Genomic DNA, 922,746 nt, shown 5'->3' on the forward strand with positions numbered 1-922,746 from the left:
CAGCTGACGATAGTGAACCAAGTGTAACCCCTGTGCCATGTGTGCCAGTTGACACTGCCCCTGCAATGGTTTGCTCCTGGATATCGCCCATATTGATTAACGCAAAACCGTGTTTCGCTAGCATTGGTCCAATTTCATATAGGTAGGTCCCCGCCCATAATGTTGCCTCCTGCCTTTCCTCATTCACAGCGATTAATCCACGCAGATTATGTAAGGAAATTGCTATATGCTCAGGCATAGCCACAGCACTAAAAGAATGAGCAGCACCTGTGACACGGATTGTCTTTCCTGATTGACACGCATGCTTCACAATTGCTGAAACTTCATCAATAGAGTGTGGTAAATACATTTCACTCGGATAGGAAATAACATTCCCAGCCCAGTTTGTCCACTTTTCACCATTTCGCCATTTTTCTATAGAAAACATTGTCCATCCCCCCTATATGTTGTGTAATGTCCTGCATACTTGTCCCCGCGAATAGCATGCAGGACCTGAAAACGCTCACAAAGCTCTCCAGCCTTCGCATGTCGAAAATAAATGGTATCGCCAATATGGATACTCTTCCCTTTGACCTTAATAGGGGTTTGCACTTCCCCTGCGCCTTCTAGGCTAAGATATGCAAAAGTGGTAGGGTCATAGAATACAGGCAAACGATCCATCCCAATGGCTCCAGAAGCCGTATAGCCTCCCCCATGACAAACAACGATATTTTTTTCAGGCATTCTTGTTACACGTAAGGCAAATCCAGCAGCCTTTTCTAGCTGTAAATGTGTAAATTGATCGAACAATGCTGGTGCATAAAAAGCCGAGCCAACTGTAATTTCCGTTACTTCCTTCTGTTGATTGGTGTACGTCATACTTCCTGATCCTCCACCATTAACAAAGCGTAGATTTGGAAAATAAGCCTTGATATGGGCGATCGCTAATCGACGAAACTGCGTTACTTGCTTTTTGGCTTGTACTTGCATGGCTTCTATGACTCTACCTTTTAAAGCATTTGCAGGACGATTGCCAACCCCTGCTATTTGAGCCTCATAGCCCATCGCTCCTACCACTTCAATTACAGGGGTGTTTTGAATGGTTTGTAAAAAAGGTGTCAACGTTTCAAGAGAAGACAATGACGAACGTTTTGTTCCAAAATACAATACTTTAAAATCATTAGAAACATTAAGATCAATACAAACCTGTACACGTACGCCAATCTCTTGTCCTAATTTCGCCAATAGTTGGATATGTTCTTGTCTGTCTACCATAAAGGTGACGATTTTTCCTTCCTTTACAAAATGCAACAATCGACGAATCGTTGCTTCCTCCATTACTGGATAGCCAAGCAATAAGTCATCAAACTGCTGCTCTAATAAAAAAAGGGTCTCTGCTGCAGTAAATGTCATAAACCCCACAACATTCACAAGTTTTTTCTGTATATAACGAAGGACCTCAATAGAACGAATCGATTTTGTTGCAATACGAATTTGTTTTCCCCCACAAGCATCTTGAACCATTTGTATATTTTTATCTAGTGCATCTAAATCTAACCATGCAAATGGTCTTTCCAAATCACAAAATGCTTGATCCAATCTTGACGTCATTTCATCACTCCCTTGTATAAACTATGTATTTGACATTTAACAGAATAATTCCTTTTTTCAGTTAATTAAGCAAAATAAAACAACCGTGAGCCTGTTTTACAATAAGACTACACGGTTGTTTTAATATGAGATAAACATTTCATTCACCTTTCTATTAAATTGGTTACGATGCGTATAAGAAATCAGCTGCAAGATTTAGCATTACTAATAAATGCAAACCAGCAATTAAAAAGCCTTGACGATTTAAACGTTTCATAACAGCCATATTCATATGACCACACTCCTTTTCTACATTATAATCCCTTTATACAGAATTTTCAAACTATTAAAAAGTGGAAATTTACCCATTTTTCTTTTTCTACACAAAAAATTCTCCCAAAGAAATAAGGAATTGCACATAGAATTGACATTCTGTTTCAATAAAAAATAATGTATTTTTTCACGAATGAAAAGGTTATTGTAGTAAATAATTTAGTTAAATGGCTGTTTTTTATTGTTACTGGCGATTGGGCGTTGCATGCATTTCTGGTACGAATTGAATACATGAACATACTATAGAAGGAAGCGATAATCGGTGTATGTACAATATAGAAGTAATTGTAGTTAATGTGGACATTTTCACGGTAGTTTATGCAGGTGGATTAGCTATAAAGTGAGCACAGCAAAGGAGCTGCATTCACTTGTCTACAGCCTTATTTACAACATGTAATAATTACTAAACAAAATCACAGTGTTTAATCTACTCCATTCAGGGTATAACTAAGTAATCGCCATTATATCTTAAATTTAAGGAGATGAAAGTAATGATTAGTTTCATTTGGTATTTAATTATTGGAGGAATTCTTGGATGGCTAGCTGGCGTCATTTTAGGTAAAGATGTACCAGGCGGCATCATCGGGAATATTATTGCAGGGATTGTCGGTTCTTGGATTGGTAGTATGGTTTTAGGGAACTGGGGCTGGAGAGTAAGTGATTTCTACGTGTTCCCAGCACTAATCGGTGCCATCGTGTTGATCTTTATCGTCAGCCTTATTTTAAAAGGTATGCGTAAAGCAACTTAAATATGTAATGAAGAGCCATCACATTGGATGGCTCTTTATTTTTTTTCATGTAAGAGAACAGCTGCTTGGAGTTCATCGTGAAAATCATCATACAACTGGTAGTAATATAACACATCCTCAACATATTTCTCGCTATGGTTGTATTGGTAAACAGCTTTCTTAATATTCCCTGTCGCAGCACCGTATTTGGATAAGTAATTCGCAGCACTAAATACTGCATCCTCAATATCATAGGGATCAGCTATTCCATCCCCATTTGCGTCAACGCCATATCCTCCATATTTAGCAATCGTCTCAGGACTCATCAATTCAGTTTTTGTGATGCTTCCTTTTCCCAAACCTGAGCATGTGGGATGCTGCCAGCCAACGAATGTACAGGGCATGAATTGCATATGCCCCTCTGCCCCAGCAGATGATACCATTGATTTTACCGTAGAAAACCGTGTTTCAATACGATGATGCGCAGCAAGTAATGTCCAGGGTACACCATATTTTTCTTCTGCAGCTACATAAACGGGAATGTATTGCTCAGGAATTTTCATATCGAAATGCTGTTGAATCTCCTCAATTGCCTTTTGCTGGACAAGCTTTTCGAATATCGGTAATGTTTGAAGCTCCTTCCAAGCAAAAAAAGTGAGAACATACACGGTAATTGCAATTGGAATCAATAATGCTATCATACCCAATTTTGTCGCGGGTGATAACAGAGGTTTGTTATTCTTTTTCTTTGCCATACGTCACACCTAATCTAGTATTCTTTTTCTATATTACCAAATTTTTCGTAATGTGCAGTATATCTTTTCATTTTGAAAGAATGAAGTCTTCCACATCTATGAAAGTACATCATTTCCACCATGAAAGCAGTTGAAAGGTTTGCTAAAAATATAGTAAAATACAGATTGATTCGTTTATTGGATAATAATAGGGAGGAATTTATTTTGTGGAAAGACTTTAAAGAATTTGCGATGAAAGGCAATATTGTCGATCTAGCAGTAGCAGTAGTCATTGGTGGTGCTTTCGGTAAAATTGTTACCTCCTTAGTTGAAAATATCATCATGCCATTAGTCGGTGTTTTAACAGGTGGTATTGATTTAACAAAGAGTTTTGTTTTTGGCTCAGGTGAAGCCCAAATCAATTTTGGTGTATTTCTACAATCCATCATTGATTTTTTAATCATAGCATTTGCCATTTTTATGGCCTTACGAATTATGACAAAGCTCACACGTAAAAAAGAAGAAGCAGTCGTGGAAGAACCAGCACCTGAACTCGATGCCAAAGAAGAGCTTCTCAAAGAAATTCGCGACTTGCTAAAAAAAGAACAAGCCTAACATGTTGTTAAAGCATCTGTCTCTCAAAGGAGGCAGATGTTTTTATTTTGTCTCCTTTACTTGTATTCTAACCGCTACTTCAAACCTATCCCCCACTTTGTCTGCTCTATCCACCATTTTTCACGTTGTATCCGCTACTTTTTACGTTCTATCCGCTACTTTTTACGTTCTATCCGCTACTTTTTACGTTCTATCCGCTACTTCAGAACCTATCCCCCACTTTGTCCGCTCTATCCCTCATTTTTTACGTTGTATCCGCTACTTTTTACGTTCTATCCGCTACTTCAAAACCTATCCCTCACTTTGTCCACTCTATCCCTCATTTTTTACGTTTTATCCGCTACTTTTCACGTTCTAACCGCTACTTCAGAACCTATCCCCCACTTTGTCTGCTCTATTCGCCACTTTTCACGTTCTATCCGCTACTTTCTATCTTGTATCCGCTAACTTGAAACTATCCTCTCTTTAGCTCTATCTTTATTCTGGAATCTCCTACTATTCCTAGGTGATTAACTATAAATAATCTAGCTAATTTTCAGAAATCACCTTGTTCTTCTTTAGTATCCATGTTAAATTGGTAACAATTATTGAGAATACTATTAAATTGAAAGCAAAAGTTGTTGCTTTTAATAATATTGAAGAAAAGAGTGACGTCATGACATTAAACAGAAGTATTGAAACAAAGCTTGTACAACTTGGTAATTTAAGTGACCCAGCAACAGGAGCTGTAAGCCCACCCATTCATTTATCGACTGCTTATAAACATACTGGGATTGGTGAATCTACTGGTTTTGACTATACACGTACAAAAAATCCAACACGTGCTCTTTTAGAAGCAGGAATTGCTGATTTAGAGGGTGGCGATATGGGCTTTGCCTGTAGCTCCGGGATGGCTGCCATACAATTGGTGTTATCCCTATTTAAACCAGGCGATGAATTAGTCGTGCCAGATGATTTATATGGTGGTACATATAGACTTTTTAATTTCTTCCAAGATACTTATAATATTAAGCCTGTTTATTCAAAATTTGAATCGGTTGAACAGGTGGAAGCATTAATGAATGAAAATACACGTGCAATATTTATTGAAACACCAACAAATCCACTTATGCAGGAGTTTGATTTACAAGTGTATGCGGAGTTAGCACATAAGCATGGGGCATGGCTAATTGTGGATAATACATTTTATACGCCATACTTCCAACGCCCTATTGAATTAGGCGCAGATATTGTGCTTCATTCTGCAACGAAGTATATTGGTGGTCATAATGATGTTTTAGCTGGGCTAGTGGTTGCTAAAGGCACTGAATTAGCCGAACGCATTGGCTTTATTCATAATGGTAGTGGCATGGTGCTAGGAGCTATGGATTCATGGTTACTTATTCGTGGTCTAAAAACAATGCATCTACGCTTAAAGCAACATGATGCCAATGCGAAGGCGATTGCTGCTTACTTAGAGGAAGAAGAGTTAGTGACCGATGTCCTTTACACTGGAAAAGGTGGCATGCTGTCATTCCGCTTGCAAAAGCCTGAGTGGATTGACCCATTCCTTCGTAACTTAAAGTTAATTACTTTTGCTGAAAGTCTTGGCGGTGTCGAAAGCTTTATCACGTATCCTGCTACACAAACACATGCAGATATGCCTTATGAAGAGCGTGTGGAGCGTGGCGTTTGTGATCGTTTATTACGCTTCTCTGTTGGCATTGAGGAAGCAGAAGATTTAATTGCAGACTTACGACAAGTGTTTGATATCCTTAGAAAAGAGGCGTAATTGATGAAGCAACGTATTGAAACAAGCCTCATTCACGCAGGTGTTCGTGATGGCTATAGTAATAAAAAAGGGGCTGTTAACGTCCCGATGTATCTGTCGTCTACTTTCCATCAAGAAAGTATAGATGAATTTGGAGAATATGATTATGCTCGTTCAGGCAACCCTACAAGAGATGCGTTAGAAAAAGCTGTAGCAGAGCTTGAGGGTGGCGTTCGTGCCCATGCATTTTCATCTGGTATCGCTGCCGTGTCAGCAGCGTTAATGCTGTTATCGCAGGGAGATCATATCGTCATGACTGAGGATGTTTATGGTGGAACCTATCGTTTTGTCACAAAGGTGTTGCCGCGCTTTGGGATTTCCCATACATTTGTAGATTTTACGGATCTACAAGCTGTAGAAGCGGCAATTACGCCTGCTACAAAACTACTTTATATGGAAACACCATCAAATCCAACGTTAGGTATTACAGATATTCGTGGTGTAGTGGCGCTTGCCAAGCAACACCACTGCCTTACATTCTTGGATAATACCTTTATGACACCGTTACATCAACGCCCACTAGAACTTGGTGTGGATGTCGTTATTCATAGTGCAACGAAATTTTTATCTGGACATTCTGATATTATTGCTGGCTTAACGGTTACTGCAGATGAGAAGCTTGGACAGGATCTCTACTTTATCCAAAATTCATTCGGTAATATTTTAGGTGTGCAGGATTCATTTACACTTCTACAAAACATTAAAACAACAGATGTACGTTTTAGTCGTTCTGCTGAATCTGCACAAAAAATTGCTGCCTATTTGGCTAGTAATCCACTAGTTGAGCAGGTCTACTATCCAGGACTTGCTTCACACCCTGGCTACGCTATTCATCAGCGTCAAAGCACGAGTCCTGGGGCTGTTTTATCCTTCCGACTACCAAGCTATGCTGCTGCAAAAGCATTGGTTGAGGCGATGACAATCCCAGTATTTGCGGTCTCTCTTGGAGGAGTAGAATCTATTCTGTCTTACCCTGCAAAAATGAGTCACGCTGCTATGGAGCCTGAGGAGCGTGCTAAACGTGGCATCACTGATGGCCTTCTACGTTTTTCTGTAGGACTTGAACATGTGGATGATTTAATTGCTGATTTTGCACAAGCCCTAGAGATTGCTGCCAAGGCTTAGTTGAATCAACATAAAAACCGCGTCAACTAGACGCGGTTTAATTAGATAGGTTCAATTTTTCACCTTTGCTAACAATCGGTATAAATAATCCCCATGCCCCTTTGCTAGCAAGGCATCTTGCTCAGCTGAAATCCAATAGAACGAAAAGAGTAAATCCCCTTCGTTTAAGCCAGTTGGATGATGCTGCCATGTATTTCGTGTTTCATCGGATGTTAAATGATAAAAATACCGTTTCTGTAAAACACCTGATGGATGATTAAAATAGTCCTGTGCTATTAACGCTTGAACGACAAGTGTGGTTAGACCTGTTTCTTCTAGCATTTCACGTTTCACAGCATCTAAAGGTGTTTCCCCTTCCTCTACCGTACCTTTGGGCACCTGGATACCTGCCCCAACTGAATTCTGTTCAAATACGAGTACCTGTAATTGATCCTCATGCGTTCTCGTGATATAGCCAAATGCTTTTTCAACTACTTGCATGAAAGTGACCCCCTTTGAATGATTAAATGTTACAATAAAGAAAAAAATTGGAATAGCAGGTGAAAAGTGTTGACACTTATTATACGACAGATGCAAGAAAATGACATTACTTTTGTACAAGAAATTACTAGAATAAGCTGGCACTATACATATGAGGGAATCATTCCTCATGACATTCAAGATCGTTTTATACAACAAGCCTATAGTCGAGAACGTTTAATCGAACGTCTTATCAATAGTCCGTTTCTTGTTGCAATTTTTGATGAAAGGCTAGTAGGCTTTGCTAATTTTTCAAATGTAACACAAGGTGAGGCGGAGCTATATGCGATTTATTTACATCCTGATATGCATGGTAAGGGCATTGGCACTGCACTCTTACAGGAAGGCTTACGTATGCTCCCAAATCTATCGTCTTTATTTGTTTGTGTAGAGAAAGAAAATAAACTTGGTATGCATTTTTATCAAGCAAAGGGATTTGTATCGATAGAAGAATTTGATGAACAATTTGATGGTCATCTACTTAAAACTGTTAAATTGGTGAAACAATACGAAAAAGTGTAACGGTTCTTGCAACTACCGTTACACTTTTATTTATGTAAGATTTATCTGCTCCGCTTGGATAACAAGTGCTGTTAAGCCAGTTATACTACCAGATTCATGTGCCTGTCCTTGTTGCCATAGCACGCCTTGCCCTGTTTTTAGCGTGATTTTTTCAGCATCTACACCACTAATCCATCCTTCTCCATTAATAACGATAAAGAGCTGTGGAACGGGTGCTTCATGCATACCAACCACTCCACCTGGCTCAATATAGATGAAACCGATCGTCGTAGGCATTTCCGTTTTCGTGATTTTTCTATAAAATGTATCGACGGATTTGTATTGATGTATTGGATTTGCTAAATCTTGTGTAAATTGTATGATTTGCATTTCGCGAAAATCCTTTCCTATTAGGCTAGCTCTTCTTCAGCAAATGCTAAAAGTGTTCCATCTTCTTTTTTGAAATAAAAAGCAAATGCATCATAGCCATTTCTTTTAATCGTTTCCCAGTTAGCGGTTTCTCCATTTATGAGCCGTACATTTTCTTGTTCATCTACCTCATAGTGGTCTATTTCTTCGTCATAGTCGATGTTATAGAAAAATGATAATACGACTTCTGTTTCGGGTAAATTATATTTTTCTAGAGGACGGTTGTCACGGTGATTCTCTGTATACGCCTCACAAAATAGCGCATTATAACCATGTAGAGTCGCATCAAAGAGCAAAATTTCCTCGGCGGATAAAGGATCTTTAGCAACGATTCTAGCGGTTGAGCCTGTAATATAAGGCATTTCCTCCCCTTCAATCATTAGCAAATCACCGTAATACCAAATTTCAAATTGTTCATTGCCTGCACTAGAATGAAGCTGAAACTGGGATTCAACGTCATCTATAATTTGGACGTTTCCTGCAAATTGCTGTAGATAAATGGGAATAGGATTAATCATAGCTTTCCTCTCCTTTTCTGTTAGAAATTACTTCCTTACAATATAATACATCTTTCTTAGTCATAAAGAAAAACCCAGAATTTTTTCTGGGCTTGATGACACTTACTTTTCTAGCATGATTAAAACTGACGGGCCTTTGCTTCACTTCGCAAGAGACGGTTATGGAGAGTAATCTCCGTTTCACCATTTACTTGCGATTTTGATCGCTTAATCCTTGACCAGTTGCGGTGGATTTTTTGAGATTTGGGGTCTAGTTGTTCGAACCTACTCATTTTTCATCCTCCTCATCATTATAGATTTCATAAGTGAAATCTTCTTTATTATGACCCGCTAAGGTGAATTTATACTAATTTCATAAGAAGCTTAGTTACTTCACTTTATTAGTTTTCGCTTAACCAAGTTAATGCATATTGTACATATAATTCGGCTCCAACGCGCAAACCATCTTCATCGATATTAAAATGACCGTTATGATGTGCCCAGCGTGTATCCTTTTCTGTATTGCCTGAGCCTACTAGAGCAAAACAGCCAGGCACTTCATCTAAGTAAAAGCTAAAGTCTTCTCCACCCATTGTCGGATCATCAATATGATAAGCATCCGCGCCAAAATGTTCAGCTGCAAGGCGCTCGACTAAGCTGGCACTCGCCACATCATTGTTGACGGCTTGTGTACCATATTCATAAACGACCTCTGCTGTGCCACCATAAAGTGAGGCAATCTGGTCAGCATAATGACGAATTTGCGTTTCGATATGTGAACGAACCTCTTTATCAAAACAACGCACAGTCCCTTCTAAAATGGCATCTTCTGCAATTACATTAAAGCGTGTGCCAACCTCCATTTTTCCAATTGTAAGAACGGCAGGTTGAAGTGGATTGACTGTACGTGCCACAACTGTTTGGACATTCAAAGCAAACGTTGAAGCAATCATCACGGCATCAATGGCATCATGTGGGACTGCGGCATGACCGCCCTGCCCTTTAAAGCGCACTTTGAAAATATCAGCAGAGGCAAAGGCAGGACCTTTATTACACTGAATTTTCCCTGTGTCAATTTGTGACCAAATATGAATACCAAAGACGTTATCTACACCTTTCATTGCTCCTTGCTCTACCATCGCTTTTGCGCCTGTAGCTACTTCTTCCGCTGGCTGGAAAATAAAACGAACTGTTCCCTCAATTTCTTCTTGTACCGTATGTAATGTCTTAGCTGCAATCAGCAACATGGCTGTATGCGCATCATGACCACAGGCATGCATCTTACCATCCGTTTTAGAGCGACACGGAATATCTTCACGTATTTCATAAACTGACAATGCATCCATATCTGCACGTAAGGCAACGGTTTTTCCTTCCTTGCCCCCTTTTAACTCCGCAATAATGCCTGTTGGCTCTGTTCGTCTATACGGAATACCAAGGTTCTCTAAATATGCTGCTACATAATTCGTTGTTTCATATTCTTCCCAAGAAAGCTCTGGCTCACTGTGCAATTTTTGACGAATTGCCACAAGCTCACTATTTAATTCCGCAATAATTTCTTTCATTTTATTCATGCTGACTCTCTCCTTCTTTATAGCCAATTGACAAAAATACCCGCTAAAATCACAGATGTTATCGTTACACTAATGAAACCTCCCACAAGCATCGGTGGTAACATATGACTTAACAGCATTTCTCGTTCTTTTTGATCGGCTGTGGACGATTTCACTACTTCATTCGTTAAAATATAATCTGCGGGGAACCCATAGAGCGCTGTTAAGGATACAGCAAACGCTAAATTCGGGCTGACCTTTAAAACTTTCCCTGCGATGAAAGAGAAAATATACATACCAATAACTGCTAAGACAATAGACACTACTAATGGCACAATAATACGCATCAGCATTTCAGGGGAAGCCTGTTTTAAGCCATCAAATATAAAGAGCATTAACCCCATAATGGCAAAACCGAAGCCATTTGCTTTTTGCAATGGTTGTCTTTCTAAAAAACCAAATGTCGATGCAAGGACACCAAACACTAGGCATAGCACTAATGCATTGACTGTCACAACAGGTGCTAATGCTGTAGATGTACCATACGCTAATAATCCAACAAGCGCTAAACGGAAAAATTTAAAGTATTCTGTATTGTACTTGGTAGGAATTTTCCTAAATAATTTTGGTTGCTCAGATGACTGTTCAACATCTTCCTCTACCTGTGTTACCGATTGTATATTCCCTTGCTGGTGTTCTTTTAATAAACGTTTTGCTTCACGCTTCAATACAATGGACGTGATGGGATATCCTGCAAAACCTTGAATAACATAAATTACAATGGCAAAGACGGCTAAATCCTCTAAGCCAGCTGCAGAAGCGCCTTCTGACATCACTAGCGCTGCCACAACACCACCGACTAATGGTGGAACTGCAACAATCATCGTTTTTAAATCAAATAGCAAGGCACCAATTGTAAATAATATGGCGATGATGCCTACAATACCAGCTAAAGAAATAACGATGGCTTTCCACTGGTTTTTCAATTCCTTAAGGGACAGAAGTGTACCCATATTCGTAATTAATAAATACATTAACATCGTGGCAACGACTGGACCAATCCCGGCAATACTAACAATATCTTTCGGGAAGAATGTCCAATAGCCAATTAAAAATAATACCGCACAGACGAACACAGATGGAATCCACGCCTTCGTTCTTGTTGCTACGATATCTCCGATGTAAAGAATAGCAAGTACTATCGTCAGTGCTAACATTTGCGACATATCAAAGAATTCTCCTAACTTAGTAATTTTTTAATGTCATCTATAATAATACTAATTATTCTTAAAATTCTATTTTTACAGAAAAGAAGAAAAACAGCGCATGAACGAGCATATTCGTGACACTAAAATTACGGTTTTCCAAATATTTAGATTTTAAAGAATTTTCATAAAGCGCTTACAAAAAAATAGAACCATTATAAAATGGTTCTACTTTGTCTTACATGCTATTTTTTGAAACGATTACCTGTGTTCGCATAGATCAATAAAAATATCGTAAGGGCGACAAAAAGTACAAGACCTACATGAAATAACCATTGTGTATGGAAAAATTCGTTTAGTATCCATAAAAGGACACAAAAACAGTAGCCATACATCATTTTTCCCATAAATCTTGCCAGTGCCTTTTCATCATATTGTTCTTTATCTTCCTGTGCCATCGTATGAAAGCCTTCAAGTAGAAAAGCTCCTTTACCTTGCGATAGAACAATGGCGAAGATGAGAAACGGCAGCATGATTATTAAATAGACAAGTACTCCCAAGGTTAATCATCCTACTTTTCATTTTTAATAAATTGCTCAATTGCTGGTAGTAATTCTTCATGCAGTGGCAGCGAAGGGTCTGCATAGGTTGCTAAGTTTTTGGCGCGATCTGCCGGTGCCTTTTTCAATACGTGATTCATACCCGCTAGATAAAGTAATTTTGAGTCTTGTTTGCCTTTCTTCAATGCCTCAGCATCGGCTTCCTTCACTTGTAAATCCGTTGTTCCTTGTACTAGCAATACACGGCTTTTTACTTTTGCAAGCTCATTAGCAGGTTGATATTTTAGCAAGGAAATCAGGAAAGGCTGTACAGATGGACGGAAAAGGGCCTGTAGCTCTGGCGAAATATTTTTCACTTGCTCCCCTTGCTTTAAAGCTGTCAAAATATTCGTGGATTCATTAAAAAGCTTTGGTGCTAATTGACCTTTTAATTGCTCTAAAAGCACTTCATCTAACGATCTACCTGCACCGGCAATGGAGACAAAGGATGCTACGCCTGTCTTTTGAGCCGCGAGCAAACCAATGAGTGAGCCTTCGCTATGACCAATCACATGGACACTTGTGTAGGCTTTATCAGCCATCAATGTTTGGATAATTTGTACAGCATCATCAACGTATTGGTCAAACGTTCCATCCTCTTCCTTTGTTAAGAGCGCTTGATTGTCACCAAGTCCTCGCTTATCATAACGCACCGTCGCAATGCCCTGTTGTGCTAAACCTTCGGCCAACATTTTCAAGCTATTATTTTTTCCAGCCAAAGCGGAATTACCATCTTTATCAGTTGGCCCCGATCCTGCTATTATCAGTGCCACTGGTGATGGAGATGGAGAAGCCTTTTGTACAGCTACCGTTAAGTTACCGTTTTGAACGGGAATTTTTAATGTGTCATAGGTAACAGGTTGCTCTTTATAAGCCTTTAGTATTAAAGGAAATTTCCCACCATTTTGTTGAAATGTAGCCTCTATTTGTTCATTTTTGATTGTGCCATTAATGGCAATAGCAGAGCCGTTTAAATTTATGGACACTTTTACTTTATCACCTGTATACGTCACACTTTGAAATGGAAAATTAGATAAGCCCTGTGCTGGCACGGATAATGTACCACTTTCCTTCTTTAAATCGATAATAATCGGTAATGGTCCATTTGGCGTTTCAATAGTTCCTTCCCATTTTCCAATAAACTGTTCATTCATTGCATTTGTCCCCTTTGATCCTTGATGTTGTGCAGTGACCTCTTTTTGCCCACAGGCAGCTAAAAGTAAAATTGTACAGCAAATCAATAACCATTTTTTCATCTAATCTTCCTTTCTATATGAAAATCACCAATAAAATTGGCAGTAACGTAATCGCTATTAAGATGTAACACCATTTGTTCGCGAAATTTACAGTCCAACCAATCCCGAACTTTTTAGGCACTAATAAGGATGGATCATTTTTATTGCAATAAAAAATACCCCATTTCCAGTATTGATCATCTGTGGCAGCTGTTTCATTTGTATGTACCACATCAAAACGTTCATTACTTTTACTGAGCTTCCAAATGAACACTAGTAAACCACCCAACGTAACGACATTAAAGACAAGAAAAAGTGGGAAGAAGTAGGGAGCCGTTTGGTCTTGTAAAATAACAGTTGTATAGTGTAAAACAACAAATAGAATTGTCATACTAAAATTAATGGCTGCCAGGTACCAGCTTCCGTATTTACGCTGAGTTAACTCCCGATGAATGGATGCTTCTTTGGCCTGTGCACTTAATTGAATTTTGGCACTTTTCATGCCTTGACTCATCATGAAAAAACTAATTTGTATTGCCAATAATATAAGTGGCATACTGTTGACTGAGAGCCGCGATTTTTGAGTCCAACCATCGACCTCTCCTGCCCCATTCCAATGTGTTGCGAAAACCTCAGGGATTGACTCATAGTTCATGTACGTAAAAGCGATTAATGCAAGTGTGATGATAATGGGTACACTAAAAAATATAGGTGATAATGTTTCCTCTTTCTGACGGATAGACAAATCTGTCACATATACTGTTTTTATTTGTGCCTCCCACTGCTCCTGCACCTTTAATTTTTTCGTTTTAGCATAATATCTCATGTAAAGACCTGATGATAAAAGTAGCATGACATACAAAAGGATAAAGGAAATTAAAGATACCTTCTCCTCTTGTATAGGTGAAAGATAGAGAGCGATTTGACCTACTAAGAATAAGCCAGCAATCCCTGCGATGATTTGGCTATAATGCTTCTTCCACAGCTTTAATTGTGGATGTTTGACATAAGGTTCGGGTATGGAAACACCAAAAACAAGTGTTTTTCTTGTTAAATGTGGTGTCATCATTTCCATAATTCCGACAATGATAAAGATGCCTACAATTATAAGCATACTACCCCTACTTCCATTGTTTTAAAATTCGCTGGAACAAACTTGTCATTTGCTCTTTCTCGAGGCCACGCGCAAAAGCCTCCGCCATGATAGGCTTCAAGGCATTTTCGACTTTTTCAACCTCCGTTTCTTCCAGCTCTCTCTTTTGACCACCAATAATGACCGCTTTTGCTTTCGGCTTCAATTCAATTAAGCCCTTCTCTTCAAGCTCATGATAACTTTTACTGACCGTGCTAACATTGATGCCTAGATCTGTAGCCATCGAACGTACAGACGGTAAAGTATCACCATTTTTCAGCTCACCTTGCGCAATGCATTCTATTATTTGATTGGCCAATTGTTTATATAGCTGCAATTCACTGTTTGGATCTAATTGTATTTGCATAATAACCCTCCAATCTGTATTGCTTGTAACCAAACAGAAATCTGTTATGTATAGAGTAATACAGATTTTCTTTAATGTCAAATGAAGGAATTTTTTATGGTGTTGAGTAGAGGTTTTTTCACAATAAGAGCGGGAGCCTTCCCTTAGTAGTGCTTTGAACTTCATTTAGAGCGGGTTCTCCTTCCTTAGGAGCGCTTTAAATTTCATTTAGAGCGGATCTTGAGTACTTTAGACCCCAAATAAGAAACAAAAAGGACCCAGAATAATTCTGGATCCATGGACACTTATTGCTTCTATTTGATTTTTAACTGATATGGTTTACACTTCTTCTTAATCTATAGCAAAACAGAATGTTCTGTTTCACCTTTAGGCTTAAGATTTATGAAGCTTCAACCTTCAACAGTTGTGGCGGACTTTCCTGAGATTCTTGGTCTTTGGGTGTTTGACTATTACTACTCATTCTGCATCCTCCCCATCAGATTAGATTAATAAGTGGTTCCTCTCTTATTATGAGCCTTCTTCTATTTTTTATACATGCTTTAGCTTTTCTCTGCAAAGACTTGTTGGGCTATCGTTAAAGCATTTTGCACTCTTGGAAAACCGATGTAGGGTGCTAATTGTAAAAGTGCCTCGACCACTTCTGTCTGTGTCAAGCCTGCATGTAATCCACGCTGAATATGCGTTTTGGTTTGTGGTGCAGCACCTTGTGTAACTACCGCTGTTATCACGACGAGTGCTCGACTCTTTGCATCCAGCCCAGGCCGTGCATAGACATCACCGTAAGCAAATTCAATAATCATTTTGCGTAAATCGGGTGCTATATCGGCTAATGCATCGGATTCAATCATCCGTGCTGCTTCTTCTTCTGTCACATATTGTTTAATTGTTTCGAGCCCCTTTGTAAAACGTTCATTCATTTCTTCATCCCTCCTACATTTACTTATACAAAAACCCCAATTCCGCGTCTCCAGAATTGGGGATTGTCCTTCACATATGTAAGGTTCTCTTCTTCACGTCACCCTCTGGCTCAGTTGAAAAAGGATAAAGGTTTTCATAGTGCCTCACAGGACAGCTTTAATGAATATCTATGCAAAAAGTCACAAGGACATGCACGCAAAAATTAAATGGCTACAAGACAGGCTTTCGCTTTTTCAATTTGGATTTTTACTTGTTCAAAGCCAGTACCACCTAAGGAATGGCGGCGGCGAACAGCAGCTTCTGGCGCTAGTACATCATAAATATCCGCTTCAATTAACGTACTTTCTTGCTTCATTTCTTCCAATGGCAAGTCTAATAAATAAATGCCCTTTTGAATACATGTAAAGACAAGCTTACCAGTCACCTCATGTGCCTCACGGAATGGCATCCCCTTTGTAGCAAGGTAATCTGCTAGCTCCGTTGCATTTGAAAAATCAGCGTGAACAGCCTGATGTAAGCGTTCCGTGTTGACAGTCATTGTACGAACCATACCTTCAAAGATTTTAAGTGAACCAAGAATCGTATGAACAGTGTCAAACATCCCCTCTTTGTCCTCCTGCATATCTTTGTTATATGTTAATGGTGTGCCTTTTAACACCGTTAATAAGCCCATTAGATTCCCATAAACACGCCCTGTTTTACCACGAATAAGCTCTGCCATATCTGGGTTTTTCTTTTGTGGCATAATCGAAGAACCTGTTGAGAAGGCATCATCCAGTTCGATAAATTTAAATTCATCTGTAGACCAGATAATAATTTCCTCAGCAAAGCGTGATAAATGCGCCATAAGTAAGGAGGAATGACTTAAAAATTCCACGATAAAATCACGATCACTTACAGCATCCATGGAGTTTGCGTAAACCTCGCTAAACCCTAATAGCTCTGCTGATTTTAAACGGTCAATCGGGAAAGTTGTCCCTGCCATTGCCCCAGCACCTAAAGGTAAAATATCAATACGTTTTATGGATTCTGTAAAACGTTGTTTATCACGCTCTAGCATCCAAAAATAAGCCATTAAATGGTGTGCAAAGGAGATTGGCTGTGCACGTTGTAGATGCGTATAACCTGGTGCAATCGTTTCAATATGCTCTTGTGCTTTGTCTAATAGTGTTTGTTGGAACGTCACAATTAAATCAATTGCTTCCTGCACACGCTTTTTCAAGAAAAGATGCATATCCGTTGCTACTTGGTCATTTCGGCTACGTCCTGTATGTAGTTTGCCACCGACAGGACCTATTAAATCAATTAACATTTTTTCTAAATTTAAGTGTATATCTTCATTGGCAACGCTAAATTCAAGCTCACCTGCGATTGCCTTATCTTTTAATTGGGCAAGACCACCTAGTATGGCCTCTACATCAGCTGCTGGTAAAATTCCTGTGGCACCAAGCATTGTGACATGTGCAACACTACCTTCAAGGTCCTCTAGCACAAGTTGCTGGTCAAAGCCAATGGATGCACCAAATTCGTCTACCCATGCTTCTGCTGATTTTTGGAAACGTCCACCCCAAAGTTTTGTCATGTCAGCTCACCTTTTCCTCGATTACTTATCAAAAGGTGTAGTATAAGCACAAATGCCTCACCACACCTTGCTTGTTCAACATTACTTTTTATTCACAGATGAGTTCACTACAGTTGGTAGACCCCATAACTCGATAAAGCCTACAGCGGAAGCATGATTGAATTGATCTTCCTTCGAGTATGTTGCTAGCTTTTCACTGTATAATGAATTTGGTGATTTACGTCCTTCTACAATCGCATGTCCTTTAAATAGTTTCACACGTACTGTACCATTCACATATTGTTGTGTTTGCGCAAGGAATGCTTCAAGAGCATCACGTAATGGTGAGAACCATAGACCGTCGTAAATTAATTCGGATAGTTTTTTCTCGATTACTGGCTTGAAGTGTGCTAATTCTTTTACAAGCGTTAAGTCCTCAAGCTCTTTATGCGCTGTTAACAGCACTTTTGCACCTGGAATTTCATAAACCTCACGAGATTTAATACCAACTAAACGATTTTCAACGTGATCGATACGTCCTACACCATGAGCACCTGCTACTGCATTTAATTCTTGAATTAAATCAGCAAGCTTCATTTCTTTTCCGTTTAATGCTACTGGTTTACCAGCTACAAACTCGATTTCCACATACTCTGCTTCATTCGGTGCATTTTCAACAGAAACAGTTAAGCCATAAGCTTCTTCTGGTGGCGACACCCATGGGTCTTCCATAATGCCAGCTTCATTCGCACGGCCCCATAGGTTTTGGTCGATTGAGAATGGTGAATCCAATGTTGCAGGAATCGGTACATTATGCTTCATTGCATATTCGATTTCCTCATCACGGCTCCAGCCCCACTCACGTACTGGTGCTAATACCTCTAAATCTGGATTTAATGCTTTAATCGATACTTCAAAACGAACTTGGTCATTCCCTTTACCTGTGCAACCATGCGCAACAGCATCTGCGCCTACTTGATTAGCAATCTCTACTAGTTTTTTCGAGATAAGTGGACGGGAAAGTGCTGATACTAATGGATACTTTTGCTCATACCAAGTATGTGCTTGTAAAGAAATTAATGCATACCCTTCAGCAAATTCGTCTTTCGCATCTACCATATAAGATTCAATCGCTCCTACTTGAAGAGCTTTATTTTTTACGAATTCAAGATCTTTCCCTTCGCCAACGTCAAGACATACTGCAATTACGTCCCAACCTTGTTCTTTTAACCATGGAATTGCTACCGAAGTATCAAGTCCACCTGAATAAGCTAATACCACTTTTTTATTTGCCATTAAAAATGCGCCTCCATTGCTCTATCGATATGTATGTTTATACATTCATTTAAAAGTTTATACACGAATAGTATCATGTTATAAAAATAAATACAAGTGTATTTTTATAAATTCATAGACTTTTATTTTTATTGTCAAAAGTAAGTCGTTCCTTGTATAAGGTTGACAAGAAATCCATGGCAATTCACTCGAAAAAACGTTTTTTTACTATATATATAAATGTATACTATATAAATTTAGCAACGGACGAAAAAAAAGAATCCATGATACAAACTGGATTCTTTCTAGTTACTTAGCTGATTGTATCTTATACAATACTTTTTTAGGATTAATCAAAATAAGTAGAACGGCCACCGCCGAATATAAAATGGCATTATACATAATTAAATCAATTAGGTTTCCATTAATGGAGCCGATAAAAAAATTAAAGAGCTGATGAATAATAATAGGAATGATTAAATTCTGATTGATCGTATAAAATACTGTCATGATGATGGTCGTAGCTATAATCGTTAACATAAAGAAGAAGCTATATTTGATCAAATCCATTCCCATAAACCCTGTTGTAAGCCATATCGGTAAATGCCACATTCCCCACCAAAAGCCTATGATAATTGAAGCTATTAATGGCGAATACTTCTTTTGCAGCTCCAGCAGTGCAAAGCCCCTCCATCCTAACTCCTCACCCAGTGGTCCTGACAAAAGCGTTTTAACAAAATAAAAACTGAGCATGCCCCATGAAGACAGCGTAAAAATAGAGGTTTCTTCATAATTATTCATGATATGAAACAAAATCATGATAAAGATAGCTGTTTGTATCATCACGATTAAAACAATTACTGAAAGTGACAATTTGTTTTTGAATTTTTGTTTGACAAAGTGTATAAAACGTTGCCCAGGATAGATTCTTGGAAATAGTATCGCAAAGGCAAAGGTGGATGACCAAGCCGATAGACAGCGTACGGTATCAAATAGCCAAGTAGGATAGCCTAATAGCTTGACGGCTCCTACAACACAGAAAAGTGGCCAAAAAATAATATTGGTTAAAATAATAAAGCTTGCTACTGGTTTTTTTAATTTCTTTTTTCTACGCAAGTAGATCCCCCATTTCATCTGAATATCTTCAGCATAAACCTAGGGGTTGCTCACAGGTCAAATCCATTTTGCCATTATTTTATCGGTACATACATTTCTAAAAAAATACGTTCAAGCCCTTCTTCATAAGTGGTAAGCAATAAGTTGATATAAACAAGCCCTAAAAGCTCATAGCCATTTTCCTTAGCTACTTTTCTTATACTAGCCTCTACTTTATTGTCTGTATTTTTGCCACCTGTTGACCAGCGCCCATCTTCAATAACTGTATAAAGACATTTGGGATGCGCTAAAACTTCACCTTTAATTGGAGGATCGCTATTTTCTACTTTCCTGACAACCATAAATTTATTTTCGAGCATTCCGCTATCATCGAATCTAATAACTCTTCTTAAAGAAGTAAGAATTACCGCTTTCTTTATACTGTCTGCATTTTCTTTTAACGAATCATATTCATCATAGGCTGTATAATGATCTATTACGCCCATTATTTCTAATGGTTTCATTTCCTTTATAGTATACGTGCCTAGATATTGGCTAATTTTTTGACAATCCTCTTTTACAAGCTGGAGCTTTTTTAATTGTAGCTTTTTATAAGCTATTTCCTCTAACATTACTTGTTCTTTTTCTACTAACAATGATTGGATGCCCTCTATACTCTTGCCTTTTCTCAATTCCTGAATCTTTTTGATTTCAAAATCAATTTCTCTATAAAAATTGATTGTTGTGATATCGTATATATCAAAATGATTGTATGTTCTATACCCATTTTCACTATTTTGCTGGGGCTTTACTAATCCCTTTTCTTCATAAAATTTTAAGGTATCTCTAGAAACTCCTAAAAATTTTGCAACTTGACCAATTGTATACATCTATGTCTCCTTTTCAACTCTTCCTTTTTACTACTATAGCTATAATTATATGTAAATATGAAAAAACCGTAGACATGCACGTGAAGCATGTTTACAGTTTCAAATGTTGTTATTTCTTATGGAAAAATGATTTGCCTAGCCATTCAATGGTTGCAGGGGCTAATGCATACAATTTACTCGACAATCCCATAATTCTAGGTAGATTAATCTCACGAACAGGACGATCAATCGTTTTCACTGTCTCTTGAGCTACTTCCTCCGCTGACAATAAAAAGCGCCCTAAGGATTCTCGGTAGCCACTTGTATCATTGGCTTTATCTAAAAATGGTGTATCAATGGGACCAGGATGGATGGCTGTCACTTTTACATTGTACGGAGCTAATTCCATACGCAATCCATTGGTAAAACCGACAATAGCATGTTTCGTCGCAGCATAGACACTCGCTTTTGGTGTGGCCACCTTCCCAGCCTGAGAACCAATGAATATTAAATGGCCCTGTTTGCGCTCTATCATCTTAGAGGCTAATCGTTTGGCAAGATAAATGGGTACGCTAACATTTAATTCGATCATTTGCGCAATATCCTCATCCTGTAAAGCAGGGGCTACAGCAAACTTCCCTACACCTGCTGAAAGAATCGCTACATCAATCGGTGGTAGCTGCGCACAAACATCATCAAGTGTATGTAGATTGGTTAAATCCGCTTGGATCACTTGAGCACCTAAACGCTCTAGCACCTTTAGTGCAACGGCATTGCGACCTGTGGCATAAACAATATGCCCTTGAGCTACTAGTAATTCAGTGATTTTTAAGCCAACCCCACTTGTAGCTCCTGTCACAAAGATTGTTTTGTTAGGATGTTTCATGTATAAACCTACTTCCTTTGAAATAAATAGATACCTGCTTCTGTCTTTGTTGACGTAATATACTCATTGGCCTCTAGGTAATCTAAATGACCAAGTGTTTTAGATAAAGTTAAACCAAGCTGATGCTGGAAGATAGCCGGATACAAGCGTTTTGTTACTTGGACAACTGTTAATTGATCATCGCCTAATAATTCAAAAACTTTCATTGATTGTTGGTGCTGTCGCTCTAATCGTTTATCAATTAACAACGAAATATCCTCTAGCTCTGCTCCATGCCCAGTATGCATCATTTTGACAGGTAATTGACGTAGAATTTCAAGGGATGCATTATATTGTAGTAAAGATTTTGTACGTCCTACAGTACGATCCAATGGTGGCTCTATTAATGGATTGGGCGTTATTTTTTCAAGCAATAAATCTCCACCAATCACATGATGAGTTTTTTCATCCCAAAAAATGAAGTGACTTTGTGCGTGACCTAATGTTTCGATTGCCTTTAATCCTGGATGCCCAGGAACTTCATCTCCATCTTCCAAAATTTGCGTTAATGGTCGTTCCCCTACAAGCTCCAATTCACGACGAACATGGACACTTTTTGCAATATATTCTTGTGGTACCCCATGCTCCAATAAACGTTCACTGTAAAATTGTTCATGATAGCGTAAAAAGTCTTCATCATGACGAAGCCATTTGTCATTATAGGCATGCCCTAAAATTTCTGCATATGGAAAAGCATCGACCCATCCCGCATGATCTGGATGATGATGGGTTAACACAACCTGTTCAATATCTTGCATGTCAAAGCCTGCTGCTCGAATCCCCCATTTTAAAGCATCATAGGCTTCCATTGTTTTTGGGCCAACATCAAAAATGCTAAGTGCATCGCCTTTTACAATAAATGCATTGACATCTCCTACTGCATAGGGTGTTGGTATTTCTATTTTGTATATAGACAAAGTTGTCTCCCCCTTTTCACGCACTTGTGAATACTGATTCATTCTATTTTACAAGTTTTTTCTGTTTTCGTCATCCTCCTGTTGACAGGTTGCCTATTCCTCACTATAATTTTGAATAATCTAATTATTTATGTGCGTTGAAGAAGACGAGTACGTATCTGGTGAAGGTGTTAGAGAGTGTTACATTTGCTGAGAGTAACATCACCCGCTCCCATTACCGAACCTACTTCTGAGCAGTTATGCAAACATAACCGTTTCCCTTGCGATAAGAGGGCTAAGAGTTGTGCCAACAATTGGCAAACAAAGGTGGTACCGCGGAAACGAGAGCGTTTTCGTCCTTCTAGATAAGGACGAGAGCGCTTTTTTATTTTGAACTGGAGGTTTTGTTCATGAAAAAAATTTTATTTATCGGTGCAGGCTCAATGGCGGAAGCATTGATGCAAGGCTGGATTAAACAAAAGGTGTTCACACCACAGGAAATTTACGTCACCAATCGCTCAGACAAGGAACGCTTACATTTCCTACATGAAACATATGGTGTCCATTGTGTGTTTGATCCTACGATTTTTCAACAGGCAGATCTGATTATCTTAGCGATGAAACCGAAAGATGCTATTGCTGCTATGTGTGATTTAAAGCCTAAACTTACGGCACACACTGCTGTACTATCTATTTTAGCAGGCATTGCGATTGATACAATTACAGAATTTTTAGGGAGTCGCCCAGTAGCAAGGGTGATGCCGAATACTTCCGCTACAATCGGCATGTCAGCAAGTGGCATTGCATTCAATAACGAGGTATCTGCAGACCAGCGTATCCTATTCCTCCAGTTATTAGAGGCTGTTGGCTCCGTTATTGAAGTCGATGAAGATCAGTTACATGCAGTCACAGCCCTTTCAGGTAGCGGCCCTGCCTATATCTATTATTTAATGGAAGCTTTTGAACGAGTAGGGACGAAGGTAGGCTTATCGAAAGATACGGTGCGCTTGCTAATGACTCAAACACTTGCGGGGACAGCTGAGATGCTCAAGCAGTCATTAGATGAACCAGATGTCTTACGCAAAAAGGTGACGAGTCCTGGTGGCACGACGGAGGCAGGGATACAGGCATTAGAACAATATCAATTTAATGAAGCCATCGAAGCTTGCATTAAAGAAGCGGAGGCACGATCTCGTTCACTTGCAAATGGGTAGCATTATGTGCAAAATAGAGTGTATCACTAGGAATTAGGAGGCTTTATTTTGAGTAAATTATTCGAACCCTATACATTGCAATCTATCACCTTAAAAAACCGTGTTGTGATGGCACCTATGTGCATGTACTCAGCACAAGACGATGGCATGGTAACGCCCTTTCATTTCGTCCATTATGCAACACGTGCAGCTGGTCAAGTAGGCTTAATCATTTTAGAAGCTACTGGTGTTGTGCCAGAAGGTCGTATCTCAAATAAGGATTTAGGGATTTGGGATGATGCACATATTGAAGGATTAAGTCAATTAGTTGAGGAGATGAAAGCGTACGGCGCTAAAACAGGCATCCAGCTTGCACATGCTGGTCGCAAAGCAACAGTAGATGGCGAAATTTTTGCTCCATCAGCTATTGCCTTTAGTTCAGACTATAAAACACCAACAGAAATGACAGAAGAGGACATTCACTATGTCATCGAGGCATTTAAACAAGCAGCTATTCGTGCCGCAAAGGCTGGCTTTGATGTACTAGAAATTCATGGCGCACATGGCTATTTAATTAGCGAGTTTTTATCACCTGCTACGAATAAACGTCAAGATCAATATGGGGGCTCACAGGAAAATCGATATCGCATTCTACGTCAAGTCATCGATGCTGTTCGCAGTGTATGGGATGGTCCTTTATTGGTACGTGTCTCTGCGGAAGATTATGCGGAAGATGGTACAACAATGGATGACTTTATTGTTTTTAGCCGCTGGATGAAATCTCAAGGTGTTGATTTAGTTGATGTGTCAACAGGGGGCGTTGTACCAGCAGCCATCAATGTCTTTCCAGGCTATCAGGTACCACATGCAGAAGCGATTAAGCATGGGGCTGATATTCCTACTGGTGCAGTTGGTCTTATTACCACAGCCATTCAAGCCGAAGAGATACTCCAAAATAATCGTGCAGATTTAATATTCTTAGCGCGTGTTTTATTACGAGACCCTTACTGGGCACTACATGCAGCTAAAGAGCTAGGAGAAGACGTGCAGCCTCCCGTACAATACGTCCGTGGTTGGTAATTACATTTCCATCAAAAAACAGCTTGTGCTCCAGCAAGCTGTTTTTTCATTAGAAAAGTGGATTTTGTTTTAATTCTTCATCAATAGCCTGTACCAATGTCTCCGCGTCATCTGCTGTCACAACTTCCCCATTTACTATCGCAAAAATACCTTGCTCACAGATTTCACAATGGGATGTACAACCAGATTCCTCTATCTCAATATCTTCTCGTTCTACTAATACATCATACGCATCTGCCGCACCAAGTGCTAAATTAGTGATACAAAACTCCACTCTATTTTTTAGCTGCTGTGGTTCCTTCTTTTTTTTAAAAAGAGAAAATACCATGTTTATTGACCCCCTACTCTCTAAAAATAATCATACCACAATTCCATAAACTTCATGCAAACTGTAGCGTTAAGCAAAATGATTATCATAAAATACTATTAATCTTTCAGCTCAATCAACATAAGTTTTTCTTATGAAATTAATGTACAACCATTAAACGAAGATGACTGCCTTGAAAAAAGGTAGTTACAAACTTATCATGCAAAACCTTCAAGTACAATTTTGCAGTCAACTAAAATAGCTATTTATGTTGTTCAATCAAATCATCAGTCTACTCCATACATCGTGTAAACAAAACTCCCACACAAATGTAGTGCTTTTATTAAGTAAATATTAAAAACAACCAAGTCTCTTATGTATGACCTGGTTGTTTTATCTATTATTTAACGTATTGTGTCTTTTTAATAACCGATTTTAACGCCACCCCTACTACACATATAAATCCAATAACTAACAATAAAAATCCTATTGGAATAAGAAAGAATGGTTCTTCTAATGTACCATCAGGTGCTACATTACTCCCTTTCACCATAAAGATTAAAAAACTAAGTACGCCTAATATGATTGGCATTAATGCAAAAATATATTTTTTCATAACTTTTTCTTCTCTCCTAAATATTTTTATGTTTAATTCCTACACTGCAGCTTTCTACAACTCGCTGTAACAATCATAAATCCAAAATATATTCTAAGTCAATTATTTTTTATTGATAAACAATAAATTTTTATTCTAATTCAACCAATCTCAAAATTGACATTTTGAAATTCTAACTATAAAATGACCATAATCTCAAGTGATAATATGGAAGGGTGATTTGTATGAACTATGAAGATTTAATGCAATGGAAAGGTTATTTGTTTTTAGATAATATAGTAGAGCCAGGGACAAACTCTTTGAGAGTCTCTATTTCTAGAGCTTCCGTCAGCGCCGAAAGCGAGGATATAAGTTTTGAGGAATATACTATAAATGATGTCTATCCTATTGAAATTGATAAGACATTACCGGTCATACATATAGAATTCGATTCATATGTAGCCTATACTGTTTTTGACGAATCATTTCATTTTGTCAATCAAGAAGATGATTTCTTGGGTAACTCAGTACGTCTTTTTACAAAATCAACTTATTTAGATTTTATAAGTAAAGGAACTATAGCTCTCGATATCTATTCCTACAAGGAGCTATTCCATTATCAGATTGTTTGTTTAGACCATATTATTGATATTGTCTCATTCGATAAACCCACTATTATAAGCGAATAAGTAGTTTTTAAAACAGTCAATGAAATTTTGTTGTCTGTTTTCTTTATTTCTATTAAAGCATCTCGTAAAAGGTAGCTCCCGTAAGTTCAATTATTTTTTAATAGAAACTTTAAAATATTTTTTGTAAACTCTTCGTATGAAGTATTCTTTCCACGTTGGTTATACCACTTTCGTATTGTTTCTACTAACCAAAACGGCACAGAATTTCCATCAATTAAATGATAGTATTGCTCATATCCTTTTTTTAAATGCTCCCATCGATGATCATTACCCTGTAGTGTGTACTCAGAGACATCAATTATTTTTGCCCTTCCATTCTGTAGCAAAATATTTTTCAAATGAATATCACGAGGGTTAAGGCCCTTCTTCCGAACATATTCTCTTGCATCCTCTACTTCATTTATAACCTGTTTTGGAATGTGAATACCTTGTAGAATGCAATCAAAAAGCGTTTTTCCTTCTTCGTAACTTAAAACAAGGTATTCGTCATGTGAAGCAAAGCATGTTGAAAAGAAAGGTGAATCTCCAAGTATTTGATACACATTTGCTTCAACTTTTACTTTGTGCACTTTGTCTTTGGCATATAGTTTAAATGCATACGCTGGGGCGGAAAGAGCTTGAAAAACAGCCGCATCTGTCCCAACACCTATACATTTCAAATCATCAGCTTCACCACTTATGGTAACAGGCTCGTTATTTGGATTTGAAAAAACGTTTATTTTAGAAAGAGAACCTATAGCTTTATCCCAATCGTTTTCCATTTCCATCTCTCCCATCATTTGCATTGAAGTATACTACACTATCTAATTACTTTAGTAGGGATTCTATATCGCCCCTAACAATATTCAAATCTCAAGTTTCCTACACACACTCTTTAATTTTAAAACGTTGGGAACTACTAGAAGTTTCTATATCCATTTCTCCATATGGAAAGTATACGGCTTTGTTAGCTACAGAAGAACCAGTTCTATCCTCTATTTACCCTTAACCACCTTTATTAAAAACTCAAAGTGATTTGGGTTTTATTTTTATCATGATTGTCACGAACTTATAGCTAGCCTTGACACAAAAAGAAACGCTGTGTCAGACTACTTCACAGCGTTTCTTCTATTAATCTTTAAAAATCATATTCAGCATCTTTTTTGGCTCGAATTTCTGCAAAAGCCTCTGTAACCATCACGGTATCCTCTGCTAACCGTTCTAAACGAAAAAGGACATCATCATTGACAATTTCTTTACGTAAAAAATCCTTTTCTTCTATAAATACATAGGTCGGTACGATGTGCGCTTTCATATAAGCAAGGATCGGCTTTAGTTGCTGTTCCACCATTAAATAATGCTTGGATGTACCCGCTGTAACAATAACACTGACGACTTTATCGCGGAAGGCATTGACAGGTAAAAGGTCAAAGATGTTTTTTAATGTAGCTGGTATAGATGCTTGGAATGTTGGCGTCCCAATAACGATCGCATCTGCAGCCATCATGGTTTCCGTCACATATTTTGTATCGCCTTCATATTCAAAGTAATTACGTCCATCACTAAAAACTAGCTGATAGTCAGCAAGATCTAGTAATGTTACTTCATGCTGTGGGTATTTTTCTTGTAACATCTCGACTAACTTTTGTGTAGCTGTTCTTGTCTTTGAGCCGACAATAGAACCCGCAAGTGCGACAATTTTCATAATGAGCCACTCCTTATTTTGCTGTGTGTTTTTTTATCGCTGGAATTATATCATTACCAATGATTTCAATATTTTTCATCAATTTTTCGAAGGGTACGCCACCAAAATCGATTTGTGCCATAAAGCGTTGCATGCCATATAGTTCGTATTGATAAAGTAGTTTTTCAATAATTTGCTCTTTACTGCCCACCATTAAAGCATCACGTGTATCAGGCGCTTGTGCAAATTGTTGCTTTGGATAGCCCCCACCACGAATAGCTTGGAAACCACCGTTTAAATGTGGATACATGCCCTGCAATGCCTCTTTTGTTGTGTCTGCTACATAAAACAAGCTTGTTGTGGCAATAGGTAATTCATTTGGGTCAAAGCCTTTGCGCTCTGCCGCTTCGCGATAGGCATCCACTGATGGTTTAAAGTTGATAGCAGGTCCACCTAATGTTGTAAGCATCATCGGAATGCCCATATAACCTGCTTTAATGGCACTGGCAGGTGGTCCACCCACCGCACGCCATATTGGCAACGAGCCGTTTTTTGGCTGCGGTAAAATTTGTGCATGGTGGAGAGGTGCTCTAAATTGCCCTTCCCAAGTCACAAGCTCCTCGTCATTGATTTTCATAAGAAGCTCTAATTTTTCCTCAAAGATTTCTTCATAATCTTGTAAATCAACACCTAATAAGTGATAGGCACCTACACGTGAACCACGTCCCGCTACAATTTCTGCACGACCATCTGATAATAAATCAATTGTGGCAAAATCCTCATATACTCGTACAGGGTCTGAAACACTTAATACGGTTGCGGAGCTAGTCAATTTAATGGTCGAAGTTGCTTGTGCGATAGCACCTAACACGACCGTATGTGCCTGTGTTGTAAAATAAGACTGATGACTTTCACCTATGCCAAATACATCAATTCCAGCTTGCTCTGCTAATTGACTTGCCTCGACTAGCTCTTTTAGTCGTTGTTGAGCAGAAATACGCTCGCCCGTTAGTGGATTAGGGATATGATCACCTAAAGAGTACAGTCCGAATTCGAGTCCTTGTGCTTGATCAATACGATATTTTTCCATCATGTGTTATCTCTCCTTATTCTAGCGGTTCTAAAATAGCTTCAATTTCTGAACGTCTCTCTTCTAAAAATGGCGGGAGGTCTAACTCTTTGCCAAGTTCTTCGACTGCTGAATCTACCGTAAACCCTGGCCCATCTGTCGCCATTTCAAATAAAATACCGTTACGATCTCTAAAATATAGACTTTGGAAATAATAACGATCAACCACACCAGTACTATCCAATCCAAGCTCCTTAATTTTGGTATCCCATTGCTGTAATTCTTCAACGGTTGCAACACGTAACGCAAGATGGTGAATACTGCCTTTACCAGGTTTCTCGCTTGGTCCTTCTAATTCTTTGACAACAATCTCGCCAAGCACTTCCCCTTCTATCGATTGTAGGACCGTTTCTTTGTCCTTTTCTGCAATAACTGTATAGTGAAATAAATCTTGTAATAAATTGACCGTTCTTGATAAATATCGCACAGTGATTTCAATAGTCCCCATGCCTAAAATACGATGTTCCTGCGGTATATCATTTCCATCCCATGGTTGCCATTGAGCAGGCGTTTCTTGTCCTTGGTGGTTTAACAATACCATCCGTAAACCTTCATGATCTTCAAAAAATAAAGCCTCTTTGCCTGCATAAGTAGTGATTTCGCTATGTTCTACCTCTAGCTGCTGAAAGCGTTCTTTCCAATATAGTAGGCTTTCGAAGCTAGGTACAAGTAAGCCAATACGTGTAATAGCATTCGTCCCTCGCACTGTACGTCCTGCAACAGGCATTTCAAAAAATGTTAATTCTGTACCTGCTGCGCCTGTTAAGTCTCCATAAAATAAGTGATACATGGAAGGTGAGTCTTGATTCACCGTTTTTTTCACACGTCGTAACCCTAAAATAGTTGTGTAGAAATGATTATTCTGTTTACCATTTTTCGTTAGCATTGATATATGATGGTGTCCGCTTAATTTGTTCATCATAATTGTTCCTCCTCATTATTTTCACTTGACTAAGCAAGTGATTTCACAAAAAAAATTACACGGGCGGCAATTTTTTTTCTCGGCTATGTTTTTCAAGCTTTGTCATCGCAATATATAAAGATTTAATTTCTTCAGCTGATAATACTTCTTCAAAAAACGAAGACTGGAAGTGAAGTTGACTAGGTGTTGCTGCGTCAATCATTTGCTCCCCTTTTGATGTCAATGAGATGGTTTTCGTCTTCCAATTTTGTTTACGCTCGATTAGTCCCTCTTTTTCTAGTCGGGCAAGCATGCGAGACATGCCACCTTGTGTTACAGTTACTTTTTCTGCTAATTGAGACTGTGTAATAGGGGCATATGTTTTAATCTGGATTAACACATCAAATTGTGCTGTCGTTAAGTCGAAACGTTTTAAAAATTCATTCGATAACTGATTACTTTGCGTTGTAAAGCGCATCATCCGAATCCACGTTAAGGTGCCTAGTGTATGATTTCTCATGACTTCACCCTCCCTTCAGTTATCACTTTACCACGCAAGTGATACTTCCGCAAGAAAAATATCTCGAATTCAAGATATTTTTTTAACATAGGGAGACCCCCTATATGATGCCAGGTGTTGTAACAGGATATAAATTGCCCTTAAGAGCAAAAGAAATTCTACCCGTTTCTTCTGATACAACCATTACAAGTGCATCACTTTGCTCACTCAATCCCAGCGCTGCACGATGCCTTGTTCCTAATTTCTTTTCCCCTGTATACCGCTCTGACAATGGCAGTACATTGGCAGCTGACTCAATTTGATTTTGATGGACAAGTACCGCTCCATCGTGAAGTGGATTACCAGGGAAGAAAATAGATTCTAATAAAGAATGGGTTAAATCTGCACCAATATGAATACCAGGCTGAATTAAATTCTCTAAAGCATCCTGTCTTTGAATAACAATTAAACCACCATGCCTTCTCAAAGACATATTTTGCACACTGTGTGATAGCTCTGGATACTTTTCAGTAAACGGGGAAAGATAACAATTTAAATAGAACGTTGCAGCTTTCATTTCAATTGTCATAAACTTCTCTTTAATTTTCTCAAAATTACCAAGGAGACAATTTGCATCTGTATCCATTTCCTGCACACTCTGCTGTAAGGACATGATCACTTCGAGAAGCTCATCTTTTAAAGTTTCTTTCATTGGTGAAAAATCACAATTTGTTGGATCCACAAAAAGCACCTCTTTTCTAAAATCGTGAAGCCTCTTCTCCCCTTAGTTTCTCTATTTAGGCTATTTTTATGCGTATTAGAAATTGAGGTTAATGAGTACTTGGCCCTTTCCTTACATATAGAGACAATAGTAGTCCAATGCTACTTAAAATCGTTGTGGCAATAAAAGCAGTTCGAATACCATTTAGCATCGCATCAGCTTCTCCCAACTCATGTTGTAAAGTAGTCACAGTACTCATGATGGTTACAAGTAATGCCGTCACTAATGCACCCCCAACCATACGCAATGTGCTAGTCATTGCTGTTGCATGGGCCATTAAATGTGTAGGTAACGCATTCATGCCAGCCGTTGTTAGGGGCATCATAATCATTGAAATCCCAAAGGAAATCATCGTAAACACCCCTGCCAGTAGCAAAAGGTTCGTATTCATTGATATCATTATAAGCAGACTTGTTCCAATAAAAATACATGTGAATCCTACTAGTGCTAAGCCCTTTCCTCCAACTTTATCGAAAATCTTCCCTGTCACTGGAGACATAAAGCCCATCACTAGAGCACCAATTAATAAAACTAATCCTGTTTCAAGTGCAGAAAGTTGACGCACGTTTTGAATATAAAAGGTTAATAGTATTTGTGTACCAATCATAATGGCATAGACCAAACTTGATAAGAAGGTTGTGATAGAGAACATAGTAGATTGAAAGACACGAAATTCTAGCATGGGTTTGGGTAATCGTAGCTGTCGCCTAATAAATAAAGCCAACATCGTCCCACCCATCCCTAATGTGACAACAACCTGCATTGACTGGAAGCCTGCTGTCCCTGCAATACTAAAACCATATAACAAACCTCCCCACCCTAATGAAGAGAACACGATTGAAAGAGTATCTAGCTTTCCCTCTTTTGTAGTCGTTACATTTTTCATAAAAATCGTCGCTACTGTTAACACAATGACCGAAACAGGTAGGACAGTAAAAAATAAATGTCGCCATGTAAGGTGTTCTAAAATCCAGCCAGATAAAGTTGGGCCAACTGCTGGCGCAAAGCCTGTTACAAGACCCGCTAGCCCCATAATCGAACCCCGTTTTTCTTTTGGATACATCGTTAATAAAATCGTTTGCATTAACGGCATAATCACCCCTGCTCCAGCTGCTTGAATAATTCTTGCGAGAAGCAAAATTGTAAAAGTTGGTGCAAAGGCACCTAAAAATGTACCGATACTAAATAACGTGAGTGCAACGATTAGCAGCAATCGATTTGAAAAACGACCGATTAGAAATGCTGTAATGGGGATGAGAATTCCATTCGTCAATAAATAAACCGTCGTGAGCCATTGTGCTAAGTTAGCATGAATCTTAAAATCTTCCATAATGGGCGGCATAGCTATGAGTAATAAAGTCTGGTTGAGAATAGACACAAATGCTGCAGATAGTAAAATTGCTACTATAACATTTCTTTTTTCCTTCATGTTTGAATCCCCTTTAATTTGTTAGTTAGTTATAACTAACATTTTATTTAAAAAATATATGAAAGCTTTGTGGGTAGAGCATTAAATACAGACTCCACCCACAAACGTAGCTACTAAATGATCAACAAAACTTTCCTTTTGGTTTTTTAAAAAATGATCATCCCAAAATGCATTGGATACAAAGAAACCAAAAAGGCTCGTTAAAAAAACAGTGGCCTGCCCATTTGTATCAATATCCTTCATCTTTCCCTGTTCGATTTGTACTTGAAAGTAACCTTCCAATAATTTTAGTAATTGTTTGGTTTGGCTATCCGAAATAAGCTCCATTACTCCTGGTAGTATACTTCTATCTTGTATAGTAATGAGAAATATCGCTTTATTTTTTTCCATAAAAGCTAAATAAGCGTTAGCAATTTGCTGTAAGTCATTCACTAGATTTCCTGATAAATCTCGAGCAAATAACTGTTCAAAGTATGGAATATAAGAATGTCTATCTAGCACAGCTTGTAGAATCCCCATTTTTGTTTCAAAATGACGGAAAACAGTCATTTCACTCACTCCAGCAGTTAAAGCAATGTCTTTCACAGAGACATTGGAGTAGCCCCTTTCAGTCATTAAGCTTGTTGCAGCGGCAAGAATTTTATCCTTTGTATCTTTTTTCATTTTACACGCCCTCTAAATGTTAGTTATGACTAACAAAAATATAGAGGATTGAACCCAATTTGTCAAAAAAAATGTGTTGTTATTAGAACATGCTCTAATAACAACACTTGTGAGTTACATATGCCCTGCTCGGATTTTCTTTACGATGCTGAAAGTCGTGTAGGCAGCAGCGGGTGCTAATACGACAATAAAAATAATCCACACAGTTAAATTATTTGTTACTTTTAATGTTTCATAATTTGTCATGACAAAAATAATTAGACCGAATAATAGTAAATAGCTCAGCACATTGGGAAAAATGACGATTAATCGTAATAATGCTGGCGGCATCTTTTGTTGATTCATTTAAACCACACCCCTTTTTTCAATTATACGGGAATCTAGTGATTTATCGTACTATATTTTTCCTTTTATACTTTATATTTGCCTGCTGATAGTTGGAGGTTTTCCGCTGTTGTATTTAATTGGTCGATAAATGCGGTCATGCTCTCCATATTTTCCGCTTGATGTTTAGCCTTTTGAGCAACGGCATCAACACTTTGCGATGTCTGCTTAGCCAAGAGCGAAACATCTTCCATGGTAGCTGTTACTTCCTCTGTACTAGCAGCAATTTCCTCAGTGGAGCTTGATACTAAATCCACTTGTGTTGCTAAGACCTGTACATCATTATGAATTCCTTCAAACGATTGCTGTGCTTCTTGTACGATAGCACGTCCTGTATGTAAGACATCTGCTGTTGCTTGGATGGTTGCCACAATATTGGCTGTTTCCTTTTGGACATTCATCACCACCTGAGTGATTCTATCCGCCGCACTCTTAGAATCTTCAGCTAATTTACGAACTTCTTCAGCTACAACGGCAAAGCCTTTCCCCGCTTCACCAGCACGAGCCGCTTCAATAGATGCATTTAATGCCAGTAAATTCGTTTGATCAGAAATTCCCGTAATCACATTGGTAAATTCCCCGATCATTGTAGATAGTTTTTCAAGCTCCTGTGTTCCAATCACCGCAAAATTCGTTTTCTCATGAACAGTCACTAATTGCTTTTGTAAGGACTGCATAATTTGTAATCCATTATCTGCGTTTTCCTCGGTATTACGTGAAATACTAGAAATTTCTGCTATGGATTCCGAAATATATTGAATGCTGCGCGCCAATTCCTCCATTGAATGCGCACTGTCTGCCGTATTATTCTGTTGTGCAAAGGAGGCCTGAGCTACCTGACTAGATTCTCCTTGGATAATTGCGGCTGATTCAAGTGTTTCATGAGCATTTTCTTGAATTGTATAGGTAGCTTTTTTTATTTGATTGGCCCCTTGCTTTATCTCACACATAATTTGTTGGAAATTATCCATCATCCCATTAAATGAAGTCACTAATTGGCCAATCTCATCCTTTGCATGGATTGGAATACGCTTGGTTAAATCTGCTTCTCCTTTACTAATTTCCTCTAAGGAGTTGCGCACGTTTAAAATACGCGATACTTGTTTCGAAATAGACAGGCCCGTAGTGAAGAAAATCACACAGACAACGATCAATGAAGCTACAATTGTGCCTACCAAAATTTGTGAGAGGATAGCATTGGATACAATAATAGCTAAGTATGTACCGTTTGATAATGGCTTTACATATTGCGTGACACGTGTGCCATCGTAGCGCCCTGAAAATTCAGTCGACTTTTGTGCTGAAAATTGGGCTGGCTCAAAACCAATATTCGCTAAATTTTGTTTTGCTGTAGCGGCAATGGCTTGGCCTTTTTCATCTACAATAGCGGCGAATAATACGGTTGAGGATAAATAGTTGTTCAGTTGATCGATATAAGATTCACTGCCGATACTTGCTTCTAAATCTAGTAGCTGCTGTCCATGGCGAGCCACCTGTACAATTTGTGGAGTTGCTGGATTCCAGCTACCTACCCCGACAAATTTGAAAAATTGATCATCGACATCGCGAATTTGTGCTTTTTGGACAATTTCTTTCGCTCTTCCATCTAAAAGTTGCATATATTCGGCAGCTTGTCCGTTTGGATCAGCGCCAAAGTTAAAATCAACAGTTGGAGCTACTGATGTCACCGTTGTATTCCCTTTATCATCTGTACTCCAAATCTCATCGATGCCACCACGCTCAGCAATGGCCTTTAAATCCTCATATGTAGCACCTTTGTCAATGATGTAAGAAGCCATTACAGATTCGGCAATCATTTCTTTTTCCATAATTTCTTCTGCTTTTTCTCTAGATTGAATCGCTCCTTCCAACCCCATGACAATGGAGTTGGCGATTGCTTCTCCATTGCTTTTTTCACTTTTATATGTAGCTTGATAAACATAAATAGAAAATGCCGCTATAATGAACACCACAATGCCCATAATCTCCAGAAGCATTTTCCATTTCATTGACTTTCTCATGATGAGATCCCCCTAAAAATTACGATTATTTCCACTTCATCATACAATATTACTTCCATATATTTCATTAACAATTTATTAAATATAAAATAATAATTTTTGAAGAAGTTTAAATTGTCATTAATTTGTAAAAATTTCGAAATATAGAATCAAGGAGGATAAATCTAACTATTTTGTACTAGTAGAGGCATGCAAAAAAGGATCATTCTCATGATTAAACAGTAATATTTAAACAAAATTATCTACATACCTTTAGGACTATAAACTAAAAACATCTATTAGAAGAATCTTCTCTAATAGATGTTTCTTACTTAATAACTATATCAAAATAATTTATTCTGTTGCCATGTATATACGGCTTGATCAGCTGTTAGGAATGTATTCGGAAAAATCCCCTGTGCTTCAGCTAAAAATTGAGGTAAGTCATATGGAAGAAAACGTGCGCTTAAATGATTTAATAATAAATAGTGTGCTCCAGCTTGCTGTGCGACTTTTGCTGCCTCCACATTTGTTGCATGACCGTAGCTTGCTGCTAAATCTGTTGTTGTACCATCAAAAGTTGCTTCATGGACAATGATATCAGCACCCATTGATAATTGGATTGCTTCTTCACAATATTTCGTGTCGCCTAAGACTGACAATGTAAAGCCCTTTTTGGCTGGTGCCACCACGTCTTTCGCAAGTACCACATCACCATTTTCAAGTACAATATCGTGGCCATTTTTTAATTGACCTAGTAAAGGTCCCTTTGGAACACCAAGTGCCTGTGCTTTGTCGATTAATAATTCGCCTGGTAAATCCTTTTGTTCGATACGATACCCATAGCAAGGTACAACATGGCGTAATTCCTTAGCATGAATTGTAAAATGAGCATCCTCAAAAATAATGCCTTCTTGTACTTCTACAAAGCGTAAAGGATATGTTAAATGGGTTTTTGATAGGGCCAATGTTTGTTCAATCCACTGTTGTAAGCCAGGTGGTCCGAAGATCGTTAGCGGCTCATCCCCACCTTGAAAGGAACGCGAGCTTAAAAAGCCTGGAAGTCCAAAAATATGATCCCCATGTAAATGTGTAATAAATATTTTCGTCACTTTCCGTGGCTTTAACGACGTATGAAGGATTTGATGCTGTGTCGCCTCCCCACAGTCAAATAGCCACATTTCACTCACTTCGTCTAATAGCTTTACCATCAGAGCACTTGTATTTCGTTCTTTTGAAGGCATGCCTGCGCCTGTCCCTAGAAAATGTAGCTGCAACATAAGCCACCTCACTTCTTATTTATATCATTTTATTGTACCTTATCCATTCCCATAAGAAAAACCTTTGGTGTACAGTTTCTCCAAAGGTTTCTTAATTATTTTGGTTGCCATGAAACAAGCGCCGCATGGAAATCATGACGATAATAATAACGTCCATCCTTTTCTTCGATAAAAGGTAGCAGTGATTCTTCTACATGGGCTCGCTGAAAATTCGTCGTTAATATTTTTTTACTCTGCGTTGTCACAAGCTGCTCATAGCTTTCATATTCATAGACACGTTCTAGAGGGATAATCTGACAATCCGCGTAAATATCCATTTCATAGAGTAGATTCAAAAACTCGATATAATCTCTGCGCGGAAATTTAATGTCATAACCATACTTTTCATATAACTTTTCATAGTGTGGCTGAATGGGGCCTGTCGTCATCCCAATGATAGCACGCTTTCTCGCCAGCCGATTCATGTGATATAAAGCTGCTTTTATTTCATACATTCGGTAAAAACAATTCACGCCCAAGACGATATCATGTGGTTCAATCTCATCATGCTCTAAACTTTCCCACTTTGCATGAATATAGGAAACGTGCTCCTCCTGCGGCATACACTGCTGTAAGTAATGCAAAATGCTTTCAGAGCTATCCACACATGTGAGCTTCCTTACTTTATCAGCTAATGGAAATGTATAATTGCCCCACCCAGGACCAATTTCTAATACAGAATGCTGAGGTTCAATCTTTTTTTGAAGCTCCTGAAAAATCAATGCAGCATAAGGATCTGTTTGTCCCACTTTTTTACGTGCCACTGATTGGGCCCAAAATTGCTCCTCTAGCTGATCATTCACCATTCGTTCAGGCATATTGCCATGCCAGTCCTTCATGCCTTCCTGCCATAATGCCTCATAGTTAATGGCTAACGGTCCTTTTCTCGTCATATAGATACCTCTAACGATAATATTTCATATATTTTTTTCATATCAAGATTTGCACGAACGTGGTCGGCTAACATATTATAGGCATCTTCTCTTCGTTCTGCGTCACTTTTCACATCACTTGGTAAAGCTGCTAGCCCTTTTTTCACTCGTATTTCATTGACGAGTTGGCGGGTAAAGGGACGATTATGGAACAAGCCGTGGAAATATGTGCCAATCACTTGCTCATCTTGACTAACCGCACCATCTTCTCTTCCATCCTCTAATAGTAAAAACGGTGATACCGCACCACGTAAAATTTTTGTACGCCCTAGATGGATTTCATAGCCTGTCAATATGTCCTGCCCTCTTACGCCTGTCATTTGCACCGTTTTTTTATTGCCTACAAAAATGGTTTCCATCGGTAATAGCCCAAGACCATCTGCAGATTCACCATTTCCCTCCACCGCTTCTGGATCAAGTAATGTTTCACCAAGCATTTGGAAACCGCCACAAATGCCAATAATTTTAGTACCGTACTCACGTAAATGTGTGATGGCTTGATCGAAGCCCTGTGCTTTTAGCCAAGCTAAATCATCCATTGTACTTTTCGTTCCTGGCAGAATGAGTAAATCTGGTGTACCTAATTCATTGACATGACCAATTAAACGTACACCCACCTCAGGCTCATCGAAAAATGGATCAATATCGGTGAAGTTTGAAATACGAGGTAAACGAATCATGGCTACATCTACAGCAAATTCGCCTGGCTTTGGTTTTTTAAAACGTAGTGACGATAATGCAAGAGAATCCTCTGCTTCAATATTGACATCGACATAAGGAATCACACCAAGTACCGGAATACCAGTTTCGCGCTCCACCCATGCCAAACCATCATCCAGTAATTCACGCATGCCTCTAAACTTATTGATAATTAATCCCTTAACACGTGCTCGTTCTTCCTCATCTAACAATGCCAGTGTACCAACAATCGAGGCAAAGACACCGCCACGATCAATATCAGCAACGAGGACTACCGCTGCATCTGCTAAATGAGCCATTCGCATATTCGCAATATCGCGATCCTTTAAGTTAATTTCTGCTGGGCTACCAGCGCCCTCTAGGACAATAACATCATATGTATGTTGAAGCGTGCGAACTGATTTTTCTACGATTGGCATCGCTTCTTGCACAAAATTATTGCGGTAGCTTTTGGCATCCATATTTAAAAAATGCTTACCATGAACGATAACCTCTGACATCATATCTTGCTTCGGTTTCAGCAAGATAGGGTTCATATCTGTCGTTGCAACAACACGAGCCGCCTCTGCCTGTACCCCTTGTGCGCGGCCGATTTCACCGCCATCCTTTGTAACAAATGAATTAAGAGCCATATTTTGTGATTTAAATGGGACTACCTTCAGTCCATCATCTGAAAATATACGACATAGTGCAGTACAAATCATACTTTTTCCAACATCGGAAGCTGTTCCTTGAATCATGATTGATTTTGCTGGCATAGTCACTCTCCTCCGTAATTATTCTATGGCAGAACGCATGTATTCGTTTTCGCTTCGTGTGTATTTCCTCCAGCAATTGTAAAGGGCTTTAAAATTCGAGCCCTTTCACCGCTGGAATCCCTTCATCATAGTAATGCTTTGTCGCCTCAATGGTTGACACTAAATCAGCCATTGCTAGTAATGCTGGATTCGCACTTCGTCCTGTGACAACCAAATGCATTGTAGAAGGGCGGTGTTGGATTGCCTCGATGACTTCTGCTAGGGGAAGGACATCATCGATTGGAAACTTGGTGATCGCTAGGGCATTGTTGAGTTCATCTAGGACCAATAAATCAATGCTGTCATCCTGTAGAGCTGCCTTCGTTTTTTTCCAAGCCTTGGCTAATGCAGCTCGATGCTCCTCAGGTGTTTTTGTCCATGTAAAACCTATGCCCATTTGTTCCATTTCTACGCCTAGCTTACGAAGGGCAATTTGCTCTCCATAAGTACGTTCTGGGGATTTGATAAACTGCAGATAACGCACATTTAAGCCTCGACCAACTGCACGCAATGTAACGCCAAGAGATGCTGTCGTTTTGCCCTTACCCTCACCTGTATATACTAAAAACAAGCCTTTTCTTGCCATGCTGATAGCCTCCTTACAGCCATGTTGTCTTTTCTGCAAACGGTGTTCGTTTCTTGTCGGTTTGTTCTTGCTCCTGTGGGTAGCCAATAAATATTGTACCAACTACTTTTTGAGCGTCGCTTGCACCAATAAACGTATGCATACGAGGATCATGTACAAGGCCAACACCACGTGTACGCCAAACAAAGCCAAGACCTAGCTCCTCTGCTGTCAACCACATAGACATAATGGCACTACATACAGCAAAGACATTATCTTCTGTCGCATCTGTGTCCCCTTCTACTATGTCAGCTGTCACCACAATGGCTACAGGGGTTGTTTGTACAACCTTTAATGAACTTTCCACTAAATTTGGCTTCGTGGGAAAGCGTTCTTGTAAATAAGCACTTGCCATTTCTTCATAACGCTTCATGGCTTCATCTTGAATGACATAAAAATGCCAGGGCTCACGCATCCGGTCATTTGGTGCATAGGTTGCTGCCTGTAAAATTTGCTCAATTTTTTCTTTCTCTACTGGTTGTGTCGTGTAATTACGAATTGCTCGACGTTTTTTTAATGCTTCAATGACAGTCATAGTGCTTCCTCCTTGTGCGCTTATAAGAAATGATTATGAAAAGGTAAGACCTTGCTCTTCAAACCATTGAATTTTTTCCCGTACATTGACAACCTCGCCAACAACAATCATAGAAGGGTTATGGTACCCTTCACGCTCAATGATGCTGGCTATCTCATCTAGCGGCCCTGTAATCGTGCGTTGCTGAGCAGTTGTTCCCCACTCAATGACCGCTACTGGCGTTGTTGCCTTCCGTCCATTTTCGATTAATTTGCGAGCAATGTAGGCAATATTACCAACGCTCATATAAAAGGCAACGGTATCTATACCCGTAGCTAAAGCGGGCCAATTCAAAAAATCTTGTCCTTTTTCTTCACGACCATGTCCAGTTACAAGGGCAAAGCTTGTCGCGAAGTCTCTATGTGTAACTGGAATTCCTGCGTATGCAGGAGCTGCAATTCCTGCTGTAATCCCCGGAACGATTTCATAGGCAATGCCATGATTTTTTAATATTTCAGCTTCCTCCGCGCCACGTCCAAAAACAAAGGGATCGCCACCTTTTAGGCGTGTAACAATTTTACCTTCTTGTGCTTTTTCAACGAGTAATGCATTTATTTCCTCTTGAATAAGATGATGCTTCCCAGGTAATTTGCCACAATAAACTAGCTCCGCATCCTTTTTTGCAAAATCAAGCAATTTAGGATTTACAAGACGGTCATAAGCAATTACATCAGACTTTTGAATACATTCCAGTCCATACACAGTAATGAGCTTCGGATCGCCAGGACCTGCTCCCACGATATATACGATTCCATCCTTCATTGCGTTGCTCCCATCAATAGTTGTTGTAAATATGCTTCTCGTCGATCGATCTCACCATGACGTGTCCATTCAAGGATGTTTGGCTCTAGCAATGCTTGTAATGCCGCACGTCTTTGTGGACCTTTATCATACTTAGCAGCAATCATTAATCGAGCTTGCTGTAAAAAGCATACATAGTCATCATAAGCATCATCGAATTGCTCTTCTAAATCTGCTTTAATCTTGCGGGCTAGACTTGGGCTTGCTCCCGATGTCGAAACAGTTACCACCAACGGACCACGGCGAACAGTAGCAGGCGTAATAAAATCACTTTCACTTTGTTTATCTGTTCGGTTGATTAATTGCCAATGCTGTGCTGCTTCTTGAACGGCTTCGTTAACTGCTGTCACATTCGTTGCAGCGATAATGAGAATGGCGTCATCTAAATCACGAGGTTCAAATTCCTTTTGCTTCCAAGTAATTTGCCCTGACTCTGCAAGTGACTGTAATGTGTTATGTAAGGTTGGACTGACAATCACGATGTTTGCCTTTGCTGGTAACAGGGATGCTACCTTCTGCGTTGCCACGTGACCCCCGCCTACAATCACAACTGTTTTATATTCTAGATTGATATGAATAGGAAAATAATTAGTCATTACTTTTCACCTTCTTACAAGCTGTTAACCAATTGTCAACTAGCTTTGGGTTTGATACAAAATGGAAATGAGTATAGCCAGCCACTAAATTTCCTTCTTGATAGCCTTCTTTCTTTTTGCCAAAACGACCAATCGTTTCATAGGCTGCTGTATTGTGAGAACCACTATATTTGGAATAATGGAACTCATGGCCCTTCGCTTGTTCCTCAGCACCAATTAAGAAATTATCGGCTGTGCCAAAAATTTCACGATAACCAAGTGCTGCTAGTTTTGTTTGCATCGCCACTTCTCCAGGAATTACCCCTACCATGTCATAGCGGTCGCCATGGCTATTTGTAATGGCCTCTGTTAAATACATAAAGCCCCCACACTCAGCTAATGTTGGAAGACCTTTAGCAATGACTTGACGAATAGAGTCTTTAACGACTGTATTGGTAGCAAGTGACTCTGCAAATTCCTCAGGAAAGCCACCACCAATATACAAGCCATCTGCTTCAGCTGGTACAGGCTCATTCGCAAGCGGTGAGAAAAACTGTAGTGTCGCACCTTTCGCACGTAACAAAGCCAAGTTTTCTTCATAATAAAAATTAAAAGCTGCATCTCTTGCAACTGCTATACAAATATTTCGTGAAGGCTCCTCCCTAAATAAATGGCCTGATTCTTGCAAGATAGGAGCCTTTGTTAAATGTATTAATTGATCCAAATCAATCGTTTCCGCCATCAGGTTCCCTAGTTTATCAAAAAATGAATCTAGCTCTCCTCTTTCAATAGCAGGTACTAACCCTAAATGACGACTCGGGATATCGATCCCTTCCTCACGCTTTAGGTAGCCAATAACAGGTATGCCGCATTCTTGTTCAATAGCTGCCTTCGCAATTTCGTAATGACCGACACTACCAACCTGGTTCGCAATAACACCAACGATATTCGGCTTATCTGATAGTAATTGGAAGCCTTTCACAACTGCTGCTACGCTACGTGCCATGCTAGCACAATTGACAATTAAAATAACAGGACTCTCTGTCACTACGCTAATATCAGCAGCAGACCCAGCGTCAGATAAAGGGCTTTTACCGTCATAAAAACCCATCACACCTTCAATAATAGATACATCTGCATCTATACTTGCACGTGCCACAATATCACGGACTGCTTCGTGTGAAAACATCCAGCTATCAATATTACGTGATACTCTGCCCGTTACAGCTGTATGATAGGTTGGGTCGATATAATCAGGACCGCATTTAAAGCCCTGCACCACGTTCCCTTTGTTTTGAAGTGCCTTCATCAGTCCAATGGTAAAAGTAGTTTTGCCTACACCACTACCCGTACCAGCTAGTACAAAGCGATTTGTTTGCATGGACTTCCTCCTTAAAATAGGTATCTAGCAACTGAAATCGTAGCATTACCCGATTTTTTCTTCTCTAATAGAAGTGATGGAACCTGTGCATAGCGCATAGCTGCTGGTTCACTCACTCCGTATGCACCTGTATATTTAAAGACTGTTTCAGAGGGTGATGGAAATTCGATTTCATTTAATTCATCCGGTGTATACGTAACGAACTCCCAATCATATTTCTTCGTAATCTCTAAGAAACATTGCTCATCTTTCTTCAAATCAATCGTGCATAAGGCTTTCACACTTTTTTTCGAAAGCTTTAGCTCTGCCAAGGTTTCATCGATTACTTGTTCAATTTCCTCTAAAGATGTACCACGGTTACAGCCCATTCCTAGCACAATGGATTTTGGGCGATAAATAACACCGTTTTCTAGAAGAACCTCTTCTTCAGGTTCAATGATTCGATCTGTTATTAATAATGTGGCATGGGGAGTAGCTTGGATGGCTGCCTGTGTTGATGGATAGATTTTAATTTGCTCTGGCATCGGTGTATCACGCATCCACCAATCACGTTCGCCTGTTTCCTGTACAATGGCTACATGTTCCTCATTTACAACAGATGCACTAACTGGTGTCAATTTATCCGCACTATCCCATACCCAGCCAAAGCGGGCTCCAAATAAATCAACTGGAATCGTCTTTTGTACATCAGAAGCCGTTGTAATAATCGGATTTGCACCAAGTGCAGCTGCCACCTCGTGTGTTAGCTCATTGGCACCACCTAAATGCCCTGATAATACGCTAATAACATTTTCCCCTCGATCATCAATCACCACAACACCTGGGTCTGTCTTTTTATCCTTTAAAATCGGCGCAATCATTCGTACAACTGCCCCTAGTGAAATAATTAAAATCAACCCTTTATATTGCTTAAATAGTGTTGGCAATAGCAGGCGCACTGTTCCTGTAAATAGTTGAATATGCTTTTCTTCTTCATCGCCTTGTTCAAATTTACTCATATAATATAAATCACTTGCTGCAAAGGTTTGCTGCAGACGACGTCCTATTTGGACACCATGCTTCGTAATGGCTACAACGGCATAAGGATTACGTTGATCAACCTCTGGTAACACACCCTCTTGTAACTCAATCACTTGTCTTCACACCTTTTCTAAAGCCGTGTGTAAAGCTTGCATCATATAACTTCGAACGATATTGATCTTTATCATGAATGTTCGGGTCTAATGCCCAGCCCGCTAAAATCATCGCATGCTTACGAATACCATTCACACGCATCGCTTCATCTAATTCGATTAAAGTTGTTCGTACGATTTTTTGATCGGGCCATGAAGCTCGTTGAATAACTGCTACAGGCGTGTTATCAGCCCAACCAGCACTTTGTAGCTCTTTGACAATTTTTTTCGTCAGCGTTGCACTAAGGAATAAGGCAATTGTACAATGATGGCTCGCTAAATCACGCAGCTTTTCAAATTCTGGTACGGGTGTGCGCCCCTCTGCACGTGTTAGAATAAGGGTTTGTGTTAGATCAGGAATTGTTAGCTCAGCTCCGATTGCAGCGGCCGATGCAAATACAGAGCTAACTCCTGGAATGACTTCATACCCAATGCCTTCCTTTTTTAATAGCGCAACTTGCTCCATAATGGCACCATACATCGCTGGGTCACCTGTATGCATACGTGCCACTGTTTTACCAGCATTGACTCGGTCCACCATCACAGCAACCATTTCCTCCAAATGCATACCAGCTGTACGAATGACCTCCGCATCTGGTCTAGCTTTCGCAATAAGGTCCTCACTCACTAAAGAATCTGTATACATGACAACGTCCGCTGTTTGTAACATATGTAAACCTTTGACTGTAATTAAATCTGGATCACCAGGACCAGCGCCGACAATATAGATTTTTTTCATTATTTACGCACCACCATTAATGTTAAATATTCTAAATCGACACCATCCAACTCACGCACATCCCAAATGATTTCTTCATCAGATGTTACCTTTGTCACCACGGATGCTTTATCTAATAAATCTAAATCGCGTAGCACTTCAAGCATTAAATCAATCACTTTCGCCACTTTAATAAAAACAACAGCATCATGTGTTTCAATCGCTTCACGCATTGCTTCGTAATTGTCATACGCAGGAATAATCGCAACACGATCATCACCATCCGCTAACGCAATGCCTAAGCGTGATGCAGAGCCATTAAACGAAGAAATACCTGGTACCGTTCGAATTTCGACATCTGGATGCTTGTCCTGCATTAGCTTCATCATATGAATAAACGTACTATACAATAATGGATCGCCCTCTGTAACAAAGGCTACATCTTTGCCTGCTTGTAATTTTTCGTAGACAAGTTCTACTGACTTTGTCCATTCACGTTCTAGAATAGCCTCATCTTTCGTCATTGGGAATACAAGACCAAGCATATCTTTTTCTTCTGGATTAATATACACATCTACAATACGATGGGCATAGCTTTTACTGCCTTTTAGCTTTTTTGGGTAAGCAATAACAGGTGATTCCTGAATCACTCGAAATGCCTTTACTGTAATTAATTCTGGATCGCCAGGACCAACGCCCAAGCCATATAAAATTCCTAGATTACTCATGATTTTCTTCCTTTCGATAAGCGGAAATAATGTATATTGGATTTAATGGAACAAAGCGTGTCATATCTAAAATTGGTTTACTGCGTGCCAGCTGAGCCTGTAAAATGTCAACAGCAAAACCACAAGCTTTAAATGCCTCAACAGCTTTATATAAATTTTCAATAGTCGCCGCATTTAAGACAATGCGCCCATTTTGCTTTAAACGCTGACAGCATAATTGCAGTAACTCAACCATTTCACCACCAGTGCCCCCGATGAAAATGGCATCAGGGTCTGGAAAGTTGTCTAAACCCTCTGGTGCTTTACTATGGATAGCAGTTATATCGACTCGAAATTTTTGTTGATTTTGAAGACAGTTTTCTAAATCAGGGGCATTTTTTTCTACAGCAAAAACTTGTCCCTCAGGAGCAAGCTTACCTGCCTCAATAGCCATGGATCCCGTACATGTGCCAATATCCCAAATAATGCTATCCCGTTGAAGCTGCATGGCTTGCAAACTTAAAACTCGAATTTCTTTCTTCGTAATAAGTCCTTTATCTGGCTTTCGTTGTGAAAATTCCTCATCATCAATCCCAAGTGTGTAGCGTTTCGGTGCTATTGTTTGTTTTAAAACCACGACATTTAAAGGAGAAAAATGAGTAACTTCCATTTCATCGAGCGAGTACCAGCCACTTTTTTCGTTGTCGCCCTGTAAATTTTCGGCTACAAACGCACAATATTCCGTCATACCAAAATACTTTAAATATCGAGCAAGAGCATTCGGACTATTCTCTACATCTGTTAAAAGTGCTACTTTCTTTTTGCCATCAATTCGCTGTGCCAAGCCCTTCATTGGTCGTCCATGAATACTCGTTACGTAAGCATCCTGCCAGCTCTCTCCCATTTTCGCAAAGGCCAGCTGGACAGAGCTCATATATGGATAAACCTCTATTTGTAGCTTTTTGGCTAAATAGCCTCCGATGCCATAAAATAATGGATCTCCAGATGCAAGAATCACAGTATTTCTTGTTTCTTCAGACAATCTTTCAACAAGTGTTGAAAGACCTCCTTTTATCAAGATTTTTTCACCCATAAAGTCTGGGAAAAAATCAAGTACTCGCTCACCACCAACAAGTACCTCACAGTCTTCAATCCACTGAAGGTATTGGGGTAATAAGCTTGCTAATCCGTTATCCCCGATCCCAATCAACTTCATCGATCGATGCAATGTCATCAGCCCTTCCTAATAATTGTCCCTGCATCGAATAGATCGATGTGGAAAGCGTTAAACCGCCCTTAATATGATGGATAGAGGAGTAGCAGCAGGCCTCACATAAACGATGGAAGAACGCATCATAGCCCTTCTCCATCATCATCTCACCCACTTGTGAAGCTGTATTTGCCTCCAGAACTTGTGCTATCGTTTCTCTATCTGCCCCTATATCCTCTGCCAGTTGTGCTAAAAAATTAAAATCGATTGGTGCACTTTTGGAATGCACCATCATGACTCCTTGTGCGACTTTAGAAAATTTCCCCATCATCCCAACGAGTGAAACTTGTTTGATGCCTAGACGCTTACAATGCTTTAATGTAAAACCTACAAAGTCACCCATTTCAATAAACGCTTCTTCTGCTAGATGTGGGTATTGTTTCATTGCAAACTTCTCACTTCGTCCACCTGTTGTCACCACTAAATGCTCACAGCCAGCCTCTTTCGCTACACTGATGGCTTGGACAATACTGGCCATATAAGCAGAACTCGAAAAAGGCACGACGGTTCCCCTTGTGCCTAAGATTGAGATGCCCCCAAGTATACCGAGTCGTCCATTTAACGTTTTTTTAGCAATCTCCTCACCCTTAGGTACAGAAATCACCACATTCACGCCTCGAGTAATGTGAAATTCGTCCAACACACCTTGGACCGTGCTATAAATCATTTTACGGGGTACAGGATTAATGGCTGCCTCTCCGACAGGCACTGGCAGGCCAGGCTTTGTGACACGCCCGACGCCAATACCTCCATCTAAATGAATCCCAGGTGTATCTGCCCAGCTCACTGTGCCAACGATGAGTGCCTGATGGGTCGCATCAGGATCATCACCAGCATCTTTAATCGTTTCACAGCTGACAGCATTTTCTTCAAATATGCATTTTTCAATTGTAAAGGTTGCATCTCGACCAATAGGTAAATGAATCGTACTTGTCTCTTGCTCCTCCTTAGTAATAAGGGCAAGCAGTGCAGCCTTTGATACAGCAGTTGCACAGGCTCCCGTCGTATAACCGTGACGCATGTCCTTGGGGTCCTTTTTTGGCTTCCGCTCCATTATTTTTTCGCCTGTTCGTCCGCTAAAAGTGAGATGGCATTTAAAGCAGCAACCGTCACTGTACTACCGCCTTTACGACCAACATTTGTAATGTACGGAATCCCTTCTAGTTTAAGCAGCTCTTCTTTTGACTCAGCTGCTGACACAAAACCAACAGGCATACCGATAATTAAATCTGGTTTTGCTAGCCCTTCTTTAATTAATCGAATCAATTCCAGCAATGCAGTTGGTGCATTACCAATGGCATAAATACCACCTTCATGTAATTTTGATGCCTTTTGCATCGAAATAATGGCACGTGTTGTATTTTGTTTTTTCGCTTCTATTGATACATCTTCATCCGCAATATAGCAATGCAAATCACCACCATGTTTTTGGAAACGCTTTTTACCAGAGCCACTTTCAATCATTTGCACATCTGCAATGACATGACGTCCTGCAAGAATAGACTTGATACCCGCTTCAATAGCACCTGGTGTAATGATGACACTACGACCTAGCTCGAAATCAGCTGATGCATGGATAATGCGACGTACAACTTTCCATTCATCTTCTGAGAAGTCATGCTCGCCCATTTCCTCTGCAATAATAGAGAAACTGTAATCGTAAATTTTATCTGGGTCTACCGTTAATGGTTTAAAATCTGTTTTAAAATCCATGGAAAATGCCTCCTAAATTGTATGTTCAACAGCCTGTAATACTTCTTCAAATGTTGAATATTGTTGGCCGTACTGTATATTTGGTCGTGCAATAAGAATCGTTTCAATCTGGCATGCGAGAGCTGCCTCTAGCTTCTCATCAACTGAGCCCACTTTACCGCTTTCCTTGGTAATCATCAATGTCACTCCGTATTGACGAAATAGAGCTTCATTTAATTCCTTTGAAAACGGACCTTGAATAGCCACAATATCTCGCTGCGCCACGCCAAGTGCCTCACATTTTTCCATATTATCCAGTCGTGGAAGCATACGAGCGATTACTCTTGTGTTTTCTAAGCCCTGTAAAACCCTTGTAAATGTAGCGAGTGTTTTACTACCTGTCGTTAGCATAATGACACCGCGTTTTTCTGCAGCTAGCTGAGCTGCCTCCTCATAATCCTTTACAACAGTAATCAAAGGATGGGCATAATGTTCATGAGCTCTTTCATAGCGAATATAAGGAATCTTTGCCTGCTTTGCCGCTGCCATCGCATTTTTAGAGGCTTCCTCCGCAAATGGATGAGAAGCATCTACCACCAATTGATAGCCCTGCTCTGTCATGATGGTCGCCATTTCCTCAGCTGTCAGTCTACCGATTAAATGTGGCAGGCCAACGTCAGCAAGACTAGAGGCTGCCGACTCAGTGACGACCGTAGCGGTTACCGCATAACCTGCACGTTGTAATGCTAGGGCTAGATCCCTTGCATCACTTGTCCCTGCTAACATGAAAATCATTTTACCGGCTCCTCTTCATGATGATGGTGATGGTCATGGTCATGATGGTCATGCCCATGATCGTGATGGTCGTGATGATGATGCGCATGTCCATGATCGTGATCGTGATCATGATGGTGATGATGATGTGCATGTCCATGTACTGCCGCATAGGCGCGATAATCTTCTAGATCTTGCATACCTGTTGATGTACCGTTGATTGCCTGTTCAATACGCTCTAATAAAACATTTTGTAACCGTTCATGGTAGCCAAAATAGTTAGCAATTTGAATATCACAATCTGGATAAAGTTCATTAAACTTCTCACACATGCCATGCATGCGTTCCATCAAAATGCCTGTGAATAAAAAGTATGGTAACATGATGATTTTTTTTGCACCTAGTTTGACACAACGTTCAATTCCTTCTTCAACTCGTGGATCTGTGACACCCATAAAAGCACTTTCTACGTATTTTACAGGTAGTTTTTCCCATAAGAGTCGCGTGATTTTATAAAAATCACCATTAGCAGATGGATCACTGCCACCTCGTGCAATCAATAAAATCGCTGTGTCTTCCTGCTCTTGTTCTGAATTAAAGCCAATTTCAGCTAGGCGATCTTGTAAAATGGCAAAGATTTCATCATGGATACCAATTGTTTGACCATATGTGAAGGTAATCGTTGGATAATGCTCACGCGCATGCTCGATTTCCGCTGGAATATGCAGTTTTGAATGGCCTGCATGCAGTAAAATGATTGGAATTACATGTACCTCTGTAGCTCCCTTTTTCACACAGTTTGTAATACCTTCTTCGATGTTAGGTGAAGCAAATTCAAGGAAACAAGTTTCCACTAAAAATTGTTCATCAATACGAGGTGTCATTTGTTCGATAAATGTACGAACCTCATCATTTCCTGCTGCTAAACGGCTCCCATGGCCGACAAATAAAATAGCTTTCATCTCTCTACTCCTTACTAGTCGCCGCACGGAGCTGGCTCTACTTTTATTTTGGAAGACATATCTTGATACGTAAAATGCAGTATCTTTTTCACACGTTTAAAATATTTAAACAAGCGTTCATTTGGATGAGCATTTGCTTTATATTCTTCAATAATATCTGTAATGAGTGGAATCAGCTGCTCAGGCTCCAGCCCTTCTACAACAGGCTGTGCTGCGTGTGCTGTACGACCGACTGGTTTTGCTCCAATAAAGACATCAAATTTACTTTTGCGGTAGACGATGCCAATATCATCAAATACAGCCCGATAACAGGCCATCCCACAGCCATTAAAGCCAATATTTAATGTCTTCGGTAAGGACATACCGCCTAGTTTTTCTTGTATTTCCTCTGCATATGGTATTGAATCAGCCTTTTCACCGTAGCAAAAATCACAAGCCTTCAGTGATAACACATCACCAATCGGGGCTAATAAAAACCCTACTTCCTGTAATTTCTCTGTGATCTGTTCAGGGGCAGTCGTTGGTATTTTCAAATGAATTTGATGATCTGGTGTGTATTCCATCGTCCCCTCATCCCCAACGACCTCCGCTAACGTCATCATTTGCTGGGGAGTAAAAAACTTATTGGCTACACCAGGACTTACTGCTAATTCAAAAATAGATTCTATTTTTTGCTGTACAAGCTTCGGTGTTACTTTGACTGCGCTTGTCCCTTTTACCATTGCAAGTGCCGCTGTAGCCATTTCAAGAGCTGTTTTTTTCGGCTTTGGCGTAGCGGCTATACTGGGTTTATTAAAGCGCCCTGCATTAGGGTCAGCAGTAAAGTCATTTCGCGCTGTTCCTGTCTCTTGGTTCATTGCCCAAGGTTCATTTTCTTCGCGTAAACGTTGATGTGGACGTAATGGCTGTTTCTCTTCACCCAGGGTATATTTACGTTGGTAACCGCGGGGCGTAATCATCTTATTGTCATAGAAAAATGTTGACGAATTCCCGATAATGACAGTTGTCAACATACCAATATCATGTTCTAGCATTTCTGCTAGTGTTGTCATGGTCACTTCTTGACGTTCTCGATAGGCACTTTTCACAAGCCCAACTGGTGTGTCTGGCGAACGATATTCTAAGAGTATTCGTTGAGCCTCGACAATTTGTCTTGTTCGACGTCCACTTTTAGGATTGTATAAAGCAATGACAAAGTCCGCCATTGCAGCTGCCTCGACACGCTTTGCAATTAAATTCCAAGGTGTTAGATGGTCACTCAAACTGATTGTACAAGCATCATGCATAATAGGTGCACCAAGTATGCTAGCGCATGAATTAATCGCAGAAATCCCAGGAACAATTTCTACTTCAATTCCTGTTGCTTCTGTCCAGCCTAGCTCAATTAACACCTCATAGACTAAACCCGCCATGCCATAGACGCCTGCATCACCACTCGAAATTACTGAGACGATGCTCCCTGCTTCGGCTTGACGAACGGCTTCCTGTGCACGCGACACTTCTTCTGTCATGCCTGTACTAACAATCGATTTTGCACTTACTAAATCTTGAATCAGCTCTACATAGGTTTTATAGCCTATAATCATATCACTTTGTTGTAAAGCCTCTACTGCACGTGTCGTAATATGCTTAAAATCTCCAGGTCCAAAGCCTACTACGAAAATTTTTCCTTTTTGCGCCATGTTGTTACCCCTCTTTCACCTTTTCGATCCCTTTAATGGCAGTTGTTTGAGCAGTACGCTGTAATGTACCTTCACGAAGTGTAAAGACATGTTCGTTGTATAAGGATTCATGATGTAAATCTTGTACTAGTGTTCTAGCATGCTCTGTTGATGGCACACGATACCAGTTTCCTTGAGGATAAGCGATTACCACACAAGCATCCTTGCAGCGTCCATTACAGCGCGTTCTTGTCGTATGTATTTCCTGATCGAGTGCTTGCCGCTGTATCTCATCTCGAATGGCTAAGGTAATTTCCTCCCCATCCTTTTTCATGCAGCTACTGCCATTGCAAATAAAGAGATGTGTTTTCATCCCCTCTAAATTCCAAGTTGTCATCTTCTGTCTCCCCTCATTTGCTTTTTGGAAAAAGAAAAACCTTTACTCTATAACGAAGAGTAAAGGTTTTGTAGAAGCCAAATAAAAACGAATAGAATGAAATACAGGTACCCGCTTTCGCTTCAACTTCTCCCTCCGAAAAGTTTGCATGCACAATCAAATAAGCAGGTTTCCTGACTTAAGCTTCATTTTACTGTCGCACCTTCCCAAGTTTGTACCAGTGGCTTTGCGATTTCATCAGCTATTACAGTAGCGGGGGCTGTATTGGATTTTCACCAATTTCCCTATTATCTCGAACTATTCGAGCACTTATTGACGTTTTATATGAAATTTTTATTAGAATTTTAAATAGAAAACTGTCTTTATCATATCTTATTATTTTAAAATTTCAATATTTCTTTAAAAATTTATGACAAATTTATCAATTTTGAATGGAACTAGGTATGAATTTTATACAATCTATATAATTTGCGCACAAAATTTTATCAGAATATTCACCGTTGACCTTTAATTTAAAAAATTTCATAAAAGGTATAGCATATTTATGGAAATTCATGTTACACTTTGTCGTGAAATCTCACAATTTGAATGTTTTTCGGTGCAAAGTGCTTGTCATTTTGCTTAAAAGGGAAGCCGGTTTGAGTCCGGCGCGGTCCCGCCACTGTAATAGGGAGCTTTATAGAATATGTCACTGTCCAACGGATGGGAAGACCTATAAAGCATTGAACTAGAGCCAGGAGACCTGCCGAAAAATAAGTGATCGTTTCAACCTACGAGGATAGGTGTGCGGCTTAGCAGATGAGACTGTTATTTGCTTTTTTAGCTATGCACTTTTCCACCTAAGGAGAAGTGCTTTTTTTAATTACGCACGCAATATTCTAAAAATCTATTAATTAGTTAGGAGGAAAGCTTTTTGACATTATCATGGTGGAAACTTAGTTATTTTTTACTGGCCTTTTTAATCGTGCCAAAACGTGCCTTTGCCATGCATATCATGGAAGGTTTTTTACCAATCGAATGGGCTATTTTTTGGTGGGTGATCTCTATCCCATTTATCATTCTAGGATTGCGTTCTATTCGAAAAACCATTGATGAAAATCCTGAAACAAAAATGCTTTTGGGGCTTTCAGGAGCCTTTGCCTTTGTGCTATCCGCCCTAAAAATCCCTTCAGTTACAGGTAGTTGTTCTCACCCAACTGGTGTAGGACTTGGGACAGTACTCTTTGGCCCTCTAGCAATGAGTGTAATTGGAACAATCGTTTTATTATTTCAATCTTTATTATTAGCTCATGGAGGAATTACAACTTTAGGGGCTAATGCCTTTTCTATGGCTATTGTTGGTCCTTTTATTGCTTACTTTGTCTTTAAAGGGGCTCAAAAAGTAGGGTTGTCATTTTCACTAGCCATATTCTTTGCAGCTATGCTTGGTGATTTAGGTACATACATTGTGACTTCTGTACAACTAGCACTAGCCTTTCCTTCAGAGGTTGGAGGCTTTATGGCATCCTTTACAAAGTTTGCAGGTATTTTTGCCTTAACTCAAATTCCTTTAGCAGTGAGTGAAGGAATTTTAACGGTCATTGTGATGAATTTCTTGAAAAAATACAATGTTAGCGAATTAAAAACGTTACGTGTTTTCTCAACAAAGGAGGCACATTAACAAATGAAAAAAAATTTATTGTTATTAGCAATTGTTGTGTTGTTAGCCATCATTCCCTTATTCATACAAAAAGGTGCTGAATTTGGTGGTGCTGATGGAGAAGCAGAAGCAGCTATTGGTGAAATTAATGCGGAATATGAACCATGGTTTGAAAGTCTATGGGAGCCACCAAGTGGTGAAATCGAAAGCTTATTATTCGTGCTACAGGCAGCTATAGGAGCTGGCTTTATTGGCTACTTCATCGGCTATATGCGTGGCAAACACAAAGAAGGTTAACCATTATGTTACTCATTGATAAGTATGCCTATCTGAATAAGCTAGCGTCCGTTCATCCGCTAGAAAAAATGATATTTTCACTTGGACTACTTCTCATAACGCTCATCATGAGAGATGAACGACTTTCACTCATTACATTTTTTGTAATGAGTGCTTTTATCATTTTAGGTGCAAAAATTCCGCTTGCATACTACGGCAAATTATTATTGCTACCTAGCTTTTTCTTATTAACAAGTCTCGTATCTATTTTACTTTCCTTTACATCATCAACGAATACACTCCCTGCCCATATTTGGTCGTTTACATTTAGGAATTGGACTGTCTTTATTGGGAATGCAAGTGTGTTAGCAGCGCAACAGCTGTTCTTTATTGTCCTTGGTAGCATTAGTTGTTTATACTTTTTAATTCTAACCACTTCCGTACAAGGAATATGTTATGTGCTACGACAATGGCGACTCCCCTCTTTATTAGTGGAGCTCGTCGAACTAATCTATCGTTTTATTTTTATGTTTTTAGAAAGCATGCAAAATATACATCTCGCCCAGCAAGCACGTCTTGGCTATCATTCACCGATGCAATGGCTACGCTCTGTCTCCATGCTTATTGTGGCATTATTTGTGGAAATGTTTCAGCGTAGCCGAGAGCTCAACAATGCCATGCAATCACGTGGAGGCGAGGCCGTCTACTGGCAAGAGATGGGCTCTTATAGCAAGAAAAATTGGCTAGGCATGGCAGCTATTTTACTAGTCCTCATCGTATATGGAGGGTATTTTACATGACAGCATTTTATTTTGAACTCAACCAATTATCTTATGCCTATGCGGATGGTACGAAGGCGTTGTCAGATATTACATTAGACATTCCAAAAGGTAAAAAAATCGCCATACTTGGACATAATGGCGCAGGAAAATCGACTTTATTTCAGCATCTTAACGGTATTTTAAAACCTACAGCTGGAACGATTGTATTCGAAGGCAACGATCTGGAATATAGTCGAAAAGCTTTAAAGGCCCTACGCCAAAAAGTCGGCATTGTTTTTCAGAATGCAGATCATCAGCTTTTTTCAGGGACCGTCAAGCAAGATATAGCATTTGGCCCATTGAATCTCGGCTGGTCTACTGAAAAAACGGAAGAAAAAATAGCATGGGCCGTTGCGCAAACCGAAGTGGAAGATTTGCTTGATAAACCCATTCATTTTTTAAGCGTAGGTCAGAAAAAACGTGTAGCAATGGCAGGTGTTTTAGCGATGGAGCCCTCTGTCCTTTTGTTAGATGAACCAACAGCAGGTCTTGATAATTATTATGCTACACAAGTATTACAATACTTAGCCAATTTAGATGATGGTGAGAGAACCATTTTACTAGCAACCCATGACATACCTCTCGCCTATGAATGGGCCGATCTAATCATTGTTATGGAGGCTGGAAAAATTATTTATAACGGTGATCCAATCACCTTGTTTTATGAAGACGAATTGTTACATCGCGCGCATCTTGAACGTCCATGGATTTTTGAAATGGTCATAGCTTTGCAAAAAAAGAAGCTATTGCAGGAAAATATCAACATCCCTCGTTCCAAGCAGGAGCTACAACAATTAATAGAACAGATCTAAAGCTTTTAACAAGGCTAGGTTTTTTCGTTATACCTACCAAAAATTAAAATAGCAAAGAAAAATTTTCCTCCATTACGAAACTTTTCTAATCTTTGTCCGTATTAATATAGTCGAGATTTAATTTATAACACCAAGGAGAGATAACAATTGAAAAGTTGGTATAAAAAATCAGTCGCTGTTGTAGCATCTGCTGCACTCATGGTTCCTGCTGCCTCTGCCTTTGCTGAGGCACCTCAGCATAAAGCGAAAAACATGCTGGCAAACAGTGCGAAACAAACAGAGAAGAATGAAGAAAAATGGATGAGTAAGGATACAATTGTTATCAAGCATTCAGGTCTTGATAAAAACGTACATAAAAAAATTGGCTCCAAGGTCATCCGCTCCATTCCTTCATTAGGGTATGATGTTGTACAACTAAATAAAGGCGTATCGATCGAAAAAGCCGTCTCTTACTATTTAAAGCAAAACGGAATATCAAGTGTATCTCCTAGTTACATCTATCATTCTTTTAATAAAGAAGCTGATCCTAAAAAACAAGAGATGTATCATTTAAACTTACTGCAAATGGATAAGGCACTAGAATTAGCAGGCAACCATGATGTCACAGTTGCTGTCATTGATTCTGGTGTAGATTTTAAACACCCCGATCTAAAGTCACAAGTACTTCCACCCTATAATGCAGCAGCACCTGCTAATACTACTTATTCAGGCGATCACGGAACACATGTGGCAGGTATTATCGCCGCAGCAAAAGATAATGGCGTAGGTGGGCATGGGATTAATCCGAATGCAAAGTTACTGCCAATTGATGTATTTAACGGCAAAGAAGGTGCTAATGATTTCATTATTGCACAGGGTATTCTTTATGCAATTGAGCAGGGCGTTGACGTCATTAATATGAGTCTAGGAGGCTATGGTGAATCTCCCCTGATGAAGGAAGCCGTTCAGAAAGCGATTGATAGTGGGATTACAATTGTGGCGGCCGCAGGAAATGAATCGACAGATGAATATTCCTTCCCCGCTTCTTTCGAAGGTGTCATTAGTGTTGGTTCAACAAACGAACGTAACAAACTATCAAGCTACTCCAATTACGGACCATCTGTGGATATTGTTGCACCAGGTGAAGACATTTATAGTACCGTTCATGATGCGAAGAAAGGATCATCTTTTGTCAAGTTTAGTGGAACATCCATGGCTTCTCCTGTCGTGGCAGGTATCGCCTCTCTTCTTAAATCCAAAGACCCATCTTTAAAACCGCATCAAATAGAAGCGATTTTAGAAATGACCGCACAAGATTTGGGCGAGAAAGGCTATGATCTTACTTATGGTCACGGATTAGTTGATCCTGTAAAAGCATTACAATTTGATTTAAATAAATTGCCTAAGCATTATTCAGAGACAAAGGAAGATCGTATTAAGAACGCCAAGATCCTTGCTAAAAATAAGCTAAATACAGAACAGGGTGCTTTTGAACAGCAAGACGAAAAGAAATGGTATAAAGTCGATTTAGAAGAAAATGAATATGCTCAATTAACATTAAAAGGCGCTGACAAATACGACTATGCCTTTGATTTATATTTCTACCCAAATAGCGGGATTGGAGATGTAGAGCCTATCCATGTCAATGATGTTCGCGTAGGAAAAAAAGAAGGTTATCTATTTAAAGCAGATCAAAAGGGAACGCTTGTCATTGGTGTCAAAGATCATAATGGAAGCTATAGTTTAAAAGGCAAATCTACTTACATTTTTACAGCACAAACGACGAAGGACTTGCCAATTGATACAATAGACAAGTCTACGATGGAGCCTATTAAAAAGTTCCCATATAGTACAGCAGGTAAAAACTATACATTACTGTCAAAAGATCAACAACAAGATCAAGATTACTTCACGTTCTCTGTCAAAAAACCGACGACGTTACAATTTGATCTATCGGGAATTCCTGGTGTCACTGCCTCTATGGAGCTTTATCTAAAAGATGACTTTAATCCTGTGCCACCAGAAGAAATCGATCAAGCTGAAAATGATGAAGGTGAAGAAGAAGCCTATCCAATGCAGACCGCTTATGGTACAGCAAAAGGTGAACCGGTTCGTATGATTATCGACGCTGTTCCAGATCAAGAGTACGTTTTAAGTGTATCTAATGAAAGTAATAGCGAGTTTTCTATGGAGATGTTCTTTAGTGGCGGCATCGAAAAAGAAGAAACGATCAGTGAATCGATGATCCCTTACACATTAAAAGGTGAAGTAGTTTCCCTCCCACCTGATGAGGATGGTCTACCTGTAGATGAAGCCATGATCGAAGAAAATGTTCCAGAGAGCCAATTACCGCTTATAGAAAACAACATAAAAAAACGTAATGAAATTGACAGCCTGATGAGTATGTTATTGAATCCTACGGCTTCAGGCAATCTAGAAAATGTTGACCCTATCATTAAGCAAGCAATCCGCTTTGAAATAGGTGACGATCAAAAAGCTTATTTCCAAACAGATTATGATGAGGATTATTTCTTATTTAAAGCGAAGGAAGACGCCCTTTATAGCTTCAGCTTTTTGAAAGGCATGAACCAAATGCCGACAGGTACAGTGTTTGAATATGATGAAGAAACAAAAGAATTAATTCCCGTTTCTTCCTTAACTAATGACCTTGGTATACTGGCACTACTACTTGGTTCAGCTGGTAACGAAGACGATGCAAAGGTCATACCATTGAAAAAGGACAAAACATACGTGGTAGCCGTTGTCAATGCTGGAGAACGATCTGCTGAGCCTTATACATTGAAAACAAAGAAAATAGGCGATATTCCAGCAGAGTACAATCCAAACAATCATGAGGAAGCAAAAGCGCTAAAAATTCAACCAGGTACTACTTATAGAGACCACCTGATTTATCAAGATGATGTAGATTATTACTACTATAAGCAACAAGGCAATGATGAGGTCATGAGTCTGCTTCTTTCTTCAGTTCCTTTTCCTAATGAACAATTGGCTCAGCTACCTAAAGAACTGCAAAAAGACTTGAAATTTGCAGGAGCTATTATCGAAGATACGAACGGCAATATGAAGATTGATGCCAAAGAAATGGAGACAGAAATTCCATTTGGCTTAGGTGATAATATTCTTGAAATGTTACTTGGAATGATGGGTACAAACGATGTAAATACATCGTTTAAGGCGAAGAAGGATCGAGGCTATTTTATTCTAGTCAACAGCATGGGGCTTGGCCAAGTATCGATTCAGCCTTATACATTAACATTGTTTGATCATAAGCATGTGGATGAAGATGCGGATTCAAAATTAGTAAATGGAGTACCTAGCAAGCCATCTGTTCTTGTGAAAAAGGATGAGAAATGGGTTGCAACGCAATATTTAAATGCAGGTATACCATTTGGTGATAAAGACTATTTTGAATGGAATAACGATCAGAAACGCGAAGTCTTCTTCTCACTCCAAACAGAAAAAGCGTTGGATGGTGTTATTCGAGTGTTAGATGCAAACGGAAAAACCGTCAAAACATTCGATCTTTACGGTGTTGGTGATGCCGAGGTTGGTACGGTGGAGCTTGATGCAGGCAAATACTATATTGAAGTAAGTGAGTTTGATGGCAAAGCTAGCACACAACCCTATACGCTTGAAATAAAATAGTTAGAATTAAAAATATCCCCTAGATCAAAACGATCTAGGGGATATTTATGATCTGAAAGAAGCATTTTCATCCAACGATGAGATTCACCACTTCGGCTTACATAAAATATTTAACATAATTACAATATTCATCTTGCTTCATTTGTAGCTTTTCATAAAGCTTACGTGCATTTACATTATCAGCCGCCGTTTGTAACGTGACATAGCGAGCATACTGTTGCTCACAATAATGAAATACCTTTTCCATCAATGCCTTGCCCACCCCTAGGCCTCTAGCATCTTCTGTTACATAAATATCATTTAAAATATAGGCTCGCTGTAAAGCAATGGACGAAAATGTTGGATATAATTGTGTAAATCCAATTATCTTGTCATCCATCAGCGCGATAAAAATGACGGATTCTTTCAAGGCCAATCGTAATTGTAAAAATGCCTTGGCACTGCTTATATCTGACTCAATTCCATAAAATTGACGATATTCATCAAACAGTTTTGCTAAGTCCTCTAGTTCATCCATTGTTGCTTGTAGTATTTCCATTCTAGTCTCCCCTTGTGTCTACCCATGATTGTCTAGCTTTATAAAACTAGTTTTTATTATATAGGAAATACTGGTATAAAGAAAAGAATACTCCTCTCAATCCAGAAAAGATTCACTTTTATTCACCTAAATAATTGGCAACCTTCTTGACGATCTGCCTCCAATTTAATTCCTTGCGGGCAAATGCTTGAAGCTGGACACAAGTATCTGCCAATAATGATTCCTGTGCTGCAACTTGTTGCAATGTCTGACCTATCGCCTCCCAATCATGTGTAGGATGGATTGTACCAAAACGCTGTTGTTGTGTAATATCAGCAGCACCATCCACATCTGTTGTCACGATATAGCAACCATTTTTAGCTGCCTCCGCAAAGACATGGGCATAGCATTCGACTAAAGACGTTAAGCAAAAAATTTTAGCCTTACGATACTCCTCTTCTAGCTGAACCTTATCAAAAATAGGTCCTACCATGGTTACTTGAGCGGCAAGCGGATGACTATCTAGTAATAGTCTCAGCTCTTCTTGAAATGAGACTGACATCGGCCCTACTAAACGAAGCTCCCAATCTGGCAGTTGTGCTGCTAAAAATGCCTTGACTGTCAAAATTGTTTGCTTCTCTGGTGCATCCAATCGCCCAACTGTTAGAATTCTATTTTCTTTCTCGTGAAACGGCACTGGCTCTGTGGGGAAATGTTCATAAAAACCATTGGGTATATGTTTCACATCCAATTGTGAAAAGTCTTTGATTGCTGTTTGAATAGATATGCATTCAGAGGTAAGGAGATCACAAAGCTGCAACAACTCTAAAAAATAGGGATAGGTTTTTAATCGATTTAGCCAAAATCGATTAACATCTAATTTCATATAAATTTTGCCATTTGGATTAAAATGCTTATAGGTTTTCAAAATAGCTAAATAGGATGGATAGGGTCCAATAGCAAAGGCAATGTCGATGTCCCTTGCATGCTGGGCTAAATAGGCATTCATATTCACCACATAATCATCTTCAAATGGTACAGACTCAAATTTTACAGTGGGAAAGACTTGTTGAAGTAGAGCTTCATTCATTTCTGTCGTGACAATAGTGACCTCATAGCCTAAATGTTCCCCCAATAAAATAGGCACTAGACACAAATCTTTGAAAATATGGGCATCCGAAAGTTTGTAAGATTCTACGCTACAAATAAATGCTATTCTTTTTGTCATCGTATCCCTCTTTCTAAAAAAAGCGCTCTCGCTAGTTTATGACCTCTCTTGCTAAATGTGCTTATGTTAGTAAATTTTCGTCTTTCTTATGCCATATCTCTAGTAAACATAAAAATTCTATCTAAAAACACTCTCTTAAAAACATCCTAAAATAAGCAATTGCCTACAGTAGCACTACGTCTACGCATATTGTATTAAAGGATCTACTCAGTCACATGGAACAACTCTACTAATGAACATAGAATGGAGGGATCAGATGAAGATTAGTTTTTTATCACCTGCATTTAATAGCGAAGAATGGATCGTAACGATGCTTGATAGTATTCCTAAAGAATATGCCTATGAAATTATTGTGGTAGATGATGGCTCTACAGACAATACGCTAGCCATTTTACAGGATTATCAGAAAAACTGTGCAGCTTTAAAAATCATCGTTCACCCAACGAATTTAGGTGCGAGTGTTGCCTACAATCGCTGCATTGCAGAAGCAACAGGAGATTATATAGCCATCATCGATAGTGATGACCACTATTTACCTGCTATTCGCAATGTACTAGCACAAGTGGATGGCACATTTGATATTTACTATTACAACATGATTATTAAAAATGGCTTTGCTTTTATTAAAGATGAATCCAACCGCTATTCCTTACCTGGGCAATTTAAGATTATCAGGAGAAGTTTAATTGGAGATGCGAAATTTACGATACGCAAAGATATTGCAGGAGATTGGGATTTTAATTGTGCCCTGATGGATAAAAATCCGACAAGTAAATATACTAACGAATTTGCTTATTGGTACAACTACCCTAGGGAGAACTCAGAATGTGACCTACATCAAAGAGGATTGAAATAATAGCATGCAGGAGGTGTAACGAACTATACAATGTTTACAGATAAAATATTATTGATTACTGGAGGCACGGGCTCTTTCGGGAACGCCGTATTAAAGCGATTCTTAAATACGGATATCAAGGAAATTCGGATTTTTTCAAGGGATGAAAAAAAGCAAGATGATATGCGAAAACACTATCAGCATACAAAAATTAAATTTTATATCGGGGATGTCCGCGATATTCAAAGCATTCACAATGCGATGTATAATGTTGACTATGTATTTCATGCCGCCGCTCTCAAGCAAGTTCCCTCCTGCGAATTTTTTCCCTTAGAAGCTGTGAAAACCAATATTTTAGGAACAGATCACGTACTAACAGCCGCCATTCAAGCTGGCGTCAAGAAAATCATTTGCCTGTCGACAGATAAGGCCGCGTACCCTGTCAATGCGATGGGTATATCCAAGGCAATGATGGAAAAAACGTTTATTGCAAAGTCACGAATGGTTGACCCTCACCATACCCTAATTTGTGGCACTCGATACGGTAATGTCATGGCTTCACGAGGCTCGGTTATCCCATTATTCATTGAACAAATAAAGGCTGGGAAACCTTTAACGATTACGGACCCTCATATGACACGTTTTATGATGAGCCTTGAGGAAGCGGTAGAATTGGTATTGTACGCATTCTCACATGCTCAAAACGGGGATATTATGGTGCAAAAATCACCTGCTGCCACAATAGCAAATTTAGCACAGGCTTTACTTGAGATCTTTCAAGCAAACAACGCCATGCAAATTATCGGAACACGGCACGGAGAAAAAATGTATGAAGTATTATGTACGAAGGAGGAAGCAGCAAAAGCTATTGATATGGGCCATTTCTATCGAATCCCCGCGGATAATCGGGATTTAAATTATGGAAAATACCTCGATGAGGGCTCTCCAAAAATTACATTAACGGATGAATATAACTCGAACAATACCCAACAATTAAGTGTGGCTGACATTAAAGTAAAGCTATTAACATTGCCTCTTATACAAGAAGAGCTCCTTCATTGGACAGGAGGAAAACCATGAAATTTTTAGTGCTCGGTGCTACAGGCATGGCTGGTCATACCATTGCCATCTATTTATGTGAACAAGGGCATGATGTAACAACATACTCTCGAACCCCTTTTCCCTATGGCAATAATAGAACAGGTGATGTGACAGACTCCCATTTTTTAAGGTCGCTACTACTAGACAATGAGGTAGATGTCGTCATTAATTGTATTGGTGTTTTAAACAATGCTTGTGAGGCTCATCCTGCCCAAAGTGTTTTACTGAATAGCTATTTACCGCATGCCATTGTATCTCTCCTTGAAAATCGTCACACAAAGCTTATTCATCTAAGTACCGACTGCGTATTTTCAGGCAAAAGTGCTCCCTACTATGAAAATAGTGTACTAGACGGGGAAACCTTTTATGACCGCACAAAAGGTATAGGGGAAGTGAATAACGACAAGCACATAACATTTCGTAATTCCATAATTGGTCCTGATTTGAAAAAGGATGGCATCGGACTCTTCAATTGGTTTATGCAACAAAAAAGTCCCGTCTATGGCTATTCGGGTGCTATTTGGACGGGAGTGACAACACTTACTTTGGCTAAAGCCATTGAACGCGCTGCACAACAAGATTTAACAGGACTCTATCATCTCGTCAATACGACAAATATTTCTAAACACGATCTACTGCATCTATTTAATAAGCACTTCTTGAACAACAGTATAAAAATTCTTCCTCATCACGTTGTTCAAATCAATAAAACATTAATAAATACAAGAAATGACTTTTCATTTATTGTCCCTAGCTACGAAGAAATGATGATAGAGATGAAGGAATGGATATTGCAGCATAAACACTTATATCCTCACTATTTTCAATGATCCATACATCAACTCCATTATGGATGACGATTCGTAATGGGGTTCCCCTACCGAATAACTGTCCCTTCAGGTAATTGACCATCCTTAATCCAATTCTCTACAAAGCGATTAAAAAATGCAGGCTGGGCTAATGAGACGCCGTGACCGATGTTCTTCAATAACACACCCTTGCTATTTGGATGACTTCGCACAAGTGCTTTAGCAGATTTTCTCATGTTGCTTTTCTCTTTTTCTCCCACAGTTATTAGAATCTTTCCTTGAGCTTTGTTAAAGTCAGCTGGGATGGAAAACGACATATTTTCTCGCAAAATTTGAATCAATGTATCTACTTTCATCGTGGCACTCTCTTGATAGTAACGCTCAAAATAATCTTCTTGAATGTACAGGGCTTTTGCTTGAAGTTTCGCAAATGTTTTATTTTTTATAAGCGGAAATGACAGTCGAATAAACGGTTGAAGCATCCTTTCTACAGTAGGAGAGGGTATCACGAGCGCACTATTGATGATCGTAAAATCGATTAAACTAGGCTGTAGACTTAGCATTTGAATAGCGATTTGCGCTCCTAAAGAGAAACCAATTACTATAACAGGCTTCCCTTTGGCTTTTTTCTCAATAAGCAGAAGAAGCTCTTTCGCACTTTGTTCAATGGAAAATGGATTGTGTGTCATTAGCTCAGGTATAACACAGTGATAATGGGAAAAATGGTGAACTTGCTGATCCCACATCCACCCTCCAACGCCCCCTCCATGAATAAACATCATGAAAGGATTGTTAGCATCCCCATACTCCTTGTATTGCATAGATACACCTACTTTCATTCTTTCTCATTCATGGTCATCTAAAAAATCTTTACTAAAGCTTGTTTGGGATTGATAGGAGGAACGTTTCCCTAAATCTACACCACGTTTTATAATCCCCTTGCCAAACCGTCCCTCAATTTCATCGACAAGCTTGAGAATCGGTTCATCTTTCGCATGCTCCTGAAAATCAAATATCGATAATTGCTGTGAATAATCTTTACGATCCACCACATTGGAAACCGTTACACCAAGTAATCTTACAGGAGATTCATCCCAATGCTTATCAAATAAAGTACAAGCAATGTCGTAAATTTCATCATAACGATACAGGACATTGGACATTGTTTTCGAACGTGTATGATTATGCCAATCAGCATCCCGAATTTGAATGCTCACAGTTGAACCTGCTAAGCGCTTCGCATCAAGACGCTCCACCACTTTTTTACATAGACCTTCGATTGTTTTATGAAGTGTACGAACATCTGTTACATCTTCTGGTAATGTTGTTGAATTCCCAACGCTTTTCGTATCAAAGATTGCCTCAGGATCGACCATGCGCTGATCCACCCCATTGGCCCTTGCTCGAAGCCGTACCCCATTCTTCCCTAAAATTTGCTTCATTTTAAATTCTTCTGTCTTAGCTAAATCACCTATTGTAAAGATGCCTTGTGCATTTAATTTTTTAGCAGTACTTGCTCCAATCCCATGCATGTTGACAACCTCACGATGCCATAATTGCTGTGCAATATCCCGTATTCGTAGTACGGTAATCCCCATTGGTTTCTTCATATCAGAGGCTGTTTTCGCTAAAAATTTATTCGGTGCAATACCGATGGAACAAGGTAAATCCAGCTCAGCTAAAATGCGCGCTTGTATTTCCTGGGCAATACTTAAGGCATGCCGTTCCTTGCTTAGCTCAGTCACATCCAAGTAGCCCTCATCAATCGAAACAGGCTCTACTAATGGTGTATAGCTTCGAAGAATGGTGAACATTTCTTTAGATGCATGACGATACTTTTGAAAATCTGGAGGTAATAACAATAGCTCAGGACATTTACGCTTCGCTTCATGAACAGTCATAGTTGTATAAATGCCTAGCGCTCTTGCTTCATATGAACAAGTTACTAAAATGCCACGCCGTTCCTTTGGGTTCCCTGCAATTGCGATAGGCTTCCCCTTTAAACTTGGGTCATATGCTTGCTCCACAGAAGCATAGAAACTGTTCATATCCACATGCAAAATAACACGCCCTTTATGTGCCATGCTCATCACCTCGTTTCTTTCTTAGCCTTATTATACGCCCCATAACCTCTAATCAACAAATGCATAATCACCATTACTTTCAAGGAGGTCCTTTAAAATAATTAACGCTTGCTCAAGTTGAGATTCTGGTGCTGCAATGGCTAAACGAACGGCATTGACAGGCTTTGTATTCCCTACGGCAAAGCGTTCCGCTGCATAGACTTGTACACCAGCTTTCGAAGCTAACAATTCAAATTGAACACCCGTAAATTTGTCAGGCAATTGGAGCCACCTAAAAATACATTCCTCATCCCCTAATATGTGATAATCCCCTAAATACTGATCGACAAGCGCATTTTGCTGCTTGGCATATGCTCGGTGTTTTTCTAATATCGTTTGGGCAACACCTTCATGGATTAATCGTGCTGCAAGCTCCAGCATGATAGGAGAAACAGAAATGTTGATATTATAGAGCGTTTCCATTATTTTTTTACGTAGCGCAGGCGGTGTCACAAGGAAGGATAATCGTAAACCAGGTGATAGTGTTTTAGATAGGCTAGCAATGTAAATAACCTTATCGGGTGCATAAGAAGCAATCGGAGCAAGCGGTTGCTCCTTGAGAAAGCTATAGATAGCATCCTCGATTACAAGCAAATCCTTCTGTCTTGCCACGTCTGCAATCATTTTTCTTGTTTCTACTGACATCGTATGAGTCGTTGGGTTATGAAAATCAGGGATCACATAGATTCCTTTGATATGTTCATTTTTACAAGCATATAGTAATCCTTCTTTTGTCATTTCACCCTGACATTGTTGGATAGCCACAAGCTGGATACCAAGCATATTTGCAGCTGTTTTAATGCCTGCATAGGTAATTGGATCTGTACCAATGCGGTCGCCTGGCTGAAATAAAGCTGCAAGGGTTCCCACAATGGCATTTTGTCCGCCTGCTCCTAGAAGAATAGGCTGGTCTGTTTGAAAATTTACTAGTTCGAGTAGCTTCATCACGGCTTCGTTTTGCCATGCATTGCCCTCAGGTCGTCCATATTGAAATAGCATGCTAAAACTAGGTTCGTTTATCATTTTCTTCATAAAGCGTGTAATATCATCATTAACAAAATTATCTGGTAAAACAGAGCCCATTTCAATGATAGGTGTGGCATGGTTGGTTGGCAGTAGCATTTTATTGCTAGCCGCATCTGTTGAAACGAATGTACCGCTGCCAATTGAGGCATAAATTAATCCTTTTTGGCCACAAAGCTTAAAGGCTCTTGTAATCGTACTCAAATTCACATCTAAAAAATCAGCTAATTCACGCTGGGGTGGCAATTTTGTTCCTGGTACTAGCTTTCCATCCTTAATATCTTGTTCTAGCTGATGTGCGATGGCTATATATAACGGAGCAGAAATATTGCTAATATCCGGCTTCCAACTCATTGGATACTCGTCAAATGAATTAATAGGCATTCACTAGGCCCTTCTTTCTCTTAATTTGCATACAATAGTTTAATTGTCTTGCATACAATGATAATATTGTATGCACACGATGACAATGATATAATTTTTAAAAAATCAGAAAAAAAGGACCGATAATTATGCAATATTCTGAAAGAATCTTAAAAACACCATCCTCATTTATTCGAAATATTTTAAAAGTGACAGATGCCGAGGACGTTATTTCCTTTGCAGGCGGGCTTCCAAACCCGATTTCTTTCCCGATAGATGCATTGAGAGCATCCGTAGACCATGCTATTACAGTAAATGGCAGCCGATTATTCCAATATTCATCCACACAGGGTTATGCACCATTGCGTGAATATATTGCCGCGAAATATCAACGTGTCCATGGACTTGATGTACATGCTGACGATGTCTTTATTACTACAGGTTCACAGCAAGCGCTTGAACTAATTGGTAAAGTACTTATCAATAAAGGCGATGGCATTATCATCGAAGAGCCAGGTTACCTAGGGGCTATTCAAGCCTTTACTTTAACAGAGCCAACTTTCCATGGTGTTACGCTAGAAAATGATGGTCTTAACTTAGAAGAGTTAGAGCGTGCTCTACAACAACCAAATGTAAAATTCATTTATACGGTGCCGAACTTCCAAAACCCAACAGGACTCACATATTCGAAAGAAAAGCGTGAGCAAATTTGCGAAATAGTGGCAAAATATGATGTTGCTTTAATTGAGGATGATCCATACGGGGAGCTACGTTTCCAAGGGGAGCCACTTCCATATATCGGTGCTGGAAAATTAGAAAATAGTATTTTACTAGGTTCTTTCTCTAAAACGGTCACACCAGGCATGCGTCTTGGCTTTATTATCACAAAAAACAAAGAGCTATTGCAGCATATTGAAACAGCGAAGCAAGCGTCTGATCTTCATACTAATATTTTTTCACAATATGTTATCTACGATTACTTAGCAAGTAATGATTATACCGAACATGTAAAGAAAATTATTGCTTTATATAAAAATCAGTCGGATGCGATGCTTGATGCTATGCAGGAGTTTTTCCCTGCCCATGTTGAATATACTCGACCTGAGGGTGGCATGTTCATTTGGGCAACAATGAAGGACGGTACACCGGCCCTTGATGTATTCAATAAAGCGATGGAACAAAAGGTAGCCTTCGTGCCTGGCGATCCATTCTACACATCAAAAACGAATGTGAATACAATGCGTCTTAACTATACAAATGCAACACCTGAAGTCATCCGTGAGGGAATTAAACGTTTAGCTAGTATTTTATAAAACGAAAACGTATAAACGCTGTGAAAAGCGTTTATACGTTTTTTAATGTGGATAGTAAATAGTCATACTAAGTCGTGTTACTGTACTACCTGGATTGCTGTATGTGTGTGGACGGTCAGCCTTAAATCGTATGGCATCACCACTTGTTAATCGATAATCCTGCCCCTGTATATGGATGATTAATTCCCCATCAAAAACGGTTATATATTCCTCCGTTCCTTCTCGATGAGCCTCAGCATCTAACGTTCCATTTTCTTTGATTTCAATTGTATATATTTCAAAACGACTATCCTTTTGATAGGGGAAATGAGGATAAACCATATATCGGCCATGATCTTCCTTCAATACTTGAATTTCTTTACCGCGAATAACCTCCGTCTCAGGTTGGGGAGGATGAATAAGCTCTGTAAACGAAACCTTTAATCCATTTGCAATTTTCCAAATTGTTGTCAAAGTTGGACTGGATTCTCCCCTCTCAATTTGACCAATCATCGTTTTACTCACGCCACTAAGCTGAGAAACTTTCTCTAAGCTTAATTTCTCCCTTTCTCGAATTGCCTTTAAATTTCTCGCAAAGACGAGATGAATTTCTTCCATCCAAAAGCCCTCCTTGCATGTACAATATAACGCACGTTTTGTATAATAAAAAGACCGACGTTATACAGTCTATTTCGTGCATTATATCATACAACTTGAAAGAAGGGATTGTTTTGCCTGTATTTTCCTTTTTATTATTTATCATCATTACAAGCTTTACACCTGGCCCTAATAATTTTATGGCGATGGTTTTTGCTAAACAATATGGCTTAGCGAAAACGATTCCATTCTGTTTAGGTGTAGGGATTGGTTTTTTCATCATTATTGGTCTTAGTAGCTTTTTTAACACGATCATGTTAAACATTTTACCTGCCATTGAATTACCCCTAACCATATTTGGTGTAGGCTATATGTTGTACCTGGCTTATAAAATTTTAACAAGCAAAGAAATAGAGGATCACGACAACGAAGAAAAAAAACGAAACCTATTTTTTTTAGGAGCGTTCGTTCAATTTATTAACCCAAAAGGTATTTTATTTGGTCTTACTGTTGTCGCAACTTACATCCTACCCTACTACTCATCCTACATAAGCTATCTACTCTTCTCGTTCTTTTTAGCGCTAATAGGGGTAATCAGTACATTTAGTTGGGCATTATGTGGCTCCGTTTTTCAAAAAGCACTACAGCAATACCGAAAACCATTTAACATGATTATGGCACTATTATTAATGTACAGTGCTGTTTCCATTGTTGTACATTAAAAAACAGCCCTCTGTCGGTAGAGGGCTGCTTTATCAGCAACTCATTTTGTATACGTTAAAACGGCATTTTTCTTGAATTTTGCTAAAGCTTCTGTTGCCTCATTTTTGCTCGCGTACTCAAAAATTCGAACGTCCTTTTTATCAAAAACTGTAATAACCCACATGTGAAAAGCTCCCTTCACTCATTATTTTTGTAATATAACAACCACCAAAATTTGTGATATGACTTATCAACTGTTTTATAACAATTCCTTACTTGATTCTTATTTTACGCTGATTTTTTTAAAAAGAAAGCTTTATGTGAAGGTCTTCACAAACTGTTCAATTTCAAAACGCTTTCATTGAACAATTTGTGAAAACCTTGATTTTATAGGTATATCCACTGCCAGTGATGTCAGGTCTATCCGTCTCTTTTCACTACAACCAAAAAACCGTACAATAGTACGGTTTTTGCTGTAGTAGTAGATTTACATGTCATAAGTTTAACAAAATACTTCTTCTTGTTTATGTGTTAATTCTATTTCGAAGCCCAAATCCTCCAGCATGCGATAATCGCTATTCGCTTCCTGTCCTGCTGTTGTTAAATAATCCCCAACAAAAATACTATTAGCTGCATAGAGACCAAGTGGCTGAAGTGAGCCCAAATTGATTTCACGACCACCCGAAATACGGATTTCCTTTGTCGGATTGATGTAGCGGAATAAAGCTAAAACCTTTAAACAATAACGGGGATTTAAATCCTTAGTCCCTTCTAGCTTTGTGCCATCAATTGCATTTAAAAAGTTTACAGGAATAGAATCAGCGTCCAATTGATGGAGGGCGCGTGCAATATTGACGACATCCTCTTTTGTTTCCTTCATCCCAATAATGGCACCCGAGCAAGGTGAAATTCCATGCTTTTTCACAATCTCTACCGTATTGACACGATCCTCATATGTATGTGAGGTCGTGATGAAGGAATGATGACGTTCCGATGTATTTAAATTATGATTGTAGCGATCCACCCCCGCTTCCTTTAGTTGCTGTGCCTGTTCTTCTTTTAGTAAGCCAAGACAGGCACAAACCTTCAAGCCATACTTTTCTTTTATTTCAGCAACCGCCTCACTCACGACATTGACATCCTTACGTGTTGGCCCACGACCACTGGCTACAATACAATACGTCCCAATCTTATTGTCAAACGCTCGTTTTGCACCTGCTAAAATTTCCTCTTTTGTAATAAATGGATATTTCTCAATAGGAGCCGTTGATTTAGAGGACTGGGAGCAATAGCCACAATCCTCGGGGCAATATCCGCTTTTGGCGTTCATAATCATATTCAATTTAACTTTTTTACCATAATAATGACGACGAATCGTAAAAGCACCATCCATAAGCTGTAATAGCGCATCATCCTCACTATTTAATATGGCAAGTGCCTCTTCATTGCTAATGATCTTTCCAGCAATAACTTCTTGTGCTAATTGGTAATAATTCATATTACATTCTCCCCCTCTACGTGTGAAAATTTCACATTTCTTGCTGACTGAAATACTTTATACAAGCGCTCAGCTAATAGCGCTGATGTAATAGCTAAGCAAAAATCAGCGACAATACTACTTAAAAAGCCGACAACAAACACATGTGACCAGCTTGACTTCATGTCTAACCAGAAATTCAATGCTACATACAAATAAGGAACAGCCACAGCATAAATAATAACCAGCCCAATAATGGTTGCTGCAATAAAATGCTTTTTCGTCGGCGTCTCAATCCTTTCAATAATGAACCCAATCACATAGGCGGCTAGGGCAAAGCCAATCAGATAACCAAAAGTTGGCTGTAAGACATATGTGATACCACCACCCTGTGTAAAAACAGGTAAGCCTACTAAGCCCACGCTGACATAGACAAGTTGACTATAAAAACCATTCCGACTACCCAATAAACAGCCTGCTAAAAATACAAAAACAATCTGTAATGTAAACGGTACGACAGGCAATGGAATTTTAACAAAAGCTCCGATTGCTGTTAGAGCAGCAAACATGGCAATCATGACTAGCGCTAATGTTTGTTGTCGCTTACCCACCCTTAGCCCTCCTGTCCTGGAAAAATTGTTCGATTGTCTCTTTCGTTGTATGAATCATAAATGACATTTCCTCTTCAGAAATAATATAAGGTGGCATAAAATACAGAACATTGCCGAGCGGTCTGATGAGTAAGCCTTTCGTTAAAGCCCGTTGATAAATTTGATAGCCGATACGCTCCTCACTGGCGAACGCTTCCTTTGTCCGCCGGTCCTTTACTAGTTCAATTGCTCCCACTAAACCAACTTGTCGGTATTCACCCACATAAGGCATATCACAAAAAGCTTCCATGGCTAACGCTCGCATGTATTGTCCCTTGTGCTGAATCATCTCCATCACTTGTTCCTCTTGAAACATCGTTAATACTTCCAGTGCCACACGACAGGCCAATGTATTGCCTGAATAGCTATGCGAATGTAAAAAAGCCTTCATTGTTCCGTAATCATCATAAAAAGCGTCATAGATTTGCTCCGTCGTTAAGACAACTGATAAAGGTAAATAACCACCTGTTAGCCCCTTTGATAAACACATAAAATCTGGCATGATGTCCGCTTGTTGACAGGCAAATAATGTACCGGTCCGACCAAAACCTACAGCAATTTCATCTGCAATGAAATGCACATCATAATGTGAGCACAACGCCCGTAAGCGCTGTAAATAGACAGGTGGGTACATTTTCATACCTGCTGCAGCCTGAATTAATGGTTCAATAATAACTGCCGTGATTTCCTCATGATGCGCTTGAAGTTGTTCCTCAACAAATTGACTACATGGTGCATTACAGCTTGCTGGATCTTCCTGAAATGGACAGCGGAAGCAATCTGGCCCTTTAGCACGAACAGTATCTAATAACAGTGGCTGGTAAACTTCATTGTAAAGCCCTACCCCTCCTATGGATAAAGCACCAATAGTTTCTCCATGATAGGCATCCGTCAAGGCGAGAAAGCGCTTTTTTGCTGGTTTCCCCGTCTGCATATGGTATTGAAAGCTCATTTTCAGTGCAACTTCAATAGCAGATGAGCCATTATCGGCAAAAAAGACTTTATGTAATCCCTGTGGTGCTAATGCGGTTAATTTTTCAGCCAATTGTATGGCTGGTTCATGTGTAAAATTAGCAAAAATCGTATGCTCTAATGTAAATGCTTGCTCACTTAAAGCTTTGCTAATACGCGGATTGGCATGTCCAAATAAATTAACCCACCAAGAAGATACAGCATCCAAATAACGCTGATCATGTTCGTCATAAAGCCACACACCTTGCCCCTTTTTTATGACGATGGGTGGAAATGCCTCATAGTCCTTCATTTGTGAGCATGGATGCCAAACATGACGTAAATCTCTTAGCTGTAAATCAGTTAATGCTTGTTTCATAGTTAAAAAGCCTTTCAAACAGTGTTGTGTGCGTCATGGCATAATCCATTAGCTGTGACAAATTTTGTAGCTTTGGAATAATCGCATAGGGCAAGGGATGGTACTGTAAAATCGTTTGTATATTATCTTGCTCCATACTGCTACCTGTGTTCCCATTAAACACTATGCCAAGAACGTCAACTTCACGAGAGCGCAATGCCTCTATTGTTAATAATGTGTGATTGATCGTCCCTAGGGATGTCCTTGTAACAAGCACTACTGGCAGCTTGCTACTGACGATGACATCAAGCAGCGTCATCCCATGGGGAGCAGTAAAAGGAACAAAAAGCCCACCCGCTCCTTCACATATCACAACATCATAGGACGCTTGTAATAATTGAATCCGCAATAATAGCTCATTGACATCAATTTGCTGCCCCTCCAGTTGCGCAGCAAAATGTGGCGATGCAGCTTCTCTAAATGAATAGCTATTGAGATGCTCTTGTTGAAGCTTTTGTAAGGAATACTTTTCATACATGGCTGTATCATGATAATAGCCACGACCGTTTTCGTATACCTCTCCTGTTTGCACAGGCTTGTATGGTGAAACTTTCAAGCCTTGTTTTTGTAAATGACACATCAACATGGTGGTGACAATTGTTTTCCCAACATCCGTATCTGTACCGACAACCCAAAAATGTTGCATTGTTAACCTCCCTCTTTTAAGTTAACCATTAACAATATTTAAGTTAACACATATATTTTTGTTTTGTAAATGCTATTTCTATATTTTTCTGAATACACTATTTTTGTTAATAAAAACAGCAAATTTTGTATTAAAATAAGAAAACGCTAAACTCCCACCATTTATGGCAAGAATCTAGCGTTCATTGATAGTCATGATAATAATCTCTCAAAAATGATTTCATAGTCTGTTGGTTTCCCATGACCATTATAAGCAATCGGCAATACTTGCACTAAACGCCAACCTTGCTTCGCGTATTCTTCGATTGTTTTCCGATAGGTAGATTCCTGAAAAAAGCTACCTAAATGTGTTTGTACAAATTTATACTCATACATTGACTCACCCCCTGTAAATCTTTACGTAACTACGGAGTCAGGGTTTCAATAATTAGCAGGTTCTCGCTTTTGAATATTATGATTATTTTAAAGGATTTTAATCTTCACTCGTAGTATTAAACTACATGGGGGTGGTAGTATGTTTGGCATTTTTAAAGAACCAGCGAAGATCATCGATACATATGAACAAGTGCATTCAATTTTAAAATCATTACTTACCTATGAACTAAAAGAATTACCTAATCGTTATGAATTTTGGTATCGTGTGGCCATCCGTCAAGAGGAGTATCGGACATTACAAGCAGAGCATCGGGCAAAAATCTCAATGACTTCTGCCGTAGGACGTTTTCATCAAACACAATATGAAGTGATGACACAGAAATTAGCAAAGTTTGAACGCTTATCCGATATTTATAAACTATTTTGTATTGAAGAAGAACGAGAGCTATTAAACCATCGTCTCTCTTTTCATCAAGAAACGATTGCTGCCATCTATGACCATGTTCAACATAAAGAGCTTTATACGTACAGTGATAGTGTTCAACAGCAATTTTGGGAGGCCATCCGTGATGATCTACTCCGAGCTATCGCACACTTAGATTAATTTTTTAGAGACTTCATTTCTAATGGGAAATAGAAGTCTTTATTTATTTTTAGTAAACTCGCATGATTATTTTGACTAAGGTTATGAGGGATTCTAAAATCATTCGAGTCCTAAGTCTTCTAATTCCCAACCTAGACAAAAGTTGGTATATTTGAAATAGGAAGGTGATTAATAGATATGTCGAACGAGAAAATTTTAATAGTGGAAGATGATATAGATATTATGGAGGTTTTATCGCTCACGCTAGCTAATGCTAACTATAATGTATTAAAGGCATCATCTCTATCCAGTGGCTGGCATCTCGCTGTCACGCAACAACCAGATTTAATCTTGTTAGATGTTAATTTACCAGATGGTACAGGCTTCGAGTTAGCCAAAAGAATCCGTGATGTATCGGATGTCATTATCATTTTTGTGACCGTCAATCATCTAATTGAACAGAAACTTGAGGGCTTTGAGGTGGGGGCAGATGATTATATGACAAAGCCATTTATTCCAAAAGAATTATTGGCCCGTATCCAAGCAAATTTAAAAAGAAGAAACCCAACAAAGAAAAGTAATATTGTACATATAGATAATTTGTCCATACATTTAGATGAGAAAAATGTTTATAAGGATGGACAGCTTTTAAATTTATTTACGAAGGAGAAGCTACTCCTCTTTTTTCTAATTGAGCATGCGAATCAAGTGATTAGTGTCGATCAACTCATTGATCATGTGTGGGGCTATGACGGTGTCACTGATTTGAAAACCGTATCTGTCCATATTAGTACGCTTCGTCGTAAAATTGAAGATATCCCCTCAAAGCCGAAATGGATTCAAACAGTGAGAGGTTTTGGCTACCAATTCGTTTATAAAAAAGAGAGTGGTGAGAAGTAAGAAAACACTCACCACCCCTTTTTAATTTTTTGCCAATACCTTAACTAGTGGTAATGTAAAGCTAAATATGCTTCCTTCATTTTCAAGACTTTCAACAAAAATCTCACCATTATGCTGGCGAACAATTTGTTTACAGATAGCTAAGCCAATGCCATGCGAATGTGCTTCATGAGTGTTAGTTGCTCGATAATAGCTATCAAAAATAAAGGGAAGATCACTCTCAGCAATACCAATGCCACTATCTGCAATCGAACAAAACAAGTGCTTGTCCTCTACATGGAAAGACAATTGAATACCACCATTTGATGTATATTTCATTGCATTGGTCATGATATTTTCAATCACTTGATTGATTCGCGTTTTATCAATCAGTAGCTGAGCTTCTTCATGACCGTAAAAGTGAGCACTGAATGTTAATCCTGATTGTTTTACTTCATCCTCATAACGGGTTGCCATTTGTAAAAATAATTCCTTTGCCTTTACCTCTGTAAAAGAAAATTCTGCTCTACCAGCTTCTAGATTTGCTAAATCAAACAAATCTTGAATTAAGTTATTTAATGATAATAGCCTTTCTTTACTTCGTATTAAATATTTCTTTCTGGCTACTGCGTCATCAATCACGCCCTCTAGCATAAGTTCTATATACCCTAATGTAGAGGTTAACGGGGAGCGTAATTCATGGGAAATACTATGCAAGAGTTTTTTACGTTCCAGTTCATTTTTTTCTAAACGTTCATTCATTTTTATCAAATGCCGATTCGTCTCATCTAGCTCCCTAGTACGCAACTGAACACGTTTTTCTAAATCTCCATATATTTTCGCATTTTCAAAAGAAACGGCAATTTGAGCCGCAATTACTTTCAATAGCTGAACATGAGATGGATGGAAGGCATTCGTCATTAAAGTATTCTCAAAATACAATATCGAAATAATTTCATTTTGATGGATAATCGGTAGGCAAAGAATAGATTTAGCCGTCGAATAGGAGAAAAGAGGATGCTGTGTTATTTGTGTATTGTCGATAATCACATGCTCTTTACTATTAAGAACATAGCGTATTATCGATTGCATATTCGCATTAAAATTCTCCATACTTTGTTGATCATACATCGTAAATGTTTTTTCCGCAGCTTCCGCCTTTGCTAACACCAATAATTCCTGCTGCTGTTTATGAATGAAATAGCCACTATCTGCCCCCACATGCTTTAACAGTGAAAACAATATTTTATGCAGTAAATCTTCCATACGAATAGCTGTTGCAAATGATTGAGTCGTCTCAAAAACCGTCATCATATCAAACGTGAGTGATTCTCTACTGTGATTCTCCAGTTTGCGATGCACTTGATATTCTCTTGCCCATCTTCTAGCAACTGTTTCTGCTCCCCACGTTTCAATACTTTGAATACCATTCAATATATAATGCCTTGCCGTTTTCTTTTGCTGTTTTGCGAGATAATAGTTTGCAGCTCGTTCATATGCTAATGCTGTATCCTGGACAAAACCATTCATACTTGCTAATCGTATTGCTCGGTCATAATAGAGTTCTGCCTCACTGTCGTTATTGTGTAAACGGTAATTCTCTGCCATTAATAAAGCATAGAGATGCTCATAATTTTCTGAAGAATAAACAGCCCATTTCTTAAATTTCTTGAGGCTTTGACGTATATCCGTTAAAAATAACCTCTTCTCCTGTACCTGACAATTTTGACTATGCAGAAAGTGAAATTGCCACATGGCCCGATAAAAATAATAGACCGTGGTGATTGGTAATGTATAAGTGTCCTTACTTAGCTTCTTTAATTCCACCAGAATCGCTTTCCCTTGTATTTCATCCGCTAATAAAAAGGACATTTGTAAACGCACAGTATAATGCATGATTTTAATAGCAGGCTGATCCTGTATTGTGATGGGACAAGCCCAATATACAGGATGATGTGGAGACCGGAGGATATTCATCCATCTCCCCATTTCTGCTAAAAAGTCAATCGAAAGGGTACTTGCATGAATAGAAAATTCCTCTTGTTGTCGTTTAATTTCTTGTTGCAAATCCTCTAGGGTAACAACACCCTGAATAAGTCGTATGGTGACAATAAAACATGATGCTGAGGATACTAAATGATATAAGCCAAGCTCTTGGCTTTTTGCTTGAGCCTCATTAATATATTGAATACTGGTTTCATAGGGCTCTGTCCAATGACTGATAAACACGCCATACACATAATAAGTATGGCCCTTGATATATATGCTTTCTTGGTTATCCGCAACGATGATGGCAAGTTTGCCAAAGCGAGTGGCTTCTTTTATATTGGCAAAACCTGCATTTAAAAGCATAGCATAGTTAATCAATACCATGCCGCTTTTCGATGTAGCGCCATACTTCAACTGTAAACGCAGCCCTTTCATTAAAAGAATGCCTGTTAAGTTAGGATTTAATAGGAAAGCACTTGCCGTCATGTTAATAATTAAATGAATCAAAATATCAATTTCTTTACTATTCGTTGGCGGATGCTGCAACAAGTCTTGGTCAGACATATGTCGCAATGCCCATTTCAACAATAGATACTCTTTTAGAAGCTGTGACTTTTTAGGATATGCTGAAATTTTAAGATTCGCAACTTGAAAACCTGCCAAGCCTGCTTCTAGACCAATAGTAGGGTTATCGGACTCAATGTATAATACCGTTTTCAAATTGTTAATCATCAGTTTTTCTAATTTTGTCTCTGCATGTTGCAAAGCTTCTGTTAAATGCATTTCCGATTGTTCGTAGTGGCCTGTTAAATATTCACATTCACCTAAATTCGCATATAATTTAACCGACTGTTCTCTCCTAGTCTCCCAATGATCAGGCGCCAATAGTTCTTTACTAGTTGTAAAAAATTTTAGTGCATTATCAAAGAGCCCTATTCTTTTAGCCTCAATACCGAGTTGATAATTCCAGATAGCCAGCTTTTGCTTTTCTTTCCCAGTCAATAAGTGGCGACTGTAATTGAAATGCATGACGATTTCGCTTAATCGATCATGATCTGCAGCCATTTGAGAGTCATCTGTTAAAAGCTGACCAATTTGATAATGGTATTTAGCACGCAATTGCCCTGATAAGTCTTGGTAAGCTACTTGTTGAATACGATCGTGAACAAATTGGAATTTGGTAGAAAATGTATGTAAAATCCCTTCATGCTCTAACGTACTTGCCCATTTATAATGGGCATCTAACGGAATAATAAAGCCATTCTCAACAAGTGTTTCCAGGCGTTTTAATAACGCTTGAGCTGATAAGGACACGAGCTTTAAGACATCTGTAAATTCAAAGCGCTGACCAAAACATGCAACTATGCGTAAAATCTCATGGGCTTCTGTTGTTAAATTAGCCATTCTAGTTTCAATAAAGACAAGTAGCTCGTTGTTCAATCGGGATAAATTAAATTTCTTACGATTAAACTCCCATTCTTTTGTTGTTGCATTAAAATAAATTGTGTTATCTTGCTGAAGTGATCGAAACGCCTCTTTCACAAATAACGGATTCCCTTTGGTCAAATTAAATAATTGCTTGGCAATTATCTGTATGGTATGAGGCTTTGCCTGGAAAGATGCCTCCAACCATTGTTGAACATGTTGTTCCTGAAGCAAGGGTAAATGGATATGATGACCGCTCGAAAAACTAGAAGTTCTTTGCTGATTTTCCTCCTCTGCGCTGTCCTTATTCACTCGGAATGTACCAATCATCATAAAGTATCCTGCTCGGTGTTGCTCAAAAATTTGGGTCATAATTTCAACTGTACTTTGATTGGCCCAATGCAAATCATCTACAAACCATATAACTGGTTTCTTCTGCATAGCAAATGTTAATAAAATTTTTTGAATCGATATAAACGTATAGGAATGGAGCTGTTTTGTATTTTGGCTAACTTCTTTTTGGAAATGTACTTCCTCCTTCACAAACCATTTAAGTTCAGGTAATAGATGGATAAGTTCATCTGTCACAACTAATTTAATCTCTTGAAATAATTTTTTCCATAAATGGACAGACCTTTCACCTTCCATATAAATAAATTTCAATAAACTCCTTAAAGGATGGATAACAATGGAATAGTCATTTTCTAATTGCAATTGCTCATACTTAGTTGTAATAAAATAGCCTTTTGCGGCCGCTATTTCACCCTTTAATTCTTGAACTAACTTGGACTTTCCATACCCTGCTTGTCCTGATATCGTAACCATCTTTTTGTCACCTTTTGCAACCTGACGAAAAACAGAGGAAAGCTCTGCGAATTGCGATTCTCTCCCATAAAGCTTAGTAGACAGTCCCGTATTCAGATGCAAATCCTGTTCACCAAGCAGGAAATTTTCAAGCGGTTCGTTTACTAAAAGTTTCTGTTGGATTTGTAGCAAATCCTCTCTCAAACCAATGGCACTTTGATAACGATCAGCTGGGTTTTTAGCTAATAGCTTTTCAATCATTTCCCAAAGCAATGAATGATAACGACTGTCTAAACTTACCAATGGTTCTGGTTTTTTTGTGATGATTTCATAAATCAAATCGACGGCATCCTTTGCTTGAAAAGGCAATTGACCGCCCAGTATTTCGTAAAAAATGGTCCCCAGTGCATATAGATCTGTCCGATAGTCTACCTCTAAATGAAGTCTGCCAGTTTGCTCAGGTGCATAATAGGGTAGCTGTTCTAGTCGTTCATAGGGATTTTCAATCACAACTGGAGATTCTACATCATATTTTGTACTAAATTCAGAGCTTAATAGTTTTATTTTTAAAGAATTAGGATTGATTAAGATTTGATTAGGATGTAGGTGTAGATAAAGTAAACCACTTTGTTGCATTTTCATACAAATATTGACAAGGTCAATGGCAATCTGTAGAAATTGATGCAAAGAAATCAAGTTATTACTGAATTGCTTTAAGGGGACTCCATTAAAATTTTCATAGATGATCGCATATTGATCATCTATATAATCAATAGCTATTGGCTTTAATAACCAAGGATTTTGCTCATTCGAAAACAAGGAAAATTCATATTGTAGTTTGGCTCTTGTCTCTGCTGAATTATGATGAACACTTTTTACCAGTACCAGTTTGTTGAACTTCTTCATATACATTCTCTGTAGATGCCAATCTTGACTAGACTGTAAAAGAATGCAATCGTTCATACACAATCCCTCCTCTTCTATGCTAGTTATATATCATCTTTGTAACCGCTTATATTTTTGCCATGCTACCTTTAGATTTATTTGTTTAACTGATTGTCCAGCAAAGCTAAAAACGAGGCCCTCTAACTTCTTTGGTATAATATGATAGACTCTTCGAATGAACAGATAGTGTCTCTATCATAATAGGACAGATATCCTTTACATAAAAAACACCAGTAAAGGAATACTTGCTCGTAGATTTTGATCGACTAGAAAGATGCCGAGGTTTTTGTTTTCGTATCTTTTGTTACTCTTACATTTTCTAACATTACTTGTTCTTTAAGAACACGATTGGATGTACGGGAATAAAAATTTTTGTAATGCTGTCAGAAATGGTATGTTGCTCAATAAGCTTATTATAATATTTCTCCAATAAATGCGCTTCGCCTTTTATTAAAGAAAATTTTGGAACAAGTGATCTGGTGTTTCTACATAATATGTAATCTGCTCATATCGTCTTTCTGTGCTTAATTCTGCTAGTGCAGGCTGGAATTTCCTCATTTCAATCCGTTCACTACATACCAAAGGATGGCTGTTGCTCTGTCATAGACTGTATTTGATTGATCTCTTCGTTATTGGTACTTCCATATAGCCATGTTGAACATTGCGGTTTTGTAATCATGTACTAATTCGTGCTGTTATTACACTTCCCCTTTTATCTCAGGCATACAATTTTCAACCTATCAATCTTTCGCTAAAACAAAGCCCTCCTGTAAATCAATCATTCTCAGTACATTAAAACTATAAAATCCGAAGGTTAAAATTAGTTTAAATAGTATTAAAATCAATCAATAAAAAAATAGTCAATGTTTTGATCACAAAACATTGACTACTACTTTATAAGTAATTTTAATGATGTTGGCTCATTGCCATTCCTTCTACAAGCATTTGTCTAAATTCTTGAACCTGGTCTGCTTTAATGGCTATGTGACTATAGTGCTTCTTGATCCCTAGCATAAACGTTACTTCCACAGGCTGCTTCATTTTCAAAATAAAATGCGGATAGGCCTCACCAAAATCACGTGCTATAAAGTCTATCGTATCTTTTGATAATTTTCCCTCTAACCGCTCCTTGTCTTCGATGATTTCAGCAATATGATCAAAACGAATTTCAGTACGTTTCATTAATCCCAGAGATAAGTACAATGTATCATTTGTGACATAAACAGGGTTTAGGCGAATAGCCTGCATATCCGCAAGAAAGAAGATTACTGAATAAATATTAAAAACAAGCAACACAATGGAAAGTATCATTGACTTTTCATGTAGCCACCAGTGAATACCAATCGTTTCAATAGCAATCCCATGAATAATCATGAGCTGAAAAGCGATATAGCTAGAATTTTTATGCAAAGATAAACCTTGTCGTTCTTGTCTTTTCCAACTCGCGAAACCATAATAAAGCACTAATAAATCAGCACAGATCATCTGAATAACTGGATGCTTGGGTGCATGTTTTTCTACAGCTTTTGAAAATGAAAAGAGATCTGGTAAAGAGCTTCTCCGCACTTCCCCTAGGATTTTTGGCAGGTATCGTACAAGTGTTGCCACTAGGATAATTTCTAATAGAATAATAGACCCTTCAATCGCAAAGCCAGCCCATGTCACTGCCACATAAGGCTGAAGGTGTTCCATAGGAATGATAAAACGTGCAGCAATACAGCCAGCTGCAGCTAATAGGATGGCTTGCTTTAATGAAAATTTACCTTTATAAAGCATAAATAGCACAGGCACCACCACAATACAGTCAATTAATGAGCCCATGACAACACCATTTGTTTCGATAGGTAAAAGGGATGTGCCAAATCCTGTATTATAGAGTGTATAGTTACTCGCTAATACCACTAATAATAAGGCTAGCCAAATATTTTGCTTACTTTTTAAGACCATCATTCACAATGCCCCCTCTCTACTAATAATTTTACTTTATGCCAAATGGTTCATCTTGTATAGAATTTGAGAATAAAAGATGGTCCTATTTCCATTCACGTTCAATTATTTTTCACACTTAAAAACTTCTTACGATAAACATGTGGCGGATAGCCAGTGTATTCTTTAAACTTTTCAATATAATAACTGACGGTACTAAAGCCTGTATTAATAGCTATTTCTGTTATCGATAGCTCATTACCCTTCAATAATTCTATGCTTTTGCGCAGTCGATATTGGCATAAATAGGTAAACGGTGTCATGCCCACTATTTTCTTAAAAAAACGACTACATTCAGCGCGACTTATATACACATGGCTAGCTAAATCTTCTAATGCTATTTTCTGCTGATAATGTGCATGTAAAAAATCTAGCATAGCTTTTGCTCGTTCATGCTGCACAATAGTGGCAGAATCCATTATTTGTTCTGTCAATAAAGATTGGGTTAGCATGGATTCCCAAATAAATAGAAGCTCTCTCCGTACCTTTAACTCAAAAAAAGCGGTTTGCTCTCGCATTAATTCCGCAATCGTTGCTACTTTCTGTGCCAACTCTCCTGTTAGTTTGACATAAGGTATTCGATTTCTTGTAATATACGGTTCTACATATTTTGAGAAAAAGATACTGCCCTCATGCCCCCCCATTAACTTTGGATCTACATTTACACAATAAACGATCGCTTGCTCAATTTGATAAGGCTTTGCTTCATGTAATCCAGAGGCATTAATAAAGAGCCCCTCGCCTTGGTTCAAAACAAAAACGTCGGTCCCCACTCGATACTGAGCACATCCCTTTTTTATAAAAACAAATTGTATTTCTTTATGCCAATGGAGAGGTAGAAAATCCATGCTTTCTAATCGCATAATCGTTTCATACAAGGCAACTGGAAATTCTTTTGTTCCATGCAAGGTTAATTCTTGTAAATCCTTGGCAATTTTAATATGTGTTAACGGCATCTCTAACACCTCAATATATTGATATTTTATTGGATTAAATCGATATTTATTTCCACTTAATCACTTTATAATCATCTTATATTGATAGTTTAGGAGATGTAAACAGATGAATCAAATTATCCAAAATAAACGTACACTGGGCTTTCTACTAGTTATTCTTGGAGCAAGTTTCTGGGGAATCGGAGGGACCGTTGCCCAACGACTATTTCAGCAGGACAATTTAGAGGTCGGCTGGCTTGTTTCTAGTCGTTTACTTTTAGCAGGTCTGTTACTAATAGCTATATATAAAATGACCCATCGGCATGAATCGATTTTCGTCATATGGCGCACAAAGCAAAATGCTTTTAGACAAATTTTATTTAGCCTACTCGGCATGCTTGCTGTCCAATACACCTATATGATGTCAATCGCTATTGGTAATTCAGCTGTAGCCACATTATTGCAATATTTAGCACCACTGTTTATCATGGCTTATTACTTTCTAACGAGGCAAAGTCCATTGACAAAGCAGGATGGTATAGCTGTGTCACTTACACTTGTGGGGACCTTTTTATTATTAACAAACGGTTCTTTTTCAACATTGTCCGTTCCTTTAATGGCTGTGTTATGGGGTATCTTATCTGGTATTTCTGTTGCATTTTATACCATTTATGCCATCCCACTTTTACAGCAATTCCATTCATTACTAGTTGTCGGCTGGTCGATGATCATCGGTGGTATAGTAATGAGTATAGCTCACCCACCATGGGCTATCGATCTATCTGATTGGACGTTTTCAACCATTGCCTATTTTCTCTTTATTGTTATTTTTGGGACAATGCTCGCTTTTTGGTTTTATATTGCTAGCTTGCACTATCTTTCACCAAAGGAGTCAAGCCTACTAGGTAGTCTTGAACCATTAATGGCTGTCATCACAAGTGTTTGGTGGTTAAAGATTGCTTTTGGTGGCTATCAGTTTATTGGTACATTGCTAATTCTTCTTATGATTTTATACCTTACAGTATTTCAGAAAAAGCAAGCTTGAAAACAGAAAATTAAGAGAGTTATGAATTTTAATAGTCAATACCTCCTATTACCGAGATAATAATATATGAATTTATACATAAAATTTACATATTTTATCTATCTTTTCTCCTTATTTGTCTACTATACTGAACATAACAACAGATATAAGGAGGTATTTTATGGATAAAAAAGTTATTTTTTTCGAGGTGGAAGGCGGCACAGATAAAGGACCAGATGGCTATCGCCCAGATACAATGCCAATGGTGGAAGCGCTACAGCAACGTGGACAGGATGCAGAGGTACTCTTCTTTGATATCACAAAAAAGCAGGAAATCTTTCACTATGTTAAGGAACATGGTATTGCCTATGTATCTCGCATTAACCCAGGCAACTTACAGCATGAGGATGAGTACTTTGCTATGCTACGAGAGCTATGCCAAGCTGGCGTTATAGGGATGCCACATCCAGACGCCATGATTAGCTATGGTTCAAAAGACGTATTATCAAAACTGACGACAACAAATTTAGTACCTGATGATACATTTGCCTACTACACAATCGAAGCATTCAAAAAACAATTCCCTACTTCCTTAGCTTTAACAGAGCGTGTTTTGAAGCAAAATCGTGGTTCAACTGGAGAAGGTATTTGGCGTGTAAAATTGGTGGAACCGCTAGCAGAGGGTATCACTGAAGTGCCACTTGATGCACAAATCAAATGTACTGAAGCAAAAGATAATCATGTAGAATATTGGCAGCTTGGCGACTTTATGACATTTTGTGAGCAGTATATTACAGGGACGAATGGTATGTTAATCGATATGCGCTTTCTTCCAAGGATTACAGAAGGAGAAATCCGCTTATTCATGTTGCGCGATCATCCTGTACACGTCGTACATAAAAAACCAGCTGCTACCGAGGATGCCTTTAGTGCAACTCTATTCTCTGGCGCTCAATATCGCTATGACAAACCTGAAGACTGGCAAGAGCTGGTACAAAACTTTTTAAAGCAGCTCCCTCAAGTAACAAACCTACTAGGCAATTATGATTTACCGCTAATCTGGACAGCCGACTTTATGCTAGATACCAATGAAGTCGGAGAAGATTGCTATATTTTAGGTGAGATGAATTGTTCTTGTGTTGGCTTTACTTCAGAACTAGCATTAGCGCATGAAGTAGCAGAAGAAATTTTAGCTTGTTTAAAAGAGCATACTGAGGCTATTGCGCAATAAAAAAAGTGCGATCTTTAGGGATCGCACTTTTCATATATAAATCTTAATTCCTTGTATAAATTCATAGATAAAATAACAAGCAAAACCAATCAATAAGAATCCTGCGACAATTGTAAATGTCCTAATCATCTTCCGATTCATAGCTTTACGAGTAACCGAGACAATGGTCAGCAAACCGATATCGTGGAGTAAAATTCCACTTAAAACACCAGCAGCAATAATTAAAAAGCTCGTTGACTCCCCTTGTCCATAAGATTTTGCTAGCACCACACCAAATACGTTGACCCAAAAAACAAGATTACCAGGCGAAATGGCCACTAGTAAGCCGTTAAAATAAGAGGCAAAAAACGATTTGGTTACTTTTTCTCCTGCCAATGTAATATCATGGTCAGCGTTCTTGATAGAATCATAGCCTAACAAGAATAAAAAGCCCGCTCCAATAATCCACATAGGTAGTTGAATTAAAGGCATAGCCAAGATGGAAGCTAGTCCCATATACAAAGCAAAAACCAATACAATATCAATGGTCATACCACCAAGCCCAACTGCCCAGCCGTGCATGAAACCATTTTTGAGTCCTTGCTTTGTCATTTCTACTGTAATAGCTCCTACAGGCATGGCAATGGCAAATCCTACCAATACATACGCTACATATAAACTCAAAAAAACACTTCTTTCATGTCATCGATAAGCTTCATACGTCCGTTTATGGTTTCACTATAGCATAATTATACTTGAAAGGAAATAATTATTAATAGATACCTGTTAGAGCATTTGCTTTTTCCATTGCGCTAACAAATCTTTTGACTTCTCCAAATCCAATTTCAATGTGACCTGCTTAGCTGTACAACGTTTTTTAGCTTTCTCCCATGCTTCTTCCAAGGCAGGTAAATAGCTTAAATTTTTTGTCGCTGCTACTAGCTGGAAAAATATATTACCTTGAATATAGTGCCAACGAGGATTCATTCCATCTAGGAGTATTGCTTCTTCAATCAGTCTTAATGCCAAATAAGGGCTACCTTCGTGACGATTTAAAAACTGTGCAAATGCTCCCCAATACAATGCCTTATTAGGCTGCAATTTGATTGCCTCCGCATACTGTACTGATGCCTTATCCTGTTCTTTTGCAAGGACATAATATTCTGCCATTGTATAATAGGCGTTCGCCTGCGCTTCTATAGGTCCTGCTAATAATTCATCGACCACTTTACCAAATTGCTCATCATCCTGACTACCTATATAAGCTGCGAGAACATCTCGTTCTGGATACGAACCATCTGTACGTTCCTTACTTTGCTTTGCTTTGTCATCAGTAGGCTGAGGCATATTTGCATACCTATTTGCCTCTAGCATTGCCACATGCTGCTGAATGACTTGATAGGCCTCTTCTGCGATCGCTGTATCATTGCCCAATATTTCTTTAGCTAGTTGATAACTTTCCTTTACTTGACCACTCAAAAATAAGTCATTGACTTGTTGAACTTGCTCGTTCATTTGTTTTACCACCATTAAAATCCTCACCTTCGCAAAAGAAAAATCTTATTGCTAGTTTACCATTTAAGTAGTATTAGCAAAAGCCAACATGTCCTAATTTTTCTATTATTCTTTTAATTTAAACGCCTTTACATGCTGTTCGAGTGTGTGTGCCATGTGATTTGTTTCATTAGAGCCATGTGCCACCTCATCAATGCTTGCAGTTGTTTGCTGTGCTGCGACAGTAATCATATTCATCGTTTCTTCTATATCACGAATAGATTCTGTTAATTGTTGAATCATCTGCACAATACGTGTAGATTTTTCGTTTTCAGCGGTCATAGCATTAGAAATGGCAATCATTTCTTCTACTGTTGCAGCCACTGCTGTAGAAATATTTCCTAAAGATTGTGCGGTTAGACGTACTGTCTCTGTTCCTTTTTCAATATATTGCGTATTATCATTCGTAGATGACATGACCTGCTGCACATGCTTCATTATATCCTGAATAAGCTGTTCAACTTGCAATACCTCTTGATTAGATTGCTCAGCAAGCTTCCGTACCTCCTCAGCAACAATAGCAAAGCCTTTGCCATGCTCCCCTGCTCTAGCCGCTTCAATGGAAGCATTCAGTGCTAGCAAATTTGTTTGTGATGCGATGTTTGCAATAGACGTTGTAATCGTTTGAATTTTGGTTGCAGATGTAACTAAGTTTTCTACTGATTGTTGTACCTCACCTGATCCGCTATGAATTAATGCCATATCATTGCTTATATCTTTTGCTAGTCGCTCACCCTCTGTTGCTAATTCCATCGTTTGTCTAGCATTATCAGCACTGTTATTGGTATTGCTTTGAATCATTTGAAGGTCCTGCGCTAGAGAAGTAAGAACATCTGTCGCATTTTCAGCATGGTGCATCCCTGCCGTCACGGCACTTGTTACCTCTTCGATATTATTGGCGACACCTTGAATGGTATTGCTCATATCGTTCAGGGTGGAAGCGGTTTCATCTGCGTTATTCGTTAAAGTGTTAGAAGTGGAACGCATCGTCATAATCATATTTTGTAAATTAGCTGTCATTCGATTTAATGTATTCGCTAAATCCGCTACTTCATCTTTACTGTTAATTTTTGTTTCAGGTACAGCTAAATTACCATTGGCAATTTCTTTCGCCTGCTGAATCAGCACACTAATCGGTCTTACTTTACGACGAATTAAAAAGCCTGTAATGATGGAAGCAATTAGCATAGGGAAAATACTAATTAAAATCCCATTTCGTACAACATCCCATGTTCGCTCCTTCACGATATTGGCATCAAAGTCGATGACACTAATGGCAATAATTTCTTTACTGGAATCATGGTCTTTAAAAATAGGGGCATAGCCAGATAAACGGTCCATCCCTGCATAAGTATAAGGCTGTGAATATGTTGGATGCTTATGTGTAAGCAACATATCAATAGCTTCTTTATCTAAATAAAATTGATCACCAGGGGCATAACCTTTTTCAGCCAAATGATCATCAAGCGCTAATAATGTGCCATCCAACGATAAAATATATTGTGTTTGGAAAATATCTTTATGACCTGTTGTCCAGTTCAAATCGTTCCCAATGCTTTCCTGTACAGCCTTGTCGCCTTGAATGGCCTTGTCCAATTGTTGCGGATTGATCAAACCTGTCGTAATATTGGCACAGCCATAGGCCTCAACACCAGCAGCATCATAAAGTTTATTGTAAGCAGTTATGTATGTAGCGAACGAAGTAATCCCTAGCATCACCACTAAAATACCAGCGATAATCGTCCCAAGTTGAAAAGTTAATGAATTGCGTAATTTCACGATCCATCCTCTCCCCTTTCTTGTAATAATCTATGAATATTCCTTTTGTGTTTCATCATACTACAAAAAGATGTATTAAAAAAGCATCTTTAATTATTCTAGTAAGATAAAAACATTGGAAAAAGTTCTGAATTGTGCGATAATTGAAGTTAATTATCTTATATCCTGAGCACTACCAATTCATCTAATAGGAGGGCTTGCTATGAATAAACGCTTTCATCTAGTATCGATTGTTACAGGCAACTTGTTAACAATAGGGGCCATTTTTATTTATGCCATGCAAAGTCAAGTGGGAGTAGCCCTCAGTACGTATGCTCTTGTGATGGGTTTTTTTAGTACTTTGCTTGTGGTTTTCTTCTATATATGGGGGGAAGAAAAACAACAAGTATCCAATCGTTTTCTGAAATAATATGCATCATTTTCCAGTACACAGATTTAATGTGGTTCCTTCCCTTTCTATATGTAGAGGGATTTTTTTATGTAAAGTTAGTAGAAATGATTTAGTAGTTGGTATCAAATCGTCAATCGGAAGAGATACTATGTCAAAACATTCATTTAGAAAAATATTTACTTGATGTCGTAGTATCTTGGATGAATTGTGATGAAACTTCACCAATTAATTAAGTCTATACAACAGCTATTTTTACTAAAATGGCGTTGTAGATTTATTCATGATTCCCTTCTTTTCCGAGGCATTCCCCTCCGTATACGTCTAATTGTTGTAGAAAAATAAAATTTTTTGTAGAAAATTTTAAAACAATGATTGAGTAGTATATCAATTTTCTGTATAATCAGCTTGTTTGACAATACTTTATATGAACTTGGGGGTAGACAATTGGGTAAAGCATTGATTATCGGAGCTGGCGGAGTTGCCAGTGTTGTGGTACACAAGTGTGTTCAAAATTCGGACGTATTTGAGGAAATTTGTATCGCAAGTAGAACTGTTTCAAAATGTGACGCTCTAAAAGAAAAACTAGACGGCGGAAAAACAAAAATTCATACTGCACAGGTAGACGCAGACAATACAGAAGAGGTTATTGAGCTTATTAAAGCTTTCGGACCAGATGTAGTGATTAACGTGGCTCTACCTTATCAGGACTTAACGATTATGGATGCTTGCTTAGCGACAGGTGTGCACTATGTGGATACTGCAAACTACGAGCCACCTGAAACGGCAAAATTTGAATATAAATGGCAATGGGCTTATAAAGAGAAGTTTGAAAAAGCTGGCTTAACTGCATTACTTGGAAGCGGTTTTGACCCAGGTGTAACAGGCGTTTTCACAGCTCATGCACAAAAACATGAATTTGATGAAATCCACTATATCGATATCGTGGATGCCAATGCGGGAGATCATGGATATCATTTCGCAACAAACTTCAACCCAGAAATTAACATTCGTGAAATTACAGCGAATGGTCGTTACTGGAAAGAAGGCGAGTGGATTGAAACTGCACCACTTGAGAAAAAAGAAGTGTATAACCTACCTGAAATTGGACCAAAAGATATTTACCTTCTATACCATGAAGAGCTTGAATCCCTTGCAAAAAATATCAAAGGTTTAAAACAAATCCGCTTCTGGATGACGTTCTCTGAAAAATACTTAACACACTTAAAAGTGTTAGAAAACGTAGGTATGACATCAATTGAGCCAATCGAATTCGAAGGGCAAATGATTCAACCAATCCACTTCCTTAAAGCGGTATTACCAGATCCAGCTTCACTTGGACCACGTACAAAAGGTAAAACAAACATCGGTTGTATCATTCGCGGTCTAAAAGATGGCAAAGAAAAAACGTACTATGTGTACAACGTATGTGACCACGAAGAGTGCTACAACGAGGTTGGTTCACAAGCGATTTCTTACACAACTGGCGTACCAGCTATGATCGGTGCAATGCTTGTGATGAACGGTGAATGGCGTAAACCAGGTGTATGGAATGTGGAAGATTTCAATCCAGATCCATTCATGGATGCACTAAATAAATGGGGTCTACCATGGCAAGAAAGCCATAACCCAGAATTATTAGACCTTGATTTAGATGCAAAGGAATTAAGCCGATGAAACCAATTGATTTTTCAAAAGTTCCATCCCCTTCTTATGTAGTGGATGAGCGATTATTAACAAAGAATCTTGAGCTTTTAAAATCAATTCAAGATCGAACAGGCTGCCGCATTTTATTAGCCCTTAAAGGCTTCTCTATGCATTCAACATTCCCACTAGTAGGGGAATATTTAGCGGGCATTACATCTAGCTCACTGCATGAGGCACGTCTTGGCTATGAGAAAATGGGCAAAGAAGTTCATGTTTATGCACCTGCTTATATTGAGCATGAAATGGACGAGCTTCTAGGCTATGTGGATCACATCGTATTTAACTCATTTAACCAATGGGCTCAGTTCAAGGATAAAGTTAAATCTGCTGGTAAAACAATTGAATGTGGTATTCGTGTGAATCCTGAATACTCTGAAATTGAAACAGCTCTTTATGATCCTTGTTACACAAACTCTCGCCTTGGTACAACATTGGCTAACTTTGATAAATCACAGCTTGATGGTATCGATGGCTTACACTTCCATGCGATGTGTGAACAAAATTCTGATACATTAGAGCGTATTATTGAAGTAGTTGAGGAAAAATTTGGTGATGTTTTACACCAAATGAAATGGTTAAACTTCGGTGGCGGTCACCATATTACACGTGATGATTATGATGTAGAAAAACTTGTGAACATCATTAATTATATTCAAGAAAAGTATAACCTGCTTGTTTATCTTGAGCCAGGTGAAGCAGTAGCCCTTAATACAGGTTATTTAGTAGCAACGGTGCTAGATATTCAAGAAAATGGAATGGATCTTGCTATTTTAGATACATCAGCAACATGTCACATGCCTGATGTACTTGAAATGCCTTACCGTCCAATGATTATTGGTTCTGGACAAGCAAATGAATTAGCACACACATATCGCTTAGGCGGACTAACATGTCTAGCTGGTGATGTGATTGGCGATTATTCGTTTGAACAGCCATTAAAACCAGGTGATCGTCTTGTATTCACAGATATGGCTCATTATTCAATGGTGAAAAACCATATGTTTAACGGTGTCAACTTACCATCTATCGTTTCTTATAATGATGAAGAAGGTATTAAAGTCATTCGTGAATTTAAATTCGAGGACTACAGTGGTCGACTGTCCTAATACCAATAGAAAAGCCCTTCCAGTTTAACACTGGAAGGACTTTTTTTATGGACGCATGGTCATCCAATTCTCCACATAATGAATGGCTACTCCATGAAAAGCATCGTTATTTGAAAAATGTTGCTGAACAAGTATAAGCTGTTCATTCATAAAGGCTTCTCCATTATCATAAAAAGTAATATTTTCCCCTTCCTCTGAAGCGCCTGTTTCTACACCAATTACAATTGATTTATTCACAGTGGAAGCATAAGCGATTTCATGTTCTACAATAGAGATAATATCTTTTGCAGCATCACGATAGGCCATGATCGTCACACTATCCGTATGGTCAATGACCCAATCAGCTAATAACCCTTTTCCAAATTGGTTATTATACTGAACTTCATCAAACCAAAATGGCATATCTACTTCTAAAGTAAGTTGTAACTGACTTGCTTTCATTATTAGTGTTTGATAGGATTCTATCGTTTGTGCTTGATGTAAGCTCCATCCACTATTTAAATAAGGTTCTACATCAAGATGAACCCCAGAAAATTGCTCAGATTCAGTTGAATTCTCATTATATGTATGTAACCAATTAAACAATTCGTCTTGGCTTCGACTACCCTCAGCTGAAACCCAGCTTGCAGCACCATCCAATGCATAAATGCGAATACCTCTGTGAGAAGCGTTACTAATAAAATGCTTATAGTCATTGCTCGCTATGCCTTGATCGATTTGCAGATAAACTTTATTGACATCGTTATGTTCTAAAAATAATAATATTTTTTCTTGGTCATCAATGATGAGGGATGTATCCCACAGCCATGTAGCCTTTTCCTGTATAGACATTGCATCAACCTTTCCACTTGATAAAGCTAATGAACTAATCATGATGACGATTAGTGCGGTCCATACTTTTAATTGTCTCTTCATACGAACTAACTCCATTCTACTCGCCACGGCTCCTAGAACAGAACCTGGCAACCTGACAATCTTGCACTGAAATTATAGTGTTTAGACTCATGGCTTTGCGTCCCTCCCTTTCGGTGAAGTTTGCCTTTTTCAGTTTTTTCTTAATCATTATCATACGCGGTTAGTAATTGTTTGTCTGTAGGTATAATGCATAATTGTCACATGTATGATCAGGTAAAAACGACAAAATACAGGTTAAATTTACTATTCAAACATAAAAAAACGTAGAGTACTTAAGCCTCTACGTTTTCCTTTTCATTTTCAAGCATTTTGTGTAAATAATCGATAATTTCTCGAATGCCCTCTAATGAATTAACCAGTATTTTTGGATCAACATATGTTATCATTCGATTTTCAAGATTAGCTACCGCAGTAAAATAGCGTGTTTTACTATAATTGACTAGACCCAATTGCTGAAGTACTGATTCATCGAAATCAAGAATTTCACGTGCTTCTGTAACAAGTAATCCATAATTAACAACATCTGTATTCAACACAATGATACGAGCAGTTGCTGTATTCGATGAACGATTGTACAGTATGCGTTCAAAATCAAGAACAGGTACAAGCTCACCGCGAATTCTTGTAAAGCCTAGAAGATAGTTAGGTAAATGAGGAATAGGTGTTACTTGCTCTAATTTTTCAATTGAAATCGCTTGCTCCACAGGTACAGCATACTCCTCTGTCCCACAAGCAAAAACGACTGCTTTGACACTTTCCATAGGGTCACATCCTTATTCGACTGTTAGTTTTTCGCCGATTCTTTGACGATTTCTACTAGTAAATCTGCTAATTTTTCAAGTTCTTCTACTGGTATTTTTTCATTTGTTGTATGGATATCCTCGTATCCAACAGATAAATTAACTGTAGGAATACCAAAGCCTGCGATGACGTTTGCATCTGAGCCTCCACCAGAAATGCCTAGTGTCGGTGTACGATCAATATTGCGTGCAGCAGCCATAGCTACCTGAACTACTTTATCCGATTCCGTTACACGGAAGCCTGGATACATTAGCTTCACTTCTACCTCTGCACGTGCGCCTAAAGAAGCAGCTACTTGTTCAAACGTATCTTGCATATGCTTTGTTTGCGCATCCAATTTAGCTTTGTCTATAGAGCGTGCTTCTGCAAGGATTGTCACTTCGTCACAAACAATATTCGTCGCTTGTCCACCTTCAAAACGCCCAATATTCGCTGTTGTTTCTTCATCTAAACGACCTAGTTTCATTTGAGCAATGCATTTTGATGCGACTGTTATGGCAGAAATGCCCTTTTCAGGAGCAACCCCTGCATGTGCCGTTTTTCCAATAATCTTTGTGAAAATTTTCGCTTGGAATGGTGCTGCTGTCACGATACCACCAACTTTGCCATCGCTATCAACCGCAAATCCATATTTTGCTTTAATGTTAGCTGGATCTAACTCTTTAGCGCCAACAAGGCCACTTTCTTCACCAGCCGTAATAATAAATTCAATATCGCCATGTGCAATATTTTGCTCTTTCAAACGTTTGACCATCTCAAATAGAGCAGCTAGTCCTGCTTTATCATCGGCACCTAAAATCGTTGTACCATCTGATACGATATAGCCATCTTCACGTAAAGACGGTTTGATGCCTTTTCCTGGAACGACAGTATCCATATGAGAAGTGAAATAGATTGACTCTACATCCAATGTGCCTTTTAATGTGGCAATAATATTACCTGCCCCATGTCCATTACGCGTATGTGCATCGTCTTGAATCACTGAAAATCCAAGTGCAGTTAACTTATCTACAAGAATTGGTGCTATTAGTTGTTCATGTTTTGTTTCGGAATCAATTTGTACGAGCTCAAAAAACTCTTCTACTAAACGACTTGTCATGTTGTAAAACTCCCTTAGTTTACGTGTATTTCCACGTTATAGTATATGTATCATTTTAGCACAACGTCAGAAGAGTTGAAATCATTGAACAATACTACCAAAATAAAAAGTCTGAGAAAAATCTCAGACTTTCCCATAGTGTTAAAGAACAAAACCATCAATAGAATTTTTTGAAAGGTGAAAATGGTTTCCGTTGCAGGCTACTTGCTTTCCTGTGGGCGAGCGCCGAGCCGCTTCCTCCGCTACCGCTCCGTGCAGGGGCTCGCCTGTCTCGCTATCCCACGGGAGTCAAGTAGCCTTCCACTCCAACCTACAAAATGTTAACTTTTTAGCAAAGGTTTTCAAATAAAGTGAAGATCTTCACTACCCATTTTTTGAAGGGGGGTTGTAACTAATCACTTCTTCGCAATGAAATTAAGAGTCTATTCTTTCTCTAATTATACAAATAATGGGTTAATTTGATTGCTACGGCTAGCTAGTATGAAAGATAATGAAAAGACACTTTGCCACATCGTTGATTTCCGTTCCGCCAGTGTCACTCCTAGGGGATTTAATGATCTGACCCCAAAAATATAAACTTTTTTACGAAGCTTTTCGATACTCAACGGGACTTTTTCCGTTGAGTTTTCTTTTAATCCGCTCATGATTGTAATAGTAAATATAATCTGCTAATGCTTTTGTAAATTCTACATAGTTTTTAAACGTAGTTGTGTACAGAAATTCTGATTTCAGAATACCAAAAAAGCTTTCTATTACGGCATTATCTAAACAATTTCCTTTCCGTGACATACTTTGCTTGATTTCATGCGTTGTCAATAACGCTTTAAAACGGGGTATTTGATATAACCATCCTTGATCAGAATGAATGATTAAGCCACTCTTTTTCGATAACTTTGTATACGTAAACGCCTTTTTAAAAGACTGTTGAACTAACTCAAAATTAGGTGATTTTGATACCTCATATCCAACGATTTCTCGATTGAATAAATCTAATACAGCCGATACATAGATTTTTTGACCGTTTATTTTAAACTCTGTGACATCGGTTACCCATTTCTGATTGGATGCAGTGGCTTCAAAATCACGTTGGATGACATTCTCTGCGACATAGCCGACTGTCCCTTTATACGAACGGTATTTTTTAGGGCGTACCGTCCCTTTTAAGCCCAATTCTTGCATCAATCGTTGTACCGTTTTATGGTTGATGAAAAAACCTTCATTTCGGAGGGCAAGACAAATACGACGATAGCCATAACGCCCCTTATGGTGATGAAAAAGTGTCTGGATTCGTTCTTTGATCGCCTGATATTTATCTGGTTTTACCCATTTTTGAAGATGATAATAATACGTACTTTTCTTGATTTTTGCCACTTTTAATAGAGCTTGAAGTGGAAATTCCAGCCTTAGCTCATACACAGCTCTCATTTTTTCTTCGGTTTGAATGCTTCCTTTTCTTGAACTAAGGCTTTCAACTTTTTTAAATAGGCATTTTCCATCCGTAAATACTCAATTTCCGCTTTTAACTCTTCCGTTGTTTTTTCATTTAAATCAGACGAAGGTGGTTGTTTTTTTGGCATTGATTGGTGCTCCTTTTCTATTTGATAGAGCACCTTTCCAGCCTTGGACATCCACTGTTTTTTCCATCTCCGAATGGTTTCACGAGAAGGAATATTAAACTTCGCAGCAGTCTGAAGGAGCGAATCGCCCGTCTCTATCAGGTGTTGAATTACTTTTATTTTAAAAGAATCTTCGTAATTCGTGAACCCTTGAGGACGAATAATTCCTTCAATGCCATGGTATCGATATAATTCAATCCATAATCGAACGTACTGTCGATCCCTCTGTAATCTATTGGCAATCTGATACGTACTTTCCTTTTCTTCAATGTAAGCTAGAACTGCGGCTAACTTTTGTTCATCAGAAATCACTAACTGCACCCCCTATATTAGATTTTTTAAGTCCAATATTTTGGGTGCAGTTCATAACGTCACAGATGAGACCCTGGAGCGAACTCAGTGAGTGAAGCGGCTCATCGGACGCCCCCTGAAAAAGACACTGGCGGAACGGAAATCACACCCTCACCTTGCCAAAAGGTCTTTTTCTGCTAGTGACACGATCTTTTTTCAACAACATGAAAAGTCTGAGAAAAATCTCAGACTTTCCCTAGTCATTGAAAATAAGCTCTTTTTCTTTTTCTAATGATTGTAAGTAGTTGACAGCTTTATTATGTTTATCCTGTAAGCGCCAAATCGTATTATGTACATCATCTTGAACACGCGAGACCTGTTCCCTTGCTGTCGAGATTTTAGAATGAACAGACCATGCTGAAAAAATATCATCAAAAAAGTAATCAGCAAACTTAACAAACCCATCTGTTTCAATATGCAGCGATTTCGTAGACATTTCATGAACATCTAATAATTCATTATGAAACCGTTGTAACGCAATTTGAGCACTATGTAAATAGTTTTCAGACTGATCGAGTGCATCATGCTTTAAGTGCGTAGCAATCAGCCCACCGCCAAAAAATGTATCCCATGTGGAATATCCATTGGCCGAATGTAATGAAGCTGCTGCTTGCCCTAGCCTTGTAAGAGCTACTTCTCCCGCTTCCTCCGCCTCTTTAATTTCTCTAATGAGCTGCTTTGTTAGCATTTCCTCATGTGCTAAATGCTCTAGCCTTTCTGCTTGGGCAGCATCATGAATCTGTAAATACTTCTTCTTTTTAAGGTAGACCTGTTGAAGTGATTGCTGTAGCGCATTTTCATCAATCTGGGCAAGCTGATTCATCACTTGCACGTTGTCCTCTGCTAAATCATTTTGCATTTTCTTTGCTTCATTCAGCTTTAATTCAAGTACTGCCGCCTTATCAATTTTTTCTGCCCTCAGTTCATCTTGTTGCCCTGTCCATGTACGAATCATATTCATAAACGAGAAACTATCCAATTTATCAAGTTTGGATCGAATTTGGTGGAGTGCTGCTGTATGAGTGTCTATTTCCTGTTGTGTATGTTTAATTTGCCCATCAATTAACTGATTTTGTTCGTTTAATCTAGATGCTTTTCTAAGTTGTGCATGAATCTTTTCTTGCTCTGTTTGTAATTGCTGCCATTCCATTCATCTCAACTCCTCATATCTATCAGTACGGATGACAAACAAAAATGTTTCACTTTTTGGCAATGAAAAACCTAGCAACTTTTGAGCTGCTAGGCTTGTATGACTATTATAGAGGAATATTACCGTGCTTTTTCTCTGGACGTGTTTCATGTTTGTTTGACAGCATATCAAGTCCTTGAATCAGCTTGATACGTGTATCTCGTGGATCGATTACGTCGTCTACCATACCGCGAGATGCTGCAACATATGGGTTAGCAAATTTCTCTTTATATTCTTCGATTTTTGCTGCACGAGTTGCTTCTGGGTCATCTGATTTTGCAATTTCACGGGCAAAAATGATGTTAGCTGCGCCAGCAGCACCCATAACAGCAATTTCAGCATTTGGCCATGCAAATACAAGGTCAGCACCAATTGATTTAGAGTTTAAGGCAACGTAAGCGCCTCCATAAGCTTTACGTAAAATCACTGTAATTTTTGGAACAGTCGCTTCTGAATAAGCATAAAGAATTTTCGCACCATGACGAATAATACCACCATGTTCTTGTTTAACACCTGGGAAGAAGCCAGAAACGTCTTCAAATGTGATGATTGGGATATTGTATGCATCACAAGTACGAATGAAACGAGCAGCTTTATCAGAAGAATCGATATCTAAGCCACCAGCAAGAACTTTTGGTTGGTTACAAACAAGTCCAACTGATTCGCCAGCAATACGTGCAAAACCGACTACTACGTTTTTAGCAAACTCTGCATGTACTTCCATGAACGAACCTTCATCCACTACTTGCTCAACAACTTTACGTACATCATATGGACGTGTTGTTTCGATTGGTACTGTATCTACGATTTCTGGACGGTAGTCATCCCCTTCAGGTCTAGCTTGACGAGGTGCCTTTTCTTTATTGTTTTGTGGTAAGTAGCTTAGTAGTTTTTTAATTTCATCAATCGCTGCCTCTTCAGAAGGAGCACGGAAATGAGCATTCCCACTGACCGCATTATTTACTTTCGAACCACCTAAATCTTCAGCAGAAATTTTCTCTCCTGTTACCGTTTCGATTACTTTAGGTCCTGTAATGAACATTTGAGATGTCTTATCCACCATTAGAATAAAGTCAGTAATAGCTGGAGAATAAACAGCTCCACCAGCACAAGGTCCCATAATCACAGAGATTTGTGGAATCACACCAGAATAAATGGCATTTCGGTAGAAGATATGACCATAGCCATCTAATGAAAGAACACCCTCTTGAATACGTGCACCGCCTGAGTCATTGATGCCGATAAATGGTGTACCATTTTTAGCAGCTAGATCCATCACTGTTGCCATTTTTTTCGCATGCATTTCACCAAGCGCCCCACCAAACACTGTGAAATCTTGAGAGAATAAGTATACTGGACGTCCGTTAATTTTACCGAATCCAGTTACGACACCATCACCAGGTCCCTCCATTTTTTCCATGCCGAAGTCTACTGTACGATGTGTAATAAATGGGTTGATTTCGAAAAATGTACCTTCGTCTAGCAACAAGTCTATACGCTCACGAGCAGTAAGTTTCCCCTTCTCATGCTGCTTATCGATGCGATCATAGCCACCACCAAGTTCAATTACCGTTTTACGGTCATACAAGTCATTGATTTTGTCGAACATATCCATACTAATCACTTATCCCCTTTTCCACTTTTATCACATAATTCATATAACACCCCAAATGAGGATTTAGGATGCATAAACGCAACCTCTGCCCCTCCAGCACCTGGCCCTGGCTCTTCGGATAAGAGACGTACACCTTTTTCACGAAGCTCTGCCATTCGTTCACGAATTCCCGTCACACCAAACGCAACATGATGAATTCCTTCTCCACGTTTTTCAATAAAACCATGGATGGCACTTTTATCACTCATTGGTTCTAATAGCTCGATTTTCACGTTCCCTGCATCGATAAATGCCACACGAACCTGTTGAGATTCTACTTCTTCCACTTTCATCAACTTTAAGCCCAAAGTTTCTGTATAATATGTAATGCGTTCATCAAGATCGCGCACTGCAATCCCAATATGGTCTACTTTCTCCATGGTGACATCTCCTTCTGTTATGGTACATACTCTATTTTACAGACTTTTTTGTCAAAACTCTACTACTTGAGAAATTTTTCAGATTTGCTAAACTATTTATAAGAAAAGAAGGAGCGAACGAGCATATGAGTAATAAAAAATTTCAAAAAGTCGTTATTTATAGTATGATCGCAATTATGCTAATCTCATCTCTAGCATTCGGATTATCTATGATAATTTAAGGCAAAGCACGAGGCGTCCACACTACTGTGGGCGCTCTTTTTTAGCCTTTAACCCTTTAAATGACTGCTTTATTTCTAAATACCTGTCCATTTCCTCTATAAACTGATAGAGGGCTGCCTGAGCGATAAATTGCTCGTGGCTTTGTGGTAAAGGAAGCTGAGAAAAATCGCGCTTAACATGTTCGAGTTTTTCGCGATACTGACTAGCCGTATTCCCCGAATGAACATGCTCACCTAGGTCTTGTAAAAAATCTGCCACAATTTCAGCCTCTTGTACTATAACAGGTAATGTCGTCACTTTGGGTAGCACTCTTTCGATAATTTCTAGCTGCTGCTCTCGCATATCGAAATATACATAGTAATCATTTTTACGTCTTGTAAAATGGTTTTGAACATCTTTAAACGCTAATGATTTTGCCTCTTCTAGTGCTTTGATTGCATCGATAATTTCTTGGCCGTTCCACAACGTATCTCCTTGCCGTAAATAGCTGGCAATTTCTAAAAAAATCTTACTATATAGCTCCTCTATTTTGACTCTGTAGTAATTTAATTCCTTTTGAATGTCTGGCATATACATATTAATGGCAATCCCTGTTCCATAACCGATAGCCATCAACGCTAATTCATTATAAACAAGTGTTAATGAATAACCTTCAGCAGCGTAAATATGCATAATAATCACGACACTGGAGATAAATCCATCCGCAACCTTTAAAGATACAATAGTAGGAATAAAGAGTATAAGCATGCCTGCTAGTGTAAGTGGATGATAAGCAAATAACTCAAAGCTTACAAAGGCAAAAAGCATTGCTACAATACTTGCAACCAATCGTGTATAGGCTGCATAAATGGATTTCTTTTTTGTTGGTTGCACACATAATATCGTTAGAATACCAGCAGATGCATATGAGGCTAAATCAAAATACTGTGCAATGGCAATAGCGATGGCCGCACCAATTGCTGTTTTTAAAGTTCGATAGCCGATTGAAAACTTCTTCAGGCCGACTGCCTCCCATCCTTTAGTACTCTTCACTCATTCAGCTAATTATTTAGCCAATATTACAAAAATTTTAACAATAATGAAACTACCTATACATGAGGATCAGTAGGAAGCCTACATAGATAGCATAATCTATGAGGCTTTTCTACTTGATTGAAAATGATTTTTCTTATGCAAGAATAGACTTAAAGTTCGTCACAATATTCTTCAAAGTTTGCTTGTAAATTTGTCACAACTGACATTGGGTCATGCCCTTCAATTTCATAGCGTCCCACTTCTGCGACAACTTGTCCGTCTTTTAATAAAACGAATGATGGTGATGAAGGTAGATGATCTTCTCCAAAATGGTAACGCGCTGCTGCAGTTGCTTCTTTATCTTGCCCTGCAAACACTGTTACTAAATGGTCTGGACGTTTATCATAATGAACGCATTGTGCTGCTGCTGGACGAGCGATACCACCCGCACAACCACACACTGAGTTCACCATTACTAATGTTGTACCTGGACGAGCAAACGCCTCTTCTACAGCTTCTGGTGTTGTTAATTGTTCATAACCAGCTGCCTCAATTTCAGCACGTGCTGTTTTTAAAATTTCCTGCATAAATAAATCGTAATCCATATTCATATAGCGATAGCTCCTTTCAAGTTCGCGCCAATTTAGTTATATTTCAGATAGTAGATTTTTGACGCTTATCCATCTCTTATCATAGCAGTTTGCAAGCAATTTGTGCACCTACTTGCTCAACACATTTCAGTTGAAATTACTACGATTTCAATAAGACTCGTTTACTTGTCTTCCTGCTCCTCGCTAAATAAACGATCCACACCTTGTGTAACTGTCAACTGTCCACTTAAAATTTGACGTTCAAGCTGTTGTACTTGTGCTTTACGTTGCGGGTTTCCATAAAAGAGATCTATTAAATGATCGGTAATCATCGATTGGAACCACTCTTTTGTTTGTTGCTGGCGTCGGGTAGCCCAATAGTGATTTGCTTCTACGATTTGCTTGAATTCCCCAATTGTTTCCCAAACCTTATCAAGTCCTCGATTTTCTAGTGAACTAACAGGCATGGCAGTTGACATCCAACCAGGTGTAGCAGGCTGTAAAAAGTGCAAAATTTGTTTGTACTCTGCAACCGTTTTTTTAGCTAGACGTACATTATCACCATCCGCCTTATGCACGACAATTGCATCTGCTAATTCCATAATGCCTTTTTTCATGCCCTGCAATTCATCCCCCGCTCCTGTTAAAACTAGAAGCAGGAAGAAGTCAACCATGCCACGGACATAGGTTTCACTTTGTCCAACACCAACTGTTTCAATTAAAATCACATCATAGCCTGCTGCCTCACAAACTAACATGGTTTCTCGTGTCTTTTTGTGAACACCCCCTAGGGTACCTGCCGATGGCGATGGACGCACAAATGCACTAGGCTTCTTAACGAGCTCTTCCATACGCGTTTTATCGCCAAGTATACTTCCTCCCGATAGAGAAGAACTTGGATCAATGGCAAGAACAGCAACTCGTTTCCCCATATCACAAAGCATAGTACCGAAAGCCTCTATGAATGAGCTTTTTCCTGCCCCAGGCACACCTGTTATGCCAATTCGGATACTATTGCCTGTATGTGGAAGAAGCTCCTGCAATAGTTCTTGTGCCTGTACTTTATGGGTAGCGTTTGAACTTTCAATGAGGGTAATGGCTTTTGATAAATGTGTGCGAGAGCCCGCACGTACTTGTTGTGCAAGCTCTCCTACATTTAGAGTGTCTGCCTTTTTCTTTCGGAACTTTTTGGGTGTACCATATTGCATCCCGTCGTGAGTCGCCTCTACTCCGTCCATGACAAATAGCGCACTTTCTTCCATTCCTTTATTTTTGTCCATTATTCAGACACTTCCTCATAGCCTAAACGTTTGTAGATTTCTTCAATAATTTTTTGTGCGGATACAGGAATCACTGTACCTGGTCCGAAAATGGCTACTGCACCAGCATTATAAAGGAAATCATAATCTTGTGCTGGTATAACACCACCCACAATAATGATAATATCTTCACGACCTAGTTTTTCAAGCTCAGCTATCAATTCAGGCACTAACGTTTTATGTCCTGCTGCTAGTGAAGACACACCAATAACATGAACATCATTTTCAACAGCCATTTGAGCAGCCTCAGCAGGCGTCATAAATAATGGAGAAATATCTACGTCAAAGCCTAAATCTGCATAACCAGTTGCGACAACCTTTGCACCACGGTCATGTCCATCTTGTCCCATTTTAGCAACTAAAATACGCGGACGACGACCTTCATTTTCAAGGAATTCTTCTGTCATTTGTTTCACTTCCGCAATTTGCTCCTCATCAGAGAAGTTTGCAGAGTAAACACCAGAGATCGAACGAATGACCGCTTTATGACGACCAGAAACTGCTTCAATCGCATCAGATATTTCACCTAAAGAAGCACGAGCGCGCGCTGCATCCACTGCTACCGCTAGCAGGTTTTCTTCTCCATCTTGAGCCGCCTTCGTTAAGCGAGCTAAATGTTTTTGAACTTCCGCTTCATCACGAGCTGCCTTCATCGCTTCTAAACGTTCAATTTGTTTTTGACGAACAATGGTATTATCGATATCTAAAATATCGATTGGCTCTTCTTTTGCTAAGCGATACTTATTCACGCCAACAATCGTTTCTGTTTTAGAATCAATTTTCGCTTGACGTTTTGCTGCAGCTTCCTCAACCTTCATTTTTGGAAGTCCCGTTTCAATCGCTTTAGCCATACCACCAAGCGCTTCAATTTCTTCGATTAACGCCCAAGCAGATTTCGTAATTTCTTCTGTTAATTTCTCTACGTAGTACGAACCACCCCAAGGATCAATGACTTTTGTCATCGCTGTTTCCTCTTGTAAAAATAACTGTGTATTACGCGCGATACGTGCTGAGAAATCTGTTGGAAGTGCAATCGCTTCATCTAATGCATTTGTATGAAGGGATTGCGTATGTCCCATCGAAGAGGCATTTGCTTCGATTAAAGTACGTGCAACATTGTTAAATGGATCTTGCTCAGTTAATGACCAGCCAGATGTTTGGGAGTGCGTACGTAATGCTAATGTCTTTGGATTTTTCGGGTTAAACGTAGACATCATTTGTGCCCAAATACGACGTGCTGCACGCATTTTAGCAACTTCCATGTAATAGTTCATACCAATTGCCCAGAAGAACGATAAGCGAGGTGCAAATGCATCAATATCAATGCCTGCTTTTAATCCTGTTCGTACATACTCCAAGCCATCTGCTAATGTATAGGCAAGCTCAATGTCATTTGTTGCGCCTGCTTCTTGAATATGGTAACCAGAAATTGAAATAGAGTTAAATTTTGGCATATACTTCGCTGTATATTCAAAAATATCTGCAATGATTTTCATTGACATAGCTGGTGGGTAAATATATGTATTACGCACCATGTATTCTTTTAAAATATCATTTTGAATAGTACCTGCTAATTGATCTGGCGTTACCCCTTGTTCTTCTGCTGCTACAATATAGAATGCAAGGACGGGTAATACGGCACCATTCATTGTCATTGAAACTGACATTTGGTCTAACGGGATTTGATCGAAAAGGATTTTCATATCCTCAACTGAGTCAATCGCAACCCCAGCTTTTCCTACGTCCCCTGTTACACGTGGATGATCAGAGTCATAGCCTCGGTGTGTTGCTAAATCAAACGCGACAGAAAGACCTTTTTGTCCCATGGCCAAATTTCGTTTGTAAAAGGCATTGGATTCTTCAGCAGTTGAGAAACCAGCGTATTGCCGAACCGTCCATGGACGTGCTACATACATAGTAGGGTATGGTCCACGTGTGTTGGGTGCAATCCCTGCCACATCATTTAGATGTTTAGCCTCTTTAATATCTTCTTTTGTGTAAATATCTTTAATTTCAATCCCCTCATTTGTCATGAACTTGTCTTCAGACGCTTGAGGTGCTTCAGCTGTCAAAACCTTTTCTATTTCTACTGCATTAAAATTTGGCTTGCTCATCGTTGGACCTCCTTCATGCTCGCAAACACGGACTGTAATTTTTCAATGATGTTTTGTCCTGCGAAAATAAAGCCGTTTAAGCCATTTGCTAACCATGCTTCTTCTTCGTCTTTAAATTTGCCCGCTACATCTACAAGCACATTTGCTGGTTTTTCAGCTAAAATGGCCGATACAAATGCTTTTGTATCATCATCATTGCCTGCAATCACTACATACTTAGCCTCTGTCGCCTTCAGCCAAGCTACTGCCTCTTCTACAGTTGTCACTGGCTCACTTTTTTCTGGTACAAGACCCACTGTGTTTAAGAAGCCCGCTACAAAATCTGCGCGTGGTTTAGAGCTTTTTAATGATCCTAATGCTAAAATACCTGTTTTTACATCTGCTGCTGTCATGTCTGCACGTAAGTCCTCAAATGGAGCAGCGATACGCTTAATATCAGCAAATAATGGATTTGTATCCTGTTCAAGAATATCAGCTGGATTAGCATAAATATTCGTTCCAATTAATGATTGCTTACGTGTTTGGGCAGCTTTGATGCGTTTTTGATAGGATGCTTCCACTTCTTCTGCAAGCTTGCCAGAGGCTGTATATTCATCGATACCGCCAGCTGCCTGGATGTCTAAAAATAGTGCCCATGCTTCTTTCACAAAATCTGCTGTTAACGACTCGATAAAGTAAGAGCCCCCTGCTGGATCTTTTACTTTTAAGACATTTGTTTCTTCTCTTAAAATTAATGATACATTACGAGCGATACGAATGGATTGATCCGTAGGTTTTGTTAACACGTCATGTGGATGAACCGTAAAGAGATCAGCACCACCGATTAAACCAGAAAGCGCTTCATTTGAAGAGCGTAGTAAATTTACATACACATCTAATTTAGAAAAGCTTCTTAATGATGTTTCAGCAACAGTAGGGATTTTGATATGATCTGTTACGCCATAAGCGGATGAGAACGCTTTCCAAAGTACTTTAAAAGCACGTAGCTTTGCAATCTCCGTAAAGAATTGTGTATCAATGGCAAATGATACAAAGAATTTCTTCGAGAACGCTTCAAAGCTTTCTTCTTGTTCTGCAAATTTGGCTGCTAATGCAAGTGCATAGGCTAATTCTTGTACAGCGTTAGCACCTTCATTATGATAAACCGTTGTGTCTGCACTGACTGAGCGCACGTTCGGAAATGCAGTCAAAGTGATAGGGTCTTTTGAAATAATGTAACCTTTAATGGCTTCTTGTTGATCTACTGGAATGTTGTCGAATACTGCTAATAATGGGTCTTTTGAATTTTCAATAGTAATTTTAAACGAATATTCTGAGAAATATGATGCTAATTTGACCAATACTTCTTCTGTCCAAGCAAAGCTCACTCGGCTATCAATCGTAATAACTTCATTGCCTCGAGCTAGACTATCCTCAAGCTGTGCAAAAAAAGCTTCGCTTGAATCAGCGTGAATTTGTTGTGCCACCTGAAATACTTGATCATTTTGTAGGGAACGGATTGTGGCAACTTGTAAATCAAGCTCTTCTCCAAGCTTAGCTACTAAACTTTCTTGCGTGTAAAGCGGCTGTAGTGTAACACCTTCATTTGTTTTTGTGAATAGTGACTCAAATGGTTTCCCTTTTAAAGCTTTGATTGCTGCATCTTGCCAGTCTGAATAGGCTGGTATTTCAAATTCAATATTTTTCATGTTGTTTGACATGCGGACGCTTAATCAGCTTCCCCCCTTAGTAGTTTCTATTTGTTATTCTACATGACAAATTGCGACTCGAAAAGCATAAAAAAAATCGGAAACCCTTATACAGCAGGTTTCCGACAAGTCATCAGTAGACTGACGTTGAAGATTTATTTGTATTTTCGAGTATTTCTTTTACTCTATTTAGGAATTTACCACAGACAAGTCCATCAAGCACACGATGATCTAATGATAAACATAAATTCACAATATCACGTGCAGCAAACATTCCACCTGGTAAAACAACAGGTTTTTTTACAATACTTTCCACTTGCAGGATCGCTGCTTGTGGGTAATTGATGATGCCCATTGATTGAACAGAGCCAAATGCACCTGTATTATTCACTGTAAATGTACCACCAGTAATGTCATCCATTGCTAATTTTCCTGTACGAACTTTGATAGCCAGTTCATTGATTTCTTTCGCAATTCCTTTAATGGATTTTTCATCTGCGTGTTTTATAACAGGTACAAATAAGGCATCATCCGTTGCTACTGCAATCGAAATATTGATGTCATGTTTTTGAATGATTTTATCTTCCGCCCACATCGAATTCAGCATTGGGAATTCCTTTAAAGCTTGAGCAACCGCTTTTACAAAGAAGGCGAAATATGTAAGATTAAAGCCTTCTTTTTGCTTAAATTCATTCTTTAAGCTATCACGATAAGTCACTAAATCTGTTACATCCACTTCCATCATCATCCAAGCATGCGGCGCTTCATGTACACTTTTCACCATATTATTCGCAATGGCACGACGGATCTTCGTCACTGGAATTTCGATATCTCCTGGATGAATAGGTTGTACAGGTGCAGCTGCTTTTTCCACTTGTTGCTGTGGTGCAGAAGCTGCTGTAGGTGCTGATGTCGTTTGAACGGTTGGAGCTGCTTGTGCTACATCATTTGCCGTTGGGATATTACCTGTTTCAATGAGCTTTAACAGGTCTTTTCGTGTAATACGACCACCCTCGCCAGTACCTGTTACAAGGTCTAAAGCTATATCATGCTCCTGTGCAAGTCGAAGAACAGCTGGTGAATAACGTACTTTACCCGTACGTGCCTCTTTTGGTGCAGATACTGGAGCTGCTACCTGCTGTGGTGCCTCCTGTTTCTTTTGAACACCTGCATTTAAAATAGCCGTACTTACCGCTGATTTTTTTTCAGGTGGTGGTGCTGGTAATTCACCTTCTCCCGCTATTTCAATCGAGCAAACGACTGCTCCAACTGGTAATGTCTGACCTTCTTGCGCAAGTAGCTCCGTGATAACCCCTTCAAATGATGACGGGATTTCAGCATTTACTTTATCAGTAACAACCTCTGCTAATGGATCATACTTTTTAACTGTATCTCCAGGCTTTACAAGCCATTTTTCAATTGTACCTTCTGTTACACTTTCGCCGAGCTGTGGCATTGTAATATTTTGAACCGACATCTTTTATTCCTCCCATCAATTAAGCCTAGGCGTCATTGTACCTGATGCAGCGCTAAAAACATTAAACGTAGATAGGCATTTAGACAGATTTTGACTTTCATATGTGCAAAGTCAAAATCTGTTGTTCCGTCTGAGGCTTTTATTTTTTCGTTCAGCCTTGTTGTAATCTATTAGAACGCAGCAAGTTCTCGCATAGCACGTTCCACTTTATCAGGATTAATCATAAAATATTTCTCCATCGTTGGTGCATATGGCATGGCTGGCACATCAGGTCCCGCTAGACGTTGAATTGGTGCATCAAGCTCAAATAAACAATGTTCTGCAATAATTGCAGCAACCTCACTCATGATACTACCTTCTTTATTATCCTCTGTGACAAGCAATACTTTACCTGTCTTACTTGCAGCCTCAATAATCGCTTCTTTATCCAGAGGGTAAACTGTACGCAAGTCAAGGATATGAGCGGAAATACCATCCGCAGCTAGGCGTTCTGCCGCTTGTAAAGCAAAGTGGACTGCTAAACCATAGGTAATGACTGTCACGTCATCTCCTTCACGTTTTACATCTGCTTTACCAATTGGCAATGTGTAATCATCTAGTGGTACTTCCCCTTTAATTAAACGATAGGCACGTTTATGTTCGAAAAATAATACTGGATCTTCATCACGAATAGCAGCTTTCAATAAGCCTTTTGCATCATACGGTGTTGATGGAATGACAATTTTCAAACCAGGTGTACCAGCAAAAAGTGCTTCAACGGATTGTGAATGATAAAGTGCCCCGTGAATACCTCCGCCAAAAGGTGCGCGGATGACCATTGGACAAGTCCAGTCATTATTAGAACGGTAACGAATTTTGGCTGCCTCTGAGACGATTTGATTGACAGCTGGCATAATAAAATCAGCAAATTGCATTTCAGCAATCGGACGCATACCGTACATCGCAGCACCAATACCCACACCAGCTATTGCACTTTCTGCAAGCGGTGTATCAAGCACGCGGTATTCACCAAATTGATCGTATAGCCCAGTAGTGGCTTTGAATACACCACCTTTACGACCAACGTCCTCTCCTAAAATGAAAACTCGTTCGTCACGTTCCATCTCTTCTTTCATTGCTAATGTAATCGCATCAATATAAGACATTACTGCCATTACATGTCACCTCCGTCCACTGGTGCATAAACATATTTAAGTGCATGCTCTGGTTGTGCATATGGAGCCGCTTCAGCATAATCAGTTGCTTCATTTACTTCTGCCATAACACGCTCTTCGATTTCAGTACGTATCGCGTCCGTCATCACGCCACTATCCATTAAATACTTTTCAAATAATACAATTGGATCCTTTGCTTTGCCTTCTGCAATATCTTCAGCCGTACGGTATTGACGGTCATCATCATCTGAAGAATGGGCTGTTAAACGATAAGTGACTGTTTCGATTAAGCTTGGACCTTCCCCATTACGTGCACGATCTGCAGCCTCTTTCACCACTTTATACACTTGTAACGGATTTTTCCCATCCACGGTCACTCCTGGCATTCCATAGCCAATCCCACGATCAGATACTTTTGCACAGCCTAGTTGACGCTCTACTGGCACAGAAATCGCATATTGATTGTTTTCTACCATAATAATGACTGGTAGCTTATGCACACCTGCAAAGTTCGCTCCTTCATGGAAGTCTCCTTGGTTGGATGAACCTTCACCAAGCGTAACGAAAGAAACAAAATCTTCATTTTGTAGACGTCCTGCAAGTGCAACGCCCACTGCGTGTGGAACTTGAGTCGTAACAGGAGATGAACCTGTTAAAATACGATTTTTCTTTTGACCAAAGTGGCCTGGCATTTGACGGCCACCAGAGTTTGGATCTTCTGCTTTAGCAAACGCAGATAGCATCAGTTCTCTTGGTGTCATACCAAAATGTAAAACAACACCCATATCACGATAATAAGGTGCAATATAATCCTTACTTTTATCCAGTGCAAAGGCTGCTCCAACCTGTGCCGCCTCTTGACCTTGACAGGAAATTACAAACGGAATTTTACCAGAACGGTTTAACAACCACATACGCTCATCCAGTCTTCTGGCCATTAACATTGTTTCGAACATAGCAAGTACATCTTCATTTGACAAACCTAAATCTTCATGTTTGATTTGAACATCTTGCATACGAACACCCCTTTCGTATTATAGAGAAATAACTATCTTATCCTATATCCCCACATTTGGATATGTTAGTTATGAAATTCAGAAAATTAAAAATGGATAGCGCGATCATCCACTGCTAGAGCAGATTCCACTAACACCTCATTTAAGGATGGATGTGGATGAATTGCCTGACTAATTTCCCATGGTGTTGCATCTAACACTTTTGCTAAGGATGCTTCACCAATTAAATCTGTTACATGAGGCCCTACCATATGAATACCCAAAATATCATCTGTTTCTTCATCAGCAATAATTTTGACAAAGCCTTCTGTCTCTCCATTTACTAATGCTTTACCAATGGCCTTAAACGGGAATTTACCAATCTTTAATGAAAATCCTTGTTCTTTAGCAGCACTTTCTGTTAATCCAATGCTAGCAACTTCTGGATAGGAATAAACACATTTCGGTACTTTTAGTGCATCCAATGTCTCGGTTTTCCCTGTTGCTATATGCTCAATAGCTGAAAGCCCTTCATGAGAAGCAACATGCGCTAATTGTAAGCCACCAATCACATCTCCTATGGCATACATATGAGACTCTTTCGTTTGATAGGAACCATTCACTTTAATAAAGCCATTTTCCACTTCAATCTCTGTATTTTCTAGACCAATACCTTGCGTATTCGCCTCACGTCCTACACAAAGTAATAGTTTATCAGCCTCAAAAACTTCTTCTTTTTCATTCACTTGCGCAGAAATGAAAACGTTATCATTTTCAATTTTGAATGTATTTGTATCTAAGCGAGCATTCGTAACAATACGAACGCCTCGTTTCTCAAGTTGTTTCGTCACTTCTTTAACGATGTCCGCATCTTCAGCTGGTAAAATGGATGGACCATATTCTACTACTGTTACATATACACCAAAATCGCATAGCATAGATGCCCACTCAATTCCAATAACACCACCACCAACGATTAGGAGTGACTTTGGTAAACTTTCTAACTGTAATGCGTGGTCTGAATTCAGCACATATTGCCCATCTATCGTTAACCCTGCCATACCACGAGGCTTTGAGCCCGTTGCAATGACAACATTCGTAGGCACAAGCATTTCATTTTCATCGCCATTGGACATTTCTACAGATATTGTACCAGGCATAGGTGAGAAAATAGATGGACCCAAAATTCGCCCTGTACCATGATAAACATCTATTTTGCCTTTTTTCATCAGTGTATTCACACCTTGGCTTAATTGCTCAACGATTGCTTGTTTCCTAGCTTGAACTTTGTCAAATTGTAATGTTACACCTTCAATATCGACACCATATTCGCTAGCTGTTTTATTAGCCATACGATATACTTCGGCACTTCGGAGTAACGCTTTACTTGGAATACAGCCTTTATGCAAGCATGTACCTCCTAAACGCTCACGCTCTACAATGGCTGTTTTTAAGCCTAGCTGAGCAGCTCGGATGGCTGCAACATATCCACCTGTACCTCCACCTAAAATGACAACATCATAATTTTGAGCCATGTTTATTCCCCCTATTGAGAAAAGTGCTAAAGGATTCTATTAAACAATAACCAAGTGATTTTTTTAACAGTCAGTGCTTTAGAAAAACTTTAGCTTTACTTCATTAAAGCCCTAATTTCTTGTTGAAAATAGAAGAAGTCGACAATGCGACTTCTCTTCATGTATCAACTGTCTAAATTAGCGACCGTGTAAAATATTTTTTTCATTTTTTAAAAATTGGCTGCGCGATTTTGCTACGCGAGCGATACGTTCCTCAGCTAAGCGGTTCGCTGCCACATATGTTGGAATGCCATCTCGTTTTGAAATAGCAAAGATTTTTTCAATACTATCATAAATGCCATCAACGCGTTTCATTGCACGTTCACGATTATAGCCATATAATTCATCCGCAACGTTAATAACGCCACCAGCATTGATTACATAATCTGGTGCATAGACGATACCTAATTCATGTAGGTAGTCACCATGACGTGAATCTTTTAATTGGTTATTTGCAGAACCAGCAATCACTTTCGCTTTTAATTGCGGAATTGTTTCATCATTTAAAATTGCCCCTAATGCACAAGGTGAGAAGATATCTACTTCTTGCGCATAGATTTCATCTGGTGCCACTGCAATCGCGTCGAAGTCATTAACAACTCGATCAATAGCTGCCTGATTGATATCTGTTACAACAAGTTTTGCCCCTTCATTATGTAAATACTCGCAAAGCTTGTAGGCTACATTTCCTAGACCCTGTACAGAAACTTTTAATCCTTCTAGTGAGTCTGAACCGAATGCTTCTTTTGCAGCTGCCTTCATACCACGGTAAACACCATAAGCTGTTACTGGAGATGGGTTACCTGAAGAACCGAATGCAGGAGAAATTCCTGTTACATAATTTGTTTCTTCATGGATTAAATCCATATCTGATACCGTTGTACCTACATCTTCAGCTGTAATATAGCGGCCATTTAATCCTTGAATGAAACGACCTAACGCACGGAACATCTCTTCGTTTTTATCTTTAAATGGGTCACCAATAATGACCGTTTTTCCACCGCCAAGGTTTAAACCAGCTGCAGCATTTTTGTAAGTCATTCCTCGTGCTAAACGTAATGCATCTTCAATTGCATTTTCTTCCGACGCATACGTCCACATACGTGCTCCACCTAGTGCTGGTCCAAGTGTTGTATCATGGATAGCGATAACCGCTTTTAACCCTGATGCTTCATCTTGGCAAAATACCAATTGTTCGTAATCATACTTTTCCATATACTTGAAGATTTCCATGAAACTCGCCCCTTTGCTTTGGAAAGTGCATCCCCAAATGCCCATCCAATCAAGTTTTATCTAACAATCTAATCTTCATAGCGTCCTCACTCAGCAAATTCTGAGCTCCTATTCGGTAGTAGGTGTTTAGACCCTAATACTTAAAGAAGAAATTGTTTAGTAATGGATAATATTGCTCCACTTATTTTTACAATACTGACAAATTCACAATTTCGCAACTATTATTACATATTCTTATTTAAGTAAGAATTTTCTAAACATTCAGTTACAATTGCTACTTTCTGTCCTGTCACGTTTTTAGCTAAAAATATTATATTGGTTTATACCCTTCCTTGACATTCCCCCATCCACAGGTAAAATTAATCATAGGAATAAGGAGGGGTATACATGGCCCGTTTAGCTGCATTTATTGTAATGCTTATTCCAGGTCTTATGGCTGCAGGTGGCATTAAATTTATGCGTGATACATTATTTGGTAAGCTTATTTCACCATTCCCATTTTTATGGCTGCAATTTGTAGTTGGTGTCATTTTCTTCGTCATAGGCTTTGGTTTTTTCGCTGGATTTTTACTGCATCGCGATCGAAAAAACGGAAAAGTAGCACCACGCTTCCAAAAAAAATAAAAAAAGCTATCCAAATAAGTCATGCAAGACTTACTGGATAGCTCTTTTTATATCCGCTGCTGAGATGTGATAACTTTATCAGGATAATCCGTAATCCAACCAATAACAGAAGGGTGCGGATTAGTTAAAAATGGTTCCGTGCCATCAATAGCATAAAAACGACATGCTTTTTCACTTGTAACACAGGCCTCCAAATATCTTGGTTTGTAGTACCTTTTATGCATATGCACACTATCAGCCGCTTTATAATCAGCTAGAAGATCCCATTTTATTTTTTTCGTAGCAATAAGGGCCGTTTCAAATTCAGGTCTATGCTTTTTTACGATCTCTAAAAGCTCATAGTGAAAGGATGAAAAATGACTACCTTTTGGCAGAGCCAAGCCTCCAAGAAAATGAATTAGCCCACTCTTATTGTCCAATATCGTTGATTTTAATTCAATATTCAACGGCATCTGCTGTATATTTGCCCATGCTAAAACTGCCTCAAACGCTGGCATTTTATAGGACGAAAATAGACGTCTCCAAGGCTTGCCAAGTTTAAAGCGCAGAAGCTCCTCCATCGTACAATCGCTCACCAATTTATTGGTGCCTACTAACCTCGATAATTGTGGATCATGATACACTACAGGTAATCCATCTTTTGAGAATTGAATATCTAGTTCAATCCCATCAGCACCTAGCTCTAATGCCTTTTCAAAAGCTTGAAAGGTATTCTCTAATGCATAAGCAGAAGCACCTCGATGTGCAAAAACAGGGATAAAAGCTGCCTTAGACATTTAACTCACCAAATTCTAGTAGGAATTTACCATTCGTCATTTTGCTTAATAAAGATGATTTTCTACCAATTTGAATATAAGTTCCAGGGTGCGCCTCTTTTGTCACAATAATCTCTTCTTTCCCTACATGACGCATTTCATCCATTAATAGTTTTATTTCACGATCTAATGTAATCGCTTCAGCCTTTAATTTAGTTAAGGCTTGTTTTGTTACCTCAAATGACGCTGATTGTTCTTTGGACATTTGATTGAGAAAAGGTAATAAATTTTTCATGCTATTCTCGTTTGCTGAAATCTCTGTTTGCAATTGTTTTAGCTGTGCTGCTTTTTCCTGCATCACGGTGTTATTTTCCTGCTTATTAATACTTTCTATTATTAAATCTGTTCGACGCTCTAATCGGTTTCCTGAAATGGCCGTAACAATCGTATTTTTAGCTACTGCACGTCCCCCAATAATTTTACCTTTTCGTTCATCCACATATATTGAATGAGCAGAAAGTTGTGAACCTAGTGCGTAAAAACCAATATGAATACTATTAGCTGCAAATAAATTTGCTTCATTTACATGTTTAACAAATATATTGCCACCTGCTTCTACCACTGTTGAACCAAGACCAAAGATGCCCCCACGAATATATACATCACCCTCAATGGATTTAATAAGCTTGGCACCGCTTACACCCTCAGCCCCTTCAATGGAAATATCGCCAGTCGCAATAACTGTATAGCCATTTGTTACTGTACCTTTAATACTAAGTGAACCATTAAATTCAAGGTTACCTGTTTCTACTCCTACATCACCATTTATAGGAAGGTGCCTGTTTACACCAATCATGCCTTTGACATCATCTAAAACGCCAGCAATTTTCGAGCGAATGACGATTTTTCCGTCTTCTTCCACTTCATAGGCAGATTTTGTATCATATTTAATAGGATAATCTCGTCCAGGTACAGCAGCAACTTCTTGACCTAGCACATTTTTCCCTGGTTTACCTAATGTAGCAGGAATTTTTTCACCTAGCCAAGAGCCTTCTGAAATTTCCGAAATAAAATTCATATCATAGTAATCCGCTTTACCGTCTTCACGAATGACTGGCTTTCTCTCGGGTTTAGGTAAGTATGTAATTTGTGCATCTATTCCTGCTATTGGTTGCTCACCTTGAGCAATTAAGAATGCTTTTCCTGGTTCAGCCTTCAATATATCAAAATCTAATATGCCATGTATAATTCCATTTTCATTGAGTGTTTCTCGGATTTGTTGTGTTAATTTTTCTTTATTATTTTGAATATAATCATGCGTTTCATATATAAAAACAGAGGCTGACATCTTATCACGTGCCACTTCTGCTTCAATGTTCGGAAGCCAGCGTCCAATTTCAACAGGATTGGTATTCTGGGTTGATAACACATTTTTTAAAATTGAAAAATTAGATAATTTCAGTCGTGGATGACTACGTAGGATACTATCAAATTCTTTTAATGGGAAACCTGCGCTAAAAGTAAGCATAAATACCTTGCCATTTTCCTCAGAAATTTCGAAGTTTTCATTTCGAACTAGAATCAAGCTACCTCCTCCTTCCCTCTATATGTAAGTATATACAATCCACTTACATTTGTTTAGAGACCATTGTCACTACCGAGAAAGAAAATAGTACCACTTAATCATTAAAATATAAGACAATATTTTATTTACCCTAAAAGATTATAGATATTTAGTACTAATAAATTGTTTGTTTTTGAGTTTTTTTATTAAAATTACCGATAAATTCAAAGTAATTCCATCAGGCTATTTTGAATATATCATCTTCCAAGTACAGGTATCCACGGGTGCTTCCCACTAAACTATAGGTCTGAATAGGTCTTTTTAACTAACAGCGTATTGATATTCCTTTCAATTCGGAAAGTAGAACCTAGTTGTATCAATTGCTGTCGATTCATATATTGCATACTTATTTTACCATCGAATGCTAAACGCACCTCAAATAGCTCTTCTGTTATCTGTGTGATTTCGAGTGAATTCATTCCCTCTAATTGAAAATTTATACTTTTTATTGTAATCACCTACTATAAGTTTGTAGAAAGGTCTCAAATGATTTTACTCTTCATCTTTAGAATATGACGTTAAATCCACTATACATGTATATATCGTGTATTTTTAGCTGATTTAGACGTTCTTTTAACGATTTCAATGTTAAAGGTCAGCCACAGAAATTTCCACATTATTTGTTCAAGTAACAAAAAAAGCGCCCCCTTAAACTATAGATTTAAAAAGGCGCTGTACTATGCGAAGTATAATTGCTGTATATGTTAATGATTTATATCGGTACTAGCTAGCCATCATATCAATACGAATTTTGTCAGCGATCATGGCGATGAATTCGCTATTTGTTGGTTTGGATTTCAAGTGATGGACTGTATAGCCAAACATTGACGAAATGGATTCATAATTGCCACGATTCCAGGCTACCTCTATGGCGTGACGAATCGCACGTTCCACGCGGGATGGTGTCGTATTAAATTTTTTAGCGATTTCTGGATATAAAATTTTTGTCACAGATCCTAATAATTCAATATCCTCAAAGACCATTTGAATGGCTTCACGCAAATAGGAGTAGCCCTTAATATGTGCAGGGACACCGATTTCTTTGATGATGGCTGTAATCGTACTGTCTAATTGATGCTGATTTAATTTTTGAGGTACTGTCGGTTGTAATACGCTTGTCTTTTTCGGAAGTGTCGCCTTCTGTCCAGCACAATGTAAAATCTTTTGTACCAATTGGTCGAATTCAAAGGGCTTTAGCATGAAATAAGAAGCTCCTAAATCCACCGCCTGTTTCATGACATCCTCTTGGCCAAAAGCCGTTAGCATAATGACTTGAATTGATGACATTTTCTCATTTTGATACATGGACTCTAATACAGCTAAACCGTCAAGATGAGGCATTATTATATCTAGAAGTAAAATATCTGGTGTAAATTCCTCAAGCATTTGTAGACATACTTTTCCATTTGAAGCAGTTGCAATAATTTCTATTTCGGCATGTCCTTGAAAATACTGCTCCATTGTTTTTAATAACTCACGATTATCATCTGCAATCGCTACTTTTACCTTTGTCATTTCAATTCCTCCTTCTGGACTTGCTTTGAACACCTCAAAGCGATAACCTAAACCCCTAAATGCCGTTTTTGGCACACTGTGGAATTTTCGACATTTTTGTTTTAAAAACCTTTTCTATTTCCAAAAATGAGTATGTAGTCCGATACTTTCTTTTAATATCGACAAGTTACGCTAAATGACGCGACTTGTCGAATGCTCTTATAACTTATTTTAGATAAATTTAGTAGATAAAACTACAGTTTTTTTAAATATCATGCCTTCTTCAGGAAATTATCGGAAATACATGTTGGATTCGATGAAATAAGGGTAAAAAATCCGTGTAGTTTCCCGCGGCTTTTGTCCTGCCTGGGGAAAATTAAACGGATTTTTACCTTTCATACCTTTTTATGAAGACCTTCTTAACATTTCCGCTACTGTTAGCGCTGCACCTTTTTTCGGCTCCTCCACAAACATATGTGTCACAGCACCGACAAAACGACCGTCTTGGATAATAGGACTGCCACTCATTCCCTGCAAAATGCCACCTGTTTTTTCAATGAGCTTCTCGTCAGATACTATAAATTCAAGGCGTTCATTTTCCACTTTGGTAATTTCTATTGAAAAGGTTTCCACCTTACTGCCTTCAATGGCTGTATAGATTTCAGCTTTCCCCGTTTTTATATCTTTTTCATGCATAATTTCTATCGCTTTGGGTAATCTTTGTTGATAACCGTCTTCCCAGCGGCCAAAAATACCATAAATAGTATTTTTATCTATACTACCTAGACGTTCTTGATGCTTTTCAATGGAGGAAATTTTATAGCCAGGTTGGCCTGGTGTGCTTTTTCGGATTTGCTGAATAGAAGCTAAAAAAATGGAGCCAGCTCTAAAAACAGGGGCTTCTTGTAGGGTTGAATCGACAATTTGATGACCTAGTGCACCGTAATTTTTTGTCTCTGGATCAATATAAGTCAGTGTTCCTACTCCATCTGTTTCATCTTTTAAAAAGGAAATGACATGCTCTGCTTCTTGGTTTTGTAATTCCAATGTAATTTGTTGGCCTTCACTATTGATCGTCCATGTCTGTTGGCCATCTTTTGCCACAGCCTGCTTGGCATCAGCAAGAGATTTTACTGGTATATCGTTTATTTTTTCAATAACAGCGCCTCCTTTCATCCACTGATTGGAAGCTAACAGTACATCGTGTGCGACAAATACATGGGACAATTGAAGTTGAATTCCAATTGCTTCGCCCATTGGTATAAGCTTTTTGGCGGCTAAAGCTTGTATAGGCAACACTAATAAAAAGATGAGCATAGGCAAAATGACTAATTGACGCCAATGACGATTCATACGACACCTCCTTTTCATTTTTGTCTTTTTACTATGTGTTGTTGTGACGTTCTTATAAGCGGTAAATATTTGCGCAAAATGAAAAAAGCCAGAAACAGCTGAAACTGTTTCTGGAATAATGGTTAACGCATTTGTTTTTTTCGTTCATCTGCCATTTTTAAAAGCTCCGTGGCATGCTGTAGTGTCAACGCTGTAATTTCCGTTCCAGACATCATACGGCTAACTTCCTCTATACGAGCATCTTGATCAATCTCTGATAAGGAAGTAAACGTTCGATCATGCTCGACTTCTTTTTTAATGAAGTAATGATGATCAGCCATCGCTGCAACTTGAGGTAAATGTGAAATACATAAAACTTGAGAATTAACAGAAATCGCGGCAATTTTCTCTGCAATCGCCTGCGCAACCCGACCACTGACACCTGTATCCACCTCATCAAAGATAATGGAAGTAATTCCATTGGAAGAAGAGAAAATGGTTTTCAACGCTAGCATCATTCGTGATAATTCTCCACCTGATGCAATTTTCGGTAAAGACTTTGGTGGTTCCCCAACGTTTGTGGAAATGTAGAAGATAATTTGATCTTTCCCATTGGCATCAAAATAGGGTAATTCATCGAAATTGACAATAAATTTTGCTTTTTCCATATGTAATTCACGTAACTCTGCCATAATTGCTTCACTCAATTGTTGTGCTGCAGCTTTACGTACAGTTGAAAGTTCACTAGCCAGCTCATTGAGTACAGCTTCCATCTCTATCACACGTCGTTCTTTCACCTGCAAAATCTCATCACGATTCAACAGCTCATTTAACTCGTTTTTAATTTTTTCATAATAAGCCAAGATCTCTTCCACTGTCGTACCATATTTGCGTTTTAAAGTTTGCAACAACGCTAAACGCTGCTCAACCTCGTTTAAACGTGCAGGGTCAAATTCCAATTCATCTAACACATTTTTGACCTGATAGGCTGCATCCTGTAATGCATAAAACGCAGTTGTCACTGCCTCAGATGATTCTTTGAATTGCTCATCAACCGTTGCAGCATCTTCTAAAGCACCCATTGCTGTTCCGATCCAATCAAGCCCTTTCGTTTCGCCCTGAATGGCTTCATAGGCTGCACTAGAACGTTCAAAAATTTTATTAAAATTCATCAAACGACGGCGTTCGTCTAGAAGCTCGTCTTCCTCACCTAACTTTAAATTAGCTTCGTCCAACTCTTTAATTTGAAATTGATACAAATCGATACGTTGTGCCATCAACTGCTCATCAATGGATATAGAAGCTAAGTCTTTTTTGAGCAAACGGTATTCATCATATTGGGCGCGATAGTTTTTTTGAATCGGCGACAGCTCTTCTTCTGCAAACTGATCAAGCAAATTGATGTGCTGCTTTTCATCCATTAGCTCTTGATTTTCATGTTGGCCATGAATATCTATGAGACTTGCCCCAATGTCTCTTAGTACCGACAAAGGCACGAGCTTACCATTCACTCGGCAAATACTTTTACCGGTATCATTCAAATCACGACGTAAAATAATTGTATCTTCTTCTATTTCAATGCCTGCTTCTTCTAACTTTTTCAGAACAGGATGAACTGAACTCGAAATTTGAAATAAGCCACCCAATTCTGCTTTTCTTGCGCCATGACGAATAAATTCAGTGTTGCCTCGTCCTCCTGCAAGTAAATGCACCGCATCAATGATAATAGATTTTCCGGCACCTGTTTCCCCAGTGAGAACTGTTAAGCCTTCTAAAAAGCTGACAGTCAAATCCTCAATGATGGCAAAGTTTCGAATACTAAGCTCTCTTAACACAAATTGTCACCTCTAAATCAAATTAACCATTTTTTATAGCATGTCTAATAAACGATTTTTTGTATTTTCACGCTCATTTTCATTTCGACAAATAATTAAAATGGTATCATCTCCAGAAATTGTACCTAAAATTTCCGGCCAATCTAAATGGTCAAGTAGGGAAGCAATGGCATTCGCATTCCCAGGAAGAGCTTTCATGACTAAAAAATGTGATGCCCCATCAATACTTACAAAAGCATCCGCTAATGCACGATGTAATTTTTGGACTGGATTGAAACGTTGATCTGCGGGTAGGCTATATTTATAACGCCCATCCTGTAATGGTACTTTTACTAAATGAAGCTCTTTAATATCTCGTGATACTGTAGCTTGTGTCACATTATAGCCTGCTTCTTTTAAAAAATCGACTAAATCATCTTGTGTTTCAATTTCATGATTGGCGATAATATCCCGAATCCGTATATGTCGTTGTCCCTTATTCAACGAAATCACCTCTTATAAATAATTGTATATGTGTATAATCACACTACCATTTTCAACAAAAAAGCACAAGAAAAAACACGGCTCTATAAGCGAGCACGTGTTATTTTAATGAATTATGCGCTTCTTCAACGAGTGCATTAAAAGCTGTATATGCAGGTAGCACTTCTTGTCCAATAGGATTCACTAAATGGAATAAAAATTCAATATTTCCTTCTCCACCTGTGATTGGAGAGAATGAAGCATCTTTTACTACAAAACCAACCTCAGTTGCCATTGCAGCCGTTTTTTCCAAAACTTCTAAATGTACTTTTTTATCACGAACAATTCCTTTTTTACCTACTTTATCTTTCCCAGCTTCAAACTGAGGTTTCACCAATGCCATAACATCCCCACCTGGCAGCAATAATGTTTTTAATACTGGTAAAATCAGTGATAACGAAATAAAGCTAACATCGATTGTTGCAAAATCAGGTAAACCTTCTGATAAATCAGCTGCCGTTGTGTAGCGAAAATTCGTTTTCTCCATTACTGTCACTCGTTCATCAGAGCGAATTTTCCATGCTAATTGGTTCGAACCAACATCTAGTGCATAGCAATGTCTTGCACCATGTTGTAAGGCACAATCTGTAAAGCCACCTGTAGAGGAGCCAATGTCAAGCATTAGCTTCCCTTCTACAGACATATCAAAAATTTGTAGCGCCTTTTCTAATTTAAGGCCTCCACGACTCACATATTTTAAATCTGAGCCCTTTACTTGTAGCGGTGCATCCACGGCAATTTTCTCGCCTGCCTTATCAATTCGTATTTCATTTGAAAAGACAAGGCCTGCCATAATGGACCGTTTTGCTTTTTCTCTTGTTTCACATAGTCCACGCTCTACAAGTAAAATATCTACACGTTCTTTTGGTTGTTTTGTCATTATTTATTCAAACCCACTTGCTGTTTTTGTTGAAGTAATACATGCATACGTGCAACCGTATCTTCTGCTGTCATATGAATTTCTGCGAGTAGCTGATCTACGTTGCCATGCTCAATATATTGATCTGGGATGCCCATTCGATCAACTAGCGCATTTAAATAGCCGTGGTCATGAGCAAACTCTAATACACCACTACCAAATCCACCTTGTAGAACAGCTTCTTCAATTGTTAAAATCGGTTTTTGACTAGATAATATACGGTGTAGCACATCCTCATCCATCGGTTTGATAAAGCGTGCATTGACCACTTCAATATCGATTCCTTGTTGCGCAAGCATTTCAGCAGCAGCCATTGCCATTGGAATCGTTGTTCCAAATGTCAAAATAGATGCATCTTTCCCCTCACGTAAAACTTCCCAGCTACCAATTGGTAAAGCTATAAGCTCATCATCTAATGGCACACCAATTCCATTACCACGTGGATAACGAAGTGCAATAGGACCACCATCATAATCAATTGCTGTTTTTACCATATGTTGCCCTTCATTCTCATCCTTTGGCATCATGATTGTCATGTTTGGAATATGACGAAGGAAAGCAATATCAAATACACCTTGATGTGTTTCCCCATCTGCTCCCACTAAACCAGCCCGATCAATACCAATAAAGACATTTAAATTCGGGCGAGCAATATCATGCAATACTTGGTCATATGCACGTTGCAGGAAGGTAGAATAAATCGCTAAAAATGGCTTCATCTTTTGCGTAGCTAATCCTGCAGCCATCGTTGCCGCATGCTGCTCCGCAATCCCTACATCAAAGAAACGATTTGGGAAGTCCTTTTGAATACCTTGTAGCTTTGAACCTACAGGCATGGCAGGTGTAATCGTTACCACACGCTCATTTTCATGAGCAATTTTACGAACCGTCTCAGCAATTAAACTACTCCAAGCTGGTCCAGTAGTCTCAGACTTCACAAAGGCACCATTTTCAATTTTATAAGGACCTGTTCCATGCCAATTCCCGATTGTATCATCTTCGGCTGGTTTATAGCCCTTTCCTTTTTTCGTAATAACATGAACAAGGACTGGCCCTTTTACTTTTTTCGCATGTGATAATGTCATTTCAAGCGCTTCAAAATCATGTCCATCAATTGGACCAAGATATTTAAAACCTAGCTCCTCAAAAAACACTCCAGATACTACTAAATATTTTAAGCTATCTTTTACGCGTTCAACAGTAGAGGCAAGCTTTCCACCTAATACAGGAATCTTATTAATAAGTGATTCCAGCTCTTCCTTGGCTTTTGAGTACTCCTTGGCTGTACGTAAACGACCTAAAACATTGTGTAATGCGCCAACATTTGGTGCAATCGACATTTCATTATCGTTGAGGATGACAATCATATTTGTTTTTGCATGGCCAATATGATTTAATGCCTCAAGTGCCATACCACCTGTTAAAGCCCCATCACCAATAATAGGGATAACAAAGTTGTTTTCTTTTTTTATATCACGTGCTGCTGCCATACCCATGGCTGCTGATAAAGATGTCGAGCTATGACCTGTTTCCCACTCATCATGTTCACTCTCCACGCGCTTTGGAAATCCACAAAGCCCTTTGAACTGACGTAGTGTGTCAAATTGACTCGCACGACCTGTTAAAATTTTATGCACGTAAGCTTGGTGGCCAACATCCCACAAAAACTTATCTTTAGGACTGTCAAACATTTTATGCAGCATCATCGTTAACTCAACTACGCCTAAATTCGGCCCGATATGCCCACCTGTGACAGAACATTTTTCGATTAAGAAGGTACGAATTTCTTGGGCAAGCTGCTCAAGCTCCTTCTTATTTAAGTTTTTTAAAAAGGATGGACTAGTTATTTTATTTAAATCCACCTTTCTCACACACCTTTTCAATAAAATATTCACCGCAATTGTGTTTCCACCATTATAGCAGTGTTATCAATATGCTAAAAGTACGAGCACTTCATTGTTTACATATTGCAAACGTTCCCACCTATTCTAGCATATTCTTTTCCTTCAACGCCTTGATTTTCTCTTAGTTTTTACGATGAACTATATAAGCAGCAAAGTCACGTAATAGGCTGACATCTATTGGTAATTGATCGAGTGCGTTAATGGCATGTTGATAATGCTCAGCAAGCTTTTCTTTTGCTCCCTCTAGGGTTAAGAGTGCTGGATAAGTGCTTTTATCACTAGCGACATCTTTTCCAGCTGTTTTTCCTAGTTCTTCAGTCGTTCCCTCAATATCTAAAATATCGTCTTGAATTTGGAAAGCTAAACCAATATGATGCGCATATTCTTTCAATGTAGCACGGTCTTGTGCTGATACATCTGCAAGTACGGCTCCCGCTTCAATACTAAAACGCAATAAAGCACCTGTTTTATTGACATGGACTTGTTCCAATTCAGCTAAATTAAGCTGACGTTGCTCCCCTTCCATATCTAGTACTTGACCACCAACCATGCCTTCTGCACCTGCTGCAACGCTTAGCAACTGGACAAGCTCAATACGCTTTTCAGCAGAGATATCCATGCGTGCTAAAATGCCAAATGCCAGTGTGTTTAATGCATCACCAGCAAGCGTAGCCAGCGCTTCTCCATAAACTTTATGATTTGTTGGCTTGCCTCTTCTAAAATCATCATTATCCATGCTTGGTAGATCATCATGGATTAAAGAATATGTGTGAATGATTTCAATAACCGAACCGACAATCAAACCGTCCTGAAGATTTTCACGGTAAAGTTCTAGTACTGCTAACACAAAAAGCGGACGAATTCGTTTACCCCCTGCCTTTAATGAATAAAGCATGGATTCCTTTAAATCTGCTGGTGCATCAATTTGTTCAACAAGTGCAAACATCGTCTCTTCAATTTGTGGTGTATTGCTTTCAATAAAGTACTTTAATGGCTCATTCATTTCCTAATTCTCTCCCTTTAGTGGATCAAATGCTGTTGTTTCACCATTCTCTTGGACAATTGATACAAGCTGCTCCTCAGCATGTTGCAGCTTACTATGGCAAAACTTTGATAGCTCCATTCCTTGCTTGTATAAATCAATCGCATTTTCCAATGGCACATCACCCTGTTCTAACTGGCGAACGATTTCTTCTAGTGCCGTCATGGCTTCTGCAAATGTTTGTTGTTTTTCAATCACAACAATTCCCCCTCATTCTTTGGCAAGATATTCGTCACGTTAGCCACAACCTTTCCATCATGGAAAGTCAGTGTCAGTTGATCTTGCTTTTGCACCTCAGTGGATGATTTGATCATTTGCTGATCTTTAAATGCTACTGTAAATCCTCTTGTTAGAATGGACAGTGGATTTAAAGCTTCTAATGTTCTAACGGTTGACTCAAATTGTTGTTGCTTTTTTGCCACATAATACGTTGTAGCACGTGATAATTGTTGAACGCGCGCTTCAAGCTCTCTCTGATGAAAAGCAAGTGCCTTTTTGGGTGAATGTTGCTCCACCGTACTATGTAATTGTTGAAGTTGTGCAGCTTTTTTCATCAAGCTCACTTGCATTGCTGCTTGTAATCCTGACTCAAGCTGTGCCAATCTTTCTGTAAAAGGTCGATAAAGTCTTTCCGGCATTGACAATGGATAAGACTGCTGGAGCTTATTTAGACGTTGTCGCTCTGCCATAAGTTGCGACCTAACCATTTGATGTAGCTGTGATTTCTGCGTAAGCACGCGTTGGTAGAGATCCGCTTGATCGGGCACAGCCAACTCAGCAGCAGCTGTTGGAGTAGGTGCACGTAAATCGGCTACATAATCGGCGATCGTTGTATCTGTTTCATGGCCAACCGCACTAATAATAGGAATTCGGCTTTCAAAAATAGCTCTTGCCACAATTTCTTCATTAAAAGCCCATAAATCCTCGATGGAGCCTCCTCCTCGCCCGACAATCAACACATCACAGCTTGCCTCTTGATTAGCACGTTGAATATTTTGCACAATATTCGGTGCAGCCTGAGCTCCTTGTACAAGGGTTGGATAAATCAAAATTTCAGCAAGTGGGTAACGCCTCTTTAAGGTTGAACAAATATCCCGTATAGCTGCACCAGTTGTTGACGTGAGCACACCAATTTTTTCAGGAAATTTTGGTATCGGTTGCTTCCACTCAGGTTTAAAAAGACCTTCTTTTTGTAATTGCTCTTTTAATTGATTGAAGGCAACAAATAGGCTACCAATGCCATCCGGTTGCATTTCCTGTACATATAGCTGATAGGTTCCATAGCCTTCGTAAACGTTTACATCCCCTCGGATAAATACTTGCATACCTTCCTTTGGTTCAAACGCTAATTTGGTAGCCGCTGCTTTAAACATCGTCGCAGCTATTCGGGCACCATCATCCTTTAATGTAAAGTAAATATGGCCGGATTGATGAATTTTCACATTTGATAATTCACCTTTTACATACACTTCACGCAAATGTGGATCTGCATCGAATTTTCGTTTAATATATTTTGTTAACGCTTTTACTGTTAAATAAGAAGCAGAGGACATGTTTTCGGCTCCTTTACTAAAATCAAGTTTTTCACAAAACTACACCTATCATAACATTTTTTGCAGTCGTTGACGTGCCAAAATGCAGTTTCGATAGAAAAAATGACTGTCTTTCTTCTATCGAAAAACAACTATAACACATTCCTACACGTTCTCACTATTAGAAATCGTATATTATGAAAAATAACAAACAAAGCCCCATAACTTCATACGTTATGAGACTTTATATTTTAATAAAATAGTAATAAAAGAGTTCCTACAATAAAACAATAATACGTAAAGTAGCTAAGTTTGCCACTTTTCATAATGCCCATAAACCAACGCATCGCAAAATAAGTCATAATGAGTGTTGCCAAGAAAGTGGCGGCATATGGAAGAGCTAAGGCACCTTTATTCGGCTCGTCTAAAAAATCTGTAATGCCAAGGACTACCCCACCCAAACTTACAGGAATATAAAGCATAAAGGAAAAACGTAAGGCTGTATCCTGCTTCATCCCTACTGCTATGGCGGAAATAATCGTAGCTCCTGAACGGCTAATGCCTGGCGTTAAAGCAACTGCTTGCCCCAGCCCTACAATGATGGCATCTTTAGCACGTAAATCTGCATCTTTCTTCTTGCCACGCATATTACGAATTAACCATAATGCAGTCCCTGTCACAAATAGCATGAGCGCAATCGTTGTCATACTTATGTTATCTGCAATAACATCACTTAATAACACCCCTAAAACGCCAGCAGGAATTGAACCGATGACAATATAGAGAGCAAAGCGAAAATCTGCGTTATACCGCTTTTCTCTAGTTTTCAAGTAAAGAAAAAAATGACTGATCAGACGAACAATATCCTCACGATAAATATACATAATAGCAAGTAACGAAGCTGTATTGGTTAAGATGGCAAAAGTAAAACCTTGTTCACCTAGTCCCAGCATTTCGCTAGCAATCATTACATGTCCACTCGACGATACAGGAATTGGCTCTGTAAAGCCTTGGACAAGTCCAATAATGATATGCTTGACAATTAACATAATATCGATATTTTCCATAAAAACCTCCTCCTCAGTATGTATGTCCCAAACGTTACATTAGACGACATAATCGAAGAAAAGTTCTGAATTTACACAACAAAAAAGTCACCTCACACAATGTTGAGATGACTTTCTTCAAAAGGTTTTTTATTTTGCAAGCGTATTTTCAGCTGCTTGCACTGTGTTGAATAGTAACATTGTGATGGTCATTGGTCCTACACCACCTGGTACAGGCGTAATATGAGACGCAATTCCATCTACTTCTGCAAAGTTTACGTCACCGCATAATTTATTGTTGTCATCGCGATTAATGCCTACATCAATAACAACAGCCCCTTCTTTCACGTGCTCTTTCGTAATAAAGTTTGCACGTCCGACTGCGGCAATTAAAATATCTGCTTGTTTTGTAAATGAAGGTAAATCTGGCGTTTTAGAGTGTGTATAGGTTACCGTTGCATCCTTTTGTAAAAGTAGTTGTCCCATTGGTTTACCAACGATATGACTACGACCTACGATTACAGCATGCTTTCCTGCGATTTCAATTCCTGAATACTCAAGAAGCTTCATCACGCCAAACGGTGTACAAGGTAAAAATGTTTCTTGGCCAAGCATCATTTTCCCAACGCTTACAGGTGAGAATCCATCCACATCCTTCTCGACAGCAATCGTTGCAATGACTGTATCCTCATCAATATGTTTTGGGAGTGGTAATTGAACTAAAATACCATGAATATCCTCACGTTGATTTAAAAGCTCAATTTGTGCTAGTAATTCCTCTTGCGTTGTCTCTTCGGGTAATTTAATGAGTTCTGAAAACATACCAATCGCTTCACAAGATTTTTGTTTATTTCTCACATATGTAGCTGATGCCTGGTTGTCTCCAACTAACACAACCGCTAAACCAGGTGTCAATCCTCGCTCTTTTAAACGAATGACACGCTCTGCTACAGCATTACGAATTTCTTGACCAATCTCTTTACCATTAATAATTGCACTTGACATAAACCTTCGTTACTCCTTCCAATTCAACACATTATTCTTGTTCTGTAAATTTAGAAAGTACACCATTGACGAATTTAGATGAACTATCATCGCCAAATGTTTTACATAACTCGATTGCTTCGTTTAGTACTACTCTTTTTGGTGTTTCTGGCATGTATAACAATTCATATACAGCTAAACGTAAAACCGTTCTTTCAATTTTGGGTAGACGGGCAAGTGACCACTTTTCAAGATGCTGTTCTAATGTAGCATCGATTTCCTCCAAATGTTCAGCTGTTCCATTTACGATCTTTTCGTAGAAGGCATTGGTAGGTTGACCTTTAATATGGCCCATTGCTTCTTCAACTGTTAGATCCGTATTGTCTAGCTGAAACAAAACTTGCAACGCTTTTTCGCGTGCTTCATGTCGTTTCATGTAAAGCTCTCCTTCTTAAGTGGCATTAAGGTTTATAATAGCATAAAATCACATGAGAAACACGATTTCAAGCAAGTTTTCAATAATCTGAACCTTTTTCAAGGAACTTTTTGTTTAAGCCCACTTCTCATCGAATAGTGGTATTCCAAAAATGAATGTTTCCTGTTCGTAATGGTATAATAAAGAAAAAACGTTAGAGGTGTCACAATGCAAACTGAAGCTATATGTCTTAGCTGCAAAAAACATTTAAAATGGTTGACGGTGAAGAACAATATCAACAAATGAAGGAACGTACATCTCACCTATTTTACTGGGTGGATGCAAGCATAAAATTCGTTTTGATGCCATTCGAAACTTTTTTAGCTTTTATTAGTGGAGGCCATTTATGAAGGAACATTATTATACGATAGGTGAGGTTGCCAAACTTTCAAACTTATCGGTTCAGACATTACGTTATTATGATCAAATTGATTTATTTAAGCCTGCTTATATCGATACCTTCACCAATTATCGGTATTATAAAGGCAATCAGCTATTCTATTTAGACATTATAAAGTCCCTTAAATATATCGGCGTGACGCTCGATGATATAAAAAAAGCACTTAGATTAACCTCTGAGGAATTGCTTGATTTTTTAGCTCAGCAGGAGCTACGCATCAATGAAAAAATTTCACGTTTAAACGAAGCAAAAAATACCTTACTGAAAACAAAAAAGCAATTACAAGAGCAAATTGATATCCCAGTCTTCGGTGAGATTTATGTGCAAATAGAGGAAGCAATGCCCGTTCTTCAAGTAACCACTACTGAATTAACACCGACATCGAGCACCAGTACATACTATGCCACTTTAATTAAAATCATCGAAAAGGAAGGCAGTGTCTTAAACAGTCGTTATGGCTGTATTTTTCCACTAGAGCCTTATAAAGATGTCAATGACATCATTTATGATGCTATTTTCACTCCCCTATTAACGGAGCGCACATTTTCGCAGCTTTCACCAAACATACAACAAACCATTATTCCTGGCGGTAAATATGTATGCATTGCCTTTATTTACGATCCTGATACTTATTTTTCATTCTATGAAAAGTTGAGAAATCATGTATTAGCTCAGCAGGAACTATTTGAGTCGCAAGTGTATGAGCTATACATGCCAGCAACGCTCACTATGGAACAAGAAAAGAAATTTATAGTAGAATTAAAGATTAGGCAAAAACAAGAGACACAAAATTCCTCCGAAAAAGTAGTGGCGCATTCGTATAACTCTCAGCCAGAACTCCCAAACTGATAAAAATTTTTTAAAAAATAAAAACAAATCTTTTGACCCTATAGTTACTATAGGGTTTATCGTATTACATGGAAATATTCTAGTAGATTGAAAACATGTATCGCGAACAATTAGAAGGAGAAGTTTATGAGCAAGAAACAAAATATAACCTTAGCTATTTTATTATCTAATCTTTTCATTGCCTTTTTAGGGATTGGTTTAGTCATCCCTGTTTTACCAACCATCATGAATGAGCTACATATTTCTGGCTCTGTTGTTGGTTATATGGTGGCAGCCTTTGCCATTACACAATTAATTGCATCACCAATTGCAGGTAAGCTTGTTGATAATATTGGCCGCAAAGTTATGATTGTTGCAGGTCTTTTTATTTTTGGACTTTCTGAGTTTTTATTTGGGTTTGGTCGTTCTGTTGAAATTCTTTTTGTCTCTCGTATGTTAGGTGGCGTGAGTGCCGCTTTCATTATGCCAGCTGTAACCGCCTATATAGCTGATATTACGACATTGGCACAGCGCCCTAAGGCACTTGGCTATATGAGTGCAGCCATTAGCACAGGTTTTATTATCGGCCCTGGGATCGGTGGTTTTTTAGCTGAAATTGGTACACGTGTCCCATTTTATGCAGCTGGGGTACTTGGTCTGTTCGCAGCTATCCTGTCATTGCTGTTTTTAAAAGAGCCAACACGTGCTACAGACAATGAAGAAGTAGCACAATCCATGTTAGGTAGTGTCAAGCGTGTGTTTAGTCCACTCTACTTCATACCATTCATTCTTATTTTCGTGTTATCATTTGGCCTTGCTGCATTCGAATCATTGTTTAGCTTATTCGTCGATCACAAATTTGCGTTTACACCATCGGATATTGCCATAATTATTACAGGAAGTGGTATTGTTGGGGCACTAGCTCAATTAATACTATTTGATTGGCTGACAAAGAAAATGGGTGAGATTAATGTTATTCGTTACTCTCTAATCCTTTCAGCAGTATTAACATTTGCCATGACGATCGTGAGTCATTATTTTGCCATCCTATTCGTGACATTCTTTATTTTCGTAGGCTTCGATTTAATTCGACCTGCTGTTACTTCGTATTTATCGAAAATTGCCGGAAATGAACAAGGATTTGTTGGTGGCATGAACTCTATGTTTACAAGTCTTGGTAATATTTTTGGCCCAATTCTAGGTGGGGTATTGTTCGATATCAATCTGAACTATCCATACTACTTTGCTACAATCGTATTGGTGCTAGGCGTCATACTTGCTTTATTCTGGAGAAAGCCAAAGCATATAGAATTATAAAATAGCGATACATCCACATGAACATCCTAGAGAAATCCATATAAAAAGGACTGCCCTTTGATGAACGAATCATCATTGGGCAATCCTTTTCTTTTTTATTCATGCACTACTGTTTCTTCTTTTTCAAAGTGAATACCTGTAATATGCACATTTACTTCTGCTGTTTCTAGTGCCGTCATATTAAAAATAGCCTGACGGATTTGCGTTTGAACTTCTTTTGCTACTTTAGGAATGGCATATCCATATTTCACAGAGCAAAATACATCAATCGCAATTTCACCAGTTTCCGTTACACCTGATTTAATGCCTTTATTGTGTACTTTTTTACCGAAACGTTCCACGACACCCGTCGCAATATTTCCACGAGTTGCAGCAATGCCTTCTACTTCATTGACAGCAATCCCAGCCACAACCTCGATCACCTCTGCCGCTACCTCAATTTTTCCAAGCTCTTCTTTCCCAGAAGGTGTTGGTTGTACGAAAGATTGTCCTACTTTCTCTGCCATACAAATATCATCCTTTCCCTTACACATCACAAACAAGTGCTGTACTTACATTTATTATACTATAAAAAGGAAGGTTTGGCTGTCGAAAGCCGTTTTAATTTAAAACCGACTTTACTGATCCACTACATCGATTAAATAAATTCCCTTTTCAAATCCCCCACGAGCATTTCTCTTGTGTTCACGCGTCGCTTCTAGCTCCTCAAAGCTTACACCTAGCACACCGATAGCCATATGAATGAGCTCCAGTATGTCTGCGAGCTCTTCAACACTATCTTCTTTATGCTGGGCTTCGTAAAATTCTGTAGCTTCTTCTATCATTTTAGCCTTTATTGCCTTTACCAGCTCACTAGGTTCTAAAATGCGTGCATGATAGGATAAACCCTTCGCTTCAATTACTTCTAAAATTTTATCCCTCACTAGCTTATTGTATATTGGCATCCATTGTTTCACTCCTTTTCAGGGGGATGACTATTTCTTTCTTCTATTATATAGTATTCTTTCTATAATATAGAATTGATTTGAGATAAAGTAGAGGTAGAGTATGTTACAAAAATGGTTGTTTGGCATCGGTGGGGTTGTCCTCATGTTTACAATGTTTTTTTTATTTTTTGGGAATAGTGCTAGTGAAGATACATTGCTTGCGAAAAATATAATGGAAAAAGCAAATAATGGTACAACTATAGTTTCACTAAATAAATTAACGGATTTTGATTGGGAAAAAGCGCAAATTTTTGGACCTTATACAACGAAAGATGCGATTGAAGAAACAATGAACATACAGTTTAAAGGTAGTATTAGTGGATTAGATGTACGGGAAGATATTTTCCTTCTTGTATTTGCGAAAGAAGGCCATGCGATAAAGACAGCTGTGCTTTACAGAAACATAGGAGATTATTCAACAAAGAATGGTATGTTAACACCAGATAACGATCTTCTATCTATAAAATAGAACTTTTATAATCTTTTTCACACTTCAACTAGTACGGTTTAAGCTTCTATAACGGTCAATCTTACTTCTATGATTGATCTTCCTACCTGCAAGTAAGTCTTCTATCTAGTTATGCTTAGACATAAAAAACCTCCTAACTAATAATAGCTAGGAGGTTTAAACTTGCGAACGCTTACTTCACTTTTTCTGCTACACCCAATACATCGTTCTCTTCTAGGAACTTCGTATTGAATTGCGCTGATTTGAAGACATCATTGTTCATTAGTGCTTGGTGGAATGGAATGGTTGTATTAATTCCAGGACCAGATACTTCGAATTCACTTAAGGCGCGGTTCATTTTTGCAATCGCTTCTTCACGTGTATCCGCGTGAACAATTAGTTTTGCTACCATTGAATCGTAATATGGTGGGATTGTATAGCCTGCATAGACAGCAGAATCAATACGTACACCATAGCCACCTGGTGTTATATACGTATCAACAGTTCCTGCTGAAGGCATGAAGTTTTTATAGGCATTTTCTGCGTTAATACGGCATTCAATCGCCCAACCATTTAATTTTATATCATCTTGTGTGAATGGAAGCTTCTCACCAGATGCAATTTTTAATTGTTGTTGTACAAGATCTACACCAGAAATCATTTCTGTTACTGGGTGCTCAACCTGAATACGAGTGTTCATTTCCATGAAGTAGAACTTGTCCTCTTGATAGTCATAGATAAACTCGATTGTGCCAGCACCTTCATAGTTACATGCTTGTGCCGCTTTTACTGCAGCTGCACCCATTTCAGCACGACGCTCAGAGGATAGGGCTGGAGATGGAGCTTCCTCTACTAACTTCTGCATACGACGTTGAACCGTACAGTCACGTTCGCCTAAATGCACCACGTTACCGTAGCCATCTGCTAAAACTTGGATTTCACAGTGACGGAAGTACTCGATAAATTTCTCTAAATATACGCCAGGGTTACCGAATGCTGCAGCAGCCTCTTTTTGCGTAATTTCAATACCTTTTACAAGATCTTCTTCTGTACGTGCTACACGGATTCCTTTACCGCCACCACCAGCAGTTGCTTTGATGATGACAGGGTAACCAATTTTAGCAGCCCATTCTTTACCAGTTTCGATATCTGGTACAATACCAGTACCTGGAACAAGTGGAACGCCTGCTGCTTCCATTGTTGTACGTGCAACGTCCTTGATGCCCATAATTTTAATAGAATCAGATGATGGACCGATAAATTTAATGCCAGCGTTTTCACAAGCTTCAGCAAAATCAGCGTTTTCTGATACGAAGCCATATCCTGGGTGGATGCCATCAGCACCTGTCTTTTCAGCTACGCTAAGTAGCGCTGGGAAGCTAAGATAAGAATCTTTTGATAGCTTCGGTCCGATGCAATAAGCTTCGTCTGCTAACTTCACATGTAATGCGTCAGCATCTGCTTCAGAGTACACAGCAACCGATTGAATGCCTAACTCTTTACAAGCACGAATGATACGCACAGCGATTTCGCCGCGGTTTGCAATTAAAACTTTTTTCATTTGTTTTGCACTCCTTACTTAGCTTTTACAAGGAATAATGGTTGGCCGTACTCTACTAAGTCGCCATCTTTAACTAGAATTTCAACGATTTCCCCTTGCACTTCTGCTTCGATTTCGTTGAATAATTTCATTGCTTCTACGATACATACGATTGTTTCGTCCCCTACTTTGTCACCCACTTTTACGTAAGCAGGAGAATCTGGGTTTGGTGCTTGATAGAAAGTACCGACCATTGGAGATACAATTTTATGTAACGATGGGTCGTTAACTGATGGTGCCGCTGCAGCTGGTGCTGGCGCTTCTTCTTTCGCTGGTGCAGATGTTACTGCTGGAGCTTCTGCTGGTGCAGATTGTTGTACAACAGGGGCTACTACTTCTTTTTTAGGTGCTACAGTTTCTGTAACAACAACATTATTCTTTTTAAGTTTTACTTTTGCGCCATCTACTTCATACACAAACTCGTCAATAGAAGAAGAATCCACTAATTTGATAATTTCACGAATTTCTTGAATTTTGAACATTTCTAACTCTCCTTATGAATTAAAATCTACTACAATAACTATTCTATATTTTTTCGTATCAATTTGAAATAGTTAAATGAAAATTAAGTAAATATGAACAAAATAAAAGGCTTTCCTTTACTAAGCGAAAGCCTTTTCATGAAGCTGATATATAACAACCTTTTAATAATTAACTAAAAATTTATTTTTTTCTTTATTTTTTAATAATTATTTGCACTGAACTTAACTTGCACATCATTTGCGCCTTCCATCTCTGTTTTTACCAAATAAATAATTTCGTTTGCTTGGGCTTTTGACAATTCCTCTGCCATCACTGTCACCGACACTTTTTCTCCCTCAGCACGAACAAACGCATCAGAGTAGCCTAATGATTTTACGAGCATCTCAAGCATAGCTTCAGCTGATTCACGTTTAATAAGGCCATCCATTTCATTATATGCCTCATTTTTTTCTTCGGCAGAATATTCTTCTGAGGCAATCTTTTGTGTTAACTGTTCACGAAGCTGGCTTCTCTCATCACTAACCTGCATACGCATTTCTTCAAATAAGTGACTTGGTGAAGATACTTCTTGTGTTATATCATTTGTTGCCTCCTGATCTGTAACACCTGTGACAGCTGTTTGTTGCAGTGTATCATCTGTAAAAATAGTAAGACCATTGAATTGCTTTGCTGGATCTACCAAATAATACACTGAAATGACTGCTACTAAACTTAATAATGTCATAAACCAAACTGTTCTTCTACGTACGCGCATTTACTTTTCCTCCTTATTTTCCATTGGAACGATAATAATTCGATGAATCGGTAATTGCATCACTTGACTGACGACAGCACGAATTTCATTTTTCACAAAGATATCGGAAGCACCCTCTGAAACAACGAGCATTCCTGTCACGTTTTTCGTGCCTTGTTCAGTCCCTCGAAAATATTGGCTGAATAGTTTATTGGCATTCTGATCATCTGTCATCTCTCCATAATAAAAGTAGACTTTAACCTTCCCAACACCTTCCATTGCCTTCAGGGTTTGCTCAAGTTTTTCTTCATTCGTGAGCGGTGAACCATTGTCGCTTGTTGAATTCGTTTGATACATAGGTAAAATGATGAAAATTCCCACGGAGGCAGCTATCAAAATTAAAACCATCAATGACGTTGTTTTTTTTCGTGTCTTTTCCACATCACTTGTACATTGCCTCCTTTCATCTTCTCTTTTTCAAGTGTATGTACGCTTGTTTCTTCCTATGAATTGATAAATGGAATCTTTAATAGCAATTGCAAAAATACTAACGTGATGACCAACTTTGTCAGTGAAATTATTTCCTTATCATCCGTTAGAAACACAAAAATCTGACAGACAAACAGCAATGCCAATAAAAGAATCAATCTATCTCCCCCCTGCCATGACTTGTACGAACACAATGAGGAAAAAACAAGAAAACATAAATGAAAAAGCAATTAAAAATGATACAGCACATAAAGTAAATAGTGATTTGCTAACTTGATCTAGTAGTCTACAAATATCATCAAAGGCAATCGGTTCTAAAATAGCAGCGAGCATTTTCAAAGAATAGGCACTAACTACAAGCTGCACGGTTGGGATAAAAGACACCGTAATGACGGCGATAAAGGCGCTAATACTTGTAAGAGAAGATGTAAATTGAGTCATATGCTGAAACATCGAAAAACTATCCACAATAAAAGAACCAACAACTGGAATATTTTCTTCAATTAATTTTTTGACGGGCTCTGCTACAGCCGCATTGACACTAAATGCTGCTACACCACTTGCGGTCATCAGTAAGACATAGCAAATAACTGAGGCCGACACGATGCTCATAATTGTAAAGCGAATCAATTCAGCTATTCGAGTAAAGGATATTTCCTTTACGATCACACTGCATACATCAAAGACAATGGCCAAAAGCACGCCAGGAATAAGCCACTTACTACTGATAATGGTGAGGACTTGTACAAAAAACAGTAAAAAAGGCTGCCAGGAAGCAATCGCTGTAATACTACTGGATAATAAAAAGCTTGATGTAAGAATCGGATAAAATGCCGTAAATAGATGGGCTAGTCCTTGTGCAATTTCATCAATTAATGTAAAGGAGTTGACAACAACAGGACCGATTGTTGCTAAAACGATAAGAAAAAAAAGTATCCTTGTCCCTTTTTCAAACTCTGGTAATAGCATGTTCACAATCAAAATGATGATGACGTAGCTGCAAAGCATGAGCGTCATCTTGAGCAAGAGAAAGAATGGGTCGATTAAAAACGATAATATTTGCTCCTGCAATGGCTTCGCTCCTTAGTTTAGCCTTTTTAAAATGGCCGACACCTCCTGTAGAACAGCCAGAAATTCTTTAAACCAATACAGCAAAATCACAATTTTCACCGCAGCAAAAACGATGTTCCCGAGCACTTTATAATTATGTTCTGCCAAAAGCAATGCCACCCACTGCCCGACATAGAACATACTTGCACTGATTAAAATAGCCTTCGCATAAGGTAAAAACGCAAGTGTTTCTAACAATTGTTTGGCGAAAGGCAATAAAAGCGTCGAGAACAACATGCCAAAAAGCAAAAAAGAAAACATCACACTGATTAGCGCATGGAGTGGCTGTATAACTTCTTTTATCAGCAATAATAAAAGCAGCATGACAACAGCGACGATGACAATTTCCATTCACATTACCCGGATGAGGTAAGCCATTGGAAGAAGGTTAAAATCTCATTAAAGAATAGACGTAAAAATCGAAGTAATTCTGCTGTCATATATAAGTAAGCAATGAAAAAGAGGAAAAATGAAAACTCCTTCTTCCCTGTTTGATCAAAGAAAACATGAAGAAGCGCAACGACTAGTCCCACTCCAGCAACTCTTAATACGTCTTGTAATTCCATTCCTACGCCCCCTCGTGTACAGCAATATATGTCGCTCTTCAAAAAAAAAGACCTCTATACAGATGTATAGAGATCTTCTACGATAAAAAATTATAATAGTTTGCTCACAATGTTTTTCACCGTATCCGTTTGCTGTATGAGGTGACTATTTTCACCCATCCACATGGATAAATATTCTGCATTACCTTGCTCAGCACTTTCCTTACGAATGGTAGTCGTTAGATAATTTTGTAGTGGATAGGGTGCTACTGTCGCATCCTCCATACGTTTCGTGAAATCATTTGCTAAACCTCTTGCTGGTTTACCAGTAAATGCAAGCGTAATCGTCGTTTGTTGTTCTTTTGATGCCAATACAGCATTTTTATAGAGTGGCGAAATTTCGCATTCATCTGCCACTAGTAAAGCCGTCCCAATTTGAACTGCCTGTGCCCCACTTTCAAGTGCCTTTTGAATATCCTCTTTGGTTACAAGGCCTCCCGCAGCTATAATTGGAATCGCAACTTTTCCCACTACTTGTTGTAGTAAGTCATGCAATGGAATTAATTGCAGAGGGTCAGTAAAAGAGCCTCGATGACCGCCAGCCTCTCCCCCTTGTAATACAACCGCATCCATTCCTGCTTGCTCCACCAGTATGGCTTCCTCTAATGTGGTAGCAGTACCAATCGTATAGACGCCATGATCTTTTAATTGTTTAAGAACAGCTGGAGATGGCAGCCCAAATGTAAATGAACAAACTGCTACCTTTTCTTCAATCACAGCTTGAACCTGTCCTGCAAAAACTTCCTTTGATGTTACGCTCTGTACAGGGGATAATCCTAATTCATCGTAAAAAGGTTGCAGTGCCATTCTGGCTTGTTGTAAAACCTCGACATCAATTTTGGGTTCTTCTTGCACAAATAAATTGACCGCAAAGGGCTTTGTCGTTAATTTCTTCACTTCTTGAATAAACTGCTTTGTTTGTTCACCATCTAAGTAACCTGCACCAATTGAACCTAATAGGCCTGCCTCAGCACAAGCCGCCACAAATTTAGGTGATGTCACGCCTGCCATTGGTGCTTGTATAATTGGATATCGCATATCAAATGTTGTTTGTAGCATACCTTTCACTCCTTACTCTGATTGTAAACAATTCTACCAGTAATGACCATCTATCTGATGATAGAAACTTGATAGTACCTCAATAAAAATTAAATAGTGCTTCTATCTATTATCACATTAAATGAACGATTTGACAGTATATGTATAAGAAAAAAATAAAAACCTACTCTTTAATGAAAAGAGTAGGCTGATCATTATGCACGTGAAACGTAAGAACCTTCATCCGTGTTAATGATTAAAACGTCACCTTGGTTAACGAAGAATGGTACTTGTACGATTAGACCTGTTTCAAGAGTAGCAGGTTTTGTACCGCCAGAAGCTGTATCACCTTTGATTCCTGGTTCTGTTTCTGTTACTTCTAATTGAACAGTGTTTGGTAATTCAACACCTAACATTTCACCTTGGTAAGATTGAATATGCACTTCCATGTTTTCTTTAAGGAATTTTAATTCATACTCAATAGCAGATGAAGCTAGTTCAGTTTGCTCATATGATTCCAAGTCCATAAATACATGTTCGTCACCTTGTGCATATAAATATTGCATTTTACGATTATCGATTTGTGCCTTTTCAACTTTTTCACCAGCGCGGAATGTTTTTTCATTCACTGAGCCGTTACGTAGGTTACGTAATTTAGAACGTACGAACGCAGCACCTTTACCTGGTTTTACGTGTTGGAAATCTAACACGCGGTATAATTGGCCATCAACAATAATTGTTAGACCTGTACGGAAATCGTTTACTGAGATCATTTGTGTTCCTCCAAAGTTTATAAAATAATGAGTTCTTTTGACGAATGTGTTAGTAGTTCATTACCCGTTTCTGTGATTAAAATATCATCCTCGATACGGACACCACCGATTCCAGGTAAGTAAACACCTGGTTCAATCGTCACGGCCATACCTGGCTCTAGCACTGTATCAGAACGCATCGATAAGCCAGGGCCTTCATGTACTTCAAGACCAATACCGTGTCCTAAAGAATGACCAAATGCTTCGCCATATCCTTTTTCTTTTAAGTAGTCACGTGCAATCGCGTCCGCTTGAATACCTGTTAATCCAGGACCCACTTTTTCAAGTGCTAACAGTTGAGAAGCAAGGACTGTATTGTACATATCTACCAATTTTTCAGATGGTTCTCCCACAGCCACAGTACGTGTAATATCCGAAATATAGCCATTATAAAGCGCACCAAAGTCTAATGTAACAAAGTCGCCTTTTTCAATCACTTTATTCGTTGCAACGCCGTGTGGTAATGCTGAACGAAGACCAGACGCAACAATCGTGTCAAACGAAGACTGAGTTGCTCCTTGTTTACGCATGAAAAATTCTAATTCATTCGAAACTTCAAGCTCGGTTTTACCAGGCTTGATGAAGCCTAAAATATGTGTAAATGCGTGATCTGCAATTTCACACGCAGCCTTAATAATATTAATCTCTTGTTCCGTCTTAATCAAGCGAATTTTTTCAATTAGCCCAGAAATCGGCACTAAATCTGCTTGAATCTTCGATTTATACAGTTCATAAGTGCCATAGCTTACAGTATCTTTCTCAAAGCCCAATAATTTGATACCCATATTATTTACTTGAGTAGCAATTTCTTCAATAATTGTGGCTTCATGCTTGACAATACGGAAGTCCTGAATTTGTGCAGCAGCCTGCTCTGTATAACGGAAATCTGTAATAAATACAGCATCATTTTGAGACACAATTGCTACGCCTGCTGTCCCTGTAAAACCTGTCATATAGCGACGGTTGTACCCATTCGTAATTAAAATACCATCGATGCTTTGTTCTTGAAGTGCTTTACGTAGCTTTTGTAATTTCAACATAATCAATTCTCCCTCTCGATAAATGTACGTAGTGCCAGTTCATAGCCTTTCGTACCTAGTCCACAAATTTGACCAAGGCAGGCCGGAGCAAGATAGGAATGATGTCGGAAAGCCTCACGTTTGTGGATATTGGAAATATGTACTTCGATAACTGGCACAGAAATACCTGCTATCGCATCATGCAATGCGATGCTTGTATGGGTATATGCACCAGGATTAAAGATAATACCATCATATTTTTCGTCCTCTGCTTCATGCACCCAATCTACTAGTACCCCTTCATGATTGGATTGACGAAATTCAACTGTAGCACCTAAAGAAGCCGCAAGATTTTGAACATTTTCTCGAACATCATCCAATGTTTCATGTCCATAAATATGTGGCTCTCGTTTACCAAGTCGATTTAAGTTCGGTCCATTCAAACATAATAACTTCACGCTTCTATTCGCCTCTTTCTATGTACTTGCCATTTATTTTATCATACACCGTGCATTCAGCAACTAATTTCAACTAGTGGTGCCATAAATATCCCCTTAAACGAAGGGGATATTTTGTACCTTCAACTTTGTTTTTGTGCTGTATGTTCCTTCTGATGGAAATTGGCGGTTTCAAGCAAGAAACGTAATAAACAAATAACGGTCACCATAAAGGGAATCGACAGTTTTTTAAAAGACGTAAGCTGTAATGGTAAATCTAAAGCAATCCATTCCAATGAGATGGTCACCAAAAGACCTAATAAAAGGGAAGAAAAAACAGCTGGGATGATATATACATAGCGCATAGTCATGTATAAAAATAAGCCGATAATAAATAGTAGAAAAATAAAAAAGGTCCATTGAAATAATTTGGAGCTTTCTTCAAACCAATTCCATTTTTTATAAAACCCTATCGGATGCCATTTAATGAGATGGAAATAATGTAAACCTTTTAAGCACAGCGCTAAAACAAGCGCATTGACAAGTGCTGTAATTGTCGCTACTTTCACCCTATACCTCTCCTTTATGCACACTAATTATTTCCTAAAATGTACGATTAGTGTAGCCATATAGAAAATTTACTATGCGTAACGGTAGAGGTTTTTCACTAAATTTAGTACAATGGTACAGTTGAAATATATAAAGAGAGTGGTGTTAGCCTTGAGCAATTCACCTGTATACGGGGGACAAGCACAATTAGAGGGTGTGATGTTCGGAGGAAAGGAACATACTGTTACAGCCATTCGTCGTAACGATGATTCCATTGATTATTATCATTTCAAAAAAGTACAAAAACCTTTGTTACAAAAGCTTAAAAAAATCCCATTTGTACGAGGCGTTGTCGCGCTAATTGAATCCGCTGGCTTAGGTTCTCGTCACATGCAATTTGCTGGGGATCGCTATGATGTGACACCTGGTGAAGAGGAAGATCATAAAGAAGAAGGCTCTAAACTTCAAATGATACTGGGCGTTGCTGTAGTAGGTATTCTTTCCTTTCTATTTGGAAAATTTGCCTTTACATTAATTCCTGTTTTTATAGCTGATTTTTTCTCAAAATGGATTGAAGGAAAAACGGGACAAATTTTACTGGAAAGCGGTATTAAATTATTGTTACTGCTAGCCTATTTATATTTTATCTCGTTAACACCCCTCATTAAACGAGTATTTCAGTACCATGGTGCAGAGCACAAGGTGATAAATTGCTATGAAGCTGGATTAGACATTACCGTAAAAAATGTTCAAGCTCAATCACGCCTACACTATCGTTGCGGCAGTAGCTTCATATTATTCACAGTGTTCGTTGGGATGTTTTTATATTTCTTTGTGCCTACAGATCCACTGTGGCTTCGTATTTTAGATCGTATTCTATTAATTCCTGTTGTTCTGGGGATCTCATTTGAAGTCTTACAAGCGACAAATGCCTGCCGTAATATTCCAGTGTTACGCTTCCTTGGCTACCCTGGCTTATGGCTCCAATTACTAACAACTCGTGAACCGAAGGACGATCAAGTAGAAGTAGCGATTGCTTCCTTTAATATGCTACGCCAAGTAGAGCAGCAACCTGAAATCGCTGCGACATTAAATCATGATTAATAAAAAAGGCAGCCCAACGTCGGAGCTGCCTTTTTTTCATTTTGTACTGCCTTGCATTTTCTGCTTAAACATAAAGATAGCGAGAATTGTCATAATTATTGTATAACCAATGACAACAATAAGTGAATAAAACACATTCGCATACTCTGCATGTAAGATAGCCCTAGCTGCATTGACTGCGTGCATGAAAGGTAAAAGCTGCGCAATCTTTTGGAATGGTCCACCAATCATATCTAATTCGAACCATGTTCCACTTAACCAAGTTGTCACATTAACAAAGATGGCAAATATCCCTCCTACCTGCTTATCTGTAAATAATGTCCCAAATAATAATCCACAACTAATATAGAGTGGTGAAATTATTAGAAGTGCAAGAATCATAAAGAGGATACACTTATTAAATGGCAACCCTAAAAACATGGCGGTAGCTAAACAAACAAAAATTTGTAGCAGAGCTATTGGTAGTAAAGATATCATATACCCTAAAATGTAATCAGCGGCAGACAAAGGAGAAACAAAAATCCTCATTAAAAAGGATGAACTTTTATCTTTTCCTAGTAACATTCCTGAAAACAGTGTGAGAAAAGAAAAACTAAATACAATGACGCCCGGTGTTAGGTTATTCATTTCATATAAAGCAAATGGCATATTTTTTTGCATAACAGAAAATAAGCCCAATAAAAGAATTGGTAAGCCTATACCAAATAATAAAGTGATTGGATCACGGACAATCTCTTTATGATTCCTTGTTGCAAACGCAGCTACCCTCACAATAACGCCTCCTCTGTTTTTTCCAAGAATACCTCTTCTAAAGAATGCTTGCCTGTTTCACTGATCAATTGTTGGATCGTGCCTAGTGCACATATTTGCCCATGATGCATAATTCCTACACGATCAGCTAAAGCCTCTATCTCCTCCAAATAATGGGAGGTCAAAATAATCGTGACATGTCCTTTTAAGTGCTTCAATATGTTCCATACATCATTCCTTGCCCGTATGTCCATCCCTAAAGTCGGTTCATCGAGGAACAATACCTTTGGGTTTGACATTAAAGCCATTGCTACACTTAAACGACGCTGGTAGCCGCCAGATAGTGTCTTAGCCTTGTCATGCTGATGTGGAGTCAGTCCGAATAAGGCCATTTTGTCATATACTTGTTGTTGTGCTTTTTCTTTTTCGTAGCCATAAATCTGACTGAATAATAATAGATTTTCATATACCGTTAAATTAGGCGCAATGGCCGTTTCTTGAGGAGAAATATTAATAACTTGTTTTACAGCCTGTGTATTTTGCACAATGCTTTTTCCATCTATTGTGGCATCCCCCTCTGTAGGTGAAAGGAGCCCACACAACATTTTGATTGTGGTTGTTTTGCCAGCACCATTTTGTCCTAAAAGAGCGAAAAGTTCACCTTGATGGATTTGTAAATTTAATTGATTAACGACTACACGCTCTTTATAAAGCTTTGTTAAATCTCTTATGTTAATCATCCTGCTCTTCACCTCGATTGGTAAGAATCGCATTAATTTTTTCTATGTCACGTTGTGAAAATCTATATTGTAAAACCCATGTCACAATATAAGTTCCAAGAAAGCTGGCTACGAGAGAAAAAATATTAGCCATCGTTTTTGGCATCCATAGTAGCGTTACAATCGGTATCCAAATCATTGCCGTTATGAAAAAGTGGACGAAATATTGCTTCAACATTCCCCAGCTAGCCATTTCAAAAATAAGTGCAGCAAGAGCAAAGGTAATGCCAATAACACCCGTTAATAGAATTTGAGTAATTATTGCACTTATTTCATCTGTAAAGTAAGCACGAAATTCTGGTACCACCCAAACATATTTTCCTTGCCCTATGCCCATTGATACAAAGAATTGCACAATTTGTCCCATCACTATACCGATCAAAAATCCACCAATAATACGTGTTAAAATGTCTTTTCGCATATTTATCACCTCAGATTCCTAATTGCTTCTTAATTTTGCTTACATAACGCCTAGAAGCGTATGTTTTCGTGCCATTCTTCAATTCAACTCCGATTGTACCTGTTCTACTAATGTCCATATGCTTGATCATGTAGCGATTGACTATTTCAGCATTTGAAATACGGAGAAACATTTGAGGATTGAGCTTTTCCTCCAGCTCATAAAGACGCAAACGTACCGTATAAACACCGTGAATGCTCTGGACACAAACCTTTTTTTGCTCTGTATAAATACGCACGATCTCCTTACTATCGATCAATTCAACGCCTTTATGGGAGAAAGCTAATAAAGTGCTTTCTGCTGTCGTAGTAATAATTTGCATAAGATGCTCAATGTCATCAGTCATTTTATCTGTGAGAATGATTACTTTGGGTTCTTTATATGTAGGGTCAATCGATATTTCCACCTTCATATGATCACTGTCCTTTCTACGCCTCACTATAAATTTTTCCATACATGTTGTAAATGGATTATCGACAACTGGTCGTTATCAAGGAATAAGTGGTAATCTCAAAGATTCTGGCGAACAATAAAAACACCCTTTAAATAGGCCTATCCAAAGGGGTTAAACGTACAATTTAGCTTACTTAGAATCTTTTTTTACTTACTAGTAGGGCTGTAAAAACACCCATCATATTCAGGAGCTTTTAAAATATTGGAGGTAAGCTCTAATGATTGATTAAATTTTCCCAAATCAATTGCAATGATTGAGTGTTTTGAGACACTTTTATTTTTCAAACATCTACAGATAAATAAACCTTGCTAAAAATGTACATAGAAAAAAACGTATTTTGAATGGCTCAAAACACGTTTTTCTGTGAATTATTTACTTAGGATATTGATAATCTTCTGTTGCGCATCCACTGCCTCAGGGATTGGCATCACAACAAACACATGATTCATCTTAGGATAAACAAAGGTATTGATTGCAACGCCTTGTTCTGTTAACTTCTCATCAAACTGTATTGCATCTGGATATAAGCTTTCGTGGGACCCAATAAAATGAGTTATCTTGCCAACTCCTTGAAAATCGCCGTAAATTGGACTAATTATTGGATCCTTTAGAGCTTTATCAGCTGCCCATATTTTTGTTATGACTTCCATTCCTTCACTAGCTAACATGGGATCGTTTTCTTCATATTCCTGAATAAGTGGATTTTCTAAACTCATATCAACACATGCCGACAATAACATAATATCTTGTGGTTGAGGCAGACCGTCTCGCTTCAACAGTTGAATTAGACCAAGTGCTATATTTCCACCTGCTGAATCTCCTATAATGGTTAATTGATTGGAGCTTTCAATAGATACTAGAATCTCTTTATATAAGCTGAGCATCTTTGGGTAAGTATCTTGATAGCTAAAATGAGGGACTTTTGGATAGATAGGCGCAATAACTTTTGCATTTAAGGCTTGTGCCATTTTATCCATGAACAACCAGTGTAAATTTAAAGGTTGATTCGTCCAAGCTCCACCATGAATATAAAGAATCACCATTTGTGATGAAGACTTTTGGTCATTTAAAATAAAAACCTGCATATCCTCGAATGTTTGCTCCTTCAAAGCGCTTAAAAGATTGACATCCTCCCCAATCACATAGGGGTGAATATTTTCTGTTCCTCTTTGCTTAATAAATTGTTGAGCATTTTCAATACTAGAAAAGCTCTTTTTATTACTTTGTGAAAACAACAATTTTTCAAATTGCACACTCTCTACAGATCGTTCTCCATTAAAAATTTCTATACTCATGTTTTTCTCTCCTTTTATTGTTCATTCTGTTTCCAAACATGTAATGATTAATAAAGTGATGTGCCAAACCACTAAAACTGAGTCTCGACGATGGTAAAATGCATCTTTTTAGCGAACTTTATTTTAATTCCATATTTTGAAGAATACTCCTTCTAAAATCTATCATCAAATAAAAAGACCTTCCTGATGTAATCCCTAAATGTAAAGAGCATTGATTGTGCTGTATATAAAAAGCTGCCATTTTGAAACAAAATGACAGCTTTGTTGTTGAAAAAAGATGATGTCAACAGCAGAAAAAGTAACTTTGCAAGGTGAGAGGTTGATTTCCGTTCCGCCAGCGTCCTTTCCAGGGGGCGTCCGATGAGCCGCTTCACTCACTTCCGTTCGCTGCAGGGTCTCATCTGTGACGCTAAATCCCCTAGGAGTGACGCTGGCTCCACTCCAATCAACTATTCTGCAAAATGTCTTTACTTTTTTCATAGTAGTGGAGCGATCAAATCGCCCATTATCTATATTCTTAGAGGGTTATTTTCAATGTGGAGATGTGATGCTTGACAACACCACTTCATAAAGAGTAGTGAACACCTTCAATTTACTAAAAAACTTTCGCTAAAAAGGTAACACTTTGGTGGGTTGGAGTGGAAGGCTACTTGACTCCCGTGGGATAGAGAGACAGGCGAGCCACTAAACAGAGCGGTAGCGGAGGAAGCGGCTTGGCGGTCGCCCACAGGAAAGCAAGTAGCTTGCAACGGAAATCCATTTCTACCTTTCAATTGACTGTTTTATTTTTCAACACTTAGAAAGCTGCCGTTTTGAAACAAAATGACAGCTTTCGATTAGGTATCTGTTCCCTCCAACCTACCGCTATATTATTCGAGGTGGATTTGATAATGGCGAGTAACTATACCTATCCCATTTTCTAACCTCTTCCACTCTATGAATGGGGCTAATCAATTTTGTCTTGCTAAATGTAGATAGTTAAGATTAATTATCCTGAAATAATTCATCTACTTCTTTTGATAAAATTTCTACCTCATCTTCTGAATTTGGAAATAGGGCTTGATTTGCCTTTTCATCTATTGCTTTATGTTTTTGCTTGTCTATTATGTGGAGTTCCATCATTCAGAGGTAGCTATACAAAAGCGACACGTATGTATTCCTCGTTCTTTAAGCTTTCAAGGTGATGCAATTCAAGGTCATCCATCGTAATACGACGGATTTTTAGTTTTTTATCATAATCCCCTGCCCAGAACCTAATTAATTCAGCACCTTGCTCTGGTTGTATATGTTCCTTTAAATAACTTAAAAAATCTTCTAAAAATTGAGGACCCCAATTTCCCTCGATGCCGTATACAAAGGATTTTTCATTATAAAGCCCTAAGTCATAAGGTGGATTATTCCATTCAAATATATTCAAATTTTCAAAAGCTGATTCATCTGCTGCATGTAAAACTCGTGCATCATCATCCATCAAATGCAACGACTGTGTTGGTGTACTCTCTGTAATTGGATATAATTTTTTTAATTCTCTTACTGTTATTTCAGCAATTCCTGTACAATCAACTGTTTGTAAAGCACTGTTCGCCACTAGGACAGAATATAACGTCATATGCTTGTCTCCTTAAGCTTTAATAAATGAAACTCAAAATATTCTAAGCAAATCAATAAACTAACCTGCTCCACATACATTATAGTGGATTTAACATAAATATCCAAAAAATCATCTCGTTCTACAAACTAGCTAGATGATAGGCTCTCTCTATTCCCTCAAAAAAAAACAAGGAGTAGTCATGATTTTTTTAATAATTGTAAAACTGCTCATTTAAAAACAAAGGGCAAAATTTAGGAGCATGTTTAAAATAACTGATAAAAATCTGATAAATTATTGAATAACACGAAAAGATTACATATTCAAATATAAGTATGGATTAAATGTATTTATTAAAGACTTGTAAAACTCTTCTATCTAAATAGGAAAATTCATTATTTTTTTGAGAGTTATTTGAGAGTTTGTTTATTTATAATAACTTTGTTAATGAATCCTCATTATAAAAAAATATAAAACGAGGCATTATCCTATTCGGAAAGGAGAAAAAGTTATGAAAAAAAGCAAAGAATTATTGATAATGACAATTTGTATGTTATTACTTAGCTTGTTTCCTATAAGTTCTGTAGGAGCAGAAGAATCACAAATTGAAGAGCCGATAGCGCCGGAAGAATCTCAACCTGAAGAGTTGATAGTTCCGGAAAATGTTTCCTATGCGAGACATGAAAAAGTTGGTGATGATATCTTCCTTGGAGGAAAATACATTGAGATGGGGATTTCAAAAGGTGGTTCGTTTGGAACGGAAAGTGCAGCCCCAATAGATTTCCATCCTACTGGACGTCAAAATTTAGGATTTACAGTGGATTCTGATGGGTTTGATAGTGGGGAAGCAATGAACAGTGGCGATTATTTCTTACCAGGAAGCCCATACGAAGGATTTTATGTTGGTTATAAAGAAAGTGATGATAGCACAAAAGTATTTTTAAATGCAAATGCTTTAGGATCTATGGAGATTCTAATGAGCACTAATGAAGATTTATCGACAGAAGATAATTTAGTAGCAAAAACGAGTGGGGTAACGTCTGATGGTGCATTAAAAATAGAACAAACTGTTTCATTTAAAGCAAATGATAAATTCTTTAAAGCTACAGTTAAAATGACGAATATGACAGATAGAGAACTTTTAGATGTACGTTATATGCGTTCTGTAGATCCTGATATTGATGCGGATAAGAATCTTATATTTGATACTATCAATTCGGTTCCATTTAACTATCCGAATGATGCTAAATCTGTTGTATTATCGAAGGGTCCTATTACTGGAAATGCATTGATTTTGATGTCTACAGATTCAAAATCACGCGCATCCATTAATAGTTCCAATCCATTTGATCCAACTGCATTTAATGATGACGGTAAAGTAGCTGAAACAACTTATGATTCATGGATTGGTTTAACTTTTGCTGTTGGTAACATGAAACCTGGTGAAGCTAAAACAGTTGAGTATTTTTATAGTTTAGATAGCAATATTGAACAGACTTTAGAGGATGTTGAAAATAATTCAACACCAACTGTAAGCAATAATGCAACATTAAGAGACTTAACAGTTAATGCTTCAACTGTAGCAGAGTTTGAATCTGAAAGGGAAATATACAACGTAGAATTACCAGCAGGTACTACTACGGTTCCAGGTGTAATGGCGACTGTTGCAGATAAGGATAAAGCGAATGCTGTTGTGACAAATGCAACAAGTTTACCAGGCACAACAACAATTGTTGTCACAGCAGAAGATGGGTTTACAACAAAAACATATAGAATTAATTTTACGGTTAAAAATTTAACACCAACTTTAAGCAATAATGCAACATTAAGTAATCTAACTGTTAACGCCTCAACTGTAGCAGAGTTCGAATCTCAAAAAGAAATATACAATGTCGAATTACCGTCATACACTACTATGGTTCCTAAGGTAATTCCGACTGTCGCAGATAAGGATAAAGCGAGTGCAGTCGTGACGAATGCAACAAGTTTACCAGGTACAACAACAATTGTTGTCACAGCAGAAGATGGATTTACAACAAAAACATATAAAATTAATTTTACGGTTCAAAAATCAAGTAGCAATGGTGATACATGGACATCAAATTCTATCCCTGCAACAACTAATCCAAGCTCGACAACAACGAAAATCCAAGTAGCATTAGAAATTGATGGTAACCATCCACTTGAAAAAACAACAGTGGAAATTGAACGCACTAAACATGCCAATGGTGAAATGATAGACTTTGTCAACTTCACACCAACGCAAGCATTAGAAACTGTAGAAAAAGCAAAACAAATTGGCAATAACATTGCACGTATCGTCATTCCTGATGTGAATGATGAAGTGGATAAAGTAACAGTAGAAATACCAAAGCAATCTCTACAAACATTACGTGACAATGGTTTATCACTAGAAATTTCAACAGTAAATGGTCATATTGCAATTCCACAAAGCTCAATGGAAGGCCTTGACGATAACTTCTACTTCCGTTTAGTACCAGTAAAGAAAGAAAGCGAGCGTCAAGCGATTGAAGAACGCGCTAAAGTAGAAAAAGTTGTCCGAGAGACACTACAAAGTAACGATTGGGGTGTGGTAGCTCGTCCAATGACAATAGAAACGAATATGCCAAGTCGTCCAGTACAAGTAACACTACCACTAAGAGATGTAAAGGTACCAACAGAAGCAGTAGCACGTCAAAGATTCTTAGAGCAACTAGCCGTCTTTATTGAACACTCAGATGGTGAGAAAAAAGTGGTCTTTCCTGAAGTCGTCACAATGGCAAAGGGTGAGCTTGGTCTACGCTTCACTGTAGATAAGTTCAGTACGTTTACCATTATTCAATTTGAAAAGCCAGAGGTAAGCGAGCATGAAGCTTATATTAAAGGATTCCCAAACGGCGCATTTGGTCCTGATAAGAATGTTACACGTGCACAAGTAGCGATCATGATGGCTCGTATTTTAGGCTATACAGAAGGACAAGCATTAAAGAAAGCACCGTTTAAAGATGTAGCCAAAAACCATAGTGCTGCAGGAGCAATTGCCTTTGTAAAAGAACAGGGCATTATGAATGGTGATAACAATGGTAACTTCCATACAAATGCCAACATCACACGTGCTGAAATGGCGGCAGTCGTAGCCAACTATAAACAGCTTTATGTTGAAGAAGGTGTGGCAATTACGTTCAAGGATACTGAAGGCCATTGGGCACAGTGGATTATTGAAGCAAACCGTACTGCAGGCCTCATCAATGGCCTTGAGAATGGAAGCTTTGCACCAAATGTTGCTTTAACACGTGCACAAGTAGTCGTAATGATGAACCGCATGTTTGAACGTGGTCCATTAAACGGTGTGACAAAACCAAGCTTCCCAGATGTCAAAGCAACACATTGGGCATTCAAGGAAATTGAAGAAGCCGCAAACTCTCACTCTTATATAAAAGATACAGTTGGAAAAGAACAGCTTTCAGAATAGAAAAAGCCAAATACAAGAGGCTGAGACAAAAAAGAAAAATGTTAGATCGCTTGTATTGGTAGTGACCCCTTAAAGTTAGAGTTTTATTTATGCAGCTAATTGGCTGGCATAAGTTCGGTATTTTACTGAACTCATGCCGGCCAATTTTTGTTTAATTCGATCATTATTATAGTAATCGATATACTTTTCTATTTTCTTCTTAAACGCTTCGTAGGAGATCAATTCTTCTCTGTAATACATTTAGCCAAAGAAGTTCTCCATGGCCGCATTGTCTGCACACGTTGCTTTACAGACATGCTTAGGAAAATCTTATTTTGCTTGAATGTTATCACCAATGATGTTGATAGTGCCACCCCTGGCTTGAATGAATTGCTGCACAAAATCATTTCATTTAGTTTATTTAATGTATCTAACAACACTTCTTTTTATTGTACTAACATTCCCCTACAACTCAACAAGAGTCGCCTAATTGAAGTAATTTGCACCTCAAAAAATTCTTCTTGTTATACAGCCAATTATAATTTTAGATGTTCTGTTTGTGTTAGACATGAAAAATACCCCTTTAGATAAAATATCTAAAGGGGTATTTCATTGCCATTATGATTGCAACTTTATTTCAAAGCCACAACAAATTAATTTAAAATATTAATTACAGGCCGCATTTCAACTGTGCGCCACAGTTTGTACATGTATTACAGCCGCCCATTTCTTCGACTGTGCCTTTACGGCATACTGGGCATGTATTCCCAACGTCTGAGCCAATAACAGTTGTTGACTCTAACGCTTGAATCGTATCTACTAATACGACTGGACGTTTTGTATGTTCTTCAACCAATTCCTCTTCAAATGAAAGTTGATCCATATCATTTTCTTCTGCTTTTAGTGTAAGTACTTGTGAATCACGGCTACCGTCAACATAGACCGTACCACCCTTAGCGCCACCTTTATATAGTCGCTCGTACACTTTTTCAACTTGCTGTACTGTATAGCCTTTTGGTGCGTTTACAGTTTTAGAAATAGATGAATCGATCCATTTTTGAATAATACATTGCACATCCGCATGCGCTTCTGGTTTTAGCTCCATTGCTGTAACGAACCATTCTGGAAGCTCTTGCTCATTTACTTCTGGATGATGGTTCAGATATTCTTGGACAATTTCAGCTTTTACTTCAATGAATTTACCTAGACGACCAGAACGATAGTACGTGAAGGAGAAGTATGGCTCAAGACCTGTTGCTACCCCTACCATTGTTCCTGTTGACCCTGTTGGTGCAACCGTTAATAAATGTGAGTTACGGATACCAGTCGCTAAAATTTGCTCTTTGATATGAGCAGGCATTTTTTGCATAAAGCCTGTCTCTGTAAAGGCTTTACGTAAACGAGCTGTTTCTTCGTCTGTAGCACCTACTAAGAATGGGAAGCTACCACGCTCCTTCGCAAGCTCTGTAGACGCCTCATACGCAGTTTCAGCGATTGTTTTAAAGATTTCATCGACTAACGCATTACCTGCTTCTGAACCGTATTCTTTTTCACAGTAAATCAGCAAATCGGCTAAGCCCATAACACCTAATCCGACACGACGTTCACCAAGAGCTTGTACACGGTTTTCTTCTAAGAAGTAAGGTGTCGCATCAATCACATTATCCTGCATACGAACACCAACACGAACTGTTTCACGTAGTGCTTCGTAATCAACTGATTGATTTTCTTTATTCGCAAACTGTGCTAAATTCACAGCAGCTAAGTTACACACAGAATATGGTGCAAGTGGTTGCTCACCACATGGGTTCGTCGCTACAACACTTTGACCGTATGCCTTTGCATTTGTCATGTCATTGGCGTTGTCAATGAAGAAAATACCTGGCTCTGCCGAGTATGTTGCACATACATTAATTAAATTCCATAACTCTTTCGCTTTAATTGTACGGTATGTGCGGACTTTATAGCCCATTTTCTCCCATTCACGAACATCACCAACTTCATGCCATTTCGTGTTGTAAACGCTCATTTCTTCCTTTGTATATTCTTCAACAGCTGGGAAACGAAGCTCGAAGTCAGCATCTTTTTCAACTGCTTCCATAAATTCTTTTGTTAATGTCACAGAAATGTTGGCACCTGTTAAAAACTCTGGGTTATGAACAGTGTACGTGCCACCATCACGTAATTTATTTTCAGCCTCACGAATGATAGCTGTATCAAATCCACCTAAGCCTTCAATGTTTTTATAATTCACGATGCCTTGATACATCGCTTCTTCTTGCATAGAAAGTGGCTTGAAGTTTAATTTTTCTTTGGCTAGACGGATGATTGTTTCATCCGTTGTATTTTCGATCAGGTAACGCAGAATACGTGGATTTTGCATTTTGGAAATAATAAACTCCACAATATCTGGATGCCAATCTGCTAGCATAATCATTTGTGCGCCACGACGTGATCCACCTTGCTCCACAAGATGTGTCAATTTAGCAATATCATCTAACCAGGAAACAGAACCAGATGATTTACCGTTTACACCACGAGCTAATGTGTTGCGTGGACGTAATGTTGAACCATTTGTTCCTACACCGCCACCACGGCTCATAATCTCCATTACTTGCTTACGGTGATCACTGATACCTTCACGAGAGTCAGCGACAAATGGCATCACGTAACAGTTAAAGAAAGTTACATCTGTTTCAGAACCAGCTCCATAAATCACTCGTCCAGCTGGAATGAATTTCAAGGATACTAATTGCTCATAAAATTTTTCAAACCATTCTTGACGTTTTTCTGGTGTTTTTTCAACAGCGGCAAGGCCCGTTGCATTTCGTTTTGCAATTTGTTCATAAAATATCTCAAGAGGCTTTTCTAACACGTCAATTGAACGCGTAATCACACCCGTTTCTTGCTCTTGCGGATCGTCTAATGCGCTACGATAATCCTCTTCAATCAAAATCTCTGCTGTTTTTGTAGACATATCCAATTTTTGAATTGTCCCTAAACCACGTGCAGGAAATTTCGGATCAGCTTTTACCGTTAATACAACAAAGTCGCCGGCTTTCAATGTTTTCTTTTCTGTGTCTTTAAACGAATAGCGATCGATCATGACAAGTCTTGATACACCTTTGTGTGTAATATGCATATCAGATGTTACGGGGTGTACCTGCGGGAATTGTTCAATATCTTTGTTTAACTGTTCAAATTGATTGTTTACTTCGGGTTGATGATTTGTGAGTACCATCGTTTAGCCTCCCTTGTTTTCTTCATTACAAAATAAATACACAATATCTTGTGTCGTTAAACACTACATATTGTGTATATGTCTTTAAAAAAGATACTATATATAGTTTTTTAATTCAACTCTTGCTTTTTTTAATAGATTCAGAACTACTTGTTATGACTAGGATTGAACGTTAAAAAATATTTTTTTCATACCATTTTTTACTTTTTAAAGTTCCACTCATCTGAAGCATATTTTTTTTCTTCTAAAGCTTGCACATATTCTAATTGCTCCTCAGAAAGTGTAAATGGTTTTAATTCAATTTGCAACGATTTTGCAAAGCCATCTCTAAAAGCTGTCACACATTGTTCAACTGTCACTGGCTCTTTTACAAGACTGTTGATGGCAACAGCCTTTTCTGGTAGCTTTCTACGCATACGATTCTTCGCTTCTTCACTGGAGAAATTAAATACGGATAATAATTTCTCTTGATCCAAATCTAATAAAATGGCGCCATGCTGTAAAATGACACCCTTTTGACGTGTTTGAGCACTTCCAGCTATTTTTTTCCCTTCTACGACAAGTTCATACCAACTTGGTGCATCAAAGCAAACAGCACTTTTTGGACTCTTCAGGTCCGCTCTTTTCTCCTCTGTATCAGGTACACTAAAATAGGCATCCATACCTAGGTTATGGAAACCTTGCAAAATTCCCTCACTTAACACACGATATGCCTCTGTCACAGATTCTGGCATATTCGGATAGCTTTCCGTCACAATGACACTATAAGTTAGCTCATGTTCATGTAGGACAGCTCGTCCACCAGTTGGTCGACGTACAAAACCTAAGCCTTGTTCACGCACAGCATCTAAATTAATATCTCTCTTAGCTTGTTGAAAATAACCAATGGATAATGTCGCAGGCTCCCACTCGTAGAAACGAATTACTGGTGGAATTAACCCCTCACTATGCCAATCAAGTAAGGCTTCATCTAGTGCCATATTAAAAGAAGGACTACATTTCCCTGAATTTAAAAAATACCAAGTTGTCATATGCTCATCTCCTACAAATATAAAATGATCCATCAGGCCCCACCTGTGGGTCAACTTTAACGAATATTATACTACAGTTCAAATTGCGAACGATTGCTTGTGTAACGAAAAAAGCGAATTCGCTACAACCTAGTTAATTTTATCAAACTCATTGGACTATCGCTAGCGCATCTTTTATAATAATAGAGAAGATAGAAAGGGGTAAGAAAATCTTGGACATACTTATCACAATCGGTGTCGTTTTAGTAGTCACAATTGCATATATCGGAATTAATGCACTACGACTCAAAAAAGCCGTAACCAACCTAACACAAGAGCAATTCATAGAAGGCTATCGTAAAGCCCAGCTGATCGATGTTCGTGAGCAAAAAGAATTTGATGCTGGTCACATTCTTGGTGCACGAAATGTGCCTTCGACAACACTACGTCAACGTTATAAAGAAATCCGCCCAGATTTACCAGTATATCTATACTGTCAAAATACAGGCCGTAGCTCACGTGCTGCACTATTTCTTAAAAAACGTGGGTACAACCAAATTTACCAACTTCAAGGTGGTTTCAAAACTTGGACAGGTAAAATAAAAGCAAAAAAATATTAATGCTCTCATCAAAAAAAGTCGTCTCAAAGTACTATGAGACGGCTTCTTTTTTAAAAAATTCAGAGTTTCTACTATATTATATCTATTTCAAATGATGCTGTACGAGCTTCATGTCATTAAAATAAAAAAGTAAAGCAACAAAACGCATTATAGTCCCCTTATTTGATACAAAATCTACTTTGAACGAGTTCGCTACTTGAGTCGGATCCTCATAAAAATGAGCGCTTTGATGTCTTTTTGGAGCGGTTTTCACTTATGTTTGAGCACTTCGAAAGCTACGTTGAGCAATCTTCCAATAAACCACCTCATATTTAAAAACTCCTTCACGAAACACTTTGTATGACCAAAAATACTATTTTTCGTTAGAGATATGCCAGTTACGAACCCTATTCTTCTATTTTTCTGAAAATAGTTAAAATTTATTGTTGAATAATTTTAGAAGCACTGTTAGGATGTATAATATCTTACAATAATAATTGATTATCAAGTTAATAAGCTATGAATGCTATGGATCAAACTATAGCAGGAGCAGTTCTGGAGAGAGCGCACATTGCGTCGCCGAAGGGTTCACTATCTCAGGCAAAAGGACAGAGGAGTAATACAGCTTTTATAAGCGATGCTACACTATTTCATGTAGACATCTGCGAATAAATGGTATTTGTTATTCTGACGTTTTTCCGAGACTAGTGTCACAACTAGTCTCTTTTTATTTTTCCAGTCATAGTTTTTTATGCATCTTTGAGGGGGATTAACGTGGAACAGCAACAATTAAAACGAGATTTAAAAAATCGCCATGTACAGCTTATTGCCATTGGTGGAACAATTGGGACTGGTTTATTTTTAGGCTCTGGAAAAGCTATTGCCTTAGCAGGGCCTTCGATCATCCTAGCCTACTTAATTGTAGGGACAGCGCTATTTTTTGTGATGCGTGCCTTAGGCGAATTGTTACTATCCAATGCAGGCTACACTTCATTTACGGATTTTGCATCCGAATACATAGGGCCTTGGGCAGGTTATATCACAGGTTGGACATACTGGTTCTGTTGGATTATGACGGCGATGGCAGACATTATTGCGGTGGGGGTATATACACAATATTGGTTTGATATCCCACAATGGGTGCCAGCCATTGGTTGCCTTGTATTGTTATTACTACTAAATCTATTAACTGTTAAGCTTTTTGGTGAGCTAGAATTTTGGTTCGCTATTATTAAAGTTATTACAATTGTAGCACTTATTATTATTGGTCTTATTATGCTAGTAACTGGCTTCCAAACTAGCTCAGGAGCAGTATCAGTTGAAAATCTATGGGCACATGGAGGCATGTTCCCAAATGGTATATACGGCTTTTTAATGGCCTTCCAAATGGTTGTCTTTGCATTTGTTGGTGTGGAATTAGTGGGGGTTTCAGCAGCTGAAACAGCAGATCCTCAAAAAAATATTCCTTCTGCCATTAATAAAATTCCATTTCGCATTTTACTTTTCTATGTAGGGGCATTATTTGTCATTTTATGTATTAACCCATGGTATGAGATGTCTGCTTCAAGCAGCCCCTTTGTCCAAGTGTTTACATTAGCAGGTATCCCGATTGCTGCTGGTATTATAAATTTTGTTGTGCTTACTTCAGCGGCTTCAGCAGGTAACAGTGGGTTATTCTCCACAAGTCGGATGCTCTATAATCTTGGTAACAATAAACAGGCATCTCCAGCATTCGCCAAACTCAACAAAAACAGTGTACCAAGTAATGCACTCGTTATTTCTACTATTGTTGTATCAGCTGGTGCTCTGTTAAGTAAGTTGATGCCAGAGAACGCCTTTAGTGTTGTGACGACGATTAGTGCAATTTGTTTTATCTGGGTGTGGAGCATTATTATCATTTCGCACATTATCTACAAACGAAAAAAACGTGCTTTACATGAAGCTTCAATCTTCAAAGCACCACTGACACCTTTTATCAACTACGTCGTGCTTGCGTTTTTCGCCTTTTTATTAATGGTGATGTTTATTTCTGAGGCTACGCGTACGGCACTGCTGTTAACACCAATTTGGTTTATCGTTTTATTTATTATTTATAAAATGAAAAAAAGATGACTTCAGACTAAGCGCTGAAATCATCTTCCACTTATTAAAAAATAGTCATATCCCATTCTGTTGCTAGCTGTTTCAGCAACTGTACACCTGCCACACTGTTTCCTATTGGATCAATCGCTGGTCCGTAAATTCCGATACCACAGCCAGTAGGAAACGGCGAGTGTAGGCCTGCATGTCCTGGAACAGCCGCAAGAATCGCACCTGATACACCACTTTTGGCAGGGAGACCAATAAATGCCGCAAACTTCCCTGAGGCATTGTACATACCACACGTTACCATCAAAGCCTTCGCTAATTTTGCCACTTGTTTTGGGAATAGCTGTTTCTTTAACAGTGGGTGATAGCCATCATTCGCAATAACTAGGCCAATCATGGCTAAATCTGATACATTGACTTCAATTGCACATTGCTTCAAATAAACCTCAAGCGCCGCCTCTACTGGACAATCTAAAAACCCTGAATCCATTAAGTAATAGGCCAATGCTCGATTACGATTAGCCGTTTGCCACTCTGACTGGAATACTTCTTCATTGATACTCAATTGCTTGCCTATAATTTGTTCTAAAAATTGTAGAATCTTTGTGACCTTCTCTTGTGGAGAATGACCAGCCAACATGGAGGATACCGTAATAGCCCCAGCATTAATCATCGGGTTAAAGGGTTTACCTGGCTGATGACTTTCTAAGCGAATAATTGAGTTAAAGGTATCTCCTGTTGGTTCAACATCTACTCTTTCTAAAACATATGGTAAGCCTCGATCCATACAGGCTAAAATAAAGGTAATAACCTTGGAAACGCTTTGAAGGGTAAATAGTTCTTCGGTATCTCCCGCTTTGATTTCGTGGCCTTCAGTCCCAACAATCGCCACAGCTAATTGATTAGGATCTTTTTTGGCTAAAGCAGGGATATAATTAGCACATTGCCCTTCTTTGGTAGCTGCACGATACTGTGATACCCACTGTGCTAGAAGATGATGCTGATGATTGGGTTGTGTTGACATGTCGCGTTCTCCTTTCAAAATGAGGCAAAAACAGAGCCTTCATAGTTCTCCTATGAAGACTCTATCCTGTTAGCGCTTAGGTGGCTGTGTTCCCTCTGGAATTAAAGATTGATATGTTTCACCATCTAGACGTTCTTGCCATTCCTTTTTCGCTTTTTCAATGTATAGAGGATTATCCAGCAACGCTAAGGCTGTACAAGCCATAATTTTTGCAGCCTGTAGCATCCCTTTATGCGCTATTGGGGTCACTCCCTGAGACACTACCTGCCATGTATGTAATGGTGTCCCTAATGCCATGCATACAGTTGTACACTGTACGGTTGGTACGTTCCAGCTAACATCTCCAACATCTGTAGAGCCACCCATAATAAATTCAGGTAGCATGCCTGGAACATGATCAGCAATCACTTTTCCTTGTAATAGCTTGGCATCTTCTTTACGCAAGCCCACTAATGAAGCTGCTTGTACTTCTGGTGTAAACGTATTGAAAATAGCCTGCGCATACTGTTCATCCTCTATTGTATAGTCTGGCATTCCAATTTCAAGTATTTGTTGATACATCACATCATAAAGTGTTTTATTTGTTATAAGATTCGAAGCAGCACCTTCAAACTCGATGTCCACTGACGTCCCTGTCATCATTGTGGCACCCTTTGCAATGTTCTCAACGCGTTGATAAATTTCCTGTACTTGCTGCTTTTTAGGTGCCCTAACTAGATACGTTACCTCTGCATATGGTTGAACTACATTTGGCGAAGTTCCGCCAGAATTAGTAATGGCATAATGCACACGTGCTTCTGGAATGATGTGTTCTCGTAAGTAGTTTACCCCAACATTCATAAGCTCAACAGCATCTAAAGCACTTCGTCCAAGATGTGGTGCAGCTGCGGCATGAGCACTTTTGCCCGTAAACTTAAACGTTGCGGCATAGTTTGCTAGAGAACTACACGTCATCACAGTCGAAAACGTACCTGGATGCCAAGAGATCGCGATATCAACATCATCAAAAAGGCCAGCCTTTGCCATATAAGCTTTACCAGATCCATTCTCCTCTGCAGGGCAACCGTAAAAACGGATTGTTGCTGACTGATGATTTTGCTCTAAATAATCCTTTACAGCAACAGCAGCTGCGAATGCGCCAGTACCTAATAAGTTATGACCACAGCCATGTCCGCTTCCACCATCCACAAGAGGCTCATGTTGTGTCGCCCCACCTTTTTGACTCAAGCCTGGAAGCGCATCATATTCACCTAAAAAGGCAATTACAGGCTTGCCAGAACCATAAGTTCCAACAAGCGCTGTTTCAAGACCCGCAACACCGACTTGTGTTTGAAAACCCTCTTTTTCTAGTGCCTGTTTCATATATTCCATCGATTTCTTTTCTTGAAAATGAAGCTCGGGTACAGCCCAAATTGCATCGCTTAATGCTACTGTAGCTTGCTGTTTTGCTTCAATTAACATTGAAATTTTCTCATGATAACTCATATTTGTCCCTCCAATTTCATTATGCTTTTAACAATGTTCCTTTTTGGTCGTTTAGTGTGACAAGCGACACAATACAGATAAGCGCAAAGCCAATTAACATCCAAAAGGCTGCATCAAAGGAGCCATTAAAGGCATCCACCATAAATCCAATTGCCATCGGTGTAACAAACCCTGCTAATTGTCCCCCTGTATTGGCAATTCCCATTGCAGAACCTGTAATAGAAGAAGGTAATTTCTTGAGTACAATAACAGGTAGTAATGTAATGACAAACGCAATAAATATCGAAACGACTGTTTGGTAACCAATAAATAACGTCACTGTTTTGGCAGTAAACATTAAATACAATAAAAGACCAATGACTGCGCAGGAGATGGAGCCTAACACTTTCTCCATACCTTTTGGTAGCTTATCAATGATATAGCCACTACCATATACACCAATTATCGTTGTAATGGCAGGTATTGTTTGCGCCCAACCAATGGACATTAAATCCAAGCCTCGATTTTTTTGAAGATATGTTGGAATCCAAGAAACTAATCCCCAGTTAACTGCATAAATACAAAAATAAGCAATGATTAAATTCCACATTAGGGGTGTTTTCAGTAACTCTTTAAAATTCACTTTGTTCGTAGTATTTTCTGTTCCAGCTGTTGCTGCCTCATCTTTCGGGAGTTGAATGTATTTCCAATATATAAAGGCAATTATTGCCCCAATTGCCCCAATGATAATAAACATCATGCGCCAGCCAATCGTTCCTAATAAATAAGCAGCTAGCAAAGGGACGATGAGTGAAACAATGCCACCAGAAGTAAGCATGATGGACATCGCTCTACCTCTTTCCTCTTTTGGGAAAATCGTAGCAATAATTTTAGAGCTTGATGGCTGAAAACCACCCTCACCAATGCCAAATAAAAAACGAATCACAATCATCGCTGTTAAAGACCAAGCAATGGCTGTTAGACCAGTAAAAATAGACCACATGATAACAGCCATCAATAAAACTCGTTTTGCGCCAAACTTATCGGCAAGCCAGCCACCCGGTATTTGCATAATGGCATAGCCTAAAAAGAAAGCGCTTAAAATAATACCCGTTGAAGATGCATCCAGTTGCAAATCCCCTGTAATCGAAACTACTGCGTAGTTCATAATATAGCGATCTAAATTCCCTAAAGACCAGCCTAAAAATAAAAGTGCAAGGATGACATTTCTAGATTTCTTCGTTATTTCATTTGTTGTCATTCATATCCCTCCCATATATAGAAATCCTCTCTTTATTGCCACGACTATTCTTGAATATGCTTGCCCCCTTGTCCGTAAATCCCCTTTTATATACCGACATTTTCGTTATATATTCGTATAATAATCAAAGTTCAATAAAAAGACAATATTTTTTTGAAAATTTCTAATAGATAATCGTCTTCGTAAATCCATATTATTTACCTAAATAACCGCTAAATTCATTAATTTATCAGTATTTAAGGCTTCAAAAAGCATAAAAAAATGTCCCACACCATTTATTGGTTTGGGACATTTTTTTATTTAGACAAGTTGATACATTTTAATAGGTCTGCCTCGAGTATGCTGCAATTCTTCCCCACAAATTCTCGCTAAATCTACATTACATAAATCTGCTACGATTCGTTGGGCATTTCTCTCGCTCATTTGCAGTTGTGTCGCTAAATCCTTTGTCGTAAAATGCTTCCAATGCATTTTTTGTACAAGTGCATGGATTTTCATATAGGTTTTAATACTAATATTCCCTTTTTTTAGTTTTTCTAAAATATAAGGGTCTTCTGCTCGGTAGGAATAGGATAGCTCTTCTACATTCCCTACCGATTCAATAATGGTGCCATCATCCTGTATCATCACGATGTCAATAGCCTCGTTTTCCTTCGTCTGTCTTAGTCCTCGGTGAGCATGTAACTCAGCATTGAACACTGTTTGAGCAAAGCCAATGCCTGCTGTCACCTTCGTCTCCATTTCAATCGACAACTGATACATTTTTTCCTGTAAAAATCGTATTTGCCCTTCAATCGCACCTCTTGTACTAAAGATCGTATATTTACCATTCCCCTCTTCAATAAGAGAGCCATCAATCTGTTCACAGAGCTGTAGTAGATTTTCCTTCGTACGCAATTCTAAATATTGAATACGATAGCCTTGCTTCATGCGCTCTTTTAATGAATCGAAGTCCTTAATTTCAAGCATGACTGCACCAATTTGTGTCTCTTTATAGTAGGACGTTTTGATCTTCTCTGTAAAAAGCTGAACTGTATGATAAATTTCTGTTTTTGTCGGGGAAACCCAATAAGATGGAACGCCTCGTTTCTTCAGCTCTTCATCAACAGAGGGATAACAAGTAATCGCAAAATCAATTTTGCCCGCCTGCCAAAGACTATAGTGGAAATCAAATAGCTCTTGTGGATCAATAGCGACATCAAATTCCTTTAAATACATATGATGGACATTATGCTGAATCTCTGCAAGACTTTCTGAAGCCATTTGAGAAGGCGAAGGAATAATATCGATACTAACATTTTCTATAAACTTTTTTTGCTGATAGGATTGCTCTAAAAAACCCCGATAAATAGCCGCTTCGGAAAAAATAATATGGGTCAATTTATCTTTGGATACATTCGTTTGACTGGCAAGCTTATAAGGGATGTAACCAGAAAACAACCAGAAATCGACAGCCTGATTATGTGTCTCCACAAGATGTTTTGTTTCCGTCGCCATTTCATATATATACGGAATAAATTCCATATCCTGTTCGATTTCTCGTGCTAAGGCAATAATTCTTTCAACGGATTGAATGGGACCAACAACACCTATTTTATACATCTTTTGTTCCTACCTTCTTTGTGAAACTACAATCTTTTATGTAAAAAATTTATTCCTTTGTTGTACATAGTATAGCGGACAATCAAATTACTAGACAAATCTTATGTATAAAGAAAAGCCTCGAAAACTATTCGAGGCCATCTGGAAGTAACAATTATTGCTCGGTTGGATACATGTTTGTATAGAGTAACTCTAATCTTTTAGAGAGCTTTCCATAGGCTGTTTGCCATGCTTTACGTGCAGCATCATTACTGCTCCCTGCTGGTTCGTATATAGCATGCACCTCTTCAACCTTCTTCAAATCACCCTCTGCTTGCGTGAGCTTCGAATAATTTTTAACAACCTTCTTATCAGCATCACTCAGAGCATCATAGGCTTTACGGATTTCACTTACTTTCTCCTGTAAACCATTGATATATTCACCTTTTACAAGAAGTGAATTGATGGATTCAATTAATGACAATGCATTTTCATTCGTTTGCTGTTGTCCTTTTTGCTTATCAATGATCAATTGTCTAGTTCCTGCATCAATCAGGCTCACTTGTTTAGATGTAAGCTTTTCATATGCCTTGATCACAGTGATTGGATTTGAAGCAAAGGATTTCTCATAGGTCTTCATAAAGCTTTCCACTTTTTTCACGTCTGCAAGCGCAGTTTTTAAAATATCATAGTTTGTAATCAGTTTTTTCTCACTTGAACTAAGGCTACTATATTGTGTAGAAAGATTTTTAATACGTTCAATCGTTACGACATAGAGATTATTGGAAACAATTGTGGCAATATCATTATTTAGCTGTGTAATTTTCGATGCATTTTCATCTATATTTTGATTTTTTAATAAAGCTTCATATTGTTCTTTTGCTAAATGCTGCTGATTCGCAGGTAATTTCGCATAAGCTTTTTGCACTGTTTCAACTTTTTTAGCCTTTTTCGCAGCATCTGTTTCTTCTCTAGCAGTCTGTATTTTTTTATAGAATGATTTTACTCCTGTAATATCCTTATTTGCTGCTGTTAATAAATAATAATTTGTCACGTATTTTCTTGCAGCTGAAGACAATTTTTTATAGGATTCAGAAGCTGTATTAACAGCGGTTTCTAATTGATTGAATGAATATTTCGTAACATCCGCAAATTTGGCTATATCCGCCTTTAACGCCTCTGCTGCTGCTTTATCAGTAGGCACTTTACCATTGCCATCAACTGAAATCTTTGGCGTGTTTAGTAAAAATTCTTCAGCATTATATACAAGTGATTGCTGTAAATTTGTAAGATTATTATAAGCTTTTAAAGTACCTGTATAGCTTGAATTAAGTTTACTTTCCGTTACACCAGTTGTTGCAGATAATTTTTGATAGGCATCCATATCTTTAATTACTTTTTCAGCTGCTTTTAAATCTTTCTGTAAGGTAACAAGACTATCGTAGCCATTAATTTGTGCTGCTGAGGCTTTTGTTAAGCTCTTATATTCCTTGATCATTTGATTAACATTATTGACATGACTTTGCCATGAACCAGCAGACGGATTGAACGGATAAACATCATCGCTAATATAGCTATCTATAACATTATTTAAATTTATAATTTGGCTTTCTTCTGCACGTTCTGCTGTAGTCAAACGCTGCACATACACATCTGGCACTAATTTTAATTGTTTATACGTTAATTTTTCATAGGCTGTACGGATTGATTTAGCAGTCGTCACTTGTTTATTAGGCGTACTATTTGTAGCTAATTTATCAAATGATTTAATGAATTGCTCCACCTTTTTAATATCCGATTTAGCCTCAGACAAGATTGCTTGGTTTTGAACAGCGGCTCGGTAGCTTTGTGATAATTTCTCAATATCCGCTTCGATTGTCTTCACGCTCGCTTGCAAGGAATCAACATCCGAAGCTACATATTTCACAAGTGAATTCTCATAAGATAATAAATTAATAATAGCTTGATTGAGTTTTCTGACTTCTTTTATCTCTTCAAGATCATTTGGCTCGTTTAATAGTTTTTTAATGCTCGTATATAGGGTCTCATCTACATCTAAGCTACGCTGTAACAGATCTAGCTTATTATAAGCCTCTTCTAGTTCCTTTATTTCTTTTTCATTACTAGTCTCTATTTTGCTCCATTTTTCATTTAACTTAGTTATTAATTCAACATCAGCAAGTGCTCGCTTTAAGACATCATAATTAGACACATTACCTTTAGCTGCCGCTGATAAGGATTGATAGTTTTTTTCTAGTTCCGCAACTTTAGCACTAAATTCTGCTAAGCTTGATACATTGTATTTATTATCATTGACCAGTAAAGCTTTAATCTCTTTCGTTAAAGTATCAGTGGGTTGTTTAGAGACTGTGATGGTATCAGATAGTTTAGATTCCGCAAAAGAAAGACCCACTTTTGCTTTGACAGTGACAGCAATATTTTTAATATCCTTTTCAATGGCATCCTTCGGAATCGTATATGTACTACCTGCAGCTCCCTCTATGATAGTAAAGGAGTTATCACCTAATTTATAAAACCATTGATAACTATATGTAATTTGATCACTTTGCAATTTTGCACCATTCTTATCAGTTACAGTAATACCAGCTACTTTCACTGTTTCTCCAGGTGCTACAAAACCAGCGGATTGACCTTCTAACGTTGGAATGGTGATATCGAGCTCTAATGGCTGAATAGTGCGCGGTGCACTTTTAAATTTTTTACCGTCTGTCGTAGTTGCTTCCACAAAAATACTTTTTCCAGCTGCTTCAACAGGCACTTTTAAGGAAATAGATGTTGCTCCCGAGATGGGCTTATTTGTTGAACCCTCTTCACCAGTAATTTCCTCTAGATAATACCATTGATAGGCATTGACGATTGAATCATTTGGTAATTTTTCTACTTTTAATGTTGCATTGACAATATTTTCTCCAGTGACTGAAACTGTTTCGGCCGCACCTGCTACAGTGGGAACGATAAGTGCAACAGGAATAGCTGCTGCTGTTAAAAATAATTTTTTATTCAAATCTATTGACCTCCTCAATCCTTCTCCTGAATTATATCGGTCATATGGCCATAATTTCCTTGAATATTAGGTAAATACTCTAAAAAGTGTATTTTTTCCTGATTTACTATTTAACAAATAATATTTTTTTGATAACGTTTTATCATTTTTGATTATAAATAAATACTTTTCAAACAAAAGCCTTCTAACCCACATTCGTAGCCTCTACGAAGAGATTAAAAGGTGTTAAAAAAATATTTGCACTTATGCTTCCGCTTCATCTGGTTATCCTCGTATCATATAAGTTGGTCGGGTCAGGGTCTTATAGGTATAGGGATTCGTATGTTGGGTTTCACTTACTTGGATACGAATCGTCATCCCTTCTCCTACTTTGCTATCTAATGCGAATTTCCCATTAAAAGCTTGAACGCGCTCCTGCATGCCTTGTATGCCCATAGAATCGGCAAGTAGAATATCATCTATATTACAACCAACACCATCATCGCTATACAAAATTTGGAATCCCTCTTCGGTGCCCAATAAATGTATTTCAACTGTATTAGCATAGGAATGTTTTAACGCATTGTTTAATAATTCTTGAAACAGTCGATAAATCATTAAATTTAAACGCTCATCCTCTAAATAAAGGCGGTCAATCGTATATATCAAAACAAAATTAGCCCGTTTATGGATTTTCTGTATTAATTTTTCAAGGGCTGCATTTAAGCCCAATGTATCTAATAGAGGTGGCTTTAAGTTTTCGCAGTAGCCCCTCAAATCATTCAGAGAGATAATCATATGTTCATGAAGCTTTATAAGTTTAGATGGGATCTCCTCTTTTTCTTTGGTATGCATGAGGACATCCATTTCCCTTGCAATGTGCAGTTGTTCTTGCAAAATCGTATCATGAAGTTCCTGTGCTAACTGATATTTTTCTTCCTCGAACCTTAGCCAGAGTAATTTATTGAGCCATGGTAGCTGTCGATTATCAGCTTCTTTCATATGCTTTAACTGATTTAAAAGCTCCTCAACCATTTTTGTGTTTTCGATAAAATTATTTAAATAGAGCAGCAATAATTCTAGCCATAGCAGTTCCTCGTCCTTGAGATAAATCGTTTTATTATGATCCACAACAAGGATTCGTTTATAGTTCACATCCTGATGAATAAAGGCGATATAGAAATGATCTGTCTTTTTTATATCTCCCAAGCCTAATCGTTCGACTAGTACCTCATCTATTTGATGCTGCGTGTATTCTTTAGATTTATTTGTTAAGGTAACTTGATGTGTTTGAAAATCATAAGTGAGCACATACACACTTTCCATTTCAAGCTGAACCACAACCTCCTGTACAAATTTCTCCAATAAGTCCTCAATCTTCACCACTCTACCAATACTCTCAACGGTCGTATACAAGCGGTGGATGTAGTCGCCTTTTGTAGAAAATAAAATTTTCCGCTTACGATAATCAATCCGCTCTTTAATGTAGAACAACGCCATTAACGATAGAAAGGCAAAAAAGAAAATCTCCGTCATGCGCGAAACTGATAAATCTGCAAATAAATATAAACCGATTAACAGCCATATCGTAAAGCCAAATGAGAAATTAAAATAATAACGCAATCGAGAAATGAAATACTCCATATCAAAAATACGTTCAGTGAGTTGTGTGAAAATGAAGCTGAATGGAATTAGTAAAAGAAATATGGAACTTATATCTGCCGAAAGAATTTGCCTATGAAAAAAAGTCTCAGGTAACGCATATAGAAATAAGAAAGGTATAAATGGAATAATAATACTACTAATAAGTATTTTAAGTTTTGGCACTCTATATATAATATAACTAATAATCATAATGCTAAGAATGGCTACTAGTAATAAGAAAAATATGCCCAAAATAATACTTGAAACTAGAGAATGAATGTCGTCAAAGACTATACCGAAGATACTTAGAATTACTACAGTTAGAGGAAGTATATATAATACCTTAATATTTTTTAACAACGGCCATTTTATATTCAGAAAGCTAAAATACTCTTTTAAAAAATGTAATAAAAGAACTAGGCAGAGTAGCATACTACCGCGATTAACAATAATTCCAAAATTATTTAAGATACCAGAGGCACCTAAGCTTACATATGCTAATGATACAGTTAATATAAACAATATCAATAAATCCAATAATGGCGTATTTCTTTGTTTAAAATATAAATATAATGAAATCATTAAAGTTAAGAAAAAGTAACACGTTGGTACTATAAAAACAAAATAAAAATACTCAGGAATAGCTAATGGTTTTATTTGGATGTGAACCAAATTCCCATTAGGTTGCATTATGGTTAAACTCTTTGCTTCCCTGATAATATATTCACTTTTTATAAATGGAATGTCGTTTATTTTATTTCCATCGATTTTTACTACATTATCTCCAGGAGTTATTTGTCGTTCTGCTGCCCAGTCTTTATAATAAAAATCTGTTACAAGCCATTGTTCATTCTCTTTTTTTATTTTTATACCTAAAAATGAAGTGCTATAAGTAATAAATAATAAATAAACACCCAACATTAAATAGATACTTATAGCACTCAAAAACCATTTTTCTTTTATTTTTAATTTTAGTTCCACAGTCCCCACTCAGGACCTAACTTTTCTTCAAAAGAATCTAATATTGCTTTTTGTTCAAGTTCTGTTACACCAATGAGAGAAGCTTTTTTTTCTTTTAACAATGTCACTAACGTCGGATTTTGCTCTAAATACTGAATCATGTTAATCATTAAAATCGCCTCATTTCTTCATTTTTTTAGTTTATAGTCACTATTTTTTGCCAATAATTCCTCTTAATAAGGAATTATTAACCATTTATGTAACTATATTTTCATTATACTACCTCTCTCCAATAATTCAACATAATTTTCTAAAAAATTCAAAAAATAATAGATTACGTAATAATTTTGCTTTATTTTCAATTATTTTTCTCCAATAATAGACATAAAAACAAATGAAAAGCTCCTTCCTTCTAGTAGGAAGAAGCTTTTCATTTTTCTCTTTTGCTAATACTGACACCCTTCTTGTAGCCACTTGTAGAAATCACATGTAATCAATGTTGCATGCTTTGGGTTCATATCACCACTATCTACTGCTAAAACACGATAATCCTCTGCCTTTATGTCCATTAAAAAGACCATTCCTCCACTATCATCACCAATTGCAATATAGCCTTTTGCATATTCCTCCACTTCCCAAGTCTGGTTTCTTTCTATTACTTCCTCTGTACCATAAATGAACACGCCATTCGTAAACGATAAACCGTTACTTTCCTTTAATACAAGTGTATACGCACTCGGAAGTTGACAATTCAGCCTATGTTCTATGTGTACAATTTGGTGATCTGTTGCTGGTGGATTAGCTGTATAGCTATTATGTATAGGTAACATGTCGTCACCGTCCTTTCCAATAAACTTTTTTACGTCTGCGCTGCACAAAATTCATAAAACGCCAGGATTAAGGCATCAACCTTTTGTTTACTGACAATTTTACCTAACCATTCTTCTGGAATATTGTCCAACTGTTTATACATTCCCGCGATCGATCCTGTAATTGCTGCAACGGTGTCCGTATCTTCTCCTAAATTAACTGCCATCAGAATCGCTTCTTTAAATGTTGTAGAATTACCTACACACCAAATAGCCGCTTCTAACGAATGAACAATATAGCCACTCGATTGAATCTCGTCTTCAGGCGTATTTAAAAAGTTTTCATGAAAAATCCTTGCATAAGCATTTAACTCTGCTTTCATTTCATTTTGTAAATTATTTTGAAGTAGTTCAAAGACCTCTTTTAAGGCCACTTCTAGTGAATTATTTCGGTATAAGCTTAATAATAGTTCAATGTAAATGATGGACCCTACTATGGAACGTGGATGACCATGAGTAATCTCTGTATACTGATGAACTAATTCTTTTCTTTTAGTAAAATCTACCTCATGCATGACAACGAATACTAAAGGAGCAATTCTCATTAACGTACCATTGCCATTATCAAACTCGGCCGTTTTACCACATTTTGCTGGCGGAACACCTTTTTTATAGTTCGAAACGGCTTCAGCTGTAGTAATTCCAATATCAAACATTTCGCCAAATGGTGTGAGATAGCCCTGCTCCATGTATTGTACAAATTTATTCATTAATGTTTTGGTATCCCCATTTTCAATAATGTTTTCGACCAGGCAGAGTGTTAAAGAAGTATCATCAGACCAAGTACCAGGTGGCTGATTGTAAGTACCGTACCCCATCACATCTTGCACATGGAAAGTCCCTCTTTGTTTAAACTCAACAGGTACGCCCATTAGATCACCGATAATCCCACCGTATAAAGTGTCAAACACCCGCTCCCTCAATTTTGTATCTACCATAGATGCCACCCCTAACTTTAATTTAATTTATCACAATTCAAAAACAGTACATTTAATTTTATAATAAATCAATTCCTCATTTATTATTTTTTCGATCTCTCTCCAATCTCCTCCAGCTAAACCTGAACCAATTTTAGGCATCTGTATCGATAATCTATTTTTTAATACAAACCTCGCAACTTTTCTTAAACATAAACGAAGCACATCATAATCAATATAGGTTGTACGATCTTTATCATTTTTCCTCACACCATGCTGTGCAAGCATATTGGCAACAAAAGTAGCTTTCTGCTGGTCTACACATACAAACTGAACCTCTCCTAACCCAAAAGTTTCTTTATCCTTAGACCATTTTACATAATCATTTTTAGCAATAGGGAATTGCTTTGATAAAGATAAAACAAAGCCTTTACCCCATTTTCCTAAAATATTGACTACATGAATAATGAGTGTATGTTCTTCTAAAGGAAGAGATGCATCGCCCTTTAAGTAGTTTATTGGAGATTTGTTAGCTACAATTCCCTCCTGCCATTTGTTCTCAAAATCTAATCTTGTAATAGGTACACTATCGCTTACATCTAAACTATCGATATGTCCGTCATACAATAAAAATCCAATATCTTCGTTCCAATCGTGCAATGATGAAGAACAGTACATATCATTTTTTATTATATTGATCTGCCTAGTTGCAACGCCATCATCAAATTCTGTATACAATTGTCCATAACCTTTTAAAAATTCAATATTATCACATTTATAGTATAATAGACTATTACCAAACTTGATATCTTCTTCCACCACTTTCCCCCCTTAATAGAACCAACCTAACCCTATCATATTTTTGTGCTTAATAAGGTGCAAAGATTTTATTAATTATACTTTCGATTGTAGATAGTTAGGCACTAACTCTAAGTCCTTAAATTGAATCCCTTTAAGATGGAATTTTTCACAGATTTAAATTTTTCTGAACAAAACAGGTATCTTCCAAGTTTAAATCGTTTAATGGAAATAAATCAAGATCAGAGTCTTTTAACACCAATCTTATATACTTATCAACGAAACTTCCATCAACTTTTAATTTTGCATTACTTAGCACTTCTCTTGTAAGATACTCAGATTTTTCATAACTAACTCATGCATGTCTTTTTGACAAAAAAACCGCTCACATGAACGTGAACGGTTTTGGAGACTATGCTTTTTGATAACGAAGCACTGGTGTACGAGCAGCGCGTGTTTCGTCTAGACGAGATACGACTGTTGTATGAGGTGCTTCTTGAACGATTGATGGATTTTCTTCTGCTTCTTTCGCAATTTGAATCATTACATCACAGAATGCATCTAATGTTTCTTTAGATTCTGTTTCAGTTGGCTCGATCATCAACGCCTCTTCCACATTTAATGGGAAGTATGTTGTTGGTGGATGGTAGCCAAAGTCTAACAGACGTTTTGCGATGTCTAATGTACGAACGCCTAGTTTCTTCTGACGACGACCCGATAAGACAAATTCATGTTTACAGTGACGGTTATATGGTAGATCATAGAATGGCTCTAAGCGACGCATCATGTAGTTGGCGTTTAATACAGCATATTCTGTAACAGCTTTTAAGCCATCAGGACCCATTGTACGAATGTACGTATAAGCACGAACATTGATACCAAAGTTACCATAGTAAGGTTTTACGCGTCCGATTGATTGTGGACGATCGTAGTCAAAGTGGTATGTGCCTTCTTCAGTTCTTACTAATACTGGTTTTGGTAGGAATGGAATTAAATCTGCTTTTACACCTACTGGACCAGAACCTGGACCACCGCCACCATGTGGGCCTGTAAATGTTTTGTGTAGATTTAAATGCACACAGTCAAAGCCCATATCGCCAGGACGTGCTTTACTCATTACAGCATTGAGGTTCGCACCATCATAGTACACTTTACCGCCTACAGAGTGAATTAGCTCTGCCATTTCGATAATGTTTTCTTCAAATAACCCTAGTGTATTCGGGTTCGTTAACATTAGTGCTGCTGTATCAGAACCTACTACTTTGCGAAGGTCTTCGATATCAACTAAGCCATTTTCATCTGATTTAACAGTGATTGTTTCAAAGCCTGCTACTGTCGCAGATGCTGGGTTTGTACCGTGAGCTGAATCAGGAACGATTACCTTGTTACGGTGACCTTCACCATTTGCTTCATGGAAGGCACGAATCATCATTAACGCTGTCCATTCTCCATGAGCACCTGCTGCTGGTTGTAATGTAACTTCATCCATCCCAGTAATTTCCACTAAAGAAGTTTGAAGATCATAAAGAAGCTCCATTGCCCCTTGTGCTGTTGATTCATCCTGTAATGGGTGAACATTTGCAAAGCCAGAAAGACGTGCAACTGTTTCGTTAATTTTCGGATTATATTTCATCGTACAAGAGCCAAGCGGATAGAAGCCAGAGTCTACTCCATGGTTTCTACGAGAAAGTGCTGTATAATGACGCATAATATCAAGCTCAGACACTTCAGGTAGTTCTGCTGCCTCTGAACGTACTAAGTTTGCAGGTAATAAATCTGCTAGGTCTACCTCAGGCACATCTAGTGCTTCTAAACTATAGCCAACGCGACCTTCTTTTGAAATTTCAAAAATGAGTGATTGATTTTCGTTATGCATTAAGAGCCCCCATTTCTGCAACAAGTGCATCAATTTCTTCTTTCGTGCGTAATTCAGTTACTGCGATTAGCACATGATTTTTAAGAGAGTCATAATTTTGACCTAAAGGATAGCCACCGATAATACCCTTTTCGATTAAGCCTTTATTGATTTCCTTCACACATTTATTCGTTTTCACAACGATTTCATTGAAGTGTGCGCCTTGGAATGCTACTGTAAAGCCTGCTGCTTCAAAGGCATTTTTTGCATAACGTGTTTTCGCGATATTTTGAGTAGCCATTTCACGAATTCCTTGTTTCCCAAGAGCTGTCATCGCTACAGAAGCTGCAAGTGCAAGTAGTGCTTGGTTCGAGCAAATATTGGAAGTTGCTTTATCACGACGGATATGTTGTTCACGTGCTTGTAGTGTTAATACGTATCCACGACGACCTTCACCATCCACTGTTTCACCAACAAGACGTCCTGGTACCTTACGCATCAATTTTGTTGTCACTGCAAAGAAACCACAGTGTGGGCCGCCGAAAGCTTCAGAAATACCAAATACTTGCGCATCACCTACACAAATATCAGCACCAAGCTTGCCAGGAGGCGTTAAAATTCCTAATGCCAATGGGTTAGAAGATACAACGAGTAAGCTTTTTGCAGCATGTGCAATATCCCCGATCACTTGGATATCTTCCACTTGGCCAAAGAAGTTTGGATATTGTGCAATAACAGCTGCTGTGTTGTCATCGATTAACTCTTTTAATGCATCCACATCTGTCACACCATCTTTTTGCGGGATAGTCACGATATCAATGGATTGACCATATGCATATGTAGCAACAACATCGCGATATTCTGGGTGCACTGTTTCTGACACTAAAATTTTCTTGCGACGCGTATGACCAGCTGCCAACATACCCGCTTCTGCCAATGCTGTACCACCGTCATACATAGAAGAGTTAGCAAGATCCATTCCCGTTAGCTCAGCAATCATCGTTTGGAATTCAAAGATGGCTTGTAGCTCACCTTGTGAAATCTCTGGCTGATATGGTGTATAAGCTGTATAGAATTCTGAACGAGAAATAACATGGTCTACGATCACTGGTTTATAGTGGTTATAAACACCTGCACCTAAAAATGATACGTTGGCATTTGTGTCCTTATTTTTAGCAGCAAGTGCCGTTAACTCTTTTAATAACGCAGATTCTGATTTTGCTTCTTTAATATCATAAAGGCCTTTAAAACGGACTTTCTCAGGAATATCCTCAAATAACTCATCGACTGAGGATACACCGATTACGTCTAACATTTCTTTTTGATCTTGTTCCGTCATAGGTAAATAACGATGTTTCATAAATGTAGGTCCCTCTTTTCAACTATTATTTTGAACGCTTGTAAAACGGTGTTTCTACTGTTATTACCTTTAAGTGTTTACCGCGAATTTCAATTTCTAGCTCAGTTCCGATTGTTGCGAATTGACTGTCAATTAATGCGTGACCAACATTACGTTTTGATGAAGGAAGCTGTGTACCAGTTGTCACTTCACCGATTTCTTGACCATCCTTAAACACTTTGTAGCCATGGCGTGGAATGCCTTTATCAATCATTTCAATGCCTACAAGTTTGCGTGGTAGACCATTTTCCTTTTGAGCCACTAATGCTTCATGACCAATGAAGCCTTCTTTATTTAATTTCACAGCGAAACCAATACCAGCCTCTAGAGGAGAAATTGTTGCTGATAGCTCTTGACCATATAGTGGTAGCCCCGCTTCAAAACGAAGTGTATCACGACATCCTAGTCCAGCTGGAACCACACCTTTTTCTTGACCTGCCTCTAAAATTTTACCCCAAAGCGCTTTGATGTCTTCTGGAGCTCCATATAATTCAAAGCCATCTTCACCTGTGTAGCCACTGCGAGAAACTAATACTTTATGTCCTGCAACCTCCACATTCTCTTGGAAGCGGAAAAATTTAATGGCACTTACATCAGTCGAAGTAAGTGATTGAAGAACTTCTTCTGCTAGTGGTCCTTGAAGAGCAATTTGTGCGTAGGCATCCGATTGGTTATCAATCGTCACATCATATTGATGTTGATTTTCCATCATCCAATCATAGTCTTTTTCAATGTTAGCTGCATTGACACATAATAAATAGTGATTGTCAGCTAATTTATATGTTAATAAATCATCAACAACGCCACCATCTTCATAGCACATTGCCGTGTACTGCGCTTGACCGTCAACAATTTTTGATACATCATTTGATAAAAGATTTTGTAAAAAACCTAATGCATCGGGACCTGTTACTAAAATCTCTCCCATATGTGATACATCAAATAAGCCTGCACGATTACGCACTGCATCATGTTCTTCTTTAATAGAAGAGAATTGAACAGGTAATTCCCATCCACCGAAGTCAACTGTTTTTGCACCATATTTCGCGTATTCTTCAAATAGAGGTGTACGTTTTAATTCATTCGACATTCTTTTTTGCCCCCTTATTGTTAGTTACATTTTTACTGGTAGTAGTTCGTCTGCTTTTTGTATTCCTACAGTCAATTGAGTAAAACGGGCTATAGACATAAAAAAAGACAGACGAACCCCTTTTCGGGATTCTCTGTCCTTGCACCTGAAAGTTACACCAGACTGGCTCGCAAGCTTTACCGTTGCCAATCAGTCGGCTTTCCCCTTTGGTGGCTGTTATTGTTATACTACAGCTCTCTCCAGAGTTGCGTCTTGTACGAGTCCTTTTACCTGAGAGATTCATAGCCCATTGCTACTTGCTCCTTCGGTGACGTCTACACGCTCTCTCCCCGCACAATCATCCGCCCAAGATAAATCTTGGTACTATTTAGTATTCAATGAACATTTAGTTACTTATTTGTCTATATCCTAACATTAAATGCATTGGAAAGGCAATCATTTTTTAAAAGATAATAAAACACGAACATTAAATAAAAATAAGCTATTTATCGTTCGTTTTTCAATCTTTTCACTTGAAATACTAAATACTCTAGAATTTGGCGAATCGTCCTACCTTCTGTCAGTACCTGAATATGACCTGCATCACGGTAAAACTTCCTTCTGTAGTGATACAGACTTTCTAGCTCCTCCTTTGTAGAGCTCTGTACAATGGGTCTATTTGGATCATGCTGAACTCGTTTATAAATATCCTCAAACGACGCATCTAAAAAAAACACCAGTCCACTGCGTCTCATAATTTTTCGATTTTCAGCATTGATGGCAACGCCACCACCAGTCGAAATAATACAGGCCTCGTCCCTAAAATTTTTCAAAAATTCTGTTTCTATTTCTCGAAAGTGGGCCTCACCGTATTTTTCAAAAATCTGTGGAATTGTCATCCCCTGCTGACGCACAATCTCATGATCCATATCATAATATGGCATCTTCAATAAATAGCTTAAACGTCTTCCTAATGCACTTTTTCCACTACCCATAAAACCAACTAAATATATTTTTCGCAATTCGATTCACCTTCTTATAACTACGATTCTACACTGTCTGACAAAATTTGTCCCAATAAATTTATCGTAGCTCGAACATTCAATTTTTCTAGCCCATCATATGTTCGATACTGCATTTCATAAGACATATAATACGCAAGAACAAAAGTAGTTACAAAAAATAATAATGCAATTGCGATCAAAAAAATAGCCCCTCTGTCATTTTTCAATAATTGGCACATAAAAGGTTCGCTCCTTTTGAATACCACTAGCCATTTCAACAGCTACCGTCAGCTTATTTTCGGAATAGCTAAATTGACATTTATTGATTCCTATTAGCATAGGAACATGTCCACCCTTTACCTGCTCACGAATAATATTCGAGTAGCAATCAATATGATGGAGCGTATTAGCTGTTTGGAAAGTTATTCTTTTTTGATCTTCACGAATGGAAAAGGTGGAAAGTTCTTTTAGAGAGAGGTTCAAGTCAGAAACAAATAGTTCCCACTTCGTTTGTTCATCTATTAGCATAGTTGATTTCATTTCAGCAAACCAAAGTATTATAAGGACAAAAAAATGAGAAATAAGCACAAAAACGACTAATTGAAACATAGCTTCTATTAATGTATAGCCTTTTTCATTCATGCACTTCACCTGTCACTTGGATACATTTTTGGCGTGACTCTTGTAAATTTTGAAATTGGACACAGACTTGTTGTTCGTCAACTATCCAATGATAAGCAACCTGTTCAATGGTCCGAGAGCCCTCTGTTACTTGAATCGCATGGTACTGTTTTAAACCTTCGTATGCTGTTTCAGCTGCAATTAGCTCCATTTTTTTATTAGCAAGATTTGTTTTCATCGTATAGGTAATGGGGATTAACGAGGTACAAAGCAGCATCAAAATACCCACACCTAAAATAGTTTCTACAAAAGAATAGCCTGACTCATTCAATCCTAGCTCTCCCTCGCCCTAATGTTATGATTACTTTTTTCTTGCCCTGTGGTGTTTTAAATGCGATGGTGCCTGCTGTCATCACATTGCCGCTATAGTTATATACAAGTGTTTGAATTGAACTCTCAGCTGGCAAAAATTCAACCCCCTTTGGAAAAGAGCGTTCATATAAATGAGTATAAATATCTTTTTGAATAGTATAACGATTTGTTGAACCATCCATTTTCAGGGCTATATATTGTCGTTGGCTCATACTATAGGTTTGAATATATTGAATATCCAGTTGTAATTGCGTAAAAAATCGTTCTAATTCCTTGGTTTCTGCTATTTTCAATGAGAATTTACTAACAATCGCTGTTAAACTCATAACAAGAAATAAGACAACCAGCATTTCAAAAATTGTAAAACCACCGTTTTTATGAACATTCATTAGCTATCCGTACCTGTTTCCAAGTTGACATTGGCTGGACGTACCTCTCCCTCATTAGTAATCACTATTTCTTCTTTATTTGGGCAGGTTGTTTCATTTTCCTTTAAATAGCCCTTTGCCACTAAATCCTCTAAGGTAGGATAAGCCATATAATCTACACGATACGCCTCTACTTGACCTTGTACCATGCTTATATAAGCCGTACAGCCTTTCTTATCTATTGTGGCGAAATGCTTTGTAACATTTGGAATTGTAATTAAAATAAGAATAGATATAATTAACAAAACTATAAGCATCTCAATTAAAGTAAAACCAGCTTGTTGGTTAAGACGTTTCATCATCTTCCTCCTAAACTAATTCAATCATGTGATAGATGGGTAATAATAAACTGATATAAGCCGCTATTATACAAGCAGCTATAAGGATAAAGAAACTTGGCTGCACAAAAGCTAATATTTTTTGCAAAAGCTGTTCCTGCTTTTCCATTAATAAATCGCTATACAATACTAACTCTTTTCCTAAATATCCGCTGTGCTCGCCATGCTCAACGAACATCGGAAAATCCTTTTGAAAAACGGCCATGATCGTTACCGCGTGTGTGAGTGATTCCCCAAAGATGACTCTATCTTTTATACGCTGTGAAAGAACTTGAAGAAATGGTTGTAGTTGCTGTTCCTCTAATAGCTGTAGGCTTGCTTGTAATGAAAATCCACTTTGTAGTAAGCTTCCTAAATAAGCAGCAAATTGCCTTGTCAAAGTCAACCTAAAATAGCGTTGTATAAAGGGGATTTTTAATAAGACTGTAAGTTGATGAGCAACAGCTTGTCGTTTAAGATAGAATCGAAAAAGGAATACGCTACCTATTACTATGAACATGGTCGAGATAACTACATCTGGAACATGCAATAACAGATTGGACAATGCAATGCTTGTCTCTTCTGTTTCAGAGGTACGACTGCCGACCATTCTTTCAATGTTCGGCAAAAAAAATGTACGAAACACAAAAAATAATAACAATAAAAAGATAATCAGTGTGACAGGATAGATCAGCAGCTTGATTAACTTTTTTTTAGTCTTTTCACTTACTGTTATCTGTTTAGCTACACCTTTAAATGCTTCTATCATGTGGCCATTGTTTTCCGCCACCTTAATTGCCATTAAATAATGATTCCCTAGCTGTAATGTTTCAAATATCCCTGCAACGCCTACTCCTTGTCTGAGCTTTTCATCAATTTGCTGCTGTATGTCCTCATGTGCTTCAATATGATGAGGTAGTAGCATGGAAATAGCTTGGGGAAATAAATATCCTTCCTGCATTAATACACATAAACGATTGAAAAGCTGAGCTTGCTCCTTTACCCGCCATTTCGTAGCCCGATTATAAAAAAGAACAATTTTATCGATGTATGTTTGTAACTGCATATAGGCTCTCCACTAATTCTTTTTGTCCCATTAATGTTACATCATAAGGAAGTTTGTAATTGCCCTTATTTTTGATGGCGGTGATGGCTCTTGATAGATGGTCATCATGTAATATCTCAAAGATAGCTCGACGTTCTTCATGTATAGCTGAGGTTTGAACAAGCATTTGGGCAACTATACCGATAACCGTTTGACGAAGCTCCTCTATCGACACACCTAAATCCATTAAACGATAGAGACAATTAATGGAGTCTTTTGCATGAATAGTGGAGACAACTAAATGCCCTGTTAGAGAGGCTTGGATGGCAATATTTGCTGTTTCTCTATCGCGAATTTCACCAATCATAATGACATCAGGTGAATGGCGCAAAATGGCTTTTAATCCTGCAGCATATGTAACGCCTGCTCGCTCGTTGACTTGAATTTGAAGTAAATTGGCTTGGCTGTTTTCTACAGGATCTTCTAAAGAAATCACATGTCGATTCAATTCTGTGGAACAGTAGTGGATGAGGGAATAAAGTGAAGTAGACTTGCCAGAGCCGGTTGCTCCCGTAAAAAACAGAAGACCTTGTCGGTTTTGTACCAGCTCCATGAGTTGGTAAGCTGCGCTTTTGGAAAAGCTTAGGGAAGTTAGTGGAAATGCATGATTTTGGAGAAGTAAACGAATAATTAAGCTTTCTTTTAAAAATACAGAAGGCAGTGTGGATACACGAAACGAATAAGAATTTTGCTCCATTGCCTTTTGAAAGGCACCGCTTTGAGGTTTACGACGCTCACTAATATCTAATTCTGCAAGAAATTTATAGTAAGAGATCATTCTTTCTGCAAGTTCATGAGGTAGCTCACCAGCGTGGAGAAGTTTATCATATTTTCGAAAATAGATCCGATATTTTATGTTTCCTGGAACTAGCAATAAATCGGATGCTCCAAAATGATAGGCCTTTAGTAAAAGTTGCTCACATTTTTGTTCAACAACTGTTTCAAAATTCTGCATATATGCACCTCTCTTTTAGTTCATTCGAATATGACCGCTCTATTCGTTATTTCCTAGTATAAGGAGGAACTCGCCACGAGAAAAGCCCTTTTCAGAAAATAAAAATTTATAAGTTAATTTTCTGCCAATAATGTTTTTTGCTATAAAAATGTGGATAAAGTGCAATTTTCCACTAAAAAAGAATATAAATACATGAAAAAATTAATATTTATGCCGAAATGAACTGTATCTTTTTCAATAATACAATATAATAGTATCAACATGATTATTTTCCTAACACTTGGTAGACGAACATAATTTTTATAATTAATTAAAGAGGTGAAGCTCATGATCCATCCATTAAAAATTACTAGTACACTAGCGGATGAAACAAGATACTCTATTTATGAGTACATATTGCAAGAGAAAAAAACAGTTACTGTACAACATATTGCTGATAAATTTGGTATCCATCCAAACGTTGCTCGACTTCATTTAACGAAGCTTTCAGAAATAAATATTATTACAGCTGACTATGTAAAAACAGGTAAAGGTGGCAGACCTGGACGTGTTTATAAAGCTTCAGAAAAAGGCGTATCTCTTACTTTTCCAAGACGTGATGAAGATCGTTTATTAAAATGGACGATACAATTAATTGAAGACTTTGGTCCATCTGCATTAACAAAGTGCCAGGAAATTAGCTACCAAGACGGCTACCAGCAAATGAAAAATTATATGAGTGCTGAATTGACATTAAGTAATTCTCTTTCCTTCGATGAAAAACTTCAGCTATTAACGGACAATGCCGCTTTAATTGGCTATATCCCACAGATTCAACAAACTGAGCAAGGAAAAAAAGTTATCTTCTCCATCTTCAATTGTCCATTCCAGGAGCAACTGACAGCCTATTCTGAAATTGTTTGTTCATTACATGAATCCTATTTAAAAGGGCAATTAGATGCATTGTTTACGAACAATGAATTTGTGCAAATGGAAAGTATGATACATAATTGCGATTTATGTAAATATGAAATAAACGTGACAGAAATCGATAGCTAGATTAAAAATCCATTTGTTTGTCACAAACATGGAGAAGTTCCAGTTTACAGACACCTTTCATATCATTTATAATGAGTAAGAGATTATTGTGTCGTGGGCAAAAGGAGGGGAAATTTCATGGATAATATGTATAAAGTTATGGCATTCTGGACAGGTATTTTTGCCGTTATGTTCTACCTTGGAGGTATGAACGAGGTATCGCTATTATTCTTAGGTAATACAGGTTTATTCTTATTATTAGGCTTCTTAAACCTTTCAGAACGTATGTACATGTACATTTTCGGAGCATATTTAACTGTATTCTTCGCTGGCTTCACGTACTATACAACATTCATTCACGTACCTGGTGGCGGTCATTAATACAAACAAAATCGCGTATCTCACTTTCGGTGAGATACGCTTTTTTATGTGCTAAAACAGTTTATTATCCATGTTTTAAAATCCATTTAAAAAAGGATTTGTCTCCATTTCTGCGCCTACCGTTGTATAATTACCGTGTCCAGGATAGATAATAGTATCCTCAGGTAATGTCAACAGTTTATTATGGATAGATTCCAATAAAATTTTGGTTGATCCACCTAATAGATCTGTACGTCCTACACCTTGTTCAAATAACGTATCTCCCACGATGGCAAAACCGTCATTTTCAAAGATATAAGAAATACTCCCCGGTGAATGCCCAGGTGTAAAAACAGCTTGAAACACAAAATTACTCATTTCAATTTGCTGTTCTTTTTTGATAATTGTATCTTGCGCTGGTGCAGCTACCCTATAATCTGGTAATGCAGGATATTTACTAGAGCCATTCTTCGTTGGATCTGCTAGCCAACTAACTTCCTTTTCATGAATCCATACAGGAACGTCAAATACCTCACGCACTGCATCTACTGCCCCTATATGATCAAAATGGGCATGTGTTAAAAAGATAGCAAGAGGTTTTAAGCCGTTGCTACGGATTGTTTTAATTAGACGCTCCGCCTCTTCACCTGGATCAAATACGATACATTCTTTTTCTTTATTCGATACGATATAGCAATTCGTTTGGACGGGACCAAGAGAATAACTTCGTACGTTCATCATAGTTATCACCTCAACTTCTTATTATACAGGCTTTGCCACAATTTGACGATAAATGTTCATAGTTTACAGTATTTTAGTCCTCGACAAAAACAAGTAGAACGTTTACAATTAAGGAGGAATATTGTTTGCGACATTCATTTTCTGATGTCGAAAGGAGTGTCTATTTTTAATGAACTTATTAATGGTTATTTTTGGTCTAGTAGCGATTTTAGCTGTATTTGGTACATTCCAAGCAATTAAAGAAAAGAACCTATTAAGCGTTGTTTTCAACTTATTAAGTGCTGCTGTATTCGGATGGTTCGTCATCATGACGATTGTTCACAGCGGTTACCCACCAAAATTACACTAAAATTCAGACAGAAAAAGAGCAGTCTCTTCGGAGATTGCTCTTTTTTGTCTATTATTACTTATTGAATTGAAGAAACCGCTTCTTGCCGATTTGTAGAACATCATTATTCATTAATACTTGTGATATGTCATCCATCGCCATTTTTTCTCCATTCAAGGATACTCCTTTTTGCTTGATTACCCTCAAAAACTCACTCTTACTTTGAATAAAACCCATTGCCACTAGTTGTGGAATGATATCCACGATTCTTTCCTTATCAATTTCTAAGAGCAGTATAGGAATGTTTTTCGGTATTTCCTTTTTTTGAAATGCTGCTTCAAAATAAGCTTTTGCTTCCTCCACTGCTGTAGATCCATGGTATAAAGCCGTTATAATTTCTGCTAATAGGAATTTCAAATCGCGGGGATTCTCTCCCTTTTGTAGTCTATCTTGAATAGCCTGCACTTGTAGTGGATGCTCATCTGTTGCTAATTCGAAATATTTGATAATTAAAGTATCTGGTACTTCCATCACCTTTTTAAACATAATCTCAGGTGCTTCATTGATGCCAATATAATTACCTAAACTCTTACTCATTTTTTCAATACCATCTAACCCCTCTAGTAAGGGCATAAAAATAGCAATTTGTTTTTCTAATCCTCGATGCTTTTGTAAGGTGCGTCCCATTAAAATATTGAACGTCTGATCCGTTCCACCTAACTCTATATCTGCCTCAAGTTCTACTGAATCATATGCTTGCATAAGTGGGTAGAAAAACTCATGTATACCAATTGGGATGTGCTGCTGGTAACGTTTCTGAAAATCCTCGCGCTCTAGAAGTCGAGCAACAGATGTTGTGGCTGCTAGCTTGATGACTTCTTCAAAGGACAGCTTCGCTAACCATTCACTATTAAAACGAACAGTTGTCTTGTTCGGATCTATTACTTTAAAAATTTGCTCACAATAAGTTTGGGCGTTTTTCTTCACTATATCGTCATTTAAGGCTGTTCGCCCCTTAGCTTTACCTGTAGGATCGCCAATTCGTCCTGTAAAATCACCGATAACAATAACTGCATGATGGCCTAAATCTTGCATTTGCTTGATTTTCCGTAGAACAACCGCATGACCTAAATGAATATCTGGTGCGGACGGATCGAGCCCTAGCTTAATCGTTAAAGGTCGCTGTTCTTTATACGATCGCTCTAATTTTTCAAATAAATCCTGTTCATCAACGATCTTGTTAGCACCCTTCTTGATAATCGCTATTTGCTCCTTTGGTGTTAAAAACATACGAAACATCTCCTTGTAATATTAAATATTAATATTGCAAGTTCTATAAGAGTAAATGGGGTACCGATTTTGTTTACAAGGCTTTAATAGCTTTACACGTTTTTGCTTAGAAGGCATAAAAAAAACGCCTTTAGGAAATTCCTAAAGGACGTAGATAAACGTGTTACCACCTTTTTTCGAGAGCTATTCACATAGCTCTCCTCAACAAGTACAGCCATAGCGATACTTTTGCAATGATTACGGATGCAACCCCGTCGTAGCCTACTATAGTTTCGGTACGCAGCTCCAAGATGTATTCACTTTAATATCCCCTTGCGCCTCTCAACAACCGGCTACTCTCTGTCAGTTCCATTAAAGTTACTCGTTCTTTTCGATGCCTTTCACTCTTATACTCCGAAATGCGAAAAACAAATCTTCGTTATGCAGATATTTACACTTATTATAATCGTATCTTGCTATTTGTCAATAAAAAGAAATGTTCAATAAAGTGTATTCACGTTGCATAGTGTTGTAAAACATTGCGAAAAGTGTTTTCTTTAGCATAGGATTCACAAAAAAATTTTATGAATAGTGCTTGAGACTAATTCTTTTTTATCAGCAATAAAAAAGAGAGATCCCTATACGAGATCTCTCTTTGATTATTTAACTGAATCCTGCTTTAAATTACCTGTTTTTTCGTCATAGAAGCGAAGTAAGTCTCCATTAATGATGGCATCAGAATTTTCTAGTTCCATTGTAGCACGATCAGCATAAGACTGACATGGCTCACCATCTATTTCTTCGCCAGTTGCTTTGTCATAGCAAGCTTCACCAGCATAGACGTATTTATCTGTAATAAAACGTCCATCACGGAAGACTACAAAGTCCTCATGCTCTGGAGAAAATAAATCTGCACCCATTTGCATATCTTTTGACGTTTCAACGCCAAGAAGGTGTAAGATCGTTGGACGTAAATCCATTTGTCCTGAAATCTCAGTCATTTCTTTTCCATCGCCCGCTCCTGGGATATGGATGAATAAAGGTACTTCTTGAAGCATTGCATTATCCATTGGTGTAATTTGATCTTTTCCTAAATATTGTGCCATTGCTTTATTATGGTTCTCAGAAATACCATAGTGATCCCCATACATCACAATAATAGAATTATCATAGACACCTTGATCTTTTAACTGTTGGAAGAAGTCTTTTAAAGCCTCATCCATGTAACGTACTGTTTGGAAGTAACGATTTAATGTACCTGAATTTGAATCATATTCAGGAATCATAATATCTTCTGGATCCAATGTAAATGGATAATGGTTCGTTAAAGTAATAAGTCTAGAGTAGAATGGCTGAGGCATATCTTTCATTAAAGCAGCTGATTGCTCTAAGAATGGAACATCTTTCATTCCCCAGTTTACAGCTTGCCCCTCTTCCACAGTATATGAATCTATATCGTAGAATTTATTAATTTTTAACGATTGATACATCATGTCACGATTCCAGAATGATTTATTATTAGGGTGCATGACATTTGTAAAGTATCCATTTTCTCCAAGGCGTTCAGCCATTGAATTATACGTATTTCCACCATGCGTGAAGAATACAGCACCTCGACCTAAACCAAACAGTGAGTTTTCAACAATAAACTCCGAGTCAGAAGTTTTTCCTAACCCTGTTTGGTGATAGAAGTTACTGAAATAATACGTATCTTTATCTTTTGTTAAAGAGTTTAAGAATGGCGTAATTTCATGACCATTCATGTCATTATTAATGACAAAGTTTTGTAATGACTCCATCGATACCACAATCAGGTTACGACCTTTATATTTCCCAAACATCTCTGGATTTACAGCAGCCTGATTAGAACGTATATAGTTGTTCACTTCTACTAGTTCACTACCATCGGCTAACGCACGTTGTGCAGATGATTTAGATTGAATATAAATGTCATACAAGTGGTAATTGTACGTACCAATGTTTTTTACTAATAATTCGCGGTCAAAACTACGTGTTAGTAATTGTGGGCGCTCAGTTTCTGCTAATCCTAAATTTAAGAATGTCATTGCTATTGCAAGCACAAAGAATGCACGACGGAATTCAATATTCACTTTAAATGCATCTTTCATTTTTGGTAAAAATTTATTCGCTAAGATTAAGATAACGACATCAACGAAATATAATACATCCCAAGGCTCAACAATGGCTGCTACTGATGTTCCTAAGTCACTAAAGTTACTTGTTTGGAATAATACTGGTAGCGTAATAAAATCATTGTAGAATCGATAGAACGCTACATTTCCGTATAAAACAATGGACAAAATAACGCTGACCGTAATCAAATAACGATTTCTAGCTTTTGCTGATTTAAAGAATAGTGATAAACCATACGTAAATAGCAAGAAGCTTAATGGATTAATAAATAAAATAAACTGTTGCATTGCATTTTCAATTTTCATTTCAAAGCTTGTGTGGTAAACAATGACCGTTTTGATCCAAGTTGCTATAATTGCTAGTATCATAAATGAATGTTTAGGCCACTTTATTGATTTCATTCCTAACATCCTCCCTACTTCCTTACAAAAAAATAATAATTTTTTACATTTTGTTACGGAAACAAAATATATCTTAATCCTTTTTTAACAGATAATCAACACATATCTTAGGGAAAATTTTTTCTCCCTGCTCTTTCTATGCACCAGATATCTATATATACGTTTTGCATTGTAAAAAGTTTCGTAAAAACATAAAAACAGCGGAAACCCACTGTTTTTAAGAATATTACATACATGTTACATTAATTTTACAATACCCAATTACATTATATTTCAAACATTACTTTTTATGCTCTTCCATACGAAGTCTTGTTGTTTCTTGTCGAATAAGCAGTAGAGCCATTTGATAATCTTTTATATCTAGTACATTCGCTTTATAGAGCTCACGTATTTCATCCTCCATCAACATCAAATCGCCAATAGGATCACGTGTATAAATATAGGTACCATATGTTTTCAAGAGTTCATAAATATCTAGCATTTTATCCATTTTCATTCGCTCCTCGTTGTGCAACACAGTCAATACGTTTTGTGGGCGTCACAATGATATCTACTGGGCAATCATGTGCTTCAGTAGGAACACAATCAATGATTTGCTCATCAAAGAGCAGCGACATCAGCTTACCCTTATTATAGTTTAATACATAGCGGTCATAATAACCACCGCCATAGCCGATTCGATAACCGTATGGATCAAAAACAACGCCTGGTACAACAATGATATCCATCTCATTTGCGTCAACAAACTCACTTTTTGCTGGAATGGGCTCACGCAAATGCATATATACAGTTTCAAGCTGTGCAAATGATTCAATGGCATAAAATGACATTTCTCTTGTTTTTGGGTGACATTTAGGAACTGCGACCTTTTTACCTAGTTTCCATAATTCCTCAATTATAAGAATTGTGTCGACTTCTGGCTTATTTGAAATGGTAATGCCAATTGTATTTGCTTCTATTATATATGGTTCCTGTAGCACCTTGTTTAACACAGCTAATGATTGACGATGATAGTCTTCATCCGTCATAGTTGCAAGGGCTTGGCGTACCGTGTTTCGTAAAGTTGTTTTATCCATCTAGGCTACCTCCTATATCGTAAAACTTCATATCCTCCTGGAATTGTTACATTGAATGATGTGATAAAATGTAGAAAGCCAAAACCACTTGTGGTTTTGGCTTAATGAGCGATTACTTAGTTTCACGGTGAAGAGTGTATTTCTTCTCGCGAGAGCAATATTTTTTAAGTTCAAGACGCTCTGGATTGTTACGCTTGTTCTTTTTAGAAATGTAGTTACGTTCGCCGCAATCTGTGCAAGCTAAAGTAATATTTACGCGCATCATTAACCCTCCCACTCTATATCAAGAATTTAAATTTGAGCATGATTTATACGACTAACCTATTATAACATAATCTGAAAAAAAATCTACCTTCATTTCATATTAAGTTTGCATATGGTAAAATATCTTATAATTACATACTACATTGAGGTGAAACTATTGGATTTATCCATCGTATTAATGAGTATTGGCATTTTTCTGATCATCGTTTCGTTCTTTTTCAAAAATAGCTCGAAAAAAATCGAACAAGATGTCGAAGAATTATCTATCTCCATCTTCCAAGAAACGAATAATTTAAAACGTCGCCTTAAGATTGTGGAGGAAGAACTTTTACTAGAGCCTGAGTTCCAAGTGAAATCAAAATCAAGTATCCCTCCAAAAGGTCAAGATCCTAAAGTGCACCAAGTCATGCAGGCCGTTCAACAGGCTGCACAGAGTTCAAAAGTTGGACAAACAACAGCACCAGCAAAACCGATTCATCAAATTATTATTAGTCAGGTACTTGAATTAAATAAACAGGGTCTTTCTGTAGCAGATATTAGTATTCGCTCAAATTTAACAGAAGAGCAAGTTCGGCAAGTGATTGCAAACGGGGGGCGTTGATTGATGAATAAGTCTGCCATTCGTGCATTTGGTATAGCCATTTTTCTTGTTGGGGCATTGCTTGCACTCGCAAACCGCTTCGATGTAAATATTGGTCTTCCTACTAAGGAATTTTCCAATCAACAACAGGTAAAAGAACTACAAAACAAATTAAGTAAGGCCAATCAGGAAATTGCCTCGTTAAAGGATCAATTAAAGCAAGTACATACGACTGAAAAAACTTCTACAACAGATGCATCTGAACAAGCTGATGAAGAAGCAGATACAGATGTAACAACGATGTCTCTGCAAATCTATAGTGGTATCACACCCTATAGTGTGGCCCAAAAACTTGAAGACGGTGGCATTATTACCAATAGTGTTGAAATGGAGTTACTACTCGCTAACCCTAAATATGCTAGAAGCTTACAAATCGGCTCCTATGAAGTCAATTCTGCCATGACTTTAGAAGAAATAGCTAATTTAATTACAGGTAAGAAACAATAACATAAAAAGCTGTCGCCCATTCATATATGAGGCGACAGCTTTTTTATTACGCTATACTTTCTAGAAAGGCTTGCATCATCATACTACCTTCTTTTGTGCCGATTGATTCAGGATGAAACTGCAGCCCATAAAGTGGATATTCTTTATGTTGAATGGCCATGATTTCTCCGTCATCACCCGCTGTGGCGAGTATTTTAAAATCCTTGTGTAAAGTTTGTTCTTCAATAATAAGTGAATGATATCGCATAACCTCGATATCCCCATCTAATTGGGCAAATAAACCTGTTTGCTCGTATTGTAATGGGGACAGCTTTCCATGCATAATATTTTTTGCCTGTACTATATTTGCGCCAAAAGCCTGACCTATCGATTGGTGCCCAAGACATATACCTAAAATAGGGAATTTTTGATAGAGTTCCTTGATGACCTCTATCGTTATCCCTGCTTCATTTGGCGTTCCTGGCCCTGGTGATAAAATGATGGCTTCTGGCGATAGTTTTTGAATTTCTTCTATAGTAATGACATCATTCCGTACGACCTTGACGCTTTTTCCAAGCATACTGATTTGCTGAAATAAATTATAGGTAAAAGAATCGTAGTTATCTATGATTAGAATCATTTTTTTACCTCCAATAGGGCACGTGCCTTATTCAGTGTTTCTTCATATTCTGACAATGGAATCGAATCATAAACAATACCTGCTCCTGCCTGTACATGTGCCTTTTGATCCTTAATGAGCATCGTGCGAATCGCGAGGGCCAAGTCCATATCACCAGTTGTCGAAATATAGCCCACTGCTCCCGCATACACCCCACGCTTTACTGGTTCTAATTCATTAATCAATTGCATGGCCCGAATTTTTGGTGCCCCTGACACTGTACCAGCAGGTAAACAAGCACGAAGTACATCCAGTACATGGAGGTCATCTCGCAATTCGGCAATAACCTCAGATACCATATGCATCACATATTTATAGCGCTCAATTTTCATGTATTTGGTTAGCTTGACAGAACCCACTTTTGCAATACGTCCAAGATCATTGCGACCTAAATCCACTAACATACGGTGTTCAGCTATTTCCTTGCTATCCACTAATAGCGCATTTGCGATGGCCTCATCCTGTTCTATTGTCGTGCCACGCGGCTTTGTACCTGCTATTGGGTTGGTTGTCACTTTTCGATTTTTTACTTTCACAAGACTTTCAGGAGATGTTCCTAAAATAATATAGTCACCATAATCCATATAAAACATATAGGGTGATGGGTTAGACGTGCGCAATTGACGATAGAGCGAGAACGGCGAACCTGTAAACGGCGCAGAAAAACGTTGCGATAACACAATTTGGAAAATATCACCTCTCAAAATATGCTGCTTAGCACGTTCCACCAAAGCAACAAATCGTTCCTTTGAAATCATAGGCTTAAACTGTAGCTCATCCACCTTTAATACCTCAAAGGTCGTTCCTGCACAAAGCTGTTGCTCCATCCTTGTAATAGCAGCTTCCATCTCCTCTAATGAACGCCCATCCTGAAATAAATCAATCGAAGCTAGTGTAATTTCCTGTGTTAGATGATCAAAAACAATAAATGTATCATAGAAAAAAACATGAACATCAGGCATAGCTAAATCATCCTGTAAATAGTCACCTATTTTTTCTGTGTAAAATGCTGTTTCATAGCCAAAGAAACCTATAGCTCCTCCAAAGAAAGCAAAAGGATAGCTTTCTTTATGAAAGGGGATTAGTTCTTTTAATCGATCAAGCACATTGCCCCTAGCCTTGTCATTTTCTGCTCCTTTTGAAAACACGAATTCTTCATTGTTTCCTTTTAGTTCAGCCACTGGATTGATGGCGATAAAGGAATATCGCCCACTTTCCTCATGTTTCGCTGAGGATTCGAACAACATTTTATGCTGCCCTTTCAGTGATTGATACACAGAGATCGGGGTCATCATATCCCCATGTAATACTTTCATAGCATACTTTCTAAGCTCAACTGTCATACTCTTCTCTCCTTCTCTAAGCTCTGCTCATCTACACCTCATCTATCTTTAGCAGCAGAAATCTGCTAAAGGCTCTCTCTTCATTCAGCTAAAACATTTGCCGTCTAAAGAAAAAAATATAAAAAGGCCTTTCCATCACAAAAGGACGGAAAAGCCGTGGTGCCACCTTCATTGGTCTCCTGATAGGAAAACCCTCTCTAAGCCTTGTAACGTAGGCATCCGCTAATCCGTACTTTTTTCAGGATTAGAGCTCCGAAGTCCATTCACTAAACATTTGTACTAGTTTTCACCAACCACTAGCTCTCTATAACAAATTGTACTAGCTACTACTCTTCATCAAAGCTGATTTCTTGGTAATATTGTAAAGCAAACTATCTTACAATTCAATTTATTTTTTATTTCGCAGACTTTCTTCTTCAGGATGGCTAGCTAATGTAATCGATAGCTCCTCCATTATTTGACGAATGGCAAATAAAATATCCTGCCGCACTTCCAGCATAACAGCGGTATCATTTGTGGCAACAAAGAATCGAACAAGCACGCGATACGAATCATGATGAAATTCATCTATAAATACATGAATCATGTCTTTCTCTGTTTTAGCATGTAAATAAATTTCCTTATGAATGGCCGTTAAAGCGCTACGTATGTCTTCCTCATTATTAGCAGCAGCGATATATAAAAATTGCTCACATTTCCGTTTTTCTCGTTTAGATAAATTATAAAGTGGGCGATTCACTAAATAGGAGTTCGGCACATACACAAGTCCTTTGTCTCCTGTTTGAATTAACGTACTTCTTAAATTGATATCCTCAATCGTTCCTTCAATTTTTTGATCCTCTGTCGCAATCCAATCTCCTATTTGGAATGGATTATCTAAAGCTACGGACATGCCACCAAATACATGCGCTAGTGTATCGCGAATCCCAAAGGCAATCGCCACACCCGTTAAGCCGATTCCAGTTAAAAAGCCATTCAGATTAAAATCCCAAAAGGAAGCAATCGTAAACATAGCAAAAATCATGATAAGTACTTTACCGATTCGTAGAAAAAACGGTAGTAAAACATTCTGATCCTCTTCGCTTGTTAATTCAAATGGTTGTTTCGTATAAAAATTCAAAACATCGTAAATCCCTTTAAAAGCAAAAAACACCATAATAGACAATACAAAATTCTTTGTTGATGGATGTGTAAATAAAGGGACTTTTATTAAATAAGATAAGCTTAGCACAATGACAGTCGTCATAAAGGCATAGCCAATTGCTTTACTAAATTGAGCCAGTACATTTGCTTGGAAATTGCGCTGACGATCTTTTAAAAATAGCACAACACGATGAATAATTTTTTTGATGATGAATCGTTGAATAAGCCACCCGACTAAACAAATAATGACAGCAATTAAGCCATCTAGCCAGGTTGGGACTGTAAATTTAGGTAATAACCAATGTAATGAATCCATGTATTTCTCCTTTATAACTACCTATGTATCGCCAGCAAAAAGGAGCCGACCTTCAGTAATGGTTAGCCCCGTTCTTGTTATTGTATGGCATCATCTGCAAAAAAAGCCTTACTAGCAAACCAAAATTGCTGTTTATTAAAGTTATGTTCATGCATGGCAATTACCGAAAATTCAGCATGATATTTTTGCTTCATTTCCTTTAGCATCATTTTTGCTTGCTTGCCAACGAGATGCTGCCCATCAATAGGTGCTCCTTCTGTAAAAATAATGACATCTGCTTCTGTACCTAATTGATTTTCCTGTAGCAATGCTTTCACAAATTGTAAAACAGGTAAAATGGCTGCCTCTCCCTTTGCCTTATATTCGATAAAACTTTTAAAATCAGCTAAATTTAAATGACCATTTTCAAAGCGGTAGTGGACATGAATTTGCCGATCATACGGTACAATGTATAAATCACGGCCTTCTCGATGTGCACTCATAAATAACGCTAAAATCATACTTTTACAAATCTCAGAATAAGCGGCCATTCCTGTCGTTTGTTCTAAACAAATAATCATCGGGCCAGGGTCTTGTTGATAATCATGAAAGGGTACATAGTAAATATTGCCGCTTTTCGTTGTCTGTTGCTTAAGCTTTTGACGTCTAAGCTCTGACCATTTTCGTTCATAATACTGGCGTTGCTCTTTGCCATTTGCTAAGCGTTCTGCCTTCTCAATAGCAGGAATATTCTCTTGGATTTCATGCATGATATCCGTCAATTCCAGAGCAAATGCTGCCATATTTCGTAATGGCTCACTCTTGAAAAAATAATCGATAAAATAATGTTGTTCCCCTTCACTTAACTCCTCTATATGTAGGTTTTCATAGAGAAAACGTAAATAGTCAAGTTGTTCTATTGTCAACTGCTTGTCAAATTGCTTGATGAGGGATTCAATTGCATCTTTCATGTAGCAGCACCTCCTAAGCACCACATTTTTTGGATAATGTCTATAGTATAACCAAAAAAAAAATTTGACAATACAAAAACGCTTGCTATAAAGACGTTACAGCCAAAGACAATGTTGCTGCCACAGGAGATTTTTTTCTACAAATGAAAAAAAGAGCTAAAACGCAGCTCTTCTTTCTTAATTATTTAATTCATAATGTTTGCCTTTTACTAAGTAAAATAGATGTTCAGCAATATTTGTAGCATGGTCAGCAGAACGCTCTAAATAGCGGCAAATAAATGTTAGGTGCGTAATCTGTGAAATATGGGAGGGATTTTCTACCCCAGCACGGAGTAAAAGGGTGATCGTTGCCCCGTATAAATCGTCCACGTAATCATCTAACTCTGCAATCTCTTTAGCGCGTACCGTATCTTCCTCAGTAAAGGCCTTCATGATGCTCTCTAGCATTTCTACTGTTTTATTGCACATGGTTTGGAGATTTGTTATTGGGAATATCATCGGCTCCTTACCAATTCGAATTGCTTCTTTAGCTATATTAACCGCATAGTCCCCTACTCTTTCCATATCTGAAGCTGCCTTTACGAGAACCATGAGACGGCGTAAATCTGTTGCTACTGGTTGTTGCTTGGCAATCATTAGGATCACATGGTCATTAATTTCTTCTTCAAGGCGATTAATGATTAAATCGTCCTCCAAAATTTTCAAAGACTTTTCTAAATCCTGCTCTACCAATGCTTCAAAAGCTGTTTTTAATGCAAGGATACTGCTATTAGCAATTGCAAGAAATTGCCCCTGTACCTCTTTTAACTCTTGTTCAAAACGTTCACGTACGATCATTCATTGCTCCTCCTTAGCCGAAACGTCCCGAAATATAGTCTTCTGTACGTTGATCTGCTGGTGTTTGGAAAATAACATCCGTTTTATCGTATTCGACAACCTCTCCACTTAGGAAGAATGCTGTACGATCAGAAATACGTGCCGCTTGCTGCATATTATGTGTCACGATGACAATGGAATAATCCTTTTTCAGTTCTTGAACCAGCTCTTCCACTTTCAACGTAGAAATCGGATCTAAGGCAGATGTTGGCTCATCCATTAAGATGACATCAGGCTCAATCGCTAAGCAACGTGCAATACAAATACGTTGTTGCTGACCACCTGATAATCCGTAAGCATTTTGATTCAAACGGTCTTTTACCTCGTCCCAAATGGCTGCCCCTCTTAATGATTTCTCCACAATTTCATCGAGAATTTTTTTATTTTTAATGCCATGAATTCTTGGTCCATAGGCAATGTTATCATAAATGGATTTTGGAAACGGGTTTGGCTTTTGGAATACCATACCTACACGTGTTCTTAATTCCTCTACCGTATAGTTTTTATCTAAAATATTTCGCTCACGATATAAAATTTCTCCTGATGTACGTACGATTGGTACAAGTTCAACCATGCGGTTTAATGTTTTTAGATACGTAGATTTCCCACAGCCAGATGGTCCAATAATAGCCGTTACTTCATTTTCATAGATGCTTAAATTAACATCTTTTAAACCATGATGATCACCATACCATAAGTTTAAATTGCGTGTATCATAGACAATATTTTTCGCCACATCTGCTATAGGCTTAGTCGTTGCCTGGTTCCGTTTGACAATTGTTTTTTCCTCTTTAAAATCTAATACCATAAGGTCACCTCATTAATAACGTTTTTGGAATTTATTTCGGATATAGATGGCAATCGAATTCATTAATAGCAGCACTGTCATAAGCACTAAAATACCTGCGGCTGCTACGTATTGAAAGGCTTCTTGTGGTCGTTTTGCCCAATCATAGATTTGCATTGGTAATGCTGTAAATTGACTCAGTAAACCATTCGGTAAAAACTGGAGGATAACTGGAATTCCAATTACAACTAGTGGAGCTGTTTCTCCAATGGCACGAGACAAGGCTAAAATACTTCCTGTTAAAATACCTGGAATGGCAGCTGGCAATACAACACGCAAAATCGTTTGCCATTTCGTTGCACCCATGCCATATGAAGCTTCACGTTGTTCGTTTGGCACTGCACGAATAGCCTCTTGAGCCGCTACAATGATAACAGGTAAAATTAACAAACTCATTGTAAAGCCAGCAGCTAAAATGCTTTTTCCTAGACCCATCATACGTACAAAAATAGTTAATCCAAGTAATCCAAAAACAATGGAAGGAACACCTGCTAGATTCGATATATTCATGCGAATAAAGTCATTGATTTTATTTTTCTTGGCATACTCCTCTAAATAAATCGCAGTACCAACTCCTAAAATAATCGATACTGGTGCTACAACTGCCATTAACCAAAGCGAACCGATTAAAGCAGCTTTGATACCTGCCTTATCCGCAAATCGTGATGCAAAATTCGTCAAGAAATCGATATTTAAGTAATCAATTCCCTGTGTCACAATGCGGTACAGTAAAATAGCTAAAGCAACAAGTGCAAACGTAGTAGCTAAGAAAAAGAGAGTTTTCCAAACTTTATTTGCTGTAATACGCTTTGTCATTCGTTTCATGACGACTGTGTCATCCATATAGCGCATGCTAGTAAACCTCCCTGAAGCGTTTCGAAATATAGTGAGCAAGTAAATTCATTACTAGAGTAAAGATAAATAGTGTAAATCCTACTGAATAAATTGAGTAATAAATGGTTGTACCATAACCCGCATCACCAGTTGAAACCTGTACAATGTATGCAGTCATTGTTTGAATAGAGTCTGTCACATTGAGGTCAAATTTCGGTGTTGAACCACCTGCAAGCGATACAATCATTGTTTCTCCAATTGCCCGGGAAATAGCTAACACAACAGAAGCGACAATCCCTGAAAGCGCAGCTGGTAATACTACTTTGATTGCTACTTCAAATTTCGTCGCACCTAGAGCTAAGGCTCCTTCACGCATACTATTTGGTACAGATGACATGGCATCTTCTGAAAGAGATGTAATCATTGGTAAAATCATAATCCCTACAACAATACCAGGACTTAATGCATTAAATAGTTTGAGTCCAGGTACAATTTCTTGTAAAACTGGTGTGACAAATGTTAAAGCGAAGAAGCCATAAACAATTGTTGGCACACCTGCTAATACCTCTAAAATAGGTTTCACTGTACGTCGTGTTTTCTCACTTGCATATTCACTTAAATAGATAGCTGAAGCAATTCCAAATGGTACAGCTACTACAACTGCAATAAGTGTCACTTTTAATGTACCAGCGATTAATGGCAGTATCCCAAATAACGGTTCGTTACCTGAAAACGGTAACCATTTAGTACCGAAAAGGAAATCCGTAATCGACACACGTTTAAAGAATTCAAACGTTTCAAAAATAAGGGTGAAAACAATGCCAAATGTTGTTAATATCGAAATAATAGCTGCAGAAAATAATAGAGCTGGCATGGCTTTTTCCACTATTTTCTTTGTTTTTTGGTTGCGCGAATTTACAATTAATTGCTGCACAGATGATGTCTTATCTTCCTTTTGAGAAACCATTGGGAGCTCCTTTCAAATAAGTGAGGGAAAGAGCATACATCTCTTCCCCTCTATGCATGTCTTCTTATTTTAAGCCTTCTAAAGTTTTTAAGCCTTCAGTATATTTTTCTTCAGGTAAACGAACATAGCCCACTGCTTCAGCCATATCGCCTGCGTTTTCAAGTGTAAATTTAATGAAGTCGTATGCTGCTTCATTGTCCTTCATTGCACTATTTTTTACGTATGTGAATAATGGACGTGAAAGTGGTGTATATTCGCCACCTTCAATTGTTTCATTTGTTGGCTCTACGCCATTTACTTTGACAATGTTTAATTTATCTTTATTTTCAAGGTAGTAAGCATAACCGAAGAAGCCAATCGCATTTTTATCACCAGCTACACCTTGCACTAGCATATTATCATCCTCTGATAATGTTGCTGAGCTTACTAGATCTGCTCCATCTAAAATCACTTCATCAAAGTAATCGTATGTGCCTGAATCAGTACCTGGTGAATAGTAAACGATTTTTTCATCTGGCCATGATGGATCAATATCAGACCATTTTTTCTCTGTCCCATCTTCAATCCAAATTTTTTGTAGTTGTTCTACCGTTAAGTCCTTCGCCCAATCATTTTCTGGGTTCACGACTACTGATAAACCGTCATATGCTAAAGCTAGCTCTGTAAAATCAATGCCCGCTTCTTCTAATTTCGCTTTCTCTTCATCTTTTATATTACGAGATGCATTTGAAAAGTCTGTTTCACCTGCGATGAATTTTTCAAAACCACCACCAGTACCAGAAACCCCCACTGATACTTTGACATCTGGTTGTGTACCTGCATACTCTTCAACAACTGCCTCAATGATTGGTGCTACTGTTGATGAGCCATCTCCAGCTACAGACCCTTGTAGCTTTTCATCAGCAGCTTCTTGTCCTGAGCTTGCTGGTGCGTTCGTTTCTGTATTGTTTCCGTTTTGTGCAGAATCGCTACCACATGCACCTAGCATTAATGCAGAACCCATTACCGCTGTCATCGTTAAGTACTTCCACTTTTTCATCTCATTTGCCTCCGTCATGAACTGTTTTATAGTTATTTGTCTTACAATCTTTACTATAATGACTGATTGTTGAAGTCGTATAAACGGTTCGTAAAAGAGATGTAAAGGAATGTAATGCTTTGTAAACGTTTGTAAAGATGAATTTACAATAGGGGAAACTTGCTTCCTATAGGAAAGGTGTTATAATAAGCAATTGTGTCAGGAAATATTTATTTTAATGATAAGGAGAGTTTGACCTTTGTCATGAAACATGCAAAAGTACAAAATGTCGATTATTTTAAAACATATTTATCATTAGTAATGGAACATCGGGACTACACACTTCAAGAGGCGATTGATTTTATGCTTGCTTCTTATTTCTATAACAATATAGAACTTTATGGGGTAAAACCAAGAGAGCAATTTGAATTAGCCATTCAGCAATTATCCGCATAAAGGCACTAAATATCTGAAAGGGGCGTTTTGCTATGCAAACGCCCCTTTCACTACTTAGTTAAGTTTAAATTTCACAACTGATTCAGTTCATCAGCAATTTTGACAAGTACCTCTGAATTGCGCATTTCGTATACATTCCATATTTACTTAAGAAGTAGCTTAACATCATTCAAAATTCATAAAAAAGTAAAAATAAAACGGATTTGGAAAATAATTTTTCCAAATCCGTTTTGTATTAGCGCATATCCAATACCCTTTATTCCTGCTCATTCTCTCCAATTTTTTCTTCCGTAATCGCTGGTAAAATTGGCTGTTTTACATTGCTATCAGTTACTTTTTCAGCTTGATATTTTGCTTTTAATTCAAAATACTTATCTAAAGAACGTCTAGCAATGACATTATTTTGATAGTAGTGTGGCGCTAAATTTGTATTAACCCATGGGATCACAACTGCATAGGCAATTTCAGGATTTTCATATGGGGCAAAGCCAACATGCGTTAAATTAATCGTATTTGTGCCGTAGTGCTCACGTAACGGACCATAATACACTACCTCTGCTGTCCCTGTTTTCCCTGCAGCTGTATATGGAGTATCGGCAAATTGTGCTCGTGCTGTACCATGTGAACCAGTATATACACGACGTAGCCCTTGCTTTACATAATCGATCTCTTCTTTAGGATTATCTATTTGATTCAAAATAGTTGGACCTACTTCTGTTACTAACTGCCCTAATTGCTTCCCATCCTGTGATGGGTCTCGAACCTCTTTCACAACATGTGGCTGAATACGATAGCCACCATTGGCAACTGTTGAAATATATTGTGCAAGTTGAAGTGGTGTATACGTATCATACTGACCAATCGCCAAGTCAAGTGTTTTACCACCCATTGTTGGACCTGATGGACCACGCACTCCGCTAAATTCATTTGGTAAATCAATGCCTGTTTTCACACCTAAACCAAATTGCGCATAATTATTACGCATTTTTGAGAACGTATCGTCCTTTAAGCGTAATGGCATACCATAACTATAAGGGGTTCCATTAAGCAGCATCGCAATTTTAAACATATAGGAGTTGGAAGAACGTTCTAATGCTAACAAGTCATTCATCGGGATATATCCAGCCCTGTTAAAAATAGATGTTTTCGGGTCCGTGCCAGCTAATATAATCGGCTCGTCTCCCATTGAAGTACCCATCGAAATAACATCCTGATTGTAGCCAGTGAGGACTGTTGCTGCTTTAACAGATGAACCTGCCTCATAGGCTGTTGTAAACGATCCATATGCATAGTCAATGACTTCATTTTGCCCTGTCTCGGGATTTTTTTCTATTTTCTTACCTACCATCGATAAAATGTCGCCTGTATTTGGATCCATCATAATAAGGAAGGCACGGTCTAATAAATAGGAGCCTGGAAGTGCCTTTAAGTTAAGCAGTTCTTCTTCTACAATCTTATCCGTTTCAGCCTGCAGCTCACTATCCAATGAAAGGATTAAGTCTTTACCTGGCTCCCCTTCATAGGTTGTGACTGTATCGACTACTTGACCTTTTTTATTGGTAATATTTTTGACGACTGTTTTTTGACCTTGTAATAATTCTTCATATTGTGCTTCAATGTAACTTTCTCCCACACGGTCATTACGTGAGTAGTCACGTGCTAAATAGTAGTTGAGCTTCTCTTTAGGTATCCCTTTTGTTGGGACCGTTGTACGTCCAAGAATAGATAAAGATGATAATTTGACACGTTTCCAGTCTGTTGTTGTATTAACACCTGGTAGTTCAGTTAAACGCTCAGATACACGAGCAAATTCATCAGCTGATACATTTTCACTTTTAATAATTTGAGGAGATAGATTATAGCCAGATACCATTTCACGATAAATCGCTAATACCTCTAAATCTGCCTCTGTTAATTGTAAAAGTTCTTCGTTTGTGATACGTTCCCGTACCAGTTTATCAATCTCTGCATTAATTTGACTTGTTGTAATATTTTCTTGTGCATTAATTTTTGTTTTTTCTGCCTCTGTGACTTTTTCATAGGCAGCATCGTGATTTTGTAATATCCAAAAATCCTGTTTATCACGCAATGTGACACGCTTTGTTGGCTGTTCAATTAACTGTGCCAGCTTTTTCGCGATATCAAGCATCTCCTCTGTTGTGGTCGTTTGCATTTTCGTATACGTAATGGCATTTTCCGGGTGATTATCCACTAAAATACGACCGTAACGATCATACATGCGTCCCCTTGGTACACTTGTGTTGACAGGAACTTCTTCTGTACGCTCTAAAATACGTACATAATCTTCCCCTTTGACGATTTGCATATAGCCAAGTCTAAAAATTAACATTGAAAATACGATAAATATTGCAAAGAAAAGGATATTCATACGAAATGTTAAGTTAGAATGATGTTTTGCTTTAACACTCGCCGCGCGATTTTTTCCAGGTGCTTTGCGCATATGTATTCCCCTCCTCATCTTCTGATCATTTCAATACACGATACCTAGTATACCATTCGAAGGTATGACAGAAAAGCACGCACTTTCGATTTCTTATGTAAAACATCATTTATTTGACGGTACTTTATGGAGAAAGGTTGCCCTATTTCACGCTCTCCTTATATTTCGTCTTCATTATCCTGATATTTTCAGATTCTATCCCTTAATTTGCTGTTTTATCCAACAAAAAAAGGCTATGCCTCCGTGATTGCTCACTTTAGGCACAGCCATTTATCCGTTATTATTTTGCAGCTTGGAATTTAGCTTCTACTACATCCCAGTTTACTACGTTCCAGAAAGCACCGATGTAATCTGGACGACGGTTTTGATAGTTTAGGTAGTATGCATGTTCCCATACATCTAAGCCTAAAACTGGTGTTTTCCCTTCCATTACTGGAGAGTCTTGGTTTGGAGTAGACGTAACAGCAACTGAGTCACCATCAACGATTAACCAAGCCCAACCTGAACCAAAGCGAGTTGTAGCAGCTTTAGCAAATTCTTCTTTGAAAGCGTCGAAAGAACCGAATTTAGCATCGATTGCTTTTGCTACTTCACCAACTGGTGTATTTGAACCGCCTGGAGCGATTACTTCCCAGAATAATGTATGGTTAGCATGTCCGCCACCGTTGTTGCGTACAGCAGTTTGTTTGTCAGCTGGAAGAGCATCTAGGTTTGCGATTAAGTCGTTAATGTCTTTTTCTGCAAATTCAGTACCTTCTACTGCTGCGTTTAAGTTTGTTACATAAGTATTGTGGTGTTTAGAATGGTGAATTTCCATTGTTTTTGCATCGATATGTGGTTCTAATGCGTCATAAGCGTAAGTTAATTGTGGTAATTCGTAAGCCATTGTTAAGTTCCTCCCTAAAATAAGAAATAATTAGTACATCCTTAGATTATCAAAATTGGTCAAACCATTCAACGAAAAATACTTCAATTTGAAGATTTCAGCCTTTTGACCGAAATACCGATATGTTTACTATCTTACCCTTTTCTCTCACACACTAAACCTTAAAAGAAAGGCATTAAATGGCGATAAAAAATACAATAATCATAACAATTTGAATAACAGCCTTGACAACAGTAGATGTCAAAAAGCCAATTAAAGAACCTACACCACTTTTCACTGCCTCACTAAATGTACGTTTCTCAACGATTAGTTCCGCAATCACAGCCCCTAAAAATGGTCCAATTAAAATCCCTGCCACAGGGATCACAAATGGACCAATTAATAACCCAATGGTGCTCCCCCACATGCCAGCATTGGAACCACCAAACTTTTTGATACCAAACGCATTTGCCACAGTATCTGCCCCAAATAACAACACGACAAATAGTATTTCAATGACCCAAAACCACCAGCTTAGCTCTGCGAATGAGAAAAATAAGCCATAGAGCAAAAACCCACCGACTAAAAACAGTACTCCGGGAATAATTGGATATACTAAACCAATAAATGAAATAATAAAGCAGGCAATCACTAAGATCCAGCCAACAACTTCCATAAAGATTCTCTCCTTTTAACGTGCATTGCCTTTCATACGAAATAACAAAGTGAAAAGTTTCATTAATGACGAATGCCTAAAATAGAATCTGCAATATTTACTGCATGGTCTCCTATACGCTCTAGGTTGCTAACGATATCCATATAAACAATTCCTGCAGCCCCACTACACTCATTTGTGTTTAATCGGGCAATATGCTTTTGACGTAGTTTATCTTCCATATCATCAATCAGGCTTTCTAGCTCTGTTACTTCTTGAGCTAAACTTAAGCTAGCGGTATCTAATGCTTCTATACTTTTGCGCACTGCCTCTATGGCTAAACTAAACATACCTATTAAGTCCTGTCGCGCTGATTTACTTAAGCTTACCTCGTGGTGATCCTTGTACTGTAAAAGCTCTAATATATTTTCAAAATGATCCCCAATTCGTTCAAAATCCCTTACATTTGTCAATAAAGTATGATGTCTTACAGAGTCTGCACGGGAAAGAGGCTGCTTAGACACCATTACTAAATAATCAGTAATTTCATTGTCTAGATGATTAAGCCCGACTTCTAGCTGTAGCACCGTTGGAATATGCTCTGTCTCTCCAGATTTCATATATAAAAACGTTTCTTCTAACCCACGCAATGCATGTTCACCCATGCGTAATACCTCTTCTTTAGCTTGACCTAGCGCAATAGCAGGAGAGGAATCAATGAATGAAGGATCTAAATGCTTAGTTGTTACATTGATATGGCCATCATGTCCCGGCAATAGCTTTGTAACTAAGGCTGCGAGTCCAGCAATAAATGGTAGTTGGATCATCATATTAAAGACATTGAATGAGCCATGAGCAATGGCAATCTGCATGCGAGGCTCTAAATGAAATACGCCACTGATCCACTGTACATATTGCATAAACGGTGTGAACAATAACATGAAAATAATCGTCCCAATCACATTAAATAATACATGAGCCGCTGCTGCACGCTTAGCGTAAATAGAAGCACCAAGAGAAGCTAAAACAGCTGTAATGGTCGTGCCAATATTTTCCCCAAACAATATCGGTAAGGCACTATTTAAACCAATTAATTGTTCTGCATATAAACCTTGCAATACCCCCACCGTTGCGGTAGAGCTTTGCACAAGTAATGTGAAAATGGTTCCTAAAAATATGCCTAATATCGGTTGATTGCTTAAATGAAGCGTTAACGATGCAAAATCTGCAAGCTGGTGTAACGCCTGCATACTAGCACTCATCAACTCTAGCCCTAAAAATAAACCGCCAAAGCCAAATAGAATCTGACCAATATGTTGATACGTTGCTTTCTTTAAGAAAAATAAACAGGCTGCCCCAATTGCCAATAAAGGGTAAAAATAGAGTCCAATATTAATACCAATAATAAATGCTGTAATAGTTGTACCAATATTTGCCCCCATAATGACGCCGATTGCTTGACGCAGTGTTAAAAAACCAGCACTCACTAACCCTACAGTGATGACTGTTGTGGCAGAACTTGATTGTATGCAAATTGTTACAAATATACCTACCAGGACACCCATAACAGGGTTTGTGGTAAAGCGATTTAACCATTCACGTAACCGATCATCCGCTGATTTTTGAAGCCCATCCCCCATGAATTTAATGGAAAATAAAAAGACCCCTAGTCCGCCTAAAAACTGAAAGAGAATGCTTTGCCAATCTATTGTCAATTGTTTTCGCTCCAATTCCTACATCTCTACTACCCTCGTTCTAATCATTAAATGATTCCAAACAAAAAGTAAAGAAATCCTTTAACTTCTTTACATAATGTTAACATTTTAACATCAAGACCCTCCTCATTTATACTTCTTTCATATCTTGTCCTCATTGAACATGTTAAAATATCGATTGGAGGAGATATAGCATGAAACACTCACAGCTTTTTATTGATAGTCTTATACATCCTAAAAAACTAGCAGCCTATCGTTTATTACCTATTGGAAAGGTTATTCAATATACTTTTCTACTAATTACCATTGTGTCCGTATTCTCTTTAGGTCGTTTTGCAGCAGGTATGTCCGTTGATACATTCGATATGGATAGTTTAACTGGTTTAACAGATTACATAGAGGGCATTAAATGGCTCTTATATCCATTCACCTTCCTAATGCTTTTCGTCGTGACAACAATGCTTATTTTTGCACAAATTGCCCTTTATGCTTTAGCAGGTTTATTTATCTTGAAGGCGATGAAGCGTCGGGGTGAGTATCGCCATATCTGGAGAACAACTACCTTTGCGATCACTTGGGCTACGTTACTTTCGATGTTAGCAGACTATCTGCCCGTTAGCAGTACTGTTATCACTGTACTATCTTTATTTTTAACCATTTCTCTATTAATTGTGGCCTTTACAAAATATCCAAAACAACCAAATATAAAATAATGTGCATGAATCCCCTCTCTTCTCAATATAGTGTAGAAAAGGAGGGGATTTTTTGCGAGCATTCATCTTAACAACTATCATCATCGTAATTGCCTTTGTCGTCAAAGTAGATTTAACAGAAGGGTCCATCCCACTTGCGGCTTTATCCACAAAGAGCTCAGAAAACGGACTTTGTGAACAACAGCGTGAGCCAAATTATATTACTGTGCAAACGATTGAAGGAGATACCATTCATAGTTTATTTGCTCTACACCCTGCTAAAGTTCCCATGACCTTTCCAGAACGCTTACAACTTTTTTACAACTTAAACCCACACTTACAATTACAAGCACTAGTTCCAGGTGAAAATATCAAGCTTCCTCTCTCATTTGAGCTTGAAAACAAATGCGGAAAATGAAAAGTTAGCGTTTCTTCCTTGTCCTTATTTTCTTACACTGCTAAAATAAATGACAGTGACGGCTGAAAATAGTGGCCCGAAAAGGAGAGAAAGTTAATGAGTGAAATTTGTCACCGTTCAAATACACGTCCTGTGCGTGTCGGTAACTTAACAATTGGTGGTAGTAATGAATTATTCATTCAAAGTATGTGTACAACCAAAACACATGATGTAGAAGCAACAGTTGCAGAAATTCTTCGTCTTGAGGAAGCAGGCTGTCAAGTTGTTCGTGTTGCTGTACCAGATGAACGTGCAGCGGACGCGATTGCCGAAATCAAAAAACGTATTCATATTCCATTAGTAGCTGATATTCATTTTGATTATAGATTAGCATTAAAAGCCATTGAAAATGGTATTGATAAAGTACGTATTAATCCAGGTAATATTGGTCGTAAAGAAAAAGTGGAAGCTGTTGTTAATGCAGCCAAAGCAAAAGGTATACCAATTCGTATTGGTGTAAATGCCGGTTCATTAGAGCGTCATATTTTAGAAAAATACGGTTATCCTACGGCTGATGGTATGGTAGAATCTGCTCTACACCATATTAAAATTTTGGAAGACTTGGACTTCCACGATATTATCGTATCGATGAAGGCATCTGACGTTAACCTTGCCATTGAAGCCTATGAAAAGGCGTCTAAAGCCTTTAATTATCCGCTACATTTAGGGATTACAGAATCAGGAACATTATTTGCTGGTACTGTAAAATCAGCAGCAGGTCTTGGAGCCATCCTATCAAAAGGTATAGGAAACACATTACGTATCTCCCTTTCCGCTGACCCTGTAGAAGAGGTTAAAGTAGCACGGGAACTATTAAAATCCTTTGGCCTCGCTTCTAATATGGCAACTTTGATTTCTTGCCCAACATGTGGACGCATTGAAATTGATTTAATTTCTATTGCAAATGAAGTAGAAGAATATATTTCAAAATTAAATGTACCGTTAAAAGTAGCTGTTCTAGGCTGTGCGGTAAACGGTCCTGGAGAAGCGCGTGAGGCAGATATCGGTATTGCTGGTGCCCGTGGTGAAGGCTTGTTATTCATGAAGGGGAAAACAGTCCGTAAAGTGCCAGAAGAAACAATGGTGGAAGAACTGAAGAAAGAAATTGATAAATTAGCAGCAGAAATGGAAGAAAAACGTGCAGCGGAAGAAGCTCAAAAAGCGAATGCCTAAGGAGGTGCTAGCATGAAAAAGCCCCGCTTTGGTATTGATATTGATGGGACTGTGACATGTCCAAGTACACTCATTCCACATATTAATAAACAGTACAATGTAAATATTACGCTAGATGATGTTTGTGAATATGATTTTTTATCTGCCTTCCCACACCCTATTGACCGAAGTGCCTTTAATACTTGGTTTAAGGAAAATGAACCTTATATGTACGAAGTCTCTGAGGTGGCAAAAGATGCAAAAAATATTCTAAGCGCTTGGAAAAATAATTTTGAGCTGTATTATATTTCTGCACGAGGTGAAAATGTAGCAGACATCACTGTCAATTGGTTTAAATCGCAAGCTATACCTTACGACCATATTGAGCTTCTCGGCAGCCATGATAAACTAGCCGCTGCAAAAAAACATCGTGTAGAAGCTTTCTTTGAGGATAAGCATGATAATGCGGTGATGCTGGCAGAGGAATTAAAAATACCTGTTGTGTTATTTGATACACCTTATAATCGTCTTGCCGTTCCTAATAATGTTGTAAGGGTTTATAACTGGCAGGAAGCGAATCAATTTATTACACAATTTTTCAAATAAGTATTAAGAGCTGTAGGCAAGGTTGGATGAAAATTTCACCTTGCCTACAGCTCTTTTAATTTAATATTGAAATTTAGCTAGTGCTGCCTGTAAAGAGTCCGTCATAGCTGTTAATTGTTTGGCTTTGCTATTGATGTCATGAACCGCTAAATTCTGCTGTTCCATCGTTGCCAATAACTCCTCTGTTCCTGCTGAGGATTGCTGGCTAACAGCTGTCATATTTTCCACTGCACGTACAACCTCCTGCGTCTCCCTTTGAATGACACTGGAGGCAACTGTCACATTATCGATTTGCGCTACTGTATCGACAATATGGCGTAAAATCGCATCAAGTGCCTGCTTATTGGCATCAATATATTGCGTATTGTTTTCCACAGCTAAGACAACACTTTGCATAGCATCACTAGCCTTTGCTGCTTCCCTAACAACCATATCAATAATGGAGGCGATTTGGCTTGTTGATTTGGCTGATTCTTCTGCAAGCTTTCGTACTTCCTCTGCCACAATCGAAAAGCCCTTGCCATGCTCACCTGCACGAGCAGCTTCTATCGCCGCATTTAATGCTAATAAATTTGTTTGACCTGCAATAGCATTAATGACTTGTAAAATACGATTAATTTCTGTTGATTGGTCGCTGAGCTGTTGGACGACCATAGCTGTCAGTGACACTTTTTCAGACATCACTTCCATCCCTTGAATAGACTGCTCTGCATGAATTAATCCTTGTTTAGAAGACGCTGTTGTAAGCTGAGAATCCTGAAGCATTTCTTCAATTGCCATTTGAATTGCTTGCAATTTCTGCTCAACCTCTTGTGTAACGCCTAAAGTAGTAGAGGCCTGTTCGGCTTGTACGGTAGCACCTGTCGCCAACTCACTTGTTGTTGTTAGCACCTGTTCGATACTGATGCTCATATCATTGGTAGAAGCACGTAATTCTCCGCTGTATACATTCACCTGATTGGAAATATGTGTAGCCGCTTGTAACAGCTCACGCATATTGTCTGTCATATGATTCATTGCATGTGCAAGCTCGCCAATTTCATCCTTCGAACGAACCTGTAACGGCTCCACTGCTAAATTTCCACCAGCAATGGTTTTGACCTGTTCCACTGTCTGAACTACTGGTTTGACGATCCGTTGAGCTATCCAAGTAATGGCACCAACTAATACAATAATACCAATAATAGCTAGTAGTATTGATAACCACATTGCCTCACTTGCGGCTGCCATTACCTCATCAGATGGAATAATTACCTGCAATGCCCACGGTGTCGACGTTTGACCAATTTGGATAGGTGAGACAGCAATAAAGGAAGCTTCCTGTAAATAGGATGAATAATCCTCTACTAGATAGGGTTTGCCCTGTTCAACAGCAGACAGAATTTTATCCGTATTTTTATATTTTTCCATTTCAGTCACTGGTCTATTGACATAATCAGGAGATGGGTGGGAAACAAATGTCCCCTTATGAGACACAATGGCACTATACCCTGTATCATAGAGTACAATTTCATTATTAATGGCAACCAATGTCTCTAAGCTTATATCAATTCCAACAAGACCAACGACTTTTCCATCTATTTGAATAGGTATAGCTGTGGAAGTCATCAATACATCCTGACCGTCAACTGGGTAAGTTAACGGCTCTAAAATAACCTCTTGTTTCAACGTTTTAGGTAATACATAATAATCACTAGTTTCATAGTCTTCTAGAGGAGCAAGCGTCACACCATTGTTGCTGCGTGCCCAATATGGAAGGAAACGACCTGATGCATCATGCCCTTTCAAATTGGCAAAATGAGCATCTTGTCCATCAAAGGCATTTGGCTCCCAAATCGTCCAAACCCCTAGAAAGGTGTCATTGTGTTCGAGTAATTGTTTGAGCATCTCGTTTGCTAAATCACGATCTCCCTTATGATTGGCTACCATTGCTTGGAGATTAGAGGCTACTGTCCTTGCTGTATCCATCGCATAATCAAGTTCCATTTGCATTTTATATGCACTTTCGGACGCCCGCGATTGAGCAAGCTGTCGTGCATCCTCCACTGCTAATGAATTAGTTTTTACAATATTGACACTTAAAATAATGATGAACACAATCATCATTGTAGATAACGTTGTCAGTAATATTTTATGTAGTAATTTCATATGTACCAGCTCCTGCCTATAGCAACTAAATAAATAATAGCATTTATGCGTCAATAAATAACTAAATATTCAGAAAAATATTTTTGGTGGTAATTAACTTACAATTTAGCCGTATGTCATCCCGTTGTACAGAAGATGACATGCAGTCTTAGTTCTCTACTAAAAATGGAATTTTGCTAGTGTTTGTTGTAAGGAGTTCGTCATACCTGATAAGCTTTCTGCCATATTTTTTGAACCGCGGGATTTTGCTGCTCCATCGTTGCTAATAGCTCCCTTGTTTCTGCTGAGGATTGCTGGCTGACAGCCGTCATATTTTTCCACTGCCCGCACTACCTCTACCATTTCCTTTTAAATTAAAAGAGAGGCAGTTGTCACTTCCTCAATTTGCGCCACAGTAATAACGATATGTTGTAAGAAGACATCAAGTGCTTGTTTATTAAATTTTGAATCTGGTACGCGATATTAGATGTTTCTGCTTGTGCCATTTTTTGAGCTGTTTCTATCGTTAAATTTTTTGTTTGATAAATATTCACAGCTGTTAGAATTACGAATACCTACTGTTCAAATGACAGTTGTGAGAATTTTCCCCAATAAATTCATATGCATCATCCCCTTTAGATAGAAAGTAATAGATACGTAACCAATTAAGCTAATTATAGCATCATTAGACATGAGTAAAGTATCTCATTTAAGAGTAAATATGTATTTTTTATAGATAAAAACTCCTGTTTCCAGGAGTTTTTTAAAGTACAGCTCATTATATGTCAAGTATGCCTCGTAGCCAACGCTCCACAAAGTTTTCAAACGTAATTCCATAAGTATCATAAACAGCATGATAAACAAAATATGTTCCTAATCGATCAAGCATTTCATCATTAATTTTCATCACAAACCGCTCCCATTCTTTTGTTTTTTTACTAAATATTCAGACTTATATAATTCTCAAATGCCGAACAATCAAGTGGAGGTCGCATCGTTGCAAAACCGTCACAAACTACCGCCTTCATGCCCTTTCTTCATATTTTTCTTTTCGTTAAGATAGTTATAACAACTTACTAGACTGGAGGGACTACTTGTGAAATGGATGACAAAAGTTGCTTGTATCACATGCATCTGCGCACTACTTTCTGGATGTGGTGGTCGATTTTCAGAAATTAAAGATGCTGCCTCAGGCATCAATTCAGCTGCTAATTCCGCAGCTAGTGCAGTTAGCCGAGATGTCCATGCAATACGTGCTCTAGACATTAACTATAAAGATACATCGTTTACGGTTAATGACCTATTTAAAACTATTTTACGTGACATACGCTGGGATTATGACCTTGAAAAAAATGAGCTACATGTGAGAGGTACTTGGCAGCCTCCACTATTTTCTGATCAGGCGTGGAGTGACGATATGAAAGAAAAGCTTACTGAATCAGGCTTTGTGACTGTTACCTGTCAAATAATTGACGACAAAATTGATAGCCAACAAACGAGCATAACACTTACATATAATGATGAAATTCTCTTACAAAAAAATGGTGAGGAAGCACTCCATCACCTATACGATATTTATTTACTTCCTTAAACCTAGGAACGTCTCTACCATTTAATCATGGTAGAAACGTTCTTTTTTTGTAAAAAATCTTATAATTTCGAAATATCAAAGGCTATCATTTGAATAAACTAAAACCATCACGTTATAATCAAAGTATCACGTGATGGTTTGGAGGTGTTTGCATTGGGACAGAAAAATTAAAGATTGGCGAGCTTGCAGAAAAAACAGGCATTACTAAACGAACAATTGATTACTATACAAATATTGGTTTGCTAGATGCAGAACGTTCTGCAGCAAATTATCGCTACTATGACCAAGCCATGATTAAACGGCTTCAATTTATTGAACAGCGCAAACAACAGGGGCTTTCACTTGTACAAATCCAACATGAGTTAAACATCACACCCTATGAAGAAATCGATGTACAGGTGCTTCGTTTAAAAATGCAAGATTTAGAGCATGATGTTACATCTCTGCTCGCACAAATGAACAAGCAAGATGATAAAAAAATTGAAACGATTAAGAAAAATGTTTCACCCGAAAGTATTGCATTAATGCAATCTTTATTATTACTCATTCATAATTAGGAGGTGACGTTCTGTTTTTACAGAACGACTATTTGGAGACCATAATAAACCTATCGATTTTTACCATTCTATTAGCTTTAACAGGCTTTTTCGTGGCAACAGAATTTGCCATTGTAAAAGTACGTTCCTCAAGACTCGATCAGCTGGTTGCAGAAGGCAATAAAAAAGCAGTTGCTGCTAAACATGTTGTTCAACATTTAGATGAATACTTATCAGCGTGTCAATTAGGGATTACTGTAACCGCTCTTGGTATCGGGATGGTTGGTGAAAAAACTTTTGAATTTATGCTTCACCCGCTATTCGAAATAATCGGCATTTCTGATAAATATATGACGATCTTTACAATTGGAACAGCCTTTGCCATTGCTACGTTTTTACATGTAGTGGTCGGCGAATTAGCCCCAAAAACAGCTGCCATTCAAAAAGCTGAATCCATTACACTTCTTTTCGCAAAACCCATTATGTTTTTCTATAAGATCATGTATCCATTTATTTGGTTCTTGAACGGTTCTGCACGCGTGTTAGTTGGCTTATTCGGTATGAAACCTGCTAGCGAACATGAGCTATCTCATACAGAGGAAGAATTGCGATTATTACTGTCTGAAAGCTTTAAGAGTGGTGAAATCAATAAATCTGAACTCAAATATGTCAATAACGTCTTTGAATTTGATGAACGTATTGCTCGTGAAATCATGGTTCCCCGAACAGAAATTATTGGAATTGAACAAAATGAATCTTTTACAAACATTATTCATTACATCGCTTCTGAAAAATATACGCGTTACCCGATCTATGATGGGGACCGAGATAATATATTAGGTTTCATCAATGCGAAAGAACTACTAACGCAGGGTCTACTTGAACAACTTACAGACGACTCCTTAGTTCTAGAAGATTTCATAAATCCAGTCATTCGCGTAATTGAAACAATGCCCATTCAAGAATTACTTGTACGTATGCAAAAGGAACGAATCCATATGGCTATCCTAATGGATGAATATGGTGGTACATCTGGTCTTGTAACGGTTGAAGATATTTTAGAAGAAATTGTTGGTGAAATTCGAGATGAGTTTGATGATGATGAAATTGCGGATATTCGAAAAATTACAGATCATCACTATTTATTAAATGCAAAAATGCTTGTGGAAGATGTAGAAAATCTATTAAACATTACCCTGGATGCTGAAGAAGTGGAAACATTAGGTGGTTGGTTCTTAACTGTGAATAACGGCATTAAAGCATCAAAAAATATTGAGCTAGGCTCCTATATTTTTAGCATCTATGAGCAACAAGGTCATCAAATTCATTATATCGAGGTTCGTCCTCTTCGAAAAAGTCTACCTCTTAAAACAGAGGTTCAATCGTAACAGTAGGAAACAGTATTCCTTATTCCATTATTAGCCATTTCACTATATAATGAATAGAGAAAATGATTTTAGTTGCAGGGGGCCATACACATGACATTATTTAAGCTATATCATTCAGATGGTATTCACATTATTACTGATGTAAAAAAACACAAAACAAATATTGAGTTAAAAACAATCACGGGAGAAGTTCTATTTATTATCGTGGTAACAGATGAAAATTACACAGTCTACGATGATCGGTTTGCAGGAGCTTCCAAGCAATTAAATTCAGTTGAAGCTTTCGATATTGATGGGAGTTTTCGTAGTTTAGATTTCGATAATATGCGCTCTCTATTTAAAGAATCTTTTACAAAGCTTTTACAAGAGATTGCTGTGTGTGTCAAAAATAAAGAGGAGCTTGTGGATATCGATACACTCCGCCATAAAGTCAGCGCACAGATTAAAGGCATCCACTTCAGGGTGATCTCGGATACAAAAAAATATGAAATCTAACATCCAACAGACTGTCCATTAGGGGCAGTCTGTTTTAATTTTACGCGACCTTTGCCACTTCCCAAGGTGAAAGAAAAACACGCTTCTTTACTTTCATGTATAATGGAACTTAACAATCTGAAAATAAGGGGTGTTAGGATGAATCGTGAACAATTAATCACACTCGTTTCAGAAAAACTGAAATTAATCCGTACAGAAAAAGCTTTCACACAGGATCAAATGAGTGATTTACTAGGATTATCAAAAAAAACACTTGTCCAAATTGAAAAGGGCCGTATACTAGCTGGCTGGACAACCACTGTTACAGTTTGCACATTGTGTAGAGACAGTACGATTTTACAGCATGAGCTTGGTGGTGATCCATTAGAGGTTGTAGATTTAATCGCAAATAATGGAACATTGCAGCCAAAAGAGAAAACAATGGGTGGATACATATGGTGGAAAAACATTCAGGAGTATGGTGGTTTTCGACTACAGCAAAACGTCATCAGTCAGCATTATCGCATTTTAGACAGCAATAATTTTCGCCTCATTTCAACATTTGATGAACAAATAGCTAAGCAAGCATGGGAAAAACTACAGATATAATTTTTAAGTCAAACAGTAGGAGCATTGCAATTTGCTTCTGCTGTTACGTTTCAAGCATTTCCCTCCTCTCATCACCCATCTTCTCTAGACAAATGAATAAAGCCATAAAAACATCCTTCATATGATAAACATAGTAGTAAGAGAATTGTTTCTTTAAAAATTCTATGAAAAAAGCTAGGAGAAGCTAGAAAAGTCGAAACTTGTAGAATAATTCTCTATACTTAAGGGTAAAGCTGTACTATTAGAAAGGATGCTCGTAAATGAACCGTATACTAGCAATTAGTGACATACATGGAGAATTAGGGCTACTGGAAGAATTATTATTAAAAGCTAACTATGACCCAATGAACGACCAGCTTTTTCTTCTTGGTGATTATATTGATAGAGGGCCCTCTTCTAGTGGTGTGTTAAATTTAGTGAGTGAATTACAGACAAAAGGTGCGCGAGTTTTACTAGGCAATCATGAGGCGATCATGCTCAATGCATGCCGTTCAGGTCTTGCTAAGCCATGGAACCATTGGGTAGGGCTTTGTGGTGGTGAGGCAACATTAGCAAGCTATGGCTATCAGTTGGCAGACTTTGAGGAAGCCATCCAAAGTAATACTCTGCCTAGCTTTATTAAAACGCTCCCTAAGCTTGAAGAACATTTACAGTTAATCGAGACATTTGAAATATATATTGAGTTAGAGGATGCTATTTTCGTCCACGGTGGCGTTGTGCCAGGTGCTGCAATAGCCGAAACTGACCCCATGCGCTTACTTTGGATTCGTGAGGAATTCCACGCAGGCTATCAAGGGGAAAAAACAGTAATCTTTGGCCATACCCCTACGTATAACCTGCATCATGATCCAACTGATTATCGTGTTTATTTCGGAGAAAATAATATTATTGGCATTGATGGTGGAGCTGTGTTTGGCGGACAGTTACATGCATTCGAGTGGCCTAGCCGCCAAATCATTTCTGTCGACAATAAAAAACCAACAAGTAACGAGTAAACTTGTTGGTTTTTATTTTCGTAATTGTTTTCGCACAACTTTATTTTTTTCAGGGCAATTTTTGAAAAATTAATATAACTTAAAAATAACTCCTACTAGCGAGTACACAATAACTGTTGAGAATAGTATAGTCATGTGAAATAGGGAAAAAACAAACATTTTGGTAGCCCATTTCACTTGATCTGTATTACTATGATAACCGTAAATACTCATCACTAGCCAAGCAACACTTAAGATCAATGCCACAAGCATGATGCCTACACTTAGTGAGCCAAATAAAAAGCTTGATAGAATCAATAGTATTAAATAGAAATTGGTTTGATAATATGTTCGACGCATCCCTTTGATAACTGGTAGCATGGGTACACTGGCTGCTTCATAGTCTATACGTTTGCGAATGGCAATAGCATAAAAGTGGGGCATTTGCCAAATGACCATAACAAAAAATAAACCAAGTATCGCTGGGTGTGTAATATCTGTAGATACAGCAGACCAACCTATTAATGGTGGCACCGCACCACTAATACTACCGATTTCTGTATTATATATCGTACGACGCTTTGTCCACATTGTATAAGGGACTACATATAGGAATACACCTAATAATCCAAATGCCGCTGCTAAAGGTGAAGCAAGTGCCAGCACAGCTACGCCAATAATTAACATTACAACAGCTAATGATAAAGTAGATTTTGCTGACATTTCGCCTGTTACAGTTGGTCTGCTTTGTGTACGAGGCATAATTGCATCAATATCACGATCATAGACATTATTAAAGGCCCCCGCAGCTCCAATGACAAGGGCGGAACCGATTGTTGAAAAAATGATTTCTGGTATATTGTCTACAAATGTCATTTTATTTTTGTACATGCCTAGCGTTAAACCAGCCCACATAGGTATTAAATTGGATTTGATAATCCCTGTCTTGACGGTTTGCGCTAAAATAGAAGAACGTGATGACTTCCCTCTTGTTTTTTCGGAGGATAGTGGTTTATGCTCCGTTTTCAGATTTTGTTCCATTCAGCTTAATTCCTTTTCTCCATAATTTCTACACGCTTTCATCGATAGAAAGCGACAAAATTTGCATCTAGCACATCAAATTATTATTTTACCCCTTTTAGTTCTGTTCTGTCTCTCTTTTCACATAAAGTACATGTTTTTCATCTAACAAAGCACGTTCATTCACAACATCTACTATGATACCACCGACTGACGTGAATTTGAACCTTCTTGCCTCGATTCTTCCAAACACTATTGGAGAAAAATAATTTGAGAATAGGTCATATTACGATAGCCAAAAAAACCGAGACAAATTTTTGCCTCGGTTTTCCTTTTATTGAATTTCTTCCTGAAGTTGCTGCGCTAAAAATGCCACTAGATCACGTAGATTATCAGGTGTTACACCATGTCCATCTGGGTATTGTTTAAATGTCACTTTGGCACCAAATTGTTCAAAGATCTCCTTGCTTTCCATTCCCCATTGAGAAGGTATTACATAATCATAATCACCGTGCGAAATAAAAGCATGTAAATGTTCTACAGAACGAATAGCATACTCCTCCGTCACAAACTTTGGCGTATAGCCACTTAATGCAACAATACCCGTCACTAAATTCCCCATCACAAAGGCAAGTGATTGTGCTAAAACCGCACCTTGGCTAAAGCCTAAAACAAATACTTTATGAGGATCGATTTGATATTCTTCGATAGCCTCTAATATAAATCGTTGCAATGCAATCAACACTTTATCGAAGATTGCACGATCTGGTTGCCCCACCTCTTGAATGGTAAAAAAAGCATAGCCGGGATGTTGCGTAATTGGCCCTCGTAAGCTAAATATATGACATTGCTCTTGAAAATCCTGCACTAATTGTGGTAAATCATCTTCATGGCTGCCCATGCCATGAAGCAAAAAAATAGCAGGGTACTTCTTCGTAGGGTCCATATTTGTTGGTTGTGTATGGTTAAAAGTAAATGGTGTATTCATTTAATCAAATTCCTTTCGCGTGAAGCTTTGTAACAAATTAGTGTAATTTTGTTTTATTAATTAATCCATCTGTATGGTAGGCAATATAGCCATTGACAATTCGTATCGTTTCTTGTGGATCTGCATCAAAGAGTATTTTTGATTGCTCTGGCGTGGATACAAGCACGGTTAATAAATCCATACGCATGGAATGCCCAGCAGAGCTATAGGCATAGTCATAAATAATCGCTTCCTCTGTCATGCCTTCTGTCTCATATTGCTTATGGAATAAATTCTTTGCAGCATCCAATTGCTCCGCCACTTGTTGACGAATTCGCATCTGATGCATTAATAATTCCTCTTCAAGAGCTGATGGCTTTAGCCACTCCTTAGCTTGAAGCATATTTAGAAATTCCTGCTCCCAAGCCTGTTCATTCTCAGTAAAATAAAGCATATTAATCATCAACATGTCCCAAAAGTCCATAGATGTTGCGGCTGATTGTCGCTGCATAGTAATTGTTTCTTTAAAATGCTCTTCCACTTTTGTAATATTCATATTGCGAACTAAATGATTACATACGTTTTCTATAAACTTATTTGCCGCTTCTTGTGCCATAAAAAATCCGTCCTTTATATCTACAAATCATTTTCTTTCTTATCATACCATGATTGTGAAATATGGCAACGAACCCCGCTCACTTGATTTTTAAGTAAAAAGGATGACTCCATATACTTTGGAGACATCCTCACTGTGTTGGAAATCCTCTGCTACCGAACCATGCAGTGGCTCGCCTGACTCTCTATCCCACGGGAGTCAATTAGGCTCCCACTCCTCTCTATAAAAATGAATCATCTTAGCAAAGGCTTTCAATAAAGCGAACGTGTTCACTACTCTTTATGGAGAGGTGTTGTGACACATCACTTCTCCAGAGCTTATTCCCTATAAGAATACAAATAATGGGCGATTTATCGTCACAAGTGAACCACTTAAGCGAACGCAAGTGAGTGAAGCGGCTCATCGGACGCCCCCTGGAAAGGACGCTGGCGGAACGGAAATCAACCCACGCCTTGCCAAAAGGTCTTTTTTCGCTGTTGACATAATCTTATTTCAACAAAATAAGGATGTCTCCATATACATTGGGGACATCCTCATAGTGTTGTAAAGTAATGATCATTTGTGAAAGATGAAAATAGGAATCTCTAGATATCAGGAGAAAACATAGCTATCCATATTATCTACTGTATTTTGAATGGCCTCTTTCAATGACCGCTGCTGCTCGCCACAAGAAGCTAGTGCATCCTCTAAAGTGATTGCTGCATTCGCCATAAATGGAGCCATTTGCAAATCCTTAGCTAATTGAATTAGTACGAGCGCTTTATTCCATTTCCAACGAGGATTTGTTGGATCTAGCTGAATCGCTTGCTCCAAATAACCGAGGGCATCAAATGGCATCCAGCCAAAGCGGTGCATCGTCTGCCCTGTGATCCCCCAGTAGACAGCCTTATTTGGGTTTTCCTTTACTGCTTGCTGAAAACAGTGAACACTTTCATTGTAATGATGTGCGAATAAGAACAGCTCCCCCTGTGTAAAAAAAGATTGCGCCTTGTCTGCGGGTGTTCCAGTTTTTGCGACTTCCTCCAATTGCTGAATACGCTTGGCAAATGACTCTTCATCTTTTATTGCCCGTATATCTGCAACTAGATCTGATTCTGGATAGCTTTCATCAGCGCGTTCCACATGCTGTACTTCGAGATGACCAGTTGGCATTGGATAACAATCAAATTCATATTCTTCTAATAATCGAATATATTTTTGTGCCAATACTTTGTCCTCTTCGTTTGTCACCTGCTTCGCTAATTCATAGCATTTCATCAGTTCACCATTATAAAAATAATCATCCATTGACATTCAGAATTCCTCCAGTGTACAACTATTCAGTATTTTTAGTATACACTACAAAAACAAAAGAGACCGTATCTAAATAATTATGATACAGTCTCTTCCTTTTCTATTTATTTAACACAACCGTATTTAAGAACGTTCGTAAATCTTCTTCTTTAAGAGCTCCTACAAAGCGATTTACTTCTTTACCATCTTCGAAACGAATGAATGTTGGTGTAGCTTCAATATTATATTTTTCCCATAAATCATCGTATTCATAGACATTCAATTGAGCAATATCAACACCAAGCTCATCGGCAATTGGCATTAATACTGGTGTAAATGCTTGACAGTGTACACAGATTGGACTGAAGAAGTAAGCATTAACCGGTTCACCCGCTTTAATTTTAGCTTCTAGTTCGTCTGGTAACATAATGTTTTGATAGTTTTCATCATCCAATTGATCAATTGTTTCTTGTTTTAGCTTTTTATCGCCATAAGGGTTATTTGCACTTTCTAATTTACTTTTGTTTGAGACGTTGGTAAGCACAATAATTGCTGCAAATAAAACAACAATCACTGAACCAATAATTAATAATTTTTTCACTAAAGTAGTGACCTCCTTTTTTACACTAAAAGCCCTAGTTTTAGTGCATTCGCGATTGATTATAAATTGTTTTGAAAACCTAGTAAACTAATTCGCCTTTAAATGAAGATATTTCACATTTATAACATAATTTCAAGTATATTTGGGAACATACATAGTGAGAGTTCATGCAAATTTGAATGTGGGGTGATTATGATGAAAAACTCGTTCCAGCATGTTTTTCAAATTTATACAAAAGATATCCGTAATATTGTCACAAACTGGGTCGTAGCTGTCATTATAGGTGGACTAATTTTTCTTCCATCTCTTTATGCCTGGCTAAATATTTATGCCTCCATGGACCCTTACGCTCACACCTCTAATATGAAAATCGCGATTGTCAATGAAGATACGGGAACCACGGTAAGAGATGAAGCAATTAATGTCGGGAATGAAGTAATTGAGACTTTACGTACGAATAAAAGCTTTACTTGGAAGCTCGAAACAGAGAAAAAAGCTAAGGAACAATTAAAAAATGGTGATTACTTTGCAGTCATAATCATTCCAAATGATTTTTCGCAAAAACTAACATCTATTTTAACCGACCAACCAACGAAGGCCCATATTGATTATTATGTAAATGAAAAAAAGAATCCTATTGCCCCTAAAATTACAAGTAAAGGAGCGAGTGTACTTACACAGCAGGTTTCGAATGAATTTGTATCCACCGTCAATGGGACACTTTTTTCAATTTTTAATACAATTGGAATTGAAATGGAACGTGACATTCCTGATTTCCGCAAATTCGAAAATTATGTTTTTACCATCGAACAGCATTTACCTGATATTAATTCATTTTTAACGCAAGCCTCTACTCAAGGAAAGGAGGCAAATCAATTACTTAATCAGGCACTGACACAAGTTCCACAGGTGGAACAACTAACAACAGATGGTTTAACTACCATTCAAAAGGGTTTACATTTAGTGAATGAAGCAGATGCTTTATTTAATGAACTATCCCCTATCATCAAAAAGGATGTCACAACTGTTCAAAATATTGCCCAACATTTTACAGAGATCATCAATAAGCTCAATCGTATAAATTTTGACCCTGCCTCCATTACGCAAACGAAAGAGGCACTTAAAAATCAATTGTCAACTTCTAAAGACAACATAAACAAGAGTATTCAAACGCTTGAGGCACTGCAAAAATTAATTCAGGCAGATGCTTCGACTCGTAAGCAATTAGAAGACTCTTTAACAACCATTATTGGTTCTTTACAGGAAAGTAATGCAGAAGCGAATCAACCCATCATCGAACAGCTTACAGCCATTCGCGAAGCTTTGGAAAATCCTCCAAACTTCATTGATTCTACGTCAAATGCGCTTAACTCATTACAACAATTACAGACTCTACATGACGATTTACTAAATAAAGTGGATCAATTAAAGCCAATTAATAAAGATGTTATCAAGCAAGACATTACAGCTATTCAGCAAATCGCACAAAATGCTACAGCTAATTTACAAAAATTCTTATCTTATTATAACGAAAGTCTAGAGCCACAAATTCGATCCACCCTTACCAGTGCGAAGCAAACTTTAACTAACGCTTCTACCATGCTGACAAATGTAAAACAATTCATACCTCAGGCAACAGATAAATTGACACAGGCCAAAAACACGCTAGGAACAGCAAATCAAGCTATTCAAAAAATACAAACTGAATTTCCAACTTTAAGTGCTAAAATCAAAGAATTAGCGAATAAGCTACGAACTTTAGAAGAAGAAGCGGATCTAGCAGAGATTGTGCAATTACTAAAAAATGATGTCAACGCCGAACGTGATTTCTTTGAGGAGCCTATTAAATTAAAGGAACATCGCGTATTCCCTATTGCGAACTATGGAACAGCCATGACACCGTTTTACACAGTACTATCTATTTGGGTAGGCTGTTTACTGTTAATTTCATTATTGTCTGTGAATCTCCATGGAGATACATCTTATAGTATTCGAGAAATTTACTTTGGTCGACTCTTAACATTTGCAACTTTCTCGTTTATTCAAACTCTCATTATTACCATTGGAGATATTTTCTTAGTAGACGGCTCCATTCAAGCACCTGCCTACTTTATCTTATTTGGACTTTTTATTAGTCTCGTATTTGTAACGGTTGTCTATACACTCGTATCCGTCTTCGGTAATGTAGGAAAAGCACTAGCAATTGTGATGCTTGTGTTACAAATTGCAGGCTCTGGCGGAACCTATCCTGTCGAGTTATTGCCGAGGTTCTTCCAAATAATCAACCCTTTTTTACCATTTACGTATGCGATTGAAATGATGCGTGAAGCTGTCGGTGGAATTATTTGGTCAACAGTCTGGATGGACCTCATCTTCCTATTTGGTTTCTGGTTCATTTTTATCCTGTTCGGATTCTTCTTAAAAAAATTATTGAGCGAGAAAATGGAACATTTCATGAACAAAACACGTGGATTAGATATATTTCACTGATTTTCAACGAGGCGTCTGTAAATGTTTATGAAAACGATGTTATAATGGAAGTATTGTAAACATGTAGGAGGCGCTATTTTTGAAGAAATCGATTACTATTTTTGTTGTATTGGCGTTACTGTTATTAAGTGCTTGTGGAGATAAAAACAATGCTGAAACCTCTCCTAAAGCAAATGACGCTTCACATGAAGGTCATGACCATGCAGAGGCATCTGGTGATATCCAAGAAGAAACAGCTTCTGCTGACGTCCTACCAACCTTTTTAGAGGGCAAACAAGAAAATATACGCTTAGTCTATCAAATCGCTGGACAATCAACAGAGATTCTCGAATGGATGCCATGCTATTGCGGCTGTGGGGAATCTGCTGGCCATAAAAGTAATTTAAATTGCTTTATTCAGGAAAAACGTGAGGATGGTTCGATTGTTTGGGATGATCATGGGACGCGTTGTTTAGTGTGCTTAGAGATTGCTGTCCAATCAGCACAACTGCACAAGGAAGGCAAGAGCTTAAAAGAAATTCGTCAGTTCATTGATGACACGTATAAAGAGGGCTATGCAAAACCAACACCAACGGAAATGCCTGCATAAAAAAGCAAAGTCGCACATTCGCGACTTTGCTTTTATTGTTTCAGTTGATTTTTCTTTCGTTTACGAAGGATGATATACAGGATAACTGCAATGACAAGGATGAGCCCAACAAATTCTGCAATTAAAACATAGGATATTTCACCTTTTTTAGCTACTTTACCGTCTTCCTTATCAGCATTTTGATTTATGGCTACAACAAATTGCCCTTCTTTTGTTTCAATCGCAGCGTCTGTCTGTGAATTCGTCTCTTTCAAGTGAGCATAAAAGTTACCTTTTACAGAGGCATTTTCTAATGAATGAATCCATAATAAGGCTCTTTAAGCTGCCAGAAATTTTTCGTTATGAACACATATTGGCCAATTGCCTCAGGTAAAAACCCTTGTGAGATAAGCTGCTCAGATGTGTGAGGGATTTTTGAGGATTGCTTGGCAAGCCATGTTAGCTGTTCCATTTCTCCCATAAAAATGACTGTTTTTTCATAGTCATCATCCTAATTAAAAGTTATTTACCCATAACGAATTCCCGATTTTTAATTATAGTATACAACAAATGGAATGGCTAAGTTTTTATATGAGTAATGTCACACATAATATAGCCCTAAAATAAAAAAGATGCCCAATAAAGGCCTATAGAACCATTAGACATCTACATTTATTCAATCTAACCCAATTTCTTTGTATATATTTCTCTTGAAAGCAAAATTGTTATTACAATGAATGGAATAAACATACCAATTGTTTCAATTTTAATTTGCGTTATTTAACAAGCTTCAAAATGGTTTTAAAATGTTCATGATCTGCACGTTGTAGTAGCTCATACAAGATCATTTCGGTGCTAGTTGGGTAAATACCCAGCGCATGCATCTTTGTAAGCCCAATTTCTTTATTTGCCTTTGTTCGAGAAGATACTGCATCTACAACAACCTCTACTTCAAATCCTTGTTCTTTCAGGTGTCTCGCCGATTGGTACACACAAATATGTGTTTCAATACCTGTCACAATGAATTGAGTACGTCCATTTTCCTTCATAGCCTCTACAAATGCCTCTTCTTGGCACGCACTAAAGGCCATTTTAGGAATCGGTTGCCCTTCTAAATGCTGAGCAATCTCAAGAGCCGTTCCGCCTAAACGACTTGGATTTTGTTCTAGCCATAAAATAGGTACTTCCAGTGCCTGCATTGCTTGTACGAGCTTTGCCACATTTTCAATTACCATTTCACTGTCATCAACAATTGTTGCTAACTTTCCTTGCACATCTACAACTACTAAACAAGCTTTCTCTACTGTAAACATCCTGAACACCTCTTTTTCTTTTCTTTATAATACTATACAAAAACCTGCTTATCTCTCGTAAAGTAATAAGGAGTTTTCTCTAACAATCGATTTTAATGGTTTTGCTTTAGCCTGTAGGTTTCACACTCCCAAGAAGGAAATACTTGTAAATGAAAACACGAACATTATCGTTTTTATGGTAATAAAAAATATTTAATATACGGAAAATATCACTTAATTTCAAAAATAACTTTCTATTTGTTCGTTTTTAATGAAAAATACCTGCTTAAATGTGTACATTTTGTTGCGAGTCTGTCTCCATTCTGCTCAAATATTAAGAATTTTATTTTTTCTCTTGAAAATTAGGTTATAATCCAGTAAAGTTCTGTTATTAACCAAACAAGGAGTGTACCACTTTGACACAACGTGCATACAATTTCAACGCAGGTCCATCTGCTCTACCACAAGAAGTATTAGAAAATGCTCAACAGCAATTAGTAAACTTCCGTGATTCAGGTATGTCCATTATGGAAATGAGTCACCGTAGTGCCATTTTTGATGAAGTACATAACGAAGCCATTACTTTATTAAAAAAACTTTATGCTATTCCTGAAAACTATGAGGTACTATTCTTACAGGGTGGAGCAAGCCTTCAGTTTACAATGGTGCCTATGAACTTCTTAACAACTGAGCAAAAAGCTAGCTATGTATTATCAGGTTCATGGTCTGAGAAAGCTTTTAAGGAAGCTAAATTATTTGGGACACCTGTTGAAGCTGCAAGCACAAAAGAAAACCAATACCGCAATATTCCTGCTTTCGAAGATATTCAATTCAATGAAGATGATGCATATGTTCACATCACATCCAATAATACGATATATGGTACGCAATGGAAAAACTACCCTGATACAGGAAATGTTCCATTAGTGGCAGATATGTCAAGTGACATCCTATCAAAACCAGTTGATATTGAAAAGTTCGGAATCATCTATGCTGGTGCTCAAAAAAACCTTGGTCCTTCAGGTGTAACGGTCGTAATTATTCGCAAAGATTTACTTGAAAAAGCCAATAAAAATATTCCGACGATGCTAAAGTATACAACACATGCTGATAGTAATTCACTTTATAATACACCTCCAACATTTGGGATCTATATGCTAGGCGAGGTGTTAAAATGGGTTGAAGCTAAAGGCGGCGTAGCAGAAATTGAGAAACATAATGAATTAAAGGCTAAAGTCATTTATGATGCCATTGACAATAGTAATGGTTTCTACAAAGGCCATGCCACACCAGAAAGCCGTTCTTTAATGAACATTACATTCCGTGTTGCAGATGAGGAGCTGGAAAAATTATTCCTTGTAGAGGCAAAGGCAGCAGGTTTTGTTGGGCTAAATGGACATCGTTCTGTAGGTGGTTGTCGTGCTTCCACTTATAATGCAGTGCCCCTTGAGGCATGTGAAGCTTTAAGAGATTTCATGGTAGATTTCCAACAAAAACATCAATAAACTTCTATTTAAAAGATGAATCTTTACAGCAATGTAAAGATTCATCTTTTTTTCGCGCTTGTAGAAGGAAATAAGAAATCTATCCCCATACCATTAGCTTTATTAGATGTTTATAGCAATATCTCAGCTTAGGGCTTTACACATTGCAAAAGTTTTTGAGAAAAATATAGATTTTTAAGCAGCCTATCGGACATATCGCCAGCCTCTAGCTATGCACCAAACATAGATTATTACTGTAAGGGTTACCCTTATGAAACTAGAGGAAGGGAGGTCTAGACAATGGAAGATAAAAGATATATGTCACATATGAACTGGCAAGGCTGTAAATGTCCTAAAAAAGAGGAAAAATGCTGTCAACGTAAAGTTGAAAAATGTCATTGCCAAAAAGAGGAAAAATGTCATTGTAAAAAAGAAGAAAAATGTACACCAAGAATGAGCAGCAACTGTAGAGGGTGTATTTGTCACCAATTAAGAAAATTAGAGCTAGCTACTACACTAGATATCTTCTTATCTGGAGGTATTAGCTTCTTAGGTGTGACTTTCATTTCCTTCGATCCAAGAAATTGCTGTGCATACTTCCTTGAGCCAGGTGCAGCAGCTGCTTCTCCTTTAATCGTAGATTGCAATAAAATTGTTGCGATTCGTCGAGTGGCAGTAGCTTAATCCTTTTAGAGGGTAGCCTTCTATAGGCACCCTCTTCTTACATAGAAAAAACTCTGTCAACATTTAATGTGACAGAGTGTCATGCTTACAATCAGGACATTTACCATATATTTCAAACTTATGATTTTCAATTTCATAATCAGGCAATTTTTCACCTAACATTTCCATTGGACAAAGATTAAGCTCTTTGACATTGCCACAGTCCATACAGATAAAATGATGGTGATGATGCGCAGATTCACAGTGCATACGGAAATTACGTTCCCCGGATAGCTCTGTTTCTTCTAATATCCCAAGTTTCACAAAAGTAGCAAGGTTACGATAAATAGTATCAAAACTCATTCCCGGAAAATCTTTTTTTAAAACATCCAATAAATCACGGGCTGTTAGATATTTATCTGTTGCTGCAAACATATCTAATATTAACTCCCGTTTATCTGTTTTTTTATAGCCATTTTCCTTTAATATTTCCCACGCTCTTGAAATATTCATTGCGCTACCTCCCCCTGCTTTGCAGCCATTTTAAGTGCTACTTTCTTCCCTAGGATTACAAGTAACAAAATCAGAATAGAAGTGACAACAATCGTGCCTCCTGGCGCTAAATCCATATAAAATGCGCTAATTAGACCAATTAGTACAGCTGTTTCTCCAAAAACAATGGCAAAAATGATGGTTTGTTTAAAGCCCTTTGCCAAGCGCATTGCTGCTGCAACAGGCAATGTCATCAGAGATGATACAAGTAAAATACCAACTATGCGCATACTTGCCGCAATGACAAGTGCTGTCACAATCATAAATAAAAGATGAACCCAACGAGCCGGAAGTCCACTAGCTTTTGCATATTCCTCATCAAAAGACAAAACAAATAATTCTTTAAAAAATAAAAACAAAAAGATAATCACAATGGCAGCAATGCCAATCACTACCCATAAGTCTTGACGAGATACAGCAGAAACCGAGCCGAATAAATAACTCATTAAATCTGTGCTAAAACCACTGGCAAGTGAAATAAAGATGGCGCTAATCCCAATACCACCTGACATGATAATTGGAATGGCAAGCTCCTCATAGTGCTTATACAAACGCCTTAAACGCTCAATCAAGACAGAGCCACTCACAGAGGCTAGTATTCCTAGATAAATAGGATTGAGCATTGCTAAGGCTGTCACTGATTGACTAATGTATAAGCTCCCAGCAATTCCTGCAAGTGTTACATGTGACAAAGCATCCGCAATCAAGGATAGCCTACGTACAACAATAAACACACCCAGCAGGGGCGCAAGTATGCCAATTAATAATCCAGAGAAAAAGGCATTTTGTAAAAATTCATAATGTAAAATTGCTTCAATCATATGCCTGCTCCTTCTAATGAATCTTTCTCACGGAATGGCCATACCAAGCGTCTAGCGCATCCTGAGAAATATTATCAAATTCATTTTTATAGCCGTGGAAGTGAATAGTTTGATTCAAACATGCCACATGGCTGATACGATTCGATACCGTATCGACATCGTGTGTGACAAGAATCATCGTAATTCCTTGTTCCCGATTTAATTTCGCCAGCATATCATAAAATGACTGCACATTCTCGTGATCAATGCCGACAGTTGGCTCATCTAAAATGAGCAATTTGGGATTACTGACTAAAGCTCTTGCAATAAAAACACGTTGTTGTTGTCCACCAGATAGTTCTCCAATGTTGCGATTCATATAAGCATCCATGCCAACTGCCTTTAAAGCTTCTTGAACTTTGTCTTTGGCATCTCGGCCAGGTCTTTTAAAAAGCCCTAATTTTTTCGTTAATCCACTTTTCACGACCTCTTGCACGGTTGCCGGGAAGCCAGAATTAAAGGCATTGGATTTTTGCGAGACATAGCCAATCCATTCACGGTGCTTAAAATTTGCACTTGGTTCACCAAATAATTTTATTTCTCCGGATAAAGGTTTCAGCAAACCTAAAATAATTTTTAATAATGTTGATTTTCCCGAACCATTTGGGCCGAGAAGTGCTAAAAAATCTCCCTCTTCTACACGAAAAGAAATGTTTTTTAAAACTTGCGTATAGTCATATTGAAATGACACATTTTCAATGTCAATAAGTGTTGTTTTCATGCATGATCGCTTCTTTCTAATTCAAAATCATTACGATTTACAAATTGTAAGTATAAAGGAAAGTGCAGTTTTTGTAAAGAAAAGAAGATGGATGCTTTTTCGAATAGCTGATTGCAAGTGTATAAATGATTTCGTGAAAATTAATGAGATAAAGGAGGATTGACTTTGAGTATTCAATTTTTACAGCAATTAGCACAAAGCACGGATAAGGAAATTGTCGCGATTGCTCGTGAAGAAGGCTTTAGCATTACGACTTCTGAAGTAAAAAAACTTCGACCTTATTTGGAGCAATTCTCATTTTCTTGGCTATTTTTAGGGATTCCTAAAGATATTCTTGTTGAAGTGGAGGCCGTTTTAGGAAGAAAGCGCTCTCGTCAACTTATCGCCTTGTTTACAAAATAAAAAAAGCCCGAAATCAGAACTAGCCTGATTTCGGGTTATTTCTGTTAGCCTTTTAAAGCTTCAATATGCTCAGGTTTAAAAGTACCACTTCGTAACATATCGATTTCCACTTTATACGGAGCTACCTTAGATTTAGCGTCACTCTTGAGAGGGACAAAGGGTGTTTCTAAAATTTTAGGAACATCCATTAATTGTGGATGGTGTACTACATAGTTAAGGGCATCAAAGCCAATATGACCAAAGCCAATATTTTCGTGACGATCCTTACCTGCACCGCGCACATTTTTGGAGTCATTGATATGCAATACTTTAATGCGTTCCACGCCTATAATTTTATCAAATTCGTTTAATACACCATCAAAATCTTCCACGATATTATAGCCAGCATCATGTGTATGACAGGTATCAAAGCATATAGAAAGTCGCTCGTTATTCGTTACACCATCAATAATTTTAGCAAGTTCTTCAAAGGAACGTCCACATTCCGTCCCCTTCCCTGCCATGGTTTCTAATGCAATTTGAACGGGATAGTCCTGAGATAATACCTCATTTAAACCTTCAATAATTTTAGCAATACCAGCATCAGCACCAGCTCCTACATGGGCACCAGGGTGTAAAACAATTTGCGTTGCCTCCAGTGCAGCAGTACGTTCAATTTCCGATTGTAGAAAATCTACACCGAGACGGAATGTTTCTGGTTTTTCCGTATTGCCAATATTAATAATGTAAGGTGCATGTACAACAATATTGGTCATCCCATGCTCTTTCATATGCAGGAGTCCATTCATAATGTTTAAGTCAGCAATGGCTTTGCGACGTGTATTTTGCGGTGCTCCAGTATAAATCATAAATGTATTGGCTCCGTATGACAGTGCCTCTTTACTAGAGCCAAGTAGCATTTCTTTCCCGCTCATCGAAACATGTGAGCCAAGTAACATGTAAAAGCCCCCTTATTTTTTACCGCGTGCCTTTAAGCGACGTTCACGTTTTTTAATTTTTTCCATTTCCCACTTCATATTACGTTTATAGCCAGGTTTTACCTTTTTAGGCTTACGTACCAACGCTTTTGCTTTCACATCAATTTCATTCTCTTGCTTCACACGATTTTTACGGGCATGACGCTCTTTTAACTCTGACCATTCGCCATCTTTTACATCTTTTTGTACAAAAGGAATGCCCATTTTTTCTACGCGAACTACTGCATCCTCATCTGATGGCTCAAATAAAGTAATGGCTGTCCCTTTATTGCCTGCACGCGCTGTTCGACCAACGCGGTGAATAAAGAATTCTAAGTCTTCTGGAATCTCGTAGTTAATAACATGAGAAATGCCTTGGATATCAATACCACGAGCAGCTAAGTCAGTTGCTACAATGTATTGGTAGTCAAGATCACGGATTTGCTTCATCATTTTTTTACGATCACGTGGACTTAAATCACCGTGAATTTGGCCACAACGGATACCATGCTCATTTAAATAGCCAGCAACGTGTTCTGCTGTCTTACGTGTGTTGGTAAAGATAACAGCTAAAAAGGGATTAATGCCCTCAATGACTTCTAATAAACGTTTATTACGCGATTTTGAGCGCACTGGTACAAGTACAAAATCGATACCTTCTGCCACTGGTCGTTTATCATTCATATGGACATGCACTGGTGCTTCCATGTATTTCTTTAAAAACGGCTGAAGTTTTTCTGGTATTGTTGCAGAGAAAACATACATTTCAAGCTTTTCGGGCATCTGTGAAGCAAATCCATCAATCTCTTCAATGAAGCCCATATCAAAAGCTAGATCCGCTTCATCGACAACTAAAATTGGTGCTGTATGCACAAATAACGCTTGTGCTGAAACAAGGTCACGAATACGTCCTGGTGTTCCAACAACAATTTGTGGCTGTGTTTTTAATTTATCAATGGAGCGTTGTTTGTCCGTACCCCCAATAAATAGTTTTGCTTGAATAGCTGTTCCTTCTATTAATTGATTTAATGCATCAAAAATTTGCTGTGCTAACTCTCGTGTAGGAGAAGTAATAACGGCCTGTACTTCCTGTTTTTCTACATCAATACGTTGAACAATTGGAATTAAAAAACTATGTGTTTTCCCTGTTCCTGTATGTGCCTGTCCAATAGCACTTTTCCCTTTTAATAAAAGCGGAATAATTTCTTTTTGAATTGGTGTCGGTTCTGTAAAGCCAAGATTTGCAATGGCGTCCTGCAAAAATGGCTGAAAATTATAATCAGTATATTTTGACATCATTCGTTCCTCCTAACATCTTTTTCATTGTACCATGATTCGAACTTTAAGGTATATTTACGTCCTATTTCTTACTAGCATAAACATATTTTTAATGTTTTATTATCACCGTAACAAAGCCCTTATCAAAGGTACTTGAAATACGCAGAATATGCAATCATAAAAGCGCTGTAACAATGTTCGAAAACGCTTGTAATATGTAATTTTTATGTCAATTTATAGGGAACTAATGATTAGCAGATTCCCCACATGTTATGATAGAGCTGTAAGATATTATGGGAGGTTGGTAGATTATGAAAGCAGCAAGATGGTATAAAGCAAAAGACATCCGTGTAGAAAACATTGAAGAACCAGTCATCGCACCTGGAAAAGTAAAAATCAAAGTACATTGGACAGGGATTTGTGGCAGTGATTTACATGAATACGCAGCTGGGCCAATCTTTATTCCAGTGGAGCAACCTCACTATGTAAGTAAAGACATAGCACCTATTGTAATGGGACATGAATTTTCAGGTGAAGTAGTTGAAATTGGCGATGGTGTTACATCTGTTAAAATCGGTGATCCTGTAGTAGTAGAACCAATCCTTGCATGTGGCGAATGTGCTGCCTGTAAAAAAGGTAAATATAATATTTGTAAACATTTAGGTTTTCATGGTCTTTCAGGCGGTGGCGGTGGATTCTCCGAATATACAATGGTAGATGAAAAAATGGTTCACAAAATGCCAGAAGGGCTTTCTTATGAGCAAGGAGCACTTGTTGAACCAGCAGCAGTCGCTTTACATGCTGTGCGTCAAAGTAAATTAAAAGCCGGTGACAAAGCTGCCGTCTTTGGAACAGGACCAATCGGGCTACTTGTCATTGAAGCATTACGTGCAGCGGGCGCATCAGAAATCTATGCTGTAGAGCTTTCAGCAGAGCGTGCCGCAAAAGCTTTAGAACTTGGTGCAACAGCCGTCATTAATCCTAAAGAGGAAGATGCCGTTGCGCGTCTACATGAATTAACAAATGGTGGTGTAGATGTTGCCTTTGAAGTAACGGGCGTTCCTGTGGTATTACAACAAGCTATTGACTCAACAACTTTTGAAGGTGAAACAATCATCGTGTCGATTTGGGAGTCTACAGCTGCTATCCAACCGAACAATATCGTTCTATCAGAGCGAACAGTCAAAGGAATTATTGCCTACCGCGATATTTTCCCAGCCGTAATGGAGCTGATGACCCAAGGTTACTTCCCTGCAGACAAGCTTGTTACGAAACGAATTGCTCTTGATGAAGTGGTAACAGAAGGCTTTGAGGCATTAATGAAGGAACGTAATCATATTAAAATTCTTGTAAATTCTCAAGCATAAAATACGATCAGGTAGAGAATAAAGCATTTCTCTACCTGATTTTATAGTTATTATTCTTGTCTATTATCCATTTTTTTCATGATAGTTAAATTCGCCATTAGAACGTTCACTTTATTTTCTCCAAAGATTCCTAGTGTTCGTTTCTCCGTATTTTCTTCAATGACTTTTTCAATCTCTTCTTCTGAAAGACCGCTTGCTAGGGCAATGCGCTTCACTTGAATGTTTGCAGCCTTCACACTAATATGTGGATCCAGCCCTGAGCCAGAAGCTGTCATTAAATCTGCAGGTATATCTTGGCGTTTTACTGTTGGGTTTGCAAGTAGAAACTTCTTGATATCTGCTTCAATTCGCTTCTTCAATTCTGGATTAGATGGTGCATAGTTAAAAGTTCCAGAAGTCACACCACTATAATTTAACTGACCATTTTTGTCTGGTACCGTATCATCCTCAGTATAAACATTGTAATGAATGGCTGAAACACGTCCCCAGAAATATGATGGTGCTGAAAAGGATTGACCGATCAGTTCTGAACCAACAGCTTTACCATTGATTTCTAGTAAACTACCATTTGCTTGATGATGGAGTAATCCTTGAGCTAAAGCAGTCACCGCAAAAGGATAGATTAGCCCACACAGTATAAACATTGTTATTGTAATCAGAATTGCTTGCTTTAAGTTCATAAATAGTTTTCGCATGTACCTTCCTCCTATAGCCCAAAACTACGGCATAGTGGACCAACTAGTATGTCAATTAACTTAATCCCAATAAAAGGAGCTATAATACCACCTATACCATAGACTAATAAATTTTTATTCAAAAGTTTTGTAGCACTCATTGGTTTATACGTTACTCCCTTTATTGCAATTGGAATTAACAAGGGAATAATGACTGCATTAAAAATTAAGGCAGAAATAATCGCACTTGTTGAAGAATTAAGTTTCATTATGTTTAATGCGCTCATCTCAGGTACAGCCACCATCAACATAGCAGGTATGATGGCAAAATATTTTGCTATATCGTTAGCGATACTAAATGTTGTTAAACCGCCACGTGTCATCAGAAGCTGCTTCCCTATCTCTACAATTTCAATAATTTTAGTTGGATTTGAATCTAAATCAACCATATTAGCTGCTTCTTTTGCTGCATTTGTACCTGAATTCATTGCAAGACCAACATTGGCCTGCGCTAACGCTGGTGCATCATTTGTACCATCACCAGTCATTGCTACTACCTTCCCTTGTGCCTGTTCATCCTTAATGACTTGAATCTTATCCTCAGGTTTGCTTTCTGCGATAAAGCTATCTACTCCAGCTTCCTTTGCAATGGCTGCTGCTGTAAGTGGATTATCTCCTGTACACATAATGGTTTTAATCCCCATTTCACGAAGCTGTTCAAAACGTTCCTTTAGTCCAGCCTTGACAATATCCTTTAGATAAATAACGCCTAAAATTTTATCATTCAGTGCTACGACCAGAGGCGTCCCCCCTACTGTAGATACTTGTTGAACCAGCAACTCTAGATTTGAAGGAATACTGTACCCTGCCTTCAAACTCTCTCTTTTTATCGTATCATAGGCACCTTTTCGAATTTTTGTGCCATCCACCCTATCCAAGCCACTCATTCGTGTTTGTGCAGTGAAGGGAATATGTTTACTTGTCTGGATAATGCTTTTTTCACCGTCCGTATTCACCCCTAATTCGCAAGCAAGCGATAAGATAGATTTTCCCTCAGGTGTATCATCTGTTAGAGAACTAAGCCATGCAGCTTGCATTAACTCTTCCCTGGCAATTCCTTTTACTGGTAGAAACTCAGCTGCCATTCGATTGCCATATGTTATCGTGCCAGTCTTATCTAAGATTAATGTATCCACATCTCCACAGGCTTCCACCGCTCTCCCAGACATTGCGATGACGTTAAATTGTGTTACCCTATCCATACCTGCAATACCAATTGCGGATAATAATCCACCAATCGTTGTAGGAATTAAACAAACTGTAAGTGCTATTAATGTTGCGATAGAAATTGGCACATTCAAATACATAGTCATTGGATAGAGGGACACTACCACTAACAGAAAGATAATTGTTAAACTTACTAGAAGTGTATTAAGGGCTATTTCATTTGGTGTTTTCTTACGGCTAGCCCCTTCAATAAGCGTAATCATTTTATCCAGAAATGATTCGCCAGGCAATGAAGTAATTTCAATCATTAACCAATCACTCGTAACCGTCGTACCACCCGTAACGGATGAAAAATCGCCACCTCGTTCTTTTACAACAGGGGCAGATTCACCTGTTATTGCCGATTCATCCACAGTAGCAATACCCTCAATGACTTCTCCATCATTTGGAATTACCTCTCCAGCTTGAACTAATACAATATCTCCTTTTTTTAGGTCATGGGCCTGTTTAAGGATTTCCGTACCATCATGAAGCAACACACGAGCCTTTGTCACTGTCTTTGTTTTTTTTAAAGTTTGAACTTGTGCTTTACCTCTTCCTTCTGCAATTGACTCTGCAAAATTAGCAAATAGAATTGTAACAAAAAGTAGGATAGCAACTATTCCATTGTATAATCGAGCATGTTCTTCTACTAAACTCCCAAACATATTTGGAAAAAGAACTAATAGCAGTACAAACAAAAATCCTACTTCTACAACAAACATAACAGGATTTTTTAGCATATAAGTGGGACTAAACTTTTTTAAAGCGTCTATCATTGCATTTTTCAGCATCTTACTTGTCAAAAAACTCTTTCTTACTGTTTCCATATGCTCTCTCCTCCATTAAGAATAAAGTTGTAAATGCTCTGTAATTGGACCAAGTGCTAAAGCTGGTAAAAATGTTAATGCACCAATCATTAAAACGATAGCCACTAGTAAAAAAGTAAAAGTAGTATTATCCGTTTTTAATGTTCCTATTGAATCACTGTGCCAAAATTTTTTGGCAAGTAGTGACGCAATCGCAAGTTGAATGATAATGGTTAAATATCGTCCAAAGAACATTGCAAGTCCTGTTGTTACGTTCCAAAATGTGGAATTATCTGCTAACCCTTCGAACCCTGAGCCGTTGTTGGCAGAGGCTGAAGCAAATTCATATAAAACCTGTGATAATCCGTGAGCACCTGGATTCGTTATGCCTGCTATTCCTGTTGGTGTTACAACTGCTAGTGCTGAAAATAGCAAAATAATAGCCGGATGAATCAAAATGCATAGAGCAATTAATTTCATTTCTTTCTCTTCAATCTTTTTACCTAAAAACTGAGGAGATCGCCCAATCATTAAACAGGCAATAAAAATTGTTAGTAGAACATACATCATCATGTTCATCAGGCCGACCCCTTTACCACCAAACACAACATTTAGCATCATATTAAACATCGGTACTAGACCCCCAAGAGGCGTCAATGTATCGTGCATATTGTTAACAGATCCTGTTGTAAACGCAGTAGTGACAGTGGTAAATAATGCTGATTGTACTACTCCAAAACGCATTTCTTTTCCTTCCATGCTCCCTAGCTCCTGTGTTATACCGAGTTCACTTATAATTGGATTACCAGCCTTCTCTGCTATGTACACAGTCACTAATCCGAGTAGAAACAATATACTCATTGCTGCAAAAATAGCTAAACCTTGTTTTCCAAAAATAGTTTTCTTTTTTCTATAAGCAATCATCAAACTAAAGGCAACTACACAAGCGCCCGGCAATAGCATCATCGATAACATCTCCACTATATTTGAGAGAACGGTTGGATTTTCAAAAGGTGTTGTTGAATTGGCTCCGTTAAAGCCCCCACCATTCGTACCTATATGCTTAATCGATTCTAGAGAAGCAACAGGTCCAAGTGCAATATCTTGTAATTTTCCTTCGATCGTTTGTACTGTTTTATTTGCACTTAAGGTTTGTGGTGTCCCTTGAGATACTAAAATAATGGCAACAACGATGGAGATAGGCATTAAAATACGCGTAATAACACGAACAAAATCAATAAAGAAATTCCCAATAGTATCTGTTTTCGCAACAAGGCGACGACAGAACGCCATACAAGCTGCATAACCAGTAGCTGCAGATGTAAACATCATGAAGATAATAACTAGCATCTGTGATAAATAACTGAGTCCAGATTCACCGCTATAATGTTGAAGATTTGTGTTGGTTATAAAAGAAATGATTGTGTTAAATGAAAGTGTAGCTTCCATATTGCTAATATTATTTGGATTTAAAAACAGGAATGATTGAATGCGCAACAAAAAATATCCAATAAAAACCATAATTGCATTTGAAAGTATTAATGAAAGTACATATTCTTTACCATTCATATCTACTTGTTTAATGCCACACAATTTATAAATTACTGCATCAACTTTGTCTAAAATAGGATCAAGCCATGTTTTTTGATGTAATGTTACCCGATATAGATAATGCCCAGTTAAGATAACGAGCGGTAAATAAATAATTAATACTATGGCTATTTGCCACATAGTGCATTACCTCCTAACAGCCTTTAATAATTTTCAGGACAAAGTAATGCATGCCCTAGATAACCAAACAAGAATACAAGTACAATCCCGATAAAAATCCACATTCCTATCTCCTCCTTATTGCTCGTCCACTAGTTTGAAGCACCATGTAGTTAATGACAAAAGACTTCCGAAGCTTATCAGTAACAATACAACCATATAAAAGTCCATCAATAAAATACCCCTCCTTCATTTAGGTTGTTCTCATCATACTGACTTTCAAATTAATGTAGTGTTAGGAAATCTACTTTTCTATTAAGAAAGCATAAAGAGGCAAAATCTTTATACTTTCTTAATGGGAGTTAACGCTATAATACAAATGAGGTGAACGAGGATGGAAAATACACGTCCAACTCCTGAGATGTTTTTAGCAAGACTTCAACAGGAGCAACAAATTTTAGGGAATTTAAAAATCTTTCTCGGTTATGCTGCTGGAGTAGGTAAAACTTACGCAATGTTAGATGCAGCACATCAAGCTCAAAAATTAGGTAAAGATGTGGTGGTTGGCTATGTAGAACCACATCCTCGTCCAGATACGTTAGCTTTACTAGAAGGGCTTGAGCAAATTCCGACGAAAAAAATAACCTATAGAGGAAAAGCTTTTTATGAATTAGATATTGATGCCGTATTGCAGCGCAAGCCAGAAATTGTTCTTATCGATGAATTGGCACATTCCAATGTTCCAACAATGCGGCACAAGAAGCGTTTTGGAGATGTTGAAGAACTACTGTCAAAGGGAATTCATGTTTATACAACTGTAAATATTCAACATATTGAAAGCCTTCATGACTTAGTAGAAGAAATTACTGACATTAAAGTACGAGAGCGTATCCCTGATTACTTAATTGATCAAGCATCTCAAATAAAAGTTGTAGACATTGAACCAGATGAACTAATACAACGCCTACAAGAAGGTAAAGTTTATGCAAAACAACAAGCGGAAAAAGCACTGCATTCTTTTTTCCGCAAACAAAATTTAGTATCATTACGAGAAATTGCATTACGTAGAGCAGCGGATACAATCAACTATAAACAAATAAACAACCATGAATCTGTCAAACACCCTGTACAAATTGAAGAACACCTACTAGTTGGTATCAGTAGTTCTCCTACAAATGCAAAAGTTATTAGAACCACTGCAAGACTTGCACAAGCATTACACGGTAAATTTACTGCTCTTTATGTACAAAACCTGCAGGAGCAAGAAGGAAGTAGTGCAAATTCAGAACGATTACAACAACACATTAAACTTGTGGAACAGCTTGGCGGCCATGTCGTCATCGTTCAAGAAGACGACGTAGCAGCAGCCCTTGCTAATTATGCTCAAATTAGTGGGGTCACGAAACTTGTTATCGGACGAACAAGTATGAGGAAAAAATGGTGGCGACCAAGCACAAAAATAAGTGACCGCCTGAATGAATTTGTTCCGAACTTAGCCCTACACATAGTACCAGATCAAGAAAATGAACCATTTTATTTTCCTATTATAAGTAATAAATTATCATTTGAATGGCTTGATTTGTTCAAAATGTTTATCGTATTTTGCTTCATATCAATTGTCGGCTTGTATCTATATTCAATAGGTATAAGCGAGTCAAACATCATTACAATTTACATTTTAGGGGTCCTCATCCTTGCTATTTGGTCAACTGGATCGATGATGAGTATTATTAACTCCATTATTGCTGTCTTACTTTTTAATTACTTTTTTACAGAGCCTCGATTTTCATTTGATGCTTATCATCGTGACTATCCAATGACATTTTTTATCATGTTTATCTCTGGCGTAATTACGAGTAGCTTAACAAAAAAGATAAAGGAGCAAACCATTATAGCCATTCGTAAATCTTATCGAATGGAGGTGCTCCTTGAAACAAATCGTAGGCTTCAACATGCTAAGTCTATTGAAGAAATAATAGTTGAAGGCATGTCTCAAATTGTTAAATTAGTAGAAAAGCCTGTACAATTTTTCGAAATAAATAACCAGGTAATTGAGAAATCATCTTTCTTTCGTACTGAAACAATGTCTAGTAGTGAAAATCAAAAAATAGCTGTACTTTTCGATAATCCAAATGAATGTGGTGTTGTTAGTTGGGTTACAAATAATAGGCATGTAGCAGGTGTATCTACAGACATCTTTCCTGAAGTGAACGCTTATTATATACCTGTTATTTCTAATGGAGATGTGAAGGGTGTTATAGGTATTGCCCTATCTAAAGTCTCCCCATTGCCTGCATTTGAGCGCAATATTTTGCACGCCATTATTAATGATTTTTCATTCGCTTTGGATAAATGGTATTTACAGAAACTTAATGAGGAAGTAGCGCGAGAAGCTGAAATGGAACAGATGCGAGCTAACCTTTTACGTGCAATCTCTCATGACCTTAGGACACCACTCACTGCTATCTCTGGAAATGCAGATATCTTACTCAACAATGCACCACTAATACCAGAGATTGAAAAAAATAAATTGTATGAAGATATTTATAAAAATTCAAAATGGCTTGTACAAATGGTTGAAAATTTACTAGCTGTATCTAAGTTAGAGGATGGGCAATTTGCGTTAGAAATGCAAATTGAACTAGTAGAAGATATTATTCAAGAGGCACTTTCCCATGTTATTCGTCAAAACAATACACATAAAATATCTTATGAAATTAAACCTGAGTTTTTATTTGCTTTAATGGATGCTCGACTCATCATACAAGTTTTCATTAATATTATCGATAATGCATTGACTTACACCCCACCAGGTAGTGCCATTACGATCATAGTGAAAGAATCAGATGGATTCGTAAGTTTTAGTATTTCTGATAATGGGCCTGGAATCGATGACGCTTTAAAAAGTAGCTTGTTTGAACCATTTACAACTGGAAAAGTACAACGCAGTGATAGTAGACGTGGTCTTGGTTTAGGCTTAGCACTCTGTCAAACAATTTTAAAATTACATGGTAGTAGCATAAACGTTTCAGATAATAAACCACAAGGAACGATTTTTAACTTTTCGCTGAAAAAAGGAGTAATGAAATTTGATGAGTAAAAGAATTCTAGTAGTTGAGGACGATGTAGCAATTGCCAATTTAATTAAAATGACATTAGCGACAAACCATTATGAATTCGACATTGCACGTGATGGTAATAGTGCCCTTCAAAAGGCTCTTACCATAAAACCTGACGTTTTTATTTTAGATTTAGGTCTACCAGACATAGATGGCGTAGAACTAATCACAAAAATTAGAAGTTGGAATCAAACACCAATTATTGTCGTAAGTGCTCGTGGAGAAGAACATGATAAAATTAATGCTTTGGATGCAGGTGCAGATGATTATGTAACAAAGCCATTTAGTGTGGAAGAATTATTAGCAAGAATTCGGGTTGCCTTAAGAAGAATGGCCTATGAACAACCACTTGAAAAAGAGAATCCCATTTTCACAAATGGTTATCTTCAAATTAATTATGTTGATCATACAGTATTTGTAAATGGAAAAGAAATACATGTGACGCCGATTGAATATAAACTTTTAATTGTTTTATCCAAAAATGTTGGGAAAGTTCTAACACATAATTATATTTTAAAGGAAATCTGGCAAAACGCTCTTCAATCAGATGTTCCAAGTTTACGAGTTTTTATGGCTACACTTCGAAAAAAAATAGAAGTTAATCCAGCACAGCCCAAACTTATTCAGACACATGTACGGGTAGGCTACCGAATGCTTCGCTATCATGAAGAGGATGAATGAATATGGAGCCTAAGGTCTAGCTGTATTTGGACTTCTACTTTACAAATTCCATATTACATTTTGCTTTTATGTAGCTTTATTGAACCCTCCTATTAGCCTTTGCATATCATAGCTATAGTCAGGTATGTCATCAATGAAAAACAAGTAGAAAGGAGATCATTATGGTATTTCGACCACCTTATCCATACCCAATGTATCCGGGTGGCATGAGAATGCCCATGCCCATGCAAACACCTCCACAGATGTCGCCACAGTCCTTTTTCCCGCCTGGAGGCTTCCCTGTTCAACCACGAATTCCAGGCGGCTTTCCAATGGCTAATGGAATAGGTTCATTTGGAGGGCAAATGCCGATGCCACCTGTGCAAGAAGCTTCGAAAGTCGGTTCATTTTTACAGCAAGCCAACAGTTTATTTAATACAGCCAAAACCTATACCCCTTATATCCAACAAGCTATGCCGATGGTGAAAAATATTCCATCACTTTTAAAATTGTATAAAGGATTCCAAGGACTTCCTTCCGCTGGCGGTGGAGCAACAGAAGCAGCAGGAAGCGATAGTAAGGCTGCTGGAAGTAGACGGTCATCTAGGCAAAGTGCATCATTTACGCCTCCCGAGCCACTTCCATCTAAACCACGTATTTTCCAACCACCAATGTAAATGAACGTTTCTTTGTATTCACTGTCACTGTCCGTTATAATGTAGATAGGTAAGCTTGAAAGGAGTCACAACCACCATGCAAGTATTAAAAATTAATCCACGTGGCTATTGCTACGGTGTTGTGGATGCGATGGTGATCGCTCGTAACGCCGCACTTGATAAAACATTACCAAGACCTATCTACATCTTAGGGATGATTGTGCATAATAAACACGTCACAGATGCGTTTGAAGAGGATGGGATCATCACGTTAGATGGTGATAACCGCCTAGAAATTATTGAACAAGTTGAAACAGGTACTGTCATTTTTACAGCACATGGTGTTTCACCGGAAATTCGTGAGATTGCGAAGCGAAAAGGCTTAGTGTCCATTGATGCTACATGTCCTGATGTAACAGTTACCCACGATTTAATTCGTGAAAAATCAGCAGAAGGCTATGACATTATTTATATTGGTAAAAAAGGACATCCCGAACCAGAGGGTGCTATTGGCGTTGCCCCAGATCATGTCCACTTAGTACAGTCTTCTAACGATATTGATGCTTTACAATTAACGAATGATAAATTACTTGTCACAAATCAAACGACAATGAGCCAATGGGATGTCGCCCATTTAATGGATAGTTTAAAAGAAAAATTCCCACATATTGAGGTACACAAAGAGATCTGTTTAGCTACACAAGTACGTCAAGAGGCTGTTGCACAGCAAGCAGGTGAAGCGGATTTACTTATTGTTGTAGGTGATCCTAAATCCAATAACTCGAACCGCTTAACACAAGTTTCTGTAGAAATTGCAGGAACACCTTCCTATCGAATTGCAGATGTTTCAGAGCTAAAAGTAGAATGGTTAAAAGGTATCAACATCGTTGCTGTAACAGCAGGTGCTTCTACGCCAACACCAATTGTAAAAGAGGTTATTAACTTCCTTGATCAATTTGATGAAAATGATCCATCTACACACGAGATTAAGCGTACAGTAACACTAGATAAAATTCTGCCAAAGATTAAGACACCAACACCTGTTGATAAAATCATGCCCTATTAGTTAATCACAAAAAATCCTGATTGTTATTATGACAATCAGGATTTTCTTTATTTACTAAAGTAATAGTTTATAGGACGACCAATGCCACCATAATGGACATCCATTGTGATTTCCTCTTGTTTTTCAAGGTAATCTAAATATCTTCTAGCTGTTACGCGGGCAATGCCAATTCCACTGGCTACTTCTTCCGCTGAGGCACCATCCACCGATTGTAAAAAGTGCACAACTTTTTCAAGTGTTGTACGATTAAAACCTTTTGGGAGATTTTTTTCGGATTTCAATGTAACAGATTGATCCAACATGGTTTGTCCATCACGATAATGAAATAACTGATCTAATTCTCCCTGTGTGAGCTCTCGTTCTGTTTGAGTTTGCTTGTTAAAGCGTAAATAATTGTCAAGTGTCCCTTTAACACGTTCAAAAGAAAAAGGCTTCATAATATAATCAAAAACACCTAGATGCAGTATCTGTTTCACTGTCTCCATATCATTTGCGGCCGTCACGGTAATAACATCTACTGGTAAATCGAGCTCACGTATTTTGCGTAAGCTTGTAATACCATCTTGCTCTGGCATAAAAATATCCATAAAAACTAAATCAGGCTTCAGTTGACAAATTTGCGTAATGCCTTCTAACCCATTAGGTGCCTGTCCAACCACTTGAAAATGCTCTACCTTTTCAATAAATTGACGATTTACCTCTCGTACCATTGGATCATCCTCAATTAATAATACTCTAATCTGTGCCACTGCTAGCCCTCCATCCATTATGAATAATAAAAGGTGATTAAAAAACTTGTTCCTTTGTTAGGCTCACTGATGACTTCGATGTCACCCTGCCCTTTTTCGACAATTTCCTTTATTAAAAATAACCCTATTCCACGGTAGTTTTTCTCTTTTGTAGAATAACCATTATCAAAAATGTGCTGCTTGACCTCTTCCGTCATGCCAACACCATTATCGGTTACTAATATGGCTAATACGTCATCATCTTCATCCACAGAAACATGAATCACCTTCTCCTCGACCTGTACATCCTTTAATGCATCAAACGCATTTTCTATCAAATTACCAAAGAGAATGACGAAATCATGATGATCCAAATTAGCTGGAAATGATGTAAATCGGCTTTCACGGTCAATTTCCAATCGAATTCCTTGTTCCTTCGCATAGGAAATTTTACTGAGCAATAGCCCAGAAATATTTTCATTTTTTATTCGTTCGTTTAAAAAGTTAGTGATTTCATCATGCTCTTCCTTCACTTGTGTTAAGTAAGAAAGTGCCTGTTCATGATGACCTAGCTGTAAAAGACCCGCTATCGTATGCAGTTTATTTTTATGTTCATGTGTTTGTACACGAAGGGCTTGGACAAATGCTCTAACGCCTGTTAATTCTTCGGCAAGCTTTTTCACTTCCGTACGGTCTTTAAACATGGCCACTGCCCCAACAGTTTCGCCATTAACCTGTATCGGAATTCGATTACTCATAATACTATGATTATTAATATACAGCTCACGATTAAATAACGGCTGATCCAGCTCTAAAATTTCAGGAAGTCGTGTATCTGGCAAGACATGAAAGATTTTCTGTCCAATCAATGTAGAGGGTTTTTCATAAACGCCTAAGATATCACAGGCTTTTTCATTAAAAATCGTAATGGTCAAATCATTATCGATAGCAATGATGCCTTCGTGCATGGCATTAAACGTTTCTGTACGTTCTACATACATTTTGGCAATTTCATGCGGCTCTAACCCAAACATTTGCTTTTTCATATGAAGCCCCAATGTTCGTGCTCCCCATACACTAAATAGTAACGATAATAGTACAGTAACCATTAGTTCGGTTTGCATTGTTTGCAGTAACTCCACTACCGTAAGAACACTGTACCCTACTACTGTAACACCTATTTGTTGTCCTTCATGGTTCATAATCGGGACAAACGCACGAACCATATTACCGTGTTCTCCACGTGCAATCGACGTATAGTAATGCTCTGAAAAAGCGGCGTTTAAATCTCCAGATTGAGATATTCGACCAAGTTCCTGGCTATTTGGATGGGAATATTTTCGTCGTTGCATATCAAGAACAACAATATATTTTGCCCCATTGATATCACGGATTTCCTCTACAACAGGATTAATATGCTGTACGGCATCATAGTAATTTTCACTAGCAATATATGTTTTTATTTCAGGAAGCTGAGAGACGGTTTTTGCTACAAGGAGTGCCTGATCACTTAGTTTGGTCTTTTGCTCATTCATGACAAAACCTAACAAAAAAGTACCGCCAATGCTAAAGGAAAGCATGAGAATAAAAAAAGTCAGAGACATAATTTTTCTCTGCATGGATAACTTCTGAAATTTCAACTGACCGCCTCCCTCCTACTATATTTTAGCTTACTCCATATGTTAGAATAACAAAAACATCAGAAAATACGAATTAATTGGGTGTATACAATGAAAAAATTTATTATTGGTACGATTATAACTGTGCTTGTGTTAATCCTCACTATCAGTGTTCAACAAGGATTACTATTCGCCAAGCCACTTCCCTATGATGATGAGCAAAAGGGTTTAGACACACAGATAACAATTCATTTAAGTCATGTCGTCGCTGAAAATACCCCTAAAGGCCAAGCTGCCAACAAATTTGCTGAGCTAGTAGAAGAAAAAACAAACGGGAAGGTCAAAGTACATGTTTACTCCAACTCCTCTTTATTTAATGATGAAAATGAATTTCAGGCATTGCAAAAGGGAGAAGTGGAAATGATCATCCCTACTTTTTCTAAAATGACGGCTTATGTTCCTAATTGGCAGGTGCTTGATTTACCCTTTCTATTTAATACAAATGAGGAAGTAAAGGAAGTCCTAACGGGTTCTATTGGTGAACAATTGGTTAATGAGCTAGAGCCGTTCCATATTAAAGGGCTTGGCTTTTGGTACAATGGGTTTAAGCATCTAACCTCTGTTGAGCAGCCTATTCATACTTTTGAAGATTTACAGGGCTTACGAGTGCGTACGATGCCAAGTAAAACATTAGAAAAGCAATTTGAAGTGGTCAAAGCAACACCTATACCTATTTCTTTTAGTGAGGTCTTTTCGGATTTAGAGAAGCATGCAATAGACGCACAAGAAAATACCGCTTCTAATATCTATTCAAAGGGTTTTTACAAAGTACAAAAGCATATGACTATCACTCAGCATGGGATTTTAGGCTATGCTGTGTTAATGAATGAAACCTTTTGGAATTCTCTACCTATCAAAATTCAGCATCAGTTGTTGGATGCTATGAAAGAAACAACCGATTGGCAATTTGAGCAGGCTGAACTTATGAATGAACAAGATATGGACAAGTTGAAACAGCTAGATGATTTTGATGTGTATACAATGAGTCCCCAAGAAAGACAGCGCTTTAAGGAACAACTTGCACCTGTTTATGATTTTTATAGAGCCCATATTCAAAACGATCAAATCTTAGCAGAGATTGAAAAAATCGTTGATCCCTAATACTTTTGTTCATTAATGAAAAATCCTTACAAAACGTAAGGATTTTTTCTATTGTATTATAATAGATTCGCGAATCTCATAACTACTATAAAACAGCTTAAAACCCTTGATATTACTAGCCTTAATACCCCTTTCTCTCAGAATGAACAAAATGAACAATACAACCATTACGGTCATAAACACTATTGTCGGAAAATTTCAGCTATGATAACCACATGAAAGCGTTCACACAATATTCATAGATGTTGTAGGGGGAGAACTATATGCGGATAAATTTTAAAAACTTAACAGTACAAGTATTGATTGCCATTGTACTAGGGATTATCGTCGGAGCAACATTCCCAGAATTCGGGGCAAAGCTCAAAATCTTGGCGGATATATTTATTAAACTTATTAAAATGTTAATAGCACCAATTATCTTCTTAACAGTCGTAATCGGCATTGGTAGCATGGGGGATGTCAAAAAGGTTGGTAAAATTGGTGGAAAAGCTTTAATTTATTTTGAAATTGTTTCAACTTTTGCCCTTGCAATTGGCTTAATCGTTGTCAATATTGTTCAACCAGGTAAAGGTTTTAATACAGATGCAGCAAGCGGTGCTGATGTTTCACAATATACAGACGCGGCGGCTGCAGAGCATGGTTTAGGTGCATTTATTATGCAAATTATTCCTGAAAATGTAGTTGGTGCTTTAGCAAATGGTGAATTATTACCAGTCTTGTTCTCAGCTGTTTTATTTGGACTAGCTGCGGCGGCGATTGGAGAACCAGCTAAACCTGTTATTAAATTTTTCGAGCAAGTTGCAGATATTTTCTTTAAAATCGTTAACATGGTGATGAAAATTTCTCCTATTGGTGCGTTTGGTGCCATGAGTTATACAATCGGAAATTTTGGACTTAAATCATTAGGAAACTTAGGATTTTTAATGCTATCTGTTTACATTACAATGTTCATTTTTATTGTTGTGATCATTGGATTGATTACCCATTACTTTGGCTTTAGTATTTTTAAATTTATCAAGTACATTAAAGATGAAATCTTTATCGTTATCGGAACATCTTCATCTGAATCTGCATTACCTTCCATGATGCGTAAGCTTGAAAACTATGGTTGTTCAAAGCAAGTGGTTGGGCTGGTGATTCCTACAGGCTATTCATTTAACTTAGATGGAACATCCATTTACTTATCAATGGCTGCTATCTTTATTGCGCAAGCCTATGGTGTGGATTTAGATGTTTGGCATCAAATTACGCTATTAGCCATCTTAATGCTTACTTCTAAAGGGGCAGCTGGTGTAACAGGCTCTGGCTTTATTACACTTGCAGCAACATTAGCAGCCTTCCCGATGATCCCAGTAGAGGGGATTGCCCTTTTAATCGGCGTAGATCGTTTCATGTCAGAAGCACGTGCAGTTACAAATCTAATTGGTAATGGTGTAGCAACAGTGGTCGTGTCAAAAATGGAAAAAGAATTTGATACAGAGCAGGAAAAGCGTGCTCTATCCGGTCATACCCAAATGTCATAAAATGAACAGGCTGCTGAAAGCGAAAATAATTTGCTACTTCAGCAGCCTGTTCTTTTATTTATAAAGAGGCAAGTAGATAAAAAACACCGTAGAGCTAGTTTCTTGAAACCTCATCGACTACCTACTCGTATAAATAATGACTGGAGGTTTCTTTATGACAACTTTTACGCTTACCTATCCGAAGGGCTTTAAAAGCTTCACTGATATTCCAATCGTGAATGAACAGAACGAAACAGTATGTGTACTTCAAAAAATGGAGCGTACCTCTGCTGGTAAAGTACTGAATGCTGTCTTGCTGGTAGCTGCACAGCAAACATTACCGTACCGTTATGAGACACGAACTACTTTAGGTGCACCCCTTTTTCAAGTACAATCTACCCTGTTAACAAAAGGAGTCAGCCATCAAATTGTTATGCCTGATGGCAGCTTGATACCCATTCAACGGAAAACAGTGCAATTATTAGAATCCTCTTATTCATTTACAATGGACGATTTAGAATTTCGTTTTGAAAAGGATTTTACCTCTACTGCTTATTTATATTGCAATGATGAAAAGATTGCGAGTGCAAGCTCTATTGAGACTGAGCTAGTACAGATAGGTATACAGTTTAAGCTTTTCCAAGCGGATGATATGCGCTTTGTTGCACTCCTAGCAACTCTTTATCAAGCTCTCTTTGCAACAACTACATAGCTGCTTTAAACATGTCAAAGGCATCGAGCATTAAAATCTCGATGCCTTAATCCTATGTTATTTTTCTACACAGCTAATTTATTTTTTCTCGTTGGGCATTTAATATGTTAATAACATAGGAAGCATTTTGTGATGCTTTTGCTTGTACAATCTTCTTGATGGCTTCTTCCATCCTTAAAGCTAACTCAAGTGCCTCATGCGTAGCGCCCTTTATCGTTGTTTGTATGGTAATGGTTGTTCGATTTTCAATAACTAAATATTCATATACGTCAAAAGCTTCTAAGCCCGCAATTAAATCTTCCATCAAAAGGTTCATATCATCCCCCATTATCTTGTTGTTATCAAGCAAGGAGGTAAACTCCCATCTTTCAAAAACTATGGGATAGTCCTTTAAGGGAGACGTTTTTAAAGCATTTTTTGCTATGGATTCCATATCTTTTTTAATTGACTGGAAATAGTCTTCTCCGCCTACAACTTGGATTACTAATTCCTTTTCTTCCGTCGTTTTAACGTCAATGCCGACATACTTTTCAAGTAGCTTATCCTTCAATCGAGCCAGACTCAACTCTTCATTTGTTATAAGCGATTGAGCCTCTTTATTTGCTTCTGACCTTTTCTCTCCTGCAAATCTATCAAATAGGACCAACATAGATATAATGACTACCAACAGTCCGATGACAAGCCCAAACCGTTTACCCATTGAATCCCTCCTGATAGGAAGGTATGTCCCCTTTTACTACAATATTCGCTTTTCTAGCTTGAAACAGCACATACTTTTCATACTAAAATGCAGTTTCCATACAGTATCTCCACTCTTCATAAGGGAAATTGTATCGCTTATTTTTCCCTATATATTCCGGGACGCGAAATAAATTTGCTTTGTTTTGTCCTTTCTGTGTCATGCTTCTCAAAAAGGAGTACACTTAAGAAGTAGTAATTCTATCATTATGGAGGGTTTTATATGGCATCAAAAGCAGCGGATATTAAAAATATACTAACATTAAATCTGCTTGTACAAATCTTAGAGGAACGTGGCATTATGACAGATAAAGAACTAAAAGAGCGTCTCACCAATACAGTAAAACTATCTTCGATGGAGAATGATTTAAAGGAAAAAGTCCTTGAAGAAATCAAACATTAATGGATTTTACCTCATCAAAAAACGACCGCTTTCTGAAAGCGGCCGTCTGAATCAAAACTTTAAGTTTAGGATCGAATTGTTTTCAAAGCAGTTGACCATGGCACAAGCTGATCTAACATTTGATGAACTGAATCTGCTTGCACCTCTTTTGGTTTAAAGACAGAGCCGTTTTCAAAATCAGTAAATAATGATAATGCTGGATGTACTCGAACATCTGCAACTAGCAATTCTCCGAGAATTCCTCGTAGATGCTCTGCTGCACGCGCACCTCCAACAGAACCATAAGAGACGATACCAGCAGCTTTATTGTTCCATTCAACTCGTAAATAATCTAATGCATTTTTTAATGCACCTGTAATGGAGTGATTGTACTCAGCAACAATAAAGACAAAGCCGTCACAAGCTGCTACTTTTTCTGACCATGCAGCTACCCCAGAAGTATCTCCACCTGGCTCCCCTAAAAATGGTAATTTAAATTCAGCGATATCAATTATTTCATATTCCGCATCACGACGTTTTTCCGCAACTTCCTTTACCCAAGCTCCAACTTGTGGGCTTACACGACCTTCTCGCGTACTTCCTAAAATAATACCGATTTTTAACATATGACGCCTCCTCTTATCATCCATTCTTGTGACTCCATCACGATTTATCGTACGTGTTCGCCACTCGTAACCATTTTGGTCAGAAAAATATCCCTTTATTCATCACCTGTTAATTAGCTCTGAATAGTTAGAATTGAATTATCTCTAATTCAAGATTAAGGTATCATCAACCATTCTTTCCTGTCAAATATTTAATCTAGAGGGATAAAGAGGATTATTTTGTTTTAATGGGCTGCTCCAATGCCTCTAATTCCTCTTCAATAGAGGCGTATTGTCTTTCCACAACATACTTGGCATCTGACAAGGCAGCATTATAAATATAGGGGGCAATATGCTCCTTGATAAAATCTAACATACGTTCAGCTTCAAATTCACTAATGTCTTCATCACGCTGATTATAAAAAAAACGTTGAATATCAGCAAGAATCATTTCCTGCTGATCTTTAGATAAACGAATAAACAAGACAACTCTCTCCACTTCTGTTAATCAATTTTATCTACATCTTATCACTGTTCATAGATTCCTTGCATTCAAAAAGGCTGAAACACTAGTACTGCTAGCGTTCAGCCCCATCTCATTGTTTACATTCAAATGAGTAGCTAGTGGATAAAAAGTTTTTCTCCTTTGCTACAATTGCTTGTCCACCACCATCTTCACATTGCTGTGTCATTGCATCGATTTTCTTATCATTGACCATATTGGTCATCACCGTCATACCAATACCAAAAACAACGATGAATAAACCAATCATGATCCATAGCTTGCCTGCTTTATTACCAGCTGGTCTTTCATTAGCCATATTAGTTCCCTCACTTATACAAATAAAAATGGTTCTGTATGGATCGTTGATTGGATGAATTCAACCAAATATTTTTTATCCTCACATAGTTCAGCCATTTTTTTTGCTACTCCTGCAATCATTACCTTTTCTACATGATGACCAGGATCTACTATTTGCAGATCAATGGCTTGTGCGTCCTGAGCTGTATGGAAGTACATATCGCCTGTTAAGAAAACATCAGCTCCTGCACGTTTTGCCGCATAGATATATTTATTACCATCTCCACCAACAAGCGCAACCTTGCTGACCTTCGATTGTAAATCACCCACTACACGCACAGCTGGCACATCTAGTTGCTGTTTAACGAATTCAGCAAATTGTTGTAACGTCATGTCCTTTGTTAAGTAACCTACACGCCCTAATCCCATCACATTTGTTTGCTGCTCAAGACGTATCACATCATAGGCAGGCTCCTCATAAGGATGACTAGTAAGCATGGCCTTTAACACGCGGCCTTTAATGGATTCAGGAAAAACAACTTCTACCTTTACTTCTTCCTCCACATGTAATTCACCAACAGAGCCAACGAACGGATTAGCTCCTGCTAATGCACGGAACCGACCTTCTCCAGTCGTTGTATAACTACATGCATCATAGTCGCCAATACGACCCGCCCCAGCTTTTGCAAGCGCCTCACGTAATGCTTGTGCATTAGCAGTTGGTATAAAGACTGCCAGCTTCAACAAATTCTCAGCATACGTTTCTTCTAATATTGAACGGTTTTTTAGCTGTAGGGCATCTGCTAATAAATCATTTACCCCACCTTCGGCTACATCTAAATTTGTATGAGCGGCATATACAGCAATATCGTGTTTAATGAGCTTTTCATATAAGCGCCCTGCTGGATGATCTGTGCGGATATTCGCTAGGCGTCTAAAGATTGGTGGATGATGTGCGATAATCAGCTCACAGCCTTTTTCTATTGCCTCATTTGCCACGGCTTCATTGACATCTAACGTCACCAAAACTTTACTTACAGGTTTGTTGAGGGTCCCTATCGCTAGTCCAATTGGATCATTGTCCATACAAGCTAGTTTTTTGGGCGACCATGCTTCGAACACTTGAATAACTTCTTGGCCATTTACCGTTTTCATCTTACAAAACTCCTTCTACTAAATGTATCAGAGCCGTTAACTCTGCACGCTTTTCTTCAATTTCAGGTGTTTGTTCTGCTCCTTCAATGGATTGTAGTACACGTTGCCAATTGTCTTTTTCACGCAACCATTTTTTCGTAAATGCTGGTGATTTACGCAGGCTTAGCTTAGGTCCAAACAAAATCTCTGCTGTAGAGAGCTCCATTTGCCCTCTTTGTAACACAAGGATTTCATAGATTTTATCATCTTCCTCTAAAATCTCTTCGTCAAGAATCGCCCATTGATGTGCTAAAGCCCACTCACGGATAACCTTGGCGTGAATATTTGGTTGTAGGATTAGACGTGTGACACCTTGAAGCTTTTCTGGATGCTTCTCTAGAATGGAAACAATTAATGGTCCACCCATGCCAGCTATTGTCACCGTATCCACATGGTCAGCTTCTTCTATCGCTGCTAAACCGTCTGCAAGGCGTACTGTAATTTTTTCAGTTAAGTTTTCCTTCTGTACTTGTCCTACCGCCGATTCATAGGGTCCTTTTACAACTTCCCCTGCTATGGCATATGAGGCAGTCCCTTTGTTAATTAAATAGCATGGTAGATAGGCATGGTCACTACCAATATCCGCCATGACTGCTCCTGTAGGAACAAATTTCGCTACTGCTTCTAATCGCTTTGAAAGTTTTTGTGCGTTCATTTTTATACCGCCTATCTTCAATAGAGTCCATTAATAGTATGGATGATGTCGTGAAAAAAAACAAATGGAGTTGTCTCACATTTCTATGTGGACAACCCCATCTTCATGATGCTTAAATCTAAAAAGTAGCTGTACTATTTCAGTACAGCTACTTGTCAGTTTTACTATTCTAAAGTAGAAATGTATTCAGCGATTGCTTTTGCTTCCTCTTCAGTTTTCATGTTTGGTTGCATTGGAGTACCTTCGATACCCTTTGTTAAAACTTCTACGATATGTGCTTCATCTAAGCCATGTAGATTTGGACCCATACTACCAGTTAAGTCACCACCATGACAACCGATACAAGATTGTACTAGTGCTGAACCATCAGCTTCTGCATCTGTTGTTTCTGTAGTAGTTTCGCCACCACCCTCATGTTCAGCAGCAATTTCTTTCTTGTTATCTGCACCTTGTAAAGACATGAAGAAAATAAGACCAATACCAAATGCCAGAATTAAGATGTAAGGAACGACTGGATTGTTTTTCATAAGTTTCCCCTCCTCATTTTAAGTCTACTTCTATTATAATATAGAATCAGTCAACATCTAATATTGTACTTCATTAACAAAGAAACGAAAAGCCCTATTCGCTAAGTTTTCCTTTGTTTGTAACAAATTCGACATTTCTGTATCTATTGGATAAAATATGTCTTGCCAACATCCAAAATTGGTCAAATTTATCCTTTTATACAATTTCTTTTTCATTATATTTATGCTGTTATCATACCCTTTTCACTCATTGATATACCCAAAATTAAAAAATCTGTACGTTTTTAATTAGCGTACAGATTTTGAATCTTCTGAGGTAAAAACTTTAACATGATACTGACCCTATTATAGATAAATTGTCACAAATTATGGTTTTATATAAACACTAAAGTTCAATTAAGTTTCTAACCTGATCTAGTAGATGGAGTTCCTTATACATCGATAGAAATACCATTTGCTAAATCAGGATAAATTTATGATATAGTACCCAACTAGTGCTATTAATCCTAAAGCACCTGAGACTGTGAAATATAGAAGTTTCATTTTAATACCTGACAACAGCCAAATGACACAATTTGCTGCAATCAAGCAAAATAAAACCGTATTATTTCCACTAAAATATGTAGTACAAATTCGGATCGACATACTAAATAACAGGATGGCCGCTAGTACATGAAAAATGGGAGCTAGTAGATGTTTTTTTCGAGCCATTTGCCACGCAGCAATAAATAAGATGCATGCACCTACTCCCACGATTACTGTAAAAATCAATGTTAAAGATTGCATTGTAAAATAGAGTGCCAAAACAGCCATTATGGCGATACATAGACCCACTACCAATAGGATCATTTTTCTTTTTTCTGATGGCAAGACCGCTTGTTTAGGATGTTGCACTGGTTCTAACTCCTCTATGTCAGCCCCCTCCGTATAAAGAGCTGCTAAAAAGTCACAATAGTGCTCAGGTAAAAGTTTATTTTGCTTCCAAAACAAAATTTCATTAAGGATTATTTTTTTGCGAGGATTTGTCATAGTGTTAGCTCCAAACATTGCTTAATAATGGTTGTATTACAATTTTATCTCACACTATTTGAAAACACATCTGTATAAAGTCGCAAATCTAGCATTTCCCTCATTCTAATTATCTATGATTGCCTAACATCGATAGGTGAATAGCAGGGCTAATTTCTTTTTGTTGACTTTTCAATTCTATAAAAAAGGAGCTATACCAATTAGTCATTTTCTCACTACTTGGATAGCTCCAGCTATTTTAAATTTTATTCTAAGAAGTCTTTTAAACGTTTACTACGAGAAGGATGGCGTAATTTTCTTAGTGCTTTCGCCTCGATTTGACGAATACGTTCACGCGTTACGCCAAAGACTTTCCCAACCTCTTCTAATGTACGTGTGCGACCATCGTCTAACCCAAAACGTAAACGAAGTACGTTTTCCTCACGGTCTGTTAACGTATCTAGTACATCTTCTAATTGTTCTTTTAACAGTTCATAGGCTGCATGGTCGGAAGGAGATTGTGCTTCTGAATCCTCGATAAAGTCTCCTAAATGGGAATCATCTTCTTCTCCAATTGGTGTTTCAAGAGATACTGGTTCTTGTGCAATTTTTAAAATTTCACGTACTTTTTCAGGTGTTAAATCCATTTCTTCTCCAATTTCCTCTGGAGAAGGCTCACGACCTAAATCTTGTAAAAGTTGACGTTGTACACGTATTAATTTATTAATGGTTTCGACCATATGAACAGGAATACGAATCGTACGCGCTTGGTCAGCGATTGCGCGTGTAATCGCCTGACGAATCCACCATGTAGCGTAAGTCGAGAACTTAAATCCTTTACGATAATCGAATTTTTCAACAGCCTTAATAAGACCCATATTTCCTTCTTGAATTAAATCAAGGAATAGCATTCCACGACCAACATAGCGTTTTGCAATCGATACAACTAGACGTAAGTTCGCTTCCGCAAGGCGTTTACGCGCTTCCTCGTCCCCTTGCTCAATACGTTCAGCAAGTGCAATTTCTTGCTCAGCAGATAATAAATCTACTCGGCCGATTTCTTTTAAATACATACGTACAGGGTCATTGATTTTAACACCTGGTGGCACACTCAAATCATTTAAGTCGAAAGTTTCTTCGTTCGCTTCTTCTTTCATTAGACTTTCTTCTTCAAATTCTTCTTTTCCAATGATTTGAATATCTTTATGCTTTTCAAGATCCTCAGCAAAATGGAAAATTTCTTCGTTTTCCAATTCATAAGGTGTTAGTTTCTCTGAAATTTCTTTCATTGAAATTTCACCCTCTGTTTTTGCTTTTTCTTGTAGGAATTTTTTTGCATCATCTAATGTAATTTCTACTTCTATCTCTTTTGAACGTTCTGACTTGTCCGCCATAAACCTTCCTCCTTCTAAACAACCGAATCGGGTTAAATCGCCGATAACGATTTTCTTAAATGAATAATCTGTTGGGCGATTTCAAGTGCACGTGCATACTCATGCATCTTCTCCGCTTCCTTTGACTCATGCATCTTTTGATAAATTTCTTGCTCAATTCTATATTTTTGAAGCTGACGGATAGAGTCCATAACCTCTGCCTCTGCTTGATCTGGATCTCGCTCAACTAAAGCCGCTTCCATGACAATTTTTCGTAATTCAGCGTCATCCAAAATTTCCACAAAACGTTGATAATCAGGATGACCATACTCCTCATAAAATCCAACTAAGCGAACAAAAACTGCCATATAGGCATCTCGTACAAATGGCTCTTTTTGCTCACTACGTAATACCCTGTCCACTACATCTATATTATGAAGCATATGAGCCAGTAATAAACGTTCGGCACGTTCGGCTGCGTCCATAGGCTTTTGTTGTTGCGTGACTGGCATTGAAGGTATCTGTGTAGGCATTTCCACTTTAGCAGAACGTACCTGATTAGCCTCCAGTTTTCGGAATTGGGCATAAATGGCTTCTTCCGAGATGTTTGTTTCATTTGATAGCTGTCGTATATACAAATCTCGTTCAACTGGTGAAGATCTTCCCACTAGCTGCTCAAGAACTTCTTGAATATATTGAAGCGTATCATTTTCAAATTGAAAGTTCTTATTGCGTCTAGCATGCATCATCATAAAAGCAATATACGCATGAGGTTTTTCCAAAATTTGTTCCTTAAATGCTTGTCCACCTAAAGTGTGAATGTATTCATCAGGATCTAATTTTTCTGGCAACACGGCAATATCAACTTTCATTCGCTCTGTATGCAGTAGCTGCGCCGCTCGTTTCGCTGCATCAAATCCAGCATTATCACCATCATAGCAAATCGTAATTTGCTCTACTAAGCGCTTTAGCTTTGTGATATGCTGATTTGTTAACGAAGTACCCATTGTCGCAACAACATTCATGACACCTACAGAGTTGGCTGCTAAAACGTCCATAAATCCTTCCATCAATACTACTTGACGATTTTTTCTGATAGAAGTTCGTGCTTTATCTAGGTTATACAGCACTTCACTTTTTTGGAAAATTGGTGATTCTGGACTATTTAAATATTTTGCTTCCTCACCATTGGATGAAAGGATACGTCCTGAGAAGGCAATAATTTTACCATTCTCATCTCGAATAGGAAACATGATACGTCCTCTAAAACGATCAAAATAACGCTCTTCTCCCTCTCTTTTGATGATTAAGCCACTTTCGGCAATTTCTTGTAAGTTATAACCTTTTCTTTCAAGCAATATTGTTAATGCATCAAAGCTTGGGAGAGACCAACCAATGTTATTAGATTCGATAAGTTCCCTTGTAAATCCTCTTTCTAGCAAATAATTTAAAGGTTCTTCACCATCTTCTGTATTCAACAGTAAATGATGAAAAAAATCTGCTGCAAAAGCGTGTGCTTCTTTCATCCTTTCTTCCGCTTTAGATATCTTTTTCGTTCCTCCAGGGAAACTTGGCTCAACATCTAAGTGTATGCCAACACGTTCCCCAAGTTTCACAACTGCATCAGGAAAAGAAATGCCTTCAATATCCATTACAAAAGTAATGGCATTGCCCCCTGCACCACAACCAAAGCAATGAAAAATTTGCTTGTCTGTAGATACAGAAAAAGACGGTGTTTGCTCTCCATGAAATGGACAGAGACCAAACCAATTTCGCCCACGCTTAGTAAGCTGCATGTATTCACTAATAACATCAACGATATCTGATTGTGTGCGAATCTGCTCAATTACTTCTTCTGGAATCTTCCCTGCCAAATCCATCACCATCTTTAATATTTGCGTTCTAGAAACACAATTCGCTATTCGTTTTAAAATTCCTTTATTTCTCGACAAAAAATTAGGATTTTTCTCTTATAAATATTTTTACCACAATTTTATTATTATAAAACAAAAATTAGTTTTTATCTATACCATTTTCAAAATCCACTCAAAAAAACCGCCTCTGCTAACCGAGGTGGTTTAAAATTCTATCCTTATTTACAGGTCAAAATATGTTCGATAATCGTATTTGCTGTCTCTTCAACAGCTTTATTTGTCACATCGATAACTTTACAACCTATTCTACCGACAATTTTTTCAAAATGCTGAATCTCATCAAGAATTCTTTCATGCTGTGCATAGATAGCATCATCATTCAAGCCGAGAGACATTAATCTTTCTTTCCGAATTGAGTTTAACTTCTCAGGGGAAATAATCAATCCAAAGCATTTTTTAGGGTCTATCTGTAATAGCTCTTCTGGTGGTTCTACCTCTGGCACTAAAGGTACATTCGCCACTTTATATTTTTTATGGGCTAAATATTGTGATAGTGGTGTTTTAGAAGTTCGTGATACACCAACTAGTACAATATCAGCCTGTAATAATCCTCTTGGATCTCTACCATCATCATATTTTACCGCAAATTCAATCGCTTCAATTTTTTTGAAATAATCATCATCCAGCAGATGAACAATACCAGGCGTTTCTAATGGATTTTCTTCCATAAAAGCTGCCATTGATTGTAAGGCTGGCCCTAAAATATCAACAGCCTGAATTTTTTCTTGTTCACATAAATCATGTAATAATTTACGCATTTCTTGGCGAACAAGTGTATAAACAATAAACGCTCGCTGTTGCGAAGCAAGAAAAACAATTTTACGGATAAGCTCCTCTGATTGAATATGTGGAAATCGACGAATCACAGTATTTTCAAGACCCGGTCGGAACTGGCTAATAACCGCTTTTGCAACTTGATCACCAGTTTCACCGACAGAATCAGATACAACAAATACGCGTAGTCTTTTCATGCAGCTCTCCTTCATTTAGACATTTTGTGCAAGAGATAAGAAAGCCCGTGTAATCGTTGTTTTTGTAAGACGACCAACAATCGTTAAACCACCCTCTTGCGGTTCAACTACTGGTAGTGAATCAACCTCACGTTCAATAAGTTTGTTCGCTGCAACAATTAAAGAATCTGATCTTTCACAGTACGAAATATTTGGCATACGCGTCATAATAATATGTACTGGAATTTTATTTAAATCCTGCGTGCCAATACTTGTACGCAGTAAATCTTTGCGAGATAGTACGCCTGTCAAAAACTCATTCTTATCTACGACAAAGAGTGTACCAACATCTTCTGAAAACATAAAGCAAATTGCATCATAAACCGTCATTGTTTCAGGGACAACTACTGGCCCTGAATGAAAATCCTTCACTTTTAAATTGTGAATACTATCTATTAATGTAACAGATGCCTTCTTACCTGAATAAAAATAACCAACCCTTGGTCTTGCATCCAGAAATCCTGCCATTGTTAGGATTGCTAAATCCGGTCTTAGAGTTGCTCTTGTCAGATTGAGACGTTCGGCAATATGTTCCCCCGTAATAGGGCCATTTTCTTTCACAATTTGTAATATGTCTTCCTGACGTTTATTGAGTTCGATTGGACTCACCGCCTCAAATCTAATAGTGTTATACTTATGCTCAATTATTATATACTATTTTAATAATTATTGCGAATTAAAGAACTACATGCTACAATATTGACACATACGCTTGCTCTATCTGTATTTTCGAGCAAATTGCGTTATACAGGCGATGATGGGAAAAAAGTATCTGTTCCATTCTATAGCGAGTAGAAGATGGTGAAAGTCTACACAGCAACAGAGAAAAGGCACTCCCTGAGCTAACTTTTTGAAAAGAGGTTTTAAACTACTCGTTTAAAACAATCAGGGTGGAACCGCGGGTATTAGCACTCGTCCCTGGGCATACAATGTGCCCGGAGACGGGTGCTATTTTCATTTAGTTGCAACTGAATGAAAAAACTACGGCGTTTTTACCGCTAAAACAACGTATTAAAAATTTAAAGGAGGCTATTTTATGGCTAACAAATCAATGGAAACCATCGTATCTTTAGCGAAGCATCGAGGCTTTGTCTTCCCTGGTTCTGAAATCTACGGAGGTTTAGCAAACACGTGGGATTATGGTCCACTAGGTGTCGAATTAAAAAATAATATTAAAAAAGCATGGTGGCAAAAGTTTGTTCAGGAATCTGAATACAATGTAGGTATTGATGCTGCTATTTTGATGAATCCAAAAGCTTGGGTTGCTTCTGGTCACGTAGGAAACTTCAATGACCCAATGATCGACTGTAAATCATGTAAGGCCCGCCACCGTGCAGATAAAATTATCGAAGACGCTGCATTAGCGAAAGGCGATGAAATCATTGTTGATGGTATGACATTCGACCAAATGAAAGAAACAATGATTAAATATGACGTAGTATGCCCTGATTGCGGAAAGGCTGATTTCACAGATATTCGCCAATTCAACCTCATGTTTAAAACATTCCAAGGTGTAACGGAATCCTCTACAAATGAAATTTATTTACGCCCAGAAACGGCACAAGGTATTTTCGTGAACTTTAAAAACGTTCAACGTTCTATGCGTAAACGTACACCATTTGGTATCGCACAAATCGGTAAATCTTTCCGTAACGAAATTACACCGGGTAACTTCACATTCCGTACACGTGAATTCGAACAAATGGAGCTTGAATTCTTCTGTAAACCTGGTGAAGACCTTGAATGGCATGCATATTGGAAAGAATTCTGTAAAAATTGGTTACTAAACCTAGGCATGAAAGAAGATTCGATGCGCCTTCGTGACCATGAGGATGATGAGCTATCTCACTACTCTAACGCTACAACAGATATCGAATTCAAATTCCCATTTGGCTGGGGAGAGCTTTGGGGTGTAGCAGATCGTACAGATTACGACTTAAAACAACATATGGAGCACTCTGGTGAAGATTTCACTTACATTGATCCTGTATCAAATGAACGTTATGTTCCTTATTGTATTGAACCATCATTAGGCGCTGATCGTGTAACATTAGCTTTCCTGTGTGATGCCTATGATGAAGAGGAACTAGAAGGTGATGATAAACGTACGGTTTTACGTTTCCACCCTGCTCTGGCTCCATTTAAAGCTGCTGTGCTACCACTTTCTAAAAAATTATCTGATGAAGCTACAGATGTTTGGGCTGAACTGCGTAAAGCCTTCCCTGTTGATTTTGATGAATCACAATCAATTGGTAAACGTTACCGTCGTCAAGATGAAATTGGTACACCATTCTGTATCACATATGATTTTGATTCAAAAGAGGATGGCCAAGTAACAGTACGTCATCGTGACTCTATGACACAAGTTCGTATGCCTATTGCTGAAGTAAAAGCATATATTGAAAAACACCTACAATTCTAATCACTTAAAAAAGAGGGGGTAGCCAGCAGGCAACTCCCTCTTTCTTATGCTTTAAATGTTGAAAATAAGCGCTCTTGCATTTTTTCCTCGAATGAAAACTTTTTCATGCTCAAACCTATTAAGCTTACTAATAGCTCCTCAATATCCGCTAGTGAGTAATAAAGGAATGTACCTTCTCGCATTGGACGAACCCGTTTGTCAAAAGTTAGTTCATCTTCAATAAAGTAAGCGACATTAACGTCACAATGTTCCATCAATTGTGTAATACGTTGATCATCACCTGGGTTTATAAAGAATGGCACAATTTTATCAATATACAAAATACTTTGAACAAGCTTAATGAAGAAATTTTCACGCAACGATGTCTCCACAACTAATATGGTCGTTTGCTCATGTTGATAATCCATATATAAAACGTTTAATTGCTCCTCTAGGAGCGTTTTTAAAATACCAATAGAATTGCGATACTTTGTCATATCCGTTTGGATTTCCCTTGTTAGTAAACGTAAAATACGAAAGGCTGGCAGAAAAATTTTTAAGACAATTTCTTTAGGATGTAAATGGTCAATTAATTTATTAAAATGAATTCTCAGATTATTTTCGTCACAGCGGATTAATTGCTCTACAAATAAGTTGAAAATCTCTTCAAAGCTATTAGCTCGATAGTCGATCATTTTCGTAATTCTCACACTATAGTTCAAAGGAAGATTCATTGATTTTTGCTCATCTAACAATCTTACTTTTGGTAATGTTGGAAATAAATCATAAACAAGTTCTACTTGTGCACTGCGATTATCGGATAACATAACAACAGAGTTTACTGGGTAAATCCCTAAACATTCAACAAATTTATGCATAAAGCTCTCATTATATAAATGTCGATCTCTGTATAAGACAGCTAAAGCATCTGTAGCACCATAGCCAACATGATAGACTCTCTTGGATGTCATCGCTGAATATACATCAACAATTTGTAATAATTGTACACCCTCACTCATATCATCCGCACAAAGTTGATTTGGATAGCCCTTTCCCGCAAAGCGTTCATGATGATCTCTTGCCAAATAGGCAATGTCTTCCTCGTTATGTTCCATGAGTAGCTCGTAGCCTTTTGTTGTGTGCGTCTTTACAATATCGAACTCATCTTCAGAGAGTTTACGTTTCAGATTTAATATTTCTTGGGGTATAAAAACCTTCCCGATATCATGGAACAGGTAGCCCCTAGCTAATGTTTCAATATCTGTTAAACCTAGGTATCTAGCAAAAATTGTACCTAATACAAACACATCAAATGAATGGACAAATGAATACTCGTCCCATTCCTTTAAACGCATAAGTAGCTCATAGCGATGTTTTTTTTCCAAAATCTTTTCAAAAACACCTCTTACATAAGCCGTATCCTGTATGCTTTTAAGAATTTGTCCATAGCGTAATTCGTGCACGACATTCTCCAACGTTGTCATAAAAAGCTGACTAACTGTCTCTTTATAATCATCCACAGGATCTCTTTTTTCAATTAATGGGGCAAATAGATCTTCATATTCTCTTGTTCGTTGAGCACTTAAATCATGGACAACTCGAACTGAATCAGATGGCAAATAGACAGATAATTCATCTACTTTACGAAGTTTAAGTAAGGCAATAATTCGCTCCGTTAAAACTAAATCCTTTTTAGCCAATAAACGATACTCTGAAAAAATATCTTCTGCTAATATATCATTTGCTTCAACTTCATGAATACTTAAGGTTACTTTTCGTAGCATATATTTTGCCACATACGCAATGTACTAAGCACTATGTGACTCCCTCCTTCTTCCATAGGACTGCGCTATTCTGATAAACGTATAACAATACGTTTTGCTGATAGAGGCTTTTATATTTCATAGGCATGTCTAAAGTGATCTAGCGTACATCAGTTTCGATGGAGATTAAACGACTTAATTATATTTAAAAAATATAATTACCATTATCTATACCATTTACAATATCATAGGTTAAAATGCCTTTTCAACTAGTATATGGGTCTCGAATGAACAGTTTCTACCACTTATATAATGAAAACTAAACAAAAATACAAATCTTTTTACCTATTAAAATACTTATAAATATATAGATAAATAAAAATATAGATAAATAAGACTTCATATTATTCATTTAAAGACGGAAAAATAACAAATAAAATTAAATTTACGCAATAATTTTATTTTGTAAAAATTGAAATTTATTCATTAAAAAGAAAGGTAATCTAGTTGCATCCTCCTATAAAATCAAAGGTATTTCTTTTTATTTAAAAGATAAAATGAAGCGAGTTCTGTGCTATGCAAGTTAATTAGTTTTAGCTCCCCCTTTTTAGGCATCACCGATTACCAAACACGTCATGATATGGATGAAATTCCCTCTATTCGCTGTTCCATCTTTTTGGTATAAATAAGTTATTATAGTTAGTATTAGCTGTTAAATAATGATTATTTAATAAGCTATAGACTCATCACCTTTTAACATTCATTCGTCCGGAAGTTTGAACTGATACATAGGAAGGTCTGACCAGAAACATATATACTATAAAATTTTCTATTGTACTTTTTGGAGGAATTTAATTGCAGTCTCAACGTTTATTTCAACTAGCTATGGCTTCTGCTTTAGCAACAAGTGCGATTATTATCGCACCACCCGCACATGCAGCATCATTTTTTCCTGATATCAACCCAACCAATGAGGAAGGTAAGGCTATTATTCAATTAGCAGAGCGTGGCATCATTTCAGGCTATACGGATGGGACATTTAAACCTGCCAACCCTATTACACGTACACAGGCTGCGAAGATTTTAGCAGGTATTTTAAAGTTAGATACAGTTCACGTAAAAAATCCACAATTCAAAGACATCAAACCTAGTGATGAAAACTACGGAGCCATTGCAGCATTAGCAAATGCTGGTATTATTAATGGCGCAAATGGTTATTTCTACCCTACTCAAAATATAACGCGCGAGCAAATGTCTAAAATGATTGCAAAAGGCTTTGGCTTAACAAGTCCGAGTAATACCCAATTACCGTTTACAGATGTTAAAAAGGGGAACGAATTTGAGCCTCATATTAAAGCATTGTTTGAAAATGGGATTACCAAAGGAACATCTGCAACGACTTTCGGCCCAAAAAGCAATGTAAAGCGCTCTCAGCTGGCTGCTTTTGTTGTACGAGCTGAAAAGTTGCTAGGTAATGCAACCGTCTATGCAAGTCAATTTAAACAGGACTATATTTTTGCTTCTTATGGTGGTCTTGAGCCAGCAGAGGATATTTTCACATGGAATGAAGAGGAAGATATGACAGAGTCTATCACGATTACCCCTATAAAAGAAGGTACGGGTAAATTAGTGATTACTGGATTGACTGATGATTCAGAGGACTTTATTGACATTTTTTATTTAGTACATGTCAAAAATGTAAATGGTAAGCTGAAGGTAACACTTGAAGAAGTAAAAGAAGATGATTATATCGAAAATTTACCACTCGATTTGTCTGAGAGCAAATTACCATTCATACCAACAGAGGTGACGGTTCAAAACGCGAATGGACAGCCACTCGCTTCAAATTTCTATAACTTTAATCAACAAGATCAAACACTGTCCATCTCGCAAAATGGACAATACATTGTTACATTTTCAGATGGGACGCAACAACAAAAGATGGCCGCAGATGTGTATTCCTATGATTTTGTTCGCAGCATTGATTTATATCATTTGACAGATGAATTAATACTGACAGCGCAAGAATTACCTTTCGAACCAACACATGTAGCACTCGAAAGCTTTGGTTTTGAGCCAGTGCCTGTAAAAGCGACGATTCTTAACGGACAACTACATCTTACGCCAAAAGCTGAAGGTCTAGCGATTCTCCATTTAACAGGTAAAAACAATGAAACAGCATACCTTTATATTGAAAGTAAAAAAATTGCTGGACAGTGGGCCTTTTTAGTGACAGAGGATGAGGATGAATTTTAAATAACGTGAAATGCCAGATGAATATTAAGATTCATCTGGCATTTTGTCTTTCGAGCGTATTTGCAGTTCAGGGGTACGTTCTAGTTGCTCTATAAATTTTCTCGTCTTAAACCGAATACCGGTTTGTTCTTCATAGATGGTTGTTATAATTTTTTTAATGAAATATTTTGTTTCTTTTTTTAGTTCTATTTTTCCAATTTGGTCGATAGGAACAGTGTAGAACATCCTGATAAGTTTCAGCTGTGTTGGCGTTAAGCGAATGATATAGGGGTCATGCTGATAACAGCGATGGCATAAGAATCCTCCTTGAGCAAAGGAAAAAGCGAATTCCCCATCTACTGCGCCACACGCAGCACAGGCATGTAAAATAGGTTGTACACCTGTATAGGGCAACATTTTCCATTCAACAAATAACGTAATAGCTTCAGGATCATAGCCATCCTCAATTGCTTGTAGTGCATGTAGTAAAACATCGAACGCAAATGGCTCTGGCTTTCCTTCTTCCACAACTCGCTCCACTAATTCCATAATATAGCTAGCATAAGCAGTAGCCATAATATCCTCACGAATATGGCGCATTGAATTTAAATGTTCTCCCTGTTGCAAAGTTCCCATGCCTGTATGATGTTGTACCATAAACATCCCATAGGTAAAGGGTTGCGTGATGGAAGCCAATCTACTAGAAGGTTTTTTTGCCCCTCTAGCCATCGTAGCCACTTTACCAGCTTCCCGGGTTAGCAAAATAACAATCTTATTAGATTCCCCATAAGCGCGAACCTTTAATACAATCCCCTCCCATTTATGAAGCATAATCCCCCTCCTTTCTTAAAAGAACTATCCATGCAAAGAGAGCTGCCCAAAATAATTTTGGACAGCTCAAAAATAAAAATGATCAAATACTTCTAGATCCTTTTGTGCCTACAAGAAGAAGTTAACCTAAAACCGTCACGTCAAAATTTGGCGTCTATTCCTGATTCAACGGGCAATGTTCGCCAACGTTACAATTCATTGGCTAAGCCAGTAAAAACTTAATATTCATCGTCACGGAATCCAAAATCACGTAAATGTGTAGCTTTATTACGCCAATCTTTTTGCACCTTTACCCATAGCTCTAAATAAACTTTAGACCCTAGAAGCATTTCGATATCCTTTCGCGCACGTGTCCCTACTTCTTTTAGCAAGGCTCCACGTTTTCCAATAACTATCCCTTTTTGAGAATCACGCTCCACAATAATTGTAGCCGCTACATGAATTTTATCCTCATTTTCTTCATCACGACGAATTTTATCAATTACCACCGCGATAGAATGGGGAATTTCTTCACGCGTTAAATGTAGGACTTTTTCACGAATAAGTTCAGATATAATAAATCGTTCAGGATGATCTGTCACTTGATCGGCTGGGTAATACTGAGGTCCTTCTGGTAAATACTTCGCCAATGTCACTAATAAATTTTCAACATTATTGCCTTGTAGCGCAGAAATCGGTACAATCTCCGCAAAGTCATAGCGCTCTTTATAGCTCTCAATAATTCCCATTAGTTCATCTGGATGAATGGCATCAATTTTATTGATGACCAAAAAGACAGGTGTTGGGTTTCCTGCTAGCATTTCTAGAATAAATTCATCACCTTTACCGAGTTTTTGCTCAGCATTAACCATAAACATAATAACGTCTACTTCACGCAATGTGTTTTTAGAAACCTTCAGCATGAAATCGCCTAGTTTATGTTTTGGCTTGTGAATACCTGGTGTATCAATAAAAATCATTTGGCTATCATCTGTTGTTAGTACGCCTTGTACTTTATTTCGTGTTGTTTGTGGCTTATCACTCATGATCGCAATTTTTTGGCCAATGACACGATTTAAAAATGTCGATTTGCCAACGTTTGGACGACCAATGATGGAGATAAAGCCTGATTTATAGCCATTTTTAGTTTCCTGCATTCTCTAAATCCTCCGTCGTAAATGCAAACGGTAGTAATTCGCCCACTGACGTTACCGTCACATCACCTTTTAAGTTCGTTAAATAAACAGGCATAGTTGGAGCACAAAACTCCATCATGACCTGGCGACATGCTCCACATGGGGCGCATGGTCCGTCCGTATCAGCTACAATGGCAATGGCCTCGAATTCGTAAATCCCCTCCGATACTGCCTTAAAAAACGCTGTACGTTCAGCACAATTTGTCATACTATAGCCTGCATTTTCAATATTACAACCGTGAATAACCTCTCCATCTTTTGTTAGTAGAGCTGCCCCTACTTTAAATTTTGAATAAGGAACATAGGCTTTTTCACGTGCCTTTTTTGATTCTTCTAATAATGCATGCATATCCATTGTCATCTATACTAATTCTCCCTCACATTTATGGTTTATTTTCAATTAGAAGACACTCATTTCCATTAAAACCATTTTGGCAGAAAGATGAGTAATCCGATTATAGCACTGAATAGCGCAAATACAAGCACTGCACCTGCTGCAATATCTTTTGCTTGCTTAGCAAGCGGATGTATCTCTGGGGAAGCTAAATCGACTACCCGTTCGATAGCTGTATTCATCATTTCCAGCGCAAACATTAGTGCTATTAATAGTAGCACAATATACCACTCCATACGAGATAAACCTGTCAAATAACTAGCCAGTATAACAATGATTGCACTTACTATATGTGATTTGAAATTTTGTTCTTTACTTGCAGTTATGATGCCTTCAAAAGCATAGCCAAAAGATCGCAAGTATTTTCGCAAATTCATCTAATCTCTACCTAAGCCATAAGTTTGGAGAATCTCATCTTGCTTTGCAAACATCACTTTCTCTTCTTCTGGCTCCATATGGTCATAACCAAGTAAATGTAAAAAACCATGTACAGCTAAAAAGCCTAATTCTCGCTCAAAGGAATGATTATATTCCTCTGCCTGCTCTTTTGCACGATCAGTCGAAATAATGATATCACCTAATACACGTGGCATACCTTCAAAAGTAACTTCCATTTCCCCTTCCCCTAGCTCCTCTAGTGCAAAGGAAATAACATCTGTGGGCTGATCTTTGCCACGATATTCACGATTAATATCTTGAATTGCCTTGTTCGTAACAAACGTCACCGAAACCTCTGTTTCTGGCTCAATATTTTCTACACTTGCAGCATGCTGTAATAGCTTTTCAACAAGTTCGATATGCTGTGCTCCCACTTCATTTGTTTCATCCGTAAAATCAATTGTTAAAATCATAGATCCTCCTACTTATCTGCCTTTGGATATTCAATACGTGAATGGAATATCCCATTCAACGTTTCACAAAGTACTCTCTCTATACATTTTAACTCTTTTATTGAAATATCGCATTCATCAAACTGATTATCTTGGACGCGATCATCGATAATCGCTCGTACTAGCTTCTGAATTTTCTCTGCATTTGGCTCTTTCATAGAACGTACTGCTGCCTCGACACTATCCGCAACACTTATAACAGCTGCTTCTTTTGTTTGTGGTTTGGGCCCTGGGTATCGGAACTTTGCCTCATCAATATTTTTTCCTTCTTCCTTTGCTTTAAACAAGAAGAATTTTAACAAACTTGTGCCATGATGCTGTAAAGCGATATCAATAATCTCTTGAGGCATTTTATAACGTTTTAACATATTGGCACCATCTGTCGTATGGGCGATAATAATCTCTGCACTTGTTTCAGGTGGTAACGAATCATGCGGATTGATGCCCGACATCTGATTTTCGATGAAAAAGGAAGGTCGTTTGGTTTTACCAATATCATGATAATAACAACCTACACGTGCTAATAAACCGTCGGCACCAATCTCTTCACACGCAGCTTCCGCTAAGTTCGCTACCATCACACTATGATGATATGTCCCTGGAGTTTCCATTAATAATTTTTTTAATAATGGATGGTTGGGATTGGATAGCTCAATTAAGCGTAAAGACGAAAGCAAACTAAACGCCGATTCAAAGAATGGTAAAAGTCCCATCGTTAATGCCCCTGAAAGCAAGGCTGATAACATCGCTGCTATTAAGTAAAATGCTAATTCTGGTAAGCCATAGGATGATTGTGTCATTAACAAATAAAATGCGATAAATGCCATGTTTACAAGGGAAATCACACCAACCGCATGTAAAATATGTGAGCGTTTTTCCACACTACGCAAAAAGAATAGGCTTGCAAACCCTCCGAATATGATATACAGCGTAATTTCCATTTGCATAACTGAGGAATAGCCTTCTTGAAAAATTACCCCTGCTGAAGCAGCCGTCATAACTGTAATTAATACGGCTGCTCGCTCATCTGCTAGCAATCGTACAAGCATCGTCGCTAGTGCTGTCGGGAATAAAAAGGCAATCGTCACATCAAAGCCACTAGAAACTAAGCTAATAAATTTCATTAGCAAAATAGACAAGCTATAAACAATCACTGTGACTAACAGTGCATTACGTTTTTTTCGTTCGTTCGTCTCCCAACGCTCAAATAAAATATACATAAACATCATTTGTAGTAGCGTTAAAATAATAAGCCCTGCTATCGGCTTAAAGGAGGCTTTATTACTAACCATCCCTAATAGCTCTAATTGTCTAAAAGCCTCATTGTCAATAATTTGGCCTTCTTGAACAATAATCTGACCTTGTAAAATTCGTGTCGGCTCTACACTTTCTTTGGCCTGCTGTTTTCGAATCTTTGTTTGTTCTTCGTTAATTGTTTCATTTTCAATAATGCTTGTACGTCCTATTAACACGACTGTATTGAATATTTTATCAGGATATCCTCGTTGTCCACGAATCTTTGTTTCAAAATCATTTTGTGCAACAAAGACGTTCTCTGGTCGGATGGATTTTTGTAAATATTCCTCTACAAATTTAGATAATTGCGTACTTGTTCTAGTTAAATCATCTTCACTTTGTACTAATAGACCTTCCAGCTGAGAATCTGTAAAAATTAACGGCATCTGGTCTTCGTCAATGGATTCAAATTTTTTTCGAAGCTGTGTAACCTGGTCTGCAATAGGAATAGGTTCCTTACTATTTGCAACATCTTTTTTCACTTCCAAAACATAATCAAATAATGATGTTACAATCGCTGCTCTTTGCTTGGCGACATCCTCCGAAAATTGATAGACTGAATCCACTGCATTGGCAGCTTTTTCTCGCTCTAGCTGTGTTTTATAAGTGTCTTCAATCGTTTTAGTAGATCGTACGGTTTCAGGCGCAAGCTGTAATGGTTTGAAATCATATGTAACTCCTTTAACATTGCCATACATGAACCCAAATTGTAGGCCACCTGTTAAAATGAGAATGATGATAAGAAAGTAGCGAAAACCGATAAGCTCTGTAAATTTTCGAAGTTGTTTCTCCATCTGGCACCTCCTCTATCTACCTACTATCATACCAATTCAACATACATTTTTCTCGAAAAATGTATAAGAAAGCAAAAAACAGCTATGCATCTTCGCATAGCTGTCACATTTTTTTCCATATTTTGATTAAATTCGTGGTTTAGGTTTTAACTATATGGATGTTTTAAACCTCGTTCCCCCTGTCGCTTCGCTTTCGGGGCAGACTTTAGAACCTGTTGCCCCTGTCGCTTCGCTTTCGGGGCAGACTTTAAACCTCGTTACCCCTGTCGCTTCGCTTTCGGGGCAGACTTTAAACCTCGTTGCCCCTGTCGCTTCGCTTTCGGGGCAGACTTTAAACCTCGTTGCCCCTGTCGCTTCGCTTTCGGGGCAGACTTTAAACCTCGTTGCCCCTGTCGCTTCGCTTTCGGGGCAGACTTTAAACCTCGTTGCCCCTGTCGCTTCGCTTTCGGGGCAGACTTTAAACCTCGTTGCCCCTGTCGCTTCGCTTTCGGGGCAGACTTTAAACCTCGTTGCCCCTGTCGCTTCGCTTTCGGGGCAGACTTTAGAATTGCTACGCAATTCTAAAGTTGCTGTTCTTCGTAGGCTTGAATGATTTTGGCTACGATTGGGTGACGTACGACATCGCCTTGTTCTAGTACTTGGAAATGAATAGATTTAACATATTTTAATGTACGTTCTGCTACAATCAAGCCAGATTCTGTATTTTTGGGTAAGTCGATTTGCGTTTTATCACCTGTGATGACCATTTTAGAGCCGAAGCCTAGACGAGTTAGGAACATTTTCATTTGTTGATGTGTTGTATTTTGTGCTTCATCTAAAATAACAAAGGCATCATCTAATGTACGGCCACGCATATAGGCTAAAGGGGCGATTTCAATCGTTCCTCGTTCAATTAGCCGCTGTGTTTGTTCTGAGCCGTAGATGTCGTTTAAAGCGTCATAGAGAGGTCGAAGATATGGATCAACCTTTTCCTTTAAATCTCCTGGAAGAAAGCCTAGAGACTCTCCAGCTTCAACAGCAGGGCGAGTTAAAATAATTCTCTTAACATGACCGTTCTTAAGTGCCTGTGTTGCCATGACTACCGCTAAATACGTTTTCCCAGTACCGGCTGGACCAATACCGAAAACAACGTCTTTATGACGGATTGCTTGTATGTATTCTCGTTGACCAATTGTTTTTGCACGAATTGACTTACCTTTCGTCGTGCGTGCTATTTCTTCATCATATAGTTCTGCAAAATACTCGATTGTTCCTTTTTGTGTCATTTCAATAGCTGTTGTGACATCACGTTGATCAATATTAATTCCTTTGCGAATGACCTTCAATAAAGCATGCAGAAGAAATGTTGCCTGTTCCTTAGCATTTTCTTCACCCGCAAGTTGAATTTGTTCACCACGCGTAATGATATGAACATTAAGTGCTTCTTCAACTAATTTCATATTTGCATCGGAAATACCTAGTAGCATAACCGCTTCATTTGGATTATCCACCTGTAATACAGTTAACTGTTCTGACATAATCATTCTCCTTGTAGGCCTTGTATTGGACTTGCAATGTTTTCATTGACTAAAAATAGAACTTTCCCTTCAACTGTACCATTCCCCCACTTTGCCTGTAAAAGGTTTTCTTTCTTGATGATTGTTTTTGCAGGTAACGAGCGTAATACTTTTTCATGCAATAAAGGAATCAGCAATGACTCAATTTTCGATTCATCCAACTCTACTTGCATCGTTTTCGTCTGTTGCTCCTCTACAATTGAAACATAGGGGGATAGCCAATTCGGTAAATCCTTTCTTTGTACATAATCCACCTTTTCCTGATGTATACCCTTTATCAACACTCGCCATTGCTTTTGCTGCAAGGTTTCCACGGTAATTTTTGTTGGAATTTTAAATGAACATTCAAGCCAATAGTCTGCATAAACCTCTCCCTTCGCCCCTACAAAAACTTGATCTGTGCCACTTTCTAATACACCACTTACGAGGACGTCACCCTCGTAGGCTGTATCATTTACTGAAATTTTTCGCTCGCCATGCTGTATATTAAAGTGTGTAATGACACCACTTTTCGTTGCTACTATATGGGAGGCTAATTTATCAGTTGTTTGCTCTGTTTGTTTAGGTGATTCCTGTGGTCTCAAAATTACTCGTCCGCCATGTTTATCAATATGAACCCATGATAGCTCTCGGTGTTGCTCTAACAGCTTTTGTCGTATAACCGTATTGGAAGGTAACTTTTTTTGAGATAAAGGGGTTTCTAATTGAAAGGTTTCATGAAAGGTCTTACCTAAACGCTGCTCCAGTTCTGGTGTTGCGGCTTCTATGTCCACTCGCCATATGACTTGTGCACAAAGAATTGGAATAGCAATCATAAAGGCTAAGCCCAATAAAGTCCAAATTTGCGCTCGAAAAACTTGAAGCTCATCTGCATAAAATACAGCCATTTTTAAGCGAAAACGTCTTCGTACACGGCGAATTTTTGGTAGATAATGCATCGTCGTTTCAAAGGAAACTTCCTGCTCACGAAAGACAACACGCTTTATTGGGACATGTTGAGCGTGCAATGCTTGAATAAAAGGATGAACATTTTCATGGCGCTTTATACGTATAATAATTGGCCGATTATTCCACATTTTTGCTCACACCCATATTCTTTGTCATTTTCATATGAAGCTCCTGTAGATTGTCAACAGTGAGATGTAGCATTTCTTCTTTGAGCGCATTGATTGTCACTGAATCCGCATTGACAGTAATATGATAATCTGCATAGACAAACGAACAGGTCGTCGCATCTGCATGAATAAAACGGTAGGGTCCAATAATTTTTAATGATTCGTATTCTAACAACTCAAGTAGTGGCGTTAATTGAAATAATTTTTTCATAAAAAATGCCTCCTTCTTCGGCAATATATGCATCGAAAAAGGAGGACATGCTAGTTATTTTCTTTTTGATTTCGGTGGCCCTAATATTTCAGCCATCACGATTGCTTGCATAAGATCATTTTTAGATTGAGGTAGTTGTAAAGTCGAATTTGTGCCAACTGATTGCACTTCTTTTTTTCCAGCAGCTAATCGTCCTCGACCTTCTCGATTAGAAGAACGGCTAGGGATATCTGCTGGAATGACAGCTGGAGCAACATAGCTTGGTATTTCCCTTTTCACTTGTTCTTCAACAAATTTTTTAGGCTCCTCGACTTTCTCATTTTCTGGAATCCAATCTCCTATAAATTCTCGTGCAAAATCTTCAAAACTCTGTGCTTTCCCAGTACGATGTGGTGCTTTCTCCGTAACTGGAGGCTCCACCACGGTGTCTTTATTAAAAGGAGGCATCTGCTTCTGAGGCTTTTTATTTTTTGATTTTCCGAAAATAGAGCTGACTATGGCTATTATGGCGAAGATTATTAACTGTTCCATATGTTAGTTTCGCTCCTTTCCGTTATTAAGCATTGGGTTCATTTTTTTCAGGTTTATCTGTGCTTACTTTTGAGATAGAGTCGCGCATCGCTGTATCTGCTTGGATATTGCGATAGTTCATATAATCCATAATGCCAAGATTACCAGAACGTAAGGCTTCAGCCATCGCTTGTGGTACTTCCGCTTCTGCTTCTACTACTTTTGCCTTCATCTCTTGAACACGTGCAATCATTTCTTGCTCGTTTGCTACAGCCATTGCACGACGTTCCTCAGCTTTTGCTTGCGCAATGTTTTTATCAGCTTGTGCTTGTTCAATTTGTAATTCAGCCCCGATGTTTTTACCGATATCTACATCCGCAATATCAATGGATAAGATTTCAAAGGCTGTTCCTGAATCCAAACCTTTAGATAAAACCGTTTGTGAAATCATATCTGGATTTTCTAATACTTCTGTATGACTAGTAGCCGAACCAATTGTAGAAACGATCCCTTCCCCTACACGGGCAATAACTGTTTCTTCACCAGCACCACCGACTAAACGCTCGATGTTGGCACGCACGGTAATACGAGCCTTTGCTTTTACTTCAATCCCGTTCATTGCTACACCTGAAATGAAAGGTGTTTCAATAACTTTTGGATTAACAGACATTTGAACAGCTTCTAATACATCACGCCCAGCTAAATCGATTGCTGCACAACGTTCAAATGACAGCTCAATATTGGCACGGTGAGCCGCAATTAAGGCATTCACTACACGGTCAACATTACCACCTGCTAAATAGTGACTCTCTAACTGATTAATCGTTACAGGTAAACCTGCTTTATGTGCTTTAATCAACGGATTAACAATTCGAGAAGGGATTACACGACGCAATCGCATCCCAATTAATGTAAAAATGCTCACACGTACACCTGCTGCTAATGCAGAAATCCACAATGCAACGGGTACAAAGGTAAAGAATACCGCAAGCACAATGAATAAAATAACTAGTCCAGCAATAGGACCAATCAAAGCTAAATCAAAACCCATTTTCTATTCCTCCATCTCTTTATCTGTTTGTCTCACAACAATGCGTGAGCCTTCAACTTTAATAATTTCTACATGTTGATTGGCATCGATATAGCCACCTTCTGATACAATATCAATGCGTTCACTACCAAGTACCATTGTTCCAGATGGACGAAGTGGTGTAAGCGTTTTCCCAATTTTTCCTAACAGTTCTGTGCGATTCACATTGGATACATACCCTTCTTCTGTCGTAGTTGCATCCATTAACACAAGCCTGTTTAAAACATGCAGTTTTTTTCCGAAAAATTTCATCAGAATCACCATTCCTATCATCGCTATCACAAGCGCAATGAGAATTGCTACTATCATTTGCATCATATTTGCACCTGCCAGTATCAGACTTAGTACTATTAAGACACCGCCTAAAATACCAACAATTCCACCGGGGACAAAAAACTCTGCAATTAAAAGGGCTAAGCCAACAATAAATAACAATAATGTTTCATATCCCGCAAAGCCGGCCACCATATGTCCAAAGAAAAATAAACCAAGTGCTGATAAGCCCATTATACCTGGAACACCAAATCCTGGCGAATAAAGCTCCATCACAAGTCCTAAGCTAGCGATAGACAATAGAATAGGTACAATGATGGGATTTGTAATAAAACGAGCTAACTTTTCAGAAAAGGTTGGTTCAATGGGAACAACATCACTACCATTCAAGTTGGTTACTTCTAAAAGCTCCTGAAAATCGTTAACCGTCCCTTCAGAATATTTAACCTTTGCTGCCTCTGAGGCTGATAGGGTTAACAAATTCTTTCCGCCAGCACGGTATTCTGGTAGTTCATAGTTGGTATCTGCCATTGCTAATGCATACTTAGGGTCGCGCCCTGACGTTTCTGCTGCTGCTTTCATTTGAGCAAGCCAAGCGCTATTGGCCTTTAGGTCGGCTGCATTACCTGCTGAATCGATAACTGCCGCTGCACCGATTGTTCCATTTGGAACCATGTAGATCTCATCCGCATGTAAGGCTAAAAACGCTCCTGCTGAGTGCGCATCCTTATTAATATAAGCAATCGTTTTTATTTGCGTTGCATCCATAAGCATGGCGATATCGCTTGCTGCATTCACAAAACCGCCAGGCGTATGTATTTCTAAGATAATCGCCTCTGCATTGTTTTCTTCAGCCTCTTTAAAAGCTCGTTCTAAAAATGCATGAAGTCCTCGCTCTACTTCATTATGAATCGGAACATGATAAACCTTATTACTGGCAAAAGCCGAAGTTAATGGAAACGCTAACAAAAAAGTCATCCATATCACTAGTAAATAGCTGAGGATTCTCCGTTTTCGCATCTTTTTCCCTCCCTTCTAACATGCCTCTCCTCTGTATATACGGTCAATCATGCGAAAAGTTTCACAAATCTTAAAAAATTTATTAATTATTTATTATTCGATCTAATGCCAATTACTAACACTTAGTATGTGCAAAAAAGCCGAATGAATCAAAGTGATTTCATTCGGCTTTTTCATATGTACGTAAAGTTGAGCAATGTAAAATACCTGAAATTAATCAAAAATGTGATTAATTTCAGGTATAACTTTGTCTGCTCAGTGAATCATACAATTGCGTGTTATGAACGTAGGGATTTTTAATGGGAAATTAAATTACCACTTACGTTTACGTGCAGCTTCTGATTTCTTTTTACGTTTTACGCTAGGTTTTTCGTAGAACTCGCGCTTTCTAACTTCTTGAATTGTACCACTTTTTGATACAGTACGTTTGAAGCGGCGAAGAGCATCTTCAAGCGATTCGTTTTTGCGAACGACAGTTTTTGACATCTCTCTTTCCCTCCCTCCGAACACACGTCAATACACAATTAGGCAAATCACCTTCTGTTGTGTACTAAAAAATTATATCGTATTGTCTAATAATGGTCAATAGAAAGTATGCGAAATTATCAAGTGAATTTTTGGTTTTATTTTTGCTCGAATTATTCATACACAATTCGCCCACAATAAAAATAATTACATTTTCTTAACAATTAAGGGGTTTACAAAAAATAGAATAAGGGCGTAGAATAATCACATTCAATTTCATATCGGCCAAATCTCAACTATTTGAGAACGGAGGAACCAATCTTTTGGGGTTAATTCTGCTTTAGCAGAAGGGATGAGAAAGCTCTTTCGCCATCCTACCCGTCAGCTAACTTCGTCGGCTAAAGCGAAGGAGGTCGTTATTGACCACCATTATTAGCATGCTTTCTACCCTTTTCATGCTCTAATCGTAGGTCTTTTTATTATGCCATCTAACAAACAGTTGTTTACTATTCAGAATTGAGGAAAAATTAAATGAACAATTTTAAAAGAGCATTAAATCCTCCCAAAGTTCTTGTATTGGGCTTTGCCCTCATCATTGCCATAGGTACGTTTCTTTTAACAATGCCATTTTCTACTGAGGATGGGAAGGGTTTGCCCTTTTTAGATGCTTTATTCACTGCTACATCAGCTACTTGTGTCACAGGTTTAATTGTAGTTGATACAGGTGATACCTTCTCTATTTTTGGCGAAGTGGTCCTTTTATTCTTAATCCAAATTGGCGGTTTAGGATTTATGACATTTGCCACATTATTATTTTTACTGCTTGGAAAGAAAATTTCATTAAAAGAAAGACTGCTGCTTAAAGAAGCATTTAATAATATCTCCATTGCTGGTCTTGTTCGATTAGTGAAAAGAATATTGCTCTTTACAGCATGTATTGAAATAATCGGTGGTCTAATTCTATCGATTCGTTTTTCTTTTGATATGCCTATTGGAAAGGCCCTTTATTTTGGATTTTTTCATGCCATATCCAACTTCAACAACGCGGGCTTCGATTTAATGGGTGGCTTTAACGGAATGACTGCCTATGTTGATGACCCCTTTGTTGTTTTCACCATCTGTGCTCTTATTACAATCGGTGGATTAGGCTTTATTGTGATGAATGAATTGTATGAATATCGTGTAACTAAAAGGCTTTCTGTCCATTCAAAAATAGTCTTAGTAACGACACTTTTGCTCACTGTTAGCGGAACCATTTTGATATTTTTGTTTGAGTATGGCAACCAAAAAACTCTTGGACCATTATCCGAATGGGGTAAAGTATTAGGTTCCCTTTACCAAGCGGTTACACCACGAACTGCTGGCTCCAATACACTGGCTATTGGGGACTTAACGCATTCTACATTATTTTTAATGATTCTTTTCATGTTTATTGGGGCAGGCTCTGGGTCGACTGCTGGAGGTATTAAAATCACAACCTTTGCTGTTTTAGTAGCTACTATGTGGTCACAAATTCGAGGAAAAGAAGATGTCGTTCTCTTTAAACGTAGAATTGTTACTGAAACTATCTTAAAGGCTTTGACGGTTACAATGTGTGGAGGATTAATTGTTGTAGTCGTGACGATTATTCTCAGTATCACGGAACAGCATCATAGCTTTATGATGTACTTATTTGAGGCTACCTCTGCGTTTGGTACTGTTGGTCTTTCGATGGGCCTAACTCCAGAGCTAACACCTGCTGGTCGTCTTCTTCTGATTATTACAATGTTCGCAGGAAGAGTAGGACCATTAACCATTGCTTTTGCCATTGCAAAACGAAGAAAAAAAGAGAGTTTCCGCCACCCAAAAGGAAATATTATGATTGGATAACCAAATGAGAGGAAGACAGAACGCTATGACCATTAAACAATACGCTGTGATTGGCTTAGGTAGATTCGGAACAAGCGTCGCTCGCAGATTGCATGAAGCTGGACAGGAAATATTAGGAATTGACATAAATGAAGAAAGAGTAGAGGATGCCGAACCCTATGTGACTCACGCTGTGGTTGCAGATACAACAGAAGAAAAAGCCTTAAAATCGATTGGTATTGGTAACTTCGATTGTGTTATCGTAGCGATCGGTAATGATATGCAATCTAGTATTTTAACCGTCTCTTTATTAAAAGAGCTAGGGATCAAAAAAGTGATCGCAAAGGCACTTGGTAAAAGACATGGGCAAGTGTTAGATAAAGTAGGAGCTGATTGGATTATTTACCCAGAAAGAGATATGGGTGAACGTGTAGCTAATCAACTCCTATCCCCAAATATGTTGAATTATATCGAATTATCAAAGGAATACAGCATTGAAGAAATTATGATTCCTTCCAAAATGGCTGGACAAAACCTTCGTGATTTAGACTTGCGCGCAAAATATAACGTCAGTGTAATTGCGATTGTGCGCGAAGGTGAAATTATTATCTCCCCTTCTCCTGAGCAAATTATTGAAAAGGAAGATTTATTAGTAATGATTGGTCATCGAAAAGATCTTAGCTTATTCTCAAATATTCAGTAACCGCAAAAAAGGCTGTGTCAAGTTCACCTTGATACAGCCTGCCATTTTTGTCTTAGAAAACTTTCTTTTGATCTCTATCATCTTTTAAAATTTCAACAGCCTCTCTAAAGCGCTGGGAATGAACAATTTCCCGTTCACGTAAAAACTTCAAGCTATCATTTAAATCCGTATCATCTGATAAGTCAATAATCCATTGGTATGTGGCACGTGCCTTTTCTTCGGCTGCTATATCCTCATACAAATCCGCGATAGGGTCACCCTTTGCTTGAATATAGGTTGCTGTGAATGGTACCCCCGAGGCGTTTTGATAAAATAGAGCCCGATCGTGATTTACATAATGATCACCCAATCCAGCTTCTTTCAGCATTTCTGGTGTTGCATCTTTTGTTAGCTTATAAATCATCGTGGCAATCATTTCTAAATGTGAAAATTCCTCTGTTGCTATATCGGTCAATAACCCTACTACTTTGTCAGGAATCGTATAGCGCTGATTCATGTAGCGTAGAGCTGCTGCCAGTTCCCCATCCGCTCCTCCATATTGTTCAATTAAAAACTTTGCAAGCATTGGGTTACATGTACTAACTTTTACCGGATACTGGAGTTTCTTTTCATAATACCACAAAGATTTTTCCTCCTAGTCTTTTGTTTAGACTTGCCATGGCCATGGTGTATCAATCCAGTTAAAAGGATAATTCGAATAGCTTCTCCCAAAATTCATGAGTGGTCCATATTTTTGCTCAAAATCAATTTTAAGTTTCATACTTTTCTCTGTATTTTCATTAAATTGCTGAATGGCGTCATAATCGTGTGGATGAGTGTCTAAATAGAGGTTTAATTCAACAATGACGAAATCAATTGCTTGTATTTCTTCTAATTGTTTATAAAATTCGGGCGGCATCTTTTTAGTCATGCTTCCTCCCTCCTTTTAGGGGAAATGGGTATGGGCTAAACAACTGTGGCCATAGTGTCCCTGCCATTAGTGCTTCTCTTGCGGTTGGAAATTGTGGAAGTCCAGGTGGTTGAAAACCCATATATAGTTGTGGGGGTGTTGCATAATACTTAACTTCTATAGGCTTACAAGGATCAAAGGGGCTAATATAGGGCCTCCAAGACTTATACTGTGTAAACATGACATCCTCCTTTCTGTATTTACATTCATCAGTGGAGTATATGTGCATAGAAAATTATTATGCTGATTAAACACAAAGAAGCCATAAGCTCATGTCAATGTACACATGAGCTTATGGCTCTATAAAAAGATAATATTAATAGTTGGAGTCGGCAATTAAACCATTCATAATAGCTACACCAGAGCTAGCCCCAATACGAGTCGCACCTGCTTCTACCATTTTTTTCATGTCCTCTAAGCTACGAACACCACCTGATGCTTTTACACCAAGTTCTGGACCTACAGTTTTACGCATAAGCGCGATATCCTCTGCTGTTGCTCCACCAGTAGAAAAACCTGTAGATGTTTTCACATAGTCAGCACCTGCTGCTACAGCTAACTCACATGCCTTCACTTTTTCTTCGTCTGTTAGTAAGCATGATTCAATAATGACTTTTACAAGTGCGCTATCTTTAGCTGCTTCTACCACTGCTGCGATATCTGCTTGTACAAGGTCATAGTTTTTATCTTTTAACGCACCGATATTAATAACCATATCTACTTCTTTTGCACCGTTAGCAATGGCGTCTTTTGCTTCAAATGCTTTGACTGCTGGTGTATTGGCACCAAGTGGGAAGCCGATAACCGTACAAACTAACACGTCTGTACCCTGTAATAATTCACTGCTTCGCTTTACCCAAGTTGGATTTACACAAACAGAAGCAAAGTTAAATTGTTTAGCTTCAGCACATAATTTTTCAATTTGTTCTTTTGTTGCCTCAGCCTTTAATAATGTATGATCAATCATACGTGCAAAATTTTTTTCCATTGTTGAACGCTCCTTCATTAAACAAGATGTACGTACCTCTTCGAATCATATCATTTTTTCGCGATGGCGTCTAATTTCTTTCTATATAATGAACACCCAAATATAAACATTACAGAACGAGTCATGTTTATCTGAAGTCCTCAAAAGATTATATAGAAATTGATAACTTAATTATTTCACAAAAAAATCTTATATGTACTGATTTTATAAGGATTATGTTATCATAAATCACGTATCTAAAATATGTACAACGAAAAACTTATTAAATGTTTGGAAACACAAGGTAATGTGAATTGAAAGGATGATATATATCATGAGTAACGAGCGATCAAAAATCGTGAGTTTTCATACTCTAGGTTGTAAAGTAAATCATTACGAAACAGAAGCAATTTGGCAGCTGTTTAAAGAAGAAGGCTATGATCGAACAGAATTTGATCAACAAGCAGACGTTTACGTCATTAATACATGCACAGTTACGAATACTGGAGATAAAAAATCACGTCAGGTTATTCGTCGAGCAATTCGCCAAAATCCGGATGCAGTTATTTGTGTAACAGGATGCTATGCACAAACATCCCCTGCAGAAATTATGGCAATCCCTGGTGTTGATATTGTTGTTGGAACACAAGATCGTACGAAATTACTTGGTTATATTGAACAATATCGTGCGGAACGACAACCGATTAATGCTGTACGTAATATTATGAAAAACCGAGTATACGAAGAATTAGATGTACCAGCATTTACAGACCGTACACGTGCTTCGTTAAAAATCCAAGAAGGCTGTAACAATTTCTGTACATTTTGTATTATTCCATGGGCACGTGGTTTAATGCGTTCTCGTGACCCACAAGAAGTATTACATCAAGCACAGCAATTAGTAGATGCTGGTTATCTTGAAATTGTCTTAACTGGTATTCATACAGGTGGCTATGGTCAGGATTTAAAAGATTATAATCTTGCTCAATTACTACGTGATTTAGAGGCCAATGTAACAGGCTTAAAGCGTCTTCGTATTTCATCTATTGAGGCTAGTCAATTAACAGATGAAGTAATTGAAGTACTACGTGGATCAAAGATTGTCGTGAATCATTTACACATCCCTATTCAATCTGGTTCTGATACGGTATTAAAACGTATGCGTCGTAAATATACAATGGAGTTCTTCGGTGAACGTTTAACAAAATTACATGAGGCTTTACCTGATTTAGCTGTTACTTCTGATGTAATCGTTGGTTTTCCAGGTGAGACAGAGGAAGAGTTTATGGACACATATAACTTTATTCGCGATCATAAATTTTCTGAGCTACACGTTTTCCCATTCTCTCCTCGTACAGGAACCCCTGCTGCACGTATGGAAGATCAAATTGATGAAGACATTAAAAATGAGCGTGTGCATCGACTCATCTCTTTAAACGATCAGCTAGCAAAAGAGTATGCTTCTCGTTTTGAAGATCAAGTGCTAGAAGTTATCCCTGAAGAATTTGTGCATGATGACAGTGAAGAAGAAGGCCTTCTAACAGGCTATACAGACAATTACTTAAAAGTAGTTTTTGAGGGTCCAGAAAGTCTAATCGGACAACTTGTAAAAGTAAAAATTACACAAGCAGGCTACCCTCACTCAAAAGGACAATTTGTACGCGTTTTAGAAACAGTGAAATAAATAGTGAAAAAAGGGTTGCCCATTTTATATGGCAACCCTTTTTCCTTTTAATGAAGCTAATCATTCACTTGTATTTGATTTTTCATAATATTGATAAATGCTTTTAAAGATTGACAGCTCCTATAAGAAAATTAGTAGTACAAACAAAATATCCATCTGTACTACCAGCTTTGTTAATATATTATAATATTCTACTGTCCTCTAAACTAGCATTTATCAAGGACTAGGAGGAGGTGTAAGTCCTAAAAGAACAGGCGTTATTACGCTACTGCCAGCACCAAGGCGGATTTGTTGAACTTGCAATACTTTTACAGTAAGTTCTAAGACAATTTTTTCACGTAATGTGCTGAATGTCCCTTCAGGAGCTGCCATAATCGGTGAAAAATCAAGTTCAAAGAAGTTGGCAGCTACTAATTCACCAAATGGTTGTTCATTGTATTTAACAAGATTTTGGAAGAAAGCCTTATCTAATCGAGCATCCATTTGTGTTCTTTCGTTAAGGAAGTTCGCTTCAGCAAACTCGGAAATGCCTAAGATTGGTGTTGCGCCTCCAGGTGTTTGTGGGAAAATAAGATCTGTAAAACCAGAAAACGGAACGTCAGCAATTCTATCTCGAAGTGCCCCATTACATGCTGATGAAGCATATTCGATATTTTTCCGAATATGTCCTGCTACAAATAATTTAGCTCGTGTTACTCTAAAGAAATCAGTGCCACCAATACGTGCAAAGCTGACTGGTACAAGTTTCACTTGATTTAGGAAGACATTCTTTTTCACTCGTTTGATTTCTGTAGCAGCAGGGCTAAGTGTAATATCCGACTCAACAACGATTTGCAGTGTTGGTTCTGCCAATACAACTGGAACTTTGATAGTTGGCGTTGTAACTGGTGTAGTGACTACTGGTGTAATCTCATTCGTTAATGGAATTTGTTCAGTTGATGTTACAGGACAAGGTTGAAATTGGCTTTCTAATTGATCGCTCAAAAAATTCCCTCATTTCATTTTTTTAGTATTAGAGAGCTCTCCTATCGCTAGAATATGTAGCATTTAAATCTATACATGGACGTATATATTAGTTTTATTTTTTATTTGAATTAAGGGATAAATTTCTATAACCCTCCATTACCTTGCCAGTCAAACAGTACTTTAATTTTTTGTACTTGTAACATTTGGATAATTAATTCTAATACTATATTTTGACACAATCGATTGGGATGAATGGCTGACTTATTTTGCGTATTAGATACCCTATACTCAATATTATGCTGTATGTAGCCTTCTATAAATAAATTCCCCTTTAATACAGTTCTTGTTCTATTTCCCAATGACTGGGATCTATGAATAGGTACAAATCTACAATCGGATAGTACTACCTCATTTGTGATCTCTTTAACCTCTTCAATTCCTTTATCAAAAGCAATTTTTTCCTCCATACATATTTCTATTTTGTATTCCCCTAGCACAACAGGAACTCGTATATGTATAAAAGGCTCAGAGGAGTTAATTTCTCCTTTTTTAATTGCTTGTGAGTTATGTAAGGGAACTACTACTGATTTAAACGGATGCTGCTCACTACCATTTTTTTTATTAGTATCAGTTCTCATTAAAGAAATCATTTGATTAATGTTGGAGCTAACCAAACGACAATCTGGTTGTTCAGGGTAAATCGAAATCGTTTGGAGTAGCTTCGTCTGAAGTTGAGGAGATAGGTTATCATTTAAATCAAGAAAATCAAATATTGTATTTTGAACATTTTCACCATAAATAGGAGCATGAAGAAAATCGTTAATTTCTACATAAGTAGAAAAGGGACTTTTTTGGATAATGGTGCATACTTCTCCTTGTAAAGACTTTGCAATCTCTTTATTACGATTTGGAGGATTGTTTTTCTCCTTTTCTGCTATATCATCCAAATGCATATTATTTTCAGCCTCTGACAGAGCTCTATTGAAAGATTTTGGATTATTGTCTGATTGGGCTGTTAAATTTTGTTCTTCAAGGGAGTTCTCATCACTATCTAGTAGATGGTCAATTTCTACCTTTGTTGGACTGGGTACAATTTGATTGCATGCTATCTGGTCTAAAGTTAATTCCTCTACATGGTTCTCATCCATATATCGGAAATTTTCTTCGTTCTCCTTAACATTCGCTTCTATAGGTATGGGTATGGAAGCTAATTGCTCTATTAAGGTCACTTTTGTGTGACTATCATCGATATCTAGAGGATGTTCGTTTTCTTGCTCAACATTTGTTTCTTTAGATATAGGTAGATCTTCATTAGATGCTAATAGCTCTGCTAAGCTAGCATCCTCCCTGAAGTTCTCAAAATTTGGGTGATGTTCGTTTTCTTCCTCAATAATCGGCTCCATAGGTTCGGGGAGCTCTTCATTAGAGATTATATGGTCTGTTAAAGTTGATTCCTCTGTAATTGGTTTATCTTCTATTTCATCAAGCAGATTATTATTTCCATTAAAAGTCTGTTCTAATGGAGATTCGTCATCTATTTTAGTTTGATACCTCCACTCAGTGTATTTATTTTGTTTAGAGGATATTTTTTTCATCTCTCTAAAATTAATCCATGGAGTTGCCATTCATTCACTCCCAAATAATGATTTGACAAAAAAAGCATAACAATCAATTTTTATTTAAGTTTTAATCCATTAGCTAATTCTTCTGATGCGATTATGTTAGGACAATTGAAAATCTACAATACTAATTACAATCCATATTATGCAATATTTTTACTTTTGTCACAGTCCCCACCATGAGATACAATTGGAAAGCTCATGTCCTTATCTTGCCAAAAAAAAGCAGTTAAAAGTTCGAGTAAAAGTGAACTTTCAACTGCCCAACAACATATTTGATTTTATATCAGTATTATTGTTACCATTTTTGCTCCACTACATAAAAAAATTAACAAGGCTCAGTAGGCGGAATCATATCAGGAACAATTGGTGTTGCTGGTGGAGTAAGCCCTGGTAGAACAGGTGTTACTACACTACTTCCAGCGCCCAAACGGATTTGTTGTACTTGCAATACTTTTACAGTAAGTTCTAATACAATTTTTTCACGTAATGTGCTGAATGCTTCTTCAGGAGCCGCCATAATCGGTGAAAAATCAAGTTCAAAGAAATTGGCTGCTACTAATTCACCAAATGGTTGTTCATTGTATTTAACGAGATTTTGGAAGAAAGCCTTATCTAATCGAGCATCCATTTGTGTTCTTTCGTTAAGGAAGTTCGCTTCGGCAAACTCAGAAATGCCTAAAATTGGTGTAGCGCCTCCTGCTGTTTGCGGAAATATAAGATCTGTAAAACCTGAAAACGGAACATCAGCAATTCTATCCTGAAGGGCCCCATTACATGCTGATGAAGCATATTCGATATTTTTCCGAATATGTCCTGCTACAAATAATTTAGCTCGTGTTACTCTAAAGAAATCAGTGTTAGCAATACGTGCAAAGCTAACTGGTACCAATTTCACTTGATTTAGAAAGACATTCTTTTTCACTCGTTTAATCTCTGTCGCTGCAGGACTAAGTGTAATATCGGACTCGACAACGATTTGCAGTGTTGGTTCTGCCAGTACAACTGGAATCTTAATAGTTGGCGTCGTAAGTGGTGTAGTAACTAGTGGTGTAATCTCATTCGTTAAGGGTATTTGTTCAGTTGATGTTACTGGACAAGGTTGAATCTGATTAAATTGTTCACTCAAAAAATTCCCTCATTTCAATATAGTATTAGTGAGCTCTCCTATCGCTAGAGTATGTCGCAATTAAATCTATGTATGGACATTGAACTTGTTCTTTTACATATTTTATTTGGAATGTTTGAGGTTGTGATTTTCCCGGTTGATCTTACACAATGGGCTAAAACTCCATTTAAGCAGGGATTTAACGCAGACCCCCTTCAAATATGATTTACGTAAAAAACCACTTAATAATATTAAGTGGCTTTCTCTAAGTTATGTTGATAATAAATTATACATAGCTGTTATTCAAATTCATAGGATATGGCAGACAGTGCGTATAATGGCGCTGTTTCTGCTCGTAAAATTCTCGGTCCTAATGACATCGTTTGAGCGCCTGCTTGTAATAGCGCTTCTGATTCTTGACGAGAAATGCCCCCCTCAGGACCAAAGATAATAAGCATTGATTTCGATTTTTTATCATACACGTTTTTTAGCTTCTCCGCAAACCTTGTGCGCTTTTCAGCCTTTGCATCCTCTTCATCAGCAATAAAAACGGCATCGAAATGATCTATTTGTTGTACTAGCTGTTTAAATGATATAGGTTCAAAAACTGTTGGAATATGCGTACGGTGAGCTTGTTCCGCAGCTTCCTTAGCAATTTTCTGTAATCTTTCTTGCTTTTTTGCTCCTTTTTTCTTGTCCCATTTCACAATGGAGCGCTCAGCTTCAAAGGGTAATAAAGCAAACATTCCTAGCTCTGTGGCTTTTTGGGTAATAAGCTCCAGCTTATCACCCTTCGGTAAACCACATGCTACTGTTACTTGAATGGGTAACTCTGGGGAAGGGATTGTTTGTCCAGTCGCTTCAATGACAACCTCATCCCCTTCAAATCCTTCAATTGTGCATATATACGCAGTGTTTTGTGCAACAACTACAATGTTGTCGCCTTGCTTCATACGCATCACTCGTTCAATATGCCGTGCATCTTCTCCACTAATACGTGCATTTTCGATAGCTGTCTCAATAAAATAACGTTGCATGCCACACAGTCCTTTCTAGCAAGAAAGGAAAACGCCAAATCACAAGCACACGGCTCACGATTTGGCGCTTCCTCAGTCATGTTATAGTGGACGACGGGCAATAATGGCTACCCAATCTTCCATTAATAATACTTCTTCAATCACAAAGCCTGAAGCTTCTAGTGCTACTTTCACATCATCTCGTTTTGCACCGATGATGCCCGAAGTGACATATAATCCACCTGGTTTTACAATTGTATACGCGTCATCTGTGAAGGACATGATGATTTCAGCCAAAATATTAGCGACTACTACATCTGCTGGTTCTTTTACAGTATCCAATAAGTTACCATGGAACACTGCCACCTTATCTTCCACTTTATTTAATGCTACATTTTCTCGCGCTGAACGTACAGCTACCTCATCTAAATCAAGCGCATGCACACTTTTGGCACCAAGTAATGCTGCACCAATAGACAATACACCCGATCCTGTACCGATATCAACAACTGTATCCCCTTCTTTAATGACCTTTTCAAGTCCTTGTAAACACATTACCGTTGTTGGGTGGGTACCTGTACCAAATGCCATACCAGGGTCTAATTCAATAATTAGTTCATCTGTTGAAACAGGTGTGTATTCCTCCCATGTCGGTACGATAGTAAAGCGTTCAGAAATCTTAACAGGATGGTAGTATTGCTTCCAGGCCGTTGCCCAATCTTCTTCATTGACTTCCACAATGGATACCACATTTTCACCGATATCAATGTTAAAGTTCGTTAAATTTGTGATAGCTGCTTTTATTTCTTCGACTGTTTCATTTAAAAAACTAGACTCTGATAAATAAGCTTTAACAATCACGCCATCTTTCGGAAAATCATCTTCATTTAGCGCATAAATTTCACCATATTGATCTTCACGTGGCTTCGCAAACTCTGCAGAATCTTCGATGACAACACCACTTGCACCTGCTTCATGCAAAATATTCGAAATTGCTTCTACCGCATCATTTTTTGTATGAATGGATAATTCTGACCACTTCACGTAGCTCTTCAGCTCCTCTAATTATTCACCTTGGAATTTTTTCTTAATTTTATCGAATAGTGAACTACCTTGTTCTTCAGGGATATCGCCACTAATTTCTGCAAATTCTCGTAGTAATTGTTTTTGTCTTTCCGTTAATTTTTCTGGTGTCATCACTTTTACTGTCACATATTGATTACCCATACCATAACCATGAACATTTTTAACACCTTTATCTTTTAGACGGAATTGAGCACCTGACTGTGTTCCAGCTGGAATACGTAATTTTACTTTCCCATGGACTGTTGGTACTTCAATTTCATCCCCAAGTGCTGCTTGAGGGAATGTTAATTTCAACTCGAAGTAAATATCGTCTCCATCTCGTTCAAAATCCTTGTGACCTTGAACGCGGAACATAATATATAAATCCCCTGCAGGTCCACCGTTTATACCTGGTTCACCTTGACCAGATACACGAATTTGTTGTCCATCATCCACACCTGCTGGAATCGTCACTTTAATTTTCTTACGTTTTTGGACTTTTCCTTCTCCACGACAAGTCGTACATTTTTCTTTAATAATTTTACCTGTTCCATGACATGTTGAGCATGTACGACGATTCATCATACGACCAAATGGTGTATCCACTGCTTGATTGATTTGACCTGCACCTTTACATGTCGAACATGTTTCTGGTTGCGTGCCTGGTTTTGCTCCTGAACCGTGACATGTTTCACACGTTTCATCTTTCGGGATTTCTATTTCTGTTTCTTTTCCAAAAATTGCTTCCTCAAATTGGATGTTCATACGATATTGCAGATCATCCCCTTTACGTGGAGCATTTGGATCTTGACGGCGACCACCTCCGCCAAAGAATGAACTGAAAATATCCTCGAAGCCGCCAAAGCCGCCCCCTCCAAAGCCACCACCAAAACCAGCATTCGGATCCTCATGACCAAATTGGTCGTAGCGTGCTTTTTTCTGGTCGTCACTTAATACTTCATATGCTTCAGCGATTTCTTTGAATTTTTCATCTGCACCTGGCTCTTTATTAAGGTCAGGGTGATATTGTTTTGATAATTTACGGTATGCTTTTTTAATCTCATCTTTTGTAGCCGATTTTGTTAAACCAAGCACCTCGTAATAATCGCGTTTCTCCATGATTCACACTCCGCTCTGTTTGCATAAAATCTATTGTAACATGCAGTTGAAAAAACTGCCTCATTTTTTCGATTAAAGGTTCTATAAGTTCCAAAAATGAAGATACTCACTTCCTAGCAGCTAACGTATGCAACTATCCCATAAATGGTGCATTTACGTGAAGTGACCTCACATCATGACAAAAGCCAAAGCCGCAAGCGGTCTTTGGCTTTTTCACTTTACTGTGTTACTTCTTATTTATCATCTTTTACTTCTTCGAATTCAGCGTCTACAACACCGTCATCTTTTTTACCAGCGCCAGTGTCTGCACCTGCATCGCCGCCTTGAGCTGCTTGAGCAGCTGCTGCCGCTTGTTCGTAAACTTTCATCACTAGTGGCTGTAATACGCCTTCTAGTTTTTCTTTAGCTGCTTTAATACCTTCTAATTCACCAGCTTCAAGCGCTTTTTTCAATTCGTCACGAGCATCTTCCACAGATTTTTTCTCGTCTTCTGTAATTTGCTCACCAAGGTCAGCAATTGTTTTATCCACTTGGAATACTAATTGGTCTGCTTCGTTACGAAGATCTGCTTCTTCTTTACGTTTAGCATCTGCTTCAGCATTAGCTTCAGCGTCTTTTACCATGCGTTCAATTTCTTCCTCTGATAAACCAGAATCAGATTGAATCACAATTGTTTGCTCTTTGTTCGTACCAAGATCTTTTGCTTTTACAGATACGATACCGTTTTTATCAATATCGAATGTTACTTCGATTTGAGGTACACCACGAGGTGCTGGTGGAATATCTGCTAATTGGAAGCGACCTAATGTTTTATTGTCAGCTGCCATTGAACGCTCACCTTGTAGAACATGAATATCTACTGCTGGTTGGTTATCAGCTGCTGTAGAGAAAACTTGAGATTTTGAAGTAGGAATAGTTGTGTTACGGTCGATTAATTTTGTGAACACGCCACCCATTGTTTCAATACCAAGTGAAAGAGGTGTTACGTCAAGTAATACAACGTCTTTCACATCACCTGTTAATACGCCACCTTGTACTGCAGCACCCATTGCAACAACTTCGTCAGGGTTAACACCACGGTGAGGCTCTTTCCCTGTTTCTTTACGTACCGCTTCTTGTACTGCTGGAATACGTGTAGAACCACCCACTAAAATAACTTGGTCAATTTCAGAAGTTGACAAACCTGCATCAGATAATGCTTGACGCACTGGTCCTACTGTACGGTTTACTAATGGTAAAGTAATTTCGTCAAATTTCGCACGCGTTAAAGAAATTTCTAAGTGTAATGGACCTGCTTCTCCAGCTGTAATGAATGGTAGAGAGATTTGAGTTGATGTTACACCAGATAAATCTTTTTTCGCTTTTTCAGCAGCATCTTTTAATCGTTGCATCGCCATTTTATCTTTTGATAAGTCAATGCCATTTTCTTTTTTGAATTCAGCTACTAGATATTCGATAATTGCGTCATCGAAATCATCTCCACCTAGTTTGTTATCACCAGCTGTAGCTAGTACTTCAAAGACACCGTCACCTAACTCAAGGATAGACACGTCAAACGTACCGCCTCCAAGGTCAAATACTAATACTTTTTGATCTTGATCTTGTTTATCTAATCCATAAGCAAGAGCTGCAGCAGTTGGTTCGTTGATGATACGCTCTACTTCTAGACCTGCGATTTTACCAGCATCTTTAGTTGCTTGACGCTGTGCATCGTTAAAGTAAGCAGGAACTGTAATAACTGCTTTTGTCACTTTTTCCCCTAAGTAGTCTTCAGCATAGCCTTTTAAATATTGAAGAATCATTGCAGATACTTCTTGTGGCGTGTAGTCTTTATCTTCTACTGTTACTTTTTCAGCCGTACCCATTTTTGATTTAATAGAAATGATTGTGTTAGGATTTGTTACTGATTGACGTTTCGCCACTTCACCAACTTGACGTTCACCATTTTTAAAGGCAACAACAGATGGCGTTGTACGGTTTCCTTCTGGGTTTGGAATTACTTTTGGTTCTCCACCTTCAAGTACAGAAACGCAAGAGTTTGTTGTTCCTAAGTCAATACCAATAATTTTGCTCATTAAAATTTCCTCCTATTATGTCAACGCAAGGGATGCGTTTTCTAACTAATTTTAATTGACTAAATAGTGCAAAGACTATTCGTTCACAGATACCATTGTTGGGCGTAATACACGATCCTTTAAGATATACCCTTTTTGTAGTTCGCGTAAGACGATACCCGTTTCTTTTTCACTATCTTGTTCTTGCATAACAGCTTGGTGAATCGTTGGATCAAATTGCTCACCTTCAGCTTTAATCACTTGCAGACCTTCTTTTTCTGTTGCTTCAATTAAAGAGCGATACACCATTTCAATTCCTTTAATGATCGATGCAGTCTCTTCAGAAGTTGTCTCTACTTGTAAAGCACGTTCAAAATTATCAAGGACTGGTAATAGATCAGATAGTAAGCTTTGGGCGCGATACTTTTCAGCTGCCTCACGGTCTAACTGATTACGACGACGCATATTATCGAAGTCAGCACGTAAACGTAGGTGACGATTTTCTTCGTCAGCCAGCTTTGCTTGTAGTTCAGCCAGCTTAGCCTCATACTGTTCTTCAATTGATAACTCTACTTCTTCCTGAACTTCTGTTTGCTCTACTTCCTCAGTTGTCGTTTCAGCTTGTACATCTTCTTGTACTAAATCTTTGTTTTCCGTTGTTTCCGTCACTTGAATCCTCCTCATTATCATTCACTACGATTCTTCATAAAGGCTTGTGTTAAATCCAAGCGCATTACGTCTAATAAAGCCACAACACGCTTATAATCCATACGTGTAGGGCCAATAATAGCAATGGCTCCCTGTTGATCATCACCAATAGAATAGGTAGTGGTAATGACACTGCAATTTTCCATTTCTAGTTGTTTATTTTCTGAGCCTATCCGAATATGAATACCTGATTCATTCGGATGGAAAAGTGACTGCACTTGGCTAGTCGTCTCCATTAAGTCCAAAATCATTCGGACTTTATTTAAGTCATGGAATTCTGGTTGGTTGAACATATTCGTTTTCCCACCATAGAAAATTTTACTTTCTGAATTATGCATTGTTGCTGTGATAAGTGCGCGAATAAAATCATCCGCTGATCGAACATGTTGCTGTAACACTGCTAGCACTTCAGCCTCAAGGCTTTTATGGAGATCTTCTAATGAAACTCCAATAAGGCGATCATTTAAGATATTTACCATTTTCTCTAAATCAGAAGCGGTAAAGTCAGGTGGTAGATTGAACATGCGGTTTTCTACATGCCCATTATTCGTCACGATAATCGCTACTGCTGTGTCGCTAGAAAGAGGGACAATTGAAAATCGTTTAACACGATGCCTTTGGACATCAGGTCCTAAAAGTATGGAAGTATACGATGTCAGCTCTGATAAAATGTTGGCTGACTTTCGGATAATATGCTCTACTTCTACTAGTCGATCATTAAAAATTGATTGAATTTGTTGAATGTCCTTGGAATTGATACCTTGAGGACTCAACAAATGATCTACATAAAATCTGTAACCCTTTTCCGAAGGCACTCGACCAGAGGAGGTATGCGTTTTTTCTAAAAAGCCTAATTCCTCTAAATCCGCCATTTCGTTTCGAATAGTGGCTGGACTAAATGTAATCCCTTGTTTTTTGGAGATTTGGCGAGAACCTACCGGCTGCGCAGACACAATAAAGTCGTCTACAATGACTTGCAATATCTGTAACTGCCGATTTGTTAGCATGATTATCACCTCTGTTAGCACTCAACTAAGAGGAGTGCTAATACTATTATTAAGTTATCAAATCCCACATTTTATGTCAACGATATCGCTCAATCTTCTAGCAAAAATTGTTGAAATACTTCATTGCCCACAAAACGCCCTTTTCTTGTCAGGCGAACACCAAGCTCATCCTGTTCTAAAAGCCCCTTTGACACTAGATCTTTTATTACCACATCATAATGCGCAGTCATAGGTGTTTTAAATTTCTCTTCATATATAGAGTGCATAACACCCTCTGTTTTTCTTAGCCCTAAAAACATTTGTTCTTCTCTTTTTTCCACTTGTGATACTTCATGTGCGTGGACAATTGGTAGCTCATTTGCCTCAACAGCTTCCATATACTTTTTTAATGGACCGTGATTAGAATAGCGTATACCTGCTAAATACCCATGAGCTCCTGCGCCAAACCCTGCATATTCATCATTATCCCAATAAATCTTGTTATGCTCTGAATGATATCCTGGTTTTGCAAAATTACTGATTTCGTATTGTTGAAGCCCATGTAAGGCCATTTGTTGCATCAGCACATCATACATATCCGCTTCTAAATCTTCTGTCGGTAAATACAGTTTCCTTTTAGCGTACTGATTATAAAAAATCGTTTTGGGTTCCACAATAAGAGAATAGGCAGAGAAATGTGGCAAATCAAGAGTAAAAGCTTTGGCTAATGAATCCTTCCATTGCGCCATCGTTTGCCCAGGTAAACCATACATTAAATCAATGCTGATATTACGGAAGCCAATTTTTCTAGCCAGGGCAATTGTTTCATAGACATGATCATTACTATGAGTGCGTCCAATCTTCTGTAGCAATCCCTGGTCAAAAGATTGTACACCCATGCTTAAACGATTAACACCACCGTCGAACAACACCTGCAATTTGGCTGCAGACAATTCATCTGGATTTGCCTCTGATGTAAATTCTGTCACACTATTCATTGGAATATACGTATGAATAGACGTTAGTAGTTTGTCCAATTGCTCAGGAGATAAAGCTGTCGGTGTTCCGCCACCAAGAAAAATCGTCTCGATGTTACGGAATGTTTCAGGATGTTTTTCGGTTGTCAGGGCCATTTCTTTTCCAAGTGCTTCGATATATTCATCCACTGGTTGATTTTTAAAATAAAATTTATTGAAATCACAATAATTACAGATTTGATGACAGAAAGGAATATGAATGTAAACACCTCGTGCCATAGCAATCCCTTCTTTCGCGTTAAGTCTTTTCCATTTCTACATTATAACGAATCGATAGAAGGAACGCTATGAAACCTCACAGGTACTTTTAATGAATATTGATTCTGTAATGACAAAACAAACTGCACCTCCGATTATTAGTTAGAATCTAACAATCGAAAGTGCAGATTTTTCATGTATAAAAAATGACGCCCACAACAATTCCTAACAGCACCAATAAATAAGGCTGTATTTTCCATCGAATTAAACACCATAAAAAGACAGCTACTATGAAAATATCTAACGTGCTGATGATGGTTTGTGTCACAATGGGATGTACAAAAGCAGCAGCTAGAATGCCAACGACTGCCGCATTTGCGCCTGCCATCGCACCTCTAAGTCGTGCAATTCGACTTAGGCTAATCCAAAATGGTAGCGCTCCAACCACTAGCAAAAACGCCGGTAAAAATATTGCGAAAGTAGCAATAATAGCTCCCGGAACGCCAGCAATAACCATACCGATATATGCAGCAAATGTAAATAAAGGTCCTGGAACTGCCTGTGTCATACCATAGCCAGCTAAAAAATCTGAGGTACTTATTTGACCACTTTGAACAAATTGTGTTTCCAGTAAAGGTAAAACAACGTGTCCGCCACCAAATACTAAGGCACCTGCAAGATAAAACTTCTCTATCATAGAAATCCACTCAAGATGCCATAAAGCGGCTAATATAGGTAAACCTAGGAGTAGCACGAAAAAAAGTACTAGTAAAACAATGCCCGTGGTTTTTGAGATGGGTATATGAACTAATTTTGAGGTATTACCCTCATCACTTTTTTTCAGTAGTTGAAAGCCTAAACAAGCAGCGATCAATATTGCTACGATTTGTGCCAATGGATTTAGCCATGTCAATACTGTTATCAATGTCAATAAAGCAATCAACCAATGCCATTTTGTCGAGAGTAGTTTTTTACCCATATCAAAAATAGCATGAGCGACAATCGCCACTGCTACTAACTTCAAACCATGAATCCAATCCATCTTAAACTCTGTATACTTGGAGAAATAGGCAAAAAGTATAAGTATCAGAACTGATGGTAAGGTAAAACCAAGAAATGATAGAAAGCTTCCTAGTACTCCTCCTCTAAGTAAACCAACCCCCATCCCCACCTGACTAGATGCAGGACCAGGCAAAAATTGACTTAACATAACGAGTTGACCATAATCATGTGCAGAAAGCCATTTACGTTTCTGTACATATTCCTGTTGAAAATAACCTAGATGAGCTGTTGGGCCTCCGAATGAGGTACAGCCCAATTTTAAAGCAACAAAAAAAATCTCCCAAAGCCTTCGCAAACTCTCAACTACTTTCCATATCTTTTATTTCATCTTACACGGAAAGCAGTTTTTTTTAGATTAAGAGTTTGTAAAATTTACTTCATTATTCATCTCTCTTTATTTTAATTGCAGAACCTACTTTACTACCCTCTTTATTGATTGGAATTAAAGTGTATTTTTTTTCTGTTAGATAGAGTGCATCTACACGACTTCCCCACCTTGTACCTTCTTTATTTAATGGATAGGGTGCTGCAAAATCCCATGATTGTCCAGATTTTGATTGGATTTTAAAGTGTAACGCATCATTGACAACACTTTCCTCAGCATGAAAATAAATCGTTGTGGAAATAGGTGTGGAGACAACTTTGTCGATGGTTATTTCCTGCTGATCAACATGCTTCACTTTTTTATCAATGGAAAAGATTTCACGATCTTGTTGTAATTGCTCTTGTGAAGCATCTACCTGAAATTCCCAAGGCTTCTCAATTGGTGTTTCAACATTCCAATCTTTATAACGAATAACTAATTCTAATTGTTCATCAGCCGGAAAATCATCCATTTTAATACTATTGTATATCGTATAGACGTTGGCAGACTTTGCTATGGACTGTCCTCCATTACGAACCATATAATCTTGCCCATTGACAAGAATTTGCGGAAAGAAAAATACTTGATGGTCTGGCTTAAACTCTTTTCCAGGTTCGAAAGTTGCATTCAGTAAAATTTGATTGTCATCTATAATCACTTCATTTAATGTTAACCGTCCTAAGCTATTGCTAGCTGTTTTCCCTACATCCGTTTTATAGGCTTCAAAATTCACATCCTGATCCCACCACAAATACAGCGTCGATCCACTAGCAATCATTAATAAAAGGATCACAACAATAAGCCACTTCTTACTTCTCCGATTTTCCTTATCCAAATCCACAACTCGAATCATATCATTGGACAACCGTACACCTCATTTTTATAAAAATCATTATGATTCATTGTAGTGCTCAATCATGCATTATATAACCTTCTATGTTGAAGATTCATTTATGTATAAAAGGATATTACATCCCTTTATGTAGATGACGACCTTTATTGACTTCACGCATTAAATAGTCCACAAAGAGATCATCTCTTACTAGCCATGCTTGTTTATTTCGCTTTAAAAACCACTCCGCTTCATTAAAGCTCGCAAAGGATTGTGTCAGTAGCATGTTATTTTTTTCAATTATCCAATCAACCTCATCGTTTGAATAGAGCATAAACATTTCATCTTGCTGATTTTTATAGAAAGTTCCAAACGTAGACCCTTTTACATTATAACGATTTCTTCTTGCATCCTCTGGAATAGGCTCTATATGGAATGTTGCCACTACATACTGCTTGTAAGCTTCCTCTGTTAATGAGCAGCCAGCAGCCTTTTGATGTCCACCTCCACCATATTTGGCAGCAATAGCTGACACATCAATATGATCATGGATTGTTCGAAAGGATATCTTCTTACTGCCCATATTAATCATCGCAATATAATCAAGATGCGGATTTTCCTTTCCCAATTCATTACCAAGTTCAGAAAGATAGGATTCTGCATAGACAACCCCAGCATAGTATTCTCCCAAAGTAGTTTGAATAAGCTCCCGTTTCTTACGCCGAATGTAACGCTCTGTTTTTTCTTCTTCCATACTTAAAATTTTCTTTTCAAAATCATCGAAGTCAAAGTGATCACTTGTTTTTAAACGCTCAAGCATTTTCTCTTCAAATTCTTCAATAGACACTAGAAAAAAGAGTGCATTTAATCTTTGCGCTTGTAAATTGCCGTTCTTTTCCCATTCCCATGTATCGTATTGTCTTACTAACTCTACAAATTCAGAAACGGCTTCTGTTTTTTCTAATAGTCCATGGATAACCAGGTATTGATAATATAAAGATGTAGCTGACGTTAAAAAGCCTTGCTCATCCTCAATTAATACCTTTCCCCATTCATATTGATTGAAATGGAGTGCTGTCTTATGATGGTCCAACAATTGCACATTACCAGTCGCCTGATAATAATCATGAATCCTTTTTTCATTCTCTTCATTTGGAGAAAGATCTGTAATAAACAAAAATGTTTTCTGTTGATCATTCTCCAAAAAGAATTCGATTTCGCGATCAAGTGCTGTAATGGAATTGTAGCGTATCTTCACCTTATCGTTAAAAGCAAGCTTGGCTAAAATCCCACACCCTACTCCGTCTAAATCGTTATGTGATAATAATTTATACATGTTCTCACCTCGATTGTAGTATGGGTATTTTTTTGGTATTCAAACAGCTAATGACGTTCAATACGTAACAACATTGATATTGTTTTTCAGATAACATACATTAAAACCATACATCTTTAGGGTGAAAGGGAGGACACAGTGAATGAAAAGGAAACTAGCTTATAGTGGAATCGGATTTATTTTGTCTTTGTTTTAAACCTTTGTAATTGTAATTAAATTCTTTTATTCTTGCGAAATTTTCTCCAATTGGGCGATCACTTTATCGTATGTTGCCAATTTAATTTGTTCTAGCACTTTAATCTGAGCCTGTTATCTTTCAGCTTCCATCATTATCAAAGTTGTTTCTACATTCATTTCCCTCTGCTCCTTCTACATTAAAATAGGTTATTTAGAATCTCTATTCAAAATCTCCTTGATTAACCCAAAATATTTCATCCAATGTCGCATTCACTATATAGCAAATCAGTAAACAAAGCTTCAAGGATGGATTAAAACTCCCCTTCTCTATCCGTAGTACAGTCTGTCTTGATATTCCTACTGCATCGGCTAATTGTTGTTGTGTCAAATCTGCTTTGACACGTGCAATTTTTACATGATTTTTCATATATTAACCTCCATATATATGGAGTAAAATATAGTTTACTTTATGTAAATTATATATCACATATATTTTAAAAATAATATCTAATGTTACACCTATTTAGTAGAACAGAATATACTTCGTAGTATAAAAGAAAATAAAATAATTGGTATATTTATGGTAATTAAATATTTTTTATGTTAGAATTTTCCATGAATGGTTTTTGTATATCAACCGTTCCCGAAATATCAGAAAAGAATGGGGGTCTTAAATGAAAAAATCAGTCCTACTTAGAGTATTGGCATTTATAGCCGTATTGCTTATCCTTTTTTCAGATGGGATACAAACCTATGATTTTCTTATCCTATTGTTTGCTGTTTTCTTTATAGGTACCCCGTGGTACAAATTTTTCAAAAAAAAGTAAATTTAAATTTAGGAGGAATAGTAAATGAAGAAAAAATTGATCTTTTTTGTAATGGTTATGTTTTTAGCATTTCAACCCCTATCTGTAAATTTAGGTGCTTTAGCTAAAGAAAAAAATGAAACTACTGACACTACTGATTGTAATAGTTGCTCACAACAAGCACCTTTGCAAATTGAAAAGAATGGTTTCCTTAATGACTCAGTAGTTGTAAATGAAGTGAAACAGGATTTAGATATTGCAGAGAATTTCACACATAGTGAATACAGTAGAGAAGACTTTGATTGGCAAAATACTGAGTATATGGATTACGGTAAGAATAAAGATGGTTTGATGATTCCTTATAAAAAGAACAATGAAAGTTTTGATATTCGATTATTGACTACTTATGATAAAACCACTGGTGAAGTTGGCGAATTTATCATTATGAAATCAACTTTAGATATAGAGAATAATGAAATCAATGTTACTTATGCAACATTAAACAATGAAGACATGCTTGGTATGACTCTTGAAGTAGGTACAAATAAAGTAATTGATAAACAAGTTTATTTCGATGAAAATTCAGAAGTTTCCCTTTTATCAACTAATAGTGCTAAAGCAGGTTATTGGAGTGATTCATGGGAATGCTTAAAAAACTATTGGTATGATGCCCCTGAACTAACAAAACAAATTTGTAGTGCCGCATGTGCGTCAGTAATATTTGGTGGCAATGTTGTAGGTGCTGTTGCGTGTGCTAGTTGTTTAGGTTCTCATGTTATGGTATGTCTAATCCATTAATAGTTAATTAAAAATCCCCTTCTATGGACGTTTAAAAGGTAAACCGATAATAAAATTGTTTAATATTATTATAAAAATATAAGAGCCTTGCTACACTCTAGCGTGTAGTAAGGCTCTTTAAAGTTGTTTAATTCTTATTGAACTAAAGCACCCTGTTAGTTGAAGAACTAATTTTACGAAATAATTCCTTTATAATTGTTGTATAGTACTATATTATTCCGCATGTTCTTTCATTATTTTATCAAGTGCTTTAAGATAAGCATCTTTATTTTCCTTACTTAACTCATAAAGTGCATTATCCCAATTTTCCCCATCTACACCCGATAAATGTGGAGTACTTTTTAGTACAGCTTCTTGCATATTCGGTTTATCCTCTTTACTAGCGTCTTTAATAAGCTTTGTTGCTTTTCTTGCATCTGTAACCCCTACTTGTATGTCTTTGTGAATGTCTTTGTATTTAACAGGAACATTTATATATTCCATATTGTCTAAAATCTTATCCATCTTGATTGCTGTTTTTAAAATATCTTTTTCTTTTTCTTTGTCTTCCATAGCTTTCATCGAGTTTACTATGAATATCTTAAAAATATCACTCAAGCATTTGCCAACTACTCTAAGCAATCATGGAATATTGGCAAAATGGCTCAGATGAATAATCGTTTTTTAATTAGCCTGAGAAATAAGTTATTAAAATTAACACCCCAAGTAATGATTCAAAAACAAGCACAGCATGTCTATAATTTTGAAACCACAAAATAAACAAACTATAACGAAATTCTTAAAATCTGCACTTTCTTTGTGCAGATTTTTTCTTTTAACTAGTCAAATAGATAAAAAGTAATAGCTCTTAAAGTTTTTCTTATAATAATATCATCATTCTTTTTCATTTTAAGATATTTCTTTAAAAATCAAGCTACAGTAACATAGTTAGAATTTGTCAATAAAACTTAGATTTTTCAGAAATGTCTATAAATATTTTTTCAGTAAAATATAATCACCATCTCTGCTAAAATATGCTATTATACCTTTAGTATAATGTCCTATTTTTATTAAAGTAAAAATAGAGGAAATATGAACTACAAAAGGATGATGAATATGCAAAATATCCAACAATTATTCCAGAGCGAAGATGGAAATATCCAACAAAGAGGGAATTTTTTGTCCCTATTAGAGAAAATTGTTTCCTCATTAGATGAATTAAAGAACCCAAATAAGACAACTCTTGGTCCAATGAAAGAACGATCTGCTAATTTTTATCAAGAGCTTATGCAAGAGCATCAAGTGCCAACAACTGGGATTGGACTAGATCAAGTTGTAAAAGAATTGACACATTTAATGCAAGGACACCCTTATCATACACGTAACTTTGTAACAAATGTTTTACCGATGGCAAGTATTCCTGGAGTGTTAGGACAGTTTACAAATGCGCTATTGAATGGCAATAATTTATGGGATGTTTATGGTCCTGCTGCTGCTGAGTGTGAGGTTAAAGTAGTAGCAATGATGTCTAAATTAGTAGGCTATGATTATACGAAAAGTTTTGGCTATACTACATGGGGTGGACAAGGTGCTGTTTTTAGTGGACTTCGTCTTGCCATTGCAAAACAATTCCCTCAAGCAAAAGAAGATGGTGTTCCTACTAATTTATATTGCTTTGCTTCAGAGAATGCCCATTACAGTCTTTTAAAATCAGTAGAAGCCGTGGGTATCGGCAGTAAACATTTAGTGCGTGTAAAAGCAGGTAAAGATCATTCGATGGATGTAGAAGACTTACGTGCACGTATGACAGACGTCATCGAAAATGGCGGTATTCCTGTCTATGTAGTAGCGACTACAGGTGCTACTGATCAATTTGGTATTGATGATGTCCAAGCTATCAAAGAAGTCACAACAACCCTTGAGAAGAAATACAACTTACAACCAGTACATATTCATGCTGATTCGGCTTTAGGTGGTTTTTATGCCTTCTTCAATGATTATGATTTTGATAAAAACCCACTCCAATTCGAGTCAGAGGTTTTACAAGGATTAGCACAAATCCATGAACGTATGCAACATCTAGCCATTGCGGATAGCCTATGCTTTGATTTCCAAAAGCTTGGCCAAACACCTTATTTAACTAGTCTATTTTTAATTAAGGAAGGTAAAAGTTTACAGCTACTAGATATTGAGGACTTTGATACGCCATATGTAGGCAATCGTGGTTATGGCTCTTATCATACTGGCTATACATTAGAATGCTCTCGTATGGGTAGCTCCATTGCAATTTTTGCTGCATTGCAGGCATTCGGCAAAGAGGGCTATCAACAACTATTAGCTAATTATGTACGAGTGAATTTAGCGTTCCGAGCTCAATTAGCTGATAAAACACCAATGTTACAAGTGGTGAATGAAATGAATATCGGTCCTGTAACAGCTTTCCGTTTGTATCCAGACGGGCTGAATTGGCAAGCTGAACAAGCTGGTCATTATACACAAGATCAAATTGAACATATTAATGGCATCAACGCTTCATTCTTTGAAATTATTGGAGAAGGTCGAGACGAAGTATTCTTTGGTGACACAACACGAGTTTGCACCGTTCATACAAGTGATACAACACAACATGTTCCAGTTGCAGCGGCAAAATTCTTCTCAATTTCACCTTATACTGAGACAGCGCATATTCCTGATATGATTCAATTCTTACAGCAAAAGCTTAAAGTACTGGAGGCGTCTCACATTGCGTATCGTCACTAAATTTAAGAGCTCTTTACTCTATAAATATATAGCCAGTTTCACTATTCCAATAGCGATTATTTCCTTGCTCTTTAGTATTGTGTTATTTGCCGTTTCTTACCGCATTATTGACAACTTTGTTATTAAACAATTTGAATCTACTTTAGAGATTACATCGACAACAATTTTTGAAGATATTGAGAAAAATGATGTAAAGGCAGCGGATAATGGTAGCCCTGACAAATACAAAAAGCTTTTAGATCAATTGAATGCAACGGTTAAAAAATATGATGTTGAAAACGCCTATATCCTTTCTAAAGCAAATGGTAAGGAACATATCGTCGCACTAAGTAATACCGACAATCATCAGCAAGATTATGTATTTAGTGAAGAAATGCATGAAGCCGTAGCTAGTGGTAACACACAAACAAGTGATATTTATAAGGATGAATATGGTATCCATAAATCCATTTTTATCCCATTTAAAGATACAGATATTATTTTCGGTTTAGATATGGATGCTTCCTTCATTTCTAAGCTTCAAACGGAAACACTTTGGATTTGTATTATTTTAACGATAGTATTTGTAATTTTTGGTATAATCGTTGCTTACTTTATTAGTGTAGGCATTACAAAGCCAATAAAAAAAATGACACGTTATGTTGGTCAAGTTGCACGGGGAGATTTGGCTGTTGAACCTCTTCACATAAAAGGTTCCAATGAAATTGCCCAGCTTTCATCAGGCATTGAAAACATGACGGAAGATTTGCGTTCGTTAATTAAACAAATCGCTCAAAATGCTGAACAAGTGGCCGCAATGTCGGAGGAATTAACAGCAAGCTCTGAACAGACAAGTGCATCCATTCAGCAAATAACCTCTTCTATGCAAGAGGTTGCAGCGGGTTCAGAAAAGCAAACTTCTTCGATTGAAGAAGTGGATAGTCATATTACAACCATCTCTAACAAAATGTCAGAGGTAGTGACAAGTGTAACCGATGTAACAGATAAGGCATTCCAAGCATCTGCTATATCAGAAAAAGGCAACACCACAATCCAAGATGCTACTGAAAAAATGGCCGTAACATCTCAGGCTATTCAAGAGTCAGCAGCTGTAGTAGAACGTTTAAGCACATACACAAATGAAATTGGAGATATTGTGACATTGATTACCCAAATTACAGATCAAACGAATTTACTTGCATTAAATGCTTCGATTGAGGCAGCGCGTGCAGGCGAACACGGTAAAGGCTTTGCAGTTGTAGCGGAGGAAGTCCGTAAATTAGCCGATCAATCTTTAGAGGCAACTAACAGTATTCGTACACGCATTGAAACGATTAAAGAAGAATCTGCACAAGCCGTCAAATCAATGGCTATCAGTAGCAGTAATCTTGCCGAAAGCTCAACAACATTCAATGCATCCGGAGAGGCATTTGCTGAAATTTATACCCAAGTCACTGCACTGACGAGAGAAATGGACCATGTCAATAACGTGATGTCCAATATCAATGAAGGTGTTAGCAGTATTGCTAGTTCTGTTGAACAAGTGGGGGTCGTAGCTGTTCAAGCTTCAGGCAATATTCAAAACGTAGCTGCTGCCTCTGAGGAGCAATCTGCAAGTATCGAAGAAATAACAGCTTCCTCTAATAACTTAGCTGAAATGGCTCAACAGCTTCGCAATATCATTCAAAAATTCCAGTTATAAAAATAACAAATCCGCTATGCACATTTTCGGCATAGCGGATTCTTCTTTCCATAAAAACTCTCCTACCAAAATGGTAAAAGTTTAGGCAATAATATTTTTCACAACTTTTGAAATAACGGCACCTTCAGCCTGACCTGTCAGCAATGGTTTTGCAATTTTCATGGCTTCTCCCATGTTCATTCCTTTTCCAACACCCGCTGCCACTAATTTCTCTGCAATTTCTTCTTCTGATAATTGCTTTGGTAAAAAGGATCTCAAAAGTGTCAATTTGGCTTCCTCTTTTTCAATCAGGTCTGCTCGCCCAGCCGTTTGTGCACCTTCTAAAGCCTGATTTGTTTGTTTGACCTCTCGATTAATAATAGCTATTTCTTCGTCAGCTGTTAAAGCCTCTCCCTTTTCTTTTTCAGCTGAATCTAATGCTGACTTTAAAAGAGATAATACACCCTTCGCTAACGTATCTTTTTCTCTCATTGCCGTTTTTAATTGTTCAAATACTTCTGTTTTTAACAATGATCTCACTCCTTCTAACCGTCTATATCAAAAAAATTATATCATAAAAATCATGAAGGATTATAGTTCGTTGCATCTGCTAACTTTACTTTATAGTGTAATATTCCCTTTAACTCACCTTCATAAGAAAAAATGCCTTGCTGAATTAATTGACGCAGACGATAGTCGATCCATTCAGCCTCTCTCAATTCTTCCATATGCCCCAGTACCTCTCCAATTAACCTAGCTGCAACTTCGTAATGAATTTCCTCTTGTTCTTCCTGTAAACGTTTAGCACAGGTAATGATCAAGTCATCCTCTCTATCCTCATTATTATTTCCCCAAAGTTCATGATATTTCCATGTATGTATGCAATCGTAATCATCCATTAACAGATTTAGCCCTTCTTTGCATAGGGAGTGCCTCAATGCTTCTTTTAATGGCCATCTTTGGAAATGTTCATAAAAGTAAAGTAAATCCTCTGTGCTGACCTCTCCAGTCGATCTTGGATAATGATCCTCTGCTAACTGTGGTAAAGTATATAACTCATGAAATAACTGAAAAGTATCTAATACATAGATATCATTTGTTTTCTGTTCGAGCATCGCCAAAACGAGTCGAAGCCCTATTTGCTCATGAGCATTTTGACAAGTCCAAATCAGTATATCCTGATGAGGGGGGATATTTTTAATTTTCTCTATTGCTTCCTTCATCTCCCGCTCACATATGATCAATCCATCATCTTCTATTAGATAGCGCTGTTCCAACCATTGAAAACGAGCTTCAATTCCGTCCCTTGTATGTACATCTTTTAAAGGACCAACAGAAAAATTACCTGGCACAACAATAATCTCCTCGGACTTAGCATAGTCAGGATTACGAAAGGCTGCTTTCAAGCTCCCCCCAGGTGAATGACCGAATACAATATGCACTGTTTGTACCGTTGAAGCATCCCGCTCCTCAGCTTGCTGTAATAAAAACTGTAACATGCTATCTCTTGACTGTTCATTTATTAAAGTTAAAAGAAGCATCGACTTCGCATCAGCTTCACTCAATCGTTGTATTGACTGTTTTAGTTGGTTGATCTTCTCCATCATCTGTACTCCTTTATTTAAAAACACCTAACCTTATCATACCTCTTTATTACCTCAAATTACTAATTTAGTTAGTTTTAAAGATATGTTACTACTATTGCTAGTGAATTCTTTAATCTGGGCGGAGGCTCACTTCTTTTGAGCGACTTGCTCACTTTTTGGAGCAGGACAATGTATGAACTATATTCTCCAGAGCTAAAAACACTCATGTCCCTATAAAAAAACATACTACACGTAGTAGCTCAACTACGACGGTAGTATGTTATTTAATCAACATTCGTTAAAAATACTTTTCCTTTTTTAGTTCCCTCAACAGCATCGATTGCCTTATGGATATCCAATAATGGAAAACGAGCATGTACATTCATCATTTTTAAGGAGCCATCCTGTACAAGGTGTATAAGTTGTTGCATCGTTTGTTGCCATTTTTCAATTGACGTCTGACGTTGCCAATGGCGTAAATGAAACATCCTCGCTTGTACCTTTGCTTCCTTCACAATGTTTGTCCAATTTACCTGAATACCCGATAAAAGACCAATAGCTAAAAAAATACCCTCGGGCTTTACGCAGAAGGCAAGCTGATTGCCAGCCTCTCCACCAATCGAATCAATTGCTGCATCTGCTCCCCTACCATTTGTTAATGCCATAACGGTTTCGTAAAGTGGCATATTAGAGGTATCAATGACAAAAGCTGCACCAAGTTGCAGTAATTCTTCAGTATGCTGATTACTTCGTGTCACAGCAATAAGTTGATAGCCTAGCAATTTCGCAAGTTGAGCATAGAGATGTCCAATGGCAGAGCCACAAGCATTTACTAATAAGACATCGTTTGATTGTAAATTAAGTACCTCTGAGCATGTTACGAAGGCTGTAATTGGATTAATATACATTTGTGCTGCTGTAAAATCATTCATCGTGTCAGGAATAGTCACTGCAAAATCTGCTTGCGTTTTCACTACTTCCTGCCAAGTTCCCTCTCCCCGTAACGGTAATACGCGCTGACCAATAATCTTTGGTGAAACAAGCGGTCCAACAGCTTCTATTATTCCTACTCCCTCATAGCCAGGGATAGTTGGTAAAGTGATTCTATGAGCATATTTCCCCCATATTGGTATTAAATCTGAGGGATTAATCGGTCTGGCTAGCATGCGAACAAGAATTTCTTGACCTTGAGGAGGCTCGATTGTTTTATTCTCTAGCCTTACAACCTCTTGCGGATTTCCAAATTCATAAATTTTTAGGCATTTTGCTTTCAACGATTCTAGCTCCTTTATTCATTCTGTATAGAACAACATCATACGTTCCTTAAATCCAAGCTTCTGATAGAAAGGTTGTTTACCTTTGGCACAAAATAATTGAACCCATTTTATATTTTCTTTCTGACATTGCTCTAAAAGAGCATCCATCACCATTGTGCCAACTCCTTTTCGTTGATAATCAGGATGCACCATCACATCACAGATAAATGTTTGATAGATACCATCAGAGATAATACGTCCATAGCCAATTAGATTGCCTTCATCATATATAGATGTACTGAACCAGCTATTACAAATAGCCTTGTATAATTGTTCATACGTATACTGCCCTTTTGCATTCCAGCCAGTTGTTTGGTGCAATGCTTTATACGAGTCTATCGTCGGATTTGTTTCTTTGATTATATACATATAACACCCTCCTTATTTTGAATAAATATACAAAATAACATATATTTAATCAACAATAAGTTTATGATGTTAGAGTTGCAGAAGCTTTAATTGCCCTTCTTCATCCATATTTAATTGTAAAGCTTCGTCTATTTCAATACTAATCGGGCTGATAACTGCTTTCTTATCAGAAAAATACCACAGACGTCCACTCGGTCCTAATAGGATATTGGCTCCGTCTTCATAGTTTCCTAGAAAATTAAGGCCATCCAGTTGAATTTCCTTGTTTGCTATAGGGTTTATAGCATACTTCTTTAATTTTTCAGCAATTGTTTGAATGTCATCTGACGTTAAATTGATTTCTCCAATATGTAACACTTGCTCTACAGAAAAATTAACTTCAGCATGTTTCGGATTTATTTCCTGTCTTGCAATAAGCTCTACTATATTGCCTTCTGGATCGTAGAAATAGCATGCATATGCTTTTAAAAACTCAAAATAGACTTCATCCTGCCCCTCTGAATCCAGCAAGCCTACATGCTCTTCTGCCCAAATCTTTGCCTGTTGAAATAAGTTACTAGGAATATTTAATGCAAAATGATACTGCTTTGGCATTTTAGAAGGCATCTTTTCAAATGTCATCCTGCTTTCTCCCACGGCTATTGTAAAATAGTCAGCTGTTCTTTCTAACAAAGTAAAACCTAACAAATCAACATAAAATTGCTCCATTTTTTGCATATCATGAACATATAATTTTACCTTCGTAATCTTCATCTTTAAGCACCCCTTTACACTCCCTACTATACAAGTAGCTGATTAGAATGGCTTCATGCAAAAGAATGAAGTTTACTTTCGTATAGTTAGAGAAGCTCTCGATCTCCCCTGCTATTTGGCTGCGATATTACGAGGAATTCTACATCTTCTTGTGAATCGTTTCGCATTTGATGTGGTAAATTTGGAGGTACTTCAATTCCCTCATGTTGCTTTAACTCAATTCTTTGGTCATTCAGTTCTATTGTAGCTGTGCCTGAAAGAACAAAGAAAAACTGCTGTGCATGATGGTGATAATGATTTACCTCAGCTGTTTGAGCAGGCATCCGCTCATGTATCACACTAAGCTCCCTATTTTGTACAAGATGCCAGCCATCACACTGTGCTCCCCATTGATAATGTTGTGCTAATGCTTTGTTAATTTTCATCCTTACACTTCCTTCCCTGCTTTAGAGGAGGGATATCCATCATTCTTGTTAACTTCCCTCATCCAATAAATTCAGCTAAGCTAATTTTCCTTTTTTGAAAATCTGCACGGATAGCCTGTAACTCAGCTTCTAACTTTAAGGCACCTGCTTCAACTCCCCTATAAATTACTAGCGGGGGCTGTTCTAAAGCCTTTCTCGCTTGTGAATAATCATAAGATAATAATTTTTTTAGCAACAATAATGTCTTTAGTTTATATTTTCCTTCCCCAGTAATAGTTAGTTCATAGTACGCTACAGAACTTTCTTCAGGCAACATTTCTTCTAAACTAGGTGGAATCAGTACACTTTCAAGGAACAAAATTAAATTGTCATAAGCCATTGAAAAATGCCAATTGCCTGTCCCATGGGGAGCGGTAAAAACAGCCGTATCACCTCTTGATAGATCCAGACAATAGGGATCGCCTTCATCTGTGGCAATGACTAAATAATCATGTGGCCAATCCTCAATCATCTCATCTGTCACTGGATTATAATTATAGCCCTCCTGCCCACGTATTAAATCTCTTGCGCCATAGATATTTAGATTAATATAATCACCTGTAGCCCATGTAACCCTTTCAACAACATAATGTCTCAAAAAATAAACATACTCTGCTGGCAATGACCACCCACCATCCACAAATTGGCTAATATCCTCTTCTGATTGATGATAAAAAACCATGGGATAGGCTGACTCCCGCTCCTGAAGCTCATCAATAAAATCACGCATTTGCTGTAATACTGCATCGAGTTTCTTTTCTAAATCTTTCAATGGAATTCTCTCCTTTTGATGACCAAGTGTCTTTCTTGCATTTTAACATACCCCATCATTAACCAAATAAGGGGAACATGTTATAATCATTAAAATAGACTGGTAGTATGCATAACGTGAACAAAAATAACGGATGGGAGCGATCTGTCATGCAACATACGAATGAACAGATAATACAGCAAGCCAACACGGAATTTTTGAAAGCACTTCGCTATTTAGATTATGGCAAGGTAAAACAAGGGGAAGCATGTCTCAAACAAGCCACCCATTTGGCAAATCTGCTGAATGACCATATCACATTTATTCGTGCTGCCATTTGTTATGGAGAGTTGCTATGGCACGCTGAAAAATATGATGCCTCCGATCATTGGTTACAGCTGGCACTTGATCGATTGACCGCAGGACAGCAAGATATAAATGACTTACTAGATGTGGATGTGCAACGAGCTCGATCCTTACTAAATCACCAACGACATCCATTATAAGGAGCAAGCAATCATGAAATTACTTATTAGACGTCCAGAACAGTCGGACATCCAGGCGTTACACGAATTCTTTGATCTTGTCATTCGGGATACTTATAAAAAAGAAGGAATTGCCGAGCTAGTGGACGATCAACAGGATGAATGGGAAACGAAAAAACAGTATGTAGCAATGGACTTAGAAAGCCAGGGCAAAAAAAGATTTTTCTGGTTAGCTTTAAATGATGAAACCAATGACATAATAGGCACTATCGAATGCGGTGCAGCCAACGAAATCATTCAACAAACGATCAAAGAGGAACTATTCAATTGTCTAGAAATCGGTACCGTTTTTGTTCATCCTAACTATCAAAATCGTGGGATCGGCACCATGCTACTACAGAAAATGCTCCTAACGTTAGAAAATCGAAGGGTTCCTAGTTTTTGTTTAGATAGTGGATATAAACAAGCGCAAATGATCTGGCAGAAGAAATTTGGACAGCCTGATTTTGTCCTTGAAAACTATTGGGGAGCAAATAGTCACCATATGATATGGAAACGAACACTACCATTTCGAATATAGAAGTAAAAAATGCTCTATCAGATTACACAAGAACCTCAATGTAAAAAACAAATCTTTAGTCAATAACATGCTTTATGCATACAATATAAAACACTTTCCCAAATGATTTACAGGGTGTTAATAGGAATTACACATAAGGTTCGTGGTTTAGGGTATGACAAATTACAATGAATACTCAGTATGATTTCCACTTAGCTTTCAAGTGTTACCATCTGGTGAAAATATCCTAATAACAATTTACGGGACTCTCGATATGTGGGATAAGACTCTAAAAAAGACTTTAGATCAGTATGATGATTGGTAAGCAATAAAGAGATTATAAATGCTAATACTTATTATGTTTGGAGGGGAATGAAATGTTAAAATTCATTGATGATTTAGCTGGTGCGGTTTTCGATGTTTTTATGTTGTTTTGTTATTTCTTTGCAGGCGTAATAATTGTAGGAGTCCCCATTTTTTTATTAGCCAAGTTTTTCCTATTGTTTCACTAAACTTCAAACAGGTTGGTCGCACTATAAAAGGAATCACTATAAATAGTGATTCCTTTTATGACGAATACACTCAATATTAGGCTAAATATTTTGCTGCTAGTTCTCAGGTACTTATGGGCGAGACAATGCTATTATTTAATAAATTTATCATAGAACCGTTTGAGCATCGTTGCCATTTGTTGTCTTGTGAGTGTATCTGTAGGATTCATACACTTGCCATCGCCTCGTATAACTCCCTCTTCGATGGCCCACTCCCAATCTTCTTTATGTGCTGGTGATACCATAACATTTGATTTTATCCCAACTAATAACTCTTTCATTTCAGTAAGTTCCTGTTTTAGTTGTTTATTTTCTTTCTTTAATTCTTCATACTGAGACAATGATATTTCCTTCTTCTTATCAGTATCTGTGAACCAGGATAAAGACTTAGATCCATTTAATTGGTTTAAATCTACAGTTCCTTTAATACCTGCTACAATCCCTTTGTCTGTGTACTGCCATAAGTCACAGGCAAAGTTTGGCTTTAGTCCAGGTGAGCTAGAGCCACTATAGCGAGGAATCCATAGGAAATCATAATTTTTAACGGTATCCATCAGATAAGGTTTGTAAAAATGATGGCCTGTATATAGCCCGACTTTTACAGCCTTACTTTTTAAATAATCAATAAACACCTGTGTGCCTTGTACGATATTTTGGACACTAGCACCAAAGCTTTCTTCGATATCTACAACATAAAATAGCGGATTATAGTTTTTTGCTCTGTTATAGAAGTCTTTTGCTTGTTCCAATGCCTCAGTACCATTTTTAAAGGTAACATAAATATAAACACCAAAAGGTACCTTGTACTTAATACATGCTTCTATATTTTGAACGTATTTACGGTCAATTGTGCTTGTACCATATTGTGTGCGGATGATAGCCAAATCAACATCTTTAACCGCTTCAGACCAATCAATATCTCCTTGATGATGTGAAATGTCTATGATATAACTCATACAATTTTCTCCTCCCTAAAAATAGCAAATAAATTATGAATAGCGACAAACCCATTGCTTCACGCATTATTTAGAATCATTCATTAAATAAAGTTATGTAGATTATTTTAGTCCTTATAGGTTCTTCATTTACCGATTTTTAGTGGTCAGATAATTAATAAGACAGAGCACATTTCACATAGTCGAATTCACTCTAAAAAAATAGCGGCTTTATATCAAATATTTACTTTGTAATTAAGTGCTAATTCATCCCCAGGTAACCCTCTTATTCCCCAATTATGTTTAGGCGTTTCAAAAATTGTAATTTCAACATCTTGAGGTGAAATATTTAATTTGTTATTTATGCGTTCAAATAGTAGCTTTACTAATTGTTTTTTAGCTTGAATCGTTCTACCTTCAAACATACTAATTTCTATTATTGTATATGATTCAGTTCTTTCACTTGCAAAATAAAAATCCTCTTTGTCCATAGGAAAAAAGCGCTGAAATTTCTTATCTAATGGATATTCAAGTGCGTCCACCATACAAGAATGGATAATATTCGATAATGTTTCCTTAATGGGATTTAACCTTCCCTTAACACCATAAATTTTAATTTGTCCCAACGACCTCTCACCTTTCTTGACTTACTAATCTAAACTCAACTACCAAATACTGTTCTATAACGATATTATAAAATTCTTCAACATGACCATCAAGCTAATTCTATGCTTGGTTTCATTTAAACAATCACCCAATTTATTCATGAAACAAATGTGAACTATTTAAACCAACAATTCCAAAATAATAACTCTACTTAACTGTGACCATAATTAACTGCAATACGTTGCAAGCTCAGGTAGAAACAGTTATCCAAATAGTACACATTCTGTTGTTCCAATCTGATAAAGAAATAGATATAAAATATATTATTGTTGATGACAAACTAACGTTTGAAGTTGTGGGTACCTATATACCTTAAAGCTCCAGGAAATGAAAGAGAGAGTGAGAGAAGCTCAGGACATACTGTTGCTTCGTTAGTTTCTACACCACTACATTTAAATAAATGAAAAGGAAGAACCTTAAATTACTAAAAATTAACTACTCAATTTTAAATGAGCACCTCATCTTTACTATTCAATTTCAAAAATGACCCAAACTTTATATCTACCTTCAATACTATTTTCTGTATAAACTCTACACTCTTTTATAGAAGCTAATCTAAAAGCGCGAATAGGCTATTTTGTAATCTGGTGTATCATATCCGTTATAAATTCTTCCATATATTTCATTTGCAATTGAATCTGCCCAGGTGTCAGCTTCATATAGAGTATCGAAAAGTATTTCTTCTCTGTTCCATTTAATAGTCATGTCATAAACTCCTACATAATAGAAATAATCTAGATGAATGTATTGTTAGGGATTTTGAATTCCATATTTCAAAGCAAGTAGCTACGGAGCGTTTCGTAAAATCTTTAAATTGCACTTTGCAAACAATTTTATTTTTCTGAAAATTTAAGGGATTGCAATTACTAAGGGATATTAATATAAAATTATATGAAAGTACTATAAAATTATTTCTAATATTGAGAAAAGGTGGAAGTAATATGATTTCAATATACAAATCATTCATATTAGCGGTGGTAATAGGGTTATACGTATATATAGCCAGTAAAAGTGAAAATAGCGTACTTCTAAATTTTGTCATACTTTATATGATAATTTCAATAGTTTATTTATTATTTAGAAAAATTGAAAAAGAAAAAAGTAAGGAAAAATAACTTAATTAAAAGTAGGAGATTCGAGACCTTTGAAAAGATTCACTGTAAACTATCTGAAAAAAAAGCAGAGGATAGTAGCCAAAACAAAAAATGCCCAAGTACTCAATTAAAAACAAGTAACTGGGCATTATTATGACTAATTACTATGTTGTGTATGTATTATACCATTTTGAAGAGTTAAATAATGGTTTTTTTGGAATCAAAGGAAGCACCAAATTTTATTCCGAAGTTCCTCATTCTTTAAATGCATTTATCATATTACCGATTACCATTTTCATAAGCTCGCAGAAATGCTCATTATATTTTTCTTTATCTCTTAGTAGGCTCTGAACACTGTGACATGAAGGTGGAAGAAAACATCGAAGCCCCCCAACAGAGTGGTCTTAATTGGCAGGTTTCTAAACATCATTTCCATGAATAATTCAAGATTTTTATCAAATTCTTTTATTAATTTATGACCTCTTTAAAGCCTATTCGATGTATGATAAGACGATAGCCAGAGTATCCTTCTTCGTCTAGAAACTCCTCAAATTCTCCATAGACAATTATAGGTGTATTGTTTTTATAAGCGTTCTGCATGTTTCTGATAATTTTTTCTTTCACGTCAGGGTTAGCGCTCTGAAAGTGACAATTTATAAGCTCAGAGTATTTACTTAGATAAAAAGATAGAGTGCCATCACTATGTTTTTCGAGTCCATCTGGAGGATTACCGGCTGTCCACAATAAAGTTTTACGCATTGCATAATAAGCTTTCTCCATTCCTAGTTCTGTAAGCATGACATTTATATATGTATCTTGCTCCTCAAAAGTAGAGTCCAGCTCTAACGTATCAAGACGTATTTCTCCTACGTTGTCATAATTTTCAAAACTAGAATCTTCTCCGTCTAAAATGTCCGACTCTTTAAGTTCTACTACAGTTGATTGATTTTCTCCGATAGCAGTATGCTCAGGTGGTGGAATCATATAAACTGAGCCGCCCCGTTCCTCTATTCTTTCTTTCGCTGCCTCCAGGCTGTCCTCACTGAACATAGACTCTACTAGTTCTTGCGTATGAATTTCCTTTTCAACTTCGCCCATAGACTCTTCTTCTGTCTCTGAACTACACCCTGCAATAATTACAAATAAAAGTGCGACAATTGTTATAATAACGCTTTGTATTTTCATATTACATACTCCTCCCTCTAGTTCAATTTTGTTCGAACTCTTTTAATAATACCTCAAATAAAGTTTATTTGGATAACTATTTCCATTTATTATAAAAGCCAATTCTCCAAATTAGGTCTATTTATATTTTTTGGAAGACTATCACTTATATTTAATCAATTATTAAAAGTTACTGAACGTTTTTTATATGAGGTTTCTTTTATATGAAATGCATGATTAGTCTTCATATTAGACCGCTCCCCAGCCTTGCTTTAGGTTTGATGGGGGAAAATTTAAGACCACCCATTTTGGAGTGGTCTTTTATGGTGTATTTAATTAAAGCATTCCGTTAGTTGAATAAGTAAATCTGTCTTGCGTAGGAATCCCAATCTTTATTATCAGTATTTATTTCAATTGTAGGTATGATTGAATTTTCAGCTTGACTCCTATACTCTTGTTGTTGGTCTAATAATAATTCACACGCTAATTTCTTTTCTTGCATGGTTTTCCCTTCCCATTCATTGGGATTTCTACTACTTATTCTTTCCTCTAAATTCTCTGGTGATACAGTTAACAAAGTACATCTTGCTCCCATTCCAAGTAACTGGGCTTCTAATTCCTTAATTTCATCTGATATTGAATGAGAAAATGCTACTCGATGATTTAAATGAAACCTTTCCAAAATAAAGAATAAGCCTTTTGAACGTTGAGTTTGTCCAATTTCTCTTGACCAATTATTTAACATTTTCAACATCGTGACTCTTTCTCTTAAGACTTGTAAGTGTTCCTCTCGACTTAACGACTTTAATTCACCATTTACTTTGTGTAATACTTGCGAATAATGCTCACTGAGAACTATGACACTACGTTCGGCATCATCACTTGCGTGAAGTTGTTTCAACGCTTTTAAGACTGATGTTTTTCCAGCATTCGAATAGCCTTCTAAGATTATCCCTCTAAAATCACTCATTTTCTCCCCCTAATTAATGTAATCTCTATCTAAATAAGGACTGTAGAATTATTTACGGTTGTTAAACTAACCTGCTCCGTTTGCCATCCATGTAACACAAAATCAATACAACGCCATAGAAAATGTAAGATTTTCACGTTCTTTCATTGGAGTTTAACAACACTTCTTTCTTTATGTATGACTCTCTGAAAAACAAAAATAACGGTAATGCCAGCGATAAACCAACTGTAAACAAAGTTAATAGACATATCCACTTTTCTTTAACGTTATACTTTCTTGACTCATTAAACATAAAGATTATAAAAACAAAGCATGAAATAAAAAAGTCAACAGCGAAGAAGGTCGATATCGAGTTTGCAAATAATAAATCTACTAATAACCCTAAATCAAATCCGTTTTTGTTCAAGAATTGCACCAAAAAATAATACGGGAATACTGTGCCGATAATCGCAAATAACAAGTACACTTTTCTCATTTAAATTAAACTTCCCCTCTTTATATGATTTTCACAAATAATATACTTCTTAATTAAACTCTTTCAGTTTAATCATACCTCATAAAAAATAATTTAAATATAAATATAAATATTTCCATTTACCATTCCAACCAATTGTCTTTTAACTATTCCTAAATGGTTAAATGATGCTGCTGAAAATGAAAATATAAATTTCTCTCAATTACTTCAGTTCGTCATAAAAGAACGCTTAGGAATCATTAGAAAAGAACAATAAACAAAAAAAGACCAGGTACTCACTTTCAAATGAGCGCCTGGTCTTTATTTTGGTAACTGATTAAAAATTATTCAACTTTTATATTAAAGGCTTTATTATGTTCTATTTGTTAAATATCCTACTACATTGATTTTTATTATAAACTCAAAAGCTATTTGCCTCTGATATTAGGGTCTCTACAAATTCGTTAATTTGCTCCATTTTCACTTTTAAACATAGTGCAGGCCCAGTTTCTGATGCACTATGATTATTTCTCTCCCCAGCATCTAACACAAAAATTAGTCTATAATAAGGTTCCCATTCGTCTCTTTCATGTTCAGGTACTTGAAGAAAACCATGTCCAGGGTAATAATAAGAACCAAATAGTGGGATATGATAAATACATAAACCAGGATCATGGGCCTCTAACATACTTAGATGTTTAGTATCAATTTGTCTTAGATCTTCTAATAATTTAAAAAAGTCTCTTCTCATACAAACTATTTCAGAACTTATTTCAGGAAAACTATGACCTGATCGAAATAGAATATTAAATTTCACACTAGATTCATTAACTAAAACTAAATTTATTTCAACTTCACAATTAGGTTGATCACTATAATCTTTTAATAAAGCCATAATTTAAACCCCTTTACACTATTAGCAATAGTTATATTAACTAAATTACAACAATCCACAGTGACTATACCATGGATTGTTGTAATGTTATATATGAATTACCTTTATACTGGATCTCCCGTAGTGCTTTTTTTACTTTATATCTCCTTTGTACTGCCAATTGCTTTTTAACCATTTCAATTTCTTTTCTTTTTGATTATATACTGTATCGATAACATCAGTATTTTTATTAAGTAGGACTGTCGTTTAAAATATAGTAAGTTTTATCAAAAGGATTCTGAACATGATTATGTATGTAAAAAAAAATGGCGAACATTGTACGCCAAGTGTAATTAAATATAATACTAGAAAAATAAGCGAAAAGTTAAATATTAGTTTTAACTATCATTCCTTACGCCACACACATGCTACAACTTTAATCGAAAATGGTACATCTGTTAAAACAGTACAAAAAAGATTAGGACATAGTCGAGCTACTGTAACAGAAGATCGCTATGTCCACCTCACTGAGAAAATGGCTAGAGATGTTGCGAACATCTTTGACTCATTTGCTCAAGATATATAAGAAAAGAATTTCTAACTTATTTTTTTATGGTGGGGAATTGGTGGGGAACCCCACCAAATTGATATAAAATCAATTATTAAAAACCCCTATAAACCCTGTTATATCAATATTACTTCGAATCATCCATCTTCAGCACAGCCATGAATGCCTCTTGAGGGACTTCGACTGAGCCTACTTGTTTCATACGTTTTTTACCTTCTTTTTGTTTATCAAGAAGTTTTCGTTTACGGGAAATATCTCCACCATAACATTTCGCTAATACGTTTTTACGGATGGCTTTAATTGTTGAACGCGCCACGATTTTTTGTCCAACTGCTGCTTGAATTGGTACTTCAAATTGTTGGCGTGGGATTAATTCTTTTAATTTTTCTACGATGATTTTACCTCGATCGTAGGCAAAGTCACGGTGTACGATAAAGCTTAGGGCATCGACTTGCTCACCATTTAATAAAATATCCATTTTCACTAATTTCGATGGCTGGTAACCAATAAGTTCATAGTCAAATGATGCATAGCCCTTTGTATTTGATTTTAAATAGTCAAAGAAATCATAGACAATTTCTGATAATGGCATTTCATAAATAATACTTACACGCGATGTATCAATATAATCCATCGTCATGAAATTACCACGCTTCATTTGACAAAGTTCCATAACCGCTCCCACATAATCATTTGGTACCATGATTGTTGCTTTCACATATGGTTCCTCGACACGATCGATTTTTTGCGGGTCTGGCATAAAGGAAGGGTTATCGACTTTCAGCTCAGTACCATCTGTCATATGAACATTGTAAATTACGGAAGGTGCTGTTGTAATTAAGTCGATATTAAATTCACGCTCAATACGCTCCTGAATAATTTCCATATGTAGTAATCCTAAGAATCCACAGCGGAAACCAAAACCAAGTGCTTGCGATGTCTCTGGCTCATATTGTAGAGCAGAATCATTTAACTCTAGCTTTTCTAACGCTTCACGTAAATCGTTGTATTTGGCTGTATCAATTGGATACAAACCACAGTAGACCATTGGGTTCAAACGGCGATAACCAGCTAATGGCTCAGCTGCAGGACGATTTGCATAGGTTACAGTATCCCCTACACGTGTGTCCCCTACATTTTTGATAGATGCGGTTAAATAACCTACATCACCCACTGTTAACTCAGCCTGTGGCACAACTTTTGGTGTATGTACCCCAACTTCAATAACTTCGAATTCCGCACCTGTTGCCATCATACGAATTTTATCGCCAGGCTTGACAGTACCATTGATGACACGAATCGAAATGATAACACCTTTATAAGCATCATAAACAGAGTCAAAAATTAAAGCTTGTAGTGGTGCATCTGGATCACCAGTTGGCGCTGGTACCTTCTCTACGATTTGCTCTAAAATATCCTCGATACCAATACCTGCTTTCGCAGACGCTAATACTGCTTCAGATGCATCTAATCCAATAACGTCTTCTACTTCTTGACGTACACGTTCAGGGTCAGCTGCAGGTAAATCAATTTTATTGATTACAGGTAAAATTTCTAAATCATTGTCAAGTGCTAAGTAAACATTTGCTAGTGTTTGTGCTTCAATACCTTGTGCTGCGTCCACAACTAATATGGCACCCTCACAAGCAGCTAAACTACGTGATACTTCATATGTGAAATCGACGTGTCCTGGTGTGTCGATTAAATGAAATGTATACACTTCGCCGTCTTTTGCTTCGTACTTTAATTGAACTGCATTTAACTTAATTGTAATGCCTCGCTCACGCTCTAAATCCATTGAGTCGAGGAGCTGTGCCTTCATCTCACGGGAAGTTAAAGATTTTGTTTGCTCTAAAATACGGTCAGCAAGCGTTGATTTCCCATGGTCAATATGTGCAATAATAGAGAAATTTCGTATATTCTCTTGTCGTTTTAAACGTGCTTCTCGGTTCATCTTTTCCACTCCTAATTAAACTATAATGAATTATACTATGAACATAACGCAAAGTACAACAGCAACTAGACTTGAAAGCCTATAATATCAATACTTTCAGTGTTTCATGTCGTTTTTAAATTTTACAGTATTAAGTATATAAATGCAGACAAATCAGCTATAGTAGTACTCGATGTGTAGCAGTTGAAATGAAAATGCGTCTACTCGACATGAGGAGAGATTCTCGCCTGATCAACCAAGAAAAGCACGCTATCTCCAAAAGATATCATCATCCATATTGCTAAAAAGCGTGAACACAATCCCATTTTTATAAACCTAAACTATGATTAGTAAAAGAAAGAATGGACATCGCACCATCTTCCACATAATGGAACAGATCAAATATCAAGCTTACCATACAGGAACAACTAATAGAGGTAGAGCAAATGCTCCCTTTCTAAGATATAGAAAAAGTCAGCTACGCAGATAAAACTGTGTATACTGACCTTTTTTATTTTATTTGTTTAAGGATTGTTGAATGAGCTTTGTTAAAACTTCTATCCCTTTTTTCTCTAAATGTACACCGTCAGGGGCAAAGTATTCAGGGTGATTGATTGCTGCTGCATGCCAGTCAATTAGTGTTATTCGCTCATGTTCCTGTGCTTTTTGCAGTAAAGCTTCATTCACCTTTGCTTCCCAAGATCGCGGCACACGTGTATTCACTAAATAAATATCGGCATTTGAAAAAGCTTCAAGGAGTGCATCCATTTGGTCAGTCGTAAAATAACCATTTGTCCCCAATTGTAGAATGACTGCATGATTAGGTTGATTAAAACTTGCATAATTTGGTGCAAGTTTTACAGCTTGCGAAACTTGACGGCCTATTTTTCCATCGATTGTAATAGTCGGATACATATTATGTAAGCTCGGTGCAATATCAATCATTAGGGAGTCACCAATGGCTAGTATGCCACGATAAAACTCATCCTTTTCAGGCTCTATAATGGTGTTATTTTCTTCTTGCTTAGGTGTTTCTATCTTCTGAACATCCTCTACTCCCTCATCCTTACTTTGAGAAGGCTTGTCGGTAGAGGCTTCAGCTTGTTTGTCCTGCTTGTTCAGATTGGCTGTAGGATCTTCGCCATTAATTTTTATCGTTGTTGGCAGCGTTTTAGATGGGTTTTGCTGACTTTCACCCACTACACCTGTCATGCCTGTGAAAAATACAAGCAGAAAAAGAGGAACCATAACCGTTGATATTTTTCGTGGAAAAGTAAGGCTTCCCCACTTGTTTTTATTACAAATCAGATATTTTTGACAATAGACTCGGAACCCTTCTTTCCGGATGGGCATCTCAAAGAAGCGATAGGATAGCTCTGCAATCATCAGGATTAGTAAAAGCTGCAGGAATATTCGCCAATAGGAAGGATTACCAATTTCATGAATGGGTGTCCCTAAAACCATGACAGGATAATGCCATAGATAAATGCCGTAGGAACGAGAGCCTATCCAACTTAATGGCTTCCATGCTAATATTTTTCCTAGTATGCTGACTGGATGAGAAATACATGCAATCAAAACAGCAGCATTCAAGCAAAATAAAAACATGCCTCCTCTATAAAGAAAGGATTGATATTCATCCACATACACTATGCTTACTAAAAAAATAGTAAGTGCAATGAAACTCATCGTATTTAGTTTCTTCACATGGTTCGCTGATAATTTTTGAGAAGATAATCTTTTCATTGGCCAAACGAGTGCTAGCCAACAGCCTATTAATAATTCAAAACAACGTGTGTCCGTTCCATAATAAACACGACTAGGATCAGCGCCTGGCTGATAGAGTAACGCCATTACGAATGCTGAACAAAGGGCACCACAAAAGATGATATTTGCTAGTTTATTTTGTTTTTTAACAACAAAAAGTCCAATCATTAAGAGCAATGGCCAAATCAAGTAAAATTGTTCTTCAATAGCTAATGACCATAGGTTTTTTAAAGGTGATGGAGAACCGAAACTATCAAAATAAGAGAGTTTATGAAAAATGAACCACCAATTACTTGAATAAAAAATGGAGGACAATGCATCCCCGCGCAAAGTATGGAGAAGCTCTTTATGAAAGAGCATTGCCCAAACAAATGATGTAACAATCATAACGTAGGCAGCTGGTAGTAGCCTTCTAAATCGTCCCACCCAAAATTTCTTTAGGCTGACTGTTAATTGATTGCCCTTTAAAGGTAAGATGGTAGAGGTGATTAAATAGCCCGATAATACAAAGAAGATATCTACTCCTAAAAAGCCACCTCTAGCCCAACTGAAGTTAAAATGATAAGCAATAACTGCTAATACAGCCAATGCTCGAATCCCGTCTAGTCCAGGAATATAACGATGATTTAATGACTTGCCTGACATACTATTCCTTCCTTCAATAATCTCTCAATTTCGTTTCGGTATAATGTGTTGGTTTTTTCTAGCTGTACAAAGTAGAAGTCAATCTAAAAGCGCTGTCACAATCTGTAATAACCGCACACGGCTTTGGTTAAATGATGTTAGTTACATCCAAATGCTACAAGGAGTATCGCTTTTTGAAGGTATTCCCTTCTGCATCAAGATAAAACCTGTTGTCACGTAATAAACCTTTTGGATTGATAACCATCCCCTCTCTATTATTTTTGCTTATTCACTTATATGTTTGACGATTGAAATACGATAAAAGTTTGAGAGAAAAATGAAACGTTATCATTTTTAGTCTTCTAAAAATTCATATGTATATTTGCTATAGAGGCATTCCCAAAAATGGTATATACTCCAAAAGTAAGTTTGCTTTATTTGCATATGCCTTCATTTAACGTTTTATCATGAAATTCGCGAGCCAACTTGAAAATTATAAGACAAGAATGAAGCAATGGAAAGACAATTAATGAGAATTATTTCTGGAAATTTTATTATCATACAATATTAAAAAAGTGAGCCCACAAGAGTCCCACTTTTTAATATGATTGGTCTATTTTGTTGAATCATTGACAAACGCTTTTGATATTGCCTTACCAATTACAGCAATTGTACGATTAACCTCTTCCTCAGTATTACCAATTCCACCAATCTCAATAATCATCATTTGCTTTGCTAAATCCTGATTGTATCGCCCATCAACCCCATCACCACTTTTAGAAATAACCCCTTTGGAAATTTTTGGAACGATGGCATTTAGTGTGGATGATAAACTTTCAGCATAGGCTGTATTCCAGCGGTAATTAGCATGTTCTGCCCCAACAACAATAGCGATTTTCGCATAATTTTCCCCATTATATGAGATCGTTGTAAGATCATGTTTTAATGAGTCACGATGTAAATCAACTATTAAATCATAATTATTTGTTTCTAAATGCTTACTTAAATATGGCCTCATCACATTATAAGATTCATGATAGCCTTTACCTTCTTCTTGTAATTTCTTCATAATATCTACATCAAGAACATCCGTCTTTAAACCATTTACATTAAAATGATTCACAATCTTATCCTTCAGGCTCATAATATTGACCGTTTCATGAGAAGTCGCTACCTTACCACTCACTGCTTTCACCATAGGTTCATATGCTTCATGCGTATGGGTAAATAACACTAACACTTTAAATGGGTCCGGGTCTAGGGCTTGATCTGGTTCAGGTTCTTTCGTTTGTTCCAGTACACTTTGTTCAGCTAAATTGGTAGCAGCAAACACGACTTGCTTATCTTCTGATTGTTTGATCGGAGTCGATGCTTGCTTGTTGAACGGAAGTTGCCCAGCAATGACAGGTAATACGAAAAAGAACAATAATATACCAAATGACCATTGTAGTTTTTTTAGCAAAGTCACACCCTCCTCCCCATATCGTATGGAGGGGGGATGTTAATTAGAACGAAAATAAATTTCTTGTTTTACGCATAAATAAGCGTGTTTTAGAAGGACTACTCTAAGCGTTGTTTCTTCATTATTTTATAAATCACTTGCCCAATTCATTAGCATAGAAGCCACTAATTTTGCATAGCGATCAATCCAATAGTCTGCTTCTTTTGGTGTAACCATCAGTTGTGTGTGGGAGCCAGCGAAGGTTTCCTCAAACAGCTGCTGCCGCTCCTCTTTCGTCCATGTCGCCCATTCTCCAAATATAGGTTGTACTAATGTCATATCCAGTTCCTTGTTGATATCTGGTTGCCATGAGGATAATGAAAGCTTCGATGACGGTTTACTGCGTTCAGCCACACGAGCAGCTATCGAACGGAGCATAGTTTCTACCGCATCCGCAATTAATACAGGTGCATCTACTACAGTAGGGATCCCTATTGCTGTTACGGGAATGCCAAGCATCTCATAGGAAATCTCTTGCCGTTGATTGCCTACTCCTGAACCTGGATGTATGCCTGTATCTGTTAATTGAATTGTTTTACAGAGTCGATTACTCGCTCTTGTAGCAAGTGCATCTACTACAATGATTAATTTCGGTTGCAGACGTTCAGCAATAGCAGCCACAAACTCACCTGTTTCGTAGCCTGTTTGTCCTGTTACACCAGGAGCATACATGACAAATTTTTCATCAATGACATCTAAACTATGCAAATGGTCAATTAAATAGGGACCTATTGCATCGGGTGTAATAGTGCGATTTCCTAAACCGACTATTAAAATTTTATCGTCTTCTTGCCAAGAAAGTGCGTCATGCATTTTTTTGAAATTTACAAGCAATTCTTGTTCAAGTTGTGCAAAGCCTTCTTGATCTTCTAATGTTAGTGTCGGGACAGAAAGGGTAATATATTGCCCTTCTTTTTTACCAATTTGCTTTTCCCCTTCAGCATCTACAAGAACATCTGTAATTTTTACTCTACCAGCATTCCGATCTTCAATTTGAATGCCACTTGATTGTTCAAGCTTTTCTTTTTGCTCTTTGGTCTGATGGACAACTACCTCTTCTGATTCATCGATTAAATCTGTTCGTTGCCAATTAAAATTTTGCATACAGTTCACCTCAAGCTGTAGTTTGTTCAAACTGTCAAGTAAATATTCTTTGCATTTATCTATTGCAATTTGGCCAAGCGTTTGTTAAAATGATTTTTGTTGTATTGACACAAGAAATCAATGAGAAGATATCATCTCGTACCTAATTTAGGAGGTGAAATATATGCCAAACATTAAATCTGCGATTAAACGCGTAAAAGTTAACGAAAAAGCTAACATTGCTAATTCTCAAGCTAAATCTGCAATGCGTACTACAGTGAAAAAAGCTGAAAACGCTGTTGCTGCTAACGCTGAAAACAAACAAGAACTTTTACAAGCAGCTTTCAAATCTTTAGATAAAGCAGCTTCAAAAGGACTTATCCACAAAAACGCGGCGGCTCGTAAAAAGTCTCGCCTTGCTAAAAAAGCGTAATTGTTTAAAGGATCAGATACTCTATTAGGAGTAGCTGATCTTTTTAATTTTATAGAGAACATAAAAAGCTGCCCTTATTGGACAGCTTTCTTTGCCTATAGTTGGCGCAATAAAAATAGCTCTAGATAGCGCTCTCGATTTCCACCAGACGATTTTAGCTGTAAATCAACCTCTGCTAATTGATATAATGCCCGTAGCAAATTTTCTTCTGAAGGCCGATGCCGTTGCTCAATCATAAGTTTGACGCGATACGGATGAATTTTTAAATTTTTAGCGATTTGTTGAGGGTGATAACCTTTTTTCAATAAATAAAAAACATTTGACATGGTACGAACATTGGATGCTAGCAAGCCCACTAACATAATAGGTTCTTGTTTTTGTCGCAATAAATCATGATAGATAGACAAGGCTCCGACAGAGTCATTTGCCAAATATGCGTTAAGCATTTTAAAGGCATCTTGCTCTAATGTTTTTGCCACCAAATCCTCCACTAAAGAAGTTGTAATTTCGCCACCTTCACCTAAATAAAGGGTTAGCTTGTCAATTTCCATCTGTAATTGTAGCATGTTGGCTCCGACCATCGTAACAAGCAATTCAATAGCATCTTGTGTAATGCTATTACCTTGTGTTTTGACAATGCCTTGAATCCATACGGCTAAATCCTGCTCTTTTGGTGTTTCTGCTTGTACAAATAATGCATGCTCTTTCATCATTTTAGTCACTTTTTTGCGCTCATCCAATTTTTCATAAGGAGCAATAAAAACCGTTACGGAAAAATCAGAAGGATTCGACAACCATGTTTCCAATCGTTTCACATCATGATCGATTTTTTCCTTCCCTTTCTCGGTTGCCTTTAAAAACGAAGCATTTTTAGCAATAATAAGCTTACGTTCTGAGAAAAAAGGAATGGTATCTGCTTCATCCATGACTGCATCTACTGGTACTTCTTCTAAATCAAATGTGGACATCTCCAGATCTTCTTCTGGACCCATTGCCTCTTTTAAACGTTTAATAGTTTCATCTATAAAATAGCTTTCTTCACCAACAAGCAAATATACTGGTGCAAGCTCACCTTTTTTTATTGTATTCCAAACCGTTGAAATCATAATTTCCCCTCCATCTAGCAATACTATTAGTATACATGATTTCATAGTCCTTTGTGTCTTTGACCGAATTGTGTCGATTCCTTGCCAGACGGGGAAATCACCTTTTCGATATAGCTTTTATGACCATGTTGTCTTATAATAAATAACAGAATTGGAGGGATAACAATGAATCCATTTGAAGGAAAAAACATACAATGTCGACGTAACGATGCCATCGATTCTGGTGTTGGCTTCGGTGTATCATTTGGCGTTTTCACGCTTATGTTTATTATTGCAACTATAGTAGAATTTGTATCACAGTAATTGGACTTATGCAGGAGAAGGGCCTTGGTCATTGGACAAGGCCCTTTTCATTTACGCTAACGGACCAGCGATTATCACGAATACATATTTCGATTGATCCATTCACCCCTGTTGTCCATGTCACTAAATCTCTACTGACAAAACGTTGTACTACTTCTTCATGTGGATGACCATAACGATTATGGAGACCTGCACTAAAAACGGTTAATTGGGGCTGTAGCAGCTCGACAAATTCTTCTGTGCTTGATGTCTTACTCCCATGATGCCCTGCCTTCAGCAATGTGAGATTGGCCAATAAAGGTCCATAACGCTTGATCAGCTGTTGTTCGCCATATTGCTCCAAATCCCCTGTAAATAACGCTGTAAACGCCTTTTGCTGCATGTACAGGACAAGAGAATCATCATTTCCCTCATACAAGGCGTCATCAGGCCATAAGTAATAAAAATCTGTATCCCCTACATGCCACGAAGTCCCCTTCATTTTTTCTTTAATAGGAATATGTCGCTTATTTGCTTCTCGCAATAAATCATCCATTAAAGGCTCATTCAATGAACCACCAGGTGTAACGTGTATTTCCTTCATGTTAATCTCTTGTAAGACTTCCTCTGCTCCTTCAATATGATCTGCGTCTGCATGCGAAGCAATAAAAATATCGATAGTTCGTATACCCTTGCCTTTTAAAAATGGGACCACGACTTGCTTCCCTACCTCATATGGACTATCTGCTTTCTTCCACGATGCCTGCTCAAAGCGCAATACTCCACCTGTATCTATAACATAGACAGCTCGTCTAAAAGGCAATTCAATGACAATACTATCTCCTTGCCCTACATTTAAGAAGGTAATCTTTGTTTCGTTATACAACATGGGTGCCAAATGAATCCAAATAACAGGGATGACAAGGATCAAAATAGCTTTCCTGAATCTTTTTATTTCCAAATAATAGAAGCTCGCTAAAACACTTAACATCGCCACGCAGCTCAGCCAAATAGATGGTTTGCCTGGTGACCATAATTGCCAAGGAAGCTCTTGCATATAAAAGATTACTTCGGTAAACCAATTACGCAGCGGTTCATAGCCAGCAAATAGGACATTAGCAAGTGGTAAAGAAAGATAAGATAGCACAAAGGCAATCATGTTAAAGGGTAATATAATAAAGGAAAACAGTGGAACAAAAACAATATTGACAAAAAACGAGGATAAAGATAATTCATAAAAATGATGGAGTAATAGTGGGTAAACGAGCAGTTGGCACACGAATGTGATAAAAAAAGAACGACCTAGCCAAGTTCTTGTCTGCTTAAAAATAATACCAGAATAAAGAAGACTAGCGGTTGCTAAATAGGATAGCTGGAAACCAATTTGGAAAATAACACCTGGCTCAAGCAAAACAAAGCCTATAAAGCTAATAGCTAATGCATCATCCATCGAAAGAACCCACTTAAAAAAGCGCAGTAACATCATCAATTCTACTACAGAAACAGCACGCCATACGGAAGGTGCTCCCCCTGCAATGACTCCATAAACCGGTAAGAGGATCAATAGCACGACAGTAGCCATTTCCTTGCGAACTCTTATTCTAAGCAATCCTTCAAAAAAGAGCCAAGACATCAGCGCGACATGTAGCCCAGAAATCGCAAATAAATGGGTAATACCAAGCTTTTGATAGGCACGCTGCAGTTCATCCTCCATCTGATCTTGCACCCCTATTAAAAGTGCTTGAGCCTCTGCTACAAGTGATTTTGGAAAAGTCCTCTCTATATGCTTTTTCATTTTGTGTCTTACTTCGGCAAGAATAGTGAAGATGGAGGTTCGTTTTCCTACATAATGCCAATTCGTGATTTCAACAACGCCTGTTGCTCCTTTGCTCGTTAAATAGTTTGACATGGAAAAGGCATAAGCATGTGCAGATGGAGAGGGAGTCACGAGTTCACCTTTTGCAGAATACGTCATTCCAGTTAATGTGGTATTTTCATAAAAATTTTTCTCTTGTTCCGAGGAAAAGGTATAAACTACGTAAAGTTTTTGGCCATTTGTTGTTGTAGCAAACCCACGGAGTTTTTGCCCGTTTATTTTATAGTCACTTGACCAAGTTATAGGGAAGGTTGACGGTAAAGGGGAAGGTTCCGTCAGATGTTTGATAGAAAGGAAAAAATAAGTTAGTAGACCACTAGTTAGCACAAAAATTGCAAGAAAACGTGACTCACCTTTTATGGTGAGCCACAGGACTAGTAGCAGTAAAAAAATGAGTAGCCATGCTGATTTGTATACTGCAATAGCAGCTATCAATACAGCAAGAGCTACCATAATCCATCTATGCTTTAAAGCTTGATGCCAAATAATGCACTCACCTTCTGTTCATATGGGAGCAATTTTTCAGCAGATACCCCACTCTCGCGAAGCTCGTGCAGCATTTCTGTATACAAAGCTAGTTTGTCATCTCGTAAAAAATCAATTTTACGTTCATCAAAGGGTACATGAACTACTTCCACTCCAGCTTTTGCAAATAACTCCTGTGCATATGGATTATTTTTATAATCTGTTGCGTAATACACACGTTCTATGCCAGCTTGAATGATAGATTTTGTACATGGTAAACATGGAAAATGTGTTACATACAAATCAGCACCTTTTGTCGGTGTTCCATATTTAGCACATTGCAGTAAGGCATTCATTTCAGCATGCACGGTACGGACGCAATGATTATCAACCACATAGCACCCTTTTTCGATACAATGCTCGTCCCCTGTAATGGAACCGTTATAACCACCTGCAATGATGCGTTTGTCCCGTACAACAGTTGCTCCTACAGCTAGTCTTGTACATGTACTACGTAATGCGAGTAAATGGCTTTGTGCCATAAAAAATTGATCCCAAGTAATTCGCTCCATATGACTACCTCCAAAAATTGTCTAACTAATTAACTTTCTCTTGCTTTTCTACTATAGTGTAGCCCTTTTAGAAAAGGGGCGTCAATATACCATCCTGTAAAAGCATTACTTTACAGTAATCGCATCCTTTAGCTTTTCAAATGTTTTATCACCAATACCACTAACATTTTTTAAGTCATCTATGGTTTGAAACTGCCCATTTTCCTCTCGATACGTAAGGATACTTTGTGCTTTAGAAGGACCGATTCCTGGCAATGTTGCTAACGTTGCTACATCAGCTTTATTGATATTAATCTTTTGCTCCTTATTAGTCTCAGTAGGTAACGTTAACAAAGAAGAGGCTCCTTCCTCTAGCTGTTCGCCCATGATAGGAATATAGATTACCATTTCATCCTGTACCTTTTGGGCATGATTGATAAATTGTGTGTCAGCATTCTCTGTATAGCCACCAGCAAGCTGTACAACATCTTTTATACGTTGGTCTTGCTCAAGTTCATAAACGCCTGGATACATTACAGCACCCTTTATTTCCACAAATACCTGCTGCATAACCGCTTCCTCAGCAGATTCACTCAAATTTTTTTCTTCAATAGGTTGGATTGTTTCGATGAGCTCTTCTTGGGGAGGTGAAGAGTCAGAACTCGAAAAATAGAAGTAACAAAGTCCACTGACGACTAGTATGCTGGGGAATAACATACTTTTTTTGTACTTTTGCCATAAAGATTGTAGCACAGTACCATCCTTTCCTTGCGAAAGGTCATCATATGGAGTTATATATATCTTACACTATGGATGGGTGGTTGAAAATGATAAAAAAACGTCAGAAGTTTCAATTTACCTGTTGAAGAGAGCTATCTTCTTAGTTATATCCAGTTTTATCCGACAATTTAGCCTCTTTATCCGCCTGTTTAAGTGTTCTATCCGCTACTTTAATCTTTCTATCCACTACTTTAGCTTTTCTATCCATCAAAAAAGCCACACTGCGTATTACACAGTGTAGCTCCCTTTTCTTTATTTCAGCGCACGAATAAAAATGCGTTCACTTTCCTCGTCAGGTGCCTCATCTGTAAAGTCTGCTGTAATTTCCACATGACTAAAACCGATGGCATGCAACCAAGCCATATACTGCTCGATAGTGTAAGTACGTTGCACGTGCTCCTCATCAAAGCGTTCATATAATTCACTTGCGTCATCTCGTACATAAAAGGTCATTTGATGAATAACCGAATGTTCAAAGTCGGCAGGCTCCGTATGCCATATATAACTAATGTCACCATCATCATACGTGAACGGACCATCTAAAAAAATCTCATTCATTTTAAATAACGAGTGAACATCAAAAAACAGCTGACCTCCATCACGCAACGACGTATAGATACGTTCTAATGTCGTATAAACAGAGTGCTCCTCTACCACATAATTCAAGGAATCAATTGTGATTGTGACAACATCGATTTCCTCAAAGCCATCTAGTTCGACCATAGACATACAGTATAATGGTGCATGGTAGCCTGCACCAGCAAAGCGTTCTGCGGCAATGGACAGCATCTCTTCTGATAAATCGATTCCACTGACTTGATAACCAGACTTTGCAAATAACAAGCTAAGTACACCAGTGCCACAACCAATATCCAACAGTTTTGGGTACTGGCTGCTTGGTGCATGCTGTACAACCCAATCTACATAAAGATTGTAAGGAATATCCGTTTGCAGCTCATCATAGACATGAGCAAAGCGTTCGTAACTCACTTAGGCCTCTGGCATGTCTAGTTGCGGTGCATCGCCCCAAAGACGCTCTAAATTATAATAAGCACGCTCATCCTTATGGAATACATGTGCCACAACATCGCCTAGGTCAACTAGTACCCAACGAGCTCCATCAAATCCTTCGACACGGCGAATTTCATAGCCTTGTTGTTCAGCTACATCCTGTAATTCGCGTGCAATGGCTTGCACTTGGCGATCTGAGTTACCATGAGCAATGATAAAATAATCTGCTAAAAGGGAAATTCCTTGCATATTTAAAACGACAATATCCTCACCATGTTTGTCGTCAATTGCTTTGTACGCTGCTTGTAATAAAGTTGAAGTCATCCTTCACTATCCTCTCTGTTCATCATATCGTTATAACATTCTATAGATAAAGGATAAATCGGCTGCTTTGTGTCAATTAAAAATGCCAAAGTATGGCGTACACATGCACTCATCGCCTTATCCAAATTTTTTTGTGCTTTTTTGCGCAGACGATCAACTCCATCAAATCGACGGTTCGGTTCAATCATATCTGCGACAAAAATAATTTTTTCTAAACGGCTCATATTAGCCCGCCCAGTTGTATGGAAACGAATAGCATTCAACAGCTCTTCGTCTGTGATACCAAACTCACTTTGTGCTATATATGCACCTACTGGACCATGTAGTAATTCACTACCCCATCCAATTAGTCTTTCATCTAATTTTTCATCACGAACGATATTCTCCATCCACTCAATATCAGCATATTTAGCAATATCATGGAGGATAGCTGCTGTTTCAGCTTTTTTTACGTCCTCGCCATATTTATGAGCTAGGTTGATGGCCGTTTCCATCACTCCGACTGTATGAATATAACGTTTTTCAGGCATTCTTGGCTTAATCGCCGCTAAATACTGTTCGCGTTCCATAAAGACCTTCCTCTCGTATGAACGTCTCTACAGCTTCTGGTAGTAGAAATGTCACCGTTCCTCCTGTAGCCAGGCGTTCACGAATCAATGTGGACGATAAATCGATTTGAGGTATTTCCACCATACGTATAGGGTACTCTGTTGCCGCGGCTGTCCCTGGACGCTTTACTCCGACAAACTGAACAAGTTTCACTAAATCATCTATACAATGCCATGTATGTAGCGAATCAATCATATCGCCACCGATGATAAAGTAAAATTTCACATTCGGCTCTCTTCTACACAATGCAGAAAGTGTCTCATAGGAATAGGATACGCCACCCTTCTCAAGCTCATACGACTCTACTGAAAAATAAGGAAATGGACGAATCGCACGTTTTACCATTTCAAGTCGTTCAACATTACTAGCATCAAAACGTGCATTCTTATGTGGTGGGATGGCATTAGGCATAAAGCGGATTTCATCAAGTTCTAGCGCATGAAATACTTCATTTGCCATTAAAAGATGACCCATATGTGGTGGGTTAAATGTACCTCCAAGTAAACCGACCCTTTTCATCGTCTCACCTTATTTCGTTACTTTTGGTAATACAATCTTTTTATGATTGCGTGACTCTTTATATAAAACAACTGTCAGACCGATTAATTGGACAAGCTCCGCATGAGCGCCTGTGGCTAATGCTTCTGCGACTTCATGTTTATCCTCTTCACAGTTATCTAAAATACGTACTTTAATCAATTCACGTACTTCTAATGCCTCGCGAATTTGCTTTGTCATTTCATCATTAACGCCACCTTTTCCCACTTGGAAAATAGGTGTTAAATGGTGTGCTTCTGCACGTAAAAAACGTTTCTGTTTACCTGTTAACATAAAAATTAGTTTCCTCCTAATTGCGCCTTCAGTTGCGCAATCATTGAATTTGTATTTGGATAGTTTCCTAACCAGTTTTCAAAAGCGATGGCTCCTTGATGGACAAACATTCCTAAGCCAGTGACAATCGTTGCTCCTTTTTCTTCAGCCGCTTGTAAAAAAGGCGTCATTAATGGATTATACACAATATCCGCAACAATTGCTTCTTTCATCAGCCGATCTAATGAAAATGGCATTGAAAAATTGCCCGTGGAAAGGCCAGCTGATGTCATTTGCACAATAATGCTGAAATCAGCTAGCGTTTCTTCCGCTTGTTGTAATGAAATGGCACGTCCCATACCCATTTCATCAATAATCATTTGAGCATTCGTCACCGTACGATTGGCGATGGTTACATGACGATAGCCTTGTTGCTGCATAGCAAAGGCAATGCCTCGAGCAGCACCTCCAGCACCAACAAGTAATACAGGCTTGTCTTTATGAAAAACCCCAACGGCTTCTTCCAGTGATCGAACAAATCCAATACCATCTGTATTATAGCCTTTCAGCTTTCCTTCTGTTGTTCGTACGACTGTATTCACTGCGCCCATTTTTTGTGCCAGCTCATCTAGCTCGTCTAGATACGGAATGATTGCTGTTTTATGAGGAATGGTCACGTTCCAGCCACTTGCCCCTAATGTCTTCAAACCAGCAACAGCAGATTCTAATTGATCAGGCGTTACATGTAAAGGAATATATGTCGCATCAATTGACATGTCCTCAAACCAAGCATTGTGCATGGCAGGTGATTTTGAATGTTCAATTGGATCACCCATAACTGCAAACCATTTCTTCATTTCCTAGTCCCTCTCTCTACTATGTCCTCCATTTAGATCAGCGAAGGACGAATTGAAACTTGTACACCTTTTGGTGCGTAAGCTGCTACTACTACATTCGCATGTTGAACGGTAATCCAGCCAAGTCCAGAAAATACTACATCTGTTTTCGCTTCTTTGATGGAAAATTCGTGACGAACCAATGGCGGTAACTGGTCGATAAAGTCCGCAGTTGGGGGTGCCAATAATTCTCCTTTATGCTCTTCATATAACGCATCTGCCTTCTCAAGCTTTGTACGATGAATTGGTAAATCATTTGCCACATGGATGGTAAAGGCAGAACGATCACCCTGAATAAAATCAAATCTTGCTAATGCACCAATAAATAGAGTTTGCCCAGCATTTTGTTGATAGACTTTCGGCTTAATTTCTTTTTTCGGCATAATATATTTTAATTCACTGGCATCAATATGATGAGCCATTTGATGATGATTAATAATACCTGGCGTATCATATAATGCACTACCATCATCCAATGGAATATCAATCATGTCTAAAGTAGTACCTGGGAAATGTGAGGTTGTAATCACTTCACCCTCACCTGTTGCCTGCTTAATAATTCGGTTAATGAACGTAGATTTTCCAACATTTGTACAGCCAACAACATATACATTTTGTCCTTTACGATATTCATCGATGGCTTCCATTGCTTCTGCCATCCCTTTGCCTTTATGGGCACTGACTAATAGGACATCGATAGGCTGTAGTCCAAGAGCCTTTGCTTCACGTTTCAGCCAGTTGATAACTTTTTTTGGCTTCACAGACTTTGGTAATAAATCAGCTTTGTTGGCAATCAATAGGACAGGATTCTTCCCTACAAAACGATGAAGCCCTGGTAGCCAGCTTCCATTAAAATCAAATATATCAACAATTTTTACGATTAAGCCTTGCTGTGTGCCAAGACCATTTAAAATACGTAAAAAATCGTCATCTGTTAACGATACTGGTTGAATTTCATTGTAATTTTTCAAACGGAAGCAACGCTGGCAAATGACCACATCCTTTTCTAATGATGATGGGGGTGCATACCCAACTGCTGTTTTATCTTCTGTTTGAATTGTTGTACCACAGCCAATACAATTTGGCATTTCAATCATTCTTGTTCCTCCCAAGTTATAATTCCTTTTCGTTTCAAATCATTAAATACGCGACGTTCAATGAAACGATTCAATTTTGTTACAAGCCCATCTGATTGTGCAACAGGCTTCACGAGCACTGTGTGTAAGCCTAAGCGATTTGCGCCCATTACATCCGTAAGGAGTTGATCTCCTACCATTACTACTTCATTTGGACGTAAGCCTAGTTGAATCAGTGCATTATAAAAAGCATTACGAAGCGGCTTTTTCGCCTTGTGAATATAAGGGATACCTAACGGCTCAGCAAAATGCTTTACACGAGCTTCCTTGTTATTTGACGCAATAATAACACGAATACCTGATTCTTTCATAATGCGTAACCAAATGATTAGCTCTTCTGTTGCATCTGGACGATCCCATTCAACAAGCGTATTATCTAAATCCGTAATGATTCCTCTAATCCCTAATTCTTGTAACTTTTCCGGCGTAATTTCAAAAATATTCGTCACAAATTCGTTCGGTAATAAAAAATTATACAAAATAGCGACCCCTAATCTTAACGTATTATTCGACCATTATAGCATATTTGCAAAGGCTTCACCCATTCGAATTGGGCTTCCTTTTACAACATTATCCGTAAATTTAATTGTATCCTTTTCAAACAGCATCACAACAGTGGAACCAAATGAGAAATAACCAACTTCCTGCCCTTTCTGCCATTTCGTTGTTGTATTGGTAAGTACAATGGAATTCACAAAGGTTGCACCTACTTTGATAAATGCAACATGCTGATTATTTGCTGCTTTCAGCTCAGTCACTAAACGATAATTATGAGAAATTGGTTTTTTACCGTATGTAAGACCTAACTGATTCACAGGATAAGATTTCTGACCAAGTGTATATTGTCGTAAGACTTCTCCATCTATCGGGCTATGGATACGATGGTAATCAGCAGGACTTAAATAAAAAACAATAAAATGTCCGTCTGCATATTGTGCAGCTCGTTCTGTATTGCCGAGTAAATCTTGTAATGCATAAGGCTTACCCTTCACAAGAAATGTCATATCCCATTCAATACGTCCAAAGGATTCCACTTTTGCGTCCACTGGGCTGGCATAGACAGTTGGATTTTTTTCAATAGGTCGAGCTTCTTCAATAAGTTCTCTTGTAAAAAAATCATGTAAACATGAAAATTGTTGTTGTTTTTTTGAAACTTCTTCAAGGTTAATATCGTATAACTTCATGTAGCTTGGTATTATACGTTTACTCCACTTCGCTTTTGCTATTGTCTGCAAAAGATGGGAAGATTGCTTACCATTCGTTAGTTCTATCAAGCGTTGATATAGTTTTTCTTTCATACAGTAAAACCCCTATCCATTAATTTAGACTGTCAATTTTTTCGCATTCGAAGTATAATGGTACAATATCTTAAGTGCAAAGGAGTGATCCCCCTTGTTTTTTTATCACAAGTTGGTGGATACCACGGTTAAGAAAATGAAATCGCACGCAGCTAACTTCATAACAATTAGTAATATGTCCTTTGGAGGCGCGGCTATTATGGCCACTCTACATGAATACTATAGCTATAGTGTCTTGTTTATCTTTATAGCAGCTCTTCTTGATCGCTACGATGGTAAGGTAGCGAGAGCGCTCGGACAAGTGTCAGAATTAGGTAAACAATTAGATTCTATGAGTGATATTATATCATTTGGTGTGGCGCCTGCATTATTAATGTATGAAGTTGTTCTAGTTGATTTTGGTTTTGTCGGCATGATGATGGCCGTATTATTTATCGTCTGTGGCGCGATGCGTTTAGCTCGCTTCAATATTAGCGAAGCGAACGGTTATTTCACAGGTTTACCAATTACAGCCGCAGGTACGTTCTTAACTTTAACGTATTTCGCAGCTTATACGTTCCATCCGGCATTTTATCTTTTCCTTTTCCCCATTTTAGCTTTACTCATGATTAGTACATTTACGTTAAAAAAAGTGTAACAGCACATTTGCTGTTGCACTTTTTTCATTTCCCACGGCTTTTAAACATATACTGTCGAAAAATGGGGAAAGGATGAAATCATTCAATGAGCGGAATTTTTACATCGATGTTGCAGTTATGGCTTGAAATCCCTGCGTTGCTTGGCTATTTAAAGGGGCAAACATTCCATAAACCCTTTTCAAAAGAAGAGGAAGCTGCTTGTATTGAACGATTTTTAGGTGGCGATGAGCAGGCGCGTCTTGATCTAATAGAACGTAATATGAGGCTTGTCGCACATGTCGTTAAAAAATTCCATCCAAAACATGAGCAACTCGATGATTATATTTCTATTGGAACAATTGGACTAATGAAAGCCGTTGAGAGCTATACCCCTGATAAAAAAACTAGACTTGCCACATATGCAGCTCGTTGCATTGAAAATGAGATTTTAATGCATCTACGCACCCAAAAGAAAGTGCAAAAAGACGTTTCGCTATTTGAGCCGATTGGAACTGATAAAGATGGGAACGCACTGCAAATTCGCGATTTACTTCAGTGTGATGAAGAAAGTGCCACAGAGAAGCTAGAGCATAAAGAGCATGTAGCACAACTATACCACTATTTGCATATGCTCGATGAACGTGAGCTCGAAATTGTGACACTCCGTTATGGCTTAAATCAACAGGATGCACTTACGCAAAAGGAAATTGCAGCACGCTTAAATATTTCACGTAGCTATGTATCTCGCATTGAAAAACGGGCACTTATTAAACTCTATCAACTATATAAACGAGACCAAAAAACTATTGAATAATATATTGTAAAATGGTTATGAAAAAAATTCAATCCTTCAATGACGGAAGAATATGCCTATTTCATGGCATATAAAAAGCTCCCCTGCGACATGACTATGTCGCAAAGGAGCTTTCCCGTCATACTAGTGTGCTGATTCAGAGAGTTCTGCTGAAATCAACGTACCTATTAAAGTTGTAATAATCACTACACCTGCTGTTAAAAATAACATCATGAATGCCTCCCATTCTATTATGAAGAGATTTATTAATGTCAGTGTAGCATTTGTTTTTTGTATCAACTGTGATTTTTCTCACAGAATAAACCACACATTTTGACCATTCTGTGTAGTTTATAGTGAGGAAATTGCTTTTAATACGACTTGTGTCGAATGTTTTGCAGCAACTGGTAAAAATTCATCAAAGCTAATATTCGATTCTTTACCTGCAATATCTGATAATGCACGAATGACTACAAAAGGTGTAGCAAATTGATAACAAACTTGTGCAACTGCAGCCGCTTCCATCTCTACAGCTTTCATTTGAGGGAAATGGCGACGAACAGCCTCTACACGTTCAGGATCATTCATAAAAGCATCCCCAGAGCAAATTAAACCAACGCCATACTGGTGCTCTCCAACTGCCTTTACAGCCTCCTCAGCTACCTTCATCAATTTCTCATCTGATTTATATGCTGCTGGCATACCAGCCATTTGTCCAATTTCATAGCCAAAGATTGTGACATCCACATCGTGGTGACGAACTTCATCAGAAATAACGACAGCGCCTACCTCAAGAGTTTCATCATATCCACCTGCAGAGCCTGTATTAATGACAACATCTGGTTTAAACTCATGTAAAAGAATTGTCGTAGACATAGCAGCATTTACTTTACCAATACCGCTTTTTAATAATACGACTTCCTTGCCTTCAAAAGTTCCTGTTGTATACTCACTACCTGCAATCGTTGTGCTGTGTGCATCGTCTAATGCTGCTCTTAGAAGCTCCACTTCCTCTTCCATTGCGCCAATTACTGCAATTTTCATGTACTGTTACTTCCCTTCTTTTATCAACTCTATTAAAAATAATCAAAAGAGTGATTTTCGTCAATAGGCGCCTTCTAATGTATTTAGTTGCTCTAGCTTCACAGGCTTCCACCCTTCATTATCAACCCATTCCATGCTTACACGATACATTTGAGATTTATCATTGGTCGAAACAGTTGCAATGGATGAATTAGGACCACCATTATTTTGCATACGCCAGATGATCATATTGCTTTGGTCAATACCTGTCACAGTAGATACTGTTGCTACTTTCTCAGCCCAGTCTACAGACGTGTCGTCATATGAAGACACATGCTGACCTGTTTGAGTTGTAGGTGTTGGTTGCCAATTTTTATTCGTGATGACCTTCTCAACAATAGGATTATCTGATGCTGATTCTTCTGCTGTGCCTTGTTCTTCCTGGGATGTCTCAGGTTCTGATTCTTCTTCTGAAGGTTTATCTTCTTCTACAGCAAGATCTTCTTTTTCTTCATCCGTCGGTTCTTTTTCTACTTCTTTTTCATCATCACCGCTCTGTTCTTCTTGAACGGGTTCTTCTTTCACTGCTTGATCTGCATCATCTTGCCATTTAAACACATAGGTTGCTGTGATAATAATGAGTACAACCACAACACCAATTAGAACATTCAATAGTTTATCTAGCTTTTTATTACGAGATGGCTGCAAATGACGACCACTTCGAGTTTGTCGTTCACTCATAATGTCTCCCCCTCTCTAGGCAATATTCTATCAAGTTCGACAGCACTTGCAAAATAATTCTACTCACTATTTTACTACAGAGTTATCACGCTAAAAATGGTACAAGCAGTCAGCCAAAGGCTAACTGCTTGTACATATACATATTATTTAATTGAGACAATTTTCACTTTCATTTCGCCGCCAGGTGTTTGAACGACAACCTCTTCACCTTCAGCACGACCAAGTAGACCTTTAGCAATCGGTGATTCATTCGAAATACGGAATTCCATAGGATCTGCCTCAGCAGAACCAACAATTGTATAAGATTCTTCATCTGTTGATGGCTTACCATTGATGATTTCTACGAATGTAACCGTTTTCCCTAGTGATACTACACTGTTATCTGTCTCGTCTTCAGAAATAATCACTGCATTGCGAATCATTGATTTTAATGTTGAAATACGACCTTCTAAAAAGGCTTGTTCTTCTTTAGCAGAATCGTACTCAGCGTTTTCAGAAAGATCTCCAAAATCACGTGCTATTTTAATGCGTTCAACGATTTCTTTTCGTGTTTCAGTTTCTAATTTTACTAATTCTTCTTCTAATTTACGTTTTCCCTCAGCTGTCATAGGGTACTGTTTTTCATTTGCCAAAGTCCTTCACTCCTTGTTTCTTCAATATAAAAACATAAAACTCGACTAAATGCACGGAAGATGCATTTAATCGAATTTTATTATTTTTAAACGTTTTCAAATTACGCTTTGACCTAATAGTATGCATGCTTTTTCAAAATATGCATGTAAATATTGTCAATACCACTCTATCTTATTACAATACGTTGTCGGTTTCAAGAATAGTTTTAATTTTCGTTACCATTAAATCAATCGCCACCTCATTATCCCCACCTTCAGGAATAATGATATCAGCATAACGTTTTGTTGGTTCAATAAATAAATTATGCATCGGTCGAACCGCTGATAAATACTGCTCAATCACCGAATCCGTTGTACGTCCACGCTCTTTAATATCACGCATAATACGGCGAATAATACGTAAATCTGAATCTGTATCCACAAATAATTTAATATCCATTAAATCACGTAAATCAGCATCCTCAAGGACTAGAATACCTTCTAGTATAATAACATCTACTGGTTCAACATGTATAACTTCTTCTGCCCTTGTATGCTGGACGTAATCATACACAGGTTTTTCAATTGGTTGACGCACTAGCAACTTTTTTATGTGCTCAATTAATAAATCATTATCGAAAGCTAACGGATGATCATAGTTAGTTCCTAAACGTTCTTCAAATGTTAAATGACTTTGATCCTTATAATAAAAATCTTGTTCAATTACCACAACAGAATGCTCACGGAAAACATCATAAATGGCGCGCGTCACACTCGTTTTTCCCGAGCATGAGCCACCTGCGATTCCGATGACAACAGGGCGCTTCACTGCCATTAGTTATTCTCCTTTCGCATCATGTTATGCGGCTTCAATGGTGTATCACATTTAAATTTTACAATTTGTAATGGATGACGAGCTGCATCTAGGCTATTGCCATCCTCGTCCCAAATTTCACCCATTGTTAAACGGAAATTCTCAATTTCAGGACCAAAGAATTCTACTTCGTCACCAGGTTTAAAATAATTACGCTGTTGCATTGTCACTATTTTTGTCTCTGGATCATGCTCTAAAATAAGTCCAGCAAATTCATAGGTTGTTTTACGACCATGCACACCAAACATCTGCTCCTCAAAGCCAGGCGCATCATGGAAGAATGCTTCAGCCGTATCACGGTTAGCACATTTGTCTAATTCCTCTAGCCATTCACGTTTAATATTAAAGTTATCAGGATCTGCACAATAAGCATCAATCACTTTACGGTACACAGAAACAACTGTCGCTACATAGTGAATGGATTTCATACGACCTTCAACTTTTAATGAGTCGATACCTAGCTCAATCATATGAGGGATCGCTTCAATTAATTTTAAATCTTTTGGACTCATCGCAAATGGTGCATGGCTCTCATCGAAAAGTGCTTTTTCTTCCCCATCTTCTAATTGATATAGATCATAGTCCCAACGGCATGATTGGCAGCATCCCCCTCGGTTTGAGTCACGAGCCGTCATATGATTAGAAAGAACGCAACGACCAGAGTAGGCTATACACATTGCTCCATGAACAAAGGCCTCAATTTCAATGTCGACCTTTTCCTTCATCAGCTTCATTTCTTCTCCGCCCACTTCACGTGCTAATACAACACGATGTAAACCTTCTTCTTTCCAGTACTGCACGGCCTTCCAGTTGGACAATGATTGCTGAGTAGAAAGGTGAATTTCAAGCTTAGGTGCTGCTGTACGACATGTTTCAATAATGAGCGGGTCTGCTACAATAATACCAGTTACGCCCACTGATTCAATATCCTTTAAATAACGCTCTAAGCCATCCATATTTTCATTGTGGGCAAAAATATTTGTTGTTACATATATTTTCGCACCATATTGATTGGCAAATTCTACACCTTCACGCATCTCTTCAATTGAAAAGTTATCCGCATTCGATCGTAGACCAAACTCTCGCCCACCGATAAATACAGCATCTGCTCCGTAATGGACAGCTATTTTTAATTTCTCTAAGCTACCAGCTGGTGCAAGTAGCTCTGGTTTTTTAGTAATGACACGTTTACCGTTGACAATCTCACGGATTTTGTCATTTTGCTCTAACGCTAATGCCATGTTATTGTCCCCTCCTAGTAAACTGTTTCCTTGAAGATAAAGCCCGTATCTAATGGTCTAATAGCTGGTTGAATATCTTCAATTTTTGCTAATAAATCGTCTTTTATTTCTTCATATGCCTCTTCTGATTCGTCAAAATACGTATCGATCGCTTTTCGATAAGCTTCTGTTACCGCGACTACATAGTCTGGCGTTTGAAGTACACCTTCAATTTTCAGAGCATCGATGCCACCTTCAAATAATTCGCCTAGTTCATCAATAATACACATATCATTTGGACTGAAAATATGTGTACCATTTACATCTTCATATATTGGATATTTATTATTTCGTTCATCATCATGTAGGAACATATTACGATTTTCCTGGCGATTTTCAATAGCCATTACTTTATCTTGATATAAGAAATAATGGCCAAGTAATGGACGTTTTGATTGGAACATACATGTCATGCCATGTACTTGTACTTCAATTTCCATTTCGGTATTTTCTTTAATTTCTAATACTTCATCAAGAGAAAGCTCACGCGCTAACACGGCACGCGTTGCACCACGTTTCCCCCAGTAATTAGCCGTAAACCAGTTTGTAGCTGTCGTTTCTGGATTCCAATGTAACGGAATCGTAACACCTTGCTCTCTACGAATAATGAGAACCGCTGGATCACCGTAGATTAAACGGTCCACACCGATACGTTGCATTTCATTTAAATAATCAGCAAGTGCCTCTAGCTTCTCATTATGGAAAAGTGCATTGACTGCAACATATACCTTTTTACCCGCTTCATGAATAAGCTTTGTCGCTTCTTCTACTTCTTCAACGGAGAACTCTCCTGCTAGACGTAGACCAAATTGTTGTTCACCAATAACAAAAGCATCTGCTCCAGCGACTAAAAGTGCTTTTATATGTTCTAATGATTGTGGTGTCACAAGCAATTCTGGTTTTTTCATAGTAGTCACCTCTTCAAACATAGTAATAAACCATCACCGACTGGTAAAAAAGCACTTGTATAATCTGGGTGCTGCATAATCCAATCCGTGAAGTTTTTTAAATTGCGAATCATTGTTCGCTTACGACGTGGAACATCCTTCAACTCTAAATCAGACAAACCATGCATGTACATATTATCGATATACAATACCCCACCTGATTTTACTAAAGGTGCATATTTTTCAAAAAAGCGTTGGTATTGTCCCTTCGCAGCATCAATAAAGACCGCATCGAATGTTGTGTTAATGGCCTCGTCATCCACTTCTAAAGCGTCACCCTCAATGACCGTAATTCGATCGGATACAGTCGACCGTTTAATATAGGCTTTTGCCCTTGCTACACGATCTTGATCACGTTCAATTGTAACAATTTGGACATAAGGCAATGCCTCTGCCATACGAATAGCAGAGTAACCAATTGCTGTACCTATCTCTAAAATTTTTGACGGATTTTGAATACGCAACAGTTGATTTAATGCATCAATACCTGCCAGCTGCATGATCGGTACGTGATGCTCCTCCGCAAATGCTTCCATTTCTAAAAGCAATTCATTACGTGGCTGTATAAATGATTGTATATATGCATCTGATAATTCCATTGTTTCCACCCTCATTTAAAAGGCAACGAGCGTTTGCCGTTGTCTGTACTTCATCATTTATCAACAAAAAGAAAAAGACCAAACGTGATGTCTTGGTACTTTGCCATACAAAAATGAGCAATTGCTTCGATATGCTCAAACAATTGCCACCACGCATATTTGTCCCGCATAAATGAACGGATTGATCAAAAATCACACTTTATAATAGCATGAAAATAGAAGGAAAGCTATTTTTCTTTCCTTCTATCCATCTGTTTGCTATACGATTTTTGTTCTTCCTATATGTTTACTCTTCTTTTCGTAAATATTTTTCTACCTTCTGCAAATGCTCATCATAGGTTTTTGAGAAGTGGTTGACACCCTCTTTATCTGCTAGGAAGTAGAAATAATCTGTTTGACTTGGATTTAATGATGCCTCAATCGAAGTTTTACCTGCACCTGCTATTGGACCAGGTGGTAGACCTTTATTTTTGTAAGTGTTATAGGCATTATCCACTTCTAAATCTTCATATAGAACACGATCCTTGTGATCACCCAGTGCATAGAGCACGGTTGGGTCTGTTTGGAGTGGCATCCCTTCATTGATTCGATTATAGAAGACACTTGCAATAGTCTCTCGATCCGTTTGAGCAGTCGCTTCTTCTTCCAATAATGACGCAAATGTTAACAGCTGATGTACGGACATTTGTTTTTCAGCTAATACATCACTATAGTTCTTCACTACATTGTTCATGGCTGCTATCATCTCTTCTACAATCGCTTGTAAAGATGGTTTTTCTTCATAATAAGAATACGTAGCTGGATATAAATAGCCCTCTAAGTCATAGCGAATATTGTCAGCTAAAACAGCCTCTGTAACTAGCTCAGGATAATTAGCCATCATTTGCTGAACAAATGTGTCACTCGTCACAAGATCCATAAATTCTTTTTGTGTGTACGGTGTTTTCTTTTCAATCACTTTCCCAATTTGTTCAAGTGTTAAGCCTTCTGGGACTGTCATCGTAAAGACAGGCTTACGATATACCTTCCCTGTTTTCAAGCTTTCAATGAGTTCATCAAATGTCATTGCCTGTGTTAAATCATAATTTCCCGCTTGAAATTGTGATTCATTTTTAAATTTTGCATAGTATTTAAAAACACGTGCATCTTTTATGACACCTTTTTTCTCTAGTAGTGTTGAAATGGAGGACAAACTAGAGCCAATTGGTACTTCTACTGCAATTGTTTTCGTTGCATTAGGGTCTAATGGTTTTAAAGCACCTTTTACATAATTGTACCCAAATAAACCAACAACTCCAATTATTAGTACGAAAACAATGGCAATAATTGCGACGATTTTTCTCACCATTTTTACCTCAGATTTTCTTTCTTGCATTTTTGAAAACATTTCTTGTTTTTTTGAACCGTTATCCACGGGTTTCCCCCCTATCACTATTCAATATCATACTAGAAATCAACTTTCACGACAAACAGAAATCGACAATTCAGTAGAAATTACATATGTAAAAAATCTGCCAACAACTTTCGTTAGCAGATTTTTGAGGATTCTAGAAATAGTTTATCCTATAAAGTGTTTAATACTTCTTCTACAAATTCCCATTCTTCATCTGACTCAATCGGGTATAACTCTTCAATCTGGCCTTCATTTCCAGCTATATATTGGGCTGCAAAAATATCACGCTCATCAATCGGTTCATCTGTTGCTGGCACATATAATACATACGATTTACCGAATTGCTCAGATGAAAATGTATGAATGACTTCGCACACTTGATCTTTTCCTTCTTCGTCTGTCACAGTAATTAGCTGTGGTTCTTCTTCAAATTCATCAAGTAATGTTAACACCACTTCATTAATCATTTCCCATTCGGCATCTGTTTCAACAGGCTGTAAATTTGTCATCTCACCTGTATTGTCATCATAATCAAAAGTCATCGCAGAAAGGTCTCCTGGAATTTCTTGACCGGTTTCATCTAGAAGGGAAAATAACACATAGGACTTGTCCTCCGCATCAAAGGTAAAGACCACACGACACTGCTGTTCCTTACCATCTTTCCCAATGATCATAAATTCTTGCGTTTCTTCATTCATTCTGTTTCCTCCTTTATGACAATTTGATGTCATTTATTAAATCGTTTTTTTGAGGTTAGACACTTTAGAATAGCTTCTCCTATTTTGAGCAAGTTTTCCCTGCATTTCTTCTCTACCTTTGAGCAGGTTCTCGATGTTTGGAGTGGGGCTTGGAGGTTACACTCTATTTCTAAGCGAATCCACAAACTTTATGAACGTTTCCCAACAATTGTGGATCAAATTCACACATCTACAATGCATTCATTCTTCAATTTAACAATCCTTCTACATTAGAAAAGCTTCAATAAAAAAGGAACAAGGACTGCAAGCTGCGATCCTTGTTCCAAGCTTTGAGTTAGAAGATTAGTCTTCGTTTTCATCCTCTAAAGCGTTTAAAACGTCCTCTACCATATCCCACTCTGCTTCAGTTTCGATTGGTGTTAATTCACCATCTTCACCATTTTCAGATGGTACAAATGAAGATACAAAGATTTCAACTGAGCCATCTTCATCTTCCTCTGCGCCTACCATTGAGTAAAACACATATGATTTGCCAAACTCTGGAGATTCATGAACGTGAATCACTTCACAAAGCTGCTCGTTTCCGTTTTCGTCAATCACTGTAATGTGTTGAACATGTAATTCTTCTTCATGGTTATGCTCGTGTGCCATGCATAGTCACCTCATCAATTAATTTTTGCTATCTAAGTAGCCTTGTAAAATCATCACAGCTGCCATTTTATCAATGACCTGCTTGCGCTTTTTGCGACTCACGTCCGCTTCGATCAGCATACGTTCAGCAGCCATCGTCGTTAAACGTTCATCCCATAATTTGACCGGTAGTGAGAAATGCTCTTCTAATAGCTTTTTATAGTTCTCAGAAGCCTCTCCACGCGGTCCAACCGTATTATTCATGTTTTTTGGAAAACCTACAACAAATTCTGTTATAGTATATTCCTTTACTAGCTCAGCGATACGGTCAATACCGAACTCACCATTAGCTTCATCAATTTTTACGGTTTCAATACCTTGGGCGGTCCAACCAAGGGCATCACTTACAGCAACACCCACAGTTTTTGACCCAACGTCTAATCCCATAATTCTCATTTCTAGTCCTCGTTATTCTTTTTGATATAAAATTTAACAAGCTCCTCTAGAATTTCGTCACGCTCAAGCTTGCGAATTAAATTACGAGCATCCTGATGGCGAGGAATATACGCCGGATCACCAGAAAGTAAGTAACCAACAATCTGATTGATAGGGTTATATCCCTTTTCCTCTAATGAAGAATGAACTTTCAACATTACCTGCTTGACTTCCTGTTCCATTGATTCTTCTGGAAAATTAAATTTCATCGTTTGATCAAATGAACTCATGACCAGCACCTCGCTTTCAGAAATAAGGAGATGTGCAAACAAGCTCATCTCCAATTTCTCTTTATTATAACATGTTTTGGTGAATTAATTAAATGGATTTAACATAATCATACACAGAAAGTAGTGCTTCATCAAGTTTTGATGCATCTTTTGCACCTGCCATCGCCATATCTGGACGACCGCCACCTTTACCACCACATGCTTCCGCAACCATTTTCACAATATTCCCTGCATGGTAATTGCCACCAACTAATTCTTTTGAAACACCAGCACATAACATAATTTTTTCACCATCAACTGCTCCAAGAACAATGACTGCTTTTGGCATTTTTGCTTTCAGGTCATCCATCATTTGACGGAGTTGATTGTTATCCTTCGCTTCCACTTTTGTAGATAGCACTGTCACATCTCCAATTGTTTGAGCGGCATCAACAACTGCCCCTGCCTGTGCATTGGCGATTTTTTGAGATAATGCTTCGTTTTCACGTTGTAATTCTTTGTAGTCTGCTTGTAATGCCTGTACTTTTGTGACAATATCTTTAGCATTTGCTTTTAATAATGTCGCTGCATCATTTAATAATGCTTCTTCTTCTTTTACTGCTTCATAAGCAACTTTTCCTGTAACAGCTTCAATACGACGAGTACCTGCACCGATACCACCTTCTGAAACAATTTTAAAGAAGCCAATTTCAGAAGAGCGTTTAACATGGATACCACCACATAGCTCAATCGAATAATCTCCGATGGATACTACACGTACAACATCTCCATATTTTTCACCGAATAATGCCATAGCACCCATTGCTTTTGCTTCATCAATACCTTTTTCTTCAATAACGACCTCTATATCATCCCACACTTTTTCATTTACAATACGTTCAATTTGCTGTAGTTCTTCTTTTGTAACTTGACCAAAGTGAGAGAAATCAAAACGTAAACGATCAGGTCCTACATATGATCCAGCTTGGTTCACATGATCACCGAGCACATCTTTTAATGCACGTTGCATAATATGTGTTGCCGTATGGTTTTTAATGATTAAATTACGGTCATCACGATTGACCACTGCTTGCACTGCATCTTCCACATGCATTTCCCCAGATTCAACTACTACTGTATGAAGCGGTTGACCATTCGGTGCTTTTTGAACATCTTTTACAACAGCTGTAAAGCTATCATTTGAAATAGTACCACTATCAGCAATTTGACCACCCATTTCAGCGTAGAATGGTGTCTTCGCTAAAATAACCAATGCTTCCTGACCTTCCGAAGCGACTTTCGCAACTTGACCATTGACGATCATTGCAGCGATTTCAGTATTAACACTTAACGTATCATAGCCAACAAATTCACTTGCAACCGTTAAGTTTGCTAATACTTCATTCTGTACTTGCATCGAATCAACATCTTGTCGTGCAGCACGCGCGCGTTCACGTTGCTCTTCCATCGCTGCCTCAAAACCTTCATGATCTACTTTCATGCCTACTTCCTCTGCATATTCTTCCGTTAGCTCGATTGGGAAACCATAAGTATCATATAAACGGAAAGCATCTGCTCCTGGGATGTAATCATGACCAGCTGCTTTTTGAGATTCCACTACTTCATTAAAGATAGCTAAACCACCATCTAATGTTTCATGGAAACGAATTTCTTCATTTTTAATGACACGTTGAATAAATTCGCATTTCTCTGTAACTTCTGGATAGAAGTCTTCCATAATTTTACCCACAGTTGGTACAAGTTCAAACATAAATGGTTTTTCAATACCAATTTGTTTAGCATAGCGAACGGCACGACGTAGTAAGCGACGTAATACATAGCCACGGCCTTCATTTGAAGGCAGGGCACCATCGCCTATAGCAAATGCTACTGTACGGATATGGTCTGCAATCACTTTAAATGGTGTATTAATATCTTCATCTGAGCCAAAGATTTCATTTAAGTCTACTTCGCCAGGTCGTTTATATTTACGATTGGCAAACTCCTCGATTTTTTCAATAATTGGCATAAATAAATCAGTATCAAAGTTTGTTGGTACATTTTGCACGACGGACACAATACGCTCTAAGCCCATACCTGTATCAATATTTTGCTTTGGTAGTGGCGTGTAAGTGCCATCAGGATTATGGTTAAATTGAGAGAACACAAGGTTCCAAATTTCTAGGTAACGCTCATTTTCTCCTCCTGGATACATTTCAGGGTCATTTTCATCTGAGCCGTATTCTACGCCGCGATCATAAAAAATCTCTGAGTTCGGACCAGATGGGCCTTCTCCTATATCCCAGAAGTTCCCTTCTAAACGGATTAAACGTTCTTCTGGAATACCGATTTCCTGATGCCAAACATCATATGCTTCCTGGTCTTCTGGGTGAATCGTGATGGATAATAACGCTGGATCAAAGCCCATCCATTTTTTATCTGTTAAAAACTCCCAAGCATAATGAATTGCTTCTTTTTTAAAGTAGTCACCAATAGAGAAGTTTCCTAACATTTCAAAGAATGTATGGTGTCGAGCTGTTTTCCCAACGTTTTCAATATCGTTGGTACGAATCGATTTTTGTGCATTTGTAATACGTGGATTATCAGGGATAATACGGCCATCAAAATATGGTTTCAAAGTTGCAACACCTGAGTTGATCCAAAGAAGTGATGGATCATTTATTGGCACAAGTGGAGCTGATGGCTCATGATGATGCCCCTTTTCTTTAAAAAATTCCAAATACATACGGCGAATCTCTACTGCTTTCATTGGATAAATTCCTCCTATTTTATATTGTAAAATCACGATACGAATCCTGCGATTTACCGAAGAAAATAAAAAAAGCCCTCATCCCCAAAAAGGGACGAGGACTTGTCATTAGTCTCGCGGTACCACCCTAGTTGTAAGTAAAAACCTTACTTACCTCTTTAGCACTTGTAACGTCAGTGAACGGCAGGGATTAGCTGCACTCTGGAGTAGCTTTCGGCATTTGCTGTTGTGAGGATTTTTTCAGCCTAGAAATCCCTTTCTTGTGCACACACAAATACGTACTTTTTCCATCATCGTTTTTACTTTTTCTATCGAAAATTATAAAAAAAATCTATTGCGCTGTCAATTAGTACTAGTATGACTAACACTAACTAAGCAATCATTTTTTTGAAATATATCCACATACCCCATGTAAAAATAACTAAGAAGGCGCTAATTGCAATAGTTGTATAAGGGGTATCTTGATAAGGTAAAGGTACATTCATTCCAAAAAAACTAGTAATTACTGATAGTGGTAACATAATTGTCGAAATGACCGTTAATAAATTCAGCTTTTCAATGGATTTCCCACTGATAATTGAAAAATACGTATCAAGCGTGCTGTTCACTAAATCGCGATATGTCTCTGTGGAGTCGACAATACGCTCTAGATGGTCATTCAAATCTTTATAGAATGGAATATTTTCTTCTTGAATATCAAATTTCCACTGGCCATTGATTGTAGAAAAAATTCTTCTTTGTGGCATAATGGCCTGACGAATTAAAATAATTGTCCGCTTCAATGCAAGAAATTCCTCTGTCACCACTTTTGGTTGATAATCATAAATTTCTTCTTCTAGTTCATCTATACGTGCGCGAATTCGTTCTAATACTGGGAAGTATTCGTCTGTAATACCGTCAATAATTGTATGCAATAAAAAATCAGTACCCTTTTCCAAATATCTTGGGCTATTGACACAAACATTTTCCATTTTTCCTAGCCATTGCAACTTTTGCTTATGCACTGTCACAATATAGTTTGGTCCCATAAAAATATTTAACTCAACGGTTGTAATTTCATTGTTACTTTTCTCATTATAAATTGGTGCATGGAGCACAAAAAATTTATAATCACCATAACTATCCATTTTTGGACGTGAGCCTTCATGTAAGCAATCTTCAACTGCTAGTGGATGAAAGCCAAATACATCAGCTATATTATTCAATTCATTATAACTATAGTCATATAAATCTACCCATAATAAATCTTCGTTATGAATAGGGAGTTGTAAATCAATCATATTGAAATCATGTTGGACTGTCTTACTGCTGCTATTATAATAGTGGATTTTAATCATTGCATTTCACCTCGTGTTTGTTATTGAGGGAAACAAAAGGTCATCCTTAATCACCCTTTGTCTGCATCGGTGATCAGAAATCGATGACTTTTTATGTGTTTCCCTTTGCCTAAATGATACTTATTCGGTTCAGGACTACTATCCATTTCTCATCACCTTCCTTCCATAACAAAAACACGCCTTCTACGAATGAAGGCGTGTTGAATTCACATATCAAAAAATAGCAATAAAATACATTGCATGCTTGTTACCTTCAAACGTTGAGTTTTAGCACTATGCGGCATAGGAATATGTCCAGCTACGTTAAAAAACACCTTATTTCGATGATTTCTGTTGACCCATTGGCGTCTCTCGACATTTTTGGGTAGTAGCGTATCTCCAGCATAGGAGCCTCACCTAACGAAGGGAGTCTTATTTTTTTATTCCTGTAAATGATAACGGATAGTTTCACAACTGTCAAACTTTCTATCAATCATTTTTCAAAAAGTCTTCCACTCTTTGCACTAAATGCTCTCGTTGATAAGATTGATAGAGCAGGCTAGATAAACGTACAGGATCACCAAAGAAAAAGCGTTCATACAATGTCTGTCTTGTGCCAAAACTACTCATCGTTAAATCCCAAGCTAAACGGAATTTCTTTACTCGCTCTTCCCCTTTGTCTTGAAATGATTGCAGATAATGATCAAGATCCCCATCATCCGTTGCAAAAGCTTTTGCACTCGGTATGGACATTAATCCACTTGCTCCCAGTTGCTGGATGATATCTGTAAAGGTAGGATATACTTTCGGGAAGATATGAATAGCGACCTGTAATGTGGATTGGTCTGGTCTGATAAAGCCAAAGGAATCCCTTTGTGCCTCAATTTCTGATTTTAATTGCAATGCTTTCATCGTTTCTAATGCTACGATGACATCTACCACTTTTTGATGGACATGTTGGTAATCCCCAATATTTATGGAATCCACAATCATTTGTACAACCCCTAGGATGAATTCCGTCTTAGCAATTTGACGTGACAGCACATGATGCAAAGTATACGCTTGGAAGCCACTAACATTCATAAATTGATTGGCCACTTCAACATTTTCGTAATAAAATACTCGTTCCCACGGGACAACTACATCCTCAAACACAACGATTGCATCCATTTCTTCAAAACGTGCACTTAACGGATAATCAAAGGTAGAATCTCCCCCTACAAATGATTGCCGACATAAAAACTTTAAGCCTTTCGTGTTACTTGGAATAGAAAACCCGAAACCTTTTCCTTCATCATAGCCATTTGTTGATAAAACAAGAAGCTCATCTGTTATGCCACCCTGTGTCGCTAGTAATCTTGCCCCTTTAATGACTAAGCCCTCACTTGTTTTCCCAATGATTTTAGCTGCAATGGTTACTTCTTCATCCTCATAGTAAAAGCGCTTGCGATTTACCTGTGGTTCGATAAAGGTATGTGTCATCGTAATATCATTCTCGCGAGCATACTCATAGAACTTCAGCAAATGCTCTGGGAAACAATTTGGCTTCTCTTTTAAAAAATCTGACGCTGATGCAAGGGCCATTAATGTTGTATTCATATAATCAGGGCTTCTCCCCATAAAGCCTTGAGAAGATAATGCCCATTCCCTTGCCGCTTGGCGCCTCTTCACAAGATCTTCTGGCGTCAATACTTGAAGAAATGACATGCCAACTTTCTGTTTACTAGTTGGCGATTCATAGGTCATTTTTTCAAGAAGTGCCTCTTGATGTTGTAAATCAAAAAGTTTCGCTTGACTCTGGATAATTCCTTTAAAGGCAGGATGTTCTGACACCTTTCCTGTCACGACTTTCCCATCTATCGAAATATACGTTTTTAAAGCATCAATTCGTTCAATATACTGTTGCCCTGTCATTATTGGCATGCTGTCACCCCTATACATTCCCTATGTTTTTGTACTCATCTAGTATATGAAATGTCCAAATATTAGGTGACGATACATCAATTAGAAAAACCCGATTAGACAGTCTAATCGGGAATATATATTTTATTCATCCAAAAAATCATATGGAGAGACATCATTCATACCAATCATTGGATGAATATAAGGGGCTGTTTCTACTGTTAGCTTTGGTTCAACGGAAACCGGCTCCTGCATCCCTTCATTTTCTACTGGCACTGCCTCGACTTCCACAAGTTCTTCCTCAATTTCCATTGGGTTAAGTCTTGCACGTAAAGAGGTGAAACGCTGAAGGTCATCTGTACGTTGTAAACCATCCGCAAGCACATCTGGTTCACCACATAAAATCAAAAAGTTTTTAGCTCGTGTAATACCTGTGTATAAAAGATTACGCCGTAACATTTTGGAATACCCTCTAACCACTGGCATAATGACCGTTTGAAACTCAGAGCCCTGTGATTTATGGATGGAGCAACAATAAGCTAGTGTCAATTGATTGAGGTCGCTTCGTTGATAGGTCACTTCAATGCCATCAAAGGATACGATCAGTAAATCTTGTTTTTCGATCGTCTCTTTCGCCTTAATAATACTAATGACCTCACCCATATCTCCATTAAAGACATTGCTTTCAGGTTGATTGACAAGCTGAAGAACTTTATCCTTTATTCGATAGGTGACATCCCCAAAGACTAGCTCTTTTCGTGTGCCAGTATCATTTGGGTTAATAAGCTCTTGAATCATTTTATTTAAATTATCTATACCAGCTGGTCCTTTATACATGGGCGCCAACACTTGAATATTACGGATTTCCTGGCCCTTTGCAACAGCACTTTTGACAACTTGAGTTACAACGTTGGCAACTTGGTCTGCTGAAGCCTTAATAAACGAACGATCAGAGGTTTTAGCTGTTAACTCTTGTGGAATCGTTCCTTTTTTTATTTGATGCGCAAGTTCAATAATCGTTGAGCCTTCTGCTTGTCGGTAAACATCTGTTAGCTCGACAGTTGGTAGCTGCTTGGATGCTAATAAATCCTTTAACACCTGTCCTGGACCTACTGGTGGAAGCTGATCCTGATCTCCAACAAAGACAACTTGAACATCTTCATGTAAAGCTTTTAATAATTGATGGGCAAGCCATGTATCAACCATTGACATTTCATCCACGATAATCAGCTTACCTGTTACTTCCCGCTCTGTTTCTTCCTCTTTTTCTTGCCCTGTAAAACCGAGCAGTCGATGGATGGTCATCGCAGGAAGCTCTGTTGATTCGGCTAATCGTTTAGCAGCACGTCCAGTCGGCGCACAAAGAATAATCGGAAAAGGCTCCTCTTTTTGAGCATACTCTTTTGGATTTAAGGATAGCCCATGAAGCTTTGCATAAACTTCTACGACCCCACGTACAACAGTGGTTTTCCCCGTACCAGGACCACCCGTTAAAATCATAACAGCTGAATTTAAAGCCTGTTCGATGGCATTCGCTTGTGTTTCTGCATAGGTAACATTGAGTAGCTCCTCTGTTTCTCCAATGGCTTTTCGAATTTCATCTTTACTAAAATGTTCAGCCTTATTATTCCGCTCGATAAGCGATAAGATTTTCGATGCAATCCCTACCTCTGAAAAATAGAGTGATGGCAAATATAACCTTGTCTCTTCACCACAAATTTTGCCTTCTTCACGGAGTCTGATACAGGCTTGAGAAATATCCTCGAATGGTATCTCCTGTCGTTGGCTTTGTTCAAGCATTTCCTTAACGAGCGGTAAAACCTGTTCTGCATCTAGATAAACATGTCCATCCGATAAAGCTGCTGTATTTAAAATATGTAAAATCGCTGCTTTGACACGATCAGGATGTTTACCAGTTATACCTAATTTCGCACCTAGCTCGTCGGCTCGAAAGAAACCCACCCCTTCCACATCTTCAATCAAGCGGTATGGATTTTCTGTCAGTAATTCAATGGCTTCTGTTCGATAGGTTTGATAAATCTTCATCCCAAGCTGTGGACCAAATCCCCACTCATTCAATTGAATCATGACCCGCTCTAAGCCTAAGTTTTGCTCAATAGTGCGGTGAATGACTTCTTTTTTTTCAGCGGATAGACGCGGAACAGCATCGAGGGCACTAGGATCTTCTAAAATAACACGGAGTGCATTAGCACCTAGTTTTTCAACAATCGTTTCAGCTGTTTTTTTCCCGATCCCTACGAAGAGGTCACTAGATAAATAATGAATAATTCCTTGCTCAGTTGCAGGTACCTCTTTTGTAAATGTCTCAATTTGAAATTGAGCACCGTATTTAGGATGCTGTTTTAAAATACCAGTAAATCGATATTGTTCATCCATTTGTAGTGGGGGAAAATAACCAACAACAATAATCTCTTTATCTTCATATTGCAAATTCGTCTCTTGAATTTTCACACGTACAATCGAATACATATTTTGCGCATTATGAAAGATAGAGACGATCGGACGTCCGAGTATAAAAAATTTATTGAGTTCAAATAAATCTAAATGATCTGTCATGTTCGGTCCGTCCTTTCTTATAGTTTTCAATCTTTTTATTTTACCATAGCCACATGAAAATATCGCAGACAAAAATATATTCACTTCGTTATTTTTACATTATTTTGACAAATGACAATTCTCTGCCTTTATCCTCCGTTCCATGCTATGATTAGTATGAATTAGTTGCACGGAAGGATTGTGAAATTATTGGAATTTAGACCTTGCATCGATTTACACGATGGCAAAGTAAAGCAAATTGTAGGTAGCACTTTGGGATATACAAATCAAGCAGTTGTAGAAAACTTTATTTCTCAACATGACGCTAGCCACTATGCACAAATGTTTGCCCAAGATCGTTTAACAGGTGGACACGTTATTATGCTAGGCTCTGGTAATGAAGAAGCTGCCCTATCCGCTTTAACAGCCTATCCTCAAGGCTTGCAAATAGGTGGTGGCATTACGGCTGACAATGCTCAAAAGTATATAGACGCAGGTGCTTCGCATGTCATTGTCACATCCTATATTTTTCATGATGGTCAGCTCGATTTAGCGCGTTTAAAGCGCTTAAATCAATTAATTGGTAAAGAACACCTTGTCATTGATCTCAGTTGTAAGATGCGTGACGGAAAGTGGTTTGTCATGACAGATAAATGGACTACATTTAGTCATTTCGAAGTCAATGCTGCGTCGATTGCCTATATTGAAGACTTTTGTGATGAGCTGTTAATACATGCTGTCGATGTTGAAGGAAAAAAGGGTGGTATGCAGGAAAGCTTGGTACAGGATTTAGCTGCATGGACATCTATTCCAACTACCTATGCAGGTGGCGTTCGTTCAATCGAAGACTTAGAAAAATTTAATGAATTAGCCCACGGAAAACTTCATGTAACCATTGGAAGTGCGCTCTCAATTTTTGGTGGCGATTTACCTTATACAGATGTAGTCGAATATTGTAAAAAAGGCGGGATCTTGTGAAGCTCATTTATAAAGATTATGTTTTTCCATTTCAAGAAACTAATTTAGAGAGAATCATAGATGGTAAGTATTTTAAAGTGAATAAAAAAGATCATTCTCTTGCGATTCATGTACAACTTGACAACGAACAAATGTTATTGGAATTTTCAAAATCACTAAAGGCAACATGTGGGTTCTTACGCGATCAAGAAACAGAGCCTTATATTGGAACCTATATTGATTTACAAATTTTCGTTGATGAGTTTAATAAGCGCTATAACTTAAATGCTGAAATTATTAGTTAAAACAAGGGGACAAATGGTTCCCTTTGTTTAACCTCAAACCCTCTTCTGCATTTCTTCCTTGCCCCTATTTCTGAAACCTTTTCATTGTCATGTGAGTTATATATTGTATAGCATAAACCACAGGGGGCTTCCATGACTAAACTACATATTTTTTCCTACCTTATTTTTATGCTTTCCGCTCTTCTTATAGAGATAATCACCGTGATCTCCTATGGTGTAGGCTTTCATAGTGGATAGAGAACATGGTGGATAACTTTTGGTCCGTTTAATTTTTATATAGCTCGTATTAGTTTGCCTATATTAATTGTTTATTTATGGAAGCTTTCAATCAATAAAAATTTATCATTGACGATAGGATTGAAGTTCATCATAGAAGGTATATTATTAATGAATCAGATGCAGGGCAAATCATTACGTTTGCTTGTGCATCAAACATTCTTTTATGGAGAGCTATAGAAAATTCCATTTGGAAGTACATTTCACTACTCTTATTCGCTTTTTTTGTCATCGCATCATGGATTTTTCTTGATCATTTAGCCTCAGTTCCATATGTGGAGCAAATTATTTTTTAATGACTGATATGGGCAGTATTTTGCTTTTTTTAGGTGTTGTAGCAGCTTTAGGTCTATATTTTCTAATGACAATCCTTGTCACGTTCGTTGATCATTTTCCTATGCCTAGGGCTATGAATTTCACCAATGATCGGCTATCTCGTTGCCATCACAGCTATACGAAAAATAAAAATCGAACAAACCGTAAAAGAAAGGATTTACAAACGATGAAAACTGAACTAGAAGTAAACACTTTAAAATCTTTTCAAACTGAATTAACACGCTTCTTTTTAGCTTACAAATTTGCTCTACAGGAAGTGGAAACGAAAATTAATATATTACAAGAAGAATTTAAGTTAATTCATGAATATAATCCAATTGAGCATGTATCTACACGTGTAAAATCACCTAAAAGTATTTTAACGAAGATGATGAAAAAAGAGCTTCCGCCATCAATAGAGGCTGTGCGTGAAAATATCCGCGATATAGCTGGTGCTCGCATCACCTGTTCCTTTGTGGAGGATATTTACAAGGTAAGTGCCATGTTACAAGCACAGCATGACATGGAAGTTGTTGAGGTGAAGGATTATATAGCCAATCCAAAAGAAAATGGCTACCAAAGCTTACATCTTATTATTAAAATTCCTATCTTTATGTCAGACCATATGGAAAAGGTCTATACAGAGATCCAAATTCGTACAATTGCAATGGATTTCTGGGCAAGCTTAGAACACAAAATTTATTATAAGTATAACAAAGAAGTACCTGAGCATATTCGACATGAATTAAAGGAAGCCGCACTACAAGCAGCTGAATTAGATCGAAAAATGGAGCGACTGAATAAGGAAATCAATATTTTAAAAGAAAATGAAGCCGAACCTTCATTGCTAGACAGTACCCCCATCGCACATTTAGCGAAATACTTAACGGAACTACCTGGCAATCAAATAATTGATGACACTCTATTCAAAAAGTAAATTTATTCTATGGTTTAGTCGTCAAATGAAAAACCCACCTCACACGCTGCTTGATCACAGAATGTGAGGTGGATTTTACTTTTTATTCACTATTGCGCTTTCCTTGTAGATTTCGTTGCTACAAAAAAGGAGAAAATAAGAGCACCAATAGCAAAAATAAAGGTAGCTATATATATATAACTGACGCCATTCGCAATAGTGTCCTTTAAAAAGTTTACTTCTTCTAAATTAAACCCACCTTTTGCAAATTCACCATTTAATTGAATTTCACCTTTTCCTAATGAAGCCATTTTTTCACTCGTTGCCAGGTTGAAAATCATACCAAATAGCGCTGCACCAATCGCTTGGCTAAATGTATTTGTAAAAGAGTTCAAACCAATTGAAATACCAAGTTGCTTTGGATCTGCCACCTTTTGTATGGAAATCATCAACATCGGCATAATAAAGCCCATCCCTAGCCCTATTAACGATGATGCGAAATAAACGCTGAAATCACTAGAACCTGAAGATAGTCTTGCCAACAATAGTGTACCCGTAACAAGTAAAATCGTACCCATTTGGATAATGCGTTTATTTGTTAAACGACCGATTAAATAACCTGCCATAATCGAGTTCACCGTCCAAAAAATAGACATTGGCGTCAATAATAAACCAGCCTGCGTTGCATTTTTGCCTAAAACACTTTGAGCAAATATAGGAATATAAACCGTTACACCAATGACAATAGACATACCGCTTAAAGTTAATGCATTAATGACCATTAGTCGTCCATTTTTAAATAGTGTTAACGGAATAATTGGCTCCTCTGCTCGTAACTCCACCCAGATAAAAATACTTAAGAATACAAGAGCAACACCATACATTAGCAGCGATTGACCTGATAACCAGGTTTGTGTTTTACTGTTTTCGATAATAACAAACAGTAACGCAACCATGCCAATTGTAAAAAACACTGCACCTAGGTAGTCAATTTTACGCTTCACTGCCTCTAGTTGTTCTTTATAATGTTTAGCAATTAAATAAATAGAGGCTAAACCAAACGGTACATTAATGAAGAAAATAAAATGCCAAGATACTTGGTCAACTATAAAGCCTCCAAATAACGGACCTACTACACCAGAAACGCCCCATACCATACTTAAATAGCTTTGTCCTTTGGCACGCTCTTTTTCAGTCTTAAACAATTCACCAACCATTGTTAATGTAATCGGTAAAATTGAACCTGCGCCAATACCTTGAATTGCTCGAAAAACAATTAATTGCTCCATGGATTGAGCTAAACCACATAACATAGAACCTACTAAAAAAATAATGATACCAGTAATAATCATCCGTTTACGACCAAATAAATCGGCTAATTTACCAAAAATAATTGCCGCTATGGCTGAAGCTAGTAAATAAGCAGAATAAATCCAGCTTATTAAGTCTACACCTAATAAATCAGCCGTAATACTCGGAATAGCAGTACTAACAATAGTTCCCTCAATTGCAGCAAGTGCTGTTACAAGTAATAGTGCAATAAAAACTTTATTCATTCTGTCACCTTTTCCTTTCCTGCATGACATACATTACCAAGTTTGAACTAGAATTAAAAGAGAAAGAGAATCAATTTATGAAAAAATAAACAATTTTTTCTGTTTTACTAGATAAAATCAATAAAAAAGCAGCAAGAATGTTAATCAACATTCACTCGCTGCTTATTATCTATCAGTTAAATCGTTGAGCAATCATATCGTAAATATAACGTGCTTGGTCATATTCAGGTTGTAAGGTAAAGGCTTGTTTCAAATGATACATTGCATCCTCTGTTTGTTCGGTAGACACGGCATATAGTACGCCTAAATTATAATGTGCATCTGCATTATTCCAATCCTGTTCAATTAAGAGATCTAGTTCCTTCTTCCCTTCCTCAAACATTTCTAATGCACATAACACTATCGCATAGGCTAAACGAATCTGTGTATCCTCTGGAGCAATTTCTACCGCACGTTGTAAATATGGTAATGCCAATTTTGGGTTATCCAACCGTTCAAAGCATTTCCCCATCATATAATAGACATCGGCACCTTCAATATGATGTTTTAGCGCTTGCTCATATAGCTTCACGGCCTCGGCATAGCGTTCAGCATTGTAATATAAATTCGCTAGACCGTAATAGGCTGTAGCTGCTGATTCATCTACAGTGATTGCCTTTTGGAAGAAACGCTCTGCACGTTCAGTATCCTCTAATACGGCTAATAAATTGCCGAAATTTACATACCCAATAGCATTTTCAGGCTCTGCCTCTATTGCTTTTGTAAATAGTTGAGCAGCATCCTCATAACGTTTTTCTTGAAATGCTTGGATGCCCTGTTCATTATAATTCATTTGTTCTTCACCTCTATGTAGCGAAAGACTGCTTTTAGGAAGCCAAGAGGCCATAAAAGCAGTCTTAACGCAATTTATCCAACATATGTTAGTTTTTCATTACTTTTAAAGACTTCATCAATCGTTCCGCCACCCATACATTCTTCTCCGTTGTATAGCACTACAGCTTGGCCAGGTGTAATTGCACGCACAGGTTCTGCAAATGTAATGTGTGCACGCCCATCTGGTAAAATTTCAACTTCTACTGGTGTATCGGTTTGACGATAACGGAATTTTGCTGTGCAAGAAAATTTCCCAGGCAATTTTTTTGTCGAAGTATAGTTCATTTTCACAGCTGTTAATGATGTTGAATACGAATATTCATTGTCAAAGCCTTGTCCGACAAGTAGAACATTACGCGCTAAATCTTTTCCTAGCACAAACCAAGGCTCGCCGTCCCCACCAATACCAAGCCCGTGTCGTTGACCAAGTGTATAGTACATTAAACCATCGTGTTGGCCCATTACAACGCCATCCATTGTTTCCATTTTCCCAGGTTGTGCTGGTAAATATTGACTTAAGAACTCTTTGAAATTACGTTCACCGATAAAGCAAATGCCTGTTGAATCTTTTTTCTTTGCCGTAGCAAGGCCAGCTTCTTCTGCAATTTTTCGTACTTCTTTTTTCTCTATATCACCAATTGGGAACATTACATGCGCCAATTGCTCTTGCGATAATTGATTTAAAAAGTATGTTTGATCTTTATTATCATCAACGCCACGTAACATTCTAACTTCACCATCACCACTACGATCAATTCGTGCATAGTGACCTGTCGCTAAATAATCAGCACCAAGGTTCATGGCATGCTCTAAAAATGCTTTAAATTTAATTTCTTTATTGCACATAACATCAGGATTTGGTGTACGCCCTGCTTTATATTCTTCTAAAAAGTATGTGAAAACCTTATCCCAATATTGTTTCTCGAAATTGACAGCATAGTATGGGATACCAATTTGATTACATACTTTTATTACATCGTCATAATCTTCCGTTGCTGTACAAACACCGTTTTCGTCTGTATCATCCCAGTTTTTCATAAAGATCCCGATTACTTCATACCCTTGTTGTTTTAACAAGTATGCCGCCACCGATGAATCTACCCCACCTGACATGCCGACAACAACTCGAATTTGAGAGGGGTCACGTGTTTCTTTCATTGTGGTCACCTTTTCTTTTATCTAATTACAGTTTATGTTTCAATATTTTAACGAAACATAACATAAGTATTTTGCAAATTATTTTTTAGCTAGTTTTTTCACAATTTGAGCCGTTTTTTCTGCTGCATCTTGTATATCCTTTTCCGTTAAACCCTGCCCAAAGCTGAATCGGATTGAATTTCGTAGCTCCTCTGCACTTTGTCCAAACATTGCTACTAACACATGAGAAGGATCAATCGATCCTGCAGTACATGCCGAACCACTCGAAACATAGATACCTGCCATATCAAGGTTCACTAAAAATGATTCTACCTCCATGCCTGCAAAGCTAATATTTAAGACATGAGGCAACGAATCCACCTCATCACCATTTACATGGAATGCTAGCTTTTCCTGTGAAAAAACAGCAAGCATAATTTGCTTAAAGTGATTGTATAGTGAACGCTTTTCTTCACGCAACTCATTTGCAACTTGCACTGCAGTCGCAAAAGCAATAATGGCAGGTATATTTTCAGTACCTGCACGACGTTTTTTCTCTTGTGCGCCCCCAAGAGCATAACTTGCTAACGGTGTTCCTGCTTTTTGATAAAGGAATCCAACACCTTTTGGACCGTTGATTTTATGAGCAGATACACTCAATAAATCCACCTGTAATTCATTTACATCAATGGACTCTAAGCCATAAGCCTGAACCGCATCTGTATGGAATATGGCACTATGCTCACGCAATAGCGCGCCAATCTCAGCAATTGGCTGTATCGTTCCAACTTCATTATTTCCATACATAATTGTCACTAAAATGGTATCATCACGAAGGGCTTTTTGGACATCCTCAATCGCGACACGCCCTTTTTGATCAACAGGTAAATAGGTCACCTCAAAGCCATCACGTTCAAGTTTTTCACACGTATGTAATACTGCATGATGCTCTACTTGCGTTGTTATGATGTGTTTTCCTTCATTTGCACGGGCATAGACAGTCCCTAAAATTGCCATATTGTCAGCTTCTGTGCCACCACTTGTGAAAATAATTTCCCCTGCTTGCGCACCAATTGATTTCGCCAATAGCTCACGTGCATCATCTAGATATTTCCTTGCTTCTCGACCTGCTTTATGAATACTCGATGCATTGCCAAATACCTCTTGCATAGCAGTCGTCATCGCTTCTATTACTTGGCCATTCATTGGAGATGTGGCCGCATGATCGAGATAGATATATGAATTCATGTTGAAAACTCCTTTTTAAACTCTGTGACATCCGCCAGAGGCTTTCGCTTGATTCAGTTAATGCTTGCAAAAAAATACAAGTGTTCTTCGCTCCTCTATAAGTGGGGAGTCTTCCGTACTTAGTGGTTCATTTTAGTACAAAACATTTGCTGAATCGAGATAAAAGCACAAAACCCACATCACTCATCGTAAAAATAGCCATTGAGATGTGAATAGTTCACAATCTCCCAAAAAGATGAAGTGAATGCAGGAGTAGCGCTTTAGCTTAAACTATTTTAAATATAGAACATGTAGCCTTCCACTACATTTTCTTCTGTATATTGTGCTAAATCTTCAATTGTCGTTGTATCTAACACGTTTTTTACTGCATCACGAATACGTAGCCATAACTCACGTTGCGGGGCTTCTTCATTTTCAATACCCTCTACTGGTTGAATCGGCCCTTCTAGCACACTAATAACATGGGCTGCTGAAATTTCGCTAGGTGGATTTGCTAGCATATAACCACCATAAGCACCACGTACACTTTTTACTAAGCCTGAATTACGAAGCGGAGATACTAATTGCTCTAAATATGCCTCTGAAAGTTCCTTTTCCGCCGCAATTTTACGCAAGGGAATTGGCCCTTCCCCATAATGCTTTGCTAATTCAATCATAATTGTAAGCCCATAACGGCCCTTTGTTGAAATTTTCATTTTATCACCCTCAATTAGTCTAGTCAAAATACTACCAACAGTATATCATAATCTCCTCTTGATGAACTCGGAAATACACCTAGAAGGATATGATATACTAATTAAAGCGATTCATAATCGTTCAAAATCCATATGAGTGCTTTATTTTAGCGTAAAAAAATGTATGAAGCAAAAAATGACAACGACAGAAAGGGGAAGTTATTTTGCACAATGAACCACTCGCTTTTCGAATGCGACCTTTAACCCTTGATGAGATTGTTGGTCATCAGGATTTCATTGGTCCCAACACAGCCCTTTATAAAATGATTCAAAATGAACATGTCCCTTCCATGTTGCTATATGGAGAACCTGGTATCGGTAAAACATCCATTGCCAATGCCATTGCAGGAAGTTCCAAACTCCCTTTCTTCGCACTTAATGCCACACGAGCTGGCAAAAAAGATGTGGAAGATATTGTACAAGAAGCAAGAATTTCAGGGAAAGTAATACTTTTCCTAGATGAAATTCACCGTTTCAATAAATTACAGCAAGATACACTGTTACCACATGTAGAAAATGGATCAATTGTATTAATTGGTGCCACGACAGAAAATCCCTATCATGATGTTAATCCAGCGATTCGTTCACGCTGTGGCGAAATTTACCAGCTAAAACGCTTAACGAAGGAAAATTTAATCGAACTAGTTGAAAAAGCACTTGCTGATGAAAGACGCGGACTAGGTAAATATCATTTTGCCTTAACACCATCACAAATTGAACAAATTGCAGCCGCAGCAAACGGAGATGCACGAAAGGCGTTAACTTTGCTAGAATCCATTTACTATGCCAGTGATGAGGTGGATGGACAAACGGTTGCTGCCGACCATGTCATTGAACATCTCATTAGTCGAATTGGTGTGTATGGCGATAAAAAAGGATCACATTTTTATAATTTACTATCAGCCCTGCAAAAGTCTGTGCGTGGCAGTGATACCAATGCTGCTCTGTATTATCTAGCGCATTTATTGGAAACAGGCGATTTAGTGGCTGTCAGCAGACGCCTACTTGTTATGGCCTATGAGGATATTGGTCTAGCTAATCCCGAAGTCGGACCTCATATATTAGCTGCTATTCAAGCAGCTGAACGACTAGGATTACCAGAGGCACGTATCCCACTTGCCAGTGCTGTCATTGAAATGTGCCTTGCCTCAAAATCCAACTCAGCCATTACGGCTATTGATGCTGCCATTAAGGCTATTCATGAAGGCAAAACAGGTGATATACCTCATCATTTGCGAGATGCTCATTACGAGGGTGCAAAAGATTTAGGACACGTTGGCTATCAATATCCTCATAACACACCGATCGGTACTTTTGGTGGTTGGGTAGACCAGCAATATTTGCCAGACGAACTTGTAGGAACTGAATTCTACAAACCTGTTATTGCTGGTGAGGAAAAGCGCATGGCTGGCATCTACGACAAACTAAAATCATTTCAAGATAAGAAATAATAAAACAAAGCAAAGTCACTATCTTAAGTAATTGAAATGACTTTGCTTTTTATATAACAACAGGATAGGCTACTCTAGCAATCATCCTGTAAAGCTCGGGTTATTTGTTGTATATCGTTCTTGGTAAAACAAATTTAATGGTTCTGCCAAATGTCGAAGTGATGGCAAAATGGACTCTTCCACATCTCCTTCTTTTTCCTTACTATGCAAAAAAACAATCAAATTATACGACTGATACAGCAAGCTGGCGAACTCTTGATTGTTTTCTCTCACCTCAAAGCGAATTGCTTTTACAGCAATTGCTTGTGCAATTTTTTGTTCTCTTGTTTCACAGGAGGGCTCATTACTTAATTCATCATCCGACACTCTGTATAACCGTTTTAATGCACCATATACCTCTTTATTTCCACTAAATCGATCTTTTAACCATTGCAAGACAAATTGCAAAAGAATAACTGCATAGATAAGGGAAAGACATTCATCGCCACGTGATTTTTTTGCTAAGCGTTGGAAATATTCTGCTTGTGTGACTAGTTCAAAAAGAATTAAACGTATTGGATAAAGCATGGCATGACCGCTATTGATGTACAGCTTTTCTCGATCTCTATACATAGCCAACCAAATATCTTTGACCAATGAAATAGATTTCCTTGTTGAGAGCGCTAATTGACATTGAATAAGCTCCTGTTCAATTGTCGGTTGGATAAGCTGTAGAAATAAAAGTTCATCTTCCTCACTAACTAATAAAAGCGGCTTTTCCAAATTCGCCAAATCTATTTCTATTCCATTTACAATCATTGCTTAGCCCCCTTCCAATAAGTTCTTTCAGCTAAGTTCTTACAGCGTGAGCACATATATTACCAATTTTCTAACTATAATTCGACAAAAAAACATAAATACCTTTCAAGAAAATATGCCTTTTTACTTTCGTCATAATAAAAAAGAACCCACGCTACTAAAAGAGGCAAGTAAATCACTCTCTTTCCACATCGAACATTGTAGAAAAAACTGATTTAAATCCCAATAAGTTACGTAGATTCTTGACGTATAGGCTATTTTCAGAAAATAGATAGTCTATTATTGTCTAAGGTTTATGCAGGAAGTTCTTGTTCCACAAATAATTTAAATTGTTGAAGACATTGCTTCACTTCACCTTTTTGTGACAGTACTTCGTTGCGTATGTTTGTTGCTTTTTCTTCATCCTCTAGCACTTCAGTTAAAAGAGCCATGATATCTTCTAATAATTGCTCATTCTCTTCCTGCTCAATACTCGGTAAGGAATAGGCTGCTATCTTTAATAAATGCTCTACTTTTTCAGGCGTTTTTTGCAAAGCATTCGAAGAATAATAAGTCGATGCTGCTAAAAAGTAGCATAATTTTGCACAACAATCGATAAATAAATGCCAATACGTATTTGCTTTCGGTAATTCCCCTGCCCGCTGATTAACATATTCCTTATAATAGGTAGTGACTTGTATATATAAAGGATTCAATTCTCTCATGGCTTTCGGATAGTTGTTGGATGTATCCAAATAGTCAAATACAATGGCATTCATTTTCTCTTGAAGTTTAACAATATCTAAATGATCACGAATTACTTGAATTTCCATTTTCCCACTCTCCCATATGTCATTTGCTGTTTAGCTTTCTGGCTATTCACTGAGTAGCACCAAGCATCCCAAACAAACTGATCGATTATCTAATGGATGATTCAAATTATAGCAATAAACCATATGAAGTAGTGTGGACATGAAAAAAATAAGACAATTTCGTGAATTAATAGCATTTTATGTACATAAGAGGAACTATTTTGGTAAAATTATACCCTTTGTACATAATCATCAAATAAGCATGGTTCGTTTGCTCGATCGATAATTTCAATAATACTTCCATGCACATATTTTTTAATGCGCTTTTGAGGTATATAAAAATAAGCATTGTTCATAATTAACCATTCACTTAATGTTAAATCACTACCTGATTGTTGATTCGTTAAGATTTTTTTGTGTCGCAGAACATCAGCCATTTTATAAAAACCATCTGACAATTCGTAGGCTGATACATCAAAATTAAAAATGGGGCTGACAACCTGTCCAACATCAAAAATATGTATAGTTTGGTTTTCTTCATCTATAGCTAACTCTACTGTGCTAATCTCGTCGAAAAGATTTAAACCTCTATACTCCATTTGATAAATTTTTTCCATTTGTATAGGCCTCCTTTTTTACAACGGTCTAATTGTAACATAGAAAAAGTAGCTACCTCTAAATACAATTAAGGCAGCTACTTCTACGAAAATGAACATTTATGCTATTTTTTGACTATTACCAAAGCAACGTATTTGGTATTAACCTTGTACGCGCGTAATTTTCACATCTTTTAGGATGGTATTGACTACCCAGCTTGCTGCAATTAAACCTGCTACTGACGGTACAAAAGCGTTAGATGAAGGTGGCATCTTTGCTTTTCGAATTGCTGCATCAGGCTTACCTACATGTTCGACAACATCTGGACGTACGACAATTGGACTTTCATCTGAAAATACAACCGTAACACCCTTATGAATACCTTCTTTACGTAGCTTAGTACGAATGATTTTAGCCAATGGGTCTGTATGTGTTTTTGAAATATCTGCAATTTGGAAGCGAGTAGGGTCCATCTTATTTGCTGCACCCATGCTTGAAATAATAGGAATATTACGCTTTAAACATTCCTTCATTATATGAATTTTATACATCACTGTATCACTTGCATCGATTACATAATCAATGCCTTGTGCAAAAAATTCTTCATAGGTTTCTTCCGTATAAAACATGTGCATGTCAATCACTTCACATGCTGGGTTAATATCTGCAATACGCTCTTTCATGACAGCTGATTTTGATTGACCAACTGTTGATAAGTATGCAACAAGTTGTCTGTTGACATTTGTGATATCTACATTGTCCTTATCGACTAGAATAATACGGCCGATTCCGCTTCGTGCACATGCCTCAGCCGCGAATGAACCGACACCACCCACACCAAGAATGGCAACCGTTGTATTTTTTAATTTCTCGAGACCCTCTGTTCCTATTGCGAGCTCGTTACGTGAAAATTGATGTAACATCCTGACACTCTCCATCTATGAAATTTTATTAGTAAACCTAGTTATATACTAAGATAAAATCAAAACCTATCTTACATTTTATCATGTTATTGTTCAAGATAAAAATATAAAGAAAAAGTCAAAATTATCTACTTAAATCCTTTGAAATAATAATCCATAAAAACATTTCATCCAATTCTGCTATATATGGTAAAATAGTACATTAAAATTAGTTGATTAATCAGGTAAATCTTATATAACATTATGCTCAACCACATAAAGAAAAAGAGATTGATGACTCAATCTCTTTCTCACTCTTCTTTACTTTGTAAACCCAAATGATGCCCATGGTTGAATGTATGTTAATAAAAATAGTTCTTCCTCTACAATGCTAGCTACGACATTACTCGATCCTGTATTCGGAATGTCCTTTAGCACAATCTGTAGCTCTCCCTTATAACGAACATCTAAATTATTATCAATCGTGACATCTCCTCTTTTTAATGGCCGTATATCATGCACAGGAAAATCTCCATTTTTATATTTCACACGGGATTGGGTGCTCCGAATCACGTATTCAGACACATCACCCCGATTAAAATGAGGCCCTTTATAAAGAATCGTCTCCTCTAAAATGCTTGTGTCTTCAGACTGGACAACCCTTAACTCAAGCTTATTACGATTTAATTGTCCTAATGCACGTAGTTCTTCCTCAGAAGCAAACATATTGCCAATAATACAATCGTCAATTAACCCTGTATGCCATAAATCTTTCGCCTGTACAGTGATTGGGAGATAACGGTGTTCCTCTAATGTAGGTAACCCGTGCTCTGTTTGCTCCCAAGGTCCATATTGACCATGTTGTGAGGAGATCATTGCTGCTGTTCTCACATTGTGCGCTTTAAAGTGTTGTGACGTTTGTAAAAAATGCTGACGAGATAGCCCCGAAAATCGTTTTGGATAAAAATTATGACAGCCGATAATGTTCTCTTTATTGGGCTGATAAGAGATAATATTATCTACATACTTCGTACCATTACTAATGTTTAATTCTATTTTTAGATGACTTCCATCAAGTGACATCAACGCTTCTTCTTGACCTGAAAATCCCATATCTAAACGTAAGGCTGCCAAATAATAATGTTCTTTTAAATAGCCAATATCCCTATAAGTTAAGCCTAAATCATCAAAAACACCTGGTGCAATATCAGCGGATATGTCAAAGCCGAGGCGTTGCGCAAATTCGTTGATTTGTTGTAATTTTTGACGCTCCTCATCCTGTTTTAAGGACATTAGGCATGTGAATATACGATCAAAGCCATTATCATGAGCCAGCTGAACATAGCGCTTCATCTCCTCTAGCGTACTATGCTGCGGATATAGCGAGATTCCTAATCTTTTCACTTCAAACCCTCCGTTAATTGATGCTTATACTTCCACTTTTTGTCCTCTGGATTCCACTACAGATTCCTCACTCTGTGCCGCTAAAGCAGCTTTTTGCTCATTCTGCCTTGCCATACGGTTCGCCATCGAGATAAATGGCAGATAAATACAAACAGCGATGATAATTAAGACCATACTCAAAACAGCACCACGCCAAGATTGAGTTGCTAAAAAACCATTAATAATCGGCGGTGTTGTCCAAGGCGGTGAAACGGTAGCGGCTGGCACCCAGCCCCATTTCGTTGCAAAGAATGCAATTGTTACGTTTATCATTGGTGTCAAAATGAACGGAACAAATAAAACCGGATTTAATACAATTGGTAACCCAAAAAGTAATGGCTCATTGATATTGAAAATCCCAGGTGCTGCGGATAATTTCCCAACTGTATTATATTGCTTATTCTTTCTCGCAAATATGAAAATCGCAATAATAAGTGCTATTGTTGTACCAGAGCCTCCCATATTAATAAAAGCATCAAAGAATGGTTTATTGACAATGTAAGGCGCAACTTTACCAGCAGAGATTGCTGCAACATTTTCATTAATAGCTGGTAAATTAATCGTTTGCATGAATGGTTCGATGATATTTGCTCCATGTACGCCAAGTGTCCATAAAAATGTAGGTATAAATGCCAAAATTAAAGCAGCAAGCCATGTATTTGTTAGACCCATAAATGGCTCTTGAATCGCAGAGTAGAAGGACCCGACAATATCTGGTATATCAAAACCTGCTGAAATAATTGTACGTACTAAAGCAAATATTCCAATCGTAATAATGGCAGGAAGTAACGCAGCAAATGATTTGGAAACAGCTGGTGGTACACCAGTTGGCATTTTAATTAGTAGTTTAGGATTGCCAGACAATCTACAAAACAATTCTGTAGAAAGTAGTGCCACAATCAGAGCAATAAATATACCACCCGTGCCTGTTGTTAAGCCGGTTAATCCGCCTTCCCCGAAAGTCCCAAACGTCATGTAGCTTGATAGACTAATTACTCCAGCAGACAGACCATCTTTTTGATAACTTTTAGCAAGATGATAAGCAACAGTAAAGGCAAGTAGCAGTGAAATGATATTAAATGTAGCACTCCAAATATTACCGCCAAATTGAGTCCATGTCTCGTGTTTCCAAATGGCATCGAGTGTATTTTGATAAAATTTAATAGGCAAATTGTTAATAAGTACAGCCAAAGATCCCACAATCGTTAAAGGCATAATCGTAATAAATCCGTCACGAATGGCAACTAAATGACGCTGATTCCCAACCCTAGCAGCAACCGGTACAAACTTTTCTTCTAAAAAACGGAACACTCACATACACTCCCTTTGCTTTTTATTGATAACATCAAAATTTGATGTTACTCCCCTTGAATTCGTTCATATAGCTCAATCATTTCCTGTGCTAAATCTCGAAAAGTAATAGCATTCATTAAATGATCCTGGGCATGAATTAATAACATCGAAACCTCTACCTTTTCTCCCCTTGCTTCTTGAGACAGTAACCCCGTTTGAGCATGATGCGCTTCAATTAATGACTCATTCGCTAATTTGATTTTTTCTTTTGCTGCCTCAATTTGCCCCTTTTTTGCTAGCTGAATAGCTTCCATACACTCACTTTTCGTATTTCCACTATGCACAATCAGTCCCATAATGGATGCCATTAATGCTGTATCTTCCATTCCCCATTGCCCCTTCTTTTATCCAATTAGTTGTAGAGCCTGTTTCAGGACATTTTCACCGTTCATCATGCCGTAATCCGCCATATTGATCACATCGATTGGAAAGCCTTTATCCTTATATTTTGTTTCAAATGAACCTTTCAAATAACGAACCTGTGGGCCTAATAAAAGAACATCAGCCTTCTTTGTCGCTAAGATCTTTTCCACCTCTCCTTCAGCAATGGCGTAAATATCGGCTTCAATATTTTGCTCTTGCGCCGCTTTTTGCATCTTCGACACTAATAAACTAGTACTCATACCTGCTACACACACTAACATGATGTTTTTCATTCGATACACTCCTTTTATTTTCTTCGATTGTGTAATCGCTTACTTATTTTGAGAATAGCACCTATTGGTATATACCACAATATAAATTTTACATTAAATTTATTTATATCAAGTTATTTACAAAATTGGGCTATATCAATTTTGTCGTGAAATTAATGATTATAATCAACTGGTATAGTCCAGAAAAAAAGCCAAAAATTTTTAAATTTTCTTATTATTCAATACCTAGAAATACTCATAAAATGCTGGCTTTTCAGTAGGGATTGCCCATTCCCACTGTTCGATCACCTTCTCTACCGTAGGTTGATTAGCATAGACAACTGTTTCTTTGACAGAAAGATAACCTGCCATCATCGCAGAAAAAAGATTAATTGGTAGTGTTAACATATGCTTATCAGAAACTGAACTTGTCTCAATTATTGCGACCTGACCATTTTTATTTATTTGATAAATATGCTCATTCCAGAGACAAAATGGATCTTCAATACGAATCGTTAATGTTTCTTGAATATCCTTCCACGGATACTGCTGCATAAATGCATAAACATCTACTACTCTAATCATCACATCCTGTATGACTTCCCTTTTGAATTGTGGCTCCTTGAAATAAAAGCCAAAAGGATAATGATTACTAGTAACTCCCGTTATGCTACTGACACTTGCTGCATGAGATGTCATATAACGCCACATAGCTTGTTCAGCTAAGAGATTTGCTACAACAAAGTCTTGGATAGTAAATGCCCCATCTCGAATCGTATAACGAATATAGCCTTCTATGTTACTGCCTTGAAAATAGGCAGCAAAGTGACTATCTGGACTCCTTCTTTCAAGTCTTTTCCACCATCCTTCATCCCTTACCATGCCACCATTTCGAATGATTGCCTGTGCATTATGAAAATCCTTAATCATCTGAAAGAGCGCAGGATCTAACCACTCAAAGCTCATCCTTTTCATGACGTCTACTTGTTTCCCTAAAGAGGGAAACATAGTTTGAGGGATTGTATAATGGAGCTTCTCAAAAAATAATTCCCAACCAAAATAACGATAGAAGGACACAGAAAATGGCGCTAATACTGAAATCGTTTGTCCATTGTCTCTCATTTTTTGCAGCGCTTCTGTCATAAGCCTTTTGATAATACCCTGTTGTCGATACTCAGGATACGTTGCAACAAAGCCGATGCCTCCCATTTTAAATGAAACTCCATGCACTGTAATATTTAGCGGTAATATTAATAGCTGCCCAACAATTTTTTTGTCATCATAAGCACCTAAGGTCGTGCTTTGCTCAATCCAATAATGAAAATCCTCTCGACGAGCCCCTGAGTACTTATTTGGAAAGCAATAGTCTCTCAATCGATGAATCTGCCCATAATCATTAGGCGAGATGATGTGAATGTCCATTTAACCACCCCTAAAATTCCTAATATTCAGATAATTAGTCATAAGATTCTTTTACAGTGGCATAATCATAACCACTGCAAGAATCTTTTATCCCTCTTGCCATTCTTCTCCTATTGCTTTAGACGACATGACTTCAGTAATAGTTTGAAATAATGTTGCTACATCTGGTCCATCCGCTGAAATTTCCACTACACTTCCTGGTTTAACACCTAATGACATCACGCCCATAATAGACTTTAAATTAACGGATTTTTCTTCGTATGTTAATTTAATATCACTTTGAAATGGTGTCACTGCAGTTACGAGTAATGCAGCCGGTCTGGCATGGATACCTTCAGTAGATGTAATTTTATACATTTTCTTCATTTACATACCTCCACTCTTTCACGTGAAATTAATCCGATGTTGATATTTGGCAATCATTTTCTCATTATGTGACCAATCCGAATCAACATTATTGCTGACAAAAATCGGTAACTCTATTGAGGACTTTGCTAGTGTTTCTATGATTTCACTGAACAAAGCATTTAATAGTAATGAACCAATAACAGTAGATGCTGGCGCATACTGTATGTCATGTATAGTTAGTACACCATCACCAATCGGTATATGGGTATTAATTACAAAATCTACCACATCTTCTAGCCGCAGCCCACTGTGATGACGTGTAGTCTGTTCCTTATAGTGGAGCGATTGGAGGGATAGCACAAATATCCCTGAATCCTTTGCTAATAAAGCGGCGTCAATAGGTGCTGCATTTCTCCCTGAGGTTGAAATGACGATGCAAACATCATTTTCACGAAAGTCAAACTGTTCCTTATGCTGTTCAATAATAGTTGAATCTTTCTCATTGATTGAAGAAGCTAATGCTCCAGCATGTAAAGCTAATGGTTCAATAAATATAGGACGGACGGGTACTAAACCACCTGCTCGATAAAATGCCTCCTGTGCCAATAGCTGTGAATGACCACAACCAAATAATTGAATTATCCCACCTTTTTGGAGACGTTGGACAATGATTTGAGCCACATCACTTATATGTGATGCCTCCTTTTCCTTCACAACCTGGATAAGCTTTTCGATTTCAGAAAAATATGCATGCATAAAATCACCTTTTAATTTCACTTATGAATTTATAACGATCAGCTCGATACGTACTGCGCACAAGCTCAAAGGGCTTACCATCTGATAAATAACTTGTACGTTTGATAATTAAAACTGGTGCTGTTTGATTAATTTGTAGAAACTTACTATCCTCTTTCGATACGATGGCTGCCTCCATCTGTTGTACCGCATTCCCAATTTTTTGATGGAACTTTGCTTCGATTAAGGCATAAAGCGAGCCCATTATTTGCTTCTCATCCAACTCCGGATAAATTTTAACTGGGATATATGTTCTTTCGATTGCCATTGGTTGCGCATCTGCATTTCTTATGCGCACTACAAAAAATACTTCTTCGCCAGACTCTATCATCAAATCTCTTGCAATATCCACTGGTGGTATGATTTTCTCAAATCGTAATACCTTACTGCTTGGTTCCATTCCTCTTGCCCGCATATCTTCCGTGAAACTCGTTAAGCCTTTTAACGGTTGCTCTAATTTTGGATTTGCAACATACGTTCCTCTCCCTTTTTCTCGATATAATAGACCACTATTTACTAGATTGGTAATGGATTGACGAACAGTCATTCTACTTACATCAAATTGTGCAGAAAGCTCTCGTTCTGATGGGATAGTCTCACCAATTCTGTATTCTTCTAAATAAATTCGTTGTTTAATAATCTCTTCTATTTGTATATAAATAGGTATATGAGAATTTTTCTCTAACAATTCTTGCACCTTCCTTATCGCCTTTATGATTTCTCCATACAACTTTACCTCGTTAGATCGGTTTTTGTATTTCGCATGATTAAACAAAGCTAAATGATATCCACGATAACAGTGTGAAAAGGACATATTTACTCGTCGCTTGATGTGGTAACTTTCTCACTATCATTGTAGCATCTGAGCTCAATCATTGTACCATTATATTCTCAACTGACTAATCATCGTCTCGTAATTTTGATCCAATTTGCCTTCTTTCAATAGGCTTTTCCCTCATGTGTTTTGTATCAATCACAATTAAAACGCTTTCAAAATCATTTAAATAAAGTGTTTTTCCTCGTAATATCTGCCTAAAGATATAATGTATCTTTTCCTTTAGCGGATATAGCTTCTCAAAAGGTATAGTTGTCTATACCAATTATATGCTGCTTCATCAGAAATAAAAAGTAATTTTTCATATTTTCTAAACATTCACTTAAAACACTCTACTAGTTCTTGTTTAATTTTATGTAAAAAAAGGAGCTATTAATAAGCTCCTCTCAATCCTATGTATAGGACGAATCCCAATTGTGCCGTAATGCCAAGAAACATTCGTTTTGAACCCGCAATTTGCAGGTGGGTGCCCGCTTTGCAACTTTAAACGTCCCGCTTTGTTAGGGGCATGTTTGCGACTACAAAATGAAGGCTCCCGATTCTATAATGTTCGGTCAAAACTGTGAAGTAGAGTTAGCAGTTAGACAAACACATCAGGATTCGTATTACAGTTATCATAACACCACTTTTCTGATAATTCAAACGATTTTCTCTAAAAATCTATAATTTCTTACGAAAACGCAAAAAATACCTAGATTCCCAACAGTATTTGCTAGGTAATCCAGGTATTTTGAATTATACATTATTTTCTAAATGGTTTGATAGCCAGGCTTAGTTCACTTAGTTGCTCAGGAGATACTTCGCTTGGTGCTTCTGTCATCAAGCAGCTTGCACTAGCTGTTTTAGGGAATGCGATTGTATCGCGTAAATTAGTACGACCTGCTAATAGCATAACGAAGCGATCAAGACCAAAGGCAAGACCTGCATGTGGTGGTACGCCGTATTCAAACGCTTCTAATAGGAAGCCAAATTGTGCTTGTGCTTCTTCTTCTGAGAAGCCAAGTAATTCAAACATTTTCTCTTGTAGGTCACGTTCGTAAATACGTAATGAACCACCACCAAGTTCATAGCCGTTTAAAACGATATCATATGCTTGTGCACGTACTGCTGCAGGGTCTGTGTCCATTAAAGCTATATCTTCATCAAACGGGCGTGTGAATGGATGGTGTGCTGCATAGTAGCGTCCATCTTCCTCAGAGTATTCGAATAATGGCCAATCAGTAATCCAAAGGAAAGCAAATTGTGATTCATCGATCAGATTTAAATCTTGTCCTAATTTTGTACGAAGAGCACCTAATGAAGCTGCTACAACATCGGCTTTATCTGCTACAAATACTAGAATATCGCCAACTTCTGCTCCCATACGCTCGATTAAAGCTGCTGCTAATGCCTCGTCAAAGAATTTCGCAATTGGTCCGTTTAAGCCTTCTTCTGTTACCTTTAACCAGGCAAGACCTTTTGCTCCGTAAATCCCAACGAATTTTGTTAACTCGTCCATGTCTTTACGAGAATATTTGTCAGCTGCACCTTTAATATTGATACTTTTCACTTGTTTTCCTTGTGCAACCGTATCAGCAAATACTTTGAAATTACAGCCTTCAAAAATATCATTTAACGCCACAAGCTCTAATCCAAAACGTACATCTGGCTTATCTGAACCATAACGATCCATTGCTTCTTGGTATTTCATGCGCTGGAATGGTGCAGGAATGTCGATTCCTTTTACTTCTTTCATAACCGCTTGAATTAATCGCTCGTTCATTTCTAATACTTCTTCTTGTGTTAAGAAGCTCGTTTCAATGTCCACCTGTGTAAACTCTGGTTGACGGTCAGCACGTAAATCTTCGTCACGGAAGCAACGCGCAATTTGGAAGTACTTTTCAAAACCAGCAACCATTAATAATTGCTTAAATAATTGAGGTGATTGTGGTAAGGCATAAAATTCACCTTCATGTACACGTGAAGGAACTAAATAGTCTCGAGCACCCTCTGGCGTTGATTTTGTTAAAATTGGTGTTTCAACTTCTAAGAATCCTTCATTTTGTAGGAAGTTACGAATTGTACGTGTCACATCAGAACGCATTTTGAAAGTATCGAACATTACGGGACGACGTAAGTCTAGATAACGATATTTTAAACGTAAATCTTCTGATACATCTGTACGATCTTCGATTTGGAATGGCGTTGTTTTTGCCGTATTAATTACGACTAATTTTGTTGCTTCCACTTCAATTTTACCGTTTGGTACATTCGGGTTGATTTGATCCTCTGTACGAAGGATGACTGTGCCTTCCACTTCGATCACATATTCACTACGCACTTTATCCGCTAATGCGTGTGCTTCTGCAACATCTGGACTAAACACAACTTGCGTAATACCTGTACGGTCACGCAAATCAATAAAAATTAAACCACCAAGGTCACGACGACGCTGTACCCAACCTTTTAATACGACTTTTTCGCCTTGTAACGCTTCTGACAGCTCGTTACTAGCATGTGTTCTTGTAGCCATTGTTAAATTCCTCCAAAATATCTTCAATTTATGTAGCATTTCCTAGAAATGCCCTCTGTCTATTTTTAAGCTTTTTGTGTTAAATAGTTCACTAGCTCTGAGAACGCCACTTTGTGCTGCTCCCCAGATTCCATATGTTTTACAGCCGCTGCTTGCTCTTCAAGTTCTGTTTCGCCAAGAACAAGCGTATATTTTGCACCTAGTCGATCCGCTGATTTCATTTGAGCTTTCATTTTACGGTCTAAATAATCCATCTCTGTCGCAAGTCCCTTCGCTCGGAAAGTGCTTGTCAGCTCAACAGCCTTTTGCTTCGCTTCATCGCCCATTGCAATAATGTAAACATCTAGCCCTGAAGCTGTGTCTAATTCAACACCCTCCGCTTCAAGTGCCAGCAACAAACGCTCAATACTTAATGCAAAACCTATACCTGGTACATCTGGACCGCCAATTTCTTGCACTAATCCATTGTAGCGTCCACCACCACATAATGTTGTAATAGCACCAAAGCCTGATGCTGTGGACATAATTTCAAAGGTTGTGTGATTATAATAATCAAGTCCTCGTACAAGATTTGGATCGACCTCATATGAAATACCCAATGTATCTAAGTACGATTTCACTTGATCGAAATAAGCAGCTGACTCTTCTGTTAAGAAATCAGTTAACGCTGGAGCCGTTTGCATTAATGGATGCTCACGATCTACCTTACAATCTAAAATTCGCAATGGATTCTTTTGTAAACGATTTTGACAGTCTGAGCAAAATTCATGAATATGTGGCTCAAAATGCTGTAATAAAGCAGTACGATGTGTATCACGTGTTTCTTTATCGCCAAGAGAATTAATCACTAATTTTAAATCCTTTAAACCCGCTGATTCGTAGACGTCCATAGCAAGAGCAATGACTTCTGCATCAATCGCAGGATCTGCTGAACCAATTGCTTCTACCCCAAACTGTACAAATTGACGATAACGACCAGCCTGTTGGCGCTCATAGCGGAACATTGGTCCTAAATAAGAAAGCTTAACTGGCTGATCAGGAGCACCAAACATTTTATGCTCCACATAGGCACGTACGACACCAGCCGTATTTTCTGGACGTAGTGTTAATGAACGCCCTCCACGATCTTCAAATGTATACATTTCCTTTTGTACAACATCAGTTGTTTCCCCAACACCACGTGCAAATAGATCCGTTTGCTCGAAAATTGGTGTGCGAATTTCGTTATAGCGATAAACACGACAAATATCACGAATAATCGCTTCAACTTTTTGCCATTTTTCAGATTGACCTGGCAAAATATCTTGTGTCCCTCGTGGCACTTTAAAACTCATGTAATTCCCTCCTATATTGATTGCTTATGATAGAGCAGCTGTAGTCCCACTTTGAGCGAATGCATGCTTTGGTTGAGCAAATTTTTGTCCGGTTGGAGCGGGTTACAGCCTTGATGAGCGCTTTTCATACTAATTAGAGCGCCTTCCCCTCTTTTCTGAGCAAAAACAACAATCCCTCTTAAAAAACTCATTACTTTTTGAACAACAAAAAAGCCCTCGTCCCTTGCAATAGCAAGGGACGAGAGCTGTATAAGCTTCCGCGGTTCCACCCTAGTTGACACAAATGATTACATGTGTCCTCCTCTTAATCGGATAACGGCCGATTCCGTTTTTTCCTACTAGGCACTGCTTTTCAGAAAAAAGCCTCTCAAGTGTTATTCACGTGATACATTTTTGTAGGAAAGATTGCAGCCTAAGTCTTTCCCTCTCTTTTCCAATAGTGGTATACGCTACTTGCTTGGTCATAAGCGATTAATCATTTTTCGATTACCCTTTATGTTAGTCACTAGCTAAAGCAATGTCAACTATTTTTGTATTTTTCATCAGTCTATGTTGAAAATAACTAATTCTGTTACCATTTTACCACGAATTTTATGATAAAAGCATGGTAAAATAGCACAAGGAATAGGAGGAATCTGATGAGGACAAAAATTTTACATAGTATAATCATCTTCGTACTAATGGTAACGATGGCGATGCCAAATAAGAACTTTGTTCAAAGAGCTTCCGCTGACACCAGTGATCTAAAAGTCGCTGGAACGATTCTTCATTTGCGAGAGGGTCCTGGATTGTCTTATCCCATTATTACGACTTTAGAAGAAGGTGACCCTTTAACCTCAATCGGTCGAGAAGGTGATTGGTACCAAGTCAAAGCAGGCAATTACGAAGGATGGGTTGCCTCTTGGCTGACAGCACCTACTAATGCTAAACAAGTGATCGACAAAACCGTCATTTCACAAGTTGACCGTTTAAATATTCGAACAGAACCAGATATCTCTTCAGCTGTTCTTGGTCAACTTTCAACTGGTAACCAAGCAAACCTCGTTGAAGAAAATGGAGAATGGGCAAAAATCGATTGGAATGGACTAACAGGATGGGTGTCGAAGGATTATGTCACGATCAACGATAACCCTAAAAAAGAAACAGAACCCAAAGAAGATGCTGTAGAAGTAACCACTACAACCACGGCACCCGCTAACAAAGATACAACCTTCACCATTTTAGTGGACACCCTTAATGTTCGTAAGAAGCCAGATTTGAATGCTAAAAAAATCGGCACAGCAACAAAAGGACAAGCCTTTAAAGTCCTCGCACATGAGCATAATTGGGTACAAATTCAGTACAATGATAAAAAAGTAGGTTGGGTCTATAGTTTTTACGGTACATTCTCTAATAAAGTAAAAAGTACCTCAAAAACATCAACTTCCAAAGAGTTAGAGTCTGTTACGATTATTTATAATGGGACAAACCTACGAACGGATGCCTCAACAGCAGCAGAAGTGGTTGAACGTGTAGATGCTGGTGTAAATTACCCGATAGTAGGCGTTAAAAATGATTTTTATGAAATACAAATAGACGACGAAAAAACAGCTTTTGTCGCGAACTGGGTGGTCACAACAAGTTCCAATAAAGCGACAAGTCCACAGAAAGAAAAGGAAGAGCCTCGCAAAAAAGGTACTTTAACTGGATTAACAATCGTTGTTGATGCTGGTCACGGTGGAAATGATCATGGCACAACTGGTCAACGAGGTACAGAGGAAAAGGGCATTACGTTAAAAACGGCTACTTTGCTTGCTTCCAAGTTAAGTGCTGCTGGCGCAAACGTTGTCATGACGAGAGAATCGGATGAATATGTGGCATTGCGTAAGCGTGTATCGATTGCCCATCAATATGAGGCAGATGCCTTTATTAGCCTTCATTATGATGCGACAGATGATAGCTCCATTAACGGCTTCACATCCTATTATATGAATAGCAATCAAAAAGGGCTTGCTGAAGCAATTCATGATGGTCTTTCCAGTAAACTAGATTTAAGAGACCGTGGTACACAACAAGGGAATTATTTAGTTTTACGAGAGAATCGTCAAAAGGCCGTCCTTATTGAGTTAGGCTTTTTAAGTAATTCCAGTGAGGAGCGCGTCATTACAACAGCTAAATTCCGTGAACAAGCGACTCTTGGTATTTATCAGGGAATTCTCAACTACTTTAATGAACAAGAAGAATAAGCAAAAAAAGCTGCGGATGATGATAACATCCACAGCTTTTTTATATTTAAGATATTCCTAATGCTACCGCAGCAATTAGCGCCAGACAGGCAATCAATGCCCACCCAAGAATCATCTTCCAGATAAACTTAATCCACTTTTCATATGGGATACCTGCAACAGCTAAATACGCCATTAATGCAGACGAAGTAGGAATAATAGAGTTCGTTAAGGAATCCCCATATTGGAAGGCTAAAACAGCCACTTGTCGCTCTAATCCTAGTAAATCAGTGATTGGAATCATAATCGGCATTGTTGCAGCTGCCTGTCCACTACCAGATGAAATAAATAAATTCAAAAGAGCTTGGATAAATAACATGCCGATTGCACTGATAGCATGTGGCAAATGTCCAATTGTTTCTGATGCTGCATAAACGATTGTATCAATAATTTTCCCCTGCTCTAAAACAACTGTAATAGCACGGGCAAAACCTACAATTAAAGCACCAAATGTTACTGCCTTGGCTCCCTCAATAAAGGAATCAAAGATAGTAGCAGGTTTTAAACCACCAATTAATCCTGCAATTAACCCCATAATTAAAAAGGATGCAGTTAGCTGCGTTAAGAACCAGCCCCAGTTAAAGACACCATAAATATTAAAGCCAATCCCACAAGCCATGACAATAAATACGAATTTATGCTTGCCTGTTAATGCAGGGATGTCAATCGCTGAAACATTGGATTTAGCTTTTTGCTCAATATCGTAAATAACGCTTGCTTGAGGATTCTTTTTCACCTTAAAAGCATAGCGAGATACATAGAAAATAGCAAAACCTAATACAAAAACATAGACAACAGCACGGAAGCCAATCCCTGAGAATAATGGCACATCCGCTAATGATTGTGCTACACCTACCGTAAAGGGATTAAGCATTCCTCCAAAAAATCCACTGGCGGCACCAAGTGTAATCATGGCTGTTCCTGTTACAGCATCAAAGCCCATCGCGCGTGCAATGGCCACACCAATTGGTACGAAAATAATAGTTTCTTCCGCCATCCCCATTGTAAAACCACCAACAGAGAATAAAATCATCGATAAAGGAATCAGTAATTTCTCTCTGCCCTCTAAAGCTTTTACTCCTTTATAAACACCAGCCTCAATAGCACCTGTAGAACGAATAATACCAAATACACCACTGACTAAAAAAATGTAGAAAATAATTTGAGCCCCTTTTTCGAGACCCATTGGAACCGCTGTAAACATTTCAAAAAAGGAAACTGGCTCACTCTCAATATGATGATAGCTTCCATCTACAACGAGCATTCGCCCTTCTTCATCCTCTACACGTTCAAACTCACCCGCTGGTATAATATAGCTTGCAATACCTGCTAAAAAAATAATAGCAAAAATAATCGTATATGTATGAGGTACTTTCAACCAGCTTTTCTTCTTGACCCCCTGTTCATTTTCCATTAAATCACGCTCCTTTTTCTGATTTAGACATTAGCAGTATATTGTCGCTATTTGTCGCTAATTGAAAATAAATATACATGAGTTTAAATTTATTGTAAAGTATTAATTTTCTATTATTTCTGAAAGCACACGCTATCTTTCCTAATTAAACCTCTTGTTCCTCTTCTATAAACATGGAAAATTTTATACACATACTCAAATAATAATGGGCATTTTCAACATTATTTTTTGTTTTCCAAAATAATAATTTCATCGTATATGACGAATTGTTTTTATTAAGGCAGGAGCAATATGCAGCGGTGTTAGAAATGATAAAGTTTGTATGGATTGTCCTTAAATGCTTTTTATTCATGAACTTCATAAAGATCCCCTTATTACTGGGATGAAAGACATCAAAGGTTGTAAGTAGAATGGAAATCGTAGGTTAACTATCCATGAGGAATCAAATGGACTTTCTTACATATCGTTTATATTTTTTTAAAAAAATAATATTCAAAGAGTAGAAACTGTTTTAATAGTTTTTATCTCTTCGAAATAAATTTGCTATTTAGGTATTTTTATTTGCCCTAAACAAATAAAAAAACCTTCTATCATTTATTATGATTTGAAGGTTCATATTTTCTCATTTTTTTGTAGTTTCCAATGTAACCCATACAATTTCCTCCATCCGAATGAAGAAAGGCGTACGATTTTTCTCAAGAACCATATGGTCAGGTAGTATGGATAATAAAATACCTTGTTGAATATTTTTTTCTGTTTGCACAACTACTGCCTGACCAATCATCATGTTAAGAGTTTCGTATAAATATGGATTTGTTATACTTCTCGTCTGCGTCATGTTTAAGACACTCCTTCCTATAAAACTAACCATACTCTTTAGTATATGAAGGAATTATAGGAAATGTTCCATTATTTTGACTCTAGAAGAATTGTGACTGGACCATCATTAATTAGTGCTACATCCATCATGGCACCAAAAATACCTGTTTCCACATGTAAGCCCTGCTCGCGTAAAGCTTGATTAAAAGCCTCCCACAGTGGCTCAGCTGCTTCTGGTCTAGCTGCATTGATAAAACTTGGACGATTCCCTTTTTTTGCATCCCCATACAATGTAAATTGTGAGACGGATAAAATAGCGCCCCCATGCTCTAAGATCGAATGATTCATTTTTCCATCTGCATCTTCCCAGAGACGTAAATTGGCTACTTTTTTTGCTAAATAGGCAACATCCTCTTGTGTGTCTTCATGTGTGATTCCCACTAAAAGAACATAGCCGTGATCAATGGCTCCTGTAACAGTTCCGTCCACTGTTACAGAGGCAGCTTTACTGCGCTGTAATACTACTTTCATGTACTAAACCCCAATTCTATATTGCCTATCAATTAGTTAATGACACGTTGCACCGAATAAATATCAGGTGTTTGTTTAATTCGCTCAACTACTTTATGCAAATGTGAAATATTCGAAATAGAAATTGTTAAATGAATTGTTGCCATTTTATCACGGTCAGCACGACCACTTACTGCTAAAATATTCGTTTTCGTTTCACTAACAATTTGCATGATTTCATTTAAAATGCCAGGTCTATCAAAAGCTGAAACCTCAATATCAACAGGGTATTCCTTTTTCTCAGGAATGACACCATGCTCCCATTCTACTTCAATTAAGCGCTCCTGCTCATCCTCAATTTGAATATTTGGACAGTCCTCACGATGGACAGAAACACCTCTACCCTTCGTAATAAAACCTACAATATCATCACCAGGAACGGGCGTACAGCAGCGAGAAAGTCGAATGAGCATATTATCAATACCCTTTACAATAACACCCGATTCCGTACGTTTTTGTGGAATTGGATTTTTCATTTTTTGTTCAATTTTCTCTAGTGCTTCTTCCTGCTCACGTTCTTTACGACGTTTTTCAGCTAAACGATTTACGACCTGTTGCGCAGTAATCCCATTCACACCAACTGCAGCATACAAATCTTCTTCATTCGTATAGTTAAATTTGTCGCATACCCGTTTTAGGTTTTCGGAGGACATCGTTTCCTTTAAATCGAAATCCTGAGCACGGATTTCTTTTTCAATCATTTCTTTACCTTTGACAATATTTTCTTCACGCAGGTGTCGTTTAAAGAATTGCTTTATCTTATTCTTCGCCTGCGAGGATTGAGCTATTTTTAGCCAATCGCGACTCGGACCAAAGGATTGTTTAGAAGTTAAAATTTCAATGATATCGCCCGTTTTTAATGGTGTATCAAGCGGTACCATCTTCCCATTGATTTTCGCTCCAATCGTACGATTTCCCACTTCGGAATGAACACGGTAGGCAAAATCAATAGGAACAGAACCTGCTGGCAATTCAATGACATCACCTTCAGGTGTAAAGACATAAACCATATCAGAAAATAAATCAAATTTTAAGGATTCCATAAATTCTTCTGCGTTGGAAGATTCATTTTGAAATTCTAAAATTTCACGGAACCACGTTAATTTTTGGTCAACATTCTGCTTTTGATGATCAACGTTTTTGCCTTCTTTATATGCCCAGTGCGCCGCAATCCCGTACTCTGCAATTTTGTGCATTTCCTTTGTACGAATCTGTACCTCCAACGGATCACCATATGGTCCAATAACAGTCGTGTGTAGGGACTGGTACAGGTTTTGTTTTGGCATAGCAATATAGTCTTTAAAGCGTCCTGGCATTGGTTTCCAAAGTGTATGCACAATCCCTAATACGGCATAGCAATCTTTAATACTATCGACAAGAACACGAATGGCTAATAAATCATAAATTTCATTAAACTGTTTCTTTTGTAACACCATTTTTCGATAGATACTGTAAATATGTTTTGGTCGACCATAGACATCTGCGTCAATTTCAACCTCATTCAGTTGTGATTTCATCTCAGCCATCACATTTTCTAAATAAGCTTCACGTTCATCACGTTTTTTCTTCATCAGACTGACAATACGATAATATTGTTGTGGGTTTAAATAGCGCAGTGCTGTGTCTTCAAGCTCCCATTTTACAGTCGAAATTCCAAGACGATGAGCAAGTGGTGCAAAAATCTCGAGCGTCTCTTTTGAAATGCGTCGTTGCTTTTCAGCAGGTAAATGCTTTAACGTACGCATATTATGAAGACGGTCTGCTAGCTTAATGAGGATGACACGAATATCTTGCGCCATAGCCACAAACATTTTCCGATGATTTTCTGCCTGCTGCGCCTCTTTAGATAAATATTTAATTTTCCCTAGTTTGGTAACACCATCAACAAGAACGGCCACCTCTTCGCCAAATTCACGTACCAAATCATCCCGTGTAAAATCCGTATCTTCGACAACATCATGTAAAAAACCTGCCGCTACAGTTTCTGGGTCCATTTGTAATTCAGCTAGAATACCTGCTACTTGTACTGGGTGAATAATATACGGTTCACCAGAGCTACGGAATTGCTCAATATGGGCATCCCTTGCTAATTCATATGCTTTTTTCACGAATGCGACATTTTCATCATTCATGTAGGATTTGACTAACTCAAAAACGTCCTCAGGAGTCAAAATTTGCTCTTTCGCCATAACATGTCCACCTTGCTCGTCAAATTTTTCAGATTAGATATAAACTTAATTGTATAAAATATTGTGGTCTATTGTAAAGAGACTGTATCATTTAGTTTAGTTAATCTCGTGAACAGTTCGAAAAATGGAAAAAATATTCTTCTTTTTAATAAAAAAGACCCTCTGCGACTTCACGTCACAAAGAGTCCTTGTTTCGACAAATTGATTAATGTAATTGATTGTAAGCTACAGCAATTTTCGCGCCGACTACTGCATTGTTTTTCACTAATGCAATGTTGGCATCAAGACTTTTACCTTCTGTTAATTCTTTAACTTTGCCAAGTAAGAATGGTGTAACATTTTTACCTTGAATGCCATTCTCTTCAGCTTCAACTAAAGCTTTTTCAATAATGTTTGTAATAAATGCATGCTCTAATGCTTCAGACTCAGGAATTGGATTTGCGATGACAGCGCCACCTTTTAAGCCTAATTGCCATTTCGCAGATAGCATTGCTGCAATTTCTTCTGGCGTATCTAATTGGAAGTTTACATCAAATCCACTTTGACGTGTGTAGAATGCTGGTAATTCATTCGTACCATAACCAACCACTGGCACACCTTTTGTTTCAAGATATTCTAATGTAAGACCGATGTCTAAAATAGATTTTGCACCCGCACAGATAACGGCAACATTTGTTTGTGCTAATTCTTCTAAATCAGCAGAGACATCCATTGTTGTTTCCGCACCACGGTGTACACCACCAATACCACCTGTAACAAAGATTTCAATACCTGCAAGCTCTGCACAGATCATTGTCGCTGCAACTGTTGTAGCACCTAATTTTTTCGTTGCTAGTAAGTAGCCTAAGTCACGACGTGAAGCTTTTGCAACACCTTGAGCATTACCGAACATTTCTAGTTCTTCATCTGATAGACCAATTTTAATTTTCCCATCAATTAATGCAATTGTTGCTGGGACTGCACCATTATCGCGAATAATTTGCTCAACTTCACGCGCAGTTTGCACGTTTTGTGGGTATGGCATACCGTGTGAAATAATTGTTGATTCTAACGCAACGATTGGTAGACCTTTTGCTTGTCCTGCTTTTACTTCTTCTGATAATACGATGAATTCTTTCATGTTGTTATTCCTCCATTTCATTTTTCAACAAATCTACTGATAATTCAGGTCTTACTGTATAAGGAGATGCCAATGTATTTTTTGCATTGGTTAATCCAGCATCAATACATGTCTCAAAAGATTGTCCAGTCAGCCAACTGTGAATAACAGCGCTGACAAAGGCATCTCCTGCTCCTGTCACATCTTCAATTTTGTCAATCACTTTAGCGGCAACATGACAAGGGGCAATCGTTGTAGATGCTGCATAAACGCCCTTGCTACCAGCCGTGATAATGACATGCTCCGCACCTAATTGTAGGAGCTGTTGTAAAGCTTTTTCATAATGGGTAGCGTTTTCAATTTTATGTCCAACAATCGTTTCCGCTTCATCTGTGTTACAAATAAACCAAGTTACGCCTTGTAATGTTTCAGGTAGTCGATTCATTTTTGGCGAAGATACTGGCACAATGACAAGTGGAATATCACGAGCAAGGGCTACTTGCTGGATATACGCCACTGTTTCTTTTGGACAGTTTAAATCCAAAATAAAACAGCCCGCGTTTACAAGCATTGTTTCATGTTTTTTCAACAAGCTCGGTAACAGAAGGTCGTAAACTTCCATATTTGCTACAGCTAGTGCTAGCTCACCTTGTTCATCCATGATGGCAGTATAAGAACCTGTGGAAGCCTCTGCAAGCTGCTCTACATAACGTAGATTCATAAAGGATTCCGAAGCCTCTTGGATCACTTGCCAATCAGCATCCTTACCTGCCGTTGTCAGTAACGTCACTTGGTGGTTTAATCTGCCTAAGTTTTCAGCAATATTTCGACCAACACCACCTACACTAAAGGAAGAACTGGCAGGGTTAGATGTTCCAAATTGAACATTGCCCTTGACATGGAATTTGCGGTCTAAATTAGCTCCACCGATGCAAATAATTTCATTTTCTTCGGGTAATATATAAGCACGACCTACAATTTTTCCTTGCTTCGTTAAACTAGACACTAAATTAGCAAGCACAGGACGCGACAGATTCATTACATCTGCCATTTCTTGCTGAGACATAAACGGATTCTGGCGAATTAAAGCAAGCACCGCCTGTTCTCTTTCATTCATAGCATCACCTTTTATTATATTTGTTTATATTATAAACTTTTGTTTGTGTTATGTCAAAAGATTCTTTATTAAAAAAGTTGAACCTCATCTTACTGAGGTTCAACTTTTTTTGTTTATGCTTGCTGAGGTGTTTGTTTTTTAACAATGATGACGAATAAACTGGCCATTGCACAAAACATTCCTGCAAGGAAAAAAGCCCATGTATAAGAGTTAAAAAATTTATAAATTAACCCTCCACCATACGCAGCAACCGCCGCTCCTGCTTGATGTGAAGCAAATATCCACCCATAGATAATACTGCTTTTTTGCATACCAAAAATTTGTCGTGTAATACTGATGGTCGGTGGCACTGTAGCAATCCAATCTAGTCCGTAAAAGATCGTGAAAATCGTTAATAAAACAAATGATCCTTGTGCAAGTGCATAAGGGAGCAATAATAGAGATGCGCCTCTTAACAGGTAATACCAAAACAATAACCACCGATTATCGAAGCGATCAGATAACCAGCCAGACGCAGTTGTACCTAATAAATTAAAAATGCCCATAAAAGAAAGGAATGATGCGGCAGTGACTAAAGGAACGCCAAAGCTAATACAATAAGAAACAAAATGAGTACCAATTAATCCGCTTGTCGATAGCCCACAAATAAAAAAGCTACCTGCTAAGAGCCAAAATGCTTTAACCTTAATCGCCTCAAATAAACCTTTAAAAGCCATAGCTATTGGATTCTTCTTTTGCTGTATTTGTTGTTCCTCTATAGCCTCCTCTTGTCCATAAGGAGTTAACCCCATATCCTGAGGTCTATTTTTTATAAAAAGCGCAATCATGAAAAACATTATGATACTAAGGAGTAGCATTAATGTGATAGCCCATCGCCAAGAATAGTGTTCAATAATGATAGCTAGAACTGGTAATAAAATTAACTGGCCCGTGGCTGTACTTGCCGTTAAAATACCAACCGCTAATCCTCTGCGTTTTACAAACCAATGATTCGCAACATATGGACTAAGGACAGTTAAAAAAAGACTTGCTCCAAGACCAATAATGCCCCCCCAAATAACGATTAGCTGCCAGGATTCACTCATCAAAAATGTTAAAGTCATTCCTAATACTAAAGTTGCCATAGCACCTAGCATCATTTTCTTTAAGCCAATGACTTCAAGTAATGCAGCCATAAATGGTCCAGATATGCCATATAAAAACAAACTTACAGCAAAGGCTAAAGCAATGGTTGAACGATCCCAGTGAAATTCTTTTTCAAGAGGGTCGATAAACACGCCAGATGATGACATTGTAATTCCTGCGACAATTATCGAGAAAAATGTGACGATTAAAATAAACCAACTATAATGAACACGCTTCACCTCAACACCTTCTTTTCTTTGATAGACTACAAAACATGTATATACATGTTTAAGTCCGCTTATTTCATTTATATGTATATACATGTATAATCATAGTAATCGTTCATAAAGCTGTCAAGAAGTAATTTCTAGTTATTGGGTGTATACTTATAATTAGTAGAATCCCCTTAAAGGAGTACTGTCGATGAAGAATCAACTTAAAAATATTGATTATACACAAATTTGTGTTTGTGCAAACCTTAGAAAAAAAACAAGGGTTGTCACACAATTATATGATAAGCTGCTACAGCCTACAGGTTTAAAAGTTACACAATATTCAATGCTTGCACATATCGACCTTCAACAAGCTGTCTCAATCAGCCGTTTAGGTGAAATTTTACAACTGGATCAAACCACTATAACACGTAATATTAATCTATTAAAGCAACATGGCTATGTTGAGTTAAAGCGAGATATCAATGATGCTCGTACCAAAAAAATAACGCTCACTGAAAAAGGTTTAGAAAAGCTGCATGAAGCAGCACCTATTTGGCAAGGCATTCAAGATAGAATTATCGAGGATATTGGAACCGAAAAATACGCAGATTTCTACGATACCTTGCGAACAATGCAAAAAATTATTCAAGCCTATGACGAAGTATAAAAAAAGCGCCCACAGTATAGGGCGCTTTTTGCCATGCTCTTAATATTGAATAAGTGTTTTAATATTTAAATCGCCAAGCTTTTCGCGACCATTTAATTCTAGAAGTTCAATCAGGAATGCACAGCCTACTACCTGACCACCTAATTGTTCTACTAAACGAACCGTTGCTTCAACTGTACCACCAGTCGCTAGTAAATCGTCACAGATTAAAACTTTTTGACCAGGCTTAATTGCATCATGATGCATTGTTAACGTATCTTTACCATATTCAAGACCGTAGTCTGCACTAATTACCTCACGTGGTAATTTACCAGGTTTACGAACAGGGGCAAAGCCGATTTCAAGTGCATAGGCAACTGGACAACCGATAATAAAACCACGTGCCTCAGGGCCAACAATAATTTCAGCGCCCACTTCTTTTGCATATTCTACGATTTGGTCTGTTGCATATTTGTATGCAGGACCATTATCCATAATTGTTGTAATATCTCTGAAGGTAATGCCCTCTTTCGGCCAATTTTCAACCGTTGTAACGTATTGCTTTAAATCCATGTTATTGCTCCTCCTACGAAACGTTATTCGTCCGCTGATGTTAAACGTTCATCAAACCATTGTTTTAATTCTATATAAGGAGCATAGACAAGCTTTTGCTCCATTTCAATCTGTTCTGAACGTTGTTTGTAAGACGGTGCCTCTGTTAGTGCTTGTTTTGGAGCATTCACGTTGACAGTCGTCAGTCCACTCTCCATTTTAACAAAATCAAGCTCAAAAAACACCTGTGTCATAAATTTTAGTGTATCTAATGGCCACCCCGTATGCTTCGCTAAATCTGCGATATGCATATCAAGCGGAAAGGCTGGTCGATTTTTCAAGAACTTATAATACCAAGCAAATTGCTCACGAGTAGGTAGACCACTGAAGTATTGCGAGTCAGGCATATAAAAATGAGCATAAATACGTGAAGGGGCTGTCTTCTGTAAAACTTCCTCTAGCTTTTGAACATTGTGTGGCAAGTCTAAGAGCACGATGTAATCACTTTGTTCAATATTTGAAAGGGCTGGGTCAACCAGTGTAATAGGTGCACCGATTAATGATTGATAATAGGTCATCGTTTCTGGACGAAAGGCGATAAACCGGGCCACGTCCTTCGGTACCGTATTCAGCCATCGAGCTGTTTGACGGATACCACGAATATCAAATAACTGCCATTCTGTAGTTTGGACATCCTCGATCATAAATTGGGCTTTTTTACGTCCCTGCCATTCGTTAATTTGCAAATCGCCTATAAAGGAAACTTTGATGCCATACGTTAATTCATCATGTAAATGCCCTTTGTTAAAACCAACACTATCCAATTTATCATAGCCGTTTGTTATTTCCATTTTAATATGATTCTCGCCCGCTCCAATTTTACGCATGGAGGCGATTTCTACATCCTCCAGCACATACACAGGCTTAGGGAAATCTGTGCCAAATGGTCCTAGTGTTGAAATTTCCTCAATAGCATCCGCTGAAATTTCGTCTATGCTGAGCGGTATATCAATATGCACTACAGGTGTTAATTGCTCCTCTGTTAAACAGGCTCTTGCCTGAGCATCTAAGCGAGTACGTAGTTCATCCACATGCTCTAATGATAAGGTCATACCTGCAGCCATAGGATGTCCACCAAAATGCGGTAAAATATCTCGATTTTTAGCTAGTTCATTATATAGATGAAAACCTTCAATACTTCGAGCAGAACCTTTTGCTATGCCCTTTTCGGGATCGAGTGACAGCACAATCGTTGGGCGGTAATACAGTTCAACGAGACGTGAGGCTACAATTCCTACAACACCTGCGTTCCAGCCCTCGCCAGCAACAACAAGAACTAAGGAATTGCCGATTTTTTCATCTGCTTCAATCAGTGCGATGGCTTCATCTGTAATACTTTTCACAATATCTTTGCGCTCGGTATTGCAGGCATTTAGCTTTTTTGCCAATGCGGTTGCTTTAGCATTATCCTCCGCCATTAATAATTCGACACCAGGAGCTGCTTCACCTAGACGACCAACAGCATTCAATCGTGGACCAAAATAAAAGCCAATCGTTTCTTCTGTAATTTTCATCTGCTCTGTACTGGCTATGTCACACATCGCTTGTACCCATGGACTAAGGGAACGACGCATTTCTTGTATGCCCCTCTTCACGAGATAGCGATTTTCATCCACCAACGGAACCAAATCTGCTACAGTGCCAATCGCCACAAATTCTATTAGATGGCTTGGTAGTTCACCATAAAGAGCATGTGCCAGCTTAAAGGCTACCCCTACTCCTGCTAGCTCGCCAAATGGATATTGCCCTTCTGGTATTCGGGGATGAAGAATAATATCTGCTGGTGGTAGCTCCTCACCTGGCTCATGGTGATCTGTCACAATGACATCCATACCAAGCTCCTTTGCTACTCGAATAGGCTCAATACCAGATATACCATTATCCACTGTAATGATTAACTGTACACCAGCTTCATAGGCCTCCCGAAATAGGGCTTCATGCGGACCATAGCCATGGATAAAACGATTAGGAATTTTAAAGGAGACGTCTGCTCCAAGATCTAGTAAAACATGTAACATAACGGTTGTGCTTGTCACACCATCCGCATCATAATCACCATACACTAAAATTTTCTCACCATTTTCTAGTGCTTGTTCAATTCGTGCTACCGCTTCAGCCATACCATGCATAAGAAATGGGTCATGGATATTTGCCTCAGTCATATTTAATAAGCTTTCTGCCTCAGCCGTTGTTTCGCAGCCTCGTGCTGCTAAAATTTTTGCTGCAATCGCAGAAAGTTGTAAGTCATTTTGTAATGCTTGTACAAGTGTTGCGTCAGGACGCTCCACCTGCCATCTTTTTTTCGATAGAATCATCTGCTCACTTCCTTACGAAAGCTATTATACCGAATTTCTATAGGTTGCGCACTATCCGTTAGATTGATAGTTTTATCCATCGATTTTTAATATCTATTCGTCACTTTTCCATTTCTTTCATCATCAAAAAAGCCTACTCTTCTAAAGAGTAGACTTTTCTAACATACCTTTCGAGGCGGCTACTAATGCTTCCACCGTTGCCAAATCTCCTTGATGCAATGCCGTCACAATGGCACTACCGACAATTACACCATCTCCCAAAGCCCCCATCTTTTTCACTTGCTCTGGTGTTGAAATACCAAAGCCTGCAAGCACAGGGATTGGACTTGCTTGACGTAAGCTTGCAAAATGCTGTTCTAAATTATCAGCAAAACGCGATCTTGCTCCTGTGATCCCATTAACGGTCACTGCATAAACAAAACCCTGACTAGCTGCTGCGATGCGTGCTATACGCTCTGGAGGGCTTGTCAATGAGATAAGCTGTACCACATCAATGCCATATGGATTTAATGCATCACGTAACAACTCGCTCTCTTCCAAAGGGACATCTGGTACAATTAATCCCTTAACTCCTCCAGCTACACAGGCTTGCGCAAAAGACTTTAAGCCATATGCTAATACTGGATTGAAATAAGTCATGACTACGAGAGGCACTGTTATTTCATCTCTAAATGACGCGAGTGTTTGCAACACGTTTCTTAATGTCCCACCAGCTTTGAGTGCACGTTCTCCTGCTCGTTCGATTGTTGGACCATCGGCAACAGGATCTGTAAAAGGAATCCCTACTTCAATAGCAGTTACCTCTAATTGCTGCAGTTTTAAAATAGTTGGCTTAATGGTCTCTAGCCCTCCGTCACCTGCCATGATATAAGGTATAAAAGCTTTATGACCTTCAGCTTTTGCCTGATCGATCGCTTGCTGTAAAGTTGTCATTTTACATCCCCTCCTAGTGCTGCTCGAACTGTGTGAACATCTTTATCTCCTCGACCAGATAAGCACACAACAATGATCTGATCTTTTGACATGGTCTTTGCAAGTTTTGCCGTATAAGCAATGGCATGAGAACTTTCAAGTGCAGGCAGTATCCCTTCTGTTCGGCTTAATAATTGTAGTGCCTCCAGTGCTTCAGCATCTGTGATGGAGTCAAATTGAGCTCGACCAATATCATGTAAATAACAATGCTCTGGTCCTTTCCCTGGATAATCTAACCCAGCTGAAATAGAATGTGCTTCTTGGACAAAGCCGTTTTCATCCTGTAATAAATACATATAGGCGCCATGTAATACACCTAATTGTCCACCTGCGATGGCCGCAGCATGCTTCCCAGTTTCAAGACCACTTCCTGCTGCTTCAACACCGTATAAGGCAACTGATTCATCATCAACGAATGGGTGAAACATACCGATTGCGTTACTGCCACCTCCAATACAGGCAACAACTGCATCAGGTAAACGCCCCTCTTTTTGCACGATTTGCCTTCTTGTTTCTACTCCAATGACACGCTGAAAGTCCCGAACAATTTTTGGGAATGGGTGAGGACCTAAGGCCGAGCCTAAAATATAGTGGGTATCCTCAACATTTGTCACCCAGTAACGTAGGGCAGCGTTCACAGCATCCTTTAATGTTTTAGAACCACTTTCCACCGATTGAACCTTTGTGCCAAGCAACTCCATACGAAAGACATTTAACTGCTGACGTTTTATATCTTCTGCTCCCATAAATACAACACATTCTAGATTTAATAATGCACATGCAGTAGCTGTTGCCACACCATGCTGCCCAGCTCCTGTTTCAGCAACGATTTTCTTTTTACCCATGCGTTTGGCTAGAAGTGCTTGCCCAATCGCATTATTAATTTTATGTGCACCTGTATGGTTTAAATCTTCACGCTTTAAATAAATCTTTGCTCCATCTAGCGCCTTCGTTAAATTTTCTGCGTAATAGAGCGGTGTTTCGCGGCCAACATAGTCTTCTAAATAATAGGACAGCTCCTCTGTAAATGCAGGGTCTAGTAATGCTTGCTCATAAGCAGCTTCTAATTCAAGCAAGGCTGTCATTAATGTTTCGGGCACAAACCGACCACCAAATTGTCCAAAACGCCCTTCTTTTGTCGGTACACTATTTGCTATTGATATTCCCATCATCTGCTCCCCCTCTTTACTGCCTGTAAAAAAGCTTGTATTTTGGTAGAATCCTTGCTTCCATCTGTTTCTACACCACTTGAAACATCCACCATAAAAGGCCCTACATCCGTAATAGCCGCTTCAATATTGTCTACATTGAGACCACCCGCTAATAGTAATTTTTCTTTGGGAATCCCTACTTGCTCAAGGAGTGTCCAATCAAAAGTGTGACCACTCCCGCCTTTAAACTCTGTACCAGGCGCGTCAAATAAATAATAATCTACCTGATAGCTAGCAGCCGCTTGAACATCCTCTTTTTCTCGTATCGATAATGCCTTTATGGCGGGATAACCTTGCTCCTGAATAAATGCTGGCGTTTCCTCCCCATGATATTGCACATAATCTAATGGCACTCGCTCTACTGCTTCCTTTAATTCGGCTGACGTTGGATTCACAAAGACACCTATTTTTAAAACGCCTTGTGGTACATGCTTCGCTAACTGTTGGGCTTGCTCAATGGATACACGGCGTTTACTCGGTGCAAAAACAAACCCTATAGCATCTGCACCAGCATGAACAGCTGTTTTGACATGTTCTTGCTCCTGTAGACCACAAATTTTGACCTTTGTCATACCGATGCCCCCTCTTTACTTACTTGCAAATCTCGTAGTGCTTGCCCCGCATCTCCACTCCTCATCAAAGCTTCACCTACCAGGACACCACTAGCCCCCATCGAGGCTACTAGCTTCGCATCGTCCTGCGTCCATATGCCGCTCTCACTAATTAATACTCGATTCTCATCAAATGGAAACGCATTAGCAATTTCTCTGGTGCGCTCTAGGCTTACTTCGAAGGTACGTAAATCACGATTATTAACGCCAATTAACTTTGCATCTACCGCAAGAGCACGTTCAAGCTCTTCACAATCGTGTACTTCCACTAAAACCTCTAGGCCTAAGCCCGTTGCATAGCTATATAAATCACGTAAGGCATCGTCTGTTAGGGCTGCCACAATTAATAAAATAATGGATGCACCTGCCGCCTTGGCAAATCGAATCTGCACTCGATCAATCATAAAATCCTTACAAAGAAGTGGGGTATCTACAGCAGCAGCAACTGCTGCTAAATCTTCAAAGGAGCCTTTAAAAAATTCCTTGTCTGTTAAGACCGAAATAGCTGCTGCTCCTGCTAGTGCATAGACTTTTGCTTGAGCAACTGGGTCTGCTCCGCCAGCTATTAACCCTTTTGAAGGGGAAGCACGCTTCATTTCCGCGATGACTTGCAGTGTATGAGCTTGACACAATGATTCAATGAACGAGCGACGTGGCGTTTCTGTAAAGTTTGCTAAAGGATCTGGCTGCTCTAATAAAGCACCTACCTCAATCTTTTTTTGCAGTAATATTTTATTGAGTATATTCATTACCCTACCTCCACTTCTTTAATTTGCATGCTATATGTTACAACCGCCTCTAATTTTTGTTGTGCTCTCCCGCTAAAAATACTTTCCTTTGCCATAGCTACACCCTCTTTGATGGTTTCCGCTTGACCATAGCCAAATAAGCCGATGCCAGCATTTAATAGTACTGTATCTAAATAAGGACTCCGTTCCCCAGCCAATATTTTTTGCATAATCACCGCATTTTCATCTGCATTGCCACCACGGATGGCCTCTAAAGGGGCCATTTGAAGACCGACATCTTCTGCATTTAGGGAAAAGGGAATTAAATCTCCTTTATCTACTAAAACCAATGTATTTTGACCTGCTAATGAAGCCTCGTCTAAGCCTTGTGGTCCTGAGACGACAATGGCCCGCTCACGTCCAAGCATTTGTAAGACTGAGGCATATTCCATGACAAAATTCGGTCGATTAATGCCTGTAAATTGTGTGGATAATGGGACCGGATTTGTTAAAGGACCAACAAGATTAAAGATTGTCGGTTTTCCTAATGAACGGCGAACTTCACCAATTCTCTTTAATTTCGGATGAACATTCGGTGCATAAATAAAAGCGATTCCCTCTCGCTCTAGCAAATGGGCTGTTTGTGGGATGGAAATAGCTGTATGAATACCTAGTGCCTCTAGCACATCTGAGCTACCAGAGGAGGAAGAGATTTTACGGTTCCCATGCTTGGCAATTTTGACACCTGCCCCAGCTAACACGAAAGCAGAAGCTGTACTGATATTAAAAGTATGAAGACCATCTCCACCTGTACCGCAATTATCCATATAGCTACCTTCTTTTACGGCTATATCAAGAGCAAAAGATCGCATAATAGTTGCTAATGCGGCTACTTCATGTGCAGTTTCTCCCTTCGCAGCTAAAGCTGTTAAAAAGCTTGCTATTTCTTCTTTAGGAGTATCATCCTGAAATAACCATTGCGCTGCCTGTAGCATTTCTTCGTACATGAGATGTGTTCCCTGCAGTACTTTCCCTTGTAATCTTTCCATTAGTTTTGCCCCCCATTGTTCACCAGTAACTGTAAAAATGCCTGTTCTTCCTCTTGCACTTGATGTAAAACGTTTTGCACATTTGTATATTTGGTAACAGTTATTGTTGCTTGCAAATGCATGGTATCCTGTTTAACTACAATAGATTGACCTGTTAAGGCAAAATCCAAATGACCATTAAATCCAATAAAGCCGAGAGCACCAAAATAACCAGCTGCATACGGATGCTCCGTTGCTGAAAGTGGGGATATGGTTGCTGCTAAAACATCCAGGGCATGAAGCATTGGTAAAAGCTTTCCTTCCACCCTAGTCGTCATGTGCAGTGCCTTTTTGGACCGCTGGATACGCATAGCCTCCATGACCTGAACAGAATCTCGGAAACAAACCGACTGTAATTCTTGCTGAATAGCCCTAACAAGAAGTGCATGTGATTGCCTAATGCTTTCATGGTTGTATAATTTACGTTCATTTTCTAGTTCTTCATTTTTTGTTTCCCCTCGCGGATATGTTCCCTCTGTAGGAGTCGCAATAACGCTTTCACCTTTTACTCGGATTAGACTTTCAGGAGAAGTACCTAACACAACATGATCCTCAAATTCAATATAATACATATAGGCTGCAGGCTTTTTTTTACGTAGCTGTCGATACAAAGCCAACGTATCACCTTGAAAATTGGCTACATGGCGGTTCGGCAAAACTACCCTTGTTATGTCATCATGTAGGTTGGCTTGCATTGTCTGTAAAACCGTTGCAAATGATTCGTTTGTTGTAGTATCAAGCGGTTGATAACGATAAGATGCTTCGTCACTGATATGCCCGTTTACTATTTGTTGAGCCAATTCTTCCATATCAGGTTCCTGCTTTTCTGCATCTATATTTGTATGAATTAATGTCACTTCATCTGTTTGATGATCGAAGACAATAATCGTTTCATAGACATGAAAATAAGCATCAGGCAGTTCTATTTTTTTATCTACGAACATCGTTGTACCGCCAAAGCCTATATATCCAACGGCACCACCTGAAAATGGAAATTGCGTCGTATTGGAAATACGTGGCATGAGGCGTTTAAGAAGAACAAAAAGTTCCCCTTGATGCACGTATGTTTTTCCTGTTTTATAGGAAACCTCTTGGATTTCTTGGCCCACACCTTTATATGTTTTTCGTGGATTAGCACCAATGAAGGAAAATCTTCCAGCTCCTTCGTGTTGGGCAGAACTTTCCAATAAAAATTTATGTTTTCCCTGTAAACGCCTAAAAATCAAAATAGGTGTTAAAGAATCGCCATTGATCGTTTTCATTTTTGTTCTTGAACTCGTTATTTGCATAGCTATTTTGCTCCTTTTTCAAAGATTCCTTTAGCTAATGTCTAGACGAATGCTGAATGAAAATAAAAAAGCCCTCTGCAAAAAGGATTATTCCTAATTGCAGAGGACGATTATGACCGCGTTGCCACCTCATATTAGAGCATATGCTCTCACTTTTGTGCTTTACATCATGCCTATGGTAAACCATACCATGAAAGCACCCCTATAACGTGGGGAATCACGTTCGCTTTTTTATAAGCGACTCTCATAAGTCCATTCACATAAGCTGTAAATCAGTTTACACCAGCCACTGACTCTCTTTATTACACACTTAGGCTACTACTCTTATTCAACAATTTCTCAGCTATTCTCATCTAAACTCAGCTCATCTGTTCTGTGGCTGACCTCGCTCCCGAGATCTTCTACCTTGACCGAACAAAAAGTTAGCCTTAATTCTATGCCAATCCAATACTATTGTCAATCAATTCTGACGAAAAAAGTTGAAATTCCTATTTTATCAGAGGAATCAAAAGTAGGTATATTATCCTTCTATAAAAACTTATTGGAGAATAAGATTTCCTACGATTGAAAATTCCTTGACTATTGACCATGTAAATATATCAAGTTATAGTAATTTCAGAACATCAATTTTTTCCATATAATCAAAGAAAGTAGGAAGTTTATGTCCGTTCGCAAAAAATTAAATATAGGATTCATTTCCTTAACATGTTTACTTTTTATCTCAAGCATCGTATCATTTATTCAATTTAAAACAACTCAGAATGATTTAGAAGAAGTATTAAAGCATCGGATGGTGCAAATCCAATTAACAGATAAAATCCAACAACAACTTGCTTCTCAAGGTTTATTTTTACGCTCCTATATTTTAAATAAGAAGGACGAAACAGCTAAGGCCAATTTAGAGCGCTATGAAAAGTTGTTACCTGAAACAGTTCATGAACTTTCTACTATTGTTCGATCAGATTATACAAAAAATATTATGCAGCAAATCACGGAATTGCAAAAAGAGTTACTGTCAAATTCACAGAAAGCTTTACAAGCGTTTAATAGTGGCAACACGGATCTAGCACTCTCAATCATCAATAATGATGTTACAAAATACAATAAGGACATTTTTAAGTTAACAACTGAATTATTAGCTTATCACGATGAACAGCTTCAAAATGTTGACCAATCTGTTAATCAAACCGTTTCACGCGCTATTATCATTGCTATTAGCCTTCTCCTTGCAAGTATTATTATTGGATTATATTTTATGCATATGGTCAAAGCCTCCATTGTCCTGCCCCTACGCAAGGTTATTGGAGCAGCAGATACATTAGCACAAGGTGATTTAACAATTGCTGAGCTTGACCATCAATCAAAAGATGAGATCGGTACACTTGCCAATGCAGTCAATACATTAAAACGAAATCTAGCTGGTTTAATGACTAACATTCAAGATAGTGCATCCCATTTATCGGCTGTTTCAGAAGAGCTTTCTGCTAGCACTGAAGAAGTAACTGCAACTTCCGATAATATTGCTCAACGAATTCAAAATAATGTAACACATATCTCTTCTTCTGCTAGTGCCTCTCAGCAAAGTGCTGTGGCAATGGATGAAACTGCATCAGGTGTCCAACGCATTGCAGAGGCTACTCAAAGTCTTCATCACAATGCAGAAAATCTGACTCAGCTTGCCCATACAGGTGGTGCAACGATTGCAACAGCAAAAGAACAGATGAATATGATCGCACTAGCAACTTCTGATATTGCAACATTAACGCAAAAACTAAGTAAGCAATCAGAAGAAATTGGGCAAATTACAACAGTGATTACAGCAATTTCAGAACAAACAAATTTACTGGCACTAAATGCAGCTATTGAAGCAGCAAGAGCAGGAGAACATGGGAAAGGCTTTGCAGTCGTAGCGGATGAGGTACGAAAACTTGCTGAGGAATCGAATCAATCTGCCAATCAAATCGTTGCTATTACAAAAGAAATTCTAACAGATACACAAAATGTTGCAGCATCAGTAAATAATGGTTTAGCTTCTGTAAAGGATGGTGTAGCCAAAATTCATGAGGCTGGAGATGCTTTCTACTCCATCACCTCTGCTGTTGCTGCATTCACAGAGCAAATTGAAGAAATTTCTGCCACATCTGAAGAAATCTCTGCTAGTGCAGAGCAGGTTGCAGCTTCTGTCACGGAAATTGCCAATGTTTCTAACGAATCAGCAACGAATTCTCATATGATTGCAGAATCTGTTGACGAGCAAGTTGCGACCATGCAGCAGGTAAATACTGTCGCAGAAGAATTAAGTGAAAATGCGCAACAGCTACAAGGCTTAATCCAGCAATTTAAATTGTAAATACTATATGAAAAATCTGCTGCTTTTTATAAAAGGCAGCAGTTTTTTTTGCATGAAAAAAGCAGAGAATAGAAAACTATATGTTTTCCATTCTCTGCTCATTATATTATACAGTAGGCTCGTCTGTACCCCATTGTTTCTTCTCTTTTTTACGTAGCTTCCCATCTGATTTTTTCATTTCACGAATTTTTAATGAATACCAGATTTGAGCTGCGATACAGATTGAAGAATACATACCTGTAATCAAACCAATCAATAACGCGATAGAGAAGTTTTGAATAGATGGTGCACCAAAAATTAATAGGGCTACAACAACGATAATTACAGTTAATACTGTATTAACCGAACGACCCATTGTTTGGCGTAGCGATTTATTCACGATATTCGCCAATACTTCACGGTCATTAATGGTATCATAACGATCTAAGTTTTCCCGCATACGGTCAAAGGTAACAATCGTATCATTGATGGAATACCCAACAATTGTTAATACAGCCGCAATAAACGTAATATCTACTTCTAAACGCATGAAGCTAAAGACGGCAACAATTAAGAATACATCATGCAATAATGAAACAATTGCACCAATACCCATGCGCCATTCAAAACGAACTGCTACATAAATGATAATCCCTATTGCTGCAAGAGATAAAGCCTTAATCGCATTTTTTACAAGTTCCTTACCAACTGTAGGCGATACAGTACTTACAGCTGGTTCATGACCATATTTTTCGCCAGCTTCTTTTTTAAATTCTAAAATTTCTGCTTGTGTAAGGTCATCTTTATAGCGAATGACTGCTGTATTACTTTTCTCACCAGAGAGTATGATATCTTCTGATGAAAAATCAATGCTATCTAGATATTTGGACACTTCTTCTTTTGTTAATGTTTGATTCGATTCAATTTGGACACGAGTACCGCTTGAGAAATCGATACCTAGGTTAAGGCGGAAGATGCCAAGAACCACTAAACCAGCCACTAAAATGGCTAATGAGAACGTATAGAATTTCTTACGGTTGTGAACAAAGTCAAATCGATCGAATTTCGTTGATAAATCTAATGTACCAATATTTTCATCTAGACTATGCTGTTTAGATTTTGCAATACCAAACCATGCAGGACTGTTGAAATAGCCACTGTTTACAAGTAGTCCTAATAGGACACGAGAGCCCCAAACTGCTGTTAAGAAGCTCAATAAAATACTAATAATTAATGTTGTAGCAAATCCTTTAACAGAGCTTGTTCCCCATTGGAACAATACTGCTGCAGCTAATAAAGTTGTCAACTGCGCATCGACAATGGCTGATAAAGATTGTTTAGAACCAATTTGGAAGGCTTGTTTAGCGGAATAACCCACTCGTAGCTCTTCACGTATACGTTCTGCCGCTAAAATATTGGCATCTACTGCCATCCCTATACCCAGGACAATGGCCGCAATACCTGGGAGTGTTAATACCGCATTAATCCAGTCAAAGACCACTAATACTAGGAATGTAAACACAACCAGTGTAATGATGGAAATAAAGCCTGGTAAACGATAGTAGAATAGCATAAATAAGAAAATAACTATTACGCCGACAATACCAGCAAAAATAGTACTTTTCAGTGCTGCATCACCAAATTGAGCACCAACAGAAGTTGAATAAATTTCATCTAGCTTTACAGGCAATGCCCCAGCATTTAAAATATCTGCTAAATTTTTTGTTTCTTCAACAGAGAAATTACCGCTAATCATAACATCTGTTGTATTTAATGTTTGACTAACTGTTGCTGCAGATGCATAGCGAGGCTTTGCTTTTTGTGATTCCGCTTTATAGGAATCGACACCCTCTTCAAAGTCTAACCATACAACCAGTAAATTTTGACCTGCGGGTTTTGCTGCAATTTTACTTGTTATATCAGCAAATTTTTTCGCATCTTTTAAAGTTAAGGATACAATCGGACGATTTTGTTGGTCAAAAGAGCCTTTAGCACCGTTAGCTTTCAAATCGTCTCCATCTAATAATAAATTATCATCAACATCACGGAATGTTAAATTCGCAGAAGTAGACAATAACTTACGTGCCGATTCCTGATCCTCAACACCAGCTAATTGCACACGAATACGATTTTTGTCCTCAACCTGAATACTCGGTTCACTAACCCCCATCGTATTTACACGTTCACCAAGTGCAGTGGATGTTGCTGTGACAATTTCTGGTGTAATTTTTTGTCCTTCTTTTAATTCATTTACCTCGTAAAGCACTTCAAACCCGCCTTGTAAGTCAAGACCAAGCTTGATGTCCTTTAAGACGCCGTTTACAGTCGTACTAATACCTGCTGCCAATAGCACGATAATCAGTAGGAATGCAACTATACGACTTTTTAGTTTCATCAATAAATCCTCCTCGAATTGGTGTAAGGGCTGTCCTTACACGCCAAACAAGTAACTAGCAATACCTTTTGAAACGTTTAATCCTCCTTTTCATCTAGAATCGTGTTACCTGTGCTTCAAAAAGGTTGCTATACTTATTTCAATCGTTCATAACGCGCAAGTTTATCTTAGTATTATTAGGTACTAGCCTTCTAAATGTCAATAAAAGCAATGAAGACTTATGTAAGTAAGAACTTATTCAAAATAAAAAAAGCGCAACACACTTATTATGAAACAGGTTGCGCTTGGTGTCAATTCAACACGTATAGGATTCTTAGAATTATTGTAAAATTTGACACATCATTGATTACGTTCTGACTGGACCAAGCAGTAATTGTAACTCGTCTGTATTGACTTCTTCAAACCAATTATTACTTTGTAAAAACTCTACTTGATTAAATGAGACGATATCAGATGGTGATACCGAAAAAATGGTAGAAATGACTTCATGTAAACGTAGTTGCTCAACTTTCTTTTTACGCCATTTTTTTTCAATACAGTAGCGCCAGAGTTCTTCGGCTGTAATAGCATTATATTGATAATGCTGGAACTCTGCTATCTTACTATCAATTGCCGGACGAATCTTTTCAAATAGTTGCTCATATTGCATACTCATTTTGAATCATCTCCAATCAAAGTCGTAACGTAAGACATGCTTGCATACAAATAGTGTAAATGAATTTTTGCGGCTTGAGAAGGGACGGATGGCATGAGTTCTTTTGTACGAGGTACATTATTTTTAATGTTTGTGATTTTTTTATCTAAACTTTTTGGCTTCTTTTATAGAATGCAATTTATGCGGATTGCTGGTGAAGAGGCTGTCGGTATTTATATGACCGTCTATCCAGCGTTTATTTTCTTCATCTCACTCATTCAACTAGGACTACCTATCGCTGTGGCTAAAATAGTGGCTGAATTACTAGCAAAAAATAAACGTGAGAACATCTTTGGTGTCATGCGTACAGCCATTCTTTGGTCATTCATTGGCATGATCATTTTTATGCCACTCGTTGCACTAACAATACCATATATTTCAACAACTCTATTACATAATGAACAGACAACATTTACACTATGGATTGCACTCTTTGCTGTACCAGTATCAGTTGGATCTGGCTTATTACGTGCCTATTTACAAGGTGTTGCAAAGATTACACCGACAGCATGGGCACAAATGATCGAACAAATTGTACGTATTAGCTTCATTACTTTAATGCTACCCTATGTGGCTAATTACAATAATGCTGCTGTCACGGCTGCGGCGGCAATGGGCATTACACTGCTAGCCGAAGTTGTAGCATTCTTGTATTTATGGCTACACTATATCGTTTCCAAAAAGAAATTATTGACACGAAAAACTAAAATTGAAGGGTATCCTGCATCACCAATGTTGCGTATTGCCCTTCCCTCTGCAGGCAGTAAGCTTTTTGGTTCTTTCACTTGGTTTTTAGAGCCGATTATCTTTTTAAAGGCTTTAACTGTGGCCGGTTTAACCGCTTCTGCTGCCACTATTTTATATGGTGTCATCTCCGGTGTTTTGGTGCCACTACTGTTATTTCCTGCGTTTGTATCAACAGCCTTATCGATTGTGCTCATTCCAGCTGTTAGTGATGCCGTCGCTCGTCAGCACACCCCGCTATTACAGGAACGAATTTCGGTGTCCCTTAGATTGTCTTCGCTAGTGGGGTGCTTTGCTGCTACGTATTTCTTTGTGCATGGAGATGAATTAGCGATGAAGCTTTTCCATTTAGAAGAAAATCGTGGGTACGTTAAAATTTTAGCACCTATTTTTTATTTTTATTATATTCAAAGTCCTCTACACTCCATCTTACAGGCAATTGGTGAGGCAAGAGCTGCCATGATGAACTCCATCTATGGTGGGCTAGGTAAACTTTTCGTGATGTTTGTACTTGCCTCTCAACCAGGTATCCAAGAAAAAGGAGCCGTTGTAGCTATTGGCTTTGGGGTATTACTAACGTCATTCTTGCATATAGCAACAGTTAGACAACGTAAAAACCTGCGTGCTGGCTTTAGAATGTTTGTCGTGCCTTATAGTTGTTTTATTGCTGTTTGCGTCGCCCAGTATTTCCTTATTCCAATACTATCACTACCATTTATTTTAAGTAGTGGTGTGACATTATTTTTGCTATTTACCTTTTTATTATTTACCAATCAGTTGCGTATTACAGATTTCCGTTACATTAAAAAATTGGCGAAGAAAGTTTAGGATTCCTTTAATTGGATATGCAGCTTATTGTCTTCCCAAATACAAAAAAATACCGTTTCACTGTCAGTAATATTATTTTTTGCTAGCTCACCCTTTAGCCAATCCACATCTTTATGCATGGTAAATAAATGTCTCTCTTGGATATCACCGTCGATAATCAATGGATACACAAAGGCTTTTTCATCTTTTTTATAGACAGAAAGATTGCCTGAAGGCTCTAAATACGCAAAGGCTACATCTGTCACAGATGCAATTCCGTTTTCTCGTAATTGCTGACATAAATCATCTAAATTATAGCGGTGTTTTCTCATCTCACTCTCTAAAATAACACCGTCTTTTACTAATAAAGCAGGGTCACCATCCACTAGGTCACGTATTTTTTTGAACTTTAATGACAAAAAGGCACTTAATATTTGAATAAAGAGCAAAATAATGATAGGTAGTATGGCATTAAAGAGAGGATTTTTATAATCGTCTAGCGCAAAGGCCGCTACTTCTGCAATTAATACAAATACGACCAAATCGATGACTGATAATTCACCTACTTCTCGTTTACCCATTAAACGGAAAACGATGATGATAAACACATACAAAAAGCAAGTTCTAAAAATAATATGGTAATATTCTTCCATATAAACACCCCCATACTATCAAGGTGACCTTACTTATTGTTTTTTATACAGTTTTCAAGGAATAGTCCCTACTTGTTCGTACACACTAACATAGAGCTTAGATGCTTATCACAATAAACATGCAAACAAGGTGAGGACATGACAAAAAAAATAATCGTTTTCGTTTTTGTTTATATCCTTTTTCTTATTAGACCTTATCCTATTTACGGGTATCAAGAACAGGAAATACCTATTCTTATGTACCATCATTTAGAGGACAATATAAACAATACTACAGTTATTTCACCCAAAAGCTTCGAAAATCAAATGAAATTACTTAAAATGGAAGGCTATCAGGCCATTTCTGCTCAGCAATTATATGATTACTTAAACGACCAAGCGCCGTTACCTCAAAAGCCCGTGTTAATTACTTTTGACGATGGGTATTTTAGTAATTATGAAAAAGCTTACCCGATATTGAAAAAATATGATATGCATGCAGAAATCTTTGTGATTGCAAGCCGAATCCTAGAGTTGAATGGAAACAATTACCATCCAAATGAAACAGCAAAGATGAGTTGGGATCAATTAAAGGAAATGAAGGATTATATTACAATCCAGAGTCATACTTGGGACTTACATTATAAATTACCTTCAAAAAATGGTAAACTAAATGGCGCAGTATTTGGTCCTAGTATTGTAAATGGGCAACTAGAGAGTCAGGTTGAATATGAAGAAAGGGTAAGAAATGATTTTATTCATTCAAGAAAAATAATCAAAGAAAAGTTAGGATATGAACCAATAGCAATAAGCTATCCTTATGGGATTTACTCACCCTCCACCATCAAATTAGCCAAGGAAGCTGGCTTTAAGATGGCCTTTGTCATACAAAATAAACATGTGAAAAAAGGCGATTCCCTATTTACGTTAAGCCGAATAACGATTAATGGCAATGATACTGGTGAGGCATTCATTCATAAATTAAAAACTACAACTGCAAAAAACATCTAAACACTGCCTTCTAATATTGTATAAAAAAGACTTACAATATAGCTATCGCCTATTGTAAGCCTTTTCTTCTTTGTTACTGATTGTCATTGACAATTCGTCCAATTGCTTGACGGTCAAATTTCACTCGTACATTGTCAGCAATTTTTAATGTCACTGCTGTGTCTTCAATTGCATCAATAACACCGTGTAAACCACCAATTGTAATGACTTTATCTCCACGTTGCAAACTACTTTGCATATTTTGTGTTTCCTGCTGTCTTTTTTTAGCTGGACGGATTAAGATAAACCACATTGCAACGAACATTAATAATATTGGTGCTAATCCTAATAATTGATCCATAATAGCATCTTGCCCCCTTTCCAAATCTCACTTTTTTAGTATAGACTATTCCACCATTAAAAAGCGATGGACAAGCCCAAAAATTTTCTCAATTACTAATATTTTTTCTATGATTGACAATATTTTGCTAGAAATATTCACTTTTTACAAAGTTTTGAATGATTTGCAAAACTATTGCTATTGATTATGGACATTAGGGGATGCCTAATGTCCTTTTTTAATTTAGCGCATGTAATAATCCTATTCGTCTAGTTTAAAAGTTTTTTGCATCTGGCCCATTAAAGCCGTATTTTTCAAAGAACTCTTCACGGAAATCACCAAGGCGATCTTGACGAATTGCCTCACGTACTTGCTCCATCAATTTTAATAGGAAGTGTAGATTATGATAGGATGTTAAACGAATACCGAACGTTTCTTCCGTACGAATAAGGTGACGAACATAGGCACGAGAATAATTTTTACATGTATAGCAGTCACAATTCGGATCAATCGGCCCAAAGTCACGTGCATATTTTGCATTTTTCACTACTAGACGTCCTTCTGATGTCATCAGTGTTCCATTACGTGCAATACGTGTTGGCAGTACACAGTCAAACATATCGATCCCACGAATTGCCCCATCAATTAAAGAATCTGGTGAGCCAACACCCATTAAATAACGAGGTTTATTTTCAGGCATCATTGGCGTAGTAAATTCTAAAACGCGGTTCATCACATCTTTCGGTTCTCCAACGGATAATCCACCAATTGCATAGCCTGGGAAATCTAGTTCTACTAACGCTTCTGCTGAGCGGCGGCGTAAATCTTCGTACTCTCCACCTTGAATAATGCCAAATAAACCTTGCTCCTCTGGACGCTGATGTGCTTCCTTACAGCGTTTTGCCCAACGAGTTGTTCGATCAACTGATTTCAGCATATAGTCATGTGTCGCAGGATACGGTGGACATTCATCAAAGGCCATCATAATATCAGAGCCTAAATCATTTTGAATTTCCATTGCCTTTTCTGGGCTCAAAAATAATTTATCTCCATTGAGGTGATTACGGAAATGAACTCCTTCCTCCTCAATTTTCCGGAATTGACTAAGTGAAAATACTTGGAAACCACCTGAATCCGTTAAAATTGGACGATCCCAGTTCATAAATTTATGAAGTCCGCCTGCTTCTTTGACAATATCATTACCTGGACGAAGCCATAAATGGTACGTATTGGACAGAATAATACCGGCATTCATCTCTTTTAATTCTTCTGGTGACATGGTCTTCACCGTTGCTTGTGTGCCAACAGGCATAAATGCTGGTGTTTCAAAGGAGCCGTGTGGTGTATGGACGATGCCAAGACGTGCTCCTGTTTGTTTACATGTATGAAGTAGTTCATATCGAATTGCTGGTTGTGTCATAAAATAAATAATCCTTTCTTATCTGAAGTAAAAACAGTACTCCGATTTTATCCACTATTATTTTTTGGGACGTATAAACATTGCATCACCAAAACTAAAGAAGCGATATCTTTCTTCTACAGCTTGCTGATAAGCACTTAAAATGGTCTCACGAGTAGCTAGCGTACTAACAAGCATGACTAGTGTTGATTTTGGTAAATGGAAGTTTGTGATTAACCCATCCACCACCGTAAAATTGTAGCCTGGATAGATGAAAATAGACGTCCAACCTTGTTCTGCTCGCACTTCTCCCTCATATTTAGAACCAATTGTCTCTAATGTACGAGTAGAGGTTGTCCCAACAGCTACTACCTTGCCACCGTTACGCTTTACGCGATTAATTGTATCTGCTGCTTGTTCTGTAACACTATAGAATTCCGCATGCATTTCATGGTTCTCAATCGAGTCTACACTAACGGGACGGAAAGTGCCAAGACCGACATGTAGCGTAATAAAGACAACCTCTACGCCTTTAGCCTTCACTTGAGCTAATAGCTCCTCTGTAAAATGCAGCCCAGCTGTAGGCGCTGCAGCAGAACCACGCTCTTTGGCATAAACGGTTTGATAACGATCCTTATCCTCTAGTTTTTCACGAATATAGGGAGGTAATGGCATTTCACCAAGTTGCTCTAATATTTCATAAAAAATACCATTATACTGAAATTCAAATGTACGTCCGCCATGTTCAAGCTCACCTGTACATGTAGCTGTTAATAAACCGTCACCAAATGTGATGACTGTTCCTACTTTTACACGCTTTGCTGGTTTTACAAGTGTTTCCCACTCATCTGTACCAGCCATTTGCTTCAGTAGCAATACTTCTATATGTGCACCTGTTTCTTCTTTTACACCCATTAAACGAGCAGGTAAAACTCTTGTATCATTTAGTACAAGACAGTCTCCAGCATGTAGCTCGTCTAATACATGGGCGAAATGGTGGTGCTCCACTTTATTTGTGCCCGGTGTCACGACCATTAATCGACTTGCTGTACGATCCACTAATGGTGTTTGGGCAATAAGCTCCTCTGGTAATTCAAAATCAAAATCTTCTACACGCATGAAAATAACTTCCTTCTTTATGTTTGTTGGGGATACTCATATCCAAAATGTTCGTAAGCTAAATGTGTGGCTACTCTTCCTCTCGGGGTACGTTGAATAAGGCCAATTTGCATCAAATAAGGCTCGTATACATCTTCTATCGTAACCCGTTCCTCACCAATTGATGCAGCAAGAGTATCTAAGCCTACTGGGCCTCCTCGGAATCGCTCAATCATATTGGTTACAAGTTTATGGTCAATATGATCAAGCCCTCTAGGATCTACTTGTAACAGCTCTAATGCTTGCTGTGCAAGACCCTCCGTTATCATACCATCTCCAAGCACTTGTGCATAATCTCGCACTCGTTTCAATAAACGATTGGCAATTCGAGGTGTTCCACGTGAGCGTCTCGCCATTTCCATTGCTGCTACTTGCTCTATTTCTACCTCAAATAAATGTGCACTTCTCACAACAATTTCAGCAAGCGATCGGTCATCATAATATTCTAGGCGCAGCAACACACCAAAGCGATCTCTTAGAGGAGCTGATAAAGCACCCGCTCTTGTTGTTGCACCTACAAGGGTAAAGGGAGGTAAATCAAGTCGTACAGAACGTGCTTCAGGACCTTTTCCTACCACAATATCTAAGCAGAAGTCTTCCATTGCTGGATATAATACTTCTTCAATAGCACGGGGCAGTCGATGAATTTCATCAATAAATAAAACGTCCCCAGGCTCTAGTGAACTTAAAATAGCTGCCAAATCTCCTGGACGCTCAATCGCAGGGCCACTTGTCATGCGTACGTTAACATTCATCTCATTTGCGATAACAGCCGCTAAGGTCGTTTTACCAAGTCCTGGAGGTCCATATAACAACACATGATCTAAACTTTCTTGGCGAAGCTTTGCCGCTTCAATGAATATTTGTAAGTTTTCCTTTACTTTATGTTGCCCAATATACTGTGCTAATTTTTGAGGACGTAAAGATAACTCAAACTGCTCATCATAGCTCCCTGCTTCACTTGCCATCATACGTTCAGACATGCACCTTTCCTCCTTTCCTTATTTTAATTTTAGCAGTAGTTGCAATGCTTGTTTCATAAAGGCATCTGTCGTTTCAAGTTTATCGTTATCCTCTAGCTGTGGTTTAATTTTTTCTAGCTCTTTTTCAGAATAGCCAAGAGCCATTAAGGCAAGTAGGGCTTCTTCTAATTCATGTTTATAGGCATTCACACCAAACAAAGGTAATTCATCTTCTGCACTAGGTAATTCAAGTGTATCTAATAATGAACCAAGTTTACCCTTCAAGTCGAGGATCATTTGACGTGCTGTTTTTTTACCAACTCCAGGGAACTTCACTAAAAACGCTTCGTCCTCCCGCTCAATTGCGCTAATAACCTGTTGTGGATTACCTGTAGCTAAAATCGCTAAAGCGCCCTTTGGTCCTATTCCTGACACTAAAATAAGCTTACGGAATAACTCACGCTGATCTAGGTTAGGGAAGCCATATAAAACTTGCGCATCCTCTCGCACATGCAAATGAACATATATCTGTTGCTCAAGGGCAGATGTTCGAAAAGCAAATGGATTGGGCGTATTAAGTTGCCACCCAATCCCCTGTTGTTCCAGCACAATAAATTCAGGTGTAATACGAGTAATTTGTCCTTTTAAATAATCATACATCTATAATCCCTCACAATCATCGTCTTCGATTATAGCATATAGCGAACGAATGCTCGACAAAAAGTAGCGTCTAAACTCCGTTCGCAGACAAAAATGACCGCCAATTGACGGTCATTTCTTGACAAATCTATCAATATCGTACCACAGTTTTGGCCAATAGGTGAGGGCTCGTTTTGTAAATGGTACTAAATAATCTAAAAATACTAGCTGTTGCTCTAGTGGTAAATCTATAGCAAACAGCCATTCTCGTAATAACTCATTTGGGTATTTCAAGCGATGAAGCTTTCTTTTATCCAGTCGTTTCAGCTCAGGTAACTCTGCAAAAATCTTTCCAAGATCATAATCTACAGCAGGTAACACACGATGTAACCATAAAATATACTCGTCATCCGCTTCACCAAGGTGCGCTAAATCAAAATCAATTAAACGTAATTGTCCATCGGAGCACCATAAAAAATTATGATGAACTACATCCCCATGCAGTAGCGTAATCTCTTTTTCAGGTGCATCTTCCAATGCAATCAATTGTAATGACTTATCACTATAATGCAATATTTGATCAATTTCTTCTTTCGTTAAAAATGTTCGAAACTCATTTCTTCTACTTTTAAAACGCATATGACGCATTTGCCATTTTAAAAGCTGTGAGTAGGTATGCAAGCCTGGCACGCGCTGCCACGCAATCTTTTTATGTGTGTCATGTAAAGCGATTAATAGTCTAAGAGATTCATTACGATCTTTTTTATGCGCAAAGTTAGCCCCGTGGCTTCCTTCTTGCCACATTTGCACAATTAACTGCTCATCATCGCTCTGAACTAATGGTAGGATCAAAGAAGGTTCCATACGTCCTAATTGGCGATGAATGGTTCTTACCTTCTCCGCAATTTCCACTTGCTTTGCACGTTTGACAAAATAATTTTTCGATCGATATTTATATTTCCAAATATTTGGCTTTACTTCTTCTACAATATACGCTTTTTCACCATCGATAAGGCGTCATCCCGCCTGGGAAATAATGCGGAGACATCCAAGGACCTGCTGCTGATGGGCATGGTGGTGGACAATGTGTCGGACATGGTGGTGGCGGGCAATGACAAGGGTCCATTTGCCAATTTGGCATCATCATTGGTTGTGTGCCACAGCCACAAGATTGACCCATGTTCATATCAGGCATCATCATTGGTTGTGTGCCACAACCACAGGATTGCCCCATATTCATTTCGGGCATCATATCCATTTGTGGCTTTTGGTGATCTTGCGTATGGAAGAATGGTGATGTGGACTCTAAAAAGTCTTCCATTCCACCTACTTTATGATCTGGCATGTCATAGGACATTGGCTGCTGTGGCATCGTATAATGCTCGACCTGCGGCTGCATTGGCATCGGCCACCACATCTGATGATAGATTGGCTGATGGCAACTTGAACAATGTGGTACGGCAGGCATTTGTGGCATGATATGCATTGGTGGATGTGGTGCTGGTTGTGGCATTGGCATTGGCTTTGGTTTAGCTACAGGCGGTGGTGGCGGTGTAGGTGCTGGCGGTGGTGGTGGCTGTATTTGTACAGGTGGTGTTGTAACATTTTGCTCCATTTGTGGCATCACCAATTGCTGGTGCCAATTCATTTCCACAGGCTGCGGTACCCACATCGGCTGTTGTGGCATCTGCATTGGCATTGGCATCGGTATTGGTATCGGTATCATTTGTGGTTCTGGCATTGGCATAGGAGCTGGTGGTGGCGGTACAATTGGCGGTGGTGGTTGCATTGGTCGCTGTACCTCTTTTTTAGGACTTTCCTTTGGTGTCTCCTTATGCACTTGTGTTTCCTTTTTCGGCATTTCTTTATGTGAATCTCTATGCGGCTCTTTGTTTATTTTTTCAGGCAATATAATTTCCATGCCTGGAACAATATAATCTGGGTTGGCAAGATGGACATTGAGCCGCTTCAAATCTTCAAACGAAATGCCGTACTCTTTCGCAATCTTCCACAATGTATCTCCCTTTTGAACAATATGAATACGCAATTTTTTCCTCCCTTCCTCTCTACGTATCATATGTTCAATGTTTCATTTGGATACAAAAATTTCAGCAAGTTAGAAAAGCTTCATGGTACACTAATTCATAAGGAACGCTGATTCCTTTATTACGAGCAGGGGTGATCTCTTATGAAAAAAATGTTAGGCGAAGAACGCCGACTGCAACTATTAGCGCAATTAAAAAAAAATAAAGCACCTATAACTGGGACAGACTTAGCAAAGTTCGCCAATGTTTCTAGACAAGTAATCGTCAATGATATGACTTTATTAAAGGCAAGAAATGAGCCCATTATTGCCACAAGCCAAGGTTATCTTTATATGCATCAAGAACAAATACAGCAAACCGTTGAACGAACATTCCCTTGCTTGCATACATCAGAGCAGACGGAAGATGAATTAATGACGATTGTAGACTGTGGCGGAACCGTCAAAAATGTCATTGTCGAACATCCAATATATGGTGAACTGACAGCCTCTATCATGGTATCCAACCGCCATGAGGTGAAACAATTTATCGAACGTGTGAATGCAACACAGGCCAACTATTTATCTGCTCTCACTGGTGGCATCCATCTACATGTCATCACAGCACCCTCTGTTGAAGTTTTAACATTAATTGAGCGAGCTTTACAAAAAAAGGGCTACTTAGTGTCAGATCAATGAATAGTAAAAGCACCGTCTGAAAAATTGATTTCAAACGGTGCTTTCTGTTTTTTAATGCTGGTATTGTCTCGTTAAGCGCGGGCTTCCGTCCGCAGCTATTGTTCCCTTAAAGGCGAGTATTTCCCTATCAGGAAAGAAATCTTTGACGTTGAGCAGGCGTAGGCAATAAGCATTCACTTTTTTTTCCAAACAAACGATAGCGTTGCTTTGCAAATAATCGATATAATGCATTGCGAATAAATGGTGGTACAAGAATGAAGGCGTAGAAACAAGGCCACAATCCATCAAATTTACGGCAAATGTTTAACGCAGCGGTAGATTCAACAGATACTTTCCCTTGTTCAATAAGAATTACACTATCTATATTCTTTGGTATATGATATTGAGTGAGAAGCGATTGACCAGCCTCGCTTTGCAGCGATGCAAATTGAAAATAGCCAGCTTGATCATGTTTGATGATAAATTGAACAGTGCTATCACAAAAATTACAGACACCATCGAATAAAATAATCCCACCCATCCTCTTTCCTCCTCCTTCACATTACTATGCTTCGTCTGATGTTACATAAGTAAAATAGGTACCCAGAGACTTTACTTTGCAACCTAGCGCAGCTAATTCTTCCATTGCCCCACGCATCATCGGTTCCTTTTCATCTGCTAATACATCAATCATAAAGAAATAATCACCTAATCCAGTTTTTAATGGACGTGATTCGATTTTACTTAAATTTAGCTGACGCCATGCAAAAACAGAAAGCACCTGATGTAATGCACCTGAACGATCTGTTGGTAAGGTAATCATAAAGGTTGTTTTTGCTTGCCCATCTGATAGCTCTTGTGGCAATCGTTTATTTTGCTTAGACAGTACAAAGAATCGTGTATGATTAAAATGAAAATCATGGATATTCTGCTCCACTATTTCAAGACCATATTTTTCAGCTGCTGCTGCATTTCCGACTGCCGCTATACACTCTTGTGGATTCTCTGATACATATTTTGCTGCTGCTGCAGTTGAAGTTGTTTGATGTAATGGTACATGACTAAAACGATAAAATAAATATTTATGACATTGAGCTAGTGCATGCGGATGAGAATAAACACCTTCAATTGACTGCCAATCATCCTTCTGCGCTTTGTTGACCATTAAATGCTGCTGAATTTTCAGCAATAACTCTCCAGTTACATAAAGTGTTGCCTCATGGAATAAGTAATCTAATGTTAATGATACAGAGCCCTCTAGAGCATTTTCTAGCGGCACGACAGCTAAATCTACCTTTCCCTCTGCAACAGCCTCTATACATTCTGGAATCGTGGCACACGGTACGAGCCACTCATTTGGAAAAGTAGCCTTTGTTGCTAAGTATGTAAATGATGCTTCTGGTCCTAGATAGGCGATTCGATTTTCCCATTGTTGCTTTGTCATTGCAAATACCTCCTTTATGGCACAATAAGGAGCAGTCCCTCGTGATGAAAAACGCTTGGGACAGCTCCTTATTTGAGCTTTGTTATCGTATCTTTACCCATTGGGGTTATTCAACACGATGTTTGTCATTTTGTCAAAAATTAAAGGATTGAACACTCTCTGTGCTTATAATGCTCCAGAACTAATCACTTCCGCTGATTCCACAAAATCTAAGCGTTTTAATTGCTGGATAAGATCATCAAGATCACAAGTCATGCTTGTTACATCTAATGACAATGTAACATTAGCACGTCCCTGAATAGGGATTGTTTGATGAATCGTTAAGACATTACAATGTGTAATTGTCACAGTTTCTAAAAGCTTGGCAAGTGTTCCTTTTCTATCTTGAAGCTGTAAAAAGACTGTTAAAATGCGTTCCTGCACAATTGAATGAAAAGGAAAAACCGCATCACGATATTTGTAAAACGCACTTCGCGATAAATCCACCTGCTTTACCGCATCCCAAATGGAAGATACTGAACCACTTGATAGTAAGTGTTTCGCCTCCAAAGTTTTTTGCATTGCATCCGTTAAAACATCCTCACGAACTAAATAATATCGCTGATTCGCAACATTCTTCATACGCTTCCCCCTAAAACTCATGTCTTAATCGACAAATTCAAATTCAAACTCTTGTAGGCGTACTGTATCGCCATCTTGTGCTCCACGCTCACGCAGAGCCTCGTCCACACCCATTGCACGCAATTGACGAGCAAAACGACGTATACCATCCTCACGGCTAAAGTCTGTCATTTTAAATAAACGCTCAATTGCATAACCACTAATAATAAATGTACCATCATCATCACGTGTGATTTCGAAATCTTCACCTTTTGCCTCATGCTTGTACATTACGGTTGCGTCTGATTGCTCCTCTAGATCATCATATAGTGGGAATTCAGGCGTTACTTCTAATAGATCGGCAATGGCAAAAAGTAGCTCTTTTAAACCTTGACGTGAAACAGCAGAAATTGGGAAAATTTGAACGTCTTCTCCAACCTTTTGACGGAATGCTGTTAAATTCTCTTCTGCATCTGGCATATCCATTTTATTGGCTACGATAATTTGTGGACGCTCTGTTAAACGAAGATTATATTGTTTTAGCTCTTCATTAATTGTTAAATAATCTTCATATGGATCGCGGCCTTCCATCCCTGACATATCAATGACATGAACGATAACGCGTGTACGTTCGATATGTCGTAAAAATTGATGACCTAATCCAACTCCTTGATGTGCTCCTTCAATAAGCCCTGGTAAATCAGCCATCGCAAAGCTTCGATGGTCATCCGTTTCAATCATGCCTAAGTTCGGTACAATTGTTGTGAAATGATAAGCACCAATTTTTGGCTTAGCCGCGGAAACAACAGATAAAAGTGTTGATTTACCAACACTTGGGAAACCAACTAACCCTACATCTGCTAAAACTTTTAACTCTAATATAACATTTAATTCTTGTCCTGGCTCACCTTTTTCAGAAAGTTCTGGCGCCGGGTTGGCAGGTGTAGCAAAGCGAGAATTACCTCGTCCACCTCTGCCTGCTTTCGCAATAACTGCTCTTTGCCCATGCTCGACTAAGTCAGCAATAACGGCATTTGTTTCTTCATTCATAACCACTGTGCCTGGTGGTACTTTAACAATTAAATCCTCCGCATTTTTACCATGCATGCCTTTACTCATCCCATGCTCGCCGCGAGGTGCTTTAAAATGGCGTTTATAGCGGAAATCCATTAATGTTCGTAAGCCCTCTTCTACTTCAAATACAACGTTACCACCGTGTCCACCATCTCCACCAGCTGGACCACCATTTGGTACATATTTTTCACGGCGAAAGGCTACCATACCATCTCCGCCATCGCCACCTTTAACATAAATCTTTACGTGATCGACAAACATTTAGTTCACTCCCTATTTGCACTCAAGACATATTGCCAGCGTGTAGTTGTCTGCTCAATTGTTTGAATGTCGAATTGTTTCAAACCTTTTTCGGTGAATGCATCAGCACTCCATAACCCATTTAGCGTGAATGTCACGGCAAATGTATGATCGTCAACACGTACATCAAGCGTTAGGATCTGCTCTGTAAATGGATCTAATGTATCATAAACATGCATAACTGTTTTGTTTAAATAATCTACAACTTCCTGATCAATATCATTGGTCACAGGCTTTTTTATCTCACCGCTTAGCTTCCAAGCTAATGATGGGTAACGCCATCCTGCTGTTTGAAGCCATTCAATTGTTTGTGGTAATTGTAGTCGATTGAGGATAGAAAATACTCGTAATTGTTCTGAATAATGTTGAATAAGTTTTTTCGATTCCTCGATTCTACCTAAATCTAAATTCATGCGAATCAGTTGCAGTTGATTCACATAATCATGATTTGCAAAACGTAATACTTCACTAATGGTTAGTGATTGATTGTTCATCCCATTCACTCCAATAAAGTTATCCTTACTAGTATAACAAGTTTTGCTGTATTTTTCCCTTAATTCTTTAATCAATTATACCTTGGTGTCATTGCGTCCAATCGGCTTTTTTGAAATTTAGCCAAAAAAAGGACTGCAATAAATGCAGTCCTCCGCTTTATGTTATCTTATAAAAGATTAAGCTTCTTGTGTTGTTGGATAAACAGATACTTGTTTGCGATCGCGACCTAAACGTTCAAATTTAACAACGCCGTCAACTTTAGCAAATAGTGTATCGTCACCACCACGACCTACGTTTGTACCTGGGTAAATTTTTGTACCGCGTTGACGGTAAAGAATTGAACCACCTGTTACGAATTGGCCATCAGCACGTTTTGCACCAAGTCGTTTAGACTCAGAGTCACGTCCGTTTTTAGTAGAACCTACCCCTTTTTTCGATGCAAAAAGTTGAAGGTCTAATGCTAATAATAATTTCATCGAGTTCCACCTCCTACTTGGTTGTAGTTGATTTGGATGTATTGTCCGTAATTTTGCACCATAGAATACACTTGGGCAGTCATTACTTGAACAATTAACTGTAGTTTTGCATCTACTTCAGGCTCTATGTCTGATGGTAAATCTACCTTGAGATAGCCTCCACCTTCAGCAGCTTGTTCGATTTCTGGCTGAATTTGTAATAATGCATAAATAGCATTCACTGTACCGATGGCTATAGTTGATGCTCCTGCACATACTAAATCCTTACCAGATTCATCATAACCAGCATGTCCTGAAAATTCGAATGCTGACACATGTCTATTTTCATCGTGATGAATCGTAACTTGTATCATTCGCTATACCTCACAATTAAGCGTTGATTGCTTCAACAACTAATTTTGTGTAAGGTTGACGGTGACCTTGTTTACGACGGTAGTTCTTTTTAGCTTTCAATTTGAAAACAACGATTTTTTTCGCACGGCCTTCTTTAACAACTTTAGCTGTTACAGTAGCACCTTCTACGAATGGAGCGCCAACTTTAACGTTTTCGCCACCTACGAATAAAACTTTATCAAAAGTTACAACCTCATCAGCTTCTACGCCTAATTTTTCAACATAGATTTCTTGACCAGCTTCTACTTTGACTTGTTTACCACCAGTTTCAATAATTGCGTACATTTTACTGCACCTCCTCTTAGACTCAGACTCGCCTGTTTCATAAGGTGATCTTACTAGACACTTAAACCTTTACAGAGCGGTTGTAGTAGCACGGGTGCTACAAACAATAACATTAAAATATTACCACACGAATTTTTTCAAGTCAATCTATTCATAACATATTTTTCAAAAGCAACTCGATATTTTCGATAACGCCATTCTTTCAACACTTGCAACCAAATGAATAAATTTATGATGGCTAAAAAAATAGATTGTGGCAAGAACTTGAAAGTGACAAGTAATAGTATAGTAGCTACGATGAATGATAACCAATAATATAGCTCTATCACGTGAGCTCTTGGATATTTTAAAAATAGGCAGGCTAACAATATCCTTCCACCATCTAACGGTATGATGGGTACAATATTTACAGCCAATAACACGAGTTGTACATTTATAAGCTTAGTAGCGAGTAAATCAGGCATAAAAAAAGCGAGGCCAATCCCAATAATCGTAGCGATTGGCCCTCCTAATGCAATCCATAGGAGTGACGAAGCTTGCACAACCGCTGGATTTTCAAATTGAATTTCTCCCCCGTATGGTGTAATTACGCAGGATTTCACCTTCACTCCACACATTACTGCCGCAACTAAGTGACCAGCCTCATGCCACAGTAAGGAAAACAGAATGATCGCGTAATAGGCTAACTGGCCACTAAAAATCATGACAAATACGAGAGGGATACACAGAAGATGTAATTTAATCCTCATTTGTCTCCGTCGTTTCAAGCCATTGTACAATTTGCTCTAAATCATAATGGGCATCTCCCTTTTCGATGGACACATAAAGTTGACCCGCTTCTTTCATGCCAATTAAATCATTTGCTTGAATAGATGTGTATGGTAGTTGAGCTAAACTATCTAACATACCATAGGAAACGGTTGTACCATCTTCATAGCTGATGGTCATGGTCTTACCTGTGTACTTTGTATGGCCAGTAAAAACGACTAATCCATTTTGACCAGCATAGATAGGTAAGCCAACATCATACTGCAATAGATAGCCTTCTTTAAATACTTGGGCATTCGCAAATGTTAAAAGATCTGCTTGCCCTACATCACTAGAAACCATGATGGTCTCTTTTTCTTTTTCAAACCAGCTTTGCCCGAGCTCACTTAAATACGTTAAATCAGCAGAGGTTGTAACAAGCTTCCGAACAGGTGTATCCACTACACCCTGGTCCTCTAAACGAATTACAAGCATGATCGCCGCCACAAGAAGTATCGTGACAAACCATTTCCATTTTTTAAACAAGCCCTCATCCTTTTTTCCTCACTATATGTGATTGCATGTCCAAACATGCACAAGAAAAAACCTTCTCGTACAATTGCACGAAAAGGTTTTAATTTATTTTGAGAAAAGGGCTTTAAGTTTTGAAAACATCCCTCTTTGCTCATCTTGTATAGCCATTAATGGCACTGATTCACCAAGAATACGACGGGCAATATTTCGATAGCCTAATGACGCTTTATTTGAGGGGTCCATTACAATTGGTTCACCTTTATTAGAAGATGAAATGACACCTTCACTGTCTATAATAATGCCTAATAAATCAATAGATAAATGAGTTGTAATTTCATTGACATCCAGTGTGTCACCGCTCTTCATCATATGTTGTCGAATACGATTAATGATGAGTTTAGGTGCTGTTATCTCTTCCTGCTCCAGTAAACCAATAATACGATCTGCATCACGAACAGCAGAAATTTCAGGTGTTGTGACAACAATCGCATGATCTGCACCAGCAACAGCGTTACGGTAGCCTTGCTCAATTCCCGCTGGGCAATCGATTAATACATAATCATAGTCTCTTTTCAATTCCTCTACTAAGCTCTTCATTTGCTCAGGGGTAACAGCATTTTTATCTGTTGTTTGAGCAGCAGGTAATAAAAATAGTTTCTCATCTACGCGTTTATCCTTAATCAATGCTTGATGAATTTTACAGCGTCCTTCCACCACATCGACTAGGTCATAAATAATACGATTTTCAAGGCCTAAAATCACATCTAAATTACGTAGGCCAATATCTGTATCCACTAAACATACTTTTTTACCTTGTAGAGCCAATGCAGTCCCAAGGTTAGCCGTTGTCGTTGTTTTACCGACACCGCCTTTACCTGAAGTTATGACGATCGCTTCTCCCACACTAGCTTCCTCCCTTAGACACATTTAACAATGGTCGAATATTTTTTAAGGCATGAATTTGATCGTACGTAATGCGTCCATCGTAGCCAATAAATGCACAAGTCATTTCTACTTGATTAATCGCTTTTACATGTTCATCTGACATTACCTGAACTTGATCGGCAATCATGATATGCGTGGCTTCAAATCGAGATGCTGCAATGATTGCTTCTTTATTGCCTTGCATACCAGCATGTGCAATCCCTTTAAGTCTACCTAGGACATATACATTACCTCCAGCCTCAACACGACCGTTTGGATTGACATTTCCTATGATGGTAATATCCCCGGATGAACGCAGAATTTGTCCTGATCTGACCACTCCTATATATGTATCTTGTTGGCTTTCAAACATCTTCTGGTTGCTTTCGTGGACAGTCAGTACTTCACTTTGCACCTTCGATACAATAAGCTGTTCTGTTTCTTCTATAATTTTTATAAGTTCATTTAATTGTTCTTCAGTACAGTATCGATAGCCTAAGTATAATTGTACATCAACTTTACCATCGATACCGCCCTCTAAAACCTTATTCTTTAATTCTTCCACTAGTTCACCATACGCACATTGGTCGTCTAGGCGTAGTACAAAACCGTCCTTCGTTCCCTTCATATTAACTAACTGTTTTTTCATGAATGCCTCACCTCACGTTGTTCTTTGTTAAGAAACCTCACGTGCTCTCTGTAAGACACGCGCATTAATTAGATACTTGAAGGCCCACCCAAGAATCATTAAAAATAAAGCATTCGCAATGATTGTTGGTAGTAGTCGTGAACGTAAGAAATCCGCTAAAGGAATTGCTGTAAAATCGATTAGGAAAAAGAATTGATAGAGAATAAATTCTAAAATCGCTACTAGTATAACTGAAATTGTAGTTGTTACAACTAAGTGCTGATGTATAACTTTCACGATAGACCCTGCCAAAAAACATATAAGTGGATAAAGTACTGAATATAATCCAATAATATCAATGTAAAACACATCATACAAGACACCAAAAAAAAGTCCATACATTACCGCACGTTGACGGCTGTAATAGATGGATATAAAAATAAGGTATAAGATTAAAAAACGCGGTACCAGAAAATAGACTTCCCCTTTAATTTCAATCGGGGAAAGCATAGCAAATTCTGGTTCTAACAGGAATAGTAAAACCGCTACAGAGGGGATGAGAAATCGAACCATCACTCCGCCTCCTCTTCACTTGCCTCTTGCGGATTCGATAAATCCTCATTCGTTGCATTGCCATCTGATCCATCAATACTTGTGGATGTTCGCTTGGCAATCACAACATGCTCTAAAATTGAAAAATCAGCAGATGGTTTGACATACGCCATTTTCGTTAAACCAAAGTCATCTGTACTAACTTCCGTAATTTCTCCTATCGGCACTCCCTTAGGGAAAATACCACCAAGACCTGAAGAAACTACTTGCTCGCCTTCTTTCACCTTCATGCTAGAATCGATTCGCTTCATAATGAGTTCATTACGTTCTTCATCAAAGCCCTCGATTAAACCGTATGCTTCTTTTTCTCCTAGCACCATCGCGGAAACACGATAGTTTGGATTATTTGTATTTAAAAGCTCTACCTCAGATGTGAAAGGTGTAACTAGGGTAATTTTCCCCACTAACCCTTTCGCGGTCATAACTGCCATATTTTTTTTGACTCCATGAGAAGACCCTTTATCTAAAATAATTTTCTCTTCCCACTGGTCAGGATTTCTAGCAATCACTGTTGCTTGAATTGGATTAAATGCCTTTAAGCTCTCAGTTTTATCCAAAAGCTCTCGAAGCTTGTTATTCTCTGATTTTAAATCCGTAGCCTCAGCTTGTACAACTGCAAAATCTTCTAAGCGTGCTTTTAAACGTTTATTTTCTTCGTACGTGTTTAAGAGGGAGTCAATACTATTAAAAACACCATTAATATAATTCGCCGGCTTCGCAACAAGCGATTGTGCGAAACCGACAGTATCTTTAATAATTTGCTCTGGTAAAGTTGCATTCGTCCGATCACGTAATGAGAAGCTAATCAATGCCACAAGAAAAACCATGCCTATGAGCAGCAAAATTACTTTCTTATTGAAAAAAAAGTGTGGCATTGCCTAAACCTCCTTACCCTTTAACTTGTTGTTGACGAATTAAGTCGATATGATCTAATGCCTTACCTGTACCAATCGCTACACAGTCTAAAGGATCTTCTGCAATGAATACTGGCATATTTGTCTCTTGGCTGATTACTTTGTCTAAGTTTGTTAGCAGTGCCCCACCACCAGTTAATACAATACCGCGCTCCATTACATCAGCAGATAATTCTGGAGGTGTTTGTTCTAATGTTTTACGAACACCGTCAATAATAGAGGAAACCGCTTCACGTAATGATTCAGAAATTTCCTGTGAAGAAATTTCGATTGTTTTCGGTAAACCTGTTAACAGGTCACGTCCTCTAATATCCATTCGTGCTTCTGGTCCTTCTGCCAATGCCGTACCAATTTCCATTTTTACGGCTTCCGCTGTACGTTCACCAATTGTTAAATTATACGTTTTACGGATATACGAAATGATGGATTGATCCATTGCATCACCACCAACACGTACAGATTCACTCGTTACAATACCACCTAAAGAAATAACGGCAACTTCTGTTGTACCTCCACCGATATCAACAACCATTGACCCTGTAGGATCCCATACAGGAAGATTTGAACCGATTGCTGCTGCAAATGGCTCTTCGATTGTGAACGCCTCTTTTGCACCTGCTTGTCGTGCAGCATCAATAACAGCACGCTGCTCCACTGAAGTAATACCATAAGGTACACAAATCATAACATTTGGTTTTTTCCAGTTGCCTCCAGAGTTTTTACATGCTTCTTTTAAATAATACTCAATCATTGCTGTTGTAATATCGAAGTCAGCAATAACGCCATCTTTCATTGGACGAATCGCTACGATTGAGCCAGGTGTTCGACCAATCATATTTTTCGCATCATTACCAACGGCAACAATATCCCCTGTTTTTGTATTTTTTGCTACAACTGAAGGTTCACGTAATACGATTCCCTTTCCTTTAATAAACACTAATGTATTCGCTGTGCCGAGGTCAATCCCGACATCTTTGCTTCCTAGTCCAAACAAATTGTGTACTCCCTTTCTATATAAGCCATACTTTCGTTGACATCCAATATATTTGACGACAATGTATAGGAAATTGAATTGTGTAAATACACAATTGACTCCTTTCAACGTCCATAACACCTGTCAAATTTTTTTATCTCCATCAGTTGGTAGTTTACACCTATGAAAAAACTACACACTCATTCACCTCACCACCAATTTTGATGGGAGTCCTCCCTGAATAAAGATAAAATTCATACCGTTCATTATAACGGAAAAACGCAAGAATTTGTAGTATCACATACTTCATCTCACAGAAAAGATACTATTTTAATTCCCTCTTAAACTAAAAATAGTACGTATAGATTAGCATATAATTTTTATTCCCATAAGACAATGTGTATCAGGCTACCAATTTTTGTGAAGATAATTGCTTTTCTATGAATACATTAACGTTATGTAAGAAAAAAGGTTCGCCAATATACCACAAAAAAATACAAAAATTTTATGACTGGTTATAATTAAGGTCATTTATAGTAATAGAATCTTCTATACAACAAAATGGATTCATCATAAAAAACTCTGCATATTGTATGCAGAGTTAAAAATATCCTTTTTCCTTTAAACTAATATATTGATGGTCGCCGATGATGACGTGATCAATTAACTCTATCCCTATAATATAGCCTGCTTCAACAATTCGCTTTGTTACTTCAATGTCCTCCGTGCTCGGTGTTGGCACCCCACTTGGATGGTTGTGGGCACATATAATAGAAGCGGCAGACCTTTTGACAGCTTCTCGAAATATTTCTCTAGGATGAACGATGGATGCATTTAAACTACCAATGAAAATCGTTTGCTTATGAATAATTTGATTTTTTATATTTAAAAAAAGCACTACAAAATGCTCCTGATTAAGCGAGGTCATATCAGGCATTAAGTAAGTTGCTGCATCTTGTGGAGAACGTATTGTGAATTTCTCATCATTATGTTTTTGAGCCAGTCTTCTACCAAGTTCAACAGCAGCCATTAATTGAATGGCTTTCACCTCGCCTATTCCTTTAATAGCCATCATTTCTTCGATGGTTGCATGCTTCAAATGATGGAGTCGTTCAAAAACATTTAACACCCTATTTGCAAGAACAAGCACAGATTCTTCCTTTGTGCCTGTCCTCAATAAAATAGCGAGTAGCTCTTGATTCGATAAACTCTCAGCTCCTTGTCGTAATAGCCGTTCACGGGGGCGATCCTCTATATTGACATCACGTATCATCAAAGTTGGTAAAGCGTCTTCTAGCAAAAATATTCACTCCTTCGCAAATTGGACTATCTGTAGATCCACCAATTGCGAAAACAAAGTTGCAAGTGGTAAACCTACAACATTGTTATAATCTCCTTCAATTCTTTTAACTAATAGTGTACCAATCGTTTGAATGCCATAACCACCCGCTTTATCAAAAGGATCTCCTGAATCTACATAAGCTTCGATTAATTCCTGCGATAGACGGTGGAAAACAACTGTAGTCTCTTCCACAAAGGTCGTTTCCTTTCCATTCGGTTCGATTATAGCGACCGCAGTCATCACACTATGTTTGTTATTTGACAAACGTAATAAGTGAGAAATAGCTTCCTCACGCGTTTTAGGTTTATGTAGTAGCTCTTGATTGTAAACAACGATTGTATCTGCACCAATAATCGTGGCATTAGCTGCTTTTTTGGCTACATCACGCGTCTTCAATAAAGCTACTCCTTTTACATAATCCTGCATTGTATGAGCTTGTACACTTGTTTCTTCCACTTCACTTGTCAAGACTTCAAACGGGAGTGCTAGCATGTTAAGCAATTCCTTGCGCCTAGGGGAAGCAGAAGCAAGGACAAGCTTATGATTTGTTTTTAACATTATCTGATCATTCCTCCTTATCCTTATGATACAGAAGAATGCACAATTTGAAAATTTTCAAAAAAACAAGATAATGAAGATTTCATTATTATTTATTGTTAAAACTTCACTTGAAGACACGTATTTTTAGATTGGTAATGTGCAAAAACATGCAGACGAATGATGTTGATATCGTTGGAAATAGTAGAGGCCGCTGCGCCAATGGACTGCCAATCCTCAGGTAGCGTTGAGTCCTTGCCATTTTCCTTAAAATTTAATTTTGCGGCATTTTTATCTGCTAAAGCAGTTGGTAGTTCTGCCAAGGTAGGTTCTTTACAGCTTTCACCACTGACGCTAAATGCCTTTTTAAAGGTTGCAGGGTCCTGTAAAAATTTTAGCTGACTTTCCTCCGTCACCATGCTTGTCCACACATAAAACTTGTCATCAACTTGAACGATCGCGCTCTCTTTTAAGGCAGGATACTCAGCAACAAATGAACTTGCGCTCTCATAGTTTGAATACACGCCAGCTTGGCTTGCATAAAACATCGATGCATTAGATGTATTGGTTGTCTCCCCGGCAGTTGGAATCGTTTCTGTTTGTGATTGATTATTTGCCACTTCACTACCATTTTTCTTTAAAGGTAACTGTGTGCTGGCTTGTAAAACGCCCAGAAAAATTGCTACACCTAATAGACCAACAAATCCACCAATAATCATTGCTCGAAATATTTGTTTTTTCATCACATGACTTACAATTTTCATTCAACTATCACCTCATCCTTCCACCTATCTATGCCAACATCATATGATATTATATGTACATTCCAAAGGGTAAATGCGAATTTATTATTTTTTGATACGGAACTCATTGCAATCCTAAATTTGCAGCCATAAAAAAACTAGGACTCCCTATCAAGAGCCCTAGTTATTTCATTGTTTTAATCTATGACGAACCTCTGTTAATAAATATAACGAGCCTGCTACAATGGTTCTCTGCTGTCTATGTGATTGTGCCTGTATAAAGGATGCATAGTCAAGCAAGGTTGTTTTCGATGTTGCATGAGAAAGTTTGACCATTTGATGGGCTGGCATTGCTCGTGAATTAGCAAAATCGACAAAGTAAAAGTCATCACTCACCTGCTCTAGAATTCCGAGAATCTGCTGAACATCTTTATCTGCTAGTATGCCAACGACAAATGTTATCTGCTCATTTGGATATTCACACTGAATCGTTTCTATTAATTTTTCAGCACTTGCAGGATTATGCGCACCATCCAATATAACGAAAGGCATTATTTCTTCAAAGCGTCCCAAAATAGAAGCCTTTTGCACAGCTTGACGAATAGTTGTTTGATCAATAGACACGTCTAATTCTGACGCCACTTCAAAAAATGCTGTAATGGCGAGAGCCATATTGTTTCCCTGATGTGTCCCCTTCATAGAACGATTCAGGTTCGCAATTTGGAACTGCTGTACGTCATTCATATAGCTTTCTCCATCAGTTGTTTGCTTAATGGCAAAATGTTGACCTAATGCAAATAGAGTGGCTTTTTTTCGAACGGCTACTGCATCCACAACTCGCTTCGCCTCACCAGGCAAATCACCAATAATAACTGGACGTTGTTGTTTAATAATACCTGCTTTATGGTGTGCAATGCTTTCAAGCGTATCCCCTAAAAACTTTGTGTGTTCTAAAGCAATACTTGGGATAATAGAGACAATAGGTGTTACCACATTTGTACTATCCAATAAACCACCCATTCCCGCTTCAATCAGCGCAATATCCACCTGCCCATTGACAAAATGTAAAAATGCCGCCACCGTCAGCAATTCAAAATCGGTTAGTTTGCCACTCAGCCCAACCTCATGCATCTGTTGGAAAACTTGATCCATTTCAGCCTCTGTTATAGGTTGACCAGCTATTTGAATTTGGTCATGAACATCAACGATACATGGTGACATAAATTTGCCCACGCGTAAGCCATGTTCTTGTGCAATTGCCTCTAGAAATGTTAACGTAGAGCCTTTGCCATTTGTACCCGCTAAGTGGACAACACGCAAAGTTTGCTCAGGATTACCTAAATATGATAAAGCCTCTTCAATCGCTGTAAGACCTGGTTTAATGATATCATCACTTTTAACCTGCCATTTCTCTTTATAATGATCAAAGTTTGGGATCATCGTCCTTCCTCCTGTAGCCACTGTCGAGCTTGTGCTATAAAGTATAATGAGCCTGTAATGACAACAATATCCTCTTTTTGGCGTTCTTGTAATAGTGTTTGAAGGCTTTTTAGCCATTCTGTATGAACCGTTTTATTTGCATGAGTCGACAACGTCGCTAAGCTTTCAGCAGGCATTGCATTCGGTAGATCTATTTGTGTAAAAGTGATCGAGGTGGCAACAGCATCCATTAGTTCTATGCTGTTAGCATGATCCTTATCTGCTAATGCCGCGTAAATAAAGCGATAATTGTTTCTTGGATAGACATTTTTTAGTGTTTGGATCAGAGCAGCTGTCCCCTCTGAATTATGAGCACCATCTAGCACAATTTGATTCGGCCATTGCTCAAAGCGGCCTGCCCATTGCGCACATTGTAGACCTTGACAAATAGAATCATCAGTAATGACAATTGTCCCCTGCTCACGTAATGTTAGCATGGCTGTGATGGCCAAACTTGCATTATTTATTTGATGTTGACCAGCCATTTTTAATGGTACATCCTTCATCAAGACAGGGTCCTTTTCATATGTAAAATGCTGATAGTCAGTACTTTGCCAACTATTTGTCACCATGAAGTCTTGACCTAAAACATAGCACGTCGCATGTCGTTCCTCTGCCGTGGCTTTAATGACAGCCAATGCCTCCTCATTATGAACACCTACAACAACTGGTATGCCTTCCTTGATGATGCCAGCTTTTTCTGCGGCAACCTTTGCGAAAGTGTCGCCTAAAAAGGCTGTATGCTCTAACGAGATCGTTGTAATAATAGCTAAAAGCGGTGTTACGACATTTGTCGCATCCAAACGCCCTCCAAGCCCTGTCTCAATAAGCGCTATATCTACACCTTCATGTGCAAAATACTGAAACATAATGAGTGTAACTACCTCAAAAAAGCTTGGAAATTCACCATTGTAGTGTTCTTCTATAATTTTCGCAAGTTTATTGAAATAGTAGAGAAATTGCTCATCCGAAATCTGGTGGCCGTTAATGGTCATACGTTCATTAACTCGCTCTAAATGTGGAGACGTAAATGCCCCTACAGTGTAGCCTGCATGTTGAAGCATTTCTCTTAATGCATTCACCGTAGAACCTTTACCATTTGAACCTGCTACATGGATTACTCTTAGCTTGTTGTGAGGTTCATCTAAATGTCCTAGTACTTCCCGCATAAGGACAAGTGGCGCACGTTTATGATCAACTGCTTTTAATGTAAAAATAAATTTTGTACATTCGTTCATTGTGTTAAACAAAAGAAACACTCCTTCTTACTGCAATATCTTTATTTTAGTACAAGTAACGTTTAATAACATAGCAAAATGACAAAATACAAAAAACACGCAGCTAGCAACTGCGTGTTCGTATTAATATTATTTTAGTGTACTTTGTGAGCACCTAATAAAGCACCCATATTATTTAATATGGTTTTTGCATCACTGTTTAATAATGGATGAACATCTGGGCGTTGCACTAAGTCAAAAGCATTTTTTAACGTTCTTTTTAGCATCGATATATCAAAATCCGAGCAATACTCATTAATTTTTTGGATCGTTAATAAATCTGTTCGTGATAATTTAGTGCCATCCTGTTGGGGATTACTATTTGCTAATATGTGCTTAATCAGGACACGGCCACTTGTATTCAATAAACGATAATACTTTGCTTCGGATAATTTTAAGAGATTCGTTTCGATCAATACTCTCGCGCTTACAAAGTCTAATTCATCACATGCTTTGTTGACTTTTGTAATAATGGTTGCAATATTTCCTGACATTCTCAACACCTCCATTGGCTCTTATTTTCTTTACTAACAAAGACTGTCTATCTAAAAACCCATCCATTTAGATTTGGTTTTTCACGGCTAAATAACATGAAATTAGGGTTTGTTTCCTATTAGCTCAGCGTTGAACATCATCTATTAGACCAATTTATTTAAAATAATACTATATATTTTTTCCTAATTCAATGTATATCTTTAGCTCTACATAAAAAAAGCAATGGATGACTTTTTCGTCATCCATTGCTTCGTCTTTACATATTTTTTAATTCTTCTAAACGTTTTAACACAACTGCATGCTTGCTTTCGTAATCTGCTAATTTCTCACGTTCTGCGTTGACTAACGCTTCCGGTGCTTTCGATACAAACTTCTCATTCGATAATTTACCTGTAACAAGCTTTACTTCTTTTGCCCATTTCTCTAATTCTTTTTCAAGACGGGCAATTTCTTCCTCAAGATTGATCAGTCCAACAAGAGGCAGGAATACCTGTGCTCCTGTTACAACAGCAGTCATTGATTGTCCTGGAGCCTCTAAACCTTCACCAATTGTTAAAGTGTCAGGATTACAGAATTTTTCTAGATATGCTTGATTATCTTTAAGTACAGCTGCTGTTGCTGCATCTTTCGCTGAAATAAACAACGGTACTTTTTTGCTCATCGGTGTATTTACTTCCGCACGAATATTACGTACTGAACGTATAATATCCATTAGGAGCTTCATATTATCTGCTTCATCAGCAAAATGAAGATCTGTGCGTACTGTTGGCCATGCTGCCACTGTAATAGATTCACCTTCGTGTGGTAAGTGCTGCCAGATTTCTTCTGTAATGAAAGGCATAAATGGATGTAAAAGACGCATTGTTTGATCTAGTACGTAAGCTAAAATAGATCGAGTTGTCTTTTTAGCTGCTTCATCCTCACCGTAAAGTGGTAATTTTGCCATTTCAATATACCAAGAACAGAAATCATCCCAAATGAAATTGTATAATTCACGGCCAACTTCGCCGAATTCATAACGCTCTGCAAGAGAGGTTACACGTTCAATCGTTTCATTTAAGCGCGTTAAAATCCATTTGTCAGCTACTGATTTTTCACCAGTTAAATCGATCTCATCATATGTCATACCATCCATATTCATAAGCGCAAAACGTGATGCATTCCAAATCTTATTGGCAAAGTTCCATACTGCTTCAACTTTTTCAGTTGTATAGCGTAAATCTTGACCAGGTGATGAACCAGTAGCTAAGAAGTAGCGTAATGAATCTGCACCGTATTGTTCAATGACATCCATTGGATCAACACCATTACCAAGTGATTTACTCATTTTACGCCCTTCACCATCACGTACTAAACCATGAATTAGCACATCTTTAAATGGACGTTGATCTGTAAACTCAAGGCCTTGGAAAATCATTCGAGAAACCCAGAAGAAAATAATATCATAGCCTGTTACTAATGTATTTGTTGGATAGTAACGTTTATATTCTTCATTTGCTTCATCTGGCCAACCCATAGTAGAAAACGGCCATAGTGCTGAAGAGAACCATGTATCTAGTACATCTTCATCTTGCGTCCAGTTTTCTGCATCTGCTGGGGCTTCTTTACCTACGTATATTTCGCCTGTTTCATTATGGTACCAGGCTGGGATTTGATGGCCCCACCATAATTGACGAGAAATACACCAATCGCGTATATTCTCCATCCAGCGGGAATATGTGTTTTCAAAACGAGCAGGAACAAAGTTTACTTTCCCTTCTTCGTCCTTTTGCAGCTCTAGGGAAGCATCAGCAAGTGGTTGCATTTTAACGAACCATTGTGCTGAAAGATATGGCTCAACAACAGCACCAGAACGTTCAGAGTGTCCTACTGAATGCATATGCTCTTCAATGCGAATTAACACACCTGCTTCTTGTAAATCAGCAACAATTTGCTTGCGGCATTCGAAGCGATCCATTCCTTTATATTTGCCAGCAAGATCATTCATTGTGCCGTCTTCATTCATTACTAGAATGCGCTCTAGATTATGACGATTACCAACTTCAAAGTCGTTCGGATCATGGGCTGGTGTCATTTTTACAACCCCAGTACCAAATTCCATATCAACGTACTCATCAGCAACAATTGGAATTTCGCGACCTACAATCGGTAAAATAACGTTTTTACCAATTAAGTGCTGATAACGCTCATCATTCGGGTGAACAGCTACCCCAGAGTCACCAAGCATTGTTTCGGGACGTGTTGTAGCAACTTCTACATAGCCAGAGCCATCAGCTAATGGATATTTCATATGATAGAAGGCACCTTGCACATCCTGATAAATTACCTCGATATCAGATAATGCTGTTTTTGCTGCTGGGTCCCAGTTGATAATACGTTCACCACGATAAATTAAACCTTTTTCATATAACTGAACAAAAACTGTTTTTACCGCATCTGAAAGACCTTTGTCTAATGTGAAACGTTCACGTGTATAATCTAATCCAAGACCAAGCTTTGCCCATTGATCACGAATATGTCCCGCATACTCTTCTTTCCATTCCCATGTTTTTTCGAGGAATTTTTCACGTCCTAAATCATAACGTGTAATATTATCCTCACGCAGCTTGGCTTCTACTTTTGCCTGTGTTGCTATACCAGCATGGTCCATACCTGGCAACCATAGGGCATCATAGCCTTGCATGCGTTTCATACGAATGAGAATATCTTGTAATGTTGTATCCCAAGCATGACCAAGGTGTAATTTACCTGTTACGTTCGGTGGTGGAATAACGATTGAATAGGGCTTTTTCCCACTTTCAGGCTGTGCCTCGAAGAACTTCCCTTGTAACCACCATTCATAGCGACCAGCTTCAATGGACTGTGGGTCATATTTAGTTGGCATTGAAATGTTTTCTGTCATATTGACTCCTCCTATTGTTTGAAAACTGTTGGTAAAGAAATACTATTTATTTTTTTACCCAATAAAAAAACTCCTCTCGTCTAAAAGGACGAAGGAGTTTTAGTTCGCGGTACCACCTTTAATTCCAGCAGGGTTAAGATAAATGTTAAAAAACATATTTTCTCAGCCTATTCTACTGGCTCTCAATTCGGTAACGGTGTTTAACCGGCTTTAACTACTATTAGTTCACTAAAGCTGCTCAAGGGCTACCTTCAATTTCGTACAAATAGAAACTTCTCAGCTACCGTTTCCTCTCTGAAAATGTAGTCAAAATTTACTCTTCCCTATCATAGCATCTGTATTTGATTTTCCTTATTGTACCGCAGGATCGTGTCATTTTTCAAGTGATTTAGTCATCTTTTAGTAAGAGGAAAGTAAATAGAAAAGGAAGTGACAATTCAAATGCGACGACGCAAGTATAACCCTTGGCTTTTACCACCTTGGCTACGACAAGTTCGTTTTTATTGCAGAACCATCATCGTGCCGATTTGTGCTTTTCAGTTTATCCGTGTCATTATTGTGCCAACATCAGGTGATTTAGTCTTCTTATTACTCCTGCTACTTCTCTGCTATTTACTTTTGAAAGACATCATTTGAAACACGAACTTTAAGCGGTGTATATTCTTCTGTTAGATCCCAAATCATAGAAGGCACTTCATGCCAAGTACTGGATTCGCGTACAACAATATGGCTTGAGGATTCTCTTAATACAGCTTTTTGGTCAACTGTTGTAGAATTCTCTTGGCGTGAAGCTGCTGCTACTGCGGCAGGTTGTTTCACTTGAACACTTTCTTCAATTGCAGCCAATGTCTCCTCTTGTTCGAAAGCATGTGTTGATAGGTGCGGATTGTCTAACACATCTTTTTCAACAACAGGTTCATATTCATTGAAAGCGCTTGTGACTGTCCACTCAAGCTGACACATCTGATTTGTTAGACTAGGGCGAATATCCTTGACCATTAAATCTTTGACATCTGATTCTTTTGGTAAATCCACATGTAAAGGAACGGCATATTCAAAATAACCAGTATCTCCTTGAATATCAAGGGCATCAATTGTAATTAAATCTTCATTTTCCGCAAATGCTTGCATATCTTGAAAATCAAAGCGAACGTGTGCGGTGATATGATAGATGCCCATAAGTCGCAAAGAATCCTCTAACTGCATTTCCTGCCACTGTGGCTTAATTTGAACAGCTGCTATTTCAGTTGGGCAGCCATATCCAGGAAAACAAAATGTTTCGCGCATATTCCAAGTTTTGTGTTCGATAATAATCCCTCCCTTTGCATCATATGACGATTTGAAGGATAGTATGCTAGGATGTTGCCATTTGAACAGAGTTAAAAATAGATACTACTAAAAAAATGGCATGCTAGAAGTAATAGTCTAGCATGCCATTCCCATGGATGTTCGTATCATTAAACATTTACTAATTTAATTTTATTAGCTACACGATCTGTTAGCATTTGTGTTGCCTTTGGTACGATCGGTTTAAAAATCGGATTGAGAACAGGGCCAGCTAACCCGCCTGCAATGACTTCTAAGAATCCTGTCATTTTAGTATTTTCAGCGTCGATACTTTCTGCGAGGAAATAGCCATTTCCTGTGAAGTTATCAGAAAGCCCCTTTAATTCAAATGTAACTTTTGATGGTGCTATCCATTCTAAGATTGTAATTTCTACTTCAACTGTTTTTTTCAAAACGCCAACATTGCCTTTAAAAGTCCAAGTGGAGTGTTTCTCATCAATCATTTCATGTGCATTATAACCAGGGACAAGCTTTGCCCATTTTTCCATATCACTAACGAAATCCCATACATGTTCAATCCCTACGGGTACTTCGACCGTGTGTGTGCCTGTTGCCATATCAATTCACTACTTTCTTTTATGAATAGCTATATTATAAACGATATCGCCCACAATTTGGCTATGCTGAAAGATGTAATTTTGACAAAAGCAGGTCCTTCATCCAGTATAGTTGAACGTACTTACTAGTAAATATATGCTATTGTTCCTTTTTACTCATGTATTCCTCAAGCACTATAATGCCTTCTGCTTAATCCATTAAAAAAGGTAATGTCAATGGGATATAAAGCAATTTTACAAAGCGAGGGTTTATTCCGTTCCGCTAGCATCCTTTCCAGGGGGGCGTTCGTGAGTGACAACACCTCTACATAAAATGAGTAGTGAACACTTTTACTTTATTTGAAAACCTTGCTATTAAGAATCATTTTTATGGGGTGAAGTGGAAGGTGCTTGAATCCCGTGGGATAGCTAAAGAGGTGAGCCACAGGAAAGCAAGTAGCCTACAACGGAAACCATTTTCACCTTTCGCAAAAATTCTAGTGATGGTTTTGTTTTTCAACAGCAGAAGAGCATGCTAGAAATAATGCTAGCATGCTCTATCAAATTTTATTGCGCTAATTGCGCAAATACTTTATGGAATGCTGCCACTGTTGTCGCAATGTGCTCTTCCGTGTGAGCTGTTGAGATGAATAGTCCCTCGAATTGAGAAGGAGGTAAGAAAATACCTTCCTCTGCCATTAGACGGAAATATTCAGCGAATAATTGTAAATCTGATGTTTTAGCAGAAGCAAAATCAATGACATCTTCATTCGTGAAGAAGAAGCCAATCATAGAGCCTGCACGATTAACAGTGTGCGGGATATTATATTTAGTTGCTGCTTCACGGAAACCAGCCTCAAGCTGATCCCCTAATTTTTTAAAGTAATCATACGTACCATGGTCTAAACGGGATAACGTTTCATAACCAGCTGTCATCGCTAACGGATTCCCCGATAATGTTCCTGCTTGATAAATTGGTCCAGCTGGTGCTACTTGCTCCATAATTTCTTTTTTCCCAGCGAATGCGCCTACAGGGAGACCACCTCCGATGACTTTACCTAAAGTAGTCATATCAGGCGTTACCCCAAAATACCCTTGTGCACAGCCATAATCTACGCGGAAACCTGTCATGACTTCGTCAAAGATTAATAATGCACCGTGCTCTGAAGTAAGTGCACGCAAACCTTCTAGGAAACCTGGTTGTGGAGGTACAACACCCATATTTCCTGCTACTGGCTCCACAATGACTGCAGCTAACTCTGTGCCAAATTTCTCAAAAATCACTTTTGCCCCTTCTAAATCATTATAGGCAACTGTCAACGTATTGCGGGCGATATCTGCAGGTACGCCAGGGCTATCAGGTAGGCCTAATGTGGCAACACCAGACCCAGCTTTAATCAATAAGGAGTCACCGTGACCATGATAAGACCCTTCAAACTTTAAGATCTTATCACGTCCTGTCACACCACGTGCTACACGTAATGCAGACATAGTAGCCTCTGTTCCAGAAGAAACAAAGCGAATCATTTCCATTCCTGGTAAACGGTCTAATACTAATTGAGCTAAGCGATTTTCTGTATAGCTTGGAGCACCGAAGGAAGATCCCTTCGCAGCTGTATCTGCAATTGCTTTCACTACCTCTGGATGTGTATGTCCTAAAATTAACGGACCCCAAGACAATACATAATCAATATATTCATTGCCATCAATGTCTTTAATGATTGCCCCATGGCCAGATTCCATGAAAATCGGGTCCATATTTACTGATTTAAATGCACGTACTGGGCTACTTACACCGCCCGGCATTAATTGAACAGCTTCAGCATAGGCTTGTTTTGATTTTTCGTAAGAACGTGTCATTTATTTCTCCTCCAACCAACGTGCAACATCTTTTGCATGATACGTAATGATTAAATCAGAGCCCGCACGTTTCATGCCTAATAATGTTTCAAGCACAACTTTTTTCTCTTCAATCCAACCATTTATAGCAGCCGCTTTAATCATTGCATATTCACCTGAAACGTTATACGCAACAAGCGGTAATGGATAGTTATTTTTCATGTCTCGAATAATATCTAAATAGCTAAGGGCAGGCTTGACAATTAGGAAATCTGCGCCCTCTTCGATATCTGACTCTGCTTCACGGAATGCCTCTAGACGATTTGATGGATCCATCTGGTAGGATTTACGATCACCAAATTGCGGAGCACCATCTGCAGCATCACGGAAAGGTCCATAGTAACTGGATGCATATTTGACTGCATAGGACATAATCGGGATATGTTCAAAACCAGCTTCATCCAGACCAGCGCGAATTGCCGTTACAAAGCCATCCATCATATTTGATGGAGCAATGATATCAGCGCCAGCTTTTGCTTGTGATATCGCCGTGCGAGCTAAAACATCTAATGAAGGATCATTCAAAATTTGATCGCCCTCAATTAAGCCACAATGTCCATGATCCGTAAATTCACATAAGCATGTATCCGCGATGACTAACAACTCAGGATGACGTGTTTTAATGAGTCGAGTCGCTTCTTGCACAATGCCATGATCATGAAATGCACCTGTTCCAACCGCATCCTTTTCAGCTGGCAAGCCAAATAAAATAACTGCAGGAATACCTAATGCTACAACCTCATCCACCTCTGCCTCTAGTTTATCTAATGAAAATTGAAAAACGCCAGGCATTGAATGTACTTCATTTTTAATATTTTCGCCTTCTATTACAAAAATAGGATAGATCAGGTCCTCTTTATGTAAGTATGTTTCTTTTACCATTGATCTCATCGTTGCATTGGCACGCAAACGACGGTGTCTTTGAAATTGTAGTTTTGTCATGATTTGTCCCCTACTTTCATAATTTCTTCGATGACTGCTTGCATTGTATAAACGCTTGGCATAATATCCACAGTAGCACCGTATTGTTCAAGAGCTGCTTCCGTAATATGGCCGATGGCTGCAATGCGAGCTGCTTCCCAGCCAATATGTGGAACAACTTCCATTGCATACACGTCAACTGCTGAAGGACTAGCAAAAATCACTGTAACATTTTGATGTTGCTGGATGCAACTGACAATAACAGATGTTTGATCATGTCGTTTTATCGTTTCATAGACTGTCCATTCTTTTAATTCAAAAGGCAATCCATCCTTCAGCGTACTTTTCGCCTTTTCTCCTCGAATAAACAGACATTTCGGTTGATCACCCGCTACACTCGGAAATTCTTTAACGAAAATATCAGCACTAAATATGGAAGGCATAAAGCTCACTTGAAATCCTAAATTTTCTAATGCTGTTGTTGTTTTAGTTCCAATGGAAGCTATTTTTCCTTTGAAATGACTTGCATTAAATTGATGTCGAAGCATTTTACTAGCAAAAGCTTCTACAGCATTTTGACTAGTAAAAATCAACCAATCATATTGCTTAGCGCGGTTCAATAGTTCAGGATCCTTGCTATCTAATCGTTCACAAGTTTCAATTAATGGGGCTACGATGGCATGTCCACCTAAAGCTGTTATATTTTCGACAATGGTTGTTGTCTTAGATGTGCCTGTTAAAAGTATGGTTTTACCCTTTAGAGGTAAATTACTGGGCATCTTGCTCTGCCTTTACACGCTGAATTAAATCGAAAGCTCCTTGTTTTGTTAAACTAGCAGCTAGTTCTTCTCCAATTTTTTGTGCATCTGTGCCAACTACTGTTTCCTTATATACAACAGATGCATCTGGAGCAGCAACAAGGCCTGTTAATGTAATTTCTTCCCCATTTGAAGTGGCATAACCAGCAATCGGAACTTGACAACCACCATCCATTGCCGCTAAAAATGCACGTTCTGCATGTGCTTCTTGCCAAGTGAATGAATCAGTCAGCTTACCTAATTCGGCTAAAAGCTCCGCATCATCGGCACGACATTCAATGCCAAGAGAGCCTTGCGCTACAGCTGGTAGACATTGTTCGACAGGTAAAAACTCAGTGACTACATCATCACTCCACCCAAGGCGTTTCAAACCAGCCGCTGCTAAAATAATGGCATCATATTCTTCTGTTTCAAGCTTAGCTAAGCGTGTATCAACATTTCCACGAATCCATTTAATTTCGATATCAGGACGTACTGTTAAAAGCTGAGCACTACGACGTAAAGAACTTGTCCCAACGATTGCTCCCGCAGGAAGGTCAGCAAATTTAACATGCCCTTTCGAAATAAATGCATCACGAGCATCTTCACGTGGTGGAATACAACCAATCACTAGCCCATCTGGCAATACAGCAGGCATATCTTTCATAGAATGAACAGCAAAGTCAATTTCTTTATCGTAAAGGGCTTGTTCAATTTCTTTTACAAACAACCCTTTCCCACCTACTTTTGAAAGCTGTACATCTAAAATTTGGTCACCTTTTGTTACAATCTCTTTTACTTCAAATTCGAATGGTGCACCAGCCGCTTTTAATTCATTAATGAACCAATTTGTTTGCGTTAGCGCTAATTTACTTCTCCTAGAACCTACAATAATTTTTCTCAACAGTCTCCAACCTTTCTTCTAATACCATAAATGGAATCGCGATAAACTACTACCTAAGAAGAAGTTTACAACAACTAATAGATAGGCATAAATATGTACCCATGCATAAGTTGTACCTGTCAGCTTGCTTTTGCGATTCACATATAGGATAAAACAATACAAAATTAAAATAATGAAGGACCCTATGATTTTCGCATCGAAAATCGAAAGACTCTCTAATGTTAATAGTGCCCATTCAAACCCTAATATTAAACTTATAAATAACATCGGAATTCCAATGAAAAATGAAATATTCATCCAGCTGCTTGTCTGCTGCAAGGAAGGCAATCTAGTCCATAAATGCGACCACTTTTTCTTTTTCAGCAATCGATATAGAACGAGATACAAAATGGCAAACACAAATGTTAATGTAAAAGCTGCATAAGACAATATTGCAAATGATATATGAATAAAAAGCATCTCTGAAATTAAAGTATCCCCGACAGCTCCTGTAGGACGTTTCGGCATAAAAGTAAATATACTAGCGAATAAAAATCCTAGTATATTAATAATAAACACAGGTAAATCCACCCTTGCTATGCAATGAAGGATAATGGATAACGTCACGAGTAACCAGGAATAAAAAAGTATTCCCTCAGACAAGGATAAAATCGGAAAACGCTTCGTTTCCACAAACGTTAAAATGATAATGGCACTTTGAATCATCCATACAAATGAAACAAGCCAAAAAGCAATGCGTCTTGCACGTACTTGCTTATAAAAATAATCAGTAAAGTAAAAAACTAGACTGATCGCATACAAGACGATCATCACTTCATAGAGCCTCGTCATGGTCAAATCAGCCAATAGACATCCCTTCTTTGTCGTGAAATTAATAAACTATTTTAGCATAGAAAACAAAAAAACGTTTTCGTATCCTTAGTTTACCATACAGATACGAAAACGCCTCATGTAATATCAGTAGAAAATCCAATTGCGCGTAACACCCATGTACAATCACAGCTTTCTACGTGAGCGCAATAGATAATTTAGAAAGAGTACTTTGGTTCAGTAGAAGTCTGAGATAGCTGTGCGCGTTCTTTGCGCTCAAGCTCTTGCTTTGTCATCTCATGAACTTCAGCTTCCACAGCATCCTCTATACCAAAAATTTGTTGGAATAAACGTAACTGTTCATTTGCTTTTGGAGAATTAGCCATTTCTTTAGCTTGCAAGATTGGCTCTTTTAACAATTGATTGATAATAGATTTTGTATGTTTGCTTAAAATTTTACGTTCACGTTCCGTTAAATCTGGCATTTTATTTTCGATACTTGTCATAGTCTCTTGTTGAATACGATTTGCTTTTTTACGTAATGCTGAGATGACTGGCACTACCCCAAGAGTAGCTACCCAGTCTTTAAATTGCACAACTTCTTCGCCAATCATATTAGTAATATCAGCAGCAGCACGTTCACGCTCTGCTAAGTTCGCTTCGACAATACCTTGTAAATCATCAATATCATATAGGAATACATTTGGTAGGTCGCCAACTCGTGGGTCAATATCACGAGGAACCGCTATATCTACCATGAATAATGGTTTTCCTTTACGTAAACGTTCCACAAATTGCATTAGCTCGTAATCAATAACATAATCAGTAGCACCTGTTGAAGTAATTAAAATATCCGCTTCTAACAAAGAACATTGTAATTCCTTCATTGATTTAGCTTCACCATGGAATTTAGCTGCTAAGCTTTCTGCTTTTTCAAATGTACGGTTAATGACAGTAACTTTCCCTACCCCACTACCGTAAAGGTTCTCAATTGCAAGTTCCCCCATTTTTCCTGCACCTAAAATAGCTACATGCTTGCGTTGTAATGAGCCAAAAATTTTCTTTGCTAATTCTACGGCCGCATAGGAAACGGATACCGCATTCTCACCAATCGCTGTTTCATTATGAGCACGCTTTGCAAATGTTACTGCTTGTTTAAATAGCTGATTGTATACCGTTCCTGTTGTGCCAATCTCTTGTCCACTTAAAAAGCTTTTTTTTACTTGCCCTAAAATTTGTGTTTCACCTAGAACCATTGAATCGATTCCAGCTGTCACTTTAAATAAATGTTCGACTGCCTCATCTTCTTCACGAATCGTTAAATACGAAGAAAATGTCTCCACAGGCAAATCAAACCAGTTGGCTAAAAATTGTTTCACAAAATGACGTCCAGTATGCAATTGATCCACAACAGCATATATTTCTGTACGATTACATGTCGAAACAATTACGTTCTCTAATATACTTTTTTGCTTTTGCAGCGCTTCCATTGCTTGTGGCAGTTCACTCTCAATGAATGATAACTTCTCACGTATTTCAACAGGCGCTGTTTTATAATTCAAGCCTACTACGATGGTATGCATGAATAACACCTCACACGTTCTAATTCACAAATCTCATTATAGCACAGTTCGACAAGAGTTCATCAATAATTTGTGAACATGTCATGAAGAACTGCAATTCGTCATCTACATTAGAATTATTATAAACTAAGTGTAACAAATTATACGTGTTGTTTCAAATTAAAAAACTGCCCCCATTATCGGAGGCAGTTTTCTCATTAATTTGTTATTGTAACAGTCTTTATTGCAATCATATTTCCATCTTTATCGTATGCTATAAACTCAATCTCATCATTGACTTTAAAGTCCTGCATAGTTTGAACAGTTTTTGTTAACATATACACTTGATCACTACGCTTTTGCAAATCAAACTGGACATCTCCACTGATTGAATTAAAACGTACATTCATCTTCGCAACGTTTTGACAGTTACCATCAACTCGAGCACTCATTGTAATATAACCTTTTCGTAGCGAAACACTTGTCTCTTCAAATAAATCTTCTGGATTGATACAGCTTGAAGCTTGCGTTTTACATAAAATTGTATCAATTAACTTCTGGAAGACTTGATGCAATTGCAAATTATCAATTGCATGGAAGTACGTTCCGCCCGTTTCTGAAGATAATTGCATTAAAGTGGCGTCATTTACTTGTGATTTTTTGCCCATACTTACTGTGTATACTTTGACACCTTGCTTTTTCGCTTCATTTATAACTTTTGTCATTTTTGATTTACTCGTTTTACCATCAGATACAACGACAATCGCTTTGGATGTTTTCGAATCGTTCGAGAATTTTGTTAAAGCAATATCGATGCCTGCAAAAATATCGGTTGCACCCTTATCTTTCGATGCTTTATAAAGATCTTTTTTCAACACATTTTCTGTTGTACCTTCTCCAAGTACTGTCGCTTTTGTATTGGTTTCAATGACTATGTTATTTTTAGCCTTTAATTGATTGATTAGTTCAATCATTTTCTTCCCACGATAATTTGTTGGATCAACAGCCTTCATGGAAGAAGAATAATCCACTACATAGGCAATTTCTGTTGCTAAAGAACAAGAGTTTTTACTGAAGTATGGATTCGTAAAAATATCTTTCGTCACTGTTTTATCTTTTAAACCCTTCAAGGACGTTGCATAGCGAGGGTCTATTGGATTGACAAGTCTTGCTTCCACTTTAGATTTGCCATATATAACTGAATCAAAGTAGGCTACAGCAGTACCTGGATTCCCTGTATTATTTAATGGATCAGAAGTGTTCGTAATGAATGAAGCTGTTTTTTCTACTCCGTCATACTTAATTTTGACTGTTCCTTGATAATCTGTAATAGGCTCTCCACCAGGACGCACTAAAGTCACCATTACTTTTGTATAACGATCTTTTCCTGATGGTCTTGATGCAGCATCCGCACTTTCCTTTAGGGCCTCTACTCGTTTTTTAAACGCCTCTACTTGTCCAAGTAATTTACCGCCTTGGTATTTTAATAAAACCGTGCGGTCATAGTTACTTAAGTTTGTGAAGATCGAATAAATCTTCATAACACTATCATAATGTTCTAATGTTAAATCTTTTTCATCTGGCATTTCTTTCATAAGCTGAATAATGGCGCCGACTGGATTAATGTTCTCTACCTGTGAGGCAATATCATCATCTATGCCCTGAACGCGATAAATAGGACGACCATCGTCAGCAATTAAATACATTATTTCCGTTTTAGCTGGCGTTGTAACAGAGTTCTCAAAACGTGTCTTTAAAAGTTCCTCAAATAAGTGAACAGAAATATCATAGTTTTCAAATTGAAGAATAGCATTTTCATAACCTAATGCCGGATATTTAGGATCAGATCCACCGTAACGCAAATAGATGTTTTGCACATTCCCTAAAACGTCCTTCACATTTGTTTGCTGCCCAATACTAAATAATTTTTTATCTGAATTAGAATCTAGAGGGACTGGGCTATAAACATCAATTAAATTTTGCGTAAAGAACTCTGGAATATCTTCACTTTTTGGAAATTCAGGAATCACGCTCCCATTATCATCTGTATTTGCTGGGTCGTATACTTGGTAATCAATACGCAATTCAGGCTGTGGTGCATAACGCACTTCTGCGTTTAGTTTCTCTCCAACTAGACACTTCATTGCTGGGTCCGTATTATTAATCAGCTCAAAAGTTATTGTATCACGTACTGATTTAGTTAATTTTGGTGCTACCACTATAGCAGATACCGTTGAACCATCCGATTGGACAATGTCAACTGCTTCACCTGCAGTATCAACAATATTTCCGTAGGATGCCTTCACGCGGAATGAATAAGATTTATCATCAGCGATAGGATCACCATTACAAGCCTTTAAAGAAACTGTAACTAGTGTTGTATCCACATTATTTGCAATTAAATCAGGCTTTTCCACCAAGATACCCTGCAATGCATTATTAACATTATTTGGTCCAGTAAAATCATTTGAATTATCCTTTGGCTCTTCAAAATCAGCACTACTAGATCCCATAAAACCAGGTGGTAACGTAATGCTATCATTATCACGACCAGCTGGACTACGTTTTAATCCTTGTACTGCGAAAGTGCTATTTTGAACAGCACGATAGAAAAATACAGCAACATCACCCCGTGTTAGTTTTGTGGATGGATTAAAGCTAGCGAAAGTGTTTTTGCCTGTAGAGCTTGTAGATAAATCATTTGAATATAAATATTGAACTGCCTGTGGCTCATCTAAATCTAAGCCTTTAAAAGCCGCGTAAATTTGGGCAAATTGGCCACGTGTTACAGCTTTTGTTCGATTCGTATTTACATGTGTACCATTAAATGGTAAATAAAAATCACTATAGAAATTATAAGCAACACTATCAATATAAGATAAAGCATAGTTACGATCTAGTTTGGCAAACATCAGAACAAGATCGCGATCTGTCACTTGATCATTTGGTAAAAAGTTACTTGCACTATTTAAGGACATCAGGTCATTATCGACCGCCCATGAAATAGCTTTATAATTATTGCTATTTGTTGGAACATCTCTAATTGTTGTAGCTGCTTGCGTAACAGTAGGTGTAGCTGTCATCAGTAGAAGCATGAAGCAAAGCATAGCAAGCAATGCTTTTTTTACATATGTCATTTTTGTTCCATCCTTTCTTTAGTTAAAGAACAATATGTCATCACGATAGTTTTGTTTTAAGTCATCCTCTAAATATTTCAAGAATCGTTCTAAAACAACTGACGCCTCTGCACGCGTTAGTGGTTTATTTGGATTAAAACGACCAGCAGCATCACCAATCATTAAGCCAAGTTCATTCGCTATATAGATGCCATCTCTCGCATAATTTGGAATCTGTTTGTCATCTGTAAATTTAGTTAAGTAACCAGGATCAGGTGCTCTATTTTCAAGTCCTAAGGCACGGACAAAGATAGTTGCAGCCTGTGCGCGATTAATAGCATTATCTGGCTTAAAGTAGTCAGCTGATACACCTTTGATTATCCCTTTATTTAACGCTGATTCAATATAACCGTAATCTTTGATAGAACGCTTCAAGTCTTTAAAAACACTTGTAGTAGGTGTCTTTTTTGATTTCTTTTCTTCAAACACACGTAAATCAACCGCTTTACCAATAGCCGTCGTAAAATCAATACGTTTCATTGGTGTATTAGGAGAAAAGAAGTTACTTGAATCTGAGTAAATACCTAGAGAATAAAGTTTTTCAATTGCTTCTTTCGCATAATGGGTTGTTAAATCTCTGAATTTAGGAATGATAAGACGTTCAATTGTCGGCATGTACTCTGTATCTAAATCAAGTGTACCTTTTTGTCCTGAAGATAGGTCGTATGTATATTCAGAAATAACATCCTTTTCACTTACGACTGCATATCCACCTTCAAAACTCCCTAAGCTACCGAGATTTTCCTCATAATTTAAAACACGTGATTTACTTGTAGATAAACGATTTTTCACATGACTTGTTTTACCATCACTATAAGAATAAACAGATTCCGTGATTTGAGTTTCTGTCGCACCCCAGAAGTTCTCATAGCCTGCATGTCGACTATCTGTTTCAATTGTTACTGTGTTTTGAACAGCATTTTTTCCTTTTCCTGTTTCAAAAGCATAGGTTTTTCTAGAAATAATATTTCCTGAGTAATAATCAGAGGCTGCACGATTATCAGTAACTGTTCCTTGTGAAAATTGATAATCGACTAAGGAATAAGTAATGGCGCCAATTGTGATTTTTTCAGTGTATTTCTTCACTTCACCATTGGATGTTTTTTGACCAAGAACTGCATAATCCACTACATCTGATTCATAGGCAATATTTCTTGTCAATGTTGCGCCATTGCTTGCTGTTAACTTCATGCTATACGTTTCAGTTAATTTACCTTTTGATTCTTTTTGAGCAATTTTAATATCTTTACTTGTCCCTTTAAAAATAACAGGTGTCCCTGAAAGGAACACAGCTTCTTCATATGTATATTCGTTTTTTACAGCACCTGTTGTTTCTAATGAAGCGGCTGATGCATTGAATGGAATAGTTGTTCCAATCAAAAAGACAGCAAGGACTAGAAACATTATTTTAGATAATTTTTTTTGCATTCGCTTTTCCTCTCTTTCACTGTGCATTTGCGTGCATAATGAAGCTTGTTTCTAATATAACTAAAAAATCTGCTCGTCTTGCGAATATATACACAATTTAGCCTATTCGAAGTAACTTCTTCATCTTTCGATTATGAAACATATTCGCATGGGACTCGCAGATTTTTTAGTTTAATATTTATACTAATCTACCAAAATAAAATGAGCTTTAACAAATCGATCTGATAATACAACTAAACGATCAGATGGCTGTAAGTCAGAAGCTTGAATCACCTTACCTGCTTTAATCAGTGTCGCTTGGTCAATATTCATATTAACCATTTCACCCGCTTCATACCAACGACCATTTTGCCATTGACTAACACTCTTGACATTAATGACTGCAGGATACGTAGATTTTACAGACTGTAGTTTCCCTGCAAGCATTAGAGGGGCAACAGGTTTAGCCTTGTCTAAAATATGAAGAGCTTGTACATGGCCTTCCTTCACATAGAAATAACCATAGTCTCCCTCAGATAAGTAAAGTTCAATATCTGGCATGACACTATATGTTTTATTGCCGTCATCTACCATAGCTTTCGTTGTATTACTAACTGACAGTACAGTACGATCTGCTTTCTTGAAAACATTTGATTCAATCTTCATCGCATCGTCAATTTCAATTACATATCCATCTGCTTGAGATAAGCGTCCATAATATAATTCATGACCTGCAAGATTAGGTGACATGAAGCTATCACTTGTAACTTGTATTACTTGGGCATAGTGATCACGAGTAGCACCATCAGCCACGACAAAAGCAGTACCATATGCCATAAGACCAGTAGGTTCAATTAATCGTCCATTTCGAATTAAAATAGTTCCATTATGGAAATACATTGTTCCTGCTGTTTTCAGTTTTAATAGTTGATAATCTGTATCAACAGACAGCATTGGTTCGTAATATGTTCTTTCATTATTTTTTAATACGACAATTTTCTCGATTACTTCCTTACCAAATTGTTTAACGGTCGCATAGTATGCTTCGCTACCTATATAATTTTTCAGCTGACCTTTCTCGACTTTCGTATTCCCAACATAGATTGGTACTTTGGATGTAAAAGGCATAGTTGAAAGATCATTTGTTGTTTGAGAGCCAAATTGCCAGTTTACAAAGGCATGCTGATTTTTCACGGTAAGCTTGTTGGCATTAGGATTGACCGCTTGTATCTCGCCTTTATATAAGTTTTCAACGAGCGTACCTGTTTCACTGATAGCTACCTTTGATATGATTGAGGAAGTTTTATTTTTGAAACTTAATTTAACTCGATCCCCAACGTATAATGCACTAATATCTGTTGCAGAAGAACCTTTTTGATAATTGGTTTCTTTGTTTAAATAGTATGTCGTTTCTGCGCCAACATCTGGTTTTACCATGATAAATAAACCATTTGGATCAATACTCGTGACGACACCAGCAGTTGTTTTACCGTTACTGCTTCCTGTTGATGGTACATTTGTTTCTGTTGGTGTATGAGAGGTACCGCGAAGTTCAACAACACTTCTAAGAGAAATTTCAGCCTCGACTTCCATCCCCATCTTAAAACCCTCAATCGTTGTAGACGTATTATTAATATATAATCTAGTATTTTTATTAATATTAAACGTTACTGTTCGTCCACGATCATTTTCCAATGTAATTTTACTAAGTTGCTTTTCTATCGTACCATCAGGCTTCGTATATTCCGAAAACGTTACATCAACAAATGTCCCTGTCACTAGTTGGGCTGCTTTAGCAGATTGATTAAAGGAAAAACCAACTATCATCAGTAACGTAATCATCAGTATGTATAAATATTTTTTCAAAAAACCTGCCTCCTTACTAATTATTAGTATATCGTATTATTGGTAGTTTTTCTTATTCGAAAAGTTACATTTTAGGCCTTCTTGAATTTATTTCTAAAAACAAAAGTTGAGGTAGCTTTTAACTTCAAGCTACCTTGCCTACTTCATACTTGAATATCAATTGTATGTCCGGCTGTTGGATGTGGAGCATCTAACATTTCAACTAACTGTTCTGAATTTTGCTGTTGCATTTCCATTGCCTGTTTCGTAACAGCTAAAGATACATTTTGCATAAGTGTTGCTTGGTTCATTGCCATCGATAAAGCTGCGATATCCATCTAGTCCACCTCCTATCTAATTTATCGGACAAATAGTTTCATCATCAAGTATTTTCCCTAATTTTCTACACCACTCGATTGAAAATACAAAAACATCTATTGTCCTAACGGTTTAGATACAATAGATGTTTTTTATTACATTTTATTTTCGATTGTTTTCCAAGCTTCCTCAAAGCCAAGACCCGTTTCTGATGAGAAGACAATAAGTGGATCACTTTTTTCCATCTCCAGTGTCTCTTTGACAATTTTCTTATGTTTATCCCATTTACCTTTTGGAATTTTATCTGCCTTCGTTGCAATGATAATGCAAGGAATATTGTAATGCTTTAAAAAATCATACATCATACGATCATCAGCTGTCGGAGGATGTCGCAAATCTATAATTTGTACGACTGCTTTTAACTCCTGGCGTCCTGTAAAATAGCGCTCGATCATTTTTCCCCATGCCTCACGCTCTGTTTTAGAAACCTTTGCATAACCATACCCTGGAACATCTACAAAAAATAGCTGTTCTTCAATCTTATAAAAGTTAAGGGTTTGTGTTTTACCAGGCTTAGATGAAATACGTGCTAAAGCTTTACGTCCGATCATTCGATTTATGAAGGAAGACTTTCCTACATTCGAACGACCTGCTAATGCAAATTCTGGCAGTCCATCTTCTGGATATTGGTCTGGTCGTACCGCACTAATGACCATTTCGACATTATGGACTTTCATTTTTTTAAAAACCTCCGTCCAGCGCATAGGCTAAAACTTCATCAGCCGATGTCACTAGTTTAAATGTTAGTTGCTCGCGTACACTATCAGGAATATCCTCTATATCACGTTCATTATCCTTTGGACAAATGATTGTCGTTAATCCTGCACGGTGAGCGCTTAATGTTTTTTCTTTTAAGCCGCCGATTGGCAATACACGGCCACGCAAGGTAATCTCACCTGTCATACCTACCTCGCGGCGAATCGGGCGATGTAAAATAGCCGAAACGATAGCTGTTGCCATTGTAATACCAGCTGAAGGTCCATCTTTAGGTACAGCACCCTCTGGCACATGGATATGAATATCATGTGTATCAAAAAATTCTGCATCCACATTAAGGTGTTCCATCTTCGTACGAACATAGGATAAGGCTGTTTGAGCCGATTCCTTCATTACTTCACCAAGCTTACCAGTTAGTTGTAACTTCCCTTTACCTGGTGTTAAAGAAACTTCAATTTGTAATGTATCTCCACCAACTGTTGTATAAGCAAGTCCAGTAGCGACACCCACTTGATTTTCCTTTTCAGCCTGTCCATAGCGGAAACGATGTTTACCAAGTAAATCTTGTAATGATTTTGAGCTAACCGTTACGCGTTTTTTCTCACCAGATACAATTACTTTGGCAATTTTACGGCAAAGCGTAGCGATTTGTCGTTCTAAACCGCGAACTCCTGCTTCCCGAGTATAATAACGTATAATATCAGTGACTGCTTCATCTTTGATTACCACTTGCGTTTTTTTCAAGCCATGCTCTTTAAGCTGCTTTGGTATAAGATGATTTTTTGTAATTTGAGCTTTCTCGATTTCAGTATAGCCTGCAATAGATATTACTTCCATACGATCTAATAATGGTCCTGGGATGCTACTTAAATCATTGGCAGTTGCAATAAATAACACATTAGATAGATCATATGGTTCCTCAATATAATGATCACTAAATGTATTATTTTGTGCAGGGTCTAAAACTTCAAGCATTGCTGCTGCAGGGTCACCTCTAAAATCATTCGACATTTTATCGATTTCATCTAATAAAAATACTGGATTAATGGTACCTGCTTTTTTCATTCCTTGAATAATACGTCCTGGCATTGCACCAACATACGTACGTCGATGTCCGCGAATTTCCGATTCATCTCGAACACCACCTAAAGAAATACGAATAAATTTTCGATCTAAACTTTCGGCAATGGAGCGAGCTAATGATGTTTTACCAACACCTGGAGGCCCTGCTAAGCATAAAATAGGTCCTCGCAGTGAATTTTTCAGCTGACGTACTGCTAAATATTCTAGAACACGTTCTTTGACTTTTTCTAATCCATCATGATCTCGGTTTAAAATATTTTCAGCATGGGCAATATTCATGCGATCCTCTGTAGCATTTGTCCACGGTAATGAAATAAGCCAATCAATATAATTGCGAATAACACCGCTCTCAGCACTAGCTCCAGGTATTTTTTCATAGCGATCTAATTCTTTCAGTGCTGCTTCCTTTGTTGTTTCTGGCATACCAGCTTCGTCGATACGCTTCCGTAATTCTGCAACTTCTCCAGTTTTCCCTTCGCGATCTCCCAGCTCCGTTTGGATAGCTTTCATTTGCTCACGTAAATAATATTCCTTTTGCGTACGCTCCATTGACTGCTTTACTTTGGAATTAATCTTCTTTTCTAGATCCAATACTTCCTGTTCATCATGCAAGCGAATAATTAAATGATCTAGTCGTTTTTTAACGCTTAGCATTTCCAATACTTCTTGCTTGTCGGCAATTTTAAACGGCAAATGAGAAGCAATAATATCAGCTAAACGGCCAGGCTCTTCAATATCCGTTACAGTATTGATCGTCTCAGTTGTAATTTTATTGGAGGATTTTGCATATTTTTCAAAATACGTCAACAATGTCCGCATCAATGCTTGTGTTTCTACATCTTTTTCCGTTGACTCCTCTTTAATTTCAATATCGACAACCGTATACTTCTCTAACGCACGATAGTTTTTCCACGTTGCACGAGCAACTCCTTCTACAAGGATACGTAACGTGCCATTTGGTAATTTAAGCATTTGTTTGACATAAGCAATTGTACCAACTGAATACAAATCTTGCTCTTCAGGTTGTTCATCGTGCATTTCTTTTTGTGTTACCAATAAAATCATTTGGTCCTCTAACATTGCCTGCTCAAGCGCCGCTACAGAACGATTTCTACCCACATCAATATGTAACACCATCGATGGGAATACTAAAAGTCCACGCAAAGGCAATAATGGTACATTTGTTGTTTTTTGTATTGTCACCATGCGGGCATTCACCTCCGTCAAAATTTTCATGTTAACATCCCGCGCTACTAGTATGTGTTTAAAAAGTTGATTCACACTAGATATTGAAGCGAGCCAAAAATTTCTTCAAGTTACAGCTGGCTTTATGTAGGAATGAATAAAAAGCTGACTGTCGATATGTGCGAATATTGCACAATCGAAGTCAGCTAATTACTCTCTATCTCACAACGGTAGACAGCCACGTCTATTCATTATGCTGAAGTTTTAGTGTCGCTACCTTCATCGAGTTCAGTGCCATCTTCAAGAAGCAATTTCGGTTTTTCTTTATCCGTAATTGTTTTTGCTGTAATGATACATTTTTTCACGTCTTCACGTGAAGGTAATTCGTACATTACATCAAGCATTGTTGACTCAATAATTGAACGAAGACCACGCGCACCTGTTTTACGTTCAATTGCTTCCTTAGCAATTGCCACAAGAGCATCTTCATCAAATTCAAGCTCAACGCCATCTAATTCAAGCATTTTTTGATATTGCTTGGCTAGTGCATTTTTCGGCTCTGTTAAAATTTGTACTAGTGCTGCTTCGTTTAATTGCTCCAGACTCGCAAGTACAGGTAATCGACCAATGAACTCTGGTATTAAACCAAATTTCAATAAATCCTCAGGAATCAGCTTGGACATGATAGAACCTTCATCTACATCTACTTTATTCGGATCTGAACCGAATCCTATTACTTTTTCACCCTGACGTCGTTTAATGATGGTTTCAATACCATCAAATGCACCGCCAACAATGAAAAGAATATTGGTTGTATCGATCTGTAAGAATTCTTGATGAGGATGTTTTCGTCCTCCTTGTGGTGGAACACTTGCAACTGTTCCTTCAAGAATTTTTAGGAGTGCCTGCTGAACACCTTCGCCGGAAACATCTCGTGTAATAGATGGATTTTCCGACTTACGTGCAACCTTGTCAATTTCATCAATATAGATAATCCCTTTTTCAGCGCGTTCGATATCATAATCAGCTGATTGGATTAACTTTAATAAAATATTTTCAACGTCCTCACCAACATAACCTGCTTCAGTTAAGGAGGTAGCATCCGCAATAGCGAATGGAACATTTAAAATACGTGCTAACGTTTGAGCTAATAAAGTTTTACCGCTACCAGTTGGGCCGATTAACACAATGTTCGATTTTGCTAATTCAATATCATCAATTTTACTATTCGTATTGATACGTTTATAGTGATTGTAAACTGCGACTGCCAATGCTTTTTTAGCACGCTCTTGTCCAATTACATACTCATCTAAAATCGTTAAGATTTCTTTCGGTTTTGGGATATCTTGGAATTCGATCTCCTCTTCTACACCTAGTTCCTCTACAACGATCTCTGAACAAAGCTCGATACATTCATCACAAATATAAACACCTGGACCTGCAACTAATTTACGCACTTGTTCTTGTGGTTTTCCACAGAATGAGCATTTTAAATTGCCTTTTTCATCATTAAATTTGAACAATATGTTTCACCCCTATTCAAGCAACAATCTTACAAGATTATTGAACCTTTATCAAATAAATTGTCTGCATCATTTACGCCTCAGTAATTATGCATGTGTAGATTATAACGCATCGTCATGTACTTTACTTCATTTGTCTTTCGAAGCATGCTATAGGAACCTGCTTACTTCGCCACCTTATACTGCTATAAAGTTACATTTATTCACTTCCGACACACTACAAACTACTGATCTCTATTTATAAATCTACTACATTCATCAACCAAGGGTATATCACTCAAAAAATAAATTTTATTTAGTTAGAACCTTTCTGAATGAAGTTAAGTTTAGCATCGTATCAATTTCGCCTTGACTCTAATAGCGCCAGGACTTCATCTAAATCCTTGCCGCCTGCCAGCAGGCACTATCTTCATTCAGTCGTGGTTTAAACACACACTAAAAAGGTTAAAAGGCTTACAGCTCGCCATCTATGTGAGATGGGAGTTTTTTGTACCTGACATAATACTTTGGATACAAAAACATCTGCTGAATGAAGATAAAAACTAAAACAATACTATGTATAAGTGAAGTATAAAGTGAATTAAATGTTAAGGGGACTGATTGCTAAGAGTTTATGTGATAAAACAAGGCACGGATGAATGCCGTACCTTGTTTTTTTTGGGCTATCTAATTACACAAAATCTTATTCAGTAATTTTAGCGTTTTCTACTAAAAATTCAACTGTTTTTTGGATTTTGATGTCATTTTCAAGTACTGCTGTTCCACCTAAAGCACTTGTGATTTGATCTTTTGTCATGTTAAATTGAGCAGCCATTTTTTCTAATTCTGCTTCAATATCAGCTTCAGATGCTTCAATTTTTTCAGCTTCAGCAATTGCTTCAAGTGTTAATGATACACGCACACGGCTTTCAGCTTCTTCTTTCATTTGGCCACGTAAGTCTTCTTCTGATTGACCAGAGAATTGGTAGTAAAGGTCTAGATTCATACCTTGCATTTGTAAACGTTGACCAAATTCTTGTAACATACGATCAGTTTCAGAGTTGATCATACCTGCTGGTACTTCAAAGTCGGCATTTTCAGCTGCTTTTTCTACAAGCTCATCACGAAGAGCTGCATCTGATTCTGTTTCTTTTTGAGCTGCAGTTTGTTCTTTAATTTTAGCGCGTAAAGCTTCAACGCCTTCAACTTCTGGATCTAATTCTTTTGCGAATTCATCATTTAACTCAGGAAGAACTTTTGTTTTAACTTCTTTCACAGTTACTTTGAAAGTAGCTTCTTTACCAGCTAATTCAGCTGCATGATATTCTTCTGGGAATGTAACAACAACATCTTTAGATTCGCCAGCTTTAACACCAACTAATTGCTCTTCAAAACCTGGAATGAATGAACCTGAACCGATTTCTAGTGGATAGTCTTCACCTTTACCACCTTCAAAAGCTTCTTCGCCAACGAAACCTTCGAAGTCGATCACAGCTGTATCACCTTCTACGATTGCTTCGTCTTCTTTGATTTCAAGCTCTGCTTTACGAGCTAATTGATCTTGAATTTGTGCATCTACTTCTTCATCCGTTACTTCTACTGGAAGTTTAGATACTTCTAGACCTTTATAGTCTCCTAGCTTTGGTTCTGGTTTCACTGTTACTTGTGCAGTGAATGTGAAATCTTGACCGTGTACAAAGTTTTCTGTACCAGCGATTTCTGGGTAATCAACTGGCATAATTCCAGCTTCATCAATTGCTTTTGCATAAGATTCAGGAACGATGATTTCTAATGCATCTTGGTATAGAGATTCGATACCAAAACGTTGTTCAAACATTTTACGAGGCATTTTACCTTTACGGAAACCTGGTACGTTAATTTGTTTTACAACTTTTTTGAACGCTTGGTCCATTGCTGCGTCGATTTCTGCAGCAGGTACTTCGATTGTAAGAGTACCGATATTACCTTCTTGTTTTTCCCATTTTGCTGACATGTATAAATACCTCCAAATAAATAATCAAGTTTAGATGTTAGACAATTCATTCGTAACTACGATTTTGACAACCATTTTAGTATAACATAGATGTGTATAGTTTCAACTTATTTCATACCTAATGTAGTTCTGTTAGCTTTTCTAACATTTGTAAAAAGTCAATAATTTCATAGTCCATTTCTTGTACATTTCCAAGCATCGCTAAGACAAAATCAATATAACTATAGGCAACATCATCTGCTTCGAACGGGTGCCATTCAAATGGATACGTTACAATGGCATGCTTTGCCATTAAATATTGTACCATTTCCAAAGTCGATGGGTCTTGTTCTAGCTTCACTTCTAGTATATTTTTTATTTCTCCATACTGCGGTAGCTGGTTAGGCAATACTAATTCAGTAGGATTAACAACTTTGGTTTGATTGAATTTGGCTACTGTAACATTGATAGCTACTTCTTGTTCTACTAATAATATAAGCGCTAGACTCTGGACAAACGGATGGATCGTGGAACATTCAATAATCTCTTTCAACGGCTCTTTTAATTGTCTTACATTTGTATCCATAAGTCGATGTAAGCGAATGGATTGCTCATTTGGACTAAGTGCCCTAAATTTCTCAAGGTCATATTCCTGTTCTTCTATTAAACGTTGTGCATTTTCTTTTTTTTCTAGATTCTTAGACACTTCACTATTCAAATTTTTTAAGCGTTCAAATTTTTCAATTTGATCCTGAGGCAAAACATTTTCTTCAAGTAGCGTTGAAATTAATGACTCTACTTGATGGTATTCTTTTAACTGCATGCATACGGTAATGTACAATTCCATGATTTCTACATAAAATGACGTACCCATTGAAAATAATTGCTCACAAACATCCTTTGTCTTGCTATAGTCCTTTAATTCATACAAAGCGAAAGCATAAGCACTAAGAGCAAATTCATCTCCAGCTTCGTACACAAATGCCTTTTCAAAGCTTGCCACCGCTTTTTCATACTGAAAATTTTCAGCAAACATATGTCCTTCACGTATTAATGTTTGGACAGCGCCCGGAAAAACAACAACATTGTCATGTTTAATGACATGACGCTTTCTTTTTGTCATTTTTCTCACCTCATTGTTCTAATTTTTCATTTCTGCTATTTACTAAAAAAATCCAAGTTCCTTGTTTTTAACAAAAAAATATTGCTTTTGCATTCATATTTTGTAATAAATTGTATTATAATTAGAATAGTCTAAAATTTATCACAATTCGCAGACGCTTCCCCTTTGTTGTCTGCATCAAGAAAATCAAGTTCTTAACAAGGAGTGGAATCCATGCAATTACTTGATACAATTACAGAATTTGATCATTGTATCTCATCTGCATTCGAGGCATTATCAATTAAAGTCATTTCAATTTCTACAACGGACGGCCATTTTCAAGATAAGCCGATAGAATTTGAACTTTTAACACGCACCAAAATAGATGTCTACACACAAGAAGCCAGCACCTATATTTTAAAAATTCAAGGGTGTATTCCTGGATCTATTGCACTTGGTCATCAAAACGAGTCTCTTTCCATTATTCCTCAAAAAGTAAACATTGAATGTAACTACAAGCTGCTACATGTTGATAAAAAAGATATGCAGCAGATTTTACAACATCCTGAACCAAATCGTCACTATAGTGAATGGCTCATTGATGCAATCAAAAATGCCAATATTCTTGTCGAGTTAAAGACAAATCAACACACGCTCACTGAATGGCCAATTGGCATTAAATCAGCAGTCATTATTTAGCTAGACAAAGACATACTTAAATAGGTATGTCTTTTTTATTGTTCACATTTTAGTTTTACCATTTTATTGCGTTTCTATCATAACAACTTTCTATAGTTTCTGGAAATAATATTGTAAAATTTATGTTTTAAAGAGGACATTCTAACTGTGCTTGATTAAATTGAAGGTTTCAAATTTATCCCTTCGAAATGAAATGGCGCTATAATATAAAATACAAAAATAAGTTGGGGGCTTTTTTACATGGATATTAAAGAAACATTACAGTCTTTTTCTACAATGACACTGTCTGAACGTCAGACATTTATGTTCCAACATAGTGATTGGCTATTACAGGAGATGTTAGCCCATATTGGCTCAGTTGATGCCGAATTACGAGACCAGCTCATTTATCGCACCTTTGTTGATTTACTAAGTGATAATTTATTGAGTTCTCAACAACTTCAATATTTGTTTGATACAGTTACAGGTGAGGATTTTTTATATTTACATATCGGAGATAAAACAGAGGATAGTGTCTTTACTCGTTCTTTTTCTGCTTTACTAGTTGCAGGTCTTCTTGCAAAGGACGCTGAATTACTTGTTTTAAGAGATGAAGACCTACAAGTGTTCTTTAAAAAAATTGGCCGTTATTTGTTATTAGAACAGGATATGAGAGGATATGTTCAGGGAAAAGGATGGGCACACAGTATTGCACATGGTGCAGATTTAGCTACAACAACAATAAAACATCCAAAATTCGATTTACAGTATGCACCATCCATTTTACATGCATTAAAACTTGTCACTTGGAAAGAAACAGTCTTTGTTAACGATGAAGAGGAACGTTTAATTAATATAGTGGATGCATTATTGCTTCAAAATTACTCAGAGGAAGCACTGATCGAATTTGTTGAGCAGGCTTTTGATAAATTTGAAATGCATTTAATGACACAAGGTTATAATGAGCTCTTCTTTAGTGGAAGAACTTGTACCTTAAACTTTATGAAAACACTGTATTTTTCTTTGAAAATGAATAATAAAGCTCCACAGCTTCAAAATACGATTTATGGACAAGTAGCCAAATGGCTGAAGCTTGGTGATTGACAGGTAATTTTAAAAATGCTGAATTACACCGCTTAATTCTTGATAACATAAATTTTTTCTAAAATACTAGCAAACTAAGAACTGGCTTAGTTTGCTTTTTACTTTTCAAATAAAACAAATGAAGTAAAAATATGGATATTAAAGAAAAGCTATTATTATATTAACATAATTAATATTTCACTCCATTTATTCCCTCCTCGCTCATTCCTTTCATTGAAAATTCAACCTATTGTTTCCATAAAACGTCATTGCATCTACTCCTTTTTTGGATAAAAGGCAAATAAAAAATCCCAATAGGACTGGTATGACAATGATTTTATTACAAAACAGCGTCTAAAATGTGAAATACCATTTTTCACATTTTAAATTATTTACTTAGGTAAACATCAGGAATGCAGTATTTTCAACGTTTCCACAGTGTTTAATAAATAAAACCTATAAATACCAATACTAAAATAACGATTTTTGTTCAAAAAATGTTCAAATTCAATACCGCTATACTATCATTTTCATAACAAAATTATGTTTTTTCTTAAAAACAGGGCGTATAATCCAATGTGCAAACAACGAGAGATTGTGACAATCATAGTTAACCAAGTATGTATTTAAATGATTGCGCAAATCATTGATTTTGCTAACGCTTGCATCAGATCAATCAACACTAGATTTTATGTTTCATATTGAACCATGCCATTGTAATTTCTTATGTTGTTGATTGATACGCCAAGATAAAAGAGGTGACCTCAGTATCAACTATTTGTAAATGTGACACTGACAAAAAACACATGAATTTTATGAATAGCCGTTCTATAGAAAGGAGTCAAACATGAAGAAAAAATTAAGTTTAATGTTAGTAGCATTGAGTGCAATTGCTCTTCTTGCTGGATGTGAACCATTAACAGTGTTCAATCCAAAAGGACCTAATGCTGAAACATTATCAAACACAATTATCTTATCTATTATTACAATGGCCTTTATATTGCTAGTCGTGTATGTGCTTTTAGCCTTTATGCTTACAAAATATCGTGCATCAAAAGCAGCTGCAGATTATGAGCCTCCTCATGAAGAAGGAAGTCATCTGCTTGAAATTACATGGACAGTAATTCCAATTATTATCGTAGCATTTTTAGCTGTTGTAACAGTAAGAACAACATCTACAGTAGAAGCTCAACCAGCAGGTTATGACGATAAGGAGCCTTTAGTGATTTATGCATCATCATCAAACTGGAAATGGCACTTTAGTTATCCAGAAGAAGGTGTTGAAACAGTTAACTATGTAAACATTCCGGTGGATCGTCCAATCGAATTTAAGCTTTACTCATTTGGTCCAATTACAAGTTTCTGGATTCCTCAATTAGCAGGTCAAAAATATGCTATGAGTGATATGTTAACAACAATTCACCTTGCAGCAGATGAAGTTGGTTCATTTATGGGACGTAACTCTAACTTTAATGGACGTGGCTTTGCAGAAATGGAATTTGAAGCACAATCTATGACACAAGAAGACTTCGATAAATGGGTTGCTGATGTTAAATCGAAAGAGGCACCATTAACAGAAGAAAAATTTGATGAGCTTTTAGAGGCAGAACATGTTGGGCGCCAAAGCTTCTCATCTACACACTTAGACTTTAGACCAGCTCCAATGGAACATGGTAAACACATGAATATGGATGAAATGGATCATGGGGACATGTCTGAAGAAGACATGAATAATGAACATTCTGGTCATTAATTTGATTTTATCGTTGAACGAATCGAGACATTAACTTTTAATTCTGAAAGGAGCGCATCCAATGAGTATGGAAGAATTATTCCATCCAATGCAAGAACCGATGATTTTAGCGGCAGCTATTAGTATCGTAGTTGGTGCAGTGGTTATCGTAGCAGGCCTTACTTATTTCAAAAAATGGGGCTATTTCTACAAAAACTGGCTATCAACTGTTGACCATAAAAAAATCGGGATTATGTATATCGCAGTAGCTTTATTAATGCTATTCCGCGGTGGTATCGATGCACTATTAATGCGTGCACAAACAGCCGTTCCAGATAACGGACTTCTTGATGCACAACACTATAATGAAATTTTCACAACACACGGTTTATTAATGATTCTATTTATGGCGATGCCATTTGTTATCGGCTTAATGAACATTGTCATTCCACTTCAAATCGGTGCACGTGACGTTGCTTTCCCACGTCTAAATGCTGTCAGCTTCTGGCTATTTGCAGCAGGTGCTGGTTTATTAAACTTATCATTCATTATCGGTGGTTCACCAGACGCTGGTTGGACAGCCTACTTCCCTCTTGCAAGTACGGATTTTAGTCCGACTGTAGGGAATAACTATTATTCTTTAGCCCTTCAATTATCAGGTATTGGTACTTTAATGACAGGTGTTAACTTTATCACGACGATCATTAAAATGCGTGCTCCTGGTATGACATTAATGAAAATGCCAATGTTTTCTTGGTCAATTTTAATTACAAACATTATTATCGTATTCGCGTTCCCAGTATTAACTGTAGCGCTTGCTCTTATGATGTTTGACCGTCAATTCGGCACAAAATTCTTTGCGATGCAAGACGGTGGTATGGATATGCTTTGGGCCAACCTTTTCTGGGTTTGGGGACATCCTGAGGTTTATATCGTTATCCTACCTGCTTTCGGTATTTTCTCAGAAATCATTGCAACATTCGCACGTAAAAACTTATACGGTTACAAATCAATGGTGATGAGTATGGTGGTCATTTCCCTACTATCATTCGTAGTTTGGGCCCACCACTTCTATACAATGGGTCATGGTGTAATGGTAAACAGTGTTTTCTCTATTACAACAATGGCAATCGCCGTTCCTACTGGGGTTAAAATATTCAACTGGCTACTCACAATGAGGCACGGGAAAATTCAATTTACAACACCGATGCTTTATGCACTTGGCTTTATTCCTATCTTCACAATTGGTGGGGTTACAGGGGTAATGCTAGCGATGGCAAGTGCTGACTACCAATATCATAATACGATGTTCTTAGTTGCCCACTTCCACTATGTATTAATTCCAGGTACAGTATTTGGTGTCCTTGCAGGTTACCACTACTGGTGGCCAAAAATGTTCGGTTTCCGTCTAAATGAAAAATTAGGGAAAGCTGGTTTCTGGTTCATTGCCATCAGCTTCAACGTAACGTTCTTCCCACTATTCATTTTAGGTTTAGATGGATATGCTCGTCGTATGTACACTTATTCTGAGTCTACTGGTTATGGTCCATTGAACATGTTATCGTTCGTTGGTGCTCTAGGACTTGCAGTCGGCTTTGCATTAATCGTCTACAATATTTACTATAGCTGGAAGCATATGCCTCGTAATGAAAAGGCAGATGTTTGGGATGGTCGTACACTTGAGTGGGCTACTCATTCTCCAGTACCAGAATATAACTTTGCCGTAGTGCCTACCGTTACTCGCTTAGATGAGTTCTGGTTCGCGAAAAAAGAAGGTCGCGATATTACTGCAGGTACAATCGAAAAAATTCACATGCCAAATAATACAGGCACACCATTCTGGATGAGTGGATTCTTCTTCCTTGCAGCATTCTTCGCTGTATTTAATCTATGGATTCCAGCCATCATCAGTATGCTTGGTGTATTTGGCTTCATGATCCATCGTTCATTTGAAAAAGATCATGGTCGTTACATTTCAGTTGAGGAAGTAATGGCAACTGAGAAAAGCTTGAGAGGTGATAAATAATATGAAAATCGATTCTTCACTTCCATTAGAATATAGTACAGAGGAAAACCGTCTAAAAATCTTTGGTTTTTGGATTTTCCTTGGCGCCGAAATCGTGTTATTTGCCACTTTATTTACTGTGTATTTCACACTTCATACACGTACAGGTAGTGGACCAAATGGTGCCGAGATTTTCGAATTAACGCCCGTTCTATGGGAAACATTCTTATTATTAACAAGTAGTTTCACAATTGGTCTTGGTGTTCATGCAATGCGTATTGGCCGTAAAAAAGCGATGATGACATTCTTTATCATCACTCTATTACTAGGCCTTGGCTTCTTAGCTATTGAGATTGATGAATTTGTCACATATGTACACGAAGGTGCGACGATTCAAACAAGCGCATTCTTATCGTCATTAATGACTTTACTTGGAACGCACGGTGCCCACGTAACATTTGGTTTCTTCTGGGGCGTAGCTATTTTAATCCAAGTAGCGAAACGTGGCTTAAACCCACAAACGGCTAATAAAGCGTTTATCTTCTCACTGTACTGGCATTTCCTAGACGTTGTTTGGATTTTCATCTTCAGCTTCGTCTACTTGAAAGGACTGATTAGCTGATGAAGGAATTATTCCCAAAACAACATGTGATGGGCTTCGGCTTCTCACTATTACTAACAATCGTAGCTTTAGCAGTTGTAAAATTTGATATGTCTCTTAATATGGCATTTGGAATTTTACTAGTAACTGCTCTTGCACAGGCAACTGTACAATTAGTATTATTCATGCACATCGGTGAATCTGAAGATAAAAAAACGTTATATACAACAATTTTATACTCAGTATTCGTAGGTGTTGTGACAATCATTGGTACATTATTTGCTATGATCTGGGGTTATAATTGATCCATTACACTATGGTGTAAGCAAAAGGCTGTCTGTACTTATCGTCCTTGTACGATAAGTTCATGACAGCTTTTTTGTTTTATCCCTATTCATTTGGTAATTATCGCGTTTAAAGATTACAAAAGTAGGAGTAATGTTATTTTTTTAATAAAAAAGTAGTTCTTTTCTAACAATTTATGAAACTTTTCCTTTTTTAGTGCGTATAGTAGTAGATAGTGTTTTTTACCAAGAATAGGAGATGAAAGTAATGAAGAAAATTTTTAAAGTATTAGCAGTCGGAACACTAGCGTTGACACTTGCCGCTTGTAATTCAAGCGCTACGCCTACGAAAGACACAACTAATAAAAGCAAACTCACTTTAGAACAAGTGTATGACAAAGCAGTAGATCGCCAGGCTGATATTCAAAGTGCAAGTGCTAAAATGGATATGACACAGGTGACAAAGGTTGGGTCTGGTGAAGAAGCAATGGAGTTTTCAATCGACTCCAAAATGGAGATGGATATGATCGTTGATCCACTTGCAATGCATTTATCAGGATCTATGACAATGCCTGATATGATGAATGAAGGTAAAGAAACAATGGACATGCCAATTGAAATGTATATGAAAAAAGATGCAGGCTTATTTATGAAGGATTCGACAACAGATAGCTGGTTAAAGCTCCCTGATGAGAACTTTGATGCTATATTAGATCAAACGGCGGCTTCTGCTGATGCGAAGGAACAGCTAGAACAATTGAAAAAATTCATTAAGGACTTTACATTTGAACAAACGGATGATGAATACGTCCTTACATTAGATGCCAAAGGCGATAAATTCAAAGAACTAATCGATTCTGAGATTAATAAGTCTATGCAAGAAATGGGTCTAGAAGAAAATCCAATGGATCAACTATCAATTGAAAAAATTAACTACGTACTACACATCGATAAAGAGACTTTCGATACGAACAAAATGGATATGAATTTTGACTTAAAAATGGCCGTAGAAGGTGACGAATTGTTAATGAATACAAAATCAGTCGTTACGTATACTGAATTTAATCATCTAAAAACAATCGATATACCTCAAAGCATTATTGATAACGCTCAAACATTCCAATAAAAAAAGAGCCTGCTTGTCTACTAGCACAAGCAGGTTCTTTTACTCTCAACTATTTTAACAACTAACGAACAATCAACACATCACAAAGCGCATGACGTACGACTTTCTCTGCCACAGAGCCTAACATCATTTTCTCCATACGATTTAATCCAGTTGCACCGCAAACAATTAAATCAACCTGAGGTAACTGTGTTAAAATGCCTTTTGGTGAACCTGTTTCTACAATGGATTTGACCTCTTTGACTCCTGTCTGTAATGCCTCTTTTTCTAGCTTTTCCATTTTAAGAATGTTTTCCTTCTTCAATTCCTCGGCATATTTTAAGTCATATGCTGAAACTGCTCCAAACGATTTTGTATCAATGACATTCACCAATTGCAAAATAGCATTGTGTTCCTTTGCTAATTGACTAGCTCGATCCAATGCTTTTAATGATTGTTCTGAGAAATCAATTGCTACTGCGATCTTAAGATAGTTTGCCATGTTTGTCCTCCCCATTCATCCTACCATTCCATGTTTTCTCAAATATTATATCACAATGGCGTTCGATATAGTTTATCATCCTGAGGTTGCGGATTTCCACGACCATCTGTATTATTGCTAATAAAATAAAGAAATTTTTCATCCACAAAGACATCACGAATTCTACCAAATTCTGATAGTAATTCATTGTGTTTGTTCTTATTTATATCAAAAGCTAGGACTGCTGTGCCTCTTAAGGCAGCGACATATAATTGATCATTTACAATAGCAATGCCTGATGGTGCCCATGTGTTAGAAGAACCGGATGTAAAAAGAGGTGTTATCATCCCCTGCTCTTTCTCCATTCCTTCAATAAGAGGCCAGCCAAAATTCTTCCCCTTCTCAATGATATTAATTTCATCATTTCCTGCATTGCCATGCTCACTGGCATACATCGTACCATCATTAGACCATGTTAAGCCTTGTGGATTTCGATGTCCATAGCTGTATATATAGGATTGAGGAAAAGGATTATCATTCGGTATGGTGCCATCCAAATTGATGCGCAAAATTTTCCCTTCTAAAGCTTCCGCATCCTGTGCTAAAGAAGGTTGTGTTGCATCTCCTACCGTTGCATACAGCTTGCCGTCAGGACCTATTTTCAAACGTCCCCCATGATGGTATGTACCACTCTTTATTCGATCCATAATAAGATTCTGTTCGAGCCATTTATTATCGCTAAACGTTAACGTAACAATTCGATTAAATTGTTCCTCTTCCTCGACATACGTATAATACGCATAGGCAACTTGACTAGTAGGAAAATTAGGTGCTAACACAAATCCCAACATACCAGCTTCTGGAGCAGTTGATAGCTCCTTTTTCAGGATAACCTGCTGTCTATCAACGCCCCCTTCCGCAATCTTTACAATACTTCCTGGCCTTTCTGCTATATAAAAGACATCTCCACTTTTTTGAATTGACCAAGGTGACTGCAATTGATCTGCTATTATTTCAATAGAGGAATTCATGGCATCTTTAGCGTGATTTTCCTCACTTTCTAACCTATTATCGTTATTATCCTTCGTTGACGTACAAGCAACACATAGAATCATCGTTAGCAGTATTAAAGGTATGTAACGTCCCATGATTAATCATCCTCTCATTTATGAAAAATAGAAAGAGACGCCACCTAGACGCCTCTCTTACTTTTTATACTTTCAAACAGGATTATTTCACCAAATGTTCTTGTTTTCTCTAACACCTCTAGAAAGGCTTCTTTACGATGGATGAGTCGTTCTTGGTGCAATTTCTGATAGGAATGCTGAAAATCATCTATAGCTATTTTATCCATAAACTCACCTCATATAGTAGTACGTGCTAATATCATTATAATGTTGGAAAATTCTTACGACAATTCTATTTATATTTTTGATTATATGTTCCCAAAATAATAAGGATAAAAGACATATAATTTCTTGCAGCAGCTATTTAAATTTATCTAACTAATGAATGAAAAATGGTAGTACTTTTTCTTCCACAGCTTGTTCACCTGCTTGAATCCATCTACTTTTATCATGAATGTATCCATCTTTATCAAGCGGAGTTTGAAATTGACTAGCACCAGTTGCATCTAGTAAGGAGCCCTCATCATAATCTAGACCAATATTCTCAACATGCTTAATGACAAATGGCTTTTGAAAACGAATTTGAGCATCTTCATTATCAAGCTCTCCTGATGTGACGATAAAAGGGACACGTAAATAAATAGTTTCTCCTGCCTCTTTCCATAATACCGAGTCAAAGCTACCTTTATAGTACTCCCAATTCCCGCCGATCGTGAAACCCCGATCGGCAATTTTATCTCGTAAATAGCCAAACCCTATCTCTTTTCCAACAATTTTTGAATCAAATTGTAACAATTTATCTTCTCCTCCTTTCACTCGATAAAAGTTTAACCTAAAAGACGATATTACAAACTAGCTAAAAGATCATTTTGCTGAACAAAAAAATCCCGAAACCTGAGTAGATTATGGTTTCGGGATTTTCGTAAATTTTTTATAAAGGCACTGAAATATTTCGATGTAACACATATTTAGCAGCTTCTACATACTCTGTGACAGCTCTTTGACTGACTGTGGCTGTAGGAACAATACTCTCAAAGCCATGATAGCAGCCTGGGTATAAGTGGAATTCAACATCTACTCCAGCCTGACATAGCTTGGTTACATATTGTAAAGTCTCATCACGAAATGGATCAAGTTGACCAACACATGTATAAGTAAATGGTAAACCTGATAAATCATCCGCTCTAGCTGCGGCAGCATATGGTGGTACATTGTCACTACCATTTTCTCCATTCAAATACATTTCCCATCCCTTTTGATTGAGTGAGTGGTTCCAGATCATATGTCCCGTAATTTCTAATGAAGATGGGGTATTATTGCGATCATCAATCATTGGATAGAGCGGCATTTGGAAACTAAGCTTCGGATAATTTCGATCGCGTGTAAGTAGTGCAAGTGCAGCTGTGAGCCCACCACCAGCACTTGCTCCAGCAATCCCTAAACGGGTAGGATCTATCCCTAATTCATCCGCATGATCTGCTACCCATTTTAACGCTGTATAGCAATCTTCAAGCGGAGCTGGATAAGGATGTTCAGGCGCAAGTCGATAGTCTACAGATACTACAACACAATTCGCTTCATTGACAAAACGCTGACAAAGCACATCATCACCCTCTGGTGCTCCTAAGACATAGCCTCCACCATGAATCCATAGCAGGCCTGGGTATATTTCCTTTTGCTCTTTTGACTTATAAATACGAAGACGAAGAGAATCATTATTATCAGGCCCTTGAATGACTTTATTTTCTACTATGATGTGCTCTTCAATTGGAGCTGGCACAGCAACGGCTGCCATTCCGTCTCTTGTAGCTTGTACATTATCCAAATCTAATGGGGGAAAAATTGCTAACGTTTCTTTTAGTTCTGAATCAATACGATGTTCCATTAAAATCCTTCCTCTCTTATTTAAAATGTTTTTACGATGTTAAACCGCCATCAATTGGGACGACAGCACCATTCACATAAGAAGCTTCCTGCGAAATTAAGAAAGCGATTACATTTGCGATTTCAGTAGGGTCTGCTAATCTACGTAATGGTCCATTTTCTTCTGGACTCGATGCCAATCCCTTTGTCATGTTTGTCCTCACGCCACCGGGACAAATTGCATTCACTCGAATCCCTTTAGGTCCATATTCCATGGCCGCCGTTTTAGTTAATCCAATTACACCATGCTTACTTGCCGCATAACCACCTAGATAGGGTTGTCCCTGTATACCAGCTGCTGAGGATGTATTCACAATGACACCTGATTGCTGTTGCTCCATTTCTTTTAATACATACTTTAAGCCGAGAAACGCCCCTTTAAGATTGACCGAGATTATTCTATCAAACGTTTCCTCTTCTAAATCTCCCAGTAGTGTAGGTGGGCTTAAAACACCTGCATTATTGATAAAAGCATCAATCTTGCCAAATGTTTCTTTTGCAGCGTCCACATATTTTTTGACATCATTGCTTTGTGAAACATCAGCTTGGACAAAAATTGCTTGTTGGTGATATTCCTTAACAGCATGTAGTGTGTCTTGTCCACTTTTATCATCAAAATCCACTAAAACTAATGCTTTGCCCATAGTGGCAAGCAATTTTGCTGTCTCTCTTCCTATACCACTTCCAGCACCTGTAATAATGACTACTTGTTGCTCCATATTGATATATGCTCCCCTCTCACAAACTATGATATTGATTTTAATTTCATTAACTTAAAGCCTACATAATTGTTTTGAGCCACCTCATTACAATGTTTTGTGTAATAATCAAATCCTCCTAGATAGATTAAAAAACTTCGAGGTTTGCCCTCAATATTGGCTCCCGTATACCAGGAATCACCTTTGACGTAGAGTGTTGCATTAGCGACATCTCGACAATGTGTGCTCCAAGCTTCCTCTGCTTCTATTGTTGGTTCCACAAGATCAATGTCATGCTCACGCAAATAATGCATGCACTCGGCAATCCATTCGACATGCTGCTCAATAGCAATCGGCATGTTCACGAGAACAGAAGGGCTTTCTGGTCCCGTAATCATAAATAAATTAGGAAAACCTGCTGTTGTGAGTCCAAGATAGGTTTGAACAGCTGCCCCATCCTTCCACTTCTCTTTTAATGACACGCCATTCCTTCCTCGGATATCAATCTTAAATAATGGCCCTGTCATGCCATCATAGCCTGTCGCAAAAATGATGATCTCTAAATCAAAATGGTTATCCGCCGTTTGAATACCTTCTCCTGTTATTTTTTGAATAGGTGATTCTTTGACATCAACCAGTAAAACATTCTCCCTATTATAGGTTTCAAAATAACCGCTATCTAAAACCTGTCTTTTCGTGCCATACATATACTTAGGACATAGTTTTTCTGCAACCACAGGATCTTTCACAATCTGTCGTATTTTGGAGCGAATAAATTCTGCCGCTTTTTCATTGGACTGTTCATTCGTTAACAAGTCATGATAAGTAGCTGAGAAGGCAAAGCCACCTTGTGCCCAAGCTTTCTCAAAAACCGCCTGCCTCTTATCATCAGGTTCTTCCATTGCAGATTGCTGATTTTGTGCAAAAGGTGTACCTGAAACCGAATTTCTCATGGAACGTTTTATCGCTTCAAAATTTTTCTTCGTTTCTTTGATAAAGTCCTCTTCATATGCATGGTTACGAGCGGGAATCGTATATTGTGGAGTGCGTTGAAACACCGTTAACTGCTCTGCTTCTTTTGCAATAACAGGTATTGCCTGAATCCCGCTTGAGCCTGTCCCAATAATTCCTACACGCTTCCCAGTAAAATCAACCTTTTCATGTGGCCAATGCCCCGTGTGATACCATTTTCCGTTAAATTGTTGCAACCCCTGGATGTTAGGAACATTTGCTGCAGATAGACAGCCTATTCCTGTAATAAAGTACCTTGTTAAAATGTACTGCCCATCGTTTAGATGAATCATCCATTTATGTTGTTTTTCATCAAAATGAGCTGCAGTGACTCTTGTGTTAAATTGGATAGCTGATCGCAATTGAAAACGATCGGCTACGTAATTTAAGTAGCGTAATATTTCCGCTTGCTCTGGAAATCTAGATGTCCAAGTCCATTCTTCATATAATTCTTTTGAAAATGTGTAGTTATAATAGATGCTTTCAATATCACATCTAGCACCAGGATAACGATTCCAATACCAAACACCACCTACACCATCTCCAGCCTCGTATACAATGGTTGAAAAGCCTTTACTCCTCAACTGATGTAGCATATACAGACCTGCAAACCCAGCACCTAGAACAACTGCATCCACCTCTTTAATTGTTTGACTACTCACCTGTTGCTCCTCCTTACGCCAAAATAGAGAAATATGGCTTTACTTAGCTTAAATACTACAACTTAAAGAAAATATTGAAAATTCCTTATTTTAAGCGTAGTATATACTTAAAAAAGGGGATAGGTCATGTCCAATCTTTATACCATTCAAAAACGTTTCGACACAGTACAAAGTTATGCCAACCATGAAGAGCTGTTGATACACATTTTGCAGGTATATTTAGATGCTTTTCCTATCAAGGATGCCTATTTATTGAGGTATTCTCCAATAGGCTTTGTAGCAGAAGGAATCATTTTTTTAAATGAATCGGGTGGTAGTCATATCGGTGAGATTCGTGAGGAGATTCGTAGTTTCCCTATTATTTATGCTGCTATTGAAGATAAGAAGGCTAAATTTTGCACAGGAATGGACTATTTAAAAAATATCAGTATGAAATATTCTATTCCCTCGCAAAATAATACGTTTTTAATTGTCCCTATTTTCATTGGGTCATATGTTTTTGGCTATATTTGTAGTACTCAATTAGAAGAGGAAATCGATATAAATGATAAGCTGTTAGATGACATGACCACCTTTGGAAACATGATTGGACAGCTTATCATACAAGCTAGAAATAGCAAAAAAGAGGGCTTTCTGAGCAAGCGTGAATTAGAGGTAATGAGACAGGTAGCGCAGGGAGATAGCACAAAGGAAATAGCAGATGTTATGCAGTTAAGTGAATTAACCATTACACAATATGTAAAATCTGCTATCAAAAAATTGCGTGCCAAAAATCGCTCTCATGCCATTAGCATTCTTTATCAAGAAGGAATCATTCTTTAAAAAATCAGGGGAGCACGCTACTCCCCTTTTTTAGTAACCCACAATTGTCTTCGCTTTAACAATTTTATTACGCCCAGTAGGCCTTCATTAAATCTATTGACCACGCTGGCTGTTTAACATCCTCTTTAGGTAAAAATTCTTTCATTACAGGCTTTATATCTAGTATAGGTGTGCCATCTATGGCGTCTAGCCCTTGAACGATTAATCCTCTTGATTTGACCTCTAACAAGGCAACGATTGTACTTCCTAATTTATTGGGTCTATTTTTACCTCTTTGTGCGAAAATGCCAACCTCTGGATAATCATGATTATCTCTCGGATGTCTTGTCTCATATTGAATTTGATCGTCTGAAACCTTATCAAAATAAAAAATAATTTCTAGATGAGAAAAATCTTCTATTCCTTTTAAGGACGCCTCTTGGATATGATCAGCAAGTTCAATAGTTGAAATAATCTCTCCCCAATGATCATCTTTTAACATTTGCCGATTGTTACGAACGGTAGCGATTGATTGAATAGTATATTGCATGTCTTTTATCCCACATCTTTTCGAATATCTACTATATGTCCTTTCATTTCAGTATAGACTAAATGGACAGAAAAAAAGATGATTAACAATGTTAATCACCCGACGTGCCATAATCCTTAATGGAAACCTTCACTTCACATGTAATAGGAACCTCACTAAACGTTTGATCCCATTCTTTTTTTCTTTTTTGCCATACTTTCGGGTAATCGATTCTTAGTTTATTGCCAAACCCAGAAACATCTGTTTGAAATTCATGTTGCGTTTTATCTAGTGCTTTCCTCACTAATCGCTCTATCTCTTTTTCAAATATTTTCTCTGCTTTTTTCAAAAATTGATTGTCAAATGCTTTATCGGAGAGAACCCAATGTTCAGCAATTCTTCCCTCTGATTGAATTTTTATCGTAAAGGAGATTTGATCCCCTTTTACATGTGGAATAATTTTACTTTTAGCTGAAATAATTTCATACACAATAGGTGCTCCTGACTCCTCATCAAAGCCTTTGACTAGGCCACCTTTCGCATCGCCAGACATCCATGCAATTCCTTCTAGGTCACTCTCATTTAAAAATCCTCGTAGCTTTTTGGTTTTTCCTTCAATGATAGCAGCGCCTGCAAATTTTACTTCTCCATTTTCCGTACTCACATTTTGCAATAAAAAGCTAGAGTCTGAATACAGCTTCCCCTCTAGTTTGGCTACGGTCATCGGAGGCAAAATTTTTGTCGTCCTTTCATGTCCCTCCATCATTTCTACTAATTGAAAGGCAGGAATTTTAGTTGGTTCATTTGTTTCAAGTGCCTGACTTGCCTGATCCTGAGCAATAAAGAGCAGTCCACTCGGCCGTATTTCTAATTCTCTTAGAAAAAAATCCAACGTTTGTTGAAGATTGATAGTACTAGCTAATTCCTCACCGATAATAATTACTTTGGAATGTTCAGCAAAGGAACGTTTATCAACCTTTAACAGCATATTTCGTAAAGTTGGTAACACCGCATCACCTGTCTCAGAAACATTTTTATACGCTTTTTCTGGCAATGCTCCCTCTTTTGTTCCAGAAACCGTAGTCTCTGACGTAACAAATTGATTGGTAATTGTTAGCAACTGTCTGTTTGCATACCTAGCATCTTGTTGCTCTTCAGAGGAAACATCACCCGTTTCTAAATCCAATGATGTACCTACAATAAGGCCTAAATCCTCAATCTCTTTACTACTCCAACAGCCAGTAAGAAGTAAGGTTACCGTTGCAACTAGAAGTAAACGTACACAACACTGTATTCGCTTCATGCTTTCTTTCCTTTCAATTTCGAAATAAGGAGTAAGGTTATCGGTACTACACCAAATAAAATTAATGCAGCATGACCAATCTTATCGCCAAATGTAAATAGATCGTTAATATTTTTAGGTGTCATCGCAATAATGTAAATAATCGGAAGTAGCCCGTATAAGAAGGGATGCATATTTTTCTTAAACAGTTGGGCTAATCCTAAAGTAGCGGCATAATAAGTAATCGTAAAGGTAGCAAAGATTTGCATAATCCAAATTACAAGAAGAAATGACTCAAAGCGTTCAAAAATTAAACCAGGGATTTCAAAACTTCGCATTAATTCAATTGTTGGCCAAGTCCTTGTTAAAACACCCTCAATGGATAGAGCACCAATGACCATCACAACCGTGATGACATAAAAGAGCAAGGGTATGGCTATACCCGCCAGTACAACCTTTACGGCCTTTGATTTATCTGAGGGGTACATAAATGCCACAAGTAGTAGCATAATTTCAGGCCCTAAAAATGCTAGTGTCGCTGTTTTTATTCCCTTTAACATCGGAACAACGCCCAGACCGAGTACTGGTCTCAAATTATCGATTTCAAAAATCCCTAAACTTAAAAAGGCCACAAGTAAAAAAATAACAAAGGTAATAGGAAAAATGATTTCAAATAAGCGAGCGATTGTGTTGATGCCACCGCTTATTAAGTAAAGTCCAACCCATAAAAAAGGCAAAATAATCGCCCAAGTGGGGGTTCCTTCTAATAAGAAGAGAGAAGTTACTTCAGCCATGATGCGAACTTCAAAGGCAGAAATGGTAAAAAAGTAGGCAATTACACACGCACTTATAAACCAGCCTAACCACTTCCCTATGATATCTTGATTATATTGATAAAATGTTTTGTCAGGGTATTGTTGGCTTAGCTTCACAATGATTACACCTGCAATCATTGCAACGACTCCACCTAAAAATACACTAATCCAAACATCTGGCGTTTTAACTTTTTCTACAGATGCACGAGGTAAAGTAAGAATCCCAGTGGCAAGAATATAGTTAATAATAATAACAACTGCTTGTGACGTCGTTATTTTATCTTTCATACTGCTGTTCATGGCTGTTTTGCTCCCTTTCTCTTATTCCCCTTTGCGGACCGAATCTTTTGGCTTTAACAATCTAGGACGATGCTTCATCATCTTTAACGGCATTCGCACCATAAAATCTTTCCAATCACCTGCTCGATACGGAATAGTTGGGCTCAAATATGATACACCGAAGCTCTTTAGCTTTACCAAATGACTGCAAAGGAATAAGAAAAATAGAATGATGCCATATAGTCCAAATAAAGCTGCGGAAAACATCGCCACAAAACGTAGCATTCTTAGCGTGATACCAGCATTATATTGAGGGATAGCAAAAGAGGAAATTGCTGTTAATGCAACCACAATGACCATGATTGGACTAACAATTCCTGCCTGTACGGCGGCTTCTCCAATAACAAGTCCTCCAACGATCCCCATTGTCGGACCAATCGGCTTCGGTAGACGAAGTCCTGCTTCTCGTAATATCTCAATAGCGACTTCCATAATGAGGGCTTCAATCAATGCTGGAAACGGTACCCCCTGCCTTGTTGCCATCATGGACAGCGCTAGTTTAGTGGGAATTAAGCCTTGATGAAACGATACAAAAGCAATGTACAGGGATGGGCCAAATAAAGAGATGCCTGCAGCAAAATAGCGAAGCAAGCGAATAAGTGAGCTCGATAACCAACGTTCATAGTAATCCTCTGGTGATTGCAGTAGCATATTAAACGTGACTGGCACAATTAATGCAAAGGGAGTTCCATCTAAAAGAATTGCGACTCGTCCCTCTAGTAAAGCAGCAATAACCCGATCAGGACGTTCGGTACTCTGCACTTGCGAAAATGGGCTGAGATAATCATCCTCAATCAATTGCTCAATATATCCCGATTCAGCAACATCATCCAAATGGATTGTTTCAATTCGTTCCTTCACCTCTTTGACAAGATTAGGCTGCACAATTTCATCTATATAGGCTAAAACCAACTCTTTTTTCGTACGTTCGCCTACTTCCATCTCGATAATCGATAAATTTCGATTCTCACCATGCTGTCTTAATAAAGAGGTATTCACACTTAATTTTTCCGTGAAGCCCACTCTTGGTCCACGTACCATTGCTTCAGAAACAGGCTCCTCAAGATTTCGAGTTTTGCCATGTGCCGTACCAATGATAAATACATTCTGTATGCCATCCACAATTAATACAGTGGAACCAGTTAATACTTTCCCAACAGCTTTCAATACTTTCGATTCCTCTAGCAGTTCACTCACTGGTAGGATTTCATTTCTAATTGATTGTTGTAATTCATGACCTCTTAAAACAGACGACTTTTTTGTATGTCCATTCATTAATGATTTCAAAATATGTTTGTCAATTAATTCTTTATCGCATAATCCTTTAAGAAAAACGATCGCTGCACGATTATCCGTATTTCCTATTTGAAATTCTCTAAAATGAATATCCCAATTATGGCCAAGTTCTTTCCTCATTTGTAAAAGATCTTTATTAAAATCTCCTGTAAATTGCTCTAACGTTTTTTGAATAGGTATGTGTACCATCTCAACTTGTTCACTATTTTCTTTCATCTCAATTTTGCCATTGCTCTTATTAACAAATAAAAAAACATGAAACAATTTATAAATTAAATATGGAATAAAAAACGCTAAAAAGCCTTGTAAAAAAACTTGCCAATGTGGCATGTAGGAAATCACCTTTTCCCACATATTGATCACCCTCTTTAGTACACTTGTACAGAGTATCCCTACATGTTTTTATCTTTATCTAAGCAGCAGTATTTTAAACTTCCAATCCTCAACATTCTTTCATAATAAGACACTAACATTCGGTGACCATAAAAAATCCAGCCTTAAATGAGTACTGGTACTTATAAAAGCAATCTTTAGCTTATGGTATACTAGCTACTATGAAAAATTAGAAGGTGAAATTTATGCTAGAAGTCAGTGAAAGTAAATTAACACAATATAGTCTGCATTTTTTGAGTGAGACGCTTATTTTAGGAGAAGAAGTTTTTACACAACCTGAGGTCATGTTAGAAGCAGCCTTTACACAGCTCGCTTTTAGTAAAATTGATGTGGAACAGCAATATGAATTTTTCCATGAAAGCAATATTGCACTCAATGAAGTTTTTACGTATTCAAGAGCTATTTTCGAACAGGGAAGTAACTTCCTAGAACACTCACAAAATATTGCCAAACACTTACATAGTGTGTCACAGCATCCTAACATCAAAAGCGGAGAACTGTTTATTGGCCTTTTTGAAAATTGTTTTCTATTAAATGAGGCTAAAAAGATTATCGCTATTGTCAAAATTGATGAAAAAGAAATGTTTTTAGATGTGAAAAATGAACACAATCAAATGATCGTGAACGGCGTGGATGGCATTAACGTTAAGAAAATTAATAATATGGCTATTATTGTTGATATGGGACCAGATCAATCTCCTGCCGTGTATATTAAAACAAAACGTAAAGAAGATATTGTTTATTGGCAAGAACGATTTTTAAAAATTAAGGCAGCGGATGAACATTATTATAAAACCAATTTAGCATTAACAGAATGTAAAAAATTCATTTTAAAGGAAGAAAATTATACAAGCACAGAAAAACTTGGGCTCTTGAATAAAACACTGGATTACTTTAGAAATGAAGAGGAGTTTCAAGTAAATCATTATATTGAAACTGTTTTTGAGCAAGCGGACACTACTCAAAAAGATATCATCATTAATTCGGTCAAACCCTATGAGACTATCATTTCTGATAGTGCGCTAGAAAAAGCTGAAAAGAAATACAAACGTAAAATCAAACTGGATTCCAATATTGAAATCCAAGTAAATATTCAACATATCGACCAAATAGATGAATTAATTGAAGTTGGCTATGATGAGGCAACGAATCGCAAATTCTATAAAATCTATTTCCAGGATGAACAGTAGAAGAGCTTGGATTAAACGGATGCAAGTTATCTTATGAGTTTAAACATTAGAATGACAGCGTCTCTCCTAAAATCTTCAATTAGGAGAAAAAGAGCTTAAAACAGTATAAGCTGCAATAATGCCTTAGTTCGTGCCCATAAATTTTCTCTGGAAGCGCACTAATCCTTGTAAATCTTTGCTTCGATAATCAACCCTTTGCATGGTCTGTGCTGTAAATAATAGCTATTTTTCAAAGACTACAGATACTAAAACAGTGAGTCTTATCATGAATCCTCCACTCTTTAATTTCTTAAAATTTTTTTCAAAAAGTTAAAACTTTTTCAATTGGTAAAACGTCTAATAATTGGTAACAGAAGTTAACCTAAAGGAGAATTGATAAATATGAAAAAACCTGCTAAAAAAACATGGCTATTAGCTTCAGCATTAACACTTGGGATGGCTGTATTAACACCGCTTCAAGCTGGTGCAACAGCTGTTGATACAACAAATAATGTAACGATTCAAATAGAACAAAAAATAACAGGTACCATTAAATATTTTGATGGTAGCAGCATTACCCTTAAAGGGACAGATGGAAAAAACTACTACATCGGTTTACACAATTTCTCAGATAAACAAATTGAGCAGTTAAAGCTAGCAGAGGGGCAAGAAATTTTAGTTGAGGGTAGTATTGTGAAAGATTACTCAGATTTCTTTACCTTTGCCGTCTATAAAAAAAGCTTACCTAAAGAAGTAACAAAAGAAGAATTAGTCCAACTAGAAAAACTCTTTTCTGACATGAAAAAGGCTGAAAAAGAAGAGAATTATGAGGAAATGGAACGAATCTATGTGGCGATGGATAACATCACAAGACCTTACGAATTAGCAAATTGGCAACCTGAGCCTTTTGAAGAATTTATTAATGAAGCTGCATTCGCTGAAAAAAATATTGTTATCAAAGCACAAGATAAAGAACAGCTAAAAACACTTTATAGTAACTGGATTAAGTATGTAAAAGAAAATAAAACGGATGAGGCATCAGAAAACATTGATAAAATTTTCACTATTCTTGAACCTTATTACCAAGAATTATATCCACCTTTAACTTTTGAAGAGTATATGGCGGATATGAACGTCGATTTAACAAAAGAGGAACTTGCAAAACTTAAAACAATCTATGAAGAGGCACAAAAAGCTGAAAAAGATAAAGACGAAGAATTGGCCATGAAGAAATGGGATGAATTCTATGAAATACTTCGCCCACACTTTAAACCAGTTCCCTTCGAGGAATATATGGCAGATATCGAATTCAGCATTAGTAATGCAGATTACGCAAAATTAAAACAACACTATGAAGAAGCAGTTGCCCTTGAACAAAAGGGTGAAGATGAAAAAGCTGGCGAGCAATGGGAAGCCTTTTATAAAGTTTTAGACCCTTACTACGAAGCGAACAGAGAAATTCTTATCTCACCATCTAAATTAACATTTAACGGTCAAGATTTTACGCCAGAGCCAGAAACAAATTAAATAAAATTTCAAGGGCCCTCCTATTGGTTTTAGGAGTGGCCCTTTTTGAAGTGACAATTTTGTCATGTTATCCCGGAAATAGTCATGTTAATCGATGGTTTACCCTTATTTTTCTTGTTACAGTAAACCATGTTGTCACAAGCACATTACGTTCTAAGGAGAAAAACAACATGACATTATTCATGAAGAAATCGGTGATGATGACCGTAATGTTACTATTTTTTACGTTCACACCCGGATTTGGACACGCAGCATCAAATAATACAATTAGTAAAATTGATCAGTTTATTAAGGAGCAGCAAACCATTAGTAAAATCCCAGGAATTTCAGTAATTATTGTTGATAAAGGGAAAACCGTCTATCAACGGGGCTTTGGCTTTGCAGATACGAAAACAAAAACGCCTGTTACCTCTGATACTCTTTTTGAGTTGGGCTCCACGTCTAAGGCATTTACAGGACTCGCTATTTTACAATTAGAAAAACAAGGTTTGTTAAAACGATCAGATGATGTCCGAAAGTATATCCCTTGGTTAACATTATCCTATAATGGCGAGGATCAAGCTGTGACAATACAGCAGCTATTGTCTCATACTAGCGGAATTCCCTCAAATTCCATTACTCGAATTCCAGAAAGCACAGCAGATAATGCCCTTGAATTAACAGTTAAAACACTGCTGGATCAATCACTAAATCGTCAACCAGGGAGTTCTTTTGAATATGCAACCATCAACTATGATGTCTTAGGCCTCGTCATTGAACAAGTTGCAAAACAGCCATTCGATCAGTATATTCAACAGAAAATTTTACAACCTGTTGGTATGCATCAATCTTTTGTAGGAATTCACCAAGTACATTCCACACATATGGCTTCTGGCTATAAAATAGGTCTAATGAGAGAGCAGCGATACATACCACCTATCTATCGTGGCAACATCCCTGCTGGTTATATCATCAGTAACGCTAATGATATAGCCAGATGGTTAAAATTACAGGTAGGAAACAGTGATATCTATTCAATCAGTAACAATTTAATTCAAGAATCGCATACTCCAGATCTAACAGTGGAGCCTTTTGATACGAATACTTACTATGCAAACGGTTGGGCCGTTGTGAAAAAGGACACAAAGTCATATATCTACCATGCTGGTGAGAATCCAACCTTTTCCTCATATTTCATTTTGCAACCTGACGAACAAATCGGCGTGGCTATTTTAGCCAATATGAATACAAGCTCTACAACAGCGATTGGACAAGGTGTCATGGATTTATGGGAGGGCAAAACGATTGACATGCAACATATCAGCAGCTATCAAAAGCTAGATAAAATTGTAACAATCATATGTGCTATCATCATCGCAATCAGCATTATTTTCTGTTATCTATTCGTTCAAAATATACGCAACCTTTATAAAAAACAACGTAGTATGGCAAATCTAAATTACAAAAGAATATTGTTATTATCTGCCCATACTATACTTGTGACGACAATGCTGACAGCACTATTTATCACGCCTAACATAGTACTTGGCGGCTTAAATTGGACATTTATTAAAGTTTGGGCACCAACTTCTATTACATTCCTGTTGTATAGCTCCATTTCGGCCAGTCTTCTATATTTATTATTAGGCTTTATGATGATTGGTACTAAAAGGAAGAATTAAAAATTTAATAGCTTAAAAGATATTTAGCTACAATTAATAGCTCTATTTTGACTGAACACTGCGTAATATGAGCTAATGGTAAAGATGCTGACCTATATCATTCATTGCTAACACATCCATCTTTGAAGGTAAGAATTGATTCCTTCAGCCCTTTGAAAACAAGTTGTAGGAACAGACCATATCATTTTAGAGAAATATTAATACTTGGGAGCGGAACAAGCTCTTTCCGCTCTAATGTTTTTTCGTCAACAATTCTTATAGTTGGCGTAATGATTAGCGTTCGAATAGTAGAATCAGGTATAAAAACCTCAACATAACCATTTACTCGCCCAGAACCGCTTTTAATAGTTGTTGCTCCTACCTTTTCATATACATTTCCAAGATTATCTTCTATGTCTACCATTAAAAATTCTGTCTCCCAGTCAAGATTTCCCTCAAAATAAAGAGTGGTTATATATTTTCCCTCTGTTATTTGATTATATAATAGCTGGTATTGATCATTACCAAATGGTATATTTACTTTTCTTGAATAGGCTCGGGTTGGTGTAAGTTCTAACTGAAAGTCCCAAGCTCCTTCTACAAGAGTCGTATTTTCCATACCTATAAAATCTTGAGGACGCCATTGAACATTTACCTTTTCATCAATTACTTTGTCTGAAATTCTCGCTGTAAACATACCAATCCAAGTAGCCTCATTCTTTTTAACGATTTGATGACTAAGTACGTCTAACTTGTTTCCGTTGACTTCTAAATCGCCCTTCCAAAATAGAGGGTGTTCATCTATCGATTGTTCGTGTTTCATTTCATAACTAACCGATACAATCGTTCCATCGAAAAAAGCCTCAGCTAATTCAATGGAGGTTCCGTTACTTTCGTCTATTTGATTGATGGTTGATGCATTATCACTAAATACTTGTAATTGGGGATTATCATTGCTATTTAATAGTTGCTGTACAATTGGTACTTGATTAGCCACTACAGGTAGCCAAATGCTGCTACTAGCAAAAATAAATGTGAGCATGGCGACAATACTAACCCACTTCCATTTTTTAAATACATACTTCTTGGTTGAAGATGACCGTAAAACACTTTTTTCAATATTAATCTTTTCCCAATCAGATAATTCAATTGGTTCAATCTCTTCAATATCTATTTCGATGAAGTCCTTTTCGTTCATTTAGATACCTCCCAGCTCTTCTGTTAACTTTAACTTACCTCGATATAAACGATTTTCTACAGCTGATTTAGATAGACCAAATATCTCAGCGATTTCTCCGTTGGAATATCCTAAGTAGTATTTCAAGAGAAAAATTTCCTGATCGTTTTTACTTAAATTTAAAATACTGATAAATAGTTGCTCTTTTTGTACTTTTTGTTCGACGATTCTTTCTGGTAGATCCTTGCTATTTGAAATTGATGAAAGTAACTCGACTGTTTTAGGCTTATTTTGAAGGCTTCTATATGTATCAATCGCTTTATATTTTGCAATAACGCCAATCCATTTTTTAAAATCAATCTCATCGCCAGTAAATTGAATACTCTTTTGCCAAATGGTTAGAAATACATCGTTGATACATTCTTCAATAGCTGTTTGATTGGGCTGTAACACTTTCACTACAATGGCTTTAACATAACCTCCATATTTGTTAATCACTTCTCTTAAAGCTTGTTCATCCTTTTTTTGTAGCTGATTAATTAATGAATACACGAAGTTAGAAAACCTCCTTTCCTTTCTTCTCTACAAGTAATAACGAGCAAATGAAAGAAAACTCTCACATTATTTAAATAAAAAAACAAATGATTCCTTTCCGCAACACATTGTAGCTAAAAATAGAAACGGAAAAACATAGACTTACTGTTTCAAACCCGCTCCATCATCATGCATCAAAAAATTATTTTTTATCTTATGGACTGGATTGACAACTAATCATCAGGCTGTAACAAGCGCCTTTGAGTTTCATCCTATCAAGTGTTTAGTGATACTCATCCTTCACCCAAGATTCTCTTTAAAATTACCTAAATACGATTCATTAGACGAATACCCTTTTCTCTTTCAACGGCATTCATACAATAAACTGAAGAAAGGAGAGATCTTGATGGGATACTTTGGAAACATGGGTAATTTCAATTGTTGTTATGGAGGCTATGGTAATGACTATAGCGGCGGTTATAGTATGGGTTGTTGTGGCATGGACTATGGCGGCAAAAACAATAGTTCAACATTCGTTTTAATCGTTGTGCTATTCATTCTTCTGATTATTGTCGGAGCAACATTCGTGCAAAAAGAATATTAATATTTATTGATAAACATGAAAAAGGGATGATCTTCATTAATAGCAGCCCACATTAATGTCGATACATCCACAGCAAAGAGGGTCACTTCCAGCCTATGTGACCCTTTTTTAAACCTGCTTGTCTTTCACCTTATTTAATTTTAAATTCTCCATTTCTCACATTTGCAGTAATACACATCGCTAAAGAAATATAATAAGCCAACATTTTTACTCCCATTTACGCCCCATATCCGCTTTTACATCATAAAGTTTTTTAAAAATGAAACCACCTAAAGCAATGAATCGTATACTTACTTAAGAAGAGCCTGCACTTTTTTTGTAAAAGGGGTCGAGTAATGTGAGGGAATGGTTGCAAGGAAGGAAAAACAAAAAGAGAAGAGATAAGAGACGTAAAGATCAATATTCATTAATTGACTTATTTCTTGACGTACTAATTTGGATACCAGAATTACTTTTCCTCCCATTTAGAATCATTTATTGGTTGTTGAGAGGCGTTGGAAGGTTTATTGGAGAAGGTTTTAATTAAAAAACTGCTCAAAAGGATATCATTTGATTTTTTGTACCAATACGATTGAGGCAAAGGGAAATTTTGTTGAGCATTCAAAAGGGATAAAGTCATTTAGTTGAGGCGCTGACCCTATCCCTCTCCTTTAAATTAGATTAATTGGAGATAAACGGTGATTTTTGTACATACTTTTGATTTTCTATTTGGTTAATGATGAATGTAGCTATATCCCGATTTGTTATTTTTGTACCTGGCATATCTCTAAGATTTTCCTTTATGAACCCTACTTCATTTCCCTCTACGATAAATGGAAGCCGAATTAGTGTCCATTTGATAACTTGATTATTGCTAAGGAGATGCCATTCTTTTTTCTTATCCACCATCATTTTTGAATAAATAATTTCAAATATCTTTGCACCCATTCTATTTATAATACTCTTTGTATCTCCAGCAATGGTTAGCGATCCACCCGTTACCCCAATATAACGATCCATATGTAAATCAGACATGACTCCCAATATATTTTCCGTTACTTTACTATAAATCGGTTTTTCTTTCATTGGTTGACCAAAAGTATTGATAACGATTTGACAATCTTTTAATAGCTTTTGAAGATCCTCGATATTTTGTACATTTCCTTCTATTACCTCAATCCTACTGTCTCTGAAAACTAACTTTTCTGGGTTTCTAACAAGCATACGTACGTGATACCCTTCCTCTAATGCTTTAGAAGCAATGTAACGCCCCGCTTTACCTGTTCCCCCGATAATTGCTATCTTTTTATAAACGTCCATGATGCCCCCCTAATTATCATAATAATATGTATACGGGAAAATCACGGTTTAGATTCAATTATTCACGTCTCTTAATCAAATGAGATAAAGGAATAGTAATTTTGTTCATTCTAGCTAGAGCTTTTGTCTAAGCAAAAGAAAAAGAACCACTCCCTTAAAAGAAAATGGCACTTCAACGCCTCATCGTACTAACTTGATAATACGCTTTTTAGGTGTATTCAACTTAACTCTTGTGTAAAAAAATAGATCAGTGGTTTACATTATTTACTAAGTCTTTATTATAGGCAATCCACTTCTCCATTTCTCTCTCGACAGCTCGGTTTTGCCATTCAAACCAAATACCTGTACATTCACTGCAGTGACTATCTACACCCTTTTTTTCATGTGTATCTTTACATGTAAATACAGTCTTTTTACGACAACTATAACAGTAAATGACTATGTCTTTATAAAATTCCATCCCGATCAACTCCTCAAATTTACACCTATTTCTTTCCTTTTTTCATCTAAATTATTCTTTAAAAAGAAATAAGTAAGGATGATGAGTGCCATCATGTTTGTTCCTCTCCTTACTAATAAAAGCGATTCAACCCCTTACTATTAAAGGATTGAATCGCTTTTTCAGTTAGTCCAATTTTCTATTTGAACCTTAAGGAGAATATAAAATCTTGGTATTGCCATACTTATTCAAAATGACCAATAAAAAAGCAATTCAAGGTAATGGTATGATATCCTATAGACTTTGATATCGTACACAATTCCTTGAACTGCCTTAAATTATTTAGACTCTACGTTCTCATCAGGAGAGTAATTATATTGAGAAGGATCAACTGGCGTATAACCTGTTGGCGTATAGAATCTCAATAAGTCACCATTTACGACTCTATCAGATAACGCCAATTTATGATCTACTTCATTTTTAATCGTCTTTGCTTCCTCTAATTGACTGTCGTCTAATGGTAAGCCTGTTTTATTATCATAATATTTTTCATTAATTGAATAAATAGTAGGACTGACAAAATCGCCATTTCTAAATGGTACAATTTCATCATGCTCTTCTGATAATAAGTCTGAACCAAATTGAACAAATTGTTGTGAATCAATTCCTAGTAAATGCAATAACGTTGGCAGTAGGTCTGTTTGGCCACCATAGCTATGGTTGATCCCACCTTGTATGCCTGGAACATGTATAAATAATGGTACACGTTGTAAATTAGCACTTTCATATGGTGTAATCTCTTTTCCAATGACTTGTTCCATCGCTTTATTATGATTATCGGAAATACCGTAATGGTCACCATAAAGAACAATCATTGAATGATCATATAATCCTGATTCCTTTAATTGCTGGAAGACCTGTTGAATTGCTTCGTCTGCATAACGAGCTGTTTGGAAATAATTATCAACGCTTGCATCTCCCGTATTGGCTTTATCAATTGTCACTAAATCTTGATTCATTTTATATGGATAGTGATTCCCTACCGTAATTAATTTTGTATAAAAAGGTTGTGGTAAGGAGCTTAAAAGATTTTGAGATTGTTCAAAGAATGGTTTATCTAACAAACCATATTCAGCCATGTCCTCTGAAGTACCTGTGTTATAGTAACTAGCATCGAAGAATTTGTCGAAGCCAAATGATTTATAAGTTACATTTCTATTCCAGAAGCTTCCGTTGTTACCATGGAATACAGCTGATGTATAACCATAATCTTTTAAAATACTAGGAGCTGCCTGATACGTATTTTGTGCTTTTGTAATATAAGCAGATCCTTGTGGTAATCCAAATAAAGAATTTTCAAGCATAAATTCTGCATCAGACGTTTTCCCTTGACCTGTTTGATGGAAGAAATTATCAAAATACAATGTATTCTTATCTTTTGCTAATGAATTTAAAAATGGTGTTACTTCTTCACCGTTTAATTTATAGTCGATTAAAAAGTTTTGGAATGATTCTAAATGTAAATAGATAACGTTCATTCCCTTTGCTGCACCGAAATATTGAGCATTTGGTTTGGCATAGTTTGACTTTGTATAGTTAATTACTTCAGTAATATCACTACTATCCGCCAAAGCTCTCTGAGAAGAGGCTTTCATCGTTTCAACTGAGTCATAAATCGTATAGTTATACATCCCTAGATATTTCACAATATAGTTTCTATCAAAACCTCGTGTTAATAGTTGAGGACGATTAGTTTCAGCTAGTCCTAAATTAAGGATTGATACCGCTAATGCAAAGGCAATGATTGCCATTCCTTTTTTATAGCCAAAACGTTTGGTATCTTTTTGGATTTTTTTAGAGAATCGTAGATAAAACATAACCATTACATCCACAAAGAACAAGATATCATAAGGCTTTAATAAAGAAAGAACACTGCCGCCTAAATCTCCAAAGTTCTGCGTTTGAGAAAGTGTAGGTAATGTAATGAAATCACTAAAAAATCGGTAATAGACAATATTGGCATATAAAACAATAGACATCAAAGTGTAGACAACAACGAGTGATGTGTATTTTCTTTTTCCTTTAAATAAAAATGAAAATCCTAGAAATAGCATTGCTGAGCCCAGCGGATTTATTAGTAAAAGGAATTGTTGAATGATTCCTTCTACACCTAAGTCAAATTGTGATAGTTGAGAGATGTATGTTTTAATCCATAACATTAATACTGCTACTATATAAATTCCTAAAAAGTTTTGTAATAGGTTATCTTTTTTATTTACTAGATTTTTCATTTTTGCACCTACCTTTTACTGATTAAATTAAAATCTAGATATATATGAACTTAACTGATAAGTACTGTATGGCACTTTAAAAAATGTTACGTTACAATAGCTTTTTTCGCGACCAATGTATAGTACTCCCCATTTAAAATTCTGTCAAGTTGTTAGCTATTCTTCATATAAATATTTCTAATTAACCTAATTATTGTCCAAAAAATACCCAGTAAACATTAGCTTTTAACTAATATTTACTGGATATATAAGCCATAAGTAAATGCCTTTATGAAATCTGCCTCGCAATTTTTCTCATTTGGGCATCAAAAAATCTTCCATTCAAATGAATTGGAAGATACTCTGGTACGCTATTCACTTTTTGCTAATAAACAATTGGATATTATTGCAACATTTTTCTAGCATATATATTTCTAAAGTGTCTCTCATTCTATTTAAACGTTTCTTTATTTATTTGAGCACCTACTGAATCTTTCAATGATGAAGAAAGACCTCTTCTGATTAGATTTGCAGAAACAGGCGCTCTCCCCATTTCCCTTGCCCAAATTGATAATTGTCCTATATGGTGAATTTCATGTGCAATGGTATGACGAATGACTTCACACCATGTATGCGTCTCCATACTACCATTTGCTAATGGAATATGAAGAATACGCTCTTCCATGCTGTCATCCCATTGATTTACAAAGCTTTCGACGTCTAAATGAAATGCAGCTTCCAATTTACGAACCTTTTCCAAGCTATTATATTCATCAAAGCTCTCCTGAAAGTCTGTTTTCCCCTGTAAAAGACGAATCCAACTCCATTCAACATCAATGATATGGAAGAGTGTGTGTAATATACTGCCCATTCCTCCAGTTCGGTTTTGCAAAAGTTCTTCTTCAGTCAACTCTTCACACCAATGAAACCAATCTTCCCGAACTAGCCAATTATATTCAAAAAATGTTTGCAAAAAAGCACCTCCGTAGTTGTTGAAAAAATATTATAACTCACTATTTCTTCATATAAAGTGAGGATCCCTTCTTTGCTCTTTTCAGATATCCAAATAAGCACTAAAAGTAACATAAATATAGCAACATTTCTAAGGCTGAAGTCTGGTAATTACCATTTCTGGTTACCCTTTTGGATTTTTCTATAAACGTAATCTGCATTATCCAGGTTTTTCCAACTACTAATAAAATTCAAAATAAGCATAAAAATTCCAAATAAAATAAATGCCACCATATATTTACCTACGAAAAATAAAACAAACGTTGCAACCAAAAGTAATATCATTAAAATTATTACGAGGATTTGTAATTTCCCCTTTTTCTTCTCATCCATCTGTTCAACCTCCAATCAAGCGCCGATACTTTTCTAAAATGTTTTCTTTGGTTTATTTTAACATAAAAATTCATTTTTTCTAAATAATCAATTATTTTATGCAAAATCCAAACAACAGAAATTTCCTACCAAATTTACCTTACATAGTCTTGGGGTGATCTGAAAATTAGAAATAAACAAGGGATATTTTATTGGATAAGATAAATAATATCTTTAGGAGGTGTCGACATGAAACGAGACAAAAAAAATACAGAATTTGCTACAGACGAGCCAACAAAACAATCATTTGCTAGTGGAGCAGACCCAAAAAAACCTAATGGGAGTAAAGAATATACGGAAGCCCCTCGCCCACAACGTGAAGAAGACCTTATTATGGATGAGAAAAAAGGTAAGTCAACTTCATTATAATGTAAGACAAGTTAGTATTTTTGACCACTCTATTAGAGATGGTCTTTTTTAATTTTCTCCACATCATGTAACCCTATATAAAGATTGAGACCACCCATCATGGAGTGGTGTTTCTACTATTATTAAATACAGATTATTTTAATTAACTTATCTCATCGCCAGTATATTATATATTAAAACAAAAAAGTAAATTTATGTTTTTTAACCTAATTTTAACCTTTTATTGATAATCTATAGTTGTTTCAACAATTAAATTACTAGGAGGAATAATTATGACAGTAGCAGTAAAAAATTTTAGTAGTATTATGAATCAAATGAGAGATGCTTATACGGGAGAGCAAACAACAGAATTTTCTTTAGCAGCATTCATTGGACTTCAAGCTCCTTCATTATCAGACGCACCTGATGAATTACAAAAACTAACACAAGAATATCAGGAGAACATTAATAATTTTTATGTGCATGAAGAATTAGACTTAAAAGAAAATGTTAAGCAATTAGAAAATGATAAAAATCAAACAGCTTTTTTTGAAAATATGCGCAAGAAAAAAGAGGAAGCTTTAAAAAAATCTGAAGACATGATCAATAAATACTACGATTCATTGATAGATTTTGGTGAAGAGCATCCTTCAGCCCAAACACTAATCCTTACTATTGCTGATAAAGTCGGTGCCTTTATACAAGATATTATGGATAAAGTTTTAAATGTTTTTGTTACTGTTGTGGAAACTGTAAAAAATGCAATAAGTGCTGCTTTTAATTTCATTTCCTCTACTTTTAATTCAATTGTTAGCACTACGAAAAAATTCTTTTCTAGTTTATTTTAAAAACATTCTTAGCAGGACTGTCTCTGGGCAGTCTTGTTTCACATTCAATACCACTTCACAAGAAACAGTTCAACGAGCTAGTTCTCATTTTGATAAACTTTTCGATGAAAAAGAACCTCTTAGGCACTATCGAGAGACTTATACATCAATGTATAAAAATAAAAAGCCTTACAACCGTTGTGGCTGTAAGGCTTTGCTTGACGTCCCAGGAGGGATTCGAACCCCCGACCGACGGCTTAGAAGGCCGTTGCTCTATCCAGCTGAGCTACTGAGACATGATGTCGTTTCTTATGTATTCCATAGGAAGGACAATATTTATTATATGTACTTTATAGCATAATGTCAACATTAATTTTACTATGCAGGCAAGGTTTGCCTCATATTTTTTATCATATGTTGCTACAGCATCCATTATACCATTTCTTCACCCTCTTAACAGGACGGATAGCAAAATATTTGCTACACTATTGGCGATAAAAAAGTAGGAGGTTTGTGGATGTTTAGAGATTTAGTCGTTATGGTCACAGGTGGTGCACAAGGGATTGGTAAGGGTATTACGCTTGCATATGCACAACAAGGTGCAAAAGTGGTGATTGCTGATTTGAATGCAGGCTTAGGTCAACAGTTAGAACAGGATATGCTTGCTCCAGGCTACTCTGCATTATTTGTGCCAACGGATGTGACAAAGGAACAGGATATCATCAATTTAATGCAGCGAGCTGTTGAGCAATATGGGACCATTCATATTTTAATTAATAATGCTGGGAAGTTCCAGCATCAATCTCCCTATGAGGTGACGTTTGATGAGTGGCAGGATTTGTTGCAGACGAATTTAACGGGTACCTTTTTCTGTGCCAGAGAGGCTGCAAAAGTGATGCGGCATAATGCAAAGGGTGGTTCCATTGTTTCGCTGGCCTCAACGCGAGCTGAAATGTCAGAGCCTCATTCAGAAGCTTATGCGGCTACAAAGGGTGGTATCATAGCGTTAACACATGCTTTAGCGCGATCTTTAGGGCCAGATCAAATTACAGTGAATTGTATTTCACCTGGGTGGATTGAAACAGGTGATTACGAGGCACTACGGCCAATCGATCATGCGCAGCATTTGTCAGGAAGGGTTGGTCTGCCTGAAGATATTGCACAGGCTTGTCTCTATTTAACAAACCCGATCAATAACTTTGTGACAGGTATTAATCTTACAGTTGATGGTGGCATGACGAAGAAAATGATGTATGAAGCGTAATTTTGTCGTCTCTCTTCTTTTCTTTCTTGTTCTTCATACTCCGAGATTCCTTAGAGTATGCTACTGTAGGAGAAAGAACAAGAAGGAGTGAAGCCTTGTACCCCTATTCAAATGGTTTTTCATTAAGCCAGCTGTATCATGCTCCCTATACGCAGTATACGGCTCCGATTCGTCACTTTTTACAGTCAAATGATTACCGACGCTGTATTAGTAAAGGCGAAGCAGACTTTATGGCTATGAACCGCTTACTTTGGATGGAGCATGTGAATTGGACACGGATGACTATTATTAGCATTGTGTTTAATTTGCCTGATTTACCCTTTGTGCAGCAGCGTTTGCTACGCAATGCAACCGATTTAGGGAATTGTTTACGCCCCTTTTATGGTGACTCCGTGGCGGATCGTTATGCAGTTTTAATTAAAGAGCATCTGGTAATTGCTGCTCAATTAGTGACAGCTGCTGCGAAAGGTGACGCTACCACAGCGGAAGCTAAAGAGAGGGAATGGTATCGTAATGCAGATGATATTGCCTTCTTTTTGCATACAATCAATCCATACCTAAGTAGAGAGGCCGTACAAAAAATGTTTTATACACATTTAGCTTTAACGAAAAATGAAGCTGTCACGATGATACAAAAAGATTATCAGGCTGATGTAGAGGTATTTGATGAAATTGAAGCAGAGGCACTTGCGATGTCAGATATGATAGCCAGCGCCATCGTTATGCAATTTTGTTACCTCTTTTAATGCAAAAATCTTGATGGATTTATGATCATTTTATGCTCAACTGCTGGAGGAAAAACTCTCGCTGTTTTGTTTTTAGCATAATGAGCACGAGGCTGCATGCCCTGAAGTTTCCCCTTCATAAAAGAGGCTAATGTATTGCTTTCAATCGTTACGTTGGCTCTTTTTAATTCCCATGGGGAGTGGTGAATATCAATGCGAAAAAGTGTATCCTTCCATTTCGCCCATGAATGGTAGCGCTCTACAATCCATCGGTCAAAATTAGTATTGGTCTTGTCTCCTATTGTATAAATAACCCTCAATCTTTCGTCACATGCTTTGTAATGGCTTGTGTATGAATAGTGATTCCCTCTTTGTTTTACTAGGATGTTGGAATGGCGATATGGCAAGCTACCTATTGCCGTAATTTTTGATAAGAAATTATTCGTCACATCTAAATGAAAAAAATAGATGCCTTTCATGCCGTAATACTCCACATATGTTCGGACATTCAATTGTAAATAGGTATTCATCCCCGGAAGAGGTGGTAGAAAGCGTAGCCGATGTCGATAAACTTTAAAAAGGACAGCACTAAGCCAGGCATTTTGTTCAAAGAGATCGAGCTTCAGTTCTTTAGGTACATGTTTTTCAAGTTCTTGAGGGGCTATCGGCCAATGTAAAAATAGAACATCTTGCCATGTTTGAGTCATCATCCACATAGTAAAACTCCTTTCTAATCACTAGTTTTTCCTAGAAAGGAGTTCTTCAAACAAACGGTCTATTGATTTTGCTCAGCAGACTCTATTTCGACATAACGATAATATAAGTTTCGTAATTCAGATTCTTTATATAAGCCTAAATGACTTTTAAATTGAGGATGAACCATTATTCCATGAGCACGTAAAACTTTGACAAACCAACCCTTTGAATACTTATGCACCGACCTTATTCTCCTTTATTTTTATTCATACATAGAATATGCGTTTGAATACGGTAGAGTGCCTTTATACAAATAAAAAACGAGAGAATAAATAACTCTCGTTTTTTACTTATGTGCCACAAAACGTACGATATGGTTGATTAGTGTGTTCAGGTAATGAAGCGTATTCTTGTTGTTCTTTCGCATGAGCATAAGGCTGAGCTAGGACTTTTAGTAGGTTGTTCATCACACTATAATTGCCTTGTTCTACAGCCGCTTCCAAAGCTTCTTCTACCCTGTGGTTACGCGGAATAACAGCTGGATTATGTTGGCGCATTAATTGTTGTGACATGTCTTTGTTTTGCTGCTGTCTTGCTAATCGAGCTTGCCATTTGTGATACCAGTCCTTAAAAGCTGGTGCGTTAAATAATGGGGAATCCTCCAATTGCTCAAACGATAAGGCGATAAATGTATTCATATAATCTGCTTGATATTGCTGCATAAGCTGAAGAAGCTCTTCAACAAGCTGGATGTCTTCTTGCTCCTCATTAAAAATGCCTAGCTTTGCACGCATTCCTTTCAACCAATTTTCTACATATAATTTTGGATACTGTTGTAGCGTTTCTTGTGCCAGTTGAATGGCTTTTTCTTGATCATCATCAATTAAAGGTAGTAAGGACTCTGCTAAGCGCGTTAAATTCCAGCCACCGATATTGGGCTGATTTCCATAAGCATAGCGTCCTTGGTGATCAATCGAGCTAAACACAGTCGCAGGATCATAGATGTCCATGAATGCACAAGGGCCATAATCAATGGTTTCACCGCTAATGGTCATATTATCGGTGTTCATGACGCCATGGATAAAGCCCACTAACTGCCACTTTGCTATAAGGGAGGCTTGTTTCTTTATGACTTCATTTAACAAATAAAGATAACGATTTTGATTGCCAATATTAGCTGAGTAATGCCGTTCTATTGCATAATCAGCTAAAAGCTGTAGCTCCTCATCTGTCCCCCATTGCGCAGCATATTGAAATGTCCCTACCCGCAAATGACTACTTGCAACTCTTGTGACAATAGCGCCTGGTAGTTCCGTTTCTCGAATAATCATTTCACCTGTAGTGACTACTGCTAGACTACGTGAAGTTGGAATCCCTAGTGCAAACATCGCTTCACTAATAATATACTCCCTTAGCATTGGACCTAATGCGGCTCGCCCATCTCCACCCCGAGAATAAGGTGTTCTACCTGATCCTTTTAGAGCAATATCATACCGTTCCTTTTGGGGTGTGATTTGCTCCCCATATAATAGAGCCCTACCATCACCTAGCATATTAAAATGACCAAATTGATGCCCTGCGTAAGCCTGTGCAATCGGTTCGCCACCTTCTGGGATTGTATTACCAGCTAAAACGGCTAATGCTTCCTCACTCTTTAAAGCCTGAATGTCTAACCCAAGTGATGCTGCAACTGATTCATTTAATAAGATCAATTTTGGTGAACGAACAGGATTTAACGATATGTCGGAATAAAAAATACTTGGTAGTTGAACGTAACTATTATCAAAATGCCAGCCAATTGTTTTTTTCATGTTTTCTCCTTTATTGCCTTTACGATTTATTTTTGCTATTTCAGCATGAATCATTCATAGGCAATTTTACCATTATCAGTAGCCCAAATAAAAATCCGCATACTTTACTAGTTATGCGGATTTTCTCTATTATTGTCGATCAAATGTATATGTAGCCATACATTGATTATCATCTGTCATGCAATCAACTTTAAAAGATGTCGCATTGATTTCCACAACAGCAAAGCTTTTCTCTTTACGACCACGTGGTTTTAATAAGCTGCCTGGATTTAAAAATAGGATATCATCCATCATTTCGGCACCAAGAATATGTGAATGACCAAAGCAAACAATCTGTGCACCTACTTCTTTAGCACGATAGGATAATGATAAGATGGAATTTTTCACATTGAATAAATGACCGTGTGTCACAAAAATCTTTACATCATGGACCGTGAACATTTCTTCTTCAGGGAAAGCTTTCTCACGATCACAGTTTCCACGTACTTTTTTCAATCCTTCTAATGCCTCATGTGAATAGGGAAGTTCACTATCTCCACAATGAACCACAATATCTATTTCAGGATAAAAACCTTTAACCTTTTCGATGACATGGCTGTCACCATGTGTATCGCTCATAACAAGCATTTTCATGGATATCACCTCTTATTTGATAAGATTCGGTAATTGCTCCTTTAACTTGCGAATTGCATTGCCTCGGTGAGAAATAGAACCCTTTTCCTCTGGTGAAAGCTCAGCCATCATTCGATTTAAGCTTGGCACAAAAAAGATTGGATCATAGCCAAAGCCATTCGTTCCACGCTTTTCATGGGCAATGACGCCTTCACATGTACCAAATACCGTTGTGGTTGCGAAATCAGGTCCTGCAATTGCAATACAGCAGCAAAAACGTGCTGTACGTTTGTCATCTTCGACACCTTGTAAATTTTCTAACAGTTTAATCATGTTTGCTTCATCGTCATGGTCACTTGCATAGCGAGCGGAGTACACACCTGGCTCACCATTTAATGCATCTACTGCTAAACCACTGTCATCTGCAATAACAATGGTATTAAGCTCCTTCGCCAATGCTTCTGCTTTTAAGATGGCATTTTCTTCGAATGTTGTTCCTGTTTCTTCTATTTCCATATCCGGTGCCACTTCAAACATTGTTACGACTTCATAACCAAGTGGTCCAAATAATGCTTCAAAATCTTTTGCTTTTCCTTTATTTTTTGTGGCGATGACTACTTGTTTCATATTATTGATTCCCTCCAACTTTGTGTGCCAGTTCACCAAGCGTTATTTTTTGAAGCTCAACTAATTGTTGTATGCCTTTTTCACCTAATGCTAACAATTCATTTAGTTCTTCACGAGAAAAAGTAGCTTCCTCACCAGTACCTTGTAATTCAACAAATCGTCCTGCGCCTGTCATCACAATGTTCATATCAACAGCTGCAGCCACATCTTCTACATAATTTAAATCAAGAATAGCGCCTTGTTCTTCAACGATCCCAACACTTGTAGCTGCTAAAAAGTCTATTACTGGGAATTTTTCAAATGGCTTTTCTTCAGCAAATTTAGCAATGGCCTGTGTCATGGCAACAAATGCTCCCGTAATGGATGCTGTACGAGTACCTCCATCCGCTTGAATGACATCACAGTCAATCCATACAGTACGTTCGCCTAGCGCTTCTAAATCGACTACAGCACGCAATGCACGCCCAATCAAGCGCTGAATCTCCATTGTACGACCATTGACTTTCCCACGAGAGGATTCACGTGGTGTCCGTTGAGCGGTTGCACGAGGCAACATGGAATACTCGGCTGTAATCCACCCTTTTCCTTGCCCACGTAGAAAACCAGGTACCTTGTCTTCAATCGTTGCGGTGCAAATTACTTTTGTTTTGCCTACTTGAATTAATACGGAGCCTTCAGGGTGTAATAGATACTCACTATCTATTTTCACAGGTCGTAGCCCATCTGCATTTCTACCATCATATCTTGTCATATATTTCGTTCCTCCTAAAAACTTTCGCGCCCTCATCTTATCATAATTTGTGCCATCAAAAAAGTACTCGGTGGCTTATGTACAATGCTGAAAACGGCAAAAATCAGCCTAGCCTGTTGCTAAGCTGATTTTTTATTTTAATGTGATACGTTTTATGTCGAGAGTACCTTGCTCTAACCAATTCTCAGCAATCGAACGGAAAATTGGGACAGAACCAGTTGCAAAAAATCTATGAGCAGGCACCGCATTTGCATTTGCTAAAGTGCCATTATACGCTAACATTTCCTGTACATCCTTTGCTGTTTCCTCCGCAGAAGATAAAACATTCACATCTTCTCCGACAACAGCTTCAATTTGTTTTTGTAAAATAGGATAATGTGTACACCCTAAAATAACCGTATCAAATTGTCGATTTTTCAACGGCTTTAAGCCTTCTGCTATTAAATTATTTGCAAAGTCACCTTTATATTCGCCACTTTCTACAAGTGGTACGAATGTGGGACAAGCTAGTGGAATAATATGTGTTGACGTATTGAGTGACAATAAGGCTTCTTCATACGCCCCACTTTTAATTGTTCCTTCTGTTGCAAGCACAACGACTTCATGTCGCTTCGTTTTTTTTACAGCTGCACGTGCGCCAGCATTGATAACACCTAGTACTGGAAAAGGCATATTTCTTTGTAAACTTTCGAGTGCTACTGCAGTCGCTGTATTACAAGCTATAACGAGCATCTTAACATTCATTTTTTCGAGTGCTTTTGCCATTTGCCAAGTAAAATTCCGTACTTCCTGACGACTTCTTGGACCATACGGACACCTTGCTGTATCGCCAATATAATAAATCGTTTCGTTTGGCAATCGCTTCATGATTTCTTTTGCTACGGTTAAACCGCCTACTCCTGAGTCAATAACGCCTATCGGGGCATTCATACTTTCCGCCTCAATCCTGTTTCATGTGTACATGTAGTTTTTCTAAATAGCTTGATAATTGCGCGACTTCTTGTTCATTAAAACCAACAAGCATCTCTTGCAAATATTGCTGTCTTTTTTCAATTACTTCTTGAATGATACGTTCGCCCTTTTCGAGAAGATGAACGACAACGACACGGCGATCATTTTCATCACGCACACGCTTGACTAATTCATTTTTCTCCATTCGGTCCACTAAATCTGTTGTCGTGCTAAAAGCTAAATATAAACGGTTTGATAATTCGCCAATTGTAATATCACCAAGCTCTTCTAACCACTGTAATGCAACAAATTGTGGCGGCGTAATCGCATAATCGGAAACAATTTCTCTTCCCTTTTGCTTCACGATGGCCGCTATATAGCGTAATTCCTTTTCAACCGTTGCAACGGTTTCAGGTGAGTGCTTTGTTACTTCATCCGACATATAACTATTTCACTCCTAAAAATACGTTGAATAGTTCTATTTTGTCGTTTTTTTCACGAAATAGCAAGTGTCCATTAGTCTAATTTAAATTCTTCCAAGCGTAACAGCTCAATTAACGCCTGAGATCGATTCGTTACACCTAGCTTTTGAATTGTATTGGAAATGTGATTTCGCACTGTTTTTTCACTAATACCAAGCTGCTCTGCAATATCTCTCGTTGTTTTTTCAGCTAATAAAAGCGCAAATATTTCACGTTCTCGGTTTGTTAAAAGAGAACGATGATGAGAGCCATTCATTCAGTTACACCCTCCTCCCCCGCACGTATTGTAACTTATGTTAAGGGGCAGGAAGCGGTGACGGCTATTTGCATGATTATTCCATGTTTCCTTAAAAATTTCGAAAATTACATTGTTACATTCATAAATTTTACGTAAAAAGCAAAACCTACTATTTCAATAAATTCACATATACTTATATGTTGAACTAGTGAGGCAGAATGGCCAACTGAATGAATTTCGTTTTTTCTTCCTCTGAAATCGGCACACTTTTACCTGTACGAGGATCCATTTGTACAATTGTCCCACGACCAGTGAAACAGATTTCGTCCTTTTGATTTTTTGCTAGATAGTGAATGTCCATCGACGAATTCCCAACTTGCGCGATTTTTGTATAGATTCGTAGTACGTCATCAAAGAATACCTGCTTTACATAATCGCATTGTAAATCGGCTACAATAGGTATAGATTTCACATTCTCTTCTCCAACTGGGGGCATTAAAATTCCTAAATGTCTGAAGTAATCAATTCTTGCTTGCTCAAAATATGTAAAGCTAATCGTATTGTTCATATGACCATACATGTCTGTTTCTGAAAATCGCACTCGTACCTCGCTAAAAAATGAAAAACCCTTTTCCCACTCTTGAAAATTATCGATATAATTTGCCTTCATGATATACCATCCCCTGTCATGTAATTGCACGTCTTTTATCAATCAACGGCAAACAAAATGAATACATATTCATTATAAAAGAAAATGCTATATTATCATAGAAAAAATGTAAATAAACAACTTGATAAATTTCATTTCTATAACTATAAAAAACTCCCTTACACTTCGTGTAAGGGAGTTCAGCTTGTCCGTATATTAGTCTACGTAGTGGTCAGAACCGAAGAAGTTACGGAACATTTGCACTGTAGTTGCACGGTTTAATGAAGCGATGGATGTTGTTAAAGGAATACCTTTTGGACATGCAGCAACACAGTTTTGAGAGTTACCACAGTTTGCAAGGCCACCATCACCCATAATCGCATTTAAACGTTCATCTTTAATCATAGCACCAGTTGGGTGAGTGTTGAAAAGACGTACTTGTGATAATGGAGCTGGTCCGATGAATGAAGCTTTTTCAGACACGTTTGGACATGCTTCCATACATACACCACAAGTCATACATTTAGATAGTTCATAAGCCCATTGACGTTTACCTTCTGGCATACGTGGACCTTCACCTAAATCATACGTACCATCGATTGGTACCCATGCTTTAACTTTTTTAAGCGCGTTGAACATACGTTCACGGTCAACTTGTAGGTCACGAATAACAGGGAATGTTTTCATTGGCTCCAATTTAATCGGCTCTGTCAATTGGTCTACTAGTGTAGAACATGATTGACGTGGACGGCCATTGATCACCATTGAACATGCACCACAAACTTCTTCTAAACAGTTCATATCCCATGATACTGGTGATGTGTTTACACCATCTTCAGTAACAGGATTTTTTTGAATTTCCATTAAAATTGAAATTACGTTCATACCATGACGGTAAGGCACTTGGAATTTTTGCCAGTAGCTATTGCCGCCTTGTGTATCTTGACGTAAGATTTCCACTTTGACCATTCTTCCAGTATTAGCTGCGATTTGCATAACTTTTAGTCTCCTTTCGCAGAGTAGTCGCGTTTACGTGGTGGGATTAATGAAACGTCGACTTCTTGGTACGTGATGATTGGATTACCAGTAGCTGGGTCAAACTTCGCCATTGTTGTTTTTAAGAAGTTCTCATCATCACGGTTAGGGAAATCAGGTTTATAGTGTGCACCACGAGATTCATTACGTAATAGTGCACCTTTTGTCATTACTTTTGCAAGCACTAACATATTTTTAAGCTGACGTGTAAAGTGTGCGCCTTGATTGCTCCATTTTTGCGTATCATTGATGTTGATGTTGTTCCAACGCTCAGTAAGCTCATCAAGTTTTTTCAATGTATCTTCAAGCTGATCATTGTAACGTACTACAGTCATTGTAGCAGTCATCATTTCACCAAGCTCTTTATGCAGTAAGTAAGCGTTTTCTGTGCCTTCCATTTTCATGATAGCATCCCATTTCGCTTGTTCCTCTTTTACACGAGCATCGTAAATCTCTTGTGGAAGATCTTCAGCATGCTTTTTAAGGTGTTTTACATAGTCTACTGCGTTTGGTCCTGCAACCATACCACCGTAGATAGCAGATAATAATGAGTTTGCACCAAGACGGTTTGCACCATGTTGAGAGTAATCACATTCACCTGCTGCAAATAGACCAGGAATTTCAGTCATTTGATTGTAGTCAACCCATAATCCACCCATTGAATAGTGAACTGCTGGGAAAATTTTCATTGGTAATTTACGTGGGTCATCCCCTACGAATTTTTCGTAGATTTCGATGATACCACCAAGTTTAACGTCCAATTCATGTGGATCTTTATGTGAAAGATCTAGGTATACCATGTTTTCGCCATTGATACCAAGTTTTTGGTTTACACAAACGTCGAAAATTTCACGTGTCGCAATATCACGTGGTACTAAGTTACCATAAGCTGGGTATTTCTCTTCTAGGAAGTACCAAGGTTTACCGTCTTTATAAGTCCAAATACGACCACCTTCACCACGAGCTGATTCTGACATTAGACGGTTTTTGTCATCTCCAGGAATCGCTGTTGGGTGAATTTGAATGAATTCACCATTCGCATATGAAGCACCTTGTTGATAAACGATAGAAGCAGCAGAACCTGTGTTAATAACAGAGTTTGTTGTTTTACCGAAGATAATACCAGGGCCACCAGTCGCCATAATAACAGCGTCTGCACGGAATGATTTAATTTCTTCTGTACGCATATCTTGCGCTACGATACCACGACAAACGCCGTCTTCATCGATAATAACACCAAGGAATTCCCAGTGTTCATATTTATTTACTAAACCAGCTACTTCATGAGAACGAACTTGCTCATCTAGCGCATATAGTAATTGTTGACCTGTTGTTGCACCAGAGAAAGCTGTACGGTGCATTAAAGTACCACCAAAACGACGGAAATCTAAAAGTCCTTCTGGTGTACGGTTGAACATAACACCCATACGGTCCATTAAGTGGATAATGCCAGGTGCTGCATCACACATACCTTTAACTGGTGGTTGGTTCGCTAGGAAGTCCCCACCATAAACTGTATCATCAAAGTGGATCCATGGAGAATCCCCTTCACCTTTAGTATTTACCGCACCATTAATTCCGCCTTGCGCACAAACAGAGTGTGAGCGTTTTACAGGAACTAATGAGAATAAATCAACTTCAGTACCAACTTCAGCTGCTTTAATCGTTGCCATCAGACCGGCAAGACCACCGCCGACAACAATTATTTTGCTTTTCGCCATGATTATTTCTCACTCCTCTTAAAAAATTGCAATGATTGCATGTGCTCTATCGTAGCTTCTATTGAATTATACGAAAGCTAAAATAGCAGCCACACCAACTACACTTAGAATTACGAAAAGAATGTTTGTTACGTAAGTAGCGATCTTTTGAGACTGAGGAGATTGTGTAATACCCCAGCTTACTAGGAATGCCCATAAACCGTTAGATAAGTGGAAAGTTGCTGATAAAATACCAACAATGTAGAATCCAAGCATGAATGGATTAGCAACAATATTCGCCATCATGTCGTAATCAACGTGTGTGCCAAGTGCTTTTTGAATACGAGTTTGGAAAATATGCCATGCAATAAATATCACTAAGAATACACCAGTAAAACGTTGTAAAGAGAACATCCAGTTACGGTACGTGCTGAAACGTCCTGTGTTTGGTGTAGCAGTGAATGCAATGTAGACACCATAGAATGCGTGGAACATTAATGGAATATAGATGACAATCCATTCAACTAGGATAAGGAATGGAATCTTTTCCATTACTGCGGTAGCATCGTTGTAACTTTCTGCCCCGCCTGTTGCTGTAAAGTTAATGAACAGGTGCATCGTTAAAAACAGACCTACTGGAATGATCCCAAGTAGAGAATGTAAGCGACGCCATAAAAACTCTCGATCTTTCGACAAGACTGTTACCCCCCTTAGTACTTAAAATAGCACAACAAAAGAAGTCATCATTTTGTAAATGATACTTCATTGACTGTGTATTTCATCATGGTACAATATTATGACATGTTTATTGTACTCTCAAGAGCTACGAGCGTCAAGGCAACTCGGAGTTTTTCATAGAGCTTATTAAAGAACTAATCTAGTACATGATGCGTCGTTTTTTCTCGAAAAATCTATCATTACTTTATTACCGTTAAATTTTAAGAAAATTCTAAGAAAGAAGGATAACAATGTTAAACACTCCATCTCCTACAATCTCATCATTTGGCTATGAGATCATTCGTGATCATATTCTATCTTCTATACTCGGTAAACATGAAGATGACGTCCTTTATTGGGCAGGTAAAGAGCTTGCTCGCAAGTTCCCATGTAAAAGTCAAGATGAACTTATCGCATTTTTCGCAGATGCCTGCTGGGGTACATTAGAACTCATAAAGGAATCAAAAGATGGACGTATTTTCCAGTTGACAAATGACCCTGAAATTCTTCAAATAAAGCAGCGTAGCTTTAAACTTGAAGCAGGATTTATAGCAGAGCAAATTCAACTAGCTAAAGGCTACCTGACAGAATGCTATAATGAAAAACGGGAAAAGCAACAATACGTCATGTTTACAGTCAAATGGGACGTTAAAGAACGTATTATGAATACCATTCCCTCAGAATAATTAAAAAGGATTGTTTCCCATTAAAGAATGGGATGACAATCCTTCTTTTTTCTTCCTTTTATTTCGGTCAATTACATAAAATGCTGTTTCTTCTATTATTATATGTAAAGTGCTTGCTCTAAATTAAACTCATCATGGAGAGCATTAGCTGCTTGGATCATATCATCCTGTGGTACAACAACGGACACTTTTATTTCAGAAGTACTAACCATTTTTACAGGGATATTTTCACGACGTAACCGATCAAACATACGAGCAGCAACGCCTGGATTGGAAGCCATGCCTGAACCAATAATAGAAACTTTTGCTAGTCCAATTTCGAAGTCAGCAAAACTAAATCCAAGTGATAATTTACTATCCTCTAAAACACGTAATGCTTCCGCAAATTCCTCTTTTAAAATGGAAAACGATACAGTTGGCTTCAACCCATCAATAATGGCTTGGACAATAATATCTACATTAATACGGTTCTCTGCAAGAACCGTAAATATATCTGCTAATGAAGCATTGGAAAAAGCATCATACCCTACTGTTAAACGAATAATATCTGATTCAAATGCAACACCACGAACGACTAAATTTTTTTCCATTTCCACTTCCTCCTTCAATAAAGTGCCTACTGATTCTATTAAACTTGAACGTATAATAACAGGCATTTGAAATTTCTTCGCTAACTCCACCGCACGAGGATGTATGATATGAGACCCTAAATTCGATAATTCCAACATTTCATCATATGAAATTTCTTGAAGCTTTTGGGCATTGGGAACATATCGTGGATCTGCTGTATAAACACCATCCACATTTGTATACATATCTACTCTCTCCGCTTCCAATGCTATGGCAAGTGCAACAGCAGCTGTTTCAGCTCCACCTTTTCCAAGCGTGGTGATATTGTGCACTTCGTCAATCCCTTGTTCTCCAGCAATAACCACAATTTGTCCCTGTGCAAAATGTTCTTCCATACGACTAATATCTATATAGTCGATACGAGCATGTCGATACATACCATCCGTATGTATACCAGCTTGCCATCCAGTTAGAGACACAGCCTCATAGCCTGCTTCCTGCAAAGCGATGGTAAATAAAGCACTAGATAATTGAGATCCAGTTGACAAAACTGCATCTAATTCTCTTTTCGACACATCGTCAGTTAGTTGGTGTACCATCATTTTCATCTCTTTCGCAGTGTGTCCCATTGCTGCAACGACCACTACTACATCCAATCCTTTGTCCTTTTCAGCAATCGCTTTCCTAGCAGCCTCTTGGATTTGTTCAGTAGAAGCTAATGCAGCTCCTCCAAACTTCATCACGATTTTAGCCATTTCTTTCGTTCTCCCTTCCAGTTCATGTATTTCACCAAATTATGGGGGGTAAAACCGTTTCTAGAAAACTAAAAGGCAGCCTCCACATAACGTGAAAGCTGCCTATAACATGTACAATAATCGTAACTTGCGCATGTGTGATAGCTCTCCGAAACGTTTAGAATCGACAGTCTTACATTTCTTAAATGCAAAACCAGTACAGCAATGGAACAACAATACTGTACTTCGGCAAGCTCCCCTTTCACACAATATCTCTGGACTTGTCCATCCTCCATCGTGTTACTCTTGAATCTTGCACCTCTATCATCACTTTAAAGTGAATGTATTCAATTCATTAAGCCTTTGCGTAAACAAACTAGTCACGCAGTTGACTCTTCATAACATTGAAAACAATGTTATTTATAACCATAGCACATGCCTATTCCTTTGACAATGATTGTTGCTGAAAATAGCTAAAAATTTGGCTTGCTAAATTAGCGGGCATCCCAGCCTCCTGTAATGCTAGCTCGCTCGCCTCTCGAATTTTTTTGACTGAACCGAAATGTTTAAGCAGCTGTTGCTTTCGTTTTGGTCCTACCCCTTCAATATGATCTAATACAGATTGAATGGCATGCTTCTCATGCTGTTGACGCAAGAAGGTAATAGCAAAGCGATGGACTTCGTCTTGAATTCGTTGTAATAAATAAAAGCCATCACTTGTACGTTTTAAGCTAATCACTTCTGGTGGATCACCAAACAAGAGCTGAGATGTATTATGCTTATCATCCTTGGCTAAACCAGCAATCGGTATAACAAGACCAAGCTCATCTTCTAGTACTTCACGGGCTACTTCCATTTGTCCCTTACCACCATCAATTAAGACTAAATCTGGTAATGGTAGTCCTTCCTTTAAAACACGTATATAGCGACGACGTATAACCTCCTGCATTGCACCGTAATCATCATGCTTGGCTGCTGTACGCGTTTTATATTTTCGGTACTCCTTTTTCGCAGGCTTCCCATCAATGAAAACAACCATAGCAGATACTGTATCCGTTCCATGCATATGACTATTATCAAAAGCTTCAATTCGTAAAGGTGTACTAATGCCCATTGCTTCACCAAGTGCCTCACAAGCACCAATCGTACGTTCTTCCTGACGCTCTATTAGCTGGAATTTAGCTGCCACAGCAATTTCAGCATTTTTGGTAGCTAATTCAACCAATTCCTTCTTTTGACCTCTTTTCGGTGTGAGCACTTTAATTTCTAATAATTCTGTTAAGATAGCTGCATCAATGGCTTGTGGAATAAAAATTTCTTTTGGCTTAATATGCTCTGGCTTTTCATAAAAGCGCCCAACAAATGTTAAAAATTCTTCCTCTGCATCTTGATAGATGGGAAAAATTGAGACATCGCGCTCAATCAGCTTTCCTTGACGCACAAAGAAAACCTGAACACACATCCATCCTTTTTCAACAGCATAGCCAAATACATCTCGATTTGTTGTATCACTTGAAACTATTTTTTGTTTCTGCATAACCGTATCAATATGGGCAATTTGATCTCGGAATTCCTTCGCTCGCTCAAATTCTAGGTTTTCTGCAGCTGCTAGCATTTTAACTTCAAGCTCTTTTTTGACTGCCTCCACACCACCATTTAGAAACTTCGTCATATCCTCAATCATTTCTTGATAAACCTGACCATCAATTTCCTTCACACAAGGTGCTAAGCATTGACCCATGTGATAGTACAAGCAAACCTTGGAAGGTAATTGTACACATTTGCGCAGCGGATACAATCGATCCAATAGCTTTTTCGTTTCACTTGCTGCATAGGCATTCGGATAAGGACCAAAATATTTTGCCTTATCCTTTTTTACCTTCCGTGTCGTAATCAGACGAGGATGTTTTTCATTCGTAATTTTTAAATATGGATAGGTCTTATCATCCGTTAACATGACATTATATTTTGGATCATGTAATTTGATGAGATTCAGCTCTAAAATAAGTGCTTCAATATTTGATGACGTTACAATATACTCAAAATCTTCTATTTCACCTACAAGCCTTTGCGTTTTCCCTTCATGTGTTCCCGTAAAATAAGAACGTACACGGTTTTTTAGAACTTTTGCTTTACCGACATAAATGATAGTCCCTTGTCGATCCTTCATCAAATAGCAGCCAGGTTGATCTGGTAAAATATCCAGTTTTCGCTTTATTAAATCGTTCATTACCTACCTGCCCCCCCTAAGTAAAAATTCCCCTCATTAGAATAATGTTAGTTATTTTCTTTATTATATAACGAAAAAAAGCCGAACACATCAATTGATGGCTCGGCTTTGTGAACTTCATTCATTACGCATGTTTTGCGATAAATGCTTCTAAAGCTTCTTTTGGTTGGAAGCCTACTGTTTTGTCAACTAATTCTCCATCTTTAAATAATAGTAAAGATGGGATTGACATAATTTGATACTGAGCTGCAGTACCTTGGTTATTGTCAACGTCAACTTTTACAATTTTAGCCGCACTACCTGCTGCGTCCATTTCTTCAAGAACTGGCCCAATCATTTTACATGGTCCGCACCAAGCAGCCCAAAAGTCTACTAGTACTAACCCTTCTTTAATATCGTCCTGGAACGTAGCATCTGTTGCATGTACAATTGCCATTTGAAATCCTCCTTAAACTTACTATGCTTGTAGTATAGCATGGATAAATTCACTTGAGCGAACAATCTGCCTACAATGTATTTTTTATGCAAATCTGTGTCGAAAAATCAATACACAGTCATTAATTGACTTGATAACGACCCTTCAATACATAGGTTAACGTAATAAAAAGGTAAATAGCTAACGTAATGCCTGTCACAATAATAGATGTGGTGAAAATAATTCCGATGAGAATCGCACTTAACGCCAATATAGCTATCCAAGTCGTATAAGGGAACCATTTTACTTCATAGGCACTTGTGTGCTCTGCTTGTTTTTTACGTGATTTTAAATGTGCAATCGCAATAATTAACCAAATAAATAACACAGTATAACCAAGTGATCCCATTAGAAAATCAAATGTTTTGCTTCCCGCATATAAAGATAAAATGACCCCTAAATACATCGCTAAAGTACACATTAAAATAGCATATACTGGTACTTTTCGTTTCGATAAATAAGCAAAGATTTTAGGCACACGTCCATCTACAGCCTGTGTATATAGTACGCGTGATGAACCATACAGTCCTGAATTCATTGATGAAATAATGGCAAGTAAAACAACAGCGTTCATAATATGGTCTGCCCCTGGAATACCAACCATTTTAAAAACCATGACAAACGGGCTTTCAGGAACCCCATTTACTTCATTCCAAGGAATCAAGCTTACGATAATAAAGAATGGCAGTAAGTAAAAAGTAACAATACGTACTAATGTACTGCGAACAGCTTTTGGCACTACTTTTTCAGGATTTTTCGTTTCAGCTAATGTAATCCCGATGATTTCTGTCCCACCATAGGAGTAGATAACTACAAGCATTGCAGCAATTAATCCCGTCGAGCCATTAGGGAAAAACCCACCATGCTCCGTTAAGTTAGCAAAACCAACAGCACTATGATTTCCAAACGTCACAAGCAATAAAATAAGTCCTGCAATGATAAAGACAATAATAACAGTAATTTTGATTAATGCTAGCCAATATTCTGTTTCTGCAAAGATTTTTACGGATAATAAATTAATCGCTGTTACTAACACAGAAACAGATAGTGCTAGTATCCAAATTGGATATTCTGGTAACCAATATTGAATAAAGATAGCAGCCACGACAGACTCTGCTGCAATATTTAAAACCCACATTTTCCAGTAGATCCAATCTAGGAAATACGCAGGGTATTTACCTAACACGGATTGCACTAAATCTCTAAAGGTTCTTGCTTCTTTATTACGCACGGCCATTTCTGCTAAGCCTTGCATAACAAATAATAAAATAATGCCGCCGATTAAATACGCAATCAGCACAGATGGTCCTGCCATATCAATGGCTGCACTACTTCCTTTAAATAATCCCGCGCCAATGGCACCACCTAACGCCATCATCGTGATATGACGCGAGGTCATTGTTCTTGTTAATTGTTGCTTGTTTTTTTCCACTTTCTTACCTCCTAAATATCAAAAAAGCATACCATCTATTCCTTCATCATCAAATGAAAGAAGAGACGATATGCTATCAGCAAACCGCGGTACCACTCTAATTGGCTCTTGAGAACCCAGCTTAAAAAACCTTGTAACGAAGGTTAACCGTCAAACAAATAGAATAATCTGATAATTCTATTTGTGTTACCACTCCTAGGCAAGTTCAAAGTCTTATTGGTCTGCGTTGCACCAACCCGCAGCTCTCTTCACCGAATAACGAGCTTTTACTACTCCTAATCTTTGCGTTTCAAATCATTAATGTATCCATCACTATAATGTCTATCGTTAATTATGTCAATATTTTATTTTGCAATAATTTTCAAATAGTACTTTTTAAAATGGAAAGCAATATAAAAAAACAGGAAGGGTTACCCCTTCCTGCATCTGTATTATGCATTCACTTTTAATGCTTTAAATTCTTCAATTAGAAGCGGAATAACTTCAAATAAATCTCCTACGATACCATAATCCGCTACTTTGAAAATATTTGCTTCAGGATCTTTATTGATAGCAACAATGACTTTTGAATTGGACATTCCAGCTAAATGCTGAATCGCGCCCGAAATACCTGCTGCAATATAAAGATCTGGTGTTACAACCTTACCTGTTTGTCCGATTTGAAGCGAGTAATCACAGTATTCAGCGTCACATGCACCACGTGATGCACCTACTGCACCGCCTAGTAAATCAGCTAGCTCTTTTAATGGCTCGAAGCCTTCTTCTGACTTCACGCCACGACCACCTGCAACAACTACTTTCGCTTCTGAAAGATCTACACCTTCTGAAGATTTACGAACAACTTCTTTAATAATTGTGCGCAGATTTGTAATCTCTACAGAGATGGCAGACACATCACCTGTTTTACCTTCTGCTTTTTCTAAAGGTGTAATGTTATTAGGACGAATAGAAGCTAAGACAACGCCTTCTTTAACTTTTACTTTTTCAAAGGCTTTACCAGAGTAAATTGGTCGGATGAATACCACATCATCGCCTGCACCTTCAATAGCAGTGACATCAGATACTAGACCTGCTTGCAATTTGCTTGCAATTTTTGGCGATAAATCTTTCCCATTTGCTGTATGACCAAAGACAATACCTGCTGGTTGTTCTTGCTCGATAATAGCTAATAGTGCTTGACTATAGCCATCAGATGTATATTGTTTTAAATGCGGGTGTTCCACTGTTACTACTCGATCAGCACCATATTCAAATAATGGACCTGTTAAACCTGCTACAGCATCCCCTAAAAGTACCCCAACAACTTCGCCACCATCAGCGATTTGTTTTGCAGCTGCAATTGCTTCGAAAGAAACATTACGTAAGCTTCCTTCACGAACTTCACTTAATACTAATACTTTTTTTGACATAGCATATTCCCTCCGTTACCCTTTAAGATTCGATTGACATCAAATAATTAAACAACTTTTGCTTCCGTGTGAAGTAGATTTACCAGTTCTTTTGCTTGGGCAGAAAGGTCGCCTTCTAAAATACGGCCTGCTGCTTTTTGAGCTGGTAAGAAGATGTCTACGGTTTCAATCTTCACTTCTACATCATCTTCATCGATATCTAAATCATCTAACTCAAGCTCTGCAAGCGGTTTCTTTTTCGCTTTCATAATACCTGGTAGAGATGGGTAACGAGGCTCATTTAAACCTTGCTGAGCAGTTACTAATAACGGTAAAGAAGTTTCAATTACCTCTGAATCACCTTCGATATCGCGAACAATTTTCGCAGATGTTCCGTCAATTTCAAGTTTTGTAATCGTAGTTACATAATTCATATCCAATAAATCAGCAACACGTGGACCAACTTGCCCTGAACCACCATCAATCGCAACATTTCCTGTTAAAATTAAATCTGCATCTTTATCTTTTAAGTATTCTGCTAGTAGATAAGCTGCTGCATGTTGGTCCAGCTTATCTAAATCATCTTCTGTATTAATAAGCACTGCTTCGTCTGCTCCCATAGCAAGTGCTGTACGTAATTGCTTCTCTGCATCCTCGCCACCAATTGTCACGACTGTTACCTTACCACCAGCAGCATCGCGAACTTGGATTGCCTCTTCAATGGCATATTCATCATAAGGGTTGATAATGAATTCTGCGCCGTCCTCTTGGATTTTACCACCCGACACAACGATTTTTTCTTCTGTATCAAATGTGCGTTTAATTAATGCAAAAATGTTCATATATCCATACCTCCTGGAACGTTTTATAATTCTAAGTAAACTTATAAATATTATATATTTTCAGTTTCGATAACGCCGATAACATACTGAACGTTGCTATCGACATTTGGAAAATTATTTGCCAGTAAACACAGGCTCACGCTTTTCAATGAATGCTTGAATTCCTTCTTTGGCATCTTCTGTGACAAATACTGTCCCAAAGGATTTAGCCTCTGCTTCAATGCCTTCATAGAATGATGCATGCTTTGCATATTGCAATGTTTGAATAGCTGCTTTTAAAGCAATTGGGCTTTTCTTAGCAATGCTCTTAGCAATCTTTAACGTTTCTTCTAGCAATGCTTCGTCTGAGAATGAACGGTTTGCTAAGCCCCACTGAACAGCTTCATTACCAGAGATTGGTTCACTTGTAAACATCATTTCAGCAGCCTTTGCTACTCCAACATAGCGTGGTAAGCGCTGTGTACCACCAAAACCAGGAATAAGCCCTAATTGTAATTCAGGTAAACCTAATTTTGCTGATTCAGTGACAAATCGCATATGACAGCTCATTGCTAACTCAAGCCCTCCGCCTAATGCCGCACCATGGATGGCTGCAATTACAGGCTTAGAAAACGATTCAACACGCTCAAAAACCTGCTGCCCGTTGCTAGCTAGCTTTGTAAATTCCTCACCAGATTCTACCCCAATAAATTCTTTAATATCTGCCCCTGCAGAGAAGAAACGGCCTTCACCATGAAGTACAAGGACTCTTACAGCATCATCGTGTTCTACAGCATCAAGCACAGCGTTAACTTCTGCAATAATACCGCGAGATAATGCATTTGCTGGTGGACGTGCAATTGTAATAATCGCTACTCCATCTTCTACTTTCCAACTTAGAAATTCCATTTCTCCACATCCTTTTAAGCTTTAATGCCGTTCAGGATTAATGCCTGAACCTTTGGAACCTGTTCCATCAAATCATATCGATAGTCATTCATAACCCACGACGTAATAGTTTCATCAATTGTTCCAAAAACCATTTGTCGAGCCAAGCGTACATCCATCGTCTGATTGAACTCACCTGTAAGCATACCCTCGATTAAAATTTGATCAAGTAGCTGTAAATACTCGCGCAATACGGAATTAATTTTTAATCGTAAGTCTTTGTTTGACTGGCGAAGCTCTAATTGTGTGACAGTTGCTAGGTATCGATCTGTCGCTAGAACATTAAAATGATTTTCAATCATTCGTGAAAGTTTGTCTTTAGACGTACTCCCCTTTTCTATTATATCTTGTAATGACTCTACAAAAACAGCCATTTTTTCATTAAAGACAGAAATTAATATATCTTCTTTATTTTTAAAATATAAATAGATTGTTCCATCGGCCACCCCTGCCTGTTTGGCGATTTTCGATACTTGCGCTTGGTGATACCCATTTTCCGCAATAACGATGACAGCTGCATCAATAATTTGTTTATATTTTGGCTTATCTCGTTTCACTTTTATATCACCACCTAAAAAACATGCGCACGTCGATATGACGTGTAAACCTAAAAAAATATGAAAATATGAATGGTCATTCATTCATATTTTCATATTATATTTTACAGCATTGCTTGTCAATACTTTCACACGTATTTATTTCGCTTCTTTATTCGCTAATTTTGTTTTTTCTTCTTCAACTAACGTACGACGCAAAATTTTTCCTACAGCTGTTTTTGGCAGCTCTTCTCTAAATTCATAATAACGCGGAACTTTAAAAGCTGCTAGATGCTGACGGCAATATTTATTTAATTCGTCCTCAGTAATCGAATATCCTTCTTTTAATACAATATAAGCTTTAACTGTTTCACCACGATACGGATCAGGTATGCCTGCTACTACGCACTCTTGGATCTCTTCACGTTCATATAACACTTCTTCTACTTCACGTGGATAAATATTAAAGCCGCCTGCTATTATTAAATCTTTTTTACGATCTACTACATAGAAGAAGCCTTGCTCATCCATATAACCAAGATCACCTGTTAAAAACCAACCATCAGCAAATGTCGCAGCTGTATCCTCTGGACGGTTCCAGTAGCCCTTCATTACTTGTGGTCCTTTAACAGCAATTTCACCAACTTCACCAATAGGTAGCTCTTCTGTATCACCTGTACGTAAAATAACCGCTTCTGTATTTGGCCAAGGTAAACCAATCGAGCCAATCACCCGCTTCCCCCAAATTGGCGTAGCATGTGTTACAGGTGAGGTTTCTGTTAACCCATATCCTTCTACTAGCTTTCCACCAGTCACTGCCTCAAACTTCTCTTGCACTTCAATTGGCAATGAAGCAGAGCCACTTAGGCATGCCTTAATGGATGATAAATCATAATTCGCAATATCTGGGTGATTTAAAAGGCCGATGTATAAGGTTGGTGCGCCGGGGAACAGTGTTGGTTTTTGTTTATCAATCGTCTTTAATGCCGTTTCAGCATCAAACTTCGGTAAAAGCACCATTCTATTTTGAGTAAATACAGATAAAAGCATAACAGTTGTCATGCCATAGACGTGGAAGAATGGTAGAATGCCCATAATGGTTTCTTCACCATGAACACATTTATACATCCAAGCATCACACATTGTCGTATTGGCAATTAAATTTTTATGGGTCAGCATAACGCCTTTTGGGAAACCTGTTGTCCCACCCGTATATTGAAGGAGTGCTAGGTCTTCTTCAAAATCAAATGGCATATTGTCAATTATCTTAATTGGTGCTGAACGCATTATTTCTGAAAACAGATGATTTTGGCCGCTATGTTCAACCTTGACACTAAAGCCATACTGCTTTTTTTGAATAAATGGATAGACTAAATTTTTTGGGAATGGTAAATAATCTTTAATAGCTGTCACAATGACATTTTCAAGAGCTGTCTCTTTCATAATTTTCATGACTCTCGGATATAAAATATCCATTACGAGAATAACCTTTGCTCCTGAATCAGCCATTTGATATTGAAGCTCACGTTCAGTATAAAGTGGATTTGTTTGTACTACAACAGCACCTGCATACATGGCACCATAGTAAGCGATTACACTTTGTGGCGTGTTAGGCAGCATAATTGCTACTCGATCTCCCTTTTCCACACCTAGTGCTTGTAAATAGTTTGCGAACCTTAAAGCTGACTCATATAGCTCGGTGTACGTCAAATCCTTTCCCATAAAATGAATCGCTACTTTGGATGGATTCTTTTTATAGGCACGTGTCAAAAACTCTTGCACTGGAATTTCCTCAAACGTTAAAGACGATGGTACTTCTTCAGGATAATTTGCTAGCCATGGTTTTGCTGTCATACGTCCTCTCCCCTTTGTCCCAAACTTTGTCAATTCTTATATTTATTATAATGAAAAAGAAATACAGTTTCAAACAGAAAATAGAAAATAAATGCATTTTCGATTAATTATTATGCAATTAACAACATTAATATGATTGGTATTTATCGGGATTTATTTGAATACACCTTATGAATGCTCGTTCATTATTGAGTTACTCCATAAAAAAATAATCAGCATATTCCTATATTATAAAAATAATTTTTCTACCCTTTAATAGAGTTATATGAAAGAAAGTTAATAGGTTGTAGTAGAAATTTATGCTATGTACAATTAACAAAAAACGCATCCTCATAAAGAGAATGCGTTTTTTATTTAAATCGTTAACATATAGTAGACACCTACTGCCAAAAATGCAATACAGACAACGATTAGTACTTTTGCTAATTTTTCCATGTCATGACACTCCTATGCAATACTTGCCCCAATTACAAACGAAAGACCGACTGAAATGGTAAAGGAAATGAAACCAACTGAGCGATTATCATTGGCAATCTCTTGATCAACGTTAAAACGAGGTGTCATAAATTCAAATAAGAAATACGCTACAATCAATAATGTAAAGCCAAAAAGGCCCCAACCGATCATTTCACTTAATGTGCTATGACGTGCAATGGAAAAGCGGAAGATATTACAAATCCCTAGTATTTTTCCACCTGTTGCAAGAGCCACAGCGACATTACCTTTTTTAATTTCTTCCCAATTTTTATATTTCGTAACGACTTCGAACAATGCCATCGAGACGACTAAACATAATACTACAACACTAAAATATCCTGCCGTTTCGATAATTGGATATCGCCAAAAGCCAGAATTCAGCATTTTTCTCCGTCCCCTTTATAGCTTATTTCAATTCAACAACTGTGACGCCTAAGCCCCCTTCACCGGCTTCACCAAAACGGAAGGATTTTACGCGCTTATGCTTTTTCAAATAGCTTTGAATACCTTGACGTAAAGCCCCTGTACCAACTCCATGAATAATGGACACACGACCATAATTAGAGAGTAATGCATCATCAATATATTTCTCTGTTCTTACGATTGCATCCTCATAGCGTTCACCACGTAAATCTAATTCTAGTTTCACATGACTATTTCGATTTTTCACACCAGCTGTTCGTAATACAGGCTCTTTTTCAGGTTTAATATATTCCAAATCACTATCTGAGATTTTCATTTTTAAAATCCCCATTTGGACAACCCATTCGGTATTCGACACCTTTTCTAACAAAGTACCTCGTTGACCATAGCTTAACACCTTTACCTCGTCTCCGACAACTAAGTTTTGTGCACGAGCTTTGACTTGTGCCGCCTTTTTTAGCACTTTATTGTCTTCAAGTGGTGTTGCTTCTTCCAAGCGTTTACGTGCTTCAATCAATTCATGCTCCTTGACAACTTGATCAGCATTTTTACGCATTTCTCGAAGCTCTGCAATAATCGCTTCTGCTTCACGTTTTGCTTCATCAACAATTTTACGCGCCTTTTCCTTCGCCTTCTTATCAAGCGCCTCTTTACGCTCCTCATAGGCTTGCAATTTATCTTGAAGCTCTTTACGTAATGTTTCTGATTCTAATAGCAATGCATGCGAACGCTCTGCATCATCTTCAGATTGGCGACGTGTTTCTTCCAATGAGGCAATCATCGATTCAACCTCATGTCGATCGGTTCCAGTAAAGCCTTTAGCACGATCAATAATGGATTCAGGTAAACCAAGACGACTGGAAATTTCAAATGCATTTGAGCGCCCAGGTACACCGATAAGTAGACGGTAGGTCGGGCTCAAAGTTTCAATATCAAATTCTACACTGGCATTGGCTACACCTGGTCGATTATAGCCATAAGCTTTTAGCTCAGGATAGTGAGTTGTAGCCATTACACGAGCACCGCGCCCATGTACTTCGTCTAAGATTGAGATGGCTAAAGCTGCCCCTTCCTGTGGGTCAGTACCTGCCCCTAACTCATCAAAAAGAACAAGTGATTCGTGATCAAATTTTTGTAGGATGTCAACAATATTAACCATATGGGACGAGAACGTAGAAAGTGACTGCTCAATTGATTGCTCATCACCAATATCGGCAAATAATTGCTCAAATACAGCAAGTTCTGAGCCATCTAATGCTGGCACTGGTAATCCAGCTTGTGCCATTAATGTACACAGACCAACCGTTTTTAATGTCACCGTTTTACCACCTGTATTAGGACCTGTAATGACAATAGCTGTAATGTCTTTACCAAATTCAATATCATTGGGAATAGCTGATTCTATTGGTAGTAGTGGATGACGTGCACGTATTAGTCGGATATAGCCATCCTGATTCATTTTAGGCATTGTACATTTATTGGCTTGGCCATATTTGCCCTTTGCTAAAATGACATCGATATCGCCTAATACCTTCACTAAGTTAAATAAATCTGATGCTACTTCTTGCACCATTGCACTTAATGCTAGTAAAATACGTTCAATTTCTGCCTGCTCTTTCATTTTCAAGCGATGAATTTCATTGTTTGCTTGGACAACAGAATCTGGCTCAATAAATAAGGTTTGACCAGAAGAAGATTGGTCATGGACAATCCCACCATAGTGGTGACGATATTCCTGCTTTACGGGAATAACAAAGCGATCATTACGAATTGTCACAAGTGTATCAGAAAGCATTTTCGCTGCATTACTTCCCCGAATTAAACTTTCCAGCTTAGAGCGGACTTTCCCTTCTTCAGCACGCAAAGATTGGCGAATAGAGCGCAATGTTTGACTAGCAGAATCTAAGACAGCTCCATTGTCGTCAATACAGTTATTAATTTCATGTTGCAATCCTGTTAGGACAGGCATTGCTTCCTTTTTGGAGATGAAATGGGGAATATCAATCACTTCATCGGCTTCTAAATCTTCAATAAAATTGCGTAGAATTCGGCTTGCTCGAATCGTGCTCGAAATTTCCATTAGTTCTACTGCTGCTAACATGCCTCCTATTTGAGCACGTCTGGCAGAGGGACGGACATCAAAAATTCCGCCCATTGGTACATTGCCCTTCACACGCAAAATGGAAAGTCCCTCATCCATTTCCTCTAATAATTGTACTACTTTATCAAAATCTGTTTGTGGCACAAGCTCCTCAATGGCAGATTTACCAATGGAAGAAGTACAATAGGAAGCCACTTGTCGCCTAACTTTATCGTATTCTAGTGTTTTCAATGCGCGTTCTGCAATCACTGAGAACACCTCCTCAGCCTATTTATTTCGTTGTATGAACGCTTCAAACTGTTCACGCGTCCATGTATTCACAATCATATCTTTCGGTAACCATGCTCTATTTGCATAGCGAACCCCAATATCCATAAAACGTAAATGTGCAATATCATGCGCATCTGTGTTGATGGCTACTGGCACACCTGCAGCGCATGCCATTTCTAAATGTTCTACACATAAATCGAGACGATATGGATTTGCATTTAACTCTAAAATTTTACCATATTCCTTTGCCCAGGCAATTAACTGTTTCATATCAGGATTATAACCATCGCGATCTTCAATAATTCGACCAGTCGGATGGGCAATCATATGAACATAGGGATTTTGCATAGCTGTTAGTAAACGTGCCATAATTTTATCTTGTGATTGTGTAAAACTAGAATGAATGGAAGCAATAACAAAATCGAGCTCTTTTAACACCTGATCTTCGAAATCAAGTGAGCCGTCTGGTAAAATATCCATCTCCGTCCCTTTAAACAAATGAAAATCTGGATGTGCTGCATTAAATGCCTCAATTTCTATACGTTGCTTTTCTAAACGCTCCGGTGTTAATCCATTTGCTACTTTTAGGAATTGCGAATGGTCTGTAATAACGCTATATTGATAGCCCCGTGCTAGTAACGCCTCGCCCATTTCTGCAACAGAGTATGCACCATCTGACCATGTTGTATGCATATGCAAATCAGCTTTAATATCCTCTAGTCGAACTAAGTTTTGAATTATGTTTGTTTTGTCAAATTCTACTGTTCCTGTCCGTAAGCTCGGTGGAATCCAAGGTAGATCAAAATGAGCGAAAAATGCTGCCTCGTCTTGGAACGTCAAAACGGTACCATCTTCCTGTTCCACACCATATTCACTTATTTTTTCACCACGGGCTTTGGCAATTTGCCGCATACGAACATTATGATCTTTTGAACCTGTGAAATGATGCAACGCAGTCGCATATTCATTATCTTTCACTAAACGGAAATCAACGCTAACTGGTTCATCTAAGTCTAAAATCACCGAAATTTTTGTATCCCCTGCCGCCACGACTTCTTGAATGGCCAAGCTATTTAACAACTTTTCGCGTACTTCCTCAACTGCTTCTGTCACAACAATAAAATCAATATCTTTGCTAGTTTCTAACGCTCGACGGAAACTCCCAGCAACTGAAAACCGGTCTACTTCCTTCATACTACCTAGAAGCGCCTCAATTTGTAAAACCACAGGCTCAAGCTGCCAAATTGGTAGTCGTTCTGAACGATTTGCTAAATTGGCTAGCTCCTTTAAAATCTTCTCCTCAGTTTTTACAGCAAATCCAGCTAATTCACGTACTTTTCCTGCCTCACAAGCTGCCTTCAAGCTTTCTGCAGAGTCAATACTAAGCTCTTGGTGTAGTTTCGCAATTTTTTTTCCTCCCAAGCCAGGTAATTTTAGCAATGGCAGTAACCCTTTAGGTACAACCTCTTCTAACTCCTTTAACAAACTCGATTCACCTGTTAACATTAAGTCCTCTATTACAGCCGCAGTACCCTTGCCAATACCTTTGAGTTTTGTTACATCATCCATTTCGCTTAATGAACGTTCGTCCCCCTCTAGTGCTGCCGCAGCCTTTCGAAAGGCTGATACCTTGAATGGATTTTCTCCCTGTAGTTCCATATATAAAGCAATTTTTTCGAGTGTGCGAATAATTGTTTTTTTATTCATTGGTAATTCCTCCTATCGTAAAAACACTTCCCTCAAGACAGAGAGAAGTGCACAGTTACTATTGCATATAAATATACCACCAGTTTTGGAACATCTTTGTAATAATTGGTGTATGCTCCAACATCAGACCACTTAACAATGACTTCGACATTAAATTTTGTATGGCATCTACTGGTAATAAAGCGCACACATATAGCAAAATAAACATAATTAAATAGTTTTCAATCATGCCAAGTAACGCCCCAAGCCAACGATTCACTGTATTTAGCACAGGCAAATACGCGATAAAGTCAAATATCGATGCCACGATTTGCAACGTTATTTTTACTGCAAAGAAAATAACAGCAAAGGCAATTACCCGATAAAAGGTGCGGTCTAAATCTAGACTATCAATGACAACGCCAAGGCTACCTGTGTCAGTGACACCTGGATACGGAACCCAAAATACAAATTTTTGTGCTAATGGCTTATAATAAATATACGCAACAATTAGGGCTACTACAAAGCTGACAATATGCATCATCTGTACAATAAAACCTCGTTTTGCACCGACGCCTATACCAGCTAACAGTACCACTAATATGATTAAATCTAACATTCTCTTCAACCCTTTAACTTTTTCAATTCTTCTTCTAATTGCTCCATTCGTTCTTTTAATAGTAAATAATCATGAACTGTATTTACTGCTGTCAGAACAGCAAGTTTTGTGCTATCAAGTGAGGGATTATGTACGTTCATCTCGCGCATACGGTCATCAACAATCGAAGCAACAAGTCTCATATGGCCAATGGATTCAGAGCCGACCATTTTATATGTATGACCATATATTTCAACAGAAATTTTATTCTTTTCTTGTTTTTCCATAGTCGCACCCTCCTATAAATTCGATGCACACACGATTTTAGAGGCTTGTGAGCACCATCACACAAAAAAGCTATTTATTATCATACCATGAAAGGTATAAAATTGTGAACAACGAGGACAGAAAGGAACGATTAAATGGCAAATATTGTGCTTTCCATTTCAACAAATATTCAAAAAGAGGTGATGGCTTACTATGCATCTCACTTTATAGAACGAAAGGCTCCGGGAGTCATTTTTGCGGCAAAACTACCAGATACAGCCATAACTATGTATAAATCAGGCAAATTAATGTTTCAGGGGGGCGGTGCTGAACGCGAGGCAGCACGTTGGGGAACTGTTGAAAAAACCGCTACTCCACTCTCCACTATCGGGGCAAAAGGGGATGTACTGCCTAACAATTTCGCAACCATGTCTGTCTTAGGCTCAGACGAAACAGGCACAGGTGATTATTTTGGTCCAATCACTGTAGCAGCAGTGTATGTGCCTACTTCCAAAATCGAACTCATGAATGAGCTTGGCGTAAAAGATTCAAAAATGCTAACAGATGACTATATGAGGAAAATTGCACCTGATTTGCGTGCAGCCTGTGTCCATAGTGTTCTCGTCTTACGCAACGAGAAATATAACAACTTACAAGCGAAAGGCTATTCCCAAGGTAAAATGAAAGCCATGATGCATAACAAGGCACTACATAACACACTATCAAAAATGGCACCTGAAAAACCTGAATTTATCTTAATCGACCAGTTTGCTGAACGTGGTGTCTATTACAATTATTTAAAAAATGAACGTGAACTTGTACAAGAGAATGTCTACTTTTCTACTAAAGCAGAACAATTACATGTAGCTGTGGCTACAGCATCTATTTTAGCTCGTGCTGCCTTTTTAAAGGAAATGGATCGTTTGAGTGACATTACAGGGCTTACATTAATGAAGGGCGCCTCTAACAAGGTAGATGTGCAAGCAGCCCGAATCTGGCGTAATCAGGGCGAAGAATTTCTACGCTCCATCACAAAATGGCATTTCGCCAACACTGATAAAGCACGGAAGATGAAGTAAATCATACTATTGGTTGCTTAAAAAAGCTTTTTTGGGGTTCCTGATGAGCGTGAGACGCATTAGGAACCTTTTTGAGCGCTTTCCTCATTTTATGGATCATTCTTTCTTCACCTTTTGGATCATCATCTTCACCATTCTCAAACAAAAAAAGACTGCCTCGTAAGACAGTCTTTTTTCATATATTAGCGTACTTCTGTGCCTGCAATCGTAGCAATGGCTTTTAACACTTTGTTATGTGCGGCCACTACTTCTTCGTCTGTTAAAGTACGTTCTGGATCAAAGTATGTGAGTGAGAAGGCAACCGATTTTTTACCTGGTTCCATTTTCTCCCCTTCGTAAACATCGAATACGCGGATATCTTTTAATAGTTTCACACCCGCTGCATCAATAGCTTCCATTACTTCGCCCGCTGTTGTTGTACAGTCCATTATAAGAGCGATATCGCGAGACATAGCTGGGAAACGAGGTACTGGTGTATAGGCAAGTGGTGCTTCTTGTGCCGTTGCACTTAATAGCGCCACTAAATTCATTTCCATTACATACGTGTCTTTTACACCCCATGCTTTTTGCTCTGCTGGGTGAAGTCCACCAATGATGCCGACTTGCTTGCCATCCAATAAAATGCTAGCCGTACGACCTGGATGTAAGCCATCCACTTGTGATTTCACAAATGTCATGCGATTTGCTAAGCCAAGTTTGCCAATGACACCTTCGATGATACCTTTTAGCACAAAGAAATCTACAGCTTTTTTCTCACCTTGCCAAGCATGGTCTAGCCATTTGCCAGTTAGTACTGCTGCCACATGTTCTTCCTCATATGGTTGCCCCTCATCTGATTGACCAAGGAACACGGAACCAATTTCATATAAAGCCACGCCTTCAGCTTGACGTGCAACATTATAAGCCGCCGCTTCGATTAAATGTGGAATAAGGCTTTGACGTAATGTAGAACGCTCCTCACTCATTGGCATAAGCAAGCGAGTTACCGGCTCTGCTTTCAAAGCAAAACGTTGTGACAATGCATCCGACGTTAACGAATAAGTTACCGCTTGATACAGGCCAGCCCCTTCCATGTAATGACGAACAACACGTCGATTTGCTTGGTAAGGTGATAAATTACCTACTTGTGTTGCACCCTCTGGTAATGTCATTGGAATTTCATCATAACCATAAAGACGAGCAATTTCCTCCACGATATCCTCTTCAATTTTAATATCTTGGCGACGTGTTGGTGCATCAATAATTAATAAACCATTTGCTGCCTCTACACCAAATTTTAAACGCTCTAAAATAGAAAGCATATCTTCTAATGCAATCTTCATACCTAAACGTTCATTAATAAAATCTGGGGAAACGACTACTCGCGCTGGTGCTTTATCTAACTCATCTACTAAACATGTACCTTCTAATACTTCGCCTCCTGCTAATTCAGCAAGTAGAGCAGCAGCACGTTCAGCAGCTGGTAAGACACGATTTGGGTCTACCCCTTTTTCGAAACGAGCCGATGCATCTGAACGTAGGCCAAGATGACGAGACGTTTGACGCACTGTTAAACCATCAAAATAAGCTGATTCAATGACAACAGTCGTTGTTGAATCTGTTACCTCTGAATTAGCACCACCCATTACACCAGCAATGGCTACTGGCTCTTTGCCATTTGTAATGACTAAATCTGAAGCTTTTAATGTACGTTCTTGGTCATCTAATGTTGTAATTTTTTCACCTTCTGTTGCTTTACGAACAACGATTTCACCCGTTGCTAGGCTATCATAGTCAAAAGCATGTAGAGGTTGACCATATTCCATTAATACATAGTTCGTTACATCTACGACATTATTGTGTGGACGTACTCCCGCAGCCATTAGACGATTTTGTAGCCACATTGGTGATTCACCGATTTTTACGTTTTTCACAACTTTTGCTACATACATAGGATTTGCTTGTAAATCTTCTACATGAAGCTTCAGGTAATCCTGTGCTTTTTCACTAGCAGTTTGATAGGAAATTTCTGGATATTTAATTTCCTCTGAAAGAATAGCACCTACTTCATATGCTACACCTAGCATTGAAAGAGCATCTGAGCGGTTTGGTGTTAGTCCTAACTCCAGCACTGTATCACGTAGGCCCAATATAGCCAGTGCATCTGCCCCTACTTCTGCATCTGCTGGTAGGACAAAGATACCTTCTGAATACGCCTTAGGAACAAGCTTTCCTTCGATTCCAAGCTCTTGTAAGGAACAAATCATTCCGTTCGATTCATGACCGCGAAGTTTTGCTTTTTTGATTTTAATGCCACCTGGTAAATGTGCACCTGGACGAGCAACAATGACTTTCTGACCAGCATCAACATTCGGTGCACCACAAATTATTTGTTGGGGCTCTGCTTCGCCAACGTCAACTTGGCAAATATTTAACTTATCAGCCTCTGGATGTTTCTCCTTAGAAACTACATAACCAACTACAACTTTATCCATAGCATTAGCACGATCAATTACTGCATCTACTTCGATCCCAGAGCGTGTAATTTTTTCTGCTAATAGCTCAGGTGCTAAGTCCTGCGTATTGATATAATCTTTTAACCATTCTAATGATACTAACATGTTTTATCCCCCTTACGCTTCTGTTCGCTCGAATTGTGATAAGAAGCGAGTGTCACTTGTATAGAAATGACGAATATCGTCAACACCATATTTCAACATCGCAATACGTTCTGCACCAATACCAAATGCAAATCCAGAAACTTTCTTTGGATCATAGCCAGCCATTTCTAATACGTTTGGATGCACCATACCTGCTCCTAGAATCTCAATCCAGCCAGTGCCCTTACATACGTTACAGCCTGCTCCACCACATTTGAAACAAGAGATATCCATCTCTACTGATGGCTCAGTAAATGGGAAGAAGCTCGGACGTAGTCGAATTTCGCGGTCCGCACCAAACATTTTTTTCGCTAACGTATCTAATGTTCCTTTTAGGTCACTCATGCGAATATTTTCGCCAATGACTAAACCTTCAATTTGCATAAACTGATGTGAATGTGTTGCATCATCATTATCACGTCGGAATACTTTACCAGGACAAATTATGCGAATCGATTCACCTTTTTTGGCTTCCATCGTACGAGCCTGTACTGGTGAAGTATGGGTACGTAATAATATTTCCTCGGAAATATAGAACGAATCTTGCATATCACGAGCTGGATGACCTTTTGGTAAATTTAGTGCTTCAAAGTTATAGTAATCCTTCTCCACTTCTGGACCTTCAGCAATTTCATAGCCCATTCCAATAAATAAATCTTCAATTTCTTCAATGACACGTGTTAAAGGGTGACGGTTCCCCACTTTAATTTCACGACCTGGTAAAGTGACATCAATCGACTCACTCGCTAATTTTTCAGCAATGGCTGCCTCTTCCAACACGGTAATCTTTGTTTCTAATACTGCCGTTACATTTTCACGAACATTATTCACTAAAGCACCCATTTTCGGACGTTCTTCAGCTGATAATTTGCCCATCCCTTTTAGTAAATCAGTGATAGGTCCTTTTTTTCCTAAATACGCAACACGTACTTCATTCAATTCTTTTAAATTTGCAGCTGCTTCAATTTTAGCAAGTGCTTCTTGCTCTAATTGTTTTAATTGCTCTTCCATGTTAAAACCTCCTCAGAAAATAAATGCCTGCTTTTTAGGCATAAAAAAACTCGCCCCTAAAAAGGGACGAGGACATTTTCGCGGTACCACCCTAGTTATTGCAAAGCAAAGCCTTACAATCACTTCATTGACATAACGACTTGATAAAGCCGGCTTACCTTTACAGCAGTACACTGGTCCCGGTAGCTGCTCGCGGGCTGAATTCAAAACTGCATTGATACGGCGTTGGCTCTCAATCTCTGGCCTACGCTCCCTGTCGTCCATTCACAATCTTTACTACTTCCCGGTCAAAGCATTTATTATTTAAACATACATTTTAGAATAAATTATACAATAATGGACTGTAGCAAATCAAGAGACAACTGCCTCAATCCCACAATGAGCAATTAATTATTTGGCAAAGCCATATAAAACAATACCTGTTGCTACTGCGACGTTTAATGATTCGGCCTGTCCAAAAAGAGGAATGATCATATTTTGATCTGTCATCGCTAATAACTGAGGCTGAATGCCACTTCCTTCATTCCCCATAATAATCGCAAATGCACCCGTATGCTGAATATCACTATACGGCACCGCTTCCTCATCTAATGCAGTACCAAATACTGGTACACCTTGATCCTGTAATATATCTATCCATTCTGCTAAATCTCCACGCACTACCGGAATATGGAAATGCGAACCTTGAGCAGCACGTAGTGTTTTAGGATTATAAAGATCGGCACAGCCTTTTCCTAAAATTACAGCATCTAAACCTGCAGCATCTGCTGTACGAATCATTGTTCCAATGTTACCAGGATCTTGGACAGCATCAATTAATAACACTTTTCGCCAAGTAGTCATCAAATTATCCTCTAAGACGGGCTGTTTACATACAGCAAAAACACCTTGGGAAGTTTCTGTCTCCGCAAATTCCTTCGCTACCGCAGTCGATACCTCTACAATAGCTATATCATCGATTGGCCATAACATTGGCAAATCGATACCTTCACGCACTATAATTTGTAATACTTGGTTTTTATTTTTTAATGCTTCTTCAACAAGATGAAAGCCCTCTACTAGGAATTCACCCGAACGTTCACGCTCTTTTCTTGTTGTCGCTAACTTTTTCCAATATTTCACTAACGCATTTTGCGTAGATTCAATTCTCTTCATCGCTACCTCTTACCGCCTTTTTCCTATATATTGACCACTATTATACCCTACGAAATAGCAAATTTCATAGCTAAGTAAGAAAACTGTTATTTTCCTGTGGTGGCAAGTGGCGTACAACTTAAACATGCTATAATCATACATATCTAACGAAGACACAAAGTGAGGTATATAAATGAAAAAAACAATACATGTAGTAGGGGCTATAATTGAAAATGAGCAACAAGAAATTTTCTGTGCTTTAAGAAACCCCCAAATGGTATTAGCAAATTATTGGGAATTCCCTGGCGGTAAAATAGAGCAGGGTGAAACACCAAAACAGGCACTTTCTCGAGAAATTCTTGAGGAATTTAACTGTACGATTCAAGTAGGTAAACAAGTGGCTGTAACACTCCATGAATACGAACAATTTTTCGTTCATTTAGAAACATACAAAGCTTCAATTATTAAAGGCACTCCCCAAATTCTAGAACATGCTGAAGCAAGATGGGTTCCCCGCAACCAATTGCTTGACCTTCCATTTGCTCCAGCAGATCTTCCTTCTATTCAAAAATTAATGGCGGAATTGTAAAGGCTAGTCACTTTATCTCATGAAAATGAGTGACTTTGTTTCGTCCGTGCTCTTTCGATCCATACAATGCTTTATCTGCTTTTTTTATCAATGTCGTCTCTGTATCTTCTGAAGTTACTGTGGCAATTCCCATACTGATCGTAAGACTGCCTGTTGGCCAACCATCCTGCTCCACGGTGTGTCTAATTTTTTCGCCGATTTCTTTTGCCGCAGGTATCTCGGTCTCAGGTAGGATGATAATAAACTCCTCCCCACCATAACGAGCGACGATATCTTCTAGACGTACTTGTATTTGTAATAGTTGTGCCAATTGTACGAGGACATCGTCTCCAACTTGATGACCATATGTATCATTGACCTTTTTGAAATGATCGATATCTAAAATGCATAACGAAAAAGTTTCTGCTGTCTCATGAAAATGATTAAAATGTTTTTCGAGTTGTTCCTGGAAAAATCTCCTGTTTTTCAAGCCGGTCAGTTTATCAGTCATTGATAATTCTACTAAAGCAGCATTCATTTCCAATAATTTCGCCTGCTGATGTTCTATTTCTACATGAATTTGCTCCAAATTAGCTAATGCACGATCCTTTTCTTGATAGGCAGCCTCAAGTAGTTTTTTGGCTGATCGTAATTCTTGTTCATAATCTATGCGCTTTTTCATCTTTACTAAAATACAATCAATGCGCTCTACCAAATCCTCTTTGTACAATTTGGCATTCATTAAAAACGGAACCGACATTCCGTCCTTCTGTTTGAGATGAATGAATAATTCCTCTACTTGCCCCTCTAGATTAATCATAGGATAAAAATAAGAGTGAAAAATCATCTTATTGGGCGTAGATAGAAGAATTTCTAGATGCATATGTAATAATTCCTCTTGCTCATAGCCGATCCAATCTAGCAGGGTTCGATTGATTTCTGAAATAAGCCCTTCATGTGTGATGGAAAGAAATCCACATGGTGCATTGTTGAGTCGTTTTTCCATTGTTGAAAATCCTTTCATTTTTCCCTACAAAAAATCTGCAATACATTGTATCGTTTCATTTGGGTGACTAATATGTGGATAATGACCTTTTGCTTCCATTAATTGTAACGTGCTATTTTTGAGATGCTGATGCAAATAATCTCCAACACTACTTGGCACAATACTATCTTCCGAGCATTGGATAATTAACGAAGGAACAGAGACCTTTGGTAATTCACTTCGATGATCAGATAAAAATGTGACCTCAGCAAATTCCTTTGCAATGATAGGGTCTGCTGCTATAAAGGTTTGCTTCAATTCCTGTGTTAATGCTGGCTGTTCAGGATTACTCATTGCAATAGGTGCCATATAGCTAGCCCAACCTGTAAAGTTCATTTCCATCATGTCTAGTAACTCTGCTATATCACTTCGCTCAAATCCCCCTCGATAACCATCATCATTTAAATAACAGGGAGAAGGACCAATCATAATCAATTTCTTAAAATAGTCAGGGTGCTGGATAGATGCGAGCAGTCCTATCATGGCACTAATGGAATGCCCTACAAAAATACTATTTTGTAATGATAGCGTTTCAATAATGTCCAATAAATCTTGTACATAGCCCTGTAACGATTGATATTTTTCTGATGAATAGGCATTTATATCTGAGTTACCTGAGCCTACATAATCGAATAATATAATCTTATATTTGTCCATAAATGCAGGCGTAATGAAACGCCACATATTTTGATCACAGCCAAATCCATGTGCAAAAATAAGCGGTTGATCCCCTTGTCCGAGTATTGTTACATTATTACGAACAACAATATTTTCCATTCCAATCAATCCTTTTAGAAATATATGTAATAGTTTTATTGTGACCCCTTAAACAGTATTTATCAAGCTAAAACGTGAAAATCAATAAGGAGCAGGATTGCCACTTCACCTGCTCCATTCTCCAGCTACAACCACTTCCTAATAGGTGGGATACTCTGCTGAAATTGAAATACATTATACGGATCATATTTTGTTTTCACTTCACGAAGCCTTCTAAAATTACGTCCGTAATAGGCTGTATGCCAGTCCTTAATATATCGATCTGGAAAATTCACATAATCACCAGACGTATAAGGTGATAAAGCTTGACGTAAATTTTCTACCCACTTAATATTTTGTTCTTCCTCTTTCGGTTTTTTCCAGGAAGTATTATATTCTTGAGCTATTATCGCATTGCGATAGTAATAGGCTGTATGCTGGGGAGCAATTTCACCTACTGCTCCTCTTAAAGACTGTTGCCATATTGTTGTATTTGAATTAGGTGCATGGGCTAAAAATTCTTTCATCCTCTGAATCGCCTTATATGGAAACGGTCTCTCCAAAAATGACCCTGATCTTTTTCGATAGGCAGGCTGATTACCGCTTGGTAAATCAAAAAATTCTATTGCCTTGCTATATGGCACTTCCTTTATCCAAATACTTGTTGGCAAGCCTATTTTTCTAAGAGGGCGAAGCAATTTCTTTAATTCAGCTGCTGTTCCTATAAACTCACCTTGTGCGACTATCTCACCTACTTCCTTTGTTTTTAGCTCAATCTGTGAGGTTAGACGCTTATCTGTATAGGGAGCCCATTTTTGCCATGCATCAAAGGCCACTTCAAAGTCATCCCATCCCCATGTAATAGAGAACAGTGATACCTCATTAATCGCATGAAGCTTGAATGTCAAAGAAGTGACTATACCAAAATTGCCTCCTCCTCCACCACGACTTGCCCAAAACAAATCATGATGTTGTTGCTTATTCGCTCTGATTACCTGAGCACCCTCATGTTCACTAGCTACCACCGTTTCGATTTCAATAAGATTGTCACAAGTTAATCCAAATGGTCGTGATAGCATCCCAATCCCACCACCAAGGGTCAAACCGACCACCCCAACACTACTTTCTGTACCAGCAGGAATGGTAACACCATGCTCCCATAATGTACGGTATACGTTTCCCATATTAGCTCCAGCATCAATTCTAGCCGTCATTTCTGATAGATTTACCGAAATATCATTCATATCACTTACATCAATGACAAGCCCTTTATTTACTAAAGAAAAATTTTCATAGCTATGACGACCACTTCGAATTCTGAAAGGCTCATTGTTTTCTCTAGCCCATTTTAAGGCATTAACCACATCTTTCGTTTTTTGACAAAACACAATGACACTCGGATATTTGGGATTATTTAAATTATTATTCGTTCTCGCTTGTTCATAATCCGAATCTTCAGGCGTGACGATTCTTCCTGTGAGCTTCGCCTTTTTCAACATCAAGCCCCTTTCTCACAATGATACTTATCCTATGCAACTCATTGATAAAGAATTTAAAATTTCAGCTTTTTTCTAGAATCACACTAAAATACTCTTTTTCACACTTGAAACATATGATGCACTAATAACAACAACGTGTTGGAGGTGTTCTATGCTTATCCATGTGGTAAGTGCTGGCGAAACACTGTGGCAAATCGCTAATCGTTATGCCGTACCCGTTCAATCTATTAGCCAATTAAATGCATTAACTACTCCTGATCAATTAGCCATCGGACAATCACTGGTTATCCCTTCTCCTTATACAATTTATACCGTTCAAAAAGGAGATACGTTATGGTCAATAGCACAAAAATTTAGCGTTCCCTTGCAATCTATCATATTAGAAAATCATCTAACGAATCCCGATCAATTAACACCAGGAACGAAATTAATTATTCCACCCATTGTTCATATCGTGCAGCCAGGTGAAACTTTATGGCAAATAGCACAGCGCTATGGTACGACCGTTCAAGCCATTGCTATAGAAAATAAACTAAACAATCCCAATATGCTTTATGTTGGTTCACAATTGATGATTCCAAGAAAATTACCAACGATTGAAGTCAATGCTTATTCCTACCAACCTTCAGATGAAGCTGTAGACTCCATTAATGCTATTGGTCATCTACTAACTTATTTTAGTCCTTTTGCTTATAAGATGAAGGAAGATGGGACATTACAACCCATTAATGATGAAAATATGATAGCGGCAGCAAAGGCTAAACATATTATCCCTATGTTAACGCTCACTAATTTTACTTCTACAGAAGAAGGCTCTAATTTAGCACATGTCGTCTTATCCAGTCCAGAGTTAAGTAAAAAGGTCATGAATAATGTATTACAGGTGATGCAAGATAAAGGTTATCAAGTATTAAATATTGATTTTGAAAATGTTTTACCTGCTGATCGCGAAAATTTCAATGCCTTTATTCAATTGGCTGTGGATACCCTTCATCCAAAAGGCTATTTAGTTTCAACAGCGCTCGCACCTAAAACAAGTGCTTCACAAACTGGGACATTATATGAAGCGCATGATTACGAAGCACATGGGAGAATAGCAGATTTTGTTGTATTAATGACATATGAATGGGGCTATCGTCTTGGCCCTCCACAAGCTATTTCCCCGATTAATGAAATGCGAAGAGTCGTGGAGTATGCTTTAACTGAAATACCAGCTGATAAAATCTTATTGGGTTTTGAGTTGTATGCGCGTGATTGGCTCTTGCCTCATGTCAAAGGCCAAGAAGCCGAAACGTTTAGCCCGCAGGAAGCGCTCAATAGGGCCATCAAGTACGGGGCAACAATCCAATATGATCCAACGGCACAATCTCCTTTTTATCGATATATTGATGAGCAAGGAAGGCAACACGAGGTATGGTTTGAAGATGCGAGAAGTGCACAAGCCAAATTTGACATGACTAAACATTACAACTTACGTGGCATTAGTTATTGGGCATTAGGATTCCCGTTTCCTCAAAATTGGGTTTTATTAAACGATAATTTTTCTGTTAAAAAATCTTAATACTCATTATTGTTCGCAATAAACAAAGAGCTATGCGAATTTTTCCTTGTGAAGTGCGATCTGTGCTGACGGGATAAAAAGTTCATTTCAAAGCCATATTAATTTATATCAACAGGAAAGGAGCAACTCACATGGGAAGAGACAATAAACAAGGTCAAAGCAATAATAAAGGCTCATTACCTCAAACGCCAAAAAACCAAAAGATTGCACCAAACAAGGTGAGTGAGGAATTTTCTCAAGAGTTTATGGAGCTAATTAACACAGTCACGCAAAATAAGAATAAGCAGAAAAAATAAGGGGGGGCTTCAGTTGGATTTTCAACGTGCACAAGAAATTGTCGCCTCACCTTTAGAATTTGAAGTGAGCTATAATGGTGTTTCCATCTGGATCGATCAGCTCCACGATGATGAAAAAACAGCGACAGTTCACCTACGCCGTTCTTTAGAAGAGCGATCTGAAGTAGCTATATCCGAATTAAAAGAAGAATATCTCGTTCACTAAACAGCAAGAACCTGCTTACTCAATAGCAATAAGCAGGTTCTTTTTTTAAATACTATAATCTTCAATATATTGAAGTTGTGTTAATACTTCCTCCACACGATGATGTAAATCTTTATAGGTTTCCGTAATTTGCTGTGGGGATATTGGCTTACTGAATAGATAGCCCTGAATATAATCACAGCCACCATCTATTAGAAAAGATAATTGCTCCACTTCTTCAATGCCCTCTGCCACAACCTTCAAACGTAAATGTTTAGCCATCGAAATAATCATGGAAACAAGTGCTTCATCATTTGGATTATGTGGCACGTTTCTCACAAATGTTCGGTCAATTTTTAAACAATCAATTGGGAATTCCTTTAAATAAGATAGAGAGGAATAACCTGTTCCAAAATCATCTACAGCAATTTGGATGCCTAATGCCTTTAACTCATGTAATAGCTGTGTCATTTGATCAATATTCATCGTCATACTTTCTGTAATTTCTAATTGTAAAAATGACGGATCTAAATTGGTACGATGTAAAATATCTTGTACCATTTCTACTAAATCCTGTTGAAATAACTGGCCAAGTGATAAATTCACTGCCACTTTCATCGGAGGTAAGCCTTGTTTCTCCCATATTTTCGCTTGAGTGCATGCGTTTTCTAAAATCCATTTACCTAGCGGGATAATAAGGCCACATTCTTCAGCAATAGGAATAAAGACATCAGGTGGAACAAAGCCCCGAGTTGGATGACGCCAGCGAACCAAAGCTTCGACCGATTCAATGGTGCCTGTTTTTAAGTTGACCTGTGGTTGATAGTCTAAATAAAATTCATTATTGGCTAACGCATTATGTAAGTCTTGCTCTAACAATATTCGATCTGCAATACCTTTAGACATGTACGGTTTATAAAAAAGAAATCTTTGAGGTATTTGTCTAGCTTCTCGCATCGCTAACTGTGCATGCATTAATAGCTCTTCACCAGTCCATTGCTCCTCATAGAGAGCAATCCCAATATTTAGACTGCCATTCAATGAAAATAATTGGACCTGTAAAGGATCTGTCATGGCACTTTTAAGATTTAAGCAAAATTGTAGTAGTTCCTCAATCGTCTTTACATGGTCAATATAAATAACAAATTGTCCTTCACGCAGTTTAGTTGCAAAATAATGTGGAGGTACAATCGATTGAATTCGCTCTGCAACAAGTTTCATCATTTTATTAGAGTTACTAATCCCAATGGACGAACGAATCGCCGCAAAGCGATCAATTTCTATGGCAATGATAGCCTTTTGCGCTTTATGTTCATGTAAATTTTCTTTTAACGTCTTAAGTAAAAAATGTTCATTTGGCAACAATGTAATATCATCATGATAAGCTTGAAATCGAAGCTCTTTTTGAGATTGTTCAAGATCCTTTTTAATTTTCAACAGCTGCTGAAAGGGTTTTTCCACAGATGTATAATAAATCGCCTTTAGGAAAAAATAGAATGCTAAAAACTGATAGATCAGTGCTGAGAAATCCCATATCGCATTTTGATCTTGACTAACAATAAAGAAGACATCACTCACAATAAGGGAAATAGCTGCGCTAATTAGCCACATGGAACGCTTCGGTAATTTTTTTACATATGTACTAACAATAGCAATGGTTAAAATTTGAAGAATAATAGCAATTAAGTGTACCATATTATCAATCGTATCTAACCAATTTTTAGGCAATACTTTGGGCGAATAATAAGCCAGAAAAACGCTTCCTAGAACGAAAAGCATCGAACAACCATATGTCAGTATCCGATGATTCATGGTTAATCGCTTTTTAGGGTTTAAAATAATAAGTATAAATCCAATGGCTAAGTATAAACGTATTAATATATGTAGGGGCTCGTTCATAAAGTTCCATTCTCTAGATTGGCTAAAAAACAAGCTAACTAATTCTAATAAGGCAATAATGAAAAACATGTTTCCTATGTATAAAGTTTGATTGGATAATAAGTGTGAAAATACTAAATAGGATTGGATCGCAATTGCCATTGTAAAAACAATGATTAATATTTGTATCACCAATTTTATATCTTGATACATGTTACCTTGGAAAACACCATATATTTGATTGCTAAAGCTCAGTAATGGTATGACAAGTAATAAGGGTAATACCATGTACCAAATTTCTTTTTTCTCTATCTGATTAAACCATCTCTCCACTCCAAACCCTCCATACTACTATATAAACATTCACTAGGAAATTTTATCTATCTATATCGATTATTTAAATTTGAATTGTATATTTCTTTGACTTCTTACAAATCATAACACTTTTATCGGAATTTGTATGCACCTATGTGAAGTATGCTAATATTCATTTTATTTCAATATTAGCATACTTTTGATATTTTTAGTTCTTTATTCCACCTTGAAAAGTTGATGTTTCAATCTCTGGATGATTCTACCTCTTCTTTTTTTAATAGCAACAGCGGATAAGCCTAATGCATTAGCTATTTCTTGATCACTGTAACCTTCTACATAATAAAGTAGTAATATTTCTCTTTCTATTTGCTTAAGCTGAGACAACTTAATTTCAAGTAAGCTAGGATTTTTTTGATTGTCCCATCCCTCCATATTACTAAGAATAAAATTGAGTATTTCACCATCAACAACCGTTATTCGCTCTGAATAGTTTTTTTCCTTTGATAATTCATTTAGAATCTCACCTTTTATCGAAGAATAAAGATAAGCAGAAAATTGTCCCTTTGCTGGATCTGCTTTTAGCCATGCCCTCCATACCGCAATAGAAGCAATATGACGATAGTAATCAAAATCCTTGTAAATATGAAGCTGCGTAAAAATGGCTGTAATCATTGGTTGCACAGCCTCTAAAATTTCTTCAAAAGATTGTGTTAATGAAAGCTTGTGATTGTTGCGAATAGACATACCACTCTTCCTGTCAACTGTGCACAGTTCAATATTCCTAGGTAACACAATCTTAGACTGTCATGTTGCTTGAGAGCTAATGCCCATTTTCAACATTTCAGCGCGCAGAAAGAATAAAATGCCTGGCATATTTAGTCATAATTCCTCCAAAGTTATTGCAAAAATTATCTATTTTCTTTGGTATTTCATACATATTTAAACGATAGTTGGACAAATTACTACTAAGGAGGCGATATAGATGAATTTTCAAATAAGAGATGCAATTACAGCGAATGTACATGGTCAATCTGCCGCAGAATTCAAAGACATTGTGGAAGATGCTATTAATCGCGGAGAAGAGCATTTACTACCAGGGCTTGGGGTGTTTTTTGAAAAATGGTGGAAGCAATCCAGTCCATCAGAACAAGATGAATTTGTTCAAAAACTAGAAAAAGTATTTGCTAACTGATTTTTAATGAACTGTGCATTCCATTTCCAATAAATGCGTGATAAAGTTTTACTTATCAGAAAATTTTGGAGGGATTGGAATGACTGTTGCAGTAGAATTACTTGTCAATCAACTCAAACAGGTTTTATTAGAAGAACAAGTGTCAACAAACGAAACGGTACGACAGCTACATGGAAAGGATGAATCTCATCATATGATGAGATTACCTGATATCGTTGTCTTTCCCCGTTCCACAGCTGATGTCAGTGCCATCTTAAAAATTGCACATGCACAACGTGTACCAGTTGTACCATTCGGTGTTGGCTCCAGCTTAGAAGGAAACGCGATTCCTATTGCAAATGGTATTTCTATTGATTTCTCTGAAATGAATAAGATTTTAGAAGTTCGACCTGACGACCTTCTTGTAAAAGTTCAGCCTGGCGTCACTCGCTCTCAACTGAATAAGGAGTTAAAAAAACACGGTCTACAATTCACAGTGGATCCAGGTGCAGATGCAACACTAGGTGGCATGGCTGCGACGAATGCTAGTGGTACGACTGCTGTGCGTTACGGTGTTATGCGTGATCAGGTTCGTGATTTAGAGGTTGTCCTTGCAGATGGCTCTGTCATCCATACAGGTAATTTAGCCGCGAAATCCTCTTCTGGTTACCATTTAAATGGTCTATTTGTCGGCTCTGAAGGAACACTTGGCTGCTTTACGGAGTTAACGTTAAAAGTGTATGGTATACCTGAATTTGTGACAGCGGGGCGAGCTGTTTTTGACACAGTTGGAGATGCTGTTAGTGCTGTTACCGCCTTATTACAGGCTGGTATTTCAATTGGTCGAGTGGAATTGGTCGATGAATCCTCTATGAAGCAGGCCAATGTCTATAACGATACATCCTTTAGCGAAAAACCAACATTGTTTTTAGAATTCCACGGAAACGAAGCGGGTATGCATGCGGACATCGCATTTGCTACAGAAATTTTTGAGGACTACAGCTGTCTATCCGTCGAATTCGAGCAAGATAATGCTGCTCGTAATAAGCTTTGGGAAGCACGACATTCTTTAGCCTATGCATATATTCATGCTTATCCTGGTAAGAAGCTCATGTCAACGGATGTCTGTGTACCAATCTCTGTGCTTGCTGAAACCATTTTATATGCACGAGAACAGCTTGATCATGTTGGACTCGCAGGTGGGCTTGTGGGCCACGTGGGCGATGGAAATTTCCATGCACTTTTAATGTTAAATCCAAATGACGCCGAGGAACAGGCAAAAGCGGATCGCTTCAATGAACAAATCGTGCAATATGCATTACTTCGAGGTGGCACATGTACGGGCGAGCATGGTGTTGGCATTGGCAAAATGAAATACCAAGCCACTGAGCATGGTACCTCTTTAGTCGTCATGAAAAGCATAAAAGCAGCGCTTGATCCACTTAACATTATGAATCCAGGAAAGATTTTCACACTATAATTAACATTAAAACCCGCTGATTGACTAGAGCATCAGCGGGTTTATCATTATAAATCATAACGGAAGCTCTTGACTAATATATCTCCCTTGTAAAATTCCTTCGACTCATCTCGCACAAAACCTAATGATAAGTAAAGATTTATGGCAGCCTGCATCATATCACCTGAGTGTAAATAAAGTGCCTGATCCTGTCTCTTTCTAGCAAAGGCAAAACTTTCATTTAATAATTTCTTAGCAACCCCTTGTCCTCTTCCTTTTGGATGCACACCTAATAAGCGCACAATCGTCGATTGAATATTTAGCTCCGGCAAACCATACGCTTTCCCTGCATCTGTAAATAGTTGTAATCCACCTAATATGTCATCTCCGCGTTTTGCAATAAGAATTGTCTCTGCATTCGGATTACCAACCGAAGCACGGATATCACTTAAATATGATTGCCAGCGCTCTGGGTCTTCATAGTCCTTTTCATATTGCGCATAGCTCTCAACTAAAACTTCAAGATAGCTTGCATAATCTTCCTTTTGTAAATGTTCAATCACAATGTCTGCTACTGTCATTCTAATTTCCCCTTTCTATGATGAAAAACCGCCTTTACTATAGGCTGTTACTCTTATTTCAATACGGTGTGAAACCCATTCTACTATGATTGAAATTACCCAATAAATAAGACCAACAGCAATAAATGACTCTAAAAACTTTAAGTTCATGGAAGCAATAATATTTGCCACACCGGTCAATTCTTTAATGGATAGGAAAAATGCTAATGATGTAGCATGTAAAAAACCAATAAAAACATTCGTCAAGTTGGGAATAGATTGCCCAAATGCTTGTGGTAAAATATAACGTCGCATCGCTTGAGGAAATGTTAATCCAATCGCATATGCTGCTTCTAATTGTCCTTTAGGTACAGCTAATATCCCTGAACGAATAATTTCTGAGGCATAAGCCCCTGCACTAAGTGTTAAGGCTAGTATGACAAAAAATAATATAGGAATAGAATTTGATTGTATCTTTAAATGAAGCAAATTAGCTACACTATCAACTAGCATTGGCAAGCCAAAATAAACGAGCATGATATGCATAATGATAGGTGTTCCTCTGAAAAATGAAACATAAAAATTAAGTACAGATGAGACTATTTTTATCTGTTGAATGCGCACGAAAGCTACAATTATGCCAATAACGATTCCTAATAAAACAGGTGTAATAGTCATGAATAAGGTTAACGGTATTACTTTACTAATTTCTCGTAATGCTTCTACTATAAAAGCGATATCAATGGTCATAGCATATTCCCCCTATTGTGAAGCAAGCTCCTTTGGCATATAGCGATTAAAATAGCGTTCATTAAATTTAAATACTTTTTCAAGGATTATCACGATGACATAGTAAACAATTGACAAAGCTACATAGATTTCAAACGCTCGTGTCGTAGAAGCAATCAAGGTTTCTCCCCTCCCCACCATATCCATTACACCGATGGAGAATGCTAACGATGTATCTTTTAATGAACTAATCATTGTATTTGCTATATTTGGAAAAGCAACACGTATTGCCTGTGGAAAAACGATTCGCATAAAAGCCTGTGATCCACTTAAGCCTACTGAATAGGCCGCCTCCATTTGACCCCGATCAACGGTTAAAATTGCTGCACGAAATATTTCGGCAAAGGCTGCCGCATTGCTGAATGTGTACGTAATAATAACAAAATACATTGCATCCATTCGTGTCACATCAATATGAATGAGCTTTAACAATGCGGGTATACCGTAAAATACTAAGAACAACTGCACTAAAATGGGTGTACCACGAATAAAGGATATATAGATTGTAATAATTTGCTTCAATATCGGTATGTGAAGTAGCTTTGGTATGGCTAGCACAATCCCAAGCATCATACCAAAAAGTATGGAGAATACTAGAATCTCGAAAGTTATGGGTAAATACTGAAGCAATGTTGGAAGTACTCTCGCAATTAGCACGACATCAAAGTTATTTTCCATACTGCCATCTTCCTTTCCTGTTCATTAGAAGTCTACTGTATAATCATCACCCAACCACTTTTTACTAAGCTCACTCACTACCCCCTCATTCTTTAATTCAACGATCGCTTCATCTAAGCGCTCCTGTAACTTCACTTCATCTTTATTGAGTAAAAAGTAGACCTTTGAATTTAATAATGCATCACCTACAACCTTTTGCTGTGCCTCATTGCTTTCGTTATAGTATCGAACAGCAAACGGTGTGGTAATAATAGCATCAATTCGTCCCGTTGCAAGTTGATTATTAACATCGACAGAGCCAGAAGAATAAACGATATTTGCTCCTAAATTATGCTCTTTATTATACTTTTCAATAAAAACAGCAGAATTACTTGTTGGTGAAACACTCACATTTTTCCCTTTTAAATCCTCAATGGATTGAATTGCATTATTTTTCTCGTTGACTGTCACCTTTAATGGGAAAACATTATACGGCTCTTTATTAAATAAAAACTTCTCTTCACGCTCACTATTAACTTCCATTTGATGGGCAATAAAATCTATTTTTCTTGTTTCTAAACTTAGTAATAAATTGGAGAATTCCATTGTTTTAAATTCAAACTCATATTCTGGTAGCTTCTCATCAATTGCACGAACAAGCTCTACATCATAACCAGTTAAATTTCCCTTGTCATCTAAAAAACAGATGTTTGGAAACTGAGTTCCCGTACCAACTATAATTTTTTGAACATCCTTGCCACTCTGTGCTGTTTTTTGAGCACTTGCGTCACCAACTGTTTTTTCTGAGTTTGCACACGCAGTTAATAGCGCTGCTAGCACAAGTAGCAAATAAAATGATATTTTTTTCATAAGATTCCTCTCTCCTTCTGTTATGCATATGAGGGTAGATTCACAGCAAGTGCCTTCTGTAGATGCTCTAAACCAATTGCTGTTACGGCTCTATAGATACCTGTTTCACTTGAACCAATTTCTACAACGGGTACATGTCGAACACCATACTTTATATCAAGGATGTCTCTAAAATTATCATTAGACGTGACATCAACTGTTTTGTAGGAAATATGTCGTTCTTGTAGATATGCTTTTATTTCCTCGCAATAACTACAACCTTGCTTCGACCAAATGATTATATCTAAACTTTTTGTCATATCATGACCTCCCTTAGATTACCTTCACCTTTTGCTGTAACTGCAAATGGACAGGACTTAAAAGCTCAAACGAACGTTGACGTTCAAATTCCTTCAAGATGGGCGTATGCAAAATAAATTCATCAATTTGGAATCGTACATGGTAGTCATCTAAATTGGCTCTAATGTCTTCTGCTGTACCGTATAAAATATCAGCCTCATACTGCTCCACCGTGTATTCCTCTCCAGATTCCTGACCAAATTTCTCTGCTAGCTCTACTGATTGTAGCGTCAGGCTTCTGCCACTTGCTAAATGCACTTTTGTAATTTTTTGATCTCCTATTAGCTTTTTCGCTTCCTCTTTACTTGGAGCAGCAAGTGCAGCAATGGAAATTGCAAAAGTACCGTTTGGATGATGACTGCGATAGATTGTAGCCGCTTGCGCCAAAACATCATTATCACTATTAATAAATCGAGCAAAGACAAATGCAATGCCGAGTTTTCCTGCAAGAGCAGCACTTTCAGGGCTAGCGCCAAGCAAAAATAATGTCGGCTTTGCCTTTGGAATCGGCGTTGCTTGTATGCCATATAATTCGTGCTCTTTTGGTATGGATTGCTCAATTAATTGCTGTAAAAATATTAGTCTCTCTTCAAAATCTTCCCCTTGATTGAGTGTGCCATATTGTAGAGCCTTCGTGGAAAGTTGCAAGCCACCAGGGGCTTTACCGATTCCTAAATCTACACGTCCTGGCTCCAATGATGCTAGAACATGGAAATTTTCCGCTACTTTATAGGGGCTATAATGCTGTAGCATAACCCCACCTGATCCAATTTGAATGGATTTGGTTTTAGCAAGTAAATAAGAAACCAATACTTCTGGAGAAGAACCTGCTAATGACTCTGTATGATGATGCTCCGATACCCAAAAACGTGAATAGCCTAACTGCTCAGCTCGTTGTGCTAAAGCCACCGTTTTTTGTAATGTTTGTTCATTGCTTGCTCCTTCAATAATAGGGCTTTGATCTAATATCCCTAATGTATAACTCATACAATCCCTCCTAATTTCTTTTATTCAAATAAATTTACTAGGTTTTTAGACAGACTGTTTAACATAGCGACTTTCCTTGAATGGTAAACCTAAATTCCCACGCAAAGTATCTGTCTCATAATCTTTACGATATAGCCCTCTTGCTTGTAAAATTGGCACTACTTTATCAACAAAATCTTCAAGAGCACCAGGTACTGTCACGCCAATAATAAAACCATCTGCTGCTTCCTTTTCAAACCATTCTTGTACAAGATCTGCTACTTGCTCAGCTGTCCCAAAAAAGGCTGTTTTTGGTGTCGCCTCGCGTAAAGCGACTTGACGTAATGTCAGACCCTCCTGCTTAGCATAACGTTTAATATAATCGGTTGTGCTTCTAAAGCTATTCGCTCCAATATCCCCTAGATCAGGAAACGGTGCATCCACATCGTATTGGGTAAAATCATGATGGTCGAAGTAACGTCCAAGATAAGCAAGAGCACGGTCTATGGAAACTAACTCAACAATTTCTTGATATTTCGCCTCTGCTTCCTCCACCGTATCGCCAATAATTGGTGATATACCTGGAAAAATCTTTACTTCTTCGGGATTTCGTCCAAATGTTGCCACCTCTTTTTTTACTCTCGAGTAAAATTTCTGTGCCTCTTCAATAGATGCCCCATGTGTGAAAATGGCATCTGCATCTTTTGCAGCTAATCGAATGCCTGCATCAGACGACCCAGCCTGGAAAATAACGGGCTGGCCTTGCTTTGTTCGACCAATATTGAGTGGTCCTTGGACTGAAAAATATCGCCCTTTATGATGTAATGTGTGTAATTTTTCTGGATCAAAAAATTGATCTTTGTTGACATCTGCAATAAACGCATCATCATCCCACGAGTCCCATAAGCCTTGGACAACCTCTAAGTATTCTTCCGCAATGAGATAGCGTTCTGCATGGCTAGGATGTTGGTCGATTGTTTTGTTATAGTTCAAAGCAGTACTTTCTAATGGTGTCGTTACAACATTCCATCCAGCACGCCCAGCACTAATATGATCTAATGAAGCGAATTGGCGTGCTACTGTAAATGGTTCGCTATAGGAAGTTGAGACTGTTCCAACTAACCCAATGTTTTTCGTCGCTACTGCTAAAGCCGATAAGATTGTAATAGGTTCAAATCGATTTAAAAAATGAGGGATGGATTTTTCGTTAATAAATAAACCATCCGCAATAAATGCTACATCAAATTTTCCCTGCTCTGCTTTCTGAGCCTGCTGAATATAGAAAGGTAAGCTTACACTTTGATTGCTCGCCACCTTTGGATGACGCCAACCAGAAATATTTCCTCCTACCCCATGAATAATTGCTCCAAATCGAATTTTATCCTGTCTAGCCATGTCAATTCCTCCTCAATCTTTATTTTACTAAACATAGTGGTTAAGTATGTTTTGTTGGATTGAGAATGATATTACCGTTCCTTTAGACGATATGCAATAGGTACAGTAATAGAAAAAATTTTATGTGGTGATAAAATTTTTTATCAATACGTGTCTCCTATGCTTTCAAAATGCTTAGCTGTTTCACAAATTGTCTGCCAAAAGGCTGATGGCAACGTCTCTTTCTCTTTATAGGTTAAAAATATATGTTGATTCATATCCAGCAAATGCTTAACGTCTATCTCCACAAATTCACCGCTTTCCAGTTCCTTTTTAATGCATAGATGTGGTAAAAAGCTTAGATAGTCTTTTGTCCGAATAAACTCTTTGGCAACTTCTAAATGATCTGTTCGTACCTCAATATTGGCTGCTACTCCCTCTACCTCGAACATTTTATGCACATAATTCCAATCAAACGCGCCACATTCAAAAAACACCATTTTCTGTTGAGCTAATTCTTTTGCTTGAATAAGTTGATTTAGTTGTAATGGGTGATCACGGTGTTTGACAAGTTTCACTGTATTGTTCAATAAAAGCTCGTTCTCAATGTCATCCCCATGTACATATTGAATAAAGCCTAGATGAATTTGGTGGCTTTGTAGCTTTTCTAAAATGTTTGTTGTGGAACCTGTAAATAATTGAAAACGCAAATAAGGAAATTGCTCTTTCCATTTAGGCAATGCATAGGCTAAAAAATACTGGGCTGTTACACCGTTTGCACCAATACATACCTCATCGGTCTCCTGCGTTTCTTCTAATTGCTTCTTTCCTTGCTGAAATGTTTGCACAATTTGCGTGGCAAATGGTAAAAAATCTTTCCCTTTCTCTGATACGCTCACACTTCTTCCATCTCGGTAAAATAACTCAACACCTAGCTCTCGTTCTAATGATTTAATACGTGCAGTTACAGTCGGCTGTGAAAGAAATAATGCATTGGCTGCTTTATGGATACTTTTGTAATGGACAACATATAAAAATGCCTCGATATGGTCTATATTCACGAGGAGTTCACTCCTTCATTACTTATTTAACCTATTATATAAATAATTCCTTGTATTCTCTATAACTTATAAGAAAACTATGTTTTATATTTTTGACAAAGAAAAAAAGTAACCCAGCGTCTCCCAGGTTACTTTACTATGTAGCGATGTAGCCATCCATCTTGACAACAAACATCGCACGTGGTGAACATCCCTCTGTCTGCCTACCACTTTTATGTTATTCACATGAACACCCTCTGTTGTCCATGTAAACTCTATCTATCGTACTTCTCAACTCGAGAAAGCATATGTCTCAATTTAAGCTAAAATCGATGCTAATACAGCTTTTTGAGCATGCAATCTATTTTCGGCTTGCTCAAAGATGTAAGAATTAGGTCCGTCAATAACTGAAGTCGCAACCTCTTCCTCACGATGTGCTGGTAAGCAATGTAAGAACATATAATTTGGTTTTGCATAGGCTACTAGCTCATCATTAATTTGATAGCCAGCAAAATCTTGTAAACGTTTTGCTGTTTCTTCCTCTTGACCCATAGATGTCCAAACATCAGCATAGACGACATCTGCATTTAATACTGCTTCAACAGGATCATTCGTGATCATAATCGTACTGCCATTTGCTGCCGCAATGGCCTGTGCTTTAGCGATGACTTCCCCATCACATTCATACCCTACAGGTGTCGCAACAGCTACATTCATGCCAACGTGTGCTGAAGCTACTACGAGTGAGTGTGCTACATTGTTGCCATCACCTACATAGGCAATTTTAAGTCCTTTTAACATGCCTTTATTTTCTGCAATCGTCTCTAAATCAGCTAATGCTTGGCAAGGATGATAAATATCCGTTAATCCATTGATGACAGGGATTGCTGCATGCTCTGCAAGCTCTTTGACCATTTTGTGAGAGTTTGCGCGAATCATAATGCCATCTAAATAGCCAGATAATACATGCGCTGTATCGTAAATTGATTCACCACGACCAATTTGCAAATCACGCGCATGCATAAACATGCTTTTCCCACCTAATTGATTCATACCAACTTCAAATGAAATACGTGTACGAGTTGAATGTTTCTCAAAAATCATACCAAGCGTTTTACCTTCTAGTAATCTTGGACATTTCCCCTCTTTTGTAATCATCTTAAGCTGTGTTGCTAATTCAATAAGATCCTGGACCTCTTGACTTGTATAGTCTAGCAAAGTTAGTAAATCTTTTCCCTTTAAACTAGACACTAACTTTAACTGTACTTCTTCGAGTAATTTCATAGCCTTCGCTCCTTATATCGTTGCTGTTGAAATTAGTATAACATGCATAAATATAAAATCAACTGAATTTTTATAATTAATCTTAATTATTATTCATTTGTTATTAAATGTGTCAAAAATTCGTCAAAGCGAATATTTATACATGTTTTCTTTTTTACTAAACATTCATATTCTTAAATAATTGCATTATAGTTTATATATATTTATAATTAATATACATTAACTATTGAGGCGGTGAAAAAATGGAAAAAGAGCTGATACAGCTGGTCAAAGAGCTGAACCAAGTAGAATATGAAACAAATGTGATGCTAACAGAAGAATTCTCCACCCTATTAGATGAAACATTAACTACAAAGCAGGCACTATTTTTAAGTCTTCTTCAAACACATGGCCCTTTGCAAACCTTCGAATTAGCAAAGTTGATGGGGACATCTGCTAGTGCTGTAAGTCAATTAGTAGGAAGATTAGAACAGGAGAGCTTTATAAAAAGAACCATAAATAAAAAGGACCGTAGAGAGATCATCATCGAGTTAGATACGCGGGGCTTTGATTATTTTCAAAAACAGGAAGAAATTGAACTAGCCATTATCAATAAATACTATTCACAGCTCTCTAAAGAGGATTTACTGCAATTAAAAGAAATATACACGAAACTCCATGCTATCGTCTCTAGCGATCAAAAAAATTAGAGATTGAAAAGGAGGAATATTTGTGGATTTAAATGATTTAAAAAAGGATATTTTTAAAATTGCTTATCCTTACGTAAAGACTCGTCCGAATGTAATCCTATCCATTGGTGTTATTTGTCGTAATCTAGATGCTGCTTTTATATTCAACGGCTCAAATGTCACATATGATAAAAAACCCTATGTCTATGAAATTGGGTCAATCTCTAAAGTTTTAACAACATCCATGTTTGGGGAAATGATTCGAGAAGGAATCTTGAAGATAGAAGATTCTATCGCCAAATACTTTTCTGAAATTCCCGATAATCACCCTGTAACTTTGAGGCATTTGGCAAATCACACATCTGGTCTACCGGGAATTGGTGTACTGAAGAACATCTATAATCTTTTTGATAGCCAAACGCCTCGTGACCCCTTTTGTCCCTACTCATTGAATGAGGTAATACAGTATTTTAAAACCCATACCCAGGAGCCTAAAGTTAAGTTTAGATATTCTAATGTAGGAATGGGCCTTTTAGGATATTTATTAGCAAATGAACTTCACACTGACTTTGAAACAGCCATTACTCGTAGAATCGTAGAACCTTTAAATTTAACGAATACCTTTATTTCTATCCCCCCCTCTAAAGAAAATACCGTATTGAAGGGATATTCTGTTCGGGGACATAACAAGCCCCCACTTGAAATGAATGAATTTATGGCAGCTGGCGCTATACGATCCACTGTTGATGATTTATTAAAATTTTTAAAAATACACATTGGCAATCAAAATTCAGGCTATCTATTAACACATCAAGCTACTCATACTATTTCAAAAGATGTAAGGATCGGATTAGGATGGGTACTTGAAGACGATATTATTTGGCATAACGGATCAACGAAAGGCTTCTCTAGTTATCTAGGATTTAATAAAAAACAGCAAACAGGTGTCGTGATTCTATCCAATTATCGATCCTCTATACTAGCAACAAACCCTCTTGAAATGGGGAAAAATATTCTACAGCTTTTGCAAAATTCTTTATAGCGAAAATGGGGTGTTTCTTGAATGGTATAAACGGGAATACCCTATTCTTCACAAGAACTACTTGTAGCTCCTATACATAGCTTGAAACCTGTCAACCTTTACTCATTCTTAATAGTTCTATGCTTGTTAAACGCTTCTAGAAGCTAGCAATGATTCTTGTCATAAGCTAACTTAACATGGGCTGTTGCTCAGCACAGCAACAATCAATTTACTTGCAGATATTTTCCATTAACCTACAAATTAATACTTCTCTATATTTTGATTTCTATAAGAGTCTTACTCACTAATAAGAATGGGACTTGTGTTTAATTACTATTCATATTAGCAAGTCTAATTGTCTTGGAATGAGTAAAAAAGCCTCCTAACATTTTGTTAGAAGGCAAAATCATGCTATATCTATTTAGCAGTATCAGTCAAAAGTAATTTTATTGACTGCATCACGGTCTAATTTTTTAATGACTTCTACCATTAATTTAACGGCATTATCATAATCATCACGATGTAGGATACCTGCATGTGAATGAATATAGCGTGTTGCAATACCGATTGATAGTGCTGGTACACCATTTGCTGTTACGTGGATGGAGCCAGCATCTGTACCACCGCCAGCCATCGCTTCAAATTGATATGGAATATTGTGCTCATCTGCTACATCTAATACGAATTCACGTAAGCCACGATGTGAAACCATAGATGCATCATACACAACGATTTGAGGGCCTGCACCCATCTTACTCGTTGATTCTTTTGCTGTAACTCCAGGAGTATCTCCTGCTACACCTACGTCCACTGCAAATCCAATATCTGGTTGGATTTTATGTGTAGCAGTTTTTGCACCGCGAAGTCCAACTTCTTCTTGTACATTCCCTACAGAATAAAGAATATTAGGGTGCTTTTCATTTTGTAACGCTTTCATAACATCAATCGCGATTGCACAGCCGATACGGTTATCCCAAGCTTTAGCTAATAGATACTTATCATTTTTCATTACATTAAATTCAAAGTACGGTGTTACCATATCGCCAGGACGTACGCCCCACTCAAGTACTTCATCTTTAGAAGCTGCACCAATATCAATAAACATATCTTTAATGTCTACTACCTTATTACGTACATCCGCAGGTAAAATATGAGGTGGCTTTGAACCAATAACCCCAATCACTTCATCGCCCTTACGTGTAGTAATCGTTACACGCTGTGCAAGCATAACTTGGCTCCACCAGCCACCCACTGTTTGGAATTTGATAAAGCCTTTGTCATCAATTTGTGTAACCATGAAGCCTACTTCATCTAAATGTCCTGCTACAACAATTTTAGGACCGTTTTCATCGCCAACTTTTTTAGCAATGACACTACCTAAGTTATCTGTTTCTACAGTATCTGCATATGGTGCAATGTATTTTTTCATGACCTCACGCGGTGCACGTTCATTACCTGCGATACCATTCGCATCTGTTAAATCTTTAAACATTTGTAATGTTGGATCTAGTTGTGTCATCCTTTTGCCTCCTACTTCTTGTATCTATTTTATTATACTTCGTTTATCGAAATATTCCTAGCTTAATCGTCTGAAAATTGGTGTATTTCTTAATTTAATAACCTGAACGCTGCCGATGATAATTTTCATGATTTTTTTCAAGATAAGCACCAACTACATCCTCAAATGTAAAACCGAGATTATACGCTAGTAATCCATAGTATTGCCAAATAGCTAAATAACGCTCCTCTGTAGGTTGATGAATAAATGCTAAAATAACACTTTGTGTTTCTAAAAAAGTAGCTGTTAAATCTTTGTTTTCTTCTACGAAAGGCCACATTTCAATCGATGTATAGCCCTTTAATAAGCCCAGAGATAAGATAAAATGAATCGAATCTACATATTCTTCTAAAATGACTTCACGTGCTGATGGTCCCTTTGTGCTCCAAAATTTAAAGCAACGTGTTTCATTAGCAAGCTCAGCTAGTTCCACTAGTAAGGCTAAGCCCTTTTCCTGAAACACATCTTGCTGAATATTTTGTGTTTGCTCGATAAAATCATCAAGCTCTTTTTGCATGGTAAACAATTGTTGTAAATTCATTTTTTTCTCCTAAATTTCTAAAAAATTTTTTATAAAAAGTGAAACTATTTGACCCTTCTAATCGTATAGGAAAGAATAACCTTTCTTCAAGGGGGAAATTTAAACATGTTGCCGTTACTAATTCGACTTGCTGTAATAGCGCTTATTATTTATGTATTTTACAAAGCGATTCGTTATATAACTGATCCTAAACGCAAACTTGATGAAGCCTATGAAAAAGGCCAGTATTATTTCTATGATGACGTTAAAAATGTCCGAAAAAATTTCTTTATTTCCTATAAGGGTGCTCTTTTTGAAGGTGAAAAATACCTAGGCACAACAGAGGATGCATTTGAGGTTGTAACCATTTTCGTCGGTGCGCGCGATGCTGCAACATTACAAGGCTTCAGCAAAAGCGACTTTGAATATTTGCAGCAAGAAATATTATTGAACTATCCAAGCGCCAAAATCAATTGGAAGCAGCCCATTGAACAGCTTATGCGAAACACATCCCCATCATGAGGATGTGTTTTAATTATTCTCATTTATGTCCAGAGCTGCACAATGATAAAAATTTGTATGGCTGCAAGTAGGGGAAAACCAAATGCAAAACGATTATGACGTGTTTTGTGGCGGAATAAATACATACCCAATACACCCCCAGCTGCCCCTCCTGCTATGGCTAGTGTAAATAATGTACGCTCTGCTATACGCCATTCATGATTCTTTGCGCGTGATTTATCCATCCCCATTAAAATGAGCAATACAATTGATACAATGCTCATATAAGCTAATAATGCTTGTCCCATTTCTTACTCCTTTAAAACCGTGATACTATTAATCTAACACAAAAAAGACTGATGGAAAAACCCATCAGTCTTTTTATTGCACTTATGATATTTCACACCTGTCGCTAAGCTTTCGGTGCAGAAATAATAGTGAATGTTGTCAGCTATTATTTAGCTACTGCTTTTTTAGCAGCGTCTGCTAATTGAGTGAATGCTGCAGCATCAGTTACTGCAAGGTCAGCTAACATTTTACGGTTAACTTCAATACCAGCAACTTTTAAACCGTGCATTAAACGGCTATAAGAAAGACCGTTCATACGAGCAGCTGCGTTGATACGAGTGATCCATAATTTACGGAAATCACGTTTTTTCTGACGACGGTCACGGTATGCATATTGACCTGATTTCATTACTGCTTGGTTAGCAACTTTGTATAATGTATGTTTTGAACCATAGTAACCTTTAGCTAATTTCAATACTTTTTTACGACGTTTGCGCGTCACTGTTCCGCCTTTTACGCGTGGCATATGAATTACCTCCTGCTTTTCATTAAAAAATGAATGTTAGTATTTTTTTGTAGTCAATTATTTCATGTAAACAAGTAAAGATTTGATGCGTTTGAAGTCACCAGATGATACGATGTTCGCTTTACGTAGGTGACGTTTTTGTTTCGTAGATTTGTTTGCGAATAAGTGGCTTCCATAAGCACGGTCGTATTTTAATTTACCTGAACCCGTTTTTTTGAAACGTTTCGCAGCTCCACGGTGAGTTTTCATTTTTGGCATGTCGAATTCCTCCTAAACTGTTCGTCTAATATTATTTCTCGTTCTTTGGTTGAAGAACTAAGAACATGCTTCGGCCTTCCATCTTCGGTTTTTGTTCTACCGTTGATACTTCAGCACAAGCTTCAGCAAAACGATCTAACACACGTTGACCAATCTCTTTGTGTGTGATCGCACGACCTTTGAAACGTAGGCTACATTTTACTTTATCGCCTTTTTCAAGGAATTTAATCGCATTACGTAACTTCGTTTGGAAATCATGCTCATCGATTGTTGGGCTCAAACGAACCTCTTTCATTACGATGACCTTTTGATTTTTACGAATTTCACGGTCTTTCTTTTGCTGTTCAAACTTAAATTTACCATAGTCCATGATACGAGCGACTGGCGGCTTGGCTTGAGGGGCCACAAGGACAAGATCCAAGTTTACACGAGCGGCGATTTCTAGCGCTTCATTACGTGTCTTTACACCAAGCTGGTCACCATTGTGATCGATTAATCGAAGTTCACGTGCGCGAATGCCTTCGTTTACATACATGTCTTTGCTAATAGTAATCCACCTCCAAGTAGTTGTCGCGAATACATGGTTTGGGCAAAGCCTTGCCCGGTTGAACGGTACATCCTCTCGTCATGTCCATAAAAAAAGGACGGACATTTTTGAAGATGTCCGCCCGCTATATGTGCATGCGCAAGTCTACGCAAAACAATTCAACGTGTCATACCTGTTCACAGCCTTTAAAGCGTTGTATCAGGTGAGAAGCGGGCAGCCTCTACTTCAACCACAAACTTTGTATTCATTAACCTTAATTATATTAGCATGTATATGATAAGCTGTCAAATATTTATTTTCTTATCTGTGCTAACATAACCAAAATGAAGCTATTCTATACAAATGCAAGATTTATTTTATACAGAAACCCTCACTTTGGCAAGCGAGGGTTTCTAGTTAAAGCTTATTTTGTAATTTCTGTTTTTATAGCTGCTAGGAAATCCTCAAAGCTAATTGTTTCGGAATCTTTCGAGCCATAACGTCGAACATTTACGCCATTTGCCTCAACCTCTTTATCCCCGATAACAAGCATATAAGGAATCTTTTTCATTTGTGCCTCACGGATTTTATAGCCTAATTTCTCTTCACGATCATCCATTTCCACACGTAAACCAGCCGCTGTAAGTTGCTCTTCAATTTGCTTTGCATAGTCGAAGTGAGCTTCATTCGATACTGGAATAACTTCAACTTGTACCGGTGCTAACCAAGTTGGGAATGCTCCTTTGTATTCTTCAATTAAGAAGGCAACAAAACGTTCCATTGTTGATACAACACCACGGTGGATAACAACTGGACGATGAGGCTTACCATCTTCCCCAACATAAGTTAGGTCGAAGCGTTCTGGTAATAAGAAGTCTAATTGAACTGTAGATAAAGTCTCTTCTTTACCAATCGCTGTTTTTACTTGAACGTCAAGTTTAGGACCATAGAATGCAGCCTCACCTTCCGCTTCAAAGTAGTCTAAGCCAAGTTCGTCCATTGCTTCTTTTAGCATACTTTGTGCTTTTTCCCACATTGCATCATCATCGAAGTATTTCTCAGTATCTGCTGGGTCGCGATAAGATAAACGGAATGAGTAATCATTAAGGTCGAAATCTTTATAAACCTCTAAAATTAACTGTACTACTTTTTGGAATTCCGCTTTAATTTGATCTGGGCGAACAAAAATATGGGCATCATTTAATGTCATCCCACGAACACGTTGTAAGCCTGAAACAGCCCCTGACATTTCGTAACGGTGCATAGTGCCAAGCTCTGCAATACGCAATGGTAGGTTACGATATGAATGCATGCTGTTTTTGTACACCATCATATGGTGAGGACAGTTCATTGGACGCATAATTAATGTTTCATTATCCATTTCCATTGGTGGGAAAATTGAATCTTGATAATGATCCCAGTGACCAGAAGTTTGATAAAGCTCCTTAGAACCTAATACTGGTGTATAAACGTGCTTATAGCCAAGTGATAATTCTTTATCGACAATATAACGTTCAATAACACGACGAATTGTTGCACCATTTGGTAACCAAAGTGGTAAACCTTGGCCAACCTTTTGGGAAGTTGTAAACAGTTCTAATTCTTTTCCGATTTTACGGTGATCACGTTCTTTTGCTTCTTCTAGCATTTGAAGGTGGTGTTTTAATTCCTCTTTTTTGAAGAACGCTGTACCATAAATACGTTGTAACATTTTGTTATCAGAGTTCCCTCTCCAGTAAGCACCCGCTAATGATAAAAGCTTGAATTCACGAAGTTTACCCGTAGATGGTACGTGGATACCACGGCAAAGATCAAAAAACTCGCCTTGATAATAAATAGATACTTGCTCATCTGCAGGAATGGCTTCAAGTAATTCTAATTTATACTCATCGCTAATTTCTTCATAAAGGGCTTGTGCTTCTGCACGGCTTACATTTTTGCGTTCTACCTCAAGGTTTTCAGCAATAATTTTCTTCATTTCTTTTTCAATGGCTGGTAGATCTTCAGCAGTGATTGGTGTTGGTGAGTCGATATCATAGTAGAAACCACCTTCAATTACTGGACCAATACCAAGCTTTACATCTGGGAATAGACGTTTAATAGCTTGCGCTGTTAAATGGGCAGTTGAGTGACGTAAAATTTCAAGTGCTGCCTCATCATCTTGTGTAATGATTGCAATTGTTGCATCCTCTTCAATTGGTGTTTTTAAATCTACTAACACACCATTAATTTTACCTGCATACGCTTTTTTCCGTAAGCCAGGGCTAATAGATAATGCTACGTCATCAGTTGATGTGCCTTTTGCAAATTCCTTTACAGCGCCATCTGGGAAAGTTAATTTAATCATTTCTGACATATCCTTTGCACTCCTTTGTTTTTGATAAATACATAATGCTTGATGATTGGCTGGAGCAATGTTTGTGTGACTCTACGGCTTGGTTTGAGCGGAGTCATTGCTTTTTTAAGCATTTCTCTGTTCAATCGGAGCGGCATCTTCATGTTTCTGAGCGGTTTCTTACTCTCTATGAGCGAATTTACCACTTTCGCGAGCGACTTATCTCCCTATATGAGCGGAGCCACCACTATTTCAATGAAATCTGAGAAAAATAAAAAAAGCTCCGTCCCTCACAAAAGGGACGAAGCGTATGCTCGTGGTTCCACCCTTCTTCCTTCCGACTTACATAAAGTCAGACGAAGCTCAAGGCTAGCTAACGGGCTAGGGACCGGCGAAAGATTATCCCTTTCGCTGCTCAGTAGGTAGTAAATAATGTGCCCATACTAGGAAGTTTTCAGCCGATGACTTCCCTCTCTAAAAGCTGATACACAAAATTCATGTCCTCATCAATGCATATTGATATTAAGTATATGAGTCAGTATACGCTCGATTGTCGAAAAATGCAACTATCAATGTTACATCCGACGATTTTTGCCTCGCATTTCGATTGGCACTGTTAGGGCTTTAATTCGCTCCATAATTCGTCCCGCTTTGACAACCTCAATATCACCTTTTTGTGACTGAGCTAAGTGATGCTCTAATTCTTCATAGTTAAAATTAGACGTAATAAAAGTTGGCAATTGCTCTGCCATCCGATAATGGAAAATAGTCCCCAATATTTCATCACGTGTCCAGGCAGTCATTGTCTCCGCACCTAAATCATCTAGCATTAAGACAGGAGCCTTTTTAATATAATCTATTTTCTCATTCAATGTATTATCACCAATGGCATTTTTCATTTCTCGTAAAAATTCTGGAACGAAAACTACCACAGAGCGGATTTTAATAGATGCTAATTCATTGGCCAATGCCCCAAGTACAAAGGATTTCCCTACACCAAATTTACCATATAGGTAAAAACCTTTTGCAGGTAATTGACCAGTTTCTTTTGTTATTTTAACAAATTGAGCTGCTTTTTGTGCAATCGCCACACGTGATTCATCATCAATACTTAAATCATGAATTGTTGCTTGTAGCACATCTTTTGGCATATGCATACTTGCAATCATATTCGCAACATCCCGGCGTTCTTCTTCCCTAATCTTTTGCTCACAGCGCACATAGTCCATTTCAATAGAATTCCGAACAACCCTTAATGTCGGGATGAATCCTTTTAAATAGTTTGTACAATGTTCGGTATTATCACACCCACAGCACTCAGTAGATTGACTAATAAACTCATGCAGTTTAGGTAAATTTCGCTCAACATTGTCATAGTTTAATTCATCTGCATGCTGCGCTAAAAATTCCTGCACATGCGGGTGCTCTAAAATTTCACGTCGCATGGCTTCATAGCGTTCTTGGAACGAGGGTACATTAATTGCTCGCTTTAGTGGTCCATTTATAGGTTCGATTACTGCTCACCTTCTTTACTATTCGCTTTTTCCTAGCATCTCTAATATTTTTTGTCGCTCTTTTTCAAAATCTATAGTACTAGAGGTAGATTCCTCTTGATTGTCATTTCGTTTATAGAACCATTCAGGCACTTTTTCTTCACGTTGATATCTTGAACGTCCTTTAGTCTGTTGACTCGTTTTATTGGACGTTTGCGGCTTGTTTTTCCAAGCTGTATATTTATCATGCTCTTGACGTGCAAGTTCCATTGCTTCCTTAGCGGTCTGGACATTTTTTCGTACCCAATGATCAGCAATCGTTTCCACATATTTCTTAGGGAGCTTCATATCTGTTGTTAGCATAACGTATTCTAACAATGCATTAACCACTCCAATTGGCATGCCATGTTGAACGATTAAATTTTCTGCAAGTTGGACTGAGGTTTGTAATGGTTCTTTACCATTATTTATATCTCTTAAAACTTGGACAGGTGCCGTTGTTTCTAAATAGTGTTGAAGTTCCTGATCCTTGGTTTTTTGTCCCGCTTCTGCTACTGGTAGAGGATCGGTGACACGGGCAAGTTTTGGCGGCTCCTTGGATACGGTTAATTTATAAAAATCAGCAGCAGCCTTTCGTAAACGTTCCTGAGAAATTCCTAAATCATCATCTAAAGCAAGTATGACTACTTTTTGCATATCAAGGGCTGTTAAATGATATAAAAATGCCAACTTGGCTATAGCTTCACGCACTTCAAATGTCAACAAATTGGAAGGTACCAATTGCTCAGACAAACCAGCTTGCAATAAATCAAAATCGAATTGCTCCAAATAAAAAGGATATACTTTTTGTTGTTTATCCTTATGACTCGTATCCACTTGTAAATCTGATGGGATATTGGCATGAACAGGCTTATAGACATCAATAAAAGCACGAGATACATCCTTAAACGCCGAGTCCTTTACAGGTGACATAAAGCGCTGACGTAAGTTGCGATAAGCCTGCTCTCCAATTTTACTAAACAAAAACATCGACAGCAGCGGGTCTTTCATAAAGCTATCTGCATCTAATGGGCGCTGTAGCTCATATAAAAAACTACGCTCACCAGCATTTTCTTTTTTCCATGTACGCAGCAAACCAATAGCTTCTAAAGCAATACGAGCCTCAAACACTTTACCAATTGGTAGCCCTAGCACATTCATTAAATAATAATGTGTCATTTGCTGCTTTGGCATTTGCTCTGCTTCTGCCCATAATGTTAAATAGAGGCTAACTGGCTCTGATCCCGTTAATGGTTGATAAAATAATGTAACTAATTGACGCTCTTGTGTAGAAAATGCATGAGGTAGACGAATGTCGAAAGGATCGCCAGGCTGCAATTCCTTATATAAATGAATCAACGTCATTCATCCTCTCTGTTTGCTATGATTTCTTCTCCGTTTGACGTTGAATAATGTCCTTTATTTCTTCAATAAAGACATTGATATCTTTAAACTGACGGTAGACCGACGCAAAACGCACATAGGCAACCTCATCAATTTTGGCTAAGCGGTCCATGACCATTTCGCCAACATCTTCTGAGCGTACTTCCGAATTTCCAATACGACGAAGATCTTTTTCAATGGACAGAACAAGTTCCTCCAGCACATCAAGTGCCACTGGACGTTTTTCACAAGCACGAATAAGCCCACGAAGTACCTTCTCACGGCTAAACTCTTCTCGTGAACCTTCCTTTTTCACAACGACTAATGGCGTCTCTTCAATTTTTTCAAACGTTGTAAAACGGAAGCCACATGACTCACATTCACGACGTCTACGAATTTCTTTATTATCATCTACTGGCCTCGAATCCACAACACGCGTTCCGTTAAATTGGCAAGATGGACATCTCATATAATTACTCTCCTGGTTTACAACAATTTAATATATCTATTATAACAAATTTCCTACATGTAAGAAAAGTGCATTCACGTTTGTGGGCTCATGATAAATCTAAAGCACCTGAAGTACAAGAAAAGTTTCTGTAAAAAAAGAGCACATTGAAACCTTTTCGATTTCAATGTGCTATCTATAGAAATTATTACGCGTTTACCGTTTCTAAAGCATTTGCCACTTTTTTCACAAGGTCAACAACGCGTGCAGAGTAGCCCCACTCGTTATCATACCAAGCAAGTACTTTTACTTTGCGGTTGCCTAACACCATTGTAGAAAGTCCATCAACTGTTGAAGAATAAGTTGTTGTATTGTAATCAGAAGATACTAATGGCTCAACAGAGAAATTAAGGATACCCTTCATTGGACCTTCTGTTGCCGCTTTTACAAATGCTGCATTAACTGCATCAACTGTTACATCTGTATTTAAATCTACTACAAGGTCAACTAAAGATACGTTTGGTGTTGGAACACGAAGTGCCATACCATGAATTTTACCCTCTAATTCAGGTAACACTAATTTTAAGGCTTTCGCTGCACCTGTAGATGTTGGGATAATGGATTGGGCGCATCCACGTGCACGACGTAAATCTTTATGCGGATTGTCTAAGTTCTTTTGGTCATTTGTATAAGCATGAACTGTTGTCATTAAACCATTCTCAATACCAAATGTGTCATTCAATACTTTTGCTACTGGCGCTAAGCAGTTTGTTGTACAAGAAGCATTTGAAATAACATCATGTTTCGCAATATCCAATTTGTCATCATTTACACCTAAAACAATTGTGACATCCTCGTTTTTACCTGGTGCTGTTAAGATTACTTTTTTCGCGCCTGCTGCTAAGTGCATTGCTGCTTTATCACGCACATTAAATTTTCCTGTAGCTTCAATAACGATATCTACACCCATTGTAGACCAAGGTAATTTTAAAGGATCACGTTCACTAATAATTTGAACTCGTTTACCATTTACAACTAAAGCATCGCCTGCTGGTTCTACCGTACCTTCAAATGTTCCGTGATTTGTGTCATACTTAATCAAATGTGCTAACGTTTCTGCAGGATAGCTAGCGTTAATTGCAACGATGTTTAAATCTTGTTGTACGATAGCCTGGCGGAAAACCATACGTCCGATACGCCCGAAACCATTAATAGCAATTGATACTGTCATTTATAATATCCTCCTGTGAGTACATACTCAGATTAATTAATTATATACTTTATGGTGATTAGTATAACACAATTTTAAAAAAGATGAACATTATATATTGAGAATATAAAAGTTCTTATTTTCTGAAAAATTATTCTTTATTATGGCGTTTCCCCATAAAAAAATGCGTAGCAAGGTCGGCTTGCTACGCATTATAAAAGAACTCATGAAATAACATCCCAATAATGCAGGATTTTTTTTAATTGTTCTTCTGTACTTTCTATATTTTCATTATTATAAATGACCGCATGTGCACCCTTTTCTTTGACAGACATCGGCAGTTGAGAGTGCATACGTGCCAATGCATCTTCTTTAGATAAATTATTTCGTTCCATTAAACGTCGAAGCTGAACTTCTTCACTGACCGATACCACAATGATACGTTCCACAAAATGTTGAAGCTTACTCTCAAATAACAAAGGAATGTCCATCACAACATGTTCATGTCCTGCTTCTAAATAAGCATCACGCTGACGTAACATTTCTTTTCTGATTGCTGGATGCATGATATCATTTAACGTTTTGCGTTTGGCAGGCTCATGAAATATGATATCTCCCAGCAAAGTTCGATTTAAATTGCCGTCCTCAAGCAAGATAGCTTGTCCGAAGCTTTCAGCAATCAATGCTAATGTTTCAGTTCCTGGTTCTACGACATCTCGTGCTACAACATCTGCATCAACAATCGGTAAACCCAGTTCGCTCATCATTTTAGCTACTGTACTTTTTCCACTTGCAATACTTCCTGTTAGTCCGATAATCATTGCTAAATCCCCTTTAATGTTGACAATTTGGGCAATAGACAGAGGTACGCCCTCCAATTGTCATTTGACTTGTTGCCGTTTCACATGCTGGACATACCTTTTTCCCATACATTTTTAATCGATTCTGCATACTCCCTGCTTCCCCATTAATATTCCGATAATCAGAAATAGTTGAACCACCCGCTTCAATGCTTTGACGTAGGACAGCAACAATCTCCTCAAATAATGCTCGCTTCCGCTTTTCACTAATGCGGCTCATTTTGCGTGCAGGGTGAATTTTCTGAGCAAACAATGCCTCTGTTGCATAAATATTGCCACAGCCCGAAATGACTTGCCCATCCATAATTACTTCTTTTACGGCTTTATTTTCATATTTCGGTAGCTTAGATTTTGTTATAAAAAAATCACATGCATGCTCATCAAATGGCTCTGGTGCCATTTTTGTCAATGGCGCATGATCTTCAATTTTTGTCAGAAAACGAAGTTCACCGAATCGACGAATATCTGAATATATCAAGTATCCCCCATCTGCCATTTCAAATGTCGCATGGATATGCTTTTGAAATTTCGCCTCATTGATTTCTTCGGGTGAATTCACAACAAACCAAGCACCTGTCATCCCTAAGTGACTAACAAGAACATATGGAACATCATCCTTCAGCAAATGAAAGAAAATATATTTTGCTCTTCGTTCAATTTTGGTAATGGTCATCTGGGACAAAGTACTTTCAAATGCATCAGGCGCTGCTTGTTTGACAATACATTGTTTACCCTCACTAAAAGAGAAATGTACTCGTTCAGAAAGCTGAACCTGTTGAATGGTACGTCCTTCAACTGTTGGCTTCAATGCCTGGACGACACCCTCTACCTCTGGTAATTCAGGCATTTGAATCCCTCCTTATTTTGCCTCGTACCAAGTTGAGCCATGGTTAAAATCTACTTTAAGCGGTACAGCAAGCTCAATAGCGTTTTCCATGACTTCAGGTACAATTTTTTCGAGTAAGGCAATCTCTTCCTTTGGTGCCTCAAAGATTAGCTCATCGTGCACTTGAAGTAGCAGTTTTGCCTGCATCTTTTCTTTTTTCAATCGAGCATCCATATCAATCATTGCCTTTTTAATGATATCAGCTGCACTACCTTGAATTGGCGTATTCATCGCCGTACGCTCAGCAAAGCTTCTTAAATTAAAGTTTGAGCTTGTTATATCCGGTAAATAACGGCGTCTATTTAATATCGTTGTCACATAGCCATTAAATTTTGCATTTTGTACAATGTCATCCATGTACTGTTTTACACCAGGGAAACTTGCGAAATACTTTTCAATAAAATTAGCCGCTTCCTTACGCGTAATATCTAAGTTTTGTGATAGACCATAATCACTAATACCGTAGACTATTCCAAAGTTAACAGCTTTCGCTGCGCGACGCATATTACTATCAACCTCATCTTCTGACACATGAAATACATCCATAGCTGTACGTGTATGAACGTCCATTCCTTCACGGAAAGCCTCAACAAGGTTTTTATCTTCTGACATATGTGCAAGAACGCGTAATTCAATTTGCGAATAGTCAGCAGAAAATAATATCCAATCCTCTTTTGAAGGTACAAAGGCTTGACGAATTTTGCGGCCCTCCTCCAAACGAATTGGGATGTTTTGTAAATTCGGATCTGTTGAGCTTAAACGCCCTGTTGCAGTTAAAGCTTGCTGGAAGCGCGTATGCACTTTACTATCTGATACATGAATCTCCTTTAGTAAGCCTTCAATATATGTGGATTGTAATTTTCCAAGTTGGCGATACAACAGAATATGTTCGATGATAGCATGCTCTGACTGTAATTTTTCTAGGACATCTGCAGCAGTTGAATAGCCTGTCTTAGTCTTTTTAATCACAGGTAGCCCTAGCTTATCGAATAGAATCACACCTAATTGTTTTGGTGAATTAATATTAAAGGTTTCTCCAGCTTCTGCATAAATTTCTTGCTCAATTACTACAAGTTTATCATTAAGCTCTTGCCCCATTTTCTCTAACGTAGCGCGGTTAACCGTAATCCCTTCGCTTTCCATTTCACCTAAAATTCCTGCCAATGGTAGCTCTAGGTTTTTATAAAGATCGAATTGTTCATTTTCCTTTAATAAGGCTTCCAGTTTCGGCTGTAATGACCATACTGCAAAAGCTTTACGGCTAACATGCTGTGCAAGTTGGTCCAAATCAGGTATTGCACGCTTGGCACCTTTTCCATATACCGCTTCATCTGCTTGGACATCATAGTAGCCTAATTCCCTTGCAAGTGTTGCGATATCATCGCCACTTAATGCTGGATTATTAATATAAGAGGCAAGTAGCAAATCAAAGTCAACGCCAGCTAATTGAATCCCAGCTCGCTTTAATGATGCTTGAGCTGCCTTAGAATCGGATATATATTTTATTTTTGTGGCATCTTCTAGCCAACGACGGAGAATATCTGATTTTGCTGCTTTATCAAATGGAATATATTGCGTCTTTACGCCATCTGATAAGGCAATTCCCAGCTGCTGACAAGTATGATAGTGCTCGTTTTCAAGCTCTACATGCACAGCCATCACATCTTTTAAATCCTCAGGTCGAACTTCCTGGACAAGGTCATAATCGAGAGGCGCCTGTTCTTCTTCTTGCACTGTAAAGTCACTTTTATCAAGCAGCGATTTAAAGCCAAGCTCACGCCACACATTGATTAATTCATCTTCTTTTGGCCCATTATATGCAAGATCAGCCAGTGAAATGGTGATTGGAGCATCCGTATAAATCGTTGCCAGCTTCTTACTCATGATGGCTTGCTCTTCATTAGCTACAAGCTTTTCCTTCATTTTAGAAGCTTTCAATGTATCCATTGCTTCATAAAGTGCTTCAACGGAGCCATGCTCTTTTAATAATTTTACAGCCGTTTTTTCCCCGACGCCTGGTACACCAGGAATATTATCGGAGGAATCCCCCATCAAGCCTTTCATATCAATAATTTGAAGCGGCGTTAACCCATACTTTTCCGCAATAAAGGCTGGTGTATTTTTCTCTATTTCCGTAATACCTTTTTTCGTTATATAAACGGTTACTTGCTCTGTCGCCAGCTGAGTTAAATCACGGTCTCCAGAAACGATGATAACATCCATATCCTGCGACGAAGCCTCTTTAGCAAGCGTTCCGATAATATCATCCGCTTCATATAACTCCTGCTCATATTGCTTAATACCATACGCATCAATAAGCTTTCGTAAATAAGGAAATTGCTCTGATAATTCTGGTGGTGTCTTTTGACGTCCTCCTTTATATTCTGTAAAGGTTTCATGGCGGAATGTTGTTTTCCCAGCATCAAAAGCAACCAATATTTTGGTTGGCTGTTCTTCCTCTAATATTCTTTGTAGCATTGTTGTAAAGCCGTATACAGCATTAGTATGAATGCCACTATCATTCGTTAGCAATGGCAACGCAAAAAACGCGCGATACGCTAAACTATTACCGTCCAATAATAGTAATTTTTCCTTGGTCATGATTTTATCCTCCTGCGTTGTCTTCTTCTTCTACTTTATCATAACAATACATTTCAAGTAAAAAAAGCAGGCGTCCATCCTCAAGGTTATCCATTATTTTTAATGGTTTATCCACCACTTTAAAGACTTTATCCGCTATTTTAGCATTCCTATTCATTCAAAAAAGCCAACCGCGCGCAGCGGTTGACTTGTTTAAAATATTTTAACTCCTTAACGCATATTACCTATAATAGATGAACGACTATCCTGCATTTTTTTTACAAAATTAGTCATTACATCAAAAGCCTCATTTCGTTTACTATTCATGCTTTGTAAACGGAGCATATCCATTTGCTGAGAATTACTTAAAGCATCCATTTGACCTTGCTGTGCATTCAAATCAGCTAGCTGTTGATTTCGTTGTTGAACATCCTCTAGTTGATCCTTAAGCTGATTTTCTAACAGCTGTGCTCGCTGTGATTGGACTGCCTGTAATGCTGATTCTAGATCCATGCCTTGAATATCAATTGGTTGAATTAGGCTATTAGCAGAGGATTGCCCTGCCCCACTAAATAATAATCCGACTGCTAAAGCACTTCCAAACACGACCTTTTTCATCTTTATTACCTCCTATTAAAATGAATCTTTGCTTATCATACATACTAAAGGTTAAAACTAGGTTAAAAAATTCAATATGGTATGTATGCATCTGCCTATCAAGTTTAGTCATTGACTATTCTCAATAACTTGACTGTACTACAGATTAAATAAGGGCAATACTGACAAATGTTAATAATTTACGTATTTACAAGGCATAAGACGTATTACATCCATTACTAAAAAGCAAAAACTTTCATTCAAGGACAAGTCTCCTGTAAATGAAAGTTCTTAATAGTTATTATTGATTTGAAGTACGATAAAAAACTTCTTCATAGATGACAGTTAATATAAATGCATTCATAAAAGCAAACACAAGAAATAACGGCATGCCGCCTAATTGTGGATATGTTAGCTCTTGATTAAATACCATTACTGTACTAATTTGTGCCAAAAAGAAGATTAAGCCAATTCCAACTTGCCAAATAGGACGCTTGACCTTTCTTTTTTCATACCAAAATAATTTCTTAAAAAGGTTTCTTACATCATCTGCAATAATGATACTGATTAAAAAGATACAAACAAAAAATACTGGTATATGATAAACACTTTTCGTCACCCACGAAAAATCGGATAGACGGTAGAAAAGTGTTAATATCGAAGCTATACTACAAGCAATCCCTAAATTTTGGAGCCATTTGCTAATTTGTAATTTCAAAGCCTTTACCCCCAACTATTCTTTTTTAAACATTATCATTCTATCAAATTATAGCTGATTCGGGAATACAAACTTATAAATTTCTATTATTTTCATACTATAATAATTCGATTTCACGGATAGTTATAATTTGTGCAGCAAAAAAGTCGTCTCCTTCAAGACAGAGACGACTTTAAACTGCGTTTATTTAATATAACCAGACAAGATGTTGGCATATGGTGAAGTAGCTGGCAAGATAATAACCGTATCTTCCCCAACCGTTTTCTTATAGGATTCTAATGTGCGGTATAAAGAATAAAATTCAGGATCTTGAGAGAAAGATTTATTGTAAATCTTTGCAGCCTCTGCTTCTCCTTCAGCTTGAATTAAAGCAGCTTCTTTACTTGCTTTAGCAAGCATTTCTTGTACGTGTTGATCCGTTTGTGCCTCAATACGACGTTTCTGTGCATCTCCCTCTGAAAGATACTTTTGTGCAATTGATTCACGATCTGAAATCATATTCGTAAAAACGGATTGTTCATTTTCAGTTGGTAAATCAATGCGACGTATACGTACATCTACTACTTCAATACCATAGTTATCATTGGAAAGAAGTTCATTAACACGTTCAGTTACTTGATCATTTATGCTGCCTCGAGAAGAATCCTCATCATTTATAATCTCCGTATAGTTAATTCGGCCAAGTTCAGAGCGAATAACAGAATAAATGAACTCTTCCATACGTGATTCAACTTTTTCTATCGTACCAGCATTTGAAATCAATAGCTTAGGATCCGTAATACGCCATACAGCATAATTATCAATAATAATTCGTTTTTTATCCTTTGTATTAATTTCTTCTTCCGAAATCTCATATGTCATTTGGTTTTTTGGTAACTTTGTGACACTTTGAATAAAAGGAATTTTCATATTTAAACCTGGTTCACGCTCAAATTTAACAACCTCTCCAAACTGCCGAACAACAGCATACTCTGATTCTTTAACTATATAAATATTCGTTAATAAAGTAATCACTAGAGCGAATATGACCGTTAAGGTTACAGCTAGAGAGATATATTTTTTAGGATTCTTCGGTCCTTTCTTCGACATTTTAACTACATTGTCTCCCGAATCACCTTCTGAAGGAGCAGCTTTTTTACTTTTGCCAGATAAGAAATTGAGGAATTTTTCTAGATCCTTATTTTTTTGGTCCATTAGTTACCGCTCCCCTCTTTTTTCTCTGTTTGTGTCTGTTGCGACTGTTGAGGCTGTAGTTGCTGAAGTGGTAAATACTTCATCGTACTACCATCATCATTCATAATGTAAATTTGTGCTTTCGGTAGGACATTTTCAAGCGTCTCTATAATTAACCGCTCTCGTGTAATTTGCTGATTGCCCTTGTATTGCTCATACATTTTATTAAAGACCGCTACATCCCCTTGTGCTTGCTCAATACGGGCTGTTTTAGTTCCTTTTGCTTTCGACATAATAGCATCACGTTCGCCTTCAGCTTCACTAATGCGTTGGTTTTCATATTTTTCAGCTTCATTTATTTTTGTATTTTTCATTTCACGTGCATCTGTTACAGCAGTGAATGCTGCACGCACATCTTTATTTGGCAATTCTACATCTTGCAATTTCACACCTAAAACGCTTATTCCAATATCGTATTTTTCAATAAGAGAAACTAATAATTGGCGAGTATTTGCTTCGATGTCAGCTTTACCTTCTGTTAACGCTGCATCGATAGAAGAGCTTCCGATTATAGAACGAATGGCACTCGATGTCGCGCTATGTAATATTCTTTCTGGATCCTGCGAATTAAATAAAAACTTATTAGGCTCTGTAATTTTCCATTGAACAACAAGGTCTGTTAAGACAATATTTTCATCCCCCGTAATCATTTTTGTTTCGGCATCGTATGCCTCTAACTCACCTGCTTTATTTTGCTTATAACCAAATTGCAGACTAAACGTTTCTTTTGACAAAATTTCTACGGATTGGACGGGCCAAGGTAATTTAAAATGAAGACCTGGATTTGTTACTGTATCATCGGCACGACCAAATGTAATAACCACAGCTTGCTCTGATTCATCTACCGTGTACCATGAAGTAAAAACTGTAATAAGTGCAATAATTCCAAATATTCCAAGTCCAACAATCATTAGTGTCCTTTTCACACTCATGTCTGTTCCTCCTTTTGCTTAGTACTATTGTTTACGGTGAACCCTTATAAAAAGTTTCAAAATATTTTCATATAATGATTGTAAAGGACAGAATCCTCTGTATCTCACTCTTAACAAAAGCTTATCAATGCAAAAAAATCCTGTTACCTTTAGGGCAACAGGATATTGATAACCAGATGTTCAAATACTGGGAAAATGGTAGTGGATAATACAATACTAATTAATGCAGCAACGATCATCGCTAGACTAGCAAATGTGCCTTCTAGCTCTCCAAATTCAAATGCTTTTGATGTACCCGTTCCATGAGCACCCATACCAAGCATTAATCCTCTAGATGAAGGTCTGTGAAAACGACATACTTTGATAACGATTGGTGCTAACAAGCTTCCTAAAATACCAGTCGTCATAACGAAAACAGCTGTAAGCGTAGGAGAACCACCAATCATATTAGAAATATCCATCGCAATAGGTGTTGTTACAGAACGTGGCACTAAACTATGCACCAACTCATCATTTAAACCCACCAATAGAGCCATCATAAAGGATGACACAATAGCAACCGCTGAACCAACAGCAATGCTGATGAAAATTTCAAATGCGTGTTTTTTTAATAGGTTGACATTTTTATATATAGGAACGGCAAACGCAACGGTTGCTGGTCCTAGTAAATTTGTTAAGACACTCGCTCCAGAATTGTAGGATTTATAAGATATACCTGTCAGTAGTAAAATACCTATAATGACTAAAGGTGTAATCAGCATAGGTGTCAGCCATTCTTTTTTATATTTTTTGTAAAACATTTTACAAATATAAAAAATAGCAACGGTCCCAAGTAAGCTGACAATGGCGATTAATAAAGTCATATCGCATCACCCTTCTTTCGCTGCTCTAGCCATTGTGCTGTATACCCCGTTACAAACATTACCACAATGGCACTCACAACAATGACCAGCACAACCTTCATTCCCTGCACACCAAATAAGGCATGATAATCAATAACACCAATGGCAGATGGAATAAAGAATAATAAGAGTTCACTTAATAGTACGGCTGCTCCTAATTCAATCCATTCAAGCTTGATTATATGAAACTGTAACAGTAAAAATAATAGGACAAGTCCTATTATACTCCCTGGAATCGGCAAGTGAAGTAGGCGTGCAATAGTATTTCCGATTAATAATAGGATATAAAGATAGCCGATTTGCACGATACTTTTGACGATTTTCATGGTCATCCTTCTCTCATTTTTTTCTCTGCCTCAACAGTCAGGAAAACACGATTCGAATGATAAGAAGGTTGATTCACTGACTGTCAAAGCGTTCGTCTAACAGACAATCGCGGGTAAGATGGTTGTTAAACTTTATGCTACTATACTTTACACCTATTTACGTTCCCTGTAAAACAGAAAAAGAACCTAGTGTCTAAAAAACACTAAATTCTTTCTGTGGGGAATATAAAGCAGTTAAAAATCTTCTATTAGATTTTTATGGTCATCGTCTTAACAATCATATTGGGGGTTTCTAGAAATAAGTATAGTGCCCAAATATGAATGTAACATGTTGTTCATGTAAAGGATTTGTTAATTTTTCGGAATCATGACAATCATTTTAGTTCCTATGCCGACTTCACTCTCTACTTGAATTCGGCCATGATGCGCCTCGACTAAATGCTTAACAATCGCTAAGCCTAAGCCTGTTCCACCAGAATTACGACTTCTCGCTCGATCCACCCGATAAAATCTTTCAAAAACGCGCGCTATTTCATGTTTTTCAATACCAATTCCTTGATCCTCTATTTCGATAATGCCATGTGTTTCATTTTCCTTTAATCGAATAGAAACAGTCGTGTTTTCAGGTGAATATGTAATCGCATTGGTAATTAAATTCGTCACAATCTGAATGATACGATTGGCATCCCCCATAACCTGGACATCTCGTTCGATATCCACCTGGAAGCTCATATTTTTTTCATCCAATCGCGGAGCTGTCAATTCTGCTCCACGAATTAGAACATCCTGTAAGCCCATCGGCATAATATTGACAGTAAAACCATGCTGCTCGATCTTTGAGAGCTCTAGTAAATCTTGAATCAGCATTTGAAGTCGATTACTTTCTTTATATATAATCTCCAAAAAGGAAATCAGCATTTTTTCGTCTTTATAGGCCCCATCCAATAAAGTTTCTGAAAAGCCTTTAATAGATGTAATAGGTGTGCGTAATTCATGTGATACATTCGCAACAAAGTCTTTCCGAATTTGTTCTAATCGAACTAGTTCCGTTATATCATGCATAACGATAACAACGCCTAGCCATCGTCCGTGGTCCCCGATGACCGGTGCCCCATAAACTTCTTTGTTATAAAGTTCTTGCTGTACTTCCATTTTAATTTGTTGTCGATAAGGCATTTCTGTCAGAAAAACATGATCGATAAATTGTTCTAATGATTTAGGTAAGCCTATTGTACGAAAAACCTTTCCTTGTACATCATCAAGCTGCATTCCAAAGCGCTCCAGAAATACTCGATTTACAATGGAAATATTCCCCTCACGACCAATCATCATAAGGGAGCTCCCCATATTTTCAATTAAGGTTTTCAGTCTTTCTTCCTCTACTTCACGTATCGTTGTAATATCTTGCAAATTCCGTGCCAATATGTTTATGGAATGACTCAGTGGTATCATCCGTTCATGCTCATTTTCTTGAGCACGTGCACGATAGTTACCCTTTGCAAGCTCAAGGGCAGTGTCTGTCACATTATCAATCGGTGCAGTAAAGTTACGTATCATATAACGACTTATAATTGCTATTAATATCAACGTGATGGTAAAGAGAATAGCCAGTACTCCGTAAAGGCGAGCACGCACATAGTTCAATAAGGATTCGTCTCGTTCCATAGCCTGAGCTGCGTACAAAGCTTCCTGATCTTCCTTCGTTAAATCCATTTTGCGTTCATCGATTACTTGGTCCATTGATGTCCGTATCTCAGTGGTTGCTTGCTCGTTATATTGCTCGATATAAACAGGAAAAAGCTGACCTATAACAATCATTAGGACAGCTAGTATCGTTCCAAGTAAAAGCATGAATGTCAAGAATAAGCGGTTGCTCATCGATTTCATGTCGTTTTCGGCTCCTCAAATTTATAACCAAGACCTCTAATTGTTTTTATAAACATCGGCTTACGGCTATTTTCTTCAATTTTATCGCGAAGGTGGCTAATGTGTACATCCACAATTCGAGTATCGCCAGCAAAATCATATTTCCATACAGCACTTAATAGCTGATCACGTGTTAATACACGATTTTTATTTTCAAGTAAATAGATGAGTAGCTCAAACTCTTTTGGTGTAAATTCCAGTGCCTCATCCTGTAAAAATACTTCAAATCGCTCTGGGTACACTCGCAATTGTCCAAACTCATACATTTTTTCCTGCGCCTCATCCTTATCATCTGCGACAACATTTTGCGTGAAACGTCTTAATACAGCCTTGACACGCGCTAAAACTTCACGAGGACTAAAAGGCTTTGTCATGTAATCATCTGCTCCCAACTCAAGACCAAGAACTTTATCAAATTCGTCATCTTTAGCAGTTAGCATAATAATTGGCGTATTCATACGTTGTTGTCGTATTTGTTTACAGACCTCCATGCCATCTAGTTTTGGAAGCATCAAATCTAAAAGAATTAAATTTGGCTGTAAGTCGATTGCTTTTTCAAGCCCTTCCTGACCATCAGCAGCCGTTTCCACTACATAGCCTGCCTGTTCTAAATTATATTTCAATAATGTTGCAATCGAAAATTCATCTTCAATTACTAAAATCGTTTTTGTCATGTCTAATGCCTCCGTTAGTGATTTGAAACCCCCATTTCAAATCTCAAGACGTCTATAGCGCAAGTGGTGGAGTCACAAGCAATAAACCTTCAATTACAAGCTGCTTCTGCTCATTATATGAGTGGACAGATACAGTGATGGTATTGTCATATTTATTGATTGCTGTAACCTCTAATAGCGTATCGAACAATTCATAATGATAGAGAGGTCCTAAATATTTCAAATGTTGCTCAATAATTCGTGCACCTGGTCCTGGAATATACTTTGACACAGCTGATGTAATAATACCATTTAACATAATTGTCGGCACAATTGGCTTTTGAAAAGGTGTCATAGCCGCATAATCATGTTGAATATAAAGCGGGTTACTATCGTTTGTAAGGCCTAAATAAAGCAATAGATCCCTATCTTCAATTTTTTCAGTGATATGGATTTTCTCGCCAACTGTAATTTCATCGATTGTGAGACCAAGTTTACTATTTTTTTGAAGCAAAGATACGCCAACCCCTTTTCTATCATACTACATTCATAGTATCAATTTTATGCTAAAAGTACAATGAAAAGCAGAAGAACCTTACCTTTCTCAACCCTGGAAACATAAAAAACGAGCAGGAACATTCCCTACTCGTTTTAAGATTTAGACTGATATTCTACACTAAAATTTTCATCACATTACGAACTGCTTCTGCCGATTGATCTAAAGCTGCTTTTTCTTTGTCCGTTAATTCTAGCTCAAAGATTTTTTCAATACCGTTTTCGCCAAGTAATGTAGGAACACCTAAGTATAAATCATGATAGCCGTACTCGCCTTCTAAATAAGCAATAGATGGTAAAATACGTTTTTGGTCTTTTACAATAGCTTCAGCCATCTCTATTAGTGCCGCAGCAGGCGCATAATAGGCAGAGCCGTTACCAAGTAAGTTGACAATTTCTGCTCCACCATTACGCGTTCGGTCAACAATTTCTTCTAAACGTTCAGCAGAAATAAGTGTTTCTAACGGAATACCACCAGCAAATGAATAACGTGTTAACGGTACCATTGTGTCACCGTGACCACCTAATACAAAACCAGTAATATCTTTCACTGAAATCTTAAGTTCTTCTGCCACAAATGCACAGAAACGAGCCGTATCAAGAACACCTGATTGACCAATTACACGGTTTTTAGGGAAGCCAGTTTCTTTGTATACTGTGTATGTCATGGCATCAACTGGGTTTGTCAGTACAAGGATTGTAGCATTTGGTGAATGCGTAGCAATCTCTTTTGAAACAGTTTTCATAACACTCTGATTGATTTGAACAAGGTCATCACGGCTCATACCTGGTTTACGTGCAACACCAGCGGTAATGATCACTACGTCAGAATTCGCCGTATCTGCATAATTGGAAGTATCTTGCACATAAGAGTCAAACCCTTGTATTGGTGCTGCCTCCCACATATCTAGCGCCTTACCCTTTGTTGGGTTTTCTGCTTGTGGAATATCCACTAATACGACGTCACCAAGTTCTTTCTGAGCTGCTAAAAATGCTGCAGTAGCGCCTGTAAAACCGCCACCGATAACTGAGATTTTTTTTCGTTTCAGAGACATTTGAATACGCTCCTTTAAAATTAGGTTATATATTTTAAAAGAGGGAGGAGACTTCCATCTCACTCCCTCAATTAAACAAGTTTATCGTAAATATTCAATTAAAATTTACTGTCACCCTAATTATATCGGCAGAAAAAAGCATCCGCTTTAGCGATAAATTCTATTGTAGAATAGAAAATTATAGGTTTTTGATTAACTCATTAGCGAATTCTGAACATTTCACTTCTGTAGCGCCGTCCATTAAACGTGCGAAGTCATAAGTAACAACTTTAGAAGAAATTGTTTTCTCAACAGATTGAGTGATCATGTCAGCAGCTTCTTGCCATCCTAAGTGTTCAAGCATTAATACACCTGAAAGTAATACTGAAGATGGGTTTACTTTATCTAAACCAGCATATTTTGGAGCTGTACCGTGAGTAGCTTCGAAGATCGCATGGCCAGTAACATAGTTAATGTTAGCTCCTGGAGCGATACCGATACCACCAACTTGTGCAGCTAAAGCATCAGAAATATAGTCACCATTTAAGTTCATTGTAGCTACTACATCGAACTCAGTTGGACGAGTTAAGATTTGTTGTAAGAAGATATCAGCGATAGAATCTTTCACTAAGATTTTGCCAGCTGCTAAAGCATCAGATTGAGCTTTGTTTGCTGCTTCTTCACCTTGTTCAGCTTTGATAGCATCGTATTGGTTCCAAGTGAAAGTTTGATCAGCAAATTCTTTTTCTGCTAATTCATAACCCCATTTTTTGAATCCACCTTCAGTGAATTTCATGATGTTACCTTTATGAACTAAAGTAACAGATGGGCGTTTATGTTTAATTGCGTATTCGATAGCAGAACGTACTAAACGCTCAGTACCTTCTTTAGATACAGGTTTAACACCGATACCAGAAGTTTCTGGGAAGCGGATTTGATTTACACCAAATTCAGATTGTAGGAAGTTGATGATTTTTTGAGCTTGTTCTGAACCAGATTCGAATTCAATACCAGCGTAGATGTCTTCAGTGTTCTCACGGAAGATAACCATATCAACGTCTTCTGGGCGTTTAACTGGAGAAGGCACTCCATCAAAGTGACGTACTGGGCGTAAGCATACATATAAGTCAAGTTGTTGACGTAATGCTACGTTAAGAGAGCGGATACCACCACCGATTGGTGTAGTAAGAGGACCTTTGATTGCAATTAAGTATTCATTAATTTTGTCTAAAGTTTCTTGTGGTAACCATTCACCAGTTTGGTTAAATGCTTTTTCACCAGCTAAAACTTCTAACCATTCAATTTTCTTTTCACCGTTATAAGCTTTTTCTACTGCTGCGTCAATTACGCGTGATGCTGCTGCCCAGATATCTGGACCAATTCCATCACCTTCGATGAAAGGAATTACTGGATTGTTTGGTACATTAAGTACGCCATTTTCAACTACAATTTTGTTTGACATTCTGTTGCCTCCTAAATTCATAATCATAGGACTGTGTTAGTGATAACACAGTCCCAAACATTCTAGCATATTTTCCAAATTAGCGCTCGCTGATTGGAACATATTTTTGCATGCCTGGTCCAACATACTCAGCACGTGGACGGATTAGGCGGTTATTAGCATATTGCTCAAGGATATGTGCCACCCAACCTGAAGTACGTGATACTGCGAAAATTGGTGTGAACAGGTCATGATCAATACCTAAAGAATCATACACTGACGCAGAGAAGAAATCTACGTTTGCAGGTAATTTCTTTTGTTCTACGATCATGTCATGGATTTTAACTGACATTTCGTAAAGCTCTGGTTTACCAGTTAGCTCAGTTAATTTTTTAGACATTACGCGTAAATGCGGAGCACGAGGGTCGCCTTTACGATATACACGGTGACCGAAGCCCATGATTTTTTCTTTGTTGTCTAATTTATTTTGAATATAAGATTCAACATTTTCAAGTGAGCCAATTTCAGTTAACATTTTCATAACTTGCTCATTTGCTCCACCGTGAAGTGGTCCTTTTAATGCACCGATCGCTGCAGTTACACCTGAATAAACGTCAGATAATGTAGCTACACATACACGTGCAGTGAATGTAGATGCATTTAACTCATGGTCAGCATGTAATACTAATGCTTTGTCGAATGCTTCAATTTCAATATCTGCTGGCTCTTCGCCTTTAAGCATGTATAAGAAGTTTGCCGCATATCCTAGTTCAGGTTTTGGTGAAACTGGTTCTAAACCTTTACGAACACGTGCAAAAGCAGTTACTACTGTAGCAATTTTAGCTTGAAGACGAATTGCTTTACGGTAGTTTGCTTCTGGATCCATAACATCCGCTTCTTCATCGAATACACCAAGTAAAGATACTGCAGTACGCAATGCAGCCATTGGATGTACAGTTGAAAGTGGGTATGTTTTAAATTGGTCGACAATCGCTTGCGGAATTGACATGTTGTCTGCCAATTGTTGTTTTAATTCAGCTAGCTCGTCCTCTTTTGGTAAACGAGTATGCCATAACAGGTAAATTACCTCTTCGAATGACGCATTTTCTGCTAAATCATCAATGTTGTAACCAACATATGTAAGTGTGTCATCGATAATTGAACTGATTTTAGATTCCGCTGCTACGATACCTTCTAAACCTTTAGTTGCTGACATAAATTATCGCTCCCTCATACTTATTTTTTTGTTGCAAATGCGTTTTTTATGTTGCATTTACGAATTTTGCTCATATGAACCATTAAGTAAATCGCTTACATTGCTATTATAATCATTTTTGACAGCTTTGTGAATGAAAATCCTCCAAATAAAGAAAAAGACGTCCGAACGACTATATAATTGTCCTAAAGAGATTTTTTTGTATATTTTGACATTAATTTATCAATTGGTTTGGGGTGAATTTGTAAAAATGAGGAATTTAAAGTATTTTTCATACGAAAGAACTACGAGCGTTTTGCTATTTATTTTTTATTTAGTCATACTTTGGTTTGTATTACCTGTGTCACTCGCAATTTTTTTATCATTTTCGACGTATCCTATCATAAATTTTTTACACAAATATTGTAGGATTGCGTATTGGATTGCAGCAATTATTGTGGAAGTATTAATATTAACCTGTATTTTTCTACTAGTTGTCATATCTATTAACAGTATTATCGTCATTTTCCCAGAAATTCGAGAGACTTTACAAAATTTCCCGCTTTTCAGTGAATATGAATCAATGTTTGTACAAGTTTTAAAAGAAAAATCACTGTCCATTTTCGATTCCATCATCGTATATACAGCAGATCTTTTCCAATTATTAATGAAGCATGTCATTGAGGTTTTCATCTTTTTAGTCGCTTATTACTTTGCGCTTCTAGAAACACGTAAATCACGCTATTGGTTCTTTCAATATGTGCCTAAAAAATATCGTCAAGAGTGGCAATCTCATTTTGCAAAAATCATGCAACTTTTTCATTATTTCTTATTTGTAGAGTTTCAATTATTTACGATTACCCTACTCATTCTTTGTGCTGGCTTTATGATCCTTCAATTTGAACAAGCCATTATTAAAGCATTTATTGTAGCATTTGCAGATGTACTACCGTTTTTCGGAATTGGCGTTTTTCTTGTGCCAATGAGCATTTATTTTTATTTCAATGGCAATACCTTTTTATGCGTGGCCATTTTACTACTCTATTTATTTGTACAATTAACAAGGCAGCTAGCCGATTCGATGCTTTGGTCCAATACGCTTCAGCTACGCACATTCCATACATTCTTTATCAGCGCTGCCTCTATTCTATTATTTGGCTTTTATGGTATATTACTGAGCCCTATCTTTTTATTTCTAGCTGTAAAACTGAAAGAAAACTCTATCTTTGAACGATGATGAATTGACCTTTTTTCATTTTTTTACGCATCCAGTAATAGACAATAGGTTGGAACATTTTTCGAGAAAATGGCATGAGTAGGAATAAACCTAGGACATCTGTTAAAAATCCAGGTAACGCTAAAAGCAAACCACCACCAAAAGTTAAGAAAGTATCCACTAATGCAGCTCCTGGCGCTTCTCCGCGTGCCAATGTATTTTTCACATTTTGAACAGAGTTCATACCTTTATTTTTCATGACATAAATCCCAATCACACTCGTAGCAATAATGAGCAATAATGTACTTAAAACACCAATATTTTGTCCAATGACTATTAATAACGTCAATTCGGCTAATGTGTAGACAATGAAACCAAGAAAAATTTTTCGCATATTTTTCTCCTTTCTACTTGAAAAGCTATACCTTTTATACGTTATTATAGCCCGTTTAGTTTCATAAAAAAATGAATAGACCTATTCTATGAGAAAGCAACTTCTGTTAAAGGAAGGAATTAATAGTTTCCATAAAGTGTGTGTACAACCTTTATGGAAAAGCTCTAGTACAACAAACCGCACTAGAGCTTTTTGTTAATTATTAAAGAACGCTTGCATGTCCTTTGTAAATCACACCTGTTTCAGCGTCCATTGTAATTTCTTGACCATGACGGATTAATGTAGTTGCTTCTTTTACACCAACGATTACTGGAATACCTAGGCTTAACCCTACAACTGCTGCATGGCTAGTAAGTCCACCTTCTTCAGTAATTAGGCCAATACAATTTTCTAAAGCAGGCATCATATCACGATCTGAACCGACTGTAACAAGAATGCATCCGTCTGTATCGTAGGCAAGTGCCTCAGCAGCATTTTTAGCAACCACTGTTTTACCAACAACTGATGCTTTTCCGATCCCTTGTCCGCGTGCAAGTAAATCTCCAATAATGTGAACTTTCATTAAGTTTGTTGTACCCGCTTCACCTACAGGTACACCTGCTGTAATGACAACTGCGTCACCATGTGTAACAAAACCATGCTTCAAGCTTTCATCCACAGCTAGTTCTAAAATTTCATCTGTTGTTGTCACTCGTTGACACACAATTGGGTATACGCCCCATACTAGTGTTAATGTATGAGCTGTATTTGTAGAGCCTGTTACGGCAACAATTGGCACTCCAGGTCGATATTTTGCAATCATTCTCGCTGTATTACCACTTTCAGTTGGTGCCAATACGGCTTTCACCCCTAAATTGATAGAAGTATAAGCTACAGCTTGTGAAATTGCCTCTGTCATATTTGCTTCTTTCTCACGACTACGTGTAGAAACAATTGATCGATAATCTAATGAATTTTCAGTGCGTTGTGCAATTTTATTCATCGTTTGTACCGATTCAACTGGATAAAGACCTGCGGCAGTTTCACCAGATAACATGATAGCATCTGTTCCATCAATAATTGCGTTGGCTACATCACTTGCTTCTGCACGTGTTGGTCGTGGGTTACGCTGCATGGAATCTAACATTTGAGTTGCCGTAATTACCGGTTTACCAACTTGATTACATTTTAAAATTAATTTCTTTTGTACAAGTGGTACTTCTTCTGCAGGAATTTCAACACCAAGATCTCCACGAGCAACCATTAAACCGTCAGATACTAGGATGATTTCATCGATGTTATCGACACCCTCTTGGTTTTCAATTTTTGGGATGATTTGAATATGACTACCACCATTTTGTTCAAGCAATTCACGAATTTCAAGAACATCTTTTGCACGACGAACAAATGAAGCAGCAATAAAATCAACACCTTGTTCGATACCAAATAAAATATCTTGTGCGTCTTTTTCTGTGATACCTGGTAGTTGTACAGAAACACCTGGTACGTTAACACCCTTTTTATTTTTTAGTACGCCAGCATTTTCAACAATTGTATGAATTAATCCTTTTTCCATATCCGTTGCTAATACACGTAGTTGAATTAGTCCATCATCAAGTAAAATAATTGAATTTTGCTCAACGTCTTCAATTAAGCGCTCATATGTGACAGAAAAGCTCGTCTCAGTACCTTCTACTTCTGTCATTGAAATATCAATTACTTGACCTGCTGACAAATGAAGCTCGCCATTTTTCATGTTATGTGTACGAATTTCTGGTCCCTTTGTATCAAGTAAAATTCCCACTGGTTTATTTAATTTTTGTGCCACTTCACGAATTAAATGAATACGCCCTGCATGTTCCTCATGTGATCCGTGTGAAAAATTCAAGCGGGCTACATTCATACCTGCTTCGATTAATTTTTCTAAAATTTCTGGTGACTCACTTGCAGGTCCAATTGTACATACGATTTTTGTTTTTCTCATTTTTGCCCACTCCGTTTTATAACAAATTATATTGATAGTTCTTTCATTAGTGTATATAGGCTTACATCAGCCTCATGATTCTTTTCAAAAGCCTCTGGCATATCATAATCAATGACTTGATGATTGCGAATACCTACTGCTCGACCAGCCTTGCCTTCCATAAGTAATTCAACTGCATGTGCGCCAAACTGACTCGCTAATACGCGATCTCTTGCTGTAGGTGATCCACCACGTTGGATATGACCTAATACTGAAACACGTGTTTCTTTTCCTGTTTTTTCTTTTAACAGTTTTGCCAGCTCACTTCCTGACATAACACCCTCTGCCACAATAATAATACTATGCTTTTTACCACGTGCTGCACCACGATCTAAGCGTGCGACAATATCATCTAAATTATAATCTTCTTCTGGAATTAAAACTGTTTCAGCACCAGCAGCAAGACCTGCCCATAAAGCGATATCTCCTGCATCACGTCCCATTACCTCTACAATGAAAGAATTTTCATGAGATGTAGCAGTATCTCGGATTTTATCAATGGATTCTACTACTGTATTTAGGGCTGTATCAAAGCCAATCGTATATTCAGTTCCAGGAATATCATTGTCAATTGTTCCAGGTACCCCTACAACTGGGAACCCTTTTTTCACCAAATCCATGGCACCTCGATAAGATCCATCACCACCAATGACAACAAGTCCTTCAATACCAGCAGCTCGTAAATTCTCAATACCTCGTTGCTGAACAGCATCTTCTTTAAATTCTGGGCATCTTGCCGAATTCAAATGCGTTCCACCACGTTGAATAATACCACCAACTGCACCTAAATCAAGTTCTTCCATAAATCCTTTTACTAAGCCTTCATAACCATGCTTAATTCCGACAACATCAATTCCATGAAATGCTGCCTTACGAACGACCGCTCGAATAGCAGCGTTCATTCCAGGCGCATCTCCACCACTAGTTAATACAGCAATTTTTTTCATTGTCGAACCTCCTGCAGTTACTATTATTATTCACATTAACATGAAAAAACAAACTATGTAAGGGTTCTGGGGATACAAAAACATAACTTTTACATAAAAAATGAAAAGAATGCGCTTTCACACACTCTTTCCACCTAAAAACATCCTAAATCTAACATTTTTTCAAGAAGTCTGGCGTTTATTATGCGCTATTATCTTCTTTAATTTTTATAGCTTTTTAATATGTTAAGAAACAAATTTTGTCTCTTATCGAGCAAATATATAACTTTTAAATTTTATATCCTATTAAAGTAAACAACATTCATCTTTTTACAAACAGATTTACACTTCTGTATACTGTCCAATTTTTTTAAATTTTTCATAGCGATCTTCAACTAATTGTTCTCCATTTAAAGAATTTAATGCATGAAGTGTGTCACTAATGCATTCTTTAATAGAAAGGGCCTGTTTTGCTACATTGCGATGTGCTCCACCAATAATTTCAGGAATAATGCCATCAATTACACCAAGTTCTTTCAAATCAGGTGCTGTGATACGCATGGCTTCTGCTGCCTGCTTAGCCAGACTACCATCACGCCATAAAATAGATGCCGCTCCTTCTGGCGAAATAACAGAGTAAGTCGAGTTCTCAAGCATAAAGACACGGTTTGCTACACCTAATGCTAATGCACCACCACTTCCTCCTTCACCAATAACGATACTAATTACAGGCACAGTTAAGCCAGCCATTTCTACAAGGTTTCTAGCGATTGCTTCACTTTGACCACGTTCCTCAGCAGCTTTCCCTGGGTAAGCACCTTTTGTATCAATAAAACAAATAATTGGTCGTTTGAATTTTTCAGCTTGCTTCATCAAGCGTAGTGCTTTTCGATATCCCTCTGGATGAGGCATACCAAAATTACGACGGATATTTTCCTTAGTAGACTTACCACGTTGATGTCCAATTATTGTTACTGGTTGCCCTTCGAAAATGGCAATCCCACCAAGAATGGCTGCATCATCACCAAATGTACGATCACCATGTAATTCAATAAAATCTTCACACATTGCTTCAATATATTGAAGCGTTGTAGGTCTTTCTGGATGCCTTGCTACTTGCACACGATCCCACGGCTTCATATTGGCATAAATCGATTGCTCTAATTGTGATAAACGTGTTTCAAGCTTCTCGATTTCACCAGACATATCAACTTCTGCTTCAGCAGCAATTGTTTTTAATTCATCAATTTTCTCACGTAATTGTACGACTGGTTCTTCAAATGCTAAATTTTTAGACATGTTGTACGCCGCCTTTCGTATGCATTTTTACAAGTAAAGAAACTTGGTTACGTAAATCTTTGCGATGGAAAATGGCATCAAGCTGACCATGCTCTAATAAAAATTCTGCTGTTTGGAAATCACTTGGTAGTTTTTCTCGTACAGTTTCTTCAATTACACGTCGCCCTGCAAAGCCAATCAATGCCTGTGGCTCTGCAATATTTATATCACCAACAGAAGCAAAGCTTGCTGAAACTCCGCCTGTTGTTGGATGCGTTAAGATGGAGATGAACAATAAGCCTTGATCACTGTGGCGTTTTAATGCGACACTAGTTTTCGCCATTTGCATTAATGATAATACGCCCTCTTGCATACGAGCACCACCACTAGCGGTAAAGATAATAAATGGTACACCTAGTTCAGTTGCCTTCTCTACTGCTCGCGTAATTTTTTCACCGACTACAGAGCCCATTGACCCCATACGGAAGTGCGAATCCATAATCGCTACGACAATTTCTTCCCCATCTATTGTACCAACGCCTGTTAGGACAGCCTCATTCAAGCCTGTTTTCTCTTGGTCTGCTGCAATTTTTTCAACATACGCTGGGAAATTAAGGGGATTACTTGTTTGTAAATGATCATCCATGGATTCGAATGAGCCTTCATCTAAGAAATAGTCCACACGTTCTTGAGCAGTCATTTTGAAATGATGACTACATTTTGTACATACTTTATGATTTTTTTCTAATTCTTTTGTTAATTGAATGTGACGACATTCAGGACATTTTGTCATTAACCCTTCTGGAAATGCCTTTTCTTGCCCGTCCTCTTTCTTTTTTCGATTACCACTAAATAAGCTACGTATTGCCATGTTCGACTCCCCCTTTGTTGTTGTCTAAATGCTCTGTACAGTACTCATCCACTGCTCATAAGCTTTTAATGCTTCTTTTTCGTAACCCAGCTGCATCGATTTCAACATCGTTTGAATGATTAATTTTTCATCTTCTGTTGAGTTTCGATTTAAACGGTCGCCATCATAAGCTGCTAATTGAAACCAGATTTTTAATGAAAGACGATTACCTGTCGTAATTAATAGTTCTCTTAAAATATCTCGACAATTAATTGTACCTTCTATTTCTAGTTTCACAAAAAAACTATCCCACACAGGTAGTGTGCGAAGAATCTCTGTACAACTTATTACGCGGATTGCTTCCATTTCATGAATTTGTCGCGTTAATTCGACATCTTTTTTTGATTTTTCATCTTCTAATATAAACATCGACAGTATTTCTACGAGCTGATGCTTATGTGTGGACGCAAGAAAAGTACCACCACCATGTCTCGTTTCAATAAGCCCTAGCAACTCTAAGCTTCGCAAAGCCTCTCTCACAGAGGATCGCCCGACACCTAGACGCTCTGATAGAACTCGTTCGGAAGGTAGCTTCTCACCTGCTTGAATTTTTTCCATTTTAATGAGTTGACGTAGTTGTTGGACGATTTCTAAAAACACTTTTTTTTGTTCGGTTTTTTTATCCATACGACTAACTCCCCTTATCAAAAAAGTGGTCTGACCACTTTTTAACGTTGACTCTAGCTTACAAAATAACTGTGCAAAAGTAAAGAAAAAACTGCATAAAATTTAATGCAGTTTCTAATTTCTTGTTTCATTTTATATCTTTTTCGTCGTTTGCGCATGTTTTACTTTGATTTGCGGCTTGCCAAAACGTCTTTCCAAAACACCTTCAATCCATAACATTTCCTCCTCTACCAGCAGGTCTTGGACCAACTGAAAGGTTTGTGGAAAAAATGTAGTGGAAACTGTTCCAAACTCATCCTGTAGCTGAACAAAAGCCATTTGCTCACCTTTTTTCGTACGGATTTTCTTCACTTCTTCAATCAGACCAATCATTTTTATGGAGGTACCATCACGCTTCTGCTTCAACTCTCGACAGGTACTATTGATATCCGCCCAGAAGAGTCTTTCCTGTGCAACTGGATGGGTAGAAATATAAAAGCCCAAGCTCTCTTTTTCATGCATCAATTTTTCCTTCTGGGACATTGCTTCTGCCTGCATATATTTTGGTTTACCAAAACTAAATGCCATTGCTGATGCTAAATCAATATCTTCAGTTGGCCTTAAAAGTTCTGCGTGTTTCAAAGCTGCCTCAACTGTCATGATGAGGACGGCTCTATCTTTTTCTAGATAATCAAGCGCCCCAGCATATATCAATGATTCCAACACTTTTGGCTTAAAATGCTGCGCACTTAAGGCAACAGCTAGATCAAATAGGTTATTTAATACCTCTGGATTTGTTTGACGGAGTCCATGTATTTTTTCTATAAATGTATGAGGCACACCTTTAATTCCTAATAAGCTGTAGCGAATGCCTTCCTTTTCCACCGTAAAATATTTCGTACTACTTTTTAATGAAGGTGGATAAAATGGGATGCCCTTATCTTTTGCCTCATGGACAAATTGTTGAATCTTTTCTACATTTCCCGTGGCATTTGATAATAACGCTGCATAAAAGTTTTGAGGGAAATGCGCCTTTAAATAAGCCATTTGATAGGAAATAACACTATAGGCCACAGCATGACTTTTAGGGAAACCATAATCCGCAAAGCGTACAATCAGTTCGTATACTTCTTCAGCTAAACGCTGATCAAAGCCTTGGCGTAGCGCCCCCTGAACAAATGCTGTGCGTTGCTCCTCTAAAACTTGTCGATTTTTTTTACTCACTGCTCGGCGAAGCAAATCTGCCTGTCCCATTGTAAAGCCGGCCAGTACTGATGCAATTTTAATAATTTGTTCTTGATAAACGATCACACCAAAGGTCTCTTGTAAAATAGGCTCTAGCACTGGATGTGGCATCGTTACCATTTCTCTGCCAGCCTTCCGTTTTGCATAGACAGGAATAAAATCCATTGGACCTGGGCGATAAAGTGCATTTACAGCCACAATATCTAAAAAGGTTGTAGGGCAGATATCACGCAAGGCTTGCTTCATACCGTCTGATTCTAATTGAAAAATCCCCAGCGTATCCCCTCTTTGTAATAGTTGAAACGTCTTGTCATCATGCAGTGGGATTCGCTCAAATTCTATCCAAGGACCACCAGCTTTATAAATTGACCAACGTATTTGCTCTAAAATAGTGAGATTGCGCAAGCCTAAAAAATCCATTTTGACGAGACCACATGCTTCAATATCTCCCATTGGCCATTGCGTACTATAAATACCATCATGCCCTTCTTCAATCGGTACAGTATTCACTAAAGGCGATGGAGCGATGACAATACCAGCTGCATGTATAGACGAGTTTCTTGGTAGGCCCTCCAATTTTAACGCCACCTCGTACCAACGCAAATGCTTATCATTCTCCGCTAACCAGCCTTGAAAGTCCTGTGACTCTGCTACAGCTCTTTGTAATGTAATTCCCGGCTTATTTGGAATCATCTTCGAAATTTTTTCTAGCATTTCCGCATCAAAGCCAAATACCCGTGCAACATCCCTGGCAACTGCTTTTGCAGACAATGTACCAAATGTAATAATTTGTGCGACATTTGCTTTGCCATACTTTTGGGCAACATACTGAATGACTTGATGCCTTTTACTATCAACAAAATCGATATCAATATCAGGTAAGGTAATTCTTTCAGGATTTAAAAAACGTTCGAATAATAAACCATAGGCAAGTGGATCTACTTGGGTAATCGAAAGACTATATGCCACAAGCGAACCTGCTGAGGAACCACGTCCAGGTCCCGTCAAAATTCGATTTTCTTTTGCATATCGCATAAAATCCGCCACAACCAAAAAATAGTCAGCAAAGCCCATAGAGCAAATAATTTCTAGTTCATACTGTAATCGTTCATGGTAAGCACCGGGTATTGCCAGTTGCTTGAATCGCTCTTCTAATCCAGTAAATGCTTCTTTAACAAGCAAGCTTTCAGCTGTTTCACCTTCAGGTACAGGAAATTTAGGCATTTGCACAGGCATTTTTGGTAAATCAGCTTTACAGCAAGCAAGCATTTTCGTACTGGCATCAAGCCAATCTGGACGATCCGCAAACCAATTTTGCCATTCGAATGCTGTTGGGGCAAAATAGCCCTGTACATCAGCTGTTTGCATAGTATTACCAAGCTTTTCTCCTGTATCAATTGCTCTTGCTACTTCATAAGCAAAATGATCTTCCGGACGCAAGAAATAACAGCTTTGAGATGCTACAAGTGCAATAGCATGTTCTTCACACCAAGAAACGAAATCATCTTCTTGTTCAGCTTTTATCCCTCCAGGTCTAGCAATCCCCATATAGAGGTGATGGTTAAACAGTTGGACCAAAGCAGAAATCATTGCCTGCCAGTCATCTACATCTGTTAAATCGTCTGAAGAAAGTAGCGCTATACAACCTGCTGAATATCCCTCAAGCCATTTCCAAGGCAGCATATCATCTTGTCTAATTGAAATCGCACTACTAATCTTTAATAAATGTTGATAGCCCTCCTGTGTCTGCGCATACAGGACGAGGGGAAGCGTTTTATCATGCCACTGAACGTTAACCGAAAGCCCTATAACCGCATGGATATTTACTTGCTGCAATGCTTTACAAAAAGGCAAAAGCCCGTACAATTTCGTATTAACGATTGCACAGGCTTGTGTCTTTTGTTCTTGTAAAAAAGGAATCAATTGCTCAAGCCGAATTGTGCTTTTCAATAAATCCGCGCTCGTATGCATCTTTGTATATACATGTGTCAAATGAATCCCTTCCTTTTCTCTGTTAATGATACGCTTTACAAATCTCTTTTAATCTTGCAATAACGAGGTCTGCTTCTTCCCATGAATAGGCAGTAGCACCAGATGCAAGCGGATGTCCGCCACCGTTAAATTCTTTTGCTAATGTATTGATAACGGGACCCTTCGAACGTAATCGTACACGGATCTGATCCCCCTCTTCAATGAAAACAACCCAAGCGCATATATTTTTAACACTGCCAAGGCAGCCTACTAATAAAGAAGCCTCAGATGGCACAGTGTCATGCTCTGCCAGTAATTCTTTTGTTAGCTTCACATAGGCAGCTCCATGCTCATCCATTGTAAAGTTTTGATAAATATATCCCTGTAAATTAAGTAATTTTTGCTCCATTTCGTACATGCCATCAAATAGTTGGTTTCGATCAAAATCATATGTAATCAGATCCGCAGCAACTTTAAATGTTTTAGCTGTTGTACTTGGGAATTGGAATCTGCCTGTATCGCCCACTATTCCTGCAAATAATAAGCGTGCAGCAGCATCTGAAAGTTTCCAGTTTGCTACTTCCTTGCCTTCTTCATATAATTCATAGATCATTTCACTACAAGAGCTTGCTGTCGTGTCCACCCATAAAAGATCACCATAAGCATCATCATTTGGATGATGATCAATTTTTATCACCATTTTTCCTTTTGTGTAGCGTTGGTCGTCAACACGTTCTGTATTAGCCGTGTCAGTGACAATAACTAAAGCATTTTCATACACTTCATCCGCTATTTCATCAGGCTGTGCCATAAAAGATAAAGAAGCATCATGTTCCCCTACAGCAAAAACCTTTTTCTCAGGATAATTGGCTAAAATAATCTCCTTTAAGCCTTGCTGTGAGCCATAAGCATCAGGATCAGGACGTACATGACGGTGGATAATAATGGTTTCATTGGCCTCAATTGTGTCGATGATTTGTCTTTTCACAATAATTTCCCCCAAAATGATAGTAAGAACCGTTAGCATTTTTACATAATTATCGTTACAATAATGTCTAGTTATGCTAGGAGGTTTACTATGCTCAATTTAATATTTGTGTTTGCGATTATCATATCTTTTGTTTTTTATTTTTATTTTAAAACAAAACAATTCCGTTCTCCATTACCTATTGCTAAAAACTGGTATAAAAGCAAAGCGAACATCGGCTTAGGTTCCTTAATATTGTCATTTGCTTTAAATCAAGCTTATTTATTCCCGAGCTTATTTACATTTATTATTGTAGCAATTCTTGCCGCGCTCGGCATCTTAGTTATTGTAGAAAATATAAAAAAAGCACGTCATTATGGACAATTTGTTGAGGAAGAATTCCGCATTAATCAATAATATATGTAACAAAGGGATGACCAAGCAATTGCGCTAGGCCATCCCTTTTCAATACTTAACGTTCTAATAGTTGGAACATCATCATTGCCTTACCAACAAGCATTTGTTGATTATACACTTCAAAATCCATCTTCACAAACTTACGACTCATATCTAAAATCCGAGGCTTAACAGTTAGCGTACTTTCCATTTGGACTGGTTTAATAAAGTAAATAGTCATATTCTCTGCCACTGCATCTCCACGTTTACGTCGTTTTAATGCGAATGAACCGACCTCAGCTAGTAAAGTTGTAAAAGCACCGTATGAAATTGCTCCATATTGATTAGTCATTTGTGGTGTGACTTTAAATTCAACGATGAGTTCTTCATCACCTAATACCTTCATTTCATTTTTCACTAAATCATCAATCGTTTCACCATGCTGTGGCTGTCTTTGTGCTAATTGCAACGCCTTCAGTACATCTTGACGGCTAATAACACCCTGTAAAATATTGTCGTCATCTACAATTGGTAAGAGATCAATCCCCTCCCAAATCATTCGATGTCCTGCCGAAGCGACACTCATTTTCATGGAGCCAGCAATTGGGTTTTTCGTCATTACTTTTTCAATAAGCTCGTTTTCTTCACGACCAATGACGTCTTTTACGGTAATCATACCGACCAATTTATTTTGGTGGGTAACTACAGGAAATGCACCATGGGTTGTACGTTCATTCAGCTTCTGGAAATGATGAATTGTTTCATCATTTTTTAATGCTGCAGTGTCAGTCATCGGTACATAAATGTCTTCGATAAAAAGAATATCTTTTTTAATCAATTGGTCATAGATTGCCCGGTTAATCATTGTTGCTACTGTAAACGTATCGTAGCTTGTTGAAATAATTGGTAAATCTAATGAATCTGCAAGCAACTTATTATCTTCCGTAGTATCAAAACCGCCGGTGATTAAAACAGCTGCCCCCGCTCGAAGGGCATTCTCATGTGCTTTAATACGGTTACCAACAATTAATAAGCTACCTGCATCAGTGTAACGCATCATGTCCTCTAATTGCATAGCTCCAATAACAAATTTTGTTAGTGTTTTATGTAGACCTGATTTACCACCTAAAACTTGGCCATCTACAATATTAACAATTTCTGCAAAAGTTAAGCGCTCAATATTTTCTTTCTTTTTTTTCTCAATACGAATTGTTCCAACACGTTCAATAGAACTTACTAAGCGACGATTTTCAGCTTCCTTAATTGCACGGTAAGCTGTTCCTTCACTCACTTGCATTTCCTTTGCTATTTGCCGTACTGAAATTTTATCGCCCACGGGTAGTGATTCGATGTATTGTAAAATTTTCTCATGTTTTGTAGACAAAATATCACCTATTTCCTAAGCTTCAATTCTGCTCTTAGTGTACCATATTTTTTATGAAAATATTTAATATAAAGTGATGAAATTGTTTAACTTTCCCCATCATTTCAACTACCAGCGTGGTGTCGATTCATATAGTACAGCATTACCAACGATTAGAAACAGTTTACTTTTTCGCCAGCTTTCAAAATTTGAACTTCTGTATTTTGTACTAAATCTGCAAAAATCTGTGGATCTTGCTCGATTGGTGGGAATGTATTGTAATGAATCGGTACGACAATTTTCGGCTTTAAAAACGAAACTGCACACGCTGCATCCTCTGGCCCCATTGTAAAATTATCACCAATTGGTAAGAATGCAATATCAATTGGATGTCGTTCACCAATTAGTTTCATATCACCAAAAAGAGCTGTATCGCCCGCATGATAAATTGTTAATCCTTCAATAAATAATAAAATTCCAGCAGGCATTCCCATATAAATTATTTCGTTATTTTCTGTTACATAAGAAGAGCCATGAAAGGCTTGTGTAAACTTTACTTTACCGAAGTCAAATTCCTTTGCACCACCTATATGCATTGGGTGTGTTTTTACACCTTGCCAAGAAATCCAATTAGCCAGTTCATTTGGCGCAATGACTAGCGCATCTTTTTTCTTCGCTAATTCTACTGTATCTCCAACATGATCATTATGGCCATGTGTAAGTAAAATAATATCTGGCGCTTCGTCAGCCACTTTTAAGTCTGTTTGCCCATTGCCATTAATAAAAGGGTCAATTAATATCGTTTTTCCATTTGTTTGAATTTTGACAACTGAATGTCCATGATAACTTATTTTCATCTTAACATCCTCCTCGATTAACAAAGTACAGTCCAACATTTTAATTCGCTACCCATGCGCTTTTTCCCTTTTTTTGATATGCTTGTACAGAGAATAATGGTAGTATTCTCTAACAGCTTTATACCCTGTTAGAGCACAATTATTCAGTACTAGATAAGAATCCTCGCTACTTTTTTAGGCAGTCGAAGCTTTCTTACGTAAAATTTCCCATGCAATAAAAGGAGGACATATTGATGTCAAAGGTTGAAGAAATCCAACGTTACTTGCAGCAAAATCATATCGATGCAGCATTCGTAACAACACCTGACAATGTTTTTTACGTTTCAGGCTTTAAAAGTAATCCACATGAAAGATTACTAGGCGTGATGATTTTTAAAGATGCGGAGCCTTTTCTAATTTGTCCACAAATGGAGATTCCAGATGCAAAGGCTGCTGGATGGTCCTATGAGGTAATCGGCCATCAAGATACAGAAAATTCGATGGAAGTTCTTGCTCAAGCGATCGTAGCACGCCAAATCACCCCAGCTACATTTGCAATTGAAAAAGCTCAACTCATTGTTGAGCGCTTGGAAGCTTTACAGCAATCTTTCCCTCAAGCTAGCTTTGTGCGTCTTGATGAAAAGATTAATGCGATGCGCGTAATCAAAGATGAAAGTGAATTAGAAAAATTACGTAAGGCTGCAGAGTTGGCTGATTATGCAATTGAAATCGGTTGCAAGGAAATTGCTGAAGGTAAAACAGAAATGGAAATCCTAACAGCGATCGAAAGTGCCATTCAAGATAAAGGCTGTAAAATGTCTTTTGAAACAATGGTATTGAGTGGTCCAAAAACTGCCTCTCCTCATGGGAAGCCAGGTGCACGTAAAATTGAAAAAGGTGATATGGTACTATTTGACCTTGGCGTTATTTACGATGGCTATTGCTCAGATATTACACGTACTGTTGCTTTTGGTGAGCCAAGTGAAGCTCAAAAAGAAATTTATCAAACTGTTTTAGCTGCCAACACAAATGCTGTCGCAGCAGTAAAGCCAGGTGTTCGTGCGATGGACTTAGACAAAATTGCACGTGATACAATCACAGAGGCTGGTTATGGTGACTATTTCACGCACCGCCTTGGACATGGTCTTGGTATTTCTGTGCATGAATTCCCATCTGTTACAGGTGCTAATGAGATGACGATGGAAGAAGGTATGGTCTTTACGATTGAGCCTGGCATTTATAAATCAGATGTAACAGGCGTACGTATTGAGGATGATGTTGTCGTAACAAAAGATGGCGTTGAGGTATTAACAAAATTTCCGAAAGATTTAATCATTCTATAATGCAAAAAAGGAAGCAACTAGTGTGCTTCCTTTTCCTATGTCTAGCAAAGTTTATTGAATTAACTCATCCACATTGACAAATGGTAGTCCCTGTGAATCTGCCACTGCTTTATAAACAAGTTGTCCATCTAATGTATTCACGCCTTTTTTCAGTGCTGCATTATCAAGGCAAGCTTGTTTGTAGCCTTTGTTGGCAATTTGAAGTGCATATGGAATTGTATTATTTGTTAAAGCAATTGTAGAAGTACGTGGTACCGCACCAGGCATATTTGCAACTGCATAGTGTACAACGCCATGCTTCACATATGTTGGATCATCATGTGTTGTCACACGGTCAGATGTTGCAAAAATACCACCTTGGTCAATTGCGATATCGACTACAACAGAGCCGGCTTGCATTGATTGAATCATTTCTTCAGATACAAGTTTCGGTGCTTTTGCGCCTGGGATTAATACCGCCCCAATAACTAAATCTGAATCTTTCACTGATTCTGCAATATTATATGGATTAGACATTAATGTTTGAACATCACGTCCAAACATATCTTCCAATTGACGTAAACGCTCTGGGCTTAAATCGATAACTGTCACATCCGCACCCATACCAACAGCGATTTTTGCAGCATTTGTACCTGCAATACCACCGCCGATTACTGTTACTTTCCCACGTTGTACACCTGATACACCGCCTAGTAAAATACCTTTACCAGCATGGTTTCTTTCTAAGAACTGTGCACCAATTTGTGTAGCCATTTTACCAGCAACTTCACTCATTGGTGTTAGCAATGGTAATGAGCCATTTGCTAATTGTACTGTTTCGTAGGCAATCCCTACAACTTTTTTATTTAAAAGTGCCTGAGTTAATTCAACCTCTGGCGCTAAGTGTAAATACGTGAATAAAATTTGACCTTCGTAGAAGTAATCATACTCAGAAGCTACAGGTTCTTTTACCTTCATAATCATTTCTTGTGACCAAGCTTCTTTAGCTGTTTGAACAATATGAGCACCAGCTGCAATGTAATCAGCATCCGTAAAGCTTGAGCCTAGCCCCGCTCCAGTTTCAATGTACACTTCATGACCTGCATGTGTTAAAGTGACAACTCCTGCTGGTGTCATTGCTACACGGTTTTCATTGTTTTTAATTTCCTTTGGAATACCAATCTTCATTGTTTCCTATCCCCTTCCATAACGTAAGAAATAAGCATCATTTATGTAACTAAATTTGATGCACCCCTTGCACTTCCATATTACCAAACAATTGCAAAAAAAGCTTTAACTAATGCAAATACAGATAAAATTTATAAGATTTCCAAAATAACAAATATTCTAACGTTATAAACCATTATAAATTACTATATTAAAAAACTAAAAAGGCGAATAAATAGTTGTTAAGGAAGCTAATTCATGAGCAGTTTCAAATGAGCAAAAGAGGTTTACACACTGCAAATAGTGGGAATTGAGTATTTATATTTAATTCACATATCTACATGAAATGCCTTCACATTTTCATAATTTTTCTTGCGGAAAGTATTTCCTTTAGAAAATCATTTGGTATAATCAACATATACAAATCAGGGAGGTTTTTCAAATGGCTAATCATTATAAAAGCATTGTTGTTGCAGTAGACGGTTCAAAAGAAGCTGAATACGCGTTTCGTAAATCGATTGATGTGGCAAAACGAAACGAAGGTGCAGTATTAAATCTAGTAAATGTAATCGATACTCGTTCATTTGCTGCTATCGAAGCATATGACCGCTCCATCGCAGAACGTGCTCAAGCATTTTCTGAAGAACTATTAAATGGTTATAAAAAGCAAGCTGAAGATGAAGGTTTAACGAATGTTAATCTTATCATCGAGTATGGCTCTCCAAAAAATATCATAACAAAAGAGCTTTCTAACATCGTAGACGCAGATTTAATCATTTGTGGTGCAACTGGTCTAAATGCAGTAGAACGCTTCTTAATCGGTTCTGTATCTGAGGCTATCGTTCGTTCAGCTAAATGTGACGTACTAGTTATCCGTACACCAGAAAATTAATTTTGTAATACATAAAAAGGTATCCTTGTATAGGATACCTTTTTACTTGCACTTAATAGCAATTACTTGCCCTCTTTCCACATCTTCACTTTTTCAAAGAATAGTGCAAGAGCCTGCTTATTCTGCATATTTGGAACTTTAGCTAATAGAACTTCTTTAGGTGCTTTCAATTCCTTCGATTGTTTTTGTAAAATCACCAGACTCTTCTCTAATGACTTATTAGCAAACATAGAGTCAGGTAATTGAATAATCGCTTGAATCCACGCATGCTTTTGAATGTACTTGTGTAATTGCTTAGACTGCTCTGACTCAAAAAGATGAGATGGTGCAAGGAAAAATAAATAGCCGCCATCTTTTGTATAATTCATTGATTGCTCGATGAATAAATGATGGGCATAACTCATCCCCTCTGCTGGACATAATTCATAATTGAGTGCCACTTCTTCATTTGGATAATAACCTACAGGTAAATCACAAATAACTGCATCAACTGGATTGACCAATAAATCTTCTAAGGCATCTTGACGGTATAAAGAAATAGGCTGTTCTATTAAATCAGCAGTTGCCGCAGCGAGGTGAATAAGTAGCTCATCAACCTCTACACCTGTTGCTTCCACTTTTCCATCTAATAAATTCATAACCGTCAGTAATAAATTACCTGTGCCTACTGCTGGGTCCATGATCGAGATCTTTTCATTTTCAAGACTCTCTGCAAAAATTTGCTCCACAAAGTAGCCCACTAATAACCCTAACGTATCAGGAGTCATTTGATGATTCGGCTGTGAGCCTTTGCGCATTCCTTTTAAAATAGCAATTTGAATAGCTTTACGTATATCCTCTTTTGTTGCATCTTTTTGAGAAAAATCAACTTCGCCATCAAGCCATGCCTCTAACCCATCTAATAACCCTTCTAGTAACGTTATATTCTGTTCTTTTTCGATTTTTTCGGCATGCTCATTTAGCAAACCAAATAACTTTTCGATATTTTCCATATCTAACTTCCTTTCACGCAGAAAAGAGCCGTGACAAACACTTGTCACAGCCCCTTTGTCTAGTATTATCTTAGCCTAAAAGCAGCTTATTATGCTAGTGCTTTGACAGCTGCAATGGCCGCTTCATAGTTTGGATGATCTGTAGCTTCAGGTACATATTCAACATATGTTACTTTATTGTTTGCATCCACAACGAATACTGCACGTGTCAGAAGACGTAATTCTTGAATGTATACGCCATATGCCTCACCAAATGAAAGATCGCGGTGATCTGATACAGTTTGGACTGCATCAATTCCTGCTGCACCACACCAGCGCTTTTGAGCGAATGGAAGATCCACAGATACTGTATAAATAACTACATTATCACCTAAGTTAGCAGCTTCCTCATTGAATCGGCGTGTTTGCGCATCACATACACCAGTATCTAATGATGGTACAACACTAAATAAACGAATTTTTCCTTCTGAATCATTTAATGTTACAGGTGATAGGTCATTTGCTAATACCGTAAAATCTGGAGCTTGATCGCCCACCTTTACTTCATTGCCTACTAGTGTCACTGGACCATTTTTAAATGTTACTTGTGCCATATAAACGCCTCCTAATCATCATATGTACATAATATTACTAAATGAAGGGAATTAATTGCAACTATCATAGCTTACATACTTAGAAATAGATAAGACTGTCTCAAATTAGGAGACAGTCTTATGTTTATTGTTCATTTTTTTCCTCTAGCTTGGCTAGATCTATTTTTTCTTCTTGCACAATAGCTTCTATTTGCTCTTCTTGTTTTGGTAAAGTAGTCGGTGTTGAAGCCTTTTCAATAAAGATTTTTTCATGCACCACTGTTGTATCAGCAAAATAATCATGTAAACCTTGATTTTCTGGCAAAATCACTACCAAAATATACAGTGGCATAAAAATATTATTGATGATACGACCAATCCAATCACGGAATAACACATCTGACCAAGTTAGCTGATCGTGCTTTAATGAAATTACACGTAATCCAAACACCATTTTCCCTAGTGTTTGCCCAAAGAACTTTGTCATCAGCACAAAGTAGCTATAGTAGAAGATTGCTGTAATAATAGAAATCGGCGCATACCAAACAGAATCAGATAGGGACCAATCCATTAAATAGAAGATTGGATTAACAAGTATTCCACCTATAGCAGAAATGATGAATCCATCTAATAAAAATGCCCAAAATCGTACCCAAAAACCAGCAGTTTTTAATGCATAGTTTTTATCATTTGCTGATTCTCCTGATATATTCATAAGAAAGCCATTTTCCATAGAGGGTGAACCTTGCATAACAATTTCATTGTTTGTCATTGTGCTCCCCCCTTAGTATTCCCCATAAAGATACATCATTTTCGGTGCGCTATAGTCCGTCATGATTTTCATTAGCATTTTTTCTTCTGCAGATGGACCAAACATGGAGCCAATTTTCATACCAACATATGATTGCCAGCCGCCCATATCGTATGAATACTCAAATAAAGCCGCATCTTCAAGTCCATAATCTTCACGAAGAGCTGCAATGGTCGCTTCTTCATCACCAATCTCATCAATTAATCCTGCTTCAAGCGCTTTTGTACCGCCAAGAATACGACCATCTGCAACCTTCTTCACTTCTGCTTCAGACATATTACGTCCCTGTTCTACAATATCTACAAATTCTTCGTACGTTTCATTAATCATATCTTGCATCATTGCACGTTCCTCTGCTGTCACTTCACGCATTGGACTTAACATATCTTTATGCTCTCCCGATTTAAACGTCTCAAATTTGACCCCTACTTTTTCAGCCAGCTCTTGATAGTTAATAGATTGCATGATAACACCAATAGAACCTGTTATTGTATCACGATGGGCAAATATTTTATCTGCTGGGGCCGAAATATAATAACCACCTGAAGCTGCCATAGAATCCATCGATACATAAATCGGAATTTGTCGTTCCTCTTTAATTTTTAGTAGCTTTTTATAGATATCTGCTGATTCCTTTACACCACCACCTGGTGAATTGACGCTTAAAACAACCCCCTGTATGGTCTCATCATATAAAATATTATCCAATTGTTCTAAGAAAAATTGATGGTCATAGGCAACTGGTTGCCACAATGTACTTGAGCCGATATCTTGAATCGTTCCATCTACCTTTAAATAAGCAATTCGCTTATCAAAATTTTCCCCTTCAATGACATTTTCATATACATCTAAGCTATTACCTGCCATTAAGCTATCAAAATTACCTAGGAAATCTGCTTTAAATAGCGCAAAAATGGTATTAATTCCTAACGAAAATAGTAAGAGAACACCTGCCACTACTAAAGCAACCCACCTTTTTACATTCATGTCTTTCCGCCTCCTCAACACGTAATACGTATGACTTGCTTATTTGTTTCATTTTTTTGCAATAATTAAATGCAAAAAGCTTTAAGCTGTTTATTTCCTCATATTACCTTACCTAAAAAAATTTAAAAAATCAAAGTCCATACCATTGATGAACTTTGATTTTCGACATTATTTCCTAGGAAATGATTAAGATTGGAGGTTTTTAATTTCTTGTTGTCGTAATTCGACACGTCTAATTTTCCCGGAAGATGTTTTGGGTAGCTCCTCTACAAATTCAATAGCACGTGGATATTTATAAGGGGCAGTCAGTGATTTTACATGACTTTGAAGTGTTTGAATAAGCGCTGCATCACCTTTTTCACCATTGTGTAGAACGATAAATGCCTTGACGATATTCCCACGGACTTTATCAGGACTCGCAATGACAGCAGCCTCTTTTACGGTTGGATGCTTCATTAAAGCATCCTCTACTTCAAAAGGGCCAATTGTATAGCCTGAGGATATAATGACATCGTCTCCTCGACCATCAAACCAAAAGTAGCCATCTTCATCTTTATAGGCTCGATCTCCTGTAATATACCAATCCCCACGAAATTGTAAATTTGTACGTTCAGGATCATTTAAATATTTTTTAAAGAGTGCTGGTGTTTCACGATGTACAGCAATATCACCCACTTCTCCGATTGTAACGGGTTTGCCCAAATCATTAATAATTTCAACAGTGTTGCCGGGAGTAGGTTTCCCCATAGAGCCAACTCTTGCTTCCATCCCTACCATTGTGCCCACCAATAATGTATTTTCCGTTTGTCCATAGCCATCTCGTACTTGTAATTTGAATGTTTCCAAGAATACTTTAATGACCTCACTATTTAATGGCTCACCAGCTGATACGGCTTGGCGAATGGCACTTAGATCATATTCATGTAAATTTTCAAGCGCTGCCATAAAACGATATTCAGTTGGTGTACAGCATAGTACATTAATTTTGAATTTCTCAAGCAATGCTAGATAAGAAGCTGCATCGAATTTACCTTTGTAGACAAATGCAGTAGCACCACTACCTAAAGTAGCTAGAAACGGACTCCATATCCATTTTTGCCATCCTGGTGCTGCAGTTGCCCAAACAATATCATTTTCTTGTACACCCAACCAATGTGGTGCTGTTGTTCGTAAATGTGCATAGCCCCAACTATGCGTATGCACTGCTGCTTTGGGATTTCCTGTTGTTCCACTTGTATAGGCTAAAAATGCATTGTCTGTGCTTTTTGTTGGGATAGGATTTATGTAGATTGTAGGTTGATTATGCATTTTTTCAAGTATGTTCTGCCAAGGTTTGTGCGCATTTCCTATGACAAATTGCAGTAAGCCTTGTAAATTTCCTACTTGATCAAACTGTTCGATATAGGGTTCAAATGCAATAACTGCTTTAGCATTTGCATGATGAATTCGATACTCAATATCCTTTGTTCTTAACATTTCAGAACTTGGAATAATGGTTAAACCCGCTTTCAATGCAGCAATATATACAATATATGCTTCCACAGAGCGTGGGACCATCACTAAAATGACATCACCTTTCTTTAAACCTTGCTTGGTGAATACATGTGCTACTTGATTTGCTTTTTCCAATAAATGTGCATATGTAATACATTGGATGTCTTGGTTTTCTTCATAAATGATTAAAGCATTTTTGGCTGCATCCTGAGCATATTTTTCAATTTCCTCTACTATGTTATACCATTCTGGTGCAACTAAATCTTGTCTTTTCATGGCAATTGCCCCCTTTTGTTATGACACATTATAAAACTCTTTTTTCAGCATTTTCAATGGTTTGTGCTTAATTTCGGTAAAGTCATGACAACTATCATACCCTCCTATATGGCATCGGTCACATTTTATCTATAGGAAAACTTGCTATTGAATACAAATGAAAAGTATGGTACATTTTGGTCAACTAAAAGCAAGATTGCAGGGGGACTCGTAAGAGTTGAGAAGGTAAAACCTGACCCTTTGAACCTGTTAGTTAATACTGACGTAGGGAGCAATAAACATCGTTTTCAGATGAAAGGCTCTTTTCGTGCATTTTTACACAAAAAGAGCCTTTTTTGCATGCTTACGTCCATCCCTAAAGGAGGACTACAATGATTTTTCAAACAATTCGTCAACAGCAACCACTTATCCATTGTATAACCAATTATGTAGTGGCAAATTTTCAAGCAAATGGTTTATTAGCGATAGGTGCTTCACCAGTAATGGCCGATGACTACCAAGAGGTAGAGGAGATGGTGGCCATTGCTCAAGCATTATTAATTAATATTGGAACACTTAATGATCGCACAAAAAGTGCCATGTTATTAGCAGGTGAAAAAGCCAATAAACTTGGTATTCCTGTTATTTTAGATCCTGTCGGAGTTGGAGCCACAACTTATCGTAAGGAAACCGTAAGATACTTACTTGAAAACATACACTTTGCCGTGATTCGCTGTAATCTCGGCGAGCTAGCAGCAATAGTTGGTGTAAATTGGCAACAAAAGGGTGTAGATAGTGGTCATGGCACTATCGCTACGGAATTAGAAGCCACATCATTGGCTCAACGCTATCAATGCATTGTTATTGTCACAGGAGAACGCGATTTTATAACTGATGGCAAGCATAGCCAATGGATCGCTGGTGGTCATCCACAAATGACGGAAGTAACGGGTACAGGTTGTTTACTTAGCGCAATTTGTGGCGCAGCCTATAGTGTAAGCCATAATCCTTACCAACAATTAACAGAAACACTTACTTACTATAAAAAAGCAGGTGTACTGGCATCCGCATTTACTGCAGACATTGGTGATTTTCAAATAGCCTTACTCAATGCTATACATCGCTTATCAAAGGATGGTGCAGCTTCATGCATATTGTAACAACAATCGCTGGCTCAGATAGTGGTGGAGGCGCGGGTATACAGGCTGATTTAAAAACATTTCAGGAATTAGAAGTGTTCGGTACTTCTGTTATTACTGCTCTAACTGCTCAAAATACTTTGGGTGTAACAGGTGTTTGCCCTATTGACGTTTCCTTTATAAAAAAACAATTAGAGGCCTTAGTAGAAGATTTTCCAATCGCTGCGATTAAAACAGGAATGCTTTATTCCTCAGAAATTATCAAAGCAATTGCACACCAGATCAGGGAGCTAAACATTCCACTGATTGTTGATCCGGTGATGATTGCAAAAGGTGGGGAAAGCCTATTACAGCAAGAAGCTATCGATGCCTTACGCTCAACTTTATTACCACTTGCTACGGTTGTTACGCCCAATATACCCGAGGCAGAGACACTTACTGGGAGATCTATTCATCATTTTGAAGATATGAAAGAAGTAGCTCAAAGCTTGTTACAGCTAGGTGTACAATGTGTCATCATTAAAGGTGGTCATATAGCAGATCCACTTTATGCCATTGATTATGTATTTTGCAAAAATGGACGTTCTTTTTCTTTGCAGTCTCCACGAATCCAAACAAAAAATACGCATGGTACTGGATGTACATTTTCCGCAGCACTTACTGCTTTTCTTGGACAAGGATTTGCTCTGGAAAATGCCATTATGGAAGCTAAAAAATATATCCAATTAGCTATTATGTTTAATTTATCGATTGGAAATGGTCATGGACCCACTAATCATTTTGCTTATCAACAGTATAAGGAAGGCTGTGAGGTGATTATTCATGAAACGTGAGGATTTGGAGCTTTATTTTATTATGGGTACGAGCAATGTTCCTCCTCAAGAACAACCTATCTATATCCTAGAAAAAGCCTTGCAAGCAGGCATTACAATGTTTCAATTTCGTGAAAAAGGTCCTCACGCGTTAACTGGACTTGCCTATGAACAATTTGCACGCCAATGCCAAAAACTATGTCATCACTATCATGTGCCCTTTATCATTAATGACGATGTTGATCTAGCGATACGACTAGGAGCTGATGGTGTTCATATCGGACAAGATGATTTACCTGTAAGTGTAGCACGTAAAAGAATCGGGAACATGATTCTTGGTGTATCTGTCCATTGCGAGGAAGAATTGCAAATAGCTATTAACCATCAAGCTGATTATGTTGGTATCGGTCCAATCTTTCCAACATCCTCTAAAAGTGATGCACAACCACCATGTGGTACATCTTTTTTACAGGAGGCTCATTCATTACATCCTGAATTACCAATTGTAGCAATCGGTGGAATTAATTTCACAAATGCACATTCTGTATTTCAAACGGGGGTTGATGGTGTTGCTGTTATTTCAGCTATTTGTCAAAGCAAAGATGTTGATCATACAGTAGCTACATTTAGATCCTTATCTCGTATAAATAAATGATCAATAAACAAACTAAAACCAGTGCCTTTTACGGTCACTGGTTTTAAGTTTATAAATGCTTAATCAGCATTTATTGGTTGTTGTTTGGCATACCTTTTAATTGAGATTCTGCCATTTGTACAAGACGTTTAGTGATTTCACCACCAACGGAACCGTTGGCACGAGCTGAAGCTTCAGCTCCTAATTGAACACCAAATTCTTGTGCAATTTCGTATTTCATTTGATCTAGTGCTTGTTGTACACCAGGTACTGCAAGCTGGTTTGAACTACGGTTGTTGTTTGAAGCCATGTTTCTCACCTCCTTGTGAATATAGAATGTGCGATATTAGATTTTTAATACAAAAAATTTAGAGGTAAATTGTACCTCTATTGGAATAACAATATCCATACAAAAAAGCCGTCTCAAAATGGGCTTTGAGACAGCTTTTGAATCCTTATAGTAGATCTGCAAATTTATCTTGTTGTTCTTCTTTCTTAGGGAAAATATAGACCTCGCGATTCTTCACTGCTCGCTCGATCAATTCATCAAAGTCAGAGAAGCTTTCATAATGCTCAACCTTTTCAAGCTTCGGTTTTGTTTTTGGACTTGCTGGTGTAAAAATCGTGCAGCAATCTTCAAATGGCTGAATAGATGTTTCGTATGTGCCGATTTTTTCTGCAATATCAATAATCTCTAATTTATCAGTTGAAATCAGCGGACGAAGGATAGGTGTATTTGTTACTGCGTTTATTGCTGTTAAACTTTCAAGCGTTTGACTCGCCACTTGTCCAAGACTTTCGCCCGTTACAATAGCAAGTGCACCAATTTCCTCACGCACCTGATCAGCAACCTTCAACATCATTCGGCGTGTTGTCGTCATCGATACATTAGAAGGTACTTTTTCTTTAATAAGAACTTGTATTTCAGTAAAAGGAATGACATGCAAACGAATACTAGCACCAAATTTTGTTAATTCATTGGCAAGCACTTTAACTTTTTCCAATGAATTTTGGCTTGTATAAGGTGGACTAAAGAAGTGAATTGCCTCTAATCGCACACCACGCTTCATCATTAAATAACCTGCGACAGGGCTATCAATACCGCCAGATAGCATTAATAAAGACTTGCCATTTGATCCTACAGGCATTCCACCTGCACCAGGAATGACTTGTGCCATCATATAAGTTGCATCATGACGAACTTCTACACGTAGCTCAATATCAGGCTGCTTCACTTTAACAGATAAATTTTGAAATTGTGGTAAAACATAGCCACCGATCTCACGTTGGATGGCATGAGATTCTAAAGGAAATGTTTTATCAGTACGTTTTACCTCTACTTTAAATGTATGTGGCTCATCTTTAAATGTCTCCATAATAGTGATAGCGAGCTTTTTCATACTGTCCATATCTTTTTCGCATGCAGCGACAGGGCTAAATGATTGAATACCAAAAATTTTAGGTAAACCTGTAATTAGCATTTGCATTTGTGCTTCGTCTTCTATGGCAATAAACATACGGTCACGTTCTGTGCGAATATGCAGTTGTCCTAAATCTGCAAAGGCATGACGAATATTTTCACGTAAACGGCGGATAAAATCCATTTTGTTGCGACCTTTTGTAGAAAGTTCACCATATCTAATTAAAATTTCTTTCCAAATCATTTACTTTTTTTCTCCTTTGAGTTCCAACATTACTTCTGCTAGTACTTGTTTAAAGTTTTCTATATCTTCTATTGTGTTATGTGCGCCAAAGCTAAGGCGAATCACGCCTTTTTTATAATGCTCATCAAGGTGAAGCGCCTCGACGACATGACTTGTTTTCGTTTGCTTGGAAGAACATGCACTTGATGTCGACACAATGACACCACGTTTTTGCATAGCATTAATAATGACTTCCCCTTTTAAATCACGAACACTAAATGACACAATATGCGCAGCTCCCTGTGGCGTTGATAAAACATGGACTGCTTCGCCATAACTTTCTAGCTGAGTTCGGATTTCATCGTGCCATTGACGGTATTTATTTGAGCGTTCGTTTATTGTTTCAACAGCAAGTCGAGCCGCTTTCGCTAAAGCAACAGCTTGCGGAACTGCTACAGTACCACTACGCATACCAAATTCCTGACCTCCACCAAGAGCAAAGGGCTGCCATCTTATGGGTTTACGGAATGCTAACACTCCTGAGCCTTTAAAGCCATGAATTTTATGACCAGAGATAGAAATTATGTCAGGTCCTTCTTCTTTAAAGGATATTGCTAATTTCCCAAAGCTTTGCACAGCATCAACATGAAAGGCAGCACGACTCATTTCATGAATCATTTTTGCTGCTTCCTTAATAGGCTGAATTGCACCCATTTCATTATTCACATGCATGATGCTAACTAAAATTGTTTCTTTTCGTATTTTAGTACGAAGCTCATCTAGAGAAATCACACCTCTTCGATCGACACGAAGATATTCAACATCATAGCCCTCTTTTTCAAGTTGTTTCATTGTTTCTAGCACTGATGGATGTTCAATTTCAGTCGTTAAAATATGCTTTCCTATATGCGTATTACTACGTGCTATGCCAAAAATAGCTGCATTATTTGATTCTGTACCACCTGAAGTAAATAGCACATTTTTTGCCTCTGTCTGCAAAATATCTGCTACTTGCTCACGCGCACGTATTAATAAATCATTTGCTTCAACACCCATAGCATGGATGGAAGCAGGGTTAGCATAATACTGCTCATTTACAACCATAAAAGCCTGCATAACCTCTTTTAAAGGCTTAGTTGTTGCACTATTATCCAAATAAATTGTATTAACCATAACTTTTCACACACTTTCAAAACGTTGATTTAACGGTATTTATCATAACGCAATCTTTGGCGATTGACCACTAACTTTAACAATTATTTAAATTTTAATTGATATCCTACATTTTTTTCACCATCGTGACAAACTCTGTTGGTGTACTAAATTCAATTGCTTTAACAAAACCAAATTTTTCATAAAGATGGATTGCTCTCTTATTAAATAGTGCAACTGTTAAACGTAATGGCAGCTGATATTCTTCTTGAACTGTTTGAACAATAAACGAAAAAAATGCCGTTCCTAATCCTTGACCCGTTAGATTTGGCTTCAACCCAATTCCAATATCTATACAGTGTTCTTCATACGCCCCAAAACCTTGCCCTTTTGGCACTTGGGCTGCTTTACCTGTACAATAATAGCCAATTAGTTCACTATGATTATTAAAGATCGCAAAGTAAGGATTATCAAGCATTTCTTGTACATTTTCACCCGATAATTCATTATTGTAAAAATCGTAAGGTGCTACATATTGCCATTGTAAAATTTCACTTGCGAAATGTTCATTCATTTCTTTGATGGACAATTTCATACTGAATCACATCCTAATCTAAGCATAAATAGAAAGCTGTCTAAAAAGTAATCGCTATACTTTTTAGACAGCTCAAAATGTTATTTGAATTATTTTGCTATGAATTCTTCGGCAACCATTTCTTGAATACGCTTTAAGGCACCTGGCTCCATTTCTTCCACTGCTGTACCTGCTTCTTCTAAAGCCTTTGCATAACGGAATTGATGGAAAGCCTCTTCTGCTTCTCTTAAACGTCCGTTCAATTTTGGGTTCGATGCACGATGACGATTACCGTACTGAATAATACGCTCAATGAGCATCACATTTTCTATTAACTCATGTGCCTTTACTTTAACATCCTCTACACAGAGTGTTGCTGCATTTAGATTATTATGAACAGTACCCATATTAAGTGGTACTTCTTGCAAGCTTTGCATGACAACATAGATGTGCTCTGCTGCCTCATCAAGTCGTGCATCCATCTCCTCAGGAATTCCTGGAATATTTGCCTTGTTCAATAAACGATCAGTATCCTGTAATATTTTCTTTAAGTTTTCGACTTGAGCGCGTGCCTTATTTTCATCTATTCGAAGTTTCTTCATTGTATTCGACAGATGACCTTGTTCTTCGTGAATTCGTTCAAGCTCTTCACTAATTTCGATTAACTCTTCCTGTAAGCTAGAATAAGCTGATTTTTCTTCCCTAACTCGCATAGCTAATAGATCATAGCGACGTTGCAGTGCTTCCAATTGTTTTAAAGCGGCTTTTGGAATTTCGGCATCTTTTTCATTTAAATGATAACTTTGCTGTACATACGTTGCCTCGTCATTCACTAATTTTGTTGAAGAAATGACATTGGTAATAGAACTTAATAAACGATCACAATTTTGATCTACATAATTTTTAGCAATAACCTCTTTTTCAAGTAAATCATAAAAATGGTCGATTTCTTCATTTATTTCTGTCACACGCGGTTTAACAACTTTTAAATTCAGCTCTGCAAGTTCGAGTTTTAATGCCTCGAATTCTTTTTCATATTTATTAAGTGCATCTGTCAATTCTAAATGCTGTAAATAGTAAGATTGGTCTTCCATTTCACGCTGACCATTACGCAATTCCTGAACCGCACCTGGTAGCTTCACTTGAATTTCCGTTAAGATGGTTGGAACATCATTAATATATTCGAATGTCTGCTGCGATTCTTGATTTAAGCTAATGACAATTTCTCGCGCTTGCAAATAATTACCTTCATTCGTTAGGACATCGAACTCTTCAAATTTTTGAACAAATGTCTCTAGCTTCTTCTCTAATGCAGGTAATGCTACACCGAATGAATGCTGATGAGCCAGCAATGTCTTTCTTGCAGAGCGATAGTATTCTTTTAATTGTTCGATTTCAATTCGATTTTTTTCTTCGCTGCCAATTAATTCATTCAGTTCTTCTAAAATTTTATTTTTATCTTGGTCGCATTTCTCAATGTAATCTTCAATTTCACGTTCTATTAAAGTTGCCCTTTTAAAACGAAGTCGATTAATTTGATCCTCAGCATCAAATAGAAGAGAATCGATTTTAGTCATATGTACGTCGATGACTTCATCCCAAGTATTGCGCCATCGTTCAAACATTTCTTCCGTTTCACCGTTCATGTTTAAAGATTTTACTTTTGAAATTTCTTCATTTATAGGATTATGTTGTATTTGTAATTTTTCATTTTCTAGTTTTGCAATAATTGCAACATGTTTTCTTCGCATCATAAATCCTACTATGGCTAAAATTAATAGTAGGATAATCGGAATGATGATATACTCCATCGTAAGCCTCCTATTCTACAATAAACGAATTGGCTAGTTGTATTTATTATATACTATGTTTTCGCCTTTTGTACTAAAATTTAAGTGTTTTTCAGAAAACTGTATTTTCGCTATTGTGAAATATTTAAATAGCGTATCTATAGAGCTAAAGGAGTGGTAAATTATGAAACGTGATGGGCATATACATAGTCCTTTTTGTCCACATGGCACTACGGACTCATTCAAGCAATATATTGAAAAAGCAATTTCTCAACATTTCACAGATATAACATTTACAGAACACGCCCCATTGCCCAAAAGTTTTGTCGATCCAACCCCGCAACAAGATAGTGGCATGAATCCTGATGATCTCATGTCTTACATTGAAGAATTGCAACATCTACAACAACAGTATGCACAAGATATTCGTATCCGCATCGGACTAGAAGTTGACTACATCCAAGGCTACGAACAAGAAACTCGTCAATTCCTTGATACCTATGGACATCTTTTAGATGACGCTATTTTATCAGTCCATTTTTTAAAATGGCAAGATACCTTTGTATGTATCGACTTTTCTTCTGAATGCTTTATTGATTTTTCAAAAAAAGTTGGCTCTGTTGAACTGGTATATGATTTATATTATGATACTGTCCTACAATCGATTAGTGCAGATCTTGGACCATACAAACCAAAACGGATTGGACATCCATCACTTATTCATAAATTCCAACTAGCGCACAACGAAAAAATCAATGACACCCCACGTATCAAAGAAGTATTAGACAGCATGAAATTCGCGGGCTATGAATTAGATTTAAATAGTGCAGGTTTAAGTAAACAATATTGTCAGGAGCCTTATCCACCATTTGCCCTTATCAATTATAGTCAAACTATTAAACTACCATATGTATTTGGTTCAGATGCACATTGCGCAGAAGATTTACATCAACACTATAATGTTATATTACCAATTTAAATAACTTTTAAACGAGGTGCTTAGTATGTTTACACAAATTAATTACGAAGGATCAATTGCTGACCAGTATCTGACATTATCAAAACAATTAGATGCACTATTAACTGGCGAAACCAATCAAATCGCCAATTTAAGTAATGCCTCTGCTCTGTTAAATCAATTTTTAACGAACATTAACTGGGTTGGTTTTTATCTCTTGCAGGATAATGAGCTTGTGTTAGGACCATTCCAGGGTCTTCCTGCCTGTGTTAGAATTCCTATTGGGCGTGGTGTTTGTGGTACAGCTGTGGCAACAAGAGAAACAGTTGTTGTAAAAGATGTACATGATTTTCCAGGGCATATTGCCTGTGATGCTGCATCGCAGTCTGAAATTGTTATACCGCTAATGAAGCAAGGTGAAATTATTGGTGTGTTAGATATCGATAGTCCTATCGTGAATCGATTTTCAGTGGAAGATCGTAATGGCCTAGAGAAATTTGTTAAAACACTTCTTAACCATTTATAATACAATATTAAAAATTGCCCTGAAATGTTTTATATTGTCATTTCAGGGCGATTTATTTAAACAACCATTTACGTTTTGCTTTATAATCCTATGAATTCGTTTGGAACGATCCATTGTGAGTACAAAAGCGATTTTTCCCGCTGTTTTTCGCCTCATACAAGGCTGTATCTGCATGTAAAAACACAGATTGGAATGCTGGTCGATCTCGCTCATCCCATGTTATAAGACCCGCAGAAATGGTTACTTGTGGATCTGTGGTACTTGGGATGACTTCCACAATGGTTGATGCTAATTCTAAAGCTTCTTTTTCATCGATGTTAGGGACATAGACAGACATTTCTTCTCCACCCCATCTTGCACAAATTCCACGACTTCCAATAGTTTCTTTTAATTGAACCGCAATCTGAACAAGAATTTTATCTCCAACTTGGTGACCATACGTATCATTAATGCGTTTAAAATTATCAATATCAATTAACAAAAACATACCAGATTGATCATATTCAAGCGATTTTTCTACAAACTGATCGAGGTAACTACGAGCATACAGTTTCGTTAAATGATCCAAATCGACCATTTCCTGAAGCTGTGTTCGTAAAATTGAGTTTGCAATGGCTAATGATGAATGGTGAATTAAAGATTGCATTAATTTGAAACTATCGAATGAAAAGAAATATGGCTCTTTATGTAAGACAATACTAAAACCATTAATCTTTTCCTCCATAAGTATAGGAATCGCCATAATAGAGCGATACTCAATTTGATTAGGAGTTAGACGGCTGAAATCGGCAACAAATAGTGGATCATTCGTTTGAGCAAAGTGCTGTTCAACATGTTTTATATAACTTTGACCGTTTTCTGAATGGAACAGGGAGGTACTTGCACCTGTTATTTCAAATGTATCGTGTTTTTTAAATGCGAAACATACTTCCATTGGCTGAAAGGATTTCAGTAACTGCTTTTGTAGGAAAAGTAACATTTCATGAATGTCAATTCGCATATTTAAACGATGCGAAGTTTCATTGATGAGTTGTAAGTCACTTACGAGGCGATGCGATTGATGATATAACTTTGCATTTTCAAGAGCATTTCCTGAAGCTTGTGCCAGCATCCGTACAAAATCTTTTTCGGTTGTTGAAAAAAGATAAGTGGTGGGTGCACTTACTTGCAAGATGCCATAAATAGCTTGCCTGCCCTTAATCGGTGCATTTAACAACCGACAATTTAAATCGCTCGCTAGCTCTGTCGTCAACTCTCCTGATACAAAGGCTTCAATTGTAGCAGGTCTTTCTGATAAATAATCAAAAAGCTTAATATCGATGGTCGTGTGTCGATCTTGATCATTCGATAAAATAAGCTCCACATTAAACTCAGGAAAATTATCCCGTATATTTTTTAATACATTTTCTAAAATTAAATCAATATCCATTGTTGAATGAAATAAGTCAGTCATGTTATATAGTTTTCTATATTGGTCTTCATTTATTTTGACATCTAAATTGTCTCTAATCATTTGAAGAACCTTTGAAAGTGTTTCTATACACTCTTCACCATACTCCGAGGTCATAAAGTCTGTCCAAGACTCTGTTGCCTCCACAAGTAATATACCAATGGGATTTTTGCCCTCTGCTTGGAAAAGCACCATATCTGTCATCATTGAATAGGCCTGTCTTGCTTTCAATATATAAGGAATTTTCACTACTTTTTGTTGATAAAAACTAGCTTCAATCATCAGCCATGACACAGCATTTAGCTTTGTTTCAATTGTTAATGAAGCCATCTCTTCGATTGGGATTAAGGAATTACCTTCAAAACTAAGAAAAGCAGCATTATCAATTTTCAAGCGCTTCTTTAGAAACTGTTTCAATGAACAAAAATACCCATTAAAACTAGTTTGTTCTTCATAAGAACTCACCCAAAAGCTCAAAACATCAGATTTTATATATTTTAGCGTTTGTAAATGGTCTGTCATGAAATCACCTTTTCTATATAACGTCCAAATCAATTACTATTAACTTATAATATATTATACATAATTTGTGTCATTTTGACTATGTAATTATCCCTTACTTTTACAATTTACATAACACAGCGTATCATTAACTATTCCCATATTATTTAAAATAGGTAGTGAGGAATTTCCTACTATGTTCTTTTATATTTTTTTACTAGCTAATAATTGACGTCCTTGTCCAAAGCAGTTACAATGGAGGTTGTGTAAAATAAACGCAGCAGTGGTATAAGCTTATGATTGTATTTTATTCCTCTATTTTCTGATGTACAACTACTTAGATGACCAGCAATGAAAATTAGATGGTGTATTGTGTAACCTAACGGCTGCATAGGCGAAAGTACATGAAAATAAAATGCGTGTAAGAATGGGTACTACTGGTTTTTGTTTTACAACAAAAAAACCAAATTTAAAGGAGGAGACAACAATATGTCTCGTTATACAGGTCCATCTTGGAAATTATCACGTCGTCTTGGTATCTCACTAAGCGGTACAGGTAAAGAAATCGAAAAACGTCCTTACGCACCAGGACAACACGGTCCAAACCAACGTAAAAAATTATCAGAATACGGTTTACAACTTCAAGAAAAACAAAAACTTCGTCATATGTATGGTATGAACGAACGTCAATTCCGTACTCTATTTAACCGCGCTGGTAAAATGAAAGGTGTTCACGGTGAAAACTTCATGATCCTTCTTGAAACTCGCCTTGACAACTTAGTTTACCGTTTAGGTTTAGCTCGTACTCGTCGTGGAGCTCGTCAATTAGTTAACCACGGTCACATCTTAGTAGATGGCAAACGCGTTGATATCCCATCATACAGCGTAAAACCAGGTCAAACGATTTCTCTTCGTGAAAAATCTCAAAACCTTGCTGTAGTAGTAGAAGCAATCGAAGTAAACAACTTCGTACCTGACTACTTAACATTCGATGCTGACAAAAAAGAAGGTACATTCACTCGCCTTCCAGAGCGTTCTGAATTATCAGCTGAAATCAACGAAGCATTCATCGTAGAGTACTACTCTCGTTAATCAATTGATGCTAATAAAAGCCCTGAAATCCCTTGTATACCAAGGCTTCAGGGCTTTTTTTCTATGAACAATCAATTAGAACCTACGTTTTTTCCGCTTTTAATCATTAGCGCAAAAACTAATCCAGTACCGAGTATTGTAGCAAGTAGGAGGAAGGCTACAGTAAAGCTACCAAATTGTATGAAATAAGCAGATATGAACGGTGCAACACTTGTTCCAGCAAATAAAATTACTGTGTACATAGAAACTGCAATTCCTCCCATATTCCAACCTAACTGACTAACAAGCGTTACTAATGAAGGAACAGCAAGTGCAATCCCACCAACAAATAAAATACTACTGATTGTTAAACCGGCTATAGTTGAAATAAAGCTCATCGCGGTCAGTGCAATAATCGAAAGAGTTAAGGCCATTTTCAGTACAAACAGCACATTAAAACGCTTTGCTATTTTCCCCGCAAATGGTGACATAACCATCCCCACTATCCCAAAGATACGAATGTAAATAAGGTTCTGACTTTTCATACCAAAGAAATCACTCGTTAAATAAGCCCCTAAAATAATGTACATACTGACAAATGACATTATTAATACAAACGCAATGATATAACTAAAGATCAAATTTCTATTGGTGAAAATAATACCAATTCTCTTCAGAGGAGCCCATATATTTTTAGTTTCAATCTGAATTATTCCCTTCGGTAAGATCCACACGACTAACAAAGCAGTCATAACATACACTACAGCAAGTACATAAAAGATGACGTGCCAATGACTATGGTCGCTTACATATCCACTAAACACCTGACCAACTATACCCGCTACAAGAAATCCCGTACTGATAAAACCTACTGCCCCAACTTTTCGATCATTTGGAAAAACCTCAAGAGTATAGGCAAGTGCTACTGGTGAAAATGTTGCTGCCGCAAGCCCCTGTAATCCTCTCAATAGAAGGATAAAAGAAAAGTCATTAACTAAACCTAGAAGTAACGTTATTACGCTTAATAAAAAAAGCCCAAATACAATGATATTTTTACGACCATATTTTTCTGATATCGCACCATAGAAAAAACACCCTAGTGCAAATCCAAGTGAAAAAACACTAGATGTTTGGCATCTTCTCGATTTGTATCACTTGAAGAAGACATTTGAATCAGTTCAATATACGGCTCTACCCCTAATACAGGTAAATTATCTTCATGTGTTAATCCAAAGCAAGAATTTTTATTTTCACTGATTTCTTCAAAATGATGCACTACTTTTTTAGCGCAGACGCATTGCCCAGATTATTATAACCAACAATAATTTTCCCTCTTATATTGTGGCAATTTTATGTACTTTAAAATAACAATTACATAGTTTCAAAATAACATAATCACTACCTTTATAATAAAAACAAAATATCAGTTATTTACTATTCATTAGATCATCAAAATAGAACTGTTTTCCAAAAAATATATTTTACTTTCATAGTAAAATATTTTTAAAACCTTTTTAAATTCAATATTCTACAACAAAACAACATTCCAACGCTCCTATCATCACCTTAACTTTTTTGTAAAATAATAACATGAAGAAATTTAACAATTTTAATAAAAATACGAGTTGAACTTTTACAAAAAATAGAATACGATGAATTGCGAAAGGTGGTTCACCATCATTCAAGCAATAATAATTTTTTAAAAGGGGTTGGAAATATGTCAGACGTTCTAAAGCAATTTGTTATGCCGAAAACAAACTTATTTGGACCTGGAGCAATTCAAGAAGTTGGTAAACGCTTAAATGATTTAGAAGTGAAAAAGACATTAATCGTAACAGATGAGGGTCTACACAAATTAGGTCTCTCAGAACAAATTGCAAACATCATTACAGCTGCTGGAATTGATGTAGCAATTTTCCCTAAAGCAGAACCAAATCCAACAGATCAAAACATAGAAGATGGCATTTCCGTGTATCATGCGGAAAACTGTGATTCTATTGTTTCTCTTGGAGGAGGCAGCGCACACGATGCAGCAAAAGGTATCGGACTTATTGCTTCGAATGGTGGACGCATTCATGATTATGAAGGCGTTGATAAATCACAAAATCCACTTGTGCCATTAATTGCAATTAATACAACTGCTGGTACTGCCAGTGAAATGACTCGTTTCACTATTATCACAGATACAGCACGCAAAGTAAAAATGGCCATTGTTGATAAGCATGTGACACCGTTACTTTCTATAAACGATCCTGAATTAATGATTGGTTTACCTCCTGCTCTTACGGCAGCTACTGGGGTCGATGCACTAACACATGCTATTGAATCATTCGTTTCTACGAATGCTACACCAATCACGGACGCATGTGCTGAAAAGGTCCTTCAGCTAATTCCTGAATATCTACCACGTGCCTATGCAAATGGAGCTGATATAGAAGCGCGTGAACAAATGGTATATGCACAATTTTTAGCGGGAATGGCCTTTAATAATGCATCACTTGGCTATGTTCATGCAATTGCTCATCAATTGGGCGGTTTCTATAACCTACCACATGGCGTGTGCAACGCTATTTTATTGCCACATGTTTGTCGATTTAATGTCACAGCACGTACAGAGCGCTTTGCTCGTATCGCTGAATTATTAGGAGAAAATGTAGAAGGTTTAAGTAAGCGAGATGCGGCTGAAAAGGCTATTACAGCTATTGAGAAGTTATCACAAGATTTAAATATTCCTAGCGGCTTCCGTGAATTAGGTGCAAAAGATGAGGATATTGAGATCTTAGCAAAAAATGCATTATTAGATGTGTGTGCTGAGACGAACCCTCGTAAAGCAACACTAGAGGATATCAAACAAATCATCACAAATGCAATGGGTCCTATTGTGAAAAAAGAAGAGTCACTCGAGGCAGTTGCCCTTTCTTAATCGACGGTTTCCTATAAGCCTATACAAAGGATGGAGAAAACAAATGTTTTCTCCACTTTTTTATGGACTCGATACACACACATTGTCTATCACGGGAACTCTCGTTATACTTTTCTTAAAAAGAATAGGAGAAAATAATATGCGTTTAATTTCAATTTGTCCTAGCAATACAGAATTAGTCGCCTATTTAGGGCTGACAGACCAGCTCGTTGGAGTTGATGATTATTCCGATTGGCCATCATCGGTTAAAGATCTACCACAGCTTGGGCCTGATTTATCAATTAACATGGATGCATTAGAGGCATTACAGCCTGATCTTGTTCTGGCTTCCTTGAGTGTACCTGGTATGGAAAAAAACATTGAGGCACTAAAAGAAAGAAATATCCCTCATATTATTTTTAATGCAAACTCATTAGAAGAAATTGCGCAAGATCTTCTGACACTCGGGAAAGCTTGTCAAGTGGAGGAACAAGCAAAGACAATTGCTGAAGAGTACATGCATTCCATCGAAAAAATGTATTCCATTGCACAAACAATTCCGAAGAAACCTACCCTGTATTGGGAATGGTGGCCGAACCCTATTTTCACTCCTGGGAAAATAAATTGGCTAACAGAAATTAGCGCTCTTGCTGGTGGCATTAATCTATTTCAAGATGTTGAGCTTGCTAGTGTTCAAACAGATTGGATAGATGTTGTTAAACGCCAGCCTGACTATATCATGATGGCTTGGGTTGGTGTCGCATTTGAGCGTATCCAACCTGCTAATTTATTAAAACGTCCATATGCCAAAGAGTTACATGCCATTCAATCGGAACAGCTCCATGTAATGGAAGAATGGCTGTATTGTCGCCCTTCTCCACGACTTATTGAAGGTGCTATAAAGCTTGGAAAAATACTGCATCCTAAAGAATATGAACAAATAAAACCTCCAAGTTTCTTATGATGAAAAAACCACATCCAGCGTTTTTTGGGATGTGGTTTTGCAAATAGAAATTAGATAAATTTCACCATATGATATTTTTTCTTACCTCGACGGACAATGCTAAATGCATCCTCTAAACGATCCTTCGCATCGACTACATATTCTAAATCTGTTACCTTTTCACCGTTTACACTAATAGCACCATTTGATACATCCTCACGTGCTTGACGTTTTGAAGAGGAAATGCCGGCCTCCACAAGTAGGTCCACAATGTTTTTATCCTCTTTAGCCATTTCAATAGAAGGAACGTCTTTAAAAGCGTCCTTCATTTCTTCGGCTGAAAGTGCTTTTAGATCTCCTGAGAATAAAGCAGCTGTAATACGGATGGCTTGCTCTAATGCCTCTTGACCATGTATTAAACGAGTCATTTCTTCAGCTAGCGCCTTTTGTGCCTTACGTAAATGTGGCTCCTCCTCTACAGATACGGCTAAAGCTTCAATTTCTTCACGAGATAGGAACGTGAAGATTTTTAAGTATTTTATGACATCTGCATCAGCTGCATTGATCCAGAATTGGTAGAATTCATATGGAGATGTTTTCTTACTATCTAGCCAAACAGCACCACCTGCGGTTTTACCAAACTTTGTACCATCTGCCTTTGTTACTAATGGAATCGTAATTCCAAAGGCTTTCGTTTCTTCCTCGTGTGTTTTACGAATAACCTCTAACCCTGTTGTAATATTACCCCATTGGTCAGAGCCACCTACTTGAATACGGCAATTGTAGTGATTGTATAAATGATTGTAATCAATACCTTGAATTAACGTATAGGCAAACTCTGTAAACGAGATTCCTGTGTCAAGACGAGAAGCAATCGTATCTTTTGCTAACATATAGTTTACGTTAATTAGTTTCCCGTAATCACGTAAAAATTCAATTGTGTTTATATTACCAATCCAGTCACGATTGTTCACAAGCTGAGCACCATTGCCATCTTCCGCAAATTCGAAAATACGTTCTAATTGACTACGGATTCCTTGAACGTTTTTATCGATTTGCTCTACTGTTTGTAATTGGCGCTCTTCTGAACGGCCAGATGGGTCACCGATCATCCCTGTCGCACCACCAACAAGTAAAATTGGACGGTGGCCCGCTTTTTGGAATCGACGAAGTGTTAACAATGGAACAATATGTCCAATATGCATGGAGTCAGCTGTTGGATCTACCCCACAGTATAAAGATACAGATTGTTCATCTAATAATTTTGCCATGCCTTCCGCATCTGTTTGTTGGTATAGCAAACCACGCCATTCTAAATCTTGTAATAATTCGTTTGTCATGTTCATTCCTCCTAAAATGGTTAAATTCATTACGTGCATGGACATGTTTAAATAAAAAAAGTCCCTACACGCAAACAATTGCATGCAGGGACGTTAAGTTGCAAACTAACGCGGTACCACCCAGCTTGAAGATGTCATCCACCTTCCACTTCATTCAGCCGCCTTTATCGCAGGCGCGCACGTCTAAGCTCCAAGCACGTAATTCGTCTCTACAATATGACCAGTTTTCACCAACCACTGGCTCTCTAAACAGGGAATATAGACACTACTGCAAGCTCTTCATCACCAGAAAACTATAAACATAATTTTATACGATTCTTTTTCAAAGTCAATAACTATGTTCGTGCTAAAACAATATGTGCTATAATAGACAAGATTTTAGGAGGTCGATACATTGAAAGATTGGATTGAAAAAATCAATGCAAAGATCGATGAATTACTTGAACAAAAATGGATGAAGAAATTACGTATTTCAGGTAGTGTTACCTGGAACTTATTTTTACTATTTTTAGTCTTTGCATTGGTTGGCACTGTATTTGTCGGTTCAGTTGGAGCTGGTTATTTTGCTTCTCTTGTAAAAGAAGAACCGTTACGCTCAAAACAAGAGTTAAGGGATCAAATTTTTAGCTATGAAGAAACCAGTGAGATTTATTTTGCCAACGATATTTATATTGGGAAATTAAGGACAGATTTAGATCGACGTGAAACTTCGCTTAGCAATGTTGCACCAGAGGTCGTGAATGCTGTTCTGGCAACAGAAGATGAATATTTCCGAGAGCATAACGGAATTGTTCCTAAAGCAGTTATTCGTGGGTTATTACAAGATGTCACAAACTCTGCAACGCAGACAGGTGGTTCTACACTTACCCAGCAGCTTATTAAAAACCAAGTACTAACTAATGAAGTATCATACGAGCGTAAAGCTAAGGAAATTTTACTAGCGATGCGTTTAGAACATTTTATGACGAAGGAAGAAATATTAGAGGCTTATTTAAATATCATTCCCTATGGTCGTAACTCTTCAGGACGAAATATTGCAGGTGTTGAAACAGCTGCGGAAGGAATTTTTGGCGTAAAAGCAAAAGAATTGACTCTTCCTCAAGCTGCGTACATAGCTGGTATTCCACAGGCACCATTTGCTTATACACCATTTACAAATACAGGTGAACTGAAAAGTGAAGAAGCTTTGAAACCAGGTATTGATCGTATGAAAACAGTACTTTATCGTATGAAAGAAGCTGGTTATATTGATGATGCACAGTATAATGAAGCGTTAAACTATGATATTGCTGCCGATTTCCGTGGACCAGAAATGCGAGCGGAGGATCGTTATCCTTGGTTGACTTATGAGCTTGAAGCTCGTGCAAAAGATATTATTGCTGAAAAATTAGCAAAAGATGATGGGATTGACCCAGAGCGCTTAAAGTCAGAAAAAAAATTAAAGGATAAATATACGATTTTAGCAGATCGTGATGTTCGTTCAAAAGGCTATCGTATTTATTCAACCATTAATAAAGATATGTATGATGCGATGCAAAAAGCAGCAAAAGACTTCCAGTATTATGGTCATACGTATACTGGTAAAGGGAAAGATCCTGTTACTGGTGAAGAAATTGATATTGAGATGCCGGTACAAGTAGGTAGTATTTTAATAGAGAATACGACAGGTCGTATTTTAAGCTTTGTCGGTGGTCGAGACTTTAAAACCACTCAAGTAAACCATGCAACACAAGCTTATCGTTCTAACGGTTCTACAATGAAACCATTACTTGTTTATGGACCTGCCATTGAGTATGGCGTAATCGGTGCGGGTAGTCCATTAGTTGACGTGAAATTCTCAATCGGTTCTTGGAGTCCAAGTAACTATATTACGAGTGATGAGCGAGGTCTTATTCCAGCACGTGAAGCTTTAGCAGATTCTCAAAATATTTCAGCACTACGTTTATATAATGATATTATTAGTAGACGCCCTGCAGATTTGTTAGTAAAAATGGGATTCTCAAAATTACATCCAGATGATTTTACTAACCTAGCAACTGGGATCGGTGCTTTAAGCGAAGGAACTACTGTTGAAGAAAATACAAATGCATTTGCTACCTTTGCAAATGGTGGCCAATTCATTGACGCTTATATGATTGATCGAATTGAAGACCAAGAAGGAAATATTGTTTACCAACATGAAGTAGAACCTGTTCAAGTATTTAGCCCAGAAACATCTTATATCGTGACAGATATGCTACGTGATGTTCTCACTAAAGGAACAGGGACAATGGCACGAAATACATTAAAATTCTCTTCTGATTTCGCTGCAAAAACAGGGACTTCTCAAGAATATAAAGATGTTTGGTTAGTTGGTTATAACCCTAATGTATCTCTTGGTGTTTGGATGGGTTACGATCAACCTCGTACACTTTATGCATTTAACAACACCTATTTACAGCCAAGCGTTCGGGTGAATAAGCTATGGGGTACTTTAATGAATGCTGTTTACGATGCGGACCCTCAGCTAATTGACCCTCCAACAAGTTTTAAGGCGCCTAAAAATGTTGTGACAGCATCATTCTGTGGCATTTCCGGCATGGCCCCTTCTGCAGCTTGTGCTAGCGCAGGTCTTGTACGCTCAGATTTATTTAATGCGAAAGTATTTTTACCATCACAACCTGATGATAGCTTAGCCTCTTCAAGTGTTGTGACGATTAAAGGAAAAACTTATAATGCGTTGCCAAATACACCAGCAGAGTTTGTAAAAGCAGGTGGCGCAGGCATTAATCAAGACTTTATTAAACGAATGTTAGGTAGACTTGGCGGGAACCCTGCTAGTCTGTTACCAAAGAATTCTACATTGTCGAATTCATCTGTATCAGCAGTTGATTTCCCAGCGGATGGTAGCCCTCCAGGAGCTGTCTCAGCTTCAGTAAATGGCTCTACATTATCATGGTCAGAGTCATCGAATGATGTTGTTGGTTATCGTATCTACAACGTTACGAATGGCGGTAATACACTTGTAACGTCCGTACTAGAGTCAACACAAAGCATTACGGTTGCTAGTGGACAAGCTTATGTAGTGGTCGCTGTAGATATTACAGGTTTAACATCACCACACTCCAATGTTGTGTCTACTGGCGGTAGTGAAAATGAACCTGACCCAGAGGAAAACGACCAAGAGCCAATACCACCTACAACACCACCTACTAATGGCAATGGTAATGGTAATGGTTCGGGTAGTAACGGCAATGGCTCCAATAATGGGAACGGGTCTGGTAATAACGGCAATGGCTCCAATAACGGGGATGGTTCTGGTAACAATGGCAATGGCTCCAATAACGGGGATGGCTCCGGAAGCAATGGCGATGGATCTGATAACCCCGGAGATGGCACAAATGGAGGAGACAATGGTAATACCACTACTCCAACTGAAACATCAAGGCGCTAATCCATTATGCCTTAGCAAAAGCATTTGTATTAGATAATCAATTAAACAGACTTACTGCATATTACTTATGAATTGTAGTAAGTCTGTTTTTTTGTCATTATTAAGAGGACTACTATTTTGAAGGGGTGAAAATATATGAACATATTGATTTTAGGAGGCACACGTTTTTTTGGAAAAAAGCTAGTTGATCTTTGTATTCAAAATGGACATAATGTAACGATTTTAACACGTGGTCAAAGTGGCAACCCCTTTGGTACACATGTTAAGCAATTAGTAGTAAATCGTAATGATCGTGATGCTTTAGAACAGGCACTAGCCAATACAACATGGGACATTGTCTATGATAATATTTGCTATTCGCCCAACGAGGCACAAGCGATTTGCGAGATATTAAAGGGAAAAACGAAAAAGCTCGTCTTTACTTCTACTCTTTCAACATATGAGGTAGATGGTAAGATAAAAAAGGAAGAAGACTTTGATCCATACCAGTATCAAATTCGTATGGGACATCAAGAGGAATTTTCTTATGGAGAAGGAAAACGACAAGCGGAGGCAGTCTTATTCAAAGAAGCTTCATTCCCAGTCGTAGCTGTACGTTTCCCAATTGTGATGGGTGAAGATGATTATACTCGACGTTTACATTTCCACGTTGAACATATTTTACAGAATCAGCCGATTACTTTACCGAACATTGATGCAAAGATGAGTTATATTACAGATGGGGAAGCTGCTGAATTTTTATACTTTGCGGGCGTTACTCCTATTGAGGGACCATACAATGCTACCGCATCAGGGGCCATATCTCTCAAAGATCTAATTGCGCTAATTGAAGAAGCAAGTGGTCAGCGCGCAAAAATTTCCCTCATTGGTGGTGATGAGGAATCACAGTCTCCTTATGGGGTGCCTGCTGATTGGTATATGTCTAATGCTAAGGCTGAGAAGGCAGGATTTACGTTTAGTCAGCTTGAAGATTGGTTACCAAAATTAGTGGCAACATTAGTAAAACAGCTACAATAGCATTTATAGCGCAAAGAATCTGCTCATATCTAGCAGATTCTTTGTTCATCCTAATGTCTAGTCATTTTTGCCGCTAATGCCTCACTTTCTGCTGAACGAAAGTGTATTTTCACGGTAATATGTTCTTTAAAATAGCTACTGCTTTGTCAATCTCTTCCTTTGTGACCGTTAATGGAGGCAAAAGACGAATAACTGTTGGCCCTGCCCCTACTAATAAAAGACCACTTTCTTCCGCTGCCGCGATATAAGGCGCAACTTCCGTGTCCCCACAGCCAATCCCTAACAAGAGACCCTGGCCTTGAACAGTATAGCTAGAAGATAAATGAGCCCTTAGTTGTGCCACAAAATAGGCAGATATTTCTCGTACCTGCTGTAAAAAATCCGGCTCAAACACATGATTTAAAACAGCTTGTGCCACATTCATCGCAAGAGGGTTTCCACCGAATGTTGTACCATGTGTTCCTGGACTAAATGTAGCATGAAGCTCAGCAGTTCCGAGCATTGCACCAACAGGGAAACCACCACCTAAGCCTTTTGCCAAAGTTACGATATGTGGCTTTAATACCGTTTGTTCAAATGCATAGCGTGTTCCTGTTCTTCCAATGCCCGTTTGCACTTCATCAACAATTAGTAGTACACCTTGCTCCTCACAGACTTTTGCAATAGCTGCGGCAAATTCTGCTGATACACTATTGACGCCACCCTCTCCCTGAATCATTTCTAGCATTATAGCTGCAACTGAATCATCAACGGTTGCTTCAAGTGTAGCAGCATCATTAAATGGCAAAATCGAAAATTTTTCTACGAGTGGTCCAAAGCCATTATGTACTTTGCCTTGACCTGTTGCAGACATTGCTCCAAAAGTACGACCGTGGAATGATTTTTCAAATGTAATAATATGATGTTTGCCTGTATGCTTACGAGCTAATTTAATGGCCGCTTCATTAGCCTCAGCCCCGCTATTACAAAAAAAGGCATGTGAAAAGTGTGTATTAGCAATTAATTTTTCTGCCACCTTTTCCTGACCTGGTATTTCAAAAAGATTTGAAATATGCCATAGCTTTTGGCTTTGCTCTTGAAGTGCCTGTACAACGGCTGGATGGGCATGACCAAGACTCACCACAGCAATGCCACTAGTAAAATCCAAGTATTGCTTCCCTGTTGAATCCTCAACAATTGTCCCCTGACCTTTAACAATTTGTGCACGACGCTTGCCGTAATTCTCAAATAAAACACTCATGTTATCATCTCCACTATCATTTAAAATAGTTTCTTTCAACAACTATACTTCTCAAGCTATCCTATTTAGAACACTAGGAAGAAAGAAGTTCACTTGTGGCTACAATTGTTGTACCAATTAAAGTTGCGCCTACAATTTGTACAGAAGGAATCCCTGCCCGTAAACAGTCAATCGCTCCTTGCACTTTCGGAATCATTCCACCGTAAATATGGCCCTGCTCTGTCCATTGATCTATAAGACTAGGTGTAGCTATTGCTTGATATTCATCTTCAATACGGATACCACTCACATCTGTCACGAGTAGTAAGCTATCTGCTCCGACGGCTAAAGCAATTTCACTTGCTACCGTATCGCCATTAATATTAAGAGCCTGACCTGCTTCGGTCGTACCTACGCAGGCAATAACAGGTACAATCCCTACACCCATTAAAGCTTCCAATAAGGATGTATTGATATTTTTAATAGCTCCTACATACCCGTAAGTCTCTTGATCTAAAAAGTCTACGACTATCAACTGATTATCAAAGCCATTTAATCCGATGGCTGCTATACCAGCTGTTGTTAACTCATGAACTAATGCAGTGTTTACTTGCCCTATTAGGGTCGATTGGACAACTTTAATTGCAGCCTCGTTCGTGACACGTATTCCATTTAATGTATGTGATTGTAGGCCTTGAGCAGCTAGTTCTCGATTTATGGCTGGCCCACCCCCGTGGGTAATAATAAGCTCTACCCCACTCTCTTGTAATCTTTTAAAATTATCAAAGAAAGCCTCATTTAAACCTTCCAGTGTACTGCCCCCAAGCTTAATGACCACACGTTTATGAGCGGTATGATGCATTGATTTGGACATAGTCATATGTTAAGTCACATCCCCAAGCATGCCCCTTACCATCACCCACACCAAGGGACACATAGATTTTTACTTCATGCATTTTTAATATTTGAATTAACTCGTCCTCAGAAAAGGGAATTGGTTCACCGTTTTCTACCATAGTAGCACCACCGATTTGGATAGTAATTTTATCTGGATCAACTGTTGCGCCACTATACCCTACTGCTGCAATAATACGCCCCCAGTTGGCATCACAGCCGAAAACTGCAGTCTTTACAAGTGGTGAACCAACGACTGTTTTTGCAATTTTACGTGCCTCCTCGTCTGAAATTGCACCAACAACTTCCACTTCGATAAGCTTCGTTGCTCCTTCACCATCTTTGGCAATCATTTTTGCTAAATCTTCCGCTACTGTTTGCAAAGTGTTAAAGAAATTTTGCCAATCTGGATGCTCTGGAGTTAAAGAATTATTCCCTGCCAAGCCATTAGCCAATATTACCACTGTGTCATTAGTGGATGTATCCCCGTCAACTGTAATAGCGTTAAATGTTAAATTAGTAATAGTCGATAAAGCTGCTTGTAACACATCAGATTCAATGTTGGCATCTGTTGTAATAAAGCCTAGCATTGTTGCCATATTAGGTTCGATCATACCTGAACCTTTTGCTACACCAGCAATGATAACTTCCTTGCCATCCACAGTTGTACTATAGCTTGTGTTTTTCATGACGGTATCTGTTGTCAAAATAGCCTGCGCAAAGTCAATCGCACTTTCTAAATTGTCCTTTGGCTCTAACTGAAGAATACCATTTGCTACTCGCTCTAATTTCATCATTTCTCCAATAACACCTGTCGAGCAAACTCCCACCAAATTTGGTGCAATCCCTAATTTTTCAGCAGCTAGCGCTTGCATTGTTTGGGCATCTTTTACACCTTGTTTACCTGTACAAGCATTCGCATTGCCTGAATTCACGATCATCGCTTGCATTTTCTTAGTTGCATAAACAACTTCCTTCGTGACTTTTAATGGTGCTGCTTGCACAGCATTTGTAGTAAAAACACCCGCAACACTTGCTGGGACTTCACTTACTAAAAGGGCTAAATCCTTTTTCTTATGTTTTAAACCACAGTGTAATCCGGCTGCCTTAAAGCCTTTTGGTGAAACAATATTTTTACTTGATAATTTTTTCATTACATTCGTTGAAGTGGTAACTGTCATCCGAAATTCCTCCTTAGATTAATAAATAAGAGAAGCATACAGTTGCCTGCATGCTGTTAAATAAAGAACGGTACGACATCTAGCCCTGTCGTTTGTGGTAAGTCAAATTGCACATTCATATTTTGGATAGCTTGCCCTGCTGCTCCTTTGACAAGGTTATCAATTACACTAACAATTGTGGCGCGATTTGTACGGGAATCTACTTTCACTAGAATGTCACAATAATTTGATCCCTTGACACGATTTGTCCCTAAACTAGATGCATCCGTAACGATTCGAACAAATGGATGATTCTCATAGGTTGCCTGTAAGCAAGTGATCAATTGCGACTCTGTAATTCCCTGCATTACTGGTGCATAGGATGTCGCCAAAATTCCCCTGGTCATTGGAACCAGATGCGTATTAAAAGTAACCTTTGTATCTGCTTGAGCAAACATGGAAAGTGCCTGTTCAATTTCGGGAATATGTTGATGTGTATTTACTTTATAGATTGAAAAATTCTCATTTGTCTCACTAAAATGGGTAGTTTGTGAGGGCTTATTGCCTGCTCCTGAAATACCACTCTTTGCATCAATAACTAGAAAACTAGGATCAATTAAACGTTCTTTTACAAGTGGTAGTAAGGATAATAAAACTGCTGTTGGGTAGCAACCCGGATTAGCAACAAGTGTTGCTTGACGTATAAGCTCTTCATTCCATTCTGTTAAACCATATACACTTTGTTGAACACTATGGAACGGTGCAGCTTTTTTGCCATACCAGGTTTCATAGCTTGCTAGATCTTTTAACCGAAAATCACCAGATAAATCGATTAGCTTTGGTCCTTTCCCAACCAAAGGCGGTAATAGCTCACTTGTCACCCCAGATGGTGTACTCGTAAAAATAACATTGAATTTTTCTAAAGTGTCATACGCAATCTTTTGTAACGGTGTATCAGCTATCCTAACAAGATGGCCAAATTTCGAAGAAAATTGGACACCCTCTTCTGAAGAAGTAAATAAATCAATTCGTTCTACAGCTGGATGATTATGTAAAAATCGAATAAGTTCTAGACCACCATATCCAGTTGCTCCAATAATACCTACTTTCACTGCACTCACCTCTGAAATAAGTTAAAAATAGTATACGTCTGCATATTTATTAAGTCAACTGAATTTTTATTTAATTCATTGTTTTTTGAAATAGATAATATTTCACCTACTCTCACCTCTATACTATTGTAAATCCAGAAAAAAGAAGGCAAGAATCCTTTCGCCCATCGAATGAATCCCTGCCTTCTTTTTATGCACATGTTGTATAAATATCAATTGATGTTTTAGATAATTAATCTTCCATGGTTGATAAATCACCAGTTGGTAAATTTAATTCCCAAGCTTTCAAAACGCGACGCATAATTTTACCACTACGTGTTTTTGGCAATTTATCTTTAAATTCTATTTCACGTGGTGCTGCATGTGCAGATAAACCTTTTTTAACAAAATCACGTATATCTTCAATTAATGCATCAGAAGGTTCTACCCCTTCTCGTAAGGATACAAAGGCTTTAATGATTTCACCTCGCACCGGATCTGGTTTCCCGATAACACCCGCTTCAATCACATCTGGATGCTCAAGTAGCTTACTTTCTACTTCAAAAGGTCCTACACGTTCACCAGCCGTCATAATGACATCATCCACACGCCCCTGGAACCAGAAGTAACCTTCATCATCCATATAGGCTGAATCTCCAGACACGTACCATTCTCCTTTTAGGAAATAAGATTCATAGCGCTCTGGATTGCCCCAAATTTGGCGCATCATGGCAGGCCAACCACGACGAATAGCTAGATTCCCCATTGTAAATGGTGGAACCTCATTGCCTGCATCATCTACAATCGTCGCATGAATACCAGGAAGAGGTTTCCCCATTGAACCTGGCTTAATATCCATCGATGGATAATTACAAATCATATGCGCTCCCGTCTCTGTCATCCACCATGTATCATGTATACGATGACCTAGTTCCTCTACTCCCCAGCGAATAACTTCTGGATTCAAAGGCTCACCAACAGACAGCACATGGCGTAAAGATGTGAGATCATAGCTTTCAAGCAAGCCACTACCTGCACCCATCAGCATTCGGAACGCTGTTGGTGCACTATACCACACTGTCACACTATAATCTTCAATAGCCTGATACCATGCTTGTGGTGAAAATCTTCCTCCGACGATTAGCATTGTTACACCGTTTAACCACGGACCAAAAATGCCATAGGCTGTTCCTGTAACCCATCCAGGATCAGCTGTACACCAATAAATATCATCTTCACGTAAATCAAGTACCCATTGTGTCGATTGATATTGCTGAATCATAGCATTATGGACATGCAATACACCCTTTGGAGCACCTGTTGATCCAGAGGTATAGTGAAGAATCATCCCATCTTCTCTGTCTACCCACTCTATATCAAAATGAGCTGAAGCTTCTTTTAAATGTTTAGTAAAGTCTAGTATTTGAGCTGTTTCCTCAACGCCCTCCCCTACTAAAAAGATATGCTCCAATTTAGGTAATTTAGCTAAAGGTACACGTTCAAGTAAAGCAGGTGTCGTGACTAATACTTTCGCCTCACTATCAGCAAGTCGATCATACACAGCACCTTCCATAAAAGCTTCAAACAATGGTCCAACAATAACCCCCATTTTCAACGCACCTAATAATGAAAAATAAAGCTCAGGTGAACGAGGCATAAAAATAAATAAACGATCACCTTTCTGCAGATTAGTAGTCGCTTTAAAAACATTTGCTGCTTTGTTTGTTAACCTTTTCATTTCATTAAATGAATATGCCTCTTTCCGTTTACCATCATTAAAATACAATGCCACCTTATTTTTGCGATGTGTTTCTGTATGGCGATCAATAGCCTCATATGCCATATTCACTAAACCTGTTTCGCTCCAACTAAATGCCTTTTCCGTATCTGCCCAATTATGAGATTCTGCCACTTCTTCATAATTCGTTAAATGGTGTTGACCAGGTAAAGCCATTAACTTCTCCTTCATTTTCATCCCCATGAAAATACCCCTTTCTTTGCTTTTGTTTTTGACTAAATTTCAACAATCCCCCCTGTTGAAATTCAGAGAATTTCCCAAAAGCAAAATTGATATGTAGCAATTGTTATATAACAGTTATCCATAGTATTAATGTTCGAATCCCTAATAGCACTACTTTTATCTGTTAAATAACAGAAGCAATATAATCTTATTTTACACGAATTCAGGTAGATTGTCTCAATATTTTTATTTTTCCAAAAATACAGGTATATTTTGCAAAAATAAGCGTTTTTACGCAAGAAATCAGCTATAATGGAATTATTAAACTCAGGTGGTGTAATTATGGAACATAAAAAAACTTTTTTTTCTGTCACAAAGGAAACAAAGCATGGTACTGTGTATGTGGAAGGACCTGTGCCTCCAGAAAAATTAGCTACATATTCATTCCATGAAGGCTTGGTTGCCTTCAGACCTCCAAAACAGCAACAGCAGGCCATTATAGAAATTGCTGGACTACCCGAAGGCCGTATTATTATTATTCGAAACGAAGATATTATTGTAGGCTATGTTACCTATCTTTACCCTGATCCACTTGAACGATGGGCAGAAGATCGTATCGATGACATGATTGAATTAGGTGCCATTGAAGTCATTCCAGACTACCGTGGTACTGGTGCTGGGAAGGCACTACTAGCCGTTTCATTTATGGGGGATGAAATGGAAGATTATCTTGTGATTACTACCGAGTACTATTGGCATTGGGATTTAAAAGGAACTGGTTTAAATGTTTGGGATTACCGCAAAATGATGGAGAAAATGATGAGCTCTGCTGGTTTCGAATATTTTGCAACAGATGATCCTGAAATTACATCACATCCAGCCAATTGCCTGATGGCGCGCGAAGGAAAACGGGTGCCTCCTGAGACAATGGAAAGATTTGATAGACTTCGTTTTAGAAATCGTTTCATGTATTAAAACTAATACAAAGGGGATGCATATATGATTGTAGAAGAAATTATGAATGATAAGCCTTATACATTAGCTCCTACCAATACAGTGCAGGAGGCACTAAAGTTAATGCGTGAAAAGAAAGTTCGTCATTTACCAGTTGTAGATGATGAACACCACGTTTTAGGTGTAATTACTGAACGAGATATTAAAGAGGTCTTGCCCTCATCTTTGCAGGATGAACCAAACTCTCCTATTTTTAATGCAAAAGTAGAGGATATTATGGTGAAAGACCCCCTTATAGGTCATCCATTAGATTTTGTTGAAGAGGTGGCACTTACGTTTTACGAATCAAAAATAGGCTGTTTACCTATTGTCTCTGGTGGAAAATTGGTAGGCATTGTTACGACAACAGATTTACTCTATACATATATAGAGCTGACTGGTGCTACAGAGCCTGGGTCAAAAATCGAGATTCGGGTATCCGATACCCCGGGAGTTTTATTTGAAATTACAAAAATATTTCATCAACATCATGCCAATGTCCAAAGCGTCTTAGTTTATCCTGACTCTGAAAATACACAAAACAAAATTTTAAGCGTCCGAGTAAAAACACTAAATCCTTTAGCAATGATTGAAGATCTACGCAAAGAGGGCTTTGATGTCCTATGGCCAAATTTACCGGGTGTTTCGCTATAATGAAAAAGGCCGTATTCGTATACTCGCCAGAACAACTCGGATATAAATTTTCAGATACACATCCTTTCAATCATAAACGCTTGACGCTAACTATGGATCTACTAAAAAATATTAATGCACTCGATGATGTAGATATTGTACCAGCACGTGTTGCAACGGAAGAAGAGCTATTGCTTGCACATGATTCAAAATATATAGATATTGTAAAAAAAGCAGGACATGGTGAATTATCAGAAGCACAATGTGAAAGCTATGGGATTGGCACTGAAGATACCCCTATTTTTGAAAATATGCATGAAGCAAGTGCACAGCTAGTTGGTGGAACTTTAACCGCTGTTGATTATGTAATGGAAGGAAAAGCCGAACACGCCCTTAACCTTGGAGGAGGACTCCATCATGGTTTCCGTGGTCGTGCATCAGGTTTTTGTATTTACAATGATAGCACAGTGGCTATTCGTTACTTGCAGGAAAAGTACAACGCTCGTGTACTTTATGTAGATACAGATGCTCATCATGGGGATGGTGTCCAATGGAGCTTTTATGAGGATCCTAATGTTTGTACACTGTCCATACATGAAACTGGTCGTTATCTATTCCCTGGAACCGGAAATATTACTGAGCGCGGCAATGGGCAAGGCTATGGAACCTCCTTTAATTTTCCAATGGATGCGTTTACTGAGGATGAAAGTTTCCTAGAGATCTATGAACAGTCAATGCGAGAGATTTTTGAATTTTTCAAGCCAGATGTTGTATTAACACAAAATGGGGCAGATGCACATTATTTTGATCCATTAACACATTTACATGGAACAATGAATATTTATCGCGAAATTCCTAAGCTAGCTCATCAATTAGCACATGAGTATTGTGATGGTCGATGGATTGCAGTGGGGGGCGGTGGCTACGATATTTGGCGAGTGGTGCCCCGTGCCTGGTCCATGTTATGGTTGGAAATGACTGACCAAGCGTTACCAATGGGGCCACTCCCTCAAGCATGGCTGGATCGCTGGCAACCAGAAGCACCTGTTCCTTTTATTCCAACATGGGAGGATCCGATTCCTTTATATGAGCCAATTCCTCGTAAAGCGGAAATAGAGGAAAAGAATGCTCAAATGTTAGCCAAATCGCTACATATTATTCGGAATGAAAGACGGGATTAATTTCTTGGCCTCACGATATTCGTGGGGCTTTTTAAATTAGATGAATGCTTTTGGTGGTATATCCATCAATTCTTTTGTTCTATCCCTCACTTTTGAAACGCTATCCTCTATTTTTGACGTTCCATCCAGCAAATAAAAACACGCAAATCCTTCATAAGCGATTTACGTGTTAGTATCATTATTTACTTTTGACAGATTGTCGATGCTCAATACGGTGTGGTAAAATAACCGCTTCGTCCTCGACAGTTTCCTTGCTCATTAATTTTGTCAGCAGGCGCATTGCAACAGCTCCAATATCGTAAAGCGGTAGCGCGACACTTGTTAACTGTGGGCGAACCATTCGTGCTAACTTTGAGTTCTCAAAGCTGATAACTTCAATATCTTCTGGAACATTTTTGCCCGCATCTTGTGCGCCATGAATTAAACCGATGGCCAATTCATCACTTCCTGCAAAATAAGCTGTTGGTGGCTGTTCAAGAGCAGATAAAATCTCCCAAGCCTCTAAGCCCATATCATAGCTGGACTCTTCTGCAGCAATTAATGCTTCATCTATTGGTAAACCAGCATCCTGCAATGCTTTCTTATAGGCTGCTAGCTTGAATTTTCCGTTAATTGTATACGAAAGTGGGCCAGTTACAAAACCAATCCGTGTATGGCCATTTTGAATAAGTAATGAAATAGCTTCATAAGCCGCCTGGAAATAATCGATATTCACAGTTGCAATTGTTTGGGATTCATCCACAGAGCCTGCAAGCACAATTGGTACTGGCGAATGATCCATCGTTTGCTGCATCTTTTCTGTAACCTCATCACTCATCATGACAATACCATCAACCTGTTTTCCAAGCATTGTATCCAGTAGCTGTAACTCTTTATCTTCATGTTGATCTGAGTTGGCTAAAATAATATTGTAACGATACATTGTGGCAATATCCTCTACACCACGAGCCAGCTCCGCATAAACATTGTTTGCAATATCTGGGATAATCACGCCAACTGTTGTTGTTTTCTTACTTGCTAAACCTCGCGCTACTGCGTTTGGACGGTATTCTAATCGTTCAATTACTTCTAGTACTTTTTTTCGTGTTGCTGGTTTTACGTTTTGATTACCATTGACTACACGAGAGACCGTTGCCATGGAAACATTTGCTTCTCTTGCAACATCATAAATTGTAACAGTCATCGTACGTGCCTCCCTTTTTTCCTATTATAGCCTTATCATACGATAATTTTCATATTATTTTCAAGAAGAACTACGTAAAAACCAAGTACTAATAGTCCTATTCTAGACATTATTTTGTCACGATATAATAAACACCGCCTGCCGAAGTAAGCAAGCGGTGTTCGCTGTTAACAATTAAGCATGAATTTCATGGTTTTTCATGAATTTTTGTAGCGTTTCATAGAATGCGTCAAATGTTGGGATGTCCATTTGTTGTTGTGAGTCAGACAATGCCACAGATGGATCTGGATGCACCTCTGCCATGACGCCATCAGCACCAATTGCAATAGCTGCTTTTGCACAAGGTAATAATAAATCACGACGCCCTGTTGAATGTGTAACATCTACGAATACTGGCAAATGCGTTTCTTGTTTTAAAACTGGTACGGCTGAAATATCTAATGTATTACGAGTTGCTTTTTCATAAGTACGAATACCACGTTCACAAAGGATAATGTTTTCATTTCCTTTAGACATAATGTATTCTGCAGCATGAATGAATTCATCAATTGTTGCAGCTAAACCTCGTTTTAATAAGACAGGTTTATTTGTTGCACCTGCTGCTTTTAATAATTCAAAGTTCTGCATATTACGTGCACCAATTTGGATGACATCAATATAATCCAATGCTTCCTCTAAATGACCTGGTGTCACGATTTCTGTAATAACACCTAAACCATATTCCTCGGACACACGTTTTAAGATTTTCAGACCTTCTAATCCAAGACCTTGGAAGTCATAAGGAGAAGTACGTGGCTTATAAGCACCACCACGAATTAACTTTTCGCCTTTTGCTTTAATAGAAGCAGCAACTGCTGCTACTTGCTCATAAGACTCAACCGCACAAGGACCAAATACGAAAGATGGTTTTCCTTGCCCAATTAATTCACCATTGATATTAATAATTGTATCTTCTGACTTCTTCTTACGAGATACAAGCAACTCTTTCTTTTTATCAGCCTCAAGTTGTTTTAAAGCTGTTTTAAAGATTTGCTTAAATATATAATCAACCGTCATTTGGTTTAATGGACCTTGATTGTGTTCTTTAATAAGATCAAGCATGTGTCTTTCACGCAGCGGATCATAGCGATTCACACCTTGTTTTTCTTTAATTTTACCGATTTCATCAACTACAGCTGCACGTTCATTAATTAGACGAAGAATTTCTAAGTTTAAACCGTCTATTTGACTACGTAAGCTTTCTAAATCTTTTTGGCTCATGCTTTCTTGCTCCTCTCCTCATGACAGACACTTTCAGAACTCTGAAATGTATGTTACATTTTTAGATAATAGCATTATTATAATCAATGTTGTTCAGAATGTCACGCATTTTTAATTTAGCGCTTCAACTCGCTAAATTATTTTCAAGTATGACGCGAAAGGAAGCGATTACATTGAGTTCTAAACTATTCGCACTTGATATTGGCACTCGCTCAGTGGTCGGGATTATTCTCCAAGAAGAAAATGATCATTTTCATGTGGAAGATATTTTAGTAAAAGAGCATAAAGAACGTGCCATGGTAGATGGACAAATACATAATGTCATGTATGTGGCAGAATTAATTAATGAAATAAAACGTGAACTTGAAGAGAAACATGGGCCTCTCACAAAGGTAAGTGTCGCTGCAGCAGGTCGATCTTTGAAAACTGAACAAGCTAGTGTGACCATCAATATTCGTAATCGACCAATTTTTACTGAAGAAGATATTAGTCGCTTGGAACTTCAGGCTGTTCAACAAGCACAGCAGCAACTCTTGCAACAAAAAGAGGATGCAAAAATTAGCCACTATTATTGTGTAGGTTACTCAGTCCTGTATTATCGCTTGGATGGCGAGGAGATCGGAAGCTTGTTGGATCAACAAGGGGATGAAGCCCAAATCGAAGTGATAGCAACGTTTCTACCTCGTGTAGTTGTGGAATCATTGATTGCCGCTCTTAAACGAGCTGATTTAGAGATGGAAGCATTGACGTTAGAACCGATTGCTGCCATTAATGTGCTGATTCCTCCAACGATGCGTCGCCTAAATGTGGCACTTGTTGATATAGGAGCAGGTACATCAGATATTGCCATTACGGATAAAAGTACAGTTGTAGCTTATGGCATGGTCCCTACAGCTGGCGATGAAATAACAGAAGCTTTAAGCGACCACTATTTGCTAGACTTCCCTGTAGCTGAAGAGGCTAAACGTCAGCTACAAACCTCTGAAGAAATATTGATTCAAGATATTCTAGGCTTTGATCAGTTCTATCCAAAGGAAGAGGTTTTTTTAGCAATTGAGCCTGCAGTGAAACAGTTGGCGAAGTCTATCGGAGAAGAAATTCTACGACTCAATAACCGAGTAGCACCCAAAGCCGTTATGCTGGTTGGTGGCGGTAGTTTAACACCCAACCTTACTACAGAACTAGGTCAAGTTCTAGATTTACCAGCTAATCGTATTGCTGTTCGAGGCATTGATGCTATTCAAAACTTAACAAAAGAAGATCATATAAAAGCCTCACCTGAATTAGTCACACCTATTGGTATTGCCATTGCTGCTAAAAAGATGCCGATTCAATATATGAGTTTAACAGTCAATAACCAAGTGGTACGCCTTTTTGAACTAAAAGAAATGACTGTTGCAGATGCCTTTCTAGCTGCAAATATTCGCGCAAAGCAATTATATGGAAAACCAGGACATGGACTATCTATCAGTGTCAACGGACAGGACATATTTATACCAGGTGGACATGGTCAGCCTGCTGAAATATTGGTAAACGGGCAACAGGCATCAACAAAAAGCCTGATTAAAACTGGAGATGCCATTCAGTTAATAGAAGGCCAAGATGGGCAACAGGCGACGGCTACAGTAAGAGATCTTATAGATGATGCAGCAATAAAGACTGTGACAATCCAAAACACCAAATATGTGATTGAGCCCAAAATTTCTGTCAATAACTCTTCTGCATCACTCGATACCGTTTTAAATGATCGTGATATCGTCGTTTTTGATATTGCCGAAACAATTGAGGATGTATTCAAAATCACTAATAATTGGCATTTGTTAAAGCAATTTGAGTCCTATACGATTCAAGTAGATGGACAACCTTTATATTTACCAGAGTTCTCTTCTCAGCTAATGATTAATGGAAAAGTAGCCAAATTGAGCTATGCTGTACAAAATGGAGATGTGATAAGCTTCCAACAACCATCTCTACCAACAGTACAGCATATCGCAGACCAAATGAATCTTTTGCTAGAGGATAAAATCATTATTCATTTCCAACAGGAAGTTTTGGAACTAAAGAAGACTGCAAATGAAGCGATTGTTAATAAAATGGTTGTGTCACCACAATCCACTGTACCCAATGGAGCGACTTTAGTATTTAAAGAAAAGGATCGTAGTCGTTGGATTTATCAAGATGTTTTCCGATTCTCTAATTGGCAGCTGCCAAGTGCCTTTAAGGGGAATTTTACGATTTTAAGAAATGGTCAGCCAGCGAGCTTTGATACAGAGATATTTGGTGGTGATCAATTAGAAATAATATTAGAAGCTACACCTATCATTTAAAAAAAGGGATACGTTACAACTTTATCTTGTAACGTATCCCTTTATATTATGCATTATGCACGAACTTCTTCATTTGTTTCTTCTTTTTGATCTGCTTTTTCTGTCGTTTCTTCGGCTTTTGGTTCCTCACTTGGAATATAATCCTCTAATGGTTCTTCCCCTTCAAAGGAAACCGTACCATCATCAAAAACAGTTGGTGCTTTTGCTGTTTTTAGTGTTTTTACTTTCTCTACTAATTGTGTAGATTGCTCTTGAATTTGTTTAGAAAGTTGAACTGTTTTATCTTTTGCAGTTGTCGAGAAGTCTGCACTCTTATCTTTTAGCTGAACAGCTTGTACAGCCACATCACTGCGTAAATCTTTTCCTGATTTTGGAGCTAACAGTAGACCTGCAGCAGCCCCTACGATTCCACCAACTAATGCGCCAATCACAAAATCTTTCATGTTTACACGCTCCTCTTCATAAATCGAGTCTTGCGGATGATAAAGCTGAGGCAAAGAACTTTCAAGCTGCTGTTCCTTTACTTCGTTAAAATTTGGCTTTTGAGTTGTCATGCAACAATTCCTCCCCATCTAATTATCAAATTTGTCTAGACTGGTTGTCCATCTATTTTCACAGATGCATCTTCAACTTATATGTCTAAGACTTTATTTTTATTCAGCCAGCATAGAATACTCACTGAATAATTATCATTTTTTACGACCCCATTTTCTTTTTGGTGTTTCTTCTACTTGCACAGTTTCAAATGCATAGGCATCAGGTGATACCGTTTCCTGCTCGATGATTTTTCGCTTTTTCCATTTATCAGCAATACCCATCGCAACATTACTCCATTGTACAACTTGTGCAATTTTTTCTTCATTTTGTTCTACGCTTTTAGAGACAGAAGTAGTAATCTGCTGAACAGAATTATTTAAACCATTAACGGAGTCACCAATACCTTTAACAGCTTGAACAACTGAATTTAATTGTTCAGATTTATGTTGAATATCCTCTGCTAAGCTATTTGTTTTTGATAATAAAGAAGTTGTTTCGCGTGTAATGCCTTCCATTTGGCCTTCAATCCCAGATAATGTCCCTGCTAAGCTGTTTAAGATGGATTTAAGCGAGAATAATGTCATGCCCACGCTCACACATAAAATTAAAAAACCGATTGCAGCAATAATGGCTGCAATATACAAAATCACTTCCATAAGTTGACCTCCTGCTAGTAAATTGTCTTTACTATTACTTTCCCTATCTTCGACAAAAAAAACGGAATTCCTGCTTAAATTTGAGAAAAAACAGCTTAACCCCTACGGACTAAGCTGTTTCATTGTTTTTAAGCACGTCTTCAAAAGCATCTTGGAACTTGTGAACATCACCAGCGCCCATAAATAAAAATACTGCGCCATTATGTTTTGTTAATATATCTATTCCTTCAGTGGTAATCACTGCACTGCCTTCAATAAGTGACGCTAAATCATGAATAGAAAGCGCGCCTTGCGTTTCTCTCGCAGAGCCAAATATATCACATAAATAGGCTGTATCTGCAAGGCTCAAACTATCCGCAAAATCTTGTAAAAAAGCTTGTGTACGTGTAAATGTATGTGGTTGGAAAATCGCAACTAGCTCACGTTCAGGAAATTTTTGTCGTGCTGATTGAATTGTCGCGCGAATTTCCGTTGGATGGTGTGCATAGTCATCTATTAAAACATTATCCCCTATATCCGTCTCAGTAAAACGTCTTTTTACACCTTTATACGTGTGTAAACGCTCCTGAATAATATCTGGAGAAATGCCTTCATATTCACATAGCGTAATAACCGCCAATGTATTTAAAACAGCATGATCCCCAAATAATGGGATAAAGAAAGTGCTATAAAATTCATTACGTACAAAAACATCAAATTTTGTACCCTCAGTTGTTTTTTCAACATTACGAGCTTCAAAGTCATTTTCAGCACCAAATCCATAATACACAACTGGTACTTTTGCTTGAATACGTTGAAGCTGTTCATCATCACCACATGCTATAATTGCTTTTTTCACTTGTAATGCTAATGATTGAAATGCAGAATATACGTCCTCTATATTAGCGAAGTAATCTGGATGATCAAAATCGATGTTCGTCATCACAGCATAATCAGGATTATATGCTAAAAAGTGACGGCGGTATTCACACGCCTCCATTACAAAGAAATCAGCATTTTCATGACCTGCCCCAGTACCATCACCAATTAAATAAGATGTCGGTTTATAGCCACCTACCACATGTGCCATTAAACCAGTCGTAGATGTTTTACCATGTGCACCTGTGATGGCAATAGATGTATAGTTGCCAATATATTCACCTAAAAATTTATGGTAACGAATGACTTCTACACCTATTTCTCGAGCACGTACTAATTCAGGGTGATCATCGGAAAATGCATTACCTGCGATCACTGTCATACCTTCTTTAATATTATCTGCATTAAATGTAAAAATTGGAATATTACGTTCACGTAACGGTTGCTCCGTGAAGAAATATTTATCGACATCTGAGCCCTGTACTTGTTCACCAGCATCAAATAAGATTTGTGCAAGCGAACTCATGCCAGAACCTTTAATGCCTGTGAAATGAAAAACTGTCATTAATTAAACCCCCCGGGAATTTCAATATCCCATCTATCATCTATTAGGTGTATCGTATTATTTCACGAATGGTTAGGTATTAATACCTTCACAAGTGTTAAAAAATACGTACTATTCAACACATCTTGTCTATTATAGCACTTTTTATGCATAAGGATAGATGTGTAACTTTTCTAAAAAAACTAAATTCGACGTAAATTAGATAATCTAGACGAAAACAATGCAATTCTTATTCAAACATAGTAATTAAATCTTCTTCTGTAATGTAACTTTCACGTGGCTTACTTCCTCTTGCTTCCGAAACAAAACCATGTGATTCTAACATGTCAATTAAACGAGCAGCACGATTATAGCCAATATGATACTTTCGTTGAATCAATGAGGTAGAAGCGCCACCTTGCTCATAGACAAATCGACAAACATCTTCAAATAAATCGTCCTGTTCTGCGGACACCTCTGTTTTCTTTAATAATTCCTCTTGATCGAAAATATAATCAGGCTCACCCTGTTCACGAACATGCTCAATAATCGATTCAATTTCATCATCTGTAACAAAAGTTCCCTGTAAACGCACCGGCGCTGACATACCATTACCTAAATATAGCATATCCCCTCGACCAAGTAACCTTTCAGCTCCTTGCCCATCTAAAATGGTACGAGAATCAATTTGAGAGGAAACTGCAAAGGCAATACGTGTAGGGATATTTGATTTGATTAACCCTGTAATAACATCCACTGAAGGTCTTTGCGTTGCAACAATTAAATGAATACCACATGCACGTGCCTTTTGAGCAATACGGCAAATGGCCTCCTCTACATCTGCTGGAGACATCATCATTAAATCTGCTAACTCATCAATGACAATTAAAATGTAAGGCAACTTCAGGCTATGTTCATTATTTTTATCAGCTATGGCATTAAAACGTGTAATATCACGTGCACCTGCATGAGCGAATAGTTGATAGCGACGCTCCATTTCCTCAACTGCCCATTTTAGTGCAGCCGTTGCCGCCTTTACATCTGTAATGACAGGACTAACTAAATGCGGAATATGGTTAAACGGCGCCAGCTCTACCATTTTAGGGTCGATCAGCATGAGTTTTAGCTCGTGTGGTGCAGCTTTATATAATAAACTAACCAAAATAGAATTAATACAAACGGATTTACCCGAACCCGTTGCACCAGCGATTAAGCCATGTGGCATTTTACGCAGATCTAACGTAACAGGTTTTCCAGTCAAATCAAGTCCTAATGCTGCCTCTAATGGTGAATCTGACTCAACGAAGGAGGCACTATTTGTTACCTCAGATAAGCGAACAGCACGTGATACTCTATTTGGGATCTCAATACCGATCGAACTCTTCCCAGGAATTGGTGCTTGAATACGAATATCTTTTGCTGCTAGGGCAAGTTTTAAATCATCTGCTAAGTTTCGAATTTTACTCACCTTTGTACCATGGCTCACCGTTATTTCAAATTGAGTAACAGCAGGACCTTGCATAATCGATTCAATTTGAGCAGAAACTTGGAAATAAGATAGTGCTTCGACTAATGTGTCGCCCTGTTGCTCCATCCAATCCGTATCCTGTGTTTTTTCCTCTGGTGGCTCTAGATATTCATCCGTTGGCTTTTGATAGACGTGTACAGGCTTTGCTGGTATCTCAGCTTCTACTTCTACTTCTTGTGGTGCTACTTGATTCTCAACAGATTCTACCGGAGCATACTCTACAATTTCTGAAACTACTTCAGGTTCGATAGCTAGTTCTGGTTCTGACACTTGGTCCCGTTCTGAAGATAGTTCAAGTTCTGGTTCTAACTCAAGCTCTGGCTCAATAGTTGCAGAAATTTCATCAGCTGCTGCTTTTTCAATTTCTATTCTTTCATTTGTTGAGATACTTGACATTGATGTAACAGGAGCCATTGTAATTACAGCAATAGGCTCTTCAGCACTACTTTTTGTAGGGACACTTTCTACTTCATCTTTTACCTCAAGTTGCACTGGACCATCTACTTGCAATTGAACAGTCTCTGACATATGGAAATCGTTGTCATTTTCTGGTGGTGAAACGGACATTTCATTTGTTGTCATGCTGTCTAAGGACGATGATTTTTCTGGCATCACATCCACTAGTTTGTTTTTCTCTGTTTCTGGCATGCTCTCTACACGTATAGGCTGCTGAGCCATCTTCAATTGCTGTTGGATTCTCCATTTTTCTTTATCTGTTTTTAACATTAGTACATTAAATGGAATTCGACTTTTTTCTTCCCTCGATGCAGTATCAGGAGATTGGTCATCCATTGACGGTTGAACGACAGTAACTTCTCCAATATGGATCGTAGAATTTTCTATTTGTACTTGTTCCACAATCATTTCTTTGACATGGATTTCCGATTGATCTGCTGAAAGTTGTTGAACTGTTTGATCTTGAACAACAGCTTCCTTCTCTTGCCCTTCAAAATCCATAGCAAAAGAAGTCGTTTGAGGCACAGCTACATTTGATGACAAATTTTCCTTATCATCGTTCTCTTCAACCAACAGTTCTTCCTCAAAAATAATTGGTTCACTTACTGTCGAAAGTTCTTTCGATTGAATAATCTCATGGTGTTCCGTTAAAACCGTTTGGTTTGTGCTAGCCGGCTCTTTTTCTTCTAGTATATTTTCATTGACCTCATTTGTTGTCGCTTCTTTTAAAGGCTTTGCAACAGTAACCCTTTCAACTGCCTGTACATCGGTTTCTTGCTTCTCATATTCCTCTTTTCTTTTATCTAATAAATCTTTGATGGGACTTGGTTTTGCAAAACCATAGACAGGTGAAGGCACATCTGTTGGAACAAATCGTTTGCGATTCTCAGGCATAATATTTTCAACTTTTTGTTCTTTTCGCTGACTCTTTTCTTTTGGTGCAGGTGCAGTCATAGGACTTATAGTAGCTGTTTCATTTTGTGCATCTCGAAACACTAAGCTTGCTCTTGAACGAAATTCTTGTTCTGAAGGCTGACTTTTCATCATTGTTTTTCTACCTGTACGTTTAGAGCGATTTGCTAGTAAATCTCGAATTCCTGAAACCTCAACATCATAAACACTAGAATCGACAATATGATGATTTAAATGTTTTGGTAACGATAAATCCCCAATTTGTCCATAATCATCATCTTCCATTTGATCAAACATTTCTTTTGAGTGCGTATAGGATGCTTCACCTTCATCATCGTCAATCAAAGGGAAACGGAAAGTCTTTTGCTTAGCGATTGGTGGTTCTTTTTGTGTATGTAATTGCTCCGACTGAACTTCTCCATAATCCTCATAATATTCTTCATACTCATAGTCTTCATCTTCTTTATTAATAAATTTACTAATTTGTTTTTTAAACCAGTTCACTTCGTTTCACTCATTTCTCTTACACTTCATTTATAGCATTGTCTAGTTTTAAATTTATCAATAGCTCAATGTCTACATCAAAAAGCATACCATAAAAACGGTCTTGAAACTTGCATTTAGAGGCTCATTCTAAACAAAAAAATCGTTATGCTACTAGCATATTAGTAACATAACGATTTAGGGCATTTCACCTTGACACAAGGAATAATATCATGATAAAACATTTAAATTTTAATAATTTCTTTTTTAAATAGGGGAATTTTTATTTAGTTGGTGATTCAAAAGCACTACCAACTATAGCATCCTCTGGTAATACTAAAATTCCTTTTTCAGATGGTGCATTAGGAATCGCTAATTCACGCGCTGAACAAAGCATGCCGTAAGACTCAACACCACGTAAATTTCCTTCTTTAATAAGCATTCCCGAAGGCATTACGGCACCAATTTTCGCAACAACTACCTTCTGACCTGCTTCTACATTAGGAGCTCCACATACAATTTGTAGTATCTCATCTCCTACATTGACTGAACAGATACTCAATTTGTCAGCATTTGGATGCTTGTCCTTTGTTTCTACATAACCAACCACAAATTTTGGTGAAAAATCAACATCAAGATTAATATTAGCTCCATTTTTTTCGATTGCCACCGCTAGCTGTGCTACTAATTCTGGTGTCACTTCTACTAAGCCTTTAGCATCTGTTTGGATGTAACTGCTCGCATTAAATAAATTGAAGGCTTTAATTTCTCCCGTTTGAGCTTCCCTTAAAATAGCAATATCACCAGCACGTTCTACTTCTGTTTTCACAATAGCCTCCGTTGCTAGTTGAACTAGTAAGACATCTCCTACATGCTCTTTGTTGTAAAATACGTTCATTGTTATTCTTGCTCCTTTTTCACTCTGTTTTTTGCTAAGATAAAGATTGGTTCTAGTTCCCCATCTTCATAAATAAAAGATAATGACGTAATCGGTACAGTACCGACTGCAAAGAAATGCATCGTCATCTGTGCTAATACATCATACCCTGTTTCATTACGAATATCACCTATAATTAATACATCTTGATGAGGCACGGATAATGTCATATCGCCCTCCACTTGTGCCTGCATTTCTTTTAAAAAGCTCTCATTTAAAATACGGCTAGCATCATAGCCATCATTCACATTGACAAAATAAAAAATATTACCTGCTACCTCATCTTTTTTATAGGCGGTTGGTAGTTGTTTCACCGAAAAGCGTGCCATTTCTCGAATTTGTTCTACCGTTAATTGTAAGGCTTCTAGCATGGATTCATCAATAAAGCGATAGGTTTTACCTAAATCGAGTGCATAAAAAACGCGCGTTTCAGCTGTATGCTCAGTTGTAATAAAGGCATGCCCTTCTTTCGATGCCTGTGGATAAGAAGTGGCACGAATCACGGGATAAATCTGTGTAGTCGTTTGGAAACCCTGTTCTTTTTCTTGTACCATTGCATTAAAGGTTTGCTCAATTGTATATATAACTTCTTCAATCGCTGACTCTTGCTTGTCATTATATTTTGCTAAGATCCCAGGTAAGGAGAGCTCCATCCCTTTTTCAATTGTCTTATGATTCAAGCGTAATTTATCGTACTTTTTATCAAAATGAAATTCATATTTCTCTTCAGTTAATTGCTTTTTTAATAGCTCGACTAGTTGTTCAGACTTCATTCGCTTCATCTTTTTCACATCCTAACTTCAAAATGAAACGGCTCACATGTTTGTGAACCGTTCTGTTCATTCCTTCTATTTACTTCATCTTAACCGAATGAACGATTTTCGTCATCTCACGCAAATTATTTTCAATTTGTTTTGCCTTTGAAATGGTTGTCATCTTCACACCACCGCTACTAACAATGAGCTCCATTTCATTTTCTTCGTCCGTTTTTAGAACCGCTGTGAAGCCAAATCGACCATCCTTATCAAAAGTCGATTCCTCGATAATTTTGTCCGCTTCATTTTCTTTTAAAAGATTATAATAAAGTTTACTGTCTTGTGCTTCACGATCATTGATAAAAAGAATGTAGCTTTCTTTGCCTTTTGAAATCACAATATTATAAGCATCTGAACTGTCTTCAATTTTAAAGTTTGAAGGTAAGTATAATTTGATATCCCCAATTTCTACTGTATGTTCTTCTGGCTCTTCAGCAAAAACCTTCTCCGTTAATTGGAGCCCATTAGCAATTTGATCATCAATAGATTGATTGCAGCCAGAAAGGACAAGAAGTATAAGCATTAGGCCAATTGCTCTTAGCCATGAAAATAACATGTCTCTCTTCCTTTCACTACTAACTTTTTTCTATTTTAAAAAAATTAATCATAAGATGCAACCTAACTATCCTCTCACCACTAATTCTTTTTAACTATTTTTGTGAAAATGTGAACAAATATTGACCAACTAAAAGAGAGACAATATGCTCAAACATCATCTGTCTACTAACTAAACCTTGCGTAAAAATACCTACAGCACCTGCGCCTTGACGAATATCTCGACGCTTTGTATATTGCTCCATAATCGGTCCAAGTTCTCCACCAGTTCTTATTTCCTGGGCAATTTCTTTTGGCAGAATAATTTGTGCGCCAGCAGCTGTAAACATTATTCCGTCTGACACAGTTAATGCACCCCAGTTACAAACATACATGTCATCATCGATTTCAGTTACGCCACCTTCTAAGCCAAATGATAATTCTGCATCCGTTAAAATCAAGGCGTTTTTAGCACGATTCATTGCCCCTAATCTAGTTTCTTCATTACTTATCGGTTGATCTGATACTTCAGAAGCAGCTTTGACATGAGTAAAGAGAGAATCCTCAAAGTATTTGCGAACAATTACTTCAACTGCTTCTGTTTTGGCCTTATTGGTTGTGCCAATTGCTATTTTCATTTAATCCCCACTTTCTTTCCATAGAAAAAGATGCCTTTAAAAGGCATCTTCCTAACTTCTTATACATTAGCGTGAATTGTCTCTAATGTCGAACGATCTGCTTTTTTCACTAATTCAATAATTAATGCTTTGGCAGCTGCATAATCATCAATGTGAATAATTGACGCTGATGTATGAATATAACGTGAGCATACACCAATTACTGCACTTGGAACGCCATCGTTTGCTGTATGCACTCGACCAGCATCTGTTCCACCTTGGGAGACAAAGTATTGATAAGGGATATGATTGGATTCGGCCGTATCTAAAATGAATTCACGCATACCACGATGTGTTACCATTGTACGATCTAAAATACGAAGTAAAGTACCTTTGCCGAGCTGTCCAAATTGACTTTTTTCACCTGACATATCATTGGCAGGAGAAGCATCTAGTGCAAAGAATAAATCTGGTTTAATCATGTTTGCTGATACTTGTGCACCGCGCAAGCCAACTTCCTCCATTACATTTGCACCTGAGTATAAATGTGAACCTAATTTTTCGTGCTGTACTTCTTTCATTAATTCAATCGCTAGACCACAGCCATAGCGGTTATCCCAAGCTTTAGCCATAATTTTCTTCGGATTAGCCATTGGTGTGAATGGACAAATTGGTATGATGGATTGTCCAGGACGAACACCCATAGACATAGCATCTTCTTTATTATCAGCACCAACATCGATAAGCATATTTTTTATATCCATTGGCTTCGCTCGTTCTGCATCTGTTAATAAATGGGGTGGGATGGATGAAACTACACCAGGAATTGCCCCATTTTTCGTATATACTTCTACACGCTGTGCAAGCATAACTTGGTTCCACCAGCCGCCCAATGTTTGAAAACGGATCATTCCATTATCTGTGATAGAAGTAACCATAAATGCAACCTCATCCATATGACCAGCAACTAATATTTTCGGTGCATTCGTAACATCACTGTGCTTAACACCAAAAATACCCCCTAAATTATCTTGAACGATTTCATCCGAGTACTTTTCTAACTCAGAACGCATGAACGCGCGTACTGCGTGTTCATTACCCGGAGCGCCTGGTAATTCTGTTAATGTTTTAAATAATTGTAATGTTTCCTCATTCATGATGACTCTCTCCCCACGAAGTAGAATATTCTTCCTTGCCTATTGTAACACAATTATTTCCGAATTCGAAATATTGATACATTTCCTCAATCCGCTTAATTGTGAACGTGCATTCACTCTATAGGCTATGCTAAAATAAAGGTATAGAAAAAGGAGGAAAAAAGTATGAAATTACGTGATTTTTTAATTGGTGTTGCAACTGGCTTAGCTGCCGCAGTCATTATTAAAGAAGCTAGTGAAAAAGTTTCTCCGTTCGTACCTGCAGGACAAGTACTTGAAAACATAAAAAGAGAATTTAAAAAGGATTCACCGATTGATGGTTCTTGGATTTTTATGAAAACTGAAGATTTTACAAACGGTATTATTACCATCCCAGTATATCGTGGGGGGATCTCGCGTATGCATGAAGGTGAGATGCAGACATTCGAATTTGCTGCCGATGCACGCTCTGGTGTTGTCGTGGAACTAACAGAAGTTTAATTATGTATATACAATAGAAGCCATCTCATAAATTGAAGATGGCTTCTTATAATGTTAAAAAACAAAACATTTTTGTGAAAGGTGAAAAGAGATTTCCAATGCGCTCACCTTGCTAAAGGGCCTTTTCTGTTACTCATAATATCTAATTCAACAACATAAGAAGCCATCTCATAAAATGAAGATGGCTTCTCTATGTTATTCGGATAAACCTTTATTATTAAAGTACTTTTTATACTTACGGTAATAATTTAAATTATTGAGTGTTAGTTTCACCCAACGCTTCGCATTCATATCCTCGTTAAAGTAAAGAGAATTTGTGTATTTACCCTCACTAATTAATTTTTTTGCTTCTAGTTTGAGCTTTTCATTCGATGCATATTTGAATAATACACCTTTAGGAATAATCATCCATAAATGCTTGTCCTGCACATATGTGACTTCTTGCTCGATATTTAACATATGGTCATCCGCAACATACTTCATTAAATTATGCCCACTTGCTGTTACATAATAGCTAGAACGCCCATTACGTAAATTGATTTCAAAAAGTTTATATTGCTTGTCTCGAATATCATATTTCATATCAAAATTCGCAAAACCTGTATAGCCAATGTCCTCTAGGAAGAAACGTACTTGATCCATTAATTCTTTATCATAGGTTGTCACGATGGCTGCATAACTTCCGATTCCTTCAGGAGAATGTTCTTCTAGAATAGGGTTACCTAGACACATCAGCTTCACTTTCCCATCCTTTCCTACATAGGCATTTAACACACGCATATAGGAATCGTCCCCAGGAATAAATTCTTGAATAATCATTGTATCCTGATAACTAGAGCTATAAATAGCTTTTAATATAGCCGTTTTTTCCGCTTCATCATGTGCAACAAATACTTTTTTCTTCCCAGGGAATTTACAAGCCCAATATTCTACAGAGTTGGAAGCCTTTAAAATGATAGGGTAAGCAAATGGTGGTGTAAAGTTTTCATAGTTGTCAGCTGTCACCGTTGTTGTACCTGGATATTTAAAATTATATTGATCACACATTTTATAGAAATTTTCTTTCAATAAAATTTCATCCATCAACGATTCGTCGATATAAGGTACGGTAAAATGCTCTTGTAATGCTGGCTTATTTTTGATGATCAGCTTGGCATAATCGTCCCCACATGCTAAAAGTAATAGTTTTTTATCAGCATATTTTTTTGCAACTTCTGCAAGGGCAGGTGCAAAAACATCTTGTTCATTTAAACGGTCTATTTCTTGAAATTGTAGGATATGGCTATCTTGTGTTGCTGTTAAATGAGAACGTCCTAAAACAAGTGGTTTAATACCATATGCTTCATAAAACGCACGTGCCATACCATATGCATTCATATCTGATCCAAGTAAAACGGGTAAAAATGGTTGTTCAGTTGCCATGTTTATTTCAACTCTCTTTTGTATTTTAGTATCGTGTTAAGTGTATCATATTTTCTATCCTGTTCACGAACAAAAACGCGAGGTATTGACATTTTATATGCCAAATACCTCGCCTTTCTTGCTCGATTAAAATGTAATAACAGCTTGTCTACTACGCTCTAGTTTATCCACAATCTCTTTGCCTGACTCATCCCATCGAATCATACGGTAATAAGCATCGTGATAGAAAATAAAGCCATAGTTATTTGCAAGGGCTTCTTTCATCAGTCGCTCTTTTGCAAATACACTTGTCATTGGATAATCGTCATAGGCTAATACCCATAATGGATTTTGATGAGCATGAGTCGGCATAATATCTGCCATATGCAATAACACTTCATCATTTTGCGTTAGCTTGATGACAGCATGTCCCTCACTATGACCACCAGTATGAAGCATTTCGATTCCAGGTACTACTTCCAATGACTCTTCGTAGGTTTCAACTAAATGCTGAACTGGCTCCCAATTTTCTTTCCAATAAGTATTTTTAGAACGGATATTGGGGTTACGCATTTCATCCCATTCAATTTTCGTTACAAAAATCTTGGCATTTGGGAAAGTTGGTACAAGTACATCCCCTTCCCACTGCGTTAACCCCCCAGCGTGATCAAAATGTAAATGCGTCATTAACACTGCATCAATATCTGCTGTCGTTAATCCTAACTCTTGTAAGCTATCAGCTAACGAAGATTCTTCTGTTACACCAAAGTTTCGTAGCTGCTTTTCATTTAATTTGTTAAAGCCAACCCCCGTATCAATAAGGTAGTTTTTGCCCCCAAATTGAATAAGGATAGGTTCTGTTGGTAATTCAATTTGGTTTTTTTCATTGACTGGATATTTGCGGGACCAAAGAGGCTTTGGTACAACACCAAACATCGCACCACCATCTAGGCACGTAACACCCCCGTTTAGCCATGATAATGACATATTGTGAAACTGTAACTGATCCATCCATATTCCCCCTACAATTTAGTGATAAATTGCGATTCTAAGCGATAAATCGGCTGCCCCTTCGCAGAAAACTTCTCTTCATATTCTGTCATCACATTATCCTCTGGCATATTTGCATGCAGGTCGAGAGATACATACTTTAATAACATCCCATATTCAGACATACTGATTAAAGAATACTCGAAAAGACCTCGGTTATCCGTTTTAAAATGGACTTCCCCATTATCCACTAAAATCGACTCATATAATTTCAAAAAATCCCCGTGCGTTAAACGTCTTTTTGCATGTCGTGTTTTTGGCCAAGGATCTGAGAAATTCAGGTATACACGTGATACATCGTTTTTGTCAAAGAATTTATATAAATCTGCGCCATTTACTTTTAGTAAACGTAAATTCGCTGGAGATTTTGCCTCTAGCACTTTTTCTAGTGCACAAACAATCACACTATCGTAAAGTTCAATGCCAATATAATTGATTGTTGGATTTTGCAAAGCCATACCGGTCACAAATTGTCCTTTTCCAGACCCTACTTCAATATGAATAGGGTTGTCATTGCCGAAAACAGCCTGCCAATTTCCTTTAAAGTCTTCAGGATTTGGAATAATCACCTCTGGGTGATCTGTAATCATTTCCTCTGCCCAAGGCTTATTTCTTAATCTCAATGTTGTTCCTCATTTCTTTCTTGTGAAATTATTGATTTTTTTATAGTATAACGTATTCCCTTATAATTCGCATGAAATTATTGCACAATGATATTTTTATGAATCCTTAACAATAACCTGCCAAGCATTTTGTTGTATTGTACAGTGGATATTGGTCTCTTGGTTGACAATGCCAATATAATTACCATCCGTATGGCAGTCAACCTTATCTGCTACGATAAGATCAAAGACCTGCCCCTGTAAAAAAGTAACTTCCTTAAATTTTGTATGTTTTTCAAAAAACACAGTGACAAATACCAGTAATAATTTGATACGAGAAATACCATGTACAATTGTGATATCCACTTGCCCATCATCTGCTTTTGCGGCAGGTGATATTTTCATGCCGCCTCCAAAATAAGGTTGATTACTCATCGCCACAAACCACGTCTGCTGAAATTGCCATTCCTGTCCCTCTGAACGTATCGTTATGTCAAAGCGTTCAAAGCGAAATAACCCTCTAATTACAGCGACAGCATACGAAAGTTTCCCTAGTCCAATCTTATTGAGATAAAACTTAAGACGAGAAGTGTTAATTGATTTTGTCACAAAGGCATCGAAGCCTATGCCAGCATTATTAACAAATATTTCTTTTCGTTGATTATCAATCTGAACGATCCCTGCATCCATTCTTACATTAGCCAAGGTAGTCTTTACATAATCCTCGATTTGCTGGGCATTGGAAAAGGTATGAAAATAACGTGCAAAGTCATTACCAGAGCCAGCACGAACTACACCAATTATGATGTGTTTATTATGTATAACACCACTAACTATTTCATGAATGGTGCCATCACCACCAACAATGACAAGCAATTTCTTCTCTTGTTGCTGGTGTGCCCATTGTTGAGCGATTTCCTGTCCATGTCCTGCATATTCAGTAAAAGCCACTTGATAGGAAATCGTTAGATGCTCTTGAAGTTGGAGCCAAACTTTTTTTCCTTTTCCATTCCCAGCGGCCTCATTGACAATAAATAGAACGTTCATACATCATTCCTCTGTTGGCTGAGATGCTTGCTGCCATATATCTCGGTTAAAGGAGGTGGTTTGGACCGTATTTAAAATTGTCTGTGCAGCTCGGATTTGCATATGCTTCATAGGAGAGGAAACTTTTCTTAAATGCTCTATCCATTCATGGTAATTTCGACGATCAACAAAGCGTACCCCAAATGGTGAACCAGGATAATCAAAATACCCATTACGAGATAGCACAACCTTACGGATGGGCATATCAATATCCTCTTGTTTAAATAATTGCGACAGTACCGATTCCATCCGCCCTAAGTTAATCGTTGGATTCAAAACTTTAGAATCCTTCGTCCCTACTTTTTTAATCCAGAAGCGATCGCTGCCACCTACATATACAGCTTGATTTTCAGCCTCTAAGACCGTAATACAAATACACTCTGTCGGCGACATTAACACTACATCTAGCTCTATAGGTGCTTTTCTAATTTGTAGTATTGGATAATAAAACAATAGATAATTATCTGGCAATGTTTGCAATAGCATACGGAGCAATGAGTCACGCATGAAGCGAGGATCTACATATGATTTTTCCCGTAATGTTGAACTGGCCCATTTCATTTGAAAATGAAAGAACTGATCAATAAACATTCGTTTCAACTCATGGATGGATTGTGGTGCATACACAATTTTAGGTTCAAATGTGAGCGTCGTTTCTTCTTCAGGAATTATATCCTCATCGCTGACAAGCTCATTTGATATTTCTACTTCTTCAACATCCTCTGTTGTTTCCTTTTGCCGTCCAGCAAACCATTTTTTTATGAAGGTAAAACGTTCTTTTTCCTCGTAAGCCTCCGCTTCCACCTCATTGTCGACATGTTGCCACTCGCTAATATCTTCTCCCAATTCCCACTGTCGCTTAATGCGCTCCCATTGGTTTTTCTTCAAGCGCACAAATTGTGTTGGGTATCTCGCTAAATCAATTTGATAGCGTGAAATGTAATCTTGTAATTTCACCAATTGTGCCATGTAAAGGTCACTCCATTCTTACTCACCATATCTATAGTTCTCTTTTTATCTAGATTGCTTTGGTAGAAAAGAGGCATTGTATTCAATACATCGACAATTATTCTACAAATTTCAATCTGTAAAATTATTCATTACTATCCTTTTTATTTTACATGACGATACCAAACATTACATCCATAAAAAAGAGAACTACCCTTATCGATAGTTCTCTTAAACGGTTCTTTTATTTTGTATTCAAAGAAAGTGGTAATTTCGCCTCAAAAGCTTGTTGCAATTTACGCGTCCATTCACCTGGCACACCAGTACCGATTTGGTTTCCATCCACATCAATAACAGGAGTAACTTCTGAAGATACAGAGGATACAATAATTTCATCCATTGTTAATAAATCAGCTTTTGTCATTGGTTCTTCAACTACAGGTAAACTAATCTCTTCTGCACATTTTAAAATGACTTGACGAGTAATACCGTTTAAAATGAAGTTATTTGCTGGGTGTGTATAAAGCTTACCGTCTTTAATCCCATAAACATTTGCTGATGAACATTCTGTTACGATATCCCCGCGATGTAAAATTGCTTCGTAGCAGCCCTTTTCAGCTGCCTCTTGTTTTGCTAATACTGCACCAAGTAAGTTTAAAGATTTGATATCACAGCGCAACCAACGAATATCCTCTACAAACGTAGCCTTAACCCCTTTTTCAAAGTTTTCATATGCACGTTCACCAGCTTTCACATTACCCGTTAATACAGCTGGAACACTTGCATCTGGGAAAACGTGATTACGTGAATTGGCACCACGTGTAATTTGGAAATAAACATGCCCTGTATCAAGATTATTTTTTTCAATCAGCTCATGTAATAATTTGTGTAAAACGTCTTTTGTATAAGGAATAACAAGACGAATTTTTTCGGCGCTTGCATAGAAACGATCAATATGCTCTTGTGCTGTAAACATATTTCCGTTATAAACTTTGATTACTTCATAAATACCGTCACCAAATTGATAGCCTCTATCTTCTGGTGATACTGCAATGGATCCTTCTTCAACAATTTGATCATTCCATAATGAATATGCCATGTTTTGTTCATCCTTTTCGTCTTTGAGTTATTTTTTTCCTGCAAGTTCAACAATTGCTTCAGCATAAATTGCCGCTGCTTTTACAAGGTTTTCAACGACAACAAACTCATCCGCTCGATGCGCTACATCTGGCTCCCCTGGGAATAGCATGCCAAATGCCACGCCTTTTTTCATCACACGTGCATACGTCCCACCACCAGTTGATAATAAAGGTGTTTCTGTATCTCCCGTTTGACGTCTATAGATAGCTGCTAATGTCTGGATGAATGGATCATCTTCGCTGACATAATGTGGCTTGGAGTCGTCTTGTATGTCTAGAGAAAACCCTTTTTCTACCGTTAAGCATTGTGCTGCTGTTATTTTTTCATCGAATGGATAGGAAACTGAATAGCGCATACTAATTACTAAACTGCCGCCTTTATGGACATCATAGCTTACGATCCCTGGATTTAATGTTGTTTGTCCTGACATTGTATCCTCAAACTGCAGATCGAGCTGACTACCATAATGATCCTGATAAAAAACATCTGCAATAAAGTCGACAAATTGTTTACTTGCTTCTGTCGTCAACTCTTGTTGTAAAAATGCTGCAAGATAAACAGCTGCATTGATACCTTTATCTGGTTCCATTGCATGGGCTGCTTTACCTTTGATAGTTATTATATAGCGAGACTCCTCCATTAATAAAGAGCCTTCTAGCTGATTTTTACTTAAAAATGTTTGAAAATTCTGTTCGAATGATGCTGTTACGTGCTGAATTATTGCTTTTGCAAAATCAGGTACCATATTTGGGCGCTTTCCTGCATTAAATAGTAGTAGTTGTTCTTTCGTTGCATCACCCACTTTATTTTGAGAGAACACAAGCTCTGCAATGCCTTTTTCTGCATTGATGAGCGGGAAATCCGCATCTGGTGCAAAACCAATTGTCGGCATTTCCTCCTGTTTAAAATAGTGGTCGACACAGCGGAATCCTGTTTCTTCGTCTGTACCAATAATCATTCGTACTCTTTTTTCTAACGGAATACCTGCATCTTTCACAAGTTTCATGGCCATCCATGCCGCAATCGTAGGCCCTTTATCGTCAATCGCACCACGTGCAAATAATTTACCATCAGCTACTGTGCCGCTGAAAGGAGGGTAAGTCCAATCTGCTTCTTCTCCAATTGGGACAACATCAACATGACATAAAATACCAAGTAAATCTTCACCAGTTCCCATTTCAATATGTCCAGCATAATTATTAACATTTTTCGTGAGCAGGCCTTCACTTTGACCTTTTGCTAGTAACCATTCAAGCGCTTGAAGTGGACCATCTCCAAAAGGTACTTCAGTAGTTATTGTATCCTCATCGAGCACACTATTTATTTGCACAAGCTCCTGTAACTCTTGTATTAATTCGTCTTGCCTTTCTTTTGCAGCTTGTAACCAATCCATACCATGTACCTCCTTCAAAGTATTAACATTATTCTACACCTTACAACATATATGACAATCAGCTTTCTGACAACTATTTTCAGTAACTTCTACTGTCACTACCATATATAGCACGTTTTTCACGTATTCCCACAAAATACAGTATAAATTTTATATATTAATTGTAAATTTCTCTTGCATTCACTAGAAAATTAAGTAGTTTTTCTATATAATAAAGTTATCAGAATAATTGTTCTGACTATAAAATTAGAAAAGGGGATGTCTAAGGCAGCTACTTATTAGCCTAAGTGCACTCCGCACATATTGTCGTCCGCTAGTCTTTGCCAAGAGAATTAAGATGAAGGAGTGGTTCATTTAATGAAACCAACTACTGATCGAATGCTTAATCGTATTAAAGACGTGTACATGTTTATTTTAGACAAAGGAACCGTGTCTACACAGGATTTAGTCGAAGAGTTTAGTATCACTCCTCGCACCGTTCAAAGAGATTTGAACGTGTTAGCCTTTAACGATTTGGTGACGAGTCCAAGTCGAGGCAGATGGACAACGACGAAGAAAAAAGTAAAATTAACGTCTTAGTTTTACGTTTTGTACGTAAAGCATTGTGTATGGAAAAAGAATGACCTTTCGTCGGGGTCATTCTTTTTTGTCGTTAGAAGATTTTTAGATTTTTTCCCACTTTGCTTACTGACTTCTCCAGCTTGCTTTCTGTGTAAAGTAATTATTTTCATCACTTTTTCAGTCATCTATCTATGCAAAGCAATGATTTTTATCTTACTTCCATTCATCTATATAAAACGATTATTTACATTGCTCCTTTACCCTTCAATCTGAGCCTCACATCTTAGCATAGCAACATAAATTTGCGCGCCATTATCTGCTCTGTGCTCTTTCAAGATTATTTTAACTATTTACAGTTGCTTAACAATCCGTTAAACTCGAAACATTCTAAATGTTGAGAGGAGGATTTTATATGACTTTGTCAAAGTTGTTTCATCCATTAGTTTGGATTATTTTAGGTGGAACAATTTTTACACGTATTGCAAGCTTTATGGCAATGCCTTTTTTAGCAATTTATTTACATAATGAAATTCAAGCCTCTCCCTTACAAATTGGATTGACAATTGGCATCGCGCCGCTCATTTCCACAGTAGGTGGATTTTTCGGGGGTTATTTAACAGATCGCTTTGGTAGAAAAAGCGTTATTCTATTAACAATTATCGTTTGGAGTCTTGTGTTCTTTGGCTTTGCAACGGTTCATGCTGTTTGGCTTTTTATCCTATTCAATGCTTTGAATGGACTTTGTCGATCATTTTTTGAACCTTCCACACAGGCATTGATGATTGATTTTACACCTGCCGATAAACGAAAAAGACTATTTTCCTTACGTTATACAGCCATTAATATTGCAGCGGTTATTGGTCCAATTATTGGCGTGTATATCTCACAGCTCTCCAGTCCAAGTATCCCTTTTATGCTGACAGGGATGATGTATATTATTTACGCAGTCTTTTTATTTTTTGTGTTAAATCGCTATCAAATGCAGCAACCCAAAGCGGTTACACAAACAAAAATACTCAGTACATTCACAATTCTTTTGACAAATCGTGTGCTGCTTAGCTTTATATTGGGTGCCATTTTAATCAATATTGGTTACTCGCAATTTGACTCAACGCTACCACAAATTATCGAATTAAAAATTGATGAAGGTGCGAAACTTTATTCGTTATTAATCTCTCTCAATGCAGCAGTTGTGTTATTACTACAATTACCTATTAGTATAGTATCAGAGCGCTTTTCATCTACAGCAACATTATTAGTAGGTGTACTGTTCTTTGCTATTGGATTATGTATGTTTGGATTCTCCAATAATTATACGCTCTATATCATTGCCATGATTATTTTTACCATAGGTGAAATCTTTGCCTTCCCTACAATGAATGTTATGATTGATGAAATTGCGCCAGATACTCAAAAGGCAACCTATTTAGGTGCTGCACAATTTAAAAATTTAGGTGGCTTTATTGGCCCAATAATAGGCGGTTGGCTCTTGACTCATTATATGAACGCTATGTTTCCAGTCATCGCTGTTCTTGTATTATGTAGTTGTATCTTTTATAGAACAAAAATAGCTGCTCATTAATAAACGCCCCATTGCTATCAAAATAGCTAATTATGCTATCGATAGAATGGGGCGTTTTTTAACTATTATAATCCTCGTCAGCAGCGACCTCTGAATAACTAGAATATTGATCCTTACCAGCATTTTTTGATTGATAAAGCGCTTTATCGGCCCGTTCAAATAAGCTCATTTCTGTATCCTCAGCATGGTTATAAATGGCTCCGCCCATGCTCACAGACAACACAGACCATTTCTCGCTAGCTTGGCCATCATATCTAACTGACCTTATTTGAGTCAAAATGTCCTCTGCCATGTGCTGCATCTTTTCCTCTGTTGTATCGTATAAAACAATGGCAAATTCATCCCCACCGAAGCGTACGACAAAGCCACTTTGTTTCACAACATGCTTTAAAATTTTCGCTGTTTCAATGAGGATATGATCTCCTTCTACATGACCAAATTGATCGTTTACTTGTTTAAAGTTATCTAAATCAATTAACAATAAACCTGGCACATTCATTTTTCTTTTTCTTAATAAATTATCAATTTTCCTAATATATGTAGCACGGTTGTAGACACCAGTTAGCGGATCGAAGGTAGCTAGGTGTATTGTTTTAGATAAAATTTTATTAATAACTAACAGCATAATAAAGGATGTTAGTAGGGCAATAGACAGTAGAATCCAAAATTGCTTTGTATTTTTTTGGAGAGCTTCCATTTTAGTGAAATTGATAAATTTCACATAGACAATTCTTTTGGATGACTCCCCTCTCACTGTCTCTGCTTCATAGGGCAGAAAACGATGTGTTTCTATATAACCATTGTCTAATGCCTTTTCATACTCAACTGGCTCCATTGTTTTCTTAGCTAGCTCGAAGTATTTTTGAAATTTCTTAGATTGCTCCTTTACAGTGATTCTCTTCGATCTCGAATCATTAAAGAAAACGCCACCTGCATTAATAGCTTGCACATCCACTAAATCAATATACTTACCTATTAAGTACTGTGCAGTTTTCTCAAAATTAAAGGTTTGGAAGACAGGATCATTTAGTAGGTCTATACCTAACTCGAGCAAATATTTCTTATCATGTGTTGCCAGATAGCCAAATTTTCGATATTCACCTGTTGATGTTGAAATATCGAGTCCATCTGTAAAAAATTCGCCACTAGCGCGCCGTTCATCTAATAAAGCAGAAAAACGTTGACAGCAAAACGAGAAATCCAAGCCAATATCTTTGGCAAAAGTTGTGTAAACTACTGTATTTGATTGATCCACTATGTAAATATCCATACCATGTTTCTTTTTCATTTGCTGCAAATCCCAAGTAGCTACATTAGGGTTTTCATGGTAATAGTTTTTTAGCTGTCTAAGCTCCTGTTCCATTTTGTCTGAAATATTATTATCAAAATAAAAATGGGCATCATCGACAGTTTGCATATCTGTCAAAATATGATTTTCAATTAATATTTTATTCATGCTCACTTGCTTTTCTATCTCTGTTACCAGTATTTGTCGGTTCACATATGAAATAACAGCAACAAGTATGACTGCAAATGCTATTAGAGATAGTAATAATTTAATACGCAGGTTCTTCATTTAATTGTCCTCTACTTATTTTATACCATCGTCTTTTGGGGAATATTTCAAAATATGATACATTCTATGACTATATCACAATAACTCATTTCATATTATACAGTTACAGTCATATTACTGTATATAAAAATCCCCGATGCTATGTGATGCATCGAGGAATAATATGTTTTAATGATTGTTTTGTAGACCGTTTAGCTCTTCAGCAGTGAGCTCACGATATTCACCTAACGCTAGATTTTCATCTAATTTCAGGCTTCCCATGGAAATACGCTTTAAATATGTTACACGTTTTCCTACAGCCTCAAACATTCGCTTTACCTGATGAAACTTGCCTTCTTGAATCGTTAGCTCTATTTCAGATTGCTGTGCAGACTTTAAGATCACAAGCTTTCCAGGTTTTGTAACATAGCCATCATCTAGCTCAACACCATTTGCAAATTTCTCGGCATCTTCTTCTGTCACAACGCCTTCAATCTGTGCGTAATAAACTTTTGGCACATGCTTTTTGGGAGACAATAAATTATGAGCTAATTGACCATCGTTTGTTAATAAGAGCAACCCTTCTGTGTCTTTATCTAATCGACCAACAGGAAACGGTTGAAAATGCTGGTGTAATGGCTCTAATAAATCAATGACTGTTTCATCTCTTAAATCTTCAGTGGCAGAAATAACACCAGGCGGTTTATTCATTATAAAATAAACAAATTCTGTATAAACAACGCGCTCTCCAAACACTGATACAATTTGCTTTTCTGGGTCTACGTGTAAAGCTGCATCCTTGACATAATCACCGTCTACTGAGACAGCTTTTTGCTTTAATAGCTGCTTCACTTCCTTACGAGAGCCGTACCCCATATTTGCTAGTAATTTATCTAAACGCATCGTTCCACTCCTATTTCAATCCCAGTTTACTCATAATACGGGTTAATCGTTCACCTAATAGCTTTTGGGCTAAACCTAGGCGTAATGATAAAAAGCCATAAACAGCAGCACCAACACCCGCACAAATAATTGAGAATAGTAATGCTGAGAATTTACTATCAACTGGTCCCATTAGTAATTCCAATAATTTATGCACAATCAGCACGCTAATGGCCATCGCCATTGTCAATAAAGCAATTAGCATGACACGACGCACAACCATTTCTGATCGATAATTCAACGTTTTTCGTAAAACAAGCATATTAATGATAATCGAAACACTGTAGCCAATAGCTGTAGCTACTATAGCACCATCAGCCTCTAACCAGCGAATTAAAGGAATATTTAATGCTAGCTTTACGAAAATTCCAGATAATAAGCTGAAAACAATCCACTTTTGAAAATCAATTCCTTGAAGTAAGGCTGCTGTGACTTGAAATAACGCGAATAAAATCGCGACAGGTGCATAATGCGCTAAAATGGTTGCCCCCATTTCGCTTTCTGAATAAAGCATAAAATAAATTTCATTGGCTAATAAAGAAATACCAACCACAGCTGGCAATGTAATAAAGATTAAAATTTGATAGGTCTTATCCATTGCATGGCGGAGCGCTAAATACTCCCCCTGTGTAAAATACTTTGTAATTGTTGGTACAAGCGCCATCGAAAATCCAGTCGCTAGCATAACAGGGATGATAACAACTTTATGTGTCATAAAGTTAATCATTGATAAATAAGTATCTGTTACTTCTGCTAAACCAATGGACGTCATTGCTCCATTAAACGTAAGCATGTCGACTAATTGGAACAACGGATTCGCCACCCCTACAAACACCATTGGGATGGAATAGGTAATCACTTCTTTATAAATATTGGACATTGGTAGCTGTGTGGAAGTCACACTTTGGCTACGTAGTAGATTAAATTCAGGCTGATATTTTTTCCAGTAGTAATAAAGAACACCTAATCCACCGATTGCTCCGATAAATGCAGCAAACACAGCAAAGGAGATGGCTGTCTCTGGTTTTCCTTTAAACACAATCACCACTAGGAAAGATCCACCAAGTAACACAACAATTCGCACAATTTGTTCCACCAATTGTGAAACGGCAGTAGGCTCCATTTTGTCGTAGCCTTGGAAGAAGCCCCGCCATAGACTCATAAATGGCACTACGATTAAGGCAAAACTAACCCATCGTATTACTGAAGCAATTTGTTCAACTGTAAAGACCTGTTCCTCACTCTTAATAACTAGCCCTGCAATTGGCGTAGCAAGTAGAAAGAGGGCAATAAATGCTGCAAAGCCAGTCATCATCATAATAAGAATGCCAGATTTCATCAGCTTGCGACCCGATTGATAATCTCCCATTGCGTTATATTTGGATACAAATTTAGAGACGGCTATTGGCGCACCTGAAATGGCGATTGCCAGCATAATTGAATAGGGAATATATGCATATTGGTAAAGCGCAATGTTCTTCTCGCCAACAATTGCATAAAACGGAAAAATATAAATTAATCCGAGTACCTTCGATAAAAACATCCCCATTGTTAATATCGCAGTACCTTTCATTAAATTGGACATCATACCCATCCATTCATTGTAAAATCAATATTATTATCGTAACACTTCAAAGCATACTTATAAAACTTTTTCGTATTAAAACAAACGATATGCAAGCGCTGTCACTCTAAAAGCAATAAAGTAAACCAACTGTAATCTTAACATATTTATAGGAAATGAGACGCATAAAAACACCAAAAAGTTCATTCATAAAGAAACTTGATGAAAAAAGGCCTTAAAATAATCGGTGAGGAATTGAACATCCCCACCGATTAGGTATTTCTTATACCATGTCCACAAAGAACTTTTTATACCATACTAGGAATACATAAACTGTCCAAATATAACGACCGCGATTTGCTTTCCCTTCGTAGTGCTCATCTAGATAGCCAACTAATTGTTTTGTATCAAAAAATTCATTTGCAAAGTCAGTTGTAAACATTTCTTTTACCATACTGTAATACTTTTCTTCACGTAACCAGTGGCGAATTGGCACTGGGAATCCGAGTTTCGGACGCTTTGCCCATTCTTCTGGCAATTCCTGATGCGCAGCTTGACGTAGAACATATTTTGTATCGATATCATTCACACGGTATCTTGAAGGAATATTTTTCGCTAACTCCATTACTTCTTTATCTAAAAATGGTACACGTAATTCAATTGAGTGTGCCATACTCATTTTATCTGCCTTTAATAAAATATCACCAGGCATCCAAAGATTTAGATCTAGATACTGCATTTTTGTCACATCATCATCGCCAGGTACTTCATCATAAATACGTTTTGTAATCGATTTTACAGATGGCGCATTTTTATAAGCTGGCTTTAAAACATTAATAGCATCCACTTCATCCCAAACTACCGCTTCCCCAATAAAACGCTCTTCTACTGTTTGAGCACCTTTAATAAGGAAATTCGTGTATTGATTTTTCGGTAGGGCTTCTGCCATTCCACGTAATGTTTTACGAAGACCTAATGGTAATTTTTCGTATTTTTGCATTCTTCCTGAGTTTTGATACCAAGCATACCCACCAAAAATTTCATCAGCACCTTCACCTGATAAGACAACCGTTACATCTTTTGAAGCAAGCTCCGAAAGGAAGTAAAGTGGCACTGAAGATGGATTGGATTGTGGTTCATCCATATGCCATTGAATTTTAGGTAGCGCTTCAAAGCACTCATCTGCGGTAATGTATCTACGTTCATTTTGAATATTCAAAGTATCTGATAAATCTTTTGCAAGATTTGTCTCATTGAACATATCTTCATAGTCCGCAAAACCGACTGAGAAGGATTTATCTGGGCGTAATAAAGACGTAATATAACTAGAGTCAATACCACCCGATAAGAATGAACCAACTTTTACATCACTGATTTGATGAGCCTCTACAGATTCTTTAACAGTTGAACGAATTTCTTCAATATATTTTTCGATTGGTGCTTCTTTTGCATGGAATTTTTTATCCCAATATTGCACGATTTGCTTTTGTCCATTTTGAATCAGCATATAGTGAGCTGGTGGTAATTTAAAGACACCTTTAAAGAATGTTTCATCCATAGATGAATACTGGAATGTTAAATAGGGGCGAAGTGCCTGTTTATTTAACTCTTTAATAAATGATGGGTGTGGTAAAAATGATTTAATCTCAGAGCCAAAAATAAACGTACCGTCTGTTGTATGCTCAGAGTAATACAATGGTTTGATTCCAAAGCCATCGCGCGCAATGAACTGTAAATCATTCTTTTTATCCCAAATACAGAAGGCAAACATCCCACGCAGTTTCTTCACAAAATCTACGCCATATTCTACATAGCCATAAATAATAACTTCACTATCTGATTGTGTTTTAAACGTATGACCTTTTTCAATTAAATCTGCACGCAGCTCTTGGAAGTTAAAAATCTCTCCATTAAATACAAGCACGATATTGCCGTCTTCACTATATAATGGTTGATTCGCTACGTCTGATAAGTCAATAATACTTAATCGACGGAAACCTAACGTTACTTTATCGTCACTATGAATACCGCCGCTATCCGGTCCGCGGTGAATAATTGTATTCATCATATTTTCTATCGTCTGATGATGATCAATCACATTTGTTCCATTAATATAACCTATAAATCCGCACATTCTATTTTTCACCTCATAATTTAGTGCATAACCTTTACCATAATAGCACGAAAAGACATTCATTTCATGCTGACAATGCTAATAAAGGAAAACTTTCATTCATCCAATTGTATAACAAAGAATATTGTGTTTCATTCTACTGTATAAGCTCTTCATCCCAAAAGAAGAGATAAAGAATTATAAAACACTTTTCTATTATTTTCAATGTCAAAGAAAGTCCCTCTCTATATAGACTTCATGTATAATAGGAAAGATTCCTAATTTGAACAGAAAGTGAGTTTCTAACTATGTATGATGTAATCGTGATTGGTGGTGGCCCATCTGGTTTAATGGCGGCGATTGCTGCTGGAGAGCGCAAAAAGAAGGTGTTATTGTTAGAAAAAGGCACAAAACTAGGCAAGAAATTGGCCATTTCTGGCGGAGGACGCTGTAATGTTACAAATCGTTTGCCTGTTGAAGAAATTGTGAAACATATACCCGGTAATGGCCGTTTTCTCTATAGTCCATTTACCGTTTATAATAATGAAGATATAATTGCATTTTTTGAAGGGCTTGGTGTCGCCCTAAAGGAAGAGGACCACGGTAGAATGTTCCCTGTATCCAATCGCGCACAAGATGTCGTTGATGCGCTGATTAGACAGCTACAGCGTCTTCATATTGAAGTTCGTTTACACACAGCTGTCAGTAAGCTTCTAATGGATGAAGATAAAATTTTGGGTGTACGTCTTGCTGATGGCACCGAAGTCCGTAGTCAAGCAGTCGTAGTAGCTGTTGGGGGCAAGGCGGTTCCACAAACAGGCTCAACAGGTGATGGCTATCCTTGGGCTGAACGTGCGGGTCATACAATCACTACCTTATTCCCAACAGAAGTCCCTGTTATTTCAAAAGAAGATTTTATTCAAGCACGTGAACTACAAGGACTAGCATTGCGTGATGTTGCTGTCTCCGTGCTAAATAAAAAAGGCAAGACACTCGTCACCCATCAAATGGATATGCTCTTTACCCATTTTGGTTTAAGTGGTCCTGCTATTTTGCGTTGTAGTCAATTCGTTGTGAAAGAATTAATGAAAACAGGCTATGAGCCCGTGACAATGCGTATTCAAACACTGGTACATTATAATGAAGAAACATGTCTACAATATTTAAATAAATTAATAAAAGAAGATCCGAAAAAGGCTGTGAAAAATGTTTGGAAAGGCATAGCACCTGAACGATGGCTCTTGTTCTTATGTGAGCGAGCACATATTGATGTTCAATTGACGGGCGCTGAATTATCCCAAGAGAAAATTCGTCAGCTAGCACGTTTACTAGTAAACTTCACGTTAACAGTGAGTGGCACACAGTCACTTGATAAGGCGTTTGTAACAGGTGGCGGTGTCTCTGTAAAAGAAATCGAGCCAAAAACAATGGCCTCAAAGAAAAAAGAAGGACTGTTCTTTTGTGGAGAAATTCTTGATATTCATGGCTATACAGGCGGCTATAACATCACTTCAGCCCTCGTAACGGGACGTATTGCAGGAATGCATGCGGCATTATAATAGGAGAAAAAGCGTGTCCGTGGAACAACGGACACGCTTTTTTAGCTTTCACTAGACATATAAACTTCTTCAAATGGTTGGATAATGACAAAGCCCTCACCAGAAAACGCCATCTGGATGGATTCTCCACTGCCTCGGCCGATAAATGTACGGAAGCTAATATCTGTTTTAAATTCAGGTGTTAAGTTGCCTGACCATGCAACAGTAGCATGCGGATCAGTATATACTGTTTCACCTGGTTTCACTAATAATGTCAGTGGTTCAAAATGAGTTGTAATCGCAACCTTCCCTGTTCCTTGAAGGGTTACATTAAATAAACCACCTGACATGATGCCAGCCATTTTACGCATCAAACGTATATCCCATTCGATGCTAGGCTCAAAGGCAAGTAAATCATTGCCGTTGACACAAATACTGTCGTTTTTCAAATCAAAAACTGTTACTTTCTTTCCTTGGTCCGCTAAGTAGAGTCTGCCCTTTCCGCTAGCTTTCATCAATTGCGTACCTTCACCCGTTAAAGCCTTTTTAAACATTTTGCCAAGACCATGCTCCAAGACGCGCTCACGTTCAAATTTAATATCACCTGTATAGGAAATCATAGCGCCCATTTTTGACCACACTTCACCGTTTAGATTAACCTCTAATACACGTTCAGTTTCCAATTCAAAATAATCATTCTCATTATCGTCCTGCTGTGTTTTATGAACAAATTCATCTAAAGAAAATTTCCCCATGATTGATCCCTCCCTAATTACTTTATATACGTTGTTCTTTGAGAAAAGATTCAATTTTTAATAGTTTGTTCCTCATCATGAATTTCGTTACAAAATTTCTCTTTTAATTACGAAATCACTTTATTTCCAGTAATGTTATTGACACCAGACATGTGCTGTTATACATTAAACAAAGAAATTACAATTGTTATATAACAAACACTTCAAAAAATAACTATATAAGTGCCATCCACGAAATGACACCTATATAGTAAATTGAAAGTTCATATTATTGTGTAGCAGATACATCTCCAACATTTTGCGCTGCTTTTAAAGCTGTTTGCTTACGTACATCTGCACGTAACGTTAAGGAAATAATCAACGAAGCTGCGATTAAACCTGCGAATACATAGAATACAGGAATATAGCTTCCATACGCATTTTTGATTGCACTTACTAACAATGGTCCAAAAACTCCACCCAATGACCACGTTGTTAATAAATAACCATGAATCACACCAAGTTGCTTTGTGCCAAATAAATCACTTGCAAATGCAGGTAGATTTGAGAACCCACCACCATAGCAACTAACAACTAAGAAGATAAGTGCTTGGAAAATAATTACGTTAGTTGTATGTGGTAAAACGATAAATGTGATTAGCTGTGCAGTAAAGAAAATAACGAAAACGTTAGAACGACCGATATAATCAGACACAGCGGCCCAGATTAAACGACCACCACCATTAAATAACCCCATAATTCCTACCATTGCGGCAGCACCTGCTACTGATAGACCGACAATTTCCTGTGCCATTGGTGAAGCAACAGAAATCATCATAATCCCTGCTGTTACATTAACTAAATGCATGGACCAAAGCATCCAGAAGTGCTTTGTTTTAACAGCTTCTCGTGCTGACATAACAGCTAAATCTTTCTTAACTACGTCCTTACCATTATTGGCAGCTGCTTTCATATTAGCAGGCATATAACCTGGCTTAGGTGGTGCTATATATGAAGCCCCTAAAATCATTAACGTGAAGTAACTTGCCCCTAGAATAAAGTATGTTGTAGAAATGCCAACTGCCTCCATTAAGTTGGCTGCGACTGGTGCTGTAATAAGTGCACCCGATCCAAAACCAAGTACGGCCATACCTGTTGCTAGACCACGACGGTCTGGGAACCATTTTACAAGTGTTGATACAGGTGCAATATAGCCAATCCCCATTCCTAATCCACTAAGAACACCATATGTTAACCAATACATAACAACAGAATCCATTGAAATGGCTACACCAGCACCAGCTTGTCCTGCTCCAAATAAGACAGCTGCTACCATCGCCGATTTACGTGGTCCCATTTTTTCTACTAAACTACCAAATAATGCAGCTGAGAAACCAGCTAATCCCATCATAATGGTAAAGGCAATCGTTACCTTTGTTTCACTCCATCCCATTTCTGTGACAATCGGTAGCTTGTATACACTGTATGCATAGGCTCCACCGATTGAAAGGTGAATAGCGATTGCAGATAATGCAATTAACCATCTATTTTTATTCATAAATTCTCATTTCTCCCCTCTTTTGCTACCTGTGAAAATTCTATGAACGTCCATGTAAAACAATTTACCACTTAGAATTATTCAAATGCAAGATGTTTTTCTAAAAAATATTATTTCTCCAAAAAGTTTTTCATTCTTTTCTTAAAAATTAAAATCAAACAAATCTTACAGCCTCTAAGAAAAATGAAGTTTTACAAACTAAAAAATCCGCATATACTAGATTTTATTATTTTTCTACTCTACTTTATCGTTATATATTAATTATTCTTAAATAATTATTTTTGTGTATATATTCACATACTGTTTATGAATAAAATCTTAATTAGAATATTAATTCTATTATTTATCTACAGAAAGAACGTTTTCTTTAGTTTATTTACGCTAGAATTTTTAAGAACAGAAGAGAAATTCGAAACTATTTTCTACAAGATTTTCACTTTTATATGTATGAATAAAAAGCTGATTCCCGTCTTTTATTTCCATATTTTTTATTTTATTTAAAAAATCAACAATACAATCAATGTATATTTCAAATTATTTATTGAAAGTGAAATATTTTTTATTATTCAAATATATATATTAGAGTGCAATTTTCTGGCATATGTACGCCACTACAACAATATAAATCATATTTATCATTTGTTTTGTTATACTACACAATAAAAAAAATACTCTTCAACAAATCTTGTATTACAACAGCTTTGTTATTTATGGTAATTTAGTATAAACTAAGAATTTTTAGCAGGTTTTAAGGTAAACATGCTTATTTTGTAGAATTGGGGTGATGAATGTATAAAAGAAAGCTAATAGCTATCGCTCTTTTATATGTCTATGAAAAATATATCTTTACGTCTAAAAATGTTTATTTTTTCATTTATTATTGTCCTTTTTTCTATAGCAACAAGTGGTGCTATCATGATCCATAACCTTTCGGGTGCATTTGAGAAAGAATTTGGAGCACGAGCCATTGCTATTGCGAGAACCGTTTCACAACTGACAGATGTACAAAATAATGTTGGGAAACCGAATGGATTTGAAGTTATTCAACCCATTGCAGAGAGAATTCGTTTAACAACTGATGTTGATTATATCGTGATTATTGATATGAAGAAAATCCGCTATTCTCACCCTTCTGAGAGCAAACTTGGCACAGTTTTTGAGGGTGGAGACGAAATAGAAGCTTTTTCACAGCATGAATACATATCAAAAGCTCAGGGAGTGCTTGGCTATTCCATCCGTGCATTCGTTCCTATAATGAATGAAGAAGGTACACAACAAGTTGGTGTTATTACAGTTGGGTTACTCACCCCAAAATGGTACAACCTACTAGATGAATATCAATTTGATATATTGATTTCTCTTTTTTGGGGACTAGCTATTGGATTAGGTGGTTCAGTCTGGGTGGCTAATCACCTAAAGCGTCAAACATTTAATTTAGAGCCATACGAAATCGCTCGCTTAGTGGAAGAGCGATCTGGCATTATACAGGCAATGGATATTGGTATATTAGCAACCGACGAAAGAGGTAATGTATCATTTATTAACCGCCTCGCAAGGCAATATACTCATTTCTTTGAACAGAGTATTTCTCGCAAAGAATTATTTAATGGGACATGGCTTGCGGAAGACATTTTACAGCAGCATGAAATATATAGACCTCTACTTATACATGACCAGATGTATTTAGTACGCACCTTCCCTATTCGAATTTTAGATCAAAATGCCGGATATCTTATAATGTTAACGGATCGTAAAGAGGCAAATATGTTAGCTGAAGAATTAACAGGGATTAAAATGCTTGTGGATTCCTTACGAGCTCAACAACATGAATATATGAACCGTTTACATAGTATTGCAGGATTAATTCAACTAGATCGTAATGATGAAGCTCTGAGTCTTATTATTGATGAAATTACGGATGAAGAGGAAATTATACAAATTTTACATGATAAAATACTTGATTACTCGATTCAAGGTTTACTACTTGGGAAGTACTCGCGAGCAAAAGAACTCGGCGTGGAACTGACCATTGATGATGATTCAAAGCTAGCCGATATTATGAGCGGTTTTTCTAGTGGTGATTTGGTAACTATAATTGGAAATTTGCTTGATAACGCGATGGAAGCATGCTTTGAATGTACGTATAAAGATGTACGATTAACGTTAATTGGCGATAAGCATTATCTATATATAGAAGTACAGGATAGTGGCTTGGGGATAATAGGTTTACCGCAACGAATTTTCGAATATGGTTTTACTACCAAACAAAAGGAAGGACATGGTATTGGCCTTGCACTTGTTAAACAAATTGTAGAATCTAATAACGGAAATATACAAGTTGAATCAACGGTCAATATCGGTACAAATATTACTATTGAGGTAGGGGTGATAGAAGAACAATGAGCAAACTTTCAGTTTTTATTGTAGAAGATGATCCAATGGTGCTTGAAATAAATAAAGGTTTTTTAAATAAAATGATTGGTTTTCAGCTTGTAGGCGAATCTATCACTGGTCGTGATGCTTACGAAAAAATTAAAGTGAAAAAACCAGATTTAATTTTACTAGACATGTTTTTACCAGATATGACCGGTATGGATTTATTTTTAAAACTCCGTTCAGAAAGGATTCCCTCAGATATTATTCTGATAACTGCTGCGCGAGATGCACCGACTGTTCAAGAGGCTTTACGATTTGGTGCAAGCGATTATCTCATTAAGCCCTTTCGCTTCGAACGTTTTGAAAAAGCTTTACAGCAATATAAAAATAGCTCTAAATTGTTTACTAATTGCACAGCCTTCAATCAAGAGGATATTGATAGTTGGCTAGGTATACAACAAGAGTCAAATGAATTACCTAAAGGCTTAAACAATTTAACGATGAAACAAATATTAGATTATTTAACAACATATCGAGTAGCTATAACTTCCGAGCAGCTGGCTCAAAATGTTGGAATGGCAAGGGTCACAGTTAGGAAATATTTAGATTTTTTAGCAACTAAAGGAACCGTTAGCATTGAACTACAATATGGAACAGTTGGACGACCAACGAAATATTATTCCATAAAATAGTTAAGCATAAATAGTTATTAAAATAAAAACTCATATAGAATCTGCTATTTTTCTTATTATGCATAGGTTTATGATGCTTTACTATGCACATTAATAAAAGAAAAGTAAGCAGATTCTTTTTTCTCTAGCAATTATCTTGTATTATAACAATTTATCAATATAACTAATTGTTATATACCATAAATACCAAAATGTTCATTATAACCATAATATTGAATATTTATTCGTATAAAATACAATAGAAAGCGTTCACATCTTATACAGTTAGGAGTGAATTAACATGTGGCGTAACCCTATAAAAGTACTTTTCTTAAACTTATGTTTTTTAACCATCCTCATAGGTTGTCAACAGCAGACCTATCCAACTGACAATGAGCAATTAAGTCATGAAGAACAAATTGTCATTCGCTTTTCACATGTTGTTGGTGAAAACACCCCTAAAGGAATGGCAGCAATTAAATTTGCAGAGCTTATTAAGGAACGAAGTAATGGTCATGTAGAAATTCAAGTTTTCCCGAATGGTGTACTGTACAAGGATGGTGAGGAGATGAATGCTCTTTTAAGAGGAGATATTCAAATGATTGCCCCTGCCATTTCAAAAATTACTACGTTTGTACCCGAATGGTCTGTCATGGATTTACCTTATGCATTTAAAAATGCACAAGAAGTTCATACATATGTTGAAAGCGAAGTTGGACAATCATTAATGAAGAGATTAAATAAACACAATCTAATCTCGATGGGCGTATGGGATAGTGGCTTTAAACAGTTAAGTAATAGTATTCGTCCCATCCAAAACTTAACTGATCTACAAGGTTTACGCATGAGAATAATGCCAAGTGATATTTTAGCAGAGCAATTTTCCATTGCCGGTGCCTATCCTAGACGAATTGATTTTAATACGGTCTTCCATCAACTACAAAAAGGCAATGTTGATGGGCAAGAAAATACGCTCACTAATATTACAAGCAAAAATCTACATTCACTTCAAGATTACTTAACTATTAGTAATCATGGTTATCTAGGCTATTTGTTATTAATGAATAATGAATTTTGGAATTCCCTCCCTAAAAATGTACAGGAGCTTTTGATTGATACTCTTGAGGAAGTACAAAAATGGGAGTGGCAACAAGCAGAGAATTTAAGTACGGAAAGACTTCAGGAAATGGAAGCATGTCAATGCATACAAATTCATTATTTAACGGAGGAAGAAATAGAGGATTGGGAGAACGCCTTTAAACCTGTATACGACTATTATGCAGAAAATTATGGTTTTATATATATTGAGGCACTTCCTAAAAATCAATTTCATTAACTAGGGTTTAAAAGGTTGCCCTTTTAACTATAAATATAAATTTTAGGGGGATATAGAATGAAAAAATGGCTTTTCATGTCATTCATGGCTTTGCTTTTACTAGTACTTGCGGCTTGTGGTGGCGACAAAAAAGAAGCAGCTTCTGCTCCAGCAGCTGAGGGAGATGGTGGCTACACCAAAGAAAAACCTCTTGTTATTAAATTCTCTCATGTAACTTCAATTGATAGTGTTAAAGGTAAAGCAGCTGAGGCATTTGCAAAACTAGTGGATGAAAAAACAGAAGGTAAAGTGAACGTTGAGGTTTATCCATCCTCACAACTATATGGAGATAATGATGAATTAGATGCCTTAGTATCAGGAAATGTGCATATGATTGCTCCTTCTGTAACGAAAATGGTAAAAATCGATCCTCGTTGGCAATATGTTGATATGCCATACCTTTTTGAAAATCAAGAGCATGCTCGTAAGTTCTTTAATTCAGATGTTGCAAAACTGATTCTAGAATCTGACCAACTAGCAGCTAACGATATTAAAGGTCTCGTGTTCTGGGAAAATGGCTTTAAACACTTTTCCAATAACAAACATCCACTTGTGACAGTGGACGATTTTAAAGGACTAAAATTCAGAGCACAAGCAGGTAAAGTTTTAGAATCGCAGTTTAAAGCTTTGAATGCTGGTTCTGCGACCATTGCATTTGGTGAAACGTACGCTGCCTTACAACAAGGAACAGTAGATGGACAAGAAAACACATTTAATAACTTTGATACTCAAAAATATCAAGAAGTTCAAAAATACTTCTCCGTATCTGAACATGGTCGTCTAGACTATGCTATCTTTGTAAACAAAACATTCTGGGAAAAAATACCTTCAGAGCTATTGACAGCAGTTGAAGAATCATTAAATGAGGCAACAACGTTAGCTTGGGATTTAGCTGCGGAAGAAAACGAAAAATCATTCGAAAACATTAAAAACTCTGGTATTGAAGTCCTTGAGCTATCAGATGCTGAAAAAGAAGCCATCAAAAAACAACTGGAACCAGTTTATGAAGAGTTTACTGATGTTATCACAGAAGAACTAATTAATGGTATTCGTGATTTAAAATAAACATGGTTCTTAAAAAAACTTACTATTCCAACAATTAGTTGATGTAAGGAATAGGAAATCGCAACAATTTCTTGGGTATTCTTTGTTAGGAAGTTGCCCGTAGTAGTGAGTTATCGTCAATATCAATAATTTTATTAGTATATCGCTTACTTACAAACGGGTGCTAAGAAGCTCACTTCAAACAGCAACATTTACAGTGGGAATAAAAGCATCCGTTTTTAACTTTAAATAAAGGAGGCTACAACATGAAGGCCGTTTATAAAATATGGGGCTACTTAGAAGAAATTCTTGCTGGAATTTTTTTCGTAGCAGGTGTCGTGCTCATTTTTTATGGGGTTATTATGCGCTACATATTTAATGAACCACAAGCATGGGTAGAGGAATTAGCACGCTATTCTATAATTTGGGGTACATTTTTGGGGTTTGGCTTAGCTCTTCGCCACAATCAGCATATACAGGTGGATATTCTATATGACAAATTAAAGCCATCGAAAAAACGTCTATTAGATTTAGTAGCAACAGGCTTGAGCATCGCCTTTTGCTTAATTTACACGTACTATGGTTTTGTTTTAGTGGAAAATCGCTATACATCTGGTATGGTTTCACTTGATATCGGGATTCCAATGTGGATTGTATATTTAGTCCTACCTCTTTCAGGTATTTTATTTTTACTAAGATTCGTAGAACGATTAGTTAATATTCTACGAGGAAAGGATGAAGAATATGCTAATCCTCTTACTTAGTTTCTTTTTGCTATTATTTCTACGCGTACCTGTTGCTATTAGCTTAGCACTTTCGACAATTCTAGTGTTCTTCCAAATAGATTTTAATATGAATATGATTCCACAGCGCATTTTTACTGCATTAGATTCCTTCCCTATGATGGCCATCCCAGGATTCGTGCTGGCTGGCGTATTAATGGCGCGCGGTGGGATATCCAAATATTTAATTGAAGCTTTACGTGCATGGATTGGGCACCTTCCAGGTGGTCTTGCAGTTGTTACAATTGTTGCCTGTGCTATTTTTGCCGCTATTTCAGGCTCTTCACCTGCCACAGCAGCAGCAATCGGCTCTATTATGATCCCTGCAATGATTTCAGCAGGCTATAAAAAACGTTATTCCATGGGACTTGTGGCAGCAGGTGGTACATTAGGAATTTTAATACCACCGAGTGTTCCACTAATTATTTATGGTATCACCTCGGAGCAATCAATTGGTGAGTTATTTATGGCTGGGGTTCTTCCTGGATTAGCTTTAACAGGAATTTTAATTATTGCTGCTATCGTTTATGCGAAACGCAATGGATTTAATGGAGATCAACCAGCTTCTTGGGAAGAACGTGGGCGTAAATCTTTAAAAGCCATTTGGGGAGCATTTTTACCTTTTTTAATTTTAGGAACAATCTATTCAGGAGTTGTGACACCAACTGAATCAGCGGTGATAGCTGTTTTCTATGGTCTTATTGTATCCTTGTTTATCTATCGTGAAATGAAGCTAAAGGATTTCCGCGAAGTATTAGTAGAATCTATTAATATTACCGCTATGATTTTCTTAATAATAGGTGCCGCTTCGTTATTTGGACTCTATTTAACAAATGCACAAGTACCACAGCAAGTGGGTGCATGGATTGCAGAAAGTGATTTAAATAAGTGGATTTTTATGATAGTTGTCAATATTTTGTTCTTTATCATGGGTATGTTCTTAGAAGCCGTCTCCATTATTCTAATTACTTTACCAATTTTATTACCAATCCTTGCACACTTCGATATAAATTTAATCCACTTTGCCATTATTATGACGATTAATATGGAATTAGGAATGATCACTCCACCAGTTGGATTGAATCTCTTCGTGGTTAGCGGTATTGCAAAAGAAAAACTTGGGGAAGTGGTAAAAGGCGTTATACCGTTTATCATTTTAATGATTATCTTCTTAGCACTTGTTGTCTTAATCCCACAACTTTCTCTCTGGTTACCAGAGCAAATGAAATAAGGTTTTAAGATGGGCATAAATACAAAGGGTTATTCAATAAGAGATCGCTCTTTTTGGACAATTGTCATTAGTTTGGGCGGGGCTTCTGTTTTTGTCTTTGCAGCAATGTATTCTGTTCAGCCCCTGCTCCCCTTCTTTACAGAGCAATTTCATATTTCTGTATCCGTTGCAAGTCTATCCGTATCTATGACTACTCTATCAGTAATTCTTGGATTAATCGTACTAGGTTTTTTATCAGATCGTTATGGAAGAGTTTTGTTCATTCATTTATCCATAGTTTTTACTATCATACCTTTTTTTTTCATGCCACTAACTGATTCTTTTTCTACTATTATTTTATTACGCTTTATTCAGGGCTTTGCTATTGCAGGTGTACCTGCAGCAGCACTTGCCTATCTTAGCGAAGAAATTGATCAACAATCAATGGGCTTTGCCACTGCATTGTATATTTCTTGTAATGCACTAGGCGGAACAATTGGTAGACTCATGATGGGGTATGTCACTGAATATTTTTCATGGAAAATGGCATTTGTTTCATTAGCCATTATGGGGTGCATCGTTATGGTAATTGTCTGGTGGATGCTACCTAAATCCAAAAATTTTTCGGTACAACAGCGTACGATTCAACAGGATTTACAAGGCTTTTGGTTTCATTTGAAAAACCCTCAATTATTGATGCTTTTTGGATTAGGAGTTATTTTACAATTATCCTTTACTGGAGTTTGGTCATTTATTCCCTATTACTTAACAGCGCCTCCTTTTTTATTATCTTTACAAAGCATTTCTTTTATTTTTTTAGCCTATGGTTTAGGTATTATTGGTTCGCCTATTGCTAATTCACTTGCAGGAAAAGTAGGATTACATACCATTCGAACATTTGGTGTTTGTTTATTAACTGTGGGAATACTTTTTACATTAAGCAAGTCACTTTTCATTATTGTAATTGGACTTTGTCTAGCATGTTTAGGTTTTTTTACTGCTCATGCATTAACTTCCTCATTGGTAAGTCGGCTAGCTCTTTATCAAAAAGGAAGCGCCTCTAGTCTATATTTGGTCGCTTATTACCTTGGGGTGGCCTCTGGAAGTACAATACTAAGCCCTGTTTGGTCATTATTTCAGTGGCATGGTATCGTAATCATTACTGCTTTTCTGCCAATAACATACCTATTTATTTTAAATTCGCTACAGAAACAGCAAAAAAGAGATGTACTCAAAAAATGAGCATCTCTTTTTTTGCTAATTCATTGTTTTTTTTACAAGGACAATTGCTTTAATTTCTTTATAATAAATACACAACAAAATTCCTACTAAAATAAATAAAGAGCCATATATTTGAACACTTGTAGGGAATTGTTTTAAAAATACAGCACTCAATAGCATGGCTATAGCTGGCTCAAAGTTTAACAACAACGACGCATTTGTTGAGCCGACCTCCTTCATTTTTTGATTCCACATTAAATTGCTTACCCCATGAATAATAATCGCTGATAAAATGAGCAAAAACCAGTAGGGTATTGCAACTTGCCAATTCGTCTGCGGCAAAATAGTAAATGAAAACGGTACAAGCACCAGTAAACCTATTAAATTTGTATAGAACGTAATCGACTGGGCTGACATTTTCAGACTAAGATGATTGACAATAATGAGGAACAAAGCAAAGCTTAGCATTGTAATTAAGCTCAGCACCTCACCCTTACCGATTGAAATGGTGATAAGTGCCCCTTTTGTAATGATGAGGCCAACACCAACAAATGAAAGTATTGCACCTAGCCAAAATATGCCGTTACGTGATTCATGATAGATCATTTTATTCAGCAGAGATGTGACAATCGGTGCACAGGCTAATATTAAAGCCGCAGTGATAGGAGAAGTGTGCTGGAGACTAGCATAAAAGCTATAGTGATTAATGGAAACGCCCAGTATTCCTGCAAGAATCAATAACAATAAATCATTTCTTGTAAATGTTGTTCGGTAGATTGCTTTCCAACTAATCCCCCCTAAAAAGAGAACAATGACAATCAATCTAAAAATGGCAACCGTTAAAGGATCCCAATGTTCAATTAAAATAGAGCCAATAATGAAGTTACTGGCCCAAAAAAATACACAGCTAAATAAAATCATATAGATTGTTAGTTGTTTCATATTTTATCGCACCCGCAAATAAAGAGATTTCTACATAAGTAATGGCAAATCTACTTCCCTTTCCTTTATTCATCTTTTCTATTAAAACATAAGTATAGCAAACTAGAAAATTTCTAGTTTGCTATGTTATCTAAATAAGGGGGATTTAGATTTATGCTTAATTGATAAACTTTCCTTTAGACATAACCACTCGGTTGGGTGGTTTACGTGCAATAACTTCCGCGCTTGATACTGCGTCAAAGAATACAAAACTTGCTTCGTCCTTCACATTCGGCCAAACCTTCTGACCATTTGCATCTAATGGCGTGACACCACTTGTAATATATTTTAATGTTTGTCGAATAGAGCGTTCGTCAAGTTTACGAGAAATATCTGCAAAAGTAGTCGCTTTTTCTAAAATATCTCCTGAGCCATTAGGACTCCAAGAATCATAAAAGCCGTCACAACCAAAATGGACATCCACGCCGTGCTCTGTTAGTAATTCAATCGGTGGAATTAATCGTCGCAAATCAAATGGCACCGTTGACATTATTTTTACTTGTTGTTGTGCTAAACGATCTGCAATTTTATGTTGCTCCATGATAGATACATCACCAAGTGAAAAGGCATGACTTATTGCCGTTCTCCCCTGATATTTGGCATCCTCCACGATGTCTATCCATTTATCGATTGTATAATACCCAACATGCCCACCATCATGTAAATGAATATCGACATCAACATTAAATTCCTGTGCAATATCCATCACTTCATAAAGAGAAGGCTCGATCGAGTTATCGATGCCCGCTGGATCTAGGCCGCCAATCATCGTCGCTCCATTGCGTAAAGCTTCACGCAATAATTTAGGGACATCATCTCTTAGTAGACCATGCTGTGGAAAGGCAATGACTTCGGATGTCACGACATCTTTATAATCGTCCAATGCCGCTAGTACACCTTCTAAATTTTTTAATCCAATGTATGGATCGATATTGACATGTGTACGAATATGATTCGCACCATTCTTAAGGATTTTTTCAATCATTGCAGCCGCACGTTGTTTACCTGTTGTAGCAAGAACGGATAACTCTTGTGCTTCACGATCTAGTCGTTCCTTTAAATTCTTTACGGGCACACAAGCCTTCCACGGTAAAGATAAGTATGTTTTATCTAAATGATTATGCATTTCCTTAAAGGCAGGTAATAGCAGCTTCCCTTTCATATCTGTGACTTCGTTTTGAGAATCGATTGCGTCTGTTGCGGGTACAATTTGCGAAATGAAGCCATCTGTAATTTCAAGATGAAAAAGCTCCACTTTCGTTCCAACTGTATCATTTTCCTTTAGATATTCTCCTGTTTCAAGTAGAACATTTGTAAGCCAGTGCTTCATCTGAATTCTCCTTTCAACTCTCCTACATCCTGTTGGTGAATCATTTTGCCTTGTGAAATGACCGTAGTAATTGGGCATCTTCTTGCTATCACATGGGCAGTGCTCACGCCATCCACTAACAGCATATTCGCTTTATCACCAACTTGTGGCCAAACACGTTCTCCTACATCATTCAATGGTGTGATACCACCAGAGGCGTATTTCCAAGCTCGACTTAATGAATATTCATCAATAAAACGGAATCTCTCCGCCATGACATTTAATTTCATAATCGTATTACCAGTACCATATGGTGACCAATGATCTGTTAAGCTATCATGTCCCACAGATACCTTTACACCATTGTTATAAAGATAAGGAATTGGTATTGTCGAACGGTTCAAATCGATTGGTACAGTTGTTGTTACATCCATTTGTACCTCAGCCATGGCTTGAACTAAATTTTCTAAACGTGACTGTTCTAAATCAGCAAGTGCCATCGCATGGCTAATTGTGACTTGACCTTCTTTTTTCGCCTGTTTCGTTAACTCAATCAGTTTATAAAATTCAAATTCGCCTAGCGTGTTCGCTGTGTGAATATGAATATCGATCCCTGCATTATAGTCTTGTGCAATACCCATCGTTGTTTGCAATGACTTTTCGATATTGCGATCTACAATGGATGGGTCAACGCCTCCAACAAGCGTTGCTCCCATCGCCATTGCCTCACGGATTAGTCCCTCTACATTGGAGCGTAATAAGCCATGCTGTGGAAAGGCTACAATATCATAGGTGATTTGATCTTGATAGTTTGCTAAAACCTGTTTTGTAATTTCAATATGCTTTGTCCCAATTTGTGGGTCAACATTACAATGTGAACGAATATGTGTGTGTCCTTGGGAAATGAGCCACTTCACCATTTCCTCAGCTCGATAAGCAGCTGTCGGCAATTGTTTAGGTAGTAGTGTTCTTTCTTCTTCAATGCGTGTTAAAATCCCTTTAGTAATGGGTCTTGGTGCCTGCCATTCTCCGCCGAAATACGTTTTATCAATATGAATATGCATTTCTCGGAATGAAGGGACTAATAGTTGCTGTTGTGCATCTATTACTTCTACATCTTCATCAGCCACTATATCCTTATCTACTTGTTGAACATGTCCATCTTCGATTAGAACATCATAAATACCTGTACGAGTAGCAACAATGTGTTCATTTTCGCGCTCATATGCTTCTTCTAATCTCACATTTTTCAGCAATAGTTTACTCATAGTTTCCTCCCAATTGGTATTTTTTCGTCTATCACCAAATTTGATTACTCTACAATTTCAACGCCACTGATCATCGTGTAGTTAGATGCATCTAACCAGAAACCTTTTACAGCATTGCTGTAAACTGCTAAATGCTCATAGTTACGCACTGGAATATACACAGCTTCGTCTAACTCGATTTGCATTGCTTTTTTGTAGATTTCATTACGTGCCTCTTGGTTTGCTTCAGAACGCCCTTGCTCAATTAGCTTGTCTACTTCTGGATTTGAATAGTAGAAATGGTTTCCTGGAGGCCCCATAGATGCAGTGTGGAATAGATTGTATTGGTTATAATCAGCATCACCCGTTGCATTACCCCAACCACTAATAAAGATTTGATGCTGTTCTTTCGTAATTTCAGAAATAAATGCACCATACTCCATTACTTGAATATCAACATCTAATCCGATTCCTTTTAATTGAGATTGAATAACCTCCGCCATGTTGATACGCTCTTTACGGTCACTTGTCAGTAATTTAACTTTTGTTCCCTCTTGAACGCCAGCTTCTTTTAACAATTCTTTAGCCTTCACTACATCATAGTCATACGGTTTCGTTTCACTAGAATATCCAATAATTTTTGGACTCATTGCAGAATTTGCAAGTGTTCCTACATTATCATAAATACCGCTAATAATTGCTTCACGGTCAACAGCATAGCTAATAGCTTGACGTACTTTTACATCAGATAATAACGTATCTTTCACGTTGAATCCGATAAATTCTACTGCTAGTCCTTCTGCACGGAATAAATTCATCGTTGAAGAATTTTCAATACGATCAATCTCTGTTACAGGTACTTGTTCAGCAATATGTGCTTCTCCACTTTCAATCATTGCTAGACGAGTAGAATCCTCTGGTACAACTTTAAATGTTACTTTATCTACTTTCGGTACAGTCCCCCAATAATCTTTATTCGAAATTAAAGTGATTTCTTGACCAGATTTCCAAGTTTCAAATACAAATGGGCCTGTCCCTACTGGATGAGTTGCTAATTCGTCCGCTGCTTCAGCAATCGCTTTCGGGCTCATCATGCTACCCTCTTGACTGGCTAAAATAGATAGAAGCGGAGCATATGGTTCTTTTAATTTCAACGTTACAACATATTCATCATCTACCACTACTTCACTAATCATAGATAATTTATCACGCTGTGGTGATCCAGTTGCAGGATCTAGAATTCGGTCAAATGTCGCTTTTACAGCCTCTGCATTAAAATCTGCTCCATCATGGAATTTAATGCCTTCATTTAATGTAAATGTCCAAGTGACTTCATCTTTTTGCTCCCACTCTTTTGCAAGTAATGGAACAATTTTACGATCTCTATCAAAAGCGACAAGTGTTTCATATACCTTGCCATGAATAATATTTGCTGATGGAATATCTGTAATAAAGTGAGGATCAAGACTTGTTGCATCTGCTGCTCTTAGAACAACTAATTCTCCTCCTACGCTTTTTGATCCCTCTTTGGAACCTTCTGTACTATTATTGCTAGCAGTAGAGCAGGCTTGCAGAATAAGTACAGTTATTAGTGCCATGAATAAAAACAACTTCATTTTCTTCATCAACATTTCCTCCTTGTGTGATTTGTTCCTTACATTTCGAATTATAAAGAAATAAAATTCACTTGTTTTTTAAAATTTTTACGTGTTTTTTAAATTTTCTGACTAATAAGCCATAAAATATTTACATTCTTTACGCTTTTCACTAAATTGAAATCAAATCAAATAGAAAAGGAGTATTCGATATGAATAAAGTAACAACTACTATTGATCATTCTGTTTTAGTAAATGCACGCAAGGCATCTAGAAAAAAGAATCTTGTTTCTTTCCTAAACAAAATCAAAAAGAATAAAGCAGCTGTCGTAGGAGGCATCATCATTCTTCTATATATATTGATGTTTCTTATCGGGCCCATTTTAGCCCCTTACGATCCCTACGACGTACAATTAGATCAAAAATTACAAGGACCAAGCGTTGAACATCTAATGGGAACGGATGACAAAGGGCGAGATATTTTAAGTCGAATTTTATATGGATCACGTTTATCAATTGGTGTTGGTATTTCAGCTGTTTTATTCGGTGGTACAATTGGCACTTTCTTAGGTCTTATTGCTGGCTATTATGGCAGATGGGTTGATTCTATTATTAGTCGAATTTTAGATATCATGCTTGCGTTCCCAGGTATTTTGCTAGCTTTAGCGATTGTTAGTGCATTGGGGCCGAGCCTTATCAATGTCACAATTGCTGTTGGTTTTTTCTCTATTCCTATGTTTGCTCGTATTGTACGTGGCTCAACAATGGAGGTTAAAAAATTAGAATATATCGATGCTGTCAAAACACTTGGAGCAAATGATATGACGATTTTAATTAAGCATATTTTTCCAAATATTTTATCACCCATTATTGTACAAGCATCTATGCGCTTAGCAACCGCTATTCTATCTGCAGCAGGACTATCATTCTTAGGTTTAGGTGCTCAGCCACCATCTCCTGAATGGGGTGCCATGCTTTCTAACGGACGAGATTTCCTATTTACCGCTCCTTATATGGCGCTATTCCCAGGTATTATGATTTCTATACTTGTATTAGGTTTTAACTTATTTGGTGACGGTTTACGCGATGCGCTAGACCCAAGAATGAAAAATTAAAGGAGAGAAGACACATGACATTATTTATCTTAAAACGACTAGCTCAAATTATTCCAGTAACACTTGGTGTAACGCTTGTTGTTTTTCTAATTATGCAGATGATTCCCGGAGACCCAGCGATTATTTTAGCAGGAGAAGGAGCTTCTCAAGAAACGGTTGCAGAATTACGTGAAAATTTAGGGCTCAATAAACCATTAGCAGTTCAATATACAGACTATATTAAAAATCTTCTACAAGGAGATATGGGTAACTCTTTAAAAAATAATCAACCAGTATTCGAGGAAATTACCTCCCGATTACCGATTACCATAGAGCTAGCCTTTTATAGTATTTTAATCACCATTGTTCTGGGGCTTATTGCGGGTATTATCTCCGCTATCCGTCCTTATTCTTTGATGGATGTAGGATTAATGGTAGTCGCTTTATTAGGGATTTCCCTTCCAAGCTTCTGGTTAGGAATTTTATTAATGTATGTATTCTCTGTACAGTTACACTGGCTTCCTGTAGCAGGCTGGGATAGTGCCAAACATATTATTCTACCAGCTGTCACACTTGGTGCTGGTGGAGCTGCCATCGTCGCTCGTATGACTCGCTCTAGTATGTTAGAGGTTGTAAACCAAGACTATATACGAACAGCGAAAGCAAAAGGCTTAAAAGGATACATCATCATTTTAAAGCACGCATTACGCAATGCCTTGATTCCAGTTATTACAGTAGTAGGCTTACAGTTTGGTAGTTTACTTGGCGGAACAGTTTTAGTTGAATCTGTTTTCGCTGTAAACGGATTAGGACGAATGATTGTAGATGCCATTCGAACACGTGATATACCAGTCGTACAAGGTGGCGTTCTTGTTGCCTCATTAATATTTGTTTTCATTAATCTTTTTGTAGACATATTGTATCGATTCTTTAATAAACGAATGGATTTAAACTAAGGAGGGGAAAAACGGATGAAACAAGAAACCGTGTTGGAAGTAAAAAATTTACAAACCTATTTTTATTCGAGTGAAGGGGTTGCCAAAGCTGTCGATGGGGTATCCTTTACTCTTCAAAAAGGAGAAACACTGGGCATTGTTGGTGAATCTGGTTGTGGAAAATCCATGACTTCCCTGTCATTACTTCGTTTAGTACCATCGCCTCCTGGTAAAATCATCAATGGCGAAATTTTATTAAATAATACAGACATATTGAAGCTCTCAGATGAAGAGCTACGTAAAATTCGGGGCAATAAAATTTCGATGATTTTCCAAGAGCCTATGACAAGCTTAAATCCTGTATTATCCGTTGGAGAGCAAATTGCTGAATCCATTCGATTGCACCAAGGCTTATCACGTAAAGAAGCATGGCAAAAGGCTGTCGATATGATTCGCCTAGTTGGGATTCCTGCACCCGAAAAAAGAGCGAAGCAGGAGCCTTATCAGTTAAGTGGTGGGATGCGACAGCGCATTATGATTGCCATGGCACTAGCGTGTACACCAGATGTGTTAATTGCTGACGAACCGACAACTGCCCTTGATGTAACTATTCAAGCTCAAATTATTGATATTATTCAAAACCTGCAAAAACAACTAGGCATGAGCATTATCTTCATTACCCATGACCTTGGTGTTGTAGCAGAAATCTGCGATAAGATTGCTGTTATGTATGCGGGACAGGTTGTAGAAGAAGGCACAACAGAAAGTCTTTTTGAAAAACCGCTACACCCTTATACAAATGGATTAATTCAATCATTACCAAAGCTATATGAAGACCAAGAAGAATTATCTACTATTCACGGAACTGTCCCAAGTCCCTATAATTATCCAATTGGCTGCCGTTATGCAGAACGTTGCCCATTTGCTACAGATTTATGTCGTGAACAACAGCCTGAGCTTTTGACTGTTGAGCAAGGAAAAAAGGTAAGATGCTGGATGTACAGTAATGAATGGCAAGGAGAAACACTTATGAAGGAGCTGACAGTATGACAACAGCGCAACATACACAACCACTATTACAAGTAAATGATTTAAAGCAGCATTTTTTCTTAAAAAAAGAAAAGCTCTTCGGTCCACAGCAGGTTGTAAAAGCTGTGGATGGGGTGTCTTTCGACATCATGCCTGGTGAGACGCTCAGTATTGTTGGAGAATCTGGCTGCGGAAAATCAACTACTGGTCGTTCTATTTTAAGATTAGATGAGCCTACTGCTGGAGAGGTATTATTATTCGGTAAAAATTTAGTGAATATGAACAAAAAAGAGCTTCGTGCTGCACGCAAGGACATTCAAATTATTTTCCAAGATCCCTATGCGTCCCTTAACCCACGAAGAACCATTCGTAAAATGTTAACAGAGGCCATGTCTATTCAAAAAATTGTACCACCTGAGCATCAAGAAGCACGCATGATTGAATTAATGTCTCTTGTTGGGTTACGTCCTGAATACTTAGAGCGTTATCCACATGAATTTTCGGGTGGTCAGCGTCAGCGGATTGGTATTGCCAGAGCCCTTGCTGTTAATCCTAAAATTATTATTTGTGATGAGTCTGTTTCTGCCCTAGATGTTTCCATTCAAGCTCAAATACTAAATTTACTAAAACAACTACAAAGAGATTTAGATTTAACCTTTTTATTTATCTCACACGATTTAAGTGTTGTTCGACATATTTCAGACCGAATTATGGTGATGTATCTTGGAAAGGTCGTAGAAATTGCTGATAAGCATTCCCTTTTTACTCAGCCACATCATCCTTATACAAAAGCACTGTTTTCTTCTATACCTGTTATTGATAAGCAGTATCGTAAGGAGCGTATTATTTTAAAAGGTGACCTACCATCACCTCTTAGTCCCCCTACTGGCTGTAGCTTTCACACACGTTGCCCATTCGCAACGGATAAATGTAAAGCAGAAGTGCCAGCACTACGAGCGATCACTGCAACACATAAGGTAGCTTGCCATTTCGCAGAAAATTTAGTTTAATGTATCTTACACTTACAAAATAAACGGAGAGGTCATTATGTTACAACCAGAAACCTTCAACATATATATTCTCCTATGTGTAATTGCTCCAATTATTGGAGCTTTTCTGCTTACTTTTATATTTATTTTCGAAAAGCAAATCGATAGCCTTGAGGAGGAAAAAAGAAATTTAGAGCTTGAGCAGGATTTACAAAGAGCAAATATTCTCCAGTTGAATCAGCAAATACAGCCACATTTCTTTTTTAATGCATTAAATTCATTATTAAGCCTAGCTCGCATCAATCGTAAGGAAGATTTGGTTGCAGGCATTGAGGCTTTGGCAACATTTTTTAAATTTAAATACAATAATCATGAGGTGTTAATTGCGTTAAAGAACGAGATACAATTTGTCGATAGTTATTTAAATATTCAACAATTGCGATTTGGCCATCGTTTGACTGTAAATAAATATGTTGATGATGAAGCACTATCCGTCCAAATACCACCTTTTATTCTGCAGACTATTATTGAAAATGCCTATAAACATAGCTTTGAAAAACATATAGGACCTGCAGAGCTATCCATTACAATCAAAAAAATGGATAATAGCTTATTAATTGAAATTAAAAATACACAGCCTTTAGAAAAAATAGAAATGACTACTGAACAGGTAGTAGACGAACTGCAGCAAGGTTATGGGCTCGAAAATATTAGAAAACGGCTTGAGCTCATTTATGGGCTCGAAAATATTTTATTCTCGATTCAAAACAATGAACAGCATTACACTGTTACCATCCATGTTCCCGCTTAGGCATTCTATCAACTGGAAGGAGAAAGGAGTATCTCGCCATGAATATTTTAATCGCAGATGATGAGCCGTTAGAGCTTGAGCAAATGATTTATTTATTAAAGCCACATTTTCCGAATTGGACCTTCCATACTGCCCAAGATGCCTCACAAGCTCTGCAATTAGCTAAGAAGCACCGTATGACTATCGCCTTTTTGGATATTCAAATGCCTGGGAAAGATGGAATCACGTTGAGCAAGGAATTAAAAGCGCTTTATGAGGTAGACATCATCATGGTAACAGCTTATCAAACCTTTGAATATGCCCAACAAGCATTGCGTATCGGGGTAAAGGATTATCTTACAAAACCAGTCATTGCAAGTGAATTAGATGCTATTGTGGAGAAATATAAGGTGTGGAGTTCTAACCATGATGCGATTCAAAGCGCACTTTCCTATATTCATGAAAACTATTATGAAAAACTGAGTCTCAATATTATTGCTGAAAAAATTCATTTGAATCCGAGCTATTTAAGTCGTAAATTTTTGGAGGAGCAGTCTATTGGCATTAATGAATATATTAATAATTATCGCCTAGAAATGGCTGTAAAGAAAATCAATGAAAATCTTGACACAAGTATGTCTGCAATTGCTGAGAGCTGTGGTTTTAATAGTCAGCACTATTTTAGTGTTGCGTTTAAGAAAAAATATAATCAATCACCACGTCAATATAAATCCTCTAAAATGAGTAAAGGTCTTTAATAGTATGCTAAGGAAGTTTTCATTGCTCGTTCCATTTGCAAGTTTAAGCACAGCAGCAGGAGTCATTATTCTTTTAGCGAGATGGATTAATGGTAATTTATTATTGTCCTCTCCCTCAGCCCTTATTTCTTTTGGTTTTATGGCGGGCATTTGTTATACACTAGCAACAGCTATTTCGTTTATCATACTTGGCTCATTGCTGAATAAGAGCGATTACACACAAAATCAACATACACAAAGCTTTTTGCTCTTTACCATACAGCGTAAATTGTCTGGAATGAATTTAAAGGTTATACGTCTATTTTACTTGTTAACAGGTATTGAACTTTGGCTTATTCAATTAATAAGCATTAGTGTATTGTCTGAAATTATGTTAAATATTCCAGTCCCTATTACACTTTTTTTCTTTTTAATCGGCATCTTACTTCTTGACCGCATCATGTCAGTGAAAAGTATACTATGGTTGGAAATTTTATTTATTATTGCTCTTTTTTCATTACTTATTTTTATCCCTATTTATTACTTTGTACTAAATGGGGCAAGCACAGTATATGAGGGTATTCGCTTATATCACCCTTATTTATTTTATTTTAAAAATAGCGAAATTTTGCTGTTCTATGTCATTATTCAACTAGCCGTTTTAGGACAAGTATTTTTTGATAAATCAACATGGTATTTAATTGCCTTTATAAAACCTAAAAAAGTACGTAGCAGTCTGTTTTCCTCAGGTGTAATTTTAGCGTTATTAACGCTATCATTTACGGCAATTTTAATGATTGCCCTATACAGCGGATCATTTGGCCAATTCCAAGTACTGATTTTTACATTTTTATATGAAGTACAACCAGGCTTTCTGACATTTGCTTTTCTCGTCATTGTCCTATTAGCCATTGTCACAACCTTGCTTGTAGACATGCGGGCAACGAAACGTTTTTTTGTGACGAAAAGACCCTATTATTTCTATTTGATTGGCCTGATGATTATTTTATTCACCTGTTTCTTATCTATCGATTTAACGATTTTAGGTGTTATTTATTCTTTTGCCTTTCTGCACATTACCATGCTACCGTTTTTGTTAATCCTTTTATTTACGAATCGCCAAATTCATAAGCACAGCTGGCTTGTCATCCTGCTATCCATCATCATTGGAATTGGTGTTGGTTTAAGCTTTAATACGCTTTACGGATTAGCTACCAGCTTTATGATCTCGAGTATTTATCAATTAATGCTTCAGACTGAAACGATGGAAAAAAATACCTGAACTCGAGATTATTCGGGTTCAGGTTTATAAGTTATTTAACTGATATAAAATAAAAATAGGATTAGTGATAGCAAGCCAACAATGGCCGAACTAATGGAAAGATAATGTCTTTTTTCCTCTCGACCATAGTAATAGTCAATGAAAATAGAGCTGAAAAGGCTGACAACTAAATATCCTCCAATGATAACAGTAAATAAAATCCACCCTTTAATTATGATCACCATGAGCATCATGGTATTCAAAATTTTAATAGCCCAAACAGCACGTCTATGATGACTATTGACATACTCCTTTGGTATATTAAACATTTTCCTCATTAGTTTATCGCCAAGCATTTGGATAGCTAGAAAAATAACTAGCATAACGATTAAACCTGACATTCCAAATTTAGCATCTTTTTTGAGAGCAAGATCTAAATAAGCCTTGGCCAACTCTTTATTATCTACTTTATAAAATGAATTGCTGTCATAATCAACAATTCCGATATCCTCGTCGTTTATGAACATTTTCAGCTTCATAACCTGACCTTTTTCAAATTCTACCCAGACATCACGTTGTAATCTAAAAAAAGTACGCTCATTCATTTGAGTCACTGTAGCTTGCTGTAATAGTTGTTGTAATAACACTTTTTCTGAACTTTGCTCCATTACTCGTTGTCCAATGACCCACCCAGGTCTTCCAGCCTTAAAGATCTCCTCATCCGAATTGTAAATCATTGTATATTTTTTTATTGATTGCTGCTGTGCTAATTGAACAATTGAAGCATGTTGCGTTTGCTCTATCTGCCCTAATGGACCGATTTCTATTATCAATAGAAACATAACTATCGTGCCTATGATAATCAATGGATATGACCAGCGTCTTGTCTTTTTTGTTTGCCGCACTTGCCGTAAAATATCCTCCTGTAAGGATTTCGTAAATCGTGGTGCTTCGCCAAGTTCTTGATCCAATTTCTCTTTAAAAGTTGTCATTCATTAACACCTCCCACTTATTATTCGCTAATTTTTCCTGTAACATTTTTCTTGCTCGATGCAATCTGGTTTTAACTGTATTTTCTGCACATGTAAGAATATCTGCAATTTCTCTAACCTTTAATTCCTGATAATAATAAAGGATGACGACTTCTCTATAAGTAATAGGTAACTCAAATAAAGCATTTGTTAATGTTGTCCGTTCATCCTGTGCTAATAGCATCGTTTCTGGTGTTCGTTTACTTGTTCCAATATGCAATTTTTCCAACAGTTGATGGCGTTTATTTTTCCAGCTTCGCAAATAATCATGACTTTTATGTACAGTTATTTTAACTAAATAGGTCTTTAGAGATGCTCTTTGTTCAAAGCGATCCTGCTGCAGATAATAAGAAAAAAAGACATCCTGGACTATTTCTTCTGCCATCGCCCAATCCTTTACATAAAGATAAGCCACTCGTAAGCAATATTCTCCGTGTTCTTCCATAATGGCCACTAAATGCTCACTCATCCAAACACCTCCTACAAACATTCACTCTATAGTCGTAATCCGAACTTGGTTGGTTTCAAAAAAAATCGAAAAGTTTCGTTAACATGAAGGTCATAAAAAGAAAAAATCCTCACACAATAAGAGGGTATTTTTTATGAATAGTAACTCCTAAAGAAATAACCTACATTTTTAAGAGTGAATTTATTTGTATGCCATGTTGCATACTTTTTTTCTTTTATCTATTGAATAACTAGCAAAAAAACTGTTATAGTGAGATTGTTTGTCTGACGTCTGACTAATTAAGATCTTTAGCTGTTCTTCTGAAATTGGAACATCAGGACAAAATATCACAGATACTTATGGAGGAACTTATGAGATACTTAATATCCTTTTGTGGATTGTTACTAGTTTTTGCCTTAGCTTTATTAATGAGTAAAAACAAAAAAGAAATAAAATATAAATATATAGTGATTATGTTGATCATCCAATTTTTATTGGCAGCTTTACTACTTAATACAACGGTCGGCTATGTGCTAATCAAAGGAATCACCAAAGTGTTTGATCACTTATTGTCCTATGCAAATGCAGGTATATCCTTTGTTTTTGGTGGCTTAGCAAATGAAGGCGAATCACCCTTCTTTTTAACAGTTTTATTACCGATCGTCTTTATATCTGTTCTGATTGGGATCTTGCAGCATTTTAAAATTCTTCCTTTTCTGATGAAATGGGTAGGTTTATTTTTAAGTAAAGTAAGTGGCATGGGGAAATTGGAATCCTATAATGCTGTTGCTTCCGCTATGGTAGGTCAATCCGAAGTGTTCATAACTGTTAAAAAGCAATTAGATAAGATTGCACCACAACGTATGTATACATTATGCGCTTCTGCTATGTCGACTGTTTCGATGTCAGTAGTTGGAGCTTATATGACGATGATTGAGCCAAAGTATGTTGTTACGGCCATTGTATTAAACCTGTTTGGTGGATTTATTATTGTTTCCATCATTAATCCATATACTGTGGATGAAAAAGAAGATATCTTAACAATTGAAGATGAACAGAAGCAAGCGTTCTTTCAAATGATTGGCGAATATATTATGGATGGCTTTAAAGTAGCCATCATTGTTGGGGCAATGCTTATTGGTTTCGTAGCATTAATGGATTTAATCAATTCATTATTCGATATGATTATCGGTATATCTTTCCAAGAAATATTAGGCTATATCTTTGCGCCAATCGCTTTCCTAATGGGTATCCCATGGGCAGATGCTGTGGCTGCTGGCGGTATTATGGCAACCAAATTAGTAACAAACGAATTTGTTGCTATGATTAACCTTGGCGATGTTGCCGAGTCCATGAGTGAACGTACATTAGGTATTATTTCTGTATTCCTCGTATCTTTTGCCAACTTTTCATCAATCGGGATCATTTCGGGAGCTGTAAAAGGTTTGAATGAAAGGCAAGGGAATGTCGTTGCTCGATTTGGACTAAAGTTGTTGTACGGTGCTACACTCGTAAGTATCCTAACAGCTATTATTGTGGGATTGATTATTTAATTGTATCAGGAGCTATTTATTGAACTGCACTCAGTTAGATGGGTGCAGTCCTTATTTTATTGCTTAAGCTCTAAATTAAAAAATGTACATTACTAAAATTGAATTTAGTAATGTACATTTTTACTTTATATCTCTTTATTTTACGACAATATTGACAAGTTTGCCTGGAATAACGATGATTTTCACTAAGCTCTTTCCTGCCATGTATTCTTGAACCTTTTCATCAGCAAGTGCTACTTTTTCAATATCCTCTTTTGAAGCATCTTTTGCTACGACGATCTTAGCACGAACTTTACCAGCAACTTGTACAGCAATTTCTACTTCATCATCCACAAGCTTTGCTTCATCATATGTTGGCCATTGCTCATATGAAAGAGTTGAATCGTGTCCTAATAGTTGCCATAGTTCTTCTGCAATATGTGGAGCGATTGGAGCTAGCATTTTCACAAAGCCTTCAGCATAAGTCGTTGGAATCACATCAGCTTTATAGCAATCATTAATAAAGACCATCATTTGTGAAATAGCTGTGTTAAAGCGGATGCCTTCATAATCCTCTGTCACTTTTTTCACTGTTTGGTGGTATGATTTTTCAAGTGATTGATCGTTAGACACTTGAATTTTTGCTGAAATTGCGCCATCTTCTTCACTGACAAATAGACGCCAGATACGGTCTAAGAAGCGACGTGCTCCATCTAAACCATTTGTAGACCATGCAACAGAAGCCTCTAGTGGGCCCATGAACATTTCATATAAACGTAATGTATCGGCACCATGTGACGTAATGATTTCATCTGGGTTGACAACATTGCCCTTAGATTTAGACATTTTCTCGTTACCTTCACCTAGAATCATTCCCTGGTTAAATAATTTTTGGAATGGCTCTTTTGTATGGACAACGCCTAAATCATAGAGAACTTTATGCCAGAAGCGAGCGTATAGTAAATGTAATACAGCATGCTCCGCACCACCAATATAAATATCAACAGGTAACCAACGTTTTAGTAACTCTGGGTCTGCAATCGCCTCTGTATTTGTAGGGTCGATATAGCGTAGGAAGTACCAGCTCGAACCTGCCCACTGCGGCATTGTATTTGTTTCACGACGTCCTTTTTTACCTGTCTCTGGATCGACAACATTTACCCATTCTTCAATATTTGCTAATGGTGATTCACCAGTACCTGATGGACGGATATTATCTGTTTTTGGTAGCATTAAAGGTAATTCTGATTCTGGAACTGGCGTAATCGTGCCATCTTCCCAATGAATCATTGGAATTGGTTCACCCCAATAACGCTGACGGGAGAATAACCAGTCACGTAGACGATAAGAAATTTTCTTCTCCCCTACACCTTTTTCCGCTAACCATTCAATGGCTTTTGCAATGCCATCTGCTTTATTTAAGCCATTCAGGAATTCAGAGTTAATATGTTGACCATCACCTGTAAATGCTTCTTTGCTAATGTCTCCACCTTCAAGTACAGGAACGATGTCTAAGCCAAATTCAGTTGCGAATTCATAGTCACGTTCATCATGTGCTGGCACCGCCATAATAGCACCTGTACCATAAGACACTAACACATAGTCAGCAATCCAAATCGGCACTTTTTTACCGTTAATCGGATTCACTGCATAAGCACCTGTAAATACACCTGTTTTTTCTTTCGCTAAATCTGTACGCTCTAAGTCAGATTTCATTTTAACTTTCTCTAAATAAGCCTCAACAGCTTGGCGTTGGTCAGCTGTTGTAATTTGTTCCACTAATTTATGCTCTGGTGCAAGCACACAGTATGTAGCACCAAACAATGTATCAGGACGTGTTGTGAAAACTGTGAAGTTTTGATCTGAACCGTCAATGGCAAATGTCACTTCTGCCCCTTCTGAACGGCCAATCCAATTGCGTTGCATATCTTTAATAGATTCAGGCCAATCAACTTCTTCTAAGTCATCGATTAAACGATCAGCATAGGCTGTAATTTTAAGCATCCACTGCTTCATTGGTCTGCGTTCTACTGGATGACCACCACGCTCTGATTTCCCATCAATTACTTCTTCGTTAGCTAATACCGTGCCAAGTGCTGGACACCAGTTAACAGCTACTTCATCTACATAAGCTAAACCTTTCTTATAAAGCTGGATAAAAATCCATTGTGTCCATTTATAATACTCTGGATCAGTTGTGTTAATTTCGCGATCCCAATCATAGCTGAAGCCTAGCTCTTGAATTTGACGTTTAAATGTCGCAATATTTTTAGCTGTAAATTCAGCTGGATCATTCCCTGTATCAAGTGCATATTGCTCAGCTGGTAAACCAAAAGCATCCCAGCCCATTGGATGAAGTACATTATAGCCTTGCATACGTTTAAAGCGTGATAGAATATCAGTTGCCGTATATCCCTCTGGATGGCCTACATGTAGTCCTGCGCCAGATGGATAAGGGAACATATCTAAAGCAAAGAATTTAGGCTTCGCTGTTTCATTTTCAGTTTTAAATGTTTTGTTATCAGCCCAATATTGCTGCCACTTTTTTTCAATTTGTTCATGATTAAAACTCATTTTTTTTCCTCCTTCGATTGATCGTGCTGCTCTCCATCATAATTGACAAAATATTTAAAAAATAAAAAAACTCGCCCCTTTCTTATAGAAGGGACGAGAGAATTTGTACTCCCGCGGTACCACCCAAATTAGTGATTACACTCGGCTCAAGCTTCCTTAACGCGGAAGAAACGACACACGCTGTTTCACGCGGGCAGACTCAGAAGGCGAGTTCAACTTGCATTCTTACTAGCTCCCACCAACCGCTAGCTCTCTAAAAAGAACCACAAATCTACTATTCCTCATCACAGTCTTTACATGATATTGCATTTATTCTAATGGAAAGTATTGAAAAGCACAAGCCTTTGTTTACAGCTTACCCATTACTGAACAATTAAATCCTTTTCTTCCTTAGACTTTGATAAATCCTGACATTCATGAAAAGCAAAGTGCTGACAACCAATACATTGATTGACGTTTAAATAATGGAAAGCTTTTGTAATCGCTTCTCCAGTATGCTGAAAAAAATGCTGCGCGCCTATTTTATCGTAAAGTCCATTGTGCTGAAGAGCATCCTTTAAATCTCCTTGCACACCCGTTACCAAAATAGTACCGCCCTGTGCTGTATAATTTTCAATGATATTACTAAAATATGCTTCTCCAGTAGAATCCATAAAGGGCACTTTCCCCATCCGTAATATCAAAACTCTTGGTTGCTGATGCAAAGTACTTTCAATCGTTTGTTCAAACATTTGTGCAGCACCAAAAAACAACGGCCCTTCAATTGTGTACATACTAATTTGCGGGCAATCATGCTGCTGATGCACTACATGTGGCTGTACCTTTTCACTTTTATTTGAATGATCTGGAAGTACTTTTGTAACAACAAGCTTTTCACTCATGCGTTTCGCAAATAATAGCACAGCCAGCACAAGCCCTACCTCAACTGCTAATGTAAGACTAGTGAATACCGTTAATAAAAAGGTAATCAATAATACCAGTGAGTCGCCTGATTTTAATTTTGCGATATGTGAAAAATGATGTCGCTCACTCATATTCCAAGCTACGACCATCAATACCGGAGCCATGCTTGCTAACGGAATATGAGATGCATATGGAGCTAATAACAATAATGTGATTAAAACAAACACACCATGAATGATACCAGACATAGGAGATACTGCGCCTGTTTTGATATTGGTCGCTGTGCGTGCAATGGCGCCTGTTGCTGGAATACCACCGAATAAAGGCGTCACAATATTAGCAATCCCCTGACCAATTAACTCACGATTACTGTTATGCTTACTATTTGTCATCCCATCCGCCACAACTGCCGATAATAGAGACTCAATACCACCTAGCATTGCAATGACAAACGCTGGGCCAATAAGTTGTTGTAATCGTTCGAGCGTGATGTTCGGTAAGGCGAAATGAGGTAATGTATTAGGAATTTGCCCATAAGCCGTTGCAATGGTAGCAACTTGTCCTGAAAAGAAGAAAGTTGCCAAAAGTGTAGAGACAACGATACCCGCTAATGCTCCTGGAACCTTTGGAAAAAACTTTGGAGTTATCATTATTGTCGCCAAGCATACGACAGCAGTAAGAATACTATACGTATTTGTCGTACCAAGCTGCTTAATGATTTCCTGTATGTTGGCGATAAAATATTCATGCCTTTTAACATTTGTGAGCCCTAGAAAGTTAGCGATTTGACCTGTAAAAATAATCACTGCTATCCCTGCTGTAAAACCAACTGTTACAGGACGTGGAATAAACTTAATTAAAGTCCCTAACTTAAAAAAGCCCATGACACAAAGCAATACCCCTGCCATTAAACCCGCAAGTAATAAATCTTCATAGCCATAGGTAAGAACAATCCCCAATAGAATTGGCACAAACGCCCCCGTAGGCCCACCTATTTGATATTTAGAACCTCCAAAGAGAGAAATAAGAATACCTGCAATGCAAGCCGTATAAATCCCATATTCAGGTTTCACACCCGATGCTATGGCAAAGGACATGGCAAGTGGAATAGCAACGATTCCCACAATAACCCCTGACAATAAATCCTTCTTTACATGTTGAACTGAATATCCTTCAAAGCGTCCTGTAAACAGTGACTTCATAGATAAATCTTCCCTTCGAAATAATAAGCAAAGCCCAATTTTTCATCATCATTGATTTACTTATTCTCTTCGTCACCTTCATTACTTGTCATTTCCTCTAATCTCGAAATGGTATTAACCAAATGGTTATTAAAAATATCCTTTGCCACCCCAAGTAATGCACCAATCATTGGGTCACTTAAAGAATAATAAACTTTTTTTCCTTCCTTCACGCCATAAACAATATTTTTAGCACGCAATACACTTAATTGCTGAGAAACGGCAGAACCCTCTTTCTCTAAGCAATCTTGAATCTCATTGACACTTTTCTGTCCATCTACAAGGAGTTCAAGTATTCTGATGCGTAACGGATGTGCTAATGCTTTGAAAAAATCCGCTTTAAACTGTTGTAAGCCCTCGTCCATAAAAAACCCCTCCATATAACTACATATTCAAATATTTGAATATGTATGATTGTAATCCTGTTACAACATTTTTTCAATATCTACTATTAAAAAAAGAACAAAAACAAGTGCTTAACACTCGTTTTTGCTCCTTTCAGTGCGACATTATTAATCTGCTACTATTTTGTTCTTCTTTAAAGGATAATCGTATGTTAAACATGGAATAATCGCCAATAGTACGATGACCACCAATGTTAAAACGAGAGGAATCATGCCAAATTGATCTACCATAATACCACCAAATAGTGGACCAATCATCCGTCCTCCAGTAGCAGCACTATTGATAATCCCTTGATAGAATCCTTGACGACCTTTTGGTGCCAGTTGATTAGCAATCGTTGGTAATGCAGGCGTATAAAACATTTCACCAAATGTTAAGACAAGCATCGCTGCTCCAAACATTTTAAAATCGTTTGCAAAGGCAATAATACCAAAGGAAAGTGCAATCAGCGTTACACCAAATACTAACTGACGCTTTAAATTGTGTTCCCACCGCTTTACGAGCGGTGCAATGAGTGGTTGCCCAATGACAATTAGAAGACCGTTGATTGTCCAAAGTAAGCTATATTGCTTTAATCCCAATCCTAAATCTTGTGTATAAGATGAAATGGTTGCACTCCATTGAGAATATGCTAGCCAGCATAAAACGGAGGATGCACTAATTATTAACAAAGCATAGAAAGGTGCCTTGTTTACGATTCGCTTACTTTCGCTCAAGACATTTTTAGGTGCAATACTGCCCGCCTCCAAACGCTTAAATGTAAATAAGGCAATGAAAAAGAATAAAATATACATACCTAAATTCACTTTAAACACATAGTCAAATTGATAATCTGCCACTATACCTGCAAGGGCAGGACCTACGGCAACACCGACATTTTGTGCTAAATAGATAGTATTAAAAGCCTTACGTCCACCTTCTGGCCAGGCAGCCCCAGCTAAGGCAAACATACCTGGGAAAACAATGCCCCCACTAAAGCCTAGTATCGTTAAAAACCACACATAATGTGGCCAACCGTGCCAAATTGTTAAGCCAATTAATGAAGCAATCGTTAACAGGATACCAAGCATAATAGCTTTATAGCCACCAATTCTATCAAATAAGTAACCACCTAATAGATTACCTAATACTCCAGCAGCAGAATTCAGCATTAAGACAAAACCAGCCATAGCTAAAGATTTGCCTAAATAATCATGCATATAAATGGCATTCAAAGGCCATAAAAAAGAGTTGCCTGTTGTGTTCACAAGCATTCCGATAATTAAAAACCAAACACGTTTTGGCATAGGATGACCTCCATTATTTCGCTTCTCTAAATAGTTAGTGTATGCTGAAATACTTAAAAGTACAAGGAAAATAATTTTACCTTTTTTACAAGACTTCTATCCTATTTTCAATCGTATTTAGTTTTGTTCCTTTCCATTTTTCTTTATCCAAATCATGATATTACCCTTACCCCATGACGGAACGAAATGCACATGATAGAATAGAGCGTTAGAGGAGTGAAATAAATGACAGAGACGAATTTTCCTTTTCCTTCAGAGGGGAAAAGATACTATACATGGAATCGCTATTTACGTGACCAATTTGGTCATAAAGTATTTAAAGTGGCATTAGATGCAGGATTTGATTGCCCTAACCGCGACGGCACAGTTGCTTTCGGTGGCTGTACATTTTGCAGTGCTGCAGGTTCTGGTGATTTTGCTGGTAATAAGGTAGATCCAATTGATGTTCAATTTGCTGAAATCCGAGACAAAATGCACCAGAAATGGAAGGATGGCAAATACATGGCCTATTTCCAAGCCTACACAAATACACATGCCCCTTTGCCAGTTTTAAAAGAAAAATTTGAAGCAGCTTTAGCGCAAGAAGGTGTAGTAGGTCTTTCTATTGCTACTCGTCCTGACTGTTTACCCGATGATGTTGTCGAATATTTAGCAGAGCTAAATGAGCGGACGTATTTATGGATTGAGCTCGGTCTACAAACGGTGCATGAGAAAACGGCTAATCTTATTAATCGTGCCCATGATTATGCAACGTATGTGGAAGGCGTTGAAAAATTGCGTAAGCATGGCATTCGTGTTTGCTCACATATCATTAACGGATTGCCTCTCGAAGACTATGACATGATGATGGAAACGGCACGAGCAGTTGCACAATTAGATGTCCAAGGCATTAAAATCCACTTACTTCATCTATTAAAAGGAACGCCTATGGTGAAGCAATATGAAAAAGGTATGCTAGAATTTTTAGATCAAGATGTATATACAAAACTAGTAGCAGACCAATTAGAAATTTTACCACCAGAGATGGTCATTCATCGTATTACAGGTGATGGACCGATTGATTTAATGATTGGACCCATGTGGAGTGTAAATAAATGGGAAGTACTGAATGGCATTGATGCTGAGCTTGAACGTCGTGGTAGTTGGCAAGGGAAGTTGTATAAGGCAGAGGTTATGAAATGATACTACAACGCGTTTTACAATATGCCCAGCAGTTATTAAAAGATAATATAAAAGAGGGAGATACAGTTGTTGATGCAACTGCTGGAAACGGCCATGACACATTGTTTCTGGCACAGCTTGTTGGGGATGAAGGGCAAGTTTATGCCTTTGATGTCCAAAAAGAGGCGGTTGACGCGACACTCCTCCGACTTTTAGATCATGGTTTAGAACATCGAGCACTCGTTTTAAATAAAGGGCATGAAGAAGTTACACAGTTTGTACACAAGCCTGTAACTGCGGCAATCTTCAATCTCGGCTATTTACCTGGTAGCAACCATGATATTATTACAAGACCTAATACAACAATCCAAGCCATTGAGAATATATTAAAGCTCTTAAAAGTGGGCGGTTTGATTGTTCTTGTTATTTATCATGGTCATCCAGGTGGAAAAGAAGAGCGTGATAAGGTCATTGATTATGTAAGCCAACTGCCACAAAAATATGTTCATGTCTTAAAATATGCATTTCTGAATCAACAAAATGATCCACCCTTCGTCATTGCATTAGAGAAAATGAAAGAACATCCTATTCAATAATTACATGCTAAAAGGCGATCAGCTAGTTTCTATCAAACTAGCTGATCGCCTTGCTCTTTATCTACTTGTTATTGCGTTTTTCATTATAGTCAACCCAGAAATCTGCACCTTTAATTCCTAGTTTACGAGGATCAAAGACTGGGTCTTTTCCTTCTTTTTTCTGTTTCTCGTAATCTTTTAATGCGACAATAGCTGGTTTCATGATAATTAAAATAGCTATAACGTTAATCCAAACCATCAAACCAAGACCTACATCTCCCATTGCCCATGCCAGACCAGACGTACGGATTGTACCATAAAAGGCTGCAACTAAAATGGCAATTTTCGCAATCCAAATGAATACCTTTTCTGTGCTACCTCTAAATAAGTAAGCGACATTTGTCTCTGCAATATAGTAGTAAGCCATGATTGTTGTAAAGGCAAAGAAGAATAACGCAATGGCTACAAATGGAGCACCAAAGCCAGGTAATGATGAGTCAACTGCATATTGTGTATAGGCTGCACCTGCTTCAATACTTTTCGCAAAAGTCATTTGCTCATCGCCTGCTAATCCACCACTATTAAATTCTCCAATATGGATAAATGGATCTGCTCCCTCAGCTGCCTTTTCATCTTGTACATTGTACATGCCTGTAAATAAAATCATAAATGCCGTAGCAGAACAAATTAATAATGTATCAATATAAACAGACGCCGCTTGTACAATTCCTTGCTTAGCAGGATGTGATACTTCCGCAGCTGCCGCAGGGTGAGCACCAGTTCCTTGACCAGCCTCATTAGAGTAAATTCCACGTTTAACACCCCAAGCAATCGCTGAACCAATAATGCCTCCAAAAATTTCTTGAGCCCCAAATGCACTAGAAAAAATTAATCCGATAACCGTTGGTACTTGTGAAATATTCATAAAAATAATGATAATGGCCATAATGATATAGGCTAATGCCATAAACGGTACAATAATCTGGGCAGCATTTGCGATTGATTTAACACCCCCGATGATAATAGCACCTAATAAAACAACAATAATAAGTCCTGTGATCCATGTTTCCAAACCGAAAGCGTTTTCAACAGCACCTGCGATGGCATTCGACTGCACACCAGGCATCAAAATTAACATTGCTATTAAAGCCGCCACAGCAAAAATAACTGCAAACCATTTTTGGCCCATTCCTTTTTCTATGTAAAAGGCTGGTCCACCACGATATTCTGTATCTTTCTCTTCTTTATAGATTTGAGCTAATGTTGACTCTACATACGCGGTAGCCGCACCTATGAAAGCGATTGCCCACATCCAAAAGACAGCACCAGGTCCTCCCATTCCAATCGCTGTCGCAGTACCAGCAATATTACCTGTACCTACACGTCCTGATAATGCGATAGACATTGCTTGGAATGAAGATATTCCCTTTTCTGACTTCTCCCCTTTAAACATTAAAACAAACATATCTTTAATGTGCCTTACTTGTAGGAACCTTGTAATAATTGAGAAAAATAACCCAATTAATAAGATGCCATAAATAAACCATGGTCCCCATAAAATACCATTCAACTTCTCTACAATTACATCCATTTTACCCCTCCAATTTGAATTACCTTACTTTAAGTCATTATAGTATTACACTTTTCTGAAAATTACAATATTATTTTTAAGTAACAATATTTAAGTAAGTAACCTAGTAAATGGAAGGGTATAAACCTATTTAATTATATAACCAATTCTTCGAAGAGCATTATTAATAAAATCTCGTATATACATAAAAATCTCTTCGCGCTCTCCCTCATGAAATAAATTATGATAACAATTTGCCCATTCTTTAAACTGAAATTCCGTGAATTCCTGTTGATGAAGCCAATTTCGAGTTTGGCGAGTGTCCGTAATTTTATCCTTCTCAGCTGTCATAATTAGCATAGGCATATTAGGCATTTCACCTTTAGGCAGCATCACTAAATTTTTCATCATCTGCTGAAGTTCTCGATACCATTTCACAGAAACAACAGACATGAGGGGTACATCATCTTTCATTTCTTCTCTGCCTTCAACACTACGCGTTAATTTCTCTAATGTAATATCATGTGTCAACTTAACATTGGCTGTTAACGCACTTAGACTTGTTAAAGCATTTGTTAATTTACCTGGTAATAGCTTTAGTTGCAACCAAGGTGATGTTAAAATAATGCCTGCACATTCATATTGTCTCTTTTGCAGTGTATGGAGGATTAATGTTGCACCTAGTCCATGCCCTATTACAAAGGTTGGTAAATTATATGAAAAAGCATTTTCAATCAGGTTTCTTGTATACTTATTGTACAATTTGAAGTCTTCATCATGGACTCGAGCAAACCTTGCATTACCTCCATGATTCGGTAAATCTCCCATGACTATGTGGAAGCCTTCTAATCTTAATTTCTCTATCAGCCATGCATACCAACGGTGATTTTCATAAGCACCATGAAGAATAGCAATCACAGCTTTTGCTTGTCCATCAGCTTCCCATTTCCACATTACATAGTCCTCCTAAAAAATAATTACACTTTGATTATATCGAAATAAATAGCACATTTTAATTTTATATTTCCATAAAGTTGCGTATTTGATACGATAATACTACATTATAGAAAGAAAAGAGGCGATTTTCATGATTTATCCATTTAAAGATAAAACGCCAAAGATCGATCCGTCTGTTTTCATTGCTGACTACGCAACTGTTACGGGCGACGTAACAATTGGCGCCGAAACAACCATTTGGTTTAATACGGTTATTCGTGGTGATGTTTCCCCAACGATTATTGGTAAACGTGTCAGTATCCAAGATCTTTGCTGTTTACACCAAAGCCCAAAATATCCGCTCATTATTGAAGATGAGGTAACAGTTGGACACCAAGTCACTTTACATAGTTGTACAATTCGCAAAAATGCCTTAATCGGTATGGGATCCATTATTTTAGACGGAGCTGAGATTGGAGAAGGTGCATTTATTGGAGCTGGAAGCCTAGTACCTCCTGGTAAAGTCATTCCTCCAAATAGTTTAGCATTAGGTCGTCCAGCAAAAGTTGTCCGAGAATTAAATGCTGAAGATAAAGAGGATATGGAACGCATCGTACGAGAATACGCAGAAAAAGGTCAATATTATAAATCACTTCAGAAATAAATAACCTACACAAAAAATCAATACTAACGAAAAAATCCCTCGCGTTTTCGTGTACCGAATATGTTCACGAATCCTAGCGAGGTATTTTTGTAAAAAAAACAAAAGGAGCAATGTTGCCCCTTTGCTTATTAATACATCAGAATAATTTTCTAATGACTTCATTACTTTAGTTCAATAGTTTATAAACGTGCTTTTTCTCGTAGCGCGTCTGCTTTATCAATTTGCTCCCATGGTACATTTAAATCTGTACGACCAAAATGTCCATACGCAGCAGTTTGTTTATAAATTGGACGACGAAGATCAAGCATTTTAATGATACCTGCTGGGCGTAAATCGAATAGCTCGCGTACCCATTCAACGATCTCGCTTTCTTTCACTCTACCTGTGCCAAATGTATCGACAGCAATGGAAACAGGCTGAGCAACGCCAATCGCATAGGCAAGTTGCACTTCAGCACGCTCTGCTAAGCCAGCTGCTACGATGTTTTTCGCTACATAACGTGCTGCATATGCCGCCGAACGGTCTACCTTGGTTGCATCCTTACCTGAGAAGGCACCACCACCGTGACGTGCATAACCACCGTATGTATCAACAATGATTTTACGTCCTGTTAATCCAGCATCACCTTTTGGCCCACCAATTACAAAACGGCCAGTTGGATTGATGAAGTATTTCGTATTAGCATCTAATAATTCACTCGGTACAACTGGTGCAATAACAAATTCTTTTAAATCTGCTTGAATTTGTTCAAGTGTTGCTTCTTCATCATGCTGTGTTGAAATAACAATTGTATCCACGCGAACCGGTACATTATTGTCATCATATTCAATCGTTACTTGCGTTTTACCATCAGGACGTAAATAGGCAAGTTCACCTGATTTACGTACTTCTGTTAAACGGCGTGCTAATTTGTGTGCCAAGCTAATTGGTAATGGCATTAGCTCTGGTGTTTCATTACATGCATAGCCAAACATTAAGCCTTGGTCACCAGCACCAATTGCTTCTATATCAGCATCTGTCATAGAGCCTTCACGTGCCTCTAATGCCTGATCAACACCTTGAGCTATATCAGGTGATTGTTCGCCAATTGCCACAAGCACCGCTAAGTTCTCAGCATCAAAGCCATATTTACCTCGTGTATAGCCAATTTCAGCTACAGTGTCACGAACAATACCTTTAATATCCACATAAGTAGAAGTAGTAATTTCTCCTGCTACTAATACTAATCCTGTTGTTACAGTTGTTTCACACGCTACACGTGCATTTGGATCTTCTGCTAAAATAGCATCTAAAATGGCATCCGAGATTTGGTCACAAATCTTATCTGGATGTCCTTCTGTTACACTCTCTGATGTAAACAGTCGACGGTTTGTCATTTGGTTTTCCTCCTAAATACTCTTACAATAAGTAGTTGTGTATGAATACGGTACTCATTACCCATGTCAAGTCCGCTCCTAAGGATTGAACTCTCAAGCCGTTACTGCTGCTTTTAACACGAGGATTTCGAAAGATCCGTCATTATAATAAGGAAAGAACTACATATACTTACCTTTACATTGATTTATAGCAATAAAAAAATCCTTTTCTCACGTTACTTTACATGAGGAAAGGAATAATGACTGCGTAACCTTTCACTCTTATCGTTCAAGGGATGTTCCCTTGCATCAGGTTGGCACCAACGCATGTCGTGAAATAGTTCATGCAGGTTGCCGGGTTTCACAGGGCCTGACCCTCCACCAGCTCGGGATAAGAGTATCCGTTCAATCTCATGTTACTGAAAAGGTCGAACGTTGTCAAATATTTTCTTATGTATTACTGTATAGAAAGGAAAGAACTTATTACACAAAAACTTTTCATACTTGGATGATGATGTAAATAGAAGCAAATTAATCCCTACAACATACCTAGCTACTTGTGGTAACATATGTGTGGCTCAATTTTCGTGCCTAATTACAGTAGGATTGATGGTATTCTACTCGAAAAACATTATTTTTTGTCAGTTTATTGAAAAGTGGTAAAAACTCTAAAATAATTTCTTAATTAGTATAGATTATTTAAGCAATTGTGTTATACTATTTTTGAAATTAAGAAAAAATCCCTCTAAATCAAGGGAATACTATAAAAAAGGATGGTATTTAATCGATGAATTCAGTAGAAATTGCAAACGAACTGAAGGAATTATTAAACGGCGGTAACATAAATGTTCAACTTTCAGTACCACAATTAGCAGAAAAAGCTACATCTCGTGGTGAAGCAATGTTAACAGTAGATGGCGCAGTTCGTGCAGAAACTGGCAAATACACTGGTCGTTCACCTAAAGATAAATATACGGTAGAAGAAGAAAGCACAAAAGATCAAATTGACTGGGGTAAAGTCAACCAACCGATTTCTTCTGAAGTGTTCGATAACCTATATGTAAAAGTAATAAAATATTTAAAAGAACGTGACGAGTTATTCGTATTCAAAGGCTTTGCAGGTGCTGACAAAGACTCACAATTAAGCATTCAAGTTATCAATGAATACGCATGGCACAATCTTTTTGCTCATCAATTATTTATCCGTCCAACAGCAGATGAATTAGCTTCTCATGTTGCCGACTTCACTGTCATCTCAGCTCCTAACTTTAAAGCAGATCCTGCGGTTGATGGTACTGCTTCTGAAACATTCATCATCGTATCACTTGAAAAGAAAATTATTTTAATTGGTGGTACAGAATATGCTGGTGAAATGAAAAAATCTATCTTTGGTATCATGAACTACTTATTACCACAACAAGGTATTCTTTCAATGCACTGCTCAGCAAACGTTGGTGAAGCTGGCGATGTAGCGTTATTCTTCGGTCTATCTGGTACTGGTAAAACGACGTTATCAGCTGATCCTGATCGTAAGCTAATCGGTGACGATGAACACGGTTGGTCTGATAATGGTGTATTCAACATTGAGGGTGGCTGCTATGCAAAAACAATCAACCTTTCTGCTGAAAAAGAACCAGAAATCTACAATGCAATCCGCTTCGGCTCTGTATTAGAAAACGTAGCTGTTGATCCAGAAACTCGTATTTGTGACTATGATGATGGTTCACTAACAGAAAATACACGTGTAGCTTATCCAATCCAATACATCGAAAATATCGTTGATCCTTCTGTTGCAGGTCATCCAAAAACAATCATCTTCCTAACAGCTGATGCATTTGGCGTGTTACCTCCAATCAGTAAATTAACAAAAGAACAAGCGATGTATCACTTCCTAAGCGGGTTCACTTCTAAACTTGCTGGAACTGAACGTGGTGTGACTGAGCCAGAACCAGTATTCTCTACTTGCTTCGGGTCTCCATTCCTTCCACTTCCTGCAACAGTATACGCAGAAATGTTAGGACAAAAAATTGACGAGCACGGTGCACAGGTATATTTAGTAAACACTGGTTGGACTGGTGGCGAATATGGCACAGGTAGCCGTATGAAACTATCTTACACACGTACAATGGTCCGTGCAGCAATCGATGGTAAATTAGCAGATGTTGAAACAACACAAGATGCTGTGTTTGGTTTACACATTCCAAAAGCAGTTGAAGGCGTACCTTCAGAAGTGTTAAATCCTCGTGAAGCTTGGGCAGATAAAGCTGCATACGATGCAAAAGCTGCTGAGCTTGCAGGCTTATTCAACGAAAACTTCAAGAAATTCTCAAACGTTTCTGAAGCCATCACTACACTTGGTGGTCCATTAAAATAACGTCTATATAAAAGACAAAGGGAACAATTTATTCGTTCCCTTTGTCTTTTTGTTTTCTCTATGCTTTATTGTTGTTTCATCCACTTGCAAAGAGCACGGACAGTTTCACGATTTTTTGCTGGTGGATATTGATGTGCATAGTTAAGATCATACCAAGTTTCGAATGATTTATTTGCTTCCTCTAAAAAAAATGCCAATTGTCTGGCATGTTCAATATCCACATTTTCATCACGATAGCCATGAATGATAAGAACGGGAGCTGTTATACGCTCTATCTCAAAAAGTGGTGTTCTTGCATCATACGCTTCTGGTACACGATTAGGTGTTCCTCCAATAACACGCTTCATCATTCTGCGCATATCTGTACGCTCCCAATAAGTGGCCGTTGCATCAGAAACACCTGCCCATGTTACAACAGAAGTAATATCCCTTCTTAAAATAGCTGTCCACAGAGCCATAATACCACCTCGTGAAAAACCAAAAACATGGATATTGTCATTGCAGAATTGTTTGAGTACATCTACGGCATAGACCGCATCGTAACGGTCTGCCCCTGCAAACTCGTCACGCCCCTCTCCCCCACGATTCCCACGATAATATGGGGCAAATACGATAAAGCCCTGCGCCGCAAATTGTGCAATACGAGAGGGTCTTACCATCCCAATGCTTTGCATGCCGCCTCTTAAATATAAAAAGCCATCATATGTACCTTCAGTCTTTGGCTCTGCTAATAGTCCTTTTATACGTAAGCCCTGTGAAAGATAGGTTATTTCCGTTAAACGTATAGCTGGATTTGGTGAAGGATAGGGGCGTTTTTCGATAATATCACCATTGTGTGTCACGATGTTTCAGCTCCTCCAGCATTTTCTTCATCCCCTCATCCTTCATGTGAAAACTCAAGTTAGGATGCTGAGCAAATTCTTCATCGGTTAACCAAAGCATGCCTGACGTTTCTAAATCAAATTCTATATCCTCTTGCGCTAAAAATTGTGCAGTGAAAACGGATTTACAAAAAACGATTTCATCATACACTGCATACTCTGCAAACCATTGAAGATTCTTCACATGAACACCTGTCTCTTCAAAAACTTCTCGAATCGCCGCCTCCTCTAAGGTTTCCCCTTCTTCTAATTTCCCTCCTGGCACTTCTACACCACGTCGTTTATGGACAGTACATAACCATTTATTTTCATGCTTTAAAAGGACAAGGACGTGTTTAGGTTCTACTTTAAATTCGCCTCTTGTAAAACTCAAATCTACTTGTAGGCCATGTAAATCTGTAAATGTTAACATCTCTTCAACCTCACGTTCTTTCTTGTTGCAAAACAAAAGTTACTTTCTTTATCATTACTTCTATTTTATGGACGAAATTTAATCATCATTCCTATTCCTATCTATATTAACTATATTGTAAACCTACAATGACAAGCAACCCTAAGCTACAGTCTTGTAAAGCATGAAAAAAAGCGTGCTTCATAGGAAGACACGCTTTTCTTTAGATTACTTGCTGACCGTCAAAATAGACGATAGGACTTTTCACAACACAATCAATATGAACATCTGACGCATTGGCTCCACCAAATGGCGCATTACTGCCAAAAGCGATATGGATGGTCCCATACACCTTCTCATCCTCTAATACATTGCCACATAGGATAGCACTTTTATTGGCTCCGATGCCAAACTCTGCAATGACTCTACCATTGCCTTCACCAAGTAATGCCAGTAGTCGTGGACCATCAGGACCGATTGCTTCTTCTAAGCGACCATTCTTTATTTTTAATAATAATGGTTCCTTTAAAACACCAATATTAGCAATAGAGCCATCTACTAAAATCTCTCCATTCGCAGATGTTTCTATTGGTGCAATATACGATTCTCCTGAAGGAATATTCCCGTACTCACCAGGTTGACGAATAACCCCTGTAGAACGAATTCCGAAACGGCCGTCTACACTAAACGTCAGCTCATGACCATCCTTGACAATACGAATATCTTTTGTCGTATTAAGTAAAAGGACATATTTTTCTACCGTAGCTTCGATCTCCTGTGCATCTGCATGAAGGGCACCTTGCTCCAGCATCTCCAATGTTACCCCTGGCATTGTTGCTACACGTCCACCCTTTTCACAGGCATGTTTACGAGCCAGTGTATGTGTTAGGGAGTGGGAGGTAATACACAGTGTAACATCGGCATTTGCCATAAGCTCAGAAACTGCATGGATTGGCTCCTGCCCAGATTTCTCTAACAGGGGCATCACCATGAACATTGTATTTGCAGTAATTGACAGTCCAGCTTCATAAAAAATTTTTGCGATGTCTTGTTTGTGGCTATCTGTCAAAATTAATAGTGACTCAGAAGATTGAACATTTAAATTGCCTTTTAAAACATTTAGTGCAATATCATGTAAATGATGCATAATAGGGCTCCTTAATTAAAATTCAAATGATATCTACGAATAATTCCTTCTATTTCATTTCTAGCTTCCGTTAAAGGTCCCAAAAAATCAGGAACACGTTGCTCTGTAAAACGATAAATTGGTCCAGAAACGGTAATAGACGCTACGACCTGTTCCTCGCTATTAAATATAGGCATAGCTAGCGCCAATACATCGACCGAATACTCACTGTTACTAAGTGCATAGCCACATGTTCTAATTTTTTCTAGCTCTGCCCTTATTTCTGTGGCATCTGTCATCGTATTATTTGTATAAGCTGTTAATGGTTCATCTATGACCTTTGCAATTTGCTCTTCATTTAAAAAAGCAAGCATTGAACGGTAAGATGCTCCTACATACAGTGGCGATCTACTTCCTCTTGAAACTGTAAACTTCACCTTATTTACAGGCTCTGCTTTCAGTAATGTTAACGCTTCCAGTCCATTCAGTACGGTAAAAATAGCTGTTTCACCAGTGACATCCTTTAATTTCTCAAGAACTGGCATACATAGCTGATCTATGTTTAATGAATCATACATATTCATACCTATTTCCCATAATGCAATACCAAGAGAATATTTTTTTGTTATAGGATCTTTTGTTATAAACCCATTATTTTCGAAGGTTTCAAGAATGCGATATAAATTTGTATGATTCATGTTCATCGCCAGTGCTAACTCTCGACCACCCCATGTGGGCTTTTCCTTTGTAAACATTTTTAAAACCGCAATTGATAAATTTAATGTCTTTAGCATATCTCTCATCCTTCTGAACTATTTATCTGTACAAACGGCTGCAAATCTCTCTCTTAAGGGGGAAATAATCGACAGATTTAGCAGCCGTCAGCACCTGATATCACTTTATCAAAAGTAAGAGAGTAGCTAATCTCTTACTTTTGATATAGGAAATCAACAGCAGCAGTTATATAAACTTTTGCACAGCGTACGATATCCTCAACACGCACTTTTTCATTATAACCATGAATACTTGGTAAATAAGCTGGGCCGTATTGCAATACAGGAATATCATATTGTCTGAAATGACGAGCGTCACTGCTTGCCCATTGCATGACACCATATGCCTCTTGCCCTGTAACATATGATATATTTTCCACTATCGATTGGCATACAGGATTTTCAGCAGGCGTATAATTGGCTACGCTTTTAAAGCCAAAACGTTGGATTGAATAATCGATAGCCAAGCCATCTAGTTTAGTTGTCAAGATTTCTGTTACTTCTTCTTGTGTAATACCAAATGGTAAACGACAATCGACCTGGACCTTACAGTAATCTGGGATTACGTTTGACTTCGTACCTCCCTCAATTGTACCAATATTTACAGTAATTTTCTCTAAAACTTCTTGATATTTCAAGCGATCTTTCTCCACTTCACGCATGTATTTTTTTGATACCTCGATAAGTGGCTTTACCTCTTCAGGAATTGTGATTTCTACATCCCATAGTGTACGAATCTCTTGTATAGCTCGGATTGCATCAACAATGGCATTTCGTCCAGCCAATGGTGATAGGCTTCCATGACCAGGTTCCCCACGCACCTCTAATTCAAACCAGTAAGATCCCTTTTGTCCAATAGTTGGGTTTAAAGGTGAAGAGGGCTCAGCGATTAAACAACCATCTCCCTGCACATAGCCTCGCTCTAACAGCCAAGGAACACCAAATTCACCGCCAGTTTCTTCATCTGGTACGATCGCCAAAGTTAATTTCCCTGGTAGTTCAATGTTCAGTTTCTTTAATAACTTTGTTGCAAAAATAATACCTGCTAAACCGGCTTTCATATCACTCGCCCCACGTCCAAGCATCCAGCCATCCTTCACTTCTCCTGAAAACGGATCAAAATCCCATTTTGATAGATCACCGACAGGAACAACATCGGTATGGCCACAATAAACGAGTTCTTTTCCTTCCCCATTTCCAATAGAAGCTACTAAATTAAACATTTTATCAGCAGCTTCATATTTTTGATAAGTAATGCCTACATCATTTAAATAGTTTTCGATAAAAGCTGTTATTTCAGTCGTATCCCCTGGAGGATTGACACTTGGGATTTGAATGAGCTTTGAACAAAACGCTATCAATTCATCTTGATGATTTTCAACTGCCTCTACTAATTGAGCTTTAAGTGCTTGTAAATCATTCATGTGTGTGTACCTCGTTTCCTTTCGTTTGTAGATGACTCATGCTACCATATAAGCCTTTCATATGTGTAAATTGTGTTTCATCAAAGAAAGAGCATTTATTAGCACCGTAAGTTTTTGCTACCTCTAACACAAATCGCACAACATTTTCTACATCTGTGACATGGGTTGCACCTGTTGCACAGCCTGCCACAACAGATTCAGTTGTAATCGCTACACCTACAACAGGGCTAGATGTTGCAACTGCTGGTTGTAAAATACTATTGATATGGAATAAACCATTACCATAGGGTGTAATGTCTTGCATCGTGATTGGCAGGACAACTGGAGAAATGCCAGCAGATTGTGTATATACGTGCAATAAATCATCACTAATTTTTAATATGTAACCTTCTTTGACAGTTGGCGTTATCGCAAATCCTTTATGGTTACATACTTGATTGCCTTTTGTTGTATCAATTGATAGAATAGCATCCATTGTATCTTCTACTTCATTTTCGTTCATGACACTAATATCCACTGGCGAGTTCATAAATGGCACTGGCTCATGTGGTAAGGTTGGAGCTGTTGGACAAATATGTGTGGAGAAAATAACGTCACCCTCTAATTGATCACCCTTTAAGGCCATATCAATAGCTTTTGCTGCTCCTGCCAGACATGCCAGTGCGCCGTCTCCATCTGATACAAAACCTGTCATTTCAGGGCGTGCTCCGATACCACCTAATCGTCCAATAATTCCTAATGTAGGTGCATTTCCGCCAGAGGATTTGCCATTCTTTCCTTTCACGAGGACGCGAACAAAATCTGTTGAGCCGCTTTCGCCTTGAATAGTTTTTACCTTGACATCTGCTGTGGAATCAATATTGTGTAAATACTTCTTAATCGTGTCTCCGTTTACATAAATACTATCCATTACCTCGTATAATTCAATAACATGCTTCAATGACATAATCAGTCCGCTCCTTTTTCTGCTTCAATAAATTTTATCTTTCGTTAAATTGATGATACTTCTTGCTGTATCGACTTATATAAATGACACGATACTTGATGTGTAGCTGATACTGTATCAAGTGTCGGTTGGACCTCTGCACATTTTTCTGTAGCAAAACGACAACGCTTATGGAATGCACAGCCACTCGGGGGATTAACCGGGCTTGGAACATCGCCAGATAAAATAATACGGTCCTTTTTATCAAAAGGATTTTCCTTAGGTATGGCCGATAACAAGGCTTGTGTGTAAGGATGCTGAGGGTTCTTATAAATTTCCTTGTATGTGCCAATTTCCACTATTTTTCCTAAATACATGACAGCAATACGATCACACATGTAGTTCACCACATTCAAATCATGTGAAATAAAAATATAGGTTAAACCGAATTCTTTCTGTAAATCTTTTAATAGATTGATAACCTGAGCCTGTACAGAGACATCTAATGCTGAAACAGGTTCATCACACACCACAATATCTGGATTCAGTGCAAGAGCCCGAGCAATATTTATACGTTGTCTTTGTCCACCAGAAAATTCATGTGGATGGCGTTTTGCATGGTATGCACTTAATCCGACTGTTTCAAGTAATTCAACCACTCGCTTTTTACGGGATGCCTCATCACCAATCCCATGGATCACTAATGGCTCAGCAATAAGATATTCAATCGTTTTACGAGGATCGAGTGATGCATAAGGATTTTGGAAAACCATTTGGATGGATTTTCGAGCAGAGCGGATATCTTTTGAATTTAAGCTTGCTAAATCCGTTCCCTTAAATTCAACTACTCCCTCTGTTGGTGAAATTAGCTGGTTGATTAAACGGGCAACCGTTGATTTACCACACCCCGACTCTCCCACAATCCCCAGTGTCTCACCTTTATATAACTCAAAACTTACACCATCTACCGCCTTCACAAATTGTGTTGGTTTTTTAAAAGGAATTGAACTTTTAATGGGAAAATGCTTTTTTAAATTACTTACCTTTAAGACAAGTTCATTGTACTGTTGCATTAAAAATTCCCTCCTTCCTAGGGACAATTTGATCTTTTGCTTGTAAATGGCAGGCTACAAAATGGTTATCCTGTACTTCCACTAAATCAGGCACAGTACTACGACAAATATCTGTCGCTAAAGGACATCGTGCTGAGAAGTGACAGCCACTATGTGGCATTGTTAAATCTGGTGGACTACCAGGAATAGCCGGCAGCCTTTGTTGCTCTTGAGTCCCCATTGTAATTTGAGACTCTAATAATCCCCACGTATAGGGATGTAAAGGTTTTTCATAGAGCTGTCTTGTTGTAGTAGACTCTACTGTACGACCTGCATACATAACATTTACTTTGTCACATAGCTCCCAAACTACACCTAAATCGTGCGTAATCATAATGATGGCTGTATCATGTTCTTGTTGTAATTTTTTCATTAAATCAAGAATTTGAGCTTGTACAGTTACATCTAGTGCAGTTGTTGGCTCATCAGCAATGAGTAGTTTCGGGTTACAAGCTAGGGCAATAGCAATCATGACACGCTGACGCATTCCACCTGAAAATTCGTGAGGATACATTTTTAATCGTTTCTCTGGCTCAGGAATCCCAACCATTTTTAACATATCGACGGCTTTGATAGCGGCATCTTTCTTCGATATTGTTTCATGTGCTTGGATGACTTCAATAATTTGATTGCCCACTGTTAAGACAGGATTCAAACTTGTAATTGGATCTTGGAAAATCATTGAGATGTCATTGCCTCGCACATTGCGCATTTCCTTTTCAGAAATTTCGATTAAATCGCGGCCATTAAATAGAATTTTTCCATTCGTTATTTTTCCTGGCGGAGATGGAATTAAACGCATGAGAGCAGTGGCTGTAACACTTTTTCCTGATCCTGACTCTCCCACAATACCTAGTGTTTCCTTCTTATTTAATTGTAAATTTACTCCATTAACAGCTTTCATTGTAGAGCCGCCACTTTTAAATTCTACTGTTAAGTTTTCTACATCTAGTAAACGTTCAGTCATGACTCCACCCCCTTCCATTAAACTTTCATTTTCGGATCTAATGCATCTCGTAATCCATCCCCTAATAGGTTAATTCCAAGAACTGTTAATAAAATACAAATGCCTGAAAATGTTGCCATTTGGGGATTTAATACTAAAAAGTCTTTGCCATCTTTTAAAATACTGCCCCATGAAGCTGTCGGTGGTTGAACGCCTAATCCTAAAAAGCTAAGGGCAGCTTCTGAAATAATAGCGCCAGCTGTACTCATCGTTCCATAGACAATTAAAGGGGCTAAACAGTTCGGTAATATATGGCTAAAAATGATCCTCGTATGTGTAGCACCTAAAGAATGCGTTACTTCAACGAATTCTTCCTCTTTTACACTTAACACCTGTCCTCGAATAAGTCGTGCGAAACCTGGAATATTAGCAATACCAATCGCAACAATAACATTGACAAGTCCTTGCCCTAATACCGTCATTAATGTAATAGCTAGTAATATAAATGGGAATGCGAAAAGACCATCCATTGTGCGCATAATAATGGAATCAATGCGTCCACCAAAATACCCTGCCACTAAGCCTAGCAGTGTGCCAAACACAGCACCAAATAGCACCGCCGCAATCCCAACAATCATTGAGATTCGTGTACCGTAAACTAAGCGACTAAACAGATCACGGCCATAGTTATCTGTTCCTAATAAATGTCCTTCTGTATTCATCGGTAAAAACGATTTACCGACAATCATTTCATTCGGTGGATGGGTAGCAATTAATGGGGCAAAAATAGCAACAATACCCATTAAAGTGACAATGATTAACCCAATTGTCGCTAATTTATTTTTTAGCAACTTGCGCAATAACGTATTTCTTTTTTTCGTTTCTTGGACGATTGCTTGAGTCATTGTTATTTTTTCCCCCCATCCGATTCTAAATTGACCTTAGGATTAACCACTTTATAAAGTACATCGACTACTAAGTTAACAAGCACAAAGATAAACGCAATGAAAATAACAGTACCTTGGACGACTACAAAGTCACGTTTATCAATGGCATCTACAATTAATCGACCCATCCCAGGCCAACTAAAAATTGTTTCTGTTAAAACCGCTCCGCCCAGTAAATTAGAAATTTGCATTCCTAACACGGTTAAAATCGGTGTTAGCGCATTCTTAAATGCATGTTTACCAATTACTAAATATTCTTTAATACCTTTAGAACGAGCTGTTTTAATATAATCTTGCGAAATAACCTCTAACATACTTGAACGGGTAATCCGTGCAAATGTCGCCATTGGAATCGTTGCTAAAGCAAATGCTGGCAAAATTAAATGCTTCAAATAGGTCCACAGGCCATCGCTGATATTCCCCATCCCAGTTGCTGGGAACCAACCAAGGTTAACACTAAAGAATAAGACAAGCATGATGCCCAACCAGAAAATTGGCATAGATACACCAACTAATGACACAAGCATTACAACATAATCAATGATGGTATTTTGCTTTCTCGCTGCAAATATTCCTGCTGGGATGCCAATCACGACTGCTATTAACAGCGCTGCCAATGCCAATATCACTGTATTAGGGAACCTTTCGAGAATAAGTCCGATGACAGACTCACTATAAGAATAGGAATATCCTAAATTTAACTGTGCTAGATCTCCTACATATGAAATAAATTGCGAAGGCATGGATTTATTTAATCCTAGCTCTTCTCTTAAATTCTCTACATCTTCTACACTCGCTTGTGGTCCAAGCATGACTGAAGCCGGGTCACCAGGAATCATTCGCGTAATAATAAAGACGATAATTCCTACTACTAGCAGTGTCGGGATGAGGTTAACTAATCTTTTTAAAATAAATGAGCCCATCTTAGCAAGACCTCCTTTTCATTATTAGAATCAGTGGTTCATATTGTGAATAACCACATAGTACACCACTTAATAATTGTTTGTAAATATTTTTTTCTGAATCTTTGTAATTTTATATTTACTTTCTATTTACAAGTGTGCTAATTTTAATCTCGAACCTACCATTTTTGAATCAACGGTTCATATTGTGAAACAAAAACTAAGGAGGCTAGTGCATATGAAGAAATTAAACGTAAGAAAGTCTTTACTACTACTCTTTTTAACTTTACTAATTGGTGTTTTAGCTGCTTGTGGTGGAAACACTGAGAAAAGTACTACAACGGATGAAAAAGAGGGAGAAGCTACTTCTGGAGGCACATTAAATATTGGTTTGTCAGCCAATGCAAAAACATTTGATCCTATCAAATATACAGGGGTTTATGAATCACAGGTGATGCGCCAAATGGGTGATACGTTAGTTGTTTATAACAAAGATCTATCTGATATCATCCCTTCGTTAGCAACTGAATGGAATGTATCAGAGGATATGTTAGTCTACACATTCAAATTACGCGAAGGTGTTAAATTCCAAAAAGGTCAGTATCAGGATGGCCGTGAAATGACAGCTGAAGATGTGAAATACTCTTTAGAACGCTCTGCTAAAGAATCTGCTATGAATCGTTTAAGTGGTGTAACAGAAGTGAAAGTGTTATCGGATTATGAAGTAGAGATTCACTTAGCTACACCAAATGCTGCCCTACTTGCTATGCTAACGGATGCAGGGAATATTATTATTCCAAAAGAAGAAGTTGAAGGATGGGGCGATAATTTTTCTGAACACTTTGTTGGTACAGGTCCATTCCAACTAACAGAATGGAAAAAAGACCAAGAAGTAAAATTAGTTCGTCACGATAATTACTGGGGCGATAAGCCAAATGTCGATAACTTAACAATGAAGTTTATCTCCGATCAAAATATGATGACAAACGCATTACGTTCTGGTGATATTGATATTGCCATGGACGTTAAAGGTCAAAACCGAGAAATCATCAACCAAGATAGTAACCTTGAGCTTTTAACAAATCCAGGTCTATCGATTGTTTATCTTGATCTTAATAACAAAGTAGGTCCAACTGCTGACAAACGCGTTCGTGAAGCGATTTATATGGCAACAAATGTAGAGGAAATTATTTCTGGCGTTAACCAATGGGGTGGCGGCGATGTTTCTTATTTACCATTACCACCTGGTTCATGGGGATATGATCAATCGTTAGTTGATATGGTACCAAAATATAATCCAGAAGAAGCAAAAAAATTACTAGCAGAGGCTGGTTACGCTGATGGCTTCAAGACAGAGATTTTCGTATCAGAAGCACGTGTTCCTTACGCAACGATTTTCCAAAGTCAGTTAAAGAAGAACTTAAATATTGATGTGGAAATAAAAGTGCTTGAATGGGGTACTTATAGTGATACTGTGGCAAAGGGTAATGCGCCAATGAATATTGGTGGCTGGACTTGGTACCCAGATCCTTATTTCTTCCTTTATCAATTATTCCACACAAATCAAATTGGTGCGTTAGGAAATGGTAAAGGCTACAGCAATCCAGAAGTGGATAAATTATTAGAACGCGCCGTATCAGAAACAGTAGTGCAAGAAGAACGTGCAAAATTATACCAAGAAGCATTAAAGCTGATTTTAGCGGATGTTCCTCGTATTGAATTAGAGGCAACACAAACGGTTGCAGGTGTAAACAAAAAAGTACAGGGCTTTGAGGTTTCTGCTGATAACTCCGTACAAATTGTGCATCCAAATGGTACAAACGTATCCATTACTAAATAATTAAACTTGAAAAGTGGAGATACCAGTCTCCGCTTTTCTCTTCATAAGGAGAGATTTGACCCGATGACACGCTATATAAATGGACTTGTTTTTAATTCTGAGACTCGTAGCTTTAATAAGCAATCTTTTCAAGTGCAAGGGCAATACTTTGAACCCGCTACTCATTCACCTGAAACAGAGTTGGATTTAGATGGCTACTATATTACACCAGGTTTTATCGATAGCTGCTCACAAATCGGTCTAACTGAAATAGGGATTCGTTGGGAAGGTGATGATAGCTATGAATTTGACTCACATTTGCAATACTCTGTAGTTGATGGCATATACCCATTTGATACTGCTTTTCAAAAAGCTGTTTCTCATGGGGTGACTGCATCTCATATTGTTCCCTCTCCTAAAAGCTTGATAGGTGCAAAAACGGCTATTATTCACCATACACATACAACGGTTGATGAAATGGTTATTTCAAAAGATGTGGCTTATTCCTTCTCTATTGGACATCAGGCAAAAAGTACATTTTTCGCAGAAAAGAAAAAACCACTCACTCGTATGGGCATCGCCAAAATTTTAAGAGAAACATTACAACAAATTCAGCAACAAGAGCCGTCCATTACGAAAATCGTTATTCGAGCGCACAAAGCCGTTGATCTTGAATTCATTAGCCGCCTTCAACAAGAATTTGGGTCAATTTTTGATTTTCATATTATCCATGGCACTGAAATTACATTCCTTCATGAAACATCCTTTAATACGGTTATAGCTGGTCCTACATTTCGATATATTGAGCACAATGAGATGATGGCACTATCACCCAAACTGTATCATCAACTGTATAAGCATAGTATTCCATTCGTTTTTTGTACGGATCATCCTGTTAGTAGCACCTCGCATCTAACATTAGAAGGATGCTTAGCTGTAAGAGAAGGTATGGCACGCCAGGACGTGCTATATGCTCTGACAACGGGGGCTGCAAATTTTCTAGGGATTGCCCATCTAACAGGTGCTATTCGTGATGGTCTTCTTGCTGATTTTGTTATTTGGGATAAGCATCCATTAAATTTAGATGCCCAGGTTGTCGCAACCTATATTAAAGGAACAAAAGTTTATGCACGGGAAGAAGGGTTTACACAATGATTATTTATCATCATGCAAAGTTTCTTACAGTCAATGAGCAGAACGATACTTGTGAACAGTTATGGATCGAAGATGGGCGTATTGTCTATATTGGACCAGCCAAAGAATTTCCCCCACAAGCAGAGCTAGTTGATCTACAGGGAGCTTATGTTACACCAGGGTTAATTGATATTCATGCACATGTCGGAACATGGGCTGAAGTCACTGAAGACATTAATGATGCCAATGAATATAGCGAACCCTTTACACCTCTTATGCACGCTTTAGATAGTGTAGATATCCGACACTTTTCCTTTCAACATGCGTTAGAAGGGGGCGTAACCACTGTGCAAACTGGGCCAGGTAGTGCCAATGTCATAGGTGGTATTTGGAGCATTCTTAAAACAGCAGGACCTACCCTTTCCTCTCGTGTTTTAGTAGAGCGGAGCGGTTTAAAGGGGGCCCTAGGGGAAAATCCGAAAAACGTCTTTGGCAATCAGTATAAGCGCAAGCCGATGACTCGTATGGCCATTGCACAGCTTTTACGAGATGGTTTCCAACGTGCAAGTCAACTCAATGAACAACAACAAACTGAGCAAATTAAAGAAAATGCTGAGTTACGCCCGTTTATTGAGGTACTTCGAGGCGACATGCCACTTCGCCTTCACTGCCATAGAGCAGATGACATTATGACAGCAATTAGAATTGCCAAAGAATTTAATGTGAAGCTTCATTTAGAGCACTGCACAGAAGGCTATCTCATTGTGGATGCCGTTAAAGAAAGTGGATTCCATGCAACGCTTGGGCCCTATATGTTAACGCCATCTAAATACGAAACGCGTCATTCTACACCAGCAATTGCTGCCGTTTTTAAAGAACATAATATTCCATTTGCTATCATGACAGATCATCCATTTGTACCAATTCAATACTTAAAGTATTGTGCCACAGAAGCGATTCGTTATGGTTTAGATGAAGACACAGCCCTCAAAAGTATTACGATCAATGCAGCTAAGCTTGTACAGCTTGATCACCGCATTGGCAGCCTTGAGGAAGGCAAAGATGCTGATTTTGTTGTTTGGTCGCACCCTATTTTTGAAACAGAAGCAAAGGTTTTACAAACTTATGTAAATGGACAAAAATATTACGAAGCGGAGTGAGCGTAATGCAACATTCGAAAATTGCCGTTGTAACAATTGGTCAGGCACCTCGTAAAGATATGGCAGAGGATATACAGCAATTAAGAGAAGCAGGTTTACATGTTCATGAATTCGGTGTACTTGATTCACTATCCTCAGAGGAAATAGCTACACTTTCGCCTTCTCTTGAGGACTCAGATGTTTTAGTGACACTTCTTACCAATGGTCGACAAGTAAAGCTCAGTAAACAAAAACTCATGCCTTATATTCAAAACTGCATTGATGATCTACATGAATTCACTTGGATACTACTTATGTGTACAGGAGATTTTACGAATAAATTATCCTATAAAAATCTTTTACTACCTGATCGTATGATGACTAATTTAGTGAAGGGCTTACATACAGAATTAGCCATTGGTTTAATAGGCCCCGAACCCGAACAACATCGAACGGTTGCAGAGAAATGGCAAAAAGCACAGTTCGATGTAACTTTTTCAGCAAGCTCCCCATACCACTTTGATAACCAACATTTATTGTCAAAAGCACAACAATTAGAAGAGCAAGGAGCCGATTTGCTTATTCTTGATTGTATGGGCTATTCCACAACAATGAAAAACATGATTAAAGATCAACTCACTATCCCCATCATCGTCCCCCGAGAAGCGGTTTTTACAATTTTAAAAGCCATTTGTTAATAGAAGAAAAGGTCACTTCTGATTCAGTGACCTTTTCCCATTCGCTAGACACGCTTGTTGAAATAAGGAAGCTGCTCAACGAATGCCTTCGTATCATCATCTCCATATTCATGAACAAGTGCATAGATTTTCATTAATCTTTTATCTATTTCATCATTTTCTCTATCTTGGTGATACTGTATATACGGTAACTGAGCACGCCATGCATTCGAAATTTCTAACAGTTGCATTTGCTGAAAGATTCTCTCAAATACATCTAATGCCTGTCGATCTACATTGAGTTCGAAATTCCATGGTCCTGCATAGGGGTTGGTATAATACGTTCTATTGGCAAGTGAAAAATATACGCGCTGACGATCCATCTTTACGATTCACTCCTTTTTCCATAGTATGGAGTGATAGGTGGGGTTTTATTCGCTTTTATGTCAAACTTCCTTCACAATTAATAGGACCAGATAATTTATAATAGGTATGATGAATAAAGAACGGAGTGAATACTATGAGTTTAACTACGCTCTTAATAGTCGCAGTTATCATCGTTATTTTAATCACCATTGCGACAATTATCAGTGTAAACCGTGCCTATGCCTTTAAACATACTGTTGATGAAAAACCGAAGCAAAACTATCATCAAGAGGAAAATTAAATACCATTACTGAATTTGGAGTGAAAGAAATGGGCGTACCTTTACCAATTATCATTATGATTGCGATGATGATGCTAATGTTTGGTGTTTCTGTCATTATCATTATGAAGAAAAAAAATAATATTTTTACACAAACAATTGATCCAAAGCCTGAACAACATACGTCTCAGCAAAAGGAAGAGCAACGATGAAATACCCCTTTATTTGGCTCATCCAGTTTTATAGAAAGTTTATTTCACCTATGACGCCACCTACTTGTCGTTTTCATCCTACCTGTTCTTCTTATGGGCTCGAAGCTTTTCAAAAGCACGGTGCATTCAAAGGCTTCCTCTTAACCATTACACGTATATCCAAATGCCATCCATTTCATCCTGGTGGCTTTGATCCTGTGCCTGAAAAATGGCCTTCGAAAAAGAATTAATTTCGGAGGGCATTTTTTTCTTGTACTTTTTTAAGTTGTGCGTTATCATAATAACTGTTCTAAAAAACAAATCGTAATGATTACTATTTAAGAGAGGTATCTTACTTATATGAAAAAACTATCTGTATTATTGTTAGTCGCAGTTCTTGCTTTATTTACTGCCGCTTGTGGAGACAAATCGTCCACATCCCAAAAGACTGAGGAAAAAGATAAATTAAGTATTTATACAACGGTTTATCCATTAAGCTATTTTGCACAGCGCATTGGTGGAGATTATGTTGAAGTAGCTTCAATTTACCCAGCTGGTGCGAATGAACACACCTTCGAGCCAACTCAAAAAGATATGATGAAATTAGCAGATGCTGATATCTTTTTCTATATTGGCTTAGGACTTGAAGGCTTTGTAGAAAACGCTAAAAAAACTCTAGCGAACGAAGATGTCACAATGGTGGCAACTGCTGATGACGTTTCAGATGATAAATTAGCTGTAAGCACAGGACATGTTCATGCAGAAGAGGAAGAACATGAAGCAGACGCTCATGATGAGCATGAGCACGGTACAACCGAGGAAGAGCATGAACATGAAGGTGAAGAACATGGACATGATGAGCATGAGCATGGCGATATCGATCCGCATGTTTGGTTATCTCCTACAATTAGTCAAGACTTAGCACTGGCTATCAAAAACACACTAGTTGAAAAAATGCCAGCTCAGGAGGCAACTTTTAACACAAATTATGATGCATTAGTAAAAGAATTACAGGATTTAGATCAAGATTTCGAAGCAATGACTGACAAAGCACAAAATAAAACATTCTTTGTATCCCATGCTGCATTTGGCTATATTGCTGGTCAATACGGCTTAACTCAAGTGCCGATTGCTGGCTTGAATTCACAAAATGAGCCATCTCAAAAGGAATTAACAAAGATTGTAGACAAAGCAAATGAATTGCACATTCACTATATTTTATTTGAACAAAATGTCTCTTCCAAATTAGCAGAGATTATTCAAAAAGAAGTTGGTGCAGAATCTCTTGTCTTGCATAATTTAAGCGTATTAACAGCTGATGATGAAAAAAATAAGGAAACCTATTTCACATTGATGCAAAAAAATATTCAAACATTAGAAAAAGCTTTAAGCGTTCAATAATATGAGTAAGGAGGTGCCCCTCTATTGGGACACCTCCTTTATTATGACGTATTTTTCTTGTGGCATCCGTTTTTCCGTTCGATAAAAAGACCCTAGCCACTTCATTGTTTTTTGCTTAGTCACATGCTTAGCTTTTGGCTGAAGGACAACAAAAGCCATTATACTACTTTCTACTAGCATCGGTGGCCACTCAGTAAAGTTAAACTGAACTAAATTGTCTTGTTTATTTGTTTTTTGAGTAACAAGCTTCATCGGCTGTTCCACTAATTGTTGTACGGCTAACCGATTTTCTCCGATGATTGATAACCCCATAATTTGATTCAATTGATGTTGTATAGGTGTTGCTAAACTTTGTCTTTTTGTTTCTTCCTGCAAATCTATATATTTCTCGCTTGTTGCAGCAGGGAAACTTGCATAATCCCATGTATGATCTTGTGCTAATTGGCGATCCGACACTAAAAAATATTGATAGCGAACTTCTCCTTTACGATCAGGCAAAGGGTCATCCCATGTCACATCAATATGATACCAAGCATGATCAAGTTTCACTAATACCCAGGCATGTAGCTGTTCTCCTACTTTTCCAGGTACATATTGTACCTCAAAACCCAGCATTTCTAACATTCGATATAGCACTAAAGCATATGCCTGACAGACGCCCTTATTCTCCGTTAATAATGTATATGGAGAATATTGACTTCCTTCTGTTTCCTTAGAGTATTCCGCGGACAATACAATAAAATCATGTGCAGCCTGTAGTTTTTCTATGTCACTTAATCCATGCATAGGTGCAATAATATTTTCCAAAGTTTGCTCGACAAATAACGCCTCTGTTTGTGATAGATGGTACGTAAATGCAAAGGCAATGACAATATTATTGCTATAACCTTCGTACTTCCATTGGAAACTTGAAATATTAGTATAAATATAAGAGTTTTCAATTGCATTTTTAGTAATTTCTGTTAGTTCATCTTTTATCTCGGCTAAGTCACCAGTATAACGAATCGAGAATTCGGATGATAGATGCATAACTTCTTTATTAATGAGAGATTGTAGTGTTTCAATTGAATGAGCTGTTGCTACATCTTCTTTTTCATAGTTTGCAAATACTTGCACATGACTCATTTGTAGAACAAATAATATAATGACAACATTATATATATATTTCCTCATATGAGTCATTCTCCTTTACTAAATAGTTTATGCCTCTCTTTTTTTATTATGTTAATAAATGATTAATTTCATGCTAAAAGTTCAAATAAAAAAGAAGCCTTCCTTTTTAGAAGACTTCTTTCACGAAGTTTTTATTGTAATAATTTCCGTCTCAACAATTTATCCGCACCATTGCGCGGAAGACTTTCTGTAATAATCATTTCTTTAGGCACTTTATATTTAGCAAGTTTCTGTAAACAAAAGGCCTTTAGTTGCTCAACAGATACCTGCTCATTTAACACGATAAATGCAATGGGTACCTGACCCCATTGTTCATCAGGCATACCGCATACACCCGCCTCTTTGACAGCTGGGTGTGTGAGTAGTACATTTTCTATTTCTGCAGGATAAATATTTTCTCCCCCTGAAATGATTAAATCTGCCCTTCGATCAATGACGAATAAATAACCCTCTTCATCCACATAACCAATATCACCTGTATGAAGCCAGCCAGCCTTCGTTGCATTTTTTTGTGCAAAACGTCCAATATAGCCAGGTGTGACATGAGGACCTCGTATGCAAATTTCCCCTTCACCTTTAGCATTTGGCTCAGCAATCATTATTTGATTAAAAAATAAAGGCTTTCCAGCAGAACCAATTTTCCTCATAGCATCTTCACTTGCCAATGTGGCTGTTTGTGAGGAGGTTTCTGTCATCCCATACGTTTGTGCGACAGCTAAATTTAACGCATGTGCTCTCGCTAAATAATCAACGGGAACAGGTCCACCTCCAGCTAACATTAACTTAAAATAAGATGACGCTTTCGCATTGCGTTGCTCTAGCGTATGTAGAATTCGTTCCAAGGTCACCGCTACAACAGACATATGGGTGACATCCCCATCCATAATATTTTGTGCGATAGATTCCACATCAAATTGCTCATATAAAAAGATTTGATTTCCATATAGCAGTGAACGCACTAAAATGGAGAACCCACTAATATGGAATAAAGGGACCGCGCATAGCCAAACGTCCTGAGCCTGTAGCCCAATATTTAAAACGGAGGCAGTGGCACTAGCCTGATGATTTCCAACTGTTTGGCGAACCCCTTTTGGGAAGCCGGTTGTACCAGACGTATACATAATAGTTGTTGTTTGATGAAGAGGCCATTCCTTGACAATATCTACTGCACCCTCTGCACCCTTTTCAATTGCTGAAAATAAATGATAGGTTGTTTCAGATGGTAGCTTTTCTACATCCTCATCGGCAACTAATACCGATACAGCCTCTGAATCCTCTAGCTGATAAGCCAGCTCATCCTGTGATAGTCTACGATTAAGCATCACCATTTCACATTGCAGATGCATGCAGGCATACATCATGATTACAAGCTCAGGCTTACTTGGCCCCATAATAGCAATTCGATCACCCTGTTGAATACCGAGTGTCACTAATTGTCGAGCACGTTTTATTGATTCATCATTCAATTCTTGAAAAGTCCAGCTTTGCTTTTTAAAAGTAAGTGCCTTACGGAAAGGTGTTAAATAAGCTCTTTGTAAAATCCAGTTAGGATACATCTTTGTCACTCCAATCACCCTACATCTTAACGCTTTCCCATCTAGTTTGTCTATTATCCATGTAGTATCTAGCTTTTTAGTGAATACCTCTATCCTTCACCTCTTGAGTTCTATCCGCTACTTTGAGAGTTTTATCCACCTATTAGCCACTTCTATCCCCTATTTTTATCTTCAATCTGTTCAAGACATATAAAAAGCTCGTATCTCAAAAGATACGAGCTTTAAACCCCATACTAATCAAGGGAATCTTGGGAATTGACCGAAATCTGGTTGACGTTTTTCTTTGAATGCATCGCGGCCTTCTTTTGCTTCATCAGTTGTATAGTAAAGAAGTGTAGCGTCTCCAGCCATTTGTTGAAGACCTGCTAAACCATCTGTATCTGCATTCATCGCTGCTTTTAAGAAGCGTAGTGCAGTTGGTGACATTTGAAGCATTTCTTCACACCATTGAACTGTCTCATCTTCCAATTGCGCATAAGGCACAACTGTATTGACTAAGCCCATATCAAGTGCTTGTTGTGCATCGTATTGACGGCATAGGTACCAAATTTCGCGTGCCTTTTTATGACCAATAATACGAGCAAGATAGCCTGAGCCATAACCAGCATCGAATGAACCAACTTTTGGTCCAGTTTGTCCAAAGCGAGCATTGTCAGCTGCAATTGTTAAGTCACAGACAACATGTAAAACGTGACCTCCACCAATTGCGTAGCCAGCTACCATTGCTACTACAGGTTTTGGAATTACACGGATTAAACGTTGTAAATCAAGAACGTTTAGACGTGGAATTTCATCTTCTCCTACGTAGCCACCGTGACCGCGAACTTTTTGGTCTCCGCCTGAGCAGAAAGCATGTTCACCTTCACCAGTTAGAATAATAACACCGATATTTTTATCATCGCGTGCACGTGAGAATGCGTCAATCATTTCCATTACCGTTTTTGGGCGGAATGCATTACGCACTTCTGGACGGTTAATCGTAATTTTTGCGATACCGTTATAGAACTCATACTTAATGTCTTCATAAGTATGTAATGTTGTCCATTGACGTGTCATTGAATTGCCTCCTATATCATTAAATTCGTCTCGTTTCTAGCGAGGCGCTAACGTAATCGTATATTACGTTAAATACTCCTCTACTATTGTAGCAAACTCAGCGGGATTTTCCACATGAATTGCATGTCCAGCGTCATTTACTGTTAAATGCTTAACAGTATTTAATAGCGCTTTCATTTCTAGTGCAATTTTACAAAATTTCTCATCCAATGAACCTGTAATTAACAGGACAGGTATTTCTAGTTGCGACAATCTATCCCAATTTGAAGGTTGGACGCCTGTCCCGATACCTCTCAAGCTACCAGCAAGTCCCTCTTCCTTTTGTGAAAGTCGCTCTTCTCGAATAGTTTCTCTTACAGTTTCAGGTAGACGTTGCTGTGAAGCAAAAAGCGGTATGCTTTCCCAAGCATTGACAAAGGACAGTACACCATTCGTCATTATTTTTTGCGCTAGTGCTTCATCTCGCTTACAACGTTCATTTTGCTCTTCCATTGTTCGCAAGCCAGGAGATGCACTTTCTAAAATGAGCTGATGTATACGAGCTGGATACGAAATGGCATAGGATAAAGCGATTCTTCCACCCATTGAATAGCCCAACAGCGTAAATTTCTCTAAATGAAGCTGGCAAAATAGTTCTTCTAAATCCTGTAATTGCTCCTCCATAGAAAAACGCTGTACGTGCTGTGGAATAGCTGTTTGACCATGTCCGATTAAATCAACCGCAATAACACGCACATGAGGTAGAGCTTGTGCTAGATTATGCCATGTTGCTGAGCTACCAGTAAATCCATGTAAGGCAACGACTGTATATTCACCGTTTTCATTCCATATGTCGACATGGGTTTCAAGACCACGAATCATCCACTTTGTCATGCTTTTAACTCCGCATTAATTCGATTCCATAAACCTCGATGTGCATTCACATTCTCGGTTCTATCTGTAAATATTTCAACTAATCGTAAAGAATGGTTTTTACATGTTGAAAATTTCTCAGAAAGCTCCGATATTGTTTCGACACGTACATAGTCCATATCATACATATGTGCAATGTCACGGAATTCAAGGGCTGTTGGTGTGCCAAATAAATCCTCATAGTGATCTTCAACAGTTGACTGTGGTAAATAGGAAAAAATACCACCGCCATCATTATTCATCACAATAATCGTTAAGTTACATTCCTGATATCTGGAAGCAATGAGTCCATTCACATCATGTAAAAAGGCTAAATCACCAATCAGTAAATAACTTTCTCGATTATTTCCCTGACTGAAACCGATTGCTGTTGATACGACACCATCAATCCCGTTCGTTCCTCGATTGGCAAAAACACGTAGATCTTTCGGTGTAGCCAATAAAAATGTATCAATATCCCGTACTGGCATACTACTGCTAACGAAAATATCACTACCGTCAGGAATCATTTTGAGTAAACGACTGACTATAGCCCCTTCATCTTTTTCTACCTCTGCGTATTGTTCAATAAACATAGAAGCAAGCTGATTTGCTTTTTGCCATTCGACTAAGTATGTTTCCTCGATAGCCGTTTCAGTGATAGCTAATTCTGTTAGCCACTGATCGACATTCGCATGAATAAAATGCGTAGATACGCCTGTAGCATCTCTAAACATAGGGTCTTCATCGATAATCACATACGCATTTGGACGTGACTTTGTAATAAATTGCATTATAAACTTCGAAACTGGTTGTGCCCCTATTCGGATTACTGTATCTGGTTGTACCAGTGCTTTAAAGTCATCACTCTTCATAATGGCATCATAGGTTGTCACGATATATGGTAAACAATCCGCTGGTACGGATGTACGCATATTCGATAAACTTTCAACAATGACAGGCCACTTCAGCTGACGTACAAATTCCCAAACTATGGATAATTCTGTACCAAGAGCTAACTCACCAATGATCATAAAACCTCTTTTAGTTGATTGTATAATAGAGGATAGTACCTGTTGATCCACGCGTGTTGGGGTTAATTGTCCCATACTGCTGTGCTTAAACGTCACTGCTGGTAGCTCCTGCTGTAAATCAATTAATAGTGGTTCACGGAAAGGTACATTAATATGGACTGGTCCAAAAGGTGCGCTCGTGGCAATGGCTACCGCACGAGCAAGATGACGCTCAATAAAAGGCAATGTTGGTTCAGCACCATCTGCTAACGGAAAATCAACACTCCACTTTACATGTGAACCATATAAATTGGGTTGGTTGATAGCCTGTGGAGCGCCTACCTCACGTAATTCATGTGGGCGATCAGCTGTTATAATGATTAATGGTACACGTGCATAGCTTGCCTCCACAATCGCAGGAAAATAGTTAGCTGCTGCTGTACCAGATGTACATAAAAGAACCACAGGCTTAGTAGTTGCCTTAGCAAGCCCTAGCGCAAAGAATGCTGCTGAGCGCTCGTCTACCTGCCGATACATTTTTACTTGTTTAGTAGAAGCAACCGCATAAGCAAGCGGTGTTGAACGTGAGCCTGGACTAACGACAACATTTTCTACACCAGCTTGCACTAGCGATGCGACCATTTTATAAACATAATCTGTTAGTATTTTTCGTTCACTCATGTAATTGTCCCCCTAGCGCACGAAGCATTGGACGGAATTTTACTAATGTTTCTTCATATTCAGATTGCGGTTCTGAATCTGCGACGATTCCACCGCCTGCATATAAATAAGCTTTATCATTTAGTAAGGCTGCTGAACGTATGGCAACTGCAAATTCACCGTTACCCTCTGCATCTAGCCAGCCTATTGGCGCAGCATACAGTCCCCGATTCATCGGCTCATATTTCCGGATGGCTGCCAATGCTTCTTTGCGTGGTACACCACCTAAAGCGGGTGTTGGATGTAATGATTTAGTCAATTGTAAGATTGTTGCATCCTGATTTAACTGACCTTCAACAGGCGTATACAGATGTTGAATATCTCGTATTTTTAACAAGCGTGGTCTATCTGGCACCGTCATGTCCACACAATTTTTACGGAATGTTTCCGCAATCATATCCACAACATACTGATGTTCTCCGCCATTTTTAGGGTCATTTAATAAACTTTGTCCAAAAGCCTCATCTTCCTCTGCAGTCTTACCTCGTTTAATTGAGCCAGCAACACAAGAAGAAAATGCTCGACCATCTTCTACTTTCACAAGTCGTTCAGGTGATGCTCCGAAAAATAATAAATGTCTATGCTCTAAACCAAATAAATAGCTTTCTGGTTGTTCATGAATAATTTGAGAAAGTACTTGTGGTGCGGATACATACTCTTTAAATTGCAAAGCAAGTGATCGTGCAATGACCACTTTATCTGCCTTTTTCTGTTTAATTAATGCTGTCACTTGATCGATTGAGGCTAAATAAGGCTCTTTATATGGTTCAAAATAACTTATGATTTCAGGTTTTGTATACGTTTTCACTTCTTTAACCTGAGCTGCATGGATTAAATGATCGCGCTCTTTTCTTAGCGCTTCGAACTGATCCTCAGCCTGTTGGTCTTGTGTCAAAAGGTGAATACTTACGTATGCTTTATCATCGCGTATCACCAGTTGAAACGTTGCTAATGCAAAATAAGCCTCTGGGAAATTCGTCCATTCCCCGTCTACATTATTTTGAGGATCAAATGTAAAACCGCCAAACAAAATTGGTTGTAACGCTTGTTGACCTTTTGGACAGTTTTTCGTTATGTTTTTCCATTCCGCTTCAACTGCATCAAAGCGGTTTTCTTTAGCGTTGTTTTGAATAGTATGAGCATGTCCTAGCCCAACTAATGTCATTGTTTTTTCTCTATTTTGCCAATAAAATCGTTCACCTTTATAACATTCCTCGCCAGCTGCATAGAACGCCAGTGCAGATAGGCGACTTACTTCAATTGTTTCCATATAAAAATGAAGGCTTTGGCCCAAAGAGTCCACTTCTACTTCTGTGGCTTGGTACCACTTCTGTTGCATGAAAATTACCTCCGTTGTTGCAATGTACATAATGAATGATGGTTAAATAACACATCATATTTTAGTTGGCAACACGTTATTCGTACTGTTGCTAATTGTTCTTTTTTATTTTCAGTTCATAAATGCATGTTCTATTGTATCACTTTTTTTCATTAAACAGTATGTAATAAGCTGTGAACCTACCCATTTTCTCAATCTTCGTTTAAAATAAGAAGAGTCGACAACATTTGAAGGAGAGAAAGACCTTATGACCAAAGTCATTGAAGCTGATAGGGGTTTTAAAGTGTGGTGGCATTTAACACGTCCACATACTTTAACCGCTTCATTTGTTCCTGTATTCCTAGGAACAGCAATTGCCTTAGCAATTGAAAAAGAAACAATTGATTTTGGACTATTTTTTGCTATGCTCATTGCAAGTATGCTTATACAAGCAGCAACGAATATGTTCAATGAATATTATGATTACAAATTAGGATTAGATAACGAGCATTCCGTCGGGATTGGCGGAACGATTGTCCGTCATGGTGTACAGCCAAAAACAATTATGATTATTGCATTAAGCTTTTATGCTATTGCCATGCTTCTTGGCATTTACATATGTGCCTCAACATCTTGGTGGTTAGCTGTTGTCGGACTTGTTTGTATGCTTATTGGCTTTTTATATACAGGTGGACCATATCCAATCGCCTATTCGCCATTTGGTGAAATTGTTTCTGGCGCAGTAATGGGGATGGGCATTGTATTAATTGCCTTCTATATTCAAGCGCTTACAGTAACACTAGATGCGGTCTTGCTCTCTGTACCAAGCATGATTTTAGTCGGTGCCATTATGCTATCGAACAATATACGTGATATTGTTGGCGATACAGAAGGCGGACGAAAAACCTTAGCTATTTTGGTAGGACGTGATAATGCAATTTCCGTGTTATCAGGCTTTTTTATCGTCTCTTATTTATGGGTGATTGCTCTTGTAGCAGTTGATGGTATTACTTTTTGGGCATTAATCATCTTCCTAAGTGTTCCAAAACCATTACGTGCCATTCAAATTTTCCGAGACAAAAAAGAAGCCAAAGAGGTAATGCCTGCGATGAAATATACAGCGCAAACAAATACATTCTTCGGCTTCCTATTAGGAATCGGTTTATTAATTCATTATTTCTTTTATTAAGATGCGGCAGCCTTAACGGGTTGCTGCTTTTTTTACATAGCGTCGGAAATTTTGGCTTGCAATACCATACACTTCTTCATCTGAAAAGCGTGTACGTAATGCCTCTAGTAAATTTTGTGCCTCTCCTGCATGGGCTAAGCCACTGACAGTCCTATCAATCCCATCAAAATCGGAGCCTAATCCAATATGCTCCACACCTACCAGTTTAGCTAAATGCTCCACATGCCCCACTAAATGGTCTAGTGTTGCACCTTTGCCTATAAAGAGTGGGAAATAAACTACATGGATATGTCCTCCCGCCTCAACAAGTGCCTTTGCCTGGGCATCAGTTAAGTTACGCGGGTGATCACATAGTGCACGTGCATTACTATGGCTTGCAATAATATGCTTTGCAAGCGGCAAGACATCCCAAAAGCTTTGCTCATTTAGATGGGACACATCAATAATAATATCGCGTTCATTTAATAATTGTATAACTTCTTTACCAAATGGCTTTAAACCAAGAGTTGCATCCTGTTCAGCACCATGGGCCACTGCATTTTCTTCATTCCATGTTAAACCTACCAACTTCACCCCTGCATCCAGTACAGCTGTCAGTTTTGTTAAATCTTCGCCAATGGCACTACAGCCCTCTAAGCTTAAAATGGCTCCTATTTCGTGTGGAGCTAATTGATCTAACTGTGCCCAATCTGTAATATGCACCATGCCCTCTGTTTGTAATACGTGAGTATGGAATGCTTCGATTTGGCGCATGACCTCAAGAAATTGCAAATTTTGTGGGATTTTTGGGTCAATAAAGATAGCGAACACTTGCGCCTCTACTTGCCCTAATTGCAATCTTTTTTGATTAGCATGTATTCGTACATCCTCAGCAAAATTAGCCGTTTCAAGAGTAGTTAACTTTAAAAGCGCATCACAATGTAAATCAATAATCTTCATATCCTCACCTCTACAGTTATTATACTGCTTCTGCGAGGAAAAACTTACTAAATTTTATCCTGTGGTGTATCAGAAGAGCCGAATTCCTCCAGCTCAATAAAATCATCTGATTTTGGTGTCGAAGAAAGAACATCTTCTTCCACTGGTCGTAAATTGTCTTCTTTCTTTTCTGCATGTTCCACACATGTCAGAGCTTGCGGCATTGCCTCTAAGCGACCAATTGGAATTTCTTTACCACAGACGGTACAATTGCCATATGTACCGTCTGCCATTGCTTGAAGAGCTTCTTTTATTTCTTCAGCATTATCACCACGATGCTCATCAATAGCCATTTCTGTAAGCTGATCCGTTAAATCACTTGCATTATCAGCTGGATGATTATCATAATTCGATAATTCTGTCGCTTGAGGTCGCTCTGATTCTTCTATTCGTTGTTCTATTTCTTGTAATTCTTGCTCTAGTTGTCTTTTTAATTGTTGCATTACTTGTTGATCCACAATAATCTCCTCCTCATGCTTTCATTTTTTCCTGTTTTACGATTTCTAAAACATGTCAGCATAAGGAAGACCTATTTACTTACTTGTATAAGCTATAATGGCGTCATGCAAAAATTTTGCTGCTCCTGTTTCACCACGCTCATCATAATAAGCGGTAAAGCGTTCATCAGCAATATACATTTGTGCCAGCCCTGCATGTGCCTCTTTGGAATACTCTTTCCACGTAAAGTTGAGCCAGCGTTTATGCAACTCTGCAACTTCCATCGCAATGTCACTTGTTGTATCTCCAAGTTTCATTGCCTCTGCTAAACGTTCAAACATTTGCTGTTCTAGCTGTTGCATCGCTTGATATTGTTGCTCCGTCATGTTCATAAGCTTAGCATTGGATGCATCCACTGTTTCATTCCCATATTTCTCACGGATTTCTTTGCCGTACTGCTTTTCGTTATTCTCAATTAACTTTTCTTTAAAGCCTTTAAATTTTTCTTCATTAGACATTGGTTGTTCCTCCTCAATGGATTGTATTGTTTTTTCTACTGTCTGTAAGATCGTTTCCAACTGCTCTTTGCGTTGAAGCAAAGCAGCTCTATGTGTTTTGAGCGCCTCAGCATGCTGAAAATTTGGTGCTTGAATAATAGCCTGAATTGTCGCTAATTTCATATCCAAAGCACGGTAAAATAAAATCTGCTGCAACATATCGACCTCCCATTGGCCATAAAATCGATAACCTGCCTCATTGGTTCTTGCTGGTTTCAGCAATCCAATTTCATCATAATAACGCAATGTTCTTGTACTAACGCCCGATAGTTGAGCAAGCTCCTGAATGGTATATTCCATCTCATCACCTCCACTAATGCTACTGTAAGCTTTGACGCAACGTTAAGGTCAAGAGTTAAAATAAAAAAATTTAATTAAACTTAATTATACTTTCAAATCCTTTTACAAAAGGAAAATAGCAAACTAGTAAATCACTAGTTTGCTATTGATTCGCATATTTCCCATGCCATACTATTTCTCGATAACTCTCTTTATCTGTATCACCCTCTGTATTAATAAACAGCACCCTTGCCTGTTCATTTAGGTGCAAGGCATGTTTTAATTCCTTATATTGTTCATTAGTCATTATTTCATAAAAGCAACCAAATGGCGCCGCTCCTGATTCACCAGCTATAATGCGAGTGTCTGTAGCTAAAGGATTTCCTAGAACGCGCATACCTGTTGCTGCTATTTCTTCCTCACAGGAGATACTTATTTTTGTGTAGGCTTTTAAGACTTGCCAAGCCTGTGGATTCGGTTCACCACAAGCAAGACCTGCCATTATAGTTTGCATCTCCCCACCAACAGTGACAAATTGATCTGTATTTTTCTTAAAACTTTCATAATAGCAATTAGCGACATGTGGCTCAACCAAGACAAATGTAATATCCTGCTCATAGTATTGCTGTAAAAATGCTACTACTGCTCCGGCAAAGGACCCCACACCAGCTTGCAAAAATACATGTGTTGGGGCTTGCTGAATCTGTTCATCAATCTCCTGTACAAGGGTTGTATACCCCTGCATAATCCATAATGGAATTTCTTCATAGCCTTCCCACATCGTATCCTGAATCAAGACCCAGCCATTTTCTTGTGCAAGCTGTGAGGTATAACGAACAGTATCGTCATAATTCATTGTCGTAATTTCAGCAAAAGCCCCTTCACTTTTAATATGCAGTAACCGCTCAGCGGCGCTACCAGCTGGCATATATATTCTTGCTTGAAAACCCAGTTCTCTTGCAGCCCATGCCACACCACGACCATGATTTCCATCAGTCGTTGAAATAAATGTTAAATTGCCTACTTGCGCTCTTACTTCTGGAGTTTTTAACTGTTCAAACGATAGCTCCTCTATATTCCTTCCAAGCTTATTGGCAACATATTGCGCAATTGCATAAATACCTCCTAAAACTTTAAAGGCATTTAAACCAAATCGATAAGATTCATCTTTAATCATAATTTTTTCTACATCTATATATGAAGATAGTGCCTCAAGATGATGGAGTGGTGTCTTCTCAAATTGCTCATATGTACGCTGAAATTGACCAACTTTCCTCACTTGATCTAGTGAAAAATATGGAAGTATTGCTGTTGCTTGTTTTATATGATCTTGCTCTAAATAATGCTGATTATAAACCCACCTTAATTTTTCCTTCATCGCCATCCCCCTCAATTTATGGTCAATATCTACATCATAGTCTATCTAACTTTAAAGTACCAGGAGAGTATATATTAGGAAGTAAAAAAACTATACATTTATCGAACATCGATAAATGTATAGTTTTTAAGAAAATTATTTAACAAAGATTTCTTTCACTTGATCTAACATAATATTCGCAGCTAAAATGCCTCCAGCCGTATTCCAAATGACATCATCCACCTTATGTGCATTGCCTTTTTGGACTGCTGTTAAGTTTTTCCAAAGCGGGTCTTGTGTCCACTCTTGTTCAGTTGCTAGTGCTGAATCATCGCCTGTTGGCATGTACGTGAAGTAGAAAATAACATCCCCATCCATTTGAGGGATCGCTTCTTTCCCTACTTCAATCGCTAAGTTTCCTAGTTTAGCATTATCTTTAAATAAATCTGCTTGCGCTGCAACACGTTTAAATCCTAAAGCATCAAAAATCACACCTGAGAATGAATCTGTGTAATAGATACGAGATTTATCGGCCATAAAGCGTACAAATGAAACTTCTTGGTTGGTTTGTTCTCCAAGTTCTGCTTTCAGAGCTTGTAACTTATCTTCGTAAGCTTTTAGAACTTCTTCACCTTTTGTTTCTTGATTTACTGCTTTAGCGTATAATTTAAAATTCTCTTTCCAGTCACCACGTAATGTATCAGAAAACACAGTTGGAGCAATTTTGCTAAGTTTAGCATAATCTTTTTCTTGTCGTAATTTATTGCCAATGATTAAATCTGGCTTTAAAGAAGCAATTTTTTCGATATTTATTTCATGTTCAATACCGACAACCTCTACACCTTCCATTTGATCCTTGATGTGATCATACCATGGATCGCCTGTCCAAGATTGAACAGCACCTACTGGTTTAATACCTAGAGCTAATAATGCTTCTGTTCCTTCATTAGTTAAAACAACGATACGTTTTGGTGTGTCTTTTACTTCAGTTGTCCCCATTGCATGGTCAATACTGTAAGCATTGCTTTCTTTTGTACTTTCTTCTTTGGCATTATCTTTAGAAGTACCGCATGCTGCCAGAACAAAAATAGCAACCACAGCTAGTAAAACTAATAGTTTTTGAAAAGCTTTTTGCACCTTTTCTTCCTCCATTGTATATGATAAAATATTTAAGCATATTTGACGAGAATGAAAATCACTTTCATCTGTCTAAGAACGATATTAATCGTATTGTATGTAACTATCAAAGTCAATAACTAATTTATTAATTTTCCAAGAAAAGAGTACACGTTAAATATGATATTAAAAAATAATTATTCTAAAATGATTGCTTTACTAGTAGGAGTCATACTATTACTTCTTTCTATGGGGATCAGTATTGTGTATGGTTATGCAAATACTTCTATTCAAACTACGTATGAATCTTTTAGACAATTTAACAATTCAAATGAGCATCTTATTATTCAAAATGTTCGAATTCCAAGAGCTCTTATAGCCAGTTGCGTTGGTGCTTCATTAGCTATTACAGGCGTGCTTATGCAGACCTTAACGAAAAATCCATTAGCCTCTCCTGGAATTTTGGGCATTAATGCAGGAGCAGGCTTTGCTGTTGTCTTTGCCATGATTTTTTTCCACATTTCAAGCTTGCAATCTTTTGCGTGGATTGCATTTCTTGGTGCAGCAATCGCTGCTTTATCCGTTTATGGAATTAGTTTCTCAGGTAGAGATGCTGTTACTCCAGTGAAAATAACTTTAGCTGGTGCTGCCATCAGTGCCCTATTTGCATCATTTACGCAAGGTTTACTCGCTACAAATGAAGCAGAGCTTGATCAAGTTTTGTTTTGGTTAGCAGGTTCTGTACAAGGTAGAAAACTTGAAATTCTACTATCTGTTCTACCGTATCTAGTAATTGGGTGGATTGCTGCCCTCATCATTTCCCCCAAAATGAATATTCTCGCTCTTGGCGATGATGTAGCAAGAGGTCTTGGTTTACGTTTAGGACTTATGAAGATATTGGTCGGTCTTATTGTTATTTTTTTAGCAGGGGGAGCAGTTGCAATTGCTGGCCCCATTGGTTTTATAGGGATTGTCGTTCCCCATTTTGCGCGCAAGTTTGTCGGCACTGATCATCGATGGCTTATTCCTATGGCTGCTTTACTTGGGGGGATACTTTTATTGCTGGCTGATGTTGCGGCTCGTTATATTATCATGCCACAAGAAGTTCCAGTAGGCGTCATGACTGCTATGATTGGCACACCATTCTTTATTTACCTTGCGCGAAAAGGTGGAAAAAAATAATGAAACATGTAAAAACAATTCGTTTACTTCAACAAAAAATTTCATTTTTAATAGATGTACAAGCTATAAAAAAATTAACAGTGATTTGCATACTAACTCTTGCCGTGTTCTTTCTTAGTGCATCATTTGGTGATTCATTCATCAATCCATTTAAAGTTTTACAAGCTTTTTTTGGTTACGGCTCAGATTTTGATCAACTGATTATTATTGATTTTCGAATGCCTCGAATTTTCATGGCCTTGTTTGCTGGAATGGCGTTAGCCGTCGCAGGTGCAGTTTTACAAGGAATCATTAAAAATCCACTTGCCTCACCTGATATAATCGGCATATCTGCTGGTGGTGGGGCAGCGGTTGTTGGTTTCTTAGCCATTTTCAGTGATTCTAATCACTCTTTAACAGTTAGTATAGAGTGGTTGCCATTAGCAGGATTCATAGGGGCTACTATCGTCGGATGTATAGTCTACCTATTTGCTTGGAAAGATGGTGTCACACCAAATCGTCTTGTCTTAATCGGTATTAGCGTGTCGGCATTCATGCAAGCAATTACTACAATGTTAATGATTATCGGCCCAATTTATCAAGCAAGTGAAGCGAATAAATGGATTACGGGTAGTGTCAAAAGTTCGGATTGGGATCAAGTACAAATCGTTGTTCCATTGATTATTGTACTTCTACTTATCACCTTTTTTATTACTCGGCAGTTAAATGTTCAAGAATTAGGTGATGATACAGCATCAAGCCTAGGGCAACCTGTTCAAAAAACACGCCTTTACTTAATTCTATTATGTTCCAGTTTAGTAGCGAGTGCCATAGCATTTGCTGGTGCTATTGGGTTTGTAGGATTAATGGCTCCTCATATTGCACGACGCATTGTTGGTTCATCGTTCGGTGTACTTATTCCAGCATCCGCTGCAATTGGTGCATTGCTTGTAATGGTTGCAGATATTATAGGTCGTACAGCATTTAGCCCATTAGAAGTACCCGCAGGCGTCTTTACTGCTGCTATCGGTGCTCCTTACTTTATTTATTTATTATTTAGAAACCCTAAAAAATAAAGGAGTCTATACTACATGACTGAATCTTTATTAACCAAATCTCTAACATTAAGTTATGGTGATTTCAATATTATCGAAGATCTCAATTTATCTATTCCTTTGAATGAAATTACTGTATTAATCGGAGCGAATGGCTGTGGTAAATCCACACTCTTACGCTCCATTGCTCGATTATTAAAACCTAAAAAAGGCTCCGTTTTATTAGACGGTGAGGATATTTTTAAATTATCAACAAAACAAGTGGCTAAAAACCTCTCTATTCTTCCTCAATCTCCTGTTGCACCAGAAGGCTTAACTGTCCTACAACTTGTGAAACAAGGTCGCTATCCTTACCAAAGTTGGCGACAACAGTGGACTGAAAAAGATGAAGAAATCGTTTTAAACGCTTTAAAAGCTACAGGTACCGAGCATTTACAAGATAGACCAGTAGATGAGCTATCAGGGGGACAACGTCAACGTGCTTGGATAGCTATGACGCTTGCTCAAGATACAGATATCATTCTTTTAGACGAGCCTACGACATACTTAGATTTAACTCATCAAATAGACGTTTTAGATTTACTATTCGAATTGAACCAACAGCAAAAGAGAACTATTGTTATGGTACTACATGATATTAATCTTGCTTGTCGCTATGCCGATCATATTATTACAGTGCGTGACCGTGGTGTCTATCGTCAAGGGAAACCAGAAGAAATTATGACCACTGATTTAGTTAATCATGTGTTTGACCTTGATTGCCAAATGACGACAGATCCAATCTTTGGTACACCTCTTTGCATCCCATATGGAAAAGGACGAAAAATTTAATCACTAATTTAAAAAACAACAAGCCTACACAGTTTAATCATTCTGTGTAGGCTTTCATTTATTATAGCTATGTTATAAATCTAAATATCAAGTAAATTAAAAAGTGCAGTAGATGTAAATTCATCTACTGCACTTAGTATGACCCGTACGGGATTCGAACCCGTGTTACCGCCGTGAAAGGGCGGTGTCTTAACCACTTGACCAACGGGCCCATGGCGGAGAAGGAGGGATTTGAACCCTCGCGCCGGTTACCCGACCTACACCCTTAGCAGGGGCGCCTCTTCAGCCTCTTGAGTACTTCCCCAAAATAAAAATGGCTCCGAAGGCAGGACTCGAACCTGCGACAACCTGATTAACAGTCAGGTGCTACTACCAACTGAGCTACTTCGGAATAATGGTGGGCCTAAATGGACTCGAACCATCGACCTCACGCTTATCAGGCGTGCGCTCTAACCAGCTGAGCTATAGGCCCTTGGAGCGGGTGATGGGAATCGAACCCACGACATCAGCTTGGAAGGCTGAGGTTTTACCATTAAACTACACCCGCATAAATGGTGGGTCAGGACGGAATCGAACCGCCGACACTTAGAGCTTCAATCTAATGCTCTACCAACTGAGCTACTGACCCATTTCGTCCATGCTAAGCTTGCTCACTTTTTTGCTTCTCATGACTTTTATTTTAAAAATGGCGGTCCCGACCGGGATCGAACCGGCGATCTCCTGCGTGACAGGCAGGCATGTTAACCGCTACACCACGGGACCTTTTGGTTGCGGGGGCCGGATTTGAACCAACGACCTTCGGGTTATGAGCCCGACGAGCTACCACTGCTCCACCCCGCGATAATTTTATGTTGTTTCGAGTTTTTAAAGCACCATTTATAAAAATTTAAAACTGGAGGAGGTAGAGGGATTCGAACCCCCGCGCGGTGTTACCCGCCTGTCGGTTTTCAAGACCGATCCCTTCAGCCAGACTTGGGTATACCTCCGTTACAATATATAAATGGTGGACCTTGCAGGACTCGAACCTGCGACCGGACGGTTATGAGCCGTCTGCTCTAACCAACTGAGCTAAAGGTCCTTTAAGATGGCGGCAGAGGGGATCGAACCCCCGACCTTACGGGTATGAACCGTACGCTCTAGCCAGCTGAGCTACGCCGCCAGGATCTTTATACTGGTTAATTTACTTATGGTGGAGCCTAGCGGGATCGAACCGCTGACCTCCTGCGTGCAAGGCAGGCGCTCTCCCAGCTGAGCTAAGGCCCCATAATCTTTTTGGAAATGGTCGGGAAGACAGGATTCGAACCTGCGACCCCTTGGTCCCAAACCAAGTGCTCTACCAAGCTGAGCTACTTCCCGTTGTTCTTTTGGCGCGCCCGACAGGAGTCGAACCCATAACCTTCTGATCCGTAGTCAGACGCTCTATCCAATTGAGCTACGGGCGCATTTAAAATGGTGCCGAGGACCGGAATCGAACCGGTACGGTAGTCACCTACCGCAGGATTTTAAGTCCTGTGCGTCTGCCAGTTCCGCCACCCCGGCACATTTGGAGCGGAAGACGAGGTTCGAACTCGCGACCCCCACCTTGGCAAGGTGGTGTTCTACCACTGAACTACTTCCGCATGTGCATAAGCTTTTTTATCTGGCAATGAAAATAATGGTGCGGGTGAAGGGAGTCGAACCCCCACGCCTTGCGGCGCTAGATCCTAAGTCTAGTGCGTCTGCCAATTCCGCCACACCCGCTTATTATTATTTATAAATGGTGAGCCATGAAGGACTCGAACCTTCGACCCTCTGATTAAAAGTCAGATGCTCTACCAACTGAGCTAATGGCTCGAAAAAATGGTGCCGGCTATAGGAATCGAACCCACGACCTACTGATTACAAGTCAGTTGCTCTACCTGCTGAGCTAAACCGGCATATGGTGGAGGATGACGGGCTCGAACCGCCGACCCTCTGCTTGTAAGGCAGATGCTCTCCCAGCTGAGCTAATCCTCCTGGGTATTATGCCTAGCGACGTCCTACTCTCACAGGGGGAAGCCCCCAACTACCATCGGCGCTAAAGAGCTTAACTTCCGTGTTCGGTATGGGAACGGGTGTGACCTCTTTGCTATCATCACTAGACTTTGTTATGTATCATGTTTTGAAGTTGTTTACCTGTCCTTCAAGACAAGAATTATTGTATAACGTTTTCTAACATTGTGCAATACTTTTTTATAAAAAAAAGAAATTATTACTTTTTAAAGATATTTTTGTTAAGTAAGAGAAAATATTGCCCTGCAAAATATTATAGCAATTGTTGGTTCAAAAGAAAACAATTATTTTATTTGGCCGATATTATTAGCTTATAATCTATTTCACTACAAGTGAAGAATATAGATAATCCTTCACTCGTCTTTTCGTTAAATATTTGAAAGCTCTATTTTTAATTTTACAATATCCTCAAGTGTAGTGGAAGGACCAAAAGATATTCTAAAAAATTGGCGTGCCGCTTCCAAAGAGAATCCCATTGATAGAATAGCCTTTGTTCCCGATTCACTATGAATATCACATGCACTACCTGTAGAGATACAGATTCCCGCCTCATTTAACTTTAAAAGAACATATTGCCCCTCTACTTTTTCCATCATTACCCCACAAATATTAGGTAGTTGCTGTTTACACTCAACGAGCTGACATTTTTCAGGTAAATTATTTTCAAAATAATTTCTTAGCGTTTCATAATGTTGCAATTCATATTGATAGTTTTCAATTGCCGCGGCAAAGGCCACGATTGCAGGAGTATCTAATGTCCCCCCTCTAAGACCCCTCTCATGTGTCAAACCCGGTGTTAATGCAGGTACTCTGATTGCGGGGTTCAGATATATAGCACCACAGCCCTTTGGTCCGCCTATTTTATGAGCCGAGATGGTAATCGCATCTGCCCCTTTTGGTATAGCTAGTTTGCTAAATGATTGTACACAATCAACATGACAGAATATATTTGATTTTCTTGCCATCTTTACGATTTTCTCTACAGGCTGGATTGAACCAATTTCAGAATTGACATGTTGAATGGTAATCAAAGCAGTCTCTTCCCGGATTGCTTGTTGCAATTGCCCCAGATCAACACAACCATCCTTCTGCAAAGGTAATTTTGTTACAGTAAAACCCTTTTTCTCAAGTGTTTTCAAAGCCGCATGCACTGACGTATGCTCAGCTTGAGATGAAATAATGTGTTTTCCTTTTTTTGAGGCTAGCGCTAACGACAAGATGGCTATGAGATTTCCTTCTGTTCCACTACCCGTAAAAATTACGCCATCACTAGTTACACCTAGGGCTTGGGCTACAACCTCCCTTGATTGCTGGACAAAATAAAAAGCTTGTCCCCCTAAATCATGCAAACTCGCACTATTTCCATAATACCGTTGTGCCACCTCTACATATGCCTCAAGAGATTCCCTCATCATAGGTGATGTTGCAGCATAATCCATATAAATCATCGTCTTCTTCCTCTCTTGTTCATCAGGTCTTGTTTTCTTTTATATTTTATGTAAAGATAAGTGTCAAGACAACTGTAAAGAAGGTATAACGATGGATGTAAAGACAGACGTCCTTATAATTGGTAGTGGTATTGCTGCACTTCAGGCTGCTTTAGTGCTTGAAAAACATTTTCAAATACAAATTGTTACAAAATCATCTATATATATGAGTAGTTCTTATCGTGCACAAGGTGGGATTGCTGCTGTTACCAGTGAGGAGGATCATATTCAACATCATATTGCTGATACATTGAAAGCTGGAGAGTATCATCATGAGAAAAGGCATGTTAAAACACTTATAAAAAATGGCACTGAGATTATGCAAAACTATCTAAAGGATGGCCTCCCTGTTGATCGGCAGGTCGATGGAAAACCTGCTCTAGGACTTGAAGGAGCACATAGTCATCATCGTATTCTACATGCAGGTGGTGATCGTACTGGTCAGATTTTCATAGATTACTTGCTTCATAAACTTTCGCCCAAAACAAAGATCAATTGCTATGAAATGGCTTATGAGCTTTTACGGAATACAGATGGTGACTGTGTAGGAGTACTAACTAAAGGAGAAAAAGGTACAAAACGTTATTTGGCTCATCATGTTATTTTAGCGACAGGTGGCGCAGGTGCCCTTTATTCAAGTACATCTAATTTTCCAACTAATACAGGGGATGGGATCGCATTAGCATTTCGAGCAGGCGCTGCCATTAGTGATATGGAATTTATGCAATTTCACCCGAGTCTTCTGTGGTGTAAAAATGAAGCAAAGGGATTAGTTTCTGAAGCTGTCAGAGGGGCTGGTGGTATTTTTGTTAATGCCCAGCATCAGCCCATTATGACAGGTTTACATGCTCAACTTGACCTAGCACCAAGACATATTACTGCACTTGCCCTATTTACAAAACGTGCAGCGGGTGAAGAAACGTTTATTGATATCACTAACATTCAAGACTTTGAAGCAAAGTTTCCAACAATTGCTCAGCTGTGCCATGTTCATCACGTTCATTTACAAGATGGTCTAATCCCCGTGGCTCCAGGAAGTCATTTCTTGATGGGTGGTGTTATTGCTGATGACAAAGGAAGAACTACTATACCGAACTTATATGCAGTCGGTGAGGTTGCCTGTACAGGCGTACATGGTGCGAATCGTTTAGCAAGTAACTCCCTATTGGAAGGTATTACATTTGGTCAAAAAATGGCGCAGTTCATTATTCAAAAAGGGTGTCATCAAAAAAACTTTTTACTGGAAAAGCATCAATGTCCTGATAAAATGCCACCTTTATTTAGCAAACCCCAATTACAGCAACACATGATGCGGTTCCTAGGTATTGTTAGAAATATTGATGACTTGCAACATTTTGTAAAGCAACTACCCTCCTTGCAATCACTTATTCAAGTTAATTTAAAGGGTCTAGAACTAGCTGAGTTGGAATTATTTATGATGCATGTAGTCGCCACATTAATGGCACATGCAGCAATTACGCGAACGGAAACAAGAGGAGCTCATATTCGGAAGGATAAATCCGAAATGAAATCACAATGGGCAAGTCGATGGATTATTTTTTCGCAAGGACAAATGAAAGTGAGGAACTCATTGTATGAATATCATCAAACTTGAGGAAATGCTCAAGCAATTTTTTAATGAGGATTTAGGAGATGGAGATTTATCGAGTGAATTTATCTTTTCAGCCGAACAACAGGGAGCTTTTTCTTTTTACGCGAAAGAAAGCGGAATTTTTTGTGGGGCTAACATTATTGAGCATGGCTTTCTCTTACTCGATCGATCAATCGAAGTCAACCTTCATACAAAAGATGGAGAGATGGTGAAGTCAGGTGATGTACTCGCTGTGATTAAAGGTCCCTTACAAAAATTATTAATCGGTGAGCGTGTCATTTTAAATCTTATTCAACGTATGTCTGCTATTGCAACGGCTGCCCATCTTGCCGTTCAAGAAACAGTAGGTACTCACGCAAAAATATGTGATACGCGTAAAACACTACCAGGACTGCGTATGCTAGATAAATATGCTGTTAGAATTGGTGGTGCTTTTAATCATCGAAATGGCCTGTATGACGCAATTATGCTAAAGGACAATCATATTGCCTTTGCTGGTAGCATTACAAAGGCAGTTCAGACCGCTAGAGCGAAAGTCGGTCATACCGTAAAAATTGAAGTTGAAATTGAAACAAAAGAACAATTAGAAGAAGCTATCAACGCAGGAGCAGATATTATTATGTTTGATAACCGTAGCCCAGAAGAAATCCGTGCATGGCTTCCCATTGTTCCTCCCACTATTGCGACTGAAGCATCTGGGGGCATCACACTTGAAAATTTAAAGGCTTATGCCCAAACGGGTATTCAATGGATTTCACTTGGCTCCTTAACACATTCAGTTAAAGCTTTTGATATTAGTGCACTCGTTCAAATGAAAGGAGATCATTCCCTTGTCCATCACTAGTTTATTACAACAGACGACATTACTCCCAGAGCATTATCGGGCACTATCTGTAAAGGAAATGGAATCTCGTATTTTATCAATAAAGAAAAAATTAGGTCCTAAATTATTTATTCCTGGCCACCATTATCAAAAAGATGAAGTCATTCAATTTGCAGATGCAACTGGGGATTCTTTACAGTTAGCTCAATTATCCGCAGCAAATAAGGAAGCTGAACACATCGTATTTTGCGGTGTACATTTTATGGCAGAGACTGCTGATATGCTGACAACGAAACAGCAACATGTCTATTTACCAGATATGCGCGCTGGATGTTCAATGGCTGATATGGCTGATATTTATCAAACTGAACAAGCATGGCCAATTCTTCAAGAACTCTTTGGTGATACGATTATTCCTCTAACCTATGTTAACTCAACTGCGGCTATTAAAGCCTTTACTGGAAGACATGGTGGTGCTTGTGTCACTTCATCGAATGCAAAGGAACTTGTTCAATGGGCTTTTACCCAAAAACAGCGTATCTTCTTTTTACCTGACCAACATTTAGGAAGAAATACTGCCTATGATTTAGGTATACCTCTTGAAAATATGGCTGTTTGGAATCCGCATAAGAACTTGCTCGAAACAAAAGAGCCACTTGAAAATATCCAGGTTATTCTTTGGAAGGGTCACTGCTCTGTGCACGAAGGTTTTACTGTTCAACATACAGAGGTTATTCGCAAAGAACACCCGACTATGAGGATAATTGTTCACCCTGAGTGCAGCCGTGAAGTGGTTGCAGCGGCTGATGATGCAGGCTCCACAAAATACATTATTGATACAATCAATCGAGCTCCAAGCGGATCTGCATGGGCAATTGGAACAGAAATGAACCTTGTCAATCGCATTATTAAGCAGCATCCTGATAAACATATTGTCTCCTTAAACGAAAACTTTTGTCCTTGTTTAACAATGAATCGAATTGACCTTCCACATTTGTTATGGAGCTTAGAAAGTATTGAGCAAGGTCAACCTCATAACCGTATACAAGTAGATGAATATACTACCTCTGAAGCACTTAGTTCACTTGAAAGAATGCTAGCCAGAGGATAAATAGTTAAAACTTTTTAAACAGAAAGGTTGAAGATATAACCTTTCTGTTTTTGTTGACATAACACCTACTTCTAATAGTGCTAATGGCTTCCATTTGCGCCCCGCATTGCTATAATTGACACGACTTTATGCTCCATGATACTGTCAATTTGGAGGTGATACTAAATGGCTTTTCAATCGAAAAATATCTTTATCAATTTACCAGTAAAAGATCTAAACAAATCTATCAGTTTTTTTAAGGAATTAGGTTTTGAGTTCAATCAACAATTCAGTGATGAAACAACAGCCTCAATGATTATTAGCGAAAATATCTTCGTATTAATAATGGTTGAAGAACGATTTAAAGGATTTAGTAAGAAAGAAGTTACAGATACTACTACTTCTGCAGAAGCAATCTTATGTCTCTCTGCTGAAAACCGAGAACAAGTAGATCAATTAGTGAATAAGGCACTTGCCTCTGGTGGTAAACCTTATAGTGAACCACAAGATCACGGATTTATGTATGGTTGGGGTTTTCAAGATGTAGATGGGCATATCTGGGAAGTAGTTTATATGGATGAAAATGCATTGAATCAAGAGTAAATTTTGTATCTATGAATATCAAAAAACAGTAGATGCAATTGCATCTACTGTTTCTAGTATGACCCGTACGGGATTCGAACCCGTGTTACCGCCGTGAAAGGGCGGTGTCTTAACCACTTGACCAACGGGCCCATGGCGGAGAAGGAGGGATTTGAACCCTCGCGCCGGTTACCCGACCTACACCCTTAGCAGGGGCGCCTCTTCAGCCTCTTGAGTACTTCCCCAAAATAAAAATGGCTCCGAAGGCAGGACTCGAACCTGCGACAACCTGATTAACAGTCAGGTGCTACTACCAACTGAGCTACTTCGGAATAATGGTGGGCCTAAATGGACTCGAACCATCGACCTCACGCTTATCAGGCGTGCGCTCTAACCAGCTGAGCTATAGGCCCTTGGAGCGGGTGATGGGAATCGAACCCACGACATCAGCTTGGAAGGCTGAGGTTTTACCATTAAACTACACCCGCATAAATGGTGGGTCAGGACGGAATCGAACCGCCGACACTTAGAGCTTCAATCTAATGCTCTACCAACTGAGCTACTGACCCATTTCGTCCATGCTAAGCTTGCTCACTTTTTTGCTTCTCATGACTTTTATTTTAAAAATGGCGGTCCCGACCGGGATCGAACCGGCGATCTCCTGCGTGACAGGCAGGCATGTTAACCGCTACACCACGGGACCTTTTGGTTGCGGGGGCCGGATTTGAACCAACGACCTTCGGGTTATGAGCCCGACGAGCTACCACTGCTCCACCCCGCGATAATTTTATGTTGTTTCGAGTTTTTAAAGCACCATTTATAAAAATTTAAAACTGGAGGAGGTAGAGGGATTCGAACCCCCGCGCGGTGTTACCCGCCTGTCGGTTTTCAAGACCGATCCCTTCAGCCAGACTTGGGTATACCTCCGTTACAATATATAAATGGTGGACCTTGCAGGACTCGAACCTGCGACCGGACGGTTATGAGCCGTCTGCTCTAACCAACTGAGCTAAAGGTCCTTTAAGATGGCGGCAGAGGGGATCGAACCCCCGACCTTACGGGTATGAACCGTACGCTCTAGCCAGCTGAGCTACGCCGCCAGGATCTTTATACTGGTTAATTTACTTATGGTGGAGCCTAGCGGGATCGAACCGCTGACCTCCTGCGTGCAAGGCAGGCGCTCTCCCAGCTGAGCTAAGGCCCCATAATCTTTTTGGAAATGGTCGGGAAGACAGGATTCGAACCTGCGACCCCTTGGTCCCAAACCAAGTGCTCTACCAAGCTGAGCTACTTCCCGTTGTTCTTTTGGCGCGCCCGACAGGAGTCGAACCCATAACCTTCTGATCCGTAGTCAGACGCTCTATCCAATTGAGCTACGGGCGCATTTAAAATGGTGCCGAGGACCGGAATCGAACCGGTACGGTAGTCACCTACCGCAGGATTTTAAGTCCTGTGCGTCTGCCAGTTCCGCCACCCCGGCACATTTGGAGCGGAAGACGAGGTTCGAACTCGCGACCCCCACCTTGGCAAGGTGGTGTTCTACCACTGAACTACTTCCGCATGTGCATAAGCTTTTTTATCTGGCAATGAAAATAATGGTGCGGGTGAAGGGAGTCGAACCCCCACGCCTTGCGGCGCTAGATCCTAAGTCTAGTGCGTCTGCCAATTCCGCCACACCCGCTTATTATTATTTATAAATGGTGAGCCATGAAGGACTCGAACCTTCGACCCTCTGATTAAAAGTCAGATGCTCTACCAACTGAGCTAATGGCTCGAAAAAATGGTGCCGGCTATAGGAATCGAACCCACGACCTACTGATTACAAGTCAGTTGCTCTACCTGCTGAGCTAAACCGGCATATGGTGGAGGATGACGGGCTCGAACCGCCGACCCTCTGCTTGTAAGGCAGATGCTCTCCCAGCTGAGCTAATCCTCCTGGGTATTATGCCTAGCGACGTCCTACTCTCACAGGGGGAAGCCCCCAACTACCATCGGCGCTAAAGAGCTTAACTTCCGTGTTCGGTATGGGAACGGGTGTGACCTCTTTGCCATCATCACTAGACTATGGTCGACCTTCCATACACGGCGTACTGCTGTGTCTAGAAGCTCTCTTTTTAGAAAGATTTGCTCTTTCAAAACTGGATAAACGGTGCATTGAATGTTTCAAACTTTTTTGGTTAAGTCCTCGATCGATTAGTATTCGTCAGCTCCATGTGTCACCACACTTCCACCTCGAACCTATCTACCTCATCGTCTTTGAGGGATCTTACTTACTTGCGTAATGGGAAATCTCATCTTGAGGGGGGCTTCATGCTTAGATGCTTTCAGCACTTATCCCGTCCACACATAGCTACCCAGCGATGCCTTTGGCAAGACAACTGGTACACCAGCGGTGTGTCCATCCCGGTCCTCTCGTACTAAGGACAGCTCCTCTCAAATTTCCTACGCCCACGACGGATAGGGACCGAACTGTCTCACGACGTTCTGAACCCAGCTCGCGTACCGCTTTAATGGGCGAACAGCCCAACCCTTGGGACCGACTACAGCCCCAGGATGCGATGAGCCGACATCGAGGTGCCAAACCTCCCCGTCGATGTGGACTCTTGGGGGAGATAAGCCTGTTATCCCCGGGGTAGCTTTTATCCGTTGAGCGATGGCCCTTCCATGCGGAACCACCGGATCACTAAGCCCGTCTTTCGACCCTGCTCGACTTGTAGGTCTCGCAGTCAAGCTCCCTTGTGCCTTTACACTCTACGAATGATTTCCAACCATTCTGAGGGAACCTTTGGGCGCCTCCGTTACCTTTTAGGAGGCGACCGCCCCAGTCAAACTGTCCGCCTGACACTGTCTCCTGCCCCGCTAAGGGGCATGGGTTAGAATTTCAATACAACCAGGGTAGTATCCCACCGACGCCTCCTTCGAAGCTGGCGCTCCGAGATCTCTGGCTCCTACCTATCCTGTACAAGTTGTACCAAAATTCAATATCAGGCTACAGTAAAGCTCCACGGGGTCTTTCCGTCCTGTCGCGGGTAACCTGCATCTTCACAGGTACTATAATTTCACCGAGTCTCTCGTTGAGACAGTGCCCAGATCGTTACGCCTTTCGTGCGGGTCGGAACTTACCCGACAAGGAATTTCGCTACCTTAGGACCGTTATAGTTACGGCCGCCGTTTACTGGGGCTTCAATTCGCAGCTTCGCTTGCGCTAACCACTCCTCTTAACCTTCCAGCACCGGGCAGGCGTCAGCCCCTATACGTCACCTTACGGTTTTGCAGAGACCTGTGTTTTTGCTAAACAGTCGCCTGGGCCTATTCACTGCGGCTCTCATGCGCTTGCACGCTCAAGAGCACCCCTTCTCCCGAAGTTACGGGGTCATTTTGCCGAGTTCCTTAACGAGAGTTCTCTCGCACACCTTAGGATTCTCTCCTCGACTACCTGTGTCGGTTTGCGGTACGGGCACCTCTCACCTCGATAGAGGCTTTTCTTGGCAGTGTGAAATCAGGAACTTCGTCCATACGGACTCGCCATCACAGCTCAACGTTACAGTGTGCGGATTTGCCTACACACACGCCTTACTGCTTGGACGCGCACAACCAACGGCGCGCTTACCCTATCCTACTGCGTCCCCCCATTTCTCAAACGGTGAGGAGGTGGTACAGGAATATCAACCTGTTGTCCATCGCCTACGCCTATCGGCCTCGGCTTAGGTCCCGACTAACCCTGAGCGGACGAGCCTTCCTCAGGAAACCTTAGTCATACGGTGGACGGGATTCTCACCCGTCTTTCGCTACTCATACCGGCATTCTCACTTCTAAGCGCTCCACCAGTCCTTCCGATCTGACTTCAACGCACTTAGAACGCTCTCCTACCACTGACATCGTAGATGTCAATCCACAGCTTCGGTGAATCGTTTAGCCCCGATACATTTTCGGCGCAGCGTCACTCGACCAGTGAGCTATTACGCACTCTTTAAATGATGGCTGCTTCTAAGCCAACATCCTGGTTGTCTGTGCAACGCCACATCCTTTTCCACTTAACGATTACTTTGGGACCTTAGCTGGTGGTCTGGGCTGTTTCCCTTTTGACTACGGATCTTATCACTCGCAGTCTGACTCCCGTGTATAAATATCTGGCATTCGGAGTTTGTCTGAATTCGGTAAACCGGGATGGCCCCCTAGTCCAAACAGTGCTCTACCTCCAGTATTCTCATCACGAGGCTAGCCCTAAAGCTATTTCGGAGAGAACCAGCTATCTCCAAGTTCGATTGGAATTTCTCCGCTACCCACACCTCATCCCCGCACTTTTCAACGTGCGTGGGTTCGGGCCTCCAGTAAGTGTTACCTCACCTTCACCCTGGACATGGGTAGATCACCTGGTTTCGGGTCTACGACCACGTACTATTTCGCCCTATTCAGACTCGCTTTCGCTGCGGCTCCGCCTTCTAAAGCTTAACCTTGCACGTAATCGTAACTCGCCGGTTCATTCTACAAAAGGCACGCTATCACCCATTAACGGGCTCTAACTACTTGTAGGCACACGGTTTCAGGATCTCTTTCACTCCCCTTCCGGGGTGCTTTTCACCTTTCCCTCACGGTACTGGTTCACTATCGGTCACTAGGTAGTATTTAGCCTTGGGAGATGGTCCTCCCGGATTCCGACGGAATTTCACGTGTTCCGCCGTACTCAGGATCCACTCAGGAGAGAACGAACTTTCGACTACAGGGCTTTTACCTGCTCTGGCGGACCTTTCCAAGTCGCTTCATCTAACTCGCTCTTTTGTAACTCCGTATAGAGTGTCCTACAACCCCAAGAGGCAAGCCTCTTGGTTTGGGCTCTTCCCGTTTCGCTCGCCGCTACTCAGGGAATCGATTTTTCTTTCTCTTCCTCCAGGTACTTAGATGTTTCAGTTCCCTGGGTCTGCCTTCAAGACGCTATGTATTCACGTCAAGATACTACGCGATTAAACGTAGTGGGTTCCCCCATTCGGAAATCTCCGGATCAAAGCTCACTTACAGCTCCCCGAAGCATATCGGTGTTAGTGCCGTCCTTCTTCGGCTCCTAGTGCCAAGGCATTCGCCGTGCGCCCTTAATAACTTAACCAAGTTATTAAGCCTATAAAAAACTTAAAAAAATAAATGTGTTTGTTACAATTTCAATGTCGTTTTATCCAGTTTTCAAAGAACAAGTTTTGAAGTGTTTCATTCAGATAGAATGAACCTTCAAAACTGAACGCAAAACGTAATCTTACAAACCCAAGGTTTGTATTCCGAAATAATCCTTAGAAAGGAGGTGATCCAGCCGCACCTTCCGATACGGCTACCTTGTTACGACTTCACCCCAATCATCTATCCCACCTTCGGCGGCTGGCTCCAAAAGGTTACCTCACCGACTTCGGGTGTTACAAACTCTCGTGGTGTGACGGGCGGTGTGTACAAGGCCCGGGAACGTATTCACCGCGGCATGCTGATCCGCGATTACTAGCGATTCCGGCTTCATGTAGGCGAGTTGCAGCCTACAATCCGAACTGAGAACGACTTTATCGGATTAGCTCCCTCTCGCGAGTTGGCAACCGTTTGTATCGTCCATTGTAGCACGTGTGTAGCCCAGGTCATAAGGGGCATGATGATTTGACGTCATCCCCACCTTCCTCCGGTTTGTCACCGGCAGTCACCTTAGAGTGCCCAACTAAATGATGGCAACTAAGATCAAGGGTTGCGCTCGTTGCGGGACTTAACCCAACATCTCACGACACGAGCTGACGACAACCATGCACCACCTGTCACCGTTGCCCCCGAAGGGGAAACTATATCTCTACAGTGGTCAACGGGATGTCAAGACCTGGTAAGGTTCTTCGCGTTGCTTCGAATTAAACCACATGCTCCACCGCTTGTGCGGGCCCCCGTCAATTCCTTTGAGTTTCAGTCTTGCGACCGTACTCCCCAGGCGGAGTGCTTAATGCGTTAGCTGCAGCACTAAGGGGCGGAAACCCCCTAACACTTAGCACTCATCGTTTACGGCGTGGACTACCAGGGTATCTAATCCTGTTTGCTCCCCACGCTTTCGCGCCTCAGCGTCAGTTACAGACCAGAAAGTCGCCTTCGCCACTGGTGTTCCTCCAAATCTCTACGCATTTCACCGCTACACTTGGAATTCCACTTTCCTCTTCTGCACTCAAGTCCCCCAGTTTCCAATGACCCTCCACGGTTGAGCCGTGGGCTTTCACATCAGACTTAAAGGACCGCCTGCGCGCGCTTTACGCCCAATAATTCCGGACAACGCTTGCCACCTACGTATTACCGCGGCTGCTGGCACGTAGTTAGCCGTGGCTTTCTAATAAGGTACCGTCAAGGTACAGCCAGTTACTACTGTACTTGTTCTTCCCTTACAACAGAGTTTTACGATCCGAAAACCTTCTTCACTCACGCGGCGTTGCTCCATCAGGCTTTCGCCCATTGTGGAAGATTCCCTACTGCTGCCTCCCGTAGGAGTCTGGGCCGTGTCTCAGTCCCAGTGTGGCCGATCACCCTCTCAGGTCGGCTACGCATCGTCGCCTTGGTGAGCCGTTACCTCACCAACTAGCTAATGCGCCGCGGGCCCATCCTATAGCGACAGCCGAAACCGTCTTTCAGTCTTTCACCATGAAGCAAAAGAGATTATTCGGTATTAGCCCCGGTTTCCCGGAGTTATCCCAAACTATAGGGTAGGTTGCCCACGTGTTACTCACCCGTCCGCCGCTAACGTCAAAGGAGCAAGCTCCTTTTCTGTTCGCTCGACTTGCATGTATTAGGCACGCCGCCAGCGTTCGTCCTGAGCCAGGATCAAACTCTCCATAAAAGAAATTTGATTAGCTCAAATTTTGCTGGCATCATGTTTGATGTCCAAAATTTTTGTTTTGTTCACTAGCAAAACTAGCTACTTAAAACTTTATTGATTACGTTTTGCTTGTTCAGTTTTCAAGGTTCATTTTATTTAAGTCGTTTTCAGCGACTTTATTATCTTATCTCATCCCCAACTAAAAGTCAACAACTTTTCAAAACTTTATTTTCAAGCGTTCCTTCTTGTTAAGGACAAGTAATAATATATAATATAGCATTTTAAAAATCAAGCATTTTTCTTAAAAAAATTAAAAATCTTTTTAATATCTATTACAAACAATAGAATTCCTGCTAATACAATCAATCCACCGATGATTTGTGTCATGATTAAATACTCTTTAAATATCACCAAAGCTAAAAGAGCAGCTCCTACAGGCTCAAATAATATAGCAATTGAAACAACATTCGTACTGACGTATTTAATTGACCAATTAAACAAAGTATGACCAAGTAAATTTGGTATTAACGCTAATAAGATAAACCATAACCAATCCATCGAAGAATATGGACCAAAAGATTCCCCTTTAACCATTACATATATAAATAAAGTGATGGTACTTACAACATATACAACCATTGTATAGGTCACAAGTGATAATCTCTTACGTACATCCTGTCCTAATAGAAAATAAGCTGTCGCTAGTGCACAAGCAACGAGCGCCAGTACATCTCCATATAAGGCTGTTCCACTTACTTTAAAATCGCCCCAACTAATTAAAACACTTCCTATTATTGCAATTGATCCTGCTACAATTGTTTTCATCGTAATTTTCTCTTTAAAGAAAAAGTAAGTGCCCACAAACGCAAACAAAGGTTGTAGTGTTACTAAAACTGTTGAACTTGCTACTGAAGTATAGTTGAGTGATTCAAACCATAATATAAAATGAAAGGCTAAAAAAATCCCTGCAACTGAAGAAAATAGCCAATCACGTCTTTTTAAAGTCGTTAACTCCTTTGTATATCCCCTTAAAAACCATGGCGCCATGATTAAAACGGAAAATAGCATGCGATAAAATGCTATAATCCCCGCTTCCGCCGATGCTAATTTCACAAAAATAGCTGACATCGATACTGAAATTACACCAATCACAATCGGGATGTATGGATGGATTTTTGGCTGCTCCAAAAAACCCCACCTTCCTAAAAAAATACTTATATGTCCTTACTTCATGTTGTACAATACAAAAAAGTGATGCACATATAATAATGACAGTTTGCATATCTCTTAGCAATACGAAATATCAATGGAGGGTTGTGTATGGAAACATTATTCGAAAATATGATTACATATGAAGTTGGCATAAAATTAGTTATTGCAGCCACATTAAGTTTAGTAATCGGTATCGAAAGGGAATTAAAGAAAAAACCAGTTGGATTAAAAACAAGTTTAGTTATTGCTACTTTCAGCTGCTTATTAACGATTATCTCCATTGAAACTGCCTACTCAACCCCCGCTAGAGAAGATATTAATATTACGATGGACCCTCTTCGTTTAGCCGCACAAATTGTTAGTGGTATTGGCTTTCTTGGTGCAGGAGTCATTCTAAGACGCGGGAATGACAGCATTACGGGTTTAACAACCGCTGCTATGATTTGGGGAGCCGCTGGTATTGGTATTGCGGTTGGTGCAGGTTTTTACATGGATGCAACACTAGCTGTTGTGATCATTGTTTTTGGAATTGAAGTACTATCACCTTTTCTTATGAAAATCGGACCAAAGCGAATTCGTATGCGGGAAATTTTGTTAAAAGTCCAAATTGATGATGACAACCATACAGAATCATTTCTATTATTTTTAAAGGACAACAACATTATCATTGAAAATATACGCATTAAAGATGTGCACTTAAAAAACGATAGTGTTTTACATGAGTTAGATTTACGTCTTTCCTTAATCGTCTCGGATAATTTGTTGTCATTTTATCGTTCATTACGAGCACTATCTTATATAGAAAAAATCGAAATGGAAATTTTAAACTAGTTGGAGGATTTTTTATGGCAGAACTATTAAAACTACTAAAAGACGGTAACAAACCCTCTCTAATGGCTGCATGTGTAAATGCATTTTTAGGAATTATTAAAGGAATCGCCTTTTTCTTTACAGGTAACGTTGCGATGTTTGCAGAAATGATGCACTCTCTAGGCGATGCAGCAAACCAATTATTTGTGTATATAGGTTCAGCACTCTCTAAAAAGGCACCTACAAAACAATTTCCCGGTGGCTTTGGTCGTATTGTCAATTTAGTATGCCTTTTCGCCGTAATAATTGTAGCTATCCTTTCTTATGAAACAATAAAAGAAGGTTGGCATCATTTTATTCATCCCACAGGAGAGTCTAGCGGGATATTGATTGCCCTAGGAGTATTATTCATCGGGATTGTTTTAGAAGGGACAGTGCTAGCTAAAGCGGCTGCAGAAGTGCTACATGAATCAGGTCAAGAAAAAGCAGGTATCGCATCTATTCCGAAAGCATTCACATACTTGAATAGAGCAAAACCGGCAACAAAATTAGTTTTTATGGAAGATTTAGTTGCTACTGGGGGCAACTTCTTAGCCTTTGCTGCTATTTTAATTGCTTATTTTACAGGTTGGGGTCGAATAGAAGGACTAGTTTCAATGATAATTGGGGTCATGATGTTTTATGTTGTAGGTAAGGTATTCCTTGATAACGCACGTGGTGTCATTGGTGAAACTGATGAAGAGATGTTAAACCATATCGCTCACCTCGTAATGGATGATCCAAATATCAAAGATATTGTGCGTCTTGAAGTGATTAAAGAAGGAGAGTTTTTACATGTAGAATTAGTGGCTGAAGCTGATCCGCTTTTATCGTTAGCCTTTTTAGATGATGTTCGGGATCATTTAACAGAGGTAATCCTAAGCCAAAAAGGAGTATCTAAAGTAGCTATATTATTCGACGAAGATGATGGGAAAACAAGCTGGATACATGTTGGCGAAAAACCAAACAACTCCATTTAATACTTTATAAAAACAAATAGCCAATTGCCGTATTTCAGGCAGTTGGCTATTTGTTAGACCAATTTTAAATTAGGAATATCCTCATAACCTACATAAACATGGTTTGTAATCATAAAAGTAAGTAATTTATTACAAGCAATCATTTGTCTTTTACCATTCTGCTGAATAACGATTTTTGAAAATAGTAAGGAGGCTTGACGATTAGCTAATGCATATTCTTCTGCATTGAGAATATTTCTGCCATCCACATGACAACCCAACACGAAATTTCCTAAAAAAGAATCCTTTAATACATTCGGATGCATGGATTGGTAATGTACTTCAGCAATTGAATCTTCTATATTCATAAATTGATGGGCTACCAAATAATGTTTTAAAGCACCTTTTAAATCAATTGCAATAGCTGTATCTGCTAAAATTGTTCGATAATAAACAGGAACAATCTCAGCACCCCCCAAATACGGCTTAACTTCTACAACAATTTCTCCAGAAGGACGAACAAATAATTGTACAATTGCTTTATTTACACCATCCGAAAAAATAACATTCGTTCGCCCAAAACGCACGCTTTTAAAAAATATACTTTGATCTACAATGTATCCAGTGATAATTTTATCATTTTCAATTTGCAATGATTTCGCTTCAATCCCCAATACCTCTACACAATTTTGCATTTTATAAACATGTTGCTGAAATGGCATTTCTATACAACTTAATGTAACAATACGATCCTGTAGCAATTGTTTCAACATTTGATCCCTCTCCTCTTTGTTTAATATTGTAATTATTTTAGTAAAGGTGGCTGAACAACTTCTGAACATTGACACACGAATTGACTGATTACGACAAAAAACTATCCTTTTCTGTCATTCCATAAATCACCTTATAGTAAAACAATCTACAATATAGGTTGAATGACTCAGCTAAAAACATGACTTTCCTCACTTAAAATAAAGAAAAATACATTTATATTCCTTCTATTATGTATCTATTTTATTATATTGCAGGACTAAAGAAACTTCTACGACAAAATTCTACATTAATCGTTAATTTTTCTTAACCTTGCAATAAAAAAAGTATGAGGCTATAAGCATAGCCTCATACTTAAAGTATTAAAGAGAATTTCGTAAAATGGTTCTTACATCTTCCTCTTGCAATCGATTAAAGTTGCCAAAAGGGCCATTTTGCATAGCATGATCTACAATTTGCTGGAATTTCGAATCATCAATATCGTAATCTGCCAAACGACTAGGTGCCCCTAATGATGTCCAAAATATAGATAAACGATCAATCCCCTCATAAGCAACCTCTTCTACTGTTTTGCCTGTTGCCTCGACTCCAAACACACGTGTTGCTATACCTGCAAAACGCTCAGGATTTACTGGTACATTTAAACGCATCCAATGCGGTTGAAGAATGGCTAAACCACCTGCATGTGGAATGTCATATACAGCAGATACTGCATGTTCAATATTATGAGATGCCCAATCCCCTCGTGAACCAATTGATAGGAACCCATTTAAACCAATTGTCCCTGCTAATAGAATAGTTTCGCGTAACTTCGTATTTTCTAGGTCCTCTAATAATTTTGGAGCTGTCGTAATAACCGTTCGCAATACCCCTTCACACATTTCATCTGTGATAGGAGTATTCGTTGTATTGTGGAAATATTGCTCAAATACATGCGACATCATATCCACTATTCCATACACAGTGTGATTTTTAGGTACAGTCACTGTATATGCAGGGTTTAGTATCGAAAATTTCGGGAAAGCTGCTGGACTACCCCAACTTAGTTTTTCTTCTGTAGCAGCATTCGTTATCACAGATCCAGCATTCATTTCTGAGCCTGTAGCAGCAAGTGTTAATACCGTACCTAGTGGTATAGCTTGTTCTACAAACACTTTACGTTTCACGATATCCCAAGCATCGCCATCATACTTAGCGCCAGCAACAATTAATTTAGAACAATCGATTACTGAACCACCACCCACAGCAAGAACTAAGTCAATTCCTTCAGTTTTGCATATCTCAATACCTCGTCTAGCTGTTTCTACTCGTGGATTTGGCTCTACACCACCTAATTCAAATACGGTTTTATCCGCCTGTTGTAATTTTTCTATAACAGCATCGTATACACCATTCGATTTAATACTTCCGCCACCATATACAACTAATACCTTGTTTCCAAATTGCTCTAATTCTTTCGGCAATTTTTCAAGTGCATCCTCACCAAAATGTAGTTTCACTGGGTTAAAAAAAGTAAATGAATCCATCTAATTCGCCCCTTTCTAGTTGGATTTTCTCATAATTACGCTAGAGAAAGCAAAGATTAAACGCTGTCAACACTTTGCTATTTCGAAAGCGTTTTTTCAAACTGTTCAGATTTTGTTCAGACAATAGTTGTATAGTACTACTCATTACATAAAATAAAAGGAATTTTTGCACATGCTTATTATTGTAATTGTTGTCGTAACCATAATTTTGGGCTTTTTTCTGCTAAGATTTTTTAAAATCAAAAAAATAAGAAACGAAAAAAAGATGCTATTAGAGCAGCGCCTAGACCACCTTCTTCAATCAAATAAAAACGAAAAAAATGAGTCATCCCAATAATATAGGAATGACTCATTATCTTCTTTTTACTTAAACCCAACCACGGAAGCGAGAAGCTTCTGCAGTACGGCGAACACCTACCATGTAAGCTGCTAAGCGCATGTTGATGTTACGTGTTGTTGCTGTTGTATATACATTATCAAATGCTTCGACCATTTTTTTGTATAGACGTTCTTCCACTTCTTCTTCTGTCCAATAATAACCTTGGTTATTTTGCACCCATTCAAAGTAAGAAACTGTAACTCCACCTGCAGAGGCTAATACGTCTGGTACAAGTAAAATGCCACGCTCTGTTAAGATTTTAGTTGCTTCAGCTGTTGTTGGACCATTTGCTGCTTCTACTACGATATTTGCTTTCACATTATGTGCATTGTCAGCAGTAATTTGATTTTCAATAGCAGCTGGTACTAAAATATCACAATCAAGCTCTAACAATTCTTTGTTTGAAATTGTGTTTTCAAATAAAGTAGTTACTGTTCCGAAGCTATCGCGACGATCTAATAAATAGTCGATATCTAAACCTTCAGGATCATGAAGTGCACCATAAGCATCTGAAATACCGATTACTTTCGCACCTAAATCATGCATGAATTTTGCAAGGAAGCTTCCTGCGTTACCAAATCCTTGAATAACAACACGAGCACCTTTAATATCAATACCACGTTTTTTTGCTGCTTCTTCGATTACGATTGTAACACCTTGTGCAGTCGCACGGTCACGACCTTGAGAACCACCAAGTACTAGTGGCTTACCAGTGATGAAGCCTGGAGAGTTGAACTCATCCATTCGGCTATATTCATCCATCATCCATGCCATAATTTGTGCATTTGTAAATACGTCTGGCGCAGGAATATCTTTTGTTGGTCCTACGATTTGACTTACCGCACGAACATAGCCACGGCTTAAACGTTCGATTTCGCCCATTGACATTTGACGAGGATCACAAATGACACCGCCTTTACCACCGCCGTACGGTAGATCGACAATACCACATTTCAATGTCATCCACATTGAAAGCGCTTTAACTTCCTCCTCAGACACTTGTGGGTGGAAACGAACCCCACCTTTAGTTGGTCCTACAGCATCATTATGTTGTGCACGGTAACCAGTAAATACTTTTGTTGTACCATCATCCATTTTCACTGGGATACGTACTTGTAGCATGCGAAGCGGTTCTTTTAGTAATTCATACATTGCTTCATCATAGCCAAGTTTATTTAGAGCATCTTGAATGACATCTTGTGTTGATGTGAAAAGATTTAAGTTTTCAGACATTATTAAATCGCCTCTTTGTTTTTTTTAATGATAGTTATCGGCATCATTGTAACATACTTCCGAATTAAAATGTGAACATTTTGTTAAAGTTTAAATACTTTTTCAATTTGTTCAATTGACCAATCTAAATCCTCTTGAGAAATAACAAGTGGTGGTGCAAAACGAATTACTGTATCATGTGTTTCTTTACATAATAGACCTAATTCTTTAAGTTTTTCACAGTATGGACGAGCTGCTTCTGTTAGCTCCATACCGATAAATAAACCACGACCACGTACTTCCTTAATAACTGGGTTGTTAATTTCTTTTAATTTACCTTTGAAGTATTCGCCAAGTTCGTGTGAACGCTCTGCTAATTTTTCATCTAATAATACTTTAATTGATGCAATTGAAACTGCACAAGCTAAAGGATTACCGCCAAAAGTTGAACCATGTGAACCCGGGTTGAATACACCTAAAATACTACGGTTTGCAGCCACACAAGAAATTGGGAATACGCCGCCACCTAGAGCTTTACCCAAGATATACATATCTGGTTCTACTTCTTCCCAATCACAAGCAAACATTTTACCTGTACGTGCTAAACCAGCTTGAATTTCGTCAGCAATGAAAAGTACATTGTTTTCACGGCAAAGTTCACGAGCTGCTTTTAAGAAGCCTTCTGTTGGAATGACGATACCCGCTTCACCTTGAATTGGCTCAATTAAAAATGCAGCAGTGTTTGGTGTAATAGCCGCTTTTAAAGCTTCAAGATTACCATAATCTACTAATTTAACATTTGGTAGCATTGGACCAAAACCACGACGGTATTCTTCATCAGAAGATAAAGATACAGCTAGCATTGTACGACCATGGAAGTTACCATTACATGCAATAACTTCAGCTTTACCCTCTTCTACGCCTTTTACATCATATGCCCAACGACGAGCTGCTTTAAACGCAGTTTCTACTGCTTCAGCACCAGTATTCATTGGTAATACCATTTCTTTATTTGTTAATTTCCCTACTAGCTCATACCATTCACCAAGGTTTTCACTGTAAAAAGCACGTGAAGTTAACGTTACTTTATCAGCTTGCTCTTTTAAAGCAGCGATAATTTTTGGGTGACGGTGTCCTTGGTTTACTGCTGAATAAGCAGATAACATATCTAAATATTTGTTACCTTCTGGATCTTTAACCCAAGCACCCTCAGCCTCTGAAATAACGATTGGCAGTGGATGATAGTTTGCTGCACCAAAATTTTGTGTTTGTTCAATAACTTGTTGAGTTTTTGTCATATCCTATTCTCTCCTTACTAATCATGTTGAAAAACTTTATAAAAGAAAGGGACTATGTATCACTATAAGTAGAATGATTAAGAATATAGCAACAATTCAAACGGTAAATTTGCTAACTTCTCCAAGGTAAACTACGTCATGAAAGTCTACGGTTTTAGCCAGGGTAGCGTTACCTGGAGAAGTGTCACAAATTCATTCAAAATGCCTCAATTTCTACCTACTTTGAACAGCCCTCACGTCAATGTGAAAATTAAAGCATTTCTGAAGTTGTTTTTGCTTGCATATGCAGTTGTAGGTAGTCTGGACCACCTGCTTTTGAATCTGTACCTGACATGTTGAAGCCACCAAATGGTTGGTAACCTACGATTGCACCTGTACAGCCACGGTTGAAGTAAAGGTTTCCTACATGGAATTCTTCACGTGCTTTTTCTAGGTTCATACGGTTTGTTGTGATAACAGCGCCTGTTAAACCGTATTCTGTATCGTTTGCAATTTCAATCGCATGGTCGAAATCTTTTGCTTTTGCAATGGCTACCACTGGTCCGAAGATTTCTTCCTTCATAATACGAGCAGAAGGATCTACGTCCGCGAATACAGTTGGTTGTACGAAGTAGCCGACTGAATCGTCTGCTGTACCACCAGCTACTAAACGACCTTCGCCTTTACCGATTTCGATGTACTCTGTAATTTTATTGAATGCTGCTTGGTCAATAACTGTTGCCATGAAGTTGCTATAATCAGTTGGGTCACCCACTGTTAAAGCGTTTGTTAACTCTTCTACGCGATTTACCACTTGCTCATACACATCTTCTACGATGACAGCACGAGAACATGCTGAACATTTTTGACCTGAGAAACCAAATGCTGATTTCACGATGGATTGTGCAGCTAATTCTAAATCTGCTTCTTTATCCACTACGATTGTATCTTTACCGCCCATTTCAGCGATGACACGTTTAATCCAAATTTGGCCTTCGTTTAATACTGATGCACGTTGGTTGATACGTAAGCCAACATCACGTGAACCTGTGAAGCTGATGAAGCGTGTTTTTGGATGATCGACTAAGTAGTCACCTACTTCAGCGCCAGAACCTGGTACGAAGTTCACCGCACCTGCTGGAAGACCAGCTTCTTCTAATACTTCGATAAATTTATACGCTATAACTGGCGTTGTTGAAGCTGGTTTTAATAACACTGTATTCCCTGTTACTAAAGCAGCTACTGTTGTACCAGCCATGATTGCAAATGGGAAGTTCCAAGGAGAAATGACAATACCGATTCCTAATGGAATGTAGTCATAACGATTATATTCACCTGGACGGCTTTCGACTGGCTGACCGTTTTTAATGCGTAGCATTTGGCGACCATAGTATTCCATGAAGTCGATTGCTTCCGCTGTATCTGCATCAGCCTCTGCCCATGGTTTCCCCGCTTCTTTTGTTAATAATGCAGAGAATTCATGTTTGCGACGACGGATAATCGCTGCCGCTTTGAAAAGAACGTCCGCACGAATGGCTGGATCAACTTTTTTCCATGTTTTGAATGTTTCATCTGCCGCTTGCATCGCTTTTTCAGCTAAATCTTTACTTGCTTTCGAAACGCGACCAATGACTTCTGTTTTCTTTGCAGGATTGTACGAAACGATTTTATCTTCTGTTGTAATGCGCTCGCCACCAATAATTAGTGGGTAGTCTTGACCTAAGTAACCTTCAACTTTATTTAAAGCCTCTACATAAGCATTGTAGTTTGCCTCTTGTGAAAAATCTGTGAATGGTTCGTGTTTGTATGGAATCATACTTAATCCTCCCTTGTGAGATGTGTTTGGGTATGCAAAAAACATTGACGCAAAATATCTTTGCGTATAAAATATTCTTACACTTATTATAATGCAAAATTTCGTTGCATATTTCAAGTAAAAAATTTTTGAGGTGCACATTTTTATGAAAAATTCTGAACCTTTACTACCTTTTTATGAGTTTATTGCAACAAATGTATCCGTTGGTATTCATGCAGTAGACCTATCTGGCAAAACGATTATTTACAATACGAAAATGAAAGAAATTGAAGGATTTCATTTTGATGAACTTGCGGATCGTTCCATTATTGAAATGTTTTCCTTCCGTCAACATGAAAGTACGTTAATGCGTGTTTTACAAACGGGAAAAAAAGAAATTAACGTTAAACAATCCTACTGGAATAAAAATGGTCATGAAATTACAACAATCAATGATACTTTTCCACTTTTTGTTGAAGGCAAACTGATTGGCGCAATCGAATTTGCACGTGATATTACCTCTCTGGAAAAGCTTGTTTATCAACCCCTTCGTCGTTACGATGAACCATTAACATTTGATATGATTAAAGCTGATTCTGAATCCATGAAGCAGGTTATCGACAACGCTAAAAAAGCAGCTGCTGTAAAATTACCAGTATTATTAATTGGCGAATCTGGCACAGGGAAAGATTTAGTAGCAGAGGGCATTCACCACGCCGCTTCACCTGATCCTGATGCCTTTGTGACACTCGTTAGTCGCCGTTCAGCTCAATCGGTGCTTGATAAATTACAGCAATTATTAGAAGAAGATAAAGATTACACCTTCTTCTTCGAACGTATAGATTTTTTAAGCTTAGACATTCAAGAGCAACTTTTGGATATACTACATTCACTTCCACAGTCCAAATATATGCTAATTGGCAGTGTGGGCAGTGATCCCATTACATTGATTGCCGAAAAGAAGCTGTCAAAATCTCTATATTATTTCTTTGCTACAATGGCCATTACCATTCCTAATTTAACGGATCGAAAAGAAGACATTCTTCCATTTGTAGAAGATTATTTTAGTCGACATCGAGAACGATTTGCTTCACAAGTCACTGAACTTGCACCAGATGTACAGGAATTATTTTTACAATATGATTGGCCAGGAAATCTAAAAGAGCTTGAGCTACTACTGGATGAAATTGTTTCATTTATGACAACGGAATCCACTGTTACTTCAGATTTATTACCTTTACATTTCCGCTTCAAAGTGCAGCAGCAAGATACAAATAATCGTGAACCAGAATTTTTTATGTTCCATCAAAATCACAATGTCATGCCACTCGATGCCTATTTGCGTGAAGCCGAATCATATTATGTGCAAAATGTCTTAAATTTATATGAGGGCAATATTACAAAGGCAGCGAATGCACTTGGTATGAGCAGACAAAACCTGCAATATCGAATCCGCAAAATAAAAAAGCAATAGAAAAAACGAGGATACTTTCATTCGAAAGCATCCTCGTTTCTTTATTGACCAGATTGTTCAATCCAGTCCTGCAATTTATCTTTTAAGGAATTAAAACCATTTGCATCCGATTCATCTACACGGTCCTGCAATGATTTACGTGGTGGTGCATCTTTTTTTCTTACTGTTGCTGGGCGATCCTGTAGCGCTCTCATCGATAAACTAATTTTTTCGGCCTCTTCATCGATTTCAAGAATCTTGACTTCAACTTCTTGCCCAACAGCTAAAAATTCACTAACGTCCTTCACAAAGCCGTATGTTATTTCCGAAATATGCACAAGGCCTTGCGTATTGTCATCTAGTGCAACAAATGCACCGTATGGTTGAATACCTGTAACTTTTCCGGTCAACACGTCTCCTAATTCATATTTTTTTACCATAACCTTTGCCCACTTTCTTTTGTTTGCTACGTATATATCGCTTAAATTATAACATACGTGTAAAAACGGGGCAAAAAATCATCTCATCAATCCATGATACCAATTATACGGTAAAAACCATCTTCATTTTGAGATAATCTAAACAAAATTTGCTTGCCATACTCTTTTTGATGTTCTTCATCAAGTCGTACAGCCACCATTGGATAAATTCCATTGTATTGCGACATTTGGCTAATTATGGATAATCCTTTTACTTTGTTTAAAAAATCAGACTCTATTTCTACATTTGATAGGATTACTTTCTCTTGCAATGATTCATCTCCAATAGAAATTGCATATAAATAAAGGGATACCATATTTAAAGGACTGAGCTGATTAATAAATGGTTCAGGGTCACTTTTCAAATACTGATCATAAATTCTCTTAATTTGTGCAATCTCTGCATCATCGATGTCTACAATATTAAATTCTTCAACTGCCGTATCTTTCCTAACTTGCAAAATGGCCGCTGAAATATCTTGTATTGACAGCCCTACTAACGTTTCTGAGTTGTTATATTGGTGTAATTCATTTAAAATAGTTGCCGCATTCTTTGTCATTACCTCCCCATACTTTCCATTAGCAACTTTTTGTAAAAAATTCAGGTATTCTTTATTAACGATTCCCTTTTCAGCATACACTTGATAATTAGTGGATCCTTTCATTAGAGCTAACCAAGTATTTTCAAATACTGCCTTTAATTCCTTATAAGTAACATTCGCCGTATTGATATCAAACAACAATGAACGCTCCATAATTTTCAAGGATTCAGCTGTTTCTTCTCGTGTATACCTCAAGCCTTCTTCTCCTACTAAAAATCCTTTTTGTAAAAACTCAAAGTAACCAAAAATATCAGGGTGCATGTATTTTATAGGCTCAAAAGCAAATTCCCCATCGATGGGATTAGCTTTAAAATAATAGGAACCATCCGTATCCAAATGAAGTTCCATATATTGCTTGCTTGCTGTTTCAATGATTGCTTTTAAATCTGATGGATACTGACTACGATCTATCTTTTTCTTGAAAAACTGTTCATAAGGTTCAAGTAAAGAATTAAAATACATTTCTATGTCATTAAGCGATTGCTTATATAAGCTAAAGATTCCGTAAGATTCATTAAAGGATAATGGCCCATATCCTTTGATTGTCTCTAAGGCTCGTCTTGGGGTCATTAATCCGTCTAAAATTTCTTTCTCCATTATTTGCAATTCCCAATCCTCTTCTATCGGACGTTCGTAACTCGTATAGAAGGCCAACATGGAATCTGCATTTTGAATATATGAAAAAGTATTCAGTTCTTCTACTGAAACTTTCAACTCTCTACTTATATCTTCTTTCACTCTCTTATATTTCTTGGTGATTCGCTCTACCCATTTTTCATACGTCCCTATCGTTTTGTCATCATTTTCTTGGGAAATCTGTTTATCACTGTTATTGTATGTTTCAGGCTGTCTAATCATATATGAAGTTCCTAATAAACCCACTAATAACACGCTCGCAATACTTACAAACCAGACAACCGACTTTTGCCATCTTGAGGGGCGCTGATGACCTTTATTGATAATTTCAAAAGATAATTCCTTGGATATATCCTCTTCTTCAATTTGTTTAAAGACAGTATCAGGATCAAGCTTCGCTTCCATTCGTTCATAGGATTTTTTCAGTAGTGCCATACGTTGGTCAAATTGCTTATCATCCATTTTCAACACTCCCATCTTGCATTAATGCTGCCTTTAGCTTTTCCTTCGCTCGTAATAATCGCACTTTCACCGTCGATAACGAAATATTTAAAACTTCAGCGATTTCTTCGTATTTTAATTCGTGGAAATAATACAACACGAGAGGATAACGGTATTTTTCGTCAAGTGCCTGAATAGCACGATGTAGATGCCTGTCCTCTTCAAACAAAAGAACATCCTCTTCAGCAGATGAATGAGTCTTTTGCTGTTGGGCTTGTAGCTTGTCCTCTTTAGCCTGCTGCCGTTGTTCCTTACGATAATAATCACGCGTAGCATTTAATGTGATTTTATAGAGCCACGTGGTAAATCGATCCTGTTTAAATTGGTGTAAAAAGCGATATAGTTTAACAAATACCTCCTGTGAAACATCAGCTAAATCATTTGTATGTACGCCACATTGAAAGGCAAACTTTTCAACGGTTTGTTGATGTATGCGGATAAGCTCGATATAGGCTTCTTTATCTCCTTGCTGCGCCCTTGCTATTAGTTCAACCTCCGTCATAGCTCTCCCCCCTTTTTGATAATGAAACGAAGTATTCTACCTAATTGTTACATAATTTAAATGTCTTTCCTCATATGTCATCTCTCTAAATTTTTACTCCATCAAATGTCTTTCATGCTATCATCAATTTTCTGATATTTGCTTGTGTTATGAGAATATTGAGGTAAAATAATACTTTAGTATAAGGAGGATTTATTTTCGTGTCATCGAGGGATCAATTTACAACAAAAATTGGGTTTATTTTAGCTGCCGCAGGAAGTGCTATAGGTTTAGGAGCCATTTGGAAATTCCCCTATATGGCGGGTACGAATGGCGGTAGTGTCTTTATTTTATTATTTATTTTATGTACTTTCTTTATTGGCTTACCCGTCCTCATTGCTGAGTTCATGATAGGTCGTCGAGGTCAAAAGGATGCCGTCACTTCCTTTAAGGAACAAGCACCAGGAAAGCCATGGTATTTGATTGGCTGGGGCGGTATGGTAATTGCAGGCCTTATCTTATCATTCTACAGCGTTGTTGGTGGATGGATTTTAAGCTACTTAGGTCGTGCCTTTACATTTAAGCTAACGAATGCTGGCTCTGACATCAACTACGCTGATTTATTTGGCGATATTATTTCAAGCCCTTTCGAAGCAGTACTTGTACAGGGACTATTTATGTTATTAACAGTAGTCATTGTGTCAGCAGGTATTAAGGGCGGAATTGAAAAAGCCAGCACATGGATGATGCCTCTCCTCTTTATTTTCTTTATTGTCCTAGTTATTCGCTCTTTAACTTTAGACGGGGCTATGGAAGGCGTTAAATTTATGTTTGTACCTGATTGGTCCTATTTAAATGCTGAAACATTTTTAATGGCCTTAGGACAAGCTTTCTTCTCATTAAGTGTAGGTATTGCGGTTATGATTACATATGCTTCCTATTTATCTAAAACAGAGAAGATTGGTAACTCTGCGATTAATGTAGCATCTATGAATATCATTATCTCTTTACTTGCAGGACTTGTTATTTTCCCAGCAGTATTTGCGCTTGGTTATACGCCTGATCAAGGGCCAGGCTTAGTATTCATTATTTTGCCAGCTGTATTCGAGCAGTTACCTCTTGGTGGCTTATTCTTAACTATTTTCTTCATTCTATTGCTTTTTGCTACAGTCACTTCTTCCATTTCCATGTTAGAAATAGTCGTGGCAATCGCTATTGGTGATAAACCAGAAAAACGTAGAAAAATTGCTTGGATTGGTGGAATCGTTATTTTCCTCTTTGGTATTCCAAGTGCCCTTTCATTTGGCATATTAGCAGATGTAAAAATAGTAGATCGCTCTATTTTTGACTTTGTTGATTTTATGACTAATAGCATCGGAATGCCGATTGGAGCTTTGTTGATTTCAATTTTTGCAGGTTATTATTATACAAGGGATATTTCACGTAAAGAATTAGCTGCGTCTAGCTTCATGTTTAATATTTGGTACATTTTAATTCGCTACGTCTCCCCACTCGCCATTTTTATTATTTTCATTCAGGGGATTTTGCCTTTATTTAAATAAGTACTAGCCTCAATGATGCATTAAAAAAGAGGTTGTCCATTGACAACCCCTTTTTTTATAAGGAATATGCAAAATATTTTAAATAATACATTTCGCTTCAAATTTAATGGCAATTAGTTTGTAAGAAATGGCTACACAATCTTCAAACGGTATCCATTGCTCAAACGAATGCTCATATGTTTCTTGAATAACTTTTGCAAGTGTTGATGGATCATCAATCCCTTGCAATGCTGCAACTACATCTGCTGTTTCTGTATCATAATGGGCTGGACCTAAGTGGAATGGATCCCACTCCTCTAGCAGATGGACAGCTGCTTGATTCATTTTTATATTTTCCAAAATACTCACCTATTATCCTTTGATCATACTCGTATGATACCATAGTAAAAAAAAAAGAAAAGAGTGATTTGCTTGTCTATTTTTGATCAAACTATCAAACGTCGATGTACAAACTCTGTAAAATGGGACGCAATGGAAAAGGTTTATGGCCTAAACGATGCCTCAGATATCTTACCAATGTGGGTAGCCGATATGGATTTTCCTGCTCCAATAGCCGTTTCAAAGGCTTTACAACAACATGCTGAACATACTATTTTTGGCTATAGTTATATGAGTGAAGAAGCGATACAATCCATTGTAGACTGGCAAAGTACTCGCCATGACTGGCACATAGAGAAAGAAGCCATCCTATTCTGTAATGGTGTTGTGGCTGCATTAGCTAACAGCATTGTTGCCCTAACTAACCCTGGGGACAAAGTACTCATTTCACCTCCAGTTTATCCGCCATTCTTTAACATACCAAAAAGTAATGGTCGTGAAGTTGTGAGTTGCCCCTTAATTGAAAAAGACGGATTGTTTGTCTATGATTTTGAAGCCTTCGAGCAATCTTTAGCCCAAGATGTGAAAGCCTACATACTATGTAACCCGCATAATCCAGGAGGCTATGTATGGGATGAAGCTACTTTAAAGGAAATTGTACGACTTTGTGCTAAATATGATGTCATCATTATTTCTGATGAAATCCATGCTGATTTAATGATTAATGGGGATAAACATATTCCTTTAGCTAAAGTTGCAGGTGATGAAATCAATCGCATTGTTACGTGTATGGCTCCTACTAAAACATTTAACTTAGCAGGAATTCAGGTTTCATATATGATCGTAACAGATAAGAAAAAACGCTTGAAGCTTGAGGCCATCAATATGGCAAGTGGTCAAGGCTCATTAAATACATTTGCCTCTGTTGCCCTTCATGCTGCATACACAGAAGGGGCTCCTTGGTTAGATGAATTACTTCCTTATATTTCTGCCAACATGGATTATGTGAAAACGGAGTTAGAGCAGATTCCAGGTATTCGTGTTACGATTCCTCAATCCACTTATTTAATCTGGATTGATTACCGAGAACTAGCGCTTGAAGAGAAGGAGATCATGAACCGCTTACTTGAAATCGGAAAGCTTGCTCTAGAACCAGGGACAAAATACGGAGAAGAAGGTCGTGGCTTCCTACGTATGAATGTTGCTTGTTCATTTGATACTGTGAAAGATGGAGTCGAGCGTTTTAAAAAGGTCTTTGCGCAATAAAATGGTTGAAAGGATATCTCTCTCCTTAGAGCTATCCTTTTTCTATGTTTAAAAACAAAATTTTGTGGAAAAGGTTCTTATCAATCGGATTTATACAGAGGTGATTTTACATGGACATTGTCCCATTAACGATTAAACGTGCTTATATGACATTCCTATTTCCCTTCGCCTATTCCGAAAAAAATCGTCAAAAAATCAGTGATATACTACTAAACGAGGGCTTTTCCTTTTTCACCTTAAACAATACATCTCTTGAAGACGCTTTTTATGGTGATATGACGATTATACATGAGGAACTTGCCCAATTTTTCTATCCTTTTTTGGAGGATAAATTATTTCCAAACGAAATGAATAACCCTGACTTTATTCGTTTTTCGAAAGCTTTTTATACACAAGGCACCTTACATCTGCAAGAAAGTCAAATCAATTATGATTACGAAGTGATGAGTATTGATGTGACATTATGTCCTTTTGGGAATGGGATTATAACAGTCAGAACAAATATTACAGATCAATCGCATGATCTAAGTGATATCTTAAATTTTATCCACTATTTTAGAGTATTAGAGGCTAAACTACGAGAGGAAAAAGGTGCAAGTCATCATTTTTCATTTGGTCATTGTTCTTCTACGAGTGAATTATTATTTAAGTATTTTATACCTTATTTAAAACCCTTTCTATTACATCAACAAGACCATAGCTATGAAGGCTTACCTTTCTTTGAAGATGAGAGAATGTTTGCCTCAGCTTATTTAATTGCAGAGGAAGAAGCTAAAATTATACCTGAGCATTTATTTCGCTTAGGACAAGTAGACGGTAGGACACCTGCTGGCAAACCCTTTATTTCTAGCACTAATCCTTCATATATCTCTAATTATGTACAAGAGCATGCCCATACACGCTGGGCTCCTAACAGTTATATTATCACCTCCTCACAAGCACAAATAACGATTACAAATAGGCCGTTTGCCAAATGTACACATAGTATTCAAGAATTTATGGGTACGCACTATTACAATTTGTTCATTCATTATTTTTATAAAATGATGCTCTTAAAGCTTTCCTATGAGTATAGTGAAATAAAGTGGGGCAAAGATAAACAGGTTGTCAATGAACTAATCGAGCTGATTACAAAGTTTTCTGCACGCTATTATTTTGAAGAAGTCATCGTACGAACAGAAGGCAGAGAAATTGCTCAATTGCTACGAAAGTACTTCCGTATAAATGAACATTATGTAGAAACCAAAGAAACATTGAATAGTTTGTATCGAACACAGGAAGATCAATCCGATAATCGAAGTAATAATTTACTATTTATTTTAACAGTCTTTACGGTGGTATCGGGTATTTATGGGATGAACTTAGTCATTGAAGGCTGGAAAGATAGCAGTGATTTCGATAGCATCGGTAGTTATACACTCTTTGAATGGGTAGCCTTTATTACTGCATTGAGTGGGATTGGCTTGTCACTTGTACTGGTTTGTTTCACTGCCATCAAGGCCCTGCAAAATACTATTCGACGCTTTAAAAAAAATTGATACAATAAAAAAGAATCTGCTCGCCCTCTGTGGCAAGCAGATTCTTTTTATTAGACATTCTGTTGATTGTTTGTGTTTTTCTTTTCTGCTAAAATACGTGCTTCAATTTCTTTTGATTTTAATTCTTGTTTCTTAGAAATTTTTCTGAAAAGCGTAAACACGATAATACATAAAATAAGCATAATTAAAAATTCAAATGCTGCTGGAATATAACCTGATTTGTCTTCTGGGAAATATAAAAATTGATACATAAAGTTCTGCATGTTCTACACGTCCTTATACGTATTATTCAAAGACTGTAATTGACTCAATTTTCACATCTTCTAATGGTTTGTCACGGAAATCTTTTTCCACATCTGCAATTTTATCCACAATGTCCATACCTTCTACTACATGACCGAATACTGTGTGTTTATGGTCTAACCAAGGTGTACCACCGTTTTGAGCATAAGCTTCGATGATCTCTTCAGGGAAGCCCGCCCCTTGTAATTGACGAAGCATATCACTTGGAAGGTGCTTCATTTGTACAATAAAGAATTGAGAACCATTTGTGTTTGGTCCTGCATTTGCCATTGAAAGCGCTCCACGTAGGTTAAACAATTGCTCTGAGAACTCATCTTCAAAGGAATTACCCCAAATTGATTCTCCGCCCATACCAGTACCAGTTGGGTCGCCACCTTGAATCATGAAGTCTTGAATAACACGGTGGAAAATAATGCCGTTATAGTAGCCTGATTTAGCATGACCTAAAAAATTCTCAACCGTTTTCGGTGCGTGCTCAGGGAATAATTTAATTTTGATAGCACCTAATGTTGTGTTCATTTCTACAAGCACTTCGCCTGCTTGTACGTCTGTTGTTAACTGTGGAAACATGGAAGTCTCTCCTTTAATGATAAATTTCAGTTTCAATGAAAAAGATGCCCTTGCACCTTTTCTGACCTCATTTTAGTCTAACATACTTCCTACTGGTTTTCTCCCTCTAAGTATTGACGATTTTTGCACTTTTACTATTCATGTTTAAAACTATGTAAATAGGTCTGAGCGAGTATTTGGAATCAATCCAAAATATGTTATTCTGATGAAGGATTTATAGAAAGAGTGGAGGCACACATGAAAAAGGCTTTTGGTTTTTTTATTATCGTTCTATCCCTTCCTGCTTTATGGTGGATTAGCACAAACATTAAAACAGAAATCAATATTGCACAAGCACATGAGGAACAAATGACTAATGCAATACATTTACCCGAGGTAGAGGCCCAACTACCTGTTACACTTATTGATCGAAATGGGCAAACATTTAGTGAGGAATATGTCGAATGGCGGCAGCCACTAAGTTTACAAGAAATTCCACAAATTGCCCAGGAAATATTCATTACCAGTGAGGATGCTGATTTTTATACGCATATTGGCTTTGATTTAAGTGCTATTATTCGTGCAGTTGTAGCCAATTCAAATAGCAACACAACCTCTCAAGGTGGTAGTACAATTACGCAGCAGCTTGTTCGGATGCGTTATTTATCCGAAGAAAAAACATATGAACGTAAATTAACAGAGCTTTTTTATGCCTATGAATTAGAAAAAGAATTTGATAAAGAAGCCATTTTAACGATGTACCTAAATGAGTCCTATTTCAGCAATCAAGTTTATGGCATTGGCGGAGCAGCCACCTATTATTTTCAAAAGCCACTCCAAGAATTATCCATCGCTGAAATAGCTTTCATTGCTGCCATCCCAAATAACCCTTCCCTTTATAATCCTTTAAAGAATTATGATCAAACTAAAGCAAGGCAGGAGCGTTTGTTAGATACCCTTGCAGCAAATGGGGCTATTACAGAGGGAGAGGCAAAAAACTATAAGGCTGATGCCATTACATTAAATGTGAAAGATAAAATTCAAAGTTATCCAATGTATAGCACTTATGTTCTTCAAGAGCTAAAATGGCTTATTGCAGAAAAAGAAAGTTATGCGGATCGACTAAGCTCTACAGATAATGAGGAAGAAAAGAAAAAAATTAAAGCACAATTAGACATTCGACTCAATACATTATTTCAAAATGGACTCATCATTCACACAGCACTTGATCCTACTAAACAGCAACATGATGAGGAAAAAATGTCAGCTATTTTAGGTACTAGCCCATGGCAAGCTGCAGGTGCAGCCATAGAAAACCAATCAAGAGAAATAGTCAGTCTGTATGCAGGAAAGAACTATGAAAAATTTGATTTCCATCGTGCATTCCAAGGAACACGTCAGCCTGGTTCAGCTTTTAAGCCTCTGGCAGTCTATGCTCCATTCTTCGAAACAACATCTCATACACCTGATTCGATTGTCAATGGTGGGCGTTATTGTGTGGGCTCGTTTTGCCCACAAAACTATGGGGGCTATACGTATGGTGATGTGTCAATTCGTACTGCTTTTCGACATAGCTATAATACATCTGCACTTCGTCTCTTTCAAACCGTTGGCGTCGAGACAGCCTTTCATTACCTTAATCGCTTTCACTTCCGCTCGATTGTAGAGAAAGATTATAATTATGCTGCATCATTAGGAGGACTAACCTATGGTGTAACAGCATTAGAACTAGCAGATGCTTATACTAGCTTTATTGATGGCTCTTATGTACTTGCACATAGTATTCGAAAAGTCACAGCATTAGATGGAACAGAGCTTTATAGTTGGGATACACAGCGTGATCAAATTTGGTCTCCTAAAACAGTAAAATACATGCGTGAACTCCTTGCAGATGTTGTAGCAAACGGTACGGGTCAAGGTGTCTATAGTAATAGCAGCTACGTTGGTGCAAAAACAGGGACAACGAATGACTATCGTGACTACTGGCTTGCTGGACTCAATAATGAATATACTGCTGCTGTATGGCTAGGGTATGATAAACCTCAATCGATGCAGCAATTAGAAGAGTACAAAATTCATCACCAATTATTTAACGTGTTGCTTGAGTAGTGAAACATGCAAAAGGTAGTAGTCGCTAAGACTACTACCTTTTTAAAGTGTTAAAAAACAAAACCATCAATTAAATTTTTATTAAAGATGTAAATGGTTTTCCGTTACAGGCTACTTGCTTTCCTGTGGACGAGCGCCGAGCCGCTTCCTCCGCTCCGTACAGGGGCTCGCCTGTCTCACTATCCATGGGATTTAACGTCACAGAGGAGACCCTGGAGCGAATGTAAAGGAGTGAAGCGGCTCATCGAACGCCCCCTGGAAAGGACGCTGGCGGAGCGGAAATCAACCCCTCGCCTTTCAAACTCTCTTTTTCTACTATTAACATCACCATTTTAATAGTATGTATTAATTTGCAAACGGCAAACTTGCCAAAATGCCATTATATAGCTTTAATACGACATAAATAACTAATGTTAAAAGAATCGTCCACATAAAAAGCTCAAAGATTAATAGACCGATTGTGCCGCCCATTGATATAAAATGACTCATTTTATAAATCAGATAAATAAAGTAGGTAAATATCGTTATGACGAAAATACCTATTAAAACATAAATAAATTGGATGGCAAATGCAGAACACATAGCACCTACAAATAAGATAATATAGCCACCTCGAGCCTGACTAACTGTGGCTCCTTCGTTGTCCTTTGAAAAGAACAGCATTCCTACTTCATGAATGGTTTCGCCTACTAGTTTAAGGGCAGAAAATAACATAAAAAAAACAATGGCAAAGACGATGAGAAGAAATACACGTAACTCAAAATCTGATAAAAACTCTCGCATTCCTGAATACACACCGATGGCTTGAAAAATCTGTAAAGATTTTCCAACAGCATGCATCCCAAATGTCAAACTAAACAATAAAATTGTAATTAATGGTAGATAACCATAGATATATGGGTTCTTCATAAAAAATTTTTTTCCTCTATTTTTATTGATAACTTCCTATTTATAATATAACGAAAATTCTCCAACGACCGCAAGCTAAATCCCAATAGTACATATGCATTCCCAATTAAAGTACGTTATAATTGATTTACTTACCTGCATAAAGGAGGGTTTTTTTGTTACAAGTACTTTATATTTTTATTCCAATGCTTGTTGCAATATTAGTGCCATTATTATATAAACGCATGAATAATATTCACACAGGTTGGTTTGTTCTTGCTGTACCTGTTACGCTTGCTATTATTTATACAACATATATTGCTCAAGTTGCTAAAGGTGAAGTATTTACTGCAGAGCTACCTTGGATTCCATCGCTTGATATTTCCATCATCTCATATTTAGATGGACTTAGCTTATTATTCTCATTACTCATTACTGGAATTGGCTCGTTAGTTGTGCTTTACTCCATTTTTTACTTAGATAAACATAAAGAAAAATTACATAACTTTTATGTTTACTTACTGTTATTTATGTCAGCCATGCTGGGAGTAGTACAGTCAGATCATTTAATTACTCTCTATTTCTTCTGGGAGCTAACATCCATATCATCATTTTTACTCATCGGCTATTGGTATAATCGGGATGCCTCACGCTTCGGTGCATTAAAGTCTATGATGATTACAGTTGGCGGCGGTTTAATGATGTTAGGTGGCTTCGTTCTTCTTTATTTAATGGGAGGAACCTACTCGATTCGAGAATTGATAGTCATGGCACCAAATTTAGTAGACCAACCTTTATTCACTTGGTCACTTGTCCTATTACTCTTGGGAGCATTTACAAAATCCGCGCAATTCCCATTCTACATTTGGTTACCAGATGCCATGGAGGCGCCAACACCAGTAAGTGCATACCTTCACTCAGCTACAATGGTCAAAGCAGGTATCTATTTAGTTGCACGATTTACGCCGATATTTGCAGCCTCTGAACTTTGGGTGTGGCTTGTAACAGGTGTAGGTATCTTAACTTTATTCTGGGGTTCCTTCTTTGCAGTGAAGCAAACTGATTTAAAAGGTATTCTAGCATTCTCTACAGTCAGTCAGCTTGGACTTATTATGTCACTACTCGGGGCAAGTGCTGTTGCTTTTCATGCAAATGGCTCAATCGATACCATAAAATTTGCTGCATTTGCTGCCATTTTCCACCTTATTAATCATGCAACATTTAAAGGCAGTCTCTTCATGATTGCAGGCATTGTGGATCATGAAACTGGAACTCGAGATATTCGTAAACTCGGTGGTTTAATGAGTATTATGCCAATTAGTTTTACTGTGGCTGCAATAGGAAGTTTATCAATGGCTGGTCTTCCACCATTTAATGGGTTCTTAAGTAAAGAAATGTTTTTAACAGCCATGCTTGCACTTCAAAAGTTTGAATTCTTCGGCTTTGAAACATGGGGAGCACTCTTCCCTATTGTTGCGTGGATTGCTAGTATTTTTACATTTATCTATAGTTTCTATTTTGTTTTCCGAACATTTAATGGGAATTACAAACCAGAGCAGTTACCTCATAAACCACATGAGGCGCCGATTGGTATGCTAATTTCTCCTATTCTTTTAGCAACTTTAGTTGTGACAATCTTCTTTATTCCAAACTTTATCGGTAATACCTTTGTAAAACCAGCCGTTCAAGCAATACAGCCATTTTTGTATGATTCACCTCAAGCTGTTGATATTCATGTATCTGCTTGGCATGGCATCACCCCAGAGTTACTGATGACCATTGGAATTATAATAGTTGGGGTATTGTTATTTGTTGCCTTACCAAAATGGCAAGGGATGTATCAACGATTCCCGCAAGCGTTAACATTAAACAATGCCTATGACAAAATCATGCAGGGATTAGATGTTGGCTTAAATCGTATTTCCCGACGCTATATGACAGGTTCTATGCGTCACTATTTACTCTATATGTTTAGCGGAATAACTATTATTGTTATCGGCTCTCTATTCGTGAAAGATGCATTTAGTATTTCATTCCAAGGAGCCTCGCCAATTAATTTGTATGAAATTATCTTGATCGTAGTTTTATTAATTGGTACTGCCATCACCATCTTGGCCAAATCACGTTTAACAGCCATTATTGGGCTTGGTACTGTAGGCTATACAGTAGCCTTATTCTTTGTCATTTTTAACGCACCTGATTTAGCGCTGACACAGCTCGTTATAGAAACGATTTCAGTAGCACTATTTTTATTAGCATTTTACCATTTACCTAAGCTTGGTAAACGCGAGGAGCGAATGAGGTTCCAGTTAAATCGTGCCATTATTTCCATTGCAGTTGGTGTGATGGTAACACTTGTTGCGCTATCAGCTCATTCCCAAAAACTAATTCCCTCTATTGCTAAGTACTACGAAGAAACCGTCTATTCATTAGCTGGTGGCGGAAATATTGTAAACGTAATTTTAGTAGACTATCGTGGTTTCGATACATTGTTTGAAATTACAGTACTCGGCATAGCTGGCATGGCCATCTTAGCTATGATTAAGTTACGTATGAATAGAAAGGAGAACACTCATGAAAACAAATGATGTGATAATACAATTTACAGCTAAAATTGTATTTTTCATTATTTTCTTCTTCTCCATTCATATTTTTTTAGCTGGTCACTATACACCTGGTGGAGGCTTTGTTGGAGGTCTGTTAACATCAAGTGCACTTGTTCTTTTAGTGTTAGCCTATGATATCAACACAGTCCGCCATATTCTACCTATTAATTACACATATTTAACAGCCATTGGCTTACTATTAGCCCTTGCTACTGCGGCATACCCAATGTTTGTGGGCAAACCGTTTTTCACACATTTCTTTGATTATTTCGATTTACCGCTTCTAGGCAAACAGTCATTACACACGGCTATGCTTTTTGATAGCGGGGTCTATTTGGTTGTTGTCGGCGTTACGATGACCATTATTCAAACGATTGGAGAGGATGAATAATGGAAATAATTATGGCCTTTGTGATCGGCTTTCTTTTTATGGCAGCGGTCTATTTAATCTTATCAAAAAGTTTATTGCGCATTATTATTGGAACAGGTCTGTTAAGTCATGGTGCTCATCTACTCATCTTAACAATGGGTGGTCTTGGTGGTGAAGCTCCACCTGTCTTAAACGAAGGAGCCAAAACATTTGCTGATCCCTTACCCCAAGCACTTATTTTAACTGCAATTGTTATAAGCTTTGGGGTGACAGCATTCTTCCTTGTACTTGCCTACCGTTCCTATCAAGAGCTTAACACGGATGATATTAGCTTAATGAGAGGAAGTGATGAGGATGAATAACTTCCTACTATTACCCATTATCATCCCGTTTTTCTTCGGTATGATTTTAATGTTTGGACAAAAAAATCTAACTTATCAGCGATCATTTTCATTACTTGGGATTGGACTAGCCCTCCTCTCTGCCCTTTCACTGCTTTTAACAGTGAAAGAAGATGGTATTCAAAAGGTCACATTTGGAAATTGGCCTGTTCCTTACGGTATTACAATGGTATCTGATATGGTGTCTGCATTGCTCGTTACAACGACATTGCTTATTGCACTATTTGTTGTTTGGTATGGCTTCGGTTCTATCACGAAGGAACGCGAACGCTTCTTTTATTACCCTGGTATTATGTTTATTTTAACTGGGGTCAATGGTGCCTTTACAACAGGTGATATTTTTAACTTATTTGTGTTCTTTGAAGTATTGTTAATGGCTTCCTATTTACTCATCGTTTTAGGTGGTGAGAAGGGGCAACTGAAAGGGTCAATTAAATATATTTTAATTAATATTATTTCTTCGGCCTTATTTGTTATAACCGTGGCCTATTTATATTCTGTAGTAGGGACATTAAATATGGCTGATATTGCGGTAAAAATTGCTGAAATTAATCAACCAGGGATTATTACTGTTATTGCCGTACTATTTTTAATGGTATTTGGACTAAAAGCAGCTATTTTCCCATTATACTTTTGGCTTCCTACTTCGTATGCAGCAGCCCCGATCCCTGTCTTAACTCTATTTGGCGCTCTGCTCACAAAGGTTGGGGTCTATGCCATTACACGTACCTACACACTATTTTTTGTACATGATTTATCCTATACACATGATTTACTAATGGCATTAGCTATTGCAACAATTGTGGCTGGTTGTATTGGAGCACTCGCTTATTTTGATGTAAAGCTCATTATTATCTATAACATTGTCATTGCAGTAGGTGTCATTTTATTTGGTGTCTCTCAAATGAATGAGGCCTCTTTAAAAGGAGCGATGTTTTATTTAATTCACGATATGCTGATTAAGGCAGCACTCTTTATGTTAATCGGCATTGTCATCTACATTACTGGTACATCTGACTTGCGTAAAATGGGTGGACTTATGAAAAAATACCCTGCACTGGGTTGGTGTTATTTAATAGCAGCTTTTAGCTTAGCTGGAATTCCACCACTTAGCGGGTTTGTTGGAAAGCTGTTAATTGTTCAGGGAGGCTTTGAGGCTGGAAGTATGTGGAGTAGTATTTTCATTTTAGCATCTTCACTGCTTGTTCTACTATCCGTGATTCGTATTTTCCTCTATGCCTTTTGGGGTGAGGAAAAAGAAACACAAGGTACCGTCGACAAATCTACCTATAAAATGCTGTTTATGCCTACTGCCTTGTTAGTACTTATTACGGTCGCATATGGTGTGGGTTCTGAATGGATTACGCCATTTATGGATGATGCTGCAAAACTATTAAATGATCCATCTATCTATATAGATGCTGTGATGAAGGAGGATTAGCACTATGGCATTTCAAATGATTTTAAATTTTGTACTTGCCTTTGTCTGGATGTTCCTTTCCTCTAATTACACAGCAACTGGTTTTATCATAGGATTCATGATGGGGATACTTTTACTTATTCTTATGCGGAGGTTTTTCAAATCCCGTCTTTATGTCTATCGATTATGGGCCCTGCTAAAATTAACGTTGTTGTTCTTTAAAGAATTAATTTTAGCAAATGTTCAAGTGTTAAAAGTAGTGTTGAAGCCTAAACTTGACATGCAACCAGCCTTTTTTGCTTATCCAACTGTTTTAACACAAGACTGGGAAATTACGTTATTATCAAGTCTTATTACTTTAACGCCAGGAACAGTTGTAGTGCATGTTTCGGATGATGCGAAAACTTTGTATGTACATGCAATTGATATTAACGATGTGGATGAAGCCATTGCTTCCATTCGAGATTCATTTGAAAAAGCAATTTTGGAGGTGAGTAAATCATGACAACATTTATTATTGCTGTAATCGTAGTGATTTGCTTATCTATGATAGCGGTCATTTATCGAATGGTAAAAGGTCCTTCCGCATCCGATCGTGTTGTAGCTTTGGATTCACTTGGTGTTTCACTCATTTCCCTAATCGGACTATTTTCGATTTTAGTGGAAACAAGCTTCTTTCTTGAAATCATTTTATTGCTAGCAATTTTATCGTTTATCGGTACGATGGCTTTCTCTAAATTCATAGAGAAAGGAGATATCATCAAACGTGACAATTCTCGCTAATAGTTTAGTTATCTTTTTCATTACTGTTGGAGTACTCTTTATTGTCGTGACAGCTATTGGACTTGTCCGCTTACCTGATTTGTATACACGTGCACATGCCGCGTCAAAAAGTGCAACACTTGGCGTCATGTGTGTACTAATTGGTGTATTCTTTCACTTTTGGCTCATTGAAGATCATTTCAACCCTCGTATTTTATTGGGGATACTCTTCCTCTTTATTACTGGTCCTGTTGGCGGACACATTATGACACGTTCTTCCTATATTGCTGGTGTTAAGCCTTGGAAAGGTACCGTACGTGATGAACTAGGTCCTGAAATTGACAGAATGAAAAAGGAACAAGGTGTAAAATAAACGTAAAAATCTGCCCGATTACTAAATCGAGCAGATTTTTTTAGTTAAATATATCCCTTGGCAGTTAAAATATTTGTCAGTTGCTCCACACATTCTTCAATGGAATGCTGTTCTGTATCCAAAATAACTTCTGGGTTAATCGGTTCTTCATATGGAGCGCTAATCCCTGTAAAATTAGCAATTTCAGCATTCCTTGCTTTTTTATACAAACCTTTAGGATCTCTTTTTTCACATGTTTCTACTGAACACTTTACAAAGACCTCTAAAAATTCACCATCCTCTACAAGTTCACGGACTACCTGACGATCTTCTCGATAAGGTGAAATAAAAGCCGTTAGCACAATTTGACCGCTCTCTATAAATAACTTTGAGACTTCACCTATTCGACGAATATTTTCTTTGCGCCCTGCCTCATCGAATCCTAAGTCACTATTTAAGCCATGACGCACATTATCACCATCTAATACGAAGGCTTGATTGCTCCTTTCAAATAATCGTCGGGCAAATGCATTGGCCACTGATGATTTCCCTGAAGCAGATAAACCCGTAAACCATAAAATAAAGCTTTGATGTTTATTTTTTGAACGGCGTTCTTCTTTTGTAATGGAGGCTTCATGCCAAACAATGTTTGAACTCATTTCACTACCTCCTTACTCATGCCTTTAATTAAAATGTCTACGACTTCTTTACGACTGAATGTACTTGGTGGTACTTCTCCATTTCGTAGCATCTCACGAACCTTCGTTCCTGATAGAATGACATGGGCAGAGCTATCATGTGGACACGTCTTTGTCGTCGCCATGCCTTCACATTGCTGGCAATAAAAGCTATGCTCAAATTTCAGTGGGACAATTGCTAATTCATCTTCAGTAAACTGTTCAAAAATCTTTTGTGCATCATATGTGCCATAATAATCACCAACACCTGCATGATCACGACCAACAATAAAATGAGTACAGCCATAATTTTTTCTAACAAGTGCATGGAAAATAGCTTCCTTTGGTCCTGCATACCGCATAGCGGCTGGAAAAATACCTAATTGTACACGACTTTCAGGATAATAGTTTTTTAATAAAACCTCATAGCTCTCCATACGTATAGCAGCTGACACATCATCTGACTTTGTTTCACCCACAAGTGGATTTAGAAATAACCCATCAATCGTTTCAAGTGCTGCCTTTTGAATATATTCATGCGCCCTATGGACTGGATTACGTGTTTGGAAGCCAACAATAGTTTTCCATCCCTTGTCAGCAAATAATTGTCGCGTTTCTATTGGATCAAATGAATAAGCAGGGAACTTTTGTGTAAGACGTTTAATTAACGTAATTTTCCCTCCAACATAAATGGCAGGACGATCAAAAAGCTTTTGAACGCCCGGATGTGCTAAATCCTCTGTTCCATAGACAAGTAAAGCCTCTTTCCGTTTATTCGGCTCATAAATATCTGCTACTTCAATAACGCCATATACTTCATCACCATAAACCAGCTTCACCTCGTCACCAGGCTGTAAAATGGACGCTTTCTCTTTTGTAACAGGTAATGTAATCGGAATACTCCATACTACACCTGATGCTAAACGACTTTGTGCCACGACTGACTCATAGTCTACTTGTGTTAAAAAACCTTCAATTGGGCTATACCCCCCTATAGCAATTAGCTCTAAATCACTCAACGAAATTGCATCCAACTCAATTTCCTTATGAATAGTTGTGATTTTTTTTTCCGGATTAAATGCTTGCACAAGTAGTCCACCATGTGGTTGTAGACTCATAAAAATCTCCTCCTAATTCTAGTAAAATACTAAGTTTTGTAGTCAAAAGATAGTGATGATATGATTCAATTTAAATGCCTTCCCCTGCATCATAGATAGACTGCTCTTCTTCACGCATCGTACGCATCAGACTAATGACCCCTAGCGTCCCAACAATAATGCTGCCATTTAAAATAATGGCATAAAGGTCTTTTTCTAAAAATAACTGCACTAAAAAATAAGAAATGACTAATGAAAAGATGGGTGATACAACCCAAATACGTATAATTTTTTTCACAATATGCTTATGGAAGATTTGCTTTCCGTTTTTCGCCATCCCCATCCCAATGATGGATGAAGAAGTGACTTGTGTTAAGGGTACTGGAAGCCCAAAAATTGAGCTTACGCCAACAAGCAGTGCACCTGTACTTGAAATGAGAATGCCCTCTGCCTTTTGAAAGCGCACTATTTTTTTACCGTTTGTTTCAAGCACTCGTTTACCAAGTAGCAGAGCACCTATTGCGACAAATGCACCGCCAAGCACAATGCCCGTTGTCACATCCATCATTCCTGCTCCCACCAAAGGTCCAACTGCATTGGCAACATTATTCATCCCCGCTGAAAATGCTTCGCAAAATCCTGCTAAAACGAGAAGAACAGTTAAAATTGGCCGATCTTTCAGCAACCCTGTGTTTTGTAACTTATATAATAACTTTCCACATACAAGAGCAATGACAAAGGCAACAAGCGGTACAATCACCCAAAATGATATAATGACAAGCAGCGAATTGACGAATAGTACTTTATAGGCAATTCCTACACCCACGACAGCACCCACTGTTACTTCACTCGTTGATAAGGGAATGCCTAAAAGATTGGCGAAAAATAACGAGCTTGTCGCAGAAATCAAGATAATGATGACAACCTTTACCGTAATATATTCCTGGGGCATAATGCCTGAGCTTATCGTTTTAACTACCTCTCCTCCGCCTAATACAGCTCCACTGTAGACGCCTATCGCGCATAAAAGCAATGCTTGCCACGCTTTTTTGATGGCACCTGCCCCATAAGCAACACCCATTGAGGCTGCTGCACCGCTTGCTCCTATGTTCATCGCAAAAAATAAACTAATAGCTATTGCAAAATATTCAAGCATGGCAGAACTCCTTTATTCATGTAACCCGCACTCGGTTTTACCAGAACCTTGCCATCTACCTGAACGTAAATCCTCCATTGTAAATGCTGGTTTCGTACAATGCTCACAGCCGATGCTTGGATAGCCTTGATCGTGTAACGGATTATATGGCAAACTGTGCTTTGAAACATAACGCCAGACATCCTTCCAAGTCCAATGAATCAATGGACAAACTTTAATCGATTTAAATTTATCGTCACGATTTAAAAAGTTTGTTTGTTGACGTGTTGGTGATTGCTCACGACGTAAACCTGATATCCAAGCCTTTTTACCTGATAAGGCTTCGTGTAAAGGTTTTATCTTACGAATATCACAGCACTTATTTGGGTTGGTTTTCCATAGTTCGTCACCATGTTGTGTAGCTTGTTGCTCAAGTGTAAGGGTTGGCTTTTTCATGACAATGTTGAGTTGTGGATATTTTTCTTTGACTTTATGAATGGTTTCATATGTTTCTTTAAAGTGTACATCTGTATCTAAAAATACAATCGTAGCGTTAGGCTTTACCTTTGAAATGAGATCAATTAAGACAATGCCCTCAATACCAAAGCTACATGCATAGACGATTTCATCTCCATATTCTTGATAGCTCCACTGTAAAACCTCTAGTGCAGCCTTATACATATCATCAACCTGAAAATCAATGATCGGTTCTTGCCAATTTTCGTAAGTTAACATCGAATCCCCCTCATAGCAAAAAAGGCGTTCTAACAAAAGACATAGGAAAAACAGGTCTTTGTTAAAACGCCTCTAGTTTGACTAGCCAGCTCTATATTTAATGATTGTTCACTAGTAGTTGTTACCTCGTACTACAATCATTCTTCTTATTACCAAATATATACTAAAGTACACCAAGCAGTCAACTAGGTTTTTTAAATATCTTTTCCATACACCCATTTTTTTTGCTCTTTGCTGCATATGATGAGTGGTATCTAAGGACACTTTTATTAATTTTCAAAATAAATAATCTTTTTTATAATTCCTTGTTGACTAATAGGAAATATATGTTTAATGTATTACTAAAGCTTTGACCTAAAAAAACGCTGATCAGAGGATCTGAAGGCCATCTACCCAATGTTGTCATGTCATTGTGGGTGATGGCTTTTTGCATTCTTAAGACAGAAAAGGGGCGGATTAACTATGAAAAAAAAGAGCTATGTTCTACAATCCATGGCATTATTAACTATTCTAACGCTTAGTTTAACTGGCTGTGGAAGTGCTAACTCAGATGAAAAAACAAGCGGTCAGGAAGACAAGAAGTCTGTAGAGCTACTAAATGTTTCCTATGATCCAACACGGGAGCTTTACGATGAGTTCAACAAAGATTTTATAAAAAAATGGAAGGATGATACTGGCCAAGACGTCACAATCAATCAATCACATGGTGGATCTGGCAAACAGGGGCGTGCAGTTATTGATGGTCTTGAAGCCGACGTTGTGACACTCGCACTCGCTTACGATATTGATGAAATTGCTCAAACTCGTGAGCTGCTGAATAAAGATTGGCAAACCGAATTTGATCTTAATTCGACTCCCTATACATCTACAATTGTTTTTTTAGTTCGCAAGGGCAATCCCAAAAACATACAAGATTGGGATGATTTGATTCAAGATGATGTATCTGTCATAACGCCTAATCCCAAAACATCTGGAGGTGCACGGTGGAACTACTTAGCTGCTTGGGCTTATGCCGGAAAGTTATATAACAATGATGAGACAAAAATAAAGGAATTTATGAAATCACTTTACAGCAATGTAGAAGTACTTGATTCTGGCGCTCGTGGAGCTACAACAACATTCGTAGAACGTAAAATTGGAGATGTCTTAATTGCGTGGGAAAATGAAGCATACCTCTCTCTCAATGAATTAGGTAAGGATGAATTTGAAATCATCACGCCTTCTTTAAGTATTTTAGCAGAGCCACCAGTTGCAGTTGTAGACAAAATCGTAGATAAAAAAGGGACACGTGAAGTCGCTGAAGCTTACTTACAGCATTTATATAGTGATACAGGCCAAGAAATTGCGGCGAAAAATTATTATCGACCACGTAGTGAAACGATTCTAGCAAAGTATAAAGATCAATTCCCTCAGCTTGAACTTGTTTCCATCGATGATTTTGGTGGTTGGTCACAAGCACAAGCAACCCATTTTAAAGATGGTGGTACCTTTGATGAAATATACGTACCACAATAAGGAGCGTTTTGATGAGCAGTTTAATCATTCCTAAAAAATTGCGTCGAATTATTCCAGGCTTTCATTTATCTCTTGGTTATACAATGCTTTACGTAAGTTTACTAGTGTTACTACCACTTTCCATGATTTTCATTCATACCATGTCCTTAAGCTGGTCAGCATTTATAGATATCATTACAGATCCCCGTGCTGTTGCTTCCTACAAAGTGAGCTTCAGCACTGCACTGATTGCAGGCTTACTAAATGTTTTTTTCGGTACGACTATTGCATGGGTTCTCGTTCGCTATCAATTTCCCTTTAAACGAATCATTGATGGGCTTGTAGACTTACCTTTTGCATTGCCTACTGCTGTCGCTGGAATTGCTTTAACATCTCTTTATGCACCAAATGGTTGGATTGGTCAATTTTTTGATTTTAAAATTGCCTTTACACCTCTTGGCATCATTATTGCTTTAACCTTTATCGGGCTACCATTTGTTGTACGAACGGTCCAGCCCGTTTTACAAAATATCAGTGCTGAGGTGGAGGAAGCTTCGGCAAGCCTTGGAGCCAATCGTTTACAAACCTTCCGTAAAGTCATCTTACCAGAGCTAGTACCAGCTATTTTAACTGGCTTTTCCTTGGCCTTTGCGCGCGCTTTAGGTGAATATGGCTCGGTTGTTTTTATTGCAGGAAATATGCCGATGAAAACGGAAATTACGCCGTTAATTATTATGACAAAGCTTGAGCAATATGATTATGCGGGGGCAACTGCCATAGCTGTTGTCATGCTTGTGACATCCTTTATTTTGTTGTTCACCATTAACTTGATACAATGGCTAGCCAATCGTCGGTTTGTACATTAGGAGGTACTATATGGAACAATCAACTTTTATTCAGCAGGCTAGTACAGGAAAAAGGAAAGCAGCTACACAGACTGCTGCCTTACAGGAGCCTCGTATTATTCGCTATACGTTAATATTTATTGCCTTAGCTTTTTTAGCTTTCTTTATCGTACTACCTTTAGTATCTATTTTTATTACAGCCTTTCAAAAAGGATCCGATGTTTACTTTGCTGCGATTACACATCCAGATGCATTAGCTGCTATTAAGCTTACATTAATCGTCGTAGCCATTACTGTACCCCTCAATGCAATCTTTGGCGTAATGGCTGCCTGGGCACTTACAAAGTTTAATTTTAAGGGGAAAAATCTATTACTTACTATGGTAGATTTACCTTTTGCAGTTTCACCTGTTATCGCAGGTTTAGTGTTTATTTTATTGTTTGGCTCACAGGGACTATTTGGTGAATGGTTGTTTGCACATGATATTAAAATTGTTTTTGCACTACCTGGCATTGTCCTTGCCACAATTTTCGTCACATTGCCCTTTGTTGCACGTGAATTAATACCGCTGATGCAAACCCAAGGTATATCTGAGGAAGAAGCGTCCATTTCATTGGGGGCAAGTGGCTTTAAAACCTTTTGGTATGTCACTTTACCCAATATTAAATGGGGACTATTCTATGGTTTGATTTTATGTAATGCACGAGCCATCGGAGAATTCGGGGCTGTGTCTGTGGTATCTGGTCATATCCGTGGCATGACAAATACGATGCCCCTTCATATTGAAATTCTCTATAATGAATATCAATTTGCAGCAGCCTTTGCAGTTGCTTCCTTAATGAGCGTAATGGCCATCTTTACATTAATTGTGAAAGACATTATTGCTTGGAAATCAAAATCTAGTTAAAAGGAGATGGTCTCAATGAGTATACAAATTCAAAACGTATCCAAAAAATATGGGTCCTTTCAGGCACTAGAGGATATATCCGTACATATTCAGTCTGGGGAGCTAGTAGCACTGCTTGGCCCTTCTGGATCAGGAAAAACCTCATTATTACGTGTGATTGCTGGGCTTGAAACAACGGATGTCGGCAATATTTTATTTGATGGTCAATCCATCACAGATCGTCATCCAAAGGAACGCAATGTGGGCTTTGTCTTTCAACATTATGCGCTTTTTCGCCATATGACGGTCTTTGACAATGTAGCTTATGGCCTGAAGGTACGTCCTCGAAAAAGCAGACCTTCAAAACAACAAATCAAAGATAAAGTGATGGAATTATTGCAACTTGTGAAGCTTGAAAATTTCTCAGATCGATATCCAACACAGCTCTCAGGTGGGCAACGACAACGTGTCGCACTGGCAAGAGCGCTTGCTGTAGAGCCAAAGGTACTGTTACTAGATGAACCATTTGGAGCTCTCGATGCAAAAGTACGCAAGGAGTTACGTCGCTGGCTTCGAAAGTTACATGATGAATTTCATATTACAAGTATTTTTGTGACACATGACCAAGAGGAAGCTCTCGATGTTGCAGATCGCATTGTGGTCATGAATAATGGCAAAATCGAGCAAATTGGTAGTCCAGATGAGGTCTATACAAATCCCAAAAGTCCATTTGTCTATGACTTCTTGGGCAATGTTAATCTATTTAAAGGTCGCTTACATAATGGTAAGCTCATGCAGGGTGAAGTTGCACTTGATGTACCTGAGGCCCTAACACATTCAGAGGACAATGCGATAGGCTATGTACGTCCACATGATATTCAGATTGAGAAAACAAGTATTTCAGGTACAGTTCCTGTTAAAATCAGCCACATTCATTTGCTAGGACCTATCGTTCAAATTGAACTACGACGTGAGGATCTTGATGAATTTTTAGAAGCGGAGTTATCAAAAGAACAATTTCATCTTCTTCAACTGAAGGTGGGCGATCAGGTATTTGTAAAGCCGAAACAATTAAAGGTATTTATTCCTGAGGATTATTCTATATAAAAAACCATGTAGCAAATTTTTCTTTGCTACATGGTTTTTATTTTTAATGAAATTCTCTCCCATCATAGACAGCTGTGACATACCCAGCACGAATGACAAAGTCTCCAAAATGTTCGCCCTCTAAACGTTCCTTTGAAAAATGCAGAAGAATTGGTCGTAGCTCTGCTAAAATTTCCTCCTCACCAATATTTTCACGATAGATTTTATTTAAGCGATTGCCTGTAAAACTTGCACCAAGGTACATATTATATTTACCTGGCCCTTTGCCAATAAAGCCGATTTCACCCATTGCTGCACGTGAACAGCCATTTGGACAACCAGACATGCGAATAACAATTTCTGTTTCATTTAAGCCAGCCTCATCAATAATGGCATCAATTTTTGTTATAAGAGAAGGTAAATAGCGTTCTGCTTCTGCCATGGCTAAGCCACATGTCGGTAATGAGACACAGGCAATGGAATTGCGGCGTAAGGCAGAATAATGCGCACCGTCTGTTAGCTTGTATTGTTCAATAAGCGTATTTATTTGTTTCTTTTTCTGGGGTGTTACATTGCTAATCATTAGGTTTTGGTTCGGTGTTAAACGAAAATCACCCGTGTGCACCTTAGCTATTTCACGTAAGCCAGTTAACAACTGATAATCCTCAAAGTCTTTTATACGGCCATTTTGAATAAATAACGTATAATGCCAATGACCATCTGCCCCTTTAATCCAGCCAAATTCATCACCTGTACGCTCAAAAGTATAAGGACGAGCCTGCTGAATTTCCCAGCCTAGACGACGCGTTAATTCTTCTTGGAACCATTCAAGTCCTCTCGCATCAATCGTGTATTTAAATCGTGCATTTTTACGGACAGAGCGATTCCCATAATCACGCTGTATCGTTATTATTTTTTCTGCTGTTTCTAGTAATTTATCTGGCGTTATAAAGCCAATTTCACGAGCAAGCTGTGGATAGGTTTCATGATCACCATGTGTCATGCCCATGCCTCCACCAACCGCTACGTTAAAACCAACAAGCTGATTGTCTTCAACGATGGCAATCAGTCCTATATCTTGTGAAAAAACATCTACATCATTACTTGGTGGAATCGCAATACCAATTTTAAATTTACGCGGCAAATATTGAGCTCCATAAATCGGTTCAATTTCTATATCCTGACTATCTACTACCTTTTCTCCATCTAACCATAATTCATGATAAGCGCGTGTTCTCGGCAGTAAATGCTCACTTAGTTTTGCAGACCAATTATAAACCTCTTCATGTAATGCAGACTGGTTTGGATTGACATTACACATTACATTACGGTTCACATCTCCACATGCAGCAAGAGAATCCAATAACACCTCATTGATTTCCTGCATATATTTTTTAACATTCCATTTTAAAATGCCATGTACTTGAAATGCTTGGCGTGTTGTTAATTTTAAAGAGCCATTGCCATACTTTCTAGCCATTTCATCCATCACAAGCCATTGCGCTGGGGTAGCTGCTCCACCTGGTGTTCGTACACGTACCATAAATTGATAGGCCGGTTCCAGCTTTTGTTTCTGACGTTCATTCCGAAGATCTCGATCGTCCTGTAAGTAACTGCCATGAAATTTCATAAGGCGATTATCGTCCTCTGGGATACCAGAGCTTAATGGATTATTCATGGTACGTTCGAGTGTTCCACGTAGGTAATTACTTTCGGTTTTAATACGCTCTACATCACTTGGTTTCCCGGGCTGTGGAGGTAACACTATTTTTTCAGTCATTCTTTATCGCTCCTTTAATCCATTACACCTCAGCGTATTGGGCATACCTGAGGGTTTACTTGCTAACAAAGAGATCAACTCATTAATAAGGGAAGGTTTTCGAGAAATTTGTGTTGAACTCCATTAATAAACGTCACGTTGGTAGCGTTTTTGCTGTTTTAATTCATTCACATAGACTTTTGCTTCCTCTGGTGTTTTCTGTCCTTGCTGCTCAATAATTTGATGAATGGTTGCATCCACATCAGATGCCATTGATTTTTCGTCACCACATACATAAATGACAGCCCCCTGCTCCAGCCACTCATAAAAACTTGCGGCATTTTCATGCAATTTATGTTGAACATAGATTTTTTGGTCTGTATCACGTGAAAAGGCTACATGCATGTGACTTAATGTGCCAGCAGCTAGCCAACGTTGCCAATCCGTTTGATAGAGGAAATCCGTAACAAAATGCTGATCACCAAAGATGAGCCATGCTTTCCCCTCAATCCCTAACTCTTCTCGCTCCTCTAGAAAAGCTCGATATGGTGCAACACCTGTGCCTGCACCAATCATAATAATTGGCGTTTCATTATTCTCTGGCAATCTGAAATTCGGATTTTTATGAACATAGATTGGTAATGTATCACCTATTTGTATTCGTTCTGCCACACTTCCAGAGCAAACACCAAGACGTTGTCTACCTGCTGTTTCATAGCTTACCTTGCCAATCGTTAAATGAACCTCTTCGCTATTGGCCTTTTGGCTACTAGCAATAGAATAAAGTCGAGCTGGAATTTTACGCAGTAACTCTACAAATTGCTGTGCACTCCAAGTAAATGGTGTAAATTCCTCTACTAGGTCGAGCAAGTCTCTTCCTTTTGCATAGTCCTTCCAGGCTTTTGGTTCTTCAAATAGCTTAGAAAATTCTTTATGCTCTGTATAAGCAGCAATTTTTTCGAGTAACGGTTTAGATAACACCGTAATTTCTAATTTTTTCTGTAGTGCTTCTTTTATTGTTATTGTTTCATCAAAAACAGTCACTTCTGTCTCCGAATCAAATTGAAGTGCTGTCAGCAATGCATTGACTAATTGTTCATCATTCTCTGGCAGAATGCCAATGCTATCGCCAGGTTCAAAATGAAAATTAGCTCCCTCAATCGATAATTCAAGATGACGCGTCTCTTTATTGGAGCCACGACCATTTAGATTTATATTTTCAAGTACTTCAGCGTAAAATGGATTTTTTCTTGAATATGTAGATTCTTCAAGTACTTGCGCCCCTTCGGTGTGTGCTGAAGTAGACGTTGCTGAAGTTGTATGCTGAAGAAATTCCTGTTGAACCGCGGAGAACCACTGTGCAGCTGCGTCATCATAATCTACATCGCAATCTATACGAGGAACAATTCTTGTTGCACCTAATTGCGCAAATCGCTCATCGAAGTCCTTACCTGTCTTACAAAAAAATTCATAGGAGCTATCCCCTAAAGCAAGAACCGAATATTGTAGGTGTTCTAGCTTAGGCGCCCGCTTGCTATGCAAAAATTCATAGAATTGTATCGCTTGATCGGGTGGATCTCCCTCTCCATGTGTACTCACAATAAGTAATAGATTGGTGATCTTTTTTAAATTACTAGCTTTAAATTTCCCTAATGATGAGACAGTTACATCTACCTGCTGCTCTTTTAAAGCTGCTGCATACTTTTCAGCTAATCCTTGACTATTGCCTGTTTGGGAACCATATAAGATTGTTATTGTTTTGGTAATCGGCTGGGCTGCTGGTGGTGCCTGTTCAACAATTGCTTCAAGAGTTGCTTGGGGAGCACTTAGGTAACCGTTTAGCCAAAATTTTTGTTCAATTGTTAATTTAGGGAGAAGCTCGTTTAATAACTTCACCTGCTCTTCATTAAATGGACTGTTTATTACTTGTAATTTCAATCTTTGCCACCTCACGAATCTTCTTCATTTCATATTTTTTAATTTATCGAAGCCTTATTTTTTCCTTTTTCTCAATCTGAACCACATAGGAATTTTGAACAATCAATGTAATTGATCCGTGGTTCACAGTATTTAACATTTGGCGGACATTATCTAATGCTAGATTTATATTTTCAGTTCTTTTATCTACCATTACGAAACACCTTCCTCTTTAAAATGTAGTAATTCATCAATACGTTCCACTAATACTTTTTTCACATTGTCGTCATAGCCTAAGCTTTCACATAACATAATGTTTTGACTGTCAAAGCCTTGTAATCGCTTGGCAATACTTTGTCTTAAAATGCCTGTAAATAATAAATAAGGGACAATAAAAATTTGCTGTTGCTTCCCTTTAACTTGCAGTAACCAGTCTTCAAAGGTTGGTCCCATTCCGTATAAGAAGCATGTATCAACGGCTTTATAGTGATATTTAGTACGTAGCCTTTTGGCAATTTTGGCTAAATCCCTCTTGACGGCTGGATCACTACTCCCACGTCCTATGAGTAAAACACTCGCATTGCTGTTAGGTTGCTGTTTTTCTATTATCCTAGCTTGTAATGTGTCAATTAATCGTTCATGAATGCCAAGAGGCTCACCATATGTAAACTTTACATATGGGTATAGTTTTTGAGCTTTTGCCATTTCTTTCGGAATATCATGCTTTGCGTGTTGAGCAGCTAGTAGGAGAATAGGCATTACGGCAATCGCTGTTGCCCCTTTCCCAATACAGCTAGCAATGCCTTCTGCAATGGTTGGTGTTGCCAGCTCTAGAAAGCATATTTCCTGAATAGCTACTGTCACTTCTTGTTGTACGCCTTGAAGAAAGTTTACGGCCTGCTCTACACCTTCCTTGACACGACTGCCATGTGCAATATATAAAATAGCCTGCATAATCCCACAACCTTATCCCGTTATTTGGATTGGCTGTGCGGGGTTTTGCTCAAACCAATGAATGGTTTCTCTTAAGGTCACAACCTTCCCTACTAATATGATGCTAGGGTTATGAATATTTTCTGTACGCACAATTTCCTCAATTGTAGCTAAAGTCCCCGTAACAGTTCTTTGCTTAGTAGAAACTGTTCCCCAGTGAATAACAGCCACAGGCGTTTTTTCATCACGGCCATATTTGAGTAATTGTTGACGGATATACGGAAGATTACCAACACCCATATAAATGGCAATCGTATCAATTCCTTTTGCAAGACTTTCCCAACGGATAGCATCTTCTTTTCCATCCTGCATATGCCCAGTAACCATAGCAAAACTTGAACCTAAGTTACGATGTGTGACAGGAATACCTGCATATGCTGGAGCTGCTATACCTGACGTAATACCAGGCACAATTTCAAAGGGAATTTGATGCTTCGCTAACACATCTGCCTCCTCTGCCCCTCTACCAAAAACAAATGGGTCTCCTCCTTTTAATCTTGTGACAACATATCCTTGTTGGGCATAATCAACAAGCGTTTGGTTGATTTGCTCCTGAATCATGGCATGTTGCTGAGGCAATTTCCCGCAAAAGATTAATTTAGCGTCTTTCTTGGCATAGGCTAATAGCTCTTTATTAATGAGTCTGTCATATAAAATGACATCTGCACATTCAATGCAACGTAATCCTTTAATCGTAAGGAGGTCAACATCTCCAGGACCTGCACCAACAATATAAACTTTCCCCATTTCATCTCACTCCTTCTGTCAATTACGCCTCGTTGTAATGGCATTTCAGATTGATTAAACTTACTAATAAGGGTCCTCGATTTTCTAAACCTGACACTTTGCTTTCGGTACAAAAACCTTTACTAAATTAAGATAAAGAAAAAAGGCTAATATTATCCTTAGACACAAAAATGCCTATGAATAATAAAAGCCTCTAGTTTGCTAGTCAGCCACATATTTAATTCTTAGTAATATAATAAGAATAATAAATAATTTAGTATATTCTGTCAACACTAATTTTGATACTTCGTTAGGCACAATAAAAACCAGTTGTCGATATCAAGATCGACAACTGGCTGATCTAATTATGTGCTTACCATGGTCTACGATATCGCGGACCTGGTCGAAAATATGGACCTGGTGGATATGGTCGATAGTTTGGATAATATGGATTGTAAGGATATTGATTAAATTGAGAGCCAAGGAAACTGCCTAAAAAACCACCAAAAAACGGTGCGCCAAATGGCCAAATAAAGCCTCCAAATCCTCCGCCTGGATAACCTCCGAAATTGCGCATATGCTACCTCCCCTTTTTACTCTATCGTATGAAGGAAGATACATCTATCATATGTAGAATGCCTATTCTATCGAGATTAGTGCATAAATCACAAAAAATCAGCGAGAATAAACTCCCGCTGATTGACACGCTTTATTATTTTTCTTCCCCTAAACGTTGGACAAAATTCGCGAGTGTACGGACCATAACACCAGTACCACCCTTAGGTCCTAAATCATGTACAGCTACTGCATCAGATGTGCCTGCTATATCCAGGTGAATCCATGGTGTATCACCAACAAATTCGCCCACAAAACCGCCGCCGAAAATCATATGACCATCACGACCAGGTGAATTATTTAAATCAGCTACATCTGATTTTCGAATTCGTTTTTTATCATTTTCTGTTAAAGGCATACGCCAAACAAATTCATCGGTCTCTTTTGCAGCTTCCATAAATGCTTCAAAAAATGCATCATCATTTGCAAGAGCACCTGTTTTATCCATACCTAGTGCAGTAATAACGCCTCCAGTTAAAGTAGCAACATCGATCAGTGATGTAGCCCCTTGCTGTTTAGCATATGTAGTTGCATCTGCCAGAACTAAACGCCCTTCTGCATCCGTATTTAATACTTCTACCGTTTTTCCGCTGTACGTCGTAATCACATCATCTGGTTTAAACGCTGTATCAGACACCATATTATCTGTAGAACCGATAACGGCTACAACATTTTTATTTGGACGTAATTCACCGATAATTTTCATCGCACCAAGTACAGCAGCGGCACCGCCCATATCACCTTTCATACCAACCATAGAGTCCTTTGGTTTTAAAGAATAGCCGCCTGTATCATACGTTACACCCTTACCAACAAGGCCAATTGGATCTTCAAAATCTTCAGTCGCTTTATATTTTAAGGTAATTAATCGTGGTTCTTCATAAGAGCCTTGGTTAACACATAATATACCACCCATACCTAGTTCCTCTAATTGTGCTTTATCTAATATCTCTACTTCAAAATCGTATTCCACAGCAAGAGATTGTGCATAGTTAGCTAAATCCGTAGCTGTTAGTAGGTTTGGAGGTAAATTAATTAAGCTACGAGCTTCATTGACAGCATCTGCATAAATCACACCTACCTCAAAGCTTGCCACCACTTCATCTAAATCCTCTGCTGTAGTCACAAGGTGAACAGCATCAATACGTTTATCTACTTCGTTTGAAGTTGTTTTATAATGTGGGACAGCATAATAGCCAAGGCCAATTCCTTCACCTGCTAAAAATGCTACATCTGCTGTTGAAATTGACTCTGTTGTAAATGATTCAAGCCAGATGGAATACTCTTTTACTTTTAAAGATCTTAATTCTTTTCCCACTAAACCAAATGCTGTGCGAATATCACCTTCTGTGAGGTTTTTACGCTCATCTAAACCTACAAATACAATACGTTTCAGGTTAGCATGGTCTTTCACAAATGGTAATTTCGTTAGTTTCTTTAATTCAGTTGAGACGTCTCCTGCACTAATCCATGTATCAAGGGCTTCACCGTAAAAAGATGAAAAGCTTGCCCAGTCCTGCATTTGTTCACGATGTTTTGTGACTCCTACCACTAATAGTTCAGTAGAAATCGTTTCAAATGTTTTTGCTTCTTTTACAATATGCATGTAAATTCCTCCATTCCATATACTATTATAACGAAGTTTCTGAAAAGCGCGTAATATTTGCCTATATCTTCTTTTAGAAAATAATGAATGTTATAATAAAAGCAATTATTTGCGAAGGTTGTGATGAAATTGAGTTTACTCCACAATACCCCATTACTAATTGCCCTCTTTGCGGTTCTCTTTGCACAGTTTGTTAAAATCCCCATTCATTTTTTAATGACCAGACAAGTAAAATGGGGACTTTTTACCTCAACAGGTGGAATGCCTAGTTCTCACTCTGCTTCTGTCACTGGATTGGCAACCTCAATTGCCTATGAGACGGGTTTGGAATCCCCCATTTTTGCGGTAGCCGCAATGTTTTCCATTATCGTGATGTATGATGCTAGTGGTGTTCGTTACCAAGCAGGTCAGCATGCAGCCATTTTAAATCAACTGCGTAAGGATTTCCAAACATTGCTTCATGATTTAAAAAAATGGCCACAGATGGACGGACAAGAAAAAATGGAGGAATTAAAAACATTATTAGGCCATAAACGAAGTGAAGTATTTTTTGGGGCTCTAACGGGTATTTTTATCGCCATCATAGCCTACGAGTTTTTCATCTAACAGACATCAACACATCCTCTAGAGGAGGCTGTGTTTTTTTGTATAAAAAAAGTATTCTTTCTTCAATTGAAGAAAGAATACTAAGCACGTTAGAACATTCGATAGCCACTTTTACGTAAATAAATCATCACGATACCAGCCACAATAGAACCCGCAAAGCCACCTGATAAAATAGCAATATCCACAAACTGAAGTGCCTGTAATTTATCAATTAATGCTGGGAATGCAGAGCCTGGCTTAAAAATATAATCTAAGAAGCTTACTTCATCTACAATAAAGATGACAACAATTGGATACACAATTGCCATTAACCATGTCATCCGTAACAGCATATTTAACAAGAATCCGATACCAAAGAACATGACGAAAAATAACAAAATAGAAATGATTAACTGCACTAATGAAACTGGACCATCCATGTATGTATAACCTCCGTTTTCCTCTCATTAGTTTACATGATTACGACACCGCTTTCAATGAACATATCCTTGTTTTCGCTTGTTCGTCATATTTAGGAAAATCATCAATCGATCATCTATGGTTGATCTTTGAATTTAGGGGTATATGCTTCTTCCGCGGTATTTGCTTCTCCTTCGTCGTAGATGCTTTTTTCACCAAAAAACTATTGAAGACAAATGCTTATCTTCAATAGTTTCTATGATTTTATGAAGTTGATTGAGCTACTAAAAACTTTGGTGATTTCCAAAGCTGTGCCCATTTTTTAAATGCTGTCAGCACAATTAAGAAGCCAAGCATTAACATGATAACAGATAAAATCCCATTTAACATATTAAAGCCTGCAGCGGCTGGATTCCAGTATACATTTTTAATCATCCAATAGCCTGCAACGTTGACCGTAATGTATAAATAAGCCAATGGGATAAAGCATGTCAATGCATAGATGCGTTTATCTGCGACCTTCAATACCATCGTCACTCCACATACTAGACCAATGGCTGCCATTAGCTGATTGGATACACCAAATAATACCCAGATTGAGCTTATATCCCCTGAATACAATAAATAGCCCCACATAAAGCAGGCAAGTGCACTAGCAAAAATTGTACCTGGTACCCAATTGGTACGCTTCAGTGGTTTATAAACATTGCCACCAAAATCTTGTATTAAATAACGAGCTACCCTTGTTCCAGCATCAATGGCTGTAAGAATGAAAACCGCTTCAAACATAATGACAAATTGATAGAAATACGAAGATAACTCTGCGAACCAAGGAATACCTGTAAAGATATCTGTCATACCAACTGCTAGCGTTACAGCACCTCCTGTTCGTCCTTCCAAGTCCATGCCGATACTTTGAGACAATGCTTGTAGATGAACGGGCTCCATTCCTAATGTAGCAAATACAGCTGGTGCTGAGTTAATCGCAAAATAGTCGGCTGGATGAAGAGCAGTAGCTGCGATTAAAGCCATCACACCTACTAGTGACTCTACTAACATAGCACCAAAGCCTACAATACGGATGTCCTCCCAACGATCAATCATCTTAGGTGTTGTTCCTGAGCCTACAAAAGCATGGAAGCCAGAAATGGCACCACAGGCAATTGTAATAGAAACAAACGGCCACACAGGACCGGCAATTACTGGTCCACCACCATGAATAAACTCTGTCAATGGTGGGAATTGAATAGCAGGATTAACAAAGAAAACGCCAATAATTAGTGCAATAAATACCCCAATCTTCATGAAACTACTTAAATAATCACGAGGTGCTAATAAAAGCCACACAGGTAATGCAGCGGCAAAAAAGGCATAGATTGGTAAGATGATAGCTAATGTATCCCGATCAAATGTTAAAAAATCACCGAATGCTGTGCCTTGAATAAGCGGTCCGATAAATACCCCAATCATTAATAAAATAAAGCCTACAGTAGATGTAACAATTAAATTGCCTGTTTTACGATAGGCAATACCCACAAGCATGGCGATTGGTATCGTAATACCTACAGCAAATGTTCCCCATGGATTGCGCTCTAAAGCACCTAACACCACCATCGAGAGACCTGCCATTGTAATCGTAATAATGAATAGCATCGCAAGGCCTGTACAGAAACCTGCGATAGGGCCTAGCTCCTCCTTCATCACTTCCGATAGGGATTTACCACCATGACGCATGGAAGCAAATAAAACAACAGCATCATGAACTGCCCCACCAATTACTGCTCCGATTAATAGCCATAGAAGTCCAGGCAAATACCCAAATTGTGCAGCTAGGATTGGTCCAACTAAAGGTCCTGCTGCTGCAATCGCTGCAAAATGATGCCCAAAGGTTACCCACTTATTCGTCGGAACATAGTCTTTACCATCTTCCAAAGCGTGGGCTGGGGTGGGCGTATCATCTTTTATTTTAAGTACCTTCTTTGTAAAGAAAATGCCATACAAACGATAGCTGATCATCAAAATACAAATAGACCCTATCACTATTGTAATCGCATTCATGCAAACACCCCTTTTACTTTTTCCACATCATAGCAAAGGAATGTCCATATTATTCGTAAAATAACTGAAATGTCAGAAATTAAAGTTGAAAGGTAGTAGTTGTCCGTTGAAATGCAACTACTTCGAAAGGTCAAAAATTTTCCGTACATCCTTCATATATAGCCTACTTACTGGAATGGAATGTCTGTTATGCACAATTAAATTAAATTTAGAACTACTCCAAGGCTCTAATTCCACAATATGCTCTAAATTGACAATATACGCGCGATGGACACGTACAAAGCCTTTTAAGGTAAGTCTTTTTTCTAACGCGGCCAATGATTCAGAAGCAAAAAAACGCCCCTGCTCTGTCACAACAACCGTTTTACTATCCTCAGAGGTACAATACAAAATATCCTGTATTTTCAATAATAAAATTCGATCGTTTACATAAACTGTTAACTTATCGAGCTTGTCCAACTGAGATGCCTTTAACTCCTCCATTGTTTTTGCTTGCGCAGCTCTTTTTTTAGCTAACAGTTTTTCCACAGCTGTTTGTACCCTTTCTGCCTCAAAGGGTTTCAATATATAATCAAATGCATTGACTTCAAATGCCTGCAAAGCATAGTCATCGTAGGCTGTAGCAAAAATAATTTCAGGTCTCTGTGCATTCAGTAATAATTGTTTAGCTAAGTCAAGTCCATTGTTCATGCCTAATTCAATATCTAGAAATATACAATCGACTTCTTCAAGCTGTGACGCTTTGCACAACTCCTCAAGATTTTCAGATTCACCACAAACATTCACTAATGCTGTTTGCTCTAATAAATATCGCAGTTCCGCGCGTGCTAAGGGTTCATCATCCACAATATATACATTCAAATTTTTCTACTCCCATCTAGTCGCCTTTAACGGCAGTTGAATCATAATTTTTGTGCCCACATCTAACGTACTTGTTATATGAAAATCCGCTTCAGAACCATAAATTTCATGGATCCTCTGATAAATATTCCAAAGAGCGGTTCCTGTCCCCTGTTCGGATTGCATTATACGCTTGCCAAGTTGTTTTACCTGCTCCTTCCTCATACCACAGCCGTTATCTTCCGTTAACAGGACCAGCTTATCATTCACACGTTGTACTTTGACATAGATTTTGCCTTCATTACGATTTTTAAAGGCATGATAAATAGCATTCTCGACAAGAGGCTGTAAGGTAAATGGAGGAATTTGCACATCAAAGAGTGTTTCATCCATGATAAATTCAACTTCGTAACGATTTGGAAACCGTGTTTGCTCAATAGATAAATAAGCTTCAACATGATCTATTTCATTTTTCAGTGGAATGAGCATTTGCCGTGCGCCCTGCAGATTGCTTCTAAAAAATGTACTAAGCTTGATTAATAATGCTCTTGCCTCATCTGCATCTGTCCGAATCAAGCTTGAAATAGTATTCAGACTATTAAAGAAGAAATGTGGATGAACTTGTGCTTGTAATGCCTTGATTTCAGCATCCTTTAATAATTTTCGCTGTTGCTCAATTTCAGCATATTCAAGCTGAGAGGAAAATAGTCTACTCAAACCCTCTGCTAGCTCCTTCTTCACCCCTGTCAAAGAATCCGCTTTAGTGAAATAAAGCTTTAAGCTTCCAACTGTTCGATGCTGTACCTTCAAGGGCAAGACAATGGCAGCACTTAATGGGCAGCTAGCGTGTGGACATTGAATTTCCTTTTGAGATGTAGCCATTAAAATTTTGCCTTCCTCTAATACTCGTTTTGTCAAAGCTGTCATGATTTCTCGATGAATTAAATGATGATCCTCCCCAACGCCAACATGTGCTAACACCCCATTTTTATCGGTAATAGCGACCGCATCTACTTTTATTTCTCTTTTAATAATTTCTGCAACCGTTTGGCATGATTCTTCATTCAAGCCCTTACGAAAATGCTCAATTGTTTGTTGGGCAATTGAAAAAGCTTGATGGGTTTGTAATGCCTTTGTTCGCTCCTCTTCATCAATAAACGTTTTAATAATCATGAAAAATAAAAATATCCCAAAGGCATTCATTAAAATCATCGGCATTGCAATTAATGAAACTAACTGTAAGGCCTGCTCAAATGGCTTCGCGACTACTAAAATCACCAGCATTTGAATCGTTTCTGCACAGATGCCGATAATGACTGCTTTCTTATAGGAAAAAGTTTGACGTATTTTAAAGCGTTTACTTAAACCACCTGTAATAAAGCCAGCTAGAATTGTTGAAACACCGCAGGCTATTGCTGTAAAACCACCAAGTGTAATTCGGTGAATACCTGCAATAATTCCTACACATACACCAACAAGTGGTCCACCAAAAATTCCTGCAATAGCGACACCAATTAATCTCGTATTAGCAATGGCCTCCTCCGCATTGATCGTACTATGTATCATCTGATTTAAAGGATGGATTGTCCCACTTTCAATTTTAATCCCTGTATAACTGCTGATAATACATAGGCTACTAAAGATAATAATGAGCCATATTTTCTCTTTCGTTCCTTGCTCCTGAAACAGCTTTTCTCGAAAGAGTCGCCATCTTGACATTAAAAAGGCAAACACAATGATCAGCCCAACTCGCTCTAACATAAATAAAAACAGCTCCATCAAAGGTCACCTCCTAAAAGTCATATTATTTTTTAAAGAATAAACGATAAGAGGTATAACCAAAAATATCACCCGGATTAATCCCTTCTATCGCCTCTAAGTGATGTCTTTCAAATTGATTGGAAGCCATTTCCTTTAACATCACAGAGGTTGTTTCATCTTGTGCTAGTTCCTGTGGATACAACCATTTTGCTTCTAAAATTTCTTTTTCTTGAATGGAAACCTGCTGCTGCTCATCTAGCATTCGACAATAAAAAATCGCCATATTATCACTGATATCATCACGGATGACACCTGTTCTAAATCCAATTAAGCCTGAGACTCTACAATCGATGCCTGTTTCTTCTTTGATTTCACGAATAACCGCTTCATCTACCGTTTCTCCTGCATTAACAAAACCTGCTGGCAATGACCAACGTCCTTTCAATCCGCTATAAGCCTTTTTCACAACTAACCATTGTCCAAGCTCATTCACCGTAACACCTGATACACCCAACCATATTTTCCCTCGATCTTTTCTCATAACCTTCACCTCTATCTACCTATTATACCTGCTCACTTTCTATGGAATGAAGCATTTATTCTGAATTTTACAGTTAATCCACAGTGAAAATGCTTCTTTCATTCAACCTCAATGAAAGAAGCTATTATACATTGCCTTGAATTTCACTAAATAAGGTCATAAAAATTTGTTGGAAGTGTCAGGTGATTTTTAACATAGTTACTTACAAACAGGTAAATAAAAAGAAAGAAAAAAGCTCCTTTCATTCATCATGTTTTGCAACATCATCAATCAAAGAAGCCTATTATTGTAAGCCCATTATTCGAATGGATTTATTTACTTTTACTCACAAACCTCAGGCGTACCTTCACGCTTTGCTGTTCTGAAAGACGTACCACAGCCACATGATGCAATGGCATTTGGATTATCGATTGTGAAGCCACCGCCCATTAGCGATTGTTTATAGTCAATTTTTGTTCCCATCAAAATCGGCGCATCTTCACGGGAAACAAGAATTGTTAAACCATGCTGAACATCTTCAAAATCATCATCTTTTTTCTCTTTATCAAAATGCATGCCATAGGATAGCCCGCTACAGCCGCCACCATTCACCACTACACGTAAAAAAGAACCTTGTTCTTCATTATGCTCCATCATTTCATTAATATGAAAGCCAGCAGCCTGTGTCACTTCTATAATTTGCTTTGTACTTGTCATCCCAATCACCTTCCTTCTTACGTATTATCATAACAATTTTGACCATTGTATGACAAACATTCAGCTTCAAGTCGATTATAAGTTATAATTCTCATATTTTTCACATTAATAGTATTTTTTATTCATGTTAATAAAAACATCATTGGTATAATAGTTACAACGAATTCTTGGCAGGGGGTAATATATATGGAGATTTCACCATATTATGAGAAAAAAATTCAATGTTTAAATTGCAAAAAAGAATTTCCAACATTAAAAGTGCGTTCAAAATTTATTAAAGTAGATCATACGGAAACAGATTTTCAACCTATTTATGCAGATGAAGTGAATGCTCTCTATTATAATGTTTTTGTATGTGAGCATTGTGGCTTTTCCTTTACAGAAGACTTTACAAAATATTTTGCACCGGGTATCCAAGATGATATACGTACACAAATTACAGAAAAATGGGTGCATCATGATTTCAAGGGTGAACGTACCGTATTTCAAGCGATTCAAGCCTATAAGTTAGCGTTTCTTTGTGGCACGATTAAAAAAGAAAAAAATGTAGCGATTGCTGGACTAACTTTACGTCTTGCATGGCTTTATCGTTCCTTAAACAATAGTGGACAAGAAGAGCGCTTTATGAAATTAGCACGTGATTATTATATGGAATCTTATTCTACCGAGGACTACAGCTCTACACAAATGTCAGCTGTCCGAATTATGTATATGATTGCTGAATTATCTAGACGTATTGGAGATATTGAAAATGCGACACGCTTCTTTTCTAGAGTCATTGAAAAACAAAGTGTCGGTGGTGAGGCAAAAATTATAGATATGGCGAAAGAACAGTGGGCCATTATTCGTGAAGAAAAAGAACATGCGCGTCATAAATAGGTAAATAAAAAAGTTCTAGCTTGCAAACAGCTAGAACTTTTTAAAAAGGCTTAGAATACTTGCTCTACTTCCACGATACCTGGTACTTCTTCTAATAATGCTCGTTCAATACCAGCTTTTAATGTAATCGTAGAACTTGGGCAACTGCCACAAGCACCTAATAAACGTAATTTCACAACGCCATCCTCAACATCTACTAATTCACAGTCTCCACCGTCACGTAGTAAGAATGGACGTAATTTATCTAATACCTCTTGAACTTGGTCGTTAATTGTTGCTTCTGCCATTTATCTCGACTCCTTTCCTTATAATGATTATAATGTTAGCAACAGAAAAAATCCAATATTGAATCACAAGGAGAGAAAATACTATGCCATCAACAAAACCTATGATTGAAATTTATGGAACAGCTGTCATCTGTGCTAGTTGTGTCAATGCCCCATCTTCCAAGGATACATATGAGTGGCTACAAGCAGCCATCAATCGCAAATATCCAGATCAAGCATATGATATTCGCTATATCGATATTGAAGGTCCAATTGAGAATGAACGCGACCAAGAGTATGCGTCACGTATTCAAGACGATGAATTTTTCTACCCCCTTGTCCTCATTAACAATGAGGTAGTTGGAGAGGGCTATGTCCAACTAAAGCCTGTATTTACGGCCCTTGAAAATTTAGGGTTTGTCCCAGACGAAACGGTTTAATAAAAATAAAGGGATTGTTTCAAAATGAATTTTGAAACAATCCCTTTCAGCTAATTAATCATTTTGACGTTTGTAATACCATAATAATCCTGATTTCATTAAGCGAGCGATACGCCCAGTTACTGTTGTATCAGCTAAGTATACAAAGCCTTGTTTTTTACCAAGAGCCCCCATGAAGCCTTTTAATTTAATATCTGGCATCTTCTCTGGTAAATGTTCACCTTTCCAACGCATACGAAGTACTTTCACAATTTGCTCCGCTTGTTCCTCTGCTAATTGTGCTGTTGGGGCTAAATCTGATGAAGCACAATCTCCTACAACATAGACATGTTCATCATCGAGTAAATTAAAATACTGTGTGACAAGTGGACGGTCATGTTTATCTTTCTCAACATCCATATCACGCACAATTTTGACTGGCTGAACCCCCGCAGTCCAAACCACTGCATCAAGTAAAATTTCATCATCATGATTAAAAATTTTACCTGGCTCTACTCTTGTAATATTTGAATTGGCAACCACATCAACATTATGCTTAACAAACCAATCCTTTACATACTTACTGAGTTTCTCTGGAAAATCTTTCAATATACGTTGACCACGGTCAAATAGCTTGATTTTTAAATCTGAGCGACTTTCACGTAGCTCACTTGCAAGCTCAATTCCACTTAGGCCAGCCCCTATAATTCCAACTGTAGACCCAGCTGGTAACCCACAAAGTGCTTGGAATGTTGCACGTGATTTACCCATTGTTTGAATGCTGTACGTATACTCTTCCGCACCTGGTACACCATGATATTTATCTTCACAGCCAAGCCCAATGACTAAATCATCATATTCTATACGTTGTCCGTCTTCAAGAATGACTACTTTTTCCGCACGATTAATTTCAACGACTTCTCCATATACGGCTGTTAAACGTTCATGCTCTGGGAAGCTTACACGAATTTCTTTATCTGTTGCTGTCCCTGCCGCCAATGCATAAAACTCTGTTTTTAAACTATGGAAAGGGGCTCTATCTACTATAACTACCTCTCTGTCTAATGGTAGGCTGTTTAATAGACGAAGCATGACACGCATATTGCCGTAGCCGCCACCTAAAAGTACTAATTTTCCCATAATAGTCTCCTTTTATATCTCTTTTAATAATTGTTCACAAAGTATCCACAAACGAGTATAACCGATTGTGAGAAGTTTCACAATATCAGAATGAAATTTTGTGAAAGATTTCACAAAATAAACGAGAACCTGTTCATTTCTATTGATTTTTAAGCCATTAATAACAAATTCCCTTTATCTTTTATTAAAAAACGTTTCTTTTCTCTTAAACATAAATAATTGACGAAAATCGTAAAACCGAGTAGCATTACTTTGGTGAGGTGACATGGATGAATCCAATGGTTGAATTTTGTATAAGTAATTTAGCAAATGGCTCTCAAGCAACTTATGAAGTACTCGAACGCGATCCAAACATCGACGTTTTGGAATATGGCTGCCTCAGTTATTGTACAAAGTGCTCAGAATCCTTTTATGCAATAGTAAACGGTGAATTAGTAGAAGCAGATTCTCCTGATGAATTAACGAAAGCCATTTATCAATTTATTGAAGAAAATCCTTTATGGTAGTTTTCTAAAATACCTATATGAATAAATTTGAACAAATAAAAAGGATGTTATGCTGAAAATTAGCATAAACATCCTTTTATTACTTTAGTACGTCCACTACATATGTAGGTTGGCATTCTTTTTCGAGGACAGTCTTTGTAGGCGTCACCCCAGTATTCACATGAATGGTGTCACAGCCAAATCGAATGCCACACATAATGTCCGTATCATAATTATCACCGATCATTACCATGTCTTCTTTCGCAATTCCATGTTCGGTCGCAATTACTTCCAGCATGGCTGGCGATGGCTTACCAATATAGATTGGTTCAACATCTGCAACTTCTCCTACCAAGCGTGCAAAAGAACCATTGCCTGGTAAGAACCCATATTCTGTTGGGAATTTAATATCCTGATTCGTGGCAATAAAGGTCGCTCCTTGCTGAACAAAAACCGTTGCCCTAGCAAGTGCCATATAATCAAGCGTACGATCAATCCCCATAACAAATACATCGGGCTCATCCTCAACAGGCACAATATTTTCATTGAGTAGTGCCTGACGAATACCATCTGTACCCATCATCGCTACCTTTTTGCTTGGAAAATGTAGGGCCACATACTTTGCTGTGACCAATGCACTTGAATAAATATGCTCTAATGGCGCGTTCACGCCAATAGACAGTAAAGCTTCTTGCAGTTGTTCTCGCGTCTTCGAAGAATTATTCGTTACATAGAATGGCTCAATTCCTGCTTGCTGTAAACGATGAATAAAAGCTACCGCAGAAGGAATACCTTCCTTCCCACGGTAGACAGTACCATCTAAATCAAAGCAATAGGCCTTATATTGTTTCATTGATGATCCTCTGGCAAAAATGCTGAAACAGGTCCTAATTCATTTGTTAAATAATTATGAACTGCTGGCGAGAACTGCTTTAAAGCCATTAGATTGGCTGTTAATACATGGATAACCTCTTGGATATCTACCTCTATAAACTCACGCACAAGCATTTTACGTAAGCCAACAACTGCTTTGTATGGTGCTTCCAAATCAGCAGCTACAACTTTTTCATCGACTAAAATATCAATAATATCCTCGTAGCTTCCTGGATCGCGCATAATGAAACCGTCAATCATTAAATTTCCTACATCCATCATTGACTCCATAATGTTGTGTCCAATTCGCTCGATAGCTAATTTCTTTATATCATTCTGAAGCCAGTTATCCTCTGTCTCCAAAATAGTTAATAGCCCATCTAAGTACTGTAAATTTTTTGTGATTTTATTACGATCTACAAAATACACAAGGAAAGCCCCCATTCAAATCTTTAAAAGTTGATAGTCTTTTCTCTTCTATAGTACCATAACTATAGGATTGGAAGGAGATTAAAAGATGGAACGTTTTTTTTTATATGATGATGTAGAAGATACGAAAACAAGATTTGTTAGTTTTGCTGGACAAAAGCTACGTTATGATTTAGCTATATTACAATCTGGCCGCTTCTTTGGAAAAGTGCTTGTCATGGATATCCAGTTCGGTCGCTTTGCTATTATTGGTCCTGATGATGTAGAAGAGCCTGGTTACTTAGAACATGTGTACAATCGCACAGAGGAAGAAACAATCGAATTACGGGAATACTTGCGTGAATTATTGAACTAACACCCATTTTATTGGGTGTTTTTTTATATAACATAAAAAAATTTCGCTAACCCTGAGCGATTGCGAAATCTTTTTACGTATTGTTATTTATTTAAAGTGGATGGATTATCTTTATTATGGGGCTTGTCTTTATTTTCATTATCATTTTGCTTTTTCGCTTGCTGATTTTGACCAATCACAGCTAAATCGTCTACACTAATATCAAAACCATACCCATATTCCTCTCGATCTAATGGCTTTTTATTGCGTTTTTCTTTTGCCAACATCATCACCTCCATTCATAAATTATCCCTTTTTTAATGATTTATACGCCCTTTTTCTCAATACATTTAAGCTGTGACATCCTTAATAATCCACTGGGCAGCGCTTATTAAATCTGGAAAGACAGCATCTGCTAATGGATCTTGTTCTCCTAGGAAAACACCCTTTGTTCCTGCCCGTTTTCCTGCAATAATATCCGTATCTGTATCGCCAACCATATAGGATTTTGATAAATCAATGTTATATTTCTTTCCTAAATCCACAATTAATTTGCTATTGGGCTTGCGGCAGGCACAACCTGACTTAGGTTTGTGCGGACAATAAACGACTTCATGGATCACTGCCCCTTTTTTCTTTAGCTCCTTCACCATATGTTCATGTATTTTCTGTAAGCCACTTTCCTTCATAAAGCCTAAACCAACCCCACCTTGATTTGTCACGACAAACACATAATCAAAATGCTTATTTAGCTTTCTGATTGCCTCAGGCACTTGCGGTAAAAAGTACAAATCCTTAGGTTTATTCACAAACTTCACACGATTGGTCAGTACTTCATTGATAACACCATCACGATCTAAAAATACGGCTCTTTTCATTTGCAACACACCTTCGATAAGCTGTTTTTTGCTTTAGTTTTCCCCAATTACACAAAAGCTAACAATCATGAAAAAAAACCTGATGCCTATCACATCAGGTTTTTGTATAAGAGTTTATTCTGCTAAAGGTTCATGGTCTGTTGGCTTTGTTACTTCACTCATATCCACTACTTCTGGCTGTTTCATAACTTTCCCCAATTTACGTAATACGAAATAAGCACAGCCAAAATTACAGTATTCGTATAGATAATCTTGAAGCGTACTTATTTTTGTATCAAAAGTGGATTTTTGATTTTTATCATCAAAAAACCCCTTTAAACGTAACTGGTTATAGCCCCAATCACCTACAATATAATCGTATCTGGCTAAGATATCTGAGTATCTTTCCTGAAAAACTTCCTCCTGAAAGGCCTCGCGATAATCTTCTATTAGTTCATATTCTAATCCTTCAACTATGATCAAAGTGACACCACCCTTTTCGTTCAGCCTTGACGTTTACACTTCCGCTTGTAATTGACGTTCTTTCGTTGCAGCATTTACTTGTTCGTCTGCATGATAACTACTACGTACAAGTGGGCCAGCCTCACAATGCTTAAAGCCTTTCTCCATGGCAATCTTACGCAGTTTACCAAATTCTATTGGTGAATAGTATTTTTTAACTGGTAAATGCTTTTTCGTTGGCTGTAAATATTGACCGATCGTCATAATATCTACATTATTTGCACGTAAATCGTCCATGACTTCTAAAATTTCTTCATGTGTTTCGCCTAATCCAATCATTAGTGATGATTTCGTTGGAATTTCAGGCTGCATCTCTTTAGCTAAACGCAGGAACTCTAAAGAGCGTTCGTATTTTGCACGAGCGCGCACTCTTGGTGTTAAACGGCGTACTGTTTCAATATTATGATTTAAAATATCTGGTTTTGCATCCATTAACATTTGAAGGTTCTCCTTCATCCCGCCTAAATCTGATGGCAATACCTCAACAGATGTGAAAGGACTTTTACGACGAATTGCACGTACTGTTTCTGCTAAAACTTGCGCTCCGCCATCCTTTAAATCGTCACGTGCGACCATTGTAATAACAACGTGCTTTAAATTCATAATAGCTACTGAATCTGCAACGCGCTCTGGTTCTGCCAAATCTAGTTCATTTGGTAAACCTGTTTTCACTGCACAGAAACGACAAGCACGTGTACAAACGGAACCAAGAATCATCATGGTAGCAGTACGTCTCTCTCCCCAGCATTCATGGATGTTTGGACAACGAGCTTCTTCACATACTGTATGCAGATTTTTCTCACGCATCAGCTTTTTAAGCCCTTTATATTCATCATTCGTGTTTAGTTTTATTTTTAGCCAATCTGGTTTTCTTACATGTTCTTCTTTACTTGTAGGTTTACAAGATGTCATACGAATATCGCCCCTATCAAAAATATACATTTTTTAATATTAACTATCTTCACTGTTGTCAATGTAACATATTAAAGGCACTCCAACAACTATCACAACAAACATTTCTATTTATAAGGGACAGGTATTTCTATGGACGGTTGTGGCGCGTCACTACTATTGGTATAAATGTTTGGAACAGGTCCCCTTGTTAGGCCCATCGCTACAGGTATATCCTGTGCAACGGTAGAAGATTTACTAGCGAAAGGAACAATAATCTGAACATTTACCTCTAAATGAATACCTACCTCCACATAAGCACTATTGATTCCAAATTCTTGAATAGAGGATGTCACATTACTATGAACATTCCCAATCACATGGAAGCGAATTGGGATCTTTGGCCCCAAATTTCCAAGCAAGGGAATATTGGCTGCTTGACCAAGCGGTACAAAAAAGACAATGCCATCACCATCTTGGATCCTGTTAATATCATATTCAACATTATCTAATTCAGGTAAATGGGATAGCTCTCCCTGTTCAGCTTGCTCCAAATACATTTTAACAAGCTCTAATGTCTCTGCTCGAACACGATTAATGATTTCTGTATTAAACTTAGTCGTCATCATTTCAGACGTACCTGGAGGAATATCTTCAATGATATCATTTACATCTAATACATTAGAGGTACGTGAATTAATGGCTTTACTCACAACATATGAGGCAATCTTCGTAGTTTGCACTTCCGCATATTGCAAATAGGTTGGCATGAGCCGTTCATTTAAATAATAAATAAATAATATAAGGCAAACAACCATACTAACAATTAAAATCGTTAATTTATTAAGACGCATTCCCCTTCTACCATATGAGCGTAATTTCATTCTTTTTCGAGGGAAAAACAAAAAAATCTCCTCCTGTTCCATAACGTATGAACAGGAGGAGTAATTTATTCTACTTTTGCGGGAACCACATAATCCGTCTCAACATTTTCAATTGTTACATCAGGATAATCCACTAAATTAATTTCATATGTAGCTGCCAGCAATTGATCTTGTTCTTCAAAAATACGAATCCATGGTAATGCCGCATCCAACGTGTTTTGTCTAGATACAATCCCACGGCGTCCATCTGATAATTTTAAAATAACACCATTTGGATAATGAACAACAGCTCTTTTTAAAGCTTTTACAATTCGAGCATCATAAAGAGTGCCCGAGCCAGCTTCAACAATAGCTAGTCCTTGTGAAGGGAGCATCTTCTCCCGGTATACACGATTCGTTGTCACCGCATCAAAAACATCTGCAACACCAATTATCTTGGCAAATGGATGAATTTCAAAGTCAACAAGTCCTCTTGGATAGCCACTTCCATCAATACGTTCATGGTGTTGGAAAGCACAGTGCGCCACAAGCAGAGAGATTGAATGTAAATTCCGTAATAAATCAAAACCGTAACGAGCATGCATCTTCATCATTTCAAACTCATCATTCGTTAAACGTCCTGGCTTTGTTAAAATATCTTTCGGTACCATTAGTTTACCGACATCGTGTAATAATGCACCTATCCCGATCAAACGTAAATCCTCAGCAGAGTAGCCAAGTTCTTTGGCAATGGCAATAGAATACAATGTCACTTGGAAAGAGTGTTGATATAAATATTCATCAAATAAATAAGCATCTGTTAAAATGGTTAGAATTTCATTATTTCCAGTAACTGCAGAAAGTAATTCATCTACGATCGAAACAATTGTCTTTGATTGCTGATCTAATATATAAGAAGCATTTACTGGATTCAAACCATCAATGGACTGGAACGAATCCTTTATAGTTTTGATGACTTTATTTCGCATAGCAGGTGGAACGGTCTCTTCTACTTCTATTCCCTCAGAAATCTCATCGTCAATATATAAATAATGTGTATTTAACTGTTGAAGTCTTTGAATAATACGGTCATTAATGACAACATCTTTCTTTAAAAGCGGATGACCTGCCTCATTCCAAATGGTTCTTCCTAATACCATTCCTTCTTTTAATACATCGATTGAAATTAATCGCATGACTTCTTCCCCATTCCATTCTTTAAACTCTCTCTATTGTTTAAAGAATCTTTGACCATAATCTATCATAATGTTTCGTAAAAATTCAGGTAAAATATATTGTTTTTTTGCATATTTAAAACTTGGATAAAAATAACCAAATGTAAACAGATCCAATGTGACCAGTTTATAAATGTGATTTTGATCTGCTAGCTTACCATTAATTAATAATTGCCGATTTTCATTCATGGAAAATCCATATGTCAATATTTTTCCAAAAATGACGCCTCTAAACCCTAGTCCTTTTAGTTCGATATAGGGCCATTCTTCATTTTTAGATTGCATATAAATTTCTTTCATTTCAGCGACGGATAATTCAATTGTACATAAATTAATTGGATGTGGAAAAATTCGGTGCAAATCTAAGGCAGTCACTATTCCCTTAGGAAGACCATCTAAAAATATCCCTGCATTGAATAATGCACAGTCCGCTCCGCTTTTTTCCAAAATTGCATGTGCAAATAAATCAGATAGCTGTGAATAATGGAACCATTCCTTGTTGTAGGCTTTCTTTGTTGTAAAAACTGGAGTATCCAATATTCTGTTTCCTTCATCCTCCAAAAACTGTACCACTTTCTGTTCATTTTTAACAATTGGCAAATCCTTATTATGAATTAAAGTATCCTTTTTTTCAACAATTTTCCTCAATTTTTTATCATATTCTATGATAAGATGTCCAGTATATTGGCCAAACTTACCTCCACCTGTCAGTAAAACCCCATTAATCACTTTGCCCTCTGGTAGGACATGATGAGTATGAGAGCCGAATATAACATCAATTTCTGGACACTCATCCGCTAAGAGCTCATCCTCTGTAATGCCTAAATGGGATAAGCATACAACAATGTCTACTTCTTCACGTAGTTGATGCGCTAAACGTAGCAGTGTACTTCTAGCGTCGTCCATATGCCAATTTAATTCTTCATAATATACTTCAAACATGGCCGTGGCTGCAATGACGCCAATCTTCGTACCCATTGCTGTTGTTAAGATTACATAAGGCTTCATCCATGCTGGCTTCTTCCCGTGGGAGGCATATACATTTGCAACCACAACATCAAAATTAGCATTGTCATATAAGTGGAAGAGCTCTTCATGGGATAATGTAATACCTTCATTGTTGCCGATTGTCACCACATCGTAACCCGCCTCATTTAGCAATCGCACATTACCTTTCCCAACTGTTGCTTCTGTATAAATGTTGGAACGATCTAAATGATCTCCAACATCAAACAAATAGCTTGTTTCCCCGATATTCCCTAATTTATTGCGCATTTCTTTCACATAGCTTTGCATTCGTGGCCAATACTTAAAATGACTATGCAAATCATTTGTGTGAAAAATATGGATCTTTTCAAGCATTAAAGCCACCTCACTTCAAATTAAGCTAATATGCCTTCTATAATAGATCGAATTCCTAGTAATAATAGAATAATCCTTAAAGCTAGTACAAGTGTATCGGATTTAATCCTCTTATTTAACGCAGCACCCAGCTTTGCTCCAACATAAGCCCCAGGAATAACTGGAATAGTATAAAGCCAGGGTACATGACCGAAATAAACATGGCTTGCAGAATTAACAATGGACGTTAAAAATACCATAAACATCGATGTTGCCACCGCGACATGTGGGGGGAATAAGAATAAAATAATCATTGCTGGCACGATCATGGAGCCGCCACCTATTCCAAATAAACCAGAAGCAAAGCCAATACCAAATGTTAATGTAATAGCAAACCAAATGGGATAGCCATATACATAGGTTTTTCCCTCAGAGTCAGTAAACTCTTGCTGCATACCATTTTTTACAAACCATTTTACAGGCTTCAGTTTGTCTCTCACAAGCAAAATAATCGATAAAATAATAAGTAAAATACCGAAATATAAATTAAAGGATGGTAAATCTAATCCTTTATTGACCCATGCGCCAAGGATTGTTCCTGGAATACTTCCAATAAAGAATATAAAACCACTTTTATAATCCACCGTTTTAGATTTCATATAGCTTAGCGTGGAGGCAAGTCCCGTGAAAATCATCATCACCACTGATAAACCGACTACTTTTTGTGGTGTAATATCTGGGATCATTCCTAAATTTAAGCCGATGTATAATGTTGCTGGTACTAATACTACACCACCACCTAGCCCAACTAATGAGCCAATTAGACCAGCAAGCAAGGCAATGATGACTAATAAAATAAACTCCATTATAGTTCCCCTTCAAACATGTTTAATTGTTTAGGTGCCAACCCGACATCGTTAATATTCAACATACCTTGTAGCTCCTTTGCGTTTTTCGCTGCATGATTACCAGAATTATTATTAAATAAAACGAAGAGTTCATTGACCTCTGGTTCAAGCTTTTTCATGCTATCCCCAAGCTGCTGTAATTCTTCTTTATTATAATCATATAAGAAGCGAACTTTACGCCAATTTTCTGCATTTCCTGTGTTCCGCCATCCATGTATATTGCGACCATGGAGACGAATCAACGCTTTATTTGCAGTCACTACAGGGTAGAAAGGAACAGATCCTACACCAGCCTGTGGTTCATCACAAATCGTATGGATAAATTGATGTTCTCGTAAGAAATCTATCGTCTGCTTGACAACATTTTCTGCATACCATGTTTGATTTCGAAATTCAATCGCTACTTCAAAATCCTTTAACTGCTGTCGGATATACAATAAATATTGCACATTTTTTCCTTGGCAATCAAACCATGGTGGAAATTGTGCTAATACCATGGCTAGCTTTCCGTAACGTTTAAATTCATTGGCACATTCAATAAATGCATTGAACATATCATTTTTTGATTCAAAGGGAATCTCTCCACGTAAATGACCCGTCATTCCTTGGTAAGCTTTCACAACAAAACGGAAGTTTTCAGGTGTATCCTCACACCATTTCCGAACATGCTCTTTGGCTGGTATGGCATAAAAAGAAGTATCTACTTCAACCGTTAAAAAATGACCTGTGTAATCAAATAATTTATCCTTTGAAGTAGTCACTCCACTATAAAGTGAAGGGTGATCGCCCCAACCAGTTAATCCTACTACAATCATGTGACATCCTCCTCTATGTACATAATCATAGCACACAGTATGTCACTACAAATAAACATCATGTAAAAAATATACCTTCTTTTATCACTTAATTATGCCAAAGAAAAAGCATGAGTCCATATTCCATTGAACTCATGCTACTATAACAGGCGACGTTTATTTCACAAGATTTTGCTGAATAGCCTCTAAAAACTTAATTCGGCTATATGCAGGGCCACCTTCCATTAGTGGATCTAGTACATTAACAAATACTCGGTCATTTTTAAATGCAGTAATATTTTGGATGATTGGATTCTTTTTAAAGTCTTCTAAAGCATTCGGCGCGTCCGCATTTTCATCTGTTGAAAACTGCACAAATAAATAATCAGGATTCATATCTGCAAGCTGTTCTACAGAAATGGCCTCTTGAGATTTAGCTTTAGCAACTTCATTAGGTACTGCTAAACCAAGCTCGCCATATAGAACTGCATTTAAAAATACTTCTTTTGGATAAACATACGCTTGTCCTCCACGAATACGAATAGCCGCTACTTTTTGATCTTGTAGTTTTTCAGTTAACGTGGACTTAGCAGCTTCAATATCAGCTTTATATGTAGATAAGATCTTCTCAGCATCTGCTTGCTTACCAGTTAGTTCTGCTAGTAAATTCAAATTAGATTCCCAGTTCGTCGAAATATGTGAAACTAAAATTGTAGGTGCAATTTTCTCTAATTTACTTTGTACCTCTTCTGGGAACTTTGTGGACCCTAAAATGACATCTGGATTTAATTCTAATATTTTTTCAAAGTTTGGTTTAATCTTCTCACCAATAGATTCTGCTTTGTCTGTTACAGAAGCATAGAGCTCAGGGAACTTGCCACCAATAGCAATAGCTCCAACTGGGTGAACATCCAGCACCACCATATCCTCCATTGCTTCCATAGCTCCTGTTACAACAATTCTTTCAACTTTTTCTGGCACTTCATAGCTTTCACCAAGATATTCAATCGTTCTTGTGCCATTTTCATTTGTTGATTCTTCTTTTGTTTGTGTCACTTCTTCTTCTTTTGGTGTATCAGTGGAATATTCCTCTTCTACTGCCTTCTTCTCTCCACATGCGGCGAGAATGAGCATAAATAATGCTATGAAACTAATAAATAAAAACTTCTTTTTCATTTACCTATTCTCCTTTGAAGATGATTAACTATCTCATCTGGCTTATTGAAGTATTGAACATCTTCTAGATTTATCAACCCCTTCTTAATTGATATTGATTCTCATTATCATTTTAGTATGTAATCTTAAAAAAATCCAGTACTATTTCTCTCCATTTTTATTCGCAACATAAAAACACAAAAAACCCCTAGTCACAATTTAACTTTATCGTCTGTCTCTCGTTGGGACACACTCGATGGGACATAAGGTAAAATGCGATAAATACTAGCCCCTTTATTACCGTTTAATCTCATTATTGGTACTTTTTAGATGATGCCTAATTTCTCTAACTTTTAACGCTACGATAAACTGTCTTTGTGCTGATCTCCAATGCTGCAGCAATAGTGGCAGCTTTCAAATGACAGGCTCCTGGATGTATCCAAAGGATGCGTTAGAAAAAATCACGATTACATTGGATGTAAAGAACTTAGGTGACTTACTGCAGCATATAGACAAGGACACAGATAACTAATATTGGTTGTCTGTTTTTTATGTACTTTCACCAATAAATTCCCTAAAATGTAATTATGGAGGGAGGAATGTATAATGAAACAATTACTATACATAGGGTCATTATCAGTATTATTACTTGCTGCATGCGGTGATGAAAACATTGCTACAATAACCCCAGACGAATTTAAAAAGTTGGAACAAGGTATGAGTTTAGATGAAGTAGAAGAAATAGTAGGTGGCAAATCAAAAAATCCAGAAGCAAAAGAAAATGAAGACTTACGATTGTTTTTAGACTATGACGGAGAAAATGGGATAGATAAAGAATCTTCTGTATCACTTGTTTTTAAAGATGGAAAATTAGAGACACTTATTGAAACTGGCTTATTAGAACCCAAAAAAGAATTAACTAAAGAAGAAAAAGAGAAAATTGATGAAAACATTGCCCAAATAATTAGTAAAGTTTCAACAGAAGAAGTCGAAAAAATCATTACTGATAAACTAGGAAAAAATAATAACTCGCAGAAAAAAGTAATAGAAAAAGTAGAAGCAACCGATAGTGGTTTAAATCTAACTTTAAATGCTTCGGATAATTTCACATTAGATATGATGAAACGTGGTATGTGGATGGATTCTATAAAAATTTTAGAACCACTTTCAAAAGTTGATAATATTAAACAAATAAATGTCGATTGGCAGCTACCTCTTATTGACAATTACGGTAAAGAGAAAGATTCCGCAGTAATGAAGTTTAGTATAGATAAAGCAACACTAGATAAAATAAATTGGGATAATTTTTTAACAGAAAGCTTCCCAGATGTAGTTACTAATTATAATGAACACCCAGCTTTAAATGAAAAATAGGTATAGGCCGCTCAACTGAGTGGCTTTTTTTATATGTATTATTGGTAATATTTCTATAAAATAAGATTACAAATATCTGTAAGGGGTGCATGACATGGATACAATAGCAGAAACAATTAAATTCACTGGCTTTGGTAAGAAGAAAGCAATGGCTAAACAAATTCAAATGAAAATAATGGTAATATCATTTTTCAAAACTATCTTGGAAATTATTTAACACCTTCTACGGTTCGAGAAAGTATAGAGAAGTATTGTAAAAAAGCTGGTGTAGATTATAAAGGTACTCATTGTTTCAGACACACACATACAGTGTTGCTTTTAAAATCGGGGGCTAGTATAAAATTTGTTTCTAACCGATTAGGGCATAAAACAATTAAAACAACTTCTGATACTTACTTAGATATTTCTGAGAAAATAGAAGAAGACGAACTAAAAAAGTTCGCCTCCTACACAAATGATAAAATCTGAATCGGCACGTTTTCGGCACGGCAGATTTTGATTGTTTTTCTAACGCCTCTAAAATCCTTATATATCAAGCATTTCAGGTGTATTACCCGATACTGCCCTCCATCTCGAATTTAATCAGACGGTTCATTTCTACTGCGTATTCCATTGGTAGTTCTTTTGTGAATGGCTCGATGAAGCCCATTACGATCATTTCTGTTGCTTCTTCTTCGGAAATTCCGCGAGACATTAAATAGAATAATTGTTCTTCAGATACTTTTGAAACTTTTGCTTCGTGCTCTAAAGATACATTATCATTAAAGATCTCGTTATAAGGAATTGTATCAGAAGTCGATTGATTATCCATAATCAGCGTATCACATTCGATGTTAGCACGTGCACCACTTGCTTTAGGACCGAAACGAACTTGTCCCATATACGTTACCTTACCACCTTGTTTAGCAATCGATTTAGAAACGATTGTTGAAGATGTGTTTGGTGCCATATGGATCATTTTAGCGCCAGCATGTTGGTGTTGTCCTTTACCTGCTAATGCAATCGATAATGTCATACCACGAGCACCTTCACCTTTTAGGATACATGCTGGGTATTTCATTGTTAATTTAGAACCGATGTTACCATCAATCCATTCCATTGTACCGTTTTCTTCTACAACTGTACGTTTCGTTACAAGATTGTAAACATTGTTCGCCCAGTTTTGAATTGTTGTATAACGGCAATAGGCATCTTTACGAACAACAATTTCTACAACTGCTGAGTGTAAAGAGTTTGTTGTGTAAACAGGAGCTGTACAACCTTCAACATAGTGTACGTGAGCGCCTTCATCAACAATAATAAGTGTACGTTCGAATTGACCCATATTTTCTGAGTTAATACGGAAGTAAGCTTGTAACGGTGTTTCTACTTTAACACCTGGTGGCACATAAATAAACGATCCACCTGACCATACTGCTGAGTTTAAAGCAGCAAATTTATTGTCTGTGTAAGGAATCACTTTGCCCCAATATTGTTTGAAAATATCTTCGTTTTCACGTAGAGCAGAGTCAGTATCTTTGAACACAATACCAAGATCTTCAAGGTCTTTTTTCATGTTGTGATAAACTACCTCAGACTCATATTGTGCAGATACACCTGCAAGATATTTTTGTTCAGCTTCTGGGATACCTAATTTATCAAAAGTTGCTTTGATTTCATCAGGTACTTCATCCCATGATTTTTGAGTAGCTTCTGATGGTTTTACATAGTACGTAATTTCATCAAAATCTAAATCTCCAAGATCGCCACCCCATTGTGGCATCGGTTTTGTATAAAATGTTTCAAGAGCTTTTAAACGGTATTCTAGCATCCATTCTGGCTCTTGTTTCATATTTGAAATTTCACGGACGATTTCTTCAGTTAAACCGCGTTTTGAACGGAAAATTGATACGTCCTTGTCATGGAAACCGTATTTGTAATCGCCGATATCAGGCATTTTTTTAGCCATCGTTTCTCCTCCGTTCATTGAGATGTATTTTTCTAGGTAATCATCCCTTGCTTTGAGTGAAGGCATAGTAGCTTTCACTCAAGAACAAGGAAGTAAAATTTATTTCACACCTTTTTCCATTGCTTTCCAAGCCAATGTTGCACACTTAATTCGTGCTGGGAATTGTGAAACACCTTGCAGTGCCTCAACATCCTCAAGGTCATATTTATCGCTGTACTCCTCACCCATCATCATTTTAGAAAAAATATCAGAAAGCTCAATAGCTTCCTCTACTTTTTTTCCTTTGATGAGCTGTGTCATCATTGATGCAGAGGACATAGAAATAGAACAGCCTTCACCATCAAATTTTGCATCCTCTACAACACCGTCTGTCACTTTCAATGTTAAGTGAATACGGTCGCCACAAGTCGGATTATTCATATCGATCGTTACAGCATTCTCATCTAAAGATCCTTTATTACGAGGATTCTTATAGTGATCCATAATGACTGAACGATATAGTTGATCTAAATTATTAAAAGACATCGCCAAAATACTCCTTCGCAGAACGTAACCCTGCAACTAAACGGTCAATATCCTCCTCTGTATTGTACAGATAGAAGCTTGCTCGTGCTGTCGCTACTTGCTGAAGACATTTCATTAGTGGCTGTGCACAATGATGTCCTGCACGAACAGCAATACCATTCATGTCAAGCACCGTTGCCACATCATGTGGATGTACATCATCTAGATTAAATGTTACTAATCCACAACGCTTCATAGGGTCACGTGGGCCAAAAATTTTCAAACCGTCAATTGTTTCAAGTTGATCCATTGCGTAGCCTGCAAGCTTATGCTCATGCTCTAGAATGTTATCTAACCCGATATCAGTTAAGAAATCAATAGCGGCTCCTAAACCTATTGCACCTGCAATAATAGGCGTTCCACCTTCAAATTTCCACGGTAATTCCTTCCACGTTGACTCATAAAGCCCAACAAAATCAATCATTTCGCCACCAAACTCAATTGGCTCCATCTTTTCAAGGTGTTCCTTTTTACCATATAGTACACCTATTCCAGTTGGTCCGCACATTTTATGCCCTGAGAAACCTAAGAAATCTACATCCAAATCTTGCACATCAATTTTCATATGTGGCGCAGCTTGTGCACCATCGGCTACCATGACAGCACCATTAGCATGTGCAATTTGAGCAATTTCTTTAATTGGATTTATTGTTCCAAGTACGTTTGATGCCATAGACACCGAAACAATTTTTGTTTTAGGTGTGACTGTCGCACGTACTTTCTCTAGGCTAAGAGTGCCGTCTGCTTCAAGCTCAATGTATTTTAAAGTTGCATTTTTTTCTTTGGCTAATTGTTGCCAAGGAATAATATTGGAATGATGCTCCATATGAGTAATGACAATTTCATCACCCTCAACAACATTTGCACGACCATAACTTGTCGCAACTGTATTTAAAGCGGTTGTTGTACCACGCGTAAAAATAATTTCCTGTGTTGATTGCGCATTAATAAACTTACGAACCTTTTCACGAGCACCTTCATATTTATCTGTTGCACGGTTTCCTAGTGTATGCACGCCACGGTGAACATTGGAATTATCAAATTCATAATAAGCTTTAATCGCTTCAATCACTTGAACAGGCTTCTGAGACGTCGCTGCACTATCAAGATATACAAGTCTATGACCATTTACATCCTGATTTAAAATTGGGAAATAGCTTTTAATGTCTTTATTCATCATTAGCGAACTTTCCTTTCAATAACCTCCGTCAGTTGCTTTTGAACGCCTTCAATTGGTAATTGCGTAACAACTGGCGCAAGGAATCCATGGATAACAAGGCGCTCTGCTTCTGCTTTCGAGATACCACGGCTCATTAAATAATAAAGCTGTAATGGATCTACTCGACCAACAGATGCTGCGTGTCCTGCTGTTACATCATCTTCGTCAATTAATAAAATTGGGTTTGCATCCCCACGAGCTTTTTCTGACAGCATTAATACACGTGATTCTTGTTGTGCATCGGCTTTTGTCGCACCATGCTCGATATAGCCAATACCGTTAAAGATTGACTGAGCTGCATCTTTCATTACACCATGCTTTAAGATATGCCCGTTTGAGTTTTTACCCCAGTGACGAACCTCAGTAGTGAAGTTAAGTTTTTGTTCTCCACGACCAACTACGACTGTTTTTGTATCTGCATGAGAACCGTCACCAATCAAATGCGTAATGTTTTCAGAGATTGTATCAGAATCATTCATTAGACCAAGAGCCCAGTCAACTTTTGCGTCACGCGCTAAACGTGCACGACGATTAACATATGTCGTAAATCCTTTTGCAAGGACATCTACTGCACCATATGTCACCTGTGCATTATCTTGAACAACGACTTCCGCAATAATATTCGCTTGCCCTTTTGCCTCTTCAACTGTTGAAACATAAGTTTCCACATATGTTACTGCTGAATTCGCTTCTGCTACTACTAAAACATGGTTATATAATGAAGCTTCCGCATTGTCATTAAGGAAAACAACTTGAAGTGGTTGCTCAATGATCACGTTTTTTGGTACGTATACAAACACTCCACCATTAACAAGTGCTGTATGAAGTGCTGTTAACTTATGCTCATCTACTTTAACAGCTTCTGTCATAAAGTATTTTTGTACAAGTTCGCCATGCTCACGAACTGCTGTGAAAATATCAGTAAAAATAACACCTTTATCAGCAAGTTCTTGTGATGCCTTAATATATGCTGGTGTATTATTACGTTGAATATATAGGTTTTCTTGTGCTTCAAGGTCAATTAAACCTTTTGCTTCTTCAGGTAGAGCATCCAATGAAGGGAATGCCTCACTATGAACTGCAAACACTGGGAAGTTCATGAAATCCCATTTTGTAATATTCGTTCTATCTGGTTTTGGCAAATCTAAACCAGCTACTTTGTCTAGTGCTGCCGCGCGAAGTTCTGTAAACCAAGTAGGTTCACCATTTGCTTCTGAGAACGAGCGCACGTCCTGTACTGTTACAGGCAAGTTAAGTTCCACTGTCATGCTAGTTCGTCCTCCTTCTTATGCTTCTTGTTCTTCTGTTTCTTCTTCGATTCCTAATTCTTTTTTAATCCAGTCATAACCTTCTGCTTCTAAGCGTTGTGCAAGCTCTGCACCACCTGATTTTACAACACGTCCTTGCATCATTACGTGTACATGGTCTGGTGTAATGTAGTTTAATAGGCGTTGATAGTGTGTAATCATTAAGCAGCCAAAGCCTTCACCGCGCATTGCGTTGATGCCTTTTGAGACAACTTTCAATGCATCGATATCAAGACCAGAGTCAATTTCATCTAAGATTGCAAATGTTGGTTTGATCATCATTAATTGAAGAATCTCATTACGTTTTTTCTCCCCGCCAGAGAAACCTTCATTTAAATAACGTTGAGCCATATCTTCGTTCATTTCAAGGAATTCCATGTTTTTATCTAATTCGCGGATAAATTTCATTAATGAAATTTCATCGCCTTCTTCACGACGCGCGTTAATTGCTGAACGTAAGAAATCAGCATTTGTAACACCAGCAATTTCAGATGGATATTGCATTGCTAGGAATAAACCAGCTTGAGCACGCTCGTCTACTTCCATTTCAAGCACATCTTCGCCATCTAACTCAACAGTACCTGAAGTTACTTCATATTTTGGATGACCCATAATAGCAGAAGCTAGTGTTGATTTACCAGTTCCGTTTGGTCCCATAATTGCGTGAATTTCGTTTGTATTAATTGTAAGATTTACGCCTTTTAAAATCTCTTTTCCGTCGATAGCAACGTGAAGATCTTTAATAACTAAAGTTGACATGAAAATACCTCCATAGTGTTCAGTGAATGGGTCAACCATTCCTTAATTATCATCATTCTAATCTTAACTGAAAATCGTTCTCTATGCAAACCATTTCAATTACTTTCCCATTCCTTAAATAAAATCTTTAAAAATAAAGACTTTGTAAGCATTTTCAGATTATTGCTACTTCACCTAAACAATGAGAATAGACTTTCTTCATTTTCAATAAAATCTACATAATTGAGAATTGATTTCATCTAGCTACATAGTGAAAACCTCGAGAAAAGTGCTAATTGTAGCGGTTTTGTGACAAATTAGCATAAACAACATATCTATACTATAACCTATTTCATTAAAATGGAATCAATTTAAGTTCATATTGGAAGAAAGAAATTTTGCTATAAAAATTAATGGATTGTCTCCTCAAAAGAAAGTAATTTTAGGCAAATGAAAAGACAGAAACATAGATTGTATCCAACATTTCTGCCATTTCTCCATTAATTTAGATGATATGACCATAAATATCCTTTTGATTCCAGTAAAAAAGCATCTGACTCTGAGGTAGAAGTGATGACAATTGCATCATTTGTCTTCAGCTCATAGCCTTCATTCACGCGTTCTATTTGAATAGGTAAACCTAGCTCTATAAAAAGCTGACGTAGACGGTAAATCGTATTATAAAGATTCGCTAACGCTTTTTTCTCATCTATATTAGGCCAAATATCATCTAAAATACGATACTTCGATACTACGATTCCTTCATGGACTAATAAATAATAAAAAAGCTCCTCCGTAACCTTTGTTCGCCATTTAATAGCTTTGTCATGTATCCTTGTTCCAACCTCACCTTTTAAACTAACTTCCAATTTTGTAGTGTTTCGCTGTGTTTGACGCCCATAATATTTTGTAAGTCTTTCATTTACTTGTAGTACTATACCTGGTGTCATGGGCTTTAATACATAGTCTAGTGCTTGGACTCGAAATGCATCTACAGCATATTTTGCATAGGCTGTTGAAAAAATAATAGGGACATCAATGCCTTCTTCTACTAAAATAGCTGCAAGCTCTAATCCATTCATCTTTGGCATTTCAATATCTAAAATTAGCGCATCATATTCACCCTTAATGGACAAAATTTGAGTTATTGCTTCTAAAGGTGATGTAAAGGTGGCAATAACTTGAAAAAGCCCCTCTTTTTCAAGTAATAGTTTGTGCAAATCTAAAATTGGCTGTTCATCCTCTACCATAATAATTTTCCACATGTTGAAGCTCCTTTAAAGGTTGTATGAATACCATTGTTGTACCTTCATCTTTCTTAGAAGTAATAGAAAGAGTAGCACTCGGCATTTCTTTTACTCGACGTAGAACATTGGTAAATCCGATGCCATTTGAAAATATATTTTCTCCATTGTTTAAAGCTTTTACCTGTTCCTCAGTCATACCAACGCCATCATCCCTCACCTGAATGCTTAAATTATTTTGCTGCCTTTTAATTTCAATAAAGACTGTCCCATTTCCATCCTTTTCAAAAATCCCATGACGAATTGCATTTTCAACTAAAGGCTGTATCAGTAAACTTGGGATTTCTATCTTTTCAGCATCTAATGTATTTTCTATTGTCAAAATAACCGTTAACTTATCACCAAAGCGTGCTTGTTCAATCTCTACATAGGCACGTATAATTTCAAGCTCTTTCTCTAACGTTGCGCGTTGCCCATCCTTACCTGATTCTAATATATAACGTAAATAGGTAGAAAGCATCGTTAATAAATGCCCTGCTCGCTCTCCGTCTGTATAACAAAACGAAATAATACTGCTGAGTGCATTGTATAAAAAATGAGGATTGATTTGTGCCTGTAGAAAAGCCATTTCATGCTGTATCGCTTTGCCCATAGCCTCTTTCGTTAATGCTATAGCCGATAAACGTGAAAGTAACATTTCTTTTGTAGCTGGCTTACGGATATAATCATTGGCCCCTGATTCCAGGATAAGTGAAATATTCGTTGGATATTCATTGGCTACTAACATCATAATCGGTAAATCTATATAGCTATAATACTGACGTATATATTTGGTTAGGGCAATGCCTCCCATTCCAGGCATCACTTCATCTATCAATAAAAAATCAGGTCTTTTTTGCTGAATAACGTTGAGTGCCTCCTCAGGACAATGCACTACCTCTATAGCGTAGTGGCTTTGTAGTAACGATTGTAAAACCTCTGCATGAATGACATCATCCTCAACTATGAGTAATCTTGGCAAATTTTCATTGAACAGTGGCTGATCATTCATAATGATAATCATCTCATTGTCTTTTAGCACTTGCTCATAGCCCCCGAATGGCAAGGTGATGATAAATCGAATGCCATTTTGTAATAAATCTACCGAATATGTACCACCCATCTGCTCAATGATGGCTTTCCCTATCGACTGTCCAGTCTCATCTGCTGCTTTTTGCTGTATAGGCTCAGGGCCAGCTCCTTCTACCAAGATTCTTACGTCTGTATCAAGATGTAAAACAGTTAGAATCATATCCCCATTCCCAGCATGAGCAATAGCTGTTTCAAGTACCCTGTATAAGATTTGACCTAGACGTTGCTCATCAGCTTGAACTAATAATTTTGGATTGGTGTGCTTGTATAAACGAATATGCGTTTTTTTTATTTTCTTTTCGTGCATAATTAATACATGCTGAATAATCATTTGAATATTAACTGGGTGTACATCTATTTTAAAATCCTGAAACCTTATTCTAGTGAAATCTTTTAAGTCATTTACTAGATATAATAAACGTTCTAATTGTTGTTCTAGTAGTTGTTGCTTATCCGTCATAGATTGAGTTGATAAGGATTTTGTAATATTTAATGCATGATAAAGAGGTTGTTCTAATTCATTTGTTGTCACTTCTAAAAAGGAATCCTTACCGATTGTCGCCTTTTCCAGACGTTGGCTATATAATTCAGCGTCTCTTGTTCGATTAATTAGTCGCATTGCCAAATAAATATTCATACATACTACAAAGAATAGCAGACCAATACGATTAAAAACATTTCGCCCAGAGAAAAAAAGCTGATCAAATGTTCCACTTATGCTAAAAATTAATAGAGATATAATTGTTGCACTTAATATTATCAGTTCATTTTTCGGAACATGAGCACTTTTCTTCATGATCAAATACAATAATCGTCCTATTATAAAAAATGCTAGGAAATTTATATAGGTAAAAAATATATATTGTAGCTCCGATAAGGATCTTGCTGGTAAAAGCAGTGTTCCAACGCCATATAATAATAGTGGTGACACAAATAATAAAGCTGTCCTACGCTTCATCATAGCTGTTACCGTATAGGCAAAGAACAGGAATAGCATCACTGCATTTATATAGGTTATAAAATCTTGCAAACGAAAATAAAATTCAAATTCTATAGTAGGAAACTCTCTATAAAGAGTTCGTTCGCCTCTTGTACATACCAAAATTGCCAACGTAAAAAAATACATTGCACTATAAAAAAACGCTTTGTCTCTTATTCTTAATAAATACAAACTAAAATGAAAGATTGAAAATATTAATAACATGATAATCGTTGTTTTTTCTAAGTACACATCTTGAATGACATCTTTTGCAAGAGCATCCGCATCTCCTATATCTATAGGAAATATAATGCCATGCCTTGCATTATGAAAATCTGCAACTTGTATTGTTAGGATCACCGAATCTGAAGAAGGTGAAAAATACACTTCATAAACAGGATTACTTGGTTTCGATGCTTCACGAGCAGTAGCAAGTTTACCATAGGAGGCAGCGATCTCATTATTTATAAAAAGTCGATGAGATGACCAAATATTTCGTACCCGAATACCTATTTTTTTGAAATGAGGTGGTAGCTTAATTTTAAGTTGATAAGTACCATACTCTGCATCGGCCTGCCATGGTCCAGGAACCTTTTCAATTGGAGCATGATCAGGAAAATTAGCAGGTTCAAGAAATTTATGGCCTATAAAACGCCATTCTCCAGACAATGCTACAATCTCTTCCTCTTTTGTTATTTCTGATAAATCTAATTGACCATCCACCGCCTGTAACTTAGTATTGCTTGTATCTTGATCGTTAAAAATTAAATAAGTTAGCATCGTGATGGCTAATAAAATAAATAACCAACTTAAACTTTTTTTTATCATGAATCCCACCTCCTCCTCATCTTACAATAGCGAACTCTCAAATATCTAACAGCTTATAATTTTTATTTTGACATAAACAGTCATTTTTCATCTTAAATAATATATAATTAAGGTATAATCAATCTTATTTTTAGATTAATAGAGGTGAAATGTTAGTGGAGTTACGTCAATTACGCTATTTTGTAGAGGTTGCTGAACGTGAGCATATTTCAGAGGCTGCTGAGCATCTTCATGTAGCCCAATCTGCCATTAGTCGGCAAATCGCAAATCTTGAGGATGAGTTAGGTACTCCGTTATTTGAACGAGTGGGACGAAATGTCAAATTAACACCAATAGGGAAGACATTTCTTGAGCATACCATTACGGCATTAAAGGCCATCGATTTTGCAGCAAAGCAAGTAGAAGAATATCTTGATCCTGCAAAGGGCTCAATTAAAATCGGCTTTCCAACAAGTTTAGCTAGCTATGTTCTGCCAACCGTTATTTCAGCCTTTAAACGCGAATATCCTGATTTACAATTTCAACTCCGTCAAGGGTCTTATCGATTTTTGATTGATGCAGTTAAAAATCGGGAGTTGAACCTCGCCTTTTTGGGACCCCTGCCCCCGAAGGACGAATCCATTCAATCAACCATTCTGTTTACTGAAAATATTGCCGCACTCCTACCAGCCAATCATCCATTAGCTAAAAGAGAAAGCATACAGCTTGCAGAGTTGAAAAATGATTTATTCGTATTATTTCCAGATGGTTACATTTTGCATAAGGTAGCGATGGATGCTTGTAGAGCTGCAGGCTTTTTACCAAATGTCATTTCAGAGGGAGAAGATTTGGATGCACTAAAGGGCTTAGTCGCCGCTGGCATAGGTGTTAGTCTATTACCAGAAAGTTCTCTTTATGATTCAGCAGCTCGCTTTACCATTAAGGTTCCTATTGAATCTCCTACAATCCCTAGAACTGTTGGTATTATTTCACCCGTAAATCGAGAAATTGCACCATCAGAAATCATTTTCTTAGACTTTGTGAAAAACTTTTTTTCTCGCCTTTCACAATTCCAATAAAAAAATCGCCTTTTGGGCGATTTTTTTATTATTCTGTTGATTGCTCAGCAATCCATTCTATTGTTTTCTCTCCTAAGCCTCCTGCACGCCATAATACAACGTCATGATAGCTTTTCTTTTGAACGTAAGTAACCCATTTTTCTAGCGTTTCTTGATCAGCATACCAAACTTCATGGCTGACATTATTGTCATCTACATATGAAAAATAAACGGCTCCACTTGCTTGATCACGCTGCTTAGCTGCTTTTCTATCGGCTAGTAATTGTTCGGCCTCAAGCTCTGTTAAAGCGACTATTTTGCCCTGAGCTACCCAATCAAAACCTCCAGTGGCAAACGCGATAGCTAAATCTTGATTAGACTTCTTCATTTTTTTTACTAAATCATCTAGAAAAGAAAAAGTAGCTTTAGCACCTGGCCCACTGTGGTAACCATGAACATTATAGGCCATTACTGTATAGTGAGGTCCATCTGGCAATTTCACATCAAATGGAAAGCGTGGTTCGAGTACAAAATGCAATGTAACATCCTTTTTGGAAAGCTCTTGGTAAAGCTCTTCTAAAAATAGGATATAGTTTTGAAGGTCATCTTTAGCCACCTTTTCATAATCAATCTCAATGCCATTTACTTGATATTGTTCCACAATCCGCAAAATATTTCCAATATGCTTTTGCCTTGCTGAGGAATCCTGCAATAATCTATGCAAAAGCGTGCTATCCTTTTGAACAGATGGAGCATTCTCTGTTACATAATCATTGATGAGTGTTAGGATCACATGATGGGAATCATTAAATTGCTGCTTGGTCTTTTGCAACATATCTACGGCATTTTCTGTTAACAATAGTTCATCATTGCTATTAAAATATGCGCCAAAAACACGTATATCTTGTAATCCAAGTTGAGAATTTTCTACATCTTTCATGGCGGATTTATTTTGCCATTCTGGTAACCAAATAGATAATCGGAGCTTCTCCTTATCGTTAAATTCTTCCTTTGCTTTAGCTGGCTGTTCTTTACTATTACTACAAGCTGTAATAAATAGTAGCGCAATACAAATAAATAACATAATGTTCTTCACTTGACTCTAATTTCACCCCGATTTAGAAGGTCTCGATAAAGAAATCAACGACATGATTAAATAACTCAGTGGATTTATACTTAACCTTCTCGAAATTCGTATATTGGTTCGTAAAAATAGTTTGATTGTTTTTATCTGTAATCAAAATATCTTCAATTAATGTATCGTAAATATCATCTGCATACTGTTCGTGTGAAGTGTTCTTATTACTGTACAACGCACCAAATCCAATCTGTGCCCCTTGTAATTTCGGATTTATTTGAACGGTCTCGGATAATACATTATCTACATCTATTTCTATTTTATCCTTATTTATAGCAATGTTAAATACTCTTTTTTCCGTTAAGTTTCTTGGGTACTCTTCTTCATCTATACGTGACCCTTTTTGCGTATCATGATAAGTGTAAACTGTTGCTTTATTAAATGCGTATTCTTCTTCATTCCACTTAATTTCATTTAATGGAAAGCGTTCTTTTTCAACAATTCCCCCGCCTGGTAATTTTTCATTTATTACAATCTCATTATCGACTAGTACAATTCGTAAATAACTATTTGTTTTTTCATCGTAATTTACATAGAAAGCTTGTTGGCCAACCACATTCCCTTTAAACGCAAAATTCACATTATATTGATCTGGCAGTTCCTCCTTTAAAAGAATTCTGCCTTCACTTGATGGTGCTGAAGTTAAGGTAATCTCATTATTTTCATATTCTGCCGCACCATTTATCACTTTCCAGTGTTGTGCTACTTCCTGATCTCCTATCTTAAATTGTATGTTTTGCCTACTGGCCTGTCTGATCTTCATCATCACATGATTAGTTGACCAATATGGTGATACTTGTAATCTGCTTAAATTATAAATATCTGCCTCTTTATCATTGTAGGCTCCTAATTCTAGATTAAAATGCATACGAAACTTATCTTTAATTTCTTTGTTATTCACACTTTCTACGAGAGGATCCATATTGTTATAAAGTGAGTTTGCATGCATAATTGCGTAGGCTTTAGGGACTTCCCCCAACTCTTCATGATAGATATCCTGCATTAAATTGTAGTCCTTCTTAATACGAGCCTCCATCTCTTGTCGAGTTTCACTTGGTATCATATATTGATTACGAATAAAATCCATTAAATAATGATTATAGTATTCTATTGTTGTTTTATTAGGTACGTTATTTTCATCTATGACGCCTAAGGACTGTCCTTTATCATTAAAAATATTAATATAGGTTAACCTATATCCATTGGAGCCCATTTCCCAATAACCGCTTTTTTCCATCAGTTTTAAATCTTTGGGCTTTAAAAATTTATTATCGGTTGTATCCATTTTATTGGCATACGTAAACATCGTCGCCTTATAATTTAATTTTTCCATAATATTTTGAGCAAAAATACTAGAATCTGTACGTCCATCTTCAAATGATAGATACAAAGCTTTTTCTGGCAATGGTTTATCATGCTGATAGAAGTCTAAAATATCCTTTTGAGTAATGGTTTGATACCCTTGTTTTTCTAACAAAGTTAATTGTTCTTCTAAATTCTTTTTAGACACATATTTAGGTGATTCATTTCTACTGACACCAAAATAGGAAAGGGCAATAAAACCCTCTTTATTATTTAATGGAACTGTTTCAGCTCCCCTTTTCTCTGTTAGAAAAACAGCTTTAATTAAAATGACAGCTAACAATACTACTATAATTAATTGAGCGATCGAACGGATGATTTTCCGACGATTTTTTTTAGCTGGCTGAAGCTCTACACTTTTTCCGTTCATTCCTTCTCACCCTTTTTTCTAATTTTCAACATCGAAAATCGGGATTTTCGTAATTTTTGCTTTTCCATTTTCTTTTCCTTCGCTAGAACATCCTGGGGTGTTTCCCTTGTCCCCCATGTAGATTTCCAAAAAGTCACCCAAGCAACTGGCATCTGCCATAGCAAAATAAATTCATAATAGAGGACAAAGATAAAACCAAATCCCCATAGTTTACTTTTTCTAAAGAATAGATGAGCCAAACTCATAAGCATGGCCATTAATAGTAAACCTATTAAAAACGTTGTAGGAAAAATACCATACATGACTGGTACATAAATTAAGTTATAAACAACGACAATTGGTGCTGCAATCGGCACAATTAAACCAATAATGAAGAAAAGGAACATAAACGGTTCTTTTTTCCACATAAATAAAAATGCACGCAATGATTCTCGAAGCCAAGAACGTTTCCATCTCATTTGCTGGGATAGAAAAACTTTTGTGTCAGATGGAACAATTGTTGAACAAATGGCATTGTCCTGATAGCCTGTTCGATGTGTTTTTAAAATATAGTTTGTCATACTACGGTCATCACCAAAAGTTGCTGGCTGACCAAGAAATTTTTGATTAAGCCATGCTGTTTCATTTTTTAAAATTAGCTCTTTCCGGTAACAGGCTAGTGGTCCTGATAAGCAAGTAACCGTATCAAACCATGCTTCAGCTGCTTTCATGATACGGAAGGCAATATAATAACGAACCGTCTGTAATTTAGTTAGCGCATTAGTAAATTTATTTTCAACCTCTGTTCGGCCAGCCACACCGCCCATTTTGGGATCTTGAAAAGGTTGCACTAAATTACGGATTGCATGTGGCTCTAAAAAACTATCGGAATCCACAAAAACAACTAAATCATGCTTCGCTTGATGAACACCCGCAACTAACGCTTCCCGTTTCCCACCGTTTTGTGGAAGCTTATAAAACTTTAATCGATCATTCGTCTTAAATCGTTCACCCTCTTGATGAATAAGCTTAATCATGTCGTATGCCTTTTCCTCTGTACGATCTGTTGAACAATCATCTACAACGATTACTTCTAATTTATCTACTGGGTAATATTGATTGATACAACTAGAAATCGTGCGATGAATCCACTCTTCCTCATTAAAGACTGGAATAATAATGGAGACACCTGGTTCAAACTTTGGATTGATCGGTACATTTTTATAGAAAATACCAAATAAATATCTACTTAACAGAAATGTTGCTGCAATAATACTATAAAGATATAAAAATTTATTAAACCTAAAGTAAATCACGCTTTCTGCTCTCATTAACATGACAATAATCGATACGACCAATAAAAATAAACTAGCCATAAAAATAGAAATGCCCCAACGTTTTTTTGTCATATATTCGTTTAAAGGCTGTAAAAATTCACAGGCAGCATAATAACGTAGTTCTCCATCCACTTCTTTCGTAAAATAACGGACAACCTTAGCCTTTAACTTCACTTTGGCTTCATAGCCCTCAGGCATTGCACCACCCGGTATGTTGAAATTCATTGTTAAAATTTCATTTATTAAAAATTCATGAGGTTGATTAGAGTAAACGAGGATACCCGTTACCGAAATATCCTCTGCAAAAAGTTTTTCTGCGTTCACTTGGCGTTTTGCCCTTTTAATATGAACCTCAAAATGAGTTTCGTAGCGTAAACTTAATTGTTGAAGTCGATAGATTTCATTCACATCTGTCGGATCAATTTCCTCTTTCTGATAGGATGCTCCACGACGATTCACAAGGCTCCTTACATTTTCGGGATCGGGAATATTTGAAAGAATCCGACGGTCAGAGCGTGGTATCGTTAAGATCTCTTTTTTTGTTTTCATTGTTCATTCACATCCCTATTTGAATCTTCTTCAATCCAAGTAGACATTTTGCTAAAGCTATAACCATCTTCTAGAAGTTTTTCAATAATGAGTGGAAGTGCTTCTACCGTATTTGTTCCATCTAGGATATGCATGACAATGACCTTGCCGGGCCCAACCCTAGAAATCACCCGTTCGTAAATGTCTTGTGCTGAGTAATCTAAATTCCAATCAAAAGAAGCGATATCATACATAGCAATCGTTTTAATTCCCGCAGCAGTAATGATCTTGGCCGTTCGCTCATCCATTATTCCTTGGGCTGGTCGGAAATATAGAAGCGGGGGCTCTTGTAAAGCATAGGTTAATGCCTGATGTGCCTTCACTAAATCATCTTGTAATTCTTCGGGTGTCATTTTTGTAACATCTAAATGGTAATAGGAGTGGCTCGCTACCTCATGACCTTCCTCTACAATCATCTTCGCTAATTGTGGATTCTTCTCCACACCACTTCCTATTAGGAAAAAGGTACTTTTGATATTATATTTACGTAAAACATCCAACACTTCTTTTACTCGTTTTTCATGTGCCCAATCATCAAAAGTAATAGCTATTTCCTTTTTTGTTGTCTCTTTTCGATAATATAAATTCGGCTTGGCTTGCTCATAATTTACATTTGGACTGACAGCATCATATCCTGAAATTTCTTCCACGGACTTTGTTAAATAACGTTTATCCAATAGATCACTCAAAGTAGTAATGGTATACTCGCGTTCTTTAGCTAATTGAGCTAATAATGGTATAGCATCAATAATGGCAGGATTAATGTATGTGTTGAGATGAATAATAGAGCCCCTATCAATATATTTACTGATATAATTAATCAGCTCCTGAGCACTTTGCATTTTTCTATCAAGTGGGTTAATAGATAATCCAATAACGGCTTTCATATCAAGCGCCTTAGCTGCTAAGCGCATATTATCGGTAACATCGCCTGAACGACTACGAACAAATTTTGGTGTATAGCCTAAATGCTCTTCAAAAATTTGATTGGTTAACATGATTTCTTCATACGTTTGGTCATAATCCAAAGACGTTACATCTGGAAATGTCAATGTACCGTTTTGCACCTCATGTCCCCTTTTTAAGATATCTTTCACAAGCTCTGGCTCTTGAGCAACACGCATTCCCTCTAGAAAAAAGGTAGCCTTCATATTCGATTCATCTAGTTTCGTTAATAATGACTTCATTGTGTCGTTATCTGCTAAGCCATTAAATGTTAACGATACTTTTGGTACCACAATATTGGCATGACTAATTAATTCACTTTTAGTACCATCAGATTTTTTGACCTCTATAGAAGAATCAACTGGATGAATCGTTTCTTGTGTCGCTGACTGACAGCCTGCTAAGAACAGCATGATGAGCAGACCACATAGTTTTAGTCGTTTCATTTCCTATGAATTCCCCCTTATAGTTTGTAATAATTTTTATTTTCGAACAAAAAATGGGTATTACGTGTATCAAAAATTAAAGAAGCTTGTTGATCAATTAAAGAGTAATCAATAGTTGAATGATTCGTTAAAATTAATACTGCATCTGCTTGTTGGATTATTGGTGCGGTTAATGCAACCGTATTGAAATGGGATTGTTCGATAGAAAATGTTTGTATATAAGGATCAATGATCGTTAATTGGCATTGTTTATCTAGTAGTTGCTGAATAACATGAAGTGCTGGTGATTCACGTGAATCGTTTATATTAGGTTTATAAGTGACACCAATGACAACAATATTGGCTCTATACAGCTCTTTATTTTGAATACGTAAGTAATTACTTAATCTCTCTACTACAAAGTTGGGCATTGAGTCATTGATTTTATCAGCTGCTTCAATTAACGTTGCAGAGATACCATGTTGTTGCCCAGCCCATAGTAGATATTTAGGATCTACTGGAATACAATGCCCCCCCACTCCTGGCCCTGGTGTAAATGTCATAAAACCATAAGGCTTTGTAGAAGCTGCATCAATAACTTCCCAAATATCAATGTTCATCTTATAGCAAATCTGACTTAACTCGTTTACAAGGGCTATGTTAATTTGGCGAAAAGTATTTTCCAGTAATTTCTCCATTTCAGCCACTCTAGGGCTTGTCACAGTACACACATGGGTATGAAGAACTGTTTCATAAAAAATCTTTGATAATTCTAGGCATGTGGCTGTTATTCCCCCAATCACTTTTGGTGTATTCGACACGGAAAAGTTGCTATTTCCTGGATCAACACGTTCTGGTGAATACGCTAAAAACAAATCATGACCAATAGTAAAACCATATTTTTGTAAAATAGGCTGGACCATTTCTTCTGTTGTCCCAGGGTAAGTCGTACTTTCAAGAATAACTAGCACATTGGCGTTAATATTTTGACCGATGGCATGCGTTGCTTCTTCGATATATGAAATATTAGGTGTTCCATCAGGAGTAGTAGGTGTAGGTACACAAATAATCACAACGTCTGCTTGTGAAAGCATAGAAAAATCTTTAGTTGCTTCAAAATGTTTACTTTCGATCATTTGCTCTATATTTTCTCTCGGTAAATCAGCAATATAACTTTCACCATTTTGCAATTGTCTAATTTTTCCTTGATTTTTATCAAAGCCAACTACCTTAAATCCATTTTGAGCCATTTCCACGGCAAACGGTAAACCTACATAGCCAAGTCCAATCACTCCAATTGTTGCTTTTTTTGTTTGGATTTTTTTCAATAAAGCTGTACTTAGTGATTTCGTTTCGCTCGTCATTAAAATTACTCCTTTATTTAATCTGTATTTTCATTGTTTTTTCTTTATTTAATTGAGGAACGCATTCCATAAAGCAATGGTTCAATTCTCGTCATCTTTTGTAAAAACCCCCTTCAACATTCAAACTTACACAGGACTCTTTAGTCGAAATAGATCAGTAGGATTACACATCACTCAAAATAAGTTTATTAACGTTTATATAGTACTAATTGAAGCTAAACAATTTCTAAACAATTACACCCAAGGTAATAAAAACCTATTCCTATAAAAAACAAATCAAATTTTCATTATAAAAACGTCTATTTACGACGTTTTTTATATTAACCATTAACTGTAATTTTTTTTGTTTAGAAAAATTTTTCTTTCTACAATTCTAAAAATCCCCTTAAGCCTCGGTTGTCCACCGACACTTAAGGGGATTGGTAAATAAAAAAGAACTAAGGGCAGAACAATCTACCCTTAGCTCCTTTAATATGCTTTAAATAATTTTTGTAAAATATAATAGGATTGTTTTAAGCGCTCTTCATATTTTGGTACTTGCCATGTTTCCCATGTATAAGTAGAGAGTGGTGGTAAAACACCATTAGAAGCTGCTGGCATAGATTGAACAACGTTGTTCTCTTTATCTACAAATAAAGCACCAATATAAATATTGTCTACTTTAACCGCCGCTTTATCGCCATCTTTATACAGGTTACCTATAAACTCACGCTGACTCGGATCTTTAGCTTGAATCAATAACCAAGGGATGCGAAGTTCGATAACATTGTCATCGGTCCAAGTATAATCAACTAAAGAATCATAATCTTTTGCTTCTGGATTAGCATTTCCTTGAAGTAATTTTCCTGTTTCGTAGATACTAAAATCAGTCGTTCTATTTTGCTCAGGTAAAAATAGTTGTTTATTTAACACATAGTAAATAGGGGCGAACTTTCCACTATTTTTCAAGGCATTTGCCATTCGGGGAGCAACTAAATTTAAACGGTGGCCATATAAATAATCATAGAAATCGTAGTATTCATCAATAACAACCCTAGATTGACCATTTTTATTGAGCTCAACTATAAAATCAACACCATTGGAAAACGTCATATTTTTTATAGATGTAGCAGACATATTTCCTTGACCTGGTACAACATCTAATAAAATGCGAGGGGAGGTATTGGCTAACTCCTCACTTTTTAATTTAATGTACAAATAGCGCTCATCATAGTCTACTGCAAAATCTGTTGGATTGTTTGGTGCAGTATCATATAGCTGTTTACCCGTCCATTCCGTTGTCTCTCCATCTACTTTTACCTTAAGTCTATCAAAGCTTAATAAACCAAACTGTTGCTCATTTGTTTGAGCATTGGACCAAAATGGTCGACGATTCGGATCATCATAATCCATCGTATTCCACGTTCGTTTAAACCACTCATCTTGCCATGTAAAAACAAGTCCTCCCATGAGCCCTTCATGCATAATATTCTCAAATAAATGTTGAAGTGTTTCTCCCTGTGCTTGCTCTGACATTTGCCCCTGATTCCAACCATATACATTATCATGTGTTTTACCACGTGATGCTGGAATACCAAATTCCGCAATAAGAACAGGCATAGTATGAGCTTCATGGAGCTCTTTTAAATAACCTGCATAGCTATTTTTGTTCCCTCGGAAATCGACATAATTTAAATAATCTTTATCGAAATTAAAGAAGTCAGGGTAATAAGGATACACATGATAGGAAGCAAATTGTCCTGGTGCGGTCATCTCTCCTTTTGTATAAATAACATTTGGATTGACCCCTACTAAATCTTCCTCCTTTGATGGCTCTGACGGATGTTCAAGAATGTCAGTTGTGACCCAGTTCGTGAAACTCATTGGACGTAGCCAGTTATATTTTTCCTTTTCATAAACTGACACCACATCCATTTGTTCTGCTAGCCAATGCTCAAACGGAGAGGCACCCTTTGTTTCAAAAAAAGTACCGTTGTATTGACCAATATTTGCATGTTTTTCATTCGTTCCCACAACCATGTGTGGATACCATTCAATTCCTAGTACCCATCCTATAACATATTTTGATACGTCTACATCATACAAGCCAGATGCATGTCCTGGGCGAGGCTCCACATAGATATTTCCATGAACGACATCTACCATTTGTTTCATTTCTAATTGGAAATCTTCTAACGTATCTTTATCATAGGCGTCCAATGAACCTGCTAAGCCCTCTTCATTAATCCAAACTCCATGTAAAACATATAATGGTTTTTTTGGATGTTCTTCATTATATTTAGCAAGTGCTCTATAAAAGCCTGGTGGATGTAATGTATAGACTCGTATCGTATTAGCATTCATGTCTGCTATTTGTTTAAACCATCGATAATATTCCTCTTCAGTAATTGCTGCTTCTCCAGGAAAGGCGCCAGGTTTCCCCATTCCGATATTGACACCCTTAAATACGATTGGTTCCCATTTGCCATCTCTTAGCACCTCAAAAGATTGTCCCTGAATCCTTGCATTATAATTTAATTTCTCATGATTTACAGTATCCTGAACCTCTTTGTGCTCAAATGAATCAAATATTTTATGCATTACTGGGATGTAAATGGACCAATAAAACGAACTGTCCGCATACTTCTCAGCATATTTATAGATTGTAGGTAACCCTTTTATTTTATAAATATTCGGTACCCGTGCGATATCATTAAAATCTCCCGCAAAATAATAACTAGATGTGTAGCTTTTATCTTGGCCTACAATTGCAGCAAATTGTTCTGGAATGCCATTATCCTTTAACAGCTCTGTTCCTTTTTTTGTTAAATCCCATTTATAATTTGCAAGAGCATCTTCAGCATATTTAGGTGTAATAATATCAAACCAATAATCGTATTGCGCCCTTGCAGATGAATGAAAGAATTTTTTCCCATTTTCAGTAAACTGCACTTGAATACCTTCAGAATTAACATGCTTGTTCATTTCTAGAACAAGAAGCTCCTCAGTTATTTCGTTAAATAGTAAAAAGCCTCCACCTTTATATGACCAATTATCGCCATGTTCATCGATCACCCATTGTGGTATTTCTAAATTTTTATGATAATCAAGCTCATCGAAATAACGTCCGATCCAGCCAGACCATGTAATTCCTAAATAATCCTGTAATTCTTTACGAACTTCCCCTGATGTTGGTGAAGCAAACGTGTTATACTCAGCAATTAACATGCTCTTTTTTTTGCTGGCTAAGCGTTCGACGATTGACTGCCATTCTTTTTGTTCAAGTCCTCCAACAATTTTTTCAGAACGTTCACCTAAACGTTTTGTTTGTTGTAAATCATCTTTATAAACTCCGTACGTATCTGCCAAATAAATGACATCATAGTCACTATAATCATTTGGCAAATTCTTTTCAACAACACTTTTAGTTTCATCATTTGGAACCGTACCATAGTAATCGCGTTCTACGTCATAAGGTTCATTATTTAATCTATATTTATAATGGTTTAAAAACCAATTCACCCCTAAGTGCTCTCGGTAAGACTCATTCGGAACGGTTTTATCTATAATGGCCACATTAAGCTGTTTTTCATCTTCTAAGTACCACCATGTAATAGGGATTATCATGAGGACTAGTACGACCATAACCCCTATATAGATTCGTTTCATACACTTTTCTCCTTTTCAGCAATGCCGACACGTTTCATATTACCCCAGTCACTTTTTCTTAAGACAAAACGAAGTAATCCCTCACAGCGCCAGAATAATGTTAGTGGGCGATACCAAAAAATTTCTGTAAACGCTAAAAGAATCATGCGTAACAACTCTCTTTTTTTCGGATACGTATTCATACTCCACGATTCAAATAATATTGCCGCTATTGAAAAAATAACACCATAAATAACGAATAGTAGTAGCAGCATGAGCGCAACTTCATAATAAATTTTCCCAAAGAAAAAGGCTATGACAATATAAATATATCCGCCTAACTCGACAAGAGGCCCTAGACATTCCACTAGCCAAAAATACGGGAACGAAAGAAATCCAATCATTCCATATCTAGGATTCAAGGTCATTTTTTTATGCTTCCATAGACTTTCAAATAACCCTTGATGCCACCTTCTTCGTTGATTGCGTAGTACTCCTAATGTTTGAGGTGCTTCCGTCCAGCAAACTGGGTCAGGTACAAATTCAATACGCTTATTTTCTTTTTTTTCTTTTATAAGTCGATGGATATTCACCACCAGTTCCATATCTTCCCCAATAATATTGGTTGAATATCCACCTGCTTCAACAGCCCATTTTTTAGAGAAAACACTAAATGCTCCTGAAATAATAAGGACTAAATTGAATTTACTTAACGCTATTCGCCCCATTAAAAATGCCCGCAAATATTCGATTACTTGCATGATTACTAGGTAATTACTAGGTAATTGAGTCTCATAAATAGAGCCAAACTGCATCTTTGCACCATTTGCAATACGAATATTACCTCCTGCTGCAATGACCTCACCATCAGATAAAATGATAGGCTTCATCACCCGCAGCAAGGATTTTTCATCTAAAATGGAGTCCCCATCAATGGAGCAAAAATACGGATATTGAGATACATTAATACCCACATTTAGCGCATCAGCCTTACCACCATTTTCTTTATCTACTAAAATACAATTTTTATAGATTTCAGATTCATATATTTGTTTAATGTCTTTTGTAGGGATGTTAGTTCGAACAATTTTATTGATTGGCTTCATTTGAAAATGTTCGATGACCGTTTGAAGGGTTTGATCTGTAGATCCATCGTTAATAATGATAATTTCAGTTTGAGGATAACGTAAATTCAATAATGAATATACTGTATCTACAACTCCTACTTCTTCATTGTAAGCAGGAACAAGTAACGATACCGGTTTTGAATAAAAGGCATCGATATGTGCATCATCATACTCTGATAGATCGAGACGATAGCGTTTTCTTAAATCCAGCATAGCAATGATGAACATTGTACAATATGAAACAATAACGAACAGCATATAAAATAAAATAATGCCCCCAAAAAACATCATGCAATAATCAATTATTTTCATTTACTTCCCCTCTTTTCTCGCTGCAATTTCTTGGGCCATTTCAATTGCATATTGATCATTTGAGGATTCAATGAATTGCTGTAATTTGGCAATACCATGTCGATCTTCTACAATCGTTTTTGCCGCTTGGGAACGTACCCACCAATTCTCATCTTGAAGAAGCTGCTCTAAATAACTATAAGTATAAGTAAGCGGTACATGTTTAAAAATTTTTGCAACCATTAACCTGGCTTCCCACATTTCTGAGGTCACAAAAGGGACAAAGGGATCCATCTCATCAATAATTCCTATTTCATATAGCCCTTTTAATGCTCTGATGTTAATTTCCGGTGTATCATGTTGTAATAATTTTTTTAATTCATCCAAATACTCCATATTTCTTTTTACAGCAGCAGTATCAATAACAGCAAATTGCATTTTGGCCGACAAACTATTAAAATCATGGAAAAATCGAATAAATACATTATCATCTAATAATATAAATAGTCTTCTATATTCACTTTCAGCGTAATTTACATTGGAATTTTTTATTTTCTCCATAAATAAATCTGGTTGGAAAAGCGAGTATATTTTCAATAACTGGAAATGTTCTTCATCTGTAATGTTATTTTTTTCGAATTCTTGGCACTTCGTTAGCAATTCATCTATTTGTAAGTCTGCAATTCGATAGAGGGCATTCATTCGAATACTCCATCGTTTACTGGATAAATCTTTTTCGTAGAATGCTTTTAAATATTGATTGGAGAATTGTTTAATTTTTAGTTCCACCTGTTCATTCCTTATATTCTTTAAATAGGATGAAAAAATTTTTTCAATAGCTTCTACTTGGGCGCTTCCTCTAGGTACCAATACGATACTAAATAATGCGTTATTGAATAAGTAATCATACCAAAATTGAGAATAATTTTGTAAATAACGGTCACGAACTTTTTCAAAATAGCTTTCACGCTGTCGCTGAACAAGTAAATACATAAAAAAGATAAAGAGCACAACTAATAAAAAGGAAATTATTGCTAAAATTGTCGAAACAGTCAGCTTGATCATTGCCAAAACCTCGCAAACGTTCTTTTAATTTTGGCTTCTAGCAAACGTAAATTAAATGGTTTGACAATATATTCATCAACACCGCCCTCATAAGCATTAAGCGCTGCCCCTTCAGAATTGCGTTCTGACATCATATAAATAATAAATTTCTTTTCATTTGGCATATGTCGTAAGATATGCAATATTTCTAAGCCATTTTTCAGCGGTAAAATATCATTCATAAGAATTAGATGCATATGCCCTGATTTATAATCATCCGATTGCAAAAAGCTATAGCCATCCTCATAAACCTTTACATCTAAAGAAAAATAAGGGATATTTATTTGCTTAAGCGTTGACTCTAATACTTGTCTAAAAATGGCGTTTTGCTCAATAATACTAACTTTCACTAATTCAGTTGGTTGCTCACAGTAATCCTTTACCTCTGCTATACTCCATGTTAATTGCTCATCCCCTGATAACATCTGTTTATTTTTATTTAACAGCTCTTCAAAAATAACGTTATTATTTCTTATTTCTGTTATAGAGGCCTTTAATGCAATCTGTTGGAACTTCCGTTCTGCTTTTAAGATGGCAAATATTCGTTTTAAAAACGCCCTAGCTTCTACATCACTACTTTGTAAAAAGAAGATGCCCCAATGATCCCCGTCGGATAATTGAAAAAGCAAGTCTGTCTTGCGTATTTTTGATTGTAAAAACGAGGTAACTTGATCATTCACATTTTCATTCAGTTGTGTAGCATTAGCTGTTTTTAAAAAGACTGCTGTTATAGTAAGGCGTGATCTAATAACACTTTCTCGCCATATTTTAAAGTAGCGCTCTACTTCATGTTCTTGCATGATGTCATGGGTGAATTTTATATCATTCATTAGAATCACTCCATCTAGTTTTTTCTTATTATTACTTTCTATCATTTATTTCATAGATTAACAACATTACTATAGTAATAAATATGACTAAACAATATCTAAACATAAATAGACGTCATAAAAAATACATAGTTTCTCATCAATTTAACTACAAATAAAAAAAGAGTACATAAGTCGTTAAACTTATGTACCCTTTTATAAAATTTTTAATTCTTATTTTACCGGTACTACTGCACCTTTCCACTCTTCTAAAATGAAGTCTTGGATTTCTTTAGATGTTAATACTTCTAATAATTTTTTAATTTCAGGTTTTGATTCATCACCTGCACGTACAGCGATGATGTTAACATATGGAGATTCTTTATCTTCAAGAGAAATAGCATCTTCAATTGGGTTTAAACCGTTATCGATGGCAAAGTTAGAATTGATAAGTACTGCATCGCCTTCATCGTTTTCGTACATTTGTACAAGCATTTCTGGGGCAGTATTTGCATCGAATTTAAAGTTTTTAGGATTTTCTTCAATATCCTTTAATTCTGCTGCTGTTTTATCAATGCCTTCTTTTAATTTGATTAAGCCTTTAGCCTCTAACAATGACAGCATACGACCATGGTCAGATACTGAGTTAGAAAGTAAAATTGTTGCGCCTTCAGGCAGGTCTTCTAACGTTTTATATTTTTTAGAGTAAATACCGATTGGTTCAATATGAACGCCACCTGCATTAACGAAATCATAGCCATTGTCTTTAATTTGTAGCTCTAAGTAAGGAATGTGCTGGAAATAGTTTGCATCAATATCTTTTGACTCTAAATCTTGGTTTGGTAGAACATAATCTGTATACGTTTCAATTTTAAGGTCTATGCCTTCTTTAGCTAAGATCGGTTTTGCTTTTTCTAAAATAACTGCGTGTGGTGTATTAGAAGCACCTACTTTTAATGTTACGTTTTCTTTGCTATCTGTTTGATCGCCAGATGCTGATTTTTCATCTTCTTTTTTATCTGTACCGCAAGCTGCTAATGCTAGTACAAGTATTGATAAAAATAATCCTGCTAATAACTTTTTCATTTATGACACTCCCTTTTATTTGTTTAAAATATGTTAGCGGTAAAAACCGGAATAACCACTTTTTCTTGCTAGCGTTTATCAATTTTCTCGGTAATTAAATCACCAATCCATTGAATAATAAATACGACTACTAAGATCAAAATAGTTGCCATTAATGTCACATCTTGGCGATTTCGCTGGAAGCCGTCTAAGAAAGCTAAGTTACCAAGACCACCTGCACCAATAATTCCTGCCATCGCTGTATAACCTACAAGAGCAACAGCCGTTACAGTGATACCAGAAATTAAAGCTGGTAATGATTCTGGAACCAATACTTTCCAAATAATTGTAGAAGTTTTTGCTCCCATTGAACGGGCTGCTTCAATCACACCTTTATCAATTTCACGTAACGCAATTAATACCATACGAGCATAAAACGGTGCTGCACCGATAATTAAAGCAGGTAACGCCGCATTGGCACCGCGAATTGTACCTAGTAAAAACTTCGTAAATGGAATTAATAAAATAATTAATACGATAAATGGAATGGAACGGAAAATATTAACGAGTGATCCTGTTAAAAAGTTAACGATTTTATTTGCCCATAACTGATTGGGGCTAGTTAGAAATAGAACAATACCAATGACTAACCCAAGAATAAATGTCACAACCGTTGATATAGCTGTCATGTATAAAGTTTCATACGTAGCTTGCCACATATTTTCCCAGTCTACATTCGGAAAGAGATTAGTTAGCATTTTCAATCACCTCCGTCTGTACTTCCACTGTATTTAAATAACGAAGGGCTTCAGTGACATTTGTCTGAGAGCCATCAATTTGCACAATCAATGTACCATATGCACCATTTTTTGTTTGTGAAATATTTCCGTGAACAATACTTACTTCTACATCAAATTGTTTCACAAGATGTGAGATGACAGGCTGTTCTGTTTTTTCACCAACAAAAATCAATTTGACAAGTTGTCCAGTTGGATAGTTTGTTTTAATTTGTGCTACCGTATCTTGTGTTTCCTTAGTGTCGGTAATTTGAGATACAAACTTCTTAGTAATAGCCGCCTGTGGGGCTTGGAAGACTTGTAATACCTCACCACGTTCCACAATTTCGCCTGCCTCCATCACCGCTACACGATGACAAATTTTGCGGATGACATGCATTTCGTGGGTAATCAGGACGATTGTTAAGCCTAAGCGTTCATTTATATCTACGAGTAAATCAAGAATGGCATCCGTTGTTTCAGGGTCAAGTGCGGATGTCGCCTCATCACATAGTAAAACCTCTGGATTATTCGCTAATGCACGTGCAATTCCTACACGCTGCTTTTGTCCCCCGGAAAGCTGGGATGGATATGCCTTATCGCGCCCTTCTAAGCCTACAAGGGCAATTAATTCCTTCACACGCGCTTCACGTTGAGCCTTTGGGAAGCCTGCGATTTCTAAAGGGAATGCAATATTTTCGGCAACTGTTCTTGACCAAAGTAAATTAAAATGCTGGAAAATCATACTTACCTTTTGTCTAGCTGCTCTAAGCTTTTGCCCTTTTATCGATGAAAATTCTTGATTGTTCACCGTTACTGTTCCTGCTGTCGGTTTCTCTAAACCGTTTAATAAACGAATCATGGTACTTTTACCAGCACCACTATAGCCGATAATGCCAAAAATTTCACCTTTATTAATAGTAAGGTTGACGTCTTTGACTGCCGTTAATTCGCCATTTGCTGTTTTGTATTTCTTTGTAATATTTTGAAGCTGGATCATAGCGAATACTCCTTTTCTCATATAGAAAACCCCTTCACTCACAGACAAGTAGAAGGGGTCACGTATGATACGTTAAACCGTTCTCTCATCTTTCAAAGAAAAATCTTTGGGTGATTTGGCACCTTTTCACATTGTGATGGTTGCCGGGCTTCATAGGGCACTTCCCTCCGCCACTCTTCATAAGAGTTCGATATATTTAATGTTTTAATAATATATTTGATACTTTACCACGCTAGTAAAGTTCAGTCAATTGATTTTTTTAACAATTCATATAAAAATGGTACGGATTGAAAAGCATAAATCTTTTCTGTCACTTTTCCGCCATCACTGATGAGTAGACAGGGAACACTTTCAATTTGATGCTCATAAGCTATGTGTTCCAAAAAGTTGATATTTGCTTTACCCATTTGTAGCTGTGGCAGTAATTGCTCAATAATGGACATCATTTTAGATGCCACTGCACACGTTCCACACATCGGTGTATATAAATAAAATGCAGTTTTCTCTCCCGACTGTTTAGCCGCTTCCCACTGCTCTATTGACCATTCTTCCATTTACTCACGCAACCTTACAAAATATATTCATTATGGATTGAAAAATGTGCACGCAGTAAAATCATTGCTAGCACTTTTCTTGGTGTCGTTTCTACTTCCTTGTATGTTGGCATTGTGCGCAGATGCTCAGCCTCTGGATAATGTCTGTCCATTAATGCACGTAGCTTATCACCAGAAGTATCTGCATCAAAAAAAGTAAATAGCTCACAGCCCTCATAGGGATCCAGTAGTTCTTCTAATTGATGCACACCAATTGTACCATTCGTACATAGTATTGTAACATTCTCATTCAAAATAGGCTCAATTTGTAGCTTATCTGAGCGCCCTTCTACTATCAAGCATTTTCCCTCGAACATTACGCCACCTCCATTTAGAGATCCCCACTTATAAGTCATTATATAACAAAAAACGCCGGTAGTTTCCGACGTTTTTCGATTATGGCTTGTCTTATTCAGCGATCATTTCTTCGTATTGCTCTGCTGTCATTAGTTTCTCAACTTCTGATGCGTCAGCAGGCTCAACAACGATCATCCATGCTTTTTCATATGGTGATTCATTAACGAATTCTGGGCTATCTTCTAAATCTGCATTTACTTCAACTACAGTACCTGAGATTGGTGCATATAATTCAGAAACAGTTTTTACTGATTCTACGCTACCGAATGGATCATCTGTTTTGATTTCGTCGCCAACTTGTGGAAGCTCAACGAATACGATATCTCCTAATTCAGATTGTGCGAAGTGAGTAATACCAATACGTACTTTTCCATCTTCTACTTTTACCCATTCATGTTCTTCAGAGTATCGTAAGTCTTTAGGTGTGCTCATGCAAAAAACCCCTCCATAAATATGTAATATATTCACTTTCAGTGTGCCATACTTCTCCTATAAATACAAGGTTTAATACGGTTATTTCCAAGCTTGCTCAAAATCTACTTCTTTAAAACCTAAAGTAACTTTTTTTCCATCTGTCACGATGGGACGTTTAATTAACATGCCATCTGAAGCAAGTAGCTCAAGCTGCTCATCCTCCGTCATTTCCGCTAACTTGTCCTTTAAGCCAAGCTCACGATATTTCATGCCTGAGGTATTAAAAAATTTCTTCAAAGGCTGTCCACTAGCTTGCCAAATAGCTGTTAGTTCTTCTTTAGTGGGAGGTTGCTCTGCGATATGTACCTCTTCATAGGAAACCTCATGCTCATTTAACCACTTCTGTGCCTTTTTACATGTTGTACATTTCGGATAATGGAAAAATTGAATCGTCATTACAATGCTCCTCTTCTGTCTTTTTCTGTAGTATACCATCATAGTTGTTTTCAATGGTGAACTTCACTCTTTTTTGTAAGTTTATCCACCAGTTGTGCAAATTTATCCGCTCCTTTTACGATTATCCATCTCATATAAAAAAACCTAGCTATCTTTTGCAGATAGCTAGGTTAAATTTGCACTATTATACAATATATTTTTCAGCATCAATTAATTTAACGGAAGCCTCACGCTTCTTCGCAATTAAATTGTATGGATTATTACGCGTTAGCTTACGCAGTGCAGATAATGTCATACGGGCTGCATCGCCATCCGCTGAAGCAAGAATTGTGTCTTTTGCTTCTTTTTCGATTTCTGCGAATGCTTCTTGGCAGAAAATTTGTGTGTATAGCAATTTTTGGTGTGCTTTTTCAGCACCGTCACGAGCAATTGCTTTTTCTGTACGTAAGACAGCTGATTCCATTGCAAATAATTGGTTAGCTATATTCGCAATGTTTACCAATACTTCTTGCTCTTGATCAAGCTTTGCACCAAAGCGTTGTGCTGCTAATCCTGCAGCTAATACAGCAATCTTCTTGGCATTTTTCACTAAATATTTTTCTTGTGCTAACGGCTCTGTACCGATATCCTCTGGCATTAGCATAAGCAGCTCTTGCTGTAAATTTTGGGCAACTTGTAATAATGGTAGCTCACCCTTTAGCGCCTTTTTCATAAATGTGCCAGGTACAATCATGCGGTTAATTTCGTTTGTACCTTCAAAAATTCGATTAATACGAGAATCACGGTAAATACGCTCTACCTCATATTCAGCCATAAAGCCATAACCGCCATGAAGTTGGACAGCTTCGTCAGCAATATAGTCTAAAGTTTCTGAACCGAATACTTTAGCAATAGAGCATTCAATGGCATATTCAGCAATCGCTCCTGCAATTACTTTACCTTGCTTTTGCTCTTCTAGGCTTAATTGGCTTAAGCGATCCTCAAATAGGCCCACAGTACGATAGTTTAATGATTCTGAAGCATACAATTGAGAAGCCATCGTTGATAATTTTTCTTTTGTCAGATTGAAATCAGAAAGCTTTGTCTTAAACTGCTGACGTTGGTTTGTATACTGAATAGCTAACTCCAATGCACGTTTCGATCCGCCAATTGTGCCCACGCCTAGTTTATATCGACCAATGTTTAAAATATTGAACGCAATGATATGCCCACGACCAATTTCACCTAATAGATTTTCTACAGGTACTTCGGCATCTTCCAATACTAATGTACGAGTTGATGATGATTTAATCCCCATTTTCTTTTCTTCAGGACCAACTGAAACACCATTGTAGGCACGTTCTACGATAAAGGCGGAGAATTTATCGCCATCAATTTTTGCGTAGACCACAAATACATCAGCAAAGCCTGCATTCGTAATCCACTGTTTTTCACCATTTAAAATATAATGTGTGCCAGCTTCGTTTAATTTTGCAGTCGTTTTTGCACCTAGAGCATCTGAACCTGAACCTGGCTCTGTTAATGCATAGGCAGCGATTAATTCACCTGAAGCAAGCTTAGGTAAATATTTTCTCTTTTGATCTTCATTACCGAATAGAACAATTGGTAATGACCCAATACCAACGTGAGCACCATGTGTGATAGAGAAACCACCTGCAACAGACATTTTTTCAGCGATTAAAGCTGAAGAAACTTTGTCTAATCCTAGCCCTTCGTATTCTTCAGGCACATCTGCTCCAAGTAAGCCTAATTCGCCTGCACTTTTTAGGAGACGCACTGAATGCTCAAATTCATGGTGCTCTAAATTTTCCACTACTGGTAAAACTTCATTTGTAACGTATTCCTCTGTTGTTTTAGCAATCATTTTATGCTCGTCAGTGAAATCTTCCGGTGTAAATACACGATCTAATTCCACATCTTCAATAAGAAATCCGCCGCCTTTAATGAAATCAGTTGTTTTTTCAGTCATGATTAATTCCTCCCAATATATCTTTTTGTTAGTTGATTCCCCTAATGATCATGTATAGAAAAGCTTGACGTATACAATGTTCGGAGGCAACCGTAAACAGTACACCTCAAGCTGATCTAGCAAAAATTATAGAATTTTAAATACGCCAGCAGCACCCATGCCGCCACCAATACACATTGTCACTACACCATATTTCTTCCCTTGACGCTTCAATTCATGAATTAGCTTTAATGTTAAAATAGCTCCCGTTGCGCCTAGTGGATGACCTAATGCAATCGCTCCACCATTGACATTGACTTTCTCTTGGTCGATGCCTAAATGACGTACCACCTGTAATGACTGTGAAGCAAATGCTTCATTGATTTCCCATAAATCAATATCTTCGATGGATAAACCTGCAATTTCCAACGCTTTTGGCACTGCCACGATAGGCCCGATACCCATTACTTCAGGAGGTACACCGCCAACTGCAAAGCTTAGGAATTTTGCCATTGGTGTCAGTCCTTGCTTGTCAGCCTCTTCACGATCCATTACTAGTACAGCTGCTGCACCATCAGAAGTTTGAGAGGCATTGCCCGCCGTTACACTGCCTTTTACGTGGAAAGCTGGACGTAGTTTGGCTAAACCTTCAACTGATGTACCTGGACGTACACCTTCATCTATACTGAATGTGAATTTTTTCACTTGTGGTTTATTGTTATCGTCTACGTAATGCTGTTCCACTTCAATTGGTACAATTTCATCATTGAATTTACCTTCTTTAATTGCCTTTTCAGCAAGCTCATGCGAGCGAACAGCAAAAGCATCTTGGTCTTCACGACTAACATTATATTGACGAGCTACTTCCTCAGCTGTATGCCCCATGCCCATATAATATTGTGGAGCCGTTTCTGCTAAAGTCGGATTTAAACGTGGTGTATTCCCTACCATCGGCACCATACTCATGGATTCTACACCACCAGCAAGAATAGCCTTTGAGTGTCCTAGCATAATTCGCTCTGCTGCATAGGCAATCGCCTGTAAACCTGATGAGCAAAATCTATTAATCGTCAGAGCAGGGGTTGTATCTGGTAATCCAGCAAGTGCCCCAATACTACGTGCTACATTCATTCCTTGCTCTGCTTCTGGCATTGCACAGCCTAAAATTAAATCATCAATTGGCCCTTCATAGCCTGCTCTTTTCAATGTTTCCTTGACTACAACAGCACCAAAATCATCTGGTCTTACTGTTGCTAAAGAACCTTTTTTTGCTTTTCCAATTGGAGTTCGTGCTCCTGCTACAATAACGGCTTCACGCATCGTATTAATCCCCCTTTGTTTCATGTGCAAGATTGATTTATTTCGTCAATTAGTTACGAAGTGGTTTACCTTTTAACAGCATGTGTTGCATTCTCTGCTGTGATAGTGGATCAGCAACAAGACTAAGGAATGCCTCACGCTCTAAGTTCAATAAATATTGCTCATCGACTAATGTGCCGTACGGAACCTTTCCACCTGCAATAACATAAGCTAATTTTTTAGCAATTTTTAAATCATGTTCGCTAATAAAGCCTGACTCAAACATCCCTTGCGCACCGATGAGTAATGTACCATAGCCTGATGCACCGACCACTGGCACTTTTGTTGGTACAGGTGGTTGATAGCCCGCTTCGTAAAGTGCTAATGCCGCCTGCTTCGCATCATACAATTGATGATCTGGATTAACTGAAATACCATCCGCAAAGTTTAGGAAATTATTTTCACGTGCTTCCTCACCAGATGTTGAAACCTTCGCCATCGCAATTGTTTCAAATACTTTATTAGCAATATGTTGATAGTCTACCTCTACGCCGTTTGGTAAGCCCTTTAGGAATTTCTGATAGAGTGCTTTATTTCCGCCACCACCTGGGATTAATCCAACCCCTACTTCCACTAAGCCCATATATGTTTCCATTGTTGCTTGAATATGTGCAGCTGGTAAGCAAACCTCTGCTCCCCCGCCTAATGTCATGGCAAACGGTGCTGCTACAACAGGCTTACGTGAATATTTAATTTTCTGCATAGCATCTTGGAATGCTTTAATGACGAAATCTAGCTCAAATATATTATCATCCTGAGCTTCTACCAAAATCATTCCTAGATTTGCCCCAACACAGAAGTTTTTCCCCTGATTACCGATGACTAAGCCCTTATAGTTAGCCTCTACTTCATCTACCGCAAAGTTAATCATTTGAATAATATCCAAGCCGATTGCATTGGATTGCGAATGGAACTCCAGTAATGCAATTCCATCCCCTAAATCTATTAAACTAGCACCTGTGTTTGATTTAATCACACCATGCTTTTTCTTATAACGTTTTAAATTAATCTCTTTTTCATTGACTGGCACTTTCACATATTGTGAACCATTATAGTAAGCTAAATCTCCGTCTAATTCTGTATAGAATGTCTCCACGCCATTTGCTAACATCTCTTTGACAAAAGCAGGTACCTCTCGGCCCTCAGCCTCCATTTTCGCCACAGAATCTTTTACGCCTATAGCATCCCAAATCTCAAATGGCCCTTGTTGCCAGCCGAATCCCCATTTCATCGCGTTATCAATGGCTACGATATCATCTGCAATCTCCCCATGTAGCTGTGCAGAATAAAGGAGCGTTGGTGCAAAAATCCCCCATAATAGCTCGCCTGTACGATCCTTTGCATAGGTTAACGCCTTCACTTTATTAGCCAATCCACGAGTTTGTTTTGCCATTTCAATAGAAGGTGTTTTTAATTTTTTGGCTGGACTATACGTTAAGGTTGCTGGATCAATCTCATGTATCTCTTTTCCTTGTTTTAAGAAGAAACCTTGACCTGATTTTGCTCCTAGCCAACCGTTTGTGACCATTTTTTGTAAAAATTCAGGTACTGCAAATACTTGCTGCTCCTCACCTGTTGTTTGATCGTAAACATTTTTCGCTACATGAATGAATGTATCTAAACCAACTACATCTAGCGTACGGAAAGTTGCAGACTTTGGACGGCCGATAAGCGGACCTGTTACAGAGTCTACCTCACCAACAGAGTAACCACCTTTTAACATTTCCTGTAAAGTGATAAGTAAACCATATGTTCCGATGCGGTTGGCAATAAAGTTTGGTGTATCTTTTGCAAGTACAACTCCTTTACCAAGCACATCTTCCCCAAACGTTTTCATGAAGCTAACTACTTCAGGTGCAGTTGTATTGGCAGGAATCACTTCTAATAATTTTAAATAGCGAGGTGGGTTGAAAAAATGTGTGCCAAGAAAATGCTTTTGAAAATCATCTGAACGTCCCTCTGCCATCGCATTAATGCTAATACCAGATGTATTTGAACTAATGATTGTTCCTGGTGAACGAACCGCATCAATTTTTTCATAAAGACTTTGTTTAATTGGTAAATTTTCTACAACAACCTCAATAATCCAATCTACATCTTTTAGTTTCCCTAGATCGTCTTCAAAGTTGCCAACTGATAGTAGTGATAAATTTTTCTTAGAAGTAAGTGGTGCTGGCTTTTGCTTTAATAACTTTTGCAAAGCTCCGTTTACAATACGATTTCTAACAGCTGGATGCTCTAAAGAAAGGCCTTTTGCTTCTTCCTCTTGCGTCAGTTCCTTCGGTGCTATATCCAATAGTAATGTTGGTATACCGATATTTGCTAAATGTGCTGCAATTCCAGAGCCCATCACCCCAGAACCTAGAACAGCTGCTTTTTTAATGTTGTAAGTCACAAGCAATTCCCCCTTATTCTCCCATTGAATGAATAGCCATTCATTTTTTGGCCAAAAAAATATCAAGTGTTCCTTAGTGAATTTTTTGTCCTTTTGTTGAATGAGATTCCCTCCACTCAACCAAGCACGACTAAGGTTTATCTTCGCTCCAAAATGACACTTCTTAATGAATGAAGATAAAACTACTTTTCTGTTTTTAGTGTAGATTATTTTGTCTAATTTAGCAATCTTTTTTCATGAATTATTTTTGCAGTATACATCTTTTTTTGTTTTTAACGAGCTAAAAGAGGACAAGAAGTAGCGATTGAAACGGCCAAACAGAAAACTTTCAGATTGCGAGAAAAATGTGTAGAATGGAAAGCAAGGAGAGTGAATACTTAATGAAAACTATTACTACTGCAGAACAATTTAACGAATTAATCGCTGGCGACCAAAAAGTTTTAGTGAAATTTTATGCTGGCTGGTGCCCTGATTGCACACGTATGAATATGTTCATCGATCCAATCATTGAAGAGTACAACCAATATGATTGGTATGAGCTAAACCGAGACGAGCTCCCAGAAATCGCTGATAAGTACGATGTTATGGGAATTCCAAGTCTATTGATTTTCCAAAATGGTGAAAAACTTGCACACTTACATAGTGCAAATGCAAAAACACCTCAGCAAGTAACAGAATTTTTATCTGCTCAATAATAATGGCGAGAGAGCTGCATTTCTTCTTGAAATGCAGCTCTTTTTGAAAGGAGTTTATTATGCGTCAACAATTGGCACTACGGGGGGCTTCACAATATGAGATTTCCATTGCACCAAGCTATCGCAATTCTGCCTGTGGACCTACTACGATTCATGTCATCTTAAAATTTTTAAATGAGTCAGCTCCTTCAATTAATGAGCTATATAAACTGCTTCGTGGTACAAAAATTGGCTTATTCAAATGGAGACTGATTCACAATCTTCGTCAATTGCTTCCAACTTGGGATATTCGAACATGTTCATTAAAGGAAGCTCTACAGGAAATTGACGCAGGTCGACCAGTTGCTATGCGTTTTGATCGCTATTTTAGCCTTCAGTGGCGTGATAAAAAATCAACCTTTGCTTATCATTGGGTACCGCTTATAGGCTATGAGATAAAAAATGATGAGCTATGGCTAATATTCCATGATAATGGTGGTCCACAACGTGATAGCCAAATTCGTCAGGCTCTCTATAAAGACAACGAAAAGGTATTATCCTTCGTGAAAATGGTTCCTTACTAGAGCAAATATCGATTAGCCTTCTTTTTGCTCTCTATTCTTTTCCTTACAATAAAAAAAGCAGAGCATATGACTATACTCTGCGATGATTGATTAAATAAGCGAATACAAAGAACGGGCGTGCTTGGCAATTAGTGTGTAGCCACGCTCTTCTATTGCTTTAAAAATATGTGGTTCGTAAGTTGGTAACACAAGGCTTGTAAAATCAGCGTCAATTGGTACATTGGTTTGAATCGTTGCAAGCTCATGTGATAGCTGCAACATATCTAAATTATCTTGAATTTTTGTTCTTTGACCTGGCTTCAATTCACCGAGTGATGCCAGTATTTTGTCTATTGAGCCATATGTTTGAATAAGCGTTAACGCTTGTTTTGGGCCAATCCCTTTCACACCTGGATAGCCATCACTTGAATCACCCATAAAGGCTTTCACCTGTGCAAACTGTGAAGGTTCAATACAATATTCTTCTTTAAAGCGAGCATGTGTATAAATATCGTATTCTGTATAGCCCTTTTTCATAAACGCAATTTCTGTAGATGGCCTTAAAAGCTGAAGTAAATCCTTATCACCACTAATGACCGTAATGTCTGCCTCGTCCTGCCATTTCGTTATCATGGAGCCAATTAAATCATCTGCCTCCATGCCCTTCACCCCGAAATTTTGCCAACCCATTTGCTGCGATAAATTTTTCGCCATATCAAATTGTGGTAGCATTTCCTCTGGAGGTGCTGGGCGATTCGCTTTATAGCCATCAAATAAATCATTGCGGAATGTATGTGCGCCCATATCCCAGCAAACAGCCATATGTGTTGGCTTCATAATAGTTTGTGCTGTTAGAACATGTCGCACAAATCCTTGGGCCCCATTCGTAGGTGTTCCATCTGCCAAGCGAATAAAATGCCCCATGGCAGCCGAAGCGAAAAAAGAACGGAATAACAGTGCCATACCGTCGACAATCAATAATCTTGGTTTTGTTGTCATCATAAATTTCCTCTCTATTACAATACAAAGTTTGTATTTATTTATTGTTTTCTATTTAAACATTATAGCAAACTTTTAAAATTCAGCATTGTTAATACTCGGAAATACACTTGCTTTACAACATAACCTTTCCTTTTTTCGAGATACGATTGCGATGATCTAGTTGAATGCCTGTCAACCATTGTAAAAATGCAGTTACACCGATTTTAACAGTTTCTGGACGTAGTATACCTTCTTTAGGATCAGCATAAACAAAATCAATATGACGAACACCCTCATTTTCGCCAATAATCTTGAGGATATCGAATAACTCATAAGCCGTTAAACCACCAGGTGAAGCTGCAGGAACATCACAGGCAAATACAATATCAAGTGCATCTAAATCCACAGACACATAAATGCGATCTACTTCATACATAAGCTGACGCAGCATTTCACGTATTGTGAGTTGAATACCATCACGCCGCATTTGCTTTAACGTAATCATATGAATGCCTTGTTCTTTAGCATAATGAATCATTTCGGGTGAATTGAAAAAGCCATGCAAACCGACATTATAGACATGTCTCCCCTCCACAACCCCTGCTGCAATTAACTGATGAATTGGAGAATCTTGTGCTAAACCAATTTCCTCTTGGTTTCTTGCATCTAAATGCGTGTCAATTTGAATGATGCCAATGCGATCCTGTGGGAAGGCATTTTTTATACCTTTTATGGAGTGCGCTGTAATAGTATGATCTCCCCCAATCAAACAAGTAAAACTTCTTTGAAAGGCTATACTTAAATTTTCTGCAGCAGCCTCGATGGCAGATTCCGAAAGCATTCGATCATTTTCTAGAATCGCCACATCCCCAATATCCACAACTGAAAGGGCACGTAAATTCACCTGCTCATCTAAATTATATGATTGAAAACCTGGCCAAGCCTTACGAAAGGCTGTTGGGTATTGCGCTTTTGACGACGCACCATTGGTATATGATAAAAGCGCTCCATATACGACAATATCCACCTCATTCGGATTCGGATTTGTTTGCTGCTTTATCCACTGATGCATAGCTGATCCATTCTCCTGCTTCCATAGGCATTCTGATTGTATAAACATATTCATCTACCACCTTCTTCTCTTTTCCATTCAAGTTCAATTGACCTAAATCAATTGGTGCTCCCCTGTAAATGTCCTAACATATTTTCTTTATAGTAATAGTACCATTCGTACAATGATTTTCGTCAAAGTTTTTCTTTTTTTCTCTTATATTGAAAATATTCTTTTGATCAAACAAAAAAAGCAAACTTGAAATCAGTTTGCTTAGAAATTACATGTTTCTTTTGTTAGGAGATTGTGGCTGTTCTCAACTTTTTGAGTGTTGTTCACCTACCTTGAGCGCTTTGACACTCTTAATAAATGACTTTCTCTCGTTTACAAGCACTTTAATTACTCTTCAGAGAGCAAACCTCTTTTTTACCAACTCTTCGTACAGAGAGCTCTTCCATTATTACTTCTGCTGTTTCGAAAGGCTATCGCAAAGTTCCGCTACCTCATACATGGAATAGCTTTGAAAATTATATTGATTACGCAGTTCTTGATGATAACTTAATAGTTCTTCTAGCATCGCCAAATTCTTATCAATATGCTTGCCAAAATTATGAGGATGCCACCATAAATGATAAAAGGCTTGTGCCTGTGCAGCCTTGAGCATGCCTTCCTTTATTCGCTTTACTTTTAAATTTTCGAATATACGCAATGGACTACAGTATGGCCTTAAAAAAGCACTTGATCGAATATTAATCAGTTGCTCCTCTTGCATTTCTTCCAGGGTGGCTATATGATGACCAGTTATATTCCAATAGCTATCTAACCACTTCTTAGCACCTAAAAGTCTTCCCTTTTTCGTAAACTTTTGTGCGTCATATAGCTCATGATTTTCGGTGCCTCTATAGCAAACATATCCCTCTTCTAAACAAGCTGTAAAATAGTCTTTGTTTATTTGATTACGAGGAAAGACAATCGATTTCATAGGCGCAGTATAGCCGTCACTGATTGTTTTCGTTGCATGTAAATCCGCACAAAAGGCAGCTTTCGTTTGGCCCTTCTCCAAGCAATAAAAATGAGAAAAGGTATGACTTCCTATTTCCTGATGTGGTGTACGTTTAATTTCCTCAATTAATGATTTACCAAAATGCAGGAGATCTTCTTGTTCATTTTCGCCAACTTTTGCTAGCTGTGTATGTGCTGCAAAGCGCATATTTTCATATTTCACAGGGATACCTCGCAAATAATGAGCCATTTCTGCCTTTGATTCAGCAAACAATAATCCAACTGTAGCCCAAGTTGCATGGATGTCATATTGCTCAAATAACGCTAGTATCCTGGGCAAGGCTTTACGGACACCATATAGGTTTTTATTGTATTGGCCATAACGAAATACGTCATGGACACCCCAATTCAGCTCAAAATCTAATGAAATAACGAGACCCCCACCATTCATGTTGCTACTTCCTCCATTTTTGCACACCTAGTAAAAGTGCACGTATTTTTGATTGGATAATGTAGCCTGAGTAAACATGAACAACCTGGCCACCAAAGCTTAATTTAAAGGCTCGTACATTTCGATTGTCCGTTAATTCTCCCATATCATATAAGACAAAACCTTGCTCCTTTAGGTGTAGCAGGTTATGCCAAATTAAAAACCGATTTGCATAACGGAAAGGACGTTTTAATTGTGCAGGCAATGCGGTTGCATGACATGTTGCCTCGAAATAAGACATCGCTTTTTTCTCATGCACAATATCTAATCGATAACATAATGTCTGTCCACAAAAACTCTGGATCTCCGATAATAATAAGGCACCCTGTTCATTGAGGAGCAGAATGGTTTCCATTTGCGACTTGCCGATTGCTTCAATTTTTTTTCTTTTGGCAAATTGATTGTAAAATTGCTGAAAGGCTTTCAAATTTTCTATGGATGGCTCTTTATACAAAATGACTTGATAGGATTCTTTTTGGGCACGTCGTAAGATTTTACGATTACCTTCAGACAGTGCTAAATATAATGAAAGCTCATGCTCTTGCAAATAAATGTGAATCGTTTCGCTTTTTACAAGCTTCCGACTTGGTACTAATGAATGCGTATAGCCTACAACTTTCATAGACTTTCGAAAATTGGCTGGCTTTTCGAGAAAATAAAAATGCTGCATTGCGATATTCCATCGCTTACTTTTAATGGACAGAATGTACATCGCCCCCACTCTCTGTATATTTTTCTACACGGTGTCGCTCAAAACGAGCAAGTTTATAATGTTTCATTCGAGAAATAGGTTTATAGCCTAGTTGTACTAAGCGCTTGCGCTTGCGCCATTGCCAAAAACTTACCGATACCCACAATGTTTGTGCTGGTTTTATTTTCCGTAAAAAAGCTGTAATAATGTCGATTTGTTTGAAAACATCATAGGCTAAAAAATAGGTTTGCTTCGGTAAGGCTTCTACAATTTGCATTGAATCCACTCGCCAGTTTGTGGCATGTAATGCAAACGCCAGCTTATTCGTTTCCGCAAAGGAGTCTTTATAAATCGTATAGCCCTTATAAAGGAGGGCCATGACTTCTTCCTGATCAAGTTGCATCGCTTCCTGAATCGACATTTCTTCAAATAAGTTTCCGACAGGTTGCTGTGGTGATACGTCATCTGATGGGGATAATTCATACAGCTCCACTTGTTTCAAACGAATAAATTTTTCTACGAATTGTTGTCCATATTCTAGCCAATCTTTTACCTTTCCATACTTTACTAAATATCGTAAATGGCCCAGTGTGTTACGCTTCCAATCTACGACTCGTTGGTTCCCTTTCATAAATTCTTTGAGCCTTTGCTTTAACGATAAAAAACCTGCCAGTAGATTTGTACGTTTCGTACCGCTGCTAGCAAGCATCTGTCTTGTAAAATCAATGTCTGAGCGCCAATCAAGTTTATAAGACTCATAGCCTATGCTCATATCATATAAGCGATAGTTAGCAGTAAACGTTCGCTGGATGGCTTCCTGAGTGACTATCCGACCAGCACCAAATAAATTAAAAGTTGGCTCATGTGCAAGGGCATAGGTTACATAGCGGCCACGACAGCATAATCCATAAGTAAAAGCAATCCACTGGTTTTCAAAGACAAGAGCATCGACCTCTACCTGTAACGCCTCACCTTTAAGCATCGTTAAACGCTCAAAAAAATCTCTTTTCTTGCCTTTTGTAAAGCCACTTGTATCTAGTTTTTTTGCCCATCGTCGATCAAATAACCGAAACATTTGCCAAAGCTCGTCCTGTGAAGCCTCACGTTTTTCTAAGGAGCCTAAATTTCTTAGTTTTCGTTCTCGTCGATCAACGCCATGCATTTTTCGACGTTGATTGAAATGGCGATGAAAATCAATTTCCGAAAAAGCAAGATAGGGTGTCACAACTCGGAACAGGCTTGTACGTAATTGTCTTTCTACAAAGTATTGCTCTAAGATCTTAGTAGACACCTTGCTTTCTAATAACCCATGCAAGGAAAAAAGAATATGCCGATGCTTTTTAATGAGCTCATCAAAAACAAAGGTTGTAACTTGCTGTAACCATTCCTTTTTAGCCACAACCCCTGTATAATTGGCGATGTTTTCTCCCGCAAAAGCATACACCCTTACCCCCCAACGAATAGACACTGTAAAAGGAAAAAAGGCTCTAATTGTCCCCTCATGTTCAATGGCGTAAAGCTCTACACGCTCTTTCCGTCCTACAATTTGCCACCAATTATAAAACCAAGCAAATTCTATAAATGGATTATCATTGTTCTCTTCTTCTAAAATGGCATCCCAAATTTCCTTGTACCACATAAGCTCATCATCAGTTCTAATGCGAATTAATTGCAATTTAATCCCCTTTCTTCACTAGTTCTGAAACAGCCTGTTGATAAACCATTAATGTTTTTTGATACATGGGGATGAAGGTGAAGTACTGTAAATAACGCTGCTCACTTGCCGTCCCCATTTCCCCTCTTAAAGGAGCATCCATTAATAATTGATGTAGCCTCTTCTTCAATAATTCATTATTCTCTCGCTCCACTAAAAACCCATTGTCATGATCAATAATAAGCTCTTTCACACCACCTACATTTGTTGCAATAATAGGAAGTCCTACACGCATCGCTTCAATAATCGAAATCGGCAAGCCTTCCCAATCTGATAACAGAACAAATAGGTGGCCTTTCTCAAGATAAGAATGAACGTCTAATTGATTACCTAAAAATGTTACACGATTGGATAATCGATTTTGTTCAACGAAATGTTCTAAAGCTGGACGCAGAGAACCATCTCCAATCAATTGAAGGTGCCAAGGGATATCTGTCAGTTCCGCTAAAGTCTTTAACAGGACATCTTGTCTTTTAGGCACTTCAAAACGAGCAACCATGACAATGACTGGCTGCTCCATGCATATCTTTTCAGTTGTCTTATTTCTCTCGATAGGGTCAATGCCGTTGTGAATAGTCAGCAATTTATGAGCAGGAGCGACCTTTTTCATTAGTGCTAGTTCCCGATCATATTCAGACACTGTAATAATTTTTGTCGTAAATGGCTGAATTGATCTTTCCATCCGTTGATAGAATAGCTTTTTCTTGTAAGGAACACCTTCTGTAAAGCTCCAGCTATGTGCCGTAAAAATAGTTGGAATTTGTAACAACCTACCAACTATGCGACCAATCACACCGGCCTTAGAGGAGTGGGTGGCTATAACATCTGGTTGTAGATGTTTGAAAACGGCTCTTAATTGCCAAAATGCTTGAAAATCTTTCGCTAGATGAATAGCCCGTTGAAGAGCAGATATACTGATAACAGGGATTTTATGCTCTTGTAAGTGCCACAGTGATGGTTGGTAGGAGCCCGTCACTACTGTGACATCATGCCCATCCTGTTTTAAGTGGATGGCAAGTGCCTCCACATGTTTTTGCGCACCTCCAACTTTATCCATTCGTGTAATAAGCTGAACGATCTTCAGTATGGCCACTCCTTATTTTTTAATAAGCACCTGTGCGTGCAACAACAACATAAATTGTCTTCAACAAAATTTGGACATCCAACCAAAAGGAATAATGATCAACGTATTCAATGTCATATGATATTTTTTGTCCATGTGAAATATTCGACCTACCATTAATTTGAGCGAGGCCTGTTAATCCTGGCTTTACCTCCAAACGCCGAGCCTGTAAGGAATTATATGCATTCGTGATCGTTGGTACTTCAGGACGTGGACCTACAATGCTCATATCACCTTTTAACACATTTAAAAGTTGTGGAATTTCATCAATACTGAGTTTTCGAAGAATAGCGCCCACTTTTGTGATGCGTGTATCTTGCTCTGTTTTAAAATAATAATCATCAGGGATACCATCAGCACAAATAGTCGGCATATTGACTGGAACTGCCTGAATACACATTGTTCGTAGCTTCCAAATCACAAAGCGGTGATGATCGAGGCCAGTTCGGATTTGTTTAAAAAAAATGGGGCGACCTGTCGTTATGAGTAAAATGAGGAATATAGCTAGCATTAGAGGAATTGTTATAAAAAGCAAAAATAATGCCCCAATAATATCGAATATTCTTTTGCCGTACTGACCATAGAATGTGAGATTCTGAGCTGTCTGAACGTGCAATACATCATCCTTTGCATTTTTTTAGCACTTAACTCTATATATTCATTTTGAACATTTCTAGAACTATTTTAGAAAAAGTGCTTATTTTATGAAAAAAAGAGTTATATCAGCGTTACTTGCTGAATAACTCTTGCTGTCTTATTATATGCTTGCTTCAAAAATTTGAACATCACATTCAATTACAACATTACCTTTTAATGCTTTACTGATCATACATGTTTGTTCAGCCTTGTGTGCTAAGCGTAGAAGTCTTTTTTCAAGATGTTCTGTTAGCTCTTGCACAATAATAGTCGGTTTATGGACAATTTTTTCATACGTAAAAATGCCATTTTCTACACTAACAAATCCATGGGCCTGCATGGATAATTCCAGTACATCTATTTCTGACCTTTCGAATAAAGCAGCTAGTGTAATTAAATAACAGGTTGCAGCTGCCCCTAAAAGCATTTCATCTGGATTTGTACCAATGCCAGGTCCATTCATTTCCCGAGGAATAGAAATTTGTGTTTGCAAATTACTAGCTTGGATATTTCCTGTACCGTTTCTTCCTTCTGACCAAGTTAAGTCCATTGTAAATTTATGCTGAACCATTCTAGATCCTCCTTTATTTGTAAAGCAAGAAAAATGCCCGCTTACAAACGTAAGACGAGCATTCCATTTATTCAACTGTTACTGTATTTTTATCTGTGTCAATATGACGACCTTTCTTAGTCACGGTTTGGTACTCTGCAAGACGAGCGGTCGTACGCCAATAGTGATAGACAAGTCGATCAATCCACAGCAAAGTCTCCACTTTCGATACAGCTGTCTCTAACTCTACCACATTTTCAACAGTGTGCTCAAAGTATGCGTTTCGTTTATCACGACGCACCGTAGCCATTTCAGAGGAAGTAACCTCAAGCAAGGTAGCAATCTCAGGTAGACGTTCATCCTCATCAATGATTAGTAGTACTTTTTCCAATACCTCTAACCACTTTTGGGTTAATGTCTCCTGTAATTGAAAGGCATTTGGATGTTGCTCACGTAATGCCTTTGACAAACGATATAAGTGGTCTAAAGCATGTAAAAGGGCAATATGCTTATACCGTTCTTTTTGAGAGGAAGATTGAATAGCATCCATAAATAAACGTGTTTTTTCGATTGCCTCATCTATTTGAGCCAATCTACTGTCTGTTTCAGCTGTGCGTTTTTTTCCTTGAATAAGGGAAACGAGTACTGTCGTCATTTCCTTAGTAATATCTTGCAATGTATTAAAGGATACCTCTACAGCAACTCCAGGTAGTTTGGCAACACTACTATCTAAATTACGAGTTAAATAATTTCCTTTTTCAGGGATCATTTTTTCAATGGCCTTTGCAAAAGGACGAACAAATGGCACAAAGAGTATCGCGCCAATCACACTAAATAATGTATGGAAAACAGCAATGCCGAGTGTTTCATCAAAGCTACCATTGATGGATTTCGTGACAAACTCTGTAAGAGCAAACATAAACCTTGCACCGAATGTCACTAGTATAGCAGTGACTACATTGAACATTACATGTGTCACAGCTGTTCGTTTTGCAGCTGTTGATGCACCAATCGCAGCAAATAACGCTGTAGCTGTCGTCCCGATATTTTGACCAATGACTAAATAAGCAGCCTGTTCAAAATCAATAGCACCTGCATATAAAGCTGTTAAAGTGGCTGCTATTGCAGCACTAGAAGCCTGCATAATAACCGTCATGATAAGACCCAAAACAATTAAAATTAGCTTGCCACTAATAGAATTTGCACTAAATGCATCGAATGGAATTTTATCTTGTACCGCAGCCATTCCTCCCTGAAGAACATCAATACCTAAAAATAATAAGCCAAAACCAGTCACTAGCCCTCCAATTGCTTTGTAATCACGTGGTGCGAGCAATTGGACAAATACACCAAGCGCAATAAAAGGTAGTGACATTGTCTGCATATTGATTTTAAAGCCGATTAATGAAATAATCCAACCAGTACTCGTACTCCCGATATTGGCGCCAATAATAACGCCAATCGATTGGACAAATGTAAGAAGTCCAGCACTGACAAAACCTATCGTAATCAAGGTCGTGGCCGTGGAGGATTGTACAAGCATTGTCATAAATGTACCAGATAGTACCGAGCTAATGGTCCCACCTGTAAAACGATTGAGCCATTTTTTCAAGGCATCTCCTGCCAATTCCTTTAAACCGTTTGTTAGCATCGTCATTCCAAGTAAAAATAAACCTATGCCCCCAAGCACATTGATCAACCTATCAACACTCCCTACTAAAATTGTATCTCTATTATGAAAGCTCCTTTTTAAAGGAGTTTTATTCCCCAAACATTCTTAATAGTACCATTATTAATTTTGAGAAAATAGGGATATTTCCCTGCATTGTACAAAATCATCCATTATTTTACGAAAAACAATGTGATAATTTTTATGGTAGAATAGAATAAATAATTCTTTAGGAGATTTTCAAAATGATTTTAACAAAGCAAGAAGCAATACAAGCACTTAAAAAGAACAAATTCATCGGTTTTACTATTACAACGGGTAATATTATTATGAAAAAGATTAATAAAACCGAGTATAATATTTTTGTTTTCGAAGAAGGAAGAGAAAAACCATTACGCTATGTAGGCTCTATCATGAACGTGATGGCGACAATGAGCGATAAAGCTTCTAAAAAAGATTTTGTGATTGTTGAACAACTACCAGCAGGAAACAGCGCTAAAGAAACTCAATCTTCTGAACAAGAAGCAACGACAGAGGAAAAAGTAGCACCACATGAAGAAAAGCCTTTAGTTGAAGGACAAGAAGAAAGCCGTGCGATTGCTGGCTATGAAGGCTTATATGAAATGACGGCAAGTGGTCGAATTATTACAGTAAGAGAAAACCGCCCATTGGCTCGCTGTAATGATGAATATGGCTTCCATATTGCGCGCTTAACAAAGGACGGCAAAGCATCTAGCCATAATGTCTTTGAACTTTGGAAACAGACATTCCCAGAGCTGGAGCACACTCTTTTCAAAGGTGCCTTAAAAGCCAAGTATGGTACAGGCTGTAAGCTAATTGATAAACCTGGTATTCATTTTTAATGAAACACCCTCAGCAAATATGCTGAGGGTGTTGTTATTTAGATATCGTATATTTTTTGCCACTTGAAAATCTTTATTATATTAATTTTAGCTACTTTATGAAAGCCTGCCTGCATGAGCTTTCTTCGTCTGGTTCTCTTATACCAAGGGACTATTGTACAGACTGCTCTCCCTTCCCGCTGCACATCTGCAACGATCTCCTTTAGTCGCAAGCTATCATATTCTTTTATAAACGACATATTGTCTGACAGCTCATAGGAATAGTTAACCGTTTCTTCGGCTACCGTTTGATCGTGTCGCTTATAGATGACATGGTCGCTATCTGCAAAGAGTCGATAGCCCTTATAGAAATCTGTAACATTTTTCTCTCGATCCTTCGTTGTCATGATGTCTTTCATTGATAATTCTTGAAATCTCACATTTCCGTTACTCTGTTGTTGCTTTGCAATATAAACATCTAAAATATGAATGGCTAGCATTCGTTGGAACATTTTTATAAAAGCTCTTAGCCAATCTTTCGTGCTTGCATGCTTCAGAAAATAACGCAGTTCTCCTAATCGGTCTCGCTTCAATTTTACTAGCTGATGATTATTCGTTAATAGCCCTTTTAGGCGATCACGCATGACCATCCATAATCGAATACTACGCTCTTTAACTCCTTTTGTACTCATCACAAATTTCCTAGTAAAATCAATATGTGTATACCATTCAAACTTATATGGCTCATAGCCACTTCCTAAGTCATAATAACGATAGCCAGCTTGATGTGCTTTTAGCATATTTTCTTTTTCAATGAGGCGACCTGGACCAAATAGATTAAAATCTGGCTCATGGCCCATTGCCTGACAAAAATTGCGCTCTCTACAGCATAGGTCAATTGTAAAAGCAATCCACTGCCCTTCAAATTGTAAGCTATCGACTTCTACGCGAAGCTCCTTACTGTTGCTTTTAGCTAGCTGCTCATAAAATAGACGAGTTTGCTTTTCGGTAAAGCCACTTTTATCAATTTTCTTTTGCCATCTTCTCTTGAATAACGTAAACATGTCTTGTAGATGATTGTAATTCACTTCCTGAAAGACGACATGACCAAGAGACTTTAATTTGTTTTCACGCCGTTTAAGGCTTTTGAATTTCTTGCGATGCTTCTTTAGAAATGTTTCTATAGGAATTGTTTGGAAATCAATATAAGATGTGACAGTTCGAAAAATCGAATGAGGCATCTGATATTCAATCGCATATTTTTCTAATTCTTGAGAGGTATTTTTACTTTCTAATAATCCATGTAACACGATTAAATAACGCTTATATTTTCGTGAAAACTCCTTCAAAAGAAAAGTAATGGAAGGTTCTAACCACTCCTTATCAGCAATCACTTCCATATAGGTCGCAAAACCTTGTCCTAAAAAGCTGAAATAATGGATTGTACCAAATCGTACAGAATGCACTAACGGAAAAAAGGCCACTGCTATACCTTGATGCTCCACTATGTAAATTTTGACATTGTCATGAATCCCGAGCGTTGTCCACCAAGTTGAAATCCATTCATACTCAATAAAAGGGTTATTATTATACTCTTTTTCAAGAATCTCTGACCAAATGCTCCGATAGGGCTCTAACTCTTCGATAGTCGTTATGAGTTTATAAGCTAGCAATGAACTAAATCGCTCCTTTTCATGTGATCATCGCCATACATTTAGTAGCCACTATATTCCTAGCAAGAAAGTATTAGAACATTACACCAACGTAAAAACCCCTCCTTATTAGAAAGGAAGGGCTTCGTTTCATTTACACGTTTACAAGTGATATCTCATCTTTTGTCACTGCATTGGCCATATGTGCTGTCGCCACAAAGCTTAGTGTCATACCAGGTCCAATGGTTGCGCCTGGGCCAGGATACGTTTCCCCCATGATAGACGCTGAACAATTGCCAGAAGCATACAACCCCTCAATGGGTTCGCCATTCTCCTTTATTACACGAGCATATTCGTCTACTACGAGGCCACCTTTTGTGCCGATGTCTCCAGGATATAGACGCAATGCATAGAATGGTGCTTTCTTGATTTCTGCTAAATTTGGATTTGGTAGTGTCGGGTCCCCGTAGTAATTATCGTAGGCACTACCTCCTCGATAAAAATCATCATCATGTCCGTTCCGGGCAAAGTCATTAAAACGATTCACCGTTGCTACTAGGTTCTCCGCTGGCACTTCCATTTGTTTGGCAAGCTCTTCAATTGTTTCCGCACTTTTTGCAACTCCATGCTCAAACCAACTTTTCGGGAATGCCTGTCCTGGGAACAATCCTGTAAAAATATAACGGCTTTTAGCTGAAGCATCAATTAATATCCAGGAAGGAACTGCCTGCTGTGTGACCTCTTGATGCTTATACATCGTATCCACGAATTCATGATATGGAGCCGCTTCATTGACAAAACGTTGCCCTGCACTATCCACTACAATCATATTGGGCACGCCACGATCTGCCACAAGGAAGAATGGATGTCCTTGTGGATCAATAACAGAAGGCGCTCCCCATACTTTATCCATTAAATCCAACGTTGCACCAATTTTTACGCCAGGTTCAAGGATGTCACCTGTTTGACCTTCTGGAGAAGAAGTCCATGCAGCATTCGTAGGACTTGGTAAATACTTTTCACGAAGTGTCTGATTATGTGAGAAGCCACCTGATGACAGAACAACACCTTTCTTTGCCTCAATTTTAAGCTCTTGTCCATCTCTTTCCACAATAATTCCTATTACTCTTCCTTTGCCCATAATGAAATCTTTAAAGGCCGTTGATAGCCAAAGCTCACCATTTGCTTCTGCAAGGGAGAGGCGTAAACGTGCAATTAAAGCTTCTCCTAAGGCTACTGGATCGCTCTTAGTTACCTTTGACTTGACTAAACGCGCCCCTAATTTCAGTGCAGTAGTTTTACCTTTTAGCGTCCGGGTAATCATATTCACTTTATGAAACTCGTAGCTATTCATCGTGAAGCCTTTTGTTGATAGAGTTGCACGACGCATAGAATTTGCTAAAGAGCCCATTTTTGTTAAATCGAAAATAAGTGGTTCAATGGAGCGTCCCTGTGACAACCCACCTGGTTTTTCTGGATAATAATCCGAGTAGCCTTTTGCATATTGGAAGCGCATATGCTTTGTTTTATTGTATAAAAAGCGTAACATTTCAGGCCCTCTCGTAATATAAGTTTCCTTTAGCTCTTCTGGCACACGATCACCGATTGTTGAATCTAGATATTGGCGTGCAAGTTCATGTGTATCTGGGACACCTGCACCTTTAATGATATGATTATTAGGAATCCATAAAGCACCGCCTGAAATAGCAGAAGCACCACCATAGCGATCTGTTTTTTCGATCACTAATGATTTCATTCCTTGTAACTTTGCTGTTAAACCTGCTGTCAATCCCGCTGCACCAGAGCCTACTACTACTACATCATAACTAGCATCCCATTTCATTCAACCATTCCTCCCTATATGAGCTAAATCGATGAATCTGTCCTTTCTATTAAAAAGTATAGAATTAAACCAATATTCAGTCAATTTAAACCATTCCCTATATTTCCACAAAAAAGGAGCATACTCACTCGATTTAAGGTTTTAGAATCAACTTTATACAGTTATCTTCCCGTCCACAAATTATTTCATAGGCTACTTGCTTCTTCTAATGGCAATTGATATGTAATGGTACGATACATTAAAAGGCAAGAGGACACAGTCACCCTTTTTCACTTTTGTCACATGCTCTTACCTATTACATAATTCTTATGTGAAAGAATAGCGCCTTGGTAAATATGCAAATCAGTTCCACGAATAGCAGTAGAAGTGATTTTCACAATAATATCGTCCTTCTTTTAACAGTTGGACCATCTAATATCTTTATTTCCATGATAGGTTACAGCCTTCACGACAACACTCCCTTTGCATAGTATCATCACAACAAGCATATATTTTCGACTCTATTCTTTCCTTCGCTAACCTGCAGTATGCACATCTTTGTCATTATCGTTTTTATGCAGGCAATTCAATGTCAAGCATATTCATTTCTACTTAGCATATAGTTTGAAAAAGGCATTAAGTTGATGATAGGGCGGAGGAATTTTACAGGTGAGTGCAATGATACTTGGCGGTTTTCTATTTTTCAGTGTGAGCATTGGGGGCGCGATTGCCTGGATTTTCTCTAAGCTATTTCAGCATACGACACAGGGGTTATCATTATTGTGCGGAGGTTTTTTAGTAGGCTTACTTGTGCTAGATATCATCCCTTCTTCCTTTCAAATCTATCAATCATTTGGGATTATATTAGGTATTTTTATTGGTTATTTCATCTTCCAACTACTAGATACCTTATTTCATGCTTCTCATGCACAGAATCCCTCTGTCTCTCTATTAACACTAGCTATGATTATCCATACAATACCTATTAGTCTCACTGTTGGAAATTTACTTGGAAATGCTGCATTAAGTATTTCTCTCACAGCCTCCATTATTCTCCACCATGTTCCAGAGGGATTTGCATTATCTACTGCACTCATCTCTCAAGGTGAAAGGCTTTGGAGACTTTTCATTTATTTCTTCATCTTCTCTATTTTCTTTAGTATTTTCATCTGGTTTGGTCAGTATTGGGCTTTACCAGACAAAGCACAAGGGATTTTAATGGGCATTTCGATAGGATTGATTGCTACAGCTAGTATTTCTGAATTCATTTTGCATCAGCTACAGAAAGTCTCATTTAAAGCATTTTTTATGTATCTCTTTCTAGGTTATTTCCTAAGCTATATTTTCCATATACTTGTTGAATAACAAAGGGATGTCTCCGCGCATGAGACATCCCTTTCCTCTTTTATTCTTCTTCACTAACTAGCATTAAAGTAAGCGTTAAAATTTTAGAAACCTCTGCCCGAGTAAGATTACCTTTTGGGTTAAACTTACCATTCGTACCATTTAAAATACCTAGATGTTGCAATAGACCGATAGCCTCTACTGTTTCTTGACGCATTTGATTTTTATCTGTGAATGAATTGTTTTTGCTCACTTGCGCAACATTCACTTCCATACCTTCTAAATACCTAGCAGTAATATAGGCCATTTCCTCTCGTGTAACGGGCTTTTTCGGCTCAAATTTTTCACCATTGAAAATATCGATTAAGCCATACTCCTCAAGAATCGCTACCTCCTTAGCACCCCAGAAACCACTAAGATCAGTATAAGAAGCAGGACCCTCATAATCTTCATTCACATTTAAGCCAGATGCACGGAAAATAATAGCCGCCAGTTCTCCACGCGTCACTTGTCCATTTGGATTAAACATAGTAGCCGTTGTCCCATTAATGATATTTGTTTGATATAGTAACTGAATATAGCTTTCAGCCCAATGACCAATAGCATCCTTGAAATATCCACCTGCTTTTAACTCAACGTCGGCACGAGCAAATACCTGTACCATATCATTTAAATCCTCTGCACTAACTGCTTCCCATTTGCCAGCTGTATATACCTCACTCTTATAGCCATTACTAGTTTGTGTAATTTTTATTTGAATCGCAGGCCCAAATAACTTCTTCAGTTCTTCATAGTTTTCCTTAAACTCTTTTTCTCCCTCTGGATAGAGGTTTGTACCATCTTTGTACGATTGAAGAATCGCCTCTAATGAAATTTTTACTGTAATACTATTTTTTGTTGTAACAATCGACACTTCATTATTTTCAAAGCCTATTTTAGATAACAAAAGCATTTTATAAATATCTTGATAGGGCATGGCTTGTAACTGACTAGTGGCTGCAACATTCTGCTTTGGATGGATTATATTTGCTACATTTACTACATCCTGTGCATACGCCTGTCCACCAACCCCTGTAAAACATGCAATACTCAGTGCACCAGCTAACATTATTTTCTTCACTGTTTTTCCCCCTTCAATTCATAGATTCAGTGTACTAAAACAACAGTTTATAAATCTATAAAAATATGGGAATTAAACAATAATTATATAAAAGACCCATTTTTAACACATTATAATTTTCCTATTTTACTTTTGAGTTTGAAACTAGTTTAACAGAAGGAGAAATTTCTCAATGCTATCTACCACAATTACATATGTAATTAGATATATCTCTCAAATGAGGGCAGCTTAAAGGCTGTTCTTTGTTATATTTCTTTTACACTGGGTACATACTTGGAAAGAAACTTCTTTCAGCTAACTTTATATTTATATAATGTTAGAGGCTTTCATTTGATTTTTATTAAACGGTAGAAGTAGTATGGAATTGTAATGAAGGATTATCTACATATCCACACTATTATATTAATGTAACAATTTCAAAGGAGGAATTTCGATGAATTATCAAAACATTACGGTTGCAGGTAGTGGTGTATTAGGAAGCCAAATTGCTTATCAATCTGCTTTCAAAGGTTTTAATGTAACAGTGTATGACATTAACGATGAGGCGTTAAAAAATGCACAGGATCGTATTACAAAATTAAAACCATTTTATCAACAAGATTTAGGTGCTACACAAGAAGAAGTGGATGCAGCCTATGCACGTCTTACTTTTAATAGTGACTTGGCGCAAGCCGTTGCCAATGCTGATCTTGTTATAGAAGCAATCCCTGAAGTTGTGAGCATCAAAACAGAATTTTACACGAATCTTGGAAAAGTAGCACCAGCAAAAACAATTTTTGCAACAAACTCGTCTACTTTACTACCAAGCCAATTTGCTGAAGCAACTGGCCGTCCTGATAAATTTTTAGCTCTTCACTTTGCTAATACAATTTGGAAAAACAATACTGCGGAAATTATGAAACACCCTGGTACAGATATGAAAGTATTTGATGAAGTGATTGAATTTGCACGCGCCATTGGCATGGTACCACTACCATTGCATAAAGAGCAACCTGGCTATATTTTAAACTCATTACTAGTTCCGTTTTTAGATGCAGCTGAATCTTTACTTGTAAAAGAAGTGGCCGATCCAGAAACAATTGATAAAACATGGATGATTGGTACAGGCGCTCCACTTGGACCATTTGCTATTCTAGACATCGTTGGCATTAACACTGCCTATAACATTGTGGAAGCGAAAGCAACTGCCACTGGTGATGAAAACATGAAAAAATTAGCTAACCTCTTAAAAACAGAGTACATCGAAAAAGGCAAATTGGGCCGCGCAACAGGTGAAGGCTTCTACACATATCCAAATCCAAGCTTTGCAAAACCAGATTTCTTAAAGGGTTAATGATTAAAAAGAGCAATTGTCCTTCTTAAAAGGGCATTGCTCTTTTTTTATCATACAAAAAAATTCCAAAAACTAGGTGTGTTTTCAAATTCTTTCGTTGTCAGCTTTTCAATAATTTTCAGCTTAATCTCCTGCTCTAAGTCTTCTCTATCCTGGTAACTTGTTTGATGAAGACACTGCTTAATTTTTGGCGTAAAATTTTCAATAATTATTAGCATCTCCTCATTCATATTGTTCTGCATTGACTAAATCTCCTCCTTTCTAATAATATGATGAAGCTTCTTTAAAGCCTTTCGATGCAGGTTGGATATATTCTGTGGTGTTGTTTGTAATGTTTCAGCGATTACTTTTATAGAATAGTCTTTGACATAAATCATTTCTAAAATTTGCAGTTGCTTGTCTGTTAATTTTTGCAAGCCTTTAAAGAGCTGTTCATTTTCAATTTTTTCTAATAATCCTTCTTCTTCGCTCTCTTCGTCTCTTATACCGTCGTCCATTAGACCACTATCTGCGACTAATAAAAAGCGATTTTGCAATCTTCTCTTTTTTTTATCGAAATCCAAGCTAAAGAAATAAATTAAATTGCTGATATATTTTATTTTCTGTACCCTTTGATAATGAGCTTGAAATGTTTCATCAACCATTTTCAAATTACAATCATTGGGATATAAGATTGCATGTTGTACCAAATAAAGATTTTGTGCATCTGCCAAAAAACTCCTGATAATTGGGTTTTTAACCTGTTCTCTATTTCTGTAAAAAAACTCTTCTATTATTTTGTACTCATTACACATTCGCATCACTCCTATATATTCGCCTTCTTGTTCATTAAAGTGAATATCATATATCTATTATAAACCAAAAAAGAACAAACGTTCTCTAATTTATTCATTCATATTGATTTTATTAATCGTACGTTCACTTTTCATAACTGTAAGCATCACAATAATGAGGGAGGAAGATGTTATGATACCAATTGAAACTATACAAATGTGGGTTCACCTAATAGGTAATTCAGGTTTCCCTATTGCCATTACCATCTATCTCTTTATTCGTTTTGAGAAGAAAATAGAAAATTTGGAAGCGATCATCTTGAAATTGTTAGATAAAAGGGAAAATTAATAAGCCTATAAAAAAATATACGGCAGCATCCTTTAAAAAGGATGCTGCCGTGTGACTTAAAGATGCTTCTGCATACCATATATGTAAGAACAAATATGTAGATGGGGGGATTTTATGGAGCTTATATTGACCATTTTTCTCATGCTAGATATTCCCTACAATTACTTTCACCATTCATTCCCCATTATGATTGAATACTTGGGGAATCTTGGATTTTGGCTGGCACTCCCATTATCGGTCCTTACTATCTTGCTAAGTCTATGGTTACTTATAAAAAAAGTGGGCATTGTTAGCTCTTTACTTATTCTTTTTATTACGGGGATTCTTTTATTCCTTGCTTTAATTTCATTGTTCCATTGTTACTCATCCTAATAAATTGAAGCCTTTGAAGATGGAATACTTCAAAGGCTTTTTAGCATTTTTAGAAATACAGCACCATATAATCCTCATCAAAATATTGCTGCCCTATTTTTAAGGCGTTTCGTTCTGTTCCAAAAACGTGAAAACCTAACGATTTGTATAATCCTTTTGCTGATTCATTGGAAGAAACAACTGTTAAATTAATTTGCTCGACATCTACTAGTGTCTTTGCTTGATTGATGATCTCTACCATTAGTTGTTTTCCTATGCCCAATCCCCGCTTTTTTGTAGAAACATAAACGGCAAAAATACTCGCTTTATGCTTTAGCTTCATTTTATTTGCTTGCACCAATGTCGCCACACCGAGTAAATCCTCCTGGTCAAATGCCCCAAACGTAAATGTTCCCTGTCCTTCGAGCCTACTTGCAAACGACTCAATTGACAAATCCTTTTCTTCCTCGAAGCTAGCGCCAAAAGCTTCTGGATTTGTTTGCAATCCCTCTAATCTTAAATCTCTATATACCTCAGCATCTGCAGCTGTTAATTGTCTAATTTCCATGCCTTTTCCTCCTATCATACTTTTCCTATTTATCGGCCATAACGATTGGCATTTGATGTACTTTTCCTACAGTAATCCTTAAAATGGAAATAAGGGAGCTGAAAATCTATGGAATCTACTAATATGTCAAAACACTTTCTTACATTACAGGCGCAACGAGCACACTATCTACCAGCTATTCATTCACTTTCACAGGAAGAACTATGGCGAGTAACACGCGAGGGAAAATGGTCCATTGGTGAACACTTTTATCACCTTTATTTGATTCTCAAAATGCTCCACACAGCAACCAAATATTCTTTATTCCTTACGCCTATCGCTAAAATGCGAAGAAACAAGCCATTCTCTACTGAAATACATGATATTTATGAAGAATATCAATCCAAAAAAGGACATGGAATGCGAGCACCCAGTATTTTGATTCCACCTAAGAAAATACGCCTTGTATTAAACAGTTATGATATCGAGCAATTACTTATCAACGAGACACTTGCTTTGCAAAAGTTAGTACAAAATATAGACGAGGATGTTGCAGGGCATATTGTTTTTCCTGATCCCATTGCGCATTATCCTAATCTCATTCAAGCTATTCAGTTGTTGGCTATTCATGAGAGGCATCACTTTAATAGGATGGAAGGGCTTTTAGGAGGAAAGAATTTGAAAGGTACAATTAAAGAAATCAAATAGAGCCAATTTGATTTTATGCCCCTCAAAACTGGCTCTGGATTTTTCAGTGTAGCAACTTTGTCATGGAAAAATTTTATTAGGAAACGCTACGAGCTCTTTGTTCTAGAACTACACTTAAAATTCCAAACAATAACAGTAACAACACACCCATTAACGTAATATTTGACCATTGTAACCGTGTATCGAATAGCTGAAAAAAGAAGGTGAATACAGGAATAAAGCACAATGACATCATGACTAAAAATACTTCACAATATTGAATACCCTTCTGTAATAAATACATTGGTATCAACACACCGATGACGGTCATCAATAAAATCCAATCAATGTTTTCAAGCAAATAAGTAAACATGACATCATATGTAGCGATAAATGAAAGCAAAATGATACCATAAAATCTTTTGATAATATCATCGAGCTTGTCCATCCTAATTGACTGAGCTGCTTAGAATAGACTGTACATAATACTGCACCAAGTCCACACAATATGCTTGCCCCGACTCCTAAAATACTTGATTGATCCCATGTTTGTACAGCCGATTTCCCTGTAAAAATAGCACCAATCAGTAATAAACTAGCTGCAAATATGCCAATTGCAAGACCCCACTGTGCATTTATCACTCGTTTTTTCTGCTGTATCGCAAGTAGCAATGCAAACAATGGACCTAGTCCCATTTCAAGAGAGCTCACTATCGCTGGTTCAATATATTTTAATGCAAAGTAAAACCCCATAAAGGCTAATATGGAAGCACCGTTTAACTTCCATAAAGATGATCGTGCCTCTTTCCAGCAGGGCTCTATCTTTTGCTTACTTGTGATTAATTGAAAGAAGACAGTCGTAAGAAAAAAACTAATACCGGTGAAGAGAAATGGATGCACTGCTTGTACACGGTTCGAGTAATACACTTGGCTAATAGACGTTAAAATGGCTAACACTAGTAAACTTATTACCCCTATTGCATATAGATGACGTTTATTTTCAACTATAACTCCCATAGATTCCCCTCTGATAGCATGTCTACTCATATGTTTACTATTGCGTTGCTAGAGTAAATTTTTTTACTAGTTTCTCCAAACTGTCCTCTACATGGTGACAGTCGACGAAGAACACCCTCACCTCGGCACTTTGATCCCCTTCATTTGTGTTAAAATAAATTTCTTTCATTTGTTCAACTTCCGTATTCAATGGATAAAGGAGCCATATTTCTTTAGCGTGATATTTTTTAGCATACGCATACATTTGATACATATCGGCCTGTGAAATGCCATAGTTATTGTGTGGCGTGTTACTTAGCATTTTCCATTTTGTATCTAAAATAATTTTGCGAGTGCCATTTGTTACTACAATATCTGGTCGTAATGCAAATTTCCCTTGAAATAAATGATAGCCTTTATCCTGTAATTGTACATGCCACGCTGAATCACTTAGTAGCTTTTTCAGATGAAAGCCAATATAAGACTCAAAAACTTTTTCCATTGGAAATAATAAGGCTTTAGCAAATGAATGTCCTGAAAAAGTTGTAAAGCTTTCATTATTTAAAAAAATTTTAGACCATTGCATAATCGTTTCATAATCTTTTGAGTTACGATCAATCTTTACCTGGGAAAAATCCTTATTGTAGTTTTTGGATTGCTCAATGAGTTCAAAGTGTATGAGTTGCTTACGAATTTCATTTATATTGTCATTACTAGTAGATTGTTTCAACAAATAAAGCAATGTAGCCTTGATTAACCGATTTTCTGCTCGATTCATTCCAAACTCATCATAGCGTGTATAGAAACGTTGTCGATGAACAATGTTATATTTTAATTGCTGTGAGAATACCATTTTTCCTTTGTATACATTTAAGTTATCCTCCATCGCATAATACGATGATTTAAGTCCTTTTTTAATCAATTTTTGTACTTCTTCAATGTACAATCGAATGAAAATTTCCAATAACGTCATATGATCTGTACGAAGACTAGTCTCATTAAAGGTTTTGCTAGGAAATTCTTGTAACGACTTAAGCATTTTCAAAAATGTTTTTTTAGGGTCAATGGCTGTTTTTCCATATATTTTTGGCAAAATTTGAATTTGTGTACCATTTTTCAATTGCACAATCCCAACATAATTTTTTGCACGAATGACCTTTCCAACATGCCGCTTTGTGGAAACAGAGAAAAAATCGTATGCATCCACATCTTCCATATCATTACAGTTCAAAATCATATTTTCAAGCTGCTCGAAAGAATCATTGTCTAAGTATACATACTCATCTTTAAAAGCTTTATTGCATGTCAGGATATCGTATTCCTTTATTTCAATTAACTTCTTCATTCTCGACCCTTCCATATATGCCGATATAGCTTAATGGTTCCTCGAATGCACTTGCTTGAAGATGGAATTTCGTTTCTGGGAGGTCTATATCAATGGCTCGACCAAATAATCCTTTTATACTTAATTTCTCATCCAAAATAAATCGATATTGCTGGGGTTTTAAATGATCTCCTAACACTAACTGAATCTTACTATAATCTTCATAAAAATATTCTTGGAGAAGTGGAATAATCGCATTCTTAAAAATATTAGCTAGATTTTCTAATGAACTGTCTTCTTTTAAGCTCATAAAATAGGCATGACCAATAGTATGTTCACGATCATACAGTGCTTCAATACGAGCGTTCATGACTTCCATTAGACGTTGAATATGGATATGCCCAACTTTTATATCAGCTACTGCATTCAAATTTGGCAGCATTTCAATAAAGTCAAAGCGTCTTCTAAGTGCTGTATCCATCAGTGCAATGGAACGATCTGCTGTATTCATCGTTCCCAGCAAATAGACATTTTGTGGGACACCAAAATCCTTTTTAGAATATGGAAGCTTCACATGCATTTCTTCTAGTGCTCCAATTCTTTTTGTCGGTTCAATTAATGTAATAAGTTCACCAAAAATCTTCGATATATTGCCTCGATTAATTTCATCGATAATAAAGACATAGTTATTAGTATTTTCTTCCACATCGATTTGATCATTTTGCGAGTATTTTAAAATTAAATTATTCACATCATTGATTGATAGTCGCCAAAGCTCATAAATGGTTTGCTGCACTAAGTTCGTTTTGCCATTTAGCTCATAAATATTTTCATAGATATCCGTGGCAATCCACTCTACTTCACGACTTCTTTTAAAATCTTCCTCTGCCTCTAACCATTCTGGCTCTCCTGTGATAATGCCAATTGCATCAATATGCTTTTGATCTCCTAAAGAAAAGACGATATCACCAACACTCATTCCCTCATAGAAATAGTACAAGGTATCTGAAGGATATTCCCCATCCTCAATAAAATCAGTACCTTCCTCATCCCAGCCTATACGAATTTGATTGTCCTTAAAGCATTCTTCTTTCAGCCAATTCTTGCCACTGCCTCCTAAAGAAATCTTCCAAACTTTTTTATTTCCTTCCATCACCTGATCATGAGCAGTTAATTTTAATTGCTGCGCTTGCTCACAAAATTCTTTAAACACGCCTGATTCAATTTTATATTGAATGCTCTCTTCTGCTTCATCGTTTAAAACAGGCTTAATTCCCTCGATAAACTCTTCATATCCATATGATTGATGAAAAGTAACGAATCGAATCTGACCTTGCTTTTTATACGTAAGATAACGTTCAAAAACATCTTGATACGCTTCTGCGCAAATCGCCATAAATTCTTTATTCTCAATAATACTAACCGCGTAGTTCACCGTATTATAAGTTTTTCCTGTTCCTGGTGGACCGTACAGGATGGTATTGATATTGCATTGACTCATTTTTGGGGAATCCTCCTCTATTATTATTTTGTAGTAAGGAATTAACTCTTTGATAGCTTTAATCACTAAATTCAATATCTCTTGACTACTATAGTCATTTTTTTTAATATCAGTTTCTGTCAAAATAAAAGAAATTTGTACTTTTTGGTAGCTACCATTTTTTACTTTTTCTTTTACTACATCGTTATTATCAGTTGTTAAAAATCTGTCATTACTATCGATTACATAGCATAATCCTTTTTTTAATGGGCGATTTAATAACTGATGATGGCGTTTATAATCCTGCTGATCGCTATTATCTATTGCTAGCTCTATGCTAATACGTAATCGGAACTCATTTTTTTCATCTTTTTCAGCAAAAAAAGATAAACTTGACTTGCAATCTGCATGTCCTGGTTTCTTCATTTGCCTCCATAAATATTCTCTTGTTCGTCTACCAGATACATCAAGCCAGGCAGAACGTCCAAATTTCTTAAATCCAAATCTAGCTCGACATATGTTAGCTAACTTCTCGAGTTCAGCGACTGCTATTTGACCTGCCTCTTTTATTCTTTTTAAATCATCTATTATCTCTTCTTCTGCTCTTTCTATTGCTCTATATTCTTTTCCAGCATATTCTTTTAAAAACGTGAAAATTGCTTGACAATCAAAAACCTCTATAGGATTAGTTAAAATGAAATGAGTAAACTTTCCTTCAATGAATTCATATAATTCAGCAATTTTTTTCTGCCCCATTATGGTTGTTACTGTTATTTCTCTATTTAATGCAGGGCGTTCTTTTTGATTATTAAATTCTCCGTAATAAGATAGTCTTCGCTTAATCGAATCATTAAAATCTCCTGCTACTAGATAGTTATAAATAGAACCACTAGCATTTGCTACACAGTGAGATGATGCCAATGCAGGAGGAATTTTATCTTTATTTATTTCCTCCGCTTTTTTAACAATTTCACTTTGCTTAAAATACAAATCTTCAATTTTAATATTCTCTTTTTCGATAAATTTTTCATATGTTAATAATGCTCCTGCTAACCAAATAGCCTCTACCTTTTTCATAAAAAACCCTTTCTCGATCTGGTTATATTAAAGTAAACTATCAGCCTTTTTCAAAGGAAATACCCAAACATTACGCATCCGCCCATCAACATCTTTCTGAAGATCAGTGTACGGATCGGCCGTGAGTACTACCTCACCTCGATATGTATATTTCCTCTTTGTCATAACCTCAAAATAATGAACTGTTATACCATTTGATTTGGATTCTGCTAATGTCTTATTTTGTGACTTTAACTGCTGATCACCCTTTTGTCCCATGCCTGTATAGTGATAAATTTCATTTACAGTCCTGTCATCATATAATTTTGTTCGATCTGATATTAATACTAAGGTATTTGTTCGGTGTGATCTTCTCATGCCACCCTGTGGAGAACATTTAAAAATTTCGCAAAGTTGATAGTTATCAATTATCGTATTTATTTGTAAATCTTTTATTTCCTTCAATAAACTACACTCCCTACACCAATTATTTTGTTTCCATTACAATACCATAAATTCGTTCTAATTTTACTGATTATTAATGATAAAAAACAAAATCCCTAGTTATTTTTCACTAATTTATATAAGTCTTAAAACGAAATTATTTACTAAAAATTTCCCTTAAATTAAAAAAACGTGTAAGCAATAATAGCTTCCACGCATTTCTGTTTAATTTTATCATGATTATCTAAACTTAAATTTCTTTACGGTTCAATTCATAAAAATCAAATTGATGCAGAGAATATTCCAAGTTAATTGCATCTTCTAAAGTAGCATGCTTAAAAACTTTTCAAAATGCACGCCTGCCTCACGAGGTACTTGCTCCTTCGAAGTAGCTTCAATTGCAGCGGCTAAAAATGTTTCTGCCAGTGTCATTGATTCCATTAAATCTTGTCCGCGCATCATGCCGCCCATTATGATGGATGCGAAGAGGTCGCCTGTGCCTGAATAGCTCTCACCATTATAGTTGCGGATATTATGAAAAGACCGCTCAGAATCGACAAACATATTGCCAACATAACGCTTGTCCCTATCACCTACTGGTGGATTCAAACCCGTAATAATGACGTTTGCTCCAGTTGCTTGCTGTAGCTGCTGACCTGCCTCCTTAAGGGCATGAATATAATCTGTATCATTTTGATAGCTCAGTAGCCTTTCATAGGATAAACCTGTAAGCAAGCAGCATTCCGTAACATTTGGCGTAATAATATCAGCACACTTTACTAATGCTTTCATACGATCTAGCAAGTCACCAGTAAACATTTTATAGACCTCACCATGATCGCCCATTACTGGATCGACAAGCAACGTCGTCTTATTTGAGTGAAACACATCTAAAAAGCGAAATATATTATCAATTTGCTCCTTACCTGTAACAAAGCCTGTATGAATCCCATCAAAGGTAGCTCCAAGCTTACTCCACTCGTCTATAAAAGAGTCCATCTTTGACGTTAAATCTTCACAATAGAAGCTTGAATATCCTGTTTGTGCCGTTAAAATAGCTGTTGGAAGCGGGACTGCTTGCACACCCATCACAGAGAGTACAGGCATCGCAGCCGTCAATGAGCACTTTCCAAAGGACGACATATCTTGAATTACAGCAACTTTTTTCATCATACATTCCACCTAACTCATCCTGCTTTTACTCTCCCCATCGTATCACAATTAGAAAGATGCGAAAATAACCACAAACTGACCCTTAACTTTTTTGCGAAATTGACACTTTTACAATAGTCAGTCCTTTGTTAAAGTAAAAATCATCAAAATATTCATCATAGTGAGGAAGAGACAAATGCAAAATATACAAAGGCCAACATCCTATACAAAATCACGTACAAAAACATTTGATTTAGTCATTACAGCCATTTTAGCAGCACTTGTTTTCGTTGCTACAATGTTTATCAATCTTAAGCTACCGATTGGGCAAGGGGGCCTTATCCACTTAGGAACATCTATGCTGTTTATCTCCGCTATTTTATTCGGGCCTAAAAAAGGAGCACTTGCTGGAGCTATTGGAATGGGTTTATTCGATATCGTAGGTGGCTGGTTAATTTGGGCACCCACAACCATTATTTCACGCGCATTACAAGGCTTTATTGTCGGTAAAATTGCTTGGTCAAAAGGACATAAAGGTGATAATCTTGGGCTGAATATTTTAGGAGCAGTAGTATCAATGCCCGTGATGATCGCTGTTTACTATGTTGGGCAAGCCATTATGTTCAACAGCTGGATTGCCCCGCTGGCATCCATTCCTGGGGACGTCATTCAAAACATCGTAGGCTTAGTTATCGCCATCCCAGTATGTGTTGTACTGAAAAAAACGCCATACTTCAAAAATAATTTTTAATGAAAATACACCATCTTGCTGTTGAACAGTAAAGATGGTGTTTTTTATGGAGTGATATACAAAAACAACGAATTTCAAGATAAAGTGAAACTAGCCTTGTTCTTTTTCATACTATAAGGTGGAGGTGGAAAAATGCCAAGAGTAAAATACCGTGATGCAGACGTTGCTTTAATGGCAAGGATGATGAGAGCAGAAGCAGAGGGTGAAGGTCAACAAGGTATGCTTTACGTGGGCAATGTCATTGTGAATCGTGCAGTGGCGTCCTGTTTAGACTTCAATGATGTAAGAACGATTGAGCAGGTTATTTACCAGGTACAAGGCGGAAACTATTCTTTCGAAGCTGTTCAAAAAGGCAATATGTTTTACCAACGAGCAAGAGAAACGGAAAAAAGATTAGCGAAACAAAACTTAGATTTCTGGCGAGAACATCCAGCAAAATACGCACTCTGGTACTTCAATCCATATGCACCATGTCCCCCAACATGGTATGGTCAGCCGTTTACAGGACAATTTAAGAATCATTGCTTTTATGAACCTGCTCCAGATACTTGTGCTAGTGTATATATGGGATAAGGTTTTTTGACTTTTAATAACCTACATTCACAAGTTTAATAACGCTCTACTACAATGACAAAGCCCAACGTGTTAATTGACAAAAAATCGCCGTATGTAAAGAGGCTGAAGGAATAGATGCAAATCTAGTTTCCTTCAGCCTTATGCTAGCTCTTATTTTTTAATCGTTACATATTTGCTATAAACATACCCCGATTTATTATTATACGATATCTTATACCAGCCTTGTATTTCCTCTAAAATTGTAATTTCGGTATTCTTTGAAATTGTCCCATATACTTTTCCTGAGTTCGATGGCTTTGAACGAACATTTAAGTGATAAGCCGTAACAATCCCTTTAAGTGATTCTGGCTGAGTAATAGTTGGCTTCGATTTGTCTGGTGTTGTCTTACTTGGATTCACTGGTTTTTCTACTGGCTCATCTTTAGGTTTATTCAATGCTTTTACCAGCTTCTGATAAAATTCACCTGACGTTTTTACCCCAGTAAATTGGCTAGCATCTACTTTTGCTTTTGTTGCTAGCATTTTTATTTCTTCTTCTGTAATCAAAGCTTTGACATTAATAGATGCTATATTTGTATATTTACCATCTTCCGTTGTAGGAATGGCTAAAATATCTTTATTGATTAATTCAACAACAGCAGCACGTGCTGGCGATTTCATATCGACACCAACGATTTTCCAGTTATGCTGGATCACTGGCTCATACACGCCGTTCATCTCTTCTTTTAGATATCGAATGGCTAGATTACGGATTGTACCGCCTGTTTCTCCATAGGCACTTTCTTCTTTAGAGGACCAAATCATATTAAACTTACGCCCTTCAAGTGCCTGACCTTTTGATACAAGAAAATCCATACGATAAGAGTTCATACCAAGCTTTAAATTGTCTTCTAGCTTAATTGGGGTACCATCTAATTTTCGTAGATTTTTTAATCTGTTACCTGGCTGCTCAGTTAAATCGATGTCATATTTTACATTTCCGAAATAATCATTCGTACTATATTTAGAGGAACGACGCGTTTTATCAAAACTAATCGTCACATCTCCATCACGTGTGCTATTAAAATAGCCAACTGCCCATTCCATATAATCTTTTAAATCTTTGCCCGTTACTTCATAAACTGATACTTCTCCACCAGCAAATTGATAATTATAGGCGATATCCTTTTTCTTAATAGGACCTACATCCAATGAAGCTTTGTCATTATCAATCTGATGTGCTACCACATCTGCCTTACTATAATGTAGCATGACCTCATGGAAAAAATCTGATAAAGGTGTTTCTTGGATGTGTACAGCTGGTATACCCTTAATTTCATTTTTGGGAACAAGATTTGTTCCTTTAAGCTGTGCTACTTCGATATTAGCATCTTCACGTGCATAATCATGGTATGGCTTCAACGTTTTTTCTAGGTCTTTATCCGATTCAACAAAGGTCCCGTCTTCATTCTTTACAGGAATAGTTGAAGCATCTTTTTCTTTAAGCAACAATTTCTCGCCTTGGCGAGTAAATGTTAAATCAATTCGTGAAATATGTGTTCCATATTTATTAGGCTCCGTTATAAAAACACCGTTCACTTCTTCTTTATTTATCAGTACATGATTGTGTCCTGCAAAAATAGCAGCTAGTTCTGGTACGGCATTAGCCATTTCCTTCACACCCGTTCCTGGAACACCATTTTCATTTTCCAATCCCATATGCATAAGGCCAATCATGACATCTACTTTACCCTCTAATTCCTTAACTGCCTTTTTAGTCTCTTCTATCGGGTTTTTGACAACTAAACCATCAAGATGATTTGTCCCCTTCTCATACTCTGTAATCAAAGGTGTTACCATGCCAATAACCCCGATTTTAACCCCTTCACGCTCAATAATTGTATATGCAGGTAAATAGCGTTCGCCATTTTCTTTATAAACGTTCCCAGCAAGTCTTGCTCCATTAAATTGACTGGAAACTTTATCTAATACATCCAAACCAAAATTAAACTCGTGATTACCATATGTCCAAGCTTCATAGCCCATTTCATTAACAGCCACCATCATTGGTGACTGCGGCTGGTCATTAAACAATTCTGCAGAATTATCCTGTATTAAATCTCCATTTTCCAATAGGACGGTATTCGGATGAACTTTACGGATATCTTTAATAATTGTATATAATTGCGTTAAACTTCCTGTGAGATTAGGTCCATCCACTGCGTAATCCCAAGGCATAGAGCGGCCATGAATATCTGACGTAGCCAGGAGTGTAATATGAATATCTTTCTCTTGTGCATTGACAGGCGTTTGTGTAAAGACAATTCCTGTTGCCAGAATCAATACAGCCATACTTAGTATTGTTATAACTTGTTTCAATTGATTCATTTCCTAGTTTTCTCCCTTTTTATTCTGAATTTTAAGATTCCTAATCAGTGTAGCATTTATGGAGATGTCTAACCAGGTAAAATCTATCATAAAAGTAATATAATTTCATAAATTTAACAAATATTAGCGTGATTAAAGAGGAAAAAGCAATAGAAAATCGATATTCAACAAAAGTTTCAAACCCGTCCAATATCCCTATTTTAATAGGATTTATTTGAATCATTTGGATATGCTAGAGCCACTCTCACACGTTTTTCCTTTAATAACAGGACTCCCATCAAACCAATGAAGGAGAATATAACAGGCGAAATGAAGCCATAGTAGTACCCATCACTTACATTGCCTGTGGCAGCTTGAAAATAATCTAAAATATACCCAAAAATAATGGGCAGCAATGCGGCACTTAGAAAGCCCCCTGTATTGGCAAACCCAGAAACAATGCCTGATTCATTTAAAGGGAAAGTTTGACGAACTGCCGCAAAGGTTAAAGCACTTGCACCATAGCCAAAGCCGATGATAAAGAACAGGACAATGAGCATGAAAATGGACGGATGCCCTTTCAATAAAAGAAAGGCAAACCAACTCGTTAAAACCGCAATATGCACAACAATATAGGGTCTCTTAATCGTACCTAACCAGCCAGCAATCCAGCTCATTAAAGGTGCTCCTATAAGCGCTCCGACTAGACCAATCATAATTAACTGACTAGCCTCTGACCGTGACATCTCATACATATTGATCCCATATGGTACTGCCCACGAGCTAATAAAGCCAACATACCCGCCCACAACGCCAAAATGACAAAAAAATAAAGCCCATGCTTGCCTGCTTGAAAATATTCTTCGCAATAATATGGAGCTTTTTTCACGTTTTAGTTCTTTAGTTATGCTTACAGGTTCCTTTGAAAAAATGCGTTTTGTGTTTTGTACGAGCACAAAATAAAGAAGTACACCACATAAGCATAGTAAAAGTCCTGTAGAGAAAAAGGTGATTCGCCAACCTAATAAAAGAATCAATGTAGCAAAAGGCACTGTTGCCAATAAGAAGCCTAAGCTCCCTGTCATACCTGCAAAGCCAATTAATCGGACAAACTCCTTTTTATGAAACCATTGTGCCAAAATCAGCACCATATTCACCCATATGGTGGCATCTCCTACACCAGTAAGCATTCTAGAAAAGAATAGAATGAATTCATGTGTACCTAGACTGTAAAGAATGGTTCCTATACCTGTAAGGATGGCACCAATGATGAGGAAAAGGTTTGGCCCAAATCGGTCAGCTAAAATCCCCATCGGAATTTGCAAACTCGTGTACACAAAAAATTGAATACTCGTCAATAAGCCAATTGTCGAAGCCGTTACCCCAAAATCCTCCATCAATTGATCTGTAATTAATCCTGGAGCAGTTCGCTGACTTGCCATTAACAAATAGGTAAACAATACAGCAACAAACACAATCCATCTGTACTTATGTTGTTGTTTGTCCAATAATCACTACTCCTATTAGCTTTTATGTTATGTATATGAGTTCGAGGTCAGGATAAAACCTGCTTTTGAGGAAGCTTGAAAATTACGACAGAAAGAAAACGCACCCAGTCTACACTAAGTGCGTTCATGCTAGATTATACTGCTGGCTGAGGCTGTTCACTGACATGTACTGCCGGTTGACGGTCTTTCCAAGGCATTGCTTCCTCTAGCTGTCTACCTAGCTGTAATAACGTCAATTCATCTGCAAATTTACCTGTCATTTGTAGACCAATTGGTAGACCTGATTTACTTTCTGCTAAAGGCAATGATATGGAGGGTTGTCCTGTAGCATTGAATAAATTTGTAAACGGTGCATACGTGAAAATTTGCTCTGTCCATTCAACAGCCGAAATGTTAGGATTGTTGGCATTTAACTCACCAATTTTAGCAGGAAGTGTGCCAATAGTTGGACTCAATAAAATATCATAATCTTCAAAGAAGCCTGCAACTTGACGTGAAACGACTGCATTTGTATGAATAGCTTCCAATAAATCAGCCGCCTTTAATTGACCACCATATTCATAGCATTTCCAAATGGCGGCTTCAATATAGTCTGGAGAAACTGCTTTACCAGTTCCCGCTGCAGCCCCCTTTATCATTTGATAAATATTCGCTGTCCAAATAGCAACCGTCGCCTTTGTAAATGATGCTTGTTCATATTTCGGACGCGCCTCTACTACCTCGTGTCCTAGTTCTTTTAATACTTGAACTGTTTTATGAACCGCTTCTATACATTCCGGATCGACAAATGCCCCAGAATTTGTTTCAGTTGTCCAAGCAATTTTTAGCGGGCGCACTGTTTCCTTGATAAGTTGACCATACGGTGCATGTGTTACCTCTAATTTGGAATAGCTCCCTAAGTCAGGGCCTGCTACTTGATCCAATAGCACCGCTGTATCACGAATTGTACGAGTCACAGCGAACTCAATGGCAATACCATTTAAAGGCTCACTATTGAATGGACCAGCTGGAACTCTTCCACGTGTAGGTTTTAATCCCACTAACCCACTACAGGAAGCGGGGATACGAATAGAACCTCCTCCATCATTAGCATGAGCGATTGGCACTATACCACTTGCCACAGCGGCTGCTGACCCTCCACTCGAACCGCCTGGACTATGAGTTAAATTCCACGGATTGCGCGTTGCACCATAAATAACTGCTTCAGTCGCTGCATTATAGCCAAACTCAGGTGTTGTCGTAGTACCTGCTAAAATCAAGCCAGCCTTTCTAAAACGCGCCATTAATTCACTATCGACGGGTATAACCGTATTTTCTCCAATACGACTCCCCATACTATGCGAAACACCCTCTGCATGTAACACAAGCTCTTTAATTAAAAACGGAACACCTGCAAACGGCGCATTTTCATCAACCTTCTCAATGGCTTTATCAGCCTGCTCTTCTAACACACTAACAACTGCATTAATGGATGGATTGACTTTTTTTATTCCTTCTAACGCTAGCTCCTTTAACTCCTGTGGTGTTACTTCCTTTGATTTTACTAGCTCTGCCAACCCAATACCGTCATAGGATGCATACTCTTGTAAATTCATATTATCACCTCGTATAGTAGTAATCTTGCAACTATAATGTACTGAATATTCTAAATTTAAGATATTACCCGAAAGGATAATTCTGTTTTAAGTAGAATATAAATGCATAATAGAGAAATGAGGTGTTTTCATGTTTTTAGAAAATGATTTAGAAAACATTCTTAAAGCAAGCTATCATATTTCAAATATGAATGTGAAACAAAGCAATGAATGTTTTAAACATGAACTATTGCAAACAATTAGTCAGCATCTCGGCTATCACCATATGTTATTTTGGGAAATAGCAAATAATGAGCTAACCGCCCCTGTGCTTTTTAATATAGAGAGTCACACGATTAATGACTATTTACAAAGATATAAAAACTTTGATCCATTACACCCTCAAAATATAAATACACAGCATTCCATTCAGCTAATGAGTAGGAATGAAGTTATGTGCCTGCAAAAACAAACCCACTATAAAGAAGTTTTTTTGAAAGAAAATCGCTATGAAGATGAAATGGCCATGTATTTAAGAATAGAGAATAAGCTCGTAGCAGTTATTGGCTTTTTAAGGAAAACCGGAGAGAAGCTATTTAATGAAAAAGATATTTTAAAGTTAGTGTATTTGAAAAGAAATATCGAAAACATGTATTCCTTACATCACTTTTCACAGCCCTCCATCGTGTTGGAAATGACAGATCGAGAACGAGAAGTTTTAAAGTTTGTATTCAAAGGCTTGAAAAACATAGATATCGCCCAGCAATTATTCGTCAGTGAAAATACAATTAAAAAACATCTTCAAAATCTATATAGAAAATTTCAAGTAACCAATCGTACCCAGCTACTAGCAAAGTGTTTAAAGTATATTGATCATATTTAGGAGGGTCATCTATTAAATTCAAAGGTAGTATGATTAATTGGCATAAAACTATTTTCCCTCAGTAAAAAATGTCCCACCAATTGGGTGGGACATTTCTAATTTTAATTCTAACTATAGAGGCGCTCTTTTACTTAATTACTTTGCACTTTATATACTTTACTATCAAGCTGTCTATCTATTGCCTGCTGTAAAAATCGCGTAGCGGTAAACAATTTTTCTTCATCAATATTCGTTTGCACACCTAAACGATGCAGAAAATTTACTAAATCATTTGTCGATACATTGCCGCTTGCACCAGGGGCATAGGGGCATCCCCCTAAACCTCCAATAGCACTGTCGTATTTTGTAATCCCCAGCTCAAGTGCTGCAAATATATTGGCTAAAGCACGGCCATACGTATCATGAAAATGAAGGGCAAACAAATCACGATCGTATTGAGTGAGCAGCTCTGATAAAATAGCCTTTACTTGTACAGGATCCGCTACCCCAATTGTATCGCCGAGTGAAATTTCAGAAACGCCCATTGCTAGATAGGCATCAATGATATCCTTCACTGTTTGAAGCTTTACTTCATCACCAAACGGACTGCCAAATACAGTTGAAATATAACCTCTTAACGATATACCTTCACGATTTGCTACTTCAGCTACAGCTTTTAAGTTCTGCAAAGATTGGTTGATTGAAGCGTTTACATTACTTTGATTATGCTCCTCAGAGGCGGAGATAAATAACGCAATTTCATCAACCTTTTGTTGAATGGCTCCTTCTACCCCTTTCAAATTAGGCACAAGCGCTGCATACGTTATTTTTTCATCACGTGCGATTTGCTCAAACACTTCATGATGATCGGCTAAAGCTGGTATCCATTTGGGACTAACAAAAGAAGATACTTCGATATGGCGGACACCTGTTTCACTGATTAAGTTAATCCATTGCACTTTCAAATCAGTTGGAATAAAAATTTTCTCATTTTGTAAGCCGTCACGAGGACCTACTTCTCTTATTTCCACTTGTTTTGGTAAAGTCATCAAGATACACTTCCTTTAATTAAATGCCGAACAGCTGTAGCATAATCCAGCTTGATGCGTAGAATACCATGAATTGCACACCGGCCCCTACACCTAAAATACGATTTAATAAACCACCCACAGTTGCGACTGTAAATGTTAACACTACTCCTAGCAATTGTGCCTCGTTATAGGCAAGCAAAAATGCTAATCCGATAAACATCGCTACGATTGCTTCCTGGCTAATATATTTCAATACTAATACAGATGCTTTACGTGCATAATTCATCGCAAATGGATAAGCAATTAAAGCGGCTACACTAATACCGATTAACCCAAAAATGAAAAAGTCCCATGAAGACATTAGCGTGTGTAGGTTGTTAACTGGATCTACTGTAAAAATCGGTGGTGCATTAAATAAAGGTGATGCTGGTCCAAGTGCTACTGGGCTTAACGGAATACCGAATGCAATTAATGGAATAATCGCTTCAGCTATATATGTCGATTCCGTTACACCATTCATGACAGTAAGACTCGTTGTTGATTTTTTATAGGCACCTTTTGTACGAGAGCCTACAATTTCTCCCATCAATGACGTCATCCCAACAGGACTGAAGACAAATGTAAGGGAGGAAAGAAACGTTGTAATGCTCGTAAAAATGGTCTGCCTTTTCGATAAAATTTTAAATGGATTCGGGAAATAGCCTTTCCATGATTTCGTTTCAGGAGCAAGATTATATTGATTTGGCTTACTGCGTGCTAGATCATTTTTAGCAACAGAAGAAGCCGCCATTAAAATATTACAAAACATCGGTCCAATCGCAATTCCTAAAAAGAATGTAATACTTAAATGTTTATCCAGCATCGCGAAGCTAACGCTATCTAAAGCTTTAATGAAAAATGCAAATGGAATAATGATTAAAATACTTGCCCATTTTCCCTTTGAAAAGAATGCGATTAAAATAGCGGCAAGTGTAAAAATGATGCCTGATGAAGATTTAAAAAAGTCGGCAAATTGACCTAAAAACTGACCTAACAATACAGCGGTTGGTAGGGCGATAAAGGCACCGATAACACCGCCAGAAATCATTTTACGTAGTGCAACGTGCGGCATGCCTAAACGGCGTAATGTATTGGCATGATCGATCAACGGTACAGCCGTTGTATCCCCTGGAATGCCTAATAACGCAGTTGGGACAGCATGTGTTAAATGCTTAGCTAACACGCCCGCCATGAAAAAGGCGAATACCCCTTCAGGAGGCGCTCCCAGCAAAATAACTAGCAATGTAATTGGTACCATAATTGCTGTTTCATCTGTACCTGAGATAAGACCAATGACAGTAAAGATAGCTGCACCAAGAAGTGCAAATAAAAGAGCTATTACATAAATACTCATTTTTTATCCGCTCCTTTCAAGCCTTGTAAGCTAGAAAGAATTCCAAAATCCTCAAGCTCCTTTTTTGTCACCAGATCTTCCTCGATTAAGCGTATTTCCTCGTCTATATCAATTTGTAAATCCTCAAATGCTTCCTTTAAAGAATGACTAGATGCTTCATCTTCTACTAAAATACGCTTTGGTTTAAAAAGAATCGTATTAATAGCAACAACAATCAGAATACCCGTGATTCCTGTTAACAGTGAATAAGAGTTAATCATCTGAGGGTCGGCAAACTTCGGAAAAACCCACTGGCCAAACTGATAGCCTAAAAAGCTTGCGGCAACACTTAAAATAATTGAAATAATTAATTGATTACCAGAAACCGTGTCTCCTAAAATTTCAATAAACTTCTTTTCCTCTAAATTTTTTTGCTCATTGTATGGAGTATTCGCCATGTATTATTCACCTCGCAGAGAGTTTGTAATCTCTAAAACACGATCATAACGGAAATCCTTCTCTTCTACCGCCTGCTGTACAACACGATCAATAATATCGCCTGTAGCCCCAGCCATAACAGCCAAGTTTTTCGCATGCAGACGCATATGACCAGATTGAATCCCCTCTGCTGAAAGTGCGCGTAAGCTTGCTAGATTTTCTACTAATCCTACTGCGGCAATGTAGCTTGCTAGCTCCTCTGCAGATTGCACATCCATAATTTTTAGCGCTGCTTTTGCAACAGGATGGGTCTTCGTAGCCCCTCCCACAATACCAACAGCTAATGGCAATTCCAACGTCCCAACAAGATTGCCTGCTTTATTCAGCTCCCACGTTGTTAAAGAACGATATCTACCAGAACGAGCAGCATAGGCATGAGCACCAGCCTCAACAGCACGTGTATCATTACCCGATGCTAATACCGCAGCTGTAATACCATTCATAACCCCTTTATTATGTGTGGCAGCCCGATACGGGTCAGCATCTGCAAATTCGTAAGCACTTACAATATTTTTCGCAATCTCTATCCCCCCGAGCATTTCTGTCGAGAATTCACCACGCGCACGAACAATACGCTTATCTGCTAAATTTGAAATAATCCGTAGCACAACTCGTCCATTTGTAATCCGTTCGATTAATGGTGACACAGATTCCGCCATCGTATTAACAGCGTTTGCCCCCATTGCATCCTTCGTATCAACGATTAAATGGACGACAACCATAGTTTCTTTTGCTGTGTCGATTAAGTGCACTTCTATATCCTTCACTCCACCGCCTAACTTGACTAACGTTGGATCCTTTTCATTACAATGCTCGATGATCTCATTTTTATGTTCAAAAATTTTCGCCCTTGCTGCATGAGGGTCCTCAATATTTAATACCTGAATCTGTCCACGCATAACTGTTCCCGAGCTGGAAGTAAAAATACCACCTAACTCATATGCTGCACGGGCCGCATTACTAGCCGCAGCAATTACTGACGGCTCTTCAGTAGCCATCGGAATAAATACCTCTTTGCCATTCACCTTAAAGTTGGCCGCTACCCCTAGAGGCACTGAAATGTGTCCAATAACATTTTCAACCATTGCATCTGCAAGCTCTAATGAAATTCCACTTTTTAAAGCTTCAACTTCCTCATTGGTTAAATTTGATTTTTCAGCAATTAACTTAATTCGCTCTTCTACTGAAAGTAAATAAAATCCCTTAATACGTGAAGTCATCCCCATACCCCCAAAATTAAAAAAGTGTAATATAATTCAACTTAGTTGAATAACATTACACCAATTGTAAATTGTCTGAATAGTATTGTAAACAAGAAATTTGTATTTTCGATAATATTTACGTTTAAAAGAAAGATTTAATCCTCAACATAAATCGTTAATACCTTTGAATTCTCTATAGAATTGTTAATAAAGATATGCTCCTTTTTCCCAGAAAAATACGCAGAGTCACCCTCTTCTAAATTGTAAAATTTATGATCGTATTTCAAGACGATACTACCCGAAATGACATAAATAAATTCATCATTATCGTGAGTATAAGGAGCTAAATTTTCCGCCCCATTATGTACAGTAACAATAGAAGGATTGATATTGCTCATATAGCTCTTATTCGCTAACAGCTCATATTGATAGCCAAGTTCATTCGTCTCAACAGTCTCATTGCGTTCTTTTTTCGAAACAATCGAAATGCCATCAAATTGATCCTGAATAACAAACCAAGCCATTGGCACATCAAATATTTCCGCAATCTTGGACAATGTCACCAGACTCGGTGTCGCTTTGCCATTTTCTATTTTTGAAATATGGCTTTTCGTTAAATTAATCTGCGAAGCTAAATCATCCTGAGACATTTTATTTTTCTTCCGCATCTGCTTTATTTTTACTCCAACTTCTAGTAAGTTCATCTATTCCAGTCCCCTCGATCATTTCGGTTTTTACAATAACTATACTATATTTTTAAATGATGGATAGAAAAATACGGGAGTATATTACTCCTTCATTGTCGTCTGTTCAATTAAATACAACAGGGTGTGCTGAAAGTTTCTCGACTTTAAAATTAATTTTGAGAAGCAATAATCAGCTTAAACAAAGGAAATAAACGGAATTTTTATTTATAAATGGTATTAAATTATATTTAGTAAAAATGAAATGTTGGTCACAGTTTTTCTATACGAATAACTTTGATTTTTGCTGGATTTGACTCCAAAATTTCAGAATACCAAATCCTCACTTCATCTCCACTTTTAATTCCTTTCATAGAAAGTTTCGATTCATTAATTAAAATTGAAACTGATTCAAATTTATTTGAGAACAGGAGATTTTCACTAGAGAAACTCTCTATATCTGATTGTTGAACGTCCTTTCCTTGAATAAAATAGACTATTCCTTCATGCATTACTATATAACCAATTTCACTTTCGGTATTTTCTTTACTAGCAAATAGTTGGCTAACATTCCCTAAGAACCATAAAGCAACAAGAAAAAGTAACAATAAGACCGTGTTGAAAATAGGTTTGTGAATTCTGTTCTTCATTCAAACCACCACCTTATACATTTAATAATTTTCATATCATTTTAAATATACATAATATACCAAATAACCAAATACTGTGCTCACCTCTATTCTACAATACAAAAAAATACTTCACTTGTTATACTTCCTAAAGAAGGAATAGAGAAAATATTTTGAAGTTTTCAATGCAATTGGATGGAATTAGGAACATAAAAAACTTGTATTGAACTACCGAAGATAAATTACAAGCTGTTGAGCGCTGCTTAAGAGGAATGGAACGGAAAGCTCCTATGCTATAGCTAAATCTATGGGGACTAATAATAAAGCAATCCTTAAATGGATTAAGCAATATGAAATACAGTGTAGTTGAAGCTATTATTCAGCCGTATACAAATTAAACACTAGAGTTTACTCTACCAGTTACTTATGTATACCGATCAAGACTGGCATTATCAAATGAATAAATACTGTCGGGCCTTTGAATAAAGAGGGGTTGTTCAAAGGATGTCTCGTAAAGGAAATTGTTACGACACCTCTGTCATGGTGAATTTCTTTGGAAATCCGAATTCCTTTACATGAGAGAATTAGAAAGTATAGAGCATTAAAAATAGAATTAGAAAAATATATAAACTACTATAATATGAAACGGATCAAGGCAAAATTAAAAAACGAGTCCGGTGCAATACCGAACTCATTTACCCAAGTAGCCAAATGAAATAACGAAGCTAACATACTTCGAATTAACTATTTAATTCATTTATGTGTAACCTACTTAATTGCGCTCTGATTTTAGGAATGCTACAAATAAAGATAATTTTTATTAGAAAAACCTTAGTTACCTCTAAAGACATTACTCTCTATTATTGAAAGTAGATGCAAATAAAAAAAATACTAAGAGACTGAGACATTCAGATGTAAAAACAATTATATAAATTAATACCCAAAATAGAGCCTTTGAAGAGTTTGATATGCATATATTCACATGAATTCTTTCACATTTAACCAAAAACGATGGATATCAGTTTAAAGAGATAAACGGGTGGTTATCTCGCTTTATGACTACTCCCACTCAATCGTCGTTGGGGCTAAGATGTAGTTTTAAGATTATTATCAAAACAGAAAAATCCATTCAAATCATGTCATTTTTTGTCCTCAATTGTAGATGGTGATTCCCATTTATATGTCTTTGTCGTCTCAATGTCATTATTATCAATTTGAAAAGAGAAAACATAGGGAGATTTTAGTCTTCCTATGTTTTCATTCAAATTATTGATCTGTTTGTTCTTGCTTCTTTTTCAAATACTCCGCACGTATTTTCTCAAGTTGCTGCTTTTTATCAAATTTGGCTGGCTTGTTTTTTTCATGATACTTTGCCACAGCCACCTTACCTTTAGTATCCAATTGATATTTCCCCACTTTGGTTCACCTACTTTTCCTGACTTTAAAGCAATCTATTCAACAAATATAGTATACCTTATTTTGTTGATGTAAACCTTTTTCCTATATTGGTGTACTGCTTAACCTTAATTTCAGTAAAAGCTTAGTAAATAATTCATAGCCAAATGTATTTAAAATATCTGTATCCTCACTCTTTTCAGATGCTGGTACCTTTATTCTTATTTACCGCTACAATATTGCTCACCTTTATGTGTGGAGACGGCGGGTCTTCAAACGGAAAATATGAAAAGGGCTGAAATACCAGTGTTTTCAACGGGTTTTCAGCACCTGTTTTAAAGCCTGACCCACAGTTTGACCCAAAATGAGAAAAAACTATTTTTTGCTTACGGAGGCAATCTTTTTACATTATCAAAACTCCTCTATCATTGAATCTTTCAGATCCATGGGACAGGGTGGATGTTTTCATAGACTAGAAACTCGCATTACCTGAGGCTATATATTCCTACGGTTTTGTTCAAATTATAACACTAAATCTTTATAAAAAACCTATTTTACACACTGACGATCAAAAGATAACACTTTTTCAAATAACTTTCTTTTTAGTTATCTGCTTTTTTACCATCTCTTAATGTTCTCCAGGCGAGCTGTATGTCTTCAATAGATTTCTTTAACTGATTCACAAAAAGCACTTTATCGACATCAGGAGTTAATTCGACTAATCGCATATTACGTGGTTGTTCAATCTTTCTATTATTTTTGTGTTGAGGATACACACCCCAAACTTCTTGAATTGCTCTAAACGCTCGCCAGATACCTGGAAATGAAGTCGAGTAGATTTGTTGGGAATAAAAATTATCTCGGTAAGCTGTAAGTTGATCCATTACCTCATTACGACCTGCTGGATTCCAAATATATTTTAATGGACGATATTTGAAATCAATAATAATAGAATTAATATATTCACCTTCTTTAAAGAAGTCCAAGCGCAAGTCTGGACGTTTATTACCTGCATCTGTATATAAAAGTTGGGTTACATCTTCATCTATCTCTTGATCATAAACAAGATGAAGTTCTGTATCATCTTTGAACAATTTAATGATCTCTCCTTGCTTCAAAAACGGAACTTCAAATGTACGTTCTTTCGATACAGTTTGGTTGTAAATCCATCCTTTTTTTATTTGATAACCAATTTCATCAGAAGTAAGTGCTTTTATAAATTGAATAAAACTCCATATTTCATATAATTGGTCAGTTCGTTTCCAATAGTAGGTATACTCGTTGTTTAATTTAATTTCGTAATTGTCTGTCATTAAGTCTTTATAGAACTTAAAAATATGTCTATAATTCATATCTGCTTGTACGACCAACGATTGTTGTAACGGTCTGCCCTCATCTAAATCTTGCATCCAATCCAAAGTCAAAAATTGATGACAATCTTGTAATATAGAAATCATTTTATAACGATATGATTGCAAATCTTCCTTTGTAGTCATTAACTTATGGTAGTTTAAATCCTTATTGTTACCTCCGTAACGTTTTTTTTTAATGTTTATTGCTTGCTCTACTTCGACTTCGTAGCTATCTAATTCTTTTAACAATGAACGTAGATTCTTTGTAATTCTAGTAATATAAAATTTTAACCATCGATTTTCCAATGTATCATTTGAACAACGGTTTTTGACCGAATAGATTTTCCCTTTAAGTGTTGCTTGTGCATCAAAAGTCATTTTTTTAACGGCCACATGATCAATCTCGCTGGCCTCTGATTTGTTTATTTTATGGTATTCCCTTTTAATACGGTAACGGGGGTTGGACATAATTTGATAAATCGCCAATTTCCACTTATTAAAATTTGAGTTAATCAGTTGAATTTTATTAAGTAGGCTTAAAGGTAATAGTGAATCTTCATTTAATTGTGTCCCTGTTCTCTTATATAAAATATCCCTAGCAAGTCCCGTTAATTCAGCCTCAACTTCTTCACGCATTACAATCCATTGTTCTTCCGTAACTTGCTTTGGTTTTACTTTTAACCATGAGTAATAACTTTCATTATTACTTATTACCGTAATCTGATAGTAGCCCGGAATTAAAGCACCTGTGTAAGTAGCGTTACTATCGTAAATCGTAATGGGTTCACTAGACGGTTGAATATACGTTAATTCATCAAATCGATCATCTTTGTAAACAATATCAAGCAAATCAAACGATAGCTTGTCATCTGGATTTGTTGATGAAAAAATAATTTCCAACGTAATATTTTCCTTAACAACAGGAATTTCATCATCAGTCAGTTTAAAAAGATCGGCTTCCGTTCTCGCAAAATTATCAACAATATATGTGTTATTTTGTTTAAATTCGAGTTTAAATGGTATAGCCATGTAATTTTAACTCCCTTGATTTATCAAGTATTAACTGGCGAGTTTTCATCATCTCATAATCTTGAGGTAAGTTGTTTAAACTATTAATTAAATTACTATTACTAACTACTTTATTATCATTATCATAAATACCTAATAATTCTCTAAATTGTTCTTCTGATCCACGGATTTTCGTTAAAACACGTTGCACCAATTGTAAATCAAATGCTTCCTCTCTGGATAATTCACTGTTTAGTGGAAGGTTGTTGAGATAATTGCTTATTTGCTTAGCAATACGCCATCCAACCCCTAAATTTCTATTTGCCTTTTGTAATTCAGTATGAATTTCCCATAAGCATTGTGATTCTTGTTGTAACAACCCTACTTTAGCATCCTTATTTCTAAAAGAATTGTAAGTTGTAGTTGAAAACTCTAATTTATCTACTTTGTTTAATTTATTTTCTGAATCATTTAATATATCTGAAGGCGAAGATAATTTCTCATGATAAGGAATCATATTCAAATTAATAACATTTGCACGGTCTAAAACTTTATCAGAGAATTGATAAGTCGACTCATCAAGATTTACAGTACCTACAAACAACACATTATTACCAATCTTAATCGTAGGCTCGTATACATTATTGTTATAAATTCTATATTGTAATTCGTCATTATATAAACGTAAAACCCGTTTATTTTCATCCATTTCAAGTACAGATAAAAACTGTGAAAAATAATGTTCTACTCGTGCAATGTTCATTTCATCAAAACATACAATGTGCATTTGATCAGGGTTAGTATAAGCATGGATTAGGATATTAACTAATCCTGAATCACCGGGACGATAAACATTATTTAAAATATCTAAATACCCTATTACATCCGCATCATCTTGCCAATAGGGTCTTACTGGGATAAATAATAACTGTTCTTTTTTTAAATCTAATGCATCTGCATAACATTGAACAAGTTTGGATTTACCTGTTCCACTCATACCTGCTAATATTACAAGATTGCCAGTTTTCATTGCAGTGTGGAAGTTATAAAGGTCTTTATTTACATAATATAAATCTTGGGACTTACATTTTTGATCAAAAATATCCATAAATTGAGATTCCTTATCGGTAACCAATGTATTTTCAGTAATTGATAAGAGATTGCTACTTTCTTGGTGTATTTGTTTATCTACCATAGGAGCCCCTTTTTCTACTAATTCTTTTTCTAACCTTTCAAATTCAGTGTATGGTAGATAAAGTACATTTCGTATTTCATAGTAATTAAAGAAATTTTCCTCATTTAGGTTATGCCTGTACAAATTAGAGGGATTGAACTTAAAACGAAAACCACCATGTGCATAATCATGAGAATCCATTATTCCATATAATGTTAGATCTCCTGTATCCGGTTCTTTCCAACAAATAAGACTTGGTGTATCATCATCGTCTGTTGAAATATTCTTATTGTTACCAACATATCGATTGTTTAGTAACTTACTTTCAAAGAGATTCTTATCCATCTGTTCAGCATCACCCGTAAAAATCGGGATTATATTTAATTCTTCATCACGTATAAATTCATCGTTTTTCTTCAAATAACTAACATTTCTTGCAATATAATAATTCTCTATTCCTCCTGATGAGCCTGCGCCTGTACGGACATCAATATTGAAAAAGAAAATATATTTCTCGAGGAAGTCAATAAATTTTTGTTCTCTCACTTCATTTTCTTCGTTATCTACATCAGGATAATCTATTTCCTCTGCATAGCAAGTAACCGTTTTCACTTCGTTATATGGGAAATTCTCAGGGGGAACAGAAATAATCTTTAAATAAAATTGTAATGCACCATGTTTATTAACAAATACATTATTCCTTAAAACTTCATCACTCGTTGCTAGTACTCCTGCAAAATCAATTGACCATTTGTTTGCCATATCAAATCACCCTACCGTTTTCTTTATATTGATCATTGCTTGATTTAATTCTTTCAAACTGTGAATATCTTCAATTTTTATATTTATATTACTTTTAAGATCTTTCATTTGAACTAGTCGTTTCTGCTTCTGTGTTAAATCGTAATGGATAATCCATATCTCATCATATTTTGTATTATTATCTATTGTAAACTCTTTAATTGCTTCACCTTCAATAAATTCAAAATGGATACCTCTTTTTTCACTTATAGTTATTTCATTAGACTCCCCCAAAACAGCAATTTCATAGGTTGGTGTCGTTTCCTCTACTTTCATATCCACTGCTTGATTATTAGTTGCAATTTGAGTTTTATTATTTTCTAATTGTTTAATTTTTACTTTCAATACTGATATTTCTTTTATCAAAATTTGAATTTCATTACTATAAGTTTCATTCTGTTGAAGTAACTTACCATTCAAATTTACATTTTCATTTTCAAAAAAATTAATCTCTTGTTTATACTGATTATTTTCTTTACTAATTATATTTAGATCTTGTTTAAGAAGCATATTTTCTTTTCTTAGGTCTACTATTAATTTTTTTACACTTTGTAATTCTAATTTATAATCATATTCTTTCTTTTGAAATTCTTCAGTTATATTATTTAATTTCATTTCTAATTTTTTTATTGTTTTATTAGATCTGGTTTCTGCAACATTATCTACGACCTCAATTTCACGTGGACTTTGTAATTGGGTTTCACCTGTTTTTTTTGAATATTCAATAACTATTTTTTCAAAAACTTCTTTCTTACCATTAACATATAGTGCAATTAAAACTTTTGAATACCCCTCACTCTCACATAATTCTTTAAGTTCATTCCACTCTAACCCTTCAGTTTTAATCTCAGAATTTGTAGCTTTCAACACAAAATACCCTTGTACGTGTTTCATATTTATGGGTTTCAGTAGATTATTCTCTAATATATGTCTATTTTTACAAACATCATCAATCGTGTTCGCTCTGAAACCGAAATTATTTACTTTTTTGATTTTATATAATTCTATTATTTCTATTTCAGTTAAAGCTGATATAAGTAACGCAAGTGTTTCTTTATCCATACACACTCTTCCTTTTGAAAAAAATTTGTACAAAATACATACATTACTATTTTACCAATTTTATAGTCGTTTTAGTGCAACTTTATTAATAAAACTTTTCTTATCTTTTAATTGTTAGAGAAAATAAGGTAAAAAAATACTCCTCCCACAAATTCCTATTTGCATACATTTTCTATTAATTTTCCCCTGTAATGATTTCGCTACTTCCTTCCGGTGATGAACTACCAAAATATTAGGGAGAATGTAGTCTATGAAAAATAACAATAGCATTTTCAATGGGAACATCTATTTGAAACAACTCCACGACTAGTTCAATCGGGTTTACTGCATAAATTTGTTTTTAGTAGTTTCTTAGTATTTCAAAAAAAGGGGGATGTGAAACGAAAAAAACAAGACATTCGACCCTTACCTGGAAAAGAAACTGGGGTAATCCGTGTGTTGATCAAAAAGTGAGCACGACGAGTCCTTCCAATTAAGCTTGGATCTTCTGAATGTAACGAAGTTACAAATGCTTGGGTTCAACATCTTACAAATCGATCTATAAACGAACAGCTGCATTTACCTTACAATTTACAAGCTACGTTGTTATATGAAACATTAACAAAACATATAAGAGGTGAAATAATTAATAGAATATAATTCCAATCCTTCTCCGTCATGTTAGTTCCCCCGAACAATACAAAGCATTGCAAGTGGTGGCTGTTGCTCCGTTTCGTTTTCACATGAAGAAATAGTTTTTGGGAAAATGCAATATCACACACAAATTATCTATTCGTGATCCTGAAAAGAATAAAGTCATTTCATTAATTACAGATAAAATTCAAACTATTTTTGTTTTGATCGCACAAGATTAAATCGTGATTCATATACAAATATAATCATCTATTCTCAGAGTGTTATCATTTGCCCCCTACTTGTTATTTATTAAATAAAAAGAACTTCTATTTTCCAATTAGGAAGATAAAAGTTCTTCGTTAATCAAATTTATTTCGAATTACAGATTACACACATACCACCTTCATTGTAACATAATTCCAATTTTATTATATAACCTCAATCTACTTAATATAATCTTTAATTAACTTATTATTTGTTATTGAGCCTGTACATGGAAAATAGGATCTATAACATAAGAAATTTCTTCCCCATAGGCATTATCTTTCATATAAATTTTGTCTTCAACTTCGACAATATACACAAAAATAGAAAAATTGGTAGTTGTAACTATATTACCTCTAATATCCATACCATTTAAATATTTCACTGACAACTTCATTTAAATCAGCGTCATTGGAATTGTAATTAATATTATCGAATCATTTATTTATTCTTTAAAAATAATATTAAAGCTTGGTTCCTTTGATAATTGGTTTTCCGGAAGTCTAAGACGTAAATACCTTCGTTACCTATAATACAACAAAAAGGGAAAAATTATTATTTTTTGTTATTTATTTTTTATTGATTTATGTGTTTCATTAAATAAAAAATCATCAAACTTACTAAATAATAATTGGTTATATTTAATATTACCATTTATGTAGTATAAATTTTGGTCATCCCAAAGGTTAGCATATGAAGCTATATTATATTTAGGTGAAGGTTGTCTTACAAAATTTTTATATTCTGCAAAGTTAATAGGTTTAGTTAAATTTACATTTTCTGCAAATTCACTATAATTATTTCCTTGATTATTTTTCATAGGTATTGCTAAGTTAATACAAAATGGAAATGTATTATAATCACTTTCAACTTGTTTAGAAATATAAGCAACACTATCTATTTCTAATTCTGAAAAACATTGCATTATTAATTGTGAAATAATGTACTCACTGCGGAATCCCCTGTTATTTTCCATTACTTTAAATGATGTAGCTATAATCAATGGGAAAAATTCAATTAAACTACTTACCTTATTATTTAGAGAATCTATATTAGAAAGACCATTTATAAGCATTTGAGAAATAGCTAAATTTAATACTTTAATATTACTTGGGATTTTATAGGAAGCTACATTAAATTCTCTATCTTGCGGTTTTCCTAATTCTAGCCAGCATACATATGAGGAAAGTCCAAAATACATACAAGGTACACCTGCTATACTAAATCTTTGAGTTGTAATAATACCTCTTTTATTAAAGGGTATATGTAAAAAATCATATTTGTTATAGTTATCTGTCCCAATACGTGCCTTAAAAAAAGATAATTCTCCTTGCGCTAAATGATCAGTGTAAGGATTAGGAAATATTTGAGTTAATCCTCTAAAGGCAGATGAATTATCTAGATTAGATACTATATAGTCATCATTCTTATACGATTTTAAAATTTTAAGTATACATTCCTTCGAACCTGAAATGTTTGCATCGTAGTATAATTCTATAGCCTGTTTGATTTTGTTACAATTCTCCTGGGTTTTATTGAAAACTTCATCGTTCACTAATAGCCTTCCTTTTATATCAATTAAATAACTATCAAGCTTCTTAATGAGCTCCTTTTGGTAATCAACATCAGTATGAATTCTTATAGGTAATTTATAATTATTTAATTCAATAGGTTTACTTCGATAAGATGTTTCTTTGGCTATGTTATTTCGAATATTTTCAATCTGACTCTCTATTTCTTCATTCAACGAATTAATTTTATTTAAATCTTTTTGTTTTATTTTTTTTCTACAAAAATTTAACAATTATAACACCTCATTTTTCGTTAATTACAATTCTACTAAATAATACCATTATTCATCAAAAGTACTGACATATCCCTTTAAAATAACACTACCTATTCTTTATTAAAACTTCTATTATTGTTCATCCTTCTTCAGGCAATAAAAATTGAAGATGAAAGTCACTGGTTATGAAACTAATACCATTTCATTTAGCTCGTGATATTGAAGAAATAAAATCTACTTGAGAATTAAAATATAAAATATTCCTTTCCAGTCAATGATAAATAATAGATTAAACTGGAGGGAAGTTTATATACGCAAACAATATAGAGTCGTAAAAATCAGTTACTCTGAAGAGTTTTCATTAGAATCAAAGATATCGTTTAGAAGGTAGATTTAATAAATACTTCTTGAGCATATTTCAAAAGATGATTACAGGCTCCTAGCTTTACTGATTAGGGATAAATTATGAGAAAAGATCGTTACATAATAGAGATAATATTAATTATTACAACATGCAGCTGCAAAAAGACATCTTGAATTTCTCGTTTCAGCTACGAAGTTAAAAATGAATCAAAAACCGCAACTAGTGCAATTAATTCGCTTAATAAAAGGAGCATAAAACTTTTTTGCAAAGGCAACTAATTAAACTTTTATAATTTCCACTCCATAATGATAGCTTTCTAAAAAAATAGGAATAATAAGAACTATGTAATTACTCTATACAATAATAATATCTATGCCATTTGATTTAGTAGCGAGTTATATTCAACCTACTGAGATAAAAAGATTTCCGTGAACTACCTTTTTGGCAACTGGTTGTTTAGTTTAGATTGAATTCAAGTAGATTGACAAAAAGTCGCTAAAAAAAGAAAGTGTTAAATTGTATATTCATATCGTTTTCATTATTTCTCGGAGAATACATTATTTCAATGGGGCTAGTTGATTATTATAACCCAAACTATAAAAAAACCCCATTAAATAAATACAGTATATTTTCATCTGTCTACCTAATGGGGAACATATCAGCAAAGCTATTTCATAATTACTAAATAATTAATTTTAACGGATAATTCCCTAAAGATTCATTAATAATAAGGTCTATTTCCTCATCACTTAAAGAATTATTTTCATTTGATCTTTGAGTATTTTTTATCCCTTGTCTAAAACTATTTATAGCAGTTAAATCATCAATCGTATAATCTATAAGGTATTCTTTTAAATTCCTACCTTGTGACTCATGCACCCATATATCCTTTTTGTTAAGTTGTCCTCTACTATTAGCCTTATTAATATACAGTGAGGTTCTTTCTATCTTGTGAAAATCTTGCCTACTTCGGCTGACTATCTTTTCCCAATACTTTTCTGCATCATATAAGTACGAAGTCACTACATATTTTTTTGGTACAAGCACGACAGGAAAATCTCTCCGACCATGCCCTTTTATACTTGGCACGTATTCCGTAAATTCGTCCCATCGATGTGTATAGTGATTCCAATATTTTTTTGTTAACTCAAAATCTCTTTTTATATTATATTTCTCACTTTGTTGAACTGTATATTCAACTAATTTTTTCTTAATTAAACTTGCAATTAGATCAGACATTTTATCGCAACCAAAATTATCAATAAATACATGCAAGTCTTCTATACGACCGATTAACCCTTTTGAAATTAATTCTTTAGTGTGAATATAGTTGAATATTTCAGCTAACTCTTCCTCACTATTGCCTGTACCTTGAGGAAACCCTTCAGTATATCCTAAAAATAATTCATTGGATTCACCAGAATATATCAAGTTACTCCTAGCTTCATCTATATTTTTTACTCCATATAAATCTAATACAGTATTGAAAAAGTCTAGAATAATACTGTCACATTCTGCTGAAAACGTATCTGTTTCAGCTTCAATACGGGTTGGATCAATAAATAATTTATTATCCCAATCAACTCGAATATCTAAAAAACTCAAATCTTTTTGTGATAAATTTAAACAAAAATACTTAGAAAACCTCATAACTCTACCCCCAATTTATTATAGGGCAGTAACTGCCCTCCGAATTAATACCAAATACAATGGTCATTAACAACCGTTGCTGCACGTTCATGTGATCCTATCCACACTCTTCCATATCGAGTATTTCTAAAATGACCTCTCACTTTGTGCGCACAACGAAAATGAGGTGTTATTTTACACATCACGAATCACTCCCTTATAAGATAATTAGGAGCATCACTCTAAATATGTAGTTGAATTTATTTATAAAGAAAACTAAAATTATTAATACAGTTATAAAAACAACCCTTAGAGTGATATACCTTAATTGATTGCCGTCAATCAAGATAAAATTACTCCATTCATTGAAAGCTTAAATGTTTACCGGCATTTAAGCTTTCAATGTTTTTCATCTTGATGTTTCTTCAAGACTTTAGCAGCTTCGCTTTTTTGTTTTTTTGAACTTTTTTTACTACTTAATGTTCTACCGGCTTTTCCTACTTTCCCACCTGAATGTCTTTTCATTACTGCACCTCCTCAATTATCACTTTTTGTTATCTGCTATTAATAATGCTATTCCTACTACAGCAATTAATAAGATCCCAATAACAGCTTTTAATGCATAGAAAATTGTTGCAAAAGCTCCTGCAAATACTATGATTGATATTACAATATGGGATCCGATACTATAACCATAGTACGAATACTTAATAGACTCCCAAGTAACTTTTAACATTATTATTACTCCTGATAATTCTAGTGATGCTCCCAGTAGTGTTAAGAACCAAAATATTGACAACTCCTTAGCATTTTCACTAAAAATTATTTCAATTGCTTTTTGAACATTTTCAACATGCACATTTGCAAAATACTGATTAGAAAAAAGTAAAATTATCATTCCGATAATTACTAAAACTATTGCCCCATATGACTTGTTGTTAATACTTATATTACTCACCTCCTTTCATTTTCAAAAAAAAAATTGAAACCTATATATTAAAAATGATTTCAATTATAAAATTGAAACCTATAGAAATTTTTAGGGAAGTTCCCTTCCCTAAAAAATACTCTTATATACAAATTGCCTTCCACCCTCTATCAAAGGTTCCTCAACTCGTTTAACTAATCTTTGTTTGTATAGTGAATTTAGATGTGTACTAATTAAATTCGGTTGTTTGTTTAGTAAATCAGCTATTTCTCTAGCAGTAGTTATTTTTAGTAAGTACACCTGGTCTAAAATTTTACTATGTGTGTCAGAAATATCACCGATAAAGTTGGCTTTTCCATTGGCGTCTTTTTCTACAATCGCTAATTTAGTGCCGTGTAGAGTTGTTTCAATATTATAAGCATGCTCATGATCCTCATTATTCAGATTAATAAAATAAAGATATTTATCTTTTTCGGATTCGCATAAATGCTTAATTACTTTACTAACTAATTCATCTACTCCAGAGCTATTTATAGCTTGAACATCCTTAAAATCATAGTAAAAAACAGTATTGGTATCTGCATGTGAAATTATTTTAATAATTTCCTCTTTAATTGGTGCTACTCTTATTCTACTAATAAGGTGCTTATTACTTATTAACTCCGGACAAAGTGATACCGTATTAATAATAATCACCCCCTTTGATTTCAATTAAAAATTTGAAAACGTTAAAATAAAAATATTATACTTTTCAATAATTGTCAAGCTATTTCTATACAAAAATCGTAGTAAGTACCTGGATACGCTGATGTCGTTTTAAAGATATGAATATCTCGACTTAAAATATCGTATATATTATTACCTGTCTTCAATAACAGCCTAGTATTTTTAAAGCTACCAGCAAAAGAATTTATTCGCATATTATTCAATCCCATACCACCGGAAGATTCTCTTGTACTTTCGTTTACCATAAAAGCTCTTCTTAAAATCTCGTGTTGCGCAACCGAGGAATTTGTCTTAGTTTTAAATTTTTGTATAATACCAACTCCGTCATCGGCAATGCCTATACGAATTTTATTAGATGTCTTGTATAATTGAATTGTTACATACCCATTCCCCTCACTATGATGAAGAATGTTTGTACCTAGTTCCGTTGTAATGTTCATTATATTATTAGCAATTTTTTTTGATAAATGATTTTGAGTAAATATTTTAAAAATAGAGTCGGTCATACATTCAACGTCCTCTTCTGTTTTTAATGGCAAAATTTCCAATAAAATTGAGCTTGTATCATTTCTATTCCTTAACTCGAATTCCTCTATATGATAATCTCTTAATATATTTGGAGGTAAATTTTTAAAGAAATTTAACCTTTCAAGATATGATACATTCTGACATCCGTTTAGATCTAAATGTACATCCATAAATTTGTTTAAATTTTGTATAGCAAGTACCAAGCTCACCATTCCTAATGGAGTTATAAAAGTTAAGTTTGAAGCATTAATTTTTATATTTTTATATTTTTTATCAATTGCTGCATATACTTGTTGATTGAAACTATCAATACTAGCAATTGAGCTTACTATATTCGGCAATAATATTTCCAAGCTCTTAGCCCCCCAACTGAGATAGTGATACCATCATAACAGTCAATAATTCAATTCAACAAACATAAAGTAATGAAATTCAAAAAAATACAATTTTTGTGTATATATCTTAGGAAATTAATAAAAAAATCTCCAATCTCTTTATGAACCTAAATCTGAATGATCGACAATCTAGTTAAAATAATTGAGAATTGCTCGATCTTGCAATGAAGTCCCCCTTACTTTGAAGTAGTTCTATCTTAAATCATTAAACGATCGATATGAGAATATCCCCTATTTGAGGATTTTTTATTTGAAACTTTCACCTTCTCCTATACGTTATTTATTTTACATAAGGAGGAAATATATGAATAGAATAAGTTTGAGCTTGTCACATAAGGAATTTTGTCATCATTTTGTTGTGTTTCAAGGGAATTATATGAGATTAGAGCAGCTTTTAAATTCTTTTAACAATAGGCTACAAGAAGCTAATGAAAATGGACTTGTAGAAATTTTACCATCTATTTATTTCAAATATGATATTAATGTAAAGAAAGGACCAATAAAAGAAAGAATCAGAGACCGATTTCTAAAAATATTTAAAATAGAGCCTAGTAATTTTGAGGTTCTTCAAAGAACAACATATCATTTAGAATTCGATATACGTAATATTAGAGATTATTTCAGAATTGCAGATGAGCTTAGCGAAGATAAAATCATCGAAAAAAGAAACTTAGGGGATGAAACCATAAATGATGAATTAAGATATGTTCATTCTGATGAATTGGTATATCCAAATACTTTAGGAAGCGGTTCAGGTAATTGCGGGATATGGGATGTATTTAGCAAAAATGGATTGTTTACAACATTTGACAGGGATTATTCACTATTTAATCTAAGCACTTTATTAGAAATTACATCTTATCGTCCTGAATACATAGACACAATTTGTTTTATGGGGAATACATGTTCAAAAATAATTCCACTAATGAGGAAACAAGAGTTCTTACCAGGAACTATAAGTGGCACTGACGATATAGAAACTGAATTTGATGGCAAAAAATATATAACATTTGAAGGAAAACATCGAACTTGTGCGGCGAAAAAATTAAAGTTAGAATCTGTTCCAATATTAGCGTATGTTCCAACTACAATCTCTAAAAGCACCTCAAATACCTATTACAAAGGTCTTGAAAAGAACTGCAATGATATTTTAGAAAATTGCTACTATTTATTCGAACAAATGGGATTGAGGAAAGAAGAAGCTAAATATTTAAACGAGCATATTACAAATGATATATATATTGAGTATATCGAGGAAAAAACCGGTAAACGCTTTGAAGAAATAAAAATTAAAAATAATTTGCCTTATCTATTCTAATTTTCTATTTGATAATCTGACAATCCTAATATTTAGGCTTGATTTTTTATATGCCGAGCATTTTAAGGTTTGCCAACCTCGTTGCTAATATAAAAAAAGCAACAACTAAAACTGTTTAATTCGATAAAAATCCACCGATTCTAAATAAAAAAAGAGCTATTTGTAGTTTTGAAATTACTATAGATAATAAGGAAAGGAAGTACGATAATTAAAAATAAACTAAGATTTTTTCCAAAGTAAATATCAGTGTCAGATCCTCTTATATAAAAATAAGACACTTACGATTGTGGGTAACGCAGGCACAATACCTAAAATTATACCTACTTTGCTTTATAGATAAATTTTTTATTTATCTATAAAGCATATAGTTTGGATATCCCGTCTAAACTATTTTTTACTTATTAAATATCGGTTTTATTGACCATCCTATTTCTCTAATTTTAGTATAGCTAAATAGCAGTGGATACAAGATCATTTTAAAACATCGTAAGGCTGGTCATTTTCCTCTACTCATAATTTGGTTTCTAATATGAGTAACCAATATTAGTATCGATTAAACGTAACGAGCCTTTATACTGGCAGTAGCCTCATATACAAGCTCTGTATTGACGTGACCATCAAATAGCATTTAAAGATTTATTCGTGGTGGTTACTTATAATGGTTACCATTTCAATTTGATACAGAACCATTCTAAGAAACAATAAAACTGAATTTTTTACCGAATATCCTCTTACATCTATTCGAATTGAATAAACCAACTGCTATTATATATATAAATCCTTCTTTTATATTCATTTAATTTTATCTATCAAAAATTTATACGGTCTCTTGGACTGAAAACCACTTTATTTTTTTATCTTTTATTTAAAACTCAATTTTTATTGAATGTCCCTCAAAAATATCCTCATGCTCCCTTTTGAGCTGATTTCCTTATACCGAGAATCCAATTTTTTGATTACGATTTTTATCTCAACAATTTCGAAGAAGTATAGAGCAAAAAAGAACGCTGATTTTTAGCTCTATCAGAACCAACACAGCGTTTATATAGAGAGAAAATCCAATATCAGATCGTGCTGTTGTCTAACTCTGATTTGGTCTGGATCACATAGCTGTTGCTTGATACCAGTTGTTCTAAAAACCTTATCTCAAAATTAGCTTGGAGATAAATATTAAATGGTGATAGTACACCTAAAAATATAAGAAGCTAACACTCTATGGGCAAGAGTGACAGAAATATTGCCAAGTGCATTAGCGACTATTTTTAAAAGTAGGTTCTATGTTAACTTTAGTCATTGGATTTTTTGTCTGCGGACATTGACCTCACTTCTCATTTTTTTAAAGTGAAGCTTACTTTAGAGTAAGCATAAGTGAGCTGCACCCGCTAAATTAGCGTTAAGCATCATTGCTTAAAGTTGTGCAAATGTATTACTTAACACTTTTAAAATCTTTATGAAATGTATAAGACCATATAGACAGTATGTATTATGAGAAAAGAACGCTTGCTATTGCAGGCTTTTTCTATATCTCACTATATAAATTTCATAAAGATAAGCTAATTTCACATATGGGTGGGGTCTGCCCTTTTTTATACAGCTATGAAGGAAGGAATGTTTGTTATCGGAAATCGAGGATGGATTAAAACAGAAAGAGAGATTCGCATTACCATATCTACTAATGAAGATGTGTGCAATAAAGGAGCCTATTTAAACTTGATGTTGCAATTAAATAAAATTGCTAGACATGCAAAAGGTGTTAGTGTGAATAAAACACTACCTCAATACTACAATCATATGGACTTATTTTGCCGCTTCGTAGCGGACAACTATAATTTAAAAACGCTTGCTAACATTCAAAATAAGCATCTCGTAAATTATGTAACTGAACGACAAAGCGAGGGCAAATCCGCTTCTACAATAAAAAATGATTTAGCTGCTATTAGATATTTTCATGATCAAATCCCTAACCCTCGTTATCAGCTGAGTAGCAATCAAATTTTAAGCGAGAATTATAATGAATTCCATTTAGAAAGAAGGCGCTTTGGTGGAGTTGATCGTCGTCCTACTGAACTGGAATATCAAGCCTTAGTAACATTAGCACAACAATCTAATTCTTCTTCCCTCGCACTTATTATTATGCTGTGTCGTGAACAGGGCTTACGTGTACATGAAGCGGTTAGACTAAGCCGTGTGGATGCTGAAAAAGCATTACGTGAAGGCTTTCTAACTGTTAAAGGAAAAGGTGGGCTAATACGACAAATTCCCTTACAAACACAATCCTTTAGCGTTTTACAAGATGCAATACAACGGGTCAATCGCGGAGAGAAACTTTTTGTTTTGCAAGATCAGAAAGCGCATCAAGTAATTCAACGTGTGCAAGATTTTATTAGGAATAATCGCCAAAAAGTATTAGACCCACTCAACACTCGGCCAAAGGGTATTGAAATCACAATGCATAGTTTTAGACATGCCTATGCAAAAGAACAATATGAATTATTTATTGAAAAAGGTTATACAGAAGGAGATGCACGATTAGCAGTCTCTAAATTAATTGGTCATAACCGTGAGGATGTTACACGAATTTATTTAGCTGAATAAAATTTGTAATTACTCTAGTAATATCATTTTTTGCAGATATAATGTTTTAAAATATCAAAGGATGTGGTTAAAATACGAAATCAACATGAAAAAAATGAACAAATCGTAGAATTAGAAAAAAAAATTAATTCATTGGAACGCTTATTAAAAATTGAAACATATCGATTAAAAGAAGCAATTGGAGCATGGAGACGTAAAATTGAAGGAAGAGGGTTACGTAAAGACTCTATTAGAGAAGGCTTCAATGCTGAAAGAGGAACACATTATAAAGTATTTGTCTTAGATTTACCTGGGGATTTAGAGATTGAGTTTGTATTAGATATTATTAAAAATGAAATGTTAGAAGACTTATATCCCTTTACTTTTCGAAAGGTTGATTTTTCACGCCGCTATAAAGGTTGGTTAATGGAAGTAGAAAGAACTTTAAATAAAGAAATGCAATTAGAAACAGATTTTTTAATGAAATACTATAGTCAAAATTAAAAACCCTTTTTCCATAAAATCAAAACTGAATAATACAAAACACAAAGAAAGATTATTCCATCTCTTTATGTTTTGTATTATTTAGTCATAAATAAGGTATAAGGCTTTCCATCAAAATATAACTCTCTGTTAATCCTGATATCTCTAAGTAGATTTTAAATTCAATATAAAAGTATTTATAAACTCTCTATTTCTTTCAGTAAACTCCATTTTCTTAGTAGTTTCTCTCTCAATCTCTTTATATAGTAGAAAGAGCTCTTTTTCTAAATTACTTTTACGTTCTTGTTCAATAATAATTTCGTTTTTTAAATCTTGGATTTGTTTACTTAAATTTGATGTACATTCACTGTCTCTTACATCCAAAGGACTGTTATTTAATAACCTTTTAAATAAGCCTTTCTTTGTTTGCTTTATAAAAGCTTTATCTTCATGAAATTTCAAACAATAGTCATTTTTCAACAACAAAATATTAAAATCACCTTCAAGATAAAGTAACTTTCTCAAACATATATTTATCTCATCGTTTATCCCAAAAGCTTTCTTATGCAATATATATAAGGACTGCTCTATTCTAAAAATCTCTTCCTGATTTTCATTCCAAGACAATATTAGTTTTTCAATTATCCTGATTTTTTTATTTAATACTTGGACTTCTTCACTGGCTTGCATATTCCCTTTTTCAAACTTAAAAAGGAAGCCAATATTTTGATCCAGTCTTTTTATTGCATTCTTTATTAATTTAATTTCTTTTTGATAACTATCAACGTTTTCATATAACAATAGCTTAACATTATTCAAATTTTTACCTTGCCTCTTTAAAAACTGCTGCACTAAATACAATTTATAAATACTTATATAATTAAACTTATAATTTCTCCCCTCTCTTACATTCTCAAGATACTCAAATTTACAAAGGTTTGAAACATAATAGCGGAAACTACTAACGTTCATATTAAGCATTGTAGAGACTTCTAAAGAAGTATAAAGCCTTTTAGCATTTAAAGTTTTAATAAACTCAGGAAAAAGCACCTCTTCCTTATAACCATACTTTGTTAGCGCATTATAGATTTTATCTTCTAAAAATAATGATTTGAATTTCTCAATTTCTATGTTGTCATTATTCAATTACGTCACCTCTTGTATACAAGGATTTCCAAATTGAATTTACAAGTTACAAAAAAAGCAGTTTTTTAGAAGATTTTACTTACCAAAAAACTGCACCTTAAATGCCATTTAAAAAGTTATATTTGTTATAGTCCCTTTTCCACGAATATATATTTCACTATTCTTAGCTTCTTTAATTGCTTTATTTACTATTGATTCATATTGTGTAGTAGGTACACCCTCATATTCTAAATTTATCCCCACGTAAGGAACGCGATAGCCTCTTGCTTCGACTAATGTCCCTAGTTCTTTTAACAATTCAGATGTAATATCTTCATGTGCAAAATTTCGTGTAGCTTCTTCATCCCCTAAACTCTCTACAATTTTGTATACATCCATTGTGAGTTGACCTTTAAAAAGTGCTTTCATCGTTTATCGATCCCCCTGATATTTTTTCTCTGAGTACAATCCCATCTAAAAAGCCTTGCTTGTATATATCTTGAAATAATAAGTGCTGATAATTAAGAATTGATATCTGTATCGACTCAGAAATCTCTTTAACTTCTATTTCACTTATGCCTGAAAGAGTTTTGGATAATTTCTGTTTAACATCTTTAACCATTTCATTTTGGTGATTCCTAAAAACTTTATTATGATAAAGCACATCAATCCTTTCATCTATTAATAAAATAAGTGCCGATTCAAAGTTTCCGATAACGTTCAACCCCATTCATTACTTATTATGTATATTTACGTTTTAAGTATAATTTATTTTCTATTGATTGTAAAATACAATAACTGTACGATTAATTAAACGATAAAAGTGGAGTTGAAATAACATATATGAATAACTTGCAAATAGGACAGTTAATACGTTCATTACGCAAAGAAAATAATTTAAGTATGAGTGATCTTGCTCAAAAATTAGATATTTCTCAAGCATCTATTTCACGGATAGAAAGCGGCATTCAGGAAGCGAATTATTCACTGTTAGGTGAAATTTGCGAGCAATTTGGACTAACGCTTAGCTCATTCTTTTTATTACTGGAAAACAAAGTTGATACAACTATTAAGATTCCACAAGATAAATTTCTACAAAGTGAAAATATAGATGACGAATTATTTAATATCATTAAAAATTTATCAGAGGAACAAAAAAAAGGATTATATGTACTATTACTCCCCTATATCAAATAAATTCTCATAAGAAAACCTTAGTTTTTCGTATTTAAACGAAAACTAAGGTTTTTAAATTCTTTTTAAATTCCTTTTAAATTTGTTTTATAAATTTATATCTCATTGTATTTAGTATTTTTCCCAGTAAACTTTTCAATTGGATATTTTTCATTATTTTTTTTAAGTTTATTATTTATTATTTTTACTAAGTCCAAATCCGTTTCATTTGCAAATAATATAGCATAAATCAAAACATCCGCTAGCTCCTCCTCCATCTTATCTAAATTCTTTTCAACTGCTTCCTCACTTGTTTTCCATTGAAATAGCTCTAATAATTCACTTGCTTCTAGTGATAAGGAGAGTGCTAGATCCTTAGGATTATGAAATTGCTGCCAGTTACGTTGGTCTCGGAATTGCAAAATACTTTCACATAGTTGCTCTAACTCACTCATACTATTCACCTGCTTTTTGATATTCTAGAAGTTTATTGCGCAACGCTTCATCACTTGAATAAATGTACAGACCCTTAATTCCACGCTTCATCAAGATATTGATTGAGTTTAGGACGATTTTTTCCTTTGCCTCATTGACATTTTCAATTCCGTCCATACCTGTATATGCACCTTTGTCCATATACTTACTCGTATCAATGATGATTTCATCTTTAGCAGCGTTATATTGAACAGATGGCCCAAGCACGACACCAACATAATTTAAATCAAAGCCTTGTATTGTATAAATTGATCCAGCCTCGTTAACGGTTTCTGCTTTTTCTGCCCATGTATATTTCGTACTTGTTGTATTCCATGGCAGTTGGTATTCACCATTTGATTCTTTCACGTAGTATGTCCCACCATCTTTTTTATGTATGTAATCAAACGTTGATACAACACGACTTAAACCGTGCTGTGTATTTTGGGATTTAATTTCATCATGCATGTCCTTCAAAGATTCAAATACTTTAAATTCATAGTTTTTATCTTTAGGAAGGGGCAATAATTTTTTTCGCTTGAATTCATTTATCCAATTGATAACGTCATCATTTGCTTGCATGCGGAATTGGTTTGTTAACTGGTATTCTTCGTGAAAAGTACTTAATTTCTTAAGCTCTTCTAATGTTGCTGCTCCCCATAGACTCTTCAGTTTTAATACTTGATCTTGATCATAGATAATGACAACTACCTTTGCTAACTTCAAAAACTCCTCTAAATGATTATTGCCGTGGAAGCCATTATAAGTATCTGGCTTCGTTAGCAATAAATGTGCTTCATCTACGAAAATGATATCAGCCTTTTTTCCCTCTTTTTGCAACATATTAATCAGGGATGTAGGTTTTGCAAAGTTTTTCCCTTTTAAATGTTTCACTTGTTTTGCTATGTTTTTATATGTTTTAAACATTTCCTCATGGTTCACAGCTAAATAATTTTCTGTACGATATAAATTTGAAGATGCTTCTTCTATTCTTTCTTGTATCGTATTGAAAATAGAACTTAATACAACGCTTTTTCCAACGCCCGCTTCACCTTCAATAACTAATAGACTTCCATATTCATTTGAGTTTTGAGTAACTCGTTTCTCACAAAACTCTAGTACTTTATCTTTTAATTCAAGTTGTTCTAAAGATAAATCTTTGAAAGGAGATAATTTAAAAATATCTTTGTTTTCAATTACATGTAACTCATTGTCAACAAGCTTTTGTTCATATAGTTTTTGCCAAAGTTCTTTAAATAATTGTTGGTCGTAATAAGGTTTATTGTAGTAGTTATGAGTAAAATCGTTAGCCGTCTTACTTTTATTTTGAAGCGTATATTTTTCATCACCAAGGAAGTAATTAATTAGCTTTGTCTCTAGATGAAAGGTTGCTGAACGATTAAAGTGTTCGTGCTTAATCAAATTTACTTGTTTAATATTTTTACGTGCTTTTAAATGAGCTTTCATACGATTTTTAAAATAAACCGTTTCACCAATATAAGCTTCTTTATTGCCATTCAAAACATAAATAACTGGATAATTTAAATACTGCTCTTTGTTGTTGATTTGATTGATGCTTTCTTGTATAAATGGCCATGATAGTATTTCAATAGCTGTCATTTCTTTTCTCCTTATCACAATACTCTGGTTAAAACGTATATATAATTTAACTAGTCATAATTTATGTTACTATTTTATCATAATTATCCCTTTTTATTTGTAATATACTGCTGATAAATGGAAGCTAATATATTCGCACAAATTACATACTAGGGGTTAACTTAGCATACCTTACAGGTACATAAACACCCTATCCTCCATCTGCTGCTTTACATCCTTCAGCTATTACTTCAGTTTACTAGAACCCTCTTTAATGGTGTTGAAATGTTTAATAATACTGCAGATCGTAATGGTGAGGATACATTGCCTATCACACGTTTTTATTTACGTGTAAAACCTGCAAAAAAAAACCATTTGATGGGGAAAAGTTAATTTCCGTGTTTTACGATTTGTGTTAATAAAAAATACTTAGAATTTGATGGATAAATCATTTGCTGTTTATTTCCTATAAAAAAAGATATAATACTAGTAAAGAAAGGCAAACGGAGGGATTTTTATGACAAGATTTTTAAAATCGTTAGAAGCCCGTATGAAAGAACCAGAGCTTAATCTGAATTTTTCAAAGACCGTTCAACCTAACAAAAAACTAATTAAGAAAAATGAATCTGCCTACAACCAGACAAAAGAAAATTTTTATTTGGCACAAGACAAATAAAATAAATTCATTCCTTACCAATTCTAAATAGGTAAGGAGTTTTTTTATTTCCCTCTAAGATCTTTACTTAATTAATTTTATTGTAGTTATTGAAGTAATGGATGGCTTTAGTTAAACAAGAAATATGCTTTTGATCTCCACAATCGGGCGCTTTTCAGTAATAAGGAAAGCCTCTTTATTCATGGAAAGGGCCAGATTGTTGAGTAAATTCTTAAAAAAAGTCTTAATCTTAATTAGCTCAATTTAGGTATTTAACTAATTTTGTCGAACAGTTTTATTGCATAACTTTGGAGCATTAGTATTAAAGAGGTGCAATGATATACAGTACTATTATTCAAGATGCTATACAAAATCAAATACTAAAAATATCGTCAAAGCACTTGACGGGGTATGTAATTCTAATGATTCATATGGATGGGCTTCAGCTGGTATATACATTTTTGGACTATTATACTAGAGAGTTATTATACACTGGCTTAGCAGTAGACTTAACGAAACGCTTTTAACAACATAATCAGGACTGATATTAATCGTGAGAAAGCGTGTCATGACGAGTTAAAATTGTTATCTAACTATAATAAAATCTCTTAAAAGAGCTATTAAAAATGATTCAGTATAGTTGCAAGACAACAGCAACGGCCACTAGAACAATACCTGTTCTAGTGGCTCACTTTACCGCACTCAATGGCTCATTCACCCGGAAACAGACCAAGTCATTTGTTGAGGGCGCGTTTCTCTAAGAAGCTTGCCTGTATTCATTTAAGGGTCATATAAATGAACAATACCTTTAAAAAATTGGATATTTATGTTAATGTTTAGGTGAGATTGTGAAGAGTTGTACTTAAACTAAAGTAAGCAGGTTAGTTCAATAGTGGAGTATACATATAATTATGTGGGGGTTGATACAATGTTTGAAAGTATATGTGTTTCTAGTGATTGCGATTTAGGGATAATAGCAGAGAAAGCAATTTTTTATGACAAAATAAAAATAATAGTTGATGAGAGTCTGTTAAATCGTTTGTTTTCACAGGTCCATCCAGCTGACTTTATTTCATTTTTAGAAGAACATAAAGAAAATATTGAATTAGTGTATTTCTGGGTATTACCTGTTACTAGAGTTTTTAATTACGATAATAAAAAACAAATAATGTTTACCTCAATGGATGAAGATAACGTAGATCCATACTTAGATTACTTGTGGGAAAAAGGCGGGCTAAATAGCCCTAATGGGAATTTTACAGATTTATCTTTGGCAAGAAGACTTTATAGATTAATGAGAAAAGATGTTGTTCCTTTTGAAACAACGAAAAAGTATGCAGAAGAGATGGAATCTGAAGAACAAATCATAAATTACTTAGAAAATTTTCTTATGAAGACGAATCCTTTACTTTTAAAGAAACTTCCCAAAGACATTAAATTAAAATTACATGTCATAGAAGAAGATTTTGATTCAAAAAAATATGAATTAGAACATAATATTAGTGAAGAAATAATTGACCCTCTCTCATTTCTGGGAAGTTATTTTAGTACTTTTTCTAACTTGGAAGTATGGTCAAAATACTCATCGGATTTCCAATTAAGTCCCTCATCTTCTATACTAATTGCGAACAGATTTGATGCCCTGTATAACAAAACAATTAGTAGAAGTAATAATATAGAAACATTTAATAATTTTATACTAAAAACAGGAAGTGTTAGAGAAGTTTTGAATTCCGGGGAAAAGAATTTTTCAGAATATATATCTCTATATGAAAATAGTAGAAAATTCAAGGAGTTTATTGGTGATTTACCTCCAGAAGCTAATTTAATACAGGAATACGTTAATGCTATTAATGCAAATACTTGGGCTGAGAAATTACCATCTAAAACAATCAGGTTTGGGCTGTTTACAGGTGCAGGTTTATTTATTGATGTAGTAGGCGGTTCAGGAGTGGGTACTTTATTAGGAACTTCATTGAGTGCAGTAGATACATTTTTATTAGATAAGTTAATAAAAGGATGGAAACCAAATCACTTTATAGAAAATGATTTGAAAAACTTTTTAAATGGTTAAAATTGTACGGGTACTTTAGTTTAACTAGCAAAAAGCAGTAATCAATATTTTGTTATTCCACAATCGGGCGCTATTGTGAAGGAACACATGAAACTGAAATTTAAATCTATTGGATAAGAATCCATTTTGAATAATCTTTTTTTCAAAATGAACCTTGATATTTATACTAGTTACGAGGTAATTTTGATCCAAGTTTATTTCAAAGGAAAATCAGGGAGTTTATCCATACCATATAAATGCTAATTTAAATAAATATCCACAAATAAAGATAATTTTCTATGTGAAAAACCTTAGTTTCTGCATTAAACAGTAAACTAAGGTTTTTGTATACAACTATTAAAACTGACTGATGAATTTAAATTCAGTATTACTTTGTACTTCGCCTATTTATTAAATCTTTCAATGTCTTATCGTTTAATCGGTAAATAACAGACATAATTCCTCATCTATTTGCTCGTTCTCAATGTTTTCTACATCTTATTCCATTGAAAACACCGCCTCATTAGGACTACTCATATTTAATCACAGTTATGTTTTATTTTATTTTTAAAATGAAAATGCGTCTCATAAATATGACCCCCTAATTCAAACTTTTTGCGCAATAGGAGGTCATTTGATAAATATTCAGTTCTGTTAAAACTAGGTTTTGTAAATCTTAGCATACTGTCTTTAATTTTTCAACTTCTATCAAAAGAAATAAAAGAAGAAATAAATAAAAATTACTCTTAAAAAATTAAAATCTGGCGGGTATATTGTTTAGACAAAAAGCAAAGGAGCCAACAAAATGACAGAACAAGAATTTAAACAATATCTAGAAGAGTTGAAAAATGAAATTATTACAGCTATTACTAAGCAAATATCCAAACCTGAGAAACAGTTACTAACTATTAGAGAAGCGGCTGAATATTTAGGAGTTTCGTATAACACCTTTCAAAAATTTAAATGTGAAGGGCTAAAAGTATTTGAAATCGATGGTACTAAACGAATCTATAAACACGAATTAGATAAATTTATAGAAAAAAATAGCTACTAGCAAACGGAGGAGTTATTATGGCAAAAATAAAAGCAATTAAATCATATAAGTTAGTATCAGGGGAAACAAGATATAAATTCAAGATTTATCTAGGAACCACTTCTACCGGTAAACGAATTGAAACTACTCGACGTGGCTTTAAAACAATAACAGCTGCAACAAATGAATATTTACGACTTAAAATAAAATTTAAAGAAGGTTATCGCCCTGAAAAAAAGACATTTAGTGATATTTATAATGAATGGTTATCAATTTATCGAAAATCCGTTAAGCCTTCGACCTATCATAAAACAAAACAACTTTTTCATGATCATATCCTGCCTTGTTTAGGTCACATTAAAATTCAAACTATTACTTACAAACATTGCGAGAACGCAGCATTCATTTGGTATGATCAATTAAAAAAACACAAAACAGTCGAACATTATGCAGCCCAAGTATTTGAGTACGCGATTAATTTAGGCATTATTGAACGTAATCCTATGAAGGCTGTAACGACGCCCCTTAAAAATCAAATACAATCCACAAAAGACTACTATAATCGTGAAGAGCTAATAGCATTTTTAGAAGCCGCTAAAAATGAAGATATTAAAAAATATGCTTACTTACGGCTACTGTGCTACACAGGTATTAGGCGCGGAGAAGCTTTTGCCTTACATTGGGGTGACATCCATTTTGATAAAAATGAAATTACTATTAACAAAGCTGTTACCTATGATGAAAATGGGAAACTATTGATTTCCACCACTAAAACTTCTGATTATAGATTATTAAAGATCGATGATCGCACACTTGAAATTTTAAATGAGTGGAAATCAATTCAATCCGTTTTGCAATATAATTTAAGTACAGATAGCCTTGTATTTTCTGATAAGAAAAATAATATTACTTATCCATCTAAGGCTTGGGACTGGTGCAATAATATCCAAGAAAAATATAAACTCAGAAAGATTTCACCTCATGATTTAAGACGGACACATGCCACAATGTATTACATAAGTGGTGCAACACATTACGAAATAAAGAAAAGGTTGGGTCATAGCTTTAAGGACATTACATCAGACGTTTATATTGTAGAAACAGAGGAAATCAAAGCCAGTGCATTTGAGAATTTTATTAAATATATGAACTATTAGAACAAGCTTCATTTTTGCTTATTCTTTTTATAAACAATCGATATTTTTAAGTATCACATTGATATAAATAGCTAAAGCCCCCATAAGAATTGGGGGCTAATTCTATCGTTATTTATAATATTGTTCCATTTGACTTAATGGTAGATGAATTCCATAAGTTTTTAGTTCACTTTCTTTAAGTATGTATAAAGAATTTAAAAGCTTTTTCTTTTCATTAAATTTAGAATGATGTATTTTTCGATGGCAGTTCGGACATAGAGAAACTATATTTCCTGGAACATCTAAACTATAATCAAATTCACTCTCTTTACTAATTGGAACTAGATGATGTGCTTCAACAAAATTTTGCCCAGTTACTTCTGAAATAAATGTTTCATGTGTAGGATCAACCTCACATTTATACCCCGCCTTTACTATTGCTTCTTTTGCAACAGAGGCATCTCTTGAATATACTTTTCCACTTTTATTTTTCTTCCCCCTTTTTTCTTGAGGAACCCTAGGAGTAATTGAAGGTTCAACAACTTCAATATCTTGTTGGAACTGTACATCCTCTACTTCCTCTAGCTGAAGATAATAATCTAAAACATCATCGACATTTTTGTTTCTATTTATTATGAAGAGGTTTTCATACTCTTTTAACATTTCTAAAAGATCTTCCTTTAATATTTCATCATCTGGTAAATTTGCAAGATCATATTTTTTTCCTATAATATGTGAAGCTTCATAGTTTAATGCATTATCTGTACTACTACCAAGATCAATTGGACTTCTATTAAATCTTGGACCATATTTAATTGTCTCTGCTATATTATTAGCAAGTTTCATCATTTTTTGTCTAGGTTTTTTCCCCGAATACTTATTCTTAATATATGTAGTTCCTAAATTTAAAGATAAATAAACACGTTCCATATCTTTACTGAATAGATAAACAACATAGTAACCTTTAGTTGCTGAAACGGTTACTTCCTTATTAAAAATAGATATCCATGGTGTAAAGGTCCACCCACCTTGTCCAACCGAACCCTCAACTTTATAGTCAAATTGTTGTTTAGATAAAATAGCAGTAATTTTCTGTGGCATGTCCTCACTAATATATTTTGCTTCAGCATATGACCGATTATATTGTTTTTTAGTTACATCTAAATATGTATTTGCAATTTCCCTCAATAAACCTTTCAAAGTACCAACTCCTATAATTACTTACTTTAAATATACCATCTCACAAATATACATAAGTAGATTCATTTAAGTTGGTTCAAAAATATAAAAGAACTTAATACTTATCATGTATAACATTCCAAAAGGTTTTAGATTAAATATATTTACTTATCTACAAACTCTAATTTGTCTTTAAATGCTATAAATAATATGATAAATATGTAAGGTACTACTCACCTTACACTCTGTCTCCGTAAGCAGTACAGAGGAGGAATTACTTTGGCGAGAAATCCCCAAATCAAAGAGTACACATTAAAAGATGGCGAAAAGCGTTTTATGTTTAAGTTTTACCTTGGTACAGATTCATTAACTGGAAAGCCTTTAACTACTACTCGACGGGGTTTTAAATCACGTAAAGAAGCTCAAGATGCTATGAATCAGTTACAGCTCGAGGTATACAGTGGCACATATAAAAAACAACAATATGAAACGTATCAAGATATTTATAACATGTGGGTTGAGCAGTACGAAAACAGCGTTGAAGAAAGTACATTTGTAAAAACTATCAGTATCTTTAAAAATCACATTTTACCTGCTATGGGTACTTATAAAGTTGACAAGATTGATATTGCAACTTGCCAAAAGCATGTAAATCAGTGGGCTAAGAAGCTAAAGCGGTTTCGCATGGTTAAGTCCTATGCTGCAAAAGTTCTCGATTATGCGATTAAACATGGCTACATTGATAAAAATCCTTTTACATTGGTTGAGATGCCTAAGAAGCGAAAGCAAATCGTTTTAGATGCGGCAGAATTTGAAAACTTTTACGAACGAGAACAATTAATAAAACTACTTCAAAGCTTTGAACAGCAAGATAATTTAATGGTTTATACAATATTCCATGTATTGAGCTATTCAGGTATGCGTAAAGGCGAGGTATTAGCACTGACGTGGAATGATATCAACTTTGAACGAAGTGAAATTCGTATTAACAAAGCGATTTCGCGCGGCAAGGATTGTCAATTGTACCTGAAGACAACTAAAAATGGTGTAGTGCGAACAATTAAAA

General features: G+C 37.6%; 876 protein-coding genes, 41 tRNA genes, 4 rRNA genes, 1 other RNA gene, 6 pseudogenes, 11 riboswitches and 11 other annotated features (2 of these 950 only partly in view). Of the genes and pseudogenes, 223 read left to right on the forward strand and 705 right to left on the reverse strand.

Annotated elements, in window-relative coordinates:
* Positions 1–427: the 5' portion of a D-arabinono-1,4-lactone oxidase gene (locus NYE73_RS15285; RefSeq protein ID WP_259950799.1), read on the reverse strand. The gene continues 896 nt to the left of window position 1, outside the view; the window shows 427 of its 1,323 coding nt (coding positions 1–427); it begins with the start codon at positions 425–427; its stop codon lies off the left edge, out of view.
* Entirely contained in the window at positions 415–1,590 is a 1,176-nt protein-coding gene (locus NYE73_RS15290; RefSeq protein WP_259950800.1) for an amino acid deaminase/aldolase, read from the reverse strand. Before NYE73_RS15290 ends, NYE73_RS15285 begins: the two co-directional genes overlap by 13 nt.
* Before the next feature lie 803 nt (positions 1,591–2,393).
* Between NYE73_RS15290 and NYE73_RS15295 the strand changes: the two genes are divergently transcribed.
* Positions 2,394–2,651, forward strand: coding sequence for a GlsB/YeaQ/YmgE family stress response membrane protein (locus NYE73_RS15295; protein WP_004231402.1), 258 nt, complete (start codon positions 2,394–2,396; stop codon positions 2,649–2,651).
* A 35-nt stretch (positions 2,652–2,686) separates the two neighbouring features.
* On the opposite strand, the gene NYE73_RS15300 is transcribed toward NYE73_RS15295, so the two are convergent.
* Complete coding sequence (locus tag NYE73_RS15300) at positions 2,687–3,385, reverse strand: lytic transglycosylase domain-containing protein (protein ID WP_016995260.1); 699 nt, start codon at positions 3,383–3,385, stop codon at positions 2,687–2,689.
* Between the two features lie 204 nt (positions 3,386–3,589).
* Between NYE73_RS15300 and mscL the strand changes: the two genes are divergently transcribed.
* The 3 genes from mscL to NYE73_RS15315 all read left to right on the forward strand — a co-directional run bounded on the left by mscL (position 3,590) and on the right by NYE73_RS15315 (position 6,914).
* On the forward strand, positions 3,590–3,979 hold the full coding sequence (gene mscL / locus NYE73_RS15305; RefSeq protein ID WP_009370295.1) for a large conductance mechanosensitive channel protein MscL: 390 nt from the start codon (positions 3,590–3,592) through the stop codon (positions 3,977–3,979).
* 655 nt (positions 3,980–4,634) lie between these two features.
* Positions 4,635–5,750: a methionine biosynthesis PLP-dependent protein gene (locus tag NYE73_RS15310; protein WP_026023403.1), complete on the forward strand. Its 1,116-nt coding sequence runs from the start codon at positions 4,635–4,637 to the stop codon at positions 5,748–5,750.
* Between the two features lie 3 nt (positions 5,751–5,753).
* Entirely contained in the window at positions 5,754–6,914 is a 1,161-nt protein-coding gene (locus NYE73_RS15315) for an aminotransferase class I/II-fold pyridoxal phosphate-dependent enzyme (protein WP_259950801.1), read from the forward strand.
* Positions 6,915–6,965: 51 nt separating this feature from the next.
* On the opposite strand, the gene NYE73_RS15320 is transcribed toward NYE73_RS15315, so the two are convergent.
* Positions 6,966–7,394, reverse strand: a complete 429-nt coding sequence (locus NYE73_RS15320; protein WP_036077373.1) for an NUDIX hydrolase — start codon at positions 7,392–7,394, stop codon at positions 6,966–6,968.
* Between the two features lie 69 nt (positions 7,395–7,463).
* On the opposite strand from NYE73_RS15320, the gene NYE73_RS15325 reads away from it, so the two are divergent.
* A complete protein-coding gene (locus tag NYE73_RS15325; protein ID WP_259950802.1) occupies positions 7,464–7,955 on the forward strand; it encodes a GNAT family N-acetyltransferase in 492 nt (163 codons plus the stop codon).
* A 30-nt stretch (positions 7,956–7,985) separates the two neighbouring features.
* Here the strand turns inward: NYE73_RS15325 and NYE73_RS15330 are convergent, their stop codons facing one another.
* The 16 genes from NYE73_RS15330 to NYE73_RS15405 form a co-directional block, all read right to left on the reverse strand.
* Positions 7,986–8,324, reverse strand: coding sequence for a cupin domain-containing protein (locus NYE73_RS15330; RefSeq protein WP_036077377.1), 339 nt, complete (start codon positions 8,322–8,324; stop codon positions 7,986–7,988).
* Positions 8,325–8,344: 20 nt separating this feature from the next.
* Positions 8,345–8,881, reverse strand: a complete 537-nt coding sequence (locus NYE73_RS15335; RefSeq protein ID WP_259950803.1) for a hypothetical protein — start codon at positions 8,879–8,881, stop codon at positions 8,345–8,347.
* 119 nt (positions 8,882–9,000) lie between these two features.
* The gene (locus tag NYE73_RS15340; RefSeq protein WP_004231380.1) at positions 9,001–9,153 is read right to left on the reverse strand and encodes a YpzG family protein; all 153 of its coding nucleotides are present in this window, start codon (positions 9,151–9,153) and stop codon (positions 9,001–9,003) included.
* Between the two features lie 108 nt (positions 9,154–9,261).
* A complete protein-coding gene (locus NYE73_RS15345; RefSeq protein WP_259950804.1) occupies positions 9,262–10,434 on the reverse strand; it encodes an amidohydrolase in 1,173 nt (390 codons plus the stop codon).
* A 17-nt stretch (positions 10,435–10,451) separates the two neighbouring features.
* A complete protein-coding gene (locus NYE73_RS15350) occupies positions 10,452–11,639 on the reverse strand; it encodes a hypothetical protein (protein ID WP_259950805.1) in 1,188 nt (395 codons plus the stop codon).
* A gap of 224 nt (positions 11,640–11,863) precedes the next feature.
* Positions 11,864–12,178, reverse strand: a complete 315-nt coding sequence (locus NYE73_RS15355; protein WP_054549218.1) for a DUF3784 domain-containing protein — start codon at positions 12,176–12,178, stop codon at positions 11,864–11,866.
* A gap of 11 nt (positions 12,179–12,189) precedes the next feature.
* On the reverse strand, positions 12,190–13,473 hold the full coding sequence (locus NYE73_RS15360; protein ID WP_259419657.1) for an alpha/beta hydrolase: 1,284 nt from the start codon (positions 13,471–13,473) through the stop codon (positions 12,190–12,192).
* Between the two features lie 13 nt (positions 13,474–13,486).
* The gene (locus NYE73_RS15365) at positions 13,487–14,566 is read right to left on the reverse strand and encodes a DUF1648 domain-containing protein (protein ID WP_259950806.1); all 1,080 of its coding nucleotides are present in this window, start codon (positions 14,564–14,566) and stop codon (positions 13,487–13,489) included.
* Positions 14,567–14,573: 7 nt separating this feature from the next.
* A complete protein-coding gene (locus tag NYE73_RS15370; RefSeq protein ID WP_009370283.1) occupies positions 14,574–14,951 on the reverse strand; it encodes a GntR family transcriptional regulator in 378 nt (125 codons plus the stop codon).
* A gap of 539 nt (positions 14,952–15,490) precedes the next feature.
* Positions 15,491–15,868, reverse strand: a complete 378-nt coding sequence (locus NYE73_RS15375) for a carboxymuconolactone decarboxylase family protein (protein ID WP_112118372.1) — start codon at positions 15,866–15,868, stop codon at positions 15,491–15,493.
* Between the two features lie 203 nt (positions 15,869–16,071).
* A complete protein-coding gene (argH, locus tag NYE73_RS15380) occupies positions 16,072–17,451 on the reverse strand; it encodes an argininosuccinate lyase (RefSeq protein WP_259950807.1) in 1,380 nt (459 codons plus the stop codon).
* A gap of 81 nt (positions 17,452–17,532) precedes the next feature.
* Positions 17,533–18,726, reverse strand: a complete 1,194-nt coding sequence (locus tag NYE73_RS15385; protein ID WP_004231366.1) for an argininosuccinate synthase — start codon at positions 18,724–18,726, stop codon at positions 17,533–17,535.
* A 288-nt stretch (positions 18,727–19,014) separates the two neighbouring features.
* Complete coding sequence (locus NYE73_RS15390; RefSeq protein ID WP_259950808.1) at positions 19,015–19,821, reverse strand: CPBP family intramembrane glutamic endopeptidase; 807 nt, start codon at positions 19,819–19,821, stop codon at positions 19,015–19,017.
* Positions 19,822–19,895: 74 nt separating this feature from the next.
* Positions 19,896–20,690: a MerR family transcriptional regulator gene (locus NYE73_RS15395; protein ID WP_259950809.1), complete on the reverse strand. Its 795-nt coding sequence runs from the start codon at positions 20,688–20,690 to the stop codon at positions 19,896–19,898.
* 109 nt (positions 20,691–20,799) lie between these two features.
* Positions 20,800–21,555: an SDR family NAD(P)-dependent oxidoreductase gene (locus NYE73_RS15400; RefSeq protein ID WP_048392368.1), complete on the reverse strand. Its 756-nt coding sequence runs from the start codon at positions 21,553–21,555 to the stop codon at positions 20,800–20,802.
* A gap of 8 nt (positions 21,556–21,563) precedes the next feature.
* On the reverse strand, positions 21,564–22,553 hold the full coding sequence (locus NYE73_RS15405) for an MBL fold metallo-hydrolase (protein WP_259950811.1): 990 nt from the start codon (positions 22,551–22,553) through the stop codon (positions 21,564–21,566).
* Between the two features lie 347 nt (positions 22,554–22,900).
* Between NYE73_RS15405 and proC the strand changes: the two genes are divergently transcribed.
* Positions 22,901–23,704, forward strand: coding sequence for a pyrroline-5-carboxylate reductase (gene proC, locus NYE73_RS15410; protein WP_066036249.1), 804 nt, complete (start codon positions 22,901–22,903; stop codon positions 23,702–23,704).
* A gap of 48 nt (positions 23,705–23,752) precedes the next feature.
* Complete coding sequence (namA, locus tag NYE73_RS15415; RefSeq protein ID WP_066036248.1) at positions 23,753–24,763, forward strand: NADPH dehydrogenase NamA; 1,011 nt, start codon at positions 23,753–23,755, stop codon at positions 24,761–24,763.
* Between the two features lie 49 nt (positions 24,764–24,812).
* Here the strand turns inward: namA and NYE73_RS15420 are convergent, their stop codons facing one another.
* Together NYE73_RS15420 and NYE73_RS15425 are read right to left on the reverse strand one after the other, a co-directional pair.
* Positions 24,813–25,091, reverse strand: coding sequence for a DUF1450 domain-containing protein (locus NYE73_RS15420; protein WP_004231354.1), 279 nt, complete (start codon positions 25,089–25,091; stop codon positions 24,813–24,815).
* 379 nt (positions 25,092–25,470) lie between these two features.
* Positions 25,471–25,686, reverse strand: a complete 216-nt coding sequence (locus NYE73_RS15425; protein ID WP_048392365.1) for a DUF3955 domain-containing protein — start codon at positions 25,684–25,686, stop codon at positions 25,471–25,473.
* Between the two features lie 224 nt (positions 25,687–25,910).
* On the opposite strand from NYE73_RS15425, the gene NYE73_RS15430 reads away from it, so the two are divergent.
* Positions 25,911–26,354: a hypothetical protein gene (locus NYE73_RS15430; RefSeq protein ID WP_004231350.1), complete on the forward strand. Its 444-nt coding sequence runs from the start codon at positions 25,911–25,913 to the stop codon at positions 26,352–26,354.
* A gap of 86 nt (positions 26,355–26,440) precedes the next feature.
* Here the strand turns inward: NYE73_RS15430 and NYE73_RS15435 are convergent, their stop codons facing one another.
* The 28 genes from NYE73_RS15435 to NYE73_RS15570 all read right to left on the reverse strand — a co-directional run bounded on the left by NYE73_RS15435 (position 26,441) and on the right by NYE73_RS15570 (position 52,859).
* A complete protein-coding gene (locus tag NYE73_RS15435; RefSeq protein ID WP_048392363.1) occupies positions 26,441–27,115 on the reverse strand; it encodes a serine/threonine protein kinase in 675 nt (224 codons plus the stop codon).
* Positions 27,116–27,471: 356 nt separating this feature from the next.
* Positions 27,472–28,038 carry an NADPH-dependent FMN reductase gene (locus NYE73_RS15440; RefSeq protein ID WP_066036247.1) on the reverse strand — a complete coding sequence of 189 codons (567 nt, stop codon included), beginning with the start codon at positions 28,036–28,038 and terminating at the stop codon, positions 27,472–27,474.
* 13 nt (positions 28,039–28,051) lie between these two features.
* Complete coding sequence (locus NYE73_RS15445) at positions 28,052–29,107, reverse strand: LLM class flavin-dependent oxidoreductase (RefSeq protein ID WP_066036260.1); 1,056 nt, start codon at positions 29,105–29,107, stop codon at positions 28,052–28,054.
* Positions 29,108–29,123: 16 nt separating this feature from the next.
* Positions 29,124–30,065 carry a ring-cleaving dioxygenase gene (locus NYE73_RS15450; RefSeq protein WP_066036259.1) on the reverse strand — a complete coding sequence of 314 codons (942 nt, stop codon included), beginning with the start codon at positions 30,063–30,065 and terminating at the stop codon, positions 29,124–29,126.
* Positions 30,066–30,123: 58 nt separating this feature from the next.
* Positions 30,124–30,567, reverse strand: coding sequence for a MarR family winged helix-turn-helix transcriptional regulator (locus NYE73_RS15455; RefSeq protein ID WP_048392361.1), 444 nt, complete (start codon positions 30,565–30,567; stop codon positions 30,124–30,126).
* A 100-nt stretch (positions 30,568–30,667) separates the two neighbouring features.
* Positions 30,668–31,288 (reverse strand): sporulation-specific diadenylate cyclase CdaS, encoded by a 621-nt coding sequence (gene cdaS / locus NYE73_RS15460; RefSeq protein ID WP_054549207.1) that lies wholly within the window; start codon positions 31,286–31,288, stop codon positions 30,668–30,670.
* Between the two features lie 88 nt (positions 31,289–31,376).
* A complete protein-coding gene (locus NYE73_RS15465) occupies positions 31,377–32,756 on the reverse strand; it encodes an MDR family MFS transporter (protein ID WP_259950813.1) in 1,380 nt (459 codons plus the stop codon).
* A gap of 81 nt (positions 32,757–32,837) precedes the next feature.
* Positions 32,838–33,419 (reverse strand): TetR/AcrR family transcriptional regulator, encoded by a 582-nt coding sequence (locus tag NYE73_RS15470; protein WP_259950814.1) that lies wholly within the window; start codon positions 33,417–33,419, stop codon positions 32,838–32,840.
* Between the two features lie 114 nt (positions 33,420–33,533).
* Positions 33,534–33,764, reverse strand: a complete 231-nt coding sequence (locus tag NYE73_RS15475) for an acyl-phosphate glycerol 3-phosphate acyltransferase (protein WP_259950815.1) — start codon at positions 33,762–33,764, stop codon at positions 33,534–33,536.
* Between the two features lie 65 nt (positions 33,765–33,829).
* Entirely contained in the window at positions 33,830–35,824 is a 1,995-nt protein-coding gene (locus NYE73_RS15480) for a methyl-accepting chemotaxis protein (RefSeq protein ID WP_259950816.1), read from the reverse strand.
* Between the two features lie 323 nt (positions 35,825–36,147).
* Positions 36,148–37,080, reverse strand: coding sequence for a ribonuclease Z (gene rnz / locus NYE73_RS15485; RefSeq protein WP_259950817.1), 933 nt, complete (start codon positions 37,078–37,080; stop codon positions 36,148–36,150).
* Positions 37,081–37,178: 98 nt separating this feature from the next.
* Positions 37,179–38,015: a class I SAM-dependent methyltransferase gene (locus tag NYE73_RS15490; protein ID WP_048392356.1), complete on the reverse strand. Its 837-nt coding sequence runs from the start codon at positions 38,013–38,015 to the stop codon at positions 37,179–37,181.
* Positions 38,012–39,511, reverse strand: coding sequence for a cobyric acid synthase (locus NYE73_RS15495; RefSeq protein WP_048392355.1), 1,500 nt, complete (start codon positions 39,509–39,511; stop codon positions 38,012–38,014). Before NYE73_RS15495 ends, NYE73_RS15490 begins: the two co-directional genes overlap by 4 nt.
* 88 nt (positions 39,512–39,599) lie before the next feature.
* Entirely contained in the window at positions 39,600–40,136 is a 537-nt protein-coding gene (locus NYE73_RS15500; protein ID WP_048392354.1) for a cob(I)yrinic acid a,c-diamide adenosyltransferase, read from the reverse strand.
* A 13-nt stretch (positions 40,137–40,149) separates the two neighbouring features.
* A complete protein-coding gene (locus NYE73_RS15505; protein WP_048392353.1) occupies positions 40,150–40,710 on the reverse strand; it encodes a nitroreductase family protein in 561 nt (186 codons plus the stop codon).
* A gap of 33 nt (positions 40,711–40,743) precedes the next feature.
* Entirely contained in the window at positions 40,744–41,511 is a 768-nt protein-coding gene (gene cobA, locus NYE73_RS15510; protein ID WP_054549204.1) for a uroporphyrinogen-III C-methyltransferase, read from the reverse strand.
* On the reverse strand, positions 41,508–42,146 hold the full coding sequence (locus NYE73_RS15515) for a precorrin-2 dehydrogenase/sirohydrochlorin ferrochelatase family protein (protein WP_009370253.1): 639 nt from the start codon (positions 42,144–42,146) through the stop codon (positions 41,508–41,510). The genes cobA (NYE73_RS15510) and NYE73_RS15515 overlap by 4 nt, the downstream gene beginning before the upstream one ends.
* Positions 42,139–43,506, reverse strand: a complete 1,368-nt coding sequence (locus NYE73_RS15520) for a cobyrinate a,c-diamide synthase (protein WP_048392351.1) — start codon at positions 43,504–43,506, stop codon at positions 42,139–42,141. The genes NYE73_RS15515 and NYE73_RS15520 overlap by 8 nt, the downstream gene beginning before the upstream one ends.
* A gap of 11 nt (positions 43,507–43,517) precedes the next feature.
* A complete protein-coding gene (locus NYE73_RS15525; protein ID WP_048392350.1) occupies positions 43,518–44,639 on the reverse strand; it encodes a cobalt-precorrin 5A hydrolase in 1,122 nt (373 codons plus the stop codon).
* Positions 44,632–45,417 carry a precorrin-4 C(11)-methyltransferase gene (cobM, locus tag NYE73_RS15530; protein ID WP_259950818.1) on the reverse strand — a complete coding sequence of 262 codons (786 nt, stop codon included), beginning with the start codon at positions 45,415–45,417 and terminating at the stop codon, positions 44,632–44,634. Before cobM ends, NYE73_RS15525 begins: the two co-directional genes overlap by 8 nt.
* Entirely contained in the window at positions 45,417–46,124 is a 708-nt protein-coding gene (gene cobI, locus NYE73_RS15535; RefSeq protein WP_259950819.1) for a precorrin-2 C(20)-methyltransferase, read from the reverse strand. Before cobI ends, cobM begins: the two co-directional genes overlap by 1 nt.
* Entirely contained in the window at positions 46,117–47,337 is a 1,221-nt protein-coding gene (gene cbiE / locus NYE73_RS15540) for a precorrin-6y C5,15-methyltransferase (decarboxylating) subunit CbiE (RefSeq protein ID WP_259950820.1), read from the reverse strand. The genes cobI and cbiE overlap by 8 nt, the downstream gene beginning before the upstream one ends.
* Complete coding sequence (locus NYE73_RS15545) at positions 47,294–48,427, reverse strand: cobalt-precorrin-5B (C(1))-methyltransferase (protein WP_004231305.1); 1,134 nt, start codon at positions 48,425–48,427, stop codon at positions 47,294–47,296. The genes cbiE and NYE73_RS15545 overlap by 44 nt, the downstream gene beginning before the upstream one ends.
* A complete protein-coding gene (locus NYE73_RS15550) occupies positions 48,427–49,086 on the reverse strand; it encodes a precorrin-8X methylmutase (protein ID WP_004231303.1) in 660 nt (219 codons plus the stop codon). The genes NYE73_RS15545 and NYE73_RS15550 overlap by 1 nt, the downstream gene beginning before the upstream one ends.
* Positions 49,087–49,098: 12 nt before the next feature.
* Entirely contained in the window at positions 49,099–49,860 is a 762-nt protein-coding gene (gene cobK, locus NYE73_RS15555) for a precorrin-6A reductase (RefSeq protein WP_103118386.1), read from the reverse strand.
* A complete protein-coding gene (locus NYE73_RS15560; protein WP_259950821.1) occupies positions 49,857–50,801 on the reverse strand; it encodes a sirohydrochlorin chelatase in 945 nt (314 codons plus the stop codon). The genes cobK and NYE73_RS15560 overlap by 4 nt, the downstream gene beginning before the upstream one ends.
* Before the next feature lie 14 nt (positions 50,802–50,815).
* On the reverse strand, positions 50,816–52,483 hold the full coding sequence (gene cobJ, locus NYE73_RS15565; protein ID WP_048392344.1) for a precorrin-3B C(17)-methyltransferase: 1,668 nt from the start codon (positions 52,481–52,483) through the stop codon (positions 50,816–50,818).
* Positions 52,484–52,487: 4 nt separating this feature from the next.
* Positions 52,488–52,859, reverse strand: coding sequence for a (2Fe-2S) ferredoxin domain-containing protein (locus NYE73_RS15570; RefSeq protein WP_004231296.1), 372 nt, complete (start codon positions 52,857–52,859; stop codon positions 52,488–52,490).
* 146 nt (positions 52,860–53,005) lie between these two features.
* Positions 53,006–53,187: riboswitch (cobalamin riboswitch) on the reverse strand.
* A gap of 251 nt (positions 53,188–53,438) precedes the next feature.
* Positions 53,439–53,623, forward strand: a riboswitch (cobalamin riboswitch).
* Between the two features lie 149 nt (positions 53,624–53,772).
* Here NYE73_RS15570 and NYE73_RS15575 point away from each other — a divergent pair.
* From NYE73_RS15575 to NYE73_RS15595, 5 genes are all read left to right on the forward strand, one after another.
* Positions 53,773–54,519, forward strand: a complete 747-nt coding sequence (locus NYE73_RS15575; RefSeq protein WP_115673360.1) for an energy-coupling factor ABC transporter permease — start codon at positions 53,773–53,775, stop codon at positions 54,517–54,519.
* A gap of 3 nt (positions 54,520–54,522) precedes the next feature.
* The gene (locus tag NYE73_RS15580) at positions 54,523–54,795 is read left to right on the forward strand and encodes an energy-coupling factor ABC transporter substrate-binding protein (RefSeq protein ID WP_009370241.1); all 273 of its coding nucleotides are present in this window, start codon (positions 54,523–54,525) and stop codon (positions 54,793–54,795) included.
* Between the two features lie 5 nt (positions 54,796–54,800).
* Complete coding sequence (gene cbiQ / locus NYE73_RS15585) at positions 54,801–55,574, forward strand: cobalt ECF transporter T component CbiQ (protein WP_054549197.1); 774 nt, start codon at positions 54,801–54,803, stop codon at positions 55,572–55,574.
* Positions 55,571–56,407, forward strand: a complete 837-nt coding sequence (locus NYE73_RS15590; RefSeq protein WP_259950823.1) for an energy-coupling factor ABC transporter ATP-binding protein — start codon at positions 55,571–55,573, stop codon at positions 56,405–56,407. The genes cbiQ and NYE73_RS15590 overlap by 4 nt, the downstream gene beginning before the upstream one ends.
* A 147-nt stretch (positions 56,408–56,554) precedes the next feature.
* Positions 56,555–60,052 (forward strand): S8 family serine peptidase, encoded by a 3,498-nt coding sequence (locus tag NYE73_RS15595; RefSeq protein ID WP_259950824.1) that lies wholly within the window; start codon positions 56,555–56,557, stop codon positions 60,050–60,052.
* A 97-nt stretch (positions 60,053–60,149) separates the two neighbouring features.
* Here NYE73_RS15595 and NYE73_RS15600 read toward each other — a convergent pair whose 3' ends face one another.
* Together NYE73_RS15600 and NYE73_RS15605 are read right to left on the reverse strand one after the other, a co-directional pair.
* Positions 60,150–60,590, reverse strand: coding sequence for a GNAT family N-acetyltransferase (locus tag NYE73_RS15600; protein WP_048392339.1), 441 nt, complete (start codon positions 60,588–60,590; stop codon positions 60,150–60,152).
* Between the two features lie 118 nt (positions 60,591–60,708).
* Positions 60,709–61,797, reverse strand: a complete 1,089-nt coding sequence (locus NYE73_RS15605) for a glycosyltransferase (protein WP_054549193.1) — start codon at positions 61,795–61,797, stop codon at positions 60,709–60,711.
* Between the two features lie 256 nt (positions 61,798–62,053).
* Between NYE73_RS15605 and NYE73_RS15610 the strand changes: the two genes are divergently transcribed.
* From NYE73_RS15610 to NYE73_RS15620, 3 genes are read left to right on the forward strand one after another with little or no spacing between them, the layout of a single operon-like run.
* Complete coding sequence (locus NYE73_RS15610) at positions 62,054–62,653, forward strand: glycosyltransferase family 2 protein (RefSeq protein ID WP_016993848.1); 600 nt, start codon at positions 62,054–62,056, stop codon at positions 62,651–62,653.
* A 30-nt stretch (positions 62,654–62,683) separates the two neighbouring features.
* Entirely contained in the window at positions 62,684–63,712 is a 1,029-nt protein-coding gene (locus tag NYE73_RS15615; protein ID WP_054549192.1) for a polysaccharide biosynthesis protein, read from the forward strand.
* Positions 63,709–64,563 (forward strand): SDR family oxidoreductase, encoded by an 855-nt coding sequence (locus NYE73_RS15620; protein WP_054549191.1) that lies wholly within the window; start codon positions 63,709–63,711, stop codon positions 64,561–64,563. Before NYE73_RS15615 ends, NYE73_RS15620 begins: the two co-directional genes overlap by 4 nt.
* A gap of 47 nt (positions 64,564–64,610) precedes the next feature.
* Here NYE73_RS15620 and NYE73_RS15625 read toward each other — a convergent pair whose 3' ends face one another.
* From NYE73_RS15625 to NYE73_RS15635, 3 genes are read right to left on the reverse strand one after another with little or no spacing between them, the layout of a single operon-like run.
* Entirely contained in the window at positions 64,611–65,363 is a 753-nt protein-coding gene (locus NYE73_RS15625; RefSeq protein ID WP_066036236.1) for an alpha/beta fold hydrolase, read from the reverse strand.
* Positions 65,364–65,387: 24 nt separating this feature from the next.
* Entirely contained in the window at positions 65,388–66,626 is a 1,239-nt protein-coding gene (locus tag NYE73_RS15630) for a DNA polymerase IV (RefSeq protein WP_259950826.1), read from the reverse strand.
* Positions 66,627–66,674: 48 nt separating this feature from the next.
* Entirely contained in the window at positions 66,675–68,072 is a 1,398-nt protein-coding gene (locus NYE73_RS15635; RefSeq protein ID WP_004231269.1) for an aminotransferase-like domain-containing protein, read from the reverse strand.
* A 128-nt stretch (positions 68,073–68,200) separates the two neighbouring features.
* On the opposite strand from NYE73_RS15635, the gene NYE73_RS15640 reads away from it, so the two are divergent.
* On the forward strand, positions 68,201–69,364 hold the full coding sequence (locus NYE73_RS15640) for an aminotransferase-like domain-containing protein (RefSeq protein ID WP_048392333.1): 1,164 nt from the start codon (positions 68,201–68,203) through the stop codon (positions 69,362–69,364).
* Positions 69,365–69,406: 42 nt separating this feature from the next.
* Here NYE73_RS15640 and NYE73_RS15645 read toward each other — a convergent pair whose 3' ends face one another.
* A complete protein-coding gene (locus NYE73_RS15645; protein ID WP_054549190.1) occupies positions 69,407–69,961 on the reverse strand; it encodes a helix-turn-helix domain-containing protein in 555 nt (184 codons plus the stop codon).
* Positions 69,962–70,074: 113 nt separating this feature from the next.
* On the opposite strand from NYE73_RS15645, the gene NYE73_RS15650 reads away from it, so the two are divergent.
* On the forward strand, positions 70,075–70,662 hold the full coding sequence (locus NYE73_RS15650; RefSeq protein ID WP_103118395.1) for a LysE family transporter: 588 nt from the start codon (positions 70,075–70,077) through the stop codon (positions 70,660–70,662).
* A 41-nt stretch (positions 70,663–70,703) separates the two neighbouring features.
* On the opposite strand, the gene NYE73_RS15655 is transcribed toward NYE73_RS15650, so the two are convergent.
* From NYE73_RS15655 to NYE73_RS15680, 6 genes are all read right to left on the reverse strand, one after another.
* Entirely contained in the window at positions 70,704–70,826 is a 123-nt protein-coding gene (locus NYE73_RS15655) for a hypothetical protein (protein ID WP_004231260.1), read from the reverse strand.
* Positions 70,827–71,144: 318 nt separating this feature from the next.
* A complete protein-coding gene (bioB, locus tag NYE73_RS15660) occupies positions 71,145–72,140 on the reverse strand; it encodes a biotin synthase BioB (RefSeq protein WP_112118343.1) in 996 nt (331 codons plus the stop codon).
* The gene (locus NYE73_RS15665; protein ID WP_259950828.1) at positions 72,137–72,730 is read right to left on the reverse strand and encodes a biotin transporter BioY; all 594 of its coding nucleotides are present in this window, start codon (positions 72,728–72,730) and stop codon (positions 72,137–72,139) included. Before NYE73_RS15665 ends, bioB begins: the two co-directional genes overlap by 4 nt.
* Positions 72,723–74,099 carry an adenosylmethionine--8-amino-7-oxononanoate transaminase gene (gene bioA / locus NYE73_RS15670; protein ID WP_259950829.1) on the reverse strand — a complete coding sequence of 459 codons (1,377 nt, stop codon included), beginning with the start codon at positions 74,097–74,099 and terminating at the stop codon, positions 72,723–72,725. Before bioA ends, NYE73_RS15665 begins: the two co-directional genes overlap by 8 nt.
* A complete protein-coding gene (gene bioD, locus NYE73_RS15675; protein ID WP_259950830.1) occupies positions 74,080–74,784 on the reverse strand; it encodes a dethiobiotin synthase in 705 nt (234 codons plus the stop codon). Before bioD ends, bioA begins: the two co-directional genes overlap by 20 nt.
* Positions 74,785–74,975: 191 nt before the next feature.
* A complete protein-coding gene (locus NYE73_RS15680; protein WP_048392326.1) occupies positions 74,976–75,158 on the reverse strand; it encodes a DUF4177 domain-containing protein in 183 nt (60 codons plus the stop codon).
* A 139-nt stretch (positions 75,159–75,297) separates the two neighbouring features.
* On the opposite strand from NYE73_RS15680, the gene NYE73_RS15685 reads away from it, so the two are divergent.
* Together NYE73_RS15685 and NYE73_RS15690 are read left to right on the forward strand one after the other, a co-directional pair.
* Positions 75,298–75,762 carry a hypothetical protein gene (locus NYE73_RS15685; protein WP_112118338.1) on the forward strand — a complete coding sequence of 155 codons (465 nt, stop codon included), beginning with the start codon at positions 75,298–75,300 and terminating at the stop codon, positions 75,760–75,762.
* Positions 75,763–75,939: 177 nt separating this feature from the next.
* The gene (locus NYE73_RS15690; RefSeq protein ID WP_048392324.1) at positions 75,940–76,641 is read left to right on the forward strand and encodes a response regulator transcription factor; all 702 of its coding nucleotides are present in this window, start codon (positions 75,940–75,942) and stop codon (positions 76,639–76,641) included.
* A gap of 21 nt (positions 76,642–76,662) precedes the next feature.
* Here NYE73_RS15690 and NYE73_RS15695 read toward each other — a convergent pair whose 3' ends face one another.
* From NYE73_RS15695 to NYE73_RS15705, 3 genes are all read right to left on the reverse strand, one after another.
* Entirely contained in the window at positions 76,663–81,801 is a 5,139-nt protein-coding gene (locus NYE73_RS15695; RefSeq protein ID WP_259950831.1) for an ATP-binding protein, read from the reverse strand.
* An 888-nt stretch (positions 81,802–82,689) separates the two neighbouring features.
* The gene (locus NYE73_RS15700; RefSeq protein ID WP_259950832.1) at positions 82,690–83,733 is read right to left on the reverse strand and encodes a beta-carotene 15,15'-monooxygenase; all 1,044 of its coding nucleotides are present in this window, start codon (positions 83,731–83,733) and stop codon (positions 82,690–82,692) included.
* 98 nt (positions 83,734–83,831) lie between these two features.
* A complete protein-coding gene (locus tag NYE73_RS15705) occupies positions 83,832–84,725 on the reverse strand; it encodes an AraC family transcriptional regulator (RefSeq protein ID WP_259950833.1) in 894 nt (297 codons plus the stop codon).
* 106 nt (positions 84,726–84,831) lie between these two features.
* Here NYE73_RS15705 and NYE73_RS15710 point away from each other — a divergent pair, with 106 nt between their 5' ends.
* Both NYE73_RS15710 and NYE73_RS15715 read left to right on the forward strand, forming a co-directional pair.
* Complete coding sequence (locus tag NYE73_RS15710) at positions 84,832–85,749, forward strand: DMT family transporter (protein WP_103118402.1); 918 nt, start codon at positions 84,832–84,834, stop codon at positions 85,747–85,749.
* A 160-nt stretch (positions 85,750–85,909) separates the two neighbouring features.
* On the forward strand, positions 85,910–86,959 hold the full coding sequence (locus NYE73_RS15715) for a Cj0069 family protein (RefSeq protein ID WP_112118333.1): 1,050 nt from the start codon (positions 85,910–85,912) through the stop codon (positions 86,957–86,959).
* A gap of 30 nt (positions 86,960–86,989) precedes the next feature.
* On the opposite strand, the gene NYE73_RS15720 is transcribed toward NYE73_RS15715, so the two are convergent.
* From NYE73_RS15720 to NYE73_RS15730, 3 genes are all read right to left on the reverse strand, one after another.
* Positions 86,990–87,622: a LysE family translocator gene (locus NYE73_RS15720; protein WP_259950834.1), complete on the reverse strand. Its 633-nt coding sequence runs from the start codon at positions 87,620–87,622 to the stop codon at positions 86,990–86,992.
* A 102-nt stretch (positions 87,623–87,724) separates the two neighbouring features.
* Positions 87,725–88,468, reverse strand: a complete 744-nt coding sequence (locus NYE73_RS15725; protein ID WP_259956470.1) for a tetratricopeptide repeat protein — start codon at positions 88,466–88,468, stop codon at positions 87,725–87,727.
* Positions 88,469–88,558: 90 nt separating this feature from the next.
* Entirely contained in the window at positions 88,559–90,271 is a 1,713-nt protein-coding gene (locus NYE73_RS15730) for a methyl-accepting chemotaxis protein (protein WP_259950836.1), read from the reverse strand.
* A 202-nt stretch (positions 90,272–90,473) separates the two neighbouring features.
* Here NYE73_RS15730 and NYE73_RS15735 point away from each other — a divergent pair, with 202 nt between their 5' ends.
* The 3 genes from NYE73_RS15735 (at position 90,474) to nspC (ending at position 93,472) form a co-directional block, all read left to right on the forward strand.
* A complete protein-coding gene (locus NYE73_RS15735) occupies positions 90,474–90,680 on the forward strand; it encodes a hypothetical protein (RefSeq protein WP_004231223.1) in 207 nt (68 codons plus the stop codon).
* 426 nt (positions 90,681–91,106) lie between these two features.
* Positions 91,107–92,336: a saccharopine dehydrogenase family protein gene (locus tag NYE73_RS15740; RefSeq protein ID WP_048392314.1), complete on the forward strand. Its 1,230-nt coding sequence runs from the start codon at positions 91,107–91,109 to the stop codon at positions 92,334–92,336.
* Positions 92,333–93,472, forward strand: a complete 1,140-nt coding sequence (nspC, locus tag NYE73_RS15745) for a carboxynorspermidine decarboxylase (protein WP_004231219.1) — start codon at positions 92,333–92,335, stop codon at positions 93,470–93,472. The genes NYE73_RS15740 and nspC overlap by 4 nt, the downstream gene beginning before the upstream one ends.
* A gap of 45 nt (positions 93,473–93,517) precedes the next feature.
* On the opposite strand, the gene NYE73_RS15750 is transcribed toward nspC, so the two are convergent.
* From NYE73_RS15750 to mce, 8 genes are all read right to left on the reverse strand, one after another.
* Entirely contained in the window at positions 93,518–94,387 is an 870-nt protein-coding gene (locus NYE73_RS15750; RefSeq protein ID WP_259950838.1) for an amidase, read from the reverse strand.
* A gap of 43 nt (positions 94,388–94,430) precedes the next feature.
* Positions 94,431–94,522: riboswitch (cyclic di-GMP riboswitch) on the reverse strand.
* A gap of 137 nt (positions 94,523–94,659) precedes the next feature.
* A complete protein-coding gene (locus NYE73_RS15755; RefSeq protein WP_004231214.1) occupies positions 94,660–95,148 on the reverse strand; it encodes a chemotaxis protein CheW in 489 nt (162 codons plus the stop codon).
* 23 nt (positions 95,149–95,171) lie between these two features.
* Positions 95,172–96,287, reverse strand: a complete 1,116-nt coding sequence (locus NYE73_RS15760) for a M20/M25/M40 family metallo-hydrolase (RefSeq protein WP_066036221.1) — start codon at positions 96,285–96,287, stop codon at positions 95,172–95,174.
* Positions 96,288–96,869: 582 nt separating this feature from the next.
* Positions 96,870–97,712: an IS3 family transposase gene (locus NYE73_RS15765; protein ID WP_066038259.1), complete on the reverse strand. Its 843-nt coding sequence runs from the start codon at positions 97,710–97,712 to the stop codon at positions 96,870–96,872.
* Positions 97,709–98,215, reverse strand: a complete 507-nt coding sequence (locus tag NYE73_RS15770; RefSeq protein ID WP_066038258.1) for a helix-turn-helix domain-containing protein — start codon at positions 98,213–98,215, stop codon at positions 97,709–97,711. The genes NYE73_RS15765 and NYE73_RS15770 overlap by 4 nt, the downstream gene beginning before the upstream one ends.
* A gap of 235 nt (positions 98,216–98,450) precedes the next feature.
* Positions 98,451–99,404: a hypothetical protein gene (locus NYE73_RS15775; protein WP_259950891.1), complete on the reverse strand. Its 954-nt coding sequence runs from the start codon at positions 99,402–99,404 to the stop codon at positions 98,451–98,453.
* A 106-nt stretch (positions 99,405–99,510) separates the two neighbouring features.
* Positions 99,511–101,058 (reverse strand): acyl-CoA carboxylase subunit beta, encoded by a 1,548-nt coding sequence (locus NYE73_RS15780; protein WP_009370220.1) that lies wholly within the window; start codon positions 101,056–101,058, stop codon positions 99,511–99,513.
* Positions 101,059–101,063: 5 nt separating this feature from the next.
* Positions 101,064–101,477: a methylmalonyl-CoA epimerase gene (gene mce / locus NYE73_RS15785; protein ID WP_004231207.1), complete on the reverse strand. Its 414-nt coding sequence runs from the start codon at positions 101,475–101,477 to the stop codon at positions 101,064–101,066.
* A gap of 125 nt (positions 101,478–101,602) precedes the next feature.
* Here mce and prli42 point away from each other — a divergent pair, with 125 nt between their 5' ends.
* A complete protein-coding gene (gene prli42, locus NYE73_RS15790) occupies positions 101,603–101,698 on the forward strand; it encodes a stressosome-associated protein Prli42 (protein ID WP_009370219.1) in 96 nt (31 codons plus the stop codon).
* A gap of 22 nt (positions 101,699–101,720) precedes the next feature.
* Here prli42 and NYE73_RS15795 read toward each other — a convergent pair whose 3' ends face one another.
* The 10 genes from NYE73_RS15795 to NYE73_RS15840 form a co-directional block, all read right to left on the reverse strand.
* The gene (locus NYE73_RS15795) at positions 101,721–102,731 is read right to left on the reverse strand and encodes an aromatic acid exporter family protein (RefSeq protein ID WP_081010952.1); all 1,011 of its coding nucleotides are present in this window, start codon (positions 102,729–102,731) and stop codon (positions 101,721–101,723) included.
* A gap of 152 nt (positions 102,732–102,883) precedes the next feature.
* Entirely contained in the window at positions 102,884–103,324 is a 441-nt protein-coding gene (locus NYE73_RS15800) for a BrxA/BrxB family bacilliredoxin (RefSeq protein ID WP_004231203.1), read from the reverse strand.
* 161 nt (positions 103,325–103,485) lie between these two features.
* Positions 103,486–104,583: a methylmalonyl Co-A mutase-associated GTPase MeaB gene (meaB, locus tag NYE73_RS15805; protein WP_048392309.1), complete on the reverse strand. Its 1,098-nt coding sequence runs from the start codon at positions 104,581–104,583 to the stop codon at positions 103,486–103,488.
* Positions 104,583–106,736 carry a methylmalonyl-CoA mutase gene (gene scpA / locus NYE73_RS15810; protein ID WP_004231201.1) on the reverse strand — a complete coding sequence of 718 codons (2,154 nt, stop codon included), beginning with the start codon at positions 106,734–106,736 and terminating at the stop codon, positions 104,583–104,585. The genes meaB and scpA overlap by 1 nt, the downstream gene beginning before the upstream one ends.
* The gene (locus NYE73_RS15815) at positions 106,733–108,436 is read right to left on the reverse strand and encodes a methylmalonyl-CoA mutase family protein (RefSeq protein WP_103118407.1); all 1,704 of its coding nucleotides are present in this window, start codon (positions 108,434–108,436) and stop codon (positions 106,733–106,735) included. The genes scpA and NYE73_RS15815 overlap by 4 nt, the downstream gene beginning before the upstream one ends.
* Before the next feature lie 121 nt (positions 108,437–108,557).
* A complete protein-coding gene (locus NYE73_RS15820; protein WP_259950890.1) occupies positions 108,558–109,901 on the reverse strand; it encodes a dihydrolipoamide acetyltransferase family protein in 1,344 nt (447 codons plus the stop codon).
* A 170-nt stretch (positions 109,902–110,071) separates the two neighbouring features.
* Positions 110,072–111,055, reverse strand: a complete 984-nt coding sequence (locus tag NYE73_RS15825; RefSeq protein ID WP_016993882.1) for an alpha-ketoacid dehydrogenase subunit beta — start codon at positions 111,053–111,055, stop codon at positions 110,072–110,074.
* Positions 111,055–112,071 carry a thiamine pyrophosphate-dependent dehydrogenase E1 component subunit alpha gene (locus tag NYE73_RS15830; protein WP_259950889.1) on the reverse strand — a complete coding sequence of 339 codons (1,017 nt, stop codon included), beginning with the start codon at positions 112,069–112,071 and terminating at the stop codon, positions 111,055–111,057. Before NYE73_RS15830 ends, NYE73_RS15825 begins: the two co-directional genes overlap by 1 nt.
* A gap of 86 nt (positions 112,072–112,157) precedes the next feature.
* The gene (gene lpdA / locus NYE73_RS15835; RefSeq protein ID WP_054549169.1) at positions 112,158–113,585 is read right to left on the reverse strand and encodes a dihydrolipoyl dehydrogenase; all 1,428 of its coding nucleotides are present in this window, start codon (positions 113,583–113,585) and stop codon (positions 112,158–112,160) included.
* A 177-nt stretch (positions 113,586–113,762) separates the two neighbouring features.
* Complete coding sequence (locus NYE73_RS15840; protein ID WP_048392303.1) at positions 113,763–114,857, reverse strand: Leu/Phe/Val dehydrogenase; 1,095 nt, start codon at positions 114,855–114,857, stop codon at positions 113,763–113,765.
* 387 nt (positions 114,858–115,244) lie between these two features.
* On the opposite strand from NYE73_RS15840, the gene NYE73_RS15845 reads away from it, so the two are divergent.
* Positions 115,245–115,481, forward strand: a complete 237-nt coding sequence (locus NYE73_RS15845; RefSeq protein WP_004231186.1) for a DUF2627 domain-containing protein — start codon at positions 115,245–115,247, stop codon at positions 115,479–115,481.
* Positions 115,482–115,528: 47 nt separating this feature from the next.
* On the opposite strand, the gene NYE73_RS15850 is transcribed toward NYE73_RS15845, so the two are convergent.
* The 15 genes from NYE73_RS15850 to nusB all read right to left on the reverse strand — a co-directional run bounded on the left by NYE73_RS15850 (position 115,529) and on the right by nusB (position 130,906).
* Entirely contained in the window at positions 115,529–116,257 is a 729-nt protein-coding gene (locus tag NYE73_RS15850; RefSeq protein WP_054549168.1) for a glycerophosphodiester phosphodiesterase, read from the reverse strand.
* Positions 116,250–117,821, reverse strand: coding sequence for a DUF342 domain-containing protein (locus tag NYE73_RS15855; RefSeq protein WP_259950888.1), 1,572 nt, complete (start codon positions 117,819–117,821; stop codon positions 116,250–116,252). Before NYE73_RS15855 ends, NYE73_RS15850 begins: the two co-directional genes overlap by 8 nt.
* A 278-nt stretch (positions 117,822–118,099) precedes the next feature.
* The gene (locus NYE73_RS15860) at positions 118,100–118,318 is read right to left on the reverse strand and encodes a hypothetical protein (protein ID WP_340815613.1); all 219 of its coding nucleotides are present in this window, start codon (positions 118,316–118,318) and stop codon (positions 118,100–118,102) included.
* Between the two features lie 265 nt (positions 118,319–118,583).
* Positions 118,584–119,375 (reverse strand): sporulation transcription factor Spo0A, encoded by a 792-nt coding sequence (gene spo0A / locus NYE73_RS15865; protein ID WP_016993890.1) that lies wholly within the window; start codon positions 119,373–119,375, stop codon positions 118,584–118,586.
* A 384-nt stretch (positions 119,376–119,759) separates the two neighbouring features.
* The gene (locus tag NYE73_RS15870) at positions 119,760–120,707 is read right to left on the reverse strand and encodes a SpoIVB peptidase S55 domain-containing protein (RefSeq protein WP_048392300.1); all 948 of its coding nucleotides are present in this window, start codon (positions 120,705–120,707) and stop codon (positions 119,760–119,762) included.
* 122 nt (positions 120,708–120,829) lie between these two features.
* Positions 120,830–122,521, reverse strand: a complete 1,692-nt coding sequence (gene recN / locus NYE73_RS15875) for a DNA repair protein RecN (protein ID WP_048392299.1) — start codon at positions 122,519–122,521, stop codon at positions 120,830–120,832.
* A 33-nt stretch (positions 122,522–122,554) separates the two neighbouring features.
* Positions 122,555–123,004 carry a transcriptional regulator AhrC/ArgR gene (ahrC, locus tag NYE73_RS15880; RefSeq protein WP_004231170.1) on the reverse strand — a complete coding sequence of 150 codons (450 nt, stop codon included), beginning with the start codon at positions 123,002–123,004 and terminating at the stop codon, positions 122,555–122,557.
* Between the two features lie 100 nt (positions 123,005–123,104).
* Positions 123,105–123,923, reverse strand: a complete 819-nt coding sequence (locus NYE73_RS15885) for a TlyA family RNA methyltransferase (RefSeq protein ID WP_004231167.1) — start codon at positions 123,921–123,923, stop codon at positions 123,105–123,107.
* Positions 123,923–125,824 (reverse strand): 1-deoxy-D-xylulose-5-phosphate synthase, encoded by a 1,902-nt coding sequence (gene dxs, locus NYE73_RS15890; RefSeq protein WP_131522459.1) that lies wholly within the window; start codon positions 125,822–125,824, stop codon positions 123,923–123,925. The genes NYE73_RS15885 and dxs overlap by 1 nt, the downstream gene beginning before the upstream one ends.
* A 163-nt stretch (positions 125,825–125,987) precedes the next feature.
* Positions 125,988–126,869 (reverse strand): polyprenyl synthetase family protein, encoded by an 882-nt coding sequence (locus tag NYE73_RS15895; protein ID WP_115673382.1) that lies wholly within the window; start codon positions 126,867–126,869, stop codon positions 125,988–125,990.
* A gap of 3 nt (positions 126,870–126,872) precedes the next feature.
* Positions 126,873–127,106 (reverse strand): exodeoxyribonuclease VII small subunit, encoded by a 234-nt coding sequence (locus NYE73_RS15900; protein WP_259950886.1) that lies wholly within the window; start codon positions 127,104–127,106, stop codon positions 126,873–126,875.
* On the reverse strand, positions 127,103–128,461 hold the full coding sequence (gene xseA / locus NYE73_RS15905) for an exodeoxyribonuclease VII large subunit (protein ID WP_259950885.1): 1,359 nt from the start codon (positions 128,459–128,461) through the stop codon (positions 127,103–127,105). Before xseA ends, NYE73_RS15900 begins: the two co-directional genes overlap by 4 nt.
* Positions 128,462–128,691: 230 nt before the next feature.
* Complete coding sequence (locus tag NYE73_RS15910) at positions 128,692–129,507, reverse strand: undecaprenyl-diphosphate phosphatase (RefSeq protein WP_259950884.1); 816 nt, start codon at positions 129,505–129,507, stop codon at positions 128,692–128,694.
* A gap of 129 nt (positions 129,508–129,636) precedes the next feature.
* The gene (gene folD / locus NYE73_RS15915) at positions 129,637–130,491 is read right to left on the reverse strand and encodes a bifunctional methylenetetrahydrofolate dehydrogenase/methenyltetrahydrofolate cyclohydrolase FolD (RefSeq protein ID WP_054549163.1); all 855 of its coding nucleotides are present in this window, start codon (positions 130,489–130,491) and stop codon (positions 129,637–129,639) included.
* Between the two features lie 31 nt (positions 130,492–130,522).
* Positions 130,523–130,906, reverse strand: coding sequence for a transcription antitermination factor NusB (nusB, locus tag NYE73_RS15920; RefSeq protein WP_004231146.1), 384 nt, complete (start codon positions 130,904–130,906; stop codon positions 130,523–130,525).
* A 385-nt stretch (positions 130,907–131,291) separates the two neighbouring features.
* On the opposite strand from nusB, the gene NYE73_RS15925 reads away from it, so the two are divergent.
* Both NYE73_RS15925 and NYE73_RS15930 read left to right on the forward strand, forming a co-directional pair.
* Positions 131,292–132,194, forward strand: a complete 903-nt coding sequence (locus NYE73_RS15925; protein ID WP_259950883.1) for a MerR family transcriptional regulator — start codon at positions 131,292–131,294, stop codon at positions 132,192–132,194.
* A gap of 126 nt (positions 132,195–132,320) precedes the next feature.
* Entirely contained in the window at positions 132,321–133,490 is a 1,170-nt protein-coding gene (locus tag NYE73_RS15930) for an MFS transporter (protein ID WP_048392291.1), read from the forward strand.
* 95 nt (positions 133,491–133,585) lie between these two features.
* On the opposite strand, the gene NYE73_RS15935 is transcribed toward NYE73_RS15930, so the two are convergent.
* A complete protein-coding gene (locus NYE73_RS15935; RefSeq protein ID WP_004231142.1) occupies positions 133,586–133,996 on the reverse strand; it encodes an Asp23/Gls24 family envelope stress response protein in 411 nt (136 codons plus the stop codon).
* A 111-nt stretch (positions 133,997–134,107) separates the two neighbouring features.
* Positions 134,108–134,434: a nucleoside triphosphate pyrophosphohydrolase gene (locus NYE73_RS15940; protein ID WP_259950882.1), complete on the reverse strand. Its 327-nt coding sequence runs from the start codon at positions 134,432–134,434 to the stop codon at positions 134,108–134,110.
* 103 nt (positions 134,435–134,537) lie between these two features.
* On the opposite strand from NYE73_RS15940, the gene NYE73_RS15945 reads away from it, so the two are divergent.
* Entirely contained in the window at positions 134,538–134,945 is a 408-nt protein-coding gene (locus tag NYE73_RS15945; protein WP_066036190.1) for a hypothetical protein, read from the forward strand.
* A gap of 172 nt (positions 134,946–135,117) precedes the next feature.
* On the opposite strand, the gene accC is transcribed toward NYE73_RS15945, so the two are convergent.
* The 13 genes from accC to NYE73_RS16010 all read right to left on the reverse strand — a co-directional run bounded on the left by accC (position 135,118) and on the right by NYE73_RS16010 (position 143,819).
* The gene (gene accC, locus NYE73_RS15950; RefSeq protein WP_004231135.1) at positions 135,118–136,485 is read right to left on the reverse strand and encodes an acetyl-CoA carboxylase biotin carboxylase subunit; all 1,368 of its coding nucleotides are present in this window, start codon (positions 136,483–136,485) and stop codon (positions 135,118–135,120) included.
* Between the two features lie 14 nt (positions 136,486–136,499).
* A complete protein-coding gene (gene accB, locus NYE73_RS15955; RefSeq protein ID WP_054549160.1) occupies positions 136,500–137,006 on the reverse strand; it encodes an acetyl-CoA carboxylase biotin carboxyl carrier protein in 507 nt (168 codons plus the stop codon).
* Positions 137,007–137,206: 200 nt separating this feature from the next.
* The gene (locus NYE73_RS15960) at positions 137,207–137,761 is read right to left on the reverse strand and encodes a SpoIIIAH-like family protein (protein WP_004231131.1); all 555 of its coding nucleotides are present in this window, start codon (positions 137,759–137,761) and stop codon (positions 137,207–137,209) included.
* Entirely contained in the window at positions 137,762–138,181 is a 420-nt protein-coding gene (locus NYE73_RS15965) for a hypothetical protein (RefSeq protein WP_048392288.1), read from the reverse strand.
* A gap of 62 nt (positions 138,182–138,243) precedes the next feature.
* A complete protein-coding gene (locus tag NYE73_RS15970; protein ID WP_004231124.1) occupies positions 138,244–138,387 on the reverse strand; it encodes a hypothetical protein in 144 nt (47 codons plus the stop codon).
* A gap of 1 nt (position 138,388) precedes the next feature.
* Positions 138,389–139,300 (reverse strand): stage III sporulation protein AE, encoded by a 912-nt coding sequence (locus NYE73_RS15975; protein ID WP_004231121.1) that lies wholly within the window; start codon positions 139,298–139,300, stop codon positions 138,389–138,391.
* 12 nt (positions 139,301–139,312) lie between these two features.
* Complete coding sequence (locus tag NYE73_RS15980) at positions 139,313–139,690, reverse strand: hypothetical protein (protein WP_016994741.1); 378 nt, start codon at positions 139,688–139,690, stop codon at positions 139,313–139,315.
* Positions 139,691–139,695: 5 nt separating this feature from the next.
* Positions 139,696–139,905 carry a hypothetical protein gene (locus tag NYE73_RS15985; protein ID WP_012295089.1) on the reverse strand — a complete coding sequence of 70 codons (210 nt, stop codon included), beginning with the start codon at positions 139,903–139,905 and terminating at the stop codon, positions 139,696–139,698.
* A 90-nt stretch (positions 139,906–139,995) separates the two neighbouring features.
* Complete coding sequence (locus tag NYE73_RS15990; protein ID WP_048392287.1) at positions 139,996–141,003, reverse strand: NAD(P)H-dependent flavin oxidoreductase; 1,008 nt, start codon at positions 141,001–141,003, stop codon at positions 139,996–139,998.
* A 194-nt stretch (positions 141,004–141,197) separates the two neighbouring features.
* Positions 141,198–141,755 carry an elongation factor P gene (efp, locus tag NYE73_RS15995; protein WP_004231115.1) on the reverse strand — a complete coding sequence of 186 codons (558 nt, stop codon included), beginning with the start codon at positions 141,753–141,755 and terminating at the stop codon, positions 141,198–141,200.
* Between the two features lie 17 nt (positions 141,756–141,772).
* On the reverse strand, positions 141,773–142,834 hold the full coding sequence (locus NYE73_RS16000) for a M24 family metallopeptidase (RefSeq protein ID WP_081010950.1): 1,062 nt from the start codon (positions 142,832–142,834) through the stop codon (positions 141,773–141,775).
* Between the two features lie 2 nt (positions 142,835–142,836).
* Positions 142,837–143,271 carry a type II 3-dehydroquinate dehydratase gene (aroQ, locus tag NYE73_RS16005; protein WP_004231111.1) on the reverse strand — a complete coding sequence of 145 codons (435 nt, stop codon included), beginning with the start codon at positions 143,269–143,271 and terminating at the stop codon, positions 142,837–142,839.
* A gap of 122 nt (positions 143,272–143,393) precedes the next feature.
* The gene (locus NYE73_RS16010; RefSeq protein WP_048392286.1) at positions 143,394–143,819 is read right to left on the reverse strand and encodes a hypothetical protein; all 426 of its coding nucleotides are present in this window, start codon (positions 143,817–143,819) and stop codon (positions 143,394–143,396) included.
* Between the two features lie 112 nt (positions 143,820–143,931).
* Between NYE73_RS16010 and NYE73_RS16015 the strand changes: the two genes are divergently transcribed.
* On the forward strand, positions 143,932–144,903 hold the full coding sequence (locus tag NYE73_RS16015; protein WP_048392285.1) for a DUF1385 domain-containing protein: 972 nt from the start codon (positions 143,932–143,934) through the stop codon (positions 144,901–144,903).
* A gap of 36 nt (positions 144,904–144,939) precedes the next feature.
* Here the strand turns inward: NYE73_RS16015 and NYE73_RS16020 are convergent, their stop codons facing one another.
* The 8 genes from NYE73_RS16020 to NYE73_RS16055 form a co-directional block, all read right to left on the reverse strand.
* The gene (locus tag NYE73_RS16020) at positions 144,940–145,674 is read right to left on the reverse strand and encodes an ABC transporter permease (protein WP_340815618.1); all 735 of its coding nucleotides are present in this window, start codon (positions 145,672–145,674) and stop codon (positions 144,940–144,942) included.
* The gene (locus NYE73_RS16025; protein ID WP_048392283.1) at positions 145,671–146,393 is read right to left on the reverse strand and encodes an ABC transporter ATP-binding protein; all 723 of its coding nucleotides are present in this window, start codon (positions 146,391–146,393) and stop codon (positions 145,671–145,673) included. The genes NYE73_RS16020 and NYE73_RS16025 overlap by 4 nt, the downstream gene beginning before the upstream one ends.
* Positions 146,386–146,853, reverse strand: coding sequence for a DUF3021 domain-containing protein (locus tag NYE73_RS16030; protein WP_048392282.1), 468 nt, complete (start codon positions 146,851–146,853; stop codon positions 146,386–146,388). The genes NYE73_RS16025 and NYE73_RS16030 overlap by 8 nt, the downstream gene beginning before the upstream one ends.
* A 10-nt stretch (positions 146,854–146,863) precedes the next feature.
* A complete protein-coding gene (locus tag NYE73_RS16035; protein ID WP_254659972.1) occupies positions 146,864–147,346 on the reverse strand; it encodes a LytTR family DNA-binding domain-containing protein in 483 nt (160 codons plus the stop codon).
* A 368-nt stretch (positions 147,347–147,714) separates the two neighbouring features.
* Complete coding sequence (locus NYE73_RS16040) at positions 147,715–148,641, reverse strand: alpha/beta hydrolase fold domain-containing protein (protein ID WP_048392280.1); 927 nt, start codon at positions 148,639–148,641, stop codon at positions 147,715–147,717.
* 195 nt (positions 148,642–148,836) lie between these two features.
* Entirely contained in the window at positions 148,837–149,121 is a 285-nt protein-coding gene (locus NYE73_RS16045; protein ID WP_259955479.1) for a hypothetical protein, read from the reverse strand.
* A gap of 504 nt (positions 149,122–149,625) precedes the next feature.
* Positions 149,626–149,763, reverse strand: coding sequence for a hypothetical protein (locus NYE73_RS16050; RefSeq protein ID WP_233732048.1), 138 nt, complete (start codon positions 149,761–149,763; stop codon positions 149,626–149,628).
* A 10-nt stretch (positions 149,764–149,773) separates the two neighbouring features.
* Positions 149,774–150,250 (reverse strand): hypothetical protein, encoded by a 477-nt coding sequence (locus tag NYE73_RS16055; RefSeq protein WP_259950876.1) that lies wholly within the window; start codon positions 150,248–150,250, stop codon positions 149,774–149,776.
* Between the two features lie 490 nt (positions 150,251–150,740).
* On the opposite strand from NYE73_RS16055, the gene NYE73_RS16060 reads away from it, so the two are divergent.
* The gene (locus NYE73_RS16060; protein WP_259950874.1) at positions 150,741–153,701 is read left to right on the forward strand and encodes an S-layer homology domain-containing protein; all 2,961 of its coding nucleotides are present in this window, start codon (positions 150,741–150,743) and stop codon (positions 153,699–153,701) included.
* 87 nt (positions 153,702–153,788) lie between these two features.
* Here the strand turns inward: NYE73_RS16060 and NYE73_RS16065 are convergent, their stop codons facing one another.
* From NYE73_RS16065 to NYE73_RS16075, 3 genes are all read right to left on the reverse strand, one after another.
* Positions 153,789–153,941, reverse strand: a complete 153-nt coding sequence (locus tag NYE73_RS16065) for an IS3 family transposase (RefSeq protein ID WP_081010949.1) — start codon at positions 153,939–153,941, stop codon at positions 153,789–153,791.
* A gap of 409 nt (positions 153,942–154,350) precedes the next feature.
* On the reverse strand, positions 154,351–156,921 hold the full coding sequence (locus NYE73_RS16070; RefSeq protein ID WP_259950873.1) for a vitamin B12-dependent ribonucleotide reductase: 2,571 nt from the start codon (positions 156,919–156,921) through the stop codon (positions 154,351–154,353).
* Positions 156,922–157,121: 200 nt separating this feature from the next.
* Complete coding sequence (locus tag NYE73_RS16075; protein WP_081010955.1) at positions 157,122–157,901, reverse strand: lipoate--protein ligase family protein; 780 nt, start codon at positions 157,899–157,901, stop codon at positions 157,122–157,124.
* 263 nt (positions 157,902–158,164) lie between these two features.
* On the opposite strand from NYE73_RS16075, the gene NYE73_RS16080 reads away from it, so the two are divergent.
* A complete protein-coding gene (locus NYE73_RS16080; RefSeq protein ID WP_004231073.1) occupies positions 158,165–158,551 on the forward strand; it encodes a rhodanese-like domain-containing protein in 387 nt (128 codons plus the stop codon).
* Between the two features lie 524 nt (positions 158,552–159,075).
* Positions 159,076–159,152, forward strand: a riboswitch (glycine riboswitch).
* 152 nt (positions 159,153–159,304) lie between these two features.
* Complete coding sequence (locus NYE73_RS16085; RefSeq protein ID WP_066036347.1) at positions 159,305–160,642, forward strand: amino acid permease; 1,338 nt, start codon at positions 159,305–159,307, stop codon at positions 160,640–160,642.
* A gap of 34 nt (positions 160,643–160,676) precedes the next feature.
* Here NYE73_RS16085 and NYE73_RS16090 read toward each other — a convergent pair whose 3' ends face one another.
* The 21 genes from NYE73_RS16090 to comGA all read right to left on the reverse strand — a co-directional run bounded on the left by NYE73_RS16090 (position 160,677) and on the right by comGA (position 183,265).
* Positions 160,677–161,642, reverse strand: a complete 966-nt coding sequence (locus NYE73_RS16090; protein WP_048392274.1) for a glutaminase — start codon at positions 161,640–161,642, stop codon at positions 160,677–160,679.
* A gap of 69 nt (positions 161,643–161,711) precedes the next feature.
* Positions 161,712–163,127 carry a M20 family metallopeptidase gene (locus NYE73_RS16095; RefSeq protein WP_259950872.1) on the reverse strand — a complete coding sequence of 472 codons (1,416 nt, stop codon included), beginning with the start codon at positions 163,125–163,127 and terminating at the stop codon, positions 161,712–161,714.
* A gap of 19 nt (positions 163,128–163,146) precedes the next feature.
* Positions 163,147–164,367: an MFS transporter gene (locus NYE73_RS16100; RefSeq protein ID WP_259950871.1), complete on the reverse strand. Its 1,221-nt coding sequence runs from the start codon at positions 164,365–164,367 to the stop codon at positions 163,147–163,149.
* 300 nt (positions 164,368–164,667) lie between these two features.
* A complete protein-coding gene (locus NYE73_RS16105) occupies positions 164,668–165,969 on the reverse strand; it encodes a hypothetical protein (protein WP_259950870.1) in 1,302 nt (433 codons plus the stop codon).
* 154 nt (positions 165,970–166,123) lie between these two features.
* The gene (locus NYE73_RS16110; RefSeq protein ID WP_259950869.1) at positions 166,124–168,973 is read right to left on the reverse strand and encodes a hypothetical protein; all 2,850 of its coding nucleotides are present in this window, start codon (positions 168,971–168,973) and stop codon (positions 166,124–166,126) included.
* Between the two features lie 264 nt (positions 168,974–169,237).
* Positions 169,238–171,517, reverse strand: coding sequence for an ATP-binding protein (locus NYE73_RS16115; protein WP_112118808.1), 2,280 nt, complete (start codon positions 171,515–171,517; stop codon positions 169,238–169,240).
* A 50-nt stretch (positions 171,518–171,567) separates the two neighbouring features.
* Positions 171,568–171,726, reverse strand: a complete 159-nt coding sequence (gene comX, locus NYE73_RS16120) for a competence pheromone ComX (protein WP_048392269.1) — start codon at positions 171,724–171,726, stop codon at positions 171,568–171,570.
* A gap of 276 nt (positions 171,727–172,002) precedes the next feature.
* Positions 172,003–172,386, reverse strand: coding sequence for an SMI1/KNR4 family protein (locus NYE73_RS16125; RefSeq protein WP_054549147.1), 384 nt, complete (start codon positions 172,384–172,386; stop codon positions 172,003–172,005).
* Positions 172,387–172,415: 29 nt separating this feature from the next.
* Entirely contained in the window at positions 172,416–173,363 is a 948-nt protein-coding gene (locus tag NYE73_RS16130; protein WP_259950868.1) for an ADP-ribosylglycohydrolase family protein, read from the reverse strand.
* 30 nt (positions 173,364–173,393) lie between these two features.
* A complete protein-coding gene (locus NYE73_RS16135; RefSeq protein ID WP_259950867.1) occupies positions 173,394–174,161 on the reverse strand; it encodes a macro domain-containing protein in 768 nt (255 codons plus the stop codon).
* Positions 174,162–174,552: 391 nt separating this feature from the next.
* A complete protein-coding gene (gene gcvPB / locus NYE73_RS16140; protein WP_048392265.1) occupies positions 174,553–176,016 on the reverse strand; it encodes an aminomethyl-transferring glycine dehydrogenase subunit GcvPB in 1,464 nt (487 codons plus the stop codon).
* The gene (gcvPA, locus tag NYE73_RS16145; RefSeq protein ID WP_259950866.1) at positions 176,009–177,355 is read right to left on the reverse strand and encodes an aminomethyl-transferring glycine dehydrogenase subunit GcvPA; all 1,347 of its coding nucleotides are present in this window, start codon (positions 177,353–177,355) and stop codon (positions 176,009–176,011) included. The genes gcvPB and gcvPA overlap by 8 nt, the downstream gene beginning before the upstream one ends.
* A 25-nt stretch (positions 177,356–177,380) precedes the next feature.
* Positions 177,381–178,484, reverse strand: a complete 1,104-nt coding sequence (gcvT, locus tag NYE73_RS16150) for a glycine cleavage system aminomethyltransferase GcvT (protein ID WP_054549144.1) — start codon at positions 178,482–178,484, stop codon at positions 177,381–177,383.
* Positions 178,485–178,732: 248 nt separating this feature from the next.
* Positions 178,733–178,825: riboswitch (glycine riboswitch) on the reverse strand.
* A gap of 144 nt (positions 178,826–178,969) precedes the next feature.
* Positions 178,970–179,485 (reverse strand): shikimate kinase, encoded by a 516-nt coding sequence (locus NYE73_RS16155; RefSeq protein ID WP_004231053.1) that lies wholly within the window; start codon positions 179,483–179,485, stop codon positions 178,970–178,972.
* A 20-nt stretch (positions 179,486–179,505) separates the two neighbouring features.
* The gene (locus NYE73_RS16160) at positions 179,506–179,667 is read right to left on the reverse strand and encodes a hypothetical protein (protein WP_225340350.1); all 162 of its coding nucleotides are present in this window, start codon (positions 179,665–179,667) and stop codon (positions 179,506–179,508) included.
* Positions 179,668–179,683: 16 nt separating this feature from the next.
* Entirely contained in the window at positions 179,684–180,109 is a 426-nt protein-coding gene (comGF, locus tag NYE73_RS16165; protein ID WP_054549143.1) for a competence type IV pilus minor pilin ComGF, read from the reverse strand.
* Positions 180,102–180,419: a hypothetical protein gene (locus tag NYE73_RS16170; RefSeq protein WP_112118304.1), complete on the reverse strand. Its 318-nt coding sequence runs from the start codon at positions 180,417–180,419 to the stop codon at positions 180,102–180,104. The genes comGF and NYE73_RS16170 overlap by 8 nt, the downstream gene beginning before the upstream one ends.
* A complete protein-coding gene (comGD, locus tag NYE73_RS16175) occupies positions 180,412–180,849 on the reverse strand; it encodes a competence type IV pilus minor pilin ComGD (protein WP_259950863.1) in 438 nt (145 codons plus the stop codon). The genes NYE73_RS16170 and comGD overlap by 8 nt, the downstream gene beginning before the upstream one ends.
* Positions 180,849–181,187 carry a competence type IV pilus major pilin ComGC gene (gene comGC / locus NYE73_RS16180; RefSeq protein WP_048392260.1) on the reverse strand — a complete coding sequence of 113 codons (339 nt, stop codon included), beginning with the start codon at positions 181,185–181,187 and terminating at the stop codon, positions 180,849–180,851. The genes comGD and comGC overlap by 1 nt, the downstream gene beginning before the upstream one ends.
* A gap of 10 nt (positions 181,188–181,197) precedes the next feature.
* Positions 181,198–182,271: a competence type IV pilus assembly protein ComGB gene (gene comGB, locus NYE73_RS16185; protein ID WP_048392259.1), complete on the reverse strand. Its 1,074-nt coding sequence runs from the start codon at positions 182,269–182,271 to the stop codon at positions 181,198–181,200.
* A complete protein-coding gene (comGA, locus tag NYE73_RS16190) occupies positions 182,246–183,265 on the reverse strand; it encodes a competence type IV pilus ATPase ComGA (protein WP_259950861.1) in 1,020 nt (339 codons plus the stop codon). Before comGA ends, comGB begins: the two co-directional genes overlap by 26 nt.
* 327 nt (positions 183,266–183,592) lie before the next feature.
* Between comGA and NYE73_RS16195 the strand changes: the two genes are divergently transcribed.
* The gene (locus tag NYE73_RS16195; RefSeq protein WP_048392257.1) at positions 183,593–184,303 is read left to right on the forward strand and encodes a helix-turn-helix transcriptional regulator; all 711 of its coding nucleotides are present in this window, start codon (positions 183,593–183,595) and stop codon (positions 184,301–184,303) included.
* Between the two features lie 117 nt (positions 184,304–184,420).
* The gene (locus NYE73_RS16200) at positions 184,421–184,663 is read left to right on the forward strand and encodes a DUF2626 family protein (protein ID WP_004231035.1); all 243 of its coding nucleotides are present in this window, start codon (positions 184,421–184,423) and stop codon (positions 184,661–184,663) included.
* A 75-nt stretch (positions 184,664–184,738) separates the two neighbouring features.
* On the opposite strand, the gene NYE73_RS16205 is transcribed toward NYE73_RS16200, so the two are convergent.
* On the reverse strand, positions 184,739–185,383 hold the full coding sequence (locus NYE73_RS16205; RefSeq protein ID WP_048392256.1) for an MBL fold metallo-hydrolase: 645 nt from the start codon (positions 185,381–185,383) through the stop codon (positions 184,739–184,741).
* 169 nt (positions 185,384–185,552) lie between these two features.
* On the opposite strand from NYE73_RS16205, the gene NYE73_RS16210 reads away from it, so the two are divergent.
* On the forward strand, positions 185,553–185,732 hold the full coding sequence (locus NYE73_RS16210) for a DUF2759 domain-containing protein (protein WP_004231029.1): 180 nt from the start codon (positions 185,553–185,555) through the stop codon (positions 185,730–185,732).
* 54 nt (positions 185,733–185,786) lie between these two features.
* Here the strand turns inward: NYE73_RS16210 and tyrS (NYE73_RS16215) are convergent, their stop codons facing one another.
* The 5 genes from tyrS (NYE73_RS16215) to rpmG form a co-directional block, all read right to left on the reverse strand.
* Entirely contained in the window at positions 185,787–187,001 is a 1,215-nt protein-coding gene (gene tyrS, locus NYE73_RS16215) for a tyrosine--tRNA ligase (protein WP_259950859.1), read from the reverse strand.
* A gap of 141 nt (positions 187,002–187,142) precedes the next feature.
* Positions 187,143–187,384, reverse strand: a binding site (T-box leader).
* A 255-nt stretch (positions 187,385–187,639) separates the two neighbouring features.
* Entirely contained in the window at positions 187,640–189,535 is a 1,896-nt protein-coding gene (locus tag NYE73_RS16220) for an LTA synthase family protein (RefSeq protein WP_048392681.1), read from the reverse strand.
* Positions 189,536–189,815: 280 nt separating this feature from the next.
* Positions 189,816–190,025 carry a YqgQ family protein gene (locus NYE73_RS16225; protein WP_004231021.1) on the reverse strand — a complete coding sequence of 70 codons (210 nt, stop codon included), beginning with the start codon at positions 190,023–190,025 and terminating at the stop codon, positions 189,816–189,818.
* Complete coding sequence (locus tag NYE73_RS16230; RefSeq protein WP_259950857.1) at positions 190,018–190,611, reverse strand: 5-formyltetrahydrofolate cyclo-ligase; 594 nt, start codon at positions 190,609–190,611, stop codon at positions 190,018–190,020. Before NYE73_RS16230 ends, NYE73_RS16225 begins: the two co-directional genes overlap by 8 nt.
* A gap of 112 nt (positions 190,612–190,723) precedes the next feature.
* Positions 190,724–190,873: a 50S ribosomal protein L33 gene (gene rpmG, locus NYE73_RS16235; protein ID WP_008408521.1), complete on the reverse strand. Its 150-nt coding sequence runs from the start codon at positions 190,871–190,873 to the stop codon at positions 190,724–190,726.
* 150 nt (positions 190,874–191,023) lie between these two features.
* Here rpmG and NYE73_RS16240 point away from each other — a divergent pair, with 150 nt between their 5' ends.
* Together NYE73_RS16240 and NYE73_RS16245 are read left to right on the forward strand one after the other, a co-directional pair.
* Positions 191,024–191,476 (forward strand): hypothetical protein, encoded by a 453-nt coding sequence (locus tag NYE73_RS16240; RefSeq protein WP_231595624.1) that lies wholly within the window; start codon positions 191,024–191,026, stop codon positions 191,474–191,476.
* A gap of 3 nt (positions 191,477–191,479) precedes the next feature.
* Complete coding sequence (locus NYE73_RS16245) at positions 191,480–191,962, forward strand: hypothetical protein (protein WP_048392679.1); 483 nt, start codon at positions 191,480–191,482, stop codon at positions 191,960–191,962.
* 46 nt (positions 191,963–192,008) lie between these two features.
* Here the strand turns inward: NYE73_RS16245 and NYE73_RS16250 are convergent, their stop codons facing one another.
* The 9 genes from NYE73_RS16250 to NYE73_RS16290 form a co-directional block, all read right to left on the reverse strand.
* Entirely contained in the window at positions 192,009–192,581 is a 573-nt protein-coding gene (locus NYE73_RS16250) for an anthranilate synthase component II (protein WP_054549137.1), read from the reverse strand.
* Entirely contained in the window at positions 192,578–193,963 is a 1,386-nt protein-coding gene (gene trpE, locus NYE73_RS16255; protein WP_103118432.1) for an anthranilate synthase component I, read from the reverse strand. Before trpE ends, NYE73_RS16250 begins: the two co-directional genes overlap by 4 nt.
* 138 nt (positions 193,964–194,101) lie before the next feature.
* Positions 194,102–194,312 (reverse strand) — a binding site (T-box leader).
* Between the two features lie 39 nt (positions 194,313–194,351).
* Positions 194,352–195,422, reverse strand: coding sequence for a mechanosensitive ion channel family protein (locus NYE73_RS16260; RefSeq protein ID WP_048392250.1), 1,071 nt, complete (start codon positions 195,420–195,422; stop codon positions 194,352–194,354).
* A gap of 77 nt (positions 195,423–195,499) precedes the next feature.
* The gene (locus NYE73_RS16265) at positions 195,500–196,372 is read right to left on the reverse strand and encodes a hypothetical protein (RefSeq protein ID WP_048392249.1); all 873 of its coding nucleotides are present in this window, start codon (positions 196,370–196,372) and stop codon (positions 195,500–195,502) included.
* A gap of 177 nt (positions 196,373–196,549) precedes the next feature.
* The gene (gene phoU / locus NYE73_RS16270; RefSeq protein WP_048392248.1) at positions 196,550–197,209 is read right to left on the reverse strand and encodes a phosphate signaling complex protein PhoU; all 660 of its coding nucleotides are present in this window, start codon (positions 197,207–197,209) and stop codon (positions 196,550–196,552) included.
* A gap of 13 nt (positions 197,210–197,222) precedes the next feature.
* Complete coding sequence (gene pstB / locus NYE73_RS16275; protein ID WP_048392247.1) at positions 197,223–198,056, reverse strand: phosphate ABC transporter ATP-binding protein PstB; 834 nt, start codon at positions 198,054–198,056, stop codon at positions 197,223–197,225.
* A 12-nt stretch (positions 198,057–198,068) separates the two neighbouring features.
* Positions 198,069–198,947 carry a phosphate ABC transporter permease PstA gene (gene pstA / locus NYE73_RS16280; protein WP_048392246.1) on the reverse strand — a complete coding sequence of 293 codons (879 nt, stop codon included), beginning with the start codon at positions 198,945–198,947 and terminating at the stop codon, positions 198,069–198,071.
* Position 198,948: 1 nt separating this feature from the next.
* Complete coding sequence (gene pstC, locus NYE73_RS16285; protein WP_054549134.1) at positions 198,949–199,896, reverse strand: phosphate ABC transporter permease subunit PstC; 948 nt, start codon at positions 199,894–199,896, stop codon at positions 198,949–198,951.
* Between the two features lie 64 nt (positions 199,897–199,960).
* Positions 199,961–200,935: a PstS family phosphate ABC transporter substrate-binding protein gene (locus NYE73_RS16290; protein WP_004231003.1), complete on the reverse strand. Its 975-nt coding sequence runs from the start codon at positions 200,933–200,935 to the stop codon at positions 199,961–199,963.
* A 243-nt stretch (positions 200,936–201,178) separates the two neighbouring features.
* Between NYE73_RS16290 and NYE73_RS16295 the strand changes: the two genes are divergently transcribed.
* Positions 201,179–201,370 (forward strand): hypothetical protein, encoded by a 192-nt coding sequence (locus NYE73_RS16295; RefSeq protein ID WP_009370174.1) that lies wholly within the window; start codon positions 201,179–201,181, stop codon positions 201,368–201,370.
* A 256-nt stretch (positions 201,371–201,626) separates the two neighbouring features.
* Here NYE73_RS16295 and NYE73_RS16300 read toward each other — a convergent pair whose 3' ends face one another.
* The 4 genes from NYE73_RS16300 to NYE73_RS16315 all read right to left on the reverse strand — a co-directional run bounded on the left by NYE73_RS16300 (position 201,627) and on the right by NYE73_RS16315 (position 207,066).
* The gene (locus tag NYE73_RS16300; RefSeq protein WP_048392244.1) at positions 201,627–203,831 is read right to left on the reverse strand and encodes a peptidoglycan D,D-transpeptidase FtsI family protein; all 2,205 of its coding nucleotides are present in this window, start codon (positions 203,829–203,831) and stop codon (positions 201,627–201,629) included.
* A 280-nt stretch (positions 203,832–204,111) separates the two neighbouring features.
* On the reverse strand, positions 204,112–204,717 hold the full coding sequence (locus NYE73_RS16305; RefSeq protein ID WP_016995356.1) for a superoxide dismutase: 606 nt from the start codon (positions 204,715–204,717) through the stop codon (positions 204,112–204,114).
* Positions 204,718–204,892: 175 nt separating this feature from the next.
* The gene (locus tag NYE73_RS16310; RefSeq protein WP_004230999.1) at positions 204,893–205,372 is read right to left on the reverse strand and encodes a DUF456 domain-containing protein; all 480 of its coding nucleotides are present in this window, start codon (positions 205,370–205,372) and stop codon (positions 204,893–204,895) included.
* Positions 205,373–205,434: 62 nt separating this feature from the next.
* Positions 205,435–207,066 carry a Na/Pi cotransporter family protein gene (locus NYE73_RS16315; RefSeq protein ID WP_048392243.1) on the reverse strand — a complete coding sequence of 544 codons (1,632 nt, stop codon included), beginning with the start codon at positions 207,064–207,066 and terminating at the stop codon, positions 205,435–205,437.
* Between the two features lie 194 nt (positions 207,067–207,260).
* Here NYE73_RS16315 and NYE73_RS16320 point away from each other — a divergent pair, with 194 nt between their 5' ends.
* The 4 genes from NYE73_RS16320 to NYE73_RS16335 all read left to right on the forward strand — a co-directional run bounded on the left by NYE73_RS16320 (position 207,261) and on the right by NYE73_RS16335 (position 209,973).
* Positions 207,261–207,779, forward strand: coding sequence for a DUF1189 family protein (locus tag NYE73_RS16320; RefSeq protein ID WP_066036426.1), 519 nt, complete (start codon positions 207,261–207,263; stop codon positions 207,777–207,779).
* A gap of 52 nt (positions 207,780–207,831) precedes the next feature.
* Complete coding sequence (locus NYE73_RS16325) at positions 207,832–208,176, forward strand: hypothetical protein (RefSeq protein WP_004230996.1); 345 nt, start codon at positions 207,832–207,834, stop codon at positions 208,174–208,176.
* A gap of 96 nt (positions 208,177–208,272) precedes the next feature.
* On the forward strand, positions 208,273–209,388 hold the full coding sequence (gene ispG / locus NYE73_RS16330; RefSeq protein WP_004230987.1) for a flavodoxin-dependent (E)-4-hydroxy-3-methylbut-2-enyl-diphosphate synthase: 1,116 nt from the start codon (positions 208,273–208,275) through the stop codon (positions 209,386–209,388).
* A 12-nt stretch (positions 209,389–209,400) separates the two neighbouring features.
* Positions 209,401–209,973 (forward strand): 5' nucleotidase, NT5C type, encoded by a 573-nt coding sequence (locus NYE73_RS16335; protein WP_048392241.1) that lies wholly within the window; start codon positions 209,401–209,403, stop codon positions 209,971–209,973.
* A 60-nt stretch (positions 209,974–210,033) separates the two neighbouring features.
* On the opposite strand, the gene NYE73_RS16340 is transcribed toward NYE73_RS16335, so the two are convergent.
* Both NYE73_RS16340 and NYE73_RS16345 read right to left on the reverse strand, forming a co-directional pair.
* Positions 210,034–212,121, reverse strand: coding sequence for a methyl-accepting chemotaxis protein (locus tag NYE73_RS16340; protein ID WP_259950855.1), 2,088 nt, complete (start codon positions 212,119–212,121; stop codon positions 210,034–210,036).
* 757 nt (positions 212,122–212,878) lie between these two features.
* Complete coding sequence (locus tag NYE73_RS16345; RefSeq protein WP_256389904.1) at positions 212,879–213,010, reverse strand: hypothetical protein; 132 nt, start codon at positions 213,008–213,010, stop codon at positions 212,879–212,881.
* Between the two features lie 195 nt (positions 213,011–213,205).
* On the opposite strand from NYE73_RS16345, the gene NYE73_RS16350 reads away from it, so the two are divergent.
* From NYE73_RS16350 to NYE73_RS16375, 6 genes are all read left to right on the forward strand, one after another.
* A complete protein-coding gene (locus NYE73_RS16350; RefSeq protein ID WP_244205700.1) occupies positions 213,206–213,691 on the forward strand; it encodes a hypothetical protein in 486 nt (161 codons plus the stop codon).
* 215 nt (positions 213,692–213,906) lie between these two features.
* Positions 213,907–214,248, forward strand: coding sequence for a MerR family transcriptional regulator (locus tag NYE73_RS16355; protein ID WP_233732834.1), 342 nt, complete (start codon positions 213,907–213,909; stop codon positions 214,246–214,248).
* Positions 214,249–214,280: 32 nt separating this feature from the next.
* Positions 214,281–215,615, forward strand: a complete 1,335-nt coding sequence (locus tag NYE73_RS16360) for a hemolysin family protein (RefSeq protein ID WP_048392236.1) — start codon at positions 214,281–214,283, stop codon at positions 215,613–215,615.
* Between the two features lie 90 nt (positions 215,616–215,705).
* Positions 215,706–216,110 (forward strand): hypothetical protein, encoded by a 405-nt coding sequence (locus NYE73_RS16365; RefSeq protein ID WP_004227282.1) that lies wholly within the window; start codon positions 215,706–215,708, stop codon positions 216,108–216,110.
* A gap of 138 nt (positions 216,111–216,248) precedes the next feature.
* Complete coding sequence (locus NYE73_RS16370; RefSeq protein ID WP_009370152.1) at positions 216,249–216,698, forward strand: helix-turn-helix transcriptional regulator; 450 nt, start codon at positions 216,249–216,251, stop codon at positions 216,696–216,698.
* Between the two features lie 260 nt (positions 216,699–216,958).
* A complete protein-coding gene (locus NYE73_RS16375; RefSeq protein ID WP_257960682.1) occupies positions 216,959–217,693 on the forward strand; it encodes a metallophosphoesterase in 735 nt (244 codons plus the stop codon).
* 69 nt (positions 217,694–217,762) lie between these two features.
* Here the strand turns inward: NYE73_RS16375 and cyoE are convergent, their stop codons facing one another.
* The 5 genes from cyoE to NYE73_RS16400 all read right to left on the reverse strand — a co-directional run bounded on the left by cyoE (position 217,763) and on the right by NYE73_RS16400 (position 222,148).
* Complete coding sequence (cyoE, locus tag NYE73_RS16380) at positions 217,763–218,713, reverse strand: heme o synthase (protein ID WP_257960681.1); 951 nt, start codon at positions 218,711–218,713, stop codon at positions 217,763–217,765.
* A gap of 313 nt (positions 218,714–219,026) precedes the next feature.
* On the reverse strand, positions 219,027–219,680 hold the full coding sequence (locus NYE73_RS16385) for an alpha/beta hydrolase (protein ID WP_112118233.1): 654 nt from the start codon (positions 219,678–219,680) through the stop codon (positions 219,027–219,029).
* 37 nt (positions 219,681–219,717) lie between these two features.
* Complete coding sequence (locus NYE73_RS16390) at positions 219,718–220,275, reverse strand: hypothetical protein (protein WP_066036433.1); 558 nt, start codon at positions 220,273–220,275, stop codon at positions 219,718–219,720.
* A 591-nt stretch (positions 220,276–220,866) separates the two neighbouring features.
* Positions 220,867–221,568: a tetratricopeptide repeat protein gene (locus NYE73_RS16395; protein WP_259950853.1), complete on the reverse strand. Its 702-nt coding sequence runs from the start codon at positions 221,566–221,568 to the stop codon at positions 220,867–220,869.
* Between the two features lie 100 nt (positions 221,569–221,668).
* Positions 221,669–222,148 carry a thioredoxin family protein gene (locus tag NYE73_RS16400; RefSeq protein ID WP_048392230.1) on the reverse strand — a complete coding sequence of 160 codons (480 nt, stop codon included), beginning with the start codon at positions 222,146–222,148 and terminating at the stop codon, positions 221,669–221,671.
* Positions 222,149–222,343: 195 nt separating this feature from the next.
* On the opposite strand from NYE73_RS16400, the gene NYE73_RS16405 reads away from it, so the two are divergent.
* On the forward strand, positions 222,344–224,638 hold the full coding sequence (locus tag NYE73_RS16405; protein ID WP_259950852.1) for a YhgE/Pip domain-containing protein: 2,295 nt from the start codon (positions 222,344–222,346) through the stop codon (positions 224,636–224,638).
* A gap of 79 nt (positions 224,639–224,717) precedes the next feature.
* On the forward strand, positions 224,718–225,227 hold the full coding sequence (locus tag NYE73_RS16410; RefSeq protein ID WP_259950851.1) for a PCYCGC domain-containing protein: 510 nt from the start codon (positions 224,718–224,720) through the stop codon (positions 225,225–225,227).
* A gap of 32 nt (positions 225,228–225,259) precedes the next feature.
* Here the strand turns inward: NYE73_RS16410 and NYE73_RS16415 are convergent, their stop codons facing one another.
* The 3 genes from NYE73_RS16415 to NYE73_RS16425 form a co-directional block, all read right to left on the reverse strand.
* Positions 225,260–225,481, reverse strand: coding sequence for a hypothetical protein (locus NYE73_RS16415; RefSeq protein ID WP_259950850.1), 222 nt, complete (start codon positions 225,479–225,481; stop codon positions 225,260–225,262).
* 35 nt (positions 225,482–225,516) lie between these two features.
* The gene (locus tag NYE73_RS16420; RefSeq protein WP_259950849.1) at positions 225,517–225,678 is read right to left on the reverse strand and encodes a hypothetical protein; all 162 of its coding nucleotides are present in this window, start codon (positions 225,676–225,678) and stop codon (positions 225,517–225,519) included.
* A gap of 304 nt (positions 225,679–225,982) precedes the next feature.
* The gene (locus NYE73_RS16425) at positions 225,983–226,519 is read right to left on the reverse strand and encodes a hydrolase (RefSeq protein ID WP_054548538.1); all 537 of its coding nucleotides are present in this window, start codon (positions 226,517–226,519) and stop codon (positions 225,983–225,985) included.
* Positions 226,520–226,914: 395 nt separating this feature from the next.
* Here NYE73_RS16425 and serC point away from each other — a divergent pair, with 395 nt between their 5' ends.
* Positions 226,915–228,003, forward strand: coding sequence for a 3-phosphoserine/phosphohydroxythreonine transaminase (gene serC / locus NYE73_RS16430; RefSeq protein ID WP_112118228.1), 1,089 nt, complete (start codon positions 226,915–226,917; stop codon positions 228,001–228,003).
* A gap of 279 nt (positions 228,004–228,282) precedes the next feature.
* Positions 228,283–228,666: a hypothetical protein gene (locus NYE73_RS16435; RefSeq protein ID WP_048392221.1), complete on the forward strand. Its 384-nt coding sequence runs from the start codon at positions 228,283–228,285 to the stop codon at positions 228,664–228,666.
* A 63-nt stretch (positions 228,667–228,729) separates the two neighbouring features.
* Here NYE73_RS16435 and NYE73_RS16440 read toward each other — a convergent pair whose 3' ends face one another.
* The 3 genes from NYE73_RS16440 to NYE73_RS16450 are packed head-to-tail and all read right to left on the reverse strand — an operon-like array spanning position 228,730 to position 230,778.
* Positions 228,730–229,158 carry a Fur family transcriptional regulator gene (locus tag NYE73_RS16440; RefSeq protein WP_048392220.1) on the reverse strand — a complete coding sequence of 143 codons (429 nt, stop codon included), beginning with the start codon at positions 229,156–229,158 and terminating at the stop codon, positions 228,730–228,732.
* Entirely contained in the window at positions 229,155–230,018 is an 864-nt protein-coding gene (locus NYE73_RS16445) for a metal ABC transporter permease (RefSeq protein WP_048392219.1), read from the reverse strand. The genes NYE73_RS16440 and NYE73_RS16445 overlap by 4 nt, the downstream gene beginning before the upstream one ends.
* Positions 230,019–230,031: 13 nt before the next feature.
* The gene (locus NYE73_RS16450; protein WP_048392218.1) at positions 230,032–230,778 is read right to left on the reverse strand and encodes a metal ABC transporter ATP-binding protein; all 747 of its coding nucleotides are present in this window, start codon (positions 230,776–230,778) and stop codon (positions 230,032–230,034) included.
* Positions 230,779–230,943: 165 nt separating this feature from the next.
* On the opposite strand from NYE73_RS16450, the gene NYE73_RS16455 reads away from it, so the two are divergent.
* Complete coding sequence (locus NYE73_RS16455) at positions 230,944–231,180, forward strand: Nif11 family protein (RefSeq protein WP_004227236.1); 237 nt, start codon at positions 230,944–230,946, stop codon at positions 231,178–231,180.
* 44 nt (positions 231,181–231,224) lie between these two features.
* On the opposite strand, the gene NYE73_RS16460 is transcribed toward NYE73_RS16455, so the two are convergent.
* Positions 231,225–232,118: a deoxyribonuclease IV gene (locus NYE73_RS16460; protein WP_048392217.1), complete on the reverse strand. Its 894-nt coding sequence runs from the start codon at positions 232,116–232,118 to the stop codon at positions 231,225–231,227.
* A gap of 12 nt (positions 232,119–232,130) precedes the next feature.
* Positions 232,131–233,432 (reverse strand): DEAD/DEAH box helicase, encoded by a 1,302-nt coding sequence (locus tag NYE73_RS16465; RefSeq protein ID WP_048392216.1) that lies wholly within the window; start codon positions 233,430–233,432, stop codon positions 232,131–232,133.
* Positions 233,433–233,725: 293 nt separating this feature from the next.
* Between NYE73_RS16465 and NYE73_RS16470 the strand changes: the two genes are divergently transcribed.
* Positions 233,726–234,781: a 2,3-butanediol dehydrogenase gene (locus NYE73_RS16470; RefSeq protein WP_048392215.1), complete on the forward strand. Its 1,056-nt coding sequence runs from the start codon at positions 233,726–233,728 to the stop codon at positions 234,779–234,781.
* A gap of 50 nt (positions 234,782–234,831) precedes the next feature.
* Here NYE73_RS16470 and kdpC read toward each other — a convergent pair whose 3' ends face one another.
* Genes kdpC through kdpA form a run of 3 tightly spaced genes read right to left on the reverse strand, consistent with a single transcriptional unit; the run spans position 234,832 to position 239,261 of the window.
* Positions 234,832–235,476 carry a potassium-transporting ATPase subunit KdpC gene (gene kdpC, locus NYE73_RS16475; protein ID WP_259950847.1) on the reverse strand — a complete coding sequence of 215 codons (645 nt, stop codon included), beginning with the start codon at positions 235,474–235,476 and terminating at the stop codon, positions 234,832–234,834.
* 11 nt (positions 235,477–235,487) lie between these two features.
* Positions 235,488–237,551 carry a potassium-transporting ATPase subunit KdpB gene (kdpB, locus tag NYE73_RS16480; RefSeq protein WP_259950846.1) on the reverse strand — a complete coding sequence of 688 codons (2,064 nt, stop codon included), beginning with the start codon at positions 237,549–237,551 and terminating at the stop codon, positions 235,488–235,490.
* 15 nt (positions 237,552–237,566) lie between these two features.
* Positions 237,567–239,261, reverse strand: coding sequence for a potassium-transporting ATPase subunit KdpA (gene kdpA, locus NYE73_RS16485; protein ID WP_103118448.1), 1,695 nt, complete (start codon positions 239,259–239,261; stop codon positions 237,567–237,569).
* Between the two features lie 373 nt (positions 239,262–239,634).
* Here kdpA and NYE73_RS16490 point away from each other — a divergent pair, with 373 nt between their 5' ends.
* From NYE73_RS16490 to NYE73_RS16505, 4 genes are all read left to right on the forward strand, one after another.
* Positions 239,635–242,340, forward strand: a complete 2,706-nt coding sequence (locus tag NYE73_RS16490; RefSeq protein WP_259419305.1) for a sensor histidine kinase — start codon at positions 239,635–239,637, stop codon at positions 242,338–242,340.
* Entirely contained in the window at positions 242,333–243,040 is a 708-nt protein-coding gene (locus NYE73_RS16495; RefSeq protein WP_004227221.1) for a response regulator transcription factor, read from the forward strand. The genes NYE73_RS16490 and NYE73_RS16495 overlap by 8 nt, the downstream gene beginning before the upstream one ends.
* Positions 243,041–243,201: 161 nt before the next feature.
* Positions 243,202–243,696 carry a VrrA/YqfQ family protein gene (gene vrrA / locus NYE73_RS16500; protein ID WP_004227219.1) on the forward strand — a complete coding sequence of 165 codons (495 nt, stop codon included), beginning with the start codon at positions 243,202–243,204 and terminating at the stop codon, positions 243,694–243,696.
* Between the two features lie 76 nt (positions 243,697–243,772).
* Positions 243,773–244,741, forward strand: a complete 969-nt coding sequence (locus NYE73_RS16505) for a 4-hydroxy-3-methylbut-2-enyl diphosphate reductase (RefSeq protein WP_048392210.1) — start codon at positions 243,773–243,775, stop codon at positions 244,739–244,741.
* Positions 244,742–244,788: 47 nt separating this feature from the next.
* Here NYE73_RS16505 and NYE73_RS16510 read toward each other — a convergent pair whose 3' ends face one another.
* Together NYE73_RS16510 and NYE73_RS16515 are read right to left on the reverse strand one after the other, a co-directional pair.
* Positions 244,789–245,490 carry a response regulator gene (locus NYE73_RS16510; RefSeq protein WP_016993520.1) on the reverse strand — a complete coding sequence of 234 codons (702 nt, stop codon included), beginning with the start codon at positions 245,488–245,490 and terminating at the stop codon, positions 244,789–244,791.
* Positions 245,491–245,507: 17 nt separating this feature from the next.
* A complete protein-coding gene (locus NYE73_RS16515) occupies positions 245,508–247,088 on the reverse strand; it encodes an ATP-binding protein (RefSeq protein WP_048392208.1) in 1,581 nt (526 codons plus the stop codon).
* Positions 247,089–247,199: 111 nt separating this feature from the next.
* Between NYE73_RS16515 and NYE73_RS16520 the strand changes: the two genes are divergently transcribed.
* From NYE73_RS16520 to NYE73_RS16530, 3 genes are all read left to right on the forward strand, one after another.
* The gene (locus tag NYE73_RS16520) at positions 247,200–248,249 is read left to right on the forward strand and encodes a TRAP transporter substrate-binding protein (RefSeq protein ID WP_016993522.1); all 1,050 of its coding nucleotides are present in this window, start codon (positions 247,200–247,202) and stop codon (positions 248,247–248,249) included.
* 263 nt (positions 248,250–248,512) lie between these two features.
* Complete coding sequence (locus tag NYE73_RS16525) at positions 248,513–249,772, forward strand: dicarboxylate/amino acid:cation symporter (protein WP_048392206.1); 1,260 nt, start codon at positions 248,513–248,515, stop codon at positions 249,770–249,772.
* A gap of 154 nt (positions 249,773–249,926) precedes the next feature.
* Positions 249,927–250,463 (forward strand): tubby C-terminal domain-like protein, encoded by a 537-nt coding sequence (locus NYE73_RS16530; RefSeq protein WP_259950844.1) that lies wholly within the window; start codon positions 249,927–249,929, stop codon positions 250,461–250,463.
* A gap of 73 nt (positions 250,464–250,536) precedes the next feature.
* Here the strand turns inward: NYE73_RS16530 and NYE73_RS16535 are convergent, their stop codons facing one another.
* Entirely contained in the window at positions 250,537–251,163 is a 627-nt protein-coding gene (locus NYE73_RS16535; RefSeq protein ID WP_048392204.1) for a hypothetical protein, read from the reverse strand.
* Between the two features lie 261 nt (positions 251,164–251,424).
* Here NYE73_RS16535 and NYE73_RS16540 point away from each other — a divergent pair, with 261 nt between their 5' ends.
* The gene (locus NYE73_RS16540; RefSeq protein ID WP_054550103.1) at positions 251,425–251,604 is read left to right on the forward strand and encodes a hypothetical protein; all 180 of its coding nucleotides are present in this window, start codon (positions 251,425–251,427) and stop codon (positions 251,602–251,604) included.
* A 65-nt stretch (positions 251,605–251,669) separates the two neighbouring features.
* On the opposite strand, the gene NYE73_RS16545 is transcribed toward NYE73_RS16540, so the two are convergent.
* The 11 genes from NYE73_RS16545 to NYE73_RS16595 form a co-directional block, all read right to left on the reverse strand.
* Positions 251,670–252,209, reverse strand: coding sequence for an NADPH-dependent FMN reductase (locus tag NYE73_RS16545; protein ID WP_048392202.1), 540 nt, complete (start codon positions 252,207–252,209; stop codon positions 251,670–251,672).
* Between the two features lie 214 nt (positions 252,210–252,423).
* The gene (locus tag NYE73_RS16550; protein ID WP_048392201.1) at positions 252,424–252,672 is read right to left on the reverse strand and encodes a DUF2164 domain-containing protein; all 249 of its coding nucleotides are present in this window, start codon (positions 252,670–252,672) and stop codon (positions 252,424–252,426) included.
* A gap of 112 nt (positions 252,673–252,784) precedes the next feature.
* Complete coding sequence (locus NYE73_RS16555) at positions 252,785–253,009, reverse strand: hypothetical protein (RefSeq protein ID WP_259950843.1); 225 nt, start codon at positions 253,007–253,009, stop codon at positions 252,785–252,787.
* 14 nt (positions 253,010–253,023) lie between these two features.
* Complete coding sequence (locus tag NYE73_RS16560; protein WP_259950842.1) at positions 253,024–254,145, reverse strand: Nif3-like dinuclear metal center hexameric protein; 1,122 nt, start codon at positions 254,143–254,145, stop codon at positions 253,024–253,026.
* Position 254,146: 1 nt separating this feature from the next.
* The gene (locus NYE73_RS16565) at positions 254,147–254,839 is read right to left on the reverse strand and encodes a tRNA (adenine(22)-N(1))-methyltransferase (protein WP_259950841.1); all 693 of its coding nucleotides are present in this window, start codon (positions 254,837–254,839) and stop codon (positions 254,147–254,149) included.
* A gap of 164 nt (positions 254,840–255,003) precedes the next feature.
* On the reverse strand, positions 255,004–255,366 hold the full coding sequence (cccA, locus tag NYE73_RS16570) for a cytochrome c550 (RefSeq protein WP_016993532.1): 363 nt from the start codon (positions 255,364–255,366) through the stop codon (positions 255,004–255,006).
* 462 nt (positions 255,367–255,828) lie between these two features.
* Entirely contained in the window at positions 255,829–256,395 is a 567-nt protein-coding gene (locus tag NYE73_RS16575; protein WP_004227167.1) for a hypothetical protein, read from the reverse strand.
* A 245-nt stretch (positions 256,396–256,640) separates the two neighbouring features.
* Positions 256,641–257,768 (reverse strand): RNA polymerase sigma factor RpoD, encoded by a 1,128-nt coding sequence (gene rpoD, locus NYE73_RS16580; RefSeq protein ID WP_004227165.1) that lies wholly within the window; start codon positions 257,766–257,768, stop codon positions 256,641–256,643.
* Between the two features lie 32 nt (positions 257,769–257,800).
* On the reverse strand, positions 257,801–259,633 hold the full coding sequence (dnaG, locus tag NYE73_RS16585; protein WP_081011013.1) for a DNA primase: 1,833 nt from the start codon (positions 259,631–259,633) through the stop codon (positions 257,801–257,803).
* A 206-nt stretch (positions 259,634–259,839) separates the two neighbouring features.
* Complete coding sequence (locus tag NYE73_RS16590; RefSeq protein ID WP_066036445.1) at positions 259,840–260,652, reverse strand: pyruvate, water dikinase regulatory protein; 813 nt, start codon at positions 260,650–260,652, stop codon at positions 259,840–259,842.
* A gap of 15 nt (positions 260,653–260,667) precedes the next feature.
* Positions 260,668–261,300 carry a helix-turn-helix transcriptional regulator gene (locus tag NYE73_RS16595; protein WP_004227151.1) on the reverse strand — a complete coding sequence of 211 codons (633 nt, stop codon included), beginning with the start codon at positions 261,298–261,300 and terminating at the stop codon, positions 260,668–260,670.
* 427 nt (positions 261,301–261,727) lie between these two features.
* Here NYE73_RS16595 and NYE73_RS16600 point away from each other — a divergent pair, with 427 nt between their 5' ends.
* Positions 261,728–263,113 carry a glycine--tRNA ligase gene (locus NYE73_RS16600; RefSeq protein WP_004227145.1) on the forward strand — a complete coding sequence of 462 codons (1,386 nt, stop codon included), beginning with the start codon at positions 261,728–261,730 and terminating at the stop codon, positions 263,111–263,113.
* Between the two features lie 44 nt (positions 263,114–263,157).
* Here NYE73_RS16600 and NYE73_RS16605 read toward each other — a convergent pair whose 3' ends face one another.
* On the reverse strand, positions 263,158–264,888 hold the full coding sequence (locus tag NYE73_RS16605) for an HD-GYP domain-containing protein (protein ID WP_259956351.1): 1,731 nt from the start codon (positions 264,886–264,888) through the stop codon (positions 263,158–263,160).
* Positions 264,889–265,710: 822 nt separating this feature from the next.
* Between NYE73_RS16605 and NYE73_RS16610 the strand changes: the two genes are divergently transcribed.
* The gene (locus NYE73_RS16610; RefSeq protein ID WP_259948101.1) at positions 265,711–267,111 is read left to right on the forward strand and encodes an S-layer homology domain-containing protein; all 1,401 of its coding nucleotides are present in this window, start codon (positions 265,711–265,713) and stop codon (positions 267,109–267,111) included.
* A 24-nt stretch (positions 267,112–267,135) separates the two neighbouring features.
* Here the strand turns inward: NYE73_RS16610 and recO are convergent, their stop codons facing one another.
* From recO to rpsU, 13 genes are all read right to left on the reverse strand, one after another.
* On the reverse strand, positions 267,136–267,921 hold the full coding sequence (recO, locus tag NYE73_RS16615; RefSeq protein WP_048392194.1) for a DNA repair protein RecO: 786 nt from the start codon (positions 267,919–267,921) through the stop codon (positions 267,136–267,138).
* 218 nt (positions 267,922–268,139) lie between these two features.
* Positions 268,140–269,057 carry a GTPase Era gene (era, locus tag NYE73_RS16620; RefSeq protein ID WP_004227129.1) on the reverse strand — a complete coding sequence of 306 codons (918 nt, stop codon included), beginning with the start codon at positions 269,055–269,057 and terminating at the stop codon, positions 268,140–268,142.
* Positions 269,044–269,457, reverse strand: coding sequence for a cytidine deaminase (locus NYE73_RS16625; RefSeq protein WP_081011012.1), 414 nt, complete (start codon positions 269,455–269,457; stop codon positions 269,044–269,046). The genes era and NYE73_RS16625 overlap by 14 nt, the downstream gene beginning before the upstream one ends.
* Before the next feature lie 59 nt (positions 269,458–269,516).
* Complete coding sequence (locus NYE73_RS16630) at positions 269,517–269,867, reverse strand: diacylglycerol kinase family protein (protein ID WP_131520557.1); 351 nt, start codon at positions 269,865–269,867, stop codon at positions 269,517–269,519.
* Positions 269,868–270,341, reverse strand: a complete 474-nt coding sequence (ybeY, locus tag NYE73_RS16635) for an rRNA maturation RNase YbeY (protein WP_054550100.1) — start codon at positions 270,339–270,341, stop codon at positions 269,868–269,870.
* A gap of 8 nt (positions 270,342–270,349) precedes the next feature.
* Complete coding sequence (locus NYE73_RS16640) at positions 270,350–272,470, reverse strand: HD family phosphohydrolase (protein ID WP_004227107.1); 2,121 nt, start codon at positions 272,468–272,470, stop codon at positions 270,350–270,352.
* 560 nt (positions 272,471–273,030) lie between these two features.
* Positions 273,031–273,987: a PhoH family protein gene (locus tag NYE73_RS16645; RefSeq protein ID WP_016994096.1), complete on the reverse strand. Its 957-nt coding sequence runs from the start codon at positions 273,985–273,987 to the stop codon at positions 273,031–273,033.
* 2 nt (positions 273,988–273,989) lie between these two features.
* Positions 273,990–275,102 carry a sporulation protein YqfD gene (locus NYE73_RS16650; protein ID WP_259948109.1) on the reverse strand — a complete coding sequence of 371 codons (1,113 nt, stop codon included), beginning with the start codon at positions 275,100–275,102 and terminating at the stop codon, positions 273,990–273,992.
* Positions 275,092–275,352, reverse strand: coding sequence for a hypothetical protein (locus NYE73_RS16655; RefSeq protein ID WP_048392190.1), 261 nt, complete (start codon positions 275,350–275,352; stop codon positions 275,092–275,094). Before NYE73_RS16655 ends, NYE73_RS16650 begins: the two co-directional genes overlap by 11 nt.
* A 54-nt stretch (positions 275,353–275,406) precedes the next feature.
* Positions 275,407–275,883, reverse strand: coding sequence for a hypothetical protein (locus NYE73_RS16660; protein WP_054550098.1), 477 nt, complete (start codon positions 275,881–275,883; stop codon positions 275,407–275,409).
* Positions 275,884–275,908: 25 nt separating this feature from the next.
* Entirely contained in the window at positions 275,909–276,913 is a 1,005-nt protein-coding gene (gene floA, locus NYE73_RS16665; protein ID WP_054550097.1) for a flotillin-like protein FloA, read from the reverse strand.
* A 3-nt stretch (positions 276,914–276,916) separates the two neighbouring features.
* Complete coding sequence (locus tag NYE73_RS16670) at positions 276,917–278,245, reverse strand: NfeD family protein (protein WP_259948112.1); 1,329 nt, start codon at positions 278,243–278,245, stop codon at positions 276,917–276,919.
* 312 nt (positions 278,246–278,557) lie between these two features.
* Positions 278,558–278,731: a 30S ribosomal protein S21 gene (gene rpsU, locus NYE73_RS16675; protein ID WP_004227078.1), complete on the reverse strand. Its 174-nt coding sequence runs from the start codon at positions 278,729–278,731 to the stop codon at positions 278,558–278,560.
* A gap of 252 nt (positions 278,732–278,983) precedes the next feature.
* Positions 278,984–279,125, forward strand: a riboswitch (cyclic di-AMP (ydaO/yuaA leader).
* A gap of 116 nt (positions 279,126–279,241) precedes the next feature.
* Here rpsU and NYE73_RS16680 point away from each other — a divergent pair.
* Both NYE73_RS16680 and NYE73_RS16685 read left to right on the forward strand, forming a co-directional pair.
* Positions 279,242–280,579, forward strand: coding sequence for a TrkH family potassium uptake protein (locus NYE73_RS16680; RefSeq protein WP_048392187.1), 1,338 nt, complete (start codon positions 279,242–279,244; stop codon positions 280,577–280,579).
* Positions 280,580–280,604: 25 nt separating this feature from the next.
* On the forward strand, positions 280,605–281,261 hold the full coding sequence (locus tag NYE73_RS16685) for a potassium channel family protein (protein WP_004227067.1): 657 nt from the start codon (positions 280,605–280,607) through the stop codon (positions 281,259–281,261).
* 52 nt (positions 281,262–281,313) lie between these two features.
* Here NYE73_RS16685 and NYE73_RS16690 read toward each other — a convergent pair whose 3' ends face one another.
* From NYE73_RS16690 to deoC, 4 genes are all read right to left on the reverse strand, one after another.
* Positions 281,314–281,883 carry a manganese catalase family protein gene (locus NYE73_RS16690; RefSeq protein WP_004227065.1) on the reverse strand — a complete coding sequence of 190 codons (570 nt, stop codon included), beginning with the start codon at positions 281,881–281,883 and terminating at the stop codon, positions 281,314–281,316.
* 24 nt (positions 281,884–281,907) lie between these two features.
* Complete coding sequence (locus NYE73_RS16695; RefSeq protein WP_016994107.1) at positions 281,908–282,171, reverse strand: spore coat protein CotJB; 264 nt, start codon at positions 282,169–282,171, stop codon at positions 281,908–281,910.
* Positions 282,164–282,391: a spore coat associated protein CotJA gene (locus NYE73_RS16700; RefSeq protein WP_004227061.1), complete on the reverse strand. Its 228-nt coding sequence runs from the start codon at positions 282,389–282,391 to the stop codon at positions 282,164–282,166. The genes NYE73_RS16695 and NYE73_RS16700 overlap by 8 nt, the downstream gene beginning before the upstream one ends.
* 135 nt (positions 282,392–282,526) lie before the next feature.
* Positions 282,527–283,198, reverse strand: coding sequence for a deoxyribose-phosphate aldolase (deoC, locus tag NYE73_RS16705; protein ID WP_048392186.1), 672 nt, complete (start codon positions 283,196–283,198; stop codon positions 282,527–282,529).
* 313 nt (positions 283,199–283,511) lie between these two features.
* On the opposite strand from deoC, the gene mtaB reads away from it, so the two are divergent.
* Positions 283,512–284,861, forward strand: a complete 1,350-nt coding sequence (gene mtaB, locus NYE73_RS16710) for a tRNA (N(6)-L-threonylcarbamoyladenosine(37)-C(2))-methylthiotransferase MtaB (protein WP_259948114.1) — start codon at positions 283,512–283,514, stop codon at positions 284,859–284,861.
* A 216-nt stretch (positions 284,862–285,077) separates the two neighbouring features.
* Here mtaB and NYE73_RS16715 read toward each other — a convergent pair whose 3' ends face one another.
* From NYE73_RS16715 to NYE73_RS16780, 14 genes are all read right to left on the reverse strand, one after another.
* Positions 285,078–285,845: a CsxC family protein gene (locus NYE73_RS16715; RefSeq protein WP_054550096.1), complete on the reverse strand. Its 768-nt coding sequence runs from the start codon at positions 285,843–285,845 to the stop codon at positions 285,078–285,080.
* A gap of 125 nt (positions 285,846–285,970) precedes the next feature.
* Positions 285,971–287,452 (reverse strand): BC_2427 family protein, encoded by a 1,482-nt coding sequence (locus NYE73_RS16720; protein WP_259948115.1) that lies wholly within the window; start codon positions 287,450–287,452, stop codon positions 285,971–285,973.
* A 322-nt stretch (positions 287,453–287,774) separates the two neighbouring features.
* Positions 287,775–288,575, reverse strand: coding sequence for a CsxC family protein (locus tag NYE73_RS16725; protein WP_048392182.1), 801 nt, complete (start codon positions 288,573–288,575; stop codon positions 287,775–287,777).
* Positions 288,576–288,853: 278 nt separating this feature from the next.
* Complete coding sequence (locus tag NYE73_RS16730) at positions 288,854–289,591, reverse strand: 16S rRNA (uracil(1498)-N(3))-methyltransferase (RefSeq protein ID WP_066036450.1); 738 nt, start codon at positions 289,589–289,591, stop codon at positions 288,854–288,856.
* Positions 289,592–289,672: 81 nt separating this feature from the next.
* Entirely contained in the window at positions 289,673–290,614 is a 942-nt protein-coding gene (gene prmA / locus NYE73_RS16735) for a 50S ribosomal protein L11 methyltransferase (protein WP_004227050.1), read from the reverse strand.
* Between the two features lie 21 nt (positions 290,615–290,635).
* Positions 290,636–291,754 (reverse strand): molecular chaperone DnaJ, encoded by a 1,119-nt coding sequence (dnaJ, locus tag NYE73_RS16740; RefSeq protein ID WP_016995416.1) that lies wholly within the window; start codon positions 291,752–291,754, stop codon positions 290,636–290,638.
* A gap of 233 nt (positions 291,755–291,987) precedes the next feature.
* On the reverse strand, positions 291,988–293,829 hold the full coding sequence (dnaK, locus tag NYE73_RS16745) for a molecular chaperone DnaK (protein ID WP_048392179.1): 1,842 nt from the start codon (positions 293,827–293,829) through the stop codon (positions 291,988–291,990).
* A 75-nt stretch (positions 293,830–293,904) separates the two neighbouring features.
* Entirely contained in the window at positions 293,905–294,477 is a 573-nt protein-coding gene (grpE, locus tag NYE73_RS16750; protein WP_004227038.1) for a nucleotide exchange factor GrpE, read from the reverse strand.
* 17 nt (positions 294,478–294,494) lie between these two features.
* Positions 294,495–295,523 carry a heat-inducible transcriptional repressor HrcA gene (gene hrcA / locus NYE73_RS16755; protein WP_004227036.1) on the reverse strand — a complete coding sequence of 343 codons (1,029 nt, stop codon included), beginning with the start codon at positions 295,521–295,523 and terminating at the stop codon, positions 294,495–294,497.
* An 89-nt stretch (positions 295,524–295,612) separates the two neighbouring features.
* Positions 295,613–296,758 carry a radical SAM family heme chaperone HemW gene (hemW, locus tag NYE73_RS16760; protein ID WP_340815637.1) on the reverse strand — a complete coding sequence of 382 codons (1,146 nt, stop codon included), beginning with the start codon at positions 296,756–296,758 and terminating at the stop codon, positions 295,613–295,615.
* A gap of 172 nt (positions 296,759–296,930) precedes the next feature.
* On the reverse strand, positions 296,931–298,115 hold the full coding sequence (gene chrA, locus NYE73_RS16765) for a chromate efflux transporter (RefSeq protein ID WP_175400702.1): 1,185 nt from the start codon (positions 298,113–298,115) through the stop codon (positions 296,931–296,933).
* A gap of 64 nt (positions 298,116–298,179) precedes the next feature.
* The gene (locus NYE73_RS16770) at positions 298,180–299,028 is read right to left on the reverse strand and encodes a DUF4179 domain-containing protein (RefSeq protein ID WP_048392177.1); all 849 of its coding nucleotides are present in this window, start codon (positions 299,026–299,028) and stop codon (positions 298,180–298,182) included.
* Between the two features lie 103 nt (positions 299,029–299,131).
* Positions 299,132–300,331 carry a DHH family phosphoesterase gene (locus tag NYE73_RS16775; RefSeq protein WP_066036452.1) on the reverse strand — a complete coding sequence of 400 codons (1,200 nt, stop codon included), beginning with the start codon at positions 300,329–300,331 and terminating at the stop codon, positions 299,132–299,134.
* Between the two features lie 397 nt (positions 300,332–300,728).
* Positions 300,729–300,935 (reverse strand): helix-turn-helix transcriptional regulator, encoded by a 207-nt coding sequence (locus NYE73_RS16780; protein ID WP_066036453.1) that lies wholly within the window; start codon positions 300,933–300,935, stop codon positions 300,729–300,731.
* 424 nt (positions 300,936–301,359) lie between these two features.
* Between NYE73_RS16780 and NYE73_RS16785 the strand changes: the two genes are divergently transcribed.
* Complete coding sequence (locus NYE73_RS16785; protein WP_227744900.1) at positions 301,360–302,112, forward strand: hypothetical protein; 753 nt, start codon at positions 301,360–301,362, stop codon at positions 302,110–302,112.
* A 213-nt stretch (positions 302,113–302,325) separates the two neighbouring features.
* Here NYE73_RS16785 and NYE73_RS16790 read toward each other — a convergent pair.
* Positions 302,326–302,661 (reverse strand): annotated as a pseudogene (locus NYE73_RS16790) (hypothetical protein); the annotation flags it as partial.
* 546 nt (positions 302,662–303,207) lie between these two features.
* Between NYE73_RS16790 and NYE73_RS16795 the strand changes: the two are divergent.
* The gene (locus NYE73_RS16795) at positions 303,208–304,851 is read left to right on the forward strand and encodes a pyridoxal phosphate-dependent decarboxylase family protein (protein ID WP_259948137.1); all 1,644 of its coding nucleotides are present in this window, start codon (positions 303,208–303,210) and stop codon (positions 304,849–304,851) included.
* Complete coding sequence (locus NYE73_RS16800) at positions 304,835–306,532, forward strand: methyl-accepting chemotaxis protein (protein WP_259948138.1); 1,698 nt, start codon at positions 304,835–304,837, stop codon at positions 306,530–306,532. The genes NYE73_RS16795 and NYE73_RS16800 overlap by 17 nt, the downstream gene beginning before the upstream one ends.
* A gap of 81 nt (positions 306,533–306,613) precedes the next feature.
* Here the strand turns inward: NYE73_RS16800 and NYE73_RS16805 are convergent, their stop codons facing one another.
* The 7 genes from NYE73_RS16805 to NYE73_RS16835 form a co-directional block, all read right to left on the reverse strand.
* The gene (locus NYE73_RS16805) at positions 306,614–307,042 is read right to left on the reverse strand and encodes a GatB/YqeY domain-containing protein (RefSeq protein WP_048392170.1); all 429 of its coding nucleotides are present in this window, start codon (positions 307,040–307,042) and stop codon (positions 306,614–306,616) included.
* A 50-nt stretch (positions 307,043–307,092) separates the two neighbouring features.
* Entirely contained in the window at positions 307,093–308,115 is a 1,023-nt protein-coding gene (locus tag NYE73_RS16810; RefSeq protein WP_259948140.1) for a DUF1835 domain-containing protein, read from the reverse strand.
* Positions 308,116–308,381: 266 nt separating this feature from the next.
* Entirely contained in the window at positions 308,382–309,371 is a 990-nt protein-coding gene (locus NYE73_RS16815; protein ID WP_259948141.1) for a zinc-dependent alcohol dehydrogenase family protein, read from the reverse strand.
* Between the two features lie 18 nt (positions 309,372–309,389).
* Positions 309,390–309,782: a GNAT family N-acetyltransferase gene (locus NYE73_RS16820; RefSeq protein WP_259948143.1), complete on the reverse strand. Its 393-nt coding sequence runs from the start codon at positions 309,780–309,782 to the stop codon at positions 309,390–309,392.
* 69 nt (positions 309,783–309,851) lie between these two features.
* Positions 309,852–310,535, reverse strand: coding sequence for a VOC family protein (locus NYE73_RS16825; protein WP_036076277.1), 684 nt, complete (start codon positions 310,533–310,535; stop codon positions 309,852–309,854).
* Positions 310,536–310,621: 86 nt separating this feature from the next.
* Positions 310,622–310,960 carry a cupin domain-containing protein gene (locus tag NYE73_RS16830; protein ID WP_054550083.1) on the reverse strand — a complete coding sequence of 113 codons (339 nt, stop codon included), beginning with the start codon at positions 310,958–310,960 and terminating at the stop codon, positions 310,622–310,624.
* 58 nt (positions 310,961–311,018) lie between these two features.
* Positions 311,019–311,771: an SMI1/KNR4 family protein gene (locus NYE73_RS16835; RefSeq protein WP_259948144.1), complete on the reverse strand. Its 753-nt coding sequence runs from the start codon at positions 311,769–311,771 to the stop codon at positions 311,019–311,021.
* A gap of 149 nt (positions 311,772–311,920) precedes the next feature.
* Here NYE73_RS16835 and NYE73_RS16840 point away from each other — a divergent pair, with 149 nt between their 5' ends.
* The 3 genes from NYE73_RS16840 (at position 311,921) to NYE73_RS16850 (ending at position 313,306) form a co-directional block, all read left to right on the forward strand.
* A complete protein-coding gene (locus NYE73_RS16840; protein ID WP_036076274.1) occupies positions 311,921–312,256 on the forward strand; it encodes a hypothetical protein in 336 nt (111 codons plus the stop codon).
* A gap of 13 nt (positions 312,257–312,269) precedes the next feature.
* Positions 312,270–312,815: a GNAT family N-acetyltransferase gene (locus NYE73_RS16845; RefSeq protein WP_048392163.1), complete on the forward strand. Its 546-nt coding sequence runs from the start codon at positions 312,270–312,272 to the stop codon at positions 312,813–312,815.
* A 356-nt stretch (positions 312,816–313,171) separates the two neighbouring features.
* Positions 313,172–313,306, forward strand: a complete 135-nt coding sequence (locus tag NYE73_RS16850) for a hypothetical protein (protein ID WP_004226973.1) — start codon at positions 313,172–313,174, stop codon at positions 313,304–313,306.
* A 131-nt stretch (positions 313,307–313,437) separates the two neighbouring features.
* On the opposite strand, the gene NYE73_RS16855 is transcribed toward NYE73_RS16850, so the two are convergent.
* The 6 genes and pseudogenes from NYE73_RS16855 to NYE73_RS16880 form a co-directional block, all read right to left on the reverse strand.
* Entirely contained in the window at positions 313,438–314,301 is an 864-nt protein-coding gene (locus NYE73_RS16855; protein ID WP_259948147.1) for a GH25 family lysozyme, read from the reverse strand.
* Positions 314,302–314,516: 215 nt separating this feature from the next.
* Positions 314,517–314,906, reverse strand: a complete 390-nt coding sequence (locus NYE73_RS16860) for a tautomerase family protein (protein ID WP_259948149.1) — start codon at positions 314,904–314,906, stop codon at positions 314,517–314,519.
* A gap of 507 nt (positions 314,907–315,413) precedes the next feature.
* Positions 315,414–315,651, reverse strand: a pseudogene (locus tag NYE73_RS16865) (hypothetical protein).
* A gap of 857 nt (positions 315,652–316,508) precedes the next feature.
* Positions 316,509–317,225, reverse strand: a complete 717-nt coding sequence (locus tag NYE73_RS16870) for a hypothetical protein (protein ID WP_048392161.1) — start codon at positions 317,223–317,225, stop codon at positions 316,509–316,511.
* 328 nt (positions 317,226–317,553) lie between these two features.
* Entirely contained in the window at positions 317,554–318,174 is a 621-nt protein-coding gene (locus tag NYE73_RS16875) for an AAA family ATPase (RefSeq protein ID WP_036076269.1), read from the reverse strand.
* Positions 318,175–318,307: 133 nt separating this feature from the next.
* A complete protein-coding gene (locus NYE73_RS16880; protein WP_259948153.1) occupies positions 318,308–318,649 on the reverse strand; it encodes a DUF2834 domain-containing protein in 342 nt (113 codons plus the stop codon).
* A gap of 142 nt (positions 318,650–318,791) precedes the next feature.
* Here NYE73_RS16880 and NYE73_RS16885 point away from each other — a divergent pair.
* Positions 318,792–318,905: pseudogene (locus NYE73_RS16885) on the forward strand (type II toxin-antitoxin system HicB family antitoxin); the annotation flags it as partial.
* A gap of 144 nt (positions 318,906–319,049) precedes the next feature.
* Here NYE73_RS16885 and NYE73_RS16890 read toward each other — a convergent pair.
* Positions 319,050–319,523 carry a hypothetical protein gene (locus NYE73_RS16890; protein ID WP_259948156.1) on the reverse strand — a complete coding sequence of 158 codons (474 nt, stop codon included), beginning with the start codon at positions 319,521–319,523 and terminating at the stop codon, positions 319,050–319,052.
* 283 nt (positions 319,524–319,806) lie between these two features.
* On the opposite strand from NYE73_RS16890, the gene NYE73_RS16895 reads away from it, so the two are divergent.
* Complete coding sequence (locus NYE73_RS16895) at positions 319,807–320,088, forward strand: tyrosine-type recombinase/integrase (RefSeq protein ID WP_259948159.1); 282 nt, start codon at positions 319,807–319,809, stop codon at positions 320,086–320,088.
* A 109-nt stretch (positions 320,089–320,197) separates the two neighbouring features.
* Here the strand turns inward: NYE73_RS16895 and lepA are convergent, their stop codons facing one another.
* The 4 genes from lepA to gpr form a co-directional block, all read right to left on the reverse strand.
* Positions 320,198–322,024 carry a translation elongation factor 4 gene (gene lepA, locus NYE73_RS16900; protein WP_004226914.1) on the reverse strand — a complete coding sequence of 609 codons (1,827 nt, stop codon included), beginning with the start codon at positions 322,022–322,024 and terminating at the stop codon, positions 320,198–320,200.
* Between the two features lie 495 nt (positions 322,025–322,519).
* Complete coding sequence (locus tag NYE73_RS16905; RefSeq protein ID WP_259948160.1) at positions 322,520–324,415, reverse strand: acyltransferase family protein; 1,896 nt, start codon at positions 324,413–324,415, stop codon at positions 322,520–322,522.
* Positions 324,416–325,007: 592 nt separating this feature from the next.
* A complete protein-coding gene (gene spoIIP, locus NYE73_RS16910) occupies positions 325,008–325,862 on the reverse strand; it encodes a stage II sporulation protein P (protein ID WP_225340378.1) in 855 nt (284 codons plus the stop codon).
* Between the two features lie 120 nt (positions 325,863–325,982).
* Entirely contained in the window at positions 325,983–326,999 is a 1,017-nt protein-coding gene (gene gpr / locus NYE73_RS16915) for a GPR endopeptidase (RefSeq protein ID WP_066036467.1), read from the reverse strand.
* Between the two features lie 163 nt (positions 327,000–327,162).
* On the opposite strand from gpr, the gene rpsT reads away from it, so the two are divergent.
* Entirely contained in the window at positions 327,163–327,411 is a 249-nt protein-coding gene (rpsT, locus tag NYE73_RS16920; RefSeq protein WP_004226906.1) for a 30S ribosomal protein S20, read from the forward strand.
* 95 nt (positions 327,412–327,506) lie between these two features.
* Here the strand turns inward: rpsT and holA are convergent, their stop codons facing one another.
* Positions 327,507–328,517, reverse strand: a complete 1,011-nt coding sequence (holA, locus tag NYE73_RS16925; protein WP_259948165.1) for a DNA polymerase III subunit delta — start codon at positions 328,515–328,517, stop codon at positions 327,507–327,509.
* Between the two features lie 165 nt (positions 328,518–328,682).
* Here holA and NYE73_RS16930 point away from each other — a divergent pair, with 165 nt between their 5' ends.
* Positions 328,683–328,820, forward strand: coding sequence for a YqzM family protein (locus NYE73_RS16930; protein WP_004226902.1), 138 nt, complete (start codon positions 328,683–328,685; stop codon positions 328,818–328,820).
* 28 nt (positions 328,821–328,848) lie between these two features.
* Here NYE73_RS16930 and NYE73_RS16935 read toward each other — a convergent pair whose 3' ends face one another.
* The 12 genes from NYE73_RS16935 to NYE73_RS16990 all read right to left on the reverse strand — a co-directional run bounded on the left by NYE73_RS16935 (position 328,849) and on the right by NYE73_RS16990 (position 338,555).
* Complete coding sequence (locus NYE73_RS16935; protein WP_259948169.1) at positions 328,849–331,128, reverse strand: DNA internalization-related competence protein ComEC/Rec2; 2,280 nt, start codon at positions 331,126–331,128, stop codon at positions 328,849–328,851.
* 14 nt (positions 331,129–331,142) lie between these two features.
* Positions 331,143–331,712: a ComE operon protein 2 gene (locus NYE73_RS16940; protein WP_004226897.1), complete on the reverse strand. Its 570-nt coding sequence runs from the start codon at positions 331,710–331,712 to the stop codon at positions 331,143–331,145.
* 105 nt (positions 331,713–331,817) lie between these two features.
* Positions 331,818–332,444, reverse strand: a complete 627-nt coding sequence (locus NYE73_RS16945) for a helix-hairpin-helix domain-containing protein (RefSeq protein WP_066036470.1) — start codon at positions 332,442–332,444, stop codon at positions 331,818–331,820.
* Between the two features lie 279 nt (positions 332,445–332,723).
* Positions 332,724–333,461 (reverse strand): class I SAM-dependent DNA methyltransferase, encoded by a 738-nt coding sequence (locus NYE73_RS16950; protein WP_048392154.1) that lies wholly within the window; start codon positions 333,459–333,461, stop codon positions 332,724–332,726.
* Entirely contained in the window at positions 333,462–333,806 is a 345-nt protein-coding gene (rsfS, locus tag NYE73_RS16955) for a ribosome silencing factor (RefSeq protein ID WP_004226890.1), read from the reverse strand.
* On the reverse strand, positions 333,803–334,375 hold the full coding sequence (gene yqeK, locus NYE73_RS16960) for a bis(5'-nucleosyl)-tetraphosphatase (symmetrical) YqeK (RefSeq protein ID WP_048392153.1): 573 nt from the start codon (positions 334,373–334,375) through the stop codon (positions 333,803–333,805). The genes rsfS and yqeK overlap by 4 nt, the downstream gene beginning before the upstream one ends.
* Positions 334,344–334,934 (reverse strand): nicotinate-nucleotide adenylyltransferase, encoded by a 591-nt coding sequence (locus NYE73_RS16965; protein ID WP_048392152.1) that lies wholly within the window; start codon positions 334,932–334,934, stop codon positions 334,344–334,346. The genes yqeK and NYE73_RS16965 overlap by 32 nt, the downstream gene beginning before the upstream one ends.
* Positions 334,935–334,943: 9 nt before the next feature.
* The gene (gene yhbY, locus NYE73_RS16970; RefSeq protein WP_048392151.1) at positions 334,944–335,246 is read right to left on the reverse strand and encodes a ribosome assembly RNA-binding protein YhbY; all 303 of its coding nucleotides are present in this window, start codon (positions 335,244–335,246) and stop codon (positions 334,944–334,946) included.
* A 5-nt stretch (positions 335,247–335,251) separates the two neighbouring features.
* Positions 335,252–336,082: a shikimate dehydrogenase gene (gene aroE, locus NYE73_RS16975; protein ID WP_259948172.1), complete on the reverse strand. Its 831-nt coding sequence runs from the start codon at positions 336,080–336,082 to the stop codon at positions 335,252–335,254.
* Positions 336,083–336,114: 32 nt separating this feature from the next.
* Entirely contained in the window at positions 336,115–337,218 is a 1,104-nt protein-coding gene (yqeH, locus tag NYE73_RS16980; RefSeq protein ID WP_131520521.1) for a ribosome biogenesis GTPase YqeH, read from the reverse strand.
* Entirely contained in the window at positions 337,215–337,736 is a 522-nt protein-coding gene (locus NYE73_RS16985) for a YqeG family HAD IIIA-type phosphatase (RefSeq protein ID WP_016994153.1), read from the reverse strand. Before NYE73_RS16985 ends, yqeH begins: the two co-directional genes overlap by 4 nt.
* 36 nt (positions 337,737–337,772) lie before the next feature.
* Positions 337,773–338,555 (reverse strand): phosphatidylserine decarboxylase, encoded by a 783-nt coding sequence (locus NYE73_RS16990; protein ID WP_048392148.1) that lies wholly within the window; start codon positions 338,553–338,555, stop codon positions 337,773–337,775.
* A gap of 136 nt (positions 338,556–338,691) precedes the next feature.
* Here NYE73_RS16990 and pssA point away from each other — a divergent pair, with 136 nt between their 5' ends.
* Positions 338,692–339,192 (forward strand): CDP-diacylglycerol--serine O-phosphatidyltransferase, encoded by a 501-nt coding sequence (pssA, locus tag NYE73_RS16995; protein WP_048392670.1) that lies wholly within the window; start codon positions 338,692–338,694, stop codon positions 339,190–339,192.
* 86 nt (positions 339,193–339,278) lie between these two features.
* The gene (sigK, locus tag NYE73_RS17000; protein WP_004226867.1) at positions 339,279–339,986 is read left to right on the forward strand and encodes an RNA polymerase sporulation sigma factor SigK; all 708 of its coding nucleotides are present in this window, start codon (positions 339,279–339,281) and stop codon (positions 339,984–339,986) included.
* Between the two features lie 123 nt (positions 339,987–340,109).
* Here the strand turns inward: sigK and NYE73_RS17005 are convergent, their stop codons facing one another.
* From NYE73_RS17005 to recD2, 17 genes are all read right to left on the reverse strand, one after another.
* Positions 340,110–340,265 (reverse strand): hypothetical protein, encoded by a 156-nt coding sequence (locus tag NYE73_RS17005; protein ID WP_026023469.1) that lies wholly within the window; start codon positions 340,263–340,265, stop codon positions 340,110–340,112.
* 51 nt (positions 340,266–340,316) lie between these two features.
* Positions 340,317–341,009 (reverse strand): 5'-methylthioadenosine/S-adenosylhomocysteine nucleosidase, encoded by a 693-nt coding sequence (mtnN, locus tag NYE73_RS17010; RefSeq protein ID WP_259948179.1) that lies wholly within the window; start codon positions 341,007–341,009, stop codon positions 340,317–340,319.
* Positions 341,010–341,069: 60 nt separating this feature from the next.
* On the reverse strand, positions 341,070–341,729 hold the full coding sequence (locus NYE73_RS17015) for a YrrS family protein (protein WP_048392147.1): 660 nt from the start codon (positions 341,727–341,729) through the stop codon (positions 341,070–341,072).
* Positions 341,730–341,872: 143 nt separating this feature from the next.
* Complete coding sequence (greA, locus tag NYE73_RS17020) at positions 341,873–342,361, reverse strand: transcription elongation factor GreA (protein WP_016994160.1); 489 nt, start codon at positions 342,359–342,361, stop codon at positions 341,873–341,875.
* 175 nt (positions 342,362–342,536) lie between these two features.
* The gene (gene udk / locus NYE73_RS17025) at positions 342,537–343,175 is read right to left on the reverse strand and encodes a uridine kinase (RefSeq protein WP_004226858.1); all 639 of its coding nucleotides are present in this window, start codon (positions 343,173–343,175) and stop codon (positions 342,537–342,539) included.
* Positions 343,175–344,455 (reverse strand): peptidase U32 family protein, encoded by a 1,281-nt coding sequence (locus NYE73_RS17030; RefSeq protein ID WP_259948183.1) that lies wholly within the window; start codon positions 344,453–344,455, stop codon positions 343,175–343,177. Before NYE73_RS17030 ends, udk begins: the two co-directional genes overlap by 1 nt.
* A gap of 14 nt (positions 344,456–344,469) precedes the next feature.
* Complete coding sequence (locus tag NYE73_RS17035) at positions 344,470–345,402, reverse strand: peptidase U32 family protein (RefSeq protein WP_115674133.1); 933 nt, start codon at positions 345,400–345,402, stop codon at positions 344,470–344,472.
* 5 nt (positions 345,403–345,407) lie between these two features.
* The gene (locus tag NYE73_RS17040; RefSeq protein WP_054550064.1) at positions 345,408–346,040 is read right to left on the reverse strand and encodes an O-methyltransferase; all 633 of its coding nucleotides are present in this window, start codon (positions 346,038–346,040) and stop codon (positions 345,408–345,410) included.
* Positions 346,041–346,326: 286 nt separating this feature from the next.
* Positions 346,327–347,454, reverse strand: a complete 1,128-nt coding sequence (gene mltG / locus NYE73_RS17045) for an endolytic transglycosylase MltG (RefSeq protein ID WP_048392143.1) — start codon at positions 347,452–347,454, stop codon at positions 346,327–346,329.
* A 149-nt stretch (positions 347,455–347,603) separates the two neighbouring features.
* A complete protein-coding gene (locus NYE73_RS17050; RefSeq protein WP_048392142.1) occupies positions 347,604–348,131 on the reverse strand; it encodes a DUF1292 domain-containing protein in 528 nt (175 codons plus the stop codon).
* A 342-nt stretch (positions 348,132–348,473) separates the two neighbouring features.
* The gene (locus NYE73_RS17055; RefSeq protein WP_004226842.1) at positions 348,474–348,782 is read right to left on the reverse strand and encodes a DUF1292 domain-containing protein; all 309 of its coding nucleotides are present in this window, start codon (positions 348,780–348,782) and stop codon (positions 348,474–348,476) included.
* 18 nt (positions 348,783–348,800) lie between these two features.
* Complete coding sequence (gene ruvX, locus NYE73_RS17060; RefSeq protein ID WP_004226840.1) at positions 348,801–349,217, reverse strand: Holliday junction resolvase RuvX; 417 nt, start codon at positions 349,215–349,217, stop codon at positions 348,801–348,803.
* Positions 349,218–349,219: 2 nt separating this feature from the next.
* The gene (locus NYE73_RS17065; RefSeq protein ID WP_004226839.1) at positions 349,220–349,486 is read right to left on the reverse strand and encodes an IreB family regulatory phosphoprotein; all 267 of its coding nucleotides are present in this window, start codon (positions 349,484–349,486) and stop codon (positions 349,220–349,222) included.
* 88 nt (positions 349,487–349,574) lie between these two features.
* Positions 349,575–352,235: an alanine--tRNA ligase gene (gene alaS, locus NYE73_RS17070; protein WP_259948194.1), complete on the reverse strand. Its 2,661-nt coding sequence runs from the start codon at positions 352,233–352,235 to the stop codon at positions 349,575–349,577.
* Between the two features lie 87 nt (positions 352,236–352,322).
* Positions 352,323–352,538, reverse strand: a binding site (T-box leader).
* Positions 352,539–352,606: 68 nt separating this feature from the next.
* Positions 352,607–353,572 carry a magnesium/cobalt transporter CorA gene (gene corA / locus NYE73_RS17075; RefSeq protein WP_259948197.1) on the reverse strand — a complete coding sequence of 322 codons (966 nt, stop codon included), beginning with the start codon at positions 353,570–353,572 and terminating at the stop codon, positions 352,607–352,609.
* Between the two features lie 245 nt (positions 353,573–353,817).
* A riboswitch (M-box (ykoK) riboswitch) is annotated at positions 353,818–353,983 on the reverse strand.
* Positions 353,984–354,040: 57 nt separating this feature from the next.
* The gene (gene hpaB, locus NYE73_RS17080) at positions 354,041–355,474 is read right to left on the reverse strand and encodes a 4-hydroxyphenylacetate 3-monooxygenase, oxygenase component (RefSeq protein ID WP_115674135.1); all 1,434 of its coding nucleotides are present in this window, start codon (positions 355,472–355,474) and stop codon (positions 354,041–354,043) included.
* A gap of 123 nt (positions 355,475–355,597) precedes the next feature.
* A complete protein-coding gene (gene recD2 / locus NYE73_RS17085) occupies positions 355,598–358,030 on the reverse strand; it encodes an SF1B family DNA helicase RecD2 (protein ID WP_259948200.1) in 2,433 nt (810 codons plus the stop codon).
* A 189-nt stretch (positions 358,031–358,219) separates the two neighbouring features.
* Here recD2 and hisA point away from each other — a divergent pair, with 189 nt between their 5' ends.
* The 3 genes from hisA to NYE73_RS17100 all read left to right on the forward strand — a co-directional run bounded on the left by hisA (position 358,220) and on the right by NYE73_RS17100 (position 360,799).
* Positions 358,220–358,987, forward strand: a complete 768-nt coding sequence (hisA, locus tag NYE73_RS17090; RefSeq protein WP_103118475.1) for a phosphoribosylformimino-5-aminoimidazole carboxamide ribotide isomerase — start codon at positions 358,220–358,222, stop codon at positions 358,985–358,987.
* Positions 358,984–359,271 carry a hypothetical protein gene (locus tag NYE73_RS17095; RefSeq protein ID WP_048392136.1) on the forward strand — a complete coding sequence of 96 codons (288 nt, stop codon included), beginning with the start codon at positions 358,984–358,986 and terminating at the stop codon, positions 359,269–359,271. Before hisA ends, NYE73_RS17095 begins: the two co-directional genes overlap by 4 nt.
* A gap of 778 nt (positions 359,272–360,049) precedes the next feature.
* The gene (locus NYE73_RS17100; RefSeq protein ID WP_048392669.1) at positions 360,050–360,799 is read left to right on the forward strand and encodes a GTP pyrophosphokinase; all 750 of its coding nucleotides are present in this window, start codon (positions 360,050–360,052) and stop codon (positions 360,797–360,799) included.
* Positions 360,800–360,888: 89 nt separating this feature from the next.
* Here the strand turns inward: NYE73_RS17100 and NYE73_RS17105 are convergent, their stop codons facing one another.
* The 5 genes from NYE73_RS17105 to cymR all read right to left on the reverse strand — a co-directional run bounded on the left by NYE73_RS17105 (position 360,889) and on the right by cymR (position 366,287).
* Entirely contained in the window at positions 360,889–362,334 is a 1,446-nt protein-coding gene (locus tag NYE73_RS17105) for an MDR family MFS transporter (RefSeq protein WP_048392134.1), read from the reverse strand.
* A 172-nt stretch (positions 362,335–362,506) separates the two neighbouring features.
* Positions 362,507–363,166, reverse strand: coding sequence for a tetratricopeptide repeat protein (locus NYE73_RS17110; RefSeq protein ID WP_054550057.1), 660 nt, complete (start codon positions 363,164–363,166; stop codon positions 362,507–362,509).
* A 74-nt stretch (positions 363,167–363,240) separates the two neighbouring features.
* On the reverse strand, positions 363,241–364,365 hold the full coding sequence (mnmA, locus tag NYE73_RS17115; protein ID WP_048392132.1) for a tRNA 2-thiouridine(34) synthase MnmA: 1,125 nt from the start codon (positions 364,363–364,365) through the stop codon (positions 363,241–363,243).
* Between the two features lie 78 nt (positions 364,366–364,443).
* Positions 364,444–365,592 carry a cysteine desulfurase family protein gene (locus tag NYE73_RS17120; protein WP_054550056.1) on the reverse strand — a complete coding sequence of 383 codons (1,149 nt, stop codon included), beginning with the start codon at positions 365,590–365,592 and terminating at the stop codon, positions 364,444–364,446.
* A gap of 275 nt (positions 365,593–365,867) precedes the next feature.
* Entirely contained in the window at positions 365,868–366,287 is a 420-nt protein-coding gene (gene cymR, locus NYE73_RS17125) for a cysteine metabolism transcriptional regulator CymR (protein ID WP_004226809.1), read from the reverse strand.
* A 203-nt stretch (positions 366,288–366,490) separates the two neighbouring features.
* On the opposite strand from cymR, the gene NYE73_RS17130 reads away from it, so the two are divergent.
* Positions 366,491–367,777 carry a replication-associated recombination protein A gene (locus tag NYE73_RS17130; protein ID WP_259948210.1) on the forward strand — a complete coding sequence of 429 codons (1,287 nt, stop codon included), beginning with the start codon at positions 366,491–366,493 and terminating at the stop codon, positions 367,775–367,777.
* Between the two features lie 81 nt (positions 367,778–367,858).
* Here NYE73_RS17130 and NYE73_RS17135 read toward each other — a convergent pair whose 3' ends face one another.
* From NYE73_RS17135 to hisS, 15 genes are all read right to left on the reverse strand, one after another.
* Positions 367,859–368,575, reverse strand: coding sequence for a hypothetical protein (locus NYE73_RS17135; protein WP_048392129.1), 717 nt, complete (start codon positions 368,573–368,575; stop codon positions 367,859–367,861).
* Positions 368,576–368,868: 293 nt separating this feature from the next.
* Positions 368,869–369,387: a hypothetical protein gene (locus NYE73_RS17140; protein ID WP_048392128.1), complete on the reverse strand. Its 519-nt coding sequence runs from the start codon at positions 369,385–369,387 to the stop codon at positions 368,869–368,871.
* Positions 369,388–369,596: 209 nt separating this feature from the next.
* Complete coding sequence (locus tag NYE73_RS17145) at positions 369,597–369,983, reverse strand: hypothetical protein (RefSeq protein WP_112118171.1); 387 nt, start codon at positions 369,981–369,983, stop codon at positions 369,597–369,599.
* 141 nt (positions 369,984–370,124) lie between these two features.
* The gene (locus NYE73_RS17150; protein WP_048392126.1) at positions 370,125–370,886 is read right to left on the reverse strand and encodes a tRNA threonylcarbamoyladenosine dehydratase; all 762 of its coding nucleotides are present in this window, start codon (positions 370,884–370,886) and stop codon (positions 370,125–370,127) included.
* Between the two features lie 300 nt (positions 370,887–371,186).
* On the reverse strand, positions 371,187–372,269 hold the full coding sequence (locus NYE73_RS17155) for a DUF871 domain-containing protein (protein ID WP_259948212.1): 1,083 nt from the start codon (positions 372,267–372,269) through the stop codon (positions 371,187–371,189).
* A 24-nt stretch (positions 372,270–372,293) separates the two neighbouring features.
* Entirely contained in the window at positions 372,294–373,619 is a 1,326-nt protein-coding gene (locus tag NYE73_RS17160) for a PTS sugar transporter subunit IIC (protein ID WP_048392124.1), read from the reverse strand.
* Positions 373,620–373,666: 47 nt separating this feature from the next.
* The gene (locus tag NYE73_RS17165; protein WP_004226783.1) at positions 373,667–373,987 is read right to left on the reverse strand and encodes a PTS lactose/cellobiose transporter subunit IIA; all 321 of its coding nucleotides are present in this window, start codon (positions 373,985–373,987) and stop codon (positions 373,667–373,669) included.
* Between the two features lie 18 nt (positions 373,988–374,005).
* Complete coding sequence (locus tag NYE73_RS17170) at positions 374,006–374,317, reverse strand: PTS sugar transporter subunit IIB (RefSeq protein ID WP_103118482.1); 312 nt, start codon at positions 374,315–374,317, stop codon at positions 374,006–374,008.
* A 225-nt stretch (positions 374,318–374,542) separates the two neighbouring features.
* The gene (locus NYE73_RS17175; RefSeq protein ID WP_259948216.1) at positions 374,543–375,718 is read right to left on the reverse strand and encodes a GNAT family N-acetyltransferase; all 1,176 of its coding nucleotides are present in this window, start codon (positions 375,716–375,718) and stop codon (positions 374,543–374,545) included.
* An 87-nt stretch (positions 375,719–375,805) separates the two neighbouring features.
* The gene (locus tag NYE73_RS17180) at positions 375,806–376,084 is read right to left on the reverse strand and encodes an HPr family phosphocarrier protein (protein ID WP_259948218.1); all 279 of its coding nucleotides are present in this window, start codon (positions 376,082–376,084) and stop codon (positions 375,806–375,808) included.
* Positions 376,085–376,102: 18 nt separating this feature from the next.
* A complete protein-coding gene (locus NYE73_RS17185; RefSeq protein ID WP_103118484.1) occupies positions 376,103–376,822 on the reverse strand; it encodes a sugar isomerase domain-containing protein in 720 nt (239 codons plus the stop codon).
* Positions 376,823–376,826: 4 nt separating this feature from the next.
* On the reverse strand, positions 376,827–377,549 hold the full coding sequence (locus NYE73_RS17190) for a GntR family transcriptional regulator (RefSeq protein WP_004226770.1): 723 nt from the start codon (positions 377,547–377,549) through the stop codon (positions 376,827–376,829).
* A 550-nt stretch (positions 377,550–378,099) separates the two neighbouring features.
* Positions 378,100–378,299, reverse strand: a non-coding RNA gene (ssrS, locus tag NYE73_RS17195) — 6S RNA.
* A gap of 139 nt (positions 378,300–378,438) precedes the next feature.
* The gene (gene aspS, locus NYE73_RS17200) at positions 378,439–380,208 is read right to left on the reverse strand and encodes an aspartate--tRNA ligase (RefSeq protein WP_054550048.1); all 1,770 of its coding nucleotides are present in this window, start codon (positions 380,206–380,208) and stop codon (positions 378,439–378,441) included.
* Between the two features lie 65 nt (positions 380,209–380,273).
* A complete protein-coding gene (gene hisS, locus NYE73_RS17205) occupies positions 380,274–381,542 on the reverse strand; it encodes a histidine--tRNA ligase (RefSeq protein WP_016991629.1) in 1,269 nt (422 codons plus the stop codon).
* A gap of 231 nt (positions 381,543–381,773) precedes the next feature.
* Positions 381,774–382,016 (reverse strand) — a binding site (T-box leader).
* A 164-nt stretch (positions 382,017–382,180) separates the two neighbouring features.
* Between hisS and NYE73_RS17210 the strand changes: the two genes are divergently transcribed.
* Complete coding sequence (locus tag NYE73_RS17210; RefSeq protein ID WP_048392119.1) at positions 382,181–383,767, forward strand: SH3 domain-containing protein; 1,587 nt, start codon at positions 382,181–382,183, stop codon at positions 383,765–383,767.
* 46 nt (positions 383,768–383,813) lie between these two features.
* On the opposite strand, the gene NYE73_RS17215 is transcribed toward NYE73_RS17210, so the two are convergent.
* The 7 genes from NYE73_RS17215 to NYE73_RS17245 form a co-directional block, all read right to left on the reverse strand.
* On the reverse strand, positions 383,814–385,220 hold the full coding sequence (locus NYE73_RS17215; RefSeq protein WP_259948225.1) for a YfcC family protein: 1,407 nt from the start codon (positions 385,218–385,220) through the stop codon (positions 383,814–383,816).
* A gap of 622 nt (positions 385,221–385,842) precedes the next feature.
* Positions 385,843–386,058, reverse strand: coding sequence for a DUF2642 domain-containing protein (locus NYE73_RS17220; protein ID WP_048392116.1), 216 nt, complete (start codon positions 386,056–386,058; stop codon positions 385,843–385,845).
* A gap of 71 nt (positions 386,059–386,129) precedes the next feature.
* On the reverse strand, positions 386,130–386,570 hold the full coding sequence (dtd, locus tag NYE73_RS17225; protein WP_048392115.1) for a D-aminoacyl-tRNA deacylase: 441 nt from the start codon (positions 386,568–386,570) through the stop codon (positions 386,130–386,132).
* Positions 386,571–386,602: 32 nt separating this feature from the next.
* Positions 386,603–388,798, reverse strand: coding sequence for a RelA/SpoT family protein (locus NYE73_RS17230; protein ID WP_048392114.1), 2,196 nt, complete (start codon positions 388,796–388,798; stop codon positions 386,603–386,605).
* 205 nt (positions 388,799–389,003) lie between these two features.
* On the reverse strand, positions 389,004–389,918 hold the full coding sequence (locus tag NYE73_RS17235; protein ID WP_048392113.1) for a pseudouridine-5'-phosphate glycosidase: 915 nt from the start codon (positions 389,916–389,918) through the stop codon (positions 389,004–389,006).
* Positions 389,919–389,922: 4 nt separating this feature from the next.
* Positions 389,923–391,014 carry a carbohydrate kinase gene (locus tag NYE73_RS17240; RefSeq protein WP_048392112.1) on the reverse strand — a complete coding sequence of 364 codons (1,092 nt, stop codon included), beginning with the start codon at positions 391,012–391,014 and terminating at the stop codon, positions 389,923–389,925.
* Between the two features lie 113 nt (positions 391,015–391,127).
* Positions 391,128–392,378: an MFS transporter gene (locus NYE73_RS17245; protein ID WP_048392111.1), complete on the reverse strand. Its 1,251-nt coding sequence runs from the start codon at positions 392,376–392,378 to the stop codon at positions 391,128–391,130.
* 184 nt (positions 392,379–392,562) lie between these two features.
* On the opposite strand from NYE73_RS17245, the gene NYE73_RS17250 reads away from it, so the two are divergent.
* Positions 392,563–393,021 (forward strand): MarR family winged helix-turn-helix transcriptional regulator, encoded by a 459-nt coding sequence (locus tag NYE73_RS17250; RefSeq protein WP_048392110.1) that lies wholly within the window; start codon positions 392,563–392,565, stop codon positions 393,019–393,021.
* A 39-nt stretch (positions 393,022–393,060) separates the two neighbouring features.
* On the opposite strand, the gene NYE73_RS17255 is transcribed toward NYE73_RS17250, so the two are convergent.
* From NYE73_RS17255 to NYE73_RS17290, 8 genes are all read right to left on the reverse strand, one after another.
* Entirely contained in the window at positions 393,061–393,573 is a 513-nt protein-coding gene (locus NYE73_RS17255; protein WP_004226730.1) for an adenine phosphoribosyltransferase, read from the reverse strand.
* Positions 393,574–393,596: 23 nt separating this feature from the next.
* Positions 393,597–395,927 carry a single-stranded-DNA-specific exonuclease RecJ gene (gene recJ / locus NYE73_RS17260; RefSeq protein ID WP_259948227.1) on the reverse strand — a complete coding sequence of 777 codons (2,331 nt, stop codon included), beginning with the start codon at positions 395,925–395,927 and terminating at the stop codon, positions 393,597–393,599.
* A gap of 141 nt (positions 395,928–396,068) precedes the next feature.
* Positions 396,069–396,860 (reverse strand): tryptophan synthase subunit alpha, encoded by a 792-nt coding sequence (trpA, locus tag NYE73_RS17265; RefSeq protein ID WP_259948230.1) that lies wholly within the window; start codon positions 396,858–396,860, stop codon positions 396,069–396,071.
* Positions 396,857–398,068, reverse strand: a complete 1,212-nt coding sequence (gene trpB, locus NYE73_RS17270) for a tryptophan synthase subunit beta (RefSeq protein WP_103118489.1) — start codon at positions 398,066–398,068, stop codon at positions 396,857–396,859. Before trpB ends, trpA begins: the two co-directional genes overlap by 4 nt.
* Positions 398,068–398,682, reverse strand: coding sequence for a phosphoribosylanthranilate isomerase (locus NYE73_RS17275; RefSeq protein WP_054550039.1), 615 nt, complete (start codon positions 398,680–398,682; stop codon positions 398,068–398,070). Before NYE73_RS17275 ends, trpB begins: the two co-directional genes overlap by 1 nt.
* Entirely contained in the window at positions 398,679–399,470 is a 792-nt protein-coding gene (trpC, locus tag NYE73_RS17280) for an indole-3-glycerol phosphate synthase TrpC (protein ID WP_054550038.1), read from the reverse strand. The genes NYE73_RS17275 and trpC overlap by 4 nt, the downstream gene beginning before the upstream one ends.
* Positions 399,470–400,498, reverse strand: coding sequence for an anthranilate phosphoribosyltransferase (trpD, locus tag NYE73_RS17285; RefSeq protein WP_103118491.1), 1,029 nt, complete (start codon positions 400,496–400,498; stop codon positions 399,470–399,472). The genes trpC and trpD overlap by 1 nt, the downstream gene beginning before the upstream one ends.
* Complete coding sequence (locus NYE73_RS17290) at positions 400,498–401,826, reverse strand: chorismate-binding protein (protein ID WP_259948234.1); 1,329 nt, start codon at positions 401,824–401,826, stop codon at positions 400,498–400,500. The genes trpD and NYE73_RS17290 overlap by 1 nt, the downstream gene beginning before the upstream one ends.
* Positions 401,827–401,925: 99 nt before the next feature.
* Positions 401,926–402,167 (reverse strand) — a binding site (T-box leader).
* A gap of 320 nt (positions 402,168–402,487) precedes the next feature.
* Between NYE73_RS17290 and NYE73_RS17295 the strand changes: the two genes are divergently transcribed.
* Complete coding sequence (locus NYE73_RS17295; RefSeq protein WP_054550035.1) at positions 402,488–404,176, forward strand: methyl-accepting chemotaxis protein; 1,689 nt, start codon at positions 402,488–402,490, stop codon at positions 404,174–404,176.
* 106 nt (positions 404,177–404,282) lie between these two features.
* Here NYE73_RS17295 and secDF read toward each other — a convergent pair whose 3' ends face one another.
* Positions 404,283–406,550: a protein translocase subunit SecDF gene (gene secDF, locus NYE73_RS17300; protein ID WP_066036503.1), complete on the reverse strand. Its 2,268-nt coding sequence runs from the start codon at positions 406,548–406,550 to the stop codon at positions 404,283–404,285.
* Between the two features lie 346 nt (positions 406,551–406,896).
* Entirely contained in the window at positions 406,897–407,205 is a 309-nt protein-coding gene (locus tag NYE73_RS17305; protein WP_004226703.1) for a post-transcriptional regulator, read from the reverse strand.
* 93 nt (positions 407,206–407,298) lie between these two features.
* On the opposite strand from NYE73_RS17305, the gene NYE73_RS17310 reads away from it, so the two are divergent.
* Positions 407,299–408,816 (forward strand): putative polysaccharide biosynthesis protein, encoded by a 1,518-nt coding sequence (locus NYE73_RS17310; RefSeq protein ID WP_048395180.1) that lies wholly within the window; start codon positions 407,299–407,301, stop codon positions 408,814–408,816.
* On the opposite strand, the gene NYE73_RS17315 is transcribed toward NYE73_RS17310, so the two are convergent.
* The gene (locus NYE73_RS17315; RefSeq protein ID WP_257960613.1) at positions 408,813–409,448 is read right to left on the reverse strand and encodes a DUF421 domain-containing protein; all 636 of its coding nucleotides are present in this window, start codon (positions 409,446–409,448) and stop codon (positions 408,813–408,815) included. The genes NYE73_RS17310 and NYE73_RS17315 overlap by 4 nt on opposite strands.
* Before the next feature lie 138 nt (positions 409,449–409,586).
* Between NYE73_RS17315 and NYE73_RS17320 the strand changes: the two genes are divergently transcribed.
* Complete coding sequence (locus NYE73_RS17320; protein WP_259948242.1) at positions 409,587–410,438, forward strand: polysaccharide deacetylase family protein; 852 nt, start codon at positions 409,587–409,589, stop codon at positions 410,436–410,438.
* A gap of 73 nt (positions 410,439–410,511) precedes the next feature.
* On the opposite strand, the gene yajC is transcribed toward NYE73_RS17320, so the two are convergent.
* The 7 genes from yajC to NYE73_RS17355 all read right to left on the reverse strand — a co-directional run bounded on the left by yajC (position 410,512) and on the right by NYE73_RS17355 (position 416,962).
* Entirely contained in the window at positions 410,512–410,778 is a 267-nt protein-coding gene (gene yajC / locus NYE73_RS17325; protein ID WP_004226696.1) for a preprotein translocase subunit YajC, read from the reverse strand.
* A 253-nt stretch (positions 410,779–411,031) separates the two neighbouring features.
* Positions 411,032–412,177 (reverse strand): tRNA guanosine(34) transglycosylase Tgt, encoded by a 1,146-nt coding sequence (gene tgt, locus NYE73_RS17330; RefSeq protein WP_016991901.1) that lies wholly within the window; start codon positions 412,175–412,177, stop codon positions 411,032–411,034.
* Between the two features lie 57 nt (positions 412,178–412,234).
* Positions 412,235–413,275, reverse strand: a complete 1,041-nt coding sequence (gene queA / locus NYE73_RS17335) for a tRNA preQ1(34) S-adenosylmethionine ribosyltransferase-isomerase QueA (RefSeq protein ID WP_259948246.1) — start codon at positions 413,273–413,275, stop codon at positions 412,235–412,237.
* A 17-nt stretch (positions 413,276–413,292) separates the two neighbouring features.
* Positions 413,293–414,297, reverse strand: coding sequence for a Holliday junction branch migration DNA helicase RuvB (gene ruvB / locus NYE73_RS17340; RefSeq protein ID WP_004226692.1), 1,005 nt, complete (start codon positions 414,295–414,297; stop codon positions 413,293–413,295).
* An 18-nt stretch (positions 414,298–414,315) separates the two neighbouring features.
* A complete protein-coding gene (gene ruvA, locus NYE73_RS17345; protein ID WP_004226690.1) occupies positions 414,316–414,936 on the reverse strand; it encodes a Holliday junction branch migration protein RuvA in 621 nt (206 codons plus the stop codon).
* Positions 414,937–415,047: 111 nt separating this feature from the next.
* Positions 415,048–415,926, reverse strand: a complete 879-nt coding sequence (locus tag NYE73_RS17350) for a phosphotransferase (RefSeq protein WP_310794744.1) — start codon at positions 415,924–415,926, stop codon at positions 415,048–415,050.
* Positions 415,916–416,962, reverse strand: coding sequence for a LysM peptidoglycan-binding domain-containing protein (locus NYE73_RS17355; protein ID WP_311198631.1), 1,047 nt, complete (start codon positions 416,960–416,962; stop codon positions 415,916–415,918). Before NYE73_RS17355 ends, NYE73_RS17350 begins: the two co-directional genes overlap by 11 nt.
* Positions 416,963–417,103: 141 nt before the next feature.
* Here NYE73_RS17355 and NYE73_RS17360 point away from each other — a divergent pair, with 141 nt between their 5' ends.
* Entirely contained in the window at positions 417,104–417,637 is a 534-nt protein-coding gene (locus tag NYE73_RS17360) for a transcription repressor NadR (RefSeq protein WP_054550028.1), read from the forward strand.
* A gap of 127 nt (positions 417,638–417,764) precedes the next feature.
* Here the strand turns inward: NYE73_RS17360 and NYE73_RS17365 are convergent, their stop codons facing one another.
* The 22 genes from NYE73_RS17365 to NYE73_RS17470 form a co-directional block, all read right to left on the reverse strand.
* The gene (locus NYE73_RS17365; RefSeq protein ID WP_048395166.1) at positions 417,765–418,157 is read right to left on the reverse strand and encodes a thiol-disulfide oxidoreductase DCC family protein; all 393 of its coding nucleotides are present in this window, start codon (positions 418,155–418,157) and stop codon (positions 417,765–417,767) included.
* A gap of 24 nt (positions 418,158–418,181) precedes the next feature.
* On the reverse strand, positions 418,182–419,060 hold the full coding sequence (gene pheA / locus NYE73_RS17370) for a prephenate dehydratase (RefSeq protein ID WP_048395164.1): 879 nt from the start codon (positions 419,058–419,060) through the stop codon (positions 418,182–418,184).
* A 165-nt stretch (positions 419,061–419,225) separates the two neighbouring features.
* Complete coding sequence (locus tag NYE73_RS17375) at positions 419,226–419,681, reverse strand: ACT domain-containing protein (protein WP_004226679.1); 456 nt, start codon at positions 419,679–419,681, stop codon at positions 419,226–419,228.
* A 24-nt stretch (positions 419,682–419,705) separates the two neighbouring features.
* On the reverse strand, positions 419,706–420,995 hold the full coding sequence (gene obgE / locus NYE73_RS17380) for a GTPase ObgE (protein WP_066036507.1): 1,290 nt from the start codon (positions 420,993–420,995) through the stop codon (positions 419,706–419,708).
* Between the two features lie 5 nt (positions 420,996–421,000).
* A complete protein-coding gene (locus tag NYE73_RS17385) occupies positions 421,001–421,528 on the reverse strand; it encodes a Spo0B domain-containing protein (RefSeq protein WP_048395160.1) in 528 nt (175 codons plus the stop codon).
* Between the two features lie 177 nt (positions 421,529–421,705).
* Positions 421,706–422,005, reverse strand: coding sequence for a 50S ribosomal protein L27 (gene rpmA / locus NYE73_RS17390; protein WP_016991892.1), 300 nt, complete (start codon positions 422,003–422,005; stop codon positions 421,706–421,708).
* Entirely contained in the window at positions 422,002–422,358 is a 357-nt protein-coding gene (locus tag NYE73_RS17395; protein WP_016991891.1) for a ribosomal-processing cysteine protease Prp, read from the reverse strand. Before NYE73_RS17395 ends, rpmA begins: the two co-directional genes overlap by 4 nt.
* A 16-nt stretch (positions 422,359–422,374) precedes the next feature.
* Positions 422,375–422,683, reverse strand: a complete 309-nt coding sequence (gene rplU, locus NYE73_RS17400) for a 50S ribosomal protein L21 (protein WP_004226667.1) — start codon at positions 422,681–422,683, stop codon at positions 422,375–422,377.
* Between the two features lie 14 nt (positions 422,684–422,697).
* Positions 422,698–422,775 (reverse strand) — a sequence feature (ribosomal protein L21 leader region).
* Between the two features lie 45 nt (positions 422,776–422,820).
* Positions 422,821–423,432 carry a stage IV sporulation protein FB gene (locus NYE73_RS17405; protein ID WP_048395158.1) on the reverse strand — a complete coding sequence of 204 codons (612 nt, stop codon included), beginning with the start codon at positions 423,430–423,432 and terminating at the stop codon, positions 422,821–422,823.
* Positions 423,422–423,976 (reverse strand): peptidoglycan DD-metalloendopeptidase family protein, encoded by a 555-nt coding sequence (locus NYE73_RS17410; RefSeq protein WP_016991889.1) that lies wholly within the window; start codon positions 423,974–423,976, stop codon positions 423,422–423,424. The genes NYE73_RS17405 and NYE73_RS17410 overlap by 11 nt, the downstream gene beginning before the upstream one ends.
* Before the next feature lie 93 nt (positions 423,977–424,069).
* Positions 424,070–424,867 (reverse strand): septum site-determining protein MinD, encoded by a 798-nt coding sequence (gene minD, locus NYE73_RS17415; RefSeq protein WP_004226660.1) that lies wholly within the window; start codon positions 424,865–424,867, stop codon positions 424,070–424,072.
* A 1-nt stretch (position 424,868) separates the two neighbouring features.
* Positions 424,869–425,537 (reverse strand): septum site-determining protein MinC, encoded by a 669-nt coding sequence (minC, locus tag NYE73_RS17420; protein ID WP_004226657.1) that lies wholly within the window; start codon positions 425,535–425,537, stop codon positions 424,869–424,871.
* 27 nt (positions 425,538–425,564) lie between these two features.
* Positions 425,565–426,089, reverse strand: coding sequence for a rod shape-determining protein MreD (gene mreD, locus NYE73_RS17425; RefSeq protein ID WP_054550026.1), 525 nt, complete (start codon positions 426,087–426,089; stop codon positions 425,565–425,567).
* On the reverse strand, positions 426,089–427,003 hold the full coding sequence (gene mreC / locus NYE73_RS17430; protein WP_048395155.1) for a rod shape-determining protein MreC: 915 nt from the start codon (positions 427,001–427,003) through the stop codon (positions 426,089–426,091). Before mreC ends, mreD begins: the two co-directional genes overlap by 1 nt.
* 13 nt (positions 427,004–427,016) lie before the next feature.
* Positions 427,017–428,036: a rod shape-determining protein gene (locus NYE73_RS17435; RefSeq protein ID WP_048395153.1), complete on the reverse strand. Its 1,020-nt coding sequence runs from the start codon at positions 428,034–428,036 to the stop codon at positions 427,017–427,019.
* A 580-nt stretch (positions 428,037–428,616) separates the two neighbouring features.
* Positions 428,617–429,288 (reverse strand): RadC family protein, encoded by a 672-nt coding sequence (gene radC / locus NYE73_RS17440; protein WP_175400705.1) that lies wholly within the window; start codon positions 429,286–429,288, stop codon positions 428,617–428,619.
* A gap of 33 nt (positions 429,289–429,321) precedes the next feature.
* Positions 429,322–429,915 (reverse strand): Maf family protein, encoded by a 594-nt coding sequence (locus tag NYE73_RS17445; protein ID WP_066036508.1) that lies wholly within the window; start codon positions 429,913–429,915, stop codon positions 429,322–429,324.
* 98 nt (positions 429,916–430,013) lie between these two features.
* Entirely contained in the window at positions 430,014–430,658 is a 645-nt protein-coding gene (locus NYE73_RS17450) for a hypothetical protein (protein WP_004226648.1), read from the reverse strand.
* A 168-nt stretch (positions 430,659–430,826) separates the two neighbouring features.
* Positions 430,827–432,077 carry a bifunctional folylpolyglutamate synthase/dihydrofolate synthase gene (locus NYE73_RS17455; protein ID WP_259948261.1) on the reverse strand — a complete coding sequence of 417 codons (1,251 nt, stop codon included), beginning with the start codon at positions 432,075–432,077 and terminating at the stop codon, positions 430,827–430,829.
* Positions 432,074–433,354, reverse strand: a complete 1,281-nt coding sequence (locus tag NYE73_RS17460) for a bifunctional folylpolyglutamate synthase/dihydrofolate synthase (protein ID WP_259956350.1) — start codon at positions 433,352–433,354, stop codon at positions 432,074–432,076. Before NYE73_RS17460 ends, NYE73_RS17455 begins: the two co-directional genes overlap by 4 nt.
* Before the next feature lie 134 nt (positions 433,355–433,488).
* Entirely contained in the window at positions 433,489–433,887 is a 399-nt protein-coding gene (locus tag NYE73_RS17465; protein ID WP_259948266.1) for a hypothetical protein, read from the reverse strand.
* A gap of 257 nt (positions 433,888–434,144) precedes the next feature.
* A complete protein-coding gene (locus NYE73_RS17470) occupies positions 434,145–436,790 on the reverse strand; it encodes a valine--tRNA ligase (RefSeq protein WP_048395142.1) in 2,646 nt (881 codons plus the stop codon).
* An 81-nt stretch (positions 436,791–436,871) separates the two neighbouring features.
* Positions 436,872–437,129, reverse strand: a binding site (T-box leader).
* 102 nt (positions 437,130–437,231) lie between these two features.
* On the opposite strand from NYE73_RS17470, the gene NYE73_RS17475 reads away from it, so the two are divergent.
* Positions 437,232–437,426, forward strand: coding sequence for a hypothetical protein (locus NYE73_RS17475; RefSeq protein WP_036124009.1), 195 nt, complete (start codon positions 437,232–437,234; stop codon positions 437,424–437,426).
* Here NYE73_RS17475 and NYE73_RS17480 read toward each other — a convergent pair.
* The 17 genes from NYE73_RS17480 to NYE73_RS17560 all read right to left on the reverse strand — a co-directional run bounded on the left by NYE73_RS17480 (position 437,403) and on the right by NYE73_RS17560 (position 459,954).
* Positions 437,403–438,077, reverse strand: a complete 675-nt coding sequence (locus NYE73_RS17480) for a valyl-tRNA synthetase (RefSeq protein ID WP_259948275.1) — start codon at positions 438,075–438,077, stop codon at positions 437,403–437,405. The genes NYE73_RS17475 and NYE73_RS17480 overlap by 24 nt on opposite strands.
* Positions 438,078–438,247: 170 nt before the next feature.
* The gene (locus NYE73_RS17485; protein WP_048395138.1) at positions 438,248–438,694 is read right to left on the reverse strand and encodes a CoxG family protein; all 447 of its coding nucleotides are present in this window, start codon (positions 438,692–438,694) and stop codon (positions 438,248–438,250) included.
* 546 nt (positions 438,695–439,240) lie between these two features.
* Entirely contained in the window at positions 439,241–440,533 is a 1,293-nt protein-coding gene (gene hemL / locus NYE73_RS17490) for a glutamate-1-semialdehyde 2,1-aminomutase (protein ID WP_048395136.1), read from the reverse strand.
* Positions 440,534–441,514: a porphobilinogen synthase gene (hemB, locus tag NYE73_RS17495; RefSeq protein WP_054550020.1), complete on the reverse strand. Its 981-nt coding sequence runs from the start codon at positions 441,512–441,514 to the stop codon at positions 440,534–440,536.
* On the reverse strand, positions 441,511–442,272 hold the full coding sequence (locus NYE73_RS17500; protein ID WP_259948282.1) for a uroporphyrinogen-III synthase: 762 nt from the start codon (positions 442,270–442,272) through the stop codon (positions 441,511–441,513). Before NYE73_RS17500 ends, hemB begins: the two co-directional genes overlap by 4 nt.
* Positions 442,262–443,194: a hydroxymethylbilane synthase gene (hemC, locus tag NYE73_RS17505; RefSeq protein WP_112118090.1), complete on the reverse strand. Its 933-nt coding sequence runs from the start codon at positions 443,192–443,194 to the stop codon at positions 442,262–442,264. Before hemC ends, NYE73_RS17500 begins: the two co-directional genes overlap by 11 nt.
* An 18-nt stretch (positions 443,195–443,212) precedes the next feature.
* Positions 443,213–444,040, reverse strand: coding sequence for a cytochrome C assembly family protein (locus NYE73_RS17510; protein WP_004226624.1), 828 nt, complete (start codon positions 444,038–444,040; stop codon positions 443,213–443,215).
* A gap of 182 nt (positions 444,041–444,222) precedes the next feature.
* Positions 444,223–445,587: a glutamyl-tRNA reductase gene (hemA, locus tag NYE73_RS17515; protein WP_259948286.1), complete on the reverse strand. Its 1,365-nt coding sequence runs from the start codon at positions 445,585–445,587 to the stop codon at positions 444,223–444,225.
* Between the two features lie 197 nt (positions 445,588–445,784).
* A complete protein-coding gene (locus tag NYE73_RS17520) occupies positions 445,785–448,703 on the reverse strand; it encodes a vWA domain-containing protein (RefSeq protein ID WP_259948288.1) in 2,919 nt (972 codons plus the stop codon).
* Between the two features lie 18 nt (positions 448,704–448,721).
* Positions 448,722–450,170 carry an S-layer homology domain-containing protein gene (locus NYE73_RS17525; RefSeq protein ID WP_004226619.1) on the reverse strand — a complete coding sequence of 483 codons (1,449 nt, stop codon included), beginning with the start codon at positions 450,168–450,170 and terminating at the stop codon, positions 448,722–448,724.
* A 183-nt stretch (positions 450,171–450,353) separates the two neighbouring features.
* Positions 450,354–452,015 carry a hypothetical protein gene (locus NYE73_RS17530; protein ID WP_066036515.1) on the reverse strand — a complete coding sequence of 554 codons (1,662 nt, stop codon included), beginning with the start codon at positions 452,013–452,015 and terminating at the stop codon, positions 450,354–450,356.
* Between the two features lie 143 nt (positions 452,016–452,158).
* The gene (locus NYE73_RS17535; RefSeq protein WP_259948290.1) at positions 452,159–452,332 is read right to left on the reverse strand and encodes a YjfB family protein; all 174 of its coding nucleotides are present in this window, start codon (positions 452,330–452,332) and stop codon (positions 452,159–452,161) included.
* A gap of 135 nt (positions 452,333–452,467) precedes the next feature.
* Positions 452,468–453,049, reverse strand: coding sequence for a ribosome biogenesis GTP-binding protein YihA/YsxC (yihA, locus tag NYE73_RS17540; protein ID WP_054550015.1), 582 nt, complete (start codon positions 453,047–453,049; stop codon positions 452,468–452,470).
* 4 nt (positions 453,050–453,053) lie between these two features.
* Positions 453,054–455,378 (reverse strand): endopeptidase La, encoded by a 2,325-nt coding sequence (gene lon / locus NYE73_RS17545; protein ID WP_048395119.1) that lies wholly within the window; start codon positions 455,376–455,378, stop codon positions 453,054–453,056.
* Positions 455,379–455,608: 230 nt separating this feature from the next.
* On the reverse strand, positions 455,609–456,880 hold the full coding sequence (clpX, locus tag NYE73_RS17550; RefSeq protein ID WP_036075657.1) for an ATP-dependent protease ATP-binding subunit ClpX: 1,272 nt from the start codon (positions 456,878–456,880) through the stop codon (positions 455,609–455,611).
* A 682-nt stretch (positions 456,881–457,562) separates the two neighbouring features.
* Complete coding sequence (gene tig, locus NYE73_RS17555; protein WP_048395116.1) at positions 457,563–458,852, reverse strand: trigger factor; 1,290 nt, start codon at positions 458,850–458,852, stop codon at positions 457,563–457,565.
* Positions 458,853–458,970: 118 nt separating this feature from the next.
* Entirely contained in the window at positions 458,971–459,954 is a 984-nt protein-coding gene (locus NYE73_RS17560; RefSeq protein WP_048395114.1) for a hypothetical protein, read from the reverse strand.
* Positions 459,955–460,167: 213 nt separating this feature from the next.
* Here NYE73_RS17560 and NYE73_RS17565 point away from each other — a divergent pair, with 213 nt between their 5' ends.
* The 7 genes from NYE73_RS17565 to NYE73_RS17595 all read left to right on the forward strand — a co-directional run bounded on the left by NYE73_RS17565 (position 460,168) and on the right by NYE73_RS17595 (position 467,442).
* On the forward strand, positions 460,168–460,632 hold the full coding sequence (locus NYE73_RS17565; RefSeq protein ID WP_237898316.1) for a hypothetical protein: 465 nt from the start codon (positions 460,168–460,170) through the stop codon (positions 460,630–460,632).
* 240 nt (positions 460,633–460,872) lie between these two features.
* Entirely contained in the window at positions 460,873–461,715 is an 843-nt protein-coding gene (locus NYE73_RS17570; RefSeq protein WP_259948300.1) for a DUF2785 domain-containing protein, read from the forward strand.
* 826 nt (positions 461,716–462,541) lie between these two features.
* Complete coding sequence (gene qoxA / locus NYE73_RS17575) at positions 462,542–463,447, forward strand: cytochrome aa3 quinol oxidase subunit II (RefSeq protein ID WP_048395109.1); 906 nt, start codon at positions 462,542–462,544, stop codon at positions 463,445–463,447.
* Positions 463,448–463,508: 61 nt separating this feature from the next.
* Positions 463,509–465,452 carry a cytochrome aa3 quinol oxidase subunit I gene (gene qoxB, locus NYE73_RS17580; RefSeq protein WP_048395108.1) on the forward strand — a complete coding sequence of 648 codons (1,944 nt, stop codon included), beginning with the start codon at positions 463,509–463,511 and terminating at the stop codon, positions 465,450–465,452.
* 1 nt (position 465,453) lies between these two features.
* Entirely contained in the window at positions 465,454–466,053 is a 600-nt protein-coding gene (gene qoxC, locus NYE73_RS17585) for a cytochrome aa3 quinol oxidase subunit III (RefSeq protein WP_004226587.1), read from the forward strand.
* Positions 466,053–466,337, forward strand: coding sequence for a cytochrome aa3 quinol oxidase subunit IV (gene qoxD / locus NYE73_RS17590; RefSeq protein WP_004226585.1), 285 nt, complete (start codon positions 466,053–466,055; stop codon positions 466,335–466,337). The genes qoxC and qoxD overlap by 1 nt, the downstream gene beginning before the upstream one ends.
* A 247-nt stretch (positions 466,338–466,584) precedes the next feature.
* Positions 466,585–467,442 carry a DUF6612 family protein gene (locus NYE73_RS17595; protein ID WP_259948308.1) on the forward strand — a complete coding sequence of 286 codons (858 nt, stop codon included), beginning with the start codon at positions 466,585–466,587 and terminating at the stop codon, positions 467,440–467,442.
* 61 nt (positions 467,443–467,503) lie between these two features.
* Here the strand turns inward: NYE73_RS17595 and NYE73_RS17600 are convergent, their stop codons facing one another.
* The 7 genes from NYE73_RS17600 to NYE73_RS17630 all read right to left on the reverse strand — a co-directional run bounded on the left by NYE73_RS17600 (position 467,504) and on the right by NYE73_RS17630 (position 473,323).
* Complete coding sequence (locus NYE73_RS17600) at positions 467,504–467,923, reverse strand: universal stress protein (protein ID WP_259948311.1); 420 nt, start codon at positions 467,921–467,923, stop codon at positions 467,504–467,506.
* Positions 467,924–467,973: 50 nt separating this feature from the next.
* Complete coding sequence (locus NYE73_RS17605) at positions 467,974–469,050, reverse strand: PQQ-dependent sugar dehydrogenase (RefSeq protein ID WP_259948314.1); 1,077 nt, start codon at positions 469,048–469,050, stop codon at positions 467,974–467,976.
* A gap of 44 nt (positions 469,051–469,094) precedes the next feature.
* Complete coding sequence (locus NYE73_RS17610; RefSeq protein WP_167444838.1) at positions 469,095–469,256, reverse strand: hypothetical protein; 162 nt, start codon at positions 469,254–469,256, stop codon at positions 469,095–469,097.
* 151 nt (positions 469,257–469,407) lie between these two features.
* A complete protein-coding gene (locus tag NYE73_RS17615; protein ID WP_054550010.1) occupies positions 469,408–469,824 on the reverse strand; it encodes a YugN family protein in 417 nt (138 codons plus the stop codon).
* A 136-nt stretch (positions 469,825–469,960) separates the two neighbouring features.
* Positions 469,961–470,914: an alpha/beta hydrolase gene (locus tag NYE73_RS17620; protein ID WP_259948319.1), complete on the reverse strand. Its 954-nt coding sequence runs from the start codon at positions 470,912–470,914 to the stop codon at positions 469,961–469,963.
* Between the two features lie 31 nt (positions 470,915–470,945).
* Positions 470,946–471,677 carry an SDR family NAD(P)-dependent oxidoreductase gene (locus tag NYE73_RS17625; RefSeq protein ID WP_259948581.1) on the reverse strand — a complete coding sequence of 244 codons (732 nt, stop codon included), beginning with the start codon at positions 471,675–471,677 and terminating at the stop codon, positions 470,946–470,948.
* A 20-nt stretch (positions 471,678–471,697) separates the two neighbouring features.
* On the reverse strand, positions 471,698–473,323 hold the full coding sequence (locus tag NYE73_RS17630) for a flavin-containing monooxygenase (RefSeq protein WP_259948322.1): 1,626 nt from the start codon (positions 473,321–473,323) through the stop codon (positions 471,698–471,700).
* A gap of 126 nt (positions 473,324–473,449) precedes the next feature.
* Between NYE73_RS17630 and NYE73_RS17635 the strand changes: the two genes are divergently transcribed.
* Positions 473,450–474,145: a response regulator transcription factor gene (locus NYE73_RS17635; protein ID WP_048395095.1), complete on the forward strand. Its 696-nt coding sequence runs from the start codon at positions 473,450–473,452 to the stop codon at positions 474,143–474,145.
* A 67-nt stretch (positions 474,146–474,212) separates the two neighbouring features.
* Here NYE73_RS17635 and NYE73_RS17640 read toward each other — a convergent pair whose 3' ends face one another.
* From NYE73_RS17640 to NYE73_RS17655, 4 genes are all read right to left on the reverse strand, one after another.
* Positions 474,213–474,674 carry an SAM-dependent methyltransferase gene (locus NYE73_RS17640; protein WP_259948324.1) on the reverse strand — a complete coding sequence of 154 codons (462 nt, stop codon included), beginning with the start codon at positions 474,672–474,674 and terminating at the stop codon, positions 474,213–474,215.
* Between the two features lie 91 nt (positions 474,675–474,765).
* The gene (locus NYE73_RS17645) at positions 474,766–475,956 is read right to left on the reverse strand and encodes a Ger(x)C family spore germination protein (protein WP_259948327.1); all 1,191 of its coding nucleotides are present in this window, start codon (positions 475,954–475,956) and stop codon (positions 474,766–474,768) included.
* Complete coding sequence (locus NYE73_RS17650; protein ID WP_048395089.1) at positions 475,953–477,050, reverse strand: spore germination protein; 1,098 nt, start codon at positions 477,048–477,050, stop codon at positions 475,953–475,955. The genes NYE73_RS17645 and NYE73_RS17650 overlap by 4 nt, the downstream gene beginning before the upstream one ends.
* A 21-nt stretch (positions 477,051–477,071) precedes the next feature.
* A complete protein-coding gene (locus tag NYE73_RS17655; protein ID WP_259948332.1) occupies positions 477,072–478,739 on the reverse strand; it encodes a spore germination protein in 1,668 nt (555 codons plus the stop codon).
* Positions 478,740–478,963: 224 nt separating this feature from the next.
* Here NYE73_RS17655 and NYE73_RS17660 point away from each other — a divergent pair, with 224 nt between their 5' ends.
* The 3 genes from NYE73_RS17660 to NYE73_RS17670 all read left to right on the forward strand — a co-directional run bounded on the left by NYE73_RS17660 (position 478,964) and on the right by NYE73_RS17670 (position 483,135).
* Positions 478,964–479,968 carry a hypothetical protein gene (locus tag NYE73_RS17660; protein ID WP_048395084.1) on the forward strand — a complete coding sequence of 335 codons (1,005 nt, stop codon included), beginning with the start codon at positions 478,964–478,966 and terminating at the stop codon, positions 479,966–479,968.
* Positions 479,969–480,349: 381 nt separating this feature from the next.
* The gene (locus tag NYE73_RS17665) at positions 480,350–481,474 is read left to right on the forward strand and encodes a hypothetical protein (protein WP_259948334.1); all 1,125 of its coding nucleotides are present in this window, start codon (positions 480,350–480,352) and stop codon (positions 481,472–481,474) included.
* A 170-nt stretch (positions 481,475–481,644) separates the two neighbouring features.
* Complete coding sequence (locus NYE73_RS17670) at positions 481,645–483,135, forward strand: serine hydrolase domain-containing protein (protein WP_259948337.1); 1,491 nt, start codon at positions 481,645–481,647, stop codon at positions 483,133–483,135.
* A 181-nt stretch (positions 483,136–483,316) separates the two neighbouring features.
* Here NYE73_RS17670 and NYE73_RS17675 read toward each other — a convergent pair whose 3' ends face one another.
* A complete protein-coding gene (locus tag NYE73_RS17675; RefSeq protein ID WP_259948340.1) occupies positions 483,317–484,312 on the reverse strand; it encodes a DUF4179 domain-containing protein in 996 nt (331 codons plus the stop codon).
* Positions 484,313–484,843, reverse strand: a complete 531-nt coding sequence (locus NYE73_RS17680; RefSeq protein ID WP_048395075.1) for a sigma-70 family RNA polymerase sigma factor — start codon at positions 484,841–484,843, stop codon at positions 484,313–484,315. It lies immediately after the preceding gene.
* 388 nt (positions 484,844–485,231) lie between these two features.
* On the opposite strand from NYE73_RS17680, the gene NYE73_RS24730 reads away from it, so the two are divergent.
* Positions 485,232–485,429: a YjcZ family sporulation protein gene (locus tag NYE73_RS24730; protein WP_048395072.1), complete on the forward strand. Its 198-nt coding sequence runs from the start codon at positions 485,232–485,234 to the stop codon at positions 485,427–485,429.
* 660 nt (positions 485,430–486,089) lie between these two features.
* On the opposite strand, the gene NYE73_RS17690 is transcribed toward NYE73_RS24730, so the two are convergent.
* The 5 genes from NYE73_RS17690 to NYE73_RS17710 form a co-directional block, all read right to left on the reverse strand.
* Positions 486,090–486,728 carry an NAD(P)H-binding protein gene (locus NYE73_RS17690; RefSeq protein WP_259948343.1) on the reverse strand — a complete coding sequence of 213 codons (639 nt, stop codon included), beginning with the start codon at positions 486,726–486,728 and terminating at the stop codon, positions 486,090–486,092.
* 247 nt (positions 486,729–486,975) lie between these two features.
* Positions 486,976–487,188, reverse strand: coding sequence for a hypothetical protein (locus tag NYE73_RS17695; protein ID WP_054549999.1), 213 nt, complete (start codon positions 487,186–487,188; stop codon positions 486,976–486,978).
* A 317-nt stretch (positions 487,189–487,505) separates the two neighbouring features.
* Complete coding sequence (locus NYE73_RS17700) at positions 487,506–489,458, reverse strand: LTA synthase family protein (protein WP_259948347.1); 1,953 nt, start codon at positions 489,456–489,458, stop codon at positions 487,506–487,508.
* 430 nt (positions 489,459–489,888) lie between these two features.
* Positions 489,889–490,410: a DinB family protein gene (locus NYE73_RS17705; RefSeq protein WP_259948349.1), complete on the reverse strand. Its 522-nt coding sequence runs from the start codon at positions 490,408–490,410 to the stop codon at positions 489,889–489,891.
* A gap of 149 nt (positions 490,411–490,559) precedes the next feature.
* On the reverse strand, positions 490,560–490,781 hold the full coding sequence (locus tag NYE73_RS17710; RefSeq protein WP_259948351.1) for a hypothetical protein: 222 nt from the start codon (positions 490,779–490,781) through the stop codon (positions 490,560–490,562).
* A gap of 228 nt (positions 490,782–491,009) precedes the next feature.
* Between NYE73_RS17710 and NYE73_RS17715 the strand changes: the two genes are divergently transcribed.
* Together NYE73_RS17715 and NYE73_RS17720 are read left to right on the forward strand one after the other, a co-directional pair.
* A complete protein-coding gene (locus tag NYE73_RS17715; protein ID WP_259948353.1) occupies positions 491,010–491,189 on the forward strand; it encodes a hypothetical protein in 180 nt (59 codons plus the stop codon).
* Between the two features lie 272 nt (positions 491,190–491,461).
* The gene (locus NYE73_RS17720) at positions 491,462–492,016 is read left to right on the forward strand and encodes a hypothetical protein (RefSeq protein ID WP_259948355.1); all 555 of its coding nucleotides are present in this window, start codon (positions 491,462–491,464) and stop codon (positions 492,014–492,016) included.
* Between the two features lie 201 nt (positions 492,017–492,217).
* On the opposite strand, the gene NYE73_RS17725 is transcribed toward NYE73_RS17720, so the two are convergent.
* A tRNA-Arg gene (locus tag NYE73_RS17725) sits at positions 492,218–492,291 on the reverse strand.
* Positions 492,292–492,512: 221 nt separating this feature from the next.
* On the opposite strand from NYE73_RS17725, the gene NYE73_RS17730 reads away from it, so the two are divergent.
* The gene (locus tag NYE73_RS17730) at positions 492,513–493,259 is read left to right on the forward strand and encodes an SDR family NAD(P)-dependent oxidoreductase (RefSeq protein WP_259948358.1); all 747 of its coding nucleotides are present in this window, start codon (positions 492,513–492,515) and stop codon (positions 493,257–493,259) included.
* A 95-nt stretch (positions 493,260–493,354) separates the two neighbouring features.
* Positions 493,355–494,005, forward strand: coding sequence for a hypothetical protein (locus NYE73_RS17735; RefSeq protein ID WP_259948361.1), 651 nt, complete (start codon positions 493,355–493,357; stop codon positions 494,003–494,005).
* On the opposite strand, the gene NYE73_RS17740 is transcribed toward NYE73_RS17735, so the two are convergent.
* The 13 genes from NYE73_RS17740 to NYE73_RS17800 form a co-directional block, all read right to left on the reverse strand.
* Entirely contained in the window at positions 494,002–494,700 is a 699-nt protein-coding gene (locus NYE73_RS17740) for a YqjF family protein (RefSeq protein WP_259948363.1), read from the reverse strand. The genes NYE73_RS17735 and NYE73_RS17740 overlap by 4 nt on opposite strands.
* 59 nt (positions 494,701–494,759) lie before the next feature.
* The gene (locus NYE73_RS17745; RefSeq protein ID WP_016991537.1) at positions 494,760–494,921 is read right to left on the reverse strand and encodes a DUF2639 domain-containing protein; all 162 of its coding nucleotides are present in this window, start codon (positions 494,919–494,921) and stop codon (positions 494,760–494,762) included.
* 109 nt (positions 494,922–495,030) lie between these two features.
* Positions 495,031–496,491 (reverse strand): protein adenylyltransferase SelO, encoded by a 1,461-nt coding sequence (locus tag NYE73_RS17750; RefSeq protein WP_259948367.1) that lies wholly within the window; start codon positions 496,489–496,491, stop codon positions 495,031–495,033.
* Positions 496,492–496,620: 129 nt separating this feature from the next.
* Positions 496,621–497,124: a metallophosphoesterase gene (locus NYE73_RS17755; RefSeq protein WP_066037523.1), complete on the reverse strand. Its 504-nt coding sequence runs from the start codon at positions 497,122–497,124 to the stop codon at positions 496,621–496,623.
* 12 nt (positions 497,125–497,136) lie between these two features.
* Positions 497,137–497,730 carry an XTP/dITP diphosphatase gene (locus NYE73_RS17760; RefSeq protein ID WP_066037524.1) on the reverse strand — a complete coding sequence of 198 codons (594 nt, stop codon included), beginning with the start codon at positions 497,728–497,730 and terminating at the stop codon, positions 497,137–497,139.
* Position 497,731: 1 nt separating this feature from the next.
* Positions 497,732–498,481 carry a ribonuclease PH gene (rph, locus tag NYE73_RS17765; protein WP_259948373.1) on the reverse strand — a complete coding sequence of 250 codons (750 nt, stop codon included), beginning with the start codon at positions 498,479–498,481 and terminating at the stop codon, positions 497,732–497,734.
* A 132-nt stretch (positions 498,482–498,613) separates the two neighbouring features.
* The gene (gene racE, locus NYE73_RS17770) at positions 498,614–499,411 is read right to left on the reverse strand and encodes a glutamate racemase (protein ID WP_004226440.1); all 798 of its coding nucleotides are present in this window, start codon (positions 499,409–499,411) and stop codon (positions 498,614–498,616) included.
* 10 nt (positions 499,412–499,421) lie between these two features.
* Complete coding sequence (locus NYE73_RS17775; RefSeq protein ID WP_016991542.1) at positions 499,422–499,874, reverse strand: MarR family winged helix-turn-helix transcriptional regulator; 453 nt, start codon at positions 499,872–499,874, stop codon at positions 499,422–499,424.
* Positions 499,875–499,948: 74 nt separating this feature from the next.
* Entirely contained in the window at positions 499,949–500,170 is a 222-nt protein-coding gene (locus tag NYE73_RS17780; RefSeq protein WP_004226437.1) for a helix-turn-helix domain-containing protein, read from the reverse strand.
* Between the two features lie 187 nt (positions 500,171–500,357).
* The gene (locus tag NYE73_RS17785; protein ID WP_066037526.1) at positions 500,358–500,822 is read right to left on the reverse strand and encodes an acyl-CoA thioesterase; all 465 of its coding nucleotides are present in this window, start codon (positions 500,820–500,822) and stop codon (positions 500,358–500,360) included.
* A gap of 195 nt (positions 500,823–501,017) precedes the next feature.
* A complete protein-coding gene (gene sdhB, locus NYE73_RS17790; protein WP_004226431.1) occupies positions 501,018–501,797 on the reverse strand; it encodes a succinate dehydrogenase iron-sulfur subunit in 780 nt (259 codons plus the stop codon).
* Positions 501,798–501,802: 5 nt separating this feature from the next.
* The gene (gene sdhA, locus NYE73_RS17795; protein ID WP_004226429.1) at positions 501,803–503,557 is read right to left on the reverse strand and encodes a succinate dehydrogenase flavoprotein subunit; all 1,755 of its coding nucleotides are present in this window, start codon (positions 503,555–503,557) and stop codon (positions 501,803–501,805) included.
* A gap of 66 nt (positions 503,558–503,623) precedes the next feature.
* Complete coding sequence (locus NYE73_RS17800) at positions 503,624–504,232, reverse strand: succinate dehydrogenase cytochrome b558 subunit (protein WP_004226428.1); 609 nt, start codon at positions 504,230–504,232, stop codon at positions 503,624–503,626.
* 272 nt (positions 504,233–504,504) lie between these two features.
* On the opposite strand from NYE73_RS17800, the gene NYE73_RS17805 reads away from it, so the two are divergent.
* Positions 504,505–504,939, forward strand: a complete 435-nt coding sequence (locus NYE73_RS17805; RefSeq protein ID WP_048393678.1) for a YslB family protein — start codon at positions 504,505–504,507, stop codon at positions 504,937–504,939.
* Between the two features lie 98 nt (positions 504,940–505,037).
* Here NYE73_RS17805 and NYE73_RS17810 read toward each other — a convergent pair whose 3' ends face one another.
* From NYE73_RS17810 to zapA, 14 genes are all read right to left on the reverse strand, one after another.
* Positions 505,038–506,264 (reverse strand): aspartate kinase, encoded by a 1,227-nt coding sequence (locus NYE73_RS17810; RefSeq protein ID WP_066037528.1) that lies wholly within the window; start codon positions 506,262–506,264, stop codon positions 505,038–505,040.
* Between the two features lie 133 nt (positions 506,265–506,397).
* Positions 506,398–506,575: riboswitch (Lysine riboswitch) on the reverse strand.
* A 107-nt stretch (positions 506,576–506,682) separates the two neighbouring features.
* Entirely contained in the window at positions 506,683–508,473 is a 1,791-nt protein-coding gene (gene uvrC / locus NYE73_RS17815) for an excinuclease ABC subunit UvrC (RefSeq protein ID WP_259948383.1), read from the reverse strand.
* A 124-nt stretch (positions 508,474–508,597) separates the two neighbouring features.
* Positions 508,598–508,909 (reverse strand): thioredoxin, encoded by a 312-nt coding sequence (trxA, locus tag NYE73_RS17820; RefSeq protein ID WP_004226420.1) that lies wholly within the window; start codon positions 508,907–508,909, stop codon positions 508,598–508,600.
* A gap of 121 nt (positions 508,910–509,030) precedes the next feature.
* Positions 509,031–510,347: an amino acid permease gene (locus NYE73_RS17825; RefSeq protein WP_284705897.1), complete on the reverse strand. Its 1,317-nt coding sequence runs from the start codon at positions 510,345–510,347 to the stop codon at positions 509,031–509,033.
* 91 nt (positions 510,348–510,438) lie between these two features.
* Positions 510,439–510,672 (reverse strand) — a binding site (T-box leader).
* Positions 510,673–510,811: 139 nt separating this feature from the next.
* The gene (locus tag NYE73_RS17830; RefSeq protein WP_048393670.1) at positions 510,812–511,789 is read right to left on the reverse strand and encodes an electron transfer flavoprotein subunit alpha/FixB family protein; all 978 of its coding nucleotides are present in this window, start codon (positions 511,787–511,789) and stop codon (positions 510,812–510,814) included.
* Between the two features lie 47 nt (positions 511,790–511,836).
* Positions 511,837–512,610 carry an electron transfer flavoprotein subunit beta/FixA family protein gene (locus tag NYE73_RS17835; protein WP_259948387.1) on the reverse strand — a complete coding sequence of 258 codons (774 nt, stop codon included), beginning with the start codon at positions 512,608–512,610 and terminating at the stop codon, positions 511,837–511,839.
* 114 nt (positions 512,611–512,724) lie between these two features.
* A complete protein-coding gene (locus NYE73_RS17840) occupies positions 512,725–513,498 on the reverse strand; it encodes an enoyl-CoA hydratase (RefSeq protein WP_004226413.1) in 774 nt (257 codons plus the stop codon).
* Positions 513,499–513,512: 14 nt separating this feature from the next.
* On the reverse strand, positions 513,513–514,094 hold the full coding sequence (locus NYE73_RS17845) for a TetR/AcrR family transcriptional regulator (RefSeq protein ID WP_054549980.1): 582 nt from the start codon (positions 514,092–514,094) through the stop codon (positions 513,513–513,515).
* A 138-nt stretch (positions 514,095–514,232) separates the two neighbouring features.
* The gene (locus tag NYE73_RS17850) at positions 514,233–515,927 is read right to left on the reverse strand and encodes an AMP-binding protein (RefSeq protein ID WP_048393666.1); all 1,695 of its coding nucleotides are present in this window, start codon (positions 515,925–515,927) and stop codon (positions 514,233–514,235) included.
* A 447-nt stretch (positions 515,928–516,374) separates the two neighbouring features.
* Entirely contained in the window at positions 516,375–516,788 is a 414-nt protein-coding gene (locus NYE73_RS17855; protein ID WP_008179180.1) for a DUF350 domain-containing protein, read from the reverse strand.
* A 22-nt stretch (positions 516,789–516,810) separates the two neighbouring features.
* Entirely contained in the window at positions 516,811–519,177 is a 2,367-nt protein-coding gene (locus NYE73_RS17860) for an endonuclease MutS2 (protein ID WP_259948399.1), read from the reverse strand.
* Between the two features lie 18 nt (positions 519,178–519,195).
* Positions 519,196–520,905, reverse strand: a complete 1,710-nt coding sequence (polX, locus tag NYE73_RS17865; RefSeq protein ID WP_259948401.1) for a DNA polymerase/3'-5' exonuclease PolX — start codon at positions 520,903–520,905, stop codon at positions 519,196–519,198.
* Between the two features lie 58 nt (positions 520,906–520,963).
* Complete coding sequence (locus tag NYE73_RS17870) at positions 520,964–521,503, reverse strand: CvpA family protein (protein ID WP_004226395.1); 540 nt, start codon at positions 521,501–521,503, stop codon at positions 520,964–520,966.
* Positions 521,504–521,508: 5 nt separating this feature from the next.
* On the reverse strand, positions 521,509–521,769 hold the full coding sequence (gene zapA, locus NYE73_RS17875; protein WP_016991554.1) for a cell division protein ZapA: 261 nt from the start codon (positions 521,767–521,769) through the stop codon (positions 521,509–521,511).
* Positions 521,770–521,904: 135 nt separating this feature from the next.
* Between zapA and rnhC the strand changes: the two genes are divergently transcribed.
* Positions 521,905–522,828, forward strand: coding sequence for a ribonuclease HIII (gene rnhC, locus NYE73_RS17880; RefSeq protein ID WP_259948406.1), 924 nt, complete (start codon positions 521,905–521,907; stop codon positions 522,826–522,828).
* Between the two features lie 182 nt (positions 522,829–523,010).
* Here the strand turns inward: rnhC and pheT are convergent, their stop codons facing one another.
* The 3 genes from pheT to NYE73_RS17895 all read right to left on the reverse strand — a co-directional run bounded on the left by pheT (position 523,011) and on the right by NYE73_RS17895 (position 527,633).
* A complete protein-coding gene (gene pheT / locus NYE73_RS17885; protein ID WP_259948410.1) occupies positions 523,011–525,428 on the reverse strand; it encodes a phenylalanine--tRNA ligase subunit beta in 2,418 nt (805 codons plus the stop codon).
* Between the two features lie 12 nt (positions 525,429–525,440).
* Positions 525,441–526,478 (reverse strand): phenylalanine--tRNA ligase subunit alpha, encoded by a 1,038-nt coding sequence (pheS, locus tag NYE73_RS17890; protein WP_004226385.1) that lies wholly within the window; start codon positions 526,476–526,478, stop codon positions 525,441–525,443.
* 59 nt (positions 526,479–526,537) lie between these two features.
* Positions 526,538–526,778: a binding site (T-box leader), on the reverse strand.
* 90 nt (positions 526,779–526,868) lie between these two features.
* Positions 526,869–527,633 carry a TrmH family RNA methyltransferase gene (locus NYE73_RS17895; RefSeq protein ID WP_103118623.1) on the reverse strand — a complete coding sequence of 255 codons (765 nt, stop codon included), beginning with the start codon at positions 527,631–527,633 and terminating at the stop codon, positions 526,869–526,871.
* A gap of 172 nt (positions 527,634–527,805) precedes the next feature.
* Here NYE73_RS17895 and NYE73_RS17900 point away from each other — a divergent pair, with 172 nt between their 5' ends.
* Positions 527,806–528,201: a (deoxy)nucleoside triphosphate pyrophosphohydrolase gene (locus tag NYE73_RS17900; RefSeq protein WP_048393654.1), complete on the forward strand. Its 396-nt coding sequence runs from the start codon at positions 527,806–527,808 to the stop codon at positions 528,199–528,201.
* Positions 528,202–528,208: 7 nt separating this feature from the next.
* Here NYE73_RS17900 and NYE73_RS17905 read toward each other — a convergent pair whose 3' ends face one another.
* From NYE73_RS17905 to NYE73_RS17915, 3 genes are all read right to left on the reverse strand, one after another.
* Positions 528,209–529,186, reverse strand: coding sequence for a sensor domain-containing diguanylate cyclase (locus NYE73_RS17905; protein WP_259948419.1), 978 nt, complete (start codon positions 529,184–529,186; stop codon positions 528,209–528,211).
* Positions 529,187–529,210: 24 nt separating this feature from the next.
* Positions 529,211–530,002, reverse strand: a complete 792-nt coding sequence (locus NYE73_RS17910; protein ID WP_048393651.1) for an alpha/beta fold hydrolase — start codon at positions 530,000–530,002, stop codon at positions 529,211–529,213.
* A 125-nt stretch (positions 530,003–530,127) separates the two neighbouring features.
* Positions 530,128–531,477 (reverse strand): FAD-binding oxidoreductase, encoded by a 1,350-nt coding sequence (locus NYE73_RS17915; RefSeq protein WP_259948425.1) that lies wholly within the window; start codon positions 531,475–531,477, stop codon positions 530,128–530,130.
* Between the two features lie 154 nt (positions 531,478–531,631).
* On the opposite strand from NYE73_RS17915, the gene NYE73_RS17920 reads away from it, so the two are divergent.
* The 3 genes from NYE73_RS17920 to NYE73_RS17930 all read left to right on the forward strand — a co-directional run bounded on the left by NYE73_RS17920 (position 531,632) and on the right by NYE73_RS17930 (position 533,542).
* Positions 531,632–533,041, forward strand: a complete 1,410-nt coding sequence (locus NYE73_RS17920; RefSeq protein WP_259948428.1) for a LysM peptidoglycan-binding domain-containing protein — start codon at positions 531,632–531,634, stop codon at positions 533,039–533,041.
* A gap of 131 nt (positions 533,042–533,172) precedes the next feature.
* Entirely contained in the window at positions 533,173–533,337 is a 165-nt protein-coding gene (locus tag NYE73_RS17925) for a YfhD family protein (protein ID WP_004226371.1), read from the forward strand.
* 13 nt (positions 533,338–533,350) lie between these two features.
* Positions 533,351–533,542, forward strand: a complete 192-nt coding sequence (locus NYE73_RS17930) for an H-type small acid-soluble spore protein (RefSeq protein ID WP_004226369.1) — start codon at positions 533,351–533,353, stop codon at positions 533,540–533,542.
* A gap of 45 nt (positions 533,543–533,587) precedes the next feature.
* Here the strand turns inward: NYE73_RS17930 and NYE73_RS17935 are convergent, their stop codons facing one another.
* Together NYE73_RS17935 and NYE73_RS17940 are read right to left on the reverse strand one after the other, a co-directional pair.
* Positions 533,588–535,732, reverse strand: coding sequence for a bifunctional diguanylate cyclase/phosphodiesterase (locus NYE73_RS17935; RefSeq protein ID WP_233732137.1), 2,145 nt, complete (start codon positions 535,730–535,732; stop codon positions 533,588–533,590).
* Between the two features lie 198 nt (positions 535,733–535,930).
* Positions 535,931–536,458 carry an RNA polymerase sigma factor gene (locus NYE73_RS17940; RefSeq protein WP_259948431.1) on the reverse strand — a complete coding sequence of 176 codons (528 nt, stop codon included), beginning with the start codon at positions 536,456–536,458 and terminating at the stop codon, positions 535,931–535,933.
* Between the two features lie 238 nt (positions 536,459–536,696).
* Between NYE73_RS17940 and sspI the strand changes: the two genes are divergently transcribed.
* Together sspI and NYE73_RS17950 are read left to right on the forward strand one after the other, a co-directional pair.
* Positions 536,697–536,906, forward strand: coding sequence for a small acid-soluble spore protein SspI (sspI, locus tag NYE73_RS17945; protein ID WP_004226361.1), 210 nt, complete (start codon positions 536,697–536,699; stop codon positions 536,904–536,906).
* A gap of 79 nt (positions 536,907–536,985) precedes the next feature.
* Positions 536,986–538,365 (forward strand): FAD-binding oxidoreductase, encoded by a 1,380-nt coding sequence (locus NYE73_RS17950; protein WP_259948432.1) that lies wholly within the window; start codon positions 536,986–536,988, stop codon positions 538,363–538,365.
* A gap of 47 nt (positions 538,366–538,412) precedes the next feature.
* Here NYE73_RS17950 and NYE73_RS17955 read toward each other — a convergent pair whose 3' ends face one another.
* The 9 genes from NYE73_RS17955 to argF form a co-directional block, all read right to left on the reverse strand.
* Positions 538,413–538,925: a GNAT family N-acetyltransferase gene (locus NYE73_RS17955; RefSeq protein ID WP_048393639.1), complete on the reverse strand. Its 513-nt coding sequence runs from the start codon at positions 538,923–538,925 to the stop codon at positions 538,413–538,415.
* 15 nt (positions 538,926–538,940) lie between these two features.
* Positions 538,941–539,654 carry an amino acid ABC transporter permease gene (locus tag NYE73_RS17960; protein ID WP_048393636.1) on the reverse strand — a complete coding sequence of 238 codons (714 nt, stop codon included), beginning with the start codon at positions 539,652–539,654 and terminating at the stop codon, positions 538,941–538,943.
* A gap of 12 nt (positions 539,655–539,666) precedes the next feature.
* Positions 539,667–540,371 (reverse strand): amino acid ABC transporter permease, encoded by a 705-nt coding sequence (locus NYE73_RS17965; RefSeq protein ID WP_048393635.1) that lies wholly within the window; start codon positions 540,369–540,371, stop codon positions 539,667–539,669.
* A 24-nt stretch (positions 540,372–540,395) separates the two neighbouring features.
* Positions 540,396–541,220, reverse strand: coding sequence for a transporter substrate-binding domain-containing protein (locus tag NYE73_RS17970; RefSeq protein WP_048393633.1), 825 nt, complete (start codon positions 541,218–541,220; stop codon positions 540,396–540,398).
* Positions 541,221–541,240: 20 nt separating this feature from the next.
* On the reverse strand, positions 541,241–541,519 hold the full coding sequence (locus NYE73_RS17975; RefSeq protein ID WP_004226351.1) for a glutaredoxin family protein: 279 nt from the start codon (positions 541,517–541,519) through the stop codon (positions 541,241–541,243).
* Positions 541,520–541,532: 13 nt separating this feature from the next.
* Positions 541,533–542,546 (reverse strand): LLM class flavin-dependent oxidoreductase, encoded by a 1,014-nt coding sequence (locus NYE73_RS17980; RefSeq protein WP_259948435.1) that lies wholly within the window; start codon positions 542,544–542,546, stop codon positions 541,533–541,535.
* A 45-nt stretch (positions 542,547–542,591) separates the two neighbouring features.
* A complete protein-coding gene (locus tag NYE73_RS17985; RefSeq protein ID WP_259948437.1) occupies positions 542,592–543,920 on the reverse strand; it encodes an LLM class flavin-dependent oxidoreductase in 1,329 nt (442 codons plus the stop codon).
* Positions 543,921–544,063: 143 nt separating this feature from the next.
* Positions 544,064–544,960, reverse strand: coding sequence for a LysR family transcriptional regulator (locus NYE73_RS17990; protein WP_259948439.1), 897 nt, complete (start codon positions 544,958–544,960; stop codon positions 544,064–544,066).
* A 297-nt stretch (positions 544,961–545,257) separates the two neighbouring features.
* The gene (gene argF / locus NYE73_RS17995; protein ID WP_048393624.1) at positions 545,258–546,223 is read right to left on the reverse strand and encodes an ornithine carbamoyltransferase; all 966 of its coding nucleotides are present in this window, start codon (positions 546,221–546,223) and stop codon (positions 545,258–545,260) included.
* Positions 546,224–546,465: 242 nt separating this feature from the next.
* Between argF and NYE73_RS18000 the strand changes: the two genes are divergently transcribed.
* Positions 546,466–546,912 carry a MarR family winged helix-turn-helix transcriptional regulator gene (locus NYE73_RS18000; RefSeq protein WP_048393621.1) on the forward strand — a complete coding sequence of 149 codons (447 nt, stop codon included), beginning with the start codon at positions 546,466–546,468 and terminating at the stop codon, positions 546,910–546,912.
* 22 nt (positions 546,913–546,934) lie between these two features.
* Entirely contained in the window at positions 546,935–547,933 is a 999-nt protein-coding gene (locus NYE73_RS18005; RefSeq protein ID WP_259948442.1) for a serine hydrolase domain-containing protein, read from the forward strand.
* 409 nt (positions 547,934–548,342) lie between these two features.
* Here the strand turns inward: NYE73_RS18005 and NYE73_RS18010 are convergent, their stop codons facing one another.
* Complete coding sequence (locus tag NYE73_RS18010) at positions 548,343–549,431, reverse strand: M42 family metallopeptidase (RefSeq protein ID WP_016994857.1); 1,089 nt, start codon at positions 549,429–549,431, stop codon at positions 548,343–548,345.
* Positions 549,432–549,525: 94 nt separating this feature from the next.
* Positions 549,526–550,011: a dUTP diphosphatase gene (locus NYE73_RS18015; RefSeq protein WP_259948446.1), complete on the reverse strand. Its 486-nt coding sequence runs from the start codon at positions 550,009–550,011 to the stop codon at positions 549,526–549,528.
* 105 nt (positions 550,012–550,116) lie between these two features.
* On the opposite strand from NYE73_RS18015, the gene NYE73_RS18020 reads away from it, so the two are divergent.
* Positions 550,117–550,512, forward strand: a complete 396-nt coding sequence (locus NYE73_RS18020; protein WP_004226335.1) for a hypothetical protein — start codon at positions 550,117–550,119, stop codon at positions 550,510–550,512.
* Positions 550,513–550,535: 23 nt separating this feature from the next.
* Here NYE73_RS18020 and NYE73_RS18025 read toward each other — a convergent pair whose 3' ends face one another.
* The 25 genes from NYE73_RS18025 to citZ all read right to left on the reverse strand — a co-directional run bounded on the left by NYE73_RS18025 (position 550,536) and on the right by citZ (position 574,856).
* Positions 550,536–550,799 (reverse strand): DUF1294 domain-containing protein, encoded by a 264-nt coding sequence (locus NYE73_RS18025; RefSeq protein ID WP_048393614.1) that lies wholly within the window; start codon positions 550,797–550,799, stop codon positions 550,536–550,538.
* A 146-nt stretch (positions 550,800–550,945) separates the two neighbouring features.
* Positions 550,946–551,305: a 50S ribosomal protein L20 gene (gene rplT / locus NYE73_RS18030; RefSeq protein WP_004226314.1), complete on the reverse strand. Its 360-nt coding sequence runs from the start codon at positions 551,303–551,305 to the stop codon at positions 550,946–550,948.
* 57 nt (positions 551,306–551,362) lie between these two features.
* Complete coding sequence (gene rpmI, locus NYE73_RS18035) at positions 551,363–551,563, reverse strand: 50S ribosomal protein L35 (RefSeq protein ID WP_004226312.1); 201 nt, start codon at positions 551,561–551,563, stop codon at positions 551,363–551,365.
* Between the two features lie 31 nt (positions 551,564–551,594).
* On the reverse strand, positions 551,595–552,098 hold the full coding sequence (infC, locus tag NYE73_RS18040) for a translation initiation factor IF-3 (RefSeq protein WP_016994853.1): 504 nt from the start codon (positions 552,096–552,098) through the stop codon (positions 551,595–551,597).
* A 415-nt stretch (positions 552,099–552,513) separates the two neighbouring features.
* Positions 552,514–554,445 carry a threonine--tRNA ligase gene (gene thrS, locus NYE73_RS18045; protein WP_259948449.1) on the reverse strand — a complete coding sequence of 644 codons (1,932 nt, stop codon included), beginning with the start codon at positions 554,443–554,445 and terminating at the stop codon, positions 552,514–552,516.
* 554 nt (positions 554,446–554,999) lie between these two features.
* Positions 555,000–555,929, reverse strand: coding sequence for a primosomal protein DnaI (dnaI, locus tag NYE73_RS18050; protein ID WP_255349866.1), 930 nt, complete (start codon positions 555,927–555,929; stop codon positions 555,000–555,002).
* Between the two features lie 27 nt (positions 555,930–555,956).
* Positions 555,957–557,321: a replication initiation and membrane attachment family protein gene (locus tag NYE73_RS18055; protein ID WP_048393607.1), complete on the reverse strand. Its 1,365-nt coding sequence runs from the start codon at positions 557,319–557,321 to the stop codon at positions 555,957–555,959.
* A gap of 16 nt (positions 557,322–557,337) precedes the next feature.
* Complete coding sequence (gene nrdR, locus NYE73_RS18060) at positions 557,338–557,808, reverse strand: transcriptional regulator NrdR (RefSeq protein WP_004226277.1); 471 nt, start codon at positions 557,806–557,808, stop codon at positions 557,338–557,340.
* Positions 557,809–557,995: 187 nt separating this feature from the next.
* Entirely contained in the window at positions 557,996–559,018 is a 1,023-nt protein-coding gene (locus tag NYE73_RS18065; protein ID WP_259948452.1) for a glyceraldehyde-3-phosphate dehydrogenase, read from the reverse strand.
* 203 nt (positions 559,019–559,221) lie between these two features.
* Entirely contained in the window at positions 559,222–559,818 is a 597-nt protein-coding gene (gene coaE, locus NYE73_RS18070) for a dephospho-CoA kinase (RefSeq protein ID WP_054549959.1), read from the reverse strand.
* Between the two features lie 13 nt (positions 559,819–559,831).
* Positions 559,832–560,704, reverse strand: coding sequence for a bifunctional DNA-formamidopyrimidine glycosylase/DNA-(apurinic or apyrimidinic site) lyase (mutM, locus tag NYE73_RS18075; RefSeq protein ID WP_048393602.1), 873 nt, complete (start codon positions 560,702–560,704; stop codon positions 559,832–559,834).
* Between the two features lie 12 nt (positions 560,705–560,716).
* Entirely contained in the window at positions 560,717–563,344 is a 2,628-nt protein-coding gene (polA, locus tag NYE73_RS18080; RefSeq protein WP_048393600.1) for a DNA polymerase I, read from the reverse strand.
* Between the two features lie 4 nt (positions 563,345–563,348).
* Complete coding sequence (locus NYE73_RS18085) at positions 563,349–563,501, reverse strand: hypothetical protein (RefSeq protein ID WP_259948456.1); 153 nt, start codon at positions 563,499–563,501, stop codon at positions 563,349–563,351.
* 53 nt (positions 563,502–563,554) lie between these two features.
* Positions 563,555–563,941 (reverse strand): hypothetical protein, encoded by a 387-nt coding sequence (locus NYE73_RS18090; protein WP_066037548.1) that lies wholly within the window; start codon positions 563,939–563,941, stop codon positions 563,555–563,557.
* A gap of 280 nt (positions 563,942–564,221) precedes the next feature.
* Positions 564,222–564,638 carry a hypothetical protein gene (locus NYE73_RS18095; protein ID WP_048393595.1) on the reverse strand — a complete coding sequence of 139 codons (417 nt, stop codon included), beginning with the start codon at positions 564,636–564,638 and terminating at the stop codon, positions 564,222–564,224.
* 183 nt (positions 564,639–564,821) lie between these two features.
* The gene (gene hflC, locus NYE73_RS18100; protein ID WP_048393593.1) at positions 564,822–565,832 is read right to left on the reverse strand and encodes a protease modulator HflC; all 1,011 of its coding nucleotides are present in this window, start codon (positions 565,830–565,832) and stop codon (positions 564,822–564,824) included.
* A complete protein-coding gene (gene hflK, locus NYE73_RS18105; protein WP_048393591.1) occupies positions 565,832–566,803 on the reverse strand; it encodes an FtsH protease activity modulator HflK in 972 nt (323 codons plus the stop codon). Before hflK ends, hflC begins: the two co-directional genes overlap by 1 nt.
* A 149-nt stretch (positions 566,804–566,952) precedes the next feature.
* A complete protein-coding gene (locus NYE73_RS18110; protein WP_004226253.1) occupies positions 566,953–567,666 on the reverse strand; it encodes an LrgB family protein in 714 nt (237 codons plus the stop codon).
* Complete coding sequence (locus tag NYE73_RS18115; RefSeq protein ID WP_048393586.1) at positions 567,663–568,031, reverse strand: CidA/LrgA family holin-like protein; 369 nt, start codon at positions 568,029–568,031, stop codon at positions 567,663–567,665. Before NYE73_RS18115 ends, NYE73_RS18110 begins: the two co-directional genes overlap by 4 nt.
* A gap of 351 nt (positions 568,032–568,382) precedes the next feature.
* A complete protein-coding gene (gene pnpS / locus NYE73_RS18120; RefSeq protein ID WP_048393584.1) occupies positions 568,383–569,918 on the reverse strand; it encodes a two-component system histidine kinase PnpS in 1,536 nt (511 codons plus the stop codon).
* Positions 569,915–570,631 (reverse strand): response regulator transcription factor, encoded by a 717-nt coding sequence (locus tag NYE73_RS18125; protein ID WP_016993215.1) that lies wholly within the window; start codon positions 570,629–570,631, stop codon positions 569,915–569,917. The genes pnpS and NYE73_RS18125 overlap by 4 nt, the downstream gene beginning before the upstream one ends.
* A 52-nt stretch (positions 570,632–570,683) precedes the next feature.
* On the reverse strand, positions 570,684–571,124 hold the full coding sequence (locus NYE73_RS18130; protein WP_004226245.1) for a MaoC/PaaZ C-terminal domain-containing protein: 441 nt from the start codon (positions 571,122–571,124) through the stop codon (positions 570,684–570,686).
* 157 nt (positions 571,125–571,281) lie between these two features.
* A complete protein-coding gene (gene mdh, locus NYE73_RS18135) occupies positions 571,282–572,220 on the reverse strand; it encodes a malate dehydrogenase (RefSeq protein WP_340815655.1) in 939 nt (312 codons plus the stop codon).
* 178 nt (positions 572,221–572,398) lie between these two features.
* Positions 572,399–573,661, reverse strand: a complete 1,263-nt coding sequence (gene icd / locus NYE73_RS18140) for an NADP-dependent isocitrate dehydrogenase (RefSeq protein ID WP_048393581.1) — start codon at positions 573,659–573,661, stop codon at positions 572,399–572,401.
* A 79-nt stretch (positions 573,662–573,740) separates the two neighbouring features.
* Positions 573,741–574,856 (reverse strand): citrate synthase, encoded by a 1,116-nt coding sequence (gene citZ / locus NYE73_RS18145; RefSeq protein WP_048393579.1) that lies wholly within the window; start codon positions 574,854–574,856, stop codon positions 573,741–573,743.
* A gap of 250 nt (positions 574,857–575,106) precedes the next feature.
* Here citZ and NYE73_RS18150 point away from each other — a divergent pair, with 250 nt between their 5' ends.
* Complete coding sequence (locus NYE73_RS18150) at positions 575,107–576,072, forward strand: AI-2E family transporter (protein ID WP_048393721.1); 966 nt, start codon at positions 575,107–575,109, stop codon at positions 576,070–576,072.
* On the opposite strand, the gene NYE73_RS18155 is transcribed toward NYE73_RS18150, so the two are convergent.
* The 8 genes from NYE73_RS18155 to NYE73_RS18190 form a co-directional block, all read right to left on the reverse strand.
* On the reverse strand, positions 576,056–576,445 hold the full coding sequence (locus NYE73_RS18155) for an FxsA family protein (protein WP_054549955.1): 390 nt from the start codon (positions 576,443–576,445) through the stop codon (positions 576,056–576,058). The two genes, NYE73_RS18150 and NYE73_RS18155, sit on opposite strands and share 17 nt — an antisense overlap.
* Before the next feature lie 202 nt (positions 576,446–576,647).
* Positions 576,648–578,408 carry a pyruvate kinase gene (pyk, locus tag NYE73_RS18160; protein WP_048393575.1) on the reverse strand — a complete coding sequence of 587 codons (1,761 nt, stop codon included), beginning with the start codon at positions 578,406–578,408 and terminating at the stop codon, positions 576,648–576,650.
* A gap of 26 nt (positions 578,409–578,434) precedes the next feature.
* Positions 578,435–579,394 (reverse strand): 6-phosphofructokinase, encoded by a 960-nt coding sequence (gene pfkA, locus NYE73_RS18165; RefSeq protein ID WP_048393573.1) that lies wholly within the window; start codon positions 579,392–579,394, stop codon positions 578,435–578,437.
* Positions 579,395–579,715: 321 nt separating this feature from the next.
* Positions 579,716–580,672 carry an acetyl-CoA carboxylase carboxyltransferase subunit alpha gene (locus NYE73_RS18170; RefSeq protein WP_004226227.1) on the reverse strand — a complete coding sequence of 319 codons (957 nt, stop codon included), beginning with the start codon at positions 580,670–580,672 and terminating at the stop codon, positions 579,716–579,718.
* On the reverse strand, positions 580,665–581,522 hold the full coding sequence (gene accD, locus NYE73_RS18175) for an acetyl-CoA carboxylase, carboxyltransferase subunit beta (protein WP_259948462.1): 858 nt from the start codon (positions 581,520–581,522) through the stop codon (positions 580,665–580,667). Before accD ends, NYE73_RS18170 begins: the two co-directional genes overlap by 8 nt.
* Positions 581,523–581,546: 24 nt before the next feature.
* A complete protein-coding gene (locus NYE73_RS18180; RefSeq protein ID WP_048393566.1) occupies positions 581,547–582,188 on the reverse strand; it encodes a FadR/GntR family transcriptional regulator in 642 nt (213 codons plus the stop codon).
* A 132-nt stretch (positions 582,189–582,320) separates the two neighbouring features.
* Positions 582,321–585,404, reverse strand: a complete 3,084-nt coding sequence (gene dnaE / locus NYE73_RS18185; protein ID WP_259948467.1) for a DNA polymerase III subunit alpha — start codon at positions 585,402–585,404, stop codon at positions 582,321–582,323.
* Between the two features lie 22 nt (positions 585,405–585,426).
* Entirely contained in the window at positions 585,427–586,371 is a 945-nt protein-coding gene (locus tag NYE73_RS18190) for a DHH family phosphoesterase (RefSeq protein ID WP_259948470.1), read from the reverse strand.
* Positions 586,372–586,461: 90 nt separating this feature from the next.
* Between NYE73_RS18190 and NYE73_RS18195 the strand changes: the two genes are divergently transcribed.
* On the forward strand, positions 586,462–586,767 hold the full coding sequence (locus NYE73_RS18195) for a YtpI family protein (RefSeq protein WP_048393558.1): 306 nt from the start codon (positions 586,462–586,464) through the stop codon (positions 586,765–586,767).
* 55 nt (positions 586,768–586,822) lie between these two features.
* On the opposite strand, the gene NYE73_RS18200 is transcribed toward NYE73_RS18195, so the two are convergent.
* The gene (locus NYE73_RS18200; protein ID WP_004226205.1) at positions 586,823–588,130 is read right to left on the reverse strand and encodes a DRTGG domain-containing protein; all 1,308 of its coding nucleotides are present in this window, start codon (positions 588,128–588,130) and stop codon (positions 586,823–586,825) included.
* A gap of 152 nt (positions 588,131–588,282) precedes the next feature.
* Positions 588,283–588,966, reverse strand: a complete 684-nt coding sequence (locus tag NYE73_RS18205; RefSeq protein WP_016994815.1) for a metal-dependent hydrolase — start codon at positions 588,964–588,966, stop codon at positions 588,283–588,285.
* 233 nt (positions 588,967–589,199) lie between these two features.
* On the opposite strand from NYE73_RS18205, the gene NYE73_RS18210 reads away from it, so the two are divergent.
* Positions 589,200–590,288, forward strand: coding sequence for a M24 family metallopeptidase (locus NYE73_RS18210; RefSeq protein WP_016994812.1), 1,089 nt, complete (start codon positions 589,200–589,202; stop codon positions 590,286–590,288).
* A gap of 51 nt (positions 590,289–590,339) precedes the next feature.
* Here the strand turns inward: NYE73_RS18210 and ald are convergent, their stop codons facing one another.
* Positions 590,340–591,455: an alanine dehydrogenase gene (gene ald, locus NYE73_RS18215; protein WP_004226195.1), complete on the reverse strand. Its 1,116-nt coding sequence runs from the start codon at positions 591,453–591,455 to the stop codon at positions 590,340–590,342.
* A 421-nt stretch (positions 591,456–591,876) separates the two neighbouring features.
* Between ald and NYE73_RS18220 the strand changes: the two genes are divergently transcribed.
* Entirely contained in the window at positions 591,877–592,326 is a 450-nt protein-coding gene (locus tag NYE73_RS18220; protein WP_004226191.1) for a universal stress protein, read from the forward strand.
* A gap of 62 nt (positions 592,327–592,388) precedes the next feature.
* On the opposite strand, the gene NYE73_RS18225 is transcribed toward NYE73_RS18220, so the two are convergent.
* The 5 genes from NYE73_RS18225 to mbcS all read right to left on the reverse strand — a co-directional run bounded on the left by NYE73_RS18225 (position 592,389) and on the right by mbcS (position 597,458).
* Positions 592,389–593,318, reverse strand: a complete 930-nt coding sequence (locus NYE73_RS18225; RefSeq protein ID WP_259948475.1) for a class I SAM-dependent methyltransferase — start codon at positions 593,316–593,318, stop codon at positions 592,389–592,391.
* An 89-nt stretch (positions 593,319–593,407) separates the two neighbouring features.
* Positions 593,408–593,911, reverse strand: coding sequence for a thiol peroxidase (gene tpx / locus NYE73_RS18230; RefSeq protein WP_004226187.1), 504 nt, complete (start codon positions 593,909–593,911; stop codon positions 593,408–593,410).
* A gap of 124 nt (positions 593,912–594,035) precedes the next feature.
* Complete coding sequence (locus tag NYE73_RS18235; protein WP_259948477.1) at positions 594,036–594,662, reverse strand: RDD family protein; 627 nt, start codon at positions 594,660–594,662, stop codon at positions 594,036–594,038.
* 12 nt (positions 594,663–594,674) lie between these two features.
* Positions 594,675–595,688, reverse strand: a complete 1,014-nt coding sequence (sppA, locus tag NYE73_RS18240) for a signal peptide peptidase SppA (protein WP_016991568.1) — start codon at positions 595,686–595,688, stop codon at positions 594,675–594,677.
* A 186-nt stretch (positions 595,689–595,874) separates the two neighbouring features.
* Positions 595,875–597,458, reverse strand: a complete 1,584-nt coding sequence (gene mbcS / locus NYE73_RS18245; RefSeq protein WP_259948481.1) for an acyl-CoA synthetase MbcS — start codon at positions 597,456–597,458, stop codon at positions 595,875–595,877.
* 190 nt (positions 597,459–597,648) lie between these two features.
* Positions 597,649–597,746: riboswitch (TPP riboswitch) on the forward strand.
* 83 nt (positions 597,747–597,829) lie between these two features.
* Between mbcS and thiM the strand changes: the two genes are divergently transcribed.
* The 3 genes from thiM to thiE are packed head-to-tail and all read left to right on the forward strand — an operon-like array spanning position 597,830 to position 600,043.
* Entirely contained in the window at positions 597,830–598,597 is a 768-nt protein-coding gene (gene thiM / locus NYE73_RS18250) for a hydroxyethylthiazole kinase (protein ID WP_259948483.1), read from the forward strand.
* Positions 598,585–599,409: a bifunctional hydroxymethylpyrimidine kinase/phosphomethylpyrimidine kinase gene (gene thiD / locus NYE73_RS18255; protein ID WP_259948485.1), complete on the forward strand. Its 825-nt coding sequence runs from the start codon at positions 598,585–598,587 to the stop codon at positions 599,407–599,409. Before thiM ends, thiD begins: the two co-directional genes overlap by 13 nt.
* The gene (thiE, locus tag NYE73_RS18260; protein WP_048393540.1) at positions 599,399–600,043 is read left to right on the forward strand and encodes a thiamine phosphate synthase; all 645 of its coding nucleotides are present in this window, start codon (positions 599,399–599,401) and stop codon (positions 600,041–600,043) included. The genes thiD and thiE overlap by 11 nt, the downstream gene beginning before the upstream one ends.
* Before the next feature lie 70 nt (positions 600,044–600,113).
* Here the strand turns inward: thiE and NYE73_RS18265 are convergent, their stop codons facing one another.
* From NYE73_RS18265 to ezrA, 5 genes are all read right to left on the reverse strand, one after another.
* On the reverse strand, positions 600,114–600,332 hold the full coding sequence (locus NYE73_RS18265) for an alpha/beta-type small acid-soluble spore protein (RefSeq protein WP_004226165.1): 219 nt from the start codon (positions 600,330–600,332) through the stop codon (positions 600,114–600,116).
* Between the two features lie 145 nt (positions 600,333–600,477).
* Positions 600,478–601,686, reverse strand: coding sequence for a tRNA uracil 4-sulfurtransferase ThiI (gene thiI / locus NYE73_RS18270; RefSeq protein ID WP_048393538.1), 1,209 nt, complete (start codon positions 601,684–601,686; stop codon positions 600,478–600,480).
* Positions 601,687–602,838, reverse strand: a complete 1,152-nt coding sequence (locus tag NYE73_RS18275) for a cysteine desulfurase family protein (protein WP_259948487.1) — start codon at positions 602,836–602,838, stop codon at positions 601,687–601,689.
* Between the two features lie 106 nt (positions 602,839–602,944).
* Positions 602,945–603,412 carry a GNAT family N-acetyltransferase gene (locus NYE73_RS18280; protein ID WP_259948488.1) on the reverse strand — a complete coding sequence of 156 codons (468 nt, stop codon included), beginning with the start codon at positions 603,410–603,412 and terminating at the stop codon, positions 602,945–602,947.
* Between the two features lie 89 nt (positions 603,413–603,501).
* Positions 603,502–605,202: a septation ring formation regulator EzrA gene (gene ezrA, locus NYE73_RS18285; protein WP_054549944.1), complete on the reverse strand. Its 1,701-nt coding sequence runs from the start codon at positions 605,200–605,202 to the stop codon at positions 603,502–603,504.
* A gap of 163 nt (positions 605,203–605,365) precedes the next feature.
* Between ezrA and hisJ the strand changes: the two genes are divergently transcribed.
* Entirely contained in the window at positions 605,366–606,160 is a 795-nt protein-coding gene (hisJ, locus tag NYE73_RS18290; RefSeq protein ID WP_259948491.1) for a histidinol-phosphatase HisJ, read from the forward strand.
* Positions 606,161–606,185: 25 nt separating this feature from the next.
* Positions 606,186–606,665, forward strand: coding sequence for a GAF domain-containing protein (locus tag NYE73_RS18295; protein WP_259948494.1), 480 nt, complete (start codon positions 606,186–606,188; stop codon positions 606,663–606,665).
* 88 nt (positions 606,666–606,753) lie between these two features.
* Here NYE73_RS18295 and NYE73_RS18300 read toward each other — a convergent pair whose 3' ends face one another.
* Positions 606,754–608,508 carry a GGDEF domain-containing protein gene (locus NYE73_RS18300; protein ID WP_259955490.1) on the reverse strand — a complete coding sequence of 585 codons (1,755 nt, stop codon included), beginning with the start codon at positions 608,506–608,508 and terminating at the stop codon, positions 606,754–606,756.
* Positions 608,509–609,105: 597 nt separating this feature from the next.
* Here NYE73_RS18300 and rpsD point away from each other — a divergent pair.
* Complete coding sequence (gene rpsD / locus NYE73_RS18305) at positions 609,106–609,708, forward strand: 30S ribosomal protein S4 (RefSeq protein ID WP_004226141.1); 603 nt, start codon at positions 609,106–609,108, stop codon at positions 609,706–609,708.
* A gap of 71 nt (positions 609,709–609,779) precedes the next feature.
* Here rpsD and NYE73_RS18310 read toward each other — a convergent pair.
* Positions 609,780–610,802 (reverse strand): annotated as a pseudogene (locus NYE73_RS18310) (MFS transporter); the annotation flags it as partial.
* A 602-nt stretch (positions 610,803–611,404) separates the two neighbouring features.
* On the opposite strand from NYE73_RS18310, the gene NYE73_RS18315 reads away from it, so the two are divergent.
* Positions 611,405–612,610, forward strand: coding sequence for an iron-containing alcohol dehydrogenase (locus NYE73_RS18315; RefSeq protein ID WP_004226138.1), 1,206 nt, complete (start codon positions 611,405–611,407; stop codon positions 612,608–612,610).
* Between the two features lie 139 nt (positions 612,611–612,749).
* Positions 612,750–613,553 carry a cobalamin-binding protein gene (locus NYE73_RS18320; protein ID WP_054549940.1) on the forward strand — a complete coding sequence of 268 codons (804 nt, stop codon included), beginning with the start codon at positions 612,750–612,752 and terminating at the stop codon, positions 613,551–613,553.
* Positions 613,554–613,603: 50 nt separating this feature from the next.
* Here the strand turns inward: NYE73_RS18320 and tyrS (NYE73_RS18325) are convergent, their stop codons facing one another.
* Positions 613,604–614,872, reverse strand: a complete 1,269-nt coding sequence (tyrS, locus tag NYE73_RS18325) for a tyrosine--tRNA ligase (protein WP_115674505.1) — start codon at positions 614,870–614,872, stop codon at positions 613,604–613,606.
* Positions 614,873–614,955: 83 nt separating this feature from the next.
* Positions 614,956–615,164, reverse strand: a binding site (T-box leader).
* A 102-nt stretch (positions 615,165–615,266) separates the two neighbouring features.
* Here tyrS (NYE73_RS18325) and NYE73_RS18330 point away from each other — a divergent pair.
* Together NYE73_RS18330 and NYE73_RS18335 are read left to right on the forward strand one after the other, a co-directional pair.
* Entirely contained in the window at positions 615,267–618,305 is a 3,039-nt protein-coding gene (locus NYE73_RS18330; RefSeq protein ID WP_115674506.1) for a transglycosylase domain-containing protein, read from the forward strand.
* Between the two features lie 135 nt (positions 618,306–618,440).
* Positions 618,441–619,322: an NAD-dependent epimerase/dehydratase family protein gene (locus tag NYE73_RS18335; RefSeq protein WP_259948500.1), complete on the forward strand. Its 882-nt coding sequence runs from the start codon at positions 618,441–618,443 to the stop codon at positions 619,320–619,322.
* 109 nt (positions 619,323–619,431) lie between these two features.
* Here the strand turns inward: NYE73_RS18335 and NYE73_RS18340 are convergent, their stop codons facing one another.
* The 5 genes from NYE73_RS18340 to acsA form a co-directional block, all read right to left on the reverse strand.
* Positions 619,432–620,562, reverse strand: coding sequence for an acetylornithine transaminase (locus NYE73_RS18340; RefSeq protein ID WP_048393719.1), 1,131 nt, complete (start codon positions 620,560–620,562; stop codon positions 619,432–619,434).
* Positions 620,563–620,635: 73 nt separating this feature from the next.
* Positions 620,636–621,421 carry an acetylglutamate kinase gene (argB, locus tag NYE73_RS18345; RefSeq protein ID WP_048393515.1) on the reverse strand — a complete coding sequence of 262 codons (786 nt, stop codon included), beginning with the start codon at positions 621,419–621,421 and terminating at the stop codon, positions 620,636–620,638.
* A complete protein-coding gene (gene argJ, locus NYE73_RS18350) occupies positions 621,384–622,616 on the reverse strand; it encodes a bifunctional glutamate N-acetyltransferase/amino-acid acetyltransferase ArgJ (RefSeq protein WP_259948503.1) in 1,233 nt (410 codons plus the stop codon). The genes argB and argJ overlap by 38 nt, the downstream gene beginning before the upstream one ends.
* Before the next feature lie 56 nt (positions 622,617–622,672).
* A complete protein-coding gene (gene argC / locus NYE73_RS18355) occupies positions 622,673–623,707 on the reverse strand; it encodes an N-acetyl-gamma-glutamyl-phosphate reductase (RefSeq protein ID WP_259948506.1) in 1,035 nt (344 codons plus the stop codon).
* Positions 623,708–623,939: 232 nt separating this feature from the next.
* The gene (acsA, locus tag NYE73_RS18360; RefSeq protein ID WP_375543413.1) at positions 623,940–625,667 is read right to left on the reverse strand and encodes an acetate--CoA ligase; all 1,728 of its coding nucleotides are present in this window, start codon (positions 625,665–625,667) and stop codon (positions 623,940–623,942) included.
* Between the two features lie 321 nt (positions 625,668–625,988).
* On the opposite strand from acsA, the gene NYE73_RS18365 reads away from it, so the two are divergent.
* From NYE73_RS18365 to NYE73_RS18375, 3 genes are read left to right on the forward strand one after another with little or no spacing between them, the layout of a single operon-like run.
* A complete protein-coding gene (locus tag NYE73_RS18365; RefSeq protein ID WP_036078398.1) occupies positions 625,989–626,621 on the forward strand; it encodes a GNAT family N-acetyltransferase in 633 nt (210 codons plus the stop codon).
* A 24-nt stretch (positions 626,622–626,645) separates the two neighbouring features.
* Positions 626,646–627,293 (forward strand): acetoin utilization AcuB family protein, encoded by a 648-nt coding sequence (locus NYE73_RS18370; protein WP_048393508.1) that lies wholly within the window; start codon positions 626,646–626,648, stop codon positions 627,291–627,293.
* Complete coding sequence (locus NYE73_RS18375) at positions 627,293–628,453, forward strand: acetoin utilization protein AcuC (protein ID WP_048393507.1); 1,161 nt, start codon at positions 627,293–627,295, stop codon at positions 628,451–628,453. The genes NYE73_RS18370 and NYE73_RS18375 overlap by 1 nt, the downstream gene beginning before the upstream one ends.
* 178 nt (positions 628,454–628,631) lie before the next feature.
* Here NYE73_RS18375 and ccpA read toward each other — a convergent pair whose 3' ends face one another.
* Both ccpA and NYE73_RS18385 read right to left on the reverse strand, forming a co-directional pair.
* Positions 628,632–629,636, reverse strand: a complete 1,005-nt coding sequence (gene ccpA / locus NYE73_RS18380; protein ID WP_048393506.1) for a catabolite control protein A — start codon at positions 629,634–629,636, stop codon at positions 628,632–628,634.
* 174 nt (positions 629,637–629,810) lie between these two features.
* The gene (locus NYE73_RS18385) at positions 629,811–630,896 is read right to left on the reverse strand and encodes a bifunctional 3-deoxy-7-phosphoheptulonate synthase/chorismate mutase (protein ID WP_004226108.1); all 1,086 of its coding nucleotides are present in this window, start codon (positions 630,894–630,896) and stop codon (positions 629,811–629,813) included.
* Positions 630,897–631,069: 173 nt separating this feature from the next.
* Between NYE73_RS18385 and pilM the strand changes: the two genes are divergently transcribed.
* Entirely contained in the window at positions 631,070–633,223 is a 2,154-nt protein-coding gene (gene pilM, locus NYE73_RS18390; RefSeq protein WP_048393505.1) for a pilus assembly protein PilM, read from the forward strand.
* A gap of 53 nt (positions 633,224–633,276) precedes the next feature.
* Here pilM and NYE73_RS18395 read toward each other — a convergent pair whose 3' ends face one another.
* From NYE73_RS18395 to NYE73_RS18435, 9 genes are all read right to left on the reverse strand, one after another.
* On the reverse strand, positions 633,277–633,777 hold the full coding sequence (locus tag NYE73_RS18395) for a YtxH domain-containing protein (protein WP_004226105.1): 501 nt from the start codon (positions 633,775–633,777) through the stop codon (positions 633,277–633,279).
* A 135-nt stretch (positions 633,778–633,912) separates the two neighbouring features.
* Complete coding sequence (locus tag NYE73_RS18400; protein ID WP_048393503.1) at positions 633,913–634,416, reverse strand: DUF948 domain-containing protein; 504 nt, start codon at positions 634,414–634,416, stop codon at positions 633,913–633,915.
* A gap of 109 nt (positions 634,417–634,525) precedes the next feature.
* Positions 634,526–635,839 carry a UDP-N-acetylmuramate--L-alanine ligase gene (gene murC, locus NYE73_RS18405; protein ID WP_004226102.1) on the reverse strand — a complete coding sequence of 438 codons (1,314 nt, stop codon included), beginning with the start codon at positions 635,837–635,839 and terminating at the stop codon, positions 634,526–634,528.
* Between the two features lie 229 nt (positions 635,840–636,068).
* A complete protein-coding gene (locus NYE73_RS18410; protein WP_259948509.1) occupies positions 636,069–639,218 on the reverse strand; it encodes a DNA translocase FtsK in 3,150 nt (1,049 codons plus the stop codon).
* Positions 639,219–639,480: 262 nt separating this feature from the next.
* A complete protein-coding gene (gene ytpR / locus NYE73_RS18415) occupies positions 639,481–640,095 on the reverse strand; it encodes a YtpR family tRNA-binding protein (RefSeq protein WP_048393499.1) in 615 nt (204 codons plus the stop codon).
* 2 nt (positions 640,096–640,097) lie between these two features.
* Positions 640,098–640,916, reverse strand: coding sequence for a DUF1444 domain-containing protein (locus tag NYE73_RS18420; RefSeq protein WP_081011002.1), 819 nt, complete (start codon positions 640,914–640,916; stop codon positions 640,098–640,100).
* Between the two features lie 70 nt (positions 640,917–640,986).
* The gene (locus tag NYE73_RS18425) at positions 640,987–641,505 is read right to left on the reverse strand and encodes a hypothetical protein (protein ID WP_048393497.1); all 519 of its coding nucleotides are present in this window, start codon (positions 641,503–641,505) and stop codon (positions 640,987–640,989) included.
* A gap of 94 nt (positions 641,506–641,599) precedes the next feature.
* Positions 641,600–642,121, reverse strand: a complete 522-nt coding sequence (locus NYE73_RS18430; protein ID WP_259948513.1) for a DUF84 family protein — start codon at positions 642,119–642,121, stop codon at positions 641,600–641,602.
* Between the two features lie 59 nt (positions 642,122–642,180).
* Complete coding sequence (locus tag NYE73_RS18435; RefSeq protein ID WP_259948514.1) at positions 642,181–643,257, reverse strand: M42 family metallopeptidase; 1,077 nt, start codon at positions 643,255–643,257, stop codon at positions 642,181–642,183.
* A 165-nt stretch (positions 643,258–643,422) separates the two neighbouring features.
* On the opposite strand from NYE73_RS18435, the gene NYE73_RS18440 reads away from it, so the two are divergent.
* Complete coding sequence (locus NYE73_RS18440; RefSeq protein ID WP_004226089.1) at positions 643,423–643,737, forward strand: hypothetical protein; 315 nt, start codon at positions 643,423–643,425, stop codon at positions 643,735–643,737.
* A 195-nt stretch (positions 643,738–643,932) separates the two neighbouring features.
* Here the strand turns inward: NYE73_RS18440 and NYE73_RS18445 are convergent, their stop codons facing one another.
* From NYE73_RS18445 to pepV, 7 genes are all read right to left on the reverse strand, one after another.
* Positions 643,933–645,159, reverse strand: coding sequence for a carboxylate--amine ligase (locus tag NYE73_RS18445; protein ID WP_259948515.1), 1,227 nt, complete (start codon positions 645,157–645,159; stop codon positions 643,933–643,935).
* 126 nt (positions 645,160–645,285) lie between these two features.
* On the reverse strand, positions 645,286–646,149 hold the full coding sequence (locus tag NYE73_RS18450) for a YtnP family quorum-quenching lactonase (protein WP_048393489.1): 864 nt from the start codon (positions 646,147–646,149) through the stop codon (positions 645,286–645,288).
* Between the two features lie 11 nt (positions 646,150–646,160).
* Positions 646,161–646,811, reverse strand: a complete 651-nt coding sequence (gene trmB, locus NYE73_RS18455) for a tRNA (guanosine(46)-N7)-methyltransferase TrmB (RefSeq protein ID WP_016991781.1) — start codon at positions 646,809–646,811, stop codon at positions 646,161–646,163.
* A gap of 96 nt (positions 646,812–646,907) precedes the next feature.
* Entirely contained in the window at positions 646,908–647,837 is a 930-nt protein-coding gene (locus NYE73_RS18460; protein WP_259948516.1) for a diacylglycerol/lipid kinase family protein, read from the reverse strand.
* A gap of 3 nt (positions 647,838–647,840) precedes the next feature.
* Positions 647,841–648,845, reverse strand: coding sequence for a nuclease-related domain-containing protein (locus NYE73_RS18465; RefSeq protein ID WP_054549930.1), 1,005 nt, complete (start codon positions 648,843–648,845; stop codon positions 647,841–647,843).
* Positions 648,846–649,068: 223 nt separating this feature from the next.
* The gene (gene dat / locus NYE73_RS18470; RefSeq protein WP_048393484.1) at positions 649,069–649,923 is read right to left on the reverse strand and encodes a D-amino-acid transaminase; all 855 of its coding nucleotides are present in this window, start codon (positions 649,921–649,923) and stop codon (positions 649,069–649,071) included.
* A gap of 27 nt (positions 649,924–649,950) precedes the next feature.
* A complete protein-coding gene (gene pepV / locus NYE73_RS18475) occupies positions 649,951–651,357 on the reverse strand; it encodes a dipeptidase PepV (protein WP_259948517.1) in 1,407 nt (468 codons plus the stop codon).
* 357 nt (positions 651,358–651,714) lie between these two features.
* Here pepV and NYE73_RS18480 point away from each other — a divergent pair, with 357 nt between their 5' ends.
* On the forward strand, positions 651,715–651,936 hold the full coding sequence (locus NYE73_RS18480; protein WP_004226074.1) for a DeoR family transcriptional regulator: 222 nt from the start codon (positions 651,715–651,717) through the stop codon (positions 651,934–651,936).
* A 394-nt stretch (positions 651,937–652,330) separates the two neighbouring features.
* Positions 652,331–653,500: an MDR family MFS transporter gene (locus NYE73_RS18485; protein ID WP_004226066.1), complete on the forward strand. Its 1,170-nt coding sequence runs from the start codon at positions 652,331–652,333 to the stop codon at positions 653,498–653,500.
* Between the two features lie 58 nt (positions 653,501–653,558).
* On the opposite strand, the gene NYE73_RS18490 is transcribed toward NYE73_RS18485, so the two are convergent.
* The 4 genes from NYE73_RS18490 to asnB form a co-directional block, all read right to left on the reverse strand.
* Entirely contained in the window at positions 653,559–655,076 is a 1,518-nt protein-coding gene (locus tag NYE73_RS18490; protein WP_259948519.1) for a diguanylate cyclase, read from the reverse strand.
* 168 nt (positions 655,077–655,244) lie between these two features.
* Positions 655,245–655,958: a pseudouridine synthase gene (locus NYE73_RS18495; RefSeq protein ID WP_259948520.1), complete on the reverse strand. Its 714-nt coding sequence runs from the start codon at positions 655,956–655,958 to the stop codon at positions 655,245–655,247.
* Positions 655,959–655,968: 10 nt separating this feature from the next.
* The gene (locus tag NYE73_RS18500) at positions 655,969–657,582 is read right to left on the reverse strand and encodes a putative polysaccharide biosynthesis protein (protein ID WP_081011001.1); all 1,614 of its coding nucleotides are present in this window, start codon (positions 657,580–657,582) and stop codon (positions 655,969–655,971) included.
* Between the two features lie 262 nt (positions 657,583–657,844).
* A complete protein-coding gene (asnB, locus tag NYE73_RS18505) occupies positions 657,845–659,695 on the reverse strand; it encodes an asparagine synthase (glutamine-hydrolyzing) (protein WP_048393475.1) in 1,851 nt (616 codons plus the stop codon).
* Between the two features lie 287 nt (positions 659,696–659,982).
* On the opposite strand from asnB, the gene NYE73_RS18510 reads away from it, so the two are divergent.
* On the forward strand, positions 659,983–661,233 hold the full coding sequence (locus NYE73_RS18510) for a BaiN/RdsA family NAD(P)/FAD-dependent oxidoreductase (RefSeq protein ID WP_048393473.1): 1,251 nt from the start codon (positions 659,983–659,985) through the stop codon (positions 661,231–661,233).
* A 41-nt stretch (positions 661,234–661,274) separates the two neighbouring features.
* Here NYE73_RS18510 and NYE73_RS18515 read toward each other — a convergent pair whose 3' ends face one another.
* Positions 661,275–661,967 carry an AIM24 family protein gene (locus NYE73_RS18515; protein WP_036118779.1) on the reverse strand — a complete coding sequence of 231 codons (693 nt, stop codon included), beginning with the start codon at positions 661,965–661,967 and terminating at the stop codon, positions 661,275–661,277.
* Between the two features lie 268 nt (positions 661,968–662,235).
* Entirely contained in the window at positions 662,236–663,504 is a 1,269-nt protein-coding gene (locus NYE73_RS18520) for an L-lactate MFS transporter (protein WP_004226054.1), read from the reverse strand.
* An 831-nt stretch (positions 663,505–664,335) separates the two neighbouring features.
* Between NYE73_RS18520 and NYE73_RS18525 the strand changes: the two genes are divergently transcribed.
* From NYE73_RS18525 to NYE73_RS18555, 7 genes are all read left to right on the forward strand, one after another.
* Positions 664,336–665,907, forward strand: coding sequence for an ATP-binding protein (locus NYE73_RS18525; RefSeq protein ID WP_254660059.1), 1,572 nt, complete (start codon positions 664,336–664,338; stop codon positions 665,905–665,907).
* Positions 665,904–666,572 (forward strand): response regulator, encoded by a 669-nt coding sequence (locus tag NYE73_RS18530; protein WP_066038081.1) that lies wholly within the window; start codon positions 665,904–665,906, stop codon positions 666,570–666,572. The genes NYE73_RS18525 and NYE73_RS18530 overlap by 4 nt, the downstream gene beginning before the upstream one ends.
* Before the next feature lie 280 nt (positions 666,573–666,852).
* A complete protein-coding gene (locus tag NYE73_RS18535; protein ID WP_340815667.1) occupies positions 666,853–667,887 on the forward strand; it encodes a DctP family TRAP transporter solute-binding subunit in 1,035 nt (344 codons plus the stop codon).
* 57 nt (positions 667,888–667,944) lie between these two features.
* Positions 667,945–668,991 carry a DctP family TRAP transporter solute-binding subunit gene (locus NYE73_RS18540; RefSeq protein WP_066038083.1) on the forward strand — a complete coding sequence of 349 codons (1,047 nt, stop codon included), beginning with the start codon at positions 667,945–667,947 and terminating at the stop codon, positions 668,989–668,991.
* A 245-nt stretch (positions 668,992–669,236) separates the two neighbouring features.
* Complete coding sequence (locus NYE73_RS18545; RefSeq protein ID WP_048391136.1) at positions 669,237–669,734, forward strand: TRAP transporter small permease; 498 nt, start codon at positions 669,237–669,239, stop codon at positions 669,732–669,734.
* The gene (locus NYE73_RS18550) at positions 669,715–670,983 is read left to right on the forward strand and encodes a TRAP transporter large permease (protein WP_048391134.1); all 1,269 of its coding nucleotides are present in this window, start codon (positions 669,715–669,717) and stop codon (positions 670,981–670,983) included. The genes NYE73_RS18545 and NYE73_RS18550 overlap by 20 nt, the downstream gene beginning before the upstream one ends.
* 9 nt (positions 670,984–670,992) lie before the next feature.
* Positions 670,993–672,204 carry an MFS transporter gene (locus tag NYE73_RS18555; protein ID WP_259948528.1) on the forward strand — a complete coding sequence of 404 codons (1,212 nt, stop codon included), beginning with the start codon at positions 670,993–670,995 and terminating at the stop codon, positions 672,202–672,204.
* A 15-nt stretch (positions 672,205–672,219) separates the two neighbouring features.
* On the opposite strand, the gene NYE73_RS18560 is transcribed toward NYE73_RS18555, so the two are convergent.
* The 4 genes from NYE73_RS18560 to NYE73_RS18575 form a co-directional block, all read right to left on the reverse strand.
* A complete protein-coding gene (locus NYE73_RS18560) occupies positions 672,220–673,125 on the reverse strand; it encodes a DMT family transporter (RefSeq protein ID WP_259948530.1) in 906 nt (301 codons plus the stop codon).
* Positions 673,126–673,282: 157 nt separating this feature from the next.
* Positions 673,283–674,494, reverse strand: a complete 1,212-nt coding sequence (locus tag NYE73_RS18565) for an amidohydrolase (protein ID WP_259948533.1) — start codon at positions 674,492–674,494, stop codon at positions 673,283–673,285.
* Positions 674,491–675,741: an amidohydrolase family protein gene (locus tag NYE73_RS18570; protein WP_066038087.1), complete on the reverse strand. Its 1,251-nt coding sequence runs from the start codon at positions 675,739–675,741 to the stop codon at positions 674,491–674,493. Before NYE73_RS18570 ends, NYE73_RS18565 begins: the two co-directional genes overlap by 4 nt.
* Positions 675,742–675,785: 44 nt before the next feature.
* The gene (locus NYE73_RS18575; RefSeq protein ID WP_048391124.1) at positions 675,786–677,345 is read right to left on the reverse strand and encodes a glutathione ABC transporter substrate-binding protein; all 1,560 of its coding nucleotides are present in this window, start codon (positions 677,343–677,345) and stop codon (positions 675,786–675,788) included.
* Positions 677,346–677,527: 182 nt separating this feature from the next.
* Here NYE73_RS18575 and NYE73_RS18580 point away from each other — a divergent pair, with 182 nt between their 5' ends.
* Genes NYE73_RS18580 through NYE73_RS18610 form a run of 7 tightly spaced genes read left to right on the forward strand, consistent with a single transcriptional unit; the run spans position 677,528 to position 684,171 of the window.
* Positions 677,528–678,430: an ABC transporter permease gene (locus NYE73_RS18580; RefSeq protein ID WP_048391122.1), complete on the forward strand. Its 903-nt coding sequence runs from the start codon at positions 677,528–677,530 to the stop codon at positions 678,428–678,430.
* A 14-nt stretch (positions 678,431–678,444) separates the two neighbouring features.
* Positions 678,445–679,365: a nickel ABC transporter permease gene (nikB, locus tag NYE73_RS18585; RefSeq protein ID WP_048391119.1), complete on the forward strand. Its 921-nt coding sequence runs from the start codon at positions 678,445–678,447 to the stop codon at positions 679,363–679,365.
* A gap of 15 nt (positions 679,366–679,380) precedes the next feature.
* Entirely contained in the window at positions 679,381–680,394 is a 1,014-nt protein-coding gene (locus NYE73_RS18590; RefSeq protein WP_054549920.1) for an ABC transporter ATP-binding protein, read from the forward strand.
* On the forward strand, positions 680,391–681,383 hold the full coding sequence (locus NYE73_RS18595; protein ID WP_048391115.1) for an ABC transporter ATP-binding protein: 993 nt from the start codon (positions 680,391–680,393) through the stop codon (positions 681,381–681,383). The genes NYE73_RS18590 and NYE73_RS18595 overlap by 4 nt, the downstream gene beginning before the upstream one ends.
* Before the next feature lie 37 nt (positions 681,384–681,420).
* Positions 681,421–682,173 carry a sensor histidine kinase gene (locus NYE73_RS18600; protein WP_048391114.1) on the forward strand — a complete coding sequence of 251 codons (753 nt, stop codon included), beginning with the start codon at positions 681,421–681,423 and terminating at the stop codon, positions 682,171–682,173.
* Between the two features lie 38 nt (positions 682,174–682,211).
* On the forward strand, positions 682,212–682,910 hold the full coding sequence (locus tag NYE73_RS18605; RefSeq protein WP_004226027.1) for a response regulator transcription factor: 699 nt from the start codon (positions 682,212–682,214) through the stop codon (positions 682,908–682,910).
* A 22-nt stretch (positions 682,911–682,932) separates the two neighbouring features.
* Complete coding sequence (locus NYE73_RS18610; RefSeq protein ID WP_259948538.1) at positions 682,933–684,171, forward strand: permease; 1,239 nt, start codon at positions 682,933–682,935, stop codon at positions 684,169–684,171.
* A gap of 35 nt (positions 684,172–684,206) precedes the next feature.
* Here NYE73_RS18610 and NYE73_RS18615 read toward each other — a convergent pair whose 3' ends face one another.
* Both NYE73_RS18615 and NYE73_RS18620 read right to left on the reverse strand, forming a co-directional pair.
* Entirely contained in the window at positions 684,207–685,142 is a 936-nt protein-coding gene (locus NYE73_RS18615) for a DUF4181 domain-containing protein (protein ID WP_259948541.1), read from the reverse strand.
* Entirely contained in the window at positions 685,129–685,650 is a 522-nt protein-coding gene (locus NYE73_RS18620; protein WP_048391107.1) for a sigma-70 family RNA polymerase sigma factor, read from the reverse strand. The genes NYE73_RS18615 and NYE73_RS18620 overlap by 14 nt, the downstream gene beginning before the upstream one ends.
* Positions 685,651–686,000: 350 nt before the next feature.
* Between NYE73_RS18620 and NYE73_RS18625 the strand changes: the two genes are divergently transcribed.
* Positions 686,001–687,182: a NupC/NupG family nucleoside CNT transporter gene (locus tag NYE73_RS18625; protein ID WP_048391105.1), complete on the forward strand. Its 1,182-nt coding sequence runs from the start codon at positions 686,001–686,003 to the stop codon at positions 687,180–687,182.
* A gap of 135 nt (positions 687,183–687,317) precedes the next feature.
* Here the strand turns inward: NYE73_RS18625 and leuS are convergent, their stop codons facing one another.
* From leuS to NYE73_RS18645, 4 genes are all read right to left on the reverse strand, one after another.
* The gene (gene leuS / locus NYE73_RS18630; protein WP_054549916.1) at positions 687,318–689,735 is read right to left on the reverse strand and encodes a leucine--tRNA ligase; all 2,418 of its coding nucleotides are present in this window, start codon (positions 689,733–689,735) and stop codon (positions 687,318–687,320) included.
* An 86-nt stretch (positions 689,736–689,821) separates the two neighbouring features.
* Positions 689,822–690,032, reverse strand: a binding site (T-box leader).
* A gap of 65 nt (positions 690,033–690,097) precedes the next feature.
* Positions 690,098–691,840, reverse strand: a complete 1,743-nt coding sequence (locus tag NYE73_RS18635) for a SulP family inorganic anion transporter (RefSeq protein WP_103118681.1) — start codon at positions 691,838–691,840, stop codon at positions 690,098–690,100.
* Positions 691,841–691,896: 56 nt separating this feature from the next.
* Positions 691,897–692,244: an ArsR/SmtB family transcription factor gene (locus NYE73_RS18640; protein WP_048391099.1), complete on the reverse strand. Its 348-nt coding sequence runs from the start codon at positions 692,242–692,244 to the stop codon at positions 691,897–691,899.
* Positions 692,245–692,391: 147 nt separating this feature from the next.
* On the reverse strand, positions 692,392–693,570 hold the full coding sequence (locus NYE73_RS18645; RefSeq protein ID WP_048391096.1) for an MDR family MFS transporter: 1,179 nt from the start codon (positions 693,568–693,570) through the stop codon (positions 692,392–692,394).
* Between the two features lie 225 nt (positions 693,571–693,795).
* On the opposite strand from NYE73_RS18645, the gene NYE73_RS18650 reads away from it, so the two are divergent.
* Together NYE73_RS18650 and NYE73_RS18655 are read left to right on the forward strand one after the other, a co-directional pair.
* Positions 693,796–694,752 (forward strand): TIGR01212 family radical SAM protein, encoded by a 957-nt coding sequence (locus NYE73_RS18650; protein ID WP_048391094.1) that lies wholly within the window; start codon positions 693,796–693,798, stop codon positions 694,750–694,752.
* A complete protein-coding gene (locus tag NYE73_RS18655; protein ID WP_048391092.1) occupies positions 694,749–695,327 on the forward strand; it encodes a tRNA (mnm(5)s(2)U34)-methyltransferase in 579 nt (192 codons plus the stop codon). The genes NYE73_RS18650 and NYE73_RS18655 overlap by 4 nt, the downstream gene beginning before the upstream one ends.
* 61 nt (positions 695,328–695,388) lie before the next feature.
* On the opposite strand, the gene NYE73_RS18660 is transcribed toward NYE73_RS18655, so the two are convergent.
* Both NYE73_RS18660 and NYE73_RS18665 read right to left on the reverse strand, forming a co-directional pair.
* On the reverse strand, positions 695,389–696,897 hold the full coding sequence (locus tag NYE73_RS18660; RefSeq protein WP_048391090.1) for an alanine/glycine:cation symporter family protein: 1,509 nt from the start codon (positions 696,895–696,897) through the stop codon (positions 695,389–695,391).
* 126 nt (positions 696,898–697,023) lie between these two features.
* Positions 697,024–697,830, reverse strand: coding sequence for an alpha/beta hydrolase (locus tag NYE73_RS18665; RefSeq protein ID WP_054549914.1), 807 nt, complete (start codon positions 697,828–697,830; stop codon positions 697,024–697,026).
* A gap of 133 nt (positions 697,831–697,963) precedes the next feature.
* Here NYE73_RS18665 and NYE73_RS18670 point away from each other — a divergent pair, with 133 nt between their 5' ends.
* The gene (locus NYE73_RS18670) at positions 697,964–698,476 is read left to right on the forward strand and encodes a gamma carbonic anhydrase (RefSeq protein ID WP_016994472.1); all 513 of its coding nucleotides are present in this window, start codon (positions 697,964–697,966) and stop codon (positions 698,474–698,476) included.
* A 179-nt stretch (positions 698,477–698,655) separates the two neighbouring features.
* Here NYE73_RS18670 and metK read toward each other — a convergent pair whose 3' ends face one another.
* Positions 698,656–699,852 carry a methionine adenosyltransferase gene (gene metK / locus NYE73_RS18675; protein ID WP_004225981.1) on the reverse strand — a complete coding sequence of 399 codons (1,197 nt, stop codon included), beginning with the start codon at positions 699,850–699,852 and terminating at the stop codon, positions 698,656–698,658.
* A gap of 258 nt (positions 699,853–700,110) precedes the next feature.
* A riboswitch (SAM riboswitch) is annotated at positions 700,111–700,229 on the reverse strand.
* 389 nt (positions 700,230–700,618) lie between these two features.
* Here metK and pckA point away from each other — a divergent pair.
* Positions 700,619–702,205: a phosphoenolpyruvate carboxykinase (ATP) gene (gene pckA, locus NYE73_RS18680; protein WP_048391084.1), complete on the forward strand. Its 1,587-nt coding sequence runs from the start codon at positions 700,619–700,621 to the stop codon at positions 702,203–702,205.
* Positions 702,206–702,270: 65 nt separating this feature from the next.
* Here the strand turns inward: pckA and NYE73_RS18685 are convergent, their stop codons facing one another.
* From NYE73_RS18685 to NYE73_RS18730, 10 genes are all read right to left on the reverse strand, one after another.
* A complete protein-coding gene (locus NYE73_RS18685) occupies positions 702,271–703,047 on the reverse strand; it encodes an alpha/beta hydrolase family protein (RefSeq protein ID WP_048391082.1) in 777 nt (258 codons plus the stop codon).
* Positions 703,031–703,498 carry an NUDIX domain-containing protein gene (locus NYE73_RS18690; protein WP_054549912.1) on the reverse strand — a complete coding sequence of 156 codons (468 nt, stop codon included), beginning with the start codon at positions 703,496–703,498 and terminating at the stop codon, positions 703,031–703,033. Before NYE73_RS18690 ends, NYE73_RS18685 begins: the two co-directional genes overlap by 17 nt.
* A gap of 202 nt (positions 703,499–703,700) precedes the next feature.
* Positions 703,701–704,624 (reverse strand): aminopeptidase, encoded by a 924-nt coding sequence (locus tag NYE73_RS18695; protein WP_048391078.1) that lies wholly within the window; start codon positions 704,622–704,624, stop codon positions 703,701–703,703.
* Between the two features lie 11 nt (positions 704,625–704,635).
* A complete protein-coding gene (locus NYE73_RS18700) occupies positions 704,636–705,397 on the reverse strand; it encodes an IclR family transcriptional regulator (RefSeq protein WP_004225962.1) in 762 nt (253 codons plus the stop codon).
* Between the two features lie 134 nt (positions 705,398–705,531).
* A complete protein-coding gene (locus NYE73_RS18705; RefSeq protein WP_054549911.1) occupies positions 705,532–706,800 on the reverse strand; it encodes a M20 family metallopeptidase in 1,269 nt (422 codons plus the stop codon).
* Positions 706,793–707,746, reverse strand: a complete 954-nt coding sequence (locus NYE73_RS18710) for a DUF1177 domain-containing protein (RefSeq protein ID WP_048391073.1) — start codon at positions 707,744–707,746, stop codon at positions 706,793–706,795. Before NYE73_RS18710 ends, NYE73_RS18705 begins: the two co-directional genes overlap by 8 nt.
* A 44-nt stretch (positions 707,747–707,790) precedes the next feature.
* Positions 707,791–708,798 (reverse strand): ABC transporter ATP-binding protein, encoded by a 1,008-nt coding sequence (locus NYE73_RS18715; RefSeq protein WP_048391072.1) that lies wholly within the window; start codon positions 708,796–708,798, stop codon positions 707,791–707,793.
* Positions 708,782–709,804, reverse strand: coding sequence for an ABC transporter ATP-binding protein (locus NYE73_RS18720; protein WP_016995144.1), 1,023 nt, complete (start codon positions 709,802–709,804; stop codon positions 708,782–708,784). The genes NYE73_RS18715 and NYE73_RS18720 overlap by 17 nt, the downstream gene beginning before the upstream one ends.
* Before the next feature lie 17 nt (positions 709,805–709,821).
* Positions 709,822–710,688, reverse strand: a complete 867-nt coding sequence (locus tag NYE73_RS18725) for an ABC transporter permease (protein ID WP_259948550.1) — start codon at positions 710,686–710,688, stop codon at positions 709,822–709,824.
* 2 nt (positions 710,689–710,690) lie between these two features.
* A complete protein-coding gene (locus NYE73_RS18730) occupies positions 710,691–711,653 on the reverse strand; it encodes an ABC transporter permease (RefSeq protein WP_004225947.1) in 963 nt (320 codons plus the stop codon).
* Positions 711,654–711,870: 217 nt separating this feature from the next.
* Between NYE73_RS18730 and NYE73_RS18735 the strand changes: the two genes are divergently transcribed.
* From NYE73_RS18735 to NYE73_RS18750, 4 genes are all read left to right on the forward strand, one after another.
* A complete protein-coding gene (locus NYE73_RS18735; protein ID WP_259948552.1) occupies positions 711,871–713,472 on the forward strand; it encodes an ABC transporter substrate-binding protein in 1,602 nt (533 codons plus the stop codon).
* 63 nt (positions 713,473–713,535) lie between these two features.
* Entirely contained in the window at positions 713,536–714,606 is a 1,071-nt protein-coding gene (locus tag NYE73_RS18740; RefSeq protein WP_103118688.1) for an amidohydrolase family protein, read from the forward strand.
* On the forward strand, positions 714,603–715,745 hold the full coding sequence (locus NYE73_RS18745; RefSeq protein ID WP_257960534.1) for an amidohydrolase: 1,143 nt from the start codon (positions 714,603–714,605) through the stop codon (positions 715,743–715,745). Before NYE73_RS18740 ends, NYE73_RS18745 begins: the two co-directional genes overlap by 4 nt.
* A 5-nt stretch (positions 715,746–715,750) precedes the next feature.
* Positions 715,751–716,422, forward strand: a complete 672-nt coding sequence (locus tag NYE73_RS18750; RefSeq protein WP_103118690.1) for an AroM family protein — start codon at positions 715,751–715,753, stop codon at positions 716,420–716,422.
* A 44-nt stretch (positions 716,423–716,466) separates the two neighbouring features.
* Here NYE73_RS18750 and NYE73_RS18755 read toward each other — a convergent pair whose 3' ends face one another.
* Entirely contained in the window at positions 716,467–716,784 is a 318-nt protein-coding gene (locus NYE73_RS18755) for a hypothetical protein (protein ID WP_009371464.1), read from the reverse strand.
* Between the two features lie 137 nt (positions 716,785–716,921).
* Here NYE73_RS18755 and ytzI point away from each other — a divergent pair, with 137 nt between their 5' ends.
* The 4 genes from ytzI to NYE73_RS18775 all read left to right on the forward strand — a co-directional run bounded on the left by ytzI (position 716,922) and on the right by NYE73_RS18775 (position 718,639).
* Positions 716,922–717,068, forward strand: coding sequence for a YtzI protein (gene ytzI / locus NYE73_RS18760; protein WP_004225932.1), 147 nt, complete (start codon positions 716,922–716,924; stop codon positions 717,066–717,068).
* Positions 717,069–717,097: 29 nt separating this feature from the next.
* On the forward strand, positions 717,098–717,259 hold the full coding sequence (locus NYE73_RS18765; RefSeq protein ID WP_004225927.1) for a hypothetical protein: 162 nt from the start codon (positions 717,098–717,100) through the stop codon (positions 717,257–717,259).
* Complete coding sequence (gene yidD / locus NYE73_RS18770) at positions 717,256–717,489, forward strand: membrane protein insertion efficiency factor YidD (protein ID WP_016992521.1); 234 nt, start codon at positions 717,256–717,258, stop codon at positions 717,487–717,489. The genes NYE73_RS18765 and yidD overlap by 4 nt, the downstream gene beginning before the upstream one ends.
* 109 nt (positions 717,490–717,598) lie before the next feature.
* Positions 717,599–718,639 (forward strand): metal ABC transporter solute-binding protein, Zn/Mn family, encoded by a 1,041-nt coding sequence (locus NYE73_RS18775; RefSeq protein ID WP_103118691.1) that lies wholly within the window; start codon positions 717,599–717,601, stop codon positions 718,637–718,639.
* A gap of 21 nt (positions 718,640–718,660) precedes the next feature.
* Here NYE73_RS18775 and NYE73_RS18780 read toward each other — a convergent pair whose 3' ends face one another.
* From NYE73_RS18780 to NYE73_RS18805, 6 genes are all read right to left on the reverse strand, one after another.
* On the reverse strand, positions 718,661–719,812 hold the full coding sequence (locus NYE73_RS18780; protein ID WP_259948556.1) for a transglutaminase domain-containing protein: 1,152 nt from the start codon (positions 719,810–719,812) through the stop codon (positions 718,661–718,663).
* 131 nt (positions 719,813–719,943) lie between these two features.
* Positions 719,944–721,368: an o-succinylbenzoate--CoA ligase gene (locus tag NYE73_RS18785; RefSeq protein ID WP_259948583.1), complete on the reverse strand. Its 1,425-nt coding sequence runs from the start codon at positions 721,366–721,368 to the stop codon at positions 719,944–719,946.
* 237 nt (positions 721,369–721,605) lie between these two features.
* The gene (gene menB / locus NYE73_RS18790; RefSeq protein WP_004225917.1) at positions 721,606–722,424 is read right to left on the reverse strand and encodes a 1,4-dihydroxy-2-naphthoyl-CoA synthase; all 819 of its coding nucleotides are present in this window, start codon (positions 722,422–722,424) and stop codon (positions 721,606–721,608) included.
* A gap of 63 nt (positions 722,425–722,487) precedes the next feature.
* Positions 722,488–723,297: a 2-succinyl-6-hydroxy-2,4-cyclohexadiene-1-carboxylate synthase gene (gene menH, locus NYE73_RS18795; protein WP_259948559.1), complete on the reverse strand. Its 810-nt coding sequence runs from the start codon at positions 723,295–723,297 to the stop codon at positions 722,488–722,490.
* A complete protein-coding gene (gene menD / locus NYE73_RS18800) occupies positions 723,294–725,009 on the reverse strand; it encodes a 2-succinyl-5-enolpyruvyl-6-hydroxy-3-cyclohexene-1-carboxylic-acid synthase (protein WP_259948562.1) in 1,716 nt (571 codons plus the stop codon). The genes menH and menD overlap by 4 nt, the downstream gene beginning before the upstream one ends.
* A complete protein-coding gene (locus NYE73_RS18805) occupies positions 725,002–726,387 on the reverse strand; it encodes an isochorismate synthase (protein ID WP_259948563.1) in 1,386 nt (461 codons plus the stop codon). Before NYE73_RS18805 ends, menD begins: the two co-directional genes overlap by 8 nt.
* 247 nt (positions 726,388–726,634) lie before the next feature.
* Here NYE73_RS18805 and NYE73_RS18810 point away from each other — a divergent pair, with 247 nt between their 5' ends.
* Positions 726,635–727,555, forward strand: a complete 921-nt coding sequence (locus tag NYE73_RS18810; protein WP_259948566.1) for a 1,4-dihydroxy-2-naphthoate polyprenyltransferase — start codon at positions 726,635–726,637, stop codon at positions 727,553–727,555.
* A gap of 12 nt (positions 727,556–727,567) precedes the next feature.
* On the opposite strand, the gene NYE73_RS18815 is transcribed toward NYE73_RS18810, so the two are convergent.
* The 5 genes from NYE73_RS18815 to NYE73_RS18835 all read right to left on the reverse strand — a co-directional run bounded on the left by NYE73_RS18815 (position 727,568) and on the right by NYE73_RS18835 (position 732,316).
* Positions 727,568–728,494: a dipeptidase gene (locus NYE73_RS18815; protein ID WP_066038114.1), complete on the reverse strand. Its 927-nt coding sequence runs from the start codon at positions 728,492–728,494 to the stop codon at positions 727,568–727,570.
* A gap of 47 nt (positions 728,495–728,541) precedes the next feature.
* Positions 728,542–728,991, reverse strand: a complete 450-nt coding sequence (locus NYE73_RS18820) for a TraR/DksA C4-type zinc finger protein (RefSeq protein WP_131521250.1) — start codon at positions 728,989–728,991, stop codon at positions 728,542–728,544.
* 75 nt (positions 728,992–729,066) lie between these two features.
* Complete coding sequence (locus NYE73_RS18825; RefSeq protein ID WP_103118696.1) at positions 729,067–729,828, reverse strand: MerR family transcriptional regulator; 762 nt, start codon at positions 729,826–729,828, stop codon at positions 729,067–729,069.
* Positions 729,829–729,970: 142 nt separating this feature from the next.
* Positions 729,971–731,185 (reverse strand): diaminopropionate ammonia-lyase, encoded by a 1,215-nt coding sequence (locus NYE73_RS18830; RefSeq protein WP_259948573.1) that lies wholly within the window; start codon positions 731,183–731,185, stop codon positions 729,971–729,973.
* A gap of 135 nt (positions 731,186–731,320) precedes the next feature.
* The gene (locus NYE73_RS18835; protein ID WP_259948574.1) at positions 731,321–732,316 is read right to left on the reverse strand and encodes an ABC transporter substrate-binding protein; all 996 of its coding nucleotides are present in this window, start codon (positions 732,314–732,316) and stop codon (positions 731,321–731,323) included.
* A gap of 144 nt (positions 732,317–732,460) precedes the next feature.
* Here NYE73_RS18835 and NYE73_RS18840 point away from each other — a divergent pair, with 144 nt between their 5' ends.
* The 3 genes from NYE73_RS18840 to NYE73_RS18850 are packed head-to-tail and all read left to right on the forward strand — an operon-like array spanning position 732,461 to position 735,327.
* A complete protein-coding gene (locus NYE73_RS18840) occupies positions 732,461–733,462 on the forward strand; it encodes a FecCD family ABC transporter permease (protein ID WP_048391034.1) in 1,002 nt (333 codons plus the stop codon).
* Complete coding sequence (locus tag NYE73_RS18845) at positions 733,462–734,517, forward strand: FecCD family ABC transporter permease (protein ID WP_048391031.1); 1,056 nt, start codon at positions 733,462–733,464, stop codon at positions 734,515–734,517. Before NYE73_RS18840 ends, NYE73_RS18845 begins: the two co-directional genes overlap by 1 nt.
* Before the next feature lie 15 nt (positions 734,518–734,532).
* Positions 734,533–735,327, forward strand: a complete 795-nt coding sequence (locus tag NYE73_RS18850; protein WP_257960523.1) for an ABC transporter ATP-binding protein — start codon at positions 734,533–734,535, stop codon at positions 735,325–735,327.
* Between the two features lie 139 nt (positions 735,328–735,466).
* Here NYE73_RS18850 and NYE73_RS18855 read toward each other — a convergent pair.
* From NYE73_RS18855 to NYE73_RS18960, 22 genes are all read right to left on the reverse strand, one after another.
* Positions 735,467–735,538 (reverse strand) — tRNA-Glu (locus NYE73_RS18855).
* 2 nt (positions 735,539–735,540) lie between these two features.
* A tRNA-Ser gene (locus tag NYE73_RS18860) sits at positions 735,541–735,631 on the reverse strand.
* A 10-nt stretch (positions 735,632–735,641) separates the two neighbouring features.
* A tRNA-Asn gene (locus NYE73_RS18865) sits at positions 735,642–735,718 on the reverse strand.
* 4 nt (positions 735,719–735,722) lie between these two features.
* Positions 735,723–735,799: transfer RNA gene (locus NYE73_RS18870), tRNA-Ile, on the reverse strand.
* 1 nt (position 735,800) lies between these two features.
* Positions 735,801–735,874, reverse strand: a tRNA-Gly gene (locus NYE73_RS18875).
* A 5-nt stretch (positions 735,875–735,879) separates the two neighbouring features.
* Positions 735,880–735,955, reverse strand: a tRNA-Phe gene (locus NYE73_RS18880).
* 58 nt (positions 735,956–736,013) lie between these two features.
* Positions 736,014–736,089 (reverse strand) — tRNA-Asp (locus tag NYE73_RS18885).
* Between the two features lie 3 nt (positions 736,090–736,092).
* Positions 736,093–736,167: transfer RNA gene (locus NYE73_RS18890), tRNA-Met, on the reverse strand.
* Positions 736,168–736,220: 53 nt separating this feature from the next.
* A tRNA-Ser gene (locus tag NYE73_RS18895) sits at positions 736,221–736,313 on the reverse strand.
* Between the two features lie 15 nt (positions 736,314–736,328).
* Positions 736,329–736,405, reverse strand: a tRNA-Ile gene (locus tag NYE73_RS18900).
* Between the two features lie 7 nt (positions 736,406–736,412).
* Positions 736,413–736,486: transfer RNA gene (locus NYE73_RS18905), tRNA-Met, on the reverse strand.
* Positions 736,487–736,514: 28 nt separating this feature from the next.
* A tRNA-Ala gene (locus NYE73_RS18910) sits at positions 736,515–736,590 on the reverse strand.
* A 16-nt stretch (positions 736,591–736,606) separates the two neighbouring features.
* A tRNA-Pro gene (locus tag NYE73_RS18915) sits at positions 736,607–736,683 on the reverse strand.
* A gap of 9 nt (positions 736,684–736,692) precedes the next feature.
* Positions 736,693–736,769 (reverse strand) — tRNA-Arg (locus NYE73_RS18920).
* Positions 736,770–736,777: 8 nt separating this feature from the next.
* Positions 736,778–736,866: transfer RNA gene (locus tag NYE73_RS18925), tRNA-Leu, on the reverse strand.
* 5 nt (positions 736,867–736,871) lie between these two features.
* A tRNA-Gly gene (locus NYE73_RS18930) sits at positions 736,872–736,946 on the reverse strand.
* 36 nt (positions 736,947–736,982) lie between these two features.
* Positions 736,983–737,067, reverse strand: a tRNA-Leu gene (locus tag NYE73_RS18935).
* Between the two features lie 17 nt (positions 737,068–737,084).
* Positions 737,085–737,160 (reverse strand) — tRNA-Lys (locus NYE73_RS18940).
* A 7-nt stretch (positions 737,161–737,167) separates the two neighbouring features.
* Positions 737,168–737,243: transfer RNA gene (locus tag NYE73_RS18945), tRNA-Thr, on the reverse strand.
* A 3-nt stretch (positions 737,244–737,246) separates the two neighbouring features.
* A tRNA-Val gene (locus NYE73_RS18950) sits at positions 737,247–737,322 on the reverse strand.
* A gap of 10 nt (positions 737,323–737,332) precedes the next feature.
* A 5S ribosomal RNA gene (rrf, locus tag NYE73_RS18955) occupies positions 737,333–737,448 on the reverse strand.
* Positions 737,449–737,726: 278 nt separating this feature from the next.
* Complete coding sequence (locus NYE73_RS18960; RefSeq protein ID WP_259951315.1) at positions 737,727–738,797, reverse strand: cysteine desulfurase family protein; 1,071 nt, start codon at positions 738,795–738,797, stop codon at positions 737,727–737,729.
* Positions 738,798–738,897: 100 nt separating this feature from the next.
* On the opposite strand from NYE73_RS18960, the gene nadB reads away from it, so the two are divergent.
* From nadB to NYE73_RS18980, 4 genes are all read left to right on the forward strand, one after another.
* On the forward strand, positions 738,898–740,460 hold the full coding sequence (nadB, locus tag NYE73_RS18965; protein ID WP_048395908.1) for an L-aspartate oxidase: 1,563 nt from the start codon (positions 738,898–738,900) through the stop codon (positions 740,458–740,460).
* Positions 740,441–741,301 (forward strand): carboxylating nicotinate-nucleotide diphosphorylase, encoded by an 861-nt coding sequence (nadC, locus tag NYE73_RS18970; RefSeq protein ID WP_048395910.1) that lies wholly within the window; start codon positions 740,441–740,443, stop codon positions 741,299–741,301. Before nadB ends, nadC begins: the two co-directional genes overlap by 20 nt.
* Positions 741,288–742,391 carry a quinolinate synthase NadA gene (nadA, locus tag NYE73_RS18975; RefSeq protein WP_259951314.1) on the forward strand — a complete coding sequence of 368 codons (1,104 nt, stop codon included), beginning with the start codon at positions 741,288–741,290 and terminating at the stop codon, positions 742,389–742,391. Before nadC ends, nadA begins: the two co-directional genes overlap by 14 nt.
* Positions 742,392–742,556: 165 nt before the next feature.
* Positions 742,557–742,973: a VOC family protein gene (locus tag NYE73_RS18980; RefSeq protein ID WP_048395913.1), complete on the forward strand. Its 417-nt coding sequence runs from the start codon at positions 742,557–742,559 to the stop codon at positions 742,971–742,973.
* Positions 742,974–743,032: 59 nt separating this feature from the next.
* Here NYE73_RS18980 and NYE73_RS18985 read toward each other — a convergent pair.
* From NYE73_RS18985 to NYE73_RS19100, 24 genes are all read right to left on the reverse strand, one after another.
* Positions 743,033–743,104: transfer RNA gene (locus NYE73_RS18985), tRNA-Glu, on the reverse strand.
* Positions 743,105–743,106: 2 nt separating this feature from the next.
* A tRNA-Ser gene (locus tag NYE73_RS18990) sits at positions 743,107–743,197 on the reverse strand.
* A gap of 10 nt (positions 743,198–743,207) precedes the next feature.
* Positions 743,208–743,284 (reverse strand) — tRNA-Asn (locus tag NYE73_RS18995).
* 4 nt (positions 743,285–743,288) lie between these two features.
* Positions 743,289–743,365: transfer RNA gene (locus tag NYE73_RS19000), tRNA-Ile, on the reverse strand.
* 1 nt (position 743,366) lies between these two features.
* Positions 743,367–743,440 (reverse strand) — tRNA-Gly (locus tag NYE73_RS19005).
* A 5-nt stretch (positions 743,441–743,445) separates the two neighbouring features.
* Positions 743,446–743,521, reverse strand: a tRNA-Phe gene (locus NYE73_RS19010).
* Between the two features lie 58 nt (positions 743,522–743,579).
* A tRNA-Asp gene (locus tag NYE73_RS19015) sits at positions 743,580–743,655 on the reverse strand.
* Between the two features lie 3 nt (positions 743,656–743,658).
* Positions 743,659–743,733 (reverse strand) — tRNA-Met (locus NYE73_RS19020).
* Between the two features lie 53 nt (positions 743,734–743,786).
* A tRNA-Ser gene (locus NYE73_RS19025) sits at positions 743,787–743,879 on the reverse strand.
* 15 nt (positions 743,880–743,894) lie between these two features.
* Positions 743,895–743,971 (reverse strand) — tRNA-Ile (locus tag NYE73_RS19030).
* Between the two features lie 7 nt (positions 743,972–743,978).
* A tRNA-Met gene (locus NYE73_RS19035) sits at positions 743,979–744,052 on the reverse strand.
* A 28-nt stretch (positions 744,053–744,080) separates the two neighbouring features.
* Positions 744,081–744,156: transfer RNA gene (locus tag NYE73_RS19040), tRNA-Ala, on the reverse strand.
* Positions 744,157–744,172: 16 nt separating this feature from the next.
* Positions 744,173–744,249, reverse strand: a tRNA-Pro gene (locus NYE73_RS19045).
* Between the two features lie 9 nt (positions 744,250–744,258).
* A tRNA-Arg gene (locus NYE73_RS19050) sits at positions 744,259–744,335 on the reverse strand.
* Between the two features lie 8 nt (positions 744,336–744,343).
* Positions 744,344–744,432, reverse strand: a tRNA-Leu gene (locus NYE73_RS19055).
* A gap of 5 nt (positions 744,433–744,437) precedes the next feature.
* Positions 744,438–744,512, reverse strand: a tRNA-Gly gene (locus NYE73_RS19060).
* Positions 744,513–744,548: 36 nt separating this feature from the next.
* A tRNA-Leu gene (locus NYE73_RS19065) sits at positions 744,549–744,633 on the reverse strand.
* Between the two features lie 17 nt (positions 744,634–744,650).
* Positions 744,651–744,726: transfer RNA gene (locus NYE73_RS19070), tRNA-Lys, on the reverse strand.
* 7 nt (positions 744,727–744,733) lie between these two features.
* Positions 744,734–744,809: transfer RNA gene (locus NYE73_RS19075), tRNA-Thr, on the reverse strand.
* A gap of 3 nt (positions 744,810–744,812) precedes the next feature.
* Positions 744,813–744,888, reverse strand: a tRNA-Val gene (locus NYE73_RS19080).
* Between the two features lie 10 nt (positions 744,889–744,898).
* Positions 744,899–745,014 (reverse strand): 5S ribosomal RNA (rrf, locus tag NYE73_RS19085).
* Between the two features lie 111 nt (positions 745,015–745,125).
* Positions 745,126–748,053, reverse strand: a 23S ribosomal RNA gene (locus NYE73_RS19090).
* A gap of 182 nt (positions 748,054–748,235) precedes the next feature.
* Positions 748,236–749,787, reverse strand: a 16S ribosomal RNA gene (locus NYE73_RS19095).
* The 16S, 23S and 5S rRNA genes sit together here with 20 tRNA genes alongside, the layout of an rRNA operon.
* Positions 749,788–750,054: 267 nt before the next feature.
* Positions 750,055–750,954 carry a DMT family transporter gene (locus NYE73_RS19100; protein WP_112116429.1) on the reverse strand — a complete coding sequence of 300 codons (900 nt, stop codon included), beginning with the start codon at positions 750,952–750,954 and terminating at the stop codon, positions 750,055–750,057.
* 132 nt (positions 750,955–751,086) lie between these two features.
* On the opposite strand from NYE73_RS19100, the gene NYE73_RS19105 reads away from it, so the two are divergent.
* On the forward strand, positions 751,087–751,809 hold the full coding sequence (locus NYE73_RS19105; RefSeq protein WP_004233792.1) for an MgtC/SapB family protein: 723 nt from the start codon (positions 751,087–751,089) through the stop codon (positions 751,807–751,809).
* Positions 751,810–751,823: 14 nt separating this feature from the next.
* Positions 751,824–752,807 carry a cation diffusion facilitator family transporter gene (locus tag NYE73_RS19110; RefSeq protein WP_048395811.1) on the forward strand — a complete coding sequence of 328 codons (984 nt, stop codon included), beginning with the start codon at positions 751,824–751,826 and terminating at the stop codon, positions 752,805–752,807.
* A gap of 53 nt (positions 752,808–752,860) precedes the next feature.
* Here NYE73_RS19110 and NYE73_RS19115 read toward each other — a convergent pair whose 3' ends face one another.
* The 5 genes from NYE73_RS19115 to pruA form a co-directional block, all read right to left on the reverse strand.
* Positions 752,861–753,559 (reverse strand): hypothetical protein, encoded by a 699-nt coding sequence (locus NYE73_RS19115; RefSeq protein WP_048395809.1) that lies wholly within the window; start codon positions 753,557–753,559, stop codon positions 752,861–752,863.
* Between the two features lie 360 nt (positions 753,560–753,919).
* Positions 753,920–755,083, reverse strand: a complete 1,164-nt coding sequence (locus NYE73_RS19120; RefSeq protein WP_259951311.1) for an iron-containing alcohol dehydrogenase — start codon at positions 755,081–755,083, stop codon at positions 753,920–753,922.
* 367 nt (positions 755,084–755,450) lie between these two features.
* Positions 755,451–756,695, reverse strand: coding sequence for a Glu/Leu/Phe/Val family dehydrogenase (locus NYE73_RS19125; protein WP_004233781.1), 1,245 nt, complete (start codon positions 756,693–756,695; stop codon positions 755,451–755,453).
* A gap of 83 nt (positions 756,696–756,778) precedes the next feature.
* The gene (locus tag NYE73_RS19130) at positions 756,779–757,972 is read right to left on the reverse strand and encodes an ornithine--oxo-acid transaminase (protein ID WP_004233780.1); all 1,194 of its coding nucleotides are present in this window, start codon (positions 757,970–757,972) and stop codon (positions 756,779–756,781) included.
* A 250-nt stretch (positions 757,973–758,222) separates the two neighbouring features.
* Complete coding sequence (pruA, locus tag NYE73_RS19135; protein WP_103118703.1) at positions 758,223–759,767, reverse strand: L-glutamate gamma-semialdehyde dehydrogenase; 1,545 nt, start codon at positions 759,765–759,767, stop codon at positions 758,223–758,225.
* 145 nt (positions 759,768–759,912) lie between these two features.
* Here pruA and NYE73_RS19140 point away from each other — a divergent pair, with 145 nt between their 5' ends.
* Positions 759,913–761,220 (forward strand): sigma 54-interacting transcriptional regulator, encoded by a 1,308-nt coding sequence (locus NYE73_RS19140; protein ID WP_103118704.1) that lies wholly within the window; start codon positions 759,913–759,915, stop codon positions 761,218–761,220.
* A 41-nt stretch (positions 761,221–761,261) separates the two neighbouring features.
* Here NYE73_RS19140 and yugI read toward each other — a convergent pair whose 3' ends face one another.
* The 3 genes from yugI to NYE73_RS19155 form a co-directional block, all read right to left on the reverse strand.
* Positions 761,262–761,639 (reverse strand): S1 domain-containing post-transcriptional regulator GSP13, encoded by a 378-nt coding sequence (yugI, locus tag NYE73_RS19145; protein WP_004228409.1) that lies wholly within the window; start codon positions 761,637–761,639, stop codon positions 761,262–761,264.
* Between the two features lie 86 nt (positions 761,640–761,725).
* On the reverse strand, positions 761,726–763,378 hold the full coding sequence (locus tag NYE73_RS19150; RefSeq protein ID WP_048394471.1) for a hypothetical protein: 1,653 nt from the start codon (positions 763,376–763,378) through the stop codon (positions 761,726–761,728).
* On the reverse strand, positions 763,371–763,919 hold the full coding sequence (locus NYE73_RS19155; protein WP_048394469.1) for an RNA polymerase sigma factor: 549 nt from the start codon (positions 763,917–763,919) through the stop codon (positions 763,371–763,373). Before NYE73_RS19155 ends, NYE73_RS19150 begins: the two co-directional genes overlap by 8 nt.
* A 200-nt stretch (positions 763,920–764,119) precedes the next feature.
* On the opposite strand from NYE73_RS19155, the gene NYE73_RS19160 reads away from it, so the two are divergent.
* On the forward strand, positions 764,120–765,460 hold the full coding sequence (locus NYE73_RS19160) for a sodium-dependent transporter (RefSeq protein WP_066038171.1): 1,341 nt from the start codon (positions 764,120–764,122) through the stop codon (positions 765,458–765,460).
* 78 nt (positions 765,461–765,538) lie between these two features.
* Here NYE73_RS19160 and NYE73_RS19165 read toward each other — a convergent pair whose 3' ends face one another.
* On the reverse strand, positions 765,539–765,799 hold the full coding sequence (locus NYE73_RS19165) for a DUF1871 family protein (RefSeq protein ID WP_083225414.1): 261 nt from the start codon (positions 765,797–765,799) through the stop codon (positions 765,539–765,541).
* Between the two features lie 72 nt (positions 765,800–765,871).
* On the opposite strand from NYE73_RS19165, the gene NYE73_RS19170 reads away from it, so the two are divergent.
* Positions 765,872–767,044, forward strand: a complete 1,173-nt coding sequence (locus NYE73_RS19170) for a MalY/PatB family protein (RefSeq protein WP_048394465.1) — start codon at positions 765,872–765,874, stop codon at positions 767,042–767,044.
* 110 nt (positions 767,045–767,154) lie between these two features.
* Positions 767,155–768,582, forward strand: coding sequence for a hypothetical protein (locus NYE73_RS19175; protein ID WP_066038173.1), 1,428 nt, complete (start codon positions 767,155–767,157; stop codon positions 768,580–768,582).
* 50 nt (positions 768,583–768,632) lie between these two features.
* Here the strand turns inward: NYE73_RS19175 and NYE73_RS19180 are convergent, their stop codons facing one another.
* Together NYE73_RS19180 and NYE73_RS19185 are read right to left on the reverse strand one after the other, a co-directional pair.
* On the reverse strand, positions 768,633–768,845 hold the full coding sequence (locus NYE73_RS19180) for a hypothetical protein (RefSeq protein ID WP_066038174.1): 213 nt from the start codon (positions 768,843–768,845) through the stop codon (positions 768,633–768,635).
* A 22-nt stretch (positions 768,846–768,867) separates the two neighbouring features.
* Entirely contained in the window at positions 768,868–769,455 is a 588-nt protein-coding gene (locus NYE73_RS19185) for a peptidylprolyl isomerase (RefSeq protein WP_004228389.1), read from the reverse strand.
* Between the two features lie 237 nt (positions 769,456–769,692).
* On the opposite strand from NYE73_RS19185, the gene NYE73_RS19190 reads away from it, so the two are divergent.
* Complete coding sequence (locus NYE73_RS19190) at positions 769,693–771,543, forward strand: transglycosylase domain-containing protein (RefSeq protein ID WP_066038175.1); 1,851 nt, start codon at positions 769,693–769,695, stop codon at positions 771,541–771,543.
* 345 nt (positions 771,544–771,888) lie between these two features.
* On the opposite strand, the gene NYE73_RS19195 is transcribed toward NYE73_RS19190, so the two are convergent.
* Complete coding sequence (locus NYE73_RS19195; protein ID WP_066038176.1) at positions 771,889–772,452, reverse strand: DUF5366 family protein; 564 nt, start codon at positions 772,450–772,452, stop codon at positions 771,889–771,891.
* A gap of 155 nt (positions 772,453–772,607) precedes the next feature.
* On the opposite strand from NYE73_RS19195, the gene NYE73_RS19200 reads away from it, so the two are divergent.
* Genes NYE73_RS19200 through mnhG form a run of 7 tightly spaced genes read left to right on the forward strand, consistent with a single transcriptional unit; the run spans position 772,608 to position 778,363 of the window.
* Positions 772,608–775,019, forward strand: a complete 2,412-nt coding sequence (locus tag NYE73_RS19200; RefSeq protein WP_083225415.1) for a Na+/H+ antiporter subunit A — start codon at positions 772,608–772,610, stop codon at positions 775,017–775,019.
* Positions 775,006–775,428, forward strand: a complete 423-nt coding sequence (locus NYE73_RS19205; RefSeq protein ID WP_004228380.1) for a Na(+)/H(+) antiporter subunit B — start codon at positions 775,006–775,008, stop codon at positions 775,426–775,428. The genes NYE73_RS19200 and NYE73_RS19205 overlap by 14 nt, the downstream gene beginning before the upstream one ends.
* Positions 775,428–775,769 carry a Na(+)/H(+) antiporter subunit C gene (locus NYE73_RS19210; protein ID WP_004228379.1) on the forward strand — a complete coding sequence of 114 codons (342 nt, stop codon included), beginning with the start codon at positions 775,428–775,430 and terminating at the stop codon, positions 775,767–775,769. The genes NYE73_RS19205 and NYE73_RS19210 overlap by 1 nt, the downstream gene beginning before the upstream one ends.
* Positions 775,762–777,249 carry a Na+/H+ antiporter subunit D gene (locus tag NYE73_RS19215; protein ID WP_311198645.1) on the forward strand — a complete coding sequence of 496 codons (1,488 nt, stop codon included), beginning with the start codon at positions 775,762–775,764 and terminating at the stop codon, positions 777,247–777,249. The genes NYE73_RS19210 and NYE73_RS19215 overlap by 8 nt, the downstream gene beginning before the upstream one ends.
* Before the next feature lie 4 nt (positions 777,250–777,253).
* Positions 777,254–777,733: a Na+/H+ antiporter subunit E gene (locus NYE73_RS19220; protein WP_048394455.1), complete on the forward strand. Its 480-nt coding sequence runs from the start codon at positions 777,254–777,256 to the stop codon at positions 777,731–777,733.
* Positions 777,730–778,011: a Na(+)/H(+) antiporter subunit F1 gene (locus NYE73_RS19225; protein WP_004228375.1), complete on the forward strand. Its 282-nt coding sequence runs from the start codon at positions 777,730–777,732 to the stop codon at positions 778,009–778,011. The genes NYE73_RS19220 and NYE73_RS19225 overlap by 4 nt, the downstream gene beginning before the upstream one ends.
* Positions 777,995–778,363, forward strand: a complete 369-nt coding sequence (mnhG, locus tag NYE73_RS19230) for a monovalent cation/H(+) antiporter subunit G (RefSeq protein ID WP_004228373.1) — start codon at positions 777,995–777,997, stop codon at positions 778,361–778,363. The genes NYE73_RS19225 and mnhG overlap by 17 nt, the downstream gene beginning before the upstream one ends.
* Before the next feature lie 44 nt (positions 778,364–778,407).
* On the opposite strand, the gene cysC is transcribed toward mnhG, so the two are convergent.
* The 4 genes from cysC to NYE73_RS19250 form a co-directional block, all read right to left on the reverse strand.
* Positions 778,408–779,001, reverse strand: a complete 594-nt coding sequence (gene cysC / locus NYE73_RS19235; protein ID WP_048394453.1) for an adenylyl-sulfate kinase — start codon at positions 778,999–779,001, stop codon at positions 778,408–778,410.
* The gene (gene sat, locus NYE73_RS19240) at positions 778,998–780,137 is read right to left on the reverse strand and encodes a sulfate adenylyltransferase (RefSeq protein WP_259949583.1); all 1,140 of its coding nucleotides are present in this window, start codon (positions 780,135–780,137) and stop codon (positions 778,998–779,000) included. The genes cysC and sat overlap by 4 nt, the downstream gene beginning before the upstream one ends.
* Before the next feature lie 70 nt (positions 780,138–780,207).
* Positions 780,208–781,272: an inorganic phosphate transporter gene (locus NYE73_RS19245; RefSeq protein WP_259949585.1), complete on the reverse strand. Its 1,065-nt coding sequence runs from the start codon at positions 781,270–781,272 to the stop codon at positions 780,208–780,210.
* 12 nt (positions 781,273–781,284) lie between these two features.
* Positions 781,285–781,986: a phosphoadenylyl-sulfate reductase gene (locus tag NYE73_RS19250; RefSeq protein WP_054549431.1), complete on the reverse strand. Its 702-nt coding sequence runs from the start codon at positions 781,984–781,986 to the stop codon at positions 781,285–781,287.
* 462 nt (positions 781,987–782,448) lie between these two features.
* On the opposite strand from NYE73_RS19250, the gene NYE73_RS19255 reads away from it, so the two are divergent.
* From NYE73_RS19255 to NYE73_RS19270, 4 genes are read left to right on the forward strand one after another with little or no spacing between them, the layout of a single operon-like run.
* On the forward strand, positions 782,449–783,501 hold the full coding sequence (locus NYE73_RS19255) for a sulfate ABC transporter substrate-binding protein (protein WP_259949588.1): 1,053 nt from the start codon (positions 782,449–782,451) through the stop codon (positions 783,499–783,501).
* An 11-nt stretch (positions 783,502–783,512) separates the two neighbouring features.
* On the forward strand, positions 783,513–784,346 hold the full coding sequence (gene cysT / locus NYE73_RS19260; RefSeq protein ID WP_259949590.1) for a sulfate ABC transporter permease subunit CysT: 834 nt from the start codon (positions 783,513–783,515) through the stop codon (positions 784,344–784,346).
* A gap of 10 nt (positions 784,347–784,356) precedes the next feature.
* Positions 784,357–785,232, forward strand: coding sequence for a sulfate ABC transporter permease subunit CysW (gene cysW / locus NYE73_RS19265; protein WP_048394442.1), 876 nt, complete (start codon positions 784,357–784,359; stop codon positions 785,230–785,232).
* A 15-nt stretch (positions 785,233–785,247) separates the two neighbouring features.
* Positions 785,248–786,318 carry a sulfate/molybdate ABC transporter ATP-binding protein gene (locus NYE73_RS19270; protein WP_048394440.1) on the forward strand — a complete coding sequence of 357 codons (1,071 nt, stop codon included), beginning with the start codon at positions 785,248–785,250 and terminating at the stop codon, positions 786,316–786,318.
* A gap of 43 nt (positions 786,319–786,361) precedes the next feature.
* Here NYE73_RS19270 and cysI read toward each other — a convergent pair whose 3' ends face one another.
* The 7 genes from cysI to NYE73_RS19305 form a co-directional block, all read right to left on the reverse strand.
* Entirely contained in the window at positions 786,362–788,077 is a 1,716-nt protein-coding gene (gene cysI / locus NYE73_RS19275) for an assimilatory sulfite reductase (NADPH) hemoprotein subunit (RefSeq protein ID WP_259949596.1), read from the reverse strand.
* Between the two features lie 123 nt (positions 788,078–788,200).
* On the reverse strand, positions 788,201–789,994 hold the full coding sequence (locus tag NYE73_RS19280; RefSeq protein ID WP_054549434.1) for an assimilatory sulfite reductase (NADPH) flavoprotein subunit: 1,794 nt from the start codon (positions 789,992–789,994) through the stop codon (positions 788,201–788,203).
* A gap of 43 nt (positions 789,995–790,037) precedes the next feature.
* On the reverse strand, positions 790,038–790,187 hold the full coding sequence (locus NYE73_RS19285; protein ID WP_115672973.1) for a YezD family protein: 150 nt from the start codon (positions 790,185–790,187) through the stop codon (positions 790,038–790,040).
* On the reverse strand, positions 790,187–790,927 hold the full coding sequence (locus NYE73_RS19290) for a sirohydrochlorin chelatase (protein ID WP_259949600.1): 741 nt from the start codon (positions 790,925–790,927) through the stop codon (positions 790,187–790,189). Before NYE73_RS19290 ends, NYE73_RS19285 begins: the two co-directional genes overlap by 1 nt.
* A 12-nt stretch (positions 790,928–790,939) precedes the next feature.
* Positions 790,940–791,713: a uroporphyrinogen-III C-methyltransferase gene (gene cobA / locus NYE73_RS19295; RefSeq protein ID WP_054549436.1), complete on the reverse strand. Its 774-nt coding sequence runs from the start codon at positions 791,711–791,713 to the stop codon at positions 790,940–790,942.
* Between the two features lie 352 nt (positions 791,714–792,065).
* Positions 792,066–792,269 (reverse strand): hypothetical protein, encoded by a 204-nt coding sequence (locus NYE73_RS19300; protein WP_016991509.1) that lies wholly within the window; start codon positions 792,267–792,269, stop codon positions 792,066–792,068.
* Positions 792,270–792,404: 135 nt separating this feature from the next.
* A complete protein-coding gene (locus NYE73_RS19305; protein WP_048394430.1) occupies positions 792,405–793,913 on the reverse strand; it encodes a leucyl aminopeptidase in 1,509 nt (502 codons plus the stop codon).
* 123 nt (positions 793,914–794,036) lie between these two features.
* On the opposite strand from NYE73_RS19305, the gene NYE73_RS19310 reads away from it, so the two are divergent.
* Positions 794,037–794,519: a divergent PAP2 family protein gene (locus tag NYE73_RS19310; protein ID WP_048394429.1), complete on the forward strand. Its 483-nt coding sequence runs from the start codon at positions 794,037–794,039 to the stop codon at positions 794,517–794,519.
* 89 nt (positions 794,520–794,608) lie between these two features.
* Here NYE73_RS19310 and NYE73_RS19315 read toward each other — a convergent pair whose 3' ends face one another.
* From NYE73_RS19315 to NYE73_RS19340, 6 genes are all read right to left on the reverse strand, one after another.
* Positions 794,609–794,938 (reverse strand): YuiB family protein, encoded by a 330-nt coding sequence (locus tag NYE73_RS19315; protein WP_004228336.1) that lies wholly within the window; start codon positions 794,936–794,938, stop codon positions 794,609–794,611.
* Between the two features lie 244 nt (positions 794,939–795,182).
* The gene (locus NYE73_RS19320) at positions 795,183–796,976 is read right to left on the reverse strand and encodes a carbon starvation CstA family protein (protein ID WP_237898570.1); all 1,794 of its coding nucleotides are present in this window, start codon (positions 796,974–796,976) and stop codon (positions 795,183–795,185) included.
* A 117-nt stretch (positions 796,977–797,093) separates the two neighbouring features.
* Complete coding sequence (locus tag NYE73_RS19325; protein ID WP_054549438.1) at positions 797,094–797,837, reverse strand: LytR/AlgR family response regulator transcription factor; 744 nt, start codon at positions 797,835–797,837, stop codon at positions 797,094–797,096.
* 6 nt (positions 797,838–797,843) lie between these two features.
* The gene (locus NYE73_RS19330; RefSeq protein WP_054549439.1) at positions 797,844–799,595 is read right to left on the reverse strand and encodes a sensor histidine kinase; all 1,752 of its coding nucleotides are present in this window, start codon (positions 799,593–799,595) and stop codon (positions 797,844–797,846) included.
* 25 nt (positions 799,596–799,620) lie between these two features.
* Complete coding sequence (locus NYE73_RS19335; protein WP_259949605.1) at positions 799,621–800,118, reverse strand: NUDIX hydrolase; 498 nt, start codon at positions 800,116–800,118, stop codon at positions 799,621–799,623.
* Positions 800,119–800,439: 321 nt separating this feature from the next.
* Positions 800,440–800,814, reverse strand: coding sequence for a HesB/IscA family protein (locus NYE73_RS19340; protein ID WP_048394421.1), 375 nt, complete (start codon positions 800,812–800,814; stop codon positions 800,440–800,442).
* Positions 800,815–801,000: 186 nt separating this feature from the next.
* Here NYE73_RS19340 and NYE73_RS19345 point away from each other — a divergent pair, with 186 nt between their 5' ends.
* Positions 801,001–801,693 carry a DUF2225 domain-containing protein gene (locus NYE73_RS19345; protein ID WP_048394419.1) on the forward strand — a complete coding sequence of 231 codons (693 nt, stop codon included), beginning with the start codon at positions 801,001–801,003 and terminating at the stop codon, positions 801,691–801,693.
* A gap of 50 nt (positions 801,694–801,743) precedes the next feature.
* Here the strand turns inward: NYE73_RS19345 and NYE73_RS19350 are convergent, their stop codons facing one another.
* Positions 801,744–801,980 carry a NifU family protein gene (locus NYE73_RS19350; RefSeq protein ID WP_004228295.1) on the reverse strand — a complete coding sequence of 79 codons (237 nt, stop codon included), beginning with the start codon at positions 801,978–801,980 and terminating at the stop codon, positions 801,744–801,746.
* An 83-nt stretch (positions 801,981–802,063) separates the two neighbouring features.
* Between NYE73_RS19350 and NYE73_RS19355 the strand changes: the two genes are divergently transcribed.
* Entirely contained in the window at positions 802,064–802,399 is a 336-nt protein-coding gene (locus tag NYE73_RS19355) for a YuzD family protein (RefSeq protein WP_054549443.1), read from the forward strand.
* Between the two features lie 54 nt (positions 802,400–802,453).
* Here the strand turns inward: NYE73_RS19355 and NYE73_RS19360 are convergent, their stop codons facing one another.
* Positions 802,454–803,518: an NAD(P)/FAD-dependent oxidoreductase gene (locus NYE73_RS19360; protein WP_004228288.1), complete on the reverse strand. Its 1,065-nt coding sequence runs from the start codon at positions 803,516–803,518 to the stop codon at positions 802,454–802,456.
* 269 nt (positions 803,519–803,787) lie between these two features.
* On the opposite strand from NYE73_RS19360, the gene NYE73_RS19365 reads away from it, so the two are divergent.
* Entirely contained in the window at positions 803,788–804,024 is a 237-nt protein-coding gene (locus tag NYE73_RS19365; RefSeq protein ID WP_004228286.1) for a YuzB family protein, read from the forward strand.
* Positions 804,025–804,103: 79 nt separating this feature from the next.
* Here the strand turns inward: NYE73_RS19365 and NYE73_RS19370 are convergent, their stop codons facing one another.
* Together NYE73_RS19370 and NYE73_RS19375 are read right to left on the reverse strand one after the other, a co-directional pair.
* Positions 804,104–804,856 (reverse strand): TIGR01457 family HAD-type hydrolase, encoded by a 753-nt coding sequence (locus NYE73_RS19370; protein WP_048394415.1) that lies wholly within the window; start codon positions 804,854–804,856, stop codon positions 804,104–804,106.
* Positions 804,853–805,305, reverse strand: coding sequence for a DUF86 domain-containing protein (locus tag NYE73_RS19375; RefSeq protein WP_048394413.1), 453 nt, complete (start codon positions 805,303–805,305; stop codon positions 804,853–804,855). Before NYE73_RS19375 ends, NYE73_RS19370 begins: the two co-directional genes overlap by 4 nt.
* 88 nt (positions 805,306–805,393) lie before the next feature.
* Here NYE73_RS19375 and NYE73_RS19380 point away from each other — a divergent pair, with 88 nt between their 5' ends.
* Positions 805,394–805,660 carry a DUF3055 domain-containing protein gene (locus NYE73_RS19380; protein WP_009371988.1) on the forward strand — a complete coding sequence of 89 codons (267 nt, stop codon included), beginning with the start codon at positions 805,394–805,396 and terminating at the stop codon, positions 805,658–805,660.
* 83 nt (positions 805,661–805,743) lie between these two features.
* Here the strand turns inward: NYE73_RS19380 and NYE73_RS19385 are convergent, their stop codons facing one another.
* The 10 genes from NYE73_RS19385 to NYE73_RS19430 all read right to left on the reverse strand — a co-directional run bounded on the left by NYE73_RS19385 (position 805,744) and on the right by NYE73_RS19430 (position 814,226).
* A complete protein-coding gene (locus tag NYE73_RS19385; RefSeq protein WP_175400780.1) occupies positions 805,744–805,938 on the reverse strand; it encodes a hypothetical protein in 195 nt (64 codons plus the stop codon).
* 51 nt (positions 805,939–805,989) lie between these two features.
* Complete coding sequence (locus tag NYE73_RS19390) at positions 805,990–806,517, reverse strand: D-glycero-alpha-D-manno-heptose-1,7-bisphosphate 7-phosphatase (RefSeq protein WP_054549444.1); 528 nt, start codon at positions 806,515–806,517, stop codon at positions 805,990–805,992.
* 114 nt (positions 806,518–806,631) lie between these two features.
* Positions 806,632–806,979, reverse strand: a complete 348-nt coding sequence (locus NYE73_RS19395; RefSeq protein ID WP_004228271.1) for a YutD family protein — start codon at positions 806,977–806,979, stop codon at positions 806,632–806,634.
* A 33-nt stretch (positions 806,980–807,012) separates the two neighbouring features.
* Positions 807,013–807,930 carry a lipoyl synthase gene (gene lipA, locus NYE73_RS19400; protein ID WP_004228269.1) on the reverse strand — a complete coding sequence of 306 codons (918 nt, stop codon included), beginning with the start codon at positions 807,928–807,930 and terminating at the stop codon, positions 807,013–807,015.
* Between the two features lie 107 nt (positions 807,931–808,037).
* Positions 808,038–808,835: a sporulation protein YunB gene (yunB, locus tag NYE73_RS19405; protein WP_048394406.1), complete on the reverse strand. Its 798-nt coding sequence runs from the start codon at positions 808,833–808,835 to the stop codon at positions 808,038–808,040.
* Positions 808,836–808,858: 23 nt separating this feature from the next.
* Positions 808,859–809,968 (reverse strand): HD-GYP domain-containing protein, encoded by a 1,110-nt coding sequence (locus tag NYE73_RS19410; protein ID WP_066038192.1) that lies wholly within the window; start codon positions 809,966–809,968, stop codon positions 808,859–808,861.
* A gap of 33 nt (positions 809,969–810,001) precedes the next feature.
* The gene (locus tag NYE73_RS19415) at positions 810,002–811,369 is read right to left on the reverse strand and encodes a bifunctional metallophosphatase/5'-nucleotidase (RefSeq protein ID WP_048394403.1); all 1,368 of its coding nucleotides are present in this window, start codon (positions 811,367–811,369) and stop codon (positions 810,002–810,004) included.
* A 20-nt stretch (positions 811,370–811,389) separates the two neighbouring features.
* Positions 811,390–812,214, reverse strand: coding sequence for a sulfite exporter TauE/SafE family protein (locus NYE73_RS19420; protein ID WP_054549446.1), 825 nt, complete (start codon positions 812,212–812,214; stop codon positions 811,390–811,392).
* Positions 812,214–813,071, reverse strand: a complete 858-nt coding sequence (locus tag NYE73_RS19425; protein ID WP_054549447.1) for a DUF72 domain-containing protein — start codon at positions 813,069–813,071, stop codon at positions 812,214–812,216. The genes NYE73_RS19420 and NYE73_RS19425 overlap by 1 nt, the downstream gene beginning before the upstream one ends.
* Before the next feature lie 156 nt (positions 813,072–813,227).
* Positions 813,228–814,226, reverse strand: a complete 999-nt coding sequence (locus tag NYE73_RS19430) for an ABC transporter substrate-binding protein (protein WP_259949611.1) — start codon at positions 814,224–814,226, stop codon at positions 813,228–813,230.
* A 585-nt stretch (positions 814,227–814,811) separates the two neighbouring features.
* Between NYE73_RS19430 and NYE73_RS19435 the strand changes: the two genes are divergently transcribed.
* The 3 genes from NYE73_RS19435 to NYE73_RS19445 all read left to right on the forward strand — a co-directional run bounded on the left by NYE73_RS19435 (position 814,812) and on the right by NYE73_RS19445 (position 816,047).
* Positions 814,812–815,579: a hypothetical protein gene (locus NYE73_RS19435; protein WP_066038196.1), complete on the forward strand. Its 768-nt coding sequence runs from the start codon at positions 814,812–814,814 to the stop codon at positions 815,577–815,579.
* Between the two features lie 94 nt (positions 815,580–815,673).
* Positions 815,674–815,796: a hypothetical protein gene (locus NYE73_RS19440; RefSeq protein WP_255409625.1), complete on the forward strand. Its 123-nt coding sequence runs from the start codon at positions 815,674–815,676 to the stop codon at positions 815,794–815,796.
* Positions 815,766–816,047: a tyrosine-type recombinase/integrase gene (locus NYE73_RS19445; protein ID WP_233732843.1), complete on the forward strand. Its 282-nt coding sequence runs from the start codon at positions 815,766–815,768 to the stop codon at positions 816,045–816,047. Before NYE73_RS19440 ends, NYE73_RS19445 begins: the two co-directional genes overlap by 31 nt.
* Before the next feature lie 82 nt (positions 816,048–816,129).
* Here NYE73_RS19445 and sufB read toward each other — a convergent pair whose 3' ends face one another.
* The 7 genes from sufB to NYE73_RS19480 all read right to left on the reverse strand — a co-directional run bounded on the left by sufB (position 816,130) and on the right by NYE73_RS19480 (position 825,537).
* A complete protein-coding gene (gene sufB, locus NYE73_RS19450) occupies positions 816,130–817,527 on the reverse strand; it encodes a Fe-S cluster assembly protein SufB (protein ID WP_016993620.1) in 1,398 nt (465 codons plus the stop codon).
* Positions 817,528–817,626: 99 nt separating this feature from the next.
* On the reverse strand, positions 817,627–818,052 hold the full coding sequence (gene sufU, locus NYE73_RS19455) for a Fe-S cluster assembly sulfur transfer protein SufU (protein ID WP_016993621.1): 426 nt from the start codon (positions 818,050–818,052) through the stop codon (positions 817,627–817,629).
* Entirely contained in the window at positions 818,042–819,271 is a 1,230-nt protein-coding gene (locus NYE73_RS19460) for a cysteine desulfurase (protein WP_048394396.1), read from the reverse strand. The genes sufU and NYE73_RS19460 overlap by 11 nt, the downstream gene beginning before the upstream one ends.
* The gene (sufD, locus tag NYE73_RS19465; RefSeq protein ID WP_103118723.1) at positions 819,271–820,578 is read right to left on the reverse strand and encodes a Fe-S cluster assembly protein SufD; all 1,308 of its coding nucleotides are present in this window, start codon (positions 820,576–820,578) and stop codon (positions 819,271–819,273) included. The genes NYE73_RS19460 and sufD overlap by 1 nt, the downstream gene beginning before the upstream one ends.
* 18 nt (positions 820,579–820,596) lie before the next feature.
* A complete protein-coding gene (gene sufC / locus NYE73_RS19470; RefSeq protein ID WP_016994918.1) occupies positions 820,597–821,376 on the reverse strand; it encodes a Fe-S cluster assembly ATPase SufC in 780 nt (259 codons plus the stop codon).
* A gap of 479 nt (positions 821,377–821,855) precedes the next feature.
* Positions 821,856–822,620 carry a response regulator gene (locus tag NYE73_RS19475; protein WP_259949621.1) on the reverse strand — a complete coding sequence of 255 codons (765 nt, stop codon included), beginning with the start codon at positions 822,618–822,620 and terminating at the stop codon, positions 821,856–821,858.
* Positions 822,592–825,537, reverse strand: coding sequence for a histidine kinase (locus tag NYE73_RS19480; protein WP_259949623.1), 2,946 nt, complete (start codon positions 825,535–825,537; stop codon positions 822,592–822,594). Before NYE73_RS19480 ends, NYE73_RS19475 begins: the two co-directional genes overlap by 29 nt.
* Before the next feature lie 155 nt (positions 825,538–825,692).
* Here NYE73_RS19480 and NYE73_RS19485 point away from each other — a divergent pair, with 155 nt between their 5' ends.
* The gene (locus NYE73_RS19485; RefSeq protein WP_048394390.1) at positions 825,693–826,595 is read left to right on the forward strand and encodes a LysR family transcriptional regulator; all 903 of its coding nucleotides are present in this window, start codon (positions 825,693–825,695) and stop codon (positions 826,593–826,595) included.
* Positions 826,596–826,623: 28 nt separating this feature from the next.
* Here the strand turns inward: NYE73_RS19485 and NYE73_RS19490 are convergent, their stop codons facing one another.
* The 19 genes from NYE73_RS19490 to NYE73_RS19580 all read right to left on the reverse strand — a co-directional run bounded on the left by NYE73_RS19490 (position 826,624) and on the right by NYE73_RS19580 (position 851,403).
* Positions 826,624–827,658 carry a glycosyl hydrolase family 18 protein gene (locus tag NYE73_RS19490; protein ID WP_340815682.1) on the reverse strand — a complete coding sequence of 345 codons (1,035 nt, stop codon included), beginning with the start codon at positions 827,656–827,658 and terminating at the stop codon, positions 826,624–826,626.
* A gap of 34 nt (positions 827,659–827,692) precedes the next feature.
* Positions 827,693–829,444: a polysaccharide deacetylase family protein gene (locus NYE73_RS19495; RefSeq protein WP_048394385.1), complete on the reverse strand. Its 1,752-nt coding sequence runs from the start codon at positions 829,442–829,444 to the stop codon at positions 827,693–827,695.
* Complete coding sequence (locus NYE73_RS19500) at positions 829,441–831,309, reverse strand: glycosyltransferase family 2 protein (protein ID WP_259949632.1); 1,869 nt, start codon at positions 831,307–831,309, stop codon at positions 829,441–829,443. Before NYE73_RS19500 ends, NYE73_RS19495 begins: the two co-directional genes overlap by 4 nt.
* On the reverse strand, positions 831,306–832,739 hold the full coding sequence (locus NYE73_RS19505) for a polysaccharide deacetylase family protein (protein WP_241489981.1): 1,434 nt from the start codon (positions 832,737–832,739) through the stop codon (positions 831,306–831,308). The genes NYE73_RS19500 and NYE73_RS19505 overlap by 4 nt, the downstream gene beginning before the upstream one ends.
* Positions 832,740–832,756: 17 nt before the next feature.
* Positions 832,757–834,082, reverse strand: a complete 1,326-nt coding sequence (locus NYE73_RS19510; RefSeq protein WP_259949638.1) for a nucleotide sugar dehydrogenase — start codon at positions 834,080–834,082, stop codon at positions 832,757–832,759.
* 468 nt (positions 834,083–834,550) lie between these two features.
* On the reverse strand, positions 834,551–837,730 hold the full coding sequence (locus NYE73_RS19515) for a hypothetical protein (RefSeq protein ID WP_259949641.1): 3,180 nt from the start codon (positions 837,728–837,730) through the stop codon (positions 834,551–834,553).
* Positions 837,727–839,148, reverse strand: a complete 1,422-nt coding sequence (locus NYE73_RS19520) for a glycosyltransferase family 2 protein (RefSeq protein ID WP_259949643.1) — start codon at positions 839,146–839,148, stop codon at positions 837,727–837,729. The genes NYE73_RS19515 and NYE73_RS19520 overlap by 4 nt, the downstream gene beginning before the upstream one ends.
* Entirely contained in the window at positions 839,149–840,192 is a 1,044-nt protein-coding gene (locus NYE73_RS19525; RefSeq protein WP_259949645.1) for a HEAT repeat domain-containing protein, read from the reverse strand. It abuts the gene before it with no gap.
* The gene (locus NYE73_RS19530; protein ID WP_054549458.1) at positions 840,189–841,061 is read right to left on the reverse strand and encodes a response regulator; all 873 of its coding nucleotides are present in this window, start codon (positions 841,059–841,061) and stop codon (positions 840,189–840,191) included. Before NYE73_RS19530 ends, NYE73_RS19525 begins: the two co-directional genes overlap by 4 nt.
* 213 nt (positions 841,062–841,274) lie before the next feature.
* On the reverse strand, positions 841,275–842,126 hold the full coding sequence (locus tag NYE73_RS19535) for a MetQ/NlpA family ABC transporter substrate-binding protein (RefSeq protein ID WP_259949648.1): 852 nt from the start codon (positions 842,124–842,126) through the stop codon (positions 841,275–841,277).
* A 68-nt stretch (positions 842,127–842,194) separates the two neighbouring features.
* Positions 842,195–842,863: a methionine ABC transporter permease gene (locus NYE73_RS19540; RefSeq protein WP_004228234.1), complete on the reverse strand. Its 669-nt coding sequence runs from the start codon at positions 842,861–842,863 to the stop codon at positions 842,195–842,197.
* Positions 842,853–843,881, reverse strand: a complete 1,029-nt coding sequence (locus tag NYE73_RS19545) for a methionine ABC transporter ATP-binding protein (RefSeq protein ID WP_004228232.1) — start codon at positions 843,879–843,881, stop codon at positions 842,853–842,855. Before NYE73_RS19545 ends, NYE73_RS19540 begins: the two co-directional genes overlap by 11 nt.
* 82 nt (positions 843,882–843,963) lie before the next feature.
* A riboswitch (SAM riboswitch) is annotated at positions 843,964–844,067 on the reverse strand.
* 56 nt (positions 844,068–844,123) lie between these two features.
* Positions 844,124–844,435: a thioredoxin family protein gene (locus NYE73_RS19550; RefSeq protein WP_048394370.1), complete on the reverse strand. Its 312-nt coding sequence runs from the start codon at positions 844,433–844,435 to the stop codon at positions 844,124–844,126.
* Positions 844,436–844,449: 14 nt separating this feature from the next.
* Entirely contained in the window at positions 844,450–844,791 is a 342-nt protein-coding gene (locus tag NYE73_RS19555) for a hypothetical protein (RefSeq protein ID WP_004228229.1), read from the reverse strand.
* A gap of 91 nt (positions 844,792–844,882) precedes the next feature.
* On the reverse strand, positions 844,883–845,263 hold the full coding sequence (gcvH, locus tag NYE73_RS19560; RefSeq protein WP_004228227.1) for a glycine cleavage system protein GcvH: 381 nt from the start codon (positions 845,261–845,263) through the stop codon (positions 844,883–844,885).
* A gap of 81 nt (positions 845,264–845,344) precedes the next feature.
* Positions 845,345–845,701 (reverse strand): arsenate reductase family protein, encoded by a 357-nt coding sequence (locus tag NYE73_RS19565; protein WP_004228225.1) that lies wholly within the window; start codon positions 845,699–845,701, stop codon positions 845,345–845,347.
* Between the two features lie 184 nt (positions 845,702–845,885).
* The gene (locus NYE73_RS19570) at positions 845,886–847,670 is read right to left on the reverse strand and encodes an acyl-CoA dehydrogenase family protein (protein ID WP_066037171.1); all 1,785 of its coding nucleotides are present in this window, start codon (positions 847,668–847,670) and stop codon (positions 845,886–845,888) included.
* Positions 847,671–847,796: 126 nt separating this feature from the next.
* The gene (locus NYE73_RS19575; protein ID WP_259949652.1) at positions 847,797–848,969 is read right to left on the reverse strand and encodes an acetyl-CoA C-acetyltransferase; all 1,173 of its coding nucleotides are present in this window, start codon (positions 848,967–848,969) and stop codon (positions 847,797–847,799) included.
* Between the two features lie 49 nt (positions 848,970–849,018).
* Positions 849,019–851,403, reverse strand: coding sequence for a 3-hydroxyacyl-CoA dehydrogenase/enoyl-CoA hydratase family protein (locus NYE73_RS19580; protein ID WP_054549465.1), 2,385 nt, complete (start codon positions 851,401–851,403; stop codon positions 849,019–849,021).
* A 353-nt stretch (positions 851,404–851,756) separates the two neighbouring features.
* Between NYE73_RS19580 and NYE73_RS19585 the strand changes: the two genes are divergently transcribed.
* The gene (locus NYE73_RS19585) at positions 851,757–852,098 is read left to right on the forward strand and encodes a thioredoxin family protein (RefSeq protein ID WP_259949655.1); all 342 of its coding nucleotides are present in this window, start codon (positions 851,757–851,759) and stop codon (positions 852,096–852,098) included.
* Between the two features lie 59 nt (positions 852,099–852,157).
* The gene (locus NYE73_RS19590) at positions 852,158–852,661 is read left to right on the forward strand and encodes a C39 family peptidase (protein ID WP_259949657.1); all 504 of its coding nucleotides are present in this window, start codon (positions 852,158–852,160) and stop codon (positions 852,659–852,661) included.
* Positions 852,662–852,751: 90 nt separating this feature from the next.
* Here the strand turns inward: NYE73_RS19590 and NYE73_RS19595 are convergent, their stop codons facing one another.
* The 9 genes from NYE73_RS19595 to NYE73_RS19635 form a co-directional block, all read right to left on the reverse strand.
* The gene (locus NYE73_RS19595) at positions 852,752–853,639 is read right to left on the reverse strand and encodes a 5'-3' exonuclease (RefSeq protein WP_004228212.1); all 888 of its coding nucleotides are present in this window, start codon (positions 853,637–853,639) and stop codon (positions 852,752–852,754) included.
* A gap of 115 nt (positions 853,640–853,754) precedes the next feature.
* Entirely contained in the window at positions 853,755–854,741 is a 987-nt protein-coding gene (locus NYE73_RS19600) for an agmatinase family protein (protein WP_259949659.1), read from the reverse strand.
* Positions 854,742–855,132: 391 nt separating this feature from the next.
* Positions 855,133–856,125, reverse strand: coding sequence for a polysaccharide deacetylase family protein (locus NYE73_RS19605; RefSeq protein ID WP_259949661.1), 993 nt, complete (start codon positions 856,123–856,125; stop codon positions 855,133–855,135).
* A gap of 4 nt (positions 856,126–856,129) precedes the next feature.
* Positions 856,130–856,876 (reverse strand): hypothetical protein, encoded by a 747-nt coding sequence (locus NYE73_RS19610; protein WP_231595696.1) that lies wholly within the window; start codon positions 856,874–856,876, stop codon positions 856,130–856,132.
* Positions 856,857–858,530, reverse strand: coding sequence for a GNAT family N-acetyltransferase (locus NYE73_RS19615; RefSeq protein WP_259949662.1), 1,674 nt, complete (start codon positions 858,528–858,530; stop codon positions 856,857–856,859). The genes NYE73_RS19610 and NYE73_RS19615 overlap by 20 nt, the downstream gene beginning before the upstream one ends.
* Before the next feature lies 1 nt (position 858,531).
* Positions 858,532–859,662: a glycosyltransferase family 4 protein gene (locus NYE73_RS19620; protein WP_196333041.1), complete on the reverse strand. Its 1,131-nt coding sequence runs from the start codon at positions 859,660–859,662 to the stop codon at positions 858,532–858,534.
* Between the two features lie 10 nt (positions 859,663–859,672).
* Complete coding sequence (locus tag NYE73_RS19625) at positions 859,673–860,308, reverse strand: sugar transferase (protein WP_048394351.1); 636 nt, start codon at positions 860,306–860,308, stop codon at positions 859,673–859,675.
* A gap of 141 nt (positions 860,309–860,449) precedes the next feature.
* Positions 860,450–860,899: an SACOL1771 family peroxiredoxin gene (locus NYE73_RS19630; protein ID WP_054549471.1), complete on the reverse strand. Its 450-nt coding sequence runs from the start codon at positions 860,897–860,899 to the stop codon at positions 860,450–860,452.
* 67 nt (positions 860,900–860,966) lie between these two features.
* Positions 860,967–862,568 carry a Na/Pi cotransporter family protein gene (locus tag NYE73_RS19635; protein ID WP_259949913.1) on the reverse strand — a complete coding sequence of 534 codons (1,602 nt, stop codon included), beginning with the start codon at positions 862,566–862,568 and terminating at the stop codon, positions 860,967–860,969.
* Between the two features lie 224 nt (positions 862,569–862,792).
* Here NYE73_RS19635 and NYE73_RS19640 point away from each other — a divergent pair, with 224 nt between their 5' ends.
* Positions 862,793–863,410 (forward strand): 3-ketosteroid-delta-1-dehydrogenase, encoded by a 618-nt coding sequence (locus NYE73_RS19640; RefSeq protein WP_259949670.1) that lies wholly within the window; start codon positions 862,793–862,795, stop codon positions 863,408–863,410.
* 38 nt (positions 863,411–863,448) lie between these two features.
* Here NYE73_RS19640 and NYE73_RS19645 read toward each other — a convergent pair whose 3' ends face one another.
* The 3 genes and pseudogenes from NYE73_RS19645 to NYE73_RS19655 all read right to left on the reverse strand — a co-directional run.
* Positions 863,449–865,062 (reverse strand): GNAT family N-acetyltransferase, encoded by a 1,614-nt coding sequence (locus NYE73_RS19645; RefSeq protein WP_259949672.1) that lies wholly within the window; start codon positions 865,060–865,062, stop codon positions 863,449–863,451.
* A gap of 133 nt (positions 865,063–865,195) precedes the next feature.
* Positions 865,196–866,884, reverse strand: coding sequence for an FAD-dependent oxidoreductase (locus tag NYE73_RS19650; protein WP_259949674.1), 1,689 nt, complete (start codon positions 866,882–866,884; stop codon positions 865,196–865,198).
* Positions 866,885–867,115: 231 nt separating this feature from the next.
* A pseudogene (locus NYE73_RS19655) lies at positions 867,116–867,333 on the reverse strand (glutathione-dependent formaldehyde dehydrogenase); the annotation flags it as partial.
* Between the two features lie 208 nt (positions 867,334–867,541).
* On the opposite strand from NYE73_RS19655, the gene NYE73_RS19660 reads away from it, so the two are divergent.
* Positions 867,542–868,228 (forward strand): zinc transporter family protein, encoded by a 687-nt coding sequence (locus tag NYE73_RS19660; protein ID WP_231595704.1) that lies wholly within the window; start codon positions 867,542–867,544, stop codon positions 868,226–868,228.
* A 40-nt stretch (positions 868,229–868,268) separates the two neighbouring features.
* Here the strand turns inward: NYE73_RS19660 and NYE73_RS19665 are convergent, their stop codons facing one another.
* Positions 868,269–869,327 carry an S-layer homology domain-containing protein gene (locus NYE73_RS19665; RefSeq protein WP_259949676.1) on the reverse strand — a complete coding sequence of 353 codons (1,059 nt, stop codon included), beginning with the start codon at positions 869,325–869,327 and terminating at the stop codon, positions 868,269–868,271.
* Between the two features lie 433 nt (positions 869,328–869,760).
* On the opposite strand from NYE73_RS19665, the gene NYE73_RS19670 reads away from it, so the two are divergent.
* Positions 869,761–870,660: a 3-hydroxyacyl-CoA dehydrogenase gene (locus tag NYE73_RS19670; protein ID WP_054549488.1), complete on the forward strand. Its 900-nt coding sequence runs from the start codon at positions 869,761–869,763 to the stop codon at positions 870,658–870,660.
* Between the two features lie 50 nt (positions 870,661–870,710).
* Here NYE73_RS19670 and NYE73_RS19675 read toward each other — a convergent pair whose 3' ends face one another.
* Entirely contained in the window at positions 870,711–870,902 is a 192-nt protein-coding gene (locus NYE73_RS19675) for a hypothetical protein (RefSeq protein WP_004228187.1), read from the reverse strand.
* A 3-nt stretch (positions 870,903–870,905) separates the two neighbouring features.
* Positions 870,906–871,454: a sigma-70 family RNA polymerase sigma factor gene (locus tag NYE73_RS19680; RefSeq protein ID WP_048394336.1), complete on the reverse strand. Its 549-nt coding sequence runs from the start codon at positions 871,452–871,454 to the stop codon at positions 870,906–870,908.
* A gap of 172 nt (positions 871,455–871,626) precedes the next feature.
* Between NYE73_RS19680 and NYE73_RS19685 the strand changes: the two genes are divergently transcribed.
* Positions 871,627–871,782 carry a YvrJ family protein gene (locus tag NYE73_RS19685; RefSeq protein ID WP_259949683.1) on the forward strand — a complete coding sequence of 52 codons (156 nt, stop codon included), beginning with the start codon at positions 871,627–871,629 and terminating at the stop codon, positions 871,780–871,782.
* A gap of 421 nt (positions 871,783–872,203) precedes the next feature.
* Here the strand turns inward: NYE73_RS19685 and NYE73_RS19690 are convergent, their stop codons facing one another.
* The gene (locus tag NYE73_RS19690) at positions 872,204–872,701 is read right to left on the reverse strand and encodes a GNAT family N-acetyltransferase (RefSeq protein ID WP_259949684.1); all 498 of its coding nucleotides are present in this window, start codon (positions 872,699–872,701) and stop codon (positions 872,204–872,206) included.
* A 108-nt stretch (positions 872,702–872,809) separates the two neighbouring features.
* Here NYE73_RS19690 and NYE73_RS19695 point away from each other — a divergent pair, with 108 nt between their 5' ends.
* Positions 872,810–873,388 (forward strand): DinB family protein, encoded by a 579-nt coding sequence (locus NYE73_RS19695; RefSeq protein ID WP_259949686.1) that lies wholly within the window; start codon positions 872,810–872,812, stop codon positions 873,386–873,388.
* Positions 873,389–873,464: 76 nt separating this feature from the next.
* Here the strand turns inward: NYE73_RS19695 and NYE73_RS19700 are convergent, their stop codons facing one another.
* The 6 genes from NYE73_RS19700 to NYE73_RS19725 form a co-directional block, all read right to left on the reverse strand.
* Complete coding sequence (locus NYE73_RS19700; protein ID WP_259955560.1) at positions 873,465–873,728, reverse strand: hypothetical protein; 264 nt, start codon at positions 873,726–873,728, stop codon at positions 873,465–873,467.
* Positions 873,698–874,384: an EamA family transporter gene (locus NYE73_RS19705; protein ID WP_259949689.1), complete on the reverse strand. Its 687-nt coding sequence runs from the start codon at positions 874,382–874,384 to the stop codon at positions 873,698–873,700. The genes NYE73_RS19700 and NYE73_RS19705 overlap by 31 nt, the downstream gene beginning before the upstream one ends.
* Before the next feature lie 37 nt (positions 874,385–874,421).
* Entirely contained in the window at positions 874,422–875,708 is a 1,287-nt protein-coding gene (locus NYE73_RS19710; protein ID WP_259949690.1) for an McrC family protein, read from the reverse strand.
* Positions 875,692–878,244, reverse strand: a complete 2,553-nt coding sequence (locus NYE73_RS19715; protein WP_259949692.1) for an McrB family protein — start codon at positions 878,242–878,244, stop codon at positions 875,692–875,694. The genes NYE73_RS19710 and NYE73_RS19715 overlap by 17 nt, the downstream gene beginning before the upstream one ends.
* Before the next feature lie 27 nt (positions 878,245–878,271).
* The gene (locus tag NYE73_RS19720; RefSeq protein ID WP_259949694.1) at positions 878,272–878,688 is read right to left on the reverse strand and encodes an HNH endonuclease; all 417 of its coding nucleotides are present in this window, start codon (positions 878,686–878,688) and stop codon (positions 878,272–878,274) included.
* 300 nt (positions 878,689–878,988) lie between these two features.
* On the reverse strand, positions 878,989–879,837 hold the full coding sequence (locus NYE73_RS19725; protein ID WP_259949696.1) for a pyridoxamine kinase: 849 nt from the start codon (positions 879,835–879,837) through the stop codon (positions 878,989–878,991).
* Between the two features lie 178 nt (positions 879,838–880,015).
* On the opposite strand from NYE73_RS19725, the gene NYE73_RS19730 reads away from it, so the two are divergent.
* Complete coding sequence (locus tag NYE73_RS19730; protein WP_004228177.1) at positions 880,016–880,570, forward strand: ECF transporter S component; 555 nt, start codon at positions 880,016–880,018, stop codon at positions 880,568–880,570.
* Positions 880,571–880,702: 132 nt separating this feature from the next.
* On the forward strand, positions 880,703–881,143 hold the full coding sequence (locus NYE73_RS19735) for a cell wall hydrolase (RefSeq protein ID WP_004228176.1): 441 nt from the start codon (positions 880,703–880,705) through the stop codon (positions 881,141–881,143).
* A 153-nt stretch (positions 881,144–881,296) separates the two neighbouring features.
* On the opposite strand, the gene NYE73_RS19740 is transcribed toward NYE73_RS19735, so the two are convergent.
* From NYE73_RS19740 to NYE73_RS19750, 3 genes are all read right to left on the reverse strand, one after another.
* Positions 881,297–883,513: a 5'-nucleotidase C-terminal domain-containing protein gene (locus NYE73_RS19740; protein ID WP_259949699.1), complete on the reverse strand. Its 2,217-nt coding sequence runs from the start codon at positions 883,511–883,513 to the stop codon at positions 881,297–881,299.
* Positions 883,514–883,713: 200 nt separating this feature from the next.
* Complete coding sequence (locus NYE73_RS19745) at positions 883,714–885,000, reverse strand: MFS transporter (protein WP_259949702.1); 1,287 nt, start codon at positions 884,998–885,000, stop codon at positions 883,714–883,716.
* A 134-nt stretch (positions 885,001–885,134) separates the two neighbouring features.
* The gene (locus NYE73_RS19750) at positions 885,135–886,595 is read right to left on the reverse strand and encodes an amidase (RefSeq protein WP_259949705.1); all 1,461 of its coding nucleotides are present in this window, start codon (positions 886,593–886,595) and stop codon (positions 885,135–885,137) included.
* 130 nt (positions 886,596–886,725) lie between these two features.
* Between NYE73_RS19750 and NYE73_RS19755 the strand changes: the two genes are divergently transcribed.
* A complete protein-coding gene (locus NYE73_RS19755; protein ID WP_259949706.1) occupies positions 886,726–887,457 on the forward strand; it encodes a response regulator transcription factor in 732 nt (243 codons plus the stop codon).
* 131 nt (positions 887,458–887,588) lie between these two features.
* Here NYE73_RS19755 and NYE73_RS19760 read toward each other — a convergent pair whose 3' ends face one another.
* From NYE73_RS19760 to NYE73_RS19785, 6 genes are all read right to left on the reverse strand, one after another.
* Positions 887,589–888,485 (reverse strand): hydroxymethylglutaryl-CoA lyase, encoded by an 897-nt coding sequence (locus NYE73_RS19760; RefSeq protein WP_048394320.1) that lies wholly within the window; start codon positions 888,483–888,485, stop codon positions 887,589–887,591.
* A 19-nt stretch (positions 888,486–888,504) separates the two neighbouring features.
* Positions 888,505–889,860 carry a tripartite tricarboxylate transporter permease gene (locus NYE73_RS19765; protein WP_066037148.1) on the reverse strand — a complete coding sequence of 452 codons (1,356 nt, stop codon included), beginning with the start codon at positions 889,858–889,860 and terminating at the stop codon, positions 888,505–888,507.
* Positions 889,857–890,297 carry a hypothetical protein gene (locus tag NYE73_RS19770; RefSeq protein WP_259949709.1) on the reverse strand — a complete coding sequence of 147 codons (441 nt, stop codon included), beginning with the start codon at positions 890,295–890,297 and terminating at the stop codon, positions 889,857–889,859. The genes NYE73_RS19765 and NYE73_RS19770 overlap by 4 nt, the downstream gene beginning before the upstream one ends.
* Before the next feature lie 3 nt (positions 890,298–890,300).
* A complete protein-coding gene (locus tag NYE73_RS19775; protein WP_048394314.1) occupies positions 890,301–891,557 on the reverse strand; it encodes a hydroxymethylglutaryl-CoA reductase, degradative in 1,257 nt (418 codons plus the stop codon).
* Between the two features lie 137 nt (positions 891,558–891,694).
* Complete coding sequence (locus NYE73_RS19780) at positions 891,695–892,243, reverse strand: helix-turn-helix domain-containing protein (protein WP_259949711.1); 549 nt, start codon at positions 892,241–892,243, stop codon at positions 891,695–891,697.
* Positions 892,244–892,494: 251 nt separating this feature from the next.
* Positions 892,495–892,872, reverse strand: a complete 378-nt coding sequence (locus NYE73_RS19785; protein ID WP_225340428.1) for a DUF3221 domain-containing protein — start codon at positions 892,870–892,872, stop codon at positions 892,495–892,497.
* Positions 892,873–893,265: 393 nt separating this feature from the next.
* On the opposite strand from NYE73_RS19785, the pseudogene NYE73_RS19790 reads away from it, so the two are divergent.
* Positions 893,266–893,558, forward strand: a pseudogene (locus tag NYE73_RS19790) (IS3 family transposase); the annotation flags it as partial.
* Positions 893,559–894,117: 559 nt separating this feature from the next.
* Here the strand turns inward: NYE73_RS19790 and NYE73_RS19795 are convergent.
* The 11 genes from NYE73_RS19795 to NYE73_RS19845 form a co-directional block, all read right to left on the reverse strand.
* A complete protein-coding gene (locus NYE73_RS19795; RefSeq protein WP_004228154.1) occupies positions 894,118–894,267 on the reverse strand; it encodes a hypothetical protein in 150 nt (49 codons plus the stop codon).
* A 581-nt stretch (positions 894,268–894,848) separates the two neighbouring features.
* Complete coding sequence (locus NYE73_RS19800; protein ID WP_259949713.1) at positions 894,849–896,627, reverse strand: DUF2357 domain-containing protein; 1,779 nt, start codon at positions 896,625–896,627, stop codon at positions 894,849–894,851.
* Positions 896,611–898,542 (reverse strand): McrB family protein, encoded by a 1,932-nt coding sequence (locus tag NYE73_RS19805; protein WP_259949715.1) that lies wholly within the window; start codon positions 898,540–898,542, stop codon positions 896,611–896,613. Before NYE73_RS19805 ends, NYE73_RS19800 begins: the two co-directional genes overlap by 17 nt.
* A gap of 6 nt (positions 898,543–898,548) precedes the next feature.
* Positions 898,549–899,643, reverse strand: coding sequence for a hypothetical protein (locus tag NYE73_RS19810; RefSeq protein ID WP_259949717.1), 1,095 nt, complete (start codon positions 899,641–899,643; stop codon positions 898,549–898,551).
* A gap of 1,093 nt (positions 899,644–900,736) precedes the next feature.
* Complete coding sequence (locus NYE73_RS19815) at positions 900,737–900,907, reverse strand: hypothetical protein (RefSeq protein WP_340815687.1); 171 nt, start codon at positions 900,905–900,907, stop codon at positions 900,737–900,739.
* Positions 900,908–901,087: 180 nt separating this feature from the next.
* Positions 901,088–902,326 carry a hypothetical protein gene (locus NYE73_RS19820; protein WP_259949721.1) on the reverse strand — a complete coding sequence of 413 codons (1,239 nt, stop codon included), beginning with the start codon at positions 902,324–902,326 and terminating at the stop codon, positions 901,088–901,090.
* Positions 902,327–903,353: 1,027 nt separating this feature from the next.
* Entirely contained in the window at positions 903,354–904,322 is a 969-nt protein-coding gene (locus tag NYE73_RS19825) for a hypothetical protein (RefSeq protein ID WP_259949723.1), read from the reverse strand.
* 378 nt (positions 904,323–904,700) lie between these two features.
* Positions 904,701–904,826, reverse strand: coding sequence for a hypothetical protein (locus tag NYE73_RS19830; RefSeq protein WP_259949725.1), 126 nt, complete (start codon positions 904,824–904,826; stop codon positions 904,701–904,703).
* A gap of 19 nt (positions 904,827–904,845) precedes the next feature.
* The gene (locus tag NYE73_RS19835) at positions 904,846–905,259 is read right to left on the reverse strand and encodes a hypothetical protein (protein ID WP_259955559.1); all 414 of its coding nucleotides are present in this window, start codon (positions 905,257–905,259) and stop codon (positions 904,846–904,848) included.
* A 99-nt stretch (positions 905,260–905,358) separates the two neighbouring features.
* Positions 905,359–905,940 (reverse strand): ArsR family transcriptional regulator, encoded by a 582-nt coding sequence (locus NYE73_RS19840; protein WP_340815690.1) that lies wholly within the window; start codon positions 905,938–905,940, stop codon positions 905,359–905,361.
* Between the two features lie 50 nt (positions 905,941–905,990).
* Positions 905,991–906,836 carry an ATP-binding protein gene (locus NYE73_RS19845; protein ID WP_259949731.1) on the reverse strand — a complete coding sequence of 282 codons (846 nt, stop codon included), beginning with the start codon at positions 906,834–906,836 and terminating at the stop codon, positions 905,991–905,993.
* 346 nt (positions 906,837–907,182) lie between these two features.
* On the opposite strand from NYE73_RS19845, the gene NYE73_RS19850 reads away from it, so the two are divergent.
* The 3 genes from NYE73_RS19850 to NYE73_RS19860 all read left to right on the forward strand — a co-directional run bounded on the left by NYE73_RS19850 (position 907,183) and on the right by NYE73_RS19860 (position 911,274).
* Positions 907,183–908,196: a hypothetical protein gene (locus NYE73_RS19850; RefSeq protein WP_259949734.1), complete on the forward strand. Its 1,014-nt coding sequence runs from the start codon at positions 907,183–907,185 to the stop codon at positions 908,194–908,196.
* 1,596 nt (positions 908,197–909,792) lie between these two features.
* Positions 909,793–910,791 carry a tyrosine-type recombinase/integrase gene (locus tag NYE73_RS19855; protein WP_259955557.1) on the forward strand — a complete coding sequence of 333 codons (999 nt, stop codon included), beginning with the start codon at positions 909,793–909,795 and terminating at the stop codon, positions 910,789–910,791.
* A 63-nt stretch (positions 910,792–910,854) separates the two neighbouring features.
* Complete coding sequence (locus NYE73_RS19860; RefSeq protein ID WP_259949739.1) at positions 910,855–911,274, forward strand: hypothetical protein; 420 nt, start codon at positions 910,855–910,857, stop codon at positions 911,272–911,274.
* Positions 911,275–911,418: 144 nt separating this feature from the next.
* Here the strand turns inward: NYE73_RS19860 and NYE73_RS19865 are convergent, their stop codons facing one another.
* The 3 genes from NYE73_RS19865 to NYE73_RS19875 all read right to left on the reverse strand — a co-directional run bounded on the left by NYE73_RS19865 (position 911,419) and on the right by NYE73_RS19875 (position 913,108).
* The gene (locus NYE73_RS19865) at positions 911,419–912,399 is read right to left on the reverse strand and encodes a hypothetical protein (RefSeq protein WP_259949741.1); all 981 of its coding nucleotides are present in this window, start codon (positions 912,397–912,399) and stop codon (positions 911,419–911,421) included.
* Between the two features lie 108 nt (positions 912,400–912,507).
* Positions 912,508–912,807 carry a hypothetical protein gene (locus NYE73_RS19870; protein WP_259949743.1) on the reverse strand — a complete coding sequence of 100 codons (300 nt, stop codon included), beginning with the start codon at positions 912,805–912,807 and terminating at the stop codon, positions 912,508–912,510.
* Positions 912,791–913,108, reverse strand: coding sequence for a hypothetical protein (locus NYE73_RS19875; RefSeq protein ID WP_259956429.1), 318 nt, complete (start codon positions 913,106–913,108; stop codon positions 912,791–912,793). The genes NYE73_RS19870 and NYE73_RS19875 overlap by 17 nt, the downstream gene beginning before the upstream one ends.
* Before the next feature lie 113 nt (positions 913,109–913,221).
* Between NYE73_RS19875 and NYE73_RS19880 the strand changes: the two genes are divergently transcribed.
* A complete protein-coding gene (locus NYE73_RS19880) occupies positions 913,222–913,575 on the forward strand; it encodes a helix-turn-helix domain-containing protein (RefSeq protein WP_259949747.1) in 354 nt (117 codons plus the stop codon).
* Between the two features lie 92 nt (positions 913,576–913,667).
* On the opposite strand, the gene NYE73_RS19885 is transcribed toward NYE73_RS19880, so the two are convergent.
* Positions 913,668–914,006 (reverse strand): nucleotide pyrophosphohydrolase, encoded by a 339-nt coding sequence (locus NYE73_RS19885; RefSeq protein WP_259949749.1) that lies wholly within the window; start codon positions 914,004–914,006, stop codon positions 913,668–913,670.
* Position 914,007: 1 nt separating this feature from the next.
* Positions 914,008–915,645, reverse strand: a complete 1,638-nt coding sequence (locus NYE73_RS19890) for a DUF2075 domain-containing protein (protein WP_259949751.1) — start codon at positions 915,643–915,645, stop codon at positions 914,008–914,010.
* A 496-nt stretch (positions 915,646–916,141) separates the two neighbouring features.
* Between NYE73_RS19890 and NYE73_RS19895 the strand changes: the two genes are divergently transcribed.
* From NYE73_RS19895 to NYE73_RS19910, 4 genes are all read left to right on the forward strand, one after another.
* Positions 916,142–916,300: a hypothetical protein gene (locus NYE73_RS19895; RefSeq protein WP_259949753.1), complete on the forward strand. Its 159-nt coding sequence runs from the start codon at positions 916,142–916,144 to the stop codon at positions 916,298–916,300.
* Positions 916,301–917,207: 907 nt separating this feature from the next.
* The gene (locus NYE73_RS19900) at positions 917,208–918,353 is read left to right on the forward strand and encodes a hypothetical protein (protein ID WP_259949755.1); all 1,146 of its coding nucleotides are present in this window, start codon (positions 917,208–917,210) and stop codon (positions 918,351–918,353) included.
* Positions 918,354–919,137: 784 nt separating this feature from the next.
* Entirely contained in the window at positions 919,138–919,386 is a 249-nt protein-coding gene (locus NYE73_RS19905) for a helix-turn-helix domain-containing protein (protein ID WP_054610750.1), read from the forward strand.
* A 17-nt stretch (positions 919,387–919,403) separates the two neighbouring features.
* Complete coding sequence (locus NYE73_RS19910; protein ID WP_259949760.1) at positions 919,404–920,522, forward strand: tyrosine-type recombinase/integrase; 1,119 nt, start codon at positions 919,404–919,406, stop codon at positions 920,520–920,522.
* 108 nt (positions 920,523–920,630) lie between these two features.
* Here NYE73_RS19910 and NYE73_RS19915 read toward each other — a convergent pair whose 3' ends face one another.
* Complete coding sequence (locus NYE73_RS19915) at positions 920,631–921,701, reverse strand: MrcB family domain-containing protein (protein WP_259949762.1); 1,071 nt, start codon at positions 921,699–921,701, stop codon at positions 920,631–920,633.
* Positions 921,702–921,959: 258 nt separating this feature from the next.
* Between NYE73_RS19915 and NYE73_RS19920 the strand changes: the two genes are divergently transcribed.
* Positions 921,960–922,746: the 5' portion of a site-specific integrase gene (locus tag NYE73_RS19920; protein ID WP_259949764.1), read on the forward strand. It continues 377 nt past the right edge of the window; only the first 787 of its 1,164 coding nucleotides appear in the window; the start codon lies at positions 921,960–921,962; the stop codon falls past the right edge of the window.

The organism is Lysinibacillus sp. FSL K6-0102 (genome assembly GCF_038003545.1).
GTDB classification, from domain to species: Bacteria; Bacillota; Bacilli; order Bacillales_A; family Planococcaceae; genus Lysinibacillus; species Lysinibacillus capsici.

Bases quoted from the DNA above. Each gene is read 5' to 3' on its own strand.
- NYE73_RS15290 (WP_259950800.1), bottom strand. From the start codon at position 1,590: ATGACGTCAAGATTGGATCAAGCATTTTGTGATTTGGAAAGACCATTT.
- NYE73_RS15295 (WP_004231402.1), top strand. From the start codon at position 2,394: ATGATTAGTTTCATTTGGTATTTAATTATTGGAGGAATTCTTGGATGG.
- NYE73_RS15300 (WP_016995260.1), bottom strand. From the start codon at position 3,385: ATGGCAAAGAAAAAGAATAACAAACCTCTGTTATCACCCGCGACAAAA.
- NYE73_RS15310 (WP_026023403.1), top strand. From the start codon at position 4,635: ATGACATTAAACAGAAGTATTGAAACAAAGCTTGTACAACTTGGTAAT.
- NYE73_RS15315 (WP_259950801.1), top strand. From the start codon at position 5,754: ATGAAGCAACGTATTGAAACAAGCCTCATTCACGCAGGTGTTCGTGAT.
- NYE73_RS15320 (WP_036077373.1), bottom strand. From the start codon at position 7,394: ATGCAAGTAGTTGAAAAAGCATTTGGCTATATCACGAGAACGCATGAG.
- NYE73_RS15330 (WP_036077377.1), bottom strand. From the start codon at position 8,324: ATGCAAATCATACAATTTACACAAGATTTAGCAAATCCAATACATCAA.
- NYE73_RS15335 (WP_259950803.1), bottom strand. From the start codon at position 8,881: ATGATTAATCCTATTCCCATTTATCTACAGCAATTTGCAGGAAACGTC.
- NYE73_RS15340 (WP_004231380.1), bottom strand. From the start codon at position 9,153: ATGAGTAGGTTCGAACAACTAGACCCCAAATCTCAAAAAATCCACCGC.
- NYE73_RS15345 (WP_259950804.1), bottom strand. From the start codon at position 10,434: ATGAATAAAATGAAAGAAATTATTGCGGAATTAAATAGTGAGCTTGTG.
- NYE73_RS15350 (WP_259950805.1), bottom strand. From the start codon at position 11,639: ATGTCGCAAATGTTAGCACTGACGATAGTACTTGCTATTCTTTACATC.
- NYE73_RS15360 (WP_259419657.1), bottom strand. From the start codon at position 13,473: ATGAAAAAATGGTTATTGATTTGCTGTACAATTTTACTTTTAGCTGCC.
- NYE73_RS15365 (WP_259950806.1), bottom strand. From the start codon at position 14,566: ATGCTTATAATTGTAGGCATCTTTATCATTGTCGGAATTATGGAAATG.
- NYE73_RS15370 (WP_009370283.1), bottom strand. From the start codon at position 14,951: ATGCAAATACAATTAGATCCAAACAGTGAATTGCAGCTATATAAACAA.
- NYE73_RS15375 (WP_112118372.1), bottom strand. From the start codon at position 15,868: ATGAATGAACGTTTTACAAAGGGGCTCGAAACAATTAAACAATATGTG.
- argH (WP_259950807.1), bottom strand. From the start codon at position 17,451: ATGACAAAACTTTGGGGTGGACGTTTCCAAAAATCAGCAGAAGCATGG.
- NYE73_RS15385 (WP_004231366.1), bottom strand. From the start codon at position 18,726: ATGGCAAATAAAAAAGTGGTATTAGCTTATTCAGGTGGACTTGATACT.
- NYE73_RS15395 (WP_259950809.1), bottom strand. From the start codon at position 20,690: ATGTATACAATTGGTCAAGTTGCAAAATTTTTAGGAGTTTCTAGAGAT.
- NYE73_RS15400 (WP_048392368.1), bottom strand. From the start codon at position 21,555: ATGAAACATCCTAACAAAACAATCTTTGTGACAGGAGCTACAAGTGGG.
- NYE73_RS15405 (WP_259950811.1), bottom strand. From the start codon at position 22,553: ATGAATCAGTATTCACAAGTGCGTGAAAAGGGGGAGACAACTTTGTCT.
- proC (WP_066036249.1), top strand. From the start codon at position 22,901: ATGAAAAAAATTTTATTTATCGGTGCAGGCTCAATGGCGGAAGCATTG.
- NYE73_RS15420 (WP_004231354.1), bottom strand. From the start codon at position 25,091: ATGGTATTTTCTCTTTTTAAAAAAAAGAAGGAACCACAGCAGCTAAAA.
- NYE73_RS15425 (WP_048392365.1), bottom strand. From the start codon at position 25,686: ATGAAAAAATATATTTTTGCATTAATGCCAATCATATTAGGCGTACTT.
- NYE73_RS15430 (WP_004231350.1), top strand. From the start codon at position 25,911: ATGAACTATGAAGATTTAATGCAATGGAAAGGTTATTTGTTTTTAGAT.
- NYE73_RS15435 (WP_048392363.1), bottom strand. From the start codon at position 27,115: ATGGAAAACGATTGGGATAAAGCTATAGGTTCTCTTTCTAAAATAAAC.
- NYE73_RS15440 (WP_066036247.1), bottom strand. From the start codon at position 28,038: ATGAAAATTGTCGCACTTGCGGGTTCTATTGTCGGCTCAAAGACAAGA.
- NYE73_RS15445 (WP_066036260.1), bottom strand. From the start codon at position 29,107: ATGGAAAAATATCGTATTGATCAAGCACAAGGACTCGAATTCGGACTG.
- NYE73_RS15450 (WP_066036259.1), bottom strand. From the start codon at position 30,065: ATGAACAAATTAAGCGGACACCATCATATATCAATGCTAACGAAAAAT.
- NYE73_RS15455 (WP_048392361.1), bottom strand. From the start codon at position 30,567: ATGAGAAATCATACACTAGGCACCTTAACGTGGATTCGGATGATGCGC.
- NYE73_RS15465 (WP_259950813.1), bottom strand. From the start codon at position 32,756: ATGAAGGAAAAAAGAAATGTTATAGTAGCAATTTTACTATCTGCAGCA.
- NYE73_RS15470 (WP_259950814.1), bottom strand. From the start codon at position 33,419: ATGAAAAAAGATACAAAGGATAAAATTCTTGCCGCTGCAACAAGCTTA.
- NYE73_RS15475 (WP_259950815.1), bottom strand. From the start codon at position 33,764: ATGAATCAACAAAAGATGCCGCCAGCATTATTACGATTAATCGTCATT.
- NYE73_RS15480 (WP_259950816.1), bottom strand. From the start codon at position 35,824: ATGAGAAAGTCAATGAAATGGAAAATGCTTCTGGAGATTATGGGCATT.
- NYE73_RS15490 (WP_048392356.1), bottom strand. From the start codon at position 38,015: ATGACGAGAAAAGGACCGTTAGCCATTAACTATGAGGCATTATGGCAG.
- NYE73_RS15495 (WP_048392355.1), bottom strand. From the start codon at position 39,511: ATGCCAGCAAAATCAATCATGATTCAAGGAACAGCTTCCGATGTTGGA.
- NYE73_RS15500 (WP_048392354.1), bottom strand. From the start codon at position 40,136: ATGGCAAGAAAAGGCTTGTTTTTAGTATATACAGGTGAGGGTAAGGGC.
- NYE73_RS15505 (WP_048392353.1), bottom strand. From the start codon at position 40,710: ATGACTGTCATTGAAGCATTAAAAAAACGTCGAGCAATTCGTAATTAC.
- cobA (WP_054549204.1), bottom strand. From the start codon at position 41,511: ATGAAGGATGGAATCGTATATATCGTGGGAGCAGGTCCTGGCGATCCG.
- NYE73_RS15515 (WP_009370253.1), bottom strand. From the start codon at position 42,146: ATGACTAATTATTTTCCTATTCATATCAATCTAGAATATAAAACAGTT.
- NYE73_RS15520 (WP_048392351.1), bottom strand. From the start codon at position 43,506: ATGCAAACAAATCGCTTTGTACTAGCTGGTACGGGTAGTGGTGTAGGC.
- cobM (WP_259950818.1), bottom strand. From the start codon at position 45,417: ATGAAAAAAATCTATATTGTCGGCGCTGGTCCTGGTGATCCAGATTTA.
- cobI (WP_259950819.1), bottom strand. From the start codon at position 46,124: ATGAGTAATCTAGGAATTTTATATGGCTTGGGCGTTGGTCCTGGCGAT.
- cbiE (WP_259950820.1), bottom strand. From the start codon at position 47,337: ATGACATTGCATCGATCGATGAAGTTGATTGGGATCGGGGATAACGGA.
- NYE73_RS15545 (WP_004231305.1), bottom strand. From the start codon at position 48,427: ATGGAGCGGAAGCCAAAAAAGGACCCCAAGGACATGCGTCACGGTTAT.
- NYE73_RS15550 (WP_004231303.1), bottom strand. From the start codon at position 49,086: ATGGATTTTAAAACAGATTTTAAACCATTAACGGTAGACCCAGATAAA.
- cobK (WP_103118386.1), bottom strand. From the start codon at position 49,860: ATGATTTTCATGTTAGCAGGGACAAGTGATGCAAGGGATCTAGCCCTA.
- NYE73_RS15560 (WP_259950821.1), bottom strand. From the start codon at position 50,801: ATGAAAGCTATTTTATTTGTCGGCCATGGGAGCCGTTTAGCAGCAGGA.
- cobJ (WP_048392344.1), bottom strand. From the start codon at position 52,483: ATGGCGCAAAAAGGAAAAATTTTCGTAGTAGGCTTTGGACCTGGAGAT.
- NYE73_RS15570 (WP_004231296.1), bottom strand. From the start codon at position 52,859: ATGACAACTTGGAATTTAGAGGGGATGAAAACACATCTCTTTATTTGC.
- NYE73_RS15580 (WP_009370241.1), top strand. From the start codon at position 54,523: ATGAAAAAAAATTTATTGTTATTAGCAATTGTTGTGTTGTTAGCCATC.
- cbiQ (WP_054549197.1), top strand. From the start codon at position 54,801: ATGTTACTCATTGATAAGTATGCCTATCTGAATAAGCTAGCGTCCGTT.
- NYE73_RS15590 (WP_259950823.1), top strand. From the start codon at position 55,571: ATGACAGCATTTTATTTTGAACTCAACCAATTATCTTATGCCTATGCG.
- NYE73_RS15600 (WP_048392339.1), bottom strand. From the start codon at position 60,590: ATGGAAATACTACAAGCAACAATGGATGAACTAGAGGACTTAGCAAAA.
- NYE73_RS15605 (WP_054549193.1), bottom strand. From the start codon at position 61,797: ATGACAAAAAGAATAGCATTTATTTGTAGCGTAGAATCTTACAAACTT.
- NYE73_RS15610 (WP_016993848.1), top strand. From the start codon at position 62,054: ATGAAGATTAGTTTTTTATCACCTGCATTTAATAGCGAAGAATGGATC.
- NYE73_RS15615 (WP_054549192.1), top strand. From the start codon at position 62,684: ATGTTTACAGATAAAATATTATTGATTACTGGAGGCACGGGCTCTTTC.
- NYE73_RS15620 (WP_054549191.1), top strand. From the start codon at position 63,709: ATGAAATTTTTAGTGCTCGGTGCTACAGGCATGGCTGGTCATACCATT.
- NYE73_RS15625 (WP_066036236.1), bottom strand. From the start codon at position 65,363: ATGCAATACAAGGAGTATGGGGATGCTAACAATCCTTTCATGATGTTT.
- NYE73_RS15630 (WP_259950826.1), bottom strand. From the start codon at position 66,626: ATGGCACATAAAGGGCGTGTTATTTTGCATGTGGATATGAACAGTTTC.
- NYE73_RS15635 (WP_004231269.1), bottom strand. From the start codon at position 68,072: ATGCCTATTAATTCATTTGACGAGTATCCAATGAGTTGGAAGCCGGAT.
- NYE73_RS15640 (WP_048392333.1), top strand. From the start codon at position 68,201: ATGCAATATTCTGAAAGAATCTTAAAAACACCATCCTCATTTATTCGA.
- NYE73_RS15645 (WP_054549190.1), bottom strand. From the start codon at position 69,961: ATGGAAGAAATTCATCTCGTCTTTGCGAGAAATTTAAAGGCAATTCGA.
- NYE73_RS15655 (WP_004231260.1), bottom strand. From the start codon at position 70,826: ATGTGGGTTATTACAGTTTTTGATAAAAAGGACGTTCGAATTTTTGAG.
- bioB (WP_112118343.1), bottom strand. From the start codon at position 72,140: ATGAATTATTACCAATTAGCACAAGAAGTTATTGCTGGAAAGATCATT.
- bioA (WP_259950829.1), bottom strand. From the start codon at position 74,099: ATGAAACAAGCATTAACTGATTTACAGCTAAGAGATTTACGTCATGTT.
- bioD (WP_259950830.1), bottom strand. From the start codon at position 74,784: ATGCAACATTTTTGGGTTGTCGGTACAGATACGGATGTTGGGAAAACA.
- NYE73_RS15680 (WP_048392326.1), bottom strand. From the start codon at position 75,158: ATGTATGAGTATAAATTTGTACAAACACATTTAGGTAGCTTTTTTCAG.
- NYE73_RS15685 (WP_112118338.1), top strand. From the start codon at position 75,298: ATGTTTGGCATTTTTAAAGAACCAGCGAAGATCATCGATACATATGAA.
- NYE73_RS15690 (WP_048392324.1), top strand. From the start codon at position 75,940: ATGTCGAACGAGAAAATTTTAATAGTGGAAGATGATATAGATATTATG.
- NYE73_RS15695 (WP_259950831.1), bottom strand. From the start codon at position 81,801: ATGAACGATTGCATTCTTTTACAGTCTAGTCAAGATTGGCATCTACAG.
- NYE73_RS15700 (WP_259950832.1), bottom strand. From the start codon at position 83,733: ATGATGGTCTTAAAAAGTAAGCAAAATATTTGGCTAGCCTTATTATTA.
- NYE73_RS15705 (WP_259950833.1), bottom strand. From the start codon at position 84,725: ATGCCGTTAACACATATTAAAATTGCCAAGGATTTACAAGAATTAACC.
- NYE73_RS15710 (WP_103118402.1), top strand. From the start codon at position 84,832: ATGAATCAAATTATCCAAAATAAACGTACACTGGGCTTTCTACTAGTT.
- NYE73_RS15715 (WP_112118333.1), top strand. From the start codon at position 85,910: ATGGATAAAAAAGTTATTTTTTTCGAGGTGGAAGGCGGCACAGATAAA.
- NYE73_RS15725 (WP_259956470.1), bottom strand. From the start codon at position 88,468: ATGGTGGTAAAACAAATGAACGAGCAAGTTCAACAAGTCAATGACTTA.
- NYE73_RS15735 (WP_004231223.1), top strand. From the start codon at position 90,474: ATGAATAAACGCTTTCATCTAGTATCGATTGTTACAGGCAACTTGTTA.
- nspC (WP_004231219.1), top strand. From the start codon at position 92,333: ATGAAACCAATTGATTTTTCAAAAGTTCCATCCCCTTCTTATGTAGTG.
- NYE73_RS15750 (WP_259950838.1), bottom strand. From the start codon at position 94,387: ATGAAGAGACAATTAAAAGTATGGACCGCACTAATCGTCATCATGATT.
- NYE73_RS15755 (WP_004231214.1), bottom strand. From the start codon at position 95,148: ATGGAAAGTGTCAAAGCAGTCGTTTTTGCTTGTGGGACAGAGGAGTAT.
- NYE73_RS15760 (WP_066036221.1), bottom strand. From the start codon at position 96,287: ATGACAAGTCGTTTAGTAGAAGAGTTTTTTGAGCTCGTACAAATTGAT.
- NYE73_RS15765 (WP_066038259.1), bottom strand. From the start codon at position 97,712: ATGAGAGCTGTGTATGAGCTAAGGCTGGAATTTCCACTTCAAGCTCTA.
- NYE73_RS15775 (WP_259950891.1), bottom strand. From the start codon at position 99,404: ATGGAATGGCAGCAATTACAAACAGAGCAAGAAAAGATTCATGCACAA.
- NYE73_RS15780 (WP_009370220.1), bottom strand. From the start codon at position 101,058: ATGGATATGTTCGACAAAATCAATGACTTGTATGACCGTAAAACGGTA.
- mce (WP_004231207.1), bottom strand. From the start codon at position 101,477: ATGGAGAAAGTAGACCATATTGGGATTGCAGTGCGCGATCTTGATGAA.
- prli42 (WP_009370219.1), top strand. From the start codon at position 101,603: ATGAGTAATAAAAAATTTCAAAAAGTCGTTATTTATAGTATGATCGCA.
- NYE73_RS15800 (WP_004231203.1), bottom strand. From the start codon at position 103,324: ATGAATATGGATTACGATTTATTTATGCAGGAAATTTTAAAAACAGCA.
- meaB (WP_048392309.1), bottom strand. From the start codon at position 104,583: ATGGACAAAAATAAAGGAATGGAAGAAAGTGCGCTATTTGTCATGGAC.
- scpA (WP_004231201.1), bottom strand. From the start codon at position 106,736: ATGAGCAAGCCAAATTTTAATGCAGTAGAAATAGAAAAGGTTTTGACA.
- NYE73_RS15815 (WP_103118407.1), bottom strand. From the start codon at position 108,436: ATGTCAAACAACATGAAAAATATTGAATTTGAAATACCAGCCTATTCA.
- NYE73_RS15820 (WP_259950890.1), bottom strand. From the start codon at position 109,901: ATGTCGGTTCAAAATATTACAATGCCACAGCTCGGCGAAAGTGTAACA.
- NYE73_RS15825 (WP_016993882.1), bottom strand. From the start codon at position 111,055: ATGGCAGTAATGTCTTATATTGATGCGATTACATTAGCAATGAAAGAA.
- NYE73_RS15830 (WP_259950889.1), bottom strand. From the start codon at position 112,071: ATGCAAGATGTTCAAATCAAACATGAAGATTTAGGTTTGTCAAATGAA.
- lpdA (WP_054549169.1), bottom strand. From the start codon at position 113,585: ATGGCTCAAAATTATGATGTTGTCATTTTAGGTGGAGGTACAGGTGGA.
- NYE73_RS15840 (WP_048392303.1), bottom strand. From the start codon at position 114,857: ATGGAAATCTTCAAGTATATGGAAAAGTATGATTACGAACAATTGGTA.
- NYE73_RS15845 (WP_004231186.1), top strand. From the start codon at position 115,245: ATGGCCCGTTTAGCTGCATTTATTGTAATGCTTATTCCAGGTCTTATG.
- NYE73_RS15850 (WP_054549168.1), bottom strand. From the start codon at position 116,257: ATGTCTAAGGCAGCTTTTATCCCTGTTTTTGCACATCGAGGTGCTTCT.
- spo0A (WP_016993890.1), bottom strand. From the start codon at position 119,375: ATGACAAAGGTAAAAGTAGCGATTGCAGATGATAATCGTGAGTTATTA.
- NYE73_RS15870 (WP_048392300.1), bottom strand. From the start codon at position 120,707: ATGAATCGTCATTGGCGTCAATTAGTCATTTTGCCTATGCTCATCTTT.
- NYE73_RS15885 (WP_004231167.1), bottom strand. From the start codon at position 123,923: ATGACAAAACAACCAAAAGAACGTGTAGATATTTTACTTGTAGAGCGT.
- NYE73_RS15895 (WP_115673382.1), bottom strand. From the start codon at position 126,869: ATGAATGAGCCATTAAAGTACTTTATTGAAAGCAATACACCACAAATT.
- xseA (WP_259950885.1), bottom strand. From the start codon at position 128,461: ATGTCCTCTGCTTCTTATTTAACAGTAAAAGCGTTAACAAAATATATT.
- NYE73_RS15910 (WP_259950884.1), bottom strand. From the start codon at position 129,507: ATGGAAAATATCGATATTATGTTAATTGTCAAGCATATCATTATTGGA.
- folD (WP_054549163.1), bottom strand. From the start codon at position 130,491: ATGTCAAGTGCAATTATTAATGGTAAAGAGATTGGTCAAGAAATTCGT.
- nusB (WP_004231146.1), bottom strand. From the start codon at position 130,906: ATGAAACGACATGAAGCACGCGAAAAAGCGTTGCAAGTTTTGTTTCAG.
- NYE73_RS15925 (WP_259950883.1), top strand. From the start codon at position 131,292: ATGAAGGAACATTATTATACGATAGGTGAGGTTGCCAAACTTTCAAAC.
- NYE73_RS15930 (WP_048392291.1), top strand. From the start codon at position 132,321: ATGAGCAAGAAACAAAATATAACCTTAGCTATTTTATTATCTAATCTT.
- NYE73_RS15935 (WP_004231142.1), bottom strand. From the start codon at position 133,996: ATGGCAGAGAAAGTAGGACAATCTTTCGTACAACCAACACCTTCTGGG.
- NYE73_RS15940 (WP_259950882.1), bottom strand. From the start codon at position 134,434: ATGCCAATATACAATAAGCTAGTGAGGGATAAAATTTTAGAAGTAATT.
- NYE73_RS15945 (WP_066036190.1), top strand. From the start codon at position 134,538: ATGTTACAAAAATGGTTGTTTGGCATCGGTGGGGTTGTCCTCATGTTT.
- accC (WP_004231135.1), bottom strand. From the start codon at position 136,485: ATGAAAAAAGTTTTAATTGCAAACCGCGGCGAAATCGCTGTGCGTATC.
- accB (WP_054549160.1), bottom strand. From the start codon at position 137,006: ATGTTCAAAATTCAAGAAATTCGTGAAATTATCAAATTAGTGGATTCT.
- NYE73_RS15960 (WP_004231131.1), bottom strand. From the start codon at position 137,761: ATGCGCGTACGTAGAAGAACAGTTTGGTTTATGACATTATTAAGTTTA.
- NYE73_RS15980 (WP_016994741.1), bottom strand. From the start codon at position 139,690: ATGGAAATTGTCATCGTCGCTGTTGTCATGCTGCTTTTATTATTGCTG.
- NYE73_RS15985 (WP_012295089.1), bottom strand. From the start codon at position 139,905: ATGGAATTACAAGACGTATTAAGAGTTGCTGGAGTGGGACTAGTCGTT.
- NYE73_RS15990 (WP_048392287.1), bottom strand. From the start codon at position 141,003: ATGCTACAAACAACATTTGATATGCGATATCCAATTATACAAGCACCA.
- efp (WP_004231115.1), bottom strand. From the start codon at position 141,755: ATGATCTCAGTAAACGATTTCCGTACAGGTCTAACAATTATTGTTGAT.
- NYE73_RS16000 (WP_081010950.1), bottom strand. From the start codon at position 142,834: ATGTTGAAATTACAAAAGCTACGTAAAGCACTTCAAGAACAAAGCATC.
- NYE73_RS16015 (WP_048392285.1), top strand. From the start codon at position 143,932: ATGGTACAGTTGAAATATATAAAGAGAGTGGTGTTAGCCTTGAGCAAT.
- NYE73_RS16025 (WP_048392283.1), bottom strand. From the start codon at position 146,393: ATGATTAACATAAGAGATTTAACAAAGCTTTATAAAGAGCGTGTAGTC.
- NYE73_RS16030 (WP_048392282.1), bottom strand. From the start codon at position 146,853: ATGCGAAAAGACATTTTAACACGTATTATTGGTGGATTTTTGATCGGT.
- NYE73_RS16035 (WP_254659972.1), bottom strand. From the start codon at position 147,346: ATGGAAAAATTTATAGTGAGGCGTAGAAAGGACAGTGATCATATGAAG.
- NYE73_RS16040 (WP_048392280.1), bottom strand. From the start codon at position 148,641: ATGAGTATAGAAATTTTTAATGGAGAACGATCTGTAGAGAGTGTGCAA.
- NYE73_RS16045 (WP_259955479.1), bottom strand. From the start codon at position 149,121: ATGAAAAAAGTAAAGACATTTTGCAGAATAGTTGATTGGAGTGGAGCC.
- NYE73_RS16050 (WP_233732048.1), bottom strand. From the start codon at position 149,763: ATGATGGAACTCCACATAATAGACAAGCAAAAACATAAAGCAATAGAT.
- NYE73_RS16055 (WP_259950876.1), bottom strand. From the start codon at position 150,250: ATGACGTTATATTCTGTCCTAGTGGCGAACAGTGCTTTACAAACAGTT.
- NYE73_RS16060 (WP_259950874.1), top strand. From the start codon at position 150,741: ATGAAAAAAAGCAAAGAATTATTGATAATGACAATTTGTATGTTATTA.
- NYE73_RS16065 (WP_081010949.1), bottom strand. From the start codon at position 153,941: ATGTATTACAGAGAAGAATTGATCTCCTACGAAGCGTTTAAGAAGAAA.
- NYE73_RS16070 (WP_259950873.1), bottom strand. From the start codon at position 156,921: ATGGTACTCACAAATCATCAACCCGAAGTAAACAATCAATTTGAACAG.
- NYE73_RS16075 (WP_081010955.1), bottom strand. From the start codon at position 157,901: ATGGCACTAGATGAAGCCTTACTTGATTGGCATAGTGAGGGGTTAATT.
- NYE73_RS16090 (WP_048392274.1), bottom strand. From the start codon at position 161,642: ATGTCAACACAACCCAATCATCAGCATCATCTTCTAGCACAGTGGGTA.
- NYE73_RS16095 (WP_259950872.1), bottom strand. From the start codon at position 163,127: ATGAGTTATCATGAGAAAATTTCAATGTTAATTGAAGCAAAACAGCAA.
- NYE73_RS16100 (WP_259950871.1), bottom strand. From the start codon at position 164,367: ATGACAACAAATGAAATAACGAAGAAATCTAGAAATGTCATCCTTGCA.
- NYE73_RS16105 (WP_259950870.1), bottom strand. From the start codon at position 165,969: ATGTATAAAATAGGTGTTGTTGGTCCCATTCAATCCGTTGAAAGAATT.
- NYE73_RS16115 (WP_112118808.1), bottom strand. From the start codon at position 171,517: ATGTTGGGTGTTTATTTATTATTTATTACTTATAGCACTTCATTTTTA.
- comX (WP_048392269.1), bottom strand. From the start codon at position 171,726: ATGATTAACATGATTCAGTATTTAGAGCAAAATCCGACGTTAGTGACA.
- NYE73_RS16125 (WP_054549147.1), bottom strand. From the start codon at position 172,386: ATGTTACCTATACATAATAGCTATACAGCTAATCCACCAGCAACAGAT.
- NYE73_RS16130 (WP_259950868.1), bottom strand. From the start codon at position 173,363: ATGGTAGATACAAAATTGAGGGAGCGGGTGTTTGACACTTTATACGGT.
- gcvPB (WP_048392265.1), bottom strand. From the start codon at position 176,016: ATGCATAACGAAAATCAATCACTCATTTTTGAAATTTCAAAAGAAGGT.
- gcvPA (WP_259950866.1), bottom strand. From the start codon at position 177,355: ATGAAACATCGTTATTTACCTATGACGGAACAAGATCAAAAAGAAATG.
- gcvT (WP_054549144.1), bottom strand. From the start codon at position 178,484: ATGTCGAATGAATTAAAACGTACACCTCTATTTGAAGAATACGCGAAA.
- comGF (WP_054549143.1), bottom strand. From the start codon at position 180,109: ATGAATGAAAAAGGCTATACATTAATAGAAGCTATGTTTCAATTAGTC.
- comGD (WP_259950863.1), bottom strand. From the start codon at position 180,849: ATGAATGTTCATAAAAACGGTGGTTTTACAATTTTTGAAATGCTGGTT.
- comGC (WP_048392260.1), bottom strand. From the start codon at position 181,187: ATGAAACGTCTTAACCAACAAGCTGGTTTTACTTTAATTGAGATGCTT.
- comGB (WP_048392259.1), bottom strand. From the start codon at position 182,271: ATGCAGTTACAAACATACATCGATAAAATTGTTCTTTTTTATAATCGG.
- comGA (WP_259950861.1), bottom strand. From the start codon at position 183,265: ATGCAGAATTTTGAAACAGTTGTTGAACAAAAATGTGAGCAACTTTTA.
- NYE73_RS16195 (WP_048392257.1), top strand. From the start codon at position 183,593: ATGATCCATCCATTAAAAATTACTAGTACACTAGCGGATGAAACAAGA.
- NYE73_RS16200 (WP_004231035.1), top strand. From the start codon at position 184,421: ATGGATAATATGTATAAAGTTATGGCATTCTGGACAGGTATTTTTGCC.
- NYE73_RS16205 (WP_048392256.1), bottom strand. From the start codon at position 185,383: ATGATGAACGTACGAAGTTATTCTCTTGGTCCCGTCCAAACGAATTGC.
- NYE73_RS16210 (WP_004231029.1), top strand. From the start codon at position 185,553: ATGAACTTATTAATGGTTATTTTTGGTCTAGTAGCGATTTTAGCTGTA.
- tyrS (WP_259950859.1), bottom strand. From the start codon at position 187,001: ATGTTTTTAACACCAAAGGAGCAAATAGCGATTATCAAGAAGGGTGCT.
- NYE73_RS16220 (WP_048392681.1), bottom strand. From the start codon at position 189,535: ATGAAATCAATAAAGTGGCCTAAACATTCATTTATGATACTAGCAATT.
- NYE73_RS16225 (WP_004231021.1), bottom strand. From the start codon at position 190,025: ATGGATAAAATGCTAGATATTTATGAACTCTTGAAAACATATGGTACC.
- NYE73_RS16230 (WP_259950857.1), bottom strand. From the start codon at position 190,611: ATGGATAAAACAACTTTACGAAACACGGTACGCCAAGCCCTTGCAACT.
- rpmG (WP_008408521.1), bottom strand. From the start codon at position 190,873: ATGCGCGTAAATATTACTTTAGCTTGCACAGATTGCGGCGAACGTAAC.
- NYE73_RS16245 (WP_048392679.1), top strand. From the start codon at position 191,480: ATGAATAAGTCTGCCATTCGTGCATTTGGTATAGCCATTTTTCTTGTT.
- NYE73_RS16250 (WP_054549137.1), bottom strand. From the start codon at position 192,581: ATGATTCTAATCATAGATAACTACGATTCTTTTACCTATAATTTATTT.
- trpE (WP_103118432.1), bottom strand. From the start codon at position 193,963: ATGACAGTTGAGCTTAGAAAGTATGCTATGAAAGTATTACATGGGGAT.
- NYE73_RS16260 (WP_048392250.1), bottom strand. From the start codon at position 195,422: ATGGATTCATTACATTGGTTATTACCTAAATTTACAGTCCCAACCTGG.
- NYE73_RS16265 (WP_048392249.1), bottom strand. From the start codon at position 196,372: ATGAAAGATGCAATTGAATCCCTCATCAAGCAATTTGACAAGCAGTTG.
- phoU (WP_048392248.1), bottom strand. From the start codon at position 197,209: ATGATCGTACGTGAACGTTTTGAACAAGAGTTAAAAGAGGTACAGGGG.
- pstB (WP_048392247.1), bottom strand. From the start codon at position 198,056: ATGGTATTAGATTTTAAAGAGGAAAAAACAATTGTCAAACGGAACCAG.
- pstA (WP_048392246.1), bottom strand. From the start codon at position 198,947: ATGCGCTATATGGATGACACAGTCGTCATGAAACGAATGACAAAGCGT.
- pstC (WP_054549134.1), bottom strand. From the start codon at position 199,896: ATGGTTTCTCAAAAGGAAGATAAGACATCATCTGTGCAGCAATTAATT.
- NYE73_RS16290 (WP_004231003.1), bottom strand. From the start codon at position 200,935: ATGAAAAAGTGGAAGTACTTAACGATGACAGCGGTAATGGGTTCTGCA.
- NYE73_RS16295 (WP_009370174.1), top strand. From the start codon at position 201,179: ATGAAACATGCAAAAGTACAAAATGTCGATTATTTTAAAACATATTTA.
- NYE73_RS16300 (WP_048392244.1), bottom strand. From the start codon at position 203,831: ATGCGCAAAGCACCTGGAAAAAATCGCGCGGCGAGTGTTAAAGCAAAA.
- NYE73_RS16305 (WP_016995356.1), bottom strand. From the start codon at position 204,717: ATGGCTTACGAATTACCACAATTAACTTACGCTTATGACGCATTAGAA.
- NYE73_RS16310 (WP_004230999.1), bottom strand. From the start codon at position 205,372: ATGGAAGTTGTTGGCTGGATCTTAGTGATTGCCTGCTTTATTATTTCA.
- NYE73_RS16320 (WP_066036426.1), top strand. From the start codon at position 207,261: ATGAAACACTCACAGCTTTTTATTGATAGTCTTATACATCCTAAAAAA.
- ispG (WP_004230987.1), top strand. From the start codon at position 208,273: ATGAGTGAAATTTGTCACCGTTCAAATACACGTCCTGTGCGTGTCGGT.
- NYE73_RS16335 (WP_048392241.1), top strand. From the start codon at position 209,401: ATGAAAAAGCCCCGCTTTGGTATTGATATTGATGGGACTGTGACATGT.
- NYE73_RS16340 (WP_259950855.1), bottom strand. From the start codon at position 212,121: ATGAAATTACTACATAAAATATTACTGACAACGTTATCTACAATGATG.
- NYE73_RS16350 (WP_244205700.1), top strand. From the start codon at position 213,206: ATGACAAAAGTTGCTTGTATCACATGCATCTGCGCACTACTTTCTGGA.
- NYE73_RS16365 (WP_004227282.1), top strand. From the start codon at position 215,706: ATGACATTATTTAAGCTATATCATTCAGATGGTATTCACATTATTACT.
- NYE73_RS16370 (WP_009370152.1), top strand. From the start codon at position 216,249: ATGAATCGTGAACAATTAATCACACTCGTTTCAGAAAAACTGAAATTA.
- NYE73_RS16375 (WP_257960682.1), top strand. From the start codon at position 216,959: ATGAACCGTATACTAGCAATTAGTGACATACATGGAGAATTAGGGCTA.
- cyoE (WP_257960681.1), bottom strand. From the start codon at position 218,713: ATGGAACAAAATCTGAAAACGGAGCATAAACCACTATCCTCCGAAAAA.
- NYE73_RS16385 (WP_112118233.1), bottom strand. From the start codon at position 219,680: ATGAATACACCATTTACTTTTAACCATACACAACCAACAAATATGGAC.
- NYE73_RS16390 (WP_066036433.1), bottom strand. From the start codon at position 220,275: ATGGCACAAGAAGCGGCAAATAAGTTTATAGAAAACGTATGTAATCAT.
- NYE73_RS16395 (WP_259950853.1), bottom strand. From the start codon at position 221,568: ATGTCAATGGATGATTATTTTTATAATGGTGAACTGATGAAATGCTAT.
- NYE73_RS16405 (WP_259950852.1), top strand. From the start codon at position 222,344: ATGAAAAACTCGTTCCAGCATGTTTTTCAAATTTATACAAAAGATATC.
- NYE73_RS16420 (WP_259950849.1), bottom strand. From the start codon at position 225,678: ATGGAACAGCTAACATGGCTTGCCAAGCAATCCTCAAAAATCCCTCAC.
- NYE73_RS16425 (WP_054548538.1), bottom strand. From the start codon at position 226,519: ATGTTTACAGTAGAGAAAGCTTGTTTAGTAGTTGTAGATGTGCAAGGA.
- NYE73_RS16435 (WP_048392221.1), top strand. From the start codon at position 228,283: ATGGAAGATAAAAGATATATGTCACATATGAACTGGCAAGGCTGTAAA.
- NYE73_RS16440 (WP_048392220.1), bottom strand. From the start codon at position 229,158: ATGAATATTTCAAGAGCGTGGGAAATATTAAAGGAAAATGGCTATAAA.
- NYE73_RS16445 (WP_048392219.1), bottom strand. From the start codon at position 230,018: ATGATTGAAGCAATTTTACATTATGAATTTTTACAAAATGCCTTTTTC.
- NYE73_RS16450 (WP_048392218.1), bottom strand. From the start codon at position 230,778: ATGAAAACAACACTTATTGACATTGAAAATGTGTCATTTCAATATGAC.
- NYE73_RS16460 (WP_048392217.1), bottom strand. From the start codon at position 232,118: ATGTTACTTGGCTCACATGTTTCGATGAGCGGGAAAGAAATGCTACTT.
- NYE73_RS16465 (WP_048392216.1), bottom strand. From the start codon at position 233,432: ATGTCAAAATATACTGATTATAATTTTCAGCCATTTTTGCAGGACGCC.
- NYE73_RS16470 (WP_048392215.1), top strand. From the start codon at position 233,726: ATGAAAGCAGCAAGATGGTATAAAGCAAAAGACATCCGTGTAGAAAAC.
- kdpC (WP_259950847.1), bottom strand. From the start codon at position 235,476: ATGCGAAAACTATTTATGAACTTAAAGCAAGCAATTCTGATTACAATA.
- kdpB (WP_259950846.1), bottom strand. From the start codon at position 237,551: ATGGAAACAGTAAGAAAGAGTTTTTTGACAAGTAAGATGCTGAAAAAT.
- kdpA (WP_103118448.1), bottom strand. From the start codon at position 239,261: ATGTGGCAAATAGCCATAGTATTAATTATTTATTTACCGCTCGTTATC.
- NYE73_RS16490 (WP_259419305.1), top strand. From the start codon at position 239,635: ATGGAAAATACACGTCCAACTCCTGAGATGTTTTTAGCAAGACTTCAA.
- NYE73_RS16495 (WP_004227221.1), top strand. From the start codon at position 242,333: ATGAGTAAAAGAATTCTAGTAGTTGAGGACGATGTAGCAATTGCCAAT.
- vrrA (WP_004227219.1), top strand. From the start codon at position 243,202: ATGGTATTTCGACCACCTTATCCATACCCAATGTATCCGGGTGGCATG.
- NYE73_RS16505 (WP_048392210.1), top strand. From the start codon at position 243,773: ATGCAAGTATTAAAAATTAATCCACGTGGCTATTGCTACGGTGTTGTG.
- NYE73_RS16515 (WP_048392208.1), bottom strand. From the start codon at position 247,088: ATGCAGAGAAAAATTATGTCTCTGACTTTTTTTATTCTCATGCTTTCC.
- NYE73_RS16520 (WP_016993522.1), top strand. From the start codon at position 247,200: ATGAAAAAATTTATTATTGGTACGATTATAACTGTGCTTGTGTTAATC.
- NYE73_RS16525 (WP_048392206.1), top strand. From the start codon at position 248,513: ATGCGGATAAATTTTAAAAACTTAACAGTACAAGTATTGATTGCCATT.
- NYE73_RS16530 (WP_259950844.1), top strand. From the start codon at position 249,927: ATGACAACTTTTACGCTTACCTATCCGAAGGGCTTTAAAAGCTTCACT.
- NYE73_RS16535 (WP_048392204.1), bottom strand. From the start codon at position 251,163: ATGGGTAAACGGTTTGGGCTTGTCATCGGACTGTTGGTAGTCATTATA.
- NYE73_RS16540 (WP_054550103.1), top strand. From the start codon at position 251,425: ATGGCATCAAAAGCAGCGGATATTAAAAATATACTAACATTAAATCTG.
- NYE73_RS16545 (WP_048392202.1), bottom strand. From the start codon at position 252,209: ATGTTAAAAATCGGTATTATTTTAGGAAGTACGCGAGAAGGTCGTGTA.
- NYE73_RS16555 (WP_259950843.1), bottom strand. From the start codon at position 253,009: ATGGCTAATGAAAGACCAGCTGGTAATAAAGCAGGCAAGCTATGGATC.
- NYE73_RS16560 (WP_259950842.1), bottom strand. From the start codon at position 254,145: ATGAAAACGGTAAATGGCCAAGAAGTTATTCAAGTGTTCGAAGCATGG.
- NYE73_RS16565 (WP_259950841.1), bottom strand. From the start codon at position 254,839: ATGAACGCACAAAAACTTTCAAAGCGATTAGAAGCAGTAGCGAAATTT.
- cccA (WP_016993532.1), bottom strand. From the start codon at position 255,366: ATGAAAAACAATCCAGTCGTTCCTTACATCTTAATTCTGGCATTTGGT.
- NYE73_RS16575 (WP_004227167.1), bottom strand. From the start codon at position 256,395: ATGACAAATCCTCGCAAAAAAATAATCCTTAATGAAATTTTGTTTTGG.
- rpoD (WP_004227165.1), bottom strand. From the start codon at position 257,768: ATGGCGGACAAGTCAGAACGTTCAAAAGAGATAGAAGTAGAAATTACA.
- dnaG (WP_081011013.1), bottom strand. From the start codon at position 259,633: ATGGTGATGGATTTGGCAGGGAAGATTCCAGAAGAAGTAATTGAGCAG.
- NYE73_RS16590 (WP_066036445.1), bottom strand. From the start codon at position 260,652: ATGAAAAGACTACGCGTATTTGTTGTATCTGATTCTGTCGGTGAAACT.
- NYE73_RS16600 (WP_004227145.1), top strand. From the start codon at position 261,728: ATGGCTAACAAATCAATGGAAACCATCGTATCTTTAGCGAAGCATCGA.
- recO (WP_048392194.1), bottom strand. From the start codon at position 267,921: ATGCTTCATAAATGGGAGGGGATTGTATTAAAGGTTCGCGCTTATGGG.
- era (WP_004227129.1), bottom strand. From the start codon at position 269,057: ATGCAGGAAACTAAAAATGGCTATAAATCAGGCTTTATCTCCATCATT.
- NYE73_RS16625 (WP_081011012.1), bottom strand. From the start codon at position 269,457: ATGACAATGGATATGCATGCATTATTAGAAGAATCAAAAAAGGCACGT.
- NYE73_RS16630 (WP_131520557.1), bottom strand. From the start codon at position 269,867: ATGAATTTGCGAAAATACTTGCGATCTTTTGGCTATGCTTTTGAAGGC.
- ybeY (WP_054550100.1), bottom strand. From the start codon at position 270,341: ATGATTTTAACAATTGATTTTACGGATGAAACAAATGAAGTGGGAGCA.
- NYE73_RS16640 (WP_004227107.1), bottom strand. From the start codon at position 272,470: ATGGAGAAACAACTTCGAAAATTTACAGAGCTTATCGGTTTTCGCTAC.
- NYE73_RS16645 (WP_016994096.1), bottom strand. From the start codon at position 273,987: ATGTCAGAACAGTTAACTGTATTACAGGTGGATAATCCAAATGAAGCG.
- NYE73_RS16650 (WP_259948109.1), bottom strand. From the start codon at position 275,102: ATGTGGAATAATCGGCCAATTATTATACGTATAAAGCGCCATGAAAAT.
- NYE73_RS16655 (WP_048392190.1), bottom strand. From the start codon at position 275,352: ATGAAAAAATTATTTCAATTAACGCCACTACTTGAGTTGTTAGAATAC.
- NYE73_RS16660 (WP_054550098.1), bottom strand. From the start codon at position 275,883: ATGGAACAGTTAATAATCTTCGCCATAATAGCCATAGTCAGCTCTATT.
- floA (WP_054550097.1), bottom strand. From the start codon at position 276,913: ATGGGTTTTGATTTAGCTTTGATTGGTCCTATTGCTGGACTAGTTATT.
- NYE73_RS16670 (WP_259948112.1), bottom strand. From the start codon at position 278,245: ATGCGAAAACGGAGAATCCTCAGCTATTTACTAGTGATATGGATGACT.
- rpsU (WP_004227078.1), bottom strand. From the start codon at position 278,731: ATGTCAAAAACTGTCGTTCGCAAAAACGAATCGCTTGAAGATGCTCTT.
- NYE73_RS16680 (WP_048392187.1), top strand. From the start codon at position 279,242: ATGAACAATTTTAAAAGAGCATTAAATCCTCCCAAAGTTCTTGTATTG.
- NYE73_RS16685 (WP_004227067.1), top strand. From the start codon at position 280,605: ATGACCATTAAACAATACGCTGTGATTGGCTTAGGTAGATTCGGAACA.
- NYE73_RS16695 (WP_016994107.1), bottom strand. From the start codon at position 282,171: ATGACTAAAAAGATGCCGCCCGAATTTTATAAACAATTAGAAGAAATA.
- NYE73_RS16700 (WP_004227061.1), bottom strand. From the start codon at position 282,391: ATGTTTACACAGTATAAGTCTTGGAGGCCCTATATTAGCCCCTTTGAT.
- deoC (WP_048392186.1), bottom strand. From the start codon at position 283,198: ATGGAAAAAAATTTTGCACGTATGATTGATCATACATTATTAAAGGCT.
- mtaB (WP_259948114.1), top strand. From the start codon at position 283,512: ATGAGTAACGAGCGATCAAAAATCGTGAGTTTTCATACTCTAGGTTGT.
- NYE73_RS16720 (WP_259948115.1), bottom strand. From the start codon at position 287,452: ATGGCAACTCCATGGATTAATTTTAGAGAGATGAAAAAAATATCCTCT.
- NYE73_RS16730 (WP_066036450.1), bottom strand. From the start codon at position 289,591: ATGCAACGTTATTTTATTGAGACAGCTATCGAAAATGCACGTATTAGT.
- dnaJ (WP_016995416.1), bottom strand. From the start codon at position 291,754: ATGGAGAAACGCGATTATTACGAGGTGCTTGGTTTAACAAAATCGGCT.
- dnaK (WP_048392179.1), bottom strand. From the start codon at position 293,829: ATGAGCAAAATTATTGGTATTGACTTAGGAACAACAAACTCTTGCGTT.
- hrcA (WP_004227036.1), bottom strand. From the start codon at position 295,523: ATGCTAACAAATCGGCAGTTACAGATATTGCAAGTCATTGTAGACGAC.
- hemW (WP_340815637.1), bottom strand. From the start codon at position 296,758: ATGGCACGAGGTGTTTACATTCATATTCCTTTCTGTCATCAAATCTGT.
- NYE73_RS16775 (WP_066036452.1), bottom strand. From the start codon at position 300,331: ATGTATAAATTATTATCACATAACGATTTAGACGGAGTAGGGTGTGGG.
- NYE73_RS16780 (WP_066036453.1), bottom strand. From the start codon at position 300,935: ATGAAAAATCATGTAAAAATTGCACGTGTCAAAGCAGATTTGACACAA.
- NYE73_RS16785 (WP_227744900.1), top strand. From the start codon at position 301,360: ATGAAGAAAAAATTGATCTTTTTTGTAATGGTTATGTTTTTAGCATTT.
- NYE73_RS16795 (WP_259948137.1), top strand. From the start codon at position 303,208: ATGCAAAATATCCAACAATTATTCCAGAGCGAAGATGGAAATATCCAA.
- NYE73_RS16810 (WP_259948140.1), bottom strand. From the start codon at position 308,115: ATGGAGAAGATCAACCAACTAAAACAGTCAATACAACGATTGAGTGAA.
- NYE73_RS16820 (WP_259948143.1), bottom strand. From the start codon at position 309,782: ATGTATATAATCAAAGAAACAAATCCGACGATAGACTCGTATAAAGCA.
- NYE73_RS16825 (WP_036076277.1), bottom strand. From the start codon at position 310,535: ATGAAGATTACGAAGGTAAAATTATATGTTCATGATATGCAAAAAATG.
- NYE73_RS16830 (WP_054550083.1), bottom strand. From the start codon at position 310,960: ATGAAAATTAACAAAGCATTAGCACAACATTATCAATGGGGAGCACAG.
- NYE73_RS16840 (WP_036076274.1), top strand. From the start codon at position 311,921: ATGCAACATACGAATGAACAGATAATACAGCAAGCCAACACGGAATTT.
- NYE73_RS16845 (WP_048392163.1), top strand. From the start codon at position 312,270: ATGAAATTACTTATTAGACGTCCAGAACAGTCGGACATCCAGGCGTTA.
- NYE73_RS16850 (WP_004226973.1), top strand. From the start codon at position 313,172: ATGTTAAAATTCATTGATGATTTAGCTGGTGCGGTTTTCGATGTTTTT.
- NYE73_RS16855 (WP_259948147.1), bottom strand. From the start codon at position 314,301: ATGAGTTATATCATAGACATTTCACATCATCAAGGAGATATTGATTGG.
- NYE73_RS16870 (WP_048392161.1), bottom strand. From the start codon at position 317,225: ATGAAAATACAAAGCGTTATTATAACAATTGTCGCACTTTTATTTGTA.
- NYE73_RS16875 (WP_036076269.1), bottom strand. From the start codon at position 318,174: ATGAGTGATTTTAGAGGGATAATCTTAGAAGGCTATTCGAATGCTGGA.
- NYE73_RS16880 (WP_259948153.1), bottom strand. From the start codon at position 318,649: ATGAGAAAAGTGTACTTGTTATTTGCGATTATCGGCACAGTATTCCCG.
- NYE73_RS16890 (WP_259948156.1), bottom strand. From the start codon at position 319,523: ATGGCTTTATTAAAAGATTATAGTGATCAACCTAATTGTGAAGTTGAA.
- NYE73_RS16895 (WP_259948159.1), top strand. From the start codon at position 319,807: ATGATTATGTATGTAAAAAAAAATGGCGAACATTGTACGCCAAGTGTA.
- lepA (WP_004226914.1), bottom strand. From the start codon at position 322,024: ATGAACCGAGAAGCACGTTTAAAACGACAAGAGAATATACGAAATTTC.
- NYE73_RS16905 (WP_259948160.1), bottom strand. From the start codon at position 324,415: ATGTCAGGCAAGTCATTAAATCATCGTTATATTCCTGGACTAGACGGG.
- gpr (WP_066036467.1), bottom strand. From the start codon at position 326,999: ATGCAAAATTTTAATTGGCAACGAACAGATTTAATCGATGAATCAGAA.
- rpsT (WP_004226906.1), top strand. From the start codon at position 327,163: ATGCCAAACATTAAATCTGCGATTAAACGCGTAAAAGTTAACGAAAAA.
- holA (WP_259948165.1), bottom strand. From the start codon at position 328,517: ATGATTTCAACGGTTTGGAATACAATAAAAAAAGGTGAGCTTGCACCA.
- NYE73_RS16930 (WP_004226902.1), top strand. From the start codon at position 328,683: ATGAATCCATTTGAAGGAAAAAACATACAATGTCGACGTAACGATGCC.
- NYE73_RS16935 (WP_259948169.1), bottom strand. From the start codon at position 331,128: ATGGTAGCTCTTGCTGTATTGATAGCTGCTATTGCAGTATACAAATCA.
- NYE73_RS16940 (WP_004226897.1), bottom strand. From the start codon at position 331,712: ATGGAGCGAATTACTTGGGATCAATTTTTTATGGCACAAAGCCATTTA.
- rsfS (WP_004226890.1), bottom strand. From the start codon at position 333,806: ATGACTTCAACTTTATTACAAGCAGCGTACAAAGCAATTGACGACAAA.
- yqeK (WP_048392153.1), bottom strand. From the start codon at position 334,375: ATGGAACGCGAACAGTATTTAGCGGCGATTAAGCCAAGAATGCCTGAA.
- NYE73_RS16965 (WP_048392152.1), bottom strand. From the start codon at position 334,934: ATGAAAAGGGTCGGTTTACTTGGAGGTACATTTAACCCACCACATATG.
- yhbY (WP_048392151.1), bottom strand. From the start codon at position 335,246: ATGTTAACAGGTAAACAGAAACGTTTTTTACGTGCAGAAGCACACCAT.
- aroE (WP_259948172.1), bottom strand. From the start codon at position 336,082: ATGAAGAAATGGTTTGCAGTTATGGGTGATCCAATTGAACATTCAAAA.
- yqeH (WP_131520521.1), bottom strand. From the start codon at position 337,218: ATGATTGAAATGCCAAATTGTATTGGCTGTGGTACAACAATTCAAACA.
- NYE73_RS16990 (WP_048392148.1), bottom strand. From the start codon at position 338,555: ATGAAAGAAAAACTATATCAACGCTTGATAGAACTAACGAATGGTAAG.
- pssA (WP_048392670.1), top strand. From the start codon at position 338,692: ATGAAATCGCACGCAGCTAACTTCATAACAATTAGTAATATGTCCTTT.
- sigK (WP_004226867.1), top strand. From the start codon at position 339,279: ATGAGCGGAATTTTTACATCGATGTTGCAGTTATGGCTTGAAATCCCT.
- mtnN (WP_259948179.1), bottom strand. From the start codon at position 341,009: ATGAAAATTGCAGTAATTGGCGCAATGGAAGAGGAAGTGGAGCTTCTA.
- NYE73_RS17015 (WP_048392147.1), bottom strand. From the start codon at position 341,729: ATGAGTGAACGACAAACTCGAAGTGGTCGTCATTTGCAGCCATCTCGT.
- udk (WP_004226858.1), bottom strand. From the start codon at position 343,175: ATGGCAGTGAAGCGCCCTGTTGTCATCGGAATCGCAGGTGGCTCATGC.
- NYE73_RS17030 (WP_259948183.1), bottom strand. From the start codon at position 344,455: ATGGCATTAGCGTTAGAGCAAAATGACAAAATCCGTGAGATTGTCAAC.
- NYE73_RS17035 (WP_115674133.1), bottom strand. From the start codon at position 345,402: ATGAAAAAACCAGAATTGCTTGTGACACCACAATCATTAGAACATATA.
- NYE73_RS17040 (WP_054550064.1), bottom strand. From the start codon at position 346,040: ATGGAATTATCAGATGCATATATACAATCATTTATACAGCCACGTAAT.
- NYE73_RS17050 (WP_048392142.1), bottom strand. From the start codon at position 348,131: ATGAATGAAGAAACGCAAGAATTTATGATCATTGGGAAAGATGGTAAG.
- NYE73_RS17055 (WP_004226842.1), bottom strand. From the start codon at position 348,782: ATGGCACACGAGCATAACCATGAAGAAGAATTACATGTTCAACACATT.
- ruvX (WP_004226840.1), bottom strand. From the start codon at position 349,217: ATGAGAATTATGGGATTAGACGTTGGGTCAAAAACTGTGGGTGTTGCT.
- NYE73_RS17065 (WP_004226839.1), bottom strand. From the start codon at position 349,486: ATGAGTTCATTTGATCAAACGATGAAATTTAATTTTCCAGAAGAATCA.
- alaS (WP_259948194.1), bottom strand. From the start codon at position 352,235: ATGAAAGCAGTAGAGATTCGCCGTATGTATTTGGAATTTTTTAAAGAA.
- corA (WP_259948197.1), bottom strand. From the start codon at position 353,572: ATGATTAAAATCCACTATTATAATAGCAGCAGTAAGACAGTCCAACAT.
- hpaB (WP_115674135.1), bottom strand. From the start codon at position 355,474: ATGCCAATAATGACAGGGCAACAGTATATTGAACGAATTGATGCTTTA.
- recD2 (WP_259948200.1), bottom strand. From the start codon at position 358,030: ATGACAGATCATTTAGATTTATTTGAACTCAATAAATTTTTTATACTC.
- NYE73_RS17100 (WP_048392669.1), top strand. From the start codon at position 360,050: ATGAAAACTGAACTAGAAGTAAACACTTTAAAATCTTTTCAAACTGAA.
- NYE73_RS17105 (WP_048392134.1), bottom strand. From the start codon at position 362,334: ATGAATAAAGTTTTTATTGCACTATTACTTGTAACAGCACTTGCTGCA.
- NYE73_RS17110 (WP_054550057.1), bottom strand. From the start codon at position 363,166: ATGAATTATAATGAACAGGGCATCCAAGCATTTCAAGAAAAACGTTAT.
- mnmA (WP_048392132.1), bottom strand. From the start codon at position 364,365: ATGAAAGAAACACGTGACCCCTCTCAAATTCGAGTTGTTGTCGGCATG.
- NYE73_RS17120 (WP_054550056.1), bottom strand. From the start codon at position 365,592: ATGAATTCATATATCTATCTCGATCATGCGGCCACATCTCCAATGAAT.
- cymR (WP_004226809.1), bottom strand. From the start codon at position 366,287: ATGAAAATTTCAACAAAGGGCCGTTATGGGCTTACAATTATGATTGAA.
- NYE73_RS17135 (WP_048392129.1), bottom strand. From the start codon at position 368,575: ATGATTGTAAATGGAATAGAAATAGATTTGGCGAATTTGGAAAAGCCG.
- NYE73_RS17140 (WP_048392128.1), bottom strand. From the start codon at position 369,387: ATGGAAATTCAAGTAATTCGTGATCATTTAGATATTGTTAAACTTCAA.
- NYE73_RS17145 (WP_112118171.1), bottom strand. From the start codon at position 369,983: ATGGAAAAAATTTATCAAATGGAGTATAGAGGTTTAAATCTTTTCGAC.
- NYE73_RS17150 (WP_048392126.1), bottom strand. From the start codon at position 370,886: ATGTTACATCAATTTTCACGTAACGAGCTCGCAATAGGAACAGAGGGT.
- NYE73_RS17165 (WP_004226783.1), bottom strand. From the start codon at position 373,987: ATGGAAGATACAGCATTAATGGCATCCATTATGGGACTGATTGTGCAT.
- NYE73_RS17170 (WP_103118482.1), bottom strand. From the start codon at position 374,317: ATGAAAAACATCATGTTAGTGTGTGTAGCAGGTATGAGTACTAGTTTA.
- NYE73_RS17175 (WP_259948216.1), bottom strand. From the start codon at position 375,718: ATGGACATTCACATCATCTCGCCTAATGATTATGGGCAGATTCATCGA.
- NYE73_RS17180 (WP_259948218.1), bottom strand. From the start codon at position 376,084: ATGAAGAAAATGTATAAAATTACATCTACTGAAGGTATCCATGCCAGA.
- NYE73_RS17185 (WP_103118484.1), bottom strand. From the start codon at position 376,822: ATGCATGCATATTTTTCTGAAATCGAAAAGCTTATCCAGGTTGTGAAG.
- aspS (WP_054550048.1), bottom strand. From the start codon at position 380,208: ATGGCTACAAGAACACATGCTAGTAACGAGCTGTCAGAAGCGTTACAA.
- hisS (WP_016991629.1), bottom strand. From the start codon at position 381,542: ATGAGTTTTAAAGTGCCACGAGGGACACAAGATATTTTGCCAGGTCAA.
- NYE73_RS17210 (WP_048392119.1), top strand. From the start codon at position 382,181: ATGAGGACAAAAATTTTACATAGTATAATCATCTTCGTACTAATGGTA.
- NYE73_RS17215 (WP_259948225.1), bottom strand. From the start codon at position 385,220: ATGGAAAATGAACAGGGGGTCAAGAAGAAAAGCTGGTTGAAAGTACCT.
- NYE73_RS17220 (WP_048392116.1), bottom strand. From the start codon at position 386,058: ATGACGCAGACGAGAAGTATAACAAATCCATATTTATACGAAACTCTT.
- dtd (WP_048392115.1), bottom strand. From the start codon at position 386,570: ATGAAAGTAGTATTACAGCGCAGTAAAGCTGCCTCTGTAACAGTGGAC.
- NYE73_RS17230 (WP_048392114.1), bottom strand. From the start codon at position 388,798: ATGGCGAAAGAGCAAATTTTGACTCCTGAGGACGTTTTTGAGTTAGTC.
- NYE73_RS17235 (WP_048392113.1), bottom strand. From the start codon at position 389,918: ATGAAAGAATTCATCGTATTATCAGAAGAAGTAAAAGCAGGACAAGCA.
- NYE73_RS17240 (WP_048392112.1), bottom strand. From the start codon at position 391,014: ATGAATGAAAGAGAACAGGCGGTGCTTGCTTTAATTCGCCAGAATCCG.
- NYE73_RS17250 (WP_048392110.1), top strand. From the start codon at position 392,563: ATGAAGAATCAACTTAAAAATATTGATTATACACAAATTTGTGTTTGT.
- NYE73_RS17255 (WP_004226730.1), bottom strand. From the start codon at position 393,573: ATGGATTTAAAGCAATACGTTACAACGGTTGAAAATTGGCCGAAAGAG.
- recJ (WP_259948227.1), bottom strand. From the start codon at position 395,927: ATGATTCTATCGAAAAAAAGATGGCAGGTGGAGCGTCCTGACGCAACA.
- trpA (WP_259948230.1), bottom strand. From the start codon at position 396,860: ATGACAACTTTACAGCAAGCGATCGATCAGGCAAAAGCTGAAGGTCAT.
- trpB (WP_103118489.1), bottom strand. From the start codon at position 398,068: ATGGGAATATCAATAGCAAATAGTGTACCGACAAAAGAAGGGCGTTTT.
- NYE73_RS17275 (WP_054550039.1), bottom strand. From the start codon at position 398,682: ATGACAAAGGTCAAAATTTGTGGTCTACAGGAGCAAGAACATGTCAAA.
- trpC (WP_054550038.1), bottom strand. From the start codon at position 399,470: ATGAATATACTCAATAAAATATTACTGCAAAAAAAGATTGAGGTAGGT.
- trpD (WP_103118491.1), bottom strand. From the start codon at position 400,498: ATGGAAAGATTACAAGGGAAAGTACTGCAGGGAACACATCTCATGTAC.
- NYE73_RS17290 (WP_259948234.1), bottom strand. From the start codon at position 401,826: ATGCAAATAACGAGTTCAAGAACAAAAATGAAAACGATCAATGGCGAT.
- NYE73_RS17295 (WP_054550035.1), top strand. From the start codon at position 402,488: ATGTCCGTTCGCAAAAAATTAAATATAGGATTCATTTCCTTAACATGT.
- secDF (WP_066036503.1), bottom strand. From the start codon at position 406,550: ATGAAACTAAAAAGTCGTATAGTTGCATTCCTACTGATTATCGTGCTA.
- NYE73_RS17305 (WP_004226703.1), bottom strand. From the start codon at position 407,205: ATGAGTATGCAATATGAGCAACTATTTGAAAAGATTCGTCCGGCAATT.
- NYE73_RS17310 (WP_048395180.1), top strand. From the start codon at position 407,299: ATGAGTTCTTTTGTACGAGGTACATTATTTTTAATGTTTGTGATTTTT.
- NYE73_RS17315 (WP_257960613.1), bottom strand. From the start codon at position 409,448: ATGGAAGAATATTACCATATTATTTTTAGAACTTGCTTTTTGTATGTG.
- NYE73_RS17320 (WP_259948242.1), top strand. From the start codon at position 409,587: ATGACAAAAAAAATAATCGTTTTCGTTTTTGTTTATATCCTTTTTCTT.
- yajC (WP_004226696.1), bottom strand. From the start codon at position 410,778: ATGGATCAATTATTAGGATTAGCACCAATATTATTAATGTTCGTTGCA.
- tgt (WP_016991901.1), bottom strand. From the start codon at position 412,177: ATGACACAACCAGCAATTCGATATGAACTACTTCATACATGTAAACAA.
- queA (WP_259948246.1), bottom strand. From the start codon at position 413,275: ATGCGTGTAGAAGATTTTGATTTTGAATTACCAGAGGAGCTTATTGCC.
- ruvB (WP_004226692.1), bottom strand. From the start codon at position 414,297: ATGTCTGAACGTATGATGGCAAGTGAAGCAGGGAGCTATGATGAGCAG.
- ruvA (WP_004226690.1), bottom strand. From the start codon at position 414,936: ATGTATGATTATTTAAAAGGACAAATTACTCGTATTACACCTGAATTT.
- NYE73_RS17360 (WP_054550028.1), top strand. From the start codon at position 417,104: ATGAAAAAAATGTTAGGCGAAGAACGCCGACTGCAACTATTAGCGCAA.
- NYE73_RS17365 (WP_048395166.1), bottom strand. From the start codon at position 418,157: ATGGGTGGGATTATTTTATTCGATGGTGTCTGTAATTTTTGTGATAGC.
- pheA (WP_048395164.1), bottom strand. From the start codon at position 419,060: ATGACAAAGCAACAATGGGAAAATCGAATCGCCTATCTAGGACCAGAA.
- NYE73_RS17375 (WP_004226679.1), bottom strand. From the start codon at position 419,681: ATGAAGAATGTTGCGAATCAGCGATATTATTTAGTTCGTGAGGATGTT.
- obgE (WP_066036507.1), bottom strand. From the start codon at position 420,995: ATGTTTGTCGATCACGTAAAGATTTATGTTAAAGGTGGCGATGGCGGA.
- NYE73_RS17385 (WP_048395160.1), bottom strand. From the start codon at position 421,528: ATGAACAATCAATCACTAACCATTAGTGAAGTATTACGTTTTGCAAAT.
- rpmA (WP_016991892.1), bottom strand. From the start codon at position 422,005: ATGAAATTATTATTAGCATTAGACCTTCAACTTTTTGCATCGAAAAAA.
- NYE73_RS17395 (WP_016991891.1), bottom strand. From the start codon at position 422,358: ATGATACAAGTTACGATTCATCACGATGAAAATAGACATGTGTCAGCA.
- rplU (WP_004226667.1), bottom strand. From the start codon at position 422,683: ATGTACGCAATTATTGAAACTGGTGGTAAACAAGTCAAAGTAGAAGCT.
- NYE73_RS17405 (WP_048395158.1), bottom strand. From the start codon at position 423,432: ATGAGGATTAAATTACATCTTCTGTGTATCCCTCTCGTATTTGTCATG.
- minC (WP_004226657.1), bottom strand. From the start codon at position 425,537: ATGAAAAAACAGTTAGTTAATATGAAGGGAACGAAGGACGGTTTTGTA.
- mreD (WP_054550026.1), bottom strand. From the start codon at position 426,089: ATGGTTCGATTTCTCATCCCCTCTGTAGCGGTTTTACTATTCCTGTTA.
- mreC (WP_048395155.1), bottom strand. From the start codon at position 427,003: ATGCCACACTTTTTTTTCAATAAGAAAGTAATTTTGCTGCTCATAGGC.
- radC (WP_175400705.1), bottom strand. From the start codon at position 429,288: ATGATACGTGATGTCAATATAGAGGATCGCCCCCGTGAACGGCTATTA.
- NYE73_RS17445 (WP_066036508.1), bottom strand. From the start codon at position 429,915: ATGTTAAAAACAAATCATAAGCTTGTCCTTGCTTCTGCTTCCCCTAGG.
- NYE73_RS17450 (WP_004226648.1), bottom strand. From the start codon at position 430,658: ATGAAAATTGTAAGTCATGTGATGAAAAAACAAATATTTCGAGCAATG.
- NYE73_RS17455 (WP_259948261.1), bottom strand. From the start codon at position 432,077: ATGATCCCAAACTTTGATCATTATAAAGAGAAATGGCAGGTTAAAAGT.
- NYE73_RS17460 (WP_259956350.1), bottom strand. From the start codon at position 433,354: ATGAACGAATGTACAAAATTTATTTTTACATTAAAAGCAGTTGATCAT.
- NYE73_RS17465 (WP_259948266.1), bottom strand. From the start codon at position 433,887: ATGTCAGGAAATATTGCAACCATTATTACAAAAGTCAACAAAGCATGT.
- NYE73_RS17470 (WP_048395142.1), bottom strand. From the start codon at position 436,790: ATGACAGAAAACATTTCAATGCCAACTAAATATGACCCACAGTCCATT.
- NYE73_RS17475 (WP_036124009.1), top strand. From the start codon at position 437,232: ATGCGACGACGCAAGTATAACCCTTGGCTTTTACCACCTTGGCTACGA.
- NYE73_RS17480 (WP_259948275.1), bottom strand. From the start codon at position 438,077: ATGCGCGAAACATTTTGTTTTCCTGGATATGGCTGCCCAACTGAAATA.
- NYE73_RS17485 (WP_048395138.1), bottom strand. From the start codon at position 438,694: ATGGCAACAGGCACACACACGGTCGAAGTACCCGTAGGGATTGAACAT.
- hemL (WP_048395136.1), bottom strand. From the start codon at position 440,533: ATGACACGTTCTTACGAAAAATCAAAACAAGCCTATGCTGAAGCTGTT.
- hemB (WP_054550020.1), bottom strand. From the start codon at position 441,514: ATGACAAAACTACAATTTCAAAGACACCGTCGTTTGCGTGCCAATGCA.
- NYE73_RS17500 (WP_259948282.1), bottom strand. From the start codon at position 442,272: ATGCCCAGTAATTTACCTCTAAAGGGTAAAACCATACTTTTAACAGGC.
- hemA (WP_259948286.1), bottom strand. From the start codon at position 445,587: ATGCATACCATCGTAGTAGGCTTGAATTATAAAACAGCGCCTGTTGAA.
- NYE73_RS17520 (WP_259948288.1), bottom strand. From the start codon at position 448,703: ATGACATATGTAAAAAAAGCATTGCTTGCTATGCTTTGCTTCATGCTT.
- NYE73_RS17525 (WP_004226619.1), bottom strand. From the start codon at position 450,170: ATGCAAAAAAAATTATCTAAAATAATGTTTCTAGTCCTTGCTGTCTTT.
- NYE73_RS17535 (WP_259948290.1), bottom strand. From the start codon at position 452,332: ATGGATATCGCAGCTTTATCGATGGCAATGAACCAAGCAACACTTATG.
- yihA (WP_054550015.1), bottom strand. From the start codon at position 453,049: ATGAAAGTCCATAATGTCGAAATGGTCATTAGTGCGGTACGACCAGAC.
- lon (WP_048395119.1), bottom strand. From the start codon at position 455,378: ATGGTGACAATACAAAAAACAACAAATGTACCATTATTGCCTTTGCGT.
- tig (WP_048395116.1), bottom strand. From the start codon at position 458,852: ATGTCAGCAAAATGGGAAAAACAAGAAGGTAATATCGGTACTCTTACA.
- NYE73_RS17560 (WP_048395114.1), bottom strand. From the start codon at position 459,954: ATGACAAAAAGAAAGCGTCATGTCATTAAACATGACAATGTTGTTGTT.
- NYE73_RS17565 (WP_237898316.1), top strand. From the start codon at position 460,168: ATGCAATTACTTGATACAATTACAGAATTTGATCATTGTATCTCATCT.
- NYE73_RS17570 (WP_259948300.1), top strand. From the start codon at position 460,873: ATGGATATTAAAGAAACATTACAGTCTTTTTCTACAATGACACTGTCT.
- qoxA (WP_048395109.1), top strand. From the start codon at position 462,542: ATGAAGAAAAAATTAAGTTTAATGTTAGTAGCATTGAGTGCAATTGCT.
- qoxB (WP_048395108.1), top strand. From the start codon at position 463,509: ATGAGTATGGAAGAATTATTCCATCCAATGCAAGAACCGATGATTTTA.
- qoxC (WP_004226587.1), top strand. From the start codon at position 465,454: ATGAAAATCGATTCTTCACTTCCATTAGAATATAGTACAGAGGAAAAC.
- qoxD (WP_004226585.1), top strand. From the start codon at position 466,053: ATGAAGGAATTATTCCCAAAACAACATGTGATGGGCTTCGGCTTCTCA.
- NYE73_RS17595 (WP_259948308.1), top strand. From the start codon at position 466,585: ATGAAGAAAATTTTTAAAGTATTAGCAGTCGGAACACTAGCGTTGACA.
- NYE73_RS17600 (WP_259948311.1), bottom strand. From the start codon at position 467,923: ATGGCAAACTATCTTAAGATCGCAGTAGCAATTGATTTCTCAGAACAA.
- NYE73_RS17605 (WP_259948314.1), bottom strand. From the start codon at position 469,050: ATGGGACGTTACATACCTTTAATACTGCTAACGATGATTCTATGTGTT.
- NYE73_RS17610 (WP_167444838.1), bottom strand. From the start codon at position 469,256: ATGGATAAAATAGCTATAGATGATTTTCAGCATTCCTATCAGAAATTG.
- NYE73_RS17620 (WP_259948319.1), bottom strand. From the start codon at position 470,914: ATGGAACATCGTATTGATTCAGAACTAAAAGAAACGTTAGCAATTTTT.
- NYE73_RS17635 (WP_048395095.1), top strand. From the start codon at position 473,450: ATGTCCAATCTTTATACCATTCAAAAACGTTTCGACACAGTACAAAGT.
- NYE73_RS17640 (WP_259948324.1), bottom strand. From the start codon at position 474,674: ATGCAATATACTATTCAATCAATCGCTACCGTTCGTAACAATCGGCAA.
- NYE73_RS17645 (WP_259948327.1), bottom strand. From the start codon at position 475,956: ATGAAGCGAATACAGTGTTGTGTACGTTTACTTCTAGTTGCAACGGTA.
- NYE73_RS17650 (WP_048395089.1), bottom strand. From the start codon at position 477,050: ATGAACAGCAGTATGAAAGATAAAATAACGACGTCACAAGCAGTTGTT.
- NYE73_RS17655 (WP_259948332.1), bottom strand. From the start codon at position 478,739: ATGTGGGAAAAGGTGATTTCCTACATGCCACATTGGCAAGTTTTTTTA.
- NYE73_RS17660 (WP_048395084.1), top strand. From the start codon at position 478,964: ATGCTAGAAGTCAGTGAAAGTAAATTAACACAATATAGTCTGCATTTT.
- NYE73_RS17665 (WP_259948334.1), top strand. From the start codon at position 480,350: ATGAAAAAACCTGCTAAAAAAACATGGCTATTAGCTTCAGCATTAACA.
- NYE73_RS17670 (WP_259948337.1), top strand. From the start codon at position 481,645: ATGACATTATTCATGAAGAAATCGGTGATGATGACCGTAATGTTACTA.
- NYE73_RS17675 (WP_259948340.1), bottom strand. From the start codon at position 484,312: ATGAACGAAAAGGACTTCATCGAAATAGATATTGAAGAGATTGAACCA.
- NYE73_RS24730 (WP_048395072.1), top strand. From the start codon at position 485,232: ATGGGATACTTTGGAAACATGGGTAATTTCAATTGTTGTTATGGAGGC.
- NYE73_RS17690 (WP_259948343.1), bottom strand. From the start codon at position 486,728: ATGGACGTTTATAAAAAGATAGCAATTATCGGGGGAACAGGTAAAGCG.
- NYE73_RS17695 (WP_054549999.1), bottom strand. From the start codon at position 487,188: ATGGAATTTTATAAAGACATAGTCATTTACTGTTATAGTTGTCGTAAA.
- NYE73_RS17700 (WP_259948347.1), bottom strand. From the start codon at position 489,458: ATGAAAAATCTAGTAAATAAAAAAGATAACCTATTACAAAACTTTTTA.
- NYE73_RS17710 (WP_259948351.1), bottom strand. From the start codon at position 490,781: ATGGATGAGAAGAAAAAGGGGAAATTACAAATCCTCGTAATAATTTTA.
- NYE73_RS17715 (WP_259948353.1), top strand. From the start codon at position 491,010: ATGAAACGAGACAAAAAAAATACAGAATTTGCTACAGACGAGCCAACA.
- NYE73_RS17720 (WP_259948355.1), top strand. From the start codon at position 491,462: ATGACAGTAGCAGTAAAAAATTTTAGTAGTATTATGAATCAAATGAGA.
- NYE73_RS17730 (WP_259948358.1), top strand. From the start codon at position 492,513: ATGTTTAGAGATTTAGTCGTTATGGTCACAGGTGGTGCACAAGGGATT.
- NYE73_RS17740 (WP_259948363.1), bottom strand. From the start codon at position 494,700: ATGTGGATGATGACTCAAACATGGCAAGATGTTCTATTTTTACATTGG.
- NYE73_RS17750 (WP_259948367.1), bottom strand. From the start codon at position 496,491: ATGAAAAAAACAATTGGCTGGCATTTTGATAATAGTTACGTTCAACTA.
- NYE73_RS17755 (WP_066037523.1), bottom strand. From the start codon at position 497,124: ATGAAAATGCTTGTTATGAGCGATACACATGGTGACAGCCATGTCATC.
- NYE73_RS17760 (WP_066037524.1), bottom strand. From the start codon at position 497,730: ATGAAACAAGTAGTCATCGCCACAAAAAATAAAGGAAAAGCAAAAGAT.
- rph (WP_259948373.1), bottom strand. From the start codon at position 498,481: ATGACAAGATATGATGGTAGAAATGCAGATGGGCTACGACCTGTGAAA.
- racE (WP_004226440.1), bottom strand. From the start codon at position 499,411: ATGAATGCCCCGATAGGCGTTATTGACTCAGGAGTAGGCGGTTTAACC.
- NYE73_RS17775 (WP_016991542.1), bottom strand. From the start codon at position 499,874: ATGTCGGATGAAGTAACAAAGCACTCACCTGAAACCGTTGCAACGGTT.
- NYE73_RS17780 (WP_004226437.1), bottom strand. From the start codon at position 500,170: ATGAATGGCTCTCATCATCGTTCTCTTTTAACAAACCGAGAACGTGAA.
- NYE73_RS17785 (WP_066037526.1), bottom strand. From the start codon at position 500,822: ATGAAGGCAAATTATATCGATAATTTTCAAGAGTGGGAAAAGGGTTTT.
- sdhB (WP_004226431.1), bottom strand. From the start codon at position 501,797: ATGCAAATCGCAGCTAATACTGGAAGAATGGTCAAAGTGGAAATCTTA.
- sdhA (WP_004226429.1), bottom strand. From the start codon at position 503,557: ATGGCGAAAAGCAAAATAATTGTTGTCGGCGGTGGTCTTGCCGGTCTG.
- NYE73_RS17805 (WP_048393678.1), top strand. From the start codon at position 504,505: ATGTTAAACACTCCATCTCCTACAATCTCATCATTTGGCTATGAGATC.
- NYE73_RS17810 (WP_066037528.1), bottom strand. From the start codon at position 506,264: ATGGCTAAAATCGTGATGAAGTTTGGAGGAGCTGCATTAGCTTCTACT.
- uvrC (WP_259948383.1), bottom strand. From the start codon at position 508,473: ATGAACGATTTAATAAAGCGAAAACTGGATATTTTACCAGATCAACCT.
- trxA (WP_004226420.1), bottom strand. From the start codon at position 508,909: ATGGCAATTGTACATGCAACAGATGCTACGTTCCAGGACGATATTAAA.
- NYE73_RS17825 (WP_284705897.1), bottom strand. From the start codon at position 510,347: ATGACCTCGCGTCATATCACGATGATGGCGTTAGGTGGTGCCATTGGC.
- NYE73_RS17830 (WP_048393670.1), bottom strand. From the start codon at position 511,789: ATGTCAAAAAAAGTATTAGTATTAAGTGAAGTTCGTGAAGGAAGCTTA.
- NYE73_RS17835 (WP_259948387.1), bottom strand. From the start codon at position 512,610: ATGAACATTTTTGCATTAATTAAACGCACATTTGATACAGAAGAAAAA.
- NYE73_RS17840 (WP_004226413.1), bottom strand. From the start codon at position 513,498: ATGGAATTTCTAAGTTGGAAAGTAGAAGATGGAGTAGCGATTATTACA.
- NYE73_RS17850 (WP_048393666.1), bottom strand. From the start codon at position 515,927: ATGACAGCAAAACCATGGCTAGCAAATTATCCTGAAGAAGTACCATCG.
- NYE73_RS17855 (WP_008179180.1), bottom strand. From the start codon at position 516,788: ATGCTGAATTCTGGCTTTTGGCGATATCCAATTATCGAAACGGCAGGA.
- polX (WP_259948401.1), bottom strand. From the start codon at position 520,905: ATGAATAAAAAAACAATTATTCGCACACTCGAAAAAATTGCTTTATAT.
- NYE73_RS17870 (WP_004226395.1), bottom strand. From the start codon at position 521,503: ATGTTAGATTTAATCATATTAGTGGTACTGTTAGCTGGTATAGGCGTC.
- zapA (WP_016991554.1), bottom strand. From the start codon at position 521,769: ATGGAAAAACAAGAAAAGAATAAAATTTCTGTTGAAATATATGGTCAT.
- rnhC (WP_259948406.1), top strand. From the start codon at position 521,905: ATGGCAAATATTGTGCTTTCCATTTCAACAAATATTCAAAAAGAGGTG.
- pheT (WP_259948410.1), bottom strand. From the start codon at position 525,428: ATGTTAGTATCATTAGAATGGTTAAAAGATTATATCAATACGCAGGAC.
- pheS (WP_004226385.1), bottom strand. From the start codon at position 526,478: ATGGAAGAGCAATTAAAACAATTAGAGCAAGAAGCACTTGCTAAAATT.
- NYE73_RS17895 (WP_103118623.1), bottom strand. From the start codon at position 527,633: ATGAAGAGAATTGAATCTACGCAAAATGCGTTAGTGAAATATTGGAAA.
- NYE73_RS17900 (WP_048393654.1), top strand. From the start codon at position 527,806: ATGAAAAAAACAATACATGTAGTAGGGGCTATAATTGAAAATGAGCAA.
- NYE73_RS17905 (WP_259948419.1), bottom strand. From the start codon at position 529,186: ATGGAAAAACGACTCAACAATGCACCATGTGGATTTCTTTCCATCACA.
- NYE73_RS17910 (WP_048393651.1), bottom strand. From the start codon at position 530,002: ATGGAAAATATTGTTGTTCGTAATAATGTAACAATACTCGGACAAGGG.
- NYE73_RS17920 (WP_259948428.1), top strand. From the start codon at position 531,632: ATGCTTATCCATGTGGTAAGTGCTGGCGAAACACTGTGGCAAATCGCT.
- NYE73_RS17925 (WP_004226371.1), top strand. From the start codon at position 533,173: ATGGGAAGAGACAATAAACAAGGTCAAAGCAATAATAAAGGCTCATTA.
- NYE73_RS17940 (WP_259948431.1), bottom strand. From the start codon at position 536,458: ATGTCTATTCGCAACAATCACAAGCTTTCATTAACACAATCTTTTGAA.
- sspI (WP_004226361.1), top strand. From the start codon at position 536,697: ATGAATTTTCAAATAAGAGATGCAATTACAGCGAATGTACATGGTCAA.
- NYE73_RS17950 (WP_259948432.1), top strand. From the start codon at position 536,986: ATGACTGTTGCAGTAGAATTACTTGTCAATCAACTCAAACAGGTTTTA.
- NYE73_RS17955 (WP_048393639.1), bottom strand. From the start codon at position 538,925: ATGACAGTAGCAGACATTGTGATTGAACATTTACAAAAGGAAGATTAT.
- NYE73_RS17960 (WP_048393636.1), bottom strand. From the start codon at position 539,654: ATGACCATTGATATCGCTTTTATAGTAGAAGCATTACGAGAAATTAGT.
- NYE73_RS17965 (WP_048393635.1), bottom strand. From the start codon at position 540,371: ATGGAAAATAACTTTGATGTCGTGCTAATTGCGAGAGTACTTCCAACA.
- NYE73_RS17970 (WP_048393633.1), bottom strand. From the start codon at position 541,220: ATGAAAAAAATATCATTTTATTTGCTACTTGTGCTAGCAGCGCTATTA.
- NYE73_RS17975 (WP_004226351.1), bottom strand. From the start codon at position 541,519: ATGACAAAAAGTTTAGATATAATCATTTGGTCGAAGCAAGGTTGTAGT.
- NYE73_RS17980 (WP_259948435.1), bottom strand. From the start codon at position 542,546: ATGAGTTATACATTAGGGATATTAGATCAAAGCCCTATTATTGAAGGA.
- NYE73_RS17985 (WP_259948437.1), bottom strand. From the start codon at position 543,920: ATGGCTAGACAGGATAAAATTCGATTTGGAGCAATTATTCATGGGGTA.
- argF (WP_048393624.1), bottom strand. From the start codon at position 546,223: ATGAAATTACTCGAAGAAGTACAGTTAAAGTTAGTGTCTAGTTTAAAG.
- NYE73_RS18000 (WP_048393621.1), top strand. From the start codon at position 546,466: ATGGAAAAAGAGCTGATACAGCTGGTCAAAGAGCTGAACCAAGTAGAA.
- NYE73_RS18010 (WP_016994857.1), bottom strand. From the start codon at position 549,431: ATGACACAACTAGATCCAACATTACAAATGTTTAAAGATTTAACAGAT.
- NYE73_RS18015 (WP_259948446.1), bottom strand. From the start codon at position 550,011: ATGAATTTACAACAATTGTTTACCATGCAAAAAGAGCTTGATGATTTT.
- NYE73_RS18020 (WP_004226335.1), top strand. From the start codon at position 550,117: ATGTTGCCGTTACTAATTCGACTTGCTGTAATAGCGCTTATTATTTAT.
- NYE73_RS18025 (WP_048393614.1), bottom strand. From the start codon at position 550,799: ATGGGACAAGCATTATTAGCTTATATGAGCATTGTATCAATTGTATTG.
- rplT (WP_004226314.1), bottom strand. From the start codon at position 551,305: ATGCCACGCGTAAAAGGCGGAACAGTGACGCGCAAACGTCGTAAAAAA.
- rpmI (WP_004226312.1), bottom strand. From the start codon at position 551,563: ATGCCAAAAATGAAAACTCACCGTGGAGCTGCGAAACGTTTCAAAAAA.
- infC (WP_016994853.1), bottom strand. From the start codon at position 552,098: ATGTATGTAAACGAAGGCATTCGCGCACGTGAACTTCGATTAATCGAT.
- thrS (WP_259948449.1), bottom strand. From the start codon at position 554,445: ATGTCAGAAATGATTAAATTAACTTTCCCAGATGGCGCTGTAAAGGAA.
- NYE73_RS18055 (WP_048393607.1), bottom strand. From the start codon at position 557,321: ATGACGTTGATTCATTTATATAAGGAATTGCAGCCTGGCGATCCTTTC.
- nrdR (WP_004226277.1), bottom strand. From the start codon at position 557,808: ATGAGATGTCCATCTTGCCAATTTAACGGAACGCGTGTTGTGGATTCG.
- NYE73_RS18065 (WP_259948452.1), bottom strand. From the start codon at position 559,018: ATGACAGTATCAATTGCTATTAATGGTTTCGGGCGTATCGGACGTATG.
- coaE (WP_054549959.1), bottom strand. From the start codon at position 559,818: ATGATTATCGGACTAACAGGAAGTATTGCAAGTGGAAAAAGTACAGTA.
- mutM (WP_048393602.1), bottom strand. From the start codon at position 560,704: ATGCCTGAATTACCAGAGGTAGAGGGTGTCGTCCAGGCATTGAAGCCA.
- polA (WP_048393600.1), bottom strand. From the start codon at position 563,344: ATGACCAAGGAAAAATTACTATTATTGGACGGTAATAGTTTAGCGTAT.
- NYE73_RS18085 (WP_259948456.1), bottom strand. From the start codon at position 563,501: ATGAATAGGAATGCTAAAATAGCGGATAAAGTCTTTAAAGTGGTGGAT.
- NYE73_RS18090 (WP_066037548.1), bottom strand. From the start codon at position 563,941: ATGAAAAAGGTCGTGTTTGGAAGTGCTTTAGCAGTCGGATTATTATTT.
- hflC (WP_048393593.1), bottom strand. From the start codon at position 565,832: ATGGACCAAAAAAATAAGGATCTAGAAAAATTCCTCAATTTCTTATCT.
- hflK (WP_048393591.1), bottom strand. From the start codon at position 566,803: ATGAGTGTGAAAAGGACACTAATGATTGTTGGACTTGGAATATTTGGA.
- NYE73_RS18110 (WP_004226253.1), bottom strand. From the start codon at position 567,666: ATGACTTTATTAATCGCCATTGTCAGCTTACTTGGGACCGTTGCTATT.
- NYE73_RS18115 (WP_048393586.1), bottom strand. From the start codon at position 568,031: ATGAAAATCGTCAAAAGTATCGTGCAAATCGGCTATCTTTATATCCTA.
- pnpS (WP_048393584.1), bottom strand. From the start codon at position 569,918: ATGAAATCGATGAGCAACCGCTTATTCTTGACATTCATGCTTTTACTT.
- NYE73_RS18125 (WP_016993215.1), bottom strand. From the start codon at position 570,631: ATGACAAAAACGATTTTAGTAATTGAAGATGAATTTTCGATTGCAACA.
- mdh (WP_340815655.1), bottom strand. From the start codon at position 572,220: ATGTCTCTGAAACGAAAAAAAATCTCAGTTATCGGTGGCGGTTTTACA.
- icd (WP_048393581.1), bottom strand. From the start codon at position 573,661: ATGTCAAACAAAATTGTAGTTGAAAATGGCGTACTTAATGTACCAAAC.
- citZ (WP_048393579.1), bottom strand. From the start codon at position 574,856: ATGTCAGCAACTAAAGGTTTAGAAGGTATCGTAGCAGCGGAATCTAAA.
- NYE73_RS18150 (WP_048393721.1), top strand. From the start codon at position 575,107: ATGAGGAATTTAAAGTATTTTTCATACGAAAGAACTACGAGCGTTTTG.
- NYE73_RS18155 (WP_054549955.1), bottom strand. From the start codon at position 576,445: ATGCGAAAAATTTTTCTTGGTTTCATTGTCTACACATTAGCCGAATTG.
- pyk (WP_048393575.1), bottom strand. From the start codon at position 578,408: ATGAGAAAAACAAAAATCGTATGTACAATTGGACCTGCAAGTGAGTCA.
- pfkA (WP_048393573.1), bottom strand. From the start codon at position 579,394: ATGAAAAAAATTGCTGTATTAACTAGTGGTGGAGATGCGCCTGGAATG.
- NYE73_RS18170 (WP_004226227.1), bottom strand. From the start codon at position 580,672: ATGTCTAAAAATTTAGCATTTGAAGAACCAGTCGTACAATTACGTGAG.
- accD (WP_259948462.1), bottom strand. From the start codon at position 581,522: ATGGCAATACGTAGCTTATTTAGTGGTAATCGAAAAAAGAAAGAGGAC.
- NYE73_RS18180 (WP_048393566.1), bottom strand. From the start codon at position 582,188: ATGGATAAAAAAACCGAACAAAAAAAAGTGTTTTTAGAAATCGTCCAA.
- NYE73_RS18195 (WP_048393558.1), top strand. From the start codon at position 586,462: ATGCTCAATTTAATATTTGTGTTTGCGATTATCATATCTTTTGTTTTT.
- NYE73_RS18205 (WP_016994815.1), bottom strand. From the start codon at position 588,966: ATGAAAATAAGTTATCATGGACATTCAGTTGTCAAAATTCAAACAAAT.
- NYE73_RS18210 (WP_016994812.1), top strand. From the start codon at position 589,200: ATGTCAAAGGTTGAAGAAATCCAACGTTACTTGCAGCAAAATCATATC.
- ald (WP_004226195.1), bottom strand. From the start codon at position 591,455: ATGAAGATTGGTATTCCAAAGGAAATTAAAAACAATGAAAACCGTGTA.
- NYE73_RS18220 (WP_004226191.1), top strand. From the start codon at position 591,877: ATGGCTAATCATTATAAAAGCATTGTTGTTGCAGTAGACGGTTCAAAA.
- NYE73_RS18225 (WP_259948475.1), bottom strand. From the start codon at position 593,318: ATGGAAAATATCGAAAAGTTATTTGGTTTGCTAAATGAGCATGCCGAA.
- tpx (WP_004226187.1), bottom strand. From the start codon at position 593,911: ATGGCACAAGTAACATTTAAAAATGGTCCAGTGACACTAGTAGGCAAT.
- NYE73_RS18235 (WP_259948477.1), bottom strand. From the start codon at position 594,662: ATGACAAACAATGAAATTGTTATGCAAGGTTCACCCTCTATGGAAAAT.
- sppA (WP_016991568.1), bottom strand. From the start codon at position 595,688: ATGAATGTAAAAAGGTGGGTTGCTTTAGTAGTGGCAGGTGTTCTCTTA.
- mbcS (WP_259948481.1), bottom strand. From the start codon at position 597,458: ATGAAAAGACAAGATTTAGTTGCACCAGAATGGTATAACATAGTAGAG.
- thiM (WP_259948483.1), top strand. From the start codon at position 597,830: ATGATTTTTCAAACAATTCGTCAACAGCAACCACTTATCCATTGTATA.
- thiD (WP_259948485.1), top strand. From the start codon at position 598,585: ATGCATATTGTAACAACAATCGCTGGCTCAGATAGTGGTGGAGGCGCG.
- thiE (WP_048393540.1), top strand. From the start codon at position 599,399: ATGAAACGTGAGGATTTGGAGCTTTATTTTATTATGGGTACGAGCAAT.
- NYE73_RS18265 (WP_004226165.1), bottom strand. From the start codon at position 600,332: ATGGCTTCAAACAACAACCGTAGTTCAAACCAGCTTGCAGTACCTGGT.
- thiI (WP_048393538.1), bottom strand. From the start codon at position 601,686: ATGATTTGGAAAGAAATTTTAATTAGATATGGTGAACTTTCTACAAAA.
- NYE73_RS18275 (WP_259948487.1), bottom strand. From the start codon at position 602,838: ATGGTTAATACAATTTATTTGGATAATAGTGCAACAACTAAGCCTTTA.
- NYE73_RS18280 (WP_259948488.1), bottom strand. From the start codon at position 603,412: ATGAAATTGTCCATCAAAGAAATGAATGAACATTTCGCAAGTGAAATT.
- ezrA (WP_054549944.1), bottom strand. From the start codon at position 605,202: ATGGAGTATATCATCATTCCGATTATCCTACTATTAATTTTAGCCATA.
- hisJ (WP_259948491.1), top strand. From the start codon at position 605,366: ATGAAACGTGATGGGCATATACATAGTCCTTTTTGTCCACATGGCACT.
- NYE73_RS18295 (WP_259948494.1), top strand. From the start codon at position 606,186: ATGTTTACACAAATTAATTACGAAGGATCAATTGCTGACCAGTATCTG.
- rpsD (WP_004226141.1), top strand. From the start codon at position 609,106: ATGTCTCGTTATACAGGTCCATCTTGGAAATTATCACGTCGTCTTGGT.
- NYE73_RS18315 (WP_004226138.1), top strand. From the start codon at position 611,405: ATGTCAGACGTTCTAAAGCAATTTGTTATGCCGAAAACAAACTTATTT.
- NYE73_RS18320 (WP_054549940.1), top strand. From the start codon at position 612,750: ATGCGTTTAATTTCAATTTGTCCTAGCAATACAGAATTAGTCGCCTAT.
- tyrS (WP_115674505.1), bottom strand. From the start codon at position 614,872: ATGACAAACGAATTATTACAAGATTTAGAATGGCGTGGTTTGCTATAC.
- NYE73_RS18335 (WP_259948500.1), top strand. From the start codon at position 618,441: ATGAACATATTGATTTTAGGAGGCACACGTTTTTTTGGAAAAAAGCTA.
- NYE73_RS18340 (WP_048393719.1), bottom strand. From the start codon at position 620,562: ATGAGTGTTTTATTTGAGAATTACGGCAAGCGTCGTGCACAAATTGTT.
- argB (WP_048393515.1), bottom strand. From the start codon at position 621,421: ATGACTATGTCCAAATCAATGCATCATACCGCTCATAAACGTGTGGTC.
- argJ (WP_259948503.1), bottom strand. From the start codon at position 622,616: ATGACAGTTACCACTTCAACGAATGTAATGAAAAAATTATCAAGTAAA.
- acsA (WP_375543413.1), bottom strand. From the start codon at position 625,667: ATGGGGATGAAAATGAAGGAGAAGTTAATGGCTTTACCTGGTCAACAC.
- NYE73_RS18365 (WP_036078398.1), top strand. From the start codon at position 625,989: ATGGAACATAAAAAAACTTTTTTTTCTGTCACAAAGGAAACAAAGCAT.
- NYE73_RS18370 (WP_048393508.1), top strand. From the start codon at position 626,646: ATGATTGTAGAAGAAATTATGAATGATAAGCCTTATACATTAGCTCCT.
- NYE73_RS18375 (WP_048393507.1), top strand. From the start codon at position 627,293: ATGAAAAAGGCCGTATTCGTATACTCGCCAGAACAACTCGGATATAAA.
- ccpA (WP_048393506.1), bottom strand. From the start codon at position 629,636: ATGACTGTTACAATTTATGATGTTGCAAGAGAAGCAAATGTTTCCATG.
- NYE73_RS18385 (WP_004226108.1), bottom strand. From the start codon at position 630,896: ATGAGCCAAAAAGATTTAGAAAGCTTACGTAGTCAAATAGACGGTTTA.
- NYE73_RS18395 (WP_004226105.1), bottom strand. From the start codon at position 633,777: ATGACAACTCAAAAGCCAAATTTTAACGAAGTAAAGGAACAGCAGCTT.
- NYE73_RS18400 (WP_048393503.1), bottom strand. From the start codon at position 634,416: ATGGAAGTGATTTTGTATATTGCAGCCATTATTGCTGCAATCGGTTTT.
- murC (WP_004226102.1), bottom strand. From the start codon at position 635,839: ATGACAGTTTTTCATTTCACAGGCATTAAAGGTTCTGGCATGAGTTCG.
- ytpR (WP_048393499.1), bottom strand. From the start codon at position 640,095: ATGAACGTATTTTACAACAAAGAGCATGTAGGAGATGTCTTACTAGTT.
- NYE73_RS18420 (WP_081011002.1), bottom strand. From the start codon at position 640,916: ATGAAGCGAATGAAGTCTGAACAACTAGTCGAGCTATTAAAAAAGCAA.
- NYE73_RS18425 (WP_048393497.1), bottom strand. From the start codon at position 641,505: ATGTTATTTTCATGGCTAAGAGCAATTGGCCTAATGCTTATACTTCTT.
- NYE73_RS18430 (WP_259948513.1), bottom strand. From the start codon at position 642,121: ATGAAAATAGCAATTGGCACAACCAATAAGGCCAAAACAGAAGCAGTT.
- NYE73_RS18435 (WP_259948514.1), bottom strand. From the start codon at position 643,257: ATGAATGAGGAAACATTACAATTATTTAAAACATTAACAGAATTACCA.
- NYE73_RS18440 (WP_004226089.1), top strand. From the start codon at position 643,423: ATGAAATTACGTGATTTTTTAATTGGTGTTGCAACTGGCTTAGCTGCC.
- NYE73_RS18445 (WP_259948515.1), bottom strand. From the start codon at position 645,159: ATGGCAACTGAACAACCATTTTTACCCGTTTTACTTGGATCAGATATG.
- NYE73_RS18450 (WP_048393489.1), bottom strand. From the start codon at position 646,149: ATGGATCAGTTACAGTTTCACAATATGTCATTATCATGGCTAAACGGG.
- NYE73_RS18460 (WP_259948516.1), bottom strand. From the start codon at position 647,837: ATGAACGTTCTATTTATTGTCAATGAGGCCGCTGGGAATGGAAAAGGA.
- NYE73_RS18465 (WP_054549930.1), bottom strand. From the start codon at position 648,845: ATGGCACAATTGGTGAAATTACAAGATTACATTTCACGCTATCAAATT.
- dat (WP_048393484.1), bottom strand. From the start codon at position 649,923: ATGGCATATTCATTATGGAATGATCAAATTGTTGAAGAAGGATCCATT.
- pepV (WP_259948517.1), bottom strand. From the start codon at position 651,357: ATGGATTGGTTACAAGCTGCAAAAGAAAGGCAAGACGAATTAATACAA.
- NYE73_RS18480 (WP_004226074.1), top strand. From the start codon at position 651,715: ATGAAACCAACTACTGATCGAATGCTTAATCGTATTAAAGACGTGTAC.
- NYE73_RS18485 (WP_004226066.1), top strand. From the start codon at position 652,331: ATGACTTTGTCAAAGTTGTTTCATCCATTAGTTTGGATTATTTTAGGT.
- NYE73_RS18490 (WP_259948519.1), bottom strand. From the start codon at position 655,076: ATGAAGAACCTGCGTATTAAATTATTACTATCTCTAATAGCATTTGCA.
- NYE73_RS18495 (WP_259948520.1), bottom strand. From the start codon at position 655,958: ATGCGTTTAGATAAATTACTAGCAAATATGGGGTACGGCTCTCGTAAG.
- NYE73_RS18500 (WP_081011001.1), bottom strand. From the start codon at position 657,582: ATGTCCAATTTAATGAAAGGTACTGCGATATTAACAATGGGGATGTTT.
- asnB (WP_048393475.1), bottom strand. From the start codon at position 659,695: ATGTGCGGATTTATAGGTTATATTAATGGAACAAATGTGATTGATCAT.
- NYE73_RS18510 (WP_048393473.1), top strand. From the start codon at position 659,983: ATGTATGATGTAATCGTGATTGGTGGTGGCCCATCTGGTTTAATGGCG.
- NYE73_RS18515 (WP_036118779.1), bottom strand. From the start codon at position 661,967: ATGGGGAAATTTTCTTTAGATGAATTTGTTCATAAAACACAGCAGGAC.
- NYE73_RS18520 (WP_004226054.1), bottom strand. From the start codon at position 663,504: ATGAATAAAAATAGATGGTTAATTGCATTATCTGCAATCGCTATTCAC.
- NYE73_RS18525 (WP_254660059.1), top strand. From the start codon at position 664,336: ATGAAAAATATATCTTTACGTCTAAAAATGTTTATTTTTTCATTTATT.
- NYE73_RS18530 (WP_066038081.1), top strand. From the start codon at position 665,904: ATGAGCAAACTTTCAGTTTTTATTGTAGAAGATGATCCAATGGTGCTT.
- NYE73_RS18535 (WP_340815667.1), top strand. From the start codon at position 666,853: ATGTGGCGTAACCCTATAAAAGTACTTTTCTTAAACTTATGTTTTTTA.
- NYE73_RS18540 (WP_066038083.1), top strand. From the start codon at position 667,945: ATGAAAAAATGGCTTTTCATGTCATTCATGGCTTTGCTTTTACTAGTA.
- NYE73_RS18545 (WP_048391136.1), top strand. From the start codon at position 669,237: ATGAAGGCCGTTTATAAAATATGGGGCTACTTAGAAGAAATTCTTGCT.
- NYE73_RS18550 (WP_048391134.1), top strand. From the start codon at position 669,715: ATGCTAATCCTCTTACTTAGTTTCTTTTTGCTATTATTTCTACGCGTA.
- NYE73_RS18555 (WP_259948528.1), top strand. From the start codon at position 670,993: ATGGGCATAAATACAAAGGGTTATTCAATAAGAGATCGCTCTTTTTGG.
- NYE73_RS18560 (WP_259948530.1), bottom strand. From the start codon at position 673,125: ATGAAACAACTAACAATCTATATGATTTTATTTAGCTGTGTATTTTTT.
- NYE73_RS18565 (WP_259948533.1), bottom strand. From the start codon at position 674,494: ATGAAGCACTGGCTTACAAATGTTCTACTTGAAACAGGAGAATATCTA.
- NYE73_RS18570 (WP_066038087.1), bottom strand. From the start codon at position 675,741: ATGAGTAAACTATTGCTGAAAAATGTGAGATTAGAAGAAGCATATGAG.
- NYE73_RS18575 (WP_048391124.1), bottom strand. From the start codon at position 677,345: ATGAAGAAAATGAAGTTGTTTTTATTCATGGCACTAATAACTGTACTT.
- NYE73_RS18580 (WP_048391122.1), top strand. From the start codon at position 677,528: ATGAATAAAGTAACAACTACTATTGATCATTCTGTTTTAGTAAATGCA.
- nikB (WP_048391119.1), top strand. From the start codon at position 678,445: ATGACATTATTTATCTTAAAACGACTAGCTCAAATTATTCCAGTAACA.
- NYE73_RS18590 (WP_054549920.1), top strand. From the start codon at position 679,381: ATGAAACAAGAAACCGTGTTGGAAGTAAAAAATTTACAAACCTATTTT.
- NYE73_RS18595 (WP_048391115.1), top strand. From the start codon at position 680,391: ATGACAACAGCGCAACATACACAACCACTATTACAAGTAAATGATTTA.
- NYE73_RS18600 (WP_048391114.1), top strand. From the start codon at position 681,421: ATGTTACAACCAGAAACCTTCAACATATATATTCTCCTATGTGTAATT.
- NYE73_RS18605 (WP_004226027.1), top strand. From the start codon at position 682,212: ATGAATATTTTAATCGCAGATGATGAGCCGTTAGAGCTTGAGCAAATG.
- NYE73_RS18615 (WP_259948541.1), bottom strand. From the start codon at position 685,142: ATGACAACTTTTAAAGAGAAATTGGATCAAGAACTTGGCGAAGCACCA.
- NYE73_RS18620 (WP_048391107.1), bottom strand. From the start codon at position 685,650: ATGAGTGAGCATTTAGTGGCCATTATGGAAGAACACGGAGAATATTGC.
- NYE73_RS18625 (WP_048391105.1), top strand. From the start codon at position 686,001: ATGAGATACTTAATATCCTTTTGTGGATTGTTACTAGTTTTTGCCTTA.
- leuS (WP_054549916.1), bottom strand. From the start codon at position 689,735: ATGAGTTTTAATCATGAACAAATTGAAAAAAAGTGGCAGCAATATTGG.
- NYE73_RS18635 (WP_103118681.1), bottom strand. From the start codon at position 691,840: ATGAAGTCACTGTTTACAGGACGCTTTGAAGGATATTCAGTTCAACAT.
- NYE73_RS18640 (WP_048391099.1), bottom strand. From the start codon at position 692,244: ATGGACGAGGGCTTACAACAGTTTAAAGCGGATTTTTTCAAAGCATTA.
- NYE73_RS18645 (WP_048391096.1), bottom strand. From the start codon at position 693,570: ATGCCAAAACGTGTTTGGTTTTTAATTATCGGAATGCTTGTGAACACA.
- NYE73_RS18650 (WP_048391094.1), top strand. From the start codon at position 693,796: ATGACAGAGACGAATTTTCCTTTTCCTTCAGAGGGGAAAAGATACTAT.
- NYE73_RS18655 (WP_048391092.1), top strand. From the start codon at position 694,749: ATGATACTACAACGCGTTTTACAATATGCCCAGCAGTTATTAAAAGAT.
- NYE73_RS18660 (WP_048391090.1), bottom strand. From the start codon at position 696,897: ATGGATGTAATTGTAGAGAAGTTGAATGGTATTTTATGGGGACCATGG.
- NYE73_RS18665 (WP_054549914.1), bottom strand. From the start codon at position 697,830: ATGTGGAAATGGGAAGCTGATGGACAAGCAAAAGCTGTGATTGCTATT.
- NYE73_RS18670 (WP_016994472.1), top strand. From the start codon at position 697,964: ATGATTTATCCATTTAAAGATAAAACGCCAAAGATCGATCCGTCTGTT.
- metK (WP_004225981.1), bottom strand. From the start codon at position 699,852: ATGACAAACCGTCGACTGTTTACATCAGAGAGTGTAACAGAAGGACAT.
- pckA (WP_048391084.1), top strand. From the start codon at position 700,619: ATGAATTCAGTAGAAATTGCAAACGAACTGAAGGAATTATTAAACGGC.
- NYE73_RS18690 (WP_054549912.1), bottom strand. From the start codon at position 703,498: ATGTTAACATTTACAGATTTACATGGCCTACAAGTAGATTTGAGTTTT.
- NYE73_RS18695 (WP_048391078.1), bottom strand. From the start codon at position 704,624: ATGCATCATTTACATGATATTGCACTAAATGTTTTAAAAGGCAATTTA.
- NYE73_RS18700 (WP_004225962.1), bottom strand. From the start codon at position 705,397: ATGCTAAAGACATTAAATTTATCAATTGCGGTTTTAAAAATGTTTACA.
- NYE73_RS18705 (WP_054549911.1), bottom strand. From the start codon at position 706,800: ATGAATGATTTACAAGCACTTAAAGCTCAATTAGTAGAGGCAGTTGAA.
- NYE73_RS18710 (WP_048391073.1), bottom strand. From the start codon at position 707,746: ATGTCATTGAAGCATGTTATTGAATTATACGAGGTAATGGATAGTATT.
- NYE73_RS18715 (WP_048391072.1), bottom strand. From the start codon at position 708,798: ATGCAACAGTACAATGAACTTGTCTTAAAGGTAAGTAATTTAAAAAAG.
- NYE73_RS18720 (WP_016995144.1), bottom strand. From the start codon at position 709,804: ATGACTGAACGTTTACTAGATGTAGAAAACTTAACAGTAGAATTTAAA.
- NYE73_RS18725 (WP_259948550.1), bottom strand. From the start codon at position 710,688: ATGACTCAAGCAATCGTCCAAGAAACGAAAAAAAGAAATACGTTATTG.
- NYE73_RS18730 (WP_004225947.1), bottom strand. From the start codon at position 711,653: ATGGGCTCATTTATTTTAAAAAGATTAGTTAACCTCATCCCGACACTG.
- NYE73_RS18735 (WP_259948552.1), top strand. From the start codon at position 711,871: ATGAAGAAATTAAACGTAAGAAAGTCTTTACTACTACTCTTTTTAACT.
- NYE73_RS18740 (WP_103118688.1), top strand. From the start codon at position 713,536: ATGACACGCTATATAAATGGACTTGTTTTTAATTCTGAGACTCGTAGC.
- NYE73_RS18745 (WP_257960534.1), top strand. From the start codon at position 714,603: ATGATTATTTATCATCATGCAAAGTTTCTTACAGTCAATGAGCAGAAC.
- NYE73_RS18750 (WP_103118690.1), top strand. From the start codon at position 715,751: ATGCAACATTCGAAAATTGCCGTTGTAACAATTGGTCAGGCACCTCGT.
- NYE73_RS18755 (WP_009371464.1), bottom strand. From the start codon at position 716,784: ATGGATCGTCAGCGCGTATATTTTTCACTTGCCAATAGAACGTATTAT.
- ytzI (WP_004225932.1), top strand. From the start codon at position 716,922: ATGAGTTTAACTACGCTCTTAATAGTCGCAGTTATCATCGTTATTTTA.
- NYE73_RS18765 (WP_004225927.1), top strand. From the start codon at position 717,098: ATGGGCGTACCTTTACCAATTATCATTATGATTGCGATGATGATGCTA.
- yidD (WP_016992521.1), top strand. From the start codon at position 717,256: ATGAAATACCCCTTTATTTGGCTCATCCAGTTTTATAGAAAGTTTATT.
- NYE73_RS18775 (WP_103118691.1), top strand. From the start codon at position 717,599: ATGAAAAAACTATCTGTATTATTGTTAGTCGCAGTTCTTGCTTTATTT.
- NYE73_RS18780 (WP_259948556.1), bottom strand. From the start codon at position 719,812: ATGAGGAAATATATATATAATGTTGTCATTATATTATTTGTTCTACAA.
- NYE73_RS18785 (WP_259948583.1), bottom strand. From the start codon at position 721,368: ATGTATCCTAACTGGATTTTACAAAGAGCTTATTTAACACCTTTCCGT.
- menB (WP_004225917.1), bottom strand. From the start codon at position 722,424: ATGACACGTCAATGGACAACATTACATACTTATGAAGACATTAAGTAT.
- menH (WP_259948559.1), bottom strand. From the start codon at position 723,297: ATGACAAAGTGGATGATTCGTGGTCTTGAAACCCATGTCGACATATGG.
- menD (WP_259948562.1), bottom strand. From the start codon at position 725,009: ATGAGTGAACGAAAAATACTAACAGATTATGTTTATAAAATGGTCGCA.
- NYE73_RS18805 (WP_259948563.1), bottom strand. From the start codon at position 726,387: ATGCAACAGAAGTGGTACCAAGCCACAGAAGTAGAAGTGGACTCTTTG.
- NYE73_RS18810 (WP_259948566.1), top strand. From the start codon at position 726,635: ATGACCAAAGTCATTGAAGCTGATAGGGGTTTTAAAGTGTGGTGGCAT.
- NYE73_RS18815 (WP_066038114.1), bottom strand. From the start codon at position 728,494: ATGAAGATTATTGATTTACATTGTGATGCGCTTTTAAAGTTAACTACT.
- NYE73_RS18825 (WP_103118696.1), bottom strand. From the start codon at position 729,828: ATGGAATATACCATTCAGGAGCTTGCTCAACTATCGGGCGTTAGTACA.
- NYE73_RS18830 (WP_259948573.1), bottom strand. From the start codon at position 731,185: ATGAAGGAAAAATTAAGGTGGGTTTATAATCAGCATTATTTAGAGCAA.
- NYE73_RS18835 (WP_259948574.1), bottom strand. From the start codon at position 732,316: ATGGAGGAAGAAAAGGTGCAAAAAGCTTTTCAAAAACTATTAGTTTTA.
- NYE73_RS18840 (WP_048391034.1), top strand. From the start codon at position 732,461: ATGATATTAAAAAATAATTATTCTAAAATGATTGCTTTACTAGTAGGA.
- NYE73_RS18845 (WP_048391031.1), top strand. From the start codon at position 733,462: ATGAAACATGTAAAAACAATTCGTTTACTTCAACAAAAAATTTCATTT.
- NYE73_RS18850 (WP_257960523.1), top strand. From the start codon at position 734,533: ATGACTGAATCTTTATTAACCAAATCTCTAACATTAAGTTATGGTGAT.
- NYE73_RS18960 (WP_259951315.1), bottom strand. From the start codon at position 738,797: ATGGATTATGCTGCAACATCACCTATGATGAGGGAATCTCTTGAGGCA.
- nadB (WP_048395908.1), top strand. From the start codon at position 738,898: ATGGATGTAAAGACAGACGTCCTTATAATTGGTAGTGGTATTGCTGCA.
- nadC (WP_048395910.1), top strand. From the start codon at position 740,441: ATGAATATCATCAAACTTGAGGAAATGCTCAAGCAATTTTTTAATGAG.
- NYE73_RS18980 (WP_048395913.1), top strand. From the start codon at position 742,557: ATGGCTTTTCAATCGAAAAATATCTTTATCAATTTACCAGTAAAAGAT.
- NYE73_RS19105 (WP_004233792.1), top strand. From the start codon at position 751,087: ATGGAAACATTATTCGAAAATATGATTACATATGAAGTTGGCATAAAA.
- NYE73_RS19110 (WP_048395811.1), top strand. From the start codon at position 751,824: ATGGCAGAACTATTAAAACTACTAAAAGACGGTAACAAACCCTCTCTA.
- NYE73_RS19115 (WP_048395809.1), bottom strand. From the start codon at position 753,559: ATGTTGAAACAATTGCTACAGGATCGTATTGTTACATTAAGTTGTATA.
- NYE73_RS19120 (WP_259951311.1), bottom strand. From the start codon at position 755,083: ATGGATTCATTTACTTTTTTTAACCCAGTGAAACTACATTTTGGTGAG.
- NYE73_RS19125 (WP_004233781.1), bottom strand. From the start codon at position 756,695: ATGTCTGAAAACTTAAATCTTTTCACATCAACACAAGATGTCATTCAA.
- NYE73_RS19130 (WP_004233780.1), bottom strand. From the start codon at position 757,972: ATGACAAAAACTCAACAAGTTATTGAACAAACACAAAATTTTGGTGCA.
- pruA (WP_103118703.1), bottom strand. From the start codon at position 759,767: ATGATTCCATACAAACACGAACCATTCACAGATTTTTCACAAGAGGCA.
- NYE73_RS19140 (WP_103118704.1), top strand. From the start codon at position 759,913: ATGAAAAATTCTGAACCTTTACTACCTTTTTATGAGTTTATTGCAACA.
- yugI (WP_004228409.1), bottom strand. From the start codon at position 761,639: ATGGTAAAAAAATATGAATTAGGAGACGTGTTGACCGGAAAAGTTACA.
- NYE73_RS19150 (WP_048394471.1), bottom strand. From the start codon at position 763,378: ATGGATGATAAGCAATTTGACCAACGTATGGCACTACTGAAAAAATCC.
- NYE73_RS19155 (WP_048394469.1), bottom strand. From the start codon at position 763,919: ATGACGGAGGTTGAACTAATAGCAAGGGCGCAGCAAGGAGATAAAGAA.
- NYE73_RS19175 (WP_066038173.1), top strand. From the start codon at position 767,155: ATGGACATTGTCCCATTAACGATTAAACGTGCTTATATGACATTCCTA.
- NYE73_RS19180 (WP_066038174.1), bottom strand. From the start codon at position 768,845: ATGCAGAACTTTATGTATCAATTTTTATATTTCCCAGAAGACAAATCA.
- NYE73_RS19185 (WP_004228389.1), bottom strand. From the start codon at position 769,455: ATGTTTCCACAGTTAACAACAGACGTACAAGCAGGCGAAGTGCTTGTA.
- NYE73_RS19190 (WP_066038175.1), top strand. From the start codon at position 769,693: ATGAAAAAGGCTTTTGGTTTTTTTATTATCGTTCTATCCCTTCCTGCT.
- NYE73_RS19195 (WP_066038176.1), bottom strand. From the start codon at position 772,452: ATGAAGAACCCATATATCTATGGTTATCTACCATTAATTACAATTTTA.
- NYE73_RS19205 (WP_004228380.1), top strand. From the start codon at position 775,006: ATGAAAACAAATGATGTGATAATACAATTTACAGCTAAAATTGTATTT.
- NYE73_RS19210 (WP_004228379.1), top strand. From the start codon at position 775,428: ATGGAAATAATTATGGCCTTTGTGATCGGCTTTCTTTTTATGGCAGCG.
- NYE73_RS19215 (WP_311198645.1), top strand. From the start codon at position 775,762: ATGAATAACTTCCTACTATTACCCATTATCATCCCGTTTTTCTTCGGT.
- NYE73_RS19220 (WP_048394455.1), top strand. From the start codon at position 777,254: ATGGCATTTCAAATGATTTTAAATTTTGTACTTGCCTTTGTCTGGATG.
- NYE73_RS19225 (WP_004228375.1), top strand. From the start codon at position 777,730: ATGACAACATTTATTATTGCTGTAATCGTAGTGATTTGCTTATCTATG.
- cysC (WP_048394453.1), bottom strand. From the start codon at position 779,001: ATGAGTTCAAACATTGTTTGGCATGAAGCCTCCATTACAAAAGAAGAA.
- sat (WP_259949583.1), bottom strand. From the start codon at position 780,137: ATGAGTCTACAACCACATGGTGGACTACTTGTGCAAGCATTTAATCCG.
- NYE73_RS19245 (WP_259949585.1), bottom strand. From the start codon at position 781,272: ATGCTTGAATATTTTGCAATAGCTATTAGTTTATTTTTTGCGATGAAC.
- NYE73_RS19250 (WP_054549431.1), bottom strand. From the start codon at position 781,986: ATGTTAACTTACGAAAATTGGCAAGAACCGATCATTGATTTTCAGGTT.
- NYE73_RS19255 (WP_259949588.1), top strand. From the start codon at position 782,449: ATGAAAAAAAAGAGCTATGTTCTACAATCCATGGCATTATTAACTATT.
- cysT (WP_259949590.1), top strand. From the start codon at position 783,513: ATGAGCAGTTTAATCATTCCTAAAAAATTGCGTCGAATTATTCCAGGC.
- cysW (WP_048394442.1), top strand. From the start codon at position 784,357: ATGGAACAATCAACTTTTATTCAGCAGGCTAGTACAGGAAAAAGGAAA.
- NYE73_RS19270 (WP_048394440.1), top strand. From the start codon at position 785,248: ATGAGTATACAAATTCAAAACGTATCCAAAAAATATGGGTCCTTTCAG.
- cysI (WP_259949596.1), bottom strand. From the start codon at position 788,077: ATGACTGAAAAAATAGTGTTACCTCCACAGCCCGGGAAACCAAGTGAT.
- NYE73_RS19285 (WP_115672973.1), bottom strand. From the start codon at position 790,187: ATGGTAGATAAAAGAACTGAAAATATAAATCTAGCATTAGATAATGTC.
- NYE73_RS19290 (WP_259949600.1), bottom strand. From the start codon at position 790,927: ATGCAGGCTATTTTATATATTGCACATGGCAGTCGTGTCAAGGAAGGT.
- cobA (WP_054549436.1), bottom strand. From the start codon at position 791,713: ATGGGGAAAGTTTATATTGTTGGTGCAGGTCCTGGAGATGTTGACCTC.
- NYE73_RS19300 (WP_016991509.1), bottom strand. From the start codon at position 792,269: ATGCGCAATTTCGGAGGTTATCCAGGCGGAGGATTTGGAGGCTTTATT.
- NYE73_RS19305 (WP_048394430.1), bottom strand. From the start codon at position 793,913: ATGCATATTGTAAAAGAAGCAAAAACATTTGAAACGATTTCTACTGAA.
- NYE73_RS19310 (WP_048394429.1), top strand. From the start codon at position 794,037: ATGAAATTGAGTTTACTCCACAATACCCCATTACTAATTGCCCTCTTT.
- NYE73_RS19315 (WP_004228336.1), bottom strand. From the start codon at position 794,938: ATGGATGGTCCAGTTTCATTAGTGCAGTTAATCATTTCTATTTTGTTA.
- NYE73_RS19320 (WP_237898570.1), bottom strand. From the start codon at position 796,976: ATGAATGCGATTACAATAGTGATAGGGTCTATTTGTATTTTGATGATC.
- NYE73_RS19330 (WP_054549439.1), bottom strand. From the start codon at position 799,595: ATGGAGCTGTTTTTATTTATGTTAGAGCGAGTTGGGCTGATCATTGTG.
- NYE73_RS19335 (WP_259949605.1), bottom strand. From the start codon at position 800,118: ATGAGAAAAGATCGAGGGAAAATATGGTTGGGTGTATCAGGTGTTACG.
- NYE73_RS19340 (WP_048394421.1), bottom strand. From the start codon at position 800,814: ATGACAAGTACAAAGCAAATTATAGAAGTGACACAGGCTGCTGGCTTT.
- NYE73_RS19345 (WP_048394419.1), top strand. From the start codon at position 801,001: ATGGAGATTTCACCATATTATGAGAAAAAAATTCAATGTTTAAATTGC.
- NYE73_RS19350 (WP_004228295.1), bottom strand. From the start codon at position 801,980: ATGGCAGAAGCAACAATTAACGACCAAGTTCAAGAGGTATTAGATAAA.
- NYE73_RS19355 (WP_054549443.1), top strand. From the start codon at position 802,064: ATGCCATCAACAAAACCTATGATTGAAATTTATGGAACAGCTGTCATC.
- NYE73_RS19360 (WP_004228288.1), bottom strand. From the start codon at position 803,518: ATGGGAAAATTAGTACTTTTAGGTGGCGGCTACGGCAATATGCGTGTC.
- NYE73_RS19365 (WP_004228286.1), top strand. From the start codon at position 803,788: ATGAATCCAATGGTTGAATTTTGTATAAGTAATTTAGCAAATGGCTCT.
- NYE73_RS19370 (WP_048394415.1), bottom strand. From the start codon at position 804,856: ATGAAACAATATAAGGCCTATTGCTTTGATTTAGATGGTACTGTCTAC.
- NYE73_RS19380 (WP_009371988.1), top strand. From the start codon at position 805,394: ATGGAACGTTTTTTTTTATATGATGATGTAGAAGATACGAAAACAAGA.
- NYE73_RS19385 (WP_175400780.1), bottom strand. From the start codon at position 805,938: ATGGAGGTGATGATGTTGGCAAAAGAAAAACGCAATAAAAAGCCATTA.
- NYE73_RS19390 (WP_054549444.1), bottom strand. From the start codon at position 806,517: ATGAAAAGAGCCGTATTTTTAGATCGTGATGGTGTTATCAATGAAGTA.
- lipA (WP_004228269.1), bottom strand. From the start codon at position 807,930: ATGACATCTTGTAAACCTACAAGTAAAGAAGAACATGTAAGAAAACCA.
- yunB (WP_048394406.1), bottom strand. From the start codon at position 808,835: ATGGAACAGGAGGAGATTTTTTTGTTTTTCCCTCGAAAAAGAATGAAA.
- NYE73_RS19410 (WP_066038192.1), bottom strand. From the start codon at position 809,968: ATGCGATTAATTTCAATCGATGTATTAAAAGAAGGAATGGTATTAGGA.
- NYE73_RS19415 (WP_048394403.1), bottom strand. From the start codon at position 811,369: ATGCTTGAAAAGATCCATATTTTTCACACAAATGATTTGCATAGTCAT.
- NYE73_RS19420 (WP_054549446.1), bottom strand. From the start codon at position 812,214: ATGGAGTTTATTTTATTAGTCATCATTGCCTTGCTTGCTGGTCTAATT.
- NYE73_RS19425 (WP_054549447.1), bottom strand. From the start codon at position 813,071: ATGATTGTAGTAGGATTAACTGGTTGGGGCGATCACCCTTCACTTTAT.
- NYE73_RS19430 (WP_259949611.1), bottom strand. From the start codon at position 814,226: ATGAAAAAGAAGTTTTTATTTATTAGTTTCATAGCATTATTTATGCTC.
- NYE73_RS19435 (WP_066038196.1), top strand. From the start codon at position 814,812: ATGAAACAATTACTATACATAGGGTCATTATCAGTATTATTACTTGCT.
- NYE73_RS19440 (WP_255409625.1), top strand. From the start codon at position 815,674: ATGGATACAATAGCAGAAACAATTAAATTCACTGGCTTTGGTAAGAAG.
- sufB (WP_016993620.1), bottom strand. From the start codon at position 817,527: ATGGCTAAAAAAATGCCTGATATCGGCGATTACAAATACGGTTTCCAT.
- sufU (WP_016993621.1), bottom strand. From the start codon at position 818,052: ATGTCTTTTAATAATTTAGATCAACTATATCGTTCAGTCATTATGGAT.
- NYE73_RS19460 (WP_048394396.1), bottom strand. From the start codon at position 819,271: ATGATGAATAAAGACATTAAAAGCTATTTCCCAATTTTAAATCAGGAT.
- sufD (WP_103118723.1), bottom strand. From the start codon at position 820,578: ATGACAGTGGAACTTAACTTGCCTGTAACAGTACAGGACGTGCGCTCG.
- sufC (WP_016994918.1), bottom strand. From the start codon at position 821,376: ATGTCAACTTTAGTTATTAAAGATCTTCACGTTGCTATCGACGGAAAA.
- NYE73_RS19475 (WP_259949621.1), bottom strand. From the start codon at position 822,620: ATGTGGAAAATTATTATGGTAGAGGATGAACAGCCAATTTTAGATTTG.
- NYE73_RS19480 (WP_259949623.1), bottom strand. From the start codon at position 825,537: ATGATAAAAAAAAGTTTAAGTTGGTTATTTATTTTATTAGCCATCACG.
- NYE73_RS19490 (WP_340815682.1), bottom strand. From the start codon at position 827,658: ATGTTATTTATTTGTATTGCGCTACTATTTATTACAGCTTGTAGTAAT.
- NYE73_RS19495 (WP_048394385.1), bottom strand. From the start codon at position 829,444: ATGAACGGAAAAAGTGTAGAGCTTCAGCCAGCTAAAAAAAATCGTCGG.
- NYE73_RS19500 (WP_259949632.1), bottom strand. From the start codon at position 831,309: ATGAAAACAAAAAAAGAGATCTTAACGATACCACGCTCTGACCGTCGG.
- NYE73_RS19505 (WP_241489981.1), bottom strand. From the start codon at position 832,739: ATGAAACGACTAAAACTATGTGGTCTGCTCATCATGCTGTTCTTAGCA.
- NYE73_RS19510 (WP_259949638.1), bottom strand. From the start codon at position 834,082: ATGACGAGCGAAACGAAATCACTAAGTACAGCTTTATTGAAAAAAATC.
- NYE73_RS19515 (WP_259949641.1), bottom strand. From the start codon at position 837,730: ATGAAACGAATCTATATAGGGGTTATGGTCGTACTAGTCCTCATGATA.
- NYE73_RS19520 (WP_259949643.1), bottom strand. From the start codon at position 839,148: ATGAAAATAATTGATTATTGCATGATGTTTTTTGGGGGCATTATTTTA.
- NYE73_RS19525 (WP_259949645.1), bottom strand. From the start codon at position 840,192: ATGATCAAGCTGACTGTTTCGACAATTTTAGCAATAATTTCCTTTTTA.
- NYE73_RS19530 (WP_054549458.1), bottom strand. From the start codon at position 841,061: ATGAATGATATAAAATTCACCCATGACATCATGCAAGAACATGAAGTA.
- NYE73_RS19535 (WP_259949648.1), bottom strand. From the start codon at position 842,126: ATGAAAAAGTTATTAGCAGGATTATTTTTATCAATACTTGTACTAGCA.
- NYE73_RS19540 (WP_004228234.1), bottom strand. From the start codon at position 842,863: ATGCTAACTAATCTCTTTCCGAATGTAGACTGGGAAAATATGTGGCAA.
- NYE73_RS19545 (WP_004228232.1), bottom strand. From the start codon at position 843,881: ATGATCCAGCTTCAAAATATTACAAAGAAATACAAAACAGCAAATGGC.
- NYE73_RS19550 (WP_048394370.1), bottom strand. From the start codon at position 844,435: ATGGAAGAATGGTCAATAGAGCAGTGGGAAGCGGCTAAACAGTCGGGA.
- NYE73_RS19555 (WP_004228229.1), bottom strand. From the start codon at position 844,791: ATGTTCGAGGGAAAATGCTTGATAGTAGAAGGGCGCTCAGATAAGCTA.
- gcvH (WP_004228227.1), bottom strand. From the start codon at position 845,263: ATGAGCACACCTAAAGACTTACGATACTCTGAAGAACATGAATGGGTA.
- NYE73_RS19565 (WP_004228225.1), bottom strand. From the start codon at position 845,701: ATGACGATTCAATTTTTCCATTATCCGAAATGTACAACATGTAAAAAG.
- NYE73_RS19570 (WP_066037171.1), bottom strand. From the start codon at position 847,670: ATGACTGAAAAAACAACTGATTTCATTAAAGGCGGCGGATTTCTTATT.
- NYE73_RS19575 (WP_259949652.1), bottom strand. From the start codon at position 848,969: ATGCGTGAAGCCGTTATTGTAGCAGGAGCACGAACTCCAATTGGAAAA.
- NYE73_RS19585 (WP_259949655.1), top strand. From the start codon at position 851,757: ATGGAAAGCAAGGAGAGTGAATACTTAATGAAAACTATTACTACTGCA.
- NYE73_RS19590 (WP_259949657.1), top strand. From the start codon at position 852,158: ATGCGTCAACAATTGGCACTACGGGGGGCTTCACAATATGAGATTTCC.
- NYE73_RS19595 (WP_004228212.1), bottom strand. From the start codon at position 853,639: ATGACAACAAAACCAAGATTATTGATTGTCGACGGTATGGCACTGTTA.
- NYE73_RS19600 (WP_259949659.1), bottom strand. From the start codon at position 854,741: ATGTTTATACAATCAGAATGCCTATGGAAGCAGGAGAATGGATCAGCT.
- NYE73_RS19605 (WP_259949661.1), bottom strand. From the start codon at position 856,125: ATGAATGGTGGGGGTCTCGTTATTTCATTAGATTTTGAGCTGAATTGG.
- NYE73_RS19610 (WP_231595696.1), bottom strand. From the start codon at position 856,876: ATGTACATTCTGTCCATTAAAAGTAAGCGATGGAATATCGCAATGCAG.
- NYE73_RS19630 (WP_054549471.1), bottom strand. From the start codon at position 860,899: ATGGTTCAGCATAAATTTACAATGGACTTAACTTGGTCAGAAGGAAGA.
- NYE73_RS19640 (WP_259949670.1), top strand. From the start codon at position 862,793: ATGATTTTAACAAAGCAAGAAGCAATACAAGCACTTAAAAAGAACAAA.
- NYE73_RS19650 (WP_259949674.1), bottom strand. From the start codon at position 866,884: ATGAAATGGGATGCTAGTTATGATGTAGTAGTAGTAGGCTCTGGTGCA.
- NYE73_RS19660 (WP_231595704.1), top strand. From the start codon at position 867,542: ATGATACTTGGCGGTTTTCTATTTTTCAGTGTGAGCATTGGGGGCGCG.
- NYE73_RS19670 (WP_054549488.1), top strand. From the start codon at position 869,761: ATGAATTATCAAAACATTACGGTTGCAGGTAGTGGTGTATTAGGAAGC.
- NYE73_RS19675 (WP_004228187.1), bottom strand. From the start codon at position 870,902: ATGCAGAACAATATGAATGAGGAGATGCTAATAATTATTGAAAATTTT.
- NYE73_RS19680 (WP_048394336.1), bottom strand. From the start codon at position 871,454: ATGTGTAATGAGTACAAAATAATAGAAGAGTTTTTTTACAGAAATAGA.
- NYE73_RS19685 (WP_259949683.1), top strand. From the start codon at position 871,627: ATGATACCAATTGAAACTATACAAATGTGGGTTCACCTAATAGGTAAT.
- NYE73_RS19690 (WP_259949684.1), bottom strand. From the start codon at position 872,701: ATGGAAATTAGACAATTAACAGCTGCAGATGCTGAGGTATATAGAGAT.
- NYE73_RS19695 (WP_259949686.1), top strand. From the start codon at position 872,810: ATGGAATCTACTAATATGTCAAAACACTTTCTTACATTACAGGCGCAA.
- NYE73_RS19705 (WP_259949689.1), bottom strand. From the start codon at position 874,384: ATGGGAGTTATAGTTGAAAATAAACGTCATCTATATGCAATAGGGGTA.
- NYE73_RS19710 (WP_259949690.1), bottom strand. From the start codon at position 875,708: ATGAAGAAGTTAATTGAAATAAAGGAATACGATATCCTGACATGCAAT.
- NYE73_RS19715 (WP_259949692.1), bottom strand. From the start codon at position 878,244: ATGAAAAAGGTAGAGGCTATTTGGTTAGCAGGAGCATTATTAACATAT.
- NYE73_RS19725 (WP_259949696.1), bottom strand. From the start codon at position 879,837: ATGAAAAAAGTTGCTGTAATTCAAGATATGTCGTCCTTTGGAAAGTGC.
- NYE73_RS19730 (WP_004228177.1), top strand. From the start codon at position 880,016: ATGCAAAATATACAAAGGCCAACATCCTATACAAAATCACGTACAAAA.
- NYE73_RS19735 (WP_004228176.1), top strand. From the start codon at position 880,703: ATGCCAAGAGTAAAATACCGTGATGCAGACGTTGCTTTAATGGCAAGG.
- NYE73_RS19740 (WP_259949699.1), bottom strand. From the start codon at position 883,513: ATGAATCAATTGAAACAAGTTATAACAATACTAAGTATGGCTGTATTG.
- NYE73_RS19750 (WP_259949705.1), bottom strand. From the start codon at position 886,595: ATGAATTTACAAGAGTATGCATCCTATGACGGTATTGGGTTGGCAGAG.
- NYE73_RS19755 (WP_259949706.1), top strand. From the start codon at position 886,726: ATGTTTTTAGAAAATGATTTAGAAAACATTCTTAAAGCAAGCTATCAT.
- NYE73_RS19760 (WP_048394320.1), bottom strand. From the start codon at position 888,485: ATGACTTTACCAAAACAAGTGGAAATAAGAGAAGTAGGTCCTCGTGAC.
- NYE73_RS19765 (WP_066037148.1), bottom strand. From the start codon at position 889,860: ATGAGTATTTATGTAATAGCTCTTTTATTTGCACTTCTTGGTGCAGCT.
- NYE73_RS19770 (WP_259949709.1), bottom strand. From the start codon at position 890,297: ATGGCGAATACTCCATACAATGAGCAAAAAAATTTAGAGGAAAAGAAG.
- NYE73_RS19775 (WP_048394314.1), bottom strand. From the start codon at position 891,557: ATGACTTCACGTATTAAGGGATTTTATTTACTTTCAGTAGAAGAGCGA.
- NYE73_RS19780 (WP_259949711.1), bottom strand. From the start codon at position 892,243: ATGAACTTACTAGAAGTTGGAGTAAAAATAAAGCAGATGCGGAAGAAA.
- NYE73_RS19785 (WP_225340428.1), bottom strand. From the start codon at position 892,872: ATGAAGAACAGAATTCACAAACCTATTTTCAACACGGTCTTATTGTTA.
- NYE73_RS19800 (WP_259949713.1), bottom strand. From the start codon at position 896,627: ATGGCTATACCATTTAAACTCGAATTTAAACAAAATAACACATATATT.
- NYE73_RS19805 (WP_259949715.1), bottom strand. From the start codon at position 898,542: ATGGCAAACAAATGGTCAATTGATTTTGCAGGAGTACTAGCAACGAGT.
- NYE73_RS19810 (WP_259949717.1), bottom strand. From the start codon at position 899,643: ATGGATAAAGAAACACTTGCGTTACTTATATCAGCTTTAACTGAAATA.
- NYE73_RS19825 (WP_259949723.1), bottom strand. From the start codon at position 904,322: ATGAGGTTTTCTAAGTATTTTTGTTTAAATTTATCACAAAAAGATTTG.
- NYE73_RS19830 (WP_259949725.1), bottom strand. From the start codon at position 904,826: ATGAAAAGACATTCAGGTGGGAAAGTAGGAAAAGCCGGTAGAACATTA.
- NYE73_RS19850 (WP_259949734.1), top strand. From the start codon at position 907,183: ATGAATAGAATAAGTTTGAGCTTGTCACATAAGGAATTTTGTCATCAT.
- NYE73_RS19855 (WP_259955557.1), top strand. From the start codon at position 909,793: ATGAAGGAAGGAATGTTTGTTATCGGAAATCGAGGATGGATTAAAACA.
- NYE73_RS19870 (WP_259949743.1), bottom strand. From the start codon at position 912,807: ATGAAAGCACTTTTTAAAGGTCAACTCACAATGGATGTATACAAAATT.
- NYE73_RS19875 (WP_259956429.1), bottom strand. From the start codon at position 913,108: ATGGGGTTGAACGTTATCGGAAACTTTGAATCGGCACTTATTTTATTA.
- NYE73_RS19880 (WP_259949747.1), top strand. From the start codon at position 913,222: ATGAATAACTTGCAAATAGGACAGTTAATACGTTCATTACGCAAAGAA.
- NYE73_RS19885 (WP_259949749.1), bottom strand. From the start codon at position 914,006: ATGAGTGAGTTAGAGCAACTATGTGAAAGTATTTTGCAATTCCGAGAC.
- NYE73_RS19890 (WP_259949751.1), bottom strand. From the start codon at position 915,645: ATGACAGCTATTGAAATACTATCATGGCCATTTATACAAGAAAGCATC.
- NYE73_RS19895 (WP_259949753.1), top strand. From the start codon at position 916,142: ATGACAAGATTTTTAAAATCGTTAGAAGCCCGTATGAAAGAACCAGAG.
- NYE73_RS19900 (WP_259949755.1), top strand. From the start codon at position 917,208: ATGTTTGAAAGTATATGTGTTTCTAGTGATTGCGATTTAGGGATAATA.
- NYE73_RS19905 (WP_054610750.1), top strand. From the start codon at position 919,138: ATGACAGAACAAGAATTTAAACAATATCTAGAAGAGTTGAAAAATGAA.
- NYE73_RS19910 (WP_259949760.1), top strand. From the start codon at position 919,404: ATGGCAAAAATAAAAGCAATTAAATCATATAAGTTAGTATCAGGGGAA.